This window comes from Caldicellulosiruptoraceae bacterium PP1, from assembly GCA_041320695.1.
Taxonomy (GTDB): domain Bacteria; phylum Bacillota; class Thermoanaerobacteria; order Caldicellulosiruptorales; family Caldicellulosiruptoraceae; genus JBGGOQ01.
On sequence record JBGGOQ010000001.1, the window covers coordinates 1 to 726,547 of the forward strand.

Consider the following 726,547-nt stretch of genomic DNA (forward strand, 5'->3'; position numbering starts at 1 on the left):
AAACAAATAATACAAAGGAGGAATTTATAATGGCAAATGTTTATGATGCAGCTTATAATCTCGTTAATACTTTAAAAGAAAGCAATGAATACAAGGAATACAAAAAAGCAAAAGAGAAAATTGATAATGATCCTAAATTAAAAGAAATGATAAAAGACTTTAAAAAGAAGCAGTTTGAAATTCAAACAATGCAGTTGCAAGGAAAACAGGTTGCATCAGATGATATTTACAAACTTCAACAACTATATCAAATAATTAGCCTTCATAATGATATTAATGAATTTTTATCAAAAGAAATAATTTTACAAAAGATATTAGCTGATATTACAAAGATTATCGCTGAAGCAATTGATTTTGATAACGAGTTTTTAAAAGATCTTGAAGAAAACAGTTAAGGAAGGATGGTTTTCTATTAATGACTGATTATTATATAAATGATAATAAAAAAAGAAAAACAATAAAAAAGGTATTTTATATTGTTTCAGCTTTAATTATTTTATTTTTATTATTTAGTATTGCAGTTGGATTTATTTATGAATTAATTCAGATAAATGAAATAGGAAAAAACTATGTCTCTATTTTTTGGAAAAATTTTTCAGTAAAAATCCTTACACAAATTTTTTCACTTATAGTAGTTTTTTTTGTTTTTTATTTTAACAATTTAATAATTAAAAATAATTTAGTTAGAATATTAGGAAATATATCAATATTTAGTAAAAATATAATTAATTTTATCATATCATTTATTTTGGCGTTATTAAGTAGTAGCTATTTTGAAAAAGCATTATATATCAAATTTTTAACCAGTATAAATTCAAAACCATTTAATATTAAAGACCCTATTTTTCATAAAGACATTGGATATTATATATTTGAAAGACCTTTTTATTTATCAATTGCAAATATTTTTTTATGGCTGATTATATTTGTGATAATCTATACCCTTTTAGTATATATTATTTCCTCAGGTACAGGTATAGCAAATCCAAAAGGTTGGGGAATTTTAGCCGACAATAAAGTTAAAAAACATTTATTTGTTAATTTGATATTGTTTTTCATAATTAAACTTTGGACATTTAAATATGAAATGGAAGGTCTTTTATATTCCTTTTTTGGTGAGGTAATTGGAGTAGGTTATACAGACTATTATATTAGACTTAATTATTACAGATTATCATATATAGTTGTGACAATAATTATTATTCTTAGTATTATATTCTTCATTAAGAAACAATATATGAATGTTGCTAAAGTAATGTTATCATTTGCTGCTTATTGGTTACTTGGTAATATTGTAGCATTAGCTTTCCAATATTTTGTTGTATCACCAAATGAAATTGTTTATGAAAGGCCTTTTTTAAATAATAATATAAAATTTACAAGATTAGCATATAATCTGGATAATATTACTGAAAAGAAATTTGATATTGATACATCCTCAACTTTAACAATTGCTGATATTAATAATAATAAATCGACAATTGATAATATTAGAATTACTGATTTTCCTACTACATTAGATATTCAAAATCAAATTCAAAGATTTAAGCAATACTATATATTCAATGATGCAGATATTGCAAGATATACAATAAATGGCAAAACCCGAGCAGTATTTATTTCAGCAAGAGAAATAAATTATCAGGGTATTCCAACAAAAACTTATATAAATCAAAGATTGCAATATACACATGGTTATGGCATTGTGATGAGTCCATTATCAGATATTACTAAAGAAGGGCAACCTAAATTCATTATAAAAGATATTCCTGTCAAAAGCATAGAAGGGGCACCTATTGTTACGCAACCTCGTATTTATTATGGTGAGAGTACTAACCAATATGTTATTGTTAACACAAAAGAGGACGAAATTGATTATCCCGAAGGCGATAGCAATAAGTTGTTTAGGTATGATGGTAATGGTGGAATAAGGCTATCATTCTTAAACAGATTACTATTTTCTTATAAATATCAGGATTTAAGAATGCTGATTTCAACTGGTATTAATAGTAACAGTAAATTGCTGATTAACAGAAACATTATTGATAGAGCTAAAATGGTTGCTCCATTTTTTGAATATGACAATGACCCGTATATTCTTATTGATAAGAAAGGTAAATTATATTGGGTATTAGATGCTTATACAACAACAAAATTCTATCCATATTCTGAACCATTAGAAAGCGGTGTAAATTATATAAGAAATTCAGTAAAAGTAATAATAGATGCATACAATGGTAGTTTGAAGTTTTATATTGTTGATAAAAATGATCCAATAGTAAATGTCTATAAATCTATTTATCCTAAGCTATTTGAAACAAATTCTATACCAACTGATTTAGCTGAACATATTAGATATCCAGAACTTATTTTTAAGATTCAGTCAGAGATGTTAAAAAGATATCACATGACAAATGTCAATGTCTTTTATAATAAAGAGGATCTTTGGGATATAGGTAAGCATAAATCATCAGATGGTTCAATAGATAAGATCCCACCATACTATAGCATTGTTACACTACCAAATGAAACAAAAGAAGAAATGATACTTATGGTTCCATTTACTCCACTGAAATATAATACTATGATTGCATGGCTTGCTGCACGTTGCGATGGTGAAAACTATGGTAAACTAGTGCTATTTAAGTTTACGAAGGGTTCTACAGTTTATGGTCCGTTACAAATTGAGAATATGATTGACCAAGATCCTTCAATTTCAAAGGATTTATCTCTATGGGACCAAGGCGGTTCTAAGGTGATAAGGGGTAACCTTTTAATATTACCTATTGGTAATAAACTATTGTATATTGAACCTATTTATATTGCATCAGATAATACTTCAGCTTTACCTGAAGTTAAAAGAGTTATTGCTTCATACAATGGAAAAGTAGTAATGGGAGAATCTTTAAGCGATTCCTTATCATTATTGATAGGATCTCAGATAGATTTACAGGAAATCAAAAATGTAAATAATGCACCTGATACTACTACCGATAATAATTCAATAATTAAAAATGATGAGATATTAAAAGAGATTATAAACAATTTTGAAAAAGCAAAACAATCATTGAAAAGCGGAGACTTAGAGGAATTTGGAAAATTATTTAAAAAGCTTGATGAACAAATACAAAAAATAAAATAAAAAAGAGGCTTATAGCCTCTTTTTATTTACGAAAATATAATATATAGGTAAACCAATTAACGTAAGAAGTATTGAAAAGATTGAATCAACAGGGTTTGAAATAATATTATTAATAACTATATATGCACCACTTATTATTGCTATTAATGGGGTAAGTGGATAGAGAAAAGTATTATAGCCATCTTTATTTTTACCTTCTCTTTTTCTAACTATGAATATACCGATGAAAAAAAACACATAAAATATCCAAGTAGAAAACATAGCTAAATCAGTAAGTCTGTTGAAACTCCTAGTAAAGATATATAATAATGAAATAATAAAAATTAAAATTGTTGAATTAATTGGTGTTGCAGTAATTGGATGTAATTTTTTAAAAGTTTCGTTAAACACAAAACGGTTATTTTCTGCCATTGCGTAAGGTATTCTTATTCCAGTTAATGCAAAACCATTAAGTGTTCCAATAATAGAAATAATTATCCCAAGTGATATTAGTACTCCTCCAAAGTTTCCAAACAATGATTTAGAAATAATATTTATTGCATTATCTGATGAAATTAAACTTGAAATACCTAAAACGTTTATATATGAAATATTGATTATCAAATAAACACCCATTACAAAGATCATTCCTGAAATTAACACCAAAACCAAATTTTTCTTTGCATTCTTTATTTCACCGGCAACATTTGGGACAGAGAGCCAACCATCATATGCCCATAATGTTGATAAAACTGCAAGCCCAAAATTTCTTGTAGCTATTTCGGTTGACTCAAAATAAGTAAGTTCTATTGGTTTTAATAGTCCAGATACCATAATTAAAAAAATTGGTATTAATTTTAATATGGTTGCAACTAATTGAAAAATACCGCCATATTTATTTCCTAAAACATTAATAAAAATAATTAATGTCAATATTAAAACAGCTAATAGGTCATGCTGAAATTGAGAGATTTTTGTTAAGCTTCCTATTTGGTCAGCAAATAAAACAGATAAAGCTGATAAAATAGCTGGTGTATAAATTAATGTATTCATCCATCCAAATAAAAATGCAAAGGTTTTACCATATAGTTTTTCTAGATAAATATATAAGCCACCGGTAAAAGGATATCGTGATGAAAATTCAGCAGCAACTAAAGCACCTGCTAAAGACATTATACCTCCTAATGTCCATGCTAAGATAATAAAAAAGAAACTGCCACTATATTTTGCAACAGGTGTTGCTTTAAAAAATACACCAGATCCTATTACCATTCCGACTACTAGTGAAAATGCCATTGGGAAATTTAAGTTTTTTTTCAATTGAGTCTTATGCATTTTAGCCTCCTAACAAAATAATTGTATTTAATTTAATACAATTATTTTTATCAAAAAAAACTAACATTGGCAATACAAAAATTTATTTGTTTGTATTGAATATAAAAATTATTTTGTAGGTCTTTAAATATTTTATCTTTTATGCTAAAATAACATAGTTATAAAATGCTAATTATTATCTTTTTTAAGGAGGATAAAAATGGAATATAAAATTGAACATAAAGAAAAGAATAAAGTAACATTAGAAGTTGAAATACCAGCTGAAAAATTTGAAGAAAGTGTTCAAAAATCATATATAAAAAATGCTAAATATTTCAAGATTCCAGGTTTTAGACCAGGAAAGGCTCCAAGAGGACTTATTGAAAAACAGTATGGTGAAGAAGTATTTTTTGATGACGCTATTGATTTTATCTTAAATGAGACATATCCTCAAGTTGTTAAAGAAGCAAACCTTCAAATAGTAAGCCAACCAAAAGTTGATATTGTTCAAATAGGGAAAGGAAAGTCATTTATTTATAAAGCTGAAGTCTTTGTTAAACCTGAATTTGAATTAGGTCAATATAAAGATATTGAAATTGAAAAGGTAGAATATATTGTTTCTGATGAACAAGTTGAACATGAACTTGAGCATATGAGAGAGGACAACGCAAGATTTATAACAATAGAAGATAGACCAGCTCAAGATGGCGATTTAATTACCATTGATTTTGAAGGATTTGTTGATGATAAACCTTTTGAAGGAAATAGTGCTAATGATTATCAGCTTCAACTTGGTTCAAATACATTTATACCAGGATTTGAAGAACAAATTGTTGGAATGAACAAAGGTGAGGAAAAAACAATAGATGTTGTTTTCCCAGAAGATTATCATGCAAAAGACTTGGCTGGGAAACCAGCTAAATTTAGAGTAGTTTTAAAGGAAATAAAAGTAAAAGAATTGCCTGAATTAGATGATGAATTTGCAAAAGATGTAAGTGAATTTGAAACATTGGCAGAACTAAAAGAAGATATCAGAAAGAAGTTTAGTGAAAAAAATAAAGAAAAAGAAAAGGATGAGATGACATCTAAGATTTTAGATAAAATTGCTGAAAATACTCCTATTGATATTCCAGATTCAATGATTGAAAATCAAATTGACTACTATATTGAAGAAAGTGAAAGAACAATGAGATACTTTGGTTACACTTTAGATTCATATTTGAAAGCTGTAAATAAGACTATAGAAGAATATAGACAACAATTTAAAGATAGAGCATATATTGCAGTAAGAAATAACTTATTATTAGAGAAAATAGCGAAAGTAGAAAATATTGAAGCTAATGAAGAAGAAATACAAAAAGAGATTGAGAAACTTGCTTCAAGTTACAAAATGGAAGTTGAGAAATTTAGAGAAAATCTTAAACCTGATGATATTGAATATATTAAAGAGGGTATAATCATAAATAAAGCTTTAGATTTAATTTATAATAGTGCTAAAATAGTGGAAAAGAACACTGAACAGAAAGATGCTTAATATTTTATTAAACATGGGAGGGATATGATATGTCAACACTTGTTCCTATAGTTGTTGAGCAAACCAACCGTGGTGAAAGATCTTATGACATTTATTCACGACTACTAAAAGATAGAATAATTATTCTTAGTGATGAAATTACTGATGATGTTGCGAGCTTGGTTGTAGCACAATTACTCTTTCTAGAAGCAGAAGATCCAGATAAAGATATCTATCTTTATATAAATTCTCCTGGTGGATCTGTAACTGCTGGGTTTGCAATATATGACACAATACAATATATTAAACCAGATGTTTCAACAATTTGTATAGGGATGGCTGCTTCGATGGGAGCTTTTCTATTAACAGCAGGAGCAAAAGGAAAAAGATTTGCTTTACCAAACAGTGAGATAATGATTCATCAACCACTTGGTGGTGTTAGAGGTCAGGCTACTGACATTAAGATTCATGCTGAATGGATTCTAAGAATTAAAGCGAGAATAAACAAAATTTTAAGCGAAAGAACAGGTCAACCTCTTGAAATTATTGAGAGAGACACTGAAAGAGATTTCTTTATGACTGCGGAAGAAGCTTTAAAATATGGTATTATTGATAAGGTTATAACAAATAGGGCTTAGGAAATTTGAGGTGATTATAAGTTGGCAAAAAATGAAGAAAAAAAGATATTAAGATGTTCATTTTGTGGTAAATCACAAGATGAAGTTCGAAGATTAATAGCAGGCCCTGGCGTGTATATATGTGATGAATGTGTTGAGCTTTGTTCTGAAATAATATCCGAAGAATTTGAAGAAGAAGATATTTATAATAGTAGTAATGAAAAATTGCCTACTCCAAAGGAGATAAAAGAGTTTTTAGATCAGTACGTTATTGGTCAAGAACAAGCTAAAAAAACTCTTTCGGTTGCAGTATATAATCATTATAAAAGAATATACTATCAGGACATCAATAAAAAAGATGATATTGAACTACAAAAGAGTAATATTTTAATGTTAGGGCCAACTGGCTCTGGTAAGACATATTTAGCTCAAACATTAGCAAAGATGCTGAATGTACCCTTTGCTATTGCTGATGCAACTACACTTACAGAAGCAGGTTATGTAGGAGAAGATGTAGAGAATATTCTTTTGAGATTAATACAGAACGCTGATTATGATTTAGACAGGGCAGAAAGAGGGATAATATATATTGATGAAATTGATAAAATTGCAAGAAAATCTGATAATCCTTCAATAACTCGTGATGTTTCAGGTGAAGGTGTTCAACAAGCATTACTTAAGATATTAGAAGGAACCATTGCTTCTGTTCCACCTCAAGGAGGAAGAAAGCATCCACACCAAGAATTTATTCAAATTGATACATCAAATATATTATTTATTTGTGGTGGAGCATTTGATGGAATTGAAAAGATAATAGAAAAAAGAATTGGTGAAAAAACATTAGGATTTAACGCTAAGATAGAAAGTAAAAAAGAAAGAAATATTGGTGATGTCTTAAGACAAATAATGCCACAGGATTTATTAAAATATGGAATGATTCCAGAATTTATTGGACGTGTGCCAATTATTGTAACACTTGATGCATTAGATAAAGAAGCACTTGTAAAGATACTAACCGAGCCTAAAAATGCATTAATTAAACAGTATAAAAAGCTATTTAATTTAGATGATGTTGAACTTGATGTTGAAGAAGATGCCCTTTATGCAATAGCTGAAAAAGCTATTGAAAGAAATACTGGTGCAAGAGGCTTAAGAGCAATACTAGAAGAAATTATGTTAGATATAATGTACGATATTCCTTCAAAAGAAAATGTTGAGAAGGTAATAATTAATAAAGATTCTGTAATTAATAATATACCACCAATTGTAATTTATAATGAAAACAAAAAGGCACACAAAAGGCAAATGGTAAGAACAAAGACAAAAGATAAAAAAGGTAATGCTTCATAAAAACATAGGCTGCTGTTAATCAGCAGCTTTTTACTTTTAAATTTTATGAAGGGAAAAAATTTTTTTCATCGAATTATGATATATATATTTTATTTTTGGTGGTTTATATGAATCTAATAAGAGAGTATGTGGAAGAATTAGAGAGAAAGAATCTTTCTTGTTTTGCGACGTTAAGCTCTAATTCTAAGGGCAGATTAAAGCAAGAAGAAAAGTGTCAAATTAGAACAGAATTTCAAAGGGATAGAGATAGAATTATACATTCAAAATCTTTTAGAAGATTAAAACATAAAACACAAGTTTTTATTTCTCCTGAAGGTGACCATTATAGAACAAGACTTACTCATACATTAGAAGTATCTCAAATAGCAAGGACAATTACTAGAGCACTTAGATTAAACGAAGATTTAGCTGAAGCAATTTCATTAGGCCACGATTTAGGTCATACACCTTTTGGACATGCTGGAGAGGATATTTTGAACGAGATTTGCTCTTTTGGGTTTAAACATTTTGAACAAAGCTTAAGAGTTGTGGATTTTCTTGAAGATGATGAAGGTTTAAATTTAACTTTTGAAGTTAGAGATGGAATATTAAATCATACAGGAAATGCAAAACCGTCAACTTTAGAAGGGCAAGTAGTTAAATTAGCTGATAGAATAGCGTATATTAATCATGATATTGATGATGCTATAAGAGCTGGAATATTAAAAGAAAGCGACTTACCTAAAGATTGCCTTGAAGTTCTTGGTTATTCTAAACGTAAGAGAATTAATACTATGATAATGGATATAATAAAAAATAGCATTGAAAAGCCAGAAATAACCATGAGTAAAGAGGTTTCGGATGCAATGTTGTCATTAAGAACATTTTTATTTAACAATGTTTATATAGGTTCAGAAGCAAAAAAAGATGAAAATAAAGCAAAACATATTATAAGCGAATTATTTAATGTTTTTATAAAAAAACCAGAACTACTTCCTAATGATATACAAAAAAATATTGAAGTATATGGCCTTGAAAGATCAGTAGTAGATTACATTGCGGGGATGACTGATAGATATGCAATTCGTAAATTTTATGAAATATTTCTACCATCTCCGTGGAATAGATTATAAAAAATTATTTAATCTGCATAAAGGTATTAATCGAAAATTGTCGAATAATATTATATGCAAATTCACAACTGCAGGTGAAGAATTTTGTTCGAGAAGATAATTGACGAAGTTTTAAGAAGGACAGATATTGTTGATATAGTAAATAGTTATGTTAATCTTAGAAAGTCAGGTGCAAATTACAAAGCTCTTTGTCCTTTTCATAATGAAAGAACTCCTTCCTTTTATGTATCACCTTCAAAACAGATATTTCACTGTTTTGGATGTGGAGTTGGTGGAAATGTAATACATTTTGTTATGCGAATAGAAAATATTACTTTTTTTGAAGCACTTAAAATATTAGCTAGTAAAGTAAATATTAACGCTGATTTATACCAAGTAAATAGTCAAAAGGAAAGAGAACTTCTCAAACAAAAAGAAGAATTATATAAATTATTAGATGAGTGTACAAATATTTTTCATAGCCATCTTTTTGACAGAAAAAATGTTGATGCAGTCAAATATTTATTAAAAAGAGGAATTAAAAAAGATACTGTTAAAAAGTTTAAAATTGGATATTGTCCAGATAATTTTAATTTGTACCAAATATTATCTGAAAAATATGATTCAGAAATTATAAATAAAAGTGGAATATTTTACGAAAAAGATGGGAAATATTATTGCAGATTTAATCAAAGAATAATTTTCCCTATTTTTGATACATTAGATAGAACAATTGCATTTGGCGGAAGGATAATTAATTCTGATAATAAAGCCAAATATATAAATTCACCCGAAACAATATTATTTAATAAATCAAAAACCTTATATGCACTTAATATTGCGAAAAATAGCAAAGAAGATCATTTTATTATTGTTGAAGGGTATATGGATACAATTTCTTTGCAACAAGAAGGAGTTCAAAATGTTATTGGAGTTTTAGGAACAGCTCTAAACAATGAACATTCATATACAATAAAAAGATATAAAAATAATGTGATTCTCTGTTTAGATTCTGATCAAGCAGGAGTAAATGCAGCACTAAGAGGAGCCGAAGTATTATATCAAAATGGTATTAATGTAAAAATAATGGAATTAGAAAACGCAAAGGATCCAGATGAATATGTTAAAAAATTTGGTGTTGATGCATTTTTACTTAAAAAAGGCAATTCGGTGTTTGTGCTTGACTATAAAATAAAGAATCTTTTGAAAAAATATGATATAAATTCTTCAGAAGAAAAAATAAAGTTTATTAATGGATATTATTTAGAAATCCTAAATAAACTCCAAACTGATATTGAGATTGAGGAATATATTAACAAACTATCTAAAATAATTGATATTAGTTCGGATGCTCTAAAAAAACAATTTGAAAAAATGAAACAATCTCAACAAAAAAGAGTTATAAATATTAGTAACAATAAAATTGTTACTCCAAATGATGATAGCATTGATAATAGAATATATAACTCAGAGATCTATCTAATTTCTATTTATTTTGAATGGGCTAATAAAAATGAACAGATAAAACTTTTAGTTAACAAAGATGATTTTATAACAAATGAAAATAAAGATATATTTGAAAAATTAAATAAATTATTAGATGAGGGGATTGAATTGAATTTTCCAACAATGCTGAGTTTTATTGGTAATCAAGCTACACTTTCAGAGTTGACTGAAATATCTTCAAAAGGTTTAAACGATTTTGAAAGTGCAAAAAAGGCAATACTTGAACTAAAGAATAATTTAGCAGAGCTCAACTTAAAAAAACAACTGGTTGCTTTAGATAAAGATACAGATAAACAAAAGTATTTAGAAATAATCGAGAAAATCAAGAAACTTAAAATGAGAAAGGAGGGATAAAATGACCAAGATAAAGAAAAACAATGAAAATGATATTACAGAAAAAAATAAAGTAATCAATATTGAAGAAGCTTTTGAAGAGAAAAAAAATCAAGTTAGAGAGAAAGTTAGGGAAATAATTGAACTTGCAAAAAACAAAGGTTTTTTGACCTTTTCAGAAATACAAGAACATTTTGAAAAATTTGAACTTGATCCACAGCAAATTGATAATATTTATGAAACATTAGAAAAAATGGGTATAGATATAGTTGATGATAGAGTTGAGGATACAGAAAATCTCCAAGAAGATTTAGATTTGACGCTTCCAGAAGGTATAGGAATAGATGATCCTGTAAGAATGTATTTAAAAGAAATTGGTAAAATTCCACTATTAACTTCTGATGAAGAAATTGAACTAGCTAAAAAAATTGAAAAGGGAGATGAAGAAGCAAAAAGGAGATTAGCAGAAGCAAACCTAAGATTAGTTGTTAGCATTGCAAAGAGATATGTAGGAAGAGGTATGCTTTTTTTAGATTTAATTCAAGAAGGGAACCTCGGCTTATTAAAAGCTGTAGATAAATTTGATTATAGAAAAGGGTATAAGTTTTCGACCTATGCTACATGGTGGATTCGACAAGCTATAACAAGAGCAATAGCTGATCAGGCAAGAACAATCAGAATACCAGTTCATATGGTTGAAACAATAAATAAGCTTGTTAGAATATCAAGACAACTTCTTCAAGATAAAGGTAGAGAGCCTACTCCAGAAGAAATAGCAAAAGAAATGAATCTTCCAATAGAAAAAGTTAGGGAAATATTAAAAATTGCTCAAGAACCAGTTTCACTTGAAACTCCAATAGGTGAAGAAGAAGATAGCCATTTAGGTGATTTTATTCCTGATGATGATGCTCTAGCTCCTGCTGATGCAGCAGCTTACTCAATGCTTAAAGAACAATTATTAGATGTTTTAGATTCATTAAATGAGAGAGAAAAAAAGGTTCTAAAACTTAGGTTTGGGCTTGAGGATGGAAGAGCAAGAACACTTGAAGAAGTAGGGAAAGAGTTTAATGTTACAAGAGAGCGAATTAGACAAATAGAGGCGAAAGCACTGAGAAAATTAAGGCATCCAAGTAGGAGTAAAAAGCTTAAAGATTTCTTAGAATAATTAGCCCTTTTATAGGGCTTTTTCTTTTTTATTTGACTTTATTTAATTACTTGTATACAATTTATTTTGCACACATTTCAAAGGGGGATTAAATTATTAATGACTGAATTTAGAGAAGATATTAGAAATATTGCAATAATTGCTCATGTTGATCATGGAAAAACAACACTTGTTGATGCAATGCTAAAACAAGGTGGCGTTTTTAGAGAAAATCAAAATGTAGTTGAAAGAGTTCTTGACTCTAATGAATTGGAACGTGAAAAAGGGATAACCATAATGGCTAAAAATACTGCCATTAATTATAAAGGAGTAAAGATTAATATTGTAGATACACCAGGACATGCAGACTTTGGAAGTGAAGTGGAAAGGGTATTGAAGATGGTTGATGGTGTACTACTTTTAGTTGATGCATTTGAAGGGCCAATGCCACAAACAAAGTTTGTTTTAAGAAAAGCCTTGCAGTTAAATTTAAAACCAGTTGTTGTTATTAACAAAATTGATAGGCCAGATGCTAGACCATTTGATGTAATTGATAAGGTTTTAGAGCTATTTATTGAGTTAGGAGCTAATGATGAACAACTTGAATTTCCATATATATTTGCTTCTGCAAAAGATGGAGTTGCAAAATATGAATTAAATGATGACAATAATGATTTAAAACCATTATTTGAAACAATAATAAAAAATATTCCAGCACCAATTAAAGATACTGATTCACCTTTACAAATGATTGTAACAACAATTGACTACGATAATTATATTGGAAGGATTGCAATTGGTAAGGTTGTAAGAGGTACTATCTTTATAAATCAACAAGTTGTTATTTGTACACCAACTGAAATTTTACAGAGAGTAAAGATTACGAAATTATTCCAATTTGAAGGTCTAAAAAGAGTTGAATGTTCTGAAGCATTTTCAGGTGATATTGTTTGTGTTGCAGGTATTGAGGGAATTAACATAGGGCAAACCATAGCTGATTCAGATAATCCAGAAGCCTTGCCATTTGTAAATATTGATGAGCCTACTATTTCAATGATTTTTTCAACTAATGACTCACCATTTGCTGGTAAAGAAGGACAATTTGTAACTTCAAGACATCTAAGAGAAAGACTGTTTAAAGAACTTGAAACTAACGTTGGGTTAAAAGTAGAAGAAACTGAAACTCCTGATGCTTTCAAAGTATCAGGTAGGGGAGAGTTACATCTTGCAATATTAATTGAAACAATGAGAAGGCAAGGCTATGAATTCCAAGTATCAAAGCCTAAAGTTATTACAAAAGAGGTAAATGGTGAATTTTTAGAGCCATTTGAATATTTGATTATTGATGTGCCTGAAGATTTTATGGGTGTTGTAATGGAAAAATTGGGGCCAAGAAGAGCTCAATTGCAGAATATGACAATGCTTAATGATGGATTCTTAAGACTTGAATTTATCATTCCTGCAAGAGGCTTGATTGGATATAGAAATGAATTTTTAACAGATACAAAAGGTAATGGAATAATGAATCATATCTTTTATGATTATATGCCTTATGCTGGAGAGATTCCTGAAAGAAATAGAGGTGCTTTAGTAGCATTTGAGGCAGGAGAAGCAGTAACATATGGGTTGTACAATGCTCAAGAAAGAGGTAATCTGTTTATTGGTCCTGGTACTCAAGTTTATGAAGGTATGATAGTTGGCCAAAATTCAAGAATAGATGATGTTGTTGTAAATGTATGTAAGAAAAAGCATCTTACTAATATGCGTTCAGCAACAGCAGATGAGGCATTAAGACTTACACCTCCAATTGAATTAAGCCTTGAAGAGTGCTTAGAGTTTTTGGCAGAAGATGAACTTTTAGAGGTTACACCCAAATCTTTAAGATTACGCAAGAAGATTTTAGATACTGAAATGAGAAAAAAAGCTGAAGCAAAGGCAAAGAAGGAATAGGAAGGGTTTTTCATAAAACTCTTCTTATTATTTTATTAAGTATTTATTAAGTATAATATTTAAAATTGAGATATAAATAATTTTATTATACATTATAATACTGAAGATTTTCTCAAAGAAATGATTAAAGTGAGTGAAGAATGTTATAGAGTATTAAAAAAAGGAAAATACTGTGCAATTCTTATTGGTGATACACGAAAAAAAGGACATATAATTCCACTTGGTTTTAGTGTAATGGATATTTTGTTAATTGCACATGAGTATTTATTTATTTTTAAAAAATAAATTATACAGATTATTATTAAAGTTCATCATTCATTGATGAACTATTATTTTTTTAAATATACTTGAATATGATATAATTTATTTGATGTTTTTATGTGAGGTAATTGCTTATGAAAAAAATAAAAAAGAAAAAATTAATGTATTTATTTTGTTTTACACTATTAATTTTCTTTTTCTCGATTATATATTTTTATTTTTTATCTAATAGAAATACAATAAATACTTATATAGAAATACCACAAGATACATCAGCGAAAAAGGTAGCCCAGATTTTGGAAGATAAAGGTATTATTAAAAATAAATATATATTTTTATTATATCTTAAATTTAACAAATATAAGATCGCTGCAGGTAAATATTATCTTTCTAACAAAATGAGCCTAAAAAAAATTTGTGAAGAGCTACAAAAAGGTATTGTTTATAAAAAGACAATTAAGTTCACAATTCCTGAGGGATTTACAGTTATTGATATTGCAAAAAGATTAGATATGCTTGGTATTGTGAAAAAAGAGGATTTTATAAATGAAATCAAGAAAGGTGATATTGATTTTAAATATAAGTTTATTGGAAAAAATGTTTTATATCCATATGAAGGATACTTATTTCCTGATACTTATGAAGTTTATCCTAATACTTCAGCCAAAGATATTATTATTATGATGTTAAATAGATTTACACAAGTATATGAAAGTATTAAGCAATTTAAAAAAACAAATTTGGACCTAAAAAGTACAGTTATTTTAGCATCAATTGTTGAAAAAGAAGCAAAGTATGACAGTGAAAGAAGTCTTATTGCAGGGGTTTTTCTTAATAGATTAAATAAAAATATTAAGTTAGAAAGTTGTGCAACAGTAGAATATTTACTACCAAAGCATAAAGAAGTTTTGACTTATAATGATTTAAAAATAGATTCATATTATAATACATATAAATACAATGGTTTACCACCGTCAGCAATATCTAACCCTGGCAAAAAAAGCTTATTGTCTGCATTAAATCCCCAAAAGACTGATTATTTATACTTTGTTCTTAAAAAAAATGGATATCACCATTTTAGTAAAACGTATAAAGAACATTTGGAATTCCAAAAACAGAATGAAGGAGAAAAACAATAATGGATTTAAGTCAAGATATTTTAAACAGCTTTATTCGAAATAATTTATATTCCATTAACCCATTATTAGAAAAAATGGAACATTACTCAAAAATAAACAATGTTCCAATTGTTGCAAAAGAGGTTTCACGATTACTATATATTTTAACAATGTTAAAAAAACCTGAGCGTATTTTAGAAATTGGCACTGCAATTGGTTATTCAACTTTATCCATGTTTTATGGTTATAAAAATACCCAAATTATTACTATTGAACGTGATTTTGATATGGTAATAAAGGCTAAAGAGTTTTTTAAAAAGGCAAATGCAATTGATAATATCCATGTAATTGGTGCAGAAGCAGAAGAAGCACTAAAATCAATAGATGGTAATTTTGATTTGGTGTTTATTGATGCTGCAAAAGCTCAGTATATTGAATTTTTCAATTTAGTAAAAGATAAACTTAATGACAATTCAATTATTATTTGTGATAATGTTTTGTATCGTGGTATGGTTTTGGGCAAAAAATATTTACAAAGAAGAATGGTAACCATTGCTAAAAGAATGGACAAATTTATCAAAATGGTATTAGAAGATAAGCAATTTATATCTACTTTATTACCAGTTAGCGATGGCATATTAATTTCAATAAAGGCAAGTAATGTGGAGGGAATTTAAGTGGAGATAAAAAAACTAGAATTATTAGCACCAGCAGGTGATTTAGAAAAACTAAAGGTTGCAGTTCTTTATGGAGCTGATGCTGTATATATTGGCGGGAAAAGCTTTGGGCTTAGAAAGAATGCAGGAAATTTTTCTTATGAAGATATGGCTGAAGCAGTAGAATTTGCACATAAATATGGAAAAAAGATATATATAACTGCAAATATTTTTGCCCATAACAATGATATAGATAAATTAGATAATTTTTTAGAAACAATAAAAGAATTAAAATTTGACGGAATTATTGTTTCAGATCTTGGAATATTTAAAAAAGCTATTAAAACAGGAATTCCAGTTCATATAAGCACTCAAGCAAATACCACAAATTACCAATCAGCTTTATTTTGGTATGAGCTTGGAGCAAAAAGGGTTGTTTTAGCTCGTGAATTAAGTTTAGAAGAAATTAAAGAAATAAGAGACAAAACACCTAAAGATTTAGAAATTGAGGCATTTGTTCATGGTGCTTTATGTATTTCTTACTCTGGAAGATGCTTTTTAAGTAACTACATGACATATAGAGATGCAAATTTAGGTGATTGTGCACATCCATGTAGATATAAATATTATGTTGTTGAGGAAAAAAGACCAAATCAATATTTCCCTATAATAGAAAATGAGACAGGAACTTATATATTCAATTCAAAAGATTTATGTATGATTGAATATATTGATAAGTTAGTTTTCTCAGGTATTGATAGCTTTAAGATTGAAGGAAGAATGAAAAGTAGCTTTTATATTGCAACAGTTGTGAGCAACTATAGGAAGGCCATAGATAAATTTATAAAAGATCCATATAATTTTGCTCCCGAAGAAGAGTGGCTTATTGAAATAGCTAAATGTAGCCATAGAAGTTATACGACAAACTTCTACTTTGGTAAACCTAACCAAAATGATTATAAATATGAGTCAAGCCAATATATAAGAGAATATGATTTTGTTGGTATTGTAAAGGATATTATAAATGAAAATTTTGCAATTGTTGAGCAACGAAACAGATTTTTTAAGGGTGATTTAGTTGAGGTTATGCTTCCTGATGGAACCTATTTTGAACAAACTATTGATTTCATTGAAGACCAAGATGGAAATCAAATTGATGTTTGTCCTCATCCACAACAATTAGTAAAAATAAGATTTGATAAAAAAGTAACACAATATGCAATGTTAAGAAAAAAATCTGAATAAATTTTAAATGGACATGCAACAAAATTGCAAAAATAGAATATAATTGTAATTGGAGCCCTTATTAAAGATGATTTTTAATGTATTTTATAAAAAATGGAGCAAGTTTTCCTCAGCCTTTATCAGAAGAAGAAGAAAAGAAATATTTAGAATTAATGTGGGCGGGGGATATTGGAGCAAGAAATATTTTAATTGAGAAAAATCTAAGATTAGTAGCTCATATAGCAAAAAAATATACGTCTACTTTTCCTAATATATGCGAAGATATAATTTCTGTTGGAACAATTGGACTCATAAAAGCCATTGAATCTTTTTCAAATAATAAAAAAACACGACTTTCAACATATGCTGCAAAATGCATTGATAATGAAATTTTAATGTTTTTGAGACAAAACAAGAAATTTAATTTACAGGTTTCATTAAATGACCCTATTGGAATTGATAAGGATGGTAATGAAATAACTTTGATGGATGTTATTCAAAATGAAGATAATGATGTTGATGAGGCTGTTGATATAAAAATACTTCTTAAGAAACTTTCAGGAAAACTTAAAAATGTATTAAAAGGACGAGAAAAAAAGGTTATTGAACTAAGATATGGTCTTTGTGATAATCAAGAAAAAACACAAATAGAGGTTGCAAATATACTTGGAATTTCAAGATCTTATGTATCCCGAATTGAAAAGAAGGCATTAAAAAAGCTTTATAATGAGCTTCAAATGTAAGCATAATTTATATTTTTTAAAAAAGAAGCTACAGCTATTGATTCAATATAGCTAGTAGCTTTTTTTATTTGTACTCATTTTAAATTGTACATAATATATAAAAAATAAAATATTATTTATTAAAAATATGAAAATATCTAATAATATATTGACATTATTTTATATTAAATTTATAATCAATAGTAAGCATAAAAAATCATAAATGAGCATACGAATAATCATAAATAAGCATTATTGATATTTATCAGGGAGCATGATTATTATGTTTGAAGAAGAAAGAAAACAAAAAATCGTCCAATATGTTCAAGAACATTTAAGGGCATCTGTTCAAGAGTTAAGTTATTTATTTAATGTTTCAGAATCAACTATAAGGCGTGATCTTAAAGAATTAGAAGATGCAAAACTAATTAAAAGAACACATGGTGGAGCTGTTAGTTTAGAAAGTGTAAACTTTGAGCCAACATTTATTGAAAAAGAAGATAAATTTAAAAATGAAAAGGAAAAAATAGCTAAAAAAGCTTCTGAATTTATTCAAAAAGGCGATACTATTTTAATAGATTCAGGGACAACAACATTATATCTTGCAAAAGAACTTAAAAAAGTATCTGATATAACTGTTGTAACCAACTCAATTATTATTGCTTACGAACTACAAACTCAAGATAATATAGAGATTGTAATAATTGGAGGAACTCTTAGAAAAAACACACGAGCTTTGGTCGGACCTATATCAGAATATGCATTAAATATGCTTAGAGTTGATAAAGCATTTATTGCAACAAATGGTATTGATGTTGAAGAAGGGTTGACTACACCTAACATTATTGAGGCAGCTACAAAGAGAAAAATGATTGAAATATCTAAAGAAACAATTTTGCTTGCTGACCATAGTAAAGTAGGCAAAGTTTCTTTTGCACAATTTGCTGATATCTCAGATATTGATAAATGGGTTACTGATGAAAAAGTTGAAGCTAACATAATAAGCAGAATTGAAAATAAAGGAACAACTATATATATAGCAAATTATTAGGAGGATAATAGTGAAACATATATTAACTGTTACATTAAACCCAGCTATTGATAAAACAATTACTTTAGAGAAATTTAACTTAGGTACACTAAATAGAGTGAAAGAAATTAAAATTGATCCTGGCGGAAAAGGAATAAATGTTGCAAAAGTTCTTAAAAAGTTTGGAATGAATGTTTTAGCAACAGGATTGATAGCAGGTAAACAGGGGCAATTGTTATTAGACTACTTAAACAAAGCTAATATTAATAATGATTTTTTTATAATAGAAGGTGAAACTCGAACAAATATAAAGATATTTGATGAACATACAAGTACAATTACAGAAATAAATGAACAAGGATTTTATGTAAATGAAAAAGATATAGAAAAGTTTATTGATAAATTTACTAAACTACTTGATAACACATCTTTGTTAATATTAAGCGGCAGTTTGCCACTAGGATTAGACAGTAAAATTTATTATGAATTAATTCAAATTGCAAATAAAAAAGGTGTATATACAATTCTTGACGCAGATGGTGACGCTTTAAGATATGGTATTAATGGTATACCATATGCTATAAAACCTAATATAAATGAATTAAACGGACTATTTAATGTAAACTTACAAGATAGTAGAGATATTATAAAAGTTTCAAAACAACTTATTGAGTTAGGGATAAAAATTATTCTTGTTTCTAATAGCGAAAAAGGAGCATATTTAATTACAACAGCCAATGCTTACAAAATAAATACATTTAGAATTGACTGCAAAAGTTCGGTTGGAGCTGGTGATTCAATGGTTGCTACACTTGCCTATTGCTTAATTAATAACTTTAATATTTTTGAAATAGCTAAATGGGTTACTGCTGCTGGAACAATAACTGCATCAAAACCTGGGACTGAGGTTTGTTCTATTGAAGAAGTAAAAAAATCTTTAGACTTGATTAATGTCGAAGATTTGTCATGTTGGTTATAGCTCTTAATAATTTTTTAAGGTTTATCTTATAATAAATTGGGAGGTTGTGAATATGAAAAAGATTTTGGGAGTAACTGCATGTCCAACTGGTATTGCACATACCTATATTATCAATAACCTTGACATGTCTAATTGTAAATTATTATTAAATGATATATTAAAATTGCCATCTACAAAAGAGATTCAGCTTTTATTAGAAGACTTCTATAAAAATAATTTAAAATATTAAAAGCCGCATTTGCGGCTTTTTTACTTATATTTGGTCGGGATGACAGGATTTGAACCTGCGACTCCTTGGTCCCGAACCAAGTGCGCTACCAAACTGCGCTACATCCCGATATAATTTTTTTGCAATTTACTATAAAACATTATATAATATACAACAAAAAAATCAATATCACAAAGGAGTTAATTAATTTGAAGATTATTAGAAAACGATATATTCCTGAAGAGGAAATTGATATTTCAGGAGATATTATACTTTTCCATAATGAAGATATACTTATTACAAAATGGCTACCTATTCATAAAAGACAGGATATTGTTAACGGAATGTCCTGCCTTTTTTTTAAAGAAGGTATTAAAATAAGTAAAATGTATAATTCTGACAACAGGTTACTTTACACATATTGTGATATTGTAAGAACAAATATAAAGGATGATACATTAATAATTGAAGATTTATTGTTAGATGTAGTTATTTATCCAGATAAAACCTATAAAGTGTTAGACATTGATGAATTAATTGAATTAAGGAAAAATAATAAAATATCTGAGGATTTAATGCTTGAAGCATTATCTAAACTAAACTATTTATTAAATGATATTTATAATGGATTTACACTTGATGTGTTAGAAAAAAGATTTTGGGAGGTATAAAGCATGATAATTATTGGTGAAAAGATAAACTCATCGGTTAAAACTGTAAAAGAAGCTATTGAAAATAAAAATTATGATTTTTTAATTGATTTAGCAAAAAAGCAAGAAGCATCAGGGGCAAATTATATTGATATAAATAGTGGTGTATTTATTGAAAATGAAGCCGAAGTAATGAAAACATTGATAGAATTAATACAAGATAGTGTTAGTGTTCCACTATCTTTAGACAGCTCAAATCCTGATGTTATTGTAGAAGCTGTAAAAGTATATAATAAATCCACAGCTCTTTATAATTCGATTATTTTTGATAAATATGTTTTAGATAAAGCTATACCTGTAATTAAAGAATACAATATGTCTGTTATTGCTTTATTAATGGAAAACAACCAAATACCAGAAGACAGCTCAGAAAGAATAGAAATAGCAAAAAGACTTGTTGAATATTTGAACAAAAATGGTATAGATAATAGTAGGATATTTTTAGATCCAATGGTTCAACCACTTTCAATTGATCAAAGATATATAAATGTTTCGTTAGAGACAATTAAATTGATAAAACAAACATTTAGTGATATAAATATTATTTGTGGATTATCAAATGTATCTTATGGCTTACCAAATAGAAAGTGGATAAATAGATCCTTTGTTAGTTTAGCTATATATTTTGGTTTAAATAGTGCTATTTTAGATCCGCTTGACAAAACATTGCTTAATTTAATTTATGCTTCTGAAGCATTAAATGGTACAGATGAATATTGTATGGAATACATTTTAAAAGCAAGAGAAGGTTCACTTGATTAAGTTAATTAACTTGGAAAGGATTATTATTTATGCTCAAAGTCACAAACGTCAAAAAAGGCAGTTTAGCAGAAAAAATAGGTATTAATTTAGGAGATTATATAATTTCAATAAATAATATTCAAATATATGATTTGTTAGATTATATGTATGCATCATATAATAAAGATATAGAAATTATTTATATTAAAGAGAACACAACATTCAAAAAATTTATTAGGAAAAAAGAGTATCAAGATTTGGGAATTGAGTTTGAAGATTTAGTTGATAAAATTAGAGGTTGTGAAAATAAATGTATTTTTTGCTTTATCGATCAGCTTCCAAAAGGTTTAAGAGATACTTTATATATTAAGGATGACGATTCAAGGCTATCGCTTCTTACAGGGAACTATATAACTTTAACAAATTTAAAAGATAAAGATTTTGAAAAAATTATAAAATACCACATAAGTCCATTAAAGATTTCTGTGCATACAACTAACCCTGAATTAAGAGTATTTATGCTAAAAAATAAAAGAGCAGCTTTGATAAAAGAGCAACTTAAACAGCTATCATATCATGGCATTGAATTTGATACGCAAATAGTTTTAGTAAAAAATGTTAATGACGGTAAAGAACTCAAGAACACTATTGAAGATCTTTCAACTTTTTTTCCAAATATAAAGAGTATTTCTGTTGTCCCAGTTGGGCTTACAAAGTATAGAGAAAATTTGTATGATATTAAGCCCTTTGATAAAGAATCTTCGCTTGAAATAATAAATACGATTGAAATGTATCAAAGAATATTTTTAAAAAAATATGGCACCAGATTAGTTTATGCAGCAGATGAATTTTTTATAAATGCTGGGTTGGAAATTAAATCAGTTTCTTCTTATGAAGATTTCAGACAAATAGAAAACGGAGTTGGAATGGTTTCTTTGTTTATACATCAATTTAAAAATACTTTAAGTAAATTAAAAGGTAATAGTAATATTAAAAAAGAATTAAGTATTGCAACAGGCCAAAGTGCTTATAATTTTTTAAAATGTTTACTAACTGAATTTAATAAAAAATATCAAAATATTAATATAAAATTATATTGTATTGAAAATAAATTTTTTGGTAATTCTGTAACAGTATCTGGACTTTTAACTGGACAAGATATAATTGAACAACTTAAGAATAAAGAATTAGGTAGCTATTTACTATTACCAGATAATTGTATTAACTATGACCAAAAATTTTTAGATGATGTAACTGTTAGAGAATTAGAAAATCAACTTAACATCCCTATATTTTTTGTACCAAATAATGGAAGAAAATTGATATACTATATTTTAAAAGGTGGTGAAAATTCATGAAACCAACTGTAGCAATTGTTGGTCGCCCAAATGTTGGAAAATCAACATTATTTAATAGATTAATTGGTGAAAGAAGAGCAATAGTTGATGATATACCTGGTGTTACAAGAGATAGAATAATTGGGACAACTGAATGGAATGGAATTACTTTTGACATTATTGATACAGGTGGTATAGAGCCCTATTCTGAAGATATTATTTTAAAACAAATGAGGAGACAAGCTCAATTTGCAATCGATATGTCAGATGTAATTATTTTCATGGTTGATGGTAGAGAGGGGTTAAATCAATCTGATAAAGAAGTTGCTGATATGTTAAGAAAATCAAAAAAACATGTTGTTTTAGCTGTAAATAAAATTGATAATTATAATATGGAAAATAATAAGTATGAATTTTATGAACTTGGTTTTGGTGACCCAATATCTATTTCATCAGAACATGGTTCTGGTATTGGCGATGTTCTTGATTTAGTTGTTAGTTTATTTGAAAAAGAGGGAATAAATGAAACAGAAGATGATTCGATAAAAGTCAGCATAATTGGAAAACCAAATACAGGTAAATCCTCATTAGTAAATAGAATTCTAGGTGAAGAGAGACTCATTGTAAGTGATATTCCGGGAACAACAAGAGATGCAATTGATACAGCCATTGAATTTAATTCTAAGAGATATACCTTAATTGATACTGCCGGTATTAGAAGAAAAAGCAAAATATATGACGAAATAGAGAAATATAGCATCTTACGAACCAAATCTGCCATAGAAAGAAGTGATATTTGCATCATTATGATAGATGCAACAGAAGAAGTATCAGAACAGGACGCTAAAGTAGCAGGACTTGCATTAGAAGCTGGCAAAGGATGTATAATAGCAGTAAATAAATGGGATGCTGTTGAAAAAAATTATAAATCAGTTGAAGAATACAAAACAAAGGTATATGAAAAATTAAGTTTCTTAACTTTTGCACCAATAATATTTATTTCAGCAAAAACCGGCTTAAGAATTAATAAACTTCTTGAAATGGTTGACTATGTTTATCAAAATTACACTCGCAGGATTACAACTGGCCAATTAAATGATGTCTTGGCCGAAGCTACAACAGTATTTCAACCACCATCAGATAAAGGAAAACAACTTAAAATATATTATATGACTCAAGTGGGTAGTAATCCTCCTAAAATAGCATTATTTGTGAATGAAAAAAAATTATTTCATTTTTCGTATCAAAGGTATATAGAAAACTATATTAGAAAAACATACGATTTTGTTGGAACTCCTTTGTTTTTTATTATTAGAGAGAAAGGAGAAAAGATATGAAGGCATTACAAATTTTATTAATTTTATCTGTAGGATATCTTATAGGTAGTGTTCTTTCGGCGTTAGTAATTGGTAAATTAACAAATGGTGTTGACGTTAGAAAATATGGCAGTGGTAATCCTGGTACAACTAACGTATTAAGAACTCTTGGTGTTTTACCTGCTATTTCTGTTTTCTTTTTAGATGTTTTTAAAGGTATTGTTGCTGTTATTTTTGCAAAAATTGTAATGCAAGATGATATTGTTCTTGCACAAACATTAGGAGCTGTTGCTGTTATATGTGGACACACTTGGCCTTTATATTTCAATTTTAAGGGAGGAAAAGCTGCTGCAACATCTTGGGGTGCTGCATTAGCAATTCATCCTACCATAGCAATTGCTGTTCTATTATTTGCTGTTTTAGTTGTTGCAATTAAAAGATATATGTCTTTGGGTGTTATGTCAGGAGCATTTTTTTACTTAATAATTGTACTTATATTTGCAAGAGAATACTGGTTTTTAGCGTTGTTTATTCTAATAGTTATTTTAATTCGTCACAGAGAAAATATTAAAAGATTAATTAATGGAACAGAGAGAAAAGTTGGTGAAAGGATAAGATTTAAATAATATGCTGAACAAATACAATAAATTAGCAAAATATTATTATGAATATACCTCTATTTTTAACAATAATAAACTAATGTACAAAATAATTAATAAAACACTTCAACAAATAAATAATAAAAAATTAAAAATATTAGATGTCGGATGTGGGACAGGGGAAGTAACACAAAAAATATTTAAAAGAGGATTTCATAAAATTACTGGTATTGATAAATCGTTCAGTATGATAGAAATTGCCAGAAAAAGAAATAGAAAAATTAAATTTATAAGAATAGATTTTTTTAAATTTAGCACTCGAAAAAAGTTTGATGTAATAATAGTAACAACTGACGTTATTAATCATATTAATAAACAGAAAATAAATGATTTTTTTAAAAAGTGTTATAGATTATTAAAATACAATGGTATTATTATCTTTGATATAAACCTATACCAATACTTAAAAAATATTTCTAATAAAAGATTTATTAAAAAAATAAATAACTCTACAATAGTATGGGATACTAAAAGATTTGGGAATATACTTTATATTTATCTGTTATTTAAAACTAATAAAAATAGTTTTTTAGAAAAGTATAAACAATATATGTATTCTGAAGCTTACATAGAAAAAATTTTAAAATATAATAAATTTTATATATTATCAAAAAAATATGATTATAAATATATAATTAATAAGCGTTCAAAAGCATTTTATATTTTAGCTAAAAATAATATATAATTTCAAAACTTTTATTTTATACTTGGCTTAATTCTAAATTAAGTATAAAAGAATAATTATATTGCCAGAGGGTAAAATAGATTTATAAAATTATTATTATATTTTTTGAATTTATTTAAGAAGGTGAAAATAATGCGTGGAAAAGTAAAGTGGTTTAACCCAGATAAAGGGTATGGATTTATTAACACTGAGAATGGAGAAGATATCTTTGTTCATTTTTCATCAATTGATATGGAAGGATATAAAACATTAGCTGAAGGGCAATTAGTAGAATTTGATATTGTAAAAGGTGATAAAGGTAATCAGGCTGTTAATGTTAGAAAAGTAAAATAAAAAATTTATGATAAAATATATTTAAGAGGCTGAAAAATTTGCAGCCTCTTTTTGATTGAGGAGGTATATATAAATGTCTAAAGTGATTAGAGCAATTACAAAAGATAGAAAAGCTATATTATTTGTTATGGATTCTACTGATATTGTTGAACAAGCTACTACTATACATAATTTACCCCCCATTCCTGCAGCTGCATTAGGAAGGCTTCTAACAGCTGCTTCGATGATGGGGTTAATGCTAAAATCTGAAGACCATACAGTAAGTCTTCAAATTCAATGTAACGGTGTTTTAAGAGGTTTAGTAGCAGTAGCTGATTCACAAGGAAATGTAAAAGGGTATGTAAAAAACAAAGAAGTTATTACAGAAATAAATAAATTAGGTAAGCTTAATGTCAAAGGAGCAATAGGTAATGGGACTTTAACAGTTATAAAAGACCTAAAGCTAAAAGAACCATATATAGGACAGATACAATTAGTATCTGGCGAAATTGCCGAAGATATAACACATTATTTTGCTATATCAGAACAAACTCCATCGGCAGTAGCTTTAGGTGTTTTAATTGATAAGGATTTAAAAATTGTTTCAGCTGGAGGAATGATAATACAACTATTACCTGATGCAGATAATAAATTTATTGAGTTAGTTGAACAAAGAATAAGAGGGCTAAGTAATTTTTCTAAGATTTTAAAAGAAAAAGATGTTGATACTATAGCAAAAGATATTTTTGAAGATATTGATTATGAAATTTTAAATGAATATAACCCAACTTACAAATGTGATTGCTCATATGAAAAAGCAAAAACATTAATTACACTTTTAAATGATGATGAGATAAATGATCAAGAAGATATTGAAATAGTATGTAGTTTCTGTGAAAAAAAATATATTATTTCGAGAGAAGAAGCAATTAAAATAAAAAACATTGAGAAAAACGAAGAAAAATAAAGATATAATTAATAATTACACATGAAAACTTAAATAATACCCGAAAAAAGCTAAAAATGAGCTAAAAAAGCCTAAAAAGACTGTTGAAAATATGATGGATGTTAAGTATAATAAATCATGTCGCCGCTGATGAAGCGGCTGACAAAAAAGGGCGCTTAGCTCAGCTGGGAGAGCACCTGCCTTACAAGCAGGGGGTCACAGGTTCGAGCCCTGTAGTGCCCACCAAATATGGCCCAGTAGCTCAGTCGGTTAGAGCGCCAGCCTGTCACGCTGGAGGTCGAGGGTTCGAGCCCCTTCTGGGTCGCCATTAAGAGCCTCGGTAGCTCAGTCGGTAGAGCAGAGGACTGAAAATCCTCGTGTCGGTGGTTCGATTCCGCCCCGAGGCACCATATATGAGAAGAGCGGGAATAGCTCAGTTGGTAGAGCGCTACCTTGCCAAGGTAGATGTCGCGGGTTCGAGTCCCGTTTCCCGCTCCAATTATTTATATGGCGCCATAGCCAAGCGGTAAGGCAAGGGTCTGCAAAATCCTGATTCCCCGGTTCAAATCCGGGTGGCGCCTCCAAATTAATTAATATCAAACCTGTTTATATAATTAAACAGGTTTTTTTGTATTTTTGAAGGATTTTTTCAATTTATGTAGAATATTATATTTAACAATGTAACTAACTTGAAGGAGGAGATTTAACTTGAGTGGATATGTCTTACTTATCTACAGTGTTATTGTATTTGCTGTATTAGTTATTTTTGGTTTGGTTAAATTTATTTTCGCACAAGATAAAGGTACTCCCAAAATGCAAGAAATATCTAATGCAATTAGAGAAGGAGCAATGGCTTTTTTAAACAGACAATATAAAACTATTGGTATTTTAGCAATTATTGTTGCATTAATTATTATTCTTGCAAACTATTTTGGAAATCTTTCAAAAGGTTCTGCTCATGCTATTAGTATTGCTCTTCATATAGGATTTGCATTTATTACCGGTGCATTATGTTCAGCTATTTCTGGTTATATAGGTATGTATGTTGCAGTAAATTCAAATATTAGAGCTGCTTCTGGTGCAAAAAGCGGGCTTAATAAAGCCCTTCAAATAGCATTAAGAGGTGGGGCTGTAACAGGTCTTGCTGTAACCGCTTTATCATTACTTGGGGTTGCTACATTATTTTTAATTTATGGTGGTGCATCAGGGAAAGCAGAATTAATAAAAGAAGCCCCATCATTGATAGTAGGATTTGGATTTGGAGCTTCTTTTGTTGCTTTATTTGCTCAGCTTGGTGGCGGAATTTACACAAAAGCTGCCGATGTTGGAGCTGACCTTGTTGGTAAGGTAGAAGCAGGAATTCCAGAAGATGACCCAAGAAATCCTGCAGTTGTAGCTGACCTTGTAGGTGATAATGTTGGTGATTGTGCAGGAAGAGGTGCTGACCTTTTTGAATCAACAGCTGCTGAAAATATAGGTGCTATGATATTAGGTGTTGCTTTGTATCCAGTATTCGGATGGAAAGGTATTCTATTCCCTTTAGTAGCTCGTGCAATAGGTATAATTTCATCTGTTATTGGTTTGTTCTTTGTTAACACAAAAGATGAAAGTAAAGATCCAATGAAGGCATTAAACAAAGGATATTTTGTAACATCGGTATTAAATTTAATTGCCTTAGTGTTTATTGTTAAATCAATGCTTACAGGTAAACTGCCAGATGGTTCTCAAGTTCAATGGGGGCTTCTATATGGGTGTGCTGTAACAGGTATTGTTCTTTCATATATATTTGTTTGGTTAACTGATTATTATACATCATATCATTATAGACCTGTTAAAGAAATTGCTAAAGCATCAACAACAGGCCCAGCAACTAATATTATTACAGGTGTTTCAGTTGGTATGGAATCAACAGCTCTTCCAGTATTTTTTATATCAATTGCAATCTTTATTGCATATAAACTTGGTGAATTAGCATTACCTGGTTTTGCAAATGGTGGGCTTTACGGAACTGCTATTGCAACAATGGGAATGTTATCAACTTGTGCATATATATTAGCAATGGATACCTTTGGACCTATTACTGATAATGCAGGTGGTATTACAGAAATGTCAGGGGCTCCAGAAGAGGTAAGACTAGTCACTGATAGACTAGACGCATGTGGTAACACTACAAAAGCATTAACAAAAGGTTATGCAATAGGTTCTGCTGCTTTGGCAACATTCTTACTTTTCTCAGCTTATCTTGATGAAGTTAAAAAAATATTAGGTAAACCATTAGAATCATGGTTTTCTGTTGATATTGGAAAACCAGAAGTATTTATTGGAGCATTTTTAGGAGCTATGATAGTTTATTTGTTCTCTTCAACTGCAATTAGAGCAGTTGGCCGTGCTGCTCAATATGTAATCCTTGAAGTAAGAAGACAATTTAAAGAAATCCCTGGTATAATGGAAGGAACAGCAAAACCAGATTATGCAAAATGTGTTGATATTGTTACACGTGGAGCATTAAAAGAAATGGTAATACCGGGATTAATTGTTGTAGCTGCACCAATTATTGTTGGTGTATTACTAGGAAAAGAAGCTGCAGCTGGATTTTTAATGATTGGAACAATAGCTGGTGTTATCCTTGCTTTATTCTTAAATAATGGTGGAGGAGCTTGGGATAACGCTAAGAAGTTTATTGAGCTTGGTAATTATGGTGGAAAAAGATCAGAGGCTCATAAAGCAGGTGTAGTTGGGGATACAGTAGGTGATCCATTTAAAGATACTGCTGGTCCATCATTACACGTTTTGGTAAAATTGATTAGTACAATTACACTTGTTTTTGTCGCATTATTTAGATAGTTTTTCTGAAAAAATATGGTTATTTATGATAAAGGTTATGGTATAATTTTATTAGAGGAATAATTATTTAAGGAGGGCTCAAGATGGGTCTTTTTGGATTAGGAGTACCAAAAGACATAAAGGATTTAGGTAAAGACATCTGTGAGCCGCTAAAAGTTGAATACATCGAAGGGCATCCAAACATTAAATATCAAGGTCCGATGACTTTACATGTTTGCCAAAATGGTTTTTACTTTATTGATGCTTCAAAAAAACATTATGGGATTGTCAAATGGATAGATTTTAAAGATGCTACCCCAAGTAAAACAAGTGATAGAAGAACTATAATATCGACAAAAGACTATAAAATCTATTTACTTGGGATTGAAGAACGAGTTTGTGAAATATTAACTAAAAAAATGGCAAGTTAAAGAAAATCCCTGCTTTTTATAAGCAGGGATTTTCTTTTCTTGATAATGTTAAAAATTTTCTATAAAATAGAGAGAGGCAAAATAATAAAAAGGAGATGAAAGAAGTGAGCATTACTAATAAGGATGTTGAATATGTAGCTCATTTAGCAAGGCTTACATTGAATGAAAATGAGACTGAAAAAATGACACAGGAACTTAGTGCTATTATTGATTTTGCAAATAAATTATCAGAATTGGATACTGATAATGTAGAAGCAACTGCACATGTACTTGACTTGAAGAATGTATTTCGAAAAGATGTTGTTCAAGATTCATATGATAGAGAAGAGATTTTAAAAAATGCTCCTACACATGATGAAGCATGTTTTAAGGTTCCCAAAATAGTTGAATAATGTACTAAGGAGGTATATATTTGATATGGTACAAAATCTAACAGCTCACGAAACAATTGATTTGATAAAGTCTAAGAAGGTTTCTTGTAAAGAGGTAACAGAAGCTGTGTTAAATAGAATTAATAGTGTAGAAGATAAGGTAAAAGCCTATATTACTTTAGATTCAGAAAATGCATTAAAAAGAGCTGAAAAATTTGATGAAAAAATTTCAAAAGGTGAAGATGTAGGACCACTATATGGTTTACCTCTTGCAATAAAAGACAATATATGCACAAAAGATATTAAAACAACTTGTGCATCAAAGATTTTATATAATTTTGTTCCACCATATGATGCAACTGTTATCAAAAAATTAAAAGACGCAGGAATGAATATAATTGGGAAGCTAAATATGGATGAATTTGCAATGGGTTCCTCAACTGAAAACTCTGCATTTCATACAACACGAAATCCATGGAACATAGAAACAGTTCCAGGAGGTTCAAGTGGTGGATCTGCAGCATGTGTAGCAGCAGATGAGGCTTATTTTACATTAGGATCAGATACTGGTGGCTCAATAAGACAGCCAGCTTCACTTTGTGGAGTTGTAGGGATGAAACCAACATATGGGAGAGTATCAAGATTTGGTCTTATTGCTTTTGCATCATCACTTGACCAAATTGGACCATTAACTAAAGACGTAACTGATTGTGCTTTATCAATGAATATAATATGTGGGCATGATCCATATGATGCAACATCAGCTCCAATTGCTACTCCAGATTTTACTAAAGCTTTAGTTAACGATGTCAAAGGAATAAAAATAGGTGTTCCTAAGGAATATATGGAAAAAGGTATTAATGATGAAGTTAGAAAATCAGTAGAAAAAGCATTGGAATTATTAGAATCTTTAGGAGCTACATGGGAGGAATTTTCGATACCAATAGTAGAATATGCACTTCCTACTTATTATATTATTGCATCATCAGAGGCAAGTTCAAATCTTGCAAGATATGATGGCGTTAAATATGGATATAGAACAGAATCTTATGATGATTTACTTGATCTATACAAGAAAACAAGAAGTGAAGGATTTGGTGCTGAAGTAAAGAGAAGAATTATGCTAGGCACTTATGCATTATCAGCAGGTTACTATGATGCATACTATAAGAAAGGGCTTAAAGTTAGAACATTAATTAAAAATGCCTTCGATGAAGCTTTTTCAAAATATGATGTTATTATATCTCCTACAAGCCCTACTACTGCATTTAAAATTGGTGAGAAGGTTTCTAATCCAATTGAAATGTATATGTCAGATATTTGCACAGTTCCTGTTAATATAGCTGGGTTACCTGCAATATCAATACCAAGTGGATTGGATAGTAAAGGACTTCCTATTGGACTGCAGATTATTGGTAAGGCTTTCGATGAAGAAACAATATTAAGGGTTGCATATACATTTGAACAAAACAGCAATATTAGAAATATAAAACCAAAGATATAAGAGGTGAATAAAGAATGGATTATGAAGTTATAATAGGACTTGAAGTACATGCTGAACTTGCAACAAAATCGAAAATTTACTGTTCTTGCACAACAGAATTTGGTGGAGAACCTAATACTCATTGCTGTCCAATATGTACAGGTATGCCTGGTGTTCTACCAGTTTTAAATGAAAAGGTTGTTGAATATGCTGTTAAGGCTGGTTTAGCTACAAATAGCAAGATAAGTAAATTTAGTAAACAGGATAGGAAAAATTATTTTTATCCCGATTTGCCAAAAGCATATCAAATATCCCAATATGATTTACCTCTTTGTTATGATGGGTTTATTGATATACAAATTAATGGGAATATAAAAAGAATAGGGATAAAAAGAATTCATATAGAAGAAGATGCAGGGAAACTATTACATGATCAATGGGATGAAGGATCACTTGTTGACTTTAATAGATGTGGCGTTCCATTGATCGAGATTGTTACTGAACCTGATATTAGATCAAGTGAAGAAGCAAAGGCCTTTTTAGAAAAGTTAAAAGCAATTCTTCAATATACAGAGGTTTCAGATTGTAAAATGCAAGAAGGTTCATTACGTGTTGACGTTAATCTATCAGTAAGACCAAAAGGCAGTGATAAGTTTGGAACAAGAACTGAAATGAAAAACTTAAATTCTTTTAGATCTGTTGTTAGAGCTATTGAATATGAAGCTAAAAGACAAATAGAGGTAATTGAAAATGGTGGAACAATATATCAAGAAACTAGACGATGGGATGATGCAAAAGGCATAAGCCTTTCTATGAGATCAAAGGAAGAAGCTCATGATTATAGATACTTTCCAGAGCCTGATTTGCCTCCAATTGTATTAGATGATGAATATATTGATAATATTAAAAAAAGTATTCCTGAGCTACCTGAACAAAAGAAGGATAGATATGTTAATGAGTATGGTCTACCAGAATATGATGCAAGCCTTATTACTTCATCAAAGTGGTTAGCAAATTATTTTGAAGAAACCATCAAATATACAAACAATATAAAGTCAGCTAGCAATTGGCTTATGGGAGAAATAATGAGAATACTTAATGAAAAAGGCATTGAATTTGACGATATTTACACAATAAAAATAAAGCCAAATCAGTTAGCTAAAATTATTGAATTAGTTGATAAAAAGACAATAAGTAATACAATTGCAAAGCAAGTATTTGAGGAAGTATTTAATACTGGTAAGGATCCTGAGGAAATTGTTAAAGAAAAGGGCTTAGTTCAAATAAGTGACAAAGGCATTATTGTTGATGCTGTAAAAAAGGCTATTGCTGAAAATCCAAATTCTGTTAGCGATTATAAGAATGGGAAAGATAAAGCTTTAGGATTTTTGGTTGGGCAAGTTATGAAACTAACAAAAGGAAAAGCAAATCCGCAACTAGTAAATGAAATTTTAAAAGAAGAATTATCAAAAATATAAACAGATGGTTAGGTTCTACCTAACCATCTGTTTTTTCATTAATAATATTAAGAAATATTTAACAGAATTTTATTGATATTTTTTGGAATTACGGATAGAATATTTAAGTGAAAATTAATTAATGAAGATATCGTAGGAGTTGATAAAATGTTAATAGAAAGATATGGAAATAATAAGGTTATGATTATTAATGATCAAAGGTTTAAAATAAATAGAATTGGAATAGCTTTTATAGATAAATTGGAAAAATTCAATAACACTTTGAATGCTTTGTTTCCAATGGTGTTAATTAGGGGAAACAACAAATATAAAGATTTAAAAGAAATTAATAAATTCTGCGAAATGATGTACGGTGCAAGTCTTTCAGTTGATGTATCAAAAAAAGGGGATTTACAGATAATTAATTTTTCCCTAAGTTTAATAAATGATAATTATTCACCAGAACCTCTTATTAATAAAGCTATTGAATTTTTATATGATATTATCTATGGACCAATTAATTTTGGTGGTGGATTTAATTCTCAAAATATTGAACAAGAAAAAAATAATTTAAAATTGATGATTGAAAGCAGAATAAACGATAAAGTTGAATATGCTATTGATAGATGTATAGAGATTATGTTTGAAGGGGATAACTTTGCTTTATTTGAAAAAGGAGATATTAATGATTTAGAAAATATAAATAAAGAAATTCTTTATAATCATTATGTAAATATAGTGATGAAAAAGCCTTTTTATATATATGCATTTGGTGACTATAATAGAGATAATCTAAATGATATTATTAATAGATATTTCGATTTAAGTAGCAATAGAGAAGTTATCCAAAATAACTTTGATTTTACAAATGCGTTGATAGATACTAAGTATATTAAAGAAGAAATGGAAGTAAATCAAGGGAAGCTTAGCATTGGTATCAGAACTAACATAGATACTCGCTCAGATGAATACTATAAATTGATTTTATTAAATGGTATATTGGGAACTTCTCCAAAATCAAAATTGTTTGAAAATGTAAGAGAAAAAGCATCACTATGCTATTATGCTTTTTCTCGTTTGGATAAATTTAAGCCTATGATGATAATAAGCTCTGGTATAGAAGTTGTTAACTATGATAAAGCATTAAGCTTAATTATTGAGCAAATAGAAGATATCAAAAAAGGAAATATAACAAAAGAAGAATATGAAAGTACAATAAATTACTTTTACACAATGTACAAATCAGTTTATGACAGCCCAAGAGATTTAGTAAACTTTTATTTTAATCAATCACTTATTGATAGAATATATGAACCTTTTGAAATATTTGAATTTATTAGAAAACATTTAATTGAGGATATTGTTACTATTTCAAATAAGTTAGTTATTGATACAGTATATTTTCTAAAAAATAGAGAGGTGTAATATTTTTATGGAAAGAATATATGATAATTACTTAAAAGAAGAAATATATATACAAAATTATCCTTCTGGCTTAAAGGCGTTTGTTATTAAAAAACCAAATTTCAGCAAAGTTTTTGCAGGCTATTGCACTCATTATGGTTCAGTTGATAGTAAGTTTATACATCCTGAAACCAAACAACTCATTGAGGTTCCTGATGGAATTGCACATTTTTTAGAACATAAGCTTTTTGAAGAACAACAAGGAAGTGTTTTTGATAGATTTTCAAAGTTTGGTGGAATGGCTAATGCTTTTACAAGTTTTAAATCAACTGTTTATTATTTTTTAGCTTCGAATAATTTTAATGAAAACTTTGATATTTTATTGGATTTTGTTCAAAATCCATATTTTACTGACCAAAATGTAGAAAAAGAAAAAGGTATTATTGCTCAGGAAATTAGAATGTATCAAGATGATCCAGGTTGGAGGGTATATTTCAATTTACTTCAAGCATTATATGTTAAACATCCTGTTAAAATTGATATTGCAGGTACTATTGAAAGTATAAATAAGATAACAAAAGAAGATTTATATACATGCTATAACACATTTTATCATCCTAGTAATATGATTATTTTAGTATGTGGTGATGTAAATGAAAAGGAGGTATTTGAAAAAATAGAGAAATCACAAAAAATAACAAAATATCAAAGTCTAATTGAAAGAGTATTACCAGATGAACCAAATTATATTAATGAAAAAAACATTGAGATAAATTTATCTGTTTCTTCACCATTATTTTATATTGGATTTAAAGATAACTTAAATGAGCTAACACCTAAAGAAACAATTAACAAGGAACTTACCATGCATATATTAAACGAGTTATTATTTGGTAAATCAACAAAGCTATATAATGATCTTTATGAACAAGGATTAATAAATCAAAATTTTGCTTTTGATTATAACTGTGAAAATGATTATTCTTTTGTAATTGTAGGTGGAGAATCAATAAATCCCAAGAAAACATACGATGTAATTATTGACTATATTAGTAAATATAAACAGCATGGAATAAACGAGGATGATTTCGAAAGATCAAAAAGAGTTGTTGTTGGAAGTATATTGAGAAAATTTGATAATATAGAGAAGATTTCAGTAGAATTCATCAATAGTTATTTTAAATGCGTAAATTTATTTGATTATGCAAAAGAAATTGAAAATATTAAAATTGAAGATTGTATGAAGAGGTTAAATGAAGTATACTCATATAATAATAGTGCTATTTCAATAATAAACCCAGTATAACTGTTATTGGAGTATGATAGCTATGTATGAAAATATTATTACCTTTCCAGGTTTAGGACTAAAATTTGAAATAAATCCTATTGCCTTTAGTATTTTTGGTATAGAAATAAGATGGTATGGTGTTATTATAAGTATTGCTTTTTTGTTAGGATTTCTACTTGCATTATATAATGCTAAAAAACAAGATTTTAATATTGAGTATATTTATGATGTTGTTTTAATTTCTACACCATTTGCCATTATATTTGCAAGGCTATATTATGTTGTTTTTAATTTTGATTTTTATAAAGGTAATATAAAAGAGATACTTTCAATAAGACATGGCGGTTTGGCAATTTACGGTGGAATTATTGGATCTTTAATCTCTGCATTTATATATTCAAAAATAAAGAAGATATCGCTTTTAAAGTTACTTGATATATGTGCCCCATCATTGATTTTAGGGCAAGCAATTGGTAGATGGGGGAATTTTATCAATCAGGAGGCTTATGGTACACAAACAGATTTACCATGGCGAATGGGAGTTTATGATATAAATTTAAATAAAAGGATTGAAGTTCATCCAACCTTTCTATATGAATCAGTGTGGAATTTTATTGTATTTATTATTTTATTCTTATTTTTTAATAAAAAAAGAAGATTTGATGGACAGATATTTTTATATTATATAATACTGTATGCTTTAGGTAGATTCTTTATAGAAGGATTAAGGACAGATAGTTTGATGATTGGTAATTATCGAATATCACAAGTAGTATCAATTATTTTATTTATCTTAGGTATTGTTTTATTAATTTACAAAAATTATCGACACGATTCGATAAAATAAAACAATAATATTATAAATTTTTACTATTGACATAAAATGTATTATATTCTATAATTAATATACAGTTAATTACAGTGGTGATAATTATGATTGTCGAACGTATTACAAAACTCAGAGAAAAATTAGACCAGTTGATAAATGAAAGCGGGGATTATGAGTCTATATATCGTGTTAGTATTGAATTAGATAAACTTATCTTAGACTATTATAAAGAAAAAAATGAAGCATTAATTAAAGAAAGTAATGGTAACATACGAAAAATGAACTGTAGCTATTAATATATAAAAATAAAGAGTATGTGAGGTTATCAAAAAAAATTGATAACCTCTTTTTTTTTATTCTTGAAGGATTTTATAAATTAATATAGAATTATTTTATAAAGTGGTTTAAAGTGGAGGGAAGTGGATAATGTTAATTGGTGAATACAAACATACCATAGATACTAAAGGAAGATTAATACTTCCCTCAAAATTTCGTGAGGAATTAAACGAAAGATTTATAATTACTAAGGGTTTAGATAACTGTTTATTTGGTTATTCACTTCAAGAATGGACAATATTAGAAGAAAAACTTAAAAAGCTACCTCTTACAAATAAAGATGCAAGAGCATTCTTGAGATTTTTTTTCTCAGGAGCAAGTGACGTCGAAGTGGACAAGCAGGGTAGAATTTTAATTCCACAAAATCTAAGAGAATACGCCAATATTGAAAAGGATGTATTTGTAATTGGTGTTATGACAAGAATAGAAATATGGAGTGAAAGCAACTGGCAAAAATATAATAGCCAAGAAAATTTAAGTGTTGATATGATTGCTGAAAAAATGCAAGAATTAGGAATATAGAGGAGATTATAATGAGCCATATACCAGTTTTATTAAATGAGTCTATTAGTTATTTAATAACTAAAAAAGATGGTATTTATATTGATGCAACTTTTGGATATGGAGGGCATTCAAAAAAAATTCTTGAAAGTATTTCTCCTAATGGATTATTAATTGCTATTGATCGCGATATTAATGCTATAAATGAAGGGAAAAAGAATTTTGCCAATATAGATAATTTTAAGCTATATCATTCAAATTTTTCTCAAATTAATGAGATTTTAAAAAATCTTAATATTTCTAAAGTAGATGGAATTTTATTCGATTTTGGAGTTTCTTCAATGCAAATCGATAATCCAGAAAGAGGCTTTTCATATAATAGTGATGCGTTTTTGGATATGAGAATGGATCAAACACAAAAATTATCTGCGTATGATGTTATTAATACTTATTCGGAAGAACAACTTTGTTTTATTATCAAAGAATATGGTGAAGAAAGATTTGCAAAAAAAATAGCAAGAAAAATAGTAGAAACTAGGACAAAAAATGAGATAAAAACTTGTGGCCAATTAAATGAAATTGTAAATAGCGTTGTTCCAAAACCAAGAGATGGATCAAATCCTGCAAGAAGAACTTTCCAAGCTATAAGAATTGAAGTTAATGATGAGCTTGGAGAAATAAAAGAAGCACTTAATAAAGCTATTGATATTTTAAATAGTGGTGGTCGTATTTGTGCAATTTCATTTCATTCACTTGAGGATAGGATTGTCAAGGAATTTTTTAGATTTGAATCTCTAAGTTGTATTTGTCCTAAAGATATACCAGTATGTGTTTGTAATAAGACAAAGACATTAGATATTATCACAAAAAAGCCAATAACTCCATCACAAGAAGAGTTGCAGATTAACAAAAGGAGTCATAGTGCCAAATTAAGAGTAGCCCAAAAGATATAGGAGGGAAATGATATGTACAAATCAAATGTTTTATATAATGACCCATTTGAATATCAAATAGAAGAACGACAAAATAAGTTAGAAGAAGTTAATAAGAAGAATCAGATACGAAAAGAATTAAAAAATGTTAAAAATAGATCTAGAAAGGAATATATAAAAAGAATAATAATTATTTCTATATTGGGTTCACTGATTTTTTTAATGATTGCAGGCTTTGTTCAAATAACCTTTGAAAGAGATAGACTTTATTCATTGCAGAAAGAGCTAAAAGAACAAATAGATATAAACAAAGAATTAAAGATAAAAATAAATACCTCTGTTAACTTAATAGATATAGAAAAAATAGCAAAAGAAAAATATAATATGAACGATATAATAGATTCACAAGTTATATATGTTTCAATTAATAATAAAAATAATAATTCGAGTACCATTGCTAAAGATCAAAAAGCAGAGTATGATAATAATATTGTGACTTCAATAATAAACTTTATTAAGAAGGTCTTTTAATGTTTGGAGGAAGTAGATTGAAAGAGGCTTCAATAAAAATAAAGAAAAGAATTCTATTTTCGTTAGTTATTTTTTTAATGTTATATATTGTATTAGTAATGAGGCTTTCTTATCTTCAACTTATTAAAGGTGAAGAGTATAAAAAGAAGGCTTTTTCTCAGTGGACTAGAGAAAAATTTGTTGCTCCAAAAAGAGGTAATATTGTTGACAGAAACGGCAAAATACTTGCAATTTCAGTTTCAGCAGATACTGTTGTTGCAACCATAAATCAAATAAAGGACAAAGAATTAACGGCAAAAACATTATCGAGTATTTTAAATATAGATTATAACAAAATACTAGAAAAATTAAATCAGAAAAACGTCTCAGATGTTTACATAGCAAAAAATATTGACAAAGAAGTATCAGATAAAATACGAAAGAAGAATTTGCCAGGGATATATTTAACAGGTGGGACAAAAAGAGTATATCCTAATGGCAATTTTTTGTCGCATGTTTTAGGTTTTACTGGTGCTGATGACCAAGGACTTTATGGAATTGAATATCAGTATGATAAATATCTAAAAGGAAAACCAGGTAGTATTGCATCAGAAACAGATGCAAAAGGTAGAACAACTCCATTTTCTCAAGAATTTTTCAGAAAGCCAATTGATGGATATGATGTTATGTTAACCATTGATGAGACAATACAGCATTTTGCAGAAAAATATGCTACAAAAGCTTTATTAGAGAATAAAGCAAAAAGTGTAACGATTATAGTAGAAAAGGTTGACAATGGAGAAATATTAGCATTGGTTAACAAACCTGATTTTGATCCAAATAATCCACAGCAATTGCTTTTTAAAGAAAGATATCCTGATTATGAAACTAAGACATTACAAGAAAAATTGAACATTATTCAATCTCAATGGAGAAACAGAGCATTAAATGATACTTATGAACCTGGATCTACTTTCAAAATTGTTACTGCTGCAGCAGGTCTTGCTGAAAATGTAGTAAATGAAAATAGCGAGTTTTACTGTAAAGGTTATGTAAATGTTGCAAATACAATTCTTAGATGCTGGAGATATTACAATCCTCATGGACATGAAAATTTTGTCCAAGGTGTTCAAAATTCATGCAATCCTGTTTTTATTGAAGTAGGGCAAAGACTTGGGAAAGAAAATCTATATAAGTATATTAATGCATTTGGTTTTGGCCAAAAAACAGGTATTGATCTTCCTGGTGAAGCAAAAGGTATTGTTCAGGATATTAATAAAGTTGGGCCTGTTGAACTTGCTACAATTTCATTTGGCCAAGGGATAAGTTCTACGCCAATACAAGTAATCAATATGATAAATACTGTTGCAAATAATGGTATTTGGGTGAAACCACATATTGTAAAAAGTATATATGATAATGATAAAAAGTTAATTAAAAGCTTTGACTCAGATCCTAAAAAAAGAGTTTTACCAGAATCGGTAGCTAAAAGGCTACAAGATATTTTGAAAACTGTTGTATCAGAAGGAACTGGTCATAATGCCTATATCATAGGTTATAGGGTTGCAGGAAAAACTGGTACCTCTCAGAAATATGACAAAACTACAAAAAGATATATAGCATCTTTTGGAGGCTTTGCTCCAGCTGATAACCCTTTGATAAGTGTATTGATTGTTATTGATGAACCAGATCCTTCGTTGTATTATGGTGGTCTTATTGCTGCACCAATTGCTCGAGAATTAATTAATGATATAATGAAATATTATGAAATCGAACCTCAATATACACAAGAAGAATTAAAGAAAATTGAACTTTATAAAGAATATATGGTTCCAGATGTAGTTGGATTAGATGTTGAAAAGGCAAAACAAAATATTATTGACAGCAAGTTTAAATATATCATTGTTGGAGATAAAGATAAGATAGTGAAACAAACACCAAAGCCTGGTTTTATGATAAAAGAAGGCTCATCAATTATTTTATATACTGAGGACAAAGAGATGCAAAAAGTTAAAGTGCCATCAGTTTTAGGTTTGGATATTCAATCTGCTCAGAACATATTAAACCAAAATATGCTTAACATAAGAATTCGAGGTATCAAAGGTAATGCAATAAAACAAGATCCTAAACCAGGTGAAGAAGTTAATGTAGGCACAATTGTGGAAGTTGAATTTGTAGATAAAGAGAATGCTGAATAAGGAGATGACTCTTTATGAAATTTTCAGATTTAATTAAAGTAGTTGATATTAGTGAATTAAAACTAAATGAAGACTTTGTTGTAAATAATGTATCATGCAATTCAAAAGAAGTTAATGCTAATGATGTTTTTGTTTGCATTAAAGGATTTAAGACTGATGGACATTTATTTATAAATGATGCTATCAATAATGGAGCTAAAGCAGTTATTGTAGATAATTTTTATGATACACATATGTTACCCGAAAATATTAATTACGTAAAAACTTCAAATACTCGTAAAGCACTGGCAAAATTGTCTGCTCATTTATATAATTATCCTTCAAAAGAAATGATTGTTATAGGTGTAACTGGGACTAATGGAAAAACATCTACGACATATATGATAAAGTCAATACTTGAACATAAAGGTATTAAAACTGGATTAATTGGAACAATAAAAAATATGATTGGTTATAAAGTAATTCCTACAGAAAGAACAACTCCTGAATCAAATGATCTTCAAAAGCTTTTTTATCAAATGAAACAAGAAGATGTTAAGGCTGTTGTTATGGAAGTTTCTTCACACTCATTAGAATTAAGTAGAGTTGATGAAACTGATTTTGATGTTGGCGTTTTTACTAACTTAACTCAAGATCATCTTGATTTTCATCAAAATATGGATAATTACTTTAATGCAAAACTAAAATTATTTAAAAAAAGTAAGAAATCAGTTATTAATATAGACGATGAATGGGGAAAGAAGATTATTGAAAATAAAAATATTGGAGATATTTTGTGCTATTCAATTAACGATAGTTCGGATGTTATTGCTAAGAACATAAAAATATTTGTTGATAAGAGTACATTTGATATAGAGTATAATGGAGAAGTTATTAATATTATACTAAATATACCTGGATATTTTTCAATTTATAATGCTTTAGCAGCAGCTACTACTGCTATTCATTTAGGTATTGATCTTGAGACTATAAAGAATGGTTTAAATAAAATAAAGGGAATTTCTGGGAGATTTGAAATTGTGGAATCAAATCCAAAGTTCACAATTGTAGTTGATTATGCACATACCCCAGATGGTATTGAAAATTTGATGAGGACAGTTAAAACTGTTGCAAAAGGAAGGAAAGTACTATTATTTGGATGTGGCGGAGATAGGGATAGAACAAAAAGGCCAATAATGGGTGAAATTGCTGGCAACATGGCTGATTATGTAATTGTTACATCTGATAACCCGAGATGCGAGGATCCTCAAAAAATAATTGATGATATAATAGAAGGCATTAGGAAAACAAATGTAGATTATATAGTAATTCCTGATAGATATGAAGCAATAAAGTATGCAATAATGAATGCTAAGCCAAATGATTTTATTGTCCTTGCTGGAAAAGGACATGAAGATTATCAAATAATTATGAATGAGAAAATTCATTTTGATGAACGAGAAGTAGTAGCCAAAATTTTGGAGGAAATAAAAAATGAAACTAACATTATCTGAAATTGCTATTGCTGTTAATGGAAAATTAAATAAACAAAAATACTGTGATATTATTGTAAACAGTTTTGGAATAGATAGTAGGGTAACAGGAGAAAATCAGCTTTTTATTCCACTTAAAGGCAATAAATTTGATGGCCATGATTTTATTTTTGATGCTATTAATAGAGGATATATAGCATCTTTTTCCGAACGTGAAAATTCTAATTATGATTTTCCAGTAATTTATGTTAAAGATTGCTTGAAAGCATTACAAAAATTAGCTCAATATGTAAGAAATAAAAACAAAGATATATTAATTATTGGTGTTACTGGTAGCGTAGGCAAAACAACCACAAAGGAATATGTATATAATGTATTAAATTCGAAATATAAAACAAGCAAAACAATTGGTAATTATAACAATCATATAGGATTACCATTATCTTTTCTTAATATGTCTGATGACATAGAAGCTTGCGTTTTGGAAATGGGAATGAGCAATTTTGGTGAGATATCTTTACTATCAAAAATTGTAAAACCTAATATAGCTATAATTACAAATATTGGTGTTTCACATATTGAACATTTAAAAACAAGAGAAAACATCTTCAAAGCGAAAGCAGAAATCCAAGATGGAATGCCAGATGATGGTATTGTAATAATAAACAATGATAATGATATCATTTATAGATTAAAAGGAAAACTTATAAAAAAATATATTACAGTTGGAATTGAAAATGATTCTGATATTAGAGCAAGTAATATAATTCAAACTGATAAGGGATTTGAATTTAAGATAGATAATAAAACATATAAAATAACCTCGAAAAGTTATCATGATATATATAATGCTCTATTTGCTATTGCTGTTTCAAAACTAATTAATATCAAATATGACTTGGTATTTCAATCAATAAGCAAAGATATAAAATTAAAACATAGATTTGAAATAATAGAAAATAACGGGATAATAATAATTGATGATAGCTATAATGCTAGTACTAATTCAATGGAATCAGCACTTTATACTGTGAACAAAATGGTTGGTAATAGGAGGATCGCTGTTTTAGGTGATATGCTTGAATTAGGTGATTTAACAATTGCTGAGCATAACAAGATTGGAGACCTAATTAATAAACTAAATTATGATGTTGTACTATGTGTTGGTAATTATAGTAAATATATATATGAAAGGATAAAAGATAATAGTAAATTAATTTCAAAATATTTATCTAACGAAGAAGCTTTACGATTTTTAAGAGAATATTCGAAACCAGGTGACGTAATTTTATTTAAAGCATCAAGAGGTGTAAAGCTAGATCAAATGATAAACGAATTTTTAGGAGGAATTAACTAAAATGATAGATTTAGATACTATATTTTCAATTATTCTTTCTTTTGTAATTGTTTTAGTATTAACCCCTATACTAATCCCATTTTTAAGGTATCTTAAGTGTGGTCAAACTGTAAGGAATGATGGTCCGCAAAGCCATAAGAAAAAAAGCGGGACACCTACTATGGGTGGTATTATAATATTACTTGGAATTTTAATTACCTCATTATTATTTTATTCAAAATATCCCAAAATTGGTGCACCATTAGTTGTAACTATATGTTTTGGAATAATAGGATTTATTGACGATTTTATTAAAGTAGTTTTAAAAAGATCATTAGGTTTGAAAGCTAGAGAAAAATTAGTTTTACAATTTCTAATTAGTATTGTATTTCTATTTTTTGTTTATAAATATATTGGAAGTGATGTATACATACCATTTATTAATAAGTACATTGATTTAGGCATAGCTTATATTCCAATTATGTCAGTTTTAATGGTATTAACTGTAAATGCTGTAAACTTAACTGACGGTTTAGATGGATTAGCAAGTGGTGTAACATTAATTGTATCATTATTCTTAGCTGTAATTTCGATATTCAGTAAACAAAATGATATGGCAATATTTTCTGGAGCTCTGGTTGGTGCTTGTATGGGCTTTTTGAGATATAATGCTCATCCTGCATCAGTATTTATGGGAGATACAGGCTCACTTCTTTTAGGCGGTGCTATATTTTCAGTAGCAGTAATATTAAAACAGCCAGTATTAGTTTTTATTATAGGCGGCCTTTATATGATAGAAGCACTTTCTGTTATAATACAAGTCATATTTTATAAGTTGACTAAAAAAAGGGTTTTTAGAATGGCACCATTGCATCATCATTTTGAACTCTTAGGATGGGAAGAACCAAAGGTTGTTGTATTATTTTGGATAGTGACTATTGTTTTTTGCTTACTTGCATTACTAATTATTCAATTATAAAAGACTATGGAGGTAATATATGTGAATGTTAAAAATAAAATAATTGCAGTGGTTGGTGCCGCTAAGAGCGGAATTTCAGTTTGCAGATTTCTTGTTAAAAATGGGGCAAAAGTATTATTATTTGATGCTAAATCAGAAGATAAATTTACAAATGAAGAAATAAGTAAATTAAAAAGTTTGGGGGTAGAACTTTATTTAGGGGAGGAACCTGATGATTGTTTAGAAAATATCAATTATATTGTTTTAAGCCCTGGCGTGCCAGCTGACAAACCATTTATTTCAAAAGCTAAAAAATTAGGAATTGAGGTTATAGGTGAAGTAGAGTTGGCATATAGATATTGCAAAAGCAACAAAATTATAGCAATAACAGGTACAAACGGTAAAACAACAACTACAACATTAACAACTGAATTATTGAAGAATGCAGGTTATAACGTAAAAATGTGTGGTAATATTGGAGTACCATTCATTGACTGTGTTGAAGATAGCAGTGATGGTGACGTGTTTGTTCTGGAAATAAGTAGTTTTCAGCTTGAAACAATTGAGAAATTTAAACCATATGTTGCAGCAATATTAAATATTACTCCAGATCATCTTGATAGGCACAAAACGTTGTCTGAATATATAAATGCAAAATTAAAAATATTTAGTAATATGGATAACAATTGCTTTTCAGTTTTAAATATGGATAATTCGGAAACGAAAATGTTAATAGATGATGTTCATGGGAAATTAATAAAATTTTCAAAATGGGAATTAAATTATGAAAATTCAGTGTACTCAAAGGCTGGGATAATATATATAAAATATAATAATAAGGTTATACCTGTTATGAATGTATCAGATATTTTTATTCCAGGAGAACATAACTTAGAAAATGCTTTGGCAGCCATTGCATGCACATTGCCATTTAATATACCTCCTGACGTTATTAGAGAAACATTGAGAATTTTTAAAGGTGTTGAACACAGAATTGAATATATTACTACTTTAAATAAGAGAAAATTCTATAACGATTCGAAAGGTACAAATACTGATGCTGCCATAAAAGCGTTAAATTCTTTTAAGAATCCGATTATATTAATTGCTGGTGGGTATGATAAAGGCGAAGATTTTGATAATTTTGCACAGAAAATTAATGAAAAAGTGAAACATGTCATGCTTATAGGAACAACAGCTAAAAAGATATCAGATAGTTTAGAAAAAATAAATTATAAAAATTATACTTTCTGCACTACACTAAAAGAAGCAGTAATAAAAGCATATGAAGTATCAAAGGAAGAAGATATTATTTTACTTTCTCCAGCATGTGCAAGCTGGGATATGTTTGAAAATTACGAACAGAGAGGGAGATTATTTAAAGAATATGTCCTTGAAATTGAAAGGAGTTTGTAGTTAATGGAGAAAAAAATGATAGACTATCCTCTCTTTTTTATAGCGATACTATTATCACTATTTGGGATAATTATGATATTTAGTGCAAGCTATTATTATGCATACTATAATACCGCAAACCATGATAGTTATCATTTTCTTAAAAAACAGCTATTAGGATTTGTATTAGGCTTATTTATAATGTATGTTACTTCCTATATTGATTATAGAATTTTTAAGAAATTTGCTATTATTATATATCTGTGTGGTTTATTTTCATTGATACTGGTTTTAGTGCCAGGAATAGGGAAATTAGTTAACGATGCTAGAAGATGGATTGATATTGGCCCAATTCAATTCCAACCATCTGAACTTGGTAAATTTGCTTTAGTGATAATTGTTGCATACATTCTGGATAAATATATTAAAGATAAACTATCATTGAAAATATTTCTTATTGTTATGATTTTAACTGGACTTTATTTTTTCTTGATATATAAAGAACCTAACATGTCTACTGGTTTAATTATTCTGGGTATAGCATTTGTAATGCTATTTGTTGGAGGTTTAAATCTATCATATATATTTATAAGTATAATTACTGCAGCACCTATTTTATATATTTTAACTATAAAAGAATCTTATAGACTTTCGAGAATACAAACTATGCTAGATCCTTGGAGTGACCCAAAAGGGAAAGGATATCAAGTTATTCAATCTCTATATGCTATCGGTTCAGGTGGACTTTTTGGCCAAGGTATAGGTCAGAGCAGACAAAAATTATTATATATTCCTGAACCACATACAGACTTCATTTTTTCGATAACATGCGAAGAATTAGGATTTATTGGTGCTTGCTTTGTAATTATTCTTTTTATACTATTTGTTTGGAGAGGTATTGTTATAGCTCTTCAAGCTCCTGATAGATTTGGTACATTTATTGCTTTTGGTGTAACTGCAATTATCGCACTTCAATCAATATTAAATATTGCCGTAGTTACAGCTTCTATCCCAGCTACTGGTGTTCCATTACCTTTTATAACATATGGCGGCTCTTCTATTGTATTTAATTTATTTGGAGTTGGGCTTTTACTGAGTATTTCAAGGAGGATAAAAGTATTAAGATGAAAGAAAAATTAAAAGTAGTTTTTTCAGGTGGTGGGACAGGAGGACATATTTATCCTGCTGTTGCTATTGCAAAATTAATTAAAAAAGAAAACTCATCAGCACAAGTATTATTTATTGGAACAAAAGAAGGATTAGAGTCGAAAATTATACCAAAAGAAGGATTTGATATAGAATATATTAGATCATTTGGTTTTAATAGAAAACTATCTTTTGAAATTTTTAAGACAGCTAAAGAAGTTTTTATTGGGTACAAAATGGCAATAAAAATATTAAAAAGTTTTTTACCAGATGTTGTAGTTACAACTGGAGGATATGTTGGAGTACCCGTAGCATTTGCTGCAAAAAAGCTAAATATTCCAGTTATTATTCATGAACAAAATGCTTTTTGTGGCCTTGCAAATAAAATAATTGGTAGGTTTGCAACAAAGATATTAATAAGTTTTAGTCAAAGCAGAGATTATTTTAGAAACAAAGATAAGGTTATTTTAACTGGGAATCCTATTAGAGAAGAAATTTTTTATATTAACCAAAATGAAGCAAAGAAAAAATTAAATATTACTAATAAAACATTAATACTTGCTATAGGTGGTAGTTTGGGTGCAGAAAACCTAAGTAAAGCTGTTATAGATTTAGCCGAAAAACTATCACATCTAACTGAAGTTCTTATTGTTTTATCCACAGGGGAAAGTAAATATATCCAAATTTTGGAATACTTAAGACTAAAAAAGGATATATCAAATTTAAAGATTATGAGTTATATACATGATATGTCGTTATATCTTAATGCAGCCGATATTGTTATATCAAGAGGTGGAGCAATAGCATTATCAGAGATAACAGCGTTAGGCAAGGCTTCAATAATTGTTCCTTCTCCTTATGTTACTAATAATCATCAAGAATACAATGCAAGGTTTATTGAGAAGAACAATGCTGCATTTGTTGTTTTAGAAAATGAACTTGAAAAAGGAATATTATTTGAAAAGATAATGAAGCTTTTAGAAAACAAAGAGTTATTAAATGAAATGTCACAAAATTCTAAAAAGCTTGGGAGACCAAATGCAACAAGAATAATATATAATGAGATAATGAAAGTTATTAGGCCTCAGTAACAATCTACAAATATTTTGAATAATATAATATGCGATGCGTTTTGAATATTGAGGCTATTATAATGTATAAATTTATAGTTGAAGGTCCAACACAACTGAAAGGCGAAATAGTTATTGACGGTTCTAAAAATTCTGCATTACCAATACTAACAGCTTCGTTACTAGCAGAAAAGGAAGTAGTTATTAAAAATGTTCCTAAGATTAACGATGTATTTCTTACATTAGAAATATTAAATGAACTAGGATGCAAGACTATTTTTTCTGATAATAGCGTTATTATAGTTCCAAAAGATAATATGTCATATGAGATACCTCAACAATTATCTAGCAAACTAAGATCAAGTGTACTCTTTATAGGTGCATTGTTAGGGAAAAACGGTAATGCAATTTTTTATGATCAACCCGGCGGTTGTGAAATAGGAAAAAGACCAATTGACTTACATCTAGAAGCATTTAAACAGCTTTGTGTGGAAATAAATCAAGACAACCATATGCTTTTTTGCAAAACTGATAGAATTATTGGCAATGAAATATTTTTGCAAATTCCTTCGGTTGGTGCAACAGAAAATATTATGTTAGCATCTGTTAAATGCAGAGGAACAACAATAATAAAAAATGCCGCAAAAGAACCTGAAATAGTAGATCTAGCTAGATTCTTAATTAAACTAGGAGCGAAAATAAAAGGTGTTGGAACAGATACAATTATTATTGAAGGTGTTGAAAAGCTTAATGGCTCAATAGAGCATAAAGTAATACCAGACAGAATTATAGCAGGTACTTATCTTTGTGCTGTTGCATCTACTGGAGGAGAAATTGTAATTAATAATGTTATTCCATCACATTTAGATTCTTTATTAAATATTTTAAAAAATGCTGGATGTTCGATTATTATAAAAAATGATTACCTCCATATTAAGAAAATAAAAAGATTAAATGCTATTTCAAAAATTACAACAAGCTTTTTCCCAGGATTTCCAACTGATTTACAGCCACTGATATGTTCAGTTTTTTCACTAGCGAATGGAGTTACAGTAATTAAGGAAACTATTTTTGAAAATAGATTTAAACATATTTCAGAACTTGCAAAGATGGGGGCAAAAATTATTAATCAAGGCGATTTAATAATAATTAATGGCGTCGAAAGATTATATGGAACAAATGTTAATGCAAAAGATTTAAGAGGTGGTGCTTCATTACTAATTGCAGCTATGTCTGCATATGGTCAAAGTATTATAAATAATATAGACTATATTGACAGAGGATATGAAGAGATTGAAAATAGATATAATAAATTGGGAGCTAAAATAACAAGAGTGAGTGATAATTGAAATGAAGAAATTATTCAAAAAAATACTTTTATTAGTAATATTCTTAGCCATAATTTCAGTATTTTTATTAACCAATCAGATATTTAATATTAATAGAATTGAAATTTTAGATTTGAAAAGAATTAAGAAAGATGATATTATTAAAATACTAAGGCAATATGAGGGACAGAATATATTTTTAACTGATACACAAAAGATCAAGCGAGAAATTTTGAAAAATCCTGAAATAGATAATGTAATTATAAAAAGGAATCTTCCAAATCAACTTACCATAAATGTTTCCGAAAAAGAAACTATTGCTTTTGTTGAATATATGAATTCCTACATAGAGTTAGATAAAAAAGCTTATGTTATTAGAATATCACCAAAAATAAATAAAGAGAACATTGTACTTATTGGCCTTAAAATTAAAGAAGTAGAAATTGGAAAAAAATTAAAAGTTAATGATAAATTTGCACTCGAAGATGGTATTTTACTAGCAAGAAAAATAAAATCTCTTAATTATTTAGATAAATTAGATTATAGTAATGTTTTATTAGATGTTCAAAATATAAATAATTTTAAGATTTATTTGGACAAGTTAACTATTGAAATAGGAGATAAAGAGGATTTGGATTATAAGTTTAAATTAGCTGAAGCAGTTATTAATAAACTTCCAAAAAGAATATATGGTACAATAACAATTAGCGATAATGGCACAGCAATTTTTAGCCCTTTAGACGAGGAGGATACAAATTAATATGAAAGTAAAATTTAGAAGAACAGTAATTGGACAAGTTGCAATTGCTATATTATTATTTTTATTAGGAATGTTAATTTCAATGCAGCTTAAAAGTGTAAGAGAAAGCAATCAAGCAAAAAATATTGAGAAAGCCAGAGCAATTGAACTTGCTCTTCAAATAAATCAATTAAGGCAAGAAAATAATGCTTTAAAATCACAAATTTATGACTTGGAAAAAAAGATTAAGGAATATCAAGATTCTGCCTCTAACATTAGTAAAACAACCGAAATTCTTCAGCAAGATTTAGATAACACAAAACTTCTTGCTGGGTTAACAGATTTAGAAGGACCTGGAATTATTATAACGCTGGATGATAGTAAAGCTCCTTCTGATCCAAATGTTGATCCAAATACATTTTTGCTTCATGATTCGGATATTTTACAAGTTATAAACGAATTGAAAGCTGCAGGTGCTGAAGCAATTTCAATAAATGATCAAAGAATTATTTCGACAACAGAGATAAGATGTGCGGGTCCGACTGTAAGTATAAATAATACAAGATATTCTGCACCCTACATAATTAAGGCAATAGGTGATCCCAAAATTCTTAAAAATTCTTTAAATATGCGTGGCGGGATAGTAGATTTATTAAAGCAGTTTGAAATTCAAGTAAAGATTGAAGAAGCTGCTTCTCTTGAAATACCTAGATATACTGGTGTTATAAAATTCAAATATGCTAAAACAAAGGATGTTGGTCATTGATGCTTGTATTATTATTAGCTCTTATTTTGGGTATAATTATAGGTTTTTTATTACCATATAGTGTTCCACAAGAATATTCATCTTATATTGCTGTTGGCTTATTAGCAGCAATGGATTCAATATTTGGTGCATTAAAATCAAATATGAAAGGTGATTTTAAAACAGAAATATTTTTTCTGGATTTATTGGTAATACTTTGATAGCAATGTTATTTGCTTATTTAGGTGATAAATTAGGCATTCCATTATATGAGGCTGCTGTTTTTGCATTTGGTGTTAGAATTTTTCAGAATTTTGCTGAAATGCGACGTGAATTATTAAAAAAGAAAAAGTGATATAATTTGAAGGAGGAGAATTTTGATGATAACATTTGATACTGATAATGCAAAAGGTGCTCTACTAAAAGTAGTTGGTGTTGGTGGTGCAGGAAATAATGCTGTTAATAGAATGATAGATGCTGGAGTAGGCGGAGTCGAATTTGTTGCAATAAATACTGATAAACAAGCTTTACAAAGGTCAAAAGCACATTATAAAATTCAAATAGGTGAAAAGGTAACAAAAGGGTTAGGTGCTGGAGCAAATCCTGAAATTGGAAGAAAGGCTGCTGAAGAAAGCAGAGAGGATATAGCTCAAGTTTTAAAGGGAGCAGATATGATATTTGTAACTGCTGGCATGGGTGGTGGAACAGGAACAGGAGCATCGCCTGTTGTCGCTGAAATAGCAAAAGAATTAGGTGTACTTACTGTTGCAGTAGTAACAAGACCTTTTACTAGTGAAGGTGCAAAAAGAAGACAAAATGCTGAAAAAGGAATAGAAGATCTTAAAAAGATTGTAGATACAATTATTGTTGTACCAAATGATAGACTATTTATGCTTTCGACAAATAAAAGTATAAAGGTTAGCGAAGCATTTAGAATGGCTGATGATGTATTAAGACAAGGTGTTCAAGGAATTTCTGATATAATTTTAACACCTGGCTTTATCAATGCTGATTTTGCTGATGTACAAGCTATAATGATGAATAAGGGTTATGCTCATATGGGTATTGGTAGAGCTAAAGGTGAAGACAAAGTGGTTAAGGCTTTAGAAGAAGCAATAAACAGTCCACTTCTTGAAACATCAATTAAAGGAGCAAGAGGCGTTCTTGTTAATTACACCGGAAATTCTGAAGAGTTATTCCTTGATGATATTGAAAAAGCTAATGAGCTAATAACAAACAATGCTCATGAAGAAGTTAACTTTATTATGGGGCTTGTTTATAATGATGATATGAAAGATGAAGTACAAGTTACTGTTATTGCAACTGGCTTTGAAAATGAAAATAATAAAGATGATATAAAAACTTCACAAACTCAACAAAAATCAACAACAAAAACAATACCAACCATTCAAGTAGACAAAGATGATGATAGATTTGAGATACCTGAATTTTTGAAAAATAGAAAATAGATTTAAAACCCTCCCGAAATTTCGGGAGGTTTTTTGTCGATAAAAAAATTTTCTATTCATAAATTGTGACATATTTTTTTATATTTTATTAATATAATTTTATAAAGAAAACATATTTCAATAACGAAAATGGTTTTATATGCAGATATATTTATTTTAGAAAATATAGTAATGAATTACTTTATATTAACAATTACATCATTTATATCAAAGATAAATATAAGCAGCTTTAGAGTATTGTTTTTTAGCATTATATTTTCATTCTATTCATTATTACAATTTAGCCCTTCATACTCATTTATGTATTCATTTATAGGAAAGATAATAATTTCAATAATAATAATATATTTAACATATATTCCAAAAAATATAATACAATTTATAAAATTATTTATAGCGTTTTATTTAGTTACTATTCTGTTTGGAGGAACAACTTTCTTTATATACTACTGGATATATAGCAGCAACCTAACAGAGATTTCAGTAAAGCTAAAAAATATTTTTATAGCACTTTCTATTTCGCTTATTATATTTAAACTTTTTTATGACTTTTTAATGAAACGATATGTAAAAGAAAGTCTTATGAGATTTATTAGGTTCAAAATAAACGATAAGTTCTATGAATGTATTGCTTTTGTAGATACAGGAAATTCTTTAAAAGAGCCACTCACAGGGAAACCTGTTGTAATACTAGAAGGAAGTATACTTAATTTAAATAATCTATTGAAACAAAACATGTCTGTTTCTCAAGAAATAATTGATAAACTAAAGCAATTGATAGGAACAAAAATACTATTAATACCTTATAATTCGATAGGCCAAGAACATGGAGTTTTATATGGTGTAATTCCTGAAGAATTTTACATATCAGAAGATAAAAAAAATTGGATAAAAAAAGAAGTTATTATAGGTTTATATTGGGAAAAGCTTTCTAACAAGTATTCAGCACTTTTAGGAATTGATATTTTGTGAGAGGAGTGAAATCAATTGAAAAAAGAAAAAGGACTTATAAATTTAATTTTAAAACTATTAAAAAAATTTCAAATTAATTTAAGTTTAGATGAAATTGAGCAAATATTTTATGTTGGCGGTACAGATTTTCTTCCGCCACCATTAAGTGCTGAAGAAGAACTTGAGGTATTAAATAAAATCCATAATGAAAAAAATGAAGAATTAAAAAGAATACTTATTGAAAGGAATTTACGGCTTGTCGTTTATATAGCAAGAAAATTTGAAAATACTAAAATTAATTTAGAAGATTTAGTTTCTATTGGAACTATTGGTTTAATAAAAGCAATAAATACCTATAATCTCGAGAAAAATATAAAACTTGCTACATATGCATCAAAATGTATTGAAAATGAGATACTTATGTTTTTAAGAAGAAATATGCATAATAAAGTTGAACTTTCAATAGACGAACCATTAAATGTTGATTGGGATGGGAATGAATTACTACTTTCAGATGTTTTGGGAACTGATGTTGAAGTGGTTTACAGAAAAATAGAATATGAGGTTGAAAAAGAAACACTTAAAAAAGCAATTGACAAATTACCCATAAGAGAAAAAAAGATAGTTGAATTAAGGTTTGGGTTTGGGCAAGAAGGTGAAAAAACTCAAAAAGAAGTTGCTGATATTTTAGGTATATCACAATCATATATTTCAAGATTAGAAAAAAAGATTTTAAATAGATTAAAAAAAGAGTTGGCAAAAATTATATAGTATAAAAACCTCCCTTTTGACTAATAATAACTATTGCAAAATTTAATAAAAAGGGGAGGTTATTTTATGAATAAGGTTGATATATGTGGTGTTAATACTTCTACTCTCCCCGTTTTAAGCCATGAAGAGAAAATGGAGCTTTTATTAAAAATGAAAAATGGAGATATTGAAGCTAGACAGCAGTTTATTGAAGGAAATTTAAGACTTGTACTAAGTGTAGTACAAAAATTCATAAATAGAGGGGAAAATCTTGATGATTTATTTCAGGTTGGATGCATTGGACTTATTAAAGCTATAGATAATTTTGATTTAAGCCAAAATGTAAAATTTTCAACATATGCAGTGCCGATGATAATAGGCGAAATTAGAAGATATTTAAGAGACAATAATTCGATTAGGATATCTAGATCATTAAAGGATACAGCATATAAAGCATTAAAAATAAAAGAAAAATATATGAATGATAACCATAAAGAGCCTACATTAGAAGAGATAGCATCTGAACTTTCAATTTCAAAAGAAGATTTGGTATTTGCACTTGATTCAATTCAAGAGCCAATTTCACTATATGAGCCATTATTTCAAGAAAGTTCTGATACACTTTATGTTGTTGATCAAGTTAGTGACCAAAAAAGCAATGAAAATGTGTGGTTAGAAAACATTGCATTAAAAGATGCTTTAAGAAAATTAACAAAAAGAGAAAAAGAAATATTATATTTTAGATTTTTCAGAGGTAAAACACAAATGGAGGTTGCAAATATCATTGGAATATCACAAGCACAAGTTTCAAGATTAGAAAAAAGTGCGTTAAATCATATAAAAAAGCAGATGTAGAAATAAATATAAATTAAGGGCTATCCACAAAAGAATAGCCCTTAATTTTATCCCATAATAACGTTTATATCATTTACATTATGCAACATTTCGTAAGGTATTTTTATACCATTTATTTCAGTGTCATTTATAATTATTTTTTTAACTCCTTTATTAACCTTATTAAGATTTTGGAATTTTATGTTAAGGAGTTTATCTCTATAATATCTACTGACTTCAAACTCAGTCCAATCCTTTGGAATACATGGATCTATAAAAATACCATCATAATCAGGTCTAATACCAATAATATATTGACTAAGCCCTACAAAAGCCCAAGAAGCTGTACCAGTAAGCCATGGATTTCTACCGCGGCCAAATTCAAATGGATGTTCTTTACCTGTTATAAATTGACAATATACATATGGTTCAATATAATATTTGTCTGCAATTTCATTTTTTGCAGCTGGTAAGTATGAAAGATAGTATTCAAATGCTTTATCTCCTCTTCCAAGCATAGCCTCTGCAATAACAACCCAAGTATTAGTATGTGAGAAAATCGAAGCATTTTCTTTTAGAGCTGGTGGGAAGGAGGTAACTGCACCAATTTCTTCATTATATTTAGTGAAAGCTGGATAATTTTTAACAACACCATGTTCACTTGCAAGATATTTTGCAACACTATCCATAGCTTTTACTGCTCTATCATCATTCAAATAAGCTTCGCTAATTACAGACCATGTTTGTGAATTCAAGAAAATGATAGATTGTTCGCTATCTTTTGAACCTAACTTTTTGCCACTATCAAGATAACCTCTGACAAACCATTCGCCATCCCATGCATATTTATCAAGATTTTCTTTAATAGTTTTTCTATAAATTTCAAAATGTTCTGCATCTTCGGTTTTATTTAAGAAGTTTGCAAGTCTTATAAATTCAACAAGAGCTTTATGATATAGCATTGAGGACCAAACACTTTCACCTTTTCCTTTTAGATTAATACAGTCATTCCAATCAGCATTTAATCCTAATGTTATACCATGAGGGCCTAATTTTCTCCATGAGAATTCAAGAGCAGCTTTAAGGTGGTTATATACTGTATCTGAACCTTCATCAGCATATTCAACTGTTTCTTCAAGAAAATCTATATCACCAGTTTCTTTTAAGTATGATGTAACCGAAAGAATAAGCCAGAGATGGTCATCAGAGAAAATATGTCTTGGATCATCGGGAATATTATGCCTCCCTTGTTTCCAAGTTAAAGGTTGAACTCCATGCATAGCATATCCTTCACTTAGTTGAGCTCGTAATAATTCTTTTATTCTTGTTTTAGATTCATTAGGTATTGAATGAATAACACTTAATATATCTTGGTTTGTATCTCTAAAACCAAGACCATCTCTTCCACCTGCTTCTATAAATGAAGCTGATCTAGACCAGTTAAATGTAATATGTGTTTGATATTGATTCCAAATGTTAGCCATTGTATTGAACAATTCATTTTGGGTCTTAAAAGTAAATTTTGATAATCTATTATTCCAATACTCATAAACATTTGATAAATCTTTTAGAACATTATCAAAATTGCTGTAATATTCTTTAACCTTTTTTCCTATTGTTTTAGCATCACCAACACCAACAATATAAGCTCCATTTATTTCTTTACCAGGTTCAAGTATTAATTTGCTTTGAGTAGCTCCACAAGGATTACCACCAACAGCAATAGAATTAGAGCATTTTCCATTAACAACAGCAAGAGGTTTTGACTCATCATTGTAATTACCAATAAATTTATCTCTTTCTGTATCAAATGATTCTACTTTAAATGTTGATGCCAAAAATGCTTTTGGACTATTGTGTGTAACAAATTTAACTGTATAATCAACAACATCGTCTTGATAGTCCATCATACATGTATATAATATGTACTGAAAGTTTATTAGATCTTGCATGATATCCCAAAAACAAAATTCTGCATAGGAGAAAATAGATAGCTCTCTTTTCTTATGGCTGTTATTCTTAATTTTTACAGCCCAAACCTCTAAGTCTTTATCAGTGGGAACAAATAAAGTAAGCTCTGCTTTAATTCCTTTGTATTCGCTTTCAAAGATTGTATAACCAAGTCCATGTCTACAAATTGACTTAAATTTTGATAAATCTTTTCCAACCGGTTGCCAAGAGATTGACCAAAAATCGCCATCTTCGTCATCTCTAAGATATACATATCTACCAGGCCTATCCATAGGAATACTGTTGAATCTGTATCTAAGAAGTCTACCGCTTTTAGGTGATTTGTAAAATGAATATCCACCAGCATTATTAGATATTATAGCACAATAGTTTTGAGTGCCAAGATAGTTAATCCATGGTGCTGGGGTATTTGGTGAAGTGATAACATATTCTTTTTTATTGTTATCAAAATAGCCAAATCTCATCAAAATACCTCCCATAATATACACATAAAGTTTACATGAAAATGAGTAATTGATTTCTTATTTAATTATATCATACAATAAAATAATTGTTAAACATATATAATTAAAATATATAAAAAAAAATATAATTATTTATAATTAACAAAACATATTGTTTCATATGCTATAATAAACACTTTAAATTGTGCAAAATGTCAAAATAATATGCATAAAACAATTAATAATATTTCATTAAACAATAATAATATTTAATTAAAAGAATCCAAAGGGTATAAATAATATTAATAAATTTTAAAAAATAATTTTGTAAGCAGGTGGGAATATGAAAAAAAGGATTGTTTATATATTGATAATTTTTATGTTTGCTTTATTAATTTCTTTACCTTTTATTGTATGGTATTTGCAACCATATAGTTTTATGAATGTTTGGATTATAGACAAAACTGTTCCAAATGAAGACTATAGAGAACATAAAGGATTACATTGGATATTAAACAATATGAAAATAAAGAATGAATTAACAAATAGTAATTTTGATTATAAATTGGACTATTAATGTTGTTGATGCAATACATGGTAATATTTAAATCAAAAAAAGAGTTGGTAAGTCGTATGGATTATATGATTCTGATATTTCAAATTGGACAATTGCATTTCTTGTAGGGCGTGAATTAGAACCTGATGAGGTCATTAATACAAATAAATTAAATAAGGAATTTCGCTTTAATGGTGAGTTTATTAAAAACAATAAAGGAGAAGCTACAGAAGGTTGGTTAGCATTAACTTGTGATTATCTTTTAAAATATGAAACAACAAAATATAATATGCAACACCCTGTTGCAATAGTAAGTTGGCCAACATTAGATATAATTAATCACAGTTCAGAGTTTAATGAACAAGGTAAAAAAGAACTTGAATATAACGATAAGGTGTCAATTGATATAAATACATTTGATTTAGGTCCTAAGAATAAAGCTGGTTTTTTTGGTGCTTATCATATATATCCAAACTATCCTGATTTTATGAATAATGAAGAAAAATATAAAGAATATAAAGATGAATTTGGAAGATTTATGTATGGTGGCTATTTAAAAGAATTTATGAGTTTAAATAAAAAATATCCTGCACTTGTAGCTGAATTTGGTTTAGCTACAGGTATGGCAAACATTCATTCTAATCCAGATAGATATAATCATGGTGGAATAGATGAGATAAGTCAAGGCAAAGGTATTGTAAGAATGATGAATGCGATAAAAAGAGAAGGGTATATTGGAGGAATCATTTTCGAATGGATGGATGAATGGGCAAAAAAGTCTTGGTTTACCGAACCATTTATGATACCTTACGATAGACATATTCTTTGGCATAATATGTTAGATCCAGAACAAAATTATGGTATTTTGGCAAATGAAAGCATTCCACCAGCAAAATCAGATATTGTAATAAGTGATGATGGAATTATAAAAAGTATTGAAATTTCATCAGACCAAAGTTTTCTATATATAAATTTAAGTTATGATAAGAATTTTGATATAAGAAACAAAGAAATAATAATAGGTATTGATACTTATGATAGAGAAAGAGGTGATTTTAAGTATAAAAAAATATTAATATATTAGCACCATCAGGTATTGAATTTATAATAGATATAAAAGGAAAAGAAGCACGATTATTAGCTCATCCAGGTTATAATATTGGTGATATGAAATTTTCTACCCAAAGAACTTTTAATGGAATATTTACAACTATTAATCCTGTAATAAACAAAAAAAGAATTACTATGGATGGTAAGGTAATACCAGAAATAAGACAAGATGGAAGCAAAATTTATTACGGTGATTTTTCAGATTCACATAATGGGTTTTACATCAATGATAAAATTTATTTGAGAATACCATGGGGAAGATTAAATGTTACCGATCCATCAAGTTTTATGGTTTTAGATGATAATAAAAAATATCAAAGTTTACCAATACGTGATAAGTTTAATGTAGTAAAAACTGATGGGTTTGTTATATCAGGTATTATAATTCAGGATGAAAAAGTAATTGATATATTTCCTGGTAAAGATAAAATTCAAAAATTAATATACAAATGGAAAGGGTGGGATACTCCTTCATATAGAGAAAGACTTAAAAAAAGTTATTATATTATAAAAGATGCTTTTGCTAAGCTAAAGTAAAAATTTTAAGGTGGAGGAAAATACTCCACCTTTTTATACTTTTTATAATATCATTATTTATTGAACTGTATATAGTATTGGTAAAAAATAGTGTATTAAATTACCACCTTCAGGGCAAGCTAACCTTTGAGGTGGTATAATATGAACAAAATAAGAGTAGAAATACTATTAAAAGCAATTGAATTATTAAAAGCTGAATTAGATCAATTGATAGGCGAAACAAAAGATTTACTTGATCCTAATATTATAAATAAGAGTCAGGAGTTAGACAAGCTATTGGTTGAGTATTACGAATTACTAAAAGAATTAAAAGAATAAAAGTTTTAAGATGGACATAAATAGAGAGTATTGCAATGTTTTTTGGACAGCCTTAAGTATATTACCTATTTTCTATCAATTTTTTCAACAAAAAATCATCTTTTTAATATCTCAACATGATTCGGCTGGATTGGTGTTATATGGGTTAGCAATTTAAAAAGGCTCTATAATAAATGTTTGAATTACCACCCCAACATTTATGATAGAGCCTTTTATTTTATCATATTAAGTTTTTAAACAGGCTTTTTAAAGATAGCAGTAAGATTGCAGTAAAAATATATTAAGAAATATTTACAAAATTATTAAAACCTTAATTTTACTGGCAGGGGCGGAAGGACTCGAACCCTCAGCCGACGGTTTTGGAGACCGCTACTCTACCACTTGAGCTACGCCCCTATAAGCAATTTATATTATACTTACATTTTACTAATATGTCAATAAAAATTAATTCATATATTTAAATTTGGCGCGCCCAGGAGGACTCGAACCCCCAACCCTCAGATCCGTAGTCTGATGCTCTATCCAATTGAGCCATGGGCGCTAACTTAATGCAAATAATATTATAATATCAAAAAGATATTTTTTCAAGGAATTTTAATAACTTTGTTATCAAAAAACCATTATTTATTGATTGATTAACATAATAAAATAAGATAAGATATAAGAAAAGAACTGAAATTTGACAAGGAGCTGCTTAAAATGACAAAAAAAATTATAATTTTAATTTGTATTTTTACACTGATGTTGTCATCAGTTGCTCTTAGCAATAATTATCGGATATTTATTGATAATAAAGAAATTAAAAATATTTCAATAACAAATAAATCAAATATTATTTATGTATCTATTTATGATTTATTCAAAAATTTAAATTATAAAATTGATTGGAATAGTAAAACAAAAGAAATTATTTTATTATCAAATTCATCAAAGATAACATTTAAGATAAATTCAAATATTGTTTTTATAGATAAAAAACAGGTAAAAATTTCTACAAAACCAACTATAATTAACCAAAGGTCATATTTAAATATACTTGATTTATCCAATATCATTGCTTACAATGCTTTTATTGATAAAAAAAATAATAAAATATACATAAATAGAAAAGTTGCTAGCATTTCACGTAGTAATTCAAGTAAAAATAGTAGTATAGATGCTAAACAAAATACTCAAAATACTGTGAATCAAATACAAAATAATTTAACTTCAATTAATTATTCATTTGCAAACAGCACATTTCAATTAAAAGCATCTTTGGTTAAACAAGGAAATTATAAGGTATATAAGCTGGAGAAACCAACAAGAATTGTTTTGGATATTTATGATACAAATGATATATTACTAAACAATAATATAAAAATAGATCATAATGGAATTAAATCGATAAGACATGCAATTAATAAAGATAAAGATGGGAAAATATTTACAAGAATAGTTGTTGATGTTTACGATGATATGGCTTTAGTTAATAGTTTTAAAGCTGTTTTTGAAGGAAATAATATTAATCTTTTTATTAACTTAAATCAATTGAGTTCTTCGTCAAAGTCAATTGATACAAATATTGATGATGAAACAACAGTTGAAAAAAATGTGTATAACATTGAAGGATTTAGTGTTGAAAAGGGAAATCTATTTGAAAAGATTATAATAAATTGTTCAAGTGACTCAGTTGCTACAATTAATGAAATTGCTAATAGTAATTATATTGTTTTAAGAATAAAAGATGCATTATTTAAAACATTAACTCAAGCAGTATATGATTATAATGATGAATATATTGACTTTATAGGAATTAATCAAAACTATGAACAAAAAATAACCGAATTTATTATTTCAAAAAAGTCTAATTACTTTGTATTAGACAAGACTTCTTTTGGTTACCAATTAATTTTAACAAACAATTTACCAATAATTAGACCGCTTGACCAAAGTAAATTACTAGTTGATAATGCTTTAGTTAGTTCTGTTATTTGTGATGTATACTATAGTAAGATTATTTTTAAGTCCACAAATGACATAATAATTTCAAATGCAGTATATAGCTTAAATGAATATATAACTACAATAGAAAAAGTTTATGATAAAGGGGTCTACAATGCCACCATTTATCTCAAACCTGATGTCGTTGCTCAAAAGACAATAAATCAAAATAATATTGTGATTACTTTTAATAAAAAGCAGAATAAAAAATTTGTGATTTACTTAGATCCAGGCCATGGAGGAAAAGATCCAGGTGCAATCTATAAAAAAATAATTAATGGGAAAACAGTAGCAACATATAACGAAAAAGATTTTAACCTTGATATATCTCTAAGATTAAAACAGGAACTTTTAAAATTAGGATATGAGGTATATATGACAAGAGAAGATGATAGATATATTGATCTTTACGAAAGAACAGATATGGCTAATAAGAAAAATGCTGATTTGTTTATTAGTATACACAATAATGCCCATGATTCAGATAAAGTAAGCGGGACAATGGTATTATATAAAAATAGCTCAAATACTAATTTAGTTATTGACAACAAACAATTTGCTAATATTGTACTAAATGAGATTATAAACTATACATTAATGCAAAACAAAGGAATAATTGAAAGACCTAACCTTGCTGTCTTACGGACCTCTAATATGTCAGCAGTATTGGTTGAGGTTGCATATGGAACTAATCAAAATGACTTAGACAAGTTACTATCTGATGACTTTAAAAATAATGTTGCAAAAGCAATTGCAACAGCTGTTGAAAAAATATTTATTAATAGAAAATAAAATAATAAAAGTAAGGGAAAACTAAAAAAACATTAGAAATTGAATCTTGTAAAAAGATTCAATTTCTTTTTTTATATATTGACTTTTGATTGAAAAAGTATATAATAATAATTGAATACGGGTATAGGGTATAAGGAGTTGATTTAATGAGTGAATATTCTAATGAGAAGGAAAATATTCTTGTTAGATTAAGAAAAATCGAAGGTCAAATTAAAGGTATTCAAAAAATGATTGAAAATGAAAAATCTTGTAATGAAGTTCTTACTCAAATTGCTGCTGCTAGGTCTGCACTTAACAAAGTAGGAACTATTATACTTGAAAAATATTCAAAAGCTTGTCTTTCCGAATTCAAAGAAACACAAGAGCAAAAAAATGTTGATGAATTGGTTGAAACCTTAATAAGGTTTATTAAATAAAAAAATAGGGTAAAAATAAATTTGAAAGGAGTTGTGGCATTATGTCAAATATTGTTACTATTACAAGAGAAAATTTTGAGCAAGAGGTAATTAAGTCTGATATCCCAGTATTAATTGATTTTTGGGCTGCTTGGTGTGGGCCATGTAGAATGGTTGCACCTGTTATAGAATCCTTATCAGACGAATATGTTGGAAAGGTTAAATTTGCTAAATTAAATGTTGATGATTATGGTGATCTTGCAGCTATTTATAGAGTAATGAGCATTCCAACAATAATGCTTTTTAAGGATGGGAAACCAGTAGATAAAATAATTGGTGCAAGACCTAAGGGAGATTTTGTAGCATTTCTTAATAGAAATCTATAAAAAAGGTGAACCACTTTAAGTGGCTCACCTTTTTTAATAGGTTAATGTTATGTCGGCTTTAATTTCTACGCTACCAGGTTCAATTTGAATAGCACTATCTTGAGCAGCAACAGATGTCATTTTATTATATGTTGTTATTGGATAGTTTACATAGGTATTTTCTGTAACATTTCTTGGTTTACCTAATTTAACGCCAATATTATCAGCAATTACAGTTGCTTTGCTTTTTGCTACATTAACTGCTTTTGCTAGAGCTTGATTATAGTATTTATCCAAATTTGAAACATCATATCTAATATCAGAAATATTATTAGATCCATTCTTAACTGCTGTATCAATTACTTTTCCTGTATTTTGAATATTTCTTATTGTTACTTGTATGTCAGAACTTGCATAAAAGCCTATAATTTTTGAACTGCCTGTGTCTTTTTCATAACTATACTTTGGATATACATTAACTCTTATTGTTTTTATGTCATTTGTTGAAATTCCTAGCTTTTTAATTGAATCAATTATTCTATTTATCTTGAGTGCGGTTTCTTTGTAAGCTTCATCTGCACTTACATTTTCGCTTAAAACACCAGCGGTTATTATTGAGATATCTGGTTGAGCAAAAATTGAAGCAGAACCTTTAACAATGATTTCTGTCGTAGATGAAGTGCCTTGATTAGCTGCGATACCTTGAGATAAGTTTCCATTAAAAATTAGAGCAAAACTAATTATTAAGAAAATAGAACTAATAAATATGAATGACTTTTTATTGATCATATAAAACAACTCCTTTTTTCTTTTATTAATTAAAACGAACAGAATAAAAAGATGTTATTTATTCTATAAAAATAATTTTTTAAATTGTGATGGCGTAACACCTTCTAATTTTTTAAAAACGTAGCAAAAATAACTTATATTTTTAAAACCAACATCATAACAAATCTCTTTTACTTGTGAATAGTCATTTTTTATAAGCATTTCCTTTGCTTTTTGAATTCTTACTCTTATTAAATATTCATAAGGAGTTATTTTAAATGTCTTTTTAAATAAATTACATAAATGCTGTGGTGAAAGTTGAACAATTTTTGATAAATCTTCAAGTGATAATTCTAATTTATAATTTTCGTCAATAAATTTTAAGATTGGCGATAATCTTACATAATTTGATTCAAAATTATTATCAACACCATTTTGTATTGCCATAGCTAAATTTAATATGAAATTATATACTAATTGAGAACATTCAAGAGAAACATAGTAATTTGCACTATAATATTTGTTACTAATTGCTTGCATTATACTTTCAAGCAAAGACTTATTTGGTAATGAAAAGACTTCGTAACTTTTTATTTCAAGTGATTTCAATACTTCATTTACTGCAGGACCGTTGAAAGTAAGCCAAATTGTAGACCAATTATTTTCTATTGGATAATATTCGTGTGGGACATTAGGAAATAAGAAAAAACCCATATTTTCATCAATTATATATTTTTTATTATCAACAATAAAAAAACCTTTGCCTGATAATGTATGTAAATAGTGATAATCAGGAAAACCTTCTTTTCTGTATACTTTTTCTTGTGAATCTCTTGTCCCTATACCTTTTAAAATTATTGGCAACTTTTGTTCTAAACCTGTTGTAACTAAGAATACTTGATTCATTTGCATCACTCAACCTTTAAAATTCTTTAAATAGAAATGTATTAATAACTTCAGCTACAGCACTATTATTATTATCATATTTTGTTATATATTTTGCATATCTTTTTACATCATCAGACGAATTAAATACTGCAACACCAATTTTTGCCATAGAGATTAATCCAATGTCGTTATAATTATCACCAATTGAAATTACATTTTCTGTTGATAAATTTACGCTTTCTAAATATTTTTTTAGTGCTTTTTCTTTTGATGCATCTGGATGCATAATTTCTAAAAAACCATAAGTTTTAATATCTGCTGCTGTATATAAAACAATATTAATTTCATTTTTGTTATAAATGCTTTCTAAATTTAATTTAACTTCTTTTAAAAAATTGAAATTGTCAATGATTCCAATATGGCTTACTGTTTTATCGTTAATATCTATATAACTGTTAAATGCATAAGTTGGTTTATGAATTTTTCTATAATTTACAAAATTGATAAAATAATTATCAATAAAATTTAATTTATAAATCATATGCATATCGTGGTGATAACCTAAAACAATATAGTAATTTAGTTTATAATAATTATCTAAATAATTAATAATATCTTTAAAAATGTAATTTGATAAATAATTGGATATCAATGGCGGGTGATTTAAATTATCAAATACATAAACACCGTTAGACAGTATCCCACCACATTCAATTTCTAACTTTTTCATTACTAATGCCGCAGATGAACCTCTACCAGTACAAAGCAGTATTTTTACTCCTAATTCATTAGCTTTTTTTAAAGCAATCTTGTTTTTATCAGTTATTTCACCATAATCATTTAATAAAGTTCCATCAATGTCTGTTGCAATGACTTTTATCATATTGTAACCTAATTAATTATATTAATAAAATTATTATATCATATAACATAATCTTATAAAAATAATTAACCGGTCATACAAAGATAGACAAAATGAAAACAAAAAATTGTTATGAATAATAAATAAATTATAAATATTGACAAGCTAAACATAAATAAATATAATAATTAATTGAAATATCATGTACAATACTTTTCTTATCTTATAATTTCAAATAATCTTTTCGATGTGCCTTCATAATAAATTCATAAATTCATTAATAATGGCAAGAATATATACTACAAATATTGTTTTTAGGAGGGGTTTACATGACTGTAAAACCATTATTTATAAGCACGTATCCTCCAAGAGAATGTGGCATTGCTACTTTTACCAACGATTTAGTCAATGCAATTGAACAAAAAGCTACATCAGTAGAATGCAGCATTGTTGCAATAAGTAAAGAAAAACATTTATATAATGAAAAAGTTGTTTTTGACATAAATCAAGATAAGTTTTCTGATTATGTAAAAGCTGCAAATTATATAAATATTTCAAAGAATGATGTCGTTGTTATTGAACATGAATATGGAATTTTTGGAGGACAAGATGGAGAATATATAATTCCTTTTGTTAAGTTAATAAAAAAACCTATTATAACAACTTTTCATACTGTTTTAAAGAATCCAAATACTAAACAATTTGAAATACTAAAGAAATTATCTGAAATAAGCTATAAAGTTATAACAATGGCTAATTCAACAAAAGATATTTTAATTAACCAATATGATGTTCCAGAAGAAAAAATAAAAATTATTCATCATGGTGTTCCACTAATGAATTTAGCTGATACTGAATATTTAAAGAAAAAATATAATCTAGAGAATAAAAAAATAATAAGCACATTTGGGTTAATTAGCCCAGGAAAAGGTTTGGAATATTCAATAAAAGCTATGGAAAAGATATCAAAAGAAGTTCCTAATGCAATATATCTAATATTAGGACAAACCCATCCATGCGTGAAAAAGATTAAAGGTGAAGAATACAGAAACAGTTTAGTTTCATTAGTAAATCAATTGAATATAAGCAATAATGTTATGTTTGTTGATAGGTATCTTACTAAAAAAGAGATAATGGAATATCTAAAAATTAGTGACGTATACTTGACTCCTTACATAGGGAGGGAGCAAGCAGTTTCAGGTACTCTTGCATATGCTATTGGCTCAGGGAAGGCAATTGTTTCTACTCCTTACACATATGCAAAAGAAATGCTTTCAGATGGCAGAGGACTGTTAGTTGAATTTGAAGACCATTTTTCTATTGCAGATGCTGTGATAAGTATTTTAATAGATGATAAATTAAAGAAAAGTTTAGAAACAAAAGCGTTTAAGATTGGAAAAGAGATGTTTTGGCCTAATATTGCAAGTAAAGTAATTAATTTATTAAAAGGAGCGGCTAATACCTATAAAAAGGTAGGTGTTATAGCGTGAATAATCAAATAAGCAAAAGAGAAATTGACTTACCAAATCTCAATTTTGAACACTTATTTAGAATGACAGATTCAACTGGAATATTACAACATGCTAAATTTTCAATTCCTGACTATAATCATGGATATACGACAGATGATAATGCAAGAGCTTTAATTATCGTAATTTATCAATATGAAAATACTCACGAAAGAAAATTTCTTGAACTTATCTATAGATATGCTTCATTTATTAATTATGCAAAAACTAAAAACGGATTTTTCAAAAATTTCATGAATTACTCAAAAGTATTTATAGATGAAAATGGAACAGAGGATTGTTTTTCTAGGACTCTTATAGCATTATCATATTTGTATATAAGTTCTATTGAAGATAAAGGTATCAAAGAATGGGCTTATATAACACTAAAACATGCTTTAAGAAATGTACTTACACTAAAACACCCAATAAGTATTGCATATGCAATTGTTGCATTATCGAATATACATGATGAAAAAGAATTCTCAAAGGAAGCTAAAATATATTTAGAAGCTCTTTCAGAAAAGTTAATAATTTTTTATGAGAAACATTGCAACAAAAAATGGAAATGGTTTAGTGATAAAATGACATATGCTAATGCTATTTTACCTTATTCATTATTAAGATCTTTTGCTGTAACTGAAAAAGAGAGATATAATAAAGTAGCAATAGAAGCATTGGACTTTTTAACAGATGTATTATTTAAAGATAAAATATTGCGGTTAATCGGTAATAGAGGATGGTATCAAAAAGGGAAAGAAAGAAGCTTTTTTGATGAGCAACCTATTGATGCTTGTGATTGCGTAATTGCATATTCTGAAGCATATAGAATTACCGACAAAGCAAAATATAAGGAAAAAGCGATACAATCTTTTAAGTGGTTTTTAGGTGAAAATATAGTAAAAGAGCCTTTATATAATAGTAATTCTGGTGGATGCAAAGATGGAATAGAGATTGACGGCTTGAATATGAATGAAGGAGCTGAATCATTAATAAGTTTTTTAATATCAAGAATAGTTATTGAAGATGTTATATATAGTTTTTCTAAAAACAAAGAAGCAGTTTAATAAAAAAGACTAATTATAGATAGAATAAAAGAGGGTGGTTGTTTTTTGAGACACCCTCTTTTATTTTGCCAATTTATTAAATAATGTTTTATACACCTCTTCTGCATTTGTTTGCCAGTTTTTACATATACGTTTAGCTAATTCTGCTTCTGGTACATTAACTTTCAAATCGAAAAGTAATGAATTTCCTTCTCTTATTGAACACTGAACAATATATTCATTTTGAGATACTTTTTTGTAATCAGAAAAGACTTCTGTGTTCATTTTTATTCTTCTAAAGTTCTTTTTTACATATTCATCAAGTTCTTTTTTGGTAAGATCAGGAATAATATTATTTAACAGAGATAGTATCTGTTCACCGTGTTCAGTTATAGATAAATAATATCTGCCTTCTTCATAATGTCTAAAAACTAAGCCCTGATTTGAAAGCTCAGTTAAATACTGCTGATATTCAAAAAAACTCATATAATTTGTTTCAAGAATAAATTCATCTAGTTGTTGATTTGATATAGGTATTTTTATGTTTTCTAAAAAATAAAGAATAATCATCTTATGTAAAGCGAGGTTATGAACTTCATCTTGATTAATCTGAGACAAGAATAAAACCTCCTTATTATGAAGGCCGCCTTTTTAAGGCGGCCTAATACCTTTATTTTATCTAAAATTAAATTCACCAAGCATTTTCATTCTATCAATTTCTTTTAAAATAATATCATAAAGATTTAGATCAAGTATATTGCAAATAGAAGCTAAGTAAAACAAACTACTTCCAATTTCCTTTTCAATGATATCTCTACAATTATCACATAGATGTCCTTCAACATGTGTTTTTAGGTATTTTCTTGCTTCTTTTAAGCTAACATCTTCTGGAATTTCTTGTTTTTTAGCATTTATCTTAATACAACCACAATTGGTAACAGCTTTAATTATACTTCTATTGATTCTTGAATTTGAATCTGAGAATTTAGTTATAGAGTCAAGTATACTTCTATTTCTGATAAGTAGCTCATCAACTAAGAATTGAAAATCGTCAATAAAAATATCTTTCAAATAAATTCACTCCTAATGCAGTTCCTTTAGTTTAATTATATAAATCTTAAATTTTGTTTGTCAATAACAAATATTTATTTTTCTTTGCTTGATTCAAATAATATTTTATAAAAATCAGGGAAAGAGATTGATACATATTCAGCATCTAATATAGTTGATTGACCTTCGATAGCAGAAGCCATAATGCTTGAAGCCATAGCAATTCTGTGATCTTTATAAGAATTTACTATAGCTGGATGCAAATTACTTTTATTTCCATAAATGATAAGCCTATCATCATCATCATAAACTTCAGTACCAAAATTATTTAACATTTCACAAGTTGTTTTAACTCTATCACTTTCTTTATACCTTAACTCATTAACTCCATTTATTATTGTTGTTCCATCTGCAAAAGATGCTGCAACAGCTAATATTGGAACTTCATCAATGAGAGAAGGTATTTTGTTTTTATCAACAATTGTTGATTTTAAATTACTACTTTTGGCAATAATTGTCCCTACTAGTTCATTATTAATTTTTCTAACATTATTTATTTCAATATTAGCGTTCATATCTTTTAGAACTTCTATGATACCAGTTCTTGTTGGATTTAATATACAATCTTCAACTATGACAGTACTTTTTTCTGAAATTAGTGCCAAAACAATAAAAAATGCAGCCGATGAAATATCTGATGGAATATTAATTTCCATGCCTTCTAATTTATTAGAAGGAGAAACTGTTATTATCTTCTTATTGTATTCTTCTTCAACTTCAATATTTGCACCAAAACTTTGAAGCATAAGCTCGGTATGATTTCGAGAAGGAATTGTTTCAATAATTTTTGTTTTACTATTTGCCTTCAATGAAGCAAAAAGTATTGATGACTTAACTTGAGCACTAGGGATTTCAAGTTCAATTTCAATACCTTTTAGATTTCCACCTATAACCTTCATAGGTAAATATCCATCATTTTCTAAAAAGTCAAAATTGGACCCCATTTTTTCCAATAAATTTGTGACTCTCTTCATAGGCCTTTTTCTTAATGAAGAATCTCCATCCAATATAGAACTAAATTTTTGCGTTGATAGAATTCCACTTATTAACCTTGCAGTAGTTCCAGAATTCTTACAATCAAGTAGATCATCTGGAAAATCAAAATTATAATCTCTACCATAAATAATAAGTGTATTACCATTTCTTTCAATATTTACTCCAAGTTTTTGAAAGCATTCTAAAGTTGCAATACAATCATCAGAGGCTAAAAAATTATTTACTATTGTTTTATTTGAAGCTAAACTACCTATCATTATAGACCTATGAGAAATTGATTTATCAGGTGGTATATTTATTTTTGAATTAATTGTCCTTTTACCATTAATTTTTATTTCCATTTTGTTCCCTCACAATCTTATCTCTAAGGGTTTTAGCAGTATTAAAGTAGTTAAAAATAAAGTCTTTGTTATTATCATTTAATGCTTTTTTAAAATTATTAATTAAATCAATATACTTATCAATTAAATTATTTAAGATTTCTTTATTTGATAAAGAAACATCAAGCCACATTTTTGGGCTTGATGAAGATATTCTTGTTGTATCCTTAAAACCACCAGCAGCAAATTTGCAGTAATCAAATGAATTCTCTTCTTGTAGCATGTTTACAAGTGCCGCTGATGCAACGTGAGGTAAATGAGAGATAATACCTGTTAAATAATCATGAATATTAAAGTCTATTTCTTCAACTCTACAACCAATCTTTGTCAATAACTCTTTCAATTTAGCAATATCACTTTGGTTATTAAATATCGTAGGTGTAATAAAATAATAAGCGTTACTGAGTATTTTTTCATTTGAGAAAGGGTAACCTATCATTTCAGTACCAGCCATAGGATGACCACCAATAAAGTTAAACATATTTAATTTCATAGCAGATTCAACAATCTCTTTTTTAGTGCTACCAATATCAGTAATAATTGAGTTTACTCTCTTAGATGAAAGAATCTTTAAAATTTCTAATGTTTCTTTTACTGGAGTACAAATAAAAATAAAATCATATTTATTTTGAGGTATATCAAAAGAAGTAATAATTTCAGAAATTATTACTTCTTTTTTTGCAAGTTCTAAATAGTCTTTATTAATATCATAGGAATCAATAGAATATCCAAGTTTTTTAAAAGCTTTTGCTAAAGATCCACCCATTAAACCAAGACCTATTATTAAAATTCTACCAATCATATTTATACACTCTTTCCAACTGCATTTGCAATTATTGAGATTTGTTTTACTAAATTATCAAATTCTTCTGGAGTAATTGATTGGGGTCCATCTGATAGAGCTTCTTTAGGATTTGGGTGAACCTCTATCATTAGTCCATCTGCACCAGCAGCTATTGCAGCTCTAGCTAAAGACAATACATATTTTGATTTACCTGCAGCATGGCTTGGATCAATTATTATTGGTAGATGACTTTTTTCTTTAATCACAGGTACAGCAGAAATATCAAGAGTATTACGAGTAGCAGTTTCGAAAGTTCTAATTCCTCTTTCGCAAAGAATAACATTAGGATTTCCCTCTGCAAGTATATATTCTGCTGCATTTAACCACTCATCAATTGTTGCTGAAAGTCCTCTTTTTAGAAGTACTGGTTTACCTAACCTACCAACATGCTTTAATAAGTTGAAGTTTTGCATGTTTCTAGCACCAATTTGGTAGATATCAACATAATCATAAGCAATATTGGCTGCCTCTTCACTCACTACTTCTGAAATAACAAGTAAATTAAAAGCATCAGCAGCTTTTCTTAAAATTACAAGTCCTTCTTTTTCAAGGCCTTGGAAAGAATATGGAGAAGTTCTTGGTTTATATGCTCCACCTCTTAGGATTTTAGCACCACTTTTACTTATTTTTTCAGCAACTTCTACCATTTGCTCAAGGCTTTCAATAGCACAAGGGCCAGCAATCAAACTAATTTTGTCAGATCCTATTTCTACATTACCAATTTTAACAACTGAAGGATAATCCTTGAAGGTTTTACTAGCAAGTTTGTAGCTTTCTAAGATAGGGATCAATCTATCTACCCCTGGTAAAAGCTCAATTGGTACATCAGATATGGCCCTTTCGTCTCCAATAACTGCAATAACTGTCCTTTCAACACCATTTAAAACGAAAGGTTTTAATCCTAGAGAAGAAATAACGTTGACAACTTCATCAATGTTAGTAGCAGGACAATCTTTTTTCATAACAATAATCATAAGTTTACCTCCCATACTTCTAAGAATTTTAAAAAAGTAACTCCATTCTAACTTTTTTACCGTACCTACCATGCTAACCATCCTACATTATTAAATTTTATTAAATTATATAATAATAAATTATAATAATTTTTGCAACTCTTTTATGAAGTATTGATTTTCCTCCATTGTTCCAGTAGTAACTCTGATAAAAGTATCCATGCCAAATATATTCCCAGGTCTAATTATTATTCCTTTTTGTAATAATTGTTTAAATATTTCTACTGAGTTTTTCTTTATATCTACCATAACAAAATTACCATAAGATTTTATATATGGAAGATTAAGCTCCTCAAATTTTTTGTAAAAGTATTCTAATGATGCTTTATTTAGTTTTTTTGCATTAGCTATATATTCTGTATCATCTAATGCTGCTAATGCTGCTACTTGAGCTAAGCTATTTACATTAAATGGTGGTCTTACTCTATTTAATTTTTCAATTATTTCTTCTGAAGAGATTGCATATCCAATTCTAAATGAAGCAAGACCATAAATTTTTGAGAAGGTTTGAAGAACTATTATATTTTCAAAATGTTCTAACCATTCAATTGCATCTGGGTATGATGGATCATCAATATATTCTTTATATGCTTGGTCAATAACAACAACAATATCTTTTGGAACAGATTTTATAAAGCTAAAAAGTTGGTCCTTTTCAATAATTGTTCCAGTAGGGTTGTTTGGATTACATATCCAGATAACTTTAGTTCTGTTATTCATATTCTTCAAAAATTCATCTAGATTATGCTTGTAGTTTAAAAGAGGAATTTCAATAGGAATACCTCCCATGACTTTTGTAACTGTTTCATATCTTGGGAAGGAAGGTTTTGCCATAATAGAATTATCTCCAGCATCAATAAATACATTAGCAATAAATTGAGTTATTTCATCAGAACCAGCACCTAATAATATTTGACTTGATTTTACATTAAGTTTTTCAGAGAGTTTCTTTTTCAATTCTGTGCAATTTCCATCAGGATATAATGATAATTCATTAAAATGCTTTGTTATTGCTTCAACAACTTTTTGTGATGGACCTAAAGGGTTCTCATTTGATGCAAGTTTAATAACATTTTCAAGTCCTAATTCTCTTTTAACGTCAGAAATTGGCTTTCCAGGTATGTATGGTGAGATGGTTGAAATAACATCTCTAAAAAGCATTTGTATCACCTCGTATAATAAATTTTTTATCATTTTAATTTGATATTTATTTATTGTCAATAGCATTATTATAAATCATTATACCATATAATAACATAAATGGTGTATTCAAAAGTATGTTGATTTTTTAACATTCAAAATATATAATTAATATGTTGATTTTATTTTTATATGCAGTATTCAAAATTTATTATTGATATGGTTAAGTTTTATAAAAGGAGGTTTAACAATGGGCAAGATGGTTGAAATTAGATGGCATGGCCGTGGAGGTCAAGGTGCCAAAACAGCTTCATTGCTTTTAGCAGAAGCAGCATTCAATACAGGCAAATATGTACAAGGTTTTCCAGAATACGGCCCAGAAAGAATGGGTGCTCCAATAACAGCTTACAACAGAATCAGTGATGAAAGAATAACAATTCACAGCAATATATATGAACCTGATTATGTTGTTGTAGTTGACGAAACATTAATTGGTGATGTTGATGTTACAAAAGGATTAAAAAAAGAAGGAGCAATTATTGTAAATACATCAAAAACACCAGAAGAAATCAAGAAACTATTAGGTAACTATGACGGGAAGGTATATACTATAGATGCAAAAACAATTTCAGTTGATTGCCTAGGAAAGTATTTCCCTAACATACCAGTGCTTGGCGCAGTTATAAAAGTTACACAAGTAATAAGTGAAGAAGAAGCAAAAAAAGATATGGAAGGTTCATTAAAGCATAAGTTTGCTACTAAACCTGAAGTTATAGAAGGTAACATGAAGGCATTTTTAAGAGGAATGCAGGAGGTGCAAGGATAATGAAAAAGTTTAACATTCCTGAGGATGTTTCTTGGAAAGAAATATCTCCTGGAGGAGTTATTACAGAAACAGGTAATGCAGATGATTTTAAAACTGGCGATTGGAGATCAATGAGGCCTGTTTGGCATGAAGATAAATGCAAACATTGTATGTTTTGCTTTTTTGTATGTCCAGATTCATCAATAAAGGTAGAAAATGGTAAAATGACTGGTGTAGATTATGAACACTGTAAAGGATGTGGCGTATGTACAGAAGTATGCCCATTTAAAGCATTTGATTTTGTTGAAGAAAAGAAATAACATAGGAGGGAAAAAAGATGGCAGTTCGTGATAGATTAAGCGGTAATGAAGCAGTTGCTTTTGCTATGAAGCAAATAAATCCTGATGTTGTTGCCGCATTTCCAATAACACCTTCAACCGAAGTTCCACAATACTTCTCTCAATTTGTTGCAAATGGAGAAGTTGATACAGAGTTTGTACCTGTTGAATCTGAACATAGTGCAATGAGTGCTTGTATAGGTGCATCAGCAGCAGGTGCAAGAACAATGACAGCTACATCATCACAAGGTTTAGCTCTTATGTGGGAGATGCTATATATTGCTGCATCTTCAAGACTTCCAATTGTATTAGCATTAATAAACAGAGCATTATCAGGACCAATAAACATTCACAACGATCACTCAGACTCAATGGGTGCAAGAGATAGTGGTTGGATACAAATTTATTGTGAAAATAACCAAGAAGCTTATGATTCATTAATTCAAGCAATAAGGATTGCTGAACACAAAGATGTAATGCTACCTGTAATGGTATGTTATGATGGATTTATAACAAGCCACGCTGTTGAAAATATTGAACTTCTTGAAACAGAAGAAGTAAGAAAATTTGTTGGTGAATACAATCCACCATATTGGCTACTTAATAAACAAGAGCCAGTTGCAATAGGTCCACTTGACTTGCCACCATATTATTTTGAACATAAGAGACAGCAAGCTGAAGCTTTAAAGAATTCTAAGAAGGTTATTCTTGAAGTAGCAGAAGAATTTGCTAAACTAACAGGTAGAAAATATGGATTATTTGAAACATATAAATTAGAAGATGCTGAAGTTGGTATAGTTGTATTAAACTCAACTGCAGGAACTGCAAAGGCAGTTGTTGATGAATATAGAAGCAAGGGTTTAAAAGTTGGTTTACTTAAGCCAAGATTATTTAGGCCATTCCCAGCAGAAGAATATGCTGATGCATTAAAACATCTTAAAGCAGTAGCCATACTTGATAAAGTTGATGGATTTAATGCTGCAGGTGGTCCATTGTTCAATGAATTTACAAGTGCTTTATATTGCAATGGTGCAAATGTAAAGGCTCTAAGCTATATTTACGGCTTAGGTGGTAGAGATGTTACCACAAAAGATATATCAAAAGTTTATGATAGACTTTTAGAAATAGCAAAAACAGGTAATGTTGGCGAAATATATAATTATCTTGGTGTAAGAGAATAAGGAGGTGCGAAGAAATGGCGTACAATATTAAAGAACTTGCAAACAAACCAGAAAGATTAACTGGTGGACATAGAATGTGTGCTGGTTGTGGTGCTCCAGTTGCTGTAAGAGCAATACTTCGTGCATTAAAACCAGAAGACAGAGCTGTTGTAGGTGCAGCTACAGGATGCTTAGAGGTTTCAACATGTATTTATCCATACACTGCATGGAAGGATTCATTTATTCATAGTGCTTTTGAAAATGCAGGTGCAACAGTTTCAGGAGCTGAAGCTGCATATAAAGCATTAAAGAAAAAAGGCAAAGTTTCTGATGAGTTTAAGTTTATCGCATTTGGTGGAGACGGTGGAACATATGATATAGGTCTTCAATCTTTATCAGGTGCTATGGAAAGAGGACACAATATGGTTTATGTATGCTATGATAATGGTGCATATATGAACACTGGTATTCAAAGGTCATCAGCTACTCCACTTTATGCTGATACTACAACTTCACCACAAGGTAAGGTTGTCCCTGGTAAAACTCAATGGAGAAAAGATTTAACAGAAGTTATGGTAGCTCATAATATTCCTTATGTTGCACAAACAGCTTTCATAACACCAAATATGAAGGATTTAATTGAAAAGGCTGAAAAGGCTATATATACAGACGGGCCAGCATTCTTAAATGTTTTAGCTCCATGTCCAAGAGGATGGAGATACGAAACTTCTAAACTTATTGAAATATCAAAATTAGCAGTTGATACATGTTTCTGGCCACTTTATGAAGTTGTAAATGGTCAATATAAATTAACATACAAACCAAAAGAGAAACTTCCTGTTGTTGAATTTTTAAAGGTTCAAGGAAGATTTAGACACTTATTCAAGAAAGGAAATGAACATTTAATTGAACAAATTCAACAAGAAGTTGATAGAAGATGGGAAAAACTTCTTGAACTTTGTGGAGAGAAATAATTAACTTTATTTACTAAAGGATTCTTTGAAATGGTTCAAAGAATCCTTTATTTTTTATAATGATTTTTTTTAAATGTAATGGTAAAATAGATAAATAATAATAGTTTGAGGTGAAATTATTGAAGGTAATTTATTTAGGTCCTGAAGGATCTTATAGTAATATTGCTGCAAAAAAGATTAGTAAAGACATATACCCTTTTGATACAATAGATGATATTTTCGATGAAGTTGAAAAAAATCAAGATGTTTTAGGCGTTGTACCGGTTGAAAATTCCATTGAAGGGAGCGTTTCTGTAACATTAGATTTGCTTTTACAAAAAAATGTATACATTATTAAAGAGATTATTCTTGATATTAAACATTATCTTTGTTATAAAATTAACAAGAAAATATCTTCAATTGCATCACATCCGCAGGCACTTTCTCAATGCCATGAATATCTTAGAAATAATTTTGAAAATGCAAAAATAATATCTGCACAAAGCACTTCACATGCAGCTAAGTTATGCTTTGAAGGATATGTTGATGCTGCCATTTGTTCTTATGAAGCATCAAAAATATATAATTTAGATATTTTTTATGGTCCTATAAACAATAACAATATGACACGCTTTTTTGTAATACATAATAAACCACTTTTTGAAAAAAGGCATAATAATAAAACAAGTTTAATTTTCTCTACATATAACAAACCTGGTAGTTTATATAAAATATTAGCGATATTTGATTTGTGGGATATAAATCTCACTAAAATAGAATCAAGGCCATCGAAAAAAGAACTTGGGCAGTATATATTTTATATAGATGTAGAAGGATTTTATGATGATGAAAATATTTCAGAAGCACTTAAAATTATAAAAAGGAAAACTACTTTTTATAAGTTTCTTGGTTCATATGATATAGAAAAATGATAAAGAAGGTGAAAGACTGTGCATGATAAATCAAAAGAACTTATTAAATCTGATTCTAAACTGTATGCTTTAATAATATTCACATTTTCTATTATTATTATTTTATATGATAAGACTATTGGACTTATATGCTTAGCAATTGTGTTGTTTTATTTTATATATAATTATAGATCAAATATAAAGCAAAGAAAAAGGCTTATGGAATACATAGAAAATTTAACATTAAATATTGATAATGCTAGTAAAGATACACTACTAAAATTCCCTTTACCTATGATGATAACTGAATATACTGGTGAAATAGTTTGGTATAATAATAAACTTTCTGAACTGATTGGAAATCAAAAATTGTTAGGTAAAAACTATATTGATTATTTACCAGCTCTATATGATGCAGTAAAAAACAATCAAAATAAGGCAAAATCTGTTGAATTTATGAATAATTATTTTGATGTTTTTATTTCTTTAGTTGAAATAGAAGGATCAAAAAATGAAAAAAGATATTTAAACCTTTTTTATTTTGTTGATATATCTGAACAACATAAATTATTAGAGAATTTAAATAATACAAATGTAGTCTTTGGGTATTTGCAAATTGATAATTATGATGATGTAATGAACTCTTCTCCAGAGGTATCAAGATCAAATATAGCATCGGAAATAGAAAGAAAGGTATTTGACTGGTTTTACCATCAAATTAAAACTGATATATTTATCACAAAATATGAAAAGGACAAGTATTTATTTGTGACAAATTATGAATCATTAGAAAGAATGAAAGAAAAAAGATTTAATATTTTAGATCAACTTAAAGAGATTAATATTTATAATAGAATTATTCCTACACTTAGTTGTGGGATTGGAATAAGGCAAACATCTATTTATCAATCATATAAAGATGCTAAGACAGCATTGGATATGGCGTTAAGCCGAGGAGGAGACCAAGTAGTTATCTATTCTAATAATAATTATGAATTTTATGGTGGGAAGTCAAAAGAAATTGAAAAGAGATCAAAAGTAAGATCAAGAGTTATGGCTCAAACACTTAAAGAGATAATAAAGCATTCTGATCGAATTTTTATTATTGGACATCAGTTTTTTGATTTTGATTGTTTAGGTTCAGCAATCGGTGTTATAATTCTTGCTCATAAATTAGGTAAAGAGGCATATATTGCAACAAGTATAATTAATCCTTCCATTGAACCTTATATTGAAAGTTTAAAACAAAATGAGAAATATCATGATGTATTTATAAATCAAGCAGAACTTTTAAAGAAAAAATCAGAAAATTCTGTTCTTTTTGTTGTTGATACTCAAAGGCCAAGTTATTTAGATATAATTGATTCTATTGATTTATTTAATAAAATAGTAGTTATAGATCATCATAGAAGAGCAACAGATTGGATCGAAAATGCACTTATTAATTATTCAGAAACATATGCTTCTTCAACATCAGAGCTTATATCTGAGATTTTAAATTACGAAGGCATAAGAATTTCGAAACTAGAAGCAGAAATACTTATGGCAGGAATATATATTGATACAAAAGGATTTACAAAAAATACTGGTGTCAGAACATTTGAGGTTATTACCTACTTAAGAGAAAATAATGCTGATCCATTAGTTGTTAAAGAATTTTTTAAAGAAGATTTTGATACCTTCATTAAGAAAAAAAAGTTAATTGAAAATACACATATTATTTTTGGCAACATTGCAATTGTTGCAGATTATTCACATATATGCACTGATAATGTTATAATAGCTAAGGTAGCTGATGAAGTTTTAAATATTAAAGGTATAGATGCCTCATTTGTTATATGTCAAGTTGATGATGGGGTTGTTATTAGTGGCCGTTCAAATGGGAAAATTAATGTTCAGTTAATTCTTGAAAAACTTGGTGGTGGAGGACATCTTGATACTGCAGGTGCACAGATAATAAACATAAATATCGATGATGCAGTAATTATGTTAACAGATGCAATAAATAGTTATTTAAACGAAAACCAATAAAAAGAAAGGGGAATTTCAATGAAGGTTGTTTTACTTCAAGATATTAAAGGCGTTGGGAAAAAGGACGAAATTATTGAGGTAAGTGATGGCTATGCGAGAAATTATTTATTTCCTAAAAAATTAGCAATAGAAGCTACTGAAGGTGTTCAATCACATATTAAAGGAAAAAAAGAAGCAGAGCAAAAGAAGAAAGAAAAGGAACTGCAAAAAGCTCAAGAACTTGCAAAAAGGATTGAAGAGATTAGCTTAATACTTAAAGTAAAGTCAGGTGAAAGTGGAAAACTTTTTGGGTCTATAACTAATAAAGAGATAGCAGAAGAATTGAAAAAGCAGTTTAAGATTGATATAGATAGGAAAAAAATAGAAATTGATAATCCTATAAAAATAGTTGGAAATTACACAGTGGAAGTAAAAGTATATCCAACAGTTGTTGCAAAATTAAAGGTAAATGTAACAGCTTTATAAGCTTAGGAAGTGAATAAGAATATGGAAAACCTGGAAAACACAAATTTATTACCTGTAAATAATGATGCAGAAGAAGCTGTTATTGGATCAATGTTATTAGATAAGGAAGTTATTTCATATGTTAGTGAAATATTAGAAGAAGATGATTTTTATAATGCTCATCTTAAGGAAATATATGCAAGTATTATTGATCTATTTGAACAAGGTAAACCTGTTGATCCTATAACTGTTTCTGAAAGGCTGAAGGAACGAGGTAGTTATGATAGCATCGGTGGAATGGATTATTTATCGAATTTGATAATAAAAATACCTACGACTGCTAATGTTACATATTATGCAAGTATTGTAGAGGAAAAGTCATTACTTAGAAAATTAATTAATGCATCATATAAAATTATTGAGCAATGTAATAGCCAAACAGAAAGAATAGAAGATATTGTTGAATTTGCTGAAAAAACAATATTTAATGTTATACAAAATAAAAATTCAAAGGATTTTTCACACTTAAAAGAAATACTAATTGATACCTATAATAAAATTGAAGAATTATATATCAAAAAAGCACACATTATTGGTGTTCCAACTGGTTTTTCCGAGCTTGATAAAATAACTGCTGGTCTTCAACCTTCAGACCTTATTTTATTAGCTGCAAGACCATCAATGGGGAAGACAAGTTTTGCTCTAAATATTGTTGAGCATGCAGCATTAAAAGCAAATATTCCAGTTGCTATATTTAGCCTTGAAATGTCGAAAGAGCAGTTAGTAACAAGAATGGTTTGTTCAGAAGGACTGATTGATAGCCATAAATTAAGGACCGGAAATCTTGAAGATGAGGAATGGAAGAGATTTGCAAAAGCAATTGCATTACTTGCAAATGCACCAATTTATATTGATGATACACCTGCAATATCAATATCAGAAATGAGAGCAAAATGCCGAAGACTTAAACTAAAAGAAAAAGGATTAGGACTTGTAATGGTTGATTATCTACAATTAATGCAAGCAAGGGGCAGATTTGATAGCAAACAGCAGGAGATTGCAGAAATATCTCGTTCACTAAAGGCTTTAGCAAGAGAATTAAATGTTCCAGTTCTTGCTTTATCTCAGCTTTCAAGAGCCCCTGAAATGAGAGCTGACCATAGGCCTATATTAGCTGATTTAAGAGAAAGTGGGGCTATTGAACAGGACGCTGATATAGTTGCATTTTTGTATAGGGATGAATATTACAATAAGGACACTGACAAAAAGCATATTGCGGAACTTATAATTGCAAAACATAGGAATGGACCTACTGGAACAGTGGAATTATTATTCTTAGATAAACATACTAAATTCAGAGATTTAGAAATGAATAAAAATTAATGAGGTGAAATTATGGCTGTAATAACCAATATTAATCTTTGGGAAGAAGGCCAAAAGAAGATTGAATGGGCAAAGAAACATATGCCAATTTTAAATACTATTGTAGAGCAATATCAAGAAGAAAAACCACTTAAAGATTTAAACGTTGCTTTATCTGTGCACTTAGAAGCAAAAACTGCATATCTTTGTTTATGTTTATCAAAATTAGGAGCTAATATGTTTGTTACAGGGTCTAACCCATTATCAACACAAGATGAGATTGCTGCAGCATTAGTGAAAAACGGGTTAAATGTTTATGCAAAGCATGGAGTTTCAAATGATGAATACTTTGAACATTTAATGATGACACTCGATAATGATATAGACTTAATAATAGATGATGGTGGAGACTTAGCATATTTATTGCACACCAAATTGTTGGATAAAGCTAAAAAGATTATTGGCGGTTGTGAAGAGACAACAACAGGAGTAATAAGACTTAAATCACTTGAAAAAGAGGGAAAATTGCTATTTCCAATGATAGCTGTCAATGATGCATATACTAAACATATGTTTGATAATAGATATGGAACTGGACAATCAACGTGGGATTCTATATTAAGGAATACAAATCTCATAATAGCAGGTAAATATGTTGTTGTTGCAGGTTATGGATGGTGTGGTAAAGGAATTGCTAAAAAAGCACAAGGTCTTGGTGCAAAAATTATAATTACAGAGGTTGATCCAATAAAAGCATTAGAAGCATATATGGATGGATTTGAAGTTATGACAATGGATAAAGCAGCTAAATTAGGTGATATATTTATCACTGCAACAGGTTGCAAAGATATAATTATTGATAAACATTTTTATGACATGAAAGATGGAGCTATTCTTTGCAATGCAGGGCATTTTAATGTTGAAATTAATATGGCTAAATTAGAAGAAATTGCAGAAGGTAAGTATAATGTTAGAAAAAATATTGATGCGTATAAAGTGAATGGAAAAGAGATATATGTAATAGGAGAAGGAAGGCTTGTGAACCTTGCAGCAGCTGATGGGCATCCAGTAGAAATTATGGATATGTCTTTTGGATTACAGATGTTATCAGCAATATATGTTAAAGAAAATAAAGATAATTTAGAAAACAAAGTATATAATGTTCCAGAACACATAGACAAAAAAATAGCTCGCATAAAATTAAAAAGTTTAGGTATAGAGATTGATAAACTTACAGATGAACAAAAAGAGTATTTAGAAAGCTGGGAGGTTTAATATTGAAATTATTATTGAAAAATCCTGTTATAATCGGATATGATGAAAATTTTAAGGATTTTTATAGATCTGATATTTTAATAGTCAATGATAAAATAGAAAAAGTTTACCCTAATATAGAAATTCATGATGCTGATATTGTTATTGATGCAGAAAAATATATAGCAATACCTGGTTTAGTAAATGCACATACGCATTGTGGTCAGACTGTATTAAGGTCTTATGCTGATGATTTGCCTTTTAATGAATGGCTTTTTGATAGGGTATTTCCTTTAGAATCGAAACTTAATCAGCAGATAGTGTATTATTCATCATTACTTGGAATAGCTGAAATGATAAAATCAGGGACAACACTCTTTTTTGATATGTATTTTTATGAGGATATGACTGCAAAAGCAGTTTCTGAGACAGGTATAAGAGCTGTTCTTTCAAGGGGATTGCAAACTGATGAAAATGAACATAAAAGGATAGAAGAAACTCTTAAACTGATACAAGATTATTCATCTGATAGAATCAAAATATTTTTTGGCCCTCATTCAATATATACTTGTTCAACTGAACTTTTGGAAAATGTATCTAAACTTGCATTTGATTATAATACTGGTATAATGATACATGTTAGTGAAAGTGAAAATGAAGTAAATGAATGTTTTGAAAGACATGACTGTTCGCCTGTTAAATACTTAAGTGATTTAGGAATTTTTGATAGCCCAACAGTAGCAGCCCACTGTGTTTATGTTGATAATGATGATATTGATATACTAAATAGAAAATGTGTAACAGTTGCATACAATCCCACCAGTAACTTAAAATTAGGAAATGGTTTTGCTCCTATATATAGCATGATTCAATCTGGTATAAATGTTGCAATTGGAACTGATTCGGCTGCAAGTAATAATAATTTAAATATGATTGAGGAAATGCATATAGCTTCATTACTTGAAAAAGGTTTATATAAATTACCCAATATTATGAATGCTTCACAAATATTAAAAATGGCAACATTTAATGGTGCATATGCATCTTTATTTGAAAATATTGGCCTTATTAAAGAGGGTTACAAAGCAGACATTGTATTAATTGATAATGAAAGTTTAAATATGATGCCAAATTTCAATCCAATATCAAATATTGTATATAGTGCTAATCCAGAAAATATAAAAACAGTAATATGTAATGGAAAAATACTTTATAAAGATGGTAAATTGACTACAATTGATGAAGAAGGGCTTAAAAAAGAAATTAAAGATATAATGAAGTATTTGAATGAATAAGTTTTTTTAGTTGAAAGGAATGATAATAATTTGCAGTTTAGAAAGGCAACAAAAACAGCATTACAACTTTTTTTAGTAACAGCTCTAACAAAATTAATTGGATTTGTAAGAGAAATGGCACTTGGTGCAAGGTTTGGAACTGGTGTTAAAACAGATTCCTTGCAGCTTGCATTAATGTTTCCAAATGTTTTGTTTGTTACTATTTTAGCTGCATTTTCAACATCCTTTATACCTTTTTATACAGAAATAAAAGAAAATAAAGGTGAAGAAGAGGGGCTAAAATTTACAAATAATGTTATAAATACCTTGATGTTTTTTGCAATTATTGTTTCAATTTTAGGAACAATTTTTTCTAAAGAATTACTGTATTTTTTTACTAAGAATATTATTGCAAAAGACTATAGCAATGATTTAATTATTTTTGCTTCTACAATATTGAAGATTACCTTCTTCATGATAATATTCACAAGTTCTTCTAATATATTACAAGGTTTTATGCAAGCAAATGGAAACTTTAATAAGCCTGTATTATCCAGTATCCCATTTAACTTAGGGATATTCCTAACTATTTTTTTATCTTATTTTTCTATATTTAAGAGAATTGATATCTACTTAGTAGGTTTTGGATTTGTATTTGGTTATTTTTTAAGCTTTGTTTACCAATACTATAATGCAAAAAAGTTAGGATTTAGATTTTATCCTACTTTTAGTTTTAGAGATGAAAATTTAAAAAAAGTTGTTATTTTTGCTGCTCCTGTTTTTATTAGCAGTGCTATGTCACAATTATATGTTTTTGTTGATAGATATTTATTAGGAAGTCTTGGTGAAGGTAGAATATCTGCAGTAAATTTCGCTAGTAAATTTAATGATATGATTGTTGGGGCCTTTTCTTCAACAATAGCTATTATTGCTTTTTCTACGCTATCGAACTATTTGGCTAAAAAAGATATGGATAACTTTAAAAGGTTTTTTGTTTCATCTGTAAATGTGATTATCCTGTTGATGATTCCTTTTTCAATTGGTGGTATGATTTTGAATCATGAATTAGTGAGAATAGTATATGAAAGAGGACACTTTACTCGACATTCAACATTGATGACTGCTGGCCCATTTTTCTTTTATTCTTTTGGATTTTTAGGTCTTGGTTTAAGAGATATATTAAATAGGACACTTTACTCATTGCATGATTCAAAGACTGCTGTAAGAAATGGTGTTATTGCAATAATTTTAAATATAACCTTTGATATCATTTTTATAAATAGATTCGGTCATATAGGAGCTGCTATGGGCTTTTCATTTGCAAATTATATAGCAACCTTCTTATTAATGTTTTCCCTCAGAAAAAAATTAGGACCAATTGGTTGGAGAAGGATAGTAAATGTTTTTATAAAATCGGTTTTAGCAGGAATTATTATGGGGATAGTTATATATATATTTAAATTTAATTTTATAAATCTTGATATGCGTTTTTCAAAAATAACTTTGATTACTTTAATTTGTATATTGTTAGGAGCCTCAGTGTATTCTTTTATAATATATTTATTCAGAGTTGAAGAGGCAAGATGGCTTATTAAAATAACCCGTGAAAAATTTGGTATATGAGGAGGCAATATTGATGGATTTAATGCATCAATTCAAAGTATTTAAAAAAGGAGCACATGAAATAATATCTGAGGAAGAATTATTAAATAAATTAAAAGAGGATAGACCTCTCAATATTAAATTAGGTCTTGATCCTAATGTGCCCGATGTTCACTTAGGTCATGCTGTTGTCTTAAGAAAACTTAAGCAATTACAAGATCTTGGACACAATATTATATTGATTCTTGGAGATTTTACTGCTATGATTGGGGATCCAACAGGAAAGAGTGAAACACGTAAACAACTTACAAAAGATCAAGTTAGATCTAATGCAGAACCATTCAAAGAACAGATTTTAAAAATACTTGATCCTCAAAAAACAACAATAAGATTTAATAGTGAATGGTTAGAACCAATGAATTTTTTAGATGTTATTAATCTTACATCAAAGTATACTGTTGCAAGGATGCTTGAGAGAGAGACATTTAAACAGAGAATGGAGAAAAATCTTCCACTATCAATACATGAATTTTTCTATCCACTAATGCAGGGATATGATTCTGTTGCCATTGATGCTGATGTTGAATTAGGGGCAACTGAACAAAAATTCAATATACTAATGGGAAGAACATTACAGAAAGAATATGGATGTAAGAGAATACAAGTTGCATTACTTATGCCAATACTTGTAGGAACAGATGGTATAAATAAGATGAGCAAGAGTTTAGGTAACTATATTGGCATTAATGAAGCACCAGAAATAATGTATGGAAAAGTTATGTCTATTCCTGATGAAGTAATGATTTCTTATTATGAATTAACTACTGATATTGAACCTGAAGAAATAGAAGAAATATCAGCAAAATTAAAAGAAGGAACTCTTCATCCCCGTGATGCCAAGATGAGATTAGCTTTTGAAGTTGTTAAACTATATCATGGAGAGGAAAAAGCAAAGTTTGCACAAGATGAATTTGTTAAAGTATTCCAGAAAAAAGATATTCCAGACAACATACCTGAAGTAATTGTGAGTAAACTAGAATCAAATGTATGGTTACCAAGGTTTTTAAACCAGAATAAATTGTGTAGTTCGACTAGCGAAGGAGTAAGGCTTATCAAAAGTGGAGCTGTAAAAATTAATTCTCAAAAGGTAGAAAATCAAGATTATACTTTTTCAAATGGTGATGTAATTCAAGTAGGAAAGTTAAAATTTATTAAAGTTATTGTAGAATAAATAGGGGCTTTTATGCCCCTTATTTTAATATTTGTTTTAATTCATCAAGTGATATCTCGTGTTTTAAACTATTAACATTTTTCGAAGCTATTGCACGACTTGAGTAAAAATCTATTTCATCTTCAGTTAATTTAGGCTTTACATTAGGATAAAACATTGAGACATAATTATTGAAATCCTCAATATATTTAAAATCAAGATATTTTAAAACCTCATTTACATCATTAGGAATATATTTTGACTCAAGATACAGAAAATTTGATAATAAAATAGCGTTAGCCCTTCCATGAGGTATACCATGAAAATATGTATAATTGTATCCTAAAGGATGAACAACTAACGTTCCAGTGTGAGCAATAACAATACCTCCAATAAGGGAAATATAAGCTAAATTTTCAAGGGTGCTCATATTAATTCTCTTATTAATTAAATGCTCTTTTATTTCAGAATATAATAAAAGACCTTTGGAAGCAAAGTTATATATTAAAGTATTATTTCTGTTCGATAAAAATCCTTCAATTATATGAGACAATGCATCAAAAGAGGTGTCAACAAGTATTTCATAAGGTAGAGTTTCTAAATATTTATAATCAATAAATGCAAATTTAGAGAAAATAAGTTCTGATGAAAAGCTCTTTTTATTTTGGATATTATGCAATGTTAAAATTGAGTATTGTGTTACCTCACTTCCTGTTCCACATGTTGTTGGAACTGATATTATTGGTAAACATTTTTCTATTTTTCCTTCAAATAAAAAACTGCTATTTTTATCACTATTTGCAGCTAAAACAGCTATTGCTTTGGCTGCATCTAAAGGGGACCCACCACCTATCCCAATTACAAAATCAGCCTTATTTTCAATTGCCATTCGGCTTACATGCTCTATTTGTTCGGTTGAAGGATTTTGTTCTATTGAACTATATATATAATAATCTATTTGATTTTTTTTAAGAGCTGTTATAACGTCATTTATTGCGTTGTTTTTGAAAGAAGAAGGAGATGTCACAATAAATGCCTTTTTACCAAGTTTGAAATATTGGTGATTTTCTGATATACAATTTAGACCAAAGAATATCTTTGTAGGCATAAAATATGTATACAAATTAAATTCTCCTTTCGCTTTTCTATATGATAATTATATCACTATTAAATAGATATGTATAATTTATTAATAAAGATAAAAAATAAAAATAGTTATGATTATATTTGGAGGTAACAAAATGGGTGCATCAAAAGAACAAATGAGAGCTGTTGCTAAACTTTGTCCAGAGTTTAATAGCGGTGGTTATGCTCATAGAGGAAATCCATCTTGTGAAGTTTGTGTTCACTGGGATGGGAAGAAATGTACAATTAATTATTTTGATAATGTATTAACAAGTATGGATCAAACTTAATTTATAAAAACTTGATTTTTTCAATTTATTTAATATAATAATATTGTAGGGCAAGAGAAATTGAGAGCCTGCAGATAGAAAGGTCTATTTGCAGGCTTTTTTATTTTACTAAAAGGTGGTAATGATGGATGCTATTAGATGTTGTAATTATTGGTGGCGGAGTAATAGGCAATTCGCTATTAAGAGAACTTTCAAAATATGACCTAAATATTTGTTTGGTAGAAAGAAAATATGACGTTGCTGAAGGTGCATCAAAAGCAAATTCAGCAATTGTTCATGCTGGATTTGATCCCAAAGAAGGTAGTAATAAAGCAAAGTTTAATTATTTAGGAAACAGATTATTTAAGGATATTTGTGAAGAATTAGATGTTGAATATAAAATGGTAGGATCATTGGTTCTTGCATTTACAGACCATGAAGTATCTATTTTAGAAAAACTTATGGAACAAGGGAAGAAAAATGGTGTTGAAGGATTAGAAATAAAAGATAAAGATTGGGTTTTACAAAAAGAACCAAATTTAAATAAAGAAATCAAAAAGGCATTATATGCACCTTTTTCAGGAATTACTTGTCCATATAAGCTAACCATTGCATTATTTGAAAATGCTATTCAAAATGGTGCACAAGTAATTTTTGGATTTGATGTCATTAATATTACTAAAACTAATGACCAGTTTTATATTACTTCAAAAGATGGTAGAACTTTAAGAAGTAAAATTGTAGTAAATTGTGCTGGGTTGTATTCAGATTTTATAAACAACTTAGTTAATGAAGAAAAAATTGAGATACATCCAAGAAAAGGTGAGTACTATATTCTTGATAAAAGACAATATGGACTTGTTAATAGTGTAATATTCCAAGTGCCAACAGAAAAAGGGAAAGGTATATTGGTTTCTCCGACAGTTGATGGAAATATACTAATCGGTCCAAACTCAAATTATGTTGAAGACAAAGAAGATACTTCAACAACTAAACATGGGCTAAAAGAGGTTTTAGAACATGCTAAATTATCTGTTCCTAATATTAACTTAAAAGATGTAATAACAATTTTTGCAGGTAATAGAGCAACCCCAAATACGCATGATTTTATAATTGGTGAGTCAAAATCAACATCTGGATTTTTTAATGCTGCAGGGATTGAATCTCCAGGCTTAACTTCATCTTATGCTATTGCAACATATCTTTCAAATTTGATTGTTGAAAAGCTAAAAGCCAAAAATAATGAAAAGTTTAATCCAATAAGAAAAGATATTGAAAAAATATCTACAATGGATTATGAAAAGATAGATGAATTGATAAAGAAAAATAAAAGTTTTGGGAAGATTGTATGTAGATGTGAACAGGTAAGTGAATATGAAATAATCGAAGCAATAAATCGCGGAGCTACTAATATAGATGCTATTAAAAGAAGAACAAGAGCAGGTATGGGAAGATGTCAAGGTGGATTCTGTTCTCCCAAAATAATAGACATTTTATCAAATAAACTAAACATACCCAAAGAAGAGGTTACAAAGTTTGGAGGAAATTCAAAAATTCTTTACAAGAGTCGAATGGAGGATTAGCTTAAATGAAAGAATTATTTTATGATGTTGTAGTAATTGGTGGTGGTCCTGCAGGATTAGCTGCTGCTATATCAAGTTATGATGCCAATAATAATTTAAAAGTAGCATTAATTGAAAGAGATTCATATTTAGGTGGCATATTAAATCAATGCATTCATAATGGGTTTGGACTACATTATTTTAAAGAGGAATTAACAGGGCCTGAATATGCAGAAAGGTTTATAAATGAAATAAATATAAGAAACATAGATATATATTTAAATACCTTTGTAGTTAATATGAATGCTGAAAAAAAGCTAACCTGTATTAATCAAGATGGAATACTGAAAATTAATGCAAAATCAATTATCCTTTCAATGGGTTGCCGTGAAAGAACAAGAGGAGCAATTCAAATACCTGGATCTAGACCTGCAGGGATTTTTACGGCTGGAACTGCTCAAAGGCTTATTAATATTGAGGGTTATTTAGTTGGGAAAAAAGCAATAATTATTGGTTCTGGTGATATAGGGCTTATTATGGCAAGAAGGCTTACGTTTGAAAGTGTAAAAGTAGAATGTGTTGTAGAGATTATGCCTTATTCAACAGGACTTAAAAGAAATATAGTTCAATGTTTAGAAGATTTTAATATACCACTTTTATTATCTCATACAGTTACACAAATTCATGGAAAAGAAAGGGTAGAAGGAGTTACAATTGCAAAAGTTGATGAAAAATTCAATATTATTGAAGGAACTGAGAAATATATTGAATGTGATACAGTTTTACTTTCTGTCGGATTGATACCAGAAAATGAATTATCAAGAAATGCAAATATATTAATTGATGAAATAACTCAAGGACCTGTTGTTGACAATACACTATCAACTAATATTGAAGGAATCTTTGCATGCGGAAATGTACTTCATGTTCACGATTTAGTAGATAATGCAACAAAGGAGGCTCAAACAGCAGGTTATTATGCTGCATTATATGCAACCCAGCAAATAAATTACAATAATAATTTTATAAATATTAATCTAAAACATGGTATAAGATATGTTGTACCCCAAAGAATTAACTTAGATTATTTAGATGATATAAAACTATCTTTTAGAGTAACAAAACCGATGAATAATACTAATATTTATGTTGATATTGATAATAAAAGAATTAATTCAATTAAAAAACAGTTTGTAACACCAGGAGAAATGGAAAGCATAATTATAAATAAAGAGCATTTATCAAATTTAAACATTAATTCAAAAATTGAAATTGGCATTGAATAATAAAAACACTGGAGGCAAAGAATGATATGGAGAAATCTATTACATGTATCTCATGTCCGATGGGATGTATAATAAATTATAAAAAAGAAAATGATAATAATATTACTTTTAGTGGATATAAATGTAAAAGAGGATTAGAATACGCAAAACAAGAATTAACAAGTCCTAAAAGAATTGTTACTACGACCATTAAATTAAATAATGCTTCTTTACCTTTTTTACCTGTAAAAACTGATAAACCAATTCCAAAAGATAAAATAGATGATGTACTAAATATTTTAAGAGATTATAAATGCTTTGCTCCTATTAAAGCAGGTGATATAGTAATTGAAAATATATTAAATACAGGTGCGAATATAGTAGCAACGAGAAGTATTAACAACTAATCTAAATATCTAATAAATTTAATTTACTTGTTGAAATTGCAATAGCACCTGATTTTAAAGCATTAATAACTTCTTCTTTTGTATTTATCATTCCTCCCGCAATAATTGGAATAGGTATTCTATTATTTATTAAACTTATTGCTTTTGGTATTACTCCAGGTAATACTTCAATAAAATCAGGTTGAGAATTATTTGTTATTTTAATTCCTGATTCAATTGAGAGTGAGTCCAGGAGGAAAATTCGATGTATAGTTAAAAGACCTATTTCCTTAGCGAATGAAATTAGATTATTTTTTGTTGAGATTATACCATCAACTCCAATATTTTTTAAGTATAATATACCTATATCATCCTTACCAAGACCTTCAATTAAATCAATATGAACAAAGCATAATTTATCATGCTTTTTGATTAAATTTATTTCATTATTTATGGATAAAATATTAGAGTGAAGTAAAAAAATAAATTTACAATTTGAATTTATTGCTAAATTAAGCGAATCATTATTTCTAACTGCAGGAATAATAGGGTTTTGTATCAAAATATCAATTAATATATTTTTCAATCTTATCACCAACCTTTTTTGCTTTTATTATAACCCATGTTGATAGAGTATTGAAAGAAGTATATAATAATTTTTGTCAAAAATGAGTAGTCGGAGGCCGATTAGATGAGAAAACAAAAAAAGAGAAAAATACCACTTATACCTCTTAGAGGATTAGTTATATTTCCATATATGATGCTTCATTTTGATGTTGGTCGTGAAATTTCTATTAAAGCATTAGAAGAAGCTATGAATAACGATCAAATGATTCTTTTAACTGCTCAGAAAGATCCTAAAAATGAGGATCCGATAGAAGAAGATATATATGAATATGGAACAGTATCAAAAATAAAACAAATGTTGAAACTACCTAATGAAGCAATTAGAGTGCTTGTAGAAGGTGTTTCAAGAGCAAAAATAACAAAATTTGAAAATTCTGATCCTTACTTTTTAGTTGAAATAGAGGAATATCCTGATAAAGAGGTAAAAGAACTAGATACTGAATTAGAAGCTTTAACACGTAATTTAATAAATGCATTTGAAGATTATGCAAGAATCACAAATAAAATACCTCCTGAAGCAATAGTTTCAGTAACAACAATAAATGATCCAGGACAATTGGCAGATGTTGTTGCTGCAAATATTATTGTGAAGCTTGAGGACAAGCAACTTATACTAGAGCAAACAAATATTAAGGAAAGACTTACAAAACTATATGAAATTATAATGAAAGAAAAAGAAATAATTGAGATAGAAAAGAAAATCTCTGTTAAAGTTAAAAAACAGCTTGATAAAATGCAAAAAGAGTATTATCTCAGGGAACAATTAAAGGCTATACAAAGCGAATTAGGTGAAAAAGAAGGAACATTTGCTGAAGCACAAGAATATAGAGAGGCAATTTTAAAACTTAATTTGACTGAAGAATCGTTCCAAAAAGTTATGAAAGAAATTGATAGATTAGAAAGACTACCATATGCTTCTCCAGAAGTTGGTATTATTCGAACTTATCTTGATTGGATAATTGAATTACCTTGGAATAATAAAAGTGATGAAAAAATTGATATAAATTACGCTAAAAAGATATTAGATCAAGATCATTATGGTCTTACTAAAGTTAAAGAAAGAATTCTTGAATATTTAGCAGTAAGAAAGCTTAAAAATGATTTAAAAGGTCCAATACTATGTTTGGTTGGACCTCCTGGAGTAGGTAAAACATCAATAGCAAAATCAATTGCAAAGGCATTAAACAGAAACTATGTCAGAATGTCCCTTGGTGGAGTTAGAGATGAAGCTGAAATAAGAGGTCATAGAAAGACATATGTTGGTGCTATGCCAGGACGAATTATTTATTCACTAAAACAGGCAAAAACAAAAAACCCATTAATTTTGCTAGATGAGATTGATAAATTAGCACATGACTTTAGAGGTGATCCTGCATCTGCATTACTTGAGGTACTTGATGCAGAGCAAAATTATGCATTTAGGGATCATTATCTTGAGATACCATTTGATTTATCAGAAGTATTATTTATTACTACTGCAAATACACTCGAGACCATCCCAAGACCATTACTCGATAGGCTAGAGGTTATTGAAATTACTGGATATACAGAGGAAGAAAAACTACAAATAGCTTTAAAATATCTATTACCTAAACAAATTGAAGCAAACGGCCTTACAAAAAATCAAATAAGATATGAACAAGAAGCAATTCGTGATATAATTAATTATTATACAAAGGAATCTGGTGTTAGAAATTTAGAAAGAGAAATTGCAAGACTTTGTAGAAGGGTTGCCAAAGAAATACTTGAAGAAAATAAAAAGCAAGTTAGAATTACCAAAAATAACCTTGAAAAGTACCTTGGTATAAAAAAATATAGGCATGATGAAGCTTTAAATGAAGATAGAGTTGGAATTGCTACTGGTCTTGCATGGACACCATATGGTGGTGAAACATTAGCTGTCGAAGTGTTAACTATGCCTGGAAATGGTAAACTAGAACTAACAGGCCAGCTTGGTGATGTTATGAAAGAATCGGCAAAAGCAGCTATAAGCTATATAAGGGCAAAGGCAACTCAATTAGGGATAAATGAAAATTTCTACAAAGAACTTGATATTCATATTCACGTTCCTGAGGGTGCAATACCAAAAGATGGCCCTTCTGCTGGTGTAACAATGGTTACAGCAATGGTTTCAGCTTTAACACAAAAACCTGTTAGGCATGATATTGCAATGACAGGTGAAATAACTTTAAGGGGTAAGGTTCTTCCTATTGGCGGTGTAAAGGAAAAAGTATTAGCAGCAAAAAGAATTGGGATTGAAAATGTGATATTACCTCAGGAGAATAAAAAGGATTTAGCTGAATTAGAAGATTATATCAAGAAAAGCATGAATTTTATATTAGTTTCATCTATTGATGAAGTAATAAAATCGGCAATTAGGGATTAATTTGGGGGGAAATGTATTGAAAATTCACCTTGAAAATACTTGTTTTGAAAAGGTGGCCTTCAAAAGAGAGGATTATCCTGCAAAAGACCTACCAGAGGTTTGCATCTGTGGTAGGTCTAATGTAGGCAAATCCTCTTTTATTAATGCAACTTTTAAAAATAATATTGCAAAAGTTGGATCAACACCTGGTAAAACAAGGTCTATTGTTTTTTTTAATGTTGATAATATTTTTAGAATAGTCGATTTACCTGGATATGGATACGCAAAAGTATCAAAAGAAGAAAAAATAAAATGGAGAAAGATGATTGAGGATTATTTAAATAATAGACAACAGCTTAAGCTTGGTATTTTAATAATAGATATTCGAGTAGGTCCTACTGAAGATGATATGTTAATGTTTAGTTTTTTAGAATCCAAAGAAATTCCAATAATGATTGTTGCCAATAAATGTGATAAATTATCTAACAATAAGCTAGCTGTTCAAAGAAAAGTAATTTCAGAGAAGTTAGGAATAAGTCCTGAGTATATATTTTTTGTTTCATCTAAAAACAAATTAGGTATTAAAGATGTTCAAAAATCATTAATTGATTTTTTTATAAATGAAATATTAGGTGAGAAATAATGAATTATGCACTAGTGTCTGCTTGCTTACTTGGGTTACAAACAAGGTATGATTTAAAAATAATACAAAATCAAAGCATTTTGGAATTAATGAACCAATATATATTAATTCCTGTTTGTCCAGAACAATTAGGAGGGCTTCCAACTCCTAGAGAAAAATCAGAAATTTTAAAAGATAAAGTTATAACTATGACAAATAAAGATGTAACAACATATTTTATAAGAGGTGCCAATGAAACTTTAAAAGTTGCAAAATTATATAATGCTAGTGTTGCTTTTCTAAAATCTAAAAGCCCTTCATGCGGTTATGGCATGATTTATGATGGAACATTTACAAATAGATTAATTAATGGACATGGAATTACTGCAAGATTATTATTTGAAAATGGAATTAAAATTATATCAGTAGATTAGATTAATTTTATAAGGGGACAAGAAATGAGATTTAAAGAGATTATAAAATATGATGACTTAAAAAAGGTTCTTGATAATTTTTCTATTGTTACTGGCATCTCAACAAATTTTTTAACAGCAGAGAATGAATGGATTGAAAATGAAAAGAAAGGAACTTGTGAATTTTGCAAGATAATGAAGCAAAACTATAATGGAGGAATGGCTTGTAGAAATTCTGATATACAAGGATCAATGTGTGCTCAGCAGAAAAAGGATATTCATATATATAAATGTCATATGGGACTTACAGAAGTAACTATTCCTTTGTTTTTTAATAATATTTTTATTGGGACATTATTTATTGGGCAAATATTAGATAGAGAACCTACACCTGATATGTGGGATAAAATTGAAATATTAGTTTCATCTGAACCTATTGATATCAGTAAATTGAAAGATGCTTTTTTTAAGATAACGTATATATCAGAAGAAAAACTTATGTATGTTATTGAAATGTTAAACATTGTGGCTAAGTATATTATTGATTCTGAAATGATAAGAATATCGTCTTTATCAACAATTAAGAAGGTAGAAGAATATATTAAAAATAACTATATGAATAATATAACTCTTGAAGATATAGCAAATTTGGTTTATCTTTCACCTACATATTTAAGCTACCTTTTTAAAAAACAGACAGGTATTACATTTAAAGAATATTTAATTGGACAAAGATTAAAAAAAGCACAAGAGCTGATGGATAATACTGATTATTCAATTGGAGAGATTTCAAAACTTGTTGGTATTGATGATCAGAATTATTTTAGCAGATTATTTAAAGCAAAATATGGTATATCACCATTAAATTATAAAAAAATAAAACAAAATTTAGATGGTTATTAAATAAATGCTAATATAAAAAAAGAAAGTGCATAGTACATGCACTTTTTTTTTAATAAAATAAACTTATCTAAAGTTTTTAAAAGAGGTGATTTTTTATGGCTGAATTACGTTGGAATCCATTACTAGGTGATTGGGTAATGATTGCCTCACACAGACAAGAAAGACCACAAATGCCGAAGGATTGGTGCCCATTTTGCGTTGGGTCTGGTAAAGTACCTGACGATTATGAAGTTTACGAATATGATAACGATTTTCCTGCACTAATGCAAAATCCTCCTGAACCTGACGATGTTGAAACAGAATTTTATAAAACAGAAAAGGCTTATGGTAAATGTGAAGTTATTCTTTATTCGCCAAATCATACTATTACGTTACCTGAACTTGAAATTAATCACATAAAAAAATTAGTAGATTTATGGATTGACAGATTTGAAACATTAAAAAAGGACTCAAATATAAAATATATATTTATTTTTGAAAATAGAGGAGAAGCAGTTGGAGTTACTATGCCTCATCCACATGGACAAATATATGGTTATTCATGGATACCATTGAAAATATTAAGAGAATTAGAAAATGCAAAAAAACATTATGAGAATCATAATGAATGTTTAATATGTAGAATTGATAATGAAGAACAAGATTTTAAGAAAAGAATTATAATAGAAAATGAACATTTTGTAACATATTTGCCTTTCTTCACAGAATATCCTTACGGAGTATTTATATCATCAAAAAGGCATGTTGGAACAATTTCTCAATTTTCTGAAGAAGAAAAGATAAGTTTTGCAAAAATTCTTAAAGAGACAACAGGGACATTAGATAATCTATTTGGCTATAAATTTCCTTATATGATGTGTATGCATCAATTACCTGTTAATGCACCAGAGGATTATTCAAAGTATTATCATTTTCATGTTGAATTTTATCCTCCAATGAGATCAAAAGATAAACAAAAGTTTAATGCTTCGAGCGAAACTGGAGCATGGGCACCATGTAATACTACTTCACCAGAAGAAAAAGCAGAAGAATTACGTCAAGCTTATCAAAGATTTTTAAATAGCATGAGGTGATTTAAATGGATTTATTAAAAGAATTTTATAATGTATATGGAGTGAATAATAACGAGGTAAGAGTTTTTTTCTCAGCGGGTAGAGTAAATCTTATTGGTGAACATACTGATTATAATGGTGGATATGTATTTCCTGCTGCACTAAGTGTTGGAACAACAGTATTGATAAGAAAAAGAGATGACTCAAAAATATTACTTTATGCCACAGATTTGAAAACAAAAGTAGAAGCAGATTTAAATAATATTGATTCATACAAAAATTTACCTTGGGGTAATTATCAACTAGGCGTTGTAAAAGAACTTATTGAATTATCATATAATGTTGGTGGTTGTGAAATGTTATTTCACGATACAGTGCCACATGGTGCTGGCCTTTCTTCTTCAGCTGCTATAGAATGTGCCACTGGTATAGCAGTTTATTCTATTTTCAATGATAAACCAATTGATAAAGTTGAACTTGCATTTATTGGACAAAGAGCTGAAAATAGATATGTAGGTGTAAATTGTGGTATAATGGATCAATTTGCATCAAGTATGGGGAAAAAGGATCATGCAATATTTCTAAATACTAAGACAATGGACTATGAATATGTTCCACTTAATCTTCAAAACTATAAAATAGTTATCTCAAATACTAATAAAAAAAGAAGCCTTGCTGATTCAAAATATAATCAAAGAAGAAATGAATGTGAGCAGGGCCTAAAAGCATTGCAAAATGAAATTTCAGTTCAAACATTGGGTGATGTAAGTAAAGAACAATTTGAACAGTATAAATACTTAATAGAAGACGAAATTATAAGAAAAAGGGTGGAGCATGTAGTATACGAAGACTATAGGGTTTTAAAATCTATAGAAGTTTTAAACAATGGTGACTTAATTGAATTTGGCAAGCTAATGTTTGAATCTCATTATTCACTCAAAAATCTTTACGAAGTTACAGGAATTGAACTTGATACATTAGTTGAAGAAGCATCAAAAATACAAGGAGTTATTGGTTCAAGAATGACTGGGGCTGGCTTTGGTGGTTGTACTGTTTCAATAGTTCATAAAGATGCTATTGATGAATTCAAACAAAAAGTTGGAGAAAACTATTATAAAAAAACTAACTTAAAAGCTGACTTTTATGTATTTGACATTGATGATGGAGCAAGAGAAATAAAAGTGTAAAGGATGGTGCAATTGATGATTTTAGTTACTGGTGGAGCTGGTTATATAGGTAGTCATATGGTTTACTTGCTACTTGAAAAAGGATATGATGTCATAGTTATCGATAACTTAGAAAAAGGACATAAGAAAGCTGTTCTTGGAGGAAAACTTATTGTAGGTGATTTAAGAGATATTGAATTTTTGGATAAAGTTTTCTCTGAAAATCAAATTGATGCTGTAATTCATTTTGCTGCATCATCTCTTGTTGGGGAAAGTGTACTAAATCCAATGAAATATTACTATAACAATGTTTATGGGACTATTAATTTAGTAAATACAATGATTAAATATGATGTAAAAAAGATAGTGTTCTCATCAACTGCTGCAACATATGGAGAACCTGAAAATATACCAATTCTAGAAACTGATAAAACATTACCTACTAATCCGTACGGTGAAACAAAACTTGCAATAGAAAAAATGTTAAAATGGGCTGACAATGCACATGGATTAAAATATGTTTCATTAAGATATTTTAACGTAGCTGGTGCACATCCAGATGGCTTAATAGGTGAGGATCATGACCCAGAAAGCCATTTAATTCCAATTGTTCTTCAAGCTGCATTAGGCAAGAGAGAAAAAGTAGTAGTTTATGGTAATGATTACGATACTAAAGACGGGACATGTATTAGGGACTATATACATGTACTGGATTTATGTGAAGCTCATCTATTAGCATTACAATATTTAGACAAAAACAATAGTGAGATTTTTAATTTAGGTAATGGTGAAGGATTTTCTGTATTTGAAGTGATAAATACTTGTAAAGAAGTAACAGGTATTGATATCAAATACGAGATTGGACGAAGAAGATTAGGTGATCCATCTATACTGATTGCTTCATCAGAAAAAGCAATAAAAACATTGGATTGGAAACAAAAATATAATTCCCTTAAAAAAATTGTTGAAACAGCTTGGAAATGGCATAGCAAAAATCCTAATGGTTTTATTGAATAATCTTATAGAGTATGCTTATTGCATACTCTATTTTGTATTAATTACAAATTACATATTTTTGATATAAAATATATCTATATTGTTTATAAAAATTAATATATAATAGTAAATAATATCTCATATAAAGGTGACTAAAATGAGAATTTTAATTGTAGATGATGCAGTATTTATTAGAAAAATTTTAAAAGGAATATTCCTTGAACTTGGTCACGAAGTTATTGCTGAAGCTGCAACAGGCCAAGAAGCCATAAAATTAGCAAGTAGCCTAAAACCAGAATTAATAACATTAGATATTACAATGCCAGATATTGATGGTTTATTGGCAATGAAAAAGATTAAGGAAGTTTCTCCAGATTCAGCAATTGTTATGGTATCTGCTACATCAAATCAATCGTTAATTCTTGAAGCACTTAAAAATGGAGCAGAAAATTTTATTACAAAGCCATTCACTAAAGAAAAAGTTGAAGAAATAGTTATATCATTAAATGATAATAAAGAGAAAAATAATATAATTAGTGACATTAAAATAATAAATGAAGAACTTTATACTACAATTGTTTTTAAAATTACATCTGGAATAACATATAATACTTTTGAAAATTATTCAAAGAAAAATATCAATATAAGATTTGAGAATTGTGAATTATCGGCTGATATTAAGGATTATTATAAATTGTCAAATGGACTAGTTGAAGAAATAATTTTTAAAAAAAATAGCGATAAAAGCTTAGATCTTATTTTAGTAACAGATTCTAAGAATTATCAAATAACAGATAAAGAAAATAAATTAGAAATTACAATAAAATATGAAGAAGCTTCAATAGAATGGCTGGTTGATCAATATAAAATTTTACTTATGAATATTTCTAACCAATATATAAAAACTCAAAAAATAGATGAAAAATCAATAAGTATAGAAATTCATAATAAAGCCATTTTTCTTTCAGAATTAAATAAAAAATTTGATGATGGAATAATTGATATTATAGATGTTAAAAAATCAATGTTTGGATATGTATGTACAATTCATTTTGCTAAACCTGTTCAATATGAACTAAACGAAAATGATTATTCTACCGAGTTAATAATCAAACAAATTGTTGAGTTAAAAGATTTTGAAATAATTAATAATAATGATGAGACTAATATTAATATATTTTTATCCGACTATTCATCCCATTCAACAACAAAAAATGAAAAAAATAATATAATAATTGAATTAGAAAACGTTACTCTTTCTGAAAAATTAGCACAGCAAGAGAAATATTCATTTGATGATGGGCTTGTTGAAAGTTTACTATTTTCCAAATTAAATAATAATGTGATAATAGAGATTTTAACAGATGTAATAAGGTCAAATATTAGTTTAGAAAATAATATTTTACGTATAAATCTTAAAGCAAATAAAGCATATATATTATATGACTCTGCTACTTCGAAATTTATTTTTCAAAATATTAAGAAAGAAAATTCAGAATTAGAATTAAAAGATGATAATAAATCCTTATCCTTTACTATAAGTGATAGATATGTTAATTTAATAAAGGACATAATTCCAAAAGATGATCAAATAGTTGAAGATATTAAAATATCTAAAGAGAAAAATACATATTATGGAACTATTTTATTCAAAAAAAAGATAAAGTTCGCTATTGAAGAATCAAAAGATAATAAATCCTTTTATATAACATTTAGTATCTTGGAAGATTTTAGTATTATTAATTCTTTTGAATTAGATAATTTTTCAAAAGAAGTAAAATTGAAAATATATTTTGATAAAAAAATGGATTTTATATATGAACATAAAGGTGATGAAAAATATTTATTATTAAAATTGTTAAATACAAAGATAGAAAAAATAAATCAATCACCTTATACATTTATTGATGGCTTTATTGAGAAAATTCATTTTTATCAATCAGGTCCTGATACAATTATTGAAGTATACTCAGAAATTAATGATTTTGACATCACAGCATCTGATGAATGCCTTGAAATTGTATTTAAACCTATTATTAGTACTTTAGATTTTGATATTGAAAATTATAAAATAATGTTTAGCAACCTTTCTGAAAATAGTGTAATAATTTCTGAGTCAGAAGAAGAAAATCAAATTAACTTTTATATTAATAATAAAGAATTGTTTTTAACTCCTGGTGTGTTTAGGTTTGAAAATGAACTTATTAAAGCTATTCAAATTTCAAAGATTAATACTGGTTACAATGTAATTATATTTACAAATAAACAAATTAAGTTAAAAATTTTACAAGAAAGCAATAATTTAATATTATTAATCAAAGCTTATTGTAAAATAGATAATATTGAATTTGTAAATAATGAAGAATTTAAAATTAACCTGTATTATTCAGGTGATTTATCATATGAAACAAAAAATATAGAACAAAATATTATTCAAATAGACCTTTTTGATGTCTTATTTAATAATATAAATACAGAAAATTTGGTAAAAAACAATGAAATAATAAAGAACATTAATATTTTTAAGACAGATGAAGATAAGCTAATAATAATAATAGAGCATAGATTGGCTAAAATAAATATAAATGATAACAAAGGAGATTCTTTTTTAGAAATTATCTTACAAAAAGCATTTTGTGAAGTAAAATATTTAAAAGAAGACAAAGTAATTAAATTTGAATATATTGTATCTCCTGCAATAGATTTTTATGAGTTCAATAATTTATTATTAATAAAATTATTTAAAGACATAAATAGACTGAAAATAATTAATGCTGATACAAATGATGAATATATTAGATTTATTCATTCATATGAAACATTTGACAATTATATTATTTATATATTATTTAATAAAGCTGTAAAAATTAATTGGCTTCTTGACCAAAATAATTTAATTATTAATTTTAATGAAAAAGAAAAAAAATTAAAAAATGAAACTAGTAACATTACAGAAATATGTTTAAGAGAATCTAATAATACTATCAACACTACCGAAATAAAAAACATGCAAAAACCTATTATTTATTTAGATGCAGGGCATGGTGGGAAAAATTTTGGTGGAGTATTCGAAAAAATTGAAAATGGTAGGGTACAAAAATACTTTGAAAAAGATATAAATCTTAATATTGTTCAAAAACTAGCTATTGCTCTAAAAGAATATGGATTTACTGTAAAACTTACTAGAAAAGAGGACAAAGATTTAAGCACAAATGATAGATTATCTATAATTGATCCAAATGAGCCAGGTTTGTTTATAAGTATTCATATTGGAACATCTACAAATAAACAAATTAGAGGATTGAATATTTACTATAATTACGAAGAAAAAGAAATAAACATCATTAATTTAGCTCAGTTAATAAAAACTAAAATTAACGATAAAAATTTAACTCCTGTCAAAGATATTGTAAAAGGAAATGAAATTAGTATACTTGAAAAATCAGAAATACCTTCATTACTTCTTCAAATAGGACATGGAACAAATATTTATGATTTATTGATGCTTATTGATGAAAAATATACAAATAAATTAGCAGATACTATTGCTGAATCTATTGATGAGCATTTTTCGAAATAATTTCTATTGACTTTTTAATAATCTTTGTTACAATATCAATGACAGGTTTTTCCCTTCTTTTTTATTCCCAGAAAAATATTAAATACTTATAGATATTTTTTTTGAAGGAGGAGTATGTTTGTGTCAAGTGGCTTAGATGATTTTTTAAAAAATAAAACTATTGTTGAATTAAGAGAAATAGCAAAAAATTTAGGTATTCCTAAGTATTCACTATTAAAAAAGAATGAATTAATAGATATTATAAGAAATAGCATTAATAGTAATGGTAATGGTTCTGATGAAGTAATTCAAACGATTGAGAAAAAAGAAAAAGGCAAAAGAGGTAGGAAAAGAAAACAAGAAAATGAAGGAATTGAACAAATTCAAATGGATAATATTGTTAGCAATGATGATGAAGATATTGTTTCAAATATGAAATTTGATGAAAAAGAGATTGGAAAAGAAGAAATGAAAATTGAAAATAAAAATGTTGCTGAAGAAAAGAATACTGAAATTAATTTATCAGATGAAAAAGAAGAAATACTTAATATTGATAAAAATATCAAAGATAATATTATAAATAATCATGAAAACGATATAAAAGAAATAGATAAAGATAAAAATGATATAAAAGATCAATTAAAACTTATAAGTTTAACTCCAGAATTCAAAGAACTTGAAGGTAAGGTTGAGGTTGGAGGAATAGGAGAAGGTGTATTAGAGATAATTTATGAGGCAGGTGGAGGAGGAGGTTACGGATTTCTAAGAGATGATACTTTTACTCCAGGATCCAAAGATATTTATGTTTCTCCTTCTCAAATCAGAAAGTTTAATTTAAAAACAGGTGATAAAATAAAAGGACCAATTAGAATTCCAAAAGAGAACGAAAAATTTGCTGGTCTTCTATTAGTTCAATCTGTCAACGATATGAAACCCGAGGAGATTACAAAAAGAGTTCCTTTCGATGAATTAACGCCTATATTCCCTAATAAAAGAATTGTTCTTGAAAATAAAAATAAATCTGATGATTTAGCAGTGAGATTAATTGACCTTATTGCACCAATTGGAAGAGGCCAAAGAGGTTTAATAGTTGCTCCTCCAAAAGCTGGTAAAACAATACTATTGAAGAAAATTGCGGCAAGTATACTAAATAATTATTCTGATTTGCATTTAATTGTCTTACTTATTGATGAAAGGCCTGAAGAGGTTACCGATATGCAGGATAGTATTAATGCAGAAATTCATTATTCTACATTTGATGAAACACCTGATCATCATATAAAGGTTGCAGAAATGACACTTGAAAGAGCTATGAGATTAGTTGAATGCAAGAAAGATGTTGTAATTTTACTAGATAGTTTAACTAGGCTTGCAAGAGCATATAACTTGGTAGAACCTCCATCCGGACGAACATTATCAGGTGGATTAGATCCTAATGCACTTCATAAACCAAAAAAATTCTTCGGTGCTGCAAGAAACCTTAGAGAAGGCGGAAGTCTTACAATATTAGCAACTGCTCTTATTGAAACAGGATCAAGAATGGATGATGTTATTTTCGAAGAATTCAAAGGTACTGGTAATATGGAATTGCATCTTGATAGGAAATTATCCGAAAAGAGAATTTTTCCTGCTATTGATATAAATAAATCAGGAACCCGAAGAGAAGAACTTTTATTGTCAGAACAAGAAAAAGTTGCTGTTGATACAATTAGAAGATTCCTTGGAAATCTAGGAACGGCAGAGGTAACTGAAAGATTAATTAGCAGACTAGCTAAAACAAATAGTAATAATGATCTTGTTCAAGAAGTAAGTAAATCTTTATCAATTTAATAAAAAAGCTGCTATTTAAAATATGGCAGCTTTTTTTATACAAAAATTTTCTTTTTTAAAATGCACCCTTGAAATAATTAAAATATAGAATATATTGGGGGTGATAATTTGAAGATATGTATAGATCCAGGGCATGGAGGAATTGACCCAGGAGCAGTTGGCATAAATGGTGTTTTAGAAAAAAACATAGCACTTGATATTTCTCTTAAATTAACTAATTTACTAAAAAAATATAATTATGAAGTAATACTGACAAGAGATTCGGATATACTAAAGTGGGAAAGAAAAAATGTAAGTAGTGATTTGAAGGCAAGATGTGATATTGCAAATGTTAATAAATGTGATATTTTTGTAAGCATTCACTGTAATAGTAGCCAAAATAACAATGCTACTGGAATTGAAACTTATTATTATAAAACTCAAGACAAAAGTAAAGAGCTAGCAGAAATAATTCAACAAAATTTAATAAAATATACAAAACTTATAAATAGAGGAGTTAAAAGAGCTAATTATTATGTCCTTAGGAATACAACAATGCCTTCGGTATTAATTGAACTTGGATTTATTAATAATGAAAAGGATGTTAAAACTCTTGTTGATACTAAATATCAAAATATATATGCTCAAGCAATTTATAATGGAATAAAAGAGTATTTTAAGATTAAATAATTTTATTGGAATTGCAGTAAATACATTTCCTGCAATTTTTTTTTATAATTATTTATATAATAATATTGTTAAGCTAAAAATGGGTAATATATAAGTTATAATAAATAAATGGGGTGTGCCTTCAATGGAACTTAAGCTATCAGAAATTAAAAAGGAAATAAGTTTGGACTTTATGCAATTTGAAGATACTAATTCAATTGAACCACTAGAAGATATTATCGGTCAAGGAAGAGCGAAAAAGGCATTTGAATTCGGACTAATAGTAAATAAAAAAGGATATAATCTTTATCTTTGTGGTCAAACTGGAACTGGTAAAACAAGTTATGCGCTTGAAAGGATATCAAAATTAGCATTGAGTAGAAATACACCAAACGATTGGGTATATATATATAATTTTTCAACTCCAGATGAACCATTATCTGTATCTCTTCCAAAGGGAGTAGCAAAGGAATTTAAAAAAGATATGGATGAATTTATTGAGGCTATTTTAAATGAACTACCAAAAGTATTTAACTCTGAGGAATATGAAAATGATAAAAATGTTATTTTAAACGAGTTTCAAGATATAAAAACAGAGATGTTTGATAAATTAGCACAAGAAGCAAAAGAATTTGAATTTGAGATAAAATTTACTCCGAGTGGTGTATATTTCTTACCAATTTTAAACGGAAAAACTCTTACAGAAAATGAATATTCCAATTTAGAGAAAAGTCTAAGAGAAGATATAGAGAAAAAATTAAAGATATTGCAGCAAAATGCAGTTGATGTTCTTAAAAAGATAAAAATAATAGAAAAACAGACTCGTGAGAAAATAAAGGATTTACAAAGGAACATTGCAATTTTTACATTAGGACATTATATAAATGAAATAAGAAACAAATATAAAGACATATCCAAAATAAACACATTCCTTGACAATATAACGAATGATATTGTCAATAATCTTGAATTATTTTTTGAAAAAGAAGAAGAAGAGCAAAACCCATATCAAACTTTTTTCAATACCAAGAAAATATCTTTTTCTCCTGTAGATAAATATAAAGTGAACATTATTGTAGATAATTCAGATATTATTGGAGCTCCAGTTATTTACGAGCCAAATCCAACTTATTATAATCTTATAGGTAAAATTGAATATGAAAATGAATATGGGGTATATCTTATTACAGACTTTTCAAAGATAAAACCAGGTGCTCTTCATAAAGCAAACGGTGGATATTTAATTTTACAAGCAAAGGACTTGCTATCAAATCCACAGTCATGGGAGGTATTGAAAAGAGTATTAAAAAATGGATATGTTCAAATTGAGAATATGAGAGATGTATTTGGATTGTTACCAACTTCATCATTAAAACCAGAACCAATACCGATAGATATAAAAGTAATACTTATAGGAAATGAATATATTTACAATTTATTATATGAACTTGATGAGGACTTTAAAAAATTATTTAAAATAAAAGTTGATTTTGATACAGAAATGAATTTAAATCAAGAAAATATTCTAAAAATGATACAATTTATAAGTTCTTTTTGTAAAAGAGAAAATACTATACCATTTACAAAAAATGCAATTCAAAAAGTTTTAGAGTATTCAATGAGGCTTACAGAAAATCAAAATAAGCTTTCAACAAAATTTAATGAGATTGTAGAAATATTATCAGAATCAATAACTTGGGCTGAAATAGACAATCAGCAAAAAGTATATGATATTCATGTTATAAAAGCAATAAGAGAAAAAGAATACAGATCTTCGAAGTATGAAGAAAAAATAAGTGAGTTAATAAACAATAAGATAATTATGGTCGATGTTGATGGTTATAATGTTGGTCAAATAAATGGTTTAGCAATTATCTCTGACGGAGATTATTCTTTTGGGAAACCATCAAGAATTACAGTTACCACAAGTGTAGGAAAAAATGGTATAATAAATATTGAACGAGAAGTACAAATGTCTGGCAAAACGCATAGTAAAGGAGTTTTAATAATAAGTGGATTTTTTACAGAAAGATATGCACAAGATATGCCTTTAACACTAAATGCAACTATTTGCTTTGAACAACTTTATAGCGGTATAGATGGTGACTCAGCTTCAGCAGCAGAACTATGTGCTTTACTTTCTTCATTAAGTGGTATTCCTATATATCAAGGTATAGCAGTTACTGGTTCAATTAACCAAAAGGGTGAAATTCAAGCTGTAGGAGGTGTTACAAAAAAGATAGAAGGTTTTTATTATACCTGTAAACAGCTTGGTTTAAATGGTAGGCAGGGAGTTATAATTCCAACTTCAAATATTAAAAATCTGACATTAAATGATGAAGTAATTGGTTCTATAAAGAATAACCTATTTCATATATGGGCAGTATCCACAATAGATCAAGCAATTGAGATATTAACTGGTGTTAAATCTGGTGAAAAAAATACTCAAAATGAATATCCTGTAGGGACAATTAATTATTTAGTTGTTCATAAATTAAAAAAATATTATTCGATATATGAAAAAGAAAATAAGGAGGAACATTGATAATGGATACCATAAATATTTTGAAACAAAGAAAAAGTATTAGAAAGTACAAACCAAATCAAAAAATAGATAAAAAAGATTTAGAATTAATTATTGATGCTGCAAGATACGCTCCTACAGCAAACAATACACAAGGTTGGGCATTTGTTGTTGTCACTGACGAAAATCTACGTAAACAAATGGCTGAATATGCTCGTTGGGGAAGATTTATAAAAGATGCATCAGCATGTGTAGCAGTATTGTATAAAAAAGATAGTCAATATATAATTGAAGATGGGTCAGCTGCTTCAGCATATATTTGTGTAGCAGCTAAAGCACTAAATTTAGGAACTTGTTGGGTAGCAAGCTATAAAAAGGAACATTCTGAAAAGGTAAAAGATTTATTAAATGTACCAGATAACTATGAACTATTTTCATTAATTGCAATTGGAGTACCTGATGAAGATCCTTCAAGAGAAAAGAAGCCATTAAATGAAATATTGCATTGGGAGAAATTTTAATTAAATTTGGGGGGAAAACTTCACATTGTTTAAAGAGTTTGAAATAAGGACAAAAGAAAGAACAGATTTTATTGAAATTACTAATAAGATAAAAGAAATTGTAAGACAAAGTGCAATCAAAAATGGTATTGTAACAATTTTTATTCCTCATACAACAGCAGGTGTTACTATAAATGAACATGCTGATCCAGATGTTATTGATGATCTGAAAGAGTATTTTGAAAAATTAGTTCCTAAAAATAATGCTTTTAAGCATTCAGAAGGTAATTCAGATGCACATATAAAAGCAAGTATTATTGGTTCATCTGTTCAGGTTTTATTAAATCAAGGTGAGTTATGTCTGGGAACATGGCAAGGTATATTCTTTTGTGAATTTGACGGACCACGCAAAAGAAAAGTATACATGATGATAAAAGGATAAATTTTTTCATTTGAAAGGAGAACTTTTTTTAAAATGGTTAGAGTAAGATTTGCACCAAGTCCTACCGGTGAGTTACATATTGGTGGGGCAAGAACAGCACTTTTCAACTATATTTTTGCCAGGAAAAACGATGGAAAATTTATTTTGCGAATTGAAGATACTGATGTATCACGTTCAAAAATAGAATGGGCAGAAGGCATACAAAAAAGCCTTTCTTATTTAGGAATTAATTGGGATGAAGGTCCAAATGTTGGTGGAGAATTTGGGCCTTATTTTCAATCCTTACGAAAGGATATTTATCTTAAATTTGTAGAAAAATTAATTAATGAAGATAAAGCATATTATTGTTTTTGCTCTCAAGAAGATATAGAAAAAGAAAGAGAACAGGCAATAAAAAATAAGGTTTCGTATAGATATAGCAAAAAATGTAGGAACATTAGCATTGAGGATGCTAAGAAAAGGCTATTAAATAATGAAAAAGCTGTTGTTAGGATTAAAGCAAATCAAAATGAAAAGATTATTGTTAATGACATAATACGTGGTAAAGTTGAATTTGATGGTTCAGAAGTGGATGATTTTATAATTTTGAAATCTGATGGCAATCCAACTTATAACTTTGTTTGTGTTATTGATGACCATTTGATGAATATAACACATGTTATTAGAGCAGAAGAGCATTTATCAAATACGCCAAAACAGATATATTTATATAATCTATTAGGTTTTAAAATACCAGAGTTTGCTCATGTACCTATGATATTAGCACCTGATAGAAGCAAATTGAGTAAAAGACATGGTGCTACATCTGTTGAAGAATTTATCGACAAAGGTTACCTTAAGGAAGCTTTGATTAATTATCTATTACTCTTAGGTTGGTCAATTGGAGAAGACAGAACAATAATTTCTTTAGAAGAGGCTATAGAAAGTTTTGATTTACAAAAGGTTTCAAAAAATGCTGCTATATATGATATTAATAAACTCACATGGATTAATGGATATTATTTGAAACAATTAGAAATAGATGAGTTATTTGAAAGAATGAAACCTTTTTTTATTAAAAATAATATTGATATATCAAAATTTGAAACTTCATATATAAAATCTGTTTTATTACTTGTAAGAGAAAAGGTAAAAACATTAGTTGAACTTGTTGAAGCAAGTAGATACTTTTTTGAAAATTCTTTTGAATATGAACAAAAGGGAATTGAAAAATACTTTACTAATGATAAATTACTTATGCTTAAAAATATTATTCCTTTATTAAATCAGATTAATGACTTTAATAGGGATAAAATTGAAAAAGTTATTAGAAACTATGCAGATTCATTAGGGGTAAAAGCAGCAGAAATAATACATCCAACACGTTTAGCAATTACGGGTAGAACTGTTACACCTGGACTTTTTGAGATTATGGAACTACTTGGTAAAGATATGGTAATATCAAGGATAAATAGAGCTATAGAAAAATTTTATAAAGAATAAATAAATCTAAACAAAAAGGTAACCACATTTCCAATGGTTACCTTTTTATATGCTGCTACATTTTAATAAAAAACTGAATTTTATGATCTTAAAATATATCTCAAAATTCAGCTTTATATAATAGTTCTTTAATTAGTAGGTATGGTAAGATATTTATTTTAAAAAATTGCAGTAAAATTGCAGTAAAAACTTTTAAAAATTATTTTTTAAACCTTAATACCCTTCATAATGATTGGTACGCCCGAGAGGATTCGAACCTCCGGCACACGGTTTAGGAAACCGTTGCTCTGTCCTGCTGAGCTACGGGCGCACAATTTTTTTGCAATAAATATGATACTATAATTTTTATTTACTGTAAAGAGTATATATGCTTTTTTTTGACTTGTAGCTTATGAAAAGTGTATAATTTATAAGAAAACAATAGATAAATGAGGTGAAAAAATGTTAGATATAAAGGTTATTAGAAACAATCCTGAAGAAACTAAAAAAGCACTTCAATCACGTAATAAAGATATAAACATTGATGAGCTATTATCATATGACGAACAAAGGAGAAGCATATTATCAGATGTTGAAAAATTAAAAGCGAAACAAAATGCTTTTTCTAAAGAAATACCTAAACTTAAAAAGGAAGGAAAAGACATTTCTGAGTTGATGAATGACCTTAAAAATCTTTCTGATGAAATAAAAGAGAAGGATGCAGTAGTAAGCCAGCTTGAAAACAAAATTCAAAATATTTTACTTACAATCCCCAATATACCTAACCAATCTGTACCTATAGGGAAAGATGATTCAGAAAATGTTGAAGTAAGAAAATATGGGACTCCCACTGCATTTGATTTTGAAATAAAACCTCATTGGGATATTGGAGTTAATTTAGGCATTCTTGATTTTGAAAGAGCATCAAAAGTTTCAGGTGCAAGATTTACATTTTACAAAGGCCTTGGAGCAAAACTTGAAAGAGCAGTAATAAACTTTATGTTAGACCTTCATATTGAAAAGCATGGTTATACAGAGATTTTACCACCCTATTTGGTTCAAAGAAAAAGTATGATTGGAACAGGACAACTTCCAAAATTTGAAGAAGATGCATTTAAAACATGCGGAGATGAATATTTCTTAATTCCGACTGCCGAAGTTCCTGTTACAAATTATCATAGAGAAGAGATTTTAAAAGAAGAAGATTTGCCAATAAAGTATGTTGCATATTCAGCATGTTTTAGAGCAGAAGCAGGTGCTGCAGGAAAAGATACAAGAGGGCTTATAAGACAACATCAATTTAATAAAGTTGAATTAGTTAAATTTGCAACTCCAGAAGATTCATACAATCAATTGGAAAGTTTAACACAAGATGCTGAGGATGTTTTAAAACATCTTGGATTACCATATAGAGTAGTTGCATTATGTACTGGTGACTTAGGGTTTTCTTCTGCGAAAACATATGATATTGAAGTATGGATGCCAAGCTATCAAAGATATGTTGAGATATCATCATGTTCAAATTTTGAAGGATTCCAAGCAAGAAGAGCTAACATTAGATATAGAAGAAGTGATGGGAAACTAGATTATGTCCATACTTTAAATGGTTCTGGATTAGCAGTTGGAAGAACTGTAGCAGCAATACTTGAAAACTACCAACAAAAAGATGGAAGTGTTGTCGTTCCTGAAGTATTAAGGAGATATATGGGCGTTGATATAATAAAGTGAGACTGGAAAATCCAGTCTCATTTCTTTTTTGACAGTCTCCTTTTTTAATAATATCTATTTTTTAATCTAAATTTAGATAAAATTTATCCAAACTTTATATGTCTTTGATGGATCTTTGTCGAATTATTAGATGAACAAGCTGTTATAGAAATATTATATAAAATAAAATTTTTCTCTTGATGTGTTGACAATAAAATAATCATGTGCTAAAATAAATTCTGCTGACGCGGGTATGGCGGAATTGGCAGACGCGATAGACTTAGGATCTATTGGCAACAGCCGTGGGGGTTCAAGTCCCTCTACCCGCACCAAAAAAATACTTGACAAAATGTCGAATATCCATTATAATCTAAAATTGCTGATGCCGGAGTGGCGGAATAGGCAGACGCACAGGACTTAAAATCCTGGGACCCCTTAAAGGTCGTACCGGTTCAAGTCCGGTTTCCGGCACCATATCGCGGGGTGGAGCAGTCGGTAGCTCGTCGGGCTCATAACCCGAAGGTCGGAGGTTCAAATCCTTCCCCCGCAACCAAATATGGCGGCGTAGCTCAGTTGGCTAGAGCATGCGGTTCATACCCGCAGTGTCAGCGGTTCAAATCCGTTCGCCGCCACCAAAAAATTAATATGGCCCCGTGGTCAAGAGGCCTAAGACACAGCCCTTTCACGGCTGTAACAGGGGTTCGAATCCCCTCGGGGTCACCAATAATTAGAACTAAAAGGCTTTTATTAAAAGCCTTTTTTTATTTGACTTTAATTAATTTTTTAAATAAAATATTTTTATGCGGATATGGCGGAATTGGCAGACGCGTTAGACTCAGGATCTAATGGGATTATTCCCATGGGGGTTCAAATCCCCCTATCCGCACCAAAGATCATCAAGCAATTTACTTGCATTAATTCTTTTCATTTATCATTTTTCTTAATATTTTCTTCTTAATAAATCTTTTATTTACTTCATTTGAAATTATACTGATATTACCATCAATTTCAAGTAATGCTAATTTTACTTCTTTAAATGAAGATAAACCATGTTCTCTAACTGCTTCATTTAATTGGTTTACTGTAATTTTTGCTTTTGAAAGATTTTTTGAATTTATTTTACCATTATAAATGAGTAGTATAGGTTCACCTTCCACAAAATGCTCCAATTTAGGAAAACGATAAATAATTAATTTTAGAAAATAGTTAATTAGTATTAATGAAGCAGCAGAAATAAGTCCACCAACTAAAGTCGAGTCAGATCCCACCATTGCATTTTGAACAGAATTACTTATCAATAAGATAAAAACAAGATCTATTAATGATAATTGTGAGATTTCTTTTTTTCCTAATAATCTGATTGTTATAAATAAAAATAAATAAACAATTGTTGTACTAAATATAATATTTAAATATTTAAGAAATACCATAAAATAAACACCTCAATTATTAAAATGAATATTTGTATGAAAATATTAATATTTATTTATTAAGTAATTTTTCTATCTTATTTATTATTTCATTCCTTTTTAAAATACCAATAATAAATAATATTGTTGAGATTATTGATACTATTATTGCAATAGTATAGTCTTTTTGTTGCAAATTACTACCAATATAAGATGAAAAAAATATTCCTGGAAAACGTGCAATTGTTAATAAAATTAAAAATCTTAACGGTTTTATTGGTGAAATACCAACAATATATGTTAATATATCTTTTGGAATACCGGGTATCAAAAATAATAAAAATAAAGCAACTTCACTCTTTTGACTATTTATTACAAAATTAAAATTTTCTAATTGTTTTTTTGGAACTATTTCTTTAATGAGATTATAACCTAATAATCTTGCAATATAAAAAACAATTATAGAACCTAAAACAATACCAATTAAAGAATAAATAGTTCCTAAAAAAGTTCCATAAATATATCCACCTGATACTTGCACTACTTCACCAGGAATTACTGATATAACAACTTGGAGGATTTGAAAAAGGATAAAAATGAGTGCACTTATTGAACCATATGATAAAATCATATTTCTAAATTCTTGAGGGTTTTTTGTAATCTTTATGAGTGTAGGTGAATATTTTATTGTTATATAGGTTATTAAGATAGCAAATAAAATAAGTGCCACAATATTAAGAACAATTTTTACTTTTTTATTCATTTTGTCACCTCATATTTTGTTTTAATTATATATACTTTTGTTTAAGAAGATTATATTATAATCTTGTATTTATATAAAGATAAATATATAATTAATACTGTGGTAAAGTAATACTAATTAGTTGAAGGGGAGTAGTTTTAATTATAAAGTCAACATACTGGTATATTGATATACCTGGCTTTATAACCCTTTTATTGGGAAACGAGACCTTCAGCATAATCATTTTTTGGTTATGCTGAAGGTTTTATTTTTTGGAGGTGGTTAAAATTAAAGAAACTTTATTAGCATTTATTTTTTCAGTTGGAGCAGTTACCTTGGCAGAAATGGGTGATAAAACACAGTTACTTGCCATGGCTTTTGCAACAAGATATAAGGCAACTAAAGTTCTTTTGGGGGTGTTTATTGCTACAATATTAAATCATGCTTTAGCTGTAGCAGTAGGTACATACCTAACTAAAATAGAAAATATGCAAACAATTATTCAATTGATAGCCTCATTATCATTTATATTATTTGGATTGTGGACTATTAGAGGAGATTCTTTGGATGGAGAAGATAATGTAAAGTCAAAGATGAGTGCTGTCCTAACTGTTGCAATTTCTTTTTTCATAGCAGAATTAGGTGATAAAACTCAACTTACAACAATAGCTTTATCCACAAAGTTTCCTAACTCACCAATATGGGTGTTAATGGGAACTACTTCTGGGATGATTATTTCTGATTCAATAGGAATTATTTTTGGTGTTGTAATGTGCAAAAGAATTCCATACAAATCAATAAAATTAATTTCTGCGATGATATTTGTAATTTTTGGCCTTATTGGTACAGGACAGGTACTAATTTATGATTTCAAATGGAATATTATTTTATCATGTTTATCTCTTTTGATTTTATTTATAATAACTATAATAGCTGCAAGATATTTAAGCAAAACAAAACAAAAGGATGAGATAATTGTTTGCAATAACAAGAGGAAGTATAACAGCTAAAGAGCCTGAGTAAAAAGGCTCTTTTTTTTATACAAGCACAAAATTTATACTGTAAACATAAATTATAATAGCTTGAATTTTAAAAAGGAGTATATGTTATGTTAAAGAGAATTGCTGTAATTGGCGGTGATGAAAGAATAACAAAGCTAGTTGAATATTTAGCTGATGACCGATTTGAGATTAATGTTTATGGGATTAATTCCTCAGAAATAAATAAAAGAAATCTTAGCATTAATTTTTGTAAAGACTTATTCTCTGCAATAAATAGTTCTGATATTGTAGTTGGGCCAATACCTTTTTCAAATGATGATAAAACAATTTTTAGCCCTTTGTTTGAAAATGAAATATTGATAGATGATCTAATAAACATTCTAAAAAAATTTGAAATTCCTCTTATTACATGTGTTATAAAAGAAAATATAAAGAACAAATTTATTGAAAACCATATAAAAATAATAGACTTATATGAAAGAGAAGAGCTATCAATATTAAACGCTATACCTACAGTAGAAGGATGTATAATGATCGCAATTCAAGATACACAATTTACATTGCACGGTAGTAACATTCTAATTCTTGGATATGGCCGAATAGGTAAATTATTAGCTAAGATACTTTCAGCATTTTCAGCTAATGTATTTGTTGAAGCAAGAAAGATTTCAGATTTAACATGGATAAGAGCTTTTGGATATACCCCTATACCTTTGGATAACTTAATTAATAATGTAAGTAATATGGATATTATCATTAATACTGTTCCAGCACTTATATTGAACAAAGATATTATTGATAAAATTAGGAAAGATACATTAATAATTGATTTGGCTTCTAAGCCAGGTGGGGTAGATTTTGAATATGCTAAGAAGAAAGGAATAAATGCAATCCATGCATTAAGCCTTCCTGGCAAAGTAGCTCCACATACAGCAGCAAAATATATAAAAGTAGCTCTTTATAATGTTATCAATGATTTGGGGGTTTATAGATGGAGTTAGAAGATAAAAAAATTGGGTTTGCTTTTACTGGATCATTTTGTACTTTTGATAAACTATTACCCATATTAAATGATTTAAAAAACACTGGTTCTAAAATAATTCCTATTTTTAGTGAAAAAACTCAAAAAACTGATACACGATATGGAAAAGCAAAAGATATTATTGATAAAATAGTTGATATATGTGGAGAAAAACCGATACTAACATTAACAGATGCAGAACCAATTGGACCAAATAAATTATTTGATATAATGATAATTGCACCAGCAACTGGTAATACTGTTGCTAAGCTTGCAAATGGAATAACTGATGGTGTTGTATTAATGGCAGCAAAAGCACATTTGAGAAATCAAAGACCATTAGTATTAGCAGTTTCAACAAATGATGCCTTGGGTATGAATGCTAAAAATATAGGATTATTATTAAATACAAAAAATATTTATTTTGTACCGTTTAGACAAGATGATCACAAAAACAAAACTAATTCATTGGTTGCTGAATATTCACTAATAATACCCACATTAATTGAAGCTTTGCAAAATAAACAAATACAGCCTTTATTATTAGGACCAAATAGCTAAAAACCCCTTTGTTAGGGGTTTTATTTTTTTGCCAAAAAGTTATAATATATCTTAGAAAACTTTGAAGAGGGAATGTTATGGCTAATAAACATAGTAAAAAATATAGGATCAAAAAAGAGGTTTTTGATAGGATAAATGCAGAAATATTCGGGACATTTTTGTTTTTTGTTACAATTTTTATTATATTTTCATTGTTTACAAATAAGGTTGGTATTATTGGAATCTTTATTAGAAATATTATAAAAGGCACTTTTGGTATTGGTAGTTTTTTGATATTATTATTATTAATTTATATCTCGCTAGATTCTATAATCAAAAGAGAAAAAATATCAAAAAGCGTAGATGTAATTTTATTTACTTATTTTATTTTTATTAATATTTTATTTACATCAATAAATGGTATTATTAAACAAGAAACATTATTTATTGATATGTTAAAAGAAAGCTTTTTTGCTGGTCAGGAATTTAACGGATTCGGATTGTTTGGTTTTATTATAACATATCCTTTATATAAGCTTATTGGACAGACAGGGACAATTATTTTTTCAGTTGCAGTGATTTTGCTATTTAGCATGTTAATAACACAATTTTCCATAAGAAATGCTATTAAAAAAAACAAAAAATTTAGAAGAATAGATAAATCCCAAAATACTGATAATGAGATAGAACAAGATAAAGAGAGAAATTTTTTCAACCATCAAATATCTGAAGAAAAAAAAGAAAATACTTTAATTGATTTCAAAATAAAATCAGAATTATTAGATAAATATAATCAAGGCTCATTTGAGGATAAAAAAAACAATGATATAAAGAAAAAGAATAAAATAGAAAAAGAAAATAATCCATTTGATAATCAACTAAATATACAAAATACAGATTATAAATATCCATTAATAGATTTTTTGAAAAAACCGTCTGATAGCAATATAATATCAAAAAAAGAAATAAATGATAATGTTCGAAAATTAGAAGAAACATTAAAAAGCTTCGGCATAGAAGCCGTTGTTACAGAAGTTTCTATTGGACCTACAATAACAAGATATGAATTGCAGCCTGGACAAGGGGTAAAGGTTAGTAGAATTGTTAATCTTTCAGATGATATTGCACTGTCCTTGGCAGCAGCCTCTGTTAGAATTGAAGCTCCAATACCAAATAAATCTGCCATAGGAATTGAAATACCTAATAAAGAACCAAGATCAGTTTTTATTAGAGAATTACTTGAGGACCAAGGCTTTTTTTCATCAACAAATAAAATACCTTTTACAATTGGGAAAGACATTGCAGGTTCTCCTATTATAGGAGATATTTCAAAGATGCCACACTTGCTTATAGCAGGTGCTACAGGATCAGGAAAGAGTGTATGTATAAACTCATTAATAATAAGTATTTTATATAGATGTCATCCTAATGATGTTAAATTAATACTAGTAGATCCAAAAGTAGTTGAATTAAGTGTTTATAATGGAGTTCCTCATTTATTAATCCCTGTTGTCACCGATGCAAAGAAAGCAGCAAATGCTTTAAATTGGGCAGTTGGCGAAATGAATTCGAGATATAAAATGTTTGCCCAAGCAGGTGTTAGAGATATAATTGGATATAATAAATTATGTGAGAAAAATGGCACTCAAAAACTTCCTTATGTTGTAATTGTGATTGATGAGTTAGCAGATTTAATGATGGTATCTCCAACAGAAGTTGAGGATTCTATATGTAGATTAGCTCAAATGGCAAGAGCTGCTGGTATGCATCTTGTTGTTGCAACTCAAAGGCCATCGGTTGATGTTATAACAGGTGTTATAAAGGCAAATATTCCATCAAGAATTGCTTTTGCAGTATCATCACAAGTAGATTCAAGGACAATTTTAGATTCTTCAGGGGCTGAAAAACTATTAGGAAGAGGAGATATGCTATACTTACCTATGGGGATAAATAAACCTATAAGAGTACAAGGCTGTTTTGTGTCAGACCAAGAAGTAGAACGTGTTGTTGAGTATTTGAAATCTAATATAAAATGTGAATATAATGAAGAGATTGTTGAACAGATAAGCAAAGTAAACAATGATTTTGATGATCAAGAAAAAGATGAGCTCTTTTTGCAAGCATTACAGGTCATTGTTGAGTCACAAAATGCTTCAACATCATTTTTGCAAAGGAAATTAAAAATAGGATATGCACGTGCTGCAAGAATTCTTGATCAAATGGAAGCTAAAGGAATTGTAAGTAAAATGGATAGCAACAAAACAAGACAAGTTCTAATAACAAAAGATCAGTTTAATGAAATGTTAATGAATATGGAGTGATATATTTAAATGGACTTTCTACCAATAACAATGAATGAGGCTAAAAAAAGGGGATGGAATGAGCTTGACTTTGTTTTTATTACAGGTGATGCTTACGTCGACCATCCTTCATTTGGACATGCCATAATTTCGAGAATAATTGAAGATAAAGGTTTTAAGATTGGGATTATACCACAGCCTAGCTGGACGGATACAAAGTCAATTACCATTTATGGAAAGCCTAAAATAGCTTTTTTGGTATCTGCTGGTAATTTAGATTCGATGGTTGCACACTATACAGTAAATAAAAAGCCTCGTTCAGAAGATTTTTATTCTCCAAATAATAAAAGAGGATTAAGGCCAGATAGATCAACAATAGTTTACTGTAACATGATCAGAAAAGAATATGGGAATGTACCAATAATTATTGGTGGTATTGAAGCAAGTTTAAGAAGATTTGCTCATTATGATTACTGGCAAGATAAAGTAAGGGCTTCTATATTAATTGATTCAAGTGCTGATTTATTAATATACGGAATGGGAGAGAAACCTCTTTTTGAAATATTAGAAAGATTAAAAAAAGGTGAAAATATAAAAGACATTAAGAATGTTAATGGCACATGTTATGTGGCTAAAGATATATCAGAATTGAAAGATTATATTATGCTAAATTCTTTTGAAGAGGTTCAAAATAATAAAGTTTTATACGCAAAATCTTTTGCGATTTTTTATAAAGAACAAAATCCTTTTACGGGCAAAACACTAGTTCAACAACATAAAACTCTTTATGTTGTTCAAAATCCACCTTCAATGCCATTAACAACTCAAGAGATGGATTATGTATATTCTCTTCCATATCAAAGGGAATATCACCCAATTTATGAAAGTCAAGGTGGAATAAAGGCAATTGAAGAGGTAAGATTTAGTATTACTTCCCATAGAGGTTGCTTTGGAGGTTGTAATTTTTGCTCACTACACTTTCATCAAGGGAGAATAATTCAAAAAAGAAGTAAAGAGTCAATTGTTGAAGAAGTAAAGAAATTAGTTAATCACCCAAAATTTAAGGGGTATATTCACGATATTGGTGGGCCTACTGCAAATTTTAGAATTCCTGCATGTGATAAACAATTAAAGTATGGTGCTTGTAAGGATAGACAATGCTTGTTTCCAAAACCCTGTGAGAATTTAAAGGTTGACCATTCAGAGTATTTCGATATACTTGAAACAGTTTCTAAAATAAAAGGTGTAAAAAAAGTTTTTATAAGATCAGGAATAAGATTTGACTATTTTTTATTAGATAAAAATTTTATTAAATATATTGAAGATTTAGCAAAAAATTATATATCTGGACAGTTAAAATTAGCACCTGAGCATATATCAAATAATGTTTTAAAGCTGATGGGTAAACCGCCTTGTGAGGTTTATGATAGATTTGTTAACAAATATTTTGAGGTAAATAAAAAACTTGGTAAAAAACAGTATATAATACCATATTTAATGTCAAGTCATCCTGGTTCAACACTAAAGGATGCAATAGAACTTGCACTTTATTTAAAGAAAAATAGATTTATACCTGATCAAGTACAAGACTTTTATCCAACGCCAGGAACGGTATCAACAACAATGTTTTATACTGGCTTGAATCCTTTTACGCTTGAAAAGGTATATATTCCAAAAGATATTAAAGAAAAGAATATGCAAAGGGCTTTGCTTCATTTCAACGATCCAGATAATTATGATAATGTTAAAAAAGCTTTAGAAATTGCTAAAAGAACTGATTTAATTGGGAATCACAAAGATGCATTAATCAAGCCTGACAAAAATAATATAGGAGGTAAAAAAAATGGCTCAAATAATAGATGGGAAAAAAATAGCTCAGCAAGTAAAGCAAGAGGTAAAAGAAAAGATAAAACAACTAAACGATAAAGGCATTGAAGTTACATTAGCAGTTATAATTGTTGGGAATAATCCTGCTTCAAGGGTATATGTTGATTCAAAAAAACGTGATTGTGCTGAAATTGGTATTAAATCTATAGAATATGCATTATCTGAAGATACTACTGAAGAACAGTTACTTTCATTAATTGAAAAACTCAATAATGATGACAAAATTAACGGAATACTTGTTCAAATGCCTTTACCGAAACAAATTGATGAGTCAAAAGTATGTAAAAAAATTCTGCCTTTCAAAGATGTAGATGGATTTCATCCATTAAATGTAGGTAATTTGGTTACAGGAATTGATGAAAGATATACATTAGTTGCATGCACACCTGCAGGTGTAATAGAAATGTTGGAAAGAGAAAATATTATTATAGAAGGTAAACATGTTGTTATTGTTGGAAGAAGCAATATTGTAGGAAAACCATTATCATATTTATTTCTAAAGAAAAATGCTACAGTAACAATCTGCCATTCAAGAACAAAAAATTTAGAAAAAATTTGCCAAACAGCCGATATATTAGTAGCAGCAGTTGGAAAAGCAAAGATGATAAAGGAATGTTTTGTAAAAGAAAATGCAATTATAGTAGATGTTGGAATAAATAGATTAGAAGACTCAAAAAAATTGGTTGGAGATGTTGATTTTGATGATGTATTTAACAAAGCAGCTTATATTACACCAGTTCCAGGTGGAGTTGGACTTATGACAAGAGCAATGCTTATGAAAAATGTTTTAAAAGCTGCATTAATACAAAACAATTTATTGGAGGAATTTATAATTGATTAATATAGGCTTTATTTCACTTGGATGTAACAAAAACTTAGTAGATAGTGAAGTTATGATGGGATACTGTAAACAATATGGCTATAATATAACAAATAATCCTGAACAGGCTGATGTTATTGTTGTAAATACGTGTGGTTTCATAAATGATGCTAAAGAAGAATCAATTGATACAATTTTGGATATGGCAGAATATAAAAAGAAAAGGTGCAAATTTTTAATAGTTACTGGTTGTCTTACGGAAAGATACAGAGAAGAACTAGTTAACGAAATGCCTGAGATTGATGCTGCTATTGGGATAGGAGACTTGAATAAATTACCTGAAATAATTGAAAAACTATTTAACCATAAAAAGAAGATATTAAGCTTTGATAATAAGGAATTCATTTATAACAGTAAGATGCCAAGGGTTATTGGAACACCTAATTTCTATGCATATGTTAAAATTGCTGAAGGTTGTAATAATAGGTGTTCATACTGCTCAATTCCATTAATTAGAGGCAATTTAAGAAGCAGAGAAATAGGAGACATTATTGACGAAGTTAACTTTTTAGTTTCAAATGGTTACAAAGAGATAGTACTGACAGCACAGGATACAACAAAATATGGCCTTGATTTATATAAGAAAAGAATGCTAACAAAATTATTAGAAACACTTAATAATATCGATGGACTAAAATGGATTAGATTTTTATATTCTTATCCTGAAGATATTGATGACGAACTGATAAAAATAGTAAATAAATCAGATAAAATAGTAAATTATTTTGATATACCTATTCAGCATATAAATGATAAAATATTAAAACTAATGAATAGAAAGACCACTAGCCAAAAGATAAAGGAAGTAATAGAAAAAATAAGAAACTCTTTTAGTGAAGTAGTTATAAGAACTACAGTAATGGTTGGATTTCCTACTGAAACAGAAGAACAATTTGATGAACTGTATGAATTTATAAAATTAACAAAATTCGATAGATTAGGAGTTTTTATGTATTCACAAGAAGAAGATACAAAAGCAGCAGAACTTCCACAAGTTGACCTAGATATTAAAGCAAAAAGATTTGAAAAAATTGTTAATTTACAAAGAAGGATATCATTAAATAATAACAAAAAAAGAATTGGCAAGACTTATGATATTATTATTGAAGGAAAGGATAAGAATAATTTTTATATAGCTAGAAGCCAATTTGAAGCTCCTGAAGTAGATGGGAAAATAATAGCATTTTCTAAAGAGGAATTAAAACAGGGACAGTTTTATACAGTAAAGATAGTTGACGCATTTGAGTATGATTTAGTAGGAGAGGTAATTAAATGAATATTGCTAATACTATAACATCTATCAGGATATTGTTAATACCTTTATTTATGTATTTTCTATTAGCAAGTGATATGCATTACAGCAAATTCATAGCATCAGTAATTTTTATTATTGCAGCAATAACTGATAGCTTAGATGGATATTTGGCACGTTCAAGAAAGATTGTAACAAATCTTGGTAAGTTTTTGGATCCTCTTGCAGATAAACTGTTAATAACTGCAGCATTAGTATCGTTAGTAGAATTAAATAAGTTATCTTCTTGGATAGCTATGATAATAATTGGTCGAGAATTTATTGTTACAGGTTTGAGAATGGTAGCTGCTGCAGAAGGTATTGTAATTGCTGCAAATATATGGGGTAAAATTAAAACAATATCTCAAGTTGTTGCAATAGTTACCCTTTTATTAAATAATTATCCATTTAGCTTGATTAATTTTAGATTTGATGTTTTTTCTCTTTGGATAGCTGTTATTTTGACCATTTATTCTGGCTTTGACTACATACGCAATAATTGGCATGTAATTAATTATACAAAAAAGTGAGGAAAAAGCTTATGGTTGCAGAAGTTATTTGTGTTGGAACTGAACTTTTATTAGGACAAATAGTTAATACAAATGCACAATATATTTCACAGAAATTAGCTCAATATGGAATAGACCTTTATTATCAAACTGTTGTAGGAGATAATTACGATAGACTTAAAAAAGCTATACAAATTGCATATTCAAGATCAGATATGATAATTTTTACTGGTGGCTTAGGTCCAACTTCTGATGATATAACAAAAGAGGTTGTTTCAGATTTTTTTAATATTGAACTTGTTGAAGATAAAGATACGTTAAAACATATACAAAGTTTTTTTGAAATGAGAAAAAGAGAAATGCCTGAAATAAATAAAAAACAGGCTTTAGTTCCATTAGGATCAATTATCTTAAAAAATGACTTTGGCACTGCTCCTGGAGTAATTATTGAAAAAGATGAGAAGGTTGCAATTTTGCTTCCTGGGCCACCTTATGAATTGAAACCCATGTTTGAAAATTATGTAGAAAATTATTTAAAAAAATTCTCCAATAAAAGAATATTTTCAAAAATAATTAGATTTACTGGGATTGGTGAATCATCAATTGAAGAGCAACTAAAAGACATTATATTAAACCAAACAGATCCAACAATCGCTTTATATGCAAAGCCGTATGAAGTAACTATGAGAATCTCCACTAAGAAAGATAACCAAGAAATAGCATACAAAATGCTTGATCAAATTGTTACTAAAGTAAAAGAAAGATTAGAAAAATTTATATATTCATATGATGATTTAACAATAGAACAATTAATAGTAGAGCAGCTAAGAAGGAAAGGATTAATTCTTTCGGTTGCTGAGTCATGCACAGGTGGGCTCATTGCCAATAAAATAACTGATGTTCCGGGTGCGTCAGCAGTTTTTGATAGAGGTTTTATTGTATATTCAAATCAAGCTAAGATAGATGAATTAGGAGTTCCAGAAGAATTAATTAAAGAATATGGTGCAGTAAGCTCCTTTGTTGCAGAAAAAATGGCTGAGGGTGCAATAAAAAATTCCAATGCAAACATTTCAATTAGTACAACTGGAATAGCTGGGCCAACTGGTGCAACTGATAAAAAACCTATTGGATTAGTTTATGTTGGGATATGCTATGATGGAAAAACTGAAAGCTTCGAATATAGATTTGTTGGAGATCGTAAAACTATTAAAGAGAATGCTACCTTTGCTGCTCTTGAAGTTTTAAGAAAAAAAATATTTTAGTTCGATATTGAAAAAATGAAGTAAAAAATATATAATTTAATAAAACGAATGTTCGTATGGAGGTTCTCTATGGAAAATATAGATAAGAAAAAAGCACTTGATAGGGTTGTTCTTGATATTGAAAAACAATTTGGTAAAGGTTCAATAATGAAATTAGGCGAAATAGCGAAGGATAACATTGATGTAGTATCAACAGGTGCATTGTCCTTAGATATTGCATTAGGTGTTGGAGGAGTTCCAAGAGGTCGTATTGTGGAGATTTATGGTGCTGAATCTTCAGGTAAAACAACTATTGCACTTCACATAATTGCAGAAGCACAAAAGGCAGGAGGAGAAGCAGCATTTGTTGACGCAGAACATGCTTTAGATCCTTTTTATGCAAAAAGGCTAGGTGTAGATATAAATAATCTTTTAGTTTCACAACCTGACAACGGTGAGCAAGCATTAGAAATTGTTGAAGCTTTAGTTAGAAGTAACGCAATTGATGTTATAGTTGTGGACTCTGTTGCTGCATTGGTTCCACAAGCAGAAATTGAAGGTGAAATGGGGGAAGCTCATGTTGGGCTTCAAGCAAGACTTATGTCACAGGCTCTTAGAAAGCTTGCGGGTATTACCAATAAAACAAAAACAATTGTTATTTTTATAAATCAGCTAAGAGAAAAAGTTGGTGTTATGTTCGGTAATCCAGAAACTACACCTGGTGGTCGTGCGCTTAAGTTTTATTCATCAGTTAGGTTAGAAGTAAAAAAAGGTGAACAACTGAAAGTCCAAGGTGAATCAATCGGTGCAAAGGTAAAAGTAAAAGTTGTTAAAAATAAAGTCGCACCTCCATTCAAAGAAGCAGAATTTGATTTGATATATGGCGAAGGTATTTCTAGAGAAGGGAACGTCCTTGACGTTGCTGTAAACATTGATATTGTTCAAAAGAGTGGTGCTTGGTATACATATAATGGTCAAAAGATTGGTCAAGGTAGAGAAAATGCTAAGCAATTTTTGAAAGAAAATCCTCAAGTAATGCAAGAATTAATTGAAAAGATTAAACAAAATGCTAATATTGCATTTGAAAAGATAAAAACTACAGCAACAACAGAGGATGAACTATTTGAACCTGGTGATTTAAATGAAGATAATGGATAAAATTCAAAACATAAATTTTATTAAATTATTATTAGATAATGGGCAAGAAGTCACTATTCACAAGGATATATACTTTAAAAATTATTTATTTGAAACAGAAGAATTATCGCAAGAACAATTATCTGAAATTATAAAACAAAATCAATTTTTATTAGCAAAGGATACTCTATTGTCATATATAAAAAGATACCCATTAAAATCAGAAAAACAATATATTTCATATTTGATAACAAAAGGATTCGACATAGCTACTGCTCAAAAAGCAGTAGCTTATTTTATAAACAATGGATATATTAATGAGGATATAAATATAAAAAAGGTTATAAAGAAGTATAAAGGTAAAAAATCTATAAAAGAATTAAAATATATCTTAAAGAAAAATGGATTTAAGGAAAATTTAATTAATTCTATTGACTTTTCAGAAATATCTGATCAAGGATATTTGGATAAACTTATAGAAAAAAAGGTTAAGAAAATAAAGAATAAAAATGATTATAACCAAATAAATAAATTAATTAGATATCTAATATCTAAAGGTTTTGAATATGAAAGAATTATAGAGAAAATTAAAGAATTAAAGTTATTGTAGAAAGCTTCGAAGGTTGACACACTGTGCAAAAAGTAATAAAATTTAGTTATAACCTTTAATGTGTTTAATAAAAGGAGGTGCAGACGATTAGTGGAGCTAATATTATTATAACCTCTGTGGTTTCTTTGATAGTTGCTATTATTGCCTTTTTTATAGGCTATTTATATAGAAAAAAAATAGCTGAAAAAGTAATAAAAAGTGCTGAACAAGAAGCATTTAGAATAATTGATGAGGCAAAAAAACAAGCAGAAGCTTCTAAAAAGGAAGCAACATTAAGTGCTAAAGAAGAAATTCACAGAGCAAGAAATGATTTTGAAAGAGAAGTTAGAGAAAGAAGATCTGAGCTTCAACGCTTAGAGCGAAGATTGATACAAAAGGAAGAAATGCTCGATAAAAAGACTTCTCAGGTTGAAGAAAAGGATGAACAACTTAATCAAAAACTTAAAGATATTCAAAAACTTCAAGAAGAGATTGAAGAAATCAAAAAGAAAGAAAATGAAGAACTTCAAAGGATTTCTGGTTTAACCCAGGAAGAAGCAAAACAAATAATAATTAAGAGTGTTGAACAAGAAGTAAAACATGACCTTGCTGTAATGATAAAAGAATACGAGCAGCAAGCTAAAGAAGAAGCTGATAAAAAAGCAAGAGAAATAATATCTTTATCAATCCAAAGGTATTCATCCGATTATGTAGCTGAAAATACTGTTTCTGTTGTTTCTCTTCCAAATGATGAGATGAAAGGTAGAATAATTGGAAGAGAAGGAAGAAATATTAAGGCGTTTGAAACAGTAACAGGAATTGATTTAATAATTGATGATACTCCTGAAGCTGTTATATTATCTGGCTTTGATCCAATTAGAAGAGAAATTGCAAAACTTACTCTTGAAAAGCTTATCCTAGATGGAAGAATACATCCTGCTAGAATTGAAGAAATGTATGATAAAGCAAAGAAAGAGGTTGAAACAAAGATTAGAGAAGAGGGTGAGAGGATTGTATTTGAACTTGGTATACACAATCTACACCCAGAACTTATAAAGACAATTGGAAAGCTTAGATACAGAACAAGTTATGGTCAAAATGTTCTTTCACATTCAATTGAAGTAGCTGTTATAGCAGGAATAATGGCTGCTGAACTTGGAATTGATCAATCAATTGCAAAAAGGGCCGGATTACTTCATGATATTGGTAAAGCTGTTGACCATGAGGTTGAAGGCTCACACGCATTAATAGGTTATGAGTTAGCAAAAAGATACAAAGAAACTAACATTGATGTTCTTGAGTCAATTGCTGGACATCATGGTGAAATGGAAACAAAATCTATTTATAATGTTTTAATTCAAGCTGCAGATTCTATTTCAGCAGCAAGACCGGGGGCAAGAAGAGAATCTTTAGAATCCTATATCAAACGATTACAAAAATTAGAAGAAATAGCAAATTCGTTTGAAGGTGTTGAAAAAGCTTATGCTATTCAAGCAGGAAGAGAAATAAGAATTATGGTTAAACCAGAAATTGTAAATGATGAAAGCATAGTTCTTATTGCTCGAGAAATAGTAAAGAGAATTGAAAACGAAGTAGATTATCCTGGACAAATTAAAGTTAATGTAATTAGAGAAGTTAGAACAATTGAGTATGCAAAATAATGTAAATAGGAAAAGAAAGCGTGTTTTGATTACAAAACACGCTTTTTATAAATCATGTTGGAGGTAAATATGAGATTTTTAGCAATAGGAGATGTTGTAGGAAGGCCAGGCAGAAATATAATTAAAAACTCGTTGAATAAGGTTAAAGAAAATTATCATATTGATGTTGTTATTGCAAATTGCGAAAATTCTGCTGGTGGAAACGGAATATCAAAGAAAGTAGCAGATGAACTTTTTTCTGCAGGTATAAATGTAATGACCATGGGTAATCATGTATGGGCAAATAAAGAAATTTTTGCATTTATTGAAAATGAACATAGAATTGTTAGACCAGCAAATTATCCAGAAAAAACTCCGGGTAGAGGCTATAATATTTATATAAACAATGGGAATGAATATGCTGTAATTAATCTTTGTGGTCGTGTTTTTATGGAAAATTTTGAGTGCCCATTTAAGAGAATTGACGAAATTCTTGAAAGGTTGAAAACCAAGATAATTTTAGTTGATTTTCATGCTGAAGCAACATCTGAAAAAAAAGCATTTGGATATTACCTTGATGGCAGAGTAAGCTGCGTTTTTGGGACACATACACATGTTCAAACCTCTGATGAAAGAATCTTACCTAATGGAACTGCTTATATAACAGATGTTGGCATGACAGGGCCATATGAGTCAATATTAGGAGTTGATAAAGATTTGGTTATACAAAAGTTTATAACAATGCTTCCTGTGCGTTTTGAAGTAGCAAAAGGAATGGCACAGCTCAATGGAGTTATTATAGATATTGATGAAAATAGCGGAAAAGCAACAAATATACAAAGATTAAATTTCACTTTAGAAGAATAAAAAAATCCAAGGTAATCTTAAGAAATTACCTTGGATTTTTTTCATAATTTATAAATTAACATAATAAAATTTAGTAAGACCAAAGATGAGGGGGTAATACAAATTATTACAACATATAATTCCAAAATTGATGAAATATTAACCAAGTTTCCAACTGATATAGTCACACTTATTAGAAGTAAAATAAAGGATTTATATGAAATTAACGAAATAAGAATTTTTTTAGAAAAGCCATTAATAGTTATAGCAAAAAATGAATATATATTTTATAACTGTATAATTACTAACTATTATCTTGATACTATCATGAAAAATCTTACTGAAAATTCTTTATATACTTATGAGAGAGAGTTGATAAAAGGGTATTTTAGCATAAAAGGTGGTCATAGAATTGGTGTGTCAGGTAAGTTTACTGAAACAAATAAAAAAGTTATCTCTTTTACTCAAATCAATGGGCTAAACATTAGAATTGCAAAAGACATAAGGAATATTTCTGACAAAATAATACCATTTATATTAAAAAATAACAATAGCATTAAGAATCTCTTAATTATATCACCACCAGGTTGTGGAAAAACTACTCTTTTAAGAGATTTAATTAGAAATTTAAGTAACGGTAGAAATGATTTTGGCTTTAGAGGATTTTATATTGCAGTTATAGATGAAAGGTCTGAGATTGCAGCTTTTGGTAAAGAAAATATAGGTACAGATTTAGGAATAAGAACATATATATTAGATGGTGTTTCAAAATATAATGGGATGCTTATGGCAATAAGAAGTTTATCTCCAGATATATTAGCTATGGATGAATTAGGAGAGGAAGAAGATTATATTGCAATAAATGAAGCATCAAAAATGGGAGTTAAAGTTATTGCAACAGTCCATTCAAGTGGACTAGATGAATTGCAAAAAAGGAAAACAATGAAGCAAATAATCGACTCAAAAACTTTTGAAGTAGCTGTTGTATTAAGTAAAAATAATGGCCCTGGAACTATTGAAAAAATAACTAATTTAGGTGAATAAAATGATAAAGTTAATTGGCAGTATTTTAATAATTTTTTCCTCATTTCTACTTGGCTTTTCTAAATCTTACGAATTGAAAGAAAGGTCTTATTTTATAAATAATTTAATAACATTTTTAAAGTTTGCAAAAACAGAAATTATTTCAACAAGAAATACAATTAATCAAGTTATAGAAAAATATAACAACATAAATAAACACAATTCAAAAAAAATAATTAACTTTGAAGAAAGTTTAAAATGCTCATATCTAAAATCAACAGAGAAAAATCTTATTATAAATTTTTTTAATATTGTTGCAACATCATCAATCTTAGAAATAGACCAAATAATTGATGATTATATTAGACAATTAAATGAACTATATATCGAAGCAAAACAAGAATACTACAAAAATGCAAAGCTTTTTTCAATACTTGGTGCATTGTGTGGAATTTCAATTTGTATAATTCTTTTCTAATTAAATCCCTTGAAGAGGTGCTGTGAATGAATATAGATTTAATATTTAAAATAGCTGCAGTAGGAATTATTGTTGCAGTTTTGAATCAGGTGCTTATAAAAACCGGACGTGAAGAACAAGCAATGCTAACTACATTAACAGGTTTGATAATTGTTTTAATTATTGTTGTTGATCTTATAAAAAAACTTTTTGATACAGTAAAATCTGTTTTTAATCTATTTTAATGGGTGAATATAATGGAGCTATTTAATGTTATTATAATCTGTTTAGTTTCTTTGATATTTGTAATTATTATAAAAAAAACACAACCAGAGTTTTCTTTATTAATTACAATTATAACAGGAATTGCAGTCTTTTTTATTATATATGACAAAATAGCATTTATAATTGGAGAAATTATTGAAATGAACAATAAGGTTTTTGGTTCAAGCGAATATATTGGCTCACTAATAAAAATGACTGGAATAGCTTTAATTACAGACTATGCTTCAAATATATGCAAAGACAGTGGTGAGAGTGCATTTGCATTTAAAATTGAATTAGCAGGTAAGGTTATAATATTGTTTCTATCGTTACCAATTCTTTTTTCACTAATCAATTTTATATCAAAATTTATATAAGAGGAGTCTAATATGATAAAGCAATTATTAAAGTGTTGCACAATTCTTATTATAATAGCAGCAGTTTTTATTGGACAAACCTCTTTTGCAAGTAGTAATACAAATCAAGATGAATATGATTATTATAATAAACTTAAAAAGATTTCTGAGAAGTTTTCTAACGATGATTTTTATAAAAACATTTCAGAAGGGATATTGTCAAACAAAAAACAAGATAAAGCTTTTTTAATAAAAAATATAGTGAATAATATTTTTAAAGAAATTGATTTAACTTTTTCACAAGTATTAATAATAATGATTATTTGTTTAATTTATTCAATTTTATTTAATGTCCAAAATTCTTTTAAGACAGCAGAAGTATCAAAAGCTACATTCTATGCCTTTTTATTGGTTATTGTTACAATAGTTCTTAAAAACCTTGAAGGAGTATTAAAACTTACATATTCTACTTTATCCAAATCTACAAGTTTTATTGAATCTCTAACACCAATTGTTTTAACTGTATTAGCATCATCTGGATATATAACATATGCTACAGTAATAAATCCATTAATAGCTTTTTCGGTTGTATTTTCTTCTCAGATTTTATTAAATTTAGTAACACCTATAAGCTCAATTTATCTTTTAATTAGTATTATTGCTAATATTGATGAACGAGTAAACTTAAAAAAGCTGCTTGGATTTATAAAAACTCTTATTTTATGGTGTGCTATTTTTGGACTTGCTGTATTTACTGGACTAATTTCTGTTGAAGGGTTTACTGGAGCATCTGTTGATAATTTTACAGCTAAATCAATAAAATACACTGTTGGGAATTTTGTACCTGTAGTAGGGAAAATATTATCTGATGCTGCGGATGCAATAGCTGGATCATTAAGTTTAGTTAAGAATACAACAACAGTATTTGGACTTGTGTTTTTACTTCTTATAATTGGTATTCCTCTTTTAAAGATATTAATAATCTCATTTGTTTTTAGATTAGCATCATCACTTATTGAAATTTATTCTGACAAAAAATTTGCTCAATTTATGTCCGATTATGCTGATAATTTAATGATTCTTTTTGCAGTTGTATTTGCATCAATGGCTTTATTTTTAATATCTTTCACAGCAATACTATTTACAGTTCAAATTGGGCGGTGATTTAATGAGCTTATTATCCTCAATAGAAAATGCCTTAAAAAGTATTTTTTATTTGATTGCTTTTTCAATGGTATTAGATCTTCTGACACCACAAGATTATAAGAAATATATAAATCTTTTTTTAGGCCTTTGTATTACATTAACATTATTATCACCAGTTATTGATATATCAAAAAATTTTAAAAATGATTTAACTAAGGAAATACTAAGTTTTAGTAAGAAGTTTGATAATAAAAATTCTATTGATAGCCATTCATATGCAAAAAATATTATTAATGAGCTTAAAAAAAGAATAGTAGAAGATATAAAAGTTAAGGTAAAAAACAAGTATGGAAAAGATATTGTAATAGAGGATATTGAAATAAATGAAGATATCAAATCAAATCAGTTTGGAAAAATTATAAGCATTACTATAAATCAAAAGTTTTCAAAAGAATTAGTAGAATATCTATCAACTGAGTATTTAATTGAAAGCAAAAGTATATTTTTTAAAGAGGTGAAAAAGAATGAATAAAGAATTTTTAGAAAAACTACTTGAAAGACTTATTAAAAACAAAGAAATGATAATCTTTTTAATTGCAGTAGGAATTCTTTTAATATTTCTTACAAATATTTTTTCGACACCTGTTTCAAAAAGTAACGATAAAGAAATAACTAATGACAGTGAAGAAATGAATTATGAACAAAATATAGAAAATAAACTATTGAAACTTCTAAAACAGGTAGATCCAACAGGTGATGTTTCGGTTATGATTACTTTTGAGGATAGCTATGAATACATGTTAGCAACAGAAACAAGTAAAGAAACAAGAAATGAGGAAAGCCAAGGGCAAAGAATCTTAAAAGAAGAACAAGTTGATAATAAAGTAGTTTTGCTTCAACAAAATGATGGTTCAAAACCATTTATAGTAAAAAAAGTTCATCCTAAAGTTAGAGGGGTTGCAATTGTTTCTAAAGGTGCTTCAGACAAAAATGTGTATATAGGCCTTATAAAACTTACTTCAAGAGTTCTTGGAATAACACCAAATAAAGTGGAGGTATATGTAAAATGAAATATAAAAGAATATTTATCAAAGTATATAACAAAAATCAATTAATACTTATTTTTTTAGTTATATTTCTTCTTATTAGTGGTATTTTAACTTCAAGAAACTTTAATAAAAAGGATAATGGTCCACAAGTTTTGGAGGTTTCAAATCAAAATTTAACTCTTACAAAAAATACAAGTATAGATGATTTAAAGCTTAAAAGGGAGATTGAAAGAGGTAAAGAGGTTGATTTACTTATTGAATTATTAAAAAAAGCAGATAATTCCAATAAATCATTGATAGATCAAAAAATATCTAATATAATTGATTTAAGTAATAAAGAGATGATTGCAGAAAGTTTGTTACAATCTAAAGGTTATACAAATTGTGCAGTATATAAAAATAATGATTTGGTTTTTGTTGTTGTAGATAAAAAATTATCAAAAAACGATATTATAATAATCCAAAATATTATAACAAATAATTTCAAAATAAAATTTAATCAAATTAGAATAAATAGCCTTAAAGATTGATGTGTTAAATTTAATAAATTTAGGGTATAATAACTATAAGGAAAAGAGAAGGAGGTAATAAAAATGTCAGAAAACCTATTAAATGAAAATAATGGTGGGACAGTTAAAATAGCTGATGAAGTAGTTGCTACAATTGCTGGAATTGCAGCATCTGAAGTAAAAGGCGTTGCGGGAATGGTTGGAACCATTACAGGTAACATTACAGAAGCATTTGGCAAGAAGAGTCTTACAAAAGGTGTAAAAGTTCAAATAGGGGAAAATGAAGTAGCTATTGATATCTACATAACTGTAGAATACGGAGTAATTATCCCTGAAGTATGTTCAGAAATACAAGATAAAGTTAAGAATTCAGTTGAAAGCATGACAGGTTTAAGTGTAGTTGAAGTTAATGTTCATGTTCAAGGTATAAAATTTGAGAAGGATGTAAAAACAGAAGAACAAGAGTAAACCTCTGGCTTTCCAGGGGTTTACTTTGGTTTTTAGTTTGAGGAGGTTGTATAAATGAAATTAGTAGAAAGAATTATTCTTTCATTATATACTATTTTAGTTTTAGTATTTTCTTTAGTTCTATTTTTATTACCATTTAATTTGATTGACTTTTCAATTATTGATAATATAATAACTAGGTATATAAATAATCCTGTATATTCAATTATTCCATTAGCATTTCTTGCACTTAGTATATATATTTTAACAATTGGTATAAAAAAGAGAAAAATTAGACTTGGAATAATTCATGTAAATGATAAAGGACAGCTTATTATTTCACCAAAAACATTTGAAAGTTCAGCTTATTATGTGTTAAAAAAATACTCATCTGTAAAAGATGCTATAGTTGAGACTTCTTTCAATGAAGAGGGTATCGAATTTACAATAGATGCTAGTATTATGAATGAAACAAATATCCCAGAATTAACTAATGACATTCAGAATAACTTAAAGAATTATATTGAGAATATTACTGGTGTAAAGGTAACTATGGTTAATCTTCATATTAAAGATGTTTATATACCACAACCAAATACTTTGCGTGTAAGGTAGGGATTAACCATGAATATGAACGAATTTTTGAATATAATTAAAGAAAATTTAGGTAAAATAGCTGGTGCAATTGTTGGATTGATTGTAGGTATTTTCTTTTTAACAATTGGCTTTATTAAAACTATTTTTTTATTATTATGTGTTTTTATTGGTATATTTATAGGAGGCAGATATTATAATAAGAAAAAGCTTATTGATTTTTTAGACAAGCATCTGCCATGGTAAAGGAGGATTTAATTTAAATAAAGATGAATATTAAAAGAAGAAATACAAGAGAATTATCAATGAAAATTCTATATGCATATAGATATGATAACAATAAAGATATAAAGAGCTTTATTGATATCTTTTTATCACAAAATTCTGATATTAATAAGGAATTTGACAAAGAATATTTAGAAAGGATTGCAACAGGTGTTATACAAAATCAAAATTCAATTGATAGTCTAATTGAAAAGTATTCTAAGGATTGGGAAATAAACAGAATACCTAAGGTTGAATTAGAACTTTTAAGAATTGCCATATTTGAACTATTATATGTAGCTGAAGTTCCTGTATCTGTTGCAATAGATGAAGCTGTGGACTTAGCAAATATATTTGGCGGTGAGAATGCTCCAAAGTTTGTAAATGGAATTCTTGGTTCTATTGCTGATAATGAAATAAATAGGTGATATATATGAATTTTTCTTTTTTTGAAGATACACAAGACATTTGGACTGTCAATCAACTAACTACATATATAAAAGACAAAATTGATAGGGATTATTTACTCAAAGATATTATAATAAGAGGGGAAATAGTTAAACCAACAATATCAGGGAAACACTTATATTTTGATTTGAAGGATACATCCGGAGAATCAAAAATTAAGTGTGTTTTTTTTGGATATTTATATACTGAAAACAAACTTATTTTACCTTCAAATGGATTTAAGGCTTTATTATATTGTGATGTCATGTATTATGATAAAGATAATGTAGTTGAATTGAGAGTTAAAAAAATTCAAGAAGAGGGGTTTGGAGAATTATACCTTAAATTAAAAGAGTTAAGGGAAAAGCTTGAAAAAGAAGGACTTTTTGATGATAGATTTAAAAAACCCCTTCCATCATATCCGAAAAGTATTGGTATTGTTACCTCAAAATATGGTGCTGCCGTACTTGACATAATTAATTCCATAAAAAATAGATTTAGCAATATTCATATATACATCTATAACTGTCAGGTTCAAGGTCAGAATGCACCAAAAGAGATTTGTGAAGGAATAAATTACTTCGACAATTTCAAAAAAGTTGATATTATTATTGTTGGTCGTGGGGGAGGGTCCTTCGAAGATCTTATGGCTTTTAACGATGAGCAAGTTATAAGAACTATTTTTGCAGCCAAAACACCTATAATATCTGCTGTTGGTCATGATAGAGATTATGTTTTATCTGATTACGTAGCTGATGTAAGGGCTATTACTCCAACTAACGCTGGAGAAATTGTGGTAAAAAAATTAGTAAATCTACAGAGTGATATTGAAAACCTTACAAATCAAATTAAATTCAAGTTTAACAATATGTTTCAGCATAAAAAGAAAGATTTACTACTTTTGGAAAGATTGTTAGAACAAAATAGTCCGCAAAATTCAATTTATAGAAAAATGCAATATGTTGATACGCTTACCGTACGTCTCAATGCTTTGTCAAAGAGAATGTTTTTAAGTAAAAAGGAAAGACTTAACCAGCTTGAGAAGAAACTAAATATGCATTCTCCTGTTGCAAAATTTAATGTTTATAAAAATAATTACTTTTATTTAAATAATCAATTACCTAAAAGTATGAAGAATATATTGAACAATAAGACAGAAAAAATACAAAATATTATTGATAAGCTTATTATTTTAAATCCATTGAATATATTAAGAAGAGGTTATACTGTTACTAAAAAAGATGACAAAATTGTTACAGATATTGAGAAAATTAATATAAATGATATAATAACAGTTATGTACTATAATGGTAATGCTACAACAAAGATAATAGATATAAAAAAGGAGCATTAGCAGAGATGGATAATCATAATGAGAATAATTTGTCTTTTGAAGATGCATTAAAAAAATTAGAAGAGATTGTTCAAAAGCTTGAAGATGGCAATCTTTCTTTAGAAGAGTCAATAAATATTTATGAAGAAGGCATGAAGCTTTCTCAAAAATGTAACAATATCTTAAAATCCATTGAGCATAAACTTGTACTAATTGAAAAGATAAACCAAGAGTTCACAGAAACAGATATAACTAACAATTTAGTTGGAGGACTTGGACAAGAAAATGACTAACGAATTACAAGCATATATAAAAGAAAGAAAAATACAAATTGATAAGCATTTAGATTTACTTCTTATTCCGAAATATCCACAAAAAATTTATGAATCAATAAGATACAGTATTTTTGCTGGAGGGAAGAGATTAAGACCAATTTTAATGTTTTTGAGCTTTGAACTATTTTCATCAAACATAGAAAAAATAATTGATTTTGCTGTATCAATTGAACTTATTCATACTTATTCACTAATACATGATGATCTACCTTCCATGGATAATGATAGTTACAGGAGAGGGATGCCTACCAACCACATTGTATTTGGTGAAGGATTAGCAGTTTTAGCTGGTGATGCACTATTAAACTTAGCTGCTGAGAATATACTTAAATCAATTGTAAAATTTGGTTATTCAAAAGAAATGATTGATGCTGCGTTATATATTTTTAATTGCTCAGGGATAGATGGAATGATTGGTGGTCAAGTTGTAGATATTCTAAACCAAGGTAAGCTTATTAATAAAGATGAACTTGAGCTTTTACATTTAAATAAAACCTCTAAATTAATACAGGCTTCTGTTGTTGCAGGATCATTGATTGGTGGAGCAGAAGAAAAAATTGTGAAAAAATTAGAAGAATATGCAAAGTATTTAGGTCTTGCATTCCAAATTCGTGACGATATACTTGATTATATAGGAGATGAAGAAAAGTTAGGGAAAAGTATAGGTAAAGATCAAAAAAATCAAAAAACTACTTATGTTTCAATGTATGGGCTTGAAGAATCACAAAAACTAGTTGACAAATATTCAAATATTTCAATAGATATAATTAAAACAATTGATAATAAAGGTTTACTTACTGAACTAACAAATTCACTTATTTATAGAGAACAGTAATCCATAATTTTATATTGACTTTGATTTATTATATCTTATAATTAGTATATAAACGACATTTATGCGAGTAGGTTGAACGGTTGCACAAAGCCTTTGCTTTGTGAGGAAAGTCCGAGCTCCATAGGGCAGGATGCCGGGTAATGCCCGGTGAAGGCGACTTCAAGGAAAGTGCAACAGAAAATAACCGCCACAAACAGTGGTAAGGGTGAAAAGGTGAGGTAAGAGCTCACCAGCGGTTAGGTAACTAACTGGCTGTGCAAACCCCATCCGGAGCAAGACCAAATAGGGGGACTATACAGTTGCCCGCTGTGTTCCCGGGTTGGTCGCTAAAAGTCTATGGTAACATAGACTTCAGAGAAATAACCGTTCTCGACAGAACTCGGCTTATAGACCTAGTCGCATTGATAATAACTATAAGAGGCTTTTTATGGCCTCTTTTTTTATATTAAATTTATGTTACAGCTATTGACAAAATATTAGATTCCATTTATCATGTATTATGTAAATGGAAGACATTATCATTATTTGAAGGGAGGTAGGGCAAAAATGATGAGATTAAATATAGCGTTATTTGCTAATAAATTAAATATTGATTTTAGGAACCCTACCTCAAGTAATGTTTTTTAATATTATTTGATAATAAATTTGATAAAGTAGGGTTGCATTTTGCAACCTTTTTGTTTTTTTAGACTATGAGGTAGTATTTAATAATATTTCATAGTCTTTTTTATTTTTGTTGGAGGGTTGTGATTTTATGCGAAGGTTAAAGAAATATATAAAAAATAACTGGATATTTTTTACATTAGCTTTATCTTCAACACTTTTTTCATTAATTCTTGATATGTTCAATCCTAAAATAGTTGAACAACTTATTGATAAGGTAATTGTAAAAAATAATATTGCTTTGCTTCCTAAACTTTTAATAATACTTGCTATAATAACAATTTCAAGGGCTATATTTGGATATTTTAGGGAATATTTCATGGATTTAGGAGGTTCAAAATTAGCGGCTGAACTAAGGCAAGATTTATTTACACATCTTCAAAAACTGTCATTTAGTTTTTTTGACAGTATAAATACTGGCGAGTTGATGTCAAGAATAAAAGAGGATATTGAAAATATTTGGTTTGCCTTTGGTTTTGGTATAATGCTTTTCTTTGAACAAAGTCTATATTTTATAATAGCAACCATAATATTACTTAATATTAACTGGGAGTTAACTTTTTTGGTTTTATTGATTATGCCCATCATTGGAATTATAGCATACAGACTTGAAGTTGAAACTGATAAGGTATATGGAGAAATTTCAGATCAAGGTGTTAAAATGAACACTACTGCACAAGAGGATATTGCAGGCATTAGGGTTGTAAAATCATTTGCAAGAGAAAAATATGAAATAGAGAAGTTTTTAACACAGAATCAAAAAAATTATCAACTAAACTTGAAACAAGCAAAGATACTTTCAAGATATTCTCCCTGGATTGATTTTTTGACTAATTTTGCAGTTGCTTTAACAATTACAACTGGCGGAATAATTGTAATAAAAGATAAAATGTCAATAGGAACATTGGTTGCTTTTAGTGGTTACGTATCTATGCTTGTTTGGCCAATGAGAATGAGTGGTTGGCTTATAAATATTTTATCTCAATGTAAGGCATCACTTGGTAAGATAGAAAAATTGTTTAATAAAATACCTGAAATTATTGATGATAAAGATGCAAAAGATTATGAAATAAAAGGTCATATTATATTTAAAAATGTTTCATTTAAATATAAAAATGAGTATATTCTCCATGACATTAATTTTGAAGTAAAACCAGGAAAGACCTTAGCAATTATGGGGCCAACTGGTTCTGGTAAAACAACTATAATTAATTTGATTGGAAGGTTTTATAATCCAACAATGGGAAAGATATTGATTGATAATAATGATATTACCAAAATAAAATTGACATCTTTAAGAAATTCAATATCATATATTCCTCAAGATGTATTTTTATTTTCAGATACTGTAGAAGAAAATATAAGATTTGGTGATAACTCAATATCTGAACAAGATATTATAAATTCATTGAAAATTTCACATGCATATAATTTTGTTATGAAACTTCCAGAGAAATTGAAAACAGTAATTGGTGAAAGAGGCATAGGTTTATCTGGAGGACAAAAGCAAAGGATCTCGATTGCAAGAGCATTAGCAAGAAAAAGCAAAATACTAATAATGGATGATGCTACTTCAGCACTTGATATGGAAACTGAATATAAGATACAAAAAGAGTTAAGAAAAATAGAAAATCTTACAAAAATCATAATAGCTCATAGAATTTCTGCTGTTAAAGATGCTGATGAAATTATTGTTCTTGACAAAGGAAAAATTATTGAAAGAGGAACACATGAAACACTACTTGCTAAAAAAGGATTTTATTATAATACCTATTTAGAGCAGTATGGTAAGTATTTTGAGGTTGACGAAGAGGTGATATAATGGCTGAAAATGTGGGAATAAAACAAGATGAAAAATTAGAAGAAAAGGTCAATATCGACATTATTAAAAGATTATTTAAATATGTATTACCTTTTAAAAAAGATGTTTTATTAATATTATTATTAATTGGAATTGTTATGGCTGTCGATTTAGTAAACCCATATTTTATGAAGTTAAGTATTGATAAATATATAAAAAATAAAGACCTTAATGGAATTATATTGATGGGTTGTCTTATTGTTTTTTTGAGCTTTTTATCAATGATTATTTCAAAGATAAGAATTGTATTAATGTCAAAAGTAACAAATAAAATAGTTTTAAATATAAGACAAGACTTATACTGCCATATACAAAAGCTTTCTTTTTCATTTTTTGATGAAAGACCAGTAGGAAAAATTCTTGCAAGAGTTATTGGAGATGTTAATTCTTTAAATAATCTTTTTAATAGCAGTATTACAAACCTTATTCCCGACAGTGTTACAGTAATATCTGTTGTAGTTATTATGCTTATGATGAACTATAAATTGGCACTTTTTTCATTATCAACACTACCTATTGTTGCTATCTCTCTTTTCGCAATTCAAACTATTTCAAGAAAGAGATGGCAGGATTATAGGAAAAAGAATTCTAATCTAAATGGATTTACTCATGAAAACTTTTCTGGAATTAAAGTTATTCAATACTTTACGGCAGAAAATTATACTTTTAAAAATTTTACTGATCTTTTGTATAAATTAAGAAACTCATTTATAAGAGCTGTTAGAATAAATGATATGTTTTGGCCTATGGTTGAGTTTTCTTGGGGATTTGGTTTGATTATAACATATTATTTTGGTATAAAAATGATTAAAAGTGGCGATATATCAGTTGGGCTTCTTGTTGCATTTACAACTTATATTTCAATGTTTTGGAGACCAATTATGAACCTGAGTAATTTCTATAATACCCTTATTACCAATATGGCTGGGGCTGAAAGAATATTTGAAATATTAGATATAAACCCTGATATTGTTGATGATAATAATTCAATTGATATTGATAATATTAAGGGTGAAGTAGAGTTTAGGAATGTATCATTTAGCTATGATGATAAAAAATTGGTTCTTGATAATGTAAGTTTTAAGGTTAAACCAGGTGAAAGAATAGCACTTGTTGGTCATACTGGAGCAGGCAAAACAACAATAATAAATCTATTATGTCGATTTTATGATGCAACTGAGGGAGAAGTTCTTATTGATGGTATAAATATTAAGAATATCAAACTTGAATCATTAAGAAAGCAAATTGGGGTTATGCTTCAAGACACATTTTTATTTTCGGGAACAGTAAAAGATAATATATTGTATGGAAATTTATCTGCTAATGAAGAAGATGTTATAAAATGTGCTAAAGCAGTATTTGCTCACGAATTTATAGAAAAACTTGAAAATGGTTACAATACAAATATCAATGAAAGAGGAACAAGGCTATCAACAGGGCAAAGGCAGCTTATATCATTAGCACGAACCTTAATAGCAGATCCCAAAATATTGATATTAGATGAAGCAACTGCAAGTATTGATACCTATACCGAAAGGTTATTGCAGAAAGGTATAGAGAAGCTCTTAACAGGAAGAACATCGTTTATAATAGCTCATAGATTGTCAACTATACAGAATGCAGATAAGATAATGGTTGTTGAAGATGGAAGAATTGTCGAAATGGGTAATCATAATGAACTAATGCAAAAACAAGGTGTATATTATAATATGTTTGTTTCACAATTTAAAGTATGGGATGAAGTTAATGCAAAATAAAAAGAGGCAAACGCCTCTTTTTATTTACTTAGTCTATTCCTAATTTCATTTCTAAGACTTTTTGCTCCGGGCTCATTTACTTTATTTTTTAAATACAACATTGAGAAAAATCTGAGAATTCCTGACAATAAAAATGCCATATGATAGTTAACAAAATGAAGGTTTACTTTTTCAAATAAGATAATGATATATGGGGCAATATGTTCAATAAAAAAGCCACCTAATATAACAGGAATAGCATTCCCAAAAACAGCATTAAATAAGTTAATACTTGCAACATACATTGATTTTTGGTTAGAATCAGAAAGCTTAAGAATCAAATTATTGTTTCCCATGTCCATTATTGGCCAAAGAATACCTGCTAAGATGCTTATTATAGCAATTAGATATTTATAATTATGTGCATTTGTAAAACACCACAATATAGGAACAAAACATAACAATGATGATGATAATAAAAGCATAGGTCTATTACCAATTCTATCAACAATCTTACCTACATATGGAATTGTAATAATTGTTGCCAAATTACTAATAATTTGTGTGTAAAAGATGATATTAAAATAGCTCATCTTCAGATCTTTAATCATATACATATTAAAATAAGGACCTGCTACATTCAAACCAAAATTCCAAAGGACAAAGAAAATCATAAAGTGTTTAAATGAGTTATTTTTAAGTGTAGCCTTAAACATATTTACAATGTCTAAATTTTCTTTTTGTTGTTTCATAGGTATATCATCGACAAAAATAAAAGCAAGAATATCAAATAAACCCATTATTGCAGCAAATATAAAAATTATCATAAATCCATATAAGTTATTATGAGTATCTAAAAATCTTCCAATTGCAAGGCCTGTAATCATACCAACGATAGTAAAAATAGTAGCACGCCTACCAAAAAATCTGCCTCTTATCTGTTCAGGTATTAAATCTCCCATCCATGACCAAAAAGCTACGTTAGTAAATGAACTTGAAATTGATGCAAAAGTCATTAAAAATATCAATAAAAATAATAATATATATGAACCTTTGTTAAATAATAAAGGCAAAAATGCAATGAATATCCATGGTATTCTATGGAATATACCACTTATTAAAAATATTTTTTTTCGTTTTCTATTTTTCTCTAAGAAATAAGATGCAAAAACCTGCATTACTCCACCTAATACAGGTAGAGCTAACATTAAACCATATAAAAAATCACCAAAACCGACATTTTTAGCAAGCCCTGCTATAGGAGATCCTTGTGTAACATTAAAGAATACAACACCAAAGCTAATACCTAATATTACAAAATTAAGGCTACGTAGAAGATTTTTATCTTTAGTTAAGTCACTATTTAGCTTCAATTGAAACCACAACCTTTGCTATGTAGAATAAAATTACATAGATAATTATACCTTAAAAAAAGATATAAAAAAACTGTAGGAAAATAAAATCCTACAGTTTTGGGTTAACAAAATATTTTTTAAAATTTGCACAATTATTGTTCAAGTTGTTTACCAAAGAAAGATGTGGCTGCTTGAACTAGTTTATATTCTGGATCTCCCATTCGTGCATTTGATTCTGTTGAGCACATAATAACTGCACCTATAACATTGCCTTCTGATAAAATAGGGCTTATTATTTGTGCTGTATATCTTGTTGCGTCATCAGATACTATTGGAACAGTTCTTAATTCATTTTCTGATTTTACAAATAATACAGAGTTTTCGTCCATAATTCTTTCCAATTCGGTGCTTAATGATTTATCAAAGTAATCTTTTTTTGATGCACCAGAAACAGCAATAACACCATCCCTGTCAGTAATTATTATAATATGTCCGCTTACTTGATGAAGAGTTTCTGCATATTCTTTAGCAAAAGCTCCCATTTCACCTATCGGTGAAAACTTTTTAAGAACAACTTCGCCTTCTTTATCAGTATATATTTCAAGTGGGTCGCCCTCTCTAATCTTCAGTGTTCTTCTAATTTCTTTTGGAATAACCACCCTACCTAAATCATCAATTCGTCTTACAATACCTGTTGCCTTCATATTTTCATCTCCTCATATATTTTTCTAATACTTATTTTTCTTATTTATGAATTAATTTATTCTATTTCGTCATTTTTTTTGATCAAATTTTCTAAATGTATTTTTCTAAACTCTTGATGTCTTTTTATTTTATCAATAGTTTTTTGATTTAGCTTATCTTTATTGTGTGAAAGATAACCTTCAGTATAGAGATAATTTTTTACCAGATTTCTAACTTCATCTTCTCTATCATATTCATTTAGTAAAGCTTTTTGAAGACTTGAGATTTGATCCTCACGTCTTTTTTGCTTATCAATTGCTTGCTTTATCTTATCGTCATTCATAATGCTGCCAAATTCTTCTAAATGTCTTTCTGTTCTTGTCCATTTTTGGATTATATTTTGAAGATGTTTTATTCTTCTTTTGTTTTGTTCTAATCTTTTGACCAAAACATAAATCACTCCTATTCAAAATTAGTTTATAAAATTTAAGCAAGATATTCATATATTATTTTTGTCAAATAAATTGGTTTTAATTCTTAAAAAAGATAAAAAAAAAGAATCCACCAATTGGGTGAATTCTCATTGCTTTATTCAAAGTCAACTACTTGTTGCAACTTATCTGATAATGCACAAGCTTCCATTAATTTCATAACTCGTAGTACCTGAGAGTTTTTGACTATCAATTCTGATTTACCTTCTATTGTATCAACTACATTTTTATAAAATTCAGATAAATCTGATTTTTGTATTGGTAGTGGTTCTTCAACAATACTGTTTTCATTTCTTGGAGCCATTGTTTTTGTGAGCCCTGAAGCAGCTCTTATTGGGATAGCATCTTTATCTTCCCAATTTTTAACTCTTACCACTTTACCATTTAAGCTCCAATCATATATAACAGCCGAACCATTAACGCCTAATATATACCATCTAGGTAAATTTACAAAATTACTTGTTCCAACTTCTAATAATGCAGTTTTACCACTTTCGAATGTAAGAATTACTTTAAAACCATCATCAACTTCTTCATTTGTAACATGTGTAAACTTACAAAAAACCTTTTTTATTTTTTCATCAATCATCACAAGCATTTGATCAAGGATATGTACACCCCAATCGAGAAGCATTCCTCCACCATGTTCTCTTTTTTGTCTCCAGTCACCTGGAATTCCCCTTGAACCATGAACTCTTGATTCAATTGTATATATTTCACCTAATAGATTTTTGTCATATATCTCTTTAATAGTAAGAAAATCTTCATCCCAACGCCTATTTTGATGAACTACAAAAACCTTACCAGTTTCTTTTTGGACTTTAATTACCTCTTCCAATTCAACGCTATTCATCATTGCTGGTTTTTCACAAACAACGTTTTTCCCAGCCTTTAATGCTTTAATAGAAATCTCTTTGTGAACATCATTTGGTGTTGCAACAACAACTATATCTACACGTGAATCATTTAAAACATCATCTAATGTTTCAAAAACATGTATTCCTCTTTTTTGAGCATATTCTTTTCTGCTTTCCTTGATGTCGTTAATACCTACTAAAGTTAAATTATCAAACGTTTGAACATAATCAGCATGCCAACCACCCATTCCGCCAAAGCCAACAACTGCAACTCCAAATTTTCTAGATAACAACTTAATCAGTCCTTTCATAAGTTAAATATTATTGATATCAAAGAAGCTAATATATATTTCTAAAAATATTAAAAATAGTAAAATTATCATATTTAGCTATTCGCAATTATGGTCAATTATTATTTTATTAGTTAGTCAATACTTTTTATATTCTATAAATAGGTTTTTTATTATGTTTTTGTGGTATTTTAAGATGTATATTTATTTTAAATTGAATAATGTATATTTATTTAATATAATATTATAAATTCAACTTGAATTTAGAACATAAATAGGTGGTGGCATAATGAAAAAAATCCTTATGGGTAATGAAGCTGTTGCATTATCACTTTACTTAAATGGTGTAAATGTTGTAACAGGCTATCCCGGAACACCTTCGACAGAGGTTATAGAAACTTTGAAAAATTTCAAAGATGATGATTTTTATGTTGAATGGTCAACAAATGAAAAAGTTGCATTAGAAGTTGCGGCAGGTGCAAGTATTAGTGGTGCAAGAACAGTAGTTACAATGAAGCAGGTTGGTTTAAACGTTGCCGCAGATCCACTTCTTTCATTAAGTATGATAGGAGTGGAGGGTGGAATGATTATTTATGTGGCAGATGACCCAGGACCTCATTCATCTCAAACTGAACAAGATACCCGAAACTTTGCACGATTTTGCAATTTACCCATATTTGACCCATCAAGTCCTAAAGAGGCATTTGAGCTTATTGGTACTGCCTTTGAAATTTCTGAGAAGTATAAAATTCCTGTAATTTTTAGAATGACTACAAGAGTTTGCCATTCAAATGAAGATATTGAATTTGAATTTGAACGCAAAAAAAGGAATGTAACTGGTTTCTCAAAAGATCCAAAATGGGTTATACTACCGAGCCTTTCATATAAAAAACATATAGAATTGGAAGAAAAACTTCAGTCTATGTCTTATGAATTAGGAATTTATAATAAGGTACATAATAAAGGTAAAATTGGTATTATTACTTCGGGTGTTTCATACTACTATGTACTTGAAGCTATAAAGGATTTTGATGATTTATTTTCAGTTATGAAGGTAACAATTTCTCATCCAATTGATAAGAATTTAATAATTAAATTTGCAAAAGATAAAGAATCAATAATATTTTTTGAAGAGCTTGATCCTGTAATTGAAGAAGAATGCAAGATAATTCTCTTTGAAAATAACATTTCAATAAAAACTTTTGGAAAAAGAAGTGGACATGTAAAATATGCAGGTGAATTCAATACAGATTATATAAAAGAAGTTTTGAATAGCATAATAGAATGTCAAATAAACAAAGATATTAATGATGAAATTAATAAAAACTCATTATTTTTAAGAACACCAGAGCTATGTGCTGGGTGTCCACATAGAAATTCATTTTTGGCAATAAACGAAGCAAGTAAAGGAACAAAAGTAATCTTTACTGGAGATATAGGTTGCTATACACTTGGAGCAGCAAAACCAATAAGTACAACAGATACTTGTCTTTGTATGGGTGCAAGTATTACCATGGGACAAGGAATAAAAATAGTTGAAAAAGATGCCAAGGTTTTTACTTTTATTGGAGATTCAACATTTTTTCACAGTGGAATGACTGGCATTGCAAATGCAATATATAATAATCATAATTTAGTTCTATGTATTCTTGATAATCTAACAACTGGAATGACAGGATTTCAACCACATCCTGGTACAGGTAAGAAAGTTGATGGAACATTAGCTCCAAATATTGAAATAGAAAAAGTTTTAACAGGATTGGGTATTCAAAAAATCCTCATATTAGATCCTTATGAAAATCTTGAGATATTAATTAAAAAGATAAAGGAATTTACTTCAGATGATGACATTTGTGCAATTATTTTTAGACGTGAGTGTATTAACATTACAAAAAAGGTGAGAAGCTATAAAATAAACTTAGATAAATGTATTAAATGTAGAATATGTTTATATAAAACTGGATGTCCAGCTATTTTTGAAGAGGATAATAAAATAAAAATTGATACTAATATTTGCTTTGGATGCAATCTTTGTAGCTTTTATTGCAAGCATAATGCTATTGAGGAGGCCTAACTTATGAATATTTTGATTGCAGGTGTTGGTGGACAAGGGAATATACTTCTTTCTAAGATAATAGCTCAAATTTATTTAAATAAAGGATATAATGTAAAAACAGGAGAGAATATTGGTATGAGTCAAAGAGGTGGCTCAGTTGTGAGTTTTGTAAGAGTTAATGAAGTTGGAGGACCTATTATTCCATCCAAAAATGCAGATATTTTAATTGGACTTGAGTTATACGAATCTTTACGAAATTTGAAATATCTCAAAGAAAGTGGTTATGCTTTTATAAATGAAAGACTTATAACTTCTAATCTGAACGGAAGAGTAGATAAAGTTGAAGTAATTAATACAATAAAAGAAAATACAAAGAATGTTATATTTTACAATCTTTTTGATATATTAAATCAAGTTGGTCTTTTAAAGGCAGAAAATATTGCATTGTTATCATATATAAGTAAAGAAGGCTTTCTTGATATTAAATTGGAAGAAATAATTAATACTTTAAAAGAAAATCTAAAAGAAAGTGTTTTTGGAATGAATAAAATTCTTGTTGAAAAAATCTTCAATGCAATATAAAATATTTGTAAGTTTATATTCTAAGATGAGTTTAGATGAGAGGAGAAATGAATATGAATAGTAGAGGATTAGTAGAGAGAGAGACTAACCTTGAATCGCTTTTTCTAAATCAAATTAATAATGTATTTGAAAATAGTCCATTCTATCGAAAAAAGTTTTTTGAAAAACAGATTGTCTCCCAAGATATATCATCAATTAATGATATACATAAACTACCTTTTACAACAAAAGAAGAATTAAGAGAGGCTTACCCCTTAGGGCTTAGTGCAGTCAATGAAGAACAAATAGTAAGAATTCATTCATCATCTGGAACAACTGGAACTCCTGTTATTATTCCTTATACCCAAAACGATGTTGACCATTGGAAAGAAATGATGAAACGATGTTACCAATTTGCAGGACTTTCTAGCAAAGATAGAATACAAATCACACCAGGATATGGTTTATGGACAGCAGGGATTGGATTTCAGTTAGGTGCAGAGTACCTTGGTGCAATGGTTATTCCAATGGGACCAGGGAATACTGAAAAACAAATTCAGATGATGGTTGATTTAAAATCAACAGCAATTACAGCAACATCTTCTTATGCATTATTGCTTGCCGAGGAGATAAATAAAAGAGGATTATTAGATAAAATAAATCTAAAGGTAGGTATTTTTGGTTCTGAAAGATGGGGCGATAAACAAAGAAAAAAAATAGAAGAATATCTTAATATAGAAACCTTTGATATATATGGACTTACTGAGGTTTATGGCCCTGGTATTGCTATTGATTGTAAGTACCATGAAGGACTTCACTATTTTGATGATTATTTATATTTTGAAATTATTGACCCTGAAACAGGTAAAGTATTACCTGATGGGGAATATGGTGAACTTGTTATAACAACACTTAGAAAAGAGGGAGCACCATTAATTAGATATCGCACAAGAGATATTACTCGAAAGCTTATTGGTTCATGTAAATGTGGTTCATCATATCCTCGAATTGACAGAATTATTGGAAGAACTGATGACATGGTTAAGGTTAAGGGAGTTAATATGTTTCCAGCCCAGATAGATAGCCTTTTAAAAGATATTGATGGTGTTTCATGTGAATACCAGCTTATAATAGAAAGAATAGATTCTCGAGAAAAGGTTACACTTAAAGTTGAGACAGAAACAAATACAAACAACAAGGAACTAATTAGTTCAATTCAACATCAGTTTAAAAATAGAATTGGTCTTAGTCCAGAAGTTGAGTTATTAAGAATAGGAGAACTTCCAAGAAGTGAGAAAAAAACAAAAAGGATTTTTGATTTAAGAGAAGGTTGATAAAAAATGAAGCTAAAAGCTCTTGGTAGAGGAAAGTCTTTGCTTTCCTCTATTTTGATTATTGCAATTGTATATATTTTCTGTCCAGAGATATTTTCAAATGATCCTAACACAGCAAGGTATCTTTTGAATACAATTGCTACATCACTAACAACCATTTTCGCAATTTCAATATCTGTAATTATGATAGCCGTTCAGCTTACAAGTGCAAAACTTACACATAAGATAATAGAATATTTTACAAAATTCAAGTGGAACTATATTTTACTAATGTTTTTTTTCACAACAATTATTCATACAACATTTATGCTTGCATTAGTTAACGAAGGGTTAGGTTCAAATAGGTTTGTTAGAAAAGGTATAAATTTTGACATCTTTATGTTTGTAATATGCCTTGGAGTTCTAATCTTATATATATATAATGTTTTTGAAATATTAAAACCAAATAATATACTAAAAATAATTTTAAAAGAGTTAGAAAAACTGCTTCAAAAAGATAAGATTGATGAGGCCTTAAAATATCTTGATATGATTTATGATATTTCAAAAAAGTCATCAAATAAATTGGATACGACTACATCAGTTGAAGGTCTTCGATTAATATCAAATTTATATATTGATAATAGATTCTATGACAAGAGGTATGAAAAGATTTTTGAGGATTCCATTAACCATTTACTTTCAGCAACAAGTATTTGTATAAGAGCAAAAGATGATGAGGCTTTTAAAGCAATAATTAGTAATTTACAAATAATAACAAATAAGTTAATAGAAAATAGAATGTATAAAGATATAGAAATAATAATTGATGCATACCAACATATCCTTCTTTATGATTTGATTGGTTATCATAATTTAGGGTATGTAAAGATAATAACTGATGAGATAACTAATATATATATAAAACTTTTTGATAACATTGAAAATCATGAGGTTCAACAGCTTTTTATTAAAGCTTTCAATATATTTCACACAATATCAAAAGAAATTATTGATTTAGAGCCCACAGGTCTAATTTTTATATGTGATGAGATATTAATAAACTGCTTTGGGAAACTAATTGAGATAATTATTGATAATAATAAGGCAGATTTACTTTATTGGATTATTGGTGATTATTATCATACAGTAAAAAGCTTTATTGAGAATTCAGAAATGGAGAATATAACAAAATATCTTGAATGGTTTAGAAAGATTCTAATTACTAATCAAAAGGATAATGTAAATGAATACCTTGAGATATATTTTGTGATTACTGCACTAAGTTTGTATCTAAAAAAGCAAGTAGTTTTTGTTTCTATGATAAGAAATATTGCAAGACTCTATAGTTTAAGCAAGTTATTTTTAAAGGAAATAATAGACCAAAGGAAATTTTATAGAATATTCTTTGATTTTACATCAACAACAAAATATTTTATCAATACTTACTTTATATGGAATGGTTATGCAAAGGTCAAAAATCTAAAAAATATAAAAGCTAAAAAGAATTTAAATTTCTTTGATAACTTTACCATTGATGATTTTTCGACAAAAAGGCTATTCTATGAGGGGAAGTTTAGATGTAAAAAAATAATTAAAACTTATAAAAAATTTTGAAAATTTGAGAATATAGGCCTTCTTACATGGAAAAATAAAAAATAAGGGTTAATTTCATGTAAGGAGGCTTTTTAATGATTCTTGTTATGTTTTTACGAACACTGATATTATACTTTGTTGTTGTTCTTGTTATGAGGTTGATGGGAAAAAGGCAGATGGGTGAGCTTCAACCGTTTGAACTTGTTATCACAATTATGATTTCTGAGCTTGCTTCAGTTCCAATGCAAAATACTGGTGTTCCATTAATTAATGGAATTATTCCAATTTTAACATTATTATTTGCACAAGCAATAATTACTTACAGCTCTTTAAAATCAAATCTTGTTAAAAAAATGGTATGCGGAAGCCCGACAATTTTGATTGAAAAAGGAAGAATATTAGAGCAGGAATTAAGAAAAACCATGTATGGTATTAATGATTTATTAGAACAACTTAGAATAAAAGGATATTTTAATATACATGATATTGAATATGCTATATTAGAAACAGATGGGGATGTAAGTGTTATTCCAAAATCTCAGAAAAGGCCTGTTGTTCCATCAGATATGAATATACCTACAAAATATGAAGGATTACCTATAAATATAATAATTGATGGTAAGATAAATAAAGATGCTCTCACAAGAGAAAATATAGAAATAGAGTGGATAAAAAAAGAGCTTTCTAAAAGAGGTATTGATGATATTAAAAAAGTATTTTTTGCAAGTATTGATTCAGAAGGTAATCTATTTGTTCAAAAAAAGATTAGGTAGGTGTTTAATTTGAGGTTTTGGATTGTTGTGATAGTATTTATCATAATTATTTCATTATTCACATATTTTTCTAATATAATGATTTTACCAACAATAGAGAAAATGAATAACTATATAGATAAAATAATTGCAGATGTTGAAAATGACAGATTTGAAAATGCAAAAGTTGAATGCAAAGAGATGATAAAATATTGGAATACAAGAAAAAAAGTGTGGGCTACACTTATTGATCATCAGGAGATTGATAATATTGAAAGTAACTTAACAAGAATATTAAAAATAACAACATATAAAGATAAAAGTGATATCATAGGTGAAGCAAGTCAGTTGAAATTTTATGTAATCCATATAAAAGAAAGAATAATACTATCTTTTGAAAATATATTTTAAAAAAAATTTAATATAAAAGCTTATTTTGGTGGTATATAATATATAAGAAATAATTTATTTGAATGGAGGGAGTGCCATGAAAAGATATATAGTAATATTAGGCTACTCCTTTGAGGAATATGATATAGAAAATGGTAATGCTGGTTATAGTTTTTTCTTTATTGATGATTTAAAGGAATTGGAGAAGAATAAATATGCCCAAATTGATTATTTAGGCTATAATGACTTTTCAAAGAGCTTCAGGGACTTTGCTTATGGAGAAAAATTAGATGATTTTGAGATAGACAATATTTTAAATGCTTGTTATGATATAAGCAAGATAATATATCCATCTGATAAATTCTTTAGTGTAATTACTTACAATGTGTCTGATCAATTTACTGAACTTTTATATGAAACAAAATCAAATGAGTTTAAGATAATTTTTGACAGAAGAACAAATACAACAGAAATCAGAGGAGAAGGATGCCTAAGAGATTTAGTAATAGTGAAAGATTATGACATTGTTGATGCTGTTGACGAGTTTATATTTGAATATAGAAAAGAAAATGTCAAGCAGTTTATGATGAGTCTGAAGAAAATGTATAAAGATAAATATGGTGAAGAGCTAAAAATGAATGTGGTTGGGAATAAGCTATTGATATCCATGGGCAAAGATACCTTCGAGTTTGACGATTCTAAGCTTGACGTTGTTTACAACTTCATAATGAGTAGAAAATAAAGGCTGTTAAGCTTTCGCTTAACAGCCTTTTTCTGTAATCATACTTATAAAATATTCATGCCAAATTGTTTCATCAGTTAGCTCTGGATGAAATGTAGCAGCTAATATATTACCTTGCTGAATAGCAATTGGAGTATCAAGCCTTGCCAAAACCTCAACATTTTCTGATACCTCAATTATTTTTGGAGCTCTAATAAAAACTGCCTTTGTATAAATATTGAGTTTTTCAAAATAAATATTATCCATAAAACTATCAATTTGGCTTCCATAAGCATTTCTCTCTATTGTTATGTCTAAAACTGGCATATATATTTCAGATTGATTTTTAATTCTTTTACTTAATACAATTACACCAGCACATGTCCCAAAAACAGGCAATCCAGAATTAATCTTATTTAATAAAACTTCTTTAAAATTATCCCTTTTCAAAAATAATCCTATTGTAGTGCTTTCACCGCCGGGCAATATTAATCCATCAAGGCTATCCAATTGATTTATATATTTAACTAAGATAGCATTGTGACCAAGCTTTTTTATCTTTTCAATGTGTTCAATAACACCACCCTGAAATCCAAGCACACCAATATTTAGCAAACCTTTATATCCCCCTTAAAGATAGTTTGTCTTTTTCTTGCATATCTCTAATTTCTATACCTTCCATTTCTTCTCCTAAATCATGTGAAATCTCAGCCAATACCTTTGGATCATTATAATAGGTTGTAGCTAATACTATTGCTTTAGCTCTTTTTTCTGGGTTTTTTGATTTGAATATTCCTGAGCCAACAAATACTCCATCACATCCTAATTGCATCATAAGTGCTGCATCAGCAGGGGTAGCTATACCACCAGCAGCAAAGTTTACAACAGGTAGTCTTTTTAGTTCTGCAGTTTGTTTTAAAAGCTGATATGAAACACCTAAATCCTTTGAATATCTATATAATTCATTTTCATTTAAAGAAGATGCAATTGCAATCTGTCTATTTATAAGCCTTATATGCCTAACTGCTTCAACAACATTTCCAGTGCCTGCCTCACCTTTTGTTCTAATCATTGAAGCACCTTCTTGTATTCTTCTTAGAGCTTCGCCTAAATCCCTTGCACCACAAACAAAAGGAACCTTGAACTTTGTTTTATCAATGTGGTTTTCTTCATCAGCAGGGGTTAAGACCTCACTCTCATCAATATAGTCAATTCCAAGGGATTCTAAGATCTGTGCCTCAACAAAATGCCCAATTCTAACCTTTGCCATAACAGGAATAGACACAGCACTCTTTATTTCTTTAATAATCTTGGGGTCAGCCATTCTTGCAACTTTACCTTCTTTTCTAAGATCAGCAGGAACCTTTTGAAGTGCCATAACAGCAACAGCACCAGCTTTTTCGGCAATCTCTGCCTGCTCTGGGGTAGTCACATCCATAATAACCCCACCTTTTAGCATTTGAGCCAAGTTTTTATTTAATTGATATTGTTCTTGATTTAAACTCATTAAAATTACCTCCTAAAATATCATTTATATTATTATGCGATTTTTTATAAGGGATAAAAAGAGGGGAAAGCTAAAGTGTATCGATACAGAAAGTAATCGTTAACAATATTAATTTGATTATCACACAAAATAAAAAGTTATTATAAGCTCAAAAAAGTCTTTTATATGGTAAATATTATGGTATAATACATTATGTTGATATTATAATAAGAAAATAGCAGGAGGCCCAAAATGAAGACGCTTTTACAAGCATGTATTCCGAGAGAAAGTGTTTTTGATTGTTCTCAGCGGGAGGATGTTATTGATTTAACTGATTTAATAAATAATAGAATAAATCCTAAGGAATTTTTCGAAGAAACTTATATAACACAAGGTATGAGACTTTTATTTGATGCAGCATTTAAAAGATTTCATAGGCAAGGACAAACTGGAATTATTAAGCTTACTCAAACTATGGGTGGCGGTAAAACTCATAATATGGTTGCATTAGGTCTTCTTGCAAAATACCCTGAACTAAGAGCAAAGATTTTAGGTGACAAATTCAAAGATAGCCATTTAGGTAAAATAAATGTTGTAGCATTTACTGGACGAGAAAGTGATGTTCCTTATGGCATTTGGGGTGCTATTGCAGATCAACTTGGCAAAAAAGAAATGTTTAAAGATTATTATGCACCTCTACAAGCACCAGGTCAAACAGCATGGATAAATTTATTAAGAGGAGAGCCCTTGTTAATTTTATTAGATGAATTACCACCATATCTTGAAAATGCTAAATCAAAATTAATAGGAGATACTAATTTAGCAGTAATAACAACAACTGCTTTAGCAAATCTATTTAATGCTCTTGCAAAAGATGAACTTTCAAATGTTTGTTTGGTAATATCTGATTTAAAAGCTACATATGAAAGTGGAAGTGAGCTTTTAAGATCATCTTTCAAAGAACTTGAAGCAGAGATAAACAGGTTTTCTTTAGACATCGAACCAGTTCAAAGCACTTCTGATGAAATATATCATATTTTAAAAAAGAGATTATTTTCTGTACTTCCTGACAATGAAGATATAAATGAAATTGCTATTGCATATAAGAATGCAGTTAATGAAGCAAAACAAATGGGTTTAACAAATATTTCACCTGAACAAATTTATATAGGTGTAAAAGATTCATACCCATTTCATCCAATACTTAAGGATTTATATGCAAGATTTAAAGAGAATACAAACTTTCAACAAACCAGAGGACTTATTAGATTAATGAGAATTATAGTAAGTCAGCTTTATAAAGGTGAAAATCCATTAGCAGCAAATAAATATTTAATAAATGTTTATGATTTTGATTTAAATGATCAAGAAATGTATTCAGCAATTAGTAATATAAAACAATCATTAACTAATGCGATCTCTCATGATATAGCTTCTAATGGTAAGGCAATAGCTGAAGTGATTGATAAACAGCTTGGAGAAACATATATGAGCCAGATTAGCAAATTAATACTTATGTCCTCTCTTTCTGAGGTTCCTAATGCTGTTTTGGGGTTACATCTACAAGAAATTATTGCATACCTATGTGAGCCTAATAAGGATATGTCAGGTGTCAAAAAAGCATTAGAAGACTTTCAGATGCAAGCATGGTATTTACATAAAGATAAAGAAGGAAGACTTTATTTCCAAAATGTGAAAAACATCATTGCTGAGATGAACTCTTTAATAGATTCTTATGATAATGAAAGTGCCAAAAAAGAATTAAAAAGTTTTCTATTAGATAAATTTACCCCCAAATTAAATGATTGTTATCAAAATGTTTTGGTTTTTCCGGCTATTGATGAAATAAATCTTTCAAAGGATAAAGTAACCCTAATTATAACAGAACCATATATGTTAGGTGATAGCTTAAACCCAGAGCTTATTAATTTTTATGAACAGATTAATTATAAAAACAGAGTTATGTTTTTAACAGGTCAAAGATCTACAATGGAGAGATTATATCAAAAAACAAAAGAATTAAAAGCTATATCTACAATAGTTGCTCGAATGAAAAATGAATTTACACCCGAAACAGATCCACAGTTTAAAGTTGCAAGTGAAAAAATGGAGAAAATACAATTTGAGCTAAAACAAATAATAAGAGAAACATTCCAACATCTTTATTATCCAACAGCTCAAGGGTTACAATCAGCAGATTTTACCATGGAATTTAAAGGTAATGAATATAACCCTGAGCAGCAAATAAGAGATGTCCTTTTAAGAAAATTGAAATTTACAACAGATATTTCTGACGAAAGTTTTAGAAAAAAATGTGAAGCCAGATTATTTACACAAAAAGAGATGCGTTGGGTAGATATTGAAGAAAAATCTGCTACAAATCCTTCATGGCAGTGGCATCACCCACAGGCTCTTACTGAACTAAAAAATGATATGCTCAGAAAAGGCATTTGGAGAGAAAATGGTGGCTATATCGAAAAAGGCCCATTCCCAAAAGAAAAGACAAGCGTTTTAATTCAAGAACTTAGGAGAGATGCTGATACTGATGAAGTTGTTTTAAAAATTGTTCCACAATATGGCGATAAAGTTTATTACGACTATGGAAACAATGTGTCTGAAAATTCAAATATTGTAGAAAATTTAAATGAATTTAGAACAAATGCTTTAAAATTAGCTTTTTTATGTATTGATTCAACTGGTGAACACCAAACAGGCGATCCTGTTATATGGAAAAATAAGTTAGAAGTAAAATATAGAACACCGTATTTAAAAGATAATAAAAAAGTTATTGAAATTAAATCAAATCCAAATGCAAAGATAAAATATACATTTGACGGTTCAAATCCAAAAGATTATGGGATTGAATGTAACGGACAAATAGAAGTTCCAGATGATAAGTCGCTTGTATTAGTAGTTGCAGAAGCAGAAGGAGAATTTTCAGAAGTTGTTTCAATAAAAGTTGATATTGATGAAAATATTATCATTGATAAACAAAAACCTATTAAGGTAACACGAAAAATTAAAACTAATGACACAAAAGAAACATACGAGGAGATGAATTTACTTAAAAAGCATAATGCAAAAATATCTGATGTTACAATAGCACTCTTTAAAACAGGCGACGATAATGGTTGGCTTGAGATTATGATAGGTAATTCTGTCCCTGTTGATATTGATAAACTTGAATCTATTATTGAACAAATAAGGTCAAATATTATGTCAGAAAGTAAAGTAAATATCAATTTTGAATATAGTATTTCTAAATTTAATACAGGTCAAGATTTTCTTGATTATTTGGCAGATAAGAAAAAAACAATTAATGATTTTCGACAAGAGGAGTTAGTGCAATAATGGACAAAAACACAATAGGCTTTGGATTTAATCCAAAAGAATCGGAACATCATTTTCTTGTTATCATTCCAAAAAGTCAAAATAGTAATATGATTATTTATGAAAGATTTGTTTGGCAATATGATAAAGAACAACAAGTAATAGACAATACAGTTGATAAAGCAAAGGTTGAACTATCAAAAGCTAAATGGAAATTAATCGAAAATACACTTAAGAATGAATTTAATAAAAGACTTAAAGAACAAAAATTACCTGTTGCTAAGTGGCAGATTGGACAGAATATTGTTCATAGATTGTTTGGTAAAGAAATGGTATTATTAGCATGGGCTATAGAAGACTGTGAAATATCTTTAATTCCAATTGCAATAAAAAATTGGTTAGGTTTATCACCAGAAGAAAGATGGTGGCTTTTTACTATGACTAACGCAGCAACAGGGAACTTAAACGACAAAAGAGGGTGGAGAAAAGCAATAAAATATGCACTGACAGAAAATCCAATTGAAGAATCAATTAAGCAATTAAGTATCTTTGAAATAAACTCAAATAGAGATTTACTAAAATAGAGGGTGACATTATGAAAAGTTTTATAGAAGTTCAATTTCCTATATCTAAAATATCAAAAGAGAGTTATAAAGAGCGAATGGCAGGAAGTGGCCAAACATTAACTGGCCTTGGGAAATGGTGGGGTAGAAAGCCTCTTATATTGGTTAGAGCAGCATTATTAGGGCTTATTATGCCATCATCTGAAGACCCAAAAAAAGATATGGAGATATTTTTAAAGATTTTAACAATGGATGATGATGGCTTGCTAAAAAGAAAGGATAAGCCCATTCCTGCTGATGTCATGTATAGACATTCAACAGATAGAGAAAAGAAAATATATTTTATTGAAGAAAACGGAAAAATAAAACTTAAAAAAGATATTTCTATTACGGAAAAGCAGCAGCTTCAATTAACTGTATTTAAAAGGTTATCATATGATGAAAAAATAAAATATTGCAAAAGACCTGAAGAAATAGAGAATACAGAAAAGAATGAATGGAATATTATAAATAATCACTTAGGAACAAATGCATATAGCCTTCAGGAACTTATGAGACAATTAGGTGAAAAAAGATTTGGTAAAGTTCCAACGGTAGGTGATTGTTTTGCAGGTGGAGGTAGTATTCCTTTTGAAGCTGCAAGAATGGGATTTGATGTTTTTGCATCAGACCTAAACCCTGTTGCTATGCTACTTACATGGGCATCTTTAAATATATTAGGTAGTAGTAAAGAAGAGATAGAATCTCTTAAGAGATTTCAAGAAAATGTATATAACAAAGCAGACAAAATCATAACTGAATGGGGTATTGAACATAATGAAATGGGACATAGAGCAAATGCATATTTATATTGCAATGAAACAATCTGCCCAGAATGTGGATACAAAGTTCCCCTTGCACCATCATGGATAATTGGGAAAAATACAAAAACAATTGCTATATTAAAAGAAAATGAGAATAAAGGATATGATATTGAGATAAAATCAGGTGTAACAAGTGATGAGATGAAAAAAGCAGAAAAAGGGACAATAATAAATAGCAAACTTGTATGTCCTCATTGTAAAATAGAAACACCAATTGCAGCTATAAGAAAGGATAGAAGGCTTGATGATGGCACAACTCAATATGGACTAAGAAAGTGGGAGAAAAACGAATTTATTCCAAGAGAAAATGATATTTTTCAAGAAAGGCTATATTGTATAAGATATCAAGATGATAATGGTCATAGATATTACATAGCACCTACTCAAAAGGACTTAGAAAGAGAAGAAAAGGTGATAAAGCTATTAAGTGAAAGGTTTGAAGATTGGCAGTCAAAAGGGTATATTCCAAGTAGTGCAATTGAAGAAGGTGAAAAAACTAATGAACTTATTAGAACAAGAGGCTGGACATATTGGCACCAGTTATTTAATCCAAGGCAGCTTCTTTTGCATGGGCTTTTGATGGAGCTAATTGACAATGAGGCAAAAACTAATAATGAAAAAATATTAGGACTAATTGGAATAGGTAGATGTACTGATTGGAATTCTAAATTATGCAGGTGGGATCCAACAAAATCTGGAGGGGTAGGTCATACAGCACAAACATATTATAATCAAGCATTAAATACTTTGTATAATTATGGAACTAGAGGGTTAAAATCAATTATTGATACATGGCTTATTGAGTTAATTCAAATAATAAATAATAGTAATAGAAATATCTGCTTAAGACTAGGTGATGCTTATAAAGTATCTTACTATTGTGATATTTGGCTCACTGATCCACCTTATGCTGATGCTGTGAATTACCATGAGTTATCTGAGTTCTTCTTGGCATGGGATAAAAAGATGTTAAAAGACATATTTCCAGATTGGTATACAGATAGTAAAAGGGCACTTGCAGTTAAGGGAACTGGTGAAGATTTTAACCAAACTATGATTGATATCTATAAAAACATAACCCAACATATGACTGATGATGGTATGCAAATTGTAATGTTCACACACCAAGATGTCAAGGTTTGGTCAAACCTTGCATTGATTTTATGGGCATCAGGGTTAAGGATAACTGCTGCATGGAATATAGCAACAGAAACAGATTCAGGAGGCTTAAAAGATGGTAATTATGTAAAAGGGACTGTTTTGTTGGTATTAAGGAAACAAACATCAGAAGAAACAGCTTTTTTAGATGAACTTTTACCGCAAATTGAAATAGAGGTAAAAAAACAGATTGATGTAATGAATATGTTGGATAACAAAGAAGAGCCAAATTACCATGACCCAGACTACATATTAGCTTCTTATGCAGCAGCTTTAAAAGTATTAACAAACTACAAAAAAATAGAAGATATTGATATTGGATATGAACTAAAAAAGATAAATCAACCTGGGTATAACTCACCAATAATCAAAATTATTGAAGAAGCAAAAAATATAGCAATAAATTACTTAGTTCCAAATGGCTTTGATAATAAAATATGGCGTTCTTTAAAACCTGATGAAAGATTTTATTTAAAGGGAATTGATTTAGAAAAAGACAAGGTTTATCAGTTGTCTTCTTATCAAGAGATTGCAAAAGGCTATGGTGTTTATAACTATAAAGATATATTAGCAAGCACAAAAGCTAATGCCGTTCGTGTAAAAACAGCGTTAGAACTTGGTATGAAAGGAATAGGTAGCAATGACGCTTTTCATAAGTCTTTATTGAGAAATATATTGGTAGCTTTATACCTAACAGTCAGAGATGAAAACACATTATCAGGCTTTAATTGGCTCAAGAATGAAACTGATTTTTGGAATAAAAGAAACATTATTTTGGAGATTCTTAATTATTTATCTACTTTAGATTCTTTTGAAAATATGAAACAATGGGAAAAAGAAGCGTATTTCGCAAAATTATTGAAAGTATATATTGAAAATTATGGTGTTTAATTGAGGTGAACAAATGATTTATAGATATTCCTCAAGAAAACAAAGAATTGATGAGATTTTTTTAAACGAAAAATTAAAAGATGCTTTATCATATGATAGAATAGCTGGTTACTTTTGCTCATCTATTATAGAAGTTGCAGGTGAATCAATTGAAAGCATCAAAGGTAATATTAGGGTAGTATGCAATTCAGAAATGAATGTTAATGATGTAAAGACAGCAAAATTAGCATTAAATGCTATGAGAAGAGAATGGTGTGGCTTTGAACCCGAAAAAAAGTTTAGTGGTGCAGAGAAAAGACTAAATAAATTATATGAATTGATAAAAAGCAATAAATTACAAATAAAGATAATTCCAAATGAAATATTTGGCTTAATTCATGGTAAAGCAGGAGTAATTACATTAAAAGATGGTAAAAAAACTTCGTTTTTAGGTAGCACAAATGAAACACTCTCGGGTTGGAAGCTAAATTATGAACTTCTTTGGGAAGATGATTCTGAAGAAGCAATTAATTGGGTACAAGAGGAATTTAACTATTTTTGGAACAGCCCTTATGCTGTTCCAATTTCTGAATTTATTATAAACGATATAAAAAGGATATCTGAAAGAAAGGTAATATATTCAATTGATGAGTGGAAAAGTGAATCTAATCCTGCATCAACTATTGTTGAATCACCAGTTTATAGAAAAGAATTTGGTCTTTGGGAACATCAAAAGTATTTTATCAATCTTGCATTTGAGGAACATAAAAAACCATATGGAGCAAGATTTATACTTGCTGATCAAGTAGGACTTGGTAAAACCATTCAGTTAGCAGCCTCTGCACTTCTTATGGCATTGTATGGTGAAAAGCCAATACTAATAATAGTTCCTAAAACTTTAATCTGGCAGTGGCAAGACGAAATATATACACTATTAGATATTCCTTCAGCAGTATGGACAGGTAGAGAGTGGATTGATGAAAATGGAATAAAATATCCTGCAAATGGAGATGCGACCATAAAAAAATGTCCAAGAAGAATAGGTATCATATCACAAGGCTTAATAACAGCAAATTCACAATGCATAGATCATTTATTATCCCTTGAATATGAATGTGTAATTGTTGATGAGGCACATAGATCACGTCGAAAAAAATATAATCAATCAGATGTTAAATTAACAATAAGCAATCAGAATAACCTTATGAGATTTTTAATGGAGATTTCAAAAAAGACAAAAAGTATGTTATTAGCTACTGCAACACCAGTTCAGCTATATCCAATTGAAGCATGGGATTTACTTGAAATATTATCGCAAAAAGATGATAGTGTTTTAGGAAGTCAGTTTAGCATGTGGAGAAGATTTCCCGAAAGAGCAGTTAATTTAGTCATGGGAAAAGAAGAGCTATCCAAAGATGATAATGAATATATAGAGTGGTTGCGTAATCCTTTTCCACCTGCTAATGAAGATATGTTTACCTTTGGAACTATAAGAAAAAGATTAGAAATGAATGATAATGAATTTGTGATTAAATATGAAAAAATTGAAGAATTAAGAAAATCTCCACCTGATTATAGAAGATTTGAAAGAATCATAGATAATGATTATATAAAAAATAATAATCCATTTATAAGACACATTGTACGAAGGACAAGAGAATATCTTGAAAACACAATAAATCCAGAAACAGGCGAATATTATTTAAAAAAGGTCGAAACTAAACTGTTTGGCGAAAGTGATGAAGAGGCACTTATTTTACCACTATATTTAAAAAAGGCATATGAATATGCTGAAGAGTTTAGTTCATTACTTCAGAAAAGAGTAAAAGGTGGAGGCTTTTTAAAAACATTACTACTAAAAAGAGTTGGTAGCACAATTATTGCAGGTAGAAACACTGCTGAAAAGATGTTAAATAATTGGGGTAGTATTGATTACTATTATAATTATGAAGAAGATGAAATTGATGAAGAAAAACATGAAGAAAAATATTCAGAAATTAAGGATTTAACTTATGAAGAAAGGCAGTGTTTAATTAATTTTATAAATATGCTTGATTCAAATAAAGAAAAAGATCCTAAATACTTACTTACATTGAAACTGTTAACTAAAGATAAATGGATGGAAAGAGGCTGCATTATTTTTAGTCAATATTATGACTCAGCTTATTTTATAGCAGAAAATCTTTCAAAAGATATAAAAGATGAAAAGATAGGAATATATGCTGGAGGAGATAAATCAGGTGTAATAATTAATGGGGTTTTTGAAAGAAAAACTAAAGAAGAGATTAAAAAGCTTGTTAAAAATTACGAAATAAAAATTCTTGTTGGAACAGATGCAGCAAGTGAGGGATTAAATTTACAAACTTTAGGTTCATTGATAAATCTTGACCTACCTTGGAATCCCACAAGGCTTGAACAAAGAAAAGGAAGAATTCAAAGAATAGGACAAGTATATGATGAGGTTTTTATATATAACATGAGGTATAAAGATTCTGTTGAAGATAGAGTTCATCATCTTTTATCAGAAAGACTTGAAAGTTTTTATAATATGTTTGGACAGATACCAGATATTTTAGAAGATATTTGGGTTGATGTTGCCCTAAATGAGATTGAAGAAGCAAAAAGAAAGATAGATGAAGTTCCAAAACAGCACCCATTCCAATTAAGATATGAAAACTCAAGATATATAGGCAAAATAAACTGGGAAACCTGTTCTGATGTCTTAGATAATTATGAAAAGAGGAAGGTACTCTTAAACGGGTGGAAGTAAATCCTAATTTTATAAAATGGTGGTGAATTATTTATGATTAATCAATATTATATTAAAAGATTAAGCGAGATAATTGATTATTATGAGAAAAAGCCATCAAAGAAAATAATTTTTTTCAAAGGTTTTCCAGGTAGCTTTTATAAAGAATTATACAAGATAAAACCAATAGTTTTGTTTGATAAAAAATATATAAATAAATATGGATATATAGATATAGAGAAGTTGGAGAAAAATAAAAATAAATATTTAGCAAAATTATTTAATTTCGATAAAGAAATAGCATGGGGTTTTTATGAAGAATTAATTATGATTGCCAAGTTAATTAATAATATAAAAGTAAATTTTAATTGGGAAATTTATATTGTAAATAATAATTTGTTTTCCAACTATTATCCTATTGATATTGAAAAACAGAAATTGGATGAATATTATGATTATTGCAATAATGATAAAGAAAATGAAGAGGACAACATTTTCTCTTTATATTATGCAGATATTAAAAAGCTTTATGATGATATATATGGCATAACATATATAAATATTGATGACGAAAATAAATATGAAGAAATTAAATTCTTTGAAAATATTGAAATAGAAACATATGATAAATGTGATTTTAACCTTAAAATTTCATTAAATAGTAAACAATATGATATGTTATTAACAGATGTTCAAAAGGGCAAAGAAATTAATAATGTAAATCTACAAATAGATAGTAAAAATGATATTGAAAAATTAAAACCGTTAGTTAGATTATTTAAAGAGTCAAATATAAATTTTAAAATTACATATAATGAGCGATTTATAAAGGATAATATAGATAACGAGATATATTTAAATATATTTAAAAGATATTGGGGAATGGATAAAGAGTTTAGAAAATTAAAAATCTATAAAAATCCAGATGAAAATAAAGAAGTTATTGAAATGTCTCAAGGTCAAATAATTGAATTTATTTCACAACAAGCTCAAAATGCATTAAATAACACTGAATACAATGATATCTTTATAACAGCACCAACTGGTGCAGGAAAATCGCTGTTATTCCAGATACCAGCTATTTATTTGGCTGAGTATTTAGATGCCATAACAATTGTAGTAACACCTTTAATAGCATTGATGAGAGATCAAGTTTCTAAATTAAAGTTTGAACGAGGTATTGAATATGTTGCTTGTATTAATTCAGAAATTAATTATGAAGAAAAACAAAAAATAATAAATGATATTAGAGAGGGGAAAATATCAATTATTTATTTATCACCTGAAATGCTTTTAGCTAATAGTATAAATAATATTATTGGTAGCAGAAAAATAGGTTTATTTGTAATTGATGAAGCACATTTAGTAACAACTTGGGGTAGAGATTTTAGAGCGGATTATTGGTTTTTGGGCGATTATTTAGAAAAATTAAGAAGAAGTAATTTTAAATTTCCTATATTATGTTTAACAGCTACTGCTGTATATAATGGTCCAGAAGATATGGTTAATGAAACAATCAAAAATTTAAATTTATATAAAACAAAAATATTTTTAGGTAGTGTAAGAAGAGAAAATATTGAATTTTGCATAAATAAGTGGGATAATCAAACACTTCGGGAAAATAAAGAAAGGATAGATGATTTTAAATTAAAATGCACAATAGATAAAATAAAATTCCTTATTGATAACAATAAAAAAGGAATTATATACTGTCCTTATGTAAGTCAGGTTGATGATATTTATAATTCTTTAGATGACAAATATAAAAAATATGTTGGTAGATATTATGGTTCAATGGATAAACATGATAAATTAAAAGCAGAAGAAGATTTTAAATATGGTAACTTTAAGGTTATTATTTGTACAAAGGCATTTGGAATGGGTATAGATATTCAAGAGATTGAATATATATATCATTATGCACCAACGGGTAATTTATCAGATTATGTTCAGGAAATTGGCAGAGCTGCTCGAGATAAAAAAATAAAAGGAATTGCATGTATTGATTTTACAGATAAAGATATGAAATATGTTAGAGTATTATATGGCCTTTCAGGTTTAAAACAATATCAAATAAAAGAAGTAATGAGCAAATTATATGAAATATATAAAACAAAAAAACGAAATAAATTTCTTATATCAGCTGATAATTTTTCATATTTATTTGACTATACTGATATCGAAAATAAAGTAAAAAGTGCCCTTTTATTAATATCTAAAGATTTACACGAAACTTTTGCTTTTCCAGTTATAAATATTAGACCAAAAAGTATGTTTACCAAGAATTTTGTATGTGTACCATATGAAATAGAAGAAAAATTTATAAGAGATTATGGTGTTTATACAAAACGAATTAAAGACTACGAAAGCAGAATAATACCTTCAAATAATAACTTGGATGGTGATATAATAGAATTTAATGTTGGAAATATATATGAAGTAGATATGGCAGCATTATGGGAAAACCATTTTAATCATTTAACATTTGCACAATTCAAATGGAAATTTTATGAAGGTGATTTATTTAACTATGGTCAAAAATTATATCCTCGATTTAATTTAAAGATTCATTATAATAAAAGATACGATGAAATAAAAACTGATATTATTAACTATATAGAAAAATTAATTGATATTTTTTATTATTTTAAGTTAAGAGGTAGTGTTTTTAACAGAGATGAATTTAGAAAAAAATGTATTGAAAAGTTGCCTTGGATTTTTAGAAATTTAGAACTTACAAATATTCTACTTGATCTTTTTGTAGCAGAAACATCTCAAAATATAGCTTTTAATCAAAATATTGATAGGTTGAAGTTTATACAGGAACGGAGAAATTTATCAAAAGATGAAAAAGAGTATAGAATTATGAATTCTAATTTTGCAACGCTAAAAAATTATATCAATAAGGAAATTTTATCAGCTAAACCTAATCAAACTGATAATGTTTATTCAACATACTTGGCTCTACATAATTATGGAATAAGAAATCATACATTATTATTAGCTATGTTATTAGAGATATTTAATTTAGCAAGTTATGAAATTATTGGTGGGAAAAATACAGAGATATTTATTAGGATTAATGACCCTAATAAGTTAGCAAGATTAATTCGGCAAAATTATTCAAATAGTATACTAACTGATATTAATAAAAGACGAGAAAATTCACAAGCAATTTTAAGAGAATTTTTATTAAAAGAGATGACTAATGAAGAAAGATGGAATTTTATAGAAGACTATTTTCTGAATTTTAAAGGTATGTATATAAATTATATTTAATGATTTAAAACAAGTTACAATAAACATTTTACAAAGATAAACATTGATAATTAAGCTTTATAGAACTTAACTTAATTTAGAAATTTTTTTAATAAAATATCTATAATGATTTATATATTATTTAATTAATTAAAAAAATTATTTATATAAATTATGATATAATAATGTAAAATCTACATTAAGAAGGTGTTTTAATGTTAGTACGTAATTTTTTAGAAGCCATATTACAAGAAGAATCAAATATGCATGATGGTAAAGGTACTACTAATCATGCTCAGCTCTTTTTTAACCAAGATTTTAAGTCAAATCTAAGATTTATTAATTACACAATTCTAACACCAGGTTCATCAATAGGAGTTCATAAACACGGTAATGACGAAGAACTTTATATTGTTTTAGAAGGAAATGGCATTATGACTGTTGATGGAGAAGAAAAAGAGGTAAAAGCAGGTGACATTATATTAAATAAGCCTTTTGGTGAACATGGACTTAGAAATAATTCTGAGCATGACCTAAAGATTTTAGTTTTTGAAGTAGGGATTGATTAATTTATTTAAGAGTTTATATAAAAAAGGGGGAAATGTTTTATGACTTTTTCATTTCCAAGAACAGAGGTTGAAGGTATTTCACTTCCAAGGATGATTATAGGAACAAACTGGATACTTGGTTATAGCCATACAAGCCCTGCTGCTGATACACTTATCAAACGTCAACATTCTACAAAAGAAGCAATTTCAAAGATAATAGAAAGGTTTTTAAACTATGGTATAAATGCTATAATGGGACCTTTTGTAGGTAATCAGCTATTGATTGATGCAGTTAAAATGGCTGAGGATAAGACTGGCAAAGAAATGATAATTATTGATACTCCAATTATAAATGTAGATGATAATTCTATTGCAAGAAAAGAAACTGAAAAAATTATTTCAGAAAGTAAAAAACTTGGTGCAAAATTCTGCCTTCCACATCATAGCTCTGTTGAACAGCTTGTAAATAAAAATAAAAGGACAATTGAAAGGCTGCCAGATTATCTTAAAATGATTAGAGACCATGGAATGATTCCGGGGCTTTCTTGCCATATGCCAGAGCTTATTATTTATTCAGATTTAAATGAATATGATGTGCAAACTTATATCCAGATTTATAACTGTATGGGATTTTTGATGCAAATTGAAGTGGAATACATACATAAGGTTATTTGGGATGCTAAAAAACCAGTAATTACAATAAAACCGATGGCAGCAGGGCGTGTAAGTCCGTTTGTTGGTCTTACTTTTGTCTGGAATACAATAAGACCAATTGATATGGTAACAGTAGGTTGCCTAACACCTGAAGAGGTAGATGAAGATGTTGAGATATCTTTAGCTGCTTTAGAAAGACGTCCACCTGACTTAGAAGGCCGCAGTAGCCCAAATAAAACTGATATTATGAAGTAAAAAAACCGAGTGCTGATTCTTGCACTCGGTTATTAATTTTTACTTGGTTTTTATAAAAAAAACATTTATAATTAAATATTAAAAAGCAAGAAAAGAAGTGAAGCTTATGAAAAAGGGCTATATTTGTTTGGCTATTACAGTAATATTTTTTAGTTCTTACGAAGTTGTGGGGAGAACTTTAACAGGAGTTGTTAATCCATTACAAGTAAATTTTATTAGATTCTTTTTTGGTGGGCTTATACTTTTACCATTAGCAATAAAAAGTATAAAAACAAAAAGAATAAAGTTATCAGCAAAAGATATTTTATTTGTTGCATTAATTGGAATAATTAATGTAGTTATTAGTATGTCATTTTTACAAATTGGTATTAATACTACAAAAAAAGCTAGTTTAGCTGCTGTTATATTTAGTTCAAATCCTCTTTTTGTAGTACTTTCAGCGTATTTTATTTTAAATGAAAAATTAAATATTCAAAAAATATCTGGTCTTATGATTGGTATTATTGGTTTGATAGTTGTATTTTATAAAGATTTATCAATCAGCGTATCTTATTTACATGGTATTATACTTCTTATATTATCTGCCATTACATATGGTATTTACACAACAATGGGTAAAAAGTTTGCACAAAAAACTGATAGTATCATTATGAATTCTTTTTCTTTTTTATTTGGTAGCATTTTTTTGATACCTATTATTCTATTTAATAATTCTTCGTTATTTCATATATCAGCAAAGGCCATGCTGCCTATGACATATCTTACGTTGTTTGTTACAGGTATAGCTTATTATACATACTTTTTAGGTTTAACATACATGAATGCAGGTGCTGGCTCAATGATATTTTTCATAAAGCCAATACTCGCAAGTATATTTGCATGGATTTTTCTTGATGAAAAGATCTCCATAAATCTAATTATAGGAACCTTCATCATATTATTAGGAATATTTTTAGTCCAAAATGAAGATAAAAGTAATTTAAAAAGTATCATTTTTAAACCAAACTTTTTTAATGAAAATTAACTAATTAACATAAAAATTTAATTGTAATTGACTATGTTTTACTTTAAGGGATTAATTCTATTGAATATATATTAACTGCATGCTATAATAGAAAAAATTATTGTTTTGAATAATGTATACATTTAATATTGAATTTTAATAAACATTATTATATAGCTTAAAAAGCTATATTTATTCAAAATCATTTAATAACCTGTTAAGATTTATTCATTTTTAGATGTATAAATCTTTTTATTTTATTTAAAATCTAATATTAAAAAGTATTGGAGAGGTTTGTGAATATGGGACTAAATAATTTACCGAAAAAACAAGGCCTATATGATCCACAATATGAGCATGATGCATGTGGTATAGGAAGTGTTGTGGACATAAAAGGAAGGAAGTCACACAAAATTGTTAAACAAGCTTTAACAATTCTAATCAACCTTACACATAGAGGTGGGGTAGGAGCTGAACCAAATACTGGTGATGGAGCAGGTATTTTAATTCAAATTCCTCATAAATTCTTTAAAGAGGAATGTAAAAAAGAAGGCATTGACTTACCAGAACCAGGACAATATGGGGTAGGTATGATATTTTTATCACAAGATAAAAATATTCGTGAATATAGTGAAAAAAAGGTTGAAGAAATTATTAAACAAGAAGGGCAAACACTTCTTGGTTGGAGAACAGTTCCTGTTGATGATTCATCACTTGGTGTAACTGCAAAATCTTGTATGCCTTTTATTAGACAGGTGTTTATAAAAAGGAGTAGCGATATCAAAGATGATTTAGCTTTTGAAAGAAAGTTATATGTTATTAGAAAGCAGGCTGAAAAAGCTATAAGATATGCTGAAAAAGAGTCTTGTGATTCTTTTTATGTTGCAAGTTTATCATCAAAAACAATAGTTTATAAAGGTATGTTAACAGCTGAACAGGTCGAGCTATTTTATAAGGATTTAAGTAATCCTTATATGGAATCAGCCCTTGCTTTAGTACATTCTCGTTATAGCACAAATACATTTCCAAGTTGGGAACGTGCACATCCCAATAGGTATATAGTGCATAATGGTGAAATTAATACATTAAGAGGTAATATAAATTGGATGTATTCTCGTCAATCAATGCTAAAATCAGACTTATTTGGAGATGATCTAGAAAAAGTTTTACCAATAATAAATTCTGATGGCAGTGACTCTGCAATGTTTGATAATTGCCTTGAATTTCTTATGCTATCAGGTAGATCAATGGCACATGCTGCTATGATGATGATACCAGAGCCTTGGTCAAATCATGAAAGTATGAGTGATGAAAAAAAGGCATTTTATGAATATCATAGCTGCTTAATGGAGCCATGGGATGGTCCTGCTGCTATTGCTTTTACAGATGGTGATAGAGTAGGGGCTCTTCTTGATAGAAATGGTCTAAGACCATCAAGATACTATGTAACAAAAGATGATTTGGTTATCTTAGCTTCTGAGGTTGGTGTATTAGATATACCACCTGAAAATGTTCTTTATAAAGAAAGACTAAGACCAGGAAGAATGCTTCTTATTGATACAATAGAAGGAAGAATAATTAGTGATGAAGAGCTAAAACATAAAATAGCTTCAGAACATCCTTATAGAAAGTGGCTAGATGAGAATTTAATAACCTTAGAAGAACTACCAAAAGCTCAAGAATTACCTGAACCTGATTATGATACAGTACTTCAGCGTCAAAAAGCTTTTGGTTATACTTATGAGGATTTAAGATTTATACTAACACCTATGGCTAAAGATGGTGTAGAACCAGTTGGAGCTATGGGCACTGATACTCCATTGGCTGTTTTATCTGAAAAACCAAAGCTTTTATATAACTATTTTAAACAATTATTTGCTCAGGTTACAAATCCTCCAATTGATGCAATTAGAGAAGAAATAGTAACTGCAACCGAAACTTATATAGGCTCTGAAGGTAATCTTCTTGACCCGAAGCCTGAGAGTTGTCGTCAAATAAAGATAAAAACACCAATTATTGATAATGATGAGCTTGCTAAATTAAAGAACATTAATTGTGATGGATTTAAATCAATTACAATTCCAATACTATTTGACCCAAATCAAGGGGGACAAGGCCTTGAAAAAGCGTTAGAAAGCGTTTTTGCTAAAGCTGATAAAGCTATAGAAGAAGGATGTAATATTTTAATTCTTTCTGATCGTGGTATTGATAAGGATAATGCACCAATACCAGCTTTACTTGCGTTATCAGGCCTTCATCATCATCTAATTAGAAAAGGAACAAGAACAAGGGTAAGTTTAGTTTTAGAATCAGGTGAGCCAAGAGAAATACACCATTTTGCTGTTCTAATTGGATATGGTGCATCTGCAATTAATCCATACTTAGCTTTTGAAACATTAGATATTATGATAAAACAGGGGTTATTAACCGATACTGACCACAAAAAAGCAGTAGCAAAATATCTAAAAGCTGCTACAAAAGGGGTTGTAAAGATACTTTCAAAAATGGGTATTTCTACAATCCAAAGCTATCAAGCAGCTCAGATATTTGAAGCATTAGGAATTCACCAATCAGTAATTGATAAGTATTTCACTTGGACTCCATCACGTATTGGTGGCATTGATATAGATGCAATAGCCAAAGAAACCATATTGCGTCATAAAGCTGCATATAGCGAACATAAGATTGAAGACCATACTTTAGAATCTGGTGGAGAGTATCAGTGGAGAAAAGATGGGGAGTATCATTTATTTAATCCTGAAACAATCCATAAACTTCAAATTGCTTGTAGAACAAAAAATTATGAATTATTTAAAGAATATTCAAAACTTCTAAATGAGCAAAGCCAAAAATACAGCACAATTAGATCATTAATGGAATTTAAATTTGCAGAAAATCCAATTCCTTTAGAAGAAGTAGAAAGTATAGAATCAATTGTAAAAAGATTTAAAACTGGTGCTATGTCTTATGGATCAATAAGTAAAGAAGCACATGAAGCATTAGCAATAGCAATGAATAGAATTGGTGGCAAAAGCAATACAGGTGAAGGCGGAGAAGACCCAGAAAGATTTAAGCCACTACCAAATGGTGACTCAAAATGTTCTGCTATAAAGCAGGTTGCATCAGGACGTTTTGGTGTTACAAGCAATTACTTGGTTAATGCAAAGGAAATTCAAATAAAGATAGCACAAGGTGCAAAACCAGGAGAAGGTGGACAATTACCAGGAAGAAAAGTATATCCTTGGGTTGCAAAAACAAGATATTCAACTCCTGGTGTAGGGCTTATTTCACCACCACCACATCATGATATATATTCGATTGAGGATTTAGCAGAACTAATACATGATTTAAAGAATGCTAACCAAAATGCTCGTATTAGCGTTAAGTTGGTTTCAGAGGTTGGTGTAGGGACTATTGCTGCTGGTGTTGCAAAAGGACGTGCTGATGTTATCTTAATTAGTGGATATGATGGCGGCACAGGTGCTTCCCCTCGAACAAGTATTAAACATGCAGGACTTCCATGGGAATTAGGTCTTGCTGAAACTCATCAGACACTACTTTTAAATAATTTAAGAAGCAGAGTTGTTCTTGAAACAGATGGAAAACTTATGACAGGAAGAGATGTTGTTATTGCAGCACTACTTGGTGCAGAAGAATTTGGATTTGCAACAGCACCGCTTGTTGTTTTAGGCTGTGTTATGATGAGGGTTTGTAACTTGGATACTTGTCCAGTTGGTGTTGCAACACAAAATCCAGAGCTTAGAAAGAAGTTTACAGGAGACCCTGAACATGTAGTAAACTTTATGTATTTCATTGCACAAGAAGTTAGAGAACTTATGGCCAAACTTGGCTTTAGAACAATAGATGAGATGATTGGCAGAACTGATAAATTAGAGATGAAAAAAGTAATAGATAATTATAAGGCAAAAGGCATTGATTTATCTAATATTCTTTATCAGCCAAATGTCCCAGCAGAATATGGAAGATATTGTCAGATGCCTCAAGATCATCAGTTGGATAAATCACTTGACAAAAAGGTTCTTCTTGATTTATGTAAGCCTGCACTTGAAAAAGGTGAAAAGGTTAGTGCAACACTACCAATAAAGAATACTAATCGTGTTGTTGGAACAATTTTAGGCAGTGAAGTTTCAAGACGTTACGGAGAAGAAGGGCTACCAGAAGACACTATTACATTACATTTTCAAGGTTCTGCAGGACAAAGCTTTGGAGCTTTTGTTCCAAAGGGTATAACTTTAATTCTTGAAGGAGATTCAAATGATTATATAGGTAAAGGGCTTTCTGGTGGAAAGATTATTGTATATCCTCCAAAGGAATCTACTTTTGTTCCTGAAGAAAATATTATTATTGGTAATGTTGCTTTCTATGGTGCAACAAAGGGTGAAGCATATATAAGAGGAGCAGCAGGTGAAAGATTCTGTGTTAGAAACAGTGGTGTTCATGCAGTTGTAGAAGCAGTAGGAGATCATGGATGTGAGTATATGACAGGTGGACGTGTTGTTGTATTAGGACCAACTGGAAGAAACTTTGCCGCTGGTATGTCTGGCGGGATTGCTTATGTATTAGATGAAGATGGAACATTTGAAGTAAGATGCAATAAAGAAATGGTTGATATTGAGCTTTTAGATGATCAGAATGATATAAATGAACTTAAAACAATGATTGAAAATCATGTTAAATATACAGATAGTGAACTTGGTAAGAGAATACTAAATAACTTTGATGAAATCTTACCTAAGTTTAAAAAAGTTATGCCAAGAGATTACAAGAGAATGCTTCAAGCAATCAAAAAAGTGCAAGAACAAGGCCTAAGTGGTGAAGAAGCATTAATGGCTGCCTTTGAAGCCAACAACAAAGACTTGGCTCGTATAGGAGGTAACTAACATGGGCAAACCAACAGGTTTTATGGAATATAAAAGAGAGGTTCCAAAGGATAGACCACCATTAGAAAGAATAAAGGATTGGGAAGAGTTCCATTTAAGTCATGATGAAGATACACAACGTATACAAGGAGCTCGCTGTATGGATTGTGGAATACCATTTTGTCATACTGGGCTTTTAATAAATGGAATGGCTTCAGGGTGTCCAATAAATAACCTTATACCAGAATGGAATGACCTTGTATATAAAGGCCTTTTTGAAGAAGCAATAAAAAGACTTTTAAAAACTAATAACTTTCCTGAGTTTACAGGAAGGGTTTGCCCAGCACCATGCGAAGGAGCATGTACTGTAGGAATAAATGACCCTCCTGTAACAATAAAAACAAATGAATGTTATATAATTGATAAAGCATTTGAAGAAGGATGGATTAAACCTCAACCACCAAAGAAAAGAACAGGTAAAAAGGTTGCAGTTGTGGGCTCTGGTCCATCTGGGCTTGCATGTGCTGACCAATTAAACAAAGTTGGACATAATGTTACTGTTTTTGAAAGATCAGATCGTCCAGGTGGGCTTTTGATGTATGGTATTCCTAATATGAAGCTTGATAAGAAAAAGGTTGTTGAAAGAAGAATAAATTTAATGAAGGCAGAAGGTGTAGAATTTATTACAAATACAGAAGTAGGCAAAGACTATCCAGCTGAAAAGTTACTTCAGGAATTTGATGCTGTTGTTCTTTGTGGTGGTGCAACAAAACCAAGAGACTTGAATGTTGAAGGAAGAAATCTAAAAGGTATCCATTTTGCAATGGAGTTTTTAGCTTCAAACACAAAAAGCCTTCTTGATTCTAACCATCAAGATGGGAATTTCATATCAGCAAAAGACAAGGATGTTATTATAATTGGTGGTGGCGATACTGGAACAGACTGTGTTGCAACATCAATTAGGCATGGTTGCAGAAGTGTTCATCAATTTGAGATACTTCCAAAACCACCAGAGCAAAGAACAGATTATAATCCTTGGCCACAATGGCCAAAGGTCTTTAAGACTGACTACGGTCAAGAAGAGGCCATTGCACTATTTGGCAAAGACCCACGAAATTATTGCATAACAGCAAAAAGATTTGTCGGCGATGAAAATGGCCATGTTAAAGAGGTTCATACAATTAATATAGAATGGAAGAAAGATGAACAAGGAAGGTTTATTCCTGTAGAAGTTCCAGGAACAGAAAAGGTTTGGCCAGCACAGCTTGTTTTACTTGCTATGGGCTTTTTAGGGCCTGATGAAAGTATTCTTGATAAACTTGGTGTTGAAAGAGATGCAAGATCTAATGCAAAAGCAGAATATGGGAAACATGCAACAAATATAAAAGGTGTTTTTGCAGCAGGTGATATGCGTCGTGGCCAAAGCCTTGTTGTTTGGGCAATAAACGAAGGTAGAAGTGCTGCAAGAGAAGTGGATAGGTTTTTAATGGGAGAAACAAACTTACCATAAGGTGAATATAAAAAAAGAGGCTATTAAATTTATTTTAATGGCCTCTTTTTTTGTTTTATTTAATATTAGTATATTATTCTAAATATAACTTTATAATGTTATAATAAATAATAATTATAAAAATTTGAAAATAAAAAGGTGTCGATATGTTAATTAATTACAAAAAAATGTCTATTGTTTTTTTATTATTAACAATATGCCTATTTCCATTTGTAAATGTTTATGCAAAGGTATATTTATTGTAGATCCAAAATATGAAAAAATAGAAGATAATAATAGAGATTCTTCATATTTATTCAAGGTTAGAGATTTTAAAATTACCCAATATACCAATTTTATTGATTTTTATTGTTTTTTTAATTAAAATAGTATAGTGATTAAGGTGCTCCATTAGCTCAGTAGGCCAGAGCGACTGATTCGTAATCAGTAGGTCGGGGGTTCGAATCCCCCATGGAGCTCCAAGGAATATCAAGGTATTTAGGGTATTGATAATAATTCCAATAGTTGTTTTTACACCTTTTTTACTGCAATTTTAAAATAAATGCTTTAATTAGGGTAGCCATTTCAATATGTGGTTACCCTTTGTGTCTATTTGTTTAAAAATATTATCAAGTTTCATAGCTATAGCTTTATATTTTTTGCACCATATCAATAAAAATAAACAGTTGTTTTTTATATCTTTACCTTTATAAATAGTAAATAGTAATTAATTTATTATTTTTTCTTGATTTTAGGATTGATATTGTTTTAAAATAAATTGTAAATTGTATTTGGTTTTTTATAGATTTGAAAGGATGAAATTTTTATGATAAAAAGCATGACAGGTTATGGTGGTTGTAGAGAAGCAAAAAACCATAGAGAATACTCAGTTGATATAAGAAGTATAAATTCAAGATATCTTGAGATAAATCTAAGAATGCCAAAAGAATTTATTATGTTTGAAACAGATGTAAAGAATTTAGTTTCAAAATATATAAATAGAGGTAAAATTGATATATATATATCTTTTAAAACTTTCGGTCAAGATGATTATAAAATAACACCTAATTTAGGTTTAATTAATCAATATCTTTCTGCTGTAAATACAATAAGAGAGAATGTATTTGATGTTCCAGATGATTTTAGCTTATCATCTCTCATAAGACTTCCAGATTCATTAATAGTTGAAAACCAAGCATTTGAAAACCAAGAAATAAAAGAGGAATTGTTATCATGTGTTGAAATTGCAATAAATAACCTAAATAAGATGAGAGAATCAGAAGGGCTTGCTCTTAAAGAAGACATTTTAAAAAGAATAGATACAATTAAAGATATAGTTTCAGAAATTGAGAGATATTCTGGACAATTAGTTGAAAGATATAAGGAAAAACTATATAAAAGGATATATGAAAATTTAGATGTTAAAAATATTGATGAAAATAGATTAATGCTTGAAATTACTTTATTTACAGATAAGTCAGATATTACAGAAGAAATAGTTAGATTAAAAAGTCATATTGAACAATTTTCAAAAACTATAAATTCTGATGGACCTATAGGTAAAAAGTTAGATTTTATGCTGCAGGAAATGAATAGAGAAACAAATACAATCGGTTCAAAATCAGTAATATATGAAATATCAAGCTGTGTAGTAAATCTAAAAGACCAACTTGAAAAAATTCGTGAACAAGTGCAAAATATTGAATAGAGGTGATTTATTTGTCAAGTAGTGGAAATATAAAATTCATAAATATAGGTTTTGGAAATATAGTTTCGGCTAATAAGGTTATAGCAATTGTAAGCCCTGATTCAGCTCCAATAAAAAGAATAGTACAAGAAGCAAGAGATAGAGGTATGCTAATTGATGCAACATATGGAAGAAGGACGAGAGCTGTCATTATAACCGATAGTGATCATGTTATATTATCATCTGTTCAACCTGAAACAGTAGCCCATAGAGTATTAGAGCCTGATGAATTCGAAGAAGAAATTGAAGAAGTCGAAGAAGAGGATGAAACAAAATGAAAGGAGTTTTATATATAATTTCTGGCCCTGCTGGTGTAGGGAAAGGAACTATTGTTAGTAACTTGATTAAGAAAAATAGTAATCTTAAACTATCAATTTCCAAAACAACAAGAAAACCAAGATTTAATGAGATTGATGGAGTTAATTACTTCTTTACAACTAAAGAGGATTTTGAGAAGGAGATAAAAGAAGGGAATTTTTTAGAATATGCTATTTATAATAATAACTATTATGGGACTCCGAAAGATTTTGTATTAAAAACTCTAAATGAAGGGCATGATGTTATTCTTGAGATAGAAACACAAGGAGCATTGAGTGTCAAACAAAATTTTGATGATTCAGTACTAATTTTTATTCTTCCTCCATCACTGACTGAGCTCAAAAATAGGCTTTACAAAAGAGGAACCGAAACTGATGATGAAATCAATGCACGTCTTAATATAGCTCAAAAAGAAATTGAAAAAATTCATCTTTACGATTATTTCATAATTAATGATTATTTGGATAACGCAGTTGATATTGTTGAAAAGATAATAATTGCTGAAAAGCAGAGAACAAAAAGATTTGACGTCAAACAATTTTTAAAGGAGTGATATTGATATGTTATTAAAACCTGGTTTAGATACTTTACTTAATAATGTTGATAATAAATATACACTTTGCGTTTTAGTTGCAAAAAGAGCAAGGCAGTTACTAGATGGTGCACCAAGAAGGGTAGATATTGAAGGAGATAAATATGTAACAATAGCAGTAAATGAAGTTGCCGCTGGTAAAGTTACTTATAACTACAATAAGCCGGTGAAAATTTATGAATTTAAGAAATAAAAATATTTTAATAATTATCTCAGGTGGCATTGCAGCATATAAAGTATGTGAATTAATAAGACTTCTTAAAAAGAGAGAAGCAAATATAAAGGTTATTATGACCAAGAATGCTACAAATTTTATTACACCACTTACAATCCAAACTCTATCACAAAATAGGGTTTATATTGATTCATTTGAATATTCAAACTATGATATTGAACATATTTCATTATCAGATTGGGCTGATTTAGTTATTGTTGCACCTGCAACTGCAAATATTATTGGAAAATTTGCCAATGGTATTGCTGATGATTTAGCTACAACTACTCTTTTAGCAACAAAAAAGCCTATTATTATAGTTCCTTCAATGAATACAAATATGTATGAAAATAAATCTGTTCAAAGAAATATTGAAACCCTTAAAAATGAAAATGGTGTAATTGTTGTTGAACCAGAAAGTGGATTTTTAGCATGTGGTGTGTATGGTAAAGGAAGGTATCCTGATAATTCATTTATTGTTTTTGAGGCTGAAAAAGCTCTTACTAAAAAAGATTTATATGGTATAAAAATACTTATTACAACAGGTCCTACACGTGAATTTATAGATCCTGTTAGATTTATTTCTAATCGATCTTCTGGTAAAATGGGTATTTTTCTTGCAGAAGAAGCAGTAAAAAGGGGTGCTAAAGTTTTACTTATTAGTGGACCATCAAGAATTGAACCATTAGGTAATATTAATAAAATTGACGTAACAACTGCCGATGAAATGTTTGAACAAGTAAAAGAAAACTTTAAAGATTATGATATTTGTATTTTTGCCGCTGCAGTTTCTGATTATAAGCCAAAAAAAATGGTAAATAAAAAGATAAAAAAGGAAAATGAAAATAAGTTATTAATAGAATTTATTAAGAATCCTGATATTTTAGAGTATGTTGGTAAAAACAAAAATGAAAATCAAATTGTTGTTGGATTTGCAGCAGAAACAAATGATGTTATTAATAATGCAAGGGATAAATTACTTAGAAAGAACGCAGATATTATTGTAGCAAATGATGTTACTAAAGAAGGTGCAGGTTTTGATGTTGATACAAATATTGTAACAATTGTTGATAAAGAAAGACATATTGAGTGCCCGTTACTTACTAAAAGAGAAGTTGCAAACGCTATTTATGACTATATAATAAACTGCCTCTGCAAAAATTAATGCAGAGGTATAATTTTATGGTGATATAATGATTGCAGAGATAATAATTAATTATTTAGATGTTAATATAGATAAAACATTCGATTATTTTATACCTGACAATTTGAAAAATAATGATATTAAAGGGAAAAGAGTCATTGTTCCTTTTGGTAATCAAAATAGGCTGGTAAATGGAATAGTTATAGATGTCAAAGAAAAATCTCAAATTGAAATCAGTAAATTAAAAGAGATTTTTTGTGTTATAGATCAATTTGCATTATTAAGTGAAGAAATAATTCACCTTTCTAAAGTAATGAAAGAGTATTATGCACTTTCTTGGGGTGAGATTTTTAACCTTTTGCTACCTTCATATTTAGACGAAAATGAATTATATAAAATATCAATTATAAATTTTGATAATATAGAAAAATTATCAGAAAAAGAAATAGAATGTATTGAATTTATTAAAAAAGGTTCAATAAAAATAGGTGGTAAGAATTTTAACAAATATCAAAATACTATTTTCTCTTTACTTTCGAAGAATTATATATCATATGTATTAAAAGATGATTTGATAATTAATAGTATTAGCAGAAATAAACAAGACCCTGATAAAAGTGATTTAATTCTTACTCAGGATCAAGAAGAAGTCCTTAAAAATATTTATAATACAATAAATAAAAATGCATATAACAATATTCTTCTTCATGGTGTTACTGGTAGCGGGAAAACAGAAGTATATATTCAAACTATTAATTATATACTTCAGAAAGGCAAAAATGCTTTATTTTTGGTTCCAGAAATTGCACTAACACCTCAAGTTATTAGATATGTAAGCCAAAGATTAGGTTCTTCCTTTGCAGTATTACATAGCAAGCTTACTAAGAAAGAAAGGCTTAAAGAATGGATAAAAATAAAAAAAGGAATGGCAAGAGTAGTAATAGGTCCAAGGTCAGCAGTATTTTCACCAATTGAAAATTTAGGAATAATAATTGTAGATGAAGAACATGAAACAAGCTATAAGGCTGAGGGAAGTCCAAGAATAAATGCAATAGAAGTAGCACAAATGAGGGCAAAAATTAATAAAATTCCAATTATCCTTGGTTCGGCTACCCCTGCAATTGAACATTATTATTTATCCAAAAATGGAAATTATAAATTACTCACAATGGAAAATAGAGTTAATAAAACATTGCCTAAAATAGATATTATTGATATGAGGAATGAATTAAATGAAGGCAACTACTCTATTTTTAGTAGACAACTAATATCAGAAATTGATAAAAATCTTAAATTAAAAGAGCAAGTACTTTTATTTTTGAATAGAAGAGGATATTCCAAGTATGTAATTTGTAAAAAATGTGGATTTGTTTTTAAGTGCAAAAATTGTAGTATATCTCTAACATACCATAGCGATGGATATTTAAAATGCCATTATTGTGGGTTTTCAGTAAAAATACCTCATAAATGTCCTAAATGTGAAAGTGAATTTCTTAAGCTTGAAGGTTCTGGAACCCAAAAGGTTGAGCAAGAAATAAAAGATCTATTTAAAAATGCTAAGGTTTTAAGACTGGATAAAGATATAGCATCAAAGAAAGATTCAACGCAAAAGGTATTAGATGCTTTTTTGCACAAAGAGGCTGATATACTAATAGGAACACAGATGATTGCAAAAGGCTTACATTTTCCTGACCTAACTTTAGTAGGGATACTAAATGCTGACTCAACATTGCAACTTCCTGATTTTAAAAGTAAGGAAAGAACATTTCAATTAATTACACAAGTTGCAGGAAGAGCAGGAAGATCTACAAAAAAAGGAAGAGTTATAATCCAAACATATAATCCTGATGATTATAGTATTGTTTCTGCTTCAAAAAATGATTACTTGACATTATACAAAAATGAAATTACTATAAGAAAGATATTGAATTATCCACCATTTTGTTATATGGTTAATTTTATAGTTTCAAGTGATTCTGAAGAAAAAAGTAAAGAAGCAATATTAAGCTTAAAAAATATATTAGAAAATTTAAAAAATAATTATAAATTTGAAATTATTGGGCCAACCGAATGCTTAGTGTATAAAATTAAAAACAAATTTAGAAATCAGATATTTATAAAAATCAAGTCTATGAAAGACCAAATAACTGTTATTAATAAAGTTAAACAAGAATTTAATGAAAATAAAGTTGATTTAATTATTGATGTAAATCCGATAAATATATATTAGGAGGTTTTTAAATGGCAATAAGAAAGATAAGACATATTGGTGATGATGTTTTAAGGAAAAAGGCAAGAACTGTTGAAAAATTTGATGGAAGGCTAAAACAATTAATTCAAGATATGCTTGAAACAATGTATGAAGCAAATGGAGTAGGTCTTGCTGCTCCACAAGTAGGCATCTTAAAAAGAGTAATAGTTATTGATGCAGGTGATGGACCAATTGCTGTAATAAATCCAACTATTACTTCATATGAAGGAAGTTCAATAGATATTGAAGGATGCTTATCTGTTCCTGAGCAATGGGGAGAAGTTGAGAGGCCAGAAAAGGTAGTTGTAAAAGGTTTTGATGAAAATGGCAATGAGATTCAAATAGAAGCAGAGGGACTTTTAGCAAGAGCATTTTGTCATGAAATTGACCATTTGGAAGGAGTATTATTTGTTGATAAAGTAATCAGATTTGTAACAAAAGAAGAATTAGAAGAAAAAAGAGAAGAAGGCCATAAAATGGATTTAGAATAATACAGGAGGCAGATAGTATTGAAAGTTGTTTTTATGGGCACACCTTTATTTGCTGTTCCAACTTTAGAAAAGCTGATAGCTAATCAATATGATATTGAATTAGTAGTTACTCAGCCTGATAAACCAGTAGGAAGAAAGCAAGTGTTAACACCACCTCCAATTAAAGAAGTTGCTTTAAAAAATTCTATTGAGGTTGTTCAACCAGATAAGTTAAGAAATAATATTGATATCATTAATAAATTAAAACTAATCAATCCAGATGTCATTGTAGTTGTGGCTTATGGGAAGATACTACCAAAAGAGATTTTAGATATACCTAAATATGGTTGCATAAATGTCCATGCATCACTTTTACCCAAATACAGGGGGGCAGCTCCAATTCATAGATGTATTATTGATAACCTGAAACAAACAGGTATTACAATAATGAAAATGGACGAAGGATTAGATACTGGTGATATTCTATCGCAATGTTCTGTTGAAATTACTATGGATGATGACATTCAAACACTTAGTGATAAATTATCAAAATGTGGTGCTGATTTGCTAATAGAAACACTTAAAAATATTGAAAATATTAAACCTCAAAAGCAAGATTCATCAATAGCAACATATGCACCTCCAATATCAAAAATTGAAGGATTAATAGATTGGACAAACTCTGTAAAAGAAATATTCAATAAATATAGAGCATTAAAATACTGGCCAGGTTTATATACCTATTTTAATGGCAAAATACTTAAGGTTCATAATATTGAAGTTCATAACAATTTAAATTCTTCAAGCAATTTTGGGGAGATAGTATCAATTGAAAATGACGGTCTATATGTTAAAGCTTCTGATGGACTTATTAAAATTATTGAACTCCAGATAGAAGGAAGTAAAAAAATGGATGCAAAAAGTTTTATAAATGGGTATAAAATTAAAGTGGGAGACAAACTTGGCTAAGATTGGAGGGGTTTAAATGTTCTATTTTGATCCATATTACTTTGTTTATATGTTTCCAGCTATCTTAATTTCGTTATTTGCACAATTGAAGGTTCAGTATGCATTTTCAAAATATTCAAGGGTATCATCATTTTCAGGATATACTGGTGCTGAAGTGGCACAATATATTTTAAGACTTTATGGAATTTATGATGTTGATGTAGAATCAGTTGAAGGCTTGCTTACTGATCATTATGATCCAAGAACAAGAACATTAAGGCTATCAAGAAGCGTTTATGCATCAAATTCTTTAGCAGCAATAGGTGTTGCAGCGCATGAAGTAGGACATGCCATTCAACACAAAGAAAGATATATATTTTTAGGTTTAAGAAGTGCTATGGTTCCAGTAGTAAATATAGGCTCAAATTTAGCTTTTCCACTTATAATTATTGGATTTATGTTTAGAAATGGTGATTTTTTTATTAATTTAGGTATACTATTATTTAGCTTAGCAGTTATATTTACTATTATAACTCTTCCAGTTGAATTAAATGCTACAAAAAGAGCACTGAATGCTTTAACAACAAGTGGGATTATCATGCCAATTGAGCAAAAAGCAGTAAAATCTGTATTGACCGCAGCTGCTTTAACTTATGTTGCTTCAGTAATTACTGCTATATTACAACTTTTATATCTGTTATCTTTTGCACAAAGAAGAAGGGATGATTAAAATTAATATTATTAGAAAAGATATTGTAGAAGTTCTTATTGATATTGAAAATGGAACATCTTCTGATAGTGCCATAGAGAAAAAAATTAACAATTATGAAAATATAAAAGATAGGGCTTTAATGGTAGAAATATGCCATGGTGTAATAAGATACAAAAACCTTTTAGATTTCTATATTGAATTCTTGACTAATAACAAAAAAATTGATTTCTATATTAAATCAATTTTGAGAGTAGGGACCTATCAGCTATTATTTTTAGATAAAATACCAAACTATGCTGCAATTAACGAAAGTGTTGAAATTTCAAAAAAATATAAAAAACAATCTTCAAATTTTGTAAATGCAGTATTAAGAAATGTTTTAAAGAAAAAAGAAGAAATAGAAAAAGCAATAGAAAGTTTAAAAGATAGAAATATTTTTGATTATTTAGAGGTTAAATTATCTTTCCCAAAGTATTTAATTAAATATTTTACCCAAAGCTATGGATTAGAAGAAGCAATAAAAATATTAGAATTTTTGAATTCTCGTCCCAAAGTAAGTTTTAAAATTAATACAAGAAAGGTTCATGAATCAGATTTTATTGAAAAGTATTTTGATAGTAATATATATAATAAAAGTTTATTAAATAATTTAATATATTTTATAAATCAAGGTAATCTTAAAGATAGTTTTCTTTATAAAGAAGGTTTTATTTATTTTCAAGATCCAGCCGCTTCATTAGTTGTTTATGACAATATTGAATGCTTTAAATGTGCTGATGATATTTTAGATCTTTGTGCAGCACCTGGAGGTAAATCATTTAACACAGCAGAAGTTTCAGATGGAAGGATAATTTCTTGTGATATCAACGCTAAAAAACTTAAGATTATGAAAGATAATATTGATAGGCTTGGATTTACTAATATACAGTTAATTAAAAATGATGCTACAAAATTAAATGAGAATTTTATTAATAAGTTTGATATATGCATTTGTGATTTACCTTGCTCTGGATTTGGGGTAATTAGAAAAAAGCCTGAAATTAAATGGAAGAAGAAAATCGAAGATATCTATAATCTCCATAAATTACAAATATCGATATTAGAAAATGCAAAACATTATTTAAAAAGCAAAGGTATATTAATATATAGCACATGTACTTTAGGAAAAATAGAAAATGAAGGGACAATAGATAGCTTTCTGAGTAATAATAAGAATTTTAAATTAATAAAATCAAAAACAATACTTCCTCATTTATTTAACTCTGATGGCTTTTATATTTCAGTTTTGAAAAGAGAGGATTAACCATGAGAAATATTAAGGATCTAACTTTTGATGAGTTAAAGTCCTGGTTAAAAAGCATAAATGAAAAAGAATTCAGATCAACTCAGATATTTGATTGGATTTATAAAAAAAATAGCGAAAGCTTTGATTCATTTTCTAATCTACCTGAAAACTTAAGAAATAAATTAAAGCAGGACTTTATACTCAATTTAATGGAGATTATAAAAGTTCAAGAAGATGTGTTTACAAGAAAATATTTAATGTTATTAAATGATAATAATACAATAGAATCAGTATTTATGAAATATAAATTTGGAAATTCAATATGTATATCTACACAAGTTGGCTGTAATATGAGTTGTGCTTTTTGTGCATCTACAATTGGTGGGAAAATTCGAAATCTAACTAGTGGTGAAATGGTTGACCAGATAATTAAAGTAGAAAATGATACAAAAGAAAGAATCTCAAGTATAGTACTTATGGGCAGTGGAGAACCCTTTGACAATGCTGAAAATGTATTCAAATTTATTGAAATAGTTAATCACCCAAAGGGCAAGAATATAGGAGCAAGACATATAACAATTTCAACTGTTGGAGTAGTACCTTATATATATGAATTAGCAAACTATGAAAAGCAAATTAATTTAGCTATTTCTCTACATGCTACAAATAATAAAATAAGAGAAAAATTAATCCCAATGAATAAAAGATATCCTATTGAAGAAATAATAGAAGCAATACGCAATTATATAAATAAAACTCAAAGAAGAGTTACCATTGAATATGCATTAATAAAGGGAATTAATGATTCTGATATAGATGCAATAAGACTTTCAGAATTATTTAAAAATATGCTTATACATGTAAATTTAATACCAATAAATGAAATTGAAGAAAAAGAATTCAGAAGACCTCCAAAAGAAAGAATTATTTCTTTTTATAATATATTGAAAAATAATAAAATTGAAGTTACTATAAGAAGAGAATTAGGTAGTTCAATTTCAGCAGCATGTGGGCAATTAAGGTCAAAACATTTAGATAAAAGATAAAACAAGGTTTTAGGGGATGAACAAAAGTGGTTGTGTATTACAAAAGTCATTCTGGATATGTAAGAACAAATAATGAAGACTATTATATTGTTTACAGAAATGATAACAACAGTGGAATTTTCATTATTGCAGATGGCATGGGGGGACATGTATCTGGAGAAGTTGCCTCTTATTTAGCAAGTACCTGTCTTTTTAATTATTTGATAACTAAGTTAGAATATAATAAAAATATTGAAGAACTGCTTTATAACTCATTTATTTGGACAAATGAATTCTTAAATAATTTCATTGAAAAAAATATTGAATATTCATCAATGGGTACAACACTATTATGTGCCATAATTATTAATGATGATATTTATATTGCAAATGTTGGTGATTCACGTGCTTATTTTTATAATGGCTATCAACTTTATCAGGTAACAGAAGATCATTCATTGGTGTATCAAATGTATAAAAATGGAGATATTAGTAAAGAACAGATAGAAATACATCCCCAAAAAAATATAATTACTCAGGCTATAGGATTGACAAAAGATTTAAAAGTTGATATCTATAAATTATCATTTTTATCAGATGATAATTTATTATTACTTTGTACTGATGGTTTAACAAATATGTTAAATGATGAATACATAGAAAAAATTATTAGTAATTCCAAAATAGATAATCTAACAGATGATTTAATTGAAGAAGCACTAAGAAAGGGCGGTAAAGATAACATATCAGTGATATCAGTAAAAAAATAATGAGTAGGTGATTTTGGTATGCAGGACATAGTCTTAGGGAATAGATATGAGATAATAGAAAAAATAGGCGGCGGTGGTATGTCGGTCGTCTATAAAGCAAAAGATAAAATGCTTAATCGCTTTGTAGCAATTAAGGTTTTAAGAAGTGAATATGTTAATGATGAGGAATTTATTAAAAGATTTAAATCAGAATCATTAGCAGCAGCTTCTTTATCACATCCAAACATTGTATCAATTTTTGATGTAGGAGAGGATAAAGGGTTTCATTACATAGTTATGGAATTTATTAATGGAAAAACATTGAAGGAAGTAATAAAAGAAAATGGAAGATTAAGCTATAAGGATGCAATTGCAATTTCTATACAGATATGCAGAGCTTTAGAACATGCACACAAAAAAGGCATTATTCATAGAGACATTAAACCACAAAATATTATGATAGATGAAAATGGAATTGTTAGGGTAACTGATTTCGGTATTGCAAGAGCTGTTACTACAGGAACAATTATAAATACAAATATTACTATAGGTTCAGTTCACTATTTTTCACCAGAACAAGCCAGAGGCGGTTTTGTTGATGCAAAGTCCGATATTTATTCTTTAGGTGTTGTTCTTTATGAAATGACTACCGGTAATTTACCTTTCGAAGGTGAAACACCAATATCTGTTGCTCTAAAACATATACAAGAAGAACCAGTGAAGCCATCATTATATAATAAAGATATTCCTAAAAGTCTAGAAGATATAATTTTAAAAGCCCTTAAGAAAGACCAGACTCAAAGGTATCAAAGTATTGTTGAAATTATGCAGGATTTAAAAAATTCATTACTTTATCCTGATGGAGATTTTGTAAAAATAAATACTGAAAATACAGAAACAAAACAATACCAGGCAATTGATACAAATAATATTAACAAAGATAATAAAAAAACATTAGAGAATAATACTAATAGCAAAAAGAAAAATGTAAAATATGCACTTTTAGGTATTGGAAGTGCTTTAGTTTTAGTATTAATGATTTGGTTAGTATTTTACATGACTATTGGCAAGCAGCTTTTTGTTAAAGAAGAAGAAATTATTCTACCTAATTTAGTTGGTCTTACTATTGATGAAGCAAAGCTGAAATTAGAAGACTTAGGACTTACTTATAAAATCACAGAAACAAATGATAAAGCTGATAAAGGCATTGTAATTAAACAGGATCCTGAAGCAGATATACATGTTAAGAAAAATGCTACTATCAATTTAACAGTTAGCCTTGGGCCAGAAGTGGTTGAGGTACCAGATTTATCAGGTATGAATGTGAAAGATGCGGAAGTTGAACTTACAAATGTAGGATTAAATATTCAGACAAAAAAGGATTTTAGTGATAAACCAGTGGATACAGTAATATCACAAGATCCTGCTCCACATGAGAGTATTGAAAAGAATGGCACAGTAACTGTTACAATTAGCCAAGGTCCTAAGATAGAAAAAGTAACAGTTCCTGATGTTACAGGAATGAAATATTATGATGCAAAAGATATTTTGGAAAGAAGTGGTATTAATATTGGAAATATTGAATATAAAGAGGTAACTGATAAGGATGATGATATTGTTTTGTATCAATCCATAAAAAGTGGTACTGAAATAAATAAAGGTGATAGTATAAATTTAACTTTAGCAAAAAAAATACAACAACCAACAAACAGTACAAAAATATTTGTTAAAAATATAATACTTCCGAGTGATTTGCAAGAAGCTAATGTAAAGATAGTTGTTGTTACAGACAACAACGAAAGTGTAGTATTTGACAGGACTGTTACAGTTGATGAAACACCTTTACAGGTTAAAATACCAATAAGTGGAAAGTCAACAATTAGATTATATATAAACGATTCTCTTAATTCTGAGGAGACGGTGGAAAATTAATGATAATTGAAGGAATTATTTCAAAAATTATTGCTGGATTTTACTATGTTGACGACTTTCTTGGGAATAAATATGAATGCAAAGCTCGGGGTGTATTTAGAAAAGAAGAGATAAAACCAGTTGTTGGAGATAAAGTTATTATCGAAAACAGAAATGATGGTGCATATATTATCTCAAAGATAAATGAAAGAAAGAATTTATTAATAAGACCACCAATAGCAAATGTTGATATTGCTATTGTTGTAATAGCATCTGTAATGCCAGAGGTTTCCTTATTATTTCTAGACAAACTATTGATTAATATACTTAAGGAAAATATAAAACCAATATTGTGTGTAAACAAAATTGATTTGGATAATTCAGAAACATATAATTTAATTAAAGAGCAATATTTTGAATTTGACATCATTAAAATGAGTGCAATTGAAAATATTGGCTTTGAAGAATTAAGAGAGAAAATATCAGGGAAAATATCTGTTTTTGCTGGACAATCCGGGGTTGGAAAATCTTCAATCCTCAATAGATTAATACCAAACGCCAATCTGAAAGTTGGTGATATCTCAAATAAGCTTGAGAGAGGGAAACACACAACCAGGGTAGTTGAATTGCTTAAATTAGATAATTCAACCTATGTAGCTGATACCCCTGGGTTTAGTTCGATAGAATTAAAAGATTTTTTACGAAGTGATCTTAAACGTTATTACCCAGAATTTATACAATATATGAGCTGTAGATTTAAAAGCTGTGATCATATTAATGAACCTGGATGTACTGTTAAAGAGGCTGTACAAAATAATAAAATAAGTTATGAAAGATATGAAAGATATAAAGAACTTTATTATCAATTGCCGAACCAAAAAATATATTATTAAGGGAGAGACTACTAATTGAAAATTGCAGCATCAATACTTTCTGCTAATTTTGCAAAACTAGGCGAAGAACTTTTGAAAGCTTCAAGATCAGGCTCAGATATAATTCATATTGATATAATGGATGGTCATTTTGTTCCTAATATAACTATCGGCCCATCTGTTGTCGCAGATTTAAGAAAATTATCTGATATTTTTTTTGATGTGCATTTAATGATAGATAACCCTGAACAGTATATTGAGCATTTTGCATTTGCTGGTGCTGATAACATAACAGTTCATTTTGAAGCAACAAAGCATTTAGATGCACTTATAAATAAGATAAAATCGTATAATAAAAAAGCATCAGTAGCTATAAATCCTGCGACGTCAATTTGTTCAATAGAAAATATTCTTAGCCAAGTTGATATGATTTTAGTAATGACTGTAAATCCAGGCTTCGGGGGGCAACAATTTATTCCATATACATTAGATAAAATTAAAGAATTAAATAAAGTTCGAAAAATAAAAGGTTATAGCTTCAAAATAGAAGTAGATGGTGGAATTAATTTAGATAACATAAACCAAGTTGTAAAAGCAGGTGCAGATATTATTGTAACAGGATCAACTTTATTTAATAGTGATGATATGAAAAATACTATTGAAAAACTAAGACAAAATGCTTCAAAAATTATATATTAAGAGTTATAATCCTTGTTAAAAAACATTTATAATGGTATAATATATTTAATCATTATTTTTGACATAACTGAAGACCAAAAGAGTGGGAGAAAATCCCACTCTTTCATATTGTTTTAGCATTTTCTAAGAAAGGAAGGTTTTATATGAGCAAAATAACTAAAGTGGTAGAAGCAATACTTTTACCTATATTAGAAAAATATAATTATGAATTGGTTGATGTTGAGTTCAAAAAAGAAGGTAAGAATCATTTTTTAAGAGTATATATTGATAAAATTGGTGGTATAACCATTGATGACTGTCAAATTGTAAGTGAAGAACTTTCTACAAAGCTGGATGAATTAGATCCTATTCCTTATAGTTATTTTCTTGAAGTATCTTCTCCAGGATTAGATAGACCACTTGTAAAAGACAGAGACTTTATAAGGCATGAAGGTGAGCTTGTAGAAGTTAAATTAAAAGAGCCAATTAATAATACAAAATTATTAGAAGGACAATTAATAAAAAAAGATGGTGATATACTAAATTTAAGAGTTAATGACCAATTGATTCAAATACCAATGTCGAAGGTAACAAAGGTAAAAGTTGCATTAAAATTTTAGTTAGGGGGTATTTACAAAATGTTTAGAAAGGATCAGACAAAGGAGTTATTTCATGCTATTAATGAGCTTGAAAAGGAGTATAATATTGATAGGGAGTATATTTTCTCAGTCCTTGAAAGTGCTATGATTACAGCATATAAACAAGTTAGAAATATAAAAGATAAGACTGTTCCAAATATAAAAGTAGTAATAAATCCTGAAGAATCAGAGATAAAAATTATTGAATACAAAAAAGTATCAGAAAATCCTAAAGACAGTAGATTTGAAATATCACTTGAAGAGGCTCAAAATATTGATAAGAGATATCAAATAGGTGATATGGTTGGTTTTGAAATCAGTCCTAACGAATTTAGTAGAAAAACAGCAAGCAGTGTTAGGCAAGCAGTTGTTGGAAAAATTCGTGAAGCTAAGAGAACAAAAACATATAGAGAATATTTCGAAAAGAAAGATACAATTGTTACAGGGCTTATTCAAAAAATAGAAAAGAAAAATGTGGTTGTTGAATTAGATGACGGAAAGATAGATGCTATATTACCTGTAGATGAACAAATCCCAGATGAACAATATATTCCAGGAACAATGATGAAATTTTATCTTGTAGAAGTTAAGATATCTCAAAAAGAGGTTGTTGTTTATGTTTCTAGAACGCATCCGAATTTTGTTAAAAAGTTAATAGAGAGTGTTGTTCCTGAAATTCAAGAAGGAATTATTGAAATAAAGGCCATAGCAAGAGAAGCTGGTTCAAGAACAAAGGTTGCTGTTTATTCAAACAGTTCACGTATTGATCCAATCGGTGCATGTATAGGAGAAAAAGGCCTTAGAATACAAAAGGTATTAAGTCAACTAAATGGTGAGAAGATTGATATAGTTAAATATCATGATGATCCAGCAGAATTTATAAAAAATGCATTAAGTCCTGCAGAGGTTGTTCATATTGATGTAAATTATGAAGAAAAGAAAGCATTTGTATTAGTTCCAAATGAACAACTATCATTAGCAATTGGTAAAGGTGGACAAAATGCCAGACTATCCGCAAAATTAACCGGTTGGAAAATTGATATAAAAGGGAAATAAGGGGTGCGTTAATTTGATAAAGCATGTACCCATGCGAAAATGTGTTATATGTGGTAAGAATTTACCTAAATCTGCACTATTAAGAATTGTTAAGACAAGTAATAATGATGTTTTATTTGACAAGATAGGTAAACTTTCTGGTCGAGGTCTTTATATCTGTGAAGATATTAATTGTGTTGATAAAGCTTTCAGATCCAAAAGGATTGAAAAGTTACTTAACGTAACATTAAAACCAGAATTATGTAGTCAGATTCGTGAGTATATAAATCAAAAAAATATGGGGGTGACTGAATGACTACAAAAATTAGAATATATGAACTTGCAAAATCATTAGAGATCTCAAATAAAGAATTAATGGAATTACTAACAAATATGAATATTGAGTTTAAGAATCATATGAGTGCGTTAGAAGATAGGGATGTCAATTTGGTTTTTGAATATTTAATTCAAGAAAAAGAAAAAGAAAACATGCAAAGAAGACAAACTGAAAGAACTGATGACAGAAGAGAAAAGCCAAGAATTGAAAATAGAGAAAATAAAGCAAGAGATGATTTTAAAAGATTTGACAATCAACAAAATAGAAACATTGACAAAGATAATAAAGAGAGAAAAAATCAACAAAATAGACGAGATAATTTAGATGCAAAAAATAGAGCAACAAAAAATAATGAGCTAAGGACAGAAAAAGAAGGATATAATAAAGAAAATAGAACATTTGATAATAGAAGACAAGAACAATTTAGTAGAAATCAAAATCTTCAAACTCAAAAAAAGCAGCAACAAAAAGATAAATCTGAAAATATAAAAGAAGAAAAGAAAATCAAACCTAAAAAACAATTTGTTATTGAAGATAGTCGTATTAATGAAGACATAATTGTAAACAAAGAAGAACTTGAAAAAATTGATCAAGAAGTTGAAAAGGAATTACTAGAAGAAGAATATTTACAAGAAAAACATGTAAGAAAAGGAAAGAAGGAAAAAATAAAGAAAGAATCAAAAGAACAAAAAGACTTAATAAAGTTACAAAATCAAAAAAATCAAGAAAAAAAAGTTGAAAAGGTATTAATACCAGAGTCTATTACTGTATCTGAATTAGCTTCAAGAATTCAACGGCCAAATTCTGAGGTTTTGAAAAAACTTATAATGTTAGGGATAATGGCAAACATAAATCAAGAGATTGATTTTGATACAGCTTCATTAATTGCTGAGGATTTTGGTATAAAGGTTGAAAAAGAAATAATCAAAACAGAAGAGGAAATACTAATAGAAGATTTTGAGGATCCACCAGAATCATTACAACCAAGACCGCCGGTAGTTGTTGTAATGGGACATGTTGATCATGGCAAAACATCTTTATTAGATGCAATAAGAAAGACAAATGTTACAGAAAGAGAAGCCGGTGGAATTACTCAGCATATAGGTGCATCAATTGTTGAAATAAATGGAAGGAAAATAACATTTTTAGATACTCCAGGACATGAAGCATTTACAGCAATGAGAGCAAGAGGTGCACAAGTAACAGATATTGCTATTTTAGTTGTTGCTGCTGACGATGGCGTTATGCCACAAACAATAGAAGCAATAAACCATGCTAAAGCTGCAAATGTATCAATAATTGTTGCTGTCAATAAAATTGATAAACCAGAGGCAAATCCAGACAGGGTAAAGCAACAATTAAGTGAATATGGCCTTATTCCTGAAGAATGGGGTGGAGATACAGTATTTGTAAATGTTTCTGCTAAAAAGAAGATGGGTATTGATCATCTCCTTGAAATGATACTTTTGGTTGCTGATATGTTAGAATTAAAAGCAAATCCAGACAGGCTTGCTAAGGGTATAGTTATTGAGGCAAAACTTGATAAAGGTAGAGGCCCTGTTGCTACAATATTAGTTCAAAAAGGTACATTAAGAGTAGGCAATTATGTAATAGCAGGGAAAACATGGGGTAAAATCAGAGCAATGATTGATGATAAAGGCAATAGAATAAAAGAAGCTGGTCCATCATTTGCAGTTGAGATATTAGGGCTTGAAGAAGTACCAGAGGCTGGAGATGAATTATTCTGCGTTAAAGACGAAAAAACTGCAAAGATAATTGAACAGATGAGAAAGGATAAAGTTAAAGAGGAAAAAATTATTTCTTCTTCAAAGGTTTCTTTGGATGAACTATTTGAGAGAATTCAAAAAGGCCAGTTAAAGGAGCTTAAGATTATAATAAAAGCAGATGTTCAAGGTTCTGTTGAAGCATTGAAAAGTTCTATTGAGAAATTAAGTAATGAGGAAGTTAACGTTAAAGTAATACATGCTGGTGTTGGTGCTGTTACAGAATCTGACGTAATATTGGCATCTGCATCAAATGCAATTATTATTGGATTTAATGTTCGACCAGAAGTTGGTGCAACTCAACTTGCTGAAAGGGAAAAGGTAGATATAAGGCTATACAGAATTATTTATGAGGCACTTAATGATATTGAAGCTGCTATGAAAGGATTACTTGAACCTATATATAAAGAGGTGGTTTTAGGTAGAGCTGAAGTAAGACAAACATTTAAAGCTTCAAATATTGGAACAATTGCTGGATGCTATGTTTTAGATGGAAAATTAGTAAGAACAGCAAATGCAAGAATTATTCGTGAAGGCATTGTTGTTTTTGAAGGTAAATTGGGTTCTTTAAAAAGGTTCAAAGAAGATGTTCGTGAAGTTGCTGCAGGATATGAATGTGGTTTAACAATTGAAAAGTTTAATGATATTAAAGAAGGGGATATAATCGAAGTTTTTGAAATGCAAAAAGTGGAGAGATAAGAGGGTGATATGATGCATTTTGATAGAGTTGATAGAGTTTCAGAAGAAGTCAAAAAAGCTATAAGCGAAATAATACAATATGAACTTAAAGACCCAAGACTTAATGTTGGTTTAATAAGCATTGTTAAAGTTAACCTTAGTAAAGATTTAAGATACGCCAAAATTTATGTAAGTATTTTTGATAATAACCCAGAAAATATCCAAAGTTCTTTACTTGCTCTTAGAAATTCGGTTCCCTATATAAGGAGAGAAATTGCAAAAAGAATTAAGCTAAGGTATACTTCTGAGATAACTTTTGAATTAGATGATTCAATTGAATATGGTGCAAGAATATCAGAAATACTAAATAAGCTAAACATACCAAAAGATAACAATAGTGAAAATAGAGGTGAAGATTCTCTTGATAGAGAATAAGATTATAAAAATGATTTTAGATTCAAGCCAAATAGTTATAACTTCTCATGAAAATCCTGATGGAGATTGCATTGGTTCTATGCTTGCCCTTTATATTGCTTTAAAGAAAAAGGGCAAGCATGTAAGAATGATATTAAAAGATAATGTGCCAGCTAATCTTTCTTTTTTGCCATATACTGAAGAAATTGAAATTGTACGTGAAGTAAAAGAAACTTTTGAACTATTAGTTCTAATAGATACTGGAGAATTAGAAAGAACTGGTATATTTGATATTGATAAAGCTTATAAAAAACTTATAAATATTGACCATCATGCAACAAGTACTGGGTTGGGAGATTTATATTATATAAACCCTTCTGCTGCAGCTTCTGGAGAAATAATTTATCAATTAGTTAAGTTAATGGGAATTGATACTGATAAAGATATTGGAACTTGTCTTTATACTGCCTTATTTACTGATACTGGTGGTTTTAGATTTTCAAATACTACATCAATTACACACCAAATTGCTGGTGACTTGATAAATATGGGTATAGATTTTGTAACTATAGCTAATAAAGTATATGATGAGATGAGCTTAAATAAATTTAAATTGTTAAGAGATGTATTAGGTACAATTGAACTTTTTGATAATAATAAAATTGCATTTTTAACTGTTTCTAGTGAGATGTTTAGTAAAAATGGAGCAAAAAGAGAAGATACAGAAAATATGATTAATTTTGCAAAAAATATAAATACAGTTGAAATTGCAGCTATTTTTATTGAAGAGAGCGATAAAATAAAAGTTAGCCTCAGATCAAAAAATATATTAGACGTTAGTAAAATTGCCAAGTATTTTGGTGGTGGAGGGCATGAAAAGGCTGCTGGATATTCAACTAATAAGAAGATTGAAGATGCCAAAAAGGATCTTTTAGAAAAAATACAAAGTGATGAAAGATGGATGGAATATTATTAATTGATAAACCTGTGGGGCTAACCTCACATGATGTTGTAAATATAATAAGAAAAGAGTTTAAAACAAAAAAAGTTGGACATGCTGGTACTCTTGATCCTTTTGCATCTGGTTTGCTAATAATATTAATTGGAAATGCTACCAAGTTATCGCAATATTTGATGTCAACACAAAAAACTTACCAAGCACAAATTCAACTCGGTTTATACTCTGATACCTATGATATAACAGGAAGGATTATAGATAAGAATAACTTGATTTATAATACTAATGAGATTAGAGATGCTTTGAATGAATTAGTCGGTACACATAATTGGAAGGTTCCAATATATTCTGCAAAAAAAATAAACGGCAAAAAATTATATGAATTAGCTCGTAAAGAAGAATATATTGATCTTCCTGAAAGTGAAATGACAATATTTAATATTGAGATTATTAATTATTTTTATCCTTATTTAGATATTTCAATTGCCTGTTCACATGGAACATATATAAGAACTTTTGCAGTGGAATTAGCAAAAAAATTAGGCACAATTGGTTTATTATCTACTTTAAGAAGAACAAAAAGTGGAGTATTTGATGTTAAGAATGCTTATAAACTAAGTGACTTTAATAAAGAATTAATGCCTTTAAAAAGCATAACAACTAACAAAATTATTATAAATAACAAAAGTATAAATAAACTTAATAATGGAAACACACTTTTTTATGATGATATTAACTTTATTGAAATAAAGAGCAATAATAGTTTATATACAGTATATAGTGAAGAAAGGCAATTACTTGCTATATACAAGAAAGAAGACCAGCATTTCAAATTTGTATTAAAAGGTGGATAATACTATGCAAATACTAAATGACTTAATATCACCAAAAGAAGATATTTCTGTTGCTATTGGTTTTTTTGATGGTCTTCATATAGGACATATGGCTTTAATTAATAAACTAAAAGAAAAAAAAGGCTGTAAAGCAATTTTTACATTTAAAAATCATCCTGATGAATTAATTAAAGGTCATATTGATTATATATTAACCGAAAAGGAAAGATTAGAATTATTTAGCGAAAATAATATTGATATAGTTTTTTTCATTGATTTTACTCAAGAATTAATGAAAATGACACCACAACAGTTTATTGATGAGATATTAATAAAAAAACTAAGGGTTAAAAATGTGATTGTTGGATATGATTTCACTTTTGGATACAGAGCTATTGGTAATGCTGAATATTTAAAAGAAAAATTAAATGAAAGAAAAATTGATTGTACAATTATTGAGCCAATTTATTATAATAATCAGATAATAAGTAGCACAAAAATAAGAGATTATATAAAATCTGGGTTAATAGAAATTGCTAATAATATGTTAGGATATAATTATTTTATTGCTGGAATGGTTAAAAAAGGTAAAGCTTTAGGAAGAGAAATAGGATTCCCTACAATTAATATTTCATTTAGTAATAAAAAAATTATTCCTAAATATGGAGTGTATGCTACATATACAATTATTGATAACATTAAATTTCCTTCAATAACTAATGTAGGTCAAAATCCAACTGTTTCTGATGGTGGTATTAACATAGAAACCCATATTTTTGATATAAGTAAAGAACTTTATAATAAAGATGTTAAAATTGAATTTTTGAAATATATAAGGGAAGAGATTAAATTTGATAATATTGAGTTATTAAAACAGCAAATAAATAAAGATATAAAAGAAGTAAAAAAGTTATTTTTAAATTCTATATAAAATTTTCAAAAATGCTTTACTCATATTAATTCTTTTGTTATACTGTATTAGGATATATTTAACCTGTTTTCGTTGTTTTAGGAGACTCCGACCTATTACAATGATACAGGCATTTATAAAATAGGAGGTGAACACAATGATTTCTACAGAAAAAAAGCAAGAATTAATTCAAAAATTCCAATTACATGAAGGTGATACTGGTTCTCCAGAAGTTCAAATAGCTCTTCTTACTGAAAGAATAAATAGATTGAACGAACACCTTCAGATGCATAAGAAAGACTTCCACTCAAGAAGAGGTCTTCTTAAAATGGTAGGTCAAAGAAGAAAACTTCTAAACTATTTAAAGGAATATGACATTGAAAGATACAGAGCTATCATTGAAAAATTAAATTTAAGAAAATAAGACAAAATATATATAGGAGCGGTATTACCGCTCCATTATTTTAAAAAGGGGTGTTAATGTTTTGGAAAGCAAGATATATAAAATTGATTTTGCAGGAAGAGAATTATCATTTGAGATAGGAAAATATGCATTACTTGCAAACGGTTCTGTTCTTGCAAGATACGGTGAAACAGCAGTATTAGTAACTGCATGTGCATCAGAAAAGCCAAGAGAAGGAATTGATTTTTTTCCTTTAACAGTGGATTATGAAGAAAGGCTTTACTCTGTTGGAAAGATACCAGGTGGTTTTATCAAAAGAGAAGGGAAACCTTCAGAAAAAGCTATCCTTTCAGCAAGACTTATTGACAGACCAATAAGACCATTATTTCCTAAAGACTTTTATAATGATGTTTCGGTTATTGCAACAGTTCTTTCAGTTGATCCAGACAATCCACCAGATATTTTAGCTATGATTGGTTCTTCAGTAGCATTATCAATTTCAGATATTCCATTTCTTGGACCAACTGGTTCAGTATTAATTGGATATGTTAATGGACAGATTGTAGTAAATCCTGATGCAAAGCAAAGAGAAAAGAGTAAACTTCATTTGGTTGTTTCAGGAACAAAGGACAAAGTTATGATGATTGAAGCAGGAGCAAATGAAGTTTCAGAAGAAATAATGTATGAAGCTATTTTAAAAGCACAGGAAGAAATTACAAAAATAGTTACTTTTATTGAAGAGATTTGTAAAGAAATTGGTAAACCCAAAATGCAGTATCCTACAAGAGTAATTCCTGAAGAGATAAGGGAAAAAGTAAAAGAATTGGCATACGATAAGGTATACAATTATGTTCAAATAGCAGACAAGATTGAAAGGGATAAAAAATTAGATGAATTAAGAGATGAAATTTTGCAAACACTTGAACAAGAGTATCCGGATAATTTATCTGATGTAGGCGAAGCATTATATGATTTAGAAAAGAAAATAGTAAGACATTTGATTGGTGTTGAAGGTAAAAGACCTGATGGTAGAAAAATTGATGAAATAAGACCGCTTGCGGCAGAAGTTGGTATACTGCCTAGAACACATGGTTCTGCTATGTTTAAACGTGGCTTTACTCAAGTTATGACAGTTGCCACCTTAGGTGCTGTTGGAGAAATGCAAATGTTAGACGGTCTTGAAGAAGAAGAATCAAAGAGATATATGCACCATTATAATTTTCCACCATATTCAACAGGTGAAGCAAAACCTATTAGAGCTCCTGGAAGAAGGGAAATTGGACATGGTGCCTTAGCAGAACGAGCATTAGAGCCAGTCATTCCATCTGAAGATCAATTTCCTTATACAATTAGATTAGTATCTGAAGTACTAACATCTAATGGCTCAACTTCGCAAGCAAGTGTTTGTGGTAGCACTCTTGCATTAATGGATGCAGGCGTTCCAATAAAAGCACCTGTTGCTGGGATATCAGTTGGTTTAATTACCAAAGAAGATGGTTCATTTATTACTATGACAGATATTCAAGGAATAGAAGATTTCTTTGGTGATATGGATTTCAAAGTTGCAGGAACTCGTGAAGGTATTACAGCTATTCAGTTAGATATAAAAATTCATGGTCTTACAAAAGAAATAATCTGGCAAGCTTTAAATCAGGCAAAAGAAGCAAGATATAAAATTCTTGATTTTATGGAGACAATTATTGCAAAACCAAGAGAAAGACTTTCTGAATATGCTCCAAAGATATTTAAAACCGAAATTGATCCTGATAAAATTAGAGATGTAATTGGTCCTGGTGGAAAAATGATAAACAAAATAATTGCTGAAACAAATGTAAAAATTGATATTGAGCCAGACGGAAAGGTATTTGTTGCATCACAAGATTCAGAAGCTTGTAAAAGGGCAATTTCTATGATTGAAGGAATTGCTAAAGATATAGAAGTAGGGCAAATGTATCTAGGGAAAGTTACAAAAATAATGCCATATGGTGCATTTGTTGAAATATTTCCTGGCAAAGAAGGACTTCTTCATATATCACAGCTTGATGATAAGAAGGTTCAAAGTGTTGAAGATATTCTGAAAGTAGATGAAGTAGTATTGGTAAAAGTAATTGGTGTGGATAAATTAGGACGTGTTTCATTATCAAGGAAAGATGCACTTAATAGTAATGATGATGAACAAAAAGAAAGGAAAGCATAGCCTTTTTATAAAAGGTTTATGCCTTCCTTTTTTTAATGCTTATTTTATTAAACGAAGAAACAAACATTAGTGCTACTGCGATGCTACCAGCAATTAAAAGTGTTTGTGTACCTATTTCAATGGCTTTTTGAGTTTGATTTTTTATAAGTGCTGTCATTGTATTATAAGTTCCTGCACCTGGTACAAAAGGGATAATGCCTGGTATTAAAAATAGTGGTACTGGTGCTTTAAATATTCTTGCAAATATCTCGGCTAATATATTAACGCTTAAAGCAGCAAAAAAAGAGGCAACAGCATTAGAATTAGTGAGATTTAGGAAATAAAGATAAACCCCCCATCCTATTCCTCCACTAATCCCGCAAATTATTAATATTCTTTTTGGTGCGTTGTATAATACTGCAAAAAAGATACTTGCTAAACACGCAGCAATAACTTGAACTAAAAAATTAATCACAAAAGATTTCCTCCTAATAATTTAATTCCAATAAACAATGCTATTCCTGCTCCAATGGCAATAAATACAGCAACCAAAACAGCTTCTATAGCTCTTGCAACACCTGATAAAAGGTCGCCTGCAATTGTATCTCGAATTGCGTTAGTAATAGCAACACCTGGGGTCATAATTAAAACAGAACCTATTATTATTTTATCTAAACTTTCACCAAGATTAAAAAAAACAGTTATACTTGCAACAAGTGCTGTTAAAAAGCCACCAATTATGTAGGTCATAAACCAGGAAAATCCCTTTTTATTTAAAATATTAATAGCACTTTGACTAATAAATCCAACAATAAATGATGATATTGCATCTTTATAAGACCCTTTAAATAAAATTGTCGAGAAAGAACACGCCAGCCCTGCTGAAAGCGATAATTCAAGAAATTTATAGCTTTTCTTACTTTCGATATTCTTAAGTGTATTTAGTGCTTCTTGAAAAGAGATATCATTTTTTGCAAAATCTCTTGAAAATTGGTTTACTAATGCAATTTTATTTAGGTCTATTGTTCTATTTTTTATCCTTTTGGAAATAGTAATAAAATTACCATTTTCATCAGTTATTGTTGCAACAATACCTGTTGGAATGACAAAACTTTCTACAAATCTTATATTAGCCTTCTTACATATTCTAACCATGGTATCTTCAACACGATAAGTTTCAGCTCCATACCTTAACATTATTTCACCTGCTGTTAAGGCAATTTCTAATAACTCTGATGGCTTCATTTTATCACCTTATTGAATAAAATCACAAAAAAGATTATATCATTTTTAAAAATTAGTTTGAACATTTTTTTATGAGCACATATTTGAGCAAAGTTATTGACTGATGATAAAAAATTGAAATATAATATTCAAAAAGCAGATTTTGGTGTATAATTATAGAGTCGAACAATGAAATAATATTTTTTAAAAATATTCGGAAAGGAAGATAGCTAATGTACTTTTATAACTATGTGAAACAAATTGATTCAGAGGTTGCTGAAGCAATAAAAAATGAAGTTCAAAGACAGCAAAATAAAATTGAGTTAATTGCATCAGAAAATTTTGTAAGCATTCCAGTTATGGCTGCTATGGGATCTCCATTAACAAATAAATATGCAGAAGGATATCCAGGAAGAAGATATTATGGTGGTTGTGAATATGTTGATGTAATAGAATCATTAGCAATTGAAAGAGCAAAAAAATTATTTAATGCTGAACATGCAAATGTTCAACCACATTCTGGAGCACAAGCTAATATGGCAGTTTTCTTTTCTGTTTTAAATCCTGGTGATACAATTCTTGGTATGAATTTGGCTCATGGTGGACATTTAACCCATGGCAGTCCAGTTAATTTTTCTGGAAAGTTATATAATATAGTTTCTTATGGAGTTAGTAAAGATACAGAAACAATAGACTATGACGAACTTCTAAAATTAGCTAAAGAACATAAGCCTAAATTGATTTTGGCAGGTGCGTCAGCTTATCCAAGAATAATAGATTTTAAAAAGTTTAGAGAAATTGCTGATGAAGTTGGAGCATATTTTATGGTTGATATGGCCCATATTGCTGGATTAGTTGCTGCAAAATTACATCCATCTCCAATTGAATATGCAGATTTTGTTACAACTACTACGCATAAAACATTAAGGGGGCCAAGAGGTGGACTTATTCTTTGTAAAGAAAAATATGCAAAAATAATAGATAAATCAATATTTCCAGGTGTTCAAGGTGGTCCACTTGAACATGTTATAGCAGCAAAGGCAGTATCATTTAAAGAGGCTTTAAGTGATGAATTTGTTGAATACCAAAAACAAATTATAAAAAATGCCAAAGCTTTAAGTCAAAGGCTTATTGAAAATGGATTTAGATTAGTAAGTAATGGGACTGATAATCATCTAATGTTAGTGGATTTGAGAAATAGAAATATTACAGGTAAAGACGCCGAAAAGAGACTAGACTCATTGAATATAACTTGCAATAAAAATGCTATACCATTTGATGAACAAAGCCCGATGATTACAAGTGGAATTAGACTTGGAACACCTGCTGTTACAACAAGAGGATTTACAGAAGAAGATCTTATTGAAGTAGCAGACATAATTAATTTAGCACTTTCTGATAACCCAAATGAAAAAGAAATTAAAGAAAGAGTTAAAAACCTATGTGATAAACATCCACTTTACAAAGAGTTTAGTTTCTAATGGAAGTGAATATTAATGGATTTGTTTAACTATGCTAGCCAATCAAAAATGAAGAAAGAATCTCCATTAGCATTAAAGTTAAGGCCACAAACAATTGATGATATTGTTGGTCAAGATCATATTCTTGGTAAAGGAAAACCGTTATATAATCTCATTATGGCAGATAAATTAAGTTCTATAATTCTTTATGGCCCACCAGGAACAGGGAAAACCACATTAGCCTATGCAATTGCTAATACTACTAAAAAGTATTTTGAAACAATAAATGCTACTTTGGCTGGCATCTCTGATATTAAAAAAGTTATTGAAGAATCCAAGTATAGGCTTGTTACAAATAATCAAAGAACTATTCTATTTATTGATGAGATTCATAGATTTAACAAGCAACAGCAAGATGCATTATTACCATCAGTTGAAGAGGGAACAATTATTCTTATTGGTGCAACCACAGAAAATCCATTTTTTGAAGTAAATAAGGCTTTGATATCAAGATCATTAGTTTTTGAACTACTTCCATTAGATAATAATTCAGTTAAAAAGATACTTTATAATGCTATTTCAAATAAAGAAAAAGGATTAGGATTTATTAATATTAAAATAGATGAAGATAGCATTAATTATATTGTGACATTATCAAATGGAGATGCGAGGACTGCACTAAACATTCTTGAAGCAACTGTATATGCAACTAAAGCAAATGAAAATGATGAAATTGTAATTAATATCAAAAGCATAGAAGGATTATTTAATAGAAAAGCCCTTTATGATACAAATTCCGATATGCATTATGATACAATATCAGCTTTTATCAAAAGTATGAGAGGTTCCGATCCTGATGCTACTTTGTATTATCTTGCTAAAATGATTGATTCTGGCGAAGATATTCGATTTATTGCAAGAAGAATAATGATTTGTGCAGCAGAAGATGTTGGGCTCGCAGATCCTAATGCACTTGTTGTTGCAAGTGCCGCAGCTTACGCAGCAGATTTTGTAGGGCTCCCCGAGGCAAGAATTATACTTTCTGAAGCAGCACTTTATATTGCTTGTGCACCAAAGAGTAATAGTTCTATTGTTGGAATAGAAAAGGCATTAGAAGATGTAAGAAATATTCCAATAAAAACAATTCCATTTCATTTACGAACACCAAATTTAAAAGCAACAGATATTGGGCATGGTATTGGTTATAAATATCCACATGATTATAAAAATAATTATATAAAACAACAATATCTTCCAGACGAATTAATAAATAAAAAGTATTTTTATCCCACTAATAATGGGTATGAGCATAATATAATAAATTATTTGGAAGGGTTGCAGAATGAAAACATTTCAGATGAAAATGGGGAAAAAGATAATTGAATTGAATTTAAATGAGAAAAACTTGTTAGGACTTATTAAACCGAATGATATAGATAATAAAGTATTAACAGAGAAAGACATATTGGAAAAATTAGATAATCCAATATGTTCAAAGCCCCTTAAAGATATTGTGAATAATAATGATAAAATAGCCATTATTACGAGTGATATAACAAGACCATTTCCAAACAAAGTTATGCTTCCAATTTTACTTAACTATTTACATCAATATGGTGTTTCAAAAGAAAATATTAAGATTATATTTGCATTAGGAAGTCACAGAAAACATACTGAAGATGAAATTATAAGTATGGTTGGCGAAGAAATTTATAATAGTTATAAATGTATTGATTCTGATCCTAATGATGTGGTTTGCCTTGGATATACAAAAAATAACACTCCAGTTGAGTTTTTTAAGGATGTTGTTGAGGCCAAAATAAGAATTCTTTTAGGAAACATAGAATTTCATTATTTTGCTGGTTACAGTGGTGGGCTTAAAGCAATGATGCCTGGTGTATCTACAAGAAAAGCAATACAGCAAAATCATAAGCTTATGTTAGATAAAAAAGCCATTGCAGGTAATATTATTGATAATCCTGTTAGAAATGATATTGACGAAATACTTAATTTTATAGATGTTCAATTTATAATTAATCTGGTTTTAGATGAAAAAAAGAATATAATCGGATGTTTTACAGGACATCCAATACATGCTCACAGAGAAGGTTGTAAGTTTTTAGATAGCTTCTATAAGGTAAATGTAGATAAATTGGCTGATGTTGCATTTATATCATGTGGTGGCTTTCCAAAAGATATAAACTTATATCAAGCTCAGAAAGCAATAGATAATTCAAAATATGTAGTTAAAAAAGGTGGAACAATAGTTTTATTTGCATCATGTCAAGAAGGTTATGGTGAGGGTGTTTTCGAACATTGGATTAATGAAGCAAATAATCCCGATGATTTAATTGAAAGAGTAAAAACAAACTTTGAATTAGGAGGACATAAAGCAGCTGCACTTGCAACAGTAATAAAAGATATTGATATAATTGCTGTAAGTGATATGCCTAATCAAATGCTTAATAAAATATTCATTAAAAAGATTGATGACTTAGAAAGCCTATTTTCATATCTTAAAGAAAAACATGGCGATAATTTTAAAGCATATGTTATTCCATATGCATCCTCTATTTTACCATATTATAATGGAAGGAATGATTAAAAATGGATTATGCAAAATTAGCATTAGAATATCATAAGAAATATAAAGGTAAAATTGCTCTAAAGAGTAAAGTTGGTGTTAAAGATACTACAGATCTAAGTATTTATTATACACCTGGTGTTGCTGAACCGTGTAAAGAAATAGCTAAGAATAGTGAATATATATATGACTACACATCTAAAGGAAATTGGGTCGCAGTTGTTACAAATGGTACTGCTGTTTTAGGTTTAGGTGATATTGGGGTATATGGTTCTCTACCAGTAATGGAAGGTAAGGCTATATTATTTAAGGAATTTGCCGGAGTTGATGCATTTCCGATATGTGTAAACTCAAAAGATGCAGATGAAATAGTAAAAACTGTTAAATTGATTGAAACATCCTTTGGTGGCATTAATTTAGAAGATATCGGAGCTCCTTTGTGCTTTGAAGTTGAAGAAAAGTTAAAAAAAGAATTAAATATTCCAGTTTTTCATGATGATCAGCATGGAACAGCAGTAGTTGCTCTTGCTGCTTTAATTAATTCATTAAAAATTGTAAATAAAGATATCTCAGAAGTTAAGGTAGTAATAAATGGTGCAGGAGCTGCTGGGATTGCAGTTACTAAGCTACTATTAAGCTTTGGTGTAAAAAACATTATACTATGTGATAAAATTGGGGCTATTTATGAAGGTCGAAAGGAAGATATGAATTTATATAAAATTGAAATGTCTAAAATAACCAATTTAAATAAAGAAAAAGGAACAATTCATGATGTAATAAAAGGTTCTGATGTATTTATTGGTCTTTCTGTTTCAAATGTTCTAAAAATAGAAGATATAAAAGCAATGAATAAAGATGCTATTGTTATGGCAATGGCAAATCCAGTGCCTGAAATAATGCCAACTGAAGCTAAAGAAGGAGGTGCAAGGATAATCTGCACAGGAAGATCAGATTATCCTAACCAGGTTAATAATGTTTTAGCTTTTCCAGGTATTTTTAGAGGGGCTTTAGATGTTAGGGCAAAAGAGATTAATCAGTCAATGAAGATAGCTGCTGCTAAGGCAATAGCAGAACTTGTTGAAGATACACTTTCTGAAGAGTACGTATTACCGAAAGCTTTTGATAAAAGAGTAGCTCCAGCAGTGGCTAAAGCAGTAGCTGAAGAAGCTATAAAAACTAAAGTTGCTCGATTAGAAATTGATCCAAATCAAATATATCAAAAAACAATAGACTTGATAAAATAATAAAAAAAGCACCTTAAAGCTTTAGGGTGCTTTTTTTATGGATTATTTTATTATTATGTTGTATAATTTTTATATATATATTTTAGAAAATATGAATAGTTTATAAATGTAAGCTTTCAAGTATATTTTTAAGGGGATGCACTAAATAATGGATGAAAGGTTAATAAATATAAAAATAAAGGTTGAAAAGATATTTATTGTTTTGAACTTATTTGTATTTATAATAGTTTCCCTGTATTTTATAATAAACAACAATATAAGAAAATATGATTCATCAAATTCTTACATAGTTGTTGTATTTTTAATTATTTCAATATTTTATAATATATTAAAATGGTGGTTACTTAATAAGTATAGGAAAGATTTATTTCAGGAATGGTATAATTTTTTAAAGATATCAGAAGCAATACTTTTTACATTTTATTTTTCATATTTAAATTTGTATGATAAGATGTATATATTTGCCGTTATATTCCTGTTGTTCTATTCAATTTCAGAAAAGAAATATTCTATTTTATCATTGATTATTTTTATTATTAGTTTTGTATTGCATATTATTATTGCTCTAGTGTATAAGCCCATTTATTACCTAGAAGAAACTTTTGTAACAATTTTATATATCATAACATTAATTATTTTAAATTATATACTTATAACTCATGAACAAATACCAATGAATCTATTTAAATCTATTATAAATGAAAATGAAGATTACAAAAAATCTACTCAAAAATTATCCGAAGAAATTAATACTTTTAATAAAAAAATAATTGAATTAGAAAATGAACTTAATTTTTTAAGAGAAAATAATAAAAAGCTCAATGTTTCTTTAGGTGAATTTTATAATCTTCAAGAAATAAGTAAAATTATTACTCAAATTTTGGACACAAAAGAATTATTGAGATTTGTAAATGATGTTTTAATTGGTGTTACTGGTGTTGATAAAAGCACAATATTTTTATTAAATAAAGAAAAAACTGAGTTATATGTTGCTTATACAAATATAAATGATGTTGAAAAAGAAGAAAGCTTTACGCAGGACAAAGTAAAATGGCTATTAGAAAAAGCAACAAATTCTGAAAATGGTTTTATAAATAAAGCAAATACAAAGGAATATAAATTCTTAAATAATCGATCAACTAAATCCTTTATGTATGCATCTATCTCTACAAAAACTGATAAATATGGAATTATTTTGTTGGAACAAATATTTGAAGATATATTTTCGGATGATAATTTAAGATTTTTAACGGCAATAGCTGCCCAGATCTCAGTTGCACTAGAAAATTCAAGTCTTTATCAACAAATGAGAAGTATGGCAATGGTTGATGGTTTAACAGGTGCATACAACAGAATATTTTTGTTTGAAACACTTGAAAAAGAAATGGAACTTTCTGATGGTAATTTTCCAATTAGTATAGCAATGTTTGATGTTGATAATTTCAAAAAGTTAAATGATACCTATGGTCATTTGTTTGGTGATAAAGTGTTACAGACAATAGTAAGGATAATAAAAGACAGATTAAGAAAAGATGATATTGTAGCCCGTTATGGTGGAGAAGAATTTATAATTGTATTTAATCATCTTGATACACAAAATACCTATAAAGTTGTAGAAAGAATAAGAACAGCGATTGAAAACGAAATTATTGAAGATAATCTTATCCAAACAAAAGTTACAGTTAGTTTTGGTATTGCGACATATCCTAATAATGCTAATACAATTAGGGATCTTATTAAATGTGCTGATATTGCATTATATTCAGCAAAAAGAAGCGGTAAAAATTGTACAAAAATATTTGAAAGTGAAGTGGGGATAAAGTTATGAGATGTCCTTATTGTGGATTTATTGATAGTAAGGTTATAAATTCACGTCCATCAGATGAAGGAAAAACAATAAAGCGTAGACGTGAATGTATAAAATGCCAAAAGCGATTTACAACATACGAAAAGATTGAAAAAGCCCCTATACTTATTATAAAAAAGGATAATAGAAGAGAAGAATATGACAGAGGGAAAATACTAAATGGTATTATAAAAGCTTGTCAAAAAAGACCAGTATCAATTGAAACAATGAATCAAATAGTTGATGAAATTGAGAATGATATATATAATTCAATGAGAGATGAGATAACTTCAAGAGAGATTGGCGAAATGGTAATGGAAAAATTAAAAGAGCTTGACCAAATATCATATGTTAGATTTGCTTCTGTATATAGAGAGTTTAAGGATATTAATACTTTTTTAAATGAACTACAAAAGCTTCTGAGCGAGAAAAGTGATATAAAATTAAGAAATGAATAGATTATATAAAGTTTTTCGTTATTTTTAATATATTTTAATAATATTTGGCCTATTTTGAATATTGATTTTTTATTATTTAGTATTAAAATTATAATTGAAAAGTCAAAGAAAGTCAAAATCAAAGTAAAATAAAGTCAAATTAAAGGAGGTAGGTAAAAATGTTAAGAGATATTACTCCATTTGGCAAAAAGCCATTTGACATTATGAAAAAGCTTGAAAAAGAGTTCTTTGATTTTGATGACTGGTTTGATGATTTAGCAATTCCATTTGAAAAAGGACCTAAATTTATGAGAACAGATATAAAAGAAACAGAAACAGAGTATATTATCGAAGCTGAAATTCCAGGTGCTAAAAAGGACGACATAAAGATTGAACTATATGATAATAGGCTTACAATAAAGGCCGAAGTAAAACACGAGGAAAAGGTAGAAAAAGAAAACTTTATTAGAAGAGAAAGAAGATATGGAAGTTGTCAAAGAACATTCTATCTTGACAATGTAAAGCAAGATGATATTAAGGCAAAATATGAAGATGGTATATTAAAAGTTGTCCTTCCAAAAGAAAAACCAACAAAACCACATATGAGAAACATTGAAATAGAATAAAATATATATTAGGGAAGGTTAATTCCTTCCCTAAATTTTATTATTGAGGTGATGAAAATGAACATTGAAAGATTTACACAAAGCTTACAAGAAGCAATAATAAATAGCCAAAATTTAGCTGTAATGTATAAACATCAAGAAATTTCTATAGAACATCTACATTATGCACTTGTTCAAAATCCTGAACAATTGATTTATAAAATTTTATCTAATATGGGAGTAAATGTTGAAAATTATAAATCTGATGCTGAACTTTTACTTAAGAAAATACCTGTAGTATATGGCCCAGGTGCTACATCAATATATTTTAATAGAAATTTTAATGAAGTATTGATTAAAGCAGAAGAAGAGGCTAAAAAGTTTAAAGATGAATATATTAGTGTAGAACATGTATATTTAGCACTTATAGATTTTGATTTTCAAGCTCTAAAACAAATCTTTAAGAAATACAATATAAACAGAGATAACTTTTTAAATCAGTTATATAAAATTAGAGGTAACCAAAGAATTACAAATCCAAATCCAGAAGATACCTATGATAGTCTAAAAAAATTTGGACGTGATTTAACACAATTAGCTAAATTAGGTAAACTTGACCCGGTAATTGGACGAGATGATGAAATAAGAAGGGTTATTCAAATATTATCAAGAAGAACAAAAAATAATCCTGTATTAATTGGTGAGCCAGGTGTTGGAAAGACTGCTATTGTAGAGGGTCTTGCTCAACGCATAATAAAAGGTGATGTTCCAGAAAGCTTAAAAAATAAGACAGTTTTTGCACTTGATTTAGGAGCATTAATAGCTGGAGCAAAGTATAGAGGAGAGTTTGAAGAAAGATTAAAAGCGGTTTTAAATGAGGTTCAAAATTCTGATGGCAAGATTATTTTGTTTATTGATGAGATTCATAATATTGTTGGTGCCGGAAAAGCTGAAGGGGCAATGGATGCAGGTAACTTATTAAAACCTATGTTAGCAAGAGGAGAGCTACATTGTATTGGTGCTACTACAATTGACGAATATAGAAAATATATAGAAAAGGATGCAGCACTTGAAAGAAGGTTTCAACCTGTTCTTGTAAATCCTCCATCGATTGAAGATAGTATATCAATTTTAAGGGGCTTAAAAGAAAGATTTGAAATTCATCATGGCGTAAGAATTAAAGATAGTGCAATAATTGCTGCGGTAAAGTTATCTGATAGATATATAACTGATAGGTTTCTACCTGATAAAGCAATTGATTTAATTGATGAAGCAGCAGCTTTACTTAGAACAGAAATTGATAGTTTGCCTGCTCCACTCGATGAAATAAATAGAAGAATAATGCAGTTGGAGATTGAGAAAAAGGTTCTTTCAATTGAGAATGAACAAAATAAAATAGCCGAAGTAGATAATGAGATTGCAAACCTAAAAGATAAATTAAATATACTCAATGCTCAATGGGTATATGAAAAGGAATTAATAACATCACTAAAAAATATAAAAGAAGAAATTGAAATGGTAAAGTTAGATATAGAAAAAGCAGAAAGAGAATACGACCTAAACAGGTTGTCAGAATTAAAATATGGAAGGCTCACCTCTTTAGAAAAACAGCTTGAATTAAAAAAGCAAGAAATTGAGAAAATTCCAAATGAAAATAGATTATTAAAAGAAGAGGTTAGTGAAGATGAAATTGCAAAAGTTATCTCTCGATGGACAGGTATTCCTGTATCCAAAATACTTGAAACAGAAAAACAGAAAATTCTTGATCTTGAAAATATATTGCACAAACGAGTCATAGGTCAAGATGTTGCTGTAAAAGCTGTATCAGAAGCAGTTTTAAGGGCAAGAGCAGGAATAAAAGACCCCAAAAAACCAATAGGTTCATTTTTATTCTTAGGACCAACAGGTGTTGGTAAAACAGAGTTAGCACGTGCACTATCAGAAGCATTATTTGATTCTGAAAACAACATGATAAGAATTGATATGACTGAATATATGGAAAAACATTCTGTTTCAAGATTGATTGGAGCTCCACCCGGATATGTTGGATATGATGAAGGTGGGCAGTTAACTGAGGCTGTTAGAACAAAACCATATTCTGTAATACTTTTTGATGAGATTGAAAAGGCTCATCATGATGTATTTAATATACTTTTACAAATTCTTGATGATGGAAGATTAACAGATTCACAAGGAAGAACAGTTGATTTTAAAAATACTATTATAATAATGACATCAAATTTAGCAAGTGATATTCTATTAAATAATAATTATGAAGATAATGATATTGATGAGAATACTAAAAATATTATTGAAAAGCAGCTAAAAAGCTTTTTTAGACCAGAGTTTTTAAATAGACTTGATGAAATAATTATATTTAAACCACTTAATAAAGAAGATTTAAAGAAGATTGTTAAACTTAGAATTAATGAAGTTCAAGAAAGACTTTCTCAAAGAGATATTGTAATTAATGTAACTGATAAATTACTTGAATATATTATAGATAATGCATATGATGTAAACTTTGGTGCAAGACCCATAAAAAGATTTATACAAAAAAACATCGAAACATTATTAGCTCGTGATTTAATAGAAGGTAAAATATCTGATGGAGACACTATTACAATAGATATTGAAGATGAAAAAATAAAAGTTTATACAGATTCAATGCCAGAATAAGCTATGATGCTTTTCTGGCATTTCTACATTTGAAAACTTTTTTAAAAAATTAATATAAAAAAACCAAATGCTATATTAACTAATATGCATAATTCTTGCTTGAAAAATATGCTTTTTTTATTTACAATAATATAAATAAATTATTTTGGAAGGATGGTAGGATAGATGATTTGGTCTGAATATGAAAAGCTTAATCGAAATCAATATGCTGAACTTCAATTAGAAAGATTAAAAAGAACGGTAGAAAGAGTTTATGAACTTGTTCCTTTTTACCGAAAGAAATTTGATGAGATAGGAGTTAAACCATCTCATATAAAATCTTTAAAAGACATATCACTTTTACCTTTTACAACAAAAGATGATTTAAGGACTAATTATCCATATGGACTTTTTACTGTTCCCTTATCAAAGATTGTAAGAATTCATGCCTCATCTGGAACTACTGGTAAACCAACAGTTGTAGGATATACAAAGCATGATATGGATGTTTGGACAGAATCGGTTGCTAGACTTGCTGTTGCAGCAGGTGTTAGAGAACATGATATTGCACAAATATCTTTTGGTTATGGACTTTTTACAGGGGCTTTTGGACTTCATTATGGCCTTGAAAAGATTGGTGCGACTGTAATTCCAATCTCAAGTGGAAACACAGAAAAACAGTTAATGATAATGCAAGACTTTGGGTCTTCAGTTTTAATTTGTACTCCATCATATGCACTTTATATGGATGAAGTTGCTTCTGAGCTAGGAATTGACAGAAATAATATCAAATTAAAATTGGGATTATTTGGTGGAGAAGGTTCAACAGTTGAAATGAGAAGAGAAATTGAAAAAAAGTGGGGATTATTTGCTACAGAAAATTATGGTCTTTCTGAAATAATAGGTCCGGGTGTATCAGGTGAATGTGAATATAGATGTGGGTTACATATAAATGAAGACCATTTTTACCCTGAAATTATTAATCCTGATACTGGTGAAGTTTTGCCAGAGGGTGAAACTGGTGAATTAGTTATAACAACAATAACTAAAGAGGGAATGCCACTTATTAGATATAGAACAAGAGATATCACTTCGTTGATTTATGAACCATGCAAATGTGGTAGAACAAGTGTTAGAATGACATCTGTTAAAGGTCGAACAGATGATATGCTAATTATTCGTGGTGTTAATGTATTCCCATCACAGATTGAATCAGTATTAATGGGAATTGAAGGAATTGGCCCTCAATATCAAATTATAGTTGATAAAAAGGGCTTTTTAGATGAAATAGAGGTACATGTTGAACTTGTAGATGGTAGTTTATTAGAAAGATATAGTGAATTAGAAAAATTAGAAAATAAAATTAAACATAGAATATATACAATATTAGGCTTAAATGTTAAGCTAAAATTAGTAGAGCCAAAAAGCATTGAAAGAACAGTTGGTAAGGCGAAAAGAGTGATTGACTTGAGAAAAAAATAAAGATTTTTGGGAGGTTGACAAGTTGAAAAAGCTAATGCTTGGAAATGAGGCTGTTGCCCGTGGATGCTATGAAGCTTCTGTTAAAGTTGTTTCTTCGTATCCAGGAACGCCTTCTACTGAAATTACTGAGTATATTGCAAAATATGATGATATATATTCTGAATGGGCACCAAATGAAAAAGTTGCACTTGAAGTAGCAATTGGTGCATCAATTTATGGGAAAAGAGCATTAAGTTGTATGAAACATGTTGGTTTAAATGTTGCAGCAGATCCATTATTTACAGTCTCATATACAGGTATAAACAAAGGACTTGTTTTAGCAGTTGCAGATGACCCTGGAATGCATTCATCTCAAAACGAACAGGATACAAGAATGATTGCTAAGGCTGCAAAGGTTCCTATAGTTGAACCATCTGATAGTGACGAATGTAGAAGATTTGTTAAATTTGCTTTTAAACTCAGTGAAATGTATGATACACCAGTTATATTAAGATTAACAACAAGGGTTTCTCATTCTCAATCAATTGTAGAGTTAGAGGATAGAGAAGACTATCAATCAGAATACATAAAAGACATTTCAAAATATGTTATGATGCCTGCAATGGCAAGGAAAAGACATATTTTTGTTGAAGAAAGAGAAAAGTTATTATCTGAGTTTGCAAACAATTGTGAGTTAAATAGAATTGAAAAAGGTGATACAAGTTTTGGTATTATTACATCTGGAATAAGCTATCAATATGTAAAAGAAGCTATACCGAATGCATGGATACTAAAATTGGGGCTTGTTAATCCACTACCACAAAAGTTAATAAAAGATTTTTGTAATAAATTTGAAAAGGTATATATTATTGAGGAATTGGATCCATTTATAGAAAACTATGTTAGAAGCCTTGGAATAACAAATGTTCATGGCAAGGATATTTTCCCTTTATGTGGAGAATATTCAGCTCAATTAATTAAAAAAGTAATATTAGGTGTTGAGGATAATAAATGTGATAAACTAAGCATTGAATTACCAATAAGAACACCAGTATTATGTCCTGGTTGCCCTCATAGAGGTATTTTTTATGCAATTAAAAAGGTTGGAACAATTACAACAGGTGATATAGGATGTTATACATTAGGAGCCCTAAAGCCATTTGAAGCTATTGATACATGTGTTTGCATGGGTGCAAGTATTGGAATGGCACATGGTATAAATAAAGCTTCTGATAATAATGAAAAGGCTGTTGCTGTAATAGGTGATTCTACTTTTATACATTCTGGAATTACAGGGCTAATTAATGCTGTTTATAATAAATCAAATTTACTTTTGATTATTTTGGATAATTCAACAACTGGTATGACTGGGCATCAAGAACATCCTGCAACTGGCTTTACTATTAAAAATGAACCTACATATATGTTAAATATTGTTGAACTTTGTAAAACAGTTGGTGTAGATAATGTTGATGTAATAGACCCATATAATATTAATGAGAATGTTGAAAAAATAAAAAAATCTCTGGAAACAAAAGGTGTATCTGTTTTAATTGCTAAGGCACCTTGCAGATTACACAAAAGATTCAGAATTGACAAAAAAATAAGACAAGTTGATAATAAAAAATGTAAAAATTGCAAAATGTGTCTATCAATTGGGTGTCCAGCTATTTCTAATAAAGATGGTATTATTAAGATTGATGAAAATCTTTGTTTTAGCTGTGGTTTATGCCAAAGCGTTTGTAAATTTGGTGCTATTATAACAAAGGAGTAGATATTGGTATGACGAAAAGTATATTAGTTGTTGGTGTAGGAGGACAAGGAAATCTTCTTTTGAGCAGAATCCTTGGTGATGTCTTTTTATCAAAAGGATTTGATGTAAAAATATCAGAGGTTCATGGGATGGCACAACGTGGAGGAAGTGTTGTAACATATGTTAAATTTGGAGAAAAGATTTATTCTCCATTAATTGAAAAAAATGAAGCAGATTTTATTCTTGCATTTGAAAAATTAGAAGGGCTACGTTGGATTGATTATTTAAAAGATGATGGGGTTCTAATATTAAATGATTATGAAATTCCACCAATGAGTGTTATATCTGGAATATCGAAATACCCAGATGTAATATCTATTTTAGAAAAACAAAATTTAAATTATAAATTAGTAGATTTGAATAGTGTTGTAAATAAACTTAATTCTTCAAGGGTAATGAATATAGCATTATTGGGATACTTTTCAAAATATTTCGATTTTTCTGAACAAGATTGGATAGATGCCATAAAAAGAAATATAAAAGAAAAGTTTATTGATATTAATCTAAAAGCATTTTCTTTTGGGAAAGAGTTATAATATAAAGAGGTGAGATTAGTGAAGTATTGGAATGAGCCAGTTGAGTGTGCTGATAGAGAAAGGTTAAACCAAATTAAAACAATGAGACTAATTGATACTGTAAAAAGGGTTTATTTTAATGTTCCACATTACAGAAATAAGATGCAAGATTATGGCCTTGTGCCAGAAGATATTAAAAGTTTAGATGATTTAAAAAAGCTACCTTTTACAACAAAACAAGATTTGAGAGATACTTATCCTTATGGATTATTTGCAACACCGTTAAGTGAGATTGTTCGTATTCATGCATCTTCAGGAACTACTGGTAAACAAACAGTTGTAGGTTATACAAGAAATGATTTGACTATATGGTCTGAAGTAATGGCAAGGACATTAATTGCTGCTGGTGCAGATAAACATTCATTTATTCAAGTGGCTTACGGGTATGGTTTGTTTACAGGCGGATTAGGAGTTCATTATGGTGCTGAAAGAATAGGTGCTTCTGTTATACCAATTTCAGTTGGTAATACAAAAAGGCAGGTTCAACTGATGGTTGATTTCGGAACAACCTTGATTGCATGTACTCCTTCATATGCCTTATATTTGGCAGAAACTATTGATGAATTAGGCATAGATAAAAGTGAATTAAAGCTAAAATCAGGGGTATTTGGAGCTGAACCTTGGTCAGAAAATATGAGAAAAGAGATTGAATTAAAGCTAAATTTAAAAGCACATGATATTTATGGTCTTTCAGAAATTATTGGGCCAGGTGTATCTTTTGAATGTGAATATCAAGAAGGGCTACATATAAACGAAGACCATTTTATACCTGAAATAATTAATCCAGAAACTGGTGAAGTATTGCCCGAAGGTTCAATAGGTGAGCTTGTTTTTACAACTGTAACTAAAGAGGGTTTACCTCTCATTAGATATAGAACAAGAGATATAACTTCATTAAATTATGAAAAATGCAAATGCGGAAGAACATTAGTTAGAATGAATAAGGTTATGGGAAGAACAGATGATATGATAATTGTAAGAGGAGTTAATGTATTTCCAACTCAAATTGAAAGTGTCTTACTTGAGATAGGAGATACATCACCTCATTATCAATTAATTGTAGATAGGGTAAATAACTTAGATGTACTTGAAGTACTTGTAGAAGTTTCAGAAAATCTATTCTCTGATGAAGTAAAGAAATTAGAAGATCTTGATAGGAAAATAACAAAAGCAATTGAAGACACATTAGGTATATCAGTAAAAGTAAGACTTGTTGAACCTAAAACAATTGAAAGAAGCGAAGGGAAAGCAAAAAGAGTTATAGATAAAAGAAAATATTAGTTTGATTTATTATTGAAAGGGTAAAAGATAATTAAAGTAATTTAATGCAATTAATAAAGGAGGGATAATTAATGCTTGTAAAACAGATATCAGTTTTTCTAGAAAACAAGTCAGGAAGGTTAGCAGAAGTAACTAAGTTACTGGGGGAAAATGATATACAAATATTAGCACTTTCTATTGCTGATACTACTGATTTTGGGATATTAAGACTTATTGTTAATAAACCAGATATTGCTTTAGAGGTTTTGAAAGAGAATGGATATACAGTATCTGGGACCGAGGTTATTGGAATTTCTGTTGAAGATAAGCCAGGTGGTTTATCAAGAGTACTAGAAATTTTATTTAAATATGACGTTAGTATAGAATATATGTATGCTTTTGTTGGTAAGATAACAGATGAGGCATTAGTAATCTTAAAGGTTGATAGGCCAGAGTTTGCTATTAAGGTTCTTCGAGAGAATAACATAAAGATACTTGATCCTAAAGATGTATATACAATGTAGAAGGGGGATAATCCCCCTTCTTTTATTGACCTTTAACTCTATTTTGATAATCTTGAATCATTTTTTTTACCATATACCCACCAATTGTTCCTGCTTGTTTTGCTGTAATGTTACCATTATATGGCTGTAATTGAACTCCTACTTCTGATGCTGTTTCATTTTTTAGCTTATCCATTGCTGGAGTTGCTTCAGGAACCAACTTTTTTCTTGTTCTTGCCATTTCTTTAACCCCCTATTTTATTATTCATTATTATTTTTAGCTTTTTTAAGATAAATATAAATTAAATTTTTCCAATTAATTTACTTTATAATTTTTAATATGTAATGATATAATAAGGTTTGAAAGTTTTAAAAAGAGGTGTTTTATATTGGCTGAAAGATTATTTGAATTTGATAGACAACAATCTTTTATAGAAATGATTTCTGAAAAAAATCTTGATTATATTGAAAAGAATAATACTAAAAAGAAATATCATATTATAACTTATGGTTGTCAAATGAACGTTCATGATTCCGAAAAATTAGCTGGTATGTTAAATTCAATGGCCTATGAAGAAACAGATAATATTAATGAAGCAAATCTGGTAATATTTAATACTTGTGCAGTTAGAGAACACGCAGAATCAAGGGTATATGGCAATATTGGACCATTAAAAAAATATAAGGAGAAAAAAGATGAATTTATTATTGCTGTTTGCGGATGTATGCCACAACAAAGTGGTGTTGCTGAAAAAATAGCAAAATTATTTCCTTTTATTGATATTATTTTTGGGACTAAAAATTTATATAGATTTCCAGAAATGCTTTATAACGCATTTATTTCAAATAAAACAATTATTGATGTTCGAGATGATGAAGATGTTGTTGTAGAAGGAGTTCCTGTTGCTCGTAAAGAAGGCGTATCTGCTTTTGTAAATATTATTTATGGGTGTAATAATTATTGCACATATTGTATTGTTCCTTATGTAAGAGGGCGAGAAAGAAGTAGAAAATCAGATGAAATAATTTTTGAAATAGAGAATTTGGCCCAAAGTGGTGTAAAAGAAGTAACCTTATTAGGCCAAAACGTAAACTCATATGGTAAGGATCTTGACGAAAATATTTCTTTTGCTAAATTATTGTCTATGGTAAATGATATAAATGGAATAGAAAGAATAAGGTTTGTAACTTCTCATCCAAAGGATTTATCAGATGAATTAATAGATGCAATGGCAAATTTAGATAAAGTTTGCGAACATATTCATTTACCTATTCAGTCGGGTAGTTCAAGAATATTAAAAGAAATGAATAGAAAATATACTAAAGAAGATTATTTAAAACTTATTGAAAAACTAAAATATAAAGTTAAAGACATTGCAATAACAACTGATATTATAGTAGGATTTCCTGGAGAAGAAGAGGAAGATTTTCAAGAAACACTCGATGTAGTTAAAAAAGTCCAATTTGATTCAGCTTTTACATTCATTTATTCAAAAAGAAAAGGAACTAAGGCTGCAGAGCTTGAAAATCAAGTACCAGATGATATTAAACATAATAGATTTAACAGACTTCTCGATGTTGTTGAAGATATTGCATTAAATAAGAATAAAAAATTAATTGGAAAAACTTTTGAAGTCTTAGTTGATGGTTATTCAAAAAAGAATAATCTTCTTACAGGGAGAACAAGAACAAATAAACTTGTTAACTTAAAAGGAAGTACTGATTTAATGTATAAAAATGTAAATGTATATATAACAGATGCAACACAGCATTGGCTCCTTGGTGAGGTGAGATAGGATGCAAAATCTTACTCCAATGATGCAACAATATTTAGAAATAAAAGAAAAAGTTAAAGACGCTATTCTTTTTTTCAGATTAGGTGACTTTTATGAAATGTTCTTTGATGATGCTATTATAGCCTCAAAAGAGCTTGAAATAGCATTGACAGGGAGAGACTGTGGATTGGATGAAAGGGCACCAATGTGTGGTGTTCCTTATCATTCAGCTAATACATATATTTCAAAATTAATTGAAAAAGGATACAAAGTTGCAATATGTGAACAGGTAGAAGATCCAAAGTTAGCTAAAGGTATAGTAAAAAGAGAAATAACAAGAATAATTACACCTGGAACTTTTATTGATGAAAATCAATTTGATAACAAAAAAAACAATTATGTTTGCTGCATTATAAAAAATAATAATTTTTATGGAATTGCTTTTTGTGATATTTCTACTGGTGAATTACTTGCAACAGAATTTTATGAAGATAAATCCTTATTATTGAATGAGATTGGTAAATTTAATCCAAAAGAAATATTGATTGATGATCAAGATGTAACAAATGTTGAAATTATTAAGTCAAACTATAATATATTTATTCAAAAAATTGGAAAAGTAAGTATTAATGAAACAGAAGGAATTATTCTTGAACTTATCAAAAAAGAACCCTACGGACTTTCAATTACATTAAAAATATGCTTAAGTACATTATTAAAATATTTACATGAAACACAAAAGATTTCTCTTGATTTCATTAATAATATATCAATCTATAATATTCAAAGTTTTATGGGAATTGATATTAATACAAAAAGAAATTTGGAGCTAGTAGAAAATTTAACAACACATTCTAAAAAACATAGTTTACTTGATATTTTAGATAATGCTAAAACAGCAATGGGATCAAGACTTATTAGAAAATGGTTGGAACAACCGCTTGTTGATGTAATTGAAATAAATAAAAGACTTGAAGCAGTTGAGGAACTTTATAAAAATTTTGGTTTATTAAATAGTATAACAGAACTTTTATCAAATATTTATGATATAGAAAGATTATGTTCTAAATTTGCATATCTATCAATTAATGCTCGTGATTTAAATTTACTGAAAAAATCAATTTATAATCTTCCAGAATTAAAAAGATTATTAAAATCATGTAATAGTAAATTATTAAAACTAATAGCAGAAGATCTCGATACTTTAGAAGATATCTATCAATTGATAGATAATTCAATAATTGAACAACCGCCTATTAGCATAAAAGAAGGTGGTATAATAAAAGATGGTTTTAATAAAGATATTGATTATCTTAGAAATATCTCAACTAATAGTAAACAGATGTTAGCAAGTTATGAGGAACAGGAAAAGGCAAAAACTGGCATTAAGAATTTAAAAGTTGGTTATAATAAGGTTTTTGGGTATTATATAGAAGTTACAAAGTCAAATTTAAATTTAGTACCAGATACTTATATAAGGAAACAAACAATTTCTAATGGCGAAAGATATATAACTGAAGATTTAAAAAAGATAGAAAATGATATTGTAAATGCTGATAGTAAGTTAATAGATCTTGAATATCAAATTTTCTGTTCAATTAGAGATGATATTAATGATAATTTAGAGAGAATTCAAAAGACAGTAAAATGTATATCAATATTAGATGCATTATGTTCTTTTGCAGAAATATCTATTAGAAATAGGTATATAAAGCCTAATGTCAACTTACTAGATAGAATTTATATAAAGAATGGTAGACATCCTGTTGTAGAAGAAATGATTGGTATAGAAAATTTTATACCTAATGATACAGATATAGATGAAGAAAATAATAGAGTTATAATTATTACAGGGCCTAATATGGCAGGGAAATCAACATACATGAGACAGGTTGCTTTAATTGTTATTATGGCTCAAATTGGTTGCTTTGTTCCTGCCACAGAAGCTACAATTGGAATTGTAGATAAAATATTTTCTAGAATTGGAGCTTCTGATAACATTACTTATGGTCAAAGTACATTTATGGTTGAAATGAGTGAAGTAGCAAATATCCTAAAAAATGCTACACATAAAAGCTTAATTATTTTTGATGAGGTTGGAAGAGGAACAAGCACTTATGATGGTTTATCAATAGCATGGTCAGTTGTTGAATATGTAGCTAACAAATATAAAATTGGTGCTAAAACTCTTTTTGCTACACATTATCACGAATTGACTGAGCTAGAAGAAAAGTTGAATGGTGTAAAAAATTACAGGGTCGAGGTAAAAGAAGAGGGAAAAAATATTATTTTCTTGAGGAAAATAGTTCGTGGAGGTTCTGACTCAAGTTATGGAATTCATGTTGCAAGAATAGCCGGAATACCTGAAGAGGTATTGGAAAGAGCTGAAGAAATACTTATTAAACTGGAAGAAGCAGATATTAACCGAAAAGATGTAACAAAGAAAATAAAAAAAGAAATAAAAAGAGAGTTACAAGATCAAATTGATTTATTTAACTATAAGAAAGAAGACATAATTGAAAAAATAAAATCACTTGATATCATGAACTTGACTCCTTTACAAGCTTTATATATTTTAAGTGAATTAAAAAACCAAGTATTATCTATAAATGAGAGGATATAATAATGGGTGAGATTGTAAAATTATCTGAAAGCTCAAAAAATAAATTAGCTGCTGGTGAGGTAATTGAAAGGCCTTCATCAGCATTAAAGGAATTAGTTGAAAATTCAATTGATGCCGGTTCTTCTCTTATAAATATTGATATATACGGTGGTGGTATAAAAAAACTTAGCGTTTATGATAATGGTAAAGGATTTTTAAAAGAAGATTTGGATATTGCATTTGAAAGGCATACAACAAGTAAAATTAAGCAATTTGAGGATATTTTTCAATTAAAAACATTTGGTTTTCGCGGTGAGGCTCTTGCTTCAATTGCTGCTGTTTCTAAAGTAACTGTAACAACAAAACATTTTTCTGAAGAAATAGGTTCCCAAATAAGAATTGAAGGTGGCAAAAAAGTATATTTAAAAGAGGTACCGTTTGAAAAAGGAACATTAATTAATGTAGAAGATCTATTTTTCAATACACCTGCGAGACTAAAATTTTTAAAATCTCCATCGTCTGAACTAAAACAATGTGTTGATATAATAGAAAGATGTGCTCTTGCTAACCCTAATATTTCATTTAAGCTTAATATTGATGGTAAGCAAAGCTTTTTTACCCCTGGTGACAATAATTTAACATCAGCTATTCTTTCATTATATGGAACTGAAATTTATAAGAATCTTGTAGAGATTAATTTCGAATTTGAAAAAGGAAGGATTTATGGATACTTTGTTCAACCTGCAATAAACAGATCTAATAGAACTGGGTACTTCTTTTATGTAAATAGAAGACCTGTTAAAAATAGAATTATTTCTTTGGCTATTGACGAAGCTTTCAAAAATAATATAATGGCAAATAGATTTCCAATAATATTTTTATTTATTGACATAAATCCTGAAGATATTGATATTAACGTTCATCCTCAAAAAAGTGAAGTCAAATTTGTTGATGAAAGACTAATATTTAAATTAATTATGCTTGCTATTAATGATGCATTTGAAAATAGAATAAAAATAACAAATATTCAAGGGATAACACATGCAAATACTGATAAAAAAGAATTGATTAATCTAAATTCTGATGAATTTGATAACATACAATTACATCAAAATATCAATAATAAATTAAATTCATCAAATAATTCTCAAAAAACCTTATTTGATAACAATTACCTAGGAGTAATGACAGGTATAAACAATGAATATACGCCAATAAAAACTCATCAACAAGCGTTTAATATAAATAGTAATAAACAAGAAGAAATAATTGTTAATCAAGTAGTAAATATTGATCAAAATGACCAAATAAAGATTGTAGGGTATTTATTTAACACTTATATTGCCGTTCAAAAAAGTGATTTATTATATTTGATTGATCAACATGCAGTCCATGAAAGAGAGATCTATAATAACCTAAAAAAGATGTTTAACGAAGGGAGTATACTAAGGCAACAGCTTTTGAGCCCTATTATATTAAATCTTACAAATAAAGAAAAAATAATAGTTTTGGGAAATCTGGATCTTTTCAATAAACTAGGTTTTGAGATTGAAGATTTTGGTTCAAATACTATTGCTATTAGAACTCAGCCACTAATTACTACAAAAATAAAAATAAAAGTTAAAATAGAAGATATAATATCAGAATTATTATTAGAAAAAGATAACAATGATTTAAGTAGATTTATTGATGATATTTTAAAAAAACTTTCATGTTCTTTAGCAATAAAAGGTGGAGATTATATTTCTGACTTTGATAAAAATTATATTGTAAAGCTTGCACTCGAAGAGAATATTTTATTTTGTCCTCATGGAAGGCCAACCACTTTAGAACTTTCTCGAACTCAGATAGAAAAATATTTTAAACGACGTTAGAAAAGGTGTTTAATATGAAGAAAAAAGTTATTATTATTGCAGGGCCAACTGCTACTGGTAAATCAGATGTTGCAATTGAATTGGCTCAAAAATTAAATGGTGAAATTATATCTGCAGACTCTATGTGTGTTTATAAATACATGGATATTGGTACAGCAAAACCTTCTATTGATCAAAGAAATCTAGTTAAGCATTACTTGATAGATATTGTTTTTCCTAATGAAGATTATAATGTTGCTAAATTTCAAAAAGATGCAACATTAGCAATAGATGAAATATATGAAAAAAATAAAATACCAATTATCGTTGGAGGAACTGGTTTTTATATTAAATCATTAATGGATATGACAAAATTCCCTGAAACAAGCACTGATCCAAGGTTAAGAGAATATCTTTATAACCTAGCAAATGATATGGGCAATAATTATGTTTATCAAATGCTTCAAAAAATAGATGAAGTTGCAGCAAGAAATGTTCATCCAAATAATTTAAAAAGAGTAATAAGATATATTGAGATATATGAACAGACCAAAAGAAAACCATCAGAATTTTTAGATCAGATAAAAAATTGTCAAAATCAAGCATTTGATTTTAAAGCTATATGTTTCCAAATTGATAGACAATTACTTTATCAAAGAATAAATTTGAGAGTTGATAAAATGATTTCAGCAGGACTAATTGACGAGGTTGAAAAATTATTAAATATGGGATATTCAAAAGAATTAAAATCTATGCAGGGTTTAGGTTATAAACAGATAATACCATATCTAGAAGGGAAATTATCTAAAGAAGATGCAATAGATGAATTAAAGCTAAGAACCAGACAATTTGCCAAAAGACAGATTATATGGTTTAAATATCAAGGAGAATTTAATTATCTAGATATTACTAATTTAGACTTTTCAAATTTGGTAAAAAAATGTTTTGACATTTGCAAAAGTGTGGTATAATTTAATAAAAATAAATAAAAATTATAATGTAAAAGTTTTTAGGGAGGATACATAATGGCAAAAGGGAATGTAAACCTACAGGATTTATACCTTAATCAAATTCGAAGAGATAAAATACCAGTAACAGTATTTCTTTCAAGTGGGTTTCAACTAAAAGGTACCATAAAAGGATTTGATAACTTTACATTAATTATTGAAACTGATAACAACAAACAACAATTGGTTTATAAACATGCAATTACTACAATTTTACCATCAAAACAAGTAACTTTTGCTTCACAACAAAATAATCAACAAAATGAGAATAAATAAAATTAAAAGCTCATGATTATCATGAGCTTTTAATTTGTATTAATTTAAAGATTACGAATGGGGTAATGCTATGGATTTTTCAATAATTAATAAATTTTATAAGATTGATAAACAGCTTATTGAACTTTCAGAAGAAGCATACTATAATGTTCAAATGCAATTTGGTCAAATTGAAAAAATCAAAAATTATAATCAGCTAAAAGTATTAAAATCTTTTCAAGAAAATAAAGTATGCGATGTTCATTTTTCTGGAACAACAGGTTATGGATATTCAGATGTTGGAAGGGATACTATAGAAAAAATTTATTCATCAATGTTTAAAACTCAAGACTCACTTGTAAGAATTCAATTCGTTTCAGGTACGCAGGCACTATCAACAATGCTTTTTGGAGTATTAAGGCCACAAGATACATTACTTTCTATAACTGGAAGCCCATATGATACTCTTTTAAAAGTGATTGGTTTAAAACCTGGTGGAAATGGAACATTAATGGAATATGGGATAAATTATAAGCAAATTGAGTTAATAAATAATGACTTTGACTATGATTCAATTAGAAAATGTTTATTAACTGATAAAAGTATAAAGGCAATATTTATTCAAAGATCAAGAGGATATACGCAAAGGAGATCTTTAGATATAAACCAAATTGAAAATATATGCAAAAATATTAAAGAATATAGAGATGACGTTGTTATCCTTGTTGATAATTGTTACGGTGAATTTACAGATATATCAGAACCTTCAGAAGTAGGAGCTGATTTAATAGGAGGTTCTTTAATCAAAAATCCGGGAGGAACAATTGCATTAACAGGTGGTTATATAAGTGGTAGAAAAGATTTAGTTGAAAAATGTGCTGATAGATTATTTTCACCAGGTATGGGGAAGGAAACAGGTCCTTCTTTAGGGTTTAATAGATATATATTACAAGGACTTTTTTATGCTCCACATATAGTTGCTGAGAGCTTAAAGATTTCAGTATGGAGTTCATACTTGTTAGAAAAACTAGGTTTTTCAACAAGTCCGAAATACAATGAAAAAAGAAGTGATATTGTTCAATCAATTACATTTTATTCTGAAAAAAAGTTAATAGAATTTTGTAAAGGAATACAGCAAGGTTGTCCAATTGATAGTATATACGAACCAGAACCTTGGGACATGCCCGGCTATAGCAATCAAGTAATTATGGCAGCAGGTAGTTTTGTTCAAGGGGCATCATTAGAACTTAGCTGTGATGCACCTATAAAAGAACCCTATACCGCATATTTGCAGGGTGGATGGAATTTTGAATCAGGAGTAATTGGTATTTTGATAGGTTTACAAAGAATCAGGAAGATGTGTTAATGCATCTTCCTGAAAAGTGCTATTACTTTACCAAGTATTTTAGCATCGTTAACAATTATTGGTTGCATTGTTTTATTTTCTGGTTGAAGTCTTATATAGCCGTTTTCTTTATAGAATCTTTTTACTGTTGCCTCGTTATCAATGAGAGCAACAACAATATCCCCATTGTTTGCAATATACTGTTTTCTAACAATTATTAAATCATTATCAAATATACCTGCATCAATCATACTATCTCCACGAACTTTTAAAATAAATGCATCCTCATACCCTACCCAATCAACTGGTATAGGTATAATATCTTCAATATTTTCGATTGCTGATATCGGTTCACCAGCTGTAACTTTACCTACTACAGGTAATTCTACCATTTCTTTTGATGGAATATCTCTTTCATCAGTTATTTCAATAGCTCTTGGCTTTGAGGGATCTCTTTTAATATAACCCTTTTTTTCTAATCTGGTTAAATGCCCATGAACAGTAGATGTAGAACGAAGACCAGTTGCTTCACAAATCTCTCTAACTGCAGGGGGATAGCCTTTTTCTTTTATACGTTTTTTAATAAATTCTAATATTTCTTCTTGTTTTTTTGTAAGTTCTTTTTTCAACTAACTTACCCCTTTACTTATTATTGCTATTTTTCTTATTATAGCATATAAACATATATTCTTCAAACAATTGTTTCTATATTTATTTATTGCTTAAGATTATTAATTAAGTTTATGTGAATTTATAAATATGGTATAATATAGAAAATATAAATTGTATAAACCTTTAATATTTAGAGGAGGAAAAAAATGAAAATAACTAATTTCAATCAAAAGCGACTAATCGGAAGACTACCTAAAATTGGTATAAGACCTGTTATTGATGGAAGAAGGAATGGTGTTAGAGAATCACTTGAAAATCAAACAATGCAAATGGCAAAATCTGTTTCAGAGTTTTTATCTTCAAACTTAAGATATCCTAATGGCGAAAAGGTTGAATGTGTAATTTCTGATACAACAATTGGAGGATTTGCTGAAGCATCAAAAGCACAAGAAAAATTTGAAAAAGAGGGTGTAGGATTAAGTATTACTGTAACACCATGTTGGTGCTATGGATCTGAAACAATTGATATGGATCCGTTTACCCCAAAAGCTATATGGGGATTTAATGGAACCGAAAGACCAGGTGCTGTTTATTTAGCAGCTGCATTAGCTGCACATAATCAAAAAGGAATACCTGCTTTTGGTATATATGGTCATGATGTTCAAGATGCCTCAAGTAATTCAATTCCTGAAGATGTTAAGCAGAAATTAATTAAGTTTGCTAAAGCTGGATTGGCAGTTGCTCTGATGAAAAATAAATCTTATCTATCAATAGGAAGTGTATCAATGGGAATTGCAGGATCAATGGTTGACCCAAGCTTTTTCGAAGATTATCTTGGAATGAGAGTAGAGTACATAGATATGTCAGAGATAATAAGACGTATTGACGAGGAAATATATGATAAAGAAGAATTTGAGAGAGCTAAAAAATGGGTAAAACAATACTGTAAAGAAGGTATTGATAATAATCCTGAACATTTAAAGTATACAGAAGAAAAAAAAGAAAAAGATTGGGATTTTGTAATAAAAATGACTCAAATATTTCGTGATTTAATGATAGGCAACCCCAAATTAGCTGAGTTAGGATTTATTGAAGAATCAGAAGGACACAATGCAATAGCTGCTGGATTTCAAGGCCAACGTCAGTGGACTGATCATTTTCCAAATGGAGATTTTTCTGAAGCAATCCTTAATTCATCTTTTGATTGGAATGGAATAAGACAGCCATTTATTTTTGCTACTGAAAATGATTGTTTAAATGCTGTGTCTATGTTGTTTGGATATCTGCTAACAAATAGATCACAAATATTTGCAGATGTTAGGACTTTTTGGAGTTTTGAAGCAGTGAAAAGAGTAACAGGAAAAGAGCTTCAAGGTATTGCTAAATATGGTGTTATTCATCTGATAAATTCTGGATCAGCATCACTTGATGGAACAGGTCAGCAAATGGATGATAATGGTAATCCAGTTATGAAACCATATTGGGAGATTACAGATGAAGATGTTAAAAGATGTTTAGATGCAACGCAATGGTGTCCAGCAAATAGGGGTTATTTTAGAGGTGGCGGATTTTCATCTCATTTTGTGACAAGAGGTGGTATGCCAATGACAATGATTAGGCTAAACATAATCAAAGGGTTAGGACCAGTATTGCAAATTGCAGAAGGATATTCAATTGAATTAGAAGAGGATGTTCATGAAGTTTTGAATAATAGAACTGATCCTACATGGCCAACTACTTGGTTTGTTCCAAAATTAACTGGTAAAGGTGCTTTTACAGATGTATATTCAGTGATGAACAATTGGGGTGCTAATCATTGTGCATTAAGTTATGGACATATTGGTTCAGAACTTATAACATTAGCCTCAATTTTGAGAATCCCTGTTGCAATGCATAATGTTGACGAAAATAGAATATTTAGGCCAAGTGTATGGGGTGCCTTTGGAACCAATGAGTTAGAAGGTGCAGACTATCGAGCATGTATGACATATGGACCTTTATATGGTAAATGTAAGTAATAATAAGGGGCTGTCAATCTATTTCTGATAGCCCCTTTATATTGTTAATTTTATCACAAAATAATTCAATCATTGATTAATTAAAATTACTTATTAATTTAATTATTGAATTAACTAAAATTAAATGATATATTTTATATTAAATTTTATAAAAGTGAGTGGTTATTATGGATTTAATTAATGAAATAAATGAATTGAAAAAAGAAAAAGGTGCACTTATTATAGCACATAATTATCAAGTTGATGAAATACAAGAAATAGCTGACTTTGTTGGTGATTCATATTATCTTAGTAAGGTGGTTTCTGAGAGGGATGAGCAATTTATTGTTTTTTGTGGAGTACATTTTATGGCTGAAAGTGCAAAAATACTTTCACCTGAGAAAAGGGTATTTATACCTGAAATTGATGCAGGTTGTCCATTAGCTGATATGATAAAACCTGAGGATATTGATGAACTTAAGGGAAAATACCCAGATTATAGTATTGTAAGCTATATAAATTCGCCTGCATCAGTGAAAGCAAAAAGTGATGTTATATGCACATCATCTAATGCAATCAAAATAGTTAAAAATTTTCCTAATGATAAGATTATATTCTTACCTGATAGAAATTTAGGAAGGCACGTAAAGAAACATGTTCCAGAGAAAGACATAGTAGTGTGGGAAGGATTTTGTATTACTCATTATAAAATAACAAAACAAGATGTTGAAAATGCTAAAAGATTATACCCGAATGCAAAGATTCTTGTTCATCCTGAATGTCGCGAAGAAGTTATCGAATTAGCTGATTTTGTAGGAAGTACAAAACAAATAATTGATTATGCAACACAATCTAATGAAAATGAGTTCATCATCGGAACTGAAATGGGTGTTATGCATAGCTTGAAAAAACAAAATCCAAATAAGAAATTTTATATTCTCCATCCAGGTATGATTTGTCCAAATATGAAAAAGAATAGATTATCGTCAGTGAGAAATTCTCTTCTTTATGAGCAATATGAAATATTTCTCGATGATGAAACAATAAAAAATGCTCAAAAAGCCTTGAAATTAATGTTAGAGTTGAGCTAAATTGGAGATGAATATTATGATAGAATTTAAATCATTTTTAATTGATTTTTATGCAAATGAAATTGAAAAACTTTATTTTGATGTTGTTGTTATTGGAACTGGTGTTGCAGGTCTATATACTTCTATAAACCTTGATCAAAAAATGAAAATAGCTCTTGTTACTAAAGAAAATATTACGAAAAGTAATACAAGCCTTGCACAAGGTGGAATAGCAGCTTCAATAAGTGAAGAAGATAGCCCTGATATTCATTTGGTTGATACCCTCAAAGCTGGTGCTGGACTATGCGATGAAAAAATGGTTCAAATTTTAGTAAACGAAGCTGTTGATAACATAAAAAATCTTATTTCCATGAAAATACCTTTTGATTTGGACGAAGAAGGAGAAATTGTTCTTGGGAAAGAAGGAGCACATAGTAGAAAAAGAATTGTTCATGCTAGTGGAGATGCAACTGGGAGAATAATCTCCGAACATTTATCCCAAATGGTTATAAGCAAAGAAAATATTAAAATTTTTGAAAATGCATTTTTAATTGATATTTTAACAAAAGATGATAAAGCAGTAGGTGTTTTATTAAAAATTAATTCCTCACTTCTACTGATATTTGCTAAGAATATAATTCTTGCTTCAGGCGGTTATGGATATATTTACAAAAGAACTACAAACCCAGAAGTAACAACTGGTGATGGAATTGCAGCAGCTTTACGTGCAGGGTGCAAAATATCAGATATTGAATTTATACAGTTTCATCCTACTGTTTTACATCATCCACAAAATCAAAGTTTTTTAATTTCAGAAGCTGTTAGAGGAGAAGGAGCAATACTTAAAAATATCTATGGTGAAAGATTTATGCAAAAGTATAATCAGCTACAAGAATTAGCTCCAAGAGATATAGTATCAAGGTCAATCTTCTATGAAATGCAAAAAACTGACTCTGACCATGTTTTTTTAGATATTACATTTAAAGATAAAGAATTTTTACAAAAAAGATTTCCAAATATATACAAACAATTATTGTCTCTTGGACTTGATTTATCTAAAGACTTAATTCCAGTTTCTCCTGCTCAGCATTATTGTATGGGTGGTATATTAACAGATCAGTTTGGTAGAACAAATATCAGAAATTTATTTTCATGTGGAGAATCGTCATGTACTAGAGTACATGGTGCGAACAGATTAGCTTCTAATTCACTTTTAGAAGGAATAGTTTTTGGTAGAAGAATTGCTCAATTTATAAATGAAAATGATCCTATTGAAATGACTACTGATTTTGATTATAGGTTGCAAAATAAAAACATAGATTACATTGAAAAGTTAGATATTAAAAAAGAGATAGATGAATTAAGAACTTTAATGAATAGTTATGCAGGAATAATTAAAGATAAGGAAGGTCTTTGTAAACTAAAAACTTTTATAATATCTAAATTAGAATTATTTAATACAAAAATATTAACATCTAAAAACCATTTTGAGTATTATAATATGTTAATGATATCATATTTTGTTTCCTTAGCTTCATTAACTAGATTAGAAAGTCGAGGCTCTCATTTTAGAAACGACTATCCAAATACAGATGATAGCAATTGGAAAAAACATATTGTATTTACTAAAACTACAATGGAGGTAGAAGATCAATGTTAAACTTTTTAGTAATAGACAAGGTACTTACTGACGCACTTATAGAAGATATGCCTTTTGGAGATATTACTACAGATATTATGATTCCAGAACATAGTAAGTCGGCAGCTTTTCTTAAAGCCAAAGAAGATGGTGTTTTATGCGGTATTGATGTTGCAAAAAGGGTATTTGAACTTGTATCAAAGAATATTGAATTTTTAAAATACAAAGAAGATGGAGATGCCATTAAAAAAGGTGAAATTATAGCAAAAATATTTGGTAATACAAGAGGGATTCTAAAGGGTGAAAGAGTGGCACTTAATTTTTTACAGAGAATGAGTGGTATTGCAACTATAACAAATATATACGCTGAAAAGATTAAAGATTATAAAGCAAGTGTTACAGATACAAGAAAGACTTTACCTTTGCTAAGAATGCTTGATAAATATGCTGTATTTGTTGGCGGTGCTAAAAATCACAGATACTGCTTATCTGATGCCGTTTTAATAAAAGACAATCATATTGCTGCTGTTGGGAATATTACAAAAGCAATAAAACTTGCTAAAAATAAGATACCACATACAATGAAAATTGAAATCGAAGTAAGGGATCTTAAACAATTTGAAGAAGCACTATTAGCTGGTGCAGATATTATTATGCTTGACCATATGAATATTGAGGATATGAAGAAGGCTTGTGAAATAGCAGATGGCAAAGTTTTAGTAGAAGCATCAGGTAATGTAACTCTTGATAATATTGAAGATATTGCTAAAACTGGAGTAGATATTATATCTGTTGGGGCAATAACTCATTCAGCAAAAAGTTTAGATATAAGCCTTGATTTTTTGGAGGAATAATCTATGAAAATAACAAGTTGTCCACTTGATTGTTTTGATGCTTGTTCAATAAATGCTGAAATAATTGATAATAAAATAACTAAACTTTATGGTAATAAAGAACATCCAATAACTGATGGTTTTTTATGTAGAAAAGGATACAAACTATTAAAAAATGTATATTCAGAAGAGAGAATAAAAGCTCCATTAATTAGGCACAAAAATGATTTTCATCAAATTTCTTGGAATGAGGCTATTGACCTTATAGCTGAACAAATAGAATCTTCGATTAAAAGATATACTTCTTCTTCACTGCTTTATTGTTCAGGTGATGGTTATGAAGGATTTTTAAAAAACGTTGAAAAGTTATTTTTCGATTATTTAGGTGGTGCTACATATTCGAAAGGAAGTCTTTGCTGGGGAGCTGGGCTTTTAGCACAAAATATTGATTTTGGTAATTCACTTTCTCATAATCCATTTGATCTTTTTAATTCTAAAACAGTAGTTCTTTGGGGTAGAAACATAAAGTGGACAAACTTGCATTTATATTATTTAATTAGAAAAGTTAAAAAACTTGGTATTAAAGTTGTTACAATAGATGTATATAATTCACCTTCAATGGATATTGCAGATGAAAAAATAATTATTAAACCTGCAAGTGATTCATTTTTTGCTTATGGAATCATAAAATATTTAATTGAGAATGATTTAATCAATTATAATTTCATTAATAATTTCTCAATTGGATTTGATAAAATAAAAGAAACTGCAAAAAATATATCTTTCGATCAGATTACGCAAAATACAGGGACAACATACCATGATATTGAAAAAATAGCATTAATTTATTGTAATAGACCTGTAGCTACTTTTATTGGATACGGTCCACAAAGATATTTAAATGGAGTAAATACTATAAGAACTATTGACTATGTTATTGCTGTTTCTGGTAACATCGGAATAAAAGGTGGAGGAGCAAATTATGCAAATAGATATAGTAAAGATATCTTCTCAGATATTTTTGAAAAGCCTTGTTTAAGAATTAATGAAAGATTTTATGTTTCTGGTAAGCTGGCTCACTTTCTTAATGAGGTAGAAAATCCACCTATAGAATTTATATATATTTCTGGCTCTAATCCAGTATCTCAATCACCTGATTCAGATTTGCTATTTAACCAATTAAGAAAAAGATTTGTAGTACATGTTGATATAAAGCTTAATGCAACTTCTATGGCTTCTACAATAATATTACCTGCGTGTACTTTTGCCGAAAAGCAGGATATATTTATTACTAATATGTGGCATGATTATATATCAATTAGTGAAAAATTAATTGAACCTTTATTTGAATCAAAATCTGAAGTTGATATAATAAATTTATTAGCAAAAAGGTTGAGTGTGAAAGAATTTCCTATAAGAACTCAACAAGAATGGATAAATATACTAAAGTCACGATTAAATGATAAGCAGGTTTTAGAATTGGAAACAAAAGGATTTACAAGGGGTACAAAAATAGATATTCCATGGGCTGATTATATTTTTAATACCCCAAGCAAAAAATTTGAATTTAATAGTGAAGAATATGGTTATGCAATTCCAAAATTAGATATTATAGATAATAATAAAAAAAGTTTTAGAGTAATAACAATCCATCCAAAAGATAGACTACATTCACAAAGTTTTATTGAAAAAAATGAAATTGAAATATTACTTAATTTAAATGATGCTAAAAAACTAAAATTAGATAATAATGACCATATCTTGTTATATAACAAAAATGGCAGTATAACTGGAAAAGTTAAGATTTGCTCTCATGTTCCCCAAGGGACTGTAATATTAGAAGAAGGTTTTCAAGATTTAGATATTAATGTTTTAAATTCAATATCTGATACAATTACATCAGAATATGATAAGCAAGCAGCTTTTAACTCAAATTTTGTTTTTATAAAAAAGGTAGAAAAATGATTAAAAATCTTTATGTTCTGGGCGGAGGACTTTCAAAGAGATTTAAAAAAGATAAGCTTCTAATTAAATTCAAAAATAAGTTTTTAATTGATATATTATTTGATGAAATTGGAAGTTTATTTGATAATCATTATTTAGTATTAGATCAATTTAAAAACTTTCAAAATTCAAAATTTAATTTGCTACAAGATATATATAATATAAAGACACCATTAAATGGTATTATAACTTCATTACAATCATCAAATACAGATAAGAATTTTATCTGTGCCTGTGATATGCCATTTATAAAAAAAGAGGTTGTTGAATATTTACTGTCATTTGACGGCTATGATGTAGTTGTGCCTTATGATGGACAGTATTTTGAACCACTTTGTAGTGTATACTCAAAGAGTTTTTTGCAACTAGCTAAAAAATGCATACATGATGGTATTTTTTCAATAAATAAATGTATTTTATTTTCAGATAATATTAAAACAGTTCCTTTTAATGATCTTAAAATATATGATGATAAATTAATATCTTTTTTTAATATTAACTCAATTGATGATCTAAAGGAGATTGATGGATTTGAATATTGAAATGTTAGAAAAAATGTTTGATTTAAAAGAAATTGATATTGATAATAATATAATATTAAAAGAGGTAAATATTAATATAACTTCAGAAGAATTTTATGATTATTTAAATTCAAAAATAGGTGTTGATAGATTAGGCGAGGTTGTATTTGCTTTTCTTAATAATAACAAAATACTTTTAGTAAGACAAGATGAATATCCAGAGGGTATATATAGAATTCCATCTGGTGGAATTGGTATAAATGAAAAGGTTTTACATGCATTAAAAAGGGAAGTTATAGAAGAATTGGGTTATAATATAAAAAAATATAAGTTTATTGGAGCAATTAAGTATAATCTTATTTATATAAATAATTATTTAACATTCTATTCATTTGTTTTTTTAATTGAAGATTTTGTTAAAGATAATAATGCAGAAATAGATGGAGAAATTTCAGAGGTATATTTTGCTAATATGAATGAAATTAATAATTATTTATTTAAAATAAAAGAGCAAAAAGGTTTTTGGGGAGATTGGGGAAAATTAAGATATGAAAGTACATTCATAGTTTATGAATATCTAAATAAATAGTTTGAGGTGTTTTATTGTGGCTGATGTTTTTTTAGAAAAAGGGAAAGGTTTACGTGTAGAATTAGGTCATCCTTGGGTTTATAAGAATGAAATCAAAAAGATAAAAGGTCAATTTGAAGATGGAGATATTGTTGATGTATATAATTTTAAAAAAAAATTTATTGGAAAAGGTTTTATAAATACTAAATCTCAAATTACTGTAAGAATTATTTCAAGAAACAAAAATGAAATTATTGATAAAAATTTCTTCAGAGAAAGAGTAAAAACAGCTATTGATCTTAGAAAAAGCTTAGGACTTAAAACAAACTGTAGACTTATATTTGCCGAAGCTGATTTTTTGCCAGGTCTTATTGTTGATAGCTTTAATGATGTATTAGTTATGCAAGTTTTATCACTTGGAATGGAAAAAGTTAAAGGACATATTATAAATGCATTGATTGAAGAAGTATCTCCAACAGCAATTTATGAAAGAAATGATGTTAAAGTTAGAGAATTAGAAGGACTATCACAGAATGTTGGATTTGTATATGGTAATTCACCTACAAAGTTAATTATTAAAGAAAATGATGTAAATATTATAGTTGATATTGAAAATGGGCAAAAAACTGGCTATTTTTTTGATCAGAGAGATAATAGATTAGCACTAAAAAATTATGTATATGAAGCTTATGTCTTGGATTGTTTTTGCCATACAGGATCTTTTGCATTAAATGCTGCTAAATTTGGAGCTAAAAAAGTTATAGGTGTTGATATATCAGAGATTGCAATAAACCAATCAATTGAAAATGCAAAATTGAATAATCTTGATGATAAATGTGAATTTATAGAAGCGAATGTTTTTGATTATTTAAAAGAACTTGATGAAAAGAAAGAAAAATTTGATGTAATAATTTTGGATCCACCTGCATTTGCAAAAAATATGGCTGCTATAGAAGGAGCAAAAAGAGGCTATAAAGAAATTAATTTAAGAGCAATGAAGCTTTTGAAAAAAGGTGGTTTTTTAGTTACTTGTTCATGTTCACATTATATGAAACCAGACTTGTTTATGGATGTAATAAAGTCGGCTGCTTTTGATTGTAAAAAGAATTTAAAACTTATTGAATATAGATATCAAGCAAAAGATCATCCTTACCTTATTGGATATGATGAATCCTTATATCTTAAGTGCTATATTTTTCAGGTTTTATAATTTAAGGAGGTTTATTTTTTGAACTTACCGGAATCTTACAAAAATACAATGATAAAATTATTAGGAAGAGAAGATGCTCAAAAAGTATTTGAACTCTTTTCTAAAGATAGCTATAAAGGATTTAGAATTAATACTTATAAGATATCAGCAGATGAGTTTCTGAAAAAAATGGATAGAGATTTTGAAAAAGTTCCGTGGTGCCAAGATGGATACTTTTATAACCATTCTGAGATAAAACTAAGTAAGCATGCATATTATTTTGCTGGACTTATATATATACAAGAACCTTCAGCCATGTTTGCAGTAGAAGCTTTAAATCCTCAAAGAGGAGAGAAGGTACTCGATCTTTGTGCTTCTCCAGGTGGAAAGTCAGTTCAGATTGCAGCCAGAATTGGTAAAGAAGGTTTTCTTGTTTCAAATGACATAAAACCTATTCGAATAAAACCATTAGTTAAAAATATAGAATCATTAGGTATTACAAATACCGTTATATTGAATAACTCTCCAAAAGAGATAGCCGATAATTTTGGGACATATTTTGATAAAATTCTAGTTGATGCACCTTGTTCAGGACAAGGCATGTTTAGAAAAGATCCAAGTAGTTTGAAAAGTTGGACAGATAGACAAATAATAGTTTGTTCAAATATGCAAAGACAGATACTAACTGAAGTAGATAAACTATTAAAAGTAGGTGGTGAATTAGTTTATTCAACTTGTACTTTTACTATAGAAGAAAATGAAGAAATGCTTTCATGGTTTTTGAAAAAAAATCCTAATTATGAGGTATGTGAGATAGATGGCTTTGATGGTTTTGAAAAAGGGTATATTAATTCGGACGGAATAGATGCAAGGCTTAATAAAGCTGTGCGAATTTATCCTCACAAAGTAAAAGGTGAGGGGCATTTTGTATGTAAATTAAAGAAAATAAATGAAAGTGGCAAAGAAGAATACAAAGATTTTTCTATTCAATCAAATTTAAATAAAAATGAGAAACAAATTATTAAGAATTTTGTTGATAGATATTTAGTAAATTTTGAAATTGATTACAACATGATATATAAAAAATCTGACAAAGTATTTTTAGCAAATTCAATTCAATACGGAAATATAATACCAATAAGAAATATGCTTTATTTGGGTGAGCTATATAAAGATAGATTTTATCCATCAGAGCATTTAGCAATTTCACTTAGAAAAGAGAATTTTTCCCAAGTAGTTGACCTTGAAAAAGATGATTTTAGACTTCAAAGATACCTAAAAGGTGAAACAATTGAAAATAATGAGGGCTATAAAGGGTTTACTATATTTTGTGTAGATGGTTATACGCTAGGTTGGGCAAAAGCTGAAGGAGAAATTTATAAAAACTTTTATCCTAAAGGATGGAGATTAGAATAAATGAGACTTGATAAATTTCTTGCTAATTCTGGTATTGGAACAAGAAGTGAAGTAAAAAAAATAATAAAAAATGGCCTTGTCAAAGTAAATGGAATAGTTGTATTAGATTCCGATTACAAAATTGACGAAAATATTGATATAATTGAAGTTTCAGAGAATACAATAAATTTCAAAAAAGACATTTATTTAATGTTAAACAAGCCAAAAGGTGTGATTTGCTCAACCGAAAGTAGTTCAAGAAATGTTTTTAATTTATTAGATTCATCATATATTCATAAAAAAGTCCATACTGTTGGTAGACTGGATAAAGATACAGAAGGATTACTAATTATAACAAATAATGGTGAATATACTCACAATGTAATTTCACCAAAAAAACAAATAGAAAAAGAATATTATGTAGAACTATTATATGATATTGATATAGAAAAAATAAAAGAATTTGAGAAAGGTGTTATTTTAGATGATGGATATAAAACCTTACCAGCAAAATATGAAATAATTGATAATAATAAAGTAAATCTTATTATAACAGAAGGGAAATTTCATCAAGTAAAAAGAATGTTTATTGCTATTGGTAATCAAGTAACTTATCTAAAAAGAATTAGAATTGGATCTCTACAATTAGATAATAGCTTAAAATTAGGTGAATATAAAGAGATAAATGAAGAACAAGCTTTTCTTGTTTTTAAATAGAGCTATATATTTAAAATAATAAAATATATATGATATCTTTAATTTTATGGTATAATCTTTTAATGTGTTATTTAAAATGGGTATTTAATATATTAAGATATATAAAATAATTTAGGAGAGGTTTGTATGAGCGCTTTTTACGAAACTGAATTAGGTAAAATTGAGATATCAAACGAATGTATTGCTAAAATTATTGGAATTAGCAGTATGGAGAACTATGGCGTTGTTGGTATGGCATCAAAAAGCATGACTGATGGAATTGTCAATTTATTAGGAATGGAAAACTTACAAAGAGGTATTAAAGTTACTTCTAATGAAGGCTTTATTAATGCTGATATTCACATTGTAGTAGAATATGGGACAAGAATACCTGTAATTGCCGAAAACATCAAGGAGCGAGTTACTTTTGCTATTGAAAAATTAACTGGATTGAAAGCAGGACAAATTAACGTTTTCATTGACGGTATTAGGATAAATTAGGAGGAATAATTGTTATGAAACTCATTAATGCTGAATTACTCAAGAATATGTTAAAAGCATCAAATAATTATTTAAAAGCTAATGTTGAAAAAGTTAATGCATTAAATGTTTTTCCTGTTCCAGATGGTGATACAGGTACTAATATGTCATACACTTTATCTGCCGCTGTAAAAGAGATAAACGGAAATAATTTTTCAAATGTTTCGGAATTAGCTCAAAAAGCATCATTTGGTAGTTTAAAAGGTGCACGCGGCAATTCTGGAGTTATTTTATCTCAATTGATAAGAGGCTTTGCTAAACAACTAAAAGATTGCAAAGATCTAGATACTGAAACATTTGTGAAGGCATTAACCTCTGCTACTGAAAGTGCTTATAGAGCTGTTATGAAGCCTACCGAAGGAACAATACTTACAGTTGCAAGAGGGATTGCAGAAGATGCAAATAATTACTTTAATAGCAACAAAGATATAGAAATAGAGGAATTACTAGAAGTTTGCATAAAAAGCGGAAGAAAATGGCTAAATAAAACCCCAGATTTATTACCGGTATTAAAAGAAGCAAATGTTGTAGATGCAGGTGGTATGGGGTTATTAATAATTTTTGAAGGTGCTTATAGTTATCTTGTAGAAGGTAAACTTTTTGAAGATTATCAAGAAACTGAAATAATTGAAACCTCAAAAAAAGATTATATACAAAATTTTGATATCAATTTTACTTATTGTACAGAGTTTTTTATAAATGGACTTAAAAAAAATATTGAAAAAGAATTTAAAGAATACCTTGAAAATATTGGTGATTCAATCATTGTTATTCAAGAAGGCGAATTATTAAAAACTCACGTCCATACAAACTATCCAGGAAAGGTACTTGATATGGCTTTAAAATATGGAGAACTTACCAATATAAAAATTGATAATATGAAATACCAGCATAATGAAGTAATATCAGCACTTGAAAATAATTATAATATTAAAGAAGAAGAAAAAATAACTAAAAAATATGGATTTATAGCTGTATCTGCTGGAGAGGGATTCAGCGAGATTTTAAAAGGTTTAGGTGTAGATATTATTATTGAAGGCGGTCAAACAATGAATCCAAGTACCGAGGATTTTATAAATGCAATAAAAAGCCTTCCAGCAGAAAATATTTTTATTTTTCCAAATAATAAAAATATAATATTAGCAGCTGAACAATCTATTAAAATGATTAACACTATTAAGAATATTCATATTTTTAAAACGAAAAATATTCCTCAATGTATATCTGCTCTAATAAAATTTGATATCAATGCTAATTTAGGTGAAAATATAAATATTATGAATGAAGCCATAGATGGTGTTGTATCTGCTGAAATAACTTATGCTGTTAGAAGTACTAAATTAAATGGGTTTGATATAAAAGAAGGAGACATAATAGGGATTATACAGAAAGAAATTGTATCAACAGGTAATAATATTTATGATGTATTATTAGACACTTCCAAAAAAATAATTGAAAATAATCAAACGAAACTACTAAGTATTTATTATGGCACAGGCGTAGAAGAGGAAATATTAAATAATTATGTTTCAAAAATAAATGAAATATATCCTGATATAGATGTAGAAGTTTATCCAAGTGGTAATGAGATATATTACTTTGTAATAGCAAGTGAGAAGTGATATAAATGCCTCTTCAACTTAATAAAGAAATACGTTATGTAAAAGGTGTTGGAGAAAAAAGAGAAAAATTATTTAATAAACTGAATATTTATACATTAGAAGATTTATTATTATATTTCCCAAAAAAATATCTTGATCTTGGTTCATTAAAAAAAATATCAGAATTACAGATTGATAAATATGAGTCTTTTTTAGGTGAAGTAACAGAATATATAGAAGAAAAAAAGATAAATAAATTAACAATTATAAAAATTTATGTAAAAGATGAAACTGGAATTATTGAAACTGTATGGTTTAATCAAAGTTATATTAAGAATATTTTAAAACCTAAAGAAATATTTAGCTTTTCAGGTAAAATAGAAAAAGGTTATAGATTTCTTCAAATAAAAAATCCTGAATTCGAAAAATATGATAATACACTGATACATACTGCAAGAATTGTACCAATATATGGATTATGCGAAAATCTTTCTCAAAAAGTAATAAGGAATATTATTTATAATATCTTAGAGCAAAACCAATTAAAATTTGAGGATAATATTCCGATTGTTATTAGGGAAAAATATAATTTAAGTGAAGTGAATTTTGCTCTTAAAAATATACATTTTCCTGATAATAATAATTCGCTTGAAATTGCTAAAAAACGATTTAAATTTGAAGAATTTTATTTTTTTCAGCTTGCATTATTATTTCTAAAAAAAGATATAGAACAAATTGAAGCTATTTCAATAAATAATGTATCAGAAAACTTTGAAAAATTTAAAAAATTGTTAACATTTAACCTCACTAATGCTCAAGAAAGAGCAATTAAAGAAATATTAGATGATCTTCAATCAACTAAGCAAATGAATAGATTGATTCAAGGAGATGTTGGATGCGGGAAAACTGTTGTAGCCTTTGCAGCAGCATTTGTTACTATAAAAGATAAATTTCAGGTAGCTTTAATGGCTCCAACAGAGGTTTTAGCTTATCAACATTACCTTGAAGCACAAAAATTATTTAATGATAATATAAAAATTTGTTTTCTGAGTGGATCAACAAGTAAAAAACAGAAAGTAATTTTACTTGAAAAAATAAGCAATGGTGAAATTGATTTAGTAATAGGAACACATGCTATCATTCAAGAGTCTATAAATTTTAAAAATCTTGGTTTAGTCATTACTGATGAACAGCATAGATTTGGAGTTAGACAAAGAATAGAACTAACAAAAAAAGGTAATTCTCCTAATATCTTAGTAATGACAGCCACTCCTATACCTAGAACATTAAGCCTTGTTATGTACGGTGATTTAGATATATCTGTAATTGATGAACTTCCTCCAGGTAGAAAAAAAATACTTACTTATGCCGTTGATGAAACATTTAGAAAACGAATAAATAACTTTATAAAGAAACAGATTTTAGAAGGACGTCAAGTATATTGGATTTGTCCATTAATTGAAGAATCTGAAAATCTTGATGCTAAATCAGCAATTGAATTTTCAAAAAAGTTAAAAGAAGGCGAATTTAAAGAATTTAATATCAAATGTTTGCATGGAAGGTTAAGTGCTAAAGATCGTGATAAAATATTGCAAGAATTTAGAGATGGACTAATTAATATATTAGTTTCAACAACAGTTGTAGAGGTTGGTGTTAATGTTCCTAATGCTACTGTTATTGTAATAGAAAATGCTGAAAGGTTTGGATTGGCTCAGTTACATCAATTAAGAGGAAGAGTTGGAAGAGGAGATTTTCAATCTTACTGTATTTTAATTAATAACAGTAGTTCTGAAATTTCAAGAAAGAGAATGAAAATTATGCAACAAAGCACAAATGGATTTGAAGTTGCTGAGATGGACCTAAAAATTAGAGGTCCAGGTGATTTTTTTGGTGATAAACAACATGGAATTATGAACTTTAAGATTGTTAATATTTTTGAAGATATTGATATTCTAAAATTGGCTAGGCAAGCAGCAATAGATACAATTAGGTTAGAGCTTTTAGATGAAAAGATTATAACATTAATAAAAAAGAAATATATAGAAAAATTAGACAATATTGGATTGTAACCCCCTTTAGTAAATTATTCTTGTTATAATTAATTTAATAATGAGCATATTAATTATTGAAATAAGAAATTAATTATTATAAAAAGGGGGTTAAATATTATGGCAAGAAATAAAAAGCTAGTTCCTGAAGCAACTAAGGCTTTAGACCAACTTAAGAATGAGGTTGCAACATCAATTGGTGTTCAGTTAAAACCAGGTTATAATGGTGATTTAACAACAAAACAGGCAGGTTCAATAGGCGGATATATGGTAAAAAGAATGATTCAAGACTATGAAAATAGGGCTGCAGGTAAATAACAGATTGATGCAATAGATTTACAAACAATAACGAAGGGATATAAAATATCTCTTCGTTGTTGTTTTTTTATATGTATTTTTATATAATCAATATATATAATATTCGACAAAATTTTTGTTAAAGAGTAGATGATACTAAATGAGAGTAATATCAGGATGTGCAAAAGGAAAAAGACTAAAATCAATAGAAACTGAAAGTTTAAGACCTACAGCTGATAGGGTTAAAGAGGCACTATTTAATATTATTGCACCTTATTTGGATGAAACCACAATTGTTGGTGATTTTTTTGCTGGAACAGGGAATATTGGTATTGAATTTTTAAGTAGAGGAGTAAAAGAAGCTATTTTTGTTGAAAATGATTTACGTTGTATAAATATTATTAAAGAAAACTTAAAGTATACAAATTTAGATTCAAAAGCTAAGGTTTTAAGGTACAATGTTTTAACCTTTTTACGAAATTCATACAAGGAATATTTTGATATTATTTTTGTAGATCCGCCTTATATGACAAATTTAGCTCAAAAAACTTTAGAATCAATATTTTCTGAAAACGTATTAAAAAAAGATGGTTTTGTAATAGTTGAATATTCAAAAAATAACCCTATTTTTGAAAGTAATTTTAGAATTATTCGAACAGAAAAATATGGTGATACAATTTTATCATTTCTAAAATATGGAGGTTAATTATTTTGAATATTGGAGTTTATCCTGGAAGTTTTGATCCAATTACCAATGGACATTTAGATATTATTGAAAGATCATCAAAGATATTTGACAAATTAATTGTTGCTGTTTTAATTAACCCTAATAAAAAGTCAACATTTGATATTGAAGAAAGAGTTCAATTTATAAAAGAATCTACACAACATTTAAACAATGTTGAAGTAGAAGCTTTTAAAGGTTTATTAATAGATTTTATGAAATTAAAAGATGCAAAGGTTATTGTTAAGGGACTAAGAGCTGTATCTGATTTTGAATATGAATTTCAAATGGCACTTTTAAATAAAAAATTGAACCCGTCTATTGAAACTATTTTTATGATGACAAATAGTAAATATTCTTATCTAAGTTCAAGTATGGTAAAAGAGGTTGCTAGATTTGGAGGTTGTATTACAGATCTAGTACCAAAGAAAATTGCTTCAAAGGTAATGAAGAAAATTTATAAAAAAACTTAGAAATGGGGGAAATGAATAATGAATGATAATCAAAGTATTTTAGAACTTTTAGACAGAATAGAAGATACAATATATAATGGAAAGTCAGTTCCGTTTACATCAAAAGTTATGGTAGATAAAGATGAAATTTTGGAACTTATTAAAGATATTCGTATATTGTTACCACAAGAATTAACTCAATTGAAATGGGCAAAAGAGGAAAGAAAAAAGATTCTTGAAAGAGCTCAAAAAGAAGCAGACGCAATTCTTAATGATGCAGAAAACAAAGTAAAATCATTAATTGATGATAATGAAATAGTTAAACTTGCTCAACAAAGATCAGAAGAAATAATTCAAAAAGCAAAAGAACATGCAAAAGAGTATAGGACAATGGCAGAGATATATACTATTGATTTACTTGAACAAGCCAAGAAAAATATTGAAAATATAGTAAGAGAAATTAATGATAATGTTGAACAATTAAAACAAAAAGGTTCAAATTACAATAAATAAAAGGATAAAATTGTATAAATAAAAGTAGCAATGATAGAATGTAATAATTTCCCGATTACATAATATTTACTTTGAATATTTACATGGTTTAAGAAAGATATTGCTTGAAAATGAACTGACAATCCACCCCAAGAAACTAATAACACCATAATAATTGATTTTATTATTTTATTTACTTGACTATTTGAGATTGCTATAATGCCATTTGTCATTTCAAAAAAACCATATAAAATTGAGTTTATTATTGATTTTATTACTGTGTTGTTAGTTGCAATACTAGAAATAATATTATATATCCCAAGATTATTAAATATTGTATTTAAATTCATAAATAGTGTTATATACCCACAAATCATTATTATTGTAATTGATGAATCGTAAACAGAATGTGGGATTATTGTGCCAAGTTCGAGATTTATTCTTATTGTTTTTTCGGAAGTTGAATATAAATTGGAATTGAAAAATCTACTTAATAATATTCCTAAAACTAAACTTCCAATAATATGTGATAGATACATATAAATACCTAGTTTATATGAATTCAACATTATTACTCCGCAGGTTCCAATAATAAATAGTGGACTTGTATTATTAACGTACATTGACAATAGTTTTGCTTCATCCATTGAAATTTTATTATTTTTGTATAATGAACAAACTGTCTTTATTCCAATAGGATATCCTGAAAATATGCCTATCAAATAGGTAGAAACTCCGATAGGTGGGATACCTAAAAGTTTCTTTGCAAAAGGAGTAAAAATAACAGATACAATACTAAGTATGTTTGTCTCAACTAATATATTAATTATTAGGAAATATGGGAATAAAGCAGGTAATACTGAATCAAACCATATAGTAACAGATTTTTTTGTTGTAATAATTATATCTTTTGGCCAAATAATTATTCCTATAAAATATAATATACAAATAATGATTACTAAACAATTAAAAATAAATCCTCTTTTATTTTTCATTTTTTATTTATATTTTCAAATTCATAATAATTTTATTTAAAATGGAGGATATAAATGATTGAAATTTCATTAGCTTTAGGTTCAGGTGCTATGAGAGGCTTTGCACATATAGGTGCAATAGAAATTTTAGAAGAGAAATTTAGATTTGAAGCTATGTCAGGTTGTAGTATTGGAGCTGTTATTGGTGCATTCTATGCTTTGGGTTATGATCTTTCGCTAATTTACAAAGTTGCTAAACAAATTCGGAGAGATATATTAATTGACTTTAGGTTTAAAAAAGAGAGCTTAATAAGTGGCAAAAATATTGAAGAAATATTAAAACTTTTCCTAAGAGATAAAAAATTTTCTGATACTAAATTACCATTTTACATTGTTAGTACAAATTTAAAAACAGGTGAACAGATAGTTTTTAACGAAGGATCACTTTTCGATGCAGTTAGATCAAGTATTTCAATACCAGGTGTTCTTCCTCCTTATAGATTAGGTGATTATCTATTAGTAGATGGTGCAGTAGTTGATAAAGTTCCAGCAAAGATATTAAAAGATAAAGGACATAAAAATATAGTAGGCATTGATGTATCAAATAAAAAATCATATAAAATGCCAAGAAATTTGATAGAGATAATAATGACAACAATAGATATAATGAGTGAGGAAATATTCTTCTATAAAAAACAATATATTGATTATTTAATTGATATTCCATTAGATGATATTAATCCTTACACACTTGATGATGTTGAAAAATGTTACTTAAGAGGCAAAGAAACAGTAATAAGTTGTATAGATAATTTAGTTAATTTTTTTGATAAATAGGCTTTAATTTATATTCATCTAAAAGATGCTCTGTTGGGTTTTTATATAACAGTGAGTATATTCTTGATGCTTTAAGTTCCAGTTCAATTTGTTCTTTATAAATACTTTTTAAAACTTTATTATCTATCTTTGTGATAATATCTAAATCTTTTTTTATAATATTTAAATAATTTCTTCCTGTTTGAGTAAACCCTAATACTCTTAAATATGGTTGCTGAGTTAGAATATGTTGATTATCAATTTTGGTATCAATTAATGAATGAATTATTATTCTACTTAACCTTGTATATGTGTATCTTTTGCTTTTTACATTTTTGATTAGCATATCTACATTATTAGATCTATTAATGTATTTTGCAAATCTATTCTCTAAACCTTCTTTAACATCAATGTTATCAATAAAAATATTTCTATCGGCTAAGATGTATCTATATAAAAGGAAGCTATAGCAATTATCAAATTTTATTGGTCCTCTTCCATTTATAAATTCCTCTTGTAGAATTTCAAAGGATTTTTGAGGAATAAAATTCTTTAAATAATCATCAAGACCATTCAAATATATATACTTTCTTATTGAGGTAGCAGATGAGATTGTACTTGATAAATCTGTATCATTATATCTATTACCAATTCTTTGAATTGTATAATATTTTATCTTTGAATTTAATCTTAAAATCCATTTTATATATTCAATACCTAAAATGTTATTTGATAAAAACTCAATATTAATATTGTATATATCTTTTAGAGCAAGTTCTCGAGCTTTTGGGAAAGAATAGCCTTGTTCTAAAAAACTTCTAAGAGAGTTTTTAAATTTAATTTCTTCAAAAGCTAAAATACCAGCAACGTTCTCAATTCGATTTATATTTCCTATTTCAGAACCAAATACAATATCAGTAACACCAATCCTATTTAGAATATTTATTGCACCATAAGCGAATATTTCAGCACTATTACATGAGAATTGAAAGGGTAATTCAAATACAATATCAATGCCATTTTCAAGTGCCATCTTAGTTCTTGCCCATTTGTTAACAATAGAAGGTTCTCCTCTCTGAATGAAATTACTACTCATGACTGCTATTATAACATCTGGATTAACCAACTCTTTTGCTTTTTCTAAATGGTATAAATGTCCATTGTGAAAAGGATTGTATTCAACAACTATGCCTAATACCTTCATGAAATCCTCCTAAAATAAAGACTATATATATTGATAAAATAAATTATATCAAAAAATTTTTTAATATATTATTGTATACAAAATGCAATTTAGTTATAATATAAAAGGTGCTTAGTTAAAAAATAGACGAAAGGGGTTTTATCCGTGTCATTTATAGATACTTTAATTGAAAAAGCAAAATCAAATATTAAAACAATTGTATTACCTGAAAGTTATGAAGAAAGAAATTTAAAAGCTACTGATATTATTTTAAAAGAAAAGATAGCTAATATAGTTTTAATAGGTAAAAAAGATGAAATAAAAAAAGAAGCAGCTAAATTTGGCGCAAACGTTGATGGAGCTATTTTTATTGATCCAGAACAGTTTGATAAATTTGATGATTTTATTCAAACTTTTTATGAATTAAGAAAAAATAAAGGTGTTACACAAGAACAAGCTAGAGAAATTATGAAAGACCCAATGTATTTTGCAGTTATGCTAGTTTATAAAGGGTTAGCAGATGGTATGGTTTCAGGTGCTATCCATTCAACAGCTGATACATTAAGACCTGCTTTACAAATACTAAAGACTAAACCTGGAATAAAGCTTGTATCGAGTTTCTTTATTATGGTTGTTCCAAATTGTGAATATGGTGAAAATGGCGTCTTCATTTATTCAGATGCTGGATTAAATCCAAATCCAAATGCTGAGGAACTAGCTGATATAGCTATTACATCTGCTAAATCATTTGAAGCTTTGGTTGGTAAAACACCAAAGGTTGCAATGCTATCATATTCAACTAAGGGTTCTGCAAAATCTGATATGGTTGATAAAGTAGTAGAAGCAACTAAATTAGCAAAAGAAAAAGCACCAGAAATATTAATAGATGGTGAGCTTCAAGCTGATGCAGCAATTGTGCCTAAAGTAGCAAAATTAAAAGCACCCGGCAGTTCAGTAGCTGGTGAAGCAAATGTTTTAATATTCCCAGATTTAGATGCAGGTAATATTGCATATAAGCTTACAGAAAGACTTGCAAAAGCGGAAGCTTATGGTCCTATCACACAAGGTATTGCAAAACCTATTAACGACTTATCAAGAGGTTGCAGTGCTGAGGATATTGTTGGTGTTGTCGCAATCACTGCAGTTCAAGCAATGATGGAATAAAGGAGATGTTATATAAATGAAGGTTTTAGTTTTGAATTCAGGTAGTTCATCATTAAAATATCAATTTTTTGATGTTGAAACAGAAACTGTTTTATGTAAAGGCTTAGTTGACAGAATTGGCCTTGAAGGATCTTTTATTAGACACTCAGTTAATGGAAATGAAATTCAAAAAGAATATCAAATAAAAAATCATAATGATGCTATTAAGCTAGTATTAAATGCTCTTACAGATGAAAATACTGGTATTATAAAATCAATGGAAGAAATAGATGCAATTGGTCATAGAGTTGTCCATGGAGGAGAATATTTTCACGATTCAGTAATTGTTAACAGTGAAGTTAAAGATGCAATAAGAAATTGTATTGAATTAGCACCTTTACACAATCCTGCTAATTTAACAGGCATTGAAGCATGTGAAAAAGAAATACCAGGTAAACCTAATATAGCAGTCTTTGATACTGCATTTCATCAAACAATGCCCAAACATGCATTTTTATATGCATTACCATATGAAATATATGAAAAATATAAAGTAAGAAAGTATGGTTTTCATGGAACAAGTCATAAATATGTAGCATATAAAGCTGCTGAGTATCTTAATAAAGATATTAAAGATCTTAAGTTTATAACATGCCATCTAGGAAATGGGGCAAGTATATGTGCTGTCAAAAATGGAGTATCAGTTGATACAAGTATGGGGTTTACTCCACTTGCAGGACTTGCTATGGGTACAAGAAGTGGGACAATTGATCCAGCTGTTATTTCATACTTAATGGAAAAAGAAAAAATGGATATAAAACAAATTAATGATTTTCTAAATAAAAAATCAGGAATGCTTGGAATCTCTGGTATAAGCAGTGATTTCAGAGACCTTGAAAAAGCAGCTTTAGAGGGTAATGAAAGAGCAAAATTAGCTATTGAAATATTCTGCTACAGAGTTAAAAAATATATTGGTGAATATGCTGCTGTAATGGGTGGTGTAGATGCTGTAATTTTCACAGCAGGAATAGGAGAAAATAATTCAATGGTAAGAGAAAAATCAATTAGTAATTTTGACTACATGGGTATAGAATTTGATGAAAACTTAAATAATAATATTGTAAGAGGACAAATATCCGAAATAAGTAAACCTACAAGCAAAGTAAAGATATTAGTAGTTCCAACAAACGAGGAGCTAATGATTGCAAGAGAAACCAAAAGGTTATTATCAAAATAAATATATAGGTGTTAAATTAAACGAGGCTGAATCAAACAGCCTCGTTTAATTTATACTTGTGATTTCCATAAACCATGAAGATTACAGTATTCATAAGATACTAACTCTTTAGCCTTCACTGCAAAGAACGCTTCTGGATTATCTCCAGGTTTTAAATATTTACGATAAATTAAGCCATCAGCAACTAATTCAATCCACATTATATAATGTTTTTCTTCCATTGGATGAGGTACTGAACCTACTTTTATATACACACCATCTTCTTTTACTTCTATAACTGGGACATGTTTTTCTTTACTAGCATCTACTGTATTTGCAATAAGTTCATCCATAGGCTTACCACAACATACTAAAGTTCCACCACCAACATTAATAACTTCTACAATATTGCCACAAACACTACATTTATATAATGTTCCTTTGTTCATACTAAATTCACTCCTTGTAAAAAATTATATTTTAATTTACAATTACTTTATACCACAAAAAATATATTTTAAACTATAAAAGTTTTAATTTAATGGATTTTGAGATAATTTAAATAAGTATTATGTTTTTAGGGAGGATGAAATATGCAGAAAAATTATAATCCTAATGAAGTTGAGGATCGTATTTATAAAAAATGGTTAGATAAAAAATATTTTCATGCAAAAGTAGATAAATCTAAAAAACCTTTTACAATTGTTATTCCTCCACCTAATATTACTGGTCAGCTACATATGGGACATGCCCTAAATAATACAATTCAAGATATAATTATTAGATTTAAGAGAATGCAAGGATATTCTGCATTATGGCTTCCAGGCACAGATCATGCAAGTATTGCAACAGAAGCAAAAATTGTAGAAAAAATGAAAGAGGAAGGCCTTACAAAAGAAGAAATAGGTAGAGAAAACTTTTTAAAAAGAGCATGGGACTGGAAAAAACATTATGGTGGTAGAATTATTGAACAACTAAAAAAACTTGGAAGCTCTTGCGACTGGGATAGAGAAAGATTTACTATGGATGAAGGTTTGAGCAATGCGGTCGAAGAAGTATTTGTTAAACTATATGAAAAGGGGCTTATCTATAGAGGAGAAAGAATGATTAACTGGTGTCCCACATGTAAAACTACAATATCTGATGCTGAAGTTGAATATGAAGAGAAGAAAAGTAAGCTTTGGCATATTAAATATCCTTCAAAAGACGGGTCATATTATGTAATTGTTGCTACAACAAGACCTGAAACAATGCTTGGTGATACTGCTGTTGCAGTTAATCCAAATGATGATAGATATAAAGATTTAGTTGGTAAAATGGTTGTATTACCTATAGTTAATAAAGAAATACCAGTAATTGCTGACCAATATGTTGATATGGAATTTGGGACAGGTGTTGTAAAGATTACTCCAGCTCATGATCCGAACGATTATGAAGTTGCTCAAAGGCATAATCTTGAGATAATTCAAGTTATTTCGCAAGAAGGCAAGATGAATGAAAATTCAGGTAAATTTGAGGGATATGATAGATATAAAGCAAGAGATTTAATAGTAAAAGAACTAAAAGAGCTTGGCTTATTAGTTGAAGAAAAAGAATATACCCATAATGTTGGTTCATGCTATAGGTGTGCAACTGTAATTGAGCCATTAATATCAAAACAATGGTTTGTAAAAATGGAACCATTAGCTAAGCCGGCAATAGATGTCGTTAAACAAAAAGAAATTAAATTTATTCCTGAACGATTTGAGAAGATCTATTTTAATTGGATGGAAAATATTAAGGATTGGTGTATATCAAGACAGCTATGGTGGGGACATAGGATACCTGCTTATTATTGTAAAGATTGTGATAATGTTATGGTAAGCAAAGAAAAAATAACTAAATGTTCTAAATGTAATTCAACAAATGTATATCAAGATGAAGATACTTTAGATACTTGGTTCTCTTCAGCATTATGGCCATTTTCTACATTAGGATGGCCAGAAAAAACAGAAGAACTTGAATATTTCTATCCTACTGACGTTTTAGTTACTGCTTATGATATTATTTTCTTCTGGGTTGCAAGAATGATTTTTTCAGGTCTCGAACATATGAATGAAATACCATTCAAGCATGTTTTGATTCATGGAATAGTTAGAGATTCACAAGGAAGAAAAATGAGTAAATCTCTTGGTAATGGTATTGACCCATTAGAAATTATTGAACAATATGGTGCTGATGCTTTAAGGTTTACATTAATAACTGGAATTGCACCTGGCAATGATACAAGATTTTATATGGAAAAAGTAGAAGCAAACAGAAATTTTGCAAACAAAATATGGAATGCTGCTAGGTTTGTAATAATGAATCTAGATATTGACAGTTCATATGAACCTGATGCTAATAAATTTACTTTTACAGAAAAGTGGATATTATCAAGGTTAAATAGTGTAATTTCAGAGGTAACTGAGAATTTAGAGAATTTTGAAATAGGACTAGCGGCTCAAAAGATATACGATTTTATTTGGGATGAATTTTGTGACTGGTATATTGAATTGTCGAAACCATTACTATATAACAAAGATTCAAGCAATAATAAAGAGATTCAATATGTTTTATTAAATGTTCTTACAAATGTATTAAAACTATTACATCCATTTATGCCATTTATTACAGAAGAGATTTATATGAATATTCCTCATGTTGAAGAAAGTTTAGTTATTTCAACATGGCCTAAGATAAATGAAATTTATGCTCAAGAAGATATTGTAATTGTACAGAATTTAATAACACTTACCAAAGCATTGAGAAATTTAAGAAGTGAAAGGGATATTCCAACAAATATAAAGCCTAATGTTTACATTAAAACTAACAATAAGTTAATGATTGAAAACAAATCACTTTGGGATTTACATGTAAAAAGATTAGCTAATGTTTCAGAAATAAGTTTCATTGATGAAGAATCGGTTGAAAATTCAGTAAGTATTGTTCTTGATTGGGCAAATGTATATGTAAAGCTGGCAGAAATTGTTGATATAGAATCAGAGAAGGAAAGACTTATAAAAGAAAAAAATAACCTTATCAAAGAGGTAAAAAGATCAGAAAGTCTTTTATCAAATGTGAAATTTATTGAAAAGGCACCACAAAAGGTTGTAGTAGAAGAAAAAGAGAAATATAAAAAATATAAACAAATGCTTGAAGCTGTTGAAAAACAGATTATTGCATTAGAGAATATAAGGTGAATATAAATGAACTATGAGGAAGCACTATCATATATTCATAACACATATAAATTTGGAATAAAACTTGGCTTAGAGAATATTAAAACATTATTAAATTTATTGGAAAACCCTCAAGAACATTTAAGAATTATTCATGTAGCAGGAACAAATGGAAAAGGTTCTACATGTGCTTTTATTAATCAAATATTTATTGAGAATGGATTCAAGGTAGGGTTATATACATCACCCTATCTTGAATATTTTAACGAAAGAATAAAAATAAATAATATTCCTATATCTAATGATGAACTTGCTTTTTACACAAAAAAAGTAAAAGATAAAGTTGATTATATGATTTCAAGTGGATTTAACCATCCTACAGAATTTGAAATTATTACAGCTTTAGCCTTTTTATATTTTAAAGATAAAAATGTTGATTTTGTTGTACTTGAAGTAGGATTAGGTGGTAGGTTTGACGCTACTAATGTAATAAATAAGCCTGTGATTTCTGTAATAACTTCTATAAGCTTTGATCATCAGGATAAATTAGGTGAAACAATTGAAGAAATTGCTTTTGAAAAGGCAGGAATAATTAAAAAAAATAGTACAGTTATTTTAGGGAAACAGAAATATCCTGAAGCAATAGATGTTATTAAAAGAAAAGCTATTGAATTAAATGCTAAATTTATTTCTTCTGAAAGGGTTTCAATAGATATTATAGAAAATAATACCCAAAATATTATTGTCGATATAAAAACAGACAAAAACATTTACAACAATTTAAAAATTAATATGTTAGGTTTACATCAAATAGAAAATATTATTAATGCTATATTAGTTTTTGAAACCCTTCAAGATAAATATAATTTAAATCTAAAAGCACTATATGATGGCCTTAAAAACACAAAATGGAATGGAAGATTTGAAATACTAAAAAGAGAGCCTTTTATAATAATTGATGGAGCCCATAATATTGATGGTATTGAAACATTAATACAAAATGTTAATATTTATTTTAATAGAAAAAATATTATAATTTTATTTGGTGTTTTAAAAGATAAAAATTACGAAATTATGATTAAGAAAATAGAACAGCTTTCTAATAAGATTATTTATACTGAGGTACCAAATAATAGAACATTAAATATTGAAAAATATAAAGAATTATCAAAAAGCAAAGAAGCTATGTTTATTAAAGATTATTACCAAGCTTTAAAATATTTAATTGAGAATTATTATAAAGAAGATAATGTTTTAATTGTATGTGGCTCGTTATATTTAATAGGTCCTATAAGGACAACATTATGCAAATATTTTAATTTATCTTGAGTTTGTAAATAAATTTGTATAGAATATTTTTGAATAATTATTAAGGGAGTGAAGTATATGAAATTATTTATTGATACTGCAAATGTTAATGAGATTAGAGAAGCCAATTCTTGGGGAGTAATATGTGGTGTTACAACTAACCCTTCATTGATTGCAAAAGAAGGAAGAGATTTCAAAGAGGTTGTTAAAGAAATATGTTCAATAGTAGATGGACCTATATCTGCTGAAGTAATTTCATTGAAATCAGATGAAATGGTTGTTGAAGCAAGGGATTTAGCAAAAATTCATAAAAATATTGTCATTAAAATACCAATGACAACAGAAGGATTAAAAGCAGTTTCTATTTTATCAAAAGAAGGAATTAAAACAAATGTAACTCTTGTATTTTCTGCTGCTCAAGCTTTACTTGCAGCAAAGGCTGGAGCTACATATGTTTCTCCATTTGTAGGTAGATTGGATGACATAGGACAAAATGGATTAGAATTAATAAGAGAGATAGTAGAAATATATAATAATTACCCAGAAATTAAAACTGAGATAATTTCTGCTAGTATTAGGCATCCTATTCATGTAATTGAATCAGCGAAAGCAGGTTCTCATATAGCAACTGTTCCATATAAAGTATTAGAACAAATGTCAAAACATGCATTAACTGACATTGGTATTGAAAGATTTCTAAAAGATTGGGAAAGTGTACCAAAAAAATAATTTAAAAACTAAGGCTGAACCAAAACCTTTGGTCAGCCTTTTTTTGAGGTGATATTATGAAAGAATTATTAAAAAATATTGATGGTTTAAATGTTGTAGCTTGTCAATTTGATGACCATAGCAAAGCAGAAGCATATTTTACCACTCGAATTTATAAAAATAATAATAATTTTAGCTTGAGTTACAAATGGGAAAAAAATAAAACTATTATTGATAATAATTACAAAAATCTTTTTGATACTTTAAAAATAGATTCTAAAAATGTTTTTTTTCTAAATCAAGTTCATGGAGATAGAATAATTATTGCAAATGAAGGGTTCGATTTTTTTGGAAAAGTTGATTTATATAATGCTGATGCTATTATAACAAATATTAAAAATTTATCATTAATAACATTTCATGCTGATTGTTATCCAGTATATTTTATTGATTATATAAATAAAGTTATTGCACTTGCACATTCAGGATGGAAAGGAACATACTTGGAAATTGCCAAATCTGTTATAATAAAGATGAAGGAAGAGTTTAATTCTAATCCGAAAAATATAATGGTTTATATAGGGCCAGGTATATGTAGTAATTGTTTTGAAGTGAAAGAAGATGTTCATAAATTATTTTTAGATAAATTTGGTGAACAATTTATAAATTATAATAATAATCGAATTTATATTGATTTAAAAGAAATAATAAAATTTAGTATTCTTTCGGAAAATGTTGATAATATTCTTATATCAAAATTTTGCACATACGAAAACAGTGATTTATTTTTTTCATATAGAAGGGATAAAGAAAATAGTGGTGGAATGATTGCTTTATTGAGGATGGTGGAATTATGAAAACCATATTAGTTGTTGATGATGAAAAACACATAGTTGAATTAATATCATATAATCTTGAGAGAGAAGGATACAAAGTTTTAAAAGCATATAGCGGTTCGGATGCATTAGAACTTTTATATAAAGAAAAGGTTGATTTATTAGTATTAGATATAATGATGTCAAATATAAATGGTCTTGATGTTCTGAAAAAAGTTCGCACAAGCAATAAAATATACAATATACCTGTGATTATAGTATCAGCTAAAAATGATGAATTTGATAAAATATTAGGAATTGAATTGGGAGCAGATGACTATTTAACTAAGCCATTTAGCATCAAAGAATTAGTTACAAGAATTAAAGCATTATTTAGAAGAATAGAAGACTTCAGTAAAAACAAGAATATTGTTTTTTTTGATGATATAATGATAGATTTTGATAATAGAGTTGTTAAAAAACAGGGCGAAAATCTTAACTTGAGTTTAAAGGAATTTGAATTATTAAAGTTATTAATTGAAAATAAGGGTAGAGTTCTAGACAGAAACTTTATACTTGAAACAATTTGGGGTTATGAATTTGATGGAGATAATCGAACTGTTGATGTTCATATTAGGTTTTTAAGAAAAAAATTAGGAAATGACGACAATGAGCAAAAATATATTGAAACTGTAAGAGGCATTGGATACAGATTCAATAATGAGGTTTTGATAAAATGAGAAGAACAATAATAAAATATATGAGCTTTTTAATAATTTTGATATGCTTTCTTGAAGGGTTTCTGTCATATTTTATGTCTAAAAACTTGTATATTGAAGAAAACAAAAGAATTTTGAAAGAAAATATCAATATATTAGAATCAATAATGATAGAAGATAAAAACTGGCTCAAAAATATATCTAAAATAGCCAGAAATATAACAAGCGATGTACGTATTACAATAATTGAATACAATGGCAAAGTTATTTTTGATTCGTATTATAATGCAAATAAAATGGAAAATCATTTAAATAGAGAAGAAATAATTAATGCAAAGAAAACAAAAGATATTTCATATGCAATAAGAAAAAGTCCTACATTAAAGTTTAATTATTTATATGGTGCAAAGTTAATAAATAAAGATAGCAATAGATATTTTATAAGAACTTCAATTGAGCTAAATAAAATAAATCAAATACTTAAAGATGCATTAAAAAAGGTTATAATCATAATAATTGTTTGTGTATTTATAGGGGTGATTCTATCAATTATTTTGTCCATAAAGCTATCCAATCCATTAAGAATGTTATTAAATCATATTAACTCTGTAAGTGATTTCGAAATTAAGAGTATTAAAAAAGAAAAACAAGATGAGTTATCAATTATCGGAGATACATTAAATAATATATATTTTAAACTTAAAGAAAAGATACTTGAAATTAAAAATTTAAATTATAGATTAAATCTTATTTTAAACACAATAGATATTGGAGTTATTTTTTTAGATAAAAAATATAGAGTTTTAGCATTTAATAGAGAGGCAGAAAAAATATTTGGTGTAACATTAAATACAAATATATCAATATTAGAAGGTATAAGAATATACGATATATACTTAAATTTGGTTAATAATAAATTTGAAGAATCAGAAATAAATATTACTGTAAAAGGTGTGAATAAGATAATAAAATATAGAACAATAGAAATTAATGATTCCGAATTTCAAGGATATTTATTGCTGTTTAATGATATAACACGCTTAAAAAAATTAGAAAATATAAGATCAGATTTTGCAGCAAATGTTACTCATGAATTAAAAACACCACTTACTTCTATAAAAGGTTTTGTTGAAACATTAAAAAGTGGTGCTTTAGATGATAAAAATGTTTCTGAAAGGTTTTTAAATATAATAGAAATAGAAGTTGATAGACTTCAAAGATTAATAGAGGATATATTGTATATTTCTGAGATTGAGACTATAAATATTAAAACTAACGAGTTTGTAAGTATTAGTGAAGTACTACATGAATGCCTTGATATATTAAGAGAAAAAGCAGAAAATAAAAATATTGATATAAATGTTAGCATAAAATATGATATTAAATTTAATATGAAGAAAGATTTTCTAAAACAAGTAATGCTAAACCTTATTGATAATGCAATAATATATAATAAAGTAAATGGAACTATTGAAATAAAAGTATATGAGGATAATACAAACAAAATAATAGAAGTAATAGATAGTGGTATTGGAATACCTAAAGAAGATATTGAAAGAATATTTGAAAGGTTTTATAGAGTTGATAAAGGTAGATCTAGAGAAAGCGGTGGAACAGGTTTAGGATTATCAATTGTAAAGCATATTGTTAGAAGTCATAATGGAAATATAGAGGTTGAAAGTGAAATAAATAAAGGTAGCTTATTTAGAATATTATTTAAAAAATAATTTATTAGTATTAATAAATATGCCATAAAAGATAGCAGTTCAAAAATATTGTTTTTTAATAGTAATATAGGATAAAAGCTTATTACCTACAATATGTAAAAAAAAGAGAGGGTGTTCAACTATTATTTGATACACCCTCAATTTTTTTAAAGTAAATTAATGATATAAACAATTATACCACCAATAATTGCACACATTGGTATTGTTAATAACCATGCTATAACTATATTTTTAGCTACTCCCCATCTTACTGCTGAAAACTTTTTACATGCTCCTACACCCATAATAGATGAAGAAATAACATGAGTAGTACTTACAGGGGCACCAATATGTGTTGCTAAATTTATTGTTAAGGCTGCAGCTGTCTCAGCTGCGAAACCGTTTATCGGTGCTAATTTTATTATCTTTACACCCATTGTTTTAATTATTCTCCAACCTCCTAAAGAGGTTCCTAATGCCATTGCAATTGCACATGCAATTTTTACCCACAAAGGAACTGTAAATTGATTTAATACTCCAGCACCAACTAGTGCCATTGTAATTATACCCATTGATTTTTGAGCATCATTTGAACCATGATTATAAGCCATCCACATTGCAGATAATATTTGTAGTTTTGAAAAATATTTATTAACAACTTGAGGATGAACTTTTGCAAAAATAAAATAAAGTATCATCATAAATATGTAGCCACAAATAAAACCTAAAACTGGTGATATAATCAAAGGCATGACTATTTTTTTAATAAAGCCCATCCAATTAATATCTGAAAGTGTTCTTGCAGAAACAATTGCTGCACCAATAAGCCCGCCAATTATTGCATGAGAAGATGATGAAGGAATACCCCACCACCAAGTTATTAAATCCCATATAATAGCAGCAATAATTGCAGCTAATACAAGAGTTTCTGTAACAAACTTTGGATCAACTATACCGTGTCCAATTGTTTTTGCAACCTCTGTACTTATTAAAGCACCAACAAAGTTAAAGAAAGCTGACATAAGAATTGCTGATCGTGGTGTTAATACTCTTGTTGAAACTGATGTTGCAATTGCATTAGCAGTGTCATGAAAACCATTAATGAAGTCAAATGTTAATGCTAAAACTATAATCATTATTAAGGTAAAAGAAAGGCTATGCATTTTTTGTAACAACTCCTTCGATAACATTTGCAACATCTTCACATGCATCTAATGTATCTTCAAGAAAGCCGAATATTTCTTTCCATATCATAACATCAATTGGTTTGTCACTATTTTCTGAGAATAATTTCTTTATAGCATTACGATAAATAATATCGCCTTCATCTTCAATTCTATTAACTTCTATAATCTTTTCTTTCACTAAACTAAGATTTTTTTGATTTTTTAAACCATCAATTACGTACTTTAACTCATTAGTAGAATTTATAATCATTTCACACATTATCTTTGCTTCAGGTTTTACTTCATTTACATTATAAATTTCAAATCTGTGGCCAACTGTTTCAAGGGCATCGACAATATTGTCAATTTCCTTGGCAATAGCAAAAAGATCTTCTCTATCAAGAGGTGTAATAAATGTTTTGTTTAAAAGCTCAATAATTTGATGAGTAATATCATCCCCTTTATTTTCGGCTTCTTCAAGAAGTGCAATATACTTTTCCTTCTTGTCAAGGTTTAATAAAAAATCGTATAAAACTTTTGAAGTTTTGTTTGCATTGTCAATTGATTCATTTAATAGACTAAAGAATTGATTCTCTTTTGGTATAACACTCCAAACCATAAATAGCCATCTCCTTTTTTTAAAGATTTGACAAACAACTTGATTATAACCTATAAGAAAATAAAAAATCAACATGAGATGATTGAATTATTAAATATAGATTAAAAAATAAAAAGTTAACAAAAAAATTTGTTTAAAATTAGATTAAGTAGTATTATTTTAGGGAATTATTTTCATATCAAAATATATTTTAACATAGATTTAACATTTTCTAAAATTAATTTTAATAATATTAAATTATCATATAATCAAGTAATAATTTAGGGGAGATTAAAAGTTGATTAAGATAATGACCAATAAATTGAATTTATTTTATAAGGAAAGTCATGCTCTTAAGAATATTAATGTTGATATAAATGAAAAATGTGTAACTGCTTTAATTGGACCATCAGGCTGTGGTAAATCAACATTCCTTAGAACGTTAAACAGAATGAATGATTTAATTGAAGGAGTAAAAATTGAAGGAGAAGTATTAATAGATAATATGAATATCTACAATAATATTGATGTAATTGATCTCAGAAAAAGGGTAGGCATGGTGTTCCAAAAGCCTAATCCTTTTCCTATGAGTATTTATGAAAATATTGCTTTTGGTCCTAAAATACATGGAATAAAGAAAAAAGATGTATTAGATTCAATTGTAGAAAAAAGTTTAAAAAAAGCATTTCTTTGGGATGAAGTAAAAGATAGACTGAATAAGAGTGCATTTTCTTTATCTGGTGGGCAGCAGCAGAGATTGTGCATTGCAAGAGTATTAGCAGTTGAACCTGAGGTCATTTTACTTGACGAGCCAACATCAGCATTAGATCCAATATCAACATTAAAAATTGAGGAACTTCTTGAAGAATTAAAAAATTCATATACAATAGTAATAGTTACACATAATATGCAGCAAGCAGCTAGAGTTTCTGATTATACAGGATTCTTTTTGAATGGTGAACTTATAGAATTTGACAAAACATTAAAGATATTTAACACACCGAAAGATAAAAGAACAGAGGATTATATAACTGGTAGATTTGGATAAAAATTAAGAGGTGATATAATTGGTAAGACCAACATTTGAACATGAACTTAAAGAAATTCATCTTGATTTATTAAAAATGGGTACAATGACAGAACAAGCAATAGATAAAGCAATATTAGCACTTAAAAAAAAGGATATTGAACTTGCTCAAAAAATAATTGAAAATGACACCGAAATTGATAACCTTACCGAAGAAATAGAAAAAAAATGTGCTATTGTTATTGCGACACAACAACCGCTTGCAAAAGATTTAAGATTAATTATTGCAGCTATGAGGATAGCAACCGATATAGAAAGAATTGCCGACCATGCTTCAGATATATCAGAAATTACTATAAAACTCTCTAAATTCGAATATATTAAACCGTTAGTTGATATTCCTAAAATGGCTGATATAACTAAAGAAATGCTTAAAATGGCTCTGGATTCATATGTAAGATCAGATTTAGAATTATCAAATAAAGTGATAAATATGGATGACCTTGTGGACGATATGTATGATAAATTACTAATTGAGCTTCAAGAAATTATGTCTAAAGATACTTCATCCATTCCACAATGCATAAATTTTTTATTAGTAATCAAATATTTAGAAAGGATAGCTGATCATTCTACAAATATAGCTGAATGGGTATTATATAAAATAACAGGAAAACTAAAGCATGAATTATAATATATGTTTAAGAGGTTAACCAATTGTGTTAACCTCTTTTTTTAATTAAAAATTATACAATAAAATAAAAATAATATATGTTAAAAACATTTAATTTATATGATTGAAATTATTATTATTTTAATATATAATTATATCAATATAATTATTCATCACTTCATCATAATGAAGAATAGAAGGGGTTAATATGGAAAAAAAATTATTTAAGGATTATTATCCAAATGATAGCGAAGTATTATTTAATATTCAAACAAAACTTATGAAACTTTACAAAAGCTTAAACTATAAATATATTGAGCCTTCATCATTTTTAGAATTAAATAAACAACAAATATTTGAACAAGATAAATCATTTAAATTTATTCATCCAAATGGAAAAATTTATTCTCTTAGAACAGAATATACTTTACAAGTTTCAAATATAGTATCAAACTTGATGAAAGATGAAGATTCAATAAGTGTATTTTATCTTGGTAAAGCATACCAATTTCTTGTTGATAATGCAGGTGAGTTAAATGAATATATTCAAGCTGGCATTGAAAGATTTGATAATAAGTATAATATCTACTCAGATATACAAGTAATAGCAATTGCAATTGAATCTCTAAAGTCTTTAGGTATTAGTAAATTTAAAATTGATATTGGCGATGTAACCTTTTTTAAAGGATTAGCAAATGAAATGGAAATAGATGAAACTAATTCTGAAACTCTTTGTAGATTAATTGACAGAAAAGATTACATAGGTATAGAGAATTTTCTTATGAAGCTTGGTTTGAAACAAAATATAATTGAACGATTTAGTAAATTAACAAGATTGTATGCACAAGATAACATATTTAAAGAAGCAAGAAAATTTTCAAAAAGTCCGATATGCAAAGAGAGCATAGAAAAATTAGAAGAGATTTATTTGAATTTGGAGAAATTGGGTTATAAAGAATATATATCAATTGATTTTGGATTATTAAAACACTTAAACTATTATACTGGTATTATCTTTTCTGGGTATTTAAATGAGTTAGGATATCCTGTATTAAGTGGTGGTAGATATGACAATTTATGTTCTACTTTTGGCAAAAAATATTATGCTGTAGGATTTGCAATAGGCGTAGATAGAATTTTGGAAGTAATGCTTAAAAATAAAAAGAAAAATATCATTGAAAAATATTATAAAGCAATTGCATATGATAATAATTCTTTTGCAGAAGCTTTTCTGGAATTTAAAAAAAATAAATCTAATACATTTTTATTTAATACACCTATAACAATTGAAGAAGCGATAAAGTCATCAGGTTATATGAATGTTAAGAGGTTATTATATTTTGAAAATGGTATAAAAAAAAGTATTGAATTGGGGGAAAATAAATGATAACTATTGCCCTTCCAAAAGGAAGGTTAGCTGAACAAACTATAGATCTGTTAAGATTAAGTAATATTATTAGTAAAAAAATAGATGTTAATTCACGAAAACTTATAATTAATGATAAAGATAATAGAATAAAATTTATATTAGTTAAACCATTTGATGTTCCTACATATGTAGAACATGGAATAGCCGATATTGGTATATCTGGTAAAGATGTGCTTATGGAAACCAATAAAAATGTTTTTGAATTGGTTGATTTAAAAATTGGAAAGTGTAATATTTCAATTGCAGGCCCGAAAGGGAAAAAAAATGATATTATGTCAATAAAGCATAAAAAGGTAGCTACAAAATTCGTTAATATAACTAATCAATATTTCAATCAAGTATTAAATGAAGATGTTGAAATAATAAAATTGAATGGTTCAGTTGAATTAGCACCAATTCTTGGATTAGCAGATATTATTGTAGATATTGTTGAAAGCGGTAAAACTTTGAAAGAGAATAACCTTGAAGTTTATGAAAAATTATATGATATTACAGCAAGGCTTATTGTTAATAGAGCAAGTTTAAAAATGGACAAAAAGAACCAAATAAATAAATATATTGATTCTATTGAAAGGATGATTAATAATGAAAATAGTATACTATAATAATTTCTCATTAGAAAATTTTATAAAAGATAAAGAATTTATTAATCAAAAATATGAGCAAGATGTAAAGACAATAATAGATTATGTTAAGAAAGAAAAAGATAAAGCATTAGTTGAACTAACAAATAAATTTGATTGCAACAATTTTACTTATGACGATTTAATAGTTCCCAAAAAAGAGATAGATGAGGCTTATAATTCTGTTGAAAAAGATTTTTTATTTAGTCTTGAAAATGCCTATAAGAATATTTATGAGTTTCACTCTAAGCAAAAAGAAGAATCTTGGTTTTATTATAGAAGCAATAGTATGTTAGGACAGATTATAAGGCCATTAGAAAATGTTGGAATATATGTCCCAGGAGGGAATGCCGCATACCCATCAACAGTTCTCATGAATGCTGTTCCTGCAACAGTTGCATGTGTAAGTAATATATATATGGTTAGTCCTCCTGGAAAGGATAAAAAGATTAATAAATATATATTAGCAGCTGCTAAATTCTGTAATATTGAAAATATATATAAAATAGGAGGAGCCCAAGCAATTGCAGCACTTTCTTTTGGAACTGAAACAATTCCTAAAGTAGATAAAATAGTTGGGCCAGGTAATATTTGGGTGGCTACTGCTAAAAAACTATTATACGGCGTAGTCGATATTGATATGATTGCTGGTCCAAGTGAAATATTAATAATTGCAGATGAAACAGCAAATCCCAATTATATTGCACATGATCTACTATCTCAGGCTGAACATGATATAAATGCAAGTAGTATTTTAATTACAACTTCTGAAAAGTTAGCACATAAAGTATACGATAATGTTTTTGAGTTACTATCAAAAAATAGTAATAGTATAGCAAAAAAATCAATTGATGAAAATGCAATAATAATTATTGTAAATAATTTGAAAACAGCTACAGATATTTCTAATAGAATTTCACCAGAACACTTAGAAATTGTTACAAATGAAAATCATAATATTTTGAGATTTATCAAAAATGCTGGTTCAATATTTTTAGGTGAATATTCACCAGAACCAATTGGTGATTACATTGCTGGTCCTAATCATGTGTTACCTACTGGTGGAACAGCAAGATTCTTTTCACCATTAGGCGTTTATAACTTTATTAAAAGAATGAGTATAATAGAATATTCTAAAGAGCAATTTGAAAAAGATGCATTATATGCTATTAACATTGCGAAAAATGAAGGGTTAAACTTCCATGCACAATCGTTAAAAGTGAGGTTATAAGAAATGTTCAAAGAATTCTTGAAACAGTTTAAAAATTACGAAGTTGATTATGAAGATTATTATATAAAAGTTGATGCTAATGAAAACTTGCTTGATTTACCTGAAGAATTAGCAAAGAAGATTGAAAATGTTATAGTGGCTAATTTGAATAACATCAGATTATATCCAGAAATTAACTCACAAACACTAATAAATAAGTTAAGTCAGTTCTATAATTTAAGTTATGATAATTTTGTAGTTGGAAATGGCTCTGACCAGCTAATCCAAATAATTGTTCAATCTACTTCTACAAAAAATGATACTGTTTTATCATTAAATCCATCTTTTGTTATGTATAAGATATCATCATTACTTCAAGAAGCTAATTGGAAAGGTATTAATTGGGAGGATAATTGGAAGTTACCTATAGATGAAATAATTGATACCGTAAATAATAATAACTCCATAAAGGTATTATTTATTGACACACCAAATAATCCGACAGGTATTGCATTTAATGAGGATGAATTAAGTTATTTGATAAATAAACTTCGCGATATTTTAATTGTAATTGATGGTGCTTATTCAGACTACTTTGAAAATAATTATCTTGGGCTGTGTTTGAAATATAAAAATACATTACTTTTAAAAACCTTTTCTAAGATTGGATTTGCAGGTATTAGATGTGGTTATGCTATAGCAAATAAAAATATAATTGAATTTCTTAATAAAGTCAAACCACCATATAATGTTAATACTTTAACACATAATATTGCAATAGAAATACTTGAAAACTTTGATTTACTTAAGAATAATATTGAGATAATTAAAAATGAAAGACAAAAATATATTACAAAGCTATCTGAAAAATATAATATTTTGGATTCTAAATCTAACTTTATTGCAATAATAAATGAAAATGCTCATTTATTATATGACTATCTTCTTCAAAATAAAATTAAGACCAAATTATTCAAATTAAATAATACAAAGTTATTAAGGATTACAATATCTGATAGTATAGAAAATGATATAATAATTGATAGATTGTTGAAATGGAAGTGATAAAATTGGAAAGAAAGGTTGAAATTAAGAGGATTACAAAGGAAACCGAAATATTATTAAGAATTAACTATGATGGTAGTGGAAATAATAAAATATCAACTGGAATAGGTTTTTTTGATCATATGCTTCAACAAATATCTGTACATGGGAAGTTTGATATTGATATTGAAGCAAAAGGAGACTTATTTGTAGATGACCATCATACAATTGAAGATGTAGGTATTGTTCTTGGACAATCATTAATTAAAGCAATAGGTGATAAAAAAGGTATAAATAGATATGGGTATTTTATTCTACCAATGGATGATGCATTGATACTTGAATCTATTGATATTTGTGGTAGACCATATTTGAATTTTGATGTTAAATTTATTCAATCATCAATAGGAACATTAAATACACAAATGATAATAGAATTTTTTAAAGCATTTGTAAATACATCAGGTGTAACACTACATATTACAAAATTGTATGGGTATAATGATCATCATGTTTGTGAAGCTATTTTTAAAGCATTTGCTAAGGTATTAAACATTGCAACAAGAGTAACAAGCAATGATATACCCTCATCGAAAGGGGTTTTATGATGAAGAAAAGAATAACAATTATAGATTATGGTATGGGGAATTTAAGAAGTGTTGAAAAGGCTTTTAAATATTTAGGCTATGAAGTAAATGTATGCTATGAAAAGGAAGAAATATTGCTTGCTGAAAAAATAGTTTTACCAGGTGTAGGTGCTTTTCAAAAAGCAATTGAAAATATTAAAAATCTTGATTTATACCATGTTATTAAACAAAAAATCATAGACAAAACTCCATTTTTAGGTATATGTCTTGGTTATCAACTTCTTTATGAGTTTTCTGAAGAAGGAAATGAAAAAGGATTAAACTTATTAAAAGGGTCTGTAATAAAATTTAAAGAAAATAATAAATTTAAAGTTCCTCATATGGGTTGGAATAAAATATTGGTAAACGAAAGATCTAGATTACTAAAAGGATTAAGTGGTAATTACTTTTATTTCGTACATTCATATTATGTAAATAATTCTAACAAGGATATTGTTTCTTCTACATCATACCATGGGCTTGGTTTTGATTCTTCAATTGAATATGAAAACATTTATGCAACACAGTTTCATCCAGAAAAAAGTGGTGATGTTGGATTAGAAATATTAGATAGATTTGGAGGCTTATAATGAAAATATTACCAGCTATTGATTTAATGAATAAAAAATGTGTAAGGCTGAAAAAAGGTGACTTTAGCCAAAGCAAAATATTTAATGAAGATCCAATTCAGCAGGCAAAGATATTTGAGCAATCTGGCTCAAAATATATACATATTGTTGATTTGGATGGTGCAAAAGAAGGAAAGCCAGTTAATATTGAAATTATAAAACAAATAAAGAAATTTACAAATCTTTATGTTGAATGTGGTGGCGGTATTAGAAGCCTTGAAACTGCATCTGAGTATTTAAATAATGGGATTAACAATATTATTATTGGTTCTTTATTGTTCAAAAATAAAAAATTAGTTATAGATATAATAAACAACTTTGGCATGGAAAAGGTAACTGCTGGTATTGACTTTCTTGATAACCAAGTAAAAATTTCAGGTTGGCTTGAAGATTCAAAAATAGAGCTTGACTATGCAATTCAATATATTAATGAAATAGGATTAAAAAGGCTTATTGTGACAGATATAAATAAAGACGGAATGCTTCAAGGACCTAATATAGAAGTTTTTAAGAAATTAAGAAAATTATTTAACGGAGAGCTTATTGCTTCTGGTGGAATTTCGACAATAAATGATTTAAAAATATTAAAAGAAATTGAAGTAGATGGTGTTATTATTGGCATGGCTTTATACGAAAATAAAATAGATTTGAAAGAAGCACTAAAAATTTAAAGGAGATCTTCAAATGGTTGCGAAAAGAATAATTCCTTGTTTAGATATCAATAATGGTAGAGTTGTAAAAGGAATTAATTTTATTAATTTAATTGATGCTGGTGATCCTGTCGAAAGTGCGAAAAAATACGACAAACTTGGAGCAGATGAATTAGTTTTTCTTGATATTACTGCTTCACATGAAAATAGAAATATTATCATAAATCTTGTTGAAAAAGTTGCTGAAAATGTCTTTATTCCATTTACTGTAGGTGGTGGAATAAGAACTGTAGAGGATATTCGTTTGATATTAAAGGCAGGGGCTGATAAAGTATCAATAAATTCAGCCGCAATTAGAAATCCTGATTTAATTAATGAATCATCAAGTATTTTTGGCAGTCAATGTATTGTTGTTGCTATTGATGTAAAAAAACACAATGATAATTATCATGTTTACATTAATGGAGGAAGAATCGATACAGGTTTAGATGCTGTAAAATGGGCAAAAGAAGTAGTCAAAAGAGGTGCAGGTGAAATATTGCTTACTTCAATGGATAAAGATGGTACAAAAACCGGGTATGATTTAGAAATAACCAAAATCATATCAAATGAAGTATCAGTACCAGTTATTGCTTCTGGAGGTGCTGGCAAACTGGAACACTTTAAAGAAGCAATAGATGCTGGAGCAGAGGCTGTTTTGGCAGCATCATTGTTCCATTTTGGTGAGATAAAGATTTCAGATCTAAAAAGATATCTTTCAGAAAATAATATTGAGGTGAGATTATAATGAATTTGACTGATAATCTGAAATTTAATGCAGATGGGTTAATTCCTGTGATTATTCAGGATGTTAAAACAAAAGATGTTGTTATGCAAGCATATATGAATAAAGAAAGTATTGAAAAAACGTTAGAAACAGGTTTTATGCATTATTATAGTAGATCAAGAAAAGCAATATGGAAAAAAGGTGAGACATCAGGTAATATTCAGAAAGTTATTTCATTAACTGCTGATTGTGATAATGATAGTATTCTTGCTCTTGTTGAGCAAAATGGTGTAGCATGCCATACTGGTGAATTTAGCTGTTTTCATAATGAAATTACAAAATCAGAAAAAATAAAAGAAGATTATAAACCAAGCATTTTATATTATATCAGTGGTATCATAGATAATAGGAAAAGAAATAAAATAGAAGGATCATACACTAATTATCTATTTGATAAAGGGCTTGATAAGATTCTTAAAAAAGTCGGTGAAGAATCTGCTGAGACTATAATTGCTGCAAAAAATCAATCAAAAAGTGAAATACGTTATGAAATAGCAGATTTAATATATCATTTAAGCGTTCTTCTAAGCTTTTTTGATATGTCTTGGGATGATATTTTTGATGAATTAGAAACACGAAAAAAATAATGCTGGGCAAGTTATTTGTTCAGCATTTTTATATTTTCATCTATATTGTTTGAAAAAAGTAAAAAAATAGTATAATATAAATGTTGAGTAAAATAAATTGGAGGGGATAAAAATGGAAAGATTTGCTGTAATAATGGCTGGTGGTGGTGGAACACGCTTTTGGCCGTTATCCAGAAGTTCTTCTCCTAAACAATTTTTAAATCTTTCTGGTAATGATGTTTTAATAAATGAAACAATTGATAGAATATCAAAGAATATTAGCAAAGATAAGATTTACATTGTTACTAATATAAATCAAAAGGAAATGATTGAAAAAGTATTAGATTATGAAATAAATAGAGAAAATATCATCTATGAACCAGTTGGTAAAAATACAGCTGCATGTATTTTATATGCTGCATTAAAAATTAAAAAGAAATATAATGATGGAATTATGTGTGTTTTTCCATCTGATCATTATATAAAAGACAATAATGAATTTTCTAATATTGTTGAAAATTGTATTGACATAGCAGTAAATTCAAATAGTTTAGTTACAATTGGAATTCAACCTACATTTCCATCAACTGGTTATGGATATATAAAATATGCAAAAAGCGAAGATGCTAATAAATGGTACGAAGTTATTGAGTTTGTTGAAAAGCCTACTTTTGATAAAGCAAAAGAATATTTAAAAAGTGGAAATTATTTGTGGAACAGTGGCATGTTTATTTGGAAGGTTTCAACTATAATAGATTGCTTTAATAGATTCTTACCAAGGCTTTATAATAAACTTTATTCTGTTTATGATTTTCTTAATACTAATAAAGAAATTGATGAGATTAATAAAGTATATCCAACATTACAGGATATATCTATAGATTATGGTATTATGGAACGTTCAGATAATGTAATTGTTGTCCCTGGAGATTTTGGCTGGAATGATGTTGGTTCATGGGATTCATTAGGATCAATTTTTCCACCTGATGACGATGGTAATATAGTGAAAGCATTGCATGTTGGAATAAACACAAGGGATTGTATAATATATGGTAATAACAGGTTAATAGCATCAATTGATTTAAATGGTATTATAATTGCTGAAACTGAGGATGCAGTTCTTGTGTGCCCTAAAAATAGAGCTCAAGACGTAAAAAAAATTGTTGAAATATTAAAAGAAAAACAGTTAGAGAAATATATATAGAAAGGTTGAAATCTACTTGGAAAATAAGACAAAAAAAATTACTAAAACTGCCTTTTTATTAATTATTGTTACAATGTTTGCAAAAGTATTTGGTTTCTTAAGAGAAGTGGTATTGGGAAGCTTCTTTGGAACATCTTACAAAAAAGATGCTTTGCTTGCATCCCAACTTGTTCCTGGAGTTTTATTTGCAAGCATTATGGCTTCCTTTTCTACCACTTTTATACCTTTATATAATGAAATAAGTGTAAGAGAAGGTAAAGAAAGAAGTAAAAAATTTGTAAATAATTCTATTTCACTTATTTTTTTCGTTGCATCTATTATTTCAATTTTTGGTATTATCTTTTCTAATCAAATAGTGAATATAACTGTTGCTGGTTTTGATTTAGAGAAAAAAGTATTAACTGCAAATTTATTAAAAATAACATTTGTTTATATAATTTTTTTAGGAATTAATTATATTTTTCAAGGCTATTTACAATCTAATGAAAAATTTATAATACCAGCTTTAACAAGTTTACCATTTAATGCAATAATAATTTCGTCAACCTTTTTGGCAAATAAATATGATATTTATGGTGTAGCAGTGGGGTATGTATTAGGTTATCTATCAATGGTTATCTTCCAACTAATATTTATATTAAAAAATGGTTACAAACCAAAAATAAAAATTGATTTCCTTAATGATCAATACATAAAAAAAATGTTTAAACTAATTGTTCCAGTTTTTATTGGTTCTTCTGTAATGTCTTTAAATTCATTTGTAGATAAATACTTAGCCTCACATTTACAAGAAGGTAGTATATCTGCTTTGGATTATGCTGATAGACTAAATGGGCTTGTTTATGGAATTTTTAGCTCATCAATAGTTACAATAATGTATCCATATTTATCTAGATTTTTTGCTGGTAAACAACATGATCAATTTAGGAAATATTTAACAATGTCAATAAATATTTTAATAATTTTAATGATTCCAATTTCATTCGGTATGTTTTTATTAAACAAAGAAATTGTTGAGGTAGTTTATCAACGTGGTGCATTTAATCAAAAATCTACAATTTTAACTGCAGGTGCATTAACATTTTTTTCAATTGGTTATTTAGGTTATTCAATAAGAGACATTTTAAGTAGAACATTTTACTCTATTCAAGATACACTAACACCAATGAAGAACGGTATCTTTGCTGTATTTATTAATATATTTTTAAATATAATTCTAGTAAGGTTTTTACAGCATAAAGGACTAGCCTTAGGAACAAGTATTGTATCATATATTTCGGTATTTTTGTTATTAAGAAGTTTACGAAAAAAAATAGGGAATTTAAATATAAAAAACAATATAATTGTTCTATTAAAATCAATTTTTTCAGCTTCAATAATGTGTATAGTAATTTATCTTATTAAAGAATATTTACCAATTAATAGCAATTACAATTTTATTATAAAATCATTGTTATTAGGACTATATATAATAATTAGCTTTTTAATTTATTCTTTTACAATTTATATTTTGAACATTACAGAAGTAAAATGGCTAGTAACAAATGTAAAAATAAAGGTTAAAACCTTAATTTATAAATCATAAACTTAATTGCATTATAACTACATCTAACCATCTATTAAATTTATATCCTACATTAATTAATTTACCAACTTGAATAAAACCGAATTTACTATGTAAAGCGATACTATTTTGATTTTCTGCTGAAATTTTTGCAATTATATTACTATAACCTAGATTTTTTGAAGTATTGATTAAATGATCGAGCATTTTTTTACCATAACCTTTTGATCTATAGCAATTATGAATATAAATGGAATTTTCAACAGTACATTTATATGCTTCTTTTTCAGAATACATTGATAAGCTACCCCAGCCAACAATAATACTATCCTCTTCAATAACAAATACAGGATAGTGATCATTGTGTTTATCGAGAAATTTTATAAAATAGTCGCATGATTTAATTGTTATATCAAATGTTGAGGTTGAGTGTATAACCTCATAATTATATATTTCTGTTATTGCAGGGATATCTTTAATTTGTGCGTACCTAATTATCATTAAATTATAACTCCTTTCTCTTAGATTGAGGTGATCATTATTAATAAAAAATTTATTGTTAAAAAAATAATAGAAACATTATTAAAAGAATACGAAAATCCTGTTTGTACTTTAGAATATAATAAACCATATGAGTTACTTTTTGCAACAATTTTAGCAGCTCAAAGTAAAGACTCTATGGTAAATAAAATAACAAAGGATTTATTTAGTAAATATAACACTTTAGAAAAATTTGCAAAAGCAAATATTAATGAACTAGAAAGTGAAATTAAAGCAATAGGTTTCTATAGAAATAAAGCAAAAAATATAATAGAAACAGCTAATATTTTAATTAACAAATATAGTGGTAACCTTCCAGATAATATTGAAGAATTGATTAAACTAAAGGGTGTAGGAAGAAAGACTGCAAATGTTATTTTAGCTAATATATTTGATATACCATCAATTATTGTTGACACACACTGTATGAGATTATCTAAAAGACTTGGTATAACAAAACATTCTGATCCTGAAAAAATAGAAAAAGAATTGAGAGATATAATACCTAAAAAATACTATACCATTTTTAGCAACTTAATGGTCTATCATGGAAGAAAAATATGTATGGCAAAAAAACCAAGGTGTAATATATGTTCAATTAATCAATATTGTGAATACTACAAAAATTTTAAGCATGGTTAAGTCCATGCTTTTTTTTATTTTAAAAATTAGAAACATGGCAATAATATAAAAAAAGCAAATGGTGATGTATATGATTATTGGATATCCTAATAGCTTTGCATATATTAATATGGAGGATTTTTTTTCTAATTTTTTAAAAGAAATAAATGAAAATATAGAAATTGTTATATCTAATGAGACAACAAAAGATATATTTGAAAAAGGTATACAAGTTTCTATTGATGAACTATGTTTACCAGCAAAAATCTTCTTAGGACATGTTGAGCATTTAATAGAACAAGGCATTGATATTTTATTATTACCAAGATTAACATCTATGAATACAAAAAAGTATTCTTGCCCTAAGGTAATCGGAATGGTAGATTTAGTCAAAAATTTATTCAAAAACACAAAAATATTATCTCCAGAATTAAATCTTTATGATTCTTACAATAATAAACAAAGATTTTTATTTGATTTAGCTAATGATATTAAAAAATATAATATCAATATTAAGAAAATTATTAACAAATATTCAAATTTGCCTTTTAAAAATATTCAAAAAAATAGCCTTTGCAAAAATTCCATCTTGCTAATAGCACATGAGTATATTCTATTTGATGAATATTTAATTAATGATATAAAAAATGTAATAATTGATAATAATTATTTCCCAGTTAATGTTCATGAGGTATATATCCCACAATTCTATAATTATAATCTTTTGAAACCCTTTTTCTGGCATACTGCTGATGAAATAATAAATAAATATTTATATATCTTAGAAAATAATAAATTAGAAGGTATCATCTATTTTATGTCTTTTGGTTGTGGTATTGATTCTATTCTTGAGGATATAATAAAACGAATCAGTAATAAAAATAAAATCCCATATCTTTGTATAACTTTAGATGAACATACAGGGTATGGTGGATATATTACAAGAGTTGAGGCATTCTTAGATATGATAGAATGGAGGAAAAAAATAAATGAAAATAGCGTTCCCACACATGGGGAATCTATATATAACTGCTAAAACACTTTTTGAAGAATTAGGACATCAAGTTATAGTTCCACCTTACAATAATGATAAAGTCAAAGAGATTGGATCAAAATATGCACCCGAATTTATATGTTTGCCTCTGAAACTAAATTTGGGTAATTTTATTCAAGCAATTGAAATGGGTGCTGATACTATAGTAATGCTTGGAGGTTGTGGCCCTTGCAGATTTGGATATTATGGGTCATTAGAAAAGATAATTTTAAATGATATTGGTTATAATGTAGATTTTATTGTTTTGGAACCTTTAGTTTATGGAACAAAAAATTTTATTTCAAATGTTTCAAGGGTTTTTAATAATAAATCAATCTTTGCTCTAAAAAGAGCCTACAAAATAGCCAAATTAGTTGATCAACTTGAAAGAAAGGTAAATTACTTGAGACCACGTGAAAAAGTAAAAGGTAGTGTTGATAAAATATATAATACTTTTAGAAATAATGTTATTAATTTACATGGTTCAAAAGAAATTGAAAAATATATAATGCAAACAAATTTATTACTTGATAGTATCGCTTTTGTAGATGAAGAAAGACCAAAAATAGCAATAATCGGAGAGATATATACAATAATTGATGATTATTCAAACTTAAATATTCAAAAAATTTTAGGAGAAATGGGATTTGAAACAGATAGAAATTTATATATTTCTTCATGGATTGAAGAACATTTAATAAAATCAGCATTAAATATAAATAATAAAGAAGTTATAGAAAATTCAAAAGGAATAATTGATAGAATAATAGGAGGACATGCTAGAGAAAGCATAGCATTTGCAAATCTATTTAAAAATAAAGGATATAATGGAATCATACATGTTTTCCCATTAACATGTATGCCTGAAATAATGGCAAAATCAATAATGATAAACACATATAAAGATTTAGACATACCATTTATGAGCCTTGTGTTAGATGAGCATTCTTCTGAAGTGGGCATAAAAACTCGAATTGAAGCTTTTGCAGATCTAATTTTAAATAAAGGAGAGCAATGTAAAGATGAAGGAATGTTATCTTGGAGTTGATATTGGCTCAGTTAGTGTAAATGTTGTCCTTCTTGATAACGAAAATAATGTTTTTGAAAAAAGATATGTAAGAACTGAAGGTAAACCTATTCAAACGTTGCAGAAAACAATTATAGATATTTCAAAAAAGTATGATAATACTCTTAAAATTCTTGGATGTGGAACAACTGGATCTGGACGACATTTAGCCTCTGTAATGCTTGGAGCTGATGTTGTTAAAAATGAGATTACAGCACATGCAAAAGCTGCAATAAATCAATATAAAAATGTAAAAACAATAATAGAAATAGGTGGACAAGATTCAAAGATAATAATAATAAGAAATGGCATTGTTATAGATTTTTCTATGAATACTGTCTGTGCTGCAGGAACAGGTTCGTTTTTGGATAGGCAAGCAGAAAGATTGAATATTCCAATAAACCAGTTTGGAGAAGTTGCTTTAAAATCAAAAAATCCTGTTAGAATAGCAGGAAGATGTGCAGTTTTTGCAGAATCTGATATGATTCATAAACAACAATTAGGTCATAAAGTTGAAGATATATTATATGGATTATGTCAAGCACTAGCAAGAAATTATATTTCAAATGTTGCAAAAGGTAAACAAATTGAAGAGCCAATTATATTTCAAGGTGGTGTTGCTGCAAATTTAGGTATGAAAAAAGCATTTGAAGAATTACTAAATACAGAAATAATAATTCTTAGCAATTTTGATGTAATGGGAGCAATTGGAGCTGCAATACTTGCCAAAGAAAAAACTAAAGGTATTTATACCAACTTTTATGGGTTTGATTTTATTAAAAATACCTTTGATTCAAGAGGATTTGAATGTAAAGGGTGTAGTAATTACTGTGAAGTAATAAACATTCTTAATAATAATAAGGTAATTGCTATATGGGGAGATAGATGTGGAAAGTGGAGCAATGGTAAACAACAACCAGTTGAAAATATTCAATAAGTGTGATATATTAATATCATAAAAGAGAGCAAATAGAGAAACTCTGCTGTGTTTGCTACAAAACGGTGATGTTTCAGGCCAACATCAACGTGAAAGGGAATTCGGAGTCCGAAAGTGGCACATATGCTTCTCACCATTTTGGTGTTTAGAAGAAATGTAAAGCTTTTGGCAGGATACCCACCTGCAGGGCAGGGTCTGGATAACTCCCTGAGAGCGGCATGGTGGAGTTTCTCGAAAAATACCCGTTTATACGGGTTTTTTTTATTTAATAAATGCGAGGTTTTAGAATGTTTGAGTATGATAGATTCGATGTATTCCAAAGAACTATTATGTTGCTTGGAAAAGAAAATTTTGAAAAGTTAAAAAATAAAAAGATTACTATTATTGGATTAGGAGGAGTAGGAAGTTTTTGTTTAGAAGCATTAGCAAGATGTGGTATTGAGAATTTTGTTCTTATAGATAAAGATATTGTAAGTATTTCAAATCTTAACAGACAGTTAATTGCAACAATAAAAACATTAGGTCAATCAAAGGTTGAAGTAGCATATAATAGAATAATGGATATAAATCCAAATATAAATGCTATCAAGATACCAATTCAAATATCACAAGATAACATCACAAGTATTCCTGTTGATACTGATTATATTGTTGATGCTATTGATGATGTAAAAGCTAAAATTGCAATTATAAATTATGCATTTAAACATAATATTAAAATAATTAGCTGTATGGGAACTGGTAACAGGTTAGATCCTTTAAAATTTAGAATTACAGATATTTATAAAACCCATAATTGTCCTCTTGCAAAAAAAGTAAGAATTGAATTAAGAAAAATAGGAATTAAAAAATTAAAAGTTCTATTTTCTGAAGAACTTCCAAAAGTACCTGATTATAAATTTCAAAAGGATATGCAAAAGAAACATTTACCTGCAAGTATATCATTTGTTCCTCCAGTTGCAGGGATGATTCTTGCGAAACAAGTTGTATGTGACTTATTAGATATCTAAATATTGTAATTTTATTGTAAGTAAATATTATTTTATGTTAAAATAAACATAAAATAAAAGTTTTTTGGAGGATTTTTATGGCAACTTATAGATTTTCAAAAAGCTTTAGGGGGTTTAAACCAAGTGCAGTAATTGAATATATTGATAATATGGAAAACAATTATAAAAAAAACATTGAAGCTAAACAAAAGGAAATTGAACAATTAATAAATCAAAATCAAGAGTTGAAAAATAGACTTAATGATCTTGAATTAGCCTATCAAGAATTAAATAATCAAAAGTTGAAGATAGCTGAATTATTAATTGAAGCCCAAGAAAAAGCAGAAAATATTGTCTCACAAGCAGTTGAAGAAGGCGAAAAGAGAAAAAATCAGATTATGGAAGAAATAAAGGAACATGAATATAAATTGGAACAACTTAGAAATGAAATTAAAAATGTAAAATTAGAATTAGAGCAATTTATTCAAAAATATGCTCAATTTTAATACTAAATTTGGAGGCGAATAAGCCTCTTTTTTTATGTCATATTATATACTTATTTTTCATAAAGTATAATGAAATTATTTTATAATTGAGAAATGTTTAGAGTGTTTAATTTTTCAAAACAAATTAGGGTTATTTTATTTACCGCTGTTATAATACTTTCTATATATGTTATATATATATACTATAATTTATCTGTTGAAGTATTTAAACCAAATAAGCTTTTACCAATCTATTGCGTTGATAGAGGTGATAAAAAAGTTGCATTAACATTTGATGCTGCTTGGGGAAATGATGATACTAAAGATTTATTAAAAATCCTTGAAAAGTATAATGCAAAAGCTACCTTTTTTTTAGTTGGTTTTTGGGTTGACAAGTTTCCAGATGATGTAAAATTGATACACCAAAAGGGTCATGAAATTGGAAGCCATTCAAATAAACATTTGCACATGTCAAGATTGTCCGAACAAGAAATTATTCAAGATATTAATTCATGTGAGGAGAAAATAATAAATATTATTGGAAAAAAACCAATTGTTTTTAGAGCTCCTTTCGGAGATTATAATAATCTACTTATTTCTACTCTAAACAAACTTGGATATTATGTAATACAATGGGATGTAGACTCATTAGATTGGAAAAATTTAAGTGCAAATGAAATAACAAGACGTGTTTTGAGTAAAGTAAAAAGTGGTTCTATAATATTATTTCATAATAATGCACCAAATACTAAATATGCTTTAGAAGATATATTAAGAAACTTAAAAAATCAAGGATATTCGTTTGTAACAGTATCTGAACTTATTTATAAAAAAGATTTTTATATTGATCATAATGGTACGCAAAAGGTAATAAATGATTAATAAAATTATTGTATATTGCCACAATAATAGTACAAATAAAAATGTTTTCTTTATTAAAAAATGATTGCAATTAATTGTATTTACTCAAAACCATTAAACAAATTTTTTAAACAATATTTTGTTGATTATTTACGAAAAAAGGGTAAAAAAATATCAGAGATCTATTTTCTAAAAGATGATGATTTTGAAAAAATAGAAAAATATAATGAATATGATTATATTGTATATTACACCAAAGAGCCTGTTTATAAACTTTATAGATTTACAAAGGTTATTATTTTGCTTACTGATATTACTAATACTTTTTTTGATAATATTGATTTAAATGATAATGCAGTTATTTTTCAATATAATGGAGAATTATTTGGTAATTACTTTAATAATCTCATAATAGATGTTGGCTTTTTATCTACTAATACTATTAATGTTTCAAGTATTGAATACTCAATAAATAATGAAATTTTATTCACATTATCTGTTCAGAGAGAATTTTCTGATATATATAACAATACAATACCTATCCAAGAAGTTATTGACCACTATATAACTAATGTACCAAAAAAATATATTGATTATATTCCATTAATTACAGTATTAAAAATATATCTTAATATATTTAATTCTAAAACCACCAATTTATGAATAAGATAAAAATATAAAAAACATATGAAAGGAGTTTTTAAAATGACACAGGTTCCTTTGGAAAACAATAAAGTTTATGTTTGCGGTAAGGTTATATCTGATCTTGAATTCAGTCATGAAAATTATGGTGAGAAATTTTATACTTGTAAAATTGAAATTCCAAGACTTTCAGAACAAAAGGACTATCTTATTGTAACTATTTCTGATAGATTATTAATTAATCTTAATATTTCGCAAGGAGATTTAATTGAAGTAATTGGACAATTTAGATCATATAACAATACTTCTGAAAGTGGAAATAAATTATTATTAACAGTTTTTGCAAGAGATATCAAAAAGATAGAAGAATTTGGTGATATTAAATCACTAAATCAGATTTATTTAGATGGTTATATATGTAAAAAACCTCAATACAGAACTACTCCATTTGGAAGAGAAATAACTGACATTTTACTTGCTGTTAATAGATTATATGGGAAATCAGATTATATTCCATGTATTGCATGGGGACGAAATGCTAGATTCGCAAATACTTTTGAAATTGGTGATAATATAAGAGTATGGGGAAGAATACAAAGCAGAGATTATCAAAAGAAAATATCTGATCAAGAGGTTGTTACGAGAACAGCTTATGAGATTTCCATTTCAAAGTTAGAAAAAGTTGAAAAAAAAGTTGAAATAAAAGAGTAGAAGCTTTATTTATTTTATGATAAAATCTTTTAAGTAACAAAAGAATAAAGAGGTGTATTTGTTGAATTTACCGAATATCCTTACAGTTTTCAGACTATTTTTGATACCACTATTTGTTATTATATTTTTTTCTAATAATGAATTTAAATATATTTATTCAATATTTATTTTTCTTCTTTCAGGTTTTACTGATATCTTAGATGGATATTTAGCAAGAAAATATAATCAAATAACAAATTTTGGTAAACTAATTGATCCACTAGCAGATAAATTGCTTATTATTGTTGTGCTTTGGTGTTTAGTGTTAAAAAACTTTATTCCTGAAGTTATTCTAATTATTATTATACTTAAAGAAGTTTTAATGATAATTGGATCATTGTTTTTATATAAAAGAGTAAATATTGTTGTGTCTGCTAATATTTATGGTAAACTAGCTACATTTATGTTTTATTTATCAATTATTTTATTGTTGTTAAAAATTGAAATAAGTAGATTTTTACTATACATTGCAGTAAGTTTTGCGTTGTTGGCTATGTTTATATATATAAGTAAATATTTAAAAGAATTTAAATATATGAAAGCACCTTCTGATATGAATAAATAGTATCTTTTTGTGAAAAGATACAAATAGGAGGTGCTTTTATTATGTCAGAAAAGATTGAAAAAAGATATGCTTCTTGGTTAGGAATAATTGTGAGATTTATTGTTCTTTCTTTTTTAGCATTACTTATGCAACTTATTTATCCTGGCTTTGTTTTCTCAAATTGGATAACAGGAATTTTATTAATTGTTGCAATAACTGTTGCAATTTATTTTTTGGAAAGAATAACAACATTGTACACAACACCAATTGGAAGAGGAATTATTGCATTCTTAGTTACTTTTGGTGTATTATATTTTGCAGATTTATCTGTTACAGGGATTAAAATACCCTTTTTAAGCAATTTAATTTCATCATTTGTTGTTGGGCTATTTGATATTTTTTTACCTGATAGAGTCTTTTAATTTATTAAAAGGGGGTCTTTTTATGGAAATAGGTAAAGTTCCAAATCATATACTTAAAAATTATATATTTGATAATATAAAATATAAAGATGAAATAAAGCTTTATCCATCATTAGGTGAAGATTCGGCAGCTGTTGATATTTCTGGAAATATTGCAGTACTTACTTGCGATCCTGTAACAGCATCAGACAATAATAGTGGTTACATTTCAGTCATTATTGTATGTAATGATTTAGCTTCAAGTGGTGCTATTCCTGTTGGCATTCTTTCTACAATTTTGCTACCTCCAAATAGTTCAGAAAATGAATTTGCTAAAATAATAGAAAATATTAAAGTTGCGTGTGATGAACTAAATATTACCTTATTAGGCGGACATAGTGAAGTAACTCATAATGTTACAAAACCCATAATTATATCTACTGGTTTTGGTAAAACTGAAGATAAATATTTAGTGTCTACCAAAAATGCTAAAGTAAAAGATAAAATAATTATTACAAAATCTTTAGCAATTGAAGGAACTGCTATAATTGCAAACGATTTTGAAGATAGATTAAAAGAATTTTTGCCTGATAAGTTGATATCAGAAGCAAAAAATTTTATTAAAAATATATGTGTTGTAAAAGAAGGGTTAATTGCTAGGAAATATGCTAATTCTATGCACGACATAACTGAGGGTGGACTTTTTGGTGCTTTATACGAAGTATGTAAAGCATCTAATGTTGGTGCTATAATATATGAGAGAAATATAAAATTAAATAAAATAACTCAAAAAATATGTGAACATTTTAATATAAATCCTTATAAGCTTATTTCAAGTGGTAGTATGTTAATTACTACAAATAAAGCAGAAGAACTTTTAAATGAATTAAAGCAAAATAATATAGATGCTTTTATTATTGGAGAAGTAATTGAATCTAATGAAATAAAGTTTATAAGATTAGATGGTAGTATTGAATACATTAATGAATCACCAATAGATGAAATATATAAGGTGAAATAGAGGAGGTTTTTATATGGCAAAGATTTTGGTGATTGATGATGATCCAAAAATTTCTTCTTTAATAGAACTCTATCTTTCAAAGGAAGGATATGAGATAATAATAGCTAATGATGGAAACGAAGGTGTTAATTTATTTAAAATTGAAGCACCTAATTTAGTAATTTTAGACTTAATGTTACCTAAAAAAGATGGTTATGAAGTATGTAAAGATATTAGAAAAATAAGTAATATTCCTATTATTATGCTGACGGCTAAGGGTGAAACATTTGATAAAGTATTGGGACTTGAATTAGGAGCAGACGATTATATTGTAAAACCTTTTGAACCTAAGGAACTTATTGCTCGTGTAAAGGCAGTTTTAAGGAGAACACAACATGAAAAGGAAGATGAAAAAATTGTTGTCCATCCTAACTTAATGATTGATTTAAATACATATATTGTAAAAGTAAATAACAATGAAATAGAAATGCCTCCTAAAGAAATTGAATTATTGTATTTCTTAGCTTCTCATCCTAATAAGGTTTTTACTCGTGAACAACTATTAAATCAAATATGGGGATATGATTATTTAGGAGATACAAGAACTGTTGACGTTCATATAAAGAGAATTAGAGAAAAAATAGAAAATGAAAAAAATGGTTGGCAAATTAAAACAGTATGGGGTGTTGGTTATAAATTTGAAATATAGGGCGTGAAATTGATGAAATCAATATATGTTAAAATGGTAAGTATATACACAATATTAGTTACTATAGGATTTTTATTATTCGGTTTTATATTAAACAATCTTGTTGAATATTATTTTATACAACAAAAACAGAATCAACTTTTAAATGAAGCAGAAAAAATTTCATCATCATTTGCTTTATGGTATGTTACTGGTATTGTGGATAGAGATAGATTCCGCTTTGAAATGAATTTTTTAGAAGATTATCTTAATGCCTCTATCATCATGATTAATAAGAATGCTAATATTGTTCTTCAATCAGACAGATTAATTAATTTAAAACCTGAATTTATTAAAAAAACAAGAGATATTATTTTTTCAAGTAACATTGTAAGTAAAAGAACCACTCCAATAGGTTCATCTGAAGAGCACTATGTAGTTGGTTATCCAGTAATTGTAAATAATCAAGTAATTGCCGGATTATTATTAACAACATCAATAAACCAAATTTCAAAAACTTTAGATATCTTTAATAGAATAGTATGGGTTATTACTTTATTCGAGATTGTTTTAGTATTAATAATTACTTATATTCTAACTCAAAAAATAACATTACCGATTAAAAAACTTGCTTTAGTATCAAGAAAAGTTGCAGAGGGTGATTTTAATCAAATTATTGATGTAAAAATTACTTCAGAAGATGAAATAGGAGAATTAATAAAATCTTTTAATTATATGACAGAAAAGCTGAAAAATTTAGAATATATGAGACGGAGTTTTATTGCAAATGTATCTCACGAGTTGAGATCTCCATTGACATCTATAAGAGGCTTTCTTGAAGGGATACTAGATGGAACAATACCTGAAGCAAAACATGAATATTATTTAAGTATTATTAAAGAAGAAACAATTAAACTTAATAACTTAATTAATCAATTATTAGAATTATCAAGGCTAGAATGGGGCAAAATAAATTTAAATATTTCTCAATTCAAATTACATTCTTTAGTTGCAGAGGAATTAATTAGTTTTGAAAAAAGAATTGAAGAAAAAAACTTATATATTGATTTCAACATAGATGAAAAGCTAGTTGTATTAGGTGATAGGGAACTTATAGGAAGAGTAATTCATAATTTAATTGATAATGCCATCAAATATAATAAAAAAGATGGAAGTATTATTTTTTCATGTGAAGTAATTGATAAACAAGCTTTTATATCTATTGAAGATACAGGTGTTGGAATACCAGATGAAATGCAAAAATTTATTTGGGAAAGATTTTATAAAGTAGATGAATCACGAAGTTTAGAGAATGGTGTTGGTTTAGGACTTTCAATTGTAAAGGAAATTATAAAACTTCATAATCAAAATATTTGGGTTGAAAGCAAAGTAGGTTATGGCACAAAATTTACCTTTACACTTAATACACAATAATTTTATTTTTTATTAACAGTTTATTAATACTTTTTTAAAAAAATACCTTTAAAATAATAATTGAAAAAAATAAATATGAGGTGAGAGAAAATGGATGATAGATTTGAATATGAAAATGAAAATAATATCCCACAAACAACTTATAGTCCTATTAACTATGAAATTCCAAAAACAATTAAAAAGAAATCTTCAACAAAAGGATATTTAATTTCTGGTTTAATTGGTGGTCTTATTGGTGCAATATTAATAACAGTATTCTTTTTTGGATATATTTCTGTAAATAAAGATAAATTATTTTCATCAACAACAGCTAATCAAAGTTATACACAAAATATTTCTAATATTAATAACTCAGCTACTTTAACTAAAACTGCTTTACTATCAAGTTCAGGTGAATCTTTTGTATCTCAAGTTGCAAAATCTGTAGGGCCTGCAGTAATAGGTATAAAAAATAAAACTAATGTAACTGATTGGTGGACAGAACAACAATATGAAGTAACTCAGGGTGAAGGTTCAGGTGTAATAATTAGTAAAGATGGTTATATTATAACTAATAATCATGTTATTTCTGGTGCTAAATCGGTTACAGTAATTCTTTCTGGTGGTAAAGAAGTCCCAGCTCAAATAGTTGGTACAGATTCACAAAGTGATTTGGCAGTCTTAAAAATTGATCCTAAATACGTAACAGCAGTTGCAAGATTAGGAGATTCTTCTAAAGTTCAAGTTGGAGATTTTGCAATAGCTATTGGAAATCCTCTAGGACAAGAATTTGCAGGTAGTGTAACATTTGGTGTTGTTAGTGCAGTAAACAGAAAATTGGATTACAATAACGGTATGCAAATACCATTAATTCAGACCGATGCTGCTATAAATCCTGGTAACAGTGGTGGTGCATTAGTAAATAAAGATGGCGAAGTTATTGGTATTAATTCGGCTAAAATAACAGATACTGGTGTAGAAGGAATGGGATTTGCTATTCCAATAAATTACGCAAAGCCAATTATTGATGATTTAATAAAATATAAGCAAGTTCAAAGGCCAACTATAGGTATTGCAGTAGATTACTATGTAGATAGAATGGGTAATCCTGTTGGGCTTTATATAGTAAAGGTATATAAAGGTACTGGAGCAGAAAAAGCTGGACTTAAAGAAAATGACATTATTACAGAAATTGATAAAACAAAAATAAAAACTTACAATGATCTTTTAAATATAATTGTAAAGCATAAAATAGGAGACCAAGTTTCAATAACAGTATTAAGAGATGGGCAAGTAAAAACATTTAAAGTTACTCTTTCAAAACCAATTAGCAATAATAATGAATAAAACATAAAATAGGGTGTCAAATTAAATGGCACTCTATTTTTTTGTTTTATAATGCCCGAATAATAAATGAAAAATAATAAAATTTGTTCATTTATTTTATTGACTTATTGGAATATTATTGTTATTATTAATATATCTAATATATAAACATTCGTAGCTAAAAAAATAATAATGTTCGGAAAGGTGGTTTTCTATGTTTGAGAAGTATTTTAAAGTACGTGAAAATGGTTCTGATGTTAGAACTGAAGTAATTGCTGGTTTTACTACATTTATCACTATGGCTTACATAATATTTGTTAATCCAAATATTTTAGGTCAAACTGGGCTAAATACAAATGCTGTTTTTGTCGCAACATGTATTAGTGCTGCAATTGGTACACTTGTAATGTCTTTATATGCAAATCTTCCATTTGCATTAGCACCTGGAATGGGTTTAAATGCTTTCTTTACATATACTGTATGTATGCAAATGAAATATACTCCAAAACAAGCATTAGCTGCAGTATTCCTTTCTGGTATTTTATTTATTGTAATAACTCTTTTCGGTTTACGACAAGCAATTGTAAAATCAATACCAAATACATTAAAACATTCAATGACAGCAGGTATAGGTTTGTTTATTGCATTCATAGGCTTTTTGAATGCAGGGATAGTAAAAATTGACAAAGGTTCGATGCTCCCAAAATTTGGCGATTTTACTTTAGGATTTCAAAGCCTTGGTAGTGATGTAAATTTAAATAAAGATATAATCGCTTCAAGAGGAGCTTTACTTGCAATTATTGGATTGGTTATAATAGGAATTCTTCTTGCAAGAAAAGTAAAAGGAGCAGTTATAATTGGTATTGTTTCTACAACAATTTTAAGCTTCTTATTTAAAGTAGTTGATTTAAGCACATTTAAATTCAGTGTAAATTCATTTACGTTGGATTTATTCAACTTTGATTTTGGAGGTTTATTTAAGCTTCACCAAAACCAAGGAATATTAGCACTATTAGTTAGTGTTTTTGGTGTTGTTATTACATTTACCATTGTTGATATGTTTGATAGTATCGGAACATTTGTTGGACTAGCTGACAAGGCAGGTATTCTTACTAAAGACGGTGATGTTCCAAGAATGGATAGAGCATTAATGTCAGATGCTGTTGCTACAACAGTTGGTGCTATATTTGGAACTTCTACTGTCACAACTTATATTGAAAGTGCAGCAGGTATTGAAGAGGGTGGTAGAACAGGATTAACATCATTAGTTACTGGTATTCTATTTATATTAGCACTTATTATTGCTCCATTTATTGGTCTTGTCCCTTCTCAAGCGACTGCACCTGCACTTATTGCAGTTGGTGTTATGATGATGTCATCAGTAAAGAAGATTGATTTTGGAAATTTCGAGGAAGCTTTACCAGCTTTTATAACAATAGTTGGAATGCCGTTTAGTTATTCAATAGCAAATGGTATTGCAGCAGGAATAATATTCTATGTATTGATGAAGGTTTTAAGAGGAAAGGCAAAAGAAGTGAATGCAATAACTTATATATTAGCACTGCTCTTTATAATAAGGTTTGCAATAATACCGCATTAAGTAATATGAATAATGTGAGGCTGTCCAGCTATAATGGTTCAGCCTCATTTTCATAAATAAAACAACAAATTATATTTATATTTTATTTTGAAATTGGAGGTATTAAAATGTCTAAAATAGCTATAGTAATTGGTTCATCTTCTGATTTCCCATTAATTACTAATGGTATTAAACTTTTGAAAGAATTTAATCTTGAATATGATGTCAGAGTTTTATCAGCTCATAGAACGCCAGAACAAGCTGTAGAGTTTGCAAAAAACGCTGAAAAAAATGGATATGAGGTTATAATAGCAGCTGCTGGAAAAGCAGCACATCTTCCTGGTGTTCTTGCATCAAATACTCTTTTACCTGTAATAGGTGTCCCCATCAAATCATCAACATTAGATGGTATGGATGCACTTTTATCAATTGTTCAAATGCCAAAAGGGATTCCTGTAGCAACTGTTTCAATCGATGGAATAGATAATGCAATTCTACTTGCTATCAGAATATTATCAATTAAATATAATGAATTATCAAATAAGCTTTCAAAATATGTAGATAGAATGAAAAATGAAGTGTTAGAGCAAGACAAAAAGATTTCTGAGGAGGCGAAACATATATGAAATATGAAATAAAAGATTTTCTTTATGAAGGTAAAGCAAAAAAGGTTTATAAGAGCAATCTTGAAGATGTATACATTATAGAATACAAAGATGATGCTACTGCTTTTGATGGTGCAAAAAAAGGAACAATAATTGGTAAAGGTGTTATAAATAATAAAGTTTCAAATCATTTCTTTAGACTGCTCGAAAAAAATGGTATTAAAACACATTATATAGAAGAAATTGATGATAGAAAAACAGCTGTAAGAAGTGTTAAAATTATCCCTATTGAAGTTATTGTGAGAAATATAGCAGCTGGTTCACTTTCAAAAAGATTAGGATTAGAAGAGGGGGTAATTTTAAAAAGACCTGTTTTAGAATTTTGTTATAAAAATGATGAACTCCATGATCCACAAATAAATGAATATCATATTTATGCTCTTGATTTGGCTACTGAAGAAGAAGTAAGGAAAATAAGTGAAATATCATTTAAAGTAAATAAAATTTTACGAGAATATTTAAAAGAAGTAAATATTGATTTGATTGATTTTAAACTTGAATTTGGAAGATTTCAAGGCGATATATTATTATCAGATGAAATATCTCCTGATACATGTAGATTTTGGGATATCAAAACAAGAGAAAAATTAGATAAAGATAGATTTAGAAGAGATTTAGGAAATGTCGAACAAGCATATAACGAGGTTTTAAAAAGATTAGGCCTTTAAAATATGGAAAAGAGGTGTTATTTATTATGTTCAAAGCTAATATTAATATAACTTTAAAAAAATCTATCTCAGACCCAGCAGGAATTGCTGTTCAAAATTCACTTCAGAATTTAGGGTTTGATACTGTTGAAAAAGTAAGAATAGGTAAGTATATTGAAGTATATATAAATGAAACAGAAATTGAAATAGTCAAAAATAAAATTGATGAAATGTGCAGGAAACTACTAACAAATCCAATAATGGAAGAATACTCTTTTGAAATCTTGGAGGTAAGTAAATAATGAAATTTGGTGTTGTTGTATTTCCTGGCTCTAACTGTGATACTGATTGCTTTCATGTGATTAAGGATGTAATTGAACAAGAGGTTGAATATATATGGCATCAAGAAAATAAGGATTTATCAAATTTTGACTGTATTATATTACCTGGCGGCTTTTCGTATGGGGATTATTTGAGGGCAGGAGCAATAGCAAGATTTTCAAATGTTATGAGTAAAATAGAAGAATTCGCATATAATGGTGGTTACGTTATAGGTATTTGTAACGGCTTTCAAATTCTAACAGAAAGTCATTTGCTTCCTGGAGCGTTAATTAAAAATAAAAATTTGAAGTTTATTTGTAGTGATCAGTATGTAAAGGTAGTGAATAATCAAACGCCTTGGACAAATCTTTATTCAAAAGATGAAATAATAAATTTACCAATTGCTCATGGAGAAGGAAACTATTATATTGAAGAAATTCAATTACAACAACTTATTGATAATAATCAAATAATATTACAATATTGTGATAAAAATGGCAATATATCTGAAAAAACAAATCCAAATGGTTCTATTCTTAATATTGCAGGAATATGTAATAAAGATTTTAATGTATTTGGTCTTATGCCTCATCCTGAAAGAAGTAGCGAAAGTATTCTTGGATGCGATGATGGAAGAAGAATTTTTAATAGTATAGTAAAATATTACCTATCGAGGTGATTGTTTTGAAAAAATTATATGAAGAAGTTGGATTAACTTATGAAGAATATCAAAAAATTATTGAAATATTAGGACGAGAGCCAAATTTACTTGAATTAAATTTATTTGGTGTAATGTGGTCAGAGCATTGTGGTTATAAAAACTCTAAAAAGTATTTAAAAATGCTCCCAACGCAAGGCGAACATATCTTGCAAGGACCTGGTGAAAATGCAGGTATTGTTAATATAGGAGATAATTTAGCTGTTTGTTTTAAAGTTGAAAGTCATAATCATCCATCAGCTGTTGAACCATTTGAGGGAGCAGCAACTGGTGTTGGTGGTATAATAAGAGATATCTTCACCATGGGAGCAAGACCTGTAGCAATACTTGATTCATTAAAATTTGGAAAATTAAATAGTCAAAAAAGTAAATATCTTTTAGAAGGTGTTGTATCAGGTATATCTTTTTATGGTAATTGTATAGGTATACCAACAGTTGGTGGCGAAACAACCTTTGATGATTCATATAAAAATAACATCTTAGTTAATGTTATGTGTGTTGGTGTTGTTGAACACAATAAAATATTTAAAGGTAAAGCTGAAGGTATTGGTAATCCTGTATTTTATGTTGGGCATACAACTGGTAGAGATGGTATGGGGGGTGCTACTTTTGCCTCTGCTGATTTAACTCAAGAATCAGAAGAAAAACGCTCAGCAGTGCAGGTAGGGGACCCATTTATGGAAAAACTTCTTTTAGAAGCATGTCTTGAACTTTTTGAAACTGGTTCGGTTGTTGGAATACAAGATATGGGAGCTGCAGGGCTTACATCTTCAACTTGTGAAACTGCTGCAAGAGCGGGTACAGGAATTGAAATTGATGTTGCATTAGTTCCAAAAAGAGAAGAAGGAATGAATCCTATTGAAATAATGCTTTCTGAGTCACAAGAGAGAATGCTTGTAATTGTTAAAAAGGGCTGTGAAGATATAGTAAAAAATATATATAAAAAATGGGGTCTAAATGCTGTTCAAATAGGTAAGGTTACTGATGATGGTATGTTAAGAGTATTAGAAAATGGTAAAATAGTAGCTGAAGTACCAGCAGAAGCTTTAGCTGAACCACCAGTATATGATAGACCAAAAATTAAACCTCAAATTGTTGAAGAAGCAAAAAATTTCGATATAACAAAATTAGGAATGCCTGATGATATTACAAGTATCATTAAAAAAATGGTTAGTAATAATAATTTAGCAAGCAAGGAATATATTTATAAGCAGTATGACTATATGGTAAGAACAGATACATTAATAAAACCAGGTGCTGATGCATCTTTGATTAGAATCAAAGGAACAAAAAAAGGTATTGCCGTTACAATAGATAGTAATGGTAGATATTGCTATTTAGATCCATATAAAGGAACAATATTAGTATTTGCAGAGGCTTATAGTAATATTATTGCAACAGGTGCTAAACCATTAGCAATAACTGATGGATTAAATTTTGGCAGTCCATTAAATCCAGAGGTTTATTATCAATTTACACAGGCCATTGAAGGACTAAAAGATGCATGTATCCAATATAATATTCCTGTTACTGGCGGTAATGTTTCATTCTATAATCAAACTGAAGAAGGGCCAATTTATCCAACACCAGTAGTTGGAATGATTGGTTTAATTGATGATTATTATAAAAGCTGTGATATTGCTTTTAAAGAAAATGATGATTATATTGCTATTATTGGTTCAACAAATCTTGACTTGGGTGGTTCAGAATATTTAGACTATATCTATGGTAAAGTAACTGGTAATTTGCCAGATATCGATATTAAAAAACATATTGATAGATGTGATAGGATTTTAAGTTGTATTAACCAAGGAATGTTTAATTCTGTTCACGATATTAGTGATGGTGGTTTAATAACTGCTTTATTAGAAAGCTCATTTAGAGGTAAAAAAGGATTTAATATAGAGATAAAAACTAATATAAGGGAAGATTTTTATTTATTTAGTGAAACCCCAGGGAGATTTTTAGTTTCATTTAATAGTAAAAATATTGAAAAGATAATTAATATAATTGGGAAAGACGATATAACAATTATTGGTAATGTAACTAATAACTTTGTATCAAATATTAAAATTAATAATAATATGATTCAACTAAATTTAAATGAGTTATTAGAAATATATCAGGAGGCAATACCATGTGCATTAAAGAGTTAGAGGAAGAATTTAAAGACCATTGTGGAGTATTTGGTATTTTTAGCAATAATAGTATTGATGTTGCCAGATTAACTTATTATGCACTTTATGCACTTCAACACAGAGGGCAAGAGAGTAGTGGTATTGCTGTAAATGATAATGGAACAATTATATACCATAAAGACAATGGTTTGGTAAATGAGGTTTTTGATGAGGTTACATTAAATCACTTGAAAGGCACTTCTGCAATAGGTCATGTTAGATATTCTACAACAGGTAGTTCTGCACGTGAAAATGCTCAGCCTCTTGTGATTAGATATAGGAAAGGGAATATGACACTGGCTCACAATGGTAATTTGGTTAATGCGTATGAATTAAGAGATAAAATGGAACAACAAGGTGCCATTTTTCAAACTGGTATTGATACAGAAGTTATTGCAAGTCTTATTTCTCAAAACAGGATTTGGAGTTCTAATATTGAAGAAGCAATATTAAAAACAATGGATATAATTATTGGGTCATATTCTTTGCTTATTATGACACAAAATAAACTAATAGGTGTTAGAGACCCAAATGGTATTCGTCCATTAGTATTAGGTAAATACAAGAATAGTTTTTGTTTAGCTTCTGAAACATGTGCTTTAGATACAATTGGAGCTGAATATATCAGAGATGTTGAGCCTGGTGAAATTATAACCATAACAAAAAATGGTATTAATAGTATAAAACATAATAATTCGAAACCAAACTTGTGCATATTTGAATATATATATTTTGCTCGTGCTGATAGTTATTTTAATTATAAAAGTGTTTATGAAGTTAGAAAAAACTTAGGAAGATACCTTTGCAAAGAAAGCTATGTTGATTGTGATGTAATTATAGGTGTACCTGATTCTGGAACAACTGCTGCAATAGGTTTTGCTGAAGAATGTGGTAAAAAATACTCCGAAGGTTTTATTAAAAATAGATATGTTGGTAGAACATTTATTAGTCCTAATCAAGAACACAGAGAAATTGGTGTAAAATTAAAATTAAATGTGATTAAAGAAAATATCAAAAATAAAAGAGTCATATTAATTGATGATTCAATAGTTAGAGGTACAACAAGTAGAAAGATTATTAACATGTTAAAAGAAGCTGGAGCCAAAGAGGTACATGTTAGAATTAGTTCGCCTCCTATATCTTTTCCATGCTTTTACGGAATTGATACTCCAAATAAAGACCAGTTAATTGCTGCAAATTATTCTGAAACAGAAATTGCAAAAATTTTAGGTGCTGACAGCCTTAAATATTTAAGCATGGATTCATTAAATAAAGCTGTTGATGGAGATATAGAGAAATACTGTACAGCATGTTTTACAGGAAAGTATGTTACAGAAGTACCAAAAGAATATAATAAGTTTATATTGGAAGGTGGTGACAGATAGATGACAACATATAAAGATGCAGGTGTTAATATTCATGAAGGATATAGGGCAGTTGAAAAGATTAAAAACTTAGCAAAATCAACTTATGATAAAAATGTATTAATTGATATTGGTTCATTTGGTAGTATGTATTCTTTACATGATTTTGAAAGTGATTATATTTTAGTTTCTGGAACAGATGGTGTAGGAACAAAATTAAAGATTGCATTTCTTATGGATAAGCATGATACAATTGGTATTGATTGCGTTGCTATGTGTGTTAATGATGTTGTTTCATTAGGTGCAAAACCATTATTCTTTCTTGATTATTTTGCATGTGGGAAGCTAAAGGCTGAAAAATTACAAGATATAATAAAAGGTATTTCAGAAGGATGTAAACAATCATCTTGTTCGCTTATAGGTGGTGAAACTGCTGAAATGCCTGGTTTTTATAAAGAAAATGAATATGATTTAGCTGGGTTTTGCGTTGGTATTGTTCATAAAGATAAAGCAATAAATCCTTCTAAAATTAAAATTAAAGATGCTTTAATTGCTATAAAATCCAGTGGAGTTCATAGTAATGGATTTTCACTTATAAGAAAAGTATTTAATGTTGACAATAATCCAAATGTATTAAATAAATATATTGACTCTTTAGGAACAACATTAGGAGAAGAGTTATTAAAACCAACTAAAATATACGTAAAAGCAATTCTTTCATTAATTTCTGAAGGTATAGATGTTCATGGTATAGCTCATATAACAGGTGGCGGATTTTATGAGAATATTCCACGAATGTTACCTAAAAATATGAAAGCTGTTATAAAAAAAGAAACAATTGATGTATTACCAATATTTAAATTAGTTATGCAAGAAGGGAATATAGAAGAGAAGGAAATGTTTTCTACATTTAATATGGGTGTCGGTATGGTCATTGCAGTATCAGAAAGTAATGCTGAAAAAACAATTTTCAATCTAAATAATAATGGGTATGAAGCTTACATTATTGGAGAAGTTAATGAAGGACAAAATGAGGTAGAAATAATATGAAAAAATTAGCTGTATTTGTATCTGGTAATGGGTCTAATCTTCAAGCTATTATTGATAATATAAATAACAATCAAATTGATGGTAAAATTGAGATTGTCATATCAAATAAAAAGGATGCTTATGCATTAAAAAGAGCAGAAAATAATGGAATTGAAGCCTTATATATATCTAAAAATGATTTTTCAACAATTATTGAATATGAACAATATTTAATCAAGATACTTAAGGAAAAATCTATTGATATTATAGTATTAGCCGGATTTTTGTATATTTTTTCAGAAACATTTATTGACCAATTTCAAAATAAAATAATAAACATTCATCCATCTTTACTTCCTTCATTTGGTGGTAAAGGGATGTATGGCTTAAATGTCCATAAAGCTGTTATTGAATATGGTGCCAAGATAACTGGTGCTACTGTGCATTTTGTAGATAAGACTCCAGATGGCGGACCAATCATTCTACAAAAAGCAATATATGTTGATGAAAATGATACTCCTGAAACACTACAACAAAAAGTATTAACAAAAGCAGAATGGGTAATATTGCCCATTGTTTTAAAGTTGTTATGTAAAGATAAGATAAAAATAAAAGGACGAAAAGTAATTATTGAGGATAAAGAGATTTTAAAAGAGGTGGATATAAATGTCTAAAAGATGTTTAATAAGTGTATATGATAAAAATGGTATACTTGAGTTTGCAAATAAAATAACTAAATTAGGATATGAGATAATCTCTACTGGTGGTACTATGAAATATCTTATGGATAATAGCATTGATGTTATTAATATTTCAGATGTAACTGATTTTCCAGAAATATTAGATGGCAGAGTAAAAACATTACATCCAAAGATTCATGCCGGTATATTAGCAATCAAAAATAATCAAGAACATATAAAAACATTACAAGAGCTTAATATAAATACAATTGATATTGTTGTTGTTAATTTATATCCATTTAAACAAACAATATTTAATGAAAATCATACATTTTCTGATGCAATAGAAAATATAGATATTGGTGGTCCAACAATGTTAAGGGCTGCTGCAAAAAATTTTGAACATACAATTGTTATAATTGATCCAGATGATTACAATTTAGTTACTGAGCAGTTACAAATAAATGGAGAAGTATCATATGAAACAAGGCTTTATTTAGCAACAAAAGTATTTGAATTTACTTCATATTATGATTCAATGATATTTAATTATTTTAAACAAAAATCTAATATGGAAGATTTTCCTAATTACTTTACAATGCCATTTGAAAAGGATATTAATCTTAGGTATGGCGAAAATCCACATCAAAAAGCATCATTTTATAAACTATCACTACCACAAACTGATAAACAAAATATTGCAAATGCTAAAAAGCTTCATGGGAAAGAGTTGTCATATAACAATATATTAGATGCAAATAGTGCAATTGAGCTTATAAAAGAATTTAATGAGCCTACTGCTGTTGCAATTAAACATTTAAATCCTTGTGCTGTTGCATCAGATGATAATATATTTAATGCATATAAAAAAGCTTATGAATCTGATCCAATATCTATTTTTGGAGGTATTGTTGCATTAAATAGAATTGTTGATGAAAAATTAGCTCAAGAATTATATAAAATCTTTCTCGAAATAATTATAGCACCTGAATTTACACAAGAGGCTCTAAACATTTTAACAAAGAAAAAGGACTTAAGGTTATTACAATTACCATTAGATAATTTAAAAAGCAGCTTTACTGAATTAAAAAGTGTTAATGGAGGTTTGTTGGTTCAAGAAAATGATAACAAACTACTACTTGATAATATAAGTTATGTAACTAACAGAAAGCCTACAGAAAAAGAAATGGATGATTTAATATTTGCTTGGAAGGTTGTTAAGCATGTTAAATCAAATGCTATTGTAGTTGCAAAAGATAAAATGACTTTTGGGATTGGAATGGGACAAACTAATAGAATCTGGTCAACAGAAAATGCAATTTCAAGATCAAGGTTTGATTTAAATGGAGCTGTTTTAGCTTCTGATGCATTTTTCCCATTTTCCGATAATGTAGAAGCAGCAAATAAAGCTGGAATTACAGCTATAATTCAACCGGGTGGTTCTATAAGAGATAATGAATCTATTGAAGTAGCTAATAAATTTGACATTGCTATGGTGTTTACAGGAATTAGACATTTCAAACATTAATGGCTATAGATAATGAAAGGAGGAAATAACTTTATCGCATTATTGATTTATTTTTAATGCGATAACTGTTGTGTTTAATATGGAAATATTAGTAATCGGAAATGGTGGAAGAGAACATGCTATTATATGGAAGTTACTTAAAGATGGCTATAAAAACCTTTATTGTATTCCTGGAAACGCTGGTATTTCACAATTAGCAAAATGTATTGATATGAAAATCAATGACTTTAAAGCAATTGCTGATTTTTGTGTATATAATAGCATTGATTTTGTAATAGTTGGTCCTGACAATCCACTTGCTGATGGAATTGTAGACTTTTTAAAATCAAGAGGCATCAAAACATTTGGACCAAGTAAAATGGCTTCGGAAATTGAAAGTAGCAAGGTATTTTCAAAGAATTTAATGAAAAAATATTTAATACCTACTGCAAGCTATGAATGTTTCAACAACTCAAGCAATGCAATTCAATATACAAAGAATAAAAATAGATATCCTATAGTTATAAAAGCTGATGGGCTTGCATTAGGGAAAGGTGTTTATATAGCTTATAATGAAGATGAAGCAATTTGTGCAATAAATGAAATAATGGTTGATAAAAAATTTGGTGAATCTGGAAGTAAGATTGTTATTGAAGAATATCTTGAAGGTTTTGAAACATCATTTTTTATAATATCTGACGGTAAAAACATAGTACCATTAACAACAGCAAAGGACTATAAAAAAGCATTTGACCAAGATAAAGGTCCTAATACTGGTGGCATGGGTTCTTATTCTCCAAATAATATGGTTGATAAAAAAACATATGAATATATTTTAGAAAATATAATGGAAAAAACAGTTTATGCAATGAATAAAGAAGGACGTCCATTCGTTGGTGTTTTATATGGTGGTTTGATATTAACACAAGATGGTCCTAAAGTATTAGAATTTAATGCTCGATTTGGAGACCCAGAGACACAAGCCATTATGCCTTTAATAAATAGTGATTTATTGGAAATAATGATTAAAGCATATGAGGGTAATTTAAAATCTATTGATATTGATATTTCTTCTAAAAATTCACTTTGTTTAGTATTGGCATCTAATGGTTATCCAGATAAATATGAAACAGGTTATAAAATAGAAGGAATGGAATACTTATCTGATGATGTTATATTATATCATGCAAATACTAAATTTGATGAAAATAAAAATATAATTACTGCAGGTGGTCGTGTATTAAATATCTGTGCTATAGGGGAATCTTTAAGCTTAGCAAGAGAAAAGGTATATAGCCAAGTTACAAAAATTAAATATGATAATATATATTATAGAAAAGATATAGGTATATAAAATATGTTTAAAAATAAAATGTTAGTGGTATTATTTACTTGTAAAACTTAACATTTGATCAGAAAGGAGAAAAGAATTATGGGAAAATGGGTATGCACTATTTGCGGGTATGAATATGACCCTGAAAAAGGAGATCCAGATAACAATATTCCACCGGGAACAAAATTTGAGGATCTACCAGATGATTGGGTTTGTCCAGTTTGCGGTGTTGGAAAAGATATGTTTGATAAAGCTTAAATTAATAACTAAACTCCTTCTTTACATTCAAGAAGGAGTTTTTATCTTATTTATTATTTTGAATTTGTTTTAAAAGTTCCAGATACTTGTATTCTTGAAACAGTTCCCTTTTTTTCGTCATTATACCATATATGAATAATATCATTTACTTTTATATCTTTTAATGTTAACTTCTTTTCTTTCATTTGATTATTTTCTCTTGTTACTGTTAATATTGTTGTATTTTTAGTAACTTGTATTGTCTTGGTCTGATTAGTAAGATTAATATTATTTATTCTTCTCCCAAAACCTAATCGGAGATTTGTATTTGATTAATGTTCATTTTGAGAAGTAGATTATTTATTATTTTGCTTATTAGTATTTGAAGGTGGCTGTGGATACGAAATAGATGCTATTGTAATTGTTATTTTATCTGAAAATTTTTAAAACTTCATAATGAACCTGTTCAAAAGTCTCTTCTTTTATGTTAATATAATCATAAGCCATAGTTTCAAGCCTTACTTAATAGACAATGGTTTGTTACTATGGCTTGAAATATTTTGTAATGAAGGTATTATTATAGTAAAAATACTTGAAATTATTTTCTTACTTGAAATGAGGGATTAATAATGAATCTTGTTATCATTGATGGATATAGTTTAATTTACAGATGCTATTATGGTGTGCCATTTTTATCAACAAGTTCAAATATTCCTACCAATGCTATTTATGGTTTTACAAATATACTTTTTAAGATTTATGAAAATGTAAAGCCAGATTATATTTGTATTGCATTTGATTCAAAAAAAATTTTTCGGAAAGAAAGTTTTGAAGAATACAAAGCAAATAGAAAACCAATGCCTGATGAATTAAGTGTTCAACTTCCATATATAAAAGATATATTAAATGCTATGAAAATAAATATGATAGAGATTGAAGGATACGAAGCTGACGATATTATTGGTTCTATTTCATATAAGTTTAAAAATGAAGATATTAAAATAATCATTTTTACTGGTGATAGAGATTTACTTCAATTAATTGATAAAAATATATCGGTTAATATTATTACAACAAAATTTGATAAAACCATTGATGATATATATACAATTGATAACATTAAAGAAAAGTTTGGCGTTCATTCAAATCAAGTAATTGATTACAAAGCTTTAGTAGGTGACCAAAGTGATAATATCCCAGGTATAAAAGGTATTGGACCTAAAACAGCTATAAAATTAATTGAAGAATATTGTAATTTAGATAATATTTATAAAAATATTGATAATATTAGTGGGTCAGTTAAGCAAAAGCTTTTAGAAAATAAAGAAGATGCTTATTTATCTAAAAATTTAGCAACAATTATTAAAGATATACCCATAAATATTTCATTAGAACAATTAAGGATAAGTAATTGGGATTATATGAAATTATATGATATTTTTAAATCTCTTGAATTTAAAAGCTTTATTGATAAAATAAACAAGGAGATAAAAATAAATGAAGAAGAAAATAAAATAACTGAAAAAACTCCTGAACAGTTATCAGATCAGGATATTATTAAATACTCTAATTGTTTTTCAATATTGTTTGATGAGAGACAGGATATTTTTTATATATATGATTTGAAAAAATTATACATTACAAAAGATATTAATGTAATTGAAAAAATTATCTCAGATATAAAAAAATATATAATTACTTTTGATTTTAAAAAAATATTGCATAAGATTAATTATAATAAACAATTAATAATGAGCAATATTTTTGATTTAATGATTGCAACATATGTTTTAGATTCAAACAGAAAAGGATATGATTTAGAAAATATATTGTTAACATACTTAAATATAGACTTAACAAATATAAATTATCATCAAGCTGTTTTGTATTTTAATAACTTAAAAGATATACTAGAAAAACAACTAATAGAATATAACTGTTTTTATCTTTTTAAAGAAATTGAAATGCCTCTAATTTATATATTATATATTATGGAAAAAACAGGTGTAATGGTGGATGAAAAGAGTTTGTTTGAATATGAAAATGAAATCTTAAATAAAATAAAAGATTTAGAAGATAAAATTTTTACTTTAGCAGGACAAACATTTAACATTAATTCACCAAAACAATTAGCTTCAATTTTGTTTGAAAATTTGAAGCTGCCTGTTATCAAAAAAACTAAGACTGGATATTCTACTGATGCTGAAGTTCTTGAACACCTTATTGATAAACATCCAATTATTGCTGACATTTTAGATTATAGAATGTTTAATAAGATATATACAACTTACTGTATTGGTTTAAGAAATTCTATTGATAACAAAAGTTCAAGAATCCATACAAGTTTTATTCAAACAGGAACTGCAACAGGGAGGCTTTCTAGCACTGAACCTAATCTACAAAATATACCAATAAAATATCCAGAAGGAAAATTAATTAGAAAGGTATTCGTTCCACAAGATGGGTTTATTCTTATTGATGCTGATTATTCACAAATTGAATTAAGAATATTAGCTCATTTATCAAAAGATGAGAATTTAATAAAAGCGTTTATAAATAATGAAGATATTCATTTACAAACTGCTTCTGAAATATTTGGTGTTCAAAAAGAAAATGTAACACCATTAATGAGGTCTCAAGCAAAAGCTGTTAATTTTGGTATAGTATATGGTATTTCTGATTTTGGATTATCAAGAGATTTAGGAATTTCAGTTAAAGAAGCAAATGAATATATTCAGAAATATTTTGATAGATATCCTAAAGTTAAAGAATACTTAGATTTTACTATTGATTTTGCAAAGAAAAATGGATATGTTCTTACGTTATTTAACAGAAGAAGATATATAAAAGATATAAATTCTTCAAATAGAAACCTACGCCAATATTCTGAGAGAATTGCTATGAACTCACCTATACAAGGGACCGCAGCAGATATAATAAAACTTGCTATGATTAAAATTTATAAGCAATTTGAAAAATATAATTTGAAGTCAAGGTTACTTCTCCAAGTTCATGATGAACTATTGATTGAAGCAGCTATAGAAGAGAAAGAAAATGTAAAAGAAATTATAAAAACAAGCATGGAAAATGCAACTCAATTATCGGTACCATTAATTGTCGATTGCAAAGAAGGAGTTAATTGGTATGAAGCAAAATAAACTAATAATAGGTATTACAGGGTTAGTTGGTTCAGGTAAATCTCTTGTTTCAAAATATTTAGAAACATTAGGCTTTTACTATATTAATGTAGATGCTGTATATCATGAAATGTTAATTAGCGATATAAGTCTAAAAAAACAGCTTATAGAAGCATTTGGAACAAAGATATTAAATAATGATATGATTGATAGGAATGTATTACGAAATATTGTTCTTTCTAATGACAATAATTTTGAATTATTAAATAAAATAACTCATCCAAAAATATATATAAAAGTTAGTGAATTGATAAAATCAATTGATGGTAACATAGTAATTGAAGCTGCTATTCTTTTTCAGACCGGATTAAATAAGTTATGCACGCATGTGTGGTATATAGATTCGCAAAAAGAAATAATTATTGAGAGAATTAAACAAAGAAATAATTTAGAAGAGAGGATTATTAGAAGTTTATTAAAGAAGCAAGAATATATTGAACAAACAAAATTTTATTGTGATGTAATAATTAAAAATGATAATTCCATTGAAAATTTATATGCACAAATTAATCTGACATTAATGAAAGAGGCTGAATAATGAAAAAGAGATTATTTATAATAATATTAATAATTATTATTTTTTTGTCTGTAAAACCTGTTTATATTAATATCCTTAAGCATATTTATCCTATTAAATTTAAACAGGAAATATTTTTCTATTCAAAAAAATATAATATTGATCCATATTTAGTATGTGCTGTAATAAAATCAGAGAGTAACTTTAATAATAAAGCTATTTCATTAAAAAATGCAAAAGGTCTTATGCAAATAACAGATTCTACTGCGTTTTGGATATCAGAAAAATTAAATATAGAAAATTTTAGATCTGAAATGTTGTTTAATCCTGATTATAATATTATGTTTGGAACATGGTATTTATCTTATTTAATAAATTATTATAATGGTAATATTAAATATACAATAATGGCTTATAATGCAGGGTTATCTAATGTTAATAAATGGATAAAGAACAGAGAAGGAGTAGATGTTGAAATACCTTTTAATGAAACAAAATTATTTTTAAGAGGTGTATTAAGAAACTATGAAATTTATAAAACAATCTATCCTAATTATTTTGATAATTATTATAACAATTAATTTTTCATCTTGTAGTAATTTAAATGAAAATAAATATAATAGCTCACAAATAATACATAAGATAAATTATAATACAAATTATTCATTAAATTTGCGAAATATTAATAACGATTTGTTTCTTTCTATTGTTGAGCCAATTACTTTAAATCCTGTACTGAATAATAATGCAGAAACAAAGTATTTATTAGAGCTCTGTTATGAGCCATTATTTAGAATTGACAATGGAGTAATAATACCAATACTTGCAGACAAGATAGATATATCAGATAATTATAGGATAATTAATGTAAAATTAAAAAATAATGTGTTTTTTAATAATAATCAAAGACTAAAATCAAGTGATGTTTATCAAAGTTTTATGTTAAGTAAAAATATAAATAATGATTTATATAAAAATATAAAAGAAAGCTTAATTGAATTATACATTATAAATGATCTAAATATTAGGTTCATATTTAAAAATTCTACATATTACAACTTATTTCTTCTACAAGATATTCCAATTATAAAGTTTGATAAAAACAGAATTTATGAAAAGGAATATATACCTTTTGGTACTGGGCCATATATGGTTAGTTCTGTTAAACCAAAAGATGAGCTTATACTAACTTCAAATAATCTATATTATAAAAACCAACCACACATTAATACTATTAAAGTAAAATATGTTAAAGATTTAAAAGGCGAATTAAATTTATTTAATTCAAAGCTAACAGATTTATTAATTTCTGAAAATAGTGATTGGAAATATAACTTTGACTCTAATTATTATAACTATATTGATTTTACAACTAATATATTTGAGTGTATTTTATTTAATGAAAGAAAATATCCAACTAATATAATTGAAATAAGAAAAAATGTTTATTCTTTAATTGATATAAGTAAAATTTTAAATGATTCATATTATGGTCAACTAGAAGAAAACTATTATCCTATTCATCCATACTTTTTAAAAAACAATTTAAAACCTAAAAAATATAAACCTAAAATAAGTTGGTATAATCCAAAAAAGATTATTATTTTAGTTAATCAAGAAAATAAATATAGAATAAGTCTGGCATATTATTTAAAGGATATATTAGAAGCTAACAAATTCCAAGTTGATCTTCAAATAATTAATTTTAATGATTATTCCAATAAAATCAATAATGGTGAATTTAATATAGCTATATGCGGATTAAGAGTTGATACTCCTATTGGATTTAATACACTTTTTGGAATAGCAGGAAGTAATATAATTAGCAAATGGATTTTTAACGATATATATAATTTTAAAAGTGTAGATGATTTCAATCAAAAATTAAAAGATATAAATGTAAAAATGGAAAACTATTTTCCTTTTATTGGACTTGGCTTTAAAAAAGGATCGATTATCTATGACAAAAGATTTAATATTATTATAAAACCACAATTTAATATACCTATAAATAATTCTAATCTATGGCTTATAAAATAAATATCAAACATTTGTTTGAAATATGTATTTAGTTAATATAAAATATAATTGGTGATTTATTATGAATAAATTTCAAGTAATATCAGATTTCAAACCTTCAGGTGATCAGCCTAAGGCTATAAACGAATTAACTGAAAGTATTTTAAAAGGTAATAGATATCAAACATTATTAGGTGTTACGGGTTCAGGTAAAACTTATACAATGGCTAAGGTAATAGAAAATGTTCAAAAACCAACTTTGGTTCTTGCTCATAACAAAACTTTAGCAGCACAATTATGTAGTGAGTTTAGGGAGTTCTTCCCAAACAATGCTGTTGAGTATTTTGTTAGTTATTATGATTATTATCAGCCTGAAGCGTATTTACCTGAAACTGACACATATATTGAAAAGGATTCATCTATTAATGATGAAATTGATAAATTAAGACATTCTGCAACATCAGCCTTATTTGAACGAAATGATGTAATTATAGTAGCAAGTGTATCTTGTATATATAGTTTGGGAAGTCCAGATGATTATAAAAATTTAACTGTTTCTTTAAGACCTGGGATGGTTAAAGATAGAGATGAAGTTATTAAAGAATTAATAAGAATGCAATATATTAGAAATGATATTGATTTTAGACGAGGAACTTTTCGTGTTAGAGGAGATGTACTTGAAATTTTTCCTGCTTCATATTCTGATAAAGCGATAAGAGTGGAATTTTGGGGAGATGAAATAGAAAGGATTACCGAATTTAACGTAATAACTGGAGAAATAATCGGAAGACTTATCCATGCTGCAATATTCCCTGCTTCTCATTATGTAACAACAAGAGATAAAATGAATTTAGCTATTAAGAGTATTGAAGAGGAGTTGAAAGAAAGAGTTGATCAGTTTACTAAACAGGGAAAATTGTTAGAAGCTCAAAGGTTATTACAGAGAACAAGATATGACATTGAAATGCTTCAAGAAGCTGGTTTTTGTAAAGGTATTGAAAATTATTCAAGGCATCTTACCGGTCGACCTCCAGGTTCTGCACCTTACACTTTAATAGACTATTTTCCAAAAGATTTTTTATTGTTTGTCGATGAATCCCATGTTACTATACCGCAAGTAAGAGGAATGTATAATGGAGATAAAGCAAGAAAAGATATCTTAATAGAATATGGATTTAGATTGCCATCTGCATATGATAATAGGCCATTAACATTTGAAGAGTTTGAAAATAAATTAAACCAAGTAGTATTTGTTAGTGCAACTCCTGCTAATTATGAAATATCAAAATCAAGTGTTATTGTGGAGCAAATAATAAGACCGACTGGATTAGTAGATCCTGAACTTGAAGTCAGACCAACTGAAAAACAAGTTGATTTTTTAATAGACCAAATAAAAAAGTGTGTTGAAAAAAATCAACGGGTTTTAATTACCACATTAACTAAGAAAATGGCCGAAAACTTAACTGATTATTTAAAAAATGTTGGCATTAAGGTAAGATATCTTCATTCTGATATTGATACAATTGAAAGAATGCAAATAATTAGAGATTTAAGACTTGGAAAGTTTGATGTGCTGGTAGGAATAAATTTATTAAGGGAAGGATTAGATTTACCTGAAGTGTCATTAGTTGCAATCTTAGATGCTGACAAGCAAGGTTTTCTACGTTCTGAAACATCTCTTATACAAACAATTGGTAGAGCAGCTAGAAATGTCGATGGAAAGGTTATTATGTTTGCTGATAATATTACAACAGCTATGCAAAAAGCTATTGATGAAACAAATAGGAGAAGAAGGATTCAAATTGAATATAATATTCAAAATAATATTATTCCAAAGACTATTACAAAAGGAATTAGACAAATAATTGAAGCAACACTTGTAGCTGAAGATGAAATACCATTTGAGGTAAAAGGAATTGAGAAAAATCTTACAAAAGACCAGATTTTAGAAATGATAAAGGATTTAGAAAAACAGATGAAGCAATATGCTATTGAATTAGAATTTGAAAAAGCAGCAAATATTAGAGATAAAATATTTGAATTAAAAAAACAAATATAGATTGATTTTTTCGGAGGAAGGTTATTAATGTCAAAAGACTTTATTTTTATAAAAGGTGCAAAAGAGCATAATTTAAAAAATATAGATTTAAAATTACCAAGAGATAAAATGATTGTTTTTACTGGGCTTTCTGGTTCAGGTAAATCATCATTGGCATTTGATACAATTTATGCAGAAGGTCAAAGAAGATATATTGAATCACTATCTTCATATGCAAGGCAATTTTTAGGAATGATGGAGAAACCTGATGTAGAATATATTGAAGGGCTTTCTCCTGCAATTTCTATTGACCAAAAAACAACATCAAAAAATCCACGTTCAACTGTAGGTACAGTTACAGAAATATATGATTACTTAAGGTTATTATTTGCAAGAATTGGTAAACCTCATTGTTATAAATGTGGAAAACCAATATCTCAACAAACCATTGACCAAATAGTTGATGAAATACTCAAATTAAGTGAAGGTACAAAAATACAAGTATTAGCACCAATTGTTAGAGGAAGAAAAGGTGAGTACTCAAAACAATTTGAGGACCTTAAAAAAAGCGGTTTTGTAAGAGTTAGAGTTGATAATAATATATATGAATTGGAAGATGAAATAAAACTTGATAAAAATAAAAAGCACAATATAGAGATTGTGATTGATAGAATAATTGTAAAACCTCAAATTGAATCTAGATTGACTGGTTCAATAGAAACAGCTATAAATTTATCAGGTGGTATTGTAATAATAAATGTTAATAATGAAAAAGATATGATTTTTTCACAAAATTTTGCATGTATTGATTGTGGAATTTCTATTGAAGAAATTAGTCCTAGATTATTTTCATTTAATACTCCGTATGGTGCTTGTCCAAAATGTACTGGATTAGGTGTTTTAAAAAAGATAAATCCAGATTTATTAATACCAGACAAAAGTTTACCAATAAATCAAGTTAACGTATGTGGTTGGAACTTTGCTGATCCAAATTCTATTGCTGGCTTTATATTGCAAGCATTATCAAAAGAGTATAATTTTTCAATTGATACTCCAATAAATCAATTACCTAAAAAAGTATTAGATATATTTTTTTATGGCACAAATGAAAAATTAAATATTGTAACTCCGCGTGGTTCATATACCTCAAGTTTTGAAGGAATTATTAACAATCTTGAAAGAAGGTATAGGGAAACTCAATCAGAATATGTGAAACAAGAGATTGAAGAATTAATGAGTTCAGTTGACTGTCCAGAATGTAATGGTAAAAGACTAAAAAAAGAGGCATTATCTATATTGATTGATGGAAAATCAATTGCTGATATTACTGATATGAATATATTAGAAATCCAGAATTTTATAACTAATATTAAACTAACCAATAGAGATCAGATAATTGCCAAACCAATTATGAAGGAGATATTTTCAAGACTTAATTTTTTAATTGATGTAGGCTTGGATTATTTAACATTATCACGTTCAGCAGGAACATTATCAGGCGGTGAAGCTCAAAGAATTAGACTTGCAACACAGATAGGGTCTGGTTTGGTTGGTGTTTTATATATTCTTGATGAACCTAGCATAGGACTTCATCAAAGAGATAATGTTAAACTTATCAAAACTTTAAAACACTTAAAAGACCTCGGAAATACTTTAATAGTTGTTGAACATGATGAAGAAACTATAAAAAATGCTGATTATATAGTTGATATAGGACCTGGAGCAGGAGAACATGGTGGCAAAGTAGTAGCTGCAGGATCTTTAGAAGATATTCTATCATGTGAGGAATCATTAACTGGTCAATATCTGTCTGGCAAAAGGAAAATTGAAATTCCAAATGAAAGAAGACGTATTAGTGGTAAATGGATTGAAATAATCGGAGCAAAAGAAAATAATCTAAAAAATATAAATGTTAAAATACCAGTAGGTCTCTTTACATGTATTACTGGTGTATCTGGTTCAGGAAAAAGCTCATTAATAAATGAAATTCTTTATAAGACAGCTTCTTCAGTATTAAATAAATCAAATTTAGTACCAGGTAAATGTGATAAGATATTAGGATTTGAATATTTTGATAAAGTGATAAATATTGATCAGTCTCCAATTGGGAGAACACCTCGTTCTAATCCTGCAACGTATACTGGTGTCTTTGATCTTATTAGAGATGTATTTTCTCAAACTACCGAAGCGAAAATGCGAGGATATAAAGCCGGGAGATTTAGCTTTAATTTAAAAGGCGGAAGATGTGAAGCATGTAACGGTGATGGGATTGTAAAAATTGAAATGCATTTTCTGCCAGATGTTTATGTCCCTTGTGAAGTTTGTAAAGGAAAAAGATATAATAGAGAAACACTTGAAGTTAAATATAAAAATAAAAATATTTCTGAAGTATTAGAAATGACTGTTGAAGATGCACTTGATTTTTTTGAAAATATACCAAGAATAAAATCGAAACTTCAAACTTTATACGACGTTGGATTAGGCTATATAAAGCTTGGACAACCTTCTACAACTTTATCTGGTGGTGAAGCTCAAAGAATTAAATTATCAACAGAACTATCAAGAAAAAGTACAGGGAAAACATTGTATATTCTTGATGAGCCAACAACTGGACTTCATATGGCTGATATAGATAGATTGATTGGTGTTCTTCAAAGGCTAGTAGATATGGGTAATACTGTTGTCGTAATAGAACATAATCTTGACGTAATTAAGGTTGCAGATTATATTATTGATCTTGGACCAGAAGGAGGAGATAGAGGCGGAGAGGTTATAGCCTTTGGTTCTCCCGAAGAGATTGCAAATAATCCAATATCATATACCGGATTATTTTTAAAAGAGATACTTGAAAATAATACGCTTTTAAAAAGATAAAAAAAGCTGTCTATGAACAAAATTTTAGAGTTTTATTTACAATGTTTAGGTAAAATTCAATAAGTAAACTAATATAAAAGGGGCTATCCAACCATCTGGATAGTCCCTTTTATAATTGTTTTATAATGGGTTTCCATCAATAATTTCATTGTTTTTGTATTTACTTAAAAGAATAGATGAAAGTTTCATATCATTTAGAATAACAAATGATTGTATTTTTTTATCTTTAATTATTACTTTTTTATATATCTTTTTACTTTCATCAATATATTCAAATATATTAGCATCAGTTATATCATTAACGTCTCCAATTGAAACAACAGGAATATTAAATACATTAAGAAAATATGGATAACTTTGAGCCATATAAATTTTTGCATAACCTAATAAGTTATTAGCTGCTAATTTTCCTGTTTCAACTGCAAAATTCCAAGTACCTGGATTTGGTGAATTAAAGTTTGCAACATCTCCGCAAGCATATATATTACTAATGTTTGTTCTTGCAAAATTGTCAATTATAATACCATATTTATTCATATTTATATCATTTATAAAATCAATATTTGGTTTTACACCAACAGTTATTATTATAATGTCTGTATCTATAATATCTCCATTTTCTAATCTTAGCTGTAATCTGTTATTAGTATAATTTATTTTATCTACTTTTGAATCAAAATAAAGTTTAATACCTTTTGAAGAAAGAATATTTGCTAATAATTTTGATGCATTTTCGTCTAATTGCTTTGGTAGTATCCTTGAAGATATTTCAATTATTTTGACATTATAATTTGTAGCCAATTCATGAGAAATCTCAAGTCCTAATAAACCGGAACCAATTATTACTACATTTTTTACATCTTTAAGTATATTTTTCAATTGAATCAAATTTCTATAATTTCTTAGATAAAAAATTCTGTCAGCTATTTTTTGATCGGTAATATTGTATATTTCAAGCGGATTTGCACCACTGCATATTACCAAATTTTTATACTTAAATTTTATTTCATTGCAAAATACAGCATTTTCTTCTTTCTCAATCTTGGTTACTTTCATATTTAGTAAAATATCTATATTATTTGTTTTAAACCAATCTTTATTATGAATAAAAAACTTCTCATCAATATCTTTGTTTATAAGTGATGGTAACTTTGTTCTATAATATGGTAATATATCCTCATCACTAATTATTAAAATTGAAACATCTTTATTTAATCTTCGTAATTCTTCGGCACAAGAAACTGATGAGGCACCCCCACCAATCAATATTACGTCGTATTCTTTCATTTCAACACCAGCTTCACATTATTTTATATTTAGCTTTTCTGCAACAGTTACAGAGAAATTAAAACCAAAATCATATGCTTTCTTCAGTTCATCTGTGTTAGGTTTAAAATTAACCTTAAGTCCTGGTTCAAATAACTTAAATCTTAATTGTTTCAACCTATTCTCTATATTGCCAACAGCTTCACCACTCCAACCATAAGATCCAAATGCTGCAGCATGCTTTCCAGAATGAACTATCGGATTAAGCCTTATTAATATTTCATAAATTGGAAGCAGTGCATCTGCATTTATAGTTGGAGATCCAAAAAGTATTCCTTCTGCTTTGTAAACTTTATTAATAATCTCATTTATATTATTTTCTATTACATTGTAAACAAAAACATCAAAAATACCATGACTTTTAATTCCTTTTTCAATCTCTTTTGCAATCATTTCTGTATATCCATAAGCTGAAACATAAGCAATAACAATATAAGGTTTTTCAGGCTTATTAATTAGATCTTCTGACCAATTTTTGTATAAGTTTATTAACATGTCCTTTTCTTTTTTCAAAATTGGCCCATGTCCTGTAGCAATAATTTCAATATCAAGATCCTTAATTTTATCAATAGCTTGTAAAACATAGTTCTTAAATGGTGACATAATTACATCATAATAATACTTATATGCATCCAAAAATCCTTCTCTATCTTTTTCAAGCACTGATTTATCATCTATCCAATTTGAACTATAGTGACATCCAAAGGAATCACAAGTAAATAATATTTTATCTTCAATGGCATAGCTATATATTGAATCTGGCCAATGCAAAAAAGGAGCTGAAATAAATTTTACTGTTTTATTGCCTAAATCAATAATATCATTTTCCTTTACTATTTCTGAATCAAACTCTTTATTAGATATTTTTTTCAAAAATTTAATAGCAGCACTACTACCAAATATTTTGAGGTCTGGATTTATGTCAAGCAATTTTTCTATAGAGCCTGAGTGATCTGGTTCTGTGTGATTTACAATTAGATAATCTATCTTAACAGGATCAATAATTTGTTTTACATTATCTAAAAATTGATCAAAAAACTTATTTTTAACTGTTTCTACTAATGCAATCTTTTCACTACCAAGAATAAGATAAGAGTTATAAGATGTACCATATTTAGTATGCATTATAATATCAAAAATCCGCAGATTTGGATCTTGCACTCCAACCATATAAATATTATCTTTTAGTTTTATGTAGCTCATAATAACCCCTCCAATTTTATTATTAATAATCAAAATTATAATACCCAAATAAAAATATATATAAACATTTTGTGATAATCAATTATTAAATTTAATATATTTTAGTAGAAAATATTTTAAGCGAGGGAGCTAATTTGTTAAGTAAAGTTTCAAATAGGTTTCTTGCAGTAACAATACTTGCAATATTTGTTATAGCACTTGTTGGAATTATTACTAACAAAAGCTTAAAAACAAATCAAGTATCAAAAGATACAACAAATACACTTACACAAGAAGTAGTTAATCAAGATACAGAACAAGGATACCTTCAAATACTTGTAGTAGATAGCAAAACAAATAACCCTATCGAAGGTGTAGATGTAGTTTTATCAAATAAACAAGAACTATTAAGAACTGGTAAAGATGGTAAAACTGGAGTTGTAACATTTAGTATAGCAAAAGATAGTAATAATATTTCAACTCAACCATTTACAGAAGTTACAATAGGTGCATTTAAACAAGGATATGCTGACTATGTATTATTTAATGCAAAAGTCAAACCATCAACAGAAGCAAATCCTCAGCTAAAGATAATTAGACTTGTAAAAACATCAACCCCGACAACACAGCCTGTCTTTGCAATGGAAAAATACTCTTCTGAAATGGCGAAAGAGATGTTGAATAAAATGAAAGAAAAACTTACAAATACTTCTGAGCAAATTGAGGAAATTGATATTAGTGAATAATTTGATGACTGTTGGCAAATTTTTTTGCTAACAGTCTTTTTTATATTGTAATTTATTAATAGTTTTATATATAATATATAAATATATATTCTCAAAAATAAATTAAAAGGGTGACATCATAATTGAAAACAGAAATTTTTATACTTTTAAAGAATATTATTTATTTATTTTTTGTTATATTTATTGGGTACATTACATATAAGAAAAAAATCATTGATGAAAATGTTAAAGATTCAATAAGCACATTAATTGTAAAAATTACTGCCCCAATATTACTCTTTACAACAATTTCTAATACAAAATTTTCAATAAATATACTTCATGACGTAATAATATTAATTATCTCAGCTTTTTTTATTATTTCGTTTCTGATTTTAATGGGATATGTTTCAGCAAAAATATTTAAGCTTGAAGGAAAAACTAAGTATAGCCATATTTTCTGTTCATCATTTGGAAATACAGGATTTTTAGCATATCCATTATTATTAGCTCTATATGGTGAAAAAGGTATTTTCTATGCTGCATCATATAATATAATGCATGATTTTCTATCATGGTCTTTAGGCGTAAGATTAATGAATAAGCATAATGGACATAATAATGGAAGTGGTTTTCTAAATCCTAACTCAATATCAATATTATTAGGTTTTTTAGTATTTTTAATAAAAGGACTTTTTAATTTAAATGACAATATAGTGATTAAGTTTATATATGATGCTTTTAACCCATTAGGAAAAACAACTATTTACTTATCTATGCTATTTATTGGATGTTTATTAGCAGATGTTTCATTCAATAAAGCATTTAAAACGTATTCAATTTACAGTATTATTCTAATAAAAATGATATTACTTCCCATTTCTATAATGTTTTTTTTATCATTATTTGATATAAATAGATTTACAAAGTTAATAATGGTAATGCAAACTGCTATGCCAACTGCTACAATAAGTTCTGTTTTGGCGTATAGATATAATTCTGACAGTGAATATGCTGTCAAATCAATTATGCTTACAACCTCAATAGCGTTAATTACTTTACCTTCAATTCTTTATATTTTCGAACTACTTTATTAGAAAGGAATGATATCATTGAATAATGAAATTATTATTATTCTTGATTTTGGTGGCCAATACGATCAATTAATTGCAAGGAGAGTAAGAGAAGCAAATGTTTATTGCGAAATTCTTCCTTACAACTCATCAATAGAAAAGATAAAAGGTAAGTCACCAAAAGGAATTATTTTTACTGGTGGACCATCAAGTGTGTTTAGTGAAAATGCTCCTACAATATCAAATGAAATATTTGAATTAGGAATACCAATACTTGGTATTTGTTATGGTAATCAATTAATTGCCCATTTATTAGGCGGAAAGGTTTCTAAAGCTTTATTTAGAGAATATGGAAAAACAAAAATTAAATATAATACACAATCAAAACTTTTAAGTGGATTAAACGAAAATTCAATTTGTTGGATGAGTCATACAGACTTTATTGAAGAATTACCAAATGGATTTTCTTCTATTGCTTCAACTGAAAACTGCCCAATAGCTGCTATTGAAAATACTGAAAAAAATATTTATGGTGTTCAATTTCATCCAGAGGTAGTTCATACCGAGAATGGTTCTTTAATAATTAAAAATTTCTTATACAATATATGTGAATGTAAAGGATTATGGCAAACTCAATCTTTCATAAAAGATAAAATTGAAGAAATTAAAAATGTAATAGATGGTAAAAAAGCTATATGTGCCTTATCAGGTGGCGTTGATTCATCAGTTGCTGCTGTTTTAGTAAGTAAAGCAATTGGAAAGAATTTATATTGTATTTTTGTTGATCATGGTTTATTAAGGAAAAATGAAGCTGATGAAGTAATGGAAACATTTAGTCGTTTTGATATGAATCTAATAAAAGTTGATGCAAAGGATAGATTTTTACAAGCTCTAAAAGGAGTCACAGATCCAGAGAAAAAAAGAAAAATAATAGGTGAAGAATTTATTAGAGTTTTTGAGGAAGAAGCTAAAAAATTAGGTAATATTGATATTCTAATACAGGGAACAATTTACCCTGATGTTGTTGAAAGTGGCATTGGTGATGCAGCAATAATAAAAAGTCATCATAATGTTGGTGGACTTCCAGAAAGAATGAAATTTGATAAAATAATCGAACCACTAAGAGAATTATTTAAAGATGAAGTAAGAAAAGTAGGAACTGAGCTAGGTATACCAGATAATATTATAAATAGGCAACCTTTTCCTGGTCCAGGCCTTGCTATTAGAATAATAGGTGATATTACAGAGCAAAAACTTGAAATATTGAGAGAAGCAGACTATATTTTTAGAAAAGGAATAAAACTATCCGGCTTAGAAAATGATATATGGCAATACTTTGCCGTTTTAACAAACCTAAAAAGTGTTGGTGTAATGGGTGATGAAAGAACATATGACTATACTATTGCTTTGAGAGCTGTAACTAGTATTGATGGTATGACTGCTGATTGGGCTAAAATACCTTTTGATGTTCTTGAAAATATTTCAAATGAGATTGTAAATAATGTGAAGTATGTTAATAGAGTTGTATATGATATTACAACAAAACCGCCAGCAACAATTGAGTGGGAATAAAAAATTTTAAAATAAGATATTGAATTTTTTAAAATTTGGGTGTAATCTATTAATAACTTAAATATAAATTATGGAAATGCGAAATGAGAAAGACGGTAACATTATTATTAACTTTATCAATTTTAATATCCATTTTTGTTTTTTTTGCTTTTGGATTAATAAAATTTATTGGTTATTTAATTGCTATTTTATTGCTTGATTTAATATTTATTACACTAATTATATTAATAAAAGACATATTAAAAACAAATATTAAGTCTGCAATAATATTTATCGTTATTCATATAAATGTTATTGCAATGCTTATTATTATTTCAATTATTTTTTCAAAGATATCAAAATTATTATTAGATGGGTTTTTTTTAGCTTTATTTACTTATCCAATATTTTTACTTATATCACTCTTTTCAAAGAGAAACGAAAGGGTGTGATTGTTGTTGCATGAGTCAACAGATTTTCTAAGTAAGGTTATATTTACTATACCAATAGGTAGAGGACTTAAAGTATATGGTGCAGTAATAGAGATGTGGGGTGTTATGGCATTTTTAATATTATTAGCAGTAATCCTATCATCCAACTTACAACTAATTCCTAAAGGTAAGCAGGTAATTGGTGAACTTATTGTTGATTCTTTTAACAGAATAACAAAGGAATTTGTTGGACACTATTGGAGAATATTTGCACCATATTTAGGAACACTATTTTTATTTTTATTAGGAATGAATTTGCTTGGTCTATTTGGGTTAAAACCACCTACAAGCAAATTAGAAGTTACAGCTTGTTTTGGTTTAATGTCTATAACAGTATTATTGCTATCATCAATTATACTAAAAGGACCTATTGGATGGTTTAAATGGTTATTTCAGCCAATATTTATTATGTTTCCATTTAAAGTATTGGACTATTTAACACGAACATTATCATTATCAGCACGACTATTTGGTAATATTCTTGCTGGAGTTATTATAATGGAATTAATCTATGATAAGTTACTTCATTCAAAAATAATTCCAGTTGTAATTCCAGCAGCTGCATCAATATATTTTGATATATTTGATGGCGTATTACAAGCTTTAGTATTTACTTTTTTATCCTTAATATATTTACATGAAGCATTAGAAGATTAAAATTTGGAGGTGTTTATAATGAATGGAATAGGTGCTGGTATAGCAATGTTAGCAGGTTTAGGTGCCGGAATAGGTATAGGAATAGCAACAGGTAAAGCTTCAGAAGCAGTTGGTAGACAACCAGAATCATTTGGTAGAATATTAGTTATTTTTGGTTTTGGTGCTGCTTTAGCAGAAGCTGTTGCTATTTATGCTCTTATAATTGCATTCCAATTAGTTGGCAAAGCTTAATAAATATGTATTATATTTTAATGTCATTACGCTCTCCAAATATTTTTGGAGAGCGTAAAATCTATTTTAAAGATTTTTAACATGGAGGTGTTTTTTCCATGAATTTTGATATAGAATTTTTTAAAAGCACTGTTTTTTGGTCTATAATAAATTTTATTATTTTACTTATAGTTTTTAAATTTTTATTATTTAATAGAATAACACAGTTTATGGATAAACGTACTGATATGGTACAAGAACAACTCGAGTTTGCATCTAAATCCAAAGAAGAAGCTATTGAGCTTAAAGAACAAAGTCAAAAAATTTTAAATGATTCTTATACCAAAGCAAATGAAATTATAGAAAAAGCAACACAAGAAGCCCAAAAACAAGCTTCATTAATAATCGAACAAGCAAAGTTAGATGCTCAAAAAATAATTGAAACAACTAAAAAAGAGCTTGAAGTTGAAAAGAAGAGACAAATAAATGAATTAAAGAATCAATTTGTTTCAATAGCACTTTCTGCTGCATCTAAAGTAATCGAAAAGAATTTATCAACCGAAGAAAACAGAAAAATGGTTGAGGATATTTTTGATGAGGCAGGGGTTGCATAATGATAGCTGCTAAAAGATACGCTGAAGGATTAATTGAACTTGCCAAGGAGACAAACAAATTAGATATTTTTATGAATGATATGAATTTAATTAGTATAGTGTGTAAAGATAAACAATTTCTTAACGCTTATATTTCACCAAATATAAAAAAAGAAGAGAAAAAAAATATCATTGATAGGTTATTTAAAAACAAGATTGATAGATATTCACTCAATTTATTATATATTCTAATTGACAAAAAAAGGGAAATATTATTACCCTTTATTCCTTATTATTACAAGATATTATATGATAAAATTAATGGTTTTGTTGATGTTGTGATATCTACACCTATTGATTTAAATAATACTATTTTGGAAAAAATATCAAAATGGTTAAAGAAAAATTACAACATAGAAAAACCACGATTTGAGATTAAGATAGATAAGAAACTTATTGGAGGAATTAAACTTTACTTTAATAATATTGAGGTTGATGCATCTATTTTCGGAACTTTAGAAAATATTAAAAAACAACTAATCCAAAAAGTTATTTAGGGGTGATAAAAAGTGCTTGATGTTACAATAAAACCTGATGAAATTGCTTCCATTTTAAAGGAACAAATTAAAAATTATGAAAAGAAAATTGAAACAAGTGATGTCGGAATTGTCATAATGTCAGGTGATGGTATAGCACGTATACATGGACTTGACAACTGTATGTCGGGAGAATTACTTGAATTTCCAAATAATATATATGGTATGGCATTAAATCTTGAAGAAGATAATATAGGATGTGTTATATTAGGTAACGAAAGAGAAATAAAAGAAGGTACAATAGTTAAAAGAACAGGTAGACTTGTTCAAGTTCCAGTTGGTGAAGCACTTTTAGGAAGAGTAGTTAATGCATTAGGACAACCAATTGACGGTTTAGGTACAATTGATTCAAGTAAATTTAGAGAAGTTGAAAGGATTGCCCCTGGTGTAATTGAAAGAGAACCCGTTAAAACACCATTACAAACAGGTATAATGGCAATAGATGCAATGATTCCTATAGGTAGAGGACAAAGAGAGTTAATTATCGGTGATAGACAGACTGGTAAAACAGCTATTGCAATAGATACTATAATTAATCAAAAAGACCAAGGTGTATATTGTATTTATGTTGCAATAGGTCAAAAGGCATCAACAATTGCTAAAATAGTTGAAACACTTAGGGAAAAAGGTGCTTTGGACTATACTGTTATTGTTTCTGCAACAGCAAGTGATTCCGCACCACTTCAATTTTTGGCACCATACGCTGGTTGTGCAATTGGAGAGGAATTCATGGAATCAGGTAAAGATGCATTAATAATTTATGATGATTTATCAAAACATGCAGTAGCATACAGAACAATGTCTCTTTTACTTAGAAGACCACCTGGAAGGGAAGCTTACCCTGGTGATGTTTTTTATCTGCATTCAAGACTATTAGAAAGAGCTGCTAAGTTAAGTAAAGAAAAGGGTGGCGGGTCATTAACTGCTTTACCAATAATTGAAACTCAAGCTGGAGATGTTTCTGCATATATACCTACCAATGTTATTTCAATAACAGATGGACAGATTTATCTTGAAAGTGAATTATTTTATTCAGGTATTAGACCAGCCATTAATGCAGGTATTTCCGTATCAAGAGTTGGTGGAAATGCCCAAATAAAAGCAATGAAAAAAGTTGCTGGAAGATTAAGACTCGATTTGGCTCAGTTTAGGGAATTAGAAGCATTTGCTCAATTTGGTTCTGAGCTTGATAAAGCAACAAGAGAAAGACTTGCACAAGGGCAAAGAATAGTTGAAACACTAAAGCAACCTCAATACAAAACTTTACCTGTTTGGTATCAGATAGTAATATTGTATTCAGTTAATAATGGATATCTTTCTGATATTGAACTTGAAAAGGTAAGAGAATTTAACGATGGATTAGTTTCATTTATTCAGAATAATTATTCACAAATCTATGAATCTATTATACAAACTAAAGATTTAATACCTGAAACTGAAGAATTGTTGAAAACTGCTATTAATGAATATAAATTGCGATTTAAAAGAAGTTAAATGAAGGTGAATATATATGGCCAATAAAACTCGTTGGATAAAATCAAGAATTAAAAGTATTATTGAAACTAAAAAAATTACTCGTGCTATGTATTTGATTTCTGCATCAAAAATGAAGAGAGCAAGAGAACGTTTAGAAAATACAAGACCTTATTTTCAAAAAATAAATGAATTAATGAAAGATATTGTTATTCATGGAGAACAAGTTAATCATATTATATTTACTGGTCATGAAAAAGCAAAGGATCGTATTGGAATTTTAGTAATTAGTGGTGACAAAGGTCTATGTGGCGGATATAATGCAAATATCATTAGAGCCACGTTAAGCTTTGCAAATAAATTTCAAAATAAAGAAATTGTTATTTTTCCAATTGGTAATGTTGGTCGCAACTTCTTTAAAAGGAAGGGCTTCAATGTTTATGAAAACTTTAATTTTATTATACAAGAACCTACAATAAAGCGTGCAAAAGATATATCTTTTCTTATACTCAGAAATTTTTATAATGGTGAATTTTCTGAAATTTATATTGTTTATACTAAATTAATTACTGCAATAAAACAAGAAGTTACCATTTCAAAACTACTACCTCTGGATATAAATGAATTTATTGACAAGAATATAAAAAAAGATGAGAAAATAATATATCATCCTTCAGCAGAAGAAACTTTAAATGTAATTATTTTTGAATATTTCAAAGGTAATCTTTTTGGTTCAATGGTTGAATCATATACAAGTGAATTAGCATCAAGAATGACTGCAATGGATAATGCAACAAAAAGTGCTGATGAAATGATAAGCAAACTCACACTTAAACTAAATAGAGAAAGACAAGCTGTTATAACTCAAGAAATTTCTGAAATTATTGGTGGTGCTGCAGCTTTAAAATAATTCTTTAAAGGAGTGTAACCAAAATGAACCAACATGTTGGATATATAGTTCAAATAATTGGACCAGTTATTGATATTCGCTTTGAAGATGAAAATTTACCAGAAATTAATAATGCAATTGAAATTCAAAATCAAGGCAATAGATTAATTGCAGAAGTAGCTCAACATCTTGGAAATGATATAGTAAGATGTATTGCACTTGGTCCTACAGATGGTTTAAGAAGAGGATTAACTGCGATTGATACAGGAGAACCAATAAAAGTACCTGTTGGAAGAGAAACTTTAGGAAGAATTTTCAATGTTTTAGGTGAAACAATTGATAATAAAGGTGATTTAAAACCTACTGATTATTGGCCTATTCATAGAAGTGCACCTTCATTTGAAGAACAAGCACCAGCAACTGAAGTTTTCGAAACAGGAATAAAAGTTATCGATTTACTCGCACCTTATGCAAAAGGTGGTAAGATAGGATTATTTGGTGGTGCAGGTGTTGGTAAAACAGTTCTTATTATGGAATTGATAAGGAACATAGCCACTGAACATGGTGGTTTTTCAATTTTCACAGGCGTTGGTGAAAGAACAAGAGAAGGAAACGATCTTTGGCTTGACATGAATGAATCTGGTGTAATTGAAAAAACAGCATTAGTCTTTGGTCAAATGAATGAACCACCTGGATCAAGAATGAGAGTTGCCTTGACTGGTCTTACAATGGCTGAATATTTTAGAGATGTTGAAGGTCAAGATGTTCTTTTGTTCATTGATAATATATTTAGATTTATTCAAGCTGGTTCAGAAGTTTCTGCTTTATTAGGTAGAATTCCATCTGCTGTTGGTTATCAGCCAACTCTCGCAAATGAAGTAGGTAGTTTGCAAGAAAGAATAACATCTACAAAAAAGGGATCAATAACATCTGTTCAAGCTATTTATGTTCCTGCAGATGATTTAACAGATCCTGCACCTGCAACTACGTTTGCACACTTAGATGCTATAACTGTTTTGTCAAGGCAAATTGCAGAATTAGGTATATATCCTGCTGTTGACCCATTAGATTCTAATTCAAGAATATTAGATCCTCGAATTGTTGGTGAAGAACATTATAATGTTGCAAGAAGGGTGCAAGAAATTCTTCAAAGATATAAAGAACTTCAAGATATTATTGCTATTTTAGGAATGGATGAACTTTCAGAAGATGATAAAATGATTGTCTATAGAGCTAGAAAAGTTCAAAGATTCTTATCTCAACCATTCTTTGTTGCAGAAGCATTTACAGGACGTGAAGGAAGATATGTTAAACTTTCTGAAACAATTAGAGGTTTTAAAGAAATTATTGATGGAAAAATGGATCATATACCTGAACAATATTTCTATATGGCAGGAACTATTGATGAGGTTTATTCTAGATATAATGAAGATCAAAATAAGTAATTTGATAGGGTGATTATAATGCCTAATTTATTCAATCTTGAAATAATTACTCCTGAAAGAGTTTTTTTTAATAGTGATGTTGAAATGGTAGTTTTACAAGCAGTAGATGGTGAAATGGGCATTCTTTATGGTCACGAACCAGTTATAATTTCGTTAGGAATTGGAAAACTTAAAATAAAAATTGATGGAACATGGAAAGAAGCTGCACTTTCAGGTGGGATAGCAGAAGTCGAACCTAATAAAACAATGATTTTAACAGATGCTATTGAATGGCCTGAAGAAATTGATAAACAAAGGGCTGAACAGGCAAAAGAAAGAGCAGAAAATAAATTAAAACAAAAATTATCAGGAGATGAATTTGAAAGATATCAAGCCGCATTAGAAAGAGCAATAAATAGAATTCGAATGGCTGAAAAAAACCAGAGTGAAAAATAGGCTGCACCATAAATTATGGTACAGCCTATTTTTCTTTATTTTTTTATATTTATATCTAAAAATGATAAATCAACTTTATTTTGTGGAACACCATTTTTTCTTTGTTCCCAAAGCTTTTCAGCTACATTACCCCATTTATCAGCATAATCCAATAATTTATTTGATAGTTCCTCAACAGATTCTGTTTCTCCTCCAATTTGTGTTGGATGTGCATTTGCTTCTTCAACCATTTGTTTTAATTTCAATGGATTATCAAGCATTGGACAAGGTCTTAGATGATTTTCATTAAACGGTCTATTTTTTCTATATGCTTTAAACAATGGTGATTGGAGTGCTTCAAATAGAGAACAATCTTTTATATTAACATTGGAAAAATGTATAAATGCGCATGGTTCAACATCACCATTTGCGTTAATATGAAGATACCTTATTCCACCGGCGATACAACCACCACTAGGTTCCCCATCATTCCAAAAGTCTAATGCAAAAAGCGGTTTAGTCCAACGAATTTCTTCTATTCTTTTATACATAAATGCTCTTTGTTCTGGTGTTGCCATAAAATCTAAATCTGCGTCTTTTCCAACAGGAACATAAGTAAAGAACCATCCAAATTTTGCACCTTTATCAATTAGAAAGTCAATATATTCATCAGAACTTACTTCATCGACATTATATCTGTGATATGTTGTAGAAAATCCAAATACTATTCCTTCTTGTTTTAATTTATCCATTAAAGCAGTTATTTTTTGATATACTCCGTTGCCTCGTCTTTCATCTGTTGATTTTTCAAAGCCATCAATGCTTATAGCAAAAGCTAAATTACCTACAGATTTAACTTTTTTAATAAATTCATCATCAATTAATGTACCATTTGTAAAAGATAAAAATACAGTATCGGGATATTCTTTACATAATTTTAATATATCATCTTTTCGAACCATAGGTTCTCCGCCAGAAAAAATAATAAAATAAATACCTAATTCTTCAGCCTCTTTTACTACTCTAGAAAGTACATCATAATTTAGCATATCAGCTTTCCTATATTCGCCAGCCCAGCAACCTTTACAGCGTAAATTGCATGCAGCTGTTGGATCAATAAGAATTGCATAAGGAACATTAATATCATATTTTTTGCTTATTTCAATTTGTTTTGCTATACCAATAAAGCCTGCATTAACAAAAAAATTAACCAATATTTTTTCTCTCACAAATGGATCTGTTTCTTTAATAATACGAATAGCATACTTATGCCATGAAGAATTTTTATCAAGCAAATATTTCTTAGCATTTCCTATGTATTCCTTATCTCTTGGTCTTATAGATAGTTTTTCAGCCCAATTTAATATTTTTTCCATATTCTGCTCAGGATTACTAGATATATACCTAAGACCTTGTTTAATTAAAGCCTCACCAAAGATCTTTTTTGCTATTTCCATTTATTACACCTCCTATAATATTATTATAAAATTTTTTAATTCCATGTCAATACATATATACGTATAAACATATATATTTATATAGAACTTTTTTTATGTTATAATAATAAAAGCATCTTTATAGAAGGGAGTAAATAAATGAGTCAACTTAGTGAAATTTTATATGCATTATCAGACAACACAAGATTAAGAATTCTAAATCTTTTATCTACAAAAGAACATTGTGTCTCTGATTTAGTTAAAATAATAAAAGAAAATCAACCAAAAATATCTAGACACCTTGCATACCTTAAGAATGTTGGATTGGTTGAAGTAAAGTCACATGCCCAACGTAAAATATATTTTATAAAAGAAGATATGGTTTCAAATTATCCGTTTATTAGGGCTTTACTTGATGAGTTAAAAGAAAAAGATGAATATATAAGTGATTTGAAAGCACTTTATGATAAAACAATATAAGCAAAGAGGGTGTTTATAAAGTTAATTGAACACCCTCTTATGTTTCACATATTTTACTAAGTTTTATTTGTACAAAAAATATGTCCTTCTAAATATTGAGAATACTATTTTGAATCAAACTATTTACACTTATTATTGGTTTTCATCATCGTCTTCAATTAAATCATCATCTACAAGAAGTTCATCATCAACAACATCAAGAGGTTCATCTATTTCAACAGATGTATCATCTAAATCTGCATCTTCAGGAACCAAATCATCTAAAAGTTCATCACCAAGAACTGTTTCATATTCTTCTGGAAATTCATTAGTTACTTTTTCTTCTTCAATTTCAGAATCATCAACTACTCCAGTAAGCAATCTTTCTTCAAAACAACTTTCACACATCTCTTGATCTTCTGGAATATATTCTTCTTTGCAATATGGACATAATTTTTTATTTGTTTCTGAGAAACGTCTAAATTGTTCAAAATCTTTCTTACAAATAGGACAAAGTTCTTCATTTTCAGAAATTCTATTCAATTCACATTTAGGGCATAATCTATATCCCATTGTTTTCCCTCCAGTATCATTTATAATAAAAATATATTAATAATAAAATTAAAAAAAATCAACTAAAATTATATTAACATATAAGTGTATTTCTGATACTATTTATTTATGCTTGCTTGAAAGGAGAAAGTTATGTTTGGATATGTAATGCCATACAAACCAGAATTAAAAATTAAAGAATATGATTATTACAGATCAGTTTATTGCGGGTTATGCAAATCATTGAAAAATAATTTTGGTAACTTATCTCGATTTTTATTAAATTATGATTTTGTATTTTTATATTTGATTATAAATGATAAAATAAAAAATTATGAATATTTTAAAAAGGAAAGTTGTATAGTTCATCCAACAAAAAGAAAAGTTATTTTAGTAGATAATACTTTATTAGAATATACTTCATATAATCTTATTTTATTATCGTATTTTAAATTATATGATGATATTATTGATGATAGACAATATGTTTTATATCCAATAATTAATATATTAAAGAAATTAATTTACGATAGTAATTTTTATGATACTGAGAAATATAATTTTATTAAAAATTGTATTGAGAATCAAATGAACCTTGAAAAGATAAAATGTAATAGAATTGATGAAATTTCTCATTATTTTAGTGAAATATTAAAACTTATTTTTAGCTATAACAATGATGTTAAATTAGGACAAATTGGATATTTTTTGGGTAAGTGGGTATATTTAATTGATGCAATTGATGATTTTTTTGATGATTTATCTAAAAAGAGGTATAATGTTTTAAAATATCATTTTAGTGATATTAATAACTTTGAATATATAAAATCTGAGATGGAAATTTTAAAAATCTCATTATTAAATTATATTAATGAAATGAAATTACAAATAGATTTTGAATTATCGCCACTAGTTGAAAACATAATTGACGTTGGTTTATATAAAAAAACCATAGATGTACTTGATAATTTTTTAAATAAATATAAGGAGCTGATAAATAATGAGAGATCCATATGAAGTTCTAGGCCTACAAAAAGGAGCAACCAAAGAGGAAATAAAAAAAGCATATCTTGAAATGGTGAAAAAATATCATCCTGATAAGTATAAAGATAATCCATTAAAAGATTTAGCTGAAGAAAAATTAAAAGAAATTAATGAAGCTTATAATATTCTTATGAATGAAGCAGGCAATTCCTACACTTCATATACATATAATAATCCATCAAATTACCAACTTATCAGAGATTTAATTTTAAAAGGTAATTTAGTTGATGCTGAACGGCTTCTTTTGCAAAATAGAAACGAAGATGCTGAGTGGTATTATTTGATGGGATTAATATATCAAAGAAAAGGATGGGTAAACGAAGCTTATAAATACTATCAAGCAGCATATATGAAAGAACCTTCAAATTTTGAGTATAAAAGAGCAAAGGAACAATACGAAAGTTATTCGAAAAATTACGAATGGTCGGCTTGGAATAAAGGATATAATAATAGAGGACAAGATTGTGATATGTGTTCAATATGTCAAATAATAGCTTTTTGGGAATGTTGCTGTGATAATGACTGTGGTTGCTAAGGGAGGATTACAATTTGATAAAAAAATTTACCTTACAGAATGGATTGAAGGTAGTATATGAAAATATAAACACCATTAAAACAATAAGTGTAGGAGTTTGGATTGGGTCAGGTTCATTTTATGAAAACAATAAAAATAACGGTATATCACACTTTATTGAACATATACTTTTTAAAGGAACCGAAAACAGAACAGCCAAGGAAATAGCCACTGAAATTGAAGCAATAGGTGGACAAATAAATGCATTTACAGCAAAAGAATATACTTGCTATTATGTAAGAGTATTAGACAGTTTCTTGGAGAAAGCATTGGATATTTTGTCTGATTTAATTCTTCATCCAATTTTAAAAGAAGAAGATATTGAAAAAGAAAAAAGTGTTATAAAAGAAGAAATAAATATGGGGAAAGAGGATCCAGAAGAAATTTTATTTAATGAATTGAATAATCTAATTTGGAAAGGAAGTAGTTTATCTTATCCAATTGCAGGAAAACTTAAAACTGTTGAATCAATAAATAAAACCCTTATTTTAGATCATATGAAAAAATACTATATTCCAAATAACACAGTAATAGCAGTAGCAGGAAATTTTGATGAAGATAATCTAATCAATTTAATAAATAAATATTTTATTAATTGGGAGTATTCAAATCTATGTAATAACAATAAAAATATTTTGTTCAATAAGGGTATAAAGATAAAAAATAAAAAAATAGATCAAACGCAGTTATGTTTAGCTTTTGAAGGTATTGGACAAAGTAATCTAGATGTATATAAGTTAATATTAGTATCTAATATTTTAGGTGGAGGTATGAGTTCTAGGCTATTCCAAAAAATAAGAGAGGAACTTGGTCTTGTATATTCAATTAACTCTTTTTTAAGTACTTATAAAAATACTGGTGCATTTTTAATATATGCAGGAATGAATCCCAAAAACCTGCAAAAGGTTTATGAATTAATTATAAATGAATTAGAAAATTTGATTAGATTAGGTGTTACTGAAGATGAACTTTTAATAGCAAAGCAACAAGTAAAAGGGGCAATAATCTTTGGTCTTGAAAATACAAGTAGCCGTATGTCAAATATAGGAAAAAATCAATTGTTGCTTGATAAAATTTTTGATATTGATGAAGTAATAAATATTATTGACAATATTAGCATTAATGATGTATTTCAAATTATCAAAAATGTATTTACTAAAGAATTTTCAGTTACAGCTGTTGGAAATAAAAAAGATATTGATCTGGAAATATTTAATAAAAGAAAAATTTCATAAAGGTGGTTTTTTTATGATTCTAAAGATTAAAAAAACAGAGGATGCAAAGGATTTACCTTTGCCAGTGTACGTGTCATCAGGTTCAGCAGGATTTGACATTTATGCTAAAGTAAATAATAAAGAAATACTTTATCCTGGACAAATAAAGCTTATAAAAACAGGATTAATTTTTGAGTTACCTGACGGGTATGAGGCACAAGTAAGATCAAGAAGTGGTTTATCTTTGAAATATGGGATAGCTGTTCTTAATTCACCTGGGACTATTGACAGTGATTACAGAGGTGAAGTTGGTGTAATATTAATTAATCTTGGAGAAAAACCTTTCGAAATAAATAGAGGAGACAGAATAGCACAAGTTATAATTTCAAAATATGTGAAGGTTGAAATAATCGAAGAAAAAGAATTATCAGAAACTGAAAGAGGAGAAAATGGTTTTGGATCATCTGGTATAAAAATAATTTAGGAGGATTTTTAATGAGGTTTAGTCAACTACAAGACTCAAGACCTATTATTAATATGCAAGATGGTAGAATTGTTGGAAATTTTCAAGATATTGATATTGTAATTGATCAAAGTGGATTTATTCAATCAATAGAATTAAAAAAAAGGAATGGCTTTAAAACAATTAAAGAAAGCATTTCGTGGGAGAATATTAAGGTCTTTGGTGATGATGCGGTTTTAGTTATGATTGATAAGAGGTGATATTATGATAGAAACCTCGTTTTTTGGATTTTCTAAAAGAGAAGTATATCAATATATTGAACAAATAATTGAAGATTATGAAAAGAATTATGATCAACTTGAAAAACAACGATTAGATCTTTTACAACAACGAGATAAGTTAAAATTGGAAATTGACCAAATTGAAAGAAAGTTAAATAATAAATATCAAATAAGAGATATTGAAAAATTCAATAAGTTTATTAATGATTACTTTAAAAAAGAATGGCATGAAATATACAGATTAAAGGCTGAAAAAATAACTCTTGATTATGATAAAACAATAGAAAACTTAAAAAATATACTTGATGATCTTAAGTGGCAAATTTATAATGTTAGTTTAATAAAAGATAAATTCTTTAATAAATTGAATAATTTAAGTAGATTATTAAATGAAGATAATATTCAAAGTAATAATTTATTAAATAAACGATTAAAATATGATTTTATTGTTGATGATGAGGTAATTATACCCAAAAATGTTATTATTACTGAGAATTTGGTTGAAAGAATAAAGCAAAAAGGTTTAATGATTGAATTATTAAAACATCTTGCAAGGGAGGATATGTAAAATGAATGAAAATATCAAAGAATTAATTTTAGAAATATTAGAGCAAAATTCAAAAATAACTAACAAAGAAATATCAATAATGTTAGGGATAGATGAATATAAAGTATTAGAATATATCAAGGAGTTAGAAGATGATAAAGTTATTGTAAAGTACAATACAATAATAAACTGGGAAAAAACAGAAAAAGATGTTGTTCAAGCTATTATTGAAGTAAAGGTTACACCTCAAAGAGGAGTAGGTTTTGATGCAATTGCAAAAAGAATATATAAGTTTCCTGAGGTTAAAGCAGTATATTTATTATCAGGAAACTATGACTTACATGTTATTGTAGAAGGTAAAACTATGAAAGACATAGCTCATTTTGTTGGTTCTAAATTAGCCCCATTAGAATATGTATTAAGTACTGCAACTCATTTTATTATGAAAAAATACAAGGATGCAGGAATAATACTAGATGATGAAGAAAAGGACGATAGGGAGGTTATCACTCTGTGAACATAGAAAATTTTCTTTCAGAAACTGTTAAATCAATTCCACCCTCTGGTATTAGAAAATTTTTTGATATTGTTTCAGAAATGAAAGATGCTATTTCGTTAGGTGTTGGTGAACCAGATTTTGTAACACCTTGGGTAGTTCGTGAAGCTGGTATTTATGCAATTGAAGATGGTCATACTCATTATACATCTAATTCTGGTTTAAAAGAATTAAGATTTGAAATTAGTAAATACCTTAGAGAAAGATACAATGTAAAATATGACAATTATCAAGAACAAATATTAGTAACTGTAGGTGCAAGTGAGGCAATAGATATTGCTTTAAGAAGTATAATTAACCCAGGTGATGAAGTAATAATTCATGAGCCTTCATTTGTTTCTTATAAAGCTTGTACAAAATTTTCAGGTGGTATTCCAGTAATTGTTGAAACAAAAAGTCAAAATCAATTTAAGCTGAGAGTTGATGATATAGCATCAAAAATCACTTCTAAAACCAAGGCTATTATACTTTCTTATCCTAATAATCCTACTGGTGCTATTATGGATTATTATGACCTTAAAGAGCTTGCTGATTTTCTGAAAGATAAAGATATCTTTGTTATTGCAGATGATATATACAGCGAACTTACATATGGACAACACCATGTTTCAATTGCTTCTTTTCCTTATATGTATGATAAAACAATACTTATCAATGGTTTTTCAAAGGCATTTGCAATGACTGGGTGGAGATTAGGATTTGCAGCTGGAAATGAAACATTAATAAAAGCTATGACAAAGGTACATCAATATATAATTATGAGTGCTCCAACAATGGCACAATATGCAGCAATTGAAGCTCTAAGAAATGGATTTTCAGATGTTACAAAAATGGTTCAAGAATATGATAGAAGACGTAGATTATTGGTTACTAAACTAAACGAAATTGGTCTTGAATGTTTTGAACCAAAAGGTGCATTTTATGTATTTCCATCTATAAAATCTACTGGTTTGACATCAGACCAATTTTGCCACCAGTTATTATACAGGGAAAAAGTAGCTGTTGTTCCTGGAAATGCATTTGGTAGTTGCGGTGAAGGATTTATCAGAATATCGTATGCTTATTCATTAGAAACAATAAAAGAAGCTTTAATTAGGATTGAAAGATTTATTAATTTTCTAAAAACAGATGAATCTAAAGTATTTTTAAAAGTCGAATAAAATAATTAGGTAATTTGGCTTTTATATTATAATTAGTATTGTTAAACCAAAAATAAAAATTAACATTAAATGAATGTAAAAATAATTTTTCAAAACCATCATCAAATCCATATATTTTATCACCTAATATAGGATTACCAATATAGCTTAGATGCACTCTAAGCTGATGCGTACGTCCTGTATGAGGAATTAATAATATAAAAGAATAATTTTCATATTCTTTTATTACTTTGTATTGAGTTAAAGCACTATATCCGTTTTCATTTATCTCTCTTTTTACTTTTTCTCCTGATATCGATATTGGCAGATTAATAATTCCTTCTTTGTTTTGCATTTTGCCATGAACAATGGCAAAATATTTTTTTTCTATATTTTTGCTGATCATTAATTCAGAAACTAAACTATGAATATAAGAATGTTTAGCTATTAAAACTACTCCAGAAGTATCTTTATCTAATCTATTAACCAAATGACAACTTAATCCATTTTTATTTAAATAATATTCAACATAATTTGCTAGTGAATCAGTATAATGACCTTTTGACGGATGTGTTGCTATTCCACTTTCTTTATTTACAGCTAAAAAAAATTCATCTTCAAAAACAATATTAAATGGACTATATACAGGTAAAATATTTGCTTTACGATCAATTAAATCAATAATAATTTCAGTATTCATAGACACTTTTTGATTAATAGAAAAAATAGGAGGATTTATTATTATTTTATTTTCTTTTTTAAGTAATGTAAGCATTCTATCAGAAATCTTGAATTTTTCTCTTAAAATTTGTTTATATGTTAATTTTATATCTTCTTCTTTAACCTTATAATATAAATTCATATATTTAAAAAACTCCTTTATTAGTATATATTATTAATATATTATAAATGCAAAATTACTCAAAATAAATATTGTTAAGAGGTGGAAATTTTAAATGTCATTTAAGTCTGGGTTTGTTGCAATTATCGGAAGACCTAATGTTGGTAAATCTACTTTAATGAACTTATTAGTTGGTTCAAAGGTTTCGATAATTTCACCAAAACCACAAACAACAAGGAATAGTATAAGAGGGATATTAACAAAGGATAAATATCAAATAATTTTTATTGATACTCCTGGTGTTCATACTCCTAAAAATAAACTTTCTGAATATATGGTTAAAATTTCAGAAAACACTTTAACAGAGGTTGAATTAATTTTATACATTGTTGAAGCTACTGATTATTTGATAGGAAAATGGGATGAATATATAATAAGTAAACTGAATAACGTAAAAACACCAAAAATGCTAGTGGTTAATAAATCAGATTTAGCAAGCAAAGATGATATTGAAAGAGTAAAATCACTATTTTCTAAAGTTTGTAATTTCGACTATACAATAGATGTATCAGCTATCGATGGTAGTAATTGTGATTTATTAATCAATAAGATCATAGAAATATTACCTGAGGGTCCTAAATATTATTATGATGATATGATTACTGATTCAAGTGAACGTTTTATAGCTTCAGAAATTATTAGAGAGAAAATATTGAATAATTTATTAGATGAAATACCACATGGCATTGGAGTTGTAATCGAGAAATTTTCTGAAAGAGCAGATAAAGAACTTATTGACATAATTGCTACCATTTATTGTGAAAAGGAATCTCATAAATCTATTATTATTGGTAAAAATGGTAGTATGTTAAAAAGAATTGGTATTCAAGCCCGAGAAGAATTAGAAGTAATTTTTGGAATTAAAATAAACCTTCAATTATGGGTAAAAGTCAAAAAAAATTGGAGAGATGATATTAATTCAATGCGATATTTAGGATATAACATTAAAGAGGTTTAATCTTATGAAATATATCAAATTAAATGGGATTGTATTAAAAGAAACAGATTTTGAAGATACAAGCAAGATATTGACATTACTCACTGATAAAAAGGGCAAAATACAAGTAATTTCGAAAAATTGTAAAAGAACACATAATAGTTTAATTGGTGTGTCTCAACCACTTATTTATTCAGAATTTATTTTAAAAAAAAGTAATGATATTTATTTAATTGTATCAGCATCAATAATTGAATCTTTTTTTGAAATTTCAAAAAGTCTTGACCAAACTATCTATGCAAGCTATTTTATTGAACTTATTGATAACTTTCTCGATTTTGAACAAGAAGATGAGAACTATCTAAGGTTACTTCTTAATACCTTATTTTTACTTAAAAACAATTTTGATAAAGAGGTTTTAGCAAGAATATTTGAAATCAAAGTGTTAAGTATATCTGGTTTTTTGCCTAATCTTATTTATTGCAATAAATGTGGTAGAACAGATATTGATGAAGTATTTTTCTCTTTTGAAGAAGGATGTATTTATTGTTCTAGCTGTAAAAAGAAACACAATCCTTCTATAACATTAGATACCATAAAAACAATATTATTAATTAATGCTACTGAATTAAAAAAAATTCATAAAATTGAGATTCCAAATCATGTTAATAAACAATTAAGCTCTATAATTTCGAAGTATATTTCTATTATACTTCAGAAAGAGATTCATATTCTTGATTTTTTAAAGTTTATAAAATAAAATAATAAAGATTAACATACTTTATGAAAAAGGTGGTAACAATAAAATGGTTACAATGGATGAGATAGTTTCACTTTGTAAAAGACGTGGCTTTATATTTCAATCAAGCGAGATATATGGTGGTTTAAATAGTTGTTGGGATTATGGACCACTTGGGGTAGAACTCAAAAATAATGTTAAAAGATTGTGGTGGAAGGCTAATGTTCAACAAAGAGATGATATGGTTGGGTTAGACTCAAGTATATTAATGAATCCAAGAATTTGGGAAGCAAGCGGACATGTAAGTAATTTTGCTGATCCAATGGCTGATTGTAAAAAATGTAAAAAAAGATGGAGAGTTGATACCCTTCAAGAATACAAATGTCCTGAATGCGGTGGAGAGCTTACTGAAGCAAGAATGTTTAATTTAATGTTTAAAACCTTTATGGGCCCTGTTGAAGACGACTCAGCAATAGTATATCTTAGACCTGAAACTGCACAAGGTATTTTTGTTAATTTTTTAAATGTTCAACAAACAATGAGAAAAAAACTCCCATTTGGTATTGCACAAATTGGAAAATCATTTAGAAATGAAATAACCCCTGGAAACTTTACATTTAGAACTAGAGAATTTGAACAAATGGAAATTGAATACTTTGTAAAACCTGGCACAGATGATTTTTGGCATCAGGATTGGATAAAAAGAAGATTAGAATGGTATTATAAACTTGGAATAAAAAAAGAAAATATAAAAGTTCGTGAACATGAAAAGGATGAACTTGCACACTATGCAAAAGGTTGTGTTGATATAGAATATCTATTCCCTATGGGCTGGTCTGAATTAGAGGGAATTGCAAATAGAACTGATTTTGATTTATCTAGACATCAAGAATTTAGTGGACAGAATCTTACTTATTTTGATGATGAAACAAAACAAAGATTTATACCATACGTTATTGAACCATCTGCAGGTGCTGATAGAGCCACTCTTGCATTTTTAATTGATTCTTATGAAAATCAACAGATTGATGAAAAGGATTCAAGAGTGGTATTACATCTTCATCCTGCAATTGCTCCCATTAAAGCAGGTATTTTCCCATTAGTAAAAAAGGAAGAGCTTATTTCAAAAGCTAAAGATATTTATAAAAAACTTAGACTTAAATGGATGGTCCAATACGACGAAACAGGTAGTATCGGAAAAAGGTATAGAAGACAAGATGAAATTGGTACACCTTTTGGAGTTACTGTAGATTTTCAAACACTTGAAGATAATACTGTTACAATAAGAGATAGAGATTCAATGGAACAAGAAAGAATTTCTATAAATGAATTAGAAAATTACTTACAAGAAAAAATTGAAATATCTTTTGATTAATTATAATAATTAATAAAATACTATTATCAAATTAGTAAAATATGTTATAATAATTAATGTTGCGTTATGCAAATAATTTTTTTAAAATATTTCATGTTATTTTAACATAGGAGGGGATTTATTTGGGTAAGAAGTATGTATATTTATTCCAAGAAGGAAATAAGGATATGAGAGAGCTTCTTGGAGGAAAAGGTGCAAACCTCGCTGAAATGACAAACTTAGGTCTCCCAGTTCCACAAGGTTTTACAGTAACTACCGAGGCTTGTACAAGATACTATGAAGAAGGCGAAAAGATTTCAGACGACATAATAGCAGAAATTCTCGAAAAATTAGCAGAATTAGAAAAGATAGCTGGCAAAAAATTTGGTGATCCATCAAATCCATTGCTTGTATCAGTAAGAAGTGGTGCAAGAGTTTCAATGCCTGGCATGATGGATACAATATTAAATCTTGGTATGAATGACAAAGTTGTTGTTGGCTTAGCAGAACTTACTAACAATGAAAGATTTGCTTATGACTCATATAGAAGATTCATTCAAATGTTCTCAGATGTTGTTATGGGAATTGAAAAAGCTAAATTTGAAAAAATTCTTGATGAAGTAAAAGAAAAATATGGTGCAAAATATGATACAGATTTAACAGCTGAAAATTTAAAAGAAGTTGTTGCAAAATACAAAGAATTATATAAAGAAGAAAAAGGTACAGAATTCCCACAAGATCCAAAAGAACAGCTACTTGAAGCAGTAAAAGCTGTTTTTAGATCATGGAATAATCCAAGAGCTATTGTTTACAGAAGACTCAATGAAATTCCACATGATTGGGGTACAGCTGTAAACGTACAAATGATGGCTTATGGAAATATGGGTAATGACTCTGGTACTGGTGTTGCTTTCACAAGAAACCCATCAACAGGTGAAAAAGAACTCTATGGTGAATTCTTAATGAATGCTCAAGGTGAAGACGTTGTTGCTGGTATTAGAACACCTCAACCAATTGCTGCATTAAAAGAAACAATGCCAGAAGTTTATAACCAATTTGCTGAAATTGCAAAGAAGCTTGAAACATATTACAAAGATATGCAGGATATGGAGTTTACTATTGAGAAAGGTAAACTTTATATGCTTCAAACAAGAAATGGTAAGAGAACTGCACAAGCAGCTTTAAAGATAGCTGTTGATTTAGTTGAAGAAGGTCTTATTACTAAAGAAGATGCTCTTTTAAAAGTTGATCCAAAACAACTTGATTCATTATTACACCCTGCATTTGAACCAAAAGCATTAAAAGCAGCAAAACCAATTGCAAAAGGGCTTCCAGCATCCCCAGGTGCTGCTACTGGTAAAGTTTACTTTACAGCTGAAGAAGCTAAGAATGCTGTTGAATCAGGTGAAAAGAAGGTTATTCTTGTAAGACTTGAAACATCTCCAGAAGATATAGAAGGTATGGTTGCAGCACAAGGTATTCTTACTGCAAGAGGTGGTATGACATCACATGCTGCTGTTGTTGCAAGAGGTATGGGTAAATGCTGCGTTGCTGGTTGTGGCGATATAACAATTAATGAAGAAGAAAAATACTTTACAACTCCAGATGGAAAGAAATTTAATGAAGGTGATTGGATTTCACTTGATGGTAGCACAGGATATGTTTATGAAGGGCAGTTACCAACTCAAGATCCTGAGCTCACTGGCTACTTTGGTACATTTATGCAATGGGCTGATGAAATAAGAAGACTAAGAGTTAGAACAAATGCTGATACTCCTAGAGATGCTGCTCAAGCAAGAAAATTTGGTGCTGAAGGTATTGGTCTTTGCAGAACTGAGCACATGTTCTTTGAAGAAGACAGAATACCAGCAATGAGAGAAATGATTGTAGCAAGAACAGAAGAGCAAAGAAGAAAAGCTCTTGATAAGCTTCTCCCAATGCAAAGAGGAGATTTTGAAGCATTATATAGAGAAATGAAGGGTTATCCAGTTACAATAAGACTTCTTGACCCACCACTACATGAATTCTTACCAAAAGAAGATGAAGCAATTGCAGATCTTGCAAAAGAAATGGGCATGACATTTGATGAATTAAAATCAGTTGTTGAAAGCTTGCATGAACTCAATCCAATGCTTGGTCATAGAGGTTGTCGTCTTGCTGTAACTTATCCTGAAATTGCAGAAATGCAAACAAGAGCTATTATAGAAGCTGCTATTAATGTTAGAAAAGAAGGAATTGATGTTATTCCTGAAATAATGATACCTCTTGTTGGTGAAGTAAAAGAATTAAAGTATGTTAAAGATATTATTGTTAAAACAGCTGAAAAGGTTATGGAAGAAAAAGGTGTTAAGATAGAATATAAAGTAGGTACAATGATTGAGATTCCAAGAGCAGCTTTAACAGCAGATGAGATTGCTAAAGAAGCTGAATTCTTCTCATTTGGTACAAATGACTTAACTCAGATGACATTTGGTTTCTCAAGAGATGATGCTGGCAAATTCTTAAATGATTACTATGATAAAAAGATATTTGAAACTGACCCATTTGCAAGAATTGATGAAAATGGTGTTGGTAAGCTTGTTAAGATGGCTGCAGAACTTGGTAAAAAAACAAGACCTGATATTAAGCTTGGTATATGCGGTGAACATGGAGGAGACCCATCAAGTGTTGAATTCTGCCATAATGCAGGATTAAATTATGTTTCATGCTCACCATACAGAGTACCAATTGCAAGACTTGCAGCAGCACAAGCTGAAGTAAAATCAAGAAAGAAAACTTTTATAGATAAATAAGAATTAAATAAAAAGCTCCATTTGGTTTTATGCCAATGGGGCTTTTTTATAATATTTTTCTTAAAAAATGTATTTTATAAGCAAATAAATATAAAATAAATATATTGATAAATATGTAATTAGTGGTATAATATTAAGCGGGACGATTTTGTATATGTTATGGGTAATATATGTCCCAATGGAGTAGATAATTATGAATGATAATATTGATTTAATTAGAAAAATTGCACCTGAAATCTTACCACTAATTGAAAAAAGATATGATATTTTAAACACAATTAGATATTACCAACCTATAGGTAGAAGATTATTAGCTGAAAAACTTGGTATTGGTGAAAGAAATGTTAGAAATGAGATAGAAAATTTAAAGTCTATGGGTCTTGTTACTATTACAGAAAATGGTATGTATATAGTTCCTGAAGTAGAAGATATTATTGAAAATCTTTCACATATAGTATATGATATAAAAGGATTGGTTGATGTCCAAAAAGAGGTAAAATCAATTTTACAGGCAAAAGATGTTTTTATAGTTCCAGGTGATGCTGATAAAAACCCCTTAGTATTAAAAGAAATTGGTAAACTTGCAAGTAAGATCATTCTACCTTATCTTTCAGATATTAAAACTATAGCAGTAACTGGCGGAACTACTGTTAAAGAGGTTGTTGATTCTTTTCCTAAACTAAATTACAAAAATATCTTGGTTGTTCCAGCACGTGGTGGCATAGGACAAGAAGTTGAAAAACAAGCAAATACGTTAGCATCAGAACTTGCTAAAAAAATTGGTGGATCATATAAACTTCTTCATTTACCTGATAATATGGATGAAGAGGTATACAAACTAATAATTAAGCAAAAGGATATTATAGATGTTTTAAATGATATCAATAGGGCTGATATGTTGCTATTTGGTATAGGTAATGCAATTGAAATGGCTAAAAGACGGCGATTTGATGATAGTTTAATTAGTATATTAAATAATGTTGGTGCTATTGGAGAAATTTTTGGTTACTATTATAACAAAAATAGAGAAATTGTTTACTCAACAACAACTATAGGTATAAAACTTGAAACTTTAAAAAATATTAAATATATGATTGGTGTTGCTGGTGGAAAACATAAAGCACAAGCAATACTTTCACTTGGTGATATTAGATATCAAACTATATTTGTAATTGATGAAGGCATTGCTGAAGAAATAATAAGATACAAATAAGTTAATAATACCGTTTCAGCGGTATTAAATAAATAATACAATATGAAAGGAAGGGTTGTCTCATGGCAACAAAGATTGGTATTAATGGTTTCGGTAGAATTGGTAGAAATGCTTTTAAAGCTATTTTAGCAAAATATCCAAATGAATTTGAAGTTGTCGCAATTAACGACTTAACAGATCCAAAAACACTTGCACATCTATTAAAATATGACTCATGCTATGGAAAATTTGAAGGAACAGTTGACTATACTGATAACTCAATAATTGTAAATGGCAAGGAAATAAAGGTTACTGCTGAAAAAGATCCAGCTAATCTTCCATGGAAAGAATTAGGTGCTGAAATTGTTATTGAATCAACTGGTAGATTTACAAAAAAAGCAGATGCAGAAAAGCATATCCAGGCAGGTGCAAAGAAAGTTGTTATTTCAGCTCCTGCTACAGATGAAGATATAACAATAGTTATGGGTGTTAACCAAGATAGCTATGATCCAGCTAAACATCATGTTATTTCAAATGCATCATGTACAACTAACTGTTTAGCACCAGTAACAAAGGTTATTGACCAACATTTTAAAGTTGTTAGAGGTTTAATGACAACAGTTCACTCATATACAAACGATCAACAAATTCTTGACTTACCACATAAAGATTTAAGAAGAGCAAGAGCTGCAGCTTTATCAATAATTCCAACAACAACAGGTGCTGCAAAAGCAGTTGCTCTCGTATTACCACACTTAAAAGGTAAATTAAATGGTTTTGCATTAAGAGTACCAACACCTACTGTATCAGTAACTGATGTTGTTTTTGAAGTTGAAAAGTCAACAACTAAAGAAGAAGTAAATGCTGTATTAAAAGCAGCTGCTGAAAATGAATTAAAAGGTATTTTGGGATATAGCGAAGAACCATTAGTTTCTGTTGACTACAAGGGTGATGAAAGATCATCAATAGTTGATGCACTTTCAACAATGGTTATGGATGGTAATATGGTAAAAGTTGTTGCTTGGTACGACAATGAATGGGGTTACTCAAACAGAGTTGCTGATTTATTAAAATTCTTAGTTGAAAAAGGTCTATAATTTATTGCAAAAAACTAACTGGTTTGGTTCATTCCAAGCCAGTTAGTTTTAACATTTATTAATTATGATGTATTGAGGTGATTTTTTATGCCAACATTAAATAAAAAAACAATAGAAGATATAGAGGTAAGTGGAAAGAAAGTTTTAGTTCGTGTTGACTTTAACATTCCGCAAGATGAAAATGGAAATATTACTGATGATAGAAGAATAAGAGAAGCACTTCCTACAATAAAATACTTGATAAATAATAATGCAAAAGTTATATTAGTTTCTCACTTAGGTAGACCAAAAGGCAAATTTGATATGAAATATTCTATGGCACCTGTTGCTAAAAGATTATCAGAATTACTTGGTAAGGATGTAGTTTTAGCAAAGGATGTTGTTGGAGAAGATGCTCAAAAGTGCGTATCAGAAATGAAAGAGAAAGAGGTTGTCTTACTTGAAAATGTAAGATTCCATAAAGAAGAAGAAGCTAATGATGAAGAATTCGCTAAAAAACTAGCTAATCTTGCTGACATATATGTAAATGATGCTTTTGGAACAGCTCATAGAGCTCATGCATCTACTGCAGGAGTTGCAGAATTTTTACCGGCAGTTGCAGGATACTTAATGAAAAAAGAAATTGAAATGCTTGGCAATACTTTAGCAAAACCTGAAAGACCATTTGTTGCTATTTTAGGAGGTGCTAAAGTATCTGACAAAATTGGTGTTATTACAAACTTGCTTGAAAAAGTTGATAGCTTAATTATTGGCGGAGCTATGGCTTATACTTTCCTAAAAGCAAAGGGATATAAAATTGGACTATCAAAATGTGAAGATGATAAATTAGATGTGGCTCTTGATATAATGAAAAAAGCAGAAGAAAAGGGCGTAAATCTATTACTTCCTGTTGGAAGTATAGTTGGTAAAGAATTTAAAAATGATACTGAATTTATGTATGTACCATCAGATGCAATGCCAGATGACATGATGGGAATGGATATTGGAAATACAACAATTGAGTTATTCTCAAAAGAAATTAAAAAGGCAAAAACTATAGTTTGGAATGGACCTATGGGTGTATTTGAATTTCCTAATTTTGCAAAAGGAACTGAAGCAATTGCAAAAGCTGTTGCAGAAGCTGTTACTGAAAATAATGCTATTGCAATTATTGGTGGTGGTGATTCAGCTGCAGCAGTAGAAAAACTTGGCTTTGCAGATAAAATGACTCATATTTCAACTGGTGGTGGTGCTTCACTTGAATTCTTAGAAGGTAAAGCATTACCAGGAGTAGTTTGCTTACTAGATAAAAACCCAAGAAAGAAAATAATTGCTGCTAATTGGAAGATGAATAAAACTCCAGATGAGGCAAAATCTTTTATAGAGGAACTAAAATGTTTAATTTCTGATGTTTCAGCTGAAGTGGTTATTTGTGCTCCTTCAATACTTGTAGCTTATGTTAAAGAAGCTATACAAGGAACAAATATTAAATTAGGTACTCAAAATATGTTTTATGAAGATAAAGGAGCTTACACTGGAGAAATCTCTGGCCCAATGTTAGAGAAAATTGGGGTTGAATATGTTGTCATTGGACATTCAGAAAGAAGACAATATTTTGGTGAAACAGATGAAATTGTAAACAAAAAGGTTCTTGCAGCTTTAAAATATGGTATTAAACCTATCGTATGTGTAGGTGAAACATTACAGCAAAGAGAATTCGGAATAACTGATGAGTTAGTAAGATTACAAACAAAGATTGCTTTTAATGGTGTATCAAAAGAAGATGCTGTAAAAATTGTAGTTGCATACGAACCTATATGGGCTATTGGAACTGGTAAGACAGCTACCCCAGAGGAAGCAAATAGAGTTATCGGTGTAATTAGACAAGTACTATCTGAAATATATGATGAAGATACAGCTTCATTAATTAGAATTCAATACGGTGGTAGCGTTAATGCAGGAAATGCTTCAGATTTATTTAGTATGCCAGAAATTGATGGTGGATTAGTTGGTGGAGCAAGTCTAAATGCTCAAGAGTTTTCAAAAATTCTTCATTACTAATATTAAAGGGGAAACAAAATGAAAAGACCAGTAGTATTGATTATAATGGATGGTTGGGGGTACAATCCTAAAAAAGAATACAATGCAGTTGCTTTAGGAAATACTCCTAACCTTGACTCTTATCAAGAAAAGTACCCATATACTTTGATAGGTAGCTCAGGTATGGATGTAGGTCTTCCAGAAGGACAGATGGGTAATTCAGAGGTTGGACATCTTAATTTAGGTGCGGGTCGTATAGTATATCAAGAATTTACTAGAGTAACTAAATCAATAAAAGATGGAGATTTCTTTGAGAAAAAAGAATTTTTAGATGCTATTGAAAATTGCAAAAAGAATAATTCTTCATTACACTTAATGGGACTTTTATCAGATGGTGGAGTTCATAGTCATAATACTCATTTATATGCATTATTAAAACTAGCAAAAGATAAAGGTTTAAATGATGTATATGTCCATTGTTTTCTTGATGGACGAGATGTCCCACCTTCAAGTGCAAAAATATATATTGAAGAACTTGAATTAAAAATGCAAGAAATTGGTGTAGGCAAGATTGCGACAGTTATGGGTAGATACTATGCTATGGATAGAGATAAAAGATGGGATAGAGTAGAAAAAGCATATAATGCAATGGTATTTGGCGAGGGTGAATACGCTAATTCTGCAATCGAAGCAGTCGAGAAATCGTATCAATTAGGAAATACTGATGAATTTGTTCTACCTACTGTTATATTAAATAATAATAGTCCTGTTGGTAAAGTTAAGGAAAATGATTCAGTTATATTCTTTAACTTCAGACCTGACAGAGCAAGGCAAATAACAAGGGCATTTTGTGATATTGATTTTGACGGCTTTGAAAGAAAAACCGGATATTTTAAACTTTATTATGTTTGTTTAACTCAATATGATGTTACAATTAAAAATTGTTATGTTGCATTCAAGCCTGAAGGACTTGAAAATACTTTGGGTGAATTTTTAAGTAAGCTTAATCTTAAACAATTAAGAATAGCTGAAACAGAAAAATATGCACATGTTACTTTCTTCTTTAATGGTGGTGTTGAAACCCCAAATGCTAATGAAGATAGAGTATTAATTCCATCACCAAAAGTAGCAACTTATGATATGAAACCAGAGATGAGTGCTCATGAAGTAACAGATGCTTTACTTGAAAGAATAGAAAGCGATCAATATGACGTAATTATCTGCAACTATGCAAATGGTGATATGGTAGGACACACTGGTGTATTAGATGCAGCTATAAAGGCAGTGGAAGCTGTTGACGAATGTATAGGGAAGGTTGTTAATAAGGTACTTGAAAAAAGTGGTGTTGTTATAATAACAGCTGACCATGGTAACTGTGAACAAATGCTTGATTATGAAACCGGAGAACCACATACAGCTCACACAACAAACAAAGTACCATTACATTTAATTGGATTAGGAAATGTTAAACTAAGAGATAATGGAATACTTGCTGATATTGCTCCCACAATATTAGACATATTAAATATACAAAAGCCTAATGATATGAAAGGTTTATCCCTTATAATCAGGGAATAATCTTTAATGTAATTATTATAAAAACTATTATGAAAGGAGATATATAAATGAAGGTAGATCTTTCAATTACTTCAGTTATAGGTAGAGAAATATTAGACTCAAGAGGTAATCCAACTGTTGAAGTTGAGGTTGTTGTAAATGATGAATATGTTGGTAGAGCAGCTGTTCCTTCAGGAGCTTCAACTGGTATATTTGAAGCAGTTGAATTAAGAGATGGTGATAAAAAAAGATATCTTGGTAAAGGTGTATTAAAAGCAGTTGAAAATGTTAATGAGATAATAGCACCAGAACTTATTGGGCTTAATGCATTAAACCAAACTGAAATTGATAAACTTATGCTTGAGCTTGATGGAACAGAAAATAAAGGAAAACTTGGTGCAAATGCAATTCTTGGTGTTTCACTTGCTGTTGCAAAAGCAGCTGCAACTGCATTAGGTCTTCCACTTTATCAATATATTGGTGGTGTTAATGCAAAATACTTACCAGTTCCAATGATGAATATTTTAAATGGCGGAAAACATGCTGATAACTCTGTTGACCTACAAGAGTTTATGATAATGCCAGTTGGTGCAAAGAGCTTTAGTGATGCATTAAGAATGTGTGCTGAGGTATTCCACAACTTAAGAAGTGTATTAAAAGCTAGAGGGTATAATACAACAGTTGGTGATGAAGGCGGATTTGCACCAAATCTAAAATCAAACGAAGAACCACTTGAAGTTATTGTTGAAGCTATACAAAAGGCTGGTTACACACCAGGGACAGACATTGCAATAGCTCTTGATCCAGCAACATCAGAGCTCTACAATGAAGAAGATGGAAAATACCATTTTGAAAGAGAAGGAAAGATAAGAACAAAAGAAGAAATGGTAGATTTCTGGGTTAAATTAGTAGAGAAGTATCCAATTGTTTCAATCGAAGATGGTGTTGCAGAAGAAGATTGGGAAGGCTGGAAGATGCTAACTGAAGCACTTGGTAAAAAAGTTCAGCTTGTTGGTGATGATTTATTTGTTACAAATACTAAGAGACTTGCAAAGGGAATTGAACTTGGTGTAGGTAACTCAATTCTTATAAAACTCAATCAGATAGGAACATTAACTGAAACTCTTGAAGCAATTGAAATGGCAAATAGAGCTGGTTATACGGCAGTTGTTTCTCATAGATCAGGTGAAACAGAGGATACAACAATTGCTGATTTAGTTGTTGCAGTAAATGCTGGCCAAATTAAAACAGGTGCTCCATCAAGAACAGATAGAGTTGCAAAATATAATCAATTATTAAGGATAGAAGAAGAACTTGGAGATGTTGCTGTATATCCAGGAATGAAAGCATTCTTTAATATAAAGAAGTAATAAAATAATTAATTTATATTTTTTATAAAGAGGTTACCCTAATAAATAATTAGGGTAACCTCTTTTTTTTTGCGGTTATAGATAAAAATATTATAATGGTTTGATTAAAATATAATTTTTTTAAAATTCTGTTGACATACAAACATTAGTTTGATATTCTATTTATAGAATATTAAGAACATAGTTTCGGAGGAATATTGTTTCTATGAGAAAAATTATTCGTATAAAAAACAAAAAAAGATTTTCTTTATCAATTAGTTTTGTGTTAACTATAATATTATTATGTATACTATCAACAGCATTTAGCAATAACATTAATGATTTTAAGAACATTAAATTTATTGAAGTTACTGTTCAGGAAGGACAGACACTTTGGGAACTATCAGAAAATTATGTAGATAACAGTATTGACATTCGAAAATATATTGATGTTATTGAAAAAATAAATAATATTGAAGGTGGTTATATTTATCCTGGACAATCAATTAAATTTATAAAATCCGAAGACTTTAAAAATATTTATTAAAATAATTTATTTATTTTATGGTTTTACTTAATAATTAAATTTGTCTTTATACGATAGATAAGATATATGATAAAAAAAGAACATCAATTTAATATGCAAACTCAAATAATTAATAATAAATCAATTATATAACAAGTGTATTAATGCCAGACTTGGTTTTAGCTGATGTTTTTAAAATATTTTGAAATATTTTTTATTAATAATTCTATATTTTTAGTATTATTATTTTAGTATTATTATTGAATATTCTTTAAAAATCCTTTGTTTATTAGATTTATTTATTTGTTTATTAGATTTATTTATTTGTTAAACCATATCTAATTTAAGTTAATAATATTTAATTTAAATTCTCTACATTGCACAAAATTTTTATTTTGTGCAATGTTATACTGTGCAATAATCGTATGTATATATATTATAATAAAGTCTTTTTGTTGTCAATATTATCCTTGTATTTTTTTCTCTTTTTTTGACCTAAAGAATAAAAATAAAGAGCGAATTAGCTCGCTCTTTTTCTTGACAATAAATAATCATCAATACCTTTATACCTTCTATCCCATTTTAATATTTTGAAATTAACATTAACATTCTTTAATAAATTTGCAATTTTCATTATGTTTTCTTTGACTTCTTTTTTAGAATATAGATCCATATCAAATGTCAAATATACTTTTTTAGGTTTTAACTTCTGCAAAACTTTTATAAGTTCATAATGGTTTGACGAAACTCCAGCTAATCCAATAAACGTTTTGCCTGACAAATATGAAGCAACATCAGCCTTTAATGCTCCTTCTGTTATATATATTTCGTCACTATATATACCTAATATACCCGAAATATGCAATCTTGATTCGGCTGATGTTCCATATTCACCAGCACTGCTACTGGAGAACCATCTATATTTACTGTCTTGTCCTTCTTCCATTCTTACCTGTAATCCCACAATTTGTCCTTGTAGATTTTTTACAGGTATTGCATAACCTTTGTATGATATAAAATCCCATTCTCCAGTAGTTTTATGTTTAAAAAAGCCTGGAATTCCTTCAAGGTTTAAACCTTTTTCTAATAACTTTTTGCAGACTTCAATTCTTTCAGTTTTTGATAAATCAAATGATTTATACTGGTTATTTTTTACGACAATATTCGACAAACCACGTTTTAATAAGTCTTGTTTATGCCTATCTTTTAGAGTTAGCATATTTAGAAGTTCACTATAAACTTTATCCCTTTGTTCATCAGTTGCTATTGCTTTTTCTTTTGTTATTGCTGACTTATAAATGTTTTTTACTTCACTAATTGAAAAATTGTCTTTTGTCAATTCTTTATAAGCCTCTTTTGTATCTTGAAACGTTAGTAATGCGTATAACTGCAACGCATTACCCTTTTCACCACACTTATGACATATAAAAGTATTCTTATGAATATTAATGTATAAGTGTCCTTCTCTTTTGTTTGTGCTGTCGCAAAAAGGGCATAAACAATTAAGTTCATTTCCTCTTTGCTTTTTAATAATTAAACTTACTTTATTCAATACCATTTCCATTGTAATATCTACTAACTTCATAGTTCCTTCCTCCCCATTGTAAAATAACTTAAATTCGCTAACTTTGATTAGCAAACTACCAAAAGGGGAGAAAGAAACCCTTTTGTATATCGCGAACTATCCTCTAAAAAACAATAAAAGCCATGTAAAAGCATATAATATCTTTTACATGGCTAACTGTTTTTCGGCAAACTGCTACGTTAACATTTTTATATATACACTTGTAAACACTATTTCCCTCACACTTATTATTATACCCATGTTGAAAAATTTTGCAACCATATATTTTAGATTTTCACTATAATTCTCTCCCATCTTTTAAAAAATATTTTGTTATTTTGCAATTTACCTTTAATATATCCTTACTTTTTTCATCTTCAATTATAAATATTACATTCTCTGGGGGTAAAATATTTATCATATCTCTTATTATAGTTTCTTCACCTTTCATTACATATGCTACAAATGCAGTTTTACCTTTAGTTGTTTTTACTACTGCAACATACGGATATTGTGCAGGGTTATAATCTGAAACTTTATCTTGTAAATTCTTACAGAAAAAATCAAGAAATCTTAATGTCCTTTCTTTTTCTAATGGGGATATTCTTGAATAAATTGGAATATAAGTATTTCCGTCTTGCTCAATTGATAAACCTTTTATAAGCCTTTTTATCTTTGCTTCTGGGTATGGGTGAACAAGTTCCTTTATATGCTCTATTTTTACACAACCCCATTTATATACAAATTGTTCAATCTCTTTTTCTGGACAATAAATTAACATTAAAAATTCCCCTCCTAAAATGATTTTACATGAAAAAAGGTGAGCTTACAACTCACCTTTCTCATACATTGCTAAAATTTCAAATAATTCTTCTTCTTGTTTTCTTTCTTCTTCTGATTTTGTTGTTTCTATTAGTTCCAGTAGATTTTTGATTTCCAAATTGAAGTGTTCAAGTTCCTTATCATTTTCTAATTCTTTCTTAATTTTTGCTTCTTCAAAATTAATAATCTTGCTCATATCTCTATGCTCCTTTTGTGTATAGATTATATGCACTTAATAATTCATAGTATTTCTTATCTAACATTTCAACAAAGGTATAATCACCTGTTTTATAATAATGTTCAAATGCTGGTATATATTTTTTCCTAATCTCTTTCATTTCGTTTTTAATTGAGCTGATCAAAGTTTGTTTATCAATATTTTTATTTTTTGCAAACATTCTTATCACCCCTTAATAATTTTTGTTTCTTCTAATTCTAAAGCTTTCTGCAAATGCTTGCAGATATTTTTTCTTATCTGAAAATCTGGACATGAACAAGATCTATGAAAAGTATCAACAACATATTCCTCTTTGCCATAAGCAATATATATATATTTTTTGATTTTTTCTAATATTACATTTGATGTATCTTTTTTGTCTAATTGCATAATAGCTTCATTAGAAAGTTTATCTGCTATTGTATTCTTTTCTCTTGGAATCCAATTGATAGATACATTTTTGAATTGAGTTATTAATTCCTCAACTTTTTGTGCCAAAGAAAAAAGGTGTGATTGGTTAATTCGCCAGTTTCCATTAACTTGATTAACGACTAATTGGCTATCTCCAAATATATTAATTTCTTCAATACCTAACTCTTTTGCTTTTTCTAATAATTCTATTAACGCAAGATATTCAGCTTCATTATTTGTTTTTACGCCAAGATATTTTGAATATGTTAATACTTCCTTATTGTTTTGGTCCAATATTACTATGCCAATTCCCGCATGTCCCGGATTGTTTTTGGATGCACCATCAAAATATCCTTTATACATAAAAGCAACCTCCTTTTTTCTTTCTTAATATGGTTATACCACGCTTTTTGAAAAAGTTATTAATATAAGAAAAAAAATAGGCAAGCGAAATATCTTGCCTACAAAATTTGTTCCTCTACGAATGAATAATAAGAACTTTCAGAAATAATTACACTATCAAGCAATCTAATACCTAATAAATTGCCTGCCTCTTTTAGCTTTCTCGTAAATTCTATATCTTCTGCTGATGGAGTGCTTAAGCCACTTGGATGATTATGAGCAAAGATAAATGATGTTGCATTTGCAATAATAAGCCTCTTAAAAATCTCTCGCATAGAAGTTGCACAAGAATTTATTACACCTCTTGCGACTTCAAATACACCTATAACATTGAGTTGTGTCTTGACTGCTAATACAACAATCACTTCTTCGGGTTCATTTTGCAATTCAATATTTTCTTTAAGAAATCTAACAACACTGTAAACATCTTGTAGTTTTTGATTGTAAGTAAATGTTTTTTCTTGAACCAGTGTTAGTCTATATTTTTTGCATACATACTTGAAATTGACTTTTTCATCAATATTAAGAGCAGGCATAAATGATAATTGTTCATACATATCAAACCCTTCCTTTCTTCGCAAACTGTTATAGGCAAACTGCCAAAAGGAAGAGTATTTTAACTTATTGTCTATTTTTAAAATTTAGTGGTATAATTTAATTAAGGGAACGTTAGAAGTATATATAAATGCGGAGTTTTGGAAATATTGAAGTGGTTAGTAAGTGGGATTACTTAACCACTTTTTTTTTATGTTTATTTTTAAAGGTTTGAAGCTAATATATATTTTATAATTTGCTTTCGATAAACTTATTGTAACCACAATAATTGATATAACAACAGAAATTAGTATATCCCTTATTATATCTTCCAAAACAATCACCCCCTATTCCTTATATATTATTTACCTCTAACGTTCCCATATATTTTTTTGGGGGTGAAAGTCCGCATTATTAGCTTCATAGCAAACTATTTTTGGCTAACTGCCAAATAAGAAGGCAGGGCAACCTTCTTATGCAATAATTTTTTCTGGTATTTGATACACAATTCTTGTTATAACATTTCCTTTTTCAACATCAATAATGTATTTGTTAAGCAAACTAATGGGATATGTTGAAAGTTTTTTCTTAACATCTTGTGTATCTTGCATACCAGAAGAACTTAACATGTATATATTACATGCCCTTATTGAATTAATATATACTACTGCAAACTTTATCATGTTTTTAACCCTCCCGCAAACTGTTATAGGCAAACTGCCAAGATAAGGGAGATTATGCAACTCCCTTATCTTCTTGTTGTTTACCCACAGACATTAATAAATCTTCGATAGTTCTTATTTTTTTGTCCACTTCTTCATATTCAAGGCTTAATATATCAAGATGAGCGTAAAGGTATTGCAATTTTGCAATAAGATCATTAAAATTACTTTGCATTTGTAAAGGAATATTATCAATAAATATAGAAAGTCTTGTCTGTGGTTTTTCTGGGAAATAACCATATTCGTTTGCAAATATAGTTTTCCCGATAAGGATTTGCAATTCTTTTTTGACTCTTTCTAATTGCTCTTTTGATAATGTTCTTACATCAACCAATTTTGAGTCATAAAACATTTTAATCATAACAAACTACCTCCCACGCTAACTTTTTTTGGCTAACTGCCAATAATAATAATTGTATTAATGATTTAATGCGTGGTATAATATTAGCAAGGGACGTATTGGGGTTTTATAGTAATGCAGATGTTGAATAAGAGGAACAGGTAGGATATTATTCCTTATCTGTTTCTTTTTTTTATGTTTATTTCAAAAGGAATTGATCTAATATTAATTTCAATTTTCCCTTTAGCAAAGCATATAACAATTATCATTGCTATAATAGTTATGATTATTGTTATTACTATTTCCTTATTCAACTTTTTCACCCCCTTTTCTTTTGTTTTATAACCCCAATACATCCATATCTATTATAGGGGGTGATACTGCATTATTAACTGTCCAAACATATTTTGCTAACTTTTTTTGGCTAACTGCCAAGAGGGAGTGAGGCAAGTTTTAGCTTGCCTCTAATTTGCTATTGGTTAGTCTTAAAGATATTTTTTTAGTCCCTAACTTCTCTAATTGTTCATCTGTGAGCTTTAACTTTTTTAGACTGGTGAGTGTTACATTTAGGTATTGTAATGGGTCTTTGCCAAGACTCTTTATATAGTCTGAAACCTTTTTAATGTCAAAATCATAGCTATTAACCGTTGTTAATTTCCATATGCTATTATCTGTTTTTACTTCTCCGTTCTCGTCAATATATTGTTTCAGCATTTCCTTTTTTAACTCTAATTGAGCTTCTAATTCTTCAATTTGTTTTGCAAGTTCTGTAATATCTTCAACATCTTTTACGTTATTACATACTGTTTTATAAGGACATTTCAAACAATTTTGAGTGTTTTCTGTTGGAGTAAATTCATTTATGTCTTCTGATGTTGTAAATAAAAATTCTTTTTCTGATATTTCTTCCATTGTCTTTTTCGCCCAATCTAATGTTTCTTGAATTTGTTTCTCGTCAAGCTTTAAGTCCTTTTCTTCATTAAAACGCAAGTAGTGAAAAGCAACATTATTAATGTCAAAACCTTCTTTTTTAGTAAAATGGTAATATAAATACAACTGTCTTGGATCTGCTGTCTTTTGCCATGATGTTTTCCAATCAATTATTTTTCTTTCTTTCTCAACAATAATATCAATTACTCCGTCCATTACAATACCATCAAGATTAAACTTAAATTTTCTTTCTACTAATTCTACTGGTTGTGGTTGCAATTGCCTTACCCTGCTGTTCAAATAAGGGTTTAATTCTTCGTTATACTCACCAGTAGTTATGAACCTTGCAATGCCTTCATGTATTCTTTTGCCTAACTCCATAGCAGGTGTTGTATATTCGATACCTGCTATATACTTGTAATAATATGCCTTTGGGCATCTCTCAAAAAGTGTAAGTTTAGAAAAGCTACCATTCCATAACTCTAACATACTAATCCCTCCGCTAACTATATTTGGCTAACTGCCAAAGCAGAGGGTTATCTCTGCTTGTTGTAACACTTTCTACATAGAGGGATATATTTATCATCTGCACCTACAACAATTCTGTCAGTTTCGTTTGATGTTCTATGAGAAATCCAAGCATCTTCGCCACATATTACACAAATAGCATGATGTTTATATACATAGTCGGCTATTGGCATAACTATTTTCATATTTTCAAATGCATTTCCTTTGTAATCAATATCGAGTCCCGCAATTATTATTATTTTGTTTTTATCGAGTAACTCATTTAATATTTCAGTTATGTTTCTTTTCGATTGATAAAATTGAAATTCATCTAAGCCATAAACATCGGTATCATATTCCAATATTTCATCTAAATACTTTATAGGAATAGCTTGATGACTGTTAGTCTTTGTATGAGTTATGACTTCTGTTTCGCTATATCTTTTGTCAATAACAGGCTTGAACAAAAGTGTTTTATATTTTGCAAACTTAAATCTTCTTAATTCTTCAATAAGTGCTGATGTTTTGCCAGAGAACATGCTCCCAGTATGGATTATAAGCCTTCCTTCATACTGTTTCATTATAAAACACCTCGCTAACTTTATATTTGGCCAACTGCCAATTAAAAAAGACAAAAGCCCCAATAAACAGAAATTTCTGCTTATTGAGGCTAACTGTTGTTTGCAAACTGAATACTAAAATTTGAATATAGAAGGACTTTAGTCCTTCGTGCTACCGCTAAGGGTATAGAACCAAAGGTAATCTATAAAATCACCGTGCTGCCGCTAAGGGCAAAGAATATATAACAAATTAATTTACAATTTCAATTTTATTTTACCCTATTAAGTTTTAAAAATCAATATTATTTATATATAATTCAACTATTTTTTTGTCAATCTTATCCAGTATTTTATTATTTACTTTACCACAGGTAGATATAATTCTTAGTTTGCTAATGCTTTTAATATTTGCAATATCTACATAACTATTATTTCCATCCAAAGAATCTATTTTACCTACAAAAATGCAACTTTTTTGTTGAACTGTCCTATTATTTTTTGATGTTATTGGCACAACAACAACTGAACCTAATGTATTAGGATTATATTTATCTAAAACAATTGCATAACGAATTTTGTTTTTTTCTGTTCCTATATTATAACCAAAATTAACTCTTACTATATCACCACGTTTGAAATGTCCTAATTTTTTATAATCATCTCCTTTTTGATATTTTTTACTTTTGACATAAAGATCAGTCTTTTGCAATAACCATTTTAAGTAAAAAGAAAAATCGTATATTTCTTCAATAGAAATAGTATTTAGAATACTTTGAAACTTTTGATTTAATCGTTGAATTATTTGATTTATTTCTTCCTTTTCCATTTCATATTATCTCCTTCCTTTCGCAAACTGTATTTGGCAAACTGCCAAAGCAGGGGAAGGGGAAACCCTGCTTATTCTTCAATGGATAATATCACAAGTGCATTATTAATCTTTTCACAGACCATTTTCTTTATAACAAAGCCTTTTTTCAATATTTCAAAATGGCTTTGTTCATTTGTGAAAGCTGTTATAAGCTCTCCATCCATTGTTGTAATTGATACTTTCATATAATCTTTGCCAGTTTTTTTATTTAGATGTAAAGATGAATTTGTAACAAGCACATTCTCTATTATAATTTCTTCTTTTAGGACTTTTACATCTGGCTTTTTTTCTTGTTGTATTTCTTCTTTTGCTTCATCAATTAGTTTTTGCAAAGGTGATTTTGTTTCGTTTTGTTGTTCAGTGTTTACTATGTCGTTTATTGGTTCATATGGTAGTTGTGTGCTATCCATTGGCATTTCTTCAGGAGCATACATTCCTTGAAATTGCTCTGGGAAGGCTTCTCTCAATGCTTGGACTAATGCCACTTTTTTTATCATTGTAGCTGGCATTTCTCTCCAACTTCTTGTAGGTTGTCCCTCCTTATTTCTTCTTATATATTCTTGGAGAGAAACACTAACTTCTGATGGAACTTGCCAATCTTTTCGATAAACTTTAGCCCAACCACCTACCAATTCTTCATCTGGCAGGACTAATGTTCCTACTCTGTACTCTAACTTAGGTTCTTTTAAAAGTTCAAAAACATAGTTGATTAACTCAATTAGTTGCATTTTTCCTTTTTCATTTGTTTCAATTGCTTTTGTCTTTTCAAAAAGTTGTTGTCTAATTTCATCTACTTTTCTACTGTTTTTCTTTCGAACAATCACTCCTGCCTGCCATCCTGCACACAATTCACACTTTGCTGCTCTCTTTGTGAATGTTTCTTTACCAACGACGATTGTAGCAGGTTCTTTGTCTGAGTATTTTATCAAGTATGCTTCTCTCAAAAACGGATTCAGTCTTTGATGCTGGCATAGTTTTAAAAACATGATGGCTTCTTCATTAGTTACCTTTGCTGGGTCACCGCTGACTAAATATTTTTTGATAATTTCTGGTGAAAGTTTTATTCTTCCTGTTTCTGTTTCATATTCTATTTCCCCTTCTAACAATTCTGCATTATTGTTTCTTACTGCTAATTCACTCATACTAACCTCTCCTTTCGCAAACTGTATTTGGCAAACTGCCAAAAAGGAGAGTCTATAAAAAACAAAAAAGCCCTAACGAACAATATTTGTTGTTCATTAAGGCTAACTGTTTTTGGCAAACTGATTTATATTCCTTTAATTTAGTTACTGTCTAATATATAATCATAAATTTAACTTATATATCATTTTTCGTTCACCTATTTTCTATTACATTATAATTATACCACTTTTTTAATTTGTCAACAACTTCTTTCTAACTATTTTTTGCTAACTGCCAACGTGGGAGTTATATTCTCCCACATAAATAATCCCAGTATATCTCTGGTTGCATTTGTTTTTGTCCAAGCTGATATAAATGTGTAGACTTTAGTATCTTTATCGCACCTTCATTATCTTTTACCTTATACATATATGTTACCTTTACGCCTTCACTATCAGCCTCTTCTATTATTTTTGCCCCTTTGTCCAACTTTTCCAGATTCTTTAGAGCAATTTTACTTAATATTCTTTTTACTAACAAACTCATATTAATCCCTCCGCAAACTGATTTTGGCAAACTAAATTTGGCAAACTACACATCTTTGATAATTTCTTCTATAAGGCTTTTAAGATCTTCGTCTTTTTCTAATTTTACTTCTGTAATTTGTTCTACTTTTTCATCAATAACTTCAATTAATTCTAATTCACTGTCAATCCATTCATAATAAATTTCTTCAACTATCTCCAATTGTTCTTGATATTCCATTTTTGGAAAGTCACTTAACCTAAATATTAGTTCTCTATAAATAAACAATTTTGGAATAATCCCACGACCAATGCTGTCTAATAAGCCATGTAAATTATTTAATAATAAGTTATTTTGCTCATCTTCGAGCAGTTCTGTCATTATCTTATATATTGCTTTTTCTGGTAATACTAATTTCGCCTCCTTTCCAGTAATATGATCTTTTTGGTATAAAACAATTCTGTCTACTGTTCCTTTGCTATCTGTTAATATAACCGAGCTTGTAAAAAATACATTGTCATTAGTTAATACAACTTTTTTCATAACAAACTACCTCCTGCAAACTGTTTTTGGCAAACTGCCAAATGTTATGTAAAAAAACAAAAAGCCATACAAGAGACTTTTAATCTCTTATATGGCTAACTGTTTTTGGCTAACTGTTATTTTAACATTTTTATTTATGCAGTTTAATATATTTTTTCCCCTTCTTTTTTACAATATATATTATACCACTTTAAAAAAATATTTTGCAATATTTTTATGCTACGTTTAAAAGTTTTTTGCATTGAACTCTTATTTTGTAAATGATAAATTTGATCTTACTTTCATCAATGTTTATTTCTTTTGCTATTTCATAATTTGAATAGCCTTTTGATTTTAGTATTAATATTTGCTTTTGTTCTTTAGTTAGTGTTGAAAGTATTTCGTTAAGCATTATTCTTTTTTCTACTTGCTCTTGAATATCATCATTAGATGAAATAACATCTTTAAGTGTAATATTTTCATCATCTGCAATAACTTCTTCAAGTGAATGAGTATTAGGTATTGAAAAAACATTACAATTTCTAAATGATGGACGTATGTTAGTATCTCTAATAATACATCTTTGGATATTTCGCTCTATCCAGTAGTAAGCATACGTGATAAATTTTATGTTTTTACTTGGATCATAGTTATTAATTGCTTGTATTATTGCAAGATTTCCTTCTTGCAATAAATCTTCATACAGGCTTGGTTTGTTATACTTTCTGATAACTGCTTTTACTACTGGCTGGAACATGTCAATTATTTCTTGCATTGCTTCTTTATCATGTCTTTTTGCTCTTTCAATTAATTCAAACTCATTTTTACTTCGCAAACTGTTCATGGCAAACTCCTCCTTAAACTTAAATTTAAGGAAAACAAAAAAGGGCAGAAAACACCTTTAATGTTTTCTCCCCTTTTCTATTGACTTTATATGGCAAACTATTTATAAATGCAAACTATATATATTAATTATACCACATTTTTTATTATACAAGCAAAATATAAATAATTTTAATAAGTCAGCAAGAACTCTTGTGACTTTAATCATGAGATGAACTGCTGACAAATATAGTTATTGCTTCTGCTTAATAAAACTATCTCTTTGGGATTAATTTGTTTGTATTTCTTTGAAACCTGCAAGTAGTTCCCATCTATATCTTGAACATATAAATAATATTATTGCTTTTTTAATAATAAGATTCATGTTTTGCATGACTCTTATTATTTTCTCAATTAAAACTACTTTTACAACATATTCATTTTATTTTTTAATTCCTTCATAGCTGGCTTGATATATATTCTTGTAGTTTCTATATTAGAATGTCCTGCTAATGCTGATACTTCTACAATATTAAAACCTTTTTCTAAAGCACGTTTACAAAAATAATGTCTTAATTGATGAGGACTTATTGGTTCAATTCTTGCAATGTAACAGTATTCTCTTATCATTTTAAATATTGTTGCTCTATTCATCTTGCCTCTTTCACCAATAAAAAGATAATCTACTGTATCAGCATATTTATATTTATATCTTTCTTTGAGCCATTCGTTAATTGCTTCTTTTACAGTAGTGTTCAAAGGTATACTCCTTTGTTTGCCACCTTTGCCATAATATATAATAAGCTCATCTTTTATGATGTCGTTGAGCCGAATATTACATAACTCCGATACTCTTATGCCAGTATAGGCAAGAGTATAGAATATAGCTATATCCCTTTTGCTACCATAATGAACTATACTTTCCTCTAATTTATTAAAATCCTTGTTATCCATCTTTACTGGCGATGTGAATGTTTTTTGAATATCAATAAAATACTCTTTATTGAATGGATTAGTTTCTAAAATTCCTTTTTCAATAAGAAAATCACAATAAGATTTAATTGAGGCTAAATAGTTATTTATAGTTTTTGCATTTATTTTTCTAACAGTCATAAGATAACTTTTATAATTTCTTATGTGTAAAGGTAAAATCTTATTGTCAAACTCTCTATCATAGCTTTCTTGATACCATTTAATAAATAATTTAACTTTCTGAATATATAAATTAATAGTATTATCCATTTTACCCTTATCCTGCAACCATAATTTATAATCTTCCATAGCTATTCCCCCTAAAATTGTTCTAATAAATTTTGTTGCGAATTTTTTTGTAACTTTTGTTGCGAATAAGGTTATTTTAAACTTAATTTTACCATAAAACAGTCCATATTCGCAACAAAAGAATTATTTTGTTGCCTATTTTTTATCTCTTTATAATGTTTTCTATCTGCTATATAAAAGAAAAGAGGAAGTGAAAAATCACTTCCTCTTTTGCAGGCTATTTTCTTTATTTTTCTATTTTTTCTGTTTTAGTTCTGTATACTTTGATAGTCATGTTGTCTTTTAGCATTTGTTTCTCTAAATACTTATAATACTAAATCGTTTATTCTTCTTCGTTAAGGTCTTTTATAATATGGCTTTGGAAATCTTACTTTTACTGGTTGTTTAAATAATGGATGTAGCACAATTAATTCTCCTTTTTCAAGATTAGTTAAATTATTTTTCATTGTTGTAGGAATTGCTTTGTATGCATCACTACTTAATTCCATTGAACCTGTTCTCCCTAATATATGTGTTGAACAGTTTTCATTAACTTCAATATTAATTTGGCTTTTGAATTGTTCAGCACCTATTAAAGCAATTGATGAACTTCTGCCACGTGCTGATATTTCAATTAATTGTTCTGTTACAGATGATACTTTTATTGATTTCGGAGCATATTTATTAAGTTCGTCAACAAATATCAAAAATGGTGGAGTATCATCGTCAGATTCAATAATTCTTCTATCAATTGCCTTCATTACACAACCTATAATAAAACCTTTTGTATCATCATTTATATTAGCAATATCTATGACTGCTACATCGCCATATGTAAGTTGATTAATTTCTTCAGAAATATCTGTCTCTGAGCTTTGATTACTTAAGTTATTTACAAATAATCCTACATTCTTATTCATTGTTCTTTTTAAATGTCTAATAAATTTCCCTATCGATCTGATATTTATTTCATTTCCTAAAAAAACTGAAAGCGACATTTCTTTATTGCAATTATTAAATATTTTACTTTTAGATAGTATTTCCCAATTTGTTCTCAAAAAATTAATATCATTCTGTTTTTCGCTTAATCCATAAACAATGCTTTCAATAGTATATTCAGGATCGTTTACTTCAGAGAATAAAAAAGAAAGATTATCATTATTTAGAACATTTTTCAATGTAAAAGCATATTGCTTTACATTATTACTGTGTGGAATTCTATAACTATTAGGTTGTCCATTACCACCTCTTGGTAAGAAATATTTTATATTTGTAAATGTTTCTTTTTGTAAATTAAGTTTTTCATATAAAACTTCATCTAATTCATCAAAGTCTGTTGGCTCTTCATGAAGACTTAATAAGTCGTCTTTTTTAACATTAAAAATTATAACACAAGGTTTTGGTTCACTTTTTTGAAGTATTGATTGGATTATAAACATTGCATATGATGTTTTTGTCGCTAATCCAGAAATACCAGAAATATTAATATGGGCTCCTTCTGGACCAAGAATATAGTCTTTGTCAAAAAATAATGGAATAAAATCTCCATTTGATTGTAGAATAACTCCTGCTGGTATTTTCTTTTCTTCTTTTATATTATCACTACCAAGAGCTTTTTCAACTTCTGAAGCAGTTGAAAAAGTAACTTTTTTTTCATTTGGAATGGGCATTAATACATTTATTTTAATGTTCTTATTTTGGTATTTAGGATGGTCGACACCTGTATTTTGCATTACAAGACATCGAGCTATGTTTGATGATATTCTAACAGTATTAGGAGATGTATCAACATTTCCGAAATCATTTGATACATAATTTGTTAAATGCGATTCTGCATCAGTAACTGCAGAGATACTTCCTACAATTCCAAATGTTTTTGTATTAAATTCCTGTTCAACAGTTACAAAATCAAAAGGATTAATTAAAACTCCATCTTTTATCCAAAAGCTAAATTCACTTTCAGTGTTAGCACTTTCCTTCGTAACAGATGTTTTACCAATTATTATTTCATTATGGTTTATAATGCTTTCATTACTCTCATTTTTATCTTCAATCACCATTTTATACTCCCCCTTATATATAGAATACTTTTCATATTAGTTTTCATAAAATCTTCTGTTTTCGCTATTGGATATATATTTGATGACCATCTATTATTTGGATATGAATTTACAAAGGTTTCATATAAAATAGCAGAGGAAATATTATTTATCTTATCAAGTAACTTTTTAACTTCATCAATACTTGATTTATAAGATAAAATTTCTGGGTCAAAATTTTTAGGGAGAGGAAATTCAATTTTTACTATTCCTTCTAATGGTTCTGACAAGTTTTTTCTTTTAAATATTCTTATATACCAAACTAAAACATTCACATTTTCTTTTTTAAAAACAACTGTTCTTTCTGCATAGTCGAGAGCTGATAATAAAGTCCCAACTTTCATAACATCTTGACCAAATCTTAATAATGGTTTAAAACTCGGAGATTTTGTTAAGGCTATAATTTTATCTGATGCAGAAGTTACAAATTGTATATTTGAAATAGAACCATCTATTATTGCCATATAATTTGTTTTTTGAGTTTCTATTTCTTTTGTAATTTCATTCATCACATCAATTTCAATTTCGTGCATTTTATATCGTGCTATTGCTCCTGCTCTTTCCCTTAAATCAATCGGTAAATCATTTTCAGTTTTATAATTTGTTGAATCAACAAATAATATGCTATTATTATTAATATTAAGTAACTGATTTAATAAAGTATCAGGAACTAAACTAAATGGAAAGATTAAATAGTTTTGGTTTTTAAATAATTTTTTGTGTAGTTTATGCATTGAATCTCTTTCTAAACACGCTGACGCTACCTCGGTAAACATAAGAGGAAATACATTTGGATATACAACTTCACCTAAATAAACGGTCTTTAATGTTCCATCTATAAAATACTTAAAAATGTTTCGACTTTTTTCTTCCTTTTGAACTTTTATTTTAATTCCATTTTTATTAATTTTACCATCTTTAGTTATACCTTGATCTTCAAAACAGATAAATTCTTCATTATTTTTTACAGTCATATCGTCGTCTTTTCTGTCAATATCTGTTGGTAATAATTCTTCGCTTAAATATTCTATACCAACATTTTGTAGAGTAACATTATCTTTTATTCTATCAATAATTGTTCTCATATTAATTTTCCAATCATCAGGCATTACACCACCTCCTATATTTAAGTTATCAAAATTTAATCTACTTATTTTTATTAATTTCTCTTAAATACATTGCTTTATCAAGTGACTCTGCTTCTATAATTTTCTTAATAAGTCCATCATAAGGTGGGAAAGCTCCATGTGAACCTAAAACTCTTCTCGCTTTTGCTACCATTTCAAGAAGTTCTGGCGTCCATGAAGTTGCTACATATTTGTCCTTTTCTAAAGAGTCATTTGGTTGATATCTCATTGGATATGCCACAATCCCTAAATCCATAACATCTTTTAATCGTTCTAAGAAATCATCTGGTGTATCTTGAAAATTATAAAGCATATATACTAATATTTTTCTTTTTTTGATACCTACTTCAGTTAAATTTTGAACAGCTTTAAGTAAATATTTTCTATCTTCAATTTTATCGTAAGCAAGTCTAATAAGGTCATACTTTAAATTAGATATTTTTTCTGCAAAAGGTAAAGTTAATAATCTAGCATCAAGCCCTTGATTAAAATCAACTTTTACTTTTTTACCTTCTATATTTCGATATTTTTCTAAGAACTCAAAAATTTCTAACTTGTAAGGTGATGCCAAAAAATTATTGTCCCAAAATATAATCCTTGTATATTTAGGATTTATAAGATGTGATATTGTATTTTTTGCTTCATATTGAGACTCAATTTTCCATACAACACAAAAAGGACATCTTCTAATACATCCTCTACTAGAAAATAATATACTTCCATCCCATTCAGGAACTAATGAATAATCTGGACATATATCTTCTGCTTCAGGTATCACCCTCTGCCAAATGTAATCAGGTCGGATTTCATATTTTGCATGTTCAGGCATAAGACTTGCATATATACCACCAAGTATAATTGGTGTTTTAGGAAAAAGCGTTCGATAATATTCAACTGCTTCTTTTACTTTTCTCCAACCATAAGTAAACAAGCTTGTAACAAATATAATGTCTGGTTTTAATTTTGGTTGTTCATACGGAGAAACTAATTCGGTTGTATATGAATAGCTTTTAACTAAAGAACTTATTTTAAGTAAACCCAATGGTGGATATGTTGAGTAATATTTAGGTTCTACTAAAAGGCAATGTATATTTCTTTTTTTATTTGTTAGCCATTTTATCAAGTCTAAAAGTTCAGCATTCATTTACCTGCAACTCCTTTATTTACTATTAATTTTATCAATTAACATTATATTTTTCAACATATTTTTCTGAAAAATAAATAAAGGGTAGTCACAATCTTTCCCTTTTGAGCTATTTTAGATAATATCTTAACTATTAAGAAAATCTTGTTTATAACCTTATTCAACTACTGGTGGTATAATATATGGTTGCTTTAACATTCTATCTGTTATAAAAAAAGCAGGGTTAAATACCCTGCTTTAAAAACCAGCTTGAATTACTAACGAACCATTTATTGTTATCGGTAAATCTACATCTTTTGTTGTGTCTGTTCCATCTGCATTTTTCTTATATGCTCTTACTTTAATCCATAACTTATCTCCTATCTTGAAATATGGGACACGTCCATACATTGCCATTGCTTTATCTTTATTGAAGGTTGGATATTGGGTTAAGTTCCAATCTGACCAGCAATATACACCTTCCCATAGATTTTTTGCTTGATCTCCCCAACCTAATCCTTCGCTATAATCATTATTCCTTACAAATGAATTATCATGATTAATAATAAATCTTACTTGTAGCTTTCTATCATATACATCTGAACTCCAATCCATGCTATTTGGGGGTTGAGTAAAACTTTTCGCTGGATCAAGTTTTGTATGAATGTTGGTTAAAACCATTGATTCTGCAATAGTTTTAGCTTTTATATTACACTCCCAATAACCAACAATAGTCTTCGTTACTGGTGTTCTATTTGGTGTATATACTACTGTGTCTACTCTATCAAACCATGCATCAATCTTATATACATACCCAGTAGTTTTAGCTTTAACAACAATTCCCTCACCAATTAGAACTGTTGAGGTTTTCTTTGTTGTTAAGTCTACTTCTGATTTTCGGTGTGCTCTTTTAGCAATTTTTTCAGTCCATGCATTAATTGTTATCGTGCTACTTAAATTATACACTTGTGTATACCAATTGCTCCATAATGGAGTTAATTTTGAACTCCTTGCTGTTGGATTGTCTAGAACTCTATATCCTATTTCATATTGCCCATCATAGATATATCCTGCTTCTTCAAGTGTATTAGGCAAATTGTTATAATACTTAGTTTGCCCATTAAACTTAATATACCATTGTTCAGCGTTTTTGGGGTCGCTGTCGGGGTCGGTGTATGTTGTTGTCGGCTTTAGCTTTGTCCTAAAATCGTTAATTGTCATTGTGAATGTTCCTGTCGGTGCATTATTTGTTGCTTCTGGTTGCTGTGTTTCGGTGTATACTGTGAAGTTTTTACTTGCTATTGCTGAATAATTACCTGCTGAATCTTTTACTTGTAATTTTGCAATATAGTTGCCTACACCTAATGTTGCAATATAGCTCTTTACATTTGCTATGTTGTTGTTCCCTACTTCTGCGAAATCCTTATTGACTGTGTTGTCGCTGTTGTAAATCCACCAGTGCCATGTTGTAATTGGATCGTTGTCTGGGTCGTAGCTCTTGTCTGTTAGGTTGCTTGGCTGGTTGCCTTTTAGAATCTCGGAATCATTCGTAAAATCAGCTACTGGTGGGTTGTTCGATACACTTAAATCAATCATAGCTATCTTTGGCTTGCTCCAAACACCGACACCACCTGGTCCGTCGCAGTCCTGTACTTCTAACTTGATGAGGTATATCTTGCCGCTCTGTAATGTCATGCTCTGCAGGTTAGCAAGTGTTGTGTCTATCCAGCTGGTGTCGTCAAGCGTCTTGTACTGCCATTTCCATGCTATGATTCCTTTGTCGCTTCTGTTATACTGGTGGTCGGGGTCATAGCTCTTATCAGTGATTGTTACCTTCCCAGTAGATTTGTTATAGGTTGCTACAAAGTCTGCAATTGGTCTTCTGTGAACGTAGAGCACCATCTGTCGTTCAAGCTTTGACCAGAGCTTGTACTCATCAAAGTCGCTTGTCCCTGGTGGTGGATTGTCCTGTACCTGGAATGTTACTGTGTACTTACCCGGTTTTGGGAATACTTCAATTGGTGTGTTCAGCCATATACCATCAAACTCTGCTTTGCCAAGGCTGTTATCGAACACTGTTTCATCGTGTTCATAACGCCATCTCTGATTGATGATTGGGTCGTTCTCATAGTCTTCCCAGTATGGATAGTAGATGACCTTTTCCTCATTGGCAAGCACATACTGTGGGTCAGGTGTAATCTGCGTGTTGGTGTATTTTGCCTTGATTTCGTTCAGTGCCTGGTCTAAGGTTGCTATTGCATTGCCTGCCGAGTCGTAGAGTTTACCGTCGGTTGCATTGGCAAGCTGACGTAGAGTTAAATCTTGAGTAGCATTAGAAACGTCACTAATATTCTTAATGTTTGTATCTAATATGCTACTTGGTACTACCATGTAGACATCGGTATTCTTGTCCATTAAGAATCTTAAAAAGTTCTTTGTTATGCTACCAAATGGATAATAGTTTGTATTCATAAAGTTGGTCGAAGTAGAATCCGTTAAAAATATACAAATATTGTCATCATTAGAGGATGAAAATAAAATAGAAGGAGTAACACCTAATATATCTTTAGTAACATACGTATTACTAGTTTCTTGGTGGTCAAAGTATAAATATGGGTCATTGACTGCTACAAATTGGTAACCCTGAATGGTACGAATATACTTAAGGCTTTGGTACATATATTGTGCCAAAAGCCACTCGTCATAACCAGGAAACGGATTAACAGTAGGGTAGGAAAATAATACATCGCCAAGATCCCAACGGTCATGTGCATGATAATAATATGAATAATAGGTTCCATTGACGTAGTAATTAATAGTATAATCCACAACTGCTTCATTAAAAATGTAGTCCCAATAATAATTTGATGTTTGATTGTGGATACTGATTTTGTTTTGGTCCAAGTACTCACTATAGATTTTTGAATCTTTGTATTCAGAAAAGCTTTCTTGTCGTGTTATTATAGGTATTTTAGATGTTACAGGATGTCGTACACTTCCTATTGAATTCCACCAATTACCCGTCAGCTTGTAAATAGTTGTGTCTTGCCAACCCTGTATACAGTTTTGTCCTTTGTATATATATTGTGTCATTGTAGTATAACCCGAATACTTACCTACAACTGTTTCCATGTTGTTGATACTATAGTTTATGTCTACTCCATACGAATAGATTTGTGCCTTCAAATTATCTAGTTTTGATTTTATTGCATTAACATCCGATAAATCTGTTTTGTCTGTTAAAATTGTTAAATTAATTTTTTTCCTACTTACTTTACTTGTTCCCAAACTTGTAATAGGTGCGATATTTATAACCTCGGCAGTTACCTTATTTTCATCCCAGTCATATGTGTTGCCCTTCTGCAGGTCATATACGCTTACCCAGTTGCCAACCCCTGTCAGGTCAAGCCCTTCTCTTACAACAAGTGCAACTTTGTATCTGCCAACATTAGCTGTTTTGAGCGTAATTGCCGTATTGTTACCCGTATCAACTGTTTCAATATCAAAGTTCTGCACTGTACCCCAGTCCCCTACTGCCTGCCATGTTCCGTCTGCTCTGCGGATGTACCAAGTTTCATCATCGAAGTTGCCATCGTTGTTGGAGTCATAAGCGTAAAACCACGCATGTTTTGCAATTGCATCACCATCAGGACTGTAACTTGTGCTGTTAATCTGTATTGTTGCTTGCGAAGAATCGTTAGGATCTCTTATTATCTTTGTTGGCATTGTAAAGCTAGCTACTGGTGGCTTATCTGGCTTGACGGTGATTATCCTGCTGGTTGACTGTGTATTCCCATAGCTGTTGGTGATGGTAAGTGTTGCTTTTATTTGCCCCTCCTTTTTGGCTATTATTTGGACCTGCTGTGTTCCTGTTGTTGGGTCAATTACAACAATATCACTTGAACTCAAACCACTATAAGGTTCTATCTTCCACTGTGCTTTATCCCACAGGATTGTTGCACGTTTTGAGCCTGAGTATGAGCTTAGTCCGTCTAATAATATCTTTCTATTACTTTTCAATTCTCCACTTACATTGATTTTTGGTAGCGGTAAAGCTGGAGCAATTGTAATATTTGCTTCTCCGATATTTCCTGCTCCAATTTTATCCACAGCAATTCCACGAATTTTATATACTCCTAAAGTATCAGTCCAAAATTGCATAACTATTAAGTTATCAGAATTATACAAATACTGTACATCTTTCATTGGGCACTCATTGTCTAATATTTTTACTTTTACATAATCCCCATAAACCACGTCTTCATCATAACCACTTACACTAATGGTAATATCATCGCCTTGTGCAACAATACCTGGGACTGTTACAAAACATTTTGGTGGATGATTTGCATAGCTCCTGCTGACTGCAAATACCTTCTCATCCGTTCCTTCCTTGTATGTTCCATCTGTGAAGTACACAACAGCTTTATATGCAAACTTGACGAGTCCATCCTTGTTATTTACAGTGTATTGTCTGCTGTCAGTACTGCTTATCGGAATCTCCACAGACGTGTTTCTTGTGTAGTATGTTGCCATCAAATCAGAAGGTGTATCACGTCCGACATATAGTTCCCATCTTGCAACTGTTCTACCGCCAGTGTCTGAGATTGAAGCTCTGATACCTGTTTTAACCGTGGTTGTGTCGGGGGTAATTTCACCTGTGAAGGGATTGAGTGTTGCTGGTACTGTCATTGGGTCAAGCAGTCCTTCACATGTTACATCTCCTGCTGGTGGCTTGACTGTCGGCACTGGTTTGTCTGTGGTATTGACTATGATTTTAACTATAAGTGTTTTCTGACCTGAATCAAGTTCATCGCCAGTAGCTGGTTGAGCCTTTGCTCGTGCTATGAATGTTAGTGTTTGACCGTTCATATCTTTTGTGAGTTTCAAGGTTCCACTTGTTGGATATGTTTTTGTTGCTGTTACACTTGCCACATCGCTGGTTGTCTGGTATGTGGGAGATAACAGCGACTCTGTATCCTGCCTTATCCATACACGCCACAGCTTGATTGTCTGTGTCTTATTAGGTATTGTTGCTACTGCCTTGAGAGGTATTGTAACACTGTCGCCTTCGTTACCAACAATCTGCGTTGGTCCAGTAAAGTCAAGGTTGATATCCATCTTGACGTTTACAGGAACCTCAACCTCAACTGTGTTGGACTCCTTTTTTGTACCGTCGGTGAAATACAGTGTAGCGGTTACATCAAATGTTTCTGTTGTCCTGTCTTTGTTTGTTGCAATTGGTATTGAAATGGTTGTACTTGCATTTTTGCTGGTTGTTGTAACAGTGCTTGTACCTGTTTCTGATGTATTTTCGTTATGCACAGCGGTGAATACCCACTTCTGGATTGTTTTGTTGCCAATCTCATCTATATTAGCATTCGCAGTAATTTTGACTGTATAGCTCTTTGGAGTTCCACTGCTATCAATACTGATTCTGTCTGCCGTAGATGCTGTTAGTGTCGGTGTGCCTGTCTTTGTAACTATATCTACTTTAGCTTTTGTGTTTGCAGAACCCCATCCTGACCAGTAGTATTCGTTTGAGTTCCCTATCCTTTCAAGTTTATATCTAACCTTGCCATAATACGCTGGTGTTCCCTGGCCTGTACCGTCTGTTTTGAGCGGTATCTTGCTTGCGTCATACTGGAATGATTTTATATTGTCAAAGCTGTAGCTTGTGCCTGTACCGTTTGAGATTGTCTTTGTAATTACATTTCCTGCCGGTGGGTTGCTGGTGTCAATATAGAACTCCATTGCTGTCACCTGATAGCCTGCTGGTGGTGATGGTACTGTAACTTTTGCACTGATATTGTGAGTTACGTACTGGCTTGGACTGTACTGTCCGTTTGTAATTGTGATGGTGCTCTGCGAAGGTGTTACCGAAAGCTGGAGCTGGGGTGTTTGCAAAGTGGGTTGCTTTGTTATCTTTATTGTCTGTGAAGCAGAGTTGTAAGAATCTGTATGGTAACCGGCAGTGAAAAATACTCTGACTTTTGCGCTGACTGTTATTGTGTTATCACCCGTTTGCAACAGGTCAGCAGGTATTGTAAGGTTGTAGTCACCAGTACTGCTTGTGAATACAACATTGTCTGATTGCTTGTCCACGTGTGAAGCCTCTCTATATTGGTTTTCACCTCTTATGCCTTTGTATATTAGCTGGTCTGTATAATCAACACCGTTTATCTTGAAATAGTTGATTACTGTGAAATACCTTGCGTCATCACGATTGAATATCCAGCCCAGAGTAGTTTGAGGCAAACTGCTGTGATAATCAGTGAATACTCCTTTGACACTCAAATTCAACGAAAATGTGCTGTTTTTAGTCGGGTCGAGCACAAAGGCACTGCCATCTGATGATTTTGGTAAACTTGAACCATATGAAATGCTGTAGGCTGAAATCTGCTGTTGTGAAGGCAATATCTTGTTTACCGAACCTGCAAACTTGACGCTGTATACCTGCCCATTTTTCCTGAAAAACAGATAAAATGCTGCTGTCCCCTCTTGTGGTGAACCATCTATAACACCCTTGCTGAAAAGCAAACCTGCATTGAGCCAGCTTAAATCACCTATTGTATGCCCAGAAAGTGATGAGTTAGAGCTTATCAACTTCACAGTTGGACTTGTTCTAACATTGTTCCATATGTCTGTTTGAATAGACGAATTATACTGTGATGAATCGTCGGTGCTGATAATCCCAGCAAACTTCTGAGCAACATCGCTGTCTGTTTTGGATGCAAGATTGGACAGTGTCAAATCAGACCACTGCAAATTGTCATCACCTGTTGCTACCCAGTAGGGGTCTTGAACTTTTCCCCCGTCTTTATCAAACCCCATATACTGAAAGACAACCCTTGTTGCACCTGCTGTCCCAGGTGTTACTATTGCACCGTTTTTCACATACCAGTAGCCTACTGAGGAAGGCTTGGACTGATTTCCTGGTATGCTTGTTGGCAGTCCATAAACTGCTTTTCTATAATCTATTGCAAGTTCTGTATTGAGAGAGTATGTGCCATAACCACGTACTGTCGCAGTTGATGAAACATTATTATTAAATATATCTCTTATGACATCTGCCCTTGTTATTCCTTTATAATTGTCAAATCCTAACTCAAAATAATTATTCGCCACTGCACTGTAATCAATTGCATATGCCCGTGTTGAAGGTACAAACTGCACTACTAACTCAAATATAAATACCAATACTAAAAACAAAGCAAGGGATTTATATTTTCCCCTGCTTTTAAATATTATCATTTTGATCGCCTCCTGAAATATTAAATTGTTCCATCATACAAAGATATTAGATTTGACATTGTTCCAATAGAACCATAACCACGATAGAATACTATTCCTTTTGGATCAGATGTAGCATTTACAATGTTAAACTTTTGAGTAAGGTCATACTTTACATATAACAACTGCCACAGTTCATCTATACGATACGTAACAGTCTTTCCTACGTGATAATATAGGACATTGAACTCTCTGTTAGGCTCGGACCCGGTTCTCTTTTTGAAACCGTAGTTATAACCATAATCATCTATAGTGTCCTCTTTAAACGTCAAATCATCAAACACCACTCTTTTACTCTCATCAAATACCCTTGTTATTATGTCAATCGCTTCTGCTCTTGTTAAAAGTTTGCCTGCATTAAATCTTATATCTGGCATGTCCATTTTGGGAGGATAGTGTATAATTCCATCAATATTTTTTAATAGTTTAAAACTTTTAAGCACTTTCTCATCAACATTAGCTTCTGGTGTAATGATACCTAAATCAGCAAGCCTCAACATTGGTTCTTGATATAAGGTTGGTATCTTGCCAAAGTCGTTACAGAAGTATTTAAATCTTGTGTAGTCAAGAGGAAACTTTCTTGGTATCTTCATAAGCCATTTGTTCAGTGCCTCATTTGTTATTGGATTGAGTTCTGCTGTCCACTGCCAGTCATTTATGTTTGTGCTCTTGTATTTTCCAAATTCAACATAGTTGAGAAATATTTGATAGTAATTGGGTTGTTCAAATTTACTTATGGATTTCAGTGTGAAAAAGGTATAACAACCTGAGAAAAACTCATGAGCTTTATCTACTGGTTCATAATGAAGTGTATAAAGTTGTCTGTTCTGGGCTGTTGTAAGGAATTCTTTGCTTGATATTGCAGGAAAACCACCTAACAAGCTGTTGTGCCCCAACACCCATACCTGAGCTTTTAGTCTTTCTGCTGGCAGGTCAAACTTGACTTTGTCAGGATTTTCTCTCATGAACCTCTGCAAAACCTTCGACCAGTCAAGCGGGAGGAAGTAATCCTTGAGTCTGTTCCATACATGCACTGTCTTGACTGTACCGTCTTTGTAATACTTGTCAATTACAACCAAATCATAAGCCATTACAGCGTATTTGGAGTTAAACCGTGTGTATGGGTCGCCCCAACCACCATTATCACCAGGACCCCATGCAACGTATGCACCTCTGAAATTGTGAGTAGGGTCTCCACCTGTCCAGAAGGTATAGTCTACTGGTGAAAGTACCACTGTCTTGACTGGTATGTTCTTATCCTTCAGCTCTGGCACTGCATTGATTAACTTCCACACAATATAGCTTGCCTGTGCTCTTGTAAGCGGTTTGTCCTTTTTGACTTCTCCTGGTATCAAGCCCATGCTTACTGCCTTTCCCCAGTAGTCCAAAGGCTTGTCTGGCTTCACTTTAGTGCCCAGTAGTAGTGATGTTACAAACTCTTTTGCTGTTATATACTCTATCTTGTTTGTAACTGTTGAAATTGCCTTTGATATTGTTCCTGCTTGTGCTGGTATTGATAAAAACATTGCTAATACAAGGATTACTGATATTAGTTTTTTCATTTGCAATCAACCTCCTTATTATTGTTATACCATGGTTTTTAAGTTTGTTATGGTAGTTTATATTTTTTTGTTTACTTTCTAATTATATTTTACCATATACCACTTCCAAATCTTTTATACTTTTTTAGGTTTACTTGTTTTATTAGTTATTTCATAAGGTTTACTTGTTTACTTTTATTTTTTATATCAAGTGATATAGTTTAATAAAAAATAACCGTAGCAAGTTTTGTTGACTATGGTTATTTTCTTATAATCTCCCTTGATATTTTCTTATCACTTCTTGAAAATCAAATGTTGACAGCTTTCTTTTTGTTGCCTTCATTTTTGACAAAATATTTTGTCCTTGAACAGCATTAATATAATTTTGTTGATATGACATATAAAGAATAATTTCGGTTGTTATAAGCGGTGGATGGTCTGGTTTGATATTAGGTAATACATCTCTTAGATTATTACTGGCTAATGTTCCGTTAAGATATTTTGCTAATACAATTGCTGAAGCTTCACCTTTCCCTATTGAATTTTGTTTACTTATGTCAGTTAGTTTTTCGTATTCTTCGGCTATTGGTGAGAATAGCGGTATTTCTTTGATTTGATATTGTTGTGTATTAACTTTTTGTTCTATGTTTTGAAATACGAATTTATACGCCTTGTAGTTCAACATTCTTCGTATTTCGTTATATACAATCATTGGTATTACTATATTGTTAGAAAAAAGATTATCCAAAATATCAAGCCTGTTAATCCATGAAAAAGAGCATAGGCAATCATTATCAAATACTATCGGCATCTTCAAATTCATTAATTTCACCTTCTGTATCTTGAGTAGGTTCAAAAACCATATGTGCATATCCGCCTTCTATGAGCAATTCTTCATATTTACCATATGATATTTTACCTGCCTCAAGTAGCTTTTTTGCAAGTTCAGCATATTCCGAATAAACTTGTATATTTTTATCTGCTGTACTTTTGTATAGTTCTATCGGATAACCATATTCCCTTGCTTTTGTAATTATATTGTGTTTAAATTCCTCTTTTTGCTGTTTGTTTATTAATTTTAATTCCTCTAATCTTATTAACATACATTGATGACTGACTCCGAAATATTGTTCTAAAAAAATAATATCAGTGATGTCAATTCCTTTTCTTTGTTTTCTTTTTTTATATAAAACATACTCTACTGCCTCTCTTGGCAGTAGAAAATTAAGTGCAAATATATTTGCCTCTCTTTCTTCTGGGTTATCATCTACAAATTTATTAATTGAGCATATTCTGTTTAAAGCACCATTACTATATTTGTAATGATAGTATTCATGTGTTGCAGTAAATCTTTGATGTCCTAAAGTTTTTCTTGAATTAATTACTATAAGATTTGCTTTATCTTTTCTTAGAAACAGTCCGGACATTTTGTCGCTCATTTCTTTAAATACAAGAGATATTCCTTCTACTTCATAAAGTATTTTAAAAATATCTGCCGATTCATAAAAAGCAAGCCCAAGTTCCTTTCTTGTCTCCATTGCTTTTATTACTGCTTTTTCACTCATTATCTATTCCCTCACTCATTTTATACATCATACTTAAATTCATTATAAATTCATTTGCAAAAGCAATGACTTCTAAGTCCTCATCAGAGATTTCATCTGCCCTAAAGTTTATTGCAACCTGCTCATCTAAATTTTCTCTGTCGTCCAGAAGATAGTTATAATCACAACCATACAACCTTGCAAGTTGTTGAAGCATGTCTATACTAATTTCTCGTTTACCGTTTTCATAGTAGGAAAGTTGATTTTGAGTAATACCTAAATATTTTGCTACTTGTTCTTGTGTTAAACCCCTCATTTTTCTAATTTCTTGTAATTTAATTCCTATTTTTTTATAAATTTCATTATTCATAACAAACACCTCTATAACATTTAAGTTATATTATTTTATTATTATGTTTATTATTATACCATAATTATTATATTTTTATATATATTTTTGGTTCTAATTTAATTCTCATTTTTATCATACTTTTAAGGTTTACTTGTTATATTAGTGCTTCATAAGGTTTACTATGTTTACTATTTAGCTTAAAATAATGTTGTTGCACAAAAAATAACCACAATGAGTTTTTGCTCACTGTGGTTAACTTCACTGTATTATTTTTATGCAGCTATTTCTGAATAATTTGCAATAACTATTTCTGTCTTGTTTTTTAATAGTTCGTCTACTATTTTTTCAAGTTTAATAGCTGTTTCATTATCAATAAAATACTCACCGCATTGTTGACATACAAGTGCAGGAACATTTTTAATTATTATTATTTTATTATTAATGTCAATAATATGATTTACTTCTCCTTGTTTTAGACTTGCTTTACACAAAACACACTTCATTTATTATCTCTCCTTGTTTTATAATCTTCCAACCATTCATCAAGAGTAGGGAAATAAGAAGTTATAAACCATACAAAGTCATTACCAATAGAACAAATGACATGAATTGGTTTTTTCTCATTAGTATACCCTAATATTAGGCAACTTGGAAAAGGATAGTCTTTTTCGTAGATTTCAATAATCTCACCGTTATTTATAGCTTCAAAAACGTCATAAATTGTTATACCTCTTTCTTTCATTCTTATCATCATATGTCCGCACCATTGTATTTTTTCTTCTTTAGCTAACTTTCTAATTTCATCTATCCCTATACTCATTAATCTTACTTCTCTCCCCTTTCTGTTTTTATTGGCAAACTACCAAAGAGGAGTTGCTTTGAAGGTTATTTCTTCTTATGCTTAATAATTGTTCGTTTTGTTTTTATATTTCTAACTGTATGTGAGATAATCCATTCTTTAATTTCTTCTTTTTTATATTTATTTTGAGCAATATTGAGGGCTAATTGAACTAACTCATCATCGGAACAATTTATTGATATATTGTTTATATCACATAAAACACATAATAAAGCAACACCTATTCTTTTGTTTCCATCAATAAAAGGGTGATTTCTTATTACGCTATAACAAATCATAGAAATTTTATCGATATCAGTAGGGTATAATTCTTTTTCATCATATGTTTGAAATGCATTTTCTATTGATGAATACAATAGGTTTATATCTCGAATTCCATGTAAACCACCAGTTTTATTAATTATAATTTTATGGAATTCTATAACTTTCTCAATTGTTATTCTTTTCATTTTTTTGCAAGTTCTATTAAAGCATTTTTGTGCTTATTCATAAAATTACTTATTGCTTTATCTATTCTTCTATCATCTTCTTCTATTTTTTTTATTTTAATATACCTTAATATTTTTCTTTGTTCTTTTTCTGATAAATCGCCTACATTTTTATAAATTATTTTTGCTAAACTCATATCAATTTCCTCTTTTTTAAGCATATTTCTATTATAATTATACCACAAAGTCAAATAATAAACATACACAATAATAATAACTCATTGTTTTGCAAATCTATAATATAATTCTTTCTAACATGTGTTCGTGTATTTTCTTCCAACACTCATAACGATACAAGTTGTCTATATTTAGCTTTCCTAATGGTGTTCTAAACATTTCTTCATTTGCATTGACTGCAAAAAGCCATACTCTTGTTTTATGATGGTTATTTTCTATGATTACTTCAGAATGAACTCGACGTATTGTTTCTTCTGGTTGCAATAATCTTTTCTTGGTTTCTGAACTGGTTTCTACTTTTACCTTTATGCCATTATCAAGAACAACCCAATCCCTTTTATATTTAAAAGTCCAATCAAGTGTAATTGGCATTTTTTTTAACAACAACAAATCATAGTCTTTTATTGTCCCAACCCGTAGCAAGCCAATTTTACCTGTGAACTTTCTTTTTTCATTATTTATTGACATTGTAAAATCAAAATTGTAATGTCCAGGCTTTCCTAAAGCCTCTAATGTTGTATAGACATCTTCTTTTAATTGTATTACTTCAGCCTTAATCTTAGTAACTCCTATCCTCTTTGCTAAACATACTCTATGCTTACCTTCATCTACCCAGTATTTCCCATTATATTCTATTACTTTTATTTTATCTTTATCATAAAAAGGAGTAATGCCTTGTTTAAATTCTTCATAAAAACATTGACATCTACTTGATTTAATGCAAATATCGAGATATTAAGAATCATTTGCTGTTTTTTCTAAAGCCTCTAATATTTCTTCTTCTGTGTGAATATAGGGGTTTAGTCCAAGTTCAGTAAGAAGCAAACATCTATTGCCTAATTCAGTAGGGAATTCTACAATATCAGAAACATTGATAGCTTTTTCAATACATTCTTTTGACATAGAGTTAACTCCTTTTTCTATTTTTGTTTTAATATATATATTTTAAATCATTCGATCTTTCTGGACAACATGTGTAAAATATTTGAACCAATCATCATAACTTCTTTCAAGTAGTTTCATTTTACAGTTTGGATATTTTTGATTCATCTCTTGTATTGCATTTATTATACCACTATCCCATTCACCACCAATTGGTCTTAATACAATCTCACCTTCTTGAGTTACACCAATTAACAAAGCAAAGACTCTTTTATCTGAAAGAGATTCTATAATCTTTTCAATTTCTTGAGGTTTCATAAAAATATCTCCTTTCTTTAATTTTTCTTTTCTAAATAAAAATAAAAGAGATTGCCTTTTTTCCATGACAGCAACCTCTTTATTATCACTCCTTGTTCCATTGTTGCTATTTATATAAAAAGCCTTATATCATCAGCGTATTGATATGGTATTAGTGATTAGAAGGTGTTTCAATCCATTATAAAAGTATCTCGAAAATCAAATATTGTTATGTTTTTTGTTTTAATTATTTATAGTATTATTATATTCTATTTTATGCATAATATTTTTACATTATTTATATAATAATATTGCTAAATATAATTCTTAATGTTACGATTATTTTATATGGTTTTTTTATCGTTTAAAATGTATATTTTGCAAAAATTAATTATTAATATTTTTATATTATATATAATTATTATTTAATAATACAGGGGACAAAGGTATTTAACAATATTTCTACAAATTTTTTAGTAAAATAACTTATAAATAGTTGTTTTTTAAAAATCAATATATAATTATAGTGCATATACTATACAAAATTATTTTATATTTTTAGTTATATATTTTACTTTCTTTATATTATTACATGTCAATAATAAAGCTTACATATGGGGAGACCTTTATCAATAATATTAAAATAAAAAAAGGAGGTAAAATTATGAAATTTAAGAGAATTACACTATCATCATTATTGGTTATTGCACTTGCAATAGGTATTATATTTTTTAGCTACAATAAAAACATAGCTAAGGCTGCCCCTTCCACTTCAGGTATTAAAGGGGTTAATAATCCGCATATCTGGTTTGATAGCCAATCTTATTCAGCTTTAGACACTATTAAGAATAATGGGTTTAATACTGTAAGAATTGTATGGCAAACCAGTGGTTCAGGTTCAAGATTGAAACAAATCATAGACCGATGTAAAACTTTAGGTCTAAAACCTATTCCAGAATTGCATGATGTAACAGGTGGAACAAATTCAAGTGATATTGATAGAATGGTAAATTGGTGGATAAGTAACAAGTCTTATATATCAAGTGACGTATGGATTAATATAGCTAATGAATGGGGACCAGCTAACAGCACAACGTGGAGAGATACTTATAAAAGTGCTGTGCAGAAACTTAGAAATAATGGTATGAGTAATACAATAGTTATTGATTCAGGTGGATGGGGACAAGATCAAGATGATATCTTGAACTATGCATTAGATGTTCTTAATGCCGATCCTAATAAAAATGTAGTATTTAGTATTCATATGTATGGTTCTTGGAATGATAATAGCAAAATTTATAACTTTTTAACTAGTTGCAAAAATAAAGGGATTCCAATTATGGTAGGAGAATTTGGTTATAATTATAACAATGGGAATAATAATCTTGGTTGCAAAGTAGATGCAGCATACTTAATGAATACCTGTAATAGTCTTGGTATTGGCTATATTGCTTGGTCATGGTGTGGAAATGATTCGGCTAATGCGTGGCTTGATATGACACAATCAGATTGGACCACATTAACCTATTGGGGTAATTTAGTTAAAAATGGCGGTACCAGCAGTAGTAGCATTATCTACGACTTTGAAAACTCAACTCAAGGATGGACCGGAAGTAATATAAGTGGTGGACCGTGGAGTGTAACCGAATGGAAATATAATGGTAGTTATTCTTTAAAAGCAGATATCACTTTAAAGCCTAGTAACCAATACTATTTAAAATTAACATCAGATCAAAACCTATCTGGAAAATCAACAATAAAGGCGTATGTTAAACATGCAGCTTGGGGCAATGTAGGAAGTGGAATGCAAGCAAAATTATATGTTAAAACCGGTAGCAGTTGGACTTGGTATGATGGAGGGGCTGTTAGCATTAATAGTAGTAATGCTTCATTAGTTCAAATCAGTTTGAGTAATGTAAGTAATTTAGACCAAGTAAGAGAAATAGGAATTCAGTTTATTTCAAGCTCAGACTGTGCTAATGGAGATGCATGTTCAATATATGTTGATTATGTTGTAATCCAATAGATTTTATACTTTAAAATAATATTAGGTATTTTTTAGTTAAATAATCAAATGGTCTCCCCATTTTTTATATTTTAGAATGTATCTGTTCTTACAATACTATCATAACTTATCTTACATCTTTATCAGCTTTACTTGCAAGATTATCAGAAACTGACACTCTGTGCATCTAAAATATTTTATTATCTATGTAAAAAGGCAGGATTTACCCTGCCTTACTTTGTTATTACAGCTTCTTTCAAAAGCTTGCCTACCTTGAATACTGGAACTTTTGTTGCTGGTATAAGTATTTCTTCTTGTGTTTGTGGATTTTTGCCTTTCCTTTCTGCTCTTTCTCTAACTTCAAATGAGCCAAAACCAACTAATTGAACTTTATCATTATTTTGAAGTGCTTCTGTAACTGAGTCAACAAATGCGTTAAGCAATTTTTCAGTGTCCTTTTGTGTTAGTCCACTTTTTGTAGCCATTGCTTTGATTAATTGTTCCTTTGTCATTTCTATTTACCCCCTATGTTTTTTATATAATCAAGCATTAGCTTGATTATTGCCGACTATTTTATTTTGTAGTTCTATAAGTAGTATTTGATATTTCTCTTGAAACTGCTGGGTAAGTTCTCTTTCTTTTTCAAATAGTGCTTTCTCTTTTTCATATTCTATGTTCTTTATGCTTTCTTTTAGCTTGCTTATTTCTTCTTCCTTTACTACCAGTAGTTTTTTTAGATTATCTATATTTTCTTTTTCTGCTTTTAGGTTGTCTAATTCTTTCTTAATTGTGCTTATTGCTTGTTGCAATTCTTGAATTAACTCATCTTTTGCTTTTAAAGTTTCTCTGTATTCTTCTTCTTTTGCTTTAGTTATATTTTCAAATCTTTCTGCCATGTTCACATATATTGTATTTATTCTATTTAGCAGTATATTTAATTCGTTTATGTCCTCTGCTATCTCTGGTATCCTTTGTTTTGTCTTTTCTAATTGGTATAAAGAAACTAACTGCTTCATAAAGTCCTTTCCTGTTAGTCCCGATTCTTCAAGCAACTTTGCGACCTGTTCTTTTAATTCCTCTGGTATTTTTACCGACCATGTAGTATCTGACATTTTTACTTTCCCCCATTAGATTTACTTTTTAATAAGTCAGCAAGAACTCTTGTGACTTTAGTCATGAGATGAACTGCTGACAAATATAGTTATTGCTTCTGCTTAATAAAACTATCTCTTTGGGATTAATTTGTTTGTATTTCTTTGAAACCTGCAAGTAGTTCCCATCTATATCTTGAACATATACCCATTTGCCTGTAAAACCTGAAATATAACCTATTTTGTTAATAAGGGGTATATATACTCTATCCCATAAACACCACTTCTTACTGTTAACCACTATTTCCTTTATATTCTTGTTGTTACGTTTTGCTTTTCTGTTTGGTTCTTTCCTACCTTTGCGAGGGATTTCTTCGTGTAGACTGCGTTTCTTTTTGCGAACTTGCTTTACAAAATACCATGTGTCATCCTGCCATCCTGGTTTTATCCCTGCAATTGTAATAGCATCGTTTATATGCGACTTTTCCAATCCCCATTCTTTGCGTGTTCTTCTGGTATACAGTCCAAACGTATATCTTGTAGGTGCTATCTTCTGCAACTTCGGGACAAGGTAATCTTTTAAAACATTCATGAACACTGTAGGACGAAAATCCTTGATTGTAGGTGGTTGCTTCCCAGTAAACTGCTTATAACTCATATTTCCTTTTGCTATATTATGGGCATCACAACAGCACACCAAATTTGATGGATTGTTTGTTCCTCCTCTGCTCCTTGGAATAATGTGATCTACTGTCAATTTGCCCGAACATGGTATATCAGGTCTTAACTTGGCATAATGACATTTAAAACCATCTCTGATTTTCACATACTCCTTAACACTGTCAAATCCTTGCATTTCTCCTTGTTGATATTCTTTCCCATATATATTAGGATTTTGTAACACTTGTGTATCAAATTGCCCTACTTCTACTTTGATTTCTGTTATCGGAATTATCTGAGCAAGTTTTTTGATGATATTGTAATGTGCCTCTACTCTTGCCCTTATAGATGGTGGTAACCATTCTTCATGTCTTTTACGGTTAAGAAATCTTGGTTTGCGATAACGTGTTTTTCTATTTCTTCTTGTTCTTCTGAGCCTTCGTCTTATTTCTATGTTTTCTTTTATGTCCTGCCTCAACTCTACTTGTGCCTTGTAAATTATTCTGCCGTCTTCAGTTGTAACTGCTATACCAACATTTTTACTTCCTGCGTCAATTCCTGCTATACACTTCTGCTTATATCCGCTACTTCCATACAAAAGTTGAATCGTGAAAGGTTCTTTCTTAACCACTTTTGCTTTTCCCTGTTTCAGCAGTTTTCTTGCCTTTGAAGGTTTACATGGCATTAATGGTTTGCCATGCTTGTTAAGTACGAACACTATCATAAAGTATTCCTCCTTTTGGAGTTATTTGCCCATCCCCAATGTTATTCCTGCTTGTTATGTCTACTGCACTGTCCCTACCCCACAGAACTGTTTAGCAAGTAGACGACAGAGTTTGGAACTTGGGCATCATTCCAGAGTGTCATCACAGGAATAACGTAGCCCCGTCTGGTTTACACCAGGTGGCTGAGGGTAGTCAACCCAAGGCTCAAGCCTCCGACTTTAGTCGGGGGTAGTTGACCTTTCTTATTTAGTTTTCCTGTTTGATATAGATACATTATAAACACCTCTTATATAAGGTTTATCTCCTATTGCTCATATTTATATATAGTTTACTTGGTTTACTTTTACCTTATATTTATATTATATCACATATTATTATTTTTTTATTATTTTTTATAAAAAAATAAGCAAGGTTTTATCCTTGCTCTTGGGGGAGTATTGACTCATTTCTCGTATACTTCTTTTGCAAGTTCTGTATCAAACATGGATATAGCTATAAAAATAAATACGAAATACAGGAAAAACAATACTATTGGTATTATTATTGCCTCTTTGCTTGCTTGACTGGTTATGTCTTGTGTTATTGAGTTGTTATTAAATGGTTTTGCTCTTTGAATCCATTTTTCAATTTGTTTGCTTATTAAGCTATATGTCATTTCGTTTTTATACCCTGTTATCTTTATTTTGTATCGATTTGTAAATTTATCATCAAATACATATAGATAATTCTTATCCTTATAGAAATAATAACTATTATTGTTGACATTAATTATGCCTTTTTTAACTTCCAATTCTTTTGTGTTTGTTATCGCATTATACATAGATATTGAATATTTTTCACAATTTTCTGTTTTTCCATCATTATATATTTTAACAATAGCAAAAGTATATGCTATTGTTATCACAATAAATGTGATTATAACAATTAGTTTTGCTTTCACATTATCACATCTCCTTCTCTTTTTGCTGTTTCTCCTTTAACTGAATTAATTTCCCTACAAGTGGAGTTACAATCCCTAAAGATATATCTGAATACTGGAAACACTCCTTATAGTGAGCAAAACTTACTACAAAAAAATTTCTGTATTTAGCTGTTACTATCCCTATTTTTGTTGTTGTGCCTTCTTTCTTCCCTTGCTTTCCCTTGTTTCTTTCTTGTATTCTAACCTTCTGCCCGAGCCTTAACATTTTCACACGCCCTTTGTTGTTTTTTGTCGAATATTGTTTTTTCTAATGCATATAATAATTTTTGTTCATAAATGTTAAGCGTATATAATTCTTCTAATGCTTGCTCTTTTGTCTTTGGCTTCTTATAATACCTTGCAAAAGATGTCATCGCTTCAAACTTATCTGCAATTGATATTATTTGAACATTAATTGCTTGACTTTGTGTATCGTTGTGATGATTCAAAGCTATATGTGCGTATTCCTTTAAGTTTAGAGTTGTTAATATCATACTTCCATAATAAGTATGGTTTTTTATTATTTGGAGTTCTTCACTTGTCAACTGTATAGATTTGTCTAATAAGCTGTTGGGAAGTAATATTTTCCCTACATCATGCAAAAGACCTGCTGTATAAAAATAATGGCAGTCATATTCCAATTTTTCTGCCATAAGTGAAGATAACATTGCTACATTTAGCGAATGAGTGAGAAGTGTAGGGTTCTTCTCACTCATTAATTGTATTAATATGCTTATGCTTTCGTCCATTTCTGCACCTCAATTCATTGCAAAGTTGGTAATACGCTTAATGGATCAACATATACCCCATTTAACTTTGTTCCAAAATGCAAGTGGTTACCTGTTGACGCACCTGTTGAGTCAGTCCCACCTAATATTTCACCTTCTTTAACTTGTTTTCCTACTTGCACATCTATCTTGGATAGATGGCAATAGATAAACTCATAATTACCACTTTTAAGTATAACTGTTAGTCCTCCACCTCCCCAGTTGCCAGCATGAGTGATTACACCGTCAGCTACCGCAAATATTGGTTCTCCATAGCCTGTTGCTATGTCAATGCCATTATGCATTTTCCATGTATTATATACAGGGTGGAATCTCATTCCAAATGGACTGGTTATGTGTATTTCCCCTGCTATTGGTTTTGCTGTTCCACTTGCCATGAATGTATCTATGTTCCTATATGTTTGTGCTGTTTCGACTACTTTTGCCCCATAGGTTCTTCGACAATATTCGACATCATTTATTCCCCAATAATGAGCCAATGCAGGCATTATTTCATCTTTCCAACCTTCACCTTGCCAATCTATTTGTTCTGGGTTTTTATTGCTCCATTTTTGAATATAACCAGATAAAAGGTGTGTTCCTGCAAGAATTTGTGCTTCTGGGTTGTCCCTGTCTGCAACCACATCAAAACCAAGCTTTGGTGCTATTGCTTCCCAGTTGAATGGTTGAAGTTGCATAAGCCCATAGCACCCAACATTTGAGGTTGCATGTATGTTGAAAGAGCTTTCTCTAAATGCTATTGCTCCCAGTAACCAATATGGAATATTATATCTTTGTTCTGCTTCTTTGAAAAAAGGTAATAATTGTGCTGGTATATATGCTGATGAGGTAAATCCTGCCACATTTTCATAGTCGTTTATCTCTGAAAATACCCAATCAGCGTTCCTTTGCCCATTGATATAACTTTGTGCGTTGTTTACTATCATAGCTTTAACCATTGCAATATCTTCATCTTTATTTTCTTCTTTTATCATATCTTCAAGTCTTGTATAGTCTTTGCTATTCAAAGATTTAAATTCATCTTGAACAGGTATTATTTCGCTTACTTCGTTTATTTCTTCCGAAACAACATAAGGTTGATATTCATTTGTAGTGCAATTTTCTACTATAATAGACGAGTTATAGCTTGGTTTTGTTCCATTTGTTGTTTTCTGTGGATCATTTTTTGATATGATTTCTTGTGTAGTTGACTTTACATATTGCTTGTCCTCTACCTTTTCATTTAGAAAAGTTGAGGATTTACTTTTAGGCTGATTATTCTCATAATAATCTGTTGATTTCTGCATTTTATAAGTTATATCATAGGTATTCTTTATTGTATCTGCTTTTGTTAATAGGTATATAGGCTCTACATCTGTTACTTTTATTTTTTCAGTCCATCTTTCAATGGTTGTTACTGTTGTTGGACTTGGTAAATAAACGCTATATACTGTTGCGTCAACACCTTCTTTTAATGAATATGAATACTGTTTTGTTATTATTTTCTCATAGGTTACTGTTTTAATTGTTTCTACTTGCCTACGATTTTTTATATATTCCCATTCAGGCTTCATTTTTTCTGCTATTGTTGATAGCTTTCTTTTTATACTCTCTAATGTTTGTTCTTCGCTTTCATTCAACTGCAGATATTTGTAATATGAATTAATAAGTGCCGAATTTAAAGAGAGTTCCTCATCAGTTCCGTAATAATCAAGCATAGATCCGTTTACTTCTCTTGCTTTGTCAATTGAATATTGTATCAGCTTTTGATTATCTTCTTTTGATAAAGTATCTGCAATTGCACCATCTTCAAGAAAACTTTGTAATGTAGCTGTTATTAATAAGACTATAAATAATATTGCTACTATTGGTATCCAGTAAGGAGCTGTTTTTAACAAAAGATTTTTAACTTTTTTCTTCGCATAGTTTTTGGCTTTACTTTTTGCATAGTTCTTAACTCTGCTCAATAGCAACACCTCATTATAGTTTTATACAAATAGAGGGGCAGTTAAGGGTCTAAGCTATAAAAATATTAATTGGATTTGGTTTAACTGGTTTAACTGGTTTGATAATAGGTGGCTTGTTTGGTATTTCTGGTATTTTTACCGGTACTGCAAAAGCTATTGATGTTATTGCAAATATCGTGATAAGCCCTAATGTTATCATTCTTATTATTTTTTTCATCTCTTATTCCTCCTTATCTCTTTTTGCCCCTCTATTTTCTACAATGTTAGTTTAAGTAGGAGATACCAAAAAATTTATATGCTAATCTGCAATATTCTAATGCTTTTTGATAGTTCTCCTTAGGATTACCCCTGTATGGTGAGCAAATATATACTGGCTTTCTATATTGCATATCCTTTTACACCTCATTTTTTATCGTTTCAAAATAGAAAAATTTATTTTGAAATCTTTTCCCCCACAGAAAGAACAATGAAGATTTTTAACGTCTTTTTCGCTTATAACAACAATATTGTTTTTACAATTAATGCATTGCAGTGAAATAACGTTACATTCGCTAATATCAATATTTTCTTCTAAATATGATAAGGCTAATTTCTTCCTTGCCATTTTAATATTTTCTTTTTCAATTTCTTCACAATCAATTTCATGCCCACAAAGTGAACATCTTGCTATTTTTCCTATAAACTCTATTGTTTTGCCATCAATATTAAGTTTAATATTTTCGTCTTTTATTTCATATTCAACATCTTTGTCGCAAAAATAGCAGTATTTCTTTTGCACTTATTTCACCTCCAATAAACAAAAAAGCAGGGAATTAAAACCCTGCTTTAAATATCAAAAGGCAATTCATCTTCCGACACTTCTTCAAATCCTTCTGGTATATCATCATTTGATTGTAATTGTTCATGAGCTGTTTCAGAGTGTTCTTCAAGCTTTTTCCCACCTGCAAAGTTAAAAGACTCAATTATAAATACTACTGTATTGTATTCTTCACCAGAAGCTGTTTTTCTTTTTGTATTAACTGCCTTTGCTTCAACAAGTATTGGCTTGCCTTTGTTAAAGTATTTTTGTATTGCTTCCCCTGTCTTTCCAAATGCAATGCATGTTAGAAAATCAACCTTCTTTTCCCCATTTACAATCCTGTTAATTGCTATTGTTATTCTTATAAGTTTTTTACCATTTTGTGTGTCATAGCTTTCTGGATCTCTTACAAGGTTGCCAAGAAATATACACTTGTTCATAATATACCCTCCTTATTCTTTCTTAATTACAACGAACGTTCCTTCTTTTTCTTTCTCTTTTATTGCTTTTATTTTTTCTTTATCGCCTCCAACTTCAATATAACTTATTCCTATTGGTTGATAATTGTTTTGTTGTTGTTGTTTTTGTATTTCTTCTGCTGTCCTAAATCCTGCGTCATACATATTAAACACGCGAACATTGTCAATGTATTCAGATTTTGCAGGCTTTTCGGTTTTTTTTTCAGGCATATATAATAATTTTATATTCTCATATTTCTCTATAAACGAAATTGGGAACACTTCTACTTTAACTATTGTTGCATACTCATTATATGCACTTATATATACTCGGTCTAACAATTTATTTTTTATTATAGGTTCACCTCTTAAAATATCATAAGGGGCATATTTACCTATTACTTCGTTAGGATTTCTTACTGCTGGAATAACGCAAGGCTTTGTTACATTTGTTATTGCCAGTTTATCTATTGTTATTTTTTCTCCTTTTTTTATATCTGTTCCAGCTATTATTATTGTTTCAATTGAGTTTTTTGTTTTTTCTTGAAATAACTGATATTCACCAATAATTATTATCCCAGCTATCATTACCCCCACTATTGCAAATATGATTTTTTTTAGTTTCATTTTTATCCCCTCTTTTAATTTAGTTGAACTCCCATTTGTTCTTTCATTCTGTCATCAATGGTTTTTATTAATTTATCTGCTGTTATTGAACAACCAGTAATAGATGGCATTACTGCCATTGTTACAAATAACATTAAAAAGGCAGACCCAATTATTTCTGACATGCCTCTATTATCCTTTAATATTTCAATAATTCTTATTAATATTTTTTTTAGCAAATTATATACACCTCCTTATAAAATAAAAAAGGGACAGAAAATTCTGCCCCTTACTTAATGAAAGACGCACCTGCAAATAAAACTGCTACAATTACAACACATAGCCAAAACAATGATTTTATTGTTGGCAATTTTACATTATTCTCTTTTTTCATTACATCAAATGGTGAAGCTGAACCAAAAAGAATAGCTCCTGTTGTGTAAATACCTAATCCAAAACCAGCAATAATAAGACCAATTTGAATTAAAAATGTTTTCATTGTAAAAAACCTCCTACATGTATAATTTAATAATGTTATATATTTCAAAGCCACTACTTGCCAACATTCCTATAAATATGAATGGCATTGTAGGTAGCTTTGTTGCCCATATTGACTCTTTTTTAATATAACTTCTTATATATGCATATACTATTTCTATTAATCCACCAATTAGTATTGTTAATCCTATATATTCACCTGTTAGTAGTGCAATTGATGGTATATATTTTACATCTCCACCATCAAAAGCTTTTAATAATAAAGCTACTAATAACATAACAAAAAATATCATAAGAGCTATTTGTAGGTGTCCATTTTTTAATAGTTCTAATCTGAAAATAATAATTGAGGCTATTAAGTTAATAGCCCATAATATATCTGGAACTACATTTTTTTTATAATCGTAATAACCTGCTATTGTTGTTGTTATTAATGCTATTCCTAATGCAATAAACATTTTTATCAAATTAATCACTCCCTGTTTCTAATATATCTATATCTTTATGAACTGTTATAGGAATATACTCGCCTAATACATCTCCTTTGTATAACCTTTTTATTTGGGTTTCTATAACAATATGAATACTTGGTAGTGTTATCTCTTTCCCATAAGGACATATTGTAGGTGTATCTGTTGAATCGTATACAATAATTTCTTTTATTACTATTGGATCTTTTATAAGTCCCGATTTAGGAATAAAATTATTATCTAAATTAAGATTTTTCTTCAAAAAATATTCAAAATTTTCAGCAATAATTGATTTTTGCACATCTCCTAAATCAACTCCTATCGAAACGTTATATAATGAAGCTAATGCTGAAATTGTTACTGCTCTTTCAATTCTGTTCTTTGAATTTATTGCTAATGTTATATCTAATTGATATAACGAAAGAGGCATGACTACCAGCAGTAAAAGAATTGAACCCATAAGTGCAACTCCATTACCATTATTGCTTTTCAAAATTCTTCTTACTGACTGAATAATAAGGACCAACAACGACTGCTTTTGTTTCATTGGTTAATCCTCCAGCTTTGATAATGGAAATTCTTTTAAATGTCATTTGTGTAGTTATTTTTAATTTTACTTCATTGCCGAAATCTACTGGTGACGGGGTGTAATCAATTTGTGTGTTACCTAAATCAAAGCCTGCATTTGATATACTTTGCAGTAATTGAGAATATGCTTCTGTTGTTAAACCACCTTCTGTTTCCATACGAATTATATATGTTTTCCCTATTTCTTCTAATCTTTGGTATCTTTGCAGATCCAAAAACATTATTATTGGATTTAAAGATATAGAAATAATCAGAGGCAATATAATTAATGCCCCTGTTATTTCTGAATTACCTTTTTTGTCTTTTAATGTGTTTCTTATTAATGAAATAAATCTTTTCATTAAATCACCTTCTAATTTATTTGGTTTAAATAGTTCATGCTGTTATTTATTTTGTCGTTTAAATTGTTATATCCTGTTCCTAATGTGTTACCTATACTTTGTAGTGGTTTACCTAAAATAAAGACAATAAAAATAATCAAAAATGCAACTCCGATAATTTCTGACATTCCGCTGTTGTCTGCTAACATTTCCATAATAGTATTAAATACCTTTATTACATATAAATATATTTTTGTCATATTCTTATCACCTCCATAAAAAAATGGGGCAGATTTTCTCTACCCCACTTTAGTTGATTTGGTTTAAATATTGCAGATTGCTGTTAAGTTTGTTGTTTAAATTGTTGTAGCCTGACCCTAAAGTTCCACCAATATTTTGCAATGGTTTTCCAAGAACAAATACTACAAATATTAATAAAAATGCAACACCAATTATTTCTGACATACCTCTGTTGTCTGTTAAAATGTTTTTGATTTCTTTAAATAACTTTATTATCATAATTCTTACCTCCATAAATTTATTTTTTTATATAGTTTAAATAGTGATAAAAACATCTCAATTGACGTTTTTATACTATTAACCTTACTATTTTTAACTTCTTTCCATTCTACTGGCATTTCTAATATTCGATATTTTTTCTTTTTTGCTCTTAATAAGAGTTCAACATCAAAAGCAAATTTATTGAGCATAAATGGTTCTTCAAACAAATCTTTTACCACCGAAATATTAAATATTTTTAAACCACATTGAGTGTCTTTTATCCCAAGATTAAAAATATCATTAGCAATGAATGAGAAAACTTTGCTCATTAGTTTTCTTTTAAAACTTCTATCAACAACTGCACCTTTTAAATGTCTTGAAGCTACTATAACGTCATAACTGTCAATATATTTAATTAGATTTTGCCATTGATTATATGATACGCTTAAATCTGCATCAGAAAAAATAATAAAGTCTGGATTATAATTTAAAGCTCTTAACATTCCCACCCTCACCGCATAACCCTTTCCCATGTTTTTCTTTAGCCTTATTACTTCAAAGCCCATCTTTTTTGCGATACTTGAAGTTATATCATCAGATCCATCATCTACAAGTATTACATGAAATTCTTTTTTTATTTGTTGCCATTCTAATAGCTTTTCTGGTAATCTTAATGCTTCATTATATGCTGGAACTACTAATACCCCTCTCAACTCCTACACCTCCTTTCTTCTTAACTATTGCTAACATTGATAATCCTTTAGGCAAATATGGTAATAAAAAATACTCTATTGATATTATCAAATAGAGCATTGTATTCACTAAATTTGGTATTTGTCTTAAATTGTCTTTACCTTTAGTTATTTTTCTGTAAATATATTCCATGGGATATAAAATACTGTTGTAATAATATATTTTATATTCATATCCTGATAATAACTTTATTAAATCATTTTTAGTATATCTTCTATAATGTCCACATTTAATATCATGCTCATTAAACAATTTGGGGTTAGCTGGAACAGTTATTATAGCAATCCCATCATCTTTAAGGTTATTATCTATAAATTTTTTTATTACATTATCATCTTGCAAGTGTTCCAATACGTCTAATACTAATACAACGTCATATTGTTCCTTTAGTTCAACTTCTTCAATAGGGACTTTAATTATATTCATATTATGATTTTCTGAATATGGATCAATTCCTGTGTATTGATAAAACTTTGCAAAGTATGCTGGACCACAACCAATATCCAAAACTCTTGGTGTGTATTTAATCTTTAAATTCTTTTCTATTAATTTATGAACAATTTTATACTTTCCCTTGAACCACCAATGAGTATTATATAATTTATTCATTTTGAGTATTTCTTGAATTTCCACATTGAACCCCCCTTATTGTTTAACTTCTAAAACAGCAGATATATCGTCTTTGTATAGAACTTTATATCCTTTTGCTAATAAGTATTTGTAAAAAGATGATGCAGTAGGATAATAAATATATTTTATCTTGTATTTTTTTATAAATTCTTCTGGATCTTTTTGTAATAACGTGCAATTAACATATTCATTCCAGTAGTTTCTATTAGCAAAGTAATATAAATCTCCTCTGCTATCTACTGAACACTTTATATCTTTAAATATTAAATATCCTCCTAAATGATAGTCGTTTAAAATTTTATCTTTAATATTATTTTTAATCATATATTCTATTGCTCTAAATGGCTTCATTGCGTCTGATTTCGTAAAATATTGGTTGTTAGGAATAAAAAGATGTGTATTATTAATAATAAACATTATGATTGTTACTTGAATTAGTATCATGGCTTGATTTTCTATATTTTTAATACTTCTGGGTAGAATATCAATATCTTTTACCGCATAAGCAGATAATATCGCAAATATTGCTATATTCCTTATTGATGTTAAATACATTGTTAATCCTAACAAAACTATTATTATGTCTTTATATTTCATTTTTCTTGCTGATATTATTATTAATGCAATTATTACTATTGTAATTATTATAGTTAGCTTATCGTGAAAATTAGGACTTAACCATTCATTTATTACATCAACCAACTCTTTTGCTGTTGTAAGTTTAATAAAAAACAAATAGACATTTATAAAATGAGGATTGATTAAAGACGAAATAAATGTAACTATTGGAGTTTTAATATGGTTTTTTATTTTTTTATCCTCTAAAAAGTCTAAAAATTCAATAAAACTTACCAAGATTACTCCAAATACTACTGATGAATGAATATTGGTCCATATAAGAAATATCATTGATATATATAGATATGAATATTTGGGTTTGATTTTTATTATATAAATAACCAATAAAAGCATTAATAAGGCAAGGACATGTGGACGACTGCAAGTGTAACCATATTTAGACCATAAAAATATCCCTAAAATAAATATTGTATTGGAAATTAACTTATCAAATATCAATTGCCCTATAAATAATATCAATACTAATGTAATTAAGTTTACTACAAATAATCCAGCAAAACCAAAAGGTTTATATATTAAATATGCCATTATCTCCCATAACCATTCATGCGAATACCATTTCTTACCTTCAACAACCCATGAAAAAACATCTTTAGTAAGTATTGTTTTATGTTCGACCATATACTGTCCTGCTTTTAAATGCCATAATGTATCGTTTTGAATAAAATAGTTAATTGACATAATGCTTAAAAAATATGCTAATATAAAAGAAAAACCTAAATATATGAGTGTTTTCTTTTTTCTATCACTCAATTTAATTCCTCCAATACAAGCAAACTTATAAAACTAACTGCCAAAGAATACTGACATGTTTTCCATTATTGAATTGTATATTGGGAAAAAATATACAAACATTGCACCAAAAAGAATTACTGCTATTGCAACTGTAACTAACGATGTTACTGATTCTTTCTTTTTAATTAAATTCTCTGCACTCTTAACTGCCTGCATTTTTGAAAATGTTTCCAGAGCTATTATCCCGCTTGTCCCCATTTTATCTATTTCTTTTAATGAATTTTTCAATAGTTTAATATCGCTAATTGGTATTTCCTTTTCAAGTTCATAAAAGGCTTCTTCTATATCTTTTGTTTTTAAGTATATCGCACCCGCCCTTTTAAATATCATTTTTATTTTTTCATCTTTAAACATTTCCCCAGAAGCTTCAAAAATCTTTTCAATTGGAACATTGGTTTTTATTCCAACTTCAAATAATGTAACAATTGAAGATAATTGATAACTTATTTTATTTAATCTATTTTTCTTGAATTCTTCTGGTAGTTTATACATTAATATTCCAAAGCCAAAACCCCCAGCTATTCCAATATACGTTCCAGTCCAATAATAACCTATAATTGAGCCTAAAATAAAGCCTATTATAGCTAATAATATTTTTATTATATTTGTTTTCTTATCTTCATTATCTTTTTTATCTATTTTTGTTTGTATTCTAAATGATATTATAAAACTATAAATAAAATATATTGCTACTGCTAATACAATTATTTGTATTGCAAAAGGAATTGTTTTTACTATCTGGCTCATTTCTATTCCTCCAACCAGTTCATAAGCATTTTGCCTATTATTAATGCTATTGTATCGGCAACTAAAGTTACTAATACTGCTTGAAATCCTAATTTTTCAATAATCTCTTTTGTCGTTAATGCATTTGATACCATGTATATAGTAATTAATATTGTAAAAAATATAACTCCAATTCCTACACTTATTGTTCCTTTTAACTGGCTTCTTATTTTTTGCTTTTCATACTCACTTTCAAGTAATCTTGTTGTTATATCAACTATATTAGCACCGCTTTCATCTGCGTAATAGACAAGTGTAAAAAAGTTTGTATAACTTGGCATACCTATATCTTTGCTTATTTTTTTAAACAGTTCTTCAAAAGTTAATTGTCCTTTTTCATATAAAAAAATATTTTCAATTAATATGTGTCTTATAGGTTCTTTTATGAAATCACAAACTTCTTTTAATGCCCTTAATGTATTATTGCTGACTGCGTATATGCTTGCAAAGGTTGAAGTAAAATATATAAATTCATCTTGCAATTTCCCTTTAGAAAAGGACACTAAAAACTCCCATATAAAATAAAGCAAAATAAATGCCAAAACTGACATTGTTATTGCTTTATATAAATTTGTTTGCATTGCTATAAGAAATACTGCTATTGTAATTGCTATTTGTAAAATAAAATATATTTCAAATAGAAGTAAAGGGTTGATTACTGCTCTGATATATTTCTCTTTCTCTTTCATTTTCCTGTAAAATATCATATTCATACTCCTTTTTCTTTACGTTATATAATTGCATTAGTCTATATCTTCTCATATACACTATATAATCTAATGAGTTTACAAGCACATTTTCTAAATATTCTACTGGTAAGTCTGTGCTTGCCATTTTCATTAGCATAACTAATTTAGGTATTGTTTCGCTTGCTGAATTTGTATGGACTGTTGTCATAGACCCATTCATACCAGAATAGACTGCAAAAACCCATTGATATGCCTCTTTCCCTTTGACCTCACCAATTATTATTCTGTTTAGAGTTTCTAAACAGCCTATTCTTGTTAACTCGAATAAGTCATATTGTTTAAGCCAAGCTTGCATTTCTGATGCTCTTATAATTTCAACCATTGAATTTTCGTGTATCCTTGGTATTTCAAAGGTTTCTTGTATTATTGCATATCTTTCTGTTTCTGGTATCTCTCTTATAAGTGCTGATAACAATGTTGTTTTTCCACTACTTGGTGCACCAGAAAATACTATTGTCTTTCTTTTTTTAACTAATTTTGTTAGTCTTTCTGCCATTTCATAAGATAGCATTCCTTCTTCTACTAATGTTGATAATGTTTTATGTGTTGGTGGCTTTCTTATATGCAAATGTGGTGAATCTACTGAAATTGCTTCAAATGTTGCAACTATTCGTAAATGATATTTTGGATCTGTTACTATAACTTTTGCCTCATTTTCGTTAATTCTTCCTTTGTTTGTTATTACAACTCTTTTAATATATTCTCTTAATTTCTTTACACTTTTAAAATTAATATTTGTTTTTTCATCAACACCATATTTGCGAACTATTACACTGTTATATGATGTGATGAATATATCTGTTACTTCTGGATCTTCAATATATGGTTGTAGTGGACCATATTCCAATAAGTTTTGCAAAACAACTTTGGGATGTATATTTTTATAACCAAGCTCATTTATTACTGCTTGGACTTCATCAAATAGTAAAAATGGATCTTGATTTTCTAAAACTATATTAGGTTTCTTCTTTAATAACCTTTCTATTACATCAGTTATTTTTTCTTCTTCTATCTCCAAAGCCTCATTTATATTTACAGAGTATGGATTTATAATCAATCTTCTCTCACTCCTTTTGAACTTATAAGTTTAGGAGCAATTTTGGCAAGGTTCTTAACATACTTTTTCTTATTGCCACAAGCTCCTAAAAAATTAATCCCGTTAGTTTCTGATAATTCTTGAGTCGTCTTATCATCTATTTCAGAGATTAAACTGTTTTCTACCAGTAGTAAATTCATTTTGCTTTTTTCAATTCCCCAGGAATTAGAAATAAAATTTAATATTTCGAGTGTTCTAATTACATCAATCTTTGTCGCTTTAGCAATTGCAACTATTTTATCAGCAGTTGTAAAAGATGATAAAACACCAGATGTGAACACTCCACTACCTGCATTAATTATTATAAAATTACTATCTCTTTGAAGAATACTTACTAATGTATTTAAGTGCTTATCGTTAATTCTAAATGCATTTTTAATTGTAATACCAGAAAATACTTTGATACCTTCTATTTTTATTAAGTTATCATTTAATATTTTAGAAGTAATTTCTTCTGTATTTATCATTCTTGTTAAGTATTCTATGTTTGTATCTTTTATTTTTAATAAATGGCTTATTCTTGAGCTTATTTCTTCAAAGTCAAGTAAAGTTATATCTGTTTTGCTGTATTTCTTTAATAGTTTGGCAATCTCTATTGAAATCCTTGCAGGGTATTCTCCATCATCATACGACCAAAAAGTTATTGTTTTAGATTGAATAATAACTGGCTTTTCAACTTCTATTATTTTTTCTTTCTCGACTTCTACTATTTTTTCTTTCTCAATTACTTTTTCCTTCTCTACAACCTTTTCTTTTTCTATTACTTCTTTTTCTATTATAACTTCTGGAACAGACTTTATTTGAATTGTTGGTGAGGATAAAACTTTTGAATATATTTTGGATATATCAGCAAATGCCTTAGGATTGTTGTATATGTTTATTACATCATCTATTGTTGTTTCTCCAAATAAAATATCATAAACACCTATGCTTATTAAGTGTTTTATTAGAGAAGGATTATCTTCGTAATCCTTGCCTATATAGATTATTCTTGTGTTTTTTTCTCTTAACTTGAATGTTAATTCTTCTATTGTTATTGCACCATCTAAACTTTCTGATAAAATAACTGTTTCATACTTGTTTTCATCTCTTATTAAATACTCTCTGAAATATATGATTTCTCCTTTTAGCCTTTCATTTATTGCTTTATCAAGTATTTCAATCCCAGTAGCTATTGCTATCATCATTGGACCCCTCTTCCTTTAAACTTTTCAGCTATATATTTTTTCTCGTAATTTTGTATGCTTGATGTCAGATTTTCTTTGTCTATTGTGTCTAACCAGCATTTTGGCTTGTTACATCTTTTACAATCTCTTATAATCCCGAAATCTTCTTTAAGACATAGTGAAGCAAGATATGTTCTTATTGATTGCTTTTTGGGTTTATCCTTCAACAAATAAGGCTTATCTGCAAAATATTGGCTTAATACATCTAATATTGTTTGCATTTTATCTCACCTTTGCTTTGTTCATATAAAATAAAAATAGCCACATGAGAAAATCTCTCATATGGCTATAATAGAAAAAATGCAAGTGAAAGAACATAAAATAAAAGAAGTAAAAGACCTTTATTTTAACAAACGAAAAAATAGTAGACATAACAATAAATATAATAGCCACGTAGAATATAAACTCTACGTGGCAACTTGCAAACTGTTTAATGTAAACTCCTCATGGTATACTCAAAATGGTTAACTTCCCCGTTGATTAACATTTTTATTTATGCTACTTTATCTTATTTTCCTCAACGGGTTATTTCTATAATAACATATTATTTTTATTTCATCAACAGCGAACAAAAAAAAATAGTAATTAAAATTTTTGAGTTATTTCCCTTCACTTAATTTTTCATCAATTGCTTTCGATAACATTTTCCTAGGATATTCTGTCTGTTGCTTTCTTGCTTGTTTTTCTAATTGTTGCAAATACTTTTTTGTGTCACAAACTCATATACTACACGGGTTGATATTTTATTTATACTACGTGGGTTGTGAATTTCTCTAACATGAGCTAACTACTTTTTTATTATAGCACAATTTAGAAAATAGACAAGTATCCCCAGCTCATAATCTTTACCTCCTGCAAACTGAACAAGTAAACTATTTTTGGCAAACTGCCAAAGCAAGGGATTAGCCCCTGCTTGTGGAAGAATTATAACCAGTCATCATCTGATACAATATTCCCTCTAATTCCTTCCACTAAATAAAACAAATTGACAACTCCTGCCAATATACCTAATATAATTACTACTATTGTTTCTTTATCCATAACAAACTGCTCCTTTTGCAAATTTATTTTTGGCTAACTGCCAGAAAGGAGGGCAGTAGCTTTTGCTACTGCTGGGCAAGAGTTCCTTCTTTCTCTTTTTGCTCATCAACTGTAATTATTATCTCTACCTTACCTAACTTCCAGTGGATATTCTTCTTTGTTATTGAAGCAATTAAGACCAGCAAAGCAAAAGCTAATAAAATTATTGCTAATATGTTGTTAATAATAAATGATACTACTGCCACTTTTAACCCTCCTATCTTTGTGGTATAATTTATTTAAGGGCGTGTTAGTGGATATTATATTTTAATTATGCGGTTTGGGGATTAAGAAGTGGTTATTATTTGACCACTTCTTTTTTTATCTTTAATCTAAAAGGCTTTGTATAAACTTCAATTACATAATTTGCTTTGACAATGCTAAAAATTATAAAGACAGCTATAAATCCTATAACAAGTGATATAATCTTAATTTCTTCTTTCCCCAAAACAATCACCCCCTTATGTTTTAGGTTATTACCACTAACACGCCCATATCTAAAAAGGGGTGATTACCGCATTATCAACTACTGGAACAAACAATGTATTGAAAACTATTATTGGCTAACTGCCAAGGTTATAATATTTTTAAAATATTCTTCTTATATTGTGGTATAATTTAATTAAGGGTGCGTTAGGTTTATATTAATGTGGTGATTGGGTAAAGAAGTGGTGAAAAGGTAAGGCTTATTTCACTACTTCTTTTTTTATGCTTATCTTAAAGGGTTTTAGTTTAAATTCTATTTCATAATTTGCTTTAGCAAATGATATAATAAACAGTGCTATTATTGAACCTACAATAAATAAAGCATATTTTACAATATATGAACCCAATCTTATCACCCCCTTTCTTGTCCCTAACGCACCCATGTCTATTTGTTGGGGGTGATTCCTACCACATTATTTACTGCTTACTAACTTTATAATACTAACTGTATTTGGCAAACTGCCAAAAAAGGAGAGTCTATAAAAAACAAAAAAGCCCAAACGAACAATTTTTCTTGTTCATTAAGGCTAACTTTTTTAGGCAAACTGTTTTTATTAACATTTTCATTTATGCACTTCTACATACTATTTCGCTGACAGTTTTATTATAGCATAATTTAGAAAATAGACAAGATATTAATTTATATATTTTTATTAATAATAACATCAAAGTGATGATATTCTATAACTTTATAAATATTTTTTGGGAGTCTTTTTATTACAACAACTATTTTCTTCTCTTCATCAATAAAGGCTTGTTCATCATTAAGATTTATTCTGTATTCACTTATACAATTATATGCATATTCTAATATTTCTCTGCTGGGTGGGAAATTTTTTGAAAATATTATTTTCATTTAGCATCTCTCCTTTTGGTATTGTAAAAGCAAAAGGGCAGGATTTTGCCTTTTTGCTCCCACCCAAGTTATTTGATTTTATGCCACTTCGATTATTTTGTCTTTTTCGCATGTTGGTATCGCTATTTTATTTATAACCGTTATAACTTCGATTATTATTGATTTACCTTTAGTATGAATTAAAACCAACACGCTTATTTTCTTTTGACTATTTCTTATCCAACAGAAAGAATTATTTTTTAAGTCCAATAACTCATCAGCTTTTTCTAATGTTTCGATTATGCCTTCGGTTGCTATTTGTCTTTGAATGTTTCTTAATATTGAGTGATTGCTCCAATTTAATTTGCACTTGAAGTTGTCAATCAATATAGAGCTTGGTAATACTTCCATTTCCTACTCCTCCTATCAAACAAATTTTGGCTAACTGTTTTTTGCTAACTGCCAAAATTAGGAGTAGGATTGAAGTATTACTTTAATATAATTATACCACAATAAATAATTTTGTTATTAGTTTATATAAAAAATAAAAACATTGGTTTTTATCCAATGCTTTTTTTATTAACATTTTTATTTATACAGTCTTTTCATAGGTTTGCTGACAGTTTTATTATAGCACTTTATTATATTTTTGCAAGATTATTTTTTATTTTGGCAATTTCATATAATATCCCTATCCTAAAATCTGTTAATGTAGTTAGTATATTATTTGTATGTGTATTATACCAATATACCCCATTTGTATAAACATAGTCATATAAAGGAGTTATATCTATCTTCTTAGCTTTTATTTTTCCTTTGTTACACATTATACCACTTGCTATTGAATGATAACCATTTGCAATATAGCAAATATTAACTTGAGAAAAATAATAAGCAGTATGATTATTATTTTTATAGATAAAAGGTTCTTTGGAAATAGTTCTAATGTTTTTAACATATTTTTCTCTATTATATGGATAAGTTATTACACACTCATTTGACAAATCAATTTCTATTTCCTCTCCTTCATGTAATCTATAAGCATTATTATTTTTATCATAATAACACATAGGAAAAGGAAAATATCTTGTTATATTTGCTTCTGGATTGTATATTATTTTTGTCAATAAATCTGTCTTTATATCTTCTTTTATTAGGTCCATAATAAAATCAATCATTTTTATCTTATCTTCTATTTTTGTTTCCCCTTCAATAGCATTATTAACAAATTCAATCGCATAGGAAAATTCTCTTTCTGCATTTAATTTGTATAATTCTTTGCTATCTGTGATTATATTTTGTTTTATATTGTTTTTCTTCTTTAACAACCCTCTAAGCAAAATTATTCCTCTCCTTTGTTATCCATTAATTCTTCTCTCAGTAGTTTTATTAAATTGTAATATATCCTCGCTTGTAAAAATGGTTCATTAAACATAAGTGTTCTTATTTCGTTACAAACACGTAGATATTTCTTCTCCATGAATGCCTTTTTAATGTTGACAAAATGTAGTATATATGAAGTATGAAGCAACATACTATTTCTTTGTTCATATATTTTTGAAGGTTTATATTTTTTCAATTCGTTATAAAATATTACTAAAGCTTTTTTAGCTTCTTGGTTCTTTTCTTCTGGAACATCATTTTTCCAATCGTCGTATGGCTCTAATATGAAATATAATTTATTCATCTTTTTCACCTCTATTATAACATCTATAATTATTGCAAAAAAACAAAAGCATTGGCTTTTATTTACCAATGCTTTTATTAATATTGTAAACTTGTAGACCTATTGATAATATTGATTCTATTTGTATACCATAATAAGTAGCTTATCTTAATATTCTTGATATGAGTCCAAATATCCTTTTATCTTCTACCCTGACCTCTTTGATTGTTACAACAACCTCACTACCGATTGTTGGCATTTCTCTTGCTGTTGAAAATGGGGGACACAATGCTTGCTTGCCATCTGGAAGTCTTACCAATATCCCATATGGTGCTATTGCGTCAACCACACATACAAGTATATCTTCTGGTTTTACTACTGGTGGTTTATCCCATGGATTAGGGTATGCTTCTTTTACGCTTACAATAGGTGGATTTTTGCTCTTTACTATGCAATCTACCCTATCACCAAGTTTAAATATTCTCCTTATATCGTTATAATAATTCCATGTTAAATCCTCTGCTTTTAATGGTATCTCATATCCAAACAGATAAATAAATGCGTTTTTTGGTGATATACCAACTATTGTCCCAAAAAGTTTATCTCCTACTTTGATTTTGCTTTCCCATTGTCTATGTCTTATTTCCATTGCTTTTTTACGTGATACAAAAAATTTGTTATTTTCAATTTTATAAATAACAAATTCAATTGGAACACCAAAAAGTGTTGCTATCTTATTAGATACTTGTTCTTGAACTCCTAACTCAGTTTCTGGCATATAGAGTCTAATCCCTCTTGAGTTTATTACTCCATATTGGACGTCATTAATTATTTCCCTTGCTATTATTTTGCCATGAAGTATTTTGTTTAGATTGTAAGCTCTCTCTAAAAACTCAATTCTCTTATCTTTTCCCATCTTTTAACCTCCTGCAAACTATATTTTTATTATATACAATAAAAAAAGCTGGACAAAGCCAGCTTTTAACAAATAATGCCTATTTCGTTGGAAATTTTGTTAATATAATAGTTACAAATATTGCTACCATAGCAACTATTAGTCCAAATGTCTGCCATTTTGTGCTTTTAATTTCTTTTGCTATTTCAACTTTAAAATCAGCAAACTCACTTTTGATGTTAGTTTTAAATTCATTAAGTTCATTTCTAATTTGATTTATTTCTTGTCTAGTTAATTCAATTTTGTCGTCCAACTTATTGATTCTACTTTCTAAATTTTCAAGTCTGTTTTCCATATTGTTGAGCCTATTTTCAATATTTCCAAGTCTGTGTTCTGTGTTTGCAACTTTGTTTTCACTATTTCCCAGCCTATTTTCAATATTCCCAAGCCTGTTATCCAAATTGTCAATCCTATTGTTTAGTTCTTTTCTTGTTTCTGTTATGTCTTGCCTTAAACTGTTGATTTCTTCTTTAAGTTCAATTCTTGTTAGGTCAATTCTGTTTTCTAAAAGCAACCTCTCGTTTGATGTAATTTTTCTTATTCTTTTTTGATTTTCCATATTACTCAACTCCATTTCGCAAACTCCTCTCCTTTATTTTTTAGGAAGCTTTGGCTAACTTCCAAAAAAAGAGAGGTCGCTTTAATTTAATTATACCACATTTTATATTTTAATGGGGCAAAATGCTTTTAATTTTTCTTCATGGTGTTTTCTCCAACAGCCATGTCGATACAATGTTGTGAAACCTATTATTCCTAATGGAACATAATATATTTCTTTACTCATTGGAACAGACATGAGCCATATTCTCGTTTTTCTATGTTCACGTTCTATTATTATTTCTGTATTTATACTGAAAACATCTTTTGTAGTAAACAATGATATTTTTTTCTTTTTCTTTTCTATGTTCGTTTTAAATTTTACACCTTTTACAATCTCAATCCATTCTCCTTTTGTATTGCATTCTTCGTTTAATAGCAATGGATAGCTACTACTGGCACGAATTCTTAAATCCTCTACTTTGCCTAACCATAATGCACCTATTTCACCTTTATATTGTATTTTTTCACCTTGTATTATTTCACTGTGAAATTGATAATGATTTGCCTCTCCAATAGAATTCAACATTGTATAGTAATCTTTATCCATTTTATAAACAACAGCTTTAATTTCTTTAATTCCTGCTCTTTTTGCTAAACATATTCTATGTTTGCCTTCATACGCCCAATATTTACCCATATATTCATCTACTATTATTGAATCACGTTCAAAATAGGGTGTGTCTCCTTTTTGGTATTCTTTCCAGAAATATTGACACCTGCTATATTTTAAGCATATATCTAAATATTTAGGTTGACTTGCTGTTTCGTTTAATACTTCGATAATTTCTTCTTCTGTGTTTCTATATGGATTTAGACCTAATTCTCTTAGTAACAAACACCTATTTCCTAATTCTGTTGGATATTCAGCTATATCTTCTACTTTTATTATTTTGACCTCTTTTTCCATTAACATTTAATACACCTTGCTTTTTTGTTATATTTTATATCAGTTGTTCTTTGTTAACAACATTTTTAAAATATCTAAACCAATCATCATAGTTTTGTTCAAATAGTTTCATCTTGCAATTTGGATATTTTTCATTCATCTCTTGTATTGCATTTATTATACCACTATCCCACTTTCCGCCTATTGGACGCAAAATAACTTCACCATCTTGTGTTAAAACTACAAGCAATGCAAAAGTTCCTTTATCAGCAAGGCTATTAATTATTTCTTGATTGTTCATAATCTACACCTTCCTTATTATTTTTATTTCTTTATAAAATAATAAAAGCAGGGGTATTCCCCTGCTCATTAAAACAAATCATTATCATCATCTACTGGTAATGTATTATTTTGATTATTATTGTTATTTTGACTAATATCATTTGGTGTTAATGGATTAGGTTCATCATTATCTTGTTCTTTTATATTATCATTTACTTGTTGTGCTTGCATTTGTCCTGTTGCTGTTGGTGTTTGCTGCTGTGTTGTTTGGGTTGGTGTTTGAACGTTTGTTTGTATTAGTTGTTGTGTTTCTACTGGTTGAGGGCTGTTCCATTCCTTTACATAAGTGCTTATTCCTTTTGATATTAATTGTTTGCTTTCCTTCATGGTTGATATATCTACTTTATCAACCATTAATGGCTTTTTTCCTCTTAACATTACAATAGCTTTTGAATTATCAAGTTTATAAACCTCATCTGGTGTTAGTAATGGTCTTTTACCTACTGACTGAGTTATCCTCTCTACCTCTGTTAATCCTTCAAGTCCACCTTGTCTTGAAGTGCTTCTGGTATGAATTGATTTTATTCCAAGAACATTTGATATATATTCTGATGTTCTTGTATCATTTGCACCTAAAAATAGCTTTGTATCACAATTGCCTATTATTGTTTCCCATTGCTCATGATATTTCTCCTCTAATTGGGTTATACTTTGGAATATTATTGAACAATGCAGATTTCTACTCCTTATAGTTGCTATTTTCTTTGTGAAGTCTGGTATTTCCCCAATATTGGGAAACTCATCAAGTATAAAGTATACTTCTCTTGCTCTTATTTCTGCATCTTGAGTTGTATCGTGCAAATTTACAAGCTTGATAAATAAAAAACTGAAAAACAGTGAGCTTATAAAATCAAATGCACTATGTGTATCACTCATTATACAAAAATATGCTACTTTATCTTTTTTGGGTTTCTCTAAATCAATATCACTAACTGCTGTCATTGCTTGAACAAGAGTATTTTGAAATACTTGCAACCTTGTTCCAAGTCCTATTATAACACCTGTTTGAACAGTTTGGTTTGCCTGTGCAAATATGTTATATGCCATTTTAGAGGCTCTATCATTTGGTATATTTGAAAATAGTGCCTGTAAGTTTTGCATTGTTGTGTTTGCAAGAAGTTTATATACCTCTCCTAAATTTTGTTCTTCTGGAGGTCTTACTTCCTTTACATACAACACAAGTGCTTTTAGTAAATTCATTTCTGCTCTATCCCAGAAAGGATCTCCGCCTTTTTTAACTCCAATTTGTGTATTTTTTATTATTGTATCTGCAAACACTGTTGCGTCCATATCATCTTGTATAACGTCCAATGGATTCCATCTGTCACTATATTGTATATTAACAAGATTGAGTGCTTTAACATCATAACCTTGATTTATAAGCCATGTTGCCATATCCTCGTATAATTCGCCTTTTGGGTCTGTAATTATCATGCTCTGTTCCATTTGTGCTATTTTTATTATATTGGGACGTGCAAATGTTCTTGATTTTCCTGTTCCACTTGCACCAAATATAGCAATATGCTTGTTATATTTGGTTTCTTGAGGAAATATTACATGTTCGCCTTCTAACTTCCCCAGGAGAATACCTTTATTCTTACTTCCTAATTTGTATACCTTTTTCGCCTCGCTTTTTGCCATCCAGTCTGCACTCCCGTAAGTATTCCTTTTGTCTGTTTGAACTTTTGTCCCAAAATGCATTTCAAATTCCTCCTTATATGCTAATATAAATATTAATCCAATAACTGCAATACCAATACTGCCTATAAGCCATATATTCATAGCATTTTTACTACTGGTAGTATTCTTTATTGCTTTTATTGGATCTGTTTCTATTGTGAGTTTCGGAGCTTTGCCTTCCATTGTTGATTTCCATACATCACCATTGCTTATCATACCTGCAAACATACCAACAATGTATGCTGTCATTGTAAAATATATTGAAATTATTATCACTACTGCTATTGCTTTTTTCATATTTTATTCCTCCTCATTTCTATTTTCATTGTTTTTATATCCCACTGCCATTAAAAATTCTGGCATTGTTATTGTTTTTACTGGCAGATTTAAGTCCTTGTATCTTTCTTCCTGCCCTCTTATACATAGTATTTCTAAATTCATGTTCCCTCTTATGCTTTGTTCTGCTTTTATTATCTCCTTACCTATCAAATCTGTATCTATACCAACATATATCTCTTTGCCCTGCCATTCATATTCTGCATAGTTTTTGCTACTGGCTTTTACACCATCGCTATACACAACCTTTACAACTTTATCTTTCCAATCTGGTATTCCTATTATTGTGTCCATGATTTTTAAGCCCGATTCTGTATATGGTAATATATGCAATCTTCTTATATTCATCAGTTTCCCTACTTGTTCTACTACTTGTAGAAAATCTCTTATTTTCTCTGGTGTTTCGCAAAAGACTATGAAATCATAAATGTTATGTGATGTTGCTTCTCTAATATTTGTTATTAGGTCGGATAGTGTTTTCATACCTGTATCCTTTGATATTTTGTATATCCCATATCCTCTGGCTACTCCAAGAATTTTATTCTTGTCGCTCATTTCATTTCCTTGCTTTCTGGTTTCTGATTTTAAATCCCAACAGTTTATGAAATGTGGATATATATATTCTCTGTTTGCTATTTCTACTACTTTTGTCCATCTATATAACATTTCTTTACTCGTTGGGTTATTCAATGGCTCAAAATTTACATACCATTCAAAGTTGACAAAACTTATCCCTACTTGTCCTAATGTTATATGGTTTCTCCCTACTTTCTTTAACATACCATCTTTAACTAATTTATTAATTCTCTTATATATTGCCCACTTATTTTGGTATAATTCTCTTGCCATATCATAAGACACCATCTTAAACTTAATTATCATATCAAGCAATTGTTTATCTCTTTCGGTTATTTGTGGCATATATGATTTTATACTCATTATTACACCCCTTCCTGTTTTATTCTTTTTTATACTACTGGCTTTTTAATTGCTATATCTTATACTTTTTACAATATTTCAATCATTACTTTGTTTTTTCTTCTGGCTTTTTCCCTACTCACCGCCATTAATTTTTGAATTAATGGCTATATTGTGCCTATATCCATATTGCTATTTCTATTTCATATCTGCCTCTACTTCGCCATTTATACTTTGGTATAAATGGCTCTTTCCTGCCATTTATTGTTATTCCAACTGGTATTTATTTCGCTTCTGGTTTATTTTGGTTCTGCCATTTTGTTATGCTTTTTCTCTTTTCGTGCTTTTGCCTTTGTCTGTGTGATTTTTGTTTACTACTTTTGTGTGCGAAAATTGATTTCGCACACCTGTTTCTTTTTTTATTTTATAATTATTATAAAATACTTGATATTACTTGTTTTTTTGTATCTAATTCGCTATCCAATTGCCTTTCCATATTAATTATTTTTTATATTTTCTTTGGTTATTGATTTGGATATATTTTTGCATATCCAAAACATGTTTACTAAATTACATATTATGCTTTTATTTGTTATTTTTAGATTTATTATAGCTATTAATTATTATCTTATTTCCCATTATATTACTGGTAATTTATTTGCTATTTCTTGGTTAGGTTGGTTATCAAATACTCTGTATCTTTCTTCCCATGAAACAATTTTAATATATGTTTTGGCAAACATATTTTCTATGGGAAATCCAAAACAACAAAAAGCATAATGTTCCATTGTATCGTTTGGAATAACACCATTTGTCACAAAAGAATCAGTTATTGTTTTCATCATTCGGTTATCAGTATCTGCTTTTATTGCAACATAATGAGGAACATAATACTCAAAACAAGCAAATGCTTTTTTAAATCTTGGCTTTTGAGATAAAGATTTAATTGCATTTTCTATAATGTCTTTCCACTTGAATGTATCTGCTTGGTTTTGCACTTTGTAAATTGGAGGAACATCATAAATAAGGATTTTAAGCATACCATCTTCATAGCTTGCTTCAAACTTGTCGACTACAAGTTCGGTATCAAGTTTAATGCCATATGAATTTAATACTCTCACATACTTGTCCAATTGTCCTTGTTGAATGAATAAAGCCTCTCGAAGTTTGAAAATAGCAAATTCAGTTTCTTTAATCCACTTTTCAAATTGGTTTTTGTTGTATTCAAAGCCTTTGTCATTTTGCAATACTCTCTCTATTATGTCATTGATTTCCATTTACAACACCCTTTCTTGTAGAATTTATGTTATAGGCAAACTACCCATTTTAAAATCGTCTTAAATGCGTTTTTTAGGCTTACTGTTAAACAAAAATAAGGTTGTTAATATAAAAATATGTTTTATGTTTTTTATTTGTTTATATGCAATTTAAAGCGGTATCGTTTTTGTCCCTTTTATATTGCTAATGTTGATACTGCCTGAAATACAGGGCTGTGTCCATGTCTGTTTTTGAAATCTAATTCAAATTCAATATCAAGTTGTTTGATTAATTCATCAATGTCGTTATCTATTGATGTGTTTGAATCTCTTGATGTATCTGCTTTTATAGTTTCTTGAGTCTTATGTTCTTCTTGTAACTTACTGAAATGTTCAAAAGCAGTTTCATAATTGGCTTCGTCCACACCATTCTTTCTAACTGCATTTTTGAATATTTCTTCTAAGCCATCGTATTCATTTGGATCTCGTGTTAAGAATATATCTACTGGTTTTTTAGCAGACTTCTGGTATGTAGCGGTATTATTGCCTTTTGCCTTTTCTTCGTCTTTCAAATAGCTAAAGTCATAGTTATAGCGTATTGCTGACTTAATAAATGCTGGTTTGTTAATAACCATATTAGCAAAATATCTACTTTCAAGTAAAGTTGTCAAATTTTCTAATTTGTCATCTGTTGTTGCATAAGCAAACACAAAGGTTTCAAGGTTTTGGAGTTTATACCCTTTCATTAGATTTTTAATTTTGTCAATTTTTTCTTTTGGGAGATTTTTACACACACTATTACTTACTTTGTTATTTTTTCTTAGTAAGTTATTATTTTTGTGTGTTTTATTATCTCTGTAAGTATTACTTGTAGTTATATTTGTTTTATTATTTATATTATTATTAATATAATATATATAATTAGCATGCTCATTTTGTTCAGATTTGCCTGTATTTTTCGGGCATTCTTGTATGTCGTTTTTCGCCTTTACAGTTTGACTGTTTTGTTCATTCAATAATGTCTCTTTTCGACATTCAATAATGTCGTTTTCCGCCATTATGGATAAATCCTTGGTTGTGCTGTATTTTTTATTCGTATAGTTTGAAGTTTCTTTATCATTAGAGAATTTTGTTTTATTGTCTGCATTGTTTTCTTTTTGACTTCTTATGTATTTTTCCATTGCCTCATTTATAGCTTCAATATTTATCTTAAAATATAATTTTCTTGGCAATCCTTTGTATTTTTCTTCTATAAAACCTAATTTTTTTAAGTTTTTTCTTGCCGTTTCTTGTTCTCTCCTTGTTAATCCTGTTTCTTTTTCTATTTCTTTTTGTGTTTTATAAATCCAACCTTCCGGATCTTTTTGTTTTCCATTCCAGCGTAAAAGATTTGATAAAAATAAAATTGAAGAAACCCCTTTACAAATATGCTGGAATGATGGATAATAATAATAAGGGGTTTCAAGACTTTTTTCAAAGTCTTTGAATTTTTGTTGATTCATTATCAACAACTCCTTTTTTTTTATTTTGATATAAAATAAGAAAACCCAGAGAGTAATTTCTCTGGGTTTTTGCTTTTATTAAAATATTGTTCGTCTGTATGTTCGTTGATATATGTTGTTATACTTTAAGTATAGTAGTTTGCCTAAATATAGTTTGCCATATACAGTTTGTTCACGGGTGACTCTTGTCACCCTACTGTGAAAAAATATGCCCCAGTTTCTACTGGGGCTTTATTTATTTTGAAATGCGTTAATAAACGACTTAATTACTTTTGGATTTGTTATTGGAGCTTTTTTTTCTTTATATTCTTTCTGTTCTTGATAGTTAAACTGAATTGTTTTTAGTTTTATTTGTCCTGTTACAATTCCTTTTGTTGCATAATATAATTCTAAAGCATCTCTTAATACTTGATTTTTATTTTCTTCAGCAAATATTGGGTGATTGTCTGGCAATCTTATACTTATTGTTTTTGTTTTTTCCTTATCCATTTTTTTGCTCCTTTTTGTTTACAGGTTCTATCTCTTATATATCATAGCTTGTATGACATTGCAACTTCATTTTTGTATTACATTTTTGTTTACAGGCTCAATTCCTTATCACTACTGATTTTTATTGATATAATTTTTCAATTTTGTATTACAAACCTACTAAATTTCTGTTTGTTTTTATAATTTTGTATTACAAAATTCATTTTTTATGTTCATCTATATTAGATTTCTCAATGCTTATAGCCTGTAAACATTTTTGTATTACAATTTTGACATTTTATATATCTCTATCACTTGTCATTACTGTTATAGAGCCTGTAAACAAATTATAATTTTTATTAAGTATTATTCTCCACAGAGATACTTTCTAACATATTCAAAAATCCTTTAGCGTTTGCAAATTGAGGGTCATCAACTATTTTTATTTCCATTTCGCCAATAACCTTTAAATGAGGGCTTATCATATATGCACCACCACCTGCGACATATATTCTTACAACATCATTAACAAAATCATTCCATTTTGTTACTATTTTATTAATAATTGACTCTGTTACTTCACGAACTATTTCATCTCTTGCTTCTGTTATATCTTTCTCTCTTCCTTTTACTAATACAACACCTGTTTCAAATACATCTAATATGTTTGTTTCATTACGAGCTATACCATACTTATGTTGGATGTGTTTGGTAAGTGTTGTTAATATTCTTGATGTTCCTTCATCAACTGAAAATGAAAATTCTGTTAGAGGAATTATATCACCTTTGTTATATTTTACTAATAAGACATCTGTTGTTCTAAATCCTACATCAATTACGCTTATATATCCATTTGGTATTTTATCATTTATTGAGAATAACGCACCTACTCCTTGAGGAAATACTTCGCACACATCTATTTTATATCTTCTTACTTCGTTATTTATAATTATTGTTTCTTCTGCAAATTCAATATAATCTCTAACTTTATCACTATAATTAGAATATAGCATTATTGGAAGTCCTATTGCCAATTCTATGTTTTGTTCTTCTATATCAAGAGCATGAAGAGCAGTTAATAATAATATTTTAGAAAATTCATCAGTAAATCTATCTTCAGAAAAATTTGCAGATGAGTTTGGAGAATTTAAAGCAGCTTCTCCAATAGCATATATATTATTCATATATGTTACAATATAATTTTCTTTATATGCAAAGCCCATTTTACTATTTGCAGTCATTCTTTTAGATACCATTGATGGGAACACAACACTTTTCCCATTTTCAGCAATAGCTTTTGTATACCCAAAACCAATATCAACAGCTACTTTCATTCTTTATCCTCCTCCTCATTTTTATCTTTATTTTGTTTTTCAACTTCTTCGATTTCTTTTGGCATAAAGCCCATCCTTTTTGCTATTTCTCGGTAATTTACAACTTTACCTTTTCTACCATATATTTTGTTAAATACTTGCTCCATGTCTTCCATTATCATCATTTGGCTGTTCATTAGTTTTTCAATTGTTGGTCCTAAAGTATTAAACTCATCAATTAGTTTGTTTAATGCGTCCTTAATTTTTATAATTTCTTCAAAGCTTAACTTGTCCCTTTCATAAAGTATTTTTATTGCCTCATTTAAGTTTGTATTATATTTGTCAAGTTTAACCTTTACATCACCCCCATTTATTTTTTTAGTTTCTAAATTAGGTAATAATGCTTCTTTTAATTCATTTTCGTTTAAATCCTTATTGCCTTTTTTATTTGCCATGTATAAAGCTCCTTTCATCAACTTTTAGTAATAAATAATTTCTGCATAAAATAAAAAATCCCTGCCATATTTTAGCAGGGATTTAGCTTATCTTCTCATAGAATTTGAAAATCTATTTAGTTCTCTATTAATATCATTTAAATGTTCTATTGTTAACACAGCAGTTATCCAACCATATTTTGCATGTGCATTTTTCTTTCTCAATTTCTTTACTATGTCAACAAAAGAATATACTATATTTTCTTGACTTATTATTGCCTTCTTTAAATCTTCTTTATCCTTCTTGTATTGCACTGGGAAAACAATTAGTCCAAGGAAAAAAGCTACCCAAAATTCAATAATTTTCGCAACTAACATCAATACTGGAACATGTTGAACAGCTAAAAACCATTCTGGTGCTTGTCTATTTATTGATAGTCTTTTCATTGCTCGCCAACCCCAAGGAAAAGAAGCTAATGCATATATGGCAAATGGAACTTGTACTAATTCTGAAAATATTTTTGAAGCATGACCTATTTTAATGTAAAGAAAAACATGCCATAAAAAATATAAAATAGTATAGCCAGTTATAAACCTTGCCCAATACAACATATGCTTTGTGTTTTTATTATACTGTGATGATAAACGTTCCGCACAAAAAGGACATATAGGATTATCTCCTATATAATTTTGTGCATACCCTTCATAAGATTGCCCACATAATGTGCAGTTATACAATACAAATTCCCCCTTTTTTTTGAGTATATATATTAATATTTTATCTATAAAAATATAAATATGTCACCCTTTAGTTTTTAGTCAAAATGTAAATTATTTTCAAGAAATCCAAGAATTAATTCTTTCCTATCATGTTCTCTCCACAATCCATAACGATACAAAGTATAACTTTCAATTTCAGCTATATCAAAATAATTTATCTTCTTATGACAAGGTATCTTTAGCAGCCATACCTTTGTTTTTTTGTGATTGTTCTCAATAATTACCCTTGTTTGAATGATATATTTTCTAATAAAAGATTTCTCTGTCTGAACGTTAATAGACATTTTGACTCCAGGCAATAGCTCAAAAATCTTTCCACATGTATTGAATTTCTTATCCAACCAAATAGGTCCTTTTATCAAAGTATAATATTCTGGGTCTTTTAGTCCTTTTATCCATAATAAAGCTTTACTCCCTGAAAATTTCGTAAATATTCCTTTCGAATATTCCAATACAAATTCTTCTGGCTGACCTATGTTAGGAAGAAGCATTTGGGAATTAGTAGTTTCGTAAATATAAGCCTTTATTTTTTTTATTCCTGCCCTTTTAGCAAGGCATATACGGTGTTTCCCTTCAATTACCCAATAATTATTTTCAAATCTTTCAAGATAAATTGGATCTCTTTCAAAATATGGCTCAATATTTCCTTGTGAAAACTCTTTATAAAAAGCACTACATCTGCTACTTTCTTTGCATATGTTTAGATAATTTTTGTCTTTCTCTGTTTTGATTAGTACATCCATAATTTCTTCTTCAGTGTCGCTATAAGGATCATAGCCAAGTTTTTTTAATAGCAAACATTTACTACCAAGACGAGTAGGATATTCCTTTATTTTTTCAATTTCAACAAATTCTATTTTTGGCTTTGTGAAAATCAATATAACTAATCCCCCTATCTTTTCATATATTGCTATTTTATATCAACTGTTCTCTATCAACAATCCCTTTAAAATACTTGTTCCAGTTAGTATAATCTTCTTCCAGTAGTTTCATTTTACAGTTTGGATATTTTTCATTCATCTCTTGTATTGCATTTATTATCCCACTTCCCCATTCACCACCAATTGGTCTTAATACAATCTCACCTTCTTGAGTTACACCAATTAACAAGGCAAAGACTCTTTTATCTGCAAGAGATTCTATAATCTTTTCAATTTCTTGAGGTTTCATAAAAATATCTCCTTTCTTTTAATATTAACTTGGGGGTGTCAACAAAAAGATAGCTATTTACTATATTTTGCTACACCCTAAATATATACGCCTCTGAAGCATTATCATATGGATTTCTTCTTTGGAAATATCTATTAAATTGTTCTGTTCCACTTCCAATCTTACGTAAAGCAACATTTTCATCTATATTCAAATGTTTTAAAGTTTTTTGTCTTTCATAGTCATAACCACTATTTATATGTGCAATTGCTGTTTTAATATTATCATCTACATTAATACCTGCATTTTTAAGTTTGTTAATATCTCCACTTTTAATAACATCATAAATTAGTCCATTCTGTCCTTTATTCATCAATTCATCAACTACTGGTGATAATGTTTTAAAACTTTCTTTATATTTGCTATCATTTGCCATTCTTTCAAATGTTGTAAGCTCTATTGCTTTATTTAGTTTACCTTTATTACCCAAAGAGTTCATAACACCACCTGCTAAATGTCCAAACATCGCAAATGCTGGATTATCGTGTGCTGTTGCATAAGCTATCTTTTGCAATGTTTGTCCTGCTTTAGCAAGTCCACCTTCATTTAATAAATTCATATTTTTAGCGAATGTTTTTCTTGTAAAATCTGTTCCTATATACTGGTTCTCTGGTGGTATATTTATTGGATTTGTTGGTATTGTATCTGGTTTTGTTTTCCTTCTATCTATATTTATATTTCCGCCTGCTGGACTTGCAGGAACAGAGCTAAATCCACCCATTGGTATTGCACCTCCAAATGATGAACCGCTATTTGATGGAGATACTGGATTGTTCGCTGTTGCGACACTCCCACCAGCAAAGCCAGTGTCAATATTATTGTTTGTTTTTTCTGTGCCTCCACTATTGCTATTACTACCAATATAGTTTCTTCCTGTTTCTACTTGTTGCCCACCACTACTAAATGTTCTGGTAAAAGCATTTCTCATACCTGTCATCATAGCAAACCCAGAACCTAAAACAGGATTTGCTAAACTATATTCATCAACCCCAGATAATCTTTCAAAATAGTTTTGTAGCAAATTCCTCAATACATCAGCTATCTTGGGTATACTATACATAGCAATTATTCCACCAAGCCACCCTGTAAATCCTGTTGCTGTAAATACATGCAATGTTGCTAAAAATGTAAATGCATAAAAGAAACCCATAGATGTATTTGTGAGTATTTCACCAAACCACACATTGACAATGTGAGAATCTCTTTTAATTCCCCACATAGTTACTGCTATTGGTGTGAACAAAAAGAATATCCCTAAAACAAACTTTCTTACTAAAAAGACCATATTTATTTTAAAATATAACATTATATATATTAATTTTGCTATTGCTGTATTTAATGGATTAGAAGAACCTATTGATTGAGCAAATATATCTATTACTCCATTTTTAGCAACATCAGATTCACTTACTCCTAAACCAAACATTTGAGCAAAAGCTGTTGCATTTGTATTAGCATTGTTTGTGTATCCAAAACTGCTATCGACTAATGTATATAGCCATGTTCCTAATAAATCAAATAGTTTAAATAAATATAAAACTATCCATGGTGCTACTGCAATTAATAATATTACATAAAACCAGTTTTGTATTTCCTCCATCGTTGATGTTCTTTGTTTTGCTGATAAACCCGAATACATTAATTTTATTGCTGACCTACCTACCATCAGTACTATTAGTGCTGATGATACTAATACAACTAACCAGTAGAATTTCATTAAAAACCTATATTGTTCGGCTGAAAAAGGATTTGCGTCAAAAAATAGTGTGTTCAATTGTTGAAAACCAGCTACTTTGCAAAGCCATTCTATAAATTGCGTTATTGCGTTCAATATAATAATAATCATTCTTATAATAAAGCCTTCATTTGATGGATCTTGGGGTGTTGATATACTACTGCCATCAGTATTTGCCCCTGTTATTTCCATTGTGTTGTATAAAACATTTCTATAACTTATCAACATCGTTGCTATAAATGATAAAAAACCAATTATAAGACCACCAACAATGACATAATTTATACCTGCCATTGCTTGTTGCCTATCTTCTGAATTTTTTACAGACATAAATTTGAAACCTATTAATATAATTGATATCACAAAAGCAAATATTCCTATTGTTGTTGTTACACTTCTTACAAAATCCATTGTTTCAGTTTCTGCTGTTCCTGCAAAAACTATACTTGGTAGTAATAAAAAAACAAGCCCTAACATTGTCGTTAGGACTTTTTGTATTTTTCCCATATTGGAACACCTCCATATAATACTAATGCCCCTAATAAATCGGGATCTATTTTTTTGTTTGTTTTAAACACATTAAATAATTCTTTAAATTCAATTTTATATAATTTTTCCACTTTTCTTGTTTCAATTATTCCATAATTCATTGAATAAGCATTATATGCATAAGACGTTTTTGGTAATATTACTCCATCAAGTAATATAAGATTATATTGCCATAATATTTGTTTTGTTGATTTTAAAGAGTTTACATCAGTATTTGAAGGATTAACATTATTATTTGGGTGATTGTGAGCTATTACAATATATTTTGTTTCAGTAAATATTGTAGCAAAGTGTTTAGCAATATTATTATCAATATTTCCGCTCTGTGTTGTTCCTTCGTTTGTTATAGCTAATGATATAAGTTTTTTGTTTTTTGTTAAAAACATAAATGAGGTTAGTTCAGTAGAATATGCTTTCTTTGCAATAGTTTCATCTTTAAAATAAAGCTCCATAAAGCAATAAACTGCTTTACCTGCACTATCGATGTAAGTATCACATCGAGGGACTAATACTCTTATAAGATTATCCCCTATAATTGGCATAGATAAGCTTTCTTTTGTTTTTTCATCAATTATATATGAAATTTTTTGAGGTAGTTTAATAAACATATTTATCACCTCATTAATGGTTATACCACGCTTTTAAAAAAAGTTATAAACCTGTAAAAAAAATTTATGTTGTTACATAATTCCATTCAAAGTCAAATGGAGTTACCTGCATTAATACCTTTTCCCTTGAATTTAATAGTATAGCTTGTCCCTTATCTGCTGTTGTTAAAAATGCTTTTGCATTTTCTGATAGATAAAAATATTTAGCAGTTTTCTCTGCCATATCTGGTTCTTGTCGCAACAATATTTTTGTTGCACACATATTAATTACTGCTTCACCTGCTTGACTTGATAAAAATTCGTTTATTGTTTGAGATGCAATCATTAAAGATGTTTTATATTTTCTACCTCTCCTTGATATTGACTCTAAATATTCTGCTGATATATCGTATTTTGCAAACATCCAAGCCTCATCAAATATAACTACTTTCTTTTGGTTCTTGAATTTTGGATTTGAATATTTGTTCCATATCCAGTTCAATATGTTTATTGAAGCAAAGAATTTTAAAAATCTATCTTTGTCAAATTCTTTTAGGTCAAAACCTATTATTCTTTCATTCACATCTACTGTTGTTTGGCAATCAAATAATGCCAAACTGTTATTGCCTGTAAATATCTCTAACGCTTTTGCAAGCTCCTTTGTTTCTTCTTCCTGCATTAGTTTATTTCTTAAATCTGATAATGTTGGCATTTGTTTTTTTATTTTTCCTACTTTTATATTTCCTTGTTCATCAACTGAACAATCTAAATATAAACTTTCTGGATTTGTATTTATTCCTCTTTCATCATATAATTCCCTAATAAACCTTTCTATTATTGCTAATTGAACCCCATCAAGCTTTTTACCAATATAGTTATCTGCTATTATCCCAAGCATAAATCTTACTTCAGATATTTTTGAATTTATATCAACATATCTTCTTTTATCATCATCTTCTTCTACATCAAGTTCAAATGGATTTATGCCTATCTTTTCCCCTGCTTTTACTTTTATATATTTACCACCAAGCAAATTTGTAATTTTTTCATACTCGCCTTCTGGGTCAAGCATACATAACCACCAACCAAATGACGCCATTCTTCCCGCTATTGTTTTTATAGTTGTTGATTTACCAGACCCAGTAGTTCCAAATAAAGCAATATGCCCATTGTTTAATTCATTCGCAAATTGATTATAGAATATCGGACTGTTTGTAAGCAAATTATATCCCATATAAAACCCACCTTCGTAATATACCTCTGTATTGCCCGTGGGTATGCAACAAGCAACACCACCAGTTGTCATGCTTCTTATGTGTTCGATATATCTTTGGCTTGATAATGGCAAGCTTGTTATATATCCTTCTTTTTGTTCATAAGATAAGCACCTTGGTTTTAGAGAAAAACCACTACATCTTGTTTCAAATTCCTCGCATTTCTCAATTAATTCTTCTATACTTTGTGCATATATTGTTATTAGCACTTGAACATAAAGAATTTTTTCTACATTTCTTTGTATTTCTCGTCTTATAATATCCATATCTTCAATTTGCTGTAACATTGCATAATTAGGTTCACCTTTTTTTAGATATGCATTTGATTTTAATACATTTATTTTGTTTGTTAGATCTTTTATAATTGTTCTTGTATCTGATGGTTCTATATATACAGATATTGATATTTGTCCAACATTGTAGAATGTATTAAAAAAGGTAACATACATTTCTTGTGGGTATGTCGAAATGACATAAGTTCGGCTATATCTTTCACTACCTGTATAAATGTAATCCTTATCTTCATAAAATATGTCTGGTAATGCTAAATCTAAAAGACCTACTGTATTTTCAAATATATTTTTATCCTGCAATTGTTTCTGGTTCTCTTGTTTCTTCTGGATTGTTTGTTCTATTTTCTGTTTCTTGCTCATCTTCGATTACAACTCCTTTCCCTGTTACTAATAAATCTAAAACACCATTTTTTATAGCGTCCTCTATTCTAAATAGTTTATTCTTATTTAACTCATCATGTAATAACTGTAATACTTGTTCCCTATTTAATCTTTCTATTCTCATTCCTGTTTTTGCTATCATACCCATTATCCTTCTTGTTTCGTTTTGTATCTTTTCTTCTGCAAGTTTTGGATTAGGTTCGTAAATATTAAATGATATATAACTTTTTCTTACATAAACACCTTTTTCTTTTTGTATGTTATCTAATCTATCTTTTAACAATGTTGCATATCTTTTTAAATTTTCATTAATATCTGAATTTAATATAAACTCATCTACTTGTTTAATTTGTTTTGTAGTATCAATTTTCTGCGTTGTTGTATAAAATTGAACAGGTATTGTTAATGCTCTTGCAAATGTTATAAGTTCATTTTCAAAAGCTGTTTGTTCTGCTTCTGATAATAAGTCAAAGTCTTGTGATGAAATATAAAAAATCCTTCCATACCGGTTGCCATCAAAAATGATAGTTCCATTTGGAAGGATATTTTTTATCTCTAATAATTTTTTCAGCTTATTTCTATCTTTTTCTGTTACGGCTTCTTTATTATCATTATTTTTTGTTGGTTTTGTTTTTTTATCTTTCTTAATTATACTTGCTCCTATTATGAATACTGCTACACCAAGAATTATTGTTATTGCTATTATTATAATTGCTACTTTCATTATTCAAACCTCCTGTATTTTATAAGTTTTTCTTTTTTGGTGAATTTTATAATTCTAAATAAATATTTTGTAAGTGTATCTTCATTAATTTTTAAAAATGCAAATAGAAAAGCAATTATTAATGAAATCAAAACAAATATAACGCTAATTAGTAAAGGCAACTTTATAAGAAAACTCAATCCTATTGCTATTATTGGAATTATTAGTATAATAAGAAATTGTTTTATTGTCAAAATCCCGCCAATAATTTTATCCTCTATTTTTTCTTCAAAAGGTATTTTAAAACTTCTCATGTAACCACCTCCAATAAATAAAAAAAGCAGGGTTTTGTCCCTGCTTTTTATAATCATCTACATACATTATTTAGAACTTTGAGTTATAAAATACATTATACCCCCTGCTATTGTGAGAGCAAAGAATACGATTAATGCACCTACAAGCTTCCAACCAAGACTTTTTATTGCTTCGGCTCTATCTCTTGCTTCACCAGCAGCCATTATTTTAAAGCCAACTATTACAATAGTAACAACCAAGCCTACTGCACCGATTGTTATAGCCGCAGGTGCAATAGTATTTTTAATGATATTCCCTAAGGTTGATCTTGCGTCTTGGGCTTGTATAATACCACTAACATCAGTTCCACCAATATTTGTTGCGAATATTCTTGCTGGTATTAACATAATAGCACTCACTAACATAAGAAAAACATTCTTAATTTTGTTTTTCATAACATCTACCCCTTTCTTTATTTTATTGAATTGTAAACTACCCCAAGAATATATGGGGCAAGAAGATAAAGGATAAATACAAACCCAGTTCCAGCTAAAATAGAAGCACCAAGCTTTTTAGCACTCCCAACATGAAAAATGTAACCAATCATTAGCAAAAGTATTGCAACAGCAATACCAAGTGTAGAGATTGGCTTTATAAAATTTTGCACCATGTTTAGAAGTGCGGTTAATAGTTTTGTTACTATACTTGTAAATTCATCTGGACTGACTGGTTTTATTAATTCATTCAAATTATCACCTCCAATTAGTTTCTAAAAAACACAAAATGAGAGCCACTCATTTTGAATTAATCAAAAGAGCGAACTCTCATTTGCAAACTTTCCACCATGAATTAAAATTAATGTGTTCCACAGTTTTTACAGTGGTGAAAGAACCTTCATTCTCTATTATTAAAATAGCATTATTATATTGCAATGCTATTTGTTTTCTTTTTTTAGCTATTATTTTTCCATTTAAATATATTTCCCTTATTTTACACTCTGCTTCAATAAAAGAGCATTTTTCTATTCTTTCGATATATCTTTTAATAGCATGTTCAGTAATTTTAAGCATAATAATACCCTTACATAGCAAAGTTATTTGCTGTGTTTATAACAGTATTTCTTTTTCGTTTTAAACCTTCAGATAAAGAATGAATTGGTTTAATTACTTTTGGAAGACATGATGGGACAACAGTTCCATCTTCAAGAATATCTTTTCTTACGAATTTGCCCTTTATCCAGTCATAAGCTCTATGAACAAATTCAAAAGAAGTTGTAATTGGAGGATATTTGCTATGTGAAAATTCATTAGATAATTCAGCAACAGCTTGTCTATGTTGCTTTTTTACTATTTCCCATGTTTCATCAAACAAGCGATTTTGTGCTTGTTTTCTTTTTTTCTTTTGATACTCTCTAACACGAGCTAATTGTTTTTCATGGTTTATACTCTTTCTATATTTTTTTTCTTCTTCAAATCGTTCATCTTGTTTCACATATTTTGATACAGTCTGCCTGCTCAAACCTACTTCTTTTGCTATGTCCACCATCTCTTTGTGTTCTTCGTAGTATTTGTTTATTATTAATTTTATTTTTTCTTCGGGCAACCTCATCCTTATCACCCTACTGCTTACATATTTACCATTATTGCACATAATTTTTATTTTGTGCAATTATATTTTTTATTGCTTATTTATATTTATTTAAATATAATATTCGGTAGCCCATTGACAAATGGTACAAATTTATCAGTGTATTTTCGCACTTTCTTCTGTAGTTCTTTATCTTCACGTATGATAAAGTTTTGAAAGAAGCTGAACTAATACATGATGACATAAATATATATATTGATATTGTGGAGATTGAATAATAATGTGGCAATTATCATTTATACCTGAATCAAAAAAAGAAATATGGTAATGCTCTATTTAATAGATAGTTTTGAAAAATAAAAGTAACTATTCTTTATTCCCCTGATAAGGGATTCTTTTTTATTGCATTTCTTAGTTGTTCATCATCTATATGAGTATATATTTCAGTTGTTGCAACACTCTGATGTCCTAATATCTGCTGTAATGCTCTTATATCAACATTACCATATTTATACATTAATGTTGCTGCCGTATGTCTTAACTTATGTGGTGAAATCTTTTTTGAATCAATGTTAGATAATTGAACGTATTTCTTTACAATATACTGTACAGTTCTTCTGCTTATTCTTGTTTTTCGTTCACTTAAAAATAAAGCATATCTATCTTTAACTCCCTCTTTCGGCCTTACATTTAAATATGTATTTATAGCATCAATACACGCCTTATTCAAATAAATTGTTCTTTCTTTATTTCCCTTTCCTATTACTCTTAGTTTATCTTCTTGTATATCTGTAATATTTATATTGATAAGCTCTGATAATCTTAGTCCACAGTTTAAAAATAATGTAATAATAGCATAATCTCTTTCTTTATTATCCCCGTCAATTACCTGTAAAAGATTTAAGCTTTGCTCTAATGTCAAATGTTTTGGTTGACGCAATCCTATTTTAGGTGATTCTAACTCCTTTGCAGGATTATTTGGAATTAGTTTTGTTTTTGAAAATAAATAATTAAAGAATGCTTTTATTGATGCAACCTTTCTTGAACGAGCATATGAGGAATTTCTCAACTTTATTGTTATGAAAGTAAAGTATTCATATAAATCACTTAAATTAATTTTTCTTATTTCTTCAATATCAAAATCAGAGACATCAAATTTATTTAAATCTTCATGATTACTTATACAATTTAAACTTCCTTCATTTTTAGCTTTTAAATATCTCAAAAAAGTTCTTAAATCGTAATGATATTCTTTTACTGTATTAAAAGATTTATTTTTAATAGTTAGCATATAATTTAAAAATTCTTTAACATATGATGGAACATCATTAAAATCCATAGATATTAACACCTCAAACTATTGTTCTACAGTAATTATAACATATAAATATTTATTGAATACATTAAATTTGATTGCATACGCGTATTCAATTTATAAATAAAATATGGTATAATCATTAAAAATTAATTTACATAAAGGGGTGTTATCTTATATGAAAAAATTTCTTAGTGTTTTAGTACTTGTTTTATTTCTCTGTTTAATAATACTACCTACCTTGGCTGCATCAAATAATACTATCAAGATAGGTGTTGATCTTGAGTTATCACAAGCTGTTGCTCAATATGGTCAACGTGAATTAGATGGTATAAAATTAGCAGTTGATGAAATTAACAAAAAAGGTGGTATCTTAGGTAAAAAGATTGAATTAGTTATTATTGATAATAAGTCAGATAAGACAGAAGCAATGAATGTTGCAACAAAATTAGCTGTTAAAGAAAAGGTTTTAGCAATACTTGGCCCAGCTACTTCAGGTGCTACAAAATCAGCCTCTCAAGCTGCAATGCAATATAAAGTTCCAATAATATCACCTTCAGCAACTGATGATACAGTAACAATAAACGAAAGAACAGGCAAAGTTAAAACTTATGTGTTTAGAACATGTTTCAATGATTCTTTCCAAGGTAATGTTATGGCAAACTTTGCAGCAAAAACATTAAAACTTAAAAATGCTGCTATTATTACTGATGCTTCAAGTGATTATAGTAAAGGACTTGCAAAGAACTTTAAGACCACATTTACAAAAGCTGGTGGAAAGATTGTTGCAGAAGAATCTTTCGGTAAAGGTGAACAAGATTTTAATAGTATATTAACAAAGATAAGAGATAAAAAACCAGAAGTTATTTTTGCACCTGTTTACTATGATGAAGCAGGACTAATAATCAAACAAGCAAGAGAGCTTGGATTAAATGTACCAATACTTGGTGCAGACGGTTTTGATGATCCAAAGGTAGTAGAAAAAGCTGGAAAGACATATTCAAATAATGTCTTCTTCTCTGCTCACTATTCATCACAAGATACAGATAAAAAAGTTAAAGACTTTATTACAAATTACAAAAAGAAATATAATGCTGAACCCAATGCTTTTGCTGCTCTTGGTTATGATTTAGGATATTTTGTAGCTGATGCAATAAAAAGAGCAAATACAACAACTGATAGAGAAAAATTAAGAAAGGCTTTAGAAACAACTAAGAACTTTGTTGGTGTTACTGGTGTAATTAATGTTGATAAAAATCATAATGCTGAAAAATCAGCTGTAATAATAGAATTAAAAGATGGAGTTCAAACATTTAAACAAAAATTAAATCCATAAATTAAATAAGTCATTTCATGAGAGGTGGGTGGGGACACCTTCCCGCCTTCTCCTCTTATGAATTAAATTTATAAAAGAGGTGAATTAAATTTGTGGACATTCTTACAGCAATTAATAAATGGAATAACATTAGGCAGTGTCTATGCATTAATTGCATTAGGTTATACAATGGTATATGGTATCATCAAGCTTATTAACTTTGCTCATGGCGATGTTTATATGGTAGGTGCATATATAGCTTTTATATGTGTTGTTTATTTACATATGGGTTTTTTACCAGCACTTATAATTTCTATGGTATTCTGTGCTCTTCTTGGTGTAATAATAGAAAAATTAGCTTATAAACCACTCAGGAATTCATCAAGAATATCAGTTTTAATAACTGCAATAGGTGTATCACTTTTACTTGAAAATTTAATGCAAATAATTATGGGAGCAGATTCGAGAGTTTTTCCAAAAGTAGTAGCGGATAATAATTATAAACTTTTCAACAATCATTTATTAATTAGTAATAAACAGATATATATGATTATAATAACTATTATTTTAATGATTCTATTAAATTATGTTGTTAAAAATACAAAAATGGGGAAAGCAATGAGAGCAGTTGCTCAAGATTCTGATGCTGCTCGATTGATGGGAATAAATGTTGATACAACAATTAGTTTTACATTTGCAATAGGTTCAGCTCTTGCTGCAGCTGGAGGAGTTTTGGTTGGACTTTATTATGTTAGTATCAATCCATTAATGGGTGTGTTACCTGGACTTAAAGCATTTGTTGCAGCTGTTTTTGGTGGTATTGGTATAATCCCTGGTGCTATGTTAGGTGGTTTTTCATTAGGAATTGTTGAAACTTTAGTAAGTGGTTATGGTAGTTCTATGTATAAAGATGCTGTTGCATTTGCTATCTTGATTCTTATTCTTCTTGTAAAACCGACGGGGTTACTTGGTAAAAACATTAAAGAGAAGGTGTAAGCTATGCGAAAGAAATGGATTATTAATATATTGATAATAATCTTTATTTATACAATTATTACTTTACTTATGCACTTTGGAGTAATAGATGACTATGTTAAACTAAATATATTCTTAATACTAATAAATATTATGCTTGCAGTAAGTTTAAATCTAATCAATGGTATTACAGGACAGTTTTCATTAGGCCATGCTGGTTTTATGGCAATAGGTGCTTATACAACTGGTGTTTTGACCACCAATTTTACTCTACCCTTTTATATAACAATGATTATTGGCGGCATATTAGCTATGTTGTTTGGCTTTATTATAGGGTTACCAGTTTTAAGACTTAAAGGTGATTATCTAGCTATTGCAACCTTAGGTTTTGGTGAAATAATAAGAATTATAATACAAAATATTGAGTATTTAGGTGGTGCAAGTGGTATAAATGATATTCCTCAAGGCCTTGATTGGACATCTTTTTATGTAATAACTCTTATCACAATTATAATTATTGTAAATATTATAAAATCTTCATATGGTAGAGCTTTAATAGCAATTAGAGAAGACGAAGTTGCAGCAGAAGCAATGGGTATAAATACTACTTTTTATAAAGTTTTAGCATTCATGATAGGTGCTTTTTTTGCAGGTATAGCGGGTTCAGTTTATTCAGGTTATTTTGGTTACATTCAACCAGATATATTTAACTTTTTTAAATCCATTGATATTTTAGTAATTGTTGTTTTAGGTGGACTTGGAAGTATTTCAGGCTCAATTATATCTGCAATTGTTTTAACACTTATCTCGGCATACCTACAAGAATTTCCACAGGTTAGAATGGTTCTTTATTCTGTAATTCTTATATTAATAATGCTATTCAGACCTCAAGGCTTGTTAGGAACAAAAGAGATAAGTTTAGCTAATCTCTTTTTAAGGAAAAAATTGGGTGGTGGAAATAATGCTTAAAATTAATAATGTAACTGTTAATTTTGGTGGTATTACAGCTTTAAATCAAGTTAATATTGATGTATCACATAAATCAATTATTGGCCTTATTGGTCCAAATGGAGCCGGAAAAACTACAGTTTTTAATATAATTTCTGGTATTTACACACCAAATCAAGGTAGTATAGTTTTTTCAAGTGATGATATTACAACAAAGAAAACTCACCAAGTTGCTAAATTAGGAATTTCAAGAACTTTTCAAAATATTCGTTTGTTTAAAGAGTTAAGTGTTATTGATAATGTAAAGATATCTTTTCATAAAGATATTGAATATAATCTTTTTCACACAATATTTAGAACAAACAAATACTATAAAATTGAAAAAGAAAAACATCAAAAGGCTGAGGAGTTACTAAAAATATTTAATCTTTATGAAAAAAGATATGAGTATGCTAAGAATTTACCTTATGGTGAACAAAGAAAGTTAGAAATTGTTAGAGCTTTAGCTACTTCACCAAAGCTTTTATTATTAGATGAGCCTGCAGCAGGAATGAATCCTCAAGAATCTCAAGAGCTTAAAAATCTTATTAAATTTATTAAAGATAGATTTAATTTAACTATTCTTTTGATTGAACATGATATGTCAGTTGTAATGGATATATGTGAAAAAATTTATGTTTTAGATTATGGAGAGGTCATTGCATCTGGAACCCCTGAAGAAATAACAAATAATCTAAGAGTTATACAGGCATATTTAGGAGAGGGGGAGCTTAATTTTGCTTAAAATAAATTCAATAGATGTATACTATGGTGCTATTCAAGCACTTTTTTCTGTATCACTTGAAGTTAATCAAGGAGAAATCGTTACATTAATTGGAGCAAATGGTGCAGGTAAATCCACCCTTCTTAAGAGTATTTCAGGACTTGTTAAAATAAAAAATGGTTCAATTGAGTTTGAAGATGAACAAATTCATCAAAAAACAACAATGGATATTGTAAAGCTTGGTATTTCTCAAGTTCCTGAAGGTAGACGAGTTTTCCCAGAAATGAGTGTATATGAAAATCTTGAACTCGGTGCTTTTTTGAGAAAGGATAAAGAAAATATAAAAAAAGATATGAACAATGTTTTTGAAAGATTTCCAAGATTATCCGAAAGAAGAAATCAATTGGCTGGAACTCTAAGTGGTGGAGAACAGCAGATGTTAGCTATAGGAAGAGCACTTATGGCAAGGCCAAAGCTTTTATTATTAGATGAGCCCTCAATGGGGCTTGCACCAATATTAGTAAATGAGATTTTTAAGATTATTAAGGAAATTAATGAACAAGGAACAACAATTCTTTTGATTGAACAAAATGCTAATATGGCTTTACATATTGCAGATAAAGCTTATGTTATTGAAACTGGAAGGATAGTTTTAAGCGGAAGTGCAAAAGAAGTAGCAAGTAATCCAAATGTTAAAAAGGCATATCTTGGTGGTTAAAAAATATAAAAAAATAAGGGTAGAATGACCTACCCTTTATTTATTTTTCTACTACCTGGTTTTACTATAGGAATACCTTCTTTACAATATGGACATTCATTTTGCTCATATGCTTCAACCTTCATTGATATTAATGATTTATATTTTACTCCAAAATCAATTTCTCCACCAGTTCTATCAACAATACTTGCAATTCCAACAATTTCTCCGTTATATTCATTAACTATATCAATAATTTCTTTTACTGACCCGCCTGTTGTTATAACATCTTCAACAACCAATACACGCTCTCCTTTTTCAATCTTGAATCCCCTTCTCAATTTCATAATTCCCTCTTCTCTTTCAGCAAATATTGACCTTGCATGAAGTTGTCTTGCCATTTCGTACGAAAATGTTACAGCACCAATAGCAGGTCCTATTACAACATCAATGGAACAATCTATAAATGATTTTACTAATTCCTTACATATTGATTCACTTAAATTAGGATATTGTAAAATTTTTGCACACTGTAAGTACTTACCACTATGTTTGCCTGATGTCAATAAAAAATGACCTTCTAATAAAGCATCAACATCTTTTAACATTTCAATCCATTTTGTAGAATCCATTATAAATATCCTCCTAATCAATCATTTATTTCTCTTTTACTTAAAAAATCCTTCCACCAATCTTGCGTTTCAAAGGTACTTAAATCTTTACCTAAGTGTGAGCTATCCCCTTCTAATGATAAGATGTATTTTCCACCATTATAGGTTACTATATTAATTGAAGTATTATCTTGCCAATATATATCATTTAGTTTATTAAAGGGTAAGTCTTTTAAGTACACTAGTAAGGATCTTATTAATGTTCCATGTGTTACTATACATATACGTTTGCCTGCATTACTTTTTGTTATTTCATTTAAAGCATTAACTGCTCTTTGGTATAACTCATACATACTTTCACCATTTGGCATACAATGTTCATGAGGCTTATTTTCCCAACAATAGTATTCTTCCGGCCAAAGTTCAGGAAGTTTATCCCACTCAATTCCTTCCCAATCGCCTCCATTTATTTCAATTAAATCATTCCTTTTAATAATATTTATACCCCTATCTTTAGCAATTTCATATGCAGTAAAATAAGCTCTTTTAAGTGGACTTGAATAAATTACATCAAAATGAATATTCTTTAATCTCTGAGCTAGCCTTTGTGCTTGAAGATAGCCTTTTTGAGTAAGGTTAGAATCTGTAATACCATGAAATTTTCTTATATAATTCCCTTCAGCTTCAGCATGTCTAATTATAAAGATTTCTGTAATCATGAATTTTATTTATTCTCCCCTTTATATAATGATATTTCCTCGCAATTCATAAATAGAAGTAAAATTATTATCACTTAAATATTTAATTATACCATTTTTTATTTCTAAAATAGCATTTGGATTTATGAAATTCACTGTACCTAGAGAGATACAAGTTGAACCAGCTAAAAAGAACTCAATAGCATCCTTATAATTCATAATTCCACCCATGCCAATTATTGGTATATTAATATTGTTAAAACATTCATAAATCATACGAATTGCAATTGGTTTAACACATGGGCCAGATAATCCTCCGATAATTTGTTTAATATGTGGCTTGCGAGTTTTGATATCAATTGCCATAGCTCTTAATGTGTTAATTAATGAAATTGCATCAGCACCAGCACTCTGAGCTGATTTTGCTATATCAACTATTGATGTAACATTAGGTGATAATTTTGCTATTACAGGTACTTTTGCAGCTTTTTTAACTAATTTTATTATATCATAAACCATATTTGGATCAGTCCCAAAACTCATACCTCCATTTTTCACATTAGGACAGGAAATATTTACCTCTATCAAGTCAACACTATCATCAATTAATTTTGTTATCTCATAAAATTCTTCTTTTGTAAATCCATTTATATTTGCTATTATTTTAATATCATGTTGTTTTAAAAATGGAAGCTCGTTTTCAATAAAGTGTTCAATTCCAGGGTTTTCAAGTCCAATAGAGTTTATTATACCTCCATAAACCTCTGCAATTCTTGGGGAGGGATTCCCCTTATGTGGCTTTAGTGTTAATCCTTTCGTAGATATTGCTCCAAACTGGTTAATATCAATTAACTTAGAAAACTCTTTTCCAAAACCAAATGTTCCCGATGCAGCAATTATAGGATTTTTTAGTTCAACGCCAGCAAGATTAACTTTTAGATTCATTTAAATTAACCTCCATTATATTGAATACAGGACCATCTGAACAAACATGAAAAATATTATCATTTTCTCCTTTAATGCTGCATCCAAGGCATGCACCAATTCCACAAGCCATTTTTTCCTCTAAAGATACATAAATTTGATTATTAAGATTCAAATCTTTTAATGTTCTAAGCATTACCTTTGGTCCACATGAATAAATAATTTCATAGTTTTTCTTATTGCTTGTAAATAATTCAATTATGTTGCCTTTAAAACCTATGCTACCATCATCTGACGAAATATATATATTTTCCGCAATATCTTTGAACTTCTCAATAAAAAAACTTTTTTCTTTATTTCTAAAGCCTAAATAAACATCAAACATAACTTTATTTTGACTTAGTTGTCTTGCAAGTCCATATAATGGCCATATCCCCATTCCTCCACCAATAAGTGAAACAGATTTTATATTTTGAGGTATTTCAAAATTATTACCTAATGGGCCAATGATATTTAATATATATCCTTTTTTCTTTTTTGCTAAAAGCTCTGTACCAACACCTATCACTTGATAGCCAATATACACCACATCATCTTGTATATATGATATACTAAATGGACGTCTCAATAATGGATATATAGAATTATCTTGAATTTTTATATTTACAAAATTACCCGGTTTATAATTTTCTGCAATGTATTTATTTTTAAATGATAATAAATAAATATCTTCAGCTATTTTTATATTCTCTTCAATTACTATATCTAAAACTTTCATTTTCAATACCACCTATATCAATAATATCAATATCATGTTTTTTCTTTAAGAATTTAATTATTTCAATAGTAGCCTTTGCAGTATCAATAGATGTAAGACAAGGCACCCTATTTTCAACTGCCGTTCTTCTGATAATAAAGCCATCTCTTTGAATAATTCTACCTTTTGTAGGAGTATTAATAACCAAATTTATTTTTTTACTTTTTATAAAGTCAACTATATCATTTGATCCTTCGGATATTTTTTTAATATAATTTGAGGCAACATTATATGAATTCAAATGTTTAGCAGTATTTGCAGTTGCATAAATCTTAAATCCTAATTTTTCTAACTCCTCTGCTATAGGTATAACCTCATTTTTATCAGCATCTGATACTGAAATTAAAACAGAACCTTCGAGTGGAATTTTCATTCCGCTTGCTAACAAACCTTTATAAAGTGCAATATAATAATTATTTGATATACCCATTACTTCACCAGTAGATTTCATCTCTGGCCCTAATGAAATCTCAACATCTGGCAATTTTTCAAATGAAAATACAGGAACTTTAAAAGCATAAAAGTTTGGTTCTTTTAATAAACCAAGTGTATTTGTTATATCTTTAAGTTTATAACCCATACTTACTTTTGTTGCTATCTCAACCATAGGCACTGCAGTAACTTTACTTATAAATGGTATAGTTCTACTTCCACGTGGATTTACTTCAATTATATAAAGGTTTTCATTTTGAACAATGAATTGAATATTAATTAGTCCTTTACATTTAATTTCTCTTGCAATAAGACTTGTATATTCAACAATTTTATTTTTTATATTTTTTGATATATTTTTTGCAGGAAACAACGATATGCTATCACCAGAATGAACTCCCGCTCTTTCAATATGTTCCATAATACCAGGAATTAAAATATCCTCACCATCAGATATAGCATCAACTTCAATTTCCTTCCCTATTATATATTTATCAATTAATATAGGATGTTCATTCAAATCCTTAACATATTCTAACATATCTAATATATCTTTATCTTCATAAGCTATTTTCATACCTTGCCCACCAAGAACATAAGAAGGTCTTACCAAAACAGGATAGTTTAATTTATTTGCTATTTTTATGGCTTCTTCTATAGTGTAGCAAGTATATCCTTCTGGTCTTTTAATGTTTAGTTTATTTAATATTTTATCAAATCTTTCTCTATCTTCTGCAATATCTATTCCATCTGCTGAAGTACCAAATATCTTTATTCCTTTTTTAGATAAGCTTTGTGATAATTTAATAGCTGTTTGACCTCCAAATTGAACAATTACCCCTTTTGCTTTAACTGTATTCATTACATTTAATACATCTTCACAAGTTAGTGGTTCAAAAAATAGCATATCTGATGTATCAAAATCAGTACTAACAGTTTCAGGATTATTATTTATTATTATTGATTTATATCCTAATTTTCGCAAAGAATATGAACAGTGAACCGAAGTATAATCAAATTCTATACCTTGTCCTATTCTTATTGGTCCAGAACCAAGCACTATTACATTTTTATCACTTATACATGAAGTATCAGTATCACTATGGGTATCATATGTTGAATAATAGTATGGGGTTGTCGCACTAAATTCCCCTGCACATGTATCAACCATTTTATATGATGGCAATACATTGTTATTTCTTAAATATGCTATCTCATCTTCTGATAAACCAGAAAGAAAAGAAATTGTCTTATCACTAAAACCATATTTTTTTGCTTTTTTAATTAGTTCAATAGGAAGTTTCTTATCTTTATATGATTTTATTTCATTTTCAATTGATATTATATTTTGTATTTTACTTAAGAAGAAATAATCTATCTTTGATATTTCATAAATATTATATAAAGTAATTCCACGTCTAATTGCTTCTGCAACAGCAAAAATTCTTCTATCGTCTGCTTCTTTTATAATATTTAATAATTCTTCATTATCAATATTCTCAAAATCTTTTAAATATAAATAATCAGTTCCAATATCTAATGAACGAATACCTTTAAGTAGGCTTTCTTCAAAATTACGTCCAATTGACATAACCTCTCCTGTTGCTTTCATTTGAGTACCAAGTACTCTGTTAGCATCTTTAAATTTATCAAAAGGCCATCGTGGTATTTTTGTAACAATATAATCAATAGTAGGTTCAAAGCTTGCAAAGGTTTTTTTTGTAATTGAATTCTCAATCTCATCTAATGTATAACCTAATGCAATTTTTGCAGCAACCTTTGCTATTGGATAACCAGTTGCTTTGGAAGCAAGTGCAGATGAACGACTAACTCTTGGATTTACCTCAATAACAGCATACTCAAAGCTTTCTGGATTTAATGCAAATTGAACATTACATCCACCTTCTATCTTTAAAGTGGATATTATTTTAAGTGCTGAGCTTCTAAGCATTTGATATTCTTTATCAGATAATGTTTGTGAAGGGGCTACAACAATGCTATCTCCTGTATGAATACCTACTGGGTCAATATTTTCCATATTACAAACAGTTATTACACAATCATTTGAATCACGCATAACTTCATATTCAATTTCTTTCCAACCTTTAATACTTTTTTCAACTAATATTTGAGATACTGGACTATATGAAAGACCTCTTTCTGATATTTGAATAAACTGATCCATATCATCGGCTATTCCTCCGCCTGTTCCACCTAATGTATATGCAGGCCTTATAATAATTGGAAATCCTATTTCTTTAACAAATTCAATACCTTCTTCTACTGAATTAACAGTTTTACTTGGTATAATTGGTTGATTTATTTTTTCCATAGTTTCTTTAAACTTTAATCTGTCCTCAGCCATTTCAATTGCTTCTATATTAGTACCTATCAATTTAACATTATGTTTTTTTAATATTCCCTTATTGTATAGCTCCATAGCCATATTAAGACCAGTCTGCCCACCTAATGTAGGAAGAATTGCATCAATGTTTTCTTTTATTATTATTTTCTCAATTATGCTACTTTCAATAGGTTCAATGTACACTGCATCAGCCATTGACTTGTCTGTCATTATTGTGGCTGGATTACTATTAATTAAGATAGTTCTTATTCCTTCTTCTTTTATTGATTTACATGCTTGGCTTCCTGAATAATCAAATTCCGCAGCTTGACCAATAATAATAGGGCCTGAACCTATAACTAAGACGTTTTTTATATCTTTTCTTAATGGCAAATAATCTCACCTCATTCTTATAAAATTGAGTTAATTCTATCTCTTAAGTCTTTGCATGCCTTATTAGCACTTTTTTCAAAATCTTCAGTATCCTCTTTCATATAAGCATATATTATATCTCTGGATGAGTTAACAATAATTCCATTGTTATTAGAATCTATAAAATATTTAAGTGCTTTAATATCTCCACCTTGAGCACCTATTCCAGGAACTAAAAATATATGTTTTGGTAATATTTCCCTTATATTCTTTGCTGCATTTTCATCTAAAGCACCTACAACAGCACCAATATCAGAATATCCATTATATCCTATTAAATTCTTTCCCCAATCATTTACTTTTGAAGCAATTATCTCATAAATATGTTTTCCATCAATAATAAGATTTTGTAATTCTGCAGAACTTGGATTTGATGTTTTAACTAATATAAATAACCCTTTATTATTTTTTTGACATTCATTTATAAATGGAATTATAGAATCAGAACCTAAATATGGATTTACTGTCATTGCATCAAATTCATAAAAACTTTGCTGAACACCAAAAATATCAACACTACCAATATAACTATTTGCATATGCTTCAGCAGTAGAAGAAATATCATTTCTTTTACCATCAAAAATAACAATTAAATCTTTAGATTTTGCATAATCAGAAATCTCTTTAATTGCTTTTATGCCATAAATATAATACTGTTCAAAATATGCTGATTGTATCTTTATTCCAATAGAATACTCACATGTTGCATCAATAATTTTTTTTGCGTAATCAACTAATATTGTTGTAATTATATCTTTAGTGGATTTTTCTATATTGTATTTATTTATAAAGCTTTTTGGAAGTTTATTTAGACTAAGGTCTATCCCTACAATTACAAAACTTTGCTTCAATTTTATCTTTGCAATTACCTTGTCTGAAAAATGTTGCTGCATACTTCTCCACCCCTTTTCATAACTTTACCATTTAAAATTACTGTATCAACAACGCCTTTTAACTTTTTACCTAAAAATACATTATTTTTTGCTTTTGACATAATAAATTTATTGTTAACTTCAAATTCATATTTTAAATTCAAAAGTAATAAGTTTGCTTTATTATTAACTTCTATTATTGGTATTTCTTTTTGAATTAATTTAGAGGGATTATATGTTAACATATCAATTATTCTTATTAATTTACTAATGTCATCTTTAATTAGATAAGTATTTAATACAGAAAATGCAGTATCAAAACCTATTGTTCCAAATGCTGCTTTATCAAATTCAAGATTTTTTTCATCAATATGATGTGGTGCATGATCGGTTGAAATTATATCTATTGTCCCATCTAAACATGCTTGTTGTAAAGCTTTTATATCATCTTCTGTTCTTAATGGTGGATTTATTTTAGCTAATGTATTAAAGTTTTGTACCTCTTGTTCGGTTAATGATATATAATGTGGGCATGTATCAGCTGTAATGTCTATTCCGTCTTCTTTTGCCTTTCTAATTAATTCTACTGATTCTTTTGTTGAAACATGAGTAATATGAACTTTAGCTTTTGTTTCTTTTGCTAATATAATGTCACGAGCAACCATAATTGTTTCTGCTTCACGTGGAATTCCTTTAAACCCCAAAAAGGTAGACATAATTCCATAGTTTATTTGTCCACCCTCAGATAGATTTGTATCTTCGCAATGGCAAAGAACAGGTAAATCAAAATTTTTAGCATATAATAAAGCATTTCGCATAACCGAGCTATTTAAAACACACTTTCCGTCATCAGATAATCCAACAATTCCTTCCTCTTTCATAAAACCTATTTCAGCAAGCTCTTGACCCTCTAATCCTTTTGTAATTGCACCAATTGGATAGACTTTTAACGGCAAAACTCTTTGTGATTTATAGTTAATATATGCTACAACAGCTTGGTTATCAATAACAGGATTAGTATTTGGCATACAACATATTGTTCCAAAACCACCATTAATAGCACTTATCGCCCCCGACATTATATCTTCTTTATATTCATATCCAGGATCTCTTAAATGACAATGACAATCAACAAAAGGTGGAACTGCATACATTCCTTTAGCATCAATAATATCATTAACATTATTTTCATTTATGTTTTCATCAATCTTAACAATAATTTCTTTATCAATTAAAACATCAGCATTTTTGAATTGCTTTGAATAATAATCAAAATAATTAACATTTTTTATAAGTAACAATTTACTCACCCTTTCTTGAGTATAAATATAAAACTGCCATTCTAACCGCAATACCATTTGTAACTTGATCTTCTATTAAACAGTTATTTATACTCATAACATCTGAAGATATCTCTATTCCACGATTAACAGGTCCTGGATGAAGAATTAAAGTTTCAGGTGAAATTTTATCTAAAAGTCCATTATTTAAACCAAAATAGCTATAATATTCATTTGTTGAAGGGAAAAGTGCATTTTTTTGTCTTTCTAACTGAATTCTTAAATCAATAATTACATCTTTTTCACTAACAACATCATCTAAAGAATCAGATATTTTAACATATCTATCTATTTCAGGCGGTATTAAAGTTTTTGGACCATAAACTGTTATTTCATTGTTAAATTTTAAAAGCCCCCATATGTTACTTCTTGCAACTCTACTATGAAATATGTCACCAATAATAGCAACTTTTAAACTTGTTAATTTACCTAATTTTTCGCGAATAGTAAACATATCTAATAAAGCCTGAGTGGGGTGCTCATTCATCCCATCACCAGCATTTATGACTGAAAAATTTGCATTTTTAGCAGCAAAATGAGGTGCACCTGAAGAAGAATGTCTTATTATCAAAATATCTGTTTTTAATGCTTCTAGAGTTCTTATGGTATCAAGTAAAGACTCGCCTTTTTTAACAGAACTTGCTTGGACATTTATAGAAGTTATATTAGCACTCATAAATTTACCAGCAAGTTCAAAAGAGACCCTTGTTCTTGTACTGTTTTCATAAAACAATGTAACAATGGAATATCCCTGAAGGTGGGGTGTTTTTTTATTTTCTTTGGTAATTATTAATTTCATGTTCTTTGCAAGATCTAATATTTTTTCTATTTCTTCAATTGATAAATCTTTCAATCCCAAAAGATCTTTTTTCAAAATATAACACCTCCTAATTTCAAAAACATAATTTTATAAAAAAGGTAGGGTGGCCCCTACCTTTAATTTGCATATTGTTCTTTAATATTAGATTGTGCAGCTTTTTTCTCTGGTAATAAAAAGTTTAATATTATTCCTATAAATGTTGCTAATGCCATTCCTTCAAATTCTATATTGAATATTTGAAGCCTTGTTCCACCTACACCAATAATCAATATTACCGAAGTTATTACAAGATTTCTTGTTTCTGAAAGATCAACTTTATGTTCAATAAGCATTCTTAAACCTGATGAAGCTATAACACCAAAAAGTAGTATACTAATACCACCTATAACAGGTGAAGGAATAACTTGTATTAATGCACCAAGCTTCTGAACAAATGATAATGAAATAGCAATTATAGCTGCCCAACCTATTACCCATACACTATATACTTTTGATATTGCCATTACACCGATATTTTCACCATAAGTTGTTGTAGGAGGTCCACCTAAAAACCCTGCAACAATAGTAGCTACACCATCACCTGTAAGTGATCTATGTAATCCAGGATCTTTAGTAAAATCTCTACCTACAACATTATTTGTAACTAGTAAATGACCAATATGCTCTGTTATTGTGACAATAGCAATTGGTGCTATTGATAATATTGCAGTCCATGTAAATTTTGGAAAAACAAATCCTGGTAGTCCTATCCAATTTGCATTCTTTATCACATCATAATTTATAAATGGGGTATATTTTCCGTTGGGATAGAAGCTATCTAAAAGATGTGTATTTAACCCAATTAAATCTAATATATATGAAAAGATATATCCGCTGATTAAACCAATAAGAACTGGAATAACATTGAAAAATCCTTTAAAATAAACCGAGCCTATTACAGCAACAAACAATGTAAATAATGATACCCAACAAACTGGACTTTTTATAACATTTACTGCAAGCTCAAGTATTTGTCCATCTTTTACAACTTCACTAAATAATCCAGCTGATTTGACTGCTGCAACTCTTGCTAGTGATAAACCAATTATCATAACAACTGGACCAACAACAACAGGAGGTAAAGCTTTATCTATCCAATTTGTTCCAAACTTATATACTAATAAAGCAACAATTAAATAAACTACACCAGAAGCAATACATCCTGATAAGGCATATTCTCTTCCACCTAATGAGGCTGAAATGGTTATTATGGGATTAATAAATGCAAATGATGAGCCAAGATATGCAGGAAGCTTTTTCTTCGTAATAAGAATGTATAATAGTGTTCCAACACCACCTGTAAATAATGCTACTGTTGGATTTAATCCAACTAAGATAGGAACTAAGATTGTTGCACCTACCATTGCAAATAAATGTTGTAAGCTAAGTGGTAATGTTTGTAGTATGGGTAATTTTTCTTCAACTTGAATTGTTCTTTTAGCCATAATAAAAATCCCCTTCCATAAAAAATTTATATTTCTTTATCTAATTGCTCAATAATAACGCAATTCCTTTTATCAAATTCGTCAACTAAAACATGAACTATTTCATTTCTTGATGTTGGAACATTTTTCCCAATAAAATCTGCTCTTATTGGTAATTCCCTATGTCCCCTATCAATTAATACCGCTAGCTGAATCATTTTGGGTCTACCCATATCCATTATTGCCTCAATTGCTGCTCTAACTGTTCTACCTGTAAAAAGTACATCGTCTACCAAAATTATTTTTTTATCATTTACCTCAAAATCAATCTTTGTTGAATTTACTGTTGGATGTTCATGAAGGAATGATAAATCATCTCTATAAAATGTAATATCAAGTATACCAAAAGGAAGATTTTTACCTTCAATTTTTTCAATATTATTATTAATACTTTTAGCTAATGTTACCCCTCTTCTTTGGATTCCAACAATGCAAAGATTATCAATTCCTTTATTTTTTTCAATAATTTCATGCGAAATTCTCATAAGTGCTCTTTCCATTTGTTGAGAATCCATTATTTCTTTAATTACCAAGATATTCACCTCCTAATTTTTACATAAAAAAAGCTTCTTACCATGTGAGAACAGGCAAGAAGCTAATAACCTAAAATTACACTTCTCTTTCACCTTGCCGCCTCACAGGGCTAGCTTAAAGGTAAATAAGCTATTTATTATTTTTAGATATTATAGCACGTTATTATAGCAATGTCCATATAGTTACATAAATTTTTTCAAATGCATTAAAACTTTGTAAATCATCAATAATACTAATCTATATTAATTATTTTTATTCTGTTCTTATATTCTGATATTATCATAAATATTTAATATAAGGTTAATATTATTTATAATAATATAAAATATATAATATAATGCGAGTTTATGGTAAAATATATAAAAGAATATTTTATTTTATATTTGGAGGAAAAAATGAAATATATATTATTAATTTTTATTCTTCAATGGTTAATTGGTTTCAAATTATTTAATAAAAAGATTTTAGAAAATGACCAAAATATTAAAATTAATGAAAATGATAAAATCTCTGTTATTATTCCTGCTCGAAATGAAGAGAAAAATATACCAAACTTACTTAATTCATTGCAAAATCAAACTATAAAACCACATGAAATTATAGTTGTTAATGACTTTTCTGAAGATAATACATATTCAGTTGCTAAAAGTTACAATATAAAAGTTATAAATAATCCTGATTTACCTTTAGGTTGGACAGGTAAAAACTGGGCTTTATGGAATGGATTTTTGAATTCGTCTGGTGATATTCTTATATTCCTTGATGCTGATGTTAGATTAAGTAATGATGCAATTGAAACGCTGATAAAAACTCGAAACAAAATTGATGGGGTTATTTCTGTAGTACCTTTTCATTTTACACAAAAATTTTATGAAAGATTACTACTTTTGGTAAACATTTTAGGTATTTTTGCTTTTACTGCCCCTAAAGAAAGAAAAAGACATGACAAAGGTCTTTATGGTTCTTGTATTGTTACAACAAGAGAAGACTATCTTAAAATTAATGGTCATAGAAGTATTTGTGCTGAAGTAATTGATGATTTAAGTTTAGGAAAGAAATTTTCTCAAGCCGGTGTTAGAATAGAAAACTTTATTGGTGTAAATTATGTTTCATTTAGAATGTATCCAAATGGCATAAAAAGTGCTCTCCAAGGCTTAAGTAAAAGTGCTGCATTAAGCACATCTACTTTAAAAAAACAATCAGTTATGTTAATATTTTTATGGCTTTTGGGCTATATTTTATCTGGTTTTATTACTCCTATACTATTTATCACAAAATCACCTCTTTTAAATACTTTTATCTTTATATATCTATTGTATTTCTTACAGATAATCTATTTTTCAAAATATACTGGTTATTTTGGTTTCATAAATTTACTTGCTTATTTTTTATCATCAATTTTCTTTATTATAATGATTTTATACTCATTTTATCAAACAACATTTTTAGGTCATGTTTACTGGAAAGGAAGAGAAATTAAAGTAGGAGGAAAAAACTCTTGAAAACAATATATATTTTGGTGTTAGAGTTTTTTTGTGGTTCATTGATGTTTTCTTTTTGGTTTGGACAAATTAAAAATATAGATTTACGAAGTATTCGAGATGGTAATCCAGGAGCTTTTAATTTAATATATGCAGCTGGATTTAAGATTGGTATATTAGGAGTATTATTAGATTTCCTAAAAGGATATTTCCCATTAATTTTATTTATTAATAATAATTATTATTTACCAAATAATAAAATGAAAATTATAGTTGCTTTAGCTCCAATATTAGGTCATGCATTTTCACCTTTTTTGAAATTTAATGGTGGGAAATCTGTTGCTGTTACTTTTGGTGTTTGGAGTGCAGTCTCAAACTTTGAAATATCATTTGCTTACGCTATTATTTTAGCAATTTTATTTTTGGGAGCAAAAATTATAAAAGACAAAAAGGGCTATCCTACCACACCTGAAGAGGATGCCCTTATGATAATTATTGGATTTTTAATATTACTTATTTACATATTGGCAAATAGCTTTGCTGAATATATAACTGTTTTATGGTTTTTGAATCTAATAGTTTTCATATATAAAAATAAGGATACTTTGTATACATTGTATAGAATGAAACTTGCAAAAAGATAACATTATTTATCTCTTAGAATTTTTAAAACTTCATTAAAATAGTTAGGTATTTCACATTGAAATTGCATTAATTCATTTGTTATAGGGTGATAAAACTCAATTTCTCCTGCATGTAAAATCTGTCCTTCAATATTAAATTGGTTGTTTTTCTTGCCATATACTGTATCTCCAACTATAGGGTATCCAATATAACTTAAGTGAACTCTAATTTGATGCGTTCTCCCTGTTTTTAAATTTAATTTTACAAAGGTATTGTTTTGAAATCTTTCTAATACTTCATAAAAAGTAATAGCTTCTTTACCATTAGGTACAACAGCCATTTTTAATTTATTTTTTGGATTTCTTCCTATTGGTGCATTTATTGTTCCTCTATCCTCTTTTATTATACCGTCTGTAATTGCAAAATATGTTCTTTTTATTTTATGTTCCTTTAAATCTTCAGATAATCTTAGATGTGCAATATTTGTTTTTGCAACAATTAATAGACCAGATGTATCTTTATCAATTCGATGAACAATTCCTGGTCTTATTACACCATTGATATCTGAAAGTTTACCTTCAAATTTATATAACAAAGCATTGACAAGAGTGTTTTCATAATTACCAGCAGCAGGATGAACAACCATTCCTTTTGGTTTATTTATTACAATCAAATGTTCATCTTCAAAAATAACATCAAAAGGAATATTTTGTGCAACAATATCAAGTTTTTTGGGTTCTGGAATTAATACTTCAATTATATCGCCATCTTTAATTTTTAATGATGACTTAATTATAGTTTTTTCATTGACTTTAATATTCCCATCCTCAATTAATTTTTGTATATTGCTTCTTGTCTTTTCTAACTTTTCTGATAAATAAATATCAATTCTTCCTTCATATTGGTTTACCATAATTATTTTCTGTTCACTAATTCTTTATCCCTTCTTTCTGTTATAAATAATATAATCATTAAAATTGAACCAATTGAAATGAAAATATCAGCTACATTAAAAATTGGCCAAATTCTAAAATCAATAAAATCAATTACATACCCTTTAAATAATCTATCAATGAAATTTCCTAAAGCACCAGATAAAATTATACATATAGAATACTTGTACTTTACTTCAATATTTGTAAAAAAAATAAGAAAAAACATAATTACAAATGTTATTGAGGATAAAATTAAAAAGAAAATCCTTTGATTCCAAAGTATAGAAAATGCAGCTCCTTTGTTATGAACATGAGTAAAGTAAAGAATATTACTTATTATTGGAATACTTTCATATAATTTTATGTTTTTTTCTATAAAGAACTTAACAATTTGATCAATTGAAACTATAGAAAATATTATAATAACATATTGCATAACTACACCTACCAAATTATTAACTAAATAAATTATAAAATAAAAATAATAAAAAAAGAAGGCTTTATATGCCTTCAATAAATCTTTTTTGGTCTTGGTTTGAAATTGAATCAATTTCTTCAACCTTATCATTAATTTCATTAACGCTCTTATAATAACTTATTGAATTAAAGTCAGTATTATCTTGAGGACCATCACTTGTTGCATGTGTAGACATTATACTCCACATATCAATACCAGTATATTCTTCCTCACTACTTTGGGAAGTAAATTTATCATTGAAAGATTTACCCATAGCCTTTTCTTCTGAAGGTCTTTGTTTTACATTATTATTTGAATCCTTTTCATATTCATTTTCGCATTTTATACAAAACTTTGCATATGGTATTACCTCAAGTCTTTCTTTTTCTATTTCTTTTTGACAATAGTCACAAATACCAAAATTGCCATGTTCTATTTTTTTTAATGCATTTTCTATTAAATTCAGCCTTCTTATTGTATCATTTCTTAATGCAGTATTTTTTTCAACTTCATAAACCTCTGATGCAATATCTGCAGGGTGATTATCATAATTAGAAAGTTCTGTTGTTGTAAAGGAATCATATTTTGCTGATTGATTTTTTTCCATCATTTCAATTAAACTTGAAGCTTTCTTTTTTTCGTATTCTAACAGTTCTTTGAAATATGATATTTCATTACTATTCATTTTAATTTTCTCCCTTCATTATTACTTTATATAAAATTTTATTATGTTCAATAACTGGGCAATATATTTTCCGATTATAGGTAAATTATATTTAACTATCGAATTTAATATATATATAAGTAAAGCTCCTAATATTGAAAAACCAAAAGCAGTTCCAAATCCTCGTGCAACACCACTAATAAAATTTACCCATAGTATCCTTTTTGGATTTTTAAGATATTCTATATAATCTGCTAAATGCATTTTTTCAAAACTTTGAATTATTTCTTCAAGGCTCTTTTCAAATTTATCCTTACTCAAATTAATATTCACCTTCTTATATTTATTTTTATTGATTTTAATAGATTTTATTTATATAATTTTCTTAAATTAAAATATGATAATGGAGGTCTTTTTATGAAATATAAAGCTGATATTGGAGTATTTGGTGGATCTGGTTTTTATAGTTTCGCAGATAATGTTACTGAAATAGAGATTGAAACTCCTTATGGTAAGCCAAGTGATAAGATTTCATTAGTAGATATTGGAGATAAAGTGGTAGCTTTTTTACCACGCCATGGTAAGAATCATCAATATCCACCTCATCTTATTCCTTATAGAGCAAATATTTATGCAATGCATATGTTAGGAGTTAAAAAAATAATAGCACCTACTGCATCAGGAAGTTTAAAACCTGAAATTAAACCTGGAGATTTTGTTGTTTGTGATCAATTTGTTGATAGAACATGGGGAAGACAAGATACATTCTTTGAAGGCCCCGAGGTAAAACATGTATCTGCAGCAAAGCCTTATTGTGAATATTTAAGACAAATTGCAATAAATTCAGCAAAGGATTTAAAAATCAATATTCATGAAAAAGGAACAGTTGTTGTAATACAAGGGCCAAGATTTTCAACAACTGCTGAAAGTAGATGGTATTCAAAAATGGGATGGGATGTTATAAATATGACACAATATCCTGAATGTTTTTTGGCTAAGGAGTTAGGTATTTGTTATGTCAATATCTCATTAATTACCGATTATGATGCTGGATTAGAAGGAAGAGATGATATAAAACCAGTTTCAGAAGAAGAGGTATATAAAGTATTTAATGAAAATAATCAAAAGGTAAAAGAACTAATTTTTGAAATGATAAAAAGAATTGACATTGAGTTCGAATGTAAAGAATAATCAAAAAGGAGTTATGATATGAAACACTTTGAATGGAAAGATCAAACACTTACTGTTTTGGACCAAAGATTTTTACCTTATGAAAAAAGCTTTTTAGAATGTAAAACTTATAAAGATTGCTATGTTGCAATAAAAGATATGATTATTAGAGGAGCACCATTAATTGGAATAGTAGCTGCTTATGGAGTTGTATTGGGTTTCAAAGAAATAATAGAAAATAAAAAGGATAAAAAATATCTTTATAATATTATAGATGAATTGTCTAAATCCAGGCCTACAGCAGTTAATCTATTTTGGGCATTGAATAGAATGAAAAAAATTTTTGATGAAAATATTGATAAAGATTATTTAGAAATATATGAAATACTATTAAAAGAAGCAACAGCAATTGACAATCAGGACAAAGAATTAAATAAAAAAATGGGTGAATATGGTAATACACTAATAAAACCTAATTCAAATATTCTTACACATTGTAATGCTGGTGCTTTAGCAACTGGGGGATATGGAACAGCATTAGGTGTAATTCGTGAAGCTCATCTAAATCATAAAAATATACATGTTTATATAGACGAAACAAGGCCATATCTACAAGGTGCAAGATTAACAGCTTTTGAAATGTGTGAAGAAAATATTCCTAACACTGTAATTTGCGATAACATGGCAGGTTATTTGATGAAGCTAGGTAAAATTGATTGTGTTATTGTAGGTGCTGATAGAATTGCTGCTAATGGAGATACAGCAAATAAAATAGGAACTTACTCTCTTTCTGTTTTGGCAAAGCATCACAATATTCCTTTTTACATTGCAGCACCACTTTCAACCTTCGATTTAAAAATTAAATCTGGCCAAGAGATTCCAATTGAAGAAAGACCAAAAGATGAAATAAGATTTTTTAATGGAAAGCAAATTGTACCTAATAATTCTGATATTTTTAATCCATCTTTTGATGTTACTCCAGCCGAAAATATTACTGCAATTATAACAGAAAAAGGTATAATTTATCCACCATATGAAATAAATATAAAGTCATTATTATGAATTAGGAGGCTACCAGATTACTTTCTGGTAAGCCTCCTTTTTATATCATTTTTAGAGCTTTTAATATTATATCCTTATCAATTTCAACCCCATTTTCGTATACACCTAAATCTTTTAACAAAGTAGTGCGAATTTTCCCATACTTAACTTTTTTGTCATTCATGATTATTTTAATTATTTGCTCTTCATCATAATCATTCGGAAATTTTATATTAGCATAATTCAAAAAAGCAAATAATCTCTCAATATTTTCTTGATTAAAATTAAATACCATTTTAGAAATATATAATTCAATTATCATACCAAATAAAACATTAATACCATGAGGATATTTATATTTATAATAACTTTCAAATGCATGCCCTAAAGTATGACCAAAATTCAAAACCTCTCTCTGTCCTTTCTCATTAACATCAATTTCAACAATACTCTTTTTACAAATAATTGATCTCTTAATAAGTTCATAAATTAAGGATTCATTCATAATGATTGATTTAATATCAAATTTATTTTTATCGAGAATCTTAAGAATTTCTTTATCTAATGTATAGCCATATTTAATAATTTCTCCAAAACCAGATACAATCTCTGAATAAGATAATGAGTTTAAGAATTGAGTATATATTAATATCTTGTCAGGCTGATAAAAAGTTCCTATTTGATTTTTATAGTAATTAAAATTTACAGCAGTTTTACCTCCAATACTACTATCAACCATTGCAAGTAATGTAGTAGGTATATTAATAAATTTTATACCTCTTTTATATGTAGAAGCTACAAATCCGATTAAATCACCAATTACTCCTCCACCAATTCCTATAATCAATGAGGATCTATCATATTCTTTTTCTATCATAAATTGAATTATTTCTAGATATTTTTCAATACTTTTATTTTGTTCACAACTTTCTATTATAATTTGATCATAAGTAAAATTAAACTTTAAATTTTTGTAAAAATTATACACGTTACTATCAACAACAACTAAACATTTACTAAAATTTATATTCAAAATAATATCTTCTATTTCATTAAAATTATTCAGAAAAACTATATCTACATTTTGGTTTTCTTGATTTATTAACATATTTATAATTTCCATTTATAGCAAAACATCCTTCCATAAATTTTCTGATTAATTTTATAAAAGTTATAATCTCTTATCTTTAGTTTCTAATCATTTGTTTTTTATAATGTAAAATTCAATATCACTATTTTTATACTTTTCATTTCATATTGAACTAAAATAATAATATTAGCTACTTAATTATACCTATACATTATTAGCTTTTCAAAAACCTCTATTTAATCATTTATTACTAATATTAATTAGATTCCAATCTCATGTTATAAAAAAAGCCGGGATATCCGGCTTTTTTTAATTTTTTAAAACAGAATGGCATCTTTGACAAACCTCTTGATTGTCTTTGCTATCAAAGTATTTCCAACATCTTGGACACTTTTCACCCTCTGCCTTGCTAACTTGTATTTCCACATCACCATCAAATTCTTCTAATTCAAGTTGAGATACAATTATAAATTCTTTTATTAAATCATAATTATTATTGATAAATGTGAATAATTCCTTTGATATTTTTAAATTTACTTTTGCATCTAATGAACTTCCAATAATTTTACTTGCTCTGGCTATTTCTAATTTTTTTGCAATAATATCCCTTAATTCAAGTATTTTTTCAAACTTGTTTTCTAATTCATTATCATTCAAAATATCAAAATCTACTGTTGGCATTTTTGATAAAAATACAGATATCTCCTCTTCTTCTTTGTTTTCGATAAATTGCCATGATTCCTCGGCAGTAAATGAAAGTATAGGTGCAATAAGTTTTATAAGACCAGTAAGAATCTCATACATAGCTGTCTGGGCACTTCTTCTTTCTATACTTTCTGAATATGATGCATAAGCTCTATCTTTTGTAATATCAAGATATAAATTACTCATATCTACAACACAGAAATTGTGGATTAAATGATAAACTTGATTATAATCATATTCATCATAAGCTTTTATAACCTTATTAATCAATTTATAATATCTTTGTAAAATCCATTTATCTAATTCATATAGATCACTTTTTGCAACTTTATCAGTTTTAGGATTAAAATCATATAAGTTTCCTAATAGATATCTTATAGTATTTCTAATTTTCCTGTAAACCTCTGTTAATTGTTTTAGAATTTCCTTGGAAATCCTCATATCAACTTTATAATCTGCTGATACGCACCATAATCTCAATATATCGGCACCATATTCGTTAATAACATCTAAAGGTGATATTACATTACCTTCAGACTTTGACATCTTCTTACCTTCACCATCAACAACAAAACCATGAGTTAAAACTGTCTTATATGGTGCTTTACCTTTTGTCGCAACAGCTGTTAAAAGTGAAGATTGAAACCAACCTCTATATTGATCATTACCTTCAAGATACATATCACATGGCCATTCTAAATCTTCTCTACTTTCAAGAACATAGGCATGAGAAGAACCAGAATCAAACCACACATCCATAATATCTGTTTCTTTAATGAATTCACTAGAACCACAGCTGCACTTAATTCGTTCTGGTAATAGTTCCTTCTCAGATTTTGAAAACCAAGCATCAGATCCTTCTTTTTCAAAAATTTTTGAAATATATTCTATAGTCTCTTCATTTATAAGTTCCTTCCCACAATCTTTACAATAGAAAATCGGAATTGGAACACCCCATACTCTCTGTCTTGATATACACCAATCTTGTCTATCAACTACCATATTTTTTATTCTTTCCTGTCCCCATTCTGGGACCCACTCTACTTCATCTATTGCTTTTACAGCTTCATCCCTAAAACCTTTTACTGAAGCAAACCACTGTTCAGTTGCTCTAAAAATAATTGGATTTTTGCATCTCCAACAATGTGGATATTGGTGCACTATTTTTTCAACTCCAAGAAGATTGCCTGATTGTTCTAATTGCTTAGCAATCTCTTTATTAGAGTCTTCATAATATAAACCACTAAATTGACCAGCTTCATTTGTTAAATAACCTTTATTATCAACAGGAACAATAACTGGTATATTATACTTTTTACAAACATCAAAGTCTTCCTCACCATGTCCAGGTGCAGTATGAACACAACCTGTTCCAGCTTCTAAAGTAACATGTTCACCTAATATACATATTGATTCTCTATCTAAAAATGGGTGTTTACATTTTACAAATTCTAAATCTTTGCCTTTAAACCTTGCAACTTCTTTATATTCATCTATTTTATTTGTTTGCATAACTCTTTCTATAAGTTCAGAAGCAATTATCAATATTTCATTGCCAACATCAACAAGGCTATAATCAAAGTCAGCATTAAGAGCTATTGCTAAATTACCTGGAAGGGTCCAAGTTGTTGTTGTCCATATAACAATAAATACTTTTTTACCATTAGAAATATTGAATAATAGTCCTTTGTCATCAATAACCTCAAATTTAACATAAATAGAATATGCTTTATCTTCTTGATATTCTATCTCAGCTTCAGCTAATGCTGTTTCACATGAAGGACACCAATATACAGGTTTTAACCCTTTATATATATATCCTTTTTTAGCCATATCACCAAAAACTTTAATTTGTTTTGCCTCAAATTTACTATCCAAAGTTAAGTAAGGGTTTTCCCAGTCTCCAAAAACACCTAATCTTTTAAATTGTTCTCTTTGAGTATCAACATACGATAAAGCAAAATCTCTACATTTTTGCCTAAATTCAACTTTACTAAGTTCATGTCTATTAACACCTAATTTTTTAATAACCTGTTGTTCAATAGGAAGTCCATGTGTATCCCAGCCAGGAATATATGGAGTATAATATCCTGACAGCATTTTATATTTAATAACAATATCTTTTAAAACTTTATTTAATGTATGTCCAAGGTGAATATCACCATTAGCATATGGAGGACCATCATGCAATATATATTTTTTATTTTCTTTATTTTTTTGCAATGCTTTGTTGTAAATATCATTTGAATACCAATAATTTAAAAATTCAGGTTCTCTTTGGGATAAATTAGCTTTCATTGGAAAGTTTGTTTTAGGTAAATTTAGTGTTTTACTATAGTCCATCTTATGTTCATGCCTCCTAAGAAATAACTTATTGGTCATTTTGTAATTCTTTATCAACCATATCCAAAGCTGATAACTCTGTATTCAATAAATTTCTAAATTTATTTAGAAATATTTGATACCTTTTTTTCAGTTCACCATATTCATAGGTAATTTGTAAAACCTTGCTATTAGCTTCTTCAATAAGCTTTGATGCCTTTATTTCAGTTTCTTTTATAATATTGTCAGCTTTCTGATAAGCTACCTTTTTAATTTCTTCAGCAGTATTTTGAGCAACAATTAATGTATTTTGTAATGTCTCTTCTATAGATTTATAATTTTGAATATTTTCATTCAATAAAGCAATTTTATCTTTAAGTTCTAAATTTTCCTTATATAATTTCTCGTAATCATTAATAATCTCATCTAAAAATTGATCAACTTCTTCAGCTTTATAACCACCAATTATGGCTTTTTTAAATTCTTTGGTTTCTATATCTTGTGGAGTTAACATTAAATTGCCCTCCATTTTTACATATATCTTTTTATTTCAATACTAATTCTTCCCTTTTTGGTATATCCTAATACATCAGTTATTTGAAGCCTGCCATAACCTCTAACAGAAATAATATCCCCCACTTTAACCTCATAATGTGACTTTTGAATATATAACCAGTTTACAGCAACTAATTGACTTTTTATTAGTTCTTCAGCTTCATTTCTAGAGATATTAAGAGCATGTGATAAAACACCATCTAATCTTAATGAATTCAATATAATGTTAATTATTTTGTAGTTTCTTTTCAAAAAATCATCAATTAAATAATTATCATTGATTATTTTGATATCATCAATTTGAGATTTACCAATATTTTTCAAATTATTTGCTATATATTCAGCAATATCATTGTGACTAAATACTAAGGCTTTATTATTATCAACTAAAATATCTCCAAGTTTGCCTCGATTAATTCCTAAACCTAAAATGCTGCCAAGAATACTCCGATGATTTATCTTATCCTCACATTGTAATAATATCGTACTAATTGGAAACTCAAAAGTTTCTATGCTATTAAATTCAGAAACTCCTATTATTGTTCTTTCAGCATCTTCATATCCACCAAAAAAACTTATAAATTTGGGTTTATATTTTTTTATATAATCAACTTCTGTATATTTTCTTGTAAAAGGTGAAATAAAATCGGAAAAAACAATATTATACTTATCTTTCAAATCAAATATGTTTTTTACCTTAAAAATTTCTTCTTTGTTATTATCTGGAATATTCATATATACCTCACCAATAAAATATTGCAGCTAAAAACCTTATTACTACAGTTCTTAATAATTCAAGTAAAAATATAGCAATAATAGGTGATATATCTATCATTGGTATTCTGATAAATCTTTCTGTTAATCTTCGAACTGGTTCTAAAATAGGTGAAACAATAGTATTAGTAATTCGTCTATATTTATTAAAAGAATCAGGTATAAACCATGATAACAATGCATCCAAAACTATTGCGAATTCTAAAAAAGAAAATAACTTATCAACTAATTTTAAAATAAATGCAACCATATAAACTCCCCTTAAATTATTTTAACCATGACATAAATCCTTTTGATTTAATCTCATCTTGAAGTTGTTCATCAACTTCTAGATCAATTCCTCTTGGAACTGCAACAAAAATTTTCTTACTAACCTTATGAATTTTAGCATCCAGTACATATACTGAACCACTAACAAAGTCAATAATTCTTTGGCATTGATCATCTGCAACTTGTTCTAAATTGAATAGAACTATTTTATTTTCCCTTAATGATTCACTAACTTTTGATACCTCATCAAAAAATTTTAAATTATAAACAGTAACTTCAGTATCATTATGACCTAAAAATGAAACAACTTTGGACTCTTTTGACTTCTCTTGTTTTGTTTTTGTCTCTGGTTTTGGAGTTGCATTTTCAGTAGAAGGTTGTTCAGTATCAGTAATTTCAATGCCCATTAATTCAAAAACCTTTTTCTGAATATTCTCTAACATAAAATTCACTCCCTCTTCCTTTCTCCAAATAGTTTTGTTCCAATTCTAATTAAATTAGAGCCTTCTTCTATAGCAATATCAAAATCGTCACTCATTCCCATTGATAATATTTCTATATTAACATTATTATAATTTAAATTTTTATATTTTTCAAAGATTTCATGCATTTTTTTAAAATAAATTCTATTGTTTTCAGGGTTCTCTTCAAAAGGAGGAATTGTCATAAAACCTTTTAAAAATATATTTTTCAATTTAATTATTTGATCAATAAAAATATCTATCTTATCTGGTGATATTCCACCTTTAGATTGTTCGCCAGATATATTTATTTCTAGCAAAATATTAGATTTGCATTTTCCCATGTCACATCTTTTTTCAAGTTCAATTAATTGATCAATTTTATCAATAGAATGTATTAGACTAACTTTGTCATAAATATATTTTATTTTATTTGTTTGTAGTCTTCCTATAAAATGCCATTCAACATTGTTAACATATTGGTATTTTTCCAAAAACTCCTGTACCCTGTTTTCTCCAAAAATATTGATACCATAACTATGTGCAATATTTATAATATCAGGACTAACAGTTTTTGATGCTCCCAATATTTTTATTTCACTTATATCTCTATTAGATTTTTGACACGCTATTGTTACTTTGTCAAAAATATTCTTTAAATTATGTTTAATTATATCATGTGTATCCATAAAACCACCTTCTTATATATTTGGTATTATTTTACCAAAATAGCCACCTGAACCATATTTAATATTGTAATTACCATCATAAAAGGCTTTTATTATTAAAAAGCTTTTTCTACTAACTATGTTTTGAAGTAAATTAAAAGAATCAGTATTATATAATTCTATTAACTTTATATGCATATTAATTTCATTTTCGAAAAAAGATATTAATTTTTCAATAGTCGTTTTCCCAAGACCATTTATATATTTGTATGGTAAGGTACAGTAATATGGAATTAATGATTCAATATCATTATTGTTTTTTAATTGTTCTATTCTTTGACTAACACCTAAAACTATATTACCTTTATTACATTTAGGACAAATTAGTTTACTTGGTTCATTTATTTCAATTTGAGTATTACAATTATTACAATATGTCATATGATATTTACCTAACTTGGGTATTAATCCGAAATTGGCTACAATTTTATTATTTATGATAGCATTAAATACAGAACTTATGTCTAGACTATGTACATCAATTAAATTGAATTCTCTTGCAATATTATCAAGTGAATGTGCATCAGAGTTAGATAATAACGTTAACAGTGTCTGCTCTATTAACTTTAAAGACATATATCTATCAGCAGATAAACCCATTTCTGATGCATATATTATTCCATTTAATTCTTTTAATGATTTTGAAGCAGAATAAAATCCTTTAAAGGGAGTAAAAACGTGTGCTGGAATTAGCAAATCACCATTTCTATTAATATAGTCAATTAATTCATTTAAGTCCCCCACATACTGAGGGCAACTAAAATTAAAATTTGAAATAGCATTTATAAAATTATCTTTAAATTTATTAGCTGAGTTAACCGATTTAAATAATATAATAAAATGAACACCTTTATTATTAATTTTTATTTCTAATTCCATTGCTGGAATAATTAACAGATCTTCAAAGTATAAATTCCCTTTAATTAATCTAATTTTTTCTTGTCTTAACATATTATTTATTTCAAATAATACATCATTACATAAAAAATCAACAATAGCAATTGCATTTAGTCCTTTTATATTCTTTGAATAATAAAAAATGTTAGTAAGTGTAAGATTCTTGGATGAAGGTATTTTAATAAATTTATTATTAGCAAATCCAACATGTATATGAAAATCAGCACTAATTATCATTTTGAATCACTTTTAAAATATTTCTCTGCTAACAAAAGACCAATAATAGTTTTTGCATCTTTTATTTCACCATTCATAACCATTTCAACTACTTTTTTTAATGGTAATTTTATAACCTCAACAAATTCATCAACATCGGTATTAGTATTACCTTCTTTTAGATTTGAAGCAAGAAAAACATGAATAACTTCATTTGAAAAACCAGGTGTAGTATATATTTCTGTAAGTTTAATCAACTGTTCAGAAGTATATCCAGTCTCTTCTTCTAACTCCCTTTTAGCACAATTGAGTGGATCCTCTCCATCATCAAGCTTTCCTGCGGGAAGCTCTAAAATTACTTTATTTAAAGGCTTTCTGAATTGTTTTACCATTATAACATTTTGATTTTCATCTATTGGCACTATTACTGAAGCACCTGGATGAACTACTATCGCTCTTTTCGATGTACTTCCATTTGGTAAAAGAACATCTTCTACTTTAAATGATAAAAATGAACTTTCATAAATTAATTTTTCATTTATTGTTTTTTCTTCAAGGTTCAAAATTAACATCTCCCTTAATTTTTTGCAAAATAAAATGTGCTGTAGCAAAACATTCATCAAAAAATTCTTTTTCGTCGTTAATCCCTTTTTTCATTGTATTTAGAATTGCTAAATGTTGATTAAGATCTAATTTATATAAACTATCAATATATATAATTCTATGTTTAACTTTATATTTCTCTATTATTTTTAATATATTATCATAAAACACGTTATCTTCAAATTTATAAAGTGGAATAATGGCTTGAGCATTTAAGTAATTTAGTATTGTAATAAAATGGTGGCTTATTATTTTATGTCTATCTCTTTTATCCATTTTTGATAATCTTATTGGTAATATGGCTTGTCCGTTAAATCTATAAATATCCTCAATTACATGTATCATATTATATGTGCTAAAACCAAACTTACTACCTGTACCAACTATTCCTGGTAATGGGCCAATAATAATAACATCTGCTTGTAGTTGCTGAGATAAAATAATCGAGTTTATTTCATTTATACATTCAAAATCACCATTAAAAGCCTCACCACATGTAATAACAAAATCAATTAACTTTTTACTTTTTAGATATTGTATATTTTCAGAAAGATTTGCATTTAACATTCCCCAATCTGTTAAAATCACTGAAATCTTAATTTTAGGTAAAAATTGTTTTAAATAAATGGCGATTGGAGCAATCATACTATGCAATTCACATACAACAATATTTTCTTTATTTAGATATGGCGTTCTCTCAAAGATAGTTTTATCTTTCTCTTCCTCAGTAAGCACTGAAAATTGCAATGGTGTATATCTTAGTTTCATAATATGACCATTTTTCTTGTTTTCAAATTGTCCTTGAGGGATAATAAAATCGTAACCACCAGTTCCTAAATTAAGATAATTTGCTGTAATATTTACAAGAACCTCTTGATTAATATCTACAGGATTATTTATATCTAAAAAGTTTATTGCATAAGATGTTCTGTTGTTTAATTTAACTTCAACTATTTGTATATTATTTGTAACTTTTATATTTTTAGTTACTATGCCTTTTTTTATTTTAATCACTTTTTATTTCACCACTTTATTAATCATTTCCCTTGCTATTTTATCACATTCATTATTTTTTTTATTATCCGCATGTCCTTTTACCCATTTAAAATTTACTTTATGAACTTTAATTAAGTCTACTAACTCTTGCCATAGTTCCTTGTTTTTTACTTCATTCCCATCATTCAATTTCCAATTGTTTTTTATCCAGTTTGTTATCCACTTATTATTAAATGCATTTACTACGTATTGAGAATCAGTATAAATAGTCACATTACAAGGTTCCTTCAAGGCTTTTAAAGATTCTATTACTGCTATAAGTTCCATTCTATTATTAGTAGTATTGCTTTCATTACCGGATAAGATTTTCTCATAGTTTTTATAACTTAGAATTGCACACCATCCACCAGGGCCAGGATTCCCTGAGCAAGCACCATCTGTATAAATAATTACTTCCTTCATTATACCTCATTTCCCTAATTCAATTGATTTTTCGTAAGCTTTAATTAATCCATCAATAATAGCAGCTTTCGCACCGTTTTTTTCCATTTCTAGTAGACCTTCAATAGTTGTACCACCTGGAGAAGAAACAAAATCCCTAATATCTTGAGGTTTATAATTATTTATCTTCATATTTATTATTGTTCCTTCAATCAAATCAAGAATCATTTTGAGTGATATATCTTTTGATAATCCAAGCTTTAATGCTCCATCACAGAGTGCTTCAATAAATAGAGCAATAAAAGCTGGACCGCTTCCTATTAAGGCTGTTATTAAATCAAAATATTTCTCTGATAAGGTATATACATTCCCAAGTAGGTTTAATAATTCTTCAATTTGTTTTATTTCATCATTATTAAGATTAATATAAGTCATAGCTAAAATACCTTTTTGGACTGAAATATTAATATTAGGCATTACTCTAATTATTTTCTTATCTCCTAAAATTCTTTTTAATGATTCTATTTTAATACCAGCAGCAATTGATATTATAATTTTATTATCAATTTCATCTTTTACATTATTTAATACGCCTATAATATCTTTAGGTTTAACAGCTAATATAATTATATCAGAATCAACAACAACTTGTTTTTCATCAATCTTTGGATTGGCATTATATTTTTCACTAAACATATTCATCCTATTTTTATCAATATCATAAATGCAAAATTCAATATCTTCCTTTTTAGATTTTAACCCATCGATAATAAAACTTGCCATATTGCCACAACCAATTATTCCTATTTTCATCTTTTCACCCTCTTTATTATTGTTTGTATTATTTTTATAGGTATTTCACCAAAAATAATTAATGCTAATATATACGAGATAAAACATATGAATAAAATGCATATAGAGTTTATTGAATAATTATTAAATATTTGAGCATTCTCTTTTGCTAAAACACCTGTAATTACCATTATAACACTTGCGATTAAAATGTAAAGAAAGTTAGTTAGATTCAATTGTCTATTTAAATATTTCGTTAGTTCAATAATATTTAAAATTGAAATAATAGCATAACATGCAATATTTGCTAAAATGCAACCATAAATATTTAAATGATAATAAAGAATAAAAATAAACATTAGTATTATTTTGATTAAAAGTGAGATTAGTATGTTTTTAATAGGTATATAAAACCTATCAATACCTTGTAAGATAGATGTAGTAATCTGAGAAATTGCAATAAATAAAATTAGAATTGCAGAAACCTTTAATATTTCTTCACCATTTTGATTGTTGAAATAAATAATTGAAAATATTTCTTTCGAAAAAAATATAAATCCTAAAAAAGATGGAACACAAAAAATAAAAATATATCTAAATGAACTTAATGTTAATCTACTAATCATATTTTTATTATTTTTATTTGATGAAATATAAGGAATTAGACTAATTGACATTGAAATGCTAAACGTTAAAGGAACATGAATTAATGTCATTACTTTACCGCTAAAAATACCATAAACTTGAGAGGAAAAGTTCATTGGATAACCATCTTGGAACATTAAAAAAGGAAATAATAATGAATCTGTGATTGATATTAAAGAAGTTATTAATGATGTTATAGAAAACAAAAAGGTTTCTGTAATAATAGGAATAAATATATGTTTATTTGATTTGTATTTTTTATTCATTCTAGAGAAATTGAATATTTCCTTATTTAATTTTGATTTTGATATTACCAAATACAATAATGAAAAAAATGATCCAACAGAAGCTCCTAACATTGCTCCAGCAGTTGAATAACTTATACTTTTTTTTATTAGAATTAAACATAATGAAAGCCCCACTGTAACACGAAAAATATTCTCAATTATTTGTGATATAGCTGTATGTTCCATTTCTTTTAAACCATTAAACAAACCTCGATAAATTGATGCCAAAGATACAAAAAATATAGCTGGTGCTAAAGAAATATATGCATAATAAGCATCATTAGGCCATTTAAATATATTTATTATAAAATGAGCTGACAAAAAATATAAAATAGATATTATTAATGAAATGAAAATAACAGTGATTAAACATAATCTAAATATTTTCTTTATTGAAATAATATCATTTTCAGAATAATAGCTTGATACTGATTTAGACATTGCATTTGACAATCCAGTATATGAAAAGGTTAAAAGTGTAGTATAAATGGGATAAGGTAATTGATATAACCCCATCCCATAATCTCCAACAATATTAATTAATGGAACTTTTAATATTACACCTAACATTTTTGATAATATAGAAGCAACAGATAATACTATTGTTGAATATAATATTCCTTTATTGCCCATAAGATTACTTTTAGAAAATTGCTCTATTTAATTATTATTAAAGTATATCATTTTTGATTACATTTATATTTTTTGAATTGATTTTAATTTTAGCCTTAAATTATCAGATATAATAGCAATAAACTCAGAATTAGTAGGTTTCCCTTTTGAGTTTGAGGTTGAATATTTGAAGTATTTATATAATGATTCAAGTTTACCTCTTGTTGAAGAAACTTCGATAGCATGTCTTATTGCTCTTTCAACCCTTGTAGGAGTTGTTTGATATTTCTCAGCAATTTGTGGATATAATGTCTTAGTAACAGAATTAATTAAATCCATATTGTAAGTAACTTCAATTATGGCATCTCTAAGAAATTGATAACCCTTAATATGTGCAGGAACTCCTAATTCTTTTAAGATATCACTAACCTCGTTCTCTAAATCATTATTTTTTAGGCTAATATGCATATTTGTTTCTGAAATAGATGGATCATTTTGAAAATTTTGATTTTTTAAAAGTTGCCTTATCCTTTCAACCATAACGTTTAAATCAAATGGTTTTACAAAGTAATATAGTGCACCCATATTTATTGCTTTTTGAGATATATTTTCTTGCCCAACTGCAGAAATAACAACTATTTTTGGTGAATTTAATAATTCTTTACACTTTTCAATAACTCCAATTCCATCTAAATAAGGCATTATTATATCAAGTATCAACAGATCAGGCTTTAATTCTCCAATCATTTTTAATGTTTCAATACCATCATAAGTAGAACCACAAACATTAAAATCAGGCTGAGAGTTAAAAACATCTGTTAATAACTCATTAAACTTTTTGTTGTCATCTGCAATTAAAACATTTATCTTATTCATAAATCATTATCCTTTACTTAAATATTATTTATATTACAAGATATTCTACAAAATATCATTCTTACCTTTTATATATTTTGAACAATTTTTATTTTATTTTATCAGATATTTTTAACATATTTTCAATAAATATTCCATATCCCATTGAAGAATTGTTTAGAAAAACATGAGTTACAGCTCCTATTAATTTATTATCTTGAATAATTGGACTTCCACTCATTCCTTGCACAATACCACCAGTTAATTTTATTAATTCAGGGTCTTTTATTTTAATTATAAATGCTTTTGAAGAATTAATATTTAGAGGATATATTTTTAAAATTTCAATATTAAATAATTTTTTAACATTATTAACTCCAATTAAAATTTTTGCAGGTCCCACATGAATATCTTGAATTCTTCCCACTTCAATTAAATTTTCTTGATTTAGTTTGTAGAATATTTTACCATATATTCCTATTTTAGTATTTAATTTAATATCTCCAATTTTAGTATCATAATCTATTCTTCCTATTATTTCGCCAATTTCTCCATTTTTACTCCTTTTAATATCATAAATGTGTGAATTATAAATTTCACCATAGCTAATATCTAATAATATATTGGTATCAGTATCAGATATGCCATGGCCTAGAGCTCCAAAAGCCATATTGTTTTTATCAATATATGTTAAAGTACCAATCCCGCTTGTTCCTGATCGGACCCATAAACCAATTTTATATTCCCTTTCATCAGTTAACACAGGTTTAATATTAATATTTATATATTTATTATTTCTGAGAATTAAGAATGAAAGTGTCTGACCACCAAATGCATTTATAATATTATATAATTGTTCACATGAATTAACATTCATTCCATTAACTTTTATTATTTTATCACCTATATTTAACCCTGCATCTTTAGCTGGGTGAGAAATATTGTTATTATTATCAATTACATCTGAAAACCCAATTACTAATATTCCATTCGTTGAAATTCTAATTCCTATAACTTGACCCATAGGAATTAAATATCTCTTTTCTGAAAAATTAACTTCAACTTTTTTTAATGGTATATTAAATAAACTAATATAAATATCATGATTTTTATTACTAATTAAAAATATCTTTTCTTTCTTAAATAAAAATCCAATTTGGGTTTTCTTTTTATAGTATCCATTACAGTTGATATTAAAATAAAATGGTGTATTTATTGAAACAAAATTTTCATTTTTATAACAAGTTATTGAGTCTGGTAAGGTATTAAAATAAATAAAATTATAAAATGTACAAACTATATAAAATATAAAAAGAGCAACTAATTTCTTCATAAACTTTCACCGAAAAGGTTAGTCTAAAGATTATGTTGCTCTTTATTAGTTTTTATTATTCATATAAAATTTTTTTAATTCTATCGCTTGTTTTATTGAATACTCTGAAATATTGTTCCCAGCATACATTCTTGCAATTTCATATACTGATTCATTATCTGTTAACTTTTTAACTTTCGAAAATGTATTATTATCAACAACCTCCTTATATACATAAAAATGATTATCTGCAGCTGCAGCAACTTGTGGTAGATGAGTTACACTTAATACTTGTCTATTCTTTGATATTCCTTTCAATAATAACGATAATTTTAAACCAGTTACACCACTGATTCCGCTATCAATTTCATCAAAAACCATTAAGCATATATCGTCTTTTTCTGCAATTATAGCCTTAATTGATAATATAATCCTTGATAATTCTCCTCCTGATGCTATTTTTGATAGTGGTTTTAATTCTTGTCCAACATTTGCAGAAATCAAAAATTCTATATCGTCTACTCCATTTATTGATAATTCTTTTTTTTCAAATTTAATATCAAATTTTGAATCTGGCATTTCTAGCTGTTTAAGATTTTCAATAACTTTATTGATAAATATTGTAGCAGATTCTTTTCTAATTTTAGAAATTTGAATAGCTAAGTCTTCAAGTTGAGTTTTCAAATTAATTATTTCTGTTTTTAGTAGATTTATTTTTGAATTTGATCCTTCAATTGAATCTCTTTCTTTTAAAAGACTATTTTTATAATTTAATATATCTTCAATTGAGTTACCATATTTTTTCTTAATCTTATTAATCTTATCTAATCTTTCAATAATATAGTTAATATCATTTTCATCAACATCTAATTTATCTATGTCCTTATAAATTAGATCCCTAATATCTTCTAAATCAGCCAATATATTATTTAGCCTATCATAGTAATTAGAAAAGTTATTGCTAAATTTAGTTAAATCACTTATATATCTAAGACACAAGTTTATTTTTTCAATAATACTTCTATTGTATCCCTCACCTTTATCTAATTCATTGATAACTTTATGTATATTAGATTTAATTTTTGTAGCATTTATTATCATATCTTTTTTCTGTTCTAAAATTATATCCTCGCCTATCTTGGGATCTACATAATCAATTTCATTGATTTGGTAATTTATTAAATCTAATTTTCTTTCTTTTTCAGTTTCATTTAATAATAACTCATTTAACTCTTTTTGTTTAGTCACATATTCATTGTATAAAAAAGTGTATTCTCCTAATAATGGCTCTAATTGCTGATAACAATATCTGTCTAGTAATTTTAATTGTTCTTTCTTTTCATTCAATAATTTATTTTCAAATTGTCCATGTATCTCAATAAAATCCTTCATAATATCACGTAATAGTTGAAGGGAAACATAGCTATTATTTATTCTGCAAATATTTTTACCATTTAAAGATATTTCTCTATGAATATATAAAGTCTTTTCATCTACATTAATTCCATATTTAACTATCTTTTCTAGTTGACTATTATTCTCTATCTCAATAATGGCTGATACAGAGGCTTTATTTGCACCAGTTCTTATAATTTCTTTATTTGCTTTCATACCCATTAATAGTAACATTGAATCTATAATTATTGATTTTCCTGCTCCTGTTTCACCTGTAAAAATAGTCAATCCTTCCTCAAACTCAATTTCAAGTTTCTCAATAATAGCTATGTTTTCAATATATAATCGTTTGAACATATATTATCACCTTGATTTAATTGCTTGTATTCTGTCAACTATTTTTTCTGCATATTCAATGCTCTTAGTTGCAATAAAAATAGTATCATCGCCAGCAATTGTTCCAACAACTTCTGGCCAATCTAAACTATCAACTGCTGCTGCTGCACTTTGAGCTGCACCCATTATAGTCTTAATAATAACTAGATTGTCAGCTGTGTCAACATTAATGATTGCCTCTGAAAATACTTTTATTAATTTTTCTGTAATATTATTCTCTTTTGTTCCTAATACTGCATATTTATATTTTCCTGTTTCTGTTAATACTTTTGTTAGCCTTAATTCTTTTATATCTCTTGATATTGTTGCTTGGGTAACATCATATCCGAGATTCTTTAATATTTCAACTAATTCCTCTTGAGTTTCTATTTCGTTATTTTGAATAATATCTAAAATTCTTTGTTGTCTATCAGATTTCATTTTCCCACCTCATCCTTTTAATTTCTCTCTTAAAACATTATAAAAATTAGTATTATTTACTCTAATTAAATTTAGATAATATGAAGATGTAGTAACACAAATTTTTTGTTTTTCGTATAGGGGGGTTATTTCTTTGCCATCAATAGTAAGTAATGTATTATTATTATTATTTACTATCATCACTTTTCTATCAGGATTTAATATCAATGTTCTTGAATATAATGAATGAGGACATATTGGAGTTATCATAATCATATTTAAATTAGGTTCTACAACAGGCCCACCAGCAGATAGAGAATAGGCTGTTGAACCTGTTGCAGTTGATAATATTATTCCATCGCTTCTATAATTTTGAGCAAATACTTGATCTATATAAACATCTAAATTAATAATATTAAATCCATTTCTAATTAGGCATATATCATTTAAAGCAAGATAAGTTCTTTGGTCTATTGTTGTTTGCAATAAAAACCTTTTTTCAATTTTATAATTTTTCTCAAATATTTTTTTTAATTCTTCAACAATATTATCTTTATTTCCTTCTGTTAAATATCCTAATCTGCCAGCATTTATTCCAAATACCGGTATATTATTTTTAGCTGCTAAATCTACAACATTAAGTAATGTACCATCGCCACCAATTGTAATGATGATATCGTAGTTTTTTTCATTTGATTGTTCAATAAAGTTATACTCAAAGGATTTTTCTTTTATTTGACTAATTACTATATTTGTTAATTTTAACTCAGTATCTTTTGATTTATTTACATACAAACCTATTTTCATATCAATCCTACCATTCTAAATAATTATCCAGCAGGCCAACCAAATTTTCTCCCGCCTAATAAATGAAAATGTATATGCTTTACAGTTTGTCCAGCATCAATACCACAATTATTTATAATTCTAAATCCATTGTTATTAATGTCAAATTTTTTAGCTAATATAGGTATTATTTTCAAAATATGAGATATATCATTTATATTAGATTCATCTATATCCATAATACTCTCTATATGTGTTTTAGGTACAATTAATAGATGCACTGGAGCTGTTGGATTAATATCTTTAAAAGCTAAACATAGATCATCTTCATAAACAATCTCAGCAGGTATTGATTTAGATATAATCTTACAAAAGATACAATCATCCATAATAATCTCTCCTTCATTGTAAAAGATTACTAATTTGTTTTTTAACATAATTTATTGCATCATTTATTTTATCTTTCTCTTTGCCTCCACCTTGAGCAAAATCAGGTCTTCCTCCTCCTTTCCCACCTAAAATCTCTGAAACTTGTTGAACTAATTTACCACAATTTACTCCTCTTTTAACAGTTTCTTTTGTCGATGCAATTATAACTGTTATTTTTTCTTCAGCTATTACAAAACTAATAATTATACCTTTTGAATCCTTTTCTTTAATTCTATCAATTATTAGTTTTGTAGTTTCGATATCATAAGTATCAGTTTTTAGAAGATAAATATTAAAGTTATTAATAACTTCTTTATTTTTTGAAATATCTTCAATATATTGTTCAATTTGAAGTAATTTATAATACTTAATTTTATCCTCATATTCTTCAATCTTTTCTTCTAACATAGTAATTTTTTTAGTTATTTCATCATAACTATTTACTTTTAAATTATTCTTTAATTGATCCAAAATATTTTCGTAATTTACTAATAGATTAAATACTTTTTCTCCTGTTATAGCTTCAATTCTTCTAATACCTGCAGAAACACTACCTTCGGATATAATTTTAAATAATCCTATCTCTCCGGTATTATCAACATGTGTACCACCACATAATTCCATACTAAAGTCAGATACCTTAATAACCCTAACATTATTTGAATACTTTTCATCAAATAGTGCCGTAGCTCCCATTTTTATAGCTGAGTTTAAATCTGTTTCAATTTTTTCAATATCAATAGCTGATAAAATTACTCTATTAACTATATTTTCTATTTCTTTAATTTGTTCGTTTGTCAATGGTTGATAATGTGTAAAGTCAAATCTTAATCTTTCATCTGAAACAAGAGAACCACTTTGTGTAGCATGTTCTCCCAAAATAGTTCTCAATGCTTTATGAAGTAAATGTGTTGCAGTATGATTTCTTGATGTAGATTTACGTTTTCCTTCGTCAACAATTGTTTCAACTTGCATATTAATTTCTATCCAACCATTTAATACCTTAACATAATGTAATATTACTCCCTTAGGACCTTTTTTTACATCAGTTACAATACAAGTTGCAAAAGGTGTTTTAATTATGCCTTTATCAGCTAATTGTCCTCCACTCTCAGCGTAAAAAGTAGTTTTATTTAATATTAATATACCTTCGTTTCCTTCTTCAAGTTTCGATACTTCTTCATTTTCAGAAAAAATCTTAATTATATTTGCATTTGTATATAGAGTATTATAGCCTAAGAATTCAGTTGGAGGGAGGTCTTCAAAATCAAAGCTTGTCTCCTTCCATCCTACATTTTCTAAATCTTTTCTTGCTTCACGAGATCTTTCCTTTTGTTTTTCCATTAACAAATTAAATCCTTCTTCATCAACAACCAAATTATTTTCAGCCGCAATCTCCTTTGTAAGATCAATTGGAAATCCATAAGTGTCATATAATTTAAAAACAACTTCACTCGATAAAATACTTGTTTTTGATTTTTTGATATTTTCAATTTCTTGTTCTAAAAGTTCAAGTCCATTATCAATAGTCTTCAAAAATCTAGATTCTTCATTAAAAAGAACCTTTTTAATATATTCTTTTCTATTTTCCAACTCTGGGTATGCTCCTTTAAACATTTCGACAACTGCATCAACAACTTCATGTAAAAATGCAGACTTAATTCCAAGCAATCTACCATGTCTTGAAGCTCTTCTTATTAATCTTCGTAATACGTATCCTCGCCCTTCATTTGAAGGTAAAATGCCATCAGTTATCATAAACGAAGAACCTCTAATATGATCAGTAATTACCCTTATGGAAACATCAACTTCTTTGCTATCACCATATTTAACATTAGCAATTTCACATACTCTATCTCTAATATACTTTACAGTATCAATGTCAAATAAAGAATCAACTCCTTGCATTATTGCTGCAATTCTTTCCAAACCCATGCCTGTATCAATGTTAGGATTCTTTAATTTATTATAATTACCATTTTCATCTTTATCAAATTGTGTAAATACTAAATTCCAAAATTCAACGTATCTATCGCAATCACAACCTATACCACAAGTTTCTTTGCCGCATCCTTTTTCTGGGCCTCTATCATAATAGATTTCTGAACAAGGGCCACATGGACCAGTGCCAATTTCCCAGAAATTATCTTCCTTACCCATTCTAACTATGCGTTCAGCTTCTACACCAATTTCATTGTACCATATGTCAAATGCTTCATTATCATCTTGATATATTGTAACCCATAACCTATCTTTAGGTAATTTCAATACTTCTGTTACAAATTCCCATGCCCAAGTAATTGCTTCTCTTTTAAAATAATCACCAAATGAAAAATTACCAAGCATCTCAAAAAAAGTTGCATGTCTTGCTGTTTTACCAACACGCTCTATGTCTGGAGTTCTAATGCATTTTTGACATGTTGTAATTCTTTTTTTAGGTGGCTCTTCTATACCTAAAAAATATTGTTTCAATGGTGCCATTCCTGCATTTATTAGTAATAAACTTTTATCATTCTTAGGTATTAAAGAAAAACTAGGTAGCCTTAAATGACCTTTTGATTCAAAAAAAGATAAATATTTTTCTCTTATTTCATTTGCACTCATAAACATATTCATCAGCCTTCCTTAAATGATTTATACATGAGAAATTATACAATGACAACTAAATTTTATTAAAGCATTTTAATAAAGTCAATAAAAATTATACATATATTATTATTCTTTTTTTATAAACTTGCTATAAATTTCTATAACTAACTTTTTAAAAACAGTTATTATTGGTATAGCAAAAAACATTGAGAAAATACCAAATAGTTTCCCACAAATCATTAATGTTATTATAACTGTAATTGGATGAAGGCCTAACCTACTACCTATAAGTCTTGGAGAAATAAATAAACTGTCAATTTGTTGAACTACAAAATAAAAAATAATAACTAATATACCTTTTAAAAGTGAATCAGGCAATGCTACAATAAAAGCTGGTATCATTCCAATTATTGGACCAAAATATGGTATCATATTTGATAAACCTGCAATAATTCCTAATATTAGAGCAAATTTAATATCAAATATTATTAGACCAATAGTAATAATAATTCCTATTATTAATGCATCCACTAATTGTGCTCTTATATATTGATTCATTACTAAATTAATATCGCTAATTATTTTTATACCATCTTTTCTATAACTTTTGGGTAAAAGCCATTTGAACCATTTTGCAATTTCATCCCAGTCTTTAATAAAATAATATACTAATATAGGAATAATAATATAATAAAAAAGATTGCCATAACTGTATTGTATAATATTTAATATCTTATTTAGCATTTGATTGAATATGTTCTCTATCTTAACTTGGTTTTTAATTAATATATTATTTATATCTATGTTAAATTGATTAAAAAATGAAGTGTTGGCTTTAATTATCCAATTATTTATTGTATTAATAATATAAGGTATTGTAATAATAAGCTGTTTTATTTGATCTATTAATATAGGAATAAAATAAATGAAAAAAATAATAATTAGCGTTAAAAATATTGTAAAAATAAACATTATTGATATTGATTTGTTTTTTATAAATAAATTCATAAAGTCAACCATAGGTTTTATTAGGTAAGCAAGAAAAATAGATATAATTATAGGTATTATAATTGACCAAAGTTCATGTAGATTTGTAATAATAATAAACAATATAAAAATAACAAACAATATACTTATTAACAACTTCAAATCTATATTTTTCTTGGAAAACATAAAACTTCCTCCATTCATTATACAAAAAGGGAAGATTTAATCTTCCCTAATCTAATAAAAGCTCAATTAAATGGTACGCTTTAGAAGCAAGACCTTTCTTTGGATAATTTTTTTTAAATCTTTTCTTATCCCTTCTGGACATCATAGCACCTGTCATTGCTCCGATAATACTTCCAACAATTATGCCTTTTGTCATATCATTTCTCATAATATTATCCCTCACTTAAATAATAAATTTATTTTCTTTAAATATTATATCCTCAGGTGCTAAAATTATTTTTTTTGAATTTATAATTTGATCCCAAAAACTCTCAACAATTATAAAACTATTAATTTTGAAACTTTGATTATCAATTAAAATATCGTCAATAATGCCTATAAAATCTCCATCCTCAGTATATAATTCTTTTTTATAAAATTCTTTAATTGTGCATAAACCATTTATATCATTTGATGTTTTGTTAATATTAGTAAAATATATCTTTTCTGAACAAAATGACTCAATATCTTCAACTGAAATATAATAATTATTATTATTAATTATATTATTTTTTTGAACTACAAAATACTTTATTTCATAAAAAGCAAATAATATATCTATTACTTTACCAAAAGTTTCATTTGAATTTATATGATAAACAGGTTTACTAAATAATTGACTCCAGTAAATATTCATCTTTATTTCATTTCTTTTTTATTTTTATTATTATTTTTTATTAAATCAGCAAGAGTTATTACAAAATCATCTTTATATTCTTCAGATTTATTATATTCTTCGATATCTTTTAAAGATAATGATATTTTTCTTTTATCAACATCAATCTCAATTATCTTAGCTTTTATTTCATCACCAATGTGAAATGCAGAAGATAAAGGCTGATTATTTGATAATGCTATATTTGATATATGAACAAAAGCATCAATATCATCAAATGCTACAATAATACCAAAATTATGAATCTTTTTTACTTTACAGGTAATTATTTGCCCTAAATAAAGTTTATTAGCTTTTTCAATCCATGGATCAGGCTGTGTCTTTTTAATACTCAAAAAAATTCTCTTGTTTTCTTTATCAATATTTAAAACTTTTACATTTACTTTTTCTCCAATAGAATAAATATTTTTCAACTGATTTGCATTATTTGTATAGGATATTTCACTTAAGGGAACAAACCCTTGCAATCCATTAAACCCAATTATTAAACCTTTTTCAACAATTTTAACTATTGTTCCTTCATAAGTCTTTTGAAAATCAATTTCTCCATATATACTATCGAAAGCTTTTTCAAATTGTAATCTTATTAAATTTTTTCTACTACCGAAAGCAATACCCTTTTCACTATCAAATTTCGTAATGAGTACATCAAATTTTTTCCCTATTATGCTTTGAGAGAATTCCTCACCCCATTGGTTAAAAGATATATATACTTTTACACCTCTAAAATCTGTTTCAATACTTTTTTCTTTTATTTGTTTTACAACTACTGGAATTGGAATATTATTATTAAATTTTTCGAGAAGTTCAGCAATACCATTTTCTATATCAGCTTCTATTTTTGATAAAACAACATTACCTTCGTTATTGTATTCTTTTATCACTTTAGCTTCTATAATATCACCAATATTAACAATTGTATTAAGCTTTATGTCAATATTTTTGATGAAGTCGTTTTTATAAATAATACCTTCAGCTTTATATCCAATATCAAGGAGTATATAATCATCGGTAATCTTTAAAACTTTTCCTTTTATAATTTGACCTACTTGAATCTTTTTAAAAGTAAAATTGATAACTTCATCCATTGAAATATTATCTTGTTGATTATATTTTTTATCTAGATAATCAATAATATCATTTATCTGATCAGTAGAAGTTGATGCTCCTGCTGTTATTCCAATCTTCTCATATTTTGATAAATCTAAATCCTTAAGTTGATTTATATCTTCAATGAAAACTGATTTTACCATTTTGGAACAAATATTATATAGCTTATTAGTATTCGAACTTTTTCTATCACCTATTATCAACATTATGTCAACAGTCTTTGCTAAGTTTACTGCTTCTGTTTGCCTTTGATGCGTTGCATTACAAATAGTATTAAAGATTAATACATCAAAATTAGATTTTATATATTCTTCAATTTCACTCCATCTGTTTAAATCAAATGTTGTCTGACTTACAACAATTAATTTTTCATTATTTAGCAAATTCCCTTTTAATGCATTTATCACTTCATCTAAATTATTGGCTATAAAATATTTTCTATTGCTATTTATATAACTTATTATTCCAACTACTTCAGGATGACTTTTATCTCCTATTACTAAAACATCATATCCGTTGTTTGAATATTCCTCTACAATATTATGAATCTTTTTTACATAAGGGCAAGTGCAATCAATAACTGACTGTGCTTTTTGCGATAACAAATTCATTTCCTCTTTTGGTATACCATGAGACCTTATGAAAATAACATTATCTTTTTGAACATCATCAATATTTTCTAAAACTTCAATATTTAAATTTTTTAATTTTTCAATTACATAGTTGTTATGAATAAGCATTCCATATGATTTTATTTTTTTGTTTTTATTCGCTTTAGCATAAGTAATAACTTTATCAATTGCTCTTCCCACTCCAAAACAAAATCCAGCATTCTGAGAAACCTTTATTTTCATACTATTTCTCCTTTTCAATCAATTCTTTAATACTTAACATTATTTTTTCAACTATTTCTTCATTGTTATCTTCTTTATTAAATTTTATTGGATTACCAATCACAATACTTACCTTATGAAAAGGTTTAATTTCTCCACATATTGCAACAGGCAATACTGGAACATTAGTTAACTTAACAATTGTAGCAACACCTTTTTCACCTTTCAAAATTGTTTGATCTGTTTTATTTCTTTTTCCTTCAGGAAAAATACCTAAAATTTTCCCTTCCTTAATTACTTCAACTGATTTTTTTATAGCTTTAATATCAGATTTTCCTCTTTGTACAGGAAATGCACCAAATAATTTTAATATTGGTGACAAAAACCATAGTCTAAATAATTCACTTTTAGCCATAAATATTACTGGTTTTTCAAAGGAGATAATTATAAATACTGGATCCCAATAGCTTCTATGATTTGCACAAATTATGTATGGTGAATTAGGTATATTTTCTTTACCCTTTAATGATAAAAAAAACATAGGCTTAGCAACAATAAAAACCATCTTTCTTAATATATTTTGCAAAAAATTATATTTCATTATTGATCACCTTTATAAATAAACTATATATCTTTTCTAATACTTCATCTATAGATAAATTTGTTGAATCAATAACAATTGCATCTTCAGCTTTTTTTAATGGCGAAATTTCACGAGTAGTATCATTTAAGTCTCTTTGTTTTATTTCATCTAAAATTTTTAAATAATCTACTTCTATACCTTTTTGAGTAAGTTCGATGAATCTTCTTTTTGCTCTTTCTTCGACAGAAGCAGTTAAAAATATTTTAAGTTCTGCATCTGGAATAACACAAGTTCCAATATCTCTTCCATCCATAACAATACCTTTTCTTTTAGCAATTTCTTGTTGAATTGAAACTAACTTTTCTCTCACTTCTTTTATTTTTGATACATCAGATGCATACATTGAAATTTGATTATCTCTAATTTTCGCTGAAACATCAATCCCATCTAACAAGATAGTTTGTTGATTATCAATTATTCTAATATCAATTTTAGTTTCATTAAGAATATTAATTATATTTTCTCTGTCGTAAGATTTAATTCCTTTTTGTAATACTTTAAGTCCAACTGCTCTGTACATTGCTCCAGTATCAATATGAATATATCCTAATTTTTCTGCAAGTAATTTAGATATTGTACTTTTACCAGCACCAGCAGGACCATCAATTGATATATTTATTAATTTCAAAAATATCACCTCATTAAATCTTCTCTAAGTTTAACAGCATTATGAAGATAAACATGTTTTATTTCGACATTTTGATTAGTTTCTATTAACATCATAATTCTAATACATTTTCTTAACGAACCATCAATATCTAATTCTTGTGCACACATCAAAGGAATATCATTAAAACCTATTTTTCTTGCAGCTACTGCTGGAAATTCACTTTTTAAGTCTTTTGTCATAGTGAAAAAAATATAAACAATATTCTCTTTTTTTATATTATTTGTTGTTATAATCTTTTCTATTAGTTCTTGCGTTTTATTTATAATTTCCTCTTTATTATCTTCTTCTACTGTCGTAGCTCCTCTTATTGCTTTAATCAAGAAATTTCACCCCTTTAAATAACTCTGTGTCCAAGTCCAACAGCAATTTCATTTAAATGTAATAAACCTATTCCAAAAAATATAGCAACAGCTACATGCTCATTATACCTGGCAATCCCTATTTTACCACCAACATTCAAGCCTATTGCTTTTTGCATTATCTGAGAAATTGCTTCTCTTGTCGCACCAGCAACAGCACCTTCTTCATGGTGCGTTTCGTTAATTAAGCCTTCTCTTTTTGCCGCAACAACAGCTCTTTCAACTATTTTCATAACAGATGAAATAAATTCACCACCAAAATCAACTGCTGCAGTTTTTACTTGATATTTTAAAAATTCTTGTTGCAAAGCTTTTTCTTCATATCGGTCAGCTGATAATGCTATTTTTATAGCTATTCTTGATATCTCTCTTGAACCTAATTCTTTATTCATAAATCATCATCCTTTATAATAATGGTTTCATTTGTTCTAGATGTAAATGAGACATATCGTTTAATACGCTAATTATTCGTTTATTGTCCTTAATATCAATAATTGTTAAGCTGGTATTGCCAAACCAGCATTTTTTATAGAAAGATAAATCTAACTCCAGCAAAATAATTACAGAAAGTTTTATTATTCCACCGTGAGTAACAATTGCAATCCTTTTTTTATCAATTTTCATAATTGTGTTAATAAATTCTTCAACTCTTTTTTTTACATTGCTTAAACTTCTTTCCCCTGGGAAAATGGCAATTTCGGGATTCTCACGCCAAATTTTATATTGCTCTAAATAATTATCTTTTAGTTGATCAATAGTTAAGCCTTCCCAACTTCCAAATTCAATCTCTCTAATCAGATCATTTGTTTTAAATTCAGCATTTGGATGATATTGAATTATTTTTTTGGCTGTGTCATATGCCCTTTTTAAATTACTTGATAAAATCAAATCAAATTTTTCATCTTTTAATCGATATGCTATTCTTTCTGCTTGCCAAACTCCTGTATTATTCAGTTCCACATCAGAACAACCTTGTATTCTATTTAATTTATTCCATTCTGTTTCTCCATGTCTTATAAAATACAGCCTTTTCAAAATATCCCTCCATAAATATACTATTTATTATCTTTTTGATATACTTGGTACTCATCCCATATTTGTTCTAACTTATCAAATGATTTTGCTAAATCGTCTCTTTTTTTAAGTCCAATTGCTACAATAATAGCATTTATTACACTTAATGGAGCTACTAAAGAATCTGCAAAAGATACCATATCACTCCTACAAAGTAATACATGGTCAGAATATTTACATAATGGTGATGAAATGCTATCTGTTAATGATATTACCTTAGCTTCTTGATCTTTTGCATATTGTAATACTCTTATTGTCCTTTTTGAATACCTTGGAAAGCTTATTCCTATTATTACATCATCTTTAGTTATTCTAAATACTTGTTCAAATATATCACTAATACCACTTGTAGATACAATTTTTACGTTATCCAAAATCATATTCAAATAAAATCCAAGAAAGTCTGCTAGAGCTGCTGAACTTCTTATTCCAATAATATAAATTCTTTTTGCCTTTAGGATTTGGTCTATTATTGTATTAAATATGTCAACATCAATTTCTTCTAAAGTTTTCTTTATTCTTTCCATATCAAGTTGTAAAACATTTTTTAATATATTATCCTCATTTATTATTGTACTAGAAAGTTCTATTCTCTGAACTGAAGTTAATTTACCTTTTATATATTCTTGTAATGCCAATTGTAGTTCAGGATAACCATCATAACCTAATTTCTCAGCAAATCTTACAACTGTTGATTCAGATACCCCAACATTATTTCCTAATGTGAAAGCTGTCATAAATGCTGCCTTTTCAGCATGTTGTAGTATAAATTGAGCAATCTTTTTTTGTCCTTTGCTAAAATCAGGCATTAACTCATTAATTTTTTCACTTAAGTTCTTATCCATAAATAAAACCCCTTATGTTTTATATATACTTATCATAATTTTATCATTTATATGAGAAATTCCAAATATTATATTTTGAGATTTTAGACTCTTATTTAAAAAATCAATTATCTTATATAATGGAACATCTTTTTCAAACTCCATTGATGAAATTAATTCAAGTTTTTCATTTTCCATATTTATCACCACCAAAATTGTTTATAAATTTATAATATCAAATTAAAAATAAATATCAATAAATTAAGGGAGGATTTTCCTCCCTTATTTATAACTTTTTAATAAATTGCAAGAATAATTTCCCTTATTAACTTTGCTGCTAATAATGAAGTTCTATCAGAATTATCATAGTATGGCGAAACTTCAACTATATCAATTCCAACAATATTTAATCCTCTCAATAATAAAATTGAATCAATCATTTCTTGTGAAGATATTCCACCTGCCTCAGGAGTACCTGTCCCAGGTGCATATGCTGGATCTAAGACATCAATATCAATTGATAAATATATTTTTCTATCCTTTAGGTATGGAAGAACTTTTTTAAGTGGTTCAAATGCTTTAATTAAATTAAGATTGCTATTTTCCTTAGCAAAATATATTTCATCTTTGCACCCTGACCTAATACCAAATTGATATATATTTGTAAATCCTATTTTTTCCCCAATTCTTCTCATTACTGTTGCATGAGATAATTTTTCACCTAAAAATTCATCTCTCATATCTGCATGAGCATCAAAATGCAATACCACAATATCATTGTAAAAATTAAATGCTGCCTCAACTAGAGGATATGAAACTAAATGTTCACCACCCAAAAATATTGGTATTTTTCCATCTTTAAAGATATCATATGCAAACTCATATATTAAATCAATTGATTTTTTTGTATTACCAAATGGTAATTCAAGATCTCCTAAATCAATATATTTTGAATCTGAAAGATTTTTGTCCTGATAGACAGAGTATTCTTCAATACTCGCAGATACTTCTCTTATTTTTGAAGGACCAAATCTTGATCCTGGCTTGAAACTAACAGTAAAATCCATAGGAATTCCAGCAATTACTATCTTACTACTTTCATAATTATCAGATGATAATAAAAATTGACTTTTGTATATATTACTTGGCATTAAATTTACTTCTCCTTTATTTAATAATATCATTTACAAAATTTGGTAATGCAAACAGTGCTTTATGAACTTGTTTATTATAATATTTTGTTGGTATATCTTCTATTTTTGATATATCAACTTCTAATGGATCGTATGTTTTTGAACCCAAAGTAAATGTCCAAGCACCACTCGGATATGTTGGAACAAATCCAGCATATAATCTTGTAATTGGGAATATTCCTTTTACTGTTGAAAATACACTCCTTATCAAATCTTTATTGAAAAATGGAGATTCTGTTTGAGCAACAAATATTCCATCGTCTTTCAAACACTCAAAAATTGATCTATAAAATTCTTCTTGGAATAATCCAACAGCTGGTCCTACTGGATCTGTTGAATCAACAATTACTACATCAAATTTGTTCTTATTTTCGGCAACATATTTAATTCCATCAGTTATTATAACCTCAGATCTTGGGTCATCTAAAGCAACACTTATCTCAGGAAAATATTTTTTACTTGCTTCAACAACATATTTATCAATTTCGATGAGATAAGCCTTCTTAACTGAATTATGCTTTAGTATTTCTCTTATTACACCACCATCTCCACCACCAATTACAGCAACATATTCTGGATTAGGGTGTGTAAATAAAGCAACGTGAGAAATTAGCTCATGATAACAAAATTCATCTTCAACTGTTGTTTGAACAGTGCCATCTAAAACAAGCATTCTTCCAAATTGTTTTGTATCAATAACAGCTAAATCTTGATATTCAGTTTTTTGTGTATACAAAGTTCTTGATACTTTGCAAGTAATACCAAGATCAGGTGTTTGCTTTTCTGTAAACCATAATTCCATTTCAGACATATTGTAATACCTCCTTAAACTATTTATAAACAGTGAATATATTACAACAAATAAATATTAATTGTCAAAAATATTTAGTTCATCCTTCCTATCATATCTATGAAATTTAATACTTTGTTAGAGCTAATAATTTTAGAAAATGAAATCTTTTCTGATAATATATTTAGCAAGAAAACTATTATTAATAATATTACTATTAATATAAAATTAAAACTACAATTATGAATTATATTATATGATAAATAAAAACCAAAAAGATTTGATCCTGAATCCCCTAGCATATATTTTTCTTGAAGATCACCTTTAATTAATATTATTGCCAGTATAATTGGTAGAATAGTAGTTATATTAATACTTGAGAAAGGTATTGTTATAACATAAAATAAAATAAAAATCTTTAAACATCTACCAGGTCTCAAATCAAATAAATTCATTAAATTAATTAATAAAGAAATGAATAAAAGAAGAATAATTGCTTTATATAAATTATTATTTTTATAAAATACTATTGGAATTACACTTATTGGTATAAACACCATTTTGATAAAGCCAGTTGAAATTTTTTTTTCTTTTAAAAAACTTTTTATATGCCCTTTGAATCCTTTATTTTTAATATCGCCAAAAATATCATCAATAAAACCAATAAATGAAACAAAAATAGAAACACTATAAAATAATATAAATTTCTCAAATTCAAAATATTGAATATATTTAAACTGATATATTATATAAGTAAAACTAATATTAAATATAGAAATTAGTATTATACTAGCACCAACACTTGATGGTAATTCAATATCTCTATAATTTCTTTTTGTAATATTTTTTGCTTTTTGCAATTCCACAAACACTTTTATCAATATTATTTCAAGCAAAAAATTAATAATTAATATAAATAAAAATATAAATGAATTCATCTAAACTACTCCCACCATTTTTTTAATGCCACATTTAAAATGTCTTTGAGTTGCTTTGCTTTATGCAATAAACTTTTTAAATCCTTACCTTTCTCATTGTGGTTGAAATTAAATGGAACTTCTAAGATTTTGTAATTTTTATTTAAAATATCAATTGTCATTGATAATTCAATACCATATCTATTTTCTTTTATAACTATATGATCAATTATTAATTTTTTATAAATCCTTTGACCAGATAATGGATATTTAATTGTTCTTTTTGTATAAATAAATAATACAAGTTTTGTTATTAATTTTAATATCCCGAAACCCTTCTTTTTTACTTTGTTTGGATATCCAATAATAACATCATATCTTTCTAAGTCTCTAATATATGTTAAAAATTCTTTTAATTCAATAAAATCAACAACTAAGTCACAATCCAGAAAAATGTAATTATTAAAATTAAAAGGTTTTGCATACTCAATAGCCTTTCTAAGAGCAAAACCTTTCCCCATATTTTTTTCATTCCTAATATATATTATGTCTTTTGACACATAATTAAAATCATTACTCGAACCATCATCAACAACAATTATTTTATCAATGAATTTAATATTAAGTAAATTATCTAATAACACTTTAAAAGAGCTTGGTGGATTGTAAGCTGGAATAATTACCACTGTTTTCAAAATTATCATCCCATTCTACTATTGTTGTGAACTAACAATTTGGTTATAATAACTTAGCATATTCTGTTTTCTTGTAATAATAATTTTTTCACTATCCTTATAATTTAGAAAGTTACCTGGTAAAATTGCTGTTGCCTCTTTTTTTACTCCATAATTACCTGAATTTCCTCTAATTAATTCGATCATAGATACTAAGCCTGTCAACTCATCTATATTATCAACAGTATCTAACCCATTGTTCTTATATTTTTCGCAATAATTTTCTTCACTATATGAATGCTGAACTCCTATTAAAGATAATTTAGGTAGCTTATTTAATATCTTTATAATCTTAAAATCTATCTTATCAAAATTATTATTACCTTTTGAATTACCTCCACCAATCAATACACAATCAGCAATACCTTTTGCATAATTATTTTCTTCAATCATCTTATTATCTTTTAAGTATTTTATCACATCATTATTGATACTAAATAAAAGATAATTTGTAATACTAGTAAATATATATTCCTCTTTATTTTCTACTGTTATATCTGAATTTTGAATATAATTTACTAAATTGTTATAATTATTTAAAAAGCTTTGTTTTATTTTTATAGTTTTAATCAAATTTATCTTGTTTTTTCTTAAGAAATCTATAGTTTCATTGTATGAATAATCATTTGACGTAACTAATAATGCTATATTTGATAAATTGTTGCCATTATTTATATATGAGTTAACTAACATCTGATTTAATTTTTCTTTTTGAGATAAATCATCTTTTGCTTGGTTCAAATCTTTTAATAGTTTTTCATTTTCATTTCTTAATAAAGCAATATTTCTATCAATTACTTGAATTTGTTGACTAAATTGCTTTTGTAAAAGCTTTTCTCCATTTGTCATAAAACCAATAAAAATTCCTATCCCTAATGCAAGAAAAATTGAAACAATTGTTATAACAAAATATTTAATACTTACTCCATTCATTTTTTCTTACCTCAATAGTGATTTTAGTTTTAACTGAACAAAATAAAACAAATACTGAAATGGTGGCGTTGTCAATATTATTGCAAACAATGGTATCAATGCAGCCATTATAATAAACAATAAATATTTAACGCTGAATTTTTCAGTGTATAACTTACTTACACCTTTTGCATCAACTAATTTTGATCCTATTTTTAGTCTAACTAATAGAGTGCTTGCCATTCCTTTACGACCTTTTTCCAAAAAGTCTAATATATTTGTATGTGATCCAACAGAAACTATTAGCTCAGCACCTTTCTCATATGCTAATAATAAAGCTACATCTTCACTTGTTCCAGGGCAAGATATAATATTTGCATCAATTCCTATTTCTTTCACTTTTTTTAGCCCTGGAGCATAACCATTTGTATATGAATGTACAATTATTTCTTTGCAAGCAAGCATACTTCTTTCGCTAATACTATCCATGTCACCAATAATTATATCTGGCTTTATATTTTCATCTAACAGTGCATCAGCTGCTCCATCAACAGCCATAATAACAGGCTTTACTTCTTTAATATAATTTTTTATTGCTTTAATATCCTTTTTAAAGCTTGTACCCCTTGTAACAACTAAAACTTGTTTCCCAGCAAATGATGTTTTTAGTGTTGGCATTTCAAAATTACCAAGAATAAAAGATTTTTCTTTTCTTGCATATTCTAATGTATTTTGAATAAATTCATCAAGTAATGTCTCCATATTTTTATAGCTTATTTCATATTTGCGTAAAAAATCATTATAGTCAAGTTGATTTATATTACATAAGAATATTTTGTTTATAAAAAGCTTATCATCATTTATTTCAACAAAATCTCCTTCTTCAATATTATTAAAAATATCAATACCAACATTATCATATATAATAATATTATTTTCCAATAATATCTTTACGCCATTTGCAGGATATTTACCAGTAAAAGATTGAGCACAGTTTATAACTAATTTAACTCCTTTTTCAATCAATGAATATGCTGCAACCTCATCAATATCTTCATGAAAAATTATTGGAATATCATTTTTTTTGAGTCTTTTAACTAAGTTTTTTGTTTTAGCATCTTTTTTGGCATAACCAGATAATTTCATTATTTCATCACTCATTTTATTATTTTTGTAAGTTAGGATTAACAATCTCTCTCCAAGATAAATCACCTCTATCGAGAGCTTTAATTAATAATTCAGCTGTAGCAATATTTGTTGCAAGAGGTATATTATGAACATCACAAAGTCTCAAAAGTGCTGTTACATCAGGTTCATGCGGTTGAGCTGTTAATGGGTCTCTTAAGAATATTACCATATCAATTTGATTATATGCTATTAATGAACCAATTTGTTGATCTCCACCTAAAGGACCTGGTAAAAATCTATTTACTTCAATACCTGTTGCTTCATTTATCAATCTTCCTGTTGTTCCTGTTGCATAAAGTGTATGCTTAGAAAGTATAAATTTATATGCAATTGCAAATTGAATCATTAATTCCTTCTTTTTATCATGTGCTATTAATGCTATGTTCATTATAAATCCTCCCTAAAAAATGGTTTTGTAATTTTGTTTATAAATGTTCTGCACAAGCCCAAGAGAAGCCATACAAGTAAGTAACGAACTTCCGCCATAACTTATAAAAGGTAATGGAATACCTGTAACTGGCATAAGTCCGATGGTCATAGCGATATTTACAAATACTTGAAAAGAAAACATTGTTGCTATACCTATAACTATGAAATAGCCTTCTTTATCTTTGAGTTTCATAGCCAAGTTTACGATTCTTAAAATTAATAGAGTAAATAAAATAATAATTATTATACAACCTATAAAACCAAATTCCTCTCCAGCAATTCCAAAAATAAAATCAGTTTCTTTAACAGGTATATTTTTTATGCCTAAAAAAAGTCCCTTACCAAATAGTTTACCAGATCCAATTGCAGTAATAGACTGAAGAACTTGATAACCTTTACCTAATGGATCTTTATAGGGATTAAGAAGTATTAATATTCTGTCTTTTTGATGAGGAAATAATATATATTTCCATGATATTGGTATCATAATAATAGCAAATATTAAAGAATAAAAAATATATTTAAGATCTAGTCCTGCTACAAAAATAATAATAATAAGACTAGCAATAAATACTGAAGCAGTTCCTAAATCTGGTTGCTTAAAAACTAATAAAATAGGAATACCAGATAGTAATAATACCTTCAATAAATTTGTAATTTTATTAATATCATTTGTGTTTGAAACATATTTTGCAATAAAAATAACCATAAGTAGTTTAGAAATTTCTGAAGGTTGAAAAGAAAAAGGCCCTAATTTTATCCATCTTTGACCACCTAAAATATTTACACCCTTAAAATCTACATATAAAAGCATCCCAATTACAAAAATATAAAATATAATATAAAAATTTATAATAATTTTATAATCGACTAGATAGAAAACAAAAAAAACAATAAGTCCTATACAAAACCACATAAACTGTGTAAATAAAAGTTTATATTGTCCTGTTTCCAATAAATTAGAGGCACTAGCGATCAATAAAAATCCAATAAATATTAGTATTATCATTAATATGAACATAACAATATCTATCTTTATTTTCTTTACATTTTCTGAATTTGTACCTTTCATTATTTGATAAACACTCCAGAAATTATTATTTTGAATCTGATTCTTTATTTTTTAGTGATTTAATAGGTATGTTAGCAACCAGTGCTGGCACTAAATCTCCCTTTTCTTCTGATTGAGTTCTTGTTATTTGAATTTCGAGTAAGTTTTCATCAATTATTATATATTTTTGGATAGCCTTTAGTATTTCATTTTTTATCATCTCAAGTAATTCTGGGGATACGTTCGCCCTGTCATGTATTAAAACTAACTTTAAACGTTCTTTAGCAATATCTTTAGAGTTTTGCTTTGAAAAAAATCGATTAAAAAATTCAAACATTTAATCTCCTCCTAAGAATTACTTAAACCAAATATTCTTTTAAGCTTATTAAAGAATGTATCTTGGACTTCGTTACTAATAATTGGTATATTTTCTCCTAAAATTCGTTTTGCAATGTTCCTATATTCGTTACCTGATTTCGATTTATCATCAACAACAACTGGTTCACCTTTGTTTGTTGATACTATTATTCTTTCATCATCAGGTATTATTCCTAATAAATCAATTGAAAGAATTTCTAGAATATCGTCAATATCCATCATATCCCCACGTCTTACCATATCAAATCTTATTCTGTTAATAACAAGTCTTGGGTTATGTATTTCATAAGCTTCAAGTAATCCAATTATTCTATCTGCATCCCTAACAGCAGAGACTTCTGGTGTTGTAACAACAATTGCTTTATCAGCTCCAGCAATTGCATTTTTAAATCCTTGTTCAATTCCTGCAGGACAATCAATAATAATAAAATCAAAATCATTTTTTAATTCGTTACACAATTCCTTCATTTGCTCTGGTGAAACAGCAGTTTTATCCTTTGATTGTGCAGCAGGTAAAAGATATAACCCTTCAAACCTTTTATCTTTAATTAAAGCTTGTTTTGGTTTACACCTACCTTCTACAACATCAACAATATCAAATACAATTCTGTTTTCTAATCCCATAACAACGTCTAAGTTTCTAAGACCAATATCAGCATCAATAAGAGCTACTTTTTTACCTAATATACTTAAATAAGTCCCAACATTTGCTGTAGTAGTTGTTTTACCTACTCCACCTTTTCCAGAAGTAACAACATAAACTTCTCCCATTATCAAACTCTCCTTTTTATTGGTTTTTCAAATCGTATATTGATTTTACAACAATCATATTATCTTGTATATAAGCAACCTCAGGTACATTTGATTTAGTTTCATCATAATCTGGTGAACGAGCAATTACATTAGCAATTCTTATTTGCACAGGATTCAATTCAAGTGCAAAGACTATTGCATTACTGTTACCATTTAACCCAGCATGTGCTACTCCTCTAAGTGCTCCTAAAACAAACACATTATTAATAGCCATAATCTGAGCACCTGGATTTACATCTCCTATTACAATTAAATCACCATTTGATTCAACTACTTGACCTGATCTAACAGTTCCTTTAAAAATTTTAAAATTGTCATTATTTTGACTTACATTAATTTCATCTTTATAGTTTAATAAAGTTTGAAAATTTAATTCATTCCATAAAAAAATAGCTTCATGCATTCCCCCAAAAGTTTTCATTATTTCTATTAATTGAAATAATTCACTTGAAGTCAATCTACGACCAATAAATTGAATAGGAACTTCATTTCCTGAAAAAAGATTTTTAGCAGATATTACTTTATTCTTTAATTCTTCACATAAAATATTGAAATCAGTAACAGGATTTAAAACTATTGCTATTCCTTTATTAAACCCTTTCATAATTATAGCATCATTCAAACTTTTTTCCCCCTTAATAATGCCATTATTCAACTAATTTATTATTAGTCTGTTTCAATCCGAAATAAGTATCAATTATATCTCGTGCAACATATGCTGCATAAGAACCATGTCCACCATTTTCAATTACTATTGCAAAGGCAATTTGTGGATTATCGTATGGAGCAAATCCAACAAACCATCCATGTGCATTTGATGAAAGATTATATTGTGATGTTCCAGTTTTACCAGCAACAATAAATGGGACACCTAGAAAAGCAGCTCTTGCAGTTCCACCTTCTTCACTTGTAACACTTTTTAGTCCTTCAAAAACTGCATTCTTAGTAGATGCACTCATTTTTATTCTTGAAACAATTTTTTTGTTTGCTTTATAAACTGTTTTACCTTCTGAATTAATTATTTCTTTTACAAGATTTACTTGGTATCTTGTACCACCATTTGCTACAGTTGCGATGAAACTGGCCATTTGTATAGGTGTAAATGAATTAATTGATTGTCCAATAGCCGCTAATACTGTATCCCCAGGATACCAAGGTTGATTAAAAATCTTTCTCTTATTTTGGTCATTTGCAATTATTCCAGAACTTTCATTATCTAATTGTACATTAGTTTTTTCTCCTAACCCAAATAGCCTTGCATATTTTTCAATTCTATTTATACCTAATCTTCTTCCAGTTTCATAGAAGAATACATTACATGATACCTTTAATGCATCAGAAACATTTACCCAACCATGTGTTTGACGATATCTATTCCATAGCCAACACGCAGGTGTAAAACCTGAAGAAGCATAATACATATATCTTCCTGTATCAAGAATCTTTTCATCAGGTTTTATTACACCTTCTTGAAGTCCTGCAATAGCTGATAATATCTTAAAAGTAGAACCGGGAGGATAGGCTCCTGCAATCGCTCTATTGAACATAGGCCTATCTTTATTATTTATCAAGCTATCCCAGTCATCTTTTTTTATCCCTTTGATAAATAAATTAGAGTCATATGAAGGATAACTGGCAAGTGCTAAAACATCTCCACTTTTTATATCTAAAACAACTGCTGCTCCAGAAGTAGCTTTTGAAAAAGTTTCTCCATATTTCCCACTTCTAATATTTTTTATAACATTTTCGAGAGAATTATATGTAGCCTTTTGAAGTTCTTCATCTATTGTAAGATAAACATTTGAACCTTTAACTGGATAGATAGATTTCAACGAATTATTAACAATACCATTTTTTTCTACTTCAATATATTGAACCCCATCTTTACCTTTTAAATATTGTTCAAAAGTTTTTTCAATACCTTCTATTCCAATAATGCTATCATTAGAATACCCTTTATCCTTTAATGATTCATATTGTTCTTGTGAAATCTTTCCAATACGACCAATAATATGAGCATTTGCTAATGCATCTTTATAAACTCTTATTGGTATAATATCAATATTTATAAAAGGAAACTTAGATTTATTTTCTTCTAATTGTGCTACAGTTTTTTGGGAAACATCAATAGAAATAGTAACAGGTTGATAAAGTTGAAAATATTCATAAAATATTTTATCTTCAATTGAAACTAATTGATATTCTAAATTTTTATCTATATTATTCGATATATAGAATCTATTTTTTAGTATTTCATACGCTTCACTAGCTGTTGCTTTCTCGTCAATTAATCTATCTTTTTTCCATTGTTTTTCTACTCTTTTGCTTAAATTTTTGTCTGATATACCAAAATCAAATTTAGTAGGATTTAAATCTATTTTAAAACTATTAAAAATCTTTTCATTGTTTCGATTAAGTATTTTTATTACTTCAATTAGTCTTTTTGTAAAATCCTTTCTATATGATTCTTTGTTTAGTTCTGTTGTTTTGACAATCTGAACAACATATGCTGGTCTATTATCAGCCAATACAGTTCCATATCTATCATATATTCCCCCTCTTGGTGCTTCAACCGAAATCTTTTGCATTATCTTTTTCTCGGATGCTTCTAAATAATAATCACCTTTAATAATTTGCAAGAAGAATAATCTAGTAATTAGAACAATATTGGCAAAAATAAGTAATATAATAATAAAATGGTTCCTTGTAAACCTTTTTTCTTTTAAGATATTTAAAGAAATAAATTTCATTCTTCTTTAAGATTTCTCCCCTTTTTAATCCTATTTAAATAAATACTTTCTTTTTTAAAAAGTGAAAATAAAAAAACACTTGTAACTGAATCAATAATTGATCTTATTAAAAAAGTTTCGAATAATTGTTTGATATCTATCCCTTTCGCTAACATAATATAAAAAATACTATATAATGATACAATTAATAAATTAACAATAAATACTGATATTACTGAAACCTCGATTCTTTCAATATATAATTTTTTCTTTAGCTGTTCAATTGCATAAGAGATTACAATTGCAATTATTATATACACTCCAAAGTCGTTTGTATAGACAGAGCAAAATATAAATATTGACAAAATATTTACAATTATTGAATCTATATAATCAAATAATAAGATATTCGAAATTATAAATGGAATAATAAAAATTACTGAATTCCCTTTTATATTTACTAAAGGTTGTAAAAAAGACTGCAAGAATATAATTAATAAAAAATTTAATAAATATAGCAATAATTTATTTTTAAGCACTTATTTCACACCCACAGAAAAACTAATGTTTTTTATCTTTTTTATTATAAATACATATTCAATATTGTTATAATCAACAGCAGGTTTAATAGTTATATCTTTTGTTAAGTCTTTTTCATCGTTCTTAACTGAGAGAACTTCACCAATAAGGATACCTTTTGGAAAAATATCCCCCATACCTGATGTCATTACAATATCATGTAAACTGACATCTGAATCTTTGGAAATATAAAATAATTTGCATAATCCTTTTTTTATCATGTCTTCTCTACCTTTAATTACACCAATATCTCTTGTTCTTGTAACTATTGCAGAGGCAGCAAAATTTGAGTCAAGCACAGTTTGAATTTTTGCCCAGTTATAACCTACTTCTACAATATATCCAACTAATCCCTGATTATTAACAACAACCATATTAGGTTTTATACCATAGTTGCTTCCTTTATCTGCAATTAATGTATTAAACCAAGAATCAGGAGATCTAAGGACTATACGTGCAGTAATCAACTCGGCATTATTCTTTTGTGACTCTTGCAAACCTAATAGTTGTTTCAATTTTTCATTCTCAAATTTTATTTCATCAATTGTTTCTTTGTCAGTTTTTAATTTTTGAAGTTGTGATTTCAACTTTATATTTTCATTTTTAATATCTTTTAAATGTATTATATCATAAATATACTGATTAATATTATTTGAAATTTTATACAATATCGAATTTGAAGGTACAAAAAGATTTCTAATTACTTTTGAGAAATTCAATGACTTTGTTGTTTTAATAGAATATATAGTGGCATTTATGCTAAAAATAAAAATTAATATTATAATTATAGCAATTAGCCTTTTTTTCAAATTATTTCACTCCTAAGTTATTTTCTCCTCCCACTAATTACCACTTTTTTTAATGTCTCAATTTCTTCCAGCACTTTACCAGCCCCAAGAGCAACGCAATCAAGAGGACTTTGAGCGATATTAACTGGAAGACCAGTTTCTTGTTTTATTAGCTTGTCAAGTCCTTTTAGTAATGCTCCCCCACCAGTTAACATAATTCCTCTTATCATAATATCAGATGCCAATTCTGGAGGTGTCTTTTCAAGTGTTTGCTTGATAGAATCAACAATAGCCATAACTGGTTCTTTCAATGCTTCCCTAATTTCTGAGGATGAAATCTTAACAGTTTTTGGTAGTCCTGTTATTAAATCTCTGCCCTTAATTTCAAACCATTCTTCACTATTTAAAGGATAAGCTGAACCAATATTTATTTTTATCTCTTCAGCAGTCCTATCACCAATCATTAAGTTATATTCTTTTTTTATATAAGAAGCAATTGCTTCATCAAATTCATCTCCAGCTATCCTAAGTGATTTACTAGTTACAATTCCACCAAGTGAAATTACTGCTACTTCACTTGTTCCTCCACCTATATCAACAACCATACTACCAGATGGCTCTTCAATTGGTAAACCAGCTCCAATTGCTGCTGCCATAGGTTCTTCCATAAGATATACCTCTTTGGCACCAGCTTTATAAGCTGATTCTTCAACTGCTCTCCTTTCAACTTCAGTCACACCAGAAGGAACACATATTACTATTCTAGGATAAAGTCCAAACATAGTTTTTTTATATGCTTTTTCAATAAAATATTTTAACATTATTTGTGTAGTATAAAAATCAGCAATGACACCATCTTTTAATGGTCTTATAGCTACAATATTACCTGGTGTTCTTCCAATCATTTCTTTTGCTTCATTACCAACAGCTAAAATATTACCTGTATCCTTTTGAACTGCAACTACAGATGGTTCGTTTACAACAATTCCTTTCCCTCTTAAATGAACTAATGTATTTGCAGTACCTAAATCTATTCCTAAATCTCTATAAAATGAATTAAAAATTCCCATTTTTATTCTCCTTTCTAAAAATTATAACAATTTTATATTAAAAACATTTAATAATTTATTAAGCTTATATAATGGTAAGCCAACTACATTGAAATAGCAACCATTTATTGACTTAACAATTAAGCTACCATATCCTTGAATTGCATAAGCACCTGCTTTATCTAAAGGCTCACCAGTCTCAATATATTTTATTATCTCTTCATCAGATAGATGAGAAATATATACCTTTGTAGCTTCAAAATCTTCTATAATCTTATCCTTTTCAGTATCATAAAGGCACATACCAGTATATACAATGTGTTCTTTACCACTAATCATTTTTAACATTTCAAATGCTTCATTTTTATCTTTAGGTTTACCAAGAATTTTATTATCTATATAAACAATAGTATCTGCCCCAATAATAATAACATCATTAAAATTGATTTTTTTCGAAACGTCTAGTACCTTCTCTTTTGCTAATTTTTTAACGACCATATCAGGTGATAGGCTTTCATCAAATACCTCATCTATATCTGATGGTATTACTTCAAACTTTATTTTAAATTGCTTTAACAATGATATTCTTCTTGGTGACGCAGAAGCTAAAACTAATTTTTTCATTTATTTGTATATTAATTCCCCTTTCAAAATATTTTTTTTCTAAAATAATAGCATATCCGATATTTTATTATATCATTTAAAATGTTCAAAAAAAATAATTATTAATCATTTTCTACATAAAAAAAGCTGATGCTACAAAGAATATAACATCAGCTTTTTTAAAATTAATATAAATCCCTCTTTACATAATGTGTATGAAGAATATGGTGAGCTTTTTCACTATTTGGACTACCAAGATAGTCTTCATATATTTTTTTAACAGCTGGGTTTTCATGAGATTTTCTTATCTTTAATGATCTATCCTCATCATATATAGCCTTAGCTCTTTCTTTAGCTACATTAATCTTTTCTTTAATCTTAGAATGAACAATTGGCTGACCTCCACCTGTTATACAACCACCTGGACATGCCATTATTTCAATAAACTCATATTGCTTTTCACCGTTTTTGACCATCTCTAATAGTTTTTTTGCATTTGCAAGTCCATGTGCAACAGCAGCTCTAATCTTTTTATCACCAAGATCAATCTCTGCTTCTCTTATTCCTTCCAATCCTCTAACAGCAGAAATCTCAACATTATCAAGAGATTTTCCCGTTACAACTTCATATACAGTTCTTAATGCTGCTTCCATAACACCACCAGTTGTGCCGAAAATAACACCAGCACCTGAGGCTTCACCCATTGGATCATCAAAATTGCTATCCTCTAGGTTAACAAAATCTATACCAGCCTCTTTTATCATTCTTGCTAACTCTCTTGTAGTTAAAACAGCATCAACATCGTTATAACCAGAAGCTTTTAGCTCATCTCTTTGAGCTTCGTATTTTTTAGCTGTACATGGCATTACTGATACCACATATATCTTTGCAGGATCAATACCCATTTTTTCAGCATAGTATGTTTTTAAAATAGCTCCAAACATTTCATGTGGTGATTTACATGTAGATAGATTATCTAAAAATTCTGGGAAATAATGTTCACAGAATTTAACCCATCCAGGTGAACATGATGTTATTAATGGAAGTTTACCACCATTCTTTAATCTTGATAAAAGTTCTGTTCCTTCTTCCATAATTGTTAAATCTGCCCCAGTATCTGTGTCAAATACCTTGTCAAATCCAAGCTTTTTCAAAGCTGTTACCATTTTACCTGTTACTCTTGTACCAATTGGCAATCCGAATTCTTCGCCTAAAGCAACTCTAATAGATGGAGCTGTTTGTACAATAACATATTTATCTTTATCAGCCAATGCTTCCCAAACATAATCTGTTGAATCTTTTTCTCTTAATGCTCCAACAGGACATGCTTGAATACATTGACCGCACATAGTACAAGCAACATCATTTAAGCTCTTGTCAAATGCTGTTGAAATTATTGTTTTGAAACCTCTATAGTTTGCATTAATAACTCCAACTTCTTGTACATTTCTACATACATTGATACATCTTTTACATAGTACACACTTATTCTGATCTCTTACTATTGAAGGTGACATTTCATCAAGAGGCCTTTTAATATTTTCTCCATCAAATCTAATATTCTTTACATTAAGTTCTTCAGAAAGCTTTTGTAATTCACAGTTGCCACTTCTTACGCATGTAAGACAACTTCTATCATGATTTGAAAGAATAAGTTCAAGATTTACCTTTCTTGCTTTTCTAACCCTTTCAGAATTTGTAGTAATTTCTATTCCTTCTGATACAGGGTAAACGCATGCAGCTTGAAGGCTTCTTGCTCCTTTAACTTCAACAACACACATTCTACAAGCACCAATTTCATTTATACCTTTTAAATAACATAGTGTTGGTATCTCAATTCCTGCTTCTCTTGCTGCTTGTAAAATTGTGTAATCCTTTGGCACTTGATATTTCTTACCATCTATTGTTATGTTAACCATTTCCATTGGATTTACCTCCTTTTAGGCCTTTTTTGAAATTGCTTTAAATGGACATTTTTCTATACATACACCACATTTAACACATTTATCTTGATCTATTTCATATGGTTTTTTAATTTGTCCTGTAATAGCATTTGCTGGACAATTTTTAGCACATATTCCGCAACCTTTACAAAGCTCTTTATCTATTTCTATCCTTAATAATGCTTTACAAGCACCAGCAGGACATCTCTTTTCATTAACATGAGCTTCATATTCATGTTTAAAGTATTTAAGAGTACTTAATACTGGGTTAGGAGCAGTTTGCCCGAGTCCGCATAAAGCTGTATCTTTTATTGAATATGCAAGTTCTTCAAGTTTTTTGATATCTTCCATTGTACCTTTTCCGCTAGTAATTTTATTTAATATTTCTAACATTCTACGTGTACCAATTCTGCATGGAGGACATTTACCACATGATTCATCAACAGTGAATTCTAAGAAGAACTTTGCAATATCAACCATACATGTATCTTCATCCATAACAATCATACCACCAGAACCCATCATTGTTCCGATAGCTGTCAGTGAATCAAAATCAACTGGTGTATCCATTAATGATGCAGGTATACATCCACCTGATGGACCACCTGTTTGAACAGCTTTAAACTTTTTACCACCAGGAATACCTCCACCAATATCATCAACAATTTCTCTTACAGTTGTACCCATTGGAACCTCAATAAGTCCTGTGTTGTTAACCTTTCCAACTAATGCAAATACTTTTGTACCTTTACTCTTTTCAGTACCAATACTTGCAAACCATTCCGGACCTTTTAATATAATTACTGGAACATTTGCATATGTTTCAACGTTATTAAGTAGTGTTGGTTTTTGCCATAAACCTTTTATAGCTGGGAATGGTGGCCTTGGTCTTGGTTCACCTCTATGGCCTTCAATTGATGTCATAAGAGCAGTTTCTTCGCCGCAAACAAAAGCACCTGCACCAAGTCTTATTTCCAAATCAAATTCAAAATCAGTACCAAAAATATTTTTTCCTAATAATCCATATTCTTTTGCTTGTTTTATAGCAACCTCTAATCTTTGAACAGCTAATGGATATTCAGCTCTAACATAAACATATCCTTGTTTAGCTCCAATTGCATATCCTGCAATTGCCATTGCTTCAATAACTGAATGTGGATCACCTTCAAGAACACTTCTATCCATGTAAGCACCAGGATCTCCTTCATCAGCATTACATGCAACATACTTAATATCACCCGGAGCTTTTGCTGCAAACTCCCATTTAAGACCTGTTGGAAATCCACCGCCACCTCTACCACGAAGTCCTGAACGTTTTATATAATCAATAACTTGCTCTGGTGTCATTTCGGTTAACACTTTTGCTAATGCTTTATATCCATCATAAGCTATATATTCTTCTATATTTTCTGGATTTATTACACCACAATTCCTAAGAGCAATTCTAAATTGTTTTTGATAAAATTTAACTTCATTTAATGATTTAATCTTTTCTTCTTCAATTGCTTCCTTATATAATAATCTTTTTACTATTCTTCCTTTTAATAAATGTTCTTCAACTATCTCTTTTGCGTCTTTTTCTTCTACCTTTGAATAAAAAGCTCCTTCTGGATATACTATTACAATTGGACCTTCAGCACAAAGTCCAAAACATCCTGTTCTTATAACTTGTATTTCATTATTTAATCCATTCTTTTCAATTTCACTAATTAAAGAATCATATATTTTATCTGACCCACCTGAAGTACATCCAGTCCCACCGCAAACAAGAACGTGTGATCTATAGATTGGCATTAATATAACCTCCTTTATTGATTTTCTTCTACACCTATTGTGTATTCATTAACTGGTTTCCCATTAACTATGTGTTCAGCAACAACCCTTGCTGCCTTTTCTGGTGTCATTTTTACATAAGTAACTTTTTCTTTATTAGGTTCGTATACTTCAACAATAGGTTCTAATTTGCACATTCCAATACATCCAGTTTGAACAACAGTTACATTTTGTAAATTTCTCTTTTGAACCTCTTCAACAAATTTAAGCATAACTGGTCTTGCACCAGCTGCTATACCACAAGTAGCCATACCAACAACAATCCTTATACCTTCACCATTTTGTTTTCTAAATTCAAGGTCTTCTAAAGCCTTTTTTCTAATCTCTTCTAATTCTTGTAAGGATTTAATCATAATTTTCTTACACCTCCGTATAAATTTGCTAAACCTTCATTTATTTCTTTTTTAATAAATTCAATAACTATCGGAATATTTAAAGGTACTTGCTCACCTAATACTTTTTTTAAATCAATTGTTGAAAAACTAAAGTTTTTGTCATTATAATAATGCTTATAAATTAAATCAATATTGTTATTTGAAACCAAAATTGTAATAATAGTATCTGTTATATTTCCAATTGGTGGCCTATCTATATGAGAATACTTCATCCAAATACTAACACATGTATGTCCTTTTTCTGATTCAATTTTAATATCTCCACCACAATCATTTGCTACCTGTTTTATTAATGGTAAACCTAAGCCAACTCTTCGTGTTTTCCTTGAAGTATAAAAAGGATCTAAAACATGCTTTATTTTATCTTTAGGAATACCACATCCGTTATCTATTATATTTATCTTTAATATATCACTGACTGTATCTTCATAAATTTCAATTTCTATAATGCTTGCACCAGCAGAAATAGAATTTTCAACAATATCAAGAATATTTAATGATAATTCATTCATAATTAATATTTTGCTAAAATACCATCAAGATCTTCAGGTACTAACTTCCCATAGACAGTATTATCAATAACAAGAACTGGTGCAAGACCGCAAGCACCCAAGCATCTTGTAGCTTCAATTGAGAATTTTCCATCCGGAGTTGTTTCACCAACGTCAATTTTAAGCTTTTCTTTTAATCTATCTAATAGTTTATCTGCACCTTTAACATAACATGCTGTACCCATACAAATACTGATTTTATGGTCTCCTGTTGGTTTTAAAGTAAATCTTGTATAAAAGGTGGCAACACCATATACTTCGGCCATTGGTATATTTAATCCTAATGCTATTCTTTTTTGAACTTCATAAGGTAAATAACCAAAAAGCTCTTGTGCTTCATGTAGAACAGGGATCAGTGCTCCCTTTCTATTTTTATTTTTTTCAATTATTTCGTCTAATTTTTTAAAATTTTCTTCTGTTAGGTTTTTTCCTTGGCAACAGCTCATCCTTTATTCCCCTTTCTATATTGTTATAAAATTAACATTCATGATTAAAAGACATCGTTATTATTGTAACATAGTTTAAAGAGTAAATAAATATTTTTTTAACAAAATAGTTTAAAAAAATATTGTATACAGTATACTACTGTCAATAAAATTAACCCTCTCATTTATTTCCCATAACCTATGTGCATCAGAAGACTTAAAAATCAATGAATCTTTTTTAATAAAATTCTTAACGTCTATTTCTTGGTTATGAGATATTTCAAAAATATTATTTAATAGAATATATTCTGGAATCGAACCTAACCTTCCTATTAATCCATAAGATTCTCGATTTATATGAGCTGGAATAAAAAGCATATCAAAAAAATTTGAAATATTAAATAACTCATCAATTGAAACATCTAATGGCTGTAAAAGTAAATCATTATACTCGTACAAGATATTATCTTGTTCATCAACAATGAATTGATTACCATATATTTCTTTATGATTAGGAATTTTTTTTAGTTTACTATCTAATAAATCTTGAAACTCGTTAATTATTGATATATCCTTAAAATATAATAGAACATGTATCTCCTCTTGAGTCTCTATTTCAACACCTGGAATGAAAATAATATCCATCTTTTTTGCAGTATTTATAAAGCTATCTAAATTTATTGTGGAGTTATGATCTGTTATAGAAATAACATCAAGACCTTTAATTTTGCACATATTTATTACATTATTAGGTGTCATATCATCATCAGCACAAGGTGATAAACATGAATGTATGTGTAGATCATAGCTAAGCTGCATCTTACAAATCCTCATTCTTTATCAATAATTTAATTGCCTGAAAATGATCTAAATTAGTAGTATAAATAGGAATATTTTCTTGTATTGATTTTGTTAGAAGATTATTATCAGGTTTTATCCCTGATGTAATGAGAATTACTTTTACTTCTCTTAATACAGCAACTGCACAAACATTAATATTATTTTGCATTGTTAGCCACAGGCTGTCTTCTTTTAATTGAGAAATAGCAAGCGATAAGACATCACCTATGTAGATATTTCTAAAAGATAAATCAGTTTCAATTCCATTTTCTAACTCAAAATATTTTTTTAAATTAGATATTGAAATCATTCTTTCTCCTCACTTTCTAAAGATGGAGGTAATTTATTAGATAATTCAAGCATTTTATTTGCTAATTGTTTTATACTCTCTCTTAAAATAAATATACAATCAGTATCATTTGCTTGTCCTCTTACAATATCTTCAGCTAAAGATTTACATGTTGGTGAACCACATGCTCCACAATCAAGCCCTGGTAGTATTTTAACTATTTCATTTGCTTTTTCATATTTTTTCATTGCTTCTACAATATCTGAATCAAGCTCCAACACTGGATTTGAGAAAATTTTCTTTTCAAATAAATAATTATTATAATTTATATTATTATAATATATATTAGAAGATTTTTCCTTTTTATACTTAGAGGATAATGCTTTTATTCTATTTTTGGCAACAAAAGAATTTTCTACAGTTAATGGTCCACCTACACATCCACCAATACATGCAAGCCCTTCAAAATATTTAATATCTTCCATTTTTCCATTTTCAATCTCTTCTAATACCTTCAAAACATTATGTATTCCATCTACATTAACATATTCATCAATACCTAAAGCTAAACTTTCACCGCCTGAAGCTGCCCATAATATACCTGTTGGATTTGCATCTGATATTTTATTTTCAATACTTTCGCTTTTTTTCATAAGATTTCGCATTTTAAGGTAAATATCTTTAATTGCAATAACTCCATCAACATAAGATTTGTTAAATCCTATTGGATTCTTTATATATGTCATCTTTGCAGCACAAGGTGAAATAAAAAATACACCAATATCATTTATCTTTATATTTTTAGTTTGTGATATATACTCTTTTGAAATCCTAGCAGCTAATTCCATTGGTGAAGATAATGGTAAAATATTTTCAATTAAATTAGGAAATTTAATTTGTATTAATCTTACAACAGCAGGACAAGCTGAAGAAATTATTGGCATTTTAATATGATTACTTTTAATTATTTCTCTTGTCCAAAGCGATACAATTTCTGCTGCGATGGCAACTTCGAAAACATAATCAAAACCAAGGCTATATAATGAATGAATAATTTTATTTATATCCTTTTCTTTAAATTGAGAATATATAGTGGGTGCTGGTAAGGCTATCTTAAACTTAAATTTATTTATCTCATCTAAACTATTTGTTATAGCAACTTTGGCATGGTAAGGGCAAACCTTAATACATTCACCACAATCAATACATCTTTCTTCAATAATTTGTGCCTTACCATTTCTTACTCTAATAGCTTCGGTCGGACATCTTTTTATACAATTGGTGCACCCCATACATTTCTCTTTATCTAATGTTATTGAGTGAAAATAGTTGTTTGACATTTAAGTCACTTCCTATTCTAAGAAAAAATTTATTCATTTAAAACAATCATCTTTACAATAGTGTGATCAGATGATGTTATGTTAAAGTAATCAGAATATTTCTTCATATTGGGAAGTCCCATACCAGCACCAAATCCTAAGTTCCTTATATCTTCTGGCGCTGTTGAATATCCTTCTGTCATAGCAAGTTCTAAATCTAAAATTCCTGGTCCATAGTCTCGGGCAGTTATTTCTACCTGTTCCTTTGATATCTTAGCAATTATTTTTCCACCAACAGAATGTATTACAATATTCATCTCTGCTTCATAAGTAATTATTGCTACTTTTTTTATTATTTCTGGATTGAATCCTAATTTTTTTAATGTGTCTTTTATTTTACTTGAAGCTTCACCAGCACTAAAAAAGTCACCTGCTTTAACGTCATATTCTAAAACTAGCTCCATTATGTATCATTCCTCTCTACCTAACCCATTAAAATATAGAATTCCACATGCTTTAAATAACGGATAGTCAGTACTAAGTATAGCTATATCTTTTTCACGGGCTAATTTAATCATATCAAATGTGGGTTCTTTGCCTCTAACAATAACAATTGCTCTTATATCCATTACTTCAGCCGTTCGAACAACTTGTGGATTAATCAATCCTGTTAATAATATTACTTTTTCCTTCACAAAAGCTAAAACATCGCTCATTAAATCACTGCCACATGCATTTAAGAATTCTTCATTAAGCAAATGTTCATTTTCATAAAAGGTTTTACAATTAAGTAATCTCTTAATTTCATATAATTTCATATAAAAACCTCCAAATTAATTATTCAACTCATTAAAAGCATTGTTAACAATTTGTTCAATATATTCAAAGTCCAAATAAGTTTCACTTTTTTCTTTTTCAATATAAAGTAAATATTCAATATTGCCTTCTGGACCTTTTATAGGTGAGTGTGTTAGTCCTTTTGTAGAAAAACCTAAATCCAAATAATGAGATACAATTTCATTGATTATTCTTACATGAATTTTTTTATCCCTAACTACACCTTTTTTACCTACTTCTTCTTTGCCAGCTTCAAATTGAGGTTTTATTAATAAAATAGCTATTCCGTTTTCTTTTAAAAATTCATTAATCTTTTGTGAAATTAACTTAAGTGAAATAAAAGATACATCGCAGACAATCAAGTCAATTTCATCATTTATTTCTTCCCTTTGAAGATACCTAATATTTTTTCTTTCTATGCATACAATATTTGGCATATTCCTTAGTTTCCAAGAAAATTGACCATAGCCAACATCAATTGCATATACTTTTTTAATGCCATTTAGAACTAAACAATCTGTAAAACCACCAGTAGAAGCACCAATATCCATTGCTATTAAACCTTTTACATCAATATTAAAAAAACTAATAGCTTTTTCTAACTTATATCCACCACGGCTAACATACTTTAATCCTTCCTTAATGATTATTTCAGCATCTTCATCAACTTTCTCTCCAGGTTTATCTATTCGTTGTCCATTTACGTATACATTCCCAGATAAAATTAATGCTTTTGCCCTTTCTCTTGAGTCAATCAAACCTTTCTCAAATATTAAAGTATCGATCCTTTTTTTCAATTTTGATTCATCTCCAAAATAATTCTTTTTAAATTATCATAATCTAAATTTATTAATCTATATATTTCTTCAACATTGCCATGTGGCTGGAAATTATCTGGTATTGCAACATGTTTAATTGGTTTGTAAATCCCTTTTTCAATACACATCGATTTTATTCTATCTCCAATACCACCAATAATGCTATTATCTTCAACAATTAATATTTTTTCATATTTTTTTATTAAATCAAAAATAGCCTCATCAATAGGTTTTAAAAATCTAATATTTACTAATGTCCAATCTAAATTTTCATTTTTGATAATATTATATAATATTGAGACATGTTTTCCTAATGAAATAATTAGTCCATTGCAGCCATAATTAATTATTTCGCACTTGCCAAACTCAATTTTACTACAAATACCAATCTTATTACTATATCCTCTTGGATATCGTATTGCTAAAGGACCATTTTTATAATTATTTGCAAAATGTAACATGTATTTAAATTCATCAGTATCTTTTGGTGCAATTATAGTCATATTTGGGATTAATGATAAATATGATATATCAAAACTGCCATGATGCGTCTCACCATCTTCACCTACAATACCAGCCCTATCTATGCAGAATGTAACATTTAAATTTTGTATACAAACATCGTGAATTATTTGGTCAAAAGATCTTTGTAAAAAGGTTGAATATATTGCAACAAAAGGTTTCATCCCTTCTTTTGCCAAAGCAGCAGCAAAGGTTACTGCATGCTCTTCAGCTATACCAACATCAAAAAATCGTTGTGGATGGATATGTGCAAACTTGTCTAATCCAGTTCCTTCAGGCATAGCAGCAGTTATTGCTACTATTTTATCGTTTTCTTTAGCTAAATCAATTAATGTATTTCCTAAAACTGTTGAATAAGTTTTATGATTAGTTTGGTTATAATGATTACCTGTTTCAATATCAAATGGAGGGACACCATGGTATTTTTCTGGATACATCTCAGCATGTTGATATCCTTTTCCTTTTTGTGTAACTACATGAATAAGAACAGGTTTTTCGATTTCTTTCACTATTTCAAATATTTCAATAAGTTTCGAAATATTATGTCCATCAATAGGTCCATAATATTCAAAACCCATTGCCTCAAAAAAAGTACCTGGTAAGAATAAATATCTAATACCACCCTTTATTTTATGAAATAAGTCTGCTAAGCTCTTTCCAGCGAATGGAATTCTTAACAAAACATTATCTGTTAATTTTTTAATTTTGAAATATCTTCTTCTTGTTCTTATTAAATTTAAATACCTCGAAATAGCTCCAACATTTTTAGATATTGACATTTGATTATCATTAAGAATAATAATTAATTTCCCATCGTATCTGCCAGCATTGTTCAAGCCCTCATATGCTAATCCACCTGTTAAAGCTCCATCTCCAATAACTGCAATTACATTATAATCCTTATTTTGCAAATCTCGAGCTATTGAAAAGCCTAATGCAACTGAAATAGAAGTAGAACTATGTCCAGTATCAAAATGGTCATATACACTTTCCTTGCTTTTAGGAAATCCACTTAATCCTCCAAATTTTCTAAGCGTATTAAACTTATCTTTTCTACCTGTTAAAATTTTGTAAATATATGACTGATGTCCAACATCCCAAACAATTTTATCTTTAGGTGGATTAAAAACATATAAAAGTGCAAGTGTAAGTTCAACTACACCAAGGTTTGCAGCTAAATGTCCTCCAGTTACTGAAACATTTTTTATTATGAAATCTCTTATATCATCTGATAATTTATTTAGATCATTTGTGCTTAAATTTTTTAGTTGTTGTGGATTATCTATTTTATCTAACAAACTCAACTGTATCCCTTCTTGCTTAATTAATTTATTTTATAAAAATGCTAATAATGCTTCCAACAATTTTTACTATCTCATGGCTTTTTGATATAGCAAAGTATTTCCCAATAGATTTACCAGATATAGTCACTGCAGCTACTGATGCAGTTAATAATATAGAAAAAAGTACTATATTAATATTATTATTTTTTGAAATAAAAAATACAATACCAGCTGATATAGAACCGCTTAATATGCCACAAACATCACCTATTACATCATTACATATTGATGATACTTTACTTGCATTTTTTATTAACCATATTGAATTTTTTGCACCTTTAACCTTCTTTGAGGCCATTGAATGAAAAGGTATTTCGTTTGCAGCTGTTACAGCTATCCCAATTATATCAAATAGTATACCAATAATAATAACAATAATTAAGCTAACAAATGAAACAAAAATAGATAATTTATTAGTGACAATTGCTGAAATGTAATTAAGAGCAGCAGATATTAAAAAGGATATAATAAAAAGAGTTATAACCCAGGTTGTATATTTATTATTTTTACCATTTTTTCTACTCATCTGATATTTATCCTCCATGTAAATAAATAAAGGATAGGGTGATATCATAAAGGATAAATTTTGCGGCTTTAGGTCTGGTAGGATTTCCCCAAGGTTTACCTATCGTCGCCAATAGGCGGTTTCCCATTAAAAACCTTGATGTGAGGTCGCCCATCACACAACCAGATCACCACTTAGACCACACTTTAATCCCCTATATGACGCAAAAATGCACAGCCTAGGAGCTTTCCTCAACAGAGGGTCTATTTTCTAGCCTCTTTTGCAAAATAGATTTCAAGCAAAATCACCTAAAAACAATTGGGCCCAAATTATTTTCAGGCTACAAACTTTGCTATCCGTCTACTTCGCTCAAGGCAGGCTACACTACCCCAAGCAACACTGTACCTGGTGGTAGGTTTAACTAATGTGCTTATATCACACTAGCCTCCACGGAAAAAGGGGTTATTTTGCATGCCATTGCAAAACTCCCTTAATCCTTACTCCCAGCTTCAACCCCTAACTGGGCGTCAGAAGCCAAAACCAGGAACTTCATCGGTATGCCCTTTAGCGGATTTTTAGGCCCGCCTTCGAAAATAGCCTCTCTGACTAGGATACTGCATCACCCTATCCCTAATTTACGTAATTATTATTGTATCATTGAGATTGTTTTAAGTCAAACCAGTAATAAGGCAATAACAATCCCAAGAATTGAACCTGCAAAAACCTCTATTGGTTTATGACCTATTAGTTCCTTTAATTTAGGGTCATGTTTAATATAAGTGGAGAAAAAACTCTCAATAAGATAATTAAGTGTTTGTGCTTGCTTTCCAGCTTCTCTTCTAACCCCTGCAGCATCATACATAACTATTAAAGCGAATGTTAATGAGATAGCAAAATTAGAAGAATTAAATCCATCAATAATACCAATTACAGTTGTCAAACTACTTACAAAAGCAGAATGTGAACTGGGCATTCCTCCAGCTCCAATAAATCTTGTAACATCAAATTTCTTTTCTGTTACTAAAACAATTAATATTTTTATAAATTGAGCTATAAACCACGATAAAATACCAGCTTGTAATGCCTTATTTGAAAAAATATCTATCAATATTCCTCTCATCAAAATCAACCAATCCTTTTAAGGTTTGCATAGTTTAGTAATAGTCTTTTTAAACCATACTTTTCAAAATCTACTTCAATCTCAGACAAGTCTTTTGATATATTAATTATTTTTCCTTTGCCAAATTTAGCATGCTCAACAATATCACCCTGTGATAAGGGATTTTCAGAATTACATTTTTGATTTTCACTAAATAAATTATTATCTGATAAATTTCTATTGTTACCAATAGGAGATTTTACTTCGCTTATTAATCTTTTTGGTATCTCAGATAAAAATCTCGATACAAATTGATATTCTAATTTTCCATAGTTACGCCTGTATTTTGCATAAGTTATATTAAGCATTTCTTTAGCTCTTGTAAGTGCAACATAGCATAATCTTCGCTCTTCTTCAATTTCATTTAGATCATAGCTTCTAACTGAAGGAAATAATCCTTCCTCTAAACCTACTAAAAAAACAACACTAAATTCTAATCCCTTAGCAGCATGTATTGTTAGTAAAGAGACTCTCTCATCACTATTTTCTTGGTCAAAATCACTTATTAATGTTATTGAATTTAAAAAGTTATCAAGTGATTTATCTTCATTGCTTTCTTCAAAATTAGCTGCAAAAGAAATAAGTTGTTCAATATTTTTTATCCTTTGTTGATCTTCTTCTGAGTTACTTTGAGTCAGTAATTCGAGGTACTTTGTTTTATCAAGTATAATTTTAATAAGACTACTAACATTCTCATTATGTGAAACATCTTTCAAATATTCAATAAGTTGAATAAAGTCTAACAATTTTGTTTGAACCTTTTTATCAAGTTGATTTAATATCTGACCACTTATTAATTCATAAATAGATATACCATTTTGCATTGAAAGTGATCTGATTTTTTCAATTGTTGCATTGCCTATACCTCTTTTGGGAATATTAATTATTCTTAATAAACTTAAGCTATCCTTTGGATTTTGTATTACCCTCAAAAAAGCAATAATATCTTTAATCTCTTTTCTATCGAAAAATTTATAAGCTCCCACTAATTTATAGGGTATCCCTAAAGCTGCTAATCCTTTTTCAAAAACTAAAGATTGAGCATTTGTTCTGTATAAAACAGCAATTTGTGATAATTTCGTTCCATCTTTAAATAGATTATTAATTGATTCACAAACAAAATTAGCTTCGTCATTTTCGTCAAATGCTTCATAAATATTTATATGTTTACCTTCAGGATTATCTGTCTTCAATGTTTTATCTTTTCTATAAGTATTATTTTTAATTAGATTATTTGCTGCAGTTAATATAGTTTTTGTTGATCTATAGTTTTGTTCTAATTTTATTACTTTACAGTTAGGAAAAACATTTTCAAAATCAAGAATATTCTTTATATCTGCACCTCTAAAAGAATAAATACTCTGGTCATCATCACCAACAACACAAATATTTTGATGATTTTTTGAAAGAAGATATATTAAGTAGAATTGAATATGATTGGTATCTTGATATTCATCTACTAGAATATATCTAAACTTTTCTTGATATTTTCTTAAAATATCATCGTTATTTAAAAATAACCTAACAGTATTCAAAAGTAAATCATCAAAATCCATTGCATTATTTTCTTTCAGTCTTTTATTATATAAATAATATATTTCATAAAGTAATTTATCTTTATGATTTTGAACAGTTTGTAAAAAATCGTCTGGTAAAACCATATTATTTTTAAGATCACTTATTTTCTTTGATGCATATTTAATGTTTAATAAATCTTCATTAATATTGAGAATTTTATAACATTCTCTTATTAATGAATCCCTATCGGACATATCATATATAACAAATTGGTTATCATAACCAATATTATGACTTTCCATTCTTAATATTCTTGCACAAGCAGAATGAAATGTCGAAATCCACATATCATTTTGATATAAATCACCAAGAATATTTTTTATTCTTTCTTTCATTTCATCAGCTGCTTTATTTGTAAAAGTAATTGATAAAATATTATGTGGTTTTGCTAATCCCATCTTCAAAATATAAGCAATTCTATAAGTTATAACTCTTGTTTTACCAGAACCTGCACCTGCTAATACAAGAAGCGGTCCTTCGGTTGAAAGAACCGCTTGCAACTGCTCATTATTTAATTCCTTAAGCCATTTCATTAATATTACTACTCCCTTAAATGAATATTATGATTTGAAAGATCATCTAATATTTTTTGTTGTATTTCAAAAATATCTGCGTCATTTAAAGTCTTTTTAGCAGATCTATAAGTTACTTTATAAGCATAACTCTTAAAGCCTTCTTTGATCTGTGCTCCTTTATAAATATCAAAGAGATAAAAATCTTCAATGATATCATTTGCATGTTTATAGAATATAGATTCTATAAGACTATTTTCTATATCTTCTGGAACAATAAAAGCATAGTCTCTTTGAACGCTTGGATATTTAGGTAACTGTGAATATTTTTTATCATGCTCAATATTTTCGTAAAGTAAATCTAAATTCAATTCACAATAATAAACTCTTTGAGAAATATCATAACCTTCTAATACATCTGGATGAAGCTCTCCGATATATCCTAAATTATATTCATCAATTAAAATTTCAGCTGATCTAGTAGGATGATAATTCTGATTATTGTGTTTTGATACAAATCTTATATTTTTATTTATATTTACTAAATCAAAAATATTCTCAACAATACCTTTCAACGCATAAAAATCCGTATTTCCAATACTTCCAACAGATAGCTTTAATATTTCATTAGGTAAAACATCTTTTGATTTTTCGAATATATTGGAAATCTCAAAAAGCTTAACATCTTTTATATTTCTTGAATAGTTTAAATACAAAGTCTTTAACATACTGTTTATTAGTTGCATTCTCATTATTGAATAATCTTCGCCTAGTGGATTTATTATTTTAACTGCCATTGCTAAGTCATATCCTTTTAAGATATTATATACCTTTGGAGATTCGAATGAATAATTAAAAATTTCATAGTATCCAGAAACAGCTAAATAATTTTTTATTTTATCAACCATTTCTTGTTTTTTAGTTAACCCAAAATTTTCTGAAATTGTAAATGGAATTGTTGAGTTAAGCTTATCGTACCCATAAATTCTAATAACTTCTTCAGCAATATCTTCCATTGTATAAAGATCATTTCTAAATGGAGGGATTATAAATGTATTACTATTTTGGTCATATTTAATTTCAAGCTTATTTAAGATGTCAATAACTAACTGTTTATCAATATTAATACCTAAAAATTTATTGATAAACTCAAAATCAGCATCAACTAAAACTTGATCTTCCTTTACTAAATAATTGTCAATTTCTCCTTCTACAATTTCGCCATAACCTAATTGTTGAATTAAATTGCAAGCTCTATCAATTGCTAATTTAGCTAAATAAGTACTTAAGCCTTTTTCAAATCTTGATGAAGCTTCGGTTCTTAATGCTAATCTTTGTGCAGTTTTTCTTACAAATGTGTTGTTAAATGTTGCAGATTCTATAACAATTGTATTAGTATCAGTAGATATTTCTGAATTAGCCCCACCCATAACACCTGCAATTGCAATTATTTTTTCTGAATCAGCAATTACAATATCATCAGTTGATAATACTCTTTGATTCCCATCTAAAGAAATGGTTTGCTCACCATTTTTTGCTTTTCTTACAGTTATTCTTTTTCCAGATATTTTCCTATAATCAAAGGCATGCATTGGTTGGCCAATTTCAAGCATAACGTAGTTTGTAATATCAACAATATTATTTATTGGTCGAACTCCTGCAGCAATAAGTCTTTTTCTTAGCCATTCTGGAGAATCACATATCTTTATATTCTTAACTACTTTAGCTATATATCTCTTACATATATTAGGATCCTCAATAATCACACTATCTAAAAAATTCTTTATACTATCCTTCTGATCATTAATAATAGTATCAGGAAGTCTTAGATCCTTATTATATATTGCAGCTATTTCTCGTGCAATTCCAATAGTGGATAAACAATCAGACCTATTTGATGTAATTTCAAAGTCAAGAATAATATCATTTAAATTAAGCACATTAATAACAGAGTCCCCACAATTACATTTTTTGTTTATTATATATATTCCATAATCAGGGGCATCAACAAATTCATCTTTTGTAACACCCATTTCATCAATAGAAAGCATCATTCCTTCTGAAAAAACACCTTTAAAATCCACCTTAGAAATAACTAAACCACCATTTATCTTTGAACCTTCTATTGCAACAGGTACATAAGCTCCTTCAAAAATATTCGTAGCCGCTGTCACAACCTGTATAACTTTACTACCAATATTAACTTGGCATACTAATAGTTTTTCTGATGAAGGATGTTTTACTATTTTTTCAATTTTACCAACAATAATATTTTCCAAATCACCACATTTTACTTCATATCCTTCAACCTTTGTTCCAGTCATCGTAAGCATTGAAACAAGATCTTCAATATTCACTTCTATATCAACATATTCTTTTAACCATTCTAATGAAGTTTTCATTTGTACCACTCCTATCTAAACTGTTTTAAAAATCTAATATCGTTTTCATAAAATAATCTCATATCTTCAATACTATATTTAAGAAGAGCAATCCTTTCAACACCCATTCCGAATGCAAAACCAGAATAAATTTCTGGATCAATATCGCAATTTAAAAGAACATTTCTATGAACCATACCTGCACCTAAAATCTCAATCCATCCTTCACCTTTGCAAGTTCTACAACCCTTCCCTCCACAAAAAATACAAGAAATATCAACTTCGGCACTTGGTTCAGTAAATGGAAAGTGATGTGGTCTAAATCTAACTTTAGTTTGATTACCAAAAAAACTTTTAGCAAAAACTTCTAAAGTACCTTTCAAATCTGACATTGTAATACCTTTATCTATAAGCAAACCCTCTACCTGATGGAAAATTGGAGAATGTGTTGCATCAACTTCATCAGCTCTGTAAACTCTACCAGGTGAAATTATTTTTATTGGTGGCTTTTGACTCTTCATTACCCTTATTTGAACAGGTGATGTATGCGTTCTTAACAAAACTTCATCATTAATGTAAAATGTGTCTTGAGTATCTCGTGCTGGATGATTTTTTGGTATATTAAGAGCTTCAAAGTTGTAGTAATCTAATTCAACCTCAGGCCCTTCTGCAATAGTGTACCCCATATTTAAAAATATTTTTGAAATTTCTTTCTGTACAAAGCTTAAAATATGAATAGACCCAATTTCAGTTCTTTTCCCCGGAATTGTAACATCAATTTTTTCATTCATTATCTTTAATTTTTTTTCTTCTTCTTTAAGTTTAATGAAAACTATATTAATATTTTCTTCAATTTCTTGTTTCAATAAATTAATCTCTTTACCATATTCAGAACGCTTTGATGGATCCATATTACCTAAATCTTTTAATAGTTCTTTTAATACACCTTTTTTGCCAAGATATTTTACTTTAAATTCTTCTAGATCCTTTAAGTTTTTTATTGCAGTTAACTCGTTTTTATAATTATTCTTTAGTGTTTCTAATTGGTTCATCAAAAACGCCTCCATTTATATTATTCTTCCTATTACCCAATGGGGTTTTACTTCAGTTATTTTTACTTTTTTTATTTCACCTAAATCAATTCCATTATTTTTACACAAAACTCTTATATAGTTATTTGAATATCCTTCAATATATCCTTTTATATCCTTACTTTCTTGTTCAAATAAAACATCAAGTTCTTTATCTAAAAATTGATTATGAAATTTAAAAGAAAGATCATCAGCTAATAATTTTAAAGCATTGCTTCTTTTTTCTTTTATTTCTGAAGATATTTGAGCAGGCATTTCAAAAGCTTTTGTACCTTTTTTTGGAGAAAATCGAAAAACATGAATTCTTGAAAAACCAATATCTCTTACAAAATTATAAGTTTCTAAAAATTCCTTTTCTGTTTCACCTGGAAATCCAACAATTATGTCTGTGGTTATTGCCACATCAGGCCATTTATTTCTCAGCTTATCAACTATTGTTTTATACTCTTCTGTAGTATAATGTCTATTCATTCTTTGTAAAACAGAATTACTACCACTTTGAAGTGATATATGAAAATGATGGCAAACATTTTCTAATTCTGTAATTCGTTGAATGAATTGTTCAGTAAAAATAAAAGGTTCTATAGAACTCAACCTTAATCTTTTTACTCCTTCAATTCTACTAACTGTTTCAATAACATCAATTAACTTAATATTATACCCAAAATCTTTTCCATATGACGAAACATTAATACCGGTTAAAACAATTTCTTTAAAACCATTATATACAAGCCTATTAATTTCATCAACTATGCTTTCTAATTTTCTGCTAACAACAGATCCTCTTGCGTACGGAATTATACAATATGAACAAAATTGTTCGCATCCTTCTTGTATTTTTACAAAAGCTCTTGTTCTTTCACTAAATTTACTTATTTTTAAGTCCTCAAATTGTTCTCTTTTGTATCCTTCATCAACTTTCACTATTTTATTTTTGTTATTTAAAAAATCAATAACAAGTTCAACTATTTTTGACCTATTTTTAGTCCCAACTATAATATCTATATCTTTAAACTTTTTCAATTCTTCAGGATAAACTTGTGCATAACATCCAACTACAACAATACAAGCATCCGGCGATAATTTTCTTGCTTTTTTAATTATTTGTCTTGATTTCCTATCACTTACATTAGTAACCGTACAAGTATTTATTACATAAACGTCTGCTGCTTCCTCAAAATCTACAACCCGAAAACCATTATTTTCAAACAATTCCGAGATAGCTTCTGTCTCATATTGATTTACTTTACAACCAAGCGTATAAAAAGCAATTGTATTCAAATATTTATTCACCTCCATAAACCATAATTTATATTATATACTTTATAAATATTTTTATAAAGAATAAAAATAAATGTTATTCTTTGCTTTTAATTGGGTAATATATAATTGATAGTCAAATTATTTATTGACTTGTAATATAATTTAAGTATATGATATTAATTGAAAATTAAATTAAAAAAGGAGGATGTAGAATGAAAACTATAACTGTAAAACTTAACACAATTGATGCTGTAAAGAATTTTGTTAATACAGTTAGTAAATTTCCATACGAAATTGATTTAACATCAGGTAGGTATGTTGTTGATGCAAAATCAATAATGGGTATCTTTAGTCTTGATCTTAGCAAACCAATAAAAGTTGAAATTCATGCTGATGAATGCGATGACTTATTAAAAGAGCTTGAACCATATATTGAAAAATAATAAACTGAATTAAAATAAAAATAAAAATCCCTATATAAATTAAGATATAGGGATTTTTTATTTAATAATTTTTATGGTAATATAATCCTAAATCTTCTTCTAAATTTATTTGGTATACTTTCCTTTTTGCAATCTTTTAATAATATTAAATCTCTTGCATCTTTTTTATCCCCATATATAATCTCAATAGTTCCTACTTTTGCTCCTTTACATAAGGGTGCTTTAACTTTGTTAACTAAAATCTTTGTATTCAAAATTTCTTCTGGTAATTTAATAACTGAAAATGGCTGTAAAATACCAAAAGGATACCATTTTTCTTCAGAATCACGTATAAAGATTAAACCGATTTCTTCCATTTTATTATATAGATTATACTTACTATATTTTGTAAAGGCATAATCAAGTATTTTTTTAGAGTCATTCCACATATCAGGAGCATTTAATACTACAGTTATTACACGAAAATGGTTTCTATATGCTGAACTTACTAAACATCTTCCTGCTTTCCTTGTAAAACCAGTCTTTACACCATCTGCTCCTTGATATATGTTCAACATTTTATTTTTATTTCTTAATTTTCTGTTATATTCCCGTGTTAACCATCTAACTTCAATTTCTTTAGTTGATACAATTTTTCTAAAAACAGAATTATTCATTGCATATGCAGTAAGTATTGCTAAATCATACGCAGTTGTATAATGAGGTCCTAATTCTAAACCATGAGGAGATGAAAATTTAGTGTTTAACATACCTAAATCATTTGCTTTTTGATTCATCATATTAACAAAATTCTCAGTTGATCCAGCTACAGCAATAGCTAATGCAACAGCAGCATCATTCCCTGAAGTTAGCATTAAGCCATAAAGAAGCTCAATTATCTTTAGTTTTTCACCTTTTTCAAGGTACATTGATGAACCAGGAACACCAATTGCCTCTTTAGGAATTTCAATTTCTTTATTAATATCAATTTCCTCAATAGTTAAGATTGCTGTCATAATTTTAGTTGTACTTGCCATAGCAAGCTTTTCATTTGCATTTTTACTGTACAATATCCTTTTTGTATCTTGTTCTATTGCAATTGCAGATTTTGCACTAATATTTAGGAAACTTTTTGTTGTTCCATACGTTTTATTGTTTATTAATAAAAATAATATCAGCATTATTGCTAAAACTTTTTTCAAGAAAAACACCTCCTTATATTTAAGTTGAGCATTAATTGGAGGTGTTATTCTTTTTCATATAATTTTAATACTTTCTAACATATCTTCAATTGTATCTGATGACAGTCTTTCAGTTAATGCATTGGCTAATACAAAAGCAATTGCAGATCTCATCACAACGCTACCTGCTGGAACAGCACAAATATCAGATCTTTCAATAGAAGACAAGACCTCTTGTTTTGTAACAATATCAACACTTTTCAAAGGTTTATAAAGAGTTGGTATAGGTTTAAAAACTGCTCTTACAACTATCTTTTCTCCATTAGATATTCCACCTTCTATTCCACCAGCATTATTTGTTTTTCTATAAAAACCTTTTTGGTTATCAAAAAAAATCTCATCATGGCATTTACTACCAGTTCTTTTTGAATATTCAAATCCTAACCCAATTTCAACTCCCTTGACAGACTGGATTCCCATAACAGAATAAGCAATTTGTGCATCTAATCTTCTGTCCCAGTGTGTATGGCTTCCAAGTCCAATCGGAACATTTTCACAAATAACCTCAGCAATACCTCCTAAACTATCCCCATTTTCTTTTGCTATATCAATAGTTTCTTTCATTTTTAACTCACTAATTGGATCAGCACAAAAAAGTTCTGAATTTTCTATTTTAGTGTAATTATTTATCACATCATCAATATTATAATTTGATTTTATATTTCCTATTTCAACCACATGATTGTATAATTTTATATTAAAATATTTAAGTAATTCTTCGCAAAGAGCACCTATTGCAACTCTCATTGCTGTTTCTCTGGCACTTGCCCTTTCAAGAATATTTCTTGCATCATTAGTATCATATTTTATAATTCCAGGCAAGTCAGCATGCCCTGGCCGAGGAATTGTTACTTTTTTTGTTTCAATATCACATCTATCTGGAGACATATATTCTTCCCAATTTTTGTAATCCTTATTTTCTATAAATATTGAAATTGGAGACCCCAATGTTTTACCATTCCTAACACCAGATAAAAACTTTACTTGATCACTTTCAATTTTCATTCTCCCACCACGGCCATATCCCTTTTGTCTTAACTTAAGTAATTTATTTATATTATCAATATTTATCCGAACATTTGCTGGAAATCCTTCTAAAATTCCAACAAGGCCATAACCATGTGTTTCTCCTGCATCTAAAAATCTCAACAAAATTCACTCCTTGAAATATATTTTTTATTAACTTACTGAATATAATAATATTGAAATAAAATAAAACTATTAAAATTAAAATGAAAAATAAAATAGCAAAAATAATAATTACAGTTTCAATAATTTATATAATTTTATCAATAATTATTATTAGTTCAATAAAAAGAGTAAACTATCTTCCATTTCATGAACCAGCCATTGGTGTTTTTAAGTATGGTGAATCAGAATTTACTGAAACAAAGAAAAATATTAAGGTAAGCTTGGAAAAAATAACAAACGAAAAATATTTTATTGTTTACTCTTTTATTACAGGAAATGAAAGCTATTTTGGTATAACATTGATAATTGAGGACATTAATCATAATAAAATAAATAAATTGCAATATGAAAAAGTTTATTTAGAAGATAACAAAGGTAGGAAATACTATCCAATACCATATTTTTTGATTGAAGATTTTCCACCAGATAATCCCTTGAAGTGGAAGGTAAAATTTTTTGCTAAATTTCTCCCTTTGCCAAAGGATATTGATAAAATAAATATATATTTTTATTTTAATAATTCAGTTTTCATATTAAAAAATGTACCTATCTTATAGGTTCCCATTTATCATATTAAGCATATATCTAATTTCATCAAGAGAGTCACCAATTTCAATAAGTTTATCTGTCTGGTGTACAGTATTTCTTAGTGAGTGTCTAAGATTTTGTAGATAATTATTTATCTCTTCAATTTCTGATAATATAGTAAGATTAATAAATTGGCTTCTATCAGAGAATAACTTATATGCCGATTTTAGATAAGAAGGTGTAATTTCAAATATATCTCCCCTCTGTGGAATTGTAACATCAAGATTTAATTTTTCTACTAACAAATCAGAAAAAGCTTTTTGAGATTCTATTTCACCATGAACAATAAATACTTTTTGGAGTTTATTTATATGTGAAACCCAATCATATAATCCATTTTGATCAGCATGTCCAGAATAAGCTTCTATATACTCAATGTTAGCTTTTATTTCAATTTCTTCACCAAGAATTTTTACCTTTTTCTCTCCATCTAATATTCTTCTACCTAATGTGTTTGGAGCTTGGTATCCTACAAAAAGTACTGTTGTATTCTCTTTCCATAAATTGTGTTTTAAATGGTGTTTAATACGTCCAGCTTCACACATACCACTTGAAGAAATAATAATGCATGGCTTATCATATTCATTAAGCCATTTTGATTCTTCAACAGATTTTGTAAATTTTAAATTTTTAAATTCAAGAGGATAACTACCTCTTTTTATAAATTCTGTTGCTTCACTGTCAAAACATTCAATATGTTTTTTATATACATCAGATGCTGAGGTTGCTAATGGACTGTCAACGTAAACTTCAATATCTTCTAAGAAAGAAATTTTTTCATTATTATTCTCATAATTTTTATATATTTCGTAAAGTATTTCTTGAGTTCTACCAACTGCGAAAGAAGGGATAATAACTTTTCCATTTTTCTTTATTGTATTGTTTATAATATTTAAAAACTTTTCTGTTTTATCAATGCTATTATCGTGAAGTCTATTTCCATATGTTGATTCAATTATTAGGTAATCAGCTTCATCAATTATAGTTGGATCTTTTAGTATTGGTATATTTTTATTCCCCAAATCACCCGAAAAAACCACTTTATATGTTTTATTCTCTTCTGTAATATAAAGTTCAATAATTGAAGATCCTAACATATGCCCAGCATCACGTAGAGTAAATGCAATTTCATCATTTACCCTAAAGAACTCATCATATTTAAGGCCAAAAAATAAATCTAAACTTTTTAATGCATCTTCCATTGTATATAATGGTTCAATTGGTTCTTTTCCCATTCTTTTTCTCTTTCTATTTATCCATTCAATTTCTGATTCCTGTATATGCCCACTATCAGGTAACATAACTCTACATAGATCTAAAGTAGCATTTGTACAATAGATCTTTCCTTTAAATCCATCTTTGTATAATTTGGGAATTCTGCCACTATGATCAATATGAGCATGACTAAGTATCATGAAATCAATGTCATTTGGATTAAAAGCAAATGGTTCATAATTTAAGCTTTCTTCAATATTCCCTCCTTGAAATAATCCACAATCAACTAAAAATTTTGTTGCTTTAGTCTCTAATAGATAACACGAACCTGTTACAGTTTGGCTTGCACCAAGAAATGTTATCTTCATGTCATTACCTCACTTTTATTTAATTTGAATATCTCCATATTGAGGAACTAATTCAAACCATGTATTGCCTTTCAAGAGATTAATTTCTTTCCCATTTGAGTCGGTTAATTTAAATGAATTATTCAAATCAAAAGTATAATTTATATTGACAGTCTTGCCTTCTTGTATCAAATAACCACTACCATTTGAAAAATCAACTTCTTGACGACCTTTATCATCATTACGTATTGTATTATAATGGGCTTTTAAAATTACAATATTTTTAGCATAAATTTGTTCATTAGTCTCTTTATCAATATGAGGTTTCTGTTTTATATATCTCAAATATTTTAAATTTGAAGAATCATATTTATATTTTATATTATACCATCCTGAAAACCTAATTATAATTTCTGAGTTATCTCCATTTGAAACATTAGAAAAACTATCAGTAAATTTATATAAATCTTTTGCTTGATTTTTATCAAAACCTTTTTTCTTTGCATATGAGATTAATTTTTCTTGTGATGAATAAAGATTATGTGGTGCTTTCCTGTCAGTAGTCCTGAAAAATATATTATTTCCTATGTAAATTGCATCAATATCTTTTATATATTTATTCCTAATTAATCTATAGCTTTGTGGGCTACCACCACAATGAACATAATATGCATTTAACGACTTTGCTATCTGCATAAAGTAAGGCCTAGCACTTCTTATTGGTCCTATTTTTTTAGGATAAGTATGATGATATATAGCCATTATTCTAGTTGCACCACCCTCAATTAGTGCTTCATAAAGCATTTCAGCTTCATTTAGTGATGATTGTGGGATTGCTCCTAGTTCATTATTTATCATAACAGCAAAAATATAATGATCATTATTGTATTCATTACCAGTAAAATAACAAATATTTTGAACTATTTCAGGCTGTTTTTGATAAGTGTTTGAAACTACATTTGATTTTGCCATATTATCGTTATTTGTTTCTTTTGTAGAAACTGTTTTACTTGAGCAACCACTGAGAATTAAAATAAATATTAAAATAAAAATGATTGTTGCTCTTTTTTTCATTTTATCCTCCTAAATAAGTTTTAATATTAATAAAGTTACAAGTATACCAATTGCTGCCCCAACAAGAGTTTCAAATACCGAATGAATCTTAGCTTCTATCCTGCTTTCAAGTACAAGAATTGCAATAAATAAGCTGAGAGTCATAACAATGGCATTGTTTGTTATAAAAGTTATTGCTGTTGCAGCAGAAAATGCAAGTGCTGTATGTCCACTTGGCATTCCACCTCTTAAAAAGCTTGTCCTTTTATTCATTGCTTTTACAACTATTATTATTATTGCAACTAACAATAAAGAAATAAAAATTGCATGTACAGATATGCCTCTTATATGTTTTAATGTAAAATTTATTTGAACTTTTAATCTATCATAAAATAATAAATATCCTAAACTAAAAGCTAAAATTGCATTTATTAAAACAGCACCTGCAGCTACATCTTTTGCAATCTTAGCATTTTTATCAAATTTATCTTCAAGTAAGTCAACTGTTGCTTCAATTGCAGTATTAAACAATTCTGATGAGATTACTAATGCTATACAAATAAGAATAAATAATGATTCAATTTTATTTAACTTATATGCAATTGATAATATTAATACTAAAATAGCTAAAACAAAATGAATTTTCATGTTTCTCTGTGTTTTAAATCCGAGTATTATTCCATTAATAGCATTGTCAAAGCTTTCGATGAGAGTTCTTTTTTTCATCTGACATACCCCAATTTAGTCAATATTTCTTCTTCTGTTTTTCTCATAGTATACTTTTGTTGTTCTTCCTCATGATCGTATCCGAGAAGATGCAACATAGAATGAACAGTCAAAAAAGCCAGTTCCCTCTCAATAGGGTGATTATATTCATTAGCTTGTTCTATAGCTTTTTCTAAAGAAATTACAATGTCCCCTAAAGGAATATTATCCTCAACAATAAAAATTTCTTCATTAAGCTTACCTTCAACAAATTCAAAAATTGGAAACGATAAAACATCTGTATCCTTATCAATGTTTCTGTATTGATTATTTAAAGATTTTATATATTCATTATCAACAATAAATACATTTATTTCAAAATTTTGTTCATCTAATTTTAGTTGTTCTAAAGATCCATAGACACATTTTTCAATAATATCCTTATAACTATCATGAAACAGGATTTTACTTTGCTTATTTTGAATTTCAATATTCAATATCATTCCTCCCATAACTATCTGTTATCATTTTTCTTATTTTCTTCATATTTCACATAAGCATTAATTATTTTTTGAACAAGTTGATGTCTTACAACATCTTGATAAGTTAAAAATACAAATTCTATTCCTTTAATATCTTTCAGAATTTTAGTAACTTGAATCAAACCTGATTCAGCACCATTTGGTAAATCAATTTGTGTAATATCGCCAGTAACGACCATCCTTGAATTAAAACCAAGTCTTGTCAAAAACATTTTCATTTGTTCACCTGTAGTGTTTTGAGCTTCATCAAGAATAATAAAAGCATCGTCTAAAGTTCTACCTCTCATATATGCTAATGGTGCAACCTCTATTATACCTCTTTCCATATATCTTTGATAACTTTCAGTACCAATTAGATCATGTAAAGCATCATAAATTGGTCTTAAATACGGATCAACTTTGGTTTGTAAATCTCCTGGAAGAAAACCAAGTTTTTCACCTGCTTCAACAGCAGGTCTTGTAAGAATGATTTTATTTATTTCCTTCCTTTTCAAAAGTTGAACAGCCATTGATATTGCTAAATAAGTCTTTCCAGTACCTGCTGGTCCTATTCCAAAAACAATTGTGTTATTTTTAATTGCCTCTAAATACTTCTTTTGCCCCAATGTTTTTGGTTTAATTTGTTTACCTCTATGTGTAATGAAAATAATATCATCAGATAAATTCGCAAATTCACCATCTTCAATTGTTTGAACTAAATATCTAATTGTTTGTTGATCAATAGTAATATTCTTTGAACTCATTTCTTTTAGTGAATTAAACACTTTTTCAGCTTTCTTAAGCATATAATTACTATCAGATACAAGCTTAATTGTATCATTTCTTACAACTATATTAATGTTTAAAAGTTCCTCAAGTATTTTAACGTTTTCGTCATACTTACCAAATATGTTGTTAATATCATTAGTGTTATCTATATTAATAGTTGATGAAATCTTTTGATCCAAATTTTTTCCTCCTTAGGCATAAAATTATTGATATAATGATATATTTTCAACACATTGATATCTTTGGATTAATTCTATCATATATATTTTACCTGCTTTTTTATATATCTTTCCATTTTTTATTATTTTGGTTATTTCAATTATATTTCGATTTATAGTATCCTTATAAAATTCTTTATTACAAGAGTCTTCTAATAATTTAATAACATTATCAGTATTTAAATTGTTTTTTATATATTTAAAATTTTGAATCTTAACTATATACAAGCCTATCAACATGTTGAAAATTTTTATTTTTTTTTCTTTAACAATTATTTTATCATATTTTTTATGTTTAGGTAGCAAAAAAAATGTAGAAAACATCTTTTTATTAACTTGTATTACTGGTATATATGAGTATTTTGTAGGTTCTTTTTTAAATTCATTATGAATATATTGTTTTTTATATTCATACCAGGTGTTTGCATATATATCAGCATCAACTTTTGGTAACTCATAAGTAGTATTATCTCTTAAAACTTCTTGATTATGAACTAACAGTTGGCCTTTAATTACAGTATCCCCTTCTTTGACAACTGCTGTGCCTGATCTTAATATTATTTTAGTAATTATACCATCACGTGAAGCAATTATCTTTGTTCCTTTTTTATTAGTAATATTTTGGTTATTTCTTTCAACTATTTCAATAATCAAAATAGACCCATAAATCTTTGTATTTATCCAAAATATATTTTGATTATTTAATAGAATTCTATTTTTTAAATCATTAATATCTATACTTTTCTTAAATATAAATGGCTTTATGCCTAAACTATTTAATTGAGTTTCAACTTGTTTTTCTATATTCTCTGAAGGAGCTATTATTTTAACATCAAAAATGAAGCTATTCAGTATGTAAAAAACAATTGCGACAAATAAAAGTGCCAATAAATTAAATATTGATAATTTCTTTAGAATAAAATATATTCCTTTTTTTTCTATTATTCTTATTTTTATTTTATATTTTTTGGAATATTTTATTATTATCTTTACATTTTTTATATCAGTAATAAAAATTATTTCATTTTGGCTTTTTGATATAATTTTTACATTTACTTTATTATATATTAATATATTTAGTAACCTATTTATTTCGCTGCCTGATGCAGATATTTTTACTTTACCAAAACTCATTTTATCATTCATATCAATATCACCTTCAATATGAATAATCGATGGATTTAACTTTTCCTTTAATAAATATTACTTCATCATCAATTTTCTCTATTGAAAAGGAATGCCCAACTATTTTAATTGGCTTAGGCTTTGCATTTATTTCTATAGAATCTTCTTCGAATTTCATCACACCCTTATGATTTTCAATAGTTAATTCATCATCTCCTATTAATATCAATTTAGTCTTATTTTCAATTATTTCTTTTGGTAAACCTGTTTTATCTATTACTTTTTCAATTTTATTCCTTTTTTCTTTTTTCATCTAACTCTCACTTAATATTTTTCATAATTAATTTTATTTTTTGATTATTATCTTTATAACAAAAAAATAAAGTCATCTGGAATTACCAGATGACTTTATTTTTGCATTTAATTAGCTATTTAAAATTTCTCTAACCATTTGATTAATCTTAGATCCATCAGCTCTACCTGATACTTGGTTCATAACAATTGGCATTACTTTGCCGATATCTCTAATGCTTTGTGCACCAGTATCAGTAATTACTTTATTGATGATATTTCTAAGTTCTTCATCACTAAGCTTTGCCGGCATATATGACTCTAATATTTCTATTTCTTTGTTTAATTCATCAATTAAATCCTGTCGTTGACTCTTTATATATTCGGGTAAGACGTCTTTTCTCTTTTTAATTTCTTTAGCAATAATATTTATTACACCTTTATCATCAAGTTCAACTTTATTGTCCTTTTCGTATTGAAGAATGGCAGCTCGAACCATTCCAATTGCATTTTTTCGAATAGTATCTTTATCTTTCATGGAGGTTTTTAAATCTTCCATAAGTTTTTCTTTCAGGTTCAAACTAAACCCTCCTAAAAACTATCTATGTTTTCTCTTTCTAGCAGCTTCTGATTTCTTTTTTCTCCTAACACTTGGGCTTTCATAATGTTCTCTTTTTCTAATTTCAGCTAAAACACCTGCTTCAGCACATTTCTTTTTAAACCTTCTAAGAGCACTATCAAGTGACTCGTTTTCTCCTACTTTAACTTCTGACATCATTTTCCCTCCCCTCGAACAGGCTCTTAAACCAATAATACGCCTCAACGGAAGATAACACTTTAGTACCTATCCTTTGAACATATTATTACGCTTTAGATTATATTATAACTCACCTTTTTTTATAGTGTCAATCTAATTTAAGATTTTTACTAATTTATAATAATTTTAAGATTAATCTTTGTGTTCAGCACTAAAAACGATACCCCTTTTAGGATCAATTGTAACAACAATACCATTTGATAATAGATCTGTTGCATTTTTTGCATCTGTAATGACAGGAATATCAAGTGCTAATCCTACAATTACAGCATGGGAATTATTTCCGCCTTCTTCAACAATAATACCAGATGCCTTCTTCACATATGGGATAAAATCATTATCAATTTTTGATGTAACAATAATATCCCCATCGCAGAAATTAGATGCAATATCTTCTATTTTTTTACCTACACAAATAGGAGCTGTTGCAACATTTTCGCCAAATCCCTGTCCTTCAACTAATACATGCCCAACTACATGAACCTTAAGAATATTTGTTGTTCCACTAATTCCAACTGGAACACCTGCTGTTATAACTACTAAATCACCGTTTTTTACCATACCAGACTTAACAGCAATATTTACCGAATGTTCAAAAATATCATCAGTTGCTGATTTATATTCAGATAAAAATGGATAAACTCCCCAAGATAGTGCAAGTTGCCTTCGAACTTTATCAGAAGGTGTTGTTGCGATTATCGGACAAGCAGGTCTAAATTTAGATACCATTCTTGCTGTATTTCCAGATTTTGTTACTGTTATAATTGCCTTTGCTCCAAGATCATGTGCAGTCGTACATGTTGCATGTGAAATTGCGTTAGTAACATTGACTGGCATTTCAAATTGTTGTGAAAAATATCTTTTTTTGTAATTAATTTCTTCTTCCACTCTGGTGGCAATTTTTGCCATTGCCCTTAAACTTTCAAGTGGGTATTTACCCATAGCAGTCTCACCTGATAGCATTATAGCAGATGTACCATCATAAATGGCATTTGCAACATCGCTTGCTTCTGCACGTGTAGGTCTCGGATTTCTAATCATAGAATCTAACATTTGTGTAGCAGTAATAACTGGTTTTCCTGCTTTATAACACTTTTCAATTAACATTTTCTGAACAAGAGGGACCTCTTCAAAAGGTAGCTCAACACCCAAATCTCCTCTTGCTACCATAATACCATCTGCTACTCGTATTATTTCATCAGCATTATTTACGCCTTCTTGTGTCTCAATTTTTGCAATGAGCATAATATCTTTACCATTATGTTCATCTAAAAATTTTCTTATTTCTATAACATCGCTTGCTTTTCTAATAAATGATGCAGCTACAAAATCAATATCATTTTCTATTCCAAAAAGAATATCTTCTTTGTCCTTTTGTGTTAGTGCAGGTAATTTTATTGATATACCTGGAACATTTACTCCTTTTTGGTTAGATATTATCCCTCCATTTTTTACTTCACAGACAATATCAGCGTCTGTTTTATCAATAACAACTAACTCTATTAATCCGTCATCTATAAGAATTTTTTGACCTGGCTCAACATCATATATTAATTCTTTATAAGTAATGCTTACCCTTGAATCGTCCCCTAAAATATCCTGTGTCGATAAAACAAAACGCTGTCCATTTTTTAGTTCAACTTTGCCATCTTTAAAAAAACCTATTCTAATTTCTGGACCTTTAGTATCTAATAAAATAGCAATAGGTAGATCTAAATCTTCTCTTACTTTTTTTATGATATCAATCTTTTTTTTATGCTCTTCGTGGGTACCATGTGAAAAATTGATTCTTGCAACATTTAATCCATCAAGAATCAATTTTCGTATCATCTCTTCAGAATCGGAGGCAGGCCCTAATGTACATATTATTTTTGTTCTTCTCATTTTTCCCTCCATTATAGAGATAATATATTAGATAACTGATACATATATTCATCAATTGATTTCTTCATGGATAGTGCTTCATCAATGTCATAATCAACAACTTTACCATCTTTATATGCTATAATTCTATTTTTCTTACCTTCATTAATTACCTCGACTGCTTTCGCCCCCATTAAACTTGCCATAACTCTATCTTGAGCAGTTGGTGATCCACCTCTTTGTATATATCCAAGAATTGTTGCTCTTGTTTCAATACCAGTAGCTTCTTCAATTTCCTTTGCAAGTTCAGTTGCTCCACCAATACCTTCGGCTAATATTATCAAATTGTGAAGCTTTCCTTTGTTTTTACCTTCAATAATTCTTCTAATTATTTCCTCTTTATCAATTCCTTTTTCTGGTATAATTATTGATTCTGCTCCACCTGCTATTCCACTAAGTAAGGCAATATGTCCCGCATGTCTACCCATTACCTCTAAAATACTTACTCTTTCATGTGAAGTCGCAGTATCCCTAATTTTATTAATTGCATCTTGAACAGTATTTAATGTTGTATCAAATCCAATTGTATAATCTGTGCATGCAATATCGTTATCTATTGTACCTGGTATTCCAACAACTGGAATATCAAATTTACTTAAATCACGTGCACCCCTAAATGAACCATCACCACCAATTACAACTAAAGCATCAATTTTAAATATTCTGCACATTGAAGCAGCTTTCTTTTGCCCATTTTCAGTCATAAATTCAGGTGATCTTGCTGTTAATAGAATAGTTCCACCACGTTGTATAATATCTGAAACTGAACGTAGATTCATTTCAAAAATATCACCTTCAATAAGACCATTATAACCTCTTCTAATACCCATAACCCTATAACCATAATAAATACCAGTTCTAACAACAGCTCTAATAGCTGCATTCATACCAGGTGCATCCCCACCACTTGTTAAAACACCAATTGTTTTAATTTCTGTCAAAACAAATACCCCTTTCTATCAATTTAATTATTAAAATCCTTTTTCAATAATAATATTGTGAGCCTCATTGACTTCAGTTTCCGGAACAATTATTTCAAAGTATCCTTCAACAGCGTCTTTCGTTGAGCTTTTAATTTGTGTAAGGATACCTTCTTTTTCTAGTTCTTCTTTTATTTTACTTGCAATTTCACTGTTTGAAGTAATATAGACTACCTCCCACATAAAAACACCTTCTATTATTTATTTTGAGCATCTGAGATAATAGTACCATGTTTTGTATATATCTCAGCATAACCCCTTACTTTTATTGCAGAAGTATTCTCTGTAAACTGTGCAAGTAATACTTCTCCTTTATCAAGTTTTTCAGTATGATGAAGACGAGTATCTTTCCCCCGTGTTAGGCCTATAACATTAACGCCATTTTCAAGTGCTTTTACAATAATATAATCACCATTTTTGAAATTATTAGTGTTTTCGTCCATTATCCTTACCACCTCTTCTCAAATATTATAACAAAAATTATTAAAAATCAATAATCATCATTGCATATTTCGACATTTTCATTCCCAAACCATTCTTTAAGCTGTTCAATAACAGTATTATTTAATGATATACACATATTATTTTTTGAAATAAGTCTTTTATTATCTTTTATAATAACAATCTTAGTTTGTCCAGAGAAAAATTGAATAAATGATTTAAATTTATTGGATAACAACATATCAAAATTATTAACCTTAATTTTTACTATCTTATGCATATTATCACTTTGAGCATTTTCATTTCTTTTAAAATTATTCTTATCTAAGAAATTATTATCAATCTTCATTATTTTTTGAGCAATGAACTTGATTCCTTCATCTTCATTATAGTTTAATTTTGCTTCAAATATTAAAACTAAGTCTTCTTTTAAAAGATCAGAATATTGTTCATAAATTGTTGGGAAGACAATAACTTCAGCATTATCAGAATAATCTTCTATTTTTACAAAAGCCATTGTTTTATTTGATTTTGTTAGTTTTATATTCACATTCCTTACAATACCACAAATTAATACCTGTTGGTAGTTTTCAATTTGGACTTCGGTCAATTCTTTCAATTCACTTAAATTAATTATATTATATTTATCAATTATACTCTTAAACTCTTCAATTGGATGACCATTTATATAAATACCTAATACATCCTTTTCCATCTGTAATAATTCCTTTTTTGTTGGTTGCGGTGTTTGAATATATTCATATACTTCATTTTCAGTAGATAAGGTTTCAAAAAAATTAATTTGATTTTGATTCTTTTTTAAAATCTGTTTTTTAGAAAGAATATCATCTATGGATAGAAGCATTGAATTTCTATTTATTTTACTAAAATCAAAAGAACCACTTTTTATTAAACTTTCAATTACTCTTTTATTTACAATATTGCTGTCAGTTCTCATTATAAAATCATATAAATCTTTATAATTACCATTCTTCTTCTCGTGAATAATATGTTGAATAACATTATCTCCAATATTCTTTATTGCCTTCAACCCAAAACGGATATTATTACCTTCAATAGTAAAGTCGTATTCACTTTTATTAATGTCAGGACTTAATATATTTATTTTGAATTTTTTACACTCATCAATATATTGACTTACCTTCTCATTTGAATCCATTACACTTGTAATTAAACTTGTCATAAATTCAATTGTATAATAATATTTCAAAAATGCAGTTTGGTATGCTAAAACAGCATATGCTGCAGCATGAGATTTATTAAATGCATAACTAGCAAAATCAAGCATTATATTAAATATTTTTTCTGCTATATCTTTTGGGATATCATTATTAACCGCACCATGAATAAATTGCTCCTTTTCATGGAGTAAAATATCTGCTTTCTTCTTTGCCATTGCTCTTCTTACAAGATCAGCTCTACCAAGTGAATAACCAGCTAGTTCTCTGAAAATTTGCATTACCTGTTCTTGATAAACAATACAACCATAAGTAACATTAAGTATCGGTTCAAGTTTTGGATGTAGATATTCAATATTTTCTTTGTTATTTTTGTTTTGAATGTAAATTGGTATTTGATCCATTGGACCAGGTCTATATAGTGAAATCCCTGCAATAATATCTTCAAATGTTTCTGGTTTTAGATCATGCATAAACTGTTTCATACCACTACTCTCTAACTGAAATACACCTTCAGTATTTCCTTCAGATATAAATTTGTAAACATTTTTATCTGAAAAGTCAATTTTATCAATATCAATTCGTATTCCTCTATTTTTATAAATCAAATCAATTGTATTTTGTATCACAGTTAATGTCCTAAGTCCTAAAAAGTCAATTTTTAGCAAACCTAATTCCTCTAGTGTAGTCATTGGAAATTGTGTAACAACAGCATCGTCACTTTTCGCTAATGGAACAATATCTTCCATAGGACAAGAAGAAATAACAACACCTGCAGCATGAACAGAAGAATGCCTAGGCATTCCTTCTATTTGCATTGCTAAATCTAGAAGATCTTTAATTGTTGAATTGGTTTGATAAAGGTTTTGCAGATCACCATTAGTTTCGAGAGCTTTATTTATTGTCATTCCTATAGAAAAAGGAATCATTTTAGCTATTTGATCTACTAGTGCATAAGAAATCCCAAGTGCCCTTCCGACATCTCTTATTGAAGCTCTTGCAGCCATTGTACCAAAAGTAATAATTTGACTTACTTTATCTTGTCCATATTTTTTGATAACATAATCTATAACTTCTTGTCTTCGTATATAGCAAAAGTCAATATCAATATCTGGCATAGTTATTCTTTCTGGGTTTAAAAATCTTTCAAACAACAAGTTATATTTCAAAGGATCAATATTTGTAATACCTAAACAGTACGAAACAATACTACCTGCTGCAGAACCTCTTCCAGGTCCTACCATAATATTATTGTCTTTTGCATATTTAATAAAGTCGTGAACAATCAAAAAATATTCAGTAAAACCCATACTTTTAATAACTTCAAGTTCATAATTTAATCTATTTAAAGCTTCATTATTTTGTAAATTATATTTTTTAGAAAATCCATTTATTACTAATTTTTTTAGATAAGAAAATAGATCATTTTCATTTTCTGGCAATTCAAACTTTGGTAATTTTATTTTACCAAATTCAAATGAAACATTACATTGTTCAGCAATTTTCAAAGTATTTTTAAGTGCTTCAGGATAAAATGAAAATATATCATACATCTGATCAAATGATTTTAAAAAGAATTGGTCACTTTGAAATTCCATTCTATTTGTGTCATTAACTGTTTTCCCAGTTTGTATGCATAGAAGTATGTCATGCATTCTTCTATCATTCTTGTTTAAATAATGAACATCATTGGTTGCAACAACATCAATATCGTATTTTTTTGAAAGTCTTAAAAGTTCTTGATTTACAATCTTTTGCTGTTCAATTCCATGATATTGAAGTTCAAAATAAAAATCTTTGTCAAAAACCTGTTTATAAAAGTTAATTGTTTCAAGTAATTTTGTAGTATTTTCAGATAAAATATACTGAGGTATTTCTCCAGCTATACAACTAGATAATGCAATCAATCCTTTAGAATATTTAGATAATAAATCCCAATCTATTCTAGGTTTATAATAATATCCTTCAGTAAAAGCATATGAAACCAATTTTATTAAATTTTTGTAACCTTCATTGTCTTTAGCAAGTAATATTAAATGAAATGTATTGCTATCAATATTAGGTTCTTTATCAAATCTTGTACGTGGTGCAACATATACCTCACATCCTATTATGGGTTTTATATTATATTCTAAAGCTTTTTTGTAAAAATCAATTACCCCATACATTACTCCATGATCAGTAATAGCAACAGAATTCATATTAAGTTCTTTTACTCTTTGGAATAATTTATCGATTCTAACTGCACCATCCAATAAACTATACTCTGTATGAAGATGTAAATGAGCAAATGACATTATTTTGCACCCTTTATTCTAAGTTTTCTATAATATCCAATATATAGTAGTTATAATTTATTGATAAATCAATATCTTTTCTATAAGTTAATTTCTTTCCTTCACTATCATAAATTATTCTAACAACAGGTCTCGATGGAAACTTAACATTATTATATATTACAATCCCTTTTTCTCTTGAATTTAATAATACATATGTTCCAATACTAAAAAGTGAAATATAAGGAACGAATTTTGATACCAAATAGCTATCAAAATGAGTTGTTGAAGAATTCAACAAATATTCAATAGCAATATGTGGTTTAAGTCTTTTTCTATATTCTCTATCATTAGTTAAGGCATCGAATACATCGCCGATTGAAGCTATTTTTACTATTTCTGGTATTTCTTCTCTTGTTTTTCCAAAAGGATATCCACTCCCATCAAGCCTTTCATGATGCAGTAATGCAATTTCACATGAAATTTGATCAAATTTATATGTATTATACAAAATATCAAATCCCATTATTGTATGCAATTTAATCATTTCATACTCTTTATCTTGGAGAGGCCCTTTTTTTGTAATAATATTTTTTGATATCTTAATCTTGCCAATATCGTGTAATAATGACCCTATACCTAACCGCAAAAGATTGTCTTCATTATATTCTAACTTTATACCTATCAGTATTGAATAAATCATAGTATATAGAGAATGAAAATAAGTATAGTTTCCTATTCCCCTTATTTCTATCAAATTCAGAATTACTTCTTTATTGCTTAATAAATTATTCATAATCTTATTTACTATATTTATAATATCTTCAGTAATAGCAGACTTATTAATAATATTATTTGATAGTACATTATTTATTACTTCGAAGCATTCTTGTTTAACACTCTTTGTTATCAACTCTTGTGTATCCATATCATCTGTAAACTCATCTTTAACAAGTATTTCATCTATTCCAAGTTCACTCATTTTTTTTATATGAAATCTATTTATAACTTGTCCTTCGGATAATAAGATTGTTCCGTTAGAAGAATAAACATCTCTAGCTAATATCATATTTTCTTTAGCATTTTTTAAACTTATTCTTTTCAATTTTGTATCTCCTCTCAAACTGGAAAATAAATTCTTTTTTCAGTTATAATACAATCTAGCGTAATATCGTGTTTTTCAATTGGAATTGCTTTACATTTCTGAACTTCATATGCAAGTCCAATTCTTAAACACGACATTGGTGTACGTTTTAAAAACCTATCATAATAACCTCTTCCAAACCCAAGTCTATTACAATTTTCATCAAATCCAACAATTGGAATAATACACAAATCAAGTTTTTCAGGAGATATTTGAATTCCTTCTAAAGGCTCATTTATTTTCAATGAATTCTTTTTATATTCTGTATCTTTATCTATTTTTATAGCTACCATTTCTTTGTTATCAATAATTTTAGGAACATAAACATTTATCTTTTGTATTAAAAAATAGTTTATTATATGTTTTGTATCTACCTCATTTACTAAGTTCAAATAAATAAATATATTATTAATTTGTTTATTTTTAAGATAAATTAATAACCGTTGAAAAATTATTTTATCACAAAGATTCTTATAATCAGAATTTAATTGTTTACGTTTACATAACGCTTTTTTTCTTAATTCATTTTTGGTCATCGCTCTACCTCTTTATAAATAATTTATCATAAACAAACTATAATTTAAATATATAAAATAAATAATAATATGTAAAAAGCCCCGATTATGCAATCAGGGCTATATAATTAATCTTGATTTACAACTTTTCTATTTTTATAATAACCGCAATTTGGACAAATCCTGTGAGGAAGCTTCATTTCGTGACATTGTGGGCATTCTACTAAATTGTTTGCTTCTAATTTCCAATTTGCTCTATGTTTATGGGTTCTTTGTTTTGACCATTTTCTTTTTGGTTGAGCCATGCTTCATTACACCTCCTTTTTCTCACTAGAGTCGAAATTCTGAAGTAGGTTTTTTAGAATACTAAGTCTAGGGTCAATATTTTCTACTTCACATTGACAAACATTAAAATTAAGGTTTGTACCACAAACAGGACACAATCCCTTACAATCTGGTCTGCATAACATTTTCATTGGTAAATTAAGTAAAATAGAACCTAACACATATTCATTTAATTCAATAAAATCATCTTTAAAAATGATTTTATCATCATCCTGAACATTTTTATTAGTATATTCTTCAATAAAATTTACATCAACATTATAAATAGCATCTTCTAAGCATCTATAACATGATGTTTTTATTGTTGTTTTTATTTGTCCTTCAACTTCAAAACTTTCGCCAATATTAGTTATCTTACCAATAAATGATACTGGATCGATAAATTCTATAATATCACCTCTAAATTCAACGTTCCCCCAGTTTTCAGTGAAATTAAATTCTTCAATCTGCCCTTTGGTTTTCAATTTAGAAACATCTAACCGCATAGTAAGTCACCTCTAAATTATTAACGAATGTATTATAAACTTTTTAATACACTTTGTCAAATTAAGCTTAAAATAAATTAGTTTGCATAATATTATTATTTTTAATTACAGTAAATATAATCTTTTATTGCATCATATTTTTTTTCACCAATCCCACTTACATTTTTAATGTCGTCAATTGACTTAAATCTACCAACTTTTTCTCTATAATCAATTATTTTTTGGGCAATTGCTGGCCCTATTCCTGGCAGTTTTTCAAAATCTGATTTAGATGCTGTATTAATATTTATTTTACCATTATCATTCTCGATATTATTATCTACTATCACGTTATTCTCATCTATTTTTTCATTTATTTTAGGGACATAAATTTTTTGTTCGTCAACTAATTTTTGAGCCATGTTAATCTTTGTTAAATCACTATCTTTTAAAGTTCCTCCTGCTAATTCTAATGCTGTAAATACTCTATCTCCATTTTTTAGTATATAGACTCCAGGCTTCTTAACATTTCCAGTAACATATACATATATTTTTTGACTTTGATTTGGTAAACTTCTATTTTCATTATTTTCATCAATATTCATTTTATTATCTTCAATAGATTCAATATTTATTTTTTCAATGTCACTATTTGTTTTAAATATGTAATTCAATTCAACAAAATTAAATATTAACGAAATAACTATTACAACAATGAATATTTTTTCTCTTAATGAGAAATTCATAAACATATGTTTATTTCACCTCATATCAGCTCAATAAATTGACTTACTTAAATATTATAATATATACTTATTTTATCACAACATAAGTTTTGCAATAAAGGGAGGCTTTATTTTTTAATGCTAAAAAATATTAAATTCTTTGTTTTAATTAATCTACTAGTTTTATTATTGTTTAGTAATTTAATTGCTTATGCTTCTCAAGACATTAAAATTTCATCTGTATCAGCAATAGCTATTGATGCAAATACTGGGCAAGTTTTATATCAAAAAAATCCACATGAAAGGCTTTATCCGGCTAGCACAACTAAGTTAATAACAGCTCTAGTTGCTCTAGAAAAGGAAAAAAATCTTAATAAATTATTTACTGTTAGTAAAAATGCCACATTGATTGAACTAGGAAGTAGCAGTTTTTATTTAACTGAAGGAGAAACAATATCTTTTAAAGATTTGTTATATACTCTACTTCTTATCTCTGCTAATGATTCTGCAAATGTTATTGCTGAAAATATTTCTGGTAGTATAAGCAGTTTTGTTAATGAAATGAATAATTATGCATTAAATTTAGGATTGAAAGATACTCATTTCGAAAATCCTAATGGTTTACATAATGATAATCATTATACTTCAGCTTATGATCTATCAATACTAGCTAGTAAAGCATACAAGAATAAGATTATTAGAGATATAGTAAAAACAGAAAGTTATACAGTTAATACTGCATCAAAGCATATAAAACCATACTCAAAAATCATATATAACATAAATAAATTAATTAGAAAAAATTCAAAATATTATTATAAATATGCTAATGGAATGAAAACAGGATATACAACTCATGCTAAAAGAACTTTAGTAGCATCTGCATATTATAATAATATGAATATAATAGTTGTTACATTGAAATCTGAAAATGCATTTGACGATGCTATTAAGATTTTTAATTATGTTTTTGATAATTTTGAAAAACGAGAAATTATAGCTAATAATGCAATTGTTGATACAGTTTATGTAAATGATAAAGATAATATTAAAGTACCTGTAAAGGTTTATAATAAAGAAGCCTTTTTTTCACTCGTTGAAAAAAATAATAGTAACAATATCAAATTTGAAAAAATATATAACAAACTTTCTTTACCAATAAAAAAAGATGCCGAGGTAGGAAAGCTAAACATTTATTATTCAGATTATTTACTTGGAAGTGTTAAATTATACTCATTAGAAGATGTATCATATAAGAGAAAAATTTCCATCAATAATTTTGCTTTAAAGTCAACAAAAATATTACTTTATATATGTTTATTTATTTTTTTGTTATTTATGGTATTCTTTTTAATATTAGTTTTTATATTAAAAAAGAAAAAGAAGAAAATTCGATTAAAAGAAACATCCCCATTAAGATTTACTACTTTAATTAGAAAAAAATAAAACCCCTATTTTTTAGGGGTTTTATTTTATATATTTACTTTTGGAGCATCAATCCAAAGTCTCTCAAGATTATAAAATTCTCTTTCATTTTGATGGAATACATGCAAGATAATATTACCAAAGTCAACAACAACCCATCTATAAGTTGTTTTCCCTTCAATTCTTAGTATCTTTATGGTCGACTTTTCTTCAACATTATCAATTATTGCTTTAACCATTTGTGTTGAACTTGCACTACAAATAATAAAATAATCAGTAACAATTGATAACTTGGATATATCAAGTATAGTAATATCAAATGCTTTCTTCTCTTCAATTAATTTAACAATCTCTTGTAACTCTTGCAATTTTTTCACTCCTTATTTATTTTATCTCAAAAATTATATCATATTTATTGTTATAATCAGGTTGATATAAAATAGTAAAATTATTTATATCTTCACCTAATTCCTTTTTTAAAATATTAATATAATTCCTATTAATTCTCTTACTTATTATTTTGTCTTGATCAAATTTGCTCCACTTTCTTTCAGTAGATACATTTTGAAAGCCATGTTCTATTAATTTATTTTTAAGTATTTCAGCATTATCTTTGTTATTATAATATATTTTTATTAACAAATCTTTATTAACTTCAGGTTCTTGTATATCTTCAACTAATTTTTTTGTTTCTTGTGTATCATTTATATAATAAGATACTTTATCTATCCATTGGGGTTTACCAGGTAATGTTGTCATTACCATCAAATCTCTATTTATCTTTTTTGCATTTTCTGCAAACCACATTATTTCTCCTCTAGTAAAATTTTGTTCAGTATATTTTGACACTGTATTTATAATAATAGGAAATCTTATAATATTTTGTGGAAGTAACATTTTATCTATTAATGAATTAATAAGTTTCTTTTGTAATTCAATTCGTCCTAAATCGCCACCAGGTCCATATTCTTTTCCGTTTGAATTATGTCTCCATCTCAAAAATTGAATAGCCTTTTCTCCATTTAGATGTTGTTTACCTGCGGGTATATCAATATATAATTCTTTATTTGGTGTTGTATCTACATAATATAGATGAAACGGAACATCAACATCAACACCACCAACAAGATCAACTATTTTTTTAACTGCTTCGTAGTTAACAGAAATATATTTATCAATTTTTATATTTAAAAGTTCCTCAACAGTTTTAATAGCTAATTTCTCTTTCCCATAAGCAAAGGCAGCATTAATTTTATTATAACCTGGCTTCCCTTCTATTTGCACTTTCGTATCTCTTGGTATTGATATGATATTAACACTTAGATCTTTTCTTATCGTAATTAGCATCATTGTATCTGAACGGCCTGCTTCTCTACTATCAGCACCAAGTAGAAGAATATTTAATGGAAGATTGTCTTTCATTTCTTGATCGCTAACAGTACCCATTTTATCAAAAATACCACTTATGATTGGAGGAAGACTATTATTATTCCCTGAAGAATAAATTTTAAATAATATAGCTATAATAAGAAAAAAAACAGCAATTGTAGCAAGAAATGATATTAAAAATATCTTAGTTTGCTTTTTTAATTTAATCTTGGTTTTCATAAGTTAAATCTCTCCTATCTGATAATAAACTGTTTTGAAGAATTAGTTGATTTCTCGCATTGATTGTATATGGATGAACTAATCCACCTAAATCAAAAACATATTTCAAAGTACTTTCCATAGCTTTTATTATTGATTTATCTAAATCCTTAAAAGCTAATTCTCTAATTAATTCAATACCAGAAAAACATCGTGAAGGTTCTATAATATCAGCTACATAAATAATTTTCTCTAAGAGTGACATATTTTCTCTTCCAGTTGTGTGGTATGCAATAGCATTTAATATATCTACATCATTTATTAAAAAAATTTTTTCTGCTACATATTTACCAGCAGGACCATGTAGTAGTTCTTTTTGACTAACCATTATTTTATCTATAAATATACCAGAGTTTTTCGCGTAATTCAACAATACATCTGTTTCTAAACATTTAGCACAATCATGTAACAAACCTGCTATTATTGCTTTTTGTTTATCACAATTATAATGTAGTGCTAATTCTTCAGAAATTTTCATTACCTGCAATGAATGTTGCAATCTCCTTTTATTTAATAAATTCTCTAATATTATTAAGTAATTTTGAATATCATTCAATGTAAAGCCCCTTTCTTTTTATGTAGTCTTCAACTTTCCAATGTACTAAATATTTAATGCTTTTTCTTTGCTTTATTAATTCTCTTATCTCAGATGATGATATATCAATTATAGGCATGTCAATAAATAAAAAGTCTGTGTTATAATCTTTCGTTAATTCATTAATTTTATCTATAATAGTATCCTTTTCACGAATTCTAGGTAAAACAATAAATTTGTTTTCCTTAAGCAATTGTTCTGATTTATACCAATTCTTGACTTCATATAAATTATCACTTCCAATTATAAAATATACTTCTTGATAGTATTCTTTAAAATATTTTAATGTTTCAATAGTGTAGCTTTTTGTTGTTTTTTTTATTTCATAATCAGAAACAATAAATTTATCATTTTCTTCAATTGATAGTTCAACCATTTTCAATCTATCCTCTGACGAGACAATATTTGCTTTATGTGGTGCTATACCATTTGGAAGAAAAATTACTTTTTGTATATCTGTTTTGTTAATAACATATTGTCCAATTATCAAATGTCCTATATGAATAGGATTAAAAGTACCTCCAAGAATTGCAATCTTCAATACTATCACCAAGCCTTCCCTCTATATATTATATTACATTATATTTGTCATAAAAATATCAAAATATGTATTGTATATTTATGCATTATATGATATAATCTCAGCATAATAATAATATGAGGTGATAATTATGTCAATTAATAAAGTTGTATTAGCTTATTCTGGAGGTTTAGATACCTCAATTATTATACCTTGGCTTAAAGATAATTACAATTGTGAAGTAATAGCAGTTGTAGTAAATGTAGGGCAAAATGATGATTTCAATGAAATCAAAAATAGAGCAATTCAGACTGGTGCAAGTAAAGTTTATGTTGAAGATGTTAAAGAAGAATTCTTTAATGAATATATTCTTCCAACTTTAAAAGCTGGTGCTGTCTATGAAGGTAAGTACTTACTTGGAACATCAATGGCAAGACCACTTATTGCAAAAAAACTTGTTGAAATTGCAAAAAAAGAAAATGCTGATGCTATAGCTCATGGTGCAACTGGTAAAGGTAACGACCAAGTAAGATTTGAAACAACAATAAAAGCTCTACTTCCAAATATAAAAGTTATTGCTCCTTGGAGAATATGGGACTTAAAATCACGAGAAGAAGAAATAGAATACGCAAAGAAAAAAGGTATTAATATACCATTTAAAAAAGATGATAGTTATAGCATGGATGGTAATATATGGCATCTATCTCATGAAGGTCTTGATTTAGAAGATACTAATAATTCTCCTGATTTCAATAAAGTATTAAAAATTACAAAAAATCCATTTGAAATAAATGATCAGCCTGAAAAAATAACAATTGAATTTGAAAAAGGTATTCCTGTAAAATTAAATGGCCAAAAATTATCTGGCATTGAAATATTAGAAAATCTAAACAAGTTAGGATCTGAGCATGGAATTGGAATTGCTGATATTGTTGAAAACAGATTAGTAGGTATGAAATCAAGAGGTGTATATGAAACACCTGGCGGAACAATTCTTTTCTATGCACATAGAGAGCTTGAATATCTTTGTCTTGATAGATCAACAATGCACTTTAAAGATTTGGTAGCTATTAGATTTGCTGAACTGGTGTACGATGGTTTGTGGTTCTCGCAATTAAGAGAGGCATTATCAGCATTTATTGATAAAACTCAAGAAAATGTAAATGGCCAAGTTACACTTACTCTTTATCGAGGAAATATATATTCAAGCGGTTCTTCTTCACCAAATTCATTATACTTAAAAGATTTAGCTACATTTGAAGAGGATGATATGTACAATCAAAAAGATGCAGAGGGTTTCATAAACCTATTTAGCTTGCCTTTAAAGGTTTATGGTATTGTAAACAAAAAAGGAAGTGATAACAATTAAGCTTTGGCAAGGAAGATTTAACAAAGATTCTGATTCATTATTCGAAGAATTTAATGCCTCTATATTTTTTGATATAAATTTAATTGAAGATGATATAAATGGATCAATAGCTCATGTTTCTATGCTTGCAGAAAAAAAGATTATCTCGGAAACTGAAAAAAATCTGATTATTGAAACATTAAATAATATTTTGAAAGACTTTAAAAATAATTTAATAACCTTTTCTTATTCTGACGAAGACGTTCACATGTTTGTTGAAAAAGAACTAATCAAGAGAATTGGTGATATAGGCAAAAAAGTTCATACTGCTCGTTCAAGGAATGATCAAGTTTGTCTCGATATTAGATTATTTTGTAAAAGAAAAAATGAAGAAATACAAAGATTATTAAATAATTTAATAAAAAAGATTATTGAAATAGCTGAAAATAATATAGATGTAATAATGCCTGGTTTTACTCACCTACAAAAAGCACAACCGATATTATTTTCACACTACATCTTAGCTTATGGTCAGATGTTTTATAGAGATCTAATAAGATTTAAAAATAATTATGATCTTATTGATTTTATGCCATTAGGAAGTGCTGCATTAGCTGGTACTACTTATGATATTGATAGATTTTTTGTTAGTAAAATGCTTAGCTTTAGTTCTGTAACAGAAAATAGTATTGATACTGTATCTGATAGAGATTTCATATTAGAGATGTTATTTAATATTGCAGTAATTCAAATGCATTTAAGTAGAATTGCTGAAGAATTTATAATTTGGAATATGGATGAATTAAAGTATATTGATATTGATGATGCTTTTTGTTCAGGTAGTAGCATTATGCCACAAAAGAAAAATCCTGATGCTTTAGAACTTATAAGAGGTAAAACAGGTAGAGTTTATGGAAATTTGGTTAGTTTATTAACTACTTTAAAGGCATTACCTCTTGCATATAATAAAGACATGCAAGAGGATAAAGAACCTTTATTTGACTCTGTTGAAACCTGCATAAATAGCTTACTAATAATCACAAAAATTCTTGAGACATTAAAAATAAACAAAGAAAATATGCTCAAAGCATGTTCATATGGTTTTATTAACGCAACCGATTTAGCTGATTATTTAGTTCAAAAATGTGGTATACCATTTAGAGATGCTCATTTTATTGTTGGTAATATTGTTAAATATTGCATTAACAACAATAAAACATTAGATTCTCTTGCTTTAGAAGAATACAAACAATTCACAGACCTAATTGATATTGATGTTTATAATGAGATAAGCCTTGAGTGCTGTATAAATAAAAGAAAGAGTTATGGCGGTACCTCAAAAGAATCTGTTCTAGTTCAATTGAAAAATCTTAAAGAAAAAATAGAAAATTAAAACCCGAGGAAAATACTCCTCGGGTTATCTTTTTAGACAGATTCTTTACTCATTATTATCTGTTTCCTCAATAATTGCAACAATTTCATTCATATCGTCATGAAGCTTTATATTATCATTTACTTTAATATCTGAAACTTTTATAGTGGTTGGTTGGTTGTAAAGTGATAAATCAATAGAAAAATGTTCAGGAATATCCTTTATTAAACCTTCAACTTTTATCTTTTCAACTAGTCGTTGCAATACATAGCCTTTACTTCTTAATAAATCCATATTTTCGAATATTAATGGAACATCTACAAATATCTTTTTGTTTTCGTTGAGAATTTGAAAATCTAAATGTACTATTTCACCAGTGGTAAAATGTCTTTGAATTTCTTTAACAATGGCTGTTAACATTTGACCATCAAGATTAATGTTTAATGTTCCAGAGTTTTTCATAATACTTTCAAACTCTTTTTTTGACACATATCCTGGGATACTTCTAATCCCCGACCCATACAAGACAGACATAATATAACCATTTTTCCTAAGTGCATTATTAGCACCTTTTGAAATTACTTCACGTTTTGAATAATTAAGTATACTGCTGGTACTCATGAGTAATACCTCCAATATTTAATTTTTTCTGTCTTGATACATTGTGTCAAATTAAAAGTAGTATTTTAGGTCATATTTTTTGTTAATCTTGTTGAGCATTCTCCTGATTATTTAAGTTTTCAGGATTTAAATAAATATTAAAAACATAATTTGTAAAGAAATTTTGTATTAAACCAACAATACTTACCCAAAGAATAAAATACAAAAATACAGCAAGTAGAAATCCTGTTGAAATAAAAATTACAAATGGGATAAGTATTGTAATAACCATAATCAATAAAATTCCAATTGTATGAGGTAACTTTAGTATTGAACATATAAAAGCATTTTTGAATATTTGTCTAACCTTTAAATTATAAGTAATCAGCATAGGATATATAAATAAATGCATCATGATATATATTATAAATAAAAATATAATTACATACTTAAGAATAAACATCATTAGATATTTCTGACTCATAATTGTATAAAAACGAATATTAACAAAAAACAAGAAAAGAACAAACATATCTATAAAGAAAACAATGATTGATTCTTTTAAATTCTTTTTTAGAGTATCAAAAAAGTCACTTGCAATCCAAGCGTGTTGTTCACGAGCAAAATTCCTAACAATATATGTAAAACCGGCTGTTGTTGGACCAATTCCAAAGTTCATAAAACTTCCTAATAATAATAAGTTGATAGAATACAATAAAATGGTTTCAGTAGTTTTTATATCTTTGACATTAGAATTGCTAAGCACATTATGAAGATATGGATAAATATAGTTTGTAAGAACTAAAAATAATAATATTAAAATTGGCAAACTAACTAAAGTATAAAGAATATTAAGCCAACATAGTTTCCAAAACTTTCTAAATAAAACTTCAAAGAAAACTTGATATTTAGGCTTTGGAGGTAAATCATCTGGTATACCTGGGCCAGGTTTATCATAATTAAAAAGTCCAAAAAAACCGCTCACAAGAATCCTCCTCACATAATCTATTATTTTACTTCACTAATATCATATAATATACTTTCAATCATTTTCTCTAATACTTTTATATCAATTCCTTTAGCCAACCCTAATTCACTAACCAAAATCTGTTTTGCATTATTGAACATAATTTTTTCATTTGTTGATAAACCTTTTTGTCTATCCCTTATAGCCAACATTTTAATTACTTCAACTACATTGTAAATATTTCCGCTTTTTATTTTTTGTTGATTTTCTTTTATTCTTTTATTATAATTAATTGGCAAATTATAATTTATATCTTTTTCTTTCTTTTTTAATAACTCAAAAACTTTATTTGCTTCTTCTTCTGAAATAACATTTCTTATCCCTATTTCGGTAGCATTATGAATAGGAACTAAAATTTTCATATCGTTATATATTACTTTAACAACATAATATCTTTGACATTCTCCTAATACATTTTTTTCAACAATTTCAATAATTTCGCCTGCACCATGAAGCGGGTGTATTATTGTATCACCCACATTATACATAATTTCCACCTCTAAACTGTTTAAGAAGTAAGGCTTACATAATTTTAGTATATAAAATATAAAAATAAATGTCAAAAAATATTACCGAATATCATAAGTTTCTTGACTTGTTGTTAAATTATTATTTTCATTTATATAATTATTTTGTGTGGAAGAACTATCATTAAGATTATTTTTTTTGTCATTTAAATTTGTATTATTTTTGTTATCTGTATTGTTAATTGTATTATTTTGTGTATTATTTTCTGTACTATTATTTTGTTGGGTATTATTTAATGTTTCGTTCTGATCATTATTATTATATACTTGGTTATCTATGCTATTTTCTTTTGGTATTACTTTATTATTTTCATTATCCTGTTTTTCCTTAAGACTATCAGGTTTTGTAACATTATTATTTCTATTGTTATTATTAACATTATTTTTATTATTTATTCTATATTTATTTGAGTTGTAATAGTTATATTTATATTTGTCAGGCAACTGTAAATCAATTTCAACATCATAACTATATAATTGTTTAATCAGCTGTTTTAGCTTTTCATAATCAACCTTCCAATAACTTGCACCATAGTAGTTATAATAGTCACCTGGAACACTTTCCATTAATATATTTTCTTTTTTTATATTTTTTGCAAACATTGCTAATGAACTAATTTGTTGAAAATTTAAATTTGTGTAAAAATGTCTTCTGATTTTCCAATATATTTCCGGTAATTTAATAATTTGATTACTTTTTTGAAGTTGCTCAAAAACAGACAAAATAAGTTCCTTGTCTCTTTTAATTCTATCAATATCACCGCCAGGTGTTTTCCTCCAAAGTGCATAATATAGAGTCTCAATGCCATTCAATTTTTGATAACCAGGCTTTAAATCTACATCAACCCATTGAGTTTTTACCTTAACAGGTATTTCAACATTAACGTAAACTCCACCTAAGATATTAACAATTTTTCTTATTGCATCTAATTCAAAGCAAACATAGTATTGTATTGGCATACCACCAAGTAGTTTACTCACAGTTTCCATACTATAAAAGAATCCTTTATCATTAAGACCTCCCCCATAACCAAATGCACTGTTAATTTTATCCCATTTACCAACATTATAAATTTCAGTTAATGTATCTCTTGGTATTGAAATGCATCTTACTTTTTTATCTTTCAAATTAATATTGGCAAATAATATTGTATCTGTTCTGTATAAATCATATTTTGATCTATTACTGCCTTTATCAAGTCCTATAATAAGAAAGTTTATACTATTGTTATCAAATGGATATACTACATTATTTGTTTTTTTAGCTGAAACTTTTTTGTAATTTAGATTAAAAACCTTGTTTATATTTTTTGCATCAATGAAATAAGTTTTATATAAAAACAGTAAAGTTATAGCACAAATTATAAAAACAGAAATAATTGATATTATTAAAACTTTTTTTCTATTAGAAAATAGATTTTTAATTTTTTCTTTCATCATGCCACATCCTCTATTTCTTTAATATTCTATTATAAACCTCATACAATTTGCTTTCTTCATTAGTCCAATTATATTTCTCAATAGCTTTCATACCGTTTTGTCCCATTCTAATAATTTCTTCTCTATTATTATAAAAATATATTATAGCTTGTTTTATACTATCAATATCTGTAGGATCAACCAATAAACCAGACTCAGATGATTCAATTATTTCACGCCAAGTTGGAAAATTCGAGGCAATAATGGCAACGCCTGCTGCCATATATTCAAATAATTTTAATGGTAGTGAATCTATATATCTTTGATAAGGTAATAATGTTACAAACCCAACATCATTTTTATTTAAAATCTCTGGAATTTGAGATTTTGGAACCCGTCCAAAAATGCTAATATTTTTAACATTTAACATAGATAATTTTTCTTGGTAATTTTTATTTTCAAATGGGCCATAAATGTTTAATGTTAAATTTAAATGATTTAGTTCTTTAACTGCAGTTATAATATTATCAATACCTCTTTCAACTGAAACATTTCCAATATAAACTAATCTTAATTCTTCTTTTTCTACAAAATCTTTTTTTACTATCCAATTATCTAATACAGGATAATTCTTGATGGTAAAACAATTTTTATTCCAAAACTTATTTTTAATAACATCAGTTACTGTGATTACAACATCGAACCATAAACTTGTAAATTTCTCTATAAAATTAAATAACCAAGAAAATATACCTTTTAGATATTTAGGTATATAATGTCTATTTTTAAAAGCTAATGGATAATCCTCATGAACATCATAAATTATTTTTTTAAACATAAATATTTTCAAAAATAATCCCAATAATAATAAATCAGGATCTTGAAAATGAACTACTTTGGGCTTTATTTTAATAATATGCTTTAATATTTCAAAATGATTATGTATTCTTTTATGTCTTTTTTGTTTTTTTAATCCATATATTTTAACGTTATCAATTACTTTTTCTTCAAAGTCAGCGATTGCACAAAGATAAAGATCATATTTTTTAGCTAAACTTCTAGCTTCTTTATAAAAAACTCTTTCATCATCCCAAGGATGAGCTGATGTTACTATCATTACCTTTTCCAAATTCTATAGCATCCTTTCTATGATTATATAACGAAATAATATAATTACTTAATGCGAATACTAACCACATTACCCTCATTTCAATCATTTTTGATGAGCTTATAGAAGAAAAAATAAAACATATAAGAGAAATCAAAGTTGCTCCAGCCCCTATTGATAAATCATTATTTAATCTTTTGCTAATTTTATAAAGCCTTATTATTTGATATAAATACCATATAAAATATAAAACAAAAATTATAATCCCATAAGTTGCTAATATATCCAATAACCAATTATGCAAATCTGTGTTTATAGTTATATCTTTGTATTTTTCCATATAAACTCTAGAGTTCCCTGAACCACATCCTAACAAAAAATAATCTATTAATATTGAAAAACCATATTTTGTTAATAGTTCTCTTCTAACATTTGATGACATTGATGCAACATCAAAATCAAATAAAGAATTTATTTGTGTTGTAACCATTTCAATAAACTTATTAATTAAACCTGCATCCAATTTAAAACCAACAATTAAAAATATAAACATAATAAAATAGAAATAAAATCTTATTGTTTCTTTTTTGTAATTATTATTAACTATAAATGGTAGTAATAAAAATATAATAACAACAGCAAAATAATTTGCTCTGCTTTCTGTAAATATAATATTTATAATTGATAAAAATATTATAAAAACATAAAAATATTTAGATATATTGTTTTTTGATAGTAAAAATAAATAAATAATATATGGTAAAAATAGCACTAAATAAGTCGCAAAATCATTAGGGTTTGAAAAAAACGCAGAAGGTACATGCTTAAGCCCATATTGAGGTATTTTAGATATCCAAAGATGTTTATCAGTAAATATTTCAATAATTCCAACAAATGAGCTTATTGAATAAGTAATAGCTACTATTTTATAAATTATTAATGGCTTTAATAACTTTGCAAAATACATAAAAATTAATATTACTATTAAATTAATAGTTAAAAAAACTTGATCTCTTAAAGCATTCTTAATATCAGCTACCCATATAAATGAAAGTAATGAATAAGAAATCCAGATAATTGCAAAATATGTAGTTACATTATTTAGATTTTTATAATCAATTGAAAAATAATATATAAAAATAAAAATAATAAAAAGTAAAAAAGCTAATGAAATTCTATACATAAATAGAAAGCTAATCTTAGGATAAGCTAAAAAACTTCCAAAAAAACTAAAGAAAAAGGTCATGTATATTAATATTGCAATTAATTTTTCATAATAGTTTTTCGCATTGTTTCCCATACTTAATTTCTCTCCAAACTCCAAAGTTAGATAATATTTTATAAACATAATATATATAAACAATATTCAATGGAATCATTCTGATATTCCCAATTTCAGCCATATCAAAGAATTGAAATATTGTTATCATTATAAAAGCAATAAGAATATTAAAATCACTTATCCTTCTTCTTTGAAAATACAAAAAAGATGCTATAATAATGCAAAAAATAGTTAAGAAATAAATTAATACAAATCCTATTATACCATATTCAACAAAAATATTTAGAAACATATTATGGGCAGAATGTAATATTATTCTCCCACTATCTGATGTTATTTTATAATAGTCATAAAATTGTCCAACACCAATCCCTTTAAAAAATGATAAATCTTTAATTTTTTTAATTGAAAATTCAATTGCTTGTAACCGAAGAGATACAGCATCATCATAATTCTTCAGATTTTCAAGTTTTGGAATTCGATAAATTATTCTTCTACTAAAAATTAATAAAATAAAAGAAAATGGAACTAGTAATTTTAAGTAATTCTTTTTAATTGATGAATAATTCAACAGAATAATTTCAGTAAAATAAATAATTAATCCAGTCCTTGAGTTAGTTAATAAAATTACTACAAAAAACAATATTGAAATCTGCAAGCTCATTTTTTTATATTTATTAATTATCAATGGTGTTATTGCAACAATGTAGTATGCAAAAGTATTGGGATTAAAAAAAATAGAAATAACTCTATCTCGTGTTGAATGCTTTATAAAAATATAATACACGAATTCAATCAGTGCGATAATACATGAAATAAAAGTTAAGAATATAATGATATTTTCATATTGTATCTCAAAGCTCAATTTATTTCTATTTTTTAAAAAAATAAAATAAAACATTATTGGTATAATCCAGCTATTTAATAAATATAATAAAGATTTTATTTTGTTTATACTTTGACATAAAAATAACATACCTAAAAGGAAAATAAAAAAATAAATAACTATTGGAATAATAAGTAACTGATTAAGAGTAAGTTTTTGTTCATTAGTATTTTTAAAAGATGAAAATATTATTATTGCTAAATATAAATAAAATAATATGAAACTTACCCTCACAAATTGATAGGTTATTATTCCAATAGTTAATGCAATTAAAATTATATACTTCTCATTGATTTTCAAGAAGTTGTTTTTCGGGAACATCTTTATACTCCTTTGCAGGATTGCCTAAATATATTTTTCTTGGTTTTGTGTCCTTTGTAACAACACTACCAGCAGCAATTAATGTGTCTTCCTCTATGATCTTACCTGGAAGGATTGTAGCATTTGCTCCAATCCTTCCTCCTTTTTTAACAATAACTCCTTTAAAATGTTTGACTCTCTCTGGATCCCTGCCAACATAATTATCATTTGATGTAATAACACCTGGGGCAATAAATGCAAAATCTTCAACATCTGAAAAAGCTGTAATATATGCATTAGATTCTAATTTGCAATTTTCACCTATTTTGCATTTATTTTCTATGCAAACGCCTCTTCCTACTATTGTTCCTTTTCCTATTATAACATTCTCTCTAATAGTAACAAGATCAGCAATAAATACTTTTTCTTCAATTGTTGCACCGGCATAAATTATACTGTTGGATCCTATTCTAACATTTGGAGATATCTTACAAATTAAATTATTTTCAATTTGGGTGGTTTTACTATTGGCACTTTTTTGAGGCAATTTACCAATAATTGTTCCATCAGCAATTTCAACATTGTCCTCAATGATTGTACCCTGTTTAATGATAACATGATGCCCTATAGAACAATTTTTCCCAATAATAACTCCATCTTCTATTATCGAATAATATCCAATTTTTGTATTTTCACCAACTTTAGCATTTGGACTTAAATAATACATTAATATATCTCTGCCTTTCTTTCTTTACATCAAGAGTAGAGTAATTTCCTAACGGCAAATTAACAGGTGTACCTTTTATTGAAGATTTATAAATTCCAAGTATTATCTCAAGTGATTTTTTCCCTTCCTGTCCAGTGACCAATGGCTTTGTGTTATTTCTGATTGCATTAATTATATCTTTAAATAAAGGTGTATGTCCAAATCCGTAAACATTGTCTGGATTTTCTAAATAACTATTTATAACTTCTTGTTCATTTTCTCCTTCAACTCTCCAAACATTAATTCTATTAACTGATGTTCCTCCAAGAACTGCTGTTGCAGATTCTCCAAAAATACTAAGTGTTTCTTCTAGGTTAGTAGGATACGTGCAAGTAGTTCCTTCAATTATGCCTCTAGAACCATTATTAAACTTTAAAAAGCCAAACCCAGTATCTTCAGCTTCTATATTTCTCAAAAATGTTTCAATATCTCCAAAAATAGAGCTAACATCATCTCCAATTATCCATTGAAGAAGATCAATATTATGTGTACATTGGTTCATCAATGCACCACCGTCAAGCTCCCAGGTCCCTCTCCATGAATCAGATTTGTAATATTCATCATTTCTATTCCATCTAATATTAGCAACAGCATAAAGTATTTTACCAAACTTACCCTCTTCAATTGATCTTTTCAATTTTTGAACACTTTTGTTAAATCTATTTTGTAGGCAAACTGCTAAAACCTTATTTTTTTCTTCTGCTTTCTTTATCATTTGATCAGCATCATAGAGAGATAATGCCATTGGCTTTTCTACAATAACATGTTTATCATATTCTAAGCAATCTAATGCATGTTTTGCATGCAAACCACTATATGTTGCAATATTTACAACATCTATTTTTTCTTTTTCTAACATTTCAGTATAATTGCTATATACTGGTATTTCTTTGTTAATATCTATCCCTCTATTTTTCAGAAATTGATAATATTTCTCTCTTGTTATTACTGCTTTTTCTAAAGAAATATCGCAAAAAGCACTAACTTCAATATCATTATAATTATTAGCAAAAGCTTCTGCATGTTTTGATGATATTCTACCACAACCAATTAATGCAAATTTTAACTTATCCATAATTGTCCTCCATAATTAAAGTTTATATACATTTTCATACATTTTAAATAAATCCTTAGTTGCATTCCTCGTATCAAATACAAGCTTAGCATTCTTAACAATTGTTTCATAATCATAATTTGAATGATTTGTTGTTATTACAACAATATCAGCTGATTTTAATAAATCTTCGTTTAAATCAACAGATGAATATGTTTTACCTTTATGTGTAAATGTAGGTATATATGGGTCATTATAAATTATTTCAGCATTCTCTTTTTCAAAATTCTCAATTACTTTTAAAGCTGGTGATTCTCTTAAATCATCAATATCATTTTTATATGCTACACCCAATATCAATATTTTTGAACCATTTAATGGTTTTTTAAATTTATTAAGTATTTTCATCACTCTATCAACAACATATTCTGGCATAAAATTGTTAATTTCACCTGCAATTTCTATCAACCTTGTATGATAATCATATTCTCTTGCTTTCCAAGTAAGATAAAAAGGATCTATTGGAATACAGTGCCCACCAAGACCCGGACCAGGATAGAATGCCATAAAACCATATGGCTTTGTTTTTGCCGCTTCAATAACTTCCCAAACATCTATCTTCATTCTTTCGCAAAGTATTGCCATCTCATTTACCAAAGCTATATTGATATTTCTAAATGTATTTTCAAGAATTTTTTCCATTTCAGCTACTTTTGGGCTACTAACCTTGAAAACTTCACTATCCAATACATTCTCGTACAACCTTGCAGCAATTATTGTACATTCTGGCGTAACTCCGCCAACAACTTTTGGAGTATTCTTTGTATTGTAGTGTTTATTACCAGGGTCAACTCTTTCTGGTGAAAATGCTAAAAAGAAATCAGTGCCACATTTTAGACCTGTTTCTTCCAATATAGGCATTACTATTTCTTCTGTTGTTCCAGGATAAGTAGTTGATTCAAGAACAATTAACATTCCTGAATGAAGATATTTAGCAATTTCTCTTGAAGAATTAACTACATAAGAAATATCTGGCTGTTGATATTTATCAAGAGGAGTTGGAACACATATTGCTACAGCATCAACATCTTTTATTTGACTATAATCAATTGTAGCAACTAATTTTCCGTTTTGAACAAGTTCTTTTAGTTCCTTATCAACAACATCACCAATGTAGTTTTCACCATTGTTTACCATATCAACTCTTCTTTGTTGAATATCAAATCCAATAACTTTATAACCTGCTTTTGCTTTTTCCACAGCTAAAGGAAGGCCAACATAGCCTAGTCCAACAACACCTATAACTGCTTCTCTTTTCTCAAATTTTTCTAATAATTTTTTTGCAATTTCATTCATGTTATTTACCTCCAAACATATTTATTTTTGATATAATATAGTTTATCTCATTTTCATTAAGCTCAGGAAACATTGGAATAGCAAATGTTTTTGTGCTTAGCATTTCGGCAATTGGAAAATCCCCTTTTTTATATCCTAAATATTCCAACGCCTTTGTTAAATGTAATGGTACAGGATAGTAAACTCCAGTAGAAATATTATTTTCATTTAAATATTTCATAATAAGTTCTCTATTTTCATATTGCAATACAAATAAATGGTATATATGTTTTAAGCCATTTTTTTCATAAGGTAAAATAATTTTATCCAATGAAATATTTTGTTTATAAGCATTTGCAATTCTTCTTCTTGCTTTATTCCAATTATCAATATATTTCAATTTAACATCTAACATTGCTGCTTGTATGGCATCTAATCTACTATTAAAACCAATTATCTCATTGTAATACTTTTTTTTCATTCCATGTTGCCTAAGTAATCTAACCTTTTCAGCAATTTCTTGTTTGTTTGTAACTATAATCCCTCCATCTCCAAAGCCACCTAAATTCTTAGTTGGGAAAAACGAAAAACAAGCAATATCACCTAATGTTCCTATCTTTCTATTTTTATATTCACTTCCAAATGCTTGACATGCATCTTCAATAACAAACAAATTATATTTTTTGGCTAAATCATTTATAGGATCCATATCTGCTGGCTGTCCAAAAATATGAACAGGCAATATAGCTTTTGTATTTTTTGTAATCTTACTTTCAATTTGGTTTACATCGATATTATATGTATCTTTATCAACATCAACAAAAACAGGTTTTGCTCCTACTTGAACAATTGCTTCAGCAGTGGCAAAAAAAGTCCAAGGAGTTGTTATAACCTCATCCTGGGGGCCAATTCCTAATGCTTTTAATGAAATAACAAGTGCATCAGTTCCATTTGCAACACCAATAGCATAATTTACCCCTAAATAATTGCAGATGTCTTTTTCAAATTTTTCAACTGTTTCTCCTAAAATATAGTTCCCACTTTCCAAAGTTTCTATTACTGCTTTATTTATCTCATCTTTTATACTTAAATATTGTCTTTTTAAATCAATTAAACTTATCAACTTATATCACTCCTAAATACTCTTTATTATATTATTTCTTTCTCTAATAAGAACAGCTAACACACCAATAAATAATCCAGCAAAAGTGCCTGCAACTATCCTTATTGCTTTTTCAAATTTACTTCCAACTGACTCATAATTTTTAATTTCACCATATGTCCCAATAGCTTTATTTATATCTATCAAATTATTAAAATTATCAGAGTACCATTCTAAAATATAAAGTGATGCTAACATTTCATTGCTTACATCTTTATTTTTTTCATTTATATTTGTTTGTATTTGATTTTTTAATTGCATAAGCATTTTCTGGCCAGTCTTTGATTTTGATATTAATTCAGTAGAAATTTGAGTTTTTAACATAGTTTCATATTTTGATAGCATTTTCAAGGAATCATCTTTGGTAGGAGCAGTAGATTTTAATATTAAATAAAAAATGCCATTTTTGCTTGCTTTTAAATCTACAGTAATTCCTAATCTTTCATCTTCACCATAATACTTTTTTACATAATCAATAAATGGAGAATTTAATGCTACCATCTCAAGATATTCCTTATTTATTTCAATGTTTGTTAGATTTGAATATATTCCTTGAATCATATTAGAAACGGGTGACAGGTTATTTACTTGACTTAATGGATTTAAAAGGCTGTTATCAATTTTTATATTTTCTTCTGCAGTCCAAAGTGTTTTTGTAGTAAATAAAACTACTACAACTGATAAAACAAAGAATAAAACAGTTATTAAACATATTAGTTGAATGTTCTTTTTTGATAAAATATTCATAGTTAATCTCTCCTTGTTAAAATATTCAAAGTTGTTATTTCAACTTTATCAGTTATATTAGCAATAATAGTTCCATCGTCTTTTGTTATATATGTTTTTATTTTTAATTTTTTTAATTTATTCAATGTTACCTTATGAGGATGACCATATTCATTATTTTTAGCGGCAGAAATTATAGCATATTTAGGATTTACTAACTTAAGAAATTGAAAACTACTTGATGAATAACTACCATGATGACCAATCTTTATTATATCAGATTTAAGATTATAACCGTTCTTAATAATATCTTTTTCAGCCTCATTCATTGCATCTCCCATAAGTAACACTGAATTTCCTTTATAGCTAACTTTAATTACCAAACTCATATTATTTAACTCTTCATATTTTTTCGATGGTGAAAGTATCTCAAATTCAATATCATCAATGGTAATTTTATCCCCAGCCCACAAGGCTTTTATCTTAAGGTTTTTTCTCTTTAGACTATTAAGCATATCCATAAATGTATCAGTATTTGTGTAACTATTGGATGAATAAAAATTTTTTATGGTATAATTATTCATTACATAATCCATATTCCCAATGTGGTCTTCGTGTGGATGTGTAGCAAATACAGCATAAAATTTGTCAATATTAAGTAATTTAAGATATTTTTTAAATTTATCTAATGAAGACCTAGGACCAGAATCAATCAATATAAAGTTATTATTAGGTGTCTTAATTATTATGGAATCACCTTGACCTACATCTAAAAAAGCAAATGATAGAGTATTATTTCTTATATCTGATGACAATAAATTGTAATCAAAATTTTCTAAATCACAAGAAGCCAAAAAAAATAAAATGGATATTAAAACTAATATTAGGATCAGATTTTTTATTATTTTCAATAATATCACCTAATTTAATAAAAAATAATAGGAATCAACAAAGCTTAAAGCTGATTCCCTGTATACATAACTCAATCAAAATTATAACTCTATATATGTATTAATTCAATATTATTAAATGTATTATTCCAACAAATCCTTAATAATTTTTAATTCGTTCCTTGCTATATTTTGCCATGAGAATTGCTTTATAATTTCTTCGTTTAGCGATATGTTCTTTTTATTTTGGTTAAAGTTAAATGCCATAGCTTTTGAAAAATTCTTTATAAAATCATTATCAAAACTAATAATCTTTGATTTTTCAGAAAAAGCTGCTTCTTTTATTCCTCCTACGTCAGATGCTAAAATATGGCATCCACATGCTAATGCTTCTCTTATAAGGCAAGGAAACCCTTCATTTCTACTTGGCATAATAACTGTATCAATACAATTAAGATATTTAGCTAGTTCACTTTGTTTCATTGCATCGAACACCGAAAAATCGATATTTTTATTTTTTAGATTATCTATAACTTTATCTTTTAATTCTCCTTTACCAATAATAATTAATTTTATTTTTGAAATATCTATTAACTTACTTAGTTCATCAATTATGCTTGGAATCATATCAAATCCTTTTATATATTTAAAGTGCCCAATAAATCCAAAAGTATATTTATTTTCTTTGTTTATTATAGAATTAATTAACGCCAAATCTTCCTTTGAATAACTCCTGAATATTTCAGTATTTATCCCATTGTTAGAAATAAAATAATTATTTATTTTATTTGTTATATTCTTAGCTTTTAATAATAAATCATTGCTTACAAAAAAATTACCATCAACATTTTCTAAAAGATCTTTAGCCATTTTTCTAAAGGTTTTATTTTTTAATGCTAATGTGTGAATTTCACTTCCATGATAAAACTGTATAACTTTTATATTATATCTTTTGACAAGTTTTAGTATATAATGGCCTAAAGTAAGATTATGGGATACAATAACATCAGGTCTATTATTCTTTATATATTTTTTTATACACTTTGTAAAAAAATATTTATTTACAATATTAGGATCATGAAATAGCTTTAAATAAGATAAATATGTTATTTTAACATTATTGAATATATAGCTATTTTGTTTATTATTAGATAAACAAGATTTAGGAACAATAAAGTTTACATCATTTTCTTTTTTGTATTCATATACCCTATTTAAAATGAAAATACCTGCCATTGGATTTTGTGAAGATGGTGCAATTCCGCTAATAACACAAATTTTCATAATATCCTCCTAAAACTACTTGTTGATGCTATCTAAATAACCTTGAAGAATGTATTGTGCTGCCAATTTATCAACAACATCTTTTCGTTTTTGCCATTTTTGGGAATCCTCTATTAATACTCTTTCAACAGCTTTTGTTGAAAATCTTTCATCCCACTTTACCACTTTAACATTATATAATTCACTAATTTTTAAAGCAATATCATCAATTACTAATTGCCTTTTATTTTTTATGTCAATATTAGTTTTGTTGAATGGGTATCCAATTATGACTTGATCTATCTCAAACTTTTTAAATAATTCATCTATCTCTTTAAACAAATCTTCTTTTTTAAGATCAATTGTCTTGACACCTGTTGCAATAATATTCATTGGATCAGATAATGCAACACCAATCCTTCTTTCACCAATATCTAAGCATAGTTTTCTCATACTTTAATCCCTCATTTATATAATTTTAATAGCCATGTTCTTGCAATAAGTACTGCAGTAACCACAAGTTAAGCATTTATCGTATTCTATCTTCAATTTATTGTTTTCTATTATTAGAGCATTTTGATGACAATGCTTTACACATTCTCCACATAAAGAACACCATTCTTCTATGTGAAGTTTTTTATTTTTTATTATACTATTTAATTTTTCTTGGTTTATATTTTTCACTCCATTATTGAATACCTCTATATTCATATCTATCTCAGAAAAATCTTGCATGCCAATAGCAACAGAATGTATTTCTTTACAAGATAAAATAAAACTCAATGCCTCATGATAATCTTTTAATAAATTACCACCGCCCAATGCCTTCATAGCAAAAATGCCTTTCCCATTATTATAAGCTAACTTTATAGCATCATACATTGATTTTATATCTCCATCTACTATACCAATACCTTTAAAATTAAATATAGGGTGAATAACTTCAATCTCTTTGTATTTGAGTGCAGCTAATACTCCACTAACAAAGTGTGTTGATATTCCAAAATGCTTTATAAAACCTTCCTGTTTTGCTTTTAAAAAATATTCAATTGCTTCATAATGTCCTTTAATTGTTAAATCACTTTCTTGTTCATGAAGCAAAAAAATATCAATATAATCAATATTCATTTCATTTAATGCTTTTTCAAGGCTAAATTTAGCTGTTTTTTTATCATAGGCATAAGATTTTGTACAAATTATAGGTCTAAACCCAGATATATTAATTGACTCTTTAATATATGGATATGTATTATAAAGTTCAGCAGTATCTATAAAGTTTATTCCTTTTTCATATGCATAAGAAAGTAATTTAGCACCTTCAGATATTTTTAACTTTTTCTGTAAAGGGCCCATAGTTAATGTCCCAAAACACAATCTACTTACTAACAGATCTGTATTACCAAACTTAACCTTATCCATTTATTTCCTCCATCTTGATAAAAAATAGCATACATACTAATCCAATTGTTAAAAAAGTTAAGATAATTGCACCAGAATCATTTAGTAAAAATGCAAATATTGATAGAACTATATATATATTAATTATTTTATTGTTTATTTTATATTTTTGTATAATAAAATAGATTAAAATAAATATTAAAGGTATTAAAATTAAAACTGGATACTTATAGAAATATGAAATATTCATATATAATTTCCGAAATATTGTTTCAAAAAGTATTTTTTCTGATACGAAAACATTATATAAATATGAATTTAATTTTATTATTAATGTGATTATAGCAATACTTGCTAAACTTCCAATTAAAACCATAATTTTTTTAGTTTTATAGTTAAATAGAAAATATATAATTAGAGTTAATAATATTGATAGAAACATCCCAAAATTAATAAAATAATATGGTATTACTGAAATTAATCCAACTATAAATAAAAAAAATAGATATATATTAGTAGCATTCTTTTTATATGATAAGACTATAAATGTTATCGCAATTAAAAAAAATGAAAATAACTCATTTCCAATACCATAAAATCTATTACCATATGATGGATGGTATCCAAGAAATGATAATAATTGAAGTTTGTTTTGAAAAAATACTGATTGAGATATTATAAACAATGCAATAAATATTCCTGATGATAATACACTTATACGAAGATTTACTTTTTCAAATAAAGCTATAAATAATGTAAATTGAAGCAAATAAATTATTGATAATTTTAATGAATCTGCTTTTGAGCTTAATACCATAAGTGGAGTTAATAATTGATATGTTATTGAATTAATAGAAAACAATAATATAAATTTATTTAATTGGGTCTGATTTACTTTTTTTATTATTAATAATAGTAACATTATAATAGCAAACAAGCCTTGTATGATAATGCTTGGTAAAAAAAATATAATTTGATTTTTATTAGTCTTCTTTAAATTTAAATAAAACCTTGTTAAATTATTTAAATTATTTTTAGTTATTTCCTTTACAATTACTGTATTTTCTCTATTCAAAATTGAAAAGATATTTTTTTTGACTATCAATCCTTGCCGTTTAGTATCCTTCGAATAGTAAGTAAAAAATCCTTTATTTTTTTCAAAACCAATTAAATAGCCTAAATTGTAAGCTTCATTATAATTTATAATATAAATTGTGTTGTTATAAGAAATATTAGCTACTAAATTCATTAAAGAATTAAAATCATAATTTTTTATAATTAACAATGTGGTTTCATTTTTATTTATATTACTATTTATTTTTGTTGTATAATTGATTTTTTTATATTGGCTTTCTAAATGTTTTAAAAAGTATAATTTTTCTTCTGCAACAATATTCAATATTTCTGTGTTTAATTTTTTATTATCCATATATAGAATTCCATTTAGAATCTGATCATTTTTTTTAAGTCCATTATAATTAAAGGAAACAATTGAAAAATTAATACCTTCTTTTTTAAAATTAGAAGGTATATCAGCTATTTTTTCATTATCAATATAGTTAAAAATTATAATATCATTCTTATAAAAGTAACTATTATTAGCAAAAGTTACAATGCTACTGTTCAATATTATTATTAATATAATACTTAATAATTTCTTCAAGTATTTCATCTCTTTCAATTCTCCTTATAATTGATCGAGCATTTTTATGATTTGTTATATAGGTAGGATCACCAGATATAATGTAGCCAACAAGTTGAGCTATAGGATTATATCCCTTTTCCTTTAAAGCACTATAAACTTCCGAAAGAATCTCAACTACTTTTTTTTCTAAATCTTTATCAATTGGAAATTTTTGAGTTTTATCATCCATGATATATCACCTCATTAATTTTTAAGCCCTCATTCACAATTTTATCACAAGTGAATGAAGGCTTTAAATATTTTTACTTAATTCATATAAAACTATTGAAGTTGCAACAGAAGCATTTAAAGATTCTGTATTACCTTTCATTTTGATTGTCAATATTAAATCAGCACTTTTTTCAAAATTTTCATCTATTCCATTAGATTCATTACCAATTATTAAAGCAAAACTATCTTTTAGATTAATACTATCTAAAGATAATCCTCCTTGGGGTTTTGTTACAACTATCTTTATATTGTTACTTTTCAAAAAGTCTATTGCTCTTTCTGAATCAATTGATCTTACAATTGATAAATGAAAAATGGATCCCATCGAAGACCTTATCACTTTTGAATTATAAATATCAACACTTCCTTTTGTTGATAGAATATTTGAGAATCCAAAAGCACTACAAGTTCTTAATATTGTACCAAGATTCCCAGGATCCTGTAAATTGTTTAATATAACTATATTATTTGATTTTTTCAGAAGTTCTATATCAACATCAATATAGTTAATAATAGTAAAAATACCTTGTGAACTTATTGTATCACTAATATAATCAGATATATTATCACTAATTAAAATAACTTCAAATTTCTTATCCTTATCAGATAATAATCTATTGTAAATTTCAGAATAATTTTCTACTGCACTTTCAGAAAACAAAACATGAGATATAAAATCTTTTTTATGCATAAGAGCTTCAAAGAGAAGTTTTTCCCCTTCGGCAATAAAACTTCTCTTTTGGTCTCTATATTTTTTAATTTCAAGCTTTTTTATTTCTTTTATAAGAATATTATCTTTACTTTTAATTATCTCCATAAATATCTTCCTAATTTAAATTATTAGGACTTTTTTGCAATTTCAACTAATTCTGCAAAACCTTTTGGATCATTAACAGCCATATCAGCTAATACTTTTCTATTAAGACTTATTCCAGCCTTTTTTAAGCCATTCATAAATTTGCTATATGATAAACCATTTTGTCTTGCAGCAGCATTAATTCTTGTAATCCATAATTTTCTGAAATCTCTCTTTTTAAGCCTTCTACCAATATAAGCATATCTTAAAGATCTCATAACAGCAATATGTGCTTGTTTAAAGATCTTACTCTTTGCTCCAAAATAGCCTTTCGCTAATTTAAGATATTTTTTATGTCTTTTTCTTGATCTAACTCCGTTTTTAATTCTCATTGTGACTCCTCCATTCTAAAATTTGTTTACATATATGGTAATAACTTTTTCATAGCGTTTTGACTAACACTATTTACAACTGCAGTCTTTTTAAGATTTCTTTTTCTTTTTCGAGTTTTACTACTTAATAAATGGCTTTTACCAGCTTTTTTTCTAAGATATTTTCCGCTTCCGCTTATTTTTATTCTCTTAGCTGTCCCTCTATGTGTTTTCATTTTTGGCATAATAGCTTCCTCCTTAAGAAAATTATTGTTTTGGTATAATTATCATACTCATATTTTTACCTTCGAGCTTGGGTTTCTTTTCAATAGTTCCATGGTTTTCTATAAGTTTAGCAAACTTTTCAAGAAGTTCTTCACCAAGTTCAGCATGTTGTACTTCTCTACCTCTAAACCTTATTGTAACCTTTACCTTATCTCCGTCTTGAAGAAATTTTATTGCATTCTTAGCTTTAACATTAAAATCATGATCTTCAATTGTGGTAGTCAGCCTTATTTCTTTTACATTAATAATTCTTTGATTTTTACGAGCTTCCTTTTCTTTTTTTGATAGCTCAAATTTGTATTTGCCATAATCCATAATTTTACATACAGGCGGAACTGCTTGTGGAGCAATCTTAACTAAATCAAGCTTCCTTTCCTCAGCAGCTTTCAGAGCATCTTTGATATTCATAATACCTAACTGAGCTCCATTTTCATCTATAACCCTTACTTCTTTATCTTTAATCTGTTCATTAATCAATAATTCTTTGTTATTTATATCTATTCACCTCCAAATAATAAAATAATTAATAAATATAAAAAAAGTGGATAGAAGCATAGTCTACCCACTTCGGTTCTTAATAATAAATCCGAAATATTAACCCATCAAGATATGCTTGATAAGGTGAGAAGCGATAGACTTCTACTTCATTTATAAATATTAACATTGATAGGATAGCACAATATAATTAGTTTTGTCAAGTTTTTTATTGTCCTTCTATCCATGCATTAATAATATGATTTATCTTATAATCTTTATTTTCAAAATATATCTCTATAATATCAAATCTGCACATTTTATCTGTTAATTTGTTTTTAACTAAATACCATTTTGCTATATTAATTATTTTTTGTCGTTTATAATAATTTACTGATTCTGCCGGTAATCCATATTTTAGGTTTTTTCTTGTTTTTACTTCAATAAAAATATATGTATTATCCTTTTCACATATTATATCTATTTCGCCAATAGGACATCTAAAATTTCGGTCTATGATTTTGTAATTTTTTTTTAATAAGTAATTGCAAGCAATTGTTTCTCCATTATAACCAATTTTTCTTTTATTATACAAAATATTGCACCTCTACTAATTCTTTTTGTTATCAAGATAACCAATATAGATTAATATCTGAGCAACAGTTTCAAACAAGTCTTCTGGTATAAACTGATTAATGTCTAATTTGTATAACTGTTCAGTCAACTGTGGATCTTGATATGTTTTTATGTTATATTTCTTAGATTCTTCAATTATTCTATTGGCTGTATATCCTTGGCCTTTTGCAATTACCTTAGGTGCATATTCTCCACTTTTATATCTAAGTGCAACTGCTTTAAATTTCTTATTCATGCTTTTATACCTTTAAATCTATTTTTGATATTTCATTATTATCAATCATCATTCCAATAACAAGATTAGAAATACAATTCTTTGAGATTCTATATTCAATTCTAATTTCTTTGTTATTTGATCTTAACATTTCTAACAATATATTTTTATTATAATTAAAATAATTGTAAATTTCGAAGTTTTCTAATAAAAATAATACATTATAATGTCTATTATTCATCTTTTTAACATAAAAGGATACTTTCCCAAGATTATCGGTATTAACCATTACAGCTATTGACTCAATTTTAGCATAATCCCTTTTTTTATTGTTTTCTTTAATTACTAAATTAATATTGCCATTGTACCTCTCAACTATATTCTGATTATTAAGAATATAATAATTGTAGTTATCTTTTGTAATTATAAATCCTTTTTCAATATTATTTTCTAAGACATCGTTCCTTTCATCTTTTATAAATAATGTTTTTATTTTCTCATCTTTTATTTTATACAATAAAAAAACATCACTTAGGCTTTTAATTTCACTATTATTTTTCAATCTACTCAACAAATGTAGCAAAGATTTATTTTCATCATTCTCAAAGTCTATATTTTTTATATATTTTAAAAACTTATTCTTTTCGTTAATAAATTCTTCTTTTATTATTGGTTTTTTGTCAATTACTAATCCATAAGCAGTATACATATCAATATTATTTTTTATTTCCACATTAACATTTTTAAATAAATTTATTATTTTCTGTTGGCTATCATTACTATTAAAAATGATACTAACAATTTCATTATCAAATTTTAATAAAGCTGGTCCTTGATAGTCAAAAGGTAGATTATATTTTATTTGTTCTACAAGATTATTATCAAAAAACATAGATATTGTATTATTATTATTTTTTATAAATACTTCTATTAAATCATGACTATCAATTGTTTCAAAAATATCATTATTGAAATATATTTTGGGAATATCTATCTTTGTTAAATTATTATTAATTATCTTAATATCGCCTTTGTTTACCTTACTATTTATTGAAAGTTCTTGTCTTAATACCTTATAAATATATTTCCCATCCCTTATATCAACTAATTTCAACAAAATATCTTGCCCTTCTTCAAAATTCAAATCAGAAGTATTTAGTGCTGTTATTACTTGTCCATTAGTTGATATTGTTAATTGATCTTTATTTATAGTTAGTATTTTACCATTAATTAAACTAGTTTTATTTTCAAAAGTATTGTCAATTATATTAAATAATATTTTACTTATATTATTAAAAATTATTTCATTAGAATTTATATTATCCAAATAGCTCACCCTAATATTTTTTTAAGGAATGATTTTCTATGAATAGGACATGGTCCATATTTTTTAATAAGATCTATATGAAGCTTTGTCCCATAACCCTTGTGTTTTTCAAACATATACTCAGGATACAGCTTTGCCATTTTTTCCATATAATTATCACGTGCCACCTTGGCTAAGACAGAAGCACATGCAATACTATAAGATTTCATATCGCCTTTAACAATTGCACGTTGATTAATTCCTAAATTAGTAATGTCGTTTCCATCTATAATTATTATATCGGGTTCTATTTTAAGAGTTTTTATAGCATTTGACATGGCTTGTAATGTTGCATTTCTAATATTTATTTGGTCTATCACGTTATTATCAACACTTATTATTGAATACGCTAATGCATTATTTATAATTTTATTATAAAGCTTAACTCTTTTTTCTTTTGTTAGTTTTTTTGAATCTCTGATACCTTCAATTATATTGTCCTTATCCATAATAACTGCTGCAGCAAAAACTGGTCCTGCAAGCGGCCCTCTCCCTGCCTCATCAACACCACAAATCAATTTATATCCTTCCTTGTTAAGTTCATTTTCAATTGAAAAATATTCTTCAATGCTATATTTCATCTAATGTGATCCTCCCAATTCTACCCTTCCTAAAATCATCTAATAACAATAAAGCAGCTTTTTGAGTATCAATCTCTCCTCCTTTAATTATACATCCTCTTTTCCTGCCAATTTCAAGCAATAGCTGTTGCCCTTCAATAAGGCTAAAATCAGTTTTGTATTTTTGGTTAAATATTTTACTGTAATTATTTTTTAATAAAGTTGCTAAATAAATAGCTATTTCTTCTGGGTTATAAAGTTCATCTTTAATACTTCCAATGGCACACATTTTATATGCTGTATCTATATCATCTAACTTTGGATATAATATGCCAGGAGTGTCTAATAATTCGAAGTAATCATTTACTTTTATCCATTGTTTTGACCTAGTAACGCCTGGTTTATCACCTATTTTAGCTTTTGAAGCATTAGAGATTTTATTTATCAATGTAGATTTCCCTACATTCGGTATCCCAATTACTGCAAATCTAACTATCTTTCTTCTTCCCTTATTTAAATAGCTTTCTATCTTTTCATTTACTAATTGGAAAGATGTTTCAAGTATCTTTTTTATATTTTTCCCAGACAAACTATCTATTTCAATAGCTTTATAATTATTTATATTTAAAAAATTAATCCATTCCTTTGTTTTATTGCTGTCTGCTAAATCAGATTTATTAAGTAAATATAAAGATGGCTTATCATGAAAAATCTCTTCAAGTTCTATATTTCTTGTACTTTTTGGTGCTCTTGCATCAAGCATAACTAAAAATAGATCAACAAGTTTATTAAGTTGACTTATTTCCTTTTTTGCTTTTGCCATATGTCCAGGATACCAATTTATATTCAAATTTCTATTACCTCCTTAAAAATAAAGAGACTAAGCTTATAAGCATTAGTCTCTTTAGGTTAGCCTTTTTGATTTGTGTCAACCAACTCTTTAATCTTTGCAGCTTTACCAATCTTTGTTCTGATGTAATATAGTTTTGCACGTCTAACTTTACCACGACGAACAACTTCGATTTTTTCAAGTCTTGGAGAGTGGATTGGGAATACCCTTTCAACACCAACACCGTAAGAAATTCTTCTTACAGTAAATGTTTCGTTAATCCCTGTTCCTCTTCTTTTGATAACTAATCCTTCGTATGCTTGAACTCTTTCTCTGTTTCCTTCAATAACTTTGAAATAAACTTTAACAGTATCACCAGGTCTAAACTCTGGTATGTCTTTTTTAAGCATTTCGCTTTCAATTTCTCTAATGATGTTATTCATTCTTTCCCCTCCTTCCATTATAGTTGTTCATATAGCTTAAAAAAAGCTATAGCGGAGCAACCGTATTCCCAGCAAACATGAGTATTATATCATAAACTTTTCTTGTTCACAATATTTTATAAGAAGTTTCATATCTGAATCACTAAGTTTGGATTTTTTTATTATATCAGGTCTTTTTTTAATTGTACGTTTTAATCTCTGAATACGACGCCACTTTTCAATTTCTTTATGGTTCCCATTTAAAAGAACAGAAGGAACATTTAAACCCATGAATTCTTCTGGTCTTGTATATTGTGGATATTCAAGTAACCAATTTTCTAATGATTCATCTCGATGTGATTCTTTTTCAATAACACCATCAACAAGTCTTGAGATTGCATCAATTAATATTAATGCAGCATACTCACCACCTGTTAAAACATAATCACCAATAGATATCTCATCAGTAACAATCAAATCAATTATTCTTTCATCTATGCCTTCATAATGTCCACATATAATAACTAATTCTTCTTCACGTGAAAGCTCTTTTGCAAGTTCTTGGTTAAAAAGCTTCCCTTGAGGGGTTAAGTATATAACTCTTTTTGTTTTCTCACTTTTAATATTTTGGAATGCATCATATAAAGGTTGTGGACTCATAACCATACCAAATCCACCACCATAAGGATAATCATCAACTTTTTTATGTTTATTTTTTGTATAATCCCTAATGTTATATGCTTCAATTGTAATTATTTTCTTTTCTTTTGCTCGTTTTAATATGCTAAAATCAGTTCCGTTTAGAATTATCTCTGGAAATAAGGTTAATATTTTAAAATTCATCAATTAATCCCTCTATTAGTTTTATTTTCATATACCCCTCTTCAATATTTACTTCAGAAACTATATTTTTTAGTGCGGGAATCAAAATTTCCTTTTTTTCTCCATTTATAACATAAACATCGTTACTTCCAGTTTGGATAACATCTGTAATGTTACCCAAATATCTACCATTTAGCTCATATACTTTTAATCCTATAATTTCACAAATAAAGAATGTATTCTCAGGTAACTTTTTAGCTTTTTCTCTTTCTACTACTAAATATCTATTTTTCAATTTTTGTGCATCATCAATTGTATTAATTTCATTAAACTTTACAATAACAATATTTCCTTGTTGTCTAAAACTTTGAATTGAAAGTTTTGTACTTAAATCATCTTCTAATAAAACATAATCTATTTGACCAAATCTATCAATTTCATCTGTTAAAGGAATAATTTTAACCTCACCTTTTAACCCAAAAGTATTTACAATCTTTCCAACCTGTAAATATTTATACAAAGTAATTTCCTCCTTTACAAAAAAGAGTTAGGAAAACCTAACTCTTTTATTGGAGAATTTCAACAATAACTCTTTTATTTTCTTTTGTGGCAGCAGCTCTTACAACTGTTCTAAGAGCCTTTGCAATTCTACCTTGTTTACCAATTACTTTTCCCATGTCTTCTGGTGCAACATGAAGCTCAATTATTACTGATTGTTCTCCATGTATTTCATTAACTCTTATCATTTCTGGGTGGTCAACAAGTGATTTTGCAATTAATTCTACTAATTCCTTGAGCACAGAAATCTCCTCCTTAGGCTAGATTATTGTATAATCCCAGCTTTTTTTAGTAATACTTTTACAGTGTCTGTTGGTTGAGCACCATTTTTTAGCCACTTATTTGCCTTTTCAGCATCAATCTTAATTTCTGCTGGATTTCTCAAAGGATTGTAAAAACCAATTTCTTCGATAAATCTACCATCTCTTGGACTTCTTGAATCAGCAACTACAACTCTATAAAATGGGTTATCTTTTGCACCCATTCTTTTTAATCTTATTTTAACAGCCATTTTTTCACCTCCTAACAATAATTTTTATTTATTACATGAAAGGAAATTTAAATTTCCCTTTCTTAGCTATTTTAGGATTTGAGAATTGTTTCATCAATTTTTTCATATCATCAAATTGCTTTAAAAGTTTATTTATGTCTTGTACCTGTGTCCCACTTCCTAAAGCAATTCTTCTTTTCCTGCTTGAGTTTATAATTGAAGGATTTTCTCTTTCTTTTAATGTCATTGAATTAATAATTGCTTCAATTTTTTTAAGTTCCTTTTCACCTTCATCTAAATTTGCATCTTTTTGTATTTTAATACCTGGAATCATAGAGATAACAGAAGATAGTGGCCCCATTTTCTTTATCTGTTTTAATTGTTCAAGAAAATCATTCAAATCAAATTGCATACTTTTTAATTTTTTCTCAAGTTCTTCTGCCTTTTTCTGATCAAATGCTTCTTGAGCTTTTTCAATAAGGGTAAGAATATCACCCATACCAAGTATTCTTGAAGCCATTCTATCTGGATAAAAAGGTTCTAAATCATCCATTTTTTCGCCCATTCCTGCAAACTTAATAGGTTTTGAAGTAACTGCTTTAATTGATAATGCAGCCCCACCACGAGTATCACCATCTAATTTTGTCATTATAATGCCATCAATTCCAAGTTTTTGATTAAAGGAATCTGCAACATTAACTGCATCTTGTCCTGTCATAGCATCAACAACTAAAAGTATTTCAGTAGGCTCAACATTTTGCTTAATTAACTGAAGCTCATACATCAATTCTTCATTAATGTGAAGCCTTCCTGCTGTATCTATTATAACTGTATCATGCCCATTTTTCTTAGCGTATTCTATACCATTTTTTGCTATACTAACAGCATTCTTGTTGTTGTAATCAGCATAGCAAGAAACCTCTACTTTTTTTGCTACAATCTCTAATTGGTTTATAGCGGCAGGTCTGTAAATATCACAAGCAATTAATAATGGTTTTTTGCCTTGTTTTTTAAGATTTAAAGCAAGTTTGCCAGATGTTGTTGTTTTACCAGAACCCTGTAAACCTACCATCATATATATTGAAAACCCTTTTGGGCTTGCTTTTAATTTAGTTTCATTTCCACCTAAAAGAGATACAAGTTCATCATGAACAATTTTAATTACTTGCTGACCAGGTGTTAAACTTTCTAATACTTCGCTTCCTATTGATTTTTCAGTTACTTTATTTATAAAATCCTTAACAACCTTAAAATTAACGTCAGCTTCTAATAATGCTAATTTTACTTCTTTCATAGCTTCTTTTATATCTTTTTCAGTAAGTTTACCCTTGCCTCTTAGTTTCTTGAAAACATCCTGTAACCTTTCAGATAGGTTTTCAAATGCCATTTTTCGCCATCTCCTGAATTTTATTTATAATAATTAAGATTTCATTATCGAAATACTTATTGTAAATCTTATTAAGGTCTTCTAATATTTCATCTATATATCTTTTTTGATTAAGATATCTTTCTACTAAATGAAGCACATTTTCATATTGGATTAGCTGTTCCTCAGCTTTTTTCACAAAATCATGTACACCTTGTCTTGATATACCTAAATTTTCTGAAATTTCACTAATTGATAAATCTTCATTAATGTATAGTTCAATAATTGTTTTTTGCTTAGGTGTAAGTAGATTTTTATAAAAATCAATTAAAAGACTAATATATATTTTTTTGTCCATAATATTCTTCCTTCTGTAAAGTAACTTTACTTGACATTGATATGATACAACAAAAATATTTTTTTGTAAACATTTTTTTAAAATTTAGAATTATACTTGACCATTAAAATAGTTTATAATACTATCAAATATGAAAATAATAATTTAGGAGGTTTCTTTATGAAAATTATTGATGAAAAAGGAAGGCTTTTTAAGGTAATTAATTTATTTGATTTAATTATTATTGTACTAGTTTTATCAATAACAATTGCAGGCATTATTAAGTTTTCAAAACATAGTCCAACAGAACAAAATAATCTCCAGAGTAATATCAACGTTAAAATAGTTCCTGGTGAAGCTCTCATTAATGTAAAAATTCCTCTTACATTACCCGAATATGCAAAAGCTTTAAAGGTAAATGATAAATTAGTTAGTGGAGACAACTTTACAAACTCATATATAAAGGATATTAGAATTGAAAAAGGACAATATATTACCACCAATCAAGATGGTAAAATAATAGTAAATACTCATCCTCAGAAAGTAGATGTCTATCTTACATTATATGGTTATGTAACTTTTAATGGTGCAACAATAAAATTAGATAAACAAACAGTTAGAATTGGTAAATCGATATTTATAAAAACAAATACAGTAGAACTTAATGGAACGATTAATGGTATTCAAATTATTAAAAAGAATGATTAGGTGAGAAAATATGATAAAAAACAGTATAACATATAAGCTTTTTCTTAGGATAATTTATATAATTAAATTAAGCTATATTGTTTCTTTCTTTAAAAATTTAATCAATTATTCAAAATATTCATGGATTTATTCAATATTTTTAAAGGAAAATGAAGGCTTCAACATAATTAATAAGTCATTTTTTGTTAGTTTATTTAAATTAATTGCTAATTTATTGTTTAAAATAATGATCATCATTGCTAATCCCTTTATCAGATGGGCTAAATATAGTAGTATTATTTTATCAGTAAACGAAAATAAAAATTTAATTAAATATAAACCTTTCATGTTTCTATTTATATATACATTTATTTTTGAAATTGGATATATAATAAGTGGATATTTAAGCAAAAATGTGGATCCATATACTCTTGTTTATTTGTCAAGCTCTGTAATTATATTTATGATATTAAGGAATATAACATTAAATAGTTTTGTTAATACTGTTAAAAACAGTATTTTTTATCATATAATTAAAATAATTGTTTCATGAAGGTGGAAAAATGAATAAAAAATCTTTATACATAATGTCATTAATTATCTTTATATTAGGTCTTTTATCTGGCTTTATATCAATAAAATTTTCTTTAACAATTATAGCTTTATTAGCCCTATTAATTATTATTTTTGAAGATCCTTCTCGTCTTCTTTACATTGTTGCATTATATGGGTTTATTGATTATTTATTTAGGAATATTCCAGCAATAAATCAGTTTTCATCTTTTTGGGATGAATTGCTTTTTGCTCTTATAATTTTTGCTTGGCTAACAAAATTAATATATAGTAGAAAGTTATTAATAAGATTTACTCTTATTGATATCTATATAATTATTTTAATTTTAGTTTCTCTATTTTTACTGTTAATGCGTTCTCCTGATCTCAAAATAGCAATTGAAGGCATTAGAGTTGTTATTGAATATGCTTTATGGTTTTTTGTAGGACTTAATTTAATGAAAAATGCAAAACAATTTAATAATATTATTTCTATTTATATATTTATGATCTTCTGTATATCTTTATATGGAATATATCAATATATAATAGGTGTTGAAATACCTTCTTCATGGATTGATAGCAGCCGAGAAACATATATAAGAACAAGAGTTTTTTCAATTATTGGCAGTCCTAATGTTTTAGGTAGTTTACTAGCAATGACAATCCCAATATCGTTATCATTAGTATTTTACGAAGAAAATATTAAAAAGAAGGTATATTATGTAATTGCTACTTTATCTATGATAATAACACTTGCATTCACATTTTCAAGGGGGGCTTGGCTTGCCTTTATAGTTTCAATGCTTATATATGGTATATTTAAAGATAAAAGAATCATTTATATGCTATTTTCTATTATATTTATTATACCTGTTGTTGCACCATCTATCCTTCAAAGAATACTATATATGTTAAGTCCACAATATGCTCAAAGCAGTGCAAAAGGTGGTAGAATTTTAAGATGGACTTATGCTTTTAATGTTTTTAAAGAAAATATACTCTTTGGTGTTGGATTTGGAAGGTTTGGAGGTGCAGTAGCAAAAAGAAATATTCCAAACTCGTTTTATGTTGATAACTTCTATTTGAAATCTGCATGTGAAATGGGACTAATTGGATTGATTGCATTACTTTCATCATTTATTGTAGGAATTATAATAGCAACTCGAATTGTTAGAAAGGCTAGGAATAGTTATCTGAGAAATATTGGAATGGGAGTTATAATTGGGCTTGTAACATTGCTTCTTCACAATTTTGTTGAGAATATCTTTGAAGTTCCAATGATGACAACATATTTTTGGCTTTTCTTAGGTTTCGTTGCTTCAATAAAATTTATTGATACAAATGCACAGGATGAATCATATGGAGGTTAAAAATTAATGCCTTTTGATGGATTATCATTAAACATATTAACTAGCGAATTAAATGAACTACTACTTGATGGTAAAGTTGAAAGAATCTATCAACCTAATCAATATGAGATTAATATTTTTGTTTATAAAGGTGGAAATAATCATAGGCTTATTATATCTGCAAATCCTTCTTTACCAAGAATATATATATCAAAAAAACCAAAGAAAAATCCAGAAGTAGCACCAAATTTTTGTATGCTTTTAAGGAAAAACCTACTTGGAAGTAAAATTATATCAATATCTCAAGTTGGGTTTGAAAGAATAATAAAATTTGAGTTTGAAACTAAAAATGAATTAGGCGATGTAGTTTCAAAATATCTAGTTTTTGAAATGATGGGCAAGCATAGTAATATCTTTTTTATTAATAGCCAAAATAAAATTATTGATGTTATTAAGAGAATATCTCCTGAACAAACCTCAAGACTTGTTTTACCTGGCAACGAATACGCACTACCGTCTGTTATTAAAACAGACCCAAATAATATAAGCTATAATTATTTTTATGAAATATTAAAAAATTCTAAAAAGTCGTATGAAAATACTTTAATTGATACTTTTTCGGGTTTATCAAAACAAATTGCTAGTGAAATTGTCTTGCATGCACAAGTTTTTAATTCTACAATTGATGAAAATGAAAAGATAAAAAGGATTTTTAATAAATTTGAAGAAATATTAGATTATATAGAAAAAAAAGAAAAGAAACCTATTATTTATATAGATCAAAACAAAAAACCTATTGATTTTTACTTTTTAGACCTTAATATATATAAAAATTATTCTAAGATTGAATTTGAATTTCTAAATGATTGTATTGATCATTTCTATTCAATAAAAGAAGATAATATTTACCTAACTGAAAAGAAAAGTCATCTCAAAAAAATTATTGAACAAAATTTTGAAAAAGTGATAAATAGATATGAAATAAATAAAATAAAGTTAGAAGAAGGAAAAGATGCAGATAAATATAAAATTTATGCTGATTTATTATTTTCGAATATAAGCAATGCAAAAATAATTGATGGTAATGCTGAAGTAATTGATTATTATTCTGAAAATTTAAAAAAAATACTTATTCCAATTGATAAGAGTAAATCAATATCAGAGAATGCTCAAATTTATTATAAAATGTTCAATAAACTAAAAAACGCATATAATTATGCACAAAAAGAAATGCATATTCTTGAACAAGAAATAGACTTTTTAGGTAGCCTTGATGCTATTTTAGAATCTTCAATAGATTCAGAAGGTCTTGAATTAATTCAATCAGAACTTGAAAAAGAAGGACTCATAAAGATAAATAAATCAAAAAAGAAAGCTAAAGAAATTTCAAAACCTTATCACTTTGTAAGTAAAGATGGTTTTCATATATATGTTGGAAAGAATAATATTCAGAACGATTATTTGACCTTAAAATTTTCTTCGACAAACGATTTATGGTTTCATACACAAAAAATACCTGGTTCACATGTTATACTTAAAACAGAAGGAAAAGAAATTCCTTTTACAACAATATTAGAGTGTGCACAATTATCCGCATTTTTTAGTAAGGCAAAATTATCAACCAAAGTACCAGTAGACTATACTTTTACTAAATATATTAAAAAACCACCAAATTCAAAACCGGGCTTTGTTATATATGACAATTTTAAGACAGTAATTATTGACCCTCCAAGTAATTTAGACAATTTTAATAAGATTGATTAAGGACATAATTAGTTGCTTAAAATATAACTAATTATTATACAGGAGGGATTTTTAATGCCGCGTGAGGGTAATTGTGTGGTTGCTCAGTCTGGTGGACCAACAGCTGTCATTAACGCTTCATTGCTTGGTGTTATTGAAGAAGCAATGAAGCAACATCCTATCAGGGCTATCTATGGTGCTAAAAACGGTATTATTGGACTTATTGACGAGGAATTATATGATCTAAGAATGGAAGACCCAGAAGAATTAAAACATCTCAAATACACCCCAGCTTCTGCTTTAGGTTCTTGTAGGTATCAATTAAAACCATTTGAGCATGACGAGAAGGATTATGCAAAGATATTTAATGTTTTTGATGCACACAATATAAAATATTTCTTTTATATTGGTGGCAATGACTCAATGGATACTGCTGATAAACTAACGCGTTATGCACAAAAGATAGGTTACGATATCTGTATTATGGGTATACCTAAGACAGTTGATAACGATCTTGTTTTAACTGATCACTGCCCTGGTTATGGTAGTGCTGCTAAATTTATTGCTACTTCAGTTATGGAAATAGCAAGAGATGCAGTTGTTTATCCTACTAATATTGTGATGATAATAGAAGTTATGGGTAGAAATGCTGGTTGGCTTGCTGCTGCATCAGCACTTGCAAATAAAGATATGGGGGCTCCTGATCTTATTTACCTTCCAGAAACTCCATTCTCAATTGATAAATTTGTTGAGGATGTTAGAAATATTCATAAGAAAACTGGCAAAATAACAATTGTTGTTTCAGAAGGTATTAAAGATAAAGATGGTAAATATATTGCAGATATGAGTCATAAATTTGGTATTGATTCATTTGGCCATGTTCAGCTTGGTGGTGCTGCATTTGTTCTTGAAAGTATTGTAAGAGATGAAATTGAAAAAAGAGTTAAATCAATTCAATTTAATGTTCTTCAAAGAAGTGCTGCACATATATTGTCAAAAACTGATGTTGAAGAAAGTTATATGGTAGGAAGAATGGCTGTTAAATATGCTGTTGAGGGGGCTTGCGGATATATGGTATCTATTAAGAGAGATAGCAACACTCCATATTCAAGCTCAACAGAACTAATTGAACTAAGCAAAATTGCAAATGCTGAAAAATTGGTTCCTTTAGCATGGATTAGCCATGATGGCAATTATGTTAAAGATAATATATTAGACTATATTGCACCATTAACTGAAGGAGAAGTTGATATAAAATTTGAAAGAGGCATCCCTCGTTATGCAAAACTCAGAAAAATAATGGTTCCAAAAAAAGTTATGTAAAAAAGGCTGCAACTGGTGCAGCCTTATTTTTTATTTATTACTACACTATCATTTTCATAAGAAACAACAAATGAATCATTTTGTTTTATCTTTCCCTCTAATATTGCTTCTGATATCTTATCTTCGACCATACTTTGAATTGCTCTTTTAATTGGCCTTGCTCCAAAAACTGGATCGTATCCTTTTTTTGCGACTGCTTCAACTAAACTTTCAGTCCATTCAAAATTATATTCACTATTTTTTAATCTATCTTTTAAGTTATTCAATAGAATTTCTACTATCTTTTTAATATCTTCCTGATCTAATGGATGGAAGACAATCATCTCATCTATTCTATTCAAAAATTCAGGCCTAAATGTTTTTTTCAGTTCACCCATTACATTATCTTTTATTTGCTCATAATTTCTTTGTCTTTCATCCTCTGAAGTTGAAAAACCTAATTTTTTTGGATTAGTAATCAAATTAGCACCTAAGTTAGAAGTCATTATAATAACAGTATTCCTAAAGTTAACAACACGTCCTTGAGAGTCAGTTAATCTACCATCATCAAGAATTTGAAGCAACAAATTAAATACATCAGGATGAGCCTTTTCAATTTCGTCAAATAGTATTACTGAATATGGTCTTCTTCTAACTTTTTCAGTTAATTGGCCACCCTCTTCATAGCCTACATATCCTGGAGGTGATCCAATAAGTTTAGAAACATTAAATTTTTCCATATATTCTGACATATCTATTCTAATCATTGCATCTTCTGATCCAAATAATGCTTCAGCTAAAGCCCTTGAAAGTTCTGTCTTACCAACCCCTGTTGGCCCTAAGAAAATAAATGATCCTATTGGTCTTTTTGGATCCTTTAGACCGACTCTACCACGTCTAATTGCTTTTGACACAGCTTTAACAGCTTCATCTTGGCCAATTACCCTTTTGTGAAGAACCTCTTCAAGTTTTAGTAATCTTTCAGATTCGTCTTCTGTCAGTTTATTTACTGGAATACCTGTCCAGCTTGAAACAATATATGCAATATCATTTTCTGTAACAATTCGTTGTGCTTTTTGTTGATCATTAGTCCATGTATTTCTTACTTTATCTAATTCTTCTTTTAGTTTTAGTATTTGATCTCTAATTTTAGCTGCTTTTTCATATTCCTGTAATTTAATAGCTTCTTCTTTTTCTTTTTCTAATTTCTCCAATTTTTCTTCATGTTCTCTTACATGTGGAGGCAAAGTATACATTTGCAACCTAACCCTTGATGCAGCTTCATCAATAAGGTCAATTGCCTTGTCTGGTAAAAATCTATCAGTTATATATTTAGTTGAAAGCTCAACAGCTGCATGAATAGCTTCATCAGTTATTTTTACACCATGATGTGCTTCATACTTATCTCGTAATCCTTTTAATATTAATATTGATTCTTCGTTTGTAGGTTCACCGACTGTTATTGGTTGAAATCTTCTTTCTAATGCCGAATCCTTTTCAACATGCTTTCTGTACTCGTCTAATGTTGTTGCACCAATAACTTGTATTTCACCTCTTGCTAATGCAGGTTTTAAAATATTTGAAGCATCAATAGCTCCTTCAGCTGCACCTGCACCAATAATAGTATGCATTTCATCAATAAATAATATTACATTCCCAGTTTTTCTAACTTCGTCCATTGCTTTTTTCAGTCTCTCTTCAAATTCACCTCTAAATTTTGAGCCTGCTACCATTGCTGATAAATCTAATGTAACAACCCTTTTATTTCTTAATAGTTCTGGAACATTTCCTTCAACAATTTTTTGAGCTAAACCTTCAACAATAGCTGTCTTACCAACACCTGGCTCTCCAATTAAGCAAGGATTGTTTTTTGTTCTTCTTGAAAGTATCTGAATAACCCTTTCTATCTCTTTTTCTCTACCAATGACTGGATCTATTTTGCCTTCGAGAGCTAATTGTGTTAAGTCCCTACTAAATTGATTTAGTGTTGGTGTATTTTGTGTTTGAAAATTAACAGGTTGTGTACCTTGACCTTGTGGAATATTTTTTGCATCTTCATTTAAAAGCTTCATTATCTCATCGAACAATCTTTGAGGTTCAACTCCCAAATCTGCAAGAACTCTTACAGCAACACTTTCTCCTTCTCTCATTATTGCAAGTAATATATGTTCTGTTGAAATATAATTACTACCTAATCTTCTTGCTTCCATAAAAGCAATTTCAAATACCCTTTTTGTTCTAGGGGTAAAGCCTGTCGGAGGTTGAGGTAATTGATAATCTCCTCTTCCAATTAATTCCTCTATTTCTTCAATAACCTTGTCTTCTGTAACTCCTTGGCTATTCAAAACTCTAGCAGCAATTCCACCACCTTCTCGAATTAGCCCTAATAATATATGTTCTGTACCAACATAATTATGACCAAGTTCAGCAGCACTTTGTTGAGCAAGCATAATAGCTTTTTCTGCTCTTTCTGTAAATCTACCCTGAAACATTTGTAAGCCCTCCTTTTTTATAGTGTTCTTTTTATAATATCAGCTCTAGCTATATCTCTTTCAATTGGAGTCATCTCTCTTGCATAATATTCTTGCAAAATTGCTGGTTGCACAAAATTTATTAATATGTTAGTTTTTTCTATGGTTGTTTCTTTAATTATACCCAGATCAATGCCTAACCTAACATCAGATAACAACCTTAATGCCTCATTTGATGAGATACTTCTTGCATATTTTAAAATGCCATATGATCTATATATCCTATCTTCTAAAGCAATTTTATTTTCTTCAAATATCTTTCTTCTTGCTTGTTTTTCTTGTTCAATTATTTGGTTTGTTATTGATATTAGATTTTGTATTATATCCTCTTCAGTTTGACCAAGTGTTATTTGATTTGATATTTGATAAAGGTTCCCAATTATTTCGCTACCTTCTCCATAAAATCCTCTAACTGTTATTCCTAATTTAGTAATTGTTTCTGTTATGTTTTTCATATATCCTAATAGTGTTAACGCAGGCAGATGTAACATGAATGATGCTCTTAAGCCTGTTCCTACATTAGTTGGGCAAGAAGTTAAATATCCCCACATTTCGTCATAAGCAAAAGGAAGATTTTTTTCAAGGATATCATCTACCTCATTTGCATCTTGCCAAGCCTTTTCTATATTACTTCCTTGATATAAAGCTTGGATTCTTAAATGATCTTCTTCATTTATCATAATACTAATTGTTTCTGACTCATCAATAGCAACAGCACTTTTTATTTTAGAAGATGCAAGATTGGGAGAAATTAAATGTCTTTCTATTAAAACTTGTTTTTTTATTTTATTTAAATCTTGTATCTCTAGAAACTTATATATTCTTGATTTATTATTGTTTAATACATCTTTTACTTTATTAATAACTACTGAAGCATCATAATCATTCATTTTTTGAGTAAATGGCACATCGCTTAAATTTCGTGCTAATCGTACTCTGCTACTTAAAACTATCTCTTCCATGAAAATCACCTCGATTGTAACCTATTTTCAAGTTCTTTTATCTTATCACGTAATGTTGCTGCTTTCTCATATTCTTCATTTTTAATTGCAATATTAAGCTCAATTTTTAGTTTGTCTATTTCTCTTTTTATTGATAAGTCAGTTCCTAATGATGCTGGTATTTTTCCAATATGCTTAGTATTTCCATGAATTCTTCTTAATATAGGATATAATTTTTCTGAAAAAGAACTGTAACACATAGAGCATCCAAATTTACCGCTTTGAGTAAACTCATCAAAACTCATACCACAACCCTTGCATATTGGGGTAGTTTTGTTAAGTTTTTCAGTTTTATAACCTAATGTTGGTTCAAAAAAACCTGACAAGAAATTAGCTATTGAAAAAGGGGTATCAAATTCAAGTCCTCCTTTTGCTTTTGCACAAACTTCACAAAGGTGCATTTCTGTCTTAACACCATTAATAATTGATGTATAATGAACTGTCGCAGGATTTTTATTACAATTTTCACATAGCATTTAAAACACCACCTATATTTTATAATTAACCAATTAAGATATTTAATTAACAATAAGAATAATACCTAATTGTTTAGTAAATTTATAATCATATTCTTCAATAAAAATGCCCTGAATTCATCTTTATTATCACTTATAATATTAAGAGTTTTATCATTTGTTACAACCTTCATAAGAAGGGCTTCTCTTTCAGTAACAAAATTATTTTCATAAAGACAGTCAATAATTGAATTAGCTGCATGTTGCGTTAATGAATTATTAATTGAATTAATAAGATTTTCGACAAAATTATTATTATCATCTATGCTTATTTTCATTATTCTAATAGAGCCACCACCACCACGTTTGCTTTCAATATAATATCCCCTCTCTAATGTAAAACGAGTTGATAATACATAATTTATTTGTGATGGTGCACATTTGAAATATTGAGCTAATTCATTTCTTTGAATTTCAATTTCTCCATCTTTACTATTTAATAGTTCTTTGATGAATGTTTCAATTATATCGGATAATTTTGCCATTTTATACCCTCCAATAAAGGTTGACTTTGACTTTCTTTGACTACTAATATCATTTTACATTTTTTTTAAAAGAAAATCAATATTTATTGTTTAATTTTCAATAACGTTTATAATAAAATTATAGTTCTAATTTATATGACACTAATTTAAGAAAGGGTATAACATGACAAAAAAGTATATTATTATTTCTTTAATATTTATTTTATTATTATCTGCTTGTTCAAATAACAATATTGTTAAACGAAAGGATAATTTTTATAACAGCAAAAAATCTTTCCAGAAATCTAATTTAGAAGATATTAATAATTCACCTATAAAAAACGTGGTTAATAATACCAAAAACGATATTAAGAGTAATACTGATATATCACCAAATAAAGACCTAAATAATAAGATACAGAGTAAAAATAAAGCTGTTCCTGAAAAATCAGATTTTACTGAGGTGATTAATGATGTCTATAAAACACAGTCAAATGTAATTCATAAAAATGTAAAAAATAAAGTTGTATATATTACAATTGATGACGGTCCATCTATTATTACACCTAAATTCCTTGAAATTTTAGATAAATATAAAATCAAAGCTACTTTCTTTGTAGTAGGCATTAATTGTTTGAGATACAAAGATTATTTAAAAGAAATAGCAAGTAGTGGACATTCAATTGGCAATCATTCATATTCACACAAATATAATATTATATATAAGAATGCCAGTCAGTTTTATAACGAATTTTATAAAACTCAGAATATTATTTATACTATTACTGGTATTTGGCCGAAGATAATGCGTTTCCCAGGTGGTTCGTCTAATAAAATTACTCCAGAAATTGAAAAGGCTCTTATAAGGTTAAATTTACAATATTATGATTGGAATAGCATAACTGGTGATGCCAACCCAAAAACTATTAAAGTAATGACTAGTGATGATGTCGTAAAAAATGTTTTTTCAAATTTTAAATACCAAGATAAAATAGTTATTCTAATGCATGATAGCCCAAATAAAATATTTTCTTTAAATGCACTGCCAAAAATTATAGAAAGATTTAAAGCGTTAGGATATTCTTTTGATAAACTTACAGAAGATGTATCACCTATTCATTTTTCAAATGGTATTGTAAAAAATAATGACAATAGAGATGAAACTATTCAAACTTTTTCTGAAGTAAATAAAGAGGTATACAAATCTATATATAATGATGTGGTAAAAGATGTTTATAGCAGTGTTTATCAAGAAATATATAGATAAAAAAGTGGCACAATGTGAAATGTGCCACTTTTTTTTATTCAGCAGTAAATGGTAATAGTGCAATCATTCTTGCTCTTTTTATAGCAGTTGTTAGCTGTCTTTGATGTCTTGCACAATTTCCAGTAATTCTTCTTGGTTGAATTTTTCCTCTCTCTGTTAAAAATCTTTTTAATTTATTAACATCCTTATAATCTATATCATAAACTCTTTCAACGCAAAATGAGCAAACTTTCTTTTTCTTTTTTTGCCTGCTTTGAACCTTTTCATTTGCATTACCTGTTTGATTTTGAGACATAACATTACCTCCTTTCAGTTATTAAAATGGAAGATCATCTTCTGGAGTATCGATAGGTTCCTCATAAAAGCCTTCTAACTCACTATCTATTAATTTGCTTGTATCTTCCTTTATATAATCGTTTTTATTGGATATATTTTCTTCTTTTGGTTTTGAGTCAGCAAAATATATTTCATCGGCAATTACTTCTGTAATAAAGTGCCTTTGATTTTCTGCTTCCCAACTTCTAATTTGTAGTTTACCAACAACTACAATCTGTCTCCCTTTTTTTAAGTAATTTTCAGTAAATTCAGCCAACTTACCCCATACAACAACAGGAATAAAATCAGCATCAGGTTCATTATCTCTTTTATACCTTCTATTTACTGCTAAAGTAAAATTAGCAACAGTATTATTATTAACAGTTCGTCTTATTTCAGGGTCGCGGGTTAATCTTCCCATTAATAATACTTTATTCAAAATGCCGCCCCCTTATTATTTATCCAATTTAACTATTAAAAATCTTATAAAACCATCTGTTATTCTGTAAACCCTTTCTAATTCCTTTAGAAGGTCTGGCTTTGCAGTAAATTGAATAAGAACATAGTAACCTTCAGTATGTTTGTCAATCATATAAGCTAATCTTCTTTTACCCCATTCCTCAATATTATCAATCTGACCATTTGAAGAAATTAATGTTTTTACCTTTTCGATAAGATTATTTCTTGATTCATCATCAAAATTTGGGTTTACAATAAATATTGTTTCATATTTTCTTTCCATACGTTTCACCTCCTTATAGACATATGGCCCCATTAAAATGGAGCAAGGAAATAGCAAGATGTATTTTATCATATATTTTTCATAATATCAACTATAATGTTCTTATTCTAAACAAAAAGTTGGCAATACACTGCCAACTTTATATATTTTTTGATATTATATCTCCCATTTCAGTTGTGGTTACGTACGTGTCTTTACCAAAGGAAAGATCTTTTGTTCTATATCCTTCTTTCAAGGCTATTTTAACAGCATTTTCAATTGCATCAGCTGCACTATTTAATGAAAAACTGTATCTTAACATCATTGCAGCTGATAATATTGTTGCAATTGGATTTGCTATATTTTTACCTGCAATATCAGGAGCTGTTCCATGTATAGGTTCATATAAACCATTAGTCCCTTCACCGATTGAAGCTGATGCTAAAAGACCAATTGATCCTACTATCATTGATGCTTCATCAGATAAAATATCTCCAAACATGTTTGATGTTACAATAACATCAAATTGTGAAGGGTCCTTTACAAGTTGCATTGCTGCATTATCTACATACATATGATTAAGTTCAATATCAGGATAATTTTTAGCTACCTCTTCAACAACCTGACGCCACAACCTTGATGATTCAAGTATATTTGCCTTATCAACAGACGTAACCTTCTTTTTTCTTTTTCTTGCTGCTTCAAATGCAACCTTTGCAATTCTTATTATTTCTGGAACAGAATATATCTCTGTATCATATGCTCTTTTTGTTCCATTTACATCTTCAATTCCCTTAGGACCAAAGTACATCCCGCCAATTAGTTCTCTAACAACCAAAATATCTATACCTTTTTCAACAATATCACTTCTCAAAGGAGATGCCGATTTTAATTCATCAAATAATATAGCAGGACGCAAATTAGCATAAACTTCAAGTCCTCCACGTAATTTTAGTAGTGCTTGCTCAGGCCTAAGATTTCCAGGTAAATTATCCCATTTAGGCCCTCCTACTGCACCTAATAATGTTGCATCACACTTTTTTATTAACTCAAGATTTTCATCTGTAATTGGGACACCAAATTTATCAATTGAAATACCACCTACATCAAAGAAGCTGAACTCAAATTTTATATTATACTTTTCAGAAACCTTATTTAAAACCTTTATTGCTTCATTTATCACTTCTGGTCCTATTCCGTCACCTGGTAGTACAGCAATTTTATACATATTATTTTTTCTCTCCTTTAACATATGAAATTAATCCACCCATTTTCATAATATCTTGCATAAATTGCGGAAATGGTTTTGCTATATATTCTTCATTTTTTGTGAGGTTCTTTATCTTTCCATTTATCAGATCAACATCAAGGTTATCTTGATCTGATATACTATCAACTGCTTCTGGACATTCGATAATAGGTAGACCTATATTTATAGCATTTCTATAAAATATCCTTGCAAATGATTTTGCAATTACACATGAAATACCACTTGCTTTTATTGCAATTGGTGCATGTTCACGAGAAGAACCACAACCGAAATTTTTACCTGCAACTATAATATCACCTTTATTAACTTTGTTTACAAATTCCTTATCTAAATCTTCCATACAATGTTTAGCAAGTTCATTTGGATCAGAAGTATTTAAATATCTAGCTGGAATTATAACATCAGTGTCAATATTATCATAATACTTATGAGCCTTACCGTTAAATATCATCTTATTCTTCTCCTTTCAAACCAAGTTCTTCTGGCGATGCAATATATCCCAATATTGCAGAAGCTGCTGCAACTGCAGGTGATGAAAGATATACTTCACTCTTTGGATGCCCCATTCTTCCAACAAAATTCCTATTTGTTGTTGCAAGTGCTTTTTCACCCTCTGCCAAAATACCCATATGTCCTCCGAGGCATGGCCCACAAGTTGGAGTTGAAACAGCACAACCGGCATCAATAAAAATTTCAATAAGGCCTTCTTTTAAGGCTTGCATATAAATATTTTGTGTAGCAGGGAATACAATACATCTTAATCCTTTTTTAACTTTTCTTCCCTTGAAAATCTTTGCTGCTATTCTTAAATCTTCAATTCTACCATTCGTACAGGAACCAATAACAACTTGGTCGATATAAACATTTTCAGCAATTTGATCTATTGTTTTTGTGTTTTCTGGTAGGTGTGGGAAAGCGACTGTAGGTTTTATTTTTGATAAATCTATTTCGATAACTTTTGAGTATTTTGCATCTTTATCAGCAGTATATATTGAATATTGTTTACTTGAATGTTTTCTTACGTAGTCAATTGTAATATCATCAACTTCAAATATACCATTTTTAGCACCTGCTTCAATCGCCATATTAGCAATAGTAAATCTATCATCAATTGAAAGATACTTTAATCCTTCTCCTGTATATTCCATAGAACTATATAAAGCTCCATCAACGCCAATCATTCCAATTATATGAAGAATTACATCTTTCCCAGAAACCCAGCCTGTTTTTTTGCCATATAAAACAAATTTAATAGCTTCAGGCACTTTAAACCAACATTTTCCTGTTGCCATTGCTGCTGCCATATCAGTTGAACCTATTCCAGTTGAAAAAGCACCTAATGCTCCATATGTGCAAGTATGGGAATCAGCACCAATAACTAAATCTCCTGGCACAACAAGACCTTTTTCAGGAATTAAAGCATGCTCAATACCCATTTCCCCTATTTCAAAGTAATTTGTGATATCATGTTTTTTTGCAAATTCACGAATGAATTTACATTGTTCAGCCGACTTAATGTCTTTGTTAGGAGTAAAATGATCAGGCACAATTGCAATTTTATCCTTATCAAAAACCTTTTCAGTTCCAATTTTATCAAATTCTTTAACTGCAACTGGAGTAGTAACATCATTTCCAAGAACTAAATCAATATTGGCAAATGTTAAATCTCCCGCTTCAACATGTTTTTTCCCGGCATGATTTGCTAGTATCTTTTGTGTCATAGTCATTGACATATTCATAACACCTCTAACATTTTTTCTAATATTTTAAGTAAAATATAATTATTTATCTTCACTTATTTTTTTATTTTGAACATAAATAGTTAATGATTTTTCACTTCAAAGCTTATAATCAATTATCAATACAAAGCCCTTATCTTTTTGTTTAATCATAAAATCTCCATTATATGCTTTAATAAAAATACCTGCAATTTCTAATATATCTAAAGTATTTTGATTATTTATTTCATCAATAGGTATAATAAAAATAAGATTTTGTTCCTCTTGCTTTTTTGCATAAGTTAGTTCAATTTGAAGTAAATCTAAACTGTTGACATTATAAAGAATTGAAATTATTTCGATAAGTGTTAGAAATATAATAGTGTAATTACCTTCAAAAATAATATTGCTTATATCAGAATTTCGTACATTTAATATTAATTTTTTATTAATATTTAGCTTTTCTTCAATAAACTTATAGATTTCATTTCTTAATCTTTCATAGCCAAATTTAATTTTGAAAGTTGGTTGTGATGAAATAATGTTTTTAAAAATTCTTTTAAAATTAGCTATTATTGTATCAAAATTATCATCATTCTTTTTTTCAATTATATAATCAAATAACTTTGAAATTGCATTATTGATATATAAAAAGTCTTGCCCAACCTCTTTAAATTTTTGTTCTGTTGTTTTCAAGATATTAATGTACATCTGATTTTTCTTTTCTAATGCCTTTGTTAATTCTTCTTTTTCTTCTTGTAAATTGTAATATTCTATAGCTTGTTTAAGTATTTCTTTGAATTCTTCTTCCATTTTCCAAGGTTTAGTTACATATCTGAATACATCAGCTTGATTTATGGTAGCTAAAACTTGTGATAACTGTGTATAACCGGATAGTACAATTCTTACAATTTTAGGATATTTTTCTTTTACTATTTTAAGAAAGGTTAATCCGTCCATTTGCGGCATTTTCATATCGGCAACAACCACATGTACCTCTTCTCTATTAAGAATATTTAATGCTTCTTCAGCTGAGATAGTAAATATACATCTATATTCTTCATCAAATAATGATCTTTTCAAGGAGTTTAATATATTTTCTTCATCATCAACAAAAAGTATTGTTCTCTTTTTCATAGAAATCCTCCTATAATCTTAACTCATTTTGTAATTCAATACATAAATCTTCAATTATTTTTAGTTTTTCTCCATCTAATTTCAGATAATTTATTGAATAAGTTGGATCAGTAGTCTTATTCTTATTGTCTAATATTAACCATGAGTAGTGACAAGCAATGTTTACAATACATACTAATTCTTTGTTTATGATATTTATATCTTGGGGATTATGATGAAATAATGCTGTTTCAACAATAGGCAGTGGAAGTTGCCACCACGCAAGAAGAGCTCCCCCTATCTCAGCATGGTTAATTCCGAAATATTCTTTTTCTTTTGTTAAAATATCATCAATGCTTTTATTTTTCAAGCTTTCATTAAATTCCTTATATTTTTTTTGATATATTTTACATAGAACTAAGTTCCCCAATCCATGTAAAAGGCCTGCACAAGAATAACTATCATGCATTTTTTTGCGTAATATTTTCTCATAAATAAAACTTGTCAATTTGTTTGATAAATTAGCATGAATCCATAATTCCTTTTTTTCAATACTATCGTCAATTAACATTTCTATAAATGTTTGTGATAAAATAATGTTTTTGATATTAATTAATCCTAAATACACAATAGCATTCTTTATAGATGCAGTCTTTAGATTGTAAAATGCTGAGTTGGCTACTTGAAGTATCTTTGCACTTATAGCTGGATCTTTTTCAATTTCTTTGACAATTTTACTAATATCCTCATTATCGCTTATTAGATTTAAGACATTTAAATATAAATTTTTCAGTGTAGGAACATAATCTATATTGTTAATAATCTCCAAAAGTTTTTTATCTTTAATTAATTGTTCAATATAAAATACATTTTTAATAATCTTTTTTAATGTTTCATCATCCCATGGTTTATAAATATATAATTTTGCTATATTTGTTTGTATAGCTTTAAAAATAATATCTTCATCTGCATATCCACTAAGAATAATTCTTATTACCGAAGGATATTTATTTTTTACTATCTTTAATAATTCATACCCATCCATTTTAGGCATACGCATATCTGAAATTATTAAATCAATTTGATTATTTTTTAAAATATCAAGAGCACTCTCTCCGTCTTCTGCAACAAAAATATCATAATCCTCATCAATAAATGCTCTTTGTAAAGCTCTTAAAATATATTTCTCATCATCAACAAACAATATTTTTTTCATCATTATATCACATCCATGTTAATTATTATCTGATATTTCGTTATTTCTGGGAATATTAACAATAAATTCGGCACCGTTCCCCTCTTCAGAAAATACTTTAATATTACCTTTATGTTTATTTACTATAATATCATAAGAAATACTAAGCCCAAGTCCTGTACCTTGTCCTACCTCTTTTGTTGTAAAGAATGGTTCAAATATTTTACTTAAATAAACCCTTTTAATTCCAGGACCGTCATCTTTAATAGAAAAATACACATTTTCTTCATCATACCAAGTTTTTATTATTATATGTCCTCTCTCATCCTTGTTTTGAGACTTGATTGCCTGAACTGCATTAATAATAATGTTAAGTACAACTTGACCTATTTCACCTCTATTGCAATAAACTTGAGGTAATTTATCATATTCTTTAATAATGTCAATTTTATATTTAATTTCATTTTTAGCAATTATTAATGTTTCATCAATAATGTCATTTATATCCTCATAGGTAAAGTTTGAATCATGACCACTTCTTGCAAAACGCCTTAAACTTTGAACAATTCGTGTAACTCTTTCAATACCTTCTTGAGATTCAGCAAAAAGGTCATCAATATCAGAAATGATATAGTCTATTTTATTCTTATGAATTAATTGTGAAAGATTGCTTATATCATCTTTCATCTTTTCACAGTCAATATTGTTAAAATTTGTAACGCTTTTTATAATATCATTTATTGAACTAATAACTTCAACCATTTTCTTTGAATATTTATATAATGTTTCAAAATTAGTTGATATAAATCCTAAAGGGTTGTTAATTTCATGAGCAATACCAGCTGCAATCTGTCCTATTGCCGACATTTTTTCAGAATGAATTAAATAGTCCTGTGTTTCTTTTAATTTATTTGCAATTGTTGCTAATTCTTTATTTTTTTCTTGTAAATTCTGAAGTGTAGTTTTATATAAATATTGATAGCTCCTGAGTCTAAAAGCAGCTTTAAGACGTGAAATTAGTTCATTTTCATCAAATGGTTTTCGAATAAAGTCATTAGCACCACTATCAAAAGCTTCTCTTAATATATTATCTTTATTTATTGACGTCATCACAATTATATATATATCTCCATATTCTTTCATTCTTCTTATACTTTTTACCACTTCAATCCCACTTTTTCCAGGCATGACAACATCAATAAGCAGAATATCATATGAATCTTTTTCGAGAATATTTTGTGCCTCATCACCATTGTAACATTCATATATTTCAGCATTTATATTATTACTTAATATCATATCCTTTGCCTGAGCAGTTATGAATGGGCTATCATCAACAATTAATATTTTCATATATACCACCCCTTAAAAAAATAAGCTGTCCAAAAAGCTATTTATATTTCCTAATAACTAGATATAATCATTATGTAAGAAATATAAACAAATGTACTTTGGACAGCCTAAATGACACATTTAATTGTTTAATACTCTTTCGATTAATTGCTCTTCATCTATTGTCAATACTCTTTTTAGATTAAGTATAATCAGTAATTCTTCGCCTATTCGAGCAATTGATTGGATATAATTCCTTTTAATACCTTTTATATTTTCTTTTGCTTCTTCAACATTCTGTTCGTCAATCTTTAAAATTTCAGAAACATCATCAACTAAAAAGCCCATCATGAACTTATCAAGTTGCACAATAACAACCTTTGGATTTAAAGCATTAGATCCAAGCATTAACCTTTTTGATAAATTAATAATTGGAACTGATGTCCCTCTTAAGTCGATTAATCCTTCAAGATATTCAGGTGCATTAGGAATTTTGGTAAATTTTGTAGGTTTTATTATCTCTACAATATCCAAAATCTCAACACCAAATAATTGATCACCTACACTAAAAACAACATATTGTTTCATTTACATAACCTCCTCATTTTTATACATTTTGAGGTAAGCATTAATAAAAATATCTATGTCTCCATCCATTACGCTCTGAACATTTCCAACTTCTGCATTAGTTCTATGATCTTTTACTAACGTATATGGGCAAAATACATATGATCTAATTTGATTTCCCCATCCTATGTCAGTTTGTTCGCCTTTGATTAAGTTCATCTTTTCTCTTTGTTCTTTTTCTTTCAGTTCGAAAAGCTTTGCTTTTAATATTTTCATTGCAGTTTCTCTATTTTTGTGCTGTGATCTCTCGTTTTGGCATGTAACAACAATTCCTGTGGGTATATGTTTTATTCTTACAGCAGATTCAGTTTTATTAACATGCTGGCCACCTGCTCCTGAAGCCCTATATGTGTCTATTTCAAGTTCTTCATCTTTTATTATAATATCTGTATCATCTTCTACTTCTGGTAAAACCTCAACTGCTGCAAAAGATGTATGTCTTCTTCCAGCTGCATCAAAAGGTGAGATTCTAACTAATCTATGCACACCTTTTTCTGATTTTAAAAATCCATAGGCATTTTCACCAACTATTCTAATAGTAACACTTTTTATTCCAGCTTCGTCACCCGGTAGTAAATCTAATGTTTCTACCTTAAAGCCTTTTGTATTAGCCCATCTTGTATACATCCTTAAAAGCATCTCAACCCAATCTTGAGCTTCTGTTCCTCCTGCACCGGAATGTATAGATAAAATAGCATTATTCTTATCATAAGGACCGCTTAATAAGGTTTGTAATTTTAGTTCTTCTAACCTTCTTGATATTTGTTTATATTCTATATTTAAATCAGTATACATTTCATCATTTTTTTCATCTATACAAAGCAGAATTAACTCTTTAAGGTCAGACCATTTCTTATATAATTCTTCATACCCATCTATTTTATCTTTTAATCTTTTGATATTTTGAAGAACCTTTTGTGAATTCTCTACATCTTGCCAAAAATCATTTTCATGAGTTTTCTTTTCTAATTGATCTAGTTCTTTTTTTACAATGTCTATGTCAAAGAGAAACCCTCACTTCTTCAAAATCACTTCTTAGTTGTTCAACACTTTGTAATAACTCCTCAAATTGAACCAACAAAAACTCCCCTTTCATTATTAAATAGCACCGCAACATTTTTTATATTTTTTTCCACTGCCACAAGGACATGGATCATTTCTTCCCACTTTTTGATTTTTAACAATTGGTTTCCTAGAAACTCCATCAGTTGGTGCATTTTCATAAGTTTCTGAAACAACTCTTTCTCTTTGAGGTAGATTTTCAATATGAGCATTAATAATAATCCTTAAAGTATCTTCCTGTATCTTTTTTATCATTTGGTCAAACATTTCAAAACCTTCAAATTTATATTCAATAACAGGATCCCTTTGCCCCAAAGATCTTAATCCAATTCCTTCTCTTAGTTGATCCATTGCATCAATATGATCCATCCAATGTGTATCAACTACTTTTAATAACACAACCCTTTCTAGTTCCCTCATTAATTGTCCAACTTCATTTTCCTTTTTGCTATATCTTTCTTTTGCAATATTAATTAATTCTTGCTTAAGTTCATCTTTTGTCATTTTAAGTACTTTTGTTTCATCAATCTCGTCAGTTAAAAATATTGTTTTCAAATCTTGTAATAAACCGTTAATATCCCACTCATCTTGATGTGGAGTCTCTCCAGTATATATTTTAATTTTATATTCGATTAGTTCATCAATCATATTAAGAATATATTCTTTAAGGTTTTCACCTTCTAAAACCTTTCGTCTTTGCGAATAAATAAGCTCTCTTTGTCTATTTAGAACATCGTCATATTGAAGCACATGCTTACGAACTTCAAAGTTTCTTGATTCTACCCTTTTTTGAGCTTTCTCAATAGCATCTGTTAAAAGCCTATGTTCAATAGGTTGGTCATCTGGAAAGCCTAAAGATTCAATCATATTCTTTACACGTTCAGAACCAAATAGCCTCATTAAATCATCTTCGAGTGATACATAAAATCTTGATTCACCAGGATCACCTTGACGACCAGATCTTCCTCTTAACTGATTATCAATTCTTCTACTTTCATGGCGTTCTGTACCAATAATTTTAAGTCCTCCCAATTGAGCTACACCTTCACCTAAAACTATATCTGTACCTCTACCAGCCATATTTGTTGCAATTGTTACAGCACCTTTTTGACCTGCTTGTGCTATAATCATTGCTTCTTTATCATGATATTTGGCATTTAAAACTTCATGCTTTATTCCTCGTTTTTTCAGCATATCACTTAAAATCTCAGATTTTTCAATAGAAATTGTTCCAACTAAAACTGGTTGGCCTTTATGATTAGTTTTTTCAATTTCGTTAACAATAGCTTCAAATTTTGCTTTTTCTGTTTTATATATCAAATCTGGGTGATCAATTCTTATCATTGGTTTATTTGTTGGAATTTCTATTACATCTAATTTATAAATTTCTCTAAATTCTTGTTCTTCAGTTTTTGCAGTACCAGTCATACCTGAAAGCTTGTTATATAATCTAAAATAATTTTGGAAAGTAATTGTAGCTAATGTTCTACTTTCTCTTTCAATTTTAACTCCTTCTTTTGCTTCAATAGCTTGATGAAGCCCTTCTGAAAATCTACGTCCGTACATAAGCCTTCCGGTAAACTCATCAACAATGATAACTTCTCCATCTTTTACAACATAGTCTCTATCTCTCTTCATAAGCCCATGAGCTTTTAATGCTTGTATAATATGGTGATTAATTGTTGCATTATCCGGATCAGCTAAATTTGTAAGTCCAAAATATTTCTCAGCTTTTTTGATACCCTCTTCTGTAAGTGATACAGTATGTCTCTTCTCATTAACAATATAATCATAGCCAGTTGTATCTGGCATTGTTTTATCATCATCACTGTTATAATAAAAAGGTTTTAACCTTCTTGCAAAATTATCGGCTCTTTTGTACAAATCAGTAGATTTTTCTGCAGGACCAGAAATAATAAGAGGAGTCCTTGCTTCATCAATTAAGATTGAATCAACCTCGTCAACAATAGCAAAGTTTAATTCTCGTTGAACTAATTCTTCTTTATAAATTGCCATGTTATCTCGTAGATAATCAAAGCCAAATTCATTGTTTGTTCCATAAGTTATATCTGAATTATATGCTTGCCTTCTTTGAGTTGCATCAAGTCCATGAACAATTACACCTACTGATAGACCTAAGAACTTATAAATTGGCCCCATCCACTCAGCATCTCTATTTGCTAAATAGTCATTTACGGTAACTATATGAACGCCTTTACCAGTTAAAGCATTAAGATAAGCAGGTAAGGTGGCAACTAAAGTTTTCCCTTCACCAGTTTTCATCTCAGCTATTCTGCCTTGGTGAAGTACTATACCACCAATAAGCTGAACTCTGAAATGCCTCATTTTTAATGTTCTAAACGCCGCTTCTCTAACAGTTGCATAAGCTTCTGGTAAAATATCATCAAGTGTCTCTCCATTATTAAGCCTTTCTTTGAAAATCTCTGTTTTCTGTCTTAATTCAGCATCTGACAGTTTTTCATATTCTTTGCTTAATCTTTCTATCTCATCAACTATTGGTAATATTCTTTTTACTTCTCTATCACTATAACTTCCAAATAATTTTTCAACAAATTTAAGCATTTTACTCAACCTCATTCTAAAATTTTATATACTTCAAATTATTATTTTATCATATTTATATAAATATTCAAATAAAAAACCACCCAAGGAATGAATATCCTTGAGCGGTGTTGTGAATTTAAATTTTAATATTCAGGTTCAATAAGTCCATATGCTCCATCATTTCGTTTATATACAACATTTACCTTTTCTGTGTCACCATTCAAAAATACAAAGAAATTATGACCAACTAGGTTCATTTCTAATATCGCTTCTTCCACACTCATGGGTTTTATTGGAAATTTTTTTGTTTTTGCAATAATAAAATCTTCTGTTTGTTCCTCTTCTTCAAAATCAATAGAAGTTATATATCTTAGTGATTCAGCTTCTTTTGTCCTTTTACTTATCTTTGTTTTATATTTTCTTATTTGTCTTTCCAAGCTTTCGATAACTAAATCTATAGCAGAATACATATCTGTACTTTCCTCTTCAGCTCTTAATATCATTCCATAAAACGGTATTGTAACCTCTATTATATGCCTTATTTTTTCCACACTTAATGTTACATGAACATCAACATCTTTTTTAATATACTTTTCAAGTTTGGATAATTTCTTTTCAACCCTTTCTCTTAGTGCATTTGTGATTTCAATATTTTTACCACTTATAATGAATTTCATTAAAATCATCCTCTCTATGTAGTGGTTATTATTTTATATTATATATATACCCTTCAAAATACTTTTTACACATTTTAAATAAAAAATAAAAACCTACCCTAAAAACTTAGGATAGGTTTTTTTTGCTACATATTATTTATATTTAAAACTGCAGCTTAATTTGTAGCTTTTACTTTTGCGAAGCAATCGCTGCAGTAAATTGGTCTATCATTACGTGGTCTAAATGGAACCTTTGTTTCTTTTCCGCATGCACTGCATACAGCATCAAAAAGTTCTCTCTTTTGTTGTGGTCTTGCCTCGCGTCTTTGCATTGACTTTCTTTGATCTCTGCAATCTTTACATCTTGATGGTTCGTTTTTGAACCCCTTTTCTGCGTAGAATTCTTGTTCACCTGCTGTGAAAACAAATTCTCTTCCGCAATCTTTACATACTAAAACTTTGTCTTGATACATTAAAAATTCCCCTCACTTTTTGGATTTTAACTAAGACACTATTTGTTCACCTTGAACAATCATGTCTTTTTAATTATATACCTGTTTTGGTATTTTGGCAATAGTTTTTAAAAAATAATTTATTCTTCCTCTTCTTCTTGTAAATTTGCTTTAGCTGCTTCTATAACTTTATGAGCAATATTTGCTGGAACCTCTTCATATCTTAAAAATTCCATTGAAAAGCTTCCTCGTCCCTGTGTCATAGATCTTAATTCGGTTGCATATTTAAACATCTCAGCAAGTGGCACTTCTGCTTCTACTACTTGCATGTTTTTCTCATGCGGTTCCATTCCATGAACTCTTCCACGTCTTCTATTAAGATCCCCCATTATATCTCCAGTATAATCATCAGGTACAATAACACTTACCTTCATAATAGGTTCAAGTAATACCGGATTTGCCTGTGCTAATCCTTTTTTATAAGCAATGGATGTTGCAACCTTAAATGCAAGTTCTGATGAATCAACTGGATGGTATGAACCATCAACTAGAACAGCTTTAAGATTGATAACAGGAAAACCTGCTAAAACTCCTTTCTTAATGCATTCTCTTAAGCCTTTTTCAACTGCAGGGATGTATTGTTTTGGTACTGCACCACCAAATATTTTCTCTTCAAAAGTGAGGTCTTCGGTGGGGCCTGGTTCAAATTCTATCCATACATGGCCATATTGTCCATGACCACCTGTCTGCTTTTTATGCTTTCCTTCCATTTTGACCTTCTTACGTATTGTCTCTCTATATGGAACTTTAGGGTCTGAAAGATTTACTGATACTCCAAACTTTGCTTTAAGCTTTGAAACAATTACATCAATATGTTGATCACCTATTCCATATATAATATTTTGGCCTGTTTCAACATTCTTTTCGATTCTAAATGTTAAATCTTCTTCAGTTAACCTATGAAGGCCTGATGAAATCTTTTCTTCATCGCCTTTTGATTTTGGTTCAATTGCAAGCATAAGCCATGGTTTTGGAAATTCAATTGGATTAACTCTAAGTGGTCGAGATGGATCATATAAAGTATCATTAGTATTAGTATTTTGAAGTTTTGTTAATATACCTATATCACCTGCTTTGAGCTCGTTTACTGGTATTTGTTTTTTGCCTCTTATAATCATTACCTGGGAAATTTTCTCTTGTTTTTCTGTTGATGAATTAAATACAACAGAATCAGCTTTCAAAACCCCACTTAACACTTTGATAAATGTAATCTTTCCTACAAATGGATCTGCAATTGTTTTAAATACAAAGGCACAAAGAGGAGCTTTCTCATTTATTTCAACTTGTATTTCATTATTAGTTTTGATATCTATTGCTTTTAATTTCATTCCATCATTTGCAGAAGGTAATAAATTACTTATTATATTCATAAGTTCCTTAATGCCAATATTTTTTAAAGCTGAACCACATGTAACTGGAAAAACTGATCGTGTAATTATTCCTGTTTTTAGTCCAGTAATTAGCTCATCTTGAGATATAGTTTCACCTGCGAAATATTTCTCCATTAGCATCTCATCATTTTCAACAGAAGCCTCTATCAAAGCATTTTTATATTCTTCAATTTTATCAATTAATCTGTCAGGAATTGCTGCCTCCTTGACAGAGTTATTTTCAAACAAAAATGCCTTGTTGGAAACTATATCAACTAATCCTAAAAATTTGCCATTTTCAATAATTGGGTATTGAATTGGTATTACTTTATTCCCAAAAGTATCTACTAATTGACTTAATACCTTATCAAAGTTAGCATTGTCTTCATCCATTTTATTAACAAAAAACATTAGTGGTTTTTGTCTTTCTTCAGCATACTCCCATGCCTTTTCTGTTCCAACTTGTACTCCTGTCTTAGCACCTACTAACAAAAGACATGAATCTGCAACTTGAAGGGCTTCAAATACTTCACCAATAAAGTCAAAATAGCCAGGTGTATCAAGTATATTTATTTTGTAGTCGTTCCATTCAAATGGTTCAACAGTTGTAGAAATTGATATTCTTCTTTTTATCTCTTCAGGATCAAAATCTGATACAGTTGTTCCATCTTCTGTTTTGCCTATTCTATCAGTGCATTTAGCATTAAATAAAAGTGCATCAGTAAGTATTGTTTTTCCATCGCCACCATGCCCAAGTAAAGCAACGTTTTTGATAAATTGTGGAGCATATTCTTTCATAGCCACATTCCCCCTAAAGTTTTATTAAACATATATAAAATATTCGACACTAAATTCAAAAATCCTTTAAAATTTAAACAATAACACTGTTATAACTATATAAATTTATCCTACATTATATTTAATATATACTTACTTTTTAATATATTTTCTTGAATGTCAATGCTATTAATTGTAAAATGTATATATAGACATCATATTAACTAAATTTATACGGGGGAATTTTATTGAAAAAGGTTAGATTAAATGAAGTTAATGAAGGTATGAGGGTTGCCAGAGATATATTTGCAAATAATGGTAAACTTTTGATTCCTGAAGGCTTTATATTAAAATCAAGTCATATAAACAAACTAAAAGAATATGATATAGAGTATATCTACATATTTGACCAAATAGAAGAAAATTATATATTAGAAGAAGTTATATACCATGAAACCTTTAGAACAGTTCAAGATTTAATGATTTCTGCAAAAAATGGTTATGCTTTAGATACTGATGTTGCAAAAGAAGTAGTTAATGATGTTGTTGATAAAATAATAGAAAATGAAGACATTTTTTTAAAGATTATTGGTTTTAGAGATGTTGATAACTATACATATTTTCATTCAGTAGATGTATGTGTTTTTTCTGCTATAATAGGTAAAATACTCGATTTCGATAAAAAAAGAATTGAAAATATAGCATTAGCTGCACTTTTTCATGATTTTGGTAAAATGAAAATTGGTCCTGAAATTTTAAATAAACCAACTAAACTTTCTGATGATGAATACGAGGAAATCAAAAAACATACAATATACGGATATCAATTGATAAAGCAAATGGGAGAAGTATCTGAAGAAGTTGCAGAGGGGGCACTTTTGCATCATGAAAAGTTAGATGGAAGTGGTTATCCTTTAAAATTAAAAGGTGATAAAATCCCATTAATTGCTAAAATAATTACCATTGCAGACGTTTATGATGCTCTTACTGCTGATAGGGTTTATAAGAAAAAAATTGTTCCAACAAAGGCTGCTGACTATCTATTAAAATATTCAGGAATTTACTTTGATGGAACAATTGTTCATAGATTTATTAACCATGTCGTTCAATATCCTAAAGGATGTTTTGTTGTTTTAAATACTGGTGAAATAGCAATAGTATATGAAGAAAATCCATTTAATAAAACTAGACCAATAATAAAAGTGGTCTCAAGAAACTCTGGACCACCTGTATTTAAGCCTTATTATGTGGATTTAGCTGTTGATTCAACAAGAGAAATTATTGATGTTGTGAATTACTAAATACTATTCTTACTTACCAAACTTATATATGGGACTGCATTAATTGAGAGACTGTTTTCTTCACCATTAATATATTTAAAGTATCCATTTGATGCTATCATAGCAGCATTATCTGTGCAATATTTAATTTCTGGAATATAAAGCTTAATATCATTATTAAGGCAGGAATTTAACAGTTCTTGCCTTAATTTTGTATTTGCAGCAACACCACCTGCAATTGCTACCTTTTTAATACCTGTCTCAAAACATAAATTAATTACTCTTTTAATAAGAGTATTTACCGCAGTCTTTTGAAATGAAGCAACAACATCTTCAACTTTAAAATCTTCTTTTTTCTGTTTCATAGTATTTATATGATTTATAACTGCTGATTTTAATCCACTAAAGCTAAAATCATAAGGATTTTCTAAATTAGCGTCAGGATATATATACCTATTTTCATTGCCATCTTTAGCTAATTTATCAATTATTGGACCACCTGGATATCCTAAATTTAAATACCTTGCTATCTTATCAAAAGCTTCACCAACTGCATCATCTCGTGTTTTCCCATAAACTTTATAGTTATTATATCTTTCCATTACAAGTATATTGGTATGCCCACCCGAAACAACAAGTACAATTAATGGAGGCTCTAAATCTTTATGTGTCAAAAAATTTGCAAAAATATGACCTTCAACATGATTTACTCCAACAAAAGGCTTTTTTAATGAATAACTTAATCCTTTTGCAAATGATAAACCTACTAAAAGTGAACCTACTAATCCAGGGCCATAAGTAGCTGAAATTACATCTATATCATTTATACTGATTTTAGCATCTTTTATACATTTATCAACAACATAAGATATCTTTTCAACATGTTTTCGTGAAGCAATCTCAGGAACAACTCCACCAAACTGAGTGTGTATATCAATTTGAGAATACACAATATTTGATAATACATTTCTTCCATCTTCTACAATAGCAGCAGAAGTTTCATCACATGATGATTCAATTCCAAGAACAAGCATTAAAATCTTCCCTTCTTAATCTTGGTTCAATATATTATATATCAATTTTAATTTTTTATAAAGGTTATAAATTGCAAATTTATTTTGTTATAATATAAGAGATTATTTTTTTAAAAGGAGGCGTTATAATTGAGCATAATTCAAGCTACTATTTTAGGAATTCTTCAAGGTTTAGGTGAGTTTTTACCAATTTCAAGTTCAGCTCACCTTATTATCTTTCCATGGCTTTTGGGTTGGAAAGAACATTCTTTAGTCTTTGATGTAGCTCTCCATTTAGGAACACTTGTAGCAGTTTTAGGTTACTTTTGGAAGGATTTTTTTGAAATAATTTTGAATGGTTTAACAAAGCCAAAATCTGAAAAAGGAAAGCTTCTGTGGTTTATTATTATAGCTACAATACCAGGAGCTATTTTTGGATTTTTACTTGAAAACACAGTTGAAAATGTTTTTAGAGTTCAATATCTTCTAATTGCTATAGTATTAGCGTTATTTGGTGTTATTCTTTATTATGCTGATAAAAAAGGTAAAAATACTATTTCATTAGATAAGTTAAATATCTTTCATGCTTTTTTTATCGGTTTATCACAAGCTTTTGCAATATTCCCTGGTATTTCTCGTTCAGGTATTACAATGACAACTGGATTGTTTTTGGGACTTAAAAAAGAAACTGCTGCAAAATTTTCATTTTTGATGTCAGCGCCAATTATTTTTGGAGCTGGTGTTTTACAGTTGGCAAAAAACATAACAGAAATAAGGCATGAATTAACTCCATTTATTATTGGATTTTTAGTATCATGTTTTGTCGGTTTTTTTGCAATACATTTTCTACTTAATTTTGTTAAAAAAGCTGGTTTTAAGGTGTTTTCATACTACAGATTTATTTTAGCTTTGATTATTATTGTTGTGTATATTGTTAGATAACACTTGAACAGATAAAATTATAATTAATGGAACCCCCATATAACCTATTATAGTGTATAAATTCCTTAATACATCCTTAAAATCAAAAAAACCTACAAATAATGCTGTTAATAATAAATAATTACCTATTTTGCTACTTGGACTTGAGTAATAAATACCTATATAATTAGATAATATTGTAGTTAGTATTTCTAATGACATGCATATAAGTAAAGGCTTTTCATATACTGTATTTTTACTTATTTCTATTAATGGCATAGATTTGTCTATGCTTAAACTATTTGAAAAAATGGATGCATTTATTAATTGAATTAATAAAAAAATTATGCATGTAGCTATTGATATTGAAATATTAATAGTTTTTTTATGATATCTTTCTCTTAACCTAAGAATAATTGGCAAACATATTATTGAGTTAAAGGAAGAATAAATGATTGGCCATTTCATATTTTCAATTAAATTTAGGTCAAGTTTAAATGATATATTTACTTTATTAATACTAAAAATAGCTAATGAAATTGTTAAGAAAATCATAAAAAACATAATAATTTTATTTACACTCATAATACCTGTTAATCCTTGAAGATATATAAGAATACTTATAGAGAAACATATAAGCCCAAATACAATTTTGTTAATTCCAAAAATTTCTTGCCCTATTTGTGAAAATGCTGAAAACATAACAGATAATGATACAAAAGAAAAAATTAAAGTATATAGTTTCACAATTTTTTTGTTAAACTTATTGTTAATATCAATTTGAATAAATATTTTTAATACGAAGTATATAATAATACAAGAAATAAAAATATAAATAAAGCTATTTCCATTAAACCTTGTAAAGAAATAAAAAACCTCTTGCCCTGTTGAAAAGCCAGCACCTACAATACTGCCCAAAATAATTGATGTAATTGCAAGAATATCCATTTTGATATTATAAAATTTTCTCAATAATAATCTTATTTTAACAATACCTAATATATTCAAAAAACCATTATGGAGGATAATAAATGATTGAAACAATAAAAAGTTTTTTTGTTGCTATCGCAGAATATCTATCTCAATTTGGACATTTAGGTATATTTATTGGAATGACTTTAGAAAGTGCTTGTATCCCAATTCCAAGTGAGGTTATTTTACCTCTTGGCGGTTATATGGTATATAAAGGAATTGGCAGCATTTTTTCAATGAGTTTAGTTGCTACTTTAGGTTGTTATGCTGGTTCTGTTTTAGCATATGTTGTTGGGTACTATGGTGGGAGACCGTTTATTTTGAAATATGGGAAGTACTTTTTTATATCAAAACATGACTTTGAAAAGGCAGAAAAATTCTTTAATAAAAGAGGAGAAATTACTATTTTCTTAAGTAGATTACTGCCTGTAATAAGAACATTTATATCACTACCTGCTGGTATTGCAAGAATGAATTTTGCTAAGTTTTCTTTTTATACTATTATTGGCTCTTTCCCTTGGTCCTTATTTTTTGTATATTTAGGTAAAAAACTTGGTGATAATTGGAAAAGTATTGGTGAACACCTAAAAGCATTTGATAATATTATAATTGTTGCTGTATTACTAGCTATAATAATTTTTATATCTTTTAAAATTTCCTCAAAATTTAAAAAAAGTGTTTAAAATATTGTATAATTATTTATTAAGTTGTATAATTATGTACAAATAATTATATGATGAGGTTATGAGGATGAATTTAGAAAGTATTATTAATTTAGATGAACAATATTATATGAATGTATTTGGGAAAAGAATACCTATTGTTTTCGAAAAAGGTAAAGGTTGTTATTTATATGATAGCAACAACAAAAAATACTTAGATTTTATATCTGGAATTGCAGTAAATTCATTAGGACACTGCCATAAAAGATTGACAGAAGCAATTATTGACCAAGCTAATAAGTTAATTCATACTTCAAGCTTATACTATATAAAAAATCAAGCCTTACTTGCACAAAAACTTTGTAATAAAAGTATTTTCGATAAGGCATTTTTCTGCAATTCAGGTGCTGAAGCTGTAGAGGGTGCCATTAAATTAATACGAAAGTATTTTTATTCTAAAGGCCAGAATAGATATGAAATTATTACTTTAAAAAATGCTTTCCATGGAAGGACTTTAGCTACAGTTACAGCAACAGGAAAAGATAAATATAAAAAGCCTTATGAACCTTTACCACGAGGATTTAAAAATATTGAAAAAGATATAGAAATAATTAAAAATTCAATAAATGAAAATACAGCTGCTATAATGATTGAACTTGTACAGGGTGAAGGCGGAGTAAATGTTCTTGATAAGAGCTTTGTAAAAGATATCGAAAATATCTGTAGAGAAAATAATATTCTTTTTGTAATAGATGAGGTTCAAACAGGAATTGGTAGATGTGGCTCACTTTTTGCTTATGAGCTTTATGATATTAGCCCTGATATTATAACACTTGCAAAAGGTTTAGGCGGCGGTATACCTATTGGTGCAGTCCTTTGTAAAGAAGATGTTGCAGCATTTGAACCAGGGGACCATGGTTCAACATTTGGTGGCAATCCTTTTGCAACTCGAATTGCCTTAGAGGTATTAAATGTAATTGAAGAAGAAGACCTTTTAACAAATGTAAATAATATAGGAAAGCTTTTTTTAGAAGGACTTAAAGATATAAAAAATAAAATAACTTCAATTGTTGATGTAAGGGGTCTTGGTCTATTAATTGGTGTTGAATTTAAATCTAATGTAAAAGAGCTTAACTTATTGTTAGCTCAAAACGGACTTCTTGCTAGTATGAGTGGTGAAGGAAATGTTATTAGATTTGCACCACCATTAATTGTTAATGAAGAGGCTATAAATGAAGCGTTAAATATTTTCGAAAATGTGGTGAGACACTATGAAAACGTGGGAGGATTTAATAAATAGTTGTAATTCTTGCACTAAATGTTCAATACATTCTTCAAGAACTAATGTTGTTATTGGTGATGGTAATATTAATGCAAAGCTTATGTTTATCGGTGAAGCACCAGGCGAAGATGAAGATAAAATGGGTAAGCCCTTTGTTGGAAAGGCTGGTAAACTACTTGAACTTGCTTTAGATAGCCTTGAGCTAAATAGAGAAAGAGATTTTTATATTTGTAACATTATTAAATGTAGACCACCAAATAATAGAGTACCAACAGAAAATGAGGCTCAAAATTGTTTGCCATTTTTAAGAGCACAGGTTTCATTGATAAAACCAAAGATTATAGTTTGCCTTGGAGCCACCGCTATGAAATATATATTAGGAAAAGATTTAAAGATAACCCAAGATAGAGGTCGTTGGTTTAAAAAAGGGGATTTTGATATAATAGCTACATATCACCCCGCAGCACTACTAAGAGACCCAAATAAAAAAGAGGATTTTTATAAGGATTTGAAGAGTGTTGTGAATTTATATAAACAAATAAAAGAAGACTAAGGTTTTTGCCTTAGTCTTCTTTCTTTTATACTTTAATTATCTAAGTATCATTTTCTTAACTGGTATATTTAATATTATGTTACTTGGTATTTGGTATTGTAGCCCGCTATATGAACCGTAATTATAGATTATACCGTCACCAGCATTCAATTTTACAATAAGGTTTTCTTTATCTTTGGCATCAGTTTTTATTTTTAAAGTAAATTTAACAGTTGATGTTCCACTCGGTAAATTAGATATAATTAGGTCAAATGAATTTGCTGTTTTATTAGCAAAAGATATATTACTATTTGTTGTTGTCACATAAATTACTCCATTTTCTTTATAAAAATATGAATTTGTAGTATTTACAACATCAATAGGAATAATAACTTGTGTTAAATTAGCAATTGCATTTATTGTTAAAGAAATCGAAATGGTTGAGTTATTTGTATTAATTGTATTTCTATTTGAAAGTAAATTAACACTCGAAATATGTGTTCCAACAGATATATTATATAATACATTAGAATAATTACCAGCTCTATCCCAACCTGTTATAGAAATTCTATAATTTCCAGATTGAATATCACTTGATGGTGTAAATGAAAAGTTTCCGCTACTTAAAGGTTGCGATGCTATATCAATATATGTCCCTTGTACGGGATCATATTTCTGAAGTATTATAGAACCTCTTACTTCTGGATCATTATCTGTTAATTGTCCTTTAAAAGTTGGTCTATAAGAATAAACAATATTATTACCTGAGAGATTTACATTAAATTCTGGATTTGTTCTTACATTATCATAAATTGTTAAATTGTCAATAATTGGTGAATGTAAATCTATATATAAATCTCCTGTTTCTATTGGTGATTGAATTGATTCAAGCCCAGTTTCTGTAGCAGGATATTTCTGGTATACTTCTACCTTATATGGTTTATTAAAATCGATAGTTTCAGATAAATTGTTTGTGATAACTTTTTCAAAGCTACCAGCTGATGAAAGTGCTAATAAATTATTATTGTTGTTAACAACATTACCATTATTATCTTTTATTGTTATATAAACTCTAAAGTTATTATTGTAATCACTACTTTCCCCCACATTTGAACCACTAATTTTAGGAGTTCCAGTATTTTGAAAAATATTATAATTCAATGTTGGTTTTGTTAATATTCTTTGATTGACAATTTTAATTGGAATTTCAACTTCAGTAAAAGCATTATCTGAATCAATAACTTTAAATTTGATGGTTTTGTTTAAGTTATCAACCGATTGATTATAATATATATTGTTTATTGAATCATTAATTTCTGAACCACTATTTAAATTTGTAAATGTTTTTAGAAGTTGATAATTGTTATTAATATCTTTCATATAAACTTCAACCTTTAATGCACCTGCATCTGAAATATCATAATCAAGTGGCACAAAACTTATATCAATTGTTCTAATTTTATTTGATATTGTATATGGATTTGTTGCATTATTTTCTGGTTTAATTATATTAATATCTGGTTTATGGTTTACTGCAAGATAAGCTTTGATTACTGTATTTACAAACATTTTAAGCTCATCTGTTTTATTTGCAATTTCGTTAGGTGCATGCCCAGTTCCTGAAAATGTTATATTTTTTGTTGAATATGTGTAGTAATAATAAGCTGAATTTGTATCGTCTTTATTTGAACTAACATCAAGATTATACCATGGAATTACATCTTCATCTTCTAAATTTAGAGTATAATACATATCATGTGTTGTTCCAACATCAATTGAATCGTTAAGTTTGTAAGGATATTCATTTATTACACCTGAGTTTATTTTATTAACTTTTGTTGATGAAGTAAATGTTCCTCCACCGGTAACTCCACCTAACCCAGATAAAACTCTATAATAGGTATATCTCATATATTCTGTTGAAAATCCCTGTCCTGGAGTTCCATTATTGTTAGGGATATAAGGTGGATTAGTATACTTATAAATGTCATTAGATATCAGTTTATTGTAGTCATCTTGATTTTTAAAAGCTTGCCCAACTTCATTTACAAAATATCTTGATAAATTCAATGGAAAGTTTGAATTAGTATCCTGAACATACCAAATTGTATCATGTGTTAACATCAATCCTAAGCCTCTTGAATAATAATCCCATATTTGCTTCATTGCATCAGAGTTTGTTATATCTCCACCTGCATAACAATCATTAAAACCAAAGATAATCATGTCAAAATATTTTGATAGTTCTCTATATTTAGGATAATTACCATCATTTCTATTTTTATTCGTTGTAAAAGAACTCTGAAAATCAGATGAATAAGTAGGTATTACAGATAAATTAAAATAACCTGGATTTTTACCAAGTGGGTGCCCATCTACAATTGTATTCTCAAATTTAGTTTTTAGGTTTAATGAGCTTAATGCACTTTGAGTTGGGGCAATTTGTAATACATTTGCATTAATTTCTATACCTTTATATTTAACTTTTCCATAAAAAACTCTTTTAATCTTTGTTTCATTATAATTTGAATCTAATGCTACAAGCTCTAATTTCCAATAAATAGGTGCACTATACACTAATGGCATAGTAAAAGTAACATTAGATAATGTATTATAATTATTTAGTGGTTGAACACTTTTCAATTCATCTGACTTAAATAAGCCATCCCTATTTAAATCAATATATAACTTAGCTGTATAGTTATTGGAATTATTATTTGGATTTTTAACATTAAAAGAAAAAGTTAGTGTATCCCCTGCTTTGTATTCTATATCTTCATTTGGTTTTTGAAAGTTATTAACTATCAACTTTTTGTTTGAACTTTGATATCTATTATATATTTGGCTTATAAATTTATCATAATCAAACGAGTCAATATTAGTTCTTTTACTGGTGGGCACTAAGCTATTAAAGTTTGAATATAAATTAGTATCTGTTTTGCTAAATGCAGCTACATCAAATATAACTGCTTGATTTGAGTTGAGCATATCCTTAATTGGTTTAGCTCTTAAATTAGTAATATCATTATATCTTCGAGGAATAACAGTTGTACTATTATTTGCACCATTTGGGTTATTGCTATCACTCGAACCAGATACTAAACCATAATTTCCTTTCCCAAAATAAACAATATCATATTCACCATTGACATCATTTCTCATTGAGTTAAATTGATTTAATGTTATTGAAGTAACATTTATATTAGGGAATAAGGATTTATTATTATTAATAAAAGTTTTTAATGCAGGTGTGTCTTTGAAATCAGGTATAATTTCAAGAATATTTATGTTATCATTTATAACCTGATTAGAATTACCTCCACCATAAACCAATTTATTTGTTAATAAAAATGTGATAATAATTCCTATTATTAGTAATGGCACTAAAAAAAATAATTTTTTGTTTTTCATTTATAACACCTCAAACTCATTTTACTTTATTAATTGTCTGCGATAAATAACTTTTATGTTTGATTTTGTTACCTTCTCTGGTGATGTCAAAAATGGTATTTCAATCATATTGTTAAAATCTACTCCTTTAATAAAGAAATTATAAAGTTGGCCTAATTTTTTCAAAACGTTACTATCTAAGCTGTAATAATTCATTAGCTCACCTGATTTTTGTTTGTTGTAATTAATTTCAATATCACCATTTCCGCTAAAAATTATATCACCTCCTGCAATAATATTTCCGTATAATTTTACCGTCCCGCTTAAGGAATTTTTAATGTTAATATTTTTTTTGCTCACTAATAATACTGAGTAATCATTTAGACCATTTAATAATCCTTGATAACTACCTATGTCTATATCAATATCATTTTTACTAATAATTATTAATTTTTTTAATGTTGTGTCAAAAATTGTTAATGTATCTGAGCTAAGTGCATTAAAATCAACAAAATCATTTAACTCAAAATCAACTTGATTAGGGTCATTTGTTATATTACCTTTACCTCTTAAATTTAGTTTGTCTATTAAAGCTTTTTTTATTGGAAATATTAAATTATTTTTTAAATTGTTAATAAAGGTAGCATTGATATTAGAACTTAAGTCTACAAATTTATCACCTAGTTTAGTTTTAATATAATTTAGGTTAGGTATATATATATTCCTTGACAAATAAATCTTTCCATTTGCATTAAATAAAAAATTAAAATAACTTGTATTATATATATCGTTTGGATCTACTGATATATTACCACCCCCAACCGAAATATTGTCGCCATAATTATATTCCATATCGTAATTATCGGCATCAATACTATGAGCAGCCAAATAATGTAGAACAAAACTTGTTGCATTATCTGGTCCAGCTTCTTTAATATCATATAAGCTTATGTTATCATCAGTCCCTGAAGCATTATCTCTAATTTTATAATTAGTATAATAAGACGCATTGAATATCGAATTTGTATCATTATCTGTAAAACCTAAGTTGTTTAATTCAGTACTATTAACTCCTTTAAAATATTGATAAATTAAAAAATTGGGAAGAAGTGAAGAACTTTCAGCTGTTCTGAACAGTTTATTGTTATGATCATTAACATTATCAACAAATGCTACACCAAATAAAACAACATTTCGAGCAATGTTTAGTTGAGCAGTATCTTCATTTATAACAATTGATGGTGATGAGTTATAATTTGTATCACTTTGGGCATCTTCAAAGCCAATTAAAGATCCACCTATATCAATTTTACTATTTTTAGCATACATAGAAAGATTATCAGCAATATATGCATTACCGCCAATGTTAATGATTGAATTTTGTGATGTTTCTTCAGTTACAATACTATGGCAATAAACATTATTTGTAACTGTAATTGTAGAATTATTTGCAATAGTTCTTATAAAACCACCTAAAATAGAATATCTAATCCAATCCTCAGAACTACTAGGATAAGTAATAATTGGATATCCTAAATATATATTCCCATCAATATATATATTTCCACTAACTGTTGATGTTGAGCTTATGATATTATTTAGATAATTTTGAGAATTTGCATCTATCTTATTATTATCAGCATAATTAAGATTATCAATTGTATTTTGATCTAAGCCTACAATAAGACCCCCAAATTTATCAGATGAATATTGGCTATCAACATTATTATAAGTAGATTTAGCTAAAATATCGCCTTTAATTATTAATTTTTTCCCACCATTTGCAACAAATATATTTCTACCACTATATAATGTATAATCTAATATCCCATTAAATCCCCTTTTAATACTTTTTTGTGAAAAAACTAAGTTTTGATCTTTAAAAGGAAGTATATTGATTTTACTAATTAATGCTCTTTTTGTTTTATCACTTAAATTAATAACTTGTACTTCTAAATTAATATCAATTGGATCAATTGAACCAAAATGATAATCAATATTTGAAGGTGAATTTGATAAATTTGTATATGAAATTTGAATATTAGGTATGTTAAATTCAATATTGTCTAAAAAATCTTTAAGATCATTCCATGAATCTATTGAAATATTATTAGTGTTATAAACAACTTCAAATACAGGTGAATCTGATTGATTATTAAAAAACTTTTTAATATAGTTTTTGTATTCTTTAACAAAAGCATCTCTAATTCTATTTGCGTACCATGATTGTATATTAGATAAGGCTTGGTCATATTGTTGTTGTGTATAAATGCCATCATGTAAGTAACTATCATATGCTACAGTTTGTGTTAAATAATAGTTATAAATACCTTTAGGTGTATATAAATCATTAATATCACCATTATTAGTGTTTAATGCTCCACTTGGCGTAAAAAAATAGTCATTAGTTTTTTTTCTTGCATCTTCAGCCATTTGGTCTAAATAAAATATTATACGTTCTAAAACACTTTCTGTATCATAATAAGCTTTATTCTTGCTATAATAGCTATTACTTTGCCTTATCGATGAAACAGTAAGCTCAATAATACCAGCAGATAATGTAAATAAAACAGCCATAAATATAATTATTATTATCAATGAAGAACCTTTATAGGTAGTTCTTTTCATCTATTTCACCCTATTCGAATAATAAAATGTAGCCTGCTTCAACATATTGTTTTTATTATCTTTTATTGATAAATCAATCTTTTTAATAAATTCACTCTCATTATTTATGGTTTGTATATCTCTTTTGTCAAATGAGATAAAAGGAGACAATGCAGCAATTTTTATATTTTGCCCAATTCCGCTATTATACCAAAATTGGAACATAGTATCTGTAAGATTATCTGAAAAATCATAAACACCATCTAGTAATAATACTAATTTTGTTGTTGAAGTATTTGATATTAAGTAGCCTCCTAATTTAGAATTTGAAACAGTAAAAGAAATATCTGCAATGTTATTATCATCTTTATAAATGTAATATGTTGCTATTTTATTTGATGAATTATATACAATTTTAACCTTTATTTTATTAATTTGAGTAGTTGACAAATTAATATTATAAGAGCTTGAACCAGATAATATTTCAGCAGTATTATTATTTATATTTATTGTAAAATCAACTTCACTATTTTGAATACCTCTGATATCCGTTTGCCTGTAGTTTGGATCAATATTATATTCTAGTTTATATTTACCACCATAATAATCTATTGACCCACTTCCAGTAATATTTTCATAAATAACTTTCTCCACTGCATTATTCAATACTTGAGCAACTTCAATATTTATCTGTGCTTTAACATTTGCTTGAATACTTTGCTTAATAATAATCCCAATTGGAATAATCAATATTGCAAATATCGCAACAGAAATCATAACCTCAACTAAAGTAAAGCCATTATATTTTTTCGACATATATACCACTTCCATCAAGTTGAGTTCGAACTCTAGGCTTTTTAATATCGTCATCTTTAATATATACTTTTACTGTTTTGTCACTTTGATTATGTATATTTACAATCACTATGTTGTTATCTTTTTCATATCTTCTACTAGTTGAGTATATTGCAATAATAATATCCCTTCCAATAGGATTAAACTTTTCAAAATTATTTTTAGGATACTGTGATTTTCCGGTTTTATATTGATACAAATAATTACCTTTATTACCTTTTATATATAAATGTATATTCTCTGATAATTTGTTAGCTCCAAATATTGAAACACTACCTGTTTTCTCTATAACCACATTAGTTGTTGGTGATTCTATTGTTGAAACCGAAATGGTAAAATCAGCATTTTTTATATTAATATTATTTTTATTATCTTGTGATTGAGAAGGAATATTATTATTGCTATTATTTTTATTAGTGTTACTATTTTTATCAGGTAGTATAACAATTGCCGAATTGCCATTATTATCTAATTGTTGTTTGCCATTTGATTGTAAATTATTATTAGTAGGCAACTGATTATTACCTTGGCTAATAGCATTGTTCTTACTTGTATTATTATCAGTAGCATTTAATTTGGGGATATTTTTGCTTGAAAATAAATCGCCTTTACCTGTTTTTATATCAAAATCATACCATTTTCTTGTAGGTGCCAATTCATCAATAAATCCAAAAAACTTTAAATTAAAATTAGCCATAACTTTATTCTGTACATTGTTAATATTAATAGAATCAATTGCATATAAAGGAGTAAAATCTTTTTGGGAAGCTAATAATTTTTTAAAATCATAATAGCTTATAGTCCAATTTTGTTGCATTGAAAAATAATATACCTGATTAATTCCAGGTAATTCAGGTAAATCTAAAAATTGTTTTTGAGATAATGTGATATTTTGTAATGTATTATTGTATTGTTTTGCTAATCTTTTTATATCCAAAACAGTAAATTTTTCATCTTGATTGGGTGGTAAATATGAACTTAACCTATTATAATCATTTTCGATAGTCTTTATTTTATCTTTGTTTGCATTATATATTGCTAATCTTTGTATTATTTCATCATATCTATTTTTAAGATTAGTATTTTCCTTAGATACTAAATCAATCTTTTCAGAAAATGGTAAATAGAAAAAATTGTAAAATAAGAACCCTATAATTATCATAAATAATACTAACAATAATTTTTTGTCTCTTTCAGATAAACTCAATAAAATCACTTCCCCACAATGTCTGCTGAAATAATTGATGTATATATACTATTACTTGAATTTATAGTATTAAAAGAAATATTACTAAAATACCCACTATTTTGCATATTATATACAAACTGTGTCACTGTTTCATATGAATCCCCACTAATATTACATGTTACTTTGTTTAATTCTAAATTAACATTATTATACACTATCTTTGATGGAGCAATATTTTCTAAAATATCAAGAGTTTTTAGATATCTTTGATGTTGAATTATTATATAATCTAATATTGTTTGCTTTTGGTTTAGTAAGTTTTTCTTTTTAGTAAATATTTCAACTTGTGCAAGTTGTTGCTGCTTAACATTAATTTCATTATTTAATCTTTTATTATCATTTATTATCATATTATATTTGGTTACATTTGTTGAAAAAATAAAAACTAATATCAATATTTCTAAAATAAATAATAACACAAAAACTCTTGTACCTTTTGATTGTGGTTTTGATGAAAGAATATACGCTTCATATAAGTTTATATCTTTTAGCTTATTTGCCAAATTTATCGCTCCCTTGTCAACATTATAAGATACCGCTAAAACATATTGAATAAGAAAAAAGATCTGATTTATTTAAAATTACTCTGTTTTCAATCAATTGTATATCTGTTAATAGTTCTATTTGTGTATTTATCTTAGAATTTAGCATTGAGCTTATATCAAAGTGTTGGCATACTTCTCCTGTTAAATAAATCTTAGAAATATCTTTTGGGTTTTGTTCTCTTGATTTATAAAATTCATAAAATTTAACTATATTTTCTACAATTTCATTTATGACATACATAAACATATTTTCAATGCTTAAACCATAATCGTTACCTTCCTTAAACATCCTCTCAAGATCATAGTTTGGAAATGTCTTAGCTATAATAATATTTTGATCTTCTGCTATAACTGTTGTAATAAAATAACGCATTAAATTGACAATAAGATATAAAGAATTTTTTTCTTCTTTTCTTATTTCTCTTTCATGATATACAAGTTTAGTAAGTGAATTTGCTTCTATATCAATTTTATTTATCTTTAAATTAAGATCACTAAATGCTTCTATTATTCCTTCTATTATACTTTTAGGTACTGCAACCAAAAGTATCTTTTGTTTCTTTTGTTTATTATCAATAAATTTTGTAATCTGTTTATAATCAATTAGATAGTTATCCATATTAACTGGAAAATATTGTCTTGATTCAAACTGAATTAAAGAATGTGTTTTCTCTTTTGGTAAATCAGGAATAACTAATTCACGGATTAACATATTAGGAAGTCCAGAAATAATAATATTTATTCCCCTTCTGTTAAAATTATTTGAAAAATAAAATTTTTCCATAACATCAATTAATAGTTTTTTATCAACCCGTATATCATCTATAAAAATTGGATCTTCTAAATTATGTTCAGAATATTTGCTAATAAATAACTTTTTATTTGAATAGCTACCTTGACAAACTTTAATAATACTTCGTCCTAGTTCAATAGATACAACTTGACTCATGTAATAAAACTCCTTTGGCAATTAGTCGTTTCTGATATTATGAAAAACTTCGTAAGTTTTTTTTATATTATTCATTTTATAATTAACAATTATCTTTATGTTAATATAACTACCGCTTTGAAAATCTACTTGCATATCATCAATATATCCATCAAGATACTTGTTAGAGATAGAACCATTCCAAATGGTAATAGAAGATGTATTAGGATAAAACATTATTTTTATATCAGTTGTTGAGGGCTGATAAATTGTAAACTGCACCTTTTTATAATTAATGCTATTGTCTAACACATTTCTAAATTCATTATATTGTATCGTATTCTGATCAGCCATTTGTAACCATTGATTTATATTATCAATTAATGTTTTAGCTTGGCTATCAATATTTGTTTTCTTTGACTCTCTAGATATTATCTTAAAGTTACTATTAAAAAAAGAATAAACTGCTGTCAATATTATAATAAGAATTGCACTAGCTATAATTATCTCAATTAATGTAAATGCTTTATAATTTATCTTTTTCATTTAATCTCTACTCTCCCAGGACTAGCAATTGGCATAATAAGAGTTTTTTTCTTATCTGAATAAGCTAATTCTATTTTTATATCTTTATTACTATAATAGTTTATTTTTGATGTTAAAGATGTACTAATAATACTTGTAACATCATTAAAAGCATTATTGGCAAATGTTCCATATAAAATACCATATTTTGTATATGTCAAATAGATTACTTTATAATTAGAAGTAGGTAAAAGTTGAGTATCATTTTCATATATTTTAATAACTAAATTATTAACATCAAAGGTTTTTACAACCTTTTTTGTCCCATCAGTAAAATCTATAAAATTTATTTGCTGAACCTTGTTGTTGTTAACAATAATTTCTATATAATAACCATCTGATAAAAGTGCTTGATTTGTTTTATCATAAGTTTCACGTAGTAATGATGCTAAAATATTAATAGCTCTATCAACTTCAGCTTTTTTTTTCATTGAGATAATATTTGGGATAGCAATACCAAGTAAAATTGCAATAATTGATATTACTATTGCCATCTCAGTTAAAGTAAATGCTTTATTTTTTTGCTTCATTATTATCCCTCATTTTGTTGTATGTTTGGGGTTCTGTTTTACTATAAATGCAGCAGCTGCAATACTTGCAATAATATCAATCTCAAATTGCTCCTTTAATGATTCAATCCTTGTGTAAAGCTCTCCTTCTTCAGTAACAACATATTTTGGAGGAAGTCTATTGAGCGAAAGTGCTAAAATATCATTTTTACATTTTTCGCATTTACAAACATCTATATCTTTTAATACTTTATCTAATAGACTAATAACTGCATCTTCCATATAATTTTTAACATTATACATAAAGTGTAACACCTCTAATCTTAGTATGTAATTAAACCTAAATACCAATTAATAATAGCATCACCATACAAAAATGTTAAATATGCAGCAATTGAAATCATAGGACCAAATGGTATTTGTGATTTTAATTTCTTTTTATTTATTAATAAAACAATAATTATTGAAATTAATCCGCCTATTACAAATGCCAAAAAATTAAATAGTATAGCTTTAGGTATATTAAAATTTAAACCTAAAGAAAAGGAAAGTAAAACATCCCCAAACCCCATAGCTTTCTCTTTTGATATGAAAAAGATTAAAAAAATGATTAAAGCAGATATAATTCCATTAACAAAAATTCTATAAAATACATTGAATCCATTTTGTGATATATAAAAAATAATATTCAAAATAATTAGAATAAGTATTGAAATATTTGAAATTTCAAATGTATCTATATCTACAAAAGAGATATATATCATAATAAGACCTATTAAGTAAACTACAAAAAATTGAATTGATATATTATATTTTAAAAAACTTAATAATCCACATATAGCTGATAATAGTTCAACAATAGGATATCTTATTGATATCCTATTGTTACAGTATCTGCACTTACCTTTTAAAATAATAAAGCTTAAAACAGGTATTAAATCATAAGGCTTTATTCTATTTTTACAATTTGGACAGTGAGAGGGGGGGAAGACAATTGATTCCCCCCGTGGAATCCTATAGATACAAACATTGAGGAAACTGCCAAGGATTAGCGAAATAGATATAACCAATATAATAAACATATTATTTATAGTTATTTAAATCAGGTGTTGGATAGAGTTCTACTCCATTTGTGCCAAAACTTCCTTGATAAACACCAATGAAAACAGTTTGAGTACTACTGTCATACTTATATGCAAACTTTGTATTGTTTTGTAATTTAGGCACTGGAACCCCACCTGTAATATATTGATCAAGCCCTGATGTAATTGGTACATTGTTTTCTATTGCAACCCAATTCGATTGATTAGTTAATGAGTTTCCTTCAGCAACCCATTGTTGTATTGCAGTAGCAATTGCTTTTGCATTTGCAATATCTGCATTTATTTTTGATTTATTGATTTGTTTCATTACTTGTGGAACTGCAATTGCAATTAATACAGCAATAATTGCTAATACAACAACCATTTCAATTAATGTAAAACCTTTATTCTTTTGATTTACTTGTTTTACCATCCATTTCATCATAATAAAAAACCTCCTTATATTTTATTTATAATTATTTAAATCACCATCTGGATAAAGTAAATATTTATTTGTCTCATCACCTGCATAAATTTTAAAAACTCCATCAGTATCAATTTTGTAATAAAAACTATAATTTTTATTAAACTTTGGTTTTGGCAGCCCCCCAGTAATAAATTGGCCAAGATTAAAATTAGTAAAACCAGTAACATTGTCACTATCAATCATATGCCAATCATTATCTGTAATTACACTGTTTAGTTCTTGACCATTTTCATAACTCCACTGATAAAATGCATAAGCAATTAATTTTGCATTTGCATAATCAGCTTTTTTTTGAGCACTTCTTAACGCCTTTAATATTTGCGGAGTAGAAATTGCCATAATTATTGCAATTATTGCAATAACTACAACCATTTCAACCAAAGTAAAACCATTACTTGATGAATTTTTCTTAATCTTTATCACCTGCCTTAACCGACGTTCCCATATAGCTTAAACATCGGCATAATTATTGAGGCAAGCAAAAATCCAACTAACAATGCCAAAAATACTATCATTACTGGTTCAAACATTGCAGTAAGTCTTGTAACTTGATTTTCTACTTCGTTTTCATAATAGTCTGCTGCACGCTCTAACATATACTCAAGCCTTCCTGTTTCCTCACCTGTCCTTATCATTGTTGTAACAAGTTGAGGAAAAACTTTCATTTCTTCAATTGGGTAGCTTAATCCTTCACCCCCTTTTACCTTTTCAATTACCCCATCAAACGCTTTTTCAATATACGCATTAGAGATAACCTTTTTTGTTGTATCTAAAGCCGTTATTAATGGAACACCTGAGTTTATCAAAGTTCCAAGTGTTCTTGTAAAGCGGCTTGTTATCTGACCTAAAATAACACCTTTTATTATTGGAATTTTTAATTTTATCCTACCTATTAAAATAGCCCCATTTGGAGATTTTTTAAATAACTTATACATAAAAACAATAATAATTATTAAAGCTAATATATAATACCAATTATTTTGCATAAACTTGCTTGCACTAATTACAAACTTAGTTGTAGCAGGAAGGTCAACCTGTAGTTCAGAAAATAATCCTATAAATGTTGGTATAACAAAAATCATCAATACATTTAAAACACCAATGGCAACTAAGATAACAATAGCTGGATACATTAATGCATTTGTTATTTTCTGCTTTAGTTTCATTTCCTTTTCAAAATGCTGTGCCATTTTATCCATGGCTCTATCTATTGAACCACTAACTTCACCGGCTTCAATCATGTTTATTAAGATCTGAGGAAAAATTTCAGAGTGTTCTCTCATTGCATTTGATAGCGAAGTTCCTTTTTCCACCTTTTTATATATATCATCTAATATTTTTCCTAAGTTTCTAGATTTGTATTGGTGCCTTAATACATCAAGACAGTTTAAAATGGTGATACCTGCCATTAACATTGTAGCAAATTGTCTACAAAGCATTGCTAGATCCTTTGTTGAAGCCTTTTGTGTAAATGAAAGTTTAAATTCTTTTTGTAATGCACTTTTCTCTTTAATGTCTAAAACATAAATATCTTTTGATTTTAATGTTCTTAATGCATTTGTTAAGTCTTCAGCAATTATTGATGCTTGATATGTTTTCCCATTTGCATCAAGGGCTTTATAAACATATTCAGCCATTTACACTCAAGCTCCTTCTTATTAATATAAAAGCATTTTTGACATTGATTCTTGATCATTTGCATATAGGTAGCAATCTTCTCGTGTAATAAGACCTCTCTTATATAGATCAATTAATGATTGTTCCATAGTAATCATACCATTTTTGGTGTTAGTCTGTATTATAGATTGAACTTGATAGGTTTTTGATTCCCTAATTAAGTTCCTAACAGCAGGATTTGCTATCATAATCTCTGTTGCAACTACCCTACCTTTTCCCCCTCTAATAGTTAACAATTGCTGTGATACCACTGCGTTAAGTACTGTTGAAAGTTGAACTCTTACCTGTTGTTGTTGATGAGGCGGGAAAACATCAATTATTCTATCTATTGTTTTTGCAGCTCCTATTGTATGTAAAGTTGAAAAAACTAAATGTCCTGTTTCAGCGGCTGTCAATGCAATTGATATTGTTTCTAAATCCCTCATCTCACCTACAAGAATAACATCAGGATCTTCTCTTAATGCAGACCTTAAAGCTGCCGCAAAACTTATTGAGTCTGATCCTATCTCTCTTTGATTTACAACACTTTGCTTATGTCTATGAAGATATTCTATAGGATCTTCAAGCGTAATAATATGAAGGTTTCTTTCTTCGTTTATAATATCTATAATAGAAGCTAAAGTTGTTGACTTTCCACTACCAGTTGGCCCTGTTACTAAAACAAGCCCTTTATTATATTTTGTAAATTCTTTTATAACTGTGGGCAGCCCAAGACTTTCGAATTTTGGTATCTCTTGAGCAATTACCCTAAAAGCAATTGCAATACTTCCTCTTTGCTTAAATGCATTTACCCTAAATCTACTTAATCCTTTGACACTATAAGAAAAATCTACTTCTCCTAATTCAAGTAATTTTTTATAAAGAAAATCTGAGGTAATAGCCTTTGCAAAGTTTTGAATAGTATCTGGCAGTAACTTTTCTTCACCAATTCGTACCAAGTTACCATTTATTCTATATATAGGTGGAGATCCGGCAGTAAGGTGAATATCAGAAGCATTCTTAAAAAATGCATCCTTCAAGATTTCATCAATATCAAGCATCAATACTCCCCCAAACTTTCCCTTCTATTCAAGCGAATATGTTACTCTATAAAATTCCTCAATACTTGTAGTTCCATCTAAAACTCTTTGAGCACAAGCCTCTTTTAATGTTATCATACCCTCATGCATTGCAATATCTTTTATTTCATCACTACCAACATTTTTAACAATTATTTTCTTTAAATCTTTTGTTATTGTTAGTATTTCATAAATTCCTGTTCTACCATAATATCCTTTATTATTACAAAATGGACATCCTCTGCCCCTATATAGTTTTATACCCTGCAAATTATCAATACCCAATGCTTCAGTTTCTGAAACATCTGGTGTATATTCTTCTTTACAGTTAGGACAAATTCTCCTAATTAATCTTTGTGATATAACACCAACAAGTGAAGAACTGATTAAAAAACTTTCTATACCCATGTCAATAAGTCTTGATACTGCACTAGGTGCATCGTTTGTATGAATTGTGGATAAAACTAAATGTCCAGTTATTGCGGCTCTAACAGCAATATCAGCAGTTTCTTTATCTCTAATCTCACCAATCATGATAATATCTGGATCTTGCCTTAATATAGATCTTAATGCTGAAGCAAAAGTAAGTCCAGCTTTTGCATTAACTTCAACTTGGTTTACTCCATATATTGTACTTTCAACAGGATCTTCTACAGTTATTATATTTTTTGTCCCATTATTTAACTCATTTAATACAGTGTATAATGTTGTTGTTTTTCCTGAGCCTGTAGGACCACAAACCAAAATTATTCCATGGGGAGATGTTATTATTTTATTATATTTATTTAAATCATCATCTGTAAAACCAAGTTCCAATTTACTTTTAACAAATGCAGACTTATCGGCAATTCTTATAACAATCTTCTCACCATATACTGTTGGCAAAGAAGATAAACGCATATCATAAGGTTTATCTGCAAAAATGAATGTTGTTCTTCCATCTTGAGGTATTCTTCTTTCTGCAATATCCATGTTCCCAATTACTTTTATTCGAGCTGTCAAAGATGGCAATGAATTAATATCTATCTGAAGAATATCATATAAGACACCATCAATTCTAAATCTTACTTTTATCTCATTTTCAAACGGCTCTATATGTATATCACTTGCTCTTGATGATATTGCTTGCTCAAAAATAGAATTTACAAGCTTAACAACAGGGCCTTCTGGCTCATCATCTGAAGTAATAACTGTATTCTTAAGACGTAGATTTTGTTGCTTGGTTGTTTCTTTCTTAAGTTCTTCAACAGCTTTAAGAGTTTCTTGTTTTCCATAAAATTTTTCAATTTCTCTTTTTATATCAGCAGCTTTTGCAATAACAGGTTGAACATTTTTCCCTGTATATATATTAACGTCCTCTATTGCAAAAATATTTAGCGGATCAGCCATTGCTATATAAATTTTATCATCTTCAACTTTCACCGGAATCAATGTATGCCTTCTTGCAATATTTTCTGAAACCAGATTAACTATTTCTGGATCTAAATGATATTGTTCTAATTTTATATGAGGGATACCAAGTTGAAACTCAAGAACTTCAACAATCTCATCTTCTGTTACAATTCCTTGGTCGACTAAAATTTCACCTAATTTTTTCCCAGTAGATTTTTGTAGAGATAAAGCCTTTTGAAGTTGTTCATTTGTAATAAGCCCTGCGTCTACTAATATTTCTCCTAATTTTTTCTTTCCACCTACTACCAATATTATCCCTCATTTCAATTATACACTTTTATATAAATATATTTTAGCATATTCAAAGGCTTGATTCATCACATTATCTGGAATTGAGATATTTAGCCAATATTTATAGCTTTCTGCTGCTTGATATATTAACATATGAAGACCATTTAAATAGTCAATATTCATTTCTTTTGCTAACTTAATTAACTTGGTTTCATAAGGGTTATAAATAGCATCGAATACAAATTGAACATTGTTCGGAATACTATCTAATGGCGAAATATCAATAAATTCTCCCATACCTATTGGAGTTGTATTAATTATTATATCAATAGGTTTTTTATAAAAATTATGCCATTTAATTGGTTCAATGTCAATAAAATTTTTGTATATTTCGACAAATTTTAAGGCGTTTTCATACGTTCTATTGGTTAATATTACTTTTTTTACTTTTAATTTATGAAGTGCATATATTATCGATCTTGATGCTCCTCCAGCACCTATTAATAATATAGTTTTATTTATAAAATCAATATTCTTATGCTCAATTCCTTTTATAAATCCTATCCAATCAGTATTTTCTGCAACAAGTTTATTGTCTTTTTTATAGACACAATTTGAAGCACCAATTATACTTACATCTTCTGAAATCTCATTAACAAAATTTAATATATTCTCCTTATATGGTATTGTAATATTAAACCCAAGTGATTCTTCATCTATTTTAAATTTTTGAATAAAGTCAGCAATCAAGCTTTCATCAGCTATTTCCAAATTTGAATATGTGGCGTTGATATTTAGTTTATTATAAAAATAGCTATGAATTAATGGAGAAATTGAATGTTTTAGGCTTTTTCCTAATAAATAAAACTTCATTTACTACCATCCTTCAAATAATGTTTAATTATCTTTTTTTCTAATATCCTATTAATCTTTGTAACAATAAACTCTTTTTCTTTTAATGGTCTAACTAATATAGCATAAAAACCAATTCTTTTTGCTCCAATGACATCAGTAAAGAATTGATCTCCAATTACTGCTACTTTTTCTTTATTGTTTAGACCATTTAGAAGTTTAGCTGCTTTCAAAAAACCTCTCTTTAAAGGTTTTGTTGCTGAATAAATTGCTGGAACATTAAGTAATTTTTCTATTTTTTGGACTCTATCTTTCTTGTTATTAGAAACTAAGCAAACTTTAAATCCTTCTTTTAACAAATTCTCAATCCATTCAAAAGTCCTTTTTGTAATATCATATTCACCCCATGGAACTATTGTATTATCAATATCGATAATTAGATATTTAATTCCATTCTTTTTGAGCCTTTCAATGTCAATATCAAAAATTGTATTACAAATGATATCTGGCTTAAATCTGTCTTTCAAACACATCTCTCCTTAAAGGTAATATTTGCAAGTATACTTTAATAGAATTATAATTAAATTATACAAAAATAATAAAAATGCACAATATAATTATTTGGAGGGTTTATTATGATCGAAATAAAAAAAACAGAGTACTTAGGTTTTGAAAACTCTTACCTTTTATCAAATGGCAATATTGATGTTATTGTAACAACCGACATTGGTCCTAGGATATTGTATCTTGGTTTTAAAGGAGGAAAAAATCAGTTTTGTATTTTCCCTGATCATATAGGGAGAAAAAACCAAAATGAATTTTTACTCTATGGCGGTACAAGATTATGGCATAGCCCAGAAGATATAATAAGAACTTATTATCCTGATAGTAAACCAATTGATTTTGAAATTATAAATAATGGTATAATTTTAAAACAGCCTGTTGAAGAAACTACAAAGTTACAAAAAACCATTGAAGTTTGTTTAGATGAAAATCAAGATATGGTATATATTAATTATAAAATAAAGAATCTTGGACTATTTGAAGTTAAATTTTCTAACTGGGCTTTATCAGTCATGGCTGCAGGTGGTGTGGAAATTTTACCTATCCCTAAGTTTGAAGTTGGATTACTTCCTTCTTATCAAATAGTTTATTGGCCATATACTAAGCTAAATGATAAAAGAGTAACTTGGGGAGAGGATTTTATAATATTAAGACAAGATAGCTCATGTGATGGTCCTTTCAAAATAGGATATCCAAACTTTGATGGTTGGGCAAGTTACTTAAATGATGGAGTATTATTTACAAAATATTATAAACATATTGATGGTGCTGAATATCCCGATTTTGGCTGTTCTTTTGAAACATATACAAACAATCTTATGCTTGAAGTTGAAACATTAAGTCCTTTATATTCAGTAAAACCAAATGAAGAAGTATCCCATAAAGAAGTATGGGAATTATCAAAGGTTGATGGTACTATTTCTGATGAAGAATCAGTAAAAAAATATGTTCTTCCACATATTAAAAAAGGAGTGCTTTAAAGCACTCCTTTTTATCTTAATACTCTTTTTGCCATCATAAATGCAGTTCCAATTTTTGAGGTTAAGTTTGATATTGAAACCTGACCTCTTGCACTTGAGGCATGAATATATTCTCCACCACCAATATAAATACCTACATGATTAATGTAATTTCGCCCACCATCTGTATCAAAAAATACTAAATCACCCGGTTGCAATTCAGAATACGAAATTTTTATTCCATTGCTATAAGCCATACTTGCTGCTGTTCTTTCTAAATTTATCCCAAAATTTCGATAAACAAATTGAACAAATCCAGAACAGTCAAATCCAGTTATTGGTGATTCACCACCATATCTGTATCTTACACCTAGATATTTTTTGGCAAATTCAATAACATTATAAGCTTTATTCATAGAGGAACGATCTAAAAGACTTCTTGAAGTTTTTGTTATATTTGTTCTTGTAGTATTAGTAGAAACTAAAATCTTTGAAGTATTATTTTCTTTTACTAAATAATATGCTATGTATCCAATAACACCATCTTTTGTTTTTACTTTAAGCCAACCATTTGCATCTTTTGATATTATGGTTAATTTTTCACCTAAAGTTAGGCTTTTTAAAATGGTTGAATTAGTTGACTTATCTTTTCTTAGTCTTGCATTGTTTTTTATTACTGTCGCATTATATGAAAAATTTTCATTAGTATTTTTTGTGATTTTACTTGTTGTAATCTTATTCTTTAGTTGAATGTAATCTTCTTTAACAAAACCTACTTTGCCTTCGAATGATATCTTTACATATCCGTTTTGTCTTCCTAAAACTGATGCTGTAAAACCTTTTGGAAATACTCCAATGACTTTTGCATTTGAGTTAGCTGAAGATCTTATGTTTATTGTAGACTTAGCTTCAGCTTGTTGTGATGCATAAATAATTGATGAGATCATTAGTAAAGCAAATAAAACTGTGGTAAATAAAAATACTTTTGTTTTCATAAAAAAACTCCCTTCTTTGGCTTACGGGATTAGCTGACGGGTTCGGGCAAGAAGGCATAAAACCCTACGATAAACTCGATTCACCCCATTAATTGGTTCTCCCGCTTTGCTTCTTTGCAATAGCAAATTCAGCCTTTTTTATTTTTGAACAATAAATATTCTATAATAAATATTATATTACGTCAACCTTTTTTTACAATAATGTTACAAGAAAATTTCACCATTGTAATGTTTAAAAACCTAACTCTTCTTTAACAACAATTACTTTTATTCTACCTTTTTCAGAATGTCTTCTAGTTACTACTATATGACTGCAAATACAATCATCACTTAGGCAATCATGGCACTGACCATCAACAACACAAGGTGTTTTTTTTGATAGTCGTTTGCAATTTGTTGGTGAGGCAATATTCCTAACTCTTAGTATACCTTGTTCTTCATTCTGGACAAGCTTATTTATTCCAACAATTACAATAACATTTTTAGGCCCATATAAAAGAGCAGCAAGCCTATTACCTGCTCCATCTATATTAATTAGCTTTCCATCTAAAGTAATTGCATTTGAACTCATAAAAAAGTAATCTGTAAAAAATGCCTTTCTATGAATATCTGCAATTTCATTCGGACTTAAACCTTCTTTATATCTATCATAAAAAACATACTTACCATTTCGCAAAAAATCAATTAGTCCTATTTCAAAAAGTGACATGGATCCCCCTACTGCAACTGTTGAACCTTCTTTAACAATATCTTTTATTAAATCAATTACTTCTTCTTTTTTATCAATTATGAAACAGTCAAAATTTCTTTTCTCAAGGTTATTTTTTAGAGTATTTAAATTTGTCTCAATCCACCATTTCTTATTTTGATTCATCTTAAAGCCCCCCCTGAAATATTTTGTATAAATACTCAATATCTTCTGATTTATATTTTAATTCATTGTATATTTTTGTTGCAATACCGTTTGTATAATCTCTAAGACCGATGGGTGTTTCCTCAATAATATATAATTTTTTTGCGTACTTTAAAGATTCTAAATTTTTCAGATTTTGAAAGCCTATTGGTATATTCATTAAAGCACAAAAATCAGCCTTTTTTATTAATTCAACATTTTCCATATATTCTTCATTGCTAATTTCTGTAAAAGGTTTTGACTTAACTGCATATATGCCCAAGATATTACACAACAAATAGTCTGAATCATTTGTTGCCAAAACGCCACTAGTTACCTCAAAACCACATTCTAATAATTTTTTATAAATCTTTGATCCCTCTCCACCACCTGCAACAACATGAACGTGCCCATTAATATTCTGTAAATTATTATTAATAATTTCATAGTCAAATAACCCAAAATGATTTTTAAACACTATAGCATTTATGCCATATACTTTATATATATTTTCAGATGTAAACACATCATTAGGTTTGCCAACTTTAATTACCTCTCCGTTTTTTAATAAAATTATTTCATCACAGTATTTCGCAGCAAGTTTTATATTATGGATTGCTGCAATTATAATTTTATCCTTTTCTTTTAATTTTTTAATGATATTGAACATATTTTCTTGATGAACAAGATCTAGACTTGAATTGGGTTCGTCCAAAAGAATTATTTGAGTATCTTGATTTAATACTCTTGCAAAGTTTGTTCTTTGTTTTTCCCCACCAGAGACCTCTAAAATTGAATCATCTTTTTTATCAAACATATCTACTAATTTTAAATTTTCCTCAGTTAATCTAATTGAATCTTTAGAATCTCGAAATTGATTTTTTTCGTAAGGGTATCTACCTGTCAAAACAATATCAATAACTTTAAATGGAAAATTAATAAGAATGGATTGCGACATATAAGATATTAATTTTGATCTCTCTTTTTCATTTATATTAAGAATATTTTTATTATCTATTAGAATTTCACCTGATAAGATATTTAGAATACCCGCAATAGTTTTAATAAGTGTTGACTTACCACAACCATTAGGACCAACAATCCCATAAATCTTTCCTTTTTTAAACTCCATATTAATATTCTTAATTATCGGTTTTGTGTAACCTGAGCTTAAATTTACTAATTTCAATGTCATAATGAATATTCAGCCCCTCTTGATTTTAGAAGATATAAAAAGTATGGAACGCCAACAATTGATGTAACAATCCCTACCTTTACTTCAATAGGTGAGAATAGCATTCTTGCAATACTGTCACAGATAATCAAAAATATGCCTCCACCAATGACAGATGACGGTATTAGTTTTCTATAATCTGGACCTACAATTATTCTCATTATGTGTGGTACAATAAGACCTACAAAACTAATAGTCCCACTTACAGATACAGCTATTCCTGTAATTAGTGAGGTTAATAATAATAGTAATTTTTTCAGTAACTCTGGATTGACTCCAAGTGTATATGCTTCGTCTTCACCTAAAACCAATATATTAATTTTTTTGGAAAATAAAATTGATATTAATAATATTATTAATATTGGCAAAAAGCTTATTTTTACATGCCACCAAGACCTACCATCAAGTCCACCCAACATCCAAAAAATATATTCATTTACTTGATATTGATTTATGTTTGAAAGAATAATAGACGAAATTGAACTTAATAATGTTGAAATTGAAAGTCCTATTAATATTAAATGAAGAATGGGGGTTTTGCCTCTTTTTGTTGATAATAAATAAACAATTATTGAAGATAGCAAACCTCCTATGAAGGATAATAATGGTAAAAAATATATGTTTATAAGATTTAACCCTAATGCAATCGAAGTTATAGCTCCAAGACTTGCACCACTTGAAATTCCTATTATGCCAGGTTCGGCCATAGGATTTCTAAATATTCCTTGTATTATGGTGCCAGCTAATGATAAGGCCATTCCAACAGTCATTGCAACAATAATTCTTGGAAGCCTTATCTGAGTAACTATTGTCAAAACTTCATCAGAAACTCCATCAATTTTAAATCCTATAAATGCAAGTATTGCCTTTAAAACATGAAGGGGGGGAATAAAAACACTTCCCACCCCAATTGCTATTATAAACACAACAATTAAAAGCGAAATTAGTATAGAAAACTTAAGTCTCAATCTCCATTCACTCCAAGTTAATTTTTAAATCTTTCAGGATATGCAGTTTTTGCTAAATCATATATACCTTCAACAATATACTGTGACACAGATTGTATATGCTTGTCGTCAAGAATATATACTGAATTATTCTTAACTGCTTTTAAGTTCTTAAAAGCTGAATCTTTCTTAAATTTATCTAAAAATTGTTGAGTAGTCTCTTTTGGATTATATGAAGCTGAAGGAAGAATAATTATATCAGGGTCCCAATCAATAATATCTTCACGTGAAATATTCGGCCATCCTTTTAAGCCTGCTACTGAAGCTATATTTACAACGCCTGCATATTTAGCAATTTCTTGTTGTGTAGTTCCTTTGGCATATGTTGTTCCAAAATAATAAGTATAAAATAATGCAAACTTTTTCTTGCGAATATTCTTAACCTTGCTTTGAACAAAGTTTATTTTATCATCCATATATTTTATTATATTCTTACCTTTTGCTTGCTCTCCAACTAATTTTGAAATATTTGTTATCTCATCTTTTATTGATTTAATAGAATTTGGATTTAAGCTTACATAAACAGGACATTTTACGCTCTTTTTTAGAAGATCATATTTTGCCTTATCTATATAATATGGAACTATGATAAGATCAGGTTTAGTAGCAATAATTTTTTCAATATCATTACTACTAAATCTTGCTTTTACATTCTTTGCTAAATTAACAACATTAGAATTATTTTTATCATCAGCAAAAACAGATAAACCAGCAATCCTTGTTGGAGAAACAAGGTTTAGAAGTATTTCATCTGTTTGCAAAGATAATGATATTATTTTGTTTGGTTGGCTATTTATGGTAATAGACTGACCTTTAAAATCTTTCACAGTTACTGGAAAATCAGCAGCATATGTATATAAAGGAATCAAAGCAAGTATAAAGCAGAATAACAAGAGAATAGAAATGATTTTTTTCTTTTGAAACATTTTATTACAACCCCTTTACATATAATGGCATTTTTATTATTAATACACTTTAGGATAGATTATATCATATTAGTGATTTTGTGTCTATAATTAATATCTCAATTTCCTCAGGATAAATATTAATTAGCGAGGGATCAGACTCAAGTTTATAGTTGTATTTCATTATATAGCCACTATAAGGGGAATTTAGAAAATATTCATTATTTATGGTTTCAATTCTAGCAATTCTGTCACCTTCTTGAACATATCCGTTCTTTTTCATGTATTCAAATATTATTATATCCCCTATTTTATTCTCAAACTCTTTAGTTATACCAATTGCCGCTAATGATCCATCTTTTTCTATCCATAAATTTTCTTTGCATATTCTTTCATTATAATACATGATATCATCTCCATCTATTTTATACTATTAAATATCTTAATTAAATCACTTTTAGATAAATATCCACTATGTTCGTTTACTTTTTTGCCTGTCTTGTCTAAAAAGTATGATGTAGGAATGTACTGAAACCCAAATGCCTTTGAAATTGTTCCTTGAGTATCTAGTAAAACTGGATAAGTTATCCCTTTTTCCTTAACAAATTGTTTTACTTTATTTATATCTTCTGCTATATCTACACCAATAATTATAACATCATTTTTGTTTTCCTCATAATAACTTATCAAGTTAGGAATTTCTTCTTTACAAGGTGGACACCATGTAGCAAAAAAGTTAATTAAAATCTTTTTTCCTCTAAAATCTGATATTGAATAAGTTTTACCATCTAAGGATTTAAGTTTAAAATTTATATATCCTTCAGTAATTACCTCATCAGATTTGTTAGAATAAATCATTTTATAAACTAATAAACCCAATAATATTGCAAAAATAGCAAAGAAAATAATATTTTTTGTAGATTGATTCAATTTATTCATTCTTGTAGACCTCCAATTTTAATATATAATATTTATCTTATCAAAAAAGATTAATAATCCAAAAAGTATAAGCATTATTCCACTTATAATCTCAATATATCTACTATATTTAGAAATAATCTTAATAATTGATTTTATTCTATTTATTAATATTGCAGTAATTACAAAAGGTATTGTAAGTCCTAATGAATATACCAGTAAATAAATTATAGCTTCATATAAAGTTTTAGTTGTAGCTGCTAAAATCAAAATACTTGCAAGCACAGGTCCAATGCAAGGTGTCCAACTAATACTTAATATTACTCCAAGTAAAAAAGGACCTTTAACCTCAGTTTTATTACCCCCCACGGGTATCAAATTTGCCTTTAAAAAAGCTGGCCCTATGTCCAGCATCAATAGACCCATTAATATAATTATTATTGCTCCAATTTTTACTATGTATTCTCTATAATTACCTAACGTACTGCCAAATAGTGAAGATATTATCCCAAATGAAATAAAAACAGTTGTAAAACCTAATATAAACATTAAAATGTTGAGCCATTTATTATTATTTAATGTAAATAAATATGTCACGTATACAGGTATTAATGGGATAATACATGGAGAGAAAAAAGATAAAATACCAGCAGTAAAGGCTGTTAATATACTAATTGTCATTATTTGCTCTCCTTATTTTAATTTATATCCTCCATTTATATAACACCATACATCTTCATTTGCTTTAAAACCTCTACCATCATCTTTTACAACTATAATAAGATGATTCCTTTGTATATTTTGTCCATTTACAATATCCTTTGCACTTGTAACATCAATTAATGCAGTTTGCGGTGGTAAAATTGATAATGCAACCCCACTTCTTAATATAAATTGCGTTGAGTTATCAAATATTATAATTTGCCCTTTTTTTACTTTAATTAATTCATATTTTCCTTTTGTAGATTTAAAAGTAGATGTTACTTGTGGGATATTATTTAAATTATTTAGATTAGATTCTATATTATTAATCCTATTATTCAATTCATTTGTTTTATTAGTAATAGAATTAATTTTTGATTCTATTCTTTTTATATTTGTGTCTATGTAAGTAGTAAGTGTGTCAACCTGTTTTTTCAAAAAACCATATGTTATTAATGCATTTTTATCTATTTCATTTTGAGCATTTGTATAAATAAAAATACTAACTATAATAAAAGATATTGTCAAAAAAACTACAAGCTTTTTACCCCACTTTGTTCTCTTTTTTTCCAATTTAATCCCTCCGTTGTCCACTCCATAAGTCCTAAACTTATTAATATAGCTTGGTTAACCTTCAACATCATCTCTTCGCTTAATTTACCTACTTTATTCTTAAGTCGAATTTTATCAATTGTTCGGATTTGCTCTAACAAAATTACAGAATCTTTTGACAGTCCAAACTCACCAGCAGATATTTCAACATGGGTTGGAAACTTTGCTTTTCCAATTTGTGATGTAATAGCTGCCACAATAACTGTTGGACTATATTTATTACCAACGTCGTTTTGAATAATCAAAACAGGTCTTATACCACCTTGCTCTGAACCAATATGAGGTGCAAGGTCTGCATAAAATATATCTCCTCTTTTTATATCAACTATTTGATTTTGTTCCAACACTTTCTCCACTCTCCGCTAACCTACCTTCATAATTTTGATTTTTTAACTTTAGTAATCCCTCTTTACAAAAATCAACGTTTATAATGTTCTCATATTGTACTAAATTTTCATATTCCATAATTATACATTCATTTGCTAAAGTTCTATTTATTTCAGCATATTCTTTGTAGCAGCTAATTAAATCTTTTTCAATCTTTTTTATTCTTTTTCTTTCTGAGAGTTGCCTTATATAGATTGCATAATTAAAATTGTCATATTTAAATATAAACTTAAAAAGTCTTGTAAATTGCGGCATGAACTCTCCCCCTAAAATCTTTTATGATACAACAAAATATATATTTTTTACCTGAAGGCTATTTAGCGGACGAGCATATTTACATTATAGAATTAATTAAATTAAAATTCAATGTAAATATTTCATAATATATAGTTTAATATTTTTACAATACGGTTATTGTAAATATAAACTCTTGGTATCCTTTTGCTAATTGAGCAAATGACTTCGTAATTAATTGTTCCTATACCCTTTGCAATCTCGTCAGCTGTAATTACATTATTCCCTTGTTGGCCAATTAGTACAACCTCATCACCAATATTTACATTTTTAATATCAGTTACATCAATCATGCATTGATCCATGCAGATATTACCAATAATAGGTGCATATTCACCTTTCACAAGAACATTTCGTGAACTGCTACCTATCCTTGTATAACCATCAGCATATCCAACAGGTATTGTCGCAATAATGCTCTTTCTTTTGGTAATAAATTTTCTGTTGTAGCTAATTGGAAATCCTTCAGGTACACTCTTAACATTTATTATCTTTGCCTTTAAGCTCATCACTGGTTTAAGATTTATATTATAATCTAAATCTGATGGATACAGACCATATAATATTAAACCAGGACGAACAATATCAAGGTGATATTGGGGGAATCTAAGTGTAGCCGCACTATTTGAAATATGCTTATATTTAAAGTATACCCCTTTTTTCTCTAATTCTCTCACAAAATTAATGAATTTTTCGAATTGGGTTTGTGTAAAATTATCTGCATCTTTCTCATCTGCAGAAGAGAAATGTGAGAATATACCTTCAAGTTCTATATTAGGTAGTTTAGAAATCTTTTCAATTTCGTTTATGCTTTTTTGGTTACACAAAAAGCCAATTCTACCCATCCCAGTATCAACCTTGATATGTATCTTTGCTTTTTTATTTAATATTACTGCAACTTTTGAAAGGTGTTCAGCTTGTTTATATGTAAAAACAGTTTGAGACAAATCATTTTCAACTATCTCTTTTGAAAATTCAAAAGGTGTGAAACCCAATATTAGAATATTATTATCTATATTAAAATGCCTTAGCTGTAATGCTTCATCAATAATAGCAACAGCAAGCATATTAATGCCATTTTTAGTTAGTATTTTTGATATTTGCAAAACCCCGTGTCCATAAGCATCTGCTTTAACTACAGCCATAATCTCAGTATTTTTATTAACTTTTTGTCTTATGTTTTTAATATTATATTGCAGATTATCAAGATTAACTTCAGCCCACACACGATGATACAAGTTCAAGTTTAGCCATCCCCCTTTAATTTTATATATGAATCAATTTCGTATCTTCTAAAAAACCTTTTATCCTTATAGAAGATATCAATTCTTTTCAAGCTTCTGTTTTCAAAATAGTAGTGTAAATATTGTACATCACCATTTAATTCTAAAGTTATAATTGCAGATTTGTCTTTTTGAGTAACTTCAATTTTTTCAGAGTTTACAAGGAGATTTAAATAATAGTTTAAAAATATCTTATCAAAATCTAATGATACTTGAAGGTTATTATTAATTATTAGTTTGTCTTTTTCTTTTTGTATATATATCTCCAACTTATCTTTTTTTAATATAAGGTAAGTTTTACCATTTATTTTTTTCTCGGTAAAATTAAATACATCTGTTTGATTATTAGTTATTAAAATAATTTTACCTTGTGCTAAATATTGAGGGTAAATTTTAAAATTATTCTGGGGCTCTTTTTGTTCTGAACAAGCAGTCAAAAATAAAATAGACATAACTACCAAAAATAATATTTTATTTTTCATTTATCCATTAACCTTATCAATTATTCTCTTTATAGACATATCAATATTTTCAATTATATCTGAAGGTGTCATAGCTTGTAATGACTTTTTTTCACTTAATAAGCTAGCAGTTAAACCTAAAATATAAGTTCCTAACTTTGCTGCTTCTAAAGGCTCAAATCCTTGAGCTATGAAAGAAGAAATGATTCCGCATAAAACATCTCCACTACCGCCTTTAGAAAGGCCTGGGTTTCCATTAATATTTATAAACTTTTTATTTCCGTCTGTAACAATTGTTCTTGAACTTTTAAGAACACAAATACAGTTAAACCTTTTTGAAATAAATTCAGCATAATATAGGGGATTATTTTTTATTTCTTCTTTATCAACTTTCAAAAGCCTCGCTGCTTCAAGAATGTGTGGCGTTAAAATTTTTGGAGCCTTATATTTTAAAAGTTCAGTATTTAGTTCTGATAAAACATTTATACCATCTGCGTCTATTACAATAGGTATTTCTAAATTGTTAAAAATATACCTCAAAATTTCTACAATCTCTTTACTTATTGTCAGCCCAGGACCGAATGCGATAACATTTATTTTACTTAGTAAATCTGAATATTTCATAAAATGCTCAAAATTTAATATTCCATCATTTGACTCACAAGGAATAGTAATTATCTCATCTAACTTATTAGGCTTTAAATCTAAACCTTCTTTGGGTGAAAATAAATAAACAAGTCCACAACCAGACCTATATGCTGCATTTGAGCAAAGATTAGCCGCTCCTTGATAAAATTTTGAACCAGCTATAATTGCTAATCTCCCATAATCCGCTTTATTTGTATCGTGATATCTGTATAATTTTGAAACATGCAAATTATGTTCATCTATTAAGATGTTATCATAACTATCAATAATATCCTCGGGTATCCCTATATCTTTTACTATTAATGTGCCAGAGAAAAAGGCACCTGGATAAAGAATTGAACCTAGCTTTGGCATTGTAAATGTAATTGTTTTATCAGCTTTAACTGCACATCCAAGAATATTTCCTGTATCAGCACAAATGCCAGAAGGAATATCTATAGAATAAACATACGAATAACTATTATTTATTTTATCAATAACGTCTTTATAAATACCCTCTATTGTTCTTGATAAACCTACACCAAAAATAGCATCAATTATTATGTCAAAATGTTCGAAATGAATATTGATCAAGTCATTAACATCTTCCAAAATAATGATATTTGTACCTATATTTTTTAGCACATTCAAAAATATACTAGATGTTTTTGATTTATTTTCACCTAACAGAAATACAACTAATTCCTTTACTTTATTTATAAGATATCTTGCACATACAAATCCATCACCACCATTATTGCCTGGACCACAAAATACTGCCACCTTTTTTTGCCTTAAATTTGGATAATCTTTAATAATTTCTTCAAAGACACTGAACCCTGCATTTTCCATTAAAACTTCTTCGGGAATTCCTACTTCAAATATTGCCTTTTTTTCTATTTCTTTTATCTGTTTTGAGTCTAGCACATACATATTAATTATCCCTCCTTTTCTGCAATAGCAAAAGCGGTTGCATAATTTTCTGAATGAGATATACTTATAAAAATTCTATTTATACTATTCATTTTTGCAATTTCTAATGCTTTATTATTTAACAAAACATAAGGACAGCCATAAGTATCTTTCTCAATTTGTATATCAGTGAATCGAAAAATCACTCCTGTTCCTAAAGCCTTTGATACTGCTTCCTTTGCTGCAAAATAACCCGCTATGGACTCATAAATATTTTTTTTTGATAATATATAATTTATTTCACTTTGTGTAAAAAATCTCTGTAAAAATTTATCTAAATTATTTATCTTGCGAATTCTATTTATTTCAACAATATCAACCCCTACGTTATGTATCATTGAGCATCTTTTCCTTTCTATATGTTACCTAATTGAAAATATAAAATCTATACATAATAATATTTAGAAAAATAAAAGGAGCATAAAAACATGAGTTTAATACCTTGCACATATGACTGCAGATATCAAAAAGATGGACTATGTTTCAAGACTCAAATTACATCTCCTTCTAATTTACACAGCAATAAAAAATGTTTATTCTTTGAACCAATAAATAATAAAGAGAATAAAAAATTTAAATTATAATTATTTTATCACAATAATCTATTATATATTTACTTTTATACTATAATTGAATATTTTTTTTTTATCATTTATAATGAAAAAAAATTCATTTTTGGTGTGAAACATGTTAGATAAAACAAGTAATATTCCATTATATTTACAAATAGCTAATATAATAAAAGAGAATATACTTTCTAAGAAATATTTCTATGGACAAAAGTTACCTTCATTAAGATATCTTTGTAAAGAATTTGGCGTAAATATATCAACTGTAACAAATGCCCTTAAATTATTACAAGATCAAGGTTTTGTTAAAGCTGTTAGAAATGTAGGCTATTTCATATCTTATTCTGAAAAAGATGATATATCATCATTTGAAGATTTTATAAGTCAAAATATTCCTAAAAATGCAATTGATTTTGCTTCTGGTAATTTACCTTATTCATTATATCCTATTGATGAATTCAAGCATTCGCTTGATATAGTAATTAATAAATTTGGTGCTTCTGCGTTTGATTATATTGAAAATAAGAATAGTCCTTTAATTGAATATCTTTTAGAAAATTATTTAAAAAGTCAAAATATTTATTGTAAACTAGAAAATATTATTATTGTATCAGGTGCCCAGCAAGGTATTGAGATTGTATCAAAAAGTTTCTTAAAGCCTGGTGATAAGATACTTATTGAAAATCCAACCTACTTCGGTGCATATAGTACATTTAGATCAATGCATTTAGATATTGATGATTTTCCAACTGGTAATATTGAATTTTTGGAATATAAAATGAAAAGGTTTAAACCTAAAGCTTTATATATAATACCATTTTCACAAAATCCTACCGGATTTACATATTCAATTGATGAACTTAAATGGATTTATGAGTTATCTTATAAAAATAATGTATTCATAATAGAAGATGATTTTTTTTCTGATGTAAATATCTTTGATGACGTTAATTTTATGCCTATAAAAAGTATAGATTATAAAGAAATAGTGTTTTATGTTAAAAGTTTTTCAAGGCTTCTTATGCCAGCCTTAAGATTAGGATTTGTAATATCACCATCAAATCTATCAGAAGATGTTGCTTTTTTAAAGTGGACAACAGATATATCAACCTCATTATTTATTCAACTGTCATTTACTGAATTTTTAAATAGATATTATGCTATACATCTGAATAGGATAAAAGAATATATTAAACCAAAGTATAACTTATTTTTAAATACTATTTTAAAAAATTCTTATTATATTCCTCAAAAACCAACAGGCATTTTTTCAGTAGTATCTACAAAGAATCTAAATGCAATATCATTATATAATACACTAAAACAATACAATATATATGTTTCCCCATATAATCTTTTTTACCATAATATAAATAATTCAAATTTTATAAGGCTTTCTTTTATGAATACTGAAATAAAAGATATTGTAAATGGTTTGCATACAATTTTTGAGATAATTAAAAATTTTCAATGAGGTGGTAAAATGTATAACATTGATAATTTAATTTCTGAAATACTACAAGATGTGATCGAAATACAAAAAAATTTAAATAGTATACCCGAACTTGCATTTAATGAATATAAAACTCAAAATTATATAAAAAATATATTAAATAATGTTGATATCCAGACAATAAAATGTGCTGATACAGGGCTTATTGGTGTTTTAAATGATGGCCCTACTTGTATTGCAATAAGAGCAGATATGGATGCTATCGTATCAGATGGTAATATTATGCATGCATGCGGTCATGACTATCACATGAGTATTGCAATAGGTGTGGCCATGACTTTGAAGAAAATGGGATTTGATAGATGCGTAAAATTTATCTTTCAACCAGGTGAAGAAGGAAGTGGTGGAGCAAAAAAAATGATTGATGAAGGAGTATTAGAAAAGCCTCAAGTTCAAGCACTCATTGGTCTTCACGTTTGGCCTAATCTTGAAGTAGGTAAGATTGCTTTAAATGATGGTCCAATTATGGCTAGTGTTGATGATTTTGAGTTAACCTTTATAGGAAAAGGTGGCCACGCTGCGATGCCACAGGATGTAATAAATCCTATTTATCCTGCAATTGATACAATTCAAACAATTAATAATATTATGCTATTGAGATATGATAAATTTGATCCAGTACATATTTCTTTTTCATCAATAACTGCTGGCAGTCTTCCAAACGTTGTTCCAAGCAAATGTATAGTTAAAGGAACAGTAAGAACTTATAATGATCAATTAAGAGAAAAAATACACAATAATATTAATGAAATAGCAAATTTAGCAGCAAGAAAATATGAGTGTTCTTGTAACTTTATCTATAACTATCAATATCCAGCTTTAATTAACCATAAGGAATTAGCAAATCAATTTATAGAATTTGCTAAAAATTATTTGGGCAATCATAATGTTGAAATAGCTGAACCTTCATTTACTGCAGAAGATTTTTCATTTTACTGCAAAAAAGTACCTTCTATTTATTTCAGGTTGGGCATAAAAGAAGAGGATATAGGAACATATCCTCTCCATTCAAGTAACTTTTCAGCATCCAAAAAGAGTTTATATTATGGAATAAAAACTTTAGTAGGTTTTATTTTACACTACTATCAAGAAGAGATTTAAGAGCCTGTATGGCTCTTTCTTTTTTATTAGTTCTAACATAAATTGCAATAACCTTATTTTTTGTATCAAAACCAGCATCACTAAGCACTTTAATTGATTGTGCACTAAGACCATACAAGGCTTTTTTCTTAGCATCTTCTGCTTTTATATAAAATTCATTGTTTGCATATTTATTAAGGTATTTGTATTTTTCTAATAGTTGATCCAAAGGTAAAAAAGCACCCTTAGAAGCATATGCTTTGAATAATTCTTTATCAAGAATAAATAAATCCCCTTCTCCGGCAGCCATTATTACTAAAAGTTTCTGTTGGTAAGCAATTTCTTGTTGAGTTCTTGCGTTTTTGCCTGTATATAGTATTTGATCAATATTTACCTTATCATTAATTATTTTTTCCAAATTTTCTTTTAGCGTTGTATCAACATTCGGTAATAATAAATTTCCTACCAATATTATCCTTACCTTTTTTTCTATCTCTTTATAATTATTATTGCATCCATAAAATAATGTTGATAAAACAATGACAATTAATGCTACTGCTAGAATTCTCTTTTTAATGCTCATATAATACCCCCTTACAAAAAAATATAGAGAAGGCAAATTACCCTCTCTATATATTTTACATCTATAAAACTTATTTTACAATCTTAGCAAACATGAAGTAGTTAAATCCAAGTGGTGAAATATAATAGTTCTTTACATAGTCTCTTAATAATTGACCTTTAACATAGAAGTAGATTGGAATAAGTGCATGATCATTCATTATAATCTTTTCTGCTTCATGCATATATTGCATTCTTGTCTTTCTATCTGTTGTCATCTTTGCTTTGTCTATTAATTCGTCATACTTCTTATTTGACCAATTAGTATTGTTATTGTCGCTGTATGATGTGAATAAATCCATAAATGTCATTGGATCAGCATAGTCACCTATCCAACCATCTCTTGCGACTATATAATCTTTCTTTTGTCTTCTATCTTGAAGAACTTTCCATTCCATATTTGATAACTTAACATTTATTCCTAATTGTTTCCACATAGCTTGAACTGCTTCAGCTATCTTCTTATGGCCTTCGCTTGTATTATAGATTATTTCTATTTCTGGGAATCCTTTACCATTTGGATAGCCTGCTTCTGCAAGTAACTTCTTTGCTGTTGCTAAATCAGCAGTTTTTGGTAAGAAATCTCCACCTTCAACTCTGAAGTCTTTTGATACACCATTTATACCATATGGAACAATACCAGTAGCTGGTTTTTGACCAAGCTTACCAATCTTTTCAACTATATAAGTTCTATCTATTGCTAATGATAAAGCTTTTCTTACTCTAACATCTTTGAATGCAGGATATTTGTTGTTGAGATCATAATAGTAAAGTCCAAGCTCATCCCATACTTTCATTTTCTTTTCTTTAATAAGTCTTGGAATTTCCTCTGTTGGTATTCCTTCTGCACCATCTACTTGTCTAGCTTCATAAGCCATTAAGTTAGCTTTATCATCTTCAGATAGTTTAAATACTATCTTTTCTAATGTTATAGCTTTCTTATCCCAATAATTTGCATTCTTTTCAAGAACAATTTGTGAGTTATGTGTCCACTGAACCATTTTGAATGGTCCATTTCCTATATATGTTTTTGGATCTGTTGCCCATTTATCTCCATATTTTTCTACTATATCTTTTCTTACTGGGAAGTAAGTTGGGAAGTTTGTTAAATCAATAAAGTAAGGTGTAGGTGCTTCAAGTGTAACTTGAAGGGTTTTAGCATCTAATGCTTTTACACCAACATCACTTGCTTTTGCTTTTCCTTCATTGAATGCTCTACCATTTTTAATATAATACATTTGATATGCGTATTCTGACGCAGTTTTTGGATCTAATGCTCTTTTCCATGCATACTCAAAGTCTTGAGCAGTAACTGGCTTTCCATCAGACCATTTCGCGTCTCTTAATTTGAATGTGTAAACCTTACCATCTTTAGATATTGTCCAGCTTTGAGCTATTCCAGGAATTGTTTCACCTTTTACATTAACTCTTGTTAAACCTTCAAAAACGTTAATAATAATGTTAGCACTATCAAGAGCATTATTTAAACCTGGATCAAGATATCTTGGTTCTGCACCATTTATATAGGTAAGAACCTGCTTTGCTGCTGCTACGCCTGTTACCTTGTTAACATTCAAGGCAAGAGCTGTAGCCATAAAAACAACTAATACAAATACAGCAATTAGACGTTTTTTCATAAAAATACTCCCCTTTCGTATAATAATTATTTTTATTTTACATAGCAAGCCATTATTTATCCATTAAATGGCAAGCTACGTAATGACCTTTTGAAACTTCTTTTAGCTTTGGTTCTTCTTCTTGGCATCTTTTGTGAGCATATTTACACCTTGTTCTAAAATGGCATCCTGATGGAGGATTAATGGGGCTTGGCACATCACCTTCAAGAATAATTCTTGATCGTGATTTAGATACAGCTGGGTCTGGAATTGGTATTGCAGATAGCAATGCTTGAGTGTAAGGATGCTGTGGATTATCATATAATTCATTGCTTTCTGCTAATTCAACCAATTTACCCAAATACATAACACCAACTCTGTTACTAATATGCTTAACCATAGAAAGATCGTGTGCAATAAATAAATATGTCAGCTTAAATTCTTTTTGTAGATCCTCAAGCATATTAACAATCTGAGCTTGAATAGAAACATCAAGAGCTGAAATTGGTTCGTCACAAATAATAAATTCTGGCTCGACTGCTAATGCCCTTGCAATACCTATTCTTTGCCTCTGACCACCAGAAAATTCATGTGGATACCTGTTAGCATGTTCACTATTTAACCCAACTAATCTTAGTAACTCTTGAACACGTTCTTTCTTTTCTTTGCCAATAGCTATATTATGAATCTCTAATGGTTCTCCTACTATATCTCCTACTGTCATTCTTGGATTTAAAGAAGCATACGGATCTTGGAAAATCATTTGCATTGATTTTCTATATTTTAACATATCTTTTTTTGTTATGTCTTCACCTTTAAATATAATTTGCCCACTTGTTGGTTCATATAATCTAATTATCGTTCTACCTGTTGTAGATTTACCACAACCACTTTCACCTACTAGCCCAAGTGTTTCACCTTTATTTATATGAAAACTTACATCATCTACTGCTTTTACATATTGAACATTTCCTATACCCATTTTTACTGGAAAATATTTCTTCAAGTTTACTATTCTTAATAGCTCTTGTGACAACTTTTTCACCTACCTTAATTTAACAAGTATATTATCTGTTATTTATTGATTCTAAAATATCTTTTGGAGTATATTCATGGTTTAGCCAACAACGTGCAATATGCTTTTCACCAACATCAAAAAGCGGAGGCCTATGTTCTAAACAAACCTTCATTGCCCACTCACAACGAGGAGCAAATGGACATCCCTTTGGTGGTTTTAATAAATCTGGCGGTTGTCCTTCTATTGGAACAAGCCTTTTCTTAAGACCTTCGTGCATTTTAGGAACTGATTTTAAAAGTCCCCATGTATAAGGATGCTTAGGATTATAGAATATTTCATTAACAGAACCTTGTTCTACAATAATGCCACCATACATTACAATTACTCTTGAACAAATATCAGCTACAACACCAAGATCGTGTGTAATTAGTATTATTGACATTTTAATTTTCTGTTGGAGATCTTTCAACAGTTCAAGTATTTGTGCTTGAATAGTAACATCAAGTGCTGTTGTAGGCTCATCTGCAATCAATAATTTAGGGTTACACGATAAAGCCATAGCAATCATAACTCTTTGTCTCATTCCACCAGAAAATTCGTGTGGGTATTGCTTTAATCTTCTTTCTGGGCTTGGTATACCAACTAATTTGAGCATTTCTATTGCTCTTTTTTTGGCTTCTTCTGTTGTAACATTATTATGTGTTTTTATAGCTTCTACTAATTGATTTCCAATAGTAAACACAGGATTTAATGATGTCATAGGATCTTGGAATATCATACTAATCCTATTACCTCTAATTTGTTGCATTTGCTTTTCAGTTTTTGTTAAAAGGTCTTCGCCTTCAAAAATAATCTGTCCATTGACTATTTTACCTGGAGGTGCAATAAGCCTCATAAGTGACATAGAAGTAACAGATTTTCCACTACCAGATTCACCAACAATACCTACAGCTTCTGCTTCATCTATATAAAATGATACATTATCAACAGCTTTTACCTCACCTACGTGGGTAAAGAAAGAGGTTTTTAAATCCTTAACTTCAAGTATTTTCGCCAATTTATTTCACCTCAATTATTATTTTCTCATTCTTGGATCAAGAGCATCTCTTAACCCATCGCCAAACAAATTAAATGCAAGAATAATTAAACATATTAATAATGAAGGAAAGAATAATCTATACGGATAAGAAATAAATCCATTTAAACCATCAGAAGCAAGTGAGCCTAATGATGATGCAGGTGCATCAACACCAAGTCCAATGAAACTTAAGAATGATTCTGTAAATATTGCACTCGGTATTTGTAATGTTGAAGTTACAATAATTGAGCCAATTGTGTTTGGAATAAGGTGCCTAATTAATATCCTCCAACCACTAGCACCAATTGTTTTTGCTGCAGTTACATATTCTTGCTGTTTTAGACTTAGTATTTCACCACGAACAATTCTTGCCATTGAAATCCAGTATGTAAGACCAATAGCAATAAACATACAAACAAGTGGAGCCCCTACTGCTCTTAATCCGCTTAAAAATTCATATTTTTCAAAAAGTGCAGATAGAGTAGGTTTTAATGAAACTGATAATAAAATAACATAAATCATAAGTGGAACACTATATAATATATCAACTATTCTCATCATTATATTATCTACTTTACCGCCAAAGAAACCCGAAATACCACCATATAAAACACCTATAATAATATTAATAATTGTAGCTACAATACCAATAGCTAATGATATTCTCATACCATATAAACATCTTACAAATAGGTCTCTGCCTAAGCTATCAGTACCAAAAAAATGTTTTATTGAAGGACCTAAGTCTTCATGTCCTCTAATCTGTTGGTCATAGGTATATGGCATAACAAGGGGACCAATAAGTGCTATTAAAAACATTATAACAATTGCCCATAAACTAACCATAGCTACTTTATTCATTTTAAGTCTACGCCAAGCATCTTGCCAAAATGTCATACTTGGACGAACTATTGTTTCTGCATCTTTTTCTGATTTTGAAACTTTATAAAAAAGTTCTTTTTGAAGGTTTTCCATATCTTTCTGTTGCCTCCTCCTGATTTAATCCTCTAACTTAATACGTGGGTCAATAAATACATATATTATATCAACTATTAAGTTCATTAATATTAAAAATGCTGCATAAAAGATTGTTGTACCCATAACAAGTGAATAATCTCTATCAGAAATACTTGTTACATAAAATTGTCCCATACCAGGAATTAGAAATATTTTTTCTACAACAAAACTTCCAGTTAATACCCCTGCTATTAGCGGACCTAAGTAAGTAACAACAGGAATTAACGAATTTTTTAATGCATGCTTGTATACAACTTTAGTTTTGGATAAACCTTTTGCTTTTGCAGTCCTAATATAATCTTGTGATAGGCTTTCAATCATTGAACTTCTTATTAATCGTGCAATAAAGGATAATGAATAAGCCGACAACGATACAACAGGGAGTATATAACTTCTCGCTTCATCCAACCCCATAACAGGTAATAAACCAAGCTTTACACCAAAGAAATAAACAAGTAATACTGCTAAAACAAAGCTTGGAATTGTTATAAATATTGTTGCTATAATCATTGACAAATTATCTTGCCACTTCCCTTGATGTAATGCTGACCAAACACCTAAAGGAATGCCTATTAACAAAGTAAATATTATAGACAACAAGCCTATTTTTGCAGAAACAGGAAATGTTCTTGCAATAATCTCATTTACTGTTTGACCTGGATGACGCATAGAAACACCTAAATCAAGTCTAAGTAAGCTCTTTACATACTTAATATATTGAATATGTAAAGGTTGGTTAAGTCCATACTTTGCATTTAAATTATCAAGTATCTGTTGTGGTAATGTCTTTTCACCTGTGAATGGTCCACCAGGAATCATCCTCATAAGAAAAAAAGTAATTGTTACGATAAAGAATAAAGATATTATTGCCCATACTACCCTTTTAAGTATATACCTTAGCACCTTTCAATCAACTCCTTTAAAAACTTTTTGTAATATGTGTATTATCATGAATTAAATTGTATAAATATAAATATATATATTATATTTTATCTTTGTTTATTATAACATTAGAGTTATGTATATTCAATACTTTTTATAAATCATATTGTGCGAATACTTGATATTATTTTCTGTAAATTGAATTGTATGCATGTATATTTTTATAGTTATAACATTGTAATGAGATTAACAAGCACGAGATTAGTTGAATATGAAAGATTTATTAGTTTTTATTTCAAGCTTATATTAATAATGAGCTAATAAATATTCATATATAATCTTAATCATTTATGTTTATTATAACTCATATAAATATTTTTGATACTCATTTTTATTACTTGGGTATAATGTTATTATAGTATTGAAAATGGAGTGATCAAAATGAGAAAACCTGGAAAGATTGTTATTATTGGAACTGGTTTTGTTGGATCATCTACTGCATTTGCAATTATGGATGCTGGTCTTGCTACTGAACTTGTTCTTATTGATGTAAATAAAGAAAAGGCTGAAGGCGAAGCTATGGATTTAAATCATGGCATCTCATTTGTAAAACCAGTTAAAATATATGCAGGTGATTACAGTGATTGTAAGGATGCAGACATTGTTATAATAACAGCAGGTGCAAATCAAAAACCAGGTGAAACAAGGCTAGATTTAACAAAAAAGAATGCAACAATTACAAAATCAATCGTTGAAAATATTATTAAATATACAACTGATGCAATATTATTAATGGTAACCAACCCTGTTGATATTTTAACTTATGTTGTTTATAAGGTGTCACAGTTGCCAAAAAATCAGGTTATTGGTTCAGGAACTGTATTGGATAGTTCAAGATTTAGATATCTCCTTGCCCAACATTGTAATGTTGATGTAAGAAATGTTCATGCATATATATTAGGTGAACATGGGGACAGTGAAATGGCTGCATGGAGTCTTACAAATATTGGCGGAGTTAATTTTATGCAAGAATGCTTACTGTGTGGTAATAACTGCCCCCCAACAGTTAAGCAAGAAATATTTGATAAAGTAAAAAATGCCGCTTATGAAATAATACAAAGAAAAGGTGCAACTTACTATGCTATTGCACTTGCTGTAAGAAGAATTGTAGAATCAATTATAAGAAATGAAAACACCATTTTACCTGTTTCAAGCGTTGTAGATGATGTGTTTGGAATATCTGATATTGCAATATCACTGCCATCTGTTGTTAATAATACTGGAGTTGTAAAAGTATTTGATATACCACTTACTGATGAAGAAATAAAATCACTACAAAATTCTGCAAAAGTTTTAAAAGAAACTATAAAATCTCTTGAAATTTAAGTAATAAATCTTGTATAATACTAAAGGAAGCATTTGTGCTTCCTTTTATTATTAGATACTTTAATAATATTGCAAATATATTTTTTGCATGTTAAAATAAGTTTTGTCTTGTTATTATAAAGTTTTGAGTGGAGGTGAAAATTTTGGCAAATATTAAATCAGCAAAAAAGAAGATTAAGGTTATTAGAAGAAGAACTCTTGAAAATAAGATTCAAAAAATAAAAATGAAAAAGGCAATAAAGGAAATGAAGAAGGCTTTACTTGCTAATGATGTTTCAAAAGCAAGAGAACTTTATCCAAATGTTGCAAAGATAATTGACCAAACTGCAGCTAAAGGTATAATCCATAAAAATAATGCTTCAAGGAAAAAATCAAGACTTATGAAGCTAATAAACAAATATGCTGCATTAACTCAGCCAAAGCCTGATACAAAAGCTGAATAGTATAAAAGGCACATGCTAATAGCATATGCCTTTTTTATTTTATTATCTCATATATCAATGTCTCAATACCAAGTGTTTGTTGTAATTGTCCAGTTTTTATTAGGTAATCAATTTCAACTGATTTTTGTATTATATTTTTTATTTTTTCAATTGTAAATTGGTCTGCTTGTTTTTTATATTTATCATAAAAGTATTCCTTTATTCCTGCAGTTTTTATAATTGTCCTTTTATCTTGTAATGAATCTTTTAATATTCCAAGAATCTTAAAATGTCTGTTTATCATAAATAAAATTCTTAAACTACTTTCCTTTAATTCATATAATTGATTTAAATATTCAAATCCTTTTTCAATATCCTTTTGTGAAAATGCATCAAGCATTAAAAAAATTCTATCTTGAGGATTTGGATACATAAATAGTCGAATATCTTCATATGAAGGTTTATTTTTACCACCTAAATATGATATTAAGATATTCAAATAATTATAAATTGTATACATATCTCTATCAAAATGATTAATTATTTCTTCTGCCATATTTTCTGAAATTTGTTTATTTTCTTTATTAAATATATTCTGAACCCATTTTATAAGATCAACAGTCAGTTGCTTTTCAAATTCAACCCAAAAAGCAATAGGCTTTATTTTGCTAACATAACTGGAGTTGTTAATCTCATATTCTTTAAAAATAATAATATTACCATCATTAGTTTGTTCAAGCTGTTTTAAAATGGTTTCTAACTTTATTTTGTTAGCATTTTTTATAAAATTTTTAAATACAAAAACTTTTGATATGCTAGCAAAGCTAAAAGAAAAAAGCTCATTCACAACTTCATCATAATTTGCATCTTCGCCATCAAAAATCAAAATATTCTCATTATTGTTTACAATCATTTTAGGTATATTATTTGTATAGTAATCTATTAAAAACCTTTCTTGCCCATAAAAAAAATATATCTTTTCAAATTTTTTGCTTTTTATATGTTGATTTAATAGTCTTTGCCTTTCATTCATGTTCTCTCACCTCAAAAAAGGTATAATTCTCAATGTAGTTCCATCTGTTTTTATATCTATTTCTCCATTAACATCAGTTCTAAATATCTTTATTTTATTTTCTTCAAGCCTTTTTGTTACAATTTCTGAAGGATGATTAAATCTATTATCACGTCCAACAGATATTATAGCAAATTTAGGTTTTATATAATTTAAAAACTTTTGGCTTGTTGAGGTGGAACTACCATGATGTGCTATCTTTAGAATGGTAGATTTCAAATTAAAATATATCAATTTTTCTTCAGATGTCATAGAGATATCACCAGTAAAAAGTATGCTGAATTTATTTAATTTAAATCTTGAAACTAAACAACCATTTGAATCATCATTATATGGAGGAAATAATGCAATATTCAAATTTTTGATTTTCATATTTAAAGGCTTTTTTACAATATAAACATTCTTGTTTACCAGTAAATTATGTTTTTCAATATATGTTTTATCAGTAGTAAAAATATTTTTAACCTCTATATTTTGAAACAAATCTTGTAACCCACCACAATGATCATCATGCTCATGTGATAATATCAAAATATCAATTTTATCGATTTTATTATGAAATAAGAACGGCAGAATATTATATGAAACAGCATTAAAATCATCATTTTCTGGTCCAGTATCTATAAGTATATTAAATCCTTTATAAGATATAAAAGAGCTATCTCCTTGTCCTACATCTAAAATGCTTATTTTAAGGTCTTTTAAATTATCAAAATAACCTAATGAAATAATAAAAGCTAAGATTAAACATAAACTCAATATATACTTTCTATATTGCTTATTCATTAATAACAGTATAATTAAATAATAAACTACTGCTATAATAATATCAAAATATATAATCTTAATATATGTAAATTTTAAATGTGAAATTTTCGATGATAAAATCAACAAATTAGTAAGTTTATCTACAGTGAATTTGAACAAATAAAAATTAAATCCAAACAATTCAAATATTATATATATAAGTCCTAATGGTATCAAAATACTTGTTAATATAATAGCAGCTATATTAGTAAATACTGACACAATAGATATTTCATGAAAATATATTATTAAGAATGGTAATATCAATATTTGCGATGATAAAGTAATACTTATAACTGAAGCTATACTTTTAATTCTGATATATTTTTCAATAAAATTAAAAATTTTTTTATTAAATATTATTATTGATAAAACACAAATGTAAGATAATTGAAAACTGATATTAAACAAATCCATAGGATTTATAATAAGCACCAATATAGCAGCTAAAAATAATGAATTTAGTGTGTCAACATTTTTGTATATTATCTTTCCTGCATAATAAATTAATGCCATTATAGTTGCACGCACAATAGAAGCTCCAAAACCAGAAAGTATAGAATATAATAAAATCAATAATATGATTATTATGTTATTAATATATCTATTATAATATTTAAAAATATGTATAAATAAAAATTCAATGAAAATGCATAAAATACCAATATTACCACCTGAAGCTGCTAATAGATGTGCAAGTCCTGCTCTTTGAAAGTCCTTATAAATATCATCTGGAATGAAATTCTTATTACCAAATATTATTCCTAATAACATTGAGCTTTTATCTTTTTGGAAATTATTATTAAGAATAGTTGAAATCTTTTGGAGTAATAAATTTATATAAGCTAATATGTTTTGGCTTCTTTTTAGAACTTCTATATTATCTGAATAGATTGTATATAAAGTTTTTTTGGATTTAAGATATTCTCTATAATCAAATCCACCATAATTGGTTTTTGGCGTAGGTATTTTGAGCTTTCCTATTACAGTAATTAAATCATTGTAAAGAAAATCATTTTTCAATGATGTTTTCACTCTAATCTTTATTTCCTTATTATTAATATTAGTTGATGCAAAAAAGGTTTGGTATTTTTCTGATTTCTCTGGAAATGAAGAAATACATGCTATAAGTTTAACCTCTTTGTTATGAAAGTTTAAATCAGCATTAAATAAATATAAAAAATAAAAAGTTCTGAATAAAGTAAATATAGAAACAAGACAAATCAATACAAATAATGTTTTATTTTTAAATGTAAACTTATAGAATAGTCCTATTAAAATAAAAAATAAAATAGCTATTATCAAAATGTTTGAGGTTATTTTAACAATAAAAATACTAAGACATATAGATAAAAGAATCCAAAATGTCTGCCTTTTCATTTTTTTAACCTTTCTTTTAATCTTTCAAGAATTTCATCATCAACTTTAATGTTATTTCTTCCAACTCCTAATTTTATATCTGGTTTATTCTTACCGTGAAAATCACTGCCACCGGTTATTAAAAAGGAAAATCTATTAGCAAGTTCAATAAGTTTTTTGGTTTCAATATCACTGTGTTCAGAATGTATTGCTTCTATCCCGTCTAATCCATATAATTTTAATTCTTCAAAAACATTTTCGACACCTTCTTCAAGGTATAAAAATTTATATGGATGAGCAAGAATAGCTAATCCACCTGACTCTTTAAGAATATTTATTGCTTCAAATGGCTTTAATTTATCCTTCTTAACATAAGCTGGTTTTCCAAATGATAATAATTTTTCAAAAACCTCTTTGGGACTGTTAAAATAACCTTTATTCACTAAAACTTGTGCTATATGTGGTCTACCAATAATACTATCTTTTGCAACTTCAATAATCTCATCAATTGTTATGTTATAACCTAACTGTTGCAGTTTTTCTACAATTTTAGGATTCCTTTGATGCCTAAAAGATTCAAGTAACAATAAGTTATCAATTAATTTATTATTATTCACATCAATAAAATAGCCCAAAATATGCATTTCAATTTCAAAGTCAGCACTTATTTCTACACCGCTAATAACCTCTATTCCTAAATCTTCTGCTTTTTCCTTTGCTTCTTGAATCCCTAAAATAGTGTCATGGTCTGTAATAGCAATAGCACTTAAATTACTTTGCTTAGCTATTTTAACAACTTCAGATGGTGAAAAAGTTCCATCTGAAGCTGTTGTATGAACATGAAGATCAATCATATATTAATCCTCCATATTGATAATATTTCTTGCAATTAAAATGCCATTTACACTTGCTTGCATTAAACCTCTGGTGATACCAGCTCCATCTCCTCCAAAATATAAATTCTTTATATTCAAGCTTTCAAAGTTTTTGTTTACTCTAACCTCATTGGAATAAAATTTTACTTCAATTCCATAAAGTAATGTATCAAAAGATGCAACACCATTAACAACAAAGTCTAATGCTTCAATCATTTCCTTTATATCTAACATAAGTCTATATGGTAATACTAAGCTCAAGTCCCCTGCAACTGCATCTTGTAGTGTAGGAATTACAGAATTTCTATTTATTCTTTCTTCATTTGAACGTCTACCTTTGATGAAATCACCATATCTTTGAACAATTATTTTTCCACCTGATAGCATGTTTGCAAGCTCAGCAATATACTTACCATATTTTATACTGTCTCTAAATGGATCTGTAAAATGTTTAGAAACAAGTAAAGCAAAGTTTGTGTTTTCGCTTTTAGTATTCTTATAGCTATGTCCATTTACAACAGCTAAGTTATCATAATGCTCAACAGCAACATATCCACCAGGATTCATACAAAATGTTCTTACTTTATCATCAAAAGTTTTTGTATAATAAATAAATTTGCTCTCGTAAAGATGTTCTGTTATTCCTTTCCAAATATGATTTGGTGTTTCTACCCTTACACCTATATCAACTCTGTTATTATCGCAAGGAATGTTATATTTATTTATAACCTCGGATAGCCAATGAGCTCCTTCTCTCCCTACAGCTATTACTACTTTATTAGCATAAAATGTTTGATCTTTATCAGTAATAACACCTTTTATAGTATTACTTTCAATAATTAAATCCTTTACTGCAGTTTTAAATTTTATTTCAATACCACTATTTATTAGATGATCTTGAATACTTTTATATATCTTTTTAGCTTCCTCTGTTCCTAAATGCCTTATTGGACTTTCAATAAGATTGAGATTTGCAACTGTTGCTTTTCTTTTTATATCCTCAATAACCTCAGAATTTGTTCCATAAACCTTTTTATCAGCACCATATTGAAGATAAATACTATCGGCATAGTTAATATATTCAATAGTATTATTATAGCCTATATAGTCAGCAAGCCTTCCTCCAACATTAGGCGATAATGATAGCTTACCGTCAGAGAAAGCACCAGCACCTGAAAATCCAGTTGTAATGTTGCAAGGTTTGCAATTAACACATACATTTGTTATTCTTTTAGGACAATCTCTTGAATCAATGTCTCTACCTTTTTCAATAATAAGTATTTTTATATTATTATTTAATTTTATAAGTTCATATGCAGTAAAAATACCACATGGCCCTGCTCCTACAATAATTACATCATATTTCATTTTATTTCACCTCATTGTTTTTTTAGCCTACAATATTATAAATGAAATGCTGATAATATTCCACTATTATTTGATTTATAAAAATCATCTTTTAATTTTTTTCAACTAAATATTTCCAATATTTTTTGGGCATATTTTGAACATGCAATTTATAATTTTTTCTCTCTTTTATTGTAATGGCACTAAGATATTTCTTCCATAATTTGTTGTAATCTAATTCATCTTTGCTATATATTAATTTTTCTAAATTTTTATTTGTAATGTATTTTAACACTTTATTTTTGTATAAAGCTATATTTTTTCTCTTAGTATCAATAATAATCCAATCAAAACTGCTAAAACGTTTCTTAAAAAATAAAGAAATTGGATATAATATATTTGTCTCTGGTGCAAACATAGCAACCAAAGTATTATTTTTAGTGGTTGAAAATCTTAAAAGTCCTATATACTTATTGAACTCTCTCATGGTTTTTTTACATCCTGTATAAACATTATAAACATAAATGTTAGAATAATCTTTGATAATCTTCCCACCATCTTTTTGTAGTAGTAATATAAAATTATATATACTAACTTCAATATCCAGTTTTTCTGATAAAAATGAATATAATAAAATATTATATAGATTATTCCCAAAACGCTGTTTAAAATCTTTTAAAAATTGCTTTGCTGCTTTTATATTAGTATTGCAATATATAGCATTATCAATAAAATTAGGTTGATAATTTTTTATACTCTTTATATCAACATTTTCTTTTTTATTATTTAACATTGAAATTAAACTTATAAATCCATAAAAACTTCCATCATATATATAAACATCCATTATAATTCACCTGTAATTGCTGATTTAAATATTCCAGATTCAAAAAAAGATATCTGAGAATATGATAAGTTTTCTTTATTCTCTACTTTCTCTATTAATAATAATTTAAGTATATCAGGGTTATAATTTACTTTTTCAAACATTTTTCCATTGCATGTAATAAAAAATTTAGCTCTTTTCAAAACAACTCCAATTTTTTTAAGGTCTTCAAATGAAAGTGAATGAAAATGTCTGGCTGATATTATTCTCTTAGCAGAATTAATACCAATGCCTGGCACTCTTATTAATTGCTCGTATGAACATTTATTAATTTCAATAGGAAATTTATCTAAATTTTTTAAGGCCCATAAAACCTTAGGATCATATTCTAATGGTAGATTTTGGTTGTCATTTAACAATTCATCAGCATCAAAATTATACACTCTAATTAGCCAATCTGCCTGATAAAGTCTATGTTCTCTTAGTAGTGGTGGTGAAGAAACATTTTCTATTCGGGAGTCATTGTTAACAGGGGTATATGCAGAATAATATACCCTTTTTAGTCCAATTTTCTTGTAAAGATTTTGTGAGAGCTTTATAATTTGGTAATCTGTATCCTTTGTAGCACCAATAATCATCTGAGTACTTTGACCCGCTGGGACATATAATGCAGCTTTTTTAAAATTTTTCTTTTCATCAATACTTTTTTCTATCCCATTTTTTATTATTTTCATTGGTTTAATTAACTTTTCTTTATCTTTCTGTGGTGCCAAAAGTTTTAGGCTTTTTTCAGATGGTAGCTCAATATTTACACTCATTCTATCAACTAATAAACCTGCTTTATTTAATAAAATCTCAGAAGAACCAGGTATAGCTTTTATGTGAATATACCCATTAAAGTGATATGTTTTTCTTAGTAGTTCAACTGTTTTAGTAAGCATCTCCATTGTCCAATCAGGTGAATTTTTTATTGCAGAGCTTAAAAATAATCCTTCAATATAATTTCTTTTATAAAAATTAATGGTGAGTTCTGCAATCTCTTGAGGGGTAAATGAGGCTCTTTTAATATCATTACTTCTTCTATTTATACAATATGCACAGTCAAAAATACATTCATTAGTAAAAAGGATTTTAAGAAGTGAAACACACCTTCCATCTTCAGTCCAAGTATGACATATTCCTGCACTAAAAGTATTGCCTATTCCAGCGTTAGTTTCCCTTTTACTTCCACTTGAAGCACAAGACACATCATATTTAGCACCTGCTCCTAATATTTGAACCTTCTCAATAATATCCACATTGAACACCTCAAGATAATAATATCAGAACGTATTTTCGAATTCAATATTATTTATTTTATGTTGTATATATTAGTGATAAATGCTATAATTTATCATGTGTAATTTTACGCCCGTAGCTCAGAGGATAGAGCGTAGGACTTCGAATCCTGTGGTCGGGGGTTCGACTCCCCCCGGGCGTGCCAGAAAAGTGAAAAACCTGGACTGTTAAAGGGTAATTTACAAACAAAATGCAAACATAAATAAAAGAGGCTATCTCTATATTGTTGAATAGCCTCTTTTTTTATTCATATATTTACTTCAGATTTGAAATCTAATAAGTTATTATGTTTTTGCAATATAGGAATAATATACTCTTCATAGTATTCCTTAACTTGTGATGGGCAACGACCAATAAATTTTGATGGATTCAAAATTTCTAATATTTCTTCTTTTGAAAGTTTAAATTCAGGGTCTTTTTCAATAAGTTCAATTATATTGTTATTACCGCCTTTTAGTTTTACATTTTCTCCAGCTATCATAGCATATTTTCTAATTTTCTCATGCAATTCTTGTCTATCTCCACCTCTTTTTACAGCCTCCATAAGTATATTTTCGGTAGCCATAAATGGTAGTTCTTCATATATATGCTTTTCTATCATCTTTTCATATACTACAAGTCCACTTGCTACATTATGGTATATATTTAAAATTGCATCAACTGCTAAAAATGCCTCAGGTATTGAAATTCTTCTATTTGCAGAATCATCTAATGTTCTTTCTAACCATTGAACAGAAGCTGTAAATAAAGGATTTTGAATATTAACCATAACATATCTTGATAAAGCACATATTCGTTCACATCTCATAGGGTTTCTTTTATATGCCATTGCAGAAGAACCAACTTGTGTTTTTTCAAATGGTTCCTCAATCTCTTTTAAGCTTTGCAAAAGCCTAATATCATTTGCAAATTTATAAGCACTTTGAGCAATAGAGGACAATAATGATAAAACTAAAAAGTCATACTTTCGTGGATAAGTTTGTGAAGTTAAAGGATAGCTATTCTCAAACCCCATTTTTTTGCAAACAAGCTTATCTAATTCTTTTACCTTATTTTCATCGTTTTCAAAAAGAGCCATAAAACTTGCTTGGGTTCCTGTTGTCCCCTTTACTCCACGCAAAACTGTTTTAGATAAAACATATTCAAGATAATCTAAATCATTTACAAGGTCTTGTGCCCATAACATAGCACGTTTTCCAACAGTTGTTAGCTGTGCTGGTTGAAAATGAGTAAATCCAAGTGTGGGTAAATCCTTGTACTTCAGTGCAAAATCAGCAACTGCTTTTATTGTATTAACTAGTTTTTTTCTAATAAGTAATAATGCATCTCTTATTATAATGATATCAGCATTGTCAGTAACAAAACAGCTTGTTGCACCTAAATGAATGATTGCTCTGGCTTTTTTTGCTTGTTCACCATAAGCATGAATATGTGCCATAACATCATGTCTTAATTCCTTTTCCTTTTGAAAGGCTACATCATAATTGATTTCTTCAGCGTATTTTTTAAGTTCATCAATTTGTTCATCTGTAATATTGAGCCCTAATTCTTTTTCAGATTCAGCCAAAGCAATCCATAATTTTCTCCAAAGCTTAAATCTATTATCATCAGAAAATAATTTTTTCATTTCATTACTTGCATATCTTGAATTTAAAGGACTTTCATATATATCATGCATTTTATAAAATCTCATCTCCTAAGAAATTTATTGAAGTTCTTTGATAAACTCTTCAATTCTTTTTAAACCATTTATTATATTCTTTTCTGAAGTAGCATATGATAATCTAATAAAATTATTAATACCAAAACCTTCACTTGGTACTACTGCAACCTTTTTGGTTTCTAAAAGAATTTTCGCAAAAGTATTTGCTGAATCAATAACTTGATTATTATAACTTTTACCAATAATATTAGTCAAATCAACCATTATATAAAAAGCCCCATTTGGCTTTAATGCTGATAAACCATCAATTGAGTTTACCAAATTATAAATTAAATCTCTTCTTTTTGAAAATTCAATAAGCATTTTATTAAGACTATCTTGATTGCCATTTAAAGCTTCTAAGGCTGCATATTGTGCTATTGAATTTGGATTAGATGTCATATGACTTTGTAAGTTACTCATAATATTTGCTAATTCTAAATTTGATAAGGTATATCCAATTCTCCAGCCTGTCATAGCATAAGATTTTGAAACACCATTTACTATAATAGTTAATTCTTTTGCTTTTTCACTAAATACGGCTGGAGATACATGTGTATAATTATCATAAATAAGTTTGTCATATATTTCATCAGATATTATAAATATCTCCTTTTCAACACAAAATTCGACAATATCTTTTAATTCTTCATATGTATAAACCATTCCAGTTGGATTTGATGGAGAATTTAAAACAAGTGCTTTGGTCTTATTTGAAGTATAATTTTCTAATAATTGTTTGTTTATTTTAAAATTAGTCTCTTTAGTTGTTGGAATTTCTATTGCTTTACCATCTGCAAGTTTTATGAGTTCAGGATATGTTACCCAATACGGTGAAGGTAATAGTACCTCATCATCTTTATTAAGTATTGCAAAAAAAACATTCATTAATGAGTGCTTTGCTCCATTGCTTACTACAACCTGGTTTGGTGTATATTTTAAATTATAGTTTGTTTCATAGTAATTTACAATAGCTTCTTTTAGTTTTGGTATGCCTGCAACTGGTGTATATTTGGTGTATCCTCTAATGATTGCATCAATTGCAGCATATTTTATATTATTTGGAGTATCAAAATCAGGTTCACCTGCACCAAAGCCAATAACATCTTCGCCAGCTTCTTTCATTTTTTTAGCCAAACTATCTATTGATAATGTAGGTGAAGGTGAAACATTCATTGCCTTTTCTGAATACTTCATACTTATGTGTCATCTCCTTAGTTCTTTTTGCAATACTATATCATATTTATATGCATTTTTCAATTATTTTGTTACAATTTATAGGTTTTTTTAATGTTATTTCGCAAGTTTTAAATGTAAAAATTTCATTTTATATTATAGTAACCTTTAACAAAATTGATAAGGTTTTTATAACATATTTGTTCCACTTCTTTTTGAGTAAAACCAGATTCTTGTAAATATTCTTTTATTATTTCTAAACTTTCAATACCATTAATATTTTCAGGAAATTCAAATGCACCATCAAAATCACTTCCAAAACAAATGTAATCAGTTCCAATAATATCAGCTATATATTTTATATGATTAATAATATCAACAATTGTTGAGTTATTAGTGGCATTCAAAAAGGGCTTATAAAAGTTTATCCCAATAAGCCCCTTATATTCCTTTATTATTTTTATCTGATCGTCTTTTAAATTTCTAACATGATTACATAAAGAATAACTATTTGAATGAGAAACAATAAATGGCTTATAAATTATATTTACAGCATCATAAAAAGTTTTATAAGATGCATGAGATAGATCTACAATAAAATCTAATTTAAGCAGTTGTTTTAATACATCTTCACCAAACCTTGAAAGCCCTTGATTTGTGAATGCCCCTCCCGCTATATGTGTTTTATGGTTCCAAGTTAACGTAGCAAGTCTATAATTTGCATCTTTTAATAAATATAACTGATCTATTTCATTAATTATGGCAATATCTTCAATACTTAATAAAACATTTATTTTTTCAACATCAAATTTACAACCTGTAAAAATATTAATAGCATCATATCTATCTAATTGTTTTGCAAGGTTTATGGCATATCCTACCATATCATAATTATTATATTTTGTATCTTGCCATACTGCCATATTTTGAAATAACAACCCTATTTTTTTTGCTCTTTCAAAATCAAAATGCAAATCATTTTTCATCAAATCTTTTTTTTCTTTAAATGCAAGTGTTAATGTATCATTATGTGCATCAGCAAACATTTTATATACCTCAAATACTTTTTTATAATTCTATGCACTTACCTTCGGTTGCAATGATAGTATTTTCAAATATATTTTTAGCACATTTTAGCTGTTCAATTCTATCATGTTCAGGCTTAAAATGAGTTAGGCAAAGTTGAATTGAGTTAGATTCTTTAGCAATTTTAGCAGCTTGTGAAGGCGATAAATGAAATCTTTTATCTTGGCTAATTTTTTCTAAGTCTATATCTTTGTAGCATGAATTCATTAATAAAAGGTCAGAATCTTTACAAAAATCAATTAAATTATCAAAATAACCTGTGTCAGACGAAAATACAAATTTTTTATTATTATAAACTACAGAAACTGCATAACTTTTATAAGGATGGATTCCTTGTAAAAAATCAATTTGTATATCATTAATGTTAAAAGAAAGATTTTCTTCAATTGGCTTTATATTATAAACACCCTTTTTTAATTGATTTAATTCGTCAATAGGTTCACTTGGAATATAAAGGTCTATTTTTTTGTTTTTTGATGCAAAATAGTATTTTAAAACACCTAAATCAGAAATGTGATCAGAATGTAAATGTGAACAAATAATAAAATCTATTTGCTCAAAATCAAAATATTTGAGAAATTTTGAAATTACACCACTACCACATTCTAATAAAATACCTTTATTATTGCATTTAATAAAATAACCTGATGTAGCTAAATCTTTTCCTGGATAGGGACCAACAGAACCAAGAATAGTTATTTGCATTAAATCAACTCCCTATTTATCTAATTCATCTAGAAAGTCACTTAATATTGGTCTAAATTTATTGTCTTCCACCAAAAAGGAATCATGCCCATAATCTGATTCTATCTCATTGTAGTACAGTTTAACACCATATTTTAGTAGCTCATCTCTTGTTTGTCTCATTTGAGAAAGCGGAAATAGAATATCAGATGTAATAGCAACTAATAAAAATTTTGCTTTGATTCTTTTTAATGCATTTTCAATACTTCCATATTCTCTTTCAAAATCAAAAAGATCCATTGCTCGCGTTAGATATAAATAGGTGTTTGCATCAAATCTTTGAACTAACTTTAATCCCTGATAATGTAAATAACTTTCTACCTCAAATTCTGTATTAAATGAATCAAAAAATGTCTCTATTGGGTCTTTTGTTCGTCTATTAAATTTTTTCTCCATTAATACATCGCTTTGGTATGTTATCATGCCTATCATTCGAGCTATTGATAACCCATTTTGTGGGATATCATCTCCATAGTAATCTCCGTTTTTCCAATTCGGATCTGACATAATTGCTCTTCGCATAACCTCATTAAATGCTATTGATTGAGGATTAAGTCTTAAAGGAGATGCTATATTAATTACTCCATCCATAAAATCTGGATAGCTTACTGCCCACTCAAGTGCCTGCATACCTCCCATTGACCCACCTACTACACAATGAATATGCTCAATATTTAAGCAATCCAAAAGTTTTTTTTGAACATTAACCATATCCTTTATTGTAATTATTGGAAATCTAATTCCATAAGGTTTCCCATCCTCAGAAATAGAGGATGGGCCAGTTGTCCCTTGACAACCGCCCAAAACATTTGAACAAATAATGAAATATTTATTTGTATCGAATATCTTACCTGGCCCTACAAATTTATCCCACCAACCAAGTTTTTCATCTTCTTCTGAGTGTTTTGCAACATGAGAATCGCCAGTTAATGCATGTGTTATTAAAATAATATTATTTTTTTTATCATTAATAGTTCCATATGTTTCATATGCAACATCAATTGGTCCAAAGTATTTACCACTTTCGAGCTTAAAATCTTTATTTTGAGCAAATCTTACATATTTTTTGTAACCTTCTTCATAAAAGAAACAATCTTGCAACTAATTTACCCCCAGCTAAAAATTATACTTTATTTAATGCATTGTCAATATCATATATTAAATCGTCAATTTCTTCAATACCTATTGATACTCTAATCATTTCTGGTTTTACCCCTGCCATTTTTTGTTCTTCTTGGCTCAATTGTTGATGTGTTGTTGAAGCTGGGTGTATTATTAAAGATTTTGCATCGCCAACATTGGCTAAATGTGAGAATAATTGTACTGATTCTATCACTTTTTTTGCAGCATCATATCCGCCCTTTAGTCCAAAAGTAAAAATAGCACCTGGGCCTTTTGGAAGATACTTTTTGTATAAACTATGATATTTATTATCAGCTAAATAAGGATAGTTTACCCATTCTACTTTTGGATGTTTATTTAGATATTCAGCAAGTTTTATTGCATTATCAACATGTTTTTTCATCCTTAGAGATAATGTTTCAAGACCTAATAAAAGTAAGAAAGCATTAAATGGTGAAAGGCACGCACCTACATCTCTTAGTAGATTAAGCCTAAGTTTTGCTATATAAGCACCTTCTTTAAATGCTTCTTTATAATTAAGACCATGATAGCTTGGATCAGGCTCATTTAACTCAGGGAATTTCTCTTTGTTCCAATCAAATTTACCAGAATCTATAACAATTCCAGCAATTGAAGTTCCATGCCCACCCAAAAATTTTGTAGCAGAATAAACAACAATATCTGCTCCAAAATCAAATGGTCTAAATAAATAAGGTGTAGCAAATGTATTGTCAACAATTAGTGGTATATTGTTGGAATGTGCTATTTTTGCTATTTCCTCGATATCAGGTATGTTTATATTTGGATTGCCTAATGTTTCTAAAAATATTGCTTTAGTTTTTTCATTAATTGCTTTTTCAAAATTTTCCACGTTATCTGGATCAACAAATCTAACATTAATACCAAATTTCTTGAAGGTATGAGATAATAATGTAAATGTTCCTCCATACAATGTACTTGCAGCTACTATTTCATCTCCGCTTTTTGCAATATTTAAAATTGAGTATGTTATAGCAGCTTGCCCAGATGATGTAGCAACAGCACCAACACCACCTTCAAGAAGGCTCATCCTTTTTTCAAACACATCAACTGTTGGATTACCTAATCTGGTATAAATATTTCCTACTTTTTTAAGTGCAAATAAGTCTGCTGCCTCTTCAGGAGTTTCAAAAATATATGATGTTGTTTGATAAATAGGTACTGCCCTTGATTTTGATGAATCAATCTCGTGTCCTCCATGCACTTGAATAGTATCAAATCCAAATCTTCTTTCCATTTTAATTACTCTCCTTTCATAAAATAAAAAAGTCTTCTTGCAGATAAGATGCTAAGAAGACTTTAACTTTTTAGCACTTCTTATCTGCCAGGTGATAAACCTGCTGGAATTAGCACCAAGAAATATTTTTCCGGTTGCCGGGCTTCATTGGGCCAGTCCCTCCGCCACTCTTGATAAGAAGTTTTATTTTTTTGTATTGCAGTTATTATAGCAAAATATACTTTAAAGGTCAATACTATACTAATTATATCTGTATTCTTGGTTTTGTTTTAGATTGTCTAAATACCACAATCTTCCTACCAATAACTTGAACAGGTTCTGCGTTTAATGTTTCACAAATTGATTTAATTGCATCCTTAGGTGAGATATCTGAATTTTTCTCAAGAGATATCTTAATTAATTCTCTTGCTTCTAAAGCGTCATCAATTTGTTTTAATACCTCATTAGTTATTCCTTCTTTCCCTATATGAATAATGGAACTGAAGTCGTTAGCCATTGCTCTTAAAATTGATCTTTGCTTTGATGTTATCATAAAACCAACTCCTTTATTAAACTTAAAAAGGCAGAAAGAATGGTCTTTCTGCCTGTATATTCTTAAACTTCCACTTCTTTTCTGGATTTTCTACGCTGCTTTTCGTATTCAGGATCCCCCTTTTTCCAACCGCTTCTTACCTTTTCAACTACCTTTGATTGATTTGAATCAACTACAAATCCATTTTCTTTAAAACAAAAGTACGCACTATTCCCTGCTTTACAATTTCCACAATTGATGCATTCCATATTGAAAAGATAAACCTCCAAACCTTTTTTAGATTTATTTTTTATACCACGATTTTACTACATTCTTAAAATTTTGTCCATATTATTTCATTTCAATTATGTTACAATTATTCGTAATACTCAAATTCTACATCAAGAATTCTAACCAGATCACCATCTTTTATACCCATTTCTCTTAGCTTGTTAAAAATGCCTAATTCATTTAAAAAGTTTTGGAAATATCTAAAAGAATCATAATCATTTATTACAATATTCCTTGCCACTTTTTCAACAACAGTTCCCTCTATAACAAATACATCATTTTCCTTTTTTATACTAATTGGCTTTTCTTCTTTCTTTTTATAATATACAAAGGTTCGAGGTTTTTTATCTGACTCAAAATCTTTTTCTTTTCTAACTTGTTTCAAAATTTCATATGCTCTTTGTACAACTTCTTTTATTCCAAAATTAGTTGCTGCTGATATTGGATAAACTTCATATCCTATTTTTTCTATTTCACTTTTGAAAAATTCGTAATATCCCTGAGCATCTGGTAAGTCCATTTTATTAGCTGCAACAATTTGAGGTTTTTTACTAAGTTCAGTGCTGTATTGTTTTAATTCATTATTTATTTTTATAAAATCGTCAATTGGTTCTCTACCTTCAATACCAGATACATCAACAACATGAATCAAAACATCTGTTCTTTCTATATGTCTTAAAAAATAATATCCTAACCCTGCTCCCTGAGAAGCACCTTCAATTAGGCCAGGAATATCTGCTAATACAAAACTTTCTCCACTATCAATATAAACAATACCTAAATTAGGTTGTTTTGTTGTAAATGGATAATTTGCAATTTCAGGCTTTGCATTTGTTGCAATTGATAAGAAGGTTGATTTACCTACGTTTGGAAATCCTATAAGTCCTACATCGGCTATTAACTTTAATTCTAATATTACCCACATTTCATCTCCCTTTTCTCCAACCTCTGAAAATCGAGGAACTTGCCTTGTAGGAGTAGCAAAATGAGTGTTTCCTCTACCTCCTCTTCCTCCATGAGCAACTATTGCTTTATCCCCTTCTATGCTTAAGTCAGCAATTACATCACCAGTTTGCTCATCTTTTATAACAGTCCCAACTGGCACCTTTATTATAAGGTCTTCTCCGTCTTTGCCATGCATATTATTAGGGCCGCCTTTTTCACCATTCTCAGCTTTGTAATGCCTTTTATATTTAAAGTCTAAAAGTGTATTTAGTTCTCTATCAGCAATAAATATTACATCTCCACCTTTGCCACCATCACCACCTGCTGGACCACCTGCTGGAACATATTTTTCTCTTCTGAAAGCAACAATACCATCTCCACCATCGCCAGCCTTTATATAAATCTTTGCGTAATCAGCAAACATCTTATCCCTCCATATACATAATAAAAAAGAGACAAACATTTTAGTTTGCCTCTTAAATTAGTCTTTTATTGAACAAAGGTTGCTTGATTTTCAGGAACTATTGATACAACTTTCTTTCCAAGTCTGTTTGTTTCAAACTTTACATAGCCTGTCTCTAAAGCAAATAATGTATCATCTTTTCCTATACCAACATTCTTACCTGGATGATATTTTGTTCCCCTTTGTCTTACTAAAATGTTACCTGCTAAAACAAATTGACCATCAGATCTTTTAACACCAAGTCTCTTTGATTCGCTGTCTCTTCCGTTTCTTGTTGAGCCACCTGCTTTTTTATGAGCAAAAAGCTGAATATCAAATCTTAATATCATGTTAATTCACCTCCACATAAACATTTTTAGGATATTGTTGCATTAATTCTTTTAATCCAATTAAAGTAGTTTCTAATAAAACATTACATCTTTCTATTTTTGTATTGTTTGTTTCATTAATTTCAAAAAGTAAATAGCCTTTATCTTGTATTAACCTATGCTTAATACCAACAACCTCAATACATCCATTTACATTTGTAAGTAAAATACCAGAGGCTGCAGCACAAACAATATCTTTTCCTTCAATATCAAAGCCACTATGCCCTTGAACAACAAGTTTTGTAAAATTCCCCTTGTTGTCTTTATAAAATACAGCTTTAATCATCTTATTTTGAAATTTTTACAATTTGAATCTTTGTATAATATTGACGATGTCCTAATGTTCTGTGGTAACCAGTCTTAGATTTATAATTGAAAACTACAACCTTTTTGTCTTTTGCAGTTTCTAATACCTTTGCTTCAACAAAAGCACCATCAACATATGGTTTCCCTACAACAAGTCCATCTTGGGTAGATACTGCTAAAACCTTGTCAATTTTTACAATACTATCATTTCCAGCATTTAGCTTTTCAACCTTTAGTACGTCTCCTTCTTGGACTCTGTATTGCTTACCACCTGTTTCAATTATAGCATACATTTTATTACCTCCTCAAATTAAATTATCGCCGCTACGGCAGTATAAACCTTTGCGTGCGAAACAACATTACAATTATAGCATGCATCTTAACAATATACAAGATGAAATATTTGATTTTTATTTTATGAAATTATTATAGCGTTCTAGTTATTTTTTTTATATAATGAATAATATTCATATCATATTGGAGGTTACATATGACTTCAGCACAACTCAAAGTCTTAGCATGTCTTTTTATGTTAATTGATCATATAGGAGTTATAATATATCCTGATATTATTACTTTTAGAATCATAGGTAGACTTGCATTCCCTATTTTTGTGTTTTTTATTGTTGAAGGTTTTTTAAAAACAAGAGACATTACATTGTATTTAGGTAGATTAACAATATTTGCAATTATATCGCAGTTCGCATTTTCATATGCATTTAATACATCATCATTAAATGTCTTATATACATTTATATTTGGCCTATTATCTTTGTACATACATAAAAAGAATAATGATATAAAAGTAGTCTTTTTACTAGCTTTAATAGCTCAACTTGTTGATACTGACTACGGTGCTTTTGGGGTAATACTTATATTTATATTTTATAAATTCTACCAAGACAGAAAAAAACTTATCAAATATTTTACTATAATAGTATTTTTATTTTCTTTATTAACTATTCTTTTTGATGTATTTTATTACAAAGAAGATTTAAGTAGTTTATTGTATTCACCTATTTTATATGAACCTATATGTTTAGCCTCCCTAATACTAATAAATCATTATAATGGGAAAAAGGGGGCAAATCTAAAATATCTATTTTATATATTTTACCCCCTTCATTTAGTAATATTAAGGCTTATTCAGATATATTTATTATGATTTATATTCTATTTAATACCTCAAAACACATTCTACTGTTGTGGTATGGACATTTCCAGAAATCAACTTTTGGCATATGGGTAAGTGGATTTCCTTCTCGTGTTAATTCGTTATACCACTCTCTATATCCGTCTGAATTATCTATTACTTTACTTTTAATAAAATTCCATACATTTATAGAAGCATCAAAATATTTTCTATCACCTGTTAATTGGAATGCATTAAGAAATCCAATTACTGCTTCGCTTTGAACCCACCATACTTTTTTGTCATTTAAGACATTACCATATTTTTCACTATATACTCCGCCAAATTCATTATCAATACCTTCTTCAAAAGTTATATCAGCCACTTTTATTATAATATCTTTTATAGAATTTTTTAGATTATTATCTCCTATTATCTCAGCAGTTTCCCAAATTAACCAACTTGATTCAATATCATGGCCATAGGAAATAGTTGTATCAATAAGGTTAAATTTACTATCAAAAAATGCACCAAAATGGAATATTTCTTTTCTTAGCATTTTATTCAATAAAATATCCACTAAATGTAATAAACTCTTTTCCACTTTTGTATCTCTTGTAGCTTTTAAGAAATTATTATATGCTTCCAATAGGTGTAAGTGAGTATTATGTATCTTTTTTTGCATATATGGTAAGCTTTCTAAACCATATATATAAGTAATAGTATTCCATTTTCTATCAAGAAACTCAAAGTATCCTCCATTAACATTATCAAAAGCATTATATTCAATTTTATCAAAGATTTCATAAGCTAAATCTAATGCTATCTTATTTCGAGTAGCCATATAATACTCGCTTAATGCATATATAGCAAAGGCTTGATTATATATATGTTTATTAAAATCTAATGGTTCTAAGTTTTCATCAACAACCCAATAAATTCCTTTGTATTTACTATCGTAAAGATAGTCCTTTAGAAAATTAAAAGCATGTGTGGCAATTGAAATATACCTCTCGTCATTAAATATATTATATGCTCTACTAAAAGTCCAAAGTATACGAGAATTTAAAATTCCACCTTTATTGGCATTCTTATTTATGTTCATAAAATTATCAATAAAACCAGTAAAACCAGGTAAGTTTTTATCGTAAGTATATCTTCCCCAAAACTCTAATATTGATAGAATCTCACCTTTTATTTCATCTCTAAATAAAACTATATTATTACTCATATTTACACCGTCCTCGCATATTAATTTTTAGTATATAAAATTAGTCAAAGATAGCAATAAGCTATCTCTGACTAACTTTTTAATTAATTTAAGCTTACCTTAATATTATCAATGTATATTGGCCCTTTATAAATAAGCTTCCATGAACCAAATCTGATAACAAGATTTGTGCTATTTGCTCTATCAACTCCATCTTTAAATTGATCTACCCTATGGATTACAGCATACTCAACTCCATTTATTGTTTTCTTATCTTTGATTTCTGGGACAACATAATCAACAAAATCTCCTATATCTGCCCATTTGTTATTCAAAGCTGAACCAATTTTTAATATTCCATCTTTGGACCAGTTATTAGGATCAGGCAAATAAACATCATATTCAATTTTTTTATATTTTGACAAATCAAATTTGCTTCCATCTTTTTTAAAAGTAACAGAAATATTAGCTTCTTCCCAATCTCCACCAGAATAATTTGTATATACCTTTAAAGAACCAACATTATTTTTTGTTTTTAAATCATTAGAATATTCAACTGGAACAATTTTTTCACTGTCAAAAGCTCCACCCCAAGCCTTGCTCCAACCCATAGTGTCTTTTTCAAAGTCATATATTATATCCTTGTTCCCAAATAATAAGGCTTCAGCGTTATTTTTTTCAGTTGCAGTTAAGTTTTCTTCTGTAGTTTGTTGGGTATTTGTATCAGAATCATTTGCTGTCTTATTATTATCATTTTCCGGAATATATTCTTCATAAATTAAATCAAATTTCTCAGTAGCTTTAAAAGGAAGTTCATCTTTAGTAATAACATAATCACTATTATATACCTTTTTTAGCATTTTCTTTTCTGTCCATTTTTCTGAATAATCTGTTCCTTGATATACAAATTCTCCACCCCAAGTGCAGAACCAAGACCAAGGAACACGCTCTGATTTTAAAAGATCTGGATCAGGTATTGTTCCTGTTTCAGATAAAGTAATTATTTTGGGAGTTGATGAATAAGCTAAAGCATTTATAAATCTTTCTTTTTTACTTGAGTAGTTTCTTTCACCGTCATATATATCCTCACCAATTATATCAACATACTGGTCTCCTGGATACCATTTCTCATTTTGGCCATTCCAAACCCAAATTAAGTTATTCAACTTATGGTAGTTTACTAATCTGTCAAACATTAGAATCCATAATTTTTTGTATGGTTCTGGACCTTTTGCACCCCACCAGAACCAACCACCAGATGCTTCATGCAGAGGTCTCCATAAAACTGGAACTCCTGCTTTTTGAAGCTTCTTAAGCTCATTTGCTATTGTATCAATATCTCTAATTATTAGTTTATATTCTTGAGAATTTTTATTGTCCATTGCTTTTTTCAAATCAAATGTTGTTGAATCTGTATAAAATCCTCTCCACCAAGGCTTATCTTGTGAGTCAATTAAATTCATAGGTGCATTCCAGTGCCAACAGAATGTAACAATACCATTGCTTTTCCACCATTTAATTGCCAAATCGGTCATACTACTTTTTGCTCCATGTTCTACCCTCGATGGAGAATAATCAATAAAGTCAAGTCCAAGAACTGCAGGTAGTTTACCAGTTTCTCTGTATATAATATTTATTTCATTTAATTGCTCATAAACTTGCTGCCCTGAAAGTATTTTTGATCCATATATGCTTGTTAAATACTCCATCAATTTAACAGCATTTGGGTGAGGATTTGGAGTAACTAATTTAGGTTTAATTGTTAGTTTTGCTTTATTTGTTGCATTTAATTCTTCTAACATAACTTTATCTATAATACCATAATCTCCTTTCATTATTATTGCTAATGTATGTTTACCTTGTTTAATATATACTTTTTTGTATAAAGTATCTATACCAAATTTATTTATTTGAGAAGGTTTCATTTTACCTACCAATTCAAAGTCAATATATATTTCAAAAATAGGGATAGATTTACCTTTTAAAAGATAATCTTGGATTTGAATAATATAATCTGCTGATTTTGTTATGTTAATTTCAGTAGTAATAGAAGAAAATCCTCCTGATGTAAATTCAACATAGCCAATTCCACTAAAACCTTTAAGAGATTTTTTTATAACCGAGTCAAACATTTTAAATTTCTCTGCCTCTAAAGTAATTATAACAGGCTTTTGTTGATTATTAGTTGTTGCCTTGTTAGATGATGCATATGTAAAGCCAATATTAAATAAAAAGATTAATAAGAGTGACAAAGATAACACTCTTTTTGAAAAATTAACATTATTCATAAACATCACTCCTTTAATAAAACATTATTATGCACTTTAATTTTACCCATTTTGTTAAGATTATATTGTTATTATATAACATTTTGTGATTTAAAACAATATTGTTATATTAATAGTTATATTATATAATTCACATAATATAATATTGCAATCCGTTTAATTTTTATGAATTTTTTATAAATTTGGTGATAAACAAGATAATATTTCAATTTTGTTGCATATATTTTTTACTTTTTTTACGTATATATTATTACACGTTATAATGCATTGTATGAAGCATGAATAGACAGATCAAAAACATATTGATAATATTAAGTGTTATTAAAGATAAATATTAAACGTCAAAATATGTAAAAAGAGGGTGATCAATTATATTTTTGAAACACCCTCCTATTTATTAAGATATCTTTCTTTTTCACTATATATGCAACCACAGTATTTTTGCATGTAAAGTCCTAATTCTTTTGCTTTTTTACGTCCTTGCCAATAACCTGGTCTAAAATCTCTATAGAAAAATCGAATATTATATTTCTCAGCTATTCTTTCACCTATTGTTTTTATAAGTTCATGTTTTTGATAAGGACTTACTAACAGTGAAGTAGTAAATGCATCAAAACCATTATTTTTTGCATAAATTGCGGTTTTTTCTAATCTATTAGCATAACAATAGTTACATCTATTTTTGGGGTTTAGGGCAACATTACTTAAAAATCCTTCAATGTCATAATCATCTTCAATGAAAAAATCAATATTTAAATAATCGTAAAGTTTTTTTGCAGCATCTAACCTGCTTTTATATTCAGTCCAAGGATGAATATTATTATTATAAAAGTAACCGCAAACATCATGATTTTCACTATTAATTACTTCAAGTGGATAAACAGCACATGGTCCACAACATGTATGCATTAGTATTTTCACAATTTTTTCCCTCCAAATTTAATTTCAGAAATATGAAGAACTGCTTTTTCTGTTGCAATCCTACCTCTTGGTGTTTTTTGTAAAAATCCTTCTTGTAGAAGATATGGCTCATATATATCCTCAATAGTCCCTTCATCTTCGCTAATACAAGCAGCTAATGTTGACAAACCAACAGGCCCACCGTTAAAAGTGTAGATTATTGTTTCAAGCAATTTCCTATCTACTGTATCTAATCCATACTGATCAATTTCAAAAACATTTAATGCTTCTTCTGCAACACCAATATTTAGAATACTATTATACTTTACCATAGCATAATCTCTTACTCTTCTTAATAATCTATTTGCAATTCTTGGTGTTCCCCTTGATCTTTTAGCAATTTCTTTAGCAGCCTCAACATCAATACCAATATTTAATATTTGAGCAGATCTTAAAATAATCTCAGTCAAATTCTCAATTGAATAGTAATCAAGTCTTTGAATAATTCCAAATCTATCTCTTAGAGGAGATGATATTAATCCCGCTCGTGTAGTAGCTGCTATTAAAGTAAATCTTGGTATATTTAATCTTATTGTTTTTGCAGAGGGCCCTTTTCCAATTATTATATCAACCTTCATATCCTCCATAGCGGGATAAAGAACCTCTTCTATTACTCTATTTAACCTATGGATTTCATCAATAAATAGTATATTGTTTTCACCAATGTTAGTAAGTATGGCTACAAGATCACCTGATTTTTCTATGGCAGGCCCAGAAGTAATTTTTATATCAGAGTTCATTTCATGTGCAATAATATTGGCTAAAGTGGTTTTACCAAGTCCTGGAGGTCCATACAATAAGATATGGTCCATGGGTTCATTTCTTTTCTTTGCTGCCTCAATAAAAATCTTAATTTGATTTTTTACTCTATCCTGACCTATATAATCATCTAATTTAGTTGGTCGTAAAAAGTTTTCATCATTTAGCTCATTCATTTGAATATTATTATTAAAAAAACGCTCCATTCCAACTCATCCTTATTTAAATTTTTGATAACATTTTAAGTGATTGTTTAATAGCTTCTTCAACATCTAAATCTTTATCTAATTTATTAATAACAGATAATACTTGTTCCTTAGAAAATCCCAAAGAATAAAGAGCTAGTTTAACATCTTCATAATCACTATTAACCATAATATCAGTCTTTTTGTTTTCTGAACTATCAGTAAATTCTTTTTTAAAACTTTCTTTCAACTCAACAATAATCTTAGCAGCAGTCTTTTTACCAACACCTTTTACCTTTTCTATCTCTGAGGTAACACCTTTTGCAATATCTATTGTAAGTTTTTCATAAGGAACATTAGAAAGTATATTAAGTGCAAGTTTGGATCCTATCCCACTTACTTTTTGCAACTTTAAAAACAGCTCTCTTTCCTCTTTATCCAAAAATCCATATAATTCAATCTCTCCTAATGTTTCAACCCATTTAAGATATGTATAAATAAGATGTTCCTTACCAATAATTTTTGAAAATTTATTATAATTACAGAACATTCTAAAATAAATATTCCCAATACGAACAATTGCAATATTATTATATACGTTTTCAACTTTACCATTAATTGCTTCAATCATATTTGTTCCTCCTGGCTAATTAAAGAAGTAGCATTGTTTAAATGGCATATGCTAACAGCTAAAGCATCTGCAACATCATCTGGTTTAGGAACTTCTTTAAGGTTTAGTAACATTTTTACCACATTCTGAATTTGAACTTTTGTCGCTCTTCCATAACCAGTTATTGATTGTTTAACTTGTAAAGGTGTATATTCATAAATAGGTATCCCCTTCTCAACAAAGCTAAGTATTATTACTCCTCTCGATTCTCCTACTGTTATTACTGTTTTGGCATTTTTATTAAAAAACAATTCCTCAATTGCAGCAACATCAGGATTATATTTTGAAATTATGTCGGATAATCTGTTATGAATGGCAAAAAGCCTTTGTGATTTTCTCATATTTGGCAATGTTTCAATTTTATCATACTCGATAACACGATATTGTCCATTTTTATAATCAACAATTGCATAACCTGTTAATGCTATGCCTGGATCAATTCCAATTACTCTCAATTTTAACCCCCTAAGCAAACATAAATTCTATATTATTTTATCATAAAAGTTTACTATTTTCTATGTTTATAATTATTCTTTATCTTTACATATAAGGTATAAAAAAATATAATAAAAATAATAAAAAAATTATGGTGATATAATTTGATAAGAAAAGCTACAAAAAAGGATTTAGAAAAAGTTGCTTTAATTTTTAGAGAATCATTTCCCGAAAGTATTAATTTTTACTTCAATAATACTATTAAAAACAACGCAATTGAAGATATTTTTAGAATTGTGTTACTATCTGAACCTGATGGTTTTTTAGTTTATCAAATTGATAATCAAGTTGTTGGATATATATGTGTTATTACTAATATTAAAAGAATTTGGACTAATACAATTATTACATTTTCATTTTTAAAATGGGCTTTTAAATGGTTTTTAGGACTTTATGGATTTGGATTATTCCCTATTAAAAAAATAGCCTCCAACAAACTTGATTTTTATAAATTTCAAAAAATAAATGCAACTGATGTTACTGCTCAAATTTTATCAATAGGAATATTAAAGGATTATAGAGGAAAAAGTATAGGAAGTAGTTTAGTTGAGGCCGGATTAAATGTTTTAAAAGAAAAAGGTGTTAAAGCTGTAAAGCTTGAGGTAAGACCTGATAATATAAGTGCCATTAAGCTTTATAAAAAATTCGGATTTTATCACATTGGAATGTCATCTGATCCACAAGGTAGATGGATTGTGATGAGAAAAGATTTTACAGAATAATACGGTTCTGCTAACTAGCAGAACCGTATGTTTTACATGCTTACCATTTGAATATTTGATTGAATAGTTTGAACATCTCTTTGTGCTTTTGTAATATCATCTTGTTTTGCCATATCTACTGGATACCATCCTTTTTGTGATAAGAAGTCAAATATTTGTTTTTGGTGATCAAATACTCTTGTAAGAGCTGATGTTGCTTCTTTTCTTAAAGCATTATTAGCACTTTCTGTAACTAATGTTGTTAGTGCAGTTGCCTGAAGTTTATAACTATTTAGTAGTGTAAAGGCAATGTCTCTATCAGATAATGTTTTCATTTATATCACCTCTTTCTATTGAAGATTTGGGTTTTCAATGAATCTTGAAAGAATATTAATATCGCTTTTATAATGGTTTACACATTGTGTTGCAAGATTTTTTAAGCTTGAATCAGTAATTTGATCTGTAACACCAACAATAAAATTAATTGAATTTTGCATCATTTTAAGATTATCTTCTAAATACATAAGTTCTTTTGATGAAATATTAGCCATCATTTATCCCTCCTTTTGTTTATTAATTAGTCTTACAATTTATATTTTTTATTATTGATTAAGAAATTATTCAAATAAAGTTATTCCTAATTTACTCATTATATATGGTGTTATTTTATTAGTAATTCTTAAGTTATTCTTTTTTAAGAACTGATATAATGCATATTCTGTTGCTTTTCCATATTTTCCTTCGGGTTCTCCATAATAAAAGCCAAGTTTCTTTAACGCTTTTTGAACTTCCATAACGTCTTCACCAGTATCACCAGGATAAATTGTTCTAAATCCATTTCTAAATGGCCCGAAGCTTCCTTCAAAGATAACAACCAAGGTTCCGATTGGTATATATGAATATAACTCTTTTACATGATCATTCATCATTCTAATACAGCCTTTACTTACATGTGCACCTATAAATTGTTCGTAATAAGTCCCGTGTATTCCATATTTCCCATATCCAACATTTAATCCCATCCATCTACCTCCAAAACCTTCTCCCCATTTTGCTTTTGATATTATTTTATAAGTTCCAACTGGAGTTGGTGTAGATGGCTTTCCTGGAGATATTGGATATGATTTATAAAGTATTTTGTCCTTAAAAACATATAACTTACTATCGTCAATTGAAACTAAAATAACGTATTTATTTTCATTTGTTTCTTTTTTAAAAGCTAAAGATGTTATTATAACTGAGATAAAAATAATTATTATGGTTATTATTGATATAAATTTTAATTTTTTCATAATAAATATAAAAAAATAAGCTCATATAAATAATTATGAGCTTATTTCAAAAAAAATACTTTTTATCTTTAACAAATAATTTCCCCATGTTCTTCTTGATTAGTAAGTTTAATAATTTTATTTTTTTCATCAACAAATATTATTCTCGGCTCAAATGAACTATATTCACTATTTTCTAACATGCAATATGCCATTATTATCACTTTGTCACCTACTTGTGCTTTTCTTGCAGCAGCACCATTTAAGCATATAACTCCACTTCCTTTTTCGCCTTTTATTACATATGTTTCAAATCTCTCACCATTATTTATATTTACAATTTGAACTTTTTCATATTCTAATATCTCAGCTTGTTTCATTAATTCTTCATCAATAGTTACACTACCAACATAATTTAAATTTGCTTCAGTAACAGTAGCTCTATGAATTTTTGATTTCAATACAGTTAAAAGCATTTATTCTAAACCTCCACAGTTATATTGTCAATTAATCTTGTATTCCCGACAAAAACTGCTAATGAAATCAAGACTTTACCTTTTATTTCATCTACAATTTCAAAACTATTATAATCAACTATTTCGATATAATCAATTCGTGTTTCTTCTTTTTCCAAAATCATTTCAGACATTTTATTCTTTATTACTTCAGAGTTTTTTTCACCTTGTAATATCATATCTTTCGCAGTTAAAAGCGATTTATAAAGTATTGGAGCAATTTTTCGTTGCTTTTCGTTAAGATAAGTGTTCCTTGAACTCATAGCAAGCCCATCATGCTCTCTTACAATTTCACACCCAACAATCTCAACATCCAAATTTAAATCATTAACCATTTGCCTGATAACTGCCAATTGCTGAGCATCCTTTTTGCCAAAGTAAGCTTTTGTTGGTTTTACAATATTAAATAATTTTAACACTACTGTTGCAACACCATCAAAATGCCCAGGACGCGATTTACCACACATAATATCTGTAATCTCTTTAACAGATACATTAGTTTTAAATCCATTAGGATACATCTCTTTAGCATTAGGATAAAAAATTACATCAACACCAACACTTTGAGCAAGATTTTTATCTCTTTCAAAATCTCTTGGATATCTTTCAAAATCCTCGTTTGGTCCAAATTGTATTGGATTTACAAATATGCTCATAACAACTATATCATTTTCTTCTTTCGCTTTTTTGGCTAAACTTAAATGACCATCATGAAGATATCCCATTGTTGGAACAAATCCAATTGTTTTATTTTCAAACATCATTTTATTTCTATAATCTTTCATTTCTTTAATGCTCTCAATTATTATCATTAATAGCTATGCTCCTTTCCAGGAAAATTACCATTTTTAACATCTTGGATATAATTTTTTACAGCATCTTGAATAAGATTACCAAGCTCTAGGTATCTTTTTACAAATTTAGGTTTAAAATCATTAAACATTCCTAACATATCGTAACTTACTAAAACCTGTCCATCACATTCAGGACCTGCACCTATTCCAATAACAGGAATACTTACACTTTCAGTTACAACTTTTGCAACATGTGCTGGAACCTTTTCTAATACCAAGGCGAAAACTCCTATACCTTCTAATCTTTTTGCATCTTCAATAAGCTTATTTGCTTCTTGTTCCTCTTTTGCTCTAAGGTTATATCCACCAAATATGTTAACAGACTGAGGTGTTAAACCTAAATGTCCCATTACAGGGATTTGTGCCTTAATAACTGCTTCAATCTTATCTAAAACATCATCACAACCTTCCATTTTTACTGCATAAGCACCTGCTTGAATTAACTTACCAGCATTTCTTACAGCTTCTTCGATATTAACGTGATATGATAAAAAAGGCATATCACCGACAATCATAGAATAATTTGCTGCTTTCGAAACAGCTTTTACATGATGAATCATATCATCCATTGTAACTGGAATTGTTGAATCATAACCCATAATAACCATTCCCAAGGAATCTCCAACAAGAAGAATATCAATACCACTTTGGTCAAATATTTTTGCAAAAGTATAATCGTATGCAGTTAGCATTGTTATTTTCTCTTTTTTCAGTTTTTTTTCTAGTAAAAACTTTGTAGTTACCTTATTCATTATTATTCACATCCCTTCTTAGTTGATTGATAAAATCATAATATCTCTTAATTTTATTTTCATCTGAAAAATCTTTAATAAAAATATCCATAATTTTTAGAAAACTAATATAATTATCCTTTAATTCGCCTGTAATATTGGCTAAATGAATCTGTAAAGTTTTATAATCTTCTCTAGCTAATGGACCTGTCAAAGCATTTTTTGGGTTTTGAATAAAATTATTTAGAGTAGCTGTTGAGAGGCTTTTAATAATATTTAATATATCTTCATTAGTAATTCCTATACTCTCATAAAGCTTATATGAATTATATAAAAGGCCAACTAAATAGTTTGAGGCAATACATGCCGCAGCATGATAAATTGGTTTATTTTCTTTATTCAACTCAATATATCTATTTCCTATCTTTGATAAGATCTGCCTTGCAGCTTCAATTCCATATAAATCTCCTTCTAATGAAAAATAGCATTGAGAAAGTTTATCAAAATCTGATTTTTCACCAATCATTGTTTGAATTGGATGCAGCGAAAATTTACCTTTACAATTACATTTAATAATATCATGACTATAAACTCCTGATAAATGTCCTACTATTTTATTAGATATATTAAACTTATCCAATTCACTACTAAATGATTCAATTGCACTGTCAGAAATAGATAGAATAATAATATCACTATTTAATATTAAGCCATCCAATTCATGATAAAATGTAACATCAATTTTTTCAGCATTACTTTTTCCTCTAATTAAATCCCTATTGTAAATCCCACTAATTTTTAATCCCTTTTCCTTAAAATAGTAACAAAGAGAGGTCCCAGCTTTTCCAGAACCTATAAAACCAACAGTCATCATAACAATTTACCTCCAAAAAACAAAAAAGCAGACAAGGTCTGCCTTTTAGCAAAATATATTGGCAGTCCCTGTTAATTTTAATCAGGGCAGCATTTATGTTAATAAAAAAAATTTGTATGGTTCATTATATTGATACCATCAATTTATAATATTATATCACAAATTTTTGAAATTAATGATATATCAATGATATTTCTTTGGACAAGTTGGGTAATAATAAAATTGAAAATAAAAATAAATAAGGAGAGAAAACTACATGAAGAATCAAAAAATTATTGATTTACTAAATGAGCAATTAAATAAAGAAATATTTTCAGCTTATTTTTATACTGCAATGGAAGCTTATTTTGCTGATGTTAACCTTTTAGGTTTTGCACATTTTTTTATGGTGCAAACAAAAGAAGAGTTAGATCATGCAAGACTAATCTTCGACTATATAAATAAAGTTGGTGGAAGAGTAATTTTAAAACCATTGTCACAACCAAAAAATGAATTTAACTCACCAACAGAGGTATTTGATCTTGCTTTAAAGCATGAACAATTTATAACTCAATCAATACATGAAATAGCCCAAGTTGCTATTGATGAAAAAGATTATACTACTAATACTTTTTTACAATGGTTTATTAATGAGCAAGCTGAAGAAGAAGAAAATATGGATAGTATTTTAAGAAAATTAAAATTTATTAAAGAAGACCCAAGTGGGCTACTTTTCTTAGACAAAGAATTGTCACTTAGAGTATATGCACCACCATCAATAATGGCTCAAGATTCTCAAGCATAAATTTATATTCTTGTATTCTTGAAATAATTATAATTTAAGAGTATACTTTTGTTGTAGAGGTTAATAAATTAAGGAGATGAATAAATGTTTTATTCATTTATTTGTAATAAATGTAATAGTAACTTTGAGATAAGAGCTTCTATATCACAAATGACTGCTGGGCTTAGGGTTATTTGCCCTAATTGTTCATCTGAAGATGTTTCAAGAGATTATTCAACTATTTCTTTTGGTGTTTCATCAGGAAATAATAGTTCAACTTCAAGTTCTTGCAGTGGTTGCTCAGGTGGTAAAGGCTGTTGTAACTAAGAAATTATCTCTACAACATATTTAAATTAATATTTTTCTTTATTGCAAAGCTTATCAAAGACTATCCAAAAATATATTTTTCTAATTTAGTACTATTTATAATAATATAAAAATTATTAAGACCAACAATATTAAAAATATTAGAGGGTGATTAACTATCTATTTAGGCACCCTCTTTTTTTTATAGACTTTATTTTTTTGATGATATATAATTTATTTAATTACATATTTCGAGGTGTATTAATTAATGAGTGATCGTGAAATACTAGAACTAATTCTTAGTAATATCCAGATATTGAATAATAAGTTTGATAATCTTCAAACTCAGGTGAATAATCTTGAAGCTAAATTTGATAATCTTGAAGCTAAAGTTAATAGCCTTGAAGCTAAGGTCAACAGCCTTGAAGATAAAGTTAATAGCCTTGAAGCTAAGGTTAACTGCCTTGAAGACAAAATAAATAGTCTTGAAGACAAAGTTAATAGTCTTGAAGCTAAGTTCAATAGTCTTGAAGCTAAAGTTAATAACTTTGAAGCTAAATTAAATAAGTTTGAAAATAAACTAAATAACTTTGAAGCAAAGCTTGATAAACTTGAAGCACAGGTAGCTGAAAATACTCAAATCTTAAAGGCATTAGAACATTTAGCTCAAGTTAATAAAGCTGAACATGATAATATAATTATGCAAAATGCTAAATTAGAAGGATCATTTAATAAAGTTTCTGAGAAAGTTGATAAATTAGAGAAAGATTTTAATATTATTGAAGCTGTTACAGGCAAGAATATGCAAGATATTGCTTTTTTAAAGGCCGTAAACTCATAAAATATTTTATTTGAATGTCTTGACAAAGTATATTAACCTTTTTATAATATATATTGCAAATTGAATTTGCCGAGATGGTGGAATTGGCAGACACGCTACTTTGAGGGGGTAGTGGGGATAACCTCGTGCGAGTTCGAGTCTCGCTCTCGGCACCAAAATGAACACAAAAGTCCTATATTTTAGGACTTTTTTTATTTTTATGGACATTTCTTTTTTCAAATCTTTTATATTTCTGTATTTCTCAAAAAACAGTTGTATTTTTATTCATTTAATTGTATAATTATATATTATATATTCCTTTAGGAGTTGATATTATATGATAAACGTATCAATTATTGGTGGAACAGGCTATGTGGCCGCAGAATTAATTAGGATATTATTAAAACATCCTTATGTAAATATTAAATATGTAATGTCTTCAAGTAATGCAAACACAGACATTTCTGAAACTTATAAACACTTTAAGAAAAAGATTAACTTATCATATACAGAATTGAATTATGATCTTTTAAAAGATAGTGATGTTATTTTTTGTTGTCTACCTCATGGTGTTTCACAAGATATAGTTTATAATCTGCATCATATGAATAAATTAGTCATTGATCTAAGTGCTGATTATAGATATAAAGATATAAACATTTATAATGAATGGTATGGTAGCCATAAATATCCTGATTTATTTAAAGAAGCAGTTTATGGCTTACCTGAATTATATAGAAATCAAATTAAAAAAAGTAAGATTATAGGTAATCCTGGATGTTATACTACTTGTTCAATTCTATCTTTAGCACCATTATTGAAGAATAAGATGATTGAAAAAAATAATATAATAATAGATGCTAAATCTGGTGTTTCAGGTGCAGGAAGAAAAAGTGATTTTAATTTTAGCTTTTGCGAAACAGATGAAAACTTCAAAGCTTATTCAATAGCCTCACATAGGCATACTTCTGAAATTGAACAAGAATATAGTATTTTATACGGAAATGATATTAAAATTACTTTTACTCCACATTTGCTACCTATAAAAAGAGGAATTCTTTGCACTATATATGCAAATCTTGTTAATAAGAGTATAGCAATAGATGCTATAAGGGAAATATATTTAACTTTTTATGAAAATGAATATTTTGTAAGAATATATAACAAAGGTGAATTCCCTGAAATAAAATATGTTACAGGTTCCAACTTTATTGATATTGGCTTTGCAATTGATAAAAGAACTAATAGAATAATTATAGTCTCAGCTATAGACAATTTAATTAAAGGTGCAGCAGGCCAAGCTGTTCAAAATATGAATATACTTCTTAATTTAGACGAAAAAACTGGCCTTGATTTTACTGGTGAATATTTTTAATATGGAGGTAATTATATGATAGAAAATATGGATGAATTAATTTTTAAGGCTGGTATTTTAATTGAAGCATTACCTTACATACAAAAGCTAAATGGTAAAACTGTTGTAATTAAATATGGTGGTAATGCTATGATAAATGATAAGTTAAAAAATTGGGTTATGGAGGACATCACTTTATTAAAATACATAGGTGTAAATCCAATTGTTGTTCATGGTGGTGGACCAGAAATATCTAATTTTTTAAAACAGCTTAATATACAATCTAAATTTGTTAATGGGCTTAGAGTTACTGATGATAAAACAATGCAAGTTGCACAAATGGTTTTGGTTGGAAAAACAAATAAAGAGTTAGTTTCAATGATTAACCAAAAAGGTGGCAAAGCAATTGGTATTTGTGGAATAGACGGAAACCTAATAACTGCAAAAAAACACGTTGAATTTGTTGATGGACAAGAAATTGACTTAGGAATGGTTGGAGAGGTAATATCAATTAATGCAAAAGTTTTGGAAATGCTTGCAAAAGATGAATATATACCAGTTGTAGCTCCTATTGGAGTAGGCGAAAATGGAGAAAGTTATAACATTAATGCAGATACTGTCGCAGCTGAAATTGCAAAAGCCATTCATGCCGAAAAACTTATGTTTATGACAGATGTTGAAGGTGTTAAAATATCTAAAGATAGCCAAGAAATCATTTCTGCCATTCATGCTGATGAGATAATTAATATGATAAACAATAAGCAGATAGAAGGCGGAATGATACCAAAGGTTTTGGCATGTATTGATGCGTTAAATAGTGGTGTAAATAGAACTCATATTTTAGATGGAAGAATACCTCATTGTATTCTTCTAGAAATTTTCACTGATAAAGGTATAGGAACAATGATTCATTTATAAAAAAAGGATCAGTCCGCTGATCCTTTTTTTATTTATGATATTTAGTATTATTTATAATACATAACGATCTATAAATTTGCTCATAAAGCATAATACGAAAAAGTTGATGAGGAAAAGTCATATCAGAAAAAGATAACTTCATTTTTGCTATATTTTTAACTTCATCACTCAAACCGTTTGAACCACCAATTACAAAAACAATATCATTATTTGAGGTTAAGAGCTTTTTTATCTTTTCAGAAAAACCAATTGAGGATAGTTTTGTTCCATTTATATCCATTGCAATAACATAATCACCTTTTTTAATTTTTGAAAGTATTTCTTTGCCTTCATATGCTAAAGATTTATTTATATCATCATAGTTATATTCTTGAATTTCTATTTCATTAATCTTTATCCATTTATTTATTCTTTTTTTGTATTCTAAACATGCATCTTTATAAAAATGTTCTTTAATTTTGCCAACACATATAATTTTTATCATTATTTATCAATCCTGTTAATTAGTTTATCAATAAGTAATGATATTTCATCTCTGCAGATCCTATAATAGTTTAAGTCGTTCCCATAAGGATCTATAACATCTAAGTCTTCTTTATTATCTAAGACATATTCTTTTAATGTAAACACCTTATCCATAGTACCAGGAAACATTTCAATAATAATGTCTTTATGGTGTTTTTCCATTGTCAAAATTAAATGACTGTTTTTAAGCATATCAATATTTATTAGTTTAGAAATATGACTTGAAATATCAATACCTATCTCATCCATCACTTTTATTGTATTGTTTGAAGCTTTTTGAGGAAAAAAAGCTGACACACCTGCAGATATTGCTTTGATATTATTTATTTTAAGTTTATTAGCCTTATAATTAAAAAGATATTCTGCCATTGGACTTCTACATGTATTCCCTGTACAAACAAATAGTATATTCATTTGTTCCATTTGTTTCATTTCACACCTCATATATATTATAACTTGCAGCTTTGAAAAGTCTATTTTCTAAAGCTAAAGCTTCAAACCCATTATTATTGTTCCATTCGCAAATAATTATATCTATATCCATTTTTTCAAATAATCTAAAACTTGAGAAAAGATTCTTCATGCACTCTTCAATAGAAAAAACACTTCCAATTATTAATGTTTTATAGTCTTTAAAGTTAAAGCTTGTCTCATAAAAAGATAATATTCCAACCCTTTTATTTTCATTTTTGTAATATTCAGCAAGCTGTTTTACTTTTGAAACTCTTTTTTTAACTTTCCCCTTTACTACTATAACTGGAATATTTGGGGCATAATGCTTATATTTCATACCAGGTGCCTTAGGTATTAGAATTTTTTGTTTATAATTTAATAATGATTCATCAATATAAATTTCACCCAAAACCTCTTTTAGCATTTCATAAGTAATTGCACCGGGTCGTAAAATTGTAGGTTTATTTGTTAAATCAACAATTGTTGATTCTAATCCAACATTGCAGCTTCCCCCATCAATTATATAATCAACATCTTTATCTATTAAATCTTCAATAACATGTTCTGCTTTCGTAGGGCTGGGTCTCCCTGATAAATTTGCTGAAGGTGCTGCAATTGGTCTTTGAGCTAAAGCTATTAAATCTAATGCAATTTTATTCGCAGGCATCCTTATTCCAACACTTTTTAAGCCTGCAGTAACTTTATCTGGAACAATGCTTTTTTTTCTTAAAATAATGGTTAAAGGTCCTGGCCAAAAGTTTTCAATCAAAATTCTTATAATTTCTTTATCATAATCCATAGCAATATCATAAATCATTTCAATAGATGAAATATGAAGTATTAATGGATTATCTTGTGGCCTTCCTTTTATTTCGAATATTTTTGAAACAGCCTTTTCATTAAAACCATCTGCTCCCAAACCATAAACAGTTTCAGTTGGGAAGGCTACAATTCTTCCATTTTGAATTGATTGTGCAGCTGGTTTTAAAATATCTAAATCATAATTATCTTTTGCATTTATAATAACAGCCAATTTATTTCCACTCCATAAGTAAAATACCTAAAATGATACCAATGATATTAGCTATTATTGGCAATTTCCCTTTGTTTATTCTATTATATTCAGGAATTAAGTCTGAAATAATAATATATAGCATAGCTGCTGCAGCCATTGCCATACAAATACCCATGCTTATATTATTTATAGATCCAAAAAATGTCCCGATAATGCATCCAATTCCAGTAGGTATTCCAGCCAAAATTGAATAAATAATGGTATCTCTTTTCCTTGTCATATTAATATTAAACGGAACAGCTAATACAAATCCTTCTGGAATATCATGCAGAATAATTGTAATAGCTATAAGTAAACCTAAATATCTATCATTTACAAAAGATGATCCAACAGCTATCCCTTCAGGAAGATTATGCAATGCAATTCCAAATAATATTATAAATCCACTTGCATTTTTAATATTAAAACTTTTGATTTTTTCAACATTTAGCTCAATAAATAAAATTACTAATGTTATTAAAATTATAATTGAAATTGTAATAAAATCTCCACATGAATAAATAGCCTCAGGAATAAGACCAAAACAAATCATGCCTAACATTAATCCAGATGTAAAAGCAATTGAAACACTTAGAAATCTCTTATTATTTGGTGAAATAAAAAAAGATAATAAACATCCAAGTAATGATCCAATAATTCCACAAAGAAAAATAAAGGCATTTATTATAATATAGTTCATAATTCTAAGTAGAAATATTATTATTTCAATAAATAATATGTTATTTCAGCAATTTTTATTTTTAATTTTGCGAAGCTGAATTATAAGTTGTTCGAACAATAAATATTGTTACTCGTCTATTAAGCGATCTACCTTGTTCTGTAAGATTTGATGCTATTGGTTTATATTCTCCATAACCCACAACAGAAAACCTTTCGGGGTTAATCTTTGTTGTATTTAATATCTCTCGTAATACCGACGTAGCTCTTGCAGTTGATAGTTCCCAATTTGAGTAAAAATACTTATTATGAATAGGTCTATTATCTGTATGCCCTTCAATTCTTATTGTGTTTTCTGGGACTTTTTCTAATATTTTAGCTATTTCATGAATTACTTCTTTAGCTTCTGGAGTAAGATTAGCAGAACCTGAATCAAACAATACATCTTTGAGCATTATAGAAAGACCTTTTGATTCTTGGACAACTAATACCTTCCCCTCTATGCCATGCTCCTTAATTAACTGGAGCACTTGTTTTTGAATATTATCAATTTTTTGTTGTTCAGTTAGTTCCTTATTTTTAGTATTTCCACCAACTTCGCTATTTTTACCACTTACATTTTTACCAGATAATCCTTCTAAGATAGACGGACCGGTATTATCAAACACATAAGCAGTTCCTTTTAAAACCGATGTTAATGATTCTGTAAAATTTCTATATTTAACCATATCAAGTTTACTCATTGAATACAGAACAATAAAAAACACAAGAAGCAATGTAATCAAATCTGCATAAGTAATAAGCCATCTTTCATTATTTTCAACTTCAGCTTCTTCTCTTCTCTTACGAGATGCCATTTATATCATCCTCCTGCTCCAGCTCTTGCTGTTTCAGTAGAAGTTCCCTCAGATTCTTTTTGCCCCTCAGATCCACCAATTTTTTCTCTTAAAATTCTTGGATTTTCGCCTGCTTGTATTGATAATAATCCTTCAACAATTATATCATTTAGCATTCTTTCTTGTTTACCTTTTGTCTTTATTTTTTTGCCAAAATTTAGCCATATTAAATTTGCAGTTGCAACACCATATAATGTTGCAACAAAAGCAACAGCAATTGAACCTGCAAGTTCATCTGGATTTGAGATATTACTTAAAACTGAAATAAGCCCCATAACCGTTCCAATAATACCCATTGTTGGTGAATAACCACCTGCTGCTTCAAAAACCTCAGCAGCAGCTTTAATTTCTTGCTCTTTGACGTATACTTCTCTATCCAAAATATCTCTTATTATCTCTCCTTCAATACCATCAACAACAAGTCCTAATCCTTTCTTAAGTAGCGGATTTTGAATATTAGGAAGCTCCTGTTCCAAAGCAAGAAGTCCTTCTTTTCTGGCTCTATCAGATAATTGAACAAGTTGCTCAATTATCTCACTAGTATTTAGTTTTTTATCGGTAAAGACCATTTTTAAGTGTGCTATTGCATTTTTAACCTCAGCCATTGGAAATGATATTAATACTGCTGCAATTGTTCCACCAAAAACAATCATACCTGCAGATATTTGTATTAATTTTGCAGGATTACCTTTTTCAATTATAAAAGCAGTTAGTAATGAACCAAATCCTAAAATTAATCCCCCAATAGATAATATATCCATCTACATCATCCTTTGAAAAAAGTTTATAATTCATATAATTTATCGACAAAATAAAACAATATTATTAGCTTACTTCTTTCAATTTTTCTGTTTGGTAATGTGTAATCAATCCATCAATTATCTCTTCAATATCTCCATCTAAAATAGCCTCTAACTTGTATAAAGTAAGTCCTATCCTATGATCTGTTACTCTACCTTGTGGGAAGTTATAAGTTCGTATTCTTTCTGAGCGGTCACCTGTCCCAACCTGACTTTTTCTTTCTTTTGCAATCTCACTATCCTGCATTTCTTGGTAATATTCATAAAGCTTTGCTCTTAGAATTTTCATAGCTTTATCCCTATTTGCATGTTGTGAACGTTCATCTTGGCAGGTTACTATTATACCTGTTGGTTTGTGTATTATCCTTACAGCTGATTCAGTCTTATTGACATGCTGCCCACCAGCACCACCTGCTCTAAATGTATCAATTTCTAAATCTTCATCTTTTATTTCAACATCTACATCTTCAACTTCAGGAAGAACAGCAACTGTTACTGTAGATGTATGAATTCTTCCACCAGATTCAGTAACTGGAACTCTTTGAACTCTATGAACACCACTTTCATACTTTAACCTACTATATGCACCTTTACCGTTAATAACAAAAATAACCTCTTTTAGTCCTTCTAAATCACTTTCACTTGTCGATAAAACCTCATATTTCCAACCTCGGCGTTCAGCATAACGAGTATACATTCTAAACAATTCAGCAGCAAATAATGCAGCTTCTTCTCCACCGGCACCAGCTCTAATTTCAACAATTACATTCTTTTCATCGTTAGGATCTTTTGGAAGTAATAATATCTTAAGCTCATGCTCAATTTCAACAATTCTATCTTTTGCTTCATTTAATTCAGCTATAACTAGTTCTTCAAATTCAGAATCAATTTTTGTTCTTAACAATTCTTCTGCTTCTTTAATTGTGTCATGAACCTTCTTGTATTCCCTATATTTTTCAACAATAGGAGTAAGACTACTATGTTCTTTGACTAATTTTTGCCATTCTGTATTATTAGATATTATTTCTGGATCAGAAATCTTTTTTTCAAGAATAATATATTTTTCTTCAATTGCTGATAATTTATCTATCATCAAATCACCTCATTTATCTTTTTTTGCTATTATGACTCTTTCAATATGTGATAAATCTTTAAAAATTTCAATTGAACTATATTCCTTTAATAAATATTCAGAAACCCTTTTTGCTTGATTGTATCCAATCTCAAAAATCAGATATCCGCCATCTCTTAAATAGCTATCAGCTTGATCTGATATTGCTTTATAAAACTTAATATCATCCCCGCTAGCCAAAAGAGCTATTTTAGGTTCTTTTAAAACTCTTTTGTCTAAGTTTTTATAGTCTTCCTCACTTATATATGGAGGATTGCTTATTATAATATCAAACATTATATTATTGATATTTTCAAATAAATTACTTTCTATAAAAACAATTTTTTCATATACATTATTGATTTTTGCATTATGTTTTGCTATTTCTAATGCATTTGATGAAATATCTGTTGCAAAGATATTAGCATCAGAAAACTTTGCAAGTGTAATAGCAATAGCACCACTACCTGTTCCGATATCTAAAACATTAGGTTTATTAAATTCTTTAATCTTTTCTAATGCTTTTTCGACTATTAATTCGGTATCGAAACGAGGGATTAAAACATTTTCATTAACAAAAAATTCTAACCCCATAAAATAGGCTTTATTATAACAATATTGAATAGGATACCCTTCTATATACTTATTTAACCAACTCAACAACTTTTTATATTGAATATTATCAATCTCAATTTCGTTTTTCTTTGCAATCAACGTTGCCTTATCAATATTTAACAGTTCTGATAATAACATTAATGTTATGTGCAAAGCATCTTTAACGTTATTTTTTATAAGTATACTATTAATCTGATTAATAGCATTATTAAGTTTTGTTACCATCTGTCAAGTTCACTGTCCTCTGTTATTACTTCTTTAATTGCAGCTATTGCAACCTCTATTTGTAAATCATCAGGTTCTTTTGTTGTTATTTTTTGTAATAACATACCTGGTATTGATATTAGTTTAGCAATTTTGCTTTCACTTCTTCCAGACCATTTTATAATCTCGTATGATATACCTACTACAACTGGTAATAATAAAAGTCTTAATAAAACTCTCATTAATACTCCTTGCCAACCAGCAAACGAAAAAACAATAATACTTATAATAATAACTATCAACAAAAAGCTTGTTCCACATCTTGGATGTAATGTTGAAAATTTTCTTACATTTTCGACTGTTAATTCAAGACCATTTTCATAAGCATAAATTGTTTTATGCTCTGCACCATGATATTCAAAAACTCGCTTAATATCCTTCATCTGAGATATTAATATTAAGTATATAAAAAATATAATTAACCTCACAATTCCTTCAATTAGATTTTTTATTAAAACATTATTTGAAAACTGTTCAAATAGCTTTACAGATTGAGTAGGTAGATACAAAAATAAAAATAGTCCAAAAAATAATGAAATAACTAAAGAAACATATATTGCTAAATCAGTAATTCCAAAATCTTTAAAAAACTTTTTTTCAAATAATTTATCAACCCAATCTTTCTGAGCTTCTTTTTCCTCCTCAGATAAATCTTCCATAGCTATATCAGCAGACCTCATAAGCATTTTAGTCCCCATTATTAACTGTTCGAATAATATTATTGTTCCTCTTATAAATGGTATTTTTTTTATTTTATTTTGATCTTTTAAAGAAAGAGCATTGGTTTCAATAAAAATAGTCCCATCTGCTTTTCTAACAGCCATAGAAACTTTTTCAGGCCCCTTCATCATAATTCCTTCAATTAATGCTTGCCCACCAATTGAGGTTTTCTTCTTCATTTCATTATTCCTTTCTGAATGTTTATTAAATAAAATAAAAAGGATTAGCTTTGGCTAATCCCTTTCTGCCTTAATTACTTCTGATCAAGATTATATTTCTTCATAAACTTCTCAACTCTACCTGTTGTATCAATAAATTTTTGTTTTCCAGTAAAGAAAGGATGACATTTTGAACATATTTCAACGTGTATTTCTTTCTTTGTTGAACCTGTAATAAAGGTTTCGCCACAAGCACATTTTACTACAGCATCATTATAATAATTTGGATGTATACCTTCTTTCATTGTTAACAATTCACCTCCTAAGCAAGCTTTAAATATAAAGAAAGTTAATTATTACTTTCCTACTAAAGTTTAAATATTAAAATTATCGCAACATTATTTTACACTACAAAAAGCTATAAAACAAGTATTTTTTTATACTCTATATTCTTTAACCCAAAAAGATAATATCAAAAATCCTGATATCATTGAAATTATTGAAATTATAAAAAGAATCTGAACACTAAAAACATCAATAATAAATCCAGCTATCATAGCATTAAAAGCAAAAAATGGACCCATTAAAAAATTTCTCAAACCTATATATGATGGCTGTTTTAAAGGGTCTCTACATAAATTTGCAGCTAGATTACTTTCGTTAACATTTCTTGCACTTTGTGCTATACCAAATAAAGATATCGAAATATAATATATGAAAACACTTTTCATAAAGTATGTAAGTATAATCGCAGGAATAAAAATAATAGCAGAAAAAACTAATGTAGCTTTAAAGCCCTTTTTGGTTCCAACAATCCCCCAAATCATATAACCAAATGTTTGAGATAACAACAATATTGTTGTTGCATTTGCAACCTCTTGTGTTCCTATACCAAGTTTGTCCTTAGCAAATATTGTTTGAAAGGCAAACGGCATTTTACCAAAACCAGCTATTAAAGCAACTGATAATAAATATCTTGTAAAATTTTTATCTTCTTTTAAAATCATAAACATATTTTTGAAGTATTCTTTATTATCTACCTGTTTTTTTGGCTTTTTTAATGGTGGCTCATCTAATAAGGAAACAAATGATAGTGATATCATCATAATAATAAAAGCAGTCAAAAAAAGTATAGCATAATTAAGTGGATATCCAAAGCTTTTAAGAATAATCCCCATAAGATAAGCACCTAACGTTTCAAAAATTCCTCCACAAGTTGATCGAATTCCGAAAAAGCGGCTTCTATATTTTTCAGGTACTAATTTAAGTATTAAATTAAACCATGTAATACTAGTAAATGCTGTACAGAGTCCCTGTAAACTAAATATAGTATAAAATAGAACAACAAACAACCAATTATTTTTTTCAGCAAAAAGAAAAATATCAACAGCTAGTAAAAACCATGTTAGCCTCATTAATATTGCATATTTTATTAGAGATTTTTTATATTTTTCTAAGTCTTCAAGCTTCTTTGTTACAAAAATCTGGGCTGAATTTGCTAACAACACATTAATAGTTGTTAAAAAACCAATCATTGTTTTTGAATGAACATAATGCGATATAAAGTAAATAATTACTGTCCCTGTTGATAACATTCCTGATGAAATTGCAAATATACTACCATCAGTTATTGATAAAATAGTATTTTTTTTCAGTTTTTTCATTGAGAATAAGTATGCTTGGCGTAAATTACGTTCATCATAATCCAATTTTTATCGCTCCTTTAATTAAAAAGTCCATCCTCTTGACCTTACTATTGCATTGCGCCATTTTTCAATATATTTTAATCTTATATTTTCATCAAGATTAGGGATAAATTCTTTATCTTTCTGCCAAATTTTTTTAATATCTGAAAAGTTATTAAAAATACCTACTGAAAGACCTGCCATAAAAAATACACCTAATGCAGTTGTTTCAAAAATCCTCGGTCTTATTATTGGCACCTTTAAAATATTTGATTGAAACTGCATAAGAAAGTTATTCTGACATGCTCCACCATCAACTCTTATTTCTTTTATATCAATATTGGTATCATTAATGAATGTGGATATTACATCAAAAGTTTGAAATGCAATTGATTCTAATGCAGATCTTATAATATGTTCCTTTGTTGTATCAGATGTAATTCCGATTATTGTCCCAGTCGCTTGTGAATCCCAATAAGGTGCACCTAATCCAACAAAAGCAGGTACAAAATAAACTCCTCCATTGTCTTTTAAATCATTAGCAATTGTTTCGCTTTCACTTGCTCTTTGGAGCAACTTCATATTATCTCTTAACCATTTTATTACATAACCAGCAATAAACACGCTTCCCTCAAGTGCATAAGTCGTTTTATTATCTATTCGCCATGCAATAGTTGATAATAGGCCATTTTTTGATATGTAAGGCTTTTGACCAGTATTTAATAGGGCAAAACAACCAGTTCCGTAAGTATTTTTTACCATACCTTTTTCAAAGCAGCATTGGCCAAATAAAGCACTTTGCTGATCACCTAATACAGCATATATTGGAATTTCAGCTCCAAATGTTTCTTTCTTAGTTATTCCAAACAATTCATTTGAGTCTTTTATTTTTGGTAATATTGTTTCTGGTATATTAAAATATTCTAGTAATTCCTTGTCCCATTCAATTGTTTCAATATTTAATAGCATGGTCCTGGAAGCATTAGTAACATCTGTTGCATGGACTTTTCCACCTGTAAGATTATAAATTAGCCATGAATCAACAGTGCCAAATGCAAGATTATTAATATTGTATTTATTGTTACAAACATTTTCCAATATCCATTTTATTTTTGTCGCAGAAAAATATGGATCAATAAGTAATCCAGTTTTATTATGTATTATTTCTTCCATTCCCTGTTCTTTTAGAAAGTTACAATAATCTTTTGTTCTTCGACATTGCCAAACAATGGCATTATATACTGGTTTGCCATTAGTTTTATCCCATACAATTGTTGTTTCACGTTGATTTGTTATACCGATAGCTTTCAATTCAGAAATGTTAATGTTTGCCTTATTTATAGCTTCTTTTGCTACTTCTATTTGAGTATTTAAAATCTCATAAGGATCTTGTTCAACCCATCCCTTTTCAGGATAAACTTGTTTAATCTCTTTTTGTGAAAATGAAATAATTTCACCAAATTCACTAAATACAACTGCTCTTGAACTTGATGTCCCTTGGTCTAATGAAAGTATATATTTCCCCATTTTTACACCTCATAAGAAATATATTTCTATCCTATAAAATATTCTACGTAAAATCAAGATTAAAAAATGCTGTTAACCTAAGTGGTTAACAGCACTTAAATGATTTTTTTAAATTTAATACTTCTTTTGCTTTTTCTACAATTCCATCAGCAGTTAAGTTAAAAAATGAAAGAACATCCTCTGGCTTTCCTGATCTACCAAACTCATCATTTAAACCAACCATTTTAACTAATGTTGGATATTCTTGAGATAGTACTTCAGAAACAGCAGATCCTAATCCACCTAAAATATTATGTTCTTCACATGTTACAACACAACCTGTAGCTTTTGCTGACTTTATTATCAATTCTTTATCAATAGGTTTTATAAATGGCATATCTATTAATGTTACTGAAATTCCTTCTTGTTTTAATATTTTTGTAGCTTTAATAGCTTCATGAACCATAAGACCAGTTGCAATTATGGAAATATCTTTACCTTCTTCTAATACAATACCTTTACCTAACTCCAATTTTAGGCTACTATCATAAATCTCATCAACTGCAAGTCTTCCAAGTCTTATATAAAATGGTCCATCATTTTCAATTGCAAGCCTTACACATTCTTTTGTAGATGCTGCATCAGAAGGAGATAATACTGTCATTCCAGGAATAGCTCTCATTAAAGCAAAATCTTCTAGCATTTGATGTGAAGCACCATCTTCACCAATTGAAACACCTGCATGTGAAGCACCTATTTTTACATTTAGATGTGGATATCCAATAGAATTTCTTACTTGATCATATGCGCGTCCTGCTGCAAATATTGCAAATGTGCTGGCAAATGGTATTTTCCCACAAGTTGCAAATCCTGCGGCAGTTGCCATTAAATCTTGTTCAGCAATTCCTATATTAAAAAATCTATCAGGAAACTTCTTTTTAAAAAGTTCAGTTCTTGTTGATTTTGAAAGATCAGCATCTAAAACTACTATATTATTATATTTTTCTCCATATTCAGCTAATGCTTGACCGTATGCTTCTCTAGTTGCTATTTTAGCCATTAGTTTTCGCCCTCCAATCTTTTAAGTTCATCTTCTAATTCTTTATATGCTTGTTCTGCTTGTTCATTATTTGGTGCAACTCCGTGCCAGCCAACTTGATTTTCCATGAATGAAATGCCTTTTCCTTTTACAGTTTCAGCAATGATTATTGTTGGTTTTCCTTTGGTTTCCTTAGCTTTATTTATTGCTTCTTCAATTTGATTATAGTTATGCCCATCAATTACTAATACATTCCATCCAAAAGCTTTGAATTTATCAGTAACAGGTTCAGGTGACATAACTTCTGTTACTTTTCCATCTATTTGTAAACCATTATGGTCTAAAAATGCAGTTAGATTATCCAATTTGTAATGAGCAGCAGTCATTGCAGCTTCCCATACTTGTCCTTCTTCAATTTCTCCATCACCTAAAAGAACAAAAACTCTATAGTCTTTTTTATCAAGCTTTCCTGCAAGTGCCATTCCATTTGCAATTGAAAGTCCTTGGCCTAAAGACCCTGTTGAAATTTCAACACCAGGTATTTTCTTCATATCAGGATGCCCTTGAAGTATAGAATTAACTTGTCTGAATCCTTTTAATTCTTCTTTGCTAAAGAAACCTTTTTCGGCAAGAACTGCATAAAGGACAGGAGATGCATGACCTTTTGACATAACAAATCTGTCTCTATTTTCATCTTTTGGATTCTTTGGATCTATATTCATTTCATAGAAATATAGATAGTTCAGTATTTCAACAGCAGATAGTGAACCGCCTGGATGTCCTGAACCTGCTGAAGAAGTCTGTAAAATAATATTCTTTCTAATTTCTATAGCTCGTTTTTTGAGTTCTAATTCTGTTTTTTTATCCATATATTTAAACCTCCTAACTTTAAATTGGCAAAATTATATTAATGAACTTTAATAATTATAACATATATTTGTATATTATAAAAACATATTGCTAAATCATCTATGCTTTTGAAAAACCTTCTCCCAAAACCTCTCTAACATCAGAAAGTATTACAAAAGCATTTTGATCAATTTGTTGAACCAATTGCTTAACCTTTGACACCTCATGCCTTTTTACAACACAAAATAAAATATTCTTTTCTTTCTTGGTCCACATTCCCTGTCCAAATAAACCTGTTACGCCTCTATCCAAATCATTCATAATCCTATCAGCTATAATATCTGCTTTTTCTGAAATAATTATTAATGCTTTTGCAAAGTTTACACCTTCTAAAATTGCATCAATTACTTTTGAACAAACATATAAAGTCAATGCAGCATAAAGACCAAGTTCATAATTTTTAAAAACAACAGACGCTAAAACTATAACTAATACATCTAAAAATAAAAGAACCTGTCCTAATGAAAAAAGAGAAATAAATTTATGAAGTATTTTGGCTAACATTTCTGTACCACCAGTAGTAGCTCCAAATAATAAAACAATTGCAAGCCCTACACCCATTAGTATCCCACCAAAAATTGATGCGAGTAATTTATCGTAAGTAAGTGTTGGTAAAAAGGCTGTCAAGTCTGTTATAACAGATAAAATAATTGTCCCATATATACTCTTTATACCAAAGTGAACACCTATTGTTCTTATACCAATAATAAATATTGGTATATTTAATGCAAGCATTGTCATACCAACAGGTAATTTATAGTTTGAAATATAATATAAAACAGTAGCTAAACCAGAAAGTCCACCTGCAGCAATTTTGTTAGGAACCAAAAATAGGTTTAGTGACAATGCCACAAGTAGTGAACCAAAAGTTATTGCAACGTACTCGTAAATTGTCTTAATTATCTTTTTTTTCAACTTTTCTTCCTCCAAATATTACTTCTGATTACCTTCAGTGCAAATTTAGGTAGTACTAACATTCTTTTATATCTCCAAGGTTCTTGAATAAGTCTATATAACCATTCAATCCCTAATTTTTGGTATATTAATGGGGCTCTTTTTACATTACCAGCTAAAACATCAAAGCTTCCACCAACACCCATAATTATCTTAGCATTTAATTTATCTTTGTTCTTATATATCCATAGCTCCTGTTTTTTCATCCCAAGAGCCACAAAAAGCACATCACAATTTGTTTTATTTATAATTTCAATTAAATTTTCATCATTTTCAAAATCAAAATAGCCGTTGTGCGTTCCCACAATATTAATTCCATAATTTTTGATAAGATTTTCAGCAGCTTTTGTTGCTATTCCTTCTTTTGCACCTAACAAAAATACTCTTTGATAATATTTTTTTAAAAGCGGAAGCATTTTGATTAATAAGTCAAAGCCTGCAACTCTTTCATAAAGTTTTTGGCCAAAGTATTTTGAAGCCCATATTACTCCTATTCCATCTGGAACATTTAAATCACCATTATTTAATACTTTCATAAATTGGATGTCTTTTTGAGATAGCATAATCATTTCAACATTAGGAGTAAATATTACCATTTTTTTATTATTTATTATAGTTTGTTCAATTTTTTTAAGAGCCAAATTAAAATTAACTGTATCAATTCTTACACCGAATATATATATGCTTTTATCCTTTTTTATTTCTTTAAGCAACTTTTTAAGTTTATTAAACGAAACATTTGCTTTTTGAATTTGTTGATAATTTATTCTTTTTTGGATATTTAAAATGTTATCATCTGCCAAGATTTCATTTGTCTTATTTATTAGATTTTCTACACTAAAGTCAAATATTGTTCCGATAGGTTTTTGATTATAAATGTTTAGAAAGCTATTAATTTTGGGGTCGTATGTTATGCCTATAAACTTTTTATTCAGTTTTGCTGCAAAAATTAGTGCATGAAGCCTCATTCCTATAATTAAATCAATCTTATTAAATAGTGCAAGCATATCCTCGGGTTGATATACATTTTTAATTATAAATGGTTTATTTTTCATCAGATTAACTATTTCATTAATTTTCAATATATCCCATTTTCCTTGAAAAGGTATAAAAATAACATTTATTTCCTTCGAATCAATCAAATAGTCTGCAAATTGTGCGATTTTATAATTCATGCCATCTTCAATCTTCCATTTTCTAACTATTATTCCCACAGTTTTTTTATTATTATTTATATCAATATTCTCTTTCTCAAATAAATTAAAAGTTTTACTTTCAGCTGATGGTTCAAGTAAAAAAGCAGGGTCAGCTGATAATTCTAAATCTTTATTAATTTTATTCTCTAATAATAACTTATATGAGTCATAATCACGGACAGTAATAATGTCACAAAGATTAACAATTTTCACAAATAATATCCAATTTATTCTATTCTTAATTGGTCCAATTCCTTGAGAAAAAACAAATATCTTTTTCCCAAATAACTTTGCAACTATTATTTGAAATATATAGTAGTAAAGGCTTCGATTACTTGTCTCGTTTTGAAAAAGACTTCCACCGCCAGAAATTAAAATATCACATCTTTTTATTGCTTTTAATACACTCATAATACTTTTTCTATTTACACTATGAACGTTATAATTTTTTGATGTACTTTCTGGTCGTGATGATAATACAGTGATATCTATATCATGTTCATCCATTTCTTTTATTTTATCAACCAATACTTTTAAAATAGCTTCATCGCCAGTATTTAAATTTCCATAGTATCCTGAAATAACAATGTTAATCATCTAATAATCTCACCTTAATATTTTTTTAAATGGTATATCATGCATAAAAAATTATATACTACAAAAAATATATTTGTAAAATTAATTATTATGGAGGTATAAAAATGCCTGATAAAATCAAATGTAATGTATCAGATTGCATGTATTGGGAAAATAAAAAATGCACCGCTCCATCAATTGAAGTTTCTGTTGACGGAGGCGGAAGTGTAGCTCAAGGTACTAAAGAACGAACAAATTGCTACACATATTCAGCAAGAATGAGGTAATCTTATCTTTTTACCTCACTTCCAAAAGGACAGACCCTCATGCAGATCCCGCAAACCTGTCCTCTTCCTATGAATTTAAACCTTTCTTTCATAAAATGGCTGCAAGCATGAGGGTCGAATATCTCTTCTCTCTTACAACCTAAATACCATTGATTTCCTGTTAAAGCTTGAGCTGGACAGCTTGCAACACATATATTACAATTGCCACATTGTGATGCGATTACTTCATTTTTTATATTTTCATCTGTAAAATTTGTGAGTATAGTACCAATTCTTACCCGAGGACCATAAAGTTTGTGAACAAATAAGTTATTCTTCCCAATAAACCCCATACCAGATAGTACTGCACCTATCTTATGTGATAAAACACCAGAAAAGCCATTATCTAACCCATGAATGCTTTGTGAAGAAGCAATACTTAAGGCAAAAAAACCATTCTTTTCTAAAAATAATACAGCTTTTAATGTGAGTAAATCTATTAAATTATTAACTGCTTTGTAATGATGGTAATAAGTAAAAGTTGGAGAATCTTCAATTTGATTTATTACTCCATCAGATAATTTTATAACAATTGATATAGCTGTTTTAAATGTTTGTAAATCTTGCGGTAGGTATTCAGTAATATTAGATACCCCTACATCAGAAGCTCCTTCAGAAATAAGCATTGATTTTATATCATCTATTATCATATTATCAACCTCAATCTAAAAAATATAGTTTAAAACCTCACTTACATAGTTCATACCTATAATCTGGATATTATATGTATCTTTAATTGAATCAATATTCTTTTTAGGAATAATTACAGTTTCAAAACCCAGTTTTTTTGCTTCATTTATTCTTCTTTGTACATTGCTTACTCCTCTAATCTCTCCACCTAATCCAACCTCCCCTATTAATACAATATTCCCGATTGGTATATTTTTATAGCTTGAAGCAATAGAAGAGATTATTGCTAAATCAGCTGCGGTTTCTGATATCTTAAACCCACCTATTACATTTATATATATATCTTGTAAACCAAGTGGTATACCAATCTTTTTTTCAAGTACTGCACATAACATCATACATCTGTTATAATCTACACCAGTAACTGTTCTTCTTGGTGTACCAAACTGTGTTGTGCTAGTAAGTGCCTGAATTTCCAAAACCAAAGGCCTAGTACCTTCAATTCCAACAAAAATTGCCCTTCCTTCTGAATTAATATTATCATCTAAAAATAGCCTTGAAGCATCATCAATCTCCAAAAGACCATTATCTGACATTTCAAAAATTCCAAGTTCATTGGTAGGACCAAATCTATTTTTATATGCCCTGATTATTCTGAATGTGTTAAATCTTTCACCTTCAAAATATAATACACAATCCACCATATGTTCGAGAACACGTGGGCCTGCAATAAGCCCATCTTTGGTCACATGTCCTACAATTACAGTTGTTATGTTATACTTTTTAGCTATTCGCATTAATCTTAATGTTATCTCTCTAACTTGTGAAACACTCCCCGGTGCTGAAGAAAAATCTGATGAAAACATTGTTTGTATAGAATCGATAATTATAAACTCAGGTTTTTTCGCTTCTAAATACTGTTCAATAATATCAAAATTTGTTTCAGTTAAAACATTTATTTTTTCAGATGCATTAAGTCTTTTAGCTCTAAGCCTTAGTTGATTTATCCCCTCTTCTCCTGAAATATATAAAACATCTTTGTTATTTGCTAAAATACTTGCAACTTGTAACAGTAAGGTAGATTTGCCTATACCTGGTTCTCCTCCGATTAATACAAGGGAACCTTTCACAAAACCACCGCCCAAAACCCTATCAAGCTCCAAAAAACCACTTGAAAATCTATCCTCTTGAATATCAACTGTTATATTATCTATTTTATAAACATCTAATTTATCAAAGCTATTTAATCTTTGCTTATTATTTTTTTCAATTACTTCTTCAATTAAAGAGTTCCATTTCCCACATTCTGGACATTTTCCAAGCCACTTTGTAGTTTTATATCCACACTCTTGACAAACATACATACTTTTCATACACTTCACCTATCAAAATTGCATATGTTATATTTTTATCATAATTTGAGCAAATAATAAAGATATATGATATAATTTAAATGTATAATGTTTCTATTCTCTGAGGAGGATTTTTTATAAGATGAAAGTTTTACATTTGATTAGTGGTGGAGATACTGGTGGTGCCAAAACTCATATAATTAATTTATGTAGCAAATTAAAAGACATGGTAACTTTAAAGATTATCTGTTTTATGTATGGCTCCTTTTATGATGATGTAAAGAAAGCAGGAATAGATATATTAGTATTTGAACAAAAAAATAGACTAAATATAGGCGTAATAAATAAAATTGTGGAATTAATAAATAATGAAGGCTATCAAATAATTCACTGTCATGGTGCAAGAGCAAATTTTATTGGCATGCTCCTTAAAAAAAGAATGCCAAATCTTATTTACATAACAACATTACATAGTGATTTTGACCTTGATTTTCAAGATAATCTGTATAAACGTTTTATTTTTGCTTCATTAAATAAATTCTCTCTTAAAAAGATGGATTACTATGTTACTGTTGGTTCACCACTTGTAGAAAAATTAAAAAGCTTTGGTGTAAATCAGGATAAAATTTTTGTTATGTATAATGGGTATGATTATGATATTAAGATTTCTTTTAAAGGTAAAAACCAATTTTTAAGTCAATATATCTCTCCAAATTTTTTTAAAAATAAAATTATTATTGGTAACTTAAGTAGGCTCTATAAAGTTAAAGGGCTTGACGTATTTATTAATGCTGCAAATGTTGTTTTAAAAAAGAATAAAAATGTAATTTTTTTAATAGGTGGAGAAGGCCCCCAAAAAGAATATTTAAAAGATTTAATAAATGGTTTAAGTGTACATGAAAATGTATTCCTTTTGGGTGAAATAAAAAATCCTTATGACTTTTTTAATGCAATTGATATAAATATTATTAGCTCTTATTCAGAAACATTCCCATATTCTATTTTAGAGTCAACAATGCTTGAAAAATGTTGCATTTCAAGTTCAGTAGGTTCTATTCCAGATTTAATTGAAGATAATATAAATGGCCTTTTGTTTGCAACAGGTGACTACAATATGTTAGCACAAAAAATATTATATTTAATTGAGAACGATCATTTAATAGAACAATTTGGTAAAAAACTATCTCAAAAAGCTAAGATAATGTTTTCATCAACAGCAATGGCAATGAGACAACTCGAGATATATAATCAGATAATAAATTTAAAAAAATGAGGCTGGAAACTACTTTCCAGCCTTTTTATATCTTTTCGAGAATAATATTATTTTCTTTTGCAAAATCCATTGTGTAAACATTTCTTGTATCAATTATTATTAATGGATTAACATTTGTATAGTTTTTAATACTCTCAAAAGGAATTCCTTCTTGTTTTGCCAAAACTAAAACAACATGGCAATCCTTTAATGCTTCTTCAATTGTGTTGACCTTCCCACTAAACTGACTTTTTACAGCTGGATCAAAAACCTTTACCTCAACACCCCTTGAAATTAATATATCAACAATCTCATGTGCAGGGCTTAATCTATCATCTGAAGAATAATCTTTCATTGCTATCCCTAATACAGCAACCTTTTTATCAACATTATATTGTTTAATCATTTTCATTGCTAAATCACTAATGTAACTTGGTATACCTTCATTAAATATTCTAGCAGTTTTTGCAATTTTTAAGTCAACACCAATCTCTTCTGCTTTTGCATTAAGATAATAAAATGCATTAGGAATGCAAAATCCACCAACACCAGGTCCAGGATATAAGAGATTTACTCTTTTATGTGAATTAGCTACCTTTATAACCTCAAAAATATCAATTCCCAGTTCCTTTGTAAATCTTTCAAATTCATTAACCATAGCTATATTGATATCTCTTTGAAGGTTTTCAATTACTTTTGATGTTTCAACAACCTCAAAAGAAGAGCCTACTACAACTTCTTCCTTTGAAATAGCCCTTATAAGATTAATTGCTCTTTCTAAACTCATTTGGTCATTTGCAGCAACAGCTGTTGGCATATTTTCAAATTCATCAAAAGCCTTTCCTTCTGCTATTCTCTCAGATGCATAAGCCAAATAAAAATCTACACCACATTTTAATCCGCTTTGTTCTAATATAGGCATAAATATATTTCTTGTAGTACCAGGAACAACAGTACTTCTAAGTAATATAAATTGGTCTTTTCTTAAATTTTCTTTTAATGAATTAGCACAACTTGTAAGATATTCAAAGTATGGTTTACCACCATAAACAGGTATTGGTACTGTTACGATAATGTTATCACACTCTTCTAAAGCTTGTTTTATATTGTCGGTAGGAATAAATCTTTCACTTTTTAGCTCCTCTAACAATATATCTTGTATTGTTTTACCATTATACGATTCTAAATGATGAGTAATACCATTTTTTAACTCATTTATAAGGTCAGAGTTTATATCAACTCCATAAACCTTAAACCCTTTCATAGAAAAGCTTAGTGCAAGAGGTAGTCCAACATAACCAAGTCCTATAACACATACTTTATTCATTTATTAACCCTTCTTCCTTAAGTATTTCAAGCATTTGACTAACTTTGTTTTGCCATGAGGCATCTTTTGAAAGTTCTAATCTTCTATTAATTAAATTAATATCACTTTCATTCAATGCCTGTTCACATTTATTAACAAAATCATCATAGCCTTGGGCTATATAAACACAATCTGAAAACTGATTTACTTGTTGCATAGATGTTGAAACAATAGGTTTTGTTGTTGCAAGGTATTCATAAAACTTTAGTGGGCTTACATTCTGTGATAATTTATTTGTTTTAAAAATATTTAAGCAAACATCAAAATGACTTATATATTTTGGTAGTTCTTTATAGTCCACTCTACCAATCATATATATATTTGGATATTTTTTTAGATTATCAACGTTTATTCCTGCACCAACTGGTCCAAGTAAAACAATTGACCATTCGGGTTTTAACTTTGCTATATATTCAATCAATTCTATGTCTATCCAGTTTTGAATAACACCTACAAAGCCTAGAATTGGTTTTTTTACATCTTTTAATACCTTTGGTAATTCTAATTTGGTAGATGCTTTATTAAAGTGTTCGAAATCAACACCATTTGGTATTAGATGGACCTTTTTATTAAAATTTTTCATTTCATCATATAAACCTTTAGCAGTTGTAAATACCACATTACTTTTTGCTGCAAGTTTTGCTTCCATATTATCAACAAGCTGTTTGTTAATAAATCCTTGAAATTCTGAATGTTTATCAATACAATCATATACCAAAGCTTTATGAGGTAAATATCTTAGAATATCAACAGTATTTGGCATATATGTCCAAATTATTGGATTTTTAACCACAAATCTATCAAAAACTTCTTTCTTTATATATCTTGCGATATTAAATTGATTAATTTTATTTATCAATCTATACTTATTAAAAAATGGAATAATTGGTGGAAGTGAAAATACATAAAGATTATCCTTTACTTTAAATGGATTGCTTTTATATTTCTTATAATAAGGCTTAAGTAATGGATCTTTTAAAGGCCCAATTAAAGTTATAGGTGGCTCAATATAGAATATTCTAAAATTATCTGGCATTCGTTTCATAACTTGTTGTTTTCTAGTAGGTATTGGTTCCCATGCTGTAGTTGAAAAACAAATTATATCATTCATTTGTATATCATCCTTATCCTTTTTAATAACAATACCATTGAATAAAATACACCATAAAAGGCAATAAGTCAATAATAACAATTTAGTATTAACAAAAAAGAAAGTTAGGATTTTATTCCCAACTTTCTTTTAAAAAATTTTTTATTTATCATGATTCACTAAATAATATTAAATATTTCTATTGTTTTTTCAATATCCATTAATGAATGCGATAATGATAAAAATAAAGCCTCAAACTGAGAAGGTGGAATAAAAATACCATTTTTTATTAATGTTTTTGTAACTCTATTAAATAGATTAATATCAGATTCTAAAGCATCACTATAGTTTTTTATTTGCCTTTTGTTTGTGTAAAAGATTGTCATCATTGAAGCACATCTATTTATAACATAACTTATTCCTTTTTTATTTAATATTGATGAAAGCTCCTCCTCAAACTTTAATGCCAATTCTTCAAGTTGAGAATATATTTGATTATTTGAATATAATATATTTAAAACATTTAATCCGACACCCATTACAATAGGATTCCCAGACATTGTACCTGCTTGATATACATTCCCAATTGGAGCTAACTTATTCATTATTTCTCTTTTACCTGCAACAGCTCCACATGGTAAACCACCACCTATAATTTTACCAAATGTAACTAAATCAGGTTCAACTCCAAAGTATTCACGTGCTCCCCTATAAGCAATTCTGAATCCGGTAATTACTTCATCAAAAATCAAAACACTATTGTATTCATGGCATATTTTTCTTAAAAATATTATAAATTCCTTATCAGGAATAACTACACCCATATTAGCTGCAATAGGTTCTACAATTACAGCAGCAATATCATCTCCGTATTTATCAAAAGCAGCTTTAACCTGATCAATTGAGTTATACTCACAAACAATTGTATCCTCTAATATTGAAGAATTTACTCCTTCGCTTATTGATATATTAAATGTCATCTGTCCTGAACCTGCTTTAACTAAAAAAGCATCATAATGTCCATGATAATTGCCTGAAAATTTTATAATTTTTTTCCTTTTTGTATAACCACGTGATAATCTTATCGCAGTCATAGTAGCTTCTGTGCCAGAATTTACCATTCTTATCATGTCTAATTTTTGTGTTTTACAAATAAATTCTGCAAATTTCAATTCTATAATTGAGGTTGCACCAAAAGAATCATAATTAGAAATTGCAAAATTTAGTTGCTTAATAAATTCATTACTTCTATGGCCTAGAATTAGGCTTCCCCATGACATAATATAATCTATATATTTTTTTCCACTTATATCATATAGATATGCCCCCTCACTTCGTTCGAATATGGGCGGTTCAATACCTAAATTTAAAAAGGCTCGAACAGGACTGTTAACACCACCTACTAAAAAACTTTTTAACCTTTCAATATCCAATTAAAAAACCCCCTTATCAATCCATTCTGCTACCTTTAAAGCATGATAAGTGATAATTATATCAGCTCCAGCTCTAATCAATGAAGTAAAGCTTTCTCTAACAGTTTTTAATTCGTCAATATAACCTTTGTTTGCACCTGCTTTAATCATCGCATATTCACCACTAACTATATATGCTGCTACTGGTTTTGAAACAACTTGTTTCATTTTTTGCAACACATCAAGATACATTAAAGCTGGTTTAACCATTAATATGTCGGCTCCTTCTTTTTGGTCAGCTAAAGCCTCATTTATAGCCCCCTTTAAATCAAAAGGATTTAGTTGGTATGATGTCCTATCACCAAATCTTGGACTAGAGAGTGCAACATCTCTAAAGGGATTATATAATGAAGAAGCAAATTTGGTGCTATAAGACATAATAGGAGTATAATTGAAACCATTTTCATCTAACTTTTTTCTTATAGCATATACCTGTCCATCCATCATACTTGAAGGAGCAACAATATCTACATTATGCTTAACATATGAAACAGATATATCTCCGAGAATCTCAATAGATTTATCATTATCAATCTCATTATTATTAATAATCCCACAATGCCCTTCATGAGTTAATCCACATAAGCAAACATCAGCAATAACAACTGAATCTAAATTCTCTTTTATATAGGTAGCTGCTTTTTGAATTATATTCTCTTCTAAATAATTACTAAAATCATTATTAGGAATTTTATTTTTATATACCCCAAACAATAGAAAAGATTTAATACCATGTTTAGATGCTTTTTCTAAAACATAATCAAGCTTATCAATAGAGCATGTTACAATATCATCTAGCTCTTGATTATATGATAATACATCTTTTCCTTCGCAAACAAATAATGGATATATAAGCTGTGATTTTCGAATATTTAAAGAATAAAACATTTCGTTGAAATTTTTATTTGAACGTAATCTTCTTAGCCTTTCATACATTTTTGGTAACCTCCAATATTTTTTCTAAAATACCTTCTTGGCTATACACACTAGATAATATAGCATAAATCCCATATTTTTCTATACGTTCTTTTGTTGCTGGTCCAATAGCAATAACAGTTCTATATTTTAAAATATCAATAATATCATATATATTAATGAATGAATCAAAAAAAGCTGAGCTAGTAAACACATAAATATGGGCATCTTTAATATCATTAATATCAAAAACTATATTATTCTGCTGAATAAATTTATACGGTCTAATATCATCAACAAAAGGTGTAATCTCTTTAATATTTTCAGTAAGTATATTATCTGCATTCTCAGAACGAATTAAAAGTATCTTATCCTTATTTGTAAGTTTTTCTTTTAGTGTTAAAAATAACTCTTTAGATGTATATTCATTAGGAATAATAATTTCATTTATACAAAAACTTTTTAATTTATTAGCTGTTTTCTCTCCAATTGCAACATATTGTGCTTTTATATTTCTAATATCTATATTATTTTTCTTTAAGAATTCAAAAAATGAATCAACACCAACTTTACTAGTAAAAACAATATAATTATATGACGCAAGCCTATCAATAACCGATTGAACATTTTCACTTTTATCTTGGTAATACATTGAGTTAATCTCAACAACTTCTGCACCCATATTTTGTAATTGTTGTTTTAACCAAATGTTATGCCCTTTAGGACAACACAACACTACTTTTTTTCCAAAGAGAATCTTATTTTCATACCAATTTAATAATTTTCTAAAACCGATAGTATCACTCAAAACAAACATTGTAGGCTCTTTTGAAGAAATATCAAAATCTCTTCCACTTAGATTTACCAAAGTATCTACTATACATTTCTGTTTTGAAGTGCCGGCAGATGAAATTATAGCAGCTAACTGTTGTTTGGTTTTATTATTTAAAAGTTGTTCAATTAAAAATGGTATTTTTTCTCTTGCCATTAAGAAAATTATTGTACCCTCAAGTTTTGAAATGATCTGAAAATCCAAATCATCTTCCAAAGAACTTGCAGTAAATACATGAATTGAATTAGAAACTCCTCTATGTGTAATTGGTATGCCACAAAAATTAAGAGCAGCATATATGGAGCTAATTCCTGGTATTACCTCAAATTCAATATTATTATTTGATAAAAAAATAGCTTCTTCTGAGCCCCTACCATATATATAAGGATCACCACCTTTTAATCTGCATACTGTCATTCCATTTTTTGCATACTCAACCAACTTATAATTTATCTCATCTTGAGACATATAATGTCTTTTGTTTTCCTTACCACAAAAAATCTTAATACAATCATGTTTAGTGTAATTAAGAATATTTTTATCAATTAATTTATCATATAATATTACATCACATTCCTGAATAATTTTCATAGCTTTTATTGTTAATAGTTCTTCTGTTCCTATACCAGCACCAATTAAATATACCTTTCCACTCAAAGTACTCGCATCCTTTATTTTAAATTTTATATTATTTCATCTATTAACAAATCTCTATCAGTTATTTGTCCATTAACAGAGTATTTTCTTATAACACCATCTTTTTCTATCATTGCTATTATTTTTATATTGTTATGGTTTATTTTGCAATAAACACCAATCGGAGATGAACAACCACCACCAAGCCTTTTTAATATATCCTTTTCAATATCAGCTTCTTGGTGTACGATATTATCATCTATCTCTGTTAATATTTGCCTATATTCGCTATATTTTAAAATTTCTACACAGATAATACCCTGTCCTGCTGCAGGTATAACTTCTTCACAATCAAAATATGTTAAATTATATTCCCATAAATCTAATCTTTTTATAGCAGCGGCTGAAATAATAATCCCATCAAGATTTAGTTCTTTAATCTTATTTATTCTTGTGTGAATATTACCTCTTATTGGTATAAATTCAATACCTTTTTTTATGTTATTTAATTGAATGATTCTTCTTCTACTTGATGTACCTATTCTTGATCCTTCTTTAAGATCATAAAAATTAACATCTTTATATGTTAGAAAAACATCACGTGGATCATCTCGAATAGGTGTTGCAACAATATCAAATCTATTATCAATATTTACAGGTAAATCTTTAAAACTATGAACAGCAGCATCTGCATTAGAAGACAGTAGAGCATTTTCAAGTTCTTTTGTAAACACTCCTGTCATATTAATCTTATCAAATGTATCAAGATTTCTATCACCATATGATTGAACAAATATCTTTTCACAACTAATATCAAATCTTTGCCTTAATTTGTTTATTATTAAATTTGTTTGAATTTGAGCTAAAGCACTTTTTCTAGTTGCAAGCCTAATCTTCATTTAAAATATCCTCATTTCTAATTAAAGTATAAGCTTCATAAAATTTATCACTATTTAAATAGTTCATTATTGTCTTTATTAATTCTTTGTTATTACTATTTTTAATTTTTTCTCTTATTTTTTGAGAGTACTTATAAAAATCAAGATACTTTTTAGTATTATTTATAAATCTCTGCATAAGAAATCTTGCAAATGTTGGATTCCCATTTAATGTGTTTATAGCAATGTGAAAATCTTCAAAAGTTTCTTGCATAGGTATAATTGTATTACCATATTGTGCATTCTTACACACAACATAAAGTTTAGAGTACTTATTACAATGCTCAATTATTTCTTTTATTTTTTCATCATTATCAATAGCAATAATAATTAAATGTTTATCAATAATAACTTCTTCTGAATACTGCATATTTATAAAATAAATATCATTATTCTTTAATAGATTGAAGCTATCAATAAATTTATCAGAAACAACATATACACTACAACCCCTTTTTACAAATCCTTTTGCTTTTAAATAGCCAGCCTTACCTCCCCCAATTATGCATACTTTAACTTTTTGAGATATCAAAGATATTGATGATAGTTTACTTAAGTAAATATTTTTTTCAAAATATTTAGGCATTCTTCTCCACGCCCTTCTTTAAACTCATCTTTTAAAACCTCTATAGCCCTGTCATATATTGTAAACACAGGGTATTCAATACTTTCAATAATTTGATTCTTATTATTATCTTTGATATTTTCTGATTGTATTTTCTTTAATAATTCATAAAAACTATATTCACATAACCTTTTAATAGATTCTTGAAAGGTATTTATTGGTTCTCTATATATTCTAAAATCATACCACATCATAAATCTACTAACAGCTTCTTCAATTATATATGAATTTTCCGATGAAACTTTTTCGCGAAGATTTTTATTTTCTTTGTCAATCTTATTTATATCATCAATATTAATTACTTCTATATTTTTTAAACTATATATATCATCTTCAACATCCCTTGGAAATGCTAAATCATATATCACAAGTTTAAGGTCGGTTATGTCCTCTTTATGAATAATTGGATGAGGTGATGATGTTGCCGAGATTATTGCATCAACATATTCATAAAAACTTTTTCTATCTTTAATATTAAAAAATTCAACGCTTCTTAGTTCATTAAAAGTTTTTGCATTATCAAGATTCCTAACTCCGATATATATCTTTTCTATTGAGTTCATATTAAGATGTTGAAAACACATTTTTGATATCTCGCCAAAACCAAGTATCATAATTCTTTTGATATTTCTTTTTTGAATATCATTTGATACTATACTTCCAATTGATAGTGGATACCTATTAAAATTACATTTACTTCTAAATTCTTTTGAAACTGAAAAAGCTTGTTCAAATAATCTTTTCAATACTGTTTTGATACTTTTACTTAAAACAGCTTTATTATATGCTTCTTTTATCTGATGTACAATTTGTTCTTCTCCAATAATTAAAGAGTTAATCCCAGAAATTAATTTAAATAAATGTTCAACAACCTCTATGTTTTTTTTGATATATATGAAAGGCTTAATATCCTCTTTAAATGCAAATAAATTAAAAATATCATTTATATTAAAATTGTCTTCAAAAGCTAAATATATTTCTGTTCTTGCACAAGTTTGAAGTATTAAGAATTCGATATCAAATTTAAGTAAAATATTCTCAAATTCATTAATCCTACTCTTTGATAGATATATTTTTTCTCTTATATTAATTGGTATATTTTGGTCAATACCAAGAAGGGCTATCATTCAATCATCTCCAAAAGTTTTTTATTTTTAATTTATCACATATTAAGATAGCACTATTTTAACGAAAAAAATAGACATTATTAATAAAAATACTCAAATAATTTTAATAAAACTAAGAGCCCCTAAAATAAAAAGATATTAGGGACTCTAAGAATATAAAAAATAAGTGTTTTATAAGCCTTGTTTCTGAAGATTTAATGTTTCATTCATACTTCCTGTTCTATATCCTTTTAAATCAAGAACAGGGTATATAAATCCTAAGCTTTTAAAATAATTATATACTTTTTGACAGTTATCATTGTTTAAAAGTATTGCCATCTCTTCAGGTTTAACTTCAATTCTTCCTATATTTCCATGATATCTTACTCTAACTTGACTAAAGCCCATATTTATCAAAAATTGCTCAGCTTTATCAATCATTTCAATCTTTTCTTTTGTAATTTCCTCACCATAAGGAAATCTTGATGAAAGACAAGCAAAAGATGGTAAATTCCAAGTATTTAAACCAATTTCTTTTGACAAAAAACGTATTTCATCTTTAGTTAACTTTGCTTGTCTTAATGGGCTTAAGATTTTTAATTCTTCAATTGCTTTAAGTCCTGGCCTATAATCGTCCAAATCATTATAATTTGAGCCTTCAGCAATATTTGTTATATTATTTTTTTTAGCTACTTCAAACATTTTTGTAAAAAGCTCTTTTTTACACAAATAACATCTATTAACAGGATTTTTTGAAAAGCCCTCTATACTTAATTCATTTGTGGTAATAACAATATGTTTAATCCCATATTCTTGAGTAAATCTCTTAGCTTTTTCTAATTCCCTTTGAGGAAATGTTTCTGATATGGCTGTAACTGCTAAAACCTTATCACCTAATACATCAAAAGCAACTTTAAGTAAAAATGACGAATCTACTCCTCCAGAGAAAGCAACAATAAGGCCATCAAGAGAAGACAAGTAATTTTTTAAAAAATTAAATTTTTCATACGTATTCATTAAATCACCCTTCTTTTTTAGACTTAAGAAAATCATAACATGTATTCTAATTCATAATTATCATCTGAATCCTTATACTTTATTTCTCTAAACTTCATAAAATCAAACCATTTGTTTGCAAAATATTCATCAATAAACTTGCCATCATATAATGATAATTCATCTAAGAATTTCTGAAAATCTATGTCTGTTTTAACTTTTATATAAAATCCTCTTGTATTTATTAATGGTACCATAGAATAATTATATCCCTTAATACTTTCAATATCTATTAATATTGAATTTCTTATCTTTGCAACAACTTTCTGCTCTAAATCAAATATATCAAAGTTCTCTGGGTATAAATAAGTGCGACCATTTATAGGTACAACATCACCAATTTTGAAAATTTCAGGTTTACTATTAACCTTTTGAACTATATTCACATTTAGTTGATAATAATATTCATCAAAGCAGTTGACAACAATCTCATGCTCTTCACTTACCAATTTGCATGCATTTTGAAAACCATAATCTAGCCCTAATACAATTCCGCCACCACTTATATCATAGTCATCAACAAGCACAAATCGACCTGTATTTTGATTATTTACAAATTCATCAAACCATATTTTTACCTTTGTTTTTATTGTTACCTCAGCAACATCATTAATGTTAACTAATTTTATATTTTCATCAACATCTAATGTAGTAGTATTTATTACTTTGTTTATTTTTAAAATCTCGCATTCAACCTCTTGTGTAACCAACTTTAATTTATACTTGTTACCTTCAATTAATGGCTTTTTTCCCATCCAAAAAATATTTGCCTTAAAAACATCAGATATTGACGGTTTATTATCAATATGTGTAATAACTTCTCCTCTTTTATTAAAAAACTCATCTTCTAATGTAATACCAACTGACATTCCTGCAAATATAGTGTCTTTTTTGTCTTTATCCTGCCAGAATTCTATACTTTTTACTTTTGTTATTTTATTATCTGGAGAGATTAATATCTTATCACCAACACTCAAACTCCCAGATTCAATTCTTCCAGCAATTATTCTTCTGTTATCAAATTTGTAAATATCCTGTATTGGGAATCTAAGAGGTTTTTCTATTAATCCCTTTTCTTTTTCTATTTGGTCAATTGCAGTAATTATAGGGTCACCTTTAAACCAAGGCATTTTATCAGATTTCTTTGCTATATTATCACCATAGAATCCTGAAACAGGTATATATTTTAATGGATAAACGTGTAGTTTATTCAAAAATTCATTCATCTGCTGTTTAATTTGATTAAACTTCTCTTCAGAATAATCTATTAAGTCCATTTTATTTACAATAACAAAAACCTTCCTAATTCCAATAAGCGATAAAATATATCCATGTCTTTTCGATTGTTCTTTTACACCTTCTTGTGCATCAATGATAAGTAGTGCTGCTTCAGCGTTTGCAGCTCCAGATACCATGTTTTTTAAAAATTCTTTATGTCCGGGAGCATCAATAATAATATAATCTCTTTTTTGAGTTGAAAAATAAATCTGTGTAGTATCAATAGTTATACCTTGCTTTTGTTCTTCTTCAAATGCATCTAAAAGATATGCATACTCAAAAGGTTTACCTTTTTCTTTACAAATAGCCTTAACTTTTTCAATCTTACCTTCATTAATTGATTTTGTATCATATAATAATCTACCAATTATTGTTGATTTGCCATGATCAACATGCCCAACAACTACTATTTTTAAACTTTCTCTATCTTGTCCCATAAGCATCCTCCTATTTAGCTTTGTAAAAACATGTAAATTAATTAGATTTATTACATGTATCCATCTTTCCTGAGCTTTTGCATAGCATAAGCATCTTCTTGGTCTTGGGCTCTTCCAGCTCTTTCACTTATATTAGTATTTTTTAGCTCTTCAATAATCTCATCAATAGTTGAAGCATTAGAATCAATTTTTGATGTGCATGGTGCACATCCTAAACTTCTATATCTCTTGCCGTCTTGAGAAAAGTATAAATCAATTATTGGTATATTTTCTCTCTTGATATATTCCCAAATATCTATTTCATTCCAATGAAGTATTGGATGAACTCTAATATGATTGCCTTTTGGAAAATCTGTCTTAAATTGATCCCATAGTTCTGGGGGTTGATTTGTATAATCCCACTCTAAATCTTTATTTCTTTCACTAAATATCCTTTCCTTAGATCTTGAACCTTCTTCATCCCTTCTTATTCCAACTATTAAACCTTCAAATTCATATTTATCTATAACCTGCTGTAAAGCTTCTGTTTTTAATGCTTTACAGCAAACCAATCTACCATGTTGTGGTCCCATACCTTGTGATAATGCATCTTCATTTTTATGAACAATTAAATCAAGTTTATATTCTTTTGCTATTTTATCTCTATATTTAATCATCTCTGGTATTTTATAAGTAGTGTCAATATGAATTAATGGGAAAGGGCAATGGCCAAAAAAAGCTTTTAAGGTTAACCATAATAACACAGTTGAATCCTTTCCAATTGACCATAACATTCCTAACTTACCTAATTTTTTATATGCTTCTCTTAATATATATATTGAGTAAGCTTCTAAAGTATCTAATCTATCCATAATTGAACCTCCTAATAATTGTTTGACTCTTTTTGGTTAGTTTTAATTGTTATTCTTTCACCATTTGGTTTTTCAAAAACCCAGTATAAATTGAAACCATCTTTTTTAACTGAAAGAGTTGTTCCCCTACCCCCGATATCAATTCCAAGAAAATATTTAATGGCATCATTATTACATTCTTTTAAACAAGAAGCACATCCCCAACATTGAGAAGGGTATTTGATGTATGCTTTACCTTCTTGATTTTTATACAATAAATTTCCAGGACATACTTCTATACATTTTCCGCATCCAATACAATTTTTTAGATCAATCTTTATGCTCATATATCTCATCCTTTTTAACTAAGTCTCTTAATATAATTATTACTTTATTGTTTTCATACCTTGAATTTACAAATTTAAGCCAATTATCATCATCCTTTTCTGGATAATCAATATAATAATTGAATCCAGGCCATCTTGTTTCTTTTCTAACCTTTAAATGCTCAATAAGAACCTTACAGATATACAACCTATCAATTAGCTCAAATATAAGCATAAGTTCATGTAAATCATTTGCCTTTAAATTTTTACTAACCTCAAAAAGCTCATCAATAAATTTAGAAGCAATATTTAGTTTGTTTTCACTTATAACATAACTAGTTGAAATTCCTCCTGCATATTCATCCATTATCTTTTGCATGGCTTCTTCGACATCAAAAATAGAATATAGGCAGTTTTTATTAATAAAAAATCTATTGACCTCTTCAAGCTTTTTAAAAATAAAATTATCATCTATGGTTTCAAAGTCTTTATTTTCTATATATTCTAAGGCTGACATAGCAGCTATTTCGCCTTCTGCTAAACAACCGGGTACAAATTTCTGAGGACTTCCTCCTACCACATCTCCTGCTGCATACAATCCTTTAATTGTAGTTGCTCTTCTTGTGTCAACCCAATATCCACTAGCTGTATGTCCACCAACAATATAAGGCTCTGTACCTTCAATTTCCACATTTTCATCAGATGGCCCAACTCCTTTATCTATCCATTTTAATGTTTGTGATGGTGCCATATTTAAATAAGCTTTATAAAGTTCATATTCTTCATCTTTTGAAATTCCTTTGGTTTTTAAATAACATGGACCGTTACCTTTATTGTTTTCGCATATAGTTGAAAATACTCGAATTGAGGTTTTAGGAATACCATATTTATTCTCATATTCTTCACCTTTTGAATTAATTTGTTTTGCACCAACACCAAGTGATAAAGTTCCAGTAGGAGCTATTGTATCTTTACACCTAAGTGCAATAAATCTCATTTCAAATGTAGTCATCTCAGCACCTGCTCTTATTCCCATAGCGTATCCTGCACCTGCATTAAATGGGGGATACCATGTTTTATGCTGAGAAAAGCTTGCATTTTTAGATTTATATATTCCTGAAGCTCCACCTGTTGTGCAAATTACTGCTTTTGCATATATAACATAAAATGTATATTCAGTTAACGAAAATCCATATGCTCCTACTACTTTTCCATTTTTAACAATGTAATCAATAATATTAATCTTGTTAATAACTTTAATATTTTTATTCTTTAATACTGCTGAAGCAAGGATAGGTTTTATGTTTTCTCCATTTATTTTTATATTCCATCTACCTCTATTAACATAATCACCCTTTTTGTCTTTTAATATAGTAAGCCCTAATTCTTCCAATTTTTTTACCACATTGTTTAATCTTTTCGCAATTGAATATACTAGGTCCTCTCTTATAATTCCTTCAGCATCATTCTTAACATATTCTAAATAGCTATCCGGTGATTCTCCATCTGGAATATATGCATTTAGTGCATTGACACCACTTGCTAAACAACCACTTCTCTTTATATGTGCTTTTTCGGCAACAATAACTTTATATTCTGATTTTTCTGCAATTGTTAAAGCTGCAAAACAACCTGCTGTTCCACCACCAATTATTAATATATCAGTAAAAAGTGTTTTTATTTCAAAATTCATTTAAAGGCACATCCTTTACACTGTAAATTTATCTAAGATATCTATAATTTTCGAATTGATTCTTCAAAATCTTCGATAATATCATCAATATCTTCAATTCCAACACTAATTCTTATTAAATCATCATATACTCCAGATCTTTCTTTTTCTTCTATATTTGCACTTATGGTTGAAGCAGGATGTATTACAAGTGTTCTAACATCTCCAATATTGGCTAAGTTTTTAGCTAGTCTAAGATTATTTATTACTTTAAATGCCCTATCTTTGGTTCCACATCTAATTGTAAGTAGTGCACCAAATTTTTTATTAAACTGTTTTGATGCAATACTATAATACTGATTATCGTCAAAGCCTGGATAATTAACTGAAATATTTTTAGTATTTGTTTTTAGATATTGTGCTAACTTCATAGCATTATCACACATTCTTTCCATCCTAATGCCTAAAGTTTCCAATCCTAAGCTTGTTAAATATGCATTAAATGGTGACAAACAAGCTCCAAAATCTTTAAGTAAACCTTTTTTTAATTTTGCTAAATAAGCAAAATCACCAAAATCTTTATATTCTTTTAGTGTTTTAAATTTATTATAATCCCAATGGAAATTTCCACTATCAATAATTACTCCACCAATAGCATTTGCACTTCCATTTATATATTTTGAAGTGGAATGTATTACAATATCTGCTCCAAAATCAATTGGTTTTATAATATAAGGTGTTGTTACTGTGTTATCTACTATTAGTGGTATATTATTAGAATGAGCTAATTGTGATAATTCATTTATGTTTGGAATATCTAATTTTGGATTACCTATTGTTTCAATAAAAATTAATTTTGTTTTTTCATTTATACATTCATAAAAGCTATCAATATTAGAATCTTTAGAAAATCTCACATTAATTCCATAATGCTTTAAACTGGTTAATAATGAATATGTGCCACCAAATATTCCGATTGAGGATACAATCTCATCTCCACTACTGACTAAGCTCATAATGGCCATTGTAATGGCAGCCATTCCAGAAGAACAGGCAACAGCACCAATTCCACCTTCTATTGAGGCAATCCTTCTTTCAAATACATCTACAGTTGGATTATTAATACGTGTATATATATATCCTGGCTCTTTCCCATTAAATATTCTTTCTAGCTGTTCTGCAGTATCATATTCATATGAAGTAGATTGATAAATTGGAAATAGAGTTGAATTATTAAAATCATGAGTATTATTATTATGAATTAATAAAGTATTAAACCTCATTTATCAACACTACCTTTTTGTATATATATTGTATAAGTTCGATCATTGTTATTTTCAACGCTGAGAATTTTATGTCCGTCTTCTTTTAAACTTCTTGGCACATTTAATAATGCTTCGCCTTCATTCAATCTAACTTCAAGAATTTTACCTTCGTCAATCTCCTCAATTGTAGCTTTAACTTTAACATAAGTTATTGGACACACAACATCAGTTATATCAACAAAGTAATCTGCTTTTATGTGGTTCATTTTAAAGCCTCCTCTATCTCACTTTTAAAAATATCCCATCCAACTCTGTTTAATGTATTTCCAAATCTTTCTCCTTGTTTACCATATTTTTTGAAAAACATTAATGTAGTTTCAATCACTTTATGAAGTTGTTCTTTTGAGGATATTATAGGTAACAATTGTTTGCCAATAGTAATATTGTTACCATACATGCCTCCAAAATATAAAATATAGCCATATTCTCCTGTCCATGCTCCCGATGGACAAGATTTTACACATTTACCACAATAAACACATTTTGAATAGTCAAACTCTAATGATCTGTTATTTTTATCTACTTTAATTGCCTTTGCAGGGCATACAAATTCACATAATTGGCAGTAAATGCACTCATCCTTTATCCAGTTAGGTTTAACCCCACCTTTTATACCTAAATCATTTTCTTCGGCTTTTAAGCAATTGTTCCTGCAACCACTTATTCCAATTTTAAATTTATGTGGGAGCTCTCTTGCATAGTATTTTTCATCAAATTCTTTTGCAATATCGATAGTGTCAATCAGTCCATTAGGACAAATTCTCGATCCTTGACAAGAGGTTATAGTTCTAACCCTTGGACCACAAGCTCCAGTTTGCAAACCAGCTTCTGATAGTTCTTTTTTTACCAGTTCAATATCTTTAAGTTTAATAAATGGTATTTCTATACTTTGCCTTGCTGTTAAGTGCACATAACCTTTACCGTACTTTGTTGCTATATCATATATCTTCTTTAGTTGTTCAGCACTAATCTGCCCACCAACTACTCTTAAACGCATTGAAAACATATCTTTCTGAATTTGTTTCATAAAGCCACCTTTTTTAAGTTCTTTGTAATCTACTTCTTTCATTGTTTATACACCCTCAACTATTTGAATTTCTTCTTCAAAAGTACTAGAATTTTCTATCTTATAACCTTTTAAAATGGGTTGTTTTTCATTTTTTAATGAAACAATTAAATAGCTTAGATTACTATCAAAAGCTAATCTTATATCCTCTTTTGATGGTATAGCATCTGAATTTGGATGACTATGGAAGTTTCCCAATAGTATCCATCCATTATTTCTTATATCTTTAAGAGCATCAAATTGTTCTTGAGGATTCATTGAAAAATGTTCGGGACTATTATCAATATTTGTTAAAGGGTAGATTTTCATAATTATCTTTTCCTGTCCTTTTATAACCCCACCAATAAGGCCACAACCTTCTGCTGGAAGTGAATTTATACAATGAGTAATTATTTGTTTATATTGCTTAGTTGTTAATACTATCATGGATTATACCTCCATGTATTTAAAGTTTTAAATCGCATTGAGGTTGATCATATTCAATTAAATCTTTAATGGTAGCATTTTGACTGCATATTTTACAATCATCATTTTTAAGAATCTTAATTTTTCTAAATTCCATTTTCAAAGCATCAAAAATCAACATATATCCATTTAGTAATTCTCCAATACCAAGTAAATATTTAATTGCTTCTGTAGCTTGAATAGTCCCTATAATTCCACCCATCACTCCTAAGACCCCGGCCTGTCTACAGGTTGGAATTGCATCAGGTGGAGGCGGATTTTCAAATACGCATCTAAAACAAGGTCCCTTTTCTGGTACATAAGTCATTGTCTGACCTTGAAATCTAATTATACCTGCATGTGAAAATGGTTTTTTAAGCAATACACAGGCATCGTTTATTAAATACTTTGTTGGAAAATTATCAGTTCCATCAATAATAAAATCATAGTTTTTATCTTTAATAATTTGTCTTATATTATCCTTATCTATCCTTTCATGATATGTTACAACGTTGATATCAGGATTAAGTTCATTTACGGTTTCTTTTGCTGACAATACCTTAGGTGTCCCTACTTTTTTTGTTGAATGAATAATCTGCCTTTGAAGGTTAGATAACTCAACTATATCAAAATCAACAATTCCAATTGTACCTACTCCAGCTGCAGCAAGAAACAATGCAGCAGGAGAACCTAATCCACCAGTTCCAATAATTAAAACCTTAGATTCCAAAAGCTTTTTTTGGCCTTTAATTCCTACTTCGTTTAAAATAATATGCCTTGAATATCTTTCTAATTGTTGATTAGAAAAACTGCTCATAAAGAGCCACCTCCCATATAGTATAAAAACTCAATAACGTCATTTTCTTTAATTTTTACATTTTCAAAATCTTTTCTTGGAATAATTCTTTCATTAAGCTGAACAGTAACATATTCTTGCATCTTAACATTTAAGATATTTAATAATTCTTTAATATTTACTTCTTTCTCAAGAGTAACTTTTTCTCCATTTACAACTATATTCATAATATATAGCCTCCTTTTGTTATATTTTTATTTATTAAAATTAATTAGTCCCCATTTTTGATATATATTAAATTCAATTTTGCCAAATATTATATTGTCTACTAAAAGCCCTAAAACAATTATCACAATCATAACAGCAACAACTTGACTTATATCTGCTAATTCTCTACCAATCATTAATATTTGCCCTAATCCTGTTGTTGAATTTAACATTTCTCCTGCCATTAATGCTCTCCATGCAAATGACCAACCTTGCTTAAGACCAGATATTAATGTTGGCAAACATGCTGGTAGAATTACATTCCAATAAGTTTTAAAACCATATGCACCTAAATTTTTTGCTGCCTTTATATATATTGGATTTATGTTTTTTATTGCTGATTCAACAGCTAATGAAATAGCAAATGCAGAACCAATAACAATAACAAATATAATTGAATTTTCATTTAATCCAAACCAAAGAATTGAAAAAGGTAACCAACAAATACTAGGTAATGTTTGCAAGCCTAATATTATTGGACGTAAATTTTCACTTAAAAATTTAAAATTTGTAATAAGTAAACCAATAATTGTTCCTATTATGATAGATAATAAATAACCAATAATTATTCTTTTTATGCTCGAATAAACTGCTAATATTAATGTATTGTCTAATACAAGTTTATATAAGGTTTTAATAACATTAATTGGTGAAGGGAATATATATGGCTTCCAAATATGAAAAAAGTCAACAAATATTTTATAAACCAATTCCCATAGTATTATTATCATCAATATAAAAAGTATCCTTTTTAATATTCCAATCATCGTCATACTCAGTTTTTGCAACCTTCAAAACCTCCTCCCTAAGCTCTTTAATAACTTCAGAAATAATATATGCAGTGTCAATATTTTCAAGAGTTCTTGGTCTTGCTATATGAATATTAAACTCTTTTTTTATTTGACCTGGATGAGATGACAAAACAATTATTCTATCAGCTAATAAAACTGCTTCTTCAACATTATGAGTCACAAAAAGAATGGTTTTTTTAGTTTCCCACCAAATCTGTTGGAGCTCTAATTGTAATATTTCTTTGGTTTGACTGTCTAATGCTGCAAACGGTTCATCCATTAATAATATCTCAGAATCCATCATTAGTGCTCTTGCAAGTGCGACTCTTTGTTTCATACCACCAGATAACTCATGAATATATGAATCTTTGAACTTTGATAGATGAACCATTTGTAAATACTTTAATGCTTTTTCACGTCTCTCCTTTTTATCAATTCCAGCAATTTTAAGACCAAATTCAACATTTTCAATTACATTTAACCACGGAAACAATGCCGCATCTTGAAACATAAATATTCTATCTGGTCCAGTACCATTTATTGGTTTTCCATTTATTAATATTTCACCTTTTGTTTGCCTTTCTAAGCCAGCTATTATATTAAGTAGGGTTGATTTTCCACACCCAGAAGGACCTAAAATGCATACAAATTCACCTTTTTTTATGCTAATGTTTATATTATTTAAAACACAGATTTGTCTTTCTTTTGTGTTAAATACTTTATATAAGTCTTTTATGTCAATATGCATGTTTTCACCTCAATAGTAAATCATATTTAATCTATCGTCCCTAAGCCTTTTTCTTTAAGAATCTGGTTTAATATTGTTAAATGAAATATATTATCAATATTTGAATTTTTATCAATCACACCTATTTCAGATAATATATCTTTAAACTCTAATAATGACTTTTTTTCTGGATTATAAGTTATAATGATTCTATTTAATGAATCTTTTAAAACTTGTTGTTCAATTTCCTTTTTAGTAAGCTTTTTTATTTGGCTGTTTATTTCATTTATTGCTACATTTTTGTTTTTGTTAATATACTCTGTTGCTTCTACATGGGCTTGTAAAAATTTTTTTACAATATCAGGGTGTTTATTAATAAAATCAGTCCTTGCAATAACAACTGCTGAACTATATTTTCCATCATTAAAAATTCTATTGTAATCAAAAACAAGATTGGCATTTTCTTTGTTGATTAAAAGTGTTCCCCAAGGTTCTGGTAATAGTGCCGCATCTATTTCACCTTTACTAAATAATATTTGTACGTCAGGATTTTCTACTTGAATAATCTCTACTTTTCCACCTTTTGTAATATCTTTCATACCATTATCTTTTAGTAGATATCTTAAAAGTAGGTCTTGAGTATTTCCATATTGAGGTATTGATACTTTTTTCCCATTTAAATCTTTAATAGAATTAATTTTCACACCTTTCCTTGAAACTAAAATAGCACCTGCATCAGCTGCTCCTGCTATTATCTTTAAATCTCCATGTGATTTAATATATCCATTGATAGCTGGTATTGGTCCGATATATCCTATATCCACCTCATTTGCAAGAAATGCTTCTATCTCTGAAGAACCTGCATTAAATACTTTCCATTCAATTTTTATTTTTTTTCCAAATTGTTTTTGAAAATATTCTTTTTCTCTGCCAATAAGTGCTTGTGAATGTGTTAGATTTGCAAAATGTGCAATTCGAATTGTGTTTAAAGATTTATTATTATTTTGTAAAGCTTCTCTGTCAATTTTTATGTAAAAATAAAAAGCCAAAATAAATATTAGATTAATTATAATAGCTATTATAAGATATTTTGCTTTACTTATTCTCAATAAAAACACCTCCATTCTAATTCCTACTATTCTTATCAAAATTGTTTGTTTTTAATTTTAACATCTTAGATTTCTTTTGTCAATAACCGAATTATAAAAAAAGCGGTTATCCCTTTTTAACATTTGGGAATAACCGCTTTTTGATTCAATATTACTTATTTAAAATTTCGTTTAGGTCATTTTCTGCATTTGATATTGGTTTTATATTAAACTTTTCAACCAAAACTTGTAATACATTTGGTGATACAAAGGCTGGTAGTGATGGTCCTAAGTAGATATTCTTTATTCCAAGTGAAAGTAATGTTAGTAAAATACATACAGCCTTCTGTTCAAACCATGATAATACTAACGTGAGTGGTAGTGAATTTACATCAGTATTAAATGCCTTAGCAAGTTCAACAGCAATAACTATTGCTGAATATGCATCATTACATTGCCCGACATCCAATAATCTTGGGAATTCTCCAATTGTACCAAAGTCTTTTTTGTTGAATCTAAATTTACCGCATGCTAATGTTAAAATAAGTGTATCCTTTGGAGTTTTTTCAGCAAATTCTGTATAATAATTTCTTCCCGGTTTTGCTCCATCGCAACCACCAATTAAGAAGAAGTGTTTAATCTGTCCAGCTTTAACTGCATCTATAATCTTTCCTGCTACAGATAAAACTGTATTGTGTCCAAACCCAACAAGAATCTTTTTCTCTTCTTCATCCTCTTGCCATCCACCAAGTTCTAATGCCTTATTAATAATTGGAGTAAAATCTTTTTTACCGTTAACTTCTTCAATATGCTGAATACCTTCAAATCCAACAACACTTGTTGTGAATATTCTATCTTTATAGCTATCTCTTGGTTTTTGTAAACAGTTTGTTGTCATTAATATACAACCAGGTATTCCATCAAATTCTTTCTGCTGATCTTGCCATGCTCCACCATAGTTCCCAACCAAATGTTTATATTTTTTAAGTTCTGGATATCCATGAGCAGGTAACATTTCTCCATGAGTATAGATATTTATACCTTTCCCTTCAGTTTGCTCAAGTAACTCTTTTAAATCTTTCAAATCATGTCCTGATACAACTATAAATGGACCTTTCTTTTTTGTAGTTATAACCTCAGTTGGAACAGGATGACCGTATGCTGAAGTATTAGCCTTATCAAGTATTTCCATACATTTTAAATTTACTTGTCCAAGTTCCATGTTTAGGTTGAATAACTCATCAATAGTCAAATCTTTCTCAAGCGTTTTAGAAAGTGCTGTAAAGAAAAACTTATTAACCTGGTCATCTTGAAATCCAAGAACGTATGCATGATGAGCATATGCTGCCATACCTTTAAGACCATAGATTAATAACTCTCTTAAAGAACGAATATCTTCGTCCATCTCTTCTGCCATTATTCCTACTTTTTTGCCGTCATTAATCATATCATCTACATTACTTGGTGGTCTATAATTTACTGCCTCAGGAATAAATCCTTCAATCTTACCAACAGCAAATTTTAGTTTTTCTTTTAGCTTGTCTGCATCATTTATATAGTCTATAAAGCGGGATTCTGAAAAGTTTACGTTTGTAAGTGTTGCAAATAAGGCATCCATCATAAATTTGATAGTTTCTTGGTCAATTTCTTTGCCTTGTTTTAAAAGCTTATCACCTAAAAAGGCAATTCCTTTTAATTGATAAAGAAGCAAATCTTGTAGTGTTGCAACTCTATTATCTTTTCCGCAAACACCTACTTTAACGCATCCTTTTCCGCCAGCTGTCTGCTCACACTGATAACAAAACATTTGAGTTTCTACCATAATACATACCTCCAAAATCTTTATTCTATTTTTTTATACCACTAATTTATTTTTTTATATCACCGTTTATGGTGATTGTTACCTCATTATATGGAACAATTATTTGTGCTGTTAACATTGCATCCTTAACTATCTTTGCAATTCCACCACAGCATGGAACCTCCATCTTAAGAACAGTAATACTTTTAATATCATGGTTAGATAGAATCTCTATTAATTTTTCCCTATAATACTCTACATTATCCAATTTAGGACAACCTATAAGTGTTACTTTGTCTTTCATAAACTCATTATGAATATTTGCATAAGCAAATGCAGTACAATCAGCTGCTATTAATAAATCTGCATTATCTAAATAGCTTGCATAAGGGTTAATAAGGTTTAATTGTACAGGCCAGTTTTGAAGCTGAGATTCTAATTCTATATTTTTTTCTACTTGTTTTTCAACTTTTGGGACCTCAGATCTTTGTTCTCTTGTAATACTTATCTGTCTTGAACCTGGGCATGAAAAGCCATGAGTATTATGATGACTTTGCATTCTTTGTTCAACAAGTTCTTGATTAAATGGTTTTACATCCTCTTCAACTATGCTAATAGCACCTGTAGGACATACTGGTAAACAATTTCCAAGACCATCACAGTATTCCTCTGATATTAGTTTTGCTTTACCGTCTATAATTTGTATTGCACCTTCGTGACAAGCATTTGCACAAAGACCACAACCATTACACTTTTCTTCATCTATTTTTATTATTTTTCTTAACATTTCCGACTATCCTCCTTGATTTACTTGCAATTCTATTTTACATATTTTAAAATAAGAATGTAGTAACATATGTTACACATTAAAAAAAAGTGGTGATTTTTTTGGAGAAAATTTTGGATGGTTTAAGGAAGTGTGTTTTATTTAAAGGAATTGATATAAATAAAATTTTAGAAAATCAAAATAATTTTTTATATATAGAAAAAAGATATCAAAAAGATGAGATAATAGCTTTCGAGGATGATGAATGTTCTTCATTAGGAATTATTATAGAAGGAATTATTGAGATAAAAAAGATATCAGCATCTGGCAAATCATATCTTATAACAACATTACACGAAGGAGATATCTTTGGAGAGGCTTTGATTTTTTCTAATAATAATAGATATCCTGCAACAATTTTTGCAGCAACTAATTGCTCAATTGTTTTCATATCAAAAGAATCAATAATAAAGTTATGTAAAACAGATTCAAAATTTATTGAAAACTTTGCAAATCAGTTATCAAATAGAATTTTGATGCTTAATAAAAAAATAAAGGAGTTATCATTAGATACATTAAGAATAAAACTTCTTGACTTAATATATAAAGAGTATGAAAAAACAAATTCACTTTCAATTAAATTAAATACTTCAAAAAAGATTTTAGCTGAAAAATTAGGAGTGCAAAGGCCTTCTTTATCACGAGAGCTAATAAATCTTAAAAAAGAAGGTATAATTGATTTTGATAAGGATATTATTGTTATAAAGGATATTGAAGCAATTGAGGATGAGTTATTTAATATATAAAAAGTAGCCTTGCATTGTAGCAAGACTACTTTTTATTTCTATTTTACCCAAATAGTGCCTCTACAAATTCTTTTGGATCAAACTCTTGTAAGTCGTCAATACCTTCGCCAACACCTATAAATTTAACTGGAACCTTCATTTCATTTGATATTGCTATAACTATTCCACCTTTTGCTGTTCCATCAAGCTTGGTTAACACAATACCAGAAATTCCAACTGCATTATTAAATTCTTTAGCTTGAATAAGACCATTTTGACCTGTTGTTGCATCTATAACTAATAGTGTTTCTAGTGTTGCATCTGGAAGCTCTCTTTTTATTACCCTATCTATCTTCTTTAACTCCTCAATTAGATTTTTCTTAGTATGAAGCCTACCTGCTGTATCAATTATCAAAACATCATGTTTTTTGGCTTTTAAGCTTTGAATTGCATCAAATACAACTGCTGCAGGATCAGCTCCTTCAGCGTGTTTTATAATCTCGCAGTTTGCTCTTTTTGCCCAGATATCAAGCTGTTCAGCTGCAGCGGCTCTAAATGTATCTGCTGCAGCAATTATAACCTTTTTACCTTGATTTCTGAGCTTTGTAGCTATTTTCCCAATTGTTGTTGTCTTACCAACACCATTTACACCAACCATAAAAATAACAAGAGGCCAACCTTTTTTTAAACTTTCCTTTTCACCAATAATATTTGCTATCTCTTTTTTTAATTGTTCTTTTAATTCTTCAGATTCGGTTAATTTTAATGATTTTGCTTTGTCTTTTAAATCATCAATAATTCTTTGCGTTGTAGTAATTCCTACATCAGCCATAATAAGTATTTCTTCTAATTCTTCAAAAAGTTCATCATCAATTTTTCTAAATGATTTAAATAAATTATCTACCTTTTCAGTAATATTCTTTCTTGTTTTCTGAAGTCCCTCTTTCAATCTGTCAAATAAACCCATTAATAATCATCCTTTCTATTTTATGTTATGCATATCTATAGATAATATTTTTGATATCCCTTGTTCTTCCATAGTAACCCCATACATTAAATCTGCTATCTCCATGGTTGGTTTTCTGTGAGTTACAATAATAACCTGTCCCTGGCTATAAGTGTCTTTAATAAATCTTGCAAATCTCTGAACATTAACCTCATCTAAACTTGAATCAATCTCATCTAATATGCATAATGAAGAACCTTTGAAAATTAAAAAAGAAAACAATAAAGCAATAGCAGTTAAGGCTTTTTCTCCTCCTGATAATAAACTTAATGTCTGGGTTTTTTTACCTGGTGGTTTTGCTTCAATCTCAACGCCAAACTGTTCATTTTCCTTAACCAGTTTTAAGTTGCAATATCCACCGTTAAAAAGTGCTGCAAAAGTTTCTTCAAAAAGCAGTTTAAGTTTTTCAAAATTAGCTAAAAATATATTGTGCATATTCTTATCTAATTGATCAATCAACTTTAGTAATTCATCTTTTGTTTTACTTAAATCTTTTATTTGGTCATTCAAAAAATTAATTCGTTCAGTTAGTTTTTGATATTGGTCAATTGTTCCAAGATTGACTTGGCCAAGTTTTTCTATGTCTTCTTTTATCTTTATTAGTTCTTGCTCGTAATTTTCATTCCATGTTACAGCTTCTTTTGAAATTGATTCATTTGTTTTTTCTAAATACTTTTCTTTTATATAATCTATTTGAGAGTTCAATTCAACTTCTTTAATTTTTAATCTATTTAGATTGCTTTCTAACTGATCTTTGACTTTGTTAATTTCAAAAACTTCTTTTTCTTTTTCTTTTAAAACTTTTTCATTTTCTGTTAGTAAAAGGTTAATTTCATCTCTTTGCTTCCGTATTTCTTTAAATTTAATTGAAAAACTTTCATATTCATCTTGAAGAACAACAATTTGATTATTTATTAAATCTATCTTTTTATTAGACTCAATATATTCATTTTTTTTATTTGAAATATTTTGTGATAATGATTCTATTACTTCTTCAATATTTTTAATTTTTTCATGTAATAGCTTAATATCCATTTCAATATTATTTTTTTGTTCTATTTCCTCATTATATTTATTTTGAAACATTTCTAATTGATTTTTATTTTCTGAAATTTGATTTTTAAGGATTAGTATATCACTTTCAGCTTTTTTAGAATTTTCATTTAAATTTAATAATATTTTTTGGCATTCATTTATCTCTTTTTCCAATTCCTCTTTTTGACTGAACATAAACCTTTTTTCATTTTCTAATCTTTTTATCTTTTGATTTATCTGGGCTTTTTTAAATAGCTGCATTTCATATTGATTCTCTAATTTAGAAATATCTGAATTTATGTTCTCAATATCTAATTTCAAATTCTCTAAATTCAAGATAAAACTTTTTTTATTTTCTTCAATTTCAATTTTTTTATTTTCAAAATTTTCAATAAATTGTTTTAGATTGTCAATATCTGATTTTAATTCTTCAATTTCTATCTTTCGAGATAATATTGATGAGTCAAATTTTTTCTCACCACCACTAAATATGCCACCAGGATTGATTACTTCACCTGATAATGTTACGCATTTATATTTATAGTTGTTGCTTTTTTCAAAATTAATAGCATTATCAATGTTATCAAAAACTAAAATTTTACCAATCAATAAAGTTATAACCTTTTTGAAATTCTCATCAATCTGAACAAATTTGTCTGCAAACCCAAGAAACCCTTTTGCTTTTATATTATATTTAGCTTGATTTTCTTCAACAGCATTTATTGGTATAATTGTTACTCTCCCTAGCTTTTCATTACGTGCCAAATCAATTATTTTCTTAGCATCTTCTTCTTTTTCAACAACTAAATCCTGAATACTTGATCCTAAACTCACTTCTACACATTTTAAGTACTCTTTTTTTACAGATATCAAAGAACCAACTGTTCCATAAAAGGTAACGTTAAGGTCCTTAATTCTTTTGTAGATATCTTTTATAGTTTTATTATATCCTTCAAATGAATTTTCCATATTGTTTAATAGCTTATATTTTTCTTGCTTTTGAATAAGGTTACTAGAAGCTTTTTTTATCTCATCATTAATCTTATTAAGACTATTTTCCAATTCATCTATGTATTGTTTTATCTCATTTAATTGTTGTTTTTTCTGCAATAAAGTATCCAACAAAGTTTGCTTTTTATTATTTGTATTTGTAATTTCTTTATCAATGTTATTTAACTCATTATAATCAGAATCTATCTCTTTATCAATCTCAGATAATCTTTTTATTAACTGTTCAAGTAGTTTTTTATGATTTTGAATCTTTTGTTGATTTTTTTCTATGTTATTTAATATCTCAATTAATTCAATCTCTTTATTGTAACAGTCATCTTCTAATTTACTAACATATTCCATTTGAGTTTTAAACTTTGATTCGTATTCTTTTACACTTTTTATTAATTGTAAAAATATATTATTCTTTAATTCAAAATCATCATTAAATTTCTGTTTTTGCTCTATCTTTTGCTTTATTTCGTTTTCAAGATTTTCAATCTCGTTTTTTAAGATATTATTGTTTTGTGTTATTATATTTAATTCATTTGTTTGGATTTTTATCTTTGAATTTAAGTTATTAATAACCTCCTTTAATTCAGAGTATCTATTTTCAATATCATTTTTTTCTAACATTATGTTCTCTAACTTGTTGCTTCTATTACTAATATCTTCTTTATAAGTTTGTAACTTATTATAAATATCATTTAGATCATTTTCAACTTTTGATATTTCATCTAAGAGCTGTTCAAGTTCTAAAGATAAATTATAATAACTATATTTTAACTTTTGTTTAAATAGATTATCATAACTATTTTTGTATTCAATAAATATTTCTGCTTTTTGCTTTTCTGGTTCTATATCATTTTTTTGAAGTTCTATTTCATTAATAAGGTCTTCTATTCTTTGTATATTCTCATTGGTATTTTTAAGTTTTTTCTCTGTTTCTTCTTTTCTAAACTTATACCTTGTAACACCACAAGCCTCTTCAAAAATTTTAAACCTATCAATACTTCTTGCATTAATAATTTCATCAACTTTTCCTTGACTAATTATTGAAAACCCATCTTTGCCAAGACCAGAATCAAATAAAACCTCATAGATATCTTTAAGCCGGCAAGCTGATTTATTTAAAAAATACTCATTTTCACCATTTCTAAAAGCCCTTCTAGTAATTACAACTTCATCAAAATCAATATTAAGTAGTTTGTCAGAATTATCAATGCATACTGAGACCTCAGCAAAGCCAAGGGGTTTTCTTTTTTCTGAACCGGCAAAGATAATTTCTTCCATTTTTGAAAGTCTCAAATTCTTTATGCTTTGTTCACCTAAAACCCATTTTATTGCATCAGTTATATTGCTTTTCCCACTACCATTAGGGCCAACTATTGCCATAATTCCTTTATTAAAATCAATCTTTGTCTTTTCATAAAATGATTTAAAACCATAAATTTCTATCCATTTTATGTACATAAATGCTTCCTCCAAGAAAAATGAAACAGTAAATATTTTAACAGAAATTTATGATAAATTCTATAAATAAAAAAGCAGGCAGTTAAATTCATCAAAACTACCTGCTTTAAGTTTAGTTTAATTTTACCTTGCTTGAACAATAAATTTTATTGCTGTTCTTTCTTCATCCTCAATTTTAATCTCAGAAAAAGCTGGAATAACAACTAAATCAATACCATTTGGAGCAACCTTACCTCTTGCAATTGCAATTGCTTTTACAGCTTGGTTAACTGCACCTGCACCAACAGCTTGAAGTTCAGCACTTCTTTTTTCTTTAATAACAGCAGTTAATGCACCTGCAACCTTTTGTGGTTTGGAATTAGCAGCAACTTTTAGAACTTCCATACTTTTCTTAACCTCCTGTAAATAATGATATGAAATTTTCTACATTACATAAATATATAATTCAACACAAAGAAAAAAATTCCTTCTTTTCTGAATAAAAATTATCTCATATTAAATCTGTTAATTCTATTTGAAATATAGTTTGCACCAAAGTTAATTACAAGAATAAGTATAATAAGTAATGTTGCTGTTGCATAAGCATTACCTTTTGAAATACCTTCTGAGGCTAAAATATATAAGTGCACTGACATTGTTCTTGTTGCACTAAAAATATCTGCAGGAAGGTTCAAAGAACTACCAGCAGTCAATAATACTGCAGCAGTTTCACCGATAGCTCTCCCAAGTCCAAGTATTATCCCTGTTATTATACCAGGTATTGCTGATGGAATAACAATTTTAACAATAGTTTGCCATTTTGATGCTCCAAGTGATAGGCTTCCTTCTCTATAAGACAATGGTACTGTTTTAATTGCTTCCTCTGATGTTCTTATTATAGTGGGCAAAATCATTATTGATAATGTTAATGCACCTGAGAGTATTGACCATCTAAAACCTAAGAATATTACAAAAAATGAAAATCCAAATAAGCCATATATAATTGAAGGTATACCTGCTAAAGTTTCTGTTCCAAATCTAATAAAAGATAATATTTTACCCTTTTTAGCGTATTCAGTAAGATATAAAGCAGATAAAACACCAATTGGTGTCGAAATCAATACTGCTAATATTGTTACATATATTGTGCCAATTATTACTGGGAATATACCACCACTTTTACCCATTTCCTCTGGAAAATCAGTTATAAATGAAAGGCTTAAGCTTCCCAGTCCATTTTTAAGTATATGAAATAATATTGTGACTAATAAGAAAATTGTTAATATTGAAAAGAAAACTATAATAGAAAATGCTATACCTTGTTTTATTTTTGCAGTTTTCATTTTATTTCACCTGCTTTTTTAGAGAATACCAATGCTATTGAGTTTAAAATAATAATCACAATAAATAAGACAATCCCTGTTGCAAATAATGCTTTTGCGTGATCTCCACTCGCATATCCCATCTCTATTGCTATATTCCCTGTTAATGTTCTTACTTGGTCAAATATACTGTTTGGTATTTTTGGACTATTACCACTGACCATAATCACTGCCATAGTTTCTCCGATTGCTCTTCCCATTCCAAGTACAATAGATGTAAAAATACCAGACTTTGCAGCAGGTAAAATTACTTTAATTATAGATTGCCAATGGTTTGCACCAAGTGCAAGTGAACCTTCTTTGTATTCCTTGGGAACTGACCTTAGGGATACTTCAGATATATTTATAATTGTTGGAAGTATCATTATCCCCAATATTATTGATGATGTTAAAATACTAAAACCAGATCCACCAAAACTTTCTCTAATAATGGGAACTAATACCATAAGCCCATAAAATCCATAAACAACAGATGGTATCCCTGCTAAAAGCTCAATAAACGGCCTTATAAGTTTTGATACTCTTTTGTTTGCTAATTCAGATAAAAAAATAGCTGTTGCAAGCCCAATAGGAACTCCAATAATAAGTGCACCAATGGTTACAGTTAATGTTCCTATTATCATTGAAAATATGCCAAAAGTCCCTGATAGTGGTGCCCACTTTTCACCTAAAAGAAATTTTAAAATTCCATATTTTAAAAGAACCCCGCTGCCTTCTTTAAAAATAAAGATTGTAATTAATATAACACTTAGTATTGAAATAAATGCACAAATTAATAGTATATATTTAATTGCATTTTCATATCCTTTTTTCATGAATAACCCCTCTTATTTAACTTTTATATAATGATGTTTTTCAACAATTGATTGACCTTCACTACTTAAAGCAAAATCAATAAAATCTTTCACAACACCACTTGGTTCTTTATTTGTTAAGAATAAAAATGGTCTTTGTATCTTATATATTTTATTTTTAATATTTTCTTCAGTTGGCATAACATTCTCTACTGATACTACCTTAATTGAATTATCTAAAACCCCAACCGAAATATATCCAATAGCATTCTTATCTTGTGATACAGTTTGTTTAACAGAGCCTGTAGCTGGCTGAACAACTGCACTATCAATTATAGGTTTTTTATCCATAACAAGCTCTTCAAATGCTCCTCTTGTACCAGAACCTTCTTCTCTTGTAACAACAGTAATCTTTGCATCATTCCCGCCTAACTCTTTCCAGTTAGTAATCTTACCAGTATATATGTCCCTTATCTGTGAAACGGTGAGGTTATTAATTTTATTATCTGGATGAACAACAATAGCTATTCCATCAATAGCAATCTCATATTGGTGTAATCCTTTTTCATCAGCTTTTAACTCCCTTGATGATGTTCCAATATCAGCTATTCCATCCTTTGCTGATTTAATCCCTACTGAAGACCCTCCACCTTGGACCTGAATTTGAACCTGAGGGTTTTTATCCATATAGCTTTTTGCAAGCTCATCTGCAAGTGGTTGAACAGAAGTAGAACCTGCTATTGTTATTATATTTTTACTTGTATTTCCTTCTTTAATTCTTTTTTGACATCCAGAAAATGAAATTAAAAGTACAGATATAATAAGCATTAAAATGATAAGCTTTATTTTTCTCAATTTTATACACCCCTTAATATATTTATTACTTTTATATTTTTAGTCTAAATGTTTAATGTTAAACTAAAATAAAGACTATGTTAAATCTATGTTAAAAAAAGAGCCTTGAACTTGCATATCAAGGCTCAGAAAAATATTTTTTATTTAAATCTATAAATTATTTATATAAATTTCATAAGGTTTATAATTAAAACTATTAATTACAATTTTTTCAATGTTAATAGTTTCGTTCTGTATAACTTTCACAATAATATTTTTCTGACTTTTAAATCTATATATGTTACACTTATTGATTCCAATAATTTTAGAAATGTTTTTTGTGTGGCTATAAATTTCAATATAATCTGTATTAATCCCTTTTTCTTCAATTGAATTAATTATAATATTATAAATTATCTCTGAATCTACAAGTTCACCAAAAGCAGGATGGAATGGACCTGCAATCACATCTTTATCACAATTAATCTCATCAGTTGCTTGAAGCCCTGTTCTTATTACTTTTACATTATTTAATATAAATTCTAATTTCATTTTTGCTGAAATATATATTGCATCTTCTAAATCAAGAGGCTTATATTTTCCCTCTTTGAACATCTTTTCAAGATAGGTATCTTTTATTACAAGAGTAGGATAAATACGTGCAATATCTGGTTTATATTTAACTACTTTCCTAACTGTTTCAATATCCTTTTCAAAATTGCTTTGAGGCAAACCTGCCATAACTTGAACTCCAAGTATAAAGTCAAATTCTTTAATAAGTTCCATTGCCTTTATATTATCATTGGAAGTATGTCCTCTATTGCATGCCATAAGCACTTCATCAAACATACTTTGTATTCCAAGCTCTATTGTTTTTACATTATATTCTTTTAAAAAGTATAATATTTCTTTATTTATGCAATCTGGTCTTGTTGATATTCTGATGCTTTTAACATTTCCAAAAGAGTTTGCAATTTCAAGAAATCTTTTTTGATAAAAAATATCAATGGCTGTAAAATTCCCTCCATAAAATGCTACTTCAACACTACCATTATTTACTTCTATTCCTTCTTTGATTTGGTTTGTAATTCTCTCAAATGTAATTTCATTTTTTTCACCAGATATTATATGTTGATTGCAAAAAATGCATTGAAAAGGACATCCCATTTGTGGTATGAAAATAGGAATTATTCTATGCTTCATTTTGTCCACCTTCTAACTTTAAAAGAGCCTGTTTTGCTGCTTCTTGTTCAGCATCTTTCTTTTTTGTTCCATTTCCTTTTCCATATAATTTGTTATCAATATATACTTCTGACAAAAATCTTTTTTCATCTTTTTTATCCTTAATTGTGTTATAAATAACCTGCCCTAACTTAAATTTTTGAACATGTTCTTGAAGCTTTGTTTTATAGTCATAATACATTGTTCCATTTGCAGCAAGCTCAATTATTTGAGATAAATTATCAAGAACAAATTTTTTAGCAAAATCATATCCACCATCAATATAAATAGCTCCAACAATAGCTTCAAAAATATCTGATAATATGGATTTATTAGAAGCTATATCAGTACTATTGTCATTTTTATTATAAATCAAATATTTATCAAAATTTAATTTTCGAGAAACCTTATAAAGCGAGTCCTTACATACAATAATAGCTCTCATTTTTGTAAGGCTACCTTCACTTAATTGATATTTTTCAAAAAGGTGATGGCTAATAATAAGTTCCAAAACTGCGTCACCTAAAAACTCTAATCTTTCATAACAGTCAATATCATCTTGTGTAAATGATTTATGTGTAAGTGCTCTTTTTAAAATATCTTTATTCTTAAAGCTATAGCTTATTTTTTTTTCTAAATCTTTCATAAATATCACTCCAAAAAATATTACCCCTTTTATATTTTTAGTATATAAAAGGGGTAAAGTCAAATTATTTTACACTATCAATATACCTTACAGCATCTCCAACTGTTTTAATCTTTTCAACCTCTTCATCAGGAATCTCTAAATCAAATTCCTCCTCAAACTGCATAATAAGCTCAACAAGATCTAATGAATCAGCACCTAAATCTTTTATAAAAGATGAATTCTCAGTAATACTCTCCTCATCAATGTTTAATTTGTCAGCAATTAGACTTCTTACCTTTGAAAAAGTATCGCTCATATTTACACCTCCAAATATATATCGAAATCCATAATATTACAAAATTATTATATAGTCAACCCTATTTATTTTCAATAATTACATTTTCTTTTATTGTATCTATAACTTTCTTTTCATAGAATTCAACAGCTTGTTTGATTCCATTATATATAGCCTTGGCATCTGAACTACCATGGCATTTAAAAACAACGCCATCAATACCTAAAAGTGGAGCTCCACCAACCTCATGATAATCATATTTCTGTTTAAGCAATTTTAGCTTTGGCTTTAAGAGTAACCCTGCAATTTTTGATTTAAAGTCTTGCATTGCTATCTCTTTTAAGGTATCAAAAAACATAAGTCCCATGCCTTCCATAAGTTTAAGAGCAATGTTTCCAACAAATCCATCACAAACAACTATATCAGCTACTTTATATGGGATATCCCTTGCTTCAACATTGCCTATGAAATTTATTCCTTTAGTTTCTTTAAGCATTTTATGCGTTGTTTTTATAAGTTCATTACCTTTTTCTTCTTCAGTCCCAATATTTAAAAGACCTACTGTAGGATTCTTAACATTTAATACCTTTTCCATATAAATAGATGACATATAAGCAAACTGAACTAGATTAATTGGTTTACAATCTGCATTAGAGCCTGCATCAATCAATATAAACTTGCCATTTTTCGCAGGAATTAATGTAAGCAATGCTGGTCTGTCTATACCTTTTATTCTACCCACAATAAGTGTTGCTCCTGCTAGCAAAGCTCCAGTATTGCCTGCCGATATAAATGCATCAATTTTATTGTTTTTTAGGTACTGAAAGCCTTTAACAATAGAAGAATTTTTCTTAGTTCTAATTGCTTTTACAGGTTCATCATTAAAGTCAATTACTTCTGGGCAATCAATTAACTCTATATTTGTGTATTCCTTTATATTAATTTCTCCATTATTTATTGCTTCAGTTTTGCCAAATAAAAAAAGTTGGTGAGTCGTATTTTTGTTAATAAACTCAATAGCACCTTTTATTATCTCATGAGGAGCATTATCTCCACCCATTGCATCAATTCCGATTCTCATAATCTTACACCTCGAAATATGTTTAATCTATTCAACATTAAGAGCTTTTTCAAGTTCTTTTATTTTTTGTTTGTAATTCTTACCATCAATAAGTGAAACTAAATAGTTTTCAAAATCAGGACCAATATCAGTCCTGCTTAATGCAATCTCAACAGTTGCTTGTAAAAATCCTAATTTATTCCCAACATCGTATCTTTTACCTTTAAATTCATATGCATACATTGCTTCTTTTTTCGAAAGTTCCTTAAGTGCATCAGTAAGCTGTATTTCACCACCAACACCAGCACTTGTATTAGAAAGAATATTAATAATTTCTGGAGTAATAATGTATCTTCCCAAAACAGCTATATTTGATGGTGCCTCAGTAACTGATGGCTTTTCAATTAAATCCTTAACTTTATAAATTCTATCTTCAATCTGTTTACCAGCAACAATACCATATTTACTAACATCTTCCTGAGGAACTTGCTGAACACCTAAAATTGTTGTCCTATATTCCTCATACACTTTTATTAATTGCTTTAAACATGGCTCTTCAGAAATGATTATATCGTCACCAAGCAATACTGCAAATGGTTCATCATCAATAAATAGCCTTGCACAAAATATTGCATCACCTAAACCTCTTGGCTCTTTTTGACGTATGTAATGAACATTGTAATCTGAAATTTTCTGTATCATATCTAAGCTTAAATTATCACCTTTTTTTGACAATACTTCTTCAAGCTCTAATGATTTGTCAAAATGATCTTCAATTGCTCTTTTACCCCTACCTGTTACTATTAAAATACTTTCAATTCCTGAAGACAGAGCTTCTTCAACTATATATTGAATTGTTGGTTTATCTACAATTGGTAACATTTCTTTTGGTTGTGCTTTAGTAGCTGGCAAAAAACGTGTACCCAATCCTGCAGCAGGAATAATAGCTTTTTTTACTAAGTTCTTCATGCCAAGCACCTCTTTATTTAGTTATGTTACTTTTTAAATATTATACCATTTATTTATTTAATTTTACAAAAAATAAAGCACGTTTTTAAAACGTGCTTTATTTTCAATTATTCATCATCTTCTACATCAAAATCATCATCTTCTTCAAGATGTTGTTGGAATATTTCAAAAACTTCTTCTAATTCGTTTTCATCATCTATACCAACGTAAACCTCTTCTCCATCTCTATCTTCAATTCTAAGAATAACAACCTCTGCCTCTTCTTCTTCGCCTTTTTCCATTTCTTCTACTGGTAATAATACTATATAATCGTTACCTTCGTAGTTAACTCTATCAAGCATTTCAAAGTTAACTTCTTTTCCATCCTCATCAACTAATGTTATAACATTATCAGAAAACATATCCATATTTTTCACCTCATCAATAAATATAGCTTATTTTATTATACTACTCATCATTTGTCAACCTTTTTATATAAGGCATAATATCATCATTTATTATCCCCAAAAAATCTCGTCATAACCCTCTTTTTCTTCTTTTGGAGCTTCATAAAAATCAAGATAACATTCTTTTTTATTTTCAAGATTAATAAAAGTCATTCTAAACATAAAATCACTATGTTCTTCTTTATTAACAGCTTCTGTATCTTTAATATCATTTTTTAAAGCAAGCCCAAAATCTTTTAAATCTTTTATAACTTCTTCTACTTCATCAGGAATATCAATATCTATTTCAGGTATTTGTCCCGATTTCATTAAGGCTGCAACATCTTTTATTTCACCTGTTTGATATCTAAATCCTCTATTTATCAAATCTTTTTCTCCTTTCTGCTAAATGAGATTATAATGAAAACTTTAAATAATTATAATTACACCAAAGAATATACCCATGAAACAATTTTAATAAACATTAGATTTGAAAAAGTTGATTGTTTTTTGTAAGCCTTCAACAATAGTATATTTAGGTTCCCAAATAAGATTTTTCAATATTTCTTTATTATTTAGTCTTGAATGTTTTATGTCACCTAAACGTTCCTTTTCATATATAGGCATCTTTTTATAATCTGATAAAATTGCCATTTGTTTGAATAAATTATTAATAGAAATAGAATTATCAGTGCTTACATTAAATACTCCATTTTCACTGTATTCTAATGCTAATACATTGGCATTTGCAACATCCTCAACATAAACAAAATCTCTTGTTTGACTGCCATCACCATATATTATTACATCTTTATTATTGATCATTCTTTCAGAGAATATTGCAATAACTCCACCTTCTCCAAATGGGTCTTGCCTTGGACCATAAACATTTGCATAACGTAAGATTACATACCTAATATTATATGATTGTGCAAATACCTTTATATACATCTCTGGAGTATATTTTGATATTCCATAGAATGATTCTGGATTTATTGGATGAGTTTCATCTATTGGAAGATATTGTGGTGTTCCATAAATAGCTGCTGATGAAGCATAAACAATCTTTTTTACATTATATTTTTTACATAAATTCAATATATTTAATGTTCCAAGTATGTTGGACTCTAAGTCTAATTTTGAATCTTCCATAGATCTTGAAACACTTGTTTGAGCAGCTTGATGTATTACTGCATCAAATTTATTTTCTTCAAATACATATTCTAAATTATTTTTCAAATCATCTTTATAAAATCTTGCATTTCTATTAAGGTTATCTATCTTCCCAGTAGAAAGATTATCAATTACGCATACATTATGATTTAGTTCAATTAACTTATCAACTATATGAGAACCAATAAATCCAGCCCCGCCAGTCACTAATATATTCATAGTCAATTTCACCCTCAATTTCTTTTGCAATTTTTTTTACTTTCAGTATATATCTATTTTTTATATTTTTCAATTTTTTTGGTATAATTGTTTTATAAGCTA

General features: G+C 28.3%; 737 protein-coding genes, 18 tRNA genes, 2 other RNA genes, 3 pseudogenes, 2 riboswitches and 1 other annotated feature. Of the genes and pseudogenes, 344 read left to right on the plus strand and 416 right to left on the minus strand.

The genetic code is table 11. The annotated features are described in order from the left end of the window. Window positions 1–29: 29 nt before the first annotated feature. The gene (locus tag ACAG39_00005) at window positions 30–395 is read left to right on the plus strand and encodes a YlbF family regulator (protein ID MEZ0535624.1); all 366 of its coding nucleotides are present in this window, start codon (window positions 30–32) and stop codon (window positions 393–395) included. Between the two features lie 20 nt (window positions 396–415). Further along, on the plus strand, window positions 416–3,142 hold the full coding sequence (locus ACAG39_00010; GenBank protein ID MEZ0535625.1) for a UPF0182 family protein: 2,727 nt from the start codon (window positions 416–418) through the stop codon (window positions 3,140–3,142). Between the two features lie 9 nt (window positions 3,143–3,151). Here ACAG39_00010 and ACAG39_00015 read toward each other — a convergent pair whose 3' ends face one another. Further along, window positions 3,152–4,456 carry an APC family permease gene (locus tag ACAG39_00015; protein MEZ0535626.1) on the minus strand — a complete coding sequence of 435 codons (1,305 nt, stop codon included), beginning with the start codon at window positions 4,454–4,456 and terminating at the stop codon, window positions 3,152–3,154. A 199-nt stretch (window positions 4,457–4,655) separates the two neighbouring features. On the opposite strand from ACAG39_00015, the gene tig reads away from it, so the two are divergent. The 15 genes and pseudogenes from tig to ACAG39_00090 all read left to right on the plus strand — a co-directional run bounded on the left by tig (window position 4,656) and on the right by ACAG39_00090 (window position 20,158). Further along, window positions 4,656–5,969, plus strand: coding sequence for a trigger factor (gene tig / locus ACAG39_00020; protein ID MEZ0535627.1), 1,314 nt, complete (start codon window positions 4,656–4,658; stop codon window positions 5,967–5,969). 29 nt (window positions 5,970–5,998) lie between these two features. Continuing rightward, window positions 5,999–6,586 carry an ATP-dependent Clp endopeptidase proteolytic subunit ClpP gene (clpP, locus tag ACAG39_00025; GenBank protein MEZ0535628.1) on the plus strand — a complete coding sequence of 196 codons (588 nt, stop codon included), beginning with the start codon at window positions 5,999–6,001 and terminating at the stop codon, window positions 6,584–6,586. A 21-nt stretch (window positions 6,587–6,607) separates the two neighbouring features. Then, a complete protein-coding gene (gene clpX / locus ACAG39_00030) occupies window positions 6,608–7,915 on the plus strand; it encodes an ATP-dependent Clp protease ATP-binding subunit ClpX (protein ID MEZ0535629.1) in 1,308 nt (435 codons plus the stop codon). A 107-nt stretch (window positions 7,916–8,022) separates the two neighbouring features. Next, complete coding sequence (locus ACAG39_00035) at window positions 8,023–9,027, plus strand: deoxyguanosinetriphosphate triphosphohydrolase (protein MEZ0535630.1); 1,005 nt, start codon at window positions 8,023–8,025, stop codon at window positions 9,025–9,027. An 84-nt stretch (window positions 9,028–9,111) separates the two neighbouring features. Further along, window positions 9,112–10,866, plus strand: a complete 1,755-nt coding sequence (gene dnaG / locus ACAG39_00040) for a DNA primase (GenBank protein ID MEZ0535631.1) — start codon at window positions 9,112–9,114, stop codon at window positions 10,864–10,866. Window position 10,867: 1 nt separating this feature from the next. Further along, window positions 10,868–12,010, plus strand: a complete 1,143-nt coding sequence (gene rpoD / locus ACAG39_00045) for an RNA polymerase sigma factor RpoD (protein MEZ0535632.1) — start codon at window positions 10,868–10,870, stop codon at window positions 12,008–12,010. Between the two features lie 99 nt (window positions 12,011–12,109). Then, entirely contained in the window at window positions 12,110–13,939 is a 1,830-nt protein-coding gene (typA, locus tag ACAG39_00050) for a translational GTPase TypA (protein ID MEZ0535633.1), read from the plus strand. A gap of 108 nt (window positions 13,940–14,047) precedes the next feature. Then, window positions 14,048–14,224: pseudogene (locus ACAG39_00055) on the plus strand (site-specific DNA-methyltransferase). 110 nt (window positions 14,225–14,334) lie between these two features. Continuing rightward, window positions 14,335–15,339: an endolytic transglycosylase MltG gene (gene mltG, locus ACAG39_00060; GenBank protein ID MEZ0535634.1), complete on the plus strand. Its 1,005-nt coding sequence runs from the start codon at window positions 14,335–14,337 to the stop codon at window positions 15,337–15,339. Beyond that, on the plus strand, window positions 15,339–15,995 hold the full coding sequence (locus tag ACAG39_00065; protein ID MEZ0535635.1) for an O-methyltransferase: 657 nt from the start codon (window positions 15,339–15,341) through the stop codon (window positions 15,993–15,995). Before mltG ends, ACAG39_00065 begins: the two co-directional genes overlap by 1 nt. Continuing rightward, entirely contained in the window at window positions 15,996–17,219 is a 1,224-nt protein-coding gene (locus ACAG39_00070) for a U32 family peptidase (GenBank protein MEZ0535636.1), read from the plus strand. Window positions 17,220–17,296: 77 nt separating this feature from the next. Then, window positions 17,297–17,941: an RNA polymerase sporulation sigma factor SigK gene (sigK, locus tag ACAG39_00075; protein MEZ0535637.1), complete on the plus strand. Its 645-nt coding sequence runs from the start codon at window positions 17,297–17,299 to the stop codon at window positions 17,939–17,941. Window positions 17,942–18,203: 262 nt separating this feature from the next. Further along, entirely contained in the window at window positions 18,204–18,971 is a 768-nt protein-coding gene (locus ACAG39_00080; protein MEZ0535638.1) for a DeoR/GlpR family DNA-binding transcription regulator, read from the plus strand. A 10-nt stretch (window positions 18,972–18,981) separates the two neighbouring features. Continuing rightward, window positions 18,982–19,929, plus strand: coding sequence for a 1-phosphofructokinase (gene pfkB / locus ACAG39_00085; GenBank protein ID MEZ0535639.1), 948 nt, complete (start codon window positions 18,982–18,984; stop codon window positions 19,927–19,929). A 52-nt stretch (window positions 19,930–19,981) separates the two neighbouring features. Further along, window positions 19,982–20,158 carry a hypothetical protein gene (locus ACAG39_00090; GenBank protein MEZ0535640.1) on the plus strand — a complete coding sequence of 59 codons (177 nt, stop codon included), beginning with the start codon at window positions 19,982–19,984 and terminating at the stop codon, window positions 20,156–20,158. A 31-nt stretch (window positions 20,159–20,189) separates the two neighbouring features. On the opposite strand, the gene ACAG39_00095 is transcribed toward ACAG39_00090, so the two are convergent. After that, window positions 20,190–20,266, minus strand: a tRNA-Pro gene (locus ACAG39_00095). A gap of 80 nt (window positions 20,267–20,346) precedes the next feature. Between ACAG39_00095 and ACAG39_00100 the strand changes: the two genes are divergently transcribed. The 40 genes and pseudogenes from ACAG39_00100 to sigG all read left to right on the plus strand — a co-directional run bounded on the left by ACAG39_00100 (window position 20,347) and on the right by sigG (window position 55,620). Next, a complete protein-coding gene (locus ACAG39_00100; GenBank protein MEZ0535641.1) occupies window positions 20,347–20,808 on the plus strand; it encodes a DUF402 domain-containing protein in 462 nt (153 codons plus the stop codon). A 3-nt stretch (window positions 20,809–20,811) separates the two neighbouring features. Continuing rightward, window positions 20,812–21,609 carry a dihydropteroate synthase gene (locus tag ACAG39_00105; GenBank protein MEZ0535642.1) on the plus strand — a complete coding sequence of 266 codons (798 nt, stop codon included), beginning with the start codon at window positions 20,812–20,814 and terminating at the stop codon, window positions 21,607–21,609. Window positions 21,610–21,638: 29 nt separating this feature from the next. Next, complete coding sequence (locus ACAG39_00110; GenBank protein MEZ0535643.1) at window positions 21,639–22,946, plus strand: DUF512 domain-containing protein; 1,308 nt, start codon at window positions 21,639–21,641, stop codon at window positions 22,944–22,946. Beyond that, window positions 22,943–24,262 carry a ribosome biogenesis GTPase Der gene (gene der, locus ACAG39_00115; protein MEZ0535644.1) on the plus strand — a complete coding sequence of 440 codons (1,320 nt, stop codon included), beginning with the start codon at window positions 22,943–22,945 and terminating at the stop codon, window positions 24,260–24,262. Before ACAG39_00110 ends, der begins: the two co-directional genes overlap by 4 nt. Continuing rightward, a complete protein-coding gene (plsY, locus tag ACAG39_00120; GenBank protein MEZ0535645.1) occupies window positions 24,259–24,867 on the plus strand; it encodes a glycerol-3-phosphate 1-O-acyltransferase PlsY in 609 nt (202 codons plus the stop codon). Before der ends, plsY begins: the two co-directional genes overlap by 4 nt. A gap of 1 nt (window position 24,868) precedes the next feature. Then, window positions 24,869–25,585, plus strand: a complete 717-nt coding sequence (locus tag ACAG39_00125) for a class I SAM-dependent methyltransferase (GenBank protein MEZ0535646.1) — start codon at window positions 24,869–24,871, stop codon at window positions 25,583–25,585. Window positions 25,586–25,717: 132 nt separating this feature from the next. Continuing rightward, entirely contained in the window at window positions 25,718–25,918 is a 201-nt protein-coding gene (locus ACAG39_00130; protein MEZ0535647.1) for a cold-shock protein, read from the plus strand. 73 nt (window positions 25,919–25,991) lie between these two features. Beyond that, the gene (gene hslO, locus ACAG39_00135) at window positions 25,992–26,864 is read left to right on the plus strand and encodes an Hsp33 family molecular chaperone HslO (GenBank protein MEZ0535648.1); all 873 of its coding nucleotides are present in this window, start codon (window positions 25,992–25,994) and stop codon (window positions 26,862–26,864) included. Between the two features lie 149 nt (window positions 26,865–27,013). Continuing rightward, a tRNA-Val gene (locus tag ACAG39_00140) sits at window positions 27,014–27,089 on the plus strand. 5 nt (window positions 27,090–27,094) lie between these two features. Beyond that, window positions 27,095–27,171: transfer RNA gene (locus ACAG39_00145), tRNA-Asp, on the plus strand. Between the two features lie 6 nt (window positions 27,172–27,177). Then, window positions 27,178–27,253, plus strand: a tRNA-Phe gene (locus ACAG39_00150). 12 nt (window positions 27,254–27,265) lie between these two features. Beyond that, a tRNA-Gly gene (locus ACAG39_00155) sits at window positions 27,266–27,341 on the plus strand. An 11-nt stretch (window positions 27,342–27,352) separates the two neighbouring features. Further along, a tRNA-Cys gene (locus ACAG39_00160) sits at window positions 27,353–27,427 on the plus strand. Window positions 27,428–27,551: 124 nt separating this feature from the next. Beyond that, the gene (locus tag ACAG39_00165) at window positions 27,552–29,687 is read left to right on the plus strand and encodes a sodium-translocating pyrophosphatase (protein ID MEZ0535649.1); all 2,136 of its coding nucleotides are present in this window, start codon (window positions 27,552–27,554) and stop codon (window positions 29,685–29,687) included. A gap of 83 nt (window positions 29,688–29,770) precedes the next feature. Beyond that, window positions 29,771–30,097, plus strand: coding sequence for a hypothetical protein (locus ACAG39_00170; GenBank protein MEZ0535650.1), 327 nt, complete (start codon window positions 29,771–29,773; stop codon window positions 30,095–30,097). Between the two features lie 95 nt (window positions 30,098–30,192). Then, window positions 30,193–30,489: an Asp-tRNA(Asn)/Glu-tRNA(Gln) amidotransferase subunit GatC gene (gene gatC / locus ACAG39_00175; GenBank protein MEZ0535651.1), complete on the plus strand. Its 297-nt coding sequence runs from the start codon at window positions 30,193–30,195 to the stop codon at window positions 30,487–30,489. A gap of 25 nt (window positions 30,490–30,514) precedes the next feature. Beyond that, on the plus strand, window positions 30,515–31,972 hold the full coding sequence (gene gatA / locus ACAG39_00180; protein MEZ0535652.1) for an Asp-tRNA(Asn)/Glu-tRNA(Gln) amidotransferase subunit GatA: 1,458 nt from the start codon (window positions 30,515–30,517) through the stop codon (window positions 31,970–31,972). Window positions 31,973–31,986: 14 nt separating this feature from the next. Then, window positions 31,987–33,429 carry an Asp-tRNA(Asn)/Glu-tRNA(Gln) amidotransferase subunit GatB gene (gatB, locus tag ACAG39_00185; GenBank protein ID MEZ0535653.1) on the plus strand — a complete coding sequence of 481 codons (1,443 nt, stop codon included), beginning with the start codon at window positions 31,987–31,989 and terminating at the stop codon, window positions 33,427–33,429. Window positions 33,430–33,576: 147 nt separating this feature from the next. Continuing rightward, complete coding sequence (gene yfmF, locus ACAG39_00190) at window positions 33,577–34,833, plus strand: EF-P 5-aminopentanol modification-associated protein YfmF (GenBank protein ID MEZ0535654.1); 1,257 nt, start codon at window positions 33,577–33,579, stop codon at window positions 34,831–34,833. Window positions 34,834–34,840: 7 nt separating this feature from the next. After that, window positions 34,841–36,118, plus strand: coding sequence for an EF-P 5-aminopentanol modification-associated protein YfmH (gene yfmH / locus ACAG39_00195; protein ID MEZ0535655.1), 1,278 nt, complete (start codon window positions 34,841–34,843; stop codon window positions 36,116–36,118). Between the two features lie 22 nt (window positions 36,119–36,140). After that, window positions 36,141–36,947: a prolipoprotein diacylglyceryl transferase gene (gene lgt / locus ACAG39_00200; protein ID MEZ0535656.1), complete on the plus strand. Its 807-nt coding sequence runs from the start codon at window positions 36,141–36,143 to the stop codon at window positions 36,945–36,947. 86 nt (window positions 36,948–37,033) lie between these two features. Then, window positions 37,034–37,225, plus strand: coding sequence for an aspartyl-phosphate phosphatase Spo0E family protein (locus tag ACAG39_00205; protein ID MEZ0535657.1), 192 nt, complete (start codon window positions 37,034–37,036; stop codon window positions 37,223–37,225). Between the two features lie 130 nt (window positions 37,226–37,355). Beyond that, window positions 37,356–37,787 (plus strand): division/cell wall cluster transcriptional repressor MraZ, encoded by a 432-nt coding sequence (gene mraZ, locus ACAG39_00210; GenBank protein MEZ0535658.1) that lies wholly within the window; start codon window positions 37,356–37,358, stop codon window positions 37,785–37,787. An 8-nt stretch (window positions 37,788–37,795) separates the two neighbouring features. Continuing rightward, window positions 37,796–38,719, plus strand: a complete 924-nt coding sequence (gene rsmH, locus ACAG39_00215; GenBank protein ID MEZ0535659.1) for a 16S rRNA (cytosine(1402)-N(4))-methyltransferase RsmH — start codon at window positions 37,796–37,798, stop codon at window positions 38,717–38,719. A gap of 12 nt (window positions 38,720–38,731) precedes the next feature. Further along, window positions 38,732–39,229 carry a septation ring formation regulator EzrA gene (locus ACAG39_00220; GenBank protein MEZ0535660.1) on the plus strand — a complete coding sequence of 166 codons (498 nt, stop codon included), beginning with the start codon at window positions 38,732–38,734 and terminating at the stop codon, window positions 39,227–39,229. 17 nt (window positions 39,230–39,246) lie between these two features. Continuing rightward, window positions 39,247–41,406, plus strand: coding sequence for a stage V sporulation protein D (locus ACAG39_00225; GenBank protein ID MEZ0535661.1), 2,160 nt, complete (start codon window positions 39,247–39,249; stop codon window positions 41,404–41,406). A gap of 14 nt (window positions 41,407–41,420) precedes the next feature. Continuing rightward, entirely contained in the window at window positions 41,421–42,899 is a 1,479-nt protein-coding gene (locus tag ACAG39_00230) for a UDP-N-acetylmuramoyl-L-alanyl-D-glutamate--2,6-diaminopimelate ligase (GenBank protein ID MEZ0535662.1), read from the plus strand. Then, on the plus strand, window positions 42,880–44,235 hold the full coding sequence (gene murF, locus ACAG39_00235; protein MEZ0535663.1) for a UDP-N-acetylmuramoyl-tripeptide--D-alanyl-D-alanine ligase: 1,356 nt from the start codon (window positions 42,880–42,882) through the stop codon (window positions 44,233–44,235). Before ACAG39_00230 ends, murF begins: the two co-directional genes overlap by 20 nt. Before the next feature lies 1 nt (window position 44,236). After that, on the plus strand, window positions 44,237–45,193 hold the full coding sequence (mraY, locus tag ACAG39_00240; GenBank protein MEZ0535664.1) for a phospho-N-acetylmuramoyl-pentapeptide-transferase: 957 nt from the start codon (window positions 44,237–44,239) through the stop codon (window positions 45,191–45,193). 21 nt (window positions 45,194–45,214) lie between these two features. After that, window positions 45,215–46,588, plus strand: a complete 1,374-nt coding sequence (gene murD / locus ACAG39_00245) for a UDP-N-acetylmuramoyl-L-alanine--D-glutamate ligase (GenBank protein ID MEZ0535665.1) — start codon at window positions 45,215–45,217, stop codon at window positions 46,586–46,588. Between the two features lie 15 nt (window positions 46,589–46,603). Next, complete coding sequence (gene ftsW, locus ACAG39_00250) at window positions 46,604–47,695, plus strand: putative lipid II flippase FtsW (protein MEZ0535666.1); 1,092 nt, start codon at window positions 46,604–46,606, stop codon at window positions 47,693–47,695. Then, window positions 47,692–48,804 (plus strand): undecaprenyldiphospho-muramoylpentapeptide beta-N-acetylglucosaminyltransferase, encoded by a 1,113-nt coding sequence (gene murG / locus ACAG39_00255; protein ID MEZ0535667.1) that lies wholly within the window; start codon window positions 47,692–47,694, stop codon window positions 48,802–48,804. The genes ftsW and murG overlap by 4 nt, the downstream gene beginning before the upstream one ends. A gap of 62 nt (window positions 48,805–48,866) precedes the next feature. Continuing rightward, window positions 48,867–50,132 carry a UDP-N-acetylglucosamine 1-carboxyvinyltransferase gene (gene murA, locus ACAG39_00260; protein ID MEZ0535668.1) on the plus strand — a complete coding sequence of 422 codons (1,266 nt, stop codon included), beginning with the start codon at window positions 48,867–48,869 and terminating at the stop codon, window positions 50,130–50,132. Between the two features lies 1 nt (window position 50,133). Beyond that, window positions 50,134–50,871, plus strand: coding sequence for a cell division protein FtsQ/DivIB (locus ACAG39_00265; protein ID MEZ0535669.1), 738 nt, complete (start codon window positions 50,134–50,136; stop codon window positions 50,869–50,871). 1 nt (window position 50,872) lies between these two features. Beyond that, window positions 50,873–51,616: a DUF881 domain-containing protein gene (locus tag ACAG39_00270; GenBank protein ID MEZ0535670.1), complete on the plus strand. Its 744-nt coding sequence runs from the start codon at window positions 50,873–50,875 to the stop codon at window positions 51,614–51,616. Continuing rightward, a pseudogene (locus tag ACAG39_00275) lies at window positions 51,616–51,950 on the plus strand (small basic family protein). Before ACAG39_00270 ends, ACAG39_00275 begins: the two are co-directional and overlap by 1 nt. A gap of 25 nt (window positions 51,951–51,975) precedes the next feature. After that, the gene (gene ftsZ / locus ACAG39_00280) at window positions 51,976–53,064 is read left to right on the plus strand and encodes a cell division protein FtsZ (GenBank protein ID MEZ0535671.1); all 1,089 of its coding nucleotides are present in this window, start codon (window positions 51,976–51,978) and stop codon (window positions 53,062–53,064) included. A gap of 129 nt (window positions 53,065–53,193) precedes the next feature. Beyond that, window positions 53,194–54,036, plus strand: coding sequence for a sigma-E processing peptidase SpoIIGA (locus ACAG39_00285; protein MEZ0535672.1), 843 nt, complete (start codon window positions 53,194–53,196; stop codon window positions 54,034–54,036). A 15-nt stretch (window positions 54,037–54,051) separates the two neighbouring features. Continuing rightward, window positions 54,052–54,786, plus strand: coding sequence for an RNA polymerase sporulation sigma factor SigE (gene sigE, locus ACAG39_00290; GenBank protein ID MEZ0535673.1), 735 nt, complete (start codon window positions 54,052–54,054; stop codon window positions 54,784–54,786). 66 nt (window positions 54,787–54,852) lie between these two features. Next, on the plus strand, window positions 54,853–55,620 hold the full coding sequence (sigG, locus tag ACAG39_00295; protein MEZ0535674.1) for an RNA polymerase sporulation sigma factor SigG: 768 nt from the start codon (window positions 54,853–54,855) through the stop codon (window positions 55,618–55,620). A gap of 47 nt (window positions 55,621–55,667) precedes the next feature. Here the strand turns inward: sigG and ACAG39_00300 are convergent, their stop codons facing one another. Next, window positions 55,668–58,034 carry a GH36-type glycosyl hydrolase domain-containing protein gene (locus ACAG39_00300; GenBank protein ID MEZ0535675.1) on the minus strand — a complete coding sequence of 789 codons (2,367 nt, stop codon included), beginning with the start codon at window positions 58,032–58,034 and terminating at the stop codon, window positions 55,668–55,670. 322 nt (window positions 58,035–58,356) lie between these two features. On the opposite strand from ACAG39_00300, the gene ACAG39_00305 reads away from it, so the two are divergent. From ACAG39_00305 to ACAG39_00320, 4 genes are all read left to right on the plus strand, one after another. After that, window positions 58,357–58,590 (plus strand): hypothetical protein, encoded by a 234-nt coding sequence (locus tag ACAG39_00305; GenBank protein MEZ0535676.1) that lies wholly within the window; start codon window positions 58,357–58,359, stop codon window positions 58,588–58,590. A 268-nt stretch (window positions 58,591–58,858) separates the two neighbouring features. Continuing rightward, window positions 58,859–59,653, plus strand: a complete 795-nt coding sequence (locus ACAG39_00310; GenBank protein MEZ0535677.1) for a hypothetical protein — start codon at window positions 58,859–58,861, stop codon at window positions 59,651–59,653. Between the two features lie 83 nt (window positions 59,654–59,736). After that, a complete protein-coding gene (locus ACAG39_00315; protein ID MEZ0535678.1) occupies window positions 59,737–60,216 on the plus strand; it encodes a hypothetical protein in 480 nt (159 codons plus the stop codon). A gap of 141 nt (window positions 60,217–60,357) precedes the next feature. Next, window positions 60,358–60,534 carry a Spo0E family sporulation regulatory protein-aspartic acid phosphatase gene (locus ACAG39_00320; GenBank protein MEZ0535679.1) on the plus strand — a complete coding sequence of 59 codons (177 nt, stop codon included), beginning with the start codon at window positions 60,358–60,360 and terminating at the stop codon, window positions 60,532–60,534. Between the two features lie 320 nt (window positions 60,535–60,854). On the opposite strand, the gene ACAG39_00325 is transcribed toward ACAG39_00320, so the two are convergent. Both ACAG39_00325 and ACAG39_00330 read right to left on the minus strand, forming a co-directional pair. Beyond that, window positions 60,855–60,930, minus strand: a tRNA-Trp gene (locus ACAG39_00325). Between the two features lie 68 nt (window positions 60,931–60,998). Continuing rightward, window positions 60,999–61,075, minus strand: a tRNA-Arg gene (locus ACAG39_00330). Between the two features lie 158 nt (window positions 61,076–61,233). Here ACAG39_00330 and ACAG39_00335 point away from each other — a divergent pair. The 3 genes from ACAG39_00335 (at window position 61,234) to trxA (ending at window position 64,090) form a co-directional block, all read left to right on the plus strand. Next, window positions 61,234–63,309, plus strand: coding sequence for an N-acetylmuramoyl-L-alanine amidase (locus tag ACAG39_00335; protein ID MEZ0535680.1), 2,076 nt, complete (start codon window positions 61,234–61,236; stop codon window positions 63,307–63,309). 146 nt (window positions 63,310–63,455) lie between these two features. After that, on the plus strand, window positions 63,456–63,725 hold the full coding sequence (locus ACAG39_00340; protein MEZ0535681.1) for a metal-sensitive transcriptional regulator: 270 nt from the start codon (window positions 63,456–63,458) through the stop codon (window positions 63,723–63,725). A 38-nt stretch (window positions 63,726–63,763) separates the two neighbouring features. Then, window positions 63,764–64,090, plus strand: a complete 327-nt coding sequence (gene trxA / locus ACAG39_00345) for a thioredoxin (GenBank protein ID MEZ0535682.1) — start codon at window positions 63,764–63,766, stop codon at window positions 64,088–64,090. Between the two features lie 33 nt (window positions 64,091–64,123). On the opposite strand, the gene ACAG39_00350 is transcribed toward trxA, so the two are convergent. From ACAG39_00350 to ACAG39_00360, 3 genes are all read right to left on the minus strand, one after another. Beyond that, on the minus strand, window positions 64,124–64,858 hold the full coding sequence (locus ACAG39_00350; GenBank protein ID MEZ0535683.1) for an SIMPL domain-containing protein: 735 nt from the start codon (window positions 64,856–64,858) through the stop codon (window positions 64,124–64,126). Window positions 64,859–64,921: 63 nt separating this feature from the next. Further along, window positions 64,922–65,743, minus strand: a complete 822-nt coding sequence (locus ACAG39_00355) for an AraC family transcriptional regulator (GenBank protein MEZ0535684.1) — start codon at window positions 65,741–65,743, stop codon at window positions 64,922–64,924. A 16-nt stretch (window positions 65,744–65,759) separates the two neighbouring features. Further along, window positions 65,760–66,608: a Cof-type HAD-IIB family hydrolase gene (locus ACAG39_00360; GenBank protein ID MEZ0535685.1), complete on the minus strand. Its 849-nt coding sequence runs from the start codon at window positions 66,606–66,608 to the stop codon at window positions 65,760–65,762. A gap of 308 nt (window positions 66,609–66,916) precedes the next feature. Here ACAG39_00360 and ACAG39_00365 point away from each other — a divergent pair, with 308 nt between their 5' ends. Both ACAG39_00365 and ACAG39_00370 read left to right on the plus strand, forming a co-directional pair. Then, window positions 66,917–68,077 (plus strand): glycosyltransferase family 4 protein, encoded by a 1,161-nt coding sequence (locus tag ACAG39_00365; GenBank protein ID MEZ0535686.1) that lies wholly within the window; start codon window positions 66,917–66,919, stop codon window positions 68,075–68,077. Continuing rightward, a complete protein-coding gene (locus ACAG39_00370) occupies window positions 68,074–69,162 on the plus strand; it encodes a glycosyltransferase (GenBank protein MEZ0535687.1) in 1,089 nt (362 codons plus the stop codon). Before ACAG39_00365 ends, ACAG39_00370 begins: the two co-directional genes overlap by 4 nt. A 60-nt stretch (window positions 69,163–69,222) precedes the next feature. On the opposite strand, the gene ACAG39_00375 is transcribed toward ACAG39_00370, so the two are convergent. From ACAG39_00375 to hisC, 6 genes are all read right to left on the minus strand, one after another. Continuing rightward, window positions 69,223–69,711 (minus strand): DUF4364 family protein, encoded by a 489-nt coding sequence (locus tag ACAG39_00375; protein ID MEZ0535688.1) that lies wholly within the window; start codon window positions 69,709–69,711, stop codon window positions 69,223–69,225. Window positions 69,712–69,816: 105 nt separating this feature from the next. Next, window positions 69,817–70,212: a DUF1573 domain-containing protein gene (locus ACAG39_00380; protein ID MEZ0535689.1), complete on the minus strand. Its 396-nt coding sequence runs from the start codon at window positions 70,210–70,212 to the stop codon at window positions 69,817–69,819. Window positions 70,213–70,286: 74 nt separating this feature from the next. Continuing rightward, window positions 70,287–71,588, minus strand: coding sequence for a 3-phosphoshikimate 1-carboxyvinyltransferase (gene aroA / locus ACAG39_00385; protein ID MEZ0535690.1), 1,302 nt, complete (start codon window positions 71,586–71,588; stop codon window positions 70,287–70,289). After that, window positions 71,572–72,429 carry a prephenate dehydrogenase gene (locus ACAG39_00390; protein ID MEZ0535691.1) on the minus strand — a complete coding sequence of 286 codons (858 nt, stop codon included), beginning with the start codon at window positions 72,427–72,429 and terminating at the stop codon, window positions 71,572–71,574. The genes aroA and ACAG39_00390 overlap by 17 nt, the downstream gene beginning before the upstream one ends. A 2-nt stretch (window positions 72,430–72,431) precedes the next feature. Next, a complete protein-coding gene (gene aroF, locus ACAG39_00395; GenBank protein ID MEZ0535692.1) occupies window positions 72,432–73,445 on the minus strand; it encodes a 3-deoxy-7-phosphoheptulonate synthase in 1,014 nt (337 codons plus the stop codon). A 120-nt stretch (window positions 73,446–73,565) separates the two neighbouring features. After that, window positions 73,566–74,645 carry a histidinol-phosphate transaminase gene (gene hisC / locus ACAG39_00400; GenBank protein ID MEZ0535693.1) on the minus strand — a complete coding sequence of 360 codons (1,080 nt, stop codon included), beginning with the start codon at window positions 74,643–74,645 and terminating at the stop codon, window positions 73,566–73,568. Window positions 74,646–74,874: 229 nt separating this feature from the next. On the opposite strand from hisC, the gene ACAG39_00405 reads away from it, so the two are divergent. From ACAG39_00405 to tyrS, 12 genes are all read left to right on the plus strand, one after another. Then, window positions 74,875–75,450, plus strand: coding sequence for a 2-oxoacid:acceptor oxidoreductase family protein (locus ACAG39_00405; protein ID MEZ0535694.1), 576 nt, complete (start codon window positions 74,875–74,877; stop codon window positions 75,448–75,450). Next, window positions 75,450–75,749 (plus strand): 4Fe-4S binding protein, encoded by a 300-nt coding sequence (locus tag ACAG39_00410; GenBank protein MEZ0535695.1) that lies wholly within the window; start codon window positions 75,450–75,452, stop codon window positions 75,747–75,749. The genes ACAG39_00405 and ACAG39_00410 overlap by 1 nt, the downstream gene beginning before the upstream one ends. Before the next feature lie 17 nt (window positions 75,750–75,766). Beyond that, window positions 75,767–76,948 carry a pyruvate ferredoxin oxidoreductase gene (porA, locus tag ACAG39_00415; GenBank protein MEZ0535696.1) on the plus strand — a complete coding sequence of 394 codons (1,182 nt, stop codon included), beginning with the start codon at window positions 75,767–75,769 and terminating at the stop codon, window positions 76,946–76,948. 14 nt (window positions 76,949–76,962) lie between these two features. Then, the gene (locus ACAG39_00420; protein ID MEZ0535697.1) at window positions 76,963–77,901 is read left to right on the plus strand and encodes a thiamine pyrophosphate-dependent enzyme; all 939 of its coding nucleotides are present in this window, start codon (window positions 76,963–76,965) and stop codon (window positions 77,899–77,901) included. Window positions 77,902–78,020: 119 nt separating this feature from the next. Beyond that, window positions 78,021–78,812, plus strand: coding sequence for a prephenate dehydratase (pheA, locus tag ACAG39_00425; GenBank protein ID MEZ0535698.1), 792 nt, complete (start codon window positions 78,021–78,023; stop codon window positions 78,810–78,812). Between the two features lie 18 nt (window positions 78,813–78,830). After that, window positions 78,831–80,822, plus strand: coding sequence for a DHH family phosphoesterase (locus tag ACAG39_00430; GenBank protein MEZ0535699.1), 1,992 nt, complete (start codon window positions 78,831–78,833; stop codon window positions 80,820–80,822). A gap of 18 nt (window positions 80,823–80,840) precedes the next feature. Beyond that, window positions 80,841–81,287 carry a 50S ribosomal protein L9 gene (gene rplI / locus ACAG39_00435; GenBank protein ID MEZ0535700.1) on the plus strand — a complete coding sequence of 149 codons (447 nt, stop codon included), beginning with the start codon at window positions 80,841–80,843 and terminating at the stop codon, window positions 81,285–81,287. A gap of 21 nt (window positions 81,288–81,308) precedes the next feature. Continuing rightward, window positions 81,309–82,649: a replicative DNA helicase gene (gene dnaB, locus ACAG39_00440; protein ID MEZ0535701.1), complete on the plus strand. Its 1,341-nt coding sequence runs from the start codon at window positions 81,309–81,311 to the stop codon at window positions 82,647–82,649. Window positions 82,650–82,661: 12 nt separating this feature from the next. Then, on the plus strand, window positions 82,662–83,903 hold the full coding sequence (locus tag ACAG39_00445) for an adenosylhomocysteinase (GenBank protein ID MEZ0535702.1): 1,242 nt from the start codon (window positions 82,662–82,664) through the stop codon (window positions 83,901–83,903). A 2-nt stretch (window positions 83,904–83,905) separates the two neighbouring features. Continuing rightward, window positions 83,906–85,177: an amidohydrolase gene (locus tag ACAG39_00450; GenBank protein MEZ0535703.1), complete on the plus strand. Its 1,272-nt coding sequence runs from the start codon at window positions 83,906–83,908 to the stop codon at window positions 85,175–85,177. A gap of 30 nt (window positions 85,178–85,207) precedes the next feature. Further along, a complete protein-coding gene (murJ, locus tag ACAG39_00455) occupies window positions 85,208–86,779 on the plus strand; it encodes a murein biosynthesis integral membrane protein MurJ (GenBank protein ID MEZ0535704.1) in 1,572 nt (523 codons plus the stop codon). Between the two features lie 13 nt (window positions 86,780–86,792). Beyond that, window positions 86,793–87,989, plus strand: a complete 1,197-nt coding sequence (gene tyrS, locus ACAG39_00460) for a tyrosine--tRNA ligase (protein ID MEZ0535705.1) — start codon at window positions 86,793–86,795, stop codon at window positions 87,987–87,989. Window positions 87,990–88,008: 19 nt separating this feature from the next. Here tyrS and ACAG39_00465 read toward each other — a convergent pair whose 3' ends face one another. Continuing rightward, window positions 88,009–89,091: an iron-containing alcohol dehydrogenase gene (locus tag ACAG39_00465; protein MEZ0535706.1), complete on the minus strand. Its 1,083-nt coding sequence runs from the start codon at window positions 89,089–89,091 to the stop codon at window positions 88,009–88,011. A 118-nt stretch (window positions 89,092–89,209) separates the two neighbouring features. On the opposite strand from ACAG39_00465, the gene ACAG39_00470 reads away from it, so the two are divergent. The 4 genes from ACAG39_00470 (at window position 89,210) to ACAG39_00485 (ending at window position 92,596) form a co-directional block, all read left to right on the plus strand. Continuing rightward, window positions 89,210–89,383: a hypothetical protein gene (locus ACAG39_00470; GenBank protein ID MEZ0535707.1), complete on the plus strand. Its 174-nt coding sequence runs from the start codon at window positions 89,210–89,212 to the stop codon at window positions 89,381–89,383. A gap of 128 nt (window positions 89,384–89,511) precedes the next feature. Further along, on the plus strand, window positions 89,512–90,945 hold the full coding sequence (locus ACAG39_00475) for an NAD(P)/FAD-dependent oxidoreductase (GenBank protein MEZ0535708.1): 1,434 nt from the start codon (window positions 89,512–89,514) through the stop codon (window positions 90,943–90,945). 5 nt (window positions 90,946–90,950) lie between these two features. Then, the gene (locus ACAG39_00480; GenBank protein MEZ0535709.1) at window positions 90,951–92,210 is read left to right on the plus strand and encodes an NAD(P)/FAD-dependent oxidoreductase; all 1,260 of its coding nucleotides are present in this window, start codon (window positions 90,951–90,953) and stop codon (window positions 92,208–92,210) included. Window positions 92,211–92,236: 26 nt separating this feature from the next. Further along, a complete protein-coding gene (locus ACAG39_00485) occupies window positions 92,237–92,596 on the plus strand; it encodes a DUF1667 domain-containing protein (protein MEZ0535710.1) in 360 nt (119 codons plus the stop codon). Between the two features lies 1 nt (window position 92,597). Here ACAG39_00485 and ACAG39_00490 read toward each other — a convergent pair whose 3' ends face one another. After that, a complete protein-coding gene (locus ACAG39_00490) occupies window positions 92,598–93,161 on the minus strand; it encodes a glycerol-3-phosphate responsive antiterminator (GenBank protein ID MEZ0535711.1) in 564 nt (187 codons plus the stop codon). A 105-nt stretch (window positions 93,162–93,266) separates the two neighbouring features. On the opposite strand from ACAG39_00490, the gene lon reads away from it, so the two are divergent. The 14 genes from lon to gltX all read left to right on the plus strand — a co-directional run bounded on the left by lon (window position 93,267) and on the right by gltX (window position 111,704). Further along, window positions 93,267–95,588 carry an endopeptidase La gene (gene lon / locus ACAG39_00495; protein MEZ0535712.1) on the plus strand — a complete coding sequence of 774 codons (2,322 nt, stop codon included), beginning with the start codon at window positions 93,267–93,269 and terminating at the stop codon, window positions 95,586–95,588. A gap of 16 nt (window positions 95,589–95,604) precedes the next feature. Continuing rightward, the gene (yihA, locus tag ACAG39_00500) at window positions 95,605–96,210 is read left to right on the plus strand and encodes a ribosome biogenesis GTP-binding protein YihA/YsxC (GenBank protein MEZ0535713.1); all 606 of its coding nucleotides are present in this window, start codon (window positions 95,605–95,607) and stop codon (window positions 96,208–96,210) included. Next, window positions 96,210–96,623 carry a DUF523 domain-containing protein gene (locus tag ACAG39_00505; GenBank protein MEZ0535714.1) on the plus strand — a complete coding sequence of 138 codons (414 nt, stop codon included), beginning with the start codon at window positions 96,210–96,212 and terminating at the stop codon, window positions 96,621–96,623. The genes yihA and ACAG39_00505 overlap by 1 nt, the downstream gene beginning before the upstream one ends. Window positions 96,624–96,647: 24 nt before the next feature. Further along, window positions 96,648–97,505, plus strand: coding sequence for a PocR ligand-binding domain-containing protein (locus ACAG39_00510; protein ID MEZ0535715.1), 858 nt, complete (start codon window positions 96,648–96,650; stop codon window positions 97,503–97,505). Window positions 97,506–97,600: 95 nt separating this feature from the next. Further along, window positions 97,601–98,578 (plus strand): galactose-1-phosphate uridylyltransferase, encoded by a 978-nt coding sequence (gene galT / locus ACAG39_00515; GenBank protein MEZ0535716.1) that lies wholly within the window; start codon window positions 97,601–97,603, stop codon window positions 98,576–98,578. A 5-nt stretch (window positions 98,579–98,583) separates the two neighbouring features. Further along, the gene (locus ACAG39_00520) at window positions 98,584–99,744 is read left to right on the plus strand and encodes a galactokinase (protein ID MEZ0535717.1); all 1,161 of its coding nucleotides are present in this window, start codon (window positions 98,584–98,586) and stop codon (window positions 99,742–99,744) included. A gap of 15 nt (window positions 99,745–99,759) precedes the next feature. Beyond that, window positions 99,760–100,740, plus strand: coding sequence for a UDP-glucose 4-epimerase GalE (galE, locus tag ACAG39_00525; GenBank protein ID MEZ0535718.1), 981 nt, complete (start codon window positions 99,760–99,762; stop codon window positions 100,738–100,740). A gap of 136 nt (window positions 100,741–100,876) precedes the next feature. Next, window positions 100,877–104,299, plus strand: coding sequence for an N-acetylmuramoyl-L-alanine amidase (locus tag ACAG39_00530; GenBank protein ID MEZ0535719.1), 3,423 nt, complete (start codon window positions 100,877–100,879; stop codon window positions 104,297–104,299). A 120-nt stretch (window positions 104,300–104,419) separates the two neighbouring features. Further along, a complete protein-coding gene (gene rho, locus ACAG39_00535) occupies window positions 104,420–106,108 on the plus strand; it encodes a transcription termination factor Rho (GenBank protein ID MEZ0535720.1) in 1,689 nt (562 codons plus the stop codon). Between the two features lie 108 nt (window positions 106,109–106,216). After that, window positions 106,217–106,777, plus strand: a complete 561-nt coding sequence (locus ACAG39_00540; GenBank protein ID MEZ0535721.1) for an N-acetylmuramoyl-L-alanine amidase — start codon at window positions 106,217–106,219, stop codon at window positions 106,775–106,777. A 124-nt stretch (window positions 106,778–106,901) separates the two neighbouring features. Further along, the gene (locus ACAG39_00545; protein MEZ0535722.1) at window positions 106,902–109,301 is read left to right on the plus strand and encodes a Lon protease family protein; all 2,400 of its coding nucleotides are present in this window, start codon (window positions 106,902–106,904) and stop codon (window positions 109,299–109,301) included. A 2-nt stretch (window positions 109,302–109,303) separates the two neighbouring features. After that, window positions 109,304–109,801: a nitroreductase family protein gene (locus ACAG39_00550; protein ID MEZ0535723.1), complete on the plus strand. Its 498-nt coding sequence runs from the start codon at window positions 109,304–109,306 to the stop codon at window positions 109,799–109,801. Window positions 109,802–109,826: 25 nt separating this feature from the next. After that, window positions 109,827–110,222, plus strand: coding sequence for a secondary thiamine-phosphate synthase enzyme YjbQ (locus ACAG39_00555; protein ID MEZ0535724.1), 396 nt, complete (start codon window positions 109,827–109,829; stop codon window positions 110,220–110,222). 33 nt (window positions 110,223–110,255) lie between these two features. Then, window positions 110,256–111,704 carry a glutamate--tRNA ligase gene (gene gltX, locus ACAG39_00560; GenBank protein ID MEZ0535725.1) on the plus strand — a complete coding sequence of 483 codons (1,449 nt, stop codon included), beginning with the start codon at window positions 110,256–110,258 and terminating at the stop codon, window positions 111,702–111,704. A gap of 233 nt (window positions 111,705–111,937) precedes the next feature. On the opposite strand, the gene ACAG39_00565 is transcribed toward gltX, so the two are convergent. Beyond that, window positions 111,938–112,014: transfer RNA gene (locus tag ACAG39_00565), tRNA-Arg, on the minus strand. A gap of 131 nt (window positions 112,015–112,145) precedes the next feature. On the opposite strand from ACAG39_00565, the gene serS reads away from it, so the two are divergent. The 7 genes from serS to ACAG39_00600 all read left to right on the plus strand — a co-directional run bounded on the left by serS (window position 112,146) and on the right by ACAG39_00600 (window position 114,279). Continuing rightward, window positions 112,146–113,411, plus strand: a complete 1,266-nt coding sequence (gene serS / locus ACAG39_00570; protein ID MEZ0535726.1) for a serine--tRNA ligase — start codon at window positions 112,146–112,148, stop codon at window positions 113,409–113,411. Between the two features lie 226 nt (window positions 113,412–113,637). Further along, a tRNA-Leu gene (locus ACAG39_00575) sits at window positions 113,638–113,722 on the plus strand. A gap of 52 nt (window positions 113,723–113,774) precedes the next feature. Further along, window positions 113,775–113,864 (plus strand) — tRNA-Leu (locus tag ACAG39_00580). 3 nt (window positions 113,865–113,867) lie between these two features. Next, window positions 113,868–113,943 (plus strand) — tRNA-Met (locus ACAG39_00585). A gap of 5 nt (window positions 113,944–113,948) precedes the next feature. Then, window positions 113,949–114,025 (plus strand) — tRNA-Met (locus tag ACAG39_00590). 12 nt (window positions 114,026–114,037) lie between these two features. Continuing rightward, window positions 114,038–114,113 (plus strand) — tRNA-Glu (locus ACAG39_00595). 79 nt (window positions 114,114–114,192) lie between these two features. Next, window positions 114,193–114,279, plus strand: a tRNA-Leu gene (locus ACAG39_00600). 25 nt (window positions 114,280–114,304) lie between these two features. Here ACAG39_00600 and ACAG39_00605 read toward each other — a convergent pair. Then, window positions 114,305–114,820 carry a DUF421 domain-containing protein gene (locus ACAG39_00605; GenBank protein ID MEZ0535727.1) on the minus strand — a complete coding sequence of 172 codons (516 nt, stop codon included), beginning with the start codon at window positions 114,818–114,820 and terminating at the stop codon, window positions 114,305–114,307. A 52-nt stretch (window positions 114,821–114,872) separates the two neighbouring features. Then, a complete protein-coding gene (locus ACAG39_00610) occupies window positions 114,873–115,562 on the minus strand; it encodes a TVP38/TMEM64 family protein (protein MEZ0535728.1) in 690 nt (229 codons plus the stop codon). A gap of 251 nt (window positions 115,563–115,813) precedes the next feature. Between ACAG39_00610 and ACAG39_00615 the strand changes: the two genes are divergently transcribed. From ACAG39_00615 to ACAG39_00765, 31 genes are all read left to right on the plus strand, one after another. Further along, a complete protein-coding gene (locus ACAG39_00615; GenBank protein MEZ0535729.1) occupies window positions 115,814–116,551 on the plus strand; it encodes a TMEM165/GDT1 family protein in 738 nt (245 codons plus the stop codon). 98 nt (window positions 116,552–116,649) lie between these two features. Next, window positions 116,650–117,543 (plus strand): dipicolinate synthase subunit DpsA, encoded by an 894-nt coding sequence (gene dpsA, locus ACAG39_00620; GenBank protein MEZ0535730.1) that lies wholly within the window; start codon window positions 116,650–116,652, stop codon window positions 117,541–117,543. Next, window positions 117,534–118,124 (plus strand): dipicolinate synthase subunit B, encoded by a 591-nt coding sequence (locus ACAG39_00625; protein ID MEZ0535731.1) that lies wholly within the window; start codon window positions 117,534–117,536, stop codon window positions 118,122–118,124. Before dpsA ends, ACAG39_00625 begins: the two co-directional genes overlap by 10 nt. 77 nt (window positions 118,125–118,201) lie before the next feature. Further along, complete coding sequence (locus ACAG39_00630) at window positions 118,202–120,424, plus strand: DNA translocase FtsK (protein ID MEZ0535732.1); 2,223 nt, start codon at window positions 118,202–118,204, stop codon at window positions 120,422–120,424. Between the two features lie 9 nt (window positions 120,425–120,433). Next, window positions 120,434–122,329 carry a YgiQ family radical SAM protein gene (locus ACAG39_00635; GenBank protein ID MEZ0535733.1) on the plus strand — a complete coding sequence of 632 codons (1,896 nt, stop codon included), beginning with the start codon at window positions 120,434–120,436 and terminating at the stop codon, window positions 122,327–122,329. After that, window positions 122,247–123,131 carry a bifunctional methylenetetrahydrofolate dehydrogenase/methenyltetrahydrofolate cyclohydrolase FolD gene (folD, locus tag ACAG39_00640; GenBank protein ID MEZ0535734.1) on the plus strand — a complete coding sequence of 295 codons (885 nt, stop codon included), beginning with the start codon at window positions 122,247–122,249 and terminating at the stop codon, window positions 123,129–123,131. Before ACAG39_00635 ends, folD begins: the two co-directional genes overlap by 83 nt. Continuing rightward, window positions 123,124–124,446: a 30S ribosomal protein S12 methylthiotransferase RimO gene (gene rimO, locus ACAG39_00645; protein ID MEZ0535735.1), complete on the plus strand. Its 1,323-nt coding sequence runs from the start codon at window positions 123,124–123,126 to the stop codon at window positions 124,444–124,446. Before folD ends, rimO begins: the two co-directional genes overlap by 8 nt. After that, complete coding sequence (gene pgsA / locus ACAG39_00650; GenBank protein ID MEZ0535736.1) at window positions 124,443–124,991, plus strand: CDP-diacylglycerol--glycerol-3-phosphate 3-phosphatidyltransferase; 549 nt, start codon at window positions 124,443–124,445, stop codon at window positions 124,989–124,991. Before rimO ends, pgsA (ACAG39_00650) begins: the two co-directional genes overlap by 4 nt. 11 nt (window positions 124,992–125,002) lie before the next feature. Continuing rightward, window positions 125,003–126,232, plus strand: a complete 1,230-nt coding sequence (locus ACAG39_00655) for a competence/damage-inducible protein A (protein ID MEZ0535737.1) — start codon at window positions 125,003–125,005, stop codon at window positions 126,230–126,232. A 69-nt stretch (window positions 126,233–126,301) separates the two neighbouring features. Next, window positions 126,302–127,369 carry a recombinase RecA gene (gene recA, locus ACAG39_00660; GenBank protein MEZ0535738.1) on the plus strand — a complete coding sequence of 356 codons (1,068 nt, stop codon included), beginning with the start codon at window positions 126,302–126,304 and terminating at the stop codon, window positions 127,367–127,369. Continuing rightward, entirely contained in the window at window positions 127,353–127,958 is a 606-nt protein-coding gene (locus ACAG39_00665; GenBank protein MEZ0535739.1) for a RecX family transcriptional regulator, read from the plus strand. The genes recA and ACAG39_00665 overlap by 17 nt, the downstream gene beginning before the upstream one ends. Window positions 127,959–128,035: 77 nt before the next feature. Further along, complete coding sequence (gene rny, locus ACAG39_00670) at window positions 128,036–129,598, plus strand: ribonuclease Y (GenBank protein ID MEZ0535740.1); 1,563 nt, start codon at window positions 128,036–128,038, stop codon at window positions 129,596–129,598. 69 nt (window positions 129,599–129,667) lie between these two features. Next, entirely contained in the window at window positions 129,668–130,444 is a 777-nt protein-coding gene (locus tag ACAG39_00675; GenBank protein ID MEZ0535741.1) for a TIGR00282 family metallophosphoesterase, read from the plus strand. A gap of 135 nt (window positions 130,445–130,579) precedes the next feature. After that, window positions 130,580–131,467: a stage III sporulation protein AA gene (gene spoIIIAA / locus ACAG39_00680; protein MEZ0535742.1), complete on the plus strand. Its 888-nt coding sequence runs from the start codon at window positions 130,580–130,582 to the stop codon at window positions 131,465–131,467. Between the two features lies 1 nt (window position 131,468). Continuing rightward, the gene (locus ACAG39_00685; protein ID MEZ0535743.1) at window positions 131,469–131,924 is read left to right on the plus strand and encodes a stage III sporulation protein AB; all 456 of its coding nucleotides are present in this window, start codon (window positions 131,469–131,471) and stop codon (window positions 131,922–131,924) included. A gap of 26 nt (window positions 131,925–131,950) precedes the next feature. Further along, entirely contained in the window at window positions 131,951–132,148 is a 198-nt protein-coding gene (spoIIIAC, locus tag ACAG39_00690; protein MEZ0535744.1) for a stage III sporulation protein AC, read from the plus strand. 12 nt (window positions 132,149–132,160) lie between these two features. Beyond that, the gene (locus ACAG39_00695) at window positions 132,161–132,544 is read left to right on the plus strand and encodes a SpoIIIAC/SpoIIIAD family protein (GenBank protein MEZ0535745.1); all 384 of its coding nucleotides are present in this window, start codon (window positions 132,161–132,163) and stop codon (window positions 132,542–132,544) included. 12 nt (window positions 132,545–132,556) lie between these two features. Next, entirely contained in the window at window positions 132,557–133,687 is a 1,131-nt protein-coding gene (locus ACAG39_00700) for a stage III sporulation protein AE (GenBank protein ID MEZ0535746.1), read from the plus strand. A gap of 4 nt (window positions 133,688–133,691) precedes the next feature. Beyond that, window positions 133,692–134,201 carry a stage III sporulation protein AF gene (locus ACAG39_00705; GenBank protein ID MEZ0535747.1) on the plus strand — a complete coding sequence of 170 codons (510 nt, stop codon included), beginning with the start codon at window positions 133,692–133,694 and terminating at the stop codon, window positions 134,199–134,201. Beyond that, entirely contained in the window at window positions 134,194–134,739 is a 546-nt protein-coding gene (locus tag ACAG39_00710; GenBank protein ID MEZ0535748.1) for a hypothetical protein, read from the plus strand. The genes ACAG39_00705 and ACAG39_00710 overlap by 8 nt, the downstream gene beginning before the upstream one ends. Beyond that, entirely contained in the window at window positions 134,736–135,248 is a 513-nt protein-coding gene (locus ACAG39_00715) for a SpoIIIAH-like family protein (protein MEZ0535749.1), read from the plus strand. The genes ACAG39_00710 and ACAG39_00715 overlap by 4 nt, the downstream gene beginning before the upstream one ends. 63 nt (window positions 135,249–135,311) lie before the next feature. After that, the gene (locus tag ACAG39_00720; GenBank protein MEZ0535750.1) at window positions 135,312–135,695 is read left to right on the plus strand and encodes an Asp23/Gls24 family envelope stress response protein; all 384 of its coding nucleotides are present in this window, start codon (window positions 135,312–135,314) and stop codon (window positions 135,693–135,695) included. 54 nt (window positions 135,696–135,749) lie between these two features. Then, window positions 135,750–136,289, plus strand: a complete 540-nt coding sequence (gene amaP, locus ACAG39_00725; GenBank protein MEZ0535751.1) for an alkaline shock response membrane anchor protein AmaP — start codon at window positions 135,750–135,752, stop codon at window positions 136,287–136,289. A 9-nt stretch (window positions 136,290–136,298) separates the two neighbouring features. After that, window positions 136,299–136,514 (plus strand): DUF2273 domain-containing protein, encoded by a 216-nt coding sequence (locus tag ACAG39_00730; GenBank protein MEZ0535752.1) that lies wholly within the window; start codon window positions 136,299–136,301, stop codon window positions 136,512–136,514. 23 nt (window positions 136,515–136,537) lie between these two features. Then, window positions 136,538–136,960: a transcription antitermination factor NusB gene (gene nusB, locus ACAG39_00735; GenBank protein ID MEZ0535753.1), complete on the plus strand. Its 423-nt coding sequence runs from the start codon at window positions 136,538–136,540 to the stop codon at window positions 136,958–136,960. A 5-nt stretch (window positions 136,961–136,965) separates the two neighbouring features. Next, entirely contained in the window at window positions 136,966–138,333 is a 1,368-nt protein-coding gene (gene xseA, locus ACAG39_00740; protein MEZ0535754.1) for an exodeoxyribonuclease VII large subunit, read from the plus strand. Between the two features lie 5 nt (window positions 138,334–138,338). Further along, complete coding sequence (xseB, locus tag ACAG39_00745) at window positions 138,339–138,605, plus strand: exodeoxyribonuclease VII small subunit (GenBank protein ID MEZ0535755.1); 267 nt, start codon at window positions 138,339–138,341, stop codon at window positions 138,603–138,605. Further along, entirely contained in the window at window positions 138,598–139,482 is an 885-nt protein-coding gene (locus ACAG39_00750; GenBank protein ID MEZ0535756.1) for a polyprenyl synthetase family protein, read from the plus strand. Before xseB ends, ACAG39_00750 begins: the two co-directional genes overlap by 8 nt. A gap of 64 nt (window positions 139,483–139,546) precedes the next feature. After that, window positions 139,547–139,885: RNase P RNA component class A (rnpB, locus tag ACAG39_00755), an RNA gene on the plus strand. 351 nt (window positions 139,886–140,236) lie between these two features. Further along, entirely contained in the window at window positions 140,237–141,967 is a 1,731-nt protein-coding gene (locus tag ACAG39_00760) for an ABC transporter ATP-binding protein (protein MEZ0535757.1), read from the plus strand. Beyond that, window positions 141,967–143,763 carry an ABC transporter ATP-binding protein gene (locus tag ACAG39_00765; protein ID MEZ0535758.1) on the plus strand — a complete coding sequence of 599 codons (1,797 nt, stop codon included), beginning with the start codon at window positions 141,967–141,969 and terminating at the stop codon, window positions 143,761–143,763. Before ACAG39_00760 ends, ACAG39_00765 begins: the two co-directional genes overlap by 1 nt. A 20-nt stretch (window positions 143,764–143,783) precedes the next feature. On the opposite strand, the gene ACAG39_00770 is transcribed toward ACAG39_00765, so the two are convergent. The 4 genes from ACAG39_00770 to ACAG39_00785 all read right to left on the minus strand — a co-directional run bounded on the left by ACAG39_00770 (window position 143,784) and on the right by ACAG39_00785 (window position 147,422). Continuing rightward, window positions 143,784–145,115, minus strand: a complete 1,332-nt coding sequence (locus ACAG39_00770; GenBank protein ID MEZ0535759.1) for an MFS transporter — start codon at window positions 145,113–145,115, stop codon at window positions 143,784–143,786. A gap of 134 nt (window positions 145,116–145,249) precedes the next feature. Beyond that, window positions 145,250–145,801 (minus strand): stage V sporulation protein T, encoded by a 552-nt coding sequence (spoVT, locus tag ACAG39_00775; protein ID MEZ0535760.1) that lies wholly within the window; start codon window positions 145,799–145,801, stop codon window positions 145,250–145,252. A gap of 56 nt (window positions 145,802–145,857) precedes the next feature. Beyond that, window positions 145,858–146,229 carry a hypothetical protein gene (locus ACAG39_00780; protein MEZ0535761.1) on the minus strand — a complete coding sequence of 124 codons (372 nt, stop codon included), beginning with the start codon at window positions 146,227–146,229 and terminating at the stop codon, window positions 145,858–145,860. 140 nt (window positions 146,230–146,369) lie between these two features. Continuing rightward, on the minus strand, window positions 146,370–147,422 hold the full coding sequence (locus tag ACAG39_00785) for a Gfo/Idh/MocA family protein (protein MEZ0535762.1): 1,053 nt from the start codon (window positions 147,420–147,422) through the stop codon (window positions 146,370–146,372). 286 nt (window positions 147,423–147,708) lie between these two features. Between ACAG39_00785 and iorA (ACAG39_00790) the strand changes: the two genes are divergently transcribed. The 7 genes from iorA (ACAG39_00790) (at window position 147,709) to ACAG39_00820 (ending at window position 154,829) form a co-directional block, all read left to right on the plus strand. Continuing rightward, a complete protein-coding gene (gene iorA / locus ACAG39_00790) occupies window positions 147,709–149,493 on the plus strand; it encodes an indolepyruvate ferredoxin oxidoreductase subunit alpha (GenBank protein MEZ0535763.1) in 1,785 nt (594 codons plus the stop codon). A 3-nt stretch (window positions 149,494–149,496) separates the two neighbouring features. Next, window positions 149,497–150,057, plus strand: coding sequence for a 2-oxoacid:acceptor oxidoreductase family protein (locus ACAG39_00795; GenBank protein MEZ0535764.1), 561 nt, complete (start codon window positions 149,497–149,499; stop codon window positions 150,055–150,057). 53 nt (window positions 150,058–150,110) lie between these two features. Then, a complete protein-coding gene (locus ACAG39_00800; GenBank protein MEZ0535765.1) occupies window positions 150,111–151,370 on the plus strand; it encodes a phenylacetate--CoA ligase family protein in 1,260 nt (419 codons plus the stop codon). 6 nt (window positions 151,371–151,376) lie between these two features. After that, on the plus strand, window positions 151,377–152,966 hold the full coding sequence (locus tag ACAG39_00805; protein MEZ0535766.1) for a DUF2254 family protein: 1,590 nt from the start codon (window positions 151,377–151,379) through the stop codon (window positions 152,964–152,966). Between the two features lie 74 nt (window positions 152,967–153,040). Beyond that, entirely contained in the window at window positions 153,041–153,718 is a 678-nt protein-coding gene (locus ACAG39_00810) for a DUF421 domain-containing protein (GenBank protein MEZ0535767.1), read from the plus strand. A gap of 9 nt (window positions 153,719–153,727) precedes the next feature. Then, on the plus strand, window positions 153,728–154,108 hold the full coding sequence (locus tag ACAG39_00815) for a DUF4363 family protein (GenBank protein ID MEZ0535768.1): 381 nt from the start codon (window positions 153,728–153,730) through the stop codon (window positions 154,106–154,108). Between the two features lie 76 nt (window positions 154,109–154,184). After that, window positions 154,185–154,829, plus strand: a complete 645-nt coding sequence (locus ACAG39_00820; GenBank protein ID MEZ0535769.1) for a hypothetical protein — start codon at window positions 154,185–154,187, stop codon at window positions 154,827–154,829. Between the two features lie 18 nt (window positions 154,830–154,847). Here the strand turns inward: ACAG39_00820 and pdxT are convergent, their stop codons facing one another. Both pdxT and pdxS read right to left on the minus strand, forming a co-directional pair. Then, complete coding sequence (gene pdxT, locus ACAG39_00825) at window positions 154,848–155,423, minus strand: pyridoxal 5'-phosphate synthase glutaminase subunit PdxT (GenBank protein MEZ0535770.1); 576 nt, start codon at window positions 155,421–155,423, stop codon at window positions 154,848–154,850. A 4-nt stretch (window positions 155,424–155,427) separates the two neighbouring features. Further along, a complete protein-coding gene (gene pdxS / locus ACAG39_00830; GenBank protein ID MEZ0535771.1) occupies window positions 155,428–156,315 on the minus strand; it encodes a pyridoxal 5'-phosphate synthase lyase subunit PdxS in 888 nt (295 codons plus the stop codon). A gap of 231 nt (window positions 156,316–156,546) precedes the next feature. Here pdxS and ACAG39_00835 point away from each other — a divergent pair, with 231 nt between their 5' ends. The 36 genes from ACAG39_00835 (at window position 156,547) to ACAG39_01010 (ending at window position 203,017) form a co-directional block, all read left to right on the plus strand. Further along, on the plus strand, window positions 156,547–159,645 hold the full coding sequence (locus ACAG39_00835) for a DUF499 domain-containing protein (protein ID MEZ0535772.1): 3,099 nt from the start codon (window positions 156,547–156,549) through the stop codon (window positions 159,643–159,645). Next, the gene (locus ACAG39_00840; protein MEZ0535773.1) at window positions 159,645–160,208 is read left to right on the plus strand and encodes a DUF3780 domain-containing protein; all 564 of its coding nucleotides are present in this window, start codon (window positions 159,645–159,647) and stop codon (window positions 160,206–160,208) included. Before ACAG39_00835 ends, ACAG39_00840 begins: the two co-directional genes overlap by 1 nt. An 11-nt stretch (window positions 160,209–160,219) precedes the next feature. Further along, window positions 160,220–163,099: an anti-phage-associated DUF1156 domain-containing protein gene (locus ACAG39_00845; GenBank protein ID MEZ0535774.1), complete on the plus strand. Its 2,880-nt coding sequence runs from the start codon at window positions 160,220–160,222 to the stop codon at window positions 163,097–163,099. A gap of 13 nt (window positions 163,100–163,112) precedes the next feature. After that, window positions 163,113–165,848: a phospholipase D-like domain-containing anti-phage protein gene (locus ACAG39_00850; protein MEZ0535775.1), complete on the plus strand. Its 2,736-nt coding sequence runs from the start codon at window positions 163,113–163,115 to the stop codon at window positions 165,846–165,848. A gap of 33 nt (window positions 165,849–165,881) precedes the next feature. Then, window positions 165,882–169,106 (plus strand): helicase-related protein, encoded by a 3,225-nt coding sequence (locus tag ACAG39_00855; protein MEZ0535776.1) that lies wholly within the window; start codon window positions 165,882–165,884, stop codon window positions 169,104–169,106. Window positions 169,107–169,300: 194 nt separating this feature from the next. Next, window positions 169,301–169,654: a cupin domain-containing protein gene (locus ACAG39_00860; protein ID MEZ0535777.1), complete on the plus strand. Its 354-nt coding sequence runs from the start codon at window positions 169,301–169,303 to the stop codon at window positions 169,652–169,654. A gap of 39 nt (window positions 169,655–169,693) precedes the next feature. After that, complete coding sequence (locus ACAG39_00865) at window positions 169,694–170,542, plus strand: hypothetical protein (GenBank protein MEZ0535778.1); 849 nt, start codon at window positions 169,694–169,696, stop codon at window positions 170,540–170,542. A gap of 106 nt (window positions 170,543–170,648) precedes the next feature. Further along, window positions 170,649–171,566: a DMT family transporter gene (locus ACAG39_00870; GenBank protein MEZ0535779.1), complete on the plus strand. Its 918-nt coding sequence runs from the start codon at window positions 170,649–170,651 to the stop codon at window positions 171,564–171,566. Between the two features lie 281 nt (window positions 171,567–171,847). Beyond that, window positions 171,848–176,446 (plus strand): glutamate synthase large subunit, encoded by a 4,599-nt coding sequence (gltB, locus tag ACAG39_00875; protein ID MEZ0535780.1) that lies wholly within the window; start codon window positions 171,848–171,850, stop codon window positions 176,444–176,446. Between the two features lies 1 nt (window position 176,447). Then, a complete protein-coding gene (locus tag ACAG39_00880; protein MEZ0535781.1) occupies window positions 176,448–177,935 on the plus strand; it encodes a glutamate synthase subunit beta in 1,488 nt (495 codons plus the stop codon). 384 nt (window positions 177,936–178,319) lie between these two features. Next, window positions 178,320–178,396, plus strand: a tRNA-Thr gene (locus ACAG39_00885). Between the two features lie 344 nt (window positions 178,397–178,740). Then, window positions 178,741–179,622 carry a YicC/YloC family endoribonuclease gene (locus ACAG39_00890; protein MEZ0535782.1) on the plus strand — a complete coding sequence of 294 codons (882 nt, stop codon included), beginning with the start codon at window positions 178,741–178,743 and terminating at the stop codon, window positions 179,620–179,622. 11 nt (window positions 179,623–179,633) lie between these two features. Next, complete coding sequence (gene remA / locus ACAG39_00895; GenBank protein ID MEZ0535783.1) at window positions 179,634–179,939, plus strand: extracellular matrix/biofilm regulator RemA; 306 nt, start codon at window positions 179,634–179,636, stop codon at window positions 179,937–179,939. Then, window positions 179,936–180,532, plus strand: a complete 597-nt coding sequence (gene gmk, locus ACAG39_00900) for a guanylate kinase (protein MEZ0535784.1) — start codon at window positions 179,936–179,938, stop codon at window positions 180,530–180,532. The genes remA and gmk overlap by 4 nt, the downstream gene beginning before the upstream one ends. A gap of 7 nt (window positions 180,533–180,539) precedes the next feature. Then, the gene (gene rpoZ, locus ACAG39_00905; GenBank protein ID MEZ0535785.1) at window positions 180,540–180,764 is read left to right on the plus strand and encodes a DNA-directed RNA polymerase subunit omega; all 225 of its coding nucleotides are present in this window, start codon (window positions 180,540–180,542) and stop codon (window positions 180,762–180,764) included. After that, window positions 180,748–181,950 carry a bifunctional phosphopantothenoylcysteine decarboxylase/phosphopantothenate--cysteine ligase CoaBC gene (coaBC, locus tag ACAG39_00910; protein MEZ0535786.1) on the plus strand — a complete coding sequence of 401 codons (1,203 nt, stop codon included), beginning with the start codon at window positions 180,748–180,750 and terminating at the stop codon, window positions 181,948–181,950. The genes rpoZ and coaBC overlap by 17 nt, the downstream gene beginning before the upstream one ends. A 28-nt stretch (window positions 181,951–181,978) precedes the next feature. Next, entirely contained in the window at window positions 181,979–184,159 is a 2,181-nt protein-coding gene (priA, locus tag ACAG39_00915; protein MEZ0535787.1) for a primosomal protein N', read from the plus strand. A gap of 11 nt (window positions 184,160–184,170) precedes the next feature. Beyond that, window positions 184,171–184,671, plus strand: coding sequence for a peptide deformylase (gene def / locus ACAG39_00920; GenBank protein ID MEZ0535788.1), 501 nt, complete (start codon window positions 184,171–184,173; stop codon window positions 184,669–184,671). Window positions 184,672–184,689: 18 nt separating this feature from the next. Further along, window positions 184,690–185,619, plus strand: a complete 930-nt coding sequence (gene fmt, locus ACAG39_00925) for a methionyl-tRNA formyltransferase (GenBank protein MEZ0535789.1) — start codon at window positions 184,690–184,692, stop codon at window positions 185,617–185,619. Window positions 185,620–185,635: 16 nt separating this feature from the next. Next, window positions 185,636–186,328, plus strand: a complete 693-nt coding sequence (locus ACAG39_00930) for a zinc metallopeptidase (GenBank protein ID MEZ0535790.1) — start codon at window positions 185,636–185,638, stop codon at window positions 186,326–186,328. After that, on the plus strand, window positions 186,321–187,613 hold the full coding sequence (rsmB, locus tag ACAG39_00935) for a 16S rRNA (cytosine(967)-C(5))-methyltransferase RsmB (protein ID MEZ0535791.1): 1,293 nt from the start codon (window positions 186,321–186,323) through the stop codon (window positions 187,611–187,613). The genes ACAG39_00930 and rsmB overlap by 8 nt, the downstream gene beginning before the upstream one ends. A 2-nt stretch (window positions 187,614–187,615) precedes the next feature. After that, window positions 187,616–188,641 carry a 23S rRNA (adenine(2503)-C(2))-methyltransferase RlmN gene (gene rlmN / locus ACAG39_00940; protein ID MEZ0535792.1) on the plus strand — a complete coding sequence of 342 codons (1,026 nt, stop codon included), beginning with the start codon at window positions 187,616–187,618 and terminating at the stop codon, window positions 188,639–188,641. A gap of 26 nt (window positions 188,642–188,667) precedes the next feature. Continuing rightward, window positions 188,668–189,390 (plus strand): Stp1/IreP family PP2C-type Ser/Thr phosphatase, encoded by a 723-nt coding sequence (locus ACAG39_00945; protein ID MEZ0535793.1) that lies wholly within the window; start codon window positions 188,668–188,670, stop codon window positions 189,388–189,390. Between the two features lie 18 nt (window positions 189,391–189,408). Then, window positions 189,409–191,301 (plus strand): Stk1 family PASTA domain-containing Ser/Thr kinase, encoded by a 1,893-nt coding sequence (gene pknB, locus ACAG39_00950; GenBank protein ID MEZ0535794.1) that lies wholly within the window; start codon window positions 189,409–189,411, stop codon window positions 191,299–191,301. Further along, a complete protein-coding gene (gene rsgA, locus ACAG39_00955) occupies window positions 191,301–192,173 on the plus strand; it encodes a ribosome small subunit-dependent GTPase A (GenBank protein ID MEZ0535795.1) in 873 nt (290 codons plus the stop codon). Before pknB ends, rsgA begins: the two co-directional genes overlap by 1 nt. Before the next feature lie 15 nt (window positions 192,174–192,188). Beyond that, window positions 192,189–192,851 (plus strand): ribulose-phosphate 3-epimerase, encoded by a 663-nt coding sequence (gene rpe, locus ACAG39_00960; GenBank protein ID MEZ0535796.1) that lies wholly within the window; start codon window positions 192,189–192,191, stop codon window positions 192,849–192,851. 143 nt (window positions 192,852–192,994) lie between these two features. Next, a complete protein-coding gene (gene rimP / locus ACAG39_00965) occupies window positions 192,995–193,450 on the plus strand; it encodes a ribosome maturation factor RimP (protein MEZ0535797.1) in 456 nt (151 codons plus the stop codon). A gap of 18 nt (window positions 193,451–193,468) precedes the next feature. After that, window positions 193,469–194,524 carry a transcription termination factor NusA gene (nusA, locus tag ACAG39_00970; GenBank protein MEZ0535798.1) on the plus strand — a complete coding sequence of 352 codons (1,056 nt, stop codon included), beginning with the start codon at window positions 193,469–193,471 and terminating at the stop codon, window positions 194,522–194,524. A 13-nt stretch (window positions 194,525–194,537) separates the two neighbouring features. After that, window positions 194,538–194,819, plus strand: coding sequence for an RNase P modulator RnpM (gene rnpM, locus ACAG39_00975; GenBank protein ID MEZ0535799.1), 282 nt, complete (start codon window positions 194,538–194,540; stop codon window positions 194,817–194,819). Next, entirely contained in the window at window positions 194,816–197,323 is a 2,508-nt protein-coding gene (gene infB, locus ACAG39_00980) for a translation initiation factor IF-2 (GenBank protein ID MEZ0535800.1), read from the plus strand. Before rnpM ends, infB begins: the two co-directional genes overlap by 4 nt. Before the next feature lie 12 nt (window positions 197,324–197,335). Then, window positions 197,336–197,737, plus strand: coding sequence for a 30S ribosome-binding factor RbfA (gene rbfA, locus ACAG39_00985; GenBank protein ID MEZ0535801.1), 402 nt, complete (start codon window positions 197,336–197,338; stop codon window positions 197,735–197,737). After that, window positions 197,724–198,692, plus strand: a complete 969-nt coding sequence (locus ACAG39_00990; GenBank protein ID MEZ0535802.1) for a bifunctional oligoribonuclease/PAP phosphatase NrnA — start codon at window positions 197,724–197,726, stop codon at window positions 198,690–198,692. The genes rbfA and ACAG39_00990 overlap by 14 nt, the downstream gene beginning before the upstream one ends. After that, entirely contained in the window at window positions 198,674–199,528 is an 855-nt protein-coding gene (gene truB, locus ACAG39_00995) for a tRNA pseudouridine(55) synthase TruB (GenBank protein MEZ0535803.1), read from the plus strand. Before ACAG39_00990 ends, truB begins: the two co-directional genes overlap by 19 nt. 4 nt (window positions 199,529–199,532) lie before the next feature. Further along, window positions 199,533–200,438 (plus strand): bifunctional riboflavin kinase/FAD synthetase, encoded by a 906-nt coding sequence (locus ACAG39_01000; GenBank protein ID MEZ0535804.1) that lies wholly within the window; start codon window positions 199,533–199,535, stop codon window positions 200,436–200,438. Between the two features lie 136 nt (window positions 200,439–200,574). Continuing rightward, a complete protein-coding gene (gene rpsO, locus ACAG39_01005) occupies window positions 200,575–200,841 on the plus strand; it encodes a 30S ribosomal protein S15 (protein MEZ0535805.1) in 267 nt (88 codons plus the stop codon). Window positions 200,842–200,902: 61 nt separating this feature from the next. Beyond that, entirely contained in the window at window positions 200,903–203,017 is a 2,115-nt protein-coding gene (locus ACAG39_01010) for a polyribonucleotide nucleotidyltransferase (protein MEZ0535806.1), read from the plus strand. 16 nt (window positions 203,018–203,033) lie between these two features. Here the strand turns inward: ACAG39_01010 and ACAG39_01015 are convergent, their stop codons facing one another. After that, on the minus strand, window positions 203,034–203,471 hold the full coding sequence (locus tag ACAG39_01015; GenBank protein ID MEZ0535807.1) for a threonine/serine exporter family protein: 438 nt from the start codon (window positions 203,469–203,471) through the stop codon (window positions 203,034–203,036). Next, entirely contained in the window at window positions 203,468–204,241 is a 774-nt protein-coding gene (locus ACAG39_01020) for a threonine/serine exporter ThrE family protein (GenBank protein MEZ0535808.1), read from the minus strand. Before ACAG39_01020 ends, ACAG39_01015 begins: the two co-directional genes overlap by 4 nt. 212 nt (window positions 204,242–204,453) lie before the next feature. Here ACAG39_01020 and glyA point away from each other — a divergent pair, with 212 nt between their 5' ends. The 13 genes from glyA to ACAG39_01085 all read left to right on the plus strand — a co-directional run bounded on the left by glyA (window position 204,454) and on the right by ACAG39_01085 (window position 220,687). Then, on the plus strand, window positions 204,454–205,701 hold the full coding sequence (gene glyA, locus ACAG39_01025) for a serine hydroxymethyltransferase (protein ID MEZ0535809.1): 1,248 nt from the start codon (window positions 204,454–204,456) through the stop codon (window positions 205,699–205,701). A gap of 15 nt (window positions 205,702–205,716) precedes the next feature. Next, a complete protein-coding gene (locus ACAG39_01030) occupies window positions 205,717–207,063 on the plus strand; it encodes a replication-associated recombination protein A (protein MEZ0535810.1) in 1,347 nt (448 codons plus the stop codon). Then, window positions 207,023–208,285 (plus strand): nickel-dependent lactate racemase, encoded by a 1,263-nt coding sequence (larA, locus tag ACAG39_01035; protein MEZ0535811.1) that lies wholly within the window; start codon window positions 207,023–207,025, stop codon window positions 208,283–208,285. The genes ACAG39_01030 and larA overlap by 41 nt, the downstream gene beginning before the upstream one ends. A 2-nt stretch (window positions 208,286–208,287) precedes the next feature. Next, on the plus strand, window positions 208,288–209,508 hold the full coding sequence (locus ACAG39_01040) for an NADP-dependent malic enzyme (protein MEZ0535812.1): 1,221 nt from the start codon (window positions 208,288–208,290) through the stop codon (window positions 209,506–209,508). A 148-nt stretch (window positions 209,509–209,656) separates the two neighbouring features. After that, window positions 209,657–211,336, plus strand: a complete 1,680-nt coding sequence (locus ACAG39_01045; protein ID MEZ0535813.1) for a diguanylate cyclase — start codon at window positions 209,657–209,659, stop codon at window positions 211,334–211,336. Then, window positions 211,333–211,812: a transcriptional regulator NrdR gene (gene nrdR, locus ACAG39_01050; protein ID MEZ0535814.1), complete on the plus strand. Its 480-nt coding sequence runs from the start codon at window positions 211,333–211,335 to the stop codon at window positions 211,810–211,812. The genes ACAG39_01045 and nrdR overlap by 4 nt, the downstream gene beginning before the upstream one ends. A 158-nt stretch (window positions 211,813–211,970) precedes the next feature. Next, entirely contained in the window at window positions 211,971–212,417 is a 447-nt protein-coding gene (locus ACAG39_01055) for an Hsp20/alpha crystallin family protein (protein ID MEZ0535815.1), read from the plus strand. Between the two features lie 57 nt (window positions 212,418–212,474). Further along, the gene (clpB, locus tag ACAG39_01060) at window positions 212,475–215,075 is read left to right on the plus strand and encodes an ATP-dependent chaperone ClpB (GenBank protein MEZ0535816.1); all 2,601 of its coding nucleotides are present in this window, start codon (window positions 212,475–212,477) and stop codon (window positions 215,073–215,075) included. A 165-nt stretch (window positions 215,076–215,240) separates the two neighbouring features. Then, complete coding sequence (locus tag ACAG39_01065) at window positions 215,241–216,536, plus strand: phenylacetate--CoA ligase family protein (protein ID MEZ0535817.1); 1,296 nt, start codon at window positions 215,241–215,243, stop codon at window positions 216,534–216,536. 22 nt (window positions 216,537–216,558) lie between these two features. Continuing rightward, window positions 216,559–218,289 (plus strand): indolepyruvate ferredoxin oxidoreductase subunit alpha, encoded by a 1,731-nt coding sequence (gene iorA, locus ACAG39_01070; GenBank protein MEZ0535818.1) that lies wholly within the window; start codon window positions 216,559–216,561, stop codon window positions 218,287–218,289. Between the two features lie 8 nt (window positions 218,290–218,297). Continuing rightward, window positions 218,298–218,864: an indolepyruvate oxidoreductase subunit beta gene (locus tag ACAG39_01075; GenBank protein ID MEZ0535819.1), complete on the plus strand. Its 567-nt coding sequence runs from the start codon at window positions 218,298–218,300 to the stop codon at window positions 218,862–218,864. Window positions 218,865–218,882: 18 nt separating this feature from the next. Then, window positions 218,883–220,184, plus strand: coding sequence for a phenylacetate--CoA ligase family protein (locus ACAG39_01080; GenBank protein MEZ0535820.1), 1,302 nt, complete (start codon window positions 218,883–218,885; stop codon window positions 220,182–220,184). Between the two features lie 71 nt (window positions 220,185–220,255). Next, entirely contained in the window at window positions 220,256–220,687 is a 432-nt protein-coding gene (locus ACAG39_01085; GenBank protein MEZ0535821.1) for an ACT domain-containing protein, read from the plus strand. A gap of 22 nt (window positions 220,688–220,709) precedes the next feature. Here ACAG39_01085 and ACAG39_01090 read toward each other — a convergent pair whose 3' ends face one another. Further along, the gene (locus ACAG39_01090) at window positions 220,710–220,907 is read right to left on the minus strand and encodes a small, acid-soluble spore protein, alpha/beta type (protein MEZ0535822.1); all 198 of its coding nucleotides are present in this window, start codon (window positions 220,905–220,907) and stop codon (window positions 220,710–220,712) included. Between the two features lie 196 nt (window positions 220,908–221,103). On the opposite strand from ACAG39_01090, the gene miaB reads away from it, so the two are divergent. The 6 genes from miaB to ACAG39_01120 all read left to right on the plus strand — a co-directional run bounded on the left by miaB (window position 221,104) and on the right by ACAG39_01120 (window position 229,524). Next, a complete protein-coding gene (miaB, locus tag ACAG39_01095) occupies window positions 221,104–222,462 on the plus strand; it encodes a tRNA (N6-isopentenyl adenosine(37)-C2)-methylthiotransferase MiaB (protein MEZ0535823.1) in 1,359 nt (452 codons plus the stop codon). Window position 222,463: 1 nt separating this feature from the next. Continuing rightward, window positions 222,464–225,064 (plus strand): DNA mismatch repair protein MutS, encoded by a 2,601-nt coding sequence (mutS, locus tag ACAG39_01100; GenBank protein ID MEZ0535824.1) that lies wholly within the window; start codon window positions 222,464–222,466, stop codon window positions 225,062–225,064. 2 nt (window positions 225,065–225,066) lie between these two features. Beyond that, window positions 225,067–226,917, plus strand: coding sequence for a DNA mismatch repair endonuclease MutL (gene mutL, locus ACAG39_01105; GenBank protein ID MEZ0535825.1), 1,851 nt, complete (start codon window positions 225,067–225,069; stop codon window positions 226,915–226,917). A gap of 14 nt (window positions 226,918–226,931) precedes the next feature. Beyond that, window positions 226,932–227,867: a tRNA (adenosine(37)-N6)-dimethylallyltransferase MiaA gene (miaA, locus tag ACAG39_01110; GenBank protein MEZ0535826.1), complete on the plus strand. Its 936-nt coding sequence runs from the start codon at window positions 226,932–226,934 to the stop codon at window positions 227,865–227,867. A gap of 54 nt (window positions 227,868–227,921) precedes the next feature. Next, a complete protein-coding gene (gene hfq, locus ACAG39_01115; protein ID MEZ0535827.1) occupies window positions 227,922–228,179 on the plus strand; it encodes an RNA chaperone Hfq in 258 nt (85 codons plus the stop codon). Window positions 228,180–228,249: 70 nt separating this feature from the next. Beyond that, the gene (locus ACAG39_01120; GenBank protein ID MEZ0535828.1) at window positions 228,250–229,524 is read left to right on the plus strand and encodes an aminotransferase class I/II-fold pyridoxal phosphate-dependent enzyme; all 1,275 of its coding nucleotides are present in this window, start codon (window positions 228,250–228,252) and stop codon (window positions 229,522–229,524) included. On the opposite strand, the gene lexA is transcribed toward ACAG39_01120, so the two are convergent. Continuing rightward, window positions 229,521–230,132, minus strand: coding sequence for a transcriptional repressor LexA (lexA, locus tag ACAG39_01125; protein MEZ0535829.1), 612 nt, complete (start codon window positions 230,130–230,132; stop codon window positions 229,521–229,523). The genes ACAG39_01120 and lexA overlap by 4 nt on opposite strands. A 189-nt stretch (window positions 230,133–230,321) precedes the next feature. On the opposite strand from lexA, the gene ACAG39_01130 reads away from it, so the two are divergent. The 17 genes from ACAG39_01130 to ACAG39_01210 all read left to right on the plus strand — a co-directional run bounded on the left by ACAG39_01130 (window position 230,322) and on the right by ACAG39_01210 (window position 248,202). After that, window positions 230,322–232,133: an L-fucose isomerase gene (locus ACAG39_01130; protein MEZ0535830.1), complete on the plus strand. Its 1,812-nt coding sequence runs from the start codon at window positions 230,322–230,324 to the stop codon at window positions 232,131–232,133. Window positions 232,134–232,300: 167 nt separating this feature from the next. After that, entirely contained in the window at window positions 232,301–233,203 is a 903-nt protein-coding gene (gene nadA, locus ACAG39_01135; GenBank protein ID MEZ0535831.1) for a quinolinate synthase NadA, read from the plus strand. Window positions 233,204–233,219: 16 nt separating this feature from the next. Further along, a complete protein-coding gene (nadB, locus tag ACAG39_01140; GenBank protein MEZ0535832.1) occupies window positions 233,220–234,842 on the plus strand; it encodes an L-aspartate oxidase in 1,623 nt (540 codons plus the stop codon). Then, window positions 234,836–235,675 carry a carboxylating nicotinate-nucleotide diphosphorylase gene (gene nadC / locus ACAG39_01145; protein ID MEZ0535833.1) on the plus strand — a complete coding sequence of 280 codons (840 nt, stop codon included), beginning with the start codon at window positions 234,836–234,838 and terminating at the stop codon, window positions 235,673–235,675. The genes nadB and nadC overlap by 7 nt, the downstream gene beginning before the upstream one ends. Window positions 235,676–235,678: 3 nt before the next feature. Then, window positions 235,679–237,619 carry a molybdopterin-dependent oxidoreductase gene (locus ACAG39_01150; protein ID MEZ0535834.1) on the plus strand — a complete coding sequence of 647 codons (1,941 nt, stop codon included), beginning with the start codon at window positions 235,679–235,681 and terminating at the stop codon, window positions 237,617–237,619. After that, on the plus strand, window positions 237,616–238,200 hold the full coding sequence (locus ACAG39_01155) for a molybdenum cofactor guanylyltransferase (GenBank protein ID MEZ0535835.1): 585 nt from the start codon (window positions 237,616–237,618) through the stop codon (window positions 238,198–238,200). The genes ACAG39_01150 and ACAG39_01155 overlap by 4 nt, the downstream gene beginning before the upstream one ends. Further along, window positions 238,184–238,768: an NUDIX hydrolase gene (locus ACAG39_01160; protein MEZ0535836.1), complete on the plus strand. Its 585-nt coding sequence runs from the start codon at window positions 238,184–238,186 to the stop codon at window positions 238,766–238,768. The genes ACAG39_01155 and ACAG39_01160 overlap by 17 nt, the downstream gene beginning before the upstream one ends. 16 nt (window positions 238,769–238,784) lie before the next feature. Beyond that, window positions 238,785–239,957 carry a class I SAM-dependent rRNA methyltransferase gene (locus ACAG39_01165; GenBank protein MEZ0535837.1) on the plus strand — a complete coding sequence of 391 codons (1,173 nt, stop codon included), beginning with the start codon at window positions 238,785–238,787 and terminating at the stop codon, window positions 239,955–239,957. Between the two features lie 18 nt (window positions 239,958–239,975). Further along, window positions 239,976–241,352, plus strand: a complete 1,377-nt coding sequence (locus tag ACAG39_01170; protein MEZ0535838.1) for an NOL1/NOP2/sun family putative RNA methylase — start codon at window positions 239,976–239,978, stop codon at window positions 241,350–241,352. Beyond that, a complete protein-coding gene (locus ACAG39_01175) occupies window positions 241,353–242,048 on the plus strand; it encodes a pseudouridine synthase (protein MEZ0535839.1) in 696 nt (231 codons plus the stop codon). A gap of 126 nt (window positions 242,049–242,174) precedes the next feature. Then, window positions 242,175–242,528 carry an Asp23/Gls24 family envelope stress response protein gene (locus tag ACAG39_01180; protein MEZ0535840.1) on the plus strand — a complete coding sequence of 118 codons (354 nt, stop codon included), beginning with the start codon at window positions 242,175–242,177 and terminating at the stop codon, window positions 242,526–242,528. Between the two features lie 14 nt (window positions 242,529–242,542). Further along, window positions 242,543–244,189 carry a DAK2 domain-containing protein gene (locus ACAG39_01185; GenBank protein MEZ0535841.1) on the plus strand — a complete coding sequence of 549 codons (1,647 nt, stop codon included), beginning with the start codon at window positions 242,543–242,545 and terminating at the stop codon, window positions 244,187–244,189. Window positions 244,190–244,194: 5 nt separating this feature from the next. After that, entirely contained in the window at window positions 244,195–246,237 is a 2,043-nt protein-coding gene (gene recG, locus ACAG39_01190; protein MEZ0535842.1) for an ATP-dependent DNA helicase RecG, read from the plus strand. A 99-nt stretch (window positions 246,238–246,336) separates the two neighbouring features. After that, window positions 246,337–246,534, plus strand: coding sequence for a small, acid-soluble spore protein, alpha/beta type (locus ACAG39_01195; protein ID MEZ0535843.1), 198 nt, complete (start codon window positions 246,337–246,339; stop codon window positions 246,532–246,534). 139 nt (window positions 246,535–246,673) lie between these two features. Next, window positions 246,674–247,219, plus strand: coding sequence for a 16S rRNA (guanine(966)-N(2))-methyltransferase RsmD (gene rsmD / locus ACAG39_01200; GenBank protein ID MEZ0535844.1), 546 nt, complete (start codon window positions 246,674–246,676; stop codon window positions 247,217–247,219). 5 nt (window positions 247,220–247,224) lie between these two features. Next, window positions 247,225–247,710 (plus strand): pantetheine-phosphate adenylyltransferase, encoded by a 486-nt coding sequence (coaD, locus tag ACAG39_01205; GenBank protein ID MEZ0535845.1) that lies wholly within the window; start codon window positions 247,225–247,227, stop codon window positions 247,708–247,710. An 18-nt stretch (window positions 247,711–247,728) separates the two neighbouring features. Next, entirely contained in the window at window positions 247,729–248,202 is a 474-nt protein-coding gene (locus ACAG39_01210) for an ATPase (GenBank protein MEZ0535846.1), read from the plus strand. On the opposite strand, the gene ACAG39_01215 is transcribed toward ACAG39_01210, so the two are convergent. Continuing rightward, a complete protein-coding gene (locus ACAG39_01215; protein MEZ0535847.1) occupies window positions 248,190–249,176 on the minus strand; it encodes a nucleoside recognition protein in 987 nt (328 codons plus the stop codon). The two genes, ACAG39_01210 and ACAG39_01215, sit on opposite strands and share 13 nt — an antisense overlap. 54 nt (window positions 249,177–249,230) lie before the next feature. Between ACAG39_01215 and ACAG39_01220 the strand changes: the two genes are divergently transcribed. Continuing rightward, window positions 249,231–249,992, plus strand: a complete 762-nt coding sequence (locus ACAG39_01220; GenBank protein ID MEZ0535848.1) for a patatin-like phospholipase family protein — start codon at window positions 249,231–249,233, stop codon at window positions 249,990–249,992. On the opposite strand, the gene ACAG39_01225 is transcribed toward ACAG39_01220, so the two are convergent. Then, on the minus strand, window positions 249,973–251,175 hold the full coding sequence (locus tag ACAG39_01225; protein ID MEZ0535849.1) for a nucleotidyltransferase: 1,203 nt from the start codon (window positions 251,173–251,175) through the stop codon (window positions 249,973–249,975). The genes ACAG39_01220 and ACAG39_01225 overlap by 20 nt on opposite strands. 144 nt (window positions 251,176–251,319) lie before the next feature. Between ACAG39_01225 and pta the strand changes: the two genes are divergently transcribed. Both pta and ACAG39_01235 read left to right on the plus strand, forming a co-directional pair. Then, complete coding sequence (gene pta, locus ACAG39_01230; GenBank protein MEZ0535850.1) at window positions 251,320–252,318, plus strand: phosphate acetyltransferase; 999 nt, start codon at window positions 251,320–251,322, stop codon at window positions 252,316–252,318. A gap of 16 nt (window positions 252,319–252,334) precedes the next feature. Then, complete coding sequence (locus ACAG39_01235; GenBank protein ID MEZ0535851.1) at window positions 252,335–253,534, plus strand: acetate/propionate family kinase; 1,200 nt, start codon at window positions 252,335–252,337, stop codon at window positions 253,532–253,534. Between the two features lie 50 nt (window positions 253,535–253,584). Here the strand turns inward: ACAG39_01235 and ACAG39_01240 are convergent, their stop codons facing one another. Continuing rightward, the gene (locus tag ACAG39_01240) at window positions 253,585–253,962 is read right to left on the minus strand and encodes a desulfoferrodoxin (protein ID MEZ0535852.1); all 378 of its coding nucleotides are present in this window, start codon (window positions 253,960–253,962) and stop codon (window positions 253,585–253,587) included. Between the two features lie 144 nt (window positions 253,963–254,106). Here ACAG39_01240 and ACAG39_01245 point away from each other — a divergent pair, with 144 nt between their 5' ends. The 6 genes from ACAG39_01245 to ACAG39_01270 are packed head-to-tail and all read left to right on the plus strand — an operon-like array spanning window position 254,107 to window position 261,990. Further along, a complete protein-coding gene (locus tag ACAG39_01245; GenBank protein MEZ0535853.1) occupies window positions 254,107–256,734 on the plus strand; it encodes a valine--tRNA ligase in 2,628 nt (875 codons plus the stop codon). 6 nt (window positions 256,735–256,740) lie between these two features. Further along, complete coding sequence (locus tag ACAG39_01250) at window positions 256,741–258,042, plus strand: folylpolyglutamate synthase/dihydrofolate synthase family protein (protein ID MEZ0535854.1); 1,302 nt, start codon at window positions 256,741–256,743, stop codon at window positions 258,040–258,042. 57 nt (window positions 258,043–258,099) lie between these two features. Next, entirely contained in the window at window positions 258,100–258,750 is a 651-nt protein-coding gene (gene fsa, locus ACAG39_01255) for a fructose-6-phosphate aldolase (protein MEZ0535855.1), read from the plus strand. Window positions 258,751–258,806: 56 nt separating this feature from the next. Further along, the gene (gene pgeF / locus ACAG39_01260; GenBank protein MEZ0535856.1) at window positions 258,807–259,586 is read left to right on the plus strand and encodes a peptidoglycan editing factor PgeF; all 780 of its coding nucleotides are present in this window, start codon (window positions 258,807–258,809) and stop codon (window positions 259,584–259,586) included. Then, complete coding sequence (locus ACAG39_01265) at window positions 259,583–260,284, plus strand: response regulator transcription factor (protein MEZ0535857.1); 702 nt, start codon at window positions 259,583–259,585, stop codon at window positions 260,282–260,284. Before pgeF ends, ACAG39_01265 begins: the two co-directional genes overlap by 4 nt. Further along, a complete protein-coding gene (locus ACAG39_01270; GenBank protein MEZ0535858.1) occupies window positions 260,281–261,990 on the plus strand; it encodes a sensor histidine kinase in 1,710 nt (569 codons plus the stop codon). Before ACAG39_01265 ends, ACAG39_01270 begins: the two co-directional genes overlap by 4 nt. Window positions 261,991–262,136: 146 nt before the next feature. Here ACAG39_01270 and ACAG39_01275 read toward each other — a convergent pair whose 3' ends face one another. Further along, the gene (locus ACAG39_01275) at window positions 262,137–263,132 is read right to left on the minus strand and encodes an anion permease (GenBank protein MEZ0535859.1); all 996 of its coding nucleotides are present in this window, start codon (window positions 263,130–263,132) and stop codon (window positions 262,137–262,139) included. After that, window positions 263,125–263,754 carry a DUF47 domain-containing protein gene (locus ACAG39_01280; protein MEZ0535860.1) on the minus strand — a complete coding sequence of 210 codons (630 nt, stop codon included), beginning with the start codon at window positions 263,752–263,754 and terminating at the stop codon, window positions 263,125–263,127. Before ACAG39_01280 ends, ACAG39_01275 begins: the two co-directional genes overlap by 8 nt. A gap of 289 nt (window positions 263,755–264,043) precedes the next feature. On the opposite strand from ACAG39_01280, the gene pstB reads away from it, so the two are divergent. The 13 genes from pstB (at window position 264,044) to murJ (ACAG39_01345) (ending at window position 275,825) form a co-directional block, all read left to right on the plus strand. Next, window positions 264,044–264,781, plus strand: coding sequence for a phosphate ABC transporter ATP-binding protein PstB (pstB, locus tag ACAG39_01285; GenBank protein ID MEZ0535861.1), 738 nt, complete (start codon window positions 264,044–264,046; stop codon window positions 264,779–264,781). A 19-nt stretch (window positions 264,782–264,800) separates the two neighbouring features. Then, window positions 264,801–265,454: a phosphate signaling complex protein PhoU gene (gene phoU, locus ACAG39_01290; GenBank protein ID MEZ0535862.1), complete on the plus strand. Its 654-nt coding sequence runs from the start codon at window positions 264,801–264,803 to the stop codon at window positions 265,452–265,454. Between the two features lie 187 nt (window positions 265,455–265,641). Then, the gene (locus ACAG39_01295) at window positions 265,642–266,820 is read left to right on the plus strand and encodes an ATP phosphoribosyltransferase regulatory subunit (protein ID MEZ0535863.1); all 1,179 of its coding nucleotides are present in this window, start codon (window positions 265,642–265,644) and stop codon (window positions 266,818–266,820) included. After that, complete coding sequence (hisG, locus tag ACAG39_01300; GenBank protein MEZ0535864.1) at window positions 266,817–267,467, plus strand: ATP phosphoribosyltransferase; 651 nt, start codon at window positions 266,817–266,819, stop codon at window positions 267,465–267,467. Before ACAG39_01295 ends, hisG begins: the two co-directional genes overlap by 4 nt. After that, a complete protein-coding gene (gene hisD / locus ACAG39_01305; GenBank protein MEZ0535865.1) occupies window positions 267,448–268,716 on the plus strand; it encodes a histidinol dehydrogenase in 1,269 nt (422 codons plus the stop codon). The genes hisG and hisD overlap by 20 nt, the downstream gene beginning before the upstream one ends. Window positions 268,717–268,719: 3 nt before the next feature. Next, on the plus strand, window positions 268,720–269,760 hold the full coding sequence (locus ACAG39_01310; protein MEZ0535866.1) for a histidinol-phosphate transaminase: 1,041 nt from the start codon (window positions 268,720–268,722) through the stop codon (window positions 269,758–269,760). Between the two features lie 5 nt (window positions 269,761–269,765). Beyond that, the gene (gene hisB, locus ACAG39_01315; protein ID MEZ0535867.1) at window positions 269,766–270,347 is read left to right on the plus strand and encodes an imidazoleglycerol-phosphate dehydratase HisB; all 582 of its coding nucleotides are present in this window, start codon (window positions 269,766–269,768) and stop codon (window positions 270,345–270,347) included. Then, complete coding sequence (gene hisH, locus ACAG39_01320; GenBank protein ID MEZ0535868.1) at window positions 270,347–270,955, plus strand: imidazole glycerol phosphate synthase subunit HisH; 609 nt, start codon at window positions 270,347–270,349, stop codon at window positions 270,953–270,955. The genes hisB and hisH overlap by 1 nt, the downstream gene beginning before the upstream one ends. Next, window positions 270,955–271,665, plus strand: a complete 711-nt coding sequence (hisA, locus tag ACAG39_01325; protein MEZ0535869.1) for a 1-(5-phosphoribosyl)-5-[(5-phosphoribosylamino)methylideneamino]imidazole-4-carboxamide isomerase — start codon at window positions 270,955–270,957, stop codon at window positions 271,663–271,665. The genes hisH and hisA overlap by 1 nt, the downstream gene beginning before the upstream one ends. 13 nt (window positions 271,666–271,678) lie before the next feature. Further along, complete coding sequence (gene hisF / locus ACAG39_01330) at window positions 271,679–272,431, plus strand: imidazole glycerol phosphate synthase subunit HisF (protein MEZ0535870.1); 753 nt, start codon at window positions 271,679–271,681, stop codon at window positions 272,429–272,431. Then, window positions 272,431–273,057 (plus strand): bifunctional phosphoribosyl-AMP cyclohydrolase/phosphoribosyl-ATP diphosphatase HisIE, encoded by a 627-nt coding sequence (hisIE, locus tag ACAG39_01335; protein ID MEZ0535871.1) that lies wholly within the window; start codon window positions 272,431–272,433, stop codon window positions 273,055–273,057. Before hisF ends, hisIE begins: the two co-directional genes overlap by 1 nt. A 112-nt stretch (window positions 273,058–273,169) precedes the next feature. Continuing rightward, a complete protein-coding gene (locus ACAG39_01340) occupies window positions 273,170–274,240 on the plus strand; it encodes a mannose-1-phosphate guanylyltransferase (GenBank protein MEZ0535872.1) in 1,071 nt (356 codons plus the stop codon). Between the two features lie 16 nt (window positions 274,241–274,256). Continuing rightward, entirely contained in the window at window positions 274,257–275,825 is a 1,569-nt protein-coding gene (gene murJ, locus ACAG39_01345; protein ID MEZ0535873.1) for a murein biosynthesis integral membrane protein MurJ, read from the plus strand. Here murJ (ACAG39_01345) and ACAG39_01350 read toward each other — a convergent pair. After that, entirely contained in the window at window positions 275,820–276,305 is a 486-nt protein-coding gene (locus ACAG39_01350) for an N-acetyltransferase family protein (GenBank protein ID MEZ0535874.1), read from the minus strand. The two genes, murJ (ACAG39_01345) and ACAG39_01350, sit on opposite strands and share 6 nt — an antisense overlap. Before the next feature lie 39 nt (window positions 276,306–276,344). On the opposite strand from ACAG39_01350, the gene nth reads away from it, so the two are divergent. The 28 genes from nth to rd all read left to right on the plus strand — a co-directional run bounded on the left by nth (window position 276,345) and on the right by rd (window position 301,378). Beyond that, the gene (gene nth, locus ACAG39_01355; protein ID MEZ0535875.1) at window positions 276,345–276,986 is read left to right on the plus strand and encodes an endonuclease III; all 642 of its coding nucleotides are present in this window, start codon (window positions 276,345–276,347) and stop codon (window positions 276,984–276,986) included. Window positions 276,987–277,056: 70 nt separating this feature from the next. Continuing rightward, on the plus strand, window positions 277,057–278,001 hold the full coding sequence (locus ACAG39_01360) for an acyl-CoA dehydratase activase-related protein (GenBank protein MEZ0535876.1): 945 nt from the start codon (window positions 277,057–277,059) through the stop codon (window positions 277,999–278,001). Then, on the plus strand, window positions 277,955–279,046 hold the full coding sequence (locus tag ACAG39_01365) for an acyl-CoA dehydratase activase-related protein (GenBank protein MEZ0535877.1): 1,092 nt from the start codon (window positions 277,955–277,957) through the stop codon (window positions 279,044–279,046). Before ACAG39_01360 ends, ACAG39_01365 begins: the two co-directional genes overlap by 47 nt. Then, window positions 279,021–280,001, plus strand: a complete 981-nt coding sequence (locus ACAG39_01370) for an acyl-CoA dehydratase activase (GenBank protein MEZ0535878.1) — start codon at window positions 279,021–279,023, stop codon at window positions 279,999–280,001. Before ACAG39_01365 ends, ACAG39_01370 begins: the two co-directional genes overlap by 26 nt. Window positions 280,002–280,038: 37 nt before the next feature. Next, a non-coding RNA gene (ssrS, locus tag ACAG39_01375) (6S RNA) lies at window positions 280,039–280,233 on the plus strand. Between the two features lie 55 nt (window positions 280,234–280,288). After that, window positions 280,289–281,011 carry a ThiF family adenylyltransferase gene (locus tag ACAG39_01380; GenBank protein ID MEZ0535879.1) on the plus strand — a complete coding sequence of 241 codons (723 nt, stop codon included), beginning with the start codon at window positions 280,289–280,291 and terminating at the stop codon, window positions 281,009–281,011. 77 nt (window positions 281,012–281,088) lie between these two features. Next, window positions 281,089–281,496: a DivIVA domain-containing protein gene (locus ACAG39_01385; GenBank protein MEZ0535880.1), complete on the plus strand. Its 408-nt coding sequence runs from the start codon at window positions 281,089–281,091 to the stop codon at window positions 281,494–281,496. Window positions 281,497–281,589: 93 nt separating this feature from the next. After that, window positions 281,590–282,357, plus strand: a complete 768-nt coding sequence (gene pdaB / locus ACAG39_01390; GenBank protein MEZ0535881.1) for a polysaccharide deacetylase family sporulation protein PdaB — start codon at window positions 281,590–281,592, stop codon at window positions 282,355–282,357. 60 nt (window positions 282,358–282,417) lie between these two features. Continuing rightward, window positions 282,418–282,999 (plus strand): hypothetical protein, encoded by a 582-nt coding sequence (locus ACAG39_01395; GenBank protein MEZ0535882.1) that lies wholly within the window; start codon window positions 282,418–282,420, stop codon window positions 282,997–282,999. 42 nt (window positions 283,000–283,041) lie between these two features. Beyond that, window positions 283,042–283,689, plus strand: coding sequence for a single-stranded DNA-binding protein (locus tag ACAG39_01400; protein MEZ0535883.1), 648 nt, complete (start codon window positions 283,042–283,044; stop codon window positions 283,687–283,689). Window positions 283,690–283,747: 58 nt separating this feature from the next. Further along, window positions 283,748–284,293 carry a CDP-diacylglycerol--glycerol-3-phosphate 3-phosphatidyltransferase gene (gene pgsA / locus ACAG39_01405; protein MEZ0535884.1) on the plus strand — a complete coding sequence of 182 codons (546 nt, stop codon included), beginning with the start codon at window positions 283,748–283,750 and terminating at the stop codon, window positions 284,291–284,293. Window positions 284,294–284,334: 41 nt separating this feature from the next. After that, complete coding sequence (locus tag ACAG39_01410) at window positions 284,335–284,694, plus strand: hypothetical protein (GenBank protein MEZ0535885.1); 360 nt, start codon at window positions 284,335–284,337, stop codon at window positions 284,692–284,694. A gap of 22 nt (window positions 284,695–284,716) precedes the next feature. Further along, window positions 284,717–285,694, plus strand: coding sequence for an AIR synthase family protein (locus ACAG39_01415; protein MEZ0535886.1), 978 nt, complete (start codon window positions 284,717–284,719; stop codon window positions 285,692–285,694). A 13-nt stretch (window positions 285,695–285,707) separates the two neighbouring features. Continuing rightward, window positions 285,708–286,382, plus strand: coding sequence for a response regulator (locus ACAG39_01420; GenBank protein ID MEZ0535887.1), 675 nt, complete (start codon window positions 285,708–285,710; stop codon window positions 286,380–286,382). Window positions 286,383–286,394: 12 nt separating this feature from the next. After that, window positions 286,395–287,795: a sensor histidine kinase gene (locus ACAG39_01425; protein MEZ0535888.1), complete on the plus strand. Its 1,401-nt coding sequence runs from the start codon at window positions 286,395–286,397 to the stop codon at window positions 287,793–287,795. A 90-nt stretch (window positions 287,796–287,885) separates the two neighbouring features. Beyond that, on the plus strand, window positions 287,886–289,121 hold the full coding sequence (locus ACAG39_01430) for a S1C family serine protease (protein MEZ0535889.1): 1,236 nt from the start codon (window positions 287,886–287,888) through the stop codon (window positions 289,119–289,121). Window positions 289,122–289,314: 193 nt separating this feature from the next. Beyond that, a complete protein-coding gene (locus tag ACAG39_01435; GenBank protein MEZ0535890.1) occupies window positions 289,315–290,700 on the plus strand; it encodes an NCS2 family permease in 1,386 nt (461 codons plus the stop codon). A gap of 107 nt (window positions 290,701–290,807) precedes the next feature. Beyond that, entirely contained in the window at window positions 290,808–291,305 is a 498-nt protein-coding gene (gene purE / locus ACAG39_01440; GenBank protein ID MEZ0535891.1) for a 5-(carboxyamino)imidazole ribonucleotide mutase, read from the plus strand. Beyond that, the gene (gene purC, locus ACAG39_01445; protein ID MEZ0535892.1) at window positions 291,302–292,012 is read left to right on the plus strand and encodes a phosphoribosylaminoimidazolesuccinocarboxamide synthase; all 711 of its coding nucleotides are present in this window, start codon (window positions 291,302–291,304) and stop codon (window positions 292,010–292,012) included. The genes purE and purC overlap by 4 nt, the downstream gene beginning before the upstream one ends. 26 nt (window positions 292,013–292,038) lie before the next feature. Continuing rightward, a complete protein-coding gene (gene purS, locus ACAG39_01450) occupies window positions 292,039–292,293 on the plus strand; it encodes a phosphoribosylformylglycinamidine synthase subunit PurS (protein MEZ0535893.1) in 255 nt (84 codons plus the stop codon). Further along, window positions 292,293–292,991, plus strand: coding sequence for a phosphoribosylformylglycinamidine synthase subunit PurQ (purQ, locus tag ACAG39_01455; protein MEZ0535894.1), 699 nt, complete (start codon window positions 292,293–292,295; stop codon window positions 292,989–292,991). Before purS ends, purQ begins: the two co-directional genes overlap by 1 nt. Before the next feature lie 5 nt (window positions 292,992–292,996). After that, on the plus strand, window positions 292,997–295,186 hold the full coding sequence (gene purL, locus ACAG39_01460) for a phosphoribosylformylglycinamidine synthase subunit PurL (GenBank protein MEZ0535895.1): 2,190 nt from the start codon (window positions 292,997–292,999) through the stop codon (window positions 295,184–295,186). Further along, entirely contained in the window at window positions 295,168–296,592 is a 1,425-nt protein-coding gene (purF, locus tag ACAG39_01465) for an amidophosphoribosyltransferase (GenBank protein ID MEZ0535896.1), read from the plus strand. Before purL ends, purF begins: the two co-directional genes overlap by 19 nt. Continuing rightward, window positions 296,593–297,621 carry a phosphoribosylformylglycinamidine cyclo-ligase gene (gene purM / locus ACAG39_01470; protein MEZ0535897.1) on the plus strand — a complete coding sequence of 343 codons (1,029 nt, stop codon included), beginning with the start codon at window positions 296,593–296,595 and terminating at the stop codon, window positions 297,619–297,621. It abuts the gene before it with no gap. Next, the gene (gene purN / locus ACAG39_01475; protein ID MEZ0535898.1) at window positions 297,618–298,274 is read left to right on the plus strand and encodes a phosphoribosylglycinamide formyltransferase; all 657 of its coding nucleotides are present in this window, start codon (window positions 297,618–297,620) and stop codon (window positions 298,272–298,274) included. Before purM ends, purN begins: the two co-directional genes overlap by 4 nt. Further along, window positions 298,267–299,808, plus strand: coding sequence for a bifunctional phosphoribosylaminoimidazolecarboxamide formyltransferase/IMP cyclohydrolase (gene purH / locus ACAG39_01480; GenBank protein MEZ0535899.1), 1,542 nt, complete (start codon window positions 298,267–298,269; stop codon window positions 299,806–299,808). The genes purN and purH overlap by 8 nt, the downstream gene beginning before the upstream one ends. A 79-nt stretch (window positions 299,809–299,887) precedes the next feature. After that, complete coding sequence (purD, locus tag ACAG39_01485) at window positions 299,888–301,141, plus strand: phosphoribosylamine--glycine ligase (GenBank protein ID MEZ0535900.1); 1,254 nt, start codon at window positions 299,888–299,890, stop codon at window positions 301,139–301,141. A 78-nt stretch (window positions 301,142–301,219) separates the two neighbouring features. Beyond that, window positions 301,220–301,378 carry a rubredoxin gene (rd, locus tag ACAG39_01490; GenBank protein MEZ0535901.1) on the plus strand — a complete coding sequence of 53 codons (159 nt, stop codon included), beginning with the start codon at window positions 301,220–301,222 and terminating at the stop codon, window positions 301,376–301,378. A gap of 53 nt (window positions 301,379–301,431) precedes the next feature. On the opposite strand, the gene ACAG39_01495 is transcribed toward rd, so the two are convergent. After that, window positions 301,432–301,563 (minus strand): hypothetical protein, encoded by a 132-nt coding sequence (locus ACAG39_01495; protein MEZ0535902.1) that lies wholly within the window; start codon window positions 301,561–301,563, stop codon window positions 301,432–301,434. A gap of 423 nt (window positions 301,564–301,986) precedes the next feature. Here ACAG39_01495 and polA point away from each other — a divergent pair, with 423 nt between their 5' ends. The 6 genes from polA (at window position 301,987) to uvrA (ending at window position 312,002) form a co-directional block, all read left to right on the plus strand. Then, complete coding sequence (polA, locus tag ACAG39_01500) at window positions 301,987–304,515, plus strand: DNA polymerase I (protein ID MEZ0535903.1); 2,529 nt, start codon at window positions 301,987–301,989, stop codon at window positions 304,513–304,515. Continuing rightward, the gene (gene coaE, locus ACAG39_01505; protein ID MEZ0535904.1) at window positions 304,502–305,092 is read left to right on the plus strand and encodes a dephospho-CoA kinase; all 591 of its coding nucleotides are present in this window, start codon (window positions 304,502–304,504) and stop codon (window positions 305,090–305,092) included. Before polA ends, coaE begins: the two co-directional genes overlap by 14 nt. After that, window positions 305,092–305,652, plus strand: coding sequence for a lytic transglycosylase domain-containing protein (locus ACAG39_01510; protein MEZ0535905.1), 561 nt, complete (start codon window positions 305,092–305,094; stop codon window positions 305,650–305,652). Before coaE ends, ACAG39_01510 begins: the two co-directional genes overlap by 1 nt. Beyond that, a complete protein-coding gene (locus tag ACAG39_01515; GenBank protein ID MEZ0535906.1) occupies window positions 305,597–307,111 on the plus strand; it encodes an ABC transporter substrate-binding protein in 1,515 nt (504 codons plus the stop codon). The genes ACAG39_01510 and ACAG39_01515 overlap by 56 nt, the downstream gene beginning before the upstream one ends. A 61-nt stretch (window positions 307,112–307,172) precedes the next feature. Then, on the plus strand, window positions 307,173–309,149 hold the full coding sequence (gene uvrB, locus ACAG39_01520; GenBank protein ID MEZ0535907.1) for an excinuclease ABC subunit UvrB: 1,977 nt from the start codon (window positions 307,173–307,175) through the stop codon (window positions 309,147–309,149). A gap of 27 nt (window positions 309,150–309,176) precedes the next feature. Then, complete coding sequence (gene uvrA, locus ACAG39_01525) at window positions 309,177–312,002, plus strand: excinuclease ABC subunit UvrA (protein MEZ0535908.1); 2,826 nt, start codon at window positions 309,177–309,179, stop codon at window positions 312,000–312,002. Window positions 312,003–312,122: 120 nt separating this feature from the next. Here the strand turns inward: uvrA and ACAG39_01530 are convergent, their stop codons facing one another. Continuing rightward, window positions 312,123–313,289, minus strand: coding sequence for an NAD(P)/FAD-dependent oxidoreductase (locus ACAG39_01530; protein MEZ0535909.1), 1,167 nt, complete (start codon window positions 313,287–313,289; stop codon window positions 312,123–312,125). Between the two features lie 18 nt (window positions 313,290–313,307). Then, window positions 313,308–314,531, minus strand: coding sequence for an FprA family A-type flavoprotein (locus tag ACAG39_01535; protein MEZ0535910.1), 1,224 nt, complete (start codon window positions 314,529–314,531; stop codon window positions 313,308–313,310). Between the two features lie 134 nt (window positions 314,532–314,665). On the opposite strand from ACAG39_01535, the gene ACAG39_01540 reads away from it, so the two are divergent. The 12 genes from ACAG39_01540 (at window position 314,666) to atpC (ending at window position 324,648) form a co-directional block, all read left to right on the plus strand. After that, window positions 314,666–315,256, plus strand: coding sequence for a hypothetical protein (locus ACAG39_01540; protein MEZ0535911.1), 591 nt, complete (start codon window positions 314,666–314,668; stop codon window positions 315,254–315,256). A 122-nt stretch (window positions 315,257–315,378) separates the two neighbouring features. Beyond that, a complete protein-coding gene (locus ACAG39_01545; GenBank protein MEZ0535912.1) occupies window positions 315,379–316,332 on the plus strand; it encodes an AEC family transporter in 954 nt (317 codons plus the stop codon). A 15-nt stretch (window positions 316,333–316,347) separates the two neighbouring features. Then, a complete protein-coding gene (gene guaA, locus ACAG39_01550) occupies window positions 316,348–317,880 on the plus strand; it encodes a glutamine-hydrolyzing GMP synthase (GenBank protein ID MEZ0535913.1) in 1,533 nt (510 codons plus the stop codon). Window positions 317,881–317,963: 83 nt separating this feature from the next. Beyond that, complete coding sequence (locus ACAG39_01555) at window positions 317,964–318,311, plus strand: hypothetical protein (protein MEZ0535914.1); 348 nt, start codon at window positions 317,964–317,966, stop codon at window positions 318,309–318,311. A 6-nt stretch (window positions 318,312–318,317) separates the two neighbouring features. Beyond that, window positions 318,318–319,007 (plus strand): F0F1 ATP synthase subunit A, encoded by a 690-nt coding sequence (locus ACAG39_01560; GenBank protein MEZ0535915.1) that lies wholly within the window; start codon window positions 318,318–318,320, stop codon window positions 319,005–319,007. 18 nt (window positions 319,008–319,025) lie between these two features. Further along, the gene (gene atpE, locus ACAG39_01565) at window positions 319,026–319,238 is read left to right on the plus strand and encodes an ATP synthase F0 subunit C (GenBank protein ID MEZ0535916.1); all 213 of its coding nucleotides are present in this window, start codon (window positions 319,026–319,028) and stop codon (window positions 319,236–319,238) included. Window positions 319,239–319,336: 98 nt separating this feature from the next. After that, entirely contained in the window at window positions 319,337–319,831 is a 495-nt protein-coding gene (gene atpF, locus ACAG39_01570) for a F0F1 ATP synthase subunit B (protein MEZ0535917.1), read from the plus strand. Beyond that, entirely contained in the window at window positions 319,831–320,367 is a 537-nt protein-coding gene (gene atpH, locus ACAG39_01575) for an ATP synthase F1 subunit delta (protein MEZ0535918.1), read from the plus strand. Before atpF ends, atpH begins: the two co-directional genes overlap by 1 nt. A gap of 12 nt (window positions 320,368–320,379) precedes the next feature. Beyond that, a complete protein-coding gene (gene atpA, locus ACAG39_01580) occupies window positions 320,380–321,900 on the plus strand; it encodes a F0F1 ATP synthase subunit alpha (protein MEZ0535919.1) in 1,521 nt (506 codons plus the stop codon). Window positions 321,901–321,916: 16 nt separating this feature from the next. Continuing rightward, complete coding sequence (atpG, locus tag ACAG39_01585) at window positions 321,917–322,789, plus strand: ATP synthase F1 subunit gamma (protein MEZ0535920.1); 873 nt, start codon at window positions 321,917–321,919, stop codon at window positions 322,787–322,789. Between the two features lie 23 nt (window positions 322,790–322,812). Then, window positions 322,813–324,213 carry a F0F1 ATP synthase subunit beta gene (gene atpD, locus ACAG39_01590; GenBank protein MEZ0535921.1) on the plus strand — a complete coding sequence of 467 codons (1,401 nt, stop codon included), beginning with the start codon at window positions 322,813–322,815 and terminating at the stop codon, window positions 324,211–324,213. 18 nt (window positions 324,214–324,231) lie between these two features. Further along, complete coding sequence (gene atpC, locus ACAG39_01595; GenBank protein MEZ0535922.1) at window positions 324,232–324,648, plus strand: ATP synthase F1 subunit epsilon; 417 nt, start codon at window positions 324,232–324,234, stop codon at window positions 324,646–324,648. A 35-nt stretch (window positions 324,649–324,683) separates the two neighbouring features. On the opposite strand, the gene ACAG39_01600 is transcribed toward atpC, so the two are convergent. Beyond that, the gene (locus ACAG39_01600; GenBank protein ID MEZ0535923.1) at window positions 324,684–326,084 is read right to left on the minus strand and encodes a radical SAM protein; all 1,401 of its coding nucleotides are present in this window, start codon (window positions 326,082–326,084) and stop codon (window positions 324,684–324,686) included. Window positions 326,085–326,222: 138 nt separating this feature from the next. Here ACAG39_01600 and ACAG39_01605 point away from each other — a divergent pair, with 138 nt between their 5' ends. Then, a complete protein-coding gene (locus ACAG39_01605; protein ID MEZ0535924.1) occupies window positions 326,223–326,543 on the plus strand; it encodes an ArsR/SmtB family transcription factor in 321 nt (106 codons plus the stop codon). 132 nt (window positions 326,544–326,675) lie between these two features. Here the strand turns inward: ACAG39_01605 and ACAG39_01610 are convergent, their stop codons facing one another. Next, the gene (locus ACAG39_01610; GenBank protein MEZ0535925.1) at window positions 326,676–327,095 is read right to left on the minus strand and encodes a hypothetical protein; all 420 of its coding nucleotides are present in this window, start codon (window positions 327,093–327,095) and stop codon (window positions 326,676–326,678) included. A gap of 132 nt (window positions 327,096–327,227) precedes the next feature. Here ACAG39_01610 and ACAG39_01615 point away from each other — a divergent pair, with 132 nt between their 5' ends. The 8 genes from ACAG39_01615 to ACAG39_01650 are packed head-to-tail and all read left to right on the plus strand — an operon-like array spanning window position 327,228 to window position 332,913. Further along, window positions 327,228–328,091, plus strand: coding sequence for a DUF5685 family protein (locus ACAG39_01615; protein ID MEZ0535926.1), 864 nt, complete (start codon window positions 327,228–327,230; stop codon window positions 328,089–328,091). Then, the gene (locus ACAG39_01620; GenBank protein ID MEZ0535927.1) at window positions 328,075–328,653 is read left to right on the plus strand and encodes a DnaJ domain-containing protein; all 579 of its coding nucleotides are present in this window, start codon (window positions 328,075–328,077) and stop codon (window positions 328,651–328,653) included. Before ACAG39_01615 ends, ACAG39_01620 begins: the two co-directional genes overlap by 17 nt. A 14-nt stretch (window positions 328,654–328,667) precedes the next feature. Next, window positions 328,668–329,927 (plus strand): M16 family metallopeptidase, encoded by a 1,260-nt coding sequence (locus ACAG39_01625; protein MEZ0535928.1) that lies wholly within the window; start codon window positions 328,668–328,670, stop codon window positions 329,925–329,927. 13 nt (window positions 329,928–329,940) lie between these two features. After that, window positions 329,941–330,390 (plus strand): dUTP diphosphatase, encoded by a 450-nt coding sequence (gene dut, locus ACAG39_01630; GenBank protein MEZ0535929.1) that lies wholly within the window; start codon window positions 329,941–329,943, stop codon window positions 330,388–330,390. Between the two features lie 11 nt (window positions 330,391–330,401). Next, a complete protein-coding gene (locus ACAG39_01635; protein MEZ0535930.1) occupies window positions 330,402–330,629 on the plus strand; it encodes a PRC-barrel domain containing protein in 228 nt (75 codons plus the stop codon). A gap of 4 nt (window positions 330,630–330,633) precedes the next feature. Then, window positions 330,634–331,218 (plus strand): hypothetical protein, encoded by a 585-nt coding sequence (locus tag ACAG39_01640; protein MEZ0535931.1) that lies wholly within the window; start codon window positions 330,634–330,636, stop codon window positions 331,216–331,218. A 1-nt stretch (window position 331,219) separates the two neighbouring features. Then, window positions 331,220–331,714, plus strand: a complete 495-nt coding sequence (locus ACAG39_01645) for an Lrp/AsnC family transcriptional regulator (protein MEZ0535932.1) — start codon at window positions 331,220–331,222, stop codon at window positions 331,712–331,714. Beyond that, the gene (locus ACAG39_01650) at window positions 331,711–332,913 is read left to right on the plus strand and encodes an aminotransferase class I/II-fold pyridoxal phosphate-dependent enzyme (protein ID MEZ0535933.1); all 1,203 of its coding nucleotides are present in this window, start codon (window positions 331,711–331,713) and stop codon (window positions 332,911–332,913) included. The genes ACAG39_01645 and ACAG39_01650 overlap by 4 nt, the downstream gene beginning before the upstream one ends. On the opposite strand, the gene ACAG39_01655 is transcribed toward ACAG39_01650, so the two are convergent. Then, window positions 332,888–333,754 (minus strand): RluA family pseudouridine synthase, encoded by an 867-nt coding sequence (locus ACAG39_01655; protein MEZ0535934.1) that lies wholly within the window; start codon window positions 333,752–333,754, stop codon window positions 332,888–332,890. The genes ACAG39_01650 and ACAG39_01655 overlap by 26 nt on opposite strands. A gap of 94 nt (window positions 333,755–333,848) precedes the next feature. Here ACAG39_01655 and era point away from each other — a divergent pair, with 94 nt between their 5' ends. From era to ACAG39_01705, 10 genes are all read left to right on the plus strand, one after another. Beyond that, window positions 333,849–334,751 carry a GTPase Era gene (gene era, locus ACAG39_01660; GenBank protein MEZ0535935.1) on the plus strand — a complete coding sequence of 301 codons (903 nt, stop codon included), beginning with the start codon at window positions 333,849–333,851 and terminating at the stop codon, window positions 334,749–334,751. 4 nt (window positions 334,752–334,755) lie between these two features. Further along, window positions 334,756–335,490: a DNA repair protein RecO gene (gene recO / locus ACAG39_01665; protein MEZ0535936.1), complete on the plus strand. Its 735-nt coding sequence runs from the start codon at window positions 334,756–334,758 to the stop codon at window positions 335,488–335,490. Window positions 335,491–335,545: 55 nt separating this feature from the next. Further along, a complete protein-coding gene (locus ACAG39_01670; protein ID MEZ0535937.1) occupies window positions 335,546–336,844 on the plus strand; it encodes a glycine--tRNA ligase in 1,299 nt (432 codons plus the stop codon). A 122-nt stretch (window positions 336,845–336,966) separates the two neighbouring features. Continuing rightward, window positions 336,967–339,615, plus strand: a complete 2,649-nt coding sequence (gene ppdK, locus ACAG39_01675; protein MEZ0535938.1) for a pyruvate, phosphate dikinase — start codon at window positions 336,967–336,969, stop codon at window positions 339,613–339,615. Window positions 339,616–339,808: 193 nt separating this feature from the next. Then, window positions 339,809–340,828 carry a sugar-binding transcriptional regulator gene (locus ACAG39_01680; GenBank protein ID MEZ0535939.1) on the plus strand — a complete coding sequence of 340 codons (1,020 nt, stop codon included), beginning with the start codon at window positions 339,809–339,811 and terminating at the stop codon, window positions 340,826–340,828. Between the two features lie 62 nt (window positions 340,829–340,890). Then, window positions 340,891–341,904, plus strand: a complete 1,014-nt coding sequence (gene gap, locus ACAG39_01685; GenBank protein MEZ0535940.1) for a type I glyceraldehyde-3-phosphate dehydrogenase — start codon at window positions 340,891–340,893, stop codon at window positions 341,902–341,904. Between the two features lie 87 nt (window positions 341,905–341,991). Continuing rightward, window positions 341,992–343,944, plus strand: a complete 1,953-nt coding sequence (gene tpiA / locus ACAG39_01690) for a triose-phosphate isomerase (GenBank protein MEZ0535941.1) — start codon at window positions 341,992–341,994, stop codon at window positions 343,942–343,944. Window positions 343,945–343,962: 18 nt separating this feature from the next. Next, a complete protein-coding gene (gene gpmI, locus ACAG39_01695) occupies window positions 343,963–345,501 on the plus strand; it encodes a 2,3-bisphosphoglycerate-independent phosphoglycerate mutase (protein MEZ0535942.1) in 1,539 nt (512 codons plus the stop codon). A 47-nt stretch (window positions 345,502–345,548) separates the two neighbouring features. After that, window positions 345,549–346,850 (plus strand): phosphopyruvate hydratase, encoded by a 1,302-nt coding sequence (gene eno, locus ACAG39_01700; GenBank protein ID MEZ0535943.1) that lies wholly within the window; start codon window positions 345,549–345,551, stop codon window positions 346,848–346,850. 205 nt (window positions 346,851–347,055) lie between these two features. Continuing rightward, window positions 347,056–347,376 (plus strand): LysM peptidoglycan-binding domain-containing protein, encoded by a 321-nt coding sequence (locus ACAG39_01705; GenBank protein MEZ0535944.1) that lies wholly within the window; start codon window positions 347,056–347,058, stop codon window positions 347,374–347,376. A gap of 499 nt (window positions 347,377–347,875) precedes the next feature. Here the strand turns inward: ACAG39_01705 and ACAG39_01710 are convergent, their stop codons facing one another. The 33 genes from ACAG39_01710 to ACAG39_01870 form a co-directional block, all read right to left on the minus strand. Beyond that, window positions 347,876–348,940 carry a DUF3854 domain-containing protein gene (locus ACAG39_01710; protein MEZ0535945.1) on the minus strand — a complete coding sequence of 355 codons (1,065 nt, stop codon included), beginning with the start codon at window positions 348,938–348,940 and terminating at the stop codon, window positions 347,876–347,878. A gap of 277 nt (window positions 348,941–349,217) precedes the next feature. Then, complete coding sequence (locus tag ACAG39_01715) at window positions 349,218–349,700, minus strand: DUF5697 family protein (protein MEZ0535946.1); 483 nt, start codon at window positions 349,698–349,700, stop codon at window positions 349,218–349,220. 45 nt (window positions 349,701–349,745) lie between these two features. Then, on the minus strand, window positions 349,746–349,937 hold the full coding sequence (locus ACAG39_01720) for a hypothetical protein (GenBank protein MEZ0535947.1): 192 nt from the start codon (window positions 349,935–349,937) through the stop codon (window positions 349,746–349,748). A 4-nt stretch (window positions 349,938–349,941) separates the two neighbouring features. Beyond that, a complete protein-coding gene (locus tag ACAG39_01725; GenBank protein MEZ0535948.1) occupies window positions 349,942–350,139 on the minus strand; it encodes a hypothetical protein in 198 nt (65 codons plus the stop codon). A gap of 5 nt (window positions 350,140–350,144) precedes the next feature. After that, window positions 350,145–350,732 (minus strand): reverse transcriptase-like protein, encoded by a 588-nt coding sequence (locus ACAG39_01730; protein MEZ0535949.1) that lies wholly within the window; start codon window positions 350,730–350,732, stop codon window positions 350,145–350,147. A gap of 98 nt (window positions 350,733–350,830) precedes the next feature. Further along, window positions 350,831–351,328, minus strand: coding sequence for a JAB domain-containing protein (locus ACAG39_01735; protein MEZ0535950.1), 498 nt, complete (start codon window positions 351,326–351,328; stop codon window positions 350,831–350,833). 156 nt (window positions 351,329–351,484) lie between these two features. Then, window positions 351,485–351,640 carry a hypothetical protein gene (locus tag ACAG39_01740; GenBank protein ID MEZ0535951.1) on the minus strand — a complete coding sequence of 52 codons (156 nt, stop codon included), beginning with the start codon at window positions 351,638–351,640 and terminating at the stop codon, window positions 351,485–351,487. A 138-nt stretch (window positions 351,641–351,778) separates the two neighbouring features. Beyond that, on the minus strand, window positions 351,779–351,988 hold the full coding sequence (locus tag ACAG39_01745; GenBank protein MEZ0535952.1) for a hypothetical protein: 210 nt from the start codon (window positions 351,986–351,988) through the stop codon (window positions 351,779–351,781). Window positions 351,989–352,040: 52 nt separating this feature from the next. After that, entirely contained in the window at window positions 352,041–352,388 is a 348-nt protein-coding gene (locus ACAG39_01750) for a hypothetical protein (protein ID MEZ0535953.1), read from the minus strand. A 155-nt stretch (window positions 352,389–352,543) separates the two neighbouring features. Further along, entirely contained in the window at window positions 352,544–352,681 is a 138-nt protein-coding gene (locus tag ACAG39_01755; GenBank protein ID MEZ0535954.1) for a hypothetical protein, read from the minus strand. Window positions 352,682–352,820: 139 nt separating this feature from the next. Continuing rightward, complete coding sequence (locus ACAG39_01760) at window positions 352,821–353,786, minus strand: RecB family exonuclease (protein ID MEZ0535955.1); 966 nt, start codon at window positions 353,784–353,786, stop codon at window positions 352,821–352,823. Between the two features lie 47 nt (window positions 353,787–353,833). After that, window positions 353,834–354,385, minus strand: coding sequence for a thymidine kinase (locus ACAG39_01765; GenBank protein MEZ0535956.1), 552 nt, complete (start codon window positions 354,383–354,385; stop codon window positions 353,834–353,836). A 268-nt stretch (window positions 354,386–354,653) separates the two neighbouring features. Next, the gene (locus ACAG39_01770; protein MEZ0535957.1) at window positions 354,654–355,190 is read right to left on the minus strand and encodes a type II toxin-antitoxin system PemK/MazF family toxin; all 537 of its coding nucleotides are present in this window, start codon (window positions 355,188–355,190) and stop codon (window positions 354,654–354,656) included. A gap of 71 nt (window positions 355,191–355,261) precedes the next feature. After that, window positions 355,262–356,374 (minus strand): phage recombination protein Bet, encoded by a 1,113-nt coding sequence (bet, locus tag ACAG39_01775; protein MEZ0535958.1) that lies wholly within the window; start codon window positions 356,372–356,374, stop codon window positions 355,262–355,264. A 286-nt stretch (window positions 356,375–356,660) separates the two neighbouring features. Next, a complete protein-coding gene (locus ACAG39_01780) occupies window positions 356,661–356,900 on the minus strand; it encodes a hypothetical protein (protein ID MEZ0535959.1) in 240 nt (79 codons plus the stop codon). Between the two features lie 45 nt (window positions 356,901–356,945). Further along, window positions 356,946–357,422 (minus strand): hypothetical protein, encoded by a 477-nt coding sequence (locus ACAG39_01785; protein MEZ0535960.1) that lies wholly within the window; start codon window positions 357,420–357,422, stop codon window positions 356,946–356,948. A 214-nt stretch (window positions 357,423–357,636) separates the two neighbouring features. Then, window positions 357,637–358,245 (minus strand): sigma-70 family RNA polymerase sigma factor, encoded by a 609-nt coding sequence (locus ACAG39_01790; protein ID MEZ0535961.1) that lies wholly within the window; start codon window positions 358,243–358,245, stop codon window positions 357,637–357,639. A gap of 404 nt (window positions 358,246–358,649) precedes the next feature. Next, window positions 358,650–359,504 (minus strand): tyrosine-type recombinase/integrase, encoded by an 855-nt coding sequence (locus ACAG39_01795; protein ID MEZ0535962.1) that lies wholly within the window; start codon window positions 359,502–359,504, stop codon window positions 358,650–358,652. Window positions 359,505–359,839: 335 nt separating this feature from the next. Then, window positions 359,840–361,543 (minus strand): ATP-binding protein, encoded by a 1,704-nt coding sequence (locus ACAG39_01800; protein MEZ0535963.1) that lies wholly within the window; start codon window positions 361,541–361,543, stop codon window positions 359,840–359,842. Further along, window positions 361,537–362,691, minus strand: a complete 1,155-nt coding sequence (locus ACAG39_01805; GenBank protein ID MEZ0535964.1) for a hypothetical protein — start codon at window positions 362,689–362,691, stop codon at window positions 361,537–361,539. Before ACAG39_01805 ends, ACAG39_01800 begins: the two co-directional genes overlap by 7 nt. A 37-nt stretch (window positions 362,692–362,728) precedes the next feature. Further along, the gene (locus ACAG39_01810; protein ID MEZ0535965.1) at window positions 362,729–363,853 is read right to left on the minus strand and encodes a hypothetical protein; all 1,125 of its coding nucleotides are present in this window, start codon (window positions 363,851–363,853) and stop codon (window positions 362,729–362,731) included. A gap of 237 nt (window positions 363,854–364,090) precedes the next feature. Beyond that, window positions 364,091–371,086 carry a hypothetical protein gene (locus ACAG39_01815; protein MEZ0535966.1) on the minus strand — a complete coding sequence of 2,332 codons (6,996 nt, stop codon included), beginning with the start codon at window positions 371,084–371,086 and terminating at the stop codon, window positions 364,091–364,093. A gap of 20 nt (window positions 371,087–371,106) precedes the next feature. Next, on the minus strand, window positions 371,107–372,687 hold the full coding sequence (locus ACAG39_01820) for a hypothetical protein (protein MEZ0535967.1): 1,581 nt from the start codon (window positions 372,685–372,687) through the stop codon (window positions 371,107–371,109). Between the two features lie 247 nt (window positions 372,688–372,934). Next, the gene (locus ACAG39_01825; protein ID MEZ0535968.1) at window positions 372,935–373,489 is read right to left on the minus strand and encodes a hypothetical protein; all 555 of its coding nucleotides are present in this window, start codon (window positions 373,487–373,489) and stop codon (window positions 372,935–372,937) included. Further along, window positions 373,461–374,231: an ImmA/IrrE family metallo-endopeptidase gene (locus tag ACAG39_01830; protein ID MEZ0535969.1), complete on the minus strand. Its 771-nt coding sequence runs from the start codon at window positions 374,229–374,231 to the stop codon at window positions 373,461–373,463. Before ACAG39_01830 ends, ACAG39_01825 begins: the two co-directional genes overlap by 29 nt. Then, a complete protein-coding gene (locus tag ACAG39_01835; protein ID MEZ0535970.1) occupies window positions 374,224–374,580 on the minus strand; it encodes a helix-turn-helix domain-containing protein in 357 nt (118 codons plus the stop codon). Before ACAG39_01835 ends, ACAG39_01830 begins: the two co-directional genes overlap by 8 nt. Window positions 374,581–374,834: 254 nt before the next feature. Continuing rightward, a complete protein-coding gene (locus ACAG39_01840) occupies window positions 374,835–375,065 on the minus strand; it encodes a YgiT-type zinc finger protein (GenBank protein MEZ0535971.1) in 231 nt (76 codons plus the stop codon). Further along, window positions 375,062–375,382 (minus strand): DUF4258 domain-containing protein, encoded by a 321-nt coding sequence (locus ACAG39_01845; GenBank protein MEZ0535972.1) that lies wholly within the window; start codon window positions 375,380–375,382, stop codon window positions 375,062–375,064. The genes ACAG39_01840 and ACAG39_01845 overlap by 4 nt, the downstream gene beginning before the upstream one ends. Window positions 375,383–375,447: 65 nt before the next feature. Continuing rightward, window positions 375,448–375,870, minus strand: a complete 423-nt coding sequence (locus ACAG39_01850; protein MEZ0535973.1) for a type II toxin-antitoxin system death-on-curing family toxin — start codon at window positions 375,868–375,870, stop codon at window positions 375,448–375,450. Next, window positions 375,867–376,046 (minus strand): hypothetical protein, encoded by a 180-nt coding sequence (locus tag ACAG39_01855; GenBank protein MEZ0535974.1) that lies wholly within the window; start codon window positions 376,044–376,046, stop codon window positions 375,867–375,869. The genes ACAG39_01850 and ACAG39_01855 overlap by 4 nt, the downstream gene beginning before the upstream one ends. A gap of 97 nt (window positions 376,047–376,143) precedes the next feature. Further along, window positions 376,144–376,554, minus strand: coding sequence for a hypothetical protein (locus ACAG39_01860; GenBank protein ID MEZ0535975.1), 411 nt, complete (start codon window positions 376,552–376,554; stop codon window positions 376,144–376,146). Window positions 376,555–376,821: 267 nt separating this feature from the next. After that, window positions 376,822–376,989: a hypothetical protein gene (locus ACAG39_01865; protein MEZ0535976.1), complete on the minus strand. Its 168-nt coding sequence runs from the start codon at window positions 376,987–376,989 to the stop codon at window positions 376,822–376,824. Window positions 376,990–377,031: 42 nt separating this feature from the next. Continuing rightward, entirely contained in the window at window positions 377,032–377,352 is a 321-nt protein-coding gene (locus tag ACAG39_01870; GenBank protein MEZ0535977.1) for a hypothetical protein, read from the minus strand. Between the two features lie 577 nt (window positions 377,353–377,929). On the opposite strand from ACAG39_01870, the gene ACAG39_01875 reads away from it, so the two are divergent. Beyond that, a complete protein-coding gene (locus tag ACAG39_01875) occupies window positions 377,930–379,291 on the plus strand; it encodes a glycoside hydrolase family 5 protein (protein MEZ0535978.1) in 1,362 nt (453 codons plus the stop codon). A gap of 212 nt (window positions 379,292–379,503) precedes the next feature. On the opposite strand, the gene ACAG39_01880 is transcribed toward ACAG39_01875, so the two are convergent. From ACAG39_01880 to ACAG39_02160, 57 genes are all read right to left on the minus strand, one after another. Continuing rightward, window positions 379,504–379,782 (minus strand): HU family DNA-binding protein, encoded by a 279-nt coding sequence (locus ACAG39_01880; GenBank protein ID MEZ0535979.1) that lies wholly within the window; start codon window positions 379,780–379,782, stop codon window positions 379,504–379,506. Window positions 379,783–379,812: 30 nt separating this feature from the next. Beyond that, complete coding sequence (locus ACAG39_01885) at window positions 379,813–380,382, minus strand: hypothetical protein (protein MEZ0535980.1); 570 nt, start codon at window positions 380,380–380,382, stop codon at window positions 379,813–379,815. 61 nt (window positions 380,383–380,443) lie between these two features. Then, window positions 380,444–381,745, minus strand: coding sequence for an RNA-guided endonuclease IscB (iscB, locus tag ACAG39_01890; GenBank protein MEZ0535981.1), 1,302 nt, complete (start codon window positions 381,743–381,745; stop codon window positions 380,444–380,446). Between the two features lie 443 nt (window positions 381,746–382,188). Continuing rightward, window positions 382,189–382,686, minus strand: coding sequence for a hypothetical protein (locus tag ACAG39_01895; protein ID MEZ0535982.1), 498 nt, complete (start codon window positions 382,684–382,686; stop codon window positions 382,189–382,191). A 4-nt stretch (window positions 382,687–382,690) separates the two neighbouring features. Continuing rightward, the gene (locus tag ACAG39_01900; GenBank protein MEZ0535983.1) at window positions 382,691–382,933 is read right to left on the minus strand and encodes a hypothetical protein; all 243 of its coding nucleotides are present in this window, start codon (window positions 382,931–382,933) and stop codon (window positions 382,691–382,693) included. Further along, complete coding sequence (locus tag ACAG39_01905) at window positions 382,908–383,456, minus strand: HD-GYP domain-containing protein (GenBank protein ID MEZ0535984.1); 549 nt, start codon at window positions 383,454–383,456, stop codon at window positions 382,908–382,910. The genes ACAG39_01900 and ACAG39_01905 overlap by 26 nt, the downstream gene beginning before the upstream one ends. 14 nt (window positions 383,457–383,470) lie before the next feature. After that, window positions 383,471–385,441 carry a M23 family metallopeptidase gene (locus ACAG39_01910; protein MEZ0535985.1) on the minus strand — a complete coding sequence of 657 codons (1,971 nt, stop codon included), beginning with the start codon at window positions 385,439–385,441 and terminating at the stop codon, window positions 383,471–383,473. 49 nt (window positions 385,442–385,490) lie between these two features. After that, window positions 385,491–385,658: a hypothetical protein gene (locus ACAG39_01915; GenBank protein ID MEZ0535986.1), complete on the minus strand. Its 168-nt coding sequence runs from the start codon at window positions 385,656–385,658 to the stop codon at window positions 385,491–385,493. A 192-nt stretch (window positions 385,659–385,850) separates the two neighbouring features. Next, a complete protein-coding gene (locus ACAG39_01920) occupies window positions 385,851–386,219 on the minus strand; it encodes a hypothetical protein (protein MEZ0535987.1) in 369 nt (122 codons plus the stop codon). Between the two features lie 47 nt (window positions 386,220–386,266). Continuing rightward, window positions 386,267–386,680 carry a single-stranded DNA-binding protein gene (locus tag ACAG39_01925; GenBank protein MEZ0535988.1) on the minus strand — a complete coding sequence of 138 codons (414 nt, stop codon included), beginning with the start codon at window positions 386,678–386,680 and terminating at the stop codon, window positions 386,267–386,269. A 12-nt stretch (window positions 386,681–386,692) separates the two neighbouring features. Further along, the gene (locus tag ACAG39_01930; protein ID MEZ0535989.1) at window positions 386,693–387,325 is read right to left on the minus strand and encodes an SAF domain-containing protein; all 633 of its coding nucleotides are present in this window, start codon (window positions 387,323–387,325) and stop codon (window positions 386,693–386,695) included. A 14-nt stretch (window positions 387,326–387,339) separates the two neighbouring features. Continuing rightward, entirely contained in the window at window positions 387,340–387,543 is a 204-nt protein-coding gene (locus tag ACAG39_01935; protein MEZ0535990.1) for a hypothetical protein, read from the minus strand. 50 nt (window positions 387,544–387,593) lie between these two features. After that, window positions 387,594–387,803, minus strand: coding sequence for a hypothetical protein (locus ACAG39_01940; GenBank protein ID MEZ0535991.1), 210 nt, complete (start codon window positions 387,801–387,803; stop codon window positions 387,594–387,596). Between the two features lie 13 nt (window positions 387,804–387,816). Beyond that, window positions 387,817–388,260: a prepilin peptidase gene (locus ACAG39_01945; protein ID MEZ0535992.1), complete on the minus strand. Its 444-nt coding sequence runs from the start codon at window positions 388,258–388,260 to the stop codon at window positions 387,817–387,819. A gap of 10 nt (window positions 388,261–388,270) precedes the next feature. Continuing rightward, on the minus strand, window positions 388,271–388,819 hold the full coding sequence (locus tag ACAG39_01950; protein ID MEZ0535993.1) for a hypothetical protein: 549 nt from the start codon (window positions 388,817–388,819) through the stop codon (window positions 388,271–388,273). Beyond that, window positions 388,752–389,201 carry a hypothetical protein gene (locus ACAG39_01955; protein ID MEZ0535994.1) on the minus strand — a complete coding sequence of 150 codons (450 nt, stop codon included), beginning with the start codon at window positions 389,199–389,201 and terminating at the stop codon, window positions 388,752–388,754. Before ACAG39_01955 ends, ACAG39_01950 begins: the two co-directional genes overlap by 68 nt. Window positions 389,202–389,212: 11 nt before the next feature. Continuing rightward, window positions 389,213–389,440, minus strand: a complete 228-nt coding sequence (locus ACAG39_01960; protein ID MEZ0535995.1) for a hypothetical protein — start codon at window positions 389,438–389,440, stop codon at window positions 389,213–389,215. Between the two features lie 49 nt (window positions 389,441–389,489). After that, window positions 389,490–389,699: a hypothetical protein gene (locus ACAG39_01965; protein ID MEZ0535996.1), complete on the minus strand. Its 210-nt coding sequence runs from the start codon at window positions 389,697–389,699 to the stop codon at window positions 389,490–389,492. 5 nt (window positions 389,700–389,704) lie between these two features. Further along, window positions 389,705–390,394, minus strand: coding sequence for a dolichyl-phosphate beta-glucosyltransferase (locus tag ACAG39_01970; protein MEZ0535997.1), 690 nt, complete (start codon window positions 390,392–390,394; stop codon window positions 389,705–389,707). Next, window positions 390,363–391,067, minus strand: coding sequence for a class I SAM-dependent methyltransferase (locus tag ACAG39_01975; GenBank protein MEZ0535998.1), 705 nt, complete (start codon window positions 391,065–391,067; stop codon window positions 390,363–390,365). Before ACAG39_01975 ends, ACAG39_01970 begins: the two co-directional genes overlap by 32 nt. Before the next feature lie 12 nt (window positions 391,068–391,079). Next, a complete protein-coding gene (locus tag ACAG39_01980; protein MEZ0535999.1) occupies window positions 391,080–392,456 on the minus strand; it encodes a hypothetical protein in 1,377 nt (458 codons plus the stop codon). A gap of 33 nt (window positions 392,457–392,489) precedes the next feature. Then, window positions 392,490–393,245, minus strand: a complete 756-nt coding sequence (locus tag ACAG39_01985; protein ID MEZ0536000.1) for a hypothetical protein — start codon at window positions 393,243–393,245, stop codon at window positions 392,490–392,492. Between the two features lie 2 nt (window positions 393,246–393,247). After that, window positions 393,248–393,991, minus strand: a complete 744-nt coding sequence (locus ACAG39_01990; protein MEZ0536001.1) for a hypothetical protein — start codon at window positions 393,989–393,991, stop codon at window positions 393,248–393,250. Next, window positions 393,918–395,090, minus strand: coding sequence for an ATPase, T2SS/T4P/T4SS family (locus ACAG39_01995; GenBank protein ID MEZ0536002.1), 1,173 nt, complete (start codon window positions 395,088–395,090; stop codon window positions 393,918–393,920). Before ACAG39_01995 ends, ACAG39_01990 begins: the two co-directional genes overlap by 74 nt. Beyond that, the gene (locus tag ACAG39_02000; protein MEZ0536003.1) at window positions 395,087–396,316 is read right to left on the minus strand and encodes a hypothetical protein; all 1,230 of its coding nucleotides are present in this window, start codon (window positions 396,314–396,316) and stop codon (window positions 395,087–395,089) included. Before ACAG39_02000 ends, ACAG39_01995 begins: the two co-directional genes overlap by 4 nt. Next, a complete protein-coding gene (locus tag ACAG39_02005; GenBank protein ID MEZ0536004.1) occupies window positions 396,313–396,576 on the minus strand; it encodes a hypothetical protein in 264 nt (87 codons plus the stop codon). Before ACAG39_02005 ends, ACAG39_02000 begins: the two co-directional genes overlap by 4 nt. Window positions 396,577–397,461: 885 nt before the next feature. Further along, window positions 397,462–397,641 (minus strand): hypothetical protein, encoded by a 180-nt coding sequence (locus tag ACAG39_02010; protein ID MEZ0536005.1) that lies wholly within the window; start codon window positions 397,639–397,641, stop codon window positions 397,462–397,464. Window positions 397,642–397,736: 95 nt separating this feature from the next. After that, window positions 397,737–397,883 (minus strand): hypothetical protein, encoded by a 147-nt coding sequence (locus tag ACAG39_02015; protein ID MEZ0536006.1) that lies wholly within the window; start codon window positions 397,881–397,883, stop codon window positions 397,737–397,739. Between the two features lie 238 nt (window positions 397,884–398,121). Then, complete coding sequence (locus tag ACAG39_02020) at window positions 398,122–398,268, minus strand: hypothetical protein (GenBank protein ID MEZ0536007.1); 147 nt, start codon at window positions 398,266–398,268, stop codon at window positions 398,122–398,124. Window positions 398,269–398,561: 293 nt separating this feature from the next. Next, window positions 398,562–398,777 (minus strand): hypothetical protein, encoded by a 216-nt coding sequence (locus ACAG39_02025; protein MEZ0536008.1) that lies wholly within the window; start codon window positions 398,775–398,777, stop codon window positions 398,562–398,564. A gap of 78 nt (window positions 398,778–398,855) precedes the next feature. Continuing rightward, the gene (locus ACAG39_02030) at window positions 398,856–399,167 is read right to left on the minus strand and encodes a hypothetical protein (protein ID MEZ0536009.1); all 312 of its coding nucleotides are present in this window, start codon (window positions 399,165–399,167) and stop codon (window positions 398,856–398,858) included. Between the two features lie 230 nt (window positions 399,168–399,397). Beyond that, entirely contained in the window at window positions 399,398–400,096 is a 699-nt protein-coding gene (locus ACAG39_02035) for a DUF6710 family protein (GenBank protein ID MEZ0536010.1), read from the minus strand. A 2-nt stretch (window positions 400,097–400,098) separates the two neighbouring features. Next, window positions 400,099–400,443, minus strand: a complete 345-nt coding sequence (locus ACAG39_02040; GenBank protein ID MEZ0536011.1) for a hypothetical protein — start codon at window positions 400,441–400,443, stop codon at window positions 400,099–400,101. Between the two features lie 142 nt (window positions 400,444–400,585). Next, the gene (locus tag ACAG39_02045) at window positions 400,586–401,338 is read right to left on the minus strand and encodes a S1 RNA-binding domain-containing protein (protein MEZ0536012.1); all 753 of its coding nucleotides are present in this window, start codon (window positions 401,336–401,338) and stop codon (window positions 400,586–400,588) included. A gap of 79 nt (window positions 401,339–401,417) precedes the next feature. Continuing rightward, window positions 401,418–401,951, minus strand: a complete 534-nt coding sequence (locus tag ACAG39_02050; protein MEZ0536013.1) for a DUF1664 domain-containing protein — start codon at window positions 401,949–401,951, stop codon at window positions 401,418–401,420. Window positions 401,952–402,038: 87 nt separating this feature from the next. Further along, window positions 402,039–402,884, minus strand: coding sequence for a hypothetical protein (locus tag ACAG39_02055; GenBank protein MEZ0536014.1), 846 nt, complete (start codon window positions 402,882–402,884; stop codon window positions 402,039–402,041). A 34-nt stretch (window positions 402,885–402,918) separates the two neighbouring features. After that, entirely contained in the window at window positions 402,919–403,164 is a 246-nt protein-coding gene (locus ACAG39_02060; protein ID MEZ0536015.1) for a hypothetical protein, read from the minus strand. 68 nt (window positions 403,165–403,232) lie between these two features. After that, window positions 403,233–405,182 (minus strand): VirD4-like conjugal transfer protein, CD1115 family, encoded by a 1,950-nt coding sequence (locus ACAG39_02065; protein ID MEZ0536016.1) that lies wholly within the window; start codon window positions 405,180–405,182, stop codon window positions 403,233–403,235. Between the two features lie 3 nt (window positions 405,183–405,185). Next, on the minus strand, window positions 405,186–406,160 hold the full coding sequence (locus tag ACAG39_02070) for a hypothetical protein (protein MEZ0536017.1): 975 nt from the start codon (window positions 406,158–406,160) through the stop codon (window positions 405,186–405,188). A gap of 617 nt (window positions 406,161–406,777) precedes the next feature. Beyond that, on the minus strand, window positions 406,778–407,416 hold the full coding sequence (locus ACAG39_02075) for a hypothetical protein (protein MEZ0536018.1): 639 nt from the start codon (window positions 407,414–407,416) through the stop codon (window positions 406,778–406,780). A 176-nt stretch (window positions 407,417–407,592) separates the two neighbouring features. After that, window positions 407,593–408,897: a hypothetical protein gene (locus ACAG39_02080; GenBank protein MEZ0536019.1), complete on the minus strand. Its 1,305-nt coding sequence runs from the start codon at window positions 408,895–408,897 to the stop codon at window positions 407,593–407,595. Between the two features lie 231 nt (window positions 408,898–409,128). Then, a complete protein-coding gene (locus ACAG39_02085; GenBank protein ID MEZ0536020.1) occupies window positions 409,129–409,386 on the minus strand; it encodes a hypothetical protein in 258 nt (85 codons plus the stop codon). 338 nt (window positions 409,387–409,724) lie between these two features. Then, window positions 409,725–410,699, minus strand: a complete 975-nt coding sequence (locus ACAG39_02090; GenBank protein ID MEZ0536021.1) for a hypothetical protein — start codon at window positions 410,697–410,699, stop codon at window positions 409,725–409,727. Beyond that, entirely contained in the window at window positions 410,696–411,133 is a 438-nt protein-coding gene (locus ACAG39_02095; GenBank protein ID MEZ0536022.1) for a hypothetical protein, read from the minus strand. Before ACAG39_02095 ends, ACAG39_02090 begins: the two co-directional genes overlap by 4 nt. Window positions 411,134–411,220: 87 nt before the next feature. Continuing rightward, window positions 411,221–411,850 carry a hypothetical protein gene (locus ACAG39_02100; protein ID MEZ0536023.1) on the minus strand — a complete coding sequence of 210 codons (630 nt, stop codon included), beginning with the start codon at window positions 411,848–411,850 and terminating at the stop codon, window positions 411,221–411,223. 77 nt (window positions 411,851–411,927) lie between these two features. Further along, the gene (locus ACAG39_02105) at window positions 411,928–412,770 is read right to left on the minus strand and encodes a hypothetical protein (GenBank protein MEZ0536024.1); all 843 of its coding nucleotides are present in this window, start codon (window positions 412,768–412,770) and stop codon (window positions 411,928–411,930) included. Window positions 412,771–412,807: 37 nt separating this feature from the next. Then, the gene (locus ACAG39_02110) at window positions 412,808–413,062 is read right to left on the minus strand and encodes a hypothetical protein (protein MEZ0536025.1); all 255 of its coding nucleotides are present in this window, start codon (window positions 413,060–413,062) and stop codon (window positions 412,808–412,810) included. Window positions 413,063–413,132: 70 nt separating this feature from the next. After that, window positions 413,133–415,343: a TrbC/VirB2 family protein gene (locus ACAG39_02115; protein ID MEZ0536026.1), complete on the minus strand. Its 2,211-nt coding sequence runs from the start codon at window positions 415,341–415,343 to the stop codon at window positions 413,133–413,135. Further along, the gene (locus ACAG39_02120; GenBank protein ID MEZ0536027.1) at window positions 415,319–415,993 is read right to left on the minus strand and encodes a JAB domain-containing protein; all 675 of its coding nucleotides are present in this window, start codon (window positions 415,991–415,993) and stop codon (window positions 415,319–415,321) included. The genes ACAG39_02115 and ACAG39_02120 overlap by 25 nt, the downstream gene beginning before the upstream one ends. A 64-nt stretch (window positions 415,994–416,057) precedes the next feature. After that, window positions 416,058–417,899: a VirB4 family type IV secretion system protein gene (locus tag ACAG39_02125; GenBank protein MEZ0536028.1), complete on the minus strand. Its 1,842-nt coding sequence runs from the start codon at window positions 417,897–417,899 to the stop codon at window positions 416,058–416,060. Continuing rightward, entirely contained in the window at window positions 417,829–418,644 is an 816-nt protein-coding gene (locus ACAG39_02130) for a hypothetical protein (protein ID MEZ0536029.1), read from the minus strand. Before ACAG39_02130 ends, ACAG39_02125 begins: the two co-directional genes overlap by 71 nt. Beyond that, window positions 418,644–418,937, minus strand: a complete 294-nt coding sequence (locus tag ACAG39_02135; protein ID MEZ0536030.1) for a PrgI family mobile element protein — start codon at window positions 418,935–418,937, stop codon at window positions 418,644–418,646. The genes ACAG39_02130 and ACAG39_02135 overlap by 1 nt, the downstream gene beginning before the upstream one ends. A gap of 66 nt (window positions 418,938–419,003) precedes the next feature. After that, window positions 419,004–419,372: a hypothetical protein gene (locus tag ACAG39_02140; protein ID MEZ0536031.1), complete on the minus strand. Its 369-nt coding sequence runs from the start codon at window positions 419,370–419,372 to the stop codon at window positions 419,004–419,006. A 17-nt stretch (window positions 419,373–419,389) separates the two neighbouring features. Next, window positions 419,390–419,665: a hypothetical protein gene (locus ACAG39_02145; protein MEZ0536032.1), complete on the minus strand. Its 276-nt coding sequence runs from the start codon at window positions 419,663–419,665 to the stop codon at window positions 419,390–419,392. 76 nt (window positions 419,666–419,741) lie between these two features. Beyond that, entirely contained in the window at window positions 419,742–419,987 is a 246-nt protein-coding gene (locus ACAG39_02150; GenBank protein MEZ0536033.1) for a hypothetical protein, read from the minus strand. 10 nt (window positions 419,988–419,997) lie between these two features. Beyond that, the gene (locus ACAG39_02155; GenBank protein MEZ0536034.1) at window positions 419,998–420,525 is read right to left on the minus strand and encodes a hypothetical protein; all 528 of its coding nucleotides are present in this window, start codon (window positions 420,523–420,525) and stop codon (window positions 419,998–420,000) included. A 352-nt stretch (window positions 420,526–420,877) separates the two neighbouring features. After that, the gene (locus tag ACAG39_02160) at window positions 420,878–421,843 is read right to left on the minus strand and encodes a tyrosine recombinase XerC (protein MEZ0536035.1); all 966 of its coding nucleotides are present in this window, start codon (window positions 421,841–421,843) and stop codon (window positions 420,878–420,880) included. 154 nt (window positions 421,844–421,997) lie between these two features. Between ACAG39_02160 and ACAG39_02165 the strand changes: the two genes are divergently transcribed. The 5 genes from ACAG39_02165 to ACAG39_02185 all read left to right on the plus strand — a co-directional run bounded on the left by ACAG39_02165 (window position 421,998) and on the right by ACAG39_02185 (window position 426,538). Beyond that, a complete protein-coding gene (locus ACAG39_02165) occupies window positions 421,998–423,155 on the plus strand; it encodes an ABC transporter substrate-binding protein (GenBank protein ID MEZ0536036.1) in 1,158 nt (385 codons plus the stop codon). A 90-nt stretch (window positions 423,156–423,245) separates the two neighbouring features. After that, window positions 423,246–424,130: a branched-chain amino acid ABC transporter permease gene (locus ACAG39_02170; protein ID MEZ0536037.1), complete on the plus strand. Its 885-nt coding sequence runs from the start codon at window positions 423,246–423,248 to the stop codon at window positions 424,128–424,130. Window positions 424,131–424,133: 3 nt separating this feature from the next. After that, a complete protein-coding gene (locus ACAG39_02175) occupies window positions 424,134–425,078 on the plus strand; it encodes a branched-chain amino acid ABC transporter permease (protein MEZ0536038.1) in 945 nt (314 codons plus the stop codon). Next, the gene (locus ACAG39_02180; protein ID MEZ0536039.1) at window positions 425,071–425,841 is read left to right on the plus strand and encodes an ABC transporter ATP-binding protein; all 771 of its coding nucleotides are present in this window, start codon (window positions 425,071–425,073) and stop codon (window positions 425,839–425,841) included. Before ACAG39_02175 ends, ACAG39_02180 begins: the two co-directional genes overlap by 8 nt. Further along, window positions 425,834–426,538 (plus strand): ABC transporter ATP-binding protein, encoded by a 705-nt coding sequence (locus tag ACAG39_02185; protein MEZ0536040.1) that lies wholly within the window; start codon window positions 425,834–425,836, stop codon window positions 426,536–426,538. Before ACAG39_02180 ends, ACAG39_02185 begins: the two co-directional genes overlap by 8 nt. A 29-nt stretch (window positions 426,539–426,567) precedes the next feature. Here ACAG39_02185 and pyrE read toward each other — a convergent pair whose 3' ends face one another. From pyrE to pyrR, 10 genes are read right to left on the minus strand one after another with little or no spacing between them, the layout of a single operon-like run. Further along, entirely contained in the window at window positions 426,568–427,149 is a 582-nt protein-coding gene (gene pyrE / locus ACAG39_02190) for an orotate phosphoribosyltransferase (GenBank protein MEZ0536041.1), read from the minus strand. Between the two features lie 17 nt (window positions 427,150–427,166). Further along, window positions 427,167–427,847 carry a histidine phosphatase family protein gene (locus ACAG39_02195; GenBank protein MEZ0536042.1) on the minus strand — a complete coding sequence of 227 codons (681 nt, stop codon included), beginning with the start codon at window positions 427,845–427,847 and terminating at the stop codon, window positions 427,167–427,169. A 21-nt stretch (window positions 427,848–427,868) separates the two neighbouring features. Beyond that, window positions 427,869–428,771, minus strand: a complete 903-nt coding sequence (locus ACAG39_02200) for a dihydroorotate dehydrogenase (protein MEZ0536043.1) — start codon at window positions 428,769–428,771, stop codon at window positions 427,869–427,871. After that, a complete protein-coding gene (locus ACAG39_02205) occupies window positions 428,755–429,528 on the minus strand; it encodes a dihydroorotate dehydrogenase electron transfer subunit (protein MEZ0536044.1) in 774 nt (257 codons plus the stop codon). Before ACAG39_02205 ends, ACAG39_02200 begins: the two co-directional genes overlap by 17 nt. After that, complete coding sequence (carB, locus tag ACAG39_02210; protein ID MEZ0536045.1) at window positions 429,503–432,736, minus strand: carbamoyl-phosphate synthase large subunit; 3,234 nt, start codon at window positions 432,734–432,736, stop codon at window positions 429,503–429,505. The genes ACAG39_02205 and carB overlap by 26 nt, the downstream gene beginning before the upstream one ends. A gap of 17 nt (window positions 432,737–432,753) precedes the next feature. After that, window positions 432,754–433,668, minus strand: a complete 915-nt coding sequence (gene pyrF / locus ACAG39_02215; GenBank protein ID MEZ0536046.1) for an orotidine-5'-phosphate decarboxylase — start codon at window positions 433,666–433,668, stop codon at window positions 432,754–432,756. Then, complete coding sequence (locus ACAG39_02220; protein MEZ0536047.1) at window positions 433,641–434,948, minus strand: dihydroorotase; 1,308 nt, start codon at window positions 434,946–434,948, stop codon at window positions 433,641–433,643. The genes pyrF and ACAG39_02220 overlap by 28 nt, the downstream gene beginning before the upstream one ends. Before the next feature lies 1 nt (window position 434,949). Next, on the minus strand, window positions 434,950–435,864 hold the full coding sequence (locus ACAG39_02225; protein MEZ0536048.1) for an aspartate carbamoyltransferase catalytic subunit: 915 nt from the start codon (window positions 435,862–435,864) through the stop codon (window positions 434,950–434,952). A gap of 59 nt (window positions 435,865–435,923) precedes the next feature. Then, entirely contained in the window at window positions 435,924–437,291 is a 1,368-nt protein-coding gene (uraA, locus tag ACAG39_02230; protein ID MEZ0536049.1) for a uracil permease, read from the minus strand. Window positions 437,292–437,317: 26 nt separating this feature from the next. Further along, the gene (gene pyrR, locus ACAG39_02235) at window positions 437,318–437,863 is read right to left on the minus strand and encodes a bifunctional pyr operon transcriptional regulator/uracil phosphoribosyltransferase PyrR (protein ID MEZ0536050.1); all 546 of its coding nucleotides are present in this window, start codon (window positions 437,861–437,863) and stop codon (window positions 437,318–437,320) included. Between the two features lie 396 nt (window positions 437,864–438,259). Between pyrR and ACAG39_02240 the strand changes: the two genes are divergently transcribed. Then, the gene (locus ACAG39_02240) at window positions 438,260–439,366 is read left to right on the plus strand and encodes a glycosyltransferase family 2 protein (protein ID MEZ0536051.1); all 1,107 of its coding nucleotides are present in this window, start codon (window positions 438,260–438,262) and stop codon (window positions 439,364–439,366) included. Next, the gene (locus ACAG39_02245; GenBank protein MEZ0536052.1) at window positions 439,363–439,989 is read left to right on the plus strand and encodes a glycerol-3-phosphate acyltransferase; all 627 of its coding nucleotides are present in this window, start codon (window positions 439,363–439,365) and stop codon (window positions 439,987–439,989) included. The genes ACAG39_02240 and ACAG39_02245 overlap by 4 nt, the downstream gene beginning before the upstream one ends. Window positions 439,990–439,991: 2 nt before the next feature. On the opposite strand, the gene ACAG39_02250 is transcribed toward ACAG39_02245, so the two are convergent. The 4 genes from ACAG39_02250 to ACAG39_02265 all read right to left on the minus strand — a co-directional run bounded on the left by ACAG39_02250 (window position 439,992) and on the right by ACAG39_02265 (window position 442,346). Next, entirely contained in the window at window positions 439,992–440,885 is an 894-nt protein-coding gene (locus ACAG39_02250) for an RluA family pseudouridine synthase (GenBank protein MEZ0536053.1), read from the minus strand. Beyond that, window positions 440,885–441,340 carry a signal peptidase II gene (lspA, locus tag ACAG39_02255; protein MEZ0536054.1) on the minus strand — a complete coding sequence of 152 codons (456 nt, stop codon included), beginning with the start codon at window positions 441,338–441,340 and terminating at the stop codon, window positions 440,885–440,887. Before lspA ends, ACAG39_02250 begins: the two co-directional genes overlap by 1 nt. Before the next feature lie 64 nt (window positions 441,341–441,404). After that, complete coding sequence (locus tag ACAG39_02260) at window positions 441,405–442,046, minus strand: TraR/DksA C4-type zinc finger protein (GenBank protein MEZ0536055.1); 642 nt, start codon at window positions 442,044–442,046, stop codon at window positions 441,405–441,407. A gap of 21 nt (window positions 442,047–442,067) precedes the next feature. After that, the gene (locus ACAG39_02265; GenBank protein MEZ0536056.1) at window positions 442,068–442,346 is read right to left on the minus strand and encodes a DUF5665 domain-containing protein; all 279 of its coding nucleotides are present in this window, start codon (window positions 442,344–442,346) and stop codon (window positions 442,068–442,070) included. Window positions 442,347–442,442: 96 nt separating this feature from the next. Between ACAG39_02265 and ACAG39_02270 the strand changes: the two genes are divergently transcribed. Both ACAG39_02270 and mtnA read left to right on the plus strand, forming a co-directional pair. Beyond that, entirely contained in the window at window positions 442,443–443,216 is a 774-nt protein-coding gene (locus tag ACAG39_02270) for an S-methyl-5'-thioadenosine phosphorylase (protein ID MEZ0536057.1), read from the plus strand. An 18-nt stretch (window positions 443,217–443,234) separates the two neighbouring features. Further along, window positions 443,235–444,257, plus strand: a complete 1,023-nt coding sequence (mtnA, locus tag ACAG39_02275) for an S-methyl-5-thioribose-1-phosphate isomerase (protein ID MEZ0536058.1) — start codon at window positions 443,235–443,237, stop codon at window positions 444,255–444,257. Between the two features lie 40 nt (window positions 444,258–444,297). Here the strand turns inward: mtnA and aroB are convergent, their stop codons facing one another. The 65 genes from aroB to mtaB form a co-directional block, all read right to left on the minus strand. Beyond that, window positions 444,298–445,359, minus strand: a complete 1,062-nt coding sequence (gene aroB / locus ACAG39_02280) for a 3-dehydroquinate synthase (protein ID MEZ0536059.1) — start codon at window positions 445,357–445,359, stop codon at window positions 444,298–444,300. A 276-nt stretch (window positions 445,360–445,635) separates the two neighbouring features. After that, window positions 445,636–448,374: an isoleucine--tRNA ligase gene (ileS, locus tag ACAG39_02285; GenBank protein MEZ0536060.1), complete on the minus strand. Its 2,739-nt coding sequence runs from the start codon at window positions 448,372–448,374 to the stop codon at window positions 445,636–445,638. A 28-nt stretch (window positions 448,375–448,402) separates the two neighbouring features. Next, window positions 448,403–448,867 carry a DivIVA domain-containing protein gene (locus ACAG39_02290; GenBank protein MEZ0536061.1) on the minus strand — a complete coding sequence of 155 codons (465 nt, stop codon included), beginning with the start codon at window positions 448,865–448,867 and terminating at the stop codon, window positions 448,403–448,405. Window positions 448,868–448,884: 17 nt separating this feature from the next. Next, on the minus strand, window positions 448,885–449,643 hold the full coding sequence (locus ACAG39_02295) for a YlmH/Sll1252 family protein (protein MEZ0536062.1): 759 nt from the start codon (window positions 449,641–449,643) through the stop codon (window positions 448,885–448,887). A gap of 7 nt (window positions 449,644–449,650) precedes the next feature. After that, window positions 449,651–449,932 (minus strand): YggT family protein, encoded by a 282-nt coding sequence (locus ACAG39_02300; GenBank protein MEZ0536063.1) that lies wholly within the window; start codon window positions 449,930–449,932, stop codon window positions 449,651–449,653. 16 nt (window positions 449,933–449,948) lie between these two features. Next, window positions 449,949–450,395 carry a cell division protein SepF gene (locus tag ACAG39_02305; protein ID MEZ0536064.1) on the minus strand — a complete coding sequence of 149 codons (447 nt, stop codon included), beginning with the start codon at window positions 450,393–450,395 and terminating at the stop codon, window positions 449,949–449,951. Between the two features lie 5 nt (window positions 450,396–450,400). Next, entirely contained in the window at window positions 450,401–451,102 is a 702-nt protein-coding gene (locus ACAG39_02310) for a YggS family pyridoxal phosphate-dependent enzyme (GenBank protein MEZ0536065.1), read from the minus strand. Between the two features lie 12 nt (window positions 451,103–451,114). Beyond that, window positions 451,115–452,275 carry a histidinol-phosphatase gene (locus tag ACAG39_02315; GenBank protein MEZ0536066.1) on the minus strand — a complete coding sequence of 387 codons (1,161 nt, stop codon included), beginning with the start codon at window positions 452,273–452,275 and terminating at the stop codon, window positions 451,115–451,117. Next, a complete protein-coding gene (locus ACAG39_02320; protein MEZ0536067.1) occupies window positions 452,272–452,817 on the minus strand; it encodes an NUDIX domain-containing protein in 546 nt (181 codons plus the stop codon). Before ACAG39_02320 ends, ACAG39_02315 begins: the two co-directional genes overlap by 4 nt. Further along, window positions 452,807–453,871: a DUF3866 family protein gene (locus ACAG39_02325; GenBank protein ID MEZ0536068.1), complete on the minus strand. Its 1,065-nt coding sequence runs from the start codon at window positions 453,869–453,871 to the stop codon at window positions 452,807–452,809. The genes ACAG39_02320 and ACAG39_02325 overlap by 11 nt, the downstream gene beginning before the upstream one ends. A gap of 3 nt (window positions 453,872–453,874) precedes the next feature. Beyond that, window positions 453,875–454,315: a ribonuclease HI gene (rnhA, locus tag ACAG39_02330; GenBank protein ID MEZ0536069.1), complete on the minus strand. Its 441-nt coding sequence runs from the start codon at window positions 454,313–454,315 to the stop codon at window positions 453,875–453,877. A gap of 6 nt (window positions 454,316–454,321) precedes the next feature. Then, entirely contained in the window at window positions 454,322–455,107 is a 786-nt protein-coding gene (proC, locus tag ACAG39_02335; protein MEZ0536070.1) for a pyrroline-5-carboxylate reductase, read from the minus strand. Then, a complete protein-coding gene (locus ACAG39_02340) occupies window positions 455,104–456,651 on the minus strand; it encodes an oligosaccharide flippase family protein (GenBank protein MEZ0536071.1) in 1,548 nt (515 codons plus the stop codon). Before ACAG39_02340 ends, proC begins: the two co-directional genes overlap by 4 nt. A 63-nt stretch (window positions 456,652–456,714) precedes the next feature. Then, complete coding sequence (gene spo0A / locus ACAG39_02345) at window positions 456,715–457,506, minus strand: sporulation transcription factor Spo0A (GenBank protein ID MEZ0536072.1); 792 nt, start codon at window positions 457,504–457,506, stop codon at window positions 456,715–456,717. Window positions 457,507–457,594: 88 nt separating this feature from the next. Beyond that, the gene (spoIVB, locus tag ACAG39_02350; protein MEZ0536073.1) at window positions 457,595–458,818 is read right to left on the minus strand and encodes a SpoIVB peptidase; all 1,224 of its coding nucleotides are present in this window, start codon (window positions 458,816–458,818) and stop codon (window positions 457,595–457,597) included. A 45-nt stretch (window positions 458,819–458,863) separates the two neighbouring features. Continuing rightward, the gene (gene recN, locus ACAG39_02355; GenBank protein MEZ0536074.1) at window positions 458,864–460,549 is read right to left on the minus strand and encodes a DNA repair protein RecN; all 1,686 of its coding nucleotides are present in this window, start codon (window positions 460,547–460,549) and stop codon (window positions 458,864–458,866) included. A gap of 6 nt (window positions 460,550–460,555) precedes the next feature. Beyond that, entirely contained in the window at window positions 460,556–461,008 is a 453-nt protein-coding gene (locus ACAG39_02360; protein ID MEZ0536075.1) for an arginine repressor, read from the minus strand. 9 nt (window positions 461,009–461,017) lie between these two features. Then, on the minus strand, window positions 461,018–461,794 hold the full coding sequence (locus tag ACAG39_02365) for an NAD(+)/NADH kinase (protein MEZ0536076.1): 777 nt from the start codon (window positions 461,792–461,794) through the stop codon (window positions 461,018–461,020). Window positions 461,795–461,817: 23 nt separating this feature from the next. After that, the gene (locus ACAG39_02370) at window positions 461,818–462,162 is read right to left on the minus strand and encodes a histidine triad nucleotide-binding protein (protein ID MEZ0536077.1); all 345 of its coding nucleotides are present in this window, start codon (window positions 462,160–462,162) and stop codon (window positions 461,818–461,820) included. Window positions 462,163–462,175: 13 nt separating this feature from the next. Further along, window positions 462,176–464,812, minus strand: a complete 2,637-nt coding sequence (alaS, locus tag ACAG39_02375; GenBank protein MEZ0536078.1) for an alanine--tRNA ligase — start codon at window positions 464,810–464,812, stop codon at window positions 462,176–462,178. 105 nt (window positions 464,813–464,917) lie between these two features. Further along, the gene (locus ACAG39_02380) at window positions 464,918–465,964 is read right to left on the minus strand and encodes an AI-2E family transporter (GenBank protein ID MEZ0536079.1); all 1,047 of its coding nucleotides are present in this window, start codon (window positions 465,962–465,964) and stop codon (window positions 464,918–464,920) included. 46 nt (window positions 465,965–466,010) lie between these two features. Next, the gene (locus tag ACAG39_02385; GenBank protein MEZ0536080.1) at window positions 466,011–466,172 is read right to left on the minus strand and encodes a hypothetical protein; all 162 of its coding nucleotides are present in this window, start codon (window positions 466,170–466,172) and stop codon (window positions 466,011–466,013) included. Window positions 466,173–466,187: 15 nt separating this feature from the next. Beyond that, entirely contained in the window at window positions 466,188–466,640 is a 453-nt protein-coding gene (locus ACAG39_02390) for a PRC-barrel domain-containing protein (GenBank protein ID MEZ0536081.1), read from the minus strand. Between the two features lie 2 nt (window positions 466,641–466,642). Continuing rightward, a complete protein-coding gene (ispH, locus tag ACAG39_02395) occupies window positions 466,643–468,643 on the minus strand; it encodes a 4-hydroxy-3-methylbut-2-enyl diphosphate reductase (protein ID MEZ0536082.1) in 2,001 nt (666 codons plus the stop codon). A 1-nt stretch (window position 468,644) separates the two neighbouring features. Continuing rightward, window positions 468,645–469,223: a lysophospholipid acyltransferase family protein gene (locus ACAG39_02400; protein ID MEZ0536083.1), complete on the minus strand. Its 579-nt coding sequence runs from the start codon at window positions 469,221–469,223 to the stop codon at window positions 468,645–468,647. Beyond that, window positions 469,213–469,893: a (d)CMP kinase gene (cmk, locus tag ACAG39_02405; protein MEZ0536084.1), complete on the minus strand. Its 681-nt coding sequence runs from the start codon at window positions 469,891–469,893 to the stop codon at window positions 469,213–469,215. The genes ACAG39_02400 and cmk overlap by 11 nt, the downstream gene beginning before the upstream one ends. A gap of 5 nt (window positions 469,894–469,898) precedes the next feature. Beyond that, on the minus strand, window positions 469,899–470,255 hold the full coding sequence (gene aroH / locus ACAG39_02410; protein ID MEZ0536085.1) for a chorismate mutase: 357 nt from the start codon (window positions 470,253–470,255) through the stop codon (window positions 469,899–469,901). Between the two features lie 14 nt (window positions 470,256–470,269). Further along, a complete protein-coding gene (locus tag ACAG39_02415) occupies window positions 470,270–470,686 on the minus strand; it encodes a HutP family protein (GenBank protein ID MEZ0536086.1) in 417 nt (138 codons plus the stop codon). A gap of 13 nt (window positions 470,687–470,699) precedes the next feature. Next, window positions 470,700–471,329 carry a histidine phosphatase family protein gene (locus ACAG39_02420; GenBank protein ID MEZ0536087.1) on the minus strand — a complete coding sequence of 210 codons (630 nt, stop codon included), beginning with the start codon at window positions 471,327–471,329 and terminating at the stop codon, window positions 470,700–470,702. 20 nt (window positions 471,330–471,349) lie between these two features. Then, window positions 471,350–472,213, minus strand: coding sequence for a MurR/RpiR family transcriptional regulator (locus tag ACAG39_02425; GenBank protein ID MEZ0536088.1), 864 nt, complete (start codon window positions 472,211–472,213; stop codon window positions 471,350–471,352). A 12-nt stretch (window positions 472,214–472,225) separates the two neighbouring features. Then, on the minus strand, window positions 472,226–472,390 hold the full coding sequence (locus ACAG39_02430) for a DUF4264 family protein (protein MEZ0536089.1): 165 nt from the start codon (window positions 472,388–472,390) through the stop codon (window positions 472,226–472,228). Window positions 472,391–472,488: 98 nt separating this feature from the next. After that, the gene (gene speB / locus ACAG39_02435; GenBank protein ID MEZ0536090.1) at window positions 472,489–473,343 is read right to left on the minus strand and encodes an agmatinase; all 855 of its coding nucleotides are present in this window, start codon (window positions 473,341–473,343) and stop codon (window positions 472,489–472,491) included. A 16-nt stretch (window positions 473,344–473,359) separates the two neighbouring features. Continuing rightward, window positions 473,360–474,187: a polyamine aminopropyltransferase gene (gene speE, locus ACAG39_02440; protein MEZ0536091.1), complete on the minus strand. Its 828-nt coding sequence runs from the start codon at window positions 474,185–474,187 to the stop codon at window positions 473,360–473,362. A gap of 83 nt (window positions 474,188–474,270) precedes the next feature. Beyond that, on the minus strand, window positions 474,271–475,113 hold the full coding sequence (locus tag ACAG39_02445; GenBank protein ID MEZ0536092.1) for a hypothetical protein: 843 nt from the start codon (window positions 475,111–475,113) through the stop codon (window positions 474,271–474,273). 5 nt (window positions 475,114–475,118) lie between these two features. Continuing rightward, a complete protein-coding gene (locus ACAG39_02450; protein ID MEZ0536093.1) occupies window positions 475,119–475,778 on the minus strand; it encodes a glycosyltransferase family 2 protein in 660 nt (219 codons plus the stop codon). 27 nt (window positions 475,779–475,805) lie between these two features. Beyond that, on the minus strand, window positions 475,806–476,759 hold the full coding sequence (locus tag ACAG39_02455) for a copper transporter (protein ID MEZ0536094.1): 954 nt from the start codon (window positions 476,757–476,759) through the stop codon (window positions 475,806–475,808). A 6-nt stretch (window positions 476,760–476,765) separates the two neighbouring features. Continuing rightward, on the minus strand, window positions 476,766–477,884 hold the full coding sequence (steA, locus tag ACAG39_02460) for a putative cytokinetic ring protein SteA (protein MEZ0536095.1): 1,119 nt from the start codon (window positions 477,882–477,884) through the stop codon (window positions 476,766–476,768). Window positions 477,885–477,903: 19 nt separating this feature from the next. Continuing rightward, complete coding sequence (mgsA, locus tag ACAG39_02465) at window positions 477,904–478,314, minus strand: methylglyoxal synthase (GenBank protein ID MEZ0536096.1); 411 nt, start codon at window positions 478,312–478,314, stop codon at window positions 477,904–477,906. Between the two features lie 12 nt (window positions 478,315–478,326). Further along, a complete protein-coding gene (gene rodA, locus ACAG39_02470) occupies window positions 478,327–479,427 on the minus strand; it encodes a rod shape-determining protein RodA (GenBank protein MEZ0536097.1) in 1,101 nt (366 codons plus the stop codon). Between the two features lie 25 nt (window positions 479,428–479,452). Then, the gene (minE, locus tag ACAG39_02475) at window positions 479,453–479,743 is read right to left on the minus strand and encodes a cell division topological specificity factor MinE (protein ID MEZ0536098.1); all 291 of its coding nucleotides are present in this window, start codon (window positions 479,741–479,743) and stop codon (window positions 479,453–479,455) included. 11 nt (window positions 479,744–479,754) lie between these two features. Continuing rightward, on the minus strand, window positions 479,755–480,555 hold the full coding sequence (gene minD, locus ACAG39_02480; protein ID MEZ0536099.1) for a septum site-determining protein MinD: 801 nt from the start codon (window positions 480,553–480,555) through the stop codon (window positions 479,755–479,757). A 16-nt stretch (window positions 480,556–480,571) separates the two neighbouring features. Continuing rightward, entirely contained in the window at window positions 480,572–481,219 is a 648-nt protein-coding gene (minC, locus tag ACAG39_02485; GenBank protein ID MEZ0536100.1) for a septum site-determining protein MinC, read from the minus strand. Between the two features lie 25 nt (window positions 481,220–481,244). Then, complete coding sequence (gene mrdA / locus ACAG39_02490; GenBank protein ID MEZ0536101.1) at window positions 481,245–483,347, minus strand: penicillin-binding protein 2; 2,103 nt, start codon at window positions 483,345–483,347, stop codon at window positions 481,245–481,247. Next, a complete protein-coding gene (locus tag ACAG39_02495; GenBank protein ID MEZ0536102.1) occupies window positions 483,344–483,865 on the minus strand; it encodes a hypothetical protein in 522 nt (173 codons plus the stop codon). The genes mrdA and ACAG39_02495 overlap by 4 nt, the downstream gene beginning before the upstream one ends. Next, on the minus strand, window positions 483,866–484,714 hold the full coding sequence (gene mreC, locus ACAG39_02500; protein ID MEZ0536103.1) for a rod shape-determining protein MreC: 849 nt from the start codon (window positions 484,712–484,714) through the stop codon (window positions 483,866–483,868). A gap of 17 nt (window positions 484,715–484,731) precedes the next feature. Continuing rightward, entirely contained in the window at window positions 484,732–485,763 is a 1,032-nt protein-coding gene (locus tag ACAG39_02505) for a rod shape-determining protein (protein MEZ0536104.1), read from the minus strand. A 21-nt stretch (window positions 485,764–485,784) separates the two neighbouring features. Next, a complete protein-coding gene (locus ACAG39_02510) occupies window positions 485,785–486,366 on the minus strand; it encodes a nucleoside triphosphate pyrophosphatase (protein MEZ0536105.1) in 582 nt (193 codons plus the stop codon). 164 nt (window positions 486,367–486,530) lie between these two features. After that, the gene (locus ACAG39_02515) at window positions 486,531–488,270 is read right to left on the minus strand and encodes an NADH-dependent [FeFe] hydrogenase, group A6 (protein ID MEZ0536106.1); all 1,740 of its coding nucleotides are present in this window, start codon (window positions 488,268–488,270) and stop codon (window positions 486,531–486,533) included. A 15-nt stretch (window positions 488,271–488,285) separates the two neighbouring features. Further along, complete coding sequence (gene nuoF, locus ACAG39_02520; protein ID MEZ0536107.1) at window positions 488,286–490,082, minus strand: NADH-quinone oxidoreductase subunit NuoF; 1,797 nt, start codon at window positions 490,080–490,082, stop codon at window positions 488,286–488,288. 14 nt (window positions 490,083–490,096) lie between these two features. Beyond that, on the minus strand, window positions 490,097–490,474 hold the full coding sequence (locus ACAG39_02525; GenBank protein ID MEZ0536108.1) for a ferredoxin: 378 nt from the start codon (window positions 490,472–490,474) through the stop codon (window positions 490,097–490,099). Further along, on the minus strand, window positions 490,471–491,028 hold the full coding sequence (locus ACAG39_02530) for an ATP-binding protein (GenBank protein MEZ0536109.1): 558 nt from the start codon (window positions 491,026–491,028) through the stop codon (window positions 490,471–490,473). The genes ACAG39_02525 and ACAG39_02530 overlap by 4 nt, the downstream gene beginning before the upstream one ends. A gap of 2 nt (window positions 491,029–491,030) precedes the next feature. After that, window positions 491,031–491,513, minus strand: a complete 483-nt coding sequence (gene nuoE, locus ACAG39_02535; GenBank protein MEZ0536110.1) for an NADH-quinone oxidoreductase subunit NuoE — start codon at window positions 491,511–491,513, stop codon at window positions 491,031–491,033. A 111-nt stretch (window positions 491,514–491,624) separates the two neighbouring features. Continuing rightward, complete coding sequence (locus ACAG39_02540) at window positions 491,625–492,311, minus strand: PHP domain-containing protein (protein MEZ0536111.1); 687 nt, start codon at window positions 492,309–492,311, stop codon at window positions 491,625–491,627. Window position 492,312: 1 nt separating this feature from the next. Next, the gene (locus ACAG39_02545; protein MEZ0536112.1) at window positions 492,313–492,642 is read right to left on the minus strand and encodes a DRTGG domain-containing protein; all 330 of its coding nucleotides are present in this window, start codon (window positions 492,640–492,642) and stop codon (window positions 492,313–492,315) included. Continuing rightward, window positions 492,639–493,961, minus strand: a complete 1,323-nt coding sequence (locus tag ACAG39_02550) for a [Fe-Fe] hydrogenase large subunit C-terminal domain-containing protein (protein ID MEZ0536113.1) — start codon at window positions 493,959–493,961, stop codon at window positions 492,639–492,641. Before ACAG39_02550 ends, ACAG39_02545 begins: the two co-directional genes overlap by 4 nt. A 29-nt stretch (window positions 493,962–493,990) precedes the next feature. Next, on the minus strand, window positions 493,991–494,404 hold the full coding sequence (locus ACAG39_02555; GenBank protein MEZ0536114.1) for an ATP-binding protein: 414 nt from the start codon (window positions 494,402–494,404) through the stop codon (window positions 493,991–493,993). Between the two features lie 6 nt (window positions 494,405–494,410). Next, window positions 494,411–494,758: a hypothetical protein gene (locus ACAG39_02560; protein ID MEZ0536115.1), complete on the minus strand. Its 348-nt coding sequence runs from the start codon at window positions 494,756–494,758 to the stop codon at window positions 494,411–494,413. 15 nt (window positions 494,759–494,773) lie between these two features. Continuing rightward, window positions 494,774–495,574, minus strand: a complete 801-nt coding sequence (locus ACAG39_02565) for a TlyA family RNA methyltransferase (protein MEZ0536116.1) — start codon at window positions 495,572–495,574, stop codon at window positions 494,774–494,776. Then, the gene (gene dxs, locus ACAG39_02570) at window positions 495,571–497,421 is read right to left on the minus strand and encodes a 1-deoxy-D-xylulose-5-phosphate synthase (protein MEZ0536117.1); all 1,851 of its coding nucleotides are present in this window, start codon (window positions 497,419–497,421) and stop codon (window positions 495,571–495,573) included. The genes ACAG39_02565 and dxs overlap by 4 nt, the downstream gene beginning before the upstream one ends. A 25-nt stretch (window positions 497,422–497,446) precedes the next feature. Beyond that, window positions 497,447–497,986, minus strand: a complete 540-nt coding sequence (locus ACAG39_02575; protein MEZ0536118.1) for a hypothetical protein — start codon at window positions 497,984–497,986, stop codon at window positions 497,447–497,449. A gap of 652 nt (window positions 497,987–498,638) precedes the next feature. Continuing rightward, window positions 498,639–499,085 (minus strand): divergent PAP2 family protein, encoded by a 447-nt coding sequence (locus ACAG39_02580; GenBank protein ID MEZ0536119.1) that lies wholly within the window; start codon window positions 499,083–499,085, stop codon window positions 498,639–498,641. A gap of 5 nt (window positions 499,086–499,090) precedes the next feature. After that, the gene (locus ACAG39_02585) at window positions 499,091–501,235 is read right to left on the minus strand and encodes an ATP-dependent helicase (protein ID MEZ0536120.1); all 2,145 of its coding nucleotides are present in this window, start codon (window positions 501,233–501,235) and stop codon (window positions 499,091–499,093) included. Between the two features lie 8 nt (window positions 501,236–501,243). Continuing rightward, window positions 501,244–503,616, minus strand: a complete 2,373-nt coding sequence (gene pheT, locus ACAG39_02590; GenBank protein ID MEZ0536121.1) for a phenylalanine--tRNA ligase subunit beta — start codon at window positions 503,614–503,616, stop codon at window positions 501,244–501,246. Between the two features lie 11 nt (window positions 503,617–503,627). Further along, entirely contained in the window at window positions 503,628–504,650 is a 1,023-nt protein-coding gene (gene pheS / locus ACAG39_02595) for a phenylalanine--tRNA ligase subunit alpha (GenBank protein ID MEZ0536122.1), read from the minus strand. Window positions 504,651–504,662: 12 nt separating this feature from the next. Next, complete coding sequence (gene mtaB / locus ACAG39_02600; GenBank protein MEZ0536123.1) at window positions 504,663–505,985, minus strand: tRNA (N(6)-L-threonylcarbamoyladenosine(37)-C(2))-methylthiotransferase MtaB; 1,323 nt, start codon at window positions 505,983–505,985, stop codon at window positions 504,663–504,665. A gap of 176 nt (window positions 505,986–506,161) precedes the next feature. Between mtaB and ACAG39_02605 the strand changes: the two genes are divergently transcribed. Continuing rightward, window positions 506,162–506,392 carry an HPr family phosphocarrier protein gene (locus ACAG39_02605; protein ID MEZ0536124.1) on the plus strand — a complete coding sequence of 77 codons (231 nt, stop codon included), beginning with the start codon at window positions 506,162–506,164 and terminating at the stop codon, window positions 506,390–506,392. Window positions 506,393–506,463: 71 nt separating this feature from the next. Here the strand turns inward: ACAG39_02605 and ACAG39_02610 are convergent, their stop codons facing one another. Continuing rightward, window positions 506,464–507,582 (minus strand): D-alanyl-D-alanine carboxypeptidase family protein, encoded by a 1,119-nt coding sequence (locus ACAG39_02610; GenBank protein ID MEZ0536125.1) that lies wholly within the window; start codon window positions 507,580–507,582, stop codon window positions 506,464–506,466. Window positions 507,583–507,627: 45 nt separating this feature from the next. Continuing rightward, window positions 507,628–508,761, minus strand: coding sequence for a chorismate synthase (aroC, locus tag ACAG39_02615; protein ID MEZ0536126.1), 1,134 nt, complete (start codon window positions 508,759–508,761; stop codon window positions 507,628–507,630). 83 nt (window positions 508,762–508,844) lie between these two features. Here aroC and ACAG39_02620 point away from each other — a divergent pair, with 83 nt between their 5' ends. After that, the gene (locus ACAG39_02620) at window positions 508,845–509,360 is read left to right on the plus strand and encodes a hypothetical protein (GenBank protein MEZ0536127.1); all 516 of its coding nucleotides are present in this window, start codon (window positions 508,845–508,847) and stop codon (window positions 509,358–509,360) included. Here the strand turns inward: ACAG39_02620 and ACAG39_02625 are convergent. The 19 genes from ACAG39_02625 to ACAG39_02715 all read right to left on the minus strand — a co-directional run bounded on the left by ACAG39_02625 (window position 509,355) and on the right by ACAG39_02715 (window position 526,511). After that, window positions 509,355–510,974, minus strand: a complete 1,620-nt coding sequence (locus ACAG39_02625) for an MBL fold metallo-hydrolase RNA specificity domain-containing protein (GenBank protein ID MEZ0536128.1) — start codon at window positions 510,972–510,974, stop codon at window positions 509,355–509,357. The genes ACAG39_02620 and ACAG39_02625 overlap by 6 nt on opposite strands. Window positions 510,975–510,989: 15 nt before the next feature. Further along, on the minus strand, window positions 510,990–512,027 hold the full coding sequence (locus ACAG39_02630; protein MEZ0536129.1) for a DUF3048 domain-containing protein: 1,038 nt from the start codon (window positions 512,025–512,027) through the stop codon (window positions 510,990–510,992). Window positions 512,028–512,036: 9 nt separating this feature from the next. Continuing rightward, complete coding sequence (locus ACAG39_02635) at window positions 512,037–512,732, minus strand: diacylglycerol kinase (GenBank protein ID MEZ0536130.1); 696 nt, start codon at window positions 512,730–512,732, stop codon at window positions 512,037–512,039. Next, the gene (ybeY, locus tag ACAG39_02640; GenBank protein MEZ0536131.1) at window positions 512,729–513,208 is read right to left on the minus strand and encodes an rRNA maturation RNase YbeY; all 480 of its coding nucleotides are present in this window, start codon (window positions 513,206–513,208) and stop codon (window positions 512,729–512,731) included. The genes ACAG39_02635 and ybeY overlap by 4 nt, the downstream gene beginning before the upstream one ends. A gap of 17 nt (window positions 513,209–513,225) precedes the next feature. Next, window positions 513,226–514,200, minus strand: a complete 975-nt coding sequence (locus ACAG39_02645; protein MEZ0536132.1) for a PhoH family protein — start codon at window positions 514,198–514,200, stop codon at window positions 513,226–513,228. A gap of 24 nt (window positions 514,201–514,224) precedes the next feature. Next, a complete protein-coding gene (locus ACAG39_02650) occupies window positions 514,225–515,385 on the minus strand; it encodes a sporulation protein YqfD (GenBank protein ID MEZ0536133.1) in 1,161 nt (386 codons plus the stop codon). A gap of 13 nt (window positions 515,386–515,398) precedes the next feature. Beyond that, window positions 515,399–515,677 (minus strand): YabP/YqfC family sporulation protein, encoded by a 279-nt coding sequence (locus ACAG39_02655; GenBank protein MEZ0536134.1) that lies wholly within the window; start codon window positions 515,675–515,677, stop codon window positions 515,399–515,401. 111 nt (window positions 515,678–515,788) lie between these two features. Then, window positions 515,789–516,235, minus strand: coding sequence for a GatB/YqeY domain-containing protein (locus ACAG39_02660; protein ID MEZ0536135.1), 447 nt, complete (start codon window positions 516,233–516,235; stop codon window positions 515,789–515,791). Between the two features lie 18 nt (window positions 516,236–516,253). After that, complete coding sequence (gene rpsU, locus ACAG39_02665; protein ID MEZ0536136.1) at window positions 516,254–516,430, minus strand: 30S ribosomal protein S21; 177 nt, start codon at window positions 516,428–516,430, stop codon at window positions 516,254–516,256. A gap of 174 nt (window positions 516,431–516,604) precedes the next feature. After that, a complete protein-coding gene (gene pyk, locus ACAG39_02670) occupies window positions 516,605–518,356 on the minus strand; it encodes a pyruvate kinase (GenBank protein MEZ0536137.1) in 1,752 nt (583 codons plus the stop codon). Between the two features lie 11 nt (window positions 518,357–518,367). Continuing rightward, window positions 518,368–519,327, minus strand: coding sequence for a 6-phosphofructokinase (pfkA, locus tag ACAG39_02675; GenBank protein ID MEZ0536138.1), 960 nt, complete (start codon window positions 519,325–519,327; stop codon window positions 518,368–518,370). A 39-nt stretch (window positions 519,328–519,366) separates the two neighbouring features. Continuing rightward, window positions 519,367–519,558 (minus strand): putative signal transducing protein, encoded by a 192-nt coding sequence (locus ACAG39_02680; GenBank protein ID MEZ0536139.1) that lies wholly within the window; start codon window positions 519,556–519,558, stop codon window positions 519,367–519,369. 14 nt (window positions 519,559–519,572) lie between these two features. Then, window positions 519,573–519,818: a trp RNA-binding attenuation protein MtrB gene (gene mtrB / locus ACAG39_02685; GenBank protein MEZ0536140.1), complete on the minus strand. Its 246-nt coding sequence runs from the start codon at window positions 519,816–519,818 to the stop codon at window positions 519,573–519,575. Between the two features lie 47 nt (window positions 519,819–519,865). Beyond that, window positions 519,866–523,312 carry a DNA polymerase III subunit alpha gene (locus ACAG39_02690; GenBank protein ID MEZ0536141.1) on the minus strand — a complete coding sequence of 1,149 codons (3,447 nt, stop codon included), beginning with the start codon at window positions 523,310–523,312 and terminating at the stop codon, window positions 519,866–519,868. Window positions 523,313–523,325: 13 nt separating this feature from the next. Beyond that, window positions 523,326–524,396, minus strand: a complete 1,071-nt coding sequence (locus tag ACAG39_02695) for an HD-GYP domain-containing protein (protein ID MEZ0536142.1) — start codon at window positions 524,394–524,396, stop codon at window positions 523,326–523,328. A 14-nt stretch (window positions 524,397–524,410) separates the two neighbouring features. After that, entirely contained in the window at window positions 524,411–524,971 is a 561-nt protein-coding gene (locus ACAG39_02700) for a 5-formyltetrahydrofolate cyclo-ligase (GenBank protein ID MEZ0536143.1), read from the minus strand. 107 nt (window positions 524,972–525,078) lie between these two features. Next, window positions 525,079–525,255 carry a 50S ribosomal protein L32 gene (gene rpmF, locus ACAG39_02705; GenBank protein ID MEZ0536144.1) on the minus strand — a complete coding sequence of 59 codons (177 nt, stop codon included), beginning with the start codon at window positions 525,253–525,255 and terminating at the stop codon, window positions 525,079–525,081. Window positions 525,256–525,261: 6 nt separating this feature from the next. Further along, window positions 525,262–525,780, minus strand: a complete 519-nt coding sequence (locus tag ACAG39_02710; protein ID MEZ0536145.1) for a DUF177 domain-containing protein — start codon at window positions 525,778–525,780, stop codon at window positions 525,262–525,264. A gap of 101 nt (window positions 525,781–525,881) precedes the next feature. After that, window positions 525,882–526,511 carry a helix-hairpin-helix domain-containing protein gene (locus tag ACAG39_02715; protein ID MEZ0536146.1) on the minus strand — a complete coding sequence of 210 codons (630 nt, stop codon included), beginning with the start codon at window positions 526,509–526,511 and terminating at the stop codon, window positions 525,882–525,884. A gap of 111 nt (window positions 526,512–526,622) precedes the next feature. Here ACAG39_02715 and ACAG39_02720 point away from each other — a divergent pair, with 111 nt between their 5' ends. After that, window positions 526,623–527,930 carry a D-alanyl-D-alanine carboxypeptidase family protein gene (locus ACAG39_02720; protein ID MEZ0536147.1) on the plus strand — a complete coding sequence of 436 codons (1,308 nt, stop codon included), beginning with the start codon at window positions 526,623–526,625 and terminating at the stop codon, window positions 527,928–527,930. A 26-nt stretch (window positions 527,931–527,956) separates the two neighbouring features. Here ACAG39_02720 and rsfS read toward each other — a convergent pair whose 3' ends face one another. The 4 genes from rsfS to nadD are packed head-to-tail and all read right to left on the minus strand — an operon-like array spanning window position 527,957 to window position 530,701. After that, window positions 527,957–528,277, minus strand: a complete 321-nt coding sequence (gene rsfS, locus ACAG39_02725; GenBank protein MEZ0536148.1) for a ribosome silencing factor — start codon at window positions 528,275–528,277, stop codon at window positions 527,957–527,959. 16 nt (window positions 528,278–528,293) lie between these two features. Continuing rightward, complete coding sequence (locus ACAG39_02730; protein MEZ0536149.1) at window positions 528,294–529,517, minus strand: LCP family protein; 1,224 nt, start codon at window positions 529,515–529,517, stop codon at window positions 528,294–528,296. After that, window positions 529,501–530,112: a bis(5'-nucleosyl)-tetraphosphatase (symmetrical) YqeK gene (gene yqeK / locus ACAG39_02735; GenBank protein ID MEZ0536150.1), complete on the minus strand. Its 612-nt coding sequence runs from the start codon at window positions 530,110–530,112 to the stop codon at window positions 529,501–529,503. The genes ACAG39_02730 and yqeK overlap by 17 nt, the downstream gene beginning before the upstream one ends. Then, a complete protein-coding gene (gene nadD / locus ACAG39_02740; protein MEZ0536151.1) occupies window positions 530,105–530,701 on the minus strand; it encodes a nicotinate (nicotinamide) nucleotide adenylyltransferase in 597 nt (198 codons plus the stop codon). The genes yqeK and nadD overlap by 8 nt, the downstream gene beginning before the upstream one ends. 121 nt (window positions 530,702–530,822) lie before the next feature. Between nadD and ACAG39_02745 the strand changes: the two genes are divergently transcribed. Both ACAG39_02745 and argH read left to right on the plus strand, forming a co-directional pair. Continuing rightward, window positions 530,823–532,040: an argininosuccinate synthase gene (locus ACAG39_02745; GenBank protein ID MEZ0536152.1), complete on the plus strand. Its 1,218-nt coding sequence runs from the start codon at window positions 530,823–530,825 to the stop codon at window positions 532,038–532,040. Then, the gene (gene argH, locus ACAG39_02750; GenBank protein ID MEZ0536153.1) at window positions 532,036–533,412 is read left to right on the plus strand and encodes an argininosuccinate lyase; all 1,377 of its coding nucleotides are present in this window, start codon (window positions 532,036–532,038) and stop codon (window positions 533,410–533,412) included. Before ACAG39_02745 ends, argH begins: the two co-directional genes overlap by 5 nt. A 45-nt stretch (window positions 533,413–533,457) precedes the next feature. On the opposite strand, the gene ACAG39_02755 is transcribed toward argH, so the two are convergent. The 34 genes from ACAG39_02755 to ACAG39_02920 all read right to left on the minus strand — a co-directional run bounded on the left by ACAG39_02755 (window position 533,458) and on the right by ACAG39_02920 (window position 560,596). Next, window positions 533,458–534,012, minus strand: a complete 555-nt coding sequence (locus ACAG39_02755; GenBank protein MEZ0536154.1) for a 50S ribosomal protein L25 — start codon at window positions 534,010–534,012, stop codon at window positions 533,458–533,460. Between the two features lie 82 nt (window positions 534,013–534,094). Beyond that, window positions 534,095–534,976: a YesL family protein gene (locus ACAG39_02760; protein ID MEZ0536155.1), complete on the minus strand. Its 882-nt coding sequence runs from the start codon at window positions 534,974–534,976 to the stop codon at window positions 534,095–534,097. 23 nt (window positions 534,977–534,999) lie between these two features. After that, a complete protein-coding gene (locus ACAG39_02765; GenBank protein ID MEZ0536156.1) occupies window positions 535,000–535,506 on the minus strand; it encodes a CarD family transcriptional regulator in 507 nt (168 codons plus the stop codon). Between the two features lie 81 nt (window positions 535,507–535,587). After that, a complete protein-coding gene (locus ACAG39_02770; GenBank protein ID MEZ0536157.1) occupies window positions 535,588–536,985 on the minus strand; it encodes an LCP family protein in 1,398 nt (465 codons plus the stop codon). Between the two features lie 10 nt (window positions 536,986–536,995). Beyond that, a complete protein-coding gene (locus ACAG39_02775) occupies window positions 536,996–538,093 on the minus strand; it encodes a glycosyltransferase family 4 protein (protein MEZ0536158.1) in 1,098 nt (365 codons plus the stop codon). Continuing rightward, window positions 538,050–539,372 (minus strand): O-antigen ligase family protein, encoded by a 1,323-nt coding sequence (locus ACAG39_02780; GenBank protein ID MEZ0536159.1) that lies wholly within the window; start codon window positions 539,370–539,372, stop codon window positions 538,050–538,052. Before ACAG39_02780 ends, ACAG39_02775 begins: the two co-directional genes overlap by 44 nt. Further along, a complete protein-coding gene (locus ACAG39_02785) occupies window positions 539,344–540,561 on the minus strand; it encodes an O-antigen ligase family protein (protein MEZ0536160.1) in 1,218 nt (405 codons plus the stop codon). Before ACAG39_02785 ends, ACAG39_02780 begins: the two co-directional genes overlap by 29 nt. Beyond that, complete coding sequence (locus ACAG39_02790; GenBank protein MEZ0536161.1) at window positions 540,527–541,267, minus strand: DapH/DapD/GlmU-related protein; 741 nt, start codon at window positions 541,265–541,267, stop codon at window positions 540,527–540,529. The genes ACAG39_02785 and ACAG39_02790 overlap by 35 nt, the downstream gene beginning before the upstream one ends. Then, complete coding sequence (locus ACAG39_02795; GenBank protein MEZ0536162.1) at window positions 541,242–542,381, minus strand: Gfo/Idh/MocA family protein; 1,140 nt, start codon at window positions 542,379–542,381, stop codon at window positions 541,242–541,244. Before ACAG39_02795 ends, ACAG39_02790 begins: the two co-directional genes overlap by 26 nt. 15 nt (window positions 542,382–542,396) lie before the next feature. Continuing rightward, on the minus strand, window positions 542,397–543,716 hold the full coding sequence (locus tag ACAG39_02800) for a nucleotide sugar dehydrogenase (protein ID MEZ0536163.1): 1,320 nt from the start codon (window positions 543,714–543,716) through the stop codon (window positions 542,397–542,399). 1 nt (window position 543,717) lies between these two features. Next, window positions 543,718–544,818, minus strand: coding sequence for a DegT/DnrJ/EryC1/StrS family aminotransferase (locus ACAG39_02805; GenBank protein MEZ0536164.1), 1,101 nt, complete (start codon window positions 544,816–544,818; stop codon window positions 543,718–543,720). Window positions 544,819–544,830: 12 nt separating this feature from the next. Next, a complete protein-coding gene (locus ACAG39_02810; protein ID MEZ0536165.1) occupies window positions 544,831–545,604 on the minus strand; it encodes a lipopolysaccharide biosynthesis protein in 774 nt (257 codons plus the stop codon). 2 nt (window positions 545,605–545,606) lie between these two features. Continuing rightward, on the minus strand, window positions 545,607–546,494 hold the full coding sequence (locus tag ACAG39_02815; GenBank protein MEZ0536166.1) for a ComEC/Rec2 family competence protein: 888 nt from the start codon (window positions 546,492–546,494) through the stop codon (window positions 545,607–545,609). A 123-nt stretch (window positions 546,495–546,617) separates the two neighbouring features. After that, window positions 546,618–547,757, minus strand: a complete 1,140-nt coding sequence (locus tag ACAG39_02820) for a glycosyltransferase (protein MEZ0536167.1) — start codon at window positions 547,755–547,757, stop codon at window positions 546,618–546,620. Window positions 547,758–547,772: 15 nt separating this feature from the next. After that, entirely contained in the window at window positions 547,773–548,189 is a 417-nt protein-coding gene (gene ruvX, locus ACAG39_02825; protein ID MEZ0536168.1) for a Holliday junction resolvase RuvX, read from the minus strand. A 15-nt stretch (window positions 548,190–548,204) separates the two neighbouring features. Beyond that, entirely contained in the window at window positions 548,205–549,155 is a 951-nt protein-coding gene (locus ACAG39_02830; protein ID MEZ0536169.1) for an aldo/keto reductase, read from the minus strand. Beyond that, entirely contained in the window at window positions 549,148–550,806 is a 1,659-nt protein-coding gene (locus ACAG39_02835) for a hypothetical protein (GenBank protein ID MEZ0536170.1), read from the minus strand. The genes ACAG39_02830 and ACAG39_02835 overlap by 8 nt, the downstream gene beginning before the upstream one ends. Beyond that, a complete protein-coding gene (locus ACAG39_02840) occupies window positions 550,751–551,008 on the minus strand; it encodes an IreB family regulatory phosphoprotein (protein MEZ0536171.1) in 258 nt (85 codons plus the stop codon). Before ACAG39_02840 ends, ACAG39_02835 begins: the two co-directional genes overlap by 56 nt. A gap of 63 nt (window positions 551,009–551,071) precedes the next feature. Next, window positions 551,072–551,866, minus strand: coding sequence for a TrmH family RNA methyltransferase (locus tag ACAG39_02845; protein MEZ0536172.1), 795 nt, complete (start codon window positions 551,864–551,866; stop codon window positions 551,072–551,074). Window positions 551,867–551,889: 23 nt separating this feature from the next. Then, a complete protein-coding gene (gene rplT / locus ACAG39_02850; protein MEZ0536173.1) occupies window positions 551,890–552,237 on the minus strand; it encodes a 50S ribosomal protein L20 in 348 nt (115 codons plus the stop codon). 26 nt (window positions 552,238–552,263) lie between these two features. Beyond that, window positions 552,264–552,461 (minus strand): 50S ribosomal protein L35, encoded by a 198-nt coding sequence (gene rpmI / locus ACAG39_02855; protein MEZ0536174.1) that lies wholly within the window; start codon window positions 552,459–552,461, stop codon window positions 552,264–552,266. Between the two features lie 22 nt (window positions 552,462–552,483). Further along, complete coding sequence (gene infC, locus ACAG39_02860; protein ID MEZ0536175.1) at window positions 552,484–552,978, minus strand: translation initiation factor IF-3; 495 nt, start codon at window positions 552,976–552,978, stop codon at window positions 552,484–552,486. Between the two features lie 50 nt (window positions 552,979–553,028). Then, window positions 553,029–553,152, minus strand: a sequence feature (ribosomal protein L20 leader region). Between the two features lie 52 nt (window positions 553,153–553,204). After that, window positions 553,205–553,570, minus strand: a complete 366-nt coding sequence (locus ACAG39_02865) for a YraN family protein (protein MEZ0536176.1) — start codon at window positions 553,568–553,570, stop codon at window positions 553,205–553,207. A 15-nt stretch (window positions 553,571–553,585) separates the two neighbouring features. Beyond that, window positions 553,586–553,846, minus strand: coding sequence for an EscU/YscU/HrcU family type III secretion system export apparatus switch protein (locus ACAG39_02870; GenBank protein MEZ0536177.1), 261 nt, complete (start codon window positions 553,844–553,846; stop codon window positions 553,586–553,588). A gap of 4 nt (window positions 553,847–553,850) precedes the next feature. Beyond that, on the minus strand, window positions 553,851–555,152 hold the full coding sequence (locus ACAG39_02875) for a hypothetical protein (protein MEZ0536178.1): 1,302 nt from the start codon (window positions 555,150–555,152) through the stop codon (window positions 553,851–553,853). Between the two features lie 5 nt (window positions 555,153–555,157). Continuing rightward, window positions 555,158–555,772 (minus strand): ribonuclease HII, encoded by a 615-nt coding sequence (locus ACAG39_02880; protein ID MEZ0536179.1) that lies wholly within the window; start codon window positions 555,770–555,772, stop codon window positions 555,158–555,160. Beyond that, window positions 555,762–556,601, minus strand: coding sequence for a ribosome biogenesis GTPase YlqF (ylqF, locus tag ACAG39_02885; GenBank protein MEZ0536180.1), 840 nt, complete (start codon window positions 556,599–556,601; stop codon window positions 555,762–555,764). Before ylqF ends, ACAG39_02880 begins: the two co-directional genes overlap by 11 nt. Window positions 556,602–556,660: 59 nt before the next feature. Continuing rightward, window positions 556,661–557,023: a 50S ribosomal protein L19 gene (rplS, locus tag ACAG39_02890; protein MEZ0536181.1), complete on the minus strand. Its 363-nt coding sequence runs from the start codon at window positions 557,021–557,023 to the stop codon at window positions 556,661–556,663. A gap of 84 nt (window positions 557,024–557,107) precedes the next feature. Further along, window positions 557,108–557,845 (minus strand): tRNA (guanosine(37)-N1)-methyltransferase TrmD, encoded by a 738-nt coding sequence (gene trmD, locus ACAG39_02895; GenBank protein MEZ0536182.1) that lies wholly within the window; start codon window positions 557,843–557,845, stop codon window positions 557,108–557,110. Then, complete coding sequence (gene rimM / locus ACAG39_02900; protein MEZ0536183.1) at window positions 557,835–558,344, minus strand: ribosome maturation factor RimM; 510 nt, start codon at window positions 558,342–558,344, stop codon at window positions 557,835–557,837. Before rimM ends, trmD begins: the two co-directional genes overlap by 11 nt. A gap of 46 nt (window positions 558,345–558,390) precedes the next feature. Further along, window positions 558,391–558,624: a KH domain-containing protein gene (locus ACAG39_02905; protein MEZ0536184.1), complete on the minus strand. Its 234-nt coding sequence runs from the start codon at window positions 558,622–558,624 to the stop codon at window positions 558,391–558,393. A gap of 23 nt (window positions 558,625–558,647) precedes the next feature. After that, complete coding sequence (gene rpsP / locus ACAG39_02910) at window positions 558,648–558,893, minus strand: 30S ribosomal protein S16 (GenBank protein MEZ0536185.1); 246 nt, start codon at window positions 558,891–558,893, stop codon at window positions 558,648–558,650. A gap of 31 nt (window positions 558,894–558,924) precedes the next feature. Beyond that, window positions 558,925–560,259, minus strand: a complete 1,335-nt coding sequence (ffh, locus tag ACAG39_02915) for a signal recognition particle protein (GenBank protein MEZ0536186.1) — start codon at window positions 560,257–560,259, stop codon at window positions 558,925–558,927. Further along, on the minus strand, window positions 560,249–560,596 hold the full coding sequence (locus ACAG39_02920) for a putative DNA-binding protein (GenBank protein ID MEZ0536187.1): 348 nt from the start codon (window positions 560,594–560,596) through the stop codon (window positions 560,249–560,251). The genes ffh and ACAG39_02920 overlap by 11 nt, the downstream gene beginning before the upstream one ends. 159 nt (window positions 560,597–560,755) lie before the next feature. On the opposite strand from ACAG39_02920, the gene ACAG39_02925 reads away from it, so the two are divergent. Genes ACAG39_02925 through ACAG39_02945 form a run of 5 tightly spaced genes read left to right on the plus strand, consistent with a single transcriptional unit; the run spans window position 560,756 to window position 566,232 of the window. After that, on the plus strand, window positions 560,756–561,283 hold the full coding sequence (locus ACAG39_02925) for a DUF4330 domain-containing protein (protein MEZ0536188.1): 528 nt from the start codon (window positions 560,756–560,758) through the stop codon (window positions 561,281–561,283). A 10-nt stretch (window positions 561,284–561,293) separates the two neighbouring features. After that, a complete protein-coding gene (locus ACAG39_02930) occupies window positions 561,294–561,815 on the plus strand; it encodes a hypothetical protein (GenBank protein MEZ0536189.1) in 522 nt (173 codons plus the stop codon). A 10-nt stretch (window positions 561,816–561,825) separates the two neighbouring features. After that, on the plus strand, window positions 561,826–563,187 hold the full coding sequence (locus tag ACAG39_02935; GenBank protein ID MEZ0536190.1) for an O-antigen ligase family protein: 1,362 nt from the start codon (window positions 561,826–561,828) through the stop codon (window positions 563,185–563,187). 6 nt (window positions 563,188–563,193) lie between these two features. Further along, on the plus strand, window positions 563,194–564,930 hold the full coding sequence (locus ACAG39_02940; GenBank protein MEZ0536191.1) for an NFACT family protein: 1,737 nt from the start codon (window positions 563,194–563,196) through the stop codon (window positions 564,928–564,930). Between the two features lie 54 nt (window positions 564,931–564,984). Continuing rightward, the gene (locus tag ACAG39_02945; protein ID MEZ0536192.1) at window positions 564,985–566,232 is read left to right on the plus strand and encodes a 6-phosphofructokinase; all 1,248 of its coding nucleotides are present in this window, start codon (window positions 564,985–564,987) and stop codon (window positions 566,230–566,232) included. Between the two features lie 23 nt (window positions 566,233–566,255). Here ACAG39_02945 and ACAG39_02950 read toward each other — a convergent pair whose 3' ends face one another. The 4 genes from ACAG39_02950 to ACAG39_02965 form a co-directional block, all read right to left on the minus strand. Further along, window positions 566,256–568,703: an ATP-dependent Clp protease ATP-binding subunit gene (locus ACAG39_02950; GenBank protein ID MEZ0536193.1), complete on the minus strand. Its 2,448-nt coding sequence runs from the start codon at window positions 568,701–568,703 to the stop codon at window positions 566,256–566,258. Between the two features lie 17 nt (window positions 568,704–568,720). Further along, window positions 568,721–569,704, minus strand: coding sequence for a protein arginine kinase (locus tag ACAG39_02955; protein ID MEZ0536194.1), 984 nt, complete (start codon window positions 569,702–569,704; stop codon window positions 568,721–568,723). A gap of 5 nt (window positions 569,705–569,709) precedes the next feature. Continuing rightward, window positions 569,710–570,219: a UvrB/UvrC motif-containing protein gene (locus tag ACAG39_02960; protein MEZ0536195.1), complete on the minus strand. Its 510-nt coding sequence runs from the start codon at window positions 570,217–570,219 to the stop codon at window positions 569,710–569,712. A gap of 65 nt (window positions 570,220–570,284) precedes the next feature. Further along, window positions 570,285–570,743: a CtsR family transcriptional regulator gene (locus ACAG39_02965; GenBank protein MEZ0536196.1), complete on the minus strand. Its 459-nt coding sequence runs from the start codon at window positions 570,741–570,743 to the stop codon at window positions 570,285–570,287. Between the two features lie 163 nt (window positions 570,744–570,906). Between ACAG39_02965 and ACAG39_02970 the strand changes: the two genes are divergently transcribed. Continuing rightward, window positions 570,907–571,989 (plus strand): polysaccharide deacetylase family protein, encoded by a 1,083-nt coding sequence (locus ACAG39_02970; GenBank protein ID MEZ0536197.1) that lies wholly within the window; start codon window positions 570,907–570,909, stop codon window positions 571,987–571,989. 34 nt (window positions 571,990–572,023) lie between these two features. On the opposite strand, the gene rpsR is transcribed toward ACAG39_02970, so the two are convergent. The 15 genes from rpsR to fusA form a co-directional block, all read right to left on the minus strand. After that, window positions 572,024–572,284 carry a 30S ribosomal protein S18 gene (gene rpsR / locus ACAG39_02975; protein MEZ0536198.1) on the minus strand — a complete coding sequence of 87 codons (261 nt, stop codon included), beginning with the start codon at window positions 572,282–572,284 and terminating at the stop codon, window positions 572,024–572,026. 21 nt (window positions 572,285–572,305) lie between these two features. Then, complete coding sequence (locus ACAG39_02980) at window positions 572,306–572,743, minus strand: single-stranded DNA-binding protein (protein ID MEZ0536199.1); 438 nt, start codon at window positions 572,741–572,743, stop codon at window positions 572,306–572,308. Between the two features lie 15 nt (window positions 572,744–572,758). Then, window positions 572,759–573,046 (minus strand): 30S ribosomal protein S6, encoded by a 288-nt coding sequence (gene rpsF, locus ACAG39_02985; protein ID MEZ0536200.1) that lies wholly within the window; start codon window positions 573,044–573,046, stop codon window positions 572,759–572,761. Between the two features lie 139 nt (window positions 573,047–573,185). Next, window positions 573,186–574,253 (minus strand): 3-isopropylmalate dehydrogenase, encoded by a 1,068-nt coding sequence (leuB, locus tag ACAG39_02990; GenBank protein MEZ0536201.1) that lies wholly within the window; start codon window positions 574,251–574,253, stop codon window positions 573,186–573,188. Window position 574,254: 1 nt separating this feature from the next. After that, window positions 574,255–574,746, minus strand: a complete 492-nt coding sequence (gene leuD, locus ACAG39_02995) for a 3-isopropylmalate dehydratase small subunit (GenBank protein MEZ0536202.1) — start codon at window positions 574,744–574,746, stop codon at window positions 574,255–574,257. A gap of 1 nt (window position 574,747) precedes the next feature. Continuing rightward, on the minus strand, window positions 574,748–576,034 hold the full coding sequence (gene leuC / locus ACAG39_03000; protein MEZ0536203.1) for a 3-isopropylmalate dehydratase large subunit: 1,287 nt from the start codon (window positions 576,032–576,034) through the stop codon (window positions 574,748–574,750). Window positions 576,035–576,133: 99 nt separating this feature from the next. Beyond that, window positions 576,134–577,150, minus strand: a complete 1,017-nt coding sequence (locus ACAG39_03005) for a response regulator (GenBank protein MEZ0536204.1) — start codon at window positions 577,148–577,150, stop codon at window positions 576,134–576,136. Between the two features lie 10 nt (window positions 577,151–577,160). After that, window positions 577,161–578,348, minus strand: a complete 1,188-nt coding sequence (locus ACAG39_03010; protein ID MEZ0536205.1) for an HDOD domain-containing protein — start codon at window positions 578,346–578,348, stop codon at window positions 577,161–577,163. A 15-nt stretch (window positions 578,349–578,363) separates the two neighbouring features. Next, window positions 578,364–579,677: a response regulator gene (locus tag ACAG39_03015; protein ID MEZ0536206.1), complete on the minus strand. Its 1,314-nt coding sequence runs from the start codon at window positions 579,675–579,677 to the stop codon at window positions 578,364–578,366. A gap of 120 nt (window positions 579,678–579,797) precedes the next feature. Next, window positions 579,798–580,244, minus strand: a complete 447-nt coding sequence (locus ACAG39_03020; protein MEZ0536207.1) for a chemotaxis protein CheW — start codon at window positions 580,242–580,244, stop codon at window positions 579,798–579,800. Beyond that, window positions 580,245–581,379 (minus strand): peptide chain release factor 2 gene (prfB, locus tag ACAG39_03025; GenBank protein ID MEZ0536208.1). Its coding sequence is split into 2 segments (ribosomal slippage): window positions 580,245–581,297 and window positions 581,299–581,379, totalling 1,134 coding nucleotides; the frame shifts between segments, so codons are not numbered across the junction. A 2-nt stretch (window positions 581,380–581,381) separates the two neighbouring features. Beyond that, complete coding sequence (gene secA / locus ACAG39_03030; GenBank protein ID MEZ0536209.1) at window positions 581,382–583,928, minus strand: preprotein translocase subunit SecA; 2,547 nt, start codon at window positions 583,926–583,928, stop codon at window positions 581,382–581,384. 125 nt (window positions 583,929–584,053) lie between these two features. Next, window positions 584,054–584,587, minus strand: a complete 534-nt coding sequence (gene hpf, locus ACAG39_03035) for a ribosome hibernation-promoting factor, HPF/YfiA family (GenBank protein ID MEZ0536210.1) — start codon at window positions 584,585–584,587, stop codon at window positions 584,054–584,056. Between the two features lie 155 nt (window positions 584,588–584,742). Next, on the minus strand, window positions 584,743–585,039 hold the full coding sequence (locus ACAG39_03040; protein ID MEZ0536211.1) for a zinc-ribbon domain containing protein: 297 nt from the start codon (window positions 585,037–585,039) through the stop codon (window positions 584,743–584,745). A 119-nt stretch (window positions 585,040–585,158) separates the two neighbouring features. Then, entirely contained in the window at window positions 585,159–587,246 is a 2,088-nt protein-coding gene (gene fusA, locus ACAG39_03045) for an elongation factor G (GenBank protein MEZ0536212.1), read from the minus strand. Between the two features lie 227 nt (window positions 587,247–587,473). On the opposite strand from fusA, the gene ACAG39_03050 reads away from it, so the two are divergent. Next, the gene (locus ACAG39_03050; GenBank protein ID MEZ0536213.1) at window positions 587,474–588,526 is read left to right on the plus strand and encodes an HD-GYP domain-containing protein; all 1,053 of its coding nucleotides are present in this window, start codon (window positions 587,474–587,476) and stop codon (window positions 588,524–588,526) included. Here ACAG39_03050 and tsaD read toward each other — a convergent pair. After that, window positions 588,523–589,539 carry a tRNA (adenosine(37)-N6)-threonylcarbamoyltransferase complex transferase subunit TsaD gene (gene tsaD, locus ACAG39_03055; GenBank protein ID MEZ0536214.1) on the minus strand — a complete coding sequence of 339 codons (1,017 nt, stop codon included), beginning with the start codon at window positions 589,537–589,539 and terminating at the stop codon, window positions 588,523–588,525. The two genes, ACAG39_03050 and tsaD, sit on opposite strands and share 4 nt — an antisense overlap. A gap of 129 nt (window positions 589,540–589,668) precedes the next feature. Between tsaD and uppP the strand changes: the two genes are divergently transcribed. Next, entirely contained in the window at window positions 589,669–590,460 is a 792-nt protein-coding gene (uppP, locus tag ACAG39_03060) for an undecaprenyl-diphosphatase UppP (protein MEZ0536215.1), read from the plus strand. On the opposite strand, the gene ACAG39_03065 is transcribed toward uppP, so the two are convergent. Next, window positions 590,422–591,411, minus strand: coding sequence for a hypothetical protein (locus ACAG39_03065; protein MEZ0536216.1), 990 nt, complete (start codon window positions 591,409–591,411; stop codon window positions 590,422–590,424). The two genes, uppP and ACAG39_03065, sit on opposite strands and share 39 nt — an antisense overlap. A gap of 62 nt (window positions 591,412–591,473) precedes the next feature. On the opposite strand from ACAG39_03065, the gene ACAG39_03070 reads away from it, so the two are divergent. The 3 genes from ACAG39_03070 (at window position 591,474) to ACAG39_03080 (ending at window position 593,908) form a co-directional block, all read left to right on the plus strand. Beyond that, entirely contained in the window at window positions 591,474–592,094 is a 621-nt protein-coding gene (locus ACAG39_03070; protein MEZ0536217.1) for a DedA family protein, read from the plus strand. Between the two features lie 67 nt (window positions 592,095–592,161). Next, on the plus strand, window positions 592,162–593,373 hold the full coding sequence (locus ACAG39_03075; protein MEZ0536218.1) for an aspartate aminotransferase family protein: 1,212 nt from the start codon (window positions 592,162–592,164) through the stop codon (window positions 593,371–593,373). Continuing rightward, the gene (locus ACAG39_03080; GenBank protein ID MEZ0536219.1) at window positions 593,345–593,908 is read left to right on the plus strand and encodes a uracil-DNA glycosylase; all 564 of its coding nucleotides are present in this window, start codon (window positions 593,345–593,347) and stop codon (window positions 593,906–593,908) included. The genes ACAG39_03075 and ACAG39_03080 overlap by 29 nt, the downstream gene beginning before the upstream one ends. A gap of 36 nt (window positions 593,909–593,944) precedes the next feature. On the opposite strand, the gene ACAG39_03085 is transcribed toward ACAG39_03080, so the two are convergent. The 18 genes and pseudogenes from ACAG39_03085 to ACAG39_03170 form a co-directional block, all read right to left on the minus strand. Then, window positions 593,945–597,298 carry a DUF5057 domain-containing protein gene (locus ACAG39_03085; protein ID MEZ0536220.1) on the minus strand — a complete coding sequence of 1,118 codons (3,354 nt, stop codon included), beginning with the start codon at window positions 597,296–597,298 and terminating at the stop codon, window positions 593,945–593,947. 21 nt (window positions 597,299–597,319) lie between these two features. After that, a complete protein-coding gene (locus ACAG39_03090; protein MEZ0536221.1) occupies window positions 597,320–599,905 on the minus strand; it encodes a hypothetical protein in 2,586 nt (861 codons plus the stop codon). After that, window positions 599,906–600,700 (minus strand): prepilin-type N-terminal cleavage/methylation domain-containing protein, encoded by a 795-nt coding sequence (locus ACAG39_03095; protein MEZ0536222.1) that lies wholly within the window; start codon window positions 600,698–600,700, stop codon window positions 599,906–599,908. Continuing rightward, the gene (locus ACAG39_03100; GenBank protein ID MEZ0536223.1) at window positions 600,684–601,946 is read right to left on the minus strand and encodes a hypothetical protein; all 1,263 of its coding nucleotides are present in this window, start codon (window positions 601,944–601,946) and stop codon (window positions 600,684–600,686) included. Before ACAG39_03100 ends, ACAG39_03095 begins: the two co-directional genes overlap by 17 nt. Window positions 601,947–601,951: 5 nt before the next feature. After that, the gene (locus ACAG39_03105) at window positions 601,952–602,491 is read right to left on the minus strand and encodes a PilN domain-containing protein (protein MEZ0536224.1); all 540 of its coding nucleotides are present in this window, start codon (window positions 602,489–602,491) and stop codon (window positions 601,952–601,954) included. 22 nt (window positions 602,492–602,513) lie between these two features. Further along, on the minus strand, window positions 602,514–603,482 hold the full coding sequence (pilM, locus tag ACAG39_03110) for a pilus assembly protein PilM (GenBank protein MEZ0536225.1): 969 nt from the start codon (window positions 603,480–603,482) through the stop codon (window positions 602,514–602,516). A gap of 21 nt (window positions 603,483–603,503) precedes the next feature. After that, window positions 603,504–604,007 carry a prepilin-type N-terminal cleavage/methylation domain-containing protein gene (locus tag ACAG39_03115; protein MEZ0536226.1) on the minus strand — a complete coding sequence of 168 codons (504 nt, stop codon included), beginning with the start codon at window positions 604,005–604,007 and terminating at the stop codon, window positions 603,504–603,506. Continuing rightward, window positions 604,004–604,576, minus strand: a complete 573-nt coding sequence (locus ACAG39_03120; protein MEZ0536227.1) for a prepilin-type N-terminal cleavage/methylation domain-containing protein — start codon at window positions 604,574–604,576, stop codon at window positions 604,004–604,006. Before ACAG39_03120 ends, ACAG39_03115 begins: the two co-directional genes overlap by 4 nt. 9 nt (window positions 604,577–604,585) lie before the next feature. Further along, window positions 604,586–604,858: a late competence development ComFB family protein gene (locus ACAG39_03125; GenBank protein ID MEZ0536228.1), complete on the minus strand. Its 273-nt coding sequence runs from the start codon at window positions 604,856–604,858 to the stop codon at window positions 604,586–604,588. 20 nt (window positions 604,859–604,878) lie between these two features. Continuing rightward, a complete protein-coding gene (locus tag ACAG39_03130) occupies window positions 604,879–605,319 on the minus strand; it encodes a prepilin peptidase (GenBank protein MEZ0536229.1) in 441 nt (146 codons plus the stop codon). A 60-nt stretch (window positions 605,320–605,379) separates the two neighbouring features. Then, window positions 605,380–605,637: pseudogene (locus ACAG39_03135) on the minus strand (A24 family peptidase). A 1-nt stretch (window position 605,638) separates the two neighbouring features. Further along, entirely contained in the window at window positions 605,639–606,082 is a 444-nt protein-coding gene (locus ACAG39_03140) for a prepilin-type N-terminal cleavage/methylation domain-containing protein (GenBank protein MEZ0536230.1), read from the minus strand. Window positions 606,083–606,103: 21 nt separating this feature from the next. Continuing rightward, window positions 606,104–606,547: a prepilin-type N-terminal cleavage/methylation domain-containing protein gene (locus tag ACAG39_03145; GenBank protein MEZ0536231.1), complete on the minus strand. Its 444-nt coding sequence runs from the start codon at window positions 606,545–606,547 to the stop codon at window positions 606,104–606,106. 5 nt (window positions 606,548–606,552) lie between these two features. Then, complete coding sequence (locus tag ACAG39_03150) at window positions 606,553–607,761, minus strand: type II secretion system F family protein (protein MEZ0536232.1); 1,209 nt, start codon at window positions 607,759–607,761, stop codon at window positions 606,553–606,555. Window positions 607,762–607,782: 21 nt separating this feature from the next. Next, on the minus strand, window positions 607,783–608,841 hold the full coding sequence (locus tag ACAG39_03155) for a type IV pilus twitching motility protein PilT (GenBank protein ID MEZ0536233.1): 1,059 nt from the start codon (window positions 608,839–608,841) through the stop codon (window positions 607,783–607,785). 24 nt (window positions 608,842–608,865) lie between these two features. Beyond that, complete coding sequence (locus ACAG39_03160; GenBank protein MEZ0536234.1) at window positions 608,866–610,560, minus strand: GspE/PulE family protein; 1,695 nt, start codon at window positions 610,558–610,560, stop codon at window positions 608,866–608,868. 18 nt (window positions 610,561–610,578) lie between these two features. Then, on the minus strand, window positions 610,579–611,415 hold the full coding sequence (gene aroE, locus ACAG39_03165; protein ID MEZ0536235.1) for a shikimate dehydrogenase: 837 nt from the start codon (window positions 611,413–611,415) through the stop codon (window positions 610,579–610,581). Continuing rightward, window positions 611,412–611,921: a YqeG family HAD IIIA-type phosphatase gene (locus ACAG39_03170; GenBank protein MEZ0536236.1), complete on the minus strand. Its 510-nt coding sequence runs from the start codon at window positions 611,919–611,921 to the stop codon at window positions 611,412–611,414. Before ACAG39_03170 ends, aroE begins: the two co-directional genes overlap by 4 nt. Window positions 611,922–612,029: 108 nt before the next feature. Between ACAG39_03170 and ACAG39_03175 the strand changes: the two genes are divergently transcribed. Beyond that, entirely contained in the window at window positions 612,030–612,938 is a 909-nt protein-coding gene (locus ACAG39_03175; GenBank protein ID MEZ0536237.1) for a hypothetical protein, read from the plus strand. A gap of 11 nt (window positions 612,939–612,949) precedes the next feature. Here the strand turns inward: ACAG39_03175 and ACAG39_03180 are convergent, their stop codons facing one another. The 15 genes from ACAG39_03180 to acpS all read right to left on the minus strand — a co-directional run bounded on the left by ACAG39_03180 (window position 612,950) and on the right by acpS (window position 624,544). Next, window positions 612,950–613,912, minus strand: coding sequence for an NlpC/P60 family protein (locus tag ACAG39_03180; protein MEZ0536238.1), 963 nt, complete (start codon window positions 613,910–613,912; stop codon window positions 612,950–612,952). Between the two features lie 2 nt (window positions 613,913–613,914). Then, window positions 613,915–614,056: riboswitch (cyclic di-AMP (ydaO/yuaA leader) on the minus strand. Window positions 614,057–614,144: 88 nt separating this feature from the next. Further along, window positions 614,145–614,786, minus strand: coding sequence for a lactate utilization protein (locus tag ACAG39_03185; GenBank protein MEZ0536239.1), 642 nt, complete (start codon window positions 614,784–614,786; stop codon window positions 614,145–614,147). Between the two features lies 1 nt (window position 614,787). After that, window positions 614,788–615,999 carry an ABC transporter ATP-binding protein gene (locus ACAG39_03190; protein ID MEZ0536240.1) on the minus strand — a complete coding sequence of 404 codons (1,212 nt, stop codon included), beginning with the start codon at window positions 615,997–615,999 and terminating at the stop codon, window positions 614,788–614,790. Continuing rightward, the gene (locus ACAG39_03195; protein ID MEZ0536241.1) at window positions 615,996–617,006 is read right to left on the minus strand and encodes a FecCD family ABC transporter permease; all 1,011 of its coding nucleotides are present in this window, start codon (window positions 617,004–617,006) and stop codon (window positions 615,996–615,998) included. Before ACAG39_03195 ends, ACAG39_03190 begins: the two co-directional genes overlap by 4 nt. A 17-nt stretch (window positions 617,007–617,023) precedes the next feature. Further along, window positions 617,024–617,971: an ABC transporter substrate-binding protein gene (locus ACAG39_03200; GenBank protein ID MEZ0536242.1), complete on the minus strand. Its 948-nt coding sequence runs from the start codon at window positions 617,969–617,971 to the stop codon at window positions 617,024–617,026. 64 nt (window positions 617,972–618,035) lie between these two features. Next, complete coding sequence (locus ACAG39_03205; GenBank protein ID MEZ0536243.1) at window positions 618,036–618,356, minus strand: glycine cleavage system protein H; 321 nt, start codon at window positions 618,354–618,356, stop codon at window positions 618,036–618,038. A gap of 14 nt (window positions 618,357–618,370) precedes the next feature. Beyond that, entirely contained in the window at window positions 618,371–618,889 is a 519-nt protein-coding gene (locus tag ACAG39_03210) for a TlpA family protein disulfide reductase (GenBank protein ID MEZ0536244.1), read from the minus strand. Between the two features lie 18 nt (window positions 618,890–618,907). Then, entirely contained in the window at window positions 618,908–619,549 is a 642-nt protein-coding gene (locus tag ACAG39_03215) for a cytochrome c biogenesis CcdA family protein (GenBank protein ID MEZ0536245.1), read from the minus strand. Between the two features lie 12 nt (window positions 619,550–619,561). Next, window positions 619,562–620,143: a hypothetical protein gene (locus ACAG39_03220; GenBank protein ID MEZ0536246.1), complete on the minus strand. Its 582-nt coding sequence runs from the start codon at window positions 620,141–620,143 to the stop codon at window positions 619,562–619,564. Next, window positions 620,104–620,538 (minus strand): type II toxin-antitoxin system PemK/MazF family toxin, encoded by a 435-nt coding sequence (locus ACAG39_03225; protein ID MEZ0536247.1) that lies wholly within the window; start codon window positions 620,536–620,538, stop codon window positions 620,104–620,106. The genes ACAG39_03220 and ACAG39_03225 overlap by 40 nt, the downstream gene beginning before the upstream one ends. After that, the gene (locus ACAG39_03230; GenBank protein MEZ0536248.1) at window positions 620,504–620,824 is read right to left on the minus strand and encodes a hypothetical protein; all 321 of its coding nucleotides are present in this window, start codon (window positions 620,822–620,824) and stop codon (window positions 620,504–620,506) included. Before ACAG39_03230 ends, ACAG39_03225 begins: the two co-directional genes overlap by 35 nt. A gap of 122 nt (window positions 620,825–620,946) precedes the next feature. Further along, a complete protein-coding gene (gene alr, locus ACAG39_03235; protein MEZ0536249.1) occupies window positions 620,947–622,107 on the minus strand; it encodes an alanine racemase in 1,161 nt (386 codons plus the stop codon). A gap of 2 nt (window positions 622,108–622,109) precedes the next feature. Beyond that, a complete protein-coding gene (locus tag ACAG39_03240; GenBank protein MEZ0536250.1) occupies window positions 622,110–622,628 on the minus strand; it encodes a hypothetical protein in 519 nt (172 codons plus the stop codon). Further along, window positions 622,629–624,167 (minus strand): NAD(P)H-hydrate dehydratase, encoded by a 1,539-nt coding sequence (locus ACAG39_03245; GenBank protein ID MEZ0536251.1) that lies wholly within the window; start codon window positions 624,165–624,167, stop codon window positions 622,629–622,631. It abuts the gene before it with no gap. Between the two features lie 5 nt (window positions 624,168–624,172). Next, a complete protein-coding gene (gene acpS / locus ACAG39_03250; GenBank protein MEZ0536252.1) occupies window positions 624,173–624,544 on the minus strand; it encodes a holo-ACP synthase in 372 nt (123 codons plus the stop codon). Between the two features lie 90 nt (window positions 624,545–624,634). On the opposite strand from acpS, the gene ACAG39_03255 reads away from it, so the two are divergent. The 3 genes from ACAG39_03255 (at window position 624,635) to ACAG39_03265 (ending at window position 627,389) form a co-directional block, all read left to right on the plus strand. Next, window positions 624,635–624,790, plus strand: a complete 156-nt coding sequence (locus ACAG39_03255; protein ID MEZ0536253.1) for a hypothetical protein — start codon at window positions 624,635–624,637, stop codon at window positions 624,788–624,790. Between the two features lie 103 nt (window positions 624,791–624,893). Further along, complete coding sequence (locus ACAG39_03260; protein MEZ0536254.1) at window positions 624,894–626,249, plus strand: PLP-dependent aminotransferase family protein; 1,356 nt, start codon at window positions 624,894–624,896, stop codon at window positions 626,247–626,249. 9 nt (window positions 626,250–626,258) lie between these two features. Then, window positions 626,259–627,389, plus strand: a complete 1,131-nt coding sequence (locus tag ACAG39_03265; GenBank protein MEZ0536255.1) for a M20 family metallopeptidase — start codon at window positions 626,259–626,261, stop codon at window positions 627,387–627,389. On the opposite strand, the gene ACAG39_03270 is transcribed toward ACAG39_03265, so the two are convergent. From ACAG39_03270 to ACAG39_03295, 6 genes are all read right to left on the minus strand, one after another. Then, on the minus strand, window positions 627,358–627,951 hold the full coding sequence (locus ACAG39_03270) for a hypothetical protein (protein MEZ0536256.1): 594 nt from the start codon (window positions 627,949–627,951) through the stop codon (window positions 627,358–627,360). The genes ACAG39_03265 and ACAG39_03270 overlap by 32 nt on opposite strands. A 70-nt stretch (window positions 627,952–628,021) precedes the next feature. Continuing rightward, window positions 628,022–629,626, minus strand: coding sequence for a peptide ABC transporter substrate-binding protein (locus ACAG39_03275; protein MEZ0536257.1), 1,605 nt, complete (start codon window positions 629,624–629,626; stop codon window positions 628,022–628,024). A 52-nt stretch (window positions 629,627–629,678) separates the two neighbouring features. Beyond that, the gene (locus tag ACAG39_03280; GenBank protein ID MEZ0536258.1) at window positions 629,679–630,650 is read right to left on the minus strand and encodes an ABC transporter ATP-binding protein; all 972 of its coding nucleotides are present in this window, start codon (window positions 630,648–630,650) and stop codon (window positions 629,679–629,681) included. Between the two features lie 22 nt (window positions 630,651–630,672). Further along, window positions 630,673–631,680 carry an ABC transporter ATP-binding protein gene (locus ACAG39_03285; protein ID MEZ0536259.1) on the minus strand — a complete coding sequence of 336 codons (1,008 nt, stop codon included), beginning with the start codon at window positions 631,678–631,680 and terminating at the stop codon, window positions 630,673–630,675. Window positions 631,681–631,698: 18 nt separating this feature from the next. Then, the gene (locus ACAG39_03290; GenBank protein MEZ0536260.1) at window positions 631,699–632,676 is read right to left on the minus strand and encodes an ABC transporter permease; all 978 of its coding nucleotides are present in this window, start codon (window positions 632,674–632,676) and stop codon (window positions 631,699–631,701) included. 24 nt (window positions 632,677–632,700) lie between these two features. Continuing rightward, the gene (locus ACAG39_03295) at window positions 632,701–633,621 is read right to left on the minus strand and encodes an ABC transporter permease (protein ID MEZ0536261.1); all 921 of its coding nucleotides are present in this window, start codon (window positions 633,619–633,621) and stop codon (window positions 632,701–632,703) included. A gap of 420 nt (window positions 633,622–634,041) precedes the next feature. Here ACAG39_03295 and ACAG39_03300 point away from each other — a divergent pair, with 420 nt between their 5' ends. Both ACAG39_03300 and rpsT read left to right on the plus strand, forming a co-directional pair. Further along, the gene (locus ACAG39_03300; GenBank protein ID MEZ0536262.1) at window positions 634,042–634,986 is read left to right on the plus strand and encodes an L-lactate dehydrogenase; all 945 of its coding nucleotides are present in this window, start codon (window positions 634,042–634,044) and stop codon (window positions 634,984–634,986) included. Between the two features lie 143 nt (window positions 634,987–635,129). Next, on the plus strand, window positions 635,130–635,429 hold the full coding sequence (rpsT, locus tag ACAG39_03305; GenBank protein ID MEZ0536263.1) for a 30S ribosomal protein S20: 300 nt from the start codon (window positions 635,130–635,132) through the stop codon (window positions 635,427–635,429). Between the two features lie 34 nt (window positions 635,430–635,463). Here the strand turns inward: rpsT and holA are convergent, their stop codons facing one another. The 6 genes from holA to ACAG39_03335 all read right to left on the minus strand — a co-directional run bounded on the left by holA (window position 635,464) and on the right by ACAG39_03335 (window position 642,992). Further along, window positions 635,464–636,441 (minus strand): DNA polymerase III subunit delta, encoded by a 978-nt coding sequence (gene holA / locus ACAG39_03310; protein MEZ0536264.1) that lies wholly within the window; start codon window positions 636,439–636,441, stop codon window positions 635,464–635,466. Window positions 636,442–636,447: 6 nt separating this feature from the next. After that, window positions 636,448–638,667, minus strand: coding sequence for a DNA internalization-related competence protein ComEC/Rec2 (locus ACAG39_03315; protein MEZ0536265.1), 2,220 nt, complete (start codon window positions 638,665–638,667; stop codon window positions 636,448–636,450). After that, entirely contained in the window at window positions 638,664–639,500 is an 837-nt protein-coding gene (locus ACAG39_03320) for a PHP domain-containing protein (GenBank protein MEZ0536266.1), read from the minus strand. Before ACAG39_03320 ends, ACAG39_03315 begins: the two co-directional genes overlap by 4 nt. Before the next feature lie 3 nt (window positions 639,501–639,503). Further along, window positions 639,504–640,889, minus strand: coding sequence for an NAD(P)/FAD-dependent oxidoreductase (locus ACAG39_03325; protein ID MEZ0536267.1), 1,386 nt, complete (start codon window positions 640,887–640,889; stop codon window positions 639,504–639,506). Between the two features lie 91 nt (window positions 640,890–640,980). Further along, window positions 640,981–641,715, minus strand: coding sequence for a TIGR03915 family putative DNA repair protein (locus ACAG39_03330; GenBank protein ID MEZ0536268.1), 735 nt, complete (start codon window positions 641,713–641,715; stop codon window positions 640,981–640,983). Beyond that, window positions 641,715–642,992: a putative DNA modification/repair radical SAM protein gene (locus ACAG39_03335; protein MEZ0536269.1), complete on the minus strand. Its 1,278-nt coding sequence runs from the start codon at window positions 642,990–642,992 to the stop codon at window positions 641,715–641,717. Before ACAG39_03335 ends, ACAG39_03330 begins: the two co-directional genes overlap by 1 nt. A gap of 109 nt (window positions 642,993–643,101) precedes the next feature. On the opposite strand from ACAG39_03335, the gene ACAG39_03340 reads away from it, so the two are divergent. Further along, a tRNA-Arg gene (locus ACAG39_03340) sits at window positions 643,102–643,177 on the plus strand. Between the two features lie 102 nt (window positions 643,178–643,279). Here ACAG39_03340 and purB read toward each other — a convergent pair. The 12 genes from purB to rplU form a co-directional block, all read right to left on the minus strand. After that, entirely contained in the window at window positions 643,280–644,710 is a 1,431-nt protein-coding gene (gene purB / locus ACAG39_03345) for an adenylosuccinate lyase (protein ID MEZ0536270.1), read from the minus strand. A gap of 27 nt (window positions 644,711–644,737) precedes the next feature. Continuing rightward, on the minus strand, window positions 644,738–645,931 hold the full coding sequence (locus ACAG39_03350; protein ID MEZ0536271.1) for a pyridoxal phosphate-dependent aminotransferase: 1,194 nt from the start codon (window positions 645,929–645,931) through the stop codon (window positions 644,738–644,740). Window positions 645,932–646,056: 125 nt separating this feature from the next. Further along, the gene (locus ACAG39_03355) at window positions 646,057–646,956 is read right to left on the minus strand and encodes a dipeptidase (GenBank protein MEZ0536272.1); all 900 of its coding nucleotides are present in this window, start codon (window positions 646,954–646,956) and stop codon (window positions 646,057–646,059) included. 22 nt (window positions 646,957–646,978) lie between these two features. After that, window positions 646,979–647,701 carry an MBL fold metallo-hydrolase gene (locus tag ACAG39_03360; protein MEZ0536273.1) on the minus strand — a complete coding sequence of 241 codons (723 nt, stop codon included), beginning with the start codon at window positions 647,699–647,701 and terminating at the stop codon, window positions 646,979–646,981. Window positions 647,702–647,713: 12 nt separating this feature from the next. After that, window positions 647,714–648,841, minus strand: a complete 1,128-nt coding sequence (locus ACAG39_03365) for a homoserine O-acetyltransferase (protein ID MEZ0536274.1) — start codon at window positions 648,839–648,841, stop codon at window positions 647,714–647,716. A gap of 22 nt (window positions 648,842–648,863) precedes the next feature. Then, window positions 648,864–650,138 (minus strand): O-acetylhomoserine aminocarboxypropyltransferase/cysteine synthase family protein, encoded by a 1,275-nt coding sequence (locus ACAG39_03370; protein MEZ0536275.1) that lies wholly within the window; start codon window positions 650,136–650,138, stop codon window positions 648,864–648,866. A 77-nt stretch (window positions 650,139–650,215) separates the two neighbouring features. Further along, window positions 650,216–650,318, minus strand: a riboswitch (SAM riboswitch). 64 nt (window positions 650,319–650,382) lie between these two features. Next, on the minus strand, window positions 650,383–650,670 hold the full coding sequence (locus tag ACAG39_03375; protein MEZ0536276.1) for a YhbY family RNA-binding protein: 288 nt from the start codon (window positions 650,668–650,670) through the stop codon (window positions 650,383–650,385). Between the two features lie 62 nt (window positions 650,671–650,732). Beyond that, window positions 650,733–650,918: a hypothetical protein gene (locus ACAG39_03380; protein MEZ0536277.1), complete on the minus strand. Its 186-nt coding sequence runs from the start codon at window positions 650,916–650,918 to the stop codon at window positions 650,733–650,735. A 107-nt stretch (window positions 650,919–651,025) separates the two neighbouring features. After that, window positions 651,026–652,309 (minus strand): GTPase ObgE, encoded by a 1,284-nt coding sequence (gene obgE, locus ACAG39_03385; protein MEZ0536278.1) that lies wholly within the window; start codon window positions 652,307–652,309, stop codon window positions 651,026–651,028. Window positions 652,310–652,374: 65 nt separating this feature from the next. Next, complete coding sequence (rpmA, locus tag ACAG39_03390) at window positions 652,375–652,677, minus strand: 50S ribosomal protein L27 (GenBank protein MEZ0536279.1); 303 nt, start codon at window positions 652,675–652,677, stop codon at window positions 652,375–652,377. 1 nt (window position 652,678) lies between these two features. Beyond that, window positions 652,679–653,002, minus strand: a complete 324-nt coding sequence (locus ACAG39_03395; protein ID MEZ0536280.1) for a ribosomal-processing cysteine protease Prp — start codon at window positions 653,000–653,002, stop codon at window positions 652,679–652,681. Between the two features lies 1 nt (window position 653,003). Beyond that, window positions 653,004–653,315 (minus strand): 50S ribosomal protein L21, encoded by a 312-nt coding sequence (rplU, locus tag ACAG39_03400; GenBank protein ID MEZ0536281.1) that lies wholly within the window; start codon window positions 653,313–653,315, stop codon window positions 653,004–653,006. A 197-nt stretch (window positions 653,316–653,512) separates the two neighbouring features. On the opposite strand from rplU, the gene ACAG39_03405 reads away from it, so the two are divergent. Next, window positions 653,513–654,187, plus strand: coding sequence for a TraX family protein (locus ACAG39_03405; GenBank protein ID MEZ0536282.1), 675 nt, complete (start codon window positions 653,513–653,515; stop codon window positions 654,185–654,187). A gap of 1 nt (window position 654,188) precedes the next feature. Here the strand turns inward: ACAG39_03405 and ACAG39_03410 are convergent, their stop codons facing one another. The 6 genes from ACAG39_03410 to ruvC all read right to left on the minus strand — a co-directional run bounded on the left by ACAG39_03410 (window position 654,189) and on the right by ruvC (window position 660,681). After that, complete coding sequence (locus ACAG39_03410) at window positions 654,189–655,385, minus strand: AGE family epimerase/isomerase (protein ID MEZ0536283.1); 1,197 nt, start codon at window positions 655,383–655,385, stop codon at window positions 654,189–654,191. Window positions 655,386–655,468: 83 nt separating this feature from the next. Beyond that, entirely contained in the window at window positions 655,469–657,652 is a 2,184-nt protein-coding gene (locus ACAG39_03415; protein ID MEZ0536284.1) for a glycosyl hydrolase, read from the minus strand. Between the two features lie 390 nt (window positions 657,653–658,042). Continuing rightward, the gene (locus tag ACAG39_03420) at window positions 658,043–658,573 is read right to left on the minus strand and encodes an epoxyqueuosine reductase QueH (GenBank protein ID MEZ0536285.1); all 531 of its coding nucleotides are present in this window, start codon (window positions 658,571–658,573) and stop codon (window positions 658,043–658,045) included. Beyond that, complete coding sequence (ruvB, locus tag ACAG39_03425; GenBank protein MEZ0536286.1) at window positions 658,570–659,577, minus strand: Holliday junction branch migration DNA helicase RuvB; 1,008 nt, start codon at window positions 659,575–659,577, stop codon at window positions 658,570–658,572. Before ruvB ends, ACAG39_03420 begins: the two co-directional genes overlap by 4 nt. Before the next feature lie 16 nt (window positions 659,578–659,593). Next, entirely contained in the window at window positions 659,594–660,187 is a 594-nt protein-coding gene (gene ruvA, locus ACAG39_03430; protein MEZ0536287.1) for a Holliday junction branch migration protein RuvA, read from the minus strand. Next, a complete protein-coding gene (gene ruvC / locus ACAG39_03435; GenBank protein MEZ0536288.1) occupies window positions 660,184–660,681 on the minus strand; it encodes a crossover junction endodeoxyribonuclease RuvC in 498 nt (165 codons plus the stop codon). Before ruvC ends, ruvA begins: the two co-directional genes overlap by 4 nt. A gap of 144 nt (window positions 660,682–660,825) precedes the next feature. Here ruvC and ACAG39_03440 point away from each other — a divergent pair, with 144 nt between their 5' ends. Continuing rightward, a complete protein-coding gene (locus ACAG39_03440) occupies window positions 660,826–661,443 on the plus strand; it encodes a GNAT family N-acetyltransferase (GenBank protein ID MEZ0536289.1) in 618 nt (205 codons plus the stop codon). A gap of 32 nt (window positions 661,444–661,475) precedes the next feature. Here ACAG39_03440 and ACAG39_03445 read toward each other — a convergent pair whose 3' ends face one another. The 7 genes from ACAG39_03445 to ACAG39_03475 form a co-directional block, all read right to left on the minus strand. Then, window positions 661,476–661,757, minus strand: a complete 282-nt coding sequence (locus tag ACAG39_03445) for a spore coat protein (GenBank protein ID MEZ0536290.1) — start codon at window positions 661,755–661,757, stop codon at window positions 661,476–661,478. A gap of 15 nt (window positions 661,758–661,772) precedes the next feature. Further along, complete coding sequence (locus ACAG39_03450; GenBank protein MEZ0536291.1) at window positions 661,773–661,973, minus strand: hypothetical protein; 201 nt, start codon at window positions 661,971–661,973, stop codon at window positions 661,773–661,775. Window positions 661,974–662,039: 66 nt separating this feature from the next. Next, on the minus strand, window positions 662,040–662,714 hold the full coding sequence (locus ACAG39_03455) for a L,D-transpeptidase family protein (protein MEZ0536292.1): 675 nt from the start codon (window positions 662,712–662,714) through the stop codon (window positions 662,040–662,042). 68 nt (window positions 662,715–662,782) lie between these two features. Then, complete coding sequence (gene panD / locus ACAG39_03460) at window positions 662,783–663,169, minus strand: aspartate 1-decarboxylase (protein MEZ0536293.1); 387 nt, start codon at window positions 663,167–663,169, stop codon at window positions 662,783–662,785. A gap of 5 nt (window positions 663,170–663,174) precedes the next feature. Beyond that, window positions 663,175–664,020, minus strand: coding sequence for a pantoate--beta-alanine ligase (gene panC / locus ACAG39_03465; protein MEZ0536294.1), 846 nt, complete (start codon window positions 664,018–664,020; stop codon window positions 663,175–663,177). Then, window positions 664,020–664,814, minus strand: a complete 795-nt coding sequence (gene panB, locus ACAG39_03470) for a 3-methyl-2-oxobutanoate hydroxymethyltransferase (protein ID MEZ0536295.1) — start codon at window positions 664,812–664,814, stop codon at window positions 664,020–664,022. Before panB ends, panC begins: the two co-directional genes overlap by 1 nt. Then, window positions 664,807–665,667: a Rossmann-like and DUF2520 domain-containing protein gene (locus ACAG39_03475; protein MEZ0536296.1), complete on the minus strand. Its 861-nt coding sequence runs from the start codon at window positions 665,665–665,667 to the stop codon at window positions 664,807–664,809. Before ACAG39_03475 ends, panB begins: the two co-directional genes overlap by 8 nt. Before the next feature lie 256 nt (window positions 665,668–665,923). Between ACAG39_03475 and ACAG39_03480 the strand changes: the two genes are divergently transcribed. The 6 genes from ACAG39_03480 to argB all read left to right on the plus strand — a co-directional run bounded on the left by ACAG39_03480 (window position 665,924) and on the right by argB (window position 669,828). Next, on the plus strand, window positions 665,924–666,451 hold the full coding sequence (locus ACAG39_03480; GenBank protein MEZ0536297.1) for a ferritin: 528 nt from the start codon (window positions 665,924–665,926) through the stop codon (window positions 666,449–666,451). Between the two features lie 84 nt (window positions 666,452–666,535). Then, window positions 666,536–666,757: an FmdB family zinc ribbon protein gene (locus ACAG39_03485; GenBank protein ID MEZ0536298.1), complete on the plus strand. Its 222-nt coding sequence runs from the start codon at window positions 666,536–666,538 to the stop codon at window positions 666,755–666,757. Window positions 666,758–667,004: 247 nt separating this feature from the next. After that, window positions 667,005–667,577 (plus strand): nucleopolyhedrovirus P10 family protein, encoded by a 573-nt coding sequence (locus tag ACAG39_03490; protein ID MEZ0536299.1) that lies wholly within the window; start codon window positions 667,005–667,007, stop codon window positions 667,575–667,577. Window positions 667,578–667,645: 68 nt separating this feature from the next. Next, a tRNA-Leu gene (locus tag ACAG39_03495) sits at window positions 667,646–667,732 on the plus strand. Window positions 667,733–667,893: 161 nt separating this feature from the next. Next, window positions 667,894–668,931, plus strand: coding sequence for an N-acetyl-gamma-glutamyl-phosphate reductase (gene argC, locus ACAG39_03500; protein ID MEZ0536300.1), 1,038 nt, complete (start codon window positions 667,894–667,896; stop codon window positions 668,929–668,931). Window positions 668,932–668,946: 15 nt separating this feature from the next. Continuing rightward, window positions 668,947–669,828, plus strand: a complete 882-nt coding sequence (gene argB, locus ACAG39_03505) for an acetylglutamate kinase (protein ID MEZ0536301.1) — start codon at window positions 668,947–668,949, stop codon at window positions 669,826–669,828. A 28-nt stretch (window positions 669,829–669,856) separates the two neighbouring features. On the opposite strand, the gene ACAG39_03510 is transcribed toward argB, so the two are convergent. The 16 genes from ACAG39_03510 to csaB all read right to left on the minus strand — a co-directional run bounded on the left by ACAG39_03510 (window position 669,857) and on the right by csaB (window position 684,988). Further along, window positions 669,857–670,312: a 23S rRNA (pseudouridine(1915)-N(3))-methyltransferase RlmH gene (locus ACAG39_03510; protein MEZ0536302.1), complete on the minus strand. Its 456-nt coding sequence runs from the start codon at window positions 670,310–670,312 to the stop codon at window positions 669,857–669,859. Then, window positions 670,312–670,785, minus strand: coding sequence for a low molecular weight protein arginine phosphatase (locus tag ACAG39_03515; GenBank protein ID MEZ0536303.1), 474 nt, complete (start codon window positions 670,783–670,785; stop codon window positions 670,312–670,314). The genes ACAG39_03510 and ACAG39_03515 overlap by 1 nt, the downstream gene beginning before the upstream one ends. A 1-nt stretch (window position 670,786) precedes the next feature. Next, on the minus strand, window positions 670,787–671,839 hold the full coding sequence (locus ACAG39_03520) for an L-threonylcarbamoyladenylate synthase (GenBank protein ID MEZ0536304.1): 1,053 nt from the start codon (window positions 671,837–671,839) through the stop codon (window positions 670,787–670,789). Window position 671,840: 1 nt separating this feature from the next. Further along, complete coding sequence (locus tag ACAG39_03525) at window positions 671,841–672,560, minus strand: ZIP family metal transporter (protein ID MEZ0536305.1); 720 nt, start codon at window positions 672,558–672,560, stop codon at window positions 671,841–671,843. A 61-nt stretch (window positions 672,561–672,621) separates the two neighbouring features. Beyond that, window positions 672,622–673,395, minus strand: coding sequence for an OmpA family protein (locus ACAG39_03530; protein MEZ0536306.1), 774 nt, complete (start codon window positions 673,393–673,395; stop codon window positions 672,622–672,624). Window positions 673,396–673,400: 5 nt separating this feature from the next. Continuing rightward, window positions 673,401–674,195 carry a flagellar motor protein gene (locus tag ACAG39_03535; GenBank protein MEZ0536307.1) on the minus strand — a complete coding sequence of 265 codons (795 nt, stop codon included), beginning with the start codon at window positions 674,193–674,195 and terminating at the stop codon, window positions 673,401–673,403. Window positions 674,196–674,259: 64 nt separating this feature from the next. Further along, window positions 674,260–675,327 carry a peptide chain release factor 1 gene (gene prfA / locus ACAG39_03540; GenBank protein MEZ0536308.1) on the minus strand — a complete coding sequence of 356 codons (1,068 nt, stop codon included), beginning with the start codon at window positions 675,325–675,327 and terminating at the stop codon, window positions 674,260–674,262. A gap of 9 nt (window positions 675,328–675,336) precedes the next feature. After that, window positions 675,337–676,185: a peptide chain release factor N(5)-glutamine methyltransferase gene (prmC, locus tag ACAG39_03545; GenBank protein ID MEZ0536309.1), complete on the minus strand. Its 849-nt coding sequence runs from the start codon at window positions 676,183–676,185 to the stop codon at window positions 675,337–675,339. Continuing rightward, complete coding sequence (locus tag ACAG39_03550; GenBank protein MEZ0536310.1) at window positions 676,179–677,123, minus strand: DUF1385 domain-containing protein; 945 nt, start codon at window positions 677,121–677,123, stop codon at window positions 676,179–676,181. The genes prmC and ACAG39_03550 overlap by 7 nt, the downstream gene beginning before the upstream one ends. Window positions 677,124–677,197: 74 nt before the next feature. Then, window positions 677,198–677,407, minus strand: a complete 210-nt coding sequence (gene rpmE / locus ACAG39_03555) for a 50S ribosomal protein L31 (GenBank protein MEZ0536311.1) — start codon at window positions 677,405–677,407, stop codon at window positions 677,198–677,200. 132 nt (window positions 677,408–677,539) lie between these two features. Beyond that, the gene (locus ACAG39_03560; protein MEZ0536312.1) at window positions 677,540–678,811 is read right to left on the minus strand and encodes an MFS transporter; all 1,272 of its coding nucleotides are present in this window, start codon (window positions 678,809–678,811) and stop codon (window positions 677,540–677,542) included. Window positions 678,812–678,829: 18 nt separating this feature from the next. Continuing rightward, window positions 678,830–680,314: a glycerol kinase GlpK gene (gene glpK / locus ACAG39_03565; GenBank protein MEZ0536313.1), complete on the minus strand. Its 1,485-nt coding sequence runs from the start codon at window positions 680,312–680,314 to the stop codon at window positions 678,830–678,832. An 85-nt stretch (window positions 680,315–680,399) separates the two neighbouring features. Continuing rightward, the gene (locus tag ACAG39_03570) at window positions 680,400–681,353 is read right to left on the minus strand and encodes a transketolase family protein (protein ID MEZ0536314.1); all 954 of its coding nucleotides are present in this window, start codon (window positions 681,351–681,353) and stop codon (window positions 680,400–680,402) included. Further along, window positions 681,353–682,201, minus strand: a complete 849-nt coding sequence (locus ACAG39_03575; GenBank protein MEZ0536315.1) for a transketolase — start codon at window positions 682,199–682,201, stop codon at window positions 681,353–681,355. The genes ACAG39_03570 and ACAG39_03575 overlap by 1 nt, the downstream gene beginning before the upstream one ends. Before the next feature lie 100 nt (window positions 682,202–682,301). Further along, entirely contained in the window at window positions 682,302–683,156 is an 855-nt protein-coding gene (locus ACAG39_03580) for a YitT family protein (protein MEZ0536316.1), read from the minus strand. Next, the gene (gene csaB, locus ACAG39_03585; GenBank protein ID MEZ0536317.1) at window positions 683,153–684,988 is read right to left on the minus strand and encodes a polysaccharide pyruvyl transferase CsaB; all 1,836 of its coding nucleotides are present in this window, start codon (window positions 684,986–684,988) and stop codon (window positions 683,153–683,155) included. The genes ACAG39_03580 and csaB overlap by 4 nt, the downstream gene beginning before the upstream one ends. 104 nt (window positions 684,989–685,092) lie before the next feature. On the opposite strand from csaB, the gene ACAG39_03590 reads away from it, so the two are divergent. Further along, window positions 685,093–685,254 (plus strand): DUF1540 domain-containing protein, encoded by a 162-nt coding sequence (locus ACAG39_03590; protein MEZ0536318.1) that lies wholly within the window; start codon window positions 685,093–685,095, stop codon window positions 685,252–685,254. 2 nt (window positions 685,255–685,256) lie between these two features. On the opposite strand, the gene ACAG39_03595 is transcribed toward ACAG39_03590, so the two are convergent. Further along, window positions 685,257–685,943: a 4Fe-4S double cluster binding domain-containing protein gene (locus ACAG39_03595; GenBank protein MEZ0536319.1), complete on the minus strand. Its 687-nt coding sequence runs from the start codon at window positions 685,941–685,943 to the stop codon at window positions 685,257–685,259. Window positions 685,944–685,958: 15 nt separating this feature from the next. After that, window positions 685,959–687,296 (minus strand): DNA repair protein RadA, encoded by a 1,338-nt coding sequence (radA, locus tag ACAG39_03600; protein ID MEZ0536320.1) that lies wholly within the window; start codon window positions 687,294–687,296, stop codon window positions 685,959–685,961. Between the two features lie 121 nt (window positions 687,297–687,417). Between radA and ACAG39_03605 the strand changes: the two genes are divergently transcribed. Further along, window positions 687,418–688,548, plus strand: coding sequence for a glycosyltransferase family 4 protein (locus ACAG39_03605; protein ID MEZ0536321.1), 1,131 nt, complete (start codon window positions 687,418–687,420; stop codon window positions 688,546–688,548). Between the two features lie 25 nt (window positions 688,549–688,573). Here ACAG39_03605 and ACAG39_03610 read toward each other — a convergent pair whose 3' ends face one another. The 24 genes from ACAG39_03610 to ACAG39_03725 form a co-directional block, all read right to left on the minus strand. Continuing rightward, on the minus strand, window positions 688,574–689,854 hold the full coding sequence (locus ACAG39_03610) for a nucleotide sugar dehydrogenase (GenBank protein ID MEZ0536322.1): 1,281 nt from the start codon (window positions 689,852–689,854) through the stop codon (window positions 688,574–688,576). Continuing rightward, window positions 689,847–691,004 carry a glycosyltransferase gene (locus ACAG39_03615; GenBank protein MEZ0536323.1) on the minus strand — a complete coding sequence of 386 codons (1,158 nt, stop codon included), beginning with the start codon at window positions 691,002–691,004 and terminating at the stop codon, window positions 689,847–689,849. The genes ACAG39_03610 and ACAG39_03615 overlap by 8 nt, the downstream gene beginning before the upstream one ends. 158 nt (window positions 691,005–691,162) lie before the next feature. After that, complete coding sequence (gene hemL, locus ACAG39_03620) at window positions 691,163–692,416, minus strand: glutamate-1-semialdehyde 2,1-aminomutase (protein ID MEZ0536324.1); 1,254 nt, start codon at window positions 692,414–692,416, stop codon at window positions 691,163–691,165. Next, window positions 692,417–693,391, minus strand: coding sequence for a porphobilinogen synthase (gene hemB, locus ACAG39_03625; GenBank protein MEZ0536325.1), 975 nt, complete (start codon window positions 693,389–693,391; stop codon window positions 692,417–692,419). It lies immediately after the preceding gene. After that, window positions 693,384–694,859, minus strand: coding sequence for a uroporphyrinogen-III C-methyltransferase (gene cobA / locus ACAG39_03630; GenBank protein ID MEZ0536326.1), 1,476 nt, complete (start codon window positions 694,857–694,859; stop codon window positions 693,384–693,386). Before cobA ends, hemB begins: the two co-directional genes overlap by 8 nt. 26 nt (window positions 694,860–694,885) lie before the next feature. Further along, window positions 694,886–695,737 (minus strand): hydroxymethylbilane synthase, encoded by an 852-nt coding sequence (hemC, locus tag ACAG39_03635; GenBank protein ID MEZ0536327.1) that lies wholly within the window; start codon window positions 695,735–695,737, stop codon window positions 694,886–694,888. Then, a complete protein-coding gene (locus ACAG39_03640) occupies window positions 695,727–696,362 on the minus strand; it encodes an NAD(P)-dependent oxidoreductase (protein ID MEZ0536328.1) in 636 nt (211 codons plus the stop codon). Before ACAG39_03640 ends, hemC begins: the two co-directional genes overlap by 11 nt. Further along, complete coding sequence (hemA, locus tag ACAG39_03645; protein MEZ0536329.1) at window positions 696,329–697,528, minus strand: glutamyl-tRNA reductase; 1,200 nt, start codon at window positions 697,526–697,528, stop codon at window positions 696,329–696,331. The genes ACAG39_03640 and hemA overlap by 34 nt, the downstream gene beginning before the upstream one ends. Before the next feature lie 171 nt (window positions 697,529–697,699). Next, window positions 697,700–698,524 (minus strand): ATP-dependent sacrificial sulfur transferase LarE, encoded by an 825-nt coding sequence (larE, locus tag ACAG39_03650; protein MEZ0536330.1) that lies wholly within the window; start codon window positions 698,522–698,524, stop codon window positions 697,700–697,702. A 32-nt stretch (window positions 698,525–698,556) separates the two neighbouring features. Then, the gene (locus ACAG39_03655; GenBank protein ID MEZ0536331.1) at window positions 698,557–700,278 is read right to left on the minus strand and encodes a sulfate adenylyltransferase subunit 1; all 1,722 of its coding nucleotides are present in this window, start codon (window positions 700,276–700,278) and stop codon (window positions 698,557–698,559) included. A 50-nt stretch (window positions 700,279–700,328) separates the two neighbouring features. Further along, on the minus strand, window positions 700,329–701,129 hold the full coding sequence (gene cysD, locus ACAG39_03660; GenBank protein MEZ0536332.1) for a sulfate adenylyltransferase subunit CysD: 801 nt from the start codon (window positions 701,127–701,129) through the stop codon (window positions 700,329–700,331). Window positions 701,130–701,140: 11 nt separating this feature from the next. Next, window positions 701,141–701,455 carry a ferredoxin family protein gene (locus tag ACAG39_03665; protein ID MEZ0536333.1) on the minus strand — a complete coding sequence of 105 codons (315 nt, stop codon included), beginning with the start codon at window positions 701,453–701,455 and terminating at the stop codon, window positions 701,141–701,143. After that, a complete protein-coding gene (locus ACAG39_03670) occupies window positions 701,439–703,127 on the minus strand; it encodes an adenylyl-sulfate reductase subunit alpha (protein ID MEZ0536334.1) in 1,689 nt (562 codons plus the stop codon). The genes ACAG39_03665 and ACAG39_03670 overlap by 17 nt, the downstream gene beginning before the upstream one ends. 41 nt (window positions 703,128–703,168) lie before the next feature. Beyond that, window positions 703,169–704,389: an O-acetylhomoserine aminocarboxypropyltransferase/cysteine synthase family protein gene (locus ACAG39_03675; GenBank protein ID MEZ0536335.1), complete on the minus strand. Its 1,221-nt coding sequence runs from the start codon at window positions 704,387–704,389 to the stop codon at window positions 703,169–703,171. Then, window positions 704,386–704,637: a sulfurtransferase TusA family protein gene (locus tag ACAG39_03680; protein ID MEZ0536336.1), complete on the minus strand. Its 252-nt coding sequence runs from the start codon at window positions 704,635–704,637 to the stop codon at window positions 704,386–704,388. The genes ACAG39_03675 and ACAG39_03680 overlap by 4 nt, the downstream gene beginning before the upstream one ends. Beyond that, window positions 704,634–705,500 (minus strand): 4Fe-4S binding protein, encoded by an 867-nt coding sequence (locus ACAG39_03685; GenBank protein ID MEZ0536337.1) that lies wholly within the window; start codon window positions 705,498–705,500, stop codon window positions 704,634–704,636. Before ACAG39_03685 ends, ACAG39_03680 begins: the two co-directional genes overlap by 4 nt. 3 nt (window positions 705,501–705,503) lie before the next feature. After that, window positions 705,504–705,923: a M67 family metallopeptidase gene (locus tag ACAG39_03690; protein MEZ0536338.1), complete on the minus strand. Its 420-nt coding sequence runs from the start codon at window positions 705,921–705,923 to the stop codon at window positions 705,504–705,506. 19 nt (window positions 705,924–705,942) lie between these two features. After that, window positions 705,943–706,758, minus strand: a complete 816-nt coding sequence (locus ACAG39_03695) for a ThiF family adenylyltransferase (protein MEZ0536339.1) — start codon at window positions 706,756–706,758, stop codon at window positions 705,943–705,945. Next, window positions 706,755–706,964 carry a sulfur carrier protein ThiS gene (thiS, locus tag ACAG39_03700; protein MEZ0536340.1) on the minus strand — a complete coding sequence of 70 codons (210 nt, stop codon included), beginning with the start codon at window positions 706,962–706,964 and terminating at the stop codon, window positions 706,755–706,757. The genes ACAG39_03695 and thiS overlap by 4 nt, the downstream gene beginning before the upstream one ends. A 27-nt stretch (window positions 706,965–706,991) precedes the next feature. After that, entirely contained in the window at window positions 706,992–707,735 is a 744-nt protein-coding gene (locus ACAG39_03705) for an ABC transporter permease (protein MEZ0536341.1), read from the minus strand. Continuing rightward, window positions 707,704–708,543, minus strand: coding sequence for an ABC transporter ATP-binding protein (locus ACAG39_03710; protein ID MEZ0536342.1), 840 nt, complete (start codon window positions 708,541–708,543; stop codon window positions 707,704–707,706). The genes ACAG39_03705 and ACAG39_03710 overlap by 32 nt, the downstream gene beginning before the upstream one ends. Window positions 708,544–708,569: 26 nt before the next feature. Next, the gene (locus ACAG39_03715) at window positions 708,570–709,631 is read right to left on the minus strand and encodes an aliphatic sulfonate ABC transporter substrate-binding protein (protein ID MEZ0536343.1); all 1,062 of its coding nucleotides are present in this window, start codon (window positions 709,629–709,631) and stop codon (window positions 708,570–708,572) included. A gap of 151 nt (window positions 709,632–709,782) precedes the next feature. Continuing rightward, entirely contained in the window at window positions 709,783–711,432 is a 1,650-nt protein-coding gene (gene hcp, locus ACAG39_03720; GenBank protein ID MEZ0536344.1) for a hydroxylamine reductase, read from the minus strand. 46 nt (window positions 711,433–711,478) lie between these two features. Continuing rightward, window positions 711,479–712,198 carry an ATP-binding protein gene (locus tag ACAG39_03725; GenBank protein MEZ0536345.1) on the minus strand — a complete coding sequence of 240 codons (720 nt, stop codon included), beginning with the start codon at window positions 712,196–712,198 and terminating at the stop codon, window positions 711,479–711,481. 101 nt (window positions 712,199–712,299) lie between these two features. Between ACAG39_03725 and ACAG39_03730 the strand changes: the two genes are divergently transcribed. Continuing rightward, window positions 712,300–712,983: a Crp/Fnr family transcriptional regulator gene (locus tag ACAG39_03730; GenBank protein MEZ0536346.1), complete on the plus strand. Its 684-nt coding sequence runs from the start codon at window positions 712,300–712,302 to the stop codon at window positions 712,981–712,983. Between the two features lie 43 nt (window positions 712,984–713,026). Here the strand turns inward: ACAG39_03730 and ftsY are convergent, their stop codons facing one another. From ftsY to ACAG39_03800, 14 genes are all read right to left on the minus strand, one after another. Then, the gene (ftsY, locus tag ACAG39_03735) at window positions 713,027–713,929 is read right to left on the minus strand and encodes a signal recognition particle-docking protein FtsY (protein ID MEZ0536347.1); all 903 of its coding nucleotides are present in this window, start codon (window positions 713,927–713,929) and stop codon (window positions 713,027–713,029) included. A 15-nt stretch (window positions 713,930–713,944) separates the two neighbouring features. Beyond that, window positions 713,945–717,466: a chromosome segregation protein SMC gene (gene smc, locus ACAG39_03740; GenBank protein ID MEZ0536348.1), complete on the minus strand. Its 3,522-nt coding sequence runs from the start codon at window positions 717,464–717,466 to the stop codon at window positions 713,945–713,947. Window positions 717,467–717,589: 123 nt separating this feature from the next. Continuing rightward, window positions 717,590–717,850, minus strand: a complete 261-nt coding sequence (locus tag ACAG39_03745) for a stage V sporulation protein S (protein MEZ0536349.1) — start codon at window positions 717,848–717,850, stop codon at window positions 717,590–717,592. A gap of 101 nt (window positions 717,851–717,951) precedes the next feature. After that, window positions 717,952–718,788: a phosphate ABC transporter permease PstA gene (pstA, locus tag ACAG39_03750; protein ID MEZ0536350.1), complete on the minus strand. Its 837-nt coding sequence runs from the start codon at window positions 718,786–718,788 to the stop codon at window positions 717,952–717,954. Further along, window positions 718,785–719,642 carry a phosphate ABC transporter permease subunit PstC gene (gene pstC, locus ACAG39_03755; protein ID MEZ0536351.1) on the minus strand — a complete coding sequence of 286 codons (858 nt, stop codon included), beginning with the start codon at window positions 719,640–719,642 and terminating at the stop codon, window positions 718,785–718,787. Before pstC ends, pstA begins: the two co-directional genes overlap by 4 nt. A 12-nt stretch (window positions 719,643–719,654) precedes the next feature. Then, the gene (locus tag ACAG39_03760) at window positions 719,655–720,476 is read right to left on the minus strand and encodes a phosphate ABC transporter substrate-binding protein (GenBank protein MEZ0536352.1); all 822 of its coding nucleotides are present in this window, start codon (window positions 720,474–720,476) and stop codon (window positions 719,655–719,657) included. Between the two features lie 150 nt (window positions 720,477–720,626). After that, entirely contained in the window at window positions 720,627–721,658 is a 1,032-nt protein-coding gene (locus tag ACAG39_03765; protein MEZ0536353.1) for an elongator complex protein 3, read from the minus strand. Further along, window positions 721,648–722,322: a ribonuclease III gene (gene rnc / locus ACAG39_03770; protein MEZ0536354.1), complete on the minus strand. Its 675-nt coding sequence runs from the start codon at window positions 722,320–722,322 to the stop codon at window positions 721,648–721,650. Before rnc ends, ACAG39_03765 begins: the two co-directional genes overlap by 11 nt. A 64-nt stretch (window positions 722,323–722,386) precedes the next feature. Next, a complete protein-coding gene (locus ACAG39_03775; protein ID MEZ0536355.1) occupies window positions 722,387–722,620 on the minus strand; it encodes an acyl carrier protein in 234 nt (77 codons plus the stop codon). A gap of 61 nt (window positions 722,621–722,681) precedes the next feature. Next, window positions 722,682–723,680, minus strand: a complete 999-nt coding sequence (gene plsX, locus ACAG39_03780) for a phosphate acyltransferase PlsX (GenBank protein MEZ0536356.1) — start codon at window positions 723,678–723,680, stop codon at window positions 722,682–722,684. Window positions 723,681–723,707: 27 nt separating this feature from the next. After that, complete coding sequence (gene galU / locus ACAG39_03785) at window positions 723,708–724,628, minus strand: UTP--glucose-1-phosphate uridylyltransferase GalU (GenBank protein MEZ0536357.1); 921 nt, start codon at window positions 724,626–724,628, stop codon at window positions 723,708–723,710. Window positions 724,629–724,735: 107 nt separating this feature from the next. Continuing rightward, window positions 724,736–725,035 carry a DUF1292 domain-containing protein gene (locus tag ACAG39_03790; protein ID MEZ0536358.1) on the minus strand — a complete coding sequence of 100 codons (300 nt, stop codon included), beginning with the start codon at window positions 725,033–725,035 and terminating at the stop codon, window positions 724,736–724,738. 90 nt (window positions 725,036–725,125) lie between these two features. Next, complete coding sequence (locus ACAG39_03795) at window positions 725,126–725,440, minus strand: hypothetical protein (GenBank protein ID MEZ0536359.1); 315 nt, start codon at window positions 725,438–725,440, stop codon at window positions 725,126–725,128. A gap of 87 nt (window positions 725,441–725,527) precedes the next feature. Continuing rightward, the gene (locus ACAG39_03800; GenBank protein ID MEZ0536360.1) at window positions 725,528–726,445 is read right to left on the minus strand and encodes an NAD-dependent epimerase/dehydratase family protein; all 918 of its coding nucleotides are present in this window, start codon (window positions 726,443–726,445) and stop codon (window positions 725,528–725,530) included. Window positions 726,446–726,547 lie beyond the last annotated feature (102 nt).

What these genes read in the sequence shown, in the direction of transcription:
- ACAG39_03790 (MEZ0536358.1), bottom strand. Translation starts at nt 725,035, where the DNA reads ATGGATATGTTTTCTGATAATGTTATAACATTAGTTGATGAGGATGGA.
- ACAG39_02575 (MEZ0536118.1), bottom strand. Translation starts at nt 497,986, where the DNA reads ATGAGTAGAAAAAATGGTAAAAATAATAAATATACAACCTGGGTTATA.
- coaE (MEZ0535904.1), top strand. Translation starts at nt 304,502, where the DNA reads ATGAAGCAAAATAAACTAATAATAGGTATTACAGGGTTAGTTGGTTCA.
- argB (MEZ0536301.1), top strand. Translation starts at nt 668,947, where the DNA reads ATGATAGAAAATATGGATGAATTAATTTTTAAGGCTGGTATTTTAATT.
- ACAG39_02530 (MEZ0536109.1), bottom strand. Translation starts at nt 491,028, where the DNA reads ATGAATGAATTATCATTAAATATTCTTGATATTGTTGAAAATTCTATT.
- ACAG39_03020 (MEZ0536207.1), bottom strand. Translation starts at nt 580,244, where the DNA reads ATGAAACAATATGTTGTTTTTAGTGTAGGTGATCAATTATTTGGTGTT.
- ACAG39_03360 (MEZ0536273.1), bottom strand. Translation starts at nt 647,701, where the DNA reads ATGCAAATAACTATTCTTGGTTCTGTTGGTCCCTATCCAGGAAAAGAT.
- ACAG39_00760 (MEZ0535757.1), top strand. Translation starts at nt 140,237, where the DNA reads ATGCGAAGGTTAAAGAAATATATAAAAAATAACTGGATATTTTTTACA.
- gltX (MEZ0535725.1), top strand. Translation starts at nt 110,256, where the DNA reads ATGGTTAGAGTAAGATTTGCACCAAGTCCTACCGGTGAGTTACATATT.
- ACAG39_03525 (MEZ0536305.1), bottom strand. Translation starts at nt 672,560, where the DNA reads ATGAACTATATTATAATAAATGCCTTTATTTTTCTTTGTGGAATTATT.
- ACAG39_02060 (MEZ0536015.1), bottom strand. Translation starts at nt 403,164, where the DNA reads ATGAACAATCAAGAAATAATTAATAGCCTTGCTGATAAAGGAACTTTT.
- ACAG39_01875 (MEZ0535978.1), top strand. Translation starts at nt 377,930, where the DNA reads ATGAAATTTAAGAGAATTACACTATCATCATTATTGGTTATTGCACTT.
- ACAG39_00420 (MEZ0535697.1), top strand. Translation starts at nt 76,963, where the DNA reads ATGGCGTACAATATTAAAGAACTTGCAAACAAACCAGAAAGATTAACT.
- ACAG39_03395 (MEZ0536280.1), bottom strand. Translation starts at nt 653,002, where the DNA reads ATGATTAAAGCTGTATTTTATAAAGACAACAAGGGGAATTTTACAAAA.
- ACAG39_02650 (MEZ0536133.1), bottom strand. Translation starts at nt 515,385, where the DNA reads ATGAATGATAAAATGAGTTTTGGTAAAGTAAAAATATCTGCATCAGGC.
- ACAG39_00545 (MEZ0535722.1), top strand. Translation starts at nt 106,902, where the DNA reads ATGGAACTTAAGCTATCAGAAATTAAAAAGGAAATAAGTTTGGACTTT.
- ACAG39_01870 (MEZ0535977.1), bottom strand. Translation starts at nt 377,352, where the DNA reads ATGGAAAAAAGGCAATCTCTTTTATTTTTATTTAGAAAAGAAAAATTA.
- plsX (MEZ0536356.1), bottom strand. Translation starts at nt 723,680, where the DNA reads ATGAGAATCGGAATTGATGCAATGGGTGGAGATAATGCTCCTCATGAG.
- ACAG39_01435 (MEZ0535890.1), top strand. Translation starts at nt 289,315, where the DNA reads ATGTTTGAGAAGTATTTTAAAGTACGTGAAAATGGTTCTGATGTTAGA.
- tpiA (MEZ0535941.1), top strand. Translation starts at nt 341,992, where the DNA reads ATGCCAACATTAAATAAAAAAACAATAGAAGATATAGAGGTAAGTGGA.
- dnaB (MEZ0535701.1), top strand. Translation starts at nt 81,309, where the DNA reads ATGGAAAACCTGGAAAACACAAATTTATTACCTGTAAATAATGATGCA.
- ACAG39_01960 (MEZ0535995.1), bottom strand. Translation starts at nt 389,440, where the DNA reads ATGACAAAAATATATTTATATGTAATAAAGGTATTTAATACTATTATG.
- ACAG39_03215 (MEZ0536245.1), bottom strand. Translation starts at nt 619,549, where the DNA reads ATGACAATTAGTATATTAACAGCCTTTACTGCTGGTATTTTATCTTTT.
- ACAG39_00015 (MEZ0535626.1), bottom strand. Translation starts at nt 4,456, where the DNA reads ATGCATAAGACTCAATTGAAAAAAAACTTAAATTTCCCAATGGCATTT.
- ACAG39_02390 (MEZ0536081.1), bottom strand. Translation starts at nt 466,640, where the DNA reads ATGAATATTTACTGGAGTCAATTATTTAGTAAACCTGTTTATCATATA.
- ACAG39_03230 (MEZ0536248.1), bottom strand. Translation starts at nt 620,824, where the DNA reads ATGCCGCAATTTACAAGACTTTTTAAGTTTATATTTAAATATGACAAT.
- ACAG39_02780 (MEZ0536159.1), bottom strand. Translation starts at nt 539,372, where the DNA reads ATGGGAAACAATGCGAAAAACTATTATGAAAAATTAATTGCAATATTA.
- rsgA (MEZ0535795.1), top strand. Translation starts at nt 191,301, where the DNA reads ATGATAATTGAAGGAATTATTTCAAAAATTATTGCTGGATTTTACTAT.
- ACAG39_00655 (MEZ0535737.1), top strand. Translation starts at nt 125,003, where the DNA reads ATGGTTGCAGAAGTTATTTGTGTTGGAACTGAACTTTTATTAGGACAA.
- galE (MEZ0535718.1), top strand. Translation starts at nt 99,760, where the DNA reads ATGATTTTAGTTACTGGTGGAGCTGGTTATATAGGTAGTCATATGGTT.
- ACAG39_01880 (MEZ0535979.1), bottom strand. Translation starts at nt 379,782, where the DNA reads ATGACAAAGGAACAATTAATCAAAGCAATGGCTACAAAAAGTGGACTA.
- ACAG39_00090 (MEZ0535640.1), top strand. Translation starts at nt 19,982, where the DNA reads ATGAAAAAGATTTTGGGAGTAACTGCATGTCCAACTGGTATTGCACAT.
- ACAG39_02755 (MEZ0536154.1), bottom strand. Translation starts at nt 534,012, where the DNA reads ATGAGTACCAGCAGTATACTTAATTATTCAAAACGTGAAGTAATTTCA.
- hpf (MEZ0536210.1), bottom strand. Translation starts at nt 584,587, where the DNA reads ATGAAATTCATTATAAGTGGTAAAAATATTGAAATCACAAATGCACTA.
- mutL (MEZ0535825.1), top strand. Translation starts at nt 225,067, where the DNA reads ATGGGTGAGATTGTAAAATTATCTGAAAGCTCAAAAAATAAATTAGCT.
- ACAG39_03775 (MEZ0536355.1), bottom strand. Translation starts at nt 722,620, where the DNA reads ATGAGCGATACTTTTTCAAAGGTAAGAAGTCTAATTGCTGACAAATTA.
- ACAG39_02180 (MEZ0536039.1), top strand. Translation starts at nt 425,071, where the DNA reads ATGCTTAAAATTAATAATGTAACTGTTAATTTTGGTGGTATTACAGCT.
- uraA (MEZ0536049.1), bottom strand. Translation starts at nt 437,291, where the DNA reads ATGGCTAAAAGAACAATTCAAGTTGAAGAAAAATTACCCATACTACAA.
- rimP (MEZ0535797.1), top strand. Translation starts at nt 192,995, where the DNA reads ATGAGCAAAATAACTAAAGTGGTAGAAGCAATACTTTTACCTATATTA.
- ACAG39_00795 (MEZ0535764.1), top strand. Translation starts at nt 149,497, where the DNA reads ATGAATATTTTGATTGCAGGTGTTGGTGGACAAGGGAATATACTTCTT.
- ACAG39_03450 (MEZ0536291.1), bottom strand. Translation starts at nt 661,973, where the DNA reads ATGGCTAATATTTCATCAAAAGAACTTATGTATTTAGAAGATAATCTT.
- ACAG39_01415 (MEZ0535886.1), top strand. Translation starts at nt 284,717, where the DNA reads ATGGAAATAGGTAAAGTTCCAAATCATATACTTAAAAATTATATATTT.
- atpG (MEZ0535920.1), top strand. Translation starts at nt 321,917, where the DNA reads ATGGCCAATAAAACTCGTTGGATAAAATCAAGAATTAAAAGTATTATT.
- truB (MEZ0535803.1), top strand. Translation starts at nt 198,674, where the DNA reads ATGGATGGAATATTATTAATTGATAAACCTGTGGGGCTAACCTCACAT.
- murG (MEZ0535667.1), top strand. Translation starts at nt 47,692, where the DNA reads ATGAAAGAAAAATTAAAAGTAGTTTTTTCAGGTGGTGGGACAGGAGGA.
- mtnA (MEZ0536058.1), top strand. Translation starts at nt 443,235, where the DNA reads ATGAAACACTTTGAATGGAAAGATCAAACACTTACTGTTTTGGACCAA.
- ACAG39_00845 (MEZ0535774.1), top strand. Translation starts at nt 160,220, where the DNA reads ATGAAAAGTTTTATAGAAGTTCAATTTCCTATATCTAAAATATCAAAA.
- mraY (MEZ0535664.1), top strand. Translation starts at nt 44,237, where the DNA reads ATGATAGATTTAGATACTATATTTTCAATTATTCTTTCTTTTGTAATT.
- ACAG39_03205 (MEZ0536243.1), bottom strand. Translation starts at nt 618,356, where the DNA reads ATGTATTATAATGAAAGAATATGCAAAGAAAATTTATGGATAGAAAAA.
- ACAG39_03240 (MEZ0536250.1), bottom strand. Translation starts at nt 622,628, where the DNA reads ATGAAAAATAAAATATTATTTTTGGTAGTTATGTCTATTTTATTTTTG.
- ACAG39_00375 (MEZ0535688.1), bottom strand. Translation starts at nt 69,711, where the DNA reads ATGATTATTCTTTATTTTTTAGAAAACATAAAAATACCTATATCAAAT.
- gmk (MEZ0535784.1), top strand. Translation starts at nt 179,936, where the DNA reads ATGAAAGGAGTTTTATATATAATTTCTGGCCCTGCTGGTGTAGGGAAA.
- rsmD (MEZ0535844.1), top strand. Translation starts at nt 246,674, where the DNA reads ATGAGAGTAATATCAGGATGTGCAAAAGGAAAAAGACTAAAATCAATA.
- ACAG39_01845 (MEZ0535972.1), bottom strand. Translation starts at nt 375,382, where the DNA reads ATGAGTATAGGGATAGATGAAATTAGAAAGTTAGCTAAAGAAGAAAAA.
- rpsR (MEZ0536198.1), bottom strand. Translation starts at nt 572,284, where the DNA reads ATGTCTCAAAATCAAACAGGTAATGCAAATGAAAAGGTTCAAAGCAGG.
- ACAG39_00065 (MEZ0535635.1), top strand. Translation starts at nt 15,339, where the DNA reads ATGGATTTAAGTCAAGATATTTTAAACAGCTTTATTCGAAATAATTTA.
- ACAG39_02455 (MEZ0536094.1), bottom strand. Translation starts at nt 476,759, where the DNA reads ATGAATGGAGTAAGTATTAAATATTTTGTTATAACAATTGTTTCAATT.
- gatB (MEZ0535653.1), top strand. Translation starts at nt 31,987, where the DNA reads ATGGATTATGAAGTTATAATAGGACTTGAAGTACATGCTGAACTTGCA.
- ACAG39_02800 (MEZ0536163.1), bottom strand. Translation starts at nt 543,716, where the DNA reads ATGAATGAAATTGCAAAAAAATTATTAGAAAAATTTGAGAAAAGAGAA.
- ACAG39_01785 (MEZ0535960.1), bottom strand. Translation starts at nt 357,422, where the DNA reads ATGAAAAAAGTTGTATTAACTAATGACAATGTATTTTTTACAAGCTCG.
- mltG (MEZ0535634.1), top strand. Translation starts at nt 14,335, where the DNA reads ATGAAAAAAATAAAAAAGAAAAAATTAATGTATTTATTTTGTTTTACA.
- ACAG39_02195 (MEZ0536042.1), bottom strand. Translation starts at nt 427,847, where the DNA reads ATGATTACAGAAATCTTTATAATTAGACATGCTGAAGCTGAAGGGAAT.
- ACAG39_00405 (MEZ0535694.1), top strand. Translation starts at nt 74,875, where the DNA reads ATGGGCAAGATGGTTGAAATTAGATGGCATGGCCGTGGAGGTCAAGGT.
- pstA (MEZ0536350.1), bottom strand. Translation starts at nt 718,788, where the DNA reads ATGAAAACTGCAAAAATAAAACAAGGTATAGCATTTTCTATTATAGTT.
- iorA (MEZ0535763.1), top strand. Translation starts at nt 147,709, where the DNA reads ATGAAAAAAATCCTTATGGGTAATGAAGCTGTTGCATTATCACTTTAC.
- purN (MEZ0535898.1), top strand. Translation starts at nt 297,618, where the DNA reads ATGAAAAAATTAGCTGTATTTGTATCTGGTAATGGGTCTAATCTTCAA.
- nusB (MEZ0535753.1), top strand. Translation starts at nt 136,538, where the DNA reads ATGAATATTAAAAGAAGAAATACAAGAGAATTATCAATGAAAATTCTA.
- steA (MEZ0536095.1), bottom strand. Translation starts at nt 477,884, where the DNA reads ATGAAATTATCTGGTTATGCCAAAAAAGATGCTAAAACAAAAAACTTA.
- ACAG39_00605 (MEZ0535727.1), bottom strand. Translation starts at nt 114,820, where the DNA reads ATGGTATTTCTTAAATATTTAAATATTATATTTAGTACAACAATTGTT.
- nadC (MEZ0535833.1), top strand. Translation starts at nt 234,836, where the DNA reads ATGTTAAACTTTTTAGTAATAGACAAGGTACTTACTGACGCACTTATA.
- ACAG39_02120 (MEZ0536027.1), bottom strand. Translation starts at nt 415,993, where the DNA reads ATGTTTATTAAACTACCTCAAAAAATTTCATATATAATTGATGAAAAA.
- ACAG39_01885 (MEZ0535980.1), bottom strand. Translation starts at nt 380,382, where the DNA reads ATGTCAGATACTACATGGTCGGTAAAAATACCAGAGGAATTAAAAGAA.
- ACAG39_03125 (MEZ0536228.1), bottom strand. Translation starts at nt 604,858, where the DNA reads ATGTATAATGTTAAAAATTATATGGAAGATGCAGTTATTAGTCTATTA.
- ACAG39_01640 (MEZ0535931.1), top strand. Translation starts at nt 330,634, where the DNA reads ATGATAGAAACCTCGTTTTTTGGATTTTCTAAAAGAGAAGTATATCAA.
- ACAG39_01730 (MEZ0535949.1), bottom strand. Translation starts at nt 350,732, where the DNA reads ATGTATAAAGGATATTTTGATGGTGCATCCAAAAACAATCCGGGACAT.
- tyrS (MEZ0535705.1), top strand. Translation starts at nt 86,793, where the DNA reads ATGGATTTAATGCATCAATTCAAAGTATTTAAAAAAGGAGCACATGAA.
- ACAG39_02425 (MEZ0536088.1), bottom strand. Translation starts at nt 472,213, where the DNA reads ATGGATAAGAACTTAAGTGAAAAAATTAATGAGTTAATGCCTGATTTT.
- ACAG39_03405 (MEZ0536282.1), top strand. Translation starts at nt 653,513, where the DNA reads ATGACTTCAGCACAACTCAAAGTCTTAGCATGTCTTTTTATGTTAATT.
- ACAG39_03570 (MEZ0536314.1), bottom strand. Translation starts at nt 681,353, where the DNA reads ATGGCTAAAATAGCAACTAGAGAAGCATACGGTCAAGCATTAGCTGAA.
- thiS (MEZ0536340.1), bottom strand. Translation starts at nt 706,964, where the DNA reads ATGAATATAGTTGTAAATGGAGAAAAAGTTACTCTTGAGAAAGAAGTA.
- hisC (MEZ0535693.1), bottom strand. Translation starts at nt 74,645, where the DNA reads ATGCTTTTTAGAGATGTTATTTCAACCATCTCACCATACATACCTGGA.
- atpH (MEZ0535918.1), top strand. Translation starts at nt 319,831, where the DNA reads ATGATAGCTGCTAAAAGATACGCTGAAGGATTAATTGAACTTGCCAAG.
- ACAG39_00130 (MEZ0535647.1), top strand. Translation starts at nt 25,718, where the DNA reads ATGCGTGGAAAAGTAAAGTGGTTTAACCCAGATAAAGGGTATGGATTT.
- ACAG39_01400 (MEZ0535883.1), top strand. Translation starts at nt 283,042, where the DNA reads ATGACACAGGTTCCTTTGGAAAACAATAAAGTTTATGTTTGCGGTAAG.
- ACAG39_03550 (MEZ0536310.1), bottom strand. Translation starts at nt 677,123, where the DNA reads ATGAAGAAGAAAACCTCAATTGGTGGGCAAGCATTAATTGAAGGAATT.
- pgeF (MEZ0535856.1), top strand. Translation starts at nt 258,807, where the DNA reads ATGAAAGAATTATTAAAAAATATTGATGGTTTAAATGTTGTAGCTTGT.
- ACAG39_03765 (MEZ0536353.1), bottom strand. Translation starts at nt 721,658, where the DNA reads ATGAAGCATAGAATAATTCCTATTTTCATACCACAAATGGGATGTCCT.
- ACAG39_01745 (MEZ0535952.1), bottom strand. Translation starts at nt 351,988, where the DNA reads ATGATAAAGTTTGCAGTAGTATATATTAATTCAATAAGGGCATGTAAT.
- ACAG39_02790 (MEZ0536161.1), bottom strand. Translation starts at nt 541,267, where the DNA reads ATGTATTATTTAAGTCCAAATGCTAAAGTTGGTGAAAATACAAAAATT.
- hisH (MEZ0535868.1), top strand. Translation starts at nt 270,347, where the DNA reads ATGAAGAAAAGAATAACAATTATAGATTATGGTATGGGGAATTTAAGA.
- typA (MEZ0535633.1), top strand. Translation starts at nt 12,110, where the DNA reads ATGACTGAATTTAGAGAAGATATTAGAAATATTGCAATAATTGCTCAT.
- ACAG39_02125 (MEZ0536028.1), bottom strand. Translation starts at nt 417,899, where the DNA reads ATGAGCAAGAAACAGAAAATAGAACAAACAATCCAGAAGAAACAAGAG.
- rpoD (MEZ0535632.1), top strand. Translation starts at nt 10,868, where the DNA reads ATGACCAAGATAAAGAAAAACAATGAAAATGATATTACAGAAAAAAAT.
- ACAG39_00550 (MEZ0535723.1), top strand. Translation starts at nt 109,304, where the DNA reads ATGGATACCATAAATATTTTGAAACAAAGAAAAAGTATTAGAAAGTAC.
- ACAG39_01800 (MEZ0535963.1), bottom strand. Translation starts at nt 361,543, where the DNA reads ATGGTGATTGAAGATAAAAATGAGAGTAATGAAAGCATTATAAACCAT.
- ACAG39_01175 (MEZ0535839.1), top strand. Translation starts at nt 241,353, where the DNA reads ATGAGACTTGATAAATTTCTTGCTAATTCTGGTATTGGAACAAGAAGT.
- rpmF (MEZ0536144.1), bottom strand. Translation starts at nt 525,255, where the DNA reads ATGGCTCAACCAAAAAGAAAATGGTCAAAACAAAGAACCCATAAACAT.
- ACAG39_03190 (MEZ0536240.1), bottom strand. Translation starts at nt 615,999, where the DNA reads ATGACATTGAAATTAGTAAATTTAAGCTCAGGTTACACAAAACCGATA.
- ACAG39_00300 (MEZ0535675.1), bottom strand. Translation starts at nt 58,034, where the DNA reads ATGAGATTTGGCTATTTTGATAACAATAAAAAAGAATATGTTATCACT.
- nuoF (MEZ0536107.1), bottom strand. Translation starts at nt 490,082, where the DNA reads ATGCCAATCTATAGATCACACGTTCTTGTTTGCGGTGGGACTGGATGT.
- glpK (MEZ0536313.1), bottom strand. Translation starts at nt 680,314, where the DNA reads ATGGGGAAATATATACTTTCATTAGACCAAGGGACATCAAGTTCAAGA.
- panB (MEZ0536295.1), bottom strand. Translation starts at nt 664,814, where the DNA reads ATGAATAAGGTAACTACAAAGTTTTTACTAGAAAAAAAACTGAAAAAA.
- ACAG39_01765 (MEZ0535956.1), bottom strand. Translation starts at nt 354,385, where the DNA reads ATGAAACAGTATGAAGGAAGGCTTATAATCCATACTGGGAGCATGTTC.
- ACAG39_00810 (MEZ0535767.1), top strand. Translation starts at nt 153,041, where the DNA reads ATGATTCTTGTTATGTTTTTACGAACACTGATATTATACTTTGTTGTT.
- ACAG39_02785 (MEZ0536160.1), bottom strand. Translation starts at nt 540,561, where the DNA reads ATGTTCCCGAAAAACAACTTCTTGAAAATCAATGAGAAGTATATAATT.
- ACAG39_03180 (MEZ0536238.1), bottom strand. Translation starts at nt 613,912, where the DNA reads ATGAAAACAAAAGTATTTTTATTTACCACAGTTTTATTTGCTTTACTA.
- ACAG39_02880 (MEZ0536179.1), bottom strand. Translation starts at nt 555,772, where the DNA reads ATGAAATATAGCATTGAAGAATATTTTTCAATTGAAAATGAACTTAAC.
- hfq (MEZ0535827.1), top strand. Translation starts at nt 227,922, where the DNA reads ATGGCAAAAGGGAATGTAAACCTACAGGATTTATACCTTAATCAAATT.
- ACAG39_01725 (MEZ0535948.1), bottom strand. Translation starts at nt 350,139, where the DNA reads ATGTTTGCAAAAAATAAAAATATTGATAAACAAACTTTGATCAGCTCA.
- ACAG39_02240 (MEZ0536051.1), top strand. Translation starts at nt 438,260, where the DNA reads ATGAAATATATATTATTAATTTTTATTCTTCAATGGTTAATTGGTTTC.
- rpsO (MEZ0535805.1), top strand. Translation starts at nt 200,575, where the DNA reads ATGATTTCTACAGAAAAAAAGCAAGAATTAATTCAAAAATTCCAATTA.
- ACAG39_03615 (MEZ0536323.1), bottom strand. Translation starts at nt 691,004, where the DNA reads ATGAATGATATAATTTGTTTTTCAACTACAGCATGGGAACCAATACCT.
- aroF (MEZ0535692.1), bottom strand. Translation starts at nt 73,445, where the DNA reads ATGATTATTGTTATGAAAAAAGATTGTCCTGCTACTAACATTGATGAA.
- ACAG39_01195 (MEZ0535843.1), top strand. Translation starts at nt 246,337, where the DNA reads ATGGCAAGAAATAAAAAGCTAGTTCCTGAAGCAACTAAGGCTTTAGAC.
- ACAG39_02290 (MEZ0536061.1), bottom strand. Translation starts at nt 448,867, where the DNA reads ATGTTAACTCCACAAGATATAGAAACCAAAGAATTTAAAAAAGCCATA.
- ACAG39_03090 (MEZ0536221.1), bottom strand. Translation starts at nt 599,905, where the DNA reads ATGAAAAGAACTACCTATAAAGGTTCTTCATTGATAATAATAATTATA.
- panC (MEZ0536294.1), bottom strand. Translation starts at nt 664,020, where the DNA reads ATGATAATAATTGAGAGCATTAAAGAAATGAAAGATTATAGAAATAAA.
- rlmN (MEZ0535792.1), top strand. Translation starts at nt 187,616, where the DNA reads ATGAGAAATATTAAGGATCTAACTTTTGATGAGTTAAAGTCCTGGTTA.
- ACAG39_01810 (MEZ0535965.1), bottom strand. Translation starts at nt 363,853, where the DNA reads ATGAATGCTGAACTTTTAGACTTGATAAAATGGCTAACAAATAAAAAA.
- miaB (MEZ0535823.1), top strand. Translation starts at nt 221,104, where the DNA reads ATGATTTCTGAAAAAAATCTTGATTATATTGAAAAGAATAATACTAAA.
- folD (MEZ0535734.1), top strand. Translation starts at nt 122,247, where the DNA reads ATGGCTCAAATAATAGATGGGAAAAAAATAGCTCAGCAAGTAAAGCAA.
- ACAG39_03710 (MEZ0536342.1), bottom strand. Translation starts at nt 708,543, where the DNA reads ATGCATATTGACATAAAAGACTTATATAAAGTATTTAACACAAAAGAA.
- clpP (MEZ0535628.1), top strand. Translation starts at nt 5,999, where the DNA reads ATGTCAACACTTGTTCCTATAGTTGTTGAGCAAACCAACCGTGGTGAA.
- ACAG39_00110 (MEZ0535643.1), top strand. Translation starts at nt 21,639, where the DNA reads ATGCTCAAAGTCACAAACGTCAAAAAAGGCAGTTTAGCAGAAAAAATA.
- ACAG39_01760 (MEZ0535955.1), bottom strand. Translation starts at nt 353,786, where the DNA reads ATGTTAGAGTTATGGAATGGTAGCTTTTCTAAACTTACACTTTTTGAG.
- ACAG39_00930 (MEZ0535790.1), top strand. Translation starts at nt 185,636, where the DNA reads ATGTTCTATTTTGATCCATATTACTTTGTTTATATGTTTCCAGCTATC.
- ACAG39_02870 (MEZ0536177.1), bottom strand. Translation starts at nt 553,846, where the DNA reads ATGAATAAGAAATTTAAAGCAGTTGCACTTAGATATAAAAGTGGAGAA.
- ACAG39_01270 (MEZ0535858.1), top strand. Translation starts at nt 260,281, where the DNA reads ATGAGAAGAACAATAATAAAATATATGAGCTTTTTAATAATTTTGATA.
- ACAG39_01040 (MEZ0535812.1), top strand. Translation starts at nt 208,288, where the DNA reads ATGGATTATGCAAAATTAGCATTAGAATATCATAAGAAATATAAAGGT.
- ACAG39_00410 (MEZ0535695.1), top strand. Translation starts at nt 75,450, where the DNA reads ATGAAAAAGTTTAACATTCCTGAGGATGTTTCTTGGAAAGAAATATCT.
- ACAG39_01385 (MEZ0535880.1), top strand. Translation starts at nt 281,089, where the DNA reads ATGGCAACTTATAGATTTTCAAAAAGCTTTAGGGGGTTTAAACCAAGT.
- ACAG39_01930 (MEZ0535989.1), bottom strand. Translation starts at nt 387,325, where the DNA reads ATGAAACTAAAAAAAATCATATTTGCAATAGTGGGGGTAATGATAGCT.
- ACAG39_02720 (MEZ0536147.1), top strand. Translation starts at nt 526,623, where the DNA reads ATGCTAAAAAATATTAAATTCTTTGTTTTAATTAATCTACTAGTTTTA.
- ACAG39_02605 (MEZ0536124.1), top strand. Translation starts at nt 506,162, where the DNA reads ATGAAAACTATAACTGTAAAACTTAACACAATTGATGCTGTAAAGAAT.
- ACAG39_00705 (MEZ0535747.1), top strand. Translation starts at nt 133,692, where the DNA reads ATGAGCTTATTATCCTCAATAGAAAATGCCTTAAAAAGTATTTTTTAT.
- ACAG39_01945 (MEZ0535992.1), bottom strand. Translation starts at nt 388,260, where the DNA reads ATGTTTATTGCATTAGGAATAGCATTAATAACAACAACAATAGCAGGT.
- ACAG39_01605 (MEZ0535924.1), top strand. Translation starts at nt 326,223, where the DNA reads ATGAGTCAACTTAGTGAAATTTTATATGCATTATCAGACAACACAAGA.
- ACAG39_01950 (MEZ0535993.1), bottom strand. Translation starts at nt 388,819, where the DNA reads ATGAAACAAAAGCAGTCGTTGTTGGTCCTTATTATTCAGTCAGTAAGA.
- ACAG39_01615 (MEZ0535926.1), top strand. Translation starts at nt 327,228, where the DNA reads ATGTTTGGATATGTAATGCCATACAAACCAGAATTAAAAATTAAAGAA.
- ACAG39_03705 (MEZ0536341.1), bottom strand. Translation starts at nt 707,735, where the DNA reads ATGATAATAATACTATGGGAATTGGTTTATAAAATATTTGTTGACTTT.
- pilM (MEZ0536225.1), bottom strand. Translation starts at nt 603,482, where the DNA reads ATGAGTCAAGTTGTATCTATTGAACTAGGACGAAGTATTATTAAAGTT.
- ACAG39_00750 (MEZ0535756.1), top strand. Translation starts at nt 138,598, where the DNA reads ATGACTAACGAATTACAAGCATATATAAAAGAAAGAAAAATACAAATT.
- aroE (MEZ0536235.1), bottom strand. Translation starts at nt 611,415, where the DNA reads ATGAAGTTTTATTTATTAGGAAAAAGCCTAAAACATTCAATTTCTCCA.
- ACAG39_00765 (MEZ0535758.1), top strand. Translation starts at nt 141,967, where the DNA reads ATGGCTGAAAATGTGGGAATAAAACAAGATGAAAAATTAGAAGAAAAG.
- sigG (MEZ0535674.1), top strand. Translation starts at nt 54,853, where the DNA reads ATGAATAAGGTTGATATATGTGGTGTTAATACTTCTACTCTCCCCGTT.
- ACAG39_01430 (MEZ0535889.1), top strand. Translation starts at nt 287,886, where the DNA reads ATGGATGATAGATTTGAATATGAAAATGAAAATAATATCCCACAAACA.
- ACAG39_02940 (MEZ0536191.1), top strand. Translation starts at nt 563,194, where the DNA reads ATGCCTTTTGATGGATTATCATTAAACATATTAACTAGCGAATTAAAT.
- ACAG39_03015 (MEZ0536206.1), bottom strand. Translation starts at nt 579,677, where the DNA reads ATGAAAATATTAATTGTTGATGATAGCCCATTCATAACTGCTCAGGCA.
- ACAG39_02200 (MEZ0536043.1), bottom strand. Translation starts at nt 428,771, where the DNA reads ATGAATCTAAAAGTTAATCTTGCTGGCGTTGAACTAAAAAATCCTATA.
- ACAG39_00230 (MEZ0535662.1), top strand. Translation starts at nt 41,421, where the DNA reads ATGAAATTTTCAGATTTAATTAAAGTAGTTGATATTAGTGAATTAAAA.
- eno (MEZ0535943.1), top strand. Translation starts at nt 345,549, where the DNA reads ATGAAGGTAGATCTTTCAATTACTTCAGTTATAGGTAGAGAAATATTA.
- spo0A (MEZ0536072.1), bottom strand. Translation starts at nt 457,506, where the DNA reads ATGAATAAGATAAATGTTTTAATTGCAGATGACAACAAAAAGTTTAAT.
- ACAG39_03130 (MEZ0536229.1), bottom strand. Translation starts at nt 605,319, where the DNA reads ATGATATATATCTCTTTTGTAGATATAGATACATTTGAAATTTCAAAT.
- ACAG39_00635 (MEZ0535733.1), top strand. Translation starts at nt 120,434, where the DNA reads ATGGACTTTCTACCAATAACAATGAATGAGGCTAAAAAAAGGGGATGG.
- pstB (MEZ0535861.1), top strand. Translation starts at nt 264,044, where the DNA reads ATGACCAATAAATTGAATTTATTTTATAAGGAAAGTCATGCTCTTAAG.
- ACAG39_03330 (MEZ0536268.1), bottom strand. Translation starts at nt 641,715, where the DNA reads ATGGATGTTTATATATATGATGGAAGTTTTTATGGATTTATAAGTTTA.
- ACAG39_01295 (MEZ0535863.1), top strand. Translation starts at nt 265,642, where the DNA reads ATGGAAAAAAAATTATTTAAGGATTATTATCCAAATGATAGCGAAGTA.
- rpmE (MEZ0536311.1), bottom strand. Translation starts at nt 677,407, where the DNA reads ATGAAAGAAGGTATACATCCAAATTATTATAATGATGCTGTAGTAAAA.
- ACAG39_01020 (MEZ0535808.1), bottom strand. Translation starts at nt 204,241, where the DNA reads ATGAAGCCATCAGAGTTATTAGAAATTGCCTTAACAGCAGGTGAAATA.
- mrdA (MEZ0536101.1), bottom strand. Translation starts at nt 483,347, where the DNA reads ATGAAATTTATTTCTTTAAATATCTTAAAAGAAAAAAGGTTTACAAGG.
- dpsA (MEZ0535730.1), top strand. Translation starts at nt 116,650, where the DNA reads ATGTTAAAGAGAATTGCTGTAATTGGCGGTGATGAAAGAATAACAAAG.
- rpmI (MEZ0536174.1), bottom strand. Translation starts at nt 552,461, where the DNA reads ATGCCAAAAATGAAAACACATAGAGGGACAGCTAAGAGAATAAAAATA.
- ACAG39_03040 (MEZ0536211.1), bottom strand. Translation starts at nt 585,039, where the DNA reads ATGTATCAAGACAAAGTTTTAGTATGTAAAGATTGCGGAAGAGAATTT.
- ACAG39_03155 (MEZ0536233.1), bottom strand. Translation starts at nt 608,841, where the DNA reads ATGCTTGATATTGATGAAATCTTGAAGGATGCATTTTTTAAGAATGCT.
- ACAG39_01275 (MEZ0535859.1), bottom strand. Translation starts at nt 263,132, where the DNA reads ATGCATAGCCTTTCTTTTACCTTAATAATGATTATAGTTTTAGCATTA.
- ACAG39_00310 (MEZ0535677.1), top strand. Translation starts at nt 58,859, where the DNA reads ATGCAACACCCTGTTGCAATAGTAAGTTGGCCAACATTAGATATAATT.
- ACAG39_03200 (MEZ0536242.1), bottom strand. Translation starts at nt 617,971, where the DNA reads ATGTTTCAAAAGAAAAAAATCATTTCTATTCTCTTGTTATTCTGCTTT.
- plsY (MEZ0535645.1), top strand. Translation starts at nt 24,259, where the DNA reads ATGAAGGCATTACAAATTTTATTAATTTTATCTGTAGGATATCTTATA.
- ACAG39_02080 (MEZ0536019.1), bottom strand. Translation starts at nt 408,897, where the DNA reads ATGAATCAACAAAAATTCAAAGACTTTGAAAAAAGTCTTGAAACCCCT.
- ACAG39_01680 (MEZ0535939.1), top strand. Translation starts at nt 339,809, where the DNA reads ATGAATGATAATATTGATTTAATTAGAAAAATTGCACCTGAAATCTTA.
- ACAG39_01120 (MEZ0535828.1), top strand. Translation starts at nt 228,250, where the DNA reads ATGGATTTTTCAATAATTAATAAATTTTATAAGATTGATAAACAGCTT.
- nrdR (MEZ0535814.1), top strand. Translation starts at nt 211,333, where the DNA reads ATGAGATGTCCTTATTGTGGATTTATTGATAGTAAGGTTATAAATTCA.
- ACAG39_01955 (MEZ0535994.1), bottom strand. Translation starts at nt 389,201, where the DNA reads ATGAAAAGATTTATTTCATTAATAAGAAACACATTAAAAGACAAAAAA.
- rplS (MEZ0536181.1), bottom strand. Translation starts at nt 557,023, where the DNA reads ATGAATAACATCATTAGAGAAATTGAAAGCGAAATGCTTAAAAAAGAC.
- ruvA (MEZ0536287.1), bottom strand. Translation starts at nt 660,187, where the DNA reads ATGATTGAAGCAATTAATGGTAAAGTTGAAAACGTATATAATAATATT.
- pstC (MEZ0536351.1), bottom strand. Translation starts at nt 719,642, where the DNA reads ATGAAAAAAGGATATGAAAATGCAATTAAATATATACTATTAATTTGT.
- larE (MEZ0536330.1), bottom strand. Translation starts at nt 698,524, where the DNA reads ATGAATACGTATGAAAAATTTAATTTTTTAAAAAATTACTTGTCTTCT.
- ACAG39_01310 (MEZ0535866.1), top strand. Translation starts at nt 268,720, where the DNA reads ATGTTCAAAGAATTCTTGAAACAGTTTAAAAATTACGAAGTTGATTAT.
- ACAG39_01340 (MEZ0535872.1), top strand. Translation starts at nt 273,170, where the DNA reads ATGGAAAGATTTGCTGTAATAATGGCTGGTGGTGGTGGAACACGCTTT.
- ACAG39_01720 (MEZ0535947.1), bottom strand. Translation starts at nt 349,937, where the DNA reads ATGAGCAAGATTATTAATTTTGAAGAAGCAAAAATTAAGAAAGAATTA.
- ACAG39_01635 (MEZ0535930.1), top strand. Translation starts at nt 330,402, where the DNA reads ATGAGGTTTAGTCAACTACAAGACTCAAGACCTATTATTAATATGCAA.
- gap (MEZ0535940.1), top strand. Translation starts at nt 340,891, where the DNA reads ATGGCAACAAAGATTGGTATTAATGGTTTCGGTAGAATTGGTAGAAAT.
- gltB (MEZ0535780.1), top strand. Translation starts at nt 171,848, where the DNA reads ATGGGACTAAATAATTTACCGAAAAAACAAGGCCTATATGATCCACAA.
- ACAG39_03695 (MEZ0536339.1), bottom strand. Translation starts at nt 706,758, where the DNA reads ATGAGCAGTTTTTCTAATCAACAATTAGAAAGATATTCAAGGCATATT.
- ACAG39_02380 (MEZ0536079.1), bottom strand. Translation starts at nt 465,964, where the DNA reads ATGTTTTCCAAGAAAAATATAGATTTGAAGTTGTTAATAAGTATATTG.
- ACAG39_03120 (MEZ0536227.1), bottom strand. Translation starts at nt 604,576, where the DNA reads ATGAAGCAAAAAAATAAAGCATTTACTTTAACTGAGATGGCAATAGTA.
- ACAG39_03410 (MEZ0536283.1), bottom strand. Translation starts at nt 655,385, where the DNA reads ATGAGTAATAATATAGTTTTATTTAGAGATGAAATAAAAGGTGAGATT.
- ACAG39_01780 (MEZ0535959.1), bottom strand. Translation starts at nt 356,900, where the DNA reads ATGAGTTTGTTAGTAAAAAGAATATTAAGTAAAATTGCTCTAAAGAAT.
- ACAG39_00625 (MEZ0535731.1), top strand. Translation starts at nt 117,534, where the DNA reads ATGGAGTTAGAAGATAAAAAAATTGGGTTTGCTTTTACTGGATCATTT.
- spoIIIAC (MEZ0535744.1), top strand. Translation starts at nt 131,951, where the DNA reads ATGAATATAGATTTAATATTTAAAATAGCTGCAGTAGGAATTATTGTT.
- ACAG39_00485 (MEZ0535710.1), top strand. Translation starts at nt 92,237, where the DNA reads ATGGAGAAATCTATTACATGTATCTCATGTCCGATGGGATGTATAATA.
- ACAG39_02065 (MEZ0536016.1), bottom strand. Translation starts at nt 405,182, where the DNA reads ATGAAAAAAGCAATAGCAGTAGTGATAATAATTTCAATATATTTTACA.
- gpmI (MEZ0535942.1), top strand. Translation starts at nt 343,963, where the DNA reads ATGAAAAGACCAGTAGTATTGATTATAATGGATGGTTGGGGGTACAAT.
- speB (MEZ0536090.1), bottom strand. Translation starts at nt 473,343, where the DNA reads ATGCCAAGTAATATATACAAAAGTCAATTTTTATTATCATCTGATAAT.
- ACAG39_00080 (MEZ0535638.1), top strand. Translation starts at nt 18,204, where the DNA reads ATGTTTGAAGAAGAAAGAAAACAAAAAATCGTCCAATATGTTCAAGAA.
- pknB (MEZ0535794.1), top strand. Translation starts at nt 189,409, where the DNA reads ATGCAGGACATAGTCTTAGGGAATAGATATGAGATAATAGAAAAAATA.
- ACAG39_01990 (MEZ0536001.1), bottom strand. Translation starts at nt 393,991, where the DNA reads ATGATATTTTACAGGAAAATGAAAGAGAAAGAGAAATATATCAGAGCA.
- minD (MEZ0536099.1), bottom strand. Translation starts at nt 480,555, where the DNA reads ATGGGAGAAGTTTATGTTGTTACTTCTGGAAAAGGTGGAGTAGGTAAA.
- ACAG39_00005 (MEZ0535624.1), top strand. Translation starts at nt 30, where the DNA reads ATGGCAAATGTTTATGATGCAGCTTATAATCTCGTTAATACTTTAAAA.
- secA (MEZ0536209.1), bottom strand. Translation starts at nt 583,928, where the DNA reads ATGCTTAAATTTGTTGAAAAATTATTTGGAAGTTATAGTGATAGAGAA.
- nusA (MEZ0535798.1), top strand. Translation starts at nt 193,469, where the DNA reads ATGTTTAGAAAGGATCAGACAAAGGAGTTATTTCATGCTATTAATGAG.
- ACAG39_01240 (MEZ0535852.1), bottom strand. Translation starts at nt 253,962, where the DNA reads ATGAACAAAGGAACATTATATAAATGTAGTGTTTGTGGCAATATTGTA.
- ACAG39_01840 (MEZ0535971.1), bottom strand. Translation starts at nt 375,065, where the DNA reads ATGAAGTGTGTTTTGTGTAAAGCAAGTCTAAAACAAGGAGAAGTAAAT.
- pyrF (MEZ0536046.1), bottom strand. Translation starts at nt 433,668, where the DNA reads ATGCAGCAACATTTTTCAGACAAGGTAATTGCAAAGATAAAATTGAAG.
- ACAG39_01535 (MEZ0535910.1), bottom strand. Translation starts at nt 314,531, where the DNA reads ATGAGCTACATAAAACTAAAAGATAATATTTATATGGTTGGAGTGCAA.
- ACAG39_00390 (MEZ0535691.1), bottom strand. Translation starts at nt 72,429, where the DNA reads ATGATTGGTAGAATTTTAATAATAGGTCTTGGTTTAATGGGTGGATCT.
- ACAG39_02055 (MEZ0536014.1), bottom strand. Translation starts at nt 402,884, where the DNA reads ATGGAAAAAGAGGTCAAAATAATAAAAGTAGAAGATATAGCTGAATAT.
- ACAG39_02270 (MEZ0536057.1), top strand. Translation starts at nt 442,443, where the DNA reads ATGAAATATAAAGCTGATATTGGAGTATTTGGTGGATCTGGTTTTTAT.
- nadB (MEZ0535832.1), top strand. Translation starts at nt 233,220, where the DNA reads ATGATAGAATTTAAATCATTTTTAATTGATTTTTATGCAAATGAAATT.
- ACAG39_02315 (MEZ0536066.1), bottom strand. Translation starts at nt 452,275, where the DNA reads ATGATAATTAGTGCTGATTTTCATATACATGTTGGATTTGCTAATAAT.
- ACAG39_00480 (MEZ0535709.1), top strand. Translation starts at nt 90,951, where the DNA reads ATGAAAGAATTATTTTATGATGTTGTAGTAATTGGTGGTGGTCCTGCA.
- priA (MEZ0535787.1), top strand. Translation starts at nt 181,979, where the DNA reads ATGATTGCAGAGATAATAATTAATTATTTAGATGTTAATATAGATAAA.
- gatC (MEZ0535651.1), top strand. Translation starts at nt 30,193, where the DNA reads ATGAAAGAAGTGAGCATTACTAATAAGGATGTTGAATATGTAGCTCAT.
- recA (MEZ0535738.1), top strand. Translation starts at nt 126,302, where the DNA reads ATGGAAAATATAGATAAGAAAAAAGCACTTGATAGGGTTGTTCTTGAT.
- ACAG39_01850 (MEZ0535973.1), bottom strand. Translation starts at nt 375,870, where the DNA reads ATGAAAAGAATAACAATTGAGAAAGTTATAGAATTCCATAAAATTATA.
- ACAG39_00865 (MEZ0535778.1), top strand. Translation starts at nt 169,694, where the DNA reads ATGACTTTTTCATTTCCAAGAACAGAGGTTGAAGGTATTTCACTTCCA.
- ACAG39_00840 (MEZ0535773.1), top strand. Translation starts at nt 159,645, where the DNA reads ATGGACAAAAACACAATAGGCTTTGGATTTAATCCAAAAGAATCGGAA.
- ACAG39_01790 (MEZ0535961.1), bottom strand. Translation starts at nt 358,245, where the DNA reads ATGAACAGTTTGCGAAGTAAAAATGAGTTTGAATTAATTGAAAGAGCA.
- ACAG39_03415 (MEZ0536284.1), bottom strand. Translation starts at nt 657,652, where the DNA reads ATGAATAATGTTAATTTTTCAAAAAGAGTGTTATCTTTGTCACTCTTA.
- ACAG39_03530 (MEZ0536306.1), bottom strand. Translation starts at nt 673,395, where the DNA reads ATGGCATCTCGTAAGAGAAGAGAAGAAGCTGAAGTTGAAAATAATGAA.
- tig (MEZ0535627.1), top strand. Translation starts at nt 4,656, where the DNA reads ATGGAATATAAAATTGAACATAAAGAAAAGAATAAAGTAACATTAGAA.
- ACAG39_01735 (MEZ0535950.1), bottom strand. Translation starts at nt 351,328, where the DNA reads ATGTATGAACAATTATCATTTATGCCTGCTCTTAATATTGATGAAAAA.
- purF (MEZ0535896.1), top strand. Translation starts at nt 295,168, where the DNA reads ATGTGCATTAAAGAGTTAGAGGAAGAATTTAAAGACCATTGTGGAGTA.
- ACAG39_02205 (MEZ0536044.1), bottom strand. Translation starts at nt 429,528, where the DNA reads ATGAAAGTTTTAGATATAGTAATTGAAGAGAATATAAAAATAGCTGAA.
- ACAG39_01815 (MEZ0535966.1), bottom strand. Translation starts at nt 371,086, where the DNA reads ATGATAATATTTAAAAGCAGGGGAAAATATAAATCCCTTGCTTTGTTT.
- ACAG39_01825 (MEZ0535968.1), bottom strand. Translation starts at nt 373,489, where the DNA reads ATGAATTTGAAGATGCCGATAGTATTTGATAATGATTGCCTATGCTCT.
- recN (MEZ0536074.1), bottom strand. Translation starts at nt 460,549, where the DNA reads ATGTTCAAACGATTATATATTGAAAACATAGCTATTATTGAGAAACTT.
- ACAG39_01655 (MEZ0535934.1), bottom strand. Translation starts at nt 333,754, where the DNA reads ATGAATTTATATTATAAGGTTAAAGAAGAAGATATAAAATTAACATAT.
- ACAG39_02965 (MEZ0536196.1), bottom strand. Translation starts at nt 570,743, where the DNA reads ATGGCAAAATTATCCGATATAATTGAAACATTCATCAAAGAACTATTA.
- ACAG39_02260 (MEZ0536055.1), bottom strand. Translation starts at nt 442,046, where the DNA reads ATGAATAGTAATGAAATATCATATTTCAAAGAACTGTTAGAATACGAA.
- ACAG39_00365 (MEZ0535686.1), top strand. Translation starts at nt 66,917, where the DNA reads ATGACTGTAAAACCATTATTTATAAGCACGTATCCTCCAAGAGAATGT.
- spoVT (MEZ0535760.1), bottom strand. Translation starts at nt 145,801, where the DNA reads ATGAAGGCAACAGGTATTGTAAGACGAATTGATGATTTAGGTAGGGTG.
- ACAG39_03080 (MEZ0536219.1), top strand. Translation starts at nt 593,345, where the DNA reads ATGAAAACGTGGGAGGATTTAATAAATAGTTGTAATTCTTGCACTAAA.
- prmC (MEZ0536309.1), bottom strand. Translation starts at nt 676,185, where the DNA reads ATGGTAACAAAACTTAATAATGCTATTAATCAGATTAATAGTATACTT.
- ACAG39_02175 (MEZ0536038.1), top strand. Translation starts at nt 424,134, where the DNA reads ATGCGAAAGAAATGGATTATTAATATATTGATAATAATCTTTATTTAT.
- lspA (MEZ0536054.1), bottom strand. Translation starts at nt 441,340, where the DNA reads ATGCAATATGTTATTATAATATTTTCTATAGTTTCAATTGATCAAATT.
- ACAG39_00170 (MEZ0535650.1), top strand. Translation starts at nt 29,771, where the DNA reads ATGGGTCTTTTTGGATTAGGAGTACCAAAAGACATAAAGGATTTAGGT.
- ACAG39_02830 (MEZ0536169.1), bottom strand. Translation starts at nt 549,155, where the DNA reads ATGGATAAGGTTAAGTTTGGTAATACAGATCTGTTAGTAAGTAGATTG.
- ACAG39_03480 (MEZ0536297.1), top strand. Translation starts at nt 665,924, where the DNA reads ATGAAGAATCAAAAAATTATTGATTTACTAAATGAGCAATTAAATAAA.
- ACAG39_03590 (MEZ0536318.1), top strand. Translation starts at nt 685,093, where the DNA reads ATGCCTGATAAAATCAAATGTAATGTATCAGATTGCATGTATTGGGAA.
- ACAG39_00035 (MEZ0535630.1), top strand. Translation starts at nt 8,023, where the DNA reads ATGAATCTAATAAGAGAGTATGTGGAAGAATTAGAGAGAAAGAATCTT.
- ACAG39_01000 (MEZ0535804.1), top strand. Translation starts at nt 199,533, where the DNA reads ATGCAAATACTAAATGACTTAATATCACCAAAAGAAGATATTTCTGTT.
- ACAG39_01770 (MEZ0535957.1), bottom strand. Translation starts at nt 355,190, where the DNA reads ATGGAAAAGGAAGAAATAAATCAAATAATTCAACGATTAAATCAAAAG.
- ACAG39_03610 (MEZ0536322.1), bottom strand. Translation starts at nt 689,854, where the DNA reads ATGAATAAAGTATGTGTTATAGGACTTGGTTATGTTGGACTACCTCTT.
- nuoE (MEZ0536110.1), bottom strand. Translation starts at nt 491,513, where the DNA reads ATGAGCTGTTGCCAAGGAAAAAACCTAACAGAAGAAAATTTTAAAAAA.
- iscB (MEZ0535981.1), bottom strand. Translation starts at nt 381,745, where the DNA reads ATGATAGTGTTCGTACTTAACAAGCATGGCAAACCATTAATGCCATGT.
- ACAG39_02795 (MEZ0536162.1), bottom strand. Translation starts at nt 542,381, where the DNA reads ATGGATAAGTTAAAATTTGCATTAATTGGTTGTGGTAGAATATCATCA.
- ACAG39_01915 (MEZ0535986.1), bottom strand. Translation starts at nt 385,658, where the DNA reads ATGAAAAAAATAATAAGAATGATAACATTAGGGCTTATCACGATATTT.
- amaP (MEZ0535751.1), top strand. Translation starts at nt 135,750, where the DNA reads ATGAAATTAGTAGAAAGAATTATTCTTTCATTATATACTATTTTAGTT.
- ACAG39_01350 (MEZ0535874.1), bottom strand. Translation starts at nt 276,305, where the DNA reads ATGATAATTAGGTACGCACAAATTAAAGATATCCCTGCAATAACAGAA.
- ileS (MEZ0536060.1), bottom strand. Translation starts at nt 448,374, where the DNA reads ATGGACTATAGTAAAACACTAAATTTACCTAAAACAAACTTTCCAATG.
- ACAG39_02765 (MEZ0536156.1), bottom strand. Translation starts at nt 535,506, where the DNA reads ATGTATAATGTGGGTGATACAATAATACACCCGCTTCATGGTGCAGGC.
- ACAG39_00835 (MEZ0535772.1), top strand. Translation starts at nt 156,547, where the DNA reads ATGAAGACGCTTTTACAAGCATGTATTCCGAGAGAAAGTGTTTTTGAT.
- ACAG39_02160 (MEZ0536035.1), bottom strand. Translation starts at nt 421,843, where the DNA reads ATGGATTTTAATGATGTTCCATCATATGTTAAAGAATTTTTAAATTAT.
- ACAG39_00800 (MEZ0535765.1), top strand. Translation starts at nt 150,111, where the DNA reads ATGAATAGTAGAGGATTAGTAGAGAGAGAGACTAACCTTGAATCGCTT.
- ACAG39_01410 (MEZ0535885.1), top strand. Translation starts at nt 284,335, where the DNA reads ATGTCAGAAAAGATTGAAAAAAGATATGCTTCTTGGTTAGGAATAATT.
- ACAG39_01085 (MEZ0535821.1), top strand. Translation starts at nt 220,256, where the DNA reads ATGCTTGTAAAACAGATATCAGTTTTTCTAGAAAACAAGTCAGGAAGG.
- ACAG39_03665 (MEZ0536333.1), bottom strand. Translation starts at nt 701,455, where the DNA reads ATGAGCATAAAGATTGATCTAAAAAATTGTATTGGATGCGGAAAATGT.
- ACAG39_02050 (MEZ0536013.1), bottom strand. Translation starts at nt 401,951, where the DNA reads ATGGAGTTGAGTAATATGGAAAATCAAAAAAGAATAAGAAAAATTACA.
- ACAG39_00350 (MEZ0535683.1), bottom strand. Translation starts at nt 64,858, where the DNA reads ATGATCAATAAAAAGTCATTCATATTTATTAGTTCTATTTTCTTAATA.
- def (MEZ0535788.1), top strand. Translation starts at nt 184,171, where the DNA reads ATGGCAATAAGAAAGATAAGACATATTGGTGATGATGTTTTAAGGAAA.
- ACAG39_02030 (MEZ0536009.1), bottom strand. Translation starts at nt 399,167, where the DNA reads ATGGAAGTATTACCAAGCTCTATATTGATTGACAACTTCAAGTGCAAA.
- ACAG39_02625 (MEZ0536128.1), bottom strand. Translation starts at nt 510,974, where the DNA reads ATGAAGATAACATTTCTTGGTGCAAGCCAAACTGTAACAGGTTCGTGT.
- ACAG39_02540 (MEZ0536111.1), bottom strand. Translation starts at nt 492,311, where the DNA reads ATGCAGCTTAGCTATGATCTACACATACATTCATGTTTATCACCTTGT.
- ACAG39_01965 (MEZ0535996.1), bottom strand. Translation starts at nt 389,699, where the DNA reads ATGATAATAAAGTTATTTAAAGAAATCAAAAACATTTTAACAGACAAC.
- ruvX (MEZ0536168.1), bottom strand. Translation starts at nt 548,189, where the DNA reads ATGAGAAAACTATGCTTAGATATTGGTGAAAGAAGGATTGGTGTTGCA.
- rpoZ (MEZ0535785.1), top strand. Translation starts at nt 180,540, where the DNA reads ATGTTATTAAAACCTGGTTTAGATACTTTACTTAATAATGTTGATAAT.
- ACAG39_01555 (MEZ0535914.1), top strand. Translation starts at nt 317,964, where the DNA reads ATGAGAAAGACGGTAACATTATTATTAACTTTATCAATTTTAATATCC.
- yfmF (MEZ0535654.1), top strand. Translation starts at nt 33,577, where the DNA reads ATGTTAATAGAAAGATATGGAAATAATAAGGTTATGATTATTAATGAT.
- larA (MEZ0535811.1), top strand. Translation starts at nt 207,023, where the DNA reads ATGAAAACATTTCAGATGAAAATGGGGAAAAAGATAATTGAATTGAAT.
- ACAG39_00335 (MEZ0535680.1), top strand. Translation starts at nt 61,234, where the DNA reads ATGACAAAAAAAATTATAATTTTAATTTGTATTTTTACACTGATGTTG.
- pdxS (MEZ0535771.1), bottom strand. Translation starts at nt 156,315, where the DNA reads ATGAGTTTAAATCAAGAACAATATCAATTAAATAAAAACTTGGCTCAA.
- leuC (MEZ0536203.1), bottom strand. Translation starts at nt 576,034, where the DNA reads ATGAATATGTCAATGACTATGACACAAAAGATACTAGCAAATCATGCC.
- ACAG39_02000 (MEZ0536003.1), bottom strand. Translation starts at nt 396,316, where the DNA reads ATGATGATAGCAATAGCTACTGGGATTGAAATACTTGATAAAGCAATA.
- ACAG39_03115 (MEZ0536226.1), bottom strand. Translation starts at nt 604,007, where the DNA reads ATGAAAAAGATAAATTATAAAGCATTTACATTAATTGAGATAATTATA.
- ACAG39_01065 (MEZ0535817.1), top strand. Translation starts at nt 215,241, where the DNA reads ATGATTTGGTCTGAATATGAAAAGCTTAATCGAAATCAATATGCTGAA.
- coaBC (MEZ0535786.1), top strand. Translation starts at nt 180,748, where the DNA reads ATGAATTTAAGAAATAAAAATATTTTAATAATTATCTCAGGTGGCATT.
- hisIE (MEZ0535871.1), top strand. Translation starts at nt 272,431, where the DNA reads ATGAATTTGACTGATAATCTGAAATTTAATGCAGATGGGTTAATTCCT.
- ACAG39_01715 (MEZ0535946.1), bottom strand. Translation starts at nt 349,700, where the DNA reads ATGTTAATTTATTGTCCAGAAAAAGAGATTGAACAATTTGTATATAAA.
- hemA (MEZ0536329.1), bottom strand. Translation starts at nt 697,528, where the DNA reads ATGATAGCCCTTCTTGGTATTGACCAAAATATACCAATTAATATAAGA.
- ACAG39_02835 (MEZ0536170.1), bottom strand. Translation starts at nt 550,806, where the DNA reads ATGAAATACTTGAAGAAATTATTAAGTATTATATTAATAATAATATTG.
- ACAG39_03300 (MEZ0536262.1), top strand. Translation starts at nt 634,042, where the DNA reads ATGAGAAAACCTGGAAAGATTGTTATTATTGGAACTGGTTTTGTTGGA.
- ACAG39_00710 (MEZ0535748.1), top strand. Translation starts at nt 134,194, where the DNA reads ATGAATAAAGAATTTTTAGAAAAACTACTTGAAAGACTTATTAAAAAC.
- ACAG39_02150 (MEZ0536033.1), bottom strand. Translation starts at nt 419,987, where the DNA reads ATGCTTAAAATTACTGAACATGCTATTAAAAGATATATCGAAAGAATA.
- ACAG39_02920 (MEZ0536187.1), bottom strand. Translation starts at nt 560,596, where the DNA reads ATGGACAAAAAAATATATATTAGTCTTTTAATTGATTTTTATAAAAAT.
- ACAG39_03670 (MEZ0536334.1), bottom strand. Translation starts at nt 703,127, where the DNA reads ATGAATTTTGAAATAAAAACACTTTTTACTGATATATTAATAATTGGT.
- recO (MEZ0535936.1), top strand. Translation starts at nt 334,756, where the DNA reads ATGAAATATATCAAATTAAATGGGATTGTATTAAAAGAAACAGATTTT.
- spoIVB (MEZ0536073.1), bottom strand. Translation starts at nt 458,818, where the DNA reads ATGAAGAAATTAGTTGCTCTTTTTATATTTTATATAGTTTGTACATTT.
- ACAG39_01395 (MEZ0535882.1), top strand. Translation starts at nt 282,418, where the DNA reads ATGATTGCAATTAATTGTATTTACTCAAAACCATTAAACAAATTTTTT.
- ACAG39_00285 (MEZ0535672.1), top strand. Translation starts at nt 53,194, where the DNA reads ATGGTTTTATATGCAGATATATTTATTTTAGAAAATATAGTAATGAAT.
- ACAG39_02445 (MEZ0536092.1), bottom strand. Translation starts at nt 475,113, where the DNA reads ATGAATTCATTTATATTTTTATTTATATTAATTATTAATTTTTTGCTT.
- ACAG39_01250 (MEZ0535854.1), top strand. Translation starts at nt 256,741, where the DNA reads ATGAACTATGAGGAAGCACTATCATATATTCATAACACATATAAATTT.
- ACAG39_02550 (MEZ0536113.1), bottom strand. Translation starts at nt 493,961, where the DNA reads ATGTCAAACAACTATTTTCACTCAATAACATTAGATAAAGAGAAATGT.
- ACAG39_01265 (MEZ0535857.1), top strand. Translation starts at nt 259,583, where the DNA reads ATGAAAACCATATTAGTTGTTGATGATGAAAAACACATAGTTGAATTA.
- ACAG39_03175 (MEZ0536237.1), top strand. Translation starts at nt 612,030, where the DNA reads ATGATCGAAATAAAAAAAACAGAGTACTTAGGTTTTGAAAACTCTTAC.
- rodA (MEZ0536097.1), bottom strand. Translation starts at nt 479,427, where the DNA reads ATGAAAGGTACAAATTCAGAAAATGTAAAGAAAATAAAGATAGATATT.
- ACAG39_00730 (MEZ0535752.1), top strand. Translation starts at nt 136,299, where the DNA reads ATGAATATGAACGAATTTTTGAATATAATTAAAGAAAATTTAGGTAAA.
- ACAG39_03475 (MEZ0536296.1), bottom strand. Translation starts at nt 665,667, where the DNA reads ATGATGACTGTTGGTTTTATAGGTTCTGGAAAAGCTGGGACCTCTCTT.
- mtrB (MEZ0536140.1), bottom strand. Translation starts at nt 519,818, where the DNA reads ATGGACGAAAACACTAATAATTTCAAAAATGGTGATTATATTATTGTA.
- ACAG39_03320 (MEZ0536266.1), bottom strand. Translation starts at nt 639,500, where the DNA reads ATGATTGATCTTCATGTTCATACAACAGCTTCAGATGGAACTTTTTCA.
- ACAG39_00340 (MEZ0535681.1), top strand. Translation starts at nt 63,456, where the DNA reads ATGAGTGAATATTCTAATGAGAAGGAAAATATTCTTGTTAGATTAAGA.
- ACAG39_00720 (MEZ0535750.1), top strand. Translation starts at nt 135,312, where the DNA reads ATGTCAGAAAACCTATTAAATGAAAATAATGGTGGGACAGTTAAAATA.
- der (MEZ0535644.1), top strand. Translation starts at nt 22,943, where the DNA reads ATGAAACCAACTGTAGCAATTGTTGGTCGCCCAAATGTTGGAAAATCA.
- ACAG39_01365 (MEZ0535877.1), top strand. Translation starts at nt 277,955, where the DNA reads ATGAAAATAGCGTTCCCACACATGGGGAATCTATATATAACTGCTAAA.
- ACAG39_02090 (MEZ0536021.1), bottom strand. Translation starts at nt 410,699, where the DNA reads ATGAAAGTAGCTGTTGATATTGGTTTTGGGTATACAAAAGCTATTGCT.
- ACAG39_00505 (MEZ0535714.1), top strand. Translation starts at nt 96,210, where the DNA reads ATGAATTATGCACTAGTGTCTGCTTGCTTACTTGGGTTACAAACAAGG.
- ACAG39_00270 (MEZ0535670.1), top strand. Translation starts at nt 50,873, where the DNA reads ATGAAAGTAAAATTTAGAAGAACAGTAATTGGACAAGTTGCAATTGCT.
- ACAG39_02095 (MEZ0536022.1), bottom strand. Translation starts at nt 411,133, where the DNA reads ATGGCAAATAAAAAAGGCAATAAGGATTTAAACGAAAATGAATTAAAA.
- ACAG39_02300 (MEZ0536063.1), bottom strand. Translation starts at nt 449,932, where the DNA reads ATGGTTGCATTTATTTTAAAATTAGTTGATAAGTTATTTTCTTTTTTA.
- mraZ (MEZ0535658.1), top strand. Translation starts at nt 37,356, where the DNA reads ATGTTAATTGGTGAATACAAACATACCATAGATACTAAAGGAAGATTA.
- ACAG39_02955 (MEZ0536194.1), bottom strand. Translation starts at nt 569,704, where the DNA reads ATGGAAGAGATAGTTTTAAGTAGCAGAGTACGATTAGCACGAAATTTA.
- ACAG39_03275 (MEZ0536257.1), bottom strand. Translation starts at nt 629,626, where the DNA reads ATGAAAAAACGTCTAATTGCTGTATTTGTATTAGTTGTTTTTATGGCT.
- ACAG39_03350 (MEZ0536271.1), bottom strand. Translation starts at nt 645,931, where the DNA reads ATGAAGTATTCAGAAAAGGCAATGAATGTTTCACCTTCACCTACATTA.
- tsaD (MEZ0536214.1), bottom strand. Translation starts at nt 589,539, where the DNA reads ATGCTTGTTCTTGGAATTGAATCATCATGTGATGAAACTTCTGCTGCT.
- ACAG39_00675 (MEZ0535741.1), top strand. Translation starts at nt 129,668, where the DNA reads ATGAGATTTTTAGCAATAGGAGATGTTGTAGGAAGGCCAGGCAGAAAT.
- ACAG39_01185 (MEZ0535841.1), top strand. Translation starts at nt 242,543, where the DNA reads ATGAAACTCATTAATGCTGAATTACTCAAGAATATGTTAAAAGCATCA.
- pyk (MEZ0536137.1), bottom strand. Translation starts at nt 518,356, where the DNA reads ATGAGAAGAACAAAAATAATATGTACATTAGGGCCTGCCTCCGATTCT.
- pgsA (MEZ0535736.1), top strand. Translation starts at nt 124,443, where the DNA reads ATGAATATTGCTAATACTATAACATCTATCAGGATATTGTTAATACCT.
- ACAG39_03375 (MEZ0536276.1), bottom strand. Translation starts at nt 650,670, where the DNA reads ATGATAACATCAAAGCAAAGATCAATTTTAAGAGCAATGGCTAACGAC.
- ACAG39_02950 (MEZ0536193.1), bottom strand. Translation starts at nt 568,703, where the DNA reads ATGTTTCAGGGTAGATTTACAGAAAGAGCAGAAAAAGCTATTATGCTT.
- ACAG39_03575 (MEZ0536315.1), bottom strand. Translation starts at nt 682,201, where the DNA reads ATGGATAAAAAAACAGAATTAGAACTCAAAAAACGAGCTATAGAAATT.
- ACAG39_02360 (MEZ0536075.1), bottom strand. Translation starts at nt 461,008, where the DNA reads ATGAAATCTGATAGACAACAAAGAATTTTAGATATTATTCAAAATAAC.
- ACAG39_02365 (MEZ0536076.1), bottom strand. Translation starts at nt 461,794, where the DNA reads ATGAAAATAGGTTTGTATGTAAATAAATCAAAAGATACTGAGTTAAAA.
- purH (MEZ0535899.1), top strand. Translation starts at nt 298,267, where the DNA reads ATGTCTAAAAGATGTTTAATAAGTGTATATGATAAAAATGGTATACTT.
- galT (MEZ0535716.1), top strand. Translation starts at nt 97,601, where the DNA reads ATGGCTGAATTACGTTGGAATCCATTACTAGGTGATTGGGTAATGATT.
- hisF (MEZ0535870.1), top strand. Translation starts at nt 271,679, where the DNA reads ATGGTTGCGAAAAGAATAATTCCTTGTTTAGATATCAATAATGGTAGA.
- ftsW (MEZ0535666.1), top strand. Translation starts at nt 46,604, where the DNA reads ATGATAGACTATCCTCTCTTTTTTATAGCGATACTATTATCACTATTT.
- aroA (MEZ0535690.1), bottom strand. Translation starts at nt 71,588, where the DNA reads ATGGAAATAAAAATTAATGGTAAAAGGACAATTAATTCAAAAATAAAT.
- ACAG39_01130 (MEZ0535830.1), top strand. Translation starts at nt 230,322, where the DNA reads ATGAAAATAACTAATTTCAATCAAAAGCGACTAATCGGAAGACTACCT.
- ACAG39_01155 (MEZ0535835.1), top strand. Translation starts at nt 237,616, where the DNA reads ATGATTAAAAATCTTTATGTTCTGGGCGGAGGACTTTCAAAGAGATTT.
- ACAG39_01220 (MEZ0535848.1), top strand. Translation starts at nt 249,231, where the DNA reads ATGATTGAAATTTCATTAGCTTTAGGTTCAGGTGCTATGAGAGGCTTT.
- ACAG39_02510 (MEZ0536105.1), bottom strand. Translation starts at nt 486,366, where the DNA reads ATGAAAAAATTAGTTTTAGCTTCTGCGTCACCAAGAAGAATATCATTG.
- ACAG39_01510 (MEZ0535905.1), top strand. Translation starts at nt 305,092, where the DNA reads ATGAAAAAGAGATTATTTATAATAATATTAATAATTATTATTTTTTTG.
- ACAG39_02680 (MEZ0536139.1), bottom strand. Translation starts at nt 519,558, where the DNA reads ATGTGGGAGGTAGTCTATATTACTTCAAACAGTGAAATTGCAAGTAAA.
- ACAG39_00630 (MEZ0535732.1), top strand. Translation starts at nt 118,202, where the DNA reads ATGGCTAATAAACATAGTAAAAAATATAGGATCAAAAAAGAGGTTTTT.
- ACAG39_01750 (MEZ0535953.1), bottom strand. Translation starts at nt 352,388, where the DNA reads ATGATTAAAATGTTTTATGACTCAAAATTGGTTGATGTAAGAACATTA.
- rpmA (MEZ0536279.1), bottom strand. Translation starts at nt 652,677, where the DNA reads ATGATATTAAGATTTGATATTCAGCTTTTTGCTCATAAAAAAGCAGGT.
- purE (MEZ0535891.1), top strand. Translation starts at nt 290,808, where the DNA reads ATGTCTAAAATAGCTATAGTAATTGGTTCATCTTCTGATTTCCCATTA.
- ACAG39_03325 (MEZ0536267.1), bottom strand. Translation starts at nt 640,889, where the DNA reads ATGAAATATGATGTAATTATTGTAGGAGCAGGGCCATGTGGTATTTTT.
- ACAG39_01645 (MEZ0535932.1), top strand. Translation starts at nt 331,220, where the DNA reads ATGAATGAAAATATCAAAGAATTAATTTTAGAAATATTAGAGCAAAAT.
- lon (MEZ0535712.1), top strand. Translation starts at nt 93,267, where the DNA reads ATGAGAAAACAAAAAAAGAGAAAAATACCACTTATACCTCTTAGAGGA.
- prfA (MEZ0536308.1), bottom strand. Translation starts at nt 675,327, where the DNA reads ATGATAGATAAATTATCAGCAATTGAAGAAAAATATATTATTCTTGAA.
- ACAG39_02115 (MEZ0536026.1), bottom strand. Translation starts at nt 415,343, where the DNA reads ATGGGAAAAATACAAAAAGTCCTAACGACAATGTTAGGGCTTGTTTTT.
- ACAG39_01090 (MEZ0535822.1), bottom strand. Translation starts at nt 220,907, where the DNA reads ATGGCAAGAACAAGAAAAAAGTTGGTTCCTGAAGCAACTCCAGCAATG.
- ACAG39_03675 (MEZ0536335.1), bottom strand. Translation starts at nt 704,389, where the DNA reads ATGAGGTTTAATACTTTATTAATTCATAATAATAATACTCATGATTTT.
- ACAG39_01215 (MEZ0535847.1), bottom strand. Translation starts at nt 249,176, where the DNA reads ATGAAAAATAAAAGAGGATTTATTTTTAATTGTTTAGTAATCATTATT.
- atpE (MEZ0535916.1), top strand. Translation starts at nt 319,026, where the DNA reads ATGAATGGAATAGGTGCTGGTATAGCAATGTTAGCAGGTTTAGGTGCC.
- rsmB (MEZ0535791.1), top strand. Translation starts at nt 186,321, where the DNA reads ATGATTAAAATTAATATTATTAGAAAAGATATTGTAGAAGTTCTTATT.
- ACAG39_01795 (MEZ0535962.1), bottom strand. Translation starts at nt 359,504, where the DNA reads ATGGAAGATTATAAATTATGGTTGCAGGATAAGGGTAAAATGGATAAT.
- ACAG39_03800 (MEZ0536360.1), bottom strand. Translation starts at nt 726,445, where the DNA reads ATGAATATATTAGTGACTGGCGGGGCTGGATTTATTGGTTCTCATATA.
- ACAG39_00105 (MEZ0535642.1), top strand. Translation starts at nt 20,812, where the DNA reads ATGATAATTATTGGTGAAAAGATAAACTCATCGGTTAAAACTGTAAAA.
- ACAG39_03725 (MEZ0536345.1), bottom strand. Translation starts at nt 712,198, where the DNA reads ATGTTAAGAAAAATAATAAAAATAGATGAAGAAAAGTGTAATGGTTGT.
- ACAG39_00315 (MEZ0535678.1), top strand. Translation starts at nt 59,737, where the DNA reads ATGAAATTTTCTACCCAAAGAACTTTTAATGGAATATTTACAACTATT.
- clpB (MEZ0535816.1), top strand. Translation starts at nt 212,475, where the DNA reads ATGAACATTGAAAGATTTACACAAAGCTTACAAGAAGCAATAATAAAT.
- ACAG39_00855 (MEZ0535776.1), top strand. Translation starts at nt 165,882, where the DNA reads ATGATTAATCAATATTATATTAAAAGATTAAGCGAGATAATTGATTAT.
- ACAG39_03655 (MEZ0536331.1), bottom strand. Translation starts at nt 700,278, where the DNA reads ATGGGACAAGATAGAGAAAGTTTAAAAATAGTAGTTGTTGGGCATGTT.
- ACAG39_02025 (MEZ0536008.1), bottom strand. Translation starts at nt 398,777, where the DNA reads ATGAAAATAATATTTTCAAAAAATTTCCCACCCAGCAGAGAAATATTA.
- ACAG39_01150 (MEZ0535834.1), top strand. Translation starts at nt 235,679, where the DNA reads ATGAAAATAACAAGTTGTCCACTTGATTGTTTTGATGCTTGTTCAATA.
- purM (MEZ0535897.1), top strand. Translation starts at nt 296,593, where the DNA reads ATGACAACATATAAAGATGCAGGTGTTAATATTCATGAAGGATATAGG.
- bet (MEZ0535958.1), bottom strand. Translation starts at nt 356,374, where the DNA reads ATGAGTGAATTAGCAGTAAGAAACAATAATGCAGAATTGTTAGAAGGG.
- uvrA (MEZ0535908.1), top strand. Translation starts at nt 309,177, where the DNA reads ATGTCAAAAGACTTTATTTTTATAAAAGGTGCAAAAGAGCATAATTTA.
- ACAG39_02620 (MEZ0536127.1), top strand. Translation starts at nt 508,845, where the DNA reads ATGAAAAATAAAATAGCAAAAATAATAATTACAGTTTCAATAATTTAT.
- ACAG39_03370 (MEZ0536275.1), bottom strand. Translation starts at nt 650,138, where the DNA reads ATGGAAAGAAGATTTGGATTTGATACTATTCAAGTGCATGGAGGACAC.
- radA (MEZ0536320.1), bottom strand. Translation starts at nt 687,296, where the DNA reads ATGAAAAGTATGTATGTTTGTCAAGAGTGTGGATATAAAACTACAAAG.
- ACAG39_01235 (MEZ0535851.1), top strand. Translation starts at nt 252,335, where the DNA reads ATGAAGGTTTTAGTTTTGAATTCAGGTAGTTCATCATTAAAATATCAA.
- ACAG39_02700 (MEZ0536143.1), bottom strand. Translation starts at nt 524,971, where the DNA reads ATGACCAAAAATGAATTAAGAAAAAAAGCGTTATGTAAACGTAAACAA.
- ACAG39_03485 (MEZ0536298.1), top strand. Translation starts at nt 666,536, where the DNA reads ATGTTTTATTCATTTATTTGTAATAAATGTAATAGTAACTTTGAGATA.
- ACAG39_02585 (MEZ0536120.1), bottom strand. Translation starts at nt 501,235, where the DNA reads ATGAAATGGCTTAAGGAATTAAATAATGAGCAGTTGCAAGCGGTTCTT.
- ACAG39_01600 (MEZ0535923.1), bottom strand. Translation starts at nt 326,084, where the DNA reads ATGGAAATAGCAAAAAAGATCTTTGGTGAGGCTTTAATTAAACAAGGT.
- ACAG39_02385 (MEZ0536080.1), bottom strand. Translation starts at nt 466,172, where the DNA reads ATGAGAAATGATATGACAAAAGGCATAATTGTTGGAAGTATTATCGGA.
- ACAG39_02045 (MEZ0536012.1), bottom strand. Translation starts at nt 401,338, where the DNA reads ATGGGAAAAGATAAGAGAATTGAGTTTTTAGAGAGAGCTTACAATCTA.
- lgt (MEZ0535656.1), top strand. Translation starts at nt 36,141, where the DNA reads ATGTATGAAAATATTATTACCTTTCCAGGTTTAGGACTAAAATTTGAA.
- ACAG39_02840 (MEZ0536171.1), bottom strand. Translation starts at nt 551,008, where the DNA reads ATGGATGATAAAACTCAAAAATTTCCAATTGATAAAGATTTAGAAAAA.
- pyrE (MEZ0536041.1), bottom strand. Translation starts at nt 427,149, where the DNA reads ATGGATTCTACAAAATGGATTGAAATGTTAAAAGATGTTGATGCTTTA.
- ftsZ (MEZ0535671.1), top strand. Translation starts at nt 51,976, where the DNA reads ATGATAACATTTGATACTGATAATGCAAAAGGTGCTCTACTAAAAGTA.
- ACAG39_01210 (MEZ0535846.1), top strand. Translation starts at nt 247,729, where the DNA reads ATGAATGATAATCAAAGTATTTTAGAACTTTTAGACAGAATAGAAGAT.
- ACAG39_01855 (MEZ0535974.1), bottom strand. Translation starts at nt 376,046, where the DNA reads ATGAGTTTAGCAAAAATAATTTATAAAAATGTAGGCGATTTATCAGAA.
- ACAG39_03265 (MEZ0536255.1), top strand. Translation starts at nt 626,259, where the DNA reads ATGTATAACATTGATAATTTAATTTCTGAAATACTACAAGATGTGATC.
- ACAG39_02110 (MEZ0536025.1), bottom strand. Translation starts at nt 413,062, where the DNA reads ATGAAACCTCAAGAAATTGAAAAGATTATAGAATCTCTTGCAGATAAA.
- ACAG39_02945 (MEZ0536192.1), top strand. Translation starts at nt 564,985, where the DNA reads ATGCCGCGTGAGGGTAATTGTGTGGTTGCTCAGTCTGGTGGACCAACA.
- atpF (MEZ0535917.1), top strand. Translation starts at nt 319,337, where the DNA reads ATGAATTTTGATATAGAATTTTTTAAAAGCACTGTTTTTTGGTCTATA.
- ACAG39_02655 (MEZ0536134.1), bottom strand. Translation starts at nt 515,677, where the DNA reads ATGAAAAAAGAAAAAAGGAATAAAATTGAAAAAGTAATAGATAAAACA.
- ACAG39_02040 (MEZ0536011.1), bottom strand. Translation starts at nt 400,443, where the DNA reads ATGAATAAATTATATTTCATATTAGAGCCATACGACGATTGGAAAAAT.
- proC (MEZ0536070.1), bottom strand. Translation starts at nt 455,107, where the DNA reads ATGAAAATAGGAATAATTGGTTGTGGCAATATGGCAAGTTTTATTATC.
- ACAG39_01905 (MEZ0535984.1), bottom strand. Translation starts at nt 383,456, where the DNA reads ATGGACGAAAGCATAAGCATATTAATACAATTAATGAGTGAGAAGAAC.
- minE (MEZ0536098.1), bottom strand. Translation starts at nt 479,743, where the DNA reads ATGTTTGAATTTTTTAATCGATTTTTTTCAAAGCAAAACTCTAAAGAT.
- ACAG39_02370 (MEZ0536077.1), bottom strand. Translation starts at nt 462,162, where the DNA reads ATGGATGATTGTATCTTTTGTAAGATTATATCTAAATCAATACCTGCT.
- ACAG39_02310 (MEZ0536065.1), bottom strand. Translation starts at nt 451,102, where the DNA reads ATGGATACACATGATATAATTAAACATAATTTAAAGAATATTTTTGAC.
- ACAG39_01865 (MEZ0535976.1), bottom strand. Translation starts at nt 376,989, where the DNA reads ATGTCAAAAGAATGTATTGAAAAAGCTATCAATGTTTCTGATATTGTA.
- ACAG39_01160 (MEZ0535836.1), top strand. Translation starts at nt 238,184, where the DNA reads ATGGATTTGAATATTGAAATGTTAGAAAAAATGTTTGATTTAAAAGAA.
- argC (MEZ0536300.1), top strand. Translation starts at nt 667,894, where the DNA reads ATGATAAACGTATCAATTATTGGTGGAACAGGCTATGTGGCCGCAGAA.
- purC (MEZ0535892.1), top strand. Translation starts at nt 291,302, where the DNA reads ATGAAATATGAAATAAAAGATTTTCTTTATGAAGGTAAAGCAAAAAAG.
- ftsY (MEZ0536347.1), bottom strand. Translation starts at nt 713,929, where the DNA reads ATGGGTTTATTTGACAGATTGAAAGAGGGACTTCAGAAAACAAGAAAG.
- obgE (MEZ0536278.1), bottom strand. Translation starts at nt 652,309, where the DNA reads ATGTTTGCTGATTACGCAAAGATTTATATAAAGGCTGGCGATGGTGGA.
- ACAG39_02075 (MEZ0536018.1), bottom strand. Translation starts at nt 407,416, where the DNA reads ATGGAAATCAATGACATAATAGAGAGAGTATTGCAAAATGACAAAGGC.
- ACAG39_02925 (MEZ0536188.1), top strand. Translation starts at nt 560,756, where the DNA reads ATGAAAATTATTGATGAAAAAGGAAGGCTTTTTAAGGTAATTAATTTA.
- ACAG39_00870 (MEZ0535779.1), top strand. Translation starts at nt 170,649, where the DNA reads ATGAAAAAGGGCTATATTTGTTTGGCTATTACAGTAATATTTTTTAGT.
- ACAG39_01360 (MEZ0535876.1), top strand. Translation starts at nt 277,057, where the DNA reads ATGATTATTGGATATCCTAATAGCTTTGCATATATTAATATGGAGGAT.
- purS (MEZ0535893.1), top strand. Translation starts at nt 292,039, where the DNA reads ATGTTCAAAGCTAATATTAATATAACTTTAAAAAAATCTATCTCAGAC.
- ACAG39_03690 (MEZ0536338.1), bottom strand. Translation starts at nt 705,923, where the DNA reads ATGATAGTATTAACAACTAAGCAATATAAACAAATAATTACTCATTGT.
- ACAG39_01225 (MEZ0535849.1), bottom strand. Translation starts at nt 251,175, where the DNA reads ATGAAGGTATTAGGCATAGTTGTTGAATACAATCCTTTTCACAATGGA.
- ACAG39_02770 (MEZ0536157.1), bottom strand. Translation starts at nt 536,985, where the DNA reads ATGATGAAAGAAAAAATTAAAAATCTATTTTCTAATAGAAAAAAAGTT.
- ACAG39_02580 (MEZ0536119.1), bottom strand. Translation starts at nt 499,085, where the DNA reads ATGAGAGGAATATTGATAGATATTTTTTCAAATAAGGCATTACAAGCT.
- ACAG39_03315 (MEZ0536265.1), bottom strand. Translation starts at nt 638,667, where the DNA reads ATGAAAAGGCAGACATTTTGGATTCTTTTATCTATATGTCTTAGTATT.
- rpsF (MEZ0536200.1), bottom strand. Translation starts at nt 573,046, where the DNA reads ATGGAAAGAAAATATGAAACAATATTTATTGTAAACCCAAATTTTGAT.
- nadA (MEZ0535831.1), top strand. Translation starts at nt 232,301, where the DNA reads ATGGATTTAATTAATGAAATAAATGAATTGAAAAAAGAAAAAGGTGCA.
- pdaB (MEZ0535881.1), top strand. Translation starts at nt 281,590, where the DNA reads ATGTTTAGAGTGTTTAATTTTTCAAAACAAATTAGGGTTATTTTATTT.
- ACAG39_02820 (MEZ0536167.1), bottom strand. Translation starts at nt 547,757, where the DNA reads ATGAAAATTTGTGTTATTAGCGGAATTGCACCATCTTCACAAAATCCA.
- ACAG39_03210 (MEZ0536244.1), bottom strand. Translation starts at nt 618,889, where the DNA reads ATGAATAAATTGAATCAATCTACAAAAAATATTATTTTCTTTGCTATT.
- leuB (MEZ0536201.1), bottom strand. Translation starts at nt 574,253, where the DNA reads ATGTATAAAATTGCTGTACTACCAGGTGACGGAATAGGACCAGAAGTG.
- ACAG39_01835 (MEZ0535970.1), bottom strand. Translation starts at nt 374,580, where the DNA reads ATGAATAATGAAATTTATAAAAAAATAGGAATTAAATTACAAGAAATT.
- ACAG39_03290 (MEZ0536260.1), bottom strand. Translation starts at nt 632,676, where the DNA reads ATGGAAAACCTTCAAAAAGAACTTTTTTATAAAGTTTCAAAATCAGAA.
- ACAG39_02730 (MEZ0536149.1), bottom strand. Translation starts at nt 529,517, where the DNA reads ATGAAAACCAAGATTAAATTAAAAAAGCAAACTAAGATATTTTTAATA.
- ACAG39_03270 (MEZ0536256.1), bottom strand. Translation starts at nt 627,951, where the DNA reads ATGAGCATTAAAAAGAGAATTCTAGCAGTAGCATTAATTGTCATTGTT.
- ACAG39_02960 (MEZ0536195.1), bottom strand. Translation starts at nt 570,219, where the DNA reads ATGCTATGTGAAAATTGTAATAAAAATCCTGCGACAGTTCATTATACA.
- ACAG39_01495 (MEZ0535902.1), bottom strand. Translation starts at nt 301,563, where the DNA reads ATGAAAGAAAAGAAGTTAACATTAAAAGATATAAAAGTAAATGATATT.
- ACAG39_03380 (MEZ0536277.1), bottom strand. Translation starts at nt 650,918, where the DNA reads ATGGAATGCATCAATTGTGGAAATTGTAAAGCAGGGAATAGTGCGTAC.
- ACAG39_03085 (MEZ0536220.1), bottom strand. Translation starts at nt 597,298, where the DNA reads ATGAAAAACAAAAAATTATTTTTTTTAGTGCCATTACTAATAATAGGA.
- ACAG39_03490 (MEZ0536299.1), top strand. Translation starts at nt 667,005, where the DNA reads ATGAGTGATCGTGAAATACTAGAACTAATTCTTAGTAATATCCAGATA.
- ispH (MEZ0536082.1), bottom strand. Translation starts at nt 468,643, where the DNA reads ATGAAAATAAAGGTTTCTCAGAATGCTGGATTTTGTTTTGGAGTGGGA.
- hisD (MEZ0535865.1), top strand. Translation starts at nt 267,448, where the DNA reads ATGAAAATAGTATACTATAATAATTTCTCATTAGAAAATTTTATAAAA.
- ACAG39_02515 (MEZ0536106.1), bottom strand. Translation starts at nt 488,270, where the DNA reads ATGGAAATGGTTAACATAACAATAGATGGTAAGAAATATCAAGTGCCA.
- ACAG39_03510 (MEZ0536302.1), bottom strand. Translation starts at nt 670,312, where the DNA reads ATGATAAAAATTATATGTGTTGGCAAAATTAAAGAACATTTTTATAAA.
- era (MEZ0535935.1), top strand. Translation starts at nt 333,849, where the DNA reads ATGTCATTTAAGTCTGGGTTTGTTGCAATTATCGGAAGACCTAATGTT.
- ACAG39_03535 (MEZ0536307.1), bottom strand. Translation starts at nt 674,195, where the DNA reads ATGGATATATTATCTATTGGGGGATTAATTTTAGGATTTGGTTCATTA.
- ACAG39_02070 (MEZ0536017.1), bottom strand. Translation starts at nt 406,160, where the DNA reads ATGAGTATAAAATCATATATGCCACAAATAACCGAAAGAGATAAACAA.
- ACAG39_03685 (MEZ0536337.1), bottom strand. Translation starts at nt 705,500, where the DNA reads ATGAAAGAAGTAGATTACAAAGAACTTAAAAAAGGTGGCTTTATGAAA.
- ACAG39_01900 (MEZ0535983.1), bottom strand. Translation starts at nt 382,933, where the DNA reads ATGTTAAGGCTCGGGCAGAAGGTTAGAATACAAGAAAGAAACAAGGGA.
- ACAG39_00700 (MEZ0535746.1), top strand. Translation starts at nt 132,557, where the DNA reads ATGATAAAGCAATTATTAAAGTGTTGCACAATTCTTATTATAATAGCA.
- xseB (MEZ0535755.1), top strand. Translation starts at nt 138,339, where the DNA reads ATGGATAATCATAATGAGAATAATTTGTCTTTTGAAGATGCATTAAAA.
- ACAG39_01245 (MEZ0535853.1), top strand. Translation starts at nt 254,107, where the DNA reads ATGCAGAAAAATTATAATCCTAATGAAGTTGAGGATCGTATTTATAAA.
- rplU (MEZ0536281.1), bottom strand. Translation starts at nt 653,315, where the DNA reads ATGTATGCTATAATTGAAACAGGTGGTAAGCAATACAGAGTCCAAGAA.
- ACAG39_01820 (MEZ0535967.1), bottom strand. Translation starts at nt 372,687, where the DNA reads ATGAAAAAACTAATATCAGTAATCCTTGTATTAGCAATGTTTTTATCA.
- ACAG39_02135 (MEZ0536030.1), bottom strand. Translation starts at nt 418,937, where the DNA reads ATGAGAAGTTTTAAAATACCTTTTGAAGAAAAAATAGAGGATAAAATT.
- ACAG39_00880 (MEZ0535781.1), top strand. Translation starts at nt 176,448, where the DNA reads ATGGGCAAACCAACAGGTTTTATGGAATATAAAAGAGAGGTTCCAAAG.
- ACAG39_02930 (MEZ0536189.1), top strand. Translation starts at nt 561,294, where the DNA reads ATGATAAAAAACAGTATAACATATAAGCTTTTTCTTAGGATAATTTAT.
- ACAG39_02140 (MEZ0536031.1), bottom strand. Translation starts at nt 419,372, where the DNA reads ATGAAAAACAAAATTAAGAATGTTTTTCTTATGTTAGTGAGTGCTATT.
- ACAG39_00320 (MEZ0535679.1), top strand. Translation starts at nt 60,358, where the DNA reads ATGAACAAAATAAGAGTAGAAATACTATTAAAAGCAATTGAATTATTA.
- atpD (MEZ0535921.1), top strand. Translation starts at nt 322,813, where the DNA reads ATGAACCAACATGTTGGATATATAGTTCAAATAATTGGACCAGTTATT.
- ACAG39_01805 (MEZ0535964.1), bottom strand. Translation starts at nt 362,691, where the DNA reads ATGCCTGATGATTGGAAAATTAATATGAGAACAATTATTGATAGAATA.
- ACAG39_02545 (MEZ0536112.1), bottom strand. Translation starts at nt 492,642, where the DNA reads ATGATTTCAATATCTAATTTAAAAAAATATTTTGAGTTAGAAAATGGA.
- ACAG39_01420 (MEZ0535887.1), top strand. Translation starts at nt 285,708, where the DNA reads ATGGCAAAGATTTTGGTGATTGATGATGATCCAAAAATTTCTTCTTTA.
- ACAG39_02505 (MEZ0536104.1), bottom strand. Translation starts at nt 485,763, where the DNA reads ATGGGAATTTTTAATTCATTTTATAGAGATTTAGGAATAGATTTAGGT.
- ffh (MEZ0536186.1), bottom strand. Translation starts at nt 560,259, where the DNA reads ATGGCATTTGAAAACCTATCTGAAAGGTTACAGGATGTTTTCAAGAAA.
- ACAG39_01045 (MEZ0535813.1), top strand. Translation starts at nt 209,657, where the DNA reads ATGGATGAAAGGTTAATAAATATAAAAATAAAGGTTGAAAAGATATTT.
- glyA (MEZ0535809.1), top strand. Translation starts at nt 204,454, where the DNA reads ATGTACTTTTATAACTATGTGAAACAAATTGATTCAGAGGTTGCTGAA.
- ACAG39_00220 (MEZ0535660.1), top strand. Translation starts at nt 38,732, where the DNA reads ATGTACAAATCAAATGTTTTATATAATGACCCATTTGAATATCAAATA.
- ACAG39_02165 (MEZ0536036.1), top strand. Translation starts at nt 421,998, where the DNA reads ATGAAAAAATTTCTTAGTGTTTTAGTACTTGTTTTATTTCTCTGTTTA.
- porA (MEZ0535696.1), top strand. Translation starts at nt 75,767, where the DNA reads ATGGCAGTTCGTGATAGATTAAGCGGTAATGAAGCAGTTGCTTTTGCT.
- ACAG39_03640 (MEZ0536328.1), bottom strand. Translation starts at nt 696,362, where the DNA reads ATGCCTAAATATTTTGAAAAAAATATTTACTTAAGTAAACTATCATCA.
- ACAG39_03515 (MEZ0536303.1), bottom strand. Translation starts at nt 670,785, where the DNA reads ATGAAACAAATGGAACAAATGAATATACTATTTGTTTGTACAGGGAAT.
- ACAG39_01370 (MEZ0535878.1), top strand. Translation starts at nt 279,021, where the DNA reads ATGAAGGAATGTTATCTTGGAGTTGATATTGGCTCAGTTAGTGTAAAT.
- ACAG39_02295 (MEZ0536062.1), bottom strand. Translation starts at nt 449,643, where the DNA reads ATGAATATTCCAGATAATAACAAAGAAGAAATTTTTAAGGTAAAAAAC.
- ACAG39_02130 (MEZ0536029.1), bottom strand. Translation starts at nt 418,644, where the DNA reads ATGAAAGTAGCAATTATAATAATAGCAATAACAATAATTCTTGGTGTA.
- ACAG39_03255 (MEZ0536253.1), top strand. Translation starts at nt 624,635, where the DNA reads ATGAGTTTAATACCTTGCACATATGACTGCAGATATCAAAAAGATGGA.
- ACAG39_02715 (MEZ0536146.1), bottom strand. Translation starts at nt 526,511, where the DNA reads ATGTTTATGAATTTCTCATTAAGAGAAAAAATATTCATTGTTGTAATA.
- ACAG39_00520 (MEZ0535717.1), top strand. Translation starts at nt 98,584, where the DNA reads ATGGATTTATTAAAAGAATTTTATAATGTATATGGAGTGAATAATAAC.
- ACAG39_00805 (MEZ0535766.1), top strand. Translation starts at nt 151,377, where the DNA reads ATGAAGCTAAAAGCTCTTGGTAGAGGAAAGTCTTTGCTTTCCTCTATT.
- ACAG39_02005 (MEZ0536004.1), bottom strand. Translation starts at nt 396,576, where the DNA reads ATGCAAACAATATTAGATGTATTAAGCCAATATTTTGCAGATAAGCCT.
- ACAG39_00355 (MEZ0535684.1), bottom strand. Translation starts at nt 65,743, where the DNA reads ATGAATCAAGTATTCTTAGTTACAACAGGTTTAGAACAAAAGTTGCCA.
- yfmH (MEZ0535655.1), top strand. Translation starts at nt 34,841, where the DNA reads ATGGAAAGAATATATGATAATTACTTAAAAGAAGAAATATATATACAA.
- ACAG39_00205 (MEZ0535657.1), top strand. Translation starts at nt 37,034, where the DNA reads ATGATTGTCGAACGTATTACAAAACTCAGAGAAAAATTAGACCAGTTG.
- ACAG39_02845 (MEZ0536172.1), bottom strand. Translation starts at nt 551,866, where the DNA reads ATGGAGATAATTAAAAGTAAAGATAATATTCTTATAAAAGAAATAAAA.
- fsa (MEZ0535855.1), top strand. Translation starts at nt 258,100, where the DNA reads ATGAAATTATTTATTGATACTGCAAATGTTAATGAGATTAGAGAAGCC.
- ACAG39_02935 (MEZ0536190.1), top strand. Translation starts at nt 561,826, where the DNA reads ATGAATAAAAAATCTTTATACATAATGTCATTAATTATCTTTATATTA.
- rd (MEZ0535901.1), top strand. Translation starts at nt 301,220, where the DNA reads ATGGGAAAATGGGTATGCACTATTTGCGGGTATGAATATGACCCTGAA.
- ACAG39_00820 (MEZ0535769.1), top strand. Translation starts at nt 154,185, where the DNA reads ATGAAAAGATATATAGTAATATTAGGCTACTCCTTTGAGGAATATGAT.
- ACAG39_00125 (MEZ0535646.1), top strand. Translation starts at nt 24,869, where the DNA reads ATGCTGAACAAATACAATAAATTAGCAAAATATTATTATGAATATACC.
- ACAG39_02635 (MEZ0536130.1), bottom strand. Translation starts at nt 512,732, where the DNA reads ATGAAAAAAAGAACTCTCATCGAAAGCTTTGACAATGCTATTAATGGA.
- ACAG39_02155 (MEZ0536034.1), bottom strand. Translation starts at nt 420,525, where the DNA reads ATGAGGTTGCCCGAAGAAAAAATAAAATTAATAATAAACAAATACTAC.
- ACAG39_03245 (MEZ0536251.1), bottom strand. Translation starts at nt 624,167, where the DNA reads ATGTATGTGCTAGACTCAAAACAGATAAAAGAAATAGAAAAAAAGGCA.
- ACAG39_02340 (MEZ0536071.1), bottom strand. Translation starts at nt 456,651, where the DNA reads ATGGGCAATAAAGGAATATTATATTCAACAATAGTATTATCTGTTGCT.
- pheT (MEZ0536121.1), bottom strand. Translation starts at nt 503,616, where the DNA reads ATGAAAACTTCATTAGAATGGTTAAAAGAATATGTTGATATAGAAGTG.
- ACAG39_02555 (MEZ0536114.1), bottom strand. Translation starts at nt 494,404, where the DNA reads ATGGAGCTAGTTTTAGAATATGACGTTAAAGCAGGTGACTTTTTTAGT.
- ACAG39_02710 (MEZ0536145.1), bottom strand. Translation starts at nt 525,780, where the DNA reads ATGCGGTTAGATGTTTCTAAATTGAAAACCAAAGGGCAGATTGAAGAA.
- rnc (MEZ0536354.1), bottom strand. Translation starts at nt 722,322, where the DNA reads ATGAAAGATTTAGAAAAAAAAATAAGCTATAGCTTTAAGAATAAAGAT.
- ACAG39_02415 (MEZ0536086.1), bottom strand. Translation starts at nt 470,686, where the DNA reads ATGAATAAAGAATTAGGTTCAAGAGAGATATCAAGAATAGCTATAAAA.
- ACAG39_00850 (MEZ0535775.1), top strand. Translation starts at nt 163,113, where the DNA reads ATGATTTATAGATATTCCTCAAGAAAACAAAGAATTGATGAGATTTTT.
- ACAG39_03010 (MEZ0536205.1), bottom strand. Translation starts at nt 578,348, where the DNA reads ATGATGAAAAAAATATTGTTTGTTGATGATGAGAAATATATTTTAAGA.
- ACAG39_03680 (MEZ0536336.1), bottom strand. Translation starts at nt 704,637, where the DNA reads ATGAACCACATAAAAGCAGATTACTTTGTTGATATAACTGATGTTGTG.
- recG (MEZ0535842.1), top strand. Translation starts at nt 244,195, where the DNA reads ATGCCTCTTCAACTTAATAAAGAAATACGTTATGTAAAAGGTGTTGGA.
- ACAG39_00610 (MEZ0535728.1), bottom strand. Translation starts at nt 115,562, where the DNA reads ATGAATAAAAAAGTAAAAATTGTTCTTAATATTGTGGCACTTATTTTA.
- ACAG39_03095 (MEZ0536222.1), bottom strand. Translation starts at nt 600,700, where the DNA reads ATGTCGAAAAAATATAATGGCTTTACTTTAGTTGAGGTTATGATTTCT.
- hemC (MEZ0536327.1), bottom strand. Translation starts at nt 695,737, where the DNA reads ATGAAGATTAGGCTTGCAACTAGAAAAAGTGCTTTAGCTCAAATTCAA.
- hcp (MEZ0536344.1), bottom strand. Translation starts at nt 711,432, where the DNA reads ATGGTAGAAACTCAAATGTTTTGTTATCAGTGTGAGCAGACAGCTGGC.
- ACAG39_02560 (MEZ0536115.1), bottom strand. Translation starts at nt 494,758, where the DNA reads ATGAAATTATATGAAATTAAGAGATTACTTAATTGTAAAACCTTTTAT.
- speE (MEZ0536091.1), bottom strand. Translation starts at nt 474,187, where the DNA reads ATGGAATTATGGTTTACAGAAAAGCAAACACCTGATCTTGGTATTACT.
- alaS (MEZ0536078.1), bottom strand. Translation starts at nt 464,812, where the DNA reads ATGTTTATGAGTGCAAATGAAATAAGAGAAAAATATTTATCTTTTTTT.
- aroB (MEZ0536059.1), bottom strand. Translation starts at nt 445,359, where the DNA reads ATGGAAATTATAAATATGTTAATAAATCAAGAAAACCAAAATGTAGAT.
- ACAG39_02630 (MEZ0536129.1), bottom strand. Translation starts at nt 512,027, where the DNA reads ATGAAAAAAAGAGCAACAATCATTTTTATTTTAATATTTATTTTAATT.
- ACAG39_00530 (MEZ0535719.1), top strand. Translation starts at nt 100,877, where the DNA reads ATGAGAATTTTAATTGTAGATGATGCAGTATTTATTAGAAAAATTTTA.
- ACAG39_01030 (MEZ0535810.1), top strand. Translation starts at nt 205,717, where the DNA reads ATGGATTTGTTTAACTATGCTAGCCAATCAAAAATGAAGAAAGAATCT.
- acpS (MEZ0536252.1), bottom strand. Translation starts at nt 624,544, where the DNA reads ATGATACATAACGTAGGGGTTGATATTGTTGAAATAAATAGAATTCGC.
- leuD (MEZ0536202.1), bottom strand. Translation starts at nt 574,746, where the DNA reads ATGATATTTAACGGTAAGGCTCATAAGTATTATGATAATATTGACACT.
- fusA (MEZ0536212.1), bottom strand. Translation starts at nt 587,246, where the DNA reads ATGAAAGAATATGCTCCACAATTTATCAAAAACGTTGCTTTACTTGGG.
- ACAG39_00695 (MEZ0535745.1), top strand. Translation starts at nt 132,161, where the DNA reads ATGGAGCTATTTAATGTTATTATAATCTGTTTAGTTTCTTTGATATTT.
- ACAG39_01925 (MEZ0535988.1), bottom strand. Translation starts at nt 386,680, where the DNA reads ATGAACAAGTGTATATTTCTTGGCAACCTTGTAAGAGATCCAGAAAGC.
- ACAG39_01710 (MEZ0535945.1), bottom strand. Translation starts at nt 348,940, where the DNA reads ATGAAGTTAGTAGATATTACAATGGAAATGGTATTGAATAAAGTAAGT.
- ACAG39_01610 (MEZ0535925.1), bottom strand. Translation starts at nt 327,095, where the DNA reads ATGGGATATAGATTATGCCCTAAATGTGAATTGAATAGAATTTCTGAA.
- ACAG39_00360 (MEZ0535685.1), bottom strand. Translation starts at nt 66,608, where the DNA reads ATGATAAAAGTCATTGCAACAGACATTGATGGAACTTTATTAAATGAT.
- hemB (MEZ0536325.1), bottom strand. Translation starts at nt 693,391, where the DNA reads ATGTATGAAAGGCTAAGAAGATTACGTTCAAATAAAAATTTCAACGAA.
- ACAG39_03140 (MEZ0536230.1), bottom strand. Translation starts at nt 606,082, where the DNA reads ATGATGAAATGGATGGTAAAACAAGTAAATCAAAAGAATAAAGGTTTT.
- ACAG39_00510 (MEZ0535715.1), top strand. Translation starts at nt 96,648, where the DNA reads ATGAGATTTAAAGAGATTATAAAATATGATGACTTAAAAAAGGTTCTT.
- ACAG39_01425 (MEZ0535888.1), top strand. Translation starts at nt 286,395, where the DNA reads ATGAAATCAATATATGTTAAAATGGTAAGTATATACACAATATTAGTT.
- ruvB (MEZ0536286.1), bottom strand. Translation starts at nt 659,577, where the DNA reads ATGGAGCGTTTTTTTAATAATAATATTCAAATGAATGAGCTAAATGAT.
- ACAG39_00890 (MEZ0535782.1), top strand. Translation starts at nt 178,741, where the DNA reads ATGATAAAAAGCATGACAGGTTATGGTGGTTGTAGAGAAGCAAAAAAC.
- ACAG39_00475 (MEZ0535708.1), top strand. Translation starts at nt 89,512, where the DNA reads ATGCTATTAGATGTTGTAATTATTGGTGGCGGAGTAATAGGCAATTCG.
- ACAG39_03355 (MEZ0536272.1), bottom strand. Translation starts at nt 646,956, where the DNA reads ATGTTTGCTGATGCACATAATGATACATTAACACTTGCATTTAAAGAA.
- polA (MEZ0535903.1), top strand. Translation starts at nt 301,987, where the DNA reads ATGAATCTTGTTATCATTGATGGATATAGTTTAATTTACAGATGCTAT.
- rplI (MEZ0535700.1), top strand. Translation starts at nt 80,841, where the DNA reads ATGAAGGTTGTTTTACTTCAAGATATTAAAGGCGTTGGGAAAAAGGAC.
- smc (MEZ0536348.1), bottom strand. Translation starts at nt 717,466, where the DNA reads ATGTACATAAAATGGATAGAAATTTATGGTTTTAAATCATTTTATGAA.
- purD (MEZ0535900.1), top strand. Translation starts at nt 299,888, where the DNA reads ATGGAAATATTAGTAATCGGAAATGGTGGAAGAGAACATGCTATTATA.
- ACAG39_00470 (MEZ0535707.1), top strand. Translation starts at nt 89,210, where the DNA reads ATGGGTGCATCAAAAGAACAAATGAGAGCTGTTGCTAAACTTTGTCCA.
- hisG (MEZ0535864.1), top strand. Translation starts at nt 266,817, where the DNA reads ATGATAACTATTGCCCTTCCAAAAGGAAGGTTAGCTGAACAAACTATA.
- ACAG39_01670 (MEZ0535937.1), top strand. Translation starts at nt 335,546, where the DNA reads ATGGATGAGATAGTTTCACTTTGTAAAAGACGTGGCTTTATATTTCAA.
- rpsP (MEZ0536185.1), bottom strand. Translation starts at nt 558,893, where the DNA reads ATGGCTGTTAAAATAAGATTAAAAAGAATGGGTGCAAAAGATAACCCA.
- ACAG39_00860 (MEZ0535777.1), top strand. Translation starts at nt 169,301, where the DNA reads ATGTTAGTACGTAATTTTTTAGAAGCCATATTACAAGAAGAATCAAAT.
- ACAG39_02305 (MEZ0536064.1), bottom strand. Translation starts at nt 450,395, where the DNA reads ATGTTAGAGAATATTCAGAAAAAGGTTTTTGAATTAATGGGCATTGAA.
- hslO (MEZ0535648.1), top strand. Translation starts at nt 25,992, where the DNA reads ATGTCTAAAGTGATTAGAGCAATTACAAAAGATAGAAAAGCTATATTA.
- ACAG39_03455 (MEZ0536292.1), bottom strand. Translation starts at nt 662,714, where the DNA reads ATGAAAAAATTAAAATTTATATCAATAATAACCATAATAATTATTTTT.
- hisA (MEZ0535869.1), top strand. Translation starts at nt 270,955, where the DNA reads ATGAAAATATTACCAGCTATTGATTTAATGAATAAAAAATGTGTAAGG.
- ACAG39_02970 (MEZ0536197.1), top strand. Translation starts at nt 570,907, where the DNA reads ATGACAAAAAAGTATATTATTATTTCTTTAATATTTATTTTATTATTA.
- ACAG39_03595 (MEZ0536319.1), bottom strand. Translation starts at nt 685,943, where the DNA reads ATGATAATAGATGATATAAAATCAATGCTTATTTCTGAAGGAGCTTCT.
- ACAG39_02400 (MEZ0536083.1), bottom strand. Translation starts at nt 469,223, where the DNA reads ATGAAATATAATTTTTTGCAAAATATATTAAGAAAGATGGTTTTTATT.
- ACAG39_00305 (MEZ0535676.1), top strand. Translation starts at nt 58,357, where the DNA reads ATGAAAAAAAGGATTGTTTATATATTGATAATTTTTATGTTTGCTTTA.
- murA (MEZ0535668.1), top strand. Translation starts at nt 48,867, where the DNA reads ATGTATAAATTTATAGTTGAAGGTCCAACACAACTGAAAGGCGAAATA.
- atpC (MEZ0535922.1), top strand. Translation starts at nt 324,232, where the DNA reads ATGCCTAATTTATTCAATCTTGAAATAATTACTCCTGAAAGAGTTTTT.
- ACAG39_00445 (MEZ0535702.1), top strand. Translation starts at nt 82,662, where the DNA reads ATGGCTGTAATAACCAATATTAATCTTTGGGAAGAAGGCCAAAAGAAG.
- ACAG39_00665 (MEZ0535739.1), top strand. Translation starts at nt 127,353, where the DNA reads ATGAAGATAATGGATAAAATTCAAAACATAAATTTTATTAAATTATTA.
- ACAG39_03150 (MEZ0536232.1), bottom strand. Translation starts at nt 607,761, where the DNA reads ATGGCTGAATATGTTTATAAAGCCCTTGATGCAAATGGGAAAACATAT.
- ACAG39_02810 (MEZ0536165.1), bottom strand. Translation starts at nt 545,604, where the DNA reads ATGAATATTTTATCAAAAAAGAACATTCAACTAATATGTTTAATAACT.
- serS (MEZ0535726.1), top strand. Translation starts at nt 112,146, where the DNA reads ATGTTAGATATAAAGGTTATTAGAAACAATCCTGAAGAAACTAAAAAA.
- ACAG39_01705 (MEZ0535944.1), top strand. Translation starts at nt 347,056, where the DNA reads ATGAGAAAAATTATTCGTATAAAAAACAAAAAAAGATTTTCTTTATCA.
- ACAG39_01830 (MEZ0535969.1), bottom strand. Translation starts at nt 374,231, where the DNA reads ATGAGTGAAAAAGCAGTAATAAAAGCAATGGAGACAAGAAAGGAACTT.
- galU (MEZ0536357.1), bottom strand. Translation starts at nt 724,628, where the DNA reads ATGAAGAACTTAGTAAAAAAAGCTATTATTCCTGCTGCAGGATTGGGT.
- ACAG39_01515 (MEZ0535906.1), top strand. Translation starts at nt 305,597, where the DNA reads ATGAAATTTATAAAACAATCTATCCTAATTATTTTGATAATTATTATA.
- sigK (MEZ0535637.1), top strand. Translation starts at nt 17,297, where the DNA reads ATGTATTTTATAAAAAATGGAGCAAGTTTTCCTCAGCCTTTATCAGAA.
- holA (MEZ0536264.1), bottom strand. Translation starts at nt 636,441, where the DNA reads ATGAATGAAAGGCAAAGACTATTAAATCAACATATAAAAAGCAAAAAA.
- rpsU (MEZ0536136.1), bottom strand. Translation starts at nt 516,430, where the DNA reads ATGTCAGAAGTTAAAGTAGGAGAAAACGAGTCACTTGATAGTGCTCTT.
- ACAG39_02525 (MEZ0536108.1), bottom strand. Translation starts at nt 490,474, where the DNA reads ATGATTAAATCCTTACAAGAATTAGAAGAGATTAGAAAAAAGGCTTTA.
- xseA (MEZ0535754.1), top strand. Translation starts at nt 136,966, where the DNA reads ATGAATTTTTCTTTTTTTGAAGATACACAAGACATTTGGACTGTCAAT.
- ACAG39_02690 (MEZ0536141.1), bottom strand. Translation starts at nt 523,312, where the DNA reads ATGTCATTTGCTCATTTACATCTTCATACAGAGTATAGTTTATTGGAT.
- trmD (MEZ0536182.1), bottom strand. Translation starts at nt 557,845, where the DNA reads ATGAATTTTAAAATATTAACCTTATTTCCAGAGATAATTCTAAACGGA.
- ACAG39_00010 (MEZ0535625.1), top strand. Translation starts at nt 416, where the DNA reads ATGACTGATTATTATATAAATGATAATAAAAAAAGAAAAACAATAAAA.
- cysD (MEZ0536332.1), bottom strand. Translation starts at nt 701,129, where the DNA reads ATGGATAGATTAGATACTTTAGAAGCTTACTCAATATATATATTAAGA.
- ACAG39_01180 (MEZ0535840.1), top strand. Translation starts at nt 242,175, where the DNA reads ATGAGCGCTTTTTACGAAACTGAATTAGGTAAAATTGAGATATCAAAC.
- ACAG39_01280 (MEZ0535860.1), bottom strand. Translation starts at nt 263,754, where the DNA reads ATGGTTTGGAGTGTTATACCAAAAGAGAATCAATTCTTTAGTCTATTA.
- dut (MEZ0535929.1), top strand. Translation starts at nt 329,941, where the DNA reads ATGATTCTAAAGATTAAAAAAACAGAGGATGCAAAGGATTTACCTTTG.
- mutS (MEZ0535824.1), top strand. Translation starts at nt 222,464, where the DNA reads ATGCAAAATCTTACTCCAATGATGCAACAATATTTAGAAATAAAAGAA.
- murF (MEZ0535663.1), top strand. Translation starts at nt 42,880, where the DNA reads ATGAAACTAACATTATCTGAAATTGCTATTGCTGTTAATGGAAAATTA.
- ACAG39_02430 (MEZ0536089.1), bottom strand. Translation starts at nt 472,390, where the DNA reads ATGGAAAATGAAAAACTTGAATTAATTTCATCAATGGAGTTTGAAAAA.
- panD (MEZ0536293.1), bottom strand. Translation starts at nt 663,169, where the DNA reads ATGCTTTTAACTGTATTGAAATCAAAAATTCATAGAGCTACTGTTACT.
- csaB (MEZ0536317.1), bottom strand. Translation starts at nt 684,988, where the DNA reads ATGATTAACATTGTTATTTCAGGATACTATGGAAATTTAAATACTGGC.
- ACAG39_03260 (MEZ0536254.1), top strand. Translation starts at nt 624,894, where the DNA reads ATGTTAGATAAAACAAGTAATATTCCATTATATTTACAAATAGCTAAT.
- ACAG39_03185 (MEZ0536239.1), bottom strand. Translation starts at nt 614,786, where the DNA reads ATGAATCAAAATAAGAAATGGTGGATTGAGACAAATTTAAATACTCTA.
- ACAG39_00265 (MEZ0535669.1), top strand. Translation starts at nt 50,134, where the DNA reads ATGAAGAAATTATTCAAAAAAATACTTTTATTAGTAATATTCTTAGCC.
- ACAG39_03605 (MEZ0536321.1), top strand. Translation starts at nt 687,418, where the DNA reads ATGAAAGTTTTACATTTGATTAGTGGTGGAGATACTGGTGGTGCCAAA.
- ACAG39_01380 (MEZ0535879.1), top strand. Translation starts at nt 280,289, where the DNA reads ATGTTTGAGTATGATAGATTCGATGTATTCCAAAGAACTATTATGTTG.
- mgsA (MEZ0536096.1), bottom strand. Translation starts at nt 478,314, where the DNA reads ATGAACATAGCATTAATAGCACATGATAAAAAGAAGGAATTAATGATT.
- miaA (MEZ0535826.1), top strand. Translation starts at nt 226,932, where the DNA reads ATGAAGAAAAAAGTTATTATTATTGCAGGGCCAACTGCTACTGGTAAA.
- ACAG39_02745 (MEZ0536152.1), top strand. Translation starts at nt 530,823, where the DNA reads ATGTCAATTAATAAAGTTGTATTAGCTTATTCTGGAGGTTTAGATACC.
- ACAG39_00715 (MEZ0535749.1), top strand. Translation starts at nt 134,736, where the DNA reads ATGAAATATAAAAGAATATTTATCAAAGTATATAACAAAAATCAATTA.
- ACAG39_01940 (MEZ0535991.1), bottom strand. Translation starts at nt 387,803, where the DNA reads ATGAAAACATTTTTAATTCAAATTGGTCTTATTATTGCTGGTTTTGGA.
- purQ (MEZ0535894.1), top strand. Translation starts at nt 292,293, where the DNA reads ATGAAATTTGGTGTTGTTGTATTTCCTGGCTCTAACTGTGATACTGAT.
- ACAG39_01530 (MEZ0535909.1), bottom strand. Translation starts at nt 313,289, where the DNA reads ATGAAAGAATACGACGTAATATTGATTGGTGGGGGTGCCTCATCAGTT.
- uvrB (MEZ0535907.1), top strand. Translation starts at nt 307,173, where the DNA reads ATGAATAAATTTCAAGTAATATCAGATTTCAAACCTTCAGGTGATCAG.
- ACAG39_03445 (MEZ0536290.1), bottom strand. Translation starts at nt 661,757, where the DNA reads ATGAAAACATTATCTGATAGAGACATTGCCTTTACACTACTAAATAGT.
- ACAG39_02085 (MEZ0536020.1), bottom strand. Translation starts at nt 409,386, where the DNA reads ATGGATAAGGAAAAAACAAAAACAATAAGTATAAGATTGCCAGACAAT.
- infB (MEZ0535800.1), top strand. Translation starts at nt 194,816, where the DNA reads ATGACTACAAAAATTAGAATATATGAACTTGCAAAATCATTAGAGATC.
- ACAG39_03075 (MEZ0536218.1), top strand. Translation starts at nt 592,162, where the DNA reads ATGAATTTAGAAAGTATTATTAATTTAGATGAACAATATTATATGAAT.
- ACAG39_01985 (MEZ0536000.1), bottom strand. Translation starts at nt 393,245, where the DNA reads ATGAGCCAGATAGTAAAAACAATTCCTTTTGCAATACAAATAATTGTA.
- mtaB (MEZ0536123.1), bottom strand. Translation starts at nt 505,985, where the DNA reads ATGGAGGTGAATAAATATTTGAATACAATTGCTTTTTATACGCTTGGT.
- ACAG39_01620 (MEZ0535927.1), top strand. Translation starts at nt 328,075, where the DNA reads ATGAGAGATCCATATGAAGTTCTAGGCCTACAAAAAGGAGCAACCAAA.
- gatA (MEZ0535652.1), top strand. Translation starts at nt 30,515, where the DNA reads ATGGTACAAAATCTAACAGCTCACGAAACAATTGATTTGATAAAGTCT.
- ACAG39_01075 (MEZ0535819.1), top strand. Translation starts at nt 218,298, where the DNA reads ATGACGAAAAGTATATTAGTTGTTGGTGTAGGAGGACAAGGAAATCTT.
- ACAG39_03005 (MEZ0536204.1), bottom strand. Translation starts at nt 577,150, where the DNA reads ATGAAAAAGAGAACAATACTTTTTGTTGATGATGAAGAAAATATATTA.
- rplT (MEZ0536173.1), bottom strand. Translation starts at nt 552,237, where the DNA reads ATGAGAATTAAAAACGGAGTTAGATCAAGAAAAAGACATAAAAAATAT.
- rbfA (MEZ0535801.1), top strand. Translation starts at nt 197,336, where the DNA reads ATGCATTTTGATAGAGTTGATAGAGTTTCAGAAGAAGTCAAAAAAGCT.
- ACAG39_00685 (MEZ0535743.1), top strand. Translation starts at nt 131,469, where the DNA reads ATGATAAAGTTAATTGGCAGTATTTTAATAATTTTTTCCTCATTTCTA.
- rnhA (MEZ0536069.1), bottom strand. Translation starts at nt 454,315, where the DNA reads ATGAAGGAAGTAATTATTTATACAGATGGTGCTTGCTCAGGGAATCCT.
- purB (MEZ0536270.1), bottom strand. Translation starts at nt 644,710, where the DNA reads ATGCATGATATATATGAAAGTCCTTTAAATTCAAGATATGCAAGTAAT.
- ACAG39_03745 (MEZ0536349.1), bottom strand. Translation starts at nt 717,850, where the DNA reads ATGGAAGTTCTAAAAGTTGCTGCTAATTCCAAACCACAAAAGGTTGCA.
- ACAG39_01055 (MEZ0535815.1), top strand. Translation starts at nt 211,971, where the DNA reads ATGTTAAGAGATATTACTCCATTTGGCAAAAAGCCATTTGACATTATG.
- ACAG39_01860 (MEZ0535975.1), bottom strand. Translation starts at nt 376,554, where the DNA reads ATGTCAATAAATAATGAAAAAAGAAAGTTCACAGGTAAAATTGGCTTG.